The sequence below is a fragment of the Klebsiella aerogenes genome (assembly GCA_029027985.1).
Classification (GTDB): Bacteria; Pseudomonadota; Gammaproteobacteria; order Enterobacterales; family Enterobacteriaceae; genus Klebsiella; species Klebsiella aerogenes_A.
Genome location: CP119076.1, coordinates 344,928 through 1,267,673, shown reverse-complemented (window position 1 = coordinate 1,267,673; position 922,746 = coordinate 344,928). Strand labels below are relative to the sequence as shown.

The 922,746-nt window shown below is 55.0% G+C and carries 875 protein-coding genes, 15 tRNA genes, 7 rRNA genes, 3 other RNA genes, 15 pseudogenes, 1 riboswitch and 1 other annotated feature (2 of these 917 running past the window's edge); of the genes and pseudogenes, 385 read left to right on the top strand and 530 right to left on the bottom strand.

The genetic code is table 11. The features are described from left to right. The 10 genes from pepB to trmJ all read right to left on the bottom strand — a co-directional run. On the bottom strand, positions 1-281 hold the start of the coding sequence (gene pepB / locus PYR66_06125) for an aminopeptidase PepB (GenBank protein ID WEF29291.1). 1,006 nt of this gene lie to the left of the window's left edge; only the first 281 of its 1,287 coding nucleotides appear in the window; its start codon is at positions 279-281; its stop codon lies off the left edge, out of view. Between the two features lie 71 nt (positions 282-352). Beyond that, positions 353-553 (bottom strand): Fe-S cluster assembly protein IscX, encoded by a 201-nt coding sequence (gene iscX, locus PYR66_06120; GenBank protein ID WEF29290.1) that lies wholly within the window; start codon positions 551-553, stop codon positions 353-355. A 1-nt stretch (position 554) separates the two neighbouring features. Then, entirely contained in the window at positions 555-890 is a 336-nt protein-coding gene (fdx, locus tag PYR66_06115) for an ISC system 2Fe-2S type ferredoxin (GenBank protein ID WEF29289.1), read from the bottom strand. 1 nt (position 891) lies between these two features. Then, positions 892-2,742: a Fe-S protein assembly chaperone HscA gene (gene hscA, locus PYR66_06110; GenBank protein WEF29288.1), complete on the bottom strand. Its 1,851-nt coding sequence runs from the start codon at positions 2,740-2,742 to the stop codon at positions 892-894. Positions 2,743-2,757: 15 nt separating this feature from the next. Next, entirely contained in the window at positions 2,758-3,273 is a 516-nt protein-coding gene (gene hscB, locus PYR66_06105; protein ID WEF29287.1) for a co-chaperone HscB, read from the bottom strand. Positions 3,274-3,346: 73 nt separating this feature from the next. Next, positions 3,347-3,670: an iron-sulfur cluster assembly protein IscA gene (gene iscA / locus PYR66_06100; protein WEF29286.1), complete on the bottom strand. Its 324-nt coding sequence runs from the start codon at positions 3,668-3,670 to the stop codon at positions 3,347-3,349. Between the two features lie 19 nt (positions 3,671-3,689). Then, entirely contained in the window at positions 3,690-4,076 is a 387-nt protein-coding gene (gene iscU, locus PYR66_06095) for a Fe-S cluster assembly scaffold IscU (GenBank protein WEF29285.1), read from the bottom strand. A gap of 25 nt (positions 4,077-4,101) precedes the next feature. After that, positions 4,102-5,316: a cysteine desulfurase gene (gene iscS / locus PYR66_06090; protein WEF29284.1), complete on the bottom strand. Its 1,215-nt coding sequence runs from the start codon at positions 5,314-5,316 to the stop codon at positions 4,102-4,104. Between the two features lie 178 nt (positions 5,317-5,494). Then, entirely contained in the window at positions 5,495-5,986 is a 492-nt protein-coding gene (gene iscR, locus PYR66_06085) for a Fe-S cluster assembly transcriptional regulator IscR (GenBank protein WEF29283.1), read from the bottom strand. A gap of 241 nt (positions 5,987-6,227) precedes the next feature. Continuing rightward, positions 6,228-6,959 (bottom strand): tRNA (cytosine(32)/uridine(32)-2'-O)-methyltransferase TrmJ, encoded by a 732-nt coding sequence (trmJ, locus tag PYR66_06080; GenBank protein ID WEF29282.1) that lies wholly within the window; start codon positions 6,957-6,959, stop codon positions 6,228-6,230. A gap of 120 nt (positions 6,960-7,079) precedes the next feature. On the opposite strand from trmJ, the gene suhB reads away from it, so the two are divergent. After that, positions 7,080-7,883: an inositol-1-monophosphatase gene (gene suhB, locus PYR66_06075; protein ID WEF29281.1), complete on the top strand. Its 804-nt coding sequence runs from the start codon at positions 7,080-7,082 to the stop codon at positions 7,881-7,883. A gap of 50 nt (positions 7,884-7,933) precedes the next feature. On the opposite strand, the gene PYR66_06070 is transcribed toward suhB, so the two are convergent. Next, positions 7,934-8,914, bottom strand: a complete 981-nt coding sequence (locus PYR66_06070; GenBank protein WEF29280.1) for a nickel/cobalt transporter — start codon at positions 8,912-8,914, stop codon at positions 7,934-7,936. Beyond that, positions 8,905-9,543, bottom strand: a complete 639-nt coding sequence (locus tag PYR66_06065) for a DUF1007 family protein (protein WEF29279.1) — start codon at positions 9,541-9,543, stop codon at positions 8,905-8,907. Before PYR66_06065 ends, PYR66_06070 begins: the two co-directional genes overlap by 10 nt. A 124-nt stretch (positions 9,544-9,667) precedes the next feature. On the opposite strand from PYR66_06065, the gene csiE reads away from it, so the two are divergent. Continuing rightward, positions 9,668-10,945: a stationary phase inducible protein CsiE gene (gene csiE, locus PYR66_06060; protein ID WEF29278.1), complete on the top strand. Its 1,278-nt coding sequence runs from the start codon at positions 9,668-9,670 to the stop codon at positions 10,943-10,945. Here the strand turns inward: csiE and PYR66_06055 are convergent. The 7 genes from PYR66_06055 to PYR66_06025 all read right to left on the bottom strand — a co-directional run bounded on the left by PYR66_06055 (position 10,942) and on the right by PYR66_06025 (position 21,128). Continuing rightward, positions 10,942-12,078 carry a 3-phenylpropionate MFS transporter gene (locus PYR66_06055; GenBank protein WEF29277.1) on the bottom strand — a complete coding sequence of 379 codons (1,137 nt, stop codon included), beginning with the start codon at positions 12,076-12,078 and terminating at the stop codon, positions 10,942-10,944. The two genes, csiE and PYR66_06055, sit on opposite strands and share 4 nt — an antisense overlap. Positions 12,079-12,169: 91 nt before the next feature. Continuing rightward, positions 12,170-13,051, bottom strand: coding sequence for an aldose 1-epimerase (locus tag PYR66_06050; GenBank protein WEF29276.1), 882 nt, complete (start codon positions 13,049-13,051; stop codon positions 12,170-12,172). Between the two features lie 8 nt (positions 13,052-13,059). After that, on the bottom strand, positions 13,060-14,121 hold the full coding sequence (locus tag PYR66_06045) for a zinc-binding dehydrogenase (GenBank protein ID WEF29275.1): 1,062 nt from the start codon (positions 14,119-14,121) through the stop codon (positions 13,060-13,062). Between the two features lie 27 nt (positions 14,122-14,148). Next, positions 14,149-15,147 (bottom strand): ABC transporter permease, encoded by a 999-nt coding sequence (locus tag PYR66_06040; protein ID WEF29274.1) that lies wholly within the window; start codon positions 15,145-15,147, stop codon positions 14,149-14,151. A 27-nt stretch (positions 15,148-15,174) separates the two neighbouring features. Further along, complete coding sequence (locus tag PYR66_06035) at positions 15,175-16,689, bottom strand: sugar ABC transporter ATP-binding protein (GenBank protein WEF29273.1); 1,515 nt, start codon at positions 16,687-16,689, stop codon at positions 15,175-15,177. Between the two features lie 33 nt (positions 16,690-16,722). Next, positions 16,723-17,706: a substrate-binding domain-containing protein gene (locus PYR66_06030; protein WEF29272.1), complete on the bottom strand. Its 984-nt coding sequence runs from the start codon at positions 17,704-17,706 to the stop codon at positions 16,723-16,725. Between the two features lie 140 nt (positions 17,707-17,846). Continuing rightward, a complete protein-coding gene (locus PYR66_06025) occupies positions 17,847-21,128 on the bottom strand; it encodes a DUF5107 domain-containing protein (protein WEF29271.1) in 3,282 nt (1,093 codons plus the stop codon). Positions 21,129-21,243: 115 nt separating this feature from the next. Between PYR66_06025 and PYR66_06020 the strand changes: the two genes are divergently transcribed. Then, on the top strand, positions 21,244-22,437 hold the full coding sequence (locus tag PYR66_06020) for an ROK family transcriptional regulator (protein ID WEF29270.1): 1,194 nt from the start codon (positions 21,244-21,246) through the stop codon (positions 22,435-22,437). A 75-nt stretch (positions 22,438-22,512) separates the two neighbouring features. Next, complete coding sequence (locus PYR66_06015) at positions 22,513-22,935, top strand: DoxX family protein (protein WEF29269.1); 423 nt, start codon at positions 22,513-22,515, stop codon at positions 22,933-22,935. A 56-nt stretch (positions 22,936-22,991) separates the two neighbouring features. Here PYR66_06015 and glyA read toward each other — a convergent pair whose 3' ends face one another. After that, positions 22,992-24,245 carry a serine hydroxymethyltransferase gene (gene glyA / locus PYR66_06010; protein ID WEF29268.1) on the bottom strand — a complete coding sequence of 418 codons (1,254 nt, stop codon included), beginning with the start codon at positions 24,243-24,245 and terminating at the stop codon, positions 22,992-22,994. 326 nt (positions 24,246-24,571) lie between these two features. On the opposite strand from glyA, the gene hmpA reads away from it, so the two are divergent. Continuing rightward, a complete protein-coding gene (gene hmpA, locus PYR66_06005) occupies positions 24,572-25,762 on the top strand; it encodes an NO-inducible flavohemoprotein (GenBank protein WEF29267.1) in 1,191 nt (396 codons plus the stop codon). 188 nt (positions 25,763-25,950) lie between these two features. Here the strand turns inward: hmpA and glnB are convergent, their stop codons facing one another. The 5 genes from glnB to purL all read right to left on the bottom strand — a co-directional run bounded on the left by glnB (position 25,951) and on the right by purL (position 34,294). Further along, positions 25,951-26,289 carry a nitrogen regulatory protein P-II gene (glnB, locus tag PYR66_06000; protein ID WEF29266.1) on the bottom strand — a complete coding sequence of 113 codons (339 nt, stop codon included), beginning with the start codon at positions 26,287-26,289 and terminating at the stop codon, positions 25,951-25,953. Positions 26,290-26,354: 65 nt separating this feature from the next. Next, complete coding sequence (gene glrR, locus PYR66_05995) at positions 26,355-27,692, bottom strand: two-component system response regulator GlrR (GenBank protein ID WEF29265.1); 1,338 nt, start codon at positions 27,690-27,692, stop codon at positions 26,355-26,357. Further along, entirely contained in the window at positions 27,679-28,383 is a 705-nt protein-coding gene (gene qseG / locus PYR66_05990; GenBank protein WEF30369.1) for a two-component system QseEF-associated lipoprotein QseG, read from the bottom strand. Before qseG ends, glrR begins: the two co-directional genes overlap by 14 nt. Positions 28,384-28,400: 17 nt before the next feature. Continuing rightward, positions 28,401-29,837, bottom strand: a complete 1,437-nt coding sequence (locus tag PYR66_05985) for a HAMP domain-containing sensor histidine kinase (GenBank protein ID WEF29264.1) — start codon at positions 29,835-29,837, stop codon at positions 28,401-28,403. Positions 29,838-30,406: 569 nt separating this feature from the next. Next, positions 30,407-34,294, bottom strand: coding sequence for a phosphoribosylformylglycinamidine synthase (gene purL, locus PYR66_05980; GenBank protein ID WEF29263.1), 3,888 nt, complete (start codon positions 34,292-34,294; stop codon positions 30,407-30,409). 173 nt (positions 34,295-34,467) lie between these two features. Between purL and mltF the strand changes: the two are divergent. Next, positions 34,468-36,088: pseudogene (mltF, locus tag PYR66_05975) on the top strand (membrane-bound lytic murein transglycosylase MltF). Here mltF and tadA read toward each other — a convergent pair. Together tadA and yfhb are read right to left on the bottom strand one after the other, a co-directional pair. Then, positions 36,085-36,591, bottom strand: coding sequence for a tRNA adenosine(34) deaminase TadA (gene tadA / locus PYR66_05970; GenBank protein WEF29262.1), 507 nt, complete (start codon positions 36,589-36,591; stop codon positions 36,085-36,087). The pseudogene mltF and the gene tadA sit on opposite strands and share 4 nt — an antisense overlap. A gap of 79 nt (positions 36,592-36,670) precedes the next feature. Further along, a complete protein-coding gene (yfhb, locus tag PYR66_05965) occupies positions 36,671-37,306 on the bottom strand; it encodes a phosphatidylglycerophosphatase C (GenBank protein WEF29261.1) in 636 nt (211 codons plus the stop codon). A 217-nt stretch (positions 37,307-37,523) separates the two neighbouring features. On the opposite strand from yfhb, the gene PYR66_05960 reads away from it, so the two are divergent. Both PYR66_05960 and PYR66_05955 read left to right on the top strand, forming a co-directional pair. Then, on the top strand, positions 37,524-38,372 hold the full coding sequence (locus PYR66_05960) for a MurR/RpiR family transcriptional regulator (GenBank protein WEF29260.1): 849 nt from the start codon (positions 37,524-37,526) through the stop codon (positions 38,370-38,372). A 56-nt stretch (positions 38,373-38,428) separates the two neighbouring features. After that, positions 38,429-38,689 carry a YfhL family 4Fe-4S dicluster ferredoxin gene (locus tag PYR66_05955; protein WEF29259.1) on the top strand — a complete coding sequence of 87 codons (261 nt, stop codon included), beginning with the start codon at positions 38,429-38,431 and terminating at the stop codon, positions 38,687-38,689. Positions 38,690-38,697: 8 nt separating this feature from the next. On the opposite strand, the gene acpS is transcribed toward PYR66_05955, so the two are convergent. The 11 genes from acpS to rpoE all read right to left on the bottom strand — a co-directional run bounded on the left by acpS (position 38,698) and on the right by rpoE (position 48,070). Continuing rightward, positions 38,698-39,078, bottom strand: a complete 381-nt coding sequence (gene acpS, locus PYR66_05950; protein ID WEF29258.1) for a holo-ACP synthase — start codon at positions 39,076-39,078, stop codon at positions 38,698-38,700. Next, entirely contained in the window at positions 39,078-39,809 is a 732-nt protein-coding gene (gene pdxJ / locus PYR66_05945) for a pyridoxine 5'-phosphate synthase (GenBank protein WEF29257.1), read from the bottom strand. The genes acpS and pdxJ overlap by 1 nt, the downstream gene beginning before the upstream one ends. Before the next feature lie 11 nt (positions 39,810-39,820). Beyond that, entirely contained in the window at positions 39,821-40,558 is a 738-nt protein-coding gene (recO, locus tag PYR66_05940) for a DNA repair protein RecO (GenBank protein ID WEF29256.1), read from the bottom strand. A gap of 11 nt (positions 40,559-40,569) precedes the next feature. Next, positions 40,570-41,475, bottom strand: coding sequence for a GTPase Era (gene era / locus PYR66_05935; GenBank protein WEF29255.1), 906 nt, complete (start codon positions 41,473-41,475; stop codon positions 40,570-40,572). Beyond that, positions 41,472-42,152 (bottom strand): ribonuclease III, encoded by a 681-nt coding sequence (rnc, locus tag PYR66_05930; protein ID WEF29254.1) that lies wholly within the window; start codon positions 42,150-42,152, stop codon positions 41,472-41,474. Before rnc ends, era begins: the two co-directional genes overlap by 4 nt. 253 nt (positions 42,153-42,405) lie before the next feature. Beyond that, positions 42,406-43,380 (bottom strand): signal peptidase I, encoded by a 975-nt coding sequence (gene lepB, locus PYR66_05925; protein WEF29253.1) that lies wholly within the window; start codon positions 43,378-43,380, stop codon positions 42,406-42,408. Positions 43,381-43,394: 14 nt separating this feature from the next. Then, the gene (gene lepA, locus PYR66_05920) at positions 43,395-45,194 is read right to left on the bottom strand and encodes a translation elongation factor 4 (GenBank protein WEF29252.1); all 1,800 of its coding nucleotides are present in this window, start codon (positions 45,192-45,194) and stop codon (positions 43,395-43,397) included. Positions 45,195-45,379: 185 nt separating this feature from the next. After that, entirely contained in the window at positions 45,380-45,859 is a 480-nt protein-coding gene (gene rseC / locus PYR66_05915) for a SoxR-reducing system protein RseC (protein ID WEF29251.1), read from the bottom strand. After that, positions 45,856-46,812, bottom strand: coding sequence for a sigma-E factor regulatory protein RseB (gene rseB / locus PYR66_05910; GenBank protein ID WEF29250.1), 957 nt, complete (start codon positions 46,810-46,812; stop codon positions 45,856-45,858). Before rseB ends, rseC begins: the two co-directional genes overlap by 4 nt. Further along, positions 46,812-47,462 (bottom strand): anti-sigma-E factor RseA, encoded by a 651-nt coding sequence (gene rseA, locus PYR66_05905; protein WEF29249.1) that lies wholly within the window; start codon positions 47,460-47,462, stop codon positions 46,812-46,814. Before rseA ends, rseB begins: the two co-directional genes overlap by 1 nt. 32 nt (positions 47,463-47,494) lie before the next feature. Further along, positions 47,495-48,070 carry an RNA polymerase sigma factor RpoE gene (rpoE, locus tag PYR66_05900; GenBank protein ID WEF29248.1) on the bottom strand — a complete coding sequence of 192 codons (576 nt, stop codon included), beginning with the start codon at positions 48,068-48,070 and terminating at the stop codon, positions 47,495-47,497. A 422-nt stretch (positions 48,071-48,492) separates the two neighbouring features. Between rpoE and nadB the strand changes: the two genes are divergently transcribed. Further along, positions 48,493-50,112 carry an L-aspartate oxidase gene (gene nadB, locus PYR66_05895; protein WEF29247.1) on the top strand — a complete coding sequence of 540 codons (1,620 nt, stop codon included), beginning with the start codon at positions 48,493-48,495 and terminating at the stop codon, positions 50,110-50,112. On the opposite strand, the gene PYR66_05890 is transcribed toward nadB, so the two are convergent. Then, complete coding sequence (locus PYR66_05890; GenBank protein ID WEF29246.1) at positions 50,097-50,834, bottom strand: tRNA1(Val) (adenine(37)-N6)-methyltransferase; 738 nt, start codon at positions 50,832-50,834, stop codon at positions 50,097-50,099. The two genes, nadB and PYR66_05890, sit on opposite strands and share 16 nt — an antisense overlap. 131 nt (positions 50,835-50,965) lie before the next feature. Between PYR66_05890 and srmB the strand changes: the two genes are divergently transcribed. Beyond that, the gene (gene srmB / locus PYR66_05885) at positions 50,966-52,297 is read left to right on the top strand and encodes an ATP-dependent RNA helicase SrmB (protein ID WEF29245.1); all 1,332 of its coding nucleotides are present in this window, start codon (positions 50,966-50,968) and stop codon (positions 52,295-52,297) included. Between the two features lie 45 nt (positions 52,298-52,342). On the opposite strand, the gene grcA is transcribed toward srmB, so the two are convergent. Beyond that, positions 52,343-52,726 carry an autonomous glycyl radical cofactor GrcA gene (grcA, locus tag PYR66_05880; GenBank protein ID WEF29244.1) on the bottom strand — a complete coding sequence of 128 codons (384 nt, stop codon included), beginning with the start codon at positions 52,724-52,726 and terminating at the stop codon, positions 52,343-52,345. A gap of 317 nt (positions 52,727-53,043) precedes the next feature. On the opposite strand from grcA, the gene ung reads away from it, so the two are divergent. Continuing rightward, positions 53,044-53,733: a uracil-DNA glycosylase gene (ung, locus tag PYR66_05875; protein WEF29243.1), complete on the top strand. Its 690-nt coding sequence runs from the start codon at positions 53,044-53,046 to the stop codon at positions 53,731-53,733. A gap of 57 nt (positions 53,734-53,790) precedes the next feature. Here the strand turns inward: ung and PYR66_05870 are convergent, their stop codons facing one another. Beyond that, entirely contained in the window at positions 53,791-54,861 is a 1,071-nt protein-coding gene (locus PYR66_05870; protein ID WEF29242.1) for a tRNA/rRNA methyltransferase, read from the bottom strand. A gap of 204 nt (positions 54,862-55,065) precedes the next feature. Here PYR66_05870 and trxC point away from each other — a divergent pair, with 204 nt between their 5' ends. The 5 genes from trxC to PYR66_05845 all read left to right on the top strand — a co-directional run bounded on the left by trxC (position 55,066) and on the right by PYR66_05845 (position 60,787). Then, positions 55,066-55,491, top strand: coding sequence for a thioredoxin TrxC (trxC, locus tag PYR66_05865; protein WEF29241.1), 426 nt, complete (start codon positions 55,066-55,068; stop codon positions 55,489-55,491). Between the two features lie 69 nt (positions 55,492-55,560). Next, on the top strand, positions 55,561-56,259 hold the full coding sequence (tapT, locus tag PYR66_05860; GenBank protein ID WEF29240.1) for a tRNA-uridine aminocarboxypropyltransferase: 699 nt from the start codon (positions 55,561-55,563) through the stop codon (positions 56,257-56,259). 35 nt (positions 56,260-56,294) lie between these two features. Further along, complete coding sequence (gene pat, locus PYR66_05855; protein ID WEF29239.1) at positions 56,295-58,970, top strand: protein lysine acetyltransferase; 2,676 nt, start codon at positions 56,295-56,297, stop codon at positions 58,968-58,970. A gap of 95 nt (positions 58,971-59,065) precedes the next feature. Then, positions 59,066-60,421: a CDP-diacylglycerol--serine O-phosphatidyltransferase gene (gene pssA / locus PYR66_05850; GenBank protein ID WEF30368.1), complete on the top strand. Its 1,356-nt coding sequence runs from the start codon at positions 59,066-59,068 to the stop codon at positions 60,419-60,421. A 42-nt stretch (positions 60,422-60,463) separates the two neighbouring features. Next, positions 60,464-60,787: a YfiM family lipoprotein gene (locus PYR66_05845; GenBank protein ID WEF29238.1), complete on the top strand. Its 324-nt coding sequence runs from the start codon at positions 60,464-60,466 to the stop codon at positions 60,785-60,787. Positions 60,788-60,789: 2 nt separating this feature from the next. On the opposite strand, the gene PYR66_05840 is transcribed toward PYR66_05845, so the two are convergent. From PYR66_05840 to rluD, 8 genes are all read right to left on the bottom strand, one after another. Then, positions 60,790-62,088: an MFS transporter gene (locus tag PYR66_05840; protein ID WEF29237.1), complete on the bottom strand. Its 1,299-nt coding sequence runs from the start codon at positions 62,086-62,088 to the stop codon at positions 60,790-60,792. A gap of 408 nt (positions 62,089-62,496) precedes the next feature. Beyond that, positions 62,497-62,612: ribosomal RNA gene (gene rrf, locus PYR66_05835) — 5S ribosomal RNA — on the bottom strand. Between the two features lie 93 nt (positions 62,613-62,705). Beyond that, positions 62,706-65,610 (bottom strand): 23S ribosomal RNA (locus PYR66_05830). Between the two features lie 191 nt (positions 65,611-65,801). Continuing rightward, positions 65,802-65,877, bottom strand: a tRNA-Glu gene (locus PYR66_05825). Positions 65,878-65,961: 84 nt separating this feature from the next. After that, positions 65,962-67,501: ribosomal RNA gene (locus PYR66_05820) — 16S ribosomal RNA — on the bottom strand. The 16S, 23S and 5S rRNA genes sit together here with 1 tRNA gene alongside, the layout of an rRNA operon. A 453-nt stretch (positions 67,502-67,954) precedes the next feature. Further along, complete coding sequence (clpB, locus tag PYR66_05815; protein WEF29236.1) at positions 67,955-70,528, bottom strand: ATP-dependent chaperone ClpB; 2,574 nt, start codon at positions 70,526-70,528, stop codon at positions 67,955-67,957. Between the two features lie 129 nt (positions 70,529-70,657). Next, positions 70,658-71,389, bottom strand: coding sequence for a purine nucleoside phosphorylase YfiH (gene yfiH, locus PYR66_05810; GenBank protein ID WEF29235.1), 732 nt, complete (start codon positions 71,387-71,389; stop codon positions 70,658-70,660). Next, positions 71,386-72,366 carry a 23S rRNA pseudouridine(1911/1915/1917) synthase RluD gene (gene rluD, locus PYR66_05805; GenBank protein ID WEF29234.1) on the bottom strand — a complete coding sequence of 327 codons (981 nt, stop codon included), beginning with the start codon at positions 72,364-72,366 and terminating at the stop codon, positions 71,386-71,388. Before rluD ends, yfiH begins: the two co-directional genes overlap by 4 nt. Before the next feature lie 131 nt (positions 72,367-72,497). Here rluD and bamD point away from each other — a divergent pair, with 131 nt between their 5' ends. The 4 genes from bamD to pheA all read left to right on the top strand — a co-directional run bounded on the left by bamD (position 72,498) and on the right by pheA (position 75,265). Then, positions 72,498-73,235 (top strand): outer membrane protein assembly factor BamD, encoded by a 738-nt coding sequence (gene bamD / locus PYR66_05800; GenBank protein WEF29233.1) that lies wholly within the window; start codon positions 72,498-72,500, stop codon positions 73,233-73,235. Between the two features lie 271 nt (positions 73,236-73,506). Further along, positions 73,507-73,842 (top strand): ribosome-associated translation inhibitor RaiA, encoded by a 336-nt coding sequence (gene raiA, locus PYR66_05795; GenBank protein WEF29232.1) that lies wholly within the window; start codon positions 73,507-73,509, stop codon positions 73,840-73,842. Between the two features lie 112 nt (positions 73,843-73,954). Then, positions 73,955-74,079 (top strand) — a sequence feature (Phe leader region). Then, a complete protein-coding gene (pheL, locus tag PYR66_05790) occupies positions 73,956-74,003 on the top strand; it encodes a pheA operon leader peptide PheL (GenBank protein ID WEF30367.1) in 48 nt (15 codons plus the stop codon). Its footprint overlaps the feature before it by 48 nt. A 25-nt stretch (positions 74,080-74,104) precedes the next feature. Next, entirely contained in the window at positions 74,105-75,265 is a 1,161-nt protein-coding gene (gene pheA / locus PYR66_05785; protein ID WEF29231.1) for a bifunctional chorismate mutase/prephenate dehydratase, read from the top strand. Here the strand turns inward: pheA and PYR66_05780 are convergent. The 3 genes from PYR66_05780 to aroF all read right to left on the bottom strand — a co-directional run bounded on the left by PYR66_05780 (position 75,262) and on the right by aroF (position 78,404). Continuing rightward, the gene (locus PYR66_05780) at positions 75,262-76,134 is read right to left on the bottom strand and encodes an SMP-30/gluconolactonase/LRE family protein (GenBank protein ID WEF29230.1); all 873 of its coding nucleotides are present in this window, start codon (positions 76,132-76,134) and stop codon (positions 75,262-75,264) included. The two genes, pheA and PYR66_05780, sit on opposite strands and share 4 nt — an antisense overlap. Before the next feature lie 68 nt (positions 76,135-76,202). Further along, positions 76,203-77,324 carry a bifunctional chorismate mutase/prephenate dehydrogenase gene (tyrA, locus tag PYR66_05775; protein ID WEF29229.1) on the bottom strand — a complete coding sequence of 374 codons (1,122 nt, stop codon included), beginning with the start codon at positions 77,322-77,324 and terminating at the stop codon, positions 76,203-76,205. A gap of 9 nt (positions 77,325-77,333) precedes the next feature. After that, complete coding sequence (gene aroF / locus PYR66_05770) at positions 77,334-78,404, bottom strand: 3-deoxy-7-phosphoheptulonate synthase AroF (GenBank protein WEF29228.1); 1,071 nt, start codon at positions 78,402-78,404, stop codon at positions 77,334-77,336. A 343-nt stretch (positions 78,405-78,747) separates the two neighbouring features. Here aroF and PYR66_05765 point away from each other — a divergent pair, with 343 nt between their 5' ends. From PYR66_05765 to PYR66_05755, 3 genes are read left to right on the top strand one after another with little or no spacing between them, the layout of a single operon-like run. Beyond that, positions 78,748-79,257, top strand: a complete 510-nt coding sequence (locus tag PYR66_05765) for a YfiR family protein (GenBank protein ID WEF30366.1) — start codon at positions 78,748-78,750, stop codon at positions 79,255-79,257. Further along, positions 79,250-80,473, top strand: a complete 1,224-nt coding sequence (gene dgcN / locus PYR66_05760; protein WEF29227.1) for a diguanylate cyclase DgcN — start codon at positions 79,250-79,252, stop codon at positions 80,471-80,473. The genes PYR66_05765 and dgcN overlap by 8 nt, the downstream gene beginning before the upstream one ends. A 12-nt stretch (positions 80,474-80,485) precedes the next feature. Beyond that, positions 80,486-80,965 carry an OmpA family protein gene (locus PYR66_05755; GenBank protein WEF29226.1) on the top strand — a complete coding sequence of 160 codons (480 nt, stop codon included), beginning with the start codon at positions 80,486-80,488 and terminating at the stop codon, positions 80,963-80,965. A gap of 5 nt (positions 80,966-80,970) precedes the next feature. On the opposite strand, the gene PYR66_05750 is transcribed toward PYR66_05755, so the two are convergent. The 7 genes from PYR66_05750 to ffh form a co-directional block, all read right to left on the bottom strand. Then, positions 80,971-82,341, bottom strand: coding sequence for a PepSY-associated TM helix domain-containing protein (locus PYR66_05750; GenBank protein ID WEF29225.1), 1,371 nt, complete (start codon positions 82,339-82,341; stop codon positions 80,971-80,973). 56 nt (positions 82,342-82,397) lie between these two features. Beyond that, entirely contained in the window at positions 82,398-82,826 is a 429-nt protein-coding gene (locus tag PYR66_05745) for a DUF2946 domain-containing protein (GenBank protein ID WEF29224.1), read from the bottom strand. A 120-nt stretch (positions 82,827-82,946) separates the two neighbouring features. Further along, entirely contained in the window at positions 82,947-83,294 is a 348-nt protein-coding gene (rplS, locus tag PYR66_05740) for a 50S ribosomal protein L19 (GenBank protein ID WEF29223.1), read from the bottom strand. Positions 83,295-83,333: 39 nt separating this feature from the next. Then, a complete protein-coding gene (trmD, locus tag PYR66_05735; protein WEF29222.1) occupies positions 83,334-84,101 on the bottom strand; it encodes a tRNA (guanosine(37)-N1)-methyltransferase TrmD in 768 nt (255 codons plus the stop codon). A 31-nt stretch (positions 84,102-84,132) separates the two neighbouring features. Then, positions 84,133-84,681, bottom strand: coding sequence for a ribosome maturation factor RimM (gene rimM, locus PYR66_05730; protein ID WEF30365.1), 549 nt, complete (start codon positions 84,679-84,681; stop codon positions 84,133-84,135). Between the two features lie 18 nt (positions 84,682-84,699). Beyond that, positions 84,700-84,948, bottom strand: coding sequence for a 30S ribosomal protein S16 (rpsP, locus tag PYR66_05725; GenBank protein WEF29221.1), 249 nt, complete (start codon positions 84,946-84,948; stop codon positions 84,700-84,702). A gap of 115 nt (positions 84,949-85,063) precedes the next feature. After that, complete coding sequence (ffh, locus tag PYR66_05720) at positions 85,064-86,428, bottom strand: signal recognition particle protein (GenBank protein WEF29220.1); 1,365 nt, start codon at positions 86,426-86,428, stop codon at positions 85,064-85,066. Between the two features lie 166 nt (positions 86,429-86,594). On the opposite strand from ffh, the gene PYR66_05715 reads away from it, so the two are divergent. Both PYR66_05715 and PYR66_05710 read left to right on the top strand, forming a co-directional pair. Continuing rightward, positions 86,595-87,386 carry an inner membrane protein YpjD gene (locus PYR66_05715; GenBank protein WEF29219.1) on the top strand — a complete coding sequence of 264 codons (792 nt, stop codon included), beginning with the start codon at positions 86,595-86,597 and terminating at the stop codon, positions 87,384-87,386. 17 nt (positions 87,387-87,403) lie between these two features. Continuing rightward, a complete protein-coding gene (locus PYR66_05710) occupies positions 87,404-88,690 on the top strand; it encodes an HlyC/CorC family transporter (GenBank protein ID WEF30364.1) in 1,287 nt (428 codons plus the stop codon). Positions 88,691-88,789: 99 nt separating this feature from the next. Here PYR66_05710 and grpE read toward each other — a convergent pair whose 3' ends face one another. Beyond that, complete coding sequence (gene grpE, locus PYR66_05705) at positions 88,790-89,380, bottom strand: nucleotide exchange factor GrpE (GenBank protein ID WEF29218.1); 591 nt, start codon at positions 89,378-89,380, stop codon at positions 88,790-88,792. A 123-nt stretch (positions 89,381-89,503) separates the two neighbouring features. Here grpE and nadK point away from each other — a divergent pair, with 123 nt between their 5' ends. The 3 genes from nadK to bamE all read left to right on the top strand — a co-directional run bounded on the left by nadK (position 89,504) and on the right by bamE (position 92,616). Then, the gene (gene nadK / locus PYR66_05700; GenBank protein WEF29217.1) at positions 89,504-90,382 is read left to right on the top strand and encodes an NAD(+) kinase; all 879 of its coding nucleotides are present in this window, start codon (positions 89,504-89,506) and stop codon (positions 90,380-90,382) included. Between the two features lie 86 nt (positions 90,383-90,468). Beyond that, positions 90,469-92,130 carry a DNA repair protein RecN gene (recN, locus tag PYR66_05695; protein WEF29216.1) on the top strand — a complete coding sequence of 554 codons (1,662 nt, stop codon included), beginning with the start codon at positions 90,469-90,471 and terminating at the stop codon, positions 92,128-92,130. Positions 92,131-92,277: 147 nt separating this feature from the next. Further along, positions 92,278-92,616: an outer membrane protein assembly factor BamE gene (gene bamE / locus PYR66_05690; protein ID WEF29215.1), complete on the top strand. Its 339-nt coding sequence runs from the start codon at positions 92,278-92,280 to the stop codon at positions 92,614-92,616. Between the two features lie 60 nt (positions 92,617-92,676). Here bamE and PYR66_05685 read toward each other — a convergent pair whose 3' ends face one another. Both PYR66_05685 and PYR66_05680 read right to left on the bottom strand, forming a co-directional pair. Next, positions 92,677-92,967, bottom strand: a complete 291-nt coding sequence (locus PYR66_05685) for an RnfH family protein (protein ID WEF29214.1) — start codon at positions 92,965-92,967, stop codon at positions 92,677-92,679. Then, the gene (locus PYR66_05680; protein ID WEF29213.1) at positions 92,957-93,394 is read right to left on the bottom strand and encodes a type II toxin-antitoxin system RatA family toxin; all 438 of its coding nucleotides are present in this window, start codon (positions 93,392-93,394) and stop codon (positions 92,957-92,959) included. Before PYR66_05680 ends, PYR66_05685 begins: the two co-directional genes overlap by 11 nt. A gap of 153 nt (positions 93,395-93,547) precedes the next feature. Between PYR66_05680 and smpB the strand changes: the two genes are divergently transcribed. The 4 genes from smpB (at position 93,548) to PYR66_05660 (ending at position 96,595) form a co-directional block, all read left to right on the top strand. Further along, positions 93,548-94,030 carry an SsrA-binding protein SmpB gene (gene smpB, locus PYR66_05675; protein ID WEF29212.1) on the top strand — a complete coding sequence of 161 codons (483 nt, stop codon included), beginning with the start codon at positions 93,548-93,550 and terminating at the stop codon, positions 94,028-94,030. A gap of 144 nt (positions 94,031-94,174) precedes the next feature. Further along, positions 94,175-94,538: a transfer-messenger RNA gene (ssrA, locus tag PYR66_05670) on the top strand. 166 nt (positions 94,539-94,704) lie between these two features. Continuing rightward, positions 94,705-95,952: an integrase domain-containing protein gene (locus tag PYR66_05665; GenBank protein ID WEF29211.1), complete on the top strand. Its 1,248-nt coding sequence runs from the start codon at positions 94,705-94,707 to the stop codon at positions 95,950-95,952. Between the two features lies 1 nt (position 95,953). Continuing rightward, on the top strand, positions 95,954-96,595 hold the full coding sequence (locus PYR66_05660; GenBank protein ID WEF29210.1) for a hypothetical protein: 642 nt from the start codon (positions 95,954-95,956) through the stop codon (positions 96,593-96,595). A 120-nt stretch (positions 96,596-96,715) separates the two neighbouring features. On the opposite strand, the gene PYR66_05655 is transcribed toward PYR66_05660, so the two are convergent. Continuing rightward, complete coding sequence (locus tag PYR66_05655; GenBank protein WEF29209.1) at positions 96,716-97,756, bottom strand: IS481 family transposase; 1,041 nt, start codon at positions 97,754-97,756, stop codon at positions 96,716-96,718. 472 nt (positions 97,757-98,228) lie between these two features. Between PYR66_05655 and PYR66_05650 the strand changes: the two genes are divergently transcribed. The 5 genes from PYR66_05650 to PYR66_05630 all read left to right on the top strand — a co-directional run bounded on the left by PYR66_05650 (position 98,229) and on the right by PYR66_05630 (position 104,078). Beyond that, entirely contained in the window at positions 98,229-99,194 is a 966-nt protein-coding gene (locus PYR66_05650) for a retron St85 family RNA-directed DNA polymerase (protein ID WEF29208.1), read from the top strand. After that, complete coding sequence (locus PYR66_05645; protein WEF29207.1) at positions 99,172-100,764, top strand: AAA family ATPase; 1,593 nt, start codon at positions 99,172-99,174, stop codon at positions 100,762-100,764. Before PYR66_05650 ends, PYR66_05645 begins: the two co-directional genes overlap by 23 nt. Then, positions 100,761-101,390: a TIGR02646 family protein gene (locus PYR66_05640; GenBank protein ID WEF29206.1), complete on the top strand. Its 630-nt coding sequence runs from the start codon at positions 100,761-100,763 to the stop codon at positions 101,388-101,390. Before PYR66_05645 ends, PYR66_05640 begins: the two co-directional genes overlap by 4 nt. Before the next feature lie 367 nt (positions 101,391-101,757). Further along, the gene (locus tag PYR66_05635) at positions 101,758-101,973 is read left to right on the top strand and encodes an AlpA family transcriptional regulator (protein ID WEF29205.1); all 216 of its coding nucleotides are present in this window, start codon (positions 101,758-101,760) and stop codon (positions 101,971-101,973) included. A 35-nt stretch (positions 101,974-102,008) separates the two neighbouring features. Beyond that, a complete protein-coding gene (locus PYR66_05630; protein WEF29204.1) occupies positions 102,009-104,078 on the top strand; it encodes a DUF927 domain-containing protein in 2,070 nt (689 codons plus the stop codon). A 649-nt stretch (positions 104,079-104,727) separates the two neighbouring features. Here PYR66_05630 and PYR66_05625 read toward each other — a convergent pair. Together PYR66_05625 and PYR66_05620 are read right to left on the bottom strand one after the other, a co-directional pair. After that, positions 104,728-105,489, bottom strand: coding sequence for a hypothetical protein (locus tag PYR66_05625; protein WEF29203.1), 762 nt, complete (start codon positions 105,487-105,489; stop codon positions 104,728-104,730). A gap of 188 nt (positions 105,490-105,677) precedes the next feature. Then, entirely contained in the window at positions 105,678-106,085 is a 408-nt protein-coding gene (locus PYR66_05620) for a helix-turn-helix transcriptional regulator (GenBank protein WEF29202.1), read from the bottom strand. Between the two features lie 371 nt (positions 106,086-106,456). Between PYR66_05620 and PYR66_05615 the strand changes: the two genes are divergently transcribed. The 5 genes from PYR66_05615 (at position 106,457) to PYR66_05595 (ending at position 109,997) form a co-directional block, all read left to right on the top strand. Beyond that, entirely contained in the window at positions 106,457-106,978 is a 522-nt protein-coding gene (locus tag PYR66_05615; protein WEF29201.1) for a PTS glucitol/sorbitol transporter subunit IIC, read from the top strand. Beyond that, complete coding sequence (locus PYR66_05610; protein ID WEF29200.1) at positions 106,975-107,349, top strand: PTS glucitol/sorbitol transporter subunit IIA; 375 nt, start codon at positions 106,975-106,977, stop codon at positions 107,347-107,349. The genes PYR66_05615 and PYR66_05610 overlap by 4 nt, the downstream gene beginning before the upstream one ends. Then, positions 107,346-108,326: a PTS glucitol/sorbitol transporter subunit IIB gene (locus PYR66_05605; protein WEF29199.1), complete on the top strand. Its 981-nt coding sequence runs from the start codon at positions 107,346-107,348 to the stop codon at positions 108,324-108,326. The genes PYR66_05610 and PYR66_05605 overlap by 4 nt, the downstream gene beginning before the upstream one ends. 10 nt (positions 108,327-108,336) lie before the next feature. Next, entirely contained in the window at positions 108,337-109,350 is a 1,014-nt protein-coding gene (locus PYR66_05600; protein ID WEF29198.1) for a Gfo/Idh/MocA family oxidoreductase, read from the top strand. A 440-nt stretch (positions 109,351-109,790) separates the two neighbouring features. After that, positions 109,791-109,997, top strand: coding sequence for a hypothetical protein (locus PYR66_05595; GenBank protein ID WEF29197.1), 207 nt, complete (start codon positions 109,791-109,793; stop codon positions 109,995-109,997). 84 nt (positions 109,998-110,081) lie between these two features. On the opposite strand, the gene hxlA is transcribed toward PYR66_05595, so the two are convergent. The 4 genes from hxlA to ptsG all read right to left on the bottom strand — a co-directional run bounded on the left by hxlA (position 110,082) and on the right by ptsG (position 113,818). Continuing rightward, positions 110,082-110,717 carry a 3-hexulose-6-phosphate synthase gene (hxlA, locus tag PYR66_05590; GenBank protein WEF29196.1) on the bottom strand — a complete coding sequence of 212 codons (636 nt, stop codon included), beginning with the start codon at positions 110,715-110,717 and terminating at the stop codon, positions 110,082-110,084. A 24-nt stretch (positions 110,718-110,741) separates the two neighbouring features. Next, positions 110,742-111,305 carry a 6-phospho-3-hexuloisomerase gene (gene hxlB / locus PYR66_05585; protein ID WEF30363.1) on the bottom strand — a complete coding sequence of 188 codons (564 nt, stop codon included), beginning with the start codon at positions 111,303-111,305 and terminating at the stop codon, positions 110,742-110,744. Next, a complete protein-coding gene (locus tag PYR66_05580) occupies positions 111,305-112,147 on the bottom strand; it encodes a glucose-6-phosphate isomerase family protein (GenBank protein ID WEF29195.1) in 843 nt (280 codons plus the stop codon). The genes hxlB and PYR66_05580 overlap by 1 nt, the downstream gene beginning before the upstream one ends. A 129-nt stretch (positions 112,148-112,276) precedes the next feature. Beyond that, a complete protein-coding gene (gene ptsG / locus PYR66_05575; protein WEF29194.1) occupies positions 112,277-113,818 on the bottom strand; it encodes a glucose-specific PTS transporter subunit IIBC in 1,542 nt (513 codons plus the stop codon). Positions 113,819-114,040: 222 nt separating this feature from the next. On the opposite strand from ptsG, the gene PYR66_05570 reads away from it, so the two are divergent. After that, complete coding sequence (locus PYR66_05570) at positions 114,041-115,720, top strand: SgrR family transcriptional regulator (GenBank protein WEF29193.1); 1,680 nt, start codon at positions 114,041-114,043, stop codon at positions 115,718-115,720. Between the two features lie 323 nt (positions 115,721-116,043). Here the strand turns inward: PYR66_05570 and PYR66_05565 are convergent. The 3 genes and pseudogenes from PYR66_05565 to PYR66_05555 all read right to left on the bottom strand — a co-directional run bounded on the left by PYR66_05565 (position 116,044) and on the right by PYR66_05555 (position 117,967). Further along, positions 116,044-116,584, bottom strand: a pseudogene (locus tag PYR66_05565) (dihydrofolate reductase family protein). Between the two features lie 171 nt (positions 116,585-116,755). After that, positions 116,756-117,250 carry a GNAT family N-acetyltransferase gene (locus tag PYR66_05560; protein WEF29192.1) on the bottom strand — a complete coding sequence of 165 codons (495 nt, stop codon included), beginning with the start codon at positions 117,248-117,250 and terminating at the stop codon, positions 116,756-116,758. A 114-nt stretch (positions 117,251-117,364) separates the two neighbouring features. Next, entirely contained in the window at positions 117,365-117,967 is a 603-nt protein-coding gene (locus PYR66_05555; protein ID WEF29191.1) for a site-specific integrase, read from the bottom strand. A gap of 283 nt (positions 117,968-118,250) precedes the next feature. Here PYR66_05555 and PYR66_05550 point away from each other — a divergent pair, with 283 nt between their 5' ends. From PYR66_05550 to PYR66_05540, 3 genes are all read left to right on the top strand, one after another. Then, positions 118,251-119,141, top strand: a complete 891-nt coding sequence (locus PYR66_05550) for an EcsC family protein (protein ID WEF29190.1) — start codon at positions 118,251-118,253, stop codon at positions 119,139-119,141. 415 nt (positions 119,142-119,556) lie between these two features. Beyond that, positions 119,557-120,423, top strand: a complete 867-nt coding sequence (locus tag PYR66_05545) for a hypothetical protein (protein WEF29189.1) — start codon at positions 119,557-119,559, stop codon at positions 120,421-120,423. A gap of 498 nt (positions 120,424-120,921) precedes the next feature. Further along, a complete protein-coding gene (locus PYR66_05540; GenBank protein ID WEF29188.1) occupies positions 120,922-121,836 on the top strand; it encodes a DUF5677 domain-containing protein in 915 nt (304 codons plus the stop codon). Between the two features lie 235 nt (positions 121,837-122,071). Here the strand turns inward: PYR66_05540 and PYR66_05535 are convergent, their stop codons facing one another. The 15 genes and pseudogenes from PYR66_05535 to PYR66_05465 form a co-directional block, all read right to left on the bottom strand. Further along, positions 122,072-122,986 carry a hypothetical protein gene (locus PYR66_05535; protein ID WEF29187.1) on the bottom strand — a complete coding sequence of 305 codons (915 nt, stop codon included), beginning with the start codon at positions 122,984-122,986 and terminating at the stop codon, positions 122,072-122,074. 424 nt (positions 122,987-123,410) lie between these two features. Continuing rightward, complete coding sequence (locus tag PYR66_05530; GenBank protein WEF29186.1) at positions 123,411-125,300, bottom strand: DUF262 domain-containing HNH endonuclease family protein; 1,890 nt, start codon at positions 125,298-125,300, stop codon at positions 123,411-123,413. 777 nt (positions 125,301-126,077) lie between these two features. Next, positions 126,078-127,691 carry a DUF6119 family protein gene (locus PYR66_05525; protein ID WEF29185.1) on the bottom strand — a complete coding sequence of 538 codons (1,614 nt, stop codon included), beginning with the start codon at positions 127,689-127,691 and terminating at the stop codon, positions 126,078-126,080. Positions 127,692-127,711: 20 nt separating this feature from the next. Then, positions 127,712-128,347: a His-Xaa-Ser repeat protein HxsA gene (gene hxsA, locus PYR66_05520; protein ID WEF29184.1), complete on the bottom strand. Its 636-nt coding sequence runs from the start codon at positions 128,345-128,347 to the stop codon at positions 127,712-127,714. After that, positions 128,344-129,456, bottom strand: coding sequence for a His-Xaa-Ser system radical SAM maturase HxsC (gene hxsC, locus PYR66_05515; GenBank protein WEF29183.1), 1,113 nt, complete (start codon positions 129,454-129,456; stop codon positions 128,344-128,346). The genes hxsA and hxsC overlap by 4 nt, the downstream gene beginning before the upstream one ends. Then, positions 129,449-130,837, bottom strand: coding sequence for a His-Xaa-Ser system radical SAM maturase HxsB (gene hxsB, locus PYR66_05510; GenBank protein ID WEF29182.1), 1,389 nt, complete (start codon positions 130,835-130,837; stop codon positions 129,449-129,451). The genes hxsC and hxsB overlap by 8 nt, the downstream gene beginning before the upstream one ends. Next, positions 130,837-131,109, bottom strand: a complete 273-nt coding sequence (gene hxsD / locus PYR66_05505) for a His-Xaa-Ser system protein HxsD (GenBank protein ID WEF29181.1) — start codon at positions 131,107-131,109, stop codon at positions 130,837-130,839. Before hxsD ends, hxsB begins: the two co-directional genes overlap by 1 nt. Before the next feature lie 816 nt (positions 131,110-131,925). Beyond that, positions 131,926-133,032, bottom strand: a complete 1,107-nt coding sequence (locus PYR66_05500; protein ID WEF29180.1) for a fimbrial protein — start codon at positions 133,030-133,032, stop codon at positions 131,926-131,928. Between the two features lie 57 nt (positions 133,033-133,089). Continuing rightward, positions 133,090-133,443 carry a FimD/PapC C-terminal domain-containing protein gene (locus PYR66_05495; protein ID WEF30362.1) on the bottom strand — a complete coding sequence of 118 codons (354 nt, stop codon included), beginning with the start codon at positions 133,441-133,443 and terminating at the stop codon, positions 133,090-133,092. Then, a pseudogene (locus tag PYR66_05490) lies at positions 133,426-135,527 on the bottom strand (fimbrial biogenesis outer membrane usher protein). Before PYR66_05490 ends, PYR66_05495 begins: the two are co-directional and overlap by 18 nt. 112 nt (positions 135,528-135,639) lie before the next feature. Continuing rightward, positions 135,640-136,362 carry a fimbria/pilus periplasmic chaperone gene (locus PYR66_05485; protein WEF29179.1) on the bottom strand — a complete coding sequence of 241 codons (723 nt, stop codon included), beginning with the start codon at positions 136,360-136,362 and terminating at the stop codon, positions 135,640-135,642. A 69-nt stretch (positions 136,363-136,431) separates the two neighbouring features. Then, entirely contained in the window at positions 136,432-137,022 is a 591-nt protein-coding gene (locus tag PYR66_05480) for a fimbrial protein (GenBank protein ID WEF29178.1), read from the bottom strand. Between the two features lie 295 nt (positions 137,023-137,317). Next, positions 137,318-137,422 (bottom strand): hypothetical protein, encoded by a 105-nt coding sequence (locus PYR66_05475; GenBank protein ID WEF29177.1) that lies wholly within the window; start codon positions 137,420-137,422, stop codon positions 137,318-137,320. Positions 137,423-137,529: 107 nt separating this feature from the next. Next, on the bottom strand, positions 137,530-138,291 hold the full coding sequence (locus PYR66_05470) for a transporter substrate-binding domain-containing protein (protein ID WEF29176.1): 762 nt from the start codon (positions 138,289-138,291) through the stop codon (positions 137,530-137,532). 21 nt (positions 138,292-138,312) lie between these two features. Continuing rightward, entirely contained in the window at positions 138,313-139,119 is an 807-nt protein-coding gene (locus PYR66_05465; protein ID WEF29175.1) for a CatB-related O-acetyltransferase, read from the bottom strand. 313 nt (positions 139,120-139,432) lie between these two features. Between PYR66_05465 and PYR66_05460 the strand changes: the two genes are divergently transcribed. The 7 genes from PYR66_05460 to PYR66_05430 are packed head-to-tail and all read left to right on the top strand — an operon-like array spanning position 139,433 to position 146,354. Further along, a complete protein-coding gene (locus PYR66_05460) occupies positions 139,433-140,299 on the top strand; it encodes a MurR/RpiR family transcriptional regulator (GenBank protein WEF29174.1) in 867 nt (288 codons plus the stop codon). A gap of 11 nt (positions 140,300-140,310) precedes the next feature. Further along, entirely contained in the window at positions 140,311-140,895 is a 585-nt protein-coding gene (ddpX, locus tag PYR66_05455) for a D-alanyl-D-alanine dipeptidase (GenBank protein WEF29173.1), read from the top strand. Beyond that, positions 140,892-142,454 (top strand): ABC transporter substrate-binding protein, encoded by a 1,563-nt coding sequence (locus tag PYR66_05450; GenBank protein ID WEF29172.1) that lies wholly within the window; start codon positions 140,892-140,894, stop codon positions 142,452-142,454. Before ddpX ends, PYR66_05450 begins: the two co-directional genes overlap by 4 nt. 60 nt (positions 142,455-142,514) lie before the next feature. Continuing rightward, the gene (locus PYR66_05445; GenBank protein WEF29171.1) at positions 142,515-143,534 is read left to right on the top strand and encodes an ABC transporter permease; all 1,020 of its coding nucleotides are present in this window, start codon (positions 142,515-142,517) and stop codon (positions 143,532-143,534) included. Positions 143,535-143,537: 3 nt separating this feature from the next. After that, the gene (locus PYR66_05440; GenBank protein WEF30361.1) at positions 143,538-144,428 is read left to right on the top strand and encodes a D,D-dipeptide ABC transporter permease; all 891 of its coding nucleotides are present in this window, start codon (positions 143,538-143,540) and stop codon (positions 144,426-144,428) included. Further along, positions 144,428-145,417: an ABC transporter ATP-binding protein gene (locus PYR66_05435; protein ID WEF29170.1), complete on the top strand. Its 990-nt coding sequence runs from the start codon at positions 144,428-144,430 to the stop codon at positions 145,415-145,417. Before PYR66_05440 ends, PYR66_05435 begins: the two co-directional genes overlap by 1 nt. Beyond that, positions 145,410-146,354 carry an ABC transporter ATP-binding protein gene (locus tag PYR66_05430; GenBank protein WEF29169.1) on the top strand — a complete coding sequence of 315 codons (945 nt, stop codon included), beginning with the start codon at positions 145,410-145,412 and terminating at the stop codon, positions 146,352-146,354. Before PYR66_05435 ends, PYR66_05430 begins: the two co-directional genes overlap by 8 nt. Before the next feature lie 236 nt (positions 146,355-146,590). On the opposite strand, the gene PYR66_05425 is transcribed toward PYR66_05430, so the two are convergent. Next, positions 146,591-148,111 carry an aldehyde dehydrogenase gene (locus PYR66_05425; GenBank protein ID WEF29168.1) on the bottom strand — a complete coding sequence of 507 codons (1,521 nt, stop codon included), beginning with the start codon at positions 148,109-148,111 and terminating at the stop codon, positions 146,591-146,593. A gap of 279 nt (positions 148,112-148,390) precedes the next feature. On the opposite strand from PYR66_05425, the gene PYR66_05420 reads away from it, so the two are divergent. Beyond that, positions 148,391-150,172 (top strand): sigma-54-dependent Fis family transcriptional regulator, encoded by a 1,782-nt coding sequence (locus tag PYR66_05420; protein ID WEF29167.1) that lies wholly within the window; start codon positions 148,391-148,393, stop codon positions 150,170-150,172. A 13-nt stretch (positions 150,173-150,185) separates the two neighbouring features. Here PYR66_05420 and PYR66_05415 read toward each other — a convergent pair whose 3' ends face one another. Beyond that, positions 150,186-150,782 (bottom strand): undecaprenyl-diphosphatase, encoded by a 597-nt coding sequence (locus tag PYR66_05415; GenBank protein ID WEF29166.1) that lies wholly within the window; start codon positions 150,780-150,782, stop codon positions 150,186-150,188. A gap of 71 nt (positions 150,783-150,853) precedes the next feature. Next, complete coding sequence (locus PYR66_05410; GenBank protein WEF29165.1) at positions 150,854-151,780, bottom strand: LysR substrate-binding domain-containing protein; 927 nt, start codon at positions 151,778-151,780, stop codon at positions 150,854-150,856. A 103-nt stretch (positions 151,781-151,883) separates the two neighbouring features. Here PYR66_05410 and PYR66_05405 point away from each other — a divergent pair, with 103 nt between their 5' ends. The 3 genes from PYR66_05405 (at position 151,884) to PYR66_05395 (ending at position 153,400) form a co-directional block, all read left to right on the top strand. After that, positions 151,884-152,489 carry an NAD(P)H-dependent oxidoreductase gene (locus PYR66_05405; GenBank protein WEF29164.1) on the top strand — a complete coding sequence of 202 codons (606 nt, stop codon included), beginning with the start codon at positions 151,884-151,886 and terminating at the stop codon, positions 152,487-152,489. 80 nt (positions 152,490-152,569) lie between these two features. After that, on the top strand, positions 152,570-152,869 hold the full coding sequence (locus tag PYR66_05400; protein ID WEF29163.1) for a metalloregulator ArsR/SmtB family transcription factor: 300 nt from the start codon (positions 152,570-152,572) through the stop codon (positions 152,867-152,869). Positions 152,870-152,878: 9 nt separating this feature from the next. After that, the gene (locus PYR66_05395; GenBank protein WEF29162.1) at positions 152,879-153,400 is read left to right on the top strand and encodes a rhodanese family protein; all 522 of its coding nucleotides are present in this window, start codon (positions 152,879-152,881) and stop codon (positions 153,398-153,400) included. Here PYR66_05395 and lpxO read toward each other — a convergent pair. Further along, positions 153,397-154,299 carry a lipid A hydroxylase LpxO gene (lpxO, locus tag PYR66_05390; protein ID WEF29161.1) on the bottom strand — a complete coding sequence of 301 codons (903 nt, stop codon included), beginning with the start codon at positions 154,297-154,299 and terminating at the stop codon, positions 153,397-153,399. The two genes, PYR66_05395 and lpxO, sit on opposite strands and share 4 nt — an antisense overlap. 206 nt (positions 154,300-154,505) lie before the next feature. Here lpxO and PYR66_05385 point away from each other — a divergent pair, with 206 nt between their 5' ends. Continuing rightward, positions 154,506-154,685, top strand: a complete 180-nt coding sequence (locus tag PYR66_05385; protein WEF29160.1) for a hypothetical protein — start codon at positions 154,506-154,508, stop codon at positions 154,683-154,685. 85 nt (positions 154,686-154,770) lie between these two features. Here PYR66_05385 and stpA read toward each other — a convergent pair whose 3' ends face one another. After that, positions 154,771-155,172: a DNA-binding protein StpA gene (gene stpA, locus PYR66_05380; protein ID WEF29159.1), complete on the bottom strand. Its 402-nt coding sequence runs from the start codon at positions 155,170-155,172 to the stop codon at positions 154,771-154,773. Positions 155,173-155,889: 717 nt separating this feature from the next. On the opposite strand from stpA, the gene alaE reads away from it, so the two are divergent. Next, positions 155,890-156,339 (top strand): L-alanine exporter AlaE, encoded by a 450-nt coding sequence (alaE, locus tag PYR66_05375; GenBank protein ID WEF29158.1) that lies wholly within the window; start codon positions 155,890-155,892, stop codon positions 156,337-156,339. A gap of 53 nt (positions 156,340-156,392) precedes the next feature. Here alaE and PYR66_05370 read toward each other — a convergent pair whose 3' ends face one another. After that, positions 156,393-156,752: a DUF2002 family protein gene (locus tag PYR66_05370; GenBank protein ID WEF29157.1), complete on the bottom strand. Its 360-nt coding sequence runs from the start codon at positions 156,750-156,752 to the stop codon at positions 156,393-156,395. A 150-nt stretch (positions 156,753-156,902) separates the two neighbouring features. On the opposite strand from PYR66_05370, the gene PYR66_05365 reads away from it, so the two are divergent. Continuing rightward, positions 156,903-157,250 carry a DUF883 family protein gene (locus tag PYR66_05365; GenBank protein WEF29156.1) on the top strand — a complete coding sequence of 116 codons (348 nt, stop codon included), beginning with the start codon at positions 156,903-156,905 and terminating at the stop codon, positions 157,248-157,250. A 207-nt stretch (positions 157,251-157,457) separates the two neighbouring features. On the opposite strand, the gene PYR66_05360 is transcribed toward PYR66_05365, so the two are convergent. Further along, positions 157,458-158,819 carry a PLP-dependent aminotransferase family protein gene (locus PYR66_05360; protein WEF30360.1) on the bottom strand — a complete coding sequence of 454 codons (1,362 nt, stop codon included), beginning with the start codon at positions 158,817-158,819 and terminating at the stop codon, positions 157,458-157,460. A gap of 90 nt (positions 158,820-158,909) precedes the next feature. Here PYR66_05360 and PYR66_05355 point away from each other — a divergent pair, with 90 nt between their 5' ends. The 14 genes from PYR66_05355 (at position 158,910) to leuA (ending at position 173,441) form a co-directional block, all read left to right on the top strand. Next, a complete protein-coding gene (locus PYR66_05355; GenBank protein ID WEF29155.1) occupies positions 158,910-159,341 on the top strand; it encodes a carboxymuconolactone decarboxylase family protein in 432 nt (143 codons plus the stop codon). Between the two features lie 185 nt (positions 159,342-159,526). Further along, positions 159,527-159,769 carry a glutaredoxin-like protein NrdH gene (gene nrdH / locus PYR66_05350; GenBank protein WEF29154.1) on the top strand — a complete coding sequence of 81 codons (243 nt, stop codon included), beginning with the start codon at positions 159,527-159,529 and terminating at the stop codon, positions 159,767-159,769. Next, complete coding sequence (gene nrdI / locus PYR66_05345) at positions 159,766-160,176, top strand: class Ib ribonucleoside-diphosphate reductase assembly flavoprotein NrdI (protein ID WEF29153.1); 411 nt, start codon at positions 159,766-159,768, stop codon at positions 160,174-160,176. Before nrdH ends, nrdI begins: the two co-directional genes overlap by 4 nt. Continuing rightward, on the top strand, positions 160,149-162,293 hold the full coding sequence (gene nrdE, locus PYR66_05340) for a class 1b ribonucleoside-diphosphate reductase subunit alpha (protein ID WEF29152.1): 2,145 nt from the start codon (positions 160,149-160,151) through the stop codon (positions 162,291-162,293). Before nrdI ends, nrdE begins: the two co-directional genes overlap by 28 nt. A gap of 10 nt (positions 162,294-162,303) precedes the next feature. Then, positions 162,304-163,266, top strand: coding sequence for a class 1b ribonucleoside-diphosphate reductase subunit beta (gene nrdF, locus PYR66_05335; protein ID WEF29151.1), 963 nt, complete (start codon positions 162,304-162,306; stop codon positions 163,264-163,266). 356 nt (positions 163,267-163,622) lie between these two features. Beyond that, entirely contained in the window at positions 163,623-164,825 is a 1,203-nt protein-coding gene (gene proV, locus PYR66_05330) for a glycine betaine/L-proline ABC transporter ATP-binding protein ProV (protein WEF29150.1), read from the top strand. Further along, on the top strand, positions 164,818-165,882 hold the full coding sequence (gene proW / locus PYR66_05325) for a glycine betaine/L-proline ABC transporter permease ProW (protein ID WEF29149.1): 1,065 nt from the start codon (positions 164,818-164,820) through the stop codon (positions 165,880-165,882). Before proV ends, proW begins: the two co-directional genes overlap by 8 nt. A gap of 14 nt (positions 165,883-165,896) precedes the next feature. Next, positions 165,897-166,892 carry a glycine betaine/L-proline ABC transporter substrate-binding protein ProX gene (gene proX, locus PYR66_05320; GenBank protein WEF29148.1) on the top strand — a complete coding sequence of 332 codons (996 nt, stop codon included), beginning with the start codon at positions 165,897-165,899 and terminating at the stop codon, positions 166,890-166,892. Positions 166,893-167,093: 201 nt separating this feature from the next. After that, complete coding sequence (locus PYR66_05315) at positions 167,094-167,840, top strand: AzlC family ABC transporter permease (GenBank protein WEF29147.1); 747 nt, start codon at positions 167,094-167,096, stop codon at positions 167,838-167,840. Then, the gene (gene ygaH / locus PYR66_05310) at positions 167,830-168,165 is read left to right on the top strand and encodes an L-valine transporter subunit YgaH (protein ID WEF29146.1); all 336 of its coding nucleotides are present in this window, start codon (positions 167,830-167,832) and stop codon (positions 168,163-168,165) included. The genes PYR66_05315 and ygaH overlap by 11 nt, the downstream gene beginning before the upstream one ends. Before the next feature lie 90 nt (positions 168,166-168,255). Next, positions 168,256-168,786 (top strand): transcriptional repressor MprA, encoded by a 531-nt coding sequence (gene mprA / locus PYR66_05305; protein ID WEF29145.1) that lies wholly within the window; start codon positions 168,256-168,258, stop codon positions 168,784-168,786. A 131-nt stretch (positions 168,787-168,917) separates the two neighbouring features. After that, entirely contained in the window at positions 168,918-170,090 is a 1,173-nt protein-coding gene (gene emrA, locus PYR66_05300; GenBank protein WEF29144.1) for a multidrug efflux MFS transporter periplasmic adaptor subunit EmrA, read from the top strand. 15 nt (positions 170,091-170,105) lie between these two features. Further along, on the top strand, positions 170,106-171,644 hold the full coding sequence (gene emrB, locus PYR66_05295; protein WEF29143.1) for a multidrug efflux MFS transporter permease subunit EmrB: 1,539 nt from the start codon (positions 170,106-170,108) through the stop codon (positions 171,642-171,644). A 138-nt stretch (positions 171,645-171,782) separates the two neighbouring features. Further along, entirely contained in the window at positions 171,783-173,441 is a 1,659-nt protein-coding gene (gene leuA, locus PYR66_05290; GenBank protein WEF29142.1) for a 2-isopropylmalate synthase, read from the top strand. Here the strand turns inward: leuA and PYR66_05285 are convergent. The 21 genes and pseudogenes from PYR66_05285 to mltB form a co-directional block, all read right to left on the bottom strand. Beyond that, positions 173,438-174,205 (bottom strand): annotated as a pseudogene (locus PYR66_05285) (helix-turn-helix transcriptional regulator). The gene leuA and the pseudogene PYR66_05285 sit on opposite strands and share 4 nt — an antisense overlap. Before the next feature lie 48 nt (positions 174,206-174,253). Beyond that, positions 174,254-174,769, bottom strand: coding sequence for an S-ribosylhomocysteine lyase (gene luxS / locus PYR66_05280; GenBank protein ID WEF29141.1), 516 nt, complete (start codon positions 174,767-174,769; stop codon positions 174,254-174,256). A gap of 163 nt (positions 174,770-174,932) precedes the next feature. Then, positions 174,933-176,489 (bottom strand): glutamate--cysteine ligase, encoded by a 1,557-nt coding sequence (gshA, locus tag PYR66_05275; GenBank protein WEF29140.1) that lies wholly within the window; start codon positions 176,487-176,489, stop codon positions 174,933-174,935. A 66-nt stretch (positions 176,490-176,555) separates the two neighbouring features. Further along, positions 176,556-176,984 carry a DedA family protein gene (locus PYR66_05270; GenBank protein ID WEF29139.1) on the bottom strand — a complete coding sequence of 143 codons (429 nt, stop codon included), beginning with the start codon at positions 176,982-176,984 and terminating at the stop codon, positions 176,556-176,558. After that, complete coding sequence (yqaB, locus tag PYR66_05265; protein WEF29138.1) at positions 176,981-177,547, bottom strand: fructose-1-phosphate/6-phosphogluconate phosphatase; 567 nt, start codon at positions 177,545-177,547, stop codon at positions 176,981-176,983. The genes PYR66_05270 and yqaB overlap by 4 nt, the downstream gene beginning before the upstream one ends. Positions 177,548-177,672: 125 nt before the next feature. Then, entirely contained in the window at positions 177,673-177,987 is a 315-nt protein-coding gene (locus PYR66_05260) for a BON domain-containing protein (GenBank protein ID WEF29137.1), read from the bottom strand. A gap of 295 nt (positions 177,988-178,282) precedes the next feature. After that, positions 178,283-178,359: transfer RNA gene (locus PYR66_05255), tRNA-Arg, on the bottom strand. 47 nt (positions 178,360-178,406) lie between these two features. Continuing rightward, positions 178,407-178,483 (bottom strand) — tRNA-Arg (locus PYR66_05250). A 178-nt stretch (positions 178,484-178,661) separates the two neighbouring features. After that, positions 178,662-178,738 (bottom strand) — tRNA-Arg (locus PYR66_05245). Between the two features lie 194 nt (positions 178,739-178,932). After that, positions 178,933-179,009: transfer RNA gene (locus tag PYR66_05240), tRNA-Arg, on the bottom strand. A 4-nt stretch (positions 179,010-179,013) separates the two neighbouring features. Next, a tRNA-Ser gene (locus PYR66_05235) sits at positions 179,014-179,106 on the bottom strand. A 338-nt stretch (positions 179,107-179,444) separates the two neighbouring features. Beyond that, entirely contained in the window at positions 179,445-179,630 is a 186-nt protein-coding gene (gene csrA, locus PYR66_05230; protein ID WEF29136.1) for a carbon storage regulator CsrA, read from the bottom strand. A gap of 238 nt (positions 179,631-179,868) precedes the next feature. Next, a complete protein-coding gene (alaS, locus tag PYR66_05225; protein WEF29135.1) occupies positions 179,869-182,496 on the bottom strand; it encodes an alanine--tRNA ligase in 2,628 nt (875 codons plus the stop codon). 251 nt (positions 182,497-182,747) lie between these two features. Next, positions 182,748-183,248, bottom strand: a complete 501-nt coding sequence (gene recX, locus PYR66_05220; GenBank protein WEF29134.1) for a recombination regulator RecX — start codon at positions 183,246-183,248, stop codon at positions 182,748-182,750. Positions 183,249-183,318: 70 nt separating this feature from the next. After that, positions 183,319-184,377, bottom strand: coding sequence for a recombinase RecA (gene recA / locus PYR66_05215; protein ID WEF29133.1), 1,059 nt, complete (start codon positions 184,375-184,377; stop codon positions 183,319-183,321). 89 nt (positions 184,378-184,466) lie between these two features. Then, positions 184,467-184,964 carry a nicotinamide-nucleotide amidase gene (pncC, locus tag PYR66_05210; GenBank protein WEF29132.1) on the bottom strand — a complete coding sequence of 166 codons (498 nt, stop codon included), beginning with the start codon at positions 184,962-184,964 and terminating at the stop codon, positions 184,467-184,469. Positions 184,965-185,102: 138 nt separating this feature from the next. Next, positions 185,103-185,981: a metal ABC transporter substrate-binding protein gene (locus tag PYR66_05205; protein WEF30359.1), complete on the bottom strand. Its 879-nt coding sequence runs from the start codon at positions 185,979-185,981 to the stop codon at positions 185,103-185,105. A 7-nt stretch (positions 185,982-185,988) separates the two neighbouring features. Next, positions 185,989-186,852: a metal ABC transporter permease gene (locus PYR66_05200; GenBank protein WEF29131.1), complete on the bottom strand. Its 864-nt coding sequence runs from the start codon at positions 186,850-186,852 to the stop codon at positions 185,989-185,991. Then, positions 186,849-187,559 carry an ATP-binding cassette domain-containing protein gene (locus PYR66_05195; protein ID WEF29130.1) on the bottom strand — a complete coding sequence of 237 codons (711 nt, stop codon included), beginning with the start codon at positions 187,557-187,559 and terminating at the stop codon, positions 186,849-186,851. The genes PYR66_05200 and PYR66_05195 overlap by 4 nt, the downstream gene beginning before the upstream one ends. A gap of 681 nt (positions 187,560-188,240) precedes the next feature. Then, the gene (locus PYR66_05190; GenBank protein ID WEF29129.1) at positions 188,241-188,468 is read right to left on the bottom strand and encodes a hypothetical protein; all 228 of its coding nucleotides are present in this window, start codon (positions 188,466-188,468) and stop codon (positions 188,241-188,243) included. A gap of 106 nt (positions 188,469-188,574) precedes the next feature. Then, positions 188,575-189,654 carry a lytic murein transglycosylase B gene (gene mltB / locus PYR66_05185; protein ID WEF29128.1) on the bottom strand — a complete coding sequence of 360 codons (1,080 nt, stop codon included), beginning with the start codon at positions 189,652-189,654 and terminating at the stop codon, positions 188,575-188,577. A 276-nt stretch (positions 189,655-189,930) separates the two neighbouring features. On the opposite strand from mltB, the gene PYR66_05180 reads away from it, so the two are divergent. The 7 genes from PYR66_05180 (at position 189,931) to gutQ (ending at position 194,869) form a co-directional block, all read left to right on the top strand. Further along, on the top strand, positions 189,931-190,494 hold the full coding sequence (locus PYR66_05180) for a PTS glucitol/sorbitol transporter subunit IIC (protein WEF29127.1): 564 nt from the start codon (positions 189,931-189,933) through the stop codon (positions 190,492-190,494). Then, complete coding sequence (locus tag PYR66_05175) at positions 190,491-191,462, top strand: PTS glucitol/sorbitol transporter subunit IIB (GenBank protein WEF29126.1); 972 nt, start codon at positions 190,491-190,493, stop codon at positions 191,460-191,462. Before PYR66_05180 ends, PYR66_05175 begins: the two co-directional genes overlap by 4 nt. Before the next feature lie 13 nt (positions 191,463-191,475). Next, positions 191,476-191,838, top strand: coding sequence for a PTS glucitol/sorbitol transporter subunit IIA (srlB, locus tag PYR66_05170; GenBank protein ID WEF29125.1), 363 nt, complete (start codon positions 191,476-191,478; stop codon positions 191,836-191,838). A 12-nt stretch (positions 191,839-191,850) separates the two neighbouring features. Next, a complete protein-coding gene (srlD, locus tag PYR66_05165; protein ID WEF29124.1) occupies positions 191,851-192,630 on the top strand; it encodes a sorbitol-6-phosphate dehydrogenase in 780 nt (259 codons plus the stop codon). Positions 192,631-192,710: 80 nt separating this feature from the next. Further along, on the top strand, positions 192,711-193,070 hold the full coding sequence (gene gutM, locus PYR66_05160) for a transcriptional regulator GutM (GenBank protein ID WEF29123.1): 360 nt from the start codon (positions 192,711-192,713) through the stop codon (positions 193,068-193,070). A gap of 67 nt (positions 193,071-193,137) precedes the next feature. After that, positions 193,138-193,911: a DNA-binding transcriptional repressor gene (locus tag PYR66_05155; GenBank protein WEF29122.1), complete on the top strand. Its 774-nt coding sequence runs from the start codon at positions 193,138-193,140 to the stop codon at positions 193,909-193,911. Further along, positions 193,904-194,869, top strand: a complete 966-nt coding sequence (gene gutQ / locus PYR66_05150; protein ID WEF29121.1) for an arabinose-5-phosphate isomerase GutQ — start codon at positions 193,904-193,906, stop codon at positions 194,867-194,869. The genes PYR66_05155 and gutQ overlap by 8 nt, the downstream gene beginning before the upstream one ends. Here the strand turns inward: gutQ and norR are convergent. Then, positions 194,832-196,388: a nitric oxide reductase transcriptional regulator NorR gene (norR, locus tag PYR66_05145; protein WEF29120.1), complete on the bottom strand. Its 1,557-nt coding sequence runs from the start codon at positions 196,386-196,388 to the stop codon at positions 194,832-194,834. The two genes, gutQ and norR, sit on opposite strands and share 38 nt — an antisense overlap. A 187-nt stretch (positions 196,389-196,575) precedes the next feature. Here norR and norV point away from each other — a divergent pair, with 187 nt between their 5' ends. Continuing rightward, on the top strand, positions 196,576-198,024 hold the full coding sequence (norV, locus tag PYR66_05140) for an anaerobic nitric oxide reductase flavorubredoxin (GenBank protein ID WEF29119.1): 1,449 nt from the start codon (positions 196,576-196,578) through the stop codon (positions 198,022-198,024). After that, entirely contained in the window at positions 198,021-199,154 is a 1,134-nt protein-coding gene (norW, locus tag PYR66_05135; GenBank protein WEF29118.1) for an NADH:flavorubredoxin reductase NorW, read from the top strand. Before norV ends, norW begins: the two co-directional genes overlap by 4 nt. On the opposite strand, the gene PYR66_05130 is transcribed toward norW, so the two are convergent. The 5 genes from PYR66_05130 to PYR66_05110 form a co-directional block, all read right to left on the bottom strand. Continuing rightward, complete coding sequence (locus tag PYR66_05130) at positions 199,135-199,470, bottom strand: hypothetical protein (protein ID WEF29117.1); 336 nt, start codon at positions 199,468-199,470, stop codon at positions 199,135-199,137. The genes norW and PYR66_05130 overlap by 20 nt on opposite strands. Positions 199,471-199,696: 226 nt before the next feature. Next, complete coding sequence (locus PYR66_05125; GenBank protein WEF29116.1) at positions 199,697-200,731, bottom strand: HoxN/HupN/NixA family nickel/cobalt transporter; 1,035 nt, start codon at positions 200,729-200,731, stop codon at positions 199,697-199,699. Between the two features lies 1 nt (position 200,732). Beyond that, entirely contained in the window at positions 200,733-202,961 is a 2,229-nt protein-coding gene (gene hypF, locus PYR66_05120) for a carbamoyltransferase HypF (protein WEF29115.1), read from the bottom strand. A gap of 8 nt (positions 202,962-202,969) precedes the next feature. Continuing rightward, entirely contained in the window at positions 202,970-203,497 is a 528-nt protein-coding gene (gene hydN, locus PYR66_05115) for an electron transport protein HydN (protein WEF29114.1), read from the bottom strand. 134 nt (positions 203,498-203,631) lie between these two features. Continuing rightward, positions 203,632-204,645: a LacI family DNA-binding transcriptional regulator gene (locus PYR66_05110; protein WEF29113.1), complete on the bottom strand. Its 1,014-nt coding sequence runs from the start codon at positions 204,643-204,645 to the stop codon at positions 203,632-203,634. 267 nt (positions 204,646-204,912) lie between these two features. Here PYR66_05110 and ascF point away from each other — a divergent pair, with 267 nt between their 5' ends. Then, positions 204,913-206,355 carry a PTS cellobiose/arbutin/salicin transporter subunit IIBC gene (gene ascF, locus PYR66_05105; GenBank protein ID WEF29112.1) on the top strand — a complete coding sequence of 481 codons (1,443 nt, stop codon included), beginning with the start codon at positions 204,913-204,915 and terminating at the stop codon, positions 206,353-206,355. A gap of 26 nt (positions 206,356-206,381) precedes the next feature. After that, positions 206,382-207,806, top strand: a complete 1,425-nt coding sequence (locus tag PYR66_05100) for a 6-phospho-beta-glucosidase (GenBank protein WEF29111.1) — start codon at positions 206,382-206,384, stop codon at positions 207,804-207,806. A gap of 277 nt (positions 207,807-208,083) precedes the next feature. On the opposite strand, the gene hycI is transcribed toward PYR66_05100, so the two are convergent. From hycI to hycA, 9 genes are all read right to left on the bottom strand, one after another. Beyond that, complete coding sequence (gene hycI / locus PYR66_05095) at positions 208,084-208,575, bottom strand: hydrogenase maturation peptidase HycI (GenBank protein WEF29110.1); 492 nt, start codon at positions 208,573-208,575, stop codon at positions 208,084-208,086. Further along, positions 208,568-208,978, bottom strand: coding sequence for a formate hydrogenlyase maturation HycH family protein (locus PYR66_05090; protein WEF29109.1), 411 nt, complete (start codon positions 208,976-208,978; stop codon positions 208,568-208,570). The genes hycI and PYR66_05090 overlap by 8 nt, the downstream gene beginning before the upstream one ends. After that, entirely contained in the window at positions 208,975-209,742 is a 768-nt protein-coding gene (locus PYR66_05085) for an NADH-quinone oxidoreductase subunit B family protein (protein WEF29108.1), read from the bottom strand. Before PYR66_05085 ends, PYR66_05090 begins: the two co-directional genes overlap by 4 nt. Next, a complete protein-coding gene (locus tag PYR66_05080; GenBank protein WEF29107.1) occupies positions 209,742-210,284 on the bottom strand; it encodes a formate hydrogenlyase complex iron-sulfur subunit in 543 nt (180 codons plus the stop codon). The genes PYR66_05085 and PYR66_05080 overlap by 1 nt, the downstream gene beginning before the upstream one ends. Before the next feature lie 167 nt (positions 210,285-210,451). After that, positions 210,452-212,161: a formate hydrogenlyase subunit HycE gene (gene hycE, locus PYR66_05075; protein ID WEF29106.1), complete on the bottom strand. Its 1,710-nt coding sequence runs from the start codon at positions 212,159-212,161 to the stop codon at positions 210,452-210,454. A gap of 16 nt (positions 212,162-212,177) precedes the next feature. Next, entirely contained in the window at positions 212,178-213,101 is a 924-nt protein-coding gene (locus PYR66_05070; GenBank protein ID WEF29105.1) for a respiratory chain complex I subunit 1 family protein, read from the bottom strand. A 2-nt stretch (positions 213,102-213,103) separates the two neighbouring features. Continuing rightward, positions 213,104-214,930 carry a formate hydrogenlyase subunit 3 gene (hycC, locus tag PYR66_05065; GenBank protein WEF29104.1) on the bottom strand — a complete coding sequence of 609 codons (1,827 nt, stop codon included), beginning with the start codon at positions 214,928-214,930 and terminating at the stop codon, positions 213,104-213,106. After that, positions 214,927-215,535: a 4Fe-4S dicluster domain-containing protein gene (locus PYR66_05060; GenBank protein ID WEF29103.1), complete on the bottom strand. Its 609-nt coding sequence runs from the start codon at positions 215,533-215,535 to the stop codon at positions 214,927-214,929. The genes hycC and PYR66_05060 overlap by 4 nt, the downstream gene beginning before the upstream one ends. Positions 215,536-215,611: 76 nt before the next feature. After that, positions 215,612-216,067 carry a formate hydrogenlyase regulator HycA gene (hycA, locus tag PYR66_05055; protein WEF29102.1) on the bottom strand — a complete coding sequence of 152 codons (456 nt, stop codon included), beginning with the start codon at positions 216,065-216,067 and terminating at the stop codon, positions 215,612-215,614. A gap of 212 nt (positions 216,068-216,279) precedes the next feature. On the opposite strand from hycA, the gene hypA reads away from it, so the two are divergent. The 11 genes from hypA to PYR66_05000 all read left to right on the top strand — a co-directional run bounded on the left by hypA (position 216,280) and on the right by PYR66_05000 (position 226,218). Beyond that, on the top strand, positions 216,280-216,630 hold the full coding sequence (hypA, locus tag PYR66_05050; GenBank protein ID WEF29101.1) for a hydrogenase maturation nickel metallochaperone HypA: 351 nt from the start codon (positions 216,280-216,282) through the stop codon (positions 216,628-216,630). A 3-nt stretch (positions 216,631-216,633) separates the two neighbouring features. Then, positions 216,634-217,506: a hydrogenase nickel incorporation protein HypB gene (gene hypB / locus PYR66_05045; GenBank protein ID WEF29100.1), complete on the top strand. Its 873-nt coding sequence runs from the start codon at positions 216,634-216,636 to the stop codon at positions 217,504-217,506. After that, positions 217,497-217,769 (top strand): HypC/HybG/HupF family hydrogenase formation chaperone, encoded by a 273-nt coding sequence (locus tag PYR66_05040; GenBank protein WEF29099.1) that lies wholly within the window; start codon positions 217,497-217,499, stop codon positions 217,767-217,769. Before hypB ends, PYR66_05040 begins: the two co-directional genes overlap by 10 nt. After that, entirely contained in the window at positions 217,769-218,890 is a 1,122-nt protein-coding gene (gene hypD, locus PYR66_05035; protein ID WEF29098.1) for a hydrogenase formation protein HypD, read from the top strand. Before PYR66_05040 ends, hypD begins: the two co-directional genes overlap by 1 nt. Beyond that, the gene (hypE, locus tag PYR66_05030) at positions 218,887-219,897 is read left to right on the top strand and encodes a hydrogenase expression/formation protein HypE (protein WEF29097.1); all 1,011 of its coding nucleotides are present in this window, start codon (positions 218,887-218,889) and stop codon (positions 219,895-219,897) included. The genes hypD and hypE overlap by 4 nt, the downstream gene beginning before the upstream one ends. Positions 219,898-220,031: 134 nt before the next feature. Beyond that, the gene (gene flhA / locus PYR66_05025) at positions 220,032-222,104 is read left to right on the top strand and encodes a formate hydrogenlyase transcriptional activator FlhA (protein WEF29096.1); all 2,073 of its coding nucleotides are present in this window, start codon (positions 220,032-220,034) and stop codon (positions 222,102-222,104) included. A gap of 40 nt (positions 222,105-222,144) precedes the next feature. Continuing rightward, positions 222,145-222,573: a TOBE domain-containing protein gene (locus PYR66_05020; GenBank protein ID WEF29095.1), complete on the top strand. Its 429-nt coding sequence runs from the start codon at positions 222,145-222,147 to the stop codon at positions 222,571-222,573. A 213-nt stretch (positions 222,574-222,786) separates the two neighbouring features. Then, on the top strand, positions 222,787-223,704 hold the full coding sequence (locus PYR66_05015; protein WEF29094.1) for a metal ABC transporter substrate-binding protein: 918 nt from the start codon (positions 222,787-222,789) through the stop codon (positions 223,702-223,704). Continuing rightward, positions 223,701-224,522, top strand: a complete 822-nt coding sequence (locus PYR66_05010; protein WEF29093.1) for a manganese/iron ABC transporter ATP-binding protein — start codon at positions 223,701-223,703, stop codon at positions 224,520-224,522. The genes PYR66_05015 and PYR66_05010 overlap by 4 nt, the downstream gene beginning before the upstream one ends. Beyond that, positions 224,519-225,370: an iron/manganese ABC transporter permease subunit SitC gene (gene sitC, locus PYR66_05005; GenBank protein WEF29092.1), complete on the top strand. Its 852-nt coding sequence runs from the start codon at positions 224,519-224,521 to the stop codon at positions 225,368-225,370. Before PYR66_05010 ends, sitC begins: the two co-directional genes overlap by 4 nt. Beyond that, a complete protein-coding gene (locus tag PYR66_05000; GenBank protein ID WEF30358.1) occupies positions 225,364-226,218 on the top strand; it encodes a metal ABC transporter permease in 855 nt (284 codons plus the stop codon). The genes sitC and PYR66_05000 overlap by 7 nt, the downstream gene beginning before the upstream one ends. 26 nt (positions 226,219-226,244) lie before the next feature. Here PYR66_05000 and PYR66_04995 read toward each other — a convergent pair whose 3' ends face one another. Together PYR66_04995 and PYR66_04990 are read right to left on the bottom strand one after the other, a co-directional pair. Beyond that, a complete protein-coding gene (locus tag PYR66_04995; GenBank protein WEF29091.1) occupies positions 226,245-226,589 on the bottom strand; it encodes a nitrous oxide-stimulated promoter family protein in 345 nt (114 codons plus the stop codon). Positions 226,590-226,665: 76 nt separating this feature from the next. Then, positions 226,666-226,959, bottom strand: a complete 294-nt coding sequence (locus tag PYR66_04990) for a SelT/SelW/SelH family protein (protein ID WEF29090.1) — start codon at positions 226,957-226,959, stop codon at positions 226,666-226,668. Between the two features lie 199 nt (positions 226,960-227,158). Between PYR66_04990 and PYR66_04985 the strand changes: the two genes are divergently transcribed. The 14 genes from PYR66_04985 (at position 227,159) to PYR66_04920 (ending at position 248,321) form a co-directional block, all read left to right on the top strand. Next, entirely contained in the window at positions 227,159-229,522 is a 2,364-nt protein-coding gene (locus PYR66_04985) for a TonB-dependent receptor (GenBank protein ID WEF29089.1), read from the top strand. Between the two features lie 73 nt (positions 229,523-229,595). Further along, a complete protein-coding gene (locus PYR66_04980; protein ID WEF29088.1) occupies positions 229,596-230,627 on the top strand; it encodes a hemin-degrading factor in 1,032 nt (343 codons plus the stop codon). Then, a complete protein-coding gene (locus PYR66_04975) occupies positions 230,624-231,442 on the top strand; it encodes a hemin ABC transporter substrate-binding protein (GenBank protein WEF29087.1) in 819 nt (272 codons plus the stop codon). The genes PYR66_04980 and PYR66_04975 overlap by 4 nt, the downstream gene beginning before the upstream one ends. After that, complete coding sequence (locus tag PYR66_04970; GenBank protein WEF29086.1) at positions 231,442-232,437, top strand: iron ABC transporter permease; 996 nt, start codon at positions 231,442-231,444, stop codon at positions 232,435-232,437. The genes PYR66_04975 and PYR66_04970 overlap by 1 nt, the downstream gene beginning before the upstream one ends. Next, positions 232,430-233,209, top strand: a complete 780-nt coding sequence (locus PYR66_04965; protein ID WEF29085.1) for a heme ABC transporter ATP-binding protein — start codon at positions 232,430-232,432, stop codon at positions 233,207-233,209. The genes PYR66_04970 and PYR66_04965 overlap by 8 nt, the downstream gene beginning before the upstream one ends. 179 nt (positions 233,210-233,388) lie before the next feature. Then, positions 233,389-235,950 carry a DNA mismatch repair protein MutS gene (gene mutS, locus PYR66_04960; protein ID WEF29084.1) on the top strand — a complete coding sequence of 854 codons (2,562 nt, stop codon included), beginning with the start codon at positions 233,389-233,391 and terminating at the stop codon, positions 235,948-235,950. 373 nt (positions 235,951-236,323) lie between these two features. Beyond that, positions 236,324-238,621 (top strand): xanthine dehydrogenase molybdenum-binding subunit XdhA, encoded by a 2,298-nt coding sequence (gene xdhA / locus PYR66_04955; protein ID WEF29083.1) that lies wholly within the window; start codon positions 236,324-236,326, stop codon positions 238,619-238,621. A 10-nt stretch (positions 238,622-238,631) separates the two neighbouring features. After that, the gene (xdhB, locus tag PYR66_04950) at positions 238,632-239,510 is read left to right on the top strand and encodes a xanthine dehydrogenase FAD-binding subunit XdhB (GenBank protein WEF29082.1); all 879 of its coding nucleotides are present in this window, start codon (positions 238,632-238,634) and stop codon (positions 239,508-239,510) included. Next, positions 239,507-239,986, top strand: coding sequence for a xanthine dehydrogenase iron sulfur-binding subunit XdhC (xdhC, locus tag PYR66_04945; GenBank protein ID WEF29081.1), 480 nt, complete (start codon positions 239,507-239,509; stop codon positions 239,984-239,986). The genes xdhB and xdhC overlap by 4 nt, the downstream gene beginning before the upstream one ends. Positions 239,987-240,393: 407 nt before the next feature. Then, positions 240,394-241,173 (top strand): molybdopterin-dependent oxidoreductase FAD-binding subunit, encoded by a 780-nt coding sequence (ygfM, locus tag PYR66_04940; GenBank protein WEF29080.1) that lies wholly within the window; start codon positions 240,394-240,396, stop codon positions 241,171-241,173. Further along, on the top strand, positions 241,170-244,040 hold the full coding sequence (locus tag PYR66_04935; GenBank protein ID WEF29079.1) for a molybdopterin-dependent oxidoreductase Mo/Fe-S-binding subunit: 2,871 nt from the start codon (positions 241,170-241,172) through the stop codon (positions 244,038-244,040). The genes ygfM and PYR66_04935 overlap by 4 nt, the downstream gene beginning before the upstream one ends. Before the next feature lie 144 nt (positions 244,041-244,184). Continuing rightward, positions 244,185-245,588, top strand: a complete 1,404-nt coding sequence (locus PYR66_04930; GenBank protein WEF29078.1) for a nucleobase:cation symporter-2 family protein — start codon at positions 244,185-244,187, stop codon at positions 245,586-245,588. Between the two features lie 14 nt (positions 245,589-245,602). Beyond that, positions 245,603-246,919, top strand: coding sequence for a guanine deaminase (gene guaD / locus PYR66_04925; protein ID WEF29077.1), 1,317 nt, complete (start codon positions 245,603-245,605; stop codon positions 246,917-246,919). 34 nt (positions 246,920-246,953) lie between these two features. Continuing rightward, a complete protein-coding gene (locus tag PYR66_04920) occupies positions 246,954-248,321 on the top strand; it encodes an NCS2 family permease (protein ID WEF29076.1) in 1,368 nt (455 codons plus the stop codon). Positions 248,322-248,471: 150 nt separating this feature from the next. On the opposite strand, the gene PYR66_04915 is transcribed toward PYR66_04920, so the two are convergent. The 3 genes from PYR66_04915 to PYR66_04905 are packed head-to-tail and all read right to left on the bottom strand — an operon-like array spanning position 248,472 to position 250,739. After that, positions 248,472-248,708, bottom strand: a complete 237-nt coding sequence (locus PYR66_04915; protein ID WEF29075.1) for a non-oxidative hydroxyarylic acid decarboxylases subunit D — start codon at positions 248,706-248,708, stop codon at positions 248,472-248,474. A 10-nt stretch (positions 248,709-248,718) separates the two neighbouring features. Then, positions 248,719-250,146, bottom strand: a complete 1,428-nt coding sequence (locus PYR66_04910; protein ID WEF29074.1) for a non-oxidative hydroxyarylic acid decarboxylases subunit C — start codon at positions 250,144-250,146, stop codon at positions 248,719-248,721. 2 nt (positions 250,147-250,148) lie between these two features. Next, positions 250,149-250,739 (bottom strand): non-oxidative hydroxyarylic acid decarboxylases subunit B, encoded by a 591-nt coding sequence (locus PYR66_04905; GenBank protein WEF29073.1) that lies wholly within the window; start codon positions 250,737-250,739, stop codon positions 250,149-250,151. A gap of 172 nt (positions 250,740-250,911) precedes the next feature. Here PYR66_04905 and PYR66_04900 point away from each other — a divergent pair, with 172 nt between their 5' ends. Next, on the top strand, positions 250,912-251,331 hold the full coding sequence (locus tag PYR66_04900) for a MarR family transcriptional regulator (GenBank protein WEF29072.1): 420 nt from the start codon (positions 250,912-250,914) through the stop codon (positions 251,329-251,331). On the opposite strand, the gene PYR66_04895 is transcribed toward PYR66_04900, so the two are convergent. Further along, complete coding sequence (locus PYR66_04895; protein ID WEF29071.1) at positions 251,328-252,215, bottom strand: LysR substrate-binding domain-containing protein; 888 nt, start codon at positions 252,213-252,215, stop codon at positions 251,328-251,330. The genes PYR66_04900 and PYR66_04895 overlap by 4 nt on opposite strands. 109 nt (positions 252,216-252,324) lie before the next feature. On the opposite strand from PYR66_04895, the gene PYR66_04890 reads away from it, so the two are divergent. After that, entirely contained in the window at positions 252,325-253,527 is a 1,203-nt protein-coding gene (locus PYR66_04890) for an MFS transporter (protein ID WEF29070.1), read from the top strand. After that, positions 253,524-253,901 carry a DUF4440 domain-containing protein gene (locus PYR66_04885; GenBank protein WEF29069.1) on the top strand — a complete coding sequence of 126 codons (378 nt, stop codon included), beginning with the start codon at positions 253,524-253,526 and terminating at the stop codon, positions 253,899-253,901. The genes PYR66_04890 and PYR66_04885 overlap by 4 nt, the downstream gene beginning before the upstream one ends. A 52-nt stretch (positions 253,902-253,953) precedes the next feature. On the opposite strand, the gene rpoS is transcribed toward PYR66_04885, so the two are convergent. The 13 genes from rpoS to cysG (PYR66_04820) form a co-directional block, all read right to left on the bottom strand. Continuing rightward, entirely contained in the window at positions 253,954-254,946 is a 993-nt protein-coding gene (gene rpoS / locus PYR66_04880) for an RNA polymerase sigma factor RpoS (GenBank protein ID WEF29068.1), read from the bottom strand. 159 nt (positions 254,947-255,105) lie between these two features. Next, positions 255,106-256,242 carry a murein hydrolase activator NlpD gene (gene nlpD, locus PYR66_04875; GenBank protein WEF29067.1) on the bottom strand — a complete coding sequence of 379 codons (1,137 nt, stop codon included), beginning with the start codon at positions 256,240-256,242 and terminating at the stop codon, positions 255,106-255,108. A gap of 125 nt (positions 256,243-256,367) precedes the next feature. Further along, a complete protein-coding gene (locus PYR66_04870; GenBank protein ID WEF29066.1) occupies positions 256,368-256,994 on the bottom strand; it encodes a protein-L-isoaspartate(D-aspartate) O-methyltransferase in 627 nt (208 codons plus the stop codon). Then, complete coding sequence (surE, locus tag PYR66_04865) at positions 256,988-257,749, bottom strand: 5'/3'-nucleotidase SurE (GenBank protein WEF29065.1); 762 nt, start codon at positions 257,747-257,749, stop codon at positions 256,988-256,990. Before surE ends, PYR66_04870 begins: the two co-directional genes overlap by 7 nt. Then, positions 257,730-258,779 carry a tRNA pseudouridine(13) synthase TruD gene (gene truD, locus PYR66_04860; protein WEF29064.1) on the bottom strand — a complete coding sequence of 350 codons (1,050 nt, stop codon included), beginning with the start codon at positions 258,777-258,779 and terminating at the stop codon, positions 257,730-257,732. Before truD ends, surE begins: the two co-directional genes overlap by 20 nt. Next, complete coding sequence (ispF, locus tag PYR66_04855; GenBank protein ID WEF29063.1) at positions 258,776-259,255, bottom strand: 2-C-methyl-D-erythritol 2,4-cyclodiphosphate synthase; 480 nt, start codon at positions 259,253-259,255, stop codon at positions 258,776-258,778. The genes truD and ispF overlap by 4 nt, the downstream gene beginning before the upstream one ends. Continuing rightward, positions 259,255-259,965 (bottom strand): 2-C-methyl-D-erythritol 4-phosphate cytidylyltransferase, encoded by a 711-nt coding sequence (ispD, locus tag PYR66_04850; GenBank protein ID WEF29062.1) that lies wholly within the window; start codon positions 259,963-259,965, stop codon positions 259,255-259,257. Before ispD ends, ispF begins: the two co-directional genes overlap by 1 nt. A 19-nt stretch (positions 259,966-259,984) precedes the next feature. Further along, positions 259,985-260,296 carry a cell division protein FtsB gene (ftsB, locus tag PYR66_04845; GenBank protein WEF29061.1) on the bottom strand — a complete coding sequence of 104 codons (312 nt, stop codon included), beginning with the start codon at positions 260,294-260,296 and terminating at the stop codon, positions 259,985-259,987. A 138-nt stretch (positions 260,297-260,434) separates the two neighbouring features. Next, positions 260,435-260,761, bottom strand: a complete 327-nt coding sequence (locus tag PYR66_04840) for a DUF3561 family protein (GenBank protein WEF29060.1) — start codon at positions 260,759-260,761, stop codon at positions 260,435-260,437. Positions 260,762-260,811: 50 nt separating this feature from the next. Beyond that, positions 260,812-261,417 (bottom strand): adenylyl-sulfate kinase, encoded by a 606-nt coding sequence (gene cysC, locus PYR66_04835; protein WEF29059.1) that lies wholly within the window; start codon positions 261,415-261,417, stop codon positions 260,812-260,814. Further along, entirely contained in the window at positions 261,417-262,844 is a 1,428-nt protein-coding gene (gene cysN / locus PYR66_04830; protein WEF29058.1) for a sulfate adenylyltransferase subunit CysN, read from the bottom strand. The genes cysC and cysN overlap by 1 nt, the downstream gene beginning before the upstream one ends. A 9-nt stretch (positions 262,845-262,853) precedes the next feature. Beyond that, complete coding sequence (gene cysD / locus PYR66_04825) at positions 262,854-263,762, bottom strand: sulfate adenylyltransferase subunit CysD (protein WEF29057.1); 909 nt, start codon at positions 263,760-263,762, stop codon at positions 262,854-262,856. Between the two features lie 155 nt (positions 263,763-263,917). Beyond that, entirely contained in the window at positions 263,918-265,324 is a 1,407-nt protein-coding gene (gene cysG, locus PYR66_04820) for a siroheme synthase CysG (protein ID WEF30357.1), read from the bottom strand. 246 nt (positions 265,325-265,570) lie between these two features. Between cysG (PYR66_04820) and PYR66_04815 the strand changes: the two genes are divergently transcribed. Further along, positions 265,571-266,617, top strand: coding sequence for an aminopeptidase (locus tag PYR66_04815; GenBank protein ID WEF29056.1), 1,047 nt, complete (start codon positions 265,571-265,573; stop codon positions 266,615-266,617). A gap of 104 nt (positions 266,618-266,721) precedes the next feature. On the opposite strand, the gene cysH is transcribed toward PYR66_04815, so the two are convergent. The 3 genes from cysH to cysJ form a co-directional block, all read right to left on the bottom strand. Beyond that, a complete protein-coding gene (cysH, locus tag PYR66_04810) occupies positions 266,722-267,456 on the bottom strand; it encodes a phosphoadenosine phosphosulfate reductase (protein ID WEF29055.1) in 735 nt (244 codons plus the stop codon). 97 nt (positions 267,457-267,553) lie between these two features. Next, positions 267,554-269,266 carry an assimilatory sulfite reductase (NADPH) hemoprotein subunit gene (gene cysI / locus PYR66_04805; protein ID WEF29054.1) on the bottom strand — a complete coding sequence of 571 codons (1,713 nt, stop codon included), beginning with the start codon at positions 269,264-269,266 and terminating at the stop codon, positions 267,554-267,556. Continuing rightward, positions 269,266-271,065: an NADPH-dependent assimilatory sulfite reductase flavoprotein subunit gene (cysJ, locus tag PYR66_04800; protein WEF29053.1), complete on the bottom strand. Its 1,800-nt coding sequence runs from the start codon at positions 271,063-271,065 to the stop codon at positions 269,266-269,268. Before cysJ ends, cysI begins: the two co-directional genes overlap by 1 nt. 318 nt (positions 271,066-271,383) lie before the next feature. Between cysJ and queD the strand changes: the two genes are divergently transcribed. The 4 genes from queD to PYR66_04780 all read left to right on the top strand — a co-directional run bounded on the left by queD (position 271,384) and on the right by PYR66_04780 (position 274,150). After that, positions 271,384-271,749 (top strand): 6-carboxytetrahydropterin synthase QueD, encoded by a 366-nt coding sequence (queD, locus tag PYR66_04795; GenBank protein ID WEF29052.1) that lies wholly within the window; start codon positions 271,384-271,386, stop codon positions 271,747-271,749. Between the two features lie 80 nt (positions 271,750-271,829). Continuing rightward, a complete protein-coding gene (locus PYR66_04790) occupies positions 271,830-273,101 on the top strand; it encodes an FAD-dependent oxidoreductase (protein ID WEF29051.1) in 1,272 nt (423 codons plus the stop codon). Further along, entirely contained in the window at positions 273,092-273,352 is a 261-nt protein-coding gene (locus PYR66_04785; protein ID WEF29050.1) for a ferredoxin family protein, read from the top strand. Before PYR66_04790 ends, PYR66_04785 begins: the two co-directional genes overlap by 10 nt. A gap of 222 nt (positions 273,353-273,574) precedes the next feature. Further along, positions 273,575-274,150: a glycerol-3-phosphate responsive antiterminator gene (locus tag PYR66_04780; GenBank protein ID WEF29049.1), complete on the top strand. Its 576-nt coding sequence runs from the start codon at positions 273,575-273,577 to the stop codon at positions 274,148-274,150. A 49-nt stretch (positions 274,151-274,199) separates the two neighbouring features. On the opposite strand, the gene PYR66_04775 is transcribed toward PYR66_04780, so the two are convergent. From PYR66_04775 to PYR66_04755, 5 genes and pseudogenes are all read right to left on the bottom strand, one after another. After that, positions 274,200-275,060 carry an electron transfer flavoprotein subunit alpha/FixB family protein gene (locus tag PYR66_04775; protein WEF29048.1) on the bottom strand — a complete coding sequence of 287 codons (861 nt, stop codon included), beginning with the start codon at positions 275,058-275,060 and terminating at the stop codon, positions 274,200-274,202. Continuing rightward, positions 275,057-275,839, bottom strand: coding sequence for an electron transfer flavoprotein subunit beta/FixA family protein (locus PYR66_04770; GenBank protein ID WEF29047.1), 783 nt, complete (start codon positions 275,837-275,839; stop codon positions 275,057-275,059). The genes PYR66_04775 and PYR66_04770 overlap by 4 nt, the downstream gene beginning before the upstream one ends. After that, positions 275,817-277,231 (bottom strand): annotated as a pseudogene (locus tag PYR66_04765) (MFS transporter). Before PYR66_04765 ends, PYR66_04770 begins: the two are co-directional and overlap by 23 nt. Before the next feature lie 120 nt (positions 277,232-277,351). Further along, positions 277,352-278,806 carry an FAD-binding oxidoreductase gene (locus tag PYR66_04760; protein ID WEF29046.1) on the bottom strand — a complete coding sequence of 485 codons (1,455 nt, stop codon included), beginning with the start codon at positions 278,804-278,806 and terminating at the stop codon, positions 277,352-277,354. 60 nt (positions 278,807-278,866) lie between these two features. After that, positions 278,867-279,652: an SDR family oxidoreductase gene (locus PYR66_04755; GenBank protein ID WEF29045.1), complete on the bottom strand. Its 786-nt coding sequence runs from the start codon at positions 279,650-279,652 to the stop codon at positions 278,867-278,869. Between the two features lie 320 nt (positions 279,653-279,972). Between PYR66_04755 and PYR66_04750 the strand changes: the two genes are divergently transcribed. Both PYR66_04750 and PYR66_04745 read left to right on the top strand, forming a co-directional pair. Next, positions 279,973-281,271, top strand: coding sequence for an MFS transporter (locus tag PYR66_04750; GenBank protein ID WEF29044.1), 1,299 nt, complete (start codon positions 279,973-279,975; stop codon positions 281,269-281,271). Between the two features lie 26 nt (positions 281,272-281,297). Further along, positions 281,298-282,776, top strand: coding sequence for an FGGY-family carbohydrate kinase (locus tag PYR66_04745; protein WEF29043.1), 1,479 nt, complete (start codon positions 281,298-281,300; stop codon positions 282,774-282,776). A gap of 39 nt (positions 282,777-282,815) precedes the next feature. On the opposite strand, the gene queE is transcribed toward PYR66_04745, so the two are convergent. Further along, positions 282,816-283,487: a 7-carboxy-7-deazaguanine synthase QueE gene (queE, locus tag PYR66_04740; GenBank protein ID WEF29042.1), complete on the bottom strand. Its 672-nt coding sequence runs from the start codon at positions 283,485-283,487 to the stop codon at positions 282,816-282,818. A gap of 514 nt (positions 283,488-284,001) precedes the next feature. On the opposite strand from queE, the gene PYR66_04735 reads away from it, so the two are divergent. Then, the gene (locus tag PYR66_04735; protein ID WEF29041.1) at positions 284,002-285,111 is read left to right on the top strand and encodes an SDR family oxidoreductase; all 1,110 of its coding nucleotides are present in this window, start codon (positions 284,002-284,004) and stop codon (positions 285,109-285,111) included. A 67-nt stretch (positions 285,112-285,178) separates the two neighbouring features. Here the strand turns inward: PYR66_04735 and eno are convergent, their stop codons facing one another. The 5 genes from eno to rlmD all read right to left on the bottom strand — a co-directional run bounded on the left by eno (position 285,179) and on the right by rlmD (position 293,002). Continuing rightward, positions 285,179-286,477, bottom strand: a complete 1,299-nt coding sequence (gene eno / locus PYR66_04730; GenBank protein WEF29040.1) for a phosphopyruvate hydratase — start codon at positions 286,475-286,477, stop codon at positions 285,179-285,181. Between the two features lie 81 nt (positions 286,478-286,558). Next, positions 286,559-288,196, bottom strand: a complete 1,638-nt coding sequence (gene pyrG / locus PYR66_04725) for a CTP synthase (glutamine hydrolyzing) (GenBank protein ID WEF29039.1) — start codon at positions 288,194-288,196, stop codon at positions 286,559-286,561. 279 nt (positions 288,197-288,475) lie between these two features. Further along, positions 288,476-289,267 (bottom strand): nucleoside triphosphate pyrophosphohydrolase, encoded by a 792-nt coding sequence (gene mazG / locus PYR66_04720; protein WEF29038.1) that lies wholly within the window; start codon positions 289,265-289,267, stop codon positions 288,476-288,478. 69 nt (positions 289,268-289,336) lie between these two features. Continuing rightward, on the bottom strand, positions 289,337-291,574 hold the full coding sequence (relA, locus tag PYR66_04715) for a GTP diphosphokinase (GenBank protein ID WEF29037.1): 2,238 nt from the start codon (positions 291,572-291,574) through the stop codon (positions 289,337-289,339). A 123-nt stretch (positions 291,575-291,697) separates the two neighbouring features. Beyond that, positions 291,698-293,002, bottom strand: a complete 1,305-nt coding sequence (rlmD, locus tag PYR66_04710) for a 23S rRNA (uracil(1939)-C(5))-methyltransferase RlmD (GenBank protein WEF29036.1) — start codon at positions 293,000-293,002, stop codon at positions 291,698-291,700. A 110-nt stretch (positions 293,003-293,112) separates the two neighbouring features. On the opposite strand from rlmD, the gene barA reads away from it, so the two are divergent. Beyond that, positions 293,113-295,863, top strand: a complete 2,751-nt coding sequence (barA, locus tag PYR66_04705; GenBank protein WEF29035.1) for a two-component sensor histidine kinase BarA — start codon at positions 293,113-293,115, stop codon at positions 295,861-295,863. Between the two features lie 752 nt (positions 295,864-296,615). Here the strand turns inward: barA and PYR66_04700 are convergent. The 8 genes from PYR66_04700 to syd form a co-directional block, all read right to left on the bottom strand. Continuing rightward, positions 296,616-297,755: a glycerate kinase gene (locus PYR66_04700; GenBank protein ID WEF29034.1), complete on the bottom strand. Its 1,140-nt coding sequence runs from the start codon at positions 297,753-297,755 to the stop codon at positions 296,616-296,618. A gap of 68 nt (positions 297,756-297,823) precedes the next feature. After that, positions 297,824-299,164 (bottom strand): glucarate dehydratase, encoded by a 1,341-nt coding sequence (gene gudD / locus PYR66_04695; GenBank protein ID WEF29033.1) that lies wholly within the window; start codon positions 299,162-299,164, stop codon positions 297,824-297,826. An 18-nt stretch (positions 299,165-299,182) separates the two neighbouring features. After that, complete coding sequence (locus PYR66_04690) at positions 299,183-300,523, bottom strand: enolase C-terminal domain-like protein (protein ID WEF29032.1); 1,341 nt, start codon at positions 300,521-300,523, stop codon at positions 299,183-299,185. A gap of 2 nt (positions 300,524-300,525) precedes the next feature. Next, on the bottom strand, positions 300,526-301,878 hold the full coding sequence (locus PYR66_04685; GenBank protein ID WEF29031.1) for an MFS transporter: 1,353 nt from the start codon (positions 301,876-301,878) through the stop codon (positions 300,526-300,528). Positions 301,879-302,347: 469 nt separating this feature from the next. After that, on the bottom strand, positions 302,348-302,794 hold the full coding sequence (locus tag PYR66_04680) for a flavodoxin (GenBank protein WEF29030.1): 447 nt from the start codon (positions 302,792-302,794) through the stop codon (positions 302,348-302,350). Between the two features lie 5 nt (positions 302,795-302,799). Further along, positions 302,800-303,594: a tRNA pseudouridine(65) synthase TruC gene (gene truC / locus PYR66_04675; GenBank protein ID WEF29029.1), complete on the bottom strand. Its 795-nt coding sequence runs from the start codon at positions 303,592-303,594 to the stop codon at positions 302,800-302,802. After that, complete coding sequence (locus PYR66_04670; GenBank protein ID WEF29028.1) at positions 303,594-303,923, bottom strand: YqcC family protein; 330 nt, start codon at positions 303,921-303,923, stop codon at positions 303,594-303,596. The genes truC and PYR66_04670 overlap by 1 nt, the downstream gene beginning before the upstream one ends. Before the next feature lie 631 nt (positions 303,924-304,554). Beyond that, positions 304,555-305,100, bottom strand: a complete 546-nt coding sequence (gene syd, locus PYR66_04665; GenBank protein ID WEF29027.1) for a SecY-interacting protein — start codon at positions 305,098-305,100, stop codon at positions 304,555-304,557. Between the two features lie 68 nt (positions 305,101-305,168). Between syd and queF the strand changes: the two genes are divergently transcribed. From queF to xni, 5 genes are all read left to right on the top strand, one after another. Then, positions 305,169-306,014 (top strand): NADPH-dependent 7-cyano-7-deazaguanine reductase QueF, encoded by an 846-nt coding sequence (gene queF / locus PYR66_04660; protein WEF29026.1) that lies wholly within the window; start codon positions 305,169-305,171, stop codon positions 306,012-306,014. Positions 306,015-306,126: 112 nt separating this feature from the next. Continuing rightward, positions 306,127-307,494 (top strand): nucleotide 5'-monophosphate nucleosidase PpnN, encoded by a 1,368-nt coding sequence (gene ppnN, locus PYR66_04655; GenBank protein ID WEF29025.1) that lies wholly within the window; start codon positions 306,127-306,129, stop codon positions 307,492-307,494. Positions 307,495-308,071: 577 nt separating this feature from the next. Continuing rightward, positions 308,072-309,361 (top strand): HAAAP family serine/threonine permease, encoded by a 1,290-nt coding sequence (locus PYR66_04650; protein WEF29024.1) that lies wholly within the window; start codon positions 308,072-308,074, stop codon positions 309,359-309,361. A 66-nt stretch (positions 309,362-309,427) separates the two neighbouring features. Further along, the gene (locus PYR66_04645; GenBank protein WEF29023.1) at positions 309,428-310,795 is read left to right on the top strand and encodes an L-serine ammonia-lyase; all 1,368 of its coding nucleotides are present in this window, start codon (positions 309,428-309,430) and stop codon (positions 310,793-310,795) included. Positions 310,796-310,950: 155 nt separating this feature from the next. Next, positions 310,951-311,709 (top strand): flap endonuclease Xni, encoded by a 759-nt coding sequence (gene xni, locus PYR66_04640; GenBank protein ID WEF29022.1) that lies wholly within the window; start codon positions 310,951-310,953, stop codon positions 311,707-311,709. Between the two features lie 43 nt (positions 311,710-311,752). Here xni and rlmM read toward each other — a convergent pair whose 3' ends face one another. From rlmM to gcvA, 3 genes are read right to left on the bottom strand one after another with little or no spacing between them, the layout of a single operon-like run. Next, the gene (gene rlmM / locus PYR66_04635) at positions 311,753-312,853 is read right to left on the bottom strand and encodes a 23S rRNA (cytidine(2498)-2'-O)-methyltransferase RlmM (protein ID WEF29021.1); all 1,101 of its coding nucleotides are present in this window, start codon (positions 312,851-312,853) and stop codon (positions 311,753-311,755) included. Beyond that, positions 312,846-313,241, bottom strand: a complete 396-nt coding sequence (locus PYR66_04630) for a DUF423 domain-containing protein (protein ID WEF29020.1) — start codon at positions 313,239-313,241, stop codon at positions 312,846-312,848. The genes rlmM and PYR66_04630 overlap by 8 nt, the downstream gene beginning before the upstream one ends. 43 nt (positions 313,242-313,284) lie before the next feature. Beyond that, entirely contained in the window at positions 313,285-314,202 is a 918-nt protein-coding gene (gene gcvA / locus PYR66_04625; protein ID WEF29019.1) for a glycine cleavage system transcriptional regulator GcvA, read from the bottom strand. 433 nt (positions 314,203-314,635) lie between these two features. Between gcvA and csdA the strand changes: the two genes are divergently transcribed. Together csdA and csdE are read left to right on the top strand one after the other, a co-directional pair. Beyond that, the gene (gene csdA / locus PYR66_04620; GenBank protein ID WEF29018.1) at positions 314,636-315,844 is read left to right on the top strand and encodes a cysteine desulfurase CsdA; all 1,209 of its coding nucleotides are present in this window, start codon (positions 314,636-314,638) and stop codon (positions 315,842-315,844) included. Continuing rightward, positions 315,841-316,281, top strand: coding sequence for a cysteine desulfurase sulfur acceptor subunit CsdE (gene csdE / locus PYR66_04615; GenBank protein WEF29017.1), 441 nt, complete (start codon positions 315,841-315,843; stop codon positions 316,279-316,281). The genes csdA and csdE overlap by 4 nt, the downstream gene beginning before the upstream one ends. A 76-nt stretch (positions 316,282-316,357) precedes the next feature. Here csdE and tcdA read toward each other — a convergent pair whose 3' ends face one another. Together tcdA and mltA are read right to left on the bottom strand one after the other, a co-directional pair. Beyond that, complete coding sequence (gene tcdA, locus PYR66_04610; GenBank protein ID WEF29016.1) at positions 316,358-317,188, bottom strand: tRNA cyclic N6-threonylcarbamoyladenosine(37) synthase TcdA; 831 nt, start codon at positions 317,186-317,188, stop codon at positions 316,358-316,360. A 77-nt stretch (positions 317,189-317,265) separates the two neighbouring features. After that, positions 317,266-318,363: a murein transglycosylase A gene (gene mltA / locus PYR66_04605; protein ID WEF29015.1), complete on the bottom strand. Its 1,098-nt coding sequence runs from the start codon at positions 318,361-318,363 to the stop codon at positions 317,266-317,268. Between the two features lie 212 nt (positions 318,364-318,575). Here mltA and PYR66_04600 point away from each other — a divergent pair. The 3 genes from PYR66_04600 to PYR66_04590 all read left to right on the top strand — a co-directional run bounded on the left by PYR66_04600 (position 318,576) and on the right by PYR66_04590 (position 318,904). Further along, positions 318,576-318,652: transfer RNA gene (locus tag PYR66_04600), tRNA-Met, on the top strand. A gap of 45 nt (positions 318,653-318,697) precedes the next feature. Next, positions 318,698-318,774: transfer RNA gene (locus tag PYR66_04595), tRNA-Met, on the top strand. A gap of 53 nt (positions 318,775-318,827) precedes the next feature. Continuing rightward, positions 318,828-318,904, top strand: a tRNA-Met gene (locus tag PYR66_04590). Between the two features lie 88 nt (positions 318,905-318,992). On the opposite strand, the gene amiC is transcribed toward PYR66_04590, so the two are convergent. Further along, entirely contained in the window at positions 318,993-320,246 is a 1,254-nt protein-coding gene (gene amiC, locus PYR66_04585) for an N-acetylmuramoyl-L-alanine amidase AmiC (GenBank protein ID WEF29014.1), read from the bottom strand. Between the two features lie 225 nt (positions 320,247-320,471). Here amiC and argA point away from each other — a divergent pair, with 225 nt between their 5' ends. Then, complete coding sequence (gene argA / locus PYR66_04580; GenBank protein ID WEF29013.1) at positions 320,472-321,803, top strand: amino-acid N-acetyltransferase; 1,332 nt, start codon at positions 320,472-320,474, stop codon at positions 321,801-321,803. 635 nt (positions 321,804-322,438) lie between these two features. On the opposite strand, the gene recD is transcribed toward argA, so the two are convergent. From recD to rppH, 12 genes are all read right to left on the bottom strand, one after another. Next, positions 322,439-324,277 carry an exodeoxyribonuclease V subunit alpha gene (gene recD / locus PYR66_04575; GenBank protein WEF29012.1) on the bottom strand — a complete coding sequence of 613 codons (1,839 nt, stop codon included), beginning with the start codon at positions 324,275-324,277 and terminating at the stop codon, positions 322,439-322,441. Further along, positions 324,274-327,819, bottom strand: a complete 3,546-nt coding sequence (gene recB, locus PYR66_04570) for an exodeoxyribonuclease V subunit beta (GenBank protein ID WEF29011.1) — start codon at positions 327,817-327,819, stop codon at positions 324,274-324,276. Before recB ends, recD begins: the two co-directional genes overlap by 4 nt. Next, complete coding sequence (gene ptrA, locus PYR66_04565) at positions 327,816-330,701, bottom strand: pitrilysin (protein WEF29010.1); 2,886 nt, start codon at positions 330,699-330,701, stop codon at positions 327,816-327,818. Before ptrA ends, recB begins: the two co-directional genes overlap by 4 nt. Positions 330,702-330,859: 158 nt before the next feature. Further along, positions 330,860-334,231, bottom strand: coding sequence for an exodeoxyribonuclease V subunit gamma (gene recC, locus PYR66_04560; protein ID WEF29009.1), 3,372 nt, complete (start codon positions 334,229-334,231; stop codon positions 330,860-330,862). A 12-nt stretch (positions 334,232-334,243) separates the two neighbouring features. After that, complete coding sequence (locus PYR66_04555; GenBank protein ID WEF29008.1) at positions 334,244-334,567, bottom strand: prepilin-type N-terminal cleavage/methylation domain-containing protein; 324 nt, start codon at positions 334,565-334,567, stop codon at positions 334,244-334,246. Continuing rightward, the gene (locus tag PYR66_04550) at positions 334,552-334,959 is read right to left on the bottom strand and encodes a DUF2509 family protein (protein ID WEF29007.1); all 408 of its coding nucleotides are present in this window, start codon (positions 334,957-334,959) and stop codon (positions 334,552-334,554) included. The genes PYR66_04555 and PYR66_04550 overlap by 16 nt, the downstream gene beginning before the upstream one ends. Further along, a complete protein-coding gene (locus tag PYR66_04545) occupies positions 334,956-335,519 on the bottom strand; it encodes a prepilin peptidase-dependent protein (GenBank protein WEF29006.1) in 564 nt (187 codons plus the stop codon). Before PYR66_04545 ends, PYR66_04550 begins: the two co-directional genes overlap by 4 nt. After that, positions 335,510-335,974, bottom strand: coding sequence for a prepilin peptidase-dependent protein (locus tag PYR66_04540; GenBank protein ID WEF29005.1), 465 nt, complete (start codon positions 335,972-335,974; stop codon positions 335,510-335,512). The genes PYR66_04545 and PYR66_04540 overlap by 10 nt, the downstream gene beginning before the upstream one ends. Positions 335,975-336,198: 224 nt before the next feature. Then, the gene (thyA, locus tag PYR66_04535; protein ID WEF29004.1) at positions 336,199-336,993 is read right to left on the bottom strand and encodes a thymidylate synthase; all 795 of its coding nucleotides are present in this window, start codon (positions 336,991-336,993) and stop codon (positions 336,199-336,201) included. A 6-nt stretch (positions 336,994-336,999) separates the two neighbouring features. Next, a complete protein-coding gene (gene lgt / locus PYR66_04530; GenBank protein ID WEF29003.1) occupies positions 337,000-337,875 on the bottom strand; it encodes a prolipoprotein diacylglyceryl transferase in 876 nt (291 codons plus the stop codon). A 180-nt stretch (positions 337,876-338,055) separates the two neighbouring features. After that, on the bottom strand, positions 338,056-340,302 hold the full coding sequence (gene ptsP / locus PYR66_04525; protein WEF29002.1) for a phosphoenolpyruvate--protein phosphotransferase: 2,247 nt from the start codon (positions 340,300-340,302) through the stop codon (positions 338,056-338,058). A 12-nt stretch (positions 340,303-340,314) separates the two neighbouring features. Further along, a complete protein-coding gene (rppH, locus tag PYR66_04520) occupies positions 340,315-340,845 on the bottom strand; it encodes an RNA pyrophosphohydrolase (protein WEF29001.1) in 531 nt (176 codons plus the stop codon). Between the two features lie 453 nt (positions 340,846-341,298). Here rppH and PYR66_04515 point away from each other — a divergent pair, with 453 nt between their 5' ends. From PYR66_04515 to PYR66_04495, 5 genes are all read left to right on the top strand, one after another. Beyond that, positions 341,299-341,421, top strand: coding sequence for a hypothetical protein (locus PYR66_04515; protein ID WEF29000.1), 123 nt, complete (start codon positions 341,299-341,301; stop codon positions 341,419-341,421). A gap of 104 nt (positions 341,422-341,525) precedes the next feature. Then, a complete protein-coding gene (gene mutH, locus PYR66_04510) occupies positions 341,526-342,221 on the top strand; it encodes a DNA mismatch repair endonuclease MutH (GenBank protein ID WEF28999.1) in 696 nt (231 codons plus the stop codon). 63 nt (positions 342,222-342,284) lie between these two features. After that, positions 342,285-342,998, top strand: a complete 714-nt coding sequence (locus PYR66_04505) for a TerC family protein (GenBank protein WEF28998.1) — start codon at positions 342,285-342,287, stop codon at positions 342,996-342,998. A gap of 123 nt (positions 342,999-343,121) precedes the next feature. Further along, complete coding sequence (locus PYR66_04500; GenBank protein ID WEF28997.1) at positions 343,122-343,340, top strand: YgdI/YgdR family lipoprotein; 219 nt, start codon at positions 343,122-343,124, stop codon at positions 343,338-343,340. A gap of 279 nt (positions 343,341-343,619) precedes the next feature. Beyond that, positions 343,620-344,660, top strand: coding sequence for an NADP(H)-dependent aldo-keto reductase (locus PYR66_04495; GenBank protein WEF28996.1), 1,041 nt, complete (start codon positions 343,620-343,622; stop codon positions 344,658-344,660). Between the two features lie 65 nt (positions 344,661-344,725). Here the strand turns inward: PYR66_04495 and lplT are convergent, their stop codons facing one another. The 3 genes and pseudogenes from lplT to PYR66_04480 all read right to left on the bottom strand — a co-directional run bounded on the left by lplT (position 344,726) and on the right by PYR66_04480 (position 348,517). After that, a complete protein-coding gene (lplT, locus tag PYR66_04490; GenBank protein WEF28995.1) occupies positions 344,726-345,919 on the bottom strand; it encodes a lysophospholipid transporter LplT in 1,194 nt (397 codons plus the stop codon). Continuing rightward, positions 345,912-348,071, bottom strand: coding sequence for a bifunctional acyl-ACP--phospholipid O-acyltransferase/long-chain-fatty-acid--ACP ligase (aas, locus tag PYR66_04485; GenBank protein WEF28994.1), 2,160 nt, complete (start codon positions 348,069-348,071; stop codon positions 345,912-345,914). Before aas ends, lplT begins: the two co-directional genes overlap by 8 nt. A 282-nt stretch (positions 348,072-348,353) precedes the next feature. Next, a pseudogene (locus PYR66_04480) lies at positions 348,354-348,517 on the bottom strand (hypothetical protein). A gap of 175 nt (positions 348,518-348,692) precedes the next feature. On the opposite strand from PYR66_04480, the gene galR reads away from it, so the two are divergent. Beyond that, on the top strand, positions 348,693-349,709 hold the full coding sequence (gene galR / locus PYR66_04475) for an HTH-type transcriptional regulator GalR (GenBank protein WEF28993.1): 1,017 nt from the start codon (positions 348,693-348,695) through the stop codon (positions 349,707-349,709). Here the strand turns inward: galR and PYR66_04470 are convergent. After that, positions 349,670-350,149, bottom strand: a complete 480-nt coding sequence (locus tag PYR66_04470; GenBank protein WEF28992.1) for a GNAT family N-acetyltransferase — start codon at positions 350,147-350,149, stop codon at positions 349,670-349,672. The two genes, galR and PYR66_04470, sit on opposite strands and share 40 nt — an antisense overlap. A gap of 208 nt (positions 350,150-350,357) precedes the next feature. On the opposite strand from PYR66_04470, the gene PYR66_04465 reads away from it, so the two are divergent. Next, positions 350,358-351,359 (top strand): LacI family DNA-binding transcriptional regulator, encoded by a 1,002-nt coding sequence (locus PYR66_04465; protein ID WEF30356.1) that lies wholly within the window; start codon positions 350,358-350,360, stop codon positions 351,357-351,359. Here the strand turns inward: PYR66_04465 and lysA are convergent. After that, entirely contained in the window at positions 351,352-352,614 is a 1,263-nt protein-coding gene (gene lysA, locus PYR66_04460; protein WEF28991.1) for a diaminopimelate decarboxylase, read from the bottom strand. The two genes, PYR66_04465 and lysA, sit on opposite strands and share 8 nt — an antisense overlap. 137 nt (positions 352,615-352,751) lie before the next feature. Here lysA and PYR66_04455 point away from each other — a divergent pair, with 137 nt between their 5' ends. Beyond that, positions 352,752-353,678 carry a LysR family transcriptional regulator gene (locus tag PYR66_04455; GenBank protein ID WEF28990.1) on the top strand — a complete coding sequence of 309 codons (927 nt, stop codon included), beginning with the start codon at positions 352,752-352,754 and terminating at the stop codon, positions 353,676-353,678. Here the strand turns inward: PYR66_04455 and PYR66_04450 are convergent. The 8 genes from PYR66_04450 to PYR66_04415 all read right to left on the bottom strand — a co-directional run bounded on the left by PYR66_04450 (position 353,665) and on the right by PYR66_04415 (position 362,279). Next, complete coding sequence (locus PYR66_04450) at positions 353,665-354,357, bottom strand: aspartate/glutamate racemase (GenBank protein ID WEF28989.1); 693 nt, start codon at positions 354,355-354,357, stop codon at positions 353,665-353,667. The genes PYR66_04455 and PYR66_04450 overlap by 14 nt on opposite strands. A gap of 160 nt (positions 354,358-354,517) precedes the next feature. Beyond that, positions 354,518-355,531 carry an anthranilate 1,2-dioxygenase electron transfer component AntC gene (antC, locus tag PYR66_04445; GenBank protein ID WEF28988.1) on the bottom strand — a complete coding sequence of 338 codons (1,014 nt, stop codon included), beginning with the start codon at positions 355,529-355,531 and terminating at the stop codon, positions 354,518-354,520. A gap of 9 nt (positions 355,532-355,540) precedes the next feature. Next, positions 355,541-356,035: an anthranilate 1,2-dioxygenase small subunit gene (gene antB, locus PYR66_04440; GenBank protein WEF28987.1), complete on the bottom strand. Its 495-nt coding sequence runs from the start codon at positions 356,033-356,035 to the stop codon at positions 355,541-355,543. After that, positions 356,032-357,441 carry an anthranilate 1,2-dioxygenase large subunit gene (gene antA, locus PYR66_04435; protein ID WEF28986.1) on the bottom strand — a complete coding sequence of 470 codons (1,410 nt, stop codon included), beginning with the start codon at positions 357,439-357,441 and terminating at the stop codon, positions 356,032-356,034. Before antA ends, antB begins: the two co-directional genes overlap by 4 nt. Positions 357,442-357,616: 175 nt before the next feature. Then, positions 357,617-358,618 carry an AraC family transcriptional regulator gene (locus PYR66_04430; GenBank protein WEF28985.1) on the bottom strand — a complete coding sequence of 334 codons (1,002 nt, stop codon included), beginning with the start codon at positions 358,616-358,618 and terminating at the stop codon, positions 357,617-357,619. 287 nt (positions 358,619-358,905) lie between these two features. Next, complete coding sequence (gene kduD, locus PYR66_04425; GenBank protein ID WEF28984.1) at positions 358,906-359,667, bottom strand: 2-dehydro-3-deoxy-D-gluconate 5-dehydrogenase KduD; 762 nt, start codon at positions 359,665-359,667, stop codon at positions 358,906-358,908. A gap of 446 nt (positions 359,668-360,113) precedes the next feature. Continuing rightward, the gene (locus PYR66_04420) at positions 360,114-361,292 is read right to left on the bottom strand and encodes an acetyl-CoA C-acetyltransferase (protein WEF28983.1); all 1,179 of its coding nucleotides are present in this window, start codon (positions 361,290-361,292) and stop codon (positions 360,114-360,116) included. A gap of 117 nt (positions 361,293-361,409) precedes the next feature. Continuing rightward, positions 361,410-362,279: a LysR family transcriptional regulator gene (locus PYR66_04415; protein ID WEF28982.1), complete on the bottom strand. Its 870-nt coding sequence runs from the start codon at positions 362,277-362,279 to the stop codon at positions 361,410-361,412. Positions 362,280-362,381: 102 nt separating this feature from the next. Between PYR66_04415 and PYR66_04410 the strand changes: the two genes are divergently transcribed. From PYR66_04410 to PYR66_04390, 5 genes are all read left to right on the top strand, one after another. Beyond that, on the top strand, positions 362,382-362,843 hold the full coding sequence (locus tag PYR66_04410; GenBank protein WEF28981.1) for a multidrug/biocide efflux PACE transporter: 462 nt from the start codon (positions 362,382-362,384) through the stop codon (positions 362,841-362,843). Positions 362,844-362,982: 139 nt separating this feature from the next. After that, a complete protein-coding gene (locus PYR66_04405) occupies positions 362,983-364,212 on the top strand; it encodes an amino acid permease (GenBank protein WEF28980.1) in 1,230 nt (409 codons plus the stop codon). 115 nt (positions 364,213-364,327) lie between these two features. Then, positions 364,328-365,194 (top strand): aldo/keto reductase family oxidoreductase, encoded by an 867-nt coding sequence (locus PYR66_04400; GenBank protein ID WEF28979.1) that lies wholly within the window; start codon positions 364,328-364,330, stop codon positions 365,192-365,194. A 410-nt stretch (positions 365,195-365,604) separates the two neighbouring features. Next, on the top strand, positions 365,605-366,309 hold the full coding sequence (locus PYR66_04395) for a PilZ domain-containing protein (GenBank protein WEF28978.1): 705 nt from the start codon (positions 365,605-365,607) through the stop codon (positions 366,307-366,309). Further along, a complete protein-coding gene (locus PYR66_04390; protein WEF28977.1) occupies positions 366,309-366,899 on the top strand; it encodes a LuxR C-terminal-related transcriptional regulator in 591 nt (196 codons plus the stop codon). The genes PYR66_04395 and PYR66_04390 overlap by 1 nt, the downstream gene beginning before the upstream one ends. A gap of 21 nt (positions 366,900-366,920) precedes the next feature. Here PYR66_04390 and PYR66_04385 read toward each other — a convergent pair whose 3' ends face one another. After that, positions 366,921-367,622, bottom strand: a complete 702-nt coding sequence (locus PYR66_04385; GenBank protein ID WEF28976.1) for a winged helix-turn-helix domain-containing protein — start codon at positions 367,620-367,622, stop codon at positions 366,921-366,923. Positions 367,623-367,643: 21 nt separating this feature from the next. Continuing rightward, positions 367,644-367,961, bottom strand: coding sequence for an antibiotic biosynthesis monooxygenase (locus tag PYR66_04380; protein WEF28975.1), 318 nt, complete (start codon positions 367,959-367,961; stop codon positions 367,644-367,646). A 370-nt stretch (positions 367,962-368,331) separates the two neighbouring features. Here PYR66_04380 and PYR66_04375 point away from each other — a divergent pair, with 370 nt between their 5' ends. Further along, positions 368,332-368,544 (top strand): DUF1471 domain-containing protein, encoded by a 213-nt coding sequence (locus tag PYR66_04375; GenBank protein WEF28974.1) that lies wholly within the window; start codon positions 368,332-368,334, stop codon positions 368,542-368,544. 112 nt (positions 368,545-368,656) lie between these two features. Here PYR66_04375 and PYR66_04370 read toward each other — a convergent pair whose 3' ends face one another. Then, positions 368,657-369,523 carry an EamA family transporter gene (locus PYR66_04370; GenBank protein ID WEF28973.1) on the bottom strand — a complete coding sequence of 289 codons (867 nt, stop codon included), beginning with the start codon at positions 369,521-369,523 and terminating at the stop codon, positions 368,657-368,659. 80 nt (positions 369,524-369,603) lie between these two features. Between PYR66_04370 and PYR66_04365 the strand changes: the two genes are divergently transcribed. Then, complete coding sequence (locus PYR66_04365; GenBank protein WEF28972.1) at positions 369,604-370,110, top strand: MarR family transcriptional regulator; 507 nt, start codon at positions 369,604-369,606, stop codon at positions 370,108-370,110. On the opposite strand, the gene PYR66_04360 is transcribed toward PYR66_04365, so the two are convergent. Beyond that, entirely contained in the window at positions 370,107-371,066 is a 960-nt protein-coding gene (locus PYR66_04360; GenBank protein WEF28971.1) for a nickel/cobalt transporter, read from the bottom strand. The two genes, PYR66_04365 and PYR66_04360, sit on opposite strands and share 4 nt — an antisense overlap. 156 nt (positions 371,067-371,222) lie before the next feature. On the opposite strand from PYR66_04360, the gene PYR66_04355 reads away from it, so the two are divergent. From PYR66_04355 to PYR66_04305, 11 genes are all read left to right on the top strand, one after another. After that, positions 371,223-371,693, top strand: coding sequence for a MarR family winged helix-turn-helix transcriptional regulator (locus PYR66_04355; GenBank protein WEF28970.1), 471 nt, complete (start codon positions 371,223-371,225; stop codon positions 371,691-371,693). Between the two features lie 370 nt (positions 371,694-372,063). Then, complete coding sequence (locus PYR66_04350; protein ID WEF28969.1) at positions 372,064-373,209, top strand: amidase family protein; 1,146 nt, start codon at positions 372,064-372,066, stop codon at positions 373,207-373,209. Between the two features lie 101 nt (positions 373,210-373,310). Further along, entirely contained in the window at positions 373,311-374,477 is a 1,167-nt protein-coding gene (locus PYR66_04345; GenBank protein ID WEF28968.1) for an acyl-CoA dehydrogenase family protein, read from the top strand. A gap of 18 nt (positions 374,478-374,495) precedes the next feature. Further along, entirely contained in the window at positions 374,496-374,840 is a 345-nt protein-coding gene (locus PYR66_04340; GenBank protein WEF28967.1) for an IacB protein, read from the top strand. A 3-nt stretch (positions 374,841-374,843) separates the two neighbouring features. Then, on the top strand, positions 374,844-375,359 hold the full coding sequence (locus PYR66_04335) for a nuclear transport factor 2 family protein (GenBank protein ID WEF28966.1): 516 nt from the start codon (positions 374,844-374,846) through the stop codon (positions 375,357-375,359). 22 nt (positions 375,360-375,381) lie between these two features. Then, on the top strand, positions 375,382-376,689 hold the full coding sequence (locus PYR66_04330; GenBank protein ID WEF28965.1) for an aromatic ring-hydroxylating dioxygenase subunit alpha: 1,308 nt from the start codon (positions 375,382-375,384) through the stop codon (positions 376,687-376,689). Continuing rightward, complete coding sequence (locus PYR66_04325) at positions 376,686-377,165, top strand: aromatic-ring-hydroxylating dioxygenase subunit beta (protein WEF28964.1); 480 nt, start codon at positions 376,686-376,688, stop codon at positions 377,163-377,165. The genes PYR66_04330 and PYR66_04325 overlap by 4 nt, the downstream gene beginning before the upstream one ends. Positions 377,166-377,172: 7 nt before the next feature. Beyond that, positions 377,173-377,913, top strand: coding sequence for an SDR family oxidoreductase (locus PYR66_04320; GenBank protein WEF28963.1), 741 nt, complete (start codon positions 377,173-377,175; stop codon positions 377,911-377,913). 24 nt (positions 377,914-377,937) lie between these two features. Next, complete coding sequence (locus PYR66_04315) at positions 377,938-378,906, top strand: PDR/VanB family oxidoreductase (GenBank protein ID WEF28962.1); 969 nt, start codon at positions 377,938-377,940, stop codon at positions 378,904-378,906. A gap of 11 nt (positions 378,907-378,917) precedes the next feature. Beyond that, a complete protein-coding gene (locus PYR66_04310) occupies positions 378,918-379,412 on the top strand; it encodes a flavin reductase (protein ID WEF28961.1) in 495 nt (164 codons plus the stop codon). 130 nt (positions 379,413-379,542) lie between these two features. Further along, a complete protein-coding gene (locus tag PYR66_04305; GenBank protein WEF30355.1) occupies positions 379,543-380,823 on the top strand; it encodes an MFS transporter in 1,281 nt (426 codons plus the stop codon). A gap of 42 nt (positions 380,824-380,865) precedes the next feature. Here the strand turns inward: PYR66_04305 and PYR66_04300 are convergent, their stop codons facing one another. Further along, the gene (locus tag PYR66_04300) at positions 380,866-381,339 is read right to left on the bottom strand and encodes an Lrp/AsnC family transcriptional regulator (protein WEF28960.1); all 474 of its coding nucleotides are present in this window, start codon (positions 381,337-381,339) and stop codon (positions 380,866-380,868) included. Positions 381,340-381,476: 137 nt separating this feature from the next. Here PYR66_04300 and PYR66_04295 point away from each other — a divergent pair, with 137 nt between their 5' ends. The 11 genes from PYR66_04295 to PYR66_04245 all read left to right on the top strand — a co-directional run bounded on the left by PYR66_04295 (position 381,477) and on the right by PYR66_04245 (position 393,291). Beyond that, positions 381,477-382,088 (top strand): LysE family translocator, encoded by a 612-nt coding sequence (locus PYR66_04295; GenBank protein ID WEF28959.1) that lies wholly within the window; start codon positions 381,477-381,479, stop codon positions 382,086-382,088. Positions 382,089-382,948: 860 nt separating this feature from the next. Next, positions 382,949-383,554 (top strand): tyrosine-type DNA invertase, encoded by a 606-nt coding sequence (locus PYR66_04290; protein ID WEF28958.1) that lies wholly within the window; start codon positions 382,949-382,951, stop codon positions 383,552-383,554. Positions 383,555-384,113: 559 nt separating this feature from the next. After that, on the top strand, positions 384,114-384,710 hold the full coding sequence (gene fimE / locus PYR66_04285; GenBank protein ID WEF28957.1) for a type 1 fimbria switch DNA invertase FimE: 597 nt from the start codon (positions 384,114-384,116) through the stop codon (positions 384,708-384,710). Between the two features lie 494 nt (positions 384,711-385,204). Then, positions 385,205-385,753: a type 1 fimbrial major subunit FimA gene (gene fimA / locus PYR66_04280; GenBank protein WEF28956.1), complete on the top strand. Its 549-nt coding sequence runs from the start codon at positions 385,205-385,207 to the stop codon at positions 385,751-385,753. A 72-nt stretch (positions 385,754-385,825) separates the two neighbouring features. Then, a complete protein-coding gene (locus PYR66_04275; GenBank protein WEF28955.1) occupies positions 385,826-386,365 on the top strand; it encodes a fimbrial protein in 540 nt (179 codons plus the stop codon). 74 nt (positions 386,366-386,439) lie between these two features. Continuing rightward, positions 386,440-387,126 (top strand): fimbria/pilus periplasmic chaperone, encoded by a 687-nt coding sequence (locus PYR66_04270; protein WEF30354.1) that lies wholly within the window; start codon positions 386,440-386,442, stop codon positions 387,124-387,126. An 80-nt stretch (positions 387,127-387,206) separates the two neighbouring features. Then, positions 387,207-389,840, top strand: coding sequence for a fimbrial biogenesis usher protein (locus PYR66_04265; protein ID WEF28954.1), 2,634 nt, complete (start codon positions 387,207-387,209; stop codon positions 389,838-389,840). Between the two features lie 10 nt (positions 389,841-389,850). After that, positions 389,851-390,381, top strand: a complete 531-nt coding sequence (locus PYR66_04260) for a fimbrial protein (protein ID WEF30353.1) — start codon at positions 389,851-389,853, stop codon at positions 390,379-390,381. A 12-nt stretch (positions 390,382-390,393) separates the two neighbouring features. Continuing rightward, complete coding sequence (locus tag PYR66_04255) at positions 390,394-390,897, top strand: fimbrial protein (protein ID WEF28953.1); 504 nt, start codon at positions 390,394-390,396, stop codon at positions 390,895-390,897. Between the two features lie 17 nt (positions 390,898-390,914). Continuing rightward, the gene (locus tag PYR66_04250; GenBank protein ID WEF28952.1) at positions 390,915-391,820 is read left to right on the top strand and encodes a fimbrial protein; all 906 of its coding nucleotides are present in this window, start codon (positions 390,915-390,917) and stop codon (positions 391,818-391,820) included. A 25-nt stretch (positions 391,821-391,845) separates the two neighbouring features. Beyond that, on the top strand, positions 391,846-393,291 hold the full coding sequence (locus tag PYR66_04245) for an EAL domain-containing protein (protein WEF28951.1): 1,446 nt from the start codon (positions 391,846-391,848) through the stop codon (positions 393,289-393,291). Between the two features lie 46 nt (positions 393,292-393,337). On the opposite strand, the gene PYR66_04240 is transcribed toward PYR66_04245, so the two are convergent. Together PYR66_04240 and yjdI are read right to left on the bottom strand one after the other, a co-directional pair. Next, positions 393,338-393,610, bottom strand: a complete 273-nt coding sequence (locus PYR66_04240) for a GNAT family N-acetyltransferase (GenBank protein WEF28950.1) — start codon at positions 393,608-393,610, stop codon at positions 393,338-393,340. Positions 393,611-393,621: 11 nt separating this feature from the next. Continuing rightward, a complete protein-coding gene (gene yjdI / locus PYR66_04235) occupies positions 393,622-393,852 on the bottom strand; it encodes a 4Fe-4S mono-cluster protein YjdI (GenBank protein ID WEF28949.1) in 231 nt (76 codons plus the stop codon). Positions 393,853-394,093: 241 nt separating this feature from the next. On the opposite strand from yjdI, the gene PYR66_04230 reads away from it, so the two are divergent. From PYR66_04230 to PYR66_04215, 4 genes are read left to right on the top strand one after another with little or no spacing between them, the layout of a single operon-like run. Further along, positions 394,094-394,366 carry a YtcA family lipoprotein gene (locus tag PYR66_04230; GenBank protein ID WEF28948.1) on the top strand — a complete coding sequence of 91 codons (273 nt, stop codon included), beginning with the start codon at positions 394,094-394,096 and terminating at the stop codon, positions 394,364-394,366. A 6-nt stretch (positions 394,367-394,372) separates the two neighbouring features. Continuing rightward, on the top strand, positions 394,373-395,401 hold the full coding sequence (gene mdtN, locus PYR66_04225; GenBank protein WEF28947.1) for a multidrug transporter subunit MdtN: 1,029 nt from the start codon (positions 394,373-394,375) through the stop codon (positions 395,399-395,401). A 9-nt stretch (positions 395,402-395,410) separates the two neighbouring features. Beyond that, positions 395,411-397,342 carry an FUSC family protein gene (locus PYR66_04220; protein WEF28946.1) on the top strand — a complete coding sequence of 644 codons (1,932 nt, stop codon included), beginning with the start codon at positions 395,411-395,413 and terminating at the stop codon, positions 397,340-397,342. Positions 397,343-397,347: 5 nt separating this feature from the next. Further along, a complete protein-coding gene (locus PYR66_04215; GenBank protein WEF30352.1) occupies positions 397,348-398,796 on the top strand; it encodes an MdtP family multidrug efflux transporter outer membrane subunit in 1,449 nt (482 codons plus the stop codon). Between the two features lie 231 nt (positions 398,797-399,027). Here the strand turns inward: PYR66_04215 and PYR66_04210 are convergent, their stop codons facing one another. After that, complete coding sequence (locus tag PYR66_04210; GenBank protein WEF28945.1) at positions 399,028-400,581, bottom strand: peptide MFS transporter; 1,554 nt, start codon at positions 400,579-400,581, stop codon at positions 399,028-399,030. Between the two features lie 547 nt (positions 400,582-401,128). Here PYR66_04210 and speFL point away from each other — a divergent pair. The 3 genes from speFL (at position 401,129) to potE (ending at position 405,008) form a co-directional block, all read left to right on the top strand. Further along, the gene (gene speFL / locus PYR66_04205) at positions 401,129-401,233 is read left to right on the top strand and encodes a leader peptide SpeFL (protein ID WEF28944.1); all 105 of its coding nucleotides are present in this window, start codon (positions 401,129-401,131) and stop codon (positions 401,231-401,233) included. Positions 401,234-401,496: 263 nt separating this feature from the next. Beyond that, entirely contained in the window at positions 401,497-403,695 is a 2,199-nt protein-coding gene (speF, locus tag PYR66_04200; GenBank protein ID WEF28943.1) for an ornithine decarboxylase SpeF, read from the top strand. Further along, the gene (gene potE / locus PYR66_04195; GenBank protein ID WEF28942.1) at positions 403,692-405,008 is read left to right on the top strand and encodes a putrescine-ornithine antiporter; all 1,317 of its coding nucleotides are present in this window, start codon (positions 403,692-403,694) and stop codon (positions 405,006-405,008) included. The genes speF and potE overlap by 4 nt, the downstream gene beginning before the upstream one ends. Positions 405,009-405,859: 851 nt before the next feature. Here potE and PYR66_04190 read toward each other — a convergent pair. Beyond that, the gene (locus tag PYR66_04190; GenBank protein ID WEF30351.1) at positions 405,860-406,489 is read right to left on the bottom strand and encodes an FAD-dependent oxidoreductase; all 630 of its coding nucleotides are present in this window, start codon (positions 406,487-406,489) and stop codon (positions 405,860-405,862) included. 4 nt (positions 406,490-406,493) lie between these two features. Continuing rightward, complete coding sequence (locus tag PYR66_04185) at positions 406,494-406,760, bottom strand: hypothetical protein (protein ID WEF28941.1); 267 nt, start codon at positions 406,758-406,760, stop codon at positions 406,494-406,496. Between the two features lie 281 nt (positions 406,761-407,041). Here PYR66_04185 and PYR66_04180 point away from each other — a divergent pair, with 281 nt between their 5' ends. Then, complete coding sequence (locus PYR66_04180; protein WEF28940.1) at positions 407,042-407,743, top strand: HAD-IA family hydrolase; 702 nt, start codon at positions 407,042-407,044, stop codon at positions 407,741-407,743. Positions 407,744-407,823: 80 nt separating this feature from the next. Further along, a pseudogene (locus PYR66_04175) lies at positions 407,824-408,015 on the top strand (ISNCY family transposase). A gap of 107 nt (positions 408,016-408,122) precedes the next feature. On the opposite strand, the gene PYR66_04170 reads toward PYR66_04175, so the two are convergent. The 4 genes from PYR66_04170 to PYR66_04155 form a co-directional block, all read right to left on the bottom strand. Further along, positions 408,123-409,592, bottom strand: a complete 1,470-nt coding sequence (locus PYR66_04170; GenBank protein WEF28939.1) for a fructuronate reductase — start codon at positions 409,590-409,592, stop codon at positions 408,123-408,125. 48 nt (positions 409,593-409,640) lie between these two features. Further along, on the bottom strand, positions 409,641-410,189 hold the full coding sequence (locus PYR66_04165; GenBank protein WEF28938.1) for a HupE/UreJ family protein: 549 nt from the start codon (positions 410,187-410,189) through the stop codon (positions 409,641-409,643). Positions 410,190-410,310: 121 nt separating this feature from the next. Further along, complete coding sequence (locus PYR66_04160) at positions 410,311-411,387, bottom strand: Gfo/Idh/MocA family oxidoreductase (GenBank protein WEF28937.1); 1,077 nt, start codon at positions 411,385-411,387, stop codon at positions 410,311-410,313. A gap of 16 nt (positions 411,388-411,403) precedes the next feature. After that, positions 411,404-412,561, bottom strand: a complete 1,158-nt coding sequence (locus PYR66_04155; GenBank protein WEF28936.1) for a Gfo/Idh/MocA family oxidoreductase — start codon at positions 412,559-412,561, stop codon at positions 411,404-411,406. 189 nt (positions 412,562-412,750) lie between these two features. Here PYR66_04155 and PYR66_04150 point away from each other — a divergent pair, with 189 nt between their 5' ends. Beyond that, a complete protein-coding gene (locus tag PYR66_04150) occupies positions 412,751-413,818 on the top strand; it encodes a LacI family DNA-binding transcriptional regulator (GenBank protein WEF28935.1) in 1,068 nt (355 codons plus the stop codon). A 22-nt stretch (positions 413,819-413,840) separates the two neighbouring features. On the opposite strand, the gene larB is transcribed toward PYR66_04150, so the two are convergent. The 10 genes from larB to actS all read right to left on the bottom strand — a co-directional run bounded on the left by larB (position 413,841) and on the right by actS (position 424,452). Beyond that, positions 413,841-414,509 (bottom strand): nickel pincer cofactor biosynthesis protein LarB, encoded by a 669-nt coding sequence (larB, locus tag PYR66_04145; protein WEF28934.1) that lies wholly within the window; start codon positions 414,507-414,509, stop codon positions 413,841-413,843. Further along, the gene (locus tag PYR66_04140; GenBank protein WEF28933.1) at positions 414,509-415,336 is read right to left on the bottom strand and encodes a hypothetical protein; all 828 of its coding nucleotides are present in this window, start codon (positions 415,334-415,336) and stop codon (positions 414,509-414,511) included. Before PYR66_04140 ends, larB begins: the two co-directional genes overlap by 1 nt. 14 nt (positions 415,337-415,350) lie before the next feature. Continuing rightward, positions 415,351-416,604 (bottom strand): LarC family nickel insertion protein, encoded by a 1,254-nt coding sequence (locus tag PYR66_04135; GenBank protein ID WEF28932.1) that lies wholly within the window; start codon positions 416,602-416,604, stop codon positions 415,351-415,353. A 13-nt stretch (positions 416,605-416,617) separates the two neighbouring features. Then, on the bottom strand, positions 416,618-417,778 hold the full coding sequence (locus PYR66_04130) for a glycerate kinase (GenBank protein ID WEF28931.1): 1,161 nt from the start codon (positions 417,776-417,778) through the stop codon (positions 416,618-416,620). 63 nt (positions 417,779-417,841) lie between these two features. After that, positions 417,842-419,125 (bottom strand): nickel-dependent lactate racemase, encoded by a 1,284-nt coding sequence (larA, locus tag PYR66_04125; GenBank protein ID WEF28930.1) that lies wholly within the window; start codon positions 419,123-419,125, stop codon positions 417,842-417,844. 76 nt (positions 419,126-419,201) lie between these two features. Next, entirely contained in the window at positions 419,202-420,392 is a 1,191-nt protein-coding gene (locus tag PYR66_04120) for a Gfo/Idh/MocA family oxidoreductase (GenBank protein WEF30350.1), read from the bottom strand. Positions 420,393-420,455: 63 nt separating this feature from the next. Further along, positions 420,456-421,988: an MFS transporter gene (locus tag PYR66_04115; GenBank protein ID WEF28929.1), complete on the bottom strand. Its 1,533-nt coding sequence runs from the start codon at positions 421,986-421,988 to the stop codon at positions 420,456-420,458. An 83-nt stretch (positions 421,989-422,071) separates the two neighbouring features. Further along, a complete protein-coding gene (locus PYR66_04110) occupies positions 422,072-423,097 on the bottom strand; it encodes a Gfo/Idh/MocA family oxidoreductase (protein WEF28928.1) in 1,026 nt (341 codons plus the stop codon). Between the two features lie 487 nt (positions 423,098-423,584). Next, positions 423,585-423,658, bottom strand: a tRNA-Gly gene (locus tag PYR66_04105). A gap of 80 nt (positions 423,659-423,738) precedes the next feature. Then, on the bottom strand, positions 423,739-424,452 hold the full coding sequence (gene actS / locus PYR66_04100) for an amidase activator ActS (protein ID WEF28927.1): 714 nt from the start codon (positions 424,450-424,452) through the stop codon (positions 423,739-423,741). Positions 424,453-424,728: 276 nt separating this feature from the next. Between actS and idi the strand changes: the two genes are divergently transcribed. Beyond that, the gene (gene idi / locus PYR66_04095; GenBank protein ID WEF28926.1) at positions 424,729-425,283 is read left to right on the top strand and encodes an isopentenyl-diphosphate Delta-isomerase; all 555 of its coding nucleotides are present in this window, start codon (positions 424,729-424,731) and stop codon (positions 425,281-425,283) included. Positions 425,284-425,473: 190 nt separating this feature from the next. Here the strand turns inward: idi and lysS are convergent, their stop codons facing one another. The 5 genes from lysS to xerD form a co-directional block, all read right to left on the bottom strand. Beyond that, positions 425,474-426,991 (bottom strand): lysine--tRNA ligase, encoded by a 1,518-nt coding sequence (gene lysS / locus PYR66_04090; protein WEF28925.1) that lies wholly within the window; start codon positions 426,989-426,991, stop codon positions 425,474-425,476. A gap of 9 nt (positions 426,992-427,000) precedes the next feature. Beyond that, positions 427,001-428,099, bottom strand: a protein-coding gene (gene prfB / locus PYR66_04085; GenBank protein WEF28924.1) for a peptide chain release factor 2 whose coding sequence is annotated in 2 segments (ribosomal slippage) — positions 427,001-428,023 and positions 428,025-428,099 — 1,098 coding nt in all. Because the reading frame shifts where the segments join, the coding sequence is not laid out codon by codon here. Positions 428,100-428,184: 85 nt separating this feature from the next. Further along, positions 428,185-429,918 (bottom strand): single-stranded-DNA-specific exonuclease RecJ, encoded by a 1,734-nt coding sequence (recJ, locus tag PYR66_04080; GenBank protein WEF28923.1) that lies wholly within the window; start codon positions 429,916-429,918, stop codon positions 428,185-428,187. 5 nt (positions 429,919-429,923) lie between these two features. After that, positions 429,924-430,637, bottom strand: coding sequence for a bifunctional protein-disulfide isomerase/oxidoreductase DsbC (dsbC, locus tag PYR66_04075; GenBank protein ID WEF28922.1), 714 nt, complete (start codon positions 430,635-430,637; stop codon positions 429,924-429,926). A 22-nt stretch (positions 430,638-430,659) separates the two neighbouring features. Beyond that, on the bottom strand, positions 430,660-431,556 hold the full coding sequence (xerD, locus tag PYR66_04070; GenBank protein ID WEF28921.1) for a site-specific tyrosine recombinase XerD: 897 nt from the start codon (positions 431,554-431,556) through the stop codon (positions 430,660-430,662). Positions 431,557-431,656: 100 nt separating this feature from the next. Here xerD and fldB point away from each other — a divergent pair, with 100 nt between their 5' ends. Then, positions 431,657-432,178, top strand: coding sequence for a flavodoxin FldB (gene fldB / locus PYR66_04065; protein WEF28920.1), 522 nt, complete (start codon positions 431,657-431,659; stop codon positions 432,176-432,178). Positions 432,179-432,185: 7 nt separating this feature from the next. Here the strand turns inward: fldB and PYR66_04060 are convergent, their stop codons facing one another. Together PYR66_04060 and sdhE are read right to left on the bottom strand one after the other, a co-directional pair. Further along, a complete protein-coding gene (locus PYR66_04060; GenBank protein ID WEF28919.1) occupies positions 432,186-432,596 on the bottom strand; it encodes a protein YgfX in 411 nt (136 codons plus the stop codon). Continuing rightward, positions 432,577-432,843 carry an FAD assembly factor SdhE gene (gene sdhE, locus PYR66_04055; protein WEF28918.1) on the bottom strand — a complete coding sequence of 89 codons (267 nt, stop codon included), beginning with the start codon at positions 432,841-432,843 and terminating at the stop codon, positions 432,577-432,579. Before sdhE ends, PYR66_04060 begins: the two co-directional genes overlap by 20 nt. A 234-nt stretch (positions 432,844-433,077) precedes the next feature. Here sdhE and ygfZ point away from each other — a divergent pair, with 234 nt between their 5' ends. Next, positions 433,078-434,061 (top strand): tRNA-modifying protein YgfZ, encoded by a 984-nt coding sequence (gene ygfZ, locus PYR66_04050; GenBank protein WEF28917.1) that lies wholly within the window; start codon positions 433,078-433,080, stop codon positions 434,059-434,061. A 234-nt stretch (positions 434,062-434,295) separates the two neighbouring features. Here ygfZ and PYR66_04045 read toward each other — a convergent pair whose 3' ends face one another. After that, entirely contained in the window at positions 434,296-434,955 is a 660-nt protein-coding gene (locus tag PYR66_04045; GenBank protein ID WEF28916.1) for a hemolysin III family protein, read from the bottom strand. A 163-nt stretch (positions 434,956-435,118) separates the two neighbouring features. After that, positions 435,119-435,430, bottom strand: coding sequence for a N(4)-acetylcytidine aminohydrolase (gene yqfB, locus PYR66_04040; GenBank protein ID WEF28915.1), 312 nt, complete (start codon positions 435,428-435,430; stop codon positions 435,119-435,121). Positions 435,431-435,480: 50 nt separating this feature from the next. On the opposite strand from yqfB, the gene PYR66_04035 reads away from it, so the two are divergent. The 6 genes from PYR66_04035 (at position 435,481) to PYR66_04010 (ending at position 441,414) form a co-directional block, all read left to right on the top strand. Further along, positions 435,481-436,209, top strand: a complete 729-nt coding sequence (locus PYR66_04035) for a MurR/RpiR family transcriptional regulator (protein ID WEF30349.1) — start codon at positions 435,481-435,483, stop codon at positions 436,207-436,209. Positions 436,210-436,328: 119 nt separating this feature from the next. Continuing rightward, positions 436,329-437,762, top strand: a complete 1,434-nt coding sequence (gene bglA, locus PYR66_04030) for a 6-phospho-beta-glucosidase BglA (protein WEF28914.1) — start codon at positions 436,329-436,331, stop codon at positions 437,760-437,762. A 127-nt stretch (positions 437,763-437,889) separates the two neighbouring features. Continuing rightward, complete coding sequence (locus tag PYR66_04025) at positions 437,890-438,249, top strand: copper resistance protein (GenBank protein ID WEF28913.1); 360 nt, start codon at positions 437,890-437,892, stop codon at positions 438,247-438,249. A gap of 49 nt (positions 438,250-438,298) precedes the next feature. Continuing rightward, on the top strand, positions 438,299-440,308 hold the full coding sequence (locus PYR66_04020) for a protein-disulfide reductase DsbD family protein (protein ID WEF28912.1): 2,010 nt from the start codon (positions 438,299-438,301) through the stop codon (positions 440,306-440,308). Position 440,309: 1 nt separating this feature from the next. After that, positions 440,310-440,921 (top strand): thioredoxin domain-containing protein, encoded by a 612-nt coding sequence (locus PYR66_04015; protein WEF28911.1) that lies wholly within the window; start codon positions 440,310-440,312, stop codon positions 440,919-440,921. After that, a complete protein-coding gene (locus PYR66_04010; protein ID WEF28910.1) occupies positions 440,911-441,414 on the top strand; it encodes a protein disulfide oxidoreductase in 504 nt (167 codons plus the stop codon). Before PYR66_04015 ends, PYR66_04010 begins: the two co-directional genes overlap by 11 nt. A 200-nt stretch (positions 441,415-441,614) precedes the next feature. Here the strand turns inward: PYR66_04010 and PYR66_04005 are convergent, their stop codons facing one another. The 8 genes from PYR66_04005 to PYR66_03970 all read right to left on the bottom strand — a co-directional run bounded on the left by PYR66_04005 (position 441,615) and on the right by PYR66_03970 (position 451,662). Continuing rightward, positions 441,615-442,358: an SDR family oxidoreductase gene (locus PYR66_04005; protein ID WEF28909.1), complete on the bottom strand. Its 744-nt coding sequence runs from the start codon at positions 442,356-442,358 to the stop codon at positions 441,615-441,617. 60 nt (positions 442,359-442,418) lie between these two features. Beyond that, positions 442,419-445,292, bottom strand: a complete 2,874-nt coding sequence (gcvP, locus tag PYR66_04000) for an aminomethyl-transferring glycine dehydrogenase (GenBank protein WEF28908.1) — start codon at positions 445,290-445,292, stop codon at positions 442,419-442,421. A 130-nt stretch (positions 445,293-445,422) separates the two neighbouring features. Beyond that, positions 445,423-445,812 (bottom strand): glycine cleavage system protein GcvH, encoded by a 390-nt coding sequence (gene gcvH, locus PYR66_03995; protein ID WEF28907.1) that lies wholly within the window; start codon positions 445,810-445,812, stop codon positions 445,423-445,425. A 24-nt stretch (positions 445,813-445,836) separates the two neighbouring features. Continuing rightward, complete coding sequence (gcvT, locus tag PYR66_03990; GenBank protein ID WEF28906.1) at positions 445,837-446,931, bottom strand: glycine cleavage system aminomethyltransferase GcvT; 1,095 nt, start codon at positions 446,929-446,931, stop codon at positions 445,837-445,839. 422 nt (positions 446,932-447,353) lie between these two features. Then, a complete protein-coding gene (gene ubiI, locus PYR66_03985; GenBank protein ID WEF28905.1) occupies positions 447,354-448,556 on the bottom strand; it encodes an FAD-dependent 2-octaprenylphenol hydroxylase in 1,203 nt (400 codons plus the stop codon). A 10-nt stretch (positions 448,557-448,566) separates the two neighbouring features. Continuing rightward, complete coding sequence (gene ubiH, locus PYR66_03980; protein WEF28904.1) at positions 448,567-449,745, bottom strand: 2-octaprenyl-6-methoxyphenyl hydroxylase; 1,179 nt, start codon at positions 449,743-449,745, stop codon at positions 448,567-448,569. After that, positions 449,742-451,058, bottom strand: coding sequence for a Xaa-Pro aminopeptidase (gene pepP / locus PYR66_03975; GenBank protein WEF28903.1), 1,317 nt, complete (start codon positions 451,056-451,058; stop codon positions 449,742-449,744). The genes ubiH and pepP overlap by 4 nt, the downstream gene beginning before the upstream one ends. A gap of 25 nt (positions 451,059-451,083) precedes the next feature. After that, entirely contained in the window at positions 451,084-451,662 is a 579-nt protein-coding gene (locus PYR66_03970) for a YecA family protein (protein ID WEF28902.1), read from the bottom strand. A 166-nt stretch (positions 451,663-451,828) separates the two neighbouring features. On the opposite strand from PYR66_03970, the gene zapA reads away from it, so the two are divergent. The 3 genes from zapA to PYR66_03955 all read left to right on the top strand — a co-directional run bounded on the left by zapA (position 451,829) and on the right by PYR66_03955 (position 453,079). Further along, on the top strand, positions 451,829-452,158 hold the full coding sequence (gene zapA, locus PYR66_03965; GenBank protein ID WEF28901.1) for a cell division protein ZapA: 330 nt from the start codon (positions 451,829-451,831) through the stop codon (positions 452,156-452,158). A gap of 41 nt (positions 452,159-452,199) precedes the next feature. Further along, positions 452,200-452,383, top strand: a non-coding RNA gene (ssrS, locus tag PYR66_03960) — 6S RNA. Between the two features lie 99 nt (positions 452,384-452,482). Then, complete coding sequence (locus PYR66_03955; protein WEF28900.1) at positions 452,483-453,079, top strand: 5-formyltetrahydrofolate cyclo-ligase; 597 nt, start codon at positions 452,483-452,485, stop codon at positions 453,077-453,079. A 381-nt stretch (positions 453,080-453,460) separates the two neighbouring features. Here PYR66_03955 and serA read toward each other — a convergent pair whose 3' ends face one another. Continuing rightward, positions 453,461-454,693, bottom strand: coding sequence for a phosphoglycerate dehydrogenase (gene serA, locus PYR66_03950; GenBank protein WEF28899.1), 1,233 nt, complete (start codon positions 454,691-454,693; stop codon positions 453,461-453,463). Between the two features lie 268 nt (positions 454,694-454,961). Next, a complete protein-coding gene (rpiA, locus tag PYR66_03945; GenBank protein WEF28898.1) occupies positions 454,962-455,624 on the bottom strand; it encodes a ribose-5-phosphate isomerase RpiA in 663 nt (220 codons plus the stop codon). Between the two features lie 167 nt (positions 455,625-455,791). Between rpiA and argP the strand changes: the two genes are divergently transcribed. Beyond that, positions 455,792-456,685 (top strand): DNA-binding transcriptional regulator ArgP, encoded by an 894-nt coding sequence (gene argP, locus PYR66_03940; GenBank protein WEF28897.1) that lies wholly within the window; start codon positions 455,792-455,794, stop codon positions 456,683-456,685. A 54-nt stretch (positions 456,686-456,739) separates the two neighbouring features. On the opposite strand, the gene PYR66_03935 is transcribed toward argP, so the two are convergent. The 8 genes from PYR66_03935 to PYR66_03900 form a co-directional block, all read right to left on the bottom strand. Next, positions 456,740-457,507, bottom strand: a complete 768-nt coding sequence (locus PYR66_03935; GenBank protein WEF28896.1) for an oxidative stress defense protein — start codon at positions 457,505-457,507, stop codon at positions 456,740-456,742. Positions 457,508-457,592: 85 nt separating this feature from the next. After that, the gene (argO, locus tag PYR66_03930; GenBank protein WEF28895.1) at positions 457,593-458,234 is read right to left on the bottom strand and encodes an arginine exporter ArgO; all 642 of its coding nucleotides are present in this window, start codon (positions 458,232-458,234) and stop codon (positions 457,593-457,595) included. 151 nt (positions 458,235-458,385) lie between these two features. Beyond that, the gene (locus PYR66_03925) at positions 458,386-459,243 is read right to left on the bottom strand and encodes a small-conductance mechanosensitive channel MscS (protein ID WEF28894.1); all 858 of its coding nucleotides are present in this window, start codon (positions 459,241-459,243) and stop codon (positions 458,386-458,388) included. A gap of 129 nt (positions 459,244-459,372) precedes the next feature. Beyond that, the gene (allS, locus tag PYR66_03920) at positions 459,373-460,305 is read right to left on the bottom strand and encodes an HTH-type transcriptional activator AllS (protein ID WEF28893.1); all 933 of its coding nucleotides are present in this window, start codon (positions 460,303-460,305) and stop codon (positions 459,373-459,375) included. After that, a complete protein-coding gene (locus PYR66_03915) occupies positions 460,262-461,095 on the bottom strand; it encodes a DUF2877 domain-containing protein (protein ID WEF28892.1) in 834 nt (277 codons plus the stop codon). The genes allS and PYR66_03915 overlap by 44 nt, the downstream gene beginning before the upstream one ends. Before the next feature lie 40 nt (positions 461,096-461,135). Further along, positions 461,136-462,398: a DUF1116 domain-containing protein gene (locus tag PYR66_03910; protein WEF28891.1), complete on the bottom strand. Its 1,263-nt coding sequence runs from the start codon at positions 462,396-462,398 to the stop codon at positions 461,136-461,138. A gap of 16 nt (positions 462,399-462,414) precedes the next feature. Beyond that, positions 462,415-464,076, bottom strand: a complete 1,662-nt coding sequence (locus tag PYR66_03905) for an acyl-CoA synthetase FdrA (protein ID WEF28890.1) — start codon at positions 464,074-464,076, stop codon at positions 462,415-462,417. Between the two features lie 13 nt (positions 464,077-464,089). Further along, complete coding sequence (locus PYR66_03900; GenBank protein ID WEF28889.1) at positions 464,090-465,313, bottom strand: MFS transporter; 1,224 nt, start codon at positions 465,311-465,313, stop codon at positions 464,090-464,092. A gap of 328 nt (positions 465,314-465,641) precedes the next feature. On the opposite strand from PYR66_03900, the gene PYR66_03895 reads away from it, so the two are divergent. Then, positions 465,642-466,547 (top strand): carbamate kinase, encoded by a 906-nt coding sequence (locus PYR66_03895; protein ID WEF28888.1) that lies wholly within the window; start codon positions 465,642-465,644, stop codon positions 466,545-466,547. An 87-nt stretch (positions 466,548-466,634) separates the two neighbouring features. On the opposite strand, the gene fbaA is transcribed toward PYR66_03895, so the two are convergent. The 4 genes from fbaA to tkt form a co-directional block, all read right to left on the bottom strand. After that, the gene (gene fbaA / locus PYR66_03890) at positions 466,635-467,714 is read right to left on the bottom strand and encodes a class II fructose-bisphosphate aldolase (protein WEF28887.1); all 1,080 of its coding nucleotides are present in this window, start codon (positions 467,712-467,714) and stop codon (positions 466,635-466,637) included. 110 nt (positions 467,715-467,824) lie between these two features. Then, entirely contained in the window at positions 467,825-468,988 is a 1,164-nt protein-coding gene (gene pgk / locus PYR66_03885; GenBank protein ID WEF28886.1) for a phosphoglycerate kinase, read from the bottom strand. A gap of 51 nt (positions 468,989-469,039) precedes the next feature. Continuing rightward, positions 469,040-470,059, bottom strand: a complete 1,020-nt coding sequence (gene epd, locus PYR66_03880; protein WEF28885.1) for an erythrose-4-phosphate dehydrogenase — start codon at positions 470,057-470,059, stop codon at positions 469,040-469,042. 385 nt (positions 470,060-470,444) lie between these two features. After that, the gene (gene tkt, locus PYR66_03875; GenBank protein WEF28884.1) at positions 470,445-472,436 is read right to left on the bottom strand and encodes a transketolase; all 1,992 of its coding nucleotides are present in this window, start codon (positions 472,434-472,436) and stop codon (positions 470,445-470,447) included. Positions 472,437-472,716: 280 nt separating this feature from the next. Between tkt and PYR66_03870 the strand changes: the two genes are divergently transcribed. Together PYR66_03870 and PYR66_03865 are read left to right on the top strand one after the other, a co-directional pair. Continuing rightward, entirely contained in the window at positions 472,717-473,475 is a 759-nt protein-coding gene (locus PYR66_03870) for a M48 family metallopeptidase (protein ID WEF28883.1), read from the top strand. A 378-nt stretch (positions 473,476-473,853) separates the two neighbouring features. After that, positions 473,854-475,122, top strand: coding sequence for an OprD family outer membrane porin (locus PYR66_03865; protein ID WEF28882.1), 1,269 nt, complete (start codon positions 473,854-473,856; stop codon positions 475,120-475,122). Between the two features lie 212 nt (positions 475,123-475,334). Here the strand turns inward: PYR66_03865 and PYR66_03860 are convergent, their stop codons facing one another. From PYR66_03860 to PYR66_03795, 14 genes are all read right to left on the bottom strand, one after another. Beyond that, on the bottom strand, positions 475,335-476,975 hold the full coding sequence (locus tag PYR66_03860; GenBank protein WEF28881.1) for a thiamine pyrophosphate-binding protein: 1,641 nt from the start codon (positions 476,973-476,975) through the stop codon (positions 475,335-475,337). A 14-nt stretch (positions 476,976-476,989) separates the two neighbouring features. After that, positions 476,990-478,459 carry an aldehyde dehydrogenase gene (locus tag PYR66_03855; protein WEF28880.1) on the bottom strand — a complete coding sequence of 490 codons (1,470 nt, stop codon included), beginning with the start codon at positions 478,457-478,459 and terminating at the stop codon, positions 476,990-476,992. Positions 478,460-478,474: 15 nt separating this feature from the next. Further along, a complete protein-coding gene (locus tag PYR66_03850; protein ID WEF28879.1) occupies positions 478,475-479,239 on the bottom strand; it encodes an aspartate dehydrogenase in 765 nt (254 codons plus the stop codon). Positions 479,240-479,248: 9 nt separating this feature from the next. Continuing rightward, positions 479,249-480,043, bottom strand: coding sequence for an SDR family oxidoreductase (locus tag PYR66_03845; GenBank protein WEF28878.1), 795 nt, complete (start codon positions 480,041-480,043; stop codon positions 479,249-479,251). Continuing rightward, entirely contained in the window at positions 480,027-480,797 is a 771-nt protein-coding gene (locus tag PYR66_03840) for an alpha/beta hydrolase (GenBank protein WEF30348.1), read from the bottom strand. Before PYR66_03840 ends, PYR66_03845 begins: the two co-directional genes overlap by 17 nt. Before the next feature lie 9 nt (positions 480,798-480,806). Continuing rightward, positions 480,807-481,337: a cupin domain-containing protein gene (locus PYR66_03835; GenBank protein WEF28877.1), complete on the bottom strand. Its 531-nt coding sequence runs from the start codon at positions 481,335-481,337 to the stop codon at positions 480,807-480,809. Positions 481,338-481,347: 10 nt separating this feature from the next. After that, positions 481,348-482,601, bottom strand: a complete 1,254-nt coding sequence (locus PYR66_03830; GenBank protein WEF28876.1) for an MFS transporter — start codon at positions 482,599-482,601, stop codon at positions 481,348-481,350. A 26-nt stretch (positions 482,602-482,627) separates the two neighbouring features. Then, complete coding sequence (locus tag PYR66_03825) at positions 482,628-483,824, bottom strand: FAD-dependent oxidoreductase (GenBank protein WEF28875.1); 1,197 nt, start codon at positions 483,822-483,824, stop codon at positions 482,628-482,630. Then, positions 483,821-484,747: a VOC family protein gene (locus PYR66_03820; protein ID WEF28874.1), complete on the bottom strand. Its 927-nt coding sequence runs from the start codon at positions 484,745-484,747 to the stop codon at positions 483,821-483,823. The genes PYR66_03825 and PYR66_03820 overlap by 4 nt, the downstream gene beginning before the upstream one ends. Before the next feature lie 88 nt (positions 484,748-484,835). Next, positions 484,836-485,624, bottom strand: a complete 789-nt coding sequence (locus tag PYR66_03815; protein WEF28873.1) for an IclR family transcriptional regulator — start codon at positions 485,622-485,624, stop codon at positions 484,836-484,838. Between the two features lie 13 nt (positions 485,625-485,637). Continuing rightward, positions 485,638-486,387: an SDR family oxidoreductase gene (locus PYR66_03810; GenBank protein WEF28872.1), complete on the bottom strand. Its 750-nt coding sequence runs from the start codon at positions 486,385-486,387 to the stop codon at positions 485,638-485,640. Beyond that, complete coding sequence (locus PYR66_03805) at positions 486,387-487,409, bottom strand: aromatic ring-hydroxylating dioxygenase subunit alpha (protein WEF28871.1); 1,023 nt, start codon at positions 487,407-487,409, stop codon at positions 486,387-486,389. Before PYR66_03805 ends, PYR66_03810 begins: the two co-directional genes overlap by 1 nt. A 10-nt stretch (positions 487,410-487,419) precedes the next feature. Then, positions 487,420-487,728, bottom strand: coding sequence for a hypothetical protein (locus PYR66_03800; protein ID WEF28870.1), 309 nt, complete (start codon positions 487,726-487,728; stop codon positions 487,420-487,422). Beyond that, on the bottom strand, positions 487,725-488,048 hold the full coding sequence (locus tag PYR66_03795; GenBank protein ID WEF28869.1) for a non-heme iron oxygenase ferredoxin subunit: 324 nt from the start codon (positions 488,046-488,048) through the stop codon (positions 487,725-487,727). The genes PYR66_03800 and PYR66_03795 overlap by 4 nt, the downstream gene beginning before the upstream one ends. Before the next feature lie 426 nt (positions 488,049-488,474). Here PYR66_03795 and PYR66_03790 point away from each other — a divergent pair, with 426 nt between their 5' ends. Next, positions 488,475-489,686: an MFS transporter gene (locus PYR66_03790; GenBank protein WEF28868.1), complete on the top strand. Its 1,212-nt coding sequence runs from the start codon at positions 488,475-488,477 to the stop codon at positions 489,684-489,686. A 2-nt stretch (positions 489,687-489,688) separates the two neighbouring features. Here PYR66_03790 and speB read toward each other — a convergent pair whose 3' ends face one another. The 5 genes and pseudogenes from speB to PYR66_03765 form a co-directional block, all read right to left on the bottom strand. Further along, positions 489,689-490,609, bottom strand: coding sequence for an agmatinase (speB, locus tag PYR66_03785; protein WEF28867.1), 921 nt, complete (start codon positions 490,607-490,609; stop codon positions 489,689-489,691). A 219-nt stretch (positions 490,610-490,828) separates the two neighbouring features. Beyond that, entirely contained in the window at positions 490,829-492,805 is a 1,977-nt protein-coding gene (gene speA, locus PYR66_03780) for a biosynthetic arginine decarboxylase (protein ID WEF28866.1), read from the bottom strand. An 8-nt stretch (positions 492,806-492,813) separates the two neighbouring features. Continuing rightward, the gene (gene yqgB, locus PYR66_03775; GenBank protein WEF28865.1) at positions 492,814-492,930 is read right to left on the bottom strand and encodes an acid stress response protein YqgB; all 117 of its coding nucleotides are present in this window, start codon (positions 492,928-492,930) and stop codon (positions 492,814-492,816) included. 84 nt (positions 492,931-493,014) lie between these two features. Beyond that, positions 493,015-493,113: pseudogene (locus PYR66_03770) on the bottom strand (hypothetical protein). A 50-nt stretch (positions 493,114-493,163) separates the two neighbouring features. Next, positions 493,164-493,568 (bottom strand): hypothetical protein, encoded by a 405-nt coding sequence (locus PYR66_03765; protein ID WEF28864.1) that lies wholly within the window; start codon positions 493,566-493,568, stop codon positions 493,164-493,166. A gap of 62 nt (positions 493,569-493,630) precedes the next feature. Between PYR66_03765 and metK the strand changes: the two genes are divergently transcribed. From metK to ruvX, 8 genes are all read left to right on the top strand, one after another. Continuing rightward, on the top strand, positions 493,631-494,785 hold the full coding sequence (gene metK, locus PYR66_03760) for a methionine adenosyltransferase (GenBank protein ID WEF28863.1): 1,155 nt from the start codon (positions 493,631-493,633) through the stop codon (positions 494,783-494,785). Between the two features lie 392 nt (positions 494,786-495,177). Continuing rightward, positions 495,178-496,572, top strand: coding sequence for a sugar porter family MFS transporter (locus PYR66_03755; protein WEF28862.1), 1,395 nt, complete (start codon positions 495,178-495,180; stop codon positions 496,570-496,572). A 78-nt stretch (positions 496,573-496,650) separates the two neighbouring features. Further along, entirely contained in the window at positions 496,651-497,151 is a 501-nt protein-coding gene (locus PYR66_03750) for a SprT family zinc-dependent metalloprotease (protein ID WEF28861.1), read from the top strand. 94 nt (positions 497,152-497,245) lie between these two features. Then, positions 497,246-497,953: a deoxyribonuclease I gene (gene endA, locus PYR66_03745; protein ID WEF28860.1), complete on the top strand. Its 708-nt coding sequence runs from the start codon at positions 497,246-497,248 to the stop codon at positions 497,951-497,953. Positions 497,954-498,041: 88 nt separating this feature from the next. Then, on the top strand, positions 498,042-498,773 hold the full coding sequence (rsmE, locus tag PYR66_03740; protein WEF28859.1) for a 16S rRNA (uracil(1498)-N(3))-methyltransferase: 732 nt from the start codon (positions 498,042-498,044) through the stop codon (positions 498,771-498,773). A gap of 48 nt (positions 498,774-498,821) precedes the next feature. After that, positions 498,822-499,772: a glutathione synthase gene (gene gshB, locus PYR66_03735; GenBank protein WEF28858.1), complete on the top strand. Its 951-nt coding sequence runs from the start codon at positions 498,822-498,824 to the stop codon at positions 499,770-499,772. A 129-nt stretch (positions 499,773-499,901) separates the two neighbouring features. After that, positions 499,902-500,465: a YqgE/AlgH family protein gene (locus tag PYR66_03730; protein WEF28857.1), complete on the top strand. Its 564-nt coding sequence runs from the start codon at positions 499,902-499,904 to the stop codon at positions 500,463-500,465. Next, positions 500,465-500,881, top strand: coding sequence for a Holliday junction resolvase RuvX (ruvX, locus tag PYR66_03725; GenBank protein ID WEF28856.1), 417 nt, complete (start codon positions 500,465-500,467; stop codon positions 500,879-500,881). Before PYR66_03730 ends, ruvX begins: the two co-directional genes overlap by 1 nt. Positions 500,882-501,106: 225 nt before the next feature. Here the strand turns inward: ruvX and PYR66_03720 are convergent, their stop codons facing one another. Further along, the gene (locus PYR66_03720) at positions 501,107-501,760 is read right to left on the bottom strand and encodes a LuxR C-terminal-related transcriptional regulator (GenBank protein ID WEF28855.1); all 654 of its coding nucleotides are present in this window, start codon (positions 501,758-501,760) and stop codon (positions 501,107-501,109) included. 350 nt (positions 501,761-502,110) lie between these two features. Next, positions 502,111-503,091: a type IV pilus twitching motility protein PilT gene (locus tag PYR66_03715; GenBank protein ID WEF28854.1), complete on the bottom strand. Its 981-nt coding sequence runs from the start codon at positions 503,089-503,091 to the stop codon at positions 502,111-502,113. 16 nt (positions 503,092-503,107) lie between these two features. Here PYR66_03715 and PYR66_03710 point away from each other — a divergent pair, with 16 nt between their 5' ends. The 8 genes from PYR66_03710 (at position 503,108) to PYR66_03675 (ending at position 509,885) form a co-directional block, all read left to right on the top strand. Beyond that, positions 503,108-503,812 carry a YggS family pyridoxal phosphate-dependent enzyme gene (locus tag PYR66_03710; protein ID WEF28853.1) on the top strand — a complete coding sequence of 235 codons (705 nt, stop codon included), beginning with the start codon at positions 503,108-503,110 and terminating at the stop codon, positions 503,810-503,812. A 17-nt stretch (positions 503,813-503,829) separates the two neighbouring features. Then, positions 503,830-504,396, top strand: coding sequence for a YggT family protein (locus PYR66_03705; protein ID WEF28852.1), 567 nt, complete (start codon positions 503,830-503,832; stop codon positions 504,394-504,396). Then, positions 504,393-504,683, top strand: coding sequence for a DUF167 family protein YggU (yggU, locus tag PYR66_03700; GenBank protein WEF28851.1), 291 nt, complete (start codon positions 504,393-504,395; stop codon positions 504,681-504,683). Before PYR66_03705 ends, yggU begins: the two co-directional genes overlap by 4 nt. A gap of 12 nt (positions 504,684-504,695) precedes the next feature. Continuing rightward, positions 504,696-505,289, top strand: a complete 594-nt coding sequence (locus PYR66_03695) for an XTP/dITP diphosphatase (GenBank protein ID WEF28850.1) — start codon at positions 504,696-504,698, stop codon at positions 505,287-505,289. Then, entirely contained in the window at positions 505,282-506,421 is a 1,140-nt protein-coding gene (hemW, locus tag PYR66_03690; GenBank protein ID WEF28849.1) for a radical SAM family heme chaperone HemW, read from the top strand. The genes PYR66_03695 and hemW overlap by 8 nt, the downstream gene beginning before the upstream one ends. A 293-nt stretch (positions 506,422-506,714) precedes the next feature. Next, complete coding sequence (locus PYR66_03685; GenBank protein WEF28848.1) at positions 506,715-507,761, top strand: sugar ABC transporter substrate-binding protein; 1,047 nt, start codon at positions 506,715-506,717, stop codon at positions 507,759-507,761. Between the two features lie 59 nt (positions 507,762-507,820). Then, on the top strand, positions 507,821-508,633 hold the full coding sequence (locus PYR66_03680) for an ATP-binding cassette domain-containing protein (GenBank protein WEF28847.1): 813 nt from the start codon (positions 507,821-507,823) through the stop codon (positions 508,631-508,633). Between the two features lie 4 nt (positions 508,634-508,637). After that, positions 508,638-509,885 (top strand): sugar ABC transporter permease, encoded by a 1,248-nt coding sequence (locus tag PYR66_03675; protein WEF28846.1) that lies wholly within the window; start codon positions 508,638-508,640, stop codon positions 509,883-509,885. 46 nt (positions 509,886-509,931) lie between these two features. On the opposite strand, the gene PYR66_03670 is transcribed toward PYR66_03675, so the two are convergent. Genes PYR66_03670 through trmB form a run of 3 tightly spaced genes read right to left on the bottom strand, consistent with a single transcriptional unit; the run spans position 509,932 to position 511,747 of the window. Beyond that, a complete protein-coding gene (locus tag PYR66_03670; protein ID WEF28845.1) occupies positions 509,932-510,651 on the bottom strand; it encodes a DUF2884 domain-containing protein in 720 nt (239 codons plus the stop codon). Between the two features lie 50 nt (positions 510,652-510,701). Next, positions 510,702-511,028: a YggL family protein gene (locus PYR66_03665; protein ID WEF28844.1), complete on the bottom strand. Its 327-nt coding sequence runs from the start codon at positions 511,026-511,028 to the stop codon at positions 510,702-510,704. Next, positions 511,028-511,747: a tRNA (guanosine(46)-N7)-methyltransferase TrmB gene (trmB, locus tag PYR66_03660; protein ID WEF28843.1), complete on the bottom strand. Its 720-nt coding sequence runs from the start codon at positions 511,745-511,747 to the stop codon at positions 511,028-511,030. Before trmB ends, PYR66_03665 begins: the two co-directional genes overlap by 1 nt. 136 nt (positions 511,748-511,883) lie before the next feature. On the opposite strand from trmB, the gene mutY reads away from it, so the two are divergent. The 4 genes from mutY (at position 511,884) to PYR66_03640 (ending at position 515,821) form a co-directional block, all read left to right on the top strand. Next, a complete protein-coding gene (mutY, locus tag PYR66_03655) occupies positions 511,884-512,942 on the top strand; it encodes an A/G-specific adenine glycosylase (protein WEF28842.1) in 1,059 nt (352 codons plus the stop codon). Between the two features lie 28 nt (positions 512,943-512,970). After that, on the top strand, positions 512,971-513,246 hold the full coding sequence (locus tag PYR66_03650; GenBank protein ID WEF28841.1) for an oxidative damage protection protein: 276 nt from the start codon (positions 512,971-512,973) through the stop codon (positions 513,244-513,246). Between the two features lie 48 nt (positions 513,247-513,294). Next, entirely contained in the window at positions 513,295-514,377 is a 1,083-nt protein-coding gene (mltC, locus tag PYR66_03645; GenBank protein WEF30347.1) for a membrane-bound lytic murein transglycosylase MltC, read from the top strand. Positions 514,378-514,567: 190 nt separating this feature from the next. Beyond that, positions 514,568-515,821, top strand: a complete 1,254-nt coding sequence (locus PYR66_03640) for a nucleoside permease (GenBank protein ID WEF28840.1) — start codon at positions 514,568-514,570, stop codon at positions 515,819-515,821. Between the two features lie 166 nt (positions 515,822-515,987). Here PYR66_03640 and PYR66_03635 read toward each other — a convergent pair whose 3' ends face one another. After that, entirely contained in the window at positions 515,988-518,126 is a 2,139-nt protein-coding gene (locus tag PYR66_03635; protein WEF28839.1) for an ornithine decarboxylase, read from the bottom strand. 420 nt (positions 518,127-518,546) lie between these two features. Between PYR66_03635 and PYR66_03630 the strand changes: the two genes are divergently transcribed. The 3 genes and pseudogenes from PYR66_03630 (at position 518,547) to PYR66_03620 (ending at position 520,982) form a co-directional block, all read left to right on the top strand. Further along, complete coding sequence (locus tag PYR66_03630) at positions 518,547-519,260, top strand: DUF554 domain-containing protein (GenBank protein WEF28838.1); 714 nt, start codon at positions 518,547-518,549, stop codon at positions 519,258-519,260. Between the two features lie 105 nt (positions 519,261-519,365). After that, positions 519,366-519,441: transfer RNA gene (locus PYR66_03625), tRNA-Phe, on the top strand. A gap of 439 nt (positions 519,442-519,880) precedes the next feature. After that, positions 519,881-520,982, top strand: a pseudogene (locus tag PYR66_03620) (IS3 family transposase). Positions 520,983-521,021: 39 nt separating this feature from the next. On the opposite strand, the gene PYR66_03615 reads toward PYR66_03620, so the two are convergent. The 9 genes from PYR66_03615 to PYR66_03575 all read right to left on the bottom strand — a co-directional run bounded on the left by PYR66_03615 (position 521,022) and on the right by PYR66_03575 (position 528,992). Next, positions 521,022-521,966 carry a transcriptional regulator gene (locus tag PYR66_03615; protein WEF28837.1) on the bottom strand — a complete coding sequence of 315 codons (945 nt, stop codon included), beginning with the start codon at positions 521,964-521,966 and terminating at the stop codon, positions 521,022-521,024. 20 nt (positions 521,967-521,986) lie between these two features. After that, positions 521,987-522,469: a type VI secretion system tube protein Hcp gene (locus PYR66_03610; protein ID WEF28836.1), complete on the bottom strand. Its 483-nt coding sequence runs from the start codon at positions 522,467-522,469 to the stop codon at positions 521,987-521,989. A 317-nt stretch (positions 522,470-522,786) separates the two neighbouring features. Then, the gene (gene nanQ / locus PYR66_03605) at positions 522,787-523,257 is read right to left on the bottom strand and encodes an N-acetylneuraminate anomerase (protein ID WEF28835.1); all 471 of its coding nucleotides are present in this window, start codon (positions 523,255-523,257) and stop codon (positions 522,787-522,789) included. Continuing rightward, positions 523,251-524,129: an N-acetylmannosamine kinase gene (locus tag PYR66_03600; protein ID WEF28834.1), complete on the bottom strand. Its 879-nt coding sequence runs from the start codon at positions 524,127-524,129 to the stop codon at positions 523,251-523,253. The genes nanQ and PYR66_03600 overlap by 7 nt, the downstream gene beginning before the upstream one ends. Further along, positions 524,126-524,815 carry an N-acetylmannosamine-6-phosphate 2-epimerase gene (locus PYR66_03595; GenBank protein ID WEF30346.1) on the bottom strand — a complete coding sequence of 230 codons (690 nt, stop codon included), beginning with the start codon at positions 524,813-524,815 and terminating at the stop codon, positions 524,126-524,128. Before PYR66_03595 ends, PYR66_03600 begins: the two co-directional genes overlap by 4 nt. A gap of 44 nt (positions 524,816-524,859) precedes the next feature. Continuing rightward, positions 524,860-526,350, bottom strand: a complete 1,491-nt coding sequence (locus tag PYR66_03590; GenBank protein WEF28833.1) for an MFS transporter — start codon at positions 526,348-526,350, stop codon at positions 524,860-524,862. A gap of 136 nt (positions 526,351-526,486) precedes the next feature. Beyond that, a complete protein-coding gene (nanA, locus tag PYR66_03585) occupies positions 526,487-527,380 on the bottom strand; it encodes an N-acetylneuraminate lyase (GenBank protein ID WEF28832.1) in 894 nt (297 codons plus the stop codon). Between the two features lie 133 nt (positions 527,381-527,513). After that, a complete protein-coding gene (nanR, locus tag PYR66_03580; protein ID WEF28831.1) occupies positions 527,514-528,296 on the bottom strand; it encodes a transcriptional regulator NanR in 783 nt (260 codons plus the stop codon). Positions 528,297-528,824: 528 nt separating this feature from the next. Further along, a complete protein-coding gene (locus PYR66_03575; protein ID WEF28830.1) occupies positions 528,825-528,992 on the bottom strand; it encodes a hypothetical protein in 168 nt (55 codons plus the stop codon). Positions 528,993-529,045: 53 nt separating this feature from the next. Between PYR66_03575 and iroB the strand changes: the two genes are divergently transcribed. The 4 genes from iroB (at position 529,046) to PYR66_03555 (ending at position 536,248) form a co-directional block, all read left to right on the top strand. Next, on the top strand, positions 529,046-530,161 hold the full coding sequence (iroB, locus tag PYR66_03570; protein ID WEF28829.1) for a salmochelin biosynthesis C-glycosyltransferase IroB: 1,116 nt from the start codon (positions 529,046-529,048) through the stop codon (positions 530,159-530,161). Positions 530,162-530,207: 46 nt separating this feature from the next. Continuing rightward, positions 530,208-533,876 (top strand): salmochelin/enterobactin export ABC transporter IroC, encoded by a 3,669-nt coding sequence (gene iroC / locus PYR66_03565; protein ID WEF28828.1) that lies wholly within the window; start codon positions 530,208-530,210, stop codon positions 533,874-533,876. A gap of 103 nt (positions 533,877-533,979) precedes the next feature. Further along, the gene (locus PYR66_03560) at positions 533,980-535,218 is read left to right on the top strand and encodes an alpha/beta hydrolase-fold protein (GenBank protein WEF28827.1); all 1,239 of its coding nucleotides are present in this window, start codon (positions 533,980-533,982) and stop codon (positions 535,216-535,218) included. A gap of 82 nt (positions 535,219-535,300) precedes the next feature. Further along, positions 535,301-536,248 carry an alpha/beta hydrolase gene (locus tag PYR66_03555; GenBank protein WEF28826.1) on the top strand — a complete coding sequence of 316 codons (948 nt, stop codon included), beginning with the start codon at positions 535,301-535,303 and terminating at the stop codon, positions 536,246-536,248. 54 nt (positions 536,249-536,302) lie between these two features. On the opposite strand, the gene iroN is transcribed toward PYR66_03555, so the two are convergent. The 5 genes from iroN to PYR66_03530 all read right to left on the bottom strand — a co-directional run bounded on the left by iroN (position 536,303) and on the right by PYR66_03530 (position 543,603). Next, on the bottom strand, positions 536,303-538,477 hold the full coding sequence (iroN, locus tag PYR66_03550; GenBank protein ID WEF28825.1) for a siderophore salmochelin receptor IroN: 2,175 nt from the start codon (positions 538,475-538,477) through the stop codon (positions 536,303-536,305). Positions 538,478-538,704: 227 nt separating this feature from the next. Beyond that, positions 538,705-539,262, bottom strand: a complete 558-nt coding sequence (locus PYR66_03545) for a DJ-1/PfpI family protein (protein ID WEF28824.1) — start codon at positions 539,260-539,262, stop codon at positions 538,705-538,707. Between the two features lie 21 nt (positions 539,263-539,283). Then, positions 539,284-540,474: a glycoside hydrolase family 88 protein gene (locus PYR66_03540; GenBank protein ID WEF28823.1), complete on the bottom strand. Its 1,191-nt coding sequence runs from the start codon at positions 540,472-540,474 to the stop codon at positions 539,284-539,286. Between the two features lie 13 nt (positions 540,475-540,487). Beyond that, positions 540,488-541,768, bottom strand: coding sequence for an oligosaccharide MFS transporter (locus PYR66_03535; protein ID WEF28822.1), 1,281 nt, complete (start codon positions 541,766-541,768; stop codon positions 540,488-540,490). Then, positions 541,765-543,603 (bottom strand): DUF2264 domain-containing protein, encoded by a 1,839-nt coding sequence (locus PYR66_03530; GenBank protein WEF28821.1) that lies wholly within the window; start codon positions 543,601-543,603, stop codon positions 541,765-541,767. The genes PYR66_03535 and PYR66_03530 overlap by 4 nt, the downstream gene beginning before the upstream one ends. A 230-nt stretch (positions 543,604-543,833) precedes the next feature. Between PYR66_03530 and PYR66_03525 the strand changes: the two genes are divergently transcribed. Then, complete coding sequence (locus PYR66_03525; protein ID WEF28820.1) at positions 543,834-544,688, top strand: AraC family transcriptional regulator; 855 nt, start codon at positions 543,834-543,836, stop codon at positions 544,686-544,688. Here PYR66_03525 and PYR66_03520 read toward each other — a convergent pair whose 3' ends face one another. The 4 genes from PYR66_03520 to PYR66_03505 all read right to left on the bottom strand — a co-directional run bounded on the left by PYR66_03520 (position 544,689) and on the right by PYR66_03505 (position 548,270). Beyond that, positions 544,689-546,098, bottom strand: a complete 1,410-nt coding sequence (locus PYR66_03520) for a cytosine permease (protein ID WEF28819.1) — start codon at positions 546,096-546,098, stop codon at positions 544,689-544,691. A gap of 332 nt (positions 546,099-546,430) precedes the next feature. After that, entirely contained in the window at positions 546,431-546,826 is a 396-nt protein-coding gene (locus PYR66_03515; GenBank protein ID WEF28818.1) for a YidB family protein, read from the bottom strand. A 43-nt stretch (positions 546,827-546,869) separates the two neighbouring features. Then, positions 546,870-547,319 (bottom strand): peptidoglycan-binding protein LysM, encoded by a 450-nt coding sequence (lysM, locus tag PYR66_03510; GenBank protein WEF28817.1) that lies wholly within the window; start codon positions 547,317-547,319, stop codon positions 546,870-546,872. 54 nt (positions 547,320-547,373) lie between these two features. Further along, a complete protein-coding gene (locus tag PYR66_03505) occupies positions 547,374-548,270 on the bottom strand; it encodes a LysR family transcriptional regulator (protein WEF28816.1) in 897 nt (298 codons plus the stop codon). Positions 548,271-548,368: 98 nt separating this feature from the next. On the opposite strand from PYR66_03505, the gene PYR66_03500 reads away from it, so the two are divergent. Then, positions 548,369-548,971: a short chain dehydrogenase gene (locus PYR66_03500; GenBank protein WEF28815.1), complete on the top strand. Its 603-nt coding sequence runs from the start codon at positions 548,369-548,371 to the stop codon at positions 548,969-548,971. Positions 548,972-549,577: 606 nt separating this feature from the next. After that, positions 549,578-550,981 (top strand): cytosine permease, encoded by a 1,404-nt coding sequence (locus PYR66_03495; GenBank protein ID WEF28814.1) that lies wholly within the window; start codon positions 549,578-549,580, stop codon positions 550,979-550,981. Between the two features lie 113 nt (positions 550,982-551,094). On the opposite strand, the gene argE is transcribed toward PYR66_03495, so the two are convergent. The 5 genes from argE to PYR66_03470 form a co-directional block, all read right to left on the bottom strand. Beyond that, positions 551,095-552,243: an acetylornithine deacetylase gene (gene argE, locus PYR66_03490; protein ID WEF28813.1), complete on the bottom strand. Its 1,149-nt coding sequence runs from the start codon at positions 552,241-552,243 to the stop codon at positions 551,095-551,097. After that, entirely contained in the window at positions 552,236-552,910 is a 675-nt protein-coding gene (locus PYR66_03485; GenBank protein WEF28812.1) for a DUF1028 domain-containing protein, read from the bottom strand. The genes argE and PYR66_03485 overlap by 8 nt, the downstream gene beginning before the upstream one ends. 12 nt (positions 552,911-552,922) lie before the next feature. Further along, entirely contained in the window at positions 552,923-553,342 is a 420-nt protein-coding gene (locus PYR66_03480; GenBank protein ID WEF28811.1) for a RidA family protein, read from the bottom strand. A 28-nt stretch (positions 553,343-553,370) separates the two neighbouring features. Next, positions 553,371-554,636 (bottom strand): NAD(P)/FAD-dependent oxidoreductase, encoded by a 1,266-nt coding sequence (locus PYR66_03475; GenBank protein ID WEF28810.1) that lies wholly within the window; start codon positions 554,634-554,636, stop codon positions 553,371-553,373. 310 nt (positions 554,637-554,946) lie between these two features. Beyond that, entirely contained in the window at positions 554,947-555,876 is a 930-nt protein-coding gene (locus tag PYR66_03470; protein WEF28809.1) for a LysR substrate-binding domain-containing protein, read from the bottom strand. Between the two features lie 630 nt (positions 555,877-556,506). Between PYR66_03470 and PYR66_03465 the strand changes: the two genes are divergently transcribed. The 3 genes from PYR66_03465 to PYR66_03455 all read left to right on the top strand — a co-directional run bounded on the left by PYR66_03465 (position 556,507) and on the right by PYR66_03455 (position 559,881). Further along, positions 556,507-557,997, top strand: coding sequence for an aldehyde dehydrogenase (locus PYR66_03465; protein ID WEF28808.1), 1,491 nt, complete (start codon positions 556,507-556,509; stop codon positions 557,995-557,997). Between the two features lie 51 nt (positions 557,998-558,048). Next, positions 558,049-559,431 carry an aspartate aminotransferase family protein gene (locus PYR66_03460; protein WEF28807.1) on the top strand — a complete coding sequence of 461 codons (1,383 nt, stop codon included), beginning with the start codon at positions 558,049-558,051 and terminating at the stop codon, positions 559,429-559,431. Between the two features lie 114 nt (positions 559,432-559,545). Further along, positions 559,546-559,881 (top strand): hypothetical protein, encoded by a 336-nt coding sequence (locus PYR66_03455; GenBank protein WEF28806.1) that lies wholly within the window; start codon positions 559,546-559,548, stop codon positions 559,879-559,881. A gap of 28 nt (positions 559,882-559,909) precedes the next feature. Here PYR66_03455 and PYR66_03450 read toward each other — a convergent pair whose 3' ends face one another. The 6 genes from PYR66_03450 to PYR66_03425 all read right to left on the bottom strand — a co-directional run bounded on the left by PYR66_03450 (position 559,910) and on the right by PYR66_03425 (position 566,393). Beyond that, a complete protein-coding gene (locus tag PYR66_03450) occupies positions 559,910-561,322 on the bottom strand; it encodes a cytosine permease (GenBank protein WEF28805.1) in 1,413 nt (470 codons plus the stop codon). A gap of 203 nt (positions 561,323-561,525) precedes the next feature. Continuing rightward, a complete protein-coding gene (locus tag PYR66_03445; protein WEF28804.1) occupies positions 561,526-562,992 on the bottom strand; it encodes an aldehyde dehydrogenase in 1,467 nt (488 codons plus the stop codon). Positions 562,993-563,003: 11 nt separating this feature from the next. Next, the gene (locus tag PYR66_03440) at positions 563,004-564,041 is read right to left on the bottom strand and encodes an LLM class flavin-dependent oxidoreductase (protein ID WEF28803.1); all 1,038 of its coding nucleotides are present in this window, start codon (positions 564,039-564,041) and stop codon (positions 563,004-563,006) included. A gap of 19 nt (positions 564,042-564,060) precedes the next feature. After that, the gene (locus PYR66_03435; GenBank protein ID WEF28802.1) at positions 564,061-564,987 is read right to left on the bottom strand and encodes a flavin reductase family protein; all 927 of its coding nucleotides are present in this window, start codon (positions 564,985-564,987) and stop codon (positions 564,061-564,063) included. Next, complete coding sequence (locus tag PYR66_03430; GenBank protein WEF28801.1) at positions 564,974-565,819, bottom strand: alpha/beta hydrolase; 846 nt, start codon at positions 565,817-565,819, stop codon at positions 564,974-564,976. Before PYR66_03430 ends, PYR66_03435 begins: the two co-directional genes overlap by 14 nt. Further along, a complete protein-coding gene (locus PYR66_03425) occupies positions 565,791-566,393 on the bottom strand; it encodes an amino acid synthesis family protein (GenBank protein ID WEF28800.1) in 603 nt (200 codons plus the stop codon). Before PYR66_03425 ends, PYR66_03430 begins: the two co-directional genes overlap by 29 nt. A 491-nt stretch (positions 566,394-566,884) precedes the next feature. On the opposite strand from PYR66_03425, the gene PYR66_03420 reads away from it, so the two are divergent. The 3 genes from PYR66_03420 to PYR66_03410 all read left to right on the top strand — a co-directional run bounded on the left by PYR66_03420 (position 566,885) and on the right by PYR66_03410 (position 568,292). Beyond that, entirely contained in the window at positions 566,885-567,562 is a 678-nt protein-coding gene (locus PYR66_03420) for a GntR family transcriptional regulator (GenBank protein WEF28799.1), read from the top strand. Between the two features lie 2 nt (positions 567,563-567,564). Continuing rightward, positions 567,565-567,855 carry a DUF1330 domain-containing protein gene (locus PYR66_03415; protein ID WEF28798.1) on the top strand — a complete coding sequence of 97 codons (291 nt, stop codon included), beginning with the start codon at positions 567,565-567,567 and terminating at the stop codon, positions 567,853-567,855. Positions 567,856-568,103: 248 nt separating this feature from the next. Further along, the gene (locus PYR66_03410) at positions 568,104-568,292 is read left to right on the top strand and encodes a hypothetical protein (GenBank protein WEF28797.1); all 189 of its coding nucleotides are present in this window, start codon (positions 568,104-568,106) and stop codon (positions 568,290-568,292) included. Positions 568,293-568,467: 175 nt separating this feature from the next. Here the strand turns inward: PYR66_03410 and PYR66_03405 are convergent, their stop codons facing one another. From PYR66_03405 to gss, 3 genes are all read right to left on the bottom strand, one after another. After that, complete coding sequence (locus PYR66_03405; protein WEF28796.1) at positions 568,468-569,175, bottom strand: alpha/beta hydrolase; 708 nt, start codon at positions 569,173-569,175, stop codon at positions 568,468-568,470. A gap of 62 nt (positions 569,176-569,237) precedes the next feature. Further along, the gene (locus tag PYR66_03400; protein ID WEF28795.1) at positions 569,238-570,419 is read right to left on the bottom strand and encodes a PLP-dependent aminotransferase family protein; all 1,182 of its coding nucleotides are present in this window, start codon (positions 570,417-570,419) and stop codon (positions 569,238-569,240) included. Positions 570,420-570,515: 96 nt separating this feature from the next. Then, positions 570,516-572,381: a bifunctional glutathionylspermidine amidase/synthase gene (gene gss / locus PYR66_03395; protein WEF28794.1), complete on the bottom strand. Its 1,866-nt coding sequence runs from the start codon at positions 572,379-572,381 to the stop codon at positions 570,516-570,518. Between the two features lie 219 nt (positions 572,382-572,600). On the opposite strand from gss, the gene PYR66_03390 reads away from it, so the two are divergent. Both PYR66_03390 and yghU read left to right on the top strand, forming a co-directional pair. After that, positions 572,601-573,161: a thioredoxin domain-containing protein gene (locus PYR66_03390; protein ID WEF28793.1), complete on the top strand. Its 561-nt coding sequence runs from the start codon at positions 572,601-572,603 to the stop codon at positions 573,159-573,161. 67 nt (positions 573,162-573,228) lie between these two features. Beyond that, positions 573,229-574,095: a glutathione-dependent disulfide-bond oxidoreductase gene (gene yghU, locus PYR66_03385; GenBank protein ID WEF28792.1), complete on the top strand. Its 867-nt coding sequence runs from the start codon at positions 573,229-573,231 to the stop codon at positions 574,093-574,095. Between the two features lie 102 nt (positions 574,096-574,197). Here yghU and PYR66_03380 read toward each other — a convergent pair whose 3' ends face one another. The 4 genes from PYR66_03380 to exbB all read right to left on the bottom strand — a co-directional run bounded on the left by PYR66_03380 (position 574,198) and on the right by exbB (position 576,715). Beyond that, complete coding sequence (locus tag PYR66_03380) at positions 574,198-574,485, bottom strand: DUF2623 family protein (GenBank protein WEF28791.1); 288 nt, start codon at positions 574,483-574,485, stop codon at positions 574,198-574,200. 66 nt (positions 574,486-574,551) lie between these two features. Beyond that, positions 574,552-575,439, bottom strand: a complete 888-nt coding sequence (gene yghX / locus PYR66_03375; protein ID WEF28790.1) for a YghX family hydrolase — start codon at positions 575,437-575,439, stop codon at positions 574,552-574,554. A 112-nt stretch (positions 575,440-575,551) separates the two neighbouring features. After that, positions 575,552-575,977: a TonB system transport protein ExbD gene (exbD, locus tag PYR66_03370; protein ID WEF28789.1), complete on the bottom strand. Its 426-nt coding sequence runs from the start codon at positions 575,975-575,977 to the stop codon at positions 575,552-575,554. A gap of 6 nt (positions 575,978-575,983) precedes the next feature. After that, a complete protein-coding gene (gene exbB, locus PYR66_03365; protein ID WEF28788.1) occupies positions 575,984-576,715 on the bottom strand; it encodes a tol-pal system-associated acyl-CoA thioesterase in 732 nt (243 codons plus the stop codon). 251 nt (positions 576,716-576,966) lie between these two features. Between exbB and metC the strand changes: the two genes are divergently transcribed. Both metC and yghB read left to right on the top strand, forming a co-directional pair. Next, the gene (metC, locus tag PYR66_03360; GenBank protein ID WEF28787.1) at positions 576,967-578,154 is read left to right on the top strand and encodes a cystathionine beta-lyase; all 1,188 of its coding nucleotides are present in this window, start codon (positions 576,967-576,969) and stop codon (positions 578,152-578,154) included. A gap of 129 nt (positions 578,155-578,283) precedes the next feature. Continuing rightward, positions 578,284-578,943 carry a DedA family general envelope maintenance protein YghB gene (yghB, locus tag PYR66_03355; protein WEF28786.1) on the top strand — a complete coding sequence of 220 codons (660 nt, stop codon included), beginning with the start codon at positions 578,284-578,286 and terminating at the stop codon, positions 578,941-578,943. 227 nt (positions 578,944-579,170) lie between these two features. On the opposite strand, the gene PYR66_03350 is transcribed toward yghB, so the two are convergent. Both PYR66_03350 and PYR66_03345 read right to left on the bottom strand, forming a co-directional pair. Further along, positions 579,171-579,296 carry a hypothetical protein gene (locus PYR66_03350; GenBank protein ID WEF28785.1) on the bottom strand — a complete coding sequence of 42 codons (126 nt, stop codon included), beginning with the start codon at positions 579,294-579,296 and terminating at the stop codon, positions 579,171-579,173. Between the two features lie 275 nt (positions 579,297-579,571). Continuing rightward, the gene (locus PYR66_03345; protein ID WEF28784.1) at positions 579,572-580,471 is read right to left on the bottom strand and encodes an AraC family transcriptional regulator; all 900 of its coding nucleotides are present in this window, start codon (positions 580,469-580,471) and stop codon (positions 579,572-579,574) included. 198 nt (positions 580,472-580,669) lie between these two features. On the opposite strand from PYR66_03345, the gene yqhD reads away from it, so the two are divergent. Both yqhD and dkgA read left to right on the top strand, forming a co-directional pair. Next, a complete protein-coding gene (gene yqhD, locus PYR66_03340) occupies positions 580,670-581,833 on the top strand; it encodes an alcohol dehydrogenase (protein WEF28783.1) in 1,164 nt (387 codons plus the stop codon). Positions 581,834-581,979: 146 nt separating this feature from the next. Then, positions 581,980-582,807, top strand: coding sequence for a 2,5-didehydrogluconate reductase DkgA (dkgA, locus tag PYR66_03335; protein ID WEF28782.1), 828 nt, complete (start codon positions 581,980-581,982; stop codon positions 582,805-582,807). A gap of 145 nt (positions 582,808-582,952) precedes the next feature. Here dkgA and PYR66_03330 read toward each other — a convergent pair. The 5 genes and pseudogenes from PYR66_03330 to PYR66_03310 all read right to left on the bottom strand — a co-directional run bounded on the left by PYR66_03330 (position 582,953) and on the right by PYR66_03310 (position 590,410). Further along, positions 582,953-585,167: pseudogene (locus PYR66_03330) on the bottom strand (YgiQ family radical SAM protein). Positions 585,168-585,200: 33 nt separating this feature from the next. Further along, a complete protein-coding gene (gene ftsP, locus PYR66_03325; GenBank protein ID WEF28781.1) occupies positions 585,201-586,613 on the bottom strand; it encodes a cell division protein FtsP in 1,413 nt (470 codons plus the stop codon). An 83-nt stretch (positions 586,614-586,696) separates the two neighbouring features. Further along, positions 586,697-587,434, bottom strand: a complete 738-nt coding sequence (gene plsC, locus PYR66_03320; GenBank protein WEF28780.1) for a 1-acylglycerol-3-phosphate O-acyltransferase — start codon at positions 587,432-587,434, stop codon at positions 586,697-586,699. A 186-nt stretch (positions 587,435-587,620) separates the two neighbouring features. Next, entirely contained in the window at positions 587,621-589,879 is a 2,259-nt protein-coding gene (gene parC / locus PYR66_03315; protein WEF28779.1) for a DNA topoisomerase IV subunit A, read from the bottom strand. Positions 589,880-590,020: 141 nt separating this feature from the next. Next, entirely contained in the window at positions 590,021-590,410 is a 390-nt protein-coding gene (locus PYR66_03310; protein WEF28778.1) for a YgiW/YdeI family stress tolerance OB fold protein, read from the bottom strand. A gap of 149 nt (positions 590,411-590,559) precedes the next feature. On the opposite strand from PYR66_03310, the gene qseB reads away from it, so the two are divergent. The 4 genes from qseB (at position 590,560) to PYR66_03290 (ending at position 593,603) form a co-directional block, all read left to right on the top strand. Further along, positions 590,560-591,219, top strand: a complete 660-nt coding sequence (gene qseB, locus PYR66_03305; GenBank protein WEF28777.1) for a quorum sensing response regulator transcription factor QseB — start codon at positions 590,560-590,562, stop codon at positions 591,217-591,219. Beyond that, positions 591,216-592,565: a quorum sensing histidine kinase QseC gene (qseC, locus tag PYR66_03300; protein WEF28776.1), complete on the top strand. Its 1,350-nt coding sequence runs from the start codon at positions 591,216-591,218 to the stop codon at positions 592,563-592,565. Before qseB ends, qseC begins: the two co-directional genes overlap by 4 nt. Before the next feature lie 106 nt (positions 592,566-592,671). Continuing rightward, a complete protein-coding gene (locus PYR66_03295; GenBank protein ID WEF28775.1) occupies positions 592,672-593,253 on the top strand; it encodes an NAD(P)H-dependent oxidoreductase in 582 nt (193 codons plus the stop codon). 35 nt (positions 593,254-593,288) lie between these two features. Then, positions 593,289-593,603 carry a putative quinol monooxygenase gene (locus PYR66_03290; GenBank protein WEF28774.1) on the top strand — a complete coding sequence of 105 codons (315 nt, stop codon included), beginning with the start codon at positions 593,289-593,291 and terminating at the stop codon, positions 593,601-593,603. A 71-nt stretch (positions 593,604-593,674) separates the two neighbouring features. On the opposite strand, the gene parE is transcribed toward PYR66_03290, so the two are convergent. The 5 genes from parE to nudF are packed head-to-tail and all read right to left on the bottom strand — an operon-like array spanning position 593,675 to position 598,081. Further along, the gene (gene parE / locus PYR66_03285) at positions 593,675-595,570 is read right to left on the bottom strand and encodes a DNA topoisomerase IV subunit B (protein ID WEF28773.1); all 1,896 of its coding nucleotides are present in this window, start codon (positions 595,568-595,570) and stop codon (positions 593,675-593,677) included. A gap of 30 nt (positions 595,571-595,600) precedes the next feature. Continuing rightward, on the bottom strand, positions 595,601-596,176 hold the full coding sequence (gene yqiA / locus PYR66_03280; GenBank protein ID WEF28772.1) for an esterase YqiA: 576 nt from the start codon (positions 596,174-596,176) through the stop codon (positions 595,601-595,603). Further along, a complete protein-coding gene (cpdA, locus tag PYR66_03275; protein WEF28771.1) occupies positions 596,176-597,003 on the bottom strand; it encodes a 3',5'-cyclic-AMP phosphodiesterase in 828 nt (275 codons plus the stop codon). The genes yqiA and cpdA overlap by 1 nt, the downstream gene beginning before the upstream one ends. A gap of 24 nt (positions 597,004-597,027) precedes the next feature. Beyond that, the gene (locus PYR66_03270; protein WEF28770.1) at positions 597,028-597,450 is read right to left on the bottom strand and encodes a DUF1249 family protein; all 423 of its coding nucleotides are present in this window, start codon (positions 597,448-597,450) and stop codon (positions 597,028-597,030) included. A 1-nt stretch (position 597,451) separates the two neighbouring features. Next, on the bottom strand, positions 597,452-598,081 hold the full coding sequence (gene nudF / locus PYR66_03265; GenBank protein ID WEF28769.1) for an ADP-ribose diphosphatase: 630 nt from the start codon (positions 598,079-598,081) through the stop codon (positions 597,452-597,454). Positions 598,082-598,276: 195 nt separating this feature from the next. Between nudF and tolC the strand changes: the two genes are divergently transcribed. The 3 genes from tolC (at position 598,277) to PYR66_03250 (ending at position 601,740) form a co-directional block, all read left to right on the top strand. Beyond that, the gene (gene tolC, locus PYR66_03260; protein ID WEF28768.1) at positions 598,277-599,731 is read left to right on the top strand and encodes an outer membrane channel protein TolC; all 1,455 of its coding nucleotides are present in this window, start codon (positions 598,277-598,279) and stop codon (positions 599,729-599,731) included. A gap of 171 nt (positions 599,732-599,902) precedes the next feature. Next, on the top strand, positions 599,903-600,574 hold the full coding sequence (locus tag PYR66_03255; GenBank protein WEF28767.1) for a DUF1190 family protein: 672 nt from the start codon (positions 599,903-599,905) through the stop codon (positions 600,572-600,574). Positions 600,575-600,579: 5 nt separating this feature from the next. Further along, a complete protein-coding gene (locus PYR66_03250) occupies positions 600,580-601,740 on the top strand; it encodes a glutathionylspermidine synthase family protein (GenBank protein WEF28766.1) in 1,161 nt (386 codons plus the stop codon). 56 nt (positions 601,741-601,796) lie between these two features. On the opposite strand, the gene ygiD is transcribed toward PYR66_03250, so the two are convergent. Both ygiD and ribB read right to left on the bottom strand, forming a co-directional pair. Then, the gene (gene ygiD / locus PYR66_03245; GenBank protein WEF28765.1) at positions 601,797-602,591 is read right to left on the bottom strand and encodes a 4,5-DOPA dioxygenase extradiol; all 795 of its coding nucleotides are present in this window, start codon (positions 602,589-602,591) and stop codon (positions 601,797-601,799) included. A 166-nt stretch (positions 602,592-602,757) separates the two neighbouring features. Beyond that, a complete protein-coding gene (gene ribB, locus PYR66_03240) occupies positions 602,758-603,411 on the bottom strand; it encodes a 3,4-dihydroxy-2-butanone-4-phosphate synthase (GenBank protein ID WEF28764.1) in 654 nt (217 codons plus the stop codon). Positions 603,412-603,516: 105 nt separating this feature from the next. Further along, positions 603,517-603,668, bottom strand: a riboswitch (FMN riboswitch). Between the two features lie 127 nt (positions 603,669-603,795). Between ribB and PYR66_03235 the strand changes: the two genes are divergently transcribed. Then, positions 603,796-604,065 carry an accessory factor UbiK family protein gene (locus tag PYR66_03235; protein ID WEF28763.1) on the top strand — a complete coding sequence of 90 codons (270 nt, stop codon included), beginning with the start codon at positions 603,796-603,798 and terminating at the stop codon, positions 604,063-604,065. Between the two features lie 207 nt (positions 604,066-604,272). Here PYR66_03235 and glgS read toward each other — a convergent pair whose 3' ends face one another. After that, positions 604,273-604,470 carry a cell surface composition regulator GlgS gene (gene glgS, locus PYR66_03230; protein ID WEF28762.1) on the bottom strand — a complete coding sequence of 66 codons (198 nt, stop codon included), beginning with the start codon at positions 604,468-604,470 and terminating at the stop codon, positions 604,273-604,275. On the opposite strand from glgS, the pseudogene PYR66_03225 reads away from it, so the two are divergent. Beyond that, positions 604,462-604,610, top strand: a pseudogene (locus PYR66_03225) (hypothetical protein). The gene glgS and the pseudogene PYR66_03225 overlap by 9 nt on opposite strands. Positions 604,611-604,686: 76 nt before the next feature. On the opposite strand, the gene hldE reads toward PYR66_03225, so the two are convergent. Genes hldE through PYR66_03210 form a run of 3 tightly spaced genes read right to left on the bottom strand, consistent with a single transcriptional unit; the run spans position 604,687 to position 610,333 of the window. Next, positions 604,687-606,120, bottom strand: a complete 1,434-nt coding sequence (hldE, locus tag PYR66_03220) for a bifunctional D-glycero-beta-D-manno-heptose-7-phosphate kinase/D-glycero-beta-D-manno-heptose 1-phosphate adenylyltransferase HldE (protein WEF28761.1) — start codon at positions 606,118-606,120, stop codon at positions 604,687-604,689. 58 nt (positions 606,121-606,178) lie between these two features. Further along, positions 606,179-609,016: a bifunctional [glutamate--ammonia ligase]-adenylyl-L-tyrosine phosphorylase/[glutamate--ammonia-ligase] adenylyltransferase gene (glnE, locus tag PYR66_03215; GenBank protein ID WEF30345.1), complete on the bottom strand. Its 2,838-nt coding sequence runs from the start codon at positions 609,014-609,016 to the stop codon at positions 606,179-606,181. Positions 609,017-609,037: 21 nt separating this feature from the next. Then, positions 609,038-610,333, bottom strand: a complete 1,296-nt coding sequence (locus PYR66_03210) for an inorganic triphosphatase (protein WEF28760.1) — start codon at positions 610,331-610,333, stop codon at positions 609,038-609,040. 212 nt (positions 610,334-610,545) lie between these two features. On the opposite strand from PYR66_03210, the gene PYR66_03205 reads away from it, so the two are divergent. Further along, a complete protein-coding gene (locus PYR66_03205; protein WEF28759.1) occupies positions 610,546-611,166 on the top strand; it encodes a TIGR04211 family SH3 domain-containing protein in 621 nt (206 codons plus the stop codon). A 61-nt stretch (positions 611,167-611,227) separates the two neighbouring features. Continuing rightward, complete coding sequence (locus PYR66_03200; GenBank protein ID WEF28758.1) at positions 611,228-612,469, top strand: multifunctional CCA addition/repair protein; 1,242 nt, start codon at positions 611,228-611,230, stop codon at positions 612,467-612,469. 11 nt (positions 612,470-612,480) lie between these two features. Here PYR66_03200 and bacA read toward each other — a convergent pair whose 3' ends face one another. After that, positions 612,481-613,302, bottom strand: a complete 822-nt coding sequence (gene bacA, locus PYR66_03195) for an undecaprenyl-diphosphate phosphatase (protein WEF28757.1) — start codon at positions 613,300-613,302, stop codon at positions 612,481-612,483. 70 nt (positions 613,303-613,372) lie between these two features. Continuing rightward, positions 613,373-613,756, bottom strand: a complete 384-nt coding sequence (gene folB / locus PYR66_03190) for a bifunctional dihydroneopterin aldolase/7,8-dihydroneopterin epimerase (protein WEF28756.1) — start codon at positions 613,754-613,756, stop codon at positions 613,373-613,375. Between the two features lie 233 nt (positions 613,757-613,989). Between folB and plsY the strand changes: the two genes are divergently transcribed. Beyond that, positions 613,990-614,610: a glycerol-3-phosphate 1-O-acyltransferase PlsY gene (plsY, locus tag PYR66_03185; GenBank protein WEF28755.1), complete on the top strand. Its 621-nt coding sequence runs from the start codon at positions 613,990-613,992 to the stop codon at positions 614,608-614,610. A 213-nt stretch (positions 614,611-614,823) separates the two neighbouring features. Then, on the top strand, positions 614,824-616,293 hold the full coding sequence (locus PYR66_03180) for an MFS transporter (protein ID WEF28754.1): 1,470 nt from the start codon (positions 614,824-614,826) through the stop codon (positions 616,291-616,293). 58 nt (positions 616,294-616,351) lie between these two features. On the opposite strand, the gene tsaD is transcribed toward PYR66_03180, so the two are convergent. Next, positions 616,352-617,365 carry a tRNA (adenosine(37)-N6)-threonylcarbamoyltransferase complex transferase subunit TsaD gene (gene tsaD / locus PYR66_03175; GenBank protein ID WEF28753.1) on the bottom strand — a complete coding sequence of 338 codons (1,014 nt, stop codon included), beginning with the start codon at positions 617,363-617,365 and terminating at the stop codon, positions 616,352-616,354. A gap of 237 nt (positions 617,366-617,602) precedes the next feature. On the opposite strand from tsaD, the gene rpsU reads away from it, so the two are divergent. The 3 genes from rpsU to rpoD all read left to right on the top strand — a co-directional run bounded on the left by rpsU (position 617,603) and on the right by rpoD (position 621,795). Next, positions 617,603-617,818, top strand: coding sequence for a 30S ribosomal protein S21 (gene rpsU, locus PYR66_03170; protein WEF28752.1), 216 nt, complete (start codon positions 617,603-617,605; stop codon positions 617,816-617,818). Between the two features lie 236 nt (positions 617,819-618,054). Then, a complete protein-coding gene (dnaG, locus tag PYR66_03165) occupies positions 618,055-619,800 on the top strand; it encodes a DNA primase (GenBank protein ID WEF28751.1) in 1,746 nt (581 codons plus the stop codon). A 150-nt stretch (positions 619,801-619,950) separates the two neighbouring features. Continuing rightward, positions 619,951-621,795 carry an RNA polymerase sigma factor RpoD gene (rpoD, locus tag PYR66_03160; GenBank protein WEF28750.1) on the top strand — a complete coding sequence of 615 codons (1,845 nt, stop codon included), beginning with the start codon at positions 619,951-619,953 and terminating at the stop codon, positions 621,793-621,795. Between the two features lie 74 nt (positions 621,796-621,869). On the opposite strand, the gene mug is transcribed toward rpoD, so the two are convergent. Beyond that, positions 621,870-622,376 (bottom strand): G/U mismatch-specific DNA glycosylase, encoded by a 507-nt coding sequence (gene mug / locus PYR66_03155; protein ID WEF28749.1) that lies wholly within the window; start codon positions 622,374-622,376, stop codon positions 621,870-621,872. 125 nt (positions 622,377-622,501) lie between these two features. Here mug and PYR66_03150 point away from each other — a divergent pair. Next, positions 622,502-622,577, top strand: a tRNA-Ile gene (locus tag PYR66_03150). 95 nt (positions 622,578-622,672) lie between these two features. Here PYR66_03150 and PYR66_03145 read toward each other — a convergent pair. From PYR66_03145 to PYR66_03115, 7 genes are all read right to left on the bottom strand, one after another. Further along, positions 622,673-622,972, bottom strand: coding sequence for a DUF1889 family protein (locus PYR66_03145; GenBank protein ID WEF28748.1), 300 nt, complete (start codon positions 622,970-622,972; stop codon positions 622,673-622,675). 332 nt (positions 622,973-623,304) lie between these two features. Continuing rightward, positions 623,305-623,601: a hypothetical protein gene (locus tag PYR66_03140; GenBank protein WEF28747.1), complete on the bottom strand. Its 297-nt coding sequence runs from the start codon at positions 623,599-623,601 to the stop codon at positions 623,305-623,307. A 262-nt stretch (positions 623,602-623,863) separates the two neighbouring features. Then, positions 623,864-624,043 carry a hypothetical protein gene (locus PYR66_03135; GenBank protein WEF28746.1) on the bottom strand — a complete coding sequence of 60 codons (180 nt, stop codon included), beginning with the start codon at positions 624,041-624,043 and terminating at the stop codon, positions 623,864-623,866. A 606-nt stretch (positions 624,044-624,649) separates the two neighbouring features. Continuing rightward, positions 624,650-625,342, bottom strand: coding sequence for a helix-turn-helix domain-containing protein (locus PYR66_03130; protein ID WEF28745.1), 693 nt, complete (start codon positions 625,340-625,342; stop codon positions 624,650-624,652). Positions 625,343-625,405: 63 nt separating this feature from the next. After that, positions 625,406-626,401: an HAD family hydrolase gene (locus PYR66_03125; GenBank protein ID WEF28744.1), complete on the bottom strand. Its 996-nt coding sequence runs from the start codon at positions 626,399-626,401 to the stop codon at positions 625,406-625,408. A 36-nt stretch (positions 626,402-626,437) separates the two neighbouring features. Continuing rightward, positions 626,438-627,700, bottom strand: a complete 1,263-nt coding sequence (locus tag PYR66_03120) for an anaerobic sulfatase maturase (protein ID WEF28743.1) — start codon at positions 627,698-627,700, stop codon at positions 626,438-626,440. 72 nt (positions 627,701-627,772) lie between these two features. Beyond that, entirely contained in the window at positions 627,773-629,461 is a 1,689-nt protein-coding gene (locus tag PYR66_03115; GenBank protein ID WEF28742.1) for an arylsulfatase, read from the bottom strand. Between the two features lie 493 nt (positions 629,462-629,954). Here PYR66_03115 and PYR66_03110 point away from each other — a divergent pair, with 493 nt between their 5' ends. Beyond that, the gene (locus PYR66_03110) at positions 629,955-630,650 is read left to right on the top strand and encodes a helix-turn-helix domain-containing protein (protein WEF28741.1); all 696 of its coding nucleotides are present in this window, start codon (positions 629,955-629,957) and stop codon (positions 630,648-630,650) included. Between the two features lie 10 nt (positions 630,651-630,660). On the opposite strand, the gene dhaR is transcribed toward PYR66_03110, so the two are convergent. Then, complete coding sequence (gene dhaR / locus PYR66_03105; protein WEF28740.1) at positions 630,661-632,592, bottom strand: dihydroxyacetone kinase operon transcriptional regulator DhaR; 1,932 nt, start codon at positions 632,590-632,592, stop codon at positions 630,661-630,663. A 116-nt stretch (positions 632,593-632,708) separates the two neighbouring features. Then, positions 632,709-633,806, bottom strand: a complete 1,098-nt coding sequence (locus PYR66_03100; protein WEF28739.1) for a glycerol dehydrogenase — start codon at positions 633,804-633,806, stop codon at positions 632,709-632,711. Positions 633,807-634,373: 567 nt separating this feature from the next. Between PYR66_03100 and dhaK the strand changes: the two genes are divergently transcribed. From dhaK to PYR66_03080, 4 genes are all read left to right on the top strand, one after another. Next, the gene (gene dhaK, locus PYR66_03095; GenBank protein ID WEF28738.1) at positions 634,374-635,444 is read left to right on the top strand and encodes a dihydroxyacetone kinase subunit DhaK; all 1,071 of its coding nucleotides are present in this window, start codon (positions 634,374-634,376) and stop codon (positions 635,442-635,444) included. A 10-nt stretch (positions 635,445-635,454) separates the two neighbouring features. Next, positions 635,455-636,087, top strand: coding sequence for a dihydroxyacetone kinase subunit DhaL (gene dhaL, locus PYR66_03090; protein ID WEF28737.1), 633 nt, complete (start codon positions 635,455-635,457; stop codon positions 636,085-636,087). Positions 636,088-636,097: 10 nt separating this feature from the next. Next, a complete protein-coding gene (dhaM, locus tag PYR66_03085) occupies positions 636,098-637,519 on the top strand; it encodes a dihydroxyacetone kinase phosphoryl donor subunit DhaM (GenBank protein WEF28736.1) in 1,422 nt (473 codons plus the stop codon). A 74-nt stretch (positions 637,520-637,593) separates the two neighbouring features. Further along, positions 637,594-639,243: a glycerone kinase gene (locus tag PYR66_03080; protein WEF28735.1), complete on the top strand. Its 1,650-nt coding sequence runs from the start codon at positions 637,594-637,596 to the stop codon at positions 639,241-639,243. On the opposite strand, the gene PYR66_03075 is transcribed toward PYR66_03080, so the two are convergent. Continuing rightward, positions 639,178-639,864, bottom strand: coding sequence for a hypothetical protein (locus PYR66_03075; GenBank protein WEF28734.1), 687 nt, complete (start codon positions 639,862-639,864; stop codon positions 639,178-639,180). The two genes, PYR66_03080 and PYR66_03075, sit on opposite strands and share 66 nt — an antisense overlap. Continuing rightward, positions 639,803-640,576 carry a siderophore-interacting protein gene (locus tag PYR66_03070; GenBank protein WEF28733.1) on the bottom strand — a complete coding sequence of 258 codons (774 nt, stop codon included), beginning with the start codon at positions 640,574-640,576 and terminating at the stop codon, positions 639,803-639,805. Before PYR66_03070 ends, PYR66_03075 begins: the two co-directional genes overlap by 62 nt. A 239-nt stretch (positions 640,577-640,815) precedes the next feature. Between PYR66_03070 and PYR66_03065 the strand changes: the two genes are divergently transcribed. Beyond that, on the top strand, positions 640,816-641,343 hold the full coding sequence (locus tag PYR66_03065; GenBank protein ID WEF28732.1) for a PadR family transcriptional regulator: 528 nt from the start codon (positions 640,816-640,818) through the stop codon (positions 641,341-641,343). 263 nt (positions 641,344-641,606) lie between these two features. After that, positions 641,607-642,986 carry a putrescine aminotransferase gene (ygjG, locus tag PYR66_03060; protein ID WEF28731.1) on the top strand — a complete coding sequence of 460 codons (1,380 nt, stop codon included), beginning with the start codon at positions 641,607-641,609 and terminating at the stop codon, positions 642,984-642,986. Positions 642,987-643,031: 45 nt separating this feature from the next. Here the strand turns inward: ygjG and PYR66_03055 are convergent, their stop codons facing one another. Further along, positions 643,032-643,364 carry a tRNA-binding protein gene (locus PYR66_03055; GenBank protein ID WEF28730.1) on the bottom strand — a complete coding sequence of 111 codons (333 nt, stop codon included), beginning with the start codon at positions 643,362-643,364 and terminating at the stop codon, positions 643,032-643,034. A 209-nt stretch (positions 643,365-643,573) separates the two neighbouring features. Here PYR66_03055 and ebgR point away from each other — a divergent pair, with 209 nt between their 5' ends. The 7 genes and pseudogenes from ebgR (at position 643,574) to ygjK (ending at position 655,202) form a co-directional block, all read left to right on the top strand. Next, a complete protein-coding gene (gene ebgR, locus PYR66_03050) occupies positions 643,574-644,557 on the top strand; it encodes a transcriptional regulator EbgR (GenBank protein ID WEF28729.1) in 984 nt (327 codons plus the stop codon). 477 nt (positions 644,558-645,034) lie between these two features. Continuing rightward, positions 645,035-648,127, top strand: coding sequence for a beta-galactosidase subunit alpha (ebgA, locus tag PYR66_03045; protein WEF28728.1), 3,093 nt, complete (start codon positions 645,035-645,037; stop codon positions 648,125-648,127). Continuing rightward, positions 648,124-648,573 (top strand): beta-galactosidase subunit beta, encoded by a 450-nt coding sequence (locus PYR66_03040; GenBank protein WEF28727.1) that lies wholly within the window; start codon positions 648,124-648,126, stop codon positions 648,571-648,573. Before ebgA ends, PYR66_03040 begins: the two co-directional genes overlap by 4 nt. Positions 648,574-648,668: 95 nt before the next feature. Beyond that, a complete protein-coding gene (locus tag PYR66_03035) occupies positions 648,669-650,105 on the top strand; it encodes an amino acid permease (GenBank protein ID WEF28726.1) in 1,437 nt (478 codons plus the stop codon). A 228-nt stretch (positions 650,106-650,333) separates the two neighbouring features. Further along, positions 650,334-651,756 (top strand): annotated as a pseudogene (locus PYR66_03030) (amino acid permease). Between the two features lie 18 nt (positions 651,757-651,774). Next, complete coding sequence (gene ygjJ / locus PYR66_03025; protein WEF28725.1) at positions 651,775-652,833, top strand: protein YgjJ; 1,059 nt, start codon at positions 651,775-651,777, stop codon at positions 652,831-652,833. 17 nt (positions 652,834-652,850) lie between these two features. After that, positions 652,851-655,202, top strand: coding sequence for an alpha-glucosidase (gene ygjK / locus PYR66_03020; GenBank protein WEF28724.1), 2,352 nt, complete (start codon positions 652,851-652,853; stop codon positions 655,200-655,202). 167 nt (positions 655,203-655,369) lie between these two features. Here the strand turns inward: ygjK and lsrG are convergent, their stop codons facing one another. From lsrG to lsrA, 6 genes are read right to left on the bottom strand one after another with little or no spacing between them, the layout of a single operon-like run. Beyond that, a complete protein-coding gene (lsrG, locus tag PYR66_03015; protein ID WEF28723.1) occupies positions 655,370-655,666 on the bottom strand; it encodes a (4S)-4-hydroxy-5-phosphonooxypentane-2,3-dione isomerase in 297 nt (98 codons plus the stop codon). Next, on the bottom strand, positions 655,663-656,550 hold the full coding sequence (gene lsrF, locus PYR66_03010; protein ID WEF28722.1) for a 3-hydroxy-5-phosphonooxypentane-2,4-dione thiolase: 888 nt from the start codon (positions 656,548-656,550) through the stop codon (positions 655,663-655,665). Before lsrF ends, lsrG begins: the two co-directional genes overlap by 4 nt. A gap of 11 nt (positions 656,551-656,561) precedes the next feature. Next, positions 656,562-657,575, bottom strand: coding sequence for an autoinducer 2 ABC transporter substrate-binding protein LsrB (gene lsrB / locus PYR66_03005; GenBank protein WEF28721.1), 1,014 nt, complete (start codon positions 657,573-657,575; stop codon positions 656,562-656,564). Next, positions 657,572-658,576, bottom strand: coding sequence for an autoinducer 2 ABC transporter permease LsrD (lsrD, locus tag PYR66_03000; GenBank protein ID WEF28720.1), 1,005 nt, complete (start codon positions 658,574-658,576; stop codon positions 657,572-657,574). The genes lsrB and lsrD overlap by 4 nt, the downstream gene beginning before the upstream one ends. Next, positions 658,577-659,611 (bottom strand): autoinducer 2 ABC transporter permease LsrC, encoded by a 1,035-nt coding sequence (lsrC, locus tag PYR66_02995; GenBank protein WEF28719.1) that lies wholly within the window; start codon positions 659,609-659,611, stop codon positions 658,577-658,579. Beyond that, the gene (gene lsrA / locus PYR66_02990) at positions 659,608-661,095 is read right to left on the bottom strand and encodes an autoinducer 2 ABC transporter ATP-binding protein LsrA (GenBank protein ID WEF28718.1); all 1,488 of its coding nucleotides are present in this window, start codon (positions 661,093-661,095) and stop codon (positions 659,608-659,610) included. The genes lsrC and lsrA overlap by 4 nt, the downstream gene beginning before the upstream one ends. Positions 661,096-661,313: 218 nt before the next feature. Between lsrA and lsrR the strand changes: the two genes are divergently transcribed. The 3 genes from lsrR to PYR66_02975 all read left to right on the top strand — a co-directional run bounded on the left by lsrR (position 661,314) and on the right by PYR66_02975 (position 666,228). Further along, positions 661,314-662,285 carry a transcriptional regulator LsrR gene (gene lsrR, locus PYR66_02985; protein ID WEF28717.1) on the top strand — a complete coding sequence of 324 codons (972 nt, stop codon included), beginning with the start codon at positions 661,314-661,316 and terminating at the stop codon, positions 662,283-662,285. Between the two features lie 37 nt (positions 662,286-662,322). Then, entirely contained in the window at positions 662,323-663,915 is a 1,593-nt protein-coding gene (gene lsrK / locus PYR66_02980; GenBank protein ID WEF28716.1) for an autoinducer-2 kinase, read from the top strand. 291 nt (positions 663,916-664,206) lie between these two features. Continuing rightward, on the top strand, positions 664,207-666,228 hold the full coding sequence (locus PYR66_02975; GenBank protein ID WEF28715.1) for an NADPH-dependent 2,4-dienoyl-CoA reductase: 2,022 nt from the start codon (positions 664,207-664,209) through the stop codon (positions 666,226-666,228). Between the two features lie 67 nt (positions 666,229-666,295). On the opposite strand, the gene rlmG is transcribed toward PYR66_02975, so the two are convergent. Next, positions 666,296-667,426: a 23S rRNA (guanine(1835)-N(2))-methyltransferase RlmG gene (gene rlmG / locus PYR66_02970; GenBank protein WEF28714.1), complete on the bottom strand. Its 1,131-nt coding sequence runs from the start codon at positions 667,424-667,426 to the stop codon at positions 666,296-666,298. Between the two features lie 70 nt (positions 667,427-667,496). On the opposite strand from rlmG, the gene PYR66_02965 reads away from it, so the two are divergent. The 4 genes from PYR66_02965 (at position 667,497) to sstT (ending at position 671,884) form a co-directional block, all read left to right on the top strand. Next, the gene (locus PYR66_02965) at positions 667,497-667,997 is read left to right on the top strand and encodes a M48 family metallopeptidase (GenBank protein ID WEF28713.1); all 501 of its coding nucleotides are present in this window, start codon (positions 667,497-667,499) and stop codon (positions 667,995-667,997) included. Between the two features lie 73 nt (positions 667,998-668,070). Then, a complete protein-coding gene (locus PYR66_02960; GenBank protein WEF28712.1) occupies positions 668,071-669,060 on the top strand; it encodes a Gfo/Idh/MocA family oxidoreductase in 990 nt (329 codons plus the stop codon). A gap of 339 nt (positions 669,061-669,399) precedes the next feature. Continuing rightward, entirely contained in the window at positions 669,400-670,368 is a 969-nt protein-coding gene (locus PYR66_02955) for a TerC family protein (protein ID WEF28711.1), read from the top strand. 268 nt (positions 670,369-670,636) lie between these two features. Then, positions 670,637-671,884, top strand: coding sequence for a serine/threonine transporter SstT (sstT, locus tag PYR66_02950; protein ID WEF28710.1), 1,248 nt, complete (start codon positions 670,637-670,639; stop codon positions 671,882-671,884). A 354-nt stretch (positions 671,885-672,238) separates the two neighbouring features. Here the strand turns inward: sstT and PYR66_02945 are convergent, their stop codons facing one another. Beyond that, positions 672,239-673,726: an altronate dehydratase family protein gene (locus PYR66_02945; GenBank protein WEF28709.1), complete on the bottom strand. Its 1,488-nt coding sequence runs from the start codon at positions 673,724-673,726 to the stop codon at positions 672,239-672,241. Positions 673,727-673,744: 18 nt separating this feature from the next. Then, the gene (gene uxaC, locus PYR66_02940) at positions 673,745-675,157 is read right to left on the bottom strand and encodes a glucuronate isomerase (protein WEF28708.1); all 1,413 of its coding nucleotides are present in this window, start codon (positions 675,155-675,157) and stop codon (positions 673,745-673,747) included. 468 nt (positions 675,158-675,625) lie between these two features. Here uxaC and PYR66_02935 point away from each other — a divergent pair, with 468 nt between their 5' ends. The 8 genes from PYR66_02935 to PYR66_02900 all read left to right on the top strand — a co-directional run bounded on the left by PYR66_02935 (position 675,626) and on the right by PYR66_02900 (position 680,772). After that, a complete protein-coding gene (locus PYR66_02935; GenBank protein ID WEF28707.1) occupies positions 675,626-676,927 on the top strand; it encodes an MFS transporter in 1,302 nt (433 codons plus the stop codon). 127 nt (positions 676,928-677,054) lie between these two features. Continuing rightward, positions 677,055-677,831 carry a transcriptional regulator ExuR gene (gene exuR, locus PYR66_02930; GenBank protein ID WEF28706.1) on the top strand — a complete coding sequence of 259 codons (777 nt, stop codon included), beginning with the start codon at positions 677,055-677,057 and terminating at the stop codon, positions 677,829-677,831. 349 nt (positions 677,832-678,180) lie between these two features. Then, positions 678,181-678,843, top strand: a complete 663-nt coding sequence (yqjA, locus tag PYR66_02925) for a DedA family general envelope maintenance protein YqjA (GenBank protein ID WEF28705.1) — start codon at positions 678,181-678,183, stop codon at positions 678,841-678,843. Between the two features lie 8 nt (positions 678,844-678,851). Next, positions 678,852-679,229 (top strand): EnvZ/OmpR regulon moderator MzrA, encoded by a 378-nt coding sequence (gene mzrA, locus PYR66_02920; GenBank protein WEF30344.1) that lies wholly within the window; start codon positions 678,852-678,854, stop codon positions 679,227-679,229. Between the two features lie 149 nt (positions 679,230-679,378). Continuing rightward, entirely contained in the window at positions 679,379-679,747 is a 369-nt protein-coding gene (locus tag PYR66_02915; GenBank protein ID WEF28704.1) for a DUF1090 domain-containing protein, read from the top strand. A gap of 25 nt (positions 679,748-679,772) precedes the next feature. Further along, positions 679,773-680,078, top strand: a complete 306-nt coding sequence (locus tag PYR66_02910) for a YqjD family protein (protein WEF28703.1) — start codon at positions 679,773-679,775, stop codon at positions 680,076-680,078. Positions 680,079-680,080: 2 nt separating this feature from the next. Then, positions 680,081-680,479: a phage holin family protein gene (locus PYR66_02905; GenBank protein ID WEF28702.1), complete on the top strand. Its 399-nt coding sequence runs from the start codon at positions 680,081-680,083 to the stop codon at positions 680,477-680,479. Beyond that, the gene (locus PYR66_02900) at positions 680,476-680,772 is read left to right on the top strand and encodes a YqjK-like family protein (GenBank protein ID WEF28701.1); all 297 of its coding nucleotides are present in this window, start codon (positions 680,476-680,478) and stop codon (positions 680,770-680,772) included. The genes PYR66_02905 and PYR66_02900 overlap by 4 nt, the downstream gene beginning before the upstream one ends. A gap of 7 nt (positions 680,773-680,779) precedes the next feature. Here PYR66_02900 and PYR66_02895 read toward each other — a convergent pair whose 3' ends face one another. After that, positions 680,780-681,325 (bottom strand): Rpn family recombination-promoting nuclease/putative transposase, encoded by a 546-nt coding sequence (locus PYR66_02895; protein ID WEF28700.1) that lies wholly within the window; start codon positions 681,323-681,325, stop codon positions 680,780-680,782. Positions 681,326-681,601: 276 nt separating this feature from the next. Here PYR66_02895 and PYR66_02890 point away from each other — a divergent pair, with 276 nt between their 5' ends. The 3 genes from PYR66_02890 (at position 681,602) to PYR66_02880 (ending at position 683,549) form a co-directional block, all read left to right on the top strand. Further along, the gene (locus PYR66_02890; GenBank protein WEF28699.1) at positions 681,602-681,994 is read left to right on the top strand and encodes a DoxX family protein; all 393 of its coding nucleotides are present in this window, start codon (positions 681,602-681,604) and stop codon (positions 681,992-681,994) included. 73 nt (positions 681,995-682,067) lie between these two features. After that, on the top strand, positions 682,068-683,054 hold the full coding sequence (locus PYR66_02885; GenBank protein ID WEF28698.1) for a glutathione S-transferase family protein: 987 nt from the start codon (positions 682,068-682,070) through the stop codon (positions 683,052-683,054). Between the two features lie 126 nt (positions 683,055-683,180). Then, positions 683,181-683,549 (top strand): DUF805 domain-containing protein, encoded by a 369-nt coding sequence (locus tag PYR66_02880; GenBank protein WEF28697.1) that lies wholly within the window; start codon positions 683,181-683,183, stop codon positions 683,547-683,549. Between the two features lie 38 nt (positions 683,550-683,587). Here the strand turns inward: PYR66_02880 and PYR66_02875 are convergent, their stop codons facing one another. Next, the gene (locus tag PYR66_02875) at positions 683,588-684,484 is read right to left on the bottom strand and encodes a LysR family transcriptional regulator (protein WEF28696.1); all 897 of its coding nucleotides are present in this window, start codon (positions 684,482-684,484) and stop codon (positions 683,588-683,590) included. Between the two features lie 104 nt (positions 684,485-684,588). Between PYR66_02875 and PYR66_02870 the strand changes: the two genes are divergently transcribed. Together PYR66_02870 and PYR66_02865 are read left to right on the top strand one after the other, a co-directional pair. Beyond that, positions 684,589-685,290 carry a pirin family protein gene (locus tag PYR66_02870; protein WEF28695.1) on the top strand — a complete coding sequence of 234 codons (702 nt, stop codon included), beginning with the start codon at positions 684,589-684,591 and terminating at the stop codon, positions 685,288-685,290. A gap of 24 nt (positions 685,291-685,314) precedes the next feature. Further along, the gene (locus PYR66_02865; protein WEF28694.1) at positions 685,315-685,470 is read left to right on the top strand and encodes a hypothetical protein; all 156 of its coding nucleotides are present in this window, start codon (positions 685,315-685,317) and stop codon (positions 685,468-685,470) included. A gap of 28 nt (positions 685,471-685,498) precedes the next feature. On the opposite strand, the pseudogene PYR66_02860 reads toward PYR66_02865, so the two are convergent. The 7 genes and pseudogenes from PYR66_02860 to PYR66_02830 form a co-directional block, all read right to left on the bottom strand. Then, positions 685,499-685,654 (bottom strand): annotated as a pseudogene (locus tag PYR66_02860) (serine dehydratase subunit alpha family protein). Positions 685,655-686,181: 527 nt separating this feature from the next. Further along, positions 686,182-686,592 carry a hypothetical protein gene (locus PYR66_02855; protein WEF28693.1) on the bottom strand — a complete coding sequence of 137 codons (411 nt, stop codon included), beginning with the start codon at positions 686,590-686,592 and terminating at the stop codon, positions 686,182-686,184. Between the two features lie 511 nt (positions 686,593-687,103). Next, positions 687,104-687,484: RNase P RNA component class A (rnpB, locus tag PYR66_02850), an RNA gene on the bottom strand. Between the two features lie 32 nt (positions 687,485-687,516). Continuing rightward, positions 687,517-688,662, bottom strand: a complete 1,146-nt coding sequence (garK, locus tag PYR66_02845) for a glycerate 2-kinase (GenBank protein ID WEF28692.1) — start codon at positions 688,660-688,662, stop codon at positions 687,517-687,519. A 65-nt stretch (positions 688,663-688,727) separates the two neighbouring features. After that, the gene (gene garR / locus PYR66_02840; GenBank protein WEF28691.1) at positions 688,728-689,618 is read right to left on the bottom strand and encodes a 2-hydroxy-3-oxopropionate reductase; all 891 of its coding nucleotides are present in this window, start codon (positions 689,616-689,618) and stop codon (positions 688,728-688,730) included. 30 nt (positions 689,619-689,648) lie between these two features. After that, positions 689,649-690,419 (bottom strand): 2-dehydro-3-deoxyglucarate aldolase, encoded by a 771-nt coding sequence (gene garL / locus PYR66_02835; protein ID WEF28690.1) that lies wholly within the window; start codon positions 690,417-690,419, stop codon positions 689,649-689,651. Between the two features lie 80 nt (positions 690,420-690,499). Continuing rightward, positions 690,500-690,586, bottom strand: a pseudogene (locus tag PYR66_02830) (MFS transporter). Positions 690,587-690,981: 395 nt separating this feature from the next. On the opposite strand from PYR66_02830, the gene garD reads away from it, so the two are divergent. Beyond that, the gene (garD, locus tag PYR66_02825; protein ID WEF28689.1) at positions 690,982-692,553 is read left to right on the top strand and encodes a galactarate dehydratase; all 1,572 of its coding nucleotides are present in this window, start codon (positions 690,982-690,984) and stop codon (positions 692,551-692,553) included. 52 nt (positions 692,554-692,605) lie between these two features. On the opposite strand, the gene PYR66_02820 is transcribed toward garD, so the two are convergent. Continuing rightward, positions 692,606-693,415 (bottom strand): DeoR family transcriptional regulator, encoded by an 810-nt coding sequence (locus PYR66_02820; protein WEF28688.1) that lies wholly within the window; start codon positions 693,413-693,415, stop codon positions 692,606-692,608. A gap of 267 nt (positions 693,416-693,682) precedes the next feature. Between PYR66_02820 and kbaZ the strand changes: the two genes are divergently transcribed. The 12 genes from kbaZ to PYR66_02760 all read left to right on the top strand — a co-directional run bounded on the left by kbaZ (position 693,683) and on the right by PYR66_02760 (position 704,116). Further along, a complete protein-coding gene (gene kbaZ, locus PYR66_02815; protein ID WEF30343.1) occupies positions 693,683-694,960 on the top strand; it encodes a tagatose-bisphosphate aldolase subunit KbaZ in 1,278 nt (425 codons plus the stop codon). Positions 694,961-694,979: 19 nt separating this feature from the next. After that, positions 694,980-695,453 (top strand): PTS N-acetylgalactosamine transporter subunit IIB, encoded by a 474-nt coding sequence (agaV, locus tag PYR66_02810; GenBank protein WEF28687.1) that lies wholly within the window; start codon positions 694,980-694,982, stop codon positions 695,451-695,453. A gap of 10 nt (positions 695,454-695,463) precedes the next feature. Then, positions 695,464-696,243, top strand: a complete 780-nt coding sequence (gene agaW / locus PYR66_02805; protein ID WEF28686.1) for a PTS N-acetylgalactosamine transporter subunit IIC — start codon at positions 695,464-695,466, stop codon at positions 696,241-696,243. After that, on the top strand, positions 696,233-697,111 hold the full coding sequence (gene agaE, locus PYR66_02800) for a PTS N-acetylgalactosamine transporter subunit IID (protein WEF28685.1): 879 nt from the start codon (positions 696,233-696,235) through the stop codon (positions 697,109-697,111). The genes agaW and agaE overlap by 11 nt, the downstream gene beginning before the upstream one ends. Before the next feature lie 16 nt (positions 697,112-697,127). Next, complete coding sequence (agaF, locus tag PYR66_02795; GenBank protein WEF28684.1) at positions 697,128-697,562, top strand: PTS galactosamine/N-acetylgalactosamine transporter subunit IIA; 435 nt, start codon at positions 697,128-697,130, stop codon at positions 697,560-697,562. Continuing rightward, positions 697,559-698,692, top strand: coding sequence for an N-acetylglucosamine-6-phosphate deacetylase (gene nagA / locus PYR66_02790; GenBank protein ID WEF28683.1), 1,134 nt, complete (start codon positions 697,559-697,561; stop codon positions 698,690-698,692). The genes agaF and nagA overlap by 4 nt, the downstream gene beginning before the upstream one ends. A gap of 301 nt (positions 698,693-698,993) precedes the next feature. After that, the gene (locus PYR66_02785; protein WEF28682.1) at positions 698,994-700,148 is read left to right on the top strand and encodes an SIS domain-containing protein; all 1,155 of its coding nucleotides are present in this window, start codon (positions 698,994-698,996) and stop codon (positions 700,146-700,148) included. A gap of 12 nt (positions 700,149-700,160) precedes the next feature. Next, complete coding sequence (gene kbaY / locus PYR66_02780) at positions 700,161-701,030, top strand: tagatose-bisphosphate aldolase subunit KbaY (protein ID WEF28681.1); 870 nt, start codon at positions 700,161-700,163, stop codon at positions 701,028-701,030. Between the two features lie 200 nt (positions 701,031-701,230). Further along, a complete protein-coding gene (gene agaB, locus PYR66_02775; GenBank protein ID WEF28680.1) occupies positions 701,231-701,707 on the top strand; it encodes a PTS galactosamine transporter subunit IIB in 477 nt (158 codons plus the stop codon). A gap of 53 nt (positions 701,708-701,760) precedes the next feature. Next, positions 701,761-702,564 (top strand): PTS galactosamine transporter subunit IIC, encoded by an 804-nt coding sequence (gene agaC / locus PYR66_02770; GenBank protein WEF28679.1) that lies wholly within the window; start codon positions 701,761-701,763, stop codon positions 702,562-702,564. Beyond that, on the top strand, positions 702,554-703,345 hold the full coding sequence (gene agaD / locus PYR66_02765) for a PTS galactosamine transporter subunit IID (protein ID WEF28678.1): 792 nt from the start codon (positions 702,554-702,556) through the stop codon (positions 703,343-703,345). Before agaC ends, agaD begins: the two co-directional genes overlap by 11 nt. A gap of 51 nt (positions 703,346-703,396) precedes the next feature. Further along, positions 703,397-704,116: a galactosamine-6-phosphate isomerase gene (locus tag PYR66_02760; protein WEF28677.1), complete on the top strand. Its 720-nt coding sequence runs from the start codon at positions 703,397-703,399 to the stop codon at positions 704,114-704,116. 333 nt (positions 704,117-704,449) lie between these two features. On the opposite strand, the gene rsmI is transcribed toward PYR66_02760, so the two are convergent. Continuing rightward, positions 704,450-705,313, bottom strand: a complete 864-nt coding sequence (rsmI, locus tag PYR66_02755; protein WEF28676.1) for a 16S rRNA (cytidine(1402)-2'-O)-methyltransferase — start codon at positions 705,311-705,313, stop codon at positions 704,450-704,452. A 63-nt stretch (positions 705,314-705,376) separates the two neighbouring features. Here rsmI and PYR66_02750 point away from each other — a divergent pair, with 63 nt between their 5' ends. Genes PYR66_02750 through dolP form a run of 4 tightly spaced genes read left to right on the top strand, consistent with a single transcriptional unit; the run spans position 705,377 to position 709,036 of the window. After that, the gene (locus PYR66_02750) at positions 705,377-707,491 is read left to right on the top strand and encodes a penicillin-binding protein activator (GenBank protein ID WEF28675.1); all 2,115 of its coding nucleotides are present in this window, start codon (positions 705,377-705,379) and stop codon (positions 707,489-707,491) included. Then, positions 707,449-707,835: a YraN family protein gene (locus PYR66_02745; GenBank protein WEF28674.1), complete on the top strand. Its 387-nt coding sequence runs from the start codon at positions 707,449-707,451 to the stop codon at positions 707,833-707,835. The genes PYR66_02750 and PYR66_02745 overlap by 43 nt, the downstream gene beginning before the upstream one ends. A 25-nt stretch (positions 707,836-707,860) precedes the next feature. Further along, a complete protein-coding gene (gene diaA / locus PYR66_02740) occupies positions 707,861-708,451 on the top strand; it encodes a DnaA initiator-associating protein DiaA (GenBank protein WEF28673.1) in 591 nt (196 codons plus the stop codon). A 9-nt stretch (positions 708,452-708,460) separates the two neighbouring features. Beyond that, positions 708,461-709,036, top strand: coding sequence for a division/outer membrane stress-associated lipid-binding lipoprotein (gene dolP, locus PYR66_02735; protein ID WEF28672.1), 576 nt, complete (start codon positions 708,461-708,463; stop codon positions 709,034-709,036). Between the two features lie 113 nt (positions 709,037-709,149). Here dolP and PYR66_02730 read toward each other — a convergent pair whose 3' ends face one another. The 3 genes from PYR66_02730 to PYR66_02720 all read right to left on the bottom strand — a co-directional run bounded on the left by PYR66_02730 (position 709,150) and on the right by PYR66_02720 (position 711,396). Then, positions 709,150-710,193 carry a permease gene (locus tag PYR66_02730; GenBank protein ID WEF28671.1) on the bottom strand — a complete coding sequence of 348 codons (1,044 nt, stop codon included), beginning with the start codon at positions 710,191-710,193 and terminating at the stop codon, positions 709,150-709,152. 46 nt (positions 710,194-710,239) lie between these two features. Continuing rightward, positions 710,240-710,884 carry an NAD(P)H-binding protein gene (locus PYR66_02725; protein WEF28670.1) on the bottom strand — a complete coding sequence of 215 codons (645 nt, stop codon included), beginning with the start codon at positions 710,882-710,884 and terminating at the stop codon, positions 710,240-710,242. Between the two features lie 77 nt (positions 710,885-710,961). Next, the gene (locus PYR66_02720; protein WEF28669.1) at positions 710,962-711,396 is read right to left on the bottom strand and encodes a YhbP family protein; all 435 of its coding nucleotides are present in this window, start codon (positions 711,394-711,396) and stop codon (positions 710,962-710,964) included. 49 nt (positions 711,397-711,445) lie between these two features. Between PYR66_02720 and PYR66_02715 the strand changes: the two genes are divergently transcribed. Continuing rightward, a complete protein-coding gene (locus PYR66_02715; GenBank protein WEF30342.1) occupies positions 711,446-711,736 on the top strand; it encodes a GIY-YIG nuclease family protein in 291 nt (96 codons plus the stop codon). On the opposite strand, the gene PYR66_02710 is transcribed toward PYR66_02715, so the two are convergent. Both PYR66_02710 and PYR66_02705 read right to left on the bottom strand, forming a co-directional pair. Beyond that, positions 711,723-712,226: an N-acetyltransferase gene (locus PYR66_02710; protein WEF28668.1), complete on the bottom strand. Its 504-nt coding sequence runs from the start codon at positions 712,224-712,226 to the stop codon at positions 711,723-711,725. The two genes, PYR66_02715 and PYR66_02710, sit on opposite strands and share 14 nt — an antisense overlap. Beyond that, the gene (locus PYR66_02705; GenBank protein ID WEF28667.1) at positions 712,220-712,744 is read right to left on the bottom strand and encodes an SCP2 domain-containing protein; all 525 of its coding nucleotides are present in this window, start codon (positions 712,742-712,744) and stop codon (positions 712,220-712,222) included. Before PYR66_02705 ends, PYR66_02710 begins: the two co-directional genes overlap by 7 nt. A gap of 221 nt (positions 712,745-712,965) precedes the next feature. Between PYR66_02705 and PYR66_02700 the strand changes: the two genes are divergently transcribed. The 3 genes from PYR66_02700 (at position 712,966) to PYR66_02690 (ending at position 715,999) form a co-directional block, all read left to right on the top strand. Then, a complete protein-coding gene (locus tag PYR66_02700; GenBank protein ID WEF28666.1) occupies positions 712,966-713,961 on the top strand; it encodes a U32 family peptidase in 996 nt (331 codons plus the stop codon). A gap of 8 nt (positions 713,962-713,969) precedes the next feature. Further along, entirely contained in the window at positions 713,970-714,848 is an 879-nt protein-coding gene (locus PYR66_02695; protein ID WEF28665.1) for a U32 family peptidase, read from the top strand. A 143-nt stretch (positions 714,849-714,991) separates the two neighbouring features. After that, positions 714,992-715,999 carry a luciferase-like monooxygenase gene (locus PYR66_02690; GenBank protein ID WEF28664.1) on the top strand — a complete coding sequence of 336 codons (1,008 nt, stop codon included), beginning with the start codon at positions 714,992-714,994 and terminating at the stop codon, positions 715,997-715,999. 43 nt (positions 716,000-716,042) lie between these two features. On the opposite strand, the gene mtr is transcribed toward PYR66_02690, so the two are convergent. From mtr to PYR66_02630, 12 genes are all read right to left on the bottom strand, one after another. Continuing rightward, positions 716,043-717,287 (bottom strand): tryptophan permease, encoded by a 1,245-nt coding sequence (gene mtr, locus PYR66_02685; protein ID WEF28663.1) that lies wholly within the window; start codon positions 717,285-717,287, stop codon positions 716,043-716,045. 144 nt (positions 717,288-717,431) lie between these two features. Further along, a complete protein-coding gene (locus PYR66_02680) occupies positions 717,432-719,363 on the bottom strand; it encodes a DEAD/DEAH family ATP-dependent RNA helicase (protein WEF28662.1) in 1,932 nt (643 codons plus the stop codon). Then, on the bottom strand, positions 719,356-719,436 hold the full coding sequence (gene yrbN / locus PYR66_02675) for a protein YrbN (protein ID WEF30341.1): 81 nt from the start codon (positions 719,434-719,436) through the stop codon (positions 719,356-719,358). Before yrbN ends, PYR66_02680 begins: the two co-directional genes overlap by 8 nt. Before the next feature lie 104 nt (positions 719,437-719,540). Then, positions 719,541-720,425: a lipoprotein NlpI gene (gene nlpI, locus PYR66_02670; protein ID WEF28661.1), complete on the bottom strand. Its 885-nt coding sequence runs from the start codon at positions 720,423-720,425 to the stop codon at positions 719,541-719,543. Positions 720,426-720,532: 107 nt separating this feature from the next. Further along, positions 720,533-722,668 (bottom strand): polyribonucleotide nucleotidyltransferase, encoded by a 2,136-nt coding sequence (gene pnp / locus PYR66_02665; GenBank protein ID WEF28660.1) that lies wholly within the window; start codon positions 722,666-722,668, stop codon positions 720,533-720,535. Positions 722,669-722,909: 241 nt separating this feature from the next. After that, positions 722,910-723,179 carry a 30S ribosomal protein S15 gene (rpsO, locus tag PYR66_02660; GenBank protein WEF28659.1) on the bottom strand — a complete coding sequence of 90 codons (270 nt, stop codon included), beginning with the start codon at positions 723,177-723,179 and terminating at the stop codon, positions 722,910-722,912. A 147-nt stretch (positions 723,180-723,326) separates the two neighbouring features. Continuing rightward, positions 723,327-724,271 (bottom strand): tRNA pseudouridine(55) synthase TruB, encoded by a 945-nt coding sequence (gene truB, locus PYR66_02655; protein WEF28658.1) that lies wholly within the window; start codon positions 724,269-724,271, stop codon positions 723,327-723,329. Further along, on the bottom strand, positions 724,271-724,672 hold the full coding sequence (gene rbfA, locus PYR66_02650; GenBank protein WEF28657.1) for a 30S ribosome-binding factor RbfA: 402 nt from the start codon (positions 724,670-724,672) through the stop codon (positions 724,271-724,273). Before rbfA ends, truB begins: the two co-directional genes overlap by 1 nt. A gap of 105 nt (positions 724,673-724,777) precedes the next feature. Beyond that, positions 724,778-727,465 (bottom strand): translation initiation factor IF-2, encoded by a 2,688-nt coding sequence (infB, locus tag PYR66_02645; protein WEF28656.1) that lies wholly within the window; start codon positions 727,463-727,465, stop codon positions 724,778-724,780. 24 nt (positions 727,466-727,489) lie between these two features. After that, positions 727,490-728,977 (bottom strand): transcription termination factor NusA, encoded by a 1,488-nt coding sequence (gene nusA, locus PYR66_02640; protein ID WEF28655.1) that lies wholly within the window; start codon positions 728,975-728,977, stop codon positions 727,490-727,492. A gap of 27 nt (positions 728,978-729,004) precedes the next feature. After that, entirely contained in the window at positions 729,005-729,457 is a 453-nt protein-coding gene (gene rimP / locus PYR66_02635) for a ribosome maturation factor RimP (protein ID WEF28654.1), read from the bottom strand. Positions 729,458-729,663: 206 nt separating this feature from the next. After that, positions 729,664-729,740: transfer RNA gene (locus PYR66_02630), tRNA-Met, on the bottom strand. Positions 729,741-730,047: 307 nt separating this feature from the next. Here PYR66_02630 and argG point away from each other — a divergent pair. From argG to PYR66_02615, 3 genes are all read left to right on the top strand, one after another. Then, entirely contained in the window at positions 730,048-731,391 is a 1,344-nt protein-coding gene (argG, locus tag PYR66_02625; protein ID WEF28653.1) for an argininosuccinate synthase, read from the top strand. A 168-nt stretch (positions 731,392-731,559) separates the two neighbouring features. Next, positions 731,560-732,189, top strand: coding sequence for a helix-turn-helix domain-containing protein (locus PYR66_02620; protein WEF28652.1), 630 nt, complete (start codon positions 731,560-731,562; stop codon positions 732,187-732,189). A 273-nt stretch (positions 732,190-732,462) separates the two neighbouring features. Beyond that, positions 732,463-733,014 carry a YfaZ family outer membrane protein gene (locus tag PYR66_02615; GenBank protein WEF28651.1) on the top strand — a complete coding sequence of 184 codons (552 nt, stop codon included), beginning with the start codon at positions 732,463-732,465 and terminating at the stop codon, positions 733,012-733,014. Positions 733,015-733,053: 39 nt separating this feature from the next. Here the strand turns inward: PYR66_02615 and PYR66_02610 are convergent, their stop codons facing one another. The 7 genes from PYR66_02610 to rlmE form a co-directional block, all read right to left on the bottom strand. Then, the gene (locus PYR66_02610; protein WEF28650.1) at positions 733,054-733,449 is read right to left on the bottom strand and encodes a hypothetical protein; all 396 of its coding nucleotides are present in this window, start codon (positions 733,447-733,449) and stop codon (positions 733,054-733,056) included. Positions 733,450-733,598: 149 nt separating this feature from the next. Beyond that, positions 733,599-733,685: transfer RNA gene (locus tag PYR66_02605), tRNA-Leu, on the bottom strand. 9 nt (positions 733,686-733,694) lie between these two features. Further along, positions 733,695-734,024 carry a preprotein translocase subunit SecG gene (gene secG, locus PYR66_02600; GenBank protein WEF28649.1) on the bottom strand — a complete coding sequence of 110 codons (330 nt, stop codon included), beginning with the start codon at positions 734,022-734,024 and terminating at the stop codon, positions 733,695-733,697. 228 nt (positions 734,025-734,252) lie between these two features. Continuing rightward, a complete protein-coding gene (glmM, locus tag PYR66_02595; GenBank protein ID WEF28648.1) occupies positions 734,253-735,590 on the bottom strand; it encodes a phosphoglucosamine mutase in 1,338 nt (445 codons plus the stop codon). Continuing rightward, the gene (gene folP, locus PYR66_02590) at positions 735,583-736,431 is read right to left on the bottom strand and encodes a dihydropteroate synthase (protein WEF28647.1); all 849 of its coding nucleotides are present in this window, start codon (positions 736,429-736,431) and stop codon (positions 735,583-735,585) included. The genes glmM and folP overlap by 8 nt, the downstream gene beginning before the upstream one ends. Before the next feature lie 301 nt (positions 736,432-736,732). Then, positions 736,733-738,667: an ATP-dependent zinc metalloprotease FtsH gene (gene ftsH / locus PYR66_02585; protein ID WEF28646.1), complete on the bottom strand. Its 1,935-nt coding sequence runs from the start codon at positions 738,665-738,667 to the stop codon at positions 736,733-736,735. Between the two features lie 99 nt (positions 738,668-738,766). Continuing rightward, on the bottom strand, positions 738,767-739,396 hold the full coding sequence (rlmE, locus tag PYR66_02580) for a 23S rRNA (uridine(2552)-2'-O)-methyltransferase RlmE (protein WEF28645.1): 630 nt from the start codon (positions 739,394-739,396) through the stop codon (positions 738,767-738,769). 123 nt (positions 739,397-739,519) lie between these two features. On the opposite strand from rlmE, the gene yhbY reads away from it, so the two are divergent. Beyond that, positions 739,520-739,813, top strand: coding sequence for a ribosome assembly RNA-binding protein YhbY (yhbY, locus tag PYR66_02575; protein ID WEF28644.1), 294 nt, complete (start codon positions 739,520-739,522; stop codon positions 739,811-739,813). Between the two features lie 152 nt (positions 739,814-739,965). Here the strand turns inward: yhbY and greA are convergent, their stop codons facing one another. Further along, positions 739,966-740,442: a transcription elongation factor GreA gene (greA, locus tag PYR66_02570; GenBank protein WEF28643.1), complete on the bottom strand. Its 477-nt coding sequence runs from the start codon at positions 740,440-740,442 to the stop codon at positions 739,966-739,968. A gap of 234 nt (positions 740,443-740,676) precedes the next feature. Here greA and dacB point away from each other — a divergent pair, with 234 nt between their 5' ends. Further along, entirely contained in the window at positions 740,677-742,110 is a 1,434-nt protein-coding gene (gene dacB / locus PYR66_02565) for a serine-type D-Ala-D-Ala carboxypeptidase (GenBank protein ID WEF28642.1), read from the top strand. Positions 742,111-742,176: 66 nt separating this feature from the next. Here the strand turns inward: dacB and cgtA are convergent, their stop codons facing one another. The 4 genes from cgtA to rplU all read right to left on the bottom strand — a co-directional run bounded on the left by cgtA (position 742,177) and on the right by rplU (position 745,025). After that, complete coding sequence (cgtA, locus tag PYR66_02560; protein WEF28641.1) at positions 742,177-743,355, bottom strand: Obg family GTPase CgtA; 1,179 nt, start codon at positions 743,353-743,355, stop codon at positions 742,177-742,179. Positions 743,356-743,370: 15 nt separating this feature from the next. Further along, positions 743,371-744,336 carry a DMT family transporter gene (locus tag PYR66_02555; protein ID WEF28640.1) on the bottom strand — a complete coding sequence of 322 codons (966 nt, stop codon included), beginning with the start codon at positions 744,334-744,336 and terminating at the stop codon, positions 743,371-743,373. Positions 744,337-744,434: 98 nt separating this feature from the next. Further along, positions 744,435-744,692, bottom strand: a complete 258-nt coding sequence (gene rpmA, locus PYR66_02550) for a 50S ribosomal protein L27 (protein ID WEF28639.1) — start codon at positions 744,690-744,692, stop codon at positions 744,435-744,437. Positions 744,693-744,713: 21 nt separating this feature from the next. Further along, positions 744,714-745,025, bottom strand: coding sequence for a 50S ribosomal protein L21 (rplU, locus tag PYR66_02545; GenBank protein ID WEF28638.1), 312 nt, complete (start codon positions 745,023-745,025; stop codon positions 744,714-744,716). Between the two features lie 260 nt (positions 745,026-745,285). Here rplU and ispB point away from each other — a divergent pair, with 260 nt between their 5' ends. Beyond that, positions 745,286-746,257 (top strand): octaprenyl diphosphate synthase, encoded by a 972-nt coding sequence (gene ispB / locus PYR66_02540; GenBank protein WEF28637.1) that lies wholly within the window; start codon positions 745,286-745,288, stop codon positions 746,255-746,257. A gap of 197 nt (positions 746,258-746,454) precedes the next feature. After that, positions 746,455-746,727 carry a DNA-binding transcriptional regulator SfsB gene (sfsB, locus tag PYR66_02535; protein ID WEF28636.1) on the top strand — a complete coding sequence of 91 codons (273 nt, stop codon included), beginning with the start codon at positions 746,455-746,457 and terminating at the stop codon, positions 746,725-746,727. Positions 746,728-746,788: 61 nt separating this feature from the next. On the opposite strand, the gene murA is transcribed toward sfsB, so the two are convergent. The 7 genes from murA to mlaF all read right to left on the bottom strand — a co-directional run bounded on the left by murA (position 746,789) and on the right by mlaF (position 751,596). Next, positions 746,789-748,048, bottom strand: a complete 1,260-nt coding sequence (gene murA, locus PYR66_02530; protein ID WEF28635.1) for a UDP-N-acetylglucosamine 1-carboxyvinyltransferase — start codon at positions 748,046-748,048, stop codon at positions 746,789-746,791. 54 nt (positions 748,049-748,102) lie between these two features. Beyond that, a complete protein-coding gene (gene ibaG / locus PYR66_02525) occupies positions 748,103-748,357 on the bottom strand; it encodes a BolA family iron metabolism protein IbaG (GenBank protein WEF28634.1) in 255 nt (84 codons plus the stop codon). Between the two features lie 136 nt (positions 748,358-748,493). Then, positions 748,494-748,784, bottom strand: a complete 291-nt coding sequence (mlaB, locus tag PYR66_02520) for a lipid asymmetry maintenance protein MlaB (protein ID WEF28633.1) — start codon at positions 748,782-748,784, stop codon at positions 748,494-748,496. After that, entirely contained in the window at positions 748,784-749,419 is a 636-nt protein-coding gene (mlaC, locus tag PYR66_02515; GenBank protein ID WEF28632.1) for a phospholipid-binding protein MlaC, read from the bottom strand. Before mlaC ends, mlaB begins: the two co-directional genes overlap by 1 nt. An 18-nt stretch (positions 749,420-749,437) precedes the next feature. Further along, positions 749,438-749,989: an outer membrane lipid asymmetry maintenance protein MlaD gene (gene mlaD / locus PYR66_02510; GenBank protein WEF28631.1), complete on the bottom strand. Its 552-nt coding sequence runs from the start codon at positions 749,987-749,989 to the stop codon at positions 749,438-749,440. Between the two features lie 4 nt (positions 749,990-749,993). Next, positions 749,994-750,776 carry a lipid asymmetry maintenance ABC transporter permease subunit MlaE gene (mlaE, locus tag PYR66_02505; protein ID WEF28630.1) on the bottom strand — a complete coding sequence of 261 codons (783 nt, stop codon included), beginning with the start codon at positions 750,774-750,776 and terminating at the stop codon, positions 749,994-749,996. Positions 750,777-750,783: 7 nt separating this feature from the next. Then, entirely contained in the window at positions 750,784-751,596 is an 813-nt protein-coding gene (gene mlaF, locus PYR66_02500; GenBank protein ID WEF28629.1) for a phospholipid ABC transporter ATP-binding protein MlaF, read from the bottom strand. A gap of 206 nt (positions 751,597-751,802) precedes the next feature. Between mlaF and PYR66_02495 the strand changes: the two genes are divergently transcribed. The 11 genes from PYR66_02495 to npr are packed head-to-tail and all read left to right on the top strand — an operon-like array spanning position 751,803 to position 759,686. Beyond that, the gene (locus tag PYR66_02495) at positions 751,803-752,780 is read left to right on the top strand and encodes a calcium/sodium antiporter (GenBank protein ID WEF28628.1); all 978 of its coding nucleotides are present in this window, start codon (positions 751,803-751,805) and stop codon (positions 752,778-752,780) included. A 14-nt stretch (positions 752,781-752,794) separates the two neighbouring features. Then, positions 752,795-753,781: an arabinose-5-phosphate isomerase KdsD gene (gene kdsD / locus PYR66_02490; protein ID WEF28627.1), complete on the top strand. Its 987-nt coding sequence runs from the start codon at positions 752,795-752,797 to the stop codon at positions 753,779-753,781. A 13-nt stretch (positions 753,782-753,794) separates the two neighbouring features. Continuing rightward, on the top strand, positions 753,795-754,361 hold the full coding sequence (kdsC, locus tag PYR66_02485) for a 3-deoxy-manno-octulosonate-8-phosphatase KdsC (protein WEF28626.1): 567 nt from the start codon (positions 753,795-753,797) through the stop codon (positions 754,359-754,361). Next, the gene (gene lptC / locus PYR66_02480; protein WEF28625.1) at positions 754,358-754,933 is read left to right on the top strand and encodes an LPS export ABC transporter periplasmic protein LptC; all 576 of its coding nucleotides are present in this window, start codon (positions 754,358-754,360) and stop codon (positions 754,931-754,933) included. The genes kdsC and lptC overlap by 4 nt, the downstream gene beginning before the upstream one ends. Continuing rightward, on the top strand, positions 754,902-755,447 hold the full coding sequence (lptA, locus tag PYR66_02475) for a lipopolysaccharide ABC transporter substrate-binding protein LptA (protein ID WEF28624.1): 546 nt from the start codon (positions 754,902-754,904) through the stop codon (positions 755,445-755,447). Before lptC ends, lptA begins: the two co-directional genes overlap by 32 nt. Before the next feature lie 6 nt (positions 755,448-755,453). Beyond that, a complete protein-coding gene (gene lptB, locus PYR66_02470; GenBank protein WEF28623.1) occupies positions 755,454-756,179 on the top strand; it encodes an LPS export ABC transporter ATP-binding protein in 726 nt (241 codons plus the stop codon). Between the two features lie 47 nt (positions 756,180-756,226). Beyond that, complete coding sequence (gene rpoN / locus PYR66_02465; protein WEF28622.1) at positions 756,227-757,660, top strand: RNA polymerase factor sigma-54; 1,434 nt, start codon at positions 756,227-756,229, stop codon at positions 757,658-757,660. 22 nt (positions 757,661-757,682) lie between these two features. After that, complete coding sequence (gene hpf, locus PYR66_02460) at positions 757,683-757,970, top strand: ribosome hibernation promoting factor (GenBank protein ID WEF28621.1); 288 nt, start codon at positions 757,683-757,685, stop codon at positions 757,968-757,970. Between the two features lie 58 nt (positions 757,971-758,028). After that, a complete protein-coding gene (gene ptsN, locus PYR66_02455; protein WEF28620.1) occupies positions 758,029-758,517 on the top strand; it encodes a PTS IIA-like nitrogen regulatory protein PtsN in 489 nt (162 codons plus the stop codon). Between the two features lie 45 nt (positions 758,518-758,562). Continuing rightward, positions 758,563-759,417, top strand: coding sequence for an RNase adapter RapZ (rapZ, locus tag PYR66_02450; protein WEF28619.1), 855 nt, complete (start codon positions 758,563-758,565; stop codon positions 759,415-759,417). Next, positions 759,414-759,686: a PTS phosphocarrier protein NPr gene (gene npr, locus PYR66_02445; GenBank protein WEF28618.1), complete on the top strand. Its 273-nt coding sequence runs from the start codon at positions 759,414-759,416 to the stop codon at positions 759,684-759,686. Before rapZ ends, npr begins: the two co-directional genes overlap by 4 nt. 32 nt (positions 759,687-759,718) lie before the next feature. On the opposite strand, the gene mtgA is transcribed toward npr, so the two are convergent. The 4 genes from mtgA to PYR66_02425 form a co-directional block, all read right to left on the bottom strand. Continuing rightward, positions 759,719-760,444, bottom strand: a complete 726-nt coding sequence (gene mtgA, locus PYR66_02440) for a monofunctional biosynthetic peptidoglycan transglycosylase (GenBank protein ID WEF28617.1) — start codon at positions 760,442-760,444, stop codon at positions 759,719-759,721. Beyond that, positions 760,441-761,094 (bottom strand): isoprenoid biosynthesis glyoxalase ElbB, encoded by a 654-nt coding sequence (gene elbB, locus PYR66_02435; protein ID WEF28616.1) that lies wholly within the window; start codon positions 761,092-761,094, stop codon positions 760,441-760,443. Before elbB ends, mtgA begins: the two co-directional genes overlap by 4 nt. A gap of 233 nt (positions 761,095-761,327) precedes the next feature. Further along, the gene (gene arcB, locus PYR66_02430; protein ID WEF28615.1) at positions 761,328-763,664 is read right to left on the bottom strand and encodes an aerobic respiration two-component sensor histidine kinase ArcB; all 2,337 of its coding nucleotides are present in this window, start codon (positions 763,662-763,664) and stop codon (positions 761,328-761,330) included. A 107-nt stretch (positions 763,665-763,771) separates the two neighbouring features. Next, a complete protein-coding gene (locus PYR66_02425) occupies positions 763,772-764,698 on the bottom strand; it encodes a TIGR01212 family radical SAM protein (GenBank protein ID WEF30340.1) in 927 nt (308 codons plus the stop codon). Between the two features lie 671 nt (positions 764,699-765,369). Between PYR66_02425 and gltB the strand changes: the two genes are divergently transcribed. Beyond that, positions 765,370-769,830 carry a glutamate synthase large subunit gene (gltB, locus tag PYR66_02420; protein ID WEF28614.1) on the top strand — a complete coding sequence of 1,487 codons (4,461 nt, stop codon included), beginning with the start codon at positions 765,370-765,372 and terminating at the stop codon, positions 769,828-769,830. A 9-nt stretch (positions 769,831-769,839) separates the two neighbouring features. Beyond that, positions 769,840-771,258 (top strand): glutamate synthase subunit GltD, encoded by a 1,419-nt coding sequence (gene gltD / locus PYR66_02415; GenBank protein ID WEF28613.1) that lies wholly within the window; start codon positions 769,840-769,842, stop codon positions 771,256-771,258. A gap of 132 nt (positions 771,259-771,390) precedes the next feature. Here the strand turns inward: gltD and sspB are convergent, their stop codons facing one another. The 6 genes from sspB to zapE all read right to left on the bottom strand — a co-directional run bounded on the left by sspB (position 771,391) and on the right by zapE (position 775,098). Next, positions 771,391-771,888, bottom strand: a complete 498-nt coding sequence (gene sspB / locus PYR66_02410; protein ID WEF28612.1) for a ClpXP protease specificity-enhancing factor — start codon at positions 771,886-771,888, stop codon at positions 771,391-771,393. 3 nt (positions 771,889-771,891) lie between these two features. Next, complete coding sequence (gene sspA / locus PYR66_02405; protein WEF28611.1) at positions 771,892-772,530, bottom strand: stringent starvation protein SspA; 639 nt, start codon at positions 772,528-772,530, stop codon at positions 771,892-771,894. Next, on the bottom strand, positions 772,475-772,783 hold the full coding sequence (locus PYR66_02400; protein ID WEF28610.1) for a hypothetical protein: 309 nt from the start codon (positions 772,781-772,783) through the stop codon (positions 772,475-772,477). The genes sspA and PYR66_02400 overlap by 56 nt, the downstream gene beginning before the upstream one ends. Positions 772,784-772,840: 57 nt before the next feature. Further along, on the bottom strand, positions 772,841-773,233 hold the full coding sequence (gene rpsI, locus PYR66_02395) for a 30S ribosomal protein S9 (GenBank protein WEF28609.1): 393 nt from the start codon (positions 773,231-773,233) through the stop codon (positions 772,841-772,843). A 15-nt stretch (positions 773,234-773,248) separates the two neighbouring features. After that, positions 773,249-773,677 carry a 50S ribosomal protein L13 gene (gene rplM, locus PYR66_02390; GenBank protein WEF28608.1) on the bottom strand — a complete coding sequence of 143 codons (429 nt, stop codon included), beginning with the start codon at positions 773,675-773,677 and terminating at the stop codon, positions 773,249-773,251. Between the two features lie 290 nt (positions 773,678-773,967). Further along, complete coding sequence (zapE, locus tag PYR66_02385; GenBank protein ID WEF28607.1) at positions 773,968-775,098, bottom strand: cell division protein ZapE; 1,131 nt, start codon at positions 775,096-775,098, stop codon at positions 773,968-773,970. Positions 775,099-775,288: 190 nt separating this feature from the next. Between zapE and zapG the strand changes: the two genes are divergently transcribed. From zapG to degS, 3 genes are all read left to right on the top strand, one after another. Beyond that, the gene (zapG, locus tag PYR66_02380) at positions 775,289-775,687 is read left to right on the top strand and encodes a Z-ring associated protein ZapG (GenBank protein ID WEF28606.1); all 399 of its coding nucleotides are present in this window, start codon (positions 775,289-775,291) and stop codon (positions 775,685-775,687) included. Between the two features lie 174 nt (positions 775,688-775,861). Next, complete coding sequence (gene degQ / locus PYR66_02375; GenBank protein ID WEF28605.1) at positions 775,862-777,229, top strand: serine endoprotease DegQ; 1,368 nt, start codon at positions 775,862-775,864, stop codon at positions 777,227-777,229. 89 nt (positions 777,230-777,318) lie between these two features. Next, complete coding sequence (degS, locus tag PYR66_02370; protein ID WEF28604.1) at positions 777,319-778,377, top strand: outer membrane-stress sensor serine endopeptidase DegS; 1,059 nt, start codon at positions 777,319-777,321, stop codon at positions 778,375-778,377. Between the two features lie 56 nt (positions 778,378-778,433). Here the strand turns inward: degS and mdh are convergent, their stop codons facing one another. Further along, the gene (gene mdh, locus PYR66_02365; GenBank protein ID WEF28603.1) at positions 778,434-779,372 is read right to left on the bottom strand and encodes a malate dehydrogenase; all 939 of its coding nucleotides are present in this window, start codon (positions 779,370-779,372) and stop codon (positions 778,434-778,436) included. 572 nt (positions 779,373-779,944) lie between these two features. Here mdh and argR point away from each other — a divergent pair. The 3 genes from argR (at position 779,945) to yhcN-B (ending at position 781,414) form a co-directional block, all read left to right on the top strand. After that, on the top strand, positions 779,945-780,415 hold the full coding sequence (argR, locus tag PYR66_02360; protein ID WEF28602.1) for a transcriptional regulator ArgR: 471 nt from the start codon (positions 779,945-779,947) through the stop codon (positions 780,413-780,415). 369 nt (positions 780,416-780,784) lie between these two features. Then, positions 780,785-781,048: a peroxide/acid stress response protein YhcN gene (yhcN, locus tag PYR66_02355; protein ID WEF28601.1), complete on the top strand. Its 264-nt coding sequence runs from the start codon at positions 780,785-780,787 to the stop codon at positions 781,046-781,048. A gap of 99 nt (positions 781,049-781,147) precedes the next feature. Continuing rightward, positions 781,148-781,414: a DUF1471 family stress response protein YhcN-B gene (gene yhcN-B, locus PYR66_02350; GenBank protein ID WEF28600.1), complete on the top strand. Its 267-nt coding sequence runs from the start codon at positions 781,148-781,150 to the stop codon at positions 781,412-781,414. A gap of 50 nt (positions 781,415-781,464) precedes the next feature. Here the strand turns inward: yhcN-B and PYR66_02345 are convergent, their stop codons facing one another. Continuing rightward, the gene (locus PYR66_02345) at positions 781,465-781,740 is read right to left on the bottom strand and encodes a hypothetical protein (GenBank protein ID WEF28599.1); all 276 of its coding nucleotides are present in this window, start codon (positions 781,738-781,740) and stop codon (positions 781,465-781,467) included. A 345-nt stretch (positions 781,741-782,085) separates the two neighbouring features. On the opposite strand from PYR66_02345, the gene xapA reads away from it, so the two are divergent. From xapA to PYR66_02330, 3 genes are read left to right on the top strand one after another with little or no spacing between them, the layout of a single operon-like run. Next, a complete protein-coding gene (gene xapA, locus PYR66_02340; protein WEF28598.1) occupies positions 782,086-782,919 on the top strand; it encodes a xanthosine phosphorylase in 834 nt (277 codons plus the stop codon). A gap of 49 nt (positions 782,920-782,968) precedes the next feature. Beyond that, positions 782,969-784,174, top strand: a complete 1,206-nt coding sequence (tsgA, locus tag PYR66_02335) for an MFS transporter TsgA (protein WEF28597.1) — start codon at positions 782,969-782,971, stop codon at positions 784,172-784,174. A gap of 20 nt (positions 784,175-784,194) precedes the next feature. Then, complete coding sequence (locus tag PYR66_02330; GenBank protein WEF28596.1) at positions 784,195-785,136, top strand: LysR family transcriptional regulator; 942 nt, start codon at positions 784,195-784,197, stop codon at positions 785,134-785,136. On the opposite strand, the gene aaeB is transcribed toward PYR66_02330, so the two are convergent. Genes aaeB through aaeX form a run of 3 tightly spaced genes read right to left on the bottom strand, consistent with a single transcriptional unit; the run spans position 785,133 to position 788,249 of the window. Beyond that, positions 785,133-787,100 carry a p-hydroxybenzoic acid efflux pump subunit AaeB gene (aaeB, locus tag PYR66_02325; protein WEF28595.1) on the bottom strand — a complete coding sequence of 656 codons (1,968 nt, stop codon included), beginning with the start codon at positions 787,098-787,100 and terminating at the stop codon, positions 785,133-785,135. The two genes, PYR66_02330 and aaeB, sit on opposite strands and share 4 nt — an antisense overlap. A 5-nt stretch (positions 787,101-787,105) precedes the next feature. Further along, complete coding sequence (gene aaeA / locus PYR66_02320) at positions 787,106-788,038, bottom strand: p-hydroxybenzoic acid efflux pump subunit AaeA (GenBank protein ID WEF28594.1); 933 nt, start codon at positions 788,036-788,038, stop codon at positions 787,106-787,108. Between the two features lie 7 nt (positions 788,039-788,045). Next, the gene (gene aaeX / locus PYR66_02315; GenBank protein WEF28593.1) at positions 788,046-788,249 is read right to left on the bottom strand and encodes a p-hydroxybenzoic acid efflux pump operon protein AaeX; all 204 of its coding nucleotides are present in this window, start codon (positions 788,247-788,249) and stop codon (positions 788,046-788,048) included. A gap of 130 nt (positions 788,250-788,379) precedes the next feature. Between aaeX and aaeR the strand changes: the two genes are divergently transcribed. Next, positions 788,380-789,309: an HTH-type transcriptional activator AaeR gene (gene aaeR / locus PYR66_02310; GenBank protein ID WEF28592.1), complete on the top strand. Its 930-nt coding sequence runs from the start codon at positions 788,380-788,382 to the stop codon at positions 789,307-789,309. A 46-nt stretch (positions 789,310-789,355) separates the two neighbouring features. Here aaeR and tldD read toward each other — a convergent pair whose 3' ends face one another. The 8 genes from tldD to csrD form a co-directional block, all read right to left on the bottom strand. Next, positions 789,356-790,801 (bottom strand): metalloprotease TldD, encoded by a 1,446-nt coding sequence (tldD, locus tag PYR66_02305; GenBank protein ID WEF28591.1) that lies wholly within the window; start codon positions 790,799-790,801, stop codon positions 789,356-789,358. A gap of 128 nt (positions 790,802-790,929) precedes the next feature. Then, on the bottom strand, positions 790,930-794,727 hold the full coding sequence (gene yhdP, locus PYR66_02300) for an AsmA2 domain-containing protein YhdP (GenBank protein ID WEF28590.1): 3,798 nt from the start codon (positions 794,725-794,727) through the stop codon (positions 790,930-790,932). 90 nt (positions 794,728-794,817) lie between these two features. Next, on the bottom strand, positions 794,818-796,287 hold the full coding sequence (gene rng / locus PYR66_02295) for a ribonuclease G (GenBank protein WEF28589.1): 1,470 nt from the start codon (positions 796,285-796,287) through the stop codon (positions 794,818-794,820). A 2-nt stretch (positions 796,288-796,289) separates the two neighbouring features. Beyond that, positions 796,290-796,871: a Maf family protein gene (locus PYR66_02290; GenBank protein WEF28588.1), complete on the bottom strand. Its 582-nt coding sequence runs from the start codon at positions 796,869-796,871 to the stop codon at positions 796,290-796,292. Between the two features lie 8 nt (positions 796,872-796,879). After that, positions 796,880-797,368: a rod shape-determining protein MreD gene (mreD, locus tag PYR66_02285; GenBank protein WEF28587.1), complete on the bottom strand. Its 489-nt coding sequence runs from the start codon at positions 797,366-797,368 to the stop codon at positions 796,880-796,882. Further along, the gene (gene mreC, locus PYR66_02280; protein WEF28586.1) at positions 797,368-798,366 is read right to left on the bottom strand and encodes a rod shape-determining protein MreC; all 999 of its coding nucleotides are present in this window, start codon (positions 798,364-798,366) and stop codon (positions 797,368-797,370) included. The genes mreD and mreC overlap by 1 nt, the downstream gene beginning before the upstream one ends. Before the next feature lie 70 nt (positions 798,367-798,436). Then, a complete protein-coding gene (mreB, locus tag PYR66_02275; GenBank protein ID WEF28585.1) occupies positions 798,437-799,480 on the bottom strand; it encodes a rod shape-determining protein MreB in 1,044 nt (347 codons plus the stop codon). Positions 799,481-799,795: 315 nt separating this feature from the next. Next, on the bottom strand, positions 799,796-801,736 hold the full coding sequence (gene csrD / locus PYR66_02270; GenBank protein ID WEF28584.1) for an RNase E specificity factor CsrD: 1,941 nt from the start codon (positions 801,734-801,736) through the stop codon (positions 799,796-799,798). Positions 801,737-801,950: 214 nt separating this feature from the next. Between csrD and PYR66_02265 the strand changes: the two genes are divergently transcribed. The 11 genes and pseudogenes from PYR66_02265 (at position 801,951) to fis (ending at position 811,465) form a co-directional block, all read left to right on the top strand. Beyond that, positions 801,951-802,925, top strand: coding sequence for an oxidoreductase (locus PYR66_02265; protein ID WEF28583.1), 975 nt, complete (start codon positions 801,951-801,953; stop codon positions 802,923-802,925). A gap of 77 nt (positions 802,926-803,002) precedes the next feature. After that, entirely contained in the window at positions 803,003-804,004 is a 1,002-nt protein-coding gene (msrP, locus tag PYR66_02260) for a protein-methionine-sulfoxide reductase catalytic subunit MsrP (protein WEF28582.1), read from the top strand. Beyond that, positions 804,004-804,603, top strand: a complete 600-nt coding sequence (gene msrQ, locus PYR66_02255) for a protein-methionine-sulfoxide reductase heme-binding subunit MsrQ (protein ID WEF28581.1) — start codon at positions 804,004-804,006, stop codon at positions 804,601-804,603. The genes msrP and msrQ overlap by 1 nt, the downstream gene beginning before the upstream one ends. A 233-nt stretch (positions 804,604-804,836) precedes the next feature. Next, entirely contained in the window at positions 804,837-805,289 is a 453-nt protein-coding gene (gene aroQ / locus PYR66_02250) for a type II 3-dehydroquinate dehydratase (GenBank protein ID WEF28580.1), read from the top strand. 22 nt (positions 805,290-805,311) lie between these two features. Further along, on the top strand, positions 805,312-805,773 hold the full coding sequence (accB, locus tag PYR66_02245) for an acetyl-CoA carboxylase biotin carboxyl carrier protein (protein ID WEF28579.1): 462 nt from the start codon (positions 805,312-805,314) through the stop codon (positions 805,771-805,773). A 10-nt stretch (positions 805,774-805,783) separates the two neighbouring features. Beyond that, positions 805,784-807,133, top strand: a complete 1,350-nt coding sequence (accC, locus tag PYR66_02240) for an acetyl-CoA carboxylase biotin carboxylase subunit (GenBank protein ID WEF28578.1) — start codon at positions 805,784-805,786, stop codon at positions 807,131-807,133. Between the two features lie 110 nt (positions 807,134-807,243). Then, complete coding sequence (locus PYR66_02235; protein ID WEF28577.1) at positions 807,244-807,486, top strand: YhdT family protein; 243 nt, start codon at positions 807,244-807,246, stop codon at positions 807,484-807,486. Continuing rightward, positions 807,476-808,927 (top strand): sodium/pantothenate symporter, encoded by a 1,452-nt coding sequence (panF, locus tag PYR66_02230; GenBank protein ID WEF28576.1) that lies wholly within the window; start codon positions 807,476-807,478, stop codon positions 808,925-808,927. Before PYR66_02235 ends, panF begins: the two co-directional genes overlap by 11 nt. A 10-nt stretch (positions 808,928-808,937) precedes the next feature. After that, positions 808,938-809,819, top strand: a complete 882-nt coding sequence (prmA, locus tag PYR66_02225) for a 50S ribosomal protein L11 methyltransferase (GenBank protein ID WEF28575.1) — start codon at positions 808,938-808,940, stop codon at positions 809,817-809,819. Positions 809,820-810,178: 359 nt separating this feature from the next. Next, positions 810,179-811,187: pseudogene (gene dusB, locus PYR66_02220) on the top strand (tRNA dihydrouridine synthase DusB). Next, entirely contained in the window at positions 811,169-811,465 is a 297-nt protein-coding gene (fis, locus tag PYR66_02215) for a DNA-binding transcriptional regulator Fis (protein ID WEF28574.1), read from the top strand. The pseudogene dusB and the gene fis overlap by 19 nt, the downstream one beginning before the upstream one ends. Before the next feature lie 112 nt (positions 811,466-811,577). On the opposite strand, the gene PYR66_02210 is transcribed toward fis, so the two are convergent. The 9 genes from PYR66_02210 to PYR66_02170 all read right to left on the bottom strand — a co-directional run bounded on the left by PYR66_02210 (position 811,578) and on the right by PYR66_02170 (position 818,265). Next, the gene (locus tag PYR66_02210) at positions 811,578-811,787 is read right to left on the bottom strand and encodes a hypothetical protein (protein WEF28573.1); all 210 of its coding nucleotides are present in this window, start codon (positions 811,785-811,787) and stop codon (positions 811,578-811,580) included. Positions 811,788-811,792: 5 nt separating this feature from the next. After that, a complete protein-coding gene (locus tag PYR66_02205) occupies positions 811,793-814,090 on the bottom strand; it encodes a phage tail tape measure protein (protein ID WEF28572.1) in 2,298 nt (765 codons plus the stop codon). 79 nt (positions 814,091-814,169) lie between these two features. Next, complete coding sequence (locus PYR66_02200; GenBank protein WEF28571.1) at positions 814,170-815,114, bottom strand: hypothetical protein; 945 nt, start codon at positions 815,112-815,114, stop codon at positions 814,170-814,172. A 232-nt stretch (positions 815,115-815,346) separates the two neighbouring features. Continuing rightward, positions 815,347-815,520: an antitermination protein NusG gene (locus tag PYR66_02195; GenBank protein WEF28570.1), complete on the bottom strand. Its 174-nt coding sequence runs from the start codon at positions 815,518-815,520 to the stop codon at positions 815,347-815,349. A gap of 13 nt (positions 815,521-815,533) precedes the next feature. Continuing rightward, entirely contained in the window at positions 815,534-815,749 is a 216-nt protein-coding gene (locus PYR66_02190) for a hypothetical protein (GenBank protein WEF28569.1), read from the bottom strand. A gap of 276 nt (positions 815,750-816,025) precedes the next feature. Beyond that, positions 816,026-817,414, bottom strand: a complete 1,389-nt coding sequence (locus tag PYR66_02185) for a helicase RepA family protein (GenBank protein ID WEF28568.1) — start codon at positions 817,412-817,414, stop codon at positions 816,026-816,028. Then, positions 817,411-817,779: a hypothetical protein gene (locus PYR66_02180; GenBank protein ID WEF28567.1), complete on the bottom strand. Its 369-nt coding sequence runs from the start codon at positions 817,777-817,779 to the stop codon at positions 817,411-817,413. Before PYR66_02180 ends, PYR66_02185 begins: the two co-directional genes overlap by 4 nt. After that, positions 817,776-818,000: an aminotransferase gene (locus PYR66_02175; GenBank protein ID WEF28566.1), complete on the bottom strand. Its 225-nt coding sequence runs from the start codon at positions 817,998-818,000 to the stop codon at positions 817,776-817,778. Before PYR66_02175 ends, PYR66_02180 begins: the two co-directional genes overlap by 4 nt. Then, positions 817,993-818,265, bottom strand: a complete 273-nt coding sequence (locus PYR66_02170) for a host cell division inhibitor Icd-like protein (GenBank protein ID WEF28565.1) — start codon at positions 818,263-818,265, stop codon at positions 817,993-817,995. The genes PYR66_02175 and PYR66_02170 overlap by 8 nt, the downstream gene beginning before the upstream one ends. A gap of 97 nt (positions 818,266-818,362) precedes the next feature. Between PYR66_02170 and PYR66_02165 the strand changes: the two genes are divergently transcribed. Continuing rightward, entirely contained in the window at positions 818,363-818,578 is a 216-nt protein-coding gene (locus PYR66_02165) for a hypothetical protein (GenBank protein ID WEF30553.1), read from the top strand. 247 nt (positions 818,579-818,825) lie between these two features. On the opposite strand, the gene PYR66_02160 is transcribed toward PYR66_02165, so the two are convergent. The 4 genes from PYR66_02160 to envR form a co-directional block, all read right to left on the bottom strand. Further along, positions 818,826-819,026: an AlpA family transcriptional regulator gene (locus PYR66_02160; GenBank protein ID WEF28564.1), complete on the bottom strand. Its 201-nt coding sequence runs from the start codon at positions 819,024-819,026 to the stop codon at positions 818,826-818,828. Positions 819,027-819,114: 88 nt separating this feature from the next. Then, positions 819,115-819,828 (bottom strand): hypothetical protein, encoded by a 714-nt coding sequence (locus PYR66_02155; GenBank protein WEF28563.1) that lies wholly within the window; start codon positions 819,826-819,828, stop codon positions 819,115-819,117. Positions 819,829-819,830: 2 nt separating this feature from the next. Continuing rightward, a complete protein-coding gene (locus PYR66_02150) occupies positions 819,831-821,048 on the bottom strand; it encodes a site-specific integrase (protein WEF28562.1) in 1,218 nt (405 codons plus the stop codon). A gap of 276 nt (positions 821,049-821,324) precedes the next feature. Then, entirely contained in the window at positions 821,325-821,981 is a 657-nt protein-coding gene (envR, locus tag PYR66_02145) for an acrEF/envCD operon transcriptional regulator (GenBank protein ID WEF30339.1), read from the bottom strand. A 353-nt stretch (positions 821,982-822,334) separates the two neighbouring features. Here envR and PYR66_02140 point away from each other — a divergent pair, with 353 nt between their 5' ends. The 3 genes from PYR66_02140 to PYR66_02130 all read left to right on the top strand — a co-directional run bounded on the left by PYR66_02140 (position 822,335) and on the right by PYR66_02130 (position 827,100). Next, a complete protein-coding gene (locus tag PYR66_02140) occupies positions 822,335-823,474 on the top strand; it encodes an efflux RND transporter periplasmic adaptor subunit (GenBank protein WEF28561.1) in 1,140 nt (379 codons plus the stop codon). Between the two features lie 13 nt (positions 823,475-823,487). Beyond that, positions 823,488-826,598: an efflux RND transporter permease subunit gene (locus PYR66_02135; GenBank protein WEF28560.1), complete on the top strand. Its 3,111-nt coding sequence runs from the start codon at positions 823,488-823,490 to the stop codon at positions 826,596-826,598. Between the two features lie 280 nt (positions 826,599-826,878). Next, positions 826,879-827,100, top strand: a complete 222-nt coding sequence (locus PYR66_02130; protein ID WEF28559.1) for a hypothetical protein — start codon at positions 826,879-826,881, stop codon at positions 827,098-827,100. A gap of 259 nt (positions 827,101-827,359) precedes the next feature. On the opposite strand, the gene rrf (PYR66_02125) is transcribed toward PYR66_02130, so the two are convergent. The 5 genes from rrf (PYR66_02125) to PYR66_02105 all read right to left on the bottom strand — a co-directional run bounded on the left by rrf (PYR66_02125) (position 827,360) and on the right by PYR66_02105 (position 832,455). Then, positions 827,360-827,475 (bottom strand): 5S ribosomal RNA (rrf, locus tag PYR66_02125). Positions 827,476-827,512: 37 nt separating this feature from the next. Next, a tRNA-Thr gene (locus tag PYR66_02120) sits at positions 827,513-827,588 on the bottom strand. A gap of 14 nt (positions 827,589-827,602) precedes the next feature. Further along, a 5S ribosomal RNA gene (gene rrf / locus PYR66_02115) occupies positions 827,603-827,718 on the bottom strand. A 93-nt stretch (positions 827,719-827,811) separates the two neighbouring features. After that, positions 827,812-830,716 (bottom strand): 23S ribosomal RNA (locus PYR66_02110). Between the two features lie 199 nt (positions 830,717-830,915). After that, positions 830,916-832,455 (bottom strand): 16S ribosomal RNA (locus tag PYR66_02105). A gap of 471 nt (positions 832,456-832,926) precedes the next feature. Here PYR66_02105 and PYR66_02100 point away from each other — a divergent pair. Next, positions 832,927-833,481, top strand: coding sequence for a gamma carbonic anhydrase family protein (locus PYR66_02100; protein WEF28558.1), 555 nt, complete (start codon positions 832,927-832,929; stop codon positions 833,479-833,481). On the opposite strand, the gene PYR66_02095 is transcribed toward PYR66_02100, so the two are convergent. Genes PYR66_02095 through dprA form a run of 6 tightly spaced genes read right to left on the bottom strand, consistent with a single transcriptional unit; the run spans position 833,457 to position 837,248 of the window. After that, positions 833,457-833,714 (bottom strand): DUF1488 domain-containing protein, encoded by a 258-nt coding sequence (locus PYR66_02095; protein ID WEF28557.1) that lies wholly within the window; start codon positions 833,712-833,714, stop codon positions 833,457-833,459. The genes PYR66_02100 and PYR66_02095 overlap by 25 nt on opposite strands. After that, positions 833,711-834,529, bottom strand: a complete 819-nt coding sequence (gene aroE / locus PYR66_02090) for a shikimate dehydrogenase (protein ID WEF28556.1) — start codon at positions 834,527-834,529, stop codon at positions 833,711-833,713. The genes PYR66_02095 and aroE overlap by 4 nt, the downstream gene beginning before the upstream one ends. Positions 834,530-834,532: 3 nt before the next feature. Then, entirely contained in the window at positions 834,533-835,105 is a 573-nt protein-coding gene (tsaC, locus tag PYR66_02085; protein ID WEF28555.1) for an L-threonylcarbamoyladenylate synthase type 1 TsaC, read from the bottom strand. Beyond that, entirely contained in the window at positions 835,098-835,652 is a 555-nt protein-coding gene (locus PYR66_02080; GenBank protein ID WEF28554.1) for a topoisomerase DNA-binding C4 zinc finger domain-containing protein, read from the bottom strand. Before PYR66_02080 ends, tsaC begins: the two co-directional genes overlap by 8 nt. 26 nt (positions 835,653-835,678) lie before the next feature. Beyond that, positions 835,679-836,152, bottom strand: coding sequence for a DUF494 family protein Smg (gene smg, locus PYR66_02075; protein WEF28553.1), 474 nt, complete (start codon positions 836,150-836,152; stop codon positions 835,679-835,681). Next, the gene (dprA, locus tag PYR66_02070) at positions 836,124-837,248 is read right to left on the bottom strand and encodes a DNA-protecting protein DprA (protein WEF28552.1); all 1,125 of its coding nucleotides are present in this window, start codon (positions 837,246-837,248) and stop codon (positions 836,124-836,126) included. Before dprA ends, smg begins: the two co-directional genes overlap by 29 nt. 129 nt (positions 837,249-837,377) lie before the next feature. On the opposite strand from dprA, the gene def reads away from it, so the two are divergent. From def to mscL, 5 genes are all read left to right on the top strand, one after another. Then, positions 837,378-837,887: a peptide deformylase gene (gene def / locus PYR66_02065; protein ID WEF28551.1), complete on the top strand. Its 510-nt coding sequence runs from the start codon at positions 837,378-837,380 to the stop codon at positions 837,885-837,887. A gap of 14 nt (positions 837,888-837,901) precedes the next feature. Further along, positions 837,902-838,849, top strand: a complete 948-nt coding sequence (gene fmt, locus PYR66_02060; GenBank protein WEF28550.1) for a methionyl-tRNA formyltransferase — start codon at positions 837,902-837,904, stop codon at positions 838,847-838,849. A gap of 52 nt (positions 838,850-838,901) precedes the next feature. Continuing rightward, positions 838,902-840,197 (top strand): 16S rRNA (cytosine(967)-C(5))-methyltransferase RsmB, encoded by a 1,296-nt coding sequence (rsmB, locus tag PYR66_02055; protein WEF28549.1) that lies wholly within the window; start codon positions 838,902-838,904, stop codon positions 840,195-840,197. A 13-nt stretch (positions 840,198-840,210) separates the two neighbouring features. Continuing rightward, a complete protein-coding gene (trkA, locus tag PYR66_02050) occupies positions 840,211-841,587 on the top strand; it encodes a Trk system potassium transporter TrkA (protein WEF28548.1) in 1,377 nt (458 codons plus the stop codon). A gap of 144 nt (positions 841,588-841,731) precedes the next feature. Continuing rightward, complete coding sequence (mscL, locus tag PYR66_02045; GenBank protein WEF28547.1) at positions 841,732-842,142, top strand: large-conductance mechanosensitive channel protein MscL; 411 nt, start codon at positions 841,732-841,734, stop codon at positions 842,140-842,142. Here the strand turns inward: mscL and PYR66_02040 are convergent, their stop codons facing one another. From PYR66_02040 to rpsJ, 31 genes are all read right to left on the bottom strand, one after another. Beyond that, positions 842,143-842,358: an alternative ribosome-rescue factor A gene (locus PYR66_02040; protein WEF28546.1), complete on the bottom strand. Its 216-nt coding sequence runs from the start codon at positions 842,356-842,358 to the stop codon at positions 842,143-842,145. It lies immediately after the preceding gene. Between the two features lie 57 nt (positions 842,359-842,415). Beyond that, entirely contained in the window at positions 842,416-842,841 is a 426-nt protein-coding gene (gene zntR / locus PYR66_02035; protein ID WEF28545.1) for a Zn(2+)-responsive transcriptional regulator, read from the bottom strand. Between the two features lie 2 nt (positions 842,842-842,843). After that, entirely contained in the window at positions 842,844-843,212 is a 369-nt protein-coding gene (locus tag PYR66_02030) for a DUF1992 domain-containing protein (GenBank protein ID WEF28544.1), read from the bottom strand. A 108-nt stretch (positions 843,213-843,320) separates the two neighbouring features. Beyond that, positions 843,321-843,707, bottom strand: a complete 387-nt coding sequence (gene rplQ / locus PYR66_02025) for a 50S ribosomal protein L17 (protein ID WEF28543.1) — start codon at positions 843,705-843,707, stop codon at positions 843,321-843,323. Between the two features lie 40 nt (positions 843,708-843,747). Beyond that, positions 843,748-844,737 carry a DNA-directed RNA polymerase subunit alpha gene (rpoA, locus tag PYR66_02020; protein WEF28542.1) on the bottom strand — a complete coding sequence of 330 codons (990 nt, stop codon included), beginning with the start codon at positions 844,735-844,737 and terminating at the stop codon, positions 843,748-843,750. A gap of 25 nt (positions 844,738-844,762) precedes the next feature. Continuing rightward, complete coding sequence (rpsD, locus tag PYR66_02015; protein WEF28541.1) at positions 844,763-845,383, bottom strand: 30S ribosomal protein S4; 621 nt, start codon at positions 845,381-845,383, stop codon at positions 844,763-844,765. A gap of 32 nt (positions 845,384-845,415) precedes the next feature. After that, the gene (gene rpsK, locus PYR66_02010) at positions 845,416-845,805 is read right to left on the bottom strand and encodes a 30S ribosomal protein S11 (GenBank protein ID WEF28540.1); all 390 of its coding nucleotides are present in this window, start codon (positions 845,803-845,805) and stop codon (positions 845,416-845,418) included. Positions 845,806-845,821: 16 nt separating this feature from the next. After that, positions 845,822-846,178, bottom strand: a complete 357-nt coding sequence (rpsM, locus tag PYR66_02005; protein ID WEF28539.1) for a 30S ribosomal protein S13 — start codon at positions 846,176-846,178, stop codon at positions 845,822-845,824. A 146-nt stretch (positions 846,179-846,324) separates the two neighbouring features. Further along, positions 846,325-846,441 (bottom strand): 50S ribosomal protein L36, encoded by a 117-nt coding sequence (rpmJ, locus tag PYR66_02000; protein WEF28538.1) that lies wholly within the window; start codon positions 846,439-846,441, stop codon positions 846,325-846,327. A gap of 31 nt (positions 846,442-846,472) precedes the next feature. Then, positions 846,473-847,804, bottom strand: a complete 1,332-nt coding sequence (gene secY / locus PYR66_01995) for a preprotein translocase subunit SecY (GenBank protein ID WEF28537.1) — start codon at positions 847,802-847,804, stop codon at positions 846,473-846,475. Between the two features lie 7 nt (positions 847,805-847,811). Next, positions 847,812-848,246, bottom strand: a complete 435-nt coding sequence (rplO, locus tag PYR66_01990; protein ID WEF28536.1) for a 50S ribosomal protein L15 — start codon at positions 848,244-848,246, stop codon at positions 847,812-847,814. Between the two features lie 3 nt (positions 848,247-848,249). Further along, positions 848,250-848,429, bottom strand: coding sequence for a 50S ribosomal protein L30 (rpmD, locus tag PYR66_01985; GenBank protein ID WEF28535.1), 180 nt, complete (start codon positions 848,427-848,429; stop codon positions 848,250-848,252). Positions 848,430-848,432: 3 nt separating this feature from the next. Then, positions 848,433-848,936 (bottom strand): 30S ribosomal protein S5, encoded by a 504-nt coding sequence (rpsE, locus tag PYR66_01980; protein ID WEF28534.1) that lies wholly within the window; start codon positions 848,934-848,936, stop codon positions 848,433-848,435. A 14-nt stretch (positions 848,937-848,950) separates the two neighbouring features. After that, positions 848,951-849,304 (bottom strand): 50S ribosomal protein L18, encoded by a 354-nt coding sequence (gene rplR, locus PYR66_01975; protein ID WEF28533.1) that lies wholly within the window; start codon positions 849,302-849,304, stop codon positions 848,951-848,953. A 9-nt stretch (positions 849,305-849,313) separates the two neighbouring features. After that, positions 849,314-849,847 carry a 50S ribosomal protein L6 gene (gene rplF, locus PYR66_01970; GenBank protein ID WEF28532.1) on the bottom strand — a complete coding sequence of 178 codons (534 nt, stop codon included), beginning with the start codon at positions 849,845-849,847 and terminating at the stop codon, positions 849,314-849,316. A gap of 12 nt (positions 849,848-849,859) precedes the next feature. Beyond that, positions 849,860-850,252, bottom strand: coding sequence for a 30S ribosomal protein S8 (gene rpsH, locus PYR66_01965; GenBank protein ID WEF28531.1), 393 nt, complete (start codon positions 850,250-850,252; stop codon positions 849,860-849,862). Between the two features lie 30 nt (positions 850,253-850,282). Then, entirely contained in the window at positions 850,283-850,588 is a 306-nt protein-coding gene (gene rpsN / locus PYR66_01960) for a 30S ribosomal protein S14 (GenBank protein ID WEF28530.1), read from the bottom strand. Positions 850,589-850,602: 14 nt separating this feature from the next. Further along, positions 850,603-851,142, bottom strand: coding sequence for a 50S ribosomal protein L5 (gene rplE / locus PYR66_01955; GenBank protein WEF28529.1), 540 nt, complete (start codon positions 851,140-851,142; stop codon positions 850,603-850,605). A gap of 14 nt (positions 851,143-851,156) precedes the next feature. Next, entirely contained in the window at positions 851,157-851,471 is a 315-nt protein-coding gene (gene rplX / locus PYR66_01950) for a 50S ribosomal protein L24 (GenBank protein ID WEF28528.1), read from the bottom strand. Between the two features lie 10 nt (positions 851,472-851,481). Next, entirely contained in the window at positions 851,482-851,853 is a 372-nt protein-coding gene (gene rplN / locus PYR66_01945; GenBank protein ID WEF28527.1) for a 50S ribosomal protein L14, read from the bottom strand. A 164-nt stretch (positions 851,854-852,017) separates the two neighbouring features. After that, positions 852,018-852,272 (bottom strand): 30S ribosomal protein S17, encoded by a 255-nt coding sequence (rpsQ, locus tag PYR66_01940; protein WEF28526.1) that lies wholly within the window; start codon positions 852,270-852,272, stop codon positions 852,018-852,020. Continuing rightward, positions 852,272-852,463, bottom strand: a complete 192-nt coding sequence (gene rpmC / locus PYR66_01935) for a 50S ribosomal protein L29 (GenBank protein ID WEF28525.1) — start codon at positions 852,461-852,463, stop codon at positions 852,272-852,274. The genes rpsQ and rpmC overlap by 1 nt, the downstream gene beginning before the upstream one ends. Beyond that, a complete protein-coding gene (gene rplP / locus PYR66_01930) occupies positions 852,463-852,873 on the bottom strand; it encodes a 50S ribosomal protein L16 (GenBank protein ID WEF28524.1) in 411 nt (136 codons plus the stop codon). Before rplP ends, rpmC begins: the two co-directional genes overlap by 1 nt. A 12-nt stretch (positions 852,874-852,885) precedes the next feature. Continuing rightward, positions 852,886-853,584 carry a 30S ribosomal protein S3 gene (gene rpsC / locus PYR66_01925; GenBank protein ID WEF28523.1) on the bottom strand — a complete coding sequence of 233 codons (699 nt, stop codon included), beginning with the start codon at positions 853,582-853,584 and terminating at the stop codon, positions 852,886-852,888. 17 nt (positions 853,585-853,601) lie between these two features. Next, entirely contained in the window at positions 853,602-853,934 is a 333-nt protein-coding gene (gene rplV / locus PYR66_01920) for a 50S ribosomal protein L22 (protein ID WEF28522.1), read from the bottom strand. A 14-nt stretch (positions 853,935-853,948) separates the two neighbouring features. Next, positions 853,949-854,227 (bottom strand): 30S ribosomal protein S19, encoded by a 279-nt coding sequence (gene rpsS / locus PYR66_01915; protein WEF28521.1) that lies wholly within the window; start codon positions 854,225-854,227, stop codon positions 853,949-853,951. Positions 854,228-854,243: 16 nt separating this feature from the next. Further along, on the bottom strand, positions 854,244-855,065 hold the full coding sequence (gene rplB / locus PYR66_01910) for a 50S ribosomal protein L2 (GenBank protein WEF28520.1): 822 nt from the start codon (positions 855,063-855,065) through the stop codon (positions 854,244-854,246). Positions 855,066-855,082: 17 nt separating this feature from the next. Continuing rightward, on the bottom strand, positions 855,083-855,385 hold the full coding sequence (rplW, locus tag PYR66_01905; protein WEF28519.1) for a 50S ribosomal protein L23: 303 nt from the start codon (positions 855,383-855,385) through the stop codon (positions 855,083-855,085). After that, a complete protein-coding gene (gene rplD, locus PYR66_01900) occupies positions 855,382-855,987 on the bottom strand; it encodes a 50S ribosomal protein L4 (GenBank protein WEF28518.1) in 606 nt (201 codons plus the stop codon). The genes rplW and rplD overlap by 4 nt, the downstream gene beginning before the upstream one ends. Positions 855,988-855,997: 10 nt before the next feature. Beyond that, positions 855,998-856,627, bottom strand: coding sequence for a 50S ribosomal protein L3 (gene rplC / locus PYR66_01895; protein ID WEF28517.1), 630 nt, complete (start codon positions 856,625-856,627; stop codon positions 855,998-856,000). A gap of 32 nt (positions 856,628-856,659) precedes the next feature. Further along, the gene (rpsJ, locus tag PYR66_01890) at positions 856,660-856,971 is read right to left on the bottom strand and encodes a 30S ribosomal protein S10 (protein WEF28516.1); all 312 of its coding nucleotides are present in this window, start codon (positions 856,969-856,971) and stop codon (positions 856,660-856,662) included. A 377-nt stretch (positions 856,972-857,348) separates the two neighbouring features. Between rpsJ and PYR66_01885 the strand changes: the two genes are divergently transcribed. Further along, positions 857,349-857,834 carry an A24 family peptidase gene (locus PYR66_01885; protein WEF28515.1) on the top strand — a complete coding sequence of 162 codons (486 nt, stop codon included), beginning with the start codon at positions 857,349-857,351 and terminating at the stop codon, positions 857,832-857,834. Here PYR66_01885 and bfr read toward each other — a convergent pair. The 11 genes from bfr to fkpA form a co-directional block, all read right to left on the bottom strand. Next, on the bottom strand, positions 857,818-858,294 hold the full coding sequence (bfr, locus tag PYR66_01880; GenBank protein WEF28514.1) for a bacterioferritin: 477 nt from the start codon (positions 858,292-858,294) through the stop codon (positions 857,818-857,820). The two genes, PYR66_01885 and bfr, sit on opposite strands and share 17 nt — an antisense overlap. 74 nt (positions 858,295-858,368) lie before the next feature. Next, positions 858,369-858,563 (bottom strand): bacterioferritin-associated ferredoxin, encoded by a 195-nt coding sequence (gene bfd / locus PYR66_01875; GenBank protein ID WEF28513.1) that lies wholly within the window; start codon positions 858,561-858,563, stop codon positions 858,369-858,371. 179 nt (positions 858,564-858,742) lie between these two features. Further along, the gene (gene tuf / locus PYR66_01870) at positions 858,743-859,927 is read right to left on the bottom strand and encodes an elongation factor Tu (protein WEF28512.1); all 1,185 of its coding nucleotides are present in this window, start codon (positions 859,925-859,927) and stop codon (positions 858,743-858,745) included. A 69-nt stretch (positions 859,928-859,996) separates the two neighbouring features. Continuing rightward, positions 859,997-862,111 (bottom strand): elongation factor G, encoded by a 2,115-nt coding sequence (fusA, locus tag PYR66_01865; protein WEF28511.1) that lies wholly within the window; start codon positions 862,109-862,111, stop codon positions 859,997-859,999. Between the two features lie 96 nt (positions 862,112-862,207). Further along, positions 862,208-862,678 carry a 30S ribosomal protein S7 gene (rpsG, locus tag PYR66_01860; protein WEF28510.1) on the bottom strand — a complete coding sequence of 157 codons (471 nt, stop codon included), beginning with the start codon at positions 862,676-862,678 and terminating at the stop codon, positions 862,208-862,210. A 95-nt stretch (positions 862,679-862,773) separates the two neighbouring features. Then, the gene (gene rpsL, locus PYR66_01855) at positions 862,774-863,148 is read right to left on the bottom strand and encodes a 30S ribosomal protein S12 (protein ID WEF28509.1); all 375 of its coding nucleotides are present in this window, start codon (positions 863,146-863,148) and stop codon (positions 862,774-862,776) included. Between the two features lie 124 nt (positions 863,149-863,272). Beyond that, positions 863,273-863,560, bottom strand: coding sequence for a sulfurtransferase complex subunit TusB (gene tusB / locus PYR66_01850; protein WEF28508.1), 288 nt, complete (start codon positions 863,558-863,560; stop codon positions 863,273-863,275). A 7-nt stretch (positions 863,561-863,567) separates the two neighbouring features. After that, a complete protein-coding gene (gene tusC / locus PYR66_01845) occupies positions 863,568-863,927 on the bottom strand; it encodes a sulfurtransferase complex subunit TusC (GenBank protein ID WEF28507.1) in 360 nt (119 codons plus the stop codon). Further along, positions 863,927-864,313: a sulfurtransferase complex subunit TusD gene (gene tusD / locus PYR66_01840; GenBank protein WEF28506.1), complete on the bottom strand. Its 387-nt coding sequence runs from the start codon at positions 864,311-864,313 to the stop codon at positions 863,927-863,929. The genes tusC and tusD overlap by 1 nt, the downstream gene beginning before the upstream one ends. Continuing rightward, positions 864,313-865,035, bottom strand: a complete 723-nt coding sequence (locus tag PYR66_01835; GenBank protein ID WEF28505.1) for a transcriptional regulator — start codon at positions 865,033-865,035, stop codon at positions 864,313-864,315. Before PYR66_01835 ends, tusD begins: the two co-directional genes overlap by 1 nt. A gap of 166 nt (positions 865,036-865,201) precedes the next feature. After that, positions 865,202-866,020 (bottom strand): FKBP-type peptidyl-prolyl cis-trans isomerase, encoded by an 819-nt coding sequence (gene fkpA / locus PYR66_01830; GenBank protein WEF28504.1) that lies wholly within the window; start codon positions 866,018-866,020, stop codon positions 865,202-865,204. Positions 866,021-866,241: 221 nt separating this feature from the next. Here fkpA and PYR66_01825 point away from each other — a divergent pair, with 221 nt between their 5' ends. Beyond that, complete coding sequence (locus PYR66_01825) at positions 866,242-866,460, top strand: SlyX family protein (protein ID WEF28503.1); 219 nt, start codon at positions 866,242-866,244, stop codon at positions 866,458-866,460. Positions 866,461-866,519: 59 nt separating this feature from the next. Here PYR66_01825 and slyD read toward each other — a convergent pair whose 3' ends face one another. The 4 genes from slyD to kefG all read right to left on the bottom strand — a co-directional run bounded on the left by slyD (position 866,520) and on the right by kefG (position 869,774). Next, a complete protein-coding gene (slyD, locus tag PYR66_01820; GenBank protein WEF28502.1) occupies positions 866,520-867,110 on the bottom strand; it encodes a peptidylprolyl isomerase in 591 nt (196 codons plus the stop codon). Between the two features lie 94 nt (positions 867,111-867,204). Further along, on the bottom strand, positions 867,205-867,405 hold the full coding sequence (locus PYR66_01815; GenBank protein ID WEF28501.1) for a YheV family putative zinc ribbon protein: 201 nt from the start codon (positions 867,403-867,405) through the stop codon (positions 867,205-867,207). Between the two features lie 13 nt (positions 867,406-867,418). Further along, positions 867,419-869,224, bottom strand: a complete 1,806-nt coding sequence (gene kefB, locus PYR66_01810) for a glutathione-regulated potassium-efflux system protein KefB (GenBank protein WEF28500.1) — start codon at positions 869,222-869,224, stop codon at positions 867,419-867,421. Further along, complete coding sequence (gene kefG / locus PYR66_01805; protein ID WEF28499.1) at positions 869,211-869,774, bottom strand: glutathione-regulated potassium-efflux system ancillary protein KefG; 564 nt, start codon at positions 869,772-869,774, stop codon at positions 869,211-869,213. Before kefG ends, kefB begins: the two co-directional genes overlap by 14 nt. 173 nt (positions 869,775-869,947) lie before the next feature. Here kefG and PYR66_01800 point away from each other — a divergent pair, with 173 nt between their 5' ends. From PYR66_01800 to PYR66_01785, 4 genes are all read left to right on the top strand, one after another. After that, the gene (locus PYR66_01800) at positions 869,948-871,852 is read left to right on the top strand and encodes an ABC transporter ATP-binding protein (protein ID WEF28498.1); all 1,905 of its coding nucleotides are present in this window, start codon (positions 869,948-869,950) and stop codon (positions 871,850-871,852) included. 273 nt (positions 871,853-872,125) lie between these two features. Further along, on the top strand, positions 872,126-873,085 hold the full coding sequence (locus PYR66_01795; protein WEF30338.1) for a hydrolase: 960 nt from the start codon (positions 872,126-872,128) through the stop codon (positions 873,083-873,085). Next, the gene (locus PYR66_01790; protein WEF28497.1) at positions 873,082-873,300 is read left to right on the top strand and encodes a YheU family protein; all 219 of its coding nucleotides are present in this window, start codon (positions 873,082-873,084) and stop codon (positions 873,298-873,300) included. The genes PYR66_01795 and PYR66_01790 overlap by 4 nt, the downstream gene beginning before the upstream one ends. 83 nt (positions 873,301-873,383) lie before the next feature. Beyond that, positions 873,384-874,253, top strand: a complete 870-nt coding sequence (locus PYR66_01785) for a phosphoribulokinase (GenBank protein ID WEF28496.1) — start codon at positions 873,384-873,386, stop codon at positions 874,251-874,253. A gap of 63 nt (positions 874,254-874,316) precedes the next feature. Here PYR66_01785 and PYR66_01780 read toward each other — a convergent pair whose 3' ends face one another. Then, a complete protein-coding gene (locus PYR66_01780; GenBank protein ID WEF28495.1) occupies positions 874,317-874,721 on the bottom strand; it encodes an OsmC family protein in 405 nt (134 codons plus the stop codon). Between the two features lie 304 nt (positions 874,722-875,025). Here PYR66_01780 and crp point away from each other — a divergent pair, with 304 nt between their 5' ends. Then, entirely contained in the window at positions 875,026-875,658 is a 633-nt protein-coding gene (crp, locus tag PYR66_01775; protein ID WEF28494.1) for a cAMP-activated global transcriptional regulator CRP, read from the top strand. 50 nt (positions 875,659-875,708) lie between these two features. After that, positions 875,709-877,781: a YccS/YhfK family putative transporter gene (locus tag PYR66_01770; GenBank protein WEF28493.1), complete on the top strand. Its 2,073-nt coding sequence runs from the start codon at positions 875,709-875,711 to the stop codon at positions 877,779-877,781. Here the strand turns inward: PYR66_01770 and PYR66_01765 are convergent. The 5 genes from PYR66_01765 to ppiA all read right to left on the bottom strand — a co-directional run bounded on the left by PYR66_01765 (position 877,771) and on the right by ppiA (position 881,113). After that, positions 877,771-878,991: an aspartate aminotransferase family protein gene (locus PYR66_01765; protein WEF28492.1), complete on the bottom strand. Its 1,221-nt coding sequence runs from the start codon at positions 878,989-878,991 to the stop codon at positions 877,771-877,773. The two genes, PYR66_01770 and PYR66_01765, sit on opposite strands and share 11 nt — an antisense overlap. A 90-nt stretch (positions 878,992-879,081) precedes the next feature. Continuing rightward, positions 879,082-879,645 carry an aminodeoxychorismate synthase component 2 gene (gene pabA / locus PYR66_01760; protein WEF28491.1) on the bottom strand — a complete coding sequence of 188 codons (564 nt, stop codon included), beginning with the start codon at positions 879,643-879,645 and terminating at the stop codon, positions 879,082-879,084. Between the two features lie 32 nt (positions 879,646-879,677). Further along, a complete protein-coding gene (locus tag PYR66_01755) occupies positions 879,678-880,280 on the bottom strand; it encodes a putative adenosine monophosphate-protein transferase Fic (GenBank protein WEF28490.1) in 603 nt (200 codons plus the stop codon). Then, the gene (locus PYR66_01750) at positions 880,270-880,437 is read right to left on the bottom strand and encodes a YhfG family protein (protein ID WEF28489.1); all 168 of its coding nucleotides are present in this window, start codon (positions 880,435-880,437) and stop codon (positions 880,270-880,272) included. Before PYR66_01750 ends, PYR66_01755 begins: the two co-directional genes overlap by 11 nt. Positions 880,438-880,543: 106 nt before the next feature. Then, positions 880,544-881,113: a peptidylprolyl isomerase A gene (gene ppiA / locus PYR66_01745; GenBank protein WEF28488.1), complete on the bottom strand. Its 570-nt coding sequence runs from the start codon at positions 881,111-881,113 to the stop codon at positions 880,544-880,546. A gap of 277 nt (positions 881,114-881,390) precedes the next feature. Between ppiA and tsgA (PYR66_01740) the strand changes: the two genes are divergently transcribed. Next, on the top strand, positions 881,391-882,569 hold the full coding sequence (gene tsgA / locus PYR66_01740) for an MFS transporter TsgA (protein ID WEF28487.1): 1,179 nt from the start codon (positions 881,391-881,393) through the stop codon (positions 882,567-882,569). A gap of 2 nt (positions 882,570-882,571) precedes the next feature. Here the strand turns inward: tsgA (PYR66_01740) and PYR66_01735 are convergent, their stop codons facing one another. Then, positions 882,572-883,888, bottom strand: a complete 1,317-nt coding sequence (locus PYR66_01735) for a cytosine deaminase (GenBank protein WEF28486.1) — start codon at positions 883,886-883,888, stop codon at positions 882,572-882,574. Between the two features lie 216 nt (positions 883,889-884,104). Between PYR66_01735 and nirB the strand changes: the two genes are divergently transcribed. The 4 genes from nirB (at position 884,105) to PYR66_01715 (ending at position 889,945) form a co-directional block, all read left to right on the top strand. Next, positions 884,105-886,648 (top strand): nitrite reductase large subunit NirB, encoded by a 2,544-nt coding sequence (gene nirB, locus PYR66_01730; GenBank protein ID WEF28485.1) that lies wholly within the window; start codon positions 884,105-884,107, stop codon positions 886,646-886,648. Beyond that, complete coding sequence (gene nirD / locus PYR66_01725; GenBank protein ID WEF28484.1) at positions 886,645-886,971, top strand: nitrite reductase small subunit NirD; 327 nt, start codon at positions 886,645-886,647, stop codon at positions 886,969-886,971. Before nirB ends, nirD begins: the two co-directional genes overlap by 4 nt. 153 nt (positions 886,972-887,124) lie before the next feature. After that, positions 887,125-888,498, top strand: coding sequence for a siroheme synthase CysG (gene cysG / locus PYR66_01720; GenBank protein ID WEF28483.1), 1,374 nt, complete (start codon positions 887,125-887,127; stop codon positions 888,496-888,498). An 89-nt stretch (positions 888,499-888,587) separates the two neighbouring features. Further along, a protein-coding gene (locus tag PYR66_01715; protein WEF28482.1) for an IS3 family transposase occupies positions 888,588-889,945 on the top strand; the annotation gives its coding sequence in 2 pieces (ribosomal slippage) (positions 888,588-889,050 and positions 889,050-889,945; 1,359 coding nt in all). 73 nt (positions 889,946-890,018) lie between these two features. On the opposite strand, the gene trpS is transcribed toward PYR66_01715, so the two are convergent. From trpS to pilM, 12 genes are all read right to left on the bottom strand, one after another. Continuing rightward, a complete protein-coding gene (gene trpS / locus PYR66_01710; GenBank protein ID WEF28481.1) occupies positions 890,019-891,023 on the bottom strand; it encodes a tryptophan--tRNA ligase in 1,005 nt (334 codons plus the stop codon). Continuing rightward, the gene (gene gph / locus PYR66_01705; protein ID WEF28480.1) at positions 891,016-891,777 is read right to left on the bottom strand and encodes a phosphoglycolate phosphatase; all 762 of its coding nucleotides are present in this window, start codon (positions 891,775-891,777) and stop codon (positions 891,016-891,018) included. Before gph ends, trpS begins: the two co-directional genes overlap by 8 nt. Further along, positions 891,770-892,447, bottom strand: a complete 678-nt coding sequence (gene rpe / locus PYR66_01700) for a ribulose-phosphate 3-epimerase (protein ID WEF28479.1) — start codon at positions 892,445-892,447, stop codon at positions 891,770-891,772. Before rpe ends, gph begins: the two co-directional genes overlap by 8 nt. A gap of 17 nt (positions 892,448-892,464) precedes the next feature. Continuing rightward, entirely contained in the window at positions 892,465-893,292 is an 828-nt protein-coding gene (gene dam, locus PYR66_01695) for an adenine-specific DNA-methyltransferase (GenBank protein ID WEF28478.1), read from the bottom strand. 79 nt (positions 893,293-893,371) lie between these two features. After that, complete coding sequence (damX, locus tag PYR66_01690; GenBank protein ID WEF28477.1) at positions 893,372-894,664, bottom strand: cell division protein DamX; 1,293 nt, start codon at positions 894,662-894,664, stop codon at positions 893,372-893,374. A gap of 84 nt (positions 894,665-894,748) precedes the next feature. Then, a complete protein-coding gene (gene aroB, locus PYR66_01685; GenBank protein ID WEF28476.1) occupies positions 894,749-895,843 on the bottom strand; it encodes a 3-dehydroquinate synthase in 1,095 nt (364 codons plus the stop codon). Positions 895,844-895,897: 54 nt separating this feature from the next. After that, complete coding sequence (aroK, locus tag PYR66_01680) at positions 895,898-896,419, bottom strand: shikimate kinase AroK (GenBank protein ID WEF28475.1); 522 nt, start codon at positions 896,417-896,419, stop codon at positions 895,898-895,900. A gap of 270 nt (positions 896,420-896,689) precedes the next feature. Beyond that, positions 896,690-897,931: a DNA uptake porin HofQ gene (gene hofQ / locus PYR66_01675; protein ID WEF28474.1), complete on the bottom strand. Its 1,242-nt coding sequence runs from the start codon at positions 897,929-897,931 to the stop codon at positions 896,690-896,692. Further along, positions 897,840-898,244: a HofP DNA utilization family protein gene (locus PYR66_01670; protein ID WEF30337.1), complete on the bottom strand. Its 405-nt coding sequence runs from the start codon at positions 898,242-898,244 to the stop codon at positions 897,840-897,842. The genes hofQ and PYR66_01670 overlap by 92 nt, the downstream gene beginning before the upstream one ends. After that, positions 898,234-898,671: a hypothetical protein gene (locus PYR66_01665; protein ID WEF28473.1), complete on the bottom strand. Its 438-nt coding sequence runs from the start codon at positions 898,669-898,671 to the stop codon at positions 898,234-898,236. Before PYR66_01665 ends, PYR66_01670 begins: the two co-directional genes overlap by 11 nt. After that, positions 898,655-899,194: a PilN domain-containing protein gene (locus PYR66_01660; protein WEF28472.1), complete on the bottom strand. Its 540-nt coding sequence runs from the start codon at positions 899,192-899,194 to the stop codon at positions 898,655-898,657. Before PYR66_01660 ends, PYR66_01665 begins: the two co-directional genes overlap by 17 nt. Continuing rightward, a complete protein-coding gene (pilM, locus tag PYR66_01655; protein ID WEF28471.1) occupies positions 899,182-899,982 on the bottom strand; it encodes a pilus assembly protein PilM in 801 nt (266 codons plus the stop codon). Before pilM ends, PYR66_01660 begins: the two co-directional genes overlap by 13 nt. A 238-nt stretch (positions 899,983-900,220) precedes the next feature. Between pilM and mrcA the strand changes: the two genes are divergently transcribed. Further along, positions 900,221-902,779, top strand: coding sequence for a peptidoglycan glycosyltransferase/peptidoglycan DD-transpeptidase MrcA (mrcA, locus tag PYR66_01650; protein ID WEF28470.1), 2,559 nt, complete (start codon positions 900,221-900,223; stop codon positions 902,777-902,779). Positions 902,780-902,833: 54 nt separating this feature from the next. Here the strand turns inward: mrcA and nudE are convergent, their stop codons facing one another. Beyond that, complete coding sequence (nudE, locus tag PYR66_01645; protein ID WEF28469.1) at positions 902,834-903,394, bottom strand: ADP compounds hydrolase NudE; 561 nt, start codon at positions 903,392-903,394, stop codon at positions 902,834-902,836. Positions 903,395-903,680: 286 nt separating this feature from the next. Here nudE and PYR66_01640 point away from each other — a divergent pair, with 286 nt between their 5' ends. The 5 genes from PYR66_01640 to pckA all read left to right on the top strand — a co-directional run bounded on the left by PYR66_01640 (position 903,681) and on the right by pckA (position 909,837). Then, a complete protein-coding gene (locus PYR66_01640) occupies positions 903,681-905,810 on the top strand; it encodes an intracellular growth attenuator family protein (GenBank protein ID WEF28468.1) in 2,130 nt (709 codons plus the stop codon). A 61-nt stretch (positions 905,811-905,871) separates the two neighbouring features. Next, on the top strand, positions 905,872-906,555 hold the full coding sequence (gene yrfG / locus PYR66_01635; protein WEF28467.1) for a GMP/IMP nucleotidase: 684 nt from the start codon (positions 905,872-905,874) through the stop codon (positions 906,553-906,555). After that, positions 906,552-906,953: a ribosome-associated heat shock protein Hsp15 gene (gene hslR / locus PYR66_01630; GenBank protein ID WEF28466.1), complete on the top strand. Its 402-nt coding sequence runs from the start codon at positions 906,552-906,554 to the stop codon at positions 906,951-906,953. Before yrfG ends, hslR begins: the two co-directional genes overlap by 4 nt. Before the next feature lie 26 nt (positions 906,954-906,979). Beyond that, on the top strand, positions 906,980-907,858 hold the full coding sequence (gene hslO / locus PYR66_01625; protein WEF28465.1) for an Hsp33 family molecular chaperone HslO: 879 nt from the start codon (positions 906,980-906,982) through the stop codon (positions 907,856-907,858). A gap of 359 nt (positions 907,859-908,217) precedes the next feature. After that, the gene (gene pckA / locus PYR66_01620; protein WEF28464.1) at positions 908,218-909,837 is read left to right on the top strand and encodes a phosphoenolpyruvate carboxykinase (ATP); all 1,620 of its coding nucleotides are present in this window, start codon (positions 908,218-908,220) and stop codon (positions 909,835-909,837) included. Between the two features lie 66 nt (positions 909,838-909,903). Here pckA and envZ read toward each other — a convergent pair whose 3' ends face one another. From envZ to PYR66_01575, 9 genes are all read right to left on the bottom strand, one after another. Further along, positions 909,904-911,265 (bottom strand): two-component system sensor histidine kinase EnvZ, encoded by a 1,362-nt coding sequence (gene envZ / locus PYR66_01615; GenBank protein ID WEF28463.1) that lies wholly within the window; start codon positions 911,263-911,265, stop codon positions 909,904-909,906. Continuing rightward, the gene (ompR, locus tag PYR66_01610; GenBank protein WEF28462.1) at positions 911,262-911,981 is read right to left on the bottom strand and encodes a two-component system response regulator OmpR; all 720 of its coding nucleotides are present in this window, start codon (positions 911,979-911,981) and stop codon (positions 911,262-911,264) included. Before ompR ends, envZ begins: the two co-directional genes overlap by 4 nt. A 218-nt stretch (positions 911,982-912,199) precedes the next feature. Next, positions 912,200-913,423: an L-fucose:H+ symporter permease gene (gene fucP, locus PYR66_01605; GenBank protein ID WEF28461.1), complete on the bottom strand. Its 1,224-nt coding sequence runs from the start codon at positions 913,421-913,423 to the stop codon at positions 912,200-912,202. Positions 913,424-913,454: 31 nt separating this feature from the next. Next, on the bottom strand, positions 913,455-913,811 hold the full coding sequence (locus tag PYR66_01600; protein WEF28460.1) for an L-rhamnose mutarotase: 357 nt from the start codon (positions 913,809-913,811) through the stop codon (positions 913,455-913,457). Continuing rightward, positions 913,808-914,584 carry an SDR family oxidoreductase gene (locus tag PYR66_01595; GenBank protein ID WEF28459.1) on the bottom strand — a complete coding sequence of 259 codons (777 nt, stop codon included), beginning with the start codon at positions 914,582-914,584 and terminating at the stop codon, positions 913,808-913,810. Before PYR66_01595 ends, PYR66_01600 begins: the two co-directional genes overlap by 4 nt. Continuing rightward, a complete protein-coding gene (locus tag PYR66_01590; protein ID WEF28458.1) occupies positions 914,568-915,419 on the bottom strand; it encodes an amidohydrolase family protein in 852 nt (283 codons plus the stop codon). The genes PYR66_01595 and PYR66_01590 overlap by 17 nt, the downstream gene beginning before the upstream one ends. Then, positions 915,406-916,701 carry an L-fuconate dehydratase gene (locus PYR66_01585; GenBank protein WEF28457.1) on the bottom strand — a complete coding sequence of 432 codons (1,296 nt, stop codon included), beginning with the start codon at positions 916,699-916,701 and terminating at the stop codon, positions 915,406-915,408. The genes PYR66_01590 and PYR66_01585 overlap by 14 nt, the downstream gene beginning before the upstream one ends. Continuing rightward, entirely contained in the window at positions 916,698-917,549 is an 852-nt protein-coding gene (locus PYR66_01580; protein ID WEF28456.1) for a fumarylacetoacetate hydrolase family protein, read from the bottom strand. Before PYR66_01580 ends, PYR66_01585 begins: the two co-directional genes overlap by 4 nt. A 34-nt stretch (positions 917,550-917,583) precedes the next feature. Further along, a complete protein-coding gene (locus tag PYR66_01575) occupies positions 917,584-918,324 on the bottom strand; it encodes an SDR family oxidoreductase (protein ID WEF28455.1) in 741 nt (246 codons plus the stop codon). Between the two features lie 234 nt (positions 918,325-918,558). On the opposite strand from PYR66_01575, the gene PYR66_01570 reads away from it, so the two are divergent. The 4 genes from PYR66_01570 to feoA all read left to right on the top strand — a co-directional run. After that, on the top strand, positions 918,559-919,317 hold the full coding sequence (locus PYR66_01570; protein WEF28454.1) for a FadR/GntR family transcriptional regulator: 759 nt from the start codon (positions 918,559-918,561) through the stop codon (positions 919,315-919,317). An 85-nt stretch (positions 919,318-919,402) separates the two neighbouring features. Beyond that, entirely contained in the window at positions 919,403-919,876 is a 474-nt protein-coding gene (gene greB, locus PYR66_01565; protein ID WEF28453.1) for a transcription elongation factor GreB, read from the top strand. A gap of 100 nt (positions 919,877-919,976) precedes the next feature. After that, the gene (locus PYR66_01560) at positions 919,977-922,307 is read left to right on the top strand and encodes a Tex family protein (protein WEF28452.1); all 2,331 of its coding nucleotides are present in this window, start codon (positions 919,977-919,979) and stop codon (positions 922,305-922,307) included. A gap of 400 nt (positions 922,308-922,707) precedes the next feature. Further along, a protein-coding gene (gene feoA / locus PYR66_01555) for a ferrous iron transporter A (protein ID WEF28451.1) crosses the window boundary here: on the top strand, positions 922,708-922,746 show its 5' portion. 189 nt of this gene lie beyond the right edge of the window; only the first 39 of its 228 coding nucleotides appear in the window; its start codon is at positions 922,708-922,710; the stop codon falls past the right edge of the window.

Sequence of the window (922,746 nt, the reverse complement as noted above, 5' to 3'; positions counted from 1 at the left end):
TCGTCCAGGGTCGGCCATTCGACCTGACGCTGGCCCTTCGGCCCTTTATAGCCGGACCAGAACGCCCATGCGCGATCGGTATTCCAGCCCTCGCCGCTTAACGCGACGTGCTTGATACCCATTCCGTCAATTTTACGCGCCGCGCGCTGGATCAGTCCCAGGTCGTCTTTACCGTTGAGATGCAGGGCGACGCCGTCGTTATTCATACTCCAGGTCGCTTTTTCTCCCCAACGCGCGTCGGCAGGCTGAGTAGAGAGCGTAATCTTCATGGCTTCGGTCATTATCTTTATCCTTATTAGCAAACGGGCCACCCTATGGCAGCCCGTTAAAATTTTTTCGCTTAACGCGAAAATTATTCGGCTTCGTCTAACCAGACTAGCAGAATCGCCTCCAGAATTTTTTCATTGGATGCGTTTGGGTCGTCATCGAACTCCTCCAGATCGCAAATCCACTGATGCATGTCAGTAAAGCGAACGGTTTTCGGGTCGAGATCCGGGTAAGCATCATACAATGCTTCGCCGATTTCACGGCTGTCGGTCCATTTCAGTGCCATATTAGTGCTCGCGTGCGTGGTTGATGGTGTAACGCGGGATCTCAATGACCAGATCTTCGTCGGTGACGCGCGCCTGGCAGCTCAAACGGCTGTCAGGTTCCAGCCCCCAGGCTTTATCCAGCATATCGTCTTCATCTTCGCTACTTTCCGCCAGCGAGTCAAAACCTTCACGTACGATGCAGTGACAGGTCGTGCAGGCACAGGATTTTTCACAGGCGTGTTCAATCTCGATACCGCTACGCAGCGCAGCATCCAGAATGGTTTCACCGCGCTCAGCTTCCACAACTACGCCATCCGGACACAGGTCCTGGTGGGGCAGAAAAACAATTTTTGGCATTTTAAACCTCGTCCACGGATTGGCCTTTCAGCGCGACACGGACCGACTGGTCCATACGGCGTGCGGCGAATTCCTGGGTTTGTGTGTCGATATTTTTAATCGCTTCTTTAATCGCGTCGGCATCTTCGCCTACCGCTGCGGCGCGTACTTGCTCCGCGGCGGCATCGATAGCCTGACGCTCCACGGCGCTTAACAGCGCGGCGTCGGCGGCCAGCGCGCTTTCCAGGCTCTCAAGTACGCGTGCGGCTTCCACTTTCTGCTCAGCCAGCATACGCGCCTGAATATCCTGTTCGGCGTAGCTCATCGAATCTTTAATCATGTTGGCGATTTCGCCATCGCTCAGACCGTAGGACGGTTTCACCTGAATAGACGCTTCCACGCCGGTCGATTTTTCCATCGCCGTGACGCTCAGCAGACCGTCGGCATCCACCTGGAAGGTAACGCGGATATGCGCCCCACCCGCCGGCAGCGCCGGGATCCCGCGCAGCGCAAAACGCGCCAGGGAGCGGCAATCCTGCACCAGCTCGCGCTCGCCCTGCATCACATGGATAGACATCGCCGTCTGGCCATCTTTGAAGGTGGTGAAATCCTGCGCGCGGGCCACCGGAATGGTGGTATTCCGCGGGATCACTTTCTCTACCAGACCACCCATGGTTTCCAGCCCTAACGACAGCGGGATAACGTCGAGCAACAGCAGTTCGCTGTCCGGCTTATTGCCGACCAGAATGTCCGCCTGAATCGCCGCACCGATGGCGACGACTTTATCCGGGTCGATCGCCGTCAGCGGAGTACGACCAAAGAACTCGCCGACGCGCTCACGCACCAGCGGCACACGGGTCGAACCGCCAACCATGACCACTTCCAGCACCTCTTGCGCCTCAACGCCCGCGTCTTTCAGCGCGCGACGACAGGCCATCAACGTCCGTTTTACCAGCGAGGCAATCAGGTCATTAAACTGGTTACGGGTAATATCGCCCTGCCAGCCGCCGACCGCGACATGCGCCACGTCGGCATCGCTAAGCGCGATTTTCGCCGCGATGGCGGCGTCCAACAGCTCACGTTGCAGGCGGTTGTCGCTGCGATCGCTGAAACCCGCCTGTTCACGCAGGTAGTCCGCCAGCAGATGGTCGAAATCATCGCCGCCAAGCGCGGAATCACCACCGGTAGCCAGCACTTCAAACACCCCGCGGCTTAAGCGCAGAATGGAGATATCAAAGGTGCCGCCGCCGAGATCGTAGACGGCAATCACGCCTTCCTGACCGGAATCAAGGCCATAGGCGATCGCCGCGGCGGTCGGTTCATTGAGCAAGCGCAGGACATGCAGGCCCGCCAGACGCGCCGCGTCTTTGGTCCCCTGACGCTGGGCGTCATCGAAATAGGCGGGAACGGTAATCACGACGCCGTCGAGCTCGCCAGCCAGCGCTTCGGTCGCCCGGGCGGCAAGCGCTTTGAGGATATCGGCGGACACGCGAATCGGATTCAGCAGACCGCCTGCGGTCTGGATCATCGGCAGGCCGTTTTCGCTTGCCTGCAGCTGATAAGGCAAATGCGGGTAACGGTTTTGAATATCGGCGAGAGAGCGCCCCATCATTCGCTTCACGGAACTGATGGTATTGACGGGATCCTGCGCGGCGTTTTGCCGTGCGTCGTAGCCGACGGTCAGACCCGATGCGTGGTAGTTCACCACCGACGGCAGCAGGTAGCGGCCTTGATGATCGGGCAGAGTTTCGGCCTGGCCGCTACGCACGGTAGCAACCAGAGAATTGGTGGTGCCAAGGTCAATACCGGCCGCCAGACGACGCTGATGCGGCGCGGCGCTCAGACCAGGCTCACTAATTTGTAATAGGGCCATAATTGCTTCCGAAAATTAAAAATCGAGCAGTTTTTCTTCGAGTTCTTCAGCACTGCTGCGCAGTTTATCGAGAAAACGGAGCTTGCGTACAGTATCTGCCGCCGCATCCCAGCTCTCGTGATGCAATTGTTCCACCATCAGCTGGTGGCGGGTATCAAACAGCGCTTTTACCCGTTTGATAAAGGCTTCCAGCCGCGCTTCGTCTTTCGCCTGGCCGATTTCATCGAGCTCTTCGCGAAGCTCCAGCTGTTCCATCAGGAACGCGGTATCACGCACGGTATGCTGCTCGCTGGCAAGGTCGAAACCGTGCAGCGACAGGAGGTACTCCGCACGAGTCAGCGGGTGGCGCAAAGTCTGCCATGCCTGGTTAATGGTGGCGGAGTGCTGGACCGCAACCAGCTGTTCCGCAGCAGGCGCGCTGGCAAATTTATCCGGATGGTACTGGCGCTGCAGATCCTGATACCGGACAGCCAGTTGTTCAAGCGAGAGGGTATAGCTGGCTGGTAACCCAAAGAGGGTGAAATAGTCCATAGTAACCTCAGGGTCAAGCATCTAAACGAAACCCCACGCGCGGCGTGGCCACGGTGGGGTTAGGGATTACCGATTATACGTGGAAGCTTTCGCCGCAACCGCACTCGTCTTTCACGTTCGGGTTAGTGAACTTAAACCCTTCGTTCAGGCCTTCTTTAACGAAGTCCAGTTGAGTGCCGTCGAGGAATTGCAGGCTCTTACCGTCGATCACGACTTTCACGCCTTTGTCTTCAAACACGGTGTCTTCTGCCGCCGGCTCGTCAACAAATTCCAGTACATAAGCCATGCCTGAACAGCCGGAGGTTCTTACCCCCAGACGCAGGCCAAAGCCTTTACCGCGGTTCGCCAGAAAGGAATTGACTCGCGCTGCTGCACTGTCGCTTAAGGTAATCGACATAACAAACCTCAACTCTTAATTATTTTGCTTCACGTTTGCTTTTGTAATCCGCAATCGCGGCTTTAATCGCGTCTTCCGCCAGGATGGAGCAGTGAATTTTCACCGGCGGCAGTTCCAGTTCGTCGGCGATATCGGTGTTCTTGATAGCCTGAGCTTCGTCCAGAGATTTCCCCTTCACCCATTCAGTGACCAGGGAGCTGGAAGCGATAGCAGAACCGCAACCATAGGTCTTGAAGCGCGCGTCTTCAATGATACCTTCATTGTTGACTTTAATCTGCAACTTCATGACGTCGCCGCAAGCCGGCGCGCCAACCATACCGCTGCCAACGCTGTCGTCGCTGTTGTCGAAGGAACCGACGTTGCGCGGGTTTTCGTAATGATCGATGACTTTTTCGCTGTATGCCATGATGAATTCTCCTTATCGGTACCGATTAGTGATGTGACCATTCAATGCTGTTCAGATCCACGCCCTGCTTGAACATTTCCCACAACGGAGAAAGGTCGCGCAGACGGCCGATGGAGTTACGAACCAGATTGATGGTGTAGTCAATCTCTTCTTCGGTAGTGAAACGACCTAAAGAGAAACGAATTGAACTGTGCGCCAGTTCATCAGTCATGCCTAACGCACGCAGCACGTAGGACGGCTCAAGGCTCGCGGAAGTACAGGCTGAACCGGAGGAAACCGCCAGGTCTTTCAGCGCCATAATCAGCGACTCACCTTCAACATAGTTGAAGCTGACGTTGAGAATGTTCGGCGCGCCCTGTTCGAGGTCGCCGTTCAGGTAAACTTCTTCCATATCTTTCACGCCGTTCCACAGACGGTCGCGCAGGCCGCGTAAACGCGCCATTTCGCTTTCCATCTCTTCTTTCGCGATACGGTAAGCTTCACCCATACCGACGATCTGGTGGACGGGCAGAGTGCCGGAACGCATGCCGCGCTCGTGACCGCCGCCGTGCATCTGCGCTTCGATACGGATACGCGGCTTACGGCGTACGTACAGCGCGCCGATACCTTTTGGTCCGTAAATTTTGTGCCCGGAGAAGGACATCAGGTCAACTTTCAGCTGGCTCAGATCGATTGGCAGCTTGCCTACGCTCTGAGTGGCGTCAACGTGGTAAATGATACCGCGGGCACGGCACATCTCGCCGATGGTAGCGATATCCTGCACCACGCCGATTTCGTTGTTCACGTGCATGATGGAAACCAGGATGGTGTCGTCACGCATCGCTGCTTCCAGCTCTTTGAGATCGATAATACCGTTGCGCTGCGGAGCGAGGTAGGTCACTTCATAACCTTCGCGCTCAAGCTGACGGCAGGTATCCAGAACCGCTTTGTGCTCGGTTTTGCTGGTGATGATGTGCTTGCCTTTTTTCTGATAAAAGTTGGCTGCACCTTTAATCGCCAGGTTGTCGGATTCCGTTGCGCCGGAGGTAAAGACGATTTCGCGTGGATCAGCGCCAACCAGCTCAGCAATCTGATTACGGGCGATATCTACCGCCTCTTCAGCCTGCCAACCGAAACGGTGAGAACGTGAGGCCGGGTTACCAAAGGTCCCGTCCAGAGTCAGGAACTGCATCATTTTCTCGGCAACACGCGGGTCCACCGGCGTAGTTGCGGAGTAATCGAGGTAAATCGGTAATTTCATTGCTCTTAAACTCCGTACATCACTCAATGCAAGGAATCAGGCAACCGGCTTGATGTACGACCGAGTACACGAGATGTCGCAACATCCCGGCCTGATTCTGAAAATCTTTTATTATTGCTATCTACCCTGCCGTTTCATCTTGCAGCCCGTAAGCCGCAAGCTGAAACTAAGCCTCGTTCTAGGCGCGCAGTTTTACGTCAATGGCGTCCTGAGTACGAGTCGTACGCTGAGATTCATGATTGTGCTGACGACCAGACACATCAAGGATTTCCTGGTTATTCACCAGTTCACCCAGCGTGATGTTGTTCAGGAAACTGGTCAGACGCTCGCTCAGGTCGCGCCACAGCGCGTGAGTCAGACACTTATCGCCACCCTGGCAGCCGCCTTTACCCTGACAACGGGTGGCGTCAACGGATTCGTCTACGGCGCTGATCACTTCGCCTACGGCGATACTGCCAGCTTCTTTACCTAACAGGTAACCGCCGCCTGGCCCACGAACGCTGGATACCAGTCCATTTTTACGCAGGCGAGAGAACAGCTGTTCCAGATAGGAAAGCGAAATTCCCTGACGCTCTGAAATATCTGCCAACGGAACCGGGCCCGTTTCAGAGTTGAGCGCAACGTCAAGCATCGCGGTCACGGCATAACGCCCTTTAGATGTCAGTCTCATGTCTTACTTAACCTCAAACTCGCCCCTGCCCGGGCTTTTTATTAATATGGGTATTGCATAGCAGGGCCAAGTCTGACATTCCCGAGTAAATTGGTCAACTATTTACTTGACTGTTTTAGTCAGGTATTTGGCTTTCCGTGCCGTTATTAATTTCGAGCCGCTCCCGGGGTCGGCCGAAGGCCTCGCCCGGGCTACAACAGAGATGTAGCCCGGCCAGGCGAAGCGCCGCCGGGCATGCGCCTTACTCTTTGTTTTTCTGCTCAATCGACGCCAGCATCCCGCGCAGGATGTTCAGCTCCTGGCTTTCCGGGCGGGCGCGGGTGAACAGACGACGCAGCTTGTTCATCACCTGCCCCGGATGGTTCGGACGGATAAAGCCGGTCGCCAGCAGCGTCTGCTCAAGGTGGCCATAGAAGCGTTCTAAATCATCCACCAGCGGGTACGGCGTCTCTTCATGTTCAACCGCCGGTTGTTCCTGCTCCTGAGTCGCCAGCCAGGCCATTCGCACTTCATAGGAGATAACCTGCACCGCCATCGCCAGGTTCAGCGAGCTGTATTCCGGGTTGGCGGCGATCGCCACGTGATAATGGCACTTCTGCAACTCGTCGTTGGTCAGGCCAACGCGCTCGCGGCCAAATACCAAGGCGACCGGCGCATGCTGGCCTTCGGCGACGCTTTTCAGACCGCATTCGCGCGGATCCAGCATCGGCCACGGCAATGTACGGGAGCGCGCGCTGGTGCCGACCACCAGGCTACAGCCCGCCAGCGCTTCATCAAGCGTATCGACGATCTGCGCGTTGCCAATCACATCGCTGGCGCCAGCGGCCAGCGCGATGGCCTGGGAATCCGGTTTGACCAACGGGTTGACCAGCCACAGGTTGGTCAAACCCATGGTTTTCATCGCGCGGGCGACAGAGCCCATATTGCCGGTGTGTGAGGTTTCTACCAGTACGATTCGAATATTTTGCAGCATTAGGGTTCTTCGGCTAAAGATTATTCGTGCATGCTAACATAAAACGGAGACATAAGCAGAATTCGCTGTTACTATATGCGCCGTTTTTTCCCGTTCTTTAACATCCAGTGAGAGATACCGATGCATCCGATGCTGAACATTGCCGTGCGCGCAGCGCGCAAGGCGGGTAATTTAATTGCCAAGCACTACGAAACCCCAGATTCCGTAGAAACCAGCCAGAAAGGCAGCAATGACTTTGTGACTAACGTCGATAAAGCCGCTGAAGCGATTATTATCGAAACCATTCGCAAGTCTTACCCACAGCACACCATTATCACCGAAGAAAGCGGTGAACACGCTGGTGAAGATCAGGATGTTCAATGGGTTATCGATCCACTGGATGGCACCACCAACTTCGTCAAACGTCTGCCGCACTTCTCCGTTTCCATCGCCGTACGCATTAAAGGCCGTACTGAAGTGGCTGTGGTTTACGATCCGATGCGTAACGAACTGTTCACCGCCACCCGCGGCCAGGGCGCGCAGCTGAACGGCTACCGTCTGCGCGGCAGCAACGCTCGCGACCTCGACGGCACCATCATCGCCACCGGTTTCCCGTTCAAAGCGAAGCAGCACGCTACCGCTTATATGAATATCCTCGGCAACATGTTCACCGAGTGCGCTGACTTCCGCCGCACCGGTTCCGCCGCGCTGGATCTGGCCTACGTTGCCGCTGGCCGCGTTGACGGTTACTTTGAAATCGGCCTGAAGCCGTGGGATTTCGCCGCAGGCGAGCTGATCGCGCGTGAAGCAGGCGCTATCGTTTGCGACTTCACCGGCGGTCATAACTATATGATGACAGGCAACCTCGTTGCCGGTAACCCGCGCGTCGTCAAAGCAATGCTGGCGAACATGCGTGAGCAGCTGAGCGAAGCGCTGAAGCGTTAATTTCTCGCTGGATGCAAAAAAGGAAGCCTCGGCTTCCTTTTTTTATCCCTTTAAAACGGACGCAAACCGCCGCCCGGCGGTACCGCGCTACTCCACATCACAATAGCGGCCGCCAGCAGCACCACGCCGCCGGCCAGCGCCAACGTCGCCCAGCCGACCTGCTTCCACAGCGCCGGCGCCTGGTGCCGACTGAGCCGGATCGCCAACTGACGGAATCCATGCACCAGCAGCGCCAGCCCGCTGATGGTCAGAGAAGTGCCTGCGGCCATCGCCAGCGCCGCCGCCATACCCCAGCTGAATACGCCGATCACCTTACTGAACAGCAGCACCATAATCGCGCCGGAACAGGGCCGCATCCCCATCGACAGAACAATGGCCAACCTGGCGCGCCAGTCGTCGCCACTTTGCAGCTGGTCCGGCGCCGGAAGATGCTGATGGCCACAGCCGCAGTGTTCATCATGCACATGCTGCGGCGTAAAAGCAGTAAAGGTCGGCCGTCGCAGCAACACACGCAGTTTTTTCAACGCCCGCCCGCACAGCAAAAGCCCCAACACGCCAACCAGCAGATAACTGCCCTTTTCCAGCCAGAAGCTACTGAGATGCAGTTGCCGCGCCGGAAGCTGCAGCAACGTCAATACCACCACGACCAACACGATCGCCACCAGCCCCTGCAGCAGCGATGCCGCCAACGTCAGACCGATACTCGATTTCAACTTCGATGGGTGAGTGGCAAGCCAGGTGGTTATGATGATTTTACCGTGACCGGGGCCCAGAGCGTGCAGGACACCGTAGACGAAACTGAATCCGAGCAGCGATAATCCTGCCGCCGACGGGTTGTCGGCCACCGCCTGCAGCAGAGCGCTGAGTTCAAGATTCAGCGAGCGCTGCCATACCGCGCTCTGCAGCAGCACTTGCGGCCAGGCCAGCCACAGCCAAAGACCGCCAATGGCGGCCAGAGCCAGAAATAGCGCCAGCGGCCATAGCGGTTTCCAGCGCGAGGCCCGCGCGCGCGGCGTAAAGACTACTGACATGTCAGCGTCACCTTCTGGGCGAAATAGTTGCCCAGATCCATCTCTTCCGGCGGCGCATCCGCTTTATCAAGCGATTGCGCGTAAGACAGCATTTTATCGTTTGGTTTCGGCGTCATCACCGCTGCCTTACAGGAGCTCCGCACGTCGGCAGGCAACGAAAAATCGCTATCCTGGTCATAAAACATATCAACGTAGTAAGTCGGGTCGAAGGTAGAGAGCGTGAAGGTCTGTCCGGCGATCGGCTGCGGCGTCGCCAGCGGCAATGTAAAGGTCAGCACCGCCTGCATCCCGCTACGCGCAAGGCCATAGCCATCCGGTCGGTTAGCAAATTTAACCCGCTGACCGTTGTGCCATAGCTCGCTGAAATAATGCTGTCCAAGCACGTTGGCCATGACCTCCGCCGCCAGCTTTTTCCAGACTTCGCTGCCCGGTTTGGCATTCCCGGCGTCATAGAGCAGATCCGATGAGGTGATTTCGTCCATCGTCCAGCGCATTTTAAAACCGGTCAACAGACCGTCTTTGACCACGACTTCGCTGTGCAGACTGATGAAGCTATGCGGATGCGCTACGGCAGAAAATGATAAAACCATGAAAAATACCGTACTGACGCATTGTTTCACTCTCTTCATCTATTCCTCACGTGAAAAATTCTGTGAACTTCTCCAGCAATCCTGATCTAAAGACTGCTGACCGCCCTGCTCGCCCTTCATCCTTTGGCTATTCTTAACAGAACCCCTAACTGGAACTTACCAGATGATGACAGTGATTGAACCACCATCTGCCCTTTCCAGTCCACAGCGCCGTAGCCAGGTGCTCCTGATGTTCTATCTGCCGGGACACTCTGTCACGCCGCAACAACTGGTCAGGCTCAACCAGGTGGATGAGGCGACGGCCCAACAGGATATCGCGGAGACGGGACGCGAAATTCAGCGTTATCATCGACTGACCCTCGCGTCGCAGATGGACGGCAGCTATCGGATTGAAGGCGCCGCGCTCGACCAACGCCTGTGTTTGCTGCACGCTTTACGGCGCGGGCTGCGCCTGTGTCCGCATTTTGTTCATCACCATTTTACCCCGGCGTTAAAAACGCAGCTTAAACAGCAGGGTATCGCCCGAACCTTATATGATGATACCAATCTTCAGGCGTTGGTGAACCGCTGCGCGCGCGCGTTGAACCGTCAGTTTGACTGTCGGGACGGGCAGTTCCTGCGTTTGTATCTGCAATACTGCCTGCTGCAGCATCATCTCGGCCAATCGCCGGATTTCACTCACCAGCAACGCCACTGGGCGCAAGCGGCGGCGGAATTTAACCTCGCGGCCGAAATCGTCCGCCACTGGCAGCGTCGGGTCAGCGCAACGCCCCACGCTGGCGAACAACTGTTCCTGACGCTGCTGTTTATGCTGTTGAAAACGCCGGATCCGATTCACGACGGCCACCAGCAGGATAGACGTCTGCATCTGGCGATTTCCGGGCTGATCCACCGATTCCAGACGCTGGCGGGCCATCCGTTCAGCGATGAACAGGGGTTAAGCGATCAGCTCTATATCCATCTTTCGCAGGCGCTCAATCGCAGCGTCTTCGCCATCGGTATCGACAACGCCCTGCCGGAAGAGATCGGTCGTCTGTATCCACGCCTGATGCGCACCACTCAGAACGCGTTACGCGATTTCGAAACGGCCTATCATATTCAATTTAATCAGGAAGAAGTCAGCTTAATTGCGGTAATCTTCGGCGCCTGGCTGATGCAGAAAAACGATTTGCATGAAAAACAGGTGGTGCTGTTGACCCGCGAGAATAGCGAACTGGAACAGGCGCTGGAACTGCAGTTGCGGGAGTTGACGTTGCTGCCGCTGAACATTAAGTATTTAAGCGTGGCGCAGTTTCAGAAAGAAGGCGCGCCGAAGGATGTCACTCTCGTCGTCACCCCCTATACCATCGCGCTACCGTTGTTTTCGCCGCCGCTGTTTCATGCTGAAGAGAGTTTCAGCGATCACCAGCGGCAGCAAATCTGTAAAATGCTTGAGCGCTAGGCGCTTACCGCCTTCGGTCGAACGATCAACGCCGGTAGCGCCACCAGAGCCATCACCCAGAAGACTCCCTGATGCAGATGCTGGTAGAGGAATCCGGCAAACACCGTCATCACCGCAATACTGCCGCCCATCGCTACCGCCGAGTAGACGGCCTGCAGACGGATGACTTCGCTTCCCTGTCGGGCGGCGATATAGCGCATGGCCGCCAGATGGCAGACGGTGAAGGTTCCGCAGTGCAGGATCTGCGCGACGAGCAGCCACGGCAGGTCAGTGGTCCAGCCCATGATAGCCCAGCGCGCGACACCGCATACCGCGGAGAGCAGTAGCAAATCGCGGGCGCTAAAGCGGCGGAAAACCTTTTTACTTAGCGCGAAAATCACCACTTCGGCGACAACGCCGAGCGACCACAAATAGCCGACGGCAGAGGCCGAATAACCGGCCTGCTGCCAGTACAGCGCGCTAAAGCCATAGTAGGCGGCATGCGCCCCTTGCAATAAACTGACGCAGGCAAGGAAGCGCCAACTTTGCCGCACCAGAGTCAGCCACGCCGGCAATCCGGCCGCCTCCTGATGGCGGCTTTCGCCCTGCGGCATCACCGAGGGTTTCAGTAACATCCCCAGCAGCATCGAGGCGATGCCAAGGCTGAGCATCAGCAAGATCGCCCGGTAATCAAACAGGCTAACCAGCTTACCGGTCAACGCCGAACCGATGACAAAGGCAATCGATCCCCACAGACGCACCCGACCATAGTCCATCGTTATCTGTTTTTGCCAGGTATTGGCCAGCGCGTCGGTTAACGGCACCAGCGGCGAGAAAAAGAGGTTAAAGCCGACAATAATCACCATCAGCCACGCCACCGGCCCTCCGACCCAGAAGGCGAGAGCGAAGAGCAGCGTAAGCAATGCCAGGATACGCAGCGCGCTAATCAGACGGGAAGGATCGCTGACTCGCGGCGCGATCAGCAGACTGCCGAGAAAACGCGCCACCAGTCCGGCGCCGAGTAGTACGCCGATAGTTTCCGGCGTCAGGCCGACGCCTGCCAGCCAAACGCTCCAGAATGGTAGAAAAATGCCGTAACTAAAAAAGTAGGTGAAATAGCTAAGCGCCAGCCAGCGCGTGGAGTGCAAGACCATGATTCCCTCCTGAACGGAAGCGATAGTCTGGCGAGAAACGATAAAAGCTGCAAGGTGGAGTTTCCTGCCCGTTTCCGGGCAGGTCCGGCGCTTAACGAGAATGAATCTTCAGTGTCATTTTTTGCCGCATGCTTTCGCCGCATGGCAACATCGTCAACTGGCCAAAGCCCGGGCGATGGTGGTCGTCAGGGGCATGGCTCATTGGCTCAAAACAGAAGAAATCAAAAGCATAACCCTTATCAAAGGCCGGGTCGGAAACAAAAACGAAATAACAAGGCGCAGGCGGGTCGGTGACCATAGAAAGCTGATACCCCAGATCGGGTTGCTGGATGACCACAGCACCGTCCCAGCCGGAAAAGCCATTATTCACCCAATGAGCAGGCAACGGAGCGGGTTGATTGAAATCCAGCTCCGTCGGCAAGCTGTCCTGGTGCTCTCCAGTTAGCCAGTGCTCTTTCTCGAGCCAATAGCCGGTGGTATGCGCCTGCACGCGGGTTCCCGGAGACAACGGGAAATAGGGGTGCCAGCCCAGACCGAATGGCAACAAATCCCCATCATTAGTGACAACCAGTTCGACCTCAAGCCAGCTCTCGTTCAGGGTAAAAATCTGCTGCGCGGTATAGAGATAAACACCACTTCGCTGGACATATTCTAATTTAATCTGCGTCGGAGATTGCTCAACGCAGCGCCAGAGGTTCAGCCAGCCATCGCCGTGAAGATAATGGCTGTCCCACTCAACGTTGGGCTGCAGCTGATGCTCTCCTGCAGGTGAGCAAAACCGATTCCCACTGACCCGGTTACCGAATGGCACGAGCGGGAAACAAGACGATTCTACCGCTATCTCGCTTTGCAACCCCGGGCGCAGCACTGGGATCGCTTTCCCCTGACATAGCCACCATAGCCCCTCAATCGCGCCGCCCTGCTCCGCAACCTGAAGCCGCAGCTCTCCATTTTCCAACATATAAAGAGTCATCTGCCCCCCTAATCCGGAAAGTTAATCACCACTTTTCCGCATTTACCGCTCGCCATCAGCGCATAGGCTTCCCCCGCCTGCTCAAGAGAAAAACGATGCGTAATGGCGCTATGCGGCCACAGCTTCCAGTCGGTCAGATCGCGGGCGCATTTTTCCATATGGAACAAGCTGGTCACCCAGGAACCAATAATACGCCGCTGGTGATGCATCAGATCCGCGCTCACTTCAAATTCAACTTTCCCGGTTTCACCGATATAGACTACCCGCCCCCAATCCGCAGTAGACTGCAGCGCCAACAGACGACCAGACGCATTACCAGAACAATCGAGCGCCACATCCGCGCCGCCGCGCGTCAGTTCGGCAATCAGCGCCGGAAGGTTCTCCGTTGTTGCCAGGAATCCGTTATCCATCACCCCCAACTGCTTTGCCGTCGCCAGACGTTCCGGCAGCATATCGACGCCTATCACACGTTTCGCACCGCGCCCTTTCGCCAACATCATGGCCATCATGCCGACAGGGCCTAAGCCAACGACCAGAACGTTGTCGCTGCCGGATACTTCGCCACGTAAAATACCTTCATACGCGGTCCCGACACCGCAGCTAATAAACGCGCCATCTTCATAGCTCAGGGCATCGGGGAGATGAATCAGATCTTTTTCTTCCGCCAATAAATATTCTGCATGACCGCCATCGCGCTGCCAGCCATAGGCGGCTTTGCCTTCTCCAGTACAGGAGATAGGGAAACCACGGCGACAATTGGAACAAAACCCACAACCGGAAATATGATAAACCAGGACCCGGTCACCCGCTTTAAAGTGTCGGCACCCCATCCCCGTTTCAACGATTTGTCCACAAGGTTCATGGCCGTTAATAAAACCCTGGTACAGAGGTTTGTCCGGTGCGGCAGCAGTACCACGATGCTGATGATATATATAATGTACGTCACTACCGCAAATTCCTGATGATTTCATTTTAATCAGAACTTGATTAATCCCAGGGGTTGGCACAGGAACCTCTCTAAGCTCAACGGTGGAATTCCCTGGTAAAAAAGCAGCCAACATTGTTTTCATAATTCCCTCTAGACAAATTAATGAACATTAATGTTTGAGTTTATTGTTGCGTTGGGTTAGCAATATATTAGCCAGCACTGCTACAACAATAATTAATCCGCGAACAACCTGCTGGAAGAAAGAGTTGATGCCCAACAGCACTAACCCATTGCCAATAAGAGTAATAACCAATACACCTAATAAAGTACCAAACAACGAACCACGGCCCCCCGACAGCGCAGTGCCTCCTACGACCACCGCAGCAATAACATCAAATTCCAGACCGTTCGCTGCCCCCGCATTACCCGAACCAAGCCTTGCCGCCAAAAGAATCCCGGTGATCGCAGCCAGCAGACCAGAAAGCGTAAAAATCAAAATACGCACTCGCTTGACATTAATTCCGCATAGCTGGGCCGCTGTCGCATTGCCGCCAGTGGCAAAGACAGAACGACCAAATGCGGTCTTGCGACTGATAAAGACAAAAATGATGAAGAGAACCAGCATAATTAATGCCGATACGGGAATGCCAAAAAGTTGGCCACCGAGCCAGTCCAATACCTCATTTTCATCGATGGGTACCGGAAGCGCATTGGTCATAAACAGCCCCATACCGCGTAATGCGCTCCATAAACCTAATGTGGCAACAAAACTGGGAACATTGAATATCCCCCGTAACACGCCGGCAAGCGTACCCAACGCAGCGCCTAATAGTAGAACCAGCAGGCAAGCTACGCTAAGCGGCACATGAAACTGTAGAAGAAAAGCCAGGCAAACAGAGATAAACGCCACCATTGGCCCAACGCTAACATCGATCTCACCGGAAATAATAATAAGTGTCATAGCCCATGCGGCAATCCCAATCGTTGCAGCATCACGGAGCACGTTCATTTGGTTATTTAACGAAATAAATCCCGGCGCGTTAAATGAAAACACCAAATATAAAATAGCGATGACCACCAACAGGCCAATCTCATTAATATGACGACTAATAAACTGCTTCGGTGTGACACTTTTGCCTTGCGGCAGTGTTAATGGTGAGGCAGACATCTTTTAGTTCCTCAGTATACGTAATGGCTAATGCGTGGATAAAATTGCCGACATTAATTGGTCGACATTTACAGGGGCTAAAAGCTCACGGGTGAATTCGCCATTTTGCAAAAGCAAAATGCGATCGCAAACTAGAGGCAGCTCTTCTATTTCACTGGAAATGAATATGACGCTTTTACCTTCAGCGGCTAACTCCCGCACAATACGATATATCTGTTGCTTGGCTTCAATATCGACGCCACGCGTTGGTTCATCAAGAAATAAGATTTCACTCCCGGCATAAACCCAGCGCCCGATCACGACTTTTTGTTGATTGCCACCCGATAATGTCCCGATTGCAGTCTGCGTAGTCGCCGCTTTGACCGTCATCCGACTCATCGTTACCGCCGTCAACTCCTGAATCCGCTGCCAGTTTAATACACCGCGTTGACTCACCTTATGCCGGTTAGTCATCACCGTATTTTCATCCACACCCAGTAGCGGAATAATCCCCGCTTCCTTACGGTTTTCCGGGGTATAGCCCACGCCGTTTTTAAGCATTGCGGTATATTCTGGTCGCGGAATACTCACGCCTTTCAGCGTAATGTTTCCGCTGGAAAACGATTCTAACCCGATGATAGCCTTGAGTAACTCACTGCGGCCCGACCCCAGTAACCCGGCAATCCCCAATACTTCGCCACGGTGTAACGTAAAGCTAATATTATGCAGCTTAGGCGGGTGGCATAGTTGGGCCACCCGCAGAACCGGCGTCGTGAGCGAGGTATCGGATTTCACCAGCGGCAGATCAATATGTTCCCTGCCCAACATCAATGAAACAATTTCCTGAGTTGTCGTGCTCTCCAGGGTAACATCTCCCGCCACCTGGCCATCGCGCATGATGGTTGCGCAAGAGGCGATTCGGCGGATTTCCTCCATGCGGTGACTCACATAAATTACCGCAACGCCCAGCGCCGACATCCGTTTTACCGCGTTGATCACCAGCTCAACTTCCGCATTGGCCAGCGAACTCGTCGGTTCATCAAGGATGACCACCTGCGGCTGACCTTTCATCACGCGGGCGATCTCCACCAGTTGCTTTTGCGCCGGACTCAGCGTGTCGACCAGCGCATCAGGTGCGACATCAACACCAAGGGCCGCCAGCGCCTCTGCGGCCTGGTGAACCATCATCGTCCGATCAACCATACCATTACGGCGAGGCCACTGGCCAAGACAGAGGTTTTCCGCAACGGTTAACCCTTCAACCAGGCTCAGCTCCTGGTATACCGCTCTGACGCCTAACTCCGCCGCGCGCCGGGTCAGTGTCGCATCGTTCCCCTCAAGACGGGTTCCCCCCAACCAAATTTCACCACTATCGGGGCTTTCGCTACCGGTTAGCAGGCGAATAAGCGTTGATTTCCCCGCGCCATTCTTTCCCAGCAGAGCCCGAACCTCACCCTTTGATAGGGTAAAATCAACGTTATCCAGCGCGACGACGCCGGGGTAACGCTTATTTCCCCCGACAATCTTCGCCACGGGCACCAAAGCTTGTTCTAATGCCGTCATAACATCGCTACCTCAGTTAGCTGACAGGGGTCATCAAGGCAAACCATCGACATGAGTAACCAGCCACTGCTTACCGTCTTCAGATTTAACGTAGGTATCGATATCCACCGGAATGATTTTGTTTCCTACCGGCGTTTTATTAATGACGTTCATGGTTTGCGCGAAAACGGCATTGCCCATTTTCTTACCAGAAATATCCACAACGGCTTTCAGTACCTGGTAGTTTTGTAACTCCTGAGCAATTTCTGTTGTCATATCAGAACCGAATACGGCAATTTTCCCCGCTTTTCCCTGGTTACGGACGGCTTTAACCGCACCCAACGTGGCGCCGCCCGATTCCCCCATAATGGCGTCCAGACTGGATGAGGAGATAATGAGCTTTTCACCTACCGAGATGGCTTTATCGAGGACGGTTCCCTCCTGGTTGGCAACAATCTGCATCCCCGGAACGCGCGCCTTTAGCGCTGCCTCAAAACCTTTTCGCCGCTGCACGCACACTTCAAACGCTTCGCAGTTGATTACGGCAATTTTTGGCGCGCTGATTTTATTAGCGACAAAATAATCGGCTGCAGCATCCCCCAACTTTTTACCGAATTCAAAGGGATCGCCGACCAAATAAGCGGAGACGTACTTATCCACGCCTTTCTCATTAATACAGGTATTGTAACAAATGACCGGAATCCCCGCCTCATTGGCCCGGCGAACCGCACGACTGCTGCCATTTTCTGAAACGGCAGAAAGTATGATGGCATCGACATTACGCGCAACCAACGTATCGATAAACGAACTCTCTTTAGAAATATCCCCCTGGGCGTTAGTTTCAATCAGCTGAATTTTCGCCTGGTTCTCTTTAGCCGCATCCTGAACGCCCTGGCGAACCCCCGCGTAATATCCCTGAGTATCAAGATAGATAGCGCCGACGGTAACCTCTTTCTCTGCGCCAAAGCCAGGGAATGAAATACTCAACAACGTTAACAGTAAACATGAAAAAAACGAGACTACCTTGTTTTTAGACATACGTGCCTCCTGTAGGGTCAGGCATTTATTGTTGTTTAATTCCGGCGATAAACGGGCATACCACCGAATAATTTCACATATTCTAAACATCTCGGGAAAAGCGGCGGGTCAGGCCGCTCAAAGATTACAGTAAACACTCTTTAGTTAATGAGGTGCTGCACAAACGGTATTGTCTGTCGGAACAGCGCCGCCTTTGCCCAGGCAGGATTCAGCGTTTCAAGTTCAGACAGCGCTTGCTCGTATCTTGCGCCCCCGCCCAACCCTGCCGTCGCCAGAACGCGTACGAACAAACACTTCTCCCGATGTTGCTTTTGAATATCGGCATATAGCGCGAGCAGGTCCGGCTGGGATACCGCGAAAAAATCAGCTTCCACCCGCTCAGTTTCCATATGCTGCGACCACTTCAACATATCGCTAAAAAGCCGGGTGCTGACCGAGTGTTCACCAAGCATCCGCAAGGCGATACCTTGCCAGAAGAGATAGTCCACTGGCTGATCGTTGTAGTAGCTATGGATATTGATAGTCCGCTCGCCCAGCGCTGCTTTGTGGAAACACTCAAGGGCCCGCTCATCCCTGCCCTGCTGCCTGGCGCAAATACCTAGCCAAAACCAGATATCGTTATCGGTTTGCCCCGGCAATCGCCCTTCGCTAAGGTTATCCGGATAATGCAACGCGGAGAGCAATAACTCTTCAGCCTGCTGCGGTTGCTGTTGATGAATATGCTGCCAGGCCTGCAGCAAATGGTTGAGAATAAACTGGCTGGTTATTTTTCCTTCACCACCTTCCCACGGATGAAACTTACGCGAAGCCAGGACACCGGCGGCTTGCTCAACTTTCCCGGCAAAATGCCACAAATGTAGTAACTCAGCCGTTAAATCATCACGTTTCAGCGCCGTAGCAAGATTGGCCTCCAGCCGGGCGAGGCGTTTTTCTGGCTCCGCGGCAGTAAGCTTATCCAGCAGATCTCGCTCAAACAACAGACGGGCATCCTCAGGTTGCTGTTCACAGGCTTTATCCAGATAGGTTGCCGCCAGGCCAGCATCAGACTGCTTATTCCACGCATGAATCGCTATCCCTCGCCACCCATCAGCGAAATCAGGAGCCATTTCAACACAGCGCAGCCACAGCTGAGTTGCTTTCTCGTAGTTACGGCGACTGTAGTGGAAACAGGCAAGCAGATGCTGGGCAAAATAGCACTCCGTCACATTCTCCAGCGCAGCCACTTCTACTAATAGATTAGGGAAACGCACGAAGTCAGGAAACGCCTCATGGGCGCGGTTTATCAGCGCGACACGCTCGTCACCCTCGCTCAGGCTGGCTTGTAAATAGAGTGGTAGCGTTTTCTGGCAATTCAGCGTAACCAGTACGTCCTGCGCCCGATCGACCATTCCCCAGCTCAGTAACAATCCGGCGGTCTGCAGGGCGTTAATATCCCGCGACTGGCATACCCCTACCCATTGCGCGATATCCGGCTCCGCTTTTGATAGCACCGACTTTATCCACCAGAAGGTAGTATTCAGTGGGTAGTCACGCAGCAATGCTTCAATTTGCTCCTGTGCCTCGTCGCAGCGACCTGTGAGATGTAGTAATAACGTCTCCAGAGACAGCACATCCTGATTGGTTTGGCATGCCAGCAGACTCTGTCGACAAAAATTCAGGGCATCATCATAACGTTCATTGCGCGTAGCGAGCCTGGCAAGTCCGTAATACCCGCCCGCTTTACTGTTGCCGCTCCACACCGCGCGCCAAAAATCCTCCTGCGCTTCATGCCACTGCTGAAGTCGCTCTCTGGCGCTGGCGCGGATCATGCTCGCCTGGCCGCACTGGGGGTTTTTATTTAGCCGGTGCGAACGCGTCAATGCCTGAGTCGCATAATCGATAGCTCGCGGGTAATCAGCACGATTATATTCCAGCATCGCCAACGCCAGATTGCAGCGGTAATCCTGCGGATCCAGTTCAATACCGCGCAGGTAATAGTCAAAAGGTGAACGGCTGGCGTGGTGATACTGTTCCAGATGCTGGCCGATAAACCACGCTTCATCCACGCTGCCAATCTCATCAGCGCTTAACGGAGCCTTCGCCACCTCAGGTAGTGGAATTTCCTGCGGTTGGTGTTCCTGATAAAACAAGACACACCTGCCCCGGCTATCAAACAACTCCATAGTCAGACGCGCGGGCTCCAAACCAGCGAGCTTCCCTTGCACAACAGCGCATGGCGCCAACCCAATCATTTCATCCAACAGCGGCTGCGGGTTACCCTCTTCACGAACGGTAAGACGATGTGCGGTAAGAGGAGAAATGGCATACACGCCCCAGACAATATCATCCTCATCACGCTGCAGTTTAATCACCGCATCGCGCGAGGCGTTCTGTACCATGCCTAGTGAGTGGTAAGGCAGGAAATATTGCTCAAAGCGTTTCTCTTCAAACGGGTCGAGCCAGGTAAAATCCGGTTGGTTATCGGCGAAAATACCGGTCATCAATTCGATGTACGGTCCGTTCTCATCCGTCAGATTTTTATCCCATGCCTGACCAAATTCGCTATAACCCCAGCTCCACTGTTTTTTCCCCGGCGCAATATGATGATCCGCAACGTGCAGCAGCCCGCCATTCTCATCATGGCACCAGGCACCGACAAAATCGTACTCTGATTTCTCCGCCATGTAGGAGGTCGGTACGGGAACATTTTTGTAGCGCGAAATATCAACGCCAGCCGAGTAGTCCACCTTGTAATAAGTCCCGGTGGCAATCGGAAAAGCTGAAACTGCGCGTTTGCCATGATCAAATACCGCGTTAACATCCGGCGGGAATACACTTTGATGGCCGTCGCCGCCTTTCACCGCCGGATTCGCCCACCATAAGAAATGACGCGGCGTGGCATTGCTGTTATAGACCCGGCTCCCAATCTCCAGCGCTGCACGTTCCGGTCGCAGAGTAAACCCGGTCATCACCTGCAATCCGTGCATCGGCTCGGTCTCGCCAACCCAAACGGTTTTTGAGCCATCGTCATTTTCGCTGATGGTAAAATCCACCGGCATATAGGTCGTTGGACGATGGTGCTGCGGCCAGTTGAATTCTATTCCGCCGGAGATCCATGGGCCAAGCAGCCCTACCAGAGCAGGTTTGATAACATCATTGTGATAAACAAAATCGCGTTGTCTGACCTTATCCCATGCACGGTGTACACGCCCGCCTAACTGGGGCAGGATCATAATTTTGATATAATCGTTTTCCAGCCATACTGCCTGCCAGGCTTTTAGTGTTTTATCCTCACTCAACGTGTCCGTCACACCATAGGGATACACGGCTCCGGAAGACCCCTGATAAACCCGATTTTCCAGAAACATGGGGTGAACATCCTGCGCCCCGGTTTCATAAGTCGGAATATGTACCGTTTCCTGCCAGACGTTTACTGAACTCATAATGCCCTCAAAGTTAACAAGACATACTAAAGTGAAATAATGAGAGCAGTTTAATAGACGAAATCAGCGTATTTATGCACAATAATCACGCAATTTAGTTAACAGGGTTTAGTTTATGAAAGCCTGCATCAACAATCAGCAGATTCGCCATTACAACAAAGGAGTGTTGTTGGAATACCTGTATCGCCAGAAACGGGCCAGCAAATCAACCCTTGCACGACTGGCGCAAATCTCGATTCCTGCGGTCAGCAATATTCTTCAGGAACTGGAAGAAGAGGGACGCGTCGTCAATATACAAGACGACCACCTTTCGCGTGGCCATAGCAGCGGCGCCTGGCTAATCGCCCCTGATGGTGACTGGACCTTATGCATGAACATCACGCCAACTAGTATTGAGTGCCAGCTTGGCAACGCCTGCCTGAGCCCAAAAGGCGACGTTGAATACCATGCTATTGACGCCCCTAATCCTCAGGCATTACTGGCGGCCATTGAGAAATGCTGGCACCAGTACCGTAAGAATTGGCCCAATCGCAAAATCAACCTGGCGCTGGCGGTTCATGGGCAGGTTGATGCGAGAACTGGCGTATCGCAAACCATGCCTCAAGCCCCCTGGAAGCAACCCATTGAGTTGAAATATCTACTGGAGGAAAAGCTCAATGTCCGCGTCATGGTCGATAACGACTGCGTAATGCTGGCGCTGGCGGAGAAATGGCAGCATCAGGGGATACAACCGGATTTTTGCGTTATTAACGTCGACTACGGTATTGGTTCGTCATTTGTCATTAACGATCAGATCTATCGGGGCAGTCTCTACGGCAGCGGCCAGATTGGACATACCATCGTTAATCCCGACGGCAGAGCCTGCGATTGCGGAAGATATGGTTGCCTGGAAACCGTGGCTTCCCTCAGCGCATTGAAAAAACAGGCCCGGATGTGGCTTAAAACGCAACCTGAAGCACCGCTTTCTCCCGAACAATTAACCACGACATCACTCATTGAAGCCTGGGAACGGGGGGATGTGCATATTCGCGCCTGGGTCGATGACGCAGCTAATGCCATTGGCTTAAGTCTTTATAATTTCTTGAATATTATAAACATTAATCAAATTTGGCTATATGGGCGCAGCTGTGCTTTTGGTGAACAATGGCTGGAGAGTATCGTCAAACAGACCGGCTTTAATCCTTTTGATCACGGAGATACTCCACGAGCGCATGCCACTCAAATCGGCTTTGGCAAACTGACCCGCGCACAGCAACTGATGGGGATCGGATATCTGTACGTTGAGGAGCAATTGCAGACGTTGCGTTGATCGCAAAGGATACGTGGCGGGGAGTAAAAATGTGTATTACGTTTAAATCACACGACCTGTGATAAAGGGCTGATTATGAACACGCTACGCTATTTTGACTTTGGCTCTTCCCGCCATGTCCTGCTGTTAATCGCACGTATTGCTATCGTGCTGCTGTTCATTATTTTTGGTTATCCCAAACTGATGGGCTTCAGTGGGACGGTACAGTATATGGCTTCATCCGGCGCGCCGATGCCAATGCTGGCGGCGATTATCGCGGTGATAATGGAGGTTCCGGCCGCCATTCTGATTGTTTTAGGCTTTTTCACCCGTCCGCTGGCGGTGATCTTCATTTTCTATACTCTCGGTACTGCGGTTATTGGCCACCACTACTGGGATATGACCGGCGATGCGGTGATGCCAAATATGATTAACTTCTATAAGAACATCAGTATCGCCGGGGCCTTCCTGCTGCTGGCGATTACCGGTCCAGGTGCTATTTCGATAGACCGTCGTTAATCCTCAAATATAAAAAAGGCCGCAATCGCGGCCTTTTTGATCTTAATGATGCAATATTATGCGTAAACCGGGAAACGGGCGCAGATGTCCAGTACTTTGCCCTTAACACGCTCGATGACCGCTTCGTCGTTGATGTTGTCCAGAACATCGCACATCCAGCCAGCCAGTTCTTTGGCTTCCGCTTCTTTAAAGCCGCGACGCGTAATCGCCGGAGAACCGATACGGATACCGGAAGTGACGAACGGGCTCTTCGGATCGTTCGGTACGCTGTTTTTGTTCACGGTGATGTTGGCGCGGCCCAGCGCAGCGTCAGCTTCTTTACCGGTCAGATTCTTATCAACCAGATCCAGCAGGAACAGGTGGTTCTCAGTCCCGCCAGAAACGACTTTGTAACCACGGTTGAGGAACACCTCGACCATCGCTTTGGCATTTTTCGCAACCTGCTGCTGGTAAACTTTAAACTCCGGCTCCATCGCTTCTTTCAGCGCGACCGCCTTCGCTGCGATAACGTGCATCAGCGGACCGCCCTGGGCGCTTGGGAACACTGCGGAGTTCAGTTTCTTATACAGCTCTTCGCTACCGCCTTTCGCCAGAATCAGACCACCGCGCGGGCCTGCCAGGGTTTTGTGGGTAGTGGTGGTGACGACGTGAGCATGGGGAACCGGGTTCGGATAAACGCCAGCGGCAATCAGGCCTGCCACGTGCGCCATATCGACGAACAGGTATGCGCCGATGCTGTCGGCGATTTCACGCATTTTTGCCCAGTCAACCACGCCAGAGTAAGCTGAGAAGCCGCCGATAATCATCTTCGGTTTGTGCTCCTGAGCCTGCTTCGCCATGTCTTCGTAGTCAATTTTACCGGACTCATCAATACCATAAGGAATGATGTTGTACAGTTTGCCGGAGAAGTTAACCGGGGAACCGTGAGTCAGGTGGCCGCCTTGCGCCAGGTTCATGCCTAGCACGGTATCGCCCGGCTGCAACAGCGCGGTGTAGACCGCGAAGTTAGCCTGGGAGCCCGAGTGCGGCTGCACGTTAGCATAGTCGGCGCCGAACAGTTCTTTCGCACGGTCGATAGCCAGCTGCTCTACAACGTCAACATATTCACAGCCGCCGTAGTAACGCTTGCCCGGATAACCTTCTGCATATTTGTTGGTCAGCTGAGAACCCTGAGCCTGCATGACGCGCGGGCTGGTGTAGTTCTCGGAGGCGATCAGTTCGATGTGCTCTTCCTGACGTACTTTTTCCTGCTCCATAGCCTGCCACAGTTCGGCATCATAATCGGCAATGTTCATTTCACGCTTTAACATCCGCATCTCCTGACTCAGCTAACGATAAAATTTTGGCCTAAAAAGGCGGTCCTGATGGACGACGGCCCACAGTATAACCGAATCATTCTGTGATAACAGGTCTTGACAAAGGATTTTACGCAAACGATTGGCTCCGCAGCACACAAGGCTTTGAGCAATAACGCGTCAAACATTATTTGCGGATTTCTTTTCAGGTTTGTGATGCAAATTCTTCAAGTTGTAACGGCTTTAAGGCAAAGTTATAAAGAACCATTTACAAAGCAGGGGTATTTCTATAAGATGCATTTAAAATGCATCATTAAGATAACACGATAAAGGAAGCTGCTATGCTCGACGCTCAAACCATCGCCACAGTCAAAGCGACCATCCCCCTGCTTGTAGAGACCGGTCCGAAATTAACCGCGCATTTTTACGATCGTATGTTTACTCATAACCCGGAGCTCAAAGAGATCTTCAACATGAGTAACCAGCGCAACGGTGACCAGCGTGAAGCGCTGTTCAACGCCATTGCCGCCTACGCCAGCAATATTGAGAATCTGCCAGCTCTGCTGCCAGCGGTCGAAAAAATCGCCCAGAAACATACCAGCTTCCAGATCAAACCGGAGCAGTACAACATCGTCGGCGGTCACCTGCTGGCAACGCTCGACGAAATGTTCAGCCCGGGCCAGGAAGTGCTCGATGCCTGGGGCAAAGCCTACGGCGTACTGGCTAACGTCTTTATCAACCGTGAAGCGCAGATCTACCAGGATAACGCTAATAAAAATGGCGGCTGGGAAGGTACTCGCGAGTTCCGCATCGTCAAGAAAACACCGCGCAGCCAGCTTATCACCAGCTTTGAACTGGAGCCGGTCGATGGCCAACCGGTCGCCGATTATCAACCGGGCCAGTATCTGGCAATCTGGCTGAAGCCGGACGCGTTCGAATATCAGGAAATCCGCCAATACTCGCTGACCCGTAAACCTGACGGTAAAGGCTATCGTATCGCGGTGAAACGCGAAAACGGCGGTCAGGTTTCCAACTGGCTGCACAACCATGCCAGCGAAGGCGACGTGGTTTACTTAGCCGCGCCGGCAGGCGACTTCTTCCTCAACGTTGAGTCTCAGACGCCAGTCACCCTGCTCTCCGGCGGCGTGGGTCAAACGCCGATGCTGGCGATGCTGGATACGCTGGCGAAAACCCATCACCAGGGCCAGGTTAACTGGTTCCACGCGGCGGAAAACGGCGAAGTCCACGCCTTTGCGGATGAAGTCAAAGCGCTGGGCGCGGCGCTGCCGAAATTTACCGCTCACGTCTGGTACCGTAGCCCGAGCGAAGCCGACCGTCAGGCGGGACACTTTGATAGCGAAGGTCTGATGGATTTAGCGGCGCTGGCGGACAATATTCGCGACCCGCAGATGCAGTTCTATCTCTGCGGCCCGGTCGCTTTTATGCAGTACGCGGCGAAACAGCTGGTAGCGCAAGGCGTGGGTAGCGATCGTATTCATTACGAGTGCTTCGGCCCGCATAAGGTACTGTAATCACCCCACAGCGCGGGGATTTGTAGGTCGGGTAAGGCGTTAGCCGCCGCCCGACAAAATAACGTTATAACCGGGAGTTTCCCTGCCTGCGCTGCGCCTGGCAGGGCTACGGCTGCTGTGCTTACCGGGACGACCGTAGGCCGGGTAAACGCAGCGCCACCCGGCAATACTCCAGCGAGCGGCGAGAATTAAATCGCCGCGTCGTCTTCTTCACCAGTACGGATACGAATAACCCGCGCCACGTCGAAGACAAAGATTTTACCATCGCCGATCTTACCGGTCTGCGCAGTGCGAATGATGGTATCAACGCAGGTATCCACGATATCGTCAGTCACCACGATTTCGATTTTCACCTTCGGCAGAAAATCCACCATATACTCCGCGCCGCGATACAGCTCGGTATGCCCCTTCTGACGACCAAAGCCTTTAACTTCCGTCACCGTCATACCGGTGATACCGACCTCCGCCAGCGCTTCACGCACGTCATCCAGTTTGAACGGTTTAATAATCGCATCAATCTTTTTCATGGTTTTCCTGTCTTTGTCGCGTAACCGATTGCTTAGCGTATCATAGCTTGCGCCATGCTGCGGGGCTACTCTTTAAAGTCGTTAGCGTCGAGCTCGTGGCGCGACAGCAGTTTGTAAAATTCGGTGCGGTTGCGCCCGGCCATCCGCGCCGCGTGCGTCACGTTGCCTTTGGTTATCTGCAGCAGCTTGCGCAGATAATTGAGCTCAAATTGATTGCGCGCCTCAACGAAGGTCGGCAGCGCGGTGTTCTCGCCCTCCAGCGCCTGCTCCACTAACGCATCGCTGATGACCGGCGATGACGTCAACGCCACACACTGCTCAATCACGTTAACCAGTTGACGGACATTACCCGGCCATTTAGCGGCCATCAACCGCTTCATCGCATCGGTGGAGAACGCCCGCACGAACGGCTTGTGGCGATCGGCGGACTGGCGCAGCAGATGGTTGGCCAGCAGCGGAATATCCTCGGCGCGCTCGGAAAGTGGCGGGATCTTCAGGTTGACCACGTTGAGCCGATAAAACAGATCTTCGCGGAATTCACCGCGCGCCATCGCCTTCGGCAAATCGCGATGGGTCGCCGAGATAATCCGCACGTTAATATCGATATCGCGATTGCTGCCAAGCGGGCGAACCTTACGCTCCTGCAGCACGCGCAGCAGTTTCACCTGTAGCGCGACCGGCATATCGCCGATCTCATCAAGGAACAGCGTGCCACCCTCAGCGGCCTGAAATAGCCCCTCGCGGTTGCTGACCGCGCCGGTAAAGGCGCCGCGAGCATGGCCGAATAGTTCGGATTCCAGCAACTGCTCCGGCAGCGCGCCGCAGTTAATCGCGATAAAAGGGTTACCATGGCGTGGGCTGGCGTTGTGAATTGCCTGGGCGACAATCTCTTTACCGGTGCCGCTCTGGCCGTTAATCAACACGCTGACGTCCGACTGCGCCACCATCCCGGCCTGTTCCAGCAACCGTAGCATCAGCGGGCTGCGAGTGACAATCGCCTGCCGCCAGCGCTCGTCGACGGCTGGCGAGCTTTGTTCAAGGGCGTCATCAATCGCCTTGTACAACGCGTCTTTATCCACCGGCTTAGTCAGAAAGCTAAACACCCCTTGCTGGGTGGCGGCCACGGCGTCAGGAATGGAGCCATGGGCAGTCAGGATGATGACCGGCATGCCCGGCTGTGCCTTCTGGATTTCAGCAAACAATTGCAAGCCGTCCATTTCGTCCATACGTAAATCGCTGACCACCAGGTCTACCCGTTCGCGCGCCAGCACACGCAGCGCCTCGGGGCCGCTTTCAGCCGTGACCACGCTGTAGCCTTCGCTCACCAGGCGCATGCCCAGCAGCTTCAACAGCCCCGGGTCGTCGTCTACCAATAGCAGATGAGCAGGTTTACGGATCGTCATGAATCACCTCCGGCACTTTTTCCCCCCCGCGTACGCCATCATTATTAAAGTTGCCCCCCGGCTTGCGGCTGGAGAGCTGGCGTTCAATATCGGTCAGGTTTTCCAGTTTACGAGTGGTGAGCTCCAGCTGACTGCGCAACTGCTGCTGCTGCTGACGCAGCGCCTCCAGCTCGGCATCACTGGACTGCTGCAATTTGCCATAGCGAGAACGTTCATCGACTAACTGCAACTGTCGGGATTGGGTATCGCGCCACAGGCGATACAGCGGGCGCACCTGCGCGGCGATTTGCGGGCTAAAGCTGTCCATGCGGGCGACCATCTCGCGGCGCTCATCGGGGGTGATTTTAGCATCGGCCAGCAGAATGCCGCGTTTGAACGCGTCCTGCCAGTTGTCATCATCATGCAATTTAGCTTCGGCGCGGGCCTGCACCGGCGCCAGGCGATCCGCGCAATCAATGCCGCGCAGCCAGTACAGCGGATTTTTATCGCTGGCGTCGTTCTCCAGCGACCAGATGTTGGCGCAATCTACTGAGAGAAAATCCGCCACCTGATGCTCCGGCAACTCGGGCGGCGCATTGCCGCCAGCAGCGCTCGGCGACATAGCGGCGGAACAGCCCGCCAGCGTCAGGCAGCAAAGGCCTGACAGCAGCCATCCGCTTAAAGGACGGCGCAATGCGAAAAAGAGGGACATATTCACCCAATGTTGATTCATGTGTTGGTTTTCCCCGGCTCAGCGGCGGGGAGCGAAATGCGAAAACAGATGAACCCGGGCTCATCATTGACCAGGCTCAGCTCTCCCTGCATTTGCCGTACGCAGTCGCGGGCAATGCTCAGCCCCAGACCGCTGCCTTTTACTGCCCCTTTACGCTGGTGACTCCCCTGATAAAAAGGCTCGAAAATCATATTTCTTTCGGCGGCGGGGATCGGCTCGCCGCTGTTGGCGACATCGATGCGGACCTGCTCGCCGTGGCGGTAGCTATGAATACGAATGTTACCGGATTCAGCGCCATAGTGCACCGCATTGGAGTAGAGATTATCCAGCACGCTGGTCAGTAGCGTCGGCTCCGCCAGACAAAAATGCTCGTCCAGCGTCAGCTCAGTACGCATCAACTTCGCCCTCGCCGGTAAACTATGGGCGGAAACGACGGTCTGCGCCAGCTCGCCAATATCGACCCTCTCCCGCTCAACCGGGCCGTCGGCCTGTTTGCGGTTATAGTCGAGCAGTTGTTCAATCAGTTTTTGCAAATTACGGCTGCTATTATCGAGGATCTCAACAATCTCCTGCTGCTCTGTCGTCAGCGGCCCCGCCACACGATCCGCCAGCAGTTCCGCGCCTTCGCGCATGCTGGCGAGCGGCGTTTTCAACTCATGCGACAGGTGGCGCAGGAATTGGTGACGCTGCGACTCCAGCCACGCCAGACGTTCGCTTAGCCAGATAATATGTTTGCCCACCGAACGCAGTTCGCGCGGACCGGTGAACAGCGCGGCGTCATCCAGTGATTTCCCCTCACCCAGCCGGTTAATCATCTTCTCAATCCCCTTCACCGGGCCGATGATCATGCGGGTAAACAGCAATACCAGCGCCAAACTCAGCAGAAACAGCACCAGCGCCTGCCAGCCAAAGAACTGACCGCGTTCCGCGATTTCCTGCTGTAGTTGCTGGCCGCGGGAGAAAATCACCGTCCGGGTTGCCTGCACCATTTCACTATTAGCGTCGGCAAAAGCTTCGAGGCTGGCTGCGGCTTTGGCATCCGGGCCGCTATTGTGGCACTGCAGATGAGCCAGATCGTCGAGATCCTGGCGCAACGTCTGCCAGATTTTGGCATCCGGCAGCACGCCGGAGAGCGCGTCGAGCATCTCGCTATAACGTTTACGCTGATTCTGGTACACCTGCTCAAGGGTAGGATCGTCAAGCACGCAATACTGACGATAGCTACGCTCCATCTCCAGCGAAGCATTGACCATCGCTTCACTACGGCGCGCGTCAGTCAGGGTGGTGCGGTTAATGTGCGCGGCCTGAGCGCTGAGCGCATTCAGGCTTTGCCAGGCCTGCCATGCCAGAACCAGCAGCGGCAGCATGATCAGCACAAACGAAAGCGTCACCAGTTGGCGTAAGGAACGGGGGAAAAGAGAGAATCGCTTCAAAGATATAGCCTCAACCATTAGCTCCTGAAGATGCTAACTGAGGATGGAAGAAACATCCACGGCAGAAACAGTAAAGGCAGGCTCAAGAGCCTGCCTTTACTAGAGAATGAGGCGGTGCCTAACTCGACGTTTCGCCCGGAGACTGATAAAGCAGAGCTATTATCAGGAGTTGGACGGCAGGCACCTGTTTGTGCGTCATTCGAAGTTTATGTAGCGCTTCCCGAAGGGGCTGACATAAGAAGGTGAATGAGCCACTGCTGATTATTATGCACGAACTATGCCATCTTTCAAATTAATTATTAACATAATGATATATAAGTAATTAGATGGCATTTTCCGCCAGAATTAACTTATTCATTTTTTAACCAAGATGTCGCCAATTAGCAACACCAAATCAGATTTAAATAGTATACCTTTAAAATCAATATGTTAAATGTCTCCATTTGGAGACACCAGCAGATCGCGTTTGTCTGCAATTCCCGACACAGCGATGCGGCACACGTCACAAACAAAAAAGCCCCCTGAATTCGCAGGGGGCTGATGTTAACAACGTGGATATCGCGCGGTAATTAACCCAGTTGTTTACGCGCGTTGCGGAAAATACGCATCCATGGGCTGTCCTCGCCCCAGTTTTCCGGGTGCCAGGAGTTACTGACGGTACGGAAGACGCGTTCCGGGTGCGGCATCATAATCGTTGCGCGACCGCTTTCGCTGGTCACTGCGGTGATGCCGTTCGCTGAACCATTCGGGTTCGCCGGATAACGCTCCGTCACTTTGCCGAAGTTATCGACGAAGCGCAGCGCCACCAGACCTTTGCCCTCAAGCTGAGCCAGATGCGCGCTATCACGAACCTCCACCTGCCCTTCACCGTGGGAAACGGCGATTGGCATCATCGACCCGACCATCCCCTGCAGCAGCAGCGACGGGCTCTGGGTGACTTCAACCAGGCTAAAGCGCGCTTCAAAGCGGTCGGAGTGGTTACGCACGAAGCGCGGCCACAGGTCGCTACCGGGGATCAGCTCGCGCAGATTGGACATCATCTGACAACCGTTGCACACGCCCAGCGCCAGCGTCTGCGGGCGATGGAAGAAGGTGGCGAATTCATCACGTACGCGCTCGTTGAACAGAATCGATTTCGCCCAACCTTCGCCGGCTCCCAACACATCGCCGTAGGAGAAGCCGCCGCAGGCCACCAGCGCCTGGAAATCGTCAAGACCAGTACGGCCCGCCAACAGGTCGCTCATGTGAACATCGATAGCATCGAAACCGGCGCGATGGAAAGCCGCCGCCATTTCAACATGGGAGTTAACGCCCTGCTCGCGCAGCACGGCCACTTTCGGGCGCGCGCCGGTAGCAATATACGGCGCAGCAACATCCTCATTGATATCAAACGACAGCTTAACGTTGAGACCTGGGTCGGCGTCGTTGGTCTTCGCCTCGTGCTCCTGGTCGGCGCACTCCGGGTTGTCGCGCAGACGCTGCATCTGCCAGGTGGTTTCCGCCCACCACATACGCAGGGTGGTACGGCTTTCGCTAAACAGCGGCTGGCCGTCGGCGGCGATAACAAAGCGGTCGCCCGCCGTTGCCTGGCCGAGGTAGTGTACGCAGTCCGCCAGACCATGCGCCGCCAGCAGCGCTTCCACCGCTTCGCGGTCCGCCGCGCGAACCTGAATCACCGCACCCAGTTCTTCGTTGAACAGCGCCGCCAGACGATCGTCGCCCAGCGCGGCAATATCGGCAGTAATGCCGCAGTGGCCAGCGAAAGCCATTTCCGCCAGCGTCACTAACAGGCCGCCATCGGAGCGGTCGTGATAGGCCAGCAGCTTACGCTGCGCCACCAGCGCCTGCATCGCATCCCAGAAGCCTTTCAGCTGCGCGACGTCGCGCACATCGGCCGGTTGCTCGCCGAGCTGGCGATAGACCTGCGCCAGCGCCGTGGCGCCAAGCGCGTTGCGCCCTTTGCCCAAATCAATCAGCAACAGGGCATTGTCTTCAGTAGAGAGCTGCGGCGTAACGGTGCCGCGCACGTCTTCAACGCGGGCGAAAGCGGAAATCACCAGCGACAGCGGCGAGGTCATTTCGCGCTGCTCGCTGCCTTCCTGCCAGCGAGTTTTCATCGACATCGAGTCTTTACCCACCGGGATAGTCAAGCCCAGCGCCGGACACAGCTCTTCACCAACGGCTTTTACCGCTTCATACAGACCGGCATCTTCACCCGGGTGACCGGCTGCGGCCATCCAGTTCGCCGACAGCTTCACGCGGTTCAGTTCGCCAATCTGCGTGGCGGCGATGTTAGTCAGCGCTTCGCCGACCGCCAGACGGGCAGAGGCGGCAAAGTCCAGCAGCGCCACCGGCGCGCGTTCGCCCATCGCCATCGCTTCGCCGTAGTAGCTGTCGAGACTGGCGGTAGTGACCGCACAGTTCGCCACCGGAATCTGCCATGGCCCCACCATCTGGTCACGCGCCACCATACCGGTAACGGTACGGTCGCCGATAGTGACGAGGAAGGTTTTCTCGGCGACGGTCGGCAGGTGCAGCACACGGTTAACCGCGTCAGCAATGGTCATCGGCTGACGATCCAGCTCGCTGCCCTGCGCTTTCAGCGTACGCACGTCGCGGGTCATTTTCGGCGTTTTACCGAGCAGGACATCCAGCGGCAGGTCGATCGGCTGATCGTTAAAGTGGCTGTCACTCAGGCTAAGATGCTGCTCCGCCGTCGCTTCGCCGATGACCGCATAAGGCGCGCGCTCGCGGCGGCACAGTTCTTCAAACAGCGGCAGTTGCTCCGGTGCGACCGCCAGAACATAACGTTCCTGGGATTCGTTGCACCAGATTTCCAGCGGACTCATGCCTGGTTCATCGCTAAGAATATCGCGTAGCTGGAATTTACCACCGCGGCCGCCGTCGCTAACCAGTTCAGGCATCGCGTTGGAGAGGCCGCCCGCGCCGACGTCATGAATAAACAGAATCGGGTTGGCATCGCCCAACTGCCAGCAGCGATCGATAACTTCCTGGCAACGACGTTCCATTTCCGGGTTGTCGCGCTGCACGGAGGCGAAATCCAGGTCGGCATCGGACTGACCGGAGGCCATGGACGAAGCCGCGCCACCACCGAGACCAATATTCATCGCCGGGCCGCCCAACACGATAAGCTTAGCGCCAACGGTAATTTCGCCCTTCTGCACGTGCTCGCCACGGATATTGCCGATCCCGCCCGCCAGCATGATCGGTTTGTGGTAGCCGCGCAGTTCTTCGCCGTTGTGGCTGGTCACTTTCTCTTCATAGGTACGGAAGTAGCCGTTCAATGCCGGACGACCGAATTCGTTGTTAAATGCCGCGCCGCCCAGTGGGCCTTCGGTCATGATGTCCAGCGCGGTGACGATGCGATCCGGTTTACCGAAATCTTCTTCCCACGGCTGCTCAAAGCCCGGAATACGCAAGTTAGACACCGAGAAGCCGACCAGCCCCGCCTTCGGCTTCGCGCCGCGTCCGGTCGCGCCTTCATCGCGGATCTCGCCGCCGGAACCGGTGGCTGCGCCCGGCCAGGGCGAAATCGCCGTCGGGTGGTTATGGGTTTCCACTTTCATCAGAATGTGCGCCGACTCCTGGTGGAAGTCGTAGCGCCCGGTCTGGTGGTCAGCGAAATAACGGCCGACTTCAGAACCTTCCATCACCGCGGCGTTGTCTTTATAAGCAGACAGGACGTATTCCGGGTTTTTCTCGAAGGTATTTTTAATCATTTTAAACAGCGACTTCGGCTGTTGTTCGCCGTCAATAATCCAGTCGGCGTTAAAAATCTTATGGCGACAGTGTTCCGAGTTAGCCTGCGCGAACATATACAGTTCGATATCGTTAGGATTGCGGCCAAGCTTGATGAACGCGTCCTGCAGGTAGTCGATTTCGTCGTCCGCCAGCGCCAATCCCAGACGGAGGTTGGCGTCAATCAACGCCTGACGCCCCTGCCCCAGCAAATCGACGCTGGTGACCGGCGTCGGCTGATGGTGAGCAAACAGCTTCTCGCCCTCTTCCAGCTCCGCGAAAACGCTTTCCATCATGCGATCGTGCAGTTCCGCCGCAACGGCGTCCCACTGTGCATCGCTCAGACCCTGTGCCTCAACGTAGTACGCCACGCCGCGCTCCAGGCGCACGACCTGCGACAAACCGCAGTTATGCGCGATGTCGGTAGCTTTGGAAGACCAGGGAGAGATAGTGCCGGGGCGAGGGGTGACGAGCAGTAATTTACCGGTTGGCGTATGGCTGCTGAGGTTCGGGCCATACTTGAGCAGTCTTGCCAGCCTCTCGCGCTCTTCATCGCTTAATGGGGCGCTCAGGTCGGCAAAGTGAACATACTCCGCGTACAGGGTGCTAACCGGCAGGTTGGCCGCCTGAAAACGTGCCAGCAGTTTGTTGATACGGAATGCCGACAGTGCAGGTGAACCACGCAAAATATCCATCATAAGTCTCTCGTCTTCGAAGCTTTCAAGGTGAGCCAGGGGGAAACGGGCGTCATTATAGAGAATCCTGCGCCCTGACGAAACCGTTTGCGTAGAAATAAAATGATTCATCAGCTTTACCAATAAATGTGACATACCTCGCGAATAAGTTGCCAACTGGCGCATTCTTAAGCAAAATGCCGCACATCCTACGACAACCTTATGACTTTTCCCGGATATACCCAGCTGAGGATTTCCACGCTGCAGAAAATTAACTATTTGAAAAAACTAAAGATTAATTATCTGCTGATCGGCGTTGTCACTCTCTTGTTGGCGGCGGCGTTGTGGCCGTCTTTGCCGTGGATGGGAAAACCAGAGAACCGCATCGCCGGGATTATCGCGCGCGGCGAACTGCGGGTTAGCACCATTAACTCGCCGCTGACCTACGCCTCGATCAATGACAAAGATTACGGCCTCGACTATGAACTGGCGAAGCGCTTTGCCGACTATCTGGGCGTGAAGCTGAAAGTCACCGTACGGCAGAACATCAGCCAGCTGTTCGACGATCTCGATGCGGGTAAAACCGATATGCTGGCCGCCGGGCTGGTCTATAACTCCGAACGAGTAAAAAACTATCAAGCTGGCCCGACCTATTATTCCGTTTCGCAGCAATTGGTCTATCGCGTCGGCGGTAATCGCCCGCGCGACCTTGCCGGGATTAGCGCTGAACAACTGGCTATCGCCCCAGGCCACGTCGCATTAAACGATCTGCAGACGTTGAAGGACAGCAAATACCCGGATCTCGACTGGCGCGTCGACGACAAACGCGGCACCACGGCATTAATGCAGGCGGTCCTCGATGGCTCGTTGGAATACACCATCGCCGATTCCGTCGCCGTCAGCCTGTTCCAGCGCGTTCATCCGGAGCTGGCGGTCGCCCTCGACATCAGCGACGAGCAGCCGGTCACCTGGTTTAGCGAAAAAAGCGCAGACAATTCATTATCGGCAGCCATGCTCGATTTCTTTAATAGTATGAATGAGGACGGCACCCTGGCTCGGCTGGAAGAGAAGTATCTCGGCCACGGCAACGACTTCGACTACGTCGATACCCGCACCTTCCTGCGCGCGGTGCAGAATACGCTGCCCGGCCTGCAGCCGTTGTTTGAGAAATATGCCCGACAGATTGACTGGCGTCTGCTGGCGGCTATCTCCTGGCAGGAGTCGCACTGGGACCCGCAGGCCACTTCGCCGACCGGGGTACGCGGTATGATGATGCTGACCCGTAATACCGCCCAAAGTTTAGGTCTGACCGATCGTACTGATGCGGAACAAAGCATCAGCGGCGGCATGCGCTATCTGCAGGATATGATGGCGAAGGTTCCGGATACGATCCCGAAAGACGAACGGATCTGGTTTGCGTTAGCGGCCTATAACATGGGTTATGCGCACATGCTCGACGCAATGACGCTGACCAAAAAGCAAAAAGGCAATCCCAATAGCTGGTCTGATGTCAAACAGCGTCTGCCGCTGCTCAGCCAGAAGCCGTATTACAGCCGCTTAAAATACGGCTACGCCCGCGGCCATGAAGCCTACGCCTATGTGGAAAATATCCGCAAGTACCACATCAGCCTGGTCGGCTATCTGTCGGAGCAAGAAAGGAAAGCGGCGCAGGAGCTGGCGATCGCCGATGATTATCCGGCAGTCGCCCCGGAGGAGCTGAATGACGACCCCCAGGAGTACGCAATGCCCTTCTTTAAGTTTCGCGCCGAAAAGCTGGTGGATAACATGAAGCTCAAGCTGCCGGCTATCGGGCGCTAGCCCTCCTCCGCCTGACGCGCTTTTTTCTGCGCTTTTTTCTCTTCCCGTCGCCAGCGGAAAAAGTCGCTGAGCATCGCTGAACAGGAGTCCGCCAGAATCCCCTCCGTAATTTCAACACGATGGTTCATTCCCGGATGATGCAGGACATCGATTAGCGATCCCGCCGCGCCGGTTTTGGCATCACGAGCGCCGAAGACCAACCGCGAGATGCGGCCATGCACCATCGCGCCGGCGCACATCACGCAGGGCTCCAGCGTCACGTACAGCGTCGCGTCAATCAAACGATAGTTCTGCAGTACCAGACCGCCCTGGCGCAGCGCCATAATTTCGGCATGGGCGGTAGGATCATGACGGCCAATCGGGCGGTTCCAGCCCTCGCCGATGACCTGATTGTTATGCACCAGCACGGCGCCCACCGGCACTTCGCCCTCTTCCCAGGCGCGTTTCGCCAGCGTCAGCGCGTGGCGCATCCAGTATTCATCGTTAAATTCGTGGTCAGACACAGCGGCACTCCTGCAGAAAAAGCGGGGCGCATTATACATGGGCGCTATATATCGCCCAAATAATTCGCCTGCCGCGGGGTTACTCAAGCTGCTGGAGATCGCCCTGCGGCGTGACTCGCCAGCGGTGCTGGCAAAAACAGAGCAGCGGGTTATCCTGCTCGCTATCGCTATAGCCGCTATATAAACGCAGCGGCGCGCCGATCCGCTGCTCCAGTTGCGCCACTTTCTCATGGCCCAGACAGCGCAGCGTCAGCACCCAGCCGCCGCGGCGACGGGTCATACGGCTGGCGATAAGATTAACCCGCGGCAGCCAGGGAGTATCGGCATAGACCTGTTCCACCAGCGATTGCGGCGAACCGGTAATCAGCCAGACATCAGCATCGGCGTGGCTCAGATAGTCGCACAACCTACCCTGCACCACTGGAAACGCGGTAACGCGCTGGCGGAACCAGTGAACAAACTCCGCCTGCTGGCGCTTGAGCGCGCTTTCGCGCCGGCCGCAAGTCGCCGCCCACAGCAACAAACTCATCGGCCAACGCGCCGCACGGCCGTTAATCAACAGCCCCAGCAGCACGATCGGCGACAACGCCGCTACCGCCAGCACATTGAGCGGCTGACGGCGTAAGAGATAACGAATAAAGCTGCCAAACATATCCTGCTGATGTAGTGTGCCATCCAGATCAAAAAAGACGACTCGCCGCGTGCTACTGTTCAAACCAATCTCCTTTTTTATACGGATTTTCCTGGCGATGCCGACAGCTTAACAGGCTTGCAGCGGCGAACGTGAAATTGTCCGCCGACGTTGAGGCAAGATTCAGAATCAAGCCCCATAAGAGAGTAATTCTTCACAGCAGAATTAATAATTCGTACTATTCCACTTATAATCGAATACAAAATTCTTCCAGCCACCAATGCCCTCCTTCGGAGAAGCCATGAACTGTTTAATCCGCATCCGCCAGCGTTATCCGTCGCTGGCCGCGAGCGATAAAAAACTCGCCGACTTTATTCTGGCGCAGCCGGACCAAACCCGCCATCTCAGCTCGCAGCAGCTGGCGGGCGAAGCGGGCGTCAGTCAGTCCAGCGTGGTGAAATTCGCGCAGAAAATGGGGTTCAAGGGTTTTCCAGCGTTAAAACTGGCACTCAGCGAAGCGCTGGCCAGCGCGCCGGACCCACATTCGGTGCCGGTACATAACCAAATACGCGGCGACGATCCGCTGCGTCTGGTCGGGGAAAAACTGATCAAGGATAATGTCGCAGCGATGCACGCCTCGCTGGACGTGAATAGCGAAGAGAAACTGCTGGAAGCGGTTGCGCTCCTACGCGACGCTCGCCGGGTGATCATCACCGGCATAGGCGCATCCGGGCTGGTCGCGCGTAATTTCAGCTGGAAGCTAATGAAGATTGGCATCAACGCCGTTGCCGAGCAGGATATGCATGCGCTACTGGCAACGGTACAGGCGATGTCGGCCGACGATTTGCTGCTGGCTATCTCCTACTCCGGAGAACGCCGCGAGATCAACATGGCGGCCGGAGAAGCGCTGCGCGTCGGCAGTCAGATCCTCGCGATCACCGGTTTTACCCCCAATGCGCTGCAACAGCAGGCCTCGCAGTGCCTGTACACGATTGCGGAGGAGCAGGCCACGCGCAGCGCGGCGATCTCCTCTACCAGCGCACAGATGATGCTGACCGACCTGCTGTTTATGGCGTTGGTGCAGCAGGATCTGGAGCATGCGCCGGAGCGGATCCGCCACAGCGAGGCGCTAGTGAAAAAGCTGGTCTGAGCAGAAAATGGGCGTATAATGCCCGCCCTGTTTGTGTTGTTTCTGAGACTTTCCTGATGGCGCTGTTAATTACCAAAAAATGTATCAATTGCGATATGTGCGAACCGGAGTGCCCGAATGAGGCCATTTCGATGGGCGATAACATTTATGAAATTAACAGCGACCGTTGCACTGAATGCGTGGGCCACTATGACACGCCGACCTGCCAGAAGGTGTGCCCGATCCCGAATACGATTCTTAAAGATCCGGCACACATTGAGAATGAAGAACAGCTGTGGGATAAATTTGTGCTGATGCACCACGCGGATAAGATTTAACCGCCGGTTTAGCTTTCGACGATCACCGTGGCGCAGGCGTAATGCCGCTCGTCGGCCAGGGTGACATGAATATTGCTCACCCCCATCCGTTCAGCCAGCAGCTTCGCTTCACCCCATAGCCGCAGTTTCGGCTTGCCCAACTCGTCGTTGTACACCTCGAACTGGTTAAAGGCCAGACCGTTACGAATTCCGGTGCCCAGCGCTTTCGCCGCCGCCTCTTTGACCGCAAAGCGTTTCGCCAGGAAACGCACCGGCTGCTGGTGCTGCTCCCAAATGCTCCACTCGTGGTCGCTCAGCACCCGGCGCGCGAGGCGATCGCCGCTGCGGGCGATCACGGCTTCAATGCGGGCAATTTCGACGATGTCGGTCCCCAGCCCGAGAATCGCCATTAGCCGCGTGCTTCCAGCATCAGACGCTTCATTTCCGCTACCGCTTCCTGTAGGCCGCTCATCACCGCGCGACCAATAATCGCGTGACCGATATTCAGCTCGTGCATTTCCGGTAATGCGGCAACCGCCTTCACGTTGTGGTAGGTCAGGCCATGACCGGCGTTCACTTTCAGCCCGAGGCTGGCGGCATAGGTGGCCGCTTTAGCAATACGATCCAGTTCCTTCGCCTGATCGGCATCGGTTTTGGCATCGGCATAACAGCCGGTGTGGATTTCGATATACGGCGCGCCGACGTCCGCCGCCGCTTTGATCTGCTCGTCATCCGCATCAATAAACAAGGAGACCAGGATCCCGGCGTCCGCCAGACGTTTGCAGGCATCGCGCATCTTGTCACGCTGTCCGGCAACATCAAGTCCCCCCTCGGTGGTCACTTCCTGACGCTTCTCCGGCACCAGGCAACAGAAATGCGGTTTGGTCTCGCAGGCAATCGCCAGCATCTCTTCGGTGACCGCCATTTCGAGATTCATGCGGGTATGCAACGTCTGGCGCAGGATGCGAACATCACGGTCGGTGATATGGCGACGGTCTTCGCGCAGATGCACGGTGATACCATCAGCACCGGCCTGCTCGGCGATGAAAGCCGCCTGAACCGGATCCGGATAAGCGGTGCCGCGCGCGTTACGTAATGTCGCAATGTGGTCAATATTGACCCCTAACAGTAATTCAGCCATGACAATCCTCGTTAATCATTATTCGTATTATCCGCCCGCACCTTTCGCGCGGGCATAAACTGGCGAAACAATTCCCGGCTCTTGAGCGGTTTCCCACCAAGATACGGCTTCAGGGCGATACGGGTAAAGCGCTTCGCGGCGCGCAGCGTATCGATATCCGGAAACTCGCGGCTAGCCAACGCCTTCAAATGGTGCCCGGTAAAACTGCTGTTATCAATCACCATGCTGGCGATAAAGCCTTTTTCTTCACGATAGCGGTAGGTCATCGTGTCATCCACCGGATCGCCGCTGCCGGCGCAGTGAAGAAAATCAACGCCATAGCCCAGATGCCCCAGCAGCGCCAGCTCAAAGCGTCGCAGCGCGGGCTCCGGTGAACCACTGGCGCCGGCGAGCGCCTGGATACAGTGCAGGTAGTCGAAAAAGAGTTCGGAGAAGCGCGTTTCGTGCTCAAGCACACGGGAGATGAGTTCGTTAACGTAGAGACCGCTGTAGAGTGTGATGCCGCTGAGCGGCAACGCCAGCGAAACGGCTTCCGCGCTGCGAAGGGTTTTCACTTCGCCGCGGCCGCCGAAGCGAACCAGTAAGGGGGTAAAAGGCTGTAAGGCGCCCTTGAGATTAGAGCGTTTGGAGCGTGCGCCTTTGGCAACCAGGCGCACGCGACCGGACTCTTCCGTGAAGACGTCCAGCATCAGGCTGGTTTCGCTCCACGGTCGGCTATGCAGGACAAAGGCACGCTGCCATCCATCCACGTTGCGTTAACTCAGAGGTCGTCAACGTAACCGAGACTGCGCAGCGCACGCTCGTCATCGGCCCAGCCGGATTTCACTTTTACCCACAGTTCGAGGTGTACCGGCGCTTCAAACATGTCCTGCATGTCTTTGCGCGCTTCGATACCGATGGTTTTGATTTTGGCGCCTTTGTTGCCAATCACCATCTTCTTCTGCCCTTCGCGCTCGACCAGGATCAAGCCGTTGATGTCGTAGCCGCCGCGTTCGTTGGAAACGAAACGTTCGATTTCCACGGTCACGGAGTACGGCAGTTCAGCGCCGAGGAAACGCATCAGCTTCTCGCGGATAATTTCAGAAGCCATAAAGCGCTGGGAACGGTCAGTGATGTAATCTTCCGGGAAATGATGAATCGCTTCCGGCAGATGCTTACGTACGATCGACGCAATAGTATCGACATTGGTGCCGGTTTCCGCAGAGATCGGTACGATGTCGAGGAAGTTCATCTGGCTGGCGAGGAACTGCAGGTGCGGCAGCAGGTCCGCTTTTTCCTGCACGTTATCAACCTTGTTGACGGCCAGAATCACCGGCGCACGCGCGTCGCGCAGCTTATTCAGCACCATCTCGTCATCTTGCGTCCAGCGAGTGCCTTCTACCACAAAGATGACCAGTTCAACGTCGCCAATCGAACTGCTGGCCGCTTTGTTCATCAAGCGGTTAATCGCACGCTTCTCTTCCATATGCAGGCCTGGGGTATCAACATAAATAGCCTGATATGGCCCTTCGGTATGAATACCGACGATACGGTGACGAGTTGTCTGCGCTTTGCGGGAGGTGATCGAAATCTTCTGCCCGAGCAGCTTGTTCAACAGCGTGGATTTACCCACGTTCGGACGGCCGACGATGGCGACAAATCCGCAATAACTTTTTTCTTCGCTCATTCCAGCTCCAGTTTTTTCAGCGCCTGTTCGGCGGCAGCCTGCTCCGCCTTGCGACGGCTGGAACCTGTGCCAACCACCGGTTCACTCAGGCCACTGACCTGGCAGTGGATAGTAAATTCCTGATCGTGCGCTTCACCGCGCACCTGAACCACCAGGTAGGACGGCAGCGGCAGATGACGTCCCTGCAGATACTCTTGCAGACGCGTCTTCGGATCCTTTTGCTTATCGCCCGGGCTGATTTCGTCCAGACGAGTTTGGTACCAGGAGAGGATTAAGCGTTCAACGTTCTGAATATCGCTGTCGAGGAAAACCCCGCCGATTAAGGCTTCAACGGTGTCCGCCAGAATCGATTCGCGACGGAAACCGCCGCTTTTCAGCTCGCCCGGCCCAAGGCGCAGGCACTCGCCCAGTTCAAATTCGCGGGCGATTTCCGCCAGCGTGTTGCCGCGTACCAGCGTCGCGCGCATACGGCTCATATCACCTTCATCAACCCGAGGGAAACGGTGATAGAGCGCATTCGCGATCACAAAACTTAAAATAGAGTCGCCTAAAAATTCGAGACGCTCGTTGTGTTTGCTGCTGGCACTGCGGTGAGTTAATGCCTGTTGCAACAGCTCCTGATGAACAAAAGTGTAGCCCAGCTTTCGTTGAAGCCGATTAATTACGATGGGGTTCATGCGTTACCAATAAATGAATGCGTCAAAGATGCAGCACACGAAACCGACCTGAGAATACATACCCTTGATATATAAGGGTAGAAATTAACCAACGCGCTTTCGTGTGCAGTGTCACTCTTTCGAGAGACAACCAAAAACTTCGGGGGGATATTCTATACGCAACGACAAGGGATGTCGTTAGTTTGAATGGATTTAAATTTTAAATAATTCACGCTGCCGTTATTGCATCGGCAGCGTGAATGAAGGCAGGGAATTAATGAATGCCGCCAATGCGCGATAAACGTACGCCGGTTGGCCACTCACCTTCCTGTTTCTCGAAGCTCATCCAGATAGCCGTTGCTTTACCCACCAGGTTCGCTTCCGGCACAAAGCCCCAATAACGGCTATCAGCGCTGTTATCGCGGTTGTCGCCCATCATGAAGTATTCTCCCGGCGGAACGACCCAGGTCGCCAGAGGCTGCCCGGACTGACGGTAATACATACCAACCTGATCCTGCGCGATTGGCACCGTCAGAATACGGTGTGTCACTTCGCCCAGCGTCTCTTTGCGCTCGGTTAGACGAATGCCGTCAGCTTTGGTTTCGCCTTTCGGCAGCTGCCAGAAGCCGCTGGTTGCTTCGCCGCCGTTGCTGCGGGAGAAAGTCTGCACGAAATCGCTCGGTTCCACGTTAGAATAGGTTACCGGCAGTGCGTTGCCGCAGGCCTGGCCTGATGCGCAGCCTGGCTCGATAGTGACCTGTTTGGCAACCGGATCGTAAGTAACCTTATCGCCCGGCAGACCGACCGCACGCTTGATGTAATCAAGACGCGGATCTTCCGGATACTTGAAGACCACGATATCGCCGCGCTTCGGATGACCGGTTTCGATCAGCGTTTTCTGGTAGATAGGGTCTTTAATGCCATAGGCGAACTTCTCCACCAGGATGAAATCGCCAATCAGCAGGGTCGGCATCATCGAACCTGACGGGATCTGGAAAGGTTCATAGATAAACGAACGCACAATCAGCACGATCGCCAGCACCGGAAAGACCGAAGCGCCGGTTTCCAGCCAGCCCGGCTTCGGGCCAACTTTCTTCAGCGTTTTCTTGTCCAGTTGCTCGCCGGTCGCTGCCTGAGCAGCGGCCTGACGTTCACGACGTTTTGGTGCGAATACGAACTTATCCAGACACCACAACAGCCCCGTCACGAGGGTCGCAATGACCAGAATCAGGGCAAACATGTTCGCCATGCCAACTCCTTAGGTTATTTGCCGTCTTTACCAACGTGCAGAATGGCGAGGAACGCTTCCTGCGGCAGTTCTACGTTACCGACCTGCTTCATACGTTTTTTACCGTCTTTCTGCTTCTGCAGCAGTTTTTTCTTACGACTGACGTCACCGCCGTAGCATTTCGCCAGGACGTTTTTACGCAGCTGTTTCACGGTAGAGCGCGCGATGATGTGGTTGCCGATAGCTGCCTGAATCGCGATATCGAACTGCTGACGCGGGATCAGCTCTTTCATCTTCTCAACCAGCTCGCGACCGCGGTACGGGGCGTTATCGTTGTGAGTGATCAGCGCCAGCGCATCGACGCGATCGCCGTTGATCAGCACATCAACGCGCACCATGTTAGAGGCCTGGAAGCGTTTGAAGTTGTAATCCAGCGACGCATAGCCGCGGGAGGTAGACTTCAGACGGTCGAAGAAATCGAGGACCACTTCCGCCATCGGGATTTCGTAGGTCAACGCAACCTGCTTACCGTGGTAAACCATGTTGGTCTGCACGCCGCGTTTCTCGATGCACAGGGTGATCACGTTGCCGAGGAACTCCTGCGGCAGCAGCATGTGGCATTCAGCGATTGGCTCGCGCAGTTCCTGAATATTATTCAGCGGCGGCAGCTTGGACGGGCTGTCGACGTAGATAACCTCTTTCGAGGTGGTTTCTACTTCGTAGACAACCGTCGGCGCGGTGGTAATCAGGTCAAGATCGTATTCACGCTCCAGACGTTCCTGAATAATTTCCATGTGCAGCAGGCCAAGGAAGCCGCAGCGGAAACCGAAGCCCAGCGCTGTCGAGCTCTCCGGCTCATAGAACAGGGAAGCATCGTTCAGGCTCAGTTTGCCCAAAGCATCGCGGAAGTTTTCGTAGTCATCGGAGCTCACCGGGAACAGACCGGCGTAAACCTGCGGCTTCACTTTTTTGAAGCCCGGCAGCGCTTTATCCGCCGGATTACGCGCGGCGGTCAGGGTATCGCCCACCGGCGCGCCGAGGATGTCTTTAATAGCGCACACCAGCCAACCTACCTCGCCGCATTTCAGCTCGGTACGGTCAACCTGTTTCGGGGTGAAGATGCCCAGGCGGTCGGCGTTATAGACCTGACCGGTGCTCATCACCTTAATTTTGTCGCCTTTACGCATGGTACCGTTCTTAATACGTACCAGCGATACCACGCCTAAGTAGTTATCGAACCAGGAGTCGATAATCAGCGCCTGCAGCGGCGCATCCGGATCGCCTTCCGGCGGCGGAATATCGCGCACCAGGCGCTCCAGCACGTCAGGAACGCCAACGCCGGTTTTCGCCGAGCAACGCACCGCATCGTGGGCGTCGATACCGACGATGTCTTCAATTTCATCCGCTACGCGCTCAGGGTCGGCCGCAGGCAGGTCGATTTTGTTGAGAACCGGCACGACTTCCAGGTCCATTTCCATTGCGGTATAGCAGTTCGCCAGGGTCTGAGCTTCTACGCCCTGCCCGGCGTCAACCACCAGCAACGCGCCTTCGCACGCCGCCAGGGAACGGGATACTTCATAGGAGAAGTCAACGTGGCCCGGGGTGTCGATAAAGTTGAGCTGATAAGTTTCACCATCGCTGGCTTTATAATCCAGGGTGACGCTCTGCGCCTTGATGGTAATGCCGCGCTCACGTTCAAGCTCCATGGAGTCCAGTACCTGGGCCGCCATTTCGCGATCAGAAAGGCCACCGCAAATCTGGATGATACGGTCAGACAGCGTCGACTTACCGTGGTCGATGTGAGCGATGATCGAAAAGTTACGTATATTCTTCATATTTAGAGTTAATTATGCCTTACGAGTCTCATGAGGCCGCTGTTCTGTGCCTGACGTTTTTTAATCCGAAAACGCCGCATTCTACACTACATCCGCGAAACCAGGAAATGCTGTTAGATCCAGCATAACGGCAGAAATTGTGGCGTTGTGACAGGAAGAGTAAATAAAGATGAGGGCCAGTGAAATCACTGCCCCACGCTTGAGGAAGGCGTTTCGACGCGCAGCAAATCTGGCGGTAAACCGACGCTTAAAATCACCGGCTGCCACGACTGGCGAGCAGCCAACTGCGGCGACAGGCCGCGCGCGACCAGGAACCCGCCGACGCCGCCAAGCACCGCGCCGCACAGAGAAGCGATATCGCTGGCAAACAGCACCTGGAAAATCGACGCCATCACAAACAATCCCAGCAGCGGCGCCATATAGACCAGCATCGCCGACCCCAGCAGACTGCTTTCGGCAATACCCAACTCCACTTTTTGCCCGGCAGCCAATGGTTGGTCGCAAGGAACGCTAATGGTATGGCTGGTTTGCGGCCCCAGTTTGTTCAGCACCCGGCTACCGCAGCCGGCACGCGAAGCGCAACTGCTGCAGGAAGCTTTAACGTCGCAGTGAACCTGCGCCATGCCGTCGTGCCAGGAGATGACGGTCGCCCACTCTTTGATCATGGCGCCGCCCTGAACTTAATGCTGTCAGAAATACGTTTCGCCGTCTGCGGCGGTAATTCGCCAACCACTGAGATTTCAGCGTTATCGCGTACCGAGGTACTGACGGTGCGGCGACCGGTGCGCAGCAGCTGTTCGCTACTGTTTGCCGTCGCGCGGTTAACATTGACGGAGAAACTGAACAGGCCATCGGAATAGAGACGCGACTCTACCGGGCCGTCGAAGGTCGGTAAGCGACGCTGGCTGCTGGACACTTCCGTTACCCCCTGCGGCAGCCAGGTAGGCGCCCAGTTGAAGTTGGCTTTATTACCGCTTTCAGGGACCGACAGCTGCGGCGGCAGGCTGGCTTTCGACAGCGCTTCCATACTTGAGCTCACGTTATCGCCGATATTGAACGAGACCACCCGGAACTGTTCCAGCGTTTCGCCATCGCGATCGAGCAAGTCGACACGCAGCGGCAGCTTGGTCTCGGCATCCAACCACGCGATATAGCTATAGCGCGTACCGTCGCGGGCAACCACACGCACGACATCGCACAGGCGATCGGCAATACGCGTACGGCCTACGGAGATGAAATCGTAATAGGCGGCCAACTTCTTGAAATCGGTATAGACCAGGGAAGGCAGAGAATCGACGATATAGTCGCCGTTCAAGGTGAACGGATCGAGACCGGGTTCGAAGTAGCTGATTTCAGTACCGCGCAACACGACTTCCCGACGAGGGCCGTCAAGTTGCAGTAGCTGGGCAAGAGGCTGGTTGTTCAGCCGCACGTGACGATAACGCAACGACTCAACGCCCTGTTTGTTGATACTGACGAAAGACAGCTCGTAATTGAGAGACTGGCTGGCCAGGTTCATCTGCTGCAACAACGCCCCGGACGATGTATCAGCCGAGGCGTTGGCGGAGAAGAACAGGCTGCCTGCCATGAGCGACATGGCACACCAAAGTTGCTTCATTACTGCGATTGCGTTCCTAATGTTTGATAACCCGGCACCTGAACAGCGGCTTGCTGAGTCTGGGCCTGGCCAAACTGAAGCTGCTCAGCGTGCAGGCGACGCTGCAATTCATAGTCCTGCAGCATAGCATTAATACGACGACGTTGCTCCTGAACCTGCGCCTGCTGGCCGCTGCCGGCTGAGGCATCTGCCGGAACGCCCAGGCTAACCGGGCTGGCTTTGCCCATCATCGGCATGGTATTGAACACCGGCGCTTCCGGCTGTTGGGAGGCATCCGTATGCCCGTTATACTGCTGAACGCCGACGATCACGGCCAGAGAAACGCACGCTGCCACGCCCATTTGGGTAAGCGAACTGGCCCACGGACGCACTTTTTGCCAGAACGGCATTTGGCGCCACTGGTGTGGAGCGGGTTGAGATTCAGGAATAAGCGGCGCGACCTGACGAACAGGTTCGTTCTCGATGGCGGCCATCACGCGGGATGAGATGTCAAATTGGAGCATCTCAGCGGTGTCGCCTCGCAGCGTATCGCGGATGAGATGGTAGCTCTCCCAGGTTTTTTGCATTTCAGAAGAACGACTCAGCTCATTGAGCAGCTCGTTATCCAGCGTTTCACCATCCATTAAGGCCGAAAGTTTTTCTTTCTGCATGCCTGATACCCTTTTCCAGTATTCCGCTATCGTCAACGCCTGATTAGCGGTTGAACTTTATTATCAATAGCTTCTCGTGCCCGGAAGATACGCGAACGTACCGTGCCTACCGGACAATCCATGATGGCGGCGATTTCTTCATAGCTCAGGCCATCCAGCTCCCGCAACGTAATTGCCATGCGTAAATCTTCCGGAAGCGATTCAATGGTACGAAAAACTATTTGTCTCAGCTCTTCTGACAACATTAAGTTCTCAGGGTTCGAAATTTCTTTCAATGCCCCGCCGCTTTCGAAGTTTTCCGCCTCGTTGGCGTCAACATCGCTGGATGGCGGACGGCGTCCCTGAGCAACCAGATAATTCTTTGCCGTATTCACGGCGATACGATACAACCAGGTATAAAAAGCGCTATCCCCCCGGAAAGAATCCAGCGCACGCCATGCCTTCACGAACGATTCCTGAACAACGTCAGCGATATCGCCCGGCGGCACATAGCGGGAGACCAGACTGGCGACCTTATGCTGATAGCGCACTACCAGTAGGTTAAACGCTTTCTGATCTCCTTTTTGGACCCGTTCAACGAGGACCTGATCCGTTAACTGCTCGCTCATCCGAGGTAATGTCTCCCCAAACCCAATTCCCATGCGTATTCAGAACACCACCCAAGTACTGCATTATGAGCAAGCAGACGTTTGGAGTGTCTGAACACAATAAAGTTCCGTTACGCTTTTGATTTTTGTCTGACAACGGTGGACTGATTGTTATCTCTCATTATAAGTCCCGTTGTTCAACGCCAGGTAAGCTAATGAAGAAAAAGCGCAAGGCCCGCCTGAAGGGTAACGTAACCCAACTTATTTTTCACTATAAAATCTGAAGCTAACGACCTGCTTCGCAAATATTTTCTTTCATTTACATATCACCTTCACCGATAAATTTGTTTAGCCCGCACAACTGAAATAGAAAATAATTGTACGATTTAGCCCCAACAGGTGCTATCGTGGCAATATTGTGTTTAGTACATTAAACAAAGACAATGAAGACGACTCCTGATTTTTCCTGTGATGTATTAATTATTGGCAGCGGCGCAGCCGGGTTGTCCCTGGCGCTGCGTCTGGCGGAGCGCCACTCGGTCGCCGTACTGAGTAAAGGCCCGGTTAGCGAAGGCTCGACCTTCTATGCCCAAGGGGGCATTGCCGCCGTTTTCGATGAAACCGACAGCATCGAGTCTCACGTCGAAGATACGCTGATCGCCGGGGCGGGCCTTTGTGATCGCCGCGCCGTTTCGTTCGTCGCCAGCAACGCCAAACCCTGTGTGCAGTGGCTTATCGATCAAGGTGTACTATTTGATACCCAGGTTCAGGCCAATGGTGAAGAGAGCTATCACCTGACCCGCGAAGGCGGCCATAGCCACCGGCGGATCCTGCACGCCGCCGATGCCACTGGTAAAGAGGTCGAGACAACATTGGTTGGCAAAGCGCTGGCGCATCCGAATATCACTATTCTGGAACGCAGTAACGCAGTCGATCTGATTATCTCCGATAGGGTTGGTTTACCAGGCACTCGCCGGGTAGTCGGCGCGTGGATCTGGAATCGTAATAAAGAAAAGGTGGAAACCTGTAGCGCGAAGTCCGTGGTACTTGCTACCGGCGGCGCCGCCAAGGTTTATCAATACACCACCAACCCTGATGTCTCCTCCGGCGATGGCATCGCCATGGCCTGGCGTGCGGGATGTCGCGTGGCAAACCTCGAATTTAACCAGTTCCACCCTACCGCGCTGTATCACCCGCAGGCGCGGAATTTTCTGTTAACGGAAGCGCTGCGCGGCGAAGGCGCGTTGCTGAAACGCCCTGACGGCAGCCGATTCATGCCGGACTTCGACGAACGCGGCGAACTGGCTCCGCGTGATATTGTCGCCCGCGCCATCGACCATGAGATGAAACGTCTCGGCGTCGACTGTATGTATCTCGATATCAGCCATAAACCCGAAGCGTTTATTCGCCAGCATTTCCCGATGATCTACGAAAAACTGCTCGGGCTGGGTATCGATTTAACCAAAGAGCCGGTGCCAATCGTGCCTGCGGCTCATTACACCTGCGGCGGCGTCATGGTTGATGATCATGGGCGTACTGACGTCGACGGCCTGTACGCCATCGGCGAAGTCAGCTACACCGGGCTGCATGGCGCTAACCGCATGGCCTCAAACTCACTGCTGGAGTGCCTGGTTTACGGCTGGTCGGCGGCAGAGGACATTGCTAAACGCTTGCCGCTGGCGCAATCAGCGGAACAGCTTCCGCCCTGGGATGAAAGCCAGGTTGAGATTCCGGATGAACTGGTGGTGATTCAGCATAACTGGCACGAGCTGCGCCTGCTGATGTGGGATTATGTCGGCATTGTCCGTACGACCCGCCGCCTGGAGCGCGCCCTGCGCCGCATTACCATGCTACAGCAGGAGTTGGATGAATATTACGCGCGCTTCCGCGTTTCTAACAATTTACTTGAACTGCGCAATCTGGTGCAGGTCGCCGAACTCATCGTGCGCTGCGCCATGCAGCGCAAAGAGAGCCGCGGCCTGCACTATACGCTCGACTACCCGGAAATGCAGGCCGACAGCGGCCCGTCGGTGCTCTCGCCGCTGACTCACATAAAGAGATAAAAGTCGCGGGTCAGCGCAGTAAAACCTTCGGAATACTGCTGTTCTGGCCCGCGAACCACCAGCCGGTCGCTGAAACACTCTCCGGCGCTGGGCGAGAATGCCAGCAATACGCGATGCGGCGGACGCAATTCCGTTTCCGCTACATCGGTACGCAGCCGCAGATGCCACCCCATCGCTTTCGCTCTATCGACAAATGCATTGCCAATATCCACCGGCAGCACTACGCAGAAAAATCCCTCTTCGGTAATCAGATCCGCCGCGCAGGCGAGCAGCGTCGTATGATCAAGCGAGGTCGTATAGCGCGCCTGTTCGCGCTGCGATGTCGCGCAAGGTACGCCCTCGGCAAAAAACGGCGGATTGCTGACGATAAGCTCATAACGCCGCAGCGGCTGCGGTTGCCACTGCTGGATCGGCGCCTGAAACACCGCAATGCGCGCAGCCCAGTCGCTGGCCGCTACGTTTTCCCGCGCCTGCGCGGCAGCCTCTTCATCAAGTTCAACCGCATCAAGCAGTACCGATTCCGCGGTGCGCTGGGCTAACATTAATGCCAACAAGCCACTACCGGAGCCGATATCCAGCACGTGCTTCACCTGAGCAATCGGCGCCCAGGCACCAAGCAGAATGCCGTCAGTACCGACTTTCATTGCGCAGCGATCGTGGGCGACGAAAAATTGTTTAAAGGTAAAACCATTACGCGGCAGCGCAAACTTCGACTGAGACATCCTCAAAAACCTTGCTGGCAAAAACTCCTGTGCTTAAGGCTATGCACAATACCGGAGAACAGATAGCCTTACAAACAGATGAACATTACGTCAGTAACGTCTATAATCGGCGGCCCACTCAGAGGTAGAACATGACTGTAACGACTTTTTCCGAACTTGAACTCGACGAAAACCTGCTGGAAGCGCTCCAGGATAAAGGTTTCACACGCCCGACAGCCATTCAGGCCGCCGCTATTCCGCCTGCGCTTGATGGCCGTGATATTCTCGGTTCTGCCCCGACAGGCACCGGTAAAACTGCGGCATATTTGCTGCCAGCGTTGCAGCATCTGCTTGATTTCCCGCGTAAGAAATCGGGGCCGCCGCGTATTCTCATCCTGACGCCGACCCGTGAGCTGGCGATGCAGGTCGCTGACCACGCCCGTGAGCTGGCGAAGCATACCCATCTGGATATTGCCACCATTACCGGCGGCGTTGCGTATATGAACCACGCGGAAGTGTTCAGCGAAAACCAGGATATCGTGGTCGCCACCACCGGTCGCCTGCTGCAGTATATTAAAGAAGAGAACTTCGACTGTCGCGCGGTTGAAACGCTGATCCTTGATGAAGCGGACCGTATGCTGGACATGGGCTTTGCCCAGGATATCGAAACCATCGCCGGTGAAACCCGCTGGCGCAAACAGACCATGCTGTTCTCCGCCACGCTGGAAGGCGACGCGATCAAAGATTTTGCCGAACGCCTGCTGGAAGAACCCGTGGAAGTTTCCGCGAACCCATCGACCCGCGAGCGTAAAAAAATTCACCAGTGGTACTATCGCGCCGATGATATCGAGCACAAAACCGCGCTGCTGGTTAATCTGCTGAAACAGCCGGAAGCGACCCGCTCTATCGTCTTTGTACGTAAACGCGAGCGCGTTCATGAACTGGCCGCGAAGCTGCATGAAGCCGGGATCACCACCTGCTGGTTGGAAGGCGAGATGGTGCAGATCAAACGTAACGAAGCGATTAAACGCCTGACCGACGGTCGCGTCAACGTACTGATAGCCACCGACGTCGCCGCACGCGGCATTGACATCCCTGATGTCAGCCACGTCTTTAACTTCGACATGCCGCGTACCGCCGATATCTATCTGCATCGTATCGGTCGTACCGGGCGCGCCGGTAAAAAAGGCACCGCGATTTCACTGGTTGAAGCGCACGACCACCTGCTGCTGGGCAAAATCGGCCGCTACGTTGAAGAGCCGCTGAAAGCCCGCGTGATCGATGATCTGCGCCCGAAAACCCGCGCGCCGAGCGAGAAGCTAACCGGTAAGCCATCGAAAAAAGTGTTGGCGAAACGCGCCGAGAAAAAAGAGAAAGAAAAAGAAAAACCGCGGGTGAAGAAACGCCACCGTGATACTAAAAATATCGGTAAGCGTCGTAAACCAAGTGCTGCCGGGACGCCGTCAACGTCCAACGAAGAGTAAAAAAAACGCCGGGATATCCCGGCGTTTTCACATCTGGCTTAAGCCTTACAGGCTTTCGGTAAAGGTACGAGCGATAACGTCGCGCTGCTGTTCCGGAGTCAGGGAGTTAAAGCGTACCGCATAGCCGGAAACACGAATGGTCAGCTGCGGGTATTTTTCCGGATGTTCGACCGCGTCCATCAGGGTTTCACGACGCAGCACGTTGACGTTCAGATGCTGACCGCCTTCCACACGGACTTCCGGTTTTACATCTACCGGGATTTCACGGTATTCGATTTCACCCAGTTTGCTGACCGCAACAACATCATCTTCTGCAAAACCCGCTTTTGCGCACAGGCAGCGTGCTTCACCTTTTTCGCTATCCAACAGCCAGAAAGAGTTCAGCAGGTCGTCGTTTGCCGCTTTAGTAATTTGGATACCAGTAATCATGTGATGCCTCCCTTAGGCAATGTATATTCGTTTTGATTGGCCATCTCCGGCCAATTGGTAAAACCATTGTTGTATGAGTGTATATATATCAGTCGCTCACCCGGCATTCATTGATTTAAATCAATAAAAACCACTCACTCAAAGTGGGTATATGGGGATATTATTGTTTTACATCAAGTTACGCCAACAGAATCAACCAAAAAATATTGTAAATTTTCAACTTTTTTTATGTGTAAGCGCGCAGGAATGACGTCGTAATTTTGTTATGCAGAAAGAAGCAGTTAAGCTATACGCATGACACTTTGCAGGAGAGCAGGATGACCACCCCATTGACCTGGCACGACGTGCTGGCGGAAGAGAAACAGCAGCCCTATTTTCTAAACACCCTGAAGACCGTCGCTGAAGAGCGCCAGTCCGGCATGACCATCTATCCGCCGCAAAAAGATGTCTTTAACGCCTTTCGTTATACCGAACTGGGTGAGGTTAAAGTGGTCATTTTGGGACAGGATCCCTACCACGGCCCAGGGCAGGCGCACGGCCTGGCTTTCTCGGTCCTGCCGGGAATACCCATCCCACCGTCGCTACTGAACATGTATAAAGAGCTGGAAGGCACAATCCCCGGCTTTGAGCGCCCGGCACATGGTTATCTGGAAAGCTGGGCGCGTCAGGGCGTTCTGTTGCTCAATACCGTATTGACGGTGCGCGCCGGTCAGGCGCATTCGCATGCCAGCCTCGGCTGGGAAACGTTCACGGATAGGGTTATTGCGCTGATTAACCAACATTGCGAAGGGGTGGTATTTCTGTTGTGGGGGGCGCATGCACAGAAGAAAGGCGCCATTATCGATCGCCAACGCCACTGCGTACTGAAAGCGCCGCACCCGTCGCCGCTGTCGGCACACCGCGGTTTCTTCGGCAGCAACCACTTTGTGCAAACCAACCAGTGGCTGGCCGAACGCGGCGAAGCGCCAATCGACTGGGTGCCAGTGCTTCCGGCAGAAAGCGAATAACCTGTAGCAATAAAAAAAGCCAGCATTCGCTGGCTTTTTCGCATTCAGAGGCAGGTATTATGCCTTGTTCTGACGCCACCATTCCGCCAGCAGTACGCCGGTAGCAACGGAAACGTTGAGGCTTTCGACATTACCGGTACCGTCAATGGCGACGCTGAGATCCGCGCTGGAAATCGCCGCATCGGACAGACCATCGCGCTCCTGACCTAACACCAGTACCATTTTCTTCGGCAGCTCAGCTTTAAACAGCGGGGTGCCGTCATGGCTGGAGGTCGACACAATGGCATAACCGGCCTGACGGAATTGCGTCAGAGTATCGATGAAGCTATCGCCGGTGATCGGTTCGACATGTTCCGCGCCGCCTTCCGCCGTACGGATTGCCGCACCGGATTCCAGCACGCCGGCATCCTGCACCACAACGCCCTTCACGCCGAAGTGCGCGCAGCTACGCATAATCGCGCCGAGGTTGTGCGGGTTGCCGACATCTTCCAGCGCCAGTACGCAATCTTCGGCGCTCGCCTTCGCCACCCACTGGGCAACGGAAGTACCATGACGCTTTTTGATCAGGAAGCACACGCCGCCGTGGTGTTCGGTGCCGGAAGCTTTCGTCAGCTCGGCTTCATCGACCACGTGATAGGCCTTACGGTTGGCCGCCATCCAGCGCAGCGCTTCTTTAAAGCGCGGCGTTACGCTCTGGATAAACCAGGCGCGAACGATGGCCTCCGGGCGGCTCTGGAACAGCGCCTGGCAGGCATTTTCACCGTAAACGCGGGTTTCTTCCGCGCGCTGGCGACGCAGCACTTCCGGATCGATAAAGCTTTTACCGCTAATCCCGCCGTGATCTTCTTTTACCGGCGTCTCATCGCCAGGGGCGCGGGAAACGGTACGCCACGGGGAAGCATCGTCACGATTAAAATCATTACGCTTGCGGTCATCGCGTTTGCGATCGTCGCCGCGGCTGTTACGTTCATCGCGCGCAGGGCGGCTGCGGCCGTCAACACGAGATTTTCCTGGACGACCGCCCCCTTTCCCGGTACGCGGGTTATGGGTACGTTTGTCAGAATCATCATCACTGCGGACATACATCACTTTGACCTTGCCGCTTTTATTTTTCAGTTCGTCGCTCATCTATTTTCTCCACCTGCGCTGCGCGAAGCGCGAAGATTACCCGATGTATCTTCACTTAGCCATTATTTCGTTTAAAAGCCTCGGTCTATTGTAATCATCGAACAAAACACATTGTCCTTTATTTGCGTCTCATCGATAATATGTAACATTACAGAAACAAATCGGCCACGTGCCGCGCTGCAACCCCATAACCAGAGGTTAGTTATGAATACCGTTTGTGCCAGTTGTCAGGCTCTGAACCGCATCCCCGAAGATCGTAGCGCCGATGGCGCCAAGTGCGGGCGCTGCGGCCACGATCTCTTTGACGGCGATGTCATCAACGCGACCGGGGCAACGCTGGATAAACTGTTAAAGGACGATCTGCCTGTCGTTGTTGATTTCTGGGCGCCGTGGTGCGGCCCTTGCCGTAGCTTCGCGCCGATCTTTGAAGATGTGGCCGAGGAACGCAGCGGCGAAATGCGTTTTGTGAAAGTGAACACCGAAGCAGAACGCGAACTGAGTGCCCGTTTCCGCATTCGCAGTATCCCGACCATTATGATGTTCAAAAATGGCGAAGTGATCGACATGCTGAATGGCGCAGTCCCCAAAGCGCCGTTCGATAGCTGGCTGAACGAGGCCAATCAACCGTAAAGCCTACGGGGCACCGCTTGTGCCCCGTTTTCACCTCTGCGACAATAGCGTTTTTCACTAACGACTCCCATGATTGATAACGCTGTCCTTCGCCTTCGCGCCGAACGTCTCGCGCGCGCTACCCGGCCTTTTCTTGCTCGCGGCAACCGTATCCGTCGCTGCCAGCGTTGTCTGCTGCCGCTAAAGCAGTGTCTGTGCGCGACGCTGGCTCCTGTCCCTGCCGACAGCCGCTTTTGCCTGGTGATGTTCGATACCGAGCCGATGAAACCCAGCAATACCGGACGCCTTATCGCTGATATTCTGCCGAACACCGAAGCGTTTCAATGGTCGCGCACCGAACCGCCGCAGGCGCTGCTCGATCTGGTCGCCAACCCCGATTATCAACCGATGGTGGTCTTCCCGGCCTCTTATGCCGGGCCGGATCGCCAGGTGCTGAGCGCCCCGCCGGGCGGTAAACCGCCGCTGTTTATCATGCTCGACGGCACCTGGACGGAGGCACGGAAAATGTTTCGTAAAAGCCCTTACCTCGATGCGCTGCCGATTATCTCGGTCGATCTGTCGCGTATTTCCGCCTATCATCTGCGCGAAGCCCACGCCGACGGCCAGTACTGTACGGCGGAAGTCGCGATCGCCTTGCTGGATCTGGCCGGTGACGCTCAGGCTGCCGCCGCGCTTGGCGAGCACTTTAGTCTATTCAGAAGTCGCTATCTGGCGGGAAAAACGCAGCATAAGGGCAGTATCACAGCACAACAGGCAGAAAGCGTTTAAAATCATTCGGTCACTGGGGATCAAAGGAGACCGGTATGAGCCAACGAGGCCTGGAAGCACTGTTGCGGCCAAAGTCGATCGCCGTTATCGGCGCATCAATGAAACCACAGCGCGCTGGTTATTTAATGATGCGCAACCTGTTGGCCGGCGGTTTTAACGGCCCGGTCCTACCGGTCACCCCCGCATGGAAAGCGGTGCTTGGCGTACTGGCGTGGCCGACGATCGACAGCCTGCCGTTTACGCCCGATCTGGCGGTACTCTGTACCAACGCCCGACGCAATCTTGAATTGCTCGAAGCCTTAGGGCAAAAAGGGTGTAAAACCTGCATTATTCTCTCCTCGCCACCCGAGCAATATCCCGCGTTGCTCGAATGCGCCGCTCGCTATCAGATGCGCCTGCTCGGCCCGAACAGCTTAGGATTGCTGGCGCCGTGGCAAGGTTTGAACGCCAGCTTCTCGCCGGTACCGATCCAGCGCGGCAAGCTGGCATTTATTTCACAGTCCGCCGCCGTCTCTAACACTATTCTGGATTGGGCGCAGCAGCGTGAGATGGGGTTCTCCTACTTTATCGCGCTGGGTGATAGCCTTGATATCGACGTCGACGACCTGCTCGATTTTCTTGCTCGCGATAGCAAAACCAGCGCCATTCTGCTTTACCTGGAACATCTCAGCGATGCGCGACGCTTCGTGTCCGCTGCCCGTAGCGCTTCGCGCAATAAACCCATTCTGGTGATTAAAAGCGGCCGCAGTCCGGCGGCGCAGAAACTGCTGCACGTAAACTCAGGCATGGATCCCGCATGGGATGCCGCCATTCAGCGCGCGGGTCTGCTGCGGGTGCAGGATACGCACGAACTGTTCTCCGCCGTTGAAACCCTGAGCCATATGCGCCCACTGCGCGGAGAAAAGCTGATGATTATCAGCAACGGCGCGGCGCCGGCGGCGCTGGCGTTAGACGAACTGTGGCTACGCAACGGCAAACTCGCCACGATTAGCGACGCCACCTGTGAACAGCTCAAACAGGCGCTACCAGCAGGTGTCGAGGTGGCTAACCCCTTAGATCTCCGCGATGACGCCAGCAGCGAGCATTATCGCAATGCGCTGAACGTGTTGCTCGACAGTCAGGACTATGATGCGCTACTGGTGATCCACTCCCCCAGCGCCGCGGCGCCGGGTACCGAAAGCGCGCTGGCGCTGATTGATGCTCTGAAGCGCCACCCTCGCGGGAAATATGTCACAGTGCTGACTAACTGGTGCGGAGAATACTCCTCCCAGGAGGCACGGCGGTTGTTTAGCGAGGCCGGTATTCCAACCTATCGAACACCGGAAGGCACCATTACCGCCTTTATGCATATGGTCGAATACCGACGCAACCAAAAGCAGCTGCGGGAAACTCCGGTGTTGTCGGATACGCTAACCGCCAATACCGCAGAAGCCCACACGCTATTGCAGCGCGCGTTGAGTGAAGGCGCCACCTCGCTGGATACCCATGAGGTCAGCCCGGTGTTACGCGCTTATGGCATCCATACGCTGCCTACCTGGATTGCCGCCGACAGCGCCGAAGCGGTACATATCGCCGAGCAGATTGGCTATCCGGTGGCGCTGAAGCTGCGCTCGCCGGATATCCCGCATAAATCCGAAGTTCAGGGGGTCATGCTCTATCTGCGTACCGCCGCGGAAGTACAGCAGGCGGCGGACGCCATTATCGATCGTGTGAAAATGGCCTGGCCGCAGGCGCGCATTCACGGCCTGCTGGTGCAGAGCATGGCAAACCGCGCCGGAGCGCAGGAGCTTCGCGTGGTCGTCGAGCACGATCCGCTCTTCGGCCCGCTGATTATGCTCGGCGAAGGTGGTGTCGAATGGCGGGCGGAGAACCAGGCGGCGGTCGCTCTGCCGCCGCTGAATATGAATCTGGCGCGCTATCTGGTTATCCAGGCGATTAAAAGTAAGAAGATCCGCGGACGCAGTGCGCTACGTCCGTTGGATATTCCCGGCCTCAGCCAGTTGCTGGTACAGGTCTCTAACCTGATCGTCGATTGTCCGGAGATCCAACGACTGGATATTCACCCCCTACTCGCCTCCGGCCATGAATTCACTGCCCTCGACGTTACGCTCAGCCTGGCCCCCTTTAGCGGCGACAGCGAAAGCCGGTTGGCGATCAGGCCTTACCCACAGCAGCAGGAAGAGTGGGTGGTGATGAAAAACGGCGAGCGCTGCCTGTTCCGGCCGATCCTGCCGGAAGATGAACCCCAGCTATTGGCCTTTATCGAAAAGGTGACCAAAGAAGATCTCTACTATCGCTACTTTAGCGAGATCAACGAATTTACCCATGACGACTTAGCCAATATGACGCAGATCGACTACGATCGAGAAATGGCGTTTGTCGCGGTACGCGCCGTGGAACAAGGCAGCGAGATCATCGGCGTCACCAGAGCGATTTCCGATCCGGATAATATTGATGCCGAGTTCGCCGTGCTGGTCCGCTCCGATCTGAAGGGATTAGGCCTCGGCCGCCGGCTGCTGGAAAAGCTGATCACCTACACGCAGAGCCATGGATTGCAGCGCTTAAACGGGATCACCATGCCAAATAACCGTGGCATGATAGGCCTTGCCAGAAAGCTTGGCTTTGCGGTGGATATCCAGCTGGAAGACGGCATTGTCAGCCTGTCGCTTGCGCTGAATACGTTACATTCGGTGACAAGTCACAGCAATTAATGACCACATTAGCGGGTAGTGATGGTATTATTGCCCGCTTACGTCGTCTGCATGGTACAGAAGACCCTTCAATAACAGAGAAGAAACGCACTGTGATGTTGTCAAAATTTAAGCGAAATAAACATCAACAACACCTTGCCCAACTCCCTAAGCTCTCTCAGTCAGTTGATGATATCGAGTTCTTCTATGCGCCGGCCGATTTTCGCCAGGCGCTACTGGCAAAGATAGCCCACGCCACCCAGCGTATTTGCATTATTGCGCTCTACCTTGAGCAAGATGATGGCGGAAAAGGAATACTGCAAGCCCTGTATGACGCCAAGCGTCAGCGCCCGGAACTGGATGTGCGCGTGCTGGTTGACTGGCATCGCGCCCAGCGCGGCCGCATCGGCGCTGCGGCCTCCAATACCAATGCGGATTGGTACTGCCGTATGGCCCATGAAAACCCTGGAGTCGATATCCCGGTCTATGGCGTTCCGGTCAATACCCGGGAAGCGCTTGGCGTACTCCATTTTAAAGGTTTCATCATCGATGACAGCGTTATCTACAGCGGCGCCAGTCTGAATGATGTGTATCTGCATCAGCACGATAAATATCGCTACGATCGCTATCAATGTATCCGCAACGCTAAGATGGCCGATGTCATGTTCGACTGGGTTGAGCAGAACCTGGTACAGGGCCGCGGCGTGAATCGTCTCGATCGCCCGGACAGGCCGAAAAGCCCGGAAATTAAAAATGATATTCGCCAGTATCGCCAGGATCTGCGCGAGAGCGGCTATCATTTCGTCGGCAACGCCGATGAAGACCACCTGTCGGTTACGCCGCTGGTCGGGCTCGGTAAATCGAGCATGCTCAATAAGACTATCTTCCACCTGATGCCGTGCGCCGAGCACAAACTGACGATCTGCACGCCATACTTCAACCTACCTGCCGTACTGGTCAGAAATATTATTTCTCTACTGCGCAGCGGCAAAAAAGTGGAAATTATCGTCGGCGATAAAACCGCGAACGATTTCTATATACCGGAAGATCAGCCGTTTAAAATCATCGGCGCGCTGCCTTATCTGTATGAAATTAACCTACGCCGCTTCCTGAGCCGTCTGCAATATTATGTGAATACCGATCAGTTGATCGTGCGGTTGTGGAAAGATGACGATAACAGTTATCACCTGAAAGGTATGTGGGTTGACGACGAATGGATGCTGCTTACCGGCAACAACCTCAACCCGCGCGCCTGGCGTCTCGATTTAGAAAATGCCGTGCTTATCCACGATCCTAAGCATCAGCTGCGCGAGATGCGGGAAAAGGAGCTTAAGCTTATCCGTACCCATACTACGGTGGTGAAGCACTACCGCGATCTACAAAGCATCGCTGAGTATCCGGTGAAGGTGAAGAAGTTGATACGTCGCCTACGACGTATTCGCATCGACCGACTGATCAGCCGCATTCTCTAAATCAATGCCCCGTTTTACGGGGCTTTTTTTTCAGGAAGAATTATGCGCCATCTTGTGATTATCGCCCCTTTACTGCTTAGCGGTTGCAGCCATATGGCGAACGACGCCTGGAGTGGCCAGGACAAAGCCCAGCACTTCCTCGCCTCAGCAATGCTTTCCGCTGCCGGCAACGAGTATGCCCAACATCAGGGATACAGCCGCGACCGCAGCGCCGCGATCGGTCTGATGTTTTCCGTCGGTTTGGGGGCATCAAAAGAATTATGGGACAGCCGCCCGGCGGGGAGCGGCTGGAGCTGGAAGGATTTCGCCTGGGATGTCGCCGGCGCCACCACCGGCTATGCGGTGTGGCAGCTGGCGCATCATTAACACTACAAACGCAGGCCTTTCCCCTTGCCATGCAGCATCAGGGAGACCAGGAAAGCAATCGCCGCCATCACCGTCACATACCAGTAGAAGGCGTGCTCAATACCTGCAGATTTGAGCGACAGCGCCACGTATTCCGCCGAACCGCCAAACAGCGCGTTCGCTACCGCATAAGATAAGCCAACACCCAGTGCGCGGACCTGAGCCGGGAACATTTCCGCCTTCAGGATCCCACTGATGGATGTGTAGAAGCTGACGATCAATAGCGCGCAAATCACCAGAGCAAAGGCCGCATACGGCGAGCTGACGTTCTGCAGCGCGCTAAGGATCGGTACAGTGAATAGTGTCGCCAGTACGCCGAAGCACAGCATTGAGGTGCGACGGCCAACTTTATCCGAGAATGCGCCAAACAGTGGCTGTACCAGCATATAAACGAAAAGCGCCGCCGTCATAATCATGCTGGCGGTGCTGGCTGACATCCCCGCAGTATTGACCAGATACTTTTGCATATAGGTCGTGAAGGTGTAGAAGGTCAGCGAACCCGCGGCGGTGAAGCCCAGCACCATTACAAAAGCCCGGCGATTGCGCCACAAACCTTTAAAAGAACCCGCTTCTTTCAGCGCGCGAGTCTCCTGTTTCGACGTTTCATCCAGTTGACGACGCAACCACAGAGCAACAATGGCCAGCACCGCCCCCAGCGCAAAGGGAATACGCCATCCCCAGGCGTGCAGATCTTCATCGCTCAGGATCTGCTGCAGCGCAACAACAACCAGCACCGCCAGCAGCTGACCACCGATTAAGGTGACGTACTGGAATGAAGCGTAGAAACCTTTCTTTCCTTCGACCGCAACTTCACTCATGTAGGTCGCACTAGTGCCGTATTCCCCACCAACAGACAGGCCCTGGAACAAACGCGCCAGCAGCAGCAGCGCCGGAGCCCAGGTACCGATAGTGGCATACCCCGGCAGGCAAGCGATGACCAGCGAACCAAAGCACATCATGCAAACCGATATCAGCATTGAGGCTTTGCGTCCGCGACGGTCAGCAATACGACCAAACAACCAACCGCCGATAGGGCGCATCAGAAATCCGGCGGCAAACACCCCGGCAGTTTGTAACAATTGGGTCGTGGTATTTCCTGAAGGGAAGAAGATATGCGCAAAATAGAGTGAGCAAAATGAGTAGACATAGAAATCAAACCATTCCACCAGGTTCCCTGAAGATGCGCCAACAATTGCCCATATCCGGCGCCGGGTATCCCCCTGCTCCAGGGAGCCCTGCTCGTTAATGCTACTTTCTGTCATTATAATTTTGCTCCAGCAAAGACTGTAATCTGCCTCGTCGGGCGTGACACGTCACTCGGACAAATTAATTAGTGACGCAAATGTTATATAATTGTTATTTATTTATATGTGATTGTATTCACATTTTTTTTCGTAACGCCAGTTTTCGCGATTAACGCCAGCGCATGAGCAATGAAAAAGAGAATTATGGCGAAGTGGGTACAACGACGGGGTTTTATGTTGCTTTGAATGAAGGTAATGGAACGGTATGGCAGGGTTTCCCCGGAGGCGGTGCTATGCACCTTGTCCGGGCTACAGGGCCCGTAGCCCCGGTAAGCGCAGCGCACCGGGGAGGCGACGACGCAGTTGTCCAAAAAATACAAAAACAAAAGGCCCAGTCTTTCGACTGAGCCTTTTGCTTTGTTTGATGCCTGGCAGTTCCCTACTCTCACATGGGGAGACCCCACACTACCATCGGCGCTACGGCGTTTCACTTCTGAGTTCGGCATGGGGTCAGGTGGGACCACCGCGCTATCGCCGCCAGGCAAATTCTGTTATCAACACGTCTCCTGGACGCATCGATTAATCTGTATCACGCTGAAAATCGTCTCAAATCGCCAAAACAGCTTCGGCGTTGTAAGGTTAAGCCTCACGGTTCATTAGTATCGGTTAGCTCAACGTATCGCTACGCTTACACACCCGACCTATCAACGTCATCGTCTTTAACGTTCCTTCAGGAGACTTAAAGTCTCAGGGAGAACTCATCTCGGGGCAAGTTTCGTGCTTAGATGCTTTCAGCACTTATCTTTTCCGCATTTAGCTACCGGGCAATGCCATTGGCATGACAACCCGAACACCAGTGATGCGTCCACTCCGGTCCTCTCGTACTAGGAGCAGCCCCCCTCAATTCTCCAGCGCCCACGGCAGATAGGGACCGAACTGTCTCACGACGTTCTAAACCCAGCTCGCGTACCACTTTAAATGGCGAACAGCCATACCCTTGGGACCTACTTCAGCCCCAGGATGTGATGAGCCGACATCGAGGTGCCAAACACCGCCGTCGATATGAACTCTTGGGCGGTATCAGCCTGTTATCCCCGGAGTACCTTTTATCCGTTGAGCGATGGCCCTTCCATTCAGAACCACCGGATCACTATGACCTGCTTTCGCACCTGCTCGCGCCGTCACGCTCGCAGTCAAGCTAGCTTATGCCATTGCACTAACCTCCTGATGTCCGACCAGGATTAGCTAACCTTCGTGCTCCTCCGTTACTCTTTGGGAGGAGACCGCCCCAGTCAAACTACCCACCAGACACTGTCCCCACGCCGGATTACGGCGCCAGGTTAGAACATCAAACATTAAAGGGTGGTATTTCAAGGTCGGCTCCACGCAGACTGGCGTCCACGCTTCAAAGCCTCCCACCTATCCTACACATCAAGGCTCAATGTTCAGTGTCAAGCTATAGTAAAGGTTCACGGGGTCTTTCCGTCTTGCCGCGGGTACACTGCATCTTCACAGCGAGTTCAATTTCACTGAGTCTCGGGTGGAGACAGCCTGGCCATCATTACGCCATTCGTGCAGGTCGGAACTTACCCGACAAGGAATTTCGCTACCTTAGGACCGTTATAGTTACGGCCGCCGTTTACCGGGGCTTCGATCAAGAGCTTCTCCTTACGGATAACCCCATCAATTAACCTTCCGGCACCGGGCAGGCGTCACACCGTATACGTCCACTTTCGTGTTTGCACAGTGCTGTGTTTTTAATAAACAGTTGCAGCCAGCTGGTATCTTCGACTGATTTCAGCTCCATCCGCAGGGACTTCACCTACATATCAGCGTGCCTTCTCCCGAAGTTACGGCACCATTTTGCCTAGTTCCTTCACCCGAGTTCTCTCAAGCGCCTTGGTATTCTCTACCTGACCACCTGTGTCGGTTTGGGGTACGATTTGATGTTACCTGATGCTTAGAGGCTTTTCCTGGAAGCAGGGCATTTGTTACTTCAGCACCGTAGTGCCTCGTCATCACACCTCAGCGTTAACAGCGTTCCGGATTTACCTGGAACACCCGCCTACATGCTTAAACCGGGACAACCGTCGCCCGGCTAACATAGCCTTCTCCGTCCCCCCTTCGCAGTAACACCCAGTACAGGAATATTAACCTGTTTCCCATCGACTACGCCTTTCGGCCTCGCCTTAGGGGTCGACTCACCCTGCCCCGATTAACGTTGGACAGGAACCCTTGGTCTTCCGGCGTGCGGGCTTTTCACCCGCATTATCGTTACTTATGTCAGCATTCGCACTTCTGATACCTCCAGCAACCCTCACAGGCCACCTTCGCAGGCTTACAGAACGCTCCCCTACCCAACAACACATAGTGTCGCTGCCGCAGCTTCGGTGCATGGTTTAGCCCCGTTACATCTTCCGCGCAGGCCGACTCGACCAGTGAGCTATTACGCTTTCTTTAAATGATGGCTGCTTCTAAGCCAACATCCTGGCTGTCTGTGCCTTCCCACATCGTTTCCCACTTAACCATGACTTTGGGACCTTAGCTGGCGGTCTGGGTTGTTTCCCTCTTCACGACGGACGTTAGCACCCGCCGTGTGTCTCCCGTGATAACATTCTTCGGTATTCGTAGTTTGCATCGGGTTGGTAAGTCGGGATGACCCCCTAGCCGAAACAGTGCTCTACCCCCGAAGATGAGTTCACGAGGCGCTACCTAAATAGCTTTCGGGGAGAACCAGCTATCTCCCGGTTTGATTGGCCTTTCACCCCCAGCCACAGGTCATCCGCTAATTTTTCAACATTAGTCGGTTCGGTCCTCCAGTTAGTGTTACCCAACCTTCAACCTGCCCATGGCTAGATCACCGGGTTTCGGGTCTATACCCTGCAACTTAACGCCCAGTTAAGACTCGGTTTCCCTGCGGCTCCCCTATACGGTTAACCTTGCTACAGAATATAAGTCGCTGACCCATTATACAAAAGGTACGCAGTCACACCCGAAGGTGCTCCCACTGCTTGTACGTACACGGTTTCAGGTTCTTTTTCACTCCCCTCGCCGGGGTTCTTTTCGCCTTTCCCTCACGGTACTGGTTCACTATCGGTCAGTCAGGAGTATTTAGCCTTGGAGGATGGTCCCCCCATATTCAGACAGGATACCACGTGTCCCGCCCTACTCTTCGAGTTCACAACCTGTGCATTTTGGTGTACGGGACTATCACCCTGTACCGTCGGACTTTCCAGACCGTTCCACTAACACACAAGCTGATTCAGACTCTGGGCTGCTCCCCGTTCGCTCGCCGCTACTGGGGGAATCTCGGTTGATTTCTTTTCCTCGGGGTACTTAGATGTTTCAGTTCCCCCGGTTCGCCTCGTTAACCTATGTATTCAGTTAACGATAGTGCAACGAATTGCACTGGGTTTCCCCATTCGGACATCGCCGGTTATAACGGTTCATATCACCTTACCGACGCTTTTCGCAGATTAGCACGTCCTTCATCGCCTCTGACTGCCAGGGCATCCACCGTGTACGCTTAGTCGCTTAACCTCACAACCCGAAGATGTTTCGTAAAACATGCTCGTGTCGCGAAAATTTGAGAGACTCGAACACACCATTAATGGTGTGTCGTTTCAATTTTCAGCTTGATCCAGATTTTTAAAGAGCAAATATCTCAAACATCACCCGAAGGTAAGTTTTGAGATACTGAGGTCGGCGACTTTCACTCACAAACCAGCAAGTGGCGTCCCCTAGGGGATTCGAACCCCTGTTACCGCCGTGAAAGGGCGGTGTCCTGGGCCTCTAGACGAAGGGGACGTGAAGTCTCAATCGCAAGACGCCTTGCTATTTACTTTTCATCAGACAATCTGTGTGAGCACTACAAAGGCAGGTTCTTTCAGGTAAGGAGGTGATCCAACCGCAGGTTCCCCTACGGTTACCTTGTTACGACTTCACCCCAGTCATGAATCACAAAGTGGTAAGCGCCCTCCCGAAGGTTAAGCTACCTACTTCTTTTGCAACCCACTCCCATGGTGTGACGGGCGGTGTGTACAAGGCCCGGGAACGTATTCACCGTAGCATTCTGATCTACGATTACTAGCGATTCCGACTTCATGGAGTCGAGTTGCAGACTCCAATCCGGACTACGACATACTTTATGAGGTCCGCTTGCTCTCGCGAGGTCGCTTCTCTTTGTATATGCCATTGTAGCACGTGTGTAGCCCTACTCGTAAGGGCCATGATGACTTGACGTCATCCCCACCTTCCTCCAGTTTATCACTGGCAGTCTCCTTTGAGTTCCCGGCCGGACCGCTGGCAACAAAGGATAAGGGTTGCGCTCGTTGCGGGACTTAACCCAACATTTCACAACACGAGCTGACGACAGCCATGCAGCACCTGTCTCAGAGTTCCCGAAGGCACCAAAGCATCTCTGCTAAGTTCTCTGGATGTCAAGAGTAGGTAAGGTTCTTCGCGTTGCATCGAATTAAACCACATGCTCCACCGCTTGTGCGGGCCCCCGTCAATTCATTTGAGTTTTAACCTTGCGGCCGTACTCCCCAGGCGGTCGACTTAACGCGTTAGCTCCGGAAGCCACGCCTCAAGGGCACAACCTCCAAGTCGACATCGTTTACGGCGTGGACTACCAGGGTATCTAATCCTGTTTGCTCCCCACGCTTTCGCACCTGAGCGTCAGTCTTTGTCCAGGGGGCCGCCTTCGCCACCGGTATTCCTCCAGATCTCTACGCATTTCACCGCTACACCTGGAATTCTACCCCCCTCTACAAGACTCTAGCCTGCCAGTTTCGAATGCAGTTCCCAGGTTGAGCCCGGGGATTTCACATCCGACTTGACAGACCGCCTGCGTGCGCTTTACGCCCAGTAATTCCGATTAACGCTTGCACCCTCCGTATTACCGCGGCTGCTGGCACGGAGTTAGCCGGTGCTTCTTCTGCGAGTAACGTCAATCGCTGAGGTTATTAACCTCAGCGCCTTCCTCCTCGCTGAAAGTACTTTACAACCCGAAGGCCTTCTTCATACACGCGGCATGGCTGCATCAGGCTTGCGCCCATTGTGCAATATTCCCCACTGCTGCCTCCCGTAGGAGTCTGGACCGTGTCTCAGTTCCAGTGTGGCTGGTCATCCTCTCAGACCAGCTAGGGATCGTCGCCTAGGTGAGCCATTACCCCACCTACTAGCTAATCCCATCTGGGCACATCTGATGGCATGAGGCCCGAAGGTCCCCCACTTTGGTCTTGCGACGTTATGCGGTATTAGCTACCGTTTCCAGTAGTTATCCCCCTCCATCAGGCAGTTTCCCAGACATTACTCACCCGTCCGCCGCTCGTCACCCGAGAGCAAGCTCTCTGTGCTACCGCTCGACTTGCATGTGTTAGGCCTGCCGCCAGCGTTCAATCTGAGCCATGATCAAACTCTTCAATTTAAGTTTGATGCTCGTGAATTAAACTTCGTAATGAATTACGTATGTTCACTCAGAGACTTGGTATTCATTTTTCGTCCGAGGACGTTAAGAATCCATGTCACTTTGAGTGCCCACACAGATTGTCTGATAAATTGTTAAAGAGCAGGTGCGACGCGCTTTAGCGCTCTGTCGCGAGGTGGCGTATATTACGCTTTCCTCTTTCAGAGTCAAGCGTTTAATTTCGCTTTTCTCTGTCGAGATTCTCAGGAGAACCTCGCTGGCCCGGCGGCTTGTTTGCCGTTGTTCCGTGTCAGTGGTGGCGCATTATAGGGAGTAATTCTGAAGTGACAAGCATAAATTCGAAAAAACAATTCAACCGCTCACTTTTCACCCAAATCACCATTGAGACTTTAATTCTTGCCTGGTTTTTAAACAAAAACGAGCCCATTGGGCCCGTTTTTGTCGTTTTGTGACTTACTGCACTGCCACGATATGGTCGTTTTTAACCACCAGCTCAACCGTTTTCCCCGGAACCAGCTCACCAGAAAGGATTTGCTGGGCTAACGGGTTCTCTATCTGCTGCTGGATTGCACGCTTCAATGGACGCGCGCCATATACCGGGTCGTAGCCATTTTCACTCAGCAGTTTCAGCGCCTCGTCGGACATATGCACTTCATAGCCGCGTTCTTCCAGACGTTTATACAAACGCTGCAGCTGGATCTGCGCGATAGAAGCAATGTGTTTTTCACCCAACGGATGGAAGACCACCACTTCATCTATACGGTTGATAAACTCCGGACGGAAGCTCTGGCTAACCACGCCAAGCACCAGATCCTTCATATGACCGTAGTCCAGTTCGCCGAAACGTTCCTGAATGAGGTCGGAACCAAGGTTAGAGGTCATGATGACGACCGTATTACGGAAGTCGACCGTTCTCCCCTGCCCGTCGGTCAGACGACCATCGTCAAGCACCTGCAGTAGTATGTTGAACACATCCGGATGCGCTTTTTCCACTTCATCCAGCAGGATGACGGAATAAGGACGACGACGAACCGCTTCGGTCAGGTAGCCGCCCTCTTCATAGCCAACATATCCCGGAGGCGCGCCGACCAGACGCGAGACCGAGTGTTTTTCCATAAACTCGGACATGTCGATACGCACCATCGCGTCGTCGCTATCGAACATAAAGTTAGCCAGCGTTTTGCAAAGCTCGGTTTTACCCACCCCGGTCGGGCCGAGGAACAGGAACGAACCAATCGGCCGGTTCGGGTCCGACAACCCGGCACGGCTACGGCGAATGGCGTTCGATACCGCTTCAACCGCCTCATCCTGGCCAATCACACGATGATGCAAATCCTGCTCCATACGCAGCAGTTTTTCTCGCTCGCTTTCCATCATTCGCGCCACCGGAATACCGGTCCAGCGCGCCAATACTTCAGCAATCTCCGCATCCGTAACTTTGTTACGTAACAGACGCATCGTTTTGCCTTCAGACTGCGTGGCCGCCGCCAGCTGCTTTTCCAGCTCTGGAATTTTGCCGTACTGCAGTTCGGACATCCGCGCAAGGTCACCAAGACGACGCGCTTGTTCGATAGCGATTTTAGCTTGTTCCAGTTCGGCTTTAATGGTCTGCGTACCAGAGAGCGATGCTTTCTCTGCTTTCCACTCTTCTTCCAATACCGAGTACTGACGTTCTTTATCCGCCAACTCTTCGTTAAGCATATCGAGACGCTTCAGGCTCGCCTCATCGGCCTCTTTCTTCAGCGCTTGTTGTTCCAGCTTAAGCTGGATGATGCGACGATCGAGGCGGTCGAGCTCTTCCGGTTTAGAATCAATCTGCATCCGGATACTGGATGCCGCTTCATCAATAAGGTCGATCGCTTTATCCGGCAACTGACGGTCGGCAATATAGCGATGAGACAGCGTCGCCGCCGCAACGATTGCCGGATCAGTGATCTGCACGTGGTGGTGCAGCTCATAGCGTTCTTTCAGGCCACGCAGAATGGCGATGGTATCTTCTACCGTCGGCTCGGCAACGAACACTTTCTGGAAACGACGTTCCAGCGCGGCGTCTTTTTCAATGTACTGGCGATATTCGTCAAGCGTAGTCGCACCAACGCAGTGTAACTCGCCGCGCGCCAGGGCTGGTTTCAGCATGTTGCCAGCATCCATCGCGCCGTCGGCTTTACCTGCGCCGACCATCGTATGCAGTTCATCGATAAACAGGATGACGTTGCCTTCCTGTTTCGCCAGGTCGTTCAGCACACCTTTCAGGCGCTCTTCAAACTCGCCGCGATATTTCGCCCCGGCCACCAGCGCGCCCATATCCAGCGCCAATACCCGACGGCCTTTCAGCCCTTCCGGTACTTCGCCATTGACGATACGCTGCGCTAGACCTTCAACGATCGCCGTTTTACCGACCCCAGGTTCGCCAATCAGCACCGGGTTGTTTTTGGTACGGCGCTGCAGTACCTGGATGGTACGGCGGATTTCTTCATCACGGCCGATCACCGGGTCCAGTTTGCCTTGTTCGGCCCGTTCGGTCAGATCGACGGTAAATTTTTTCAATGCCTGACGTTGGTCTTCGGCACCCTGATCGTTCACGCTTTCACCTCCGCGCATTTGTTCAATCGCCTGAGTCACATTGGCGGTTGTTGCTCCGGCGGATTTCAGCAGGTCGGTTAGCGTACCGCGTGATTCAAGCGCCGCCAGAACGAACAGTTCTGACGAAATAAAGTTATCCTTTCTCTTTTGCGCCAACTTGTCGCAAAGATTGAGAATACGCACCAGATCCTGAGACGGCTGCACGTCACCGCCGGTACCTTCTACCTGCGGTAAACGGCTCAGCGCCTGTTCGATTTGGCTACGTAACGCCACGGCGTTGACACCTGCCGAGGTTAATAAAGGATGTACCGATCCCCCTTCCTGATTCAGCAAGGCGCTCATTAGATGAAGTGGTTCGATGAATTGGTTGTCGTGCCCGAGTGCTAGCGACTGGGCATCGGCGAGAGCAAGCTGGAATTTATTAGTAAGACGATCCAGACGCATAACTCCTCCCATAAACAGGTCAAATTTGCTACTGGAGATTAAATGAGGTCATCCCTCAATTATTCAAGGTTAAAGACCTGAACTATGCGAAAAATAAGTTTGCCTTCTGGATCGTCTTGATTCTCTAGGTTATATCAGCCAAATGAAACTTGCCATACGACCTGTGGTCTTGTCGCGACGATAAGAGAAAAAATCATCCTTTTCACTTAGGGTGCAACGGTCACCGCCGAAAATCAGTTCCACGCCGACGTTAGCCAGGCGCTGACGGGCCAATTGATAGATATTAGCAAAATATTTTTCACCGGCAGGACGGAAAGCGTTCTCCGCCTGGGCGTCTTTGGCGATAAAAGCCTCGCGCACTTCCGCGCCGACTTCAAACGCCTCCGGGCCGATCGCCGGGCCAAGCCAGGCCATAATATTTTCTGGTTTATCATTAAAGCAGGCGACTGTCTCTTCCAGGACGCCTTCACATAAGCCGCGCCATCCGGCGTGCGCAGCGGCCACCTCGGTTCCGGCGCGGTTACAGAACAGCACCGGCAGGCAGTCCGCCGTCATTACCGCACAAACGGTCCCCGGCGTATTACAGTATGACGCATCCGCGCGTTTTGACATATACGGCCCGCCATCCAGCTTGAGCACCGCGGTGCCGTGCACCTGCTCCAGCCACACCGGATACGACGGCAAGCCGCCGGCGGCAAACATCCGCCGACGGTTTTCTTCGACATGCAGGAGATCGTCGCCGCAATGGGCGCCCAGGTTCAGCGAATCATACGGAGGCAGGCTCACGCCGCCAACGCGGGTAGAACTACAGGCCGCCACCCCTTCCGGCATTGGCCATTGCGGAACAATCAGCTTTGTCATAACCAGTCAATATCATCCTTATGGGCTTCAAAATCGGCGCGCATCGCGTCGATCAGTTCCACCATATCCTGCGGGATTGGCGCATGCCATTCCATTTCGATACCGCTTATCGGGTGATACAGGCGCAACATGGTGGCATGCAGCGCCTGACGGTCGAATTTACGCAGTGCATTAATGAACTCGTCTGAAGCCCCTTTCGGCGGACGCGGACGGCCGCCGTAGACCTGATCGCCCACCAGCGGATGGGTGATATGCGCCATATGGACGCGGATCTGGTGCGTACGGCCAGTTTCCAGACGCAAACGCAGGCGAGTATGGATACGGAAATGCTCCATAATGCGGTAATGCGTTACCGCCGGTTTGCCCATCGGGTGTACCGCCATATGCGTACGCTTGGTCGGGTGACGGCTGATCGGTTCTTCTACCGTGCCGCCGGCCGTCATATGGCCAATCGCCACCGCTTCGTACTCGCGAGTGATCTCACGCAGCTGCAGTGATTCCACCAGTCGGGTTTGCGCCGGGATAGTCTTCGCCACGACCATCAGGCCGGTGGTGTCTTTATCAAGACGGTGGACAATGCCCGCACGCGGTACGTCGGCAATCGGCGGGTAGTAATGCAGCAGCGCATTCAGCACAGTACCGTCAGGGTTGCCCGCACCAGGGTGCACAACCAAATCGCGTGGTTTGTTGATGACCAGGATGTCATCATCTTCGTAGACGATATTGAGCGGAATATCCTGCGGTTCAAAACGCACGTCTTCCTCGATTTCAACATCGATAGAGACGGCTTCGCCGCCAAAAACTTTCTCTTTCGGCTTGTCAATGACGTTGCCGTTGACCAGCACGCGCTGGTCAAGGATCCATTCTTTTATCCGCGAACGTGAATAATCCGGGAACAATTCGGCCAAAGCCTGATCTAAGCGTTGACCGAGTTGATTTTCGGACACCGTTGCGGTGAGTTGTACTCGTTGTGCCATATACAGCTTCTTCGTTTAACGTTGGGTTTTACGGCTTTGCCGTTTAATATAGTGTGCTATTGTAGCTGGTCTTAATCGGGAGCAGGAACAGAGATTCTCCCGCATAAACATTTTGAGGAAGTCAAAACGTCATGACGCGCATGAAATACCTGGTGGCAGCAGCCACACTGAGCCTGGCTTTGGTGGGTTGCTCCGGCTCAAAGGAGGAGGTGCCTGATAATCCGCCGAATGAAATTTACGCGACCGCCCAGCAAAAACTGCAGGACGGTAACTGGAAACAGGCAATAACGCAACTGGAAGCGTTGGATAACCGCTATCCATTTGGTCCTTACTCCCAACAGGTACAGCTGGACCTGATTTATGCGTATTACAAAAATGCCGATCTGCCGCTGGCTCAAGCCGCAATCGACCGTTTCGTTCGCCTGAACCCTACGCATCCTAACATTGACTACGTCATCTATATGCGCGGCCTGACCAACATGGCCCTTGATGACAGCGCCCTGCAAGGCTTCTTCGGCGTCGATCGTTCCGACCGCGACCCGCAGCACGCCCGTGACGCATTCAATGATTTCTCCAAGCTGGTTCGCGGTTATCCGAACAGCCAGTACGCCACTGATGCGTACAAACGTCTGGTGTTCCTGAAAGACCGTCTGGCGAAGTACGAGCTGTCGGTTGTGGATTACTACACCGACCGCGGCGCCTGGGTTGCCGTGGTGAACCGCGTGGACGGTATGCTGCGTAACTACCCGGATACGCAGGCCACCCGCGATGCGCTACCGAAGATGGAAAACGCCTATCGTCAGATGCAAATGAACGCACAGGCTGACAAAGTCGCCAAAATCATCGCCGCCAACGGCAAAAACACCTGAGGGTGATGACAGAAAGCAAAACGGCAGCCAGCGGCTGCCGTTTTTTTATTCATTAAACACCAGCGCTGAAGCGGTTTAGCGCCGAGTTATCTCATCAAATATGGCCCGCTTTTCATATTTCGACAAGTAAAATCTCACCTGTTCCTGTCCTGTCTCACAAAATGAATTCGTTGACAAAAAGTGACATTTAAATGTGATTTACATCACACATTTTGACATTGGGAGAGGTATGCTGGTTTCACCAAGACGGGAAAGACAAGAGGTAAAATTTATGACAATGAACATTACCAGTAAACAAATGGAAATTACTCCGGCAATTCGCCAGCATGTCGCAGACCGTCTCGCCAAACTGGATAAGTGGCAAACTCATTTAATCAACCCGCACATCATCCTTTCTAAGGAGCCGCAGGGTTTTATTGCCGACGCAACCATCAATACGCCTAACGGCCACCTGGTTGCCAGCGCGCGTCATGAAGACATGTACGCCGCCATTAACGAATTGATCAACAAGCTGGAACGGCAGCTGAATAAAGTGCAACACAAAGGGGAAGCCCGCCGCGCCGCAACATCGGTGAAAGAGGCAGGCTTTGTGGAAGAAGAAGAGTAATCCTTAACTTAAGTTGTGTCATGCCACGCGCCTTCGGGCGCGTTTTTCGTTTTTTATTGACAGGATCAAAACAGTACAGGTACTGTAATCCACACTAACCTAAGGAATTCATCGTGAAACTCATCCCGTTCTTCTTCGCATTCTTTTTTACCTTCCCCTGACTGGGAGGCGGTTCGTCGTATAAGAAAGAATGCGAAGACGAATAACAAGGCCTCCCACACGGGAGGCCTTTTTTATTGATAACAAGAAAGGCAACACACATATGACCGAGGAAAACCCATTACTGGCCCTGCGCGACAAGATCAGCGCCCTGGATGAAAAACTGCTCGCGCTGCTGGCTGAACGCCGCGGCCTGGCGGTGGAAGTCGGGAAAGCGAAGCTGGAATCACACCGTCCGGTACGCGATATCGACCGCGAGCGCGACCTGCTGGAACGCCTGATGACGCTGGGGAAAAAGCATCATCTGGATGCTCACTACATCACGCGCTTGTTCCAGCTAATTATTGAAGACTCTGTGCTCACCCAACAGACGTTGCTACAGCAGCATCTCAATAAAATTAACCCCCGTTCCGCGCGTATCGCCTTCCTGGGTCCTAAAGGCTCATACTCGCATCTTGCCGCGCGCCAGTACGCCGCGCGTCACTTTGAGCAATTTATCGAAAGCGGCTGCGCGAAGTTCGCCGATATCTTTAATCAGGTTGAAACCGGCCAGGCCGATTACGCGGTGGTGCCGATCGAAAATACCAGTTCCGGCGGGATCAATGATGTTTACGATCTGCTGCAGCACACCAGTCTGTCGATCGTCGGCGAACTGACGATCCCTATTGATCACTGTGTGCTCGTGGCGTCCTCGACGGATGCCGATAAAATCGAAACCGTCTACAGCCATCCGCAACCGTTCCAGCAATGCAGCCAGTATCTGAGCCGCTATCCGCACTGGAAAATTGAGTACACCGAGAGCACCTCTGCGGCGATGGAGAAAGTGGCTCAGGCGAAATCACCGACCGTTGCTGCGCTGGGCAGCGAGGCTGGCGGCGCGCTGTACGGACTGCAGGTTCTGGAGCACTGCCAGGCCAACCAAACGCAAAATATCACCCGTTTCCTGGTGCTGGCGCGTAAAGCGGTGAACGTTTCCGATCAGGTGCCGGCGAAAACAACGCTATTAATCGCCACCGGCCAGCAGGCTGGCGCGTTGGTTGAGGCGCTGTTGGTGCTGCGTAACCATAACCTGATCATGACCAAGCTGGAATCGCGTCCGATCCATGGCAATCCGTGGGAAGAGATGTTTTATCTGGATATTCAGGCCAACCTGGAATCCCTTCCGCTGCGTAAAGCCTTAAAAGAGCTGGCCGAAATTACCCGTTCCATGAAAGTACTGGGCTGCTACCCGAGCGAGAACGTGGTGCCGGTCGACCCGGCTTAACGTTCGATAAACGACCGCTTCTTCATCCCTGCCACCGCAACCGGCAGGGTGAAGATAGCGCCGGAAAGCGGATATTGCGCCACTTCATCGGCGTCCATATTTTCCCGGGTGGTGGTGATATATAGCGTTTTCATATCCGTACCGCCAAAGCACACCATCGTTGGGCAGCGTACCGGCAAGCGATACTCCTCCAGTTGCTCGCCGCTCGGCGAGAAGCGGGCAATGCGCCAGCCGTCAAACATCGCGCTCCAGTAGCAGCCTTCCACGTCAATCGCCGCGCCGTCCGGTATCCCCTCCCCCGGCTGGAAACGACGTAATACTTCACGTTTACCCGGCTCGCCCTGTTCATCCAACGGTGTGCGGTAAATCACCGCATTGGGGGTGTCTGAGGTATACATCCAACGCTTGTCTTCACTAAACGCCAGACCGTTAGCGCCGTGAATATCGCACTGAATGACCTTTGGCGTCAGGTCGTTATCAATACGCACCAGTAGCGCACCGTTGTAATCTCCCGGCCCCCAAAAGGTACCGGCGTAAAAACGGCCATCGCGATCGGTGCCGCCGTCATTAAAGCGCGCCAGATCCGGGTTACTGGGGTTATCACAAATTTTTCGCTGCAGCAGGCCACGGGCATCGCTCAACCAGATGCCGCTACGTAGCGCGACGATAAAACCGCCCTTCTCGCGCAGAGAAAAGCAGCCCACTTCTTCAGGAAATTGCAGAATCAGATGTTCTTTACTGCGTGTATCGTAGCGGTGAATTTCGCACTCCAGAATATCCGCCCAGTACAGCGCCTGCTCGGCGTCACTCCAGGTTGGGCATTCCGGAAGATGCCCGGCGTAATCAAACAGCGGTTGCGGTTGAGCCATCTTTTCATCCCTATAAAAAAAGCCAGCGGGTTACCCCTCTGGCTTTATTGTATACACGTTTAGCAAACTTACTGCCGATTATCATTCGCCTGGCGCAGTAGTGTACGGCTTTCATTCTGGAAGCGCTGGGCGTAATCGCCAAACCAATGCTCGACTTTGCGGAAGCTGTCGATAAACGCCTGCTTATCCCCCTGCTCCAGCAAGCTAATCGCCTCGCCGAAACGTTGGTAGTAACGTTTAATCAGCGCCAGATTGTTTTCCGACGACATAATAATGTCAGCATACAGTTGCGGATCCTGGGCAAACAGACGGCCCACCATCGCCAGCTCCAGGCGGTAGATCGGTGAAGATAGCGCCAGCAGTTGCTCAAGACGAACATTCTCCTCTGCCAGATGCAGGCCGTAGGCGAAGGTCGCAAAGTGACGCAACGCCTGAATAAACGCCATGTTCTGATCGTGCTCGACGGCACTGATGCGGTGCAGTCGCGCGCCCCACACCTGAATCTGTTCGAGGAACCACTGGTACGCTTCCGGTTGACGACCGTCGCAGTAGACCACGACCTGCTTCGCCAGACTGCCGCTATCCGGACCGAACATCGGGTGTAACCCCAGTACCGGACCGTTATGCGCCGCCAGCATCGCCTGCAGAGGCTCGGCTTTAATGGAGGCCAGATCGACCAGAATACAATCCGCCGGCAGCGGCGGCAGGCGCGAGATCGTCTCCGCCGTGGTATGAATCGGTACGCTGACAATCACCATCCCGGCATCCGCGACAATATCCGTCGCCCGCGGCCAGTCTTCTTTTTCCAGAATTCGTACCTGGTAGCCGGACAGCGTCAACATCTTCTCGAACAGGCGTCCCATCTGCCCGCCACCGCCGACAATGACCACCGGACGAAGGTTCGGATGCAGGGTCTTGAAGCCTTTGTCATTCTCGCTGGAGTAAGATTCGCGCATCACCCGACGCAGCACGTCTTCGATAAGGTCCGGCGGCACGCCAAGCGATGCCGCCTCTTCACGCCGGGAAGCCAGCATCGCCGCTTCGCGCTCCGGTACGTAAATCGGCAGACCATATTTACTTTTGACCTCGCCGACTTCCGCCACCAGCTCCAGGCGCCTGGCCAGTAAATCCAGCAGCGCCTTATCTACTTCATCAATTTGATCGCGTAATGCGGTCAGTTCAGCAACCATACAATCCTCTTAACCCAGACGTGCCGCCAGATGACCGCGCAGATCGCTATCCAGCTCGCGCAGCAGCGCATCGGTGGTTTCCCAGCTGATGCAGGCATCGGTGACGGAGACGCCGTATTTCATATCGCAACGCGGCTGTTCAGAAGACTGATTGCCTTCGTGGATATTGCTTTCGATCATCAGGCCAATAATGGAACGGTTGCCATCTTTGATCTGCGCGACGACGGATTCCGCCACCGCCGGTTGGCGACGGTAGTCTTTATTGGAATTACCATGACTGCAATCTACCATCAGCGACGGCTTCAGTCCCGCCTGCGCCATCTCTTTTTCACACTTCTCAACATCTTCCGGGCCGTAGTTCGGCGCTTTACCGCCGCGCAGAATCACGTGGCCATCCGGGTTACCCTGAGTCTGCAACAAGCAGACCTGACCGGCCTGGTTAATGCCAACAAAGCGGTGCGGCATCGCGGCAGCGCGCATGGCGTTAATTGCCGTTGCCAGGCTGCCGTCGGTACCGTTTTTGAAGCCAACCGGCATCGACAGACCAGAGGCCATTTCACGATGGGTCTGCGATTCGGTCGTACGCGCGCCGATGGCGGACCAGCTGAACAGATCGCCAAGGTACTGCGGGCTATTGGGATCCAACGCTTCCGTCGCCAGCGGCAGACCCATATTGACCAAATCAACCAGCAAACGGCGCGCAATCTTCAGACCCGCTTCAACATCAAACGAGCCATCCATGTGCGGATCGTTAATCAGCCCTTTCCAACCAACGGTGGTACGAGGCTTTTCAAAATAGACGCGCATCACCAGGTAGAGGCTATCGCTGACCTCTTCGGCAAGGGCTTTAAATCGACGAGCGTATTCAATCGCGGCTTCCGGATCGTGGATCGAGCAAGGACCACAGACCACCAGCAGGCGCGGGTCGCGACCGGCAATGATGTCAGAAATGGTCTGGCGGGACTGCGCGATCTGCGCTTCCTGCTCAACGTTTAACGGGAATTCCGCTTTCAACTGCTCCGGAGTAATCAGAACTTGTTCGTCGGTAATGTGTACGTTATTCAGCGCGTCTTTTTGCATGATGGCGATCCTGTGTAGCTCGTTTGCGATAGTGGTTGCCTCAGTGGGCATGACGTAACGATACCACAGAAAGTAAAGATATCAATCCATAATACGTAAACATTACTTTACAACAGCAAAATAATTCCCCATTCAATCACCAAAAACTGTTCACTTAACTGTACACCCAGAGAAATACGCTTATTACCGCCGCGTTTTGCTTATTCCTTTACTAAAATTCCTGGTAAGGATTATCTCAAAGCGGCCGGGGCAGCTAATGACGGTTTTTGCCAATAATGATATTCTCCACTCAGGCAATTGCGAGCTGCGTTTCCCGTACGATGACGATTTGACGGATCTGTTAATGAAAGAGTTTTACCGTCTATTTTTGATTTTATTTTTGCTAATTGCGGGAGTCCCCGCTTTTGCCGCTGAGACATCTGAAAACGTTCGCGCCATTGTTTCGGGGATCGTGACTTATACGCGCTGGCCAAACTTAGTCGGCCCGCCAAAGTTGTGTATTTTTTCCACATCCCGTTATCTCCACAGTTTGGCTCAGGAAACGCCGGAGAATTTACCTTATCAACCGGTGATAGTTCGAAATTCACAGGAAGCCCTAAAGACCAGTTGCGACGGTTTTTATTTCGGAAGCGAAACCCCGGAACAGCAGTCCGCATTAACAACAAAATATGGCTCCCGTCCCCTATTGCTCATAGCGGAACAAAATACCGATTGCTCTATTGGCAGCGCTTTTTGCTTGCTCATAAATGACGACAGGGTGAGGTTTTCCGTTAATCTGGATGTCCTGACGCATAGCGGCGTACGGGTCAATCCGGATGTACTGATGCTTGCCCGGAAGAAATCACATGAATAAGGATTTTTCTCAGGCCCCGCGCCCCACTTTCAAAAACGCATTACGCCGTATCAGTATGATAAGCGTAGTGATTTCAATGACGCTGGTTTGGCTTTTACTTAGCGCCGCCTCCGTTATTACTTTAAAGCAATACGCACAAAAAAATCTCGAACTCACCGCCGCAACCATGGGTCGCAGCCTTGAAGCCGCGCTGGTATTTGGCGACGCCGCCGCCGCGGAGGATACTCTGGCAACGCTGGGAAGACAGGGGCAGTTTTCCGAGGCCACGTTATTGGATAACCACCAGCGGCATTTCGCCGACTGGCGGAATGAGGCGTTGGTTAAAAACGAAAAATTCAGCGGTTATATTAGTAAATGGCTGTTTCCTGAACCGACTATCCAGCCTATCTGGCATCAGGGGAAAATGATCGGTGAGCTTCGTCTGAAGGCCCTCGATCAATTAATCAGCCACTTTCTCGGTATTTCCCTCATTGTGCTAACCGGCAGCATTCTGCTGGCGTCTATTATCGCCCTGATGCTCACTCATTCCCTGCACCGCGGCATTGTCGCCGCTCTGCAAAGCATCACCGAGGTGGTGCACGATATTCGCGAAAACCGCCATTTCTCACGCCGGGTTCCGGAAGAGCGCATCGAAGAGTTTCATCTCTTCGCCCAGGATTTTAATAGCCTGCTGGGGGAAATGGAGGATTGGCAGCGCCAGCTACAGGCGAAGAATGCCCAGTTGTTGCGCAGCTCTCTGCACGACCCGCTCACGGGCTTAGCAAACCGGGCGGCGTTTCGTAACGTCATCGGTAAGCTGATGAGCGATGACGCCGCACGCCATAGCTCGGCGCTGCTGTTTCTTGACGGCGATAATTTCAAACTCATCAACGATAACTGGGGACACGCCGCGGGCGATAAAGTCCTCATTGAGGTCGCCAGCCGCCTGATGGCTTTCGTCGGCGACCGTCACCAGGCATGGCGCTTGGGCGGCGATGAATTCGCCATTCTGCTGCACAATGTGCATACGGAAACCGAAGTCCAGGCGCTTTGTGCAACGCTGTCCGAACAGTTTCTTCAGCCATTTAACCTTCACAACGGCCACACGGCAACGCTCTCCTTGAGTATTGGCTATGCTTTGACCTGGGAACACACTTCGGTGGAGGAGCTACAGGAACTGGCCGATCAGAATATGTATCGGATGAAAAACCAGCGTTTTCATCACACACAAAAATAAGAAGGAAAGACTATGCTCAGGCAATTTATTGCACCCACTCTTCTGGCTGCATTTCTACTCACAGGGTGCCAGGCGCCAGGTAAATTCTCTAAGGAACAGGTTGCAGCCATGCAGTCTTACGGCTTTACCGAAGTCTCCGGGGATTGGTCGTTAGGTTTATCTGACAGCATCCTGTTCGATAAAAACGACTACCGCTTGCGCGCTGACAGCCAACAGCAAATACACGACATGGCCGCACGTCTGGCTGAAACCGGCATTACCCACAGCCGCCTTGAAGGCCATACCGATAACTACGGCGAAGACAGCTATAACGAAGCACTCTCACTGAAGCGCGCCAACAGCGTGGCGGATGCCTGGGCTGTTGGCGCTAAAATCCCGCGCAGCAATTTAACGACCCGCGGGTTAGGTAAAAAGTACCCTATCGCCAGCAACGATACTGCCGCAGGCCGTGCTGAAAACCGCCGCGTCACCGTGGTCATCAGCACGCCTTAAGCGCGTTAGTCTACCGACTTAGCCAGCCTCAGCGCAGAAGCCGCGCGCCAGCGCAGGTAGTCAACAACGAGGCACACCGCAAGGCTTACGCCCATCAACGGTATCGCCAGCCCGAGCAGAAACGCTATCAACAGCGCAAGTCCCCGGGCTGGTCCATTCAGCCCCAGCCACGCCTGCACCAGCGTCTGTGCGGGGTTAAACGCGGCATGCGCCGGGCGACGGATCCACCACAGGCGATAGCCGACAATAATCATCACGCACAGAGCCAGCCCGAATGCTACCAGCAGCAATTGGTTGACGATCCCGAACAGAATGCCCATATGGAAATCGACGCCCCAGCGGGTCAGCTTAGCCATCAGCGGGAAATCAACAAAGCGGGTGCGGTCAACGACCTGCAGCGTGGCGCCATCAACCGCGACAGCATCGACCTGCGTCGGCCAACTGCGGTCGATTTCATTCACCGTCCACGCCATTCCAGCGTTTTTAGGCGGCCGGATCTCCAACTTGCTGGCCGTGAGTCCCGCAGTCTGTGCGGCCTTCAGCACACCATCAAACTGCGCCGCGCTCACTTTTTCCTGCGCGTCATCCATCGCCATATGCCCCATATGATGCTCGGCGTGCGGATCGTACGGCATCTTATCCATACTATGCAGTTGCGTATTGACCTGCGGCGTCAGCCAACCCAATGCGGCGCGCATCTTATCGATATTACCACCCGCCCACTGCGACCAGGTTAATCCGGTGGCGGAAAACAGCAGCATACCGACCAGTAACACCCAGCCAAGCATCACATGCAGGCGACGGGTATTTTGCTGCCGATTGTTAATCCGCCGTTTTGGCCGGGTCATCGTCCACAATGCAATACCGCCCAAAGCCGCAACCCACATCCAGGAGGCCGCCAGCTCGCTGTACAGTCGCCCGCCATCACCCAATAGCAGTGATTTATGAGCGTAATCGATCCACTGGCGTAGCGGTAAAATACCGCTGGTGCCGTAAACCGTCAGATCGCCCTTCACTCTCAGAGTGACCGGATCAACGAAAATCGCCCGGTTTTCTGACTCCCCTAGCCGCGGGTCGGCAAACATCACCCGCGTCGTTTCGCCTGCGGTCAGCCCCGGACGCACGGCCTGCAGGCGCAGGTTATTTTGCGTGGCCTCTTTGGCAACGGCGATTTGCGCGCTCAGTGGCTGTTTCTCGCCATTAAGCGCGCCGTGTAAGGCATCGTGGTACAGCCAGTTCTCCAGTTGTGGCGTTGCAACATACAGCGTGCCGGTGAAGGCGGCGACGAAGATAAATGGCCCGATAAACAGACCAATATAGAAATGGAGGCGCCGCAGCAGGTTCAGCCATGCCGCGCGCGAGGTGCAGGTTGTCATACTTTTCCTTTTTTAAAGCAAAAGAGGTCGTTGCGCAGTGCGCACATTCATTTTTATCAAAGGGAAAAAGCAGACCGCCGCGGCGGCGCGCGGGTTTCGGGATAGAGCCAGGGGAAGTAGTGCCAATGTTTTAATACCGGGCGAGAAACCGGCAGGCGAATGCGCCGCAGGACCATGGCAAAGAATAGCGCCAGCGCGAAGATCAGCCCCGGGACGTGCGCGAGCAGCACGCAGTAGCCGCAGGCTTCCGCGTGGTCAACCGGCATGCCGTGCGTCATCGTCATATCATGGCCGGTCATCTCAGGCGACATATCATGGGACATGTCCATCGACATCGCATGATGCATACCTGGCATCGCGCTCATCGGGTCTTTCTGTAACGAGATGGAAATCAGCGGCGCCACCACGATCAGCAGGATCGCAAACAGCGCAAGCCAGGCGGCCCGCCGTTGAGATACTGATTGTGGGAAAATAGTGCTGCTCACCGCCCCTCCGAAATCTGGGCGCTATTGTAATTGATTTACATCAAAATAGTTAAAACTAAGATAAAAAAAGGGCCAGCCATCTGGCCAGCCCTTTCTATCAGGATGTCGCGAAAGCGAATCTTAGTTAAGACGCTCTTTGATACGAGCAGACTTACCGGTACGCTCACGCAGGTAGTACAGTTTAGCTTTACGTACAGCACCACGACGTTTAACAGCAATGCTGTCAACTACCGGAGAGTGAGTCTGGAAGACACGCTCAACGCCTTCGCCGTTGGAAATTTTACGAACAGTGAATGCAGAGTGCAGACCGCGGTTACGAATAGCGATAACCACGCCCTCGAATGCCTGCAGACGTTTTTTGGAACCTTCAACAACCCATACTTTCACTTCCACGGTATCACCCGGACGGAAGGAAGGTACGTCCTGCTTCATCTGTTCTTGTTCAAGTTGCTTAATAATGTTGCTCATAATTTAATCTCTTATCCTGGGTAAACTGATATTGGGGGCTCACGCCTGCCCATCATGTTTATGCTGCTGTTGCGCGTGTTCGCTTTTGAACTGCGACAGCAACTTTGCTTGCTCTTCAGTCAGAGCCAGGTTTTCCAAAAGTTCAGGTCTTCTAAGCCAGGTCCGGCCCAGCGACTGCTTCAGACGCCAGCGACGTATCTCAGCATGGTTTCCCGACAGTAACACCGGCGGTACTTCCATCTCTTCTAACACTTCAGGACGGGTATAGTGCGGGCAATCCAGCAACCCATCAGCAAAGGAATCTTCCGTTGCCGAGGCTTCATGTCCCAATACTCCCGGAATGAACCGGGAAACGGAGTCAATCAGCGTCATTGCCGGTAACTCACCACCGCTGAGAACGTAATCGCCGATTGACCATTCTTCGTCAATTTCGGTTTGGATTACGCGCTCGTCTATCCCTTCGTAGCGACCGCACACCAGAATCAGTTTCTGATTCGTTGCCAGTTCGCTGACGCCCGCTTGATCAAGCTTGCGTCCCTGAGGTGACAGATAAATCACCTTTGCGCCTTCACCTGCCGCGGCTTTTGCTGCATGAATGGCATCCCGTAAGGGTTGCACCATCATTAGCATCCCCGGTCCGCCACCGTAAGGACGATCGTCCACGGTACGGTGCCGGTCATGAGCGAAGTCGCGAGGACTCCAGCTTTCGATGCTCAGCAGGCCATTTTTTACTGCCCGGCCAGTTACCCCGTAATCGGTAATTGCGCGGAACATTTCAGGAAACAGGCTAATTATGCCAATCCACATAGCGCCGTCTTTTACCGTTTATCCGGAGAATTTAAAAACCAGGATCCCAATCTACTTCGATAGTACGAGTAGCGAGATCGACTTTCTTGATAACCTGCCCATCGAGGAACGGAACCAACCGCTCCTTGATGCCAAACGCATCTTTCAGGTTTGCCTTGATGACGAGAACGTCATTCGACCCGGTTTCCATCATATCAATGACTTTACCCAGGCTATAACCTTCGGTGGTGACTACCTGGCAGCCCATCAGGTCTTTCCAGTAATAGTCGCCCTCTTCCAGCGTCGGCAGCTGCGATGAATCGACGATAATTTCGCAATTAGTCAGAAGATTCGCCGCATCACGATCGTCAATGCCTTTCAGCTTGATGATGATGTCCTGATTGTGGTGGCGCCAGCCTTCCAGCTCAACAACCTGCCACTGACCCGCCTTCTGGATTAACCAGGGCTGATAGTCAAAAATGCTTTCAGCGTCTTCGGTGGAGGAAAACACTCTGAGCCAACCACGGATACCGTAGGAAGAACCCATTTTCCCCAATACGATCGGATCAACAGGTGCTTGTGCGGTGTGTTGCTTGCTCATCATGACCACCGTGACAGATTAAGCTGCTTTGTTAGCGGCTTTGATCAGCGCGGCAACGCGATCGGAAACAGTAGCGCCCTGGCCAACCCAGTGAGCGATACGATCCAGATCCAGGCGGGTGCCTTCTTCTTTCTCGGTCGCGATCGGGTTGAAGAAGCCAACGCGCTCGATGAAGCGACCGTTGCGTGCATTACGGCTGTCGGTGACAACAACCTGGTAGAACGGACGCTTTTTAGCGCCGTGACGTGCTAAACGAATAGTTACCATAACATCCTCTTGTGTGAATAGAACAACCGGGCTCCCTCGAGGGAAGGAGCCCGGTGTCATATTAAAAGCCCGAAAATTTTACTCATTTCTGGGGAAATTGCAATCTCTAAAGCGCTTAACGCCCCGGAAAGCCCGGTGGCATCATTCCTTTCATGCCGCGCATCATTTTCATCATGCCGCCTTTCGACTTCATCTTCTTCATCATGCGCTGCATGTCGTCGAACTGTTTCAGCAGACGGTTCACATCCTGCACCTGCATCCCGCAACCGGCGGCGATACGGCGCTTACGTGAACCTTTAATGATTTCCGGCTTGGCGCGCTCTTTCATCGTCATCGAATTGATGATCGCTTCCATACGCACCAGCACTTTGTCGTCCATCTGCGCTTTTACATTGTCCGGGATCTGGCCCATACCCGGCAGTTTGCCCATCAGGCTGGCCATGCCGCCCATGTTTTTCATCTGACGCAGTTGCTCAAGGAAGTCCGTCAGGTCAAAGCCGTCGCCTTTCTTCAGTTTAGACGCCAGCTTCTCGGCCTGCGCACGATCAACCTTGCTCTCGATATCTTCGATGAGCGACAGCACGTCGCCCATGCCGAGAATACGGGAAGCGATACGGTCCGGGTGGAACGGCTCCAGCGCTTCGGTTTTCTCGCCGACGCCGAGGAATTTAATCGGCTTGCCGGTAATGTGACGAATCGACAGCGCCGCGCCGCCGCGGGCGTCGCCGTCCACTTTGGTCAGCACCACGCCGGTCAGCGGCAGCGCTTCGTTAAAAGCCTTAGCGGTATTCGCCGCATCCTGACCGGTCATCGCATCGACGACGAACAGGGTTTCGACCGGATTAATCGCGGCGTGGACCTGTTTGATTTCGTCCATCATCGCTTCATCGACGTGCAGACGACCGGCGGTATCCACCAGCAGCACGTCGTAGAATTTGAGCTTCGCTTCTTTCAGCGCCGCGTTAACAATATCAACGGGCTTCTGGCCGACGTCAGACGGGAAGAAATCCACACCGACCTGCTCCGCCAGCGTTTCCAGCTGTTTGATCGCCGCCGGGCGGTAAACGTCCGCGGAAACGACCAGCACTTTCTTCTTGTGCTTCTCGCGCAGGAATTTACCCAGCTTACCGACGCTGGTGGTTTTACCCGCGCCCTGCAGGCCCGCCATCAGGACGACCGCTGGCGGCTGCGCGGCTAAATCCAGCGTCTGGTTTTCTTCGCCCATCGCCGCAACCAGCTCGTTGCGTACAATTTTGACGAACTCCTGACCCGGGGTCAGGCTTTTATTAACTTCATGGCCTACCGCGCTCTCTTTGACGCGGCTGATGAAATCACGAACGACCGGAAGCGCGACGTCGGCTTCCAGCAGCGCCATGCGCACTTCGCGCAGGGTGTCTTTAATGTTGTCTTCGGTAAGGCGTCCGCGGCCGCTAATGTTGCGCAGCGTACGCGACAAACGATCGGTTAAATTATCAAACATTGTCTCTCGCCTGAGGTGGAAACGGTCGGTCGCCGCAGCGACACAAAAATACGAATTTGGCGCAGTATAACACGACATAAACCTGAATGTGCTGCAACGGTTGGAGCAGACGTCGCGTAACGCTATACTGCTTCTCTTTCTTATTTAGTCAACAGTCGACGCTCCTATGCCTGTGTTTGCTCTACTTGCTCTTGTCGCCTACTCCATCAGCCTTGCGCTGATCATTCCTGGCTTGCTGCAAAAAAACAGTAGCTGGCGGCGGATGGCGATCCTTTCCGCCACGATAGCGCTGATTTGCCACGCCTTCGCGCTGGAGTCGCGTATTTTCCCCGGCGGCGAGGCTGGGCAAAATCTCAGCTTACTTAACGTCGGCTCGCTGGTTAGCCTGATGATCTGTACGGTGATGACCATCGTCGCGTCACGCAACCGCGGCTGGTTGTTGCTGCCTATCGTTTACGCCTTCGCGCTGATCAACCTCGCCTTCGCCACCTTCGTGCCCAACGAATACATCACGCATCTGGAAACCACGCCGGGCATGCTGGTGCATATCGGCCTATCGCTCTTCTCATACGCGACGCTTATCATTGCCGCCTTATACGCGCTGCAATTGGCGTGGATTGACTACCAGTTGAAAAATAAAAAGCTGGCTTTCAGCAGCGAAATGCCGCCGTTGATGAGTATTGAGCGTAAAATGTTTCATATCACCCAGGTTGGCGTGGTGCTGCTGACCCTGACGCTGTGTACCGGGTTGTTCTATATGCACAACCTGTTCAACACGGAAAATATTGATAAAGCAGTGCTGTCTATCATCGCCTGGTTTGTCTATATCGTACTGCTGTGGGGACACTACCACGAAGGCTGGCGCGGTCGCCGGGTTGTCTGGTTTAACGTCGCTGGCGCAGGGTTGCTGACGCTGGCCTATTTTGGCAGCCGCGTACTTCAGCAGTTTATTAGTTAAAGACTAAGGAGTCCCTCCTGGAACACATTTCTACCACCACGCTGATCATCACGCTGATCATCATGGTGATTATCTCCGCCTACTTCTCCGGTTCCGAAACCGGCATGATGACGCTGAACCGCTATCGACTGCGTCACATGGCGAAGCAAGGCAACCGCCCGGCTAAGCGCGTAGAAAAGCTGCTACGTAAACCGGACCGCCTCATTAGCCTGGTGCTCATCGGCAACAACCTCGTCAATATCCTGGCTTCGGCGCTGGGAACGATTGTCGGTATGCGCCTGTACGGCGATGCCGGCGTTGCTATCGCCACTGGCGTGCTCACCTTCGTGGTGCTGGTCTTTGCCGAAGTCTTACCAAAAACCATCGCCGCGCTGTACCCGGAAAAGGTCGCCTACCCCAGTAGTTTCCTGCTGGCACCGCTGCAGGTATTGATGATGCCACTGGTGTGGCTGCTGAATACCATCACTCGCGTACTGATGCGCATGATGGGCATCAAGACCGACCACGTGATCAGCGGCGCGTTGAGCAAAGATGAGCTGCGTACGATTGTGAATGAATCCCGTACACAAATCTCACGGCGGAACCAGGACATGCTGCTGTCGGTGTTGGATCTCGAAAAGGTCAGCGTTAACGACATCATGGTGCCGCGTAATGAAATCGTCGGCATCGATATCAACGATGACTGGAAATCAATCGTCCGCCAGCTGACCCACTCGCCGCATGGCCGTATCGTGCTGTACCGTGATTCGCTGGACGACGCCATCAGCATGCTGCGCGTCCGTGAAGCCTACCGCTTGATGACGGAAAAGAAAGAATTCACGAAAGAGATTATGTTGCGGGCGGCAGATGAGATTTACTTTGTTCCGGAAGGTACGCCGCTCAGCACTCAGTTAGTGAAATTCCAGCGTAATAAAAAGAAAGTCGGCCTGGTGGTCGATGAATACGGCGATATTCAGGGCCTGGTCACGGTTGAGGATATCCTTGAGGAGATCGTCGGCGACTTCACCACTTCGATGTCGCCCACGCTTGCCGAAGAGGTCACGCCGCTTAACGATGGCTCGGTTATCATCGACGGCGGCGCCAACGTGCGGGAAATCAACAAAGCCTTCAACTGGCACCTGCCGGAAGACGACGCCCGCACCATTAACGGCATTATTCTGGAAGCATTGGAAGAAATTCCGGTTCCCGGTACCCGCGTGCGCATTGAACAATACGATATCGATATTCTCGACGTGCAGGACAATATGATTAAGCAGGTGAAGGTGATGCCGGTGAAATCATTACGCGAGAGCGTGGCGGAATAAACACAGGAAAGAACAACGGTGAACTTCGGTTCGCCGTTTTTTCTTAAAAACCAACAAAAACGGCCGCCCGCAGGCAGCCGTGGCTGGCGAAAGGGCGAATTACTTCGCTTTCGCGACCGTAACCATCGCGGCGCGAATAGTCCGGCCGTTCAGGGTATAGCCTTTCTGCATCACGCCCAGCACGTTGCCAGCGGCTACGTCTTCAGACTCGACCATCGCGATAGCCTGATGCACGTTGGGATCCAGCGGCACGTTAGTATCGGCAATCACTTCCACACCAAACTTACGCACCACATCCAGCATCGATTTCAGGGTCAGTTCGATCCCTTCGACCATCGGCGCCAGATCCGGGTTAGCTTTATCCGCCACTTCCAGCGCGCGATCCAGGCTATCGATAACCGGCAGCAGTTCATTGACGAACTTCTCCAGCGCAAATTTGTGCGCTTTCTCGATATCCTGTTCGGTACGACGACGCAGGTTATCTTCTTCAGCTTTTGCGCGCAGCATCACATCACGTTCACGCTTCTGCGCCTCAGCCAGCTGTGCTTCCAGATTCGCAATTTTCTCATCGCGCGGATCCACCTGCTCAGCAGAAACCTCAGGCTCTACCGCCTCTACGTTGTCGTGCTGCTCCGTGATAATTTCTTCCGGGGCTTGCCCCTCAGGCGTTTTCTGTTCTTTACTACTCATGAATTTCTCCGCGTTTTTTTCGCATTCATCTCGCTAACTTCGCTTATTATGGGGATCAGTTTCCGGGATTCAAGGGAAGCAGACAGATTGTCATCATTCATTTAACCCAAGGACATCCAGATCATGAAGAACCATTTCAAGTGTATCGGCATTGTGGGACACCCTCGTCACCCCACCGCCCTGACCACACATGAAATGCTCTGGCGCTGGTTATGCGGCAAAGGCTACGAAGTACTGGTCGAACAACAAATCGCCCATGAACTACAGCTTAGCAATGTGAAGACCGGCACGCTGGCGGAAATCGGCCAACAGGCGGACCTGGCGGTGGTGGTCGGCGGCGACGGCAATATGCTCGGCGCGGCGCGCACCCTTGCGCGTTACGATATTAACGTGATCGGGATTAACCGCGGCAACCTTGGCTTTCTTACCGACCTTGACCCGGACAATGCGCTCCAGCAGTTGGCCGATGTCCTTGAAGGCCACTATATCGCAGAAAAACGTTTTCTGTTGGAAGCCCAGGTGTGCCAGCACGATTGCCAGAAACGCATCAGTACGGCCATCAATGAAGTGGTGCTTCATCCGGGCAAAGTCGCACACATGATTGAATTCGAAGTGTATATCGATGAAGTGTTTGCGTTCTCTCAACGCTCCGACGGCCTGATTATCTCCACGCCGACGGGTTCGACGGCCTATTCGTTGTCAGCAGGCGGCCCTATCCTCACCCCATCGCTGGACGCCATCACCCTGGTGCCGATGTTCCCGCACACGCTGTCGGCGCGGCCGCTGGTGATTAACGGCGACAGCACCATTCGCCTGCGCTTCTCACAGCGCTGCAACGATCTGGAGATCAGCTGCGACAGCCAGATTGCCCTGCCAATTCAGGACGGCGAAGATGTTCTGATCCGCCGCTGCGATTACCACCTTAATCTGATTCACCCAAAAGACTACAGCTATTTCAACACATTAAGCACCAAACTGGGTTGGTCGAAAAAATTGTTCTGATTTTATAAGCTGCCTCTTTACTGGATAAAAAACCAGTATACACTGTACGAAAACACAGTAATGGTTTTTCATACAGGAAGGCAGCTATGTTGGCGCAACTCACCATCAGCAATTTCGCTATCGTTCGTGAACTGGAAATTGATTTTCACAGCGGCATGACCGCCATCACCGGGGAAACCGGCGCCGGGAAATCCATTGCCATCGACGCGCTGGGGCTGTGCCTTGGCGGCAGAGCCGAAGCTGACATGGTGCGCCGCGGCGCCAGCCGTGCCGATCTGTGCGCGCGCTTTGCGCTGAAAGATACCCCGGCCGCACAGCGCTGGCTGGAAGAAAACCAGTTGGAGAGCGGACGTGAGTGTTTACTTCGCCGCGCGATCAGCGCCGACGGACGCTCCCGCGGTTTTATCAACGGCACCGCCGTCCCACTTTCCCAACTTCGCGAACTGGGCCAGCTGCTTATCCAGATCCACGGCCAGCATGCCCATCAGCTGCTTACCAAAGCCGAACACCAGAAGACCCTACTCGACGGTTATACCGGTGAGTATGCGCTTACTCAGCGTATGGCGGAGCACTACCGCCAGTGGCACCAGAGCTGCCGCGAGCTGGCACAGCATCAACAGCAGAGCCAGGAGCGCGCCGCTCGCGCCGATCTGCTGCAATACCAGCTTAAAGAGCTGAACGAATTCAACCCGCTGCCGGGTGAGTTCGAACACATCGACGAAGAGTACAAGCGTCTGGCCAACAGTGGCCAGTTACTCAGTACCTGCCAGCATGCCTTAACGGTGCTGGCGGACGGCGAAGAGGCTAACCTACAAAGCCAACTCTATACCGCTAAACAGCTGGTCGGCGAGCTGGTCGGCATGGACAGCAAACTCTCCAGCGTGCTCGATATGCTGGAAGAAGCCGCTATTCAGCTCAGCGAAGCGACCGATGAGCTACGCCACTACAATGACCGTCTCGATCTCGACCCTAACCGCCTGTTCGAACTGGAACAGCGTATTTCCCGGCAGATTGCGCTGGCGCGTAAGCATCAGATCGCCCCGGAAGAACTCCCCGCCTTCTATCAGGCTATGCTGGAAGAACAGCGCCTGCTGGATGATAGCGCCGGTTCTCTGGAATCGCTGAGCCAGTTGGTCGTTGAACACCATCGTCTGGCGCTGGAAACGGCGCAAGAACTACACGCCCTACGCCAGAGAAGCGCCGACGAACTCACTCAGTTGATTACCGAAAGTATGCACTCACTTTCCATGCCGCATGGGGTATTTGCCATCGATGTCGCCTTTGACGAACGCCACCTGACTGCCGAAGGCGCCGACCATATTGAGTTTCGCGTGACCACCAACCCGGGCCAGCCGCTGCAGCCGATCGCTAAAGTGGCCTCCGGCGGTGAACTGTCGCGTATCGCACTGGCCATTCAGGTCATTACCGCTCGTAAAATGGAAACCCCGGCGCTAATTTTCGATGAGGTTGATGTCGGGATCAGCGGGCCGACGGCGGCGGTCGTCGGCAAACTATTGCGTCAGTTGGGAGAATCTACCCAGGTCATGTGCGTGACCCACCTGCCACAGGTTGCCGGTTGCGGTCATCATCATTTCTTTGTCTGCAAAGAGACCGATGGAGAGATGACGGAGACCCACATGCAGGCGCTGGATAAGCGCGCCAGACTGCAGGAACTGGCCCGTCTGCTGGGTGGTAGCGAGGTCACCCGCAATACGCTGGCGAACGCGAAAGAGTTGCTTGCGGCGTAAACTTTTTGATTTTCACAGAGTCATAGTGAACAGCAAATTGCCAATAGACCTGCAGCCGAAGGTTCCCAACCGGGCAAAGGTCTATTATTATCGGCATATTACAGATGAGCCACGTATTGCTCGGGCCCAAAAAGGAATCAAATCACTATGCGCTGTAAAACGCTGACTGCTGCCGCAGCGGTTCTCCTTATGTTGACCGCAGGCTGTTCCACTCTGGAACGAGTGGTTTACCGTCCTGATATCAACCAGGGTAACTATCTGGCACCTAACGATGTCGCCAAAATTCGCGTCGGCATGACGCAACAGCAGGTTGCTTATGCTCTGGGTACGCCGATGATGTCAGATCCATTTGGTAGCAACACCTGGTTCTACGTTTTCCGTCAGCAGCCGGGTCATGAAGCCGTGACTCAGCAGACACTGACACTGACCTTTGACAGCAGCGGTGTGTTAACCAACATTGATAACAAACCCGCGCTGACCAAGTAATCATCTGGCCAGAAATACAAAAAGCGCTCAATGAGCGCTTTTTTAATTCAGCTATCCGTCTTATTTTTCGGCGTTTTTCTCAGCCCGCTGGCGACGCAACTCTTTGGGATCGGCAATCAACGGACGGTAAATTTCCACCCGATCGCCGTCGTGCACTTCGTCATGCAGCTTCACCGTACGGCTGTAGATACCGACTTTATTCTTCGCCAAATCGATATCCTCACGCAGCGCCAGAATACCGCTGGAGATAATCGCCTGTTCAACCGTTGCCCCTGCCTGTAGCTTCACACGCTGCAGATACTGCTTTTCCGGCAGTGCGTAGACAACTTCAACGACGATATTAGCCGACACGGTACACCTCTTTGGCGCGAGTGGTGAACGCTTGCACCATGTTGGAAGCCAGTTCTTTAAAGACGCGACCGAAGGCCATTTCAATCAGCTTATTGGTGAATTCAAAATCAAGATGGAACTCGATTTTGCACGCTTCCGGACTGAGCGGTATGAACTTCCAGCCGCCAATCAGCTTTTTAAACGGCCCATCGACCAGGCTCATCAGGATGCTCTGGTTATCGGTCAACGTATTACGCGTGGTGAAAGTCTTGCTGATGCCGGCCTTGGACACATCAACCGCCGCCGTCATTTGCGTCGGCCCAGCCTCCAGCACGCGGCTACCGGTGCAGCCAGGCAGGAAATCGGGATAGGACTTCACATCATTTACGAGTTGATACATCTGTTCCACGCTGAAGGGCACCAGCGCAGTACGGCTAATCTGAGGCATAGCAGGTTCCACATTTAAACACGGGGCAAATAATATCATTTATCTGCTGCTAAAAAAAACGCTGTACCATAACTCGTGCTAAGATAGCCCATTACGCCTCGCAGGAAGGATTGAGGTAACACTGTTTAGAACTAGCGATGACTTCAGGACATTATGACTAAGAAAAAAGCCCACAAACCTGGATCAGCCACCATTGCGCTGAATAAACGCGCCCGTCACGAATACTTTATCGAAGATGAATACGAGGCAGGCCTCGCGCTGCAGGGATGGGAAGTCAAATCTCTACGTGCCGGCAAAGCCAACATCGGCGATAGCTATGTCATTCTGAGAGATGGCGAAGCTTATCTTTTTGGCGCGAACTTTACGCCAATGGCGGTCGCCTCCACCCACTACGTCTGCGATCCGACCCGCACCCGCAAATTGCTGCTCAACCAGCGCGAGCTGGATGCGTTATATGGCCGCATCAACCGTGAAGGTTATACCGTCGTCGCCCTGTCGCTGTACTGGAAGAACGCCTGGTGCAAAGTGAAAATCGGCGTGGCGAAAGGCAAGAAGCAGCACGACAAGCGCACCGACGTGAAAGATCGTGAATGGGCGGTCGATAAGGCGCGCATCATGAAGAACGCCGGGCGTTAATTCCCCTCCTCTGCGGGCCAGTTCCCCTCTGGCCCTGCGCTATATTGTTGTTGTCGCTGCTTTTTCACTCAACAAGCCCGTAGAATCCTCATTTCAGGGGCTAGTAACCGCCTTCACAAATCTGTTATACTTTAAGTACACATTGGGGCTGATTCTGGATTCGACGGGATTCGCGAAACCCAAGGTGCATGCCGAGGGGCGGTTGGCCTCGTAAAAAGCCGCAAAAAAATAGTCGCAAACGACGAAAACTACGCTTTAGCAGCTTAATAACCTGCTCTGAGCCCTCTCTCCCTAGCTTCCGCTCTTAAGACGGGGATCAAAGAGAGGTCAAACCCAAAAGAGATCGCGTGGAAGCCCTGCCTGGGGTTGAAGCGTTAAAACTAATCAGGCTAGTTTGGTAGTGGCGTGTCCGTCCGCAGGTGCCAGGCGAATGTAAAGACTGACTAAGCATGTAGTGCCGAGGATGTAGGAATTTCGGACGCGGGTTCAACTCCCGCCAGCTCCACCAAACATTCATTCATGATGCATCATGAACCTTAAAAAAGCCTGTAACTTCAAAGAGTTGCAGGATTTTTTGTTGCATGTGTGGTCATGATCTCTGTATGAATCTTGACCTTTTGGCACCATGTTTAGCACCACGGTATCGTGGGGCTAAAAAAGCGTGGTGCTAAAACATGCCTAAGCAACTGAAACCCTTAACAAATGTGGAGATCGCTGGCGCGAAGCCCCGTAGCACGGATTATGAGCTACGGGACGGTGAAGGCCTGTACTTGCTGGTTAAGACTTCAGGGAGGAAGGCCTGGCATTTCGAGTATTATCATCCCGTCACCAAAAAACGCACCAAAACCAGCCTTGGCCCTTACCCGGTAGTTACACTGGCCATGGCTCGCGAAACTCGTACGAAATACAGACGACTACTCTGGCAGGGCATCGATCCCCGTCAACACTTAGCAGGAATAGCCGAAGAAAAACGCATCCAGAATGAATGCACGCTGGAAAAAGTGGCGGAACAGTGGCTCAAAGAGAAAAAACGGACCAGCGATCTTAGCGAAGACCACGCCAAAGATGTCTGGCGTTCGCTGGAGATGCACGTCTTCCCTTCTCTGGGTAATACGCCCGTCACCGAGATCCGCCCGAAGATGCTCAAGGAACATCTCACACCGCTGGAAGAACAGGGCATCCTCGAAACGCTGCGCCGGATTATCTCACGGCTCAATGAAATCTTCCGCTTCGCCATCTCCGAAGAGCTCATCGAGTTCAATCCGGCTGACAACCTGGTCGCCCGCTTCAAGAAACCGAAAAAGCAGAATATGCCCGCCCTTCACCCCAGCGAATTGGGCAGACTAATGCTGGCGCTACAGAACGCCTCTATCCGTAAAGAAACCCGCTGCCTTATCGAATGGGAGCTACTGACCTGGGTTCGCCCCGGCGAAGCCGTCAGCGCGCGCTGGTGCGACATCGATATGACAAAAGCGGAATGGCGTATCCCTGACACCTTTATGAAGATGAACCGTTCGCATACGGTGCCGCTCAGCAAACAGGCACTGCGCGTTCTTCAGATCATGGAGCCAGTCAGCCGCCATCGTCCGTGGGTTTTCCCCAGCATTCGCAAACCACTGGAGCACATGCACCAGCAAACCGCGAACGCCGCACTTATCCGAATGGGGTTTGGCGGCGAGCTGGTCGCCCACGGCATGCGCAGCATCGCCAGAACGGCGGGCGCAGGTCATTTTCCCCGTGAAGTCCTGGAGTCTGCACTGGCGCACCAGAAAGAAGATGAGATCGAAGCGGCCTACAACCGCAGCGACTATCTGGAACAAAGGCGACCGCTGATGCAGTGGTGGGGAAACTACGTTGATGCTGCCAGACGGCAGGCATTGCTCGGTGAAGAAGAACCGCTGCGGATCGTGGAAGGAGAATAATGTGACCAGTCCCATTCGTCAGAATCTGTTTGAACGGGAATGTGATATGCCGCTGCTGGAAGCGCGGCATCTTGCCCTCCTGCTTCTCGGCCTCGATGCTTCCCAACCTGCAAACGCCCTGCCGAAAGAACATCAGGAAAATTACCGTATCCTGCACGACGCCATCAGCCGCACTATCAAAGCCACAGGCATGGTCAGCGCCCCGGCGAACAAACGCATGTTCTATGCCGATGAGATGTTCGCGCTGGCCTGGCGGCTTATTGATGACGAACTCACGCCGCCAGAAATTAAGGCCCGTAGCCTGAAGGCGGTAATGAGACTGTCGCGTAACAGTCGTGGCCGCAAGTGGCTGAAGACGCTCGGCGACGATGCGCTGCCGGATCTCGCAGCTTCAACACAACCTTCCCTGCGTGGAATACATAAGCGCGATAAGGCTCGAGAAAATACTGCCCGGCTCTGCTGGCTGCTGGTTCAGCTTCTCGTTGAGGAGACTGACGGGCGTTATGGGACGTCTGATAAACCGGCTTCGGATAGGATACTTCGAAATCTGAAAGAATTGGCTCAAGAGCGGGAATTGCCGTCTGATGGGCTTGGCCGGGGGACGTTTTATGAGGTGTTGAAGATGGGGCGTGAGGAAGAGTAAGTGAGAGCTATTTATTACAGGTTATGGAATACAACTAGATTATAGTTTCTGAACATTTAAGTTGTATTAGCTCAGACCTGATCTGACAGTTACCGGTTATTTATACAGGTATCTGTCAGATTACATCTGGCTTAAATTTTTCTCAGCCCAGATGCGTTTTCCATCAAGTAATGTTTCCATCGGCGTCCGGCCACAGCACATTTTTCCCTGATGGGTTCGCTCATTATTATAGTGAGCCAGCCATTCATCAAGATCTGATTGTAGTGCATCAAGATCTCCATACAGTTTTTTGCGGAACGTCACCTGATAAAACTCGTTCAGTATCGTCCTGTGGAACCGCTCGCAGATACCATTGGTCTGCGGTGACATCGCCTTCGTTTTCGTATGCTCAATGTCATTGATCGCCAGATAAAGCTGGTAATCATGTTGCTCCACTTTGCCGCAGTACTCTGTGCCTCTGTCAGTCAATATCCTCAGCATCGGCAGGCCCTGAGACTCATAAAACGGCAATACACGGTCATTCAGTAAATCTGCCGCTGTAATCGGTGTTTTGGTGACGTAGAGCTTGCAGTGAGCCACCTTTGAGTACGTATCAACGAACGTCTGCTGATAAATACGCCCGACACCTTTCAGGTTGCCTACATAGAATGTGTCCTGCGAGCCCAGATAACCCGGATGGGAGGTTTCAATTTCGCCACAGGCCTCGTCATCACTGGCTTTACGCTCCAGTGCTGCAATCTGAGTATCAGTCAGTTCAATGCCGTCGCGAGCCACTTTTTCTTCCAGCGCTTTCAGGCGTTTTTTGAAGTTCTCAAGTGAGTGGCGCAGCCAGACCGAACGAACGCCACTTCCTGATATGAAAACACCCTGTTTACGCAGCTCGTTGCTGGTCCGGTGTTGGCCATGAGCAGGGGAAGCAATGGCATAATCAACAACGGCCTGCTCAGTGGCATCATCTGTGCGATTCTTAAGATTAGGAGCGCGGCGACTACGGTTTATCAGCGCATCCACACCGCCTTCATCGGCCAGTTCGCGATAACGATAAAACGTATCACGCGAGACCCCCATAATTTTACAGGCTTTTGACACATTGCTGAGTTCTTCAGCCAGATTGAGCAAACCGGCTTTGTGTTTGATGACGGGATTGGTAGTATGAAGCATGAGAGTTACCTCGTGTTTTGTATAAGGATTCGACACCCATATCAAAACCGGTAACTCTCAACCTTTCAAGGTCATATGTCAGATCTGGTCGCGACTAATACATTTAAGTCTTAGCATCTACTTGATTTATATATAGCAAACACTTCGGGTATGACTTTATAGAAAGCAGTTCAATTTCCCTACTGCATCTTCACCTAATCGTTGTGTTTCGTGAGGCATTGATGTGCAGTATTCGATACAGTAGACTGAGAGGGTCCTTTAGCGTTTAGACGATTACGTCTAGTCGGGTGATTAGCCAGACTCTAACTTATTGTGGGGTTTCGTGGTTGCGGTAGTCGTTCTCCGCAGCCGCTTGAACCCATCGCGGCTGCGGAGAACGACTACCGCATCCTTTAGTAAAGGACAGTGGCAAACCGATACTCGGTTTGCCACATTTTCTTTGTCTATGTTTATGATTCCCTAAGGACTAAGGATGCGCCTTAACCTCTATGCGAAACTGGTCAAAATTCAGCCGAGAAACCGTCGGCAAATTGACAGCTTCCTTTTTAATGCACCTAATCGATATAAGGTTTACACCATACCTAAACGAAATGGTGGAGAGAGGATTATCGCGCATCCCTCGCGTGAACTTAAGACTTTCCAATATGGTCTTATAACTATTTTGGAAACTCATTTCCGTATCCATGAAAGTGCAGTTGCTTATAAAAAAGGCTTGGGTATTAAACAAAACGCAACTCTACACTCTAATAATCCTTATATTCTAAAGATGGATTTTTCTGATTTTTTCAATAGCATTACTCCTGATTTACTCTTCATGGCATGTGAATGGAATGATTATGAGTTATCTTCTGCAGAGAAGAGAGTTCTTACAAAAGGTTTATTCTGGAATAAAGCTAAAAATCAGTCTGGTAGGCTTTCATTAAGCGTCGGAGCGCCCAGTTCTCCGCTTATTTCAAATGTAATTATGTATCTCTTTGATGATTCATTCACCAACTTTTGTCAACAGCGAGAGATCACCTATTCACGTTATGCTGATGATCTTACATTTTCGACCCATCATAAAAATGCTTTATTTGATTTACCTAATGAAGTCAGACATTTTCTCAATAAAGAGTATCAGAACAGAATAACATTAAATGAACGAAAAACGGTTTTTACTTCGCGAGCTCATAATCGGCATATAACTGGCGTAACGCTGACAACACAAGGGTCGCTTTCAATAGGGCGAGAACGTAAAAGATTCATTTCCTCCTTAATTCATAAATATAAACTTGGCTTACTTGATCCTGACACCTCTTATTATCTACAAGGACTACTATCATTTGCAATTTATATCGAGCCTGATTTCAGAGTCAGAATGTCTAAAAAATACTCAACCAATACCGTTACAGAAATAATAAAACTGAGGAAAGAAGATGAAGCCTATAGAAAACAATAAATTCATTAAACTTGCCTCTAAATCAAGAAAAGGGGATATTGACTCCTCCTACGAGTTATATACACTTTATCAGACCGGAAAATTTCTAGAGCAAGATATTCATAAAGCACAGGAATATCTTGATTTGGCACTTAAACAATTTAGCCAACAAAAAATAAGATTCACACAACTGTCTCTTCTGAATTTTAGGATTATAGATCGCCTTAATCTAGATATGACAAAAAGTCAAATTCAAGTACTTGTTGGAAACAATGGTGCGGGAAAAACAACTGTACTGGATGCAATTTCTTATAGTCTGAGTTGGCTTATACAACGCATTGTACACAAAGGTGGAAGAGCCAGAGACATAGAGAAATCGGATATCAGTATAGGTAATAATGATGGTTATAGTTCTATTATAGCCAAGATTGGTCTCAAACATAATTATAACTCAACACTTGAGTTATGTGAAGTTGAAGAAGGAAGTATTGTAAACAAAAAGAGTTATTATTCATCTTTCACTAGGTTAGGTAATTTGTATAAACTAGCTTGCGATAAAGATGAACGTTTTGAACTGCCACTTCTAGCGTACTATGGAGTGATGCGCTCTACAGATATCAATTCAAAAGATGTATCTGACTTTGATGAAACATCAGCCATAGAAATTAGCAATCGTTTTGACGGATATAATAATGCTCTTACTGGGAAAGCAGACTTTAAAGCTTTCTTTCGTTGGTATAAACGTCTTGATGACGTAGTTAAACACGAAGCAACTTCAGCATTTCAAACTGATCCCAAAATACTCGCATCACTGGAAACATTAGCATTAACGGATTCAAAGTCTCGTAAACTACTAGATGATCTTATCCTTAGTCTTAAGGAACGCCAAGAGTACGAAGGAAGCAGTAGCGCTAAAAGAAAACAAACAATCATAAATAATGCTGTTTCGTTATTTATGGAGGATTTTAGTAACCTAAATGTAGAGTTGAAACCAACACTACATCTTTCAATTGAAAAAAATAATAAAAAAATAAATGTTCTTCAACTATCTCAAGGTGAAAAATCACTTTTGGCCTTAGTCCTTGATATATGTAGAAGAATGATGGTACTCAACCCATTATCAGAAAACCCGCTACTCACTGCAGGTATTATTCTTATTGATGAGGTGGATTTGCATCTACACCCGGAATGGCAACGTAATATCTTGAAAAACTTCAGTAGAGTTTTCCCAAATTGTCAATTCATTGTTTCGACTCATTCACCTCAAGTGATAAGCGAAGTAAAACATCATCAAATTTGTATACTGGGTAAAGATAGCAATGGAAACTTTAATGCATCCAAACCTGAACAATCATATGGACTGACATCAAATGAAGTTCTTAATGAAATAATGAACACTGGCTTTCAAAAACTAGATCGTTCACCTGAAGTACAGAAAGAAATTGATGATGTATTCATGCTTATAGAGGAAGGTAAAATAGAAGAAGCGAAAAATAAAATTAATAAAATAGAATTAGACCTCAATGGAGAAATACCTGAATTAGTTAGTGCTAAATTTGACATCGAACTTCAGGGATGGGACAAAGAATGAGAGAGATACGAAAAGGATCTGAACCGCGCTTACTCACAGAATATCGTTCCAGAGGGGGAGAATATGATGGACCTAATTTTACACCTGTAAAAAATGCCATCAGATCATCTTTGTTGACAGAGCAGGGATATCTCTGCGCCTATTGTATGACTCGCATAACGGCCGAAACAATGAAAGTGGAACATTGGGCATGCCAATCAAACAACCCGCGACTCCAGCTTGATTATTCAAATCTGTTAGGTTGCTGCATGGGATCTGAAGGAGAAAAATTCACTAGTCAAACTTGTGATACAAAAAAAGGTGATAAACCATTAAAATATAACCCCAGCAAACAACAAGATCAAATTAATAACCTCATAAAATATGATGGGCAAGGAAAGATATTTTCAACAGATAGAGAGTTCTCGGCACAAATTAATACTGTACTCAACCTTAACAAGGTCAGGCTAGTACAAAACAGATCATATATACTTACATCTGTACGCCAAAAACTTTCCAGTAAAACGGGTAAGCGCAGCAGAACAGAAATCAGGCGTTTTTTAGATGATTACCTGACTCTCAATCAAGATGGGCAATTGAGAGAATATTGCGGGCTTGTTGAATACTACCTCTTATCAAAAATATGATTACTCAATCAGGAGTTAAGCAGTCATTTAACAAGGTAATCAAAATTTAATATCTGTATGAAATATTTTGGTGCTTATTCTTCCTTCCAAACCTCCATCTTATTTTTTGCAGACCTTAAGATAAGGTCTGCTATTATGAAGAGTTCACTGTCGTACGTTGCCATCCATTATATGTAGTCCCGTTAGAATTACAGCTTGTTAACTTCTCTTTTTTCAATTAATTCATTCATATCCATTAGGGTTTAGGTCTCTTCGGACTCATTACTTTCTATCCGGGCTTAATTTTTTCACCCGGACCTATACCTCCCCTCCCCGTTCCGCGCTATAACCGCTCCGACACTCTGTTCCCGTCCCGTGAGGTGCAATCATGAAAACCAGTGCAGACAGTAACGATGCTTTTCCCGAAAGCGGCAACGTGCGTATGCGGCAGGTAGTCCAGTTTCTGGCGATGAGTGAATCGTCGGTTTACCGCCTGCTTAAAGACACCGACTTTCCCCGCCCCGTCCACCTCTCTTCCCGACTGGTGGTCTTCGATGCCGCTGAAATCCGTCAGTGGCAACAGCGCCGCACCGCCATCCGTTAATCCACGCTCAGGGATGAGCCGACTGATACTCCATCATGAAACGAGCCCCTTTTCTCAACAAGCAGTCTCCCGACCGCACACTCGAAGTGGTGATCCTTGCCGGAAGCCTGGCATGGGAAACCTCACGCGTATGGCGAAAAGATCCTGACCGGGAAGATGATATTACTCCGGTGGTACTCGGCCCGGATGAACTGGAGGATCTGGCCAACCTGACCATTATCAGGCCCGACACGCTCTACGTCCGGGTACTGCGCACCGGCGATATTCGCGAAGAAGACCTGCTGAAAATCGCCGTAAAACTGGCGCACGCGGGCGTGCAGATGGCCCGGCTGATGACCCCTGATGGTGAGGTACTGGAAGACTGGAGCAGTCAGCTTGCACGCCTGCGACAGGAAAGGCCTTCTGACATCCTGCCGGATCACTTCCGCCTCGATGAAGAAGCGCTGTGGTTTGATAAGCTGACCGAACGACGCGACGGTGAAAGCGATGTCCAGCCCCAGCGCATTTGTTCCCCTCTGCGCGTCACCGCCATCACCTACGACAGCCATGACGGCAGCTATGGCCGACTGCTGGAATGGCACACCACCACCGGGCAGTTGCGGCGCTGGGCCATGCCGATGGCGATGCTCAGCGGCAACGGCGAGGAGTTGCGGCGCATCCTGCTGGAGAACGGTCTGACCTATATCTCCACCCGCCCCGCCCTGCGCAGCCTGCTGTGCGAATACATCTCGCGGTCACTCCCCGGACGCCGGGTCACCTGCGTGGAGAAAACCGGCTGGCACAACGGCGTGTACGTGCTGCCGGATGAGGTTATCGGTCCCGGTGGCGACAACGTCATCCTCCAGGGCAGCCACTATCTGACCGGCGGCTTTGCGCAGGCCGGTACGCTGGCGGAATGGCAGGAGCAGGTCGCCGCGCTCTGTGCAGGCAACTCGCGTCTGGTCTTTGCCGTCTGCTGTGCGCTGGCCGCCCCGCTGCTGCGCCTGACCGGAACGGGTGGCGGGGGTTTCCACCTGCGCGGTGAGTCCACCGATGGCAAGACCACGGTGATGAAAGTGGCCGCTTCCGTCTGCGGTGGCACGGATTACTGGCACTCCTGGCGGGCCACCGGAAATGCGCTGGAGGGAATTGCCAGCCGCCACAACGATGCCCTGCTGCCACTTGATGAACTGCGCGAAGTGGACCCGCGTGAGGCCGGGATGATTGCCTATATGCTGGCGAACGGTCAGGGCAAGGGGCACGCCCGCACCGACGGCGAAGTGCGTAACCGCAGGCACTGGACGCTGCTGCTGTTCTCCACCGGGGAGCTGTCGCTGGCGGAACATACCGAGCGAGCCGGGGAGCGCCTCTACGCCGGAATGGATGTGCGCATGGTACAAATCCCCAGCGATACCGGGCAGCATGGCGCGTTTGAGCAGCTGCAAGGCTTTGCCAGCGGCCAGCAATTTGCCGATGCCCTCTGCGACCGGGTGGCCCGCTTTCACGGCACCGCCTTTCGTGCCTGGCTGGCCTTCCTCACCCGCGACATGGACGCCAGCACCACACTGGCAAGAGAGTTACTTCGCCGTTACCAGACCGCCCTGATGCCGGACAACGCCGGAAACCAGGTGCAGCGCATCGTGGCCCGTTTTGCCCTGCTGGCGGTGGCCGGGGAGATAGCGACGCTGCACGGCATCACGGGCTGGCAGGAAGGCACGGCGTATGAGGCGGTGCAGATCTGCCTGCACGCCTGGCTGAATGAACGCGGCCATATCGCCAACCAGGAGGATGAAGGCGTGCTGGCGCAGATCAAGCGGTTTATCACCGCGCACCAGTACAGCCGCTTTGCCTCGTGGGATGGCCCGGACCGCCCGCTGAATATGGTAGGCTTTCGCCGGGTGGAAAAAGATCCGCTGACGGGTGAAGAGCACACACTGTTTCACATCCTGCCGGAGGGCTGGCGGGAAATGTGTCGGGGATTCAGTCCCACCAGAGCGGCCAGGTTATGTCTGGAAGCAGAATGCCTGCTGCCCGGCAGCGACGGGAAATACCAGTCGCAGGTTCGCCTGCCGGAGATCGGCAAAGCCAGGGTCTACCGCCTTACCTCCCGCATCCTCAGTATCTGAGTGCAGTCTCGCGAGTCTTAAAAAAAGGTGGTACAGGGTGGGACAAGTGGTACACGCAGAGCTGGCGCGGGTTTCAGCGTCCCACATTACAGAATTTGGTTTAAAAAAAGTGGTACAGGGTGGGACAGCCGTTGCTGAGTCTGTCCCACTTTTCAGGCTGGTATTTTTCAGGTGGTACAGCGCAAAGCCACGGCTGGCGCGGTTGTACCACTTGTCCCACCTGTACCACCTCAAAAACAGAAGAAATGAAAATGGCGAAAAGGGACTGAAAAGGCAAAGGCCGAAAGGAAGGGAGAATAAGGGGGAACGGGCTTGCCCCTAAAGAACAACAAGCGGCAAATTGTAATTTTGAAAAATCTAAAAGCCTAGCAGCAATAATTATTTGTATTAGCTTAGACTTAACGTAAGTGCTTCTCATATAATACACAGTGAAATCTGACAATCAGCTATGAGTGGGAAAGGATGTTTGAGTCTTTCCAATTATTCAAACCTTAACATATTCTATAATCAGAAAATCATGACCATGACTAATATGGACTGTATTTTAAATTTGCATCTAGCTATTCACATCAACAAACCTAATAAAAATATAGCAACATAGTAGCCACCTATAATTAATAGAAAAAGTCATCGCAAGCACTAAGCGATATTAATTAGATATCAAGTTGCGTTCAAATATAACTATAACACCAAGAGTCAAATGCAGGTTATCCATATGTAATTCGTATTCATCTTGTTCGGCATCAGGCCTCAATAAAAAACTTGTTGCTGTAAAAACATCAATTTTAAAAGAAACTCCACTTGGGATTTCATGCCTTAATGCATTTATGTATTTTTTATATTTACTCTTTAATGTTCTTATCCTATCTTCCTTGTGTTGGGTTGTAATGCAATAATTTTTCTTTGTTGATGCATTATATGAATGAAATGAACAATTTAATGCTAATTCCAGAGTTGAAGTTCCTGTAGGCCCCGTATGTTTAAAATATTCAAAATTTCTTCTTATATCAGAGATTAGGAGGTTTTTAGCAGGATTATCTCCTTTTACTTCAATAGCACATTTAGGTATATCGAAACATGATCTACTGTCCAATATAGCGATATCTATCCTTCCAGATCTTGTTGTGTTCGCATTTTCTCTAACAATGTGTTTGGAGAATATATTGTTAGGTTCAAGCCTTTTCAAGACAGGTACTGTTGCACTGATAAATTCGCCTGTAGGATATTCAAATATGACCTTGTCATCATCATAGCAAAAACATTCACTTTCGACTAAAGCAAGACCTATAGATACAGTAGCCACATACTCTGTATTTATTTGCCCACCAGAACTAAAATTCATTAAATAAGTGACGCCAGCTGATTTTTTCATTCCAGATTTAACAGCATCTACAATATCCGTATTATTCACATTTTCACCACTATATAATTACATCACTATGTTAGATATTTCAACAACCTTAAACTTCAATATGTTTACAAATTCCCCCTTCATTTATTATTTTATATTAATATAATCCTCTTTTGGAACGGAATTATTTCTCCGATTAAGTTTAGCCCTGTATCGTAGTCGTGTCATTTCAAGTCGAATATTCGAATTCAATCCTGCTTCTTCGCGAGGTATTTTTCTTCCTGTTCAAGCAACTTTGTTATCGTTTCAGATACTTGTTTCAGGACTATTTTACGCTGCATTGCCGATAAAAATTTGAACATGTCGTTTAGAAATTCAAGATCTTTTTCAGCAGAGCCTTCCGAAGCTTGAGTATCTTCCTGCTCTTCAAGTAACCATGCCGTGCTGATACCTGTCGCACGGGCGATCTTAAGCAACACATCAGCCTTAGGAAGATTTTGCCCATCCACATACTTCTTAACCATTGGTTCACTGACCCCAATCTTTTGGGCCAATGAGGCATTGGTATGTTTTGTCAGCAGCATGGCCTGCGCCAGGCGTCTGCCAAACTGGATTTTGTGATCTTCTTCGCGATTCTTGCTTTCTGTTTTGTCCATCAATCTAACCAGAAGAACAACTCTTTGATATTCAAAAAGTAATTAAAGATCACCAATAAAGAAGAAAGTTAATATTTTTGTTTGAACTTAACTTTCTTGTGTTATAGTAATCTGTACAAATTGCAGACTATCACCCTCTGCAAACCCAACTACTGAGCATCGCACACTCAGGGCTGAATTGCCACGCATCCGCTCGCCCTGAAAACAGCTCAGTTCACAAAAACACGCCACAAGCGGGGATAATAAAGAAAGCAGTATGAGCCATAGCTGTTTATCGCCATTACCGGAGCCCCAGACGCTTACGCCTGTCATGTCTTAACCTCTGTCCGATAAGTCTGTGCGCTCCGGGCCTTTTACCCGGAGGACTCCTTATGTGGACAGTCAGCCTCGCTGAGGCGTTTATTCATGTATTCCAGGCCGCAGGCAAAATCTTCCTCGACATGATGACGGGGCTTATCCCGATGCTTATCTGTCTGCTGCTGGCCATCAACTTCCTGATGAAGCTGGTCGGCACCGTACGGATGGAGAAAGTCGCCGCCCTGCTCGGCCGCTCGCGCATTCTCACCTACGGCGTACTGCCGGTACTCGGCTGGTTTTTTATGAGCAGCCCCGGCGCGCTCACTTTAGGCAAACTCCTGCCCGAAAAGAGCAAGCCTGGTTATGAAGATGCCCTCGGTACCACTGCCCATCCCCTCACCAGCCTGTTTCCCCACGTGGTGCCGTCGGAGCTGTTCGTCTGGCTCGGCGTCGCCGCCGGGGTTAAGGCGCTCGGCCTGCCCGCCACCTCGCTGGCGCTGCGTTATATCGCTGCCGCCATGCTGATTGGTTTAATCCGCGGGATTATCACCGAGTACCTGTTCCTGCGGCTCAGCAAGCGGGGGAATTCGCCATGATGATTTACTGTGCACGTATCGTCGCTATCGGGTTGTTCGTCGCCGATGGCCTGACCGACAAAATGCTCATCACCTTCGACAGCAACGGGCCGAAGGACTGCCTCGATTACTCGCTGTCGCTGGAGCCGTCGTTCCGGGAAGAGAGCCTGATGATACTCCCCGGCGACCGCCTGCTGCTGGCGGGGCACGATTATCTGGTGACTGCCGTCGGCAAGGGGGCACAGCAGGCGCTGTTTGAACTCGGCCACCTGACGCTGGTGTTTAACGGTGACCTGAATCCCTGCCACGTCGGCGCGGTTCATCTCTCCGGCTCGGTGCCAAACCTGCGCGACCTCCACGGCAATCTGGTGATTGAGGAGGGACGCCCATGAACACGGTGCTTATTCCGCCAGGTCCCGGCGGCTACGGCAAGGGGCTGTGGCTGCCCACAGGGAGCGGCAAAAAGGTGCTGTCGCTGACCGGACGCGAAATCCATCCGGTGGCGATAGAAATCGGCGCACTCACCGAATCGGAAATCGTCAACGGCTTCTCAGACATTCCACCGGATAACGACATCCTGTGCGTGGTGATTAACTGCGCCGGGTCCCTGCGCTGCGGCCTCTATCCGCAAAAGGGTATCCCGACCATCAACGTGCTCCCCACCTGGCGCGCCGGGCCGCTGGCGCAGTTTATTAACGAGGATAACTACGTCTCCGGCGTCACCATGGAGCAACTGGTTCTGGTAGATACCGCCGAAGCCCCGGATGGTAAACCTGAAACGACTCAGGAGCCTGCACCACGGGTTATCACCGCACCGCCACCTGCACGTGGCGCGGAAAAACTGGTACGTATGGTTGAAAAGACAGGCACCGCCGTCGGCCATGTTATCGCCCTGCTGTTCGCCGCCAGCCGCGAGGCGGTGGACGTGTCGCTGCGCAACGTTATCCCGTTTATGGCCTTTGTCTCGCTGCTGATAGCGCTGGTGCAGGAGACCGCGCTCGGCAGCCTGATTGCCCATGCCCTGACGCCGCTGGCGAACTCGCTGTGGGGGCTGGTGGTGCTGTCACTCATCTGCGGCATTCCGTTCCTCTCCCCGGTGCTCGGGCCGGGCGCGGCCATCTCGCAGGTGATTGGCGTGATGATTGGCACCCAGATTGGCGCGGGTGCGATATCCCCGGCCTTCGCCCTGCCCGCGCTGTTCGCCATCAACGTGCAGGTCGGCTGCGACTTCGTACCGGTGGGACTCTCCATACAGGAGGCGAAGCCAGAGACCATCGCGAAGGGCGTCCCCGCCTTTCTGCTCTCGCGTCAGTTAACCGGACCGCTGGCGGTCATAGTCGGCTGGCTGTTTTCCCTGGGTTTATTCTGAGGACTCATATATGAACAAAATCAGAGCCGCCGTGGTGGGCGCAGGCATCTACGGCAAGCACCATATGAATGCGTACCGCCATAACCCGGACACGGTGCTGGTCGCCATCTGCGAAACAGACGAAGAACGCTGCGATGATCTGTCTATGGCATACGGCGTCCAGGGCTACACTCGGCTGGATCGGTTACTGCAACAGGAAGCCATTGATATCGTTTCGGTGGCGACGCCAGACCCGTACCACACCGAATCCATCCTCACCGCCCTGCGCCACAGCAAACATGTGCTGGCGGAGAAACCGCTCGCCACCTCGGTACGCGAGTGTGAGCTTATCGTGGAGACGGCGCGGCAGCGGGACCTACTGGTCGGCGTCGATTTCCACAAACGCTGGGACCCGGCGGTGATGCGCATTAAGGCTGAACTGGAGAAGCCGGAGGCCGGGCGCATCCTGCGCGGGCATATCAGTATGGATGACGTGATAACGGTCCCGACGCAGTGGCTGAACTGGGCGGGCGCAAGCTCTCCGGTGTGGTTTCTTGGCTCACACTGCTTTGACCTGGTGCGCCACCTTTCCGGCCAGGAAGTGGTGTCGGTGTATGCCATCGGGCAGAAGCGGCTGATGGTTGAATGCGGCATAGAAACCTTCGACAGCGTGCAGAGCCTGCTGACGATGGCAGACGGCAGTTCGTGGGTGGTGGAAAACTCGTGGGTGCTACCGGAGGGCTTTCCGAAGGACAACGACGGGCGTATCGATATTCTCTGCGAGGCAACCTATATCCGCAGCACCTCCCAACATCGCGGGCTGGAAATCATCACGCCGGGCATGACGCTCACGCCCAACAGCTACTTCATCAACTACCGCAACGGTGTCGCCAGCGGTTTCGGTATCGATCCTATAAACGACTTTGTGCGGGCGGTCAGGAACCGGTCTCCGTACCCGGTGACGGCAGAGGACGGGCTGGCGGTAAGCCGGATTTGCGAAGCGGTGCATCGCAGTCTGAAGAGCGGAAAGCCTGAAAAAATTTGAGCTACTGGCGCGGATAGTTCTCTGCGCCAGTTTCGTACGATTTTATTAAGCTCTATCCACGCGTCACCATAAAATCAGACGTCACGCTCCCACTATCAAACCAAGTGTACCAACCTCCATCTGCTGGAATAGTAATACGCGTATGCTTTGCCACAGCAATATTCACATACTTAGTATATTTAGGGAAAGCATACGTTTTTCTCTGTCGAACCAACTGACTACCGTGTTTTGGATAATGTTATTTATTTCATGCCCTATATTTCCTTCGATACATATAAAAAATTATTCTTTATAAAAAATCGCAAAATTTTCCGACTATTTGTTTGCGCTACCACACATTATAAAAATTGGATGAGCGGATAGTTTTGTTCGGGCGCATGAAAGCCTCTCCGCGCCAACTCGATAAAACTATCTGAAAGCCACTATATGAGGATTAAATAATGGAAACTGAGCATGAAGCTATCAATATTTCATTAACCATTGAAAATGGTGTTGTTACCAATGTTCGCCAGATTCGAAAAGATGAACATATAGCCTCCCTGGACACTTTTCTATGGATGGTAAAGCGCGCTGGCTATGAAGTTGTTGCGCCTCAAGAAAGCACTCAAGATCCAGAAAATATCAAGGTTCTCGCTGAAGTCGAATAAATGAATACATTGCCCAGAATGATTAAATTGTATGTACAACTGTAATCAGGAAATCAGGCGCAGAGTTCCCCCTGCGCCTTCACCTCAGTGATGCTGCAACAACACCTGCGAAATCTTCCTCGCCTCACCAGCCGGATCCGCCGAATGCGTGATCGCTGATCCCACAATCACAACATCCGGGCCTAACAGCGCATAGTCCTTCACCGTCTGGCTGCTGATGCCGCCTGCCACGGCAATCCGGGCTTTCCGGCGCGCCTTCAACATCGTTATCAAATCATCTATCGGCTTGCGCCCCGCCGCCTGCTGGTCGGTGCCCGTGTGTACCGCCAGCATATCCGCGCCCGCCTCCTCCAGCAGGCGAACCCGCGCGGGGAGATCGTCGACGCAGATCATATCCACCACCACCTGCTTTCCGGCCTCTTTTGCCGCGCGGATGCACGACTGGATCGTCAGCACGTCGGTCACGCCTAACACCGTGACATAGTCTGCCCCGGCGTCGAAAAGCAGTTGCGATTCAAAATGGCCGCCATCCATAATTTTCGCATCCGCCAGCACTTCTTTATGCGGATATTTTTCTTTAATGGCTTTAATTGCGTTCACACCTTCCCGAATAAGAAAGGGGGTTCCCACTTCAATAATATCAACGTCGTCAACCACCTTATCAATAAATACCAGCGCTTCAGGCAGGGTTAACTCGTCCAGGGCAAGCTGTAATTTCATGTTGGTTTCCTTGTGTCGAATGACTTATTCGAGGTTGGCGTGTAGCGCAAAACCTTTGGTTAAGCGATATCCCGTCGACTGCGCCAGATTCACAATCATGGCGTCGCCCAGCACCATGACGGCCTCTTCAAACAGGCTGCCGCCGGGCAGAATACCTTTCACGTTATCGGGTCCATCCGGCAGTTTGTCGGTATAGGCCGGGATCCTGACCACCACATCAGCCAGTTTCCCCAGCGAGGACTCGGGGAAAATGGTCAGCAGGGCCACTGTGCCGCCCAGTTGCTTTGCTTTCGTAGCCACATTCACCAGCGAAGCCGTTTCGCCCGATGCGCTGGCAAGCAGCAGCAGGTCGCCTTTTTGCAACGCAGGCGTGACCACATCTCCGACAACATGCACCTTCAGGCCGATATGCATCAGGCGCATCGCAAAAGCTTTCAGCATTAACAGCGAGCGCCCTGCACCAAAAACAAACACCATGTTCGCTTCAGCGATGGCCTGATCCAGACGCGCCAGAGCAGCGCCATCAATCCGCGCCATCGCCTGATGCAGGTCAGTACAGGCAACGCCTGCAACAGATTGCGTTTCCATCATGCGTCCTCCTGGCAGAGCGGGAATAAATCTTCCTGATACTCGAGCATCCCCATGATTTCCCGGACATAGTTATCGACATGCCCCAGAAAGTGGAAACGTTCCGGTGCGGCGCGATAGCGCTGGTAAAGCGGCGTATCGAAGGTGATGCCAAGATGCGGATTCTCTTTGACGGTGGCGAATTTGATGTGCGGAATATGCGGGTAGTAATGATTCTTGCGCACGCAGAGCTGCCCGTTCTCCTCCACGATGTAGCAGGCCATACCGTGGTAAAACTGCACCGTGTCGTAGTGAACCGCGCAGGGTTTATAGGCCAGGTTGCTGAATACCAGCGGCCCGTCGCCGATATTGATAGAGCAGTGGCCGTAATTCGGCGGCACGATAATGCTCTGCCCCTCCTTCACCACCGCCACGATAAGATCGTCCACCAGCAGATCTTTTGGCTCAACGGCAAAATCCGGCGACTTTTGCAGGATATACGCCGCAGTGCCCTTAATCACTTCATACACTTCCGGATGGGTGTTGCGCCGCGTATCGTTATAGCCGTGATAGTGACCGCTGGTTTTCTTGCGCTCCTTGCCAATCGTTCCCGGCATGATGATGGTGATGTCGTACTGATACTGATCAGCGGCAAGCCGTTCCTGATCCTCCGGAAAGCACAAGCCGCGATAAACATCGTAAGCCGGTTCATCGCATAACGCTTCGGTGAACTCCGGTAAGACTACCGCCATCTGCCCGGCGCTTTTGCGGCCAAAGCCGAGATAGTTTAGCGGCGGTTTCAGCGCCATCACGCCGTCGTCATCGAGGTACAGCGGCAGGCCGCTGTGGTGTAGCTGTTTCATTTTTGCCTCCTGTATACACGTCATACTTCAAGTTGTTGCTGCGTTGGCTGCGCGCCTTCATCCCGGTCACATAGTTATCTATGCTCCCGGGAACTCACGCGCTTGCCGCCTTGCTACAACTCGAATTATTTAGTGTATGGGTTCACAATGTCCGGAAACCGGATGCGCTTTAATCGCGCGGATCGCCTCTTTCAGCCGATCGGATTTCATGCCAAATACGCTCTGAATATTGTTCCCGACCTCGACGACGCCCGCCGCGCCAAGCTGTTTCAGCAGCGCTTTGTCCACCAGCGTCTTATCCATCACGTCAATGCGCAGACGTGACATGCAGGCTTCGATGCTGGTCATATTCCCCAGCCCGCCATAGGCCAGAATGATGCCGCTCACGAGGTCGTTCTGTTCGTTTTCCTGCGCCACAGTGCTTTCTTCGACTTCACGCCCCGGCGTCAGCAAATTCCAGCGGCGGATGGCAAAGGTAAACAGGACGTAGTACACCACGCCCATCACCAGCCCGACCGGGAACACCATGTACCAGTGAGGCGCGCGCGGCAGGACGCCAAAGAACAGATAGTCGATAAGCCCGCCGGAGAAAGAGAGCCCGATGTGCACGCTGAACCACTCCATCAGCAGGAACACCAGCCCCGCCAGGACGGCGTGAATGCCATACAGTACGGGCGCAACAAACAGGAAGGAGAACTCAATCGGCTCGGTGATGCCGCAGACGATGGAGGTGATCGCGCCGGAGAGCATAATGCCCTTCACTCGCGCTTTGTTTTCCGGGCTGGCGCAGCGATAAATCGCCAGCGCTATCGCCGGAATGCAGAACATCTTGATCGGCGTCAGCCCGGCCATAAAGGTTCCAGCGGTAATCGGTACCTGATCTTTCAACTGGGCAAAGAAGATAAGCTGGTCGCCATGTACCACCTGCCCGGCTTTGTTCACGTACTCGCCAAACTGCAGCCAGAACGTCGGCCACCAGACATGGTTAAGACCAAACGGGATCAGCAGCCGCTCGACAAAACCAAACAGGAAGGCGGACACGCCCGCCCCCTGCACCGTCATGGTATTCGACAGGCCATTAATCAGATGCTGAACCGGCGGCCAGACCACCGCCATCACCAGCCCGACAAACAGCGCGGCGAAGGAGGTGACTATCGGCACGAAGCGCTTTCCGGAAAAGAACTCCAGCCACGAAGGAAGCTGAATGCGGTAATAGCGTTTATACAGCCAGGCGGCAATAATCCCGATGATGATGCCGCCAAACACGCCGGTCTGGAGCGAAGGGATGCCCAGCACCATCGTGTAGTCACGCACCTGCGCCACCGACTCGGGCGTGATCCCCAGAAACTGGCCGATGGTCACGTTCATAATCAAAAAACCGGCGATCGCCGACAACCCGGCAATGCCCTGATCGTCACTGAGCCCCACCGCCACGCCGACCGCAAACAGCAGCGGCAGGTTAGCGAAAATCGCACTGCCCGCTTCCGCCATTAGCTTCAGCACGTGAACCAGCCAGTCAGCGCCGAGAAACGGCAGGCTGGCGACAATATTGGGATCCTGAAAGCTGATGCCGAAGGCCAGCAAAATACCGGCGGCAGGCAGCATGGCAATGGGGATCATTAACGATCGCCCGATGCTTTGTAACATTTGCAGAAGGTTGAATCTTTTCATCTCGATCTCCTGAGCGCGTCTTTATGACAGGGATTCGCACAACAGCAGGTTCTGCTCCGAACACCTTCAGTATCCGAACCTGAGATGATTAAAAAAACAGCAATCAAAGACGAAAGTTATTTCCGGTTTTCGCTTAAAACCGGAAAATTTATGAGGACAATCACGCCAGAAGCCATCAGAAAGGGATAAAAGAGGAAATCGCGTTCGGCGGGAGGCCATCATATGAGTATCTTCGAGGCGCATTTTCGCAGGCTGCACGCCCGCTACGGCGCAGGTCAGACGCACGAATTACAGATGCAGGAGATCGCCGCCATCTTCGGCTGTTCGGTGCGTAACTGCCGGATTGCGTTGAAGAAGATGCATCTGGAAAAATGGCTCGACTGGCAGCCCCAGCGCGGACGCGGCAAGCGCTCACGGCTCCACCTGTTAACCTCGCCGGAAAAGCTGTTCAGCCAGAACGTCAATAAGCTGCTGGAGAAGCAGGATTACGGCAACGTGCTGCGCTTTATCGGCAACGACAAGTATCTGCTGGATCGCCTGAGCCTGTGGCGCTTTGGGGTACAGGATAAAAGCAGCGAAACGCGGGTGCGCATCCCCTACTACCGCAATCTGGATCCGCTTAACCCGCTCGTCCCCCTGCGGCGGACCGAACGCCATCTCCTGCGCCAGTGCCTCAGCGGACTGACGCGCTATGACGCCGTTCAGGGCAGGATCGTCCCCGATATTGCCCACTACTGGACCCACAACGAGGACTTTACCCGCTGGGAGTTCTGGCTGAAATCTACCGCCCGCTTTGCCGATGGCAGCGAACTGGATGCCTGCGCCGTTCAGCGCTGCCTGCTTGCCGCCAGCCAGAGCCCGCAATTCGCCCCGCTTTTCAGCCCAATCAAAACCATCACCGCAGACGCCCCCTGGCATCTGGTGATTGAAACGCATCATCCGGTCAGACGTCTAGACTGCCTGCTCGCCACCCAGCCGACGATGCTGTTCGATTACCAGCACGGACACATCCGCTGTACCGGCGCTTTCCACCTGCAGGAGCACAGCGACAACTTTATGGTTCTGCGGCGCAATCAACACTGGCACCAGGCGCGGCCCGGACTGGATGAGATCACCATTTTCACCTGGGCTCCGGAGCATATCAGCATGAGCTTTATTCCCCTGCTGCGGGGCGAAGAGGCGCAGGATGACCGCCCGCTCAACGAGCGCAGTCTGGAGCAGGGGTGCTGCTTTGTGCTGCTCGACGGTGACGGGGCCTTCGCAGATGAGGCCGGAAGACGGTTTATAAATTACCTGCTACAACCTGTCGAACTCCTCAGCCAGACGCAGCTTCCCGACGAATATGCGCGCATTCTCTCCGTGGCTCAGGGTATGCTACCGCAGTGGAACCACCGCCCGGTGGATTTTGGCGGGGTCACCGCGCCGTTTAACCTGCGTCAACCGGTCATCATCAGCACCTTTCAGCAACCGGAACTGGTGGAGCTTGCCGGAGCAATTCGCATCCTGCTTGAGCGCTGGCATATTCGCGCCGAAATACGGATCGACGCATTTGACAGCTTTAACAGCCAGCCGCGCCCTCCCGCGGATATCTGGCTTAGCAACTTTATGCTTGATACCCTTTCGGTTCCGGCTTTTCTGGAATGGCTGGCGTCCACCACGCTGTTTACACGCTTGCCTGAAGCCCAGCGACAAAACCTGAACGCGCTGTTACCGGCGATTCTGAACAGCGACGATGAACAGGCGTTCGCTACGATTGCCGCCTTTTTCCACGAGATTACCCATCAGCGATATGTCATTCCTTTGCTGCATCACTGGATGGAATTTGCGACCGAGAAGTCATTTACCTGGCGGGATTTAAATACGCTGGGATGGCCGGATTTCAGCCAACTTTGGCTCGAATAATGCTATGCCCGCAAAAGCTCGCTAAAGGGCCTTTAAAGGCCTTTAAGGGTAAGGGAGAGAAGTGCGGGATTTGGGGAGGGGAACGGTAGACAAATTCAGTCCTCACGACGGAGACTGTTCAAATGTCTCTGTACTGACGCCCCAATATGGCTTTACCGCCGTCTCCGATTGTTGAACACGTCAATGTCATCGAAGATATCGACACGAGCCAGACCTCAGGTTTGTAGACCCGTTTTCTGATGACTGCTTTTTCAGTGAACTGAAGCAAGGTCGTGGGGCATGCTCTCGCTGTAGCGGAGGTCACCACTGTGCTTAGATTCAGCTTATGACGTCAGTCGATAGTGCGATTGCACCAGACCTGAAGGGAAGCTGCGGCTGGATAATAGCGTCAGATCGATATCATGGGGCAGTACTCCGAACAGCGGTTTTCCCGAACCGAGCAGGACAGGAACGGTAGTGATAACGTGTATTAGTCGCGACCAGACCCTCGCGCAGGAACGACTGTATTAACTGCCCACCATCGATATAGACCCTGTGCACGTTTTTCTCCATCAGGTCAGCAAGAGCCTCCCCTGGCGTGCGGCATGAAAACTGCACTTTGCCCTTCAGCGCCTCTGGCACGGGAATATCGGTTAGCTGTCGGGAAAGCACCAGCACAGGTTGATCATAAGGCCATTCGTCAAAAGTCAGCACTTTCTCATAGCTGCCTCGCCCCATAATGATCCAATCTTTGTCCGCGATGAATGCGGCATAGCCATGATCTTCTGTCGGGTCATCGCGCTTCAACAGCCAGTTGATATCGCCATCCTGTCGAGCGATATAACCATCAAGACTGACCGCGATGAAAACATGTGTGGTAATCATCAAGTGCTCCGTATTCAGGTTGCATATATCTCGTTGAGTTTAGCAATGTAAACGATATTGATATGCTCCGATAAAGCCACATCATAATGTTCTCAACGTCCGTTCTAGGCACGAAGCAAGCAAGTTATCTAAGCTGAAGGTCCGCTGTGAGCGAAAAGCGGACATAGACCGTTACGAGTCGCGTCTCATCAGAAATTCGTCATGAAACTCCCCATCAACGCATAGCGCAGCAGTATCAGTCGCCCACTCGGTGAATCCGAAGGAGCGATAAAGCGCATATGCAGCCCGGTTGGTTGTAACTACTGACAGTTTAATTGTTTTGGCTGAACAGGCGGTTTCCAGCGCCTTGTCCATGAGTCTGGCTGCTAGCCCGGAACCTCTCTTCTCGGCACGAACATACATCCCCCAGATATTCGCAACATGACTCAGCTTTGGTAAGGGGCTTCTGTTCACGCCAATCATGCCCTGCAAGTTGTTATGAACATCAAAACCGCCGAAGACATGACTGGTTCGTAGTTGTTCGGCAAAAAACTGCAGTGGTTTCTGGCTGCATTCTTCATAAGATGCGCCAAAGGCCTCAGGGTGAAGCCGTAAAGCCTCCAGCCTCAATTTCCTGAAATCGTCCAGATCGCTCTCACTTATGCGCCGTACTGTAAATGCTTCCACCTATGACTCCTTGCAGTCCCAGATTTATCGTGTCAGAACTTGAGTAAACTAGCATAAGAGGACATATTAAACTTCCGCTGTTGGCACAGGGCTGCTGTTGCAGCCCTGACTACCTTAGACTTCAATCGATTCAGAAATCTCTAACGCATCATCGACTTCAATGCCCAGATAACGGACTGTGCTTTCCAGTTTCTTATGACCCAACAGAAGTTGGATCACCCGGAGATTCTTGGTTTTCTTGTAGATCAGGTAAGGTTTTGTTCTTCTCATGGAATGTGTGCTGTAAAGCGAATCTTCGAGACCAAGCTTTTCTACCCACCCATGAAAGATTCGGTTGTATTGCCGGGTTGAAATGTGCTGGTTAGTTCCGACCCTAGACCGAAACAAGAAGTCTTTACTGTGCAAATTGCTAAGCTGTATCAATGCAACAACAGCTTCTCTTGTCCCTTTGGTTATCTCAAATTGCACAGGGCTACCGGTTTTCTGTTGCAACACCGTTGCTCTGCTTGAAACAGAGCTACCATATGCAACATCAGATACTTTGAGTTTGACCAGATCACAGCCTCGAAGCTTACTGTCCAGGGCCATGTTGAACAGAGCTAAATCGCGAGTTTTACCTTCCAGTTCAAGTCGGATTCGGATACCCCAGATATGAGATATCTGAAGTGGTCTTTTTTGGCCTATGATACGGTCTTTGTTCCACGGTGACGTGTTCATACTCAAATCTCCTGCAATGTGGGAGATTTGAGTATGGTTGTCCCTTATGAGCGAGAAGCGGACGTTATATAATCGTAAATGCAAGTCATAGAGCTTTAACATGTCAAAATGATCTTTTTCATCGATGAACCTCACAATCTTGCATCCTGCTAGACCCTCCCTTTCTTTTTGCGACCTATCTTCAAAAAAAACTTTAAATTACTCATCTATGCGTTTTTATTGCCGATACATTATTATCAAATTCACGTCATACAAACACTGATGACTTCAGGCAAGAGATAAAATGGAACTGATCGCTTACGACAAAAATGCACTTCAGCAAATCCACGACTGGAAAAACCCACAGCGAGGTTTTCTAGCTAAATCATTTGAATTAATCAGCAAACCTCTAAACAGCGCCGGAGAGATGGTTCTTTCAACGCCTGTCGTCGGCGAAGCCATTCAATCTTCTGTACAGGGTCTGGTGGGTGTCTGTAACGATGCCGCGCTGTGGTCAGTGCGACCAGAGGCGATTTTCGAAGAGTTTCGTAATGACGGGCATGTCCACATCAATCACTACGAAGATATTGAAACGCTACGCCTCGAGGACATCGATAAAACTGTCGGCTGGCTGGCTGCTAAATACAAGGGCATCGCATTGGCGGAAGGTGCAGGCGCAGGTGTGATGGGGATTGCAGGGATGACCATCGATATACCTACCCTCATTACATTGAATCTGCGAGCCATTGGAGAATACGCGACATATTACGGTTTTGATATCACCCGTCAGGAAGAACGACTTTTTGCCTTTAACATATTGGGGCTCTCTTCTGCTTCATCGACTATGGCGAAAAACGTCGCTATGGCGCAGCTGGTAAAAATATCGCAGCAGGTCGCAAAGAAAGTAGTCTGGGAAGAATTAGAAAAACAAGTGTTTGTGAAGATTATTAGGCAGATAGCCAACAGCCTGGGGATTCGCCTCACCAAAGCAAAACTGGCCCAAACGATCCCTATCGCAGGTGCGGCCGTTGGTGGAGGTTATAACGCCTATTTCACCAGCAACGTCTGTGATGCGGCTTACCACCTCTATCGCGAGCGCTTCTTGGCAATGAAATACGATCCGTCTGTAATTGATGTTACGGTAAAACCTGCAGATGATTTTTTGCCCGGCGACGGCGATCCGGTTTTCGAATGAGCATAAATGGGTCGTTCTTCGACTCTTTTTTCCACATATAAAGAATGGTTTCATATACGATAACTGAATCTTAATAGCTACGGGTTTAACAGATAATTCAGTAGTCAACTTTCAACTTGGCAAAAAAACAACTTCGTTTTTGGTGAGAAGTGGACCAAGCAACTGAGCTGATGGTCCGCAATGAGCGAGAAGCGGAAGTTATCGCAAAGGTAATGAAGGCATGACTAACATTGACACGTGTTGATCTACAGGGAACCGGTCCGTGGCTATGCCCACGAGTTTCTCGGAAAATTAATATAGAAAGGTATTGGTGATCAATAATGCAAAAAATTGGGAAAGTAGTATTATTGAGTTCATTGACATAATATTAGGCGTCAAATTACTACTCAACTAAATTAGAAAAAGAGGGGTTGCTGTGAAAGCTTCGGTGAAAGATATTTTTGGAGTGTCTGGGGACATATACCCTACAATAATTCAAGAGCTACTTAAGGCTTCATATAATAAAAATTATCAGTTTTTAACCTTTGATGATTTTAAGTTATTGAACAAAATTGATTCAAACTATGTGTATTGGATTGAGATATTGTATCGCTCACATTGGGCTGCGGCCTCCAATCTCATCAGGCATGATAAATGGTACGAACTTTGCCATGACAGTTCGATTGTCAAGCCAAATTACATTGCTTTTTGTTCTGGCCTTAGAGGTATCCTTGAGTGTGCGACCGATACATACGATGCCTTAGGCTCGGTGCCTCTCACTATTGCGCAAATATTTAGCCATATTGAAGACGCGCTTCTACGTCGTCCAACACAGAAGCGAGTAGTAAGCGAAGAGTTGGAAGATAGCTTGATTCATTTCGCTTATGCACGTAAGTTAATGAATAATGAAGATGCACCTAAGAGTCATAAAGCAAAAACAGCCAGCGATTATATTGCTCAGTTAGATAGCGAGGCTCTTCCCCTCAAAAGTCTATATGCTGAACTTTGTCAAGTAGTACACCCTGCTCACCAGTCTACTGCGTGGTTGGTCGGCGTTGAAGAGAAAAATTACAAGATCCAGAGACCGGATGATATAACATTTATACTAAGTTTGTGTGGACGTTATAAGGAATGTATTGAATACATCCTGATGTCCTCGGTAAATACTAGCATGTTTATATTTAAGGTTCTTAATATGCTATCATGTCCTGATCTACACAATTATTCCGCTGATAAATACAATACGTCCCATATTCCGCTGCACAAGAAAATTGAGGCCGCAATTCGGATGCAGAATGCGTAAGTTATAGCCTTTACGTATAATTTAGGCTTTAGGTCGAAGCAAGTTAAACAACTACTCTTTTGGCACCAAGCAGCCCACGGTATCAACCAGGGCTGCTACGAGTTGTGAGAAGCGGAAGTTGAACTTAGCCATTAATAGAGAGAGCAATCAACTCAATGGTATCAAGACAATTCGAAGCTATGCATATATAGGGTCATCAAAAATATTCGGTGGTATGAACATCAATATGCTAAACGATACGGAGGTATCGATACTATATGAAATGATCATATTAATCACTAGAAAAACCATTTATCCTTTAGTGATTTTCATCACGAAAAATAAGACAACGATCTTCAAAAAAAAGAACCTATAAACTCTGACAGAAAAATGCATAAATTAAAAAAGGGAGAACTCCCAATTATTGCATTTATCGGAAAAAAGTAATACATTAATTATTATAATCTCCATTAACCATTAAATTTACCGGTTAATTAATATTACAAACTCGAGGTAATAATGCACATTCTCGTCAAAGAATTCATAAGAAAAAGGGCCATTTCAGAAAGCATGGAGTTAAATGAACCTTTGCACGATGGGTTATATTATCTCGAAAAACTAAATAAAATCATTGAGTGTTCTTGTCGAGAAAACGAAGAAAAACTTGTCAACGAAGTTCATTGGCCATCAATGCATGATATGTATAGAAGAAATTATGAATATTGTTGTGGGGTATTTGGTGCTTTTTTGATTGGTCAAATTCCATCATGTGAAGCCCTTTGCAGAACAGCAATAGAGGGTAGTGTTAATTTACACTACATAAGTCTTGGTGATTCAATGACCAAGCAAATTTCCTACTTCAAAAATCACTTAGAAACTGAACGCAAACAGAATCAAAACTGGAGGCGCAGTATTGAAGATTCTACATATTCTGAGGAGGTTAAAGCTGATCATCTACAGAAAATTTCCGATAAAGATCACACTTTAGATCATTATGAATATGCACTAAAAACATCATTTGCATTAAGCAACATTGATTTCGATATAGTTAGTTTAAAATGGCCCAGTATTTTTGAACGTTTCAAAGAAATAGGACAAGAAGTAGGATATAGAACCATTTATGCAGCCTTATGTTCTCAGGCACATAATGACGCGGAAGACTCTCTAAATAAATTAATGGCTAGAATTACAGCAAATGTAAGCGGAATGGAAGAAGCTCAATGGATTGAGCAATACAATTTTTCTCTATATATGGCTCTTACTGCTTTAGATTACCACACATTCGCCTCAATAATGTACATTGCAAAATTTGAAATTGACGTAAAAGAAATGATAGAGTTAAAGCATAGTATTACCAATTCGATTTTATATATAATTGATAACGGCCCTCGTATGGTCTCGGAGAAAATAAAAATAGAATTGCCGAAAATTTAATAGCAACATTAGGAATGTTATTAACACGACCTTAAACCTGGAATAGACTCAAATATAAACAAAAAATCCTGGCGGCCCGCTTCGTATCAGAAACGAGCAGCCACGGAAGGACTTATTTCAGAGCTGAGTGAAAAAGGGATGTTCCTTTTAATCTGCAAATTCTAAACAAACTAAAACACATATTAGCAAAACTAAATACATACACTTACACACTAAGAATACAACTGTAAGTTCATTATTTATTGATAACATTACTAAATATTCTTAAGAATAACTCTTTATTTTCGTCGATAGCTTTTTGCGTGGTAGCAATGTCAATTACATTGAAACCCCGATAAAGGAAGACTTCAAGCAAATGAATGTATGCAACATGGAAAATATAATATGCATGGGCATATGTTTTAAGTTTTGCCGAACTACTTCTAAACGGAGGGTTAGATTCCCCATGAAAACGTTCATTGCGGAACTGAGGCATCGTGACCGCAGTTAAGAAGAGGGCTCTATTTTCAGTAGTAAGTTGATACTTCTCATTTACAATACTTAGTTCATCACCCTTCAAAAGTCGTTGAAGTAATCTTCCTACATTACGTTGCATTGTTGCTTTATCAGATACCCAGTCAGGCTCATACTTATTGAGCAGGTCAGTGTAGACCGATTCAGTTAAACTACCAATCACTCTATTTCTAAAACTTTTGACATTGTTATCACTAGGATTAGATTTATACGAAATATTATTTTCAAATATCCTCTTAGCAACAAATTCGCACGTTTGCAACGGAATTATATCAGTTAGTGAAGCATAACTGTTGCAGGTATCAGGACTTTTGCTGATATGATTATAAAAGACACTGAACCTACCATTGCGAGAGCCGGATATATTTTTAAGCCTGAAAAACTCTGCATCCAATGCTTTCCAAATACAATCAAAAGCGATATCTGGTCTTAAAGGCAACTGATTTAAACACTCAAGGTAGTGCCTAAGAAGATTATGGAACTCTGTATTATTGGTATGTTTTAATTGAGCTGGTGAAAATATTTGGCAAAGATCATTTTCACTCATCTTTTGCTTTAATAGTACTTCACTTGGGAATAGCAACTCCTTTGGCCAATTATTGTTTAAATCTACCCTGTTTTTTTTTGCATCATTCATCTTAAAACTATCTCCATTTGACCTGCTTTTTAAAGATAGTACCATTTAATTATGCTTAATCAAAATACCATAGTTAGTAGATTCTAAGTCAATATAATATTATTGATCGCTCATTTTCGATAAACAATACATAAGAGGTTGCATATGCCTGATGTCAATCTCCCTTCTATATTTAGCTTTAAAACAATCAACAATGGTTTGACCTGCCCTCTTCTGATTGACACATTCATGTTAGCAACTTCCGCTTCTGGCACAATGCTGACGGGACATGAGCACTCTCGGAGTTCGGACCAGAAATGGAATGGCCTGAATAAGAAGGGTAAGTCTTATAACGAAAAGGCCGCGAAAGCGGCCTTTTTTTAGTCCGATGCAACCTAACTAGACTGTTGAAACGGCAGGCTTTGAAGTAATCTCACGCAAGACGTTAATCAGCTCGCGGCCACATTTTAAGTGCGGCATTCCCTAGCAACGCACCACGGGAGAGAATTTGTTCCTCATCCCATCTGTCTTTAACGGTCAGAGGCACGTTCAAACGCAGGCTGGTATGGGCAAGAAAAGCATCGCGTTTCTTTAGAAAATCTGAGTGTTGGAGGGATCGATTCACGCTGAGGTTAAGTAACGTAAGATTTCCCAAAGTTGCAATTACTTGCTGCCGTTTCCGCACCAGTTCCTGATCAGGCGTCAGCTCCGCCCCTGCAAGAACTATCTGAGCAACCGCTGATGCTTCTGTATCCGTAACAGATTGCCCATTTTCGAGAGGCCAGTGAGAGAACCACTGTTGAGGCATAAGATGATCGATATCAAGGCTGGAAAGTTTAGGAACATCTGGTTCCTCTGTTTTAACCTGACGGCGCAGTTCCCCTTCAAGCTCTGTCAGCATCATACGCATCTTCGGCGTATCAAGCCTGCCAGGATAAAGCTGTGCGGTGATACAGGCATTAAGGAATTCTGAGTCAGTCGGCCAGCGAGAAGCCTCGCCATTCAGATTCTTAAGGCTGTAGCGTAGCTCAATACTAGAAACGGCAGTTTTAGCCAGGTGCCGTAAGACAGCCATGAATACGTTATTGTAGTTCTTAGGTGTCAACCCACACACGGCTCTTCGTACAACATATGAGACTAGATCATTAAACATGATTGTCTTTTCGGTATCAGAGATATCAGTGACTGAAATCAGGAGCGCAAGAGGATGAATAGTCGTCACGTCATAGGCTGCAATACGACGGCCAAAGCGCGCGACAGGAGTCGTACCACTATCTCCGATCAGTTCTTTATATTGATTAGCATAGCGAGTGAGAAGCGCGACCTGCTGATCGGCGCGGCGCGCAGGCATATCCTTAGTCACAAAGTCCCGGAATTCATTGTAAAGGCGCGACAAATCCACCTCACTGCGTTTTTCAGCCTGTAGCGTGGCGTGAATTAACCATTCCAGTCGGGGTTTATAAATACGACCACGGCGTTGATTTTCAGTCCAGTAGGGATCTTCAAAAGGCTTCCAGTCATTCTCATACAACATCGCAGCATCAATATCGTCACTTACAGCGCGCATAAAGATGTAATTGCGAATGAGATCAGTTGCATGAAGTTCTGCCCCACGGCCATTTAACGTTTCAAAAATGATTTGAGCATCATCTCCTTCCTCCAGGGTGATGTTGATCATTTTGAGGTCAGTCAGGACTGCATTAATCAAAGCCTCTGCATTTGAGGCTACAGGGTGCCCTTCCGCGTTGATGAACTGAATAAAAGCGTCACTAAAGAACCATAATGCTTCCAGTGAGGGTGGGTGGCTGAAATACTTACGCAGGGTCCCGTGTTGTGTGAAGTTTTCCGGATAGACCTCGCGAAGAGCTTCGACTGAGTCAACGTTGAGACTTTTAATAAAGTCTTTTTGATCACGGAATGTCGGCCAAAGTTTGAAACGTTCAACGTCTACATTACGCATAGTCTCTTCGTTTATGTTGCGTAAACAAGGCAATACGATCTTCTCCAGGCCGGAAAGTCCTGTTGCCCGAAGAGCAAGACGGATGGAAGCAAGAACATACTGAAGTGTGGTGAGTCGCTGCTGGCCATCAATGATGTGTGACGTATCCACCCCCAATAGGCTGTCTTTGGATTGTGGTTCGAGCACGATGGCCCCGAGGAAGTGAGGCGTTGGTTTTGTTTTAGAAAGTCTGCTCTCAGCCTTATCGATAATATCTTCTAATAAAGCTGACCATTGGTCTCTTAGTGTCCATACATAGGCTCGTTGATAAAATGGAACGCAATACTGCCGACGATTCTGGAAGAGTTGATTGACGGTAAGCGGCTCTGATTTCATGGGGTTCCTATAATAACGTTAAGTATTTTAAGAGCTTAAGAAACGTAAGGTTGCCACCACCTATTCAGGTAACAAGCTCCTGTAGAAGTCAGTTAAGATATCGAAGATTATTGGTAAGCGTAAAGTGATAGCCGCATTGACGGCTATCACTTTACGCTTACCCTGTATCGCCGTCGATTATTAGTATGTATTTGATGAGCATGGTCTACAGGCCAGAAAATTCAAGAGAGTGAATTATCCGACAGAAACGCTCACTTTCGGAAACGAACGACAAGCCTATAGCGTCCACCAGAGCCTAAACTAGCACGGAAAATCCCGCTCCCAACAATCAAATTAAAAATCAAACAGATACAAAAACCCCTTCCATATCAACATCATCGCCACTCTTTTTGCGACTTCCCTTCCACGAAAAAAATAAAAATCCCCAACAAAATCAACCAACTCCACCACCAATTACAGGGACGCCAGCCCAAAATTCTCCATCGGTGATTACCAGAGTCATCCGATGAAGTCCTAAGAGCCCGCACGGCGCAAGCCCTGCGGGCTTTTTTGTGCCCTCAATTTGTCCCGCGAAGTCTGATGCCAACTTATAAGTATCCCGTAGAAGTGGACCTGAACCAATCAGACCAAAGGGTAATGATGGAGCAGATGAATGCGATTTTTAGTTATACTTTAGGTCATTCAATTTTAAAAATCACTGAGGTGACCGATAAAAACTGACCACAATATGAGAGTTTTTCTTGAACAACTATATGAACTGGCCAATATATCGGTAAATTAACTTAAACCTTTTTTTTGTGGTTTACAAAGCTTCTTCTTATAAATAATTGGGTCTACAGTTATTTTACAGATCCTAACTTCGTATCCGAAATTTGAAATAGTTTTATTGAAATTTTTTAAGTTTATTTTAGAAAATAATGGCAAATCTTCCGGGAGATTTTTGTTAGTGGCTATGGCGAAAACCACCTTATATTTTTTTGCCTCTGGCCTTGTACTATGATCCTCTAATTTTATATGAGCTGGTAATTTTTCATTAAGCTTTCCTCTAAACTCAGAATCGCTTATAAAAAGCTCGGAACCCACAAATGCCTGTGAAAAAAGATGACTCATACTTTGCGAACCACTATAGTATTTTACGTGGATAAAGTCTGAACCATTTTTAATTAAATCGCAAAATTCGATCTTACTTCTTCCTCCACCATGATAAATAAAACGTTGATCCATATGTGTAAAACTTCCATCATCAATGCAAATTTTCTTATTATATTCCTCTTCTCTTTTACATGAATAAATTGGAAATTTATCAGCTTCTTCATAATGAATAATTCGCTTCACCTCATCATCAATGGTTGAAACAAATTTTCGGTCAACTACATACCAAGTAGAGTCTCTCAGGATATAGTTTTGGTCTCCTTCTTTTATTTCGGCATAAATGCATCTGTATAAAGACCATTTCTTTATGGACTCAAAATCTGCATTCAACACATGCAGACTACTTCCCTTAAGACCATCCACTGACATTTCGTTTTTTTTACTATCAAAATACTCACAGATATGCTCAATTGACAAGCTTTCATAAACAATGCTTCTTGTTCTTTTCTCAAAGCAATATCCTATCTGATTCTCCCAGTCTACGATTTCTGGTTCACCCAACCATATATCATTAAAATCTTTCATTTTTATCAAGTCGACCAGAATAGAATCCAGTATCTCAACCTCTGTTTCATCAGCCTCCTTTATATTGTTAACCCATTCAAACTCTTCTGGGAGAGGAAGAGAATAGATAGAGTCAATTTTATTTAACAACTCTGGAATGGCCTTCATATCAATATCCGGAATGATTACAAATGCATCTTTACCGGTAACTTTACTGCCTAAAACATCTTCAGTGGAAGTCCCTGTAAGGGTTGTAAGAATATCCATTTCGGAATCTATTTTAAGGTTATAAATATCTACTTCTTTGCTACTTTGACTACGAGTTAATAGATTTGTTTCATTATGACTACCTTTATCCAAACTGCGAATTTTGTTATGCTCAATGCAATTAAGTGTAGTTTTAAGACCGAAACCTTTTACGATACTATTATCGTTAATTAAATGATGCCCCGTCCCAAAAGGGATGAGATACCTTGAGTTATTCATTTCAACAACTAAAACTGCTCCAGTGCTACTATTTTTCCCGAAGAAATCATGATCTAAATCTGGCTTTTGGCTTGTAAATAAAGTTGTCCATTCAGGCGGTTTTGGGTCTAAGAATTGTTTGGCATATAAATATACCCTTGCCTCATCCATGTCGAACTTAATCGGATTTCTCACTCTCTCTAAATTCAAAACTTTATCAATATCATCATTGAATCTTTTTGCTTTATATATCGAGAGTTTAATCTTCATTTCAACTTCTCCTGAACTCTTTAACGGGCCAGAATATTTAATGAGTTCAATAATTGAGTATCGAGTGTTTCCGTTGCAGGCGTTGGTAGTCCGTTCGCAATGCGGTAATTTTTTATAGACTGCCTTGTGGAAGGCCCCATTATGCCGTCAATATTCCCGTTGTAATAACCTTTGTCCAGCAAAGCGAATTGAACCCGCATGATTAGGCGCTTACGCTTCTCTGTACCAGAAGTCAGCCCATTACTTGCACGGTTAGCTTCTGTAGTTCCAACAGAATTCGTAGTAGTAGAGTTGTTATTGTCGTTAGAACGAAGCGAACGCACAGAGGAAGGGGACGATGAGGAACTTGTTCCTGAACTTGAAGACCCAGATGAGCTTGGTGAGCTGTATGTTTTTGGATAATAAGGAGTGCTGCCACCATAGTACCCGCCACCTGATGATGAACGGTGAGAACTATGGCTCCGATGGGAGCTATGACTGCGATGCCCTGCAATGTAGAATGGAACCTCGGTGTTAAGTGGGGCTATCACTAAATCATGTTCATTAAGAGTCATACCAGGCAAATCACTTGCTCCGGTAGATGAATCACTTGCCCATACAGAATTATTGAGTGCTAAAAATCCCGGAAGTAGAGCAGCAAAATTAAATTTTTTCATAAAATTGGTCTCGGTGGTTGATGAAAACGACCTGTCGAGGAACTGAAATAACCAGCACAGGAAGACTTCTGAGTGCATTCATCACATTCTTTAGGATAGTAATTTTTCCAATCAGAGATCGACTGAGCAGCAAGCTCCCAAGCTCTTTCAGGAAGATGACACAAAGGATAATTAAAAATTGTTAGAGGTATGCCTGACCTGTGTGCAGCGTCTATAGCGGAGGTTATTTTCTCACTATAGCTGCTGTGCTCAATGAAGATTGTTGACCAGTTTTTTCGTGCCCAACCGATAGATTCCAACCCCATAAGGGAAATCTGATTGATGTTGGAGAAAAGACGTCCAACGAACTCTACGATGTCATCCAATTCCGTATAGTTAGCCAGTGTCGGAATAACTCTAAGTTCAATATTAATCCCTGAGTTCCCTGCATTGATTAACCCCTTAACCGTTTCATTAAATGCGCCATCACTCCCTACCAGATGATCATGCACAAGTGGTCTTGATGAGTAGAGCGGGATACCAAAAGTGATTTTGATCTTTTTGCTTCGCTTTGCCATTTCCTGAGTAAAGTTGGTATCAGCAAATTTGCGTCCGTTTGTTAAAACATGCAAAGCAGTATCTGGTGAGTTCTCGATGATAAAATCAATGAAGTTTAGGAAATCATCTCCATACAGCAGAGGTTCACCACCGCTGACCCCAACAACTCCATTCAAACCAAATGAAGCTATAGCAAGGGCTGATTGGGTAAGCAGCCAGTCATCATTTGCTTTCTTTGGTGGCTGGGAACAAAACAGGCACAGGTTATTGCAGCGTTCCGTAACTAAGACAGTATTATGATTGGCTTTGCGGGACAGAATAACGCGTATCATATTGCCATTATTGATTATTCCAATATCTCCATCTTCAATTGACTCAAATAATTCAGTGCTAATAACAGAGTAATCAAAGCATGGCAAAATGGCTGCATTGTTGCTTTCAGTAACTACCAGTAAATTGGGTAAAAAGAATAAAGGGTTCACTGGTTTTTGTTTACATAACCGATAGAAACCAGTTGGCACATTCTTTTTTGAAGCAAAATGAAAGATATCGTTCCTGATAACCTCAGACATATGCCCATCCTTTTAGCATCTCGGCCTTCGGACCGCCTTCTGAGATGCAGTTCATCAGATACCTGAACATACCTTTGTGATACTGACAAAACGTTGAACGGCTCCTATCACCGACAGGCTCACCTTGTACACTTATGTTCTGGCATGGGTCTGCACCGCAAAATGGTTGATACGCGCATGTATCACAACCTGGCAGAGCAAAATTGAACGATGAACTCAATACTGCGTTATAGTAAGGACTCTTGGAAAATGATAGCGTCTTAACCTCACCCGCACTGAACTCCGTTTCAGGATTCACCTTCTGCAACATACGGCTCTCATCGCTACCATATACTCGACCGTCATAATTGAAAAGAATACTGTTAAGCACGACCCCACTTGGCGACTTTAAATCCGCATAACCACTAAAGCCGGGATTGAAGATCCTTTTCAGATGAATGGAGGCCGAATGTTCCACAACCCTTATCCCTTCATTGTTGATCTTAAGGATTTCATCTATCAACGAGGCATAGAACCTGAAGTATTCGTCCATAGAAAAGGTGAACGATGCTTTTTGTGCAAACCCATAGGGACTAACAGGTCGGATAAACATGTCCTTGAGGCCAAGAGATAAGTGAGCCTGAACAATCGATTCAGGGTGCCTGATAAGATCTTTAGTAACTGTAGTAACCGTTGCAACGCGACCAGCGCCTAAAGACCGTTTGATAGCCTCTACCCCTGACACTGTTCTACTGTAAGCAAGCCCATGACCAAGAATTCGATTACTGTTGTGAACAACTTCCTCACCATCAAGCGAAACAGAGAACGTTATGTTCCTATCTCTCGACCATTCAAGCATATCCTCATTCAAGACAGACAGGCTTGATGCTACCACCATCTCAAAATCGGTACTTCCCAGCGTTTCAGCACATTGCTCATAGATAGACTGAATTAAATCGAACCGCAAGAGTGGCTCTCCACCCTGTATCTCTATCTTGTAAGGTGGAGTTGATAGTTTTTTGATAGTAGAAATCATATCAGGGATGAGAGCGGGATCTAGATCATAACCAGAGGCGTTCACTGAAGCTCTACTGACCTGACAATACTTGCAGGTATGGTCGCAACGCAGTGTAGGCACAATCATGAAAATTGGCCTGACCGCCAGTTCATTCATCAATCGTTTTGCAAAAGCAGAACTTAAAGCATAGGGAGCAATAGCTGATGAGCTTTCGTTGGTTATGAATAGCTTGCTTTCGAGTGCATTTGATTGTTCCGCATTGATTTGCTCATCAGAAAGATCAAGCAGCTCTTGCTCATCAATGAAGTGATGAAAACCAGCGAGGTTGCTTATAAACACCTGTCCATTAGGCAATCTGTCAAAATTGAATGGCATCAATTCCATTACGAAAGCCTTTCATCGACACTGCGAAGCACTTTATGGACAATAGAATCTCTCAACGCCCCTGTTTTATGCTGTAGTTTTTCTCGCAAGGTGTAATCATTCAGCAGCCTCTCGAATTCATGGAGGCATTCGGGACTATCGTTTTCAAAAGAGATTGTCCAGGAGGATATATCTTCACAAAGCTTCCACTGAGTAAGCGAAGTCATCCAATACAGGCTATTGCGTATAACCCATTCAGAATAAACATCTTTTTTTAACATCCTTTCGCACATTGCCATTGCCTCACAAAACTAATAATCACAATCAGCAACCGCTTTAAAGCGGATTTTTCCTATAGAAATTAGGATACACCATTTAATTAATATGTTACAGGATGTTAGCATCTGAATGGCGACTCTGAAAAATGATGTTACTTATCCTATTATAATCAATAATGTTTTCTGATTATCATATGCCGCTTGAACCGGCAAACAGCTAAGAAGCTAACATGACGTTAAAACGCAGGGGTTTCAAAGAGTTGTTAGTGGCTCATAGTATGAGAAGTATCCCTTCAGTAATCACAACGCGAAAGGATTCTGTACTGACTTAATCGAAGAAGCATGTGTCAGTAGCGTTGACTGGACCGACCCCACGACAGTAGACAAATTCTGTCGCGGGTCAGTCCAGTTGAATATGCTTTACTGCCGGTGGCGCTTTTTGAACAATATCTTGACGATTTTAATTTATGGAAACAGCAGGCTAAGAATCTGACATGGATGATGATGGGCTAGCATTTGCACCGTAATATGTTGGTAGAAAACGATCACAACAGAACGGCCTATATTCTTCTCGATGCGCTGAGTCATGAGCCGGATTTTATTCGCTGTAACACTACCGCATAGGCCTATATTCAGGAGCGAACGTTATTTTCGCGCAGCTGGATTATGCAATTCCTTGCCGATTTGAAAAGCTCGGGGAAAATTGAGCTTAAGCGGGACATGCTGGTTAAAATAAAATATTAAGCGTAATGACGATATATCGTTGTTGATGAGGTCGCCGTTCTGAAAACAGAACGGCGAGGTGAATGGTAATACAGAGCAATGGTTGTTTTATTGATAGGCCATCTGGTAGACAAGCGCAGCGGAGACGGCACCACTCTTAATGGCACTCTCTGATGTTCGGTAATAACGTGCCGCCATCTGAATGTTGTAGCTATTGCTATCGGTGTGGTCGACGTGGAACATTTCCCTGAATTTTACGACACTCAAGTGACCATCTTTTGTAACCAACACCTGCACGCCCACATTCTCCGCCATATTTTCGCCGATCCTATTGGGTAACACACCGATATCGTCAATACCGTATTCGCCGGGACCGCCATTCGGTGTGAGCGTTATATAAATATCCGGTCCGCCACTACAATTAGTGAGAGCAATGTTAAAAGGTGTATCTGGGCCAGTAGCGCCGTTATGGTCAAGGGAAGCAGCAGCAATTGGTGGTAAACGAACTTCTTTGGCCATATCGGCCGCAACAATATCACAAGTTGCTGCCGGAATAACAAGGTCACTTGCTAATACAAATAAATACCTTGTATAACTGTCGCCCCAAAGTTCTTCAGAACGGTGCTCTACACTTAGATAAAAAAGAGGAGTCCCAGCACTGATCGTCCCACTTTTAGAAAAATCATTGCGCTGAAACCAAACCATGCCTTTCATAGGGCTGAAGCTCAGTGAGCCAGGATCAGAATCGCGCTTGCAGTTGGAATCTCCTTCTGGGGGCCACATACATTTCCCTGCTGCACCATTATTCTCGGCAGTATTAGTGGAACCGTCCTGCGTCTTGAGATATGATTCGAATCCGTAACTCTGCATCTCAGGAGATATTCCCGTGATAAAAGCACCACTGTCCGAGGCTACCCTTAGGGCATCATTATATCCATCGCCTGTCAAACCAGCGCAAAATATATAATCTCCCAAGTCAACAAATAATTGCATACTCGACGTATTGTATAATACCATAGCATCAACTGTAACAATTGGGAATTCTGTTCTAACACGGGAGCCACCAATATTACAATTAAAAAAGGCATGAGCACTGTTAGATGCCATCCCCGCAGCAACAAGCACCAACAACAAATATAAAACCCTACATCGTAATATCACAGGCATACCACTTCCTCGTTTTTGTTCTGGAACAGGTTGATCCACTTTATTCATCCGCGAATACCCTTATTTTTACCACGGTGGTTATGCCCGGTTGCGGCACGCCACCTATTATTCGCAATGCTGCGTAAGTTGCTGAATATGCCTTTTCTTCTCATTTTCGACACCAGGAGGAAACGCGTAATGGATAACACAGTGCTCATTGTTCGCATTCCCCCATTTAACGTGCAGGCCGCCTTTATTCTCCGCCACGCGGGCATAAATCATGCTCCCTTGCGACACCACGCCCACGCTCACGCCGTTGTCATCCGATACGTCCGCCCCAAACGGCAGTACCTGCCCGGCATAATCAGAGTGAATAAAAAGCGGAATACCGATGTGAGCGTTAAATGTCGTTTTCACCACCGCGCCATAACGGGGAACCACTTTCTGCGAGGTATTTTCCAGCTCGACGTTTTCCGACATGCCTTTCGGATCGATCACTACCTCATTGAGGTGATACGGGCTGCCTGCCGGGATCAGGGCATAACCAAAACGGTCAATGGTGACGCCAGAATACGATGAAACAGCGGCACCTTCGGCCCCCTTCGCCTCTATCAGGGTGAAGGTATCGCTGGTCTCGGGTGACAACGTGATGCCCCCGAGTGGGCAACCAGCGAACCGGTCAGACCCAGCGACGTACTGTGGTAATCCTGGCCTTCACTGTAGGACGCCGAGGCGGACGCTATGCTGCCTGAATAGCTCCCCGACACGTTGCCGGAGGTGCCGCCCGTATCGTCATGCGAGCCGCTAACCGAGTAGGAGAACTGGTTTCGTTGGCCCAGGCTACCGGAAAGTGACGCCTGCTCCGAACTATTGCCCGACGAATCCTGGTTATAGCTCATGCTGACCTGCGGTGCGTAGGTGCCTGAAGCATCGTTCTCCCACAGCGGGAAAGAAAAGTTCAGAAAATAGCTGGTCTGTGCTTCACCCCAGGTATCTTTGCTACGGCTGACGTTCAGGCTGTAATTCAGCCGCTTATAGCTGTTGGAATAGCCGATCTGGTACTGCTTGTCAGAGCCCTGGTTCCAGTAGTTTTCATAGCTGGCGCTGATGTATAGCTGCCCCCATGTCTCCGGCAAACCCTGGCTGATATTGAGCGTGAAGCGGTTTTTCTGCCGCTGTACCCGGCTGCCGTCATAACCATGGTTAATATCATCAATGGTTTCCATTGCAGTGAGATAATCCATATATCCGCTGCTGGAAAAACGGTACGCCGCCAGGTGGATATTACTGTCCGTGGCATTAATCAGCTTACTGTAGCTAAGCTGGTAGCTCTGGCCCGTCATCTTATCCCGGTCGGGGAGGCGTGCCTGGGACTGCGTCACATCAAACGCCACTGCGCCGACAGGCAGCCCGAGGGCCGTACCCAACTGCAGCGCCTGATAATCATCATTAGCCTGAATACCGCCGTAACCGGTCAGCAGGTTGGTAACACCCTGTTGCCAGGTGGCTTCGGTAAACACCGGGTTGTCTGATACGCTGTCGCTGCGTAGTTTGCCGGCGTTGAAACTGTAACGAAACGCGCCCGGGCGTAACAGTTCTGAGACAGAGGAATAAGGGAGGGAAAAGTTCTGCTGCGAACCATCTGCTTCTTCAATCGTGACATCGAGGTTGCCACCATAGCCCGTCGGGTAGAGGTCATTAATCACAAAGGCACCGGGAGAGACGGTGGTTTCATAAATTGAGCGCCCCCCCTGTTTAACCGTGACCCTGGCGTTGGTTTTTGCCACCCCGCGAATTTCTGGCGCATATCCCCGCTGTGAGTCGGGTAACATACGTTCATCGCTGGCGATCTGTGCCCCGGTAATGGGCACGGTGTCAAACAGCTGCCCGCTGGTGTTAAACTGCCCGGCAAGCAAACGCCCCCTGAGCGGCGCGACATCACGCTGCACATAGGTATTCAGTACGTCGTAATGGCCACCCTGGTCATCGTTCCAGTTATACGATCCGTTATGGCGCAGATACCAGGCGCCGATATTCAGGCCGCTGTTGAGCGAGGTATAAAATGATTTCGACCTGTCGTTATGGTTTTCAGACTGATAGGCATTCATATTATACCCGAGCATCAGCGCCGGAATGCCGCTGTCCCACATGGACGGTGGCACGGTTCCCCGGGGGAGAATATTGATGTCAATTTGTGGAACCGACAGGTTGAGCTGCTGGGTATCACTGTCAAACTCTTCGCTGGCTTCGGGAACAATATCCTGTATCCGAAAACACTGCTGGCTGTCTGCCAGAGCCTCCCACTGGGTGAATTTGATGAGTTCCTTCTTAAAACCAATCAGTTGCGCCATTTTCTGCGTAATGCAGGCATTCACAACATTTACCGCGCTCTCTTTAAACGTCACCTGATCGATGGTCAGTTGCTCTTTATTTAACGTGACAATGACCCGATGCGTACCCGGCAATACGGTAGAGCCGCTGGAAAAGCGTTGCAGGCTGGCGGCCAGCGGACTGGAACGGCTGACAAAGGTGTCATCAAATTCATACACCCCTGCCGTTTGCATCGCGTCATCGCTGGCGGCAATAGCGCTCTGCAGTGAGACAACGATAATGCTGACACATCCTGCGATACGAAAAATATCCATAATCATTATCGTTAAAAGGAAACGGAAGGCGTTATTTCGCTATTTTATGGTTGTTGAAACCGCCAAAATCATTGACGGTGCTATAGCTTATCGCACTGGTGCTGCTCACCTGGTTTAAGCCCTTGAAATGAAATTCACTGGCTCCGCCTGGCGCAATCATCTGGCCTGCCGCTTCGTATTTCGTCGCGCCCACGGAATAGACCACTTTGCTTATCGTGATATAGTATGGCGTCGGGTTTGATGCTTTGACGCCATTACCGCTGATGCTCCATTTAAGTAATTCAGGTGCTTTATTGGCACTACCTTGTAACCCATCCGGGCGGTAAAAAAGTTTGATGCGGGTTTTAAAGGCAATATTCAGCTGGTTGTTATTCATGCCATCCGCTGATTTGGTCGGGATAGCCAACACATTCAGATAATAAACGGACTCTTTATCTTTCGGCAGTTTACTGCTATCCATCATGCTTATTCTGAGCGTTTGTCCTTTCCCACCGTTGACCCGGTTAATAGGCGGGGTTAAAACAAACACCGAAGATAATTGATCTGGCGCAACAGTTTCATCGCCATGATCAATCCAGCTTTGCGCCAGAACGGGCAATTTACCGGTGTTGTTCATTCTTAGCGTGACTTCATTTTCACCCGCAGGATAAATAACACGTGTGCTTTCCAGCACGAGCCCCGCAAATGAAAGCGTGCTGTAACAGGCCAACGTTATTAAACATAATATTTGATATAACGGCTTAATATATTTCATAGAATAATTCTCATAACAAAGATCTGTGTACAGCACGTAGGTTAGCTATTATTGCTAGTTAACTCGCTATTACTGATAGTCAAGCTGATAGGTGGCACTACTTTTAACAAGGCCTGCAGCAGGAGTTGTACCGTTTACATCATTGTGGTACATCACAACATAATCAAGATGACCAGCACCATCAGCGTCTAACTGGAATTTAGAACCTTTCGTCTGGTCAGCGTTAGTCAAATTGATCATACTACCATTATCGTATAGCGCTAAGCTGACCTTAACGGTGTCCTTATCTGTAGATGTATTTGGCAGGGTACCATCCGGGGTTAGTCCAAGACCGTTGCCAGCGGCAAATGTAACGCCAATGACATCGGTTGATGCTGTGTCACAGCCGCTAACATTAATGGTAAATGGATGGGCACCTCCGTCCTGGCTGGTTATCGAGCTAGCGGTTACCTTCTCAAGATTGACAGTGGCCTTGTTGCCGTCGGTGCCGTTAGGTGAGCTTACGGTAACGTCACAGGTTGATGTGGTCACTTCCCCATTAAAATCGATTGTACCGAAGTCTTGCCCGCTACCTGTACCTGCTGCATTTGCCACATTGATGCCTGACAGGCTCATCAGGCCACATACTGCTAATGCCATGGTTAATTTATGTAATTTCATATTCGATCCATCCATGAAGGGAAAATCATAAAAATATTATGTAACTCGTTCAATTAAAATCCGGATGAGAAAGCAATAATTCATTCATAATATCTATGATATGAGCTATTACTATTTTCAATTAAGATTGATTGACATTTTAATGCTAATGCCATTACGCGACGTTTGCCATCGGCATTATTTCAAATTTAGTCCAGGATTGGACTTTCTGGTGTTTGTGATAGTGAATATTTTTGAGTGTTTAAGAAAAATCAATTGCATAATAACGACTGCTATAACCTTCGAACAAGGCATCTCACTTTCGCGCCATTGTATCCTTCGTCCAGGTGATAAAACGCCGCCAGTGATATTTGGCTTGCTTCCACACGATTTCAATCAGATTCAGTTCCGGACCGTACACCGGCAGAAGTGCGGGTCATCGATGAATTGCCGTTCACACGCCAGCAGACTACTCCAGGGCACATCACCGGCGGAATGCCCTTCCCTGCCGGTGATGTTCTTCAGCAATTAGCCATGGATTTTCCACTTCCGCTTGAGCACGTTCTTGTCCTGGCTATCCAGCCACTGGTTCACTTTCTCCAGCAGCGCCGGATTATCCTTATTCATCATATACACCTTGTAGCTGGCGGTGCCGGGGAACGGCGTCTCGTTAGCCACGCAGAATACGCCGGGCTCTTTACTCTGGTAATAGTCCCCTTCAATCAGGTCGGTCACCATCATATCGGCGGTTTTCTGCCGCAACGCCTGCAGGTTATCGACATTGTTCTGTACGCGGATAATCTGCGCATGTTTGATATGTTCATCAACGAAGCTTTGGTTAGTGCCGCCCGGGTTCACGATCACCTTCACATTCGGCTGGTCGATTTTTTCAAGGCTGCCGAGCGCTGGCGCGGCGGTACAGCTGGCCAGCGCGATTTTACCATTCGCCACCACCGGGTGGCTCAGCGAGAAGTCTTTCCCACGCGCTGGCGTCTCCGTCACCCCGCCCATGGCAATATCAAATTTATCGGCTTTTAAATCAGCAGATAACGTCGGCCAGCTGGTGATGATAAACGTCACCTTCAGCCCCAGCGTCTTACCAAGATCGTGGGCCATATCCACGTCATAGCCGATAAGCTCGCCAGCGCCGTTATGAAACGCCAGCGGCGCATAGTCGCCCGGTACGCCCACTTTTAACTCGCCGCTTTGCTGAATCGACTGCATATCGCGCGCCTGCGCGCCGCAGGCCATCACCGCCGCCATCAAGACGACGCCTAACTTTAACTTCATCTTAGATTCCTTATCATTTCATCAACGCGCCGCCGGTACCGCATCGCCGCGGCGATGCTGCCGCTGCGCGACAAAGTTTTTCACCATCGCCGCCGTCAGTTTCGGCAGCGAAAGCGGCGTTAATTCGCCTTGTTCCCGGGCATTGCCGAGTAATTCACAAAAGCGGGCGACATCATTAACCGGGAAGGTTGCGATATCCTGTGCCGAATACTGCCACCAGCGCAGCATCAACAGCCGTTCAACTATCGGTTCAGGAAAACGGAGTTTGATGGGCTTCGCCGGGTTGCCGCCCACCATGGTATAGGGCGCGACATCTTTCACGACCAACGCATTAGCAGCGATAACCGCGCCATCGCCAATGGTGATACCCTGCGCCAGCGTCACGTTTTGACCAATCCAGACATCATTGCCGATAACGATCGGCCGCGTTTGTTTTTCAAAAGCATAGAAATGGTTTTCCCGCCCGCTATCCGCCGCCAGAGTCGCCATCAATCCAGAATGGCTGGCATAAAAAACCGGGCTCGAGCTTGCCCACTCCAGCGGATGCCGGTCGCCCAACACCTGCAATCTATCAGCAATGGAGGTATAGCGCCCGACCTGAATCAACGCCGGCAGCGGCGTGCGGGTATAGCTAAATGCGCCGAGAGAAGCCAGGCACTCGCCGCAGCGTCCCCAGTAGGTGGTATAGGGCTCGGTCGATAAATTATCCGGTATATCGATAAGTTGTTCATCACGGTAGAACGGATGGTCGCTAACCAGTTTTTGTCCGCCGAAAAAAATACGCTGGCTCTGTAATAAAGGTTTAATTTCGCCGAATGCGATTTTCATTTTTCACCATTTCCTGCGCAACGTGATTCATCGTCTGAATGCGGGCTACCTCCCTATTGATAGCATCCACACTTCGTTTACATCACAAAATTGTTAATAACATGTTTTATTTTTGTGACGCACAACCAGGATCCATTGCACTTTCTTTGTGCAATGAATGGCAAAACTCTACGCTCAAGATCCACCGTATTACCGGGGTTTTCCCGGCATAGCTGGTCATAATTATTTTCCGGCGTGGCTGGCACGCATCGTGCTTTGTTAGTTGAGTATCAAAATCCTGTTAAATGAGAGTGAAATATCATTGAGGGCAGAGATGAACGATAGCAACGGGTTGTTTCGCACCATTGAATCGACTTTCAGTCAGCTGACGCCGAGCGAAAAACGCATTGGCAGCTGGCTGTTAAGCCATCGGGAGCATATCCCGTTCGAAACCGCTGACAGCATTGCGCAGGCCACCGGCACCAGCGGCATTACCGTTGGCCGCTATCTGCGCAAGCTGGGCTATCGCAATCTCGACGACGTGAAAAACAGCCTGAAAGAACCCGCGTCAACCCCCTACCGGCAGTGGGGAGTGATCGACCGGCTCGATTCCTGGTCGCAGCAGCAGGCGCAGCCGGACCGCGCCAGTCTGTCGCTACAGATGGAGCTGGATGCCATTCGCTACGTCTATCAACTGGCGCAGGAACCACTCTTCGCCCGTGTCAGCCAACGCATCGCCGAAGCCGATGCGGTGATAGTCCTCGGCATCCAGTCGACACGCGGTATCGCCAACACCTTCTTCAGCCATCTGGAATATCTGCGCCCACGCGTGACTTACGCCGACGGCAGTTCCGGCAGTTGGCTGGAGTCGCTGAACTCTGAATACCAGCGCCCCTACGTGGTGCTGACTGATACCCGCGCCTACTCCACCGCCGCGCGCCAGTTTTGCCGGGTCGCTGGCGAACGCGGGATCGCCACTGCGTTGGTCACCGATATCTGGTGTCCGTGGGCGCGTGATTATCCCGTTGATTTATTACAGGTTAAAACCGATACCGGCCACTTCTGGGATTCGCTTGCGCCGATCAGTTGTCTTTTCAATCTGCTGCTCTCCGCGGTGGTGGAACGGCTGGGGCCGACGCTCTCCAGCCGCCTTGCCGCCAACCGCGCCCTGCAGCAGGAATTTGGTCAGTTTGAACGTTAAGGAAATTACCGATGAGCCAGCAACTCCCCCTGGTGGATATCGCCGCGCGTTTTCCCACGCTGCCTGTCGACCTGAAATACGCCACTGCCGATAACATCACCGGGCGGCCGATTTATCGCGAAGCCCGCTGTCTGCTGCACCCGGATGCAGCGACGGCGCTGGAAAAATCTATCGCTATCGCCGCACTGGCGGGTTACCGCCTGTTGGTTCTCGACGCCTATCGCCCGCAGCGCGCCCAGCAGTTGCTGTGGAACGCCTGCCCGAATCAGGATTACGTGGTGCCAGCCGATATCGGCTCCAACCACAGCCGCGGCACCGCCATCGACGTAACGCTGCTCGACGAACGCGACCACATACTCGACATGGGCACCGCCTTTGACGAGATGGACGATCGCTCGCATCCCTACCACCCGGCGGTGGCCCAGGACGCCCAGCGCAACCGCCTGCTGCTGAACGCCATTATGTTCGGCGGCGGCTTTAAAGGCATAACCACGGAATGGTGGCACTTCGAACTACCGGATGCGGCCGGTTATCCGCTACTTGATGATGTTTTCGCCTGTTTCTCCCCCGCTCAGATTGACGGAGTTTCACCATGAAAATGACTCGCCCAGCATCCGTAGGTTTTCGCCCGTTACTGTTAGCCGCTGCGCTCTGCGCCGCAATCCCTTCCGCCTTTGCTGCCGTGCCTAAGGATATGCTGGTGATCGGCAAAGCCGCCGACCCGCAAACGCTCGACCCGGCCGTCACTATCGATAACAACGACTGGACGGTGACCTACCCGGCCTACCAGCGGCTGGTGAAATACAAAACCGATAACGGCAAAGGCTCGACCGATGTCGAAGGCGATCTCGCCGAAAACTGGCAGGCCTCCGATGACGGTAAAACCTGGACCTTCACGCTGCGCAAAGGCGCGCAGTTTGACGATGGTTCGCCGGTCACCGCAGAGGCGGTCAAACTCTCTTTCGAACGCCTGATGCGCATTAAACAGGGGCCATCGGAAGCCTTCCCAACCGGGCTGAAGATTGAAGCCATCGACCCGACCACCGTTCGCTTCACGCTGCCGGAGTCCTTCGCGCCGTTCCTGCATACCCTCGCCAACGATGGCGCCTCCATCATCAACCCGACGGTATTGAAAGCCAACGCCGCCGATGACGCCCGCGCGTATCTTGCCGAGCACACCGCCGGCTCCGGCGCGTATACCCTGCAGCGCTGGCAAAAAGGTCAACAGTTGGTGCTGGTTCCCAACCCACATTTCAACGGCGACAAGCCCGCCTTTAAGCGCGTGACGGTGAAAATCATCGGCGAAAGCGCCGCCCGCCGTCTGCAGTTGACCAAAGGCGATGTGGATATTGCCGACGCGCTGCCGGTCGATCAGTTTGCCGCGCTGAAGAAAGAAGACAAGGTCGCGGTGTACGACTATCCGGCGCTGCGCGTCACCTACCTGTATCTCAATAACAGCAAAGCGCCGATGAACCAGGCGGATCTGCGCCGCGCGGTTTCATGGGCGACGGATTATAAAGGCATGGTCGATGGCATTCTCGGCGGCAACGGCAAACAGATGCGCGGCCCGATCCCCGACGGCATGTGGGGTTACGATGCCAGCGCGATGCAGTACTCGCTGGATCTCGATAAAGCCAAAGCGGCGCTGGATAAGGTGAAGGATAAGCCGAAAACGCTGTCGTTCCTCTACTCCGACAACGATCCGAACTGGGAGCCTATCGCCCTCTCCACCCAGGCCAACCTGCAAACGCTCGGCATTCAGGTCAAGCTGGAGAAACTGGCGAACGCCACCATGCGCGAGCGCATCGGGAAAGGCGATTACGACATCGCTATCGGTAACTGGAGCCCGGACTTTGCCGACCCGTATATGTTTATGAACTACTGGTTCGAGTCGGACAAAAAAGGGCTGCCGGGCAACCGTGCCTTCTACTCCAATCCGCAGGTGGATGCGCTGTTGAAACAGGCGGTCGCCACCACCGACCAGGCAGCGCGCACCAAAGATTATCAGCAGGCGCAGAAAACCGTTATTGATGACGCCGCCTACGTCTATCTGTTCCAGAAGAACTACCAGGTGGCAATGAACAAGGATGTGAAAGGCTTCGTTTTCAACCCAATGCTTGAGCAGATTTACAATATCGCCGATATGCACAAGTAGCGGGCCGTCTCTCCATCTTGTCAGGTCGGGCCGTCGCGGGCCCGGCCGAGGAACGCCATCATGAGTTTCTGGGGTTTACTACGACAGCGCTGCTGGGGGCTGATTTTAGTCGTCGCCGGCGTCTGCGTGATTACATTTATTATTTCGCACCTGATTCCCGGCGATCCGGCGCGGCTACTGGCGGGCGATCGCGCCAGCGATGAAATCGTCCATCATATCCGCCAGCAGCTGGGACTGGACCTGCCGCTCTGGCAGCAGTTTGCCCGCTATGTTGACGCCCTGCTCCACGGCGACCTCGGCACCTCGATTCGCACCGGCCGCCCGGTACTGGAAGATTTAAAAACCTTCTTCCCGGCGACGCTGGAACTGGCGTTTTGCGCGCTGCTGATTGCCCTGCTGGTCGGTATCCCGCTCGGCGTACTGTCGGCGGTGTACCGCAACCGTTGGACCGATCACCTGGTGCGTTTGATGGCGCTGACCGGCATCTCAACGCCGGCATTCTGGCTGGGGCTCGGGGTGATCGTGCTGTTTTACGGCAAACTCAACTGGTTGCCGGGAAGCGGAAGACTGGATGACTGGTTCGATCCGCCCACTCACATCACCGGTTTTTATCTGCTGGATTCGCTGCTGGAAGGCAACTTCGACGTCTTCTTTAACGCCCTGCAGCACCTGATTCTGCCAGCGGCAACCCTTGCTTTTGTTCATCTTGGCATCGTAGCCCGGCAGATCCGCTCGGCGATGCTCGAACAGCTCAATGAGGATTACATTCGTACGGCGCTGGCCAGCGGGCTGCCGAAATTCACCATCGTGGTGCGCTATGCGCTGCCCAACGCGCTGATCCCCTCGATCACGGTACTCGGCCTGGCGCTGGGCGACCTGTTGTACGGCGCGGTGCTAACAGAAACGGTATTCGCCTGGCCGGGTATGGGCGCCTATGTGGTGTCTTCGATTCAGGCGCTCGACTTCCCCGCAGTGATGGGCTTCGCCATCGTGGTCTCCTTTGCTTACGTACTGGTCAATCTGGTCGTCGACCTGCTCTATTTATGGATCGATCCGCGCATGGGTCGGGGAGAAAGCTAAGTGATGATGACTCAGGAACAGCCGCTCCCGCGGCCAAAAGTAGAAAAAAACCGCGTCTGGAAACGTCGGTGGTGGCTGATCCGCCAAAGCCCGCTGACGCTTATCGGCGGCGCGATCATGCTGATCATGCTGTTTTTAATGATCTTCTCCCCCTGGCTGGTGCCGCACGATCCCAACGCCATCAACCTTTCCGCCCGCCTGCAGGCGCCATCGCTGGCCCACTGGTTCGGCACCGATGAAGTCGGCCGCGATCTGTTCAGCCGCGTGCTGATCGGCAGTCAGCAGTCGGTAGCCGCTGGGCTAGCGGTGGTGCTGATCGCCGGGATCAGCGGTTCGCTGCTCGGCTGTCTCTCCGGGGTGCTTGGTGGGCGCAGCGACGCGCTGATTATGCGCCTGATGGACATTATGCTGTCGATTCCCTCGCTGGTGCTGACCATGGCGCTGGCGGCGGCATTAGGCCCCAGCCTGTTCAACGCCATGCTGGCGATCGCCATCGTGCGCATTCCGTTCTACGTGCGTCTGGCCCGCGGCCAGACGCTGGTGGTGCGCCAGCATACTTTCGTCGAAGCCTCGGTAACTTTCGGCGCTTCGCGCTGGCATCTGATCAGCTGGCATATTCTGCGCAATGCGCTACCGCCGCTGGTGGTGCAGGCGTCGCTGGATATCGGCAGCGCGATCCTGATGGCCGCGACCCTTGGCTTTATCGGCCTCGGCGCTCAACAGCCTACCGCCGAATGGGGCGCAATGGTCGCCAATGGCCGCAACTACGTGCTCGATCAGTGGTGGTACTGCGCTTTCCCTGGCGCAGCGATCCTGATCACCGCCGTCGGCTTTAACCTGTTTGGCGATGGCATTCAGGATCTGTTGGATCCGAAAGCCGGAGGGCGCAACTAATGGAAAATCGGGTTTTAACTATCGATAACGTCCGCCTGAGCTTCCCGGTCTATCAGGGCCAGGTGAACGTGCTGAACAATATTTCGCTACATATAAACCGCGGCGAAATCGTCGGCGTGGTGGGCGAATCGGGATCCGGTAAATCGGTCACCGCGATGCTGGCGATGCGCCTGCTCCCTGCCGGTAGCTACCACATCCACAGCGGCGCGATCGCCCTGATGGGCCACGATATGCTCAATGCGGCGGAAAAAGTGCTGCGCGACATTCGCGGCCGCAAGGTGGCGATGATTTTCCAGGAGCCGATGACCGCGCTGAATCCCACCCGACGCATCGGTAAGCAGATGGTGGACGTTATCCGCCAGCATCGTCCGCTGTCGCAGCGCGAAGCGCGCGCACGGGCCATCGAACTATTAGCGGACATGCAAATTGCCGATCCGCAAAGCGTCCTCAAACGCTATCCCTTTGAACTTTCCGGCGGCATGCGCCAGCGGGTGATGATCGCTATCGCCTTCTCCTGCGAACCCGACCTGCTGATTGCCGATGAGCCGACGACCGCGCTGGATGTTACCGTGCAGCGCCAGGTGCTACGCCTGCTGAAGCAAAAGGCGCAGGCGACAGGCACCGCGGTGCTGTTTATCAGCCACGACATGGCAGTGGTCTCGCAAGTCTGCGACCGGCTGTACGTGATGTATGCTGGCGCGGTGATTGAAAGCGGCGCCACCCAGGATGTGCTGCTACATCCGCAGCATCCCTACTCCATCGGTCTGTTGAACAGTTCCCCCGATCATAGCGAACCGCACGCGCCGCTGCGTTCGATTCCCGGCACCGTGCCGAATCTGGCGCATCTGCCTGCCGGATGCGCTTTCCGCGAACGCTGTTTCGCCGCCGGTGAAGCCTGCGGTATCACCCCAACGCTGCGCGCTAACGGCCACGTCGCCGATCGACAGGCCGCCTGCTGGTATCCGCAACTGGAGAACGCCCATGTCTGAGACGCTGTTAACCCTCAATGATGTCCATCTGACTTTTCCCGCGCAGAAAAACTGGCGCGGAAAAGTCATTGAGCGCGTCTATGCGCTAAATGGCCTCGATATGACAGCCAGTCGCGGTGAAACCTTAGGGATCGTCGGGGAATCCGGCTGTGGAAAAAGCACGCTGGCGAAGCTGCTAATGGGCATGCTGAAACCCTCTTCCGGGCAGTTCTCCCGCCCCCCCGCCGCCGGTGAAAAGCGTAGCGGTCGTATGCAGATGGTTTTTCAAGATCCGCTGTCATCGCTGGATCCGCGTCTACCGGTCTGGCGCACGATCACCGAGCCGGTGTGGATCCAGTCGCGCATGCGCGAAAAGGCGCGCCGCGATCTCGCCGAGCAGTTAACGCGGCAGGTAGGGATCCGTCCGGAGTATCTCGATCGTCTGCCGCATGCCTTTTCCGGCGGCCAGCGTCAGCGTATCGCTATCGCCCGCGCGCTCTCGGCACAGCCGGACATTATCGTGCTCGATGAACCGACTTCAGCGCTGGATATCTCGGTACAGGCGCAGATCCTCAATCTGCTGGTCGAACTGCAGCAGCGGCAAAACCTCACCTACGTGTTGATTTCGCATAACGTCTCGGTGATACGGCATATGAGCGATCGGGTGGCGGTGATGTATCTGGGGCAAATCGTCGAAATGGGCGCAACACAACAGGTGTTGGATAATCCTTCACATCCCTATACCCGGTTATTAATGGAGTCCGTGCCGCGTATCGGTTCGCCGTTAGGCGAAGGCGTACGCAATACCGAACTCCCCAGCAATCGCCATCTACCGACGGGTTGCTACTTCCGCGAACGCTGCCCTTACGCCAGCCAGGGATGCGAACGGCCGCAGCCGCTAGAGGCGCAAAGTCACGGTGCTCAGGTGCGCTGCTGGAAGGCGCAATCAATAAGATAAAACCCGAAGGTTTCCCTGCTCGCGTTCCGGTAGCCCGGGTAAGACGTTTACGCCGCTACCCGGGGATTTCCCTGCTCGCCGTCCAGTAGCCCGGGTAAGGCGTTTACGCCGCTACCCGGGGGATTCCCTGCTCGCCGTCAGTAGTCCGGGGATTCCCTGCTCGCGCTTCGCTTAGCAGGGCTACAATACCGGGTAAGGCGTTTACGCCGCCACCCGGGTCAACCGTTATAACTGGATCAGAACAGCCCCAGCGGCGCGGTGCCGTAGCTCACCAGCAGGTTTTTGGTCTGCTGATAGGCTTCCAGCGCCATCTTGTGGGTTTCGCGCCCGACGCCAGACTGCTTGTACCCGCCAAACGCGGCATGCGCCGGGTAGACATGGTAGCAGTTGGTCCACACGCGCCCCGCCTTGATGCCGCGCCCCATGCGGTACGCCAGGTTGGTATCCCGCGTCCACACCCCGGCCCCGAGGCCAAACTGCGTCTGGTTAGCGATCGCCAGCGCCTCCTCCTCGTCCTTAAAGGTGGTCACACCGATCACCGGGCCAAAGATCTCCTCCTGGAAGCTGCGCATCTCGTTACGCCCTTTGATCAATGTCGGCTGAATGTAGAAGCCGCTATCCAACTCGGCGGTAATGCTCGCGCGATCGCCGCCGATGAGGATCTGGCCGCCTTCGTCGCGGGCGATCTTGATGTACGACAGGATCTTGTCGAACTGCTGGCGTGAAGCCTGGGCGCCGATCATCGTATCGGTATCGAGCGGATCGCCGCGGCGGATCTGCGCCACTTTCGCCATCACCCGTTCCATAAACGGTTCGTAGATGGATTCCTGGATCAGCGCGCGTGACGGGCAGGTACAAACCTCGCCCTGGTTGAAGAAGCCCAACACCAATCCTTCCACCGCCTTCTCGATAAACTCCTCTTCGGCGTTCATCACATCGGCGAAATAAATATTCGGCGATTTACCGCCCAGTTCAACGGTACAGGGAATAATATTCTCCGCCGCGCAGGCCATAATATGGCGCCCCACCGGCGTCGAGCCGGTAAAGGCGATTTTGGCGATGCGTTTGCTGGTCGCCAGCGCTTCACCGGCCTCTTTGCCAAAGCCCTGCACCACGTTCACCACCCCTGCCGGGAACAGGTCGCCAATGATTTCCATCAACAAGGTGATGCTCAACGGCGTCTGCTCCGCCGGTTTTAAGACCACGCAGTTGCCTGCCGCCAGCGCTGGCGCCAGCTTCCACGCCGCCATTAACAATGGGAAGTTCCACGGGATGATTTGCCCGACCACGCCCAACGGTTCATGGAAATGATACGCCACGGTGGTGTCGTCAATTTCGGCGGTGCTGCCCTCCTGTGCGCGCAGGCAGCCTGCGAAATAGCGGAAATGATCGACCGCCAGCGGCAGGTCGGCGTTCAGGGTTTCGCGGATCGGTTTGCCGTTATCCCAGCTCTCCGCGACCGCCAGATATTCCAGATTCTCCTGAATGCGGTCGGCAACCTGCAACAGCAGATGAGAACGCTGTTGTACCGACGTTCTCCCCCAGGCGTCCGCCGCGCGGTGCGCCGCATCGAGGGCAAAATCGATATCTTTAGCATCGGAGCGGGGAAACTGCGCAATATTACTACCGTCCACGGGGGAGGTATTCATGAAAAATTCGCCGCTTAACGGTTCGACGAATTTGCCGCCAATGTAGTTGCCGTAGGCAGATTTGAATGAAACCAAAGCGCCCGGCTTGCCAGGATGTGCATAACGCATCGCAATCTCCTTCTGTAGGGTTAAGGCGCAGCGGCGTCTTGGTTTTTTGCTGTTGTCCGCTGCACGCTTTCTCCTATTGCAGGGGTTATGCCAGTTTTTCCCCGCCTCACTAAACTCATTATTTTTCAAATCATTAATAGAATTTCTGTGCCGAGTATCTTCATCGTTGTCGCACCGGATCCCGCTTCTGTGTTGCAAATCGCAACACCAAACAAACCATATCGCTACAATATTGCAACATCAGATAAGTTCATTGCGAAACCGACCACGAGGTGCCCCGTGCAAGGAAATCCGTTCACTATCACCCCTGAGGCGCAGGCCAGCGCGCTGCTGAGCGATTCCTGGCAGCGCAGCCAGCGCTACGGCCTGCAACCGACGAGCGATGAATTTCCGCGTCTGCGCTCCGGCGAACTGGCCGATGTCCTCGCCAGCAGCCGCAGCCTGCAGCAACTGGCCCAACCGGTGGCGACCCCGCTGGCGCAGCGTGCCGCCGAGTTGCAATCGGTGGTGGTCCTCTCCGACGCCAGCGGCCTGGTGCTGCAAACCTTCGGCAATACCGCGGCGATGCAAAAAGCGCAAAGCTTCGCGCTGGAGCCAGGCAACATCTGGAGTGAAAGCGGCCGCGGCACCAATGCTATCGGCACCGCGCTGGCGATCGACGACAGCTGCGAAGTCGAGGGGCGCCAGCATTTCTTAACCAGCAATCAGGGCTTGTACTGCGCAGCGGTGCCCCTGCAAAGCCCCGATGGCCAGATCGCCGGGGTACTGGATATCTCCGGCCCGGCACACATCCCGCATACCCATACGCTGGCGTGGGTCAAAGAAGCCGCCAGGCAAATTGAATACCTGTGGGTGAAACAGAGTCTACATCCGCAGCAGTGGGTGATGAGTCTGCACCCGCAGGTGCAGAAACTCGATAGCGCCGAGGAACTGCTGCTGGTCTTCTCCGATAACCTGCTCACCGCCGCCAATCGCCTGGCGATACGCGAGCTGGGCCTGCAAGCCGAGCACATCGGTCAAATGACCTTCCAGCAGTTGTTCCCCCAACTCACGCAAACGGCGGTCAGCGTGCCGCTACCGCTCACCTTCCGGCAGCGTGGTTTCTACTACCGCCTGCGCGCGCCAACCTGCGCCAGCATTGCCGTACCTGCGCCGCGCGCGATCGACCTGTCATTTAGCCCGCCCGGCGAAGGCGAAAAAATGGTCCGCCTGCTCAACGCCGGTATCGCCCTGTGTATCGAAGGCGAAACCGGCTGCGGTAAAGAGTTTGTTAGCCGTACCCTGCATTCGCATAGCCGCTGGCGCGGCGGCAAGTTTGTCGCGATCAACTGCGCGGCGATCCCGGAATCGCTGATTGAATCGGAGCTATTCGGCTATCAACCGGGCGCGTTTACCGGCGCCAATAAGAACGGCTATACCGGCAAAATTCGCGAAGCCGACGGCGGCGTGCTGTTCCTTGATGAAATCGGCGATATGCCGCTGGCTCTGCAGACCCGTCTGCTGCGGGTACTGCAGGAAAAAGAGGTGATGCCGCTGGGCGGCAATCGCAGCGCGCCGGTGAATTTCGCGTTGATTTGCGCGACCCATCGTAATCTTGCGCAGCGCGTCGCCGAAGGCGCGTTTCGCGAGGACTTGCTCTACCGCCTGCGCGAATATGCGTTTGCGATCCCACCGCTACGGGAATGGCCTGAACTGGCGCAGTTTATCCCGCGCCTGTGGCGCTCGCTTGGTGCGGAATCGCGGCGGGTCACGCTCTCCGCCGAGCTGATTAGCCAGTTAACGCAGCACGGCTGGCCGGGCAATGTTCGTCAGTTGCAAAGCCTGTTGAAGGTATTACTGGCGCTGGCTGATGATGGTGAATGTCTTGGCGTTGCGGCGCTACCGGCGGAGTATCAGAACGCGCCGCCGTCCTCCCCCGCAAGTGGGCTTCAACAGCATGATGCAAAACTGATTGCCGACACGCTGGCGAGCTTTAACGGTAATGTGAGTAAGGCGGCGCAGGCTCTGGGAGTGGCGCGCAGCACGCTATATCGGCGAGCGGCGCGCGTACCAAGGAAATGAATAGCGACAGGCGCTACGGCGTAAAACGCGCCGGAAGCCAGGAGAAGAGACGACGGCTCAGCCCTTCGCATAACGTCACCAGTTTCTGGCCGAGCGCCTGCCAGACCACCTTCGCCACGCAGACGCCGACGGCTGAAATCAGCGCCGCGCCCAGCATATCCAGCGGGAAATGGACGCCGAGAAAAATACGCGCCCACGCCACCGGTAGCGCCGCCAGCAGCACCAACAACCCGAGACGACGCAGGCGCAGCGACAGCAGCGCAAAAGCGGCGCTGAACATCACAGTGCCATGATCGCTTGGGAAAGAGTTATCTGCCGGATGGCTTATCCAGGTGTGGCCAAGCGGGATCATAAATGGCCGTGGATGGAACCACAGGGTTCCACAGACAAATCCCAACCCCAACGCAATCAGAATACCCATGACGCAAAACAGCGCCTGACGGTGGCCCTGACGGCCGCCGAGGAACCACAATCCCAGTAAAATCGCCGGGACGGCGAGGATAATCCAGCTTGCCGAGATGCGGGCCAACAGCAAAAGACTTTCTGGCGTGCCCGGACCAGCATTCAGCGCAAGGAAAGCGCTCTGGTTAACGGTTTCTAACATATTCATGGCGAGTTCTCGTCACAGTCATCATGCTGTCATTATCGCCAGAATACCTTAAGCCTGGATTAACCCACCGCTTACGAATCGTCCTGGTTATTATCGTAAGCAATTTGCAGCGGCAACCGGGCCAGCAGTTCATCAACCACAACGCGGATCTTTTGCGGCACCCACGCCGCATCCGGCCAGACGGCGCTGATGGCGAAGCTAACGCTGACGCTCGCAGGCAAAACCGGCAGCAGTTCTCCGCGGGCAATCTCTTCAGCGATCAGCCAATCCGGTAGCCAGGCAATCCCCAGCCCCCTTTTTGCCGCGGCGGCAATAGCGGCGAAATCATCCATCGCGATTGCAACCTGCGGGCGGAAATCGACCTCGGTTCCCTGCGCATCGCGCAGACGCCACTTTTGCATCTGTCCGCCGTAGAGATAGCCAATAGCAAGATGTTCGCTCAGTTCAACCAGAGACTGCGGCGCAGGTCGGCGCTCCAGATATGACGGCGCGGCGCACAGCGTCATGCCATGCTGACCCAGGCGTCGGGCCTTAAGAAAATGCGAATCAGCCAATGCGCCGATGCGTACCGCCAGATCGAATCCCTCTTCAAACAGGTTGACCTGACGGTCGCTAAACGACAGCTCAAGCTTAAGCTGCGGATATCGCTGGCTAAGCGAAAATAAAATGGGCGCCACGCAACGCTGGCCAAACAGAACCGGCAAGCTGACGCGCAATCGCCCCTGCACTTGCGTTTTACCACGCTGGATTTCATCTTCCGCATCGCGCAGGTTATCCAGCGCCTGGCGGGATTGCTGGTAAAACCGTTCCCCCTCTTCGGTCAGCGTCTGCCGACGAGTGGTACGCTGGAACAACACCACACCGAGCCGCTCTTCCAGCCGGGCAATGGTCTTACCGACGGCGGATCGCGTCACGTGTAGTTTCTCTGCGGCTTGCGCAAAGTTGCCGCTCTCGACAACGGCGACAAACACCGGAATCGCGTTCAAATCGCTACGCATTAATTGGTTCCATTGTGGATACAATAATTCAAAATAATGTCACTACTGGTGAAAAAAAGACAATGTTACTCTACGAAGCATAAAGTTAATCAAGGAGTCTGTTATGAGTAACGTGTTGATTTTGAAATCCAGTATTAACGGCCCGGCATCGCTGACCAACCAGCTGATTGATGAGTATATGCAGATCCGCCGCGCGGCTGGACATCAGGATGTGGTTGTCGAGCACGACCTGACCGCCATGGCGCTGCCGAAGCTTGACGGTGAGCTGTTTGCCGCTCTGCGCGGCGCGGAGGATCCGAGTCCGGCTATCCAGCAAGGGGTTGCGCTCTCCGATGCGCTGATCGGTGAATTAAAAGCCAGCGATCTGCTGGTGATCGGCGCGCCGATGTATAACCTCAACGTGCCGACGGATCTCAAACACTGGTTCGATCTGGTGGCGCGGGCGCGGGAAACTTTCCGCTACACCGAAACCTGGCCACAGGGGCTGGTCGAAGGGGTTCGCGCAATAGTGATTAGCTCGCGCGGCGGCGTCCATGACGGCCAGCCCACCGATGCGATCACCCCGTACCTGCGCGCCGTGCTGGGATTAATGGGCATCAGCGAAGTCGATTTTATTTATGCCGAAGGTATGGATATCCGCCCGCATGGCCGAGATGCCGGTATCGCCCACGCCCGCCAGCATATTGCTCATGCCGCTCAGTCGGCCTGATAGCCAGTGGCTTCCCCGGGGCTGGTAAAGGTTATTTTTTTATTTTAGAATTATCTAAATTTAGAAAATACTAAAATAATATGACCACGGTACAACAACTGCAGGCCAGCGCCGGGGAAGCCGCTGCCCTGCTGAAAGCGATGAGCAACCCCCACCGACTATTGATTCTGTGCATGCTCTGCGAAGCCCCGCGCACCACCGCGGGAGAGCTGTCGCAGATAACCGGCCTGAGCCCCTCCGCCACCTCTCAGCATCTCGCCCGGATGCGCGACGAAGGCCTGATCGACTGTGAACGCGATGCGCAGCGCCTGCGCTACTTCATTACCCATCCCGCGGTTCAGCAGGTCATCACCACGCTGAAAACCATTTATTGCCCGTAAGGAGCCCTTATGACTATCGCCACTGTTTCACCCAACGAAGCCCAGGCGCTTATCGCCCGGGGTGCGCGGTTAATTGATATTCGCGATACCGACGAATACGCCCGCGAGCATATTCCGGCGGCCACGCTACTGCCATTAGAGAAATTAACCCACGGCGCGACACTCAATGCGCAGCCAAACGAGACGATCATTTTTCACTGCCAGGCCGGGTCGCGCACGCAGAATAACGCCAGCCGTCTGGCAGAAGCCGGTGCGCCCGCGCAGGTTAAACTGCTGGCGGGAGGGATTCAGGCATGGCGGGCGGCGGGATTACCGATAGCGGAAGATAAATCCCAGCCGCTGCCGTTAATGCGCCAGGTGCAGATCGCCGCTGGCGTACTGATTTTACTTGGGGTGGTACTGGGATACGCCGTGCATAGCGGCTTTTTCCTGCTCAGCGGTTTCGTCGGCGCCGGGCTCACCTTTGCTGGCGTCACCGGTTTTTGCGGCATGGCGCGCCTGCTGGCCATCATGCCGTGGAACCGGCGTTAAAACGCCTGCCAGATCAGCAACGCGATGCCGCCGAACAGCAGCCATTTAATGATGTAATAGCCCGTCTTATTCCACTTTTTCAACCGTTTGCCAACAATGCGGATTTGGTAAATGTAACGGAAACTGCGGTTAATGCCGCCGACGCGGTCGCCGATATCATTCGGCGCGGCGGCGGCGCTCATTAAATTCCGCCCCAGCCAGTGGTTCACCTTCTGCGCCCAACGGTAACGCATTGGCCGTTCAATATCGCAGAATAGAATCAGTCGATTCTCACCGCTGGTATTTTCCGCATAGTGAATATAGGTTTCGTCAAACAGCACACCTTCGCCGTCGCGCCAGCTATAGCGATCGCCGTCAACGTCAATAAAGCACCGATCATCATTCGGCGTCGCCAGCCCGAGATGAAAACGAAGTGAACCGGCGTAGGGGTCGCGATGGCGCGGCAAACGACTGCCATCCGGCAATGTGGCGAACATCGCCGCTTTCACCGAGGGGATGCCGCGCAGCAGTTCGGTCGTCTTCGGGCATAGCTGGCTAGCGGAAGGATGCGCATCCTCATACCATTTCAGGTAAAAGCGCTTCCAGCCGGTTTTAAAAAATGAGTTAAACCCGGCATCGTTATATTTTTCAGCCGCTTTTATTTGTTCCAGTCGCTGTAGATTAATCCCCTCCTCGCGAATAACCAGCCAGTTTTGCTGTAATATTTTCAGTTCGGGGAAACTATCCGGACGCAGATACGGCGTATTTGGCACACGCGAAAACAGATACATAAAACCATTAAGCGGCGCGGTAAATGTTGAATGGTCGGAAAGCTGGCGCCAGAAGCGATAGCGAACTTTCCCTCGATAATGGACGTAGAGCACAGCAATGATAATAATAAGTAAAATGATATACTTCATATTCGCTTATCTGACCATATTCTGTTTTTATTCTTTCCACGCTGGCATCCCTGTTGTCAGGGGCGCAGCACCATCAAACCTTTAACAAAGGTAATACATATACCCATTAATTGTTTTAACAAAAAACAGCACAACCATTGAATCCTCAAAGGTCGTTGAGCTATCGTTTAGTTTAGTCGGTGATGACCAACAAAAAGGAGAAAGCGATGTTTGCAGCAGGCGATTTGGTACAACCGCGCGTCGGCGGACCAAAACTGAAGGTAGTGGAGGTAAATGGCGATCAGCTTGTCGTCGTTCAGGCAAGCAACGAGCAGAGTGGAACGTTTACGCTGAAAGCGGTTGATGTGACGCCTTATACCGAAGAAGGCGATTTCGGCGTCTGCTAGAGACGTATTGCATTACGCTATTTTACTTGCCAGTGATAAGCAGCAAAACGGTGGGGGTTTTCCACCGTTTTGGCCCGCACGAGCGTTAAATCAGGAAGTTGTCCAACGCTTGCCCTTGTGCGACGGCTTGCGCGATCGGTTTCGGCATCCGCCCCTGCCCGGTCCAGGTTTGTTCAGCCCCGAAATGATCGGTATAACGATATTTCGCCGGGCGCGGCTGACGTTTTTTACGGCTTTCCCCCGGGTTTATTTCACACAGCGCTAATTCATCAGGAGAAATACCATCGGCAACCATTAATTCCAGCCAGGTATTAATTTTTTCCTGATATTCCGCTTGCTGTTGCTGCGTCTCCTGCTGCGCTGAGCGTTTTTCTTCAGTGACGATCCTGAGTTTTTCCAGCATCTCTTCAAGCACGTCAGTGGAGAATTCACGAGCCATAGCACGCAGCGAACGAATATTATTCAGTTTCTGTAACATAAAAGACATAAAATATCAAAAATTCCAAATAGAAAAATAAAACAAGAATGGCGCAGTAAGTTTAATTGATATGTATATTTATTACCAGCCTTTATATTTTCAAATAAATAGCTGACGGTTCTTCGGCCGTAAATGCATTGAGGATAATTAGCGGGCATATTAAAGTGGAGCACAAAATAAGATCCGCGCGCATGAATAAGCCCAAACGGGGCTTTTAAAATAGGCCATGGCTTATATTTCCAGATAGTTCAGTACGTTATGAAATAACCCCGCTTCGGGTAAACATTAATCCCGTTAACTTAAGTGAATTAAAATTCATATAGGCAGAATAAAATCACAAATTCACACTCAGCAGTAAATGCTGGTTTTATCGGCAATTCATGGCGAATAAATCCAATTGTGACCACCTTCACAACACTTAAGCAAACGCCCGCGCTATCAATCGCGCATCACCCGTTCTCGCGTTGCATTATGTCAGCGAAAAAACACACCATCTTGTTGATTTTTAATCAAAAACATAAAGAAAGGAACAAAAGTAGCGCAAGCTGATAAAAATGCCACTCCGCAGAGTATTTTATCGACAAAAAGCCAACAAATAAAAATTTATCGCTAGTTGCCACTTTAGCAACAGAGATATACTCTACGCACATCAAAACAGGCAGCCAAAAAACGCTAAACCATGCGCACTTTTCGGCGTTATTGACTTCATTTTCGAGGAGCATACCGATGTTCTCTGCTCAATCCCGCTTGCGTCATGCGGTAGCAGACACCTTTGCGATGGTGGTTTACTGCACCGTTGTCAATATGATGATCGAAATTTTCCTCTCCGGTATGACCTTTGAACAGTCATTATCTTCGCGGCTGGTGGCAATTCCGGTAAACATTATTATTGCCGTCCCTTATGGATTCTATCGTGACTTCGCCATGCGTCAGGCGCGCCGTATCAGCGCCTCAGGATGGATGAAAAACATCGCTGATGTCATCGCTTATGTCACTTTCCAGTCGCCGGTGTATGTGTTGATTCTGCTATCGGTGGGCGCAGACTGGCATCAAATTGCCGCTGCCGTCAGTTCAAACATTCTGGTATCGATGATGATGGGCGCGGTGTATGGCTACTTCCTCGACTTCTGTCGCCGCCTGTTCCGCGTCAGTCCTTATCAACAAGCTAAAGCCTGATCCTCGTTATTCAGCGACTGGCCACGGCCAGTCGCCTGCTACTCCGCATTCACTCAGCCGTGCGACATCTGTTGCGCTTCGCCAAACAGCCCATTCAGAAAACGCTCAAGCGCCATACGCGAACTAAAGCCGTGCGGAATACCGTAATGCTGCTGCGCATCACCCGCTAAATAGAGCGGAAACTGCTCATAATGATCGCAGGTTTTAATGTCGCTAGCGGGTTCCGCGAGCGAAAAACTGCGTTCTTTGAGCGCTGGATGAATAATTAAAGCGGTACGCCCCATGCGCGCTTCGCGGTTCACATAAACATAATTATCGCCACGGCGATATCCATACGCTTTTTGCGTCACAACATCCATGGTGAAGCCGGCTTTTTCAAGAACACGCGCCACCTCATCGGGTCTTAAATACATACTGATTCCTCGTTATCTTTTACCGCACATTTACCTTACCTTATTCACGAATAGCAGCGCTTTCAGAATATTCCATAAACACCATCAAAAAGCATAATGCAAAATCATGGCCTACACTTAATGACTCGAATGGAATTAAGGGAGACACCCATGGCTAACCGTGTGAACCGCAACAACATTGATGAAAGCGCTGAGGATATTCATAACGATGTCAGCCAATTAGCAGATACGCTGGAAGAAGTGCTGCAATCATGGGGGAGTGATGCGAAAGACGAAGCAGAAAATGCGCGGAAAAAAGCGCAGGCGCTGCTGAAAGAGACACGCGCCCGCCTGAATGGCAATACCCGTCTACGCCAGGCTGCCCATGATACCGTTGAACGCGCTCGCGATGCCGCTGGCTGCGCCGACAGCTATGTCCGGAACAAACCCTGGCAGAGCGTCGGCGTCGCTGCCGCCGTCGGGGTATTTATTGGCGTATTGCTCAATTTGCGTCGATAATAGAAGCGATAAACTCGCATACTTTAAGTTGCACGTGCGTTGGCAATAATTCGGCCCATCCCTGGGCTCCGCCCTACGGGGCCAGCGCAAGCGCTGTTCAAAACGGCCAGCCGTTTTGTCCTGCAACTCGAATTATTTAGAGTTCAGACTGCATGTGAAGATAACAAATACGCGTCTAACCCTGCGTGCCCTGGTACGCAGGGTTTTTTATTCTTCAGCGTTGGCCAGCGCCCGCTTCAACTCGCCGACCACATCGCTTGCCATCGCCGCTGAGGTTAAGTTGGTAAAGCTCATCAACAAGCCGCCCTCCCCTCGACTCCGCATCCGCCAGTCGCTCAACGCCTGCACCGCCAGACCAGCCCGCTGACCTCGTCTTGCTAGTTCACGATCGTCGCCGCTCACCGCCACCACCAGCTGAATACCACCGGACTGTGGTACCACCTGAAACCCCTGCGCCTGCAGCGCCGACTCCAGCCACTGTCGCCGCTGCGCGTAACTGGCGCGCATCTTCTTCAGATGCCGCCAGAAATGCCCCTCATTGATAAAGTCCGCCAGCGTGTGCTGCCACAGTGTCGGCACATTGCAATGTATCAGATCGGTCTGGCGGCGAAACTGCGCCGCCAGCGGCAGCGGCACCACCAGCCAGGCGGTACGTAGCGCGGGAAACATCGACTTGCTAAAGGTTCCGGCATACAGCACCCGCTGTGGCGCATCGAGACTCTTTAGCGGCGGCAAGGGCTTGCCGTGATAGCGAAACTCGCTGTCGTAATCATCTTCAATAATCCAGCCGTCGCACTGCGCCGCCCACTGTAACAGCTGGCGACGCCTCTCCAGCGATAAAGCAACGCCGAGCGGGCTTTGATGCGCCGGGGTTAATAGCGCGAAACGCGCCTGCGGATAATGCGCCTGCGCCCAGTCGATGTTCATTCCCTCGTCATCAACCGGCACGGGATCGATATTCACTCCCGCCGCGCTGACCACCGGGCGAATAAACGGGTATCCCGGATCTTCCATCCACATATGCTGCCCCGGCCGCGCAAGAGTACGCAAAATCAGCGTCATCGAGGCGGCGAAATTGCCGCTAATCAGCACCTGCTCCGGCTGGCACTCAATGCTGCGCGACAGGCGCAAATAGTCGACGATCGCCTGGCGCAGAATCAGCTCGCCGCAGGGATCGCCGGGAGCAAGATCAAAACGCGATTGCGTGCGCAGCCGCCGCCCCATGACGCGCGCCCACAGGCCGCGAGGGAAAAGATCCAGCGCCGGCAGCCCCATCTGAAAAGGCTGCGGCGCGGACGATTCACGGCTCGCGGCTGGTCGCAGGGGAGTTGCCTGTCGCGGGCTAAGCCGATCGCTGATAAACGTGCCCGCCTGACCACGGCGTTCCAGCCACCCCTGGGCCACCAGTTCGCCCCAGGCGTTTTCAATGGTCGATCGCGACACGCCAAGCTCTTGCGCGTATACCCGGCTGGCCGGCAGACGGCTTCCCGGTGCCAGTTCGCCGCGCTCAATCGCCGACTTCAACTGGCGGGCGATACGCTGGTAATGCGGTACTTTTTTAGCGTCCATCATGGTCTGTTTTTTTCATCACAATATGGCTATCTTCAGCAGTCCATTATAGTGTTATTTTGCCCGGGTCTTAGAGAGGAGAATTGCAGAATGACCACATTACGTCAGCCGTACAGCGAACTAAGCCCGGAAGTTTATAAAGGGCTGGTTCAGGCCAGCATCGCGCTGGAAAAAAGCGAATTGGGCAGCACCCTGGTGGAGCTGGTCTATTTACGGGTATCGCAAATCAACGGCTGCGCCTTCTGTCTGGAAATGCACAGCAACGCGCTGCGCAAAGCTGGCATCGCGCAGACCAAACTGGATGCGCTGGCCGGTTGGCGCGTTAGCGCCCATTTCAGCGCTGCGGAACGCGCGGCATTGGCCTGGGCCGAATCGGTGACCGACATCGCCGTCAGTCATGCCGAAGACGAGGTTTACCTGCCGCTGCTGGAGCATTTCAGCGCTCGCCAGATTAGCGATTTGACCTTCGCCATCAGCCTGATGAATGCCTTCAACCGCCTGGCGATCGCCATGCGTATGTAGTTCCCCGGGAACATCTTTCCGTCCCCCGCCGGGCTAATCGGTGGGGGATAACTTATCGAAAAACTCTATATATTGCGTGGTTGAAGTTTTAAATAACTACATCTAGTATTTCCTTAACGATAAGCCCATAGTAACCGACGCGATGTTTTTGCGCCGCCTTGCTATCTTAAATGGAAATACGAATCATGCGCATTACTATTTACACTCGAAATGACTGCGTGCAATGCCATGCCACCAAGCGTGCGATGGAAAGCCGCGGTTTTGACTTCGACATGGTCAATATCGACCAGCACCCTGAAGCCATCGACATGCTGCGCGAACAAGGTTTTCAGCAGCTACCGGTCGTCATGGCTGGAGAGACCCGTTGGTCAGGTTTCCGCCCTGATATGATCAATCGCCTGCGTCCTACAGCAACGGCCAGCCTATGAGCCTGATCGTCTACTTCTCCAGCAGCTCGGAAAATACGCACCGCTTTGTGCAGCGTCTGGCGCTGCCGGCCGTACGTATCCCGCTCAACGAGCGCGAGCGAATTCAGGTAGACGAGCCCTATATTCTCATCGTCCCCAGCTACGGCGGCGGCGGTACGGCGGGCGCCGTCCCGCGTCAGGCGATCCGCTTTTTAAACAATCCGCATAACCGCCAGCTGATTCGCGGCGTCATCGCCGCCGGCAACCGTAACTTCGGCGAAGCCTATGGTCGTGCAGGGGATGTTATCGCGCAGAAATGCGGCGTTCCGTATCTGTATCGTTTTGAGCTGATGGGCACCCAGCAAGATGTCGACAACGTGCGTAAAGGAGTAAGCGAATTTTGGCAACGACAACCGCAGAACGTATAACCGCCAGGGCAACGGATTTTCATGCCCTCAATGCGATGCTGAATTTATACGACAGCAATGGCCGAATTCCATTTGAAAAGGATCATGAGGCGGTCGAGGCGTTTATCGCCACTCATGTTCGCCCCAACAGCGTGCCGTTTGCCGGCATGGAAGAAAAGCTGCAATGGCTGAGCGATGAAGGCTATTACGACCCGACGCTGCTGGCCCGCTATGAGCGTCGCTTCGTGTTAGCCCTCTTCGCCCACGCTCATCAATACGGTTTCCGCTTCCGTACCTTCCTCGGCGCGTGGAAGTTCTATACCAGCTACGCTTTGCGCACCTTCGATGGTAAACGCTACCTGGAGCATTTCGCCGACCGCACCTGCATGGTGGCGCTAAGCCTGGCGCAAGGCGATGAAACGCTGGCGCGACAGCTGACCGATGAAATCCTCTCCGGGCGCTTCCAGCCAGCCACCCCGACCTTCCTTAACGCCGGTAAACAGCAGCGCGGCGAGCTGGTTTCCTGCTTCCTGCTGCGTATCGAAGATAATATGGAGTCCATCGGCCGGGCGGTGAACTCCGCGCTGCAGCTGTCGAAGCGCGGCGGCGGCGTGGCATTTTTACTGTCCAACCTGCGTGAAGCGGGAGCGCCGATCAAACGTATCGAGAACCAATCATCCGGCGTGGTGCCGGTGATGAAAATGCTGGAAGACGCCTTCTCCTACGCCAACCAACTGGGCGCGCGTCAGGGTGCTGGCGCGGTGTATCTGCACGCCCATCACCCCGATATTTTGCGCTTTCTCGATACCAAGCGGGAAAACGCCGATGAGAAGATCCGCATTAAAACCCTGTCGCTGGGGGTCGTGATCCCCGATATCACCTTCCAGCTGGCGAAAGAAGACGCGCAAATGGCGCTGTTCTCGCCTTATGATGTCGAGCGGCTGTACGGCAAACCCTTTGGCGATATCGCCATTAGCGAAATGTATGCGCAACTGGTGGCCGATGAGCGCGTCAGCAAACGCTGGATCCGCGCCCGCGATCTCTTCCAGCGACTGGCGGAAATTCAGTTTGAATCCGGCTATCCCTACATCATGTTTGAGGATACGGTGAATCGCGCCAATCCGATCGCCGGGCGGATTAACATGAGCAACCTGTGCTCGGAGATCCTGCAGGTTAATACCGCGTCCACCTTTGACGACAATCTCGATTACGCCACCGTCGGCGAAGACATCTCCTGCAACCTCGGTTCGCTGAATATCGCCCACGCCATGGATTCACCGGACTTCGCCCGCACCGTGGAGGTCGCGGTACGCGGTCTGACAGCGGTGTCCGATATGAGCGACATCCGCTCGGTACCGTCGGTGGCGGCGGGCAATGCCGCATCGCACGCGATTGGCCTTGGGCAGATGAATTTGCACGGCTATCTGGCACGCGAAGGGATCGTCTACGGCAGCCCGGAAGGGCTGGACTTCACCAACCTCTATTTCTATACCGTCACCTGGCATGCCCTGCGTACCTCAATGGTGATGGCGCGCGAACGCGGCCAGCGCTTCGCCGGTTTTGAGCAGTCGCGCTACGCCAACGGCGACTATTTCCAGCAGTACCTACAGGGCGACTGGCAGCCGAAGACCGACAAGGTGCGCGAATTGTTCGCCCGGTCGGGCATTACCCTGCCCGACCGCGAAATGTGGCGCCAGCTACGCGACGACGTCATGCGCTACGGCATTTATAACCGTAATTTACAGGCGGTGCCGCCGACCGGCTCGATCTCCTACATCAACCATGCCACCTCGAGCATTCACCCCATCGTGTCGAAAATCGAGATCCGCAAAGAGGGGAAAACCGGTCGCGTGTACTATCCGGCGCCGTTTATGACCAACGACAACCTGGCGCTGTATCAGGATGCCTGGGAGATTGGCCCGGAAAAGATTATCGATACCTACGCTGAAGCGACGCGGCATGTCGATCAGGGGCTGTCGCTAACGCTCTTCTTCCCCGATACCGCCACCACTCGCGATATTAATAAAGCGCAAATCTACGCGTGGAAAAAAGGCATCAAGACGCTGTATTACATCCGCCTGCGCCAACTGGCGCTGGAAGGTACCGAAATCGAAGGCTGCGTGTCCTGCGCGCTGTAAGGAGAACAGGATGACCCATTTATCGCGCATCAGCGCCATTAACTGGAATAACATCGAGGACGACAAGGATCTGGAAGTGTGGAATCGCCTGACCAGCAACTTCTGGCTGCCGGAAAAGGTGCCGCTGTCGAACGACATTCCCATCTGGCAGACCTTGTCGCCACAGGAGCAGCAGTTGACTATCCGCGTCTTTACCGGATTGACGCTGCTCGACACTATTCAGAATACCGTCGGCGCTCCGGCGCTGATGGCTGACGCCCTTACCCCGCACGAAGAGGCGGTGCTGTCGAACGTCAGCTTTATGGAGGCGGTACATGCCCGCTCGTATAGCTCGATTTTCTCAACCCTGTGCCAGAGCAAAGCTGTTGATGCCGCCTATGCCTGGAGCGAAGAAAATGCGCCGCTGCAACGCAAGGCGCAGCTGATGCTGGGCTATTATCAGGCCGATGAACCGCTGAAGAAAAAAATCGCCAGCGTGTTCCTCGAATCTTTCCTCTTCTATTCGGGCTTCTGGCTGCCGATGTATTTTTCCAGCCGCGGCAAGCTCACCAACACCGCCGATTTGATTCGCCTGATCATTCGCGATGAAGCGGTACATGGCTATTACATCGGCTACAAATACCAAAAAGGGCTGGAAATCGTCAGCGCCGCTAAACGCGAAGAGTTGAAGAATTTCGCCTTTGATTTGCTGATGGATCTCTACGATAACGAGCTGGCCTATACCCGCGAACTGTATGCCGACAGTCCGTGGTTTGATGATGTCAACGCCTTCCTCTGTTATAACGCCAATAAGGCGCTGATGAACCTTGGTTACGAGGCGCTGTTTCCGGCGGAAATGGCCGCCGTCAACCCGGCGATTCTGGCGGCGCTGTCCCCTAACGCCGATGAAAACCACGACTTTTTCTCCGGCTCTGGCTCTTCATATGTAATGGGCAAAACGGAAGAAACCGCCGACGACGATTGGGACTTTTAACCTTGTGAATCACAGGGAATATAGCCGTATATTCCCTGGTGATCTATTTCACATTATTTACTATTATCACACAATTAACGCCTCAATTATTTCCACGTCATCTCCCCGTCATATTTTCATAAATTAGTATGATTTCACTCGAAATTATTCCGGCATAATCAAAAAATATTACTCACCCCTCATTCCGGCTCAGCCCTTATATCATGGGCAACTCAGCCGGATGCACCTATTCAGATTTCCGCCAGCCATTCACATCGAGGGTTGTCACAGAATCTCAGTATGTTAGGGTGTAAAAAGGTAATAATCTTCACCAGGTACGATATCGATATAATTAAAGACAGGAAACTATTTATTGCATGGCAATTAAATTAGAAATCAAGAATCTCTATAAGATATTTGGCGAGCATCCGCAACGCGCGTTCAAATATATTGAAAAAGGACTGACGAAAGAGCAATTACTGGAAAAAACGGGGCTATCGCTTGGCGTTAAAGACGCCAGTCTGGCCATTGAAGAAGGCGAGATATTCGTCATCATGGGACTCTCCGGTTCAGGAAAATCTACCATGGTTCGCCTTCTCAATCGCCTGATTGAACCCACCCGCGGACAGGTGCTGATTGACGGCGTAGATATCGCCCAAATCTCAGAAGCCGAGCTCCGCGAGGTGCGCAGGAAAAAGATTGCGATGGTTTTCCAGTCATTCGCCCTGATGCCGCATATGAACGTGTTGAACAACACCGCGTTCGGTATGGAGCTGGCTGGCGTTTCTGCCGATGAACGGCAAAAGAAAGCGCTGGATGCCCTGCGTCAGGTGGGCCTGGAAAACTACGCCCACGCCTATCCCGATGAACTCTCCGGCGGGATGCGTCAGCGCGTCGGTCTGGCCCGCGCGCTGGCGATTAATCCGGATATTCTGCTCATGGATGAAGCCTTCTCGGCGCTCGATCCATTAATTCGCACCGAAATGCAGGATGAACTCACCAAATTACAGGCGAAGCATCAACGTACCGTTGTCTTTATTTCCCACGATCTCGACGAAGCCATGCGTATTGGCGATCGTATTGCCATTATGCAAAATGGCGAAGTGGTGCAAATTGGCACCCCGGATGAAATTCTGAATAATCCGGCCAATGATTATGTTCGCACCTTCTTCCGCGGCGTCGATATTAGTCAGGTATTTAGCGCCAAAGATATTGCCCGCCGTAGCCCGGTTGGCCTGATTCGTAAAACCCCCGGTTTCGGCCCACGTTCGGCGCTGAAATTATTGCAAGATGAAGACCGTGAATATGGTTACGTCATTGAACGCGGGAATAAATTTGTCGGTATTGTCTCCATCGATTCTCTGAAAAGCGCGCTCAGCGAAAATCAGGGACTCGACGCGGCGTTAATTGACGCCCCGCAGGCGGTGGAGGCGCAAACGCCGCTCAGCGACCTGCTCTCCCACGTCGGTCAGGCGCCCTGCGCGGTCCCGGTGGTGGATGAAGGGCACCAGTATCTCGGCATTATTTCAAAACGCATGCTGCTACAGGCTTTAGATCGCGAGGGGGCAAACAATGGCTGATCAATCTAACCCATGGGACACCGCATCATCGGCGGATAGCGCGGCGCAGCCCGCCGACGCCTGGGGCAACCCAACGCCCGCCCCCGCAGACGGCGGTGGCGCCGACTGGCTGAACAGCGCGCCCGCGCCGCAGCCGGAGCATTTCAACATCATGGATCCGTTCCATAAAACGCTGATCCCGCTCGATAGCTGGGTCACGCACGCTATTGACTGGATCGTGCTGCACTTCCGTCCGCTGTTCCAGGGGATCCGCGTGCCGGTGGATTATATTCTCAGCGCCTTCCAGCAGCTGCTGCTGGGCATGCCGGCGCCGGTAGCGATTATCCTCTTCGCGCTGATTGCCTGGCAGATCTCCAGCGTCGGCATGGGCGTCGCTACTCTGGTATCGCTGGTGGCGATTGGCGCGATCGGCGCCTGGTCGCAGGCGATGGTCACCCTCGCGCTGGTTCTTACCGCCCTGCTGTTCTGTATGATCATCGGCCTACCGCTGGGGATCTGGCTGGCGCGCAGTCCACGGGCGGCGAAAATCATCCGTCCGTTACTCGATGCGATGCAGACCACCCCGGCGTTCGTCTACCTGGTGCCGATTGTCATGCTGTTTGGGATCGGCAATGTACCCGGCGTAGTGGTGACCATTATCTTCGCCCTACCGCCTATAGTCCGCCTGACGATCCTCGGCATTAACCAGGTACCGGAAGATCTGATTGAAGCCTCACGCTCGTTCGGCGCCAGTCCGCGCCAGCTGCTGTTTAAAGTACAGCTGCCGCTGGCGATGCCAACCATCATGGCCGGGGTCAACCAGACGCTGATGCTGGCCCTGTCGATGGTGGTGATCGCCTCGATGATCGCTGTCGGCGGTCTCGGCCAGATGGTTCTGCGCGGCATCGGCCGCCTTGATATGGGTCTGGCAAGCGTCGGCGGGGTCGGGATCGTTATCCTCGCGATAATCCTCGACCGCCTGACGCAGGCCGTCGGCCGTGATTCCCGCAGCCGCGGCAACCGCCGCTGGTACACCACCGGACCTCTGGGGCTGATTACCCGCCCTTTCTGTAAATAAGAGAAGGAACACCGATGCGACATACTACTCTCCTTGCCACAGCGTTTACCGCCCTTGTCACCACCAGCGCATTTGCCGCCGATCTGCCGGGCAAAGGCATCACCGTGAAACCGGCGCAGAGCACCATTTCCGAAGAAACCTTCCAGACGCTGCTGGTCAGCCGCGCGCTGGAAAAGCTGGGCTATACCGTCGAGAAGCCGAGTGAAGTCGACTACAACGTTGCCTACACCTCTATCGCCGCTGGCGATACCACCTTTATCGCCACCAACTGGAAACCGCTGCACGACGACATGTACACCGCGGCGGGCGGCGATAAAAAATTCTATCGTGAAGGCGTCTATGTGAGCGGCGCGGCGCAGGGCTACCTGATCGACAAGAAAACCGCCGATCAGTACCACATCAAATCAATCGACCAGTTGAAAGACCCGAAAATCGCCAAACTGTTCGATACCAACGGCGATGGCAAAGCAGACCTCACCGGCTGTACGCCAGGCTGGGGCTGCGAGGCGGTCATCAACCACCAGATTGACGCCTATGGCCTGAACAATAAGGTCGTCCACAACCAGGGGAACTACGCGGCGATGATGGCCGACACCATCGCTCGTTATAAAGAAGGCAAACCGATTCTTTACTACACCTGGACGCCGTACTGGGTCAGCGATGTGCTGAAGCCGGGTAAAGATGTGGTCTGGCTGCAGGTACCGTTCTCTTCGCTGCCGGGCGAGCAGAAGGATATCGATACCAAACTGCCGAATGGCGTCAACTACGGCTTCCCGGTGAACACTATGCATATTGTCGCCAACAAAGCCTGGGCGGAGAAAAACCCGGCGGCGGCGAAGCTGTTTAGCCTGATGAAGCTGCCGATTGCCGATATCAACGCCGAGAACGCGATGATGCATGAAGGCCACGCCTCGGAAGCCGACATCAACGGCCACGTTGACGGCTGGATCAAAGCCCACCAGCAGCTGTTCGACGGTTGGGTAAAAGAAGCGCTGGCTGCGCAGAAATAAAAGACGCCCCCGGTTCGCTTCGCCGTTCCGGGGGCTTTTTTGGCTCACCGTTCCTGAAAACCAGGATGGATGAATATTCATAAATAATGCATATATTTTGATATCTGATTTTTAGCGATTGTGAAGGCGCGCTGCTCTCTGATAAGGTGAACTCATCTTTCAATGTGTAATATTCACCTGGGTTATTAATAAGTCGCCGATATGGAAAATCCTGCCTCGCTGACCCAAGCGCCCCTTACCCGCGACGCCTCAATCGCCGAAGGTATCAAAGACAGCCTGCCGATAGTGATTAGTTATATTCCTGTCGCCTTTGCTTTCGGTCTTAACGCTACTCGCCTCGGTTTTACGCCGCTGGAAAGCCTGTTTTTCTCCTGCATCATCTACGCTGGCGCCAGCCAGTTCGTCATCACCGCCATGCTTGCCGCCGGTAGCTCATTATGGGTCGCGGCGCTCACCGTGATGGCGATGGACGTTCGTCACGTGCTGTACGGCCCCTCTTTACGTAGCCGCATTCACCGCGCGCTCAATAAAAGAAAGACCGCACTATGGGCTTTCGGCCTCACCGATGAAGTTTTCGCGGCGGCCACCGCGAAGCTGGTACGCGACAACCGCCGTTGGAGCGAAAACTGGATGCTCGGCATCGCCTTCACCTCCTGGGGTTCCTGGGTATTCGGCACGCTGATCGGCGCCTGGTCCGGCAACGGTCTGTTAACCCATTACCCGGCGGTGGAAGCGGCGCTCGGCTTTATGTTGCCGGCATTATTTATGAGTTTTCTGCTGGCGTCATTCCAGCGCAAACAATCACTCAGCGTCACCGCAGCGCTAGCGGGCGCACTGGCCGGAATAATCCTAATTTCCATCCCGGCGGCCATTCTTGCCGGTATTGTCTGTGGATGCCTGACCGCATTGATTCAGACCCATCTGCAGGGGAAGATGAATGGACGCTAATGTGTTAATCCTCGGCGTGCTGGTCGGCGGCGTAAACTACCTGTTCCGCTATTTGCCGTTACGCCTGCGGGAAAACGCCGCCCGCACGGCGCAGCGCGGGCCGATAAACATTCTGCTCGATACCATCGGCATTGCCTCGATTTGCGCGCTGCTGGTCGTCTCAAGCGTACCGGAAATCCTCGCCGATGGCCGCAGACTCGCGCCGACATTGGTCGGTTTCGCCGTGCTTGGCCTGAGCTTCTGGAAGACACGCAGCATTATTATCCCTACGCTGCTCAGCGCATTGGCCTATGGTCTGGCATGGAAGATCGGCTCTTTGATATAGGTTTTAAGTATTAATAGTGACCAATAATTCATTTGCTTTATTTGTCACAATAGTTATTATATCGGCTGTAATTAATGAGGTTATACCCAAATGGATAGTTCGTTTACTCCCATTGAGCAGATGCTCAAATTCCGCGCCAGCCGCCATGAAGATTTCCCTTTCCAGGAGATTCTCCTTACTCGTCTCTGTATGCACATGCAGGGCAAGTTGCTGGAAAACCGTAACAAAATGCTGAAAGCGCAAGGGATTAACGAGACATTATTTATGGCGCTGATCACGCTTGAGTCTCAGGAAAATCACAGCATTCAGCCCTCTGAACTGAGCTGCGCGCTGGGGTCGTCACGCACTAACGCAACCCGTATCGCCGACGAACTGGAAAAACGCGGCTGGATCGAGCGTCGCGAAAGCGATAACGATCGTCGCTGCCTGCATCTGCAGTTGACTGAAAAAGGTCATCAATTCTTGCGCGAGGTGCTACCTCCGCAGCACAACTGTCTGCATCAGCTGTGGTCCTCCTTAAGCACCGCGGAAAAAGACCAGCTGGAACACATCACCCGCAAACTGCTCGGCCGCCTCGACCAGATGGAAGAAGAAGGCGCGCTGGCGGGCTCCCTGCGCTAAGCGCGGAGCCGCCTTACATTTTGAGTTGCAAGGAATAAAGTCAGGCCAGCAGATTTTCTGCTGGCCTTTCTGATAAACAGGTCGGCTCAGCCGATGTGAAATAATAAGAATGTAAAATCGTGGAGAACCAGATGAGCGAAAATGCGGAGAGCCAAACCCCGCAGCAACCGGGTAGCAAGAAAGGGAAACGTAAAGGCGCCCTTCTGCTCCTGACCTTGCTCTTTGTTATTGTGGCCGTGGCCTACGGCATTTATTGGTTTTTGGTCTTGCGTCATTATGAAGAGACTGATGACGCTTACGTCGCAGGGAACCAGGTACAGATCATGGCGCAGGTATCAGGCAGCGTCACCAAGGTCTGGGCCGACAACACCGACTTCGTGCAACAGGGCGATCCGCTGGTCACTCTCGACCAGACCGATACCCAACAGGCATTTGAGAAAGCCAAAACTCAGCTGGCGGCAAGCGTGCGCCAGACTCGCCAGCAGATGATCAACAGCAAGCAGCTGCAGGCGAACATCGAGGTCAAAAAAACCGCGCTTTCGCAGGCGCAAACCGACCTTAATCGCCGCATCCCGCTGGGCGCCGCAAACCTGATCGGCCGCGAAGAGCTGCAGCACGCTCGCGACACCGTCGCCAGCGCTCAGGCTGAGCTTGACGTCGCGATCCAGCAATACAATGCCAACCAGGCGATCGTACTGGGCACCAAACTGGAACAGCAGCCAGCGGTTCTGCAGGCGGCGACCGAAGTACGCAACGCCTGGCTGGCGCTGCAGCGTACGCAAATCGTCAGCCCGATTAGCGGTTACGTTTCTCGCCGTTCCGTGCAGCCTGGCGCGCAGATTGGCACGACCACGCCGCTGATGGCCGTGGTTCCGGCCACCAACCTGTGGGTTGACGCCAACTTTAAAGAAACCCAGCTTGCGCATATGCGTATCGGCCAACCGGCGACGGTCATCAGCGATATCTACGGCGATGATGTGAAGTACACCGGTAAAGTGGTCGGCCTGGATATGGGTACCGGTAGCGCCTTCTCGCTGCTGCCGGCGCAGAACGCCACCGGTAACTGGATCAAAGTGGTTCAGCGTCTGCCGGTGCGTATCGAGCTGGATGCGAAGCAGCTGGCGGAGCATCCGTTGCGGATCGGCCTGTCGACGCTGGTAGAAGTCAACACCAGCAATCGCGACGGCGAAATGCTGGCAAACCAGGTGCGTAACTCGCCGGTTTACGAAAGTAATGCCCGTGAAATCGGCCTTGAGCCAGTGAATAAACTGATCGACGGTATCATCCAGGCCAACGCCGGATAATTCGGGGTGAGCGTAATGCAACAGCAAAAACCGCTCGAAGGCGCGCAGCTGGTCATTATGACCATTGCGCTGTCGCTGGCGACTTTCATGCAGGTGCTGGACTCCACTATCGCCAACGTGGCCATTCCGACCATCGCCGGCAACCTTGGCTCGTCGCTGAGCCAGGGGACCTGGGTCATCACCTCGTTCGGGGTGGCGAACGCTATCTCCATTCCGATCACCGGCTGGCTGGCAAAGCGCGTCGGCGAAGTAAAACTGTTCCTCTGGTCAACGGTGGCATTCGCCATCGCCTCCTGGGCCTGCGGGGTGTCAAACAGCCTGACGATGCTGATTTTCTTCCGCGTGATTCAGGGGATTGTCGCCGGTCCGCTGATCCCGCTGTCGCAGAGTCTGCTGCTCAGCAACTATCCGCCGGCGAAGCGATCTATCGCGCTGGCGCTGTGGTCGATGACGGTCATCGTCGCGCCGATTTGCGGCCCGATTCTCGGCGGTTACATCAGCGATAACTACCACTGGGGCTGGATCTTCTTCATCAACGTGCCGATTGGCGTCGCGGTGGTGATCATGACCCTGCAAACCCTACGCGACCGCGAAACCCGCACCGAACAGCGGCGCATCGACGGCGTGGGTCTTGCTCTGCTGGTGGTTGGCATCGGTAGCCTGCAGGTCATGCTCGACCGGGGTAAAGAGCTCGACTGGTTTGCTTCCAATGAAATTATCATCCTGACTATCGTGGCGGTAGTGGCGATAAGCTTCCTGATCGTCTGGGAGCTGACCGACGATAACCCGATAGTCGATCTGTCGCTATTTAAGTCGCGCAACTTCACCATCGGCTGTTTGTGTATCAGTCTGGCCTATATGCTCTACTTCGGCGCTATCGTCTTGCTGCCGCAGCTACTGCAGGAGGTATACGGCTACACCGCCACCTGGGCGGGTTTAGCCTCGGCGCCGGTCGGGGTGATCCCGGTCATTCTGTCGCCGATTATTGGCCGCTTTGCCCATAAGCTCGATATGCGACGGCTGGTGACTTTCAGCTTTATCATGTATGCCGTCTGCTTCTACTGGCGCGCATGGACCTTCGAACCGGGCATGGATTTCGGCGCTTCGGCCTGGCCGCAGTTTATTCAGGGCTTCGCGGTGGCCTGCTTCTTCATGCCGTTGACCACCATCACCCTTTCCGGCCTGCCGCCGGAACGGCTGGCGGCGGCATCGAGCTTGTCGAACTTTACCCGAACCCTTGCCGGTTCTATCGGAACCTCGATTACCACCACCATGTGGACCAACCGCGAGGCGCTGCACCATGCGCAGCTCACCGAATCGGTGACGCCATACAACCCTAACGCCCAGCAGATGTACGATCAGCTGCAGGGACTGGGGATGACGCAGCAGCAGGCTTCCGGCTGGATAGCGCAGCAGATAACCAACCAGGGGCTGATTATCTCAGCCAACGAAATCTTCTGGGTATCAGCGGGCATCTTCATCCTGTTGCTCAGCCTGGTATGGTTCGCCAAACCGCCGTTCAGCGCCGGCGGTGGCGGTGGTGGCGCGCACTAAACATCAACACAAAGGGATCTGCGGATCCCTTTTTTATTCGCGCAACGTTGTCCAGTTCGCGCTAGCTTCTGTCCATTTCGCTAAAGCCGCCCTTTCGTTTTGTCATGCAGGATAAAGCTCCGACAACAGGAGAACACCATGCTGACCAATCCAGGTGAAAAATACCGCCCTTATCCGCCTATCGCATTGCCCGACCGCCGCTGGCCTGACCGGCAAATCACCGAGGCGCCGCGCTGGCTCTCCACTGACTTGCGCGATGGCAACCAGGCGCTGGCGGAACCCATGGACGGCCCACGCAAGCTGCAGTTTTGGGAGCTGCTGCTGGAGTGCGGCTTTAAAGAGATAGAGGTTGCTTTTCCTTCCGCCTCGCAAACCGATTTCAACTTTGTGCGCCAGCTGATTGAAGAACGACGCATCCCTCAGGATGTGACCATCCAGGTGCTGACTCAAGCGCGGGAAGAACTGATCCTGCGGACCTTTGACGCGCTGCGCGGCGCCCATCGCGCCACCGTACATCTGTACAATGCCACCGCGCCGCTGTTTCGTGAACTGGTGTTCGGTATGGACAAGGCCGAGGTGATCGCCCTGGCGACTCGCGCCACCCGGCTGATTCGCCAGCAGTGCGAACAGCAGCCCGGCACCCACTGGCAATATGAGTATTCACCAGAAACTTTTTGCTTTACCGAACCCGAATTCGCGCTGGAAATCTGTGAAGCGGTGGCGGAAATCTGGCAACCCTGCGCCGAGCGCCCAATGATTATTAATCTTCCGGCGACCGTCGAGGTCAGCACGCCTAACGTTTACGCCGATCAAATTGAGTCTTTCTGCCGCCACTTCTCACGCCGCCGCGATGTCTGCATCAGCGTGCATCCGCACAACGATCGCGGTACCGGCGTCGCCAGCGCCGAACTGGCGGTGATGGCTGGCGCCGATCGCGTTGAGGGGTGCCTGTTTGGTAACGGCGAGCGCACCGGCAACGTTTGCCTGGTGACGCTGGCCATGAACCTCTACAGCCAGGGCGTGGATCCACGGCTGCGCTTTACGCAAATGAACCGGGTGGTAGAGATCGTCGAAAACTGCAACCAGCTCCCGGTACACCCACGCCATCCGTGGGCGGGCAGCCTGGCCTACACCGCGTTTTCCGGTTCGCACCAGGATGCGATTAAAAAAGGTTTTGATGCTCGTAAACCTGGCGACCGCTGGCAAATGCCTTATTTGCCTATCGACCCGCAGGATATAGGCTGTAGCTATGAGGCGGTGATCCGCGTCAACAGCCAGTCAGGAAAAAGCGGTAGCGCATGGCTGATTGAGCAGAACCATGGCCTTAAGCTGCCGCGGACGCTGCAACAGGACTTCAGCCAGTACGTACAGCAGGAAACGGATGCCCATGGCAAAGAGATGACCCATAATGCGCTATGGCAGCTGTTCCGCACCCGCTATGGCCTGCTGACGCAGCCAGCGCTGGTGTTGCTAGACTACCAGAGCGACGGCCAACAGGATGGCGAGCTATCGCTGCATGCCACGCTGCGGGTGAATGGCGAGACCCGCCGACTACACAGCCGCGGCAACGGTCTGTTATCCGCCGCCGCCAGCGGCCTGAGCGCGCTACTCAAACATCACTTCGTTATTAAGGATTATCACGAACATACCCTCGGAGCGCGCAGCGACAGCCGGTCGGTCGCCTATATCCGCTGTATTTTTCCGGATGGCAAAAGCCGCTGGGGAGTGGGAATTGATAATGATGTCGCTCGCGCCTCACTACAGGCGCTGTGCAATGCGCTCAGCGCGAAGGATTAATCCGGCGCGCGAAAATAGTCGCTGGGGGCGGTTCCCATCACCCGGCGAAACATGGCGCTAAACGCGCTGTGGCTGCCGTAGCCAAGATCCAGCGCCACCCGCAGTACCGATTGTCCCTGCGCCAGGCGAACCAGCGCTTCCATTAGCTTCGCCCGGCGTACCCATTCACTCCACGTCAGGCTGGTCTGCTGCTGAAAATGGCGGTTCAGGGTACGCTCGCTCATCCCGTTTGCCTGCGCCGCCTGGCGGCTGCCCCACGGCTCGCCGGGCGCTTCGCGCACCCGCTGACATAACCGCCGCAGGCCATCGCTGTGCGGTTCCGGCAAGCCAAACGGCAGTACCGCCATCCCACGAATTTCATCGAGGATCAGCTCATAGATACGTTCATCCCGTGAGCCTGGATCGTAGCGTTCCGCCAGCGTCAGCGAGGCGACGATCAGCTCGCGCAGCAGCGGTGAGATCTACACGATCTGACAAGATGCAGGCAGATCGGCGCGGGCGAATGGATCGATAAATAGCGTCCGCGCGGCCACATGACCGGTTATCCGCAGAGCATGCGGCGTCCCCGCCGGTAGCCAGACCCCGCGTCCGGGCGGCACCACCCAGAAACCGGCTGGCGTTTCCACCCGCACCACGCCGCTGAGTATATGCAACAGCTGCGCGCAATCGTGGCGATGCACCGGCTCGCTATCGCCATGGGCGTAATCATGGGCAAAAGGCACCAGCGCGCGATGCTCGAAGGAAAAAGAGAGTGTTGTCGACATGATGACGGGAGAGCGGCCCGGCGCAATCGCCGGGCCGAAGCAGATGCACTAGATGTGCAGTTCTTGCAGTTTTTCTTTCGGTAGCGCCAGCTCATCGTTGCTGTTGATGCGAACATCACGCTCGATGATGTGGCGGGCGATATCCTGCGCTTCCTGCAGCGAGTGCATGGTGTAGGTGCCGCACTGGTACACGTTCAGCTCAGGGATCTGGGTCTGATCTTTCACTTTCAGCACGTCGGCCATCGCCGCTTTCCAGGCATCGGCAACACGCTGCTCATCAGGCGTGCCAATCAGGCTCATGTAGAAACCGGTACGGCAGCCCATCGGAGAGATGTCGATAATTTCCACGCCATTACCATTCAGGTGATCGCGCATGAAACCGGCAAACAGGTGCTCCAGTGTATGAATACCACGTTCCGGCATCACTTCCTGGTTTGGTACGCAGAATCGCAGATCGAAAACGGTGATTTGATCGCCGTGCGGCGTGTTCATTTTCTTCGCGACGCGCACCGCAGGCGCTTCCATTCGGGTATGGTCGACTGTGAAACTATCTAACAACGGCATTCTTCACCTCCGATAGTGATTTTTTTTAAAATAAAATGAACTCTTCGTTCAACAGCGAGTCTGAGTATATGAAAGACGCGCATTTATTATCATCATCATCCCTGAATCAGAGATGAAAGTTTGGCCACATTGATGTGGCCTTTTTCTTTTGTACCGCTTTTTACTACGCGTGTCGTGCTAAAAGCGCCTCAAATGGCTCGCTATCTTCCGCTTCCACTTTCTTCTGACGCGCAACCGACGCATCACGCTCGGCGATAAAATCGTCTTCGCTTAAAATTTCCAGAGGCTCTTCGCGCAGTATCGTCCGATACTGGTCAGCCAATTTACGCCCGGTGCCGCCAATCCCCTCTTCAATCATAGAACGCAGAATGCGTGCTGAGAAAGTTAATTCCGGATCGTCGAAACAGGCCAGCAGCTCATCGCACACCTGTTGATAGGCCTCGCCACCGTGGATGCTATCCAGCGTTTGCGCCACGCGGCGTAAATCGCGGAACAGATCTTTGCCCACTTTCGCCAGCGGGAACTGCGCGCTTTCACAACCGATACCCAGCGTCAGGCCAGGTTTGCGGCCTTCAAGAATCACGCGATTCCAGTTGGTGCGGGTACACAGCAGCTCGCTGCTGCTCATCTCCGGCGCATCGGCCAGCACACACCAGACCATAAACAGATCGAGGAAACGCACCTGCTGCTCGTCCACGCCAATTGGCGAGAACGGGTTGATATCCAGCGAACGTACTTCGATGTATTCAATCCCGCCGCGCAGCAGCGCATCGGACGGCGTTTCACCGCTACGGGTGACGCGTTTTGGACGAATCGGCGCGTACAGTTCATTTTCAATCTGCAGGATGTTGCTGTTGATCTGCAGGTGCTTACCGTCTTTTTCGAGCCCGATTGCGGCGTACTCTTCCGACGGCGTTTTAATCGCCCGCTTCAATCCTGCCACATACTCGTGCAGATCGTTAAACGTAATACCGAGATTGCTTTGCGACTTATTGGTATAACCCAGGTCGCTCAGACGCAAAGAGGTGGCGTACGGCAGGTAATACATGCCGTTGGCGGTCTCTTCAAACGGCAGCGTGGTCGGTTTGCCCTGCAGGAACGAGGAACAAATCGCCGGCGATGCGCCGAACAGGTACGGGATCACCCAACCGAAGCGGTAGTAGTTACGAATTGAGCGGAAGTAACCGGCGGAGATCGCCTCCTTACCGCTTTCGGCGTCTTCTACGCCGCACTTCGCCTGCCAGAACGCCATCGGCAGCGAGAAGTTGTAGTGCACGCCGGAAATGGTTTGCATCAGCGCGCCGTAGCGGTTTTTCAGCCCTTCACGATACAGCGTCTTCAGACGCCCGACGTTAGAGGTGCCGTACTGCGCCAGTTCAATGTCCTGGCCCGGCGCGATATAGCAAGGCATGCTCAGCGGCCACATCCGCTCATCGCCAAGCTGGCGGGCGGTGAAGCGATGCACATCGCGCAGGAAAGTGAGCATATGATCGACGTCGCCATCTACTGGGGTAATAAACTCCAGCAGGGCTTCAGCAAAATCAGTGGTAATCCATTTGTGGGTCAGCGCCGACCCTAAAGCAACAGGATGGCCGGTAGTGGCCAGCGTGCCGTCCGCGTTAACGCGCAGCGTTTCGCGCTCAAGCCCACGTTTAATGCCTTGCAGCGCCTGCGGATTTTTTTCCAGCCAGGCCAGCGCCTGTGATACGTCCGGGATCAATTTGACCTCCCGCCTGTCGAAATCGTTTGAATTAGCATAATTGTAATGGTTGAACAATCAGTCCAATTAGTGCCACCACGTCATGCCCTGAAGCGTTGCCGCCGCAATGACGATATAGCGCAACGCCTTACCAAGACATAAGAAAAAAAGCACTGGTCCCCAGGAAATGCGCATCCATCCCGCCAGTAAACACAGCAAATCGCCTATAACAGGCGCCCAGCTCAATAATAATGTCACCGCACCATAGCGTTTTAGCCAGCCGGCCGCCCTCTCCTGCCAGCGTGATGTCTTACGCAGCGGAAACAGGCGCCCCAGAATAACGTTAGTTACCCCTCCAAGGCTATTGCCGATTGTTGCTATTAATACCAGCATCCACGGTTGACTGACCCCCGTAAGAAGCATAGCAACCATCACCACCTCTGAGTTGCCGGGAAGCAAGGTGGCGCTTAAAAAGCTGCTGGCAAAAAGCGACAGGAGCGACAGCGAGTCGCTCACAGCAAACGCACGTCCACGACATCCATTCCCGCGCGTTTCGCCGCCTGCAGACCGAAGTCGGCATCTTCGAAGACCACGCATCGCTCCGGTGCGACGCCCATGCGTTCCGCGCATAGCAGGAAGGTATCAGGCGCCGGTTTGTGGTGCGCCACATGATCGGCGGCTATCACCGCGGAGAAGTAATGACGCAGGCCAAGATGTGCCAGCAACGCTTCGGCAACGGCGCTTTCGCTACCGGTGCCGACCGACATCGGGCGACGGCCATGCCACGCTTTGACCACCTCAATGAGCGGTAACGGGCGTACGCTATCCAGCAACATCGCTTTAACGGCGGCGGTTTTTTCCTGCGCCAGACGATGCGGATCTAAATCAGCCTGATTCAGCTCGATAATCGCCTGGGCAATACGCCAGGTGGGAGAACCGTTGAGCGCAACCATGGCCTGCTCATCGAAACGCATACCGTAACGGCCCAATACTTCGTGCCATGCCTTACGATGCGTCGGCTCGGTATCGAGGATGGTGCCATCCATATCGAAAATCAGTCCTGCGTAACGTTCGTACATCGTGTTCTCACCAACCGAATAAGGAAACGTTACTTTATCGCAAAAGGCGGGTTTTGTCGCGGGGGCGCCAGAGACAGCAAAGGCGCCTACAGGCGCCTTATTCGATGGGGGCATCGTCAATCGTTTTATTTGACTCGCAAGTCGTTCTCAACCACGCGTACGCCCTGCACGCGACGGGTGACTTCTACCGCGCGTTGAGCGCTTTCTGCAGACGATACGAAACCGCTCAGCTGCACGCGGCCTTTAAAGGTCTGAACGCTGATTTCAGTGGATTTAATATCTTTGTCGTTAAACAGCGCGCTTTTTACCTTGGTAGTCACCACGGTATCGTCAATGTAACCACCGGTGCTCTCTTTGGTGGACGATCCGGCGCATCCCGCCAGAGAGACGGCGACCAGAAGCGTTGCGCAAAAGGCAGGTATTGCTTTGAACCATTTCATTGATTTCTCTCCTTGCATTCATCACACCCGGTTCAGGTAGATATACAGGGATAAATTATAGTGGAAAGAGCGACTTGCCAATAAGAAATGTGTTGATTATCGAGGAGCTGGGATGCGTTGTTTTAGTCAGGATGCTAATGGGGAGTTTTGCTGGGGGGAATATGGTGCATCCGGGAGGATGACTCGGCTGCGCCTCGCCCTACGGGCCGTTGCTTACGCAACGTTATCCTCCCTGGTGCGGCGATAATTTCGCAGACCATAAAAACAGGCAGTATTGCTGTTATTAAGGAGAATATGGTGCATCCGGGAGGATTCGAACCTCCGACCGCTCGGTTCGTAGCCGAGTACTCTATCCAGCTGAGCTACGGATGCATCGGAATAACTAGTTTACTACAGAATTCATCTGAATCAGGTAAGAATGGTGCATCCGGGAGGATTCGAACCTCCGACCGCTCGGTTCGTAGCCGAGTACTCTATCCAGCTGAGCTACGGATGCATCGGAATAACTAGTTTACTACAGAATTCATCTGAATCGGGCAAGAATGGTGCATCCGGGAGGATGACTCGTCTACGCCTCGCCCTACGGGCCGTTGCTTACGCAACGTTATCCTCCCTAGTGCGGCGATAATTTCGCAGACCATGTAACAACGATAGTGCTGTTACTAAGGAGAATATGGTGCATCCGGGAGGATTCGAACCTCCGACCGCTCGGTTCGTAGCCGAGTACTCTATCCAGCTGAGCTACGGATGCATCGGGAAACTTGCTTTACTACGCGTCAGTGTCACAACTAACACATGCCACACTGAGTATGATAGAGTAATCGGTAGAGTGACTCGATTACGCCTCGCACTGCGGGCCGCTGCTTTTGCAACGTTATCCTCCCTGGTGCTGGCGAAAATTTCGCAGACCGTGTAACAACGATAGTGCTGTTACTAAGGAGAATATGGTGCATCCGGGAGGATTCGAACCTCCGACCGCTCGGTTCGTAGCCGAGTACTCTATCCAGCTGAGCTACGGATGCAAAATGGCGGTGAGGCGGGGATTCGAACCCCGGATGCAGCTTTTGACCGCATACTCCCTTAGCAGGGGAGCGCCTTCAGCCTCTCGGCCACCTCACCACACAACACGCCTCTTACGAGTGCTTCGGAGAACTTGTTTCTGCTCTTCGTCGCTGCGATGGCGCACATATTACTTTCTGAGACTTATAAGTCAAACAATTTTTCGAACGCTTTTTCTGTTTGCACACTTCACGCGCAATTAGCCTGCAAAAACGGCAAAAAGAGTATTTTATCAACAGGAAATCGCCCTTTACGGCCAACCCAAAGCGACAAAGAAAAGAGGCCTACGACGAATAAAAACAAAGGAGACACGGCGACAAAAGGAGAAACAGAAGAGAAAAAGAGAAAAAACGACCACCGGGGGGATGCGCCTCACAATGTAGCGAGGCGCGGAAAGCTTAGTAACTGGACTGCTGGGATTTTTCAGCCTGGATACGCTGGTAGATTTCTTCACGATGTACAGAGACTTCTTTAGGGGCGTTGACGCCAATACGTACCTGGTTACCCTTAACCCCTAAAACTGTCACAGTGACCTCATCTCCAATCATGAGGGTCTCACCAACTCGACGAGTCAGAATCAGCATTCTTTGCTCCTTGAAAGATTAAAAGAGTCGGGTCTCTCGCATCCCGGCATTATCCATCATATAACGCCAAAAAGTAAGCGATGACAAACACCTCACGGCGTAAGCAGTCACGGCATCACATTCTGTTAAACCTAAGTTTAGCCGATATACACAACTTCAACCCGACTTTATCGTTATCAGTGCTTATGACGCAAGGTGCCGTAATCAAAGGATTACGGAACCTATACGTTTATAGTTATTACAGTTTTGCGCTTACCCAGCCTTTCACACTGGCTAATGCTGCAGGGAGAGCGGACGCATCGGTACCACCGGCTTGCGCCATATCCGGACGACCGCCCCCTTTACCGCCCACCTGTTGGGCGACCATACCAACTAGCTCCCCTGCTTTCACGCGATCTGTCACGTCCTTAGACACACCGGCAATCAGAGAAACCTTACCATCCGCTACCGTAGCTAATACAACGACTGTCGAACCGAGCTGGTTCTTCAGATCATCAACCATGGTACGCAGCATTTTCGGCTCAACGCCGGCCAGCTCGCTGACCAGCAGCTTAACGCCGTTAATTTCTTCCGCTTTACTGGAGAGGTTTGCGCTCTCCTGTGCCGCAGCCTGCTCTTTCAGCTGCTGCAGCTCTTTTTCCAACTGGCGGGTACGTTCAAGCGTCGCGCGAATTTTATCGCCGATGCTGTGGCTATCACCCTTCAGCAGCTGCGCGATATCACCGAGCTGATCGCTCTGCGCATGCAGGCTGGCTATCGCCCCTTCGCCGGTTACCGCTTCAATACGGCGCACGCCTGCGGCGGTACCGGATTCAGAGGTAATACGGAACAGACCGATATCACCGGTACGCGCCGCGTGAGTCCCACCGCACAGCTCAGTGGAGAAATCACCCATCCGCAGCACGCGAACGCGATCGTCATATTTCTCGCCGAACAGCGCCATCGCGCCGGATTCGCGGGCGGCATCAATATCCATAATATTGGTTTCGATAGCCAGGTTACGACGGATCTGCGCATTCACCAGATCCTCTACCGCGCGAATTTCTTCCGGCTTCATTGCTTCGAAATGCGAGAAGTCAAAGCGCAGCGCTTTGTCGTTAACCAAAGAGCCTTTCTGCGCCACGTGAGTGCCGAGAACCTGGCGCAGCGCCGCGTGCATCAGGTGCGTCGCGGAGTGGTTCAGACGGATACGCTGGCGGCGAGCCTGATCGACATCGGCCTGCACCGCATCGCCCACTTTCAGGGAGCCGCTGGCGACTTTACCGACATGACCAATTGCCTGGCCGTATTTCTGCGTGTCGCTGACAGCGAAGGAGAAGCCCTCGCCTTTCAGTTCACCTTTATCGCCGACCTGTCCGCCGGACTCCGCATAGAACGGGGTCTGATCGAGAATCACAACCGCATCCTGGCCTGCGCTTACGCTATCAACCGCTTTACCGTCAATGAACAGCGCCGTGACTTTGCCGTTCAGTTCCAGATGATCGTAGCCTTTAAATTCCGATGCGCCGTCAACGCGAATCATCGCGTTATAGTCAGCGCCGAAACCGCTGGATTCGCGCGCGCGACGGCGCTGCTCTTCCATCGCAGCTTCAAAGCCGGCTTCGTCGACCTTGATGTTGCGTTCGCGGCACACGTCCGCGGTCAGGTCGACCGGGAAGCCGTAAGTGTCATACAGACGGAAAGCGGTTTCGCCGTCCAGCGTGTCACCTTTGAGCTTCGACAGTTCGTCGTCCAGTAGCGCCAGTCCGCGCTCCAGGGTACGAGCAAACTGCTCTTCTTCCGTTTTCAGCACCTGCTCAACCTGAGCCTGCTGCTGTTTCAGTTCTTCACCCGCAGAACCCATGACGTCGATCAGCGGAGCAACCAGTTTCCAGAAGAAAGTGTCTTTAGCGCCCAGCATGTTGCCATGACGAATCGCGCGACGAATGATGCGACGCAGCACGTAGCCGCGGTTTTCATTCGATGGGATCACGCCGTCGGCGATCAAGAACGCGCAGGAACGAATATGGTCAGCGATAACGCGCAGCGACTTGTTAGTCAGATCGGTCGCGCCGGTGACTTGCGCTACGCTGGCAATCAGGTTGCGGAACAGGTCGATGTCATAGTTGGAGTTAACGTGCTGCAGTACCGCGGCAATACGCTCCAGACCCATACCGGTGTCGACAGACGGCTTCGGCAGCGGTTCCATGGTACCGTCAGCCTGACGGTTGAACTGCATGAAGACGATGTTCCAGATCTCAATGTAACGGTCGCCGTCTTCTTCCGGCGTTCCCGGAGGGCCGCCCCAGATGTGGTCGCCATGGTCAAAGAAGATTTCGGTGCACGGACCGCACGGGCCAGTATCACCCATCTGCCAGAAGTTATCAGAAGCAAACGGCGCGCCTTTGTTGTCGCCGATGCGGATAATACGCTCGCGCGGAACGCCGACTTCATTCGCCCAGATGTCGAAAGCTTCGTCATCGGTCTCGTAAACGGTAACCCACAGCTTTTCTTTCGGCAGCGCGAACCAGTTTTCGCCGGTCAGCAGTTCCCATGCGTATTTGATGGCATCCTGCTTGAAATAATCGCCGAAGCTGAAGTTGCCCAGCATTTCGAAGAAGGTGTGGTGGCGCGCGGTGTAACCGACGTTTTCCAGATCGTTGTGTTTACCACCCGCACGCACGCAACGCTGCGCGGTAGTCGCGCGCGAATAATTACGTTTATCGAGGCCAAGGAAAACATCCTTGAACTGGTTCATCCCGGCATTGGTAAACAGCAGGGTCGGATCGTTGTGCGGCACCAGGGAGCTGCTGGCAACTACCTGATGTCCCTTACTATGGAAAAAGTCGAGAAACGCCTGACGGATCTCAGCGGTGCTCTTGCTCATAATTATCCTGAAATCAAGCTACACGTCATCCTTCAAGTCGCCTCTGTCCTGGCTGCGCTTGCTCTCCCGGTCGCGAACTCATGTGCATTCCAGAAGATGTTCTCTCTTGCCGCCTTGATGCAGCTTGAATGATTTTGTGTATAAGGAATAATCGCCCTGGACGCTGATTGTGCAGTCACAACCAGCGGCCTGACGGAATAAAGTGGGAATAAGATAAGTTTTCTTTAAAGGGAAGTAAAATCCCCGATGAGTCAATCTGCAAAATTTCGCCAGATTTCCTGGATATCTTCCATCAGATAGCCACGGTACAGCAAAAATCGCTGGATTTTCACTTTCTCAGCAAAGGCGGAAGGTAATGGTTCGCCGTATTTACGCTGCGCCTGTTCTTTGGCAAGCAATGCCCAATCTATTTCGCACTCGCGCATCGCGCTTTCGATGTCGCTGCGGCCGATACCTTTTTGGTTCAGTTCCTGGCGGATGCGCGCCGGGCCATAACCCTTGCGGCTGCGGCTGGCAATAAACTGGCGAACAAAACGCTGGTCATCGAGATAGCGGTTTTCAATGCACCAACCGATAACCTGTTCGAGCTCTTCCGCCGTCACGTCCAGCGTTTCAGGGCCGTTCTTACTCATTACCGGCGCCGCCAGCTTGCGCCGCAGCTCCTGTTCGCTATGGTCGCGCATCGCCAGAATGCGGATCGCCCGATCCAACAAACGCGCATAACCGGAACGGCGTGGTGAAGTTTCAGTCACAAGCACCTCGATAATCTAAGAAAAGCAAAAGGGCTGCATAAGCAGCCCTTCGTGAGTCTTGTCGACAATATCAGAAATCTTGTTCAGTTTCTTCTGCGTCGTTGCCGTCAACCGCGAAGTCCGGAGTGGTGTCCTGGTTGTTGAGCAGCAGTTCACGAACTTTCTTCTCAATCTCTTTCGCCGCTGCCGGGTTCTCTTTCAGCCAGGAAATAGCGTTCGCTTTACCCTGACCAATCTTGTCGCCGTTATAGCTATACCAGGCGCCCGCTTTCTCAATCAGCTTCTCTTTCACGCCGAGGTCAACCAGCTCGCCGAAGAAGTTGATGCCTTCGCCGTAGAGGATCTGGAACTCAGCCTGTTTAAACGGCGCAGCGATTTTGTTTTTCACCACTTTCACGCGGGTTTCGCTGCCGACGACGTTGTCGCCCTCTTTCACCGCGCCGATACGGCGAATATCCAGACGTACAGAGGCGTAGAACTTCAGCGCGTTACCACCGGTGGTGGTTTCCGGGTTACCGAACATCACACCAATTTTCATACGGATCTGGTTGATGAAGATCAGCAGCGTGTTGGACTGCTTCAGGTTACCCGCCAGCTTACGCATCGCCTGGCTCATCATACGCGCCGCGAGGCCCATATGAGAGTCGCCGATTTCGCCTTCGATTTCCGCTTTCGGCGTCAGCGCCGCAACGGAGTCGACGACGATAACGTCTACCGCGCCGGAACGCGCCAGCGCGTCACAGATTTCCAGCGCCTGTTCGCCGGTATCCGGCTGGGAGCACAGCAGGTTGTCGATATCAACGCCCAGTTTACGCGCATAAACAGGATCTAACGCGTGTTCCGCATCGATAAACGCACAGGTTTTTCCTTCACGCTGCGCCGCGGCGATAACCTGCAGCGTCAGGGTCGTTTTACCCGATGATTCCGGCCCGTAAATTTCAACGATACGGCCCATTGGCAGACCGCCTGCGCCCAGCGCGATATCCAGAGAAAGCGAACCGGTGGAGATGGTTTCTACGTCCATGGAACGGTCTTCACCCAGGCGCATGATGGAGCCTTTACCGAATTGCTTTTCGATCTGGCCCAGTGCTGCCGCCAACGCTTTCTGTTTGTTTTCGTCGATCGCCATTGTAACTCCCGTCATGCGAGGTGAAGCGCATTCGCTTCGCCGTTAATATTTGTTCAGTTGAGGCAATTATACTGTATGGTCATACAGTATCAAGTGTTTTGTAGAAATTGTTGCCAAAGCAGATTCAGCGCATATGCCGTCGCCTGACGACGCACCGCGTCACGGTCTCCGGCAAAGCATTCCCGGCGGGTCACGCCCTGTCCGCTGGCGCAGGCGACGCCGAACCACACGGTGCCGACGGGTTTCTCCGCGCTGCCGCCATCCGGCCCGGCAATGCCGCTGACCGATACCGCATAAGTGGCGCGGGCCGCGCGCAGCGCGCCAATCGCCATCTCAATAACCACCGGTTCGCTCACCGCGCCGTTATCCAGCAATGTGGCTTCGCTAACGCCGACCATTTGTGATTTCGCTTCGTTGCTATAGGTGACGAAGCTACGCTCAAACCATGCCGAGCTGCCGGAGATATCGGTCAGCACTTTGGCAATCCAACCGCCGGTGCAGGACTCCGCGGTGGTGACCGTCGCGCCCTGCGCCTTCAGCGCCAGCCCAACCTGTTCGCTGAGCTGCATTAATTCTGAATCCGTCATTTTCGCCCCGCTTAAGCCAGATAAAGAGGCCATCAAAGATAGCACTTTCCGCAGAGATATGGGGACGAGGTGGTGATTTTACGAGGGGGGATCCAAAAATGGGGTGTCCCGCAGCGACCGGGACGCCCCTGGCAACCATTACTTCATGCTGTTGGCAATCAGCTCAACGTTATGGCGTAACATTTTCACGTAGCTATCGGCCACGCCGCCCGGTTGCGACAGCGCCTCCGGATACAGTTCTCCGCCCGGCTGCGCGCCCGTCGCGCTGGCGATTTGCCGCACCAGCCGCGGGTCGAGCTGGTTTTCCATAAACCAGGTATGGACGCCATCCGCTTTAATTTGCTTAATCAGCGCCGCCACCTGCGCTGCGCTGGCTTCGCTCTCCGACGAGAGCCCCTGCGGCGCGAGGAAAGTCACATGATAAGCGCGGCCAAAATAGCCGAAAGCGTCATGGCTGGTCAGCACTTTACGTTTCGCCAGCGGGATCGCGCTGAACTGCGCTTTCGCCCAGCCGTCGATTTCCGTTAGCTGGCTGATATAGCGCTGACCGCTGCTCTGGAGCGCCGCTTTATCTTCCGGATCGGCTTTCACCAGGCCATCAAGGATATTCTGCGCATACCGCGCGCCGTTAGCGGCGCTATTCCAGGCGTGCGGATCGGTCACCGTTTTACCGTCTTCCTCAAGGGTATGCGTCTTAACGCCTTGCGACGCCACCACCAATTCGCCCTTAAAGCCGGACGCTTTTATCAGGCGGTCCAGCCATCCTTCCAGGCCTAGCCCATTGACCACCACCACGTCCGCTTTGCTGAGCAGCGCGCTATCCTTCGGTGAAGGTTCAAAAGTATGCGGATCGCCATCCGGCCCAACCAGCGTGTCGACATGGACATGCTCGCCGCCAACCTGCTGCGCCATATCGCCCAGCACCGAAAAACTGCTCACCACATTCAGCGTTTTCGCCATCGCGCCCTGCGCCATCAACCCCAATGCCAGCGCCACCACTATTGCCCTACGTTTCATCATTTCCTTACCCCATCAATTTGCGCCAGCCGACCACCAGCCGGCTGCGCGTGCCAAAAAACACCGAAATAAAAAACAGCGCGCTGGCGGTCAGCACGATAGCGGGCCCGGCGGGTAAATTAATCGCCCACGAAAGGCTCAATCCCATCCAGGCGCAGAACGCGCCGATTACCGCCGCCAGCAGCAGAATCCCCGGCAGCGTCTGCGCCCAGCAGCGCGCCGCCACCGCGGGCAGCATCATCAACCCCACCGCCATTAACGTGCCGAGGACCTGGAATCCCGCCACCAGGTTCAGCACCAGCAGCGCGAGAAACAGCCCGTGCAGCAGCGCCGGCAGACGTCGATCGTTGACCTGCAGCCAGGCGCTATCAAACGCCTCGCTCACCAGCCCGCGATAAAACAGCGCAATGCACAACAACGTCAGACTCGCCACGCCGGTGACGAAGAACGCAGCGTCGCTATCCACCGCCAGAATCGAGCCAAAGAGCAGATGCAGGAGATCGACGCTGGAGCCGCGCAGCGAGACCAACGTGACGCCGAGCGCCAGCGAACCGAGGTAAAACCCGGCAAAACTGGCGTCCTCTTTCAATGGCGTTCGCCGACTAACCCATCCGGCCACCAACGCTACCGCGATCCCGGCAATAAACCCGCCGACGCTCATCGCCAGCAGCGACATACCGTTAAGGAGATAACCCGCCGCTACGCCCGGCAGAATGGCGTGCGACAACGCGTCGCCCATCAGGCTCATCCGTCGCAGCAGCAGCAAAACGCCCAGCATGGTGGTGCTCAACGACAGCGCGAAGCACACCACCAGCGCCCGGCGCATAAAGCCAAATTCAATGAAAGGCTGGAAAAAGGTATGCCAGATCATGCCAGCCTCGCGGTGTTGAACGCGGGAAGCACGTTTTGGGTCTCTCCCCAACGCGCGTGCTGCGGTTCGAGCAGCAACGTCTCAGGAAAGAAATCGGCTACGCACTGGTTATCGTGCAGCACCGCCAGAATCGTTTGTCCCTGTTGGCTCATTTCGACGATCAACGCCATCAGCTCGCGGCTGGTTGCCTCATCAACGCCGGTAAACGGTTCGTCCAGCATCACCAGTGGCGCCTGTTGTACCAGCACCCTGGCAAACAACATGCGCTGAAACTGGCCGCCGGAAAGCGCTTCAATCGGCGTTTTGGCCATCGCGCTGAGTCCGACCCGCTCCAGAGCCGCTTCAATGCGCCGACGGACATCGCCGCGAAGCCCGCGCAGCAACGAGACCCGCGGCCAGGCGCCCTGGCTAACGACATCGCGCACCAGCAGAGGAAACTGCGATTCGAGAGCATGGCGCTGCGCCAGCCAGCCAACGATAGGCCGCCCCTCGCGCCAGTTCAGTCGGCCGCTCACCGGCGGAATAAACCCGGCGAGCGTTTTCAGCAACGTCGATTTACCACAGCCGTTTAGCCCAATAATCGCCGTCAGACTTCCCGCAGTAATCACGCCGCTAATCGACGGCGTAATTGCCATACCTTCATACCCGGCAACCAGGTGATCCAACTCAATCATGGCAGCGCCACCGCCCACCAGGTGGCCAACCACAGCGCTGCCAGCAGCACGCAGGCGATTGCTGCGCGCGCCGCGCCGGATGCCATAAAAACCGATGCAAACATATCCCACTCCATAAAATGTTATAACATAACAATATGGGATTCAGGAAAGAATGTAAATCAGCGTCAGTAAGTGGAAATGTAACAAAGGTCAACAGGAGGAATGTGGACTGGAAACTTCCCCGGTCGCGCTACGCTTACCGGGGCTACAAATGGCACCAAAACGGTAGCCCGGATAAGCGCAGCGCCATCCGGGAAGACCGGCGCACGAAATCAGTAGCCCGGATAAGCGCAGCGCCATCCGGGGAGACCGGCACACGAAATCAGTAGCCCGGATAAGCGCAGCGCCATCCGGGAAGACCGGCGCACGAAATCAGTAGCCCGGATACGCGCAACGTCACCCGGGGAGACCAGCACACGAAATCAGTAGCCCGGATAAGCACAGCGCCATCCGGGGAGACCGGCGCACGAAATCAGTAGCCCGAATAAGCGCAGCGCCATCCGGGAAGACCGGCGCACGAAATCAGTAGCCCGGATAAGCGCAGCGCCATCCGGGAAGACCGGCGCACAAAAACGGTAGCCCGGATAAGCGCAGCGTCACCCGGGGAGACCGGCGCACGAAATCAGTCGCCCGGATAAACGCAGCGCCATCCGGGGAGACCGGCGCACGAAATCAGTAGCCCGGATACGCGCAGTGCCATCCGGGAAGACCGGCGCACGAAATCAGTAGCCCGGATAAGCGCAGCGCCATCCGGGGAAACCGGCGCACGAAATCAGTCGCCCGGATAAGCGCTGCGCCATCCGGGAAGACCGGCGCACCAAAACGGTAGCCCGGATAAACGCAGCGCCATCCGGGAAGACCGGCGCACGAAATCAGTAGCCCGGATAAGCGCAGCGCCATCCGGGGAAGTCTGGGGCACGAAACCGGTAGGCCTGGATAAGGCGACAACCGCCATCCGGCCGTTCATCGGCAAACTCCCCGTCAGGGAGCTTGTCGAAAGGAAGGATCAGTAACCGCCGCGGGCCTGAGAGACCGCCAGCCCCAGCTGCCAGACCGCCATGGCGTAGTGGGTGCTGTGGTTGTAGCGGGTGATGGTGTAGAAGTTCGGCAGACCATACCAGTACTGGTATTCGGTGCCGATATCCAGCCGCAGCAGGCTGGCTTGCTGGTAATTGCCCAACGACTGCGTCGGGGTTAAGCCCGCCGCCGACAATTGCGAAATGCTGTATTTGGTTTTAAAGCCGTTATCCAGACCCGGCGCCTGGCCCAGCGCCTGCACCGCCACGGTATCGCCGCTCACCCAGCCGTGTTGTTTGAAATAGTTCGCCACGCTGCCGATGGCATCCACCGGATCCCACAGATTGATATGACCATCGCCGTTGAAATCCACCGCATATTGCTTATACGACGACGGCATGAACTGGCCGTAGCCCATCGCGCCGGCAAAGGAACCTTTCAGATCCAGCGGGTCATCGCTTTCGCTACGCGCCATCAGCAGGAAGGTTTCCAGTTCGGAAGAGAAGTATTCAGCGCGGCGCGGATAGTTAAACGACAGGGTCGCCAGCGCATCAAGAATGCGGGTCTTACCCATCACCCGGCCCCAGCGAGTTTCAACGCCGATAATGCCGACAATGATTTCCGGCGGCACGCCGTAAACCTGATAAGCACGGTTCAGAGCATCCTGATACTGATTCCAGAAGACCACGCCGTTCTGCACGTTATCCGGGGTAATAAACTGTTTCTTATAGCGCAGCCAGGCGCCGTTCGGCCCGGTCGGCGGCAGCCCGCTCGGCGCCTGACGATCCATCAGACGCAGAACATAATCCAGCCGCTTCGCCTGTGACAGGATCTCCTGGAGCTGCTGTCTATCGAAACCATGCTTCGCCACCATCTTATCGATGAACTGCGCCGCCGCTGGATTATTAGCGAAATCACCGCCCATTTGCATCACGTTATGCTGAGGCTCCAGCAAAAAGCCGCCGGTTCCACTCGCCATCTCCGTTTCCGCGGGGGTCTTAGGTTTGCTGCTGCAGGCAGCGAGAAGTGCACATAAAGGGAGTAAAGCCAGATAGCGACGCTTCAACATGGGAATTCCATTTAACAAAATCGGCAAAGGGTAATTATGGTAAAGCATGCGCCCGCCAACAAGGAAGCGGCAATACATTTGCAGACAAAATAGTCCTTTTTTTGCGCGATCGCGCCCGGCGTTTCATGTGCCAAAGTTTTCACTCACCGCCTACAAACTTTCAAAATAAAATATTTATCTTTCATTTTGCGATCTAATTAACACTTTAAAAGCTTTCAAAGTGATTAAAATCAGCCTCAACTTAGCAAGAAAAATAACACGCTGAAGGAGAGAACAATGATTGAAGTCGTTACCCACGGCGCTGAGTGGTTCATCGGCCTGTTTCAGAAAGGCGGCGAGGTATTTACCGGGATGGTGACCGGGATCCTGCCCCTGCTGATCAGCCTGCTGGTGATCATGAATGCGTTGATCAACTTTATCGGCCAGCAGCGCATCGAGAAGCTGGCGCAACGCTGCGCCGGTAACCCGCTCACCCGCTACCTGCTGTTACCCTGCATCGGCACTTTCGTCTTCTGTAACCCGATGACCTTAAGTCTCGGTCGCTTTATGCCGGAGAAATACAAACCGAGCTACTACGCGGCGGCCTCCTATAGCTGTCACTCGATGAACGGGCTATTCCCACACATCAACCCCGGCGAGCTGTTTGTGTATCTCGGCATCGCCAACGGCTTGACCACCCTTGGCCTGCCGCTCGGCCCGCTGGCGGTGAGCTATCTGCTGGTCGGCCTGGTAACAAACTTCTTCCGCGGCTGGGTGACCGACCTGACCACCTCTATTTTCGAGAGAAAAATGGCTATTCAGCTTGAACAGAAAGTCCAACTGTCAGGAGCGACATCATGACCCGTATTCGTATTGAAAAAGGCGCCAGCGGCTGGGGCGGCCCGCTTGAGCTCGACGTCGTAGACGGCAAAAAGATTGTCTATATCACCGCAGGCACCCGTCCGGCGATCGTCGATAAGCTGGTCAGCCTGACCGGCTGGCAGGCGGTTGATGGATTTAAAGAAGGCGAACCGGCAGAAAGCGACATCGGCATCGCGATTATCGACTGCGGCGGCACCCTGCGCTGCGGTATCTACCCAAAGCGCCGCATCCCGACCATCAACATTCACGCCACCGGCAAATCCGGGCCGCTGGCGCAGTACATCGTCGAGGATATTTACGTCTCGGGGGTTAAGGAAGAGAACATTCATCTGCTGACGGCTAGCGGCGAAGCGGCGCCACCGCCTGCTCCCGCCACGGGACGCGACTATGACGCCAGCAAGAAAATCACCGAACAGAGCGATGGTCTGCTGGCTAAGGTGGGGATGGGTATGGGATCGGTGGTGGCGGTGCTGTTTCAGGCCGGACGCGACACCATTGATACGGTGCTGAAAACCATCCTGCCGTTTATGGCCTTCGTCTCGGCGCTGATCGGCATCATCATGGCCTCCGGTATCGGCGACTGGATCGCCCACGGTCTGGCGCCGCTCGCCAGCCACCCGCTGGGGCTGGTAACGCTGGCGCTGATCTGCTCTTTCCCGCTGCTGTCGCCGTTCCTCGGCCCCGGCGCGGTGATAGCCCAGGTCATCGGCGTGCTGATCGGCGTACAAATCGGCCTTGGCAACATTCCGCCGCATCTGGCCTTGCCAGCACTGTTTGCGATTAACGCTCAGGCCGCCTGCGACTTTATTCCCGTCGGCCTCTCACTTGCCGAAGCCCGCCAGGAGACCGTGCGCGTTGGCGTGCCGTCGGTACTGGTCAGCCGCTTCCTGACTGGCGCACCAACCGTGCTGATCGCCTGGTTCGTTTCCGGATTTATTTACCAATAAGAGGTGCCTGAAGATGACCGTCATTTACCACACCACCATCACCCGTATCGGCGCCTGCGCGGCGACGGCGCTGGAAGAACAGATGCTTATCACCTTCCGTGAAGGGGCCCCGGCCGATATTGAAGAGTACTGCTTTATTCACAATCACGGCGAGCTCTGCGGCACGCTACGGCCGGGCGCGGAACTGCAACTCGGCGAGCTGTGCTACCCGGTGACCGCCGTCGGCGAGGTCGCCGAGCAAAACCTGCGCGAGCTGGGCCATATCACCCTGCGCTTCGACGGCCACCGTGAAGCGGAATTCCCCGGGACTGTCCACGTGGCAGGCCCGGTACCGGACGCCATTGCGACCGGCTGCGTACTGAAATTTGTTGCTTAGAAGGAGAGGAAGATGAATCAGGTTGCTGTTGTCATTGGTGGCGGACAAACCTTAGGAGAGTTTCTGTGCCGCGGGTTAGCCGCCGAGGGCTATCGCGTGGCGGTGGTCGATATTCAAAGCGAAAAAGCCAGCCGCGTGGCCCAGGACATTAACGCCGAATATGGCGAAGGCACGGCGTATGGCTTCGGCGCCGACGCCACCAGCGAGGCCAGCGTCACGGCGCTCGCCCACGGCGTGGATGAGATTTTCTCACGCGTTGACCTTCTGGTGTACAGCGCCGGTATCGCCAAAGCCGCGTTTATTAGCGACTTCGCGCTGGGCGATTTTGACCGCTCGCTGCAGGTGAACCTGGTCGGCTACTTCCTGTGCGCCCGCGAGTTCTCGCGGCTGATGATCCGTGATGGCATTAAAGGACGCATCATTCAAATCAACTCGAAATCCGGCAAAGTGGGCAGCAAGCACAACTCCGGCTATAGCGCGGCGAAGTTCGGCGGCGTCGGGCTGACGCAGTCGCTGGCGCTGGACCTCGCGGAATACGGCATTACCGTGCATTCGCTGATGCTCGGCAACCTGCTGAAATCACCGATGTTCCAGTCGCTGCTGCCGCAGTACGCGACCAAGCTCGGCATTAATGAGAACGACGTGGAGCAATATTACATCGACAAAGTGCCGCTCAAGCGCGGCTGCGATTATCAGGATGTACTGAACGTCTTGATGTTTTACGCCAGCCCGCAAGCGTCGTACTGCACGGGTCAGTCGATTAACGTCACTGGTGGGCAAGTGATGTTTTAAAGGGTTCCCGGATGGGCTGCGCTTATCCGGGCTACAAAACCAGCATCCCATACCGACCATCCCCCTTTAAGGAGACACCTATGGTTACCGCATTAATCACCGTCGCGGCTATCGCCTGGCTGACTCAGTTGGCTTTCGGCGGCTGGCAAATTCGCCGCTTCAATCGTGCTTTCGATAACCTGTGCCAACACGGCCGCGTCGGCGTCGGCCGCTCCTCCGGACGCTTTAAACCGCGCGCCATCGTCGCCATTGCCATCGATGAAGACAATCGCATTTGCGATACGTTGCTGATGAAAGGCCTCACCGTGTTCGCCGTCCCGCAAAAAATCCCCGCGCTTACCGGTAAACATCTTGAGGAATTGCAGCCTGATGTGATCTTTCCCCATGATCCGCTCTGTCAGAATGCTCTATCATTAGCGCTTAATCCGAAATATGTATAATTTCGTTGTGAAAGTTAATATCTTGCGAAATTATCACTTCGAAACTTAAACGCAGGATACAACGCTTATGAAACCACGTCAGCGCCAGGCAGCCATTCTCGAGCACCTGCAATCGCAGGGGAAATGCTCGGTTGAAGAACTGGCGCAACACTTCGACACCACCGGCACCACGATCCGCAAGGACCTGGTGATTCTGGAAAACGCCGGGACCGTCATCCGCACTTACGGCGGCGTGGTGTTAAATAAAGACGAGGCCGACCCGCCGATCGACCATAAAACGCTGATCAACACCCATAAGAAAGTGCAGATTGCCGAAGCCGCCGTGCGCTATATCCACGATGGCGATTCAATCATCCTCGACGCCGGCAGCACCGTACTGCAGATGGTGCCGCTGCTGAGCCGCTTCAATAACATCACGGTGATGACCAACAGCCTGCACATCGTCAACGCCCTTTCCGAACTGGATAACGAGCAAACCATCCTGATGCCGGGCGGCACCTTCCGCAAAAAATCAGCCTCCTTCCACGGCCAACTGGCGGAAAACGCCTTCGAACAGTTCAGCTTCGACAAACTATTTATGGGCACCGACGGCATTGACCTGGTGGCGGGTGTCACCACCTTTAACGAGGTGTATACCGTCAGCAAGGCAATGTGCAACGCCGCCCGCGAAGTGATCCTGATGGCCGACTCATCGAAGTTTGGCCGTAAAAGTCCCAATATTGTCTGCGGCCTTGAGCGCGTGGATAAGTTGATTACCGATGCCGATATTGACCCTGAATTCCAGCGGGCGCTGGAAGCCAAAGGCATTGAAGTCATTATTACTGGAGAACATCATGAGTAACTTTCTGTTAGAAGCCGGACGCCAGACCCTGATGCTTGAGCTGCAGGAGGCGAGCCGCCTGCCGGAACGCCTGGGCGACGACTTCATCCGCGCGGCGGAAACCATCATCCACTGCGAGGGTAAACTGATCGTCTCCGGTATTGGTAAATCAGGCCACATCGGTAAAAAACTGGCGGCGACCTTCGCCAGCACCGGTACCCCAGCCTTTTTCGTGCACCCGGCGGAGGCGCTGCACGGCGATCTCGGCATGCTCGACAGCCGCGACGTGATGCTGTTTATCTCCTATTCCGGCAGCGCCAAAGAGCTGGACCTTATCGTGCCGCGGCTGGAAGAAAAAGCGATTCCGCTGCTGGCGATGACCGGCAAGTCCACCTCGCCGCTGGCGCTGGCGGCAAAAGCGGTGCTGGATATCGCCGTTGAGCGCGAGGCCTGCCCAATGCACCTTGCGCCTACCTCCAGCACCGTCAATACGCTGATGCTCGGCGACGCGCTGGCGATGGCGGTCATGCAGGCCCGCGGCTTTAACGAAGAAGATTTTGCCCGTTCGCACCCGGCGGGCGCCCTCGGCGCGCGTCTGCTTAACAAAGTGCATCATCTGATGCGTCGCGACGAAGAAGTGCCGCGCGTCGACGCCGACGCCAACGTGATGGACGCCATGCTGGAGCTGAGCCGTACCGGTCTCGGCCTGGTGGCGGTTTGCGATGACGCCAATCGCGTGCAGGGCGTCTTCACCGACGGCGACCTGCGCCGCTGGCTGGTGGGCGGCGGCACGCTGAACGATGGCGTCAGTCAGGCAATGACCCGCAACGGCGTCACCCTGCAGTCGGAAAGCCGTGCCGTGGAAGCCAAAGAGCGGCTGATGAAGCATAAAATCAGTGCCGCGCCGGTCGTCGATGAAAACGGCCTGCTGGTCGGCGCGATCAACCTGCAGAATTTTTATCAGGCGGGGATTCTTTAAGCCCCAGACGTTTCGCCAACCGGTGCAGGTTGGCGACATCCAGTTCCAGCGCGCGGGCGGTCGCCGCCCAGTTGCGCTGGTTATCCGCCAACGCGCGGGCAATTGCTTCGCGCTGGAAAGATTCCGTGGCTTCACGCAGATTAAAACTGCCCGCCATCGGCGCGCTCAACGGCGCCGCCAGCTCATTCGACAACGTCGGCGCGGCGACCGCAAACTGGAAATGCTGCGGCTCCAGCACCACTTCATCGCCAGCCTGCGTCGCCCGTGCCAGCACCACTGCCCGGTGAATGGCATGCTCCAGTTCGCGCACGTTGCCCGGCCAGGACCACTGTTGCAGTCTGCCGCTCGCCGCTTCGCCTAACACCACCCGCGCCAGCCCCATCCGCAAACGGCACTGCTCGCAAAAATAGCCCGCCAGCAGCACCGCGTCGTTTTGCCGATCGCGTAGCGCCGGGACCGACAGCGGAAAAACGCTCAGCCGATGGTACAAGTCGGCGCGGAACCGCCCTTCCACCACTTCCTGGCGCAGATCGCGGTTAGTGGCCGCCAGTACCCGCACATCAACCCGCAGGCTACGGTCATCGCCGACACGCTGAATATCGCCATACTGCAGCACACGCAGCAGTTTCGCCTGCAGCGCCAGCGACAGTTCACCGATTTCATCAAGGAACAGCGTGCCGTTATCGGCCATCTCAAATTTACCGCTACGGTTACTGATAGCCCCGGTAAATGCCCCTTTCACGTGGCCGAACAGTTCGCTCTCCGCCACGCTTTCCGGCAGCGCCGCGCAGTTGAGGTACACCAGCGGGTTGGCCGCTCGCGGCGACCCCTGATGCACCGCCTTCGCCACCAGCTCTTTCCCGGTGCCCGTTTCGCCGCTGATTAACACGTTTAAGTCCGATGCGGCGACGATATCGATCTCTTTTTTCAGCTGCAGCATCGGCGCTGACAGACCGATGATCTCCTGACGCTCCGGCAGCGCGTAACTCACCGTCTGTTCCGGCAACACGTTTTGCGTCTCAAGACGGGCGATTAATAGCGCATTGTTCAGCGCCCCGGCCACCAGCGCGGCAATCAGTCGCAGCTCTTCATCGCTGAAGCTATCAAAACGGTCGGCATCCATGCCATCGAGAGTCAGCGCGCCAATCAGCGTTTGCCCGGCAAACAGCGGCAGGCCAACGCAGGCATGAACCTTGAGACTCTCCTGGCCGGGGATCAGGCCGTCATAGGGGTCGGGCAGATCGCTGTCCGCCGGAAAGCGCACCACATCACCAGCGCGGGCGATAGCCTCCAGCCGCGGATGTCCTTCCAGCGCAAAACGCCGCCCAAGTACATCCTGCGCCAGACCATCAATCGCCAGCGGCACAAACTGATGCGCGTCATAACGCAGCAGCGCGGAAGCATCGCAACCGAGGATCTGCCGCAGGGTGGTAATCAGACGCGAAAAACGGTCGGCGTGACCAATATCGCTTTGTAAATCAATGGCGATTCTCGCCAGTGCTTCTACGGAAAAACTCATTGCCGCTCCGTTGTCATTTTGACAATACATATTGTCATTTAGACTATTTTAACCATTGTCATTTTGACAGCAACCAAAATAACAAAAAATTTAAAATACATATAAATCAATTAATTAAAAAGTTGGCACGCATCTTGATATAAGCCAATCAACTTACTTTGAACACACTGTATTAATTGAGGTTGCTATGTCTATTCTGGTTAAAAATAACATTCTTTGGGTTGGCCAACGCGATTGGGAAGTCCGTGATTTCCACGGCACCGAATATAAAACGCTGCGCGGCAGCAGCTATAACAGCTACCTCATCCGTGAAGAAAAAAATGTGCTGATCGATACCGTCGATCATAAATTCAGCCGCGAGTTCGTGCAAAACCTGCGCAGCGAAATCGACCTCGCCGATCTCGACTATATCGTCATTAACCACGCCGAAGAGGATCATGCCGGTGCGCTGACCGAACTGATGATGCAGATCCCGGATACGCCGATTTACTGCACCGCCAACGCCATTGACTCGATCAACGGCCACCACCACCACCCGGAGTGGAACTTCCACGTGGTGAAAACCGGCGACACCCTGGACATCGGTAACGGCAAACAACTGATCTTCGTTGAGACGCCGATGCTACACTGGCCTGACAGCATGATGACCTACATGACCGGCGACGCGGTGCTGTTCAGCAACGACGCCTTCGGCCAGCACTACTGCGACGAGCACCTGTTTAACGACGAAGTTGACCAGATTGAATTGTACGAACAGTGCCAGCGCTATTACGCCAACATCCTGACGCCATTCAGCCGCCTGGTGACGCCGAAAATCACCGAGATCCTCGGCTTCAACCTGCCGGTGGATATGATTGCCACCTCCCACGGCGTGGTATGGCGCGACAACCCGACGCAAATTGTTGAGAAATACCTCGAGTGGGCGGCGGACTATCAGGAAGATCGCATCACCCTCTTCTACGACACCATGTCCAACAACACCCGCATGATGGCGGACGCCATCGCGCAGGGGATCACCGACATCGACCCGCGCGTGGCGGTGAAAATCTTTAACGTCGCCCGCAGCGACAAAAACGAAATCCTGACCAACGTCTTCCGCTCAAAAGGCGTACTGGTCGGCACCTCCACCATGAACAACGTGATGATGCCGAAAATCGCCGGACTGGTGGAAGAGATGACCGGGCTGCGTTTTCGTAATAAACGCGCCAGCGCTTTCGGTTCCCACGGCTGGAGCGGCGGCGCGGTAGACCGCTTGTCCACTCGCCTGCAGGATGCCGGTTTTGAAATGTCCCTGAGCCTGAAAGCCAAATGGCGCCCGGATATCGACGCGCTGGAACTGTGCCGCGAACACGGTCGCGAAATCGCCCGCCAATGGGCGCTCTCGCCGCTGCCAGTCGCTGAAGCGACCGCAACGCCGGAACAACAGGACTGCGCCTGCGCCGCCGCCGCGGCCGCTGACCTGGGCCCAATGATGCAGTGCAGCGTTTGCCAGTGGGTCTATGACCCGGCGAAAGGCGAACCTAATCAGGACGTGCAACCGGGTACGCCGTGGAGCGATGTGCCGGATAATTTCCTCTGCCCTGAGTGTTCTCTTGGCAAAGATGTCTTTGACGTACTGGCGACGGAGGCAAAATGAGTGATGGCATCGTCATCATCGGCTCGGGCTTCGCGGCCCGACAGCTGGTGAAAAATATTCGTAAGCAGGATGCGCATATCCCGCTGACGTTAATCGCCGCCGATAGCATGGATGAGTACAACAAACCGGATCTCAGCCACGTGATCAGCCGCGGACAGAGCGCCGACGATCTGACCCTGCAAACCGCAGGCGAGTTCGCCGAGCAGTACAATCTGCGCCTGTTCCCGCACACCTGGGTGAGCGATATCGACGCCGAAAACCAGCTGGTGAAGAGTCTGGATAACCAGTGGCGCTACGACAAACTGGTGCTGGCCACCGGCGCCACACCATTTATCCCGCCGGTACCGGGACGCGAGCTGATGCTGACCCTCAACAGCCAGCGTGAATACGGCGCGGCGCAGAGTCAGCTACACGACGCAAAGCGCGTGCTGATTGTCGGCGGCGGTCTGATTGGCTGCGAGCTGGCGATGGATTTCTGCCGCGCCGGCAAAGCGGTGACGGTGGTCGATAACTCCGCCAGTGTGCTATCGGCGCTGATGCCGCCGGAGGCCAGCAGCCGCCTGCAGCATCGCCTCACCGATATGGGCGTGCATCTGATGCTGAAAACGCAGTTGGAAGGGCTGGAGCAAACCGTCGACGGTATTCGCGTCAGCCTTGATCGTCAGCGCGTGATAACCGTGGATGCGGTGGTGGCCGCCGCCGGTCTGCGCCCGGAAACATCGCTGGCGCGCCACGCTGGCCTGCAGATTAACCGCGGCGTGGTGGTGAATAACCAGCTGCAAACCAGCCATCCGGCGATTTACGCCCTCGGCGACTGTGCCGAAATCAACGGCATGGTGCTGCCATTCCTGCAGCCGATTTTACTGAGCGCGATGTGCTTGAGTAAAAACCTGCTGGCGCAGTCAGGCGAACTCAAGCTGCCGCCGATGTTAGTGAAAGTGAAGACCCCGGACCTGCCGCTGCATCTGGCTGGCGATACCCGCCGCGACGATCTGACGTGGAGTATCGTGGCGGCCAAAGAGGGTCTGGTGGCGAAAGGGATGGATGCCGGGAACCAGTTGCGCGCCTTTGTGGTGAGCGAAGACAAGATGAAAGAAGCCTTTGCGCTGCTCAAGCAACTGGTGAGTTGATTGTTCTCCCGGCTCGCGCTGCGCTTAGCCGGGCTACAGGGTCGTCCTGGTACCCCGCCGGGAAATGTTCAACCTGGCACGCCAGCGGTAGTTGAGCGCCGACGGCCCGTAGCCCGGCTGAGGCGTTTACGCCGCTAGCCGGGGAAATGTTCAACCCGGCGCGCCAGCGTAGTTGAGCGCCGACGGCCCGTAGCCCGGCTGAGGCGTTTACGCCGCTAGCCGGGGAAATGTTCAACCCGGCGCGCCAGCGTAGTTGAGCGCCGACGGCCCGTAGCCCGGCTGAGGCGTTTACGCCGCTAGCCGGGGAAATGTTCAACCTGGCACGCCAGCGGTAGCTGAGCGCCGACGACCCGTAACCCGGCTGAGGTGTTTATGCCGCTAACCGGGGAAATGTTCAACCCGGCGCGCCAGCGGTAGTTGAGCGCCGACGACCCGTAGCCCGGCTGAGGCGTTTACGCCGCTAACCGGGGAAATGTTCAACCCGGCGCGCCAGCGGTAGTTGAGCGCCGACGACCCGTAGCCCGGCTGAGGCGTTTACGCCGCTAGCCGGGGAAATGCTCAACCTGACACGCCAGCTTATCGTAGCCGCGCCAGCGGTAGTTGAGCACCGACAGCGCCCAGCAGGCGACGAACAGCCCCACCACCACAAACCCGGCATCGCCGAGATTATCGTTTAACGCCGCCACCCAGCGCCATACCCCGCCGCTGAGCGCAAGTTTATCCATCAACAGCCCCAGCGCTTCCAGCCCGCCGATAAACAACGCCACCACCACCGACGTGCCGGTAATGGTCATGTTGTAATAGAGCTTGCGCTGCGGCTTGCTGAACGCCCAACCGTAGGCGCCGACCATCAGCACATTATCAAGGGTATCAACCAATGCCATACCGCTGGCGAACAGCGCCGGGAAAACCATAATCGACCAGATGGAAATTCCGCTTGAGGCGCCAGCGGCGGAAATCCCCAGCACGCCGATTTCGGTCGCGGTATCAAAACCAAGACCAAACAAAAAGCCGACCAGGTACATCTGCCAGCTGTGGTTAATCAGCCGGAAGGTTTTACCAAACAACCAGCTCATCATGCCGCCGCTGCGGATAACCTCATCACTCGCTTTTTCACCACGCTTCCACGCCTGAAAGCTGCTCCAGACGCTACGCAAAATCACCAGGTTGACCAGCGCCATCGCCAGCAGGAACAACGCCGACACCGCAGTGCCGATAACGCTGCCGGTATCATGGAACCAGCTCATCTGCTGGCTGAAGGCGGTCGCCGTCGCGGCAATCGCCGCCGACGCCAGCACCACAATCGACGAATGGCCGAGCGAGAACCACGCGCCGACGCCAAAGGGGCGTCTCCCTTGCTGCATCATTTTACGGGTCACGTTATCGATGGCCGCAATATGATCGGCATCAACCGCGTGGCGCAAGCCGTAACCCCAGGCCAACAGGCTGGCGGCCATTAACGCGCTGCTGTCGCCAAAAACCTGAAACGCCCACGCCCATGCCAGCGCGTTCGCGGCGATAAGCCCCAGTACCAGCGCCGCCGCACGCGGCTGCTGACGTAAAATATTCATCATCATCTTAATTCCTTTGAGACTGCCAGAGGGCAGCGGCCACCACGGACTGGCCAAAGGCAATCGCGCCATCGCCAGCGGGCAGCCGCTGCGGGAAAAATAATTGAAAATCGGAGAGGTACCAGGAAAGGCGCGCGGTAAGCAGCTGGTTATGCAGCACGCCGCCGCTACAGGCGATCGTCGTAATGCCGCGGGATGTCGCGCAGTCGCGCGCCATCTCCGCCAACCCACAGGCCAGCGCATCGTGAAACGCCCAGGCTTTCTGCGCCGGCGTTGCCTGCCACCCCAGCCACTGCCGCCAGAAGGCGGCAATATCCAGCTCGCCGTCGCGCCACGGCAGCGTAACCGGGTGGCCGACGCCCGGACAGCTGGCGGCCAGCGCTTCCAGTCGACAGGCCGCCTCGCCTTCGTAACTCAGGTTGTCCGGCGCGCACGCCAGCGCGCAGGCGACGGCATCAAACAACCGCCCGCAGGACGAGGCGCGCGGCGCGTTAATTCCACGCTCGATGGCCTGTGCCAACAGCGGCCAGTTACGCTGACGTAAACATGCGGTTTGCGGATAATCCTGCCAGCCGGGTACAAAGGCCAGACAATGGGCCAGCAAGTTACGCCACGGCTGCCGGGCCGCCAGGTCCCCCCCAGGCAGAGCGACTGCCGGAAGCCCGCCAAGGTGTTCGCACTCACGGTAGTTCACCCGCAGGCATTCGCCGCCCCACAGCGCGCCGTTTTCCCCCATCCCAATACCGTCGAGGGTCAGGGCGATGACGTCGCCGCCGTCGAGCGGCCAGCGATGTTCCGCCAGGCAGGCCGCGGCATGGGCGTGATGGTGCAACACGGTATCGACCGGCAGCCCCATGGATGCCGCCCACTGCGTCGAGCGATAACCAGGATGGGCGTCAACCACCACCCGCTGGGGAACAAACGCATAAATGCTCTGCATCAGTTGCAGCGCCATGCGCCACTGCCGCTCCACGCCTTCATCGCTAAGATCGCCAAAATGCGAGCTCAGCACCGCCTCGCCGCCACGTACCAGACAGAAGGTATTTTTCATATCCGCCCCCACCGCCAGCAGCGGCGGGATTTCACGCAGCCCCGGCGGCAGCGGCAGCGCATCCGGCACGTAGCCGCGGGCGCGGCGCAGCATGTCGCCGTTCTGACGCACCAGTGAATCATCCATACGCTGTACGATATCGCGGTTATGCAGCAGAAAACCGTCGGCGATATTGGCTAAATCAGTCAGCGCCTGATCGTTACTCAACGCCGGGGGACGGCCGCTGAGATTGCCGGAAGTCATCACCAGAGGGCGTGCCAGCGCCTGCAGAAGTAAGTGCTGCAGTGGATTAGACGGCAACATCCCCCCGACTTCCGCAAGCCCCGGCGCAATATCGTCACACAGACCAGAAACCTGCACTTTGGCCATCAGCACGATCGGCGCGGCGGGCGAGCGCATCAGCGCCGCCGCCTCCGCGGGTAATCCGGCTGCCGTCGGCAGCATCACCGCCAGCGGTTTCGCCGGGCGGCGTTTACGCAGGCGTAGCGCCGCCACCGCCCTGCTATTACCGGCATCGCAGGCCAAATGAAAACCGCCGATCCCTTTTATCGCCACAATGTCGCCCGCCGCCAGTCGCGCGATCGCCGCCTGTAGCGCCGCCTCGCCGACTAGCCTCACCGTCCCCGCCCGCCATTCCAGTTGCGGCCCGCAATCGGCGCAGGCCACCGGCTGGGCGTGAAAGCGACGGTCGGCAGGATCGCGATATTCCACATCGCAGCGCGGACACAGCGGGAATGGCGCCATCGTGGTAAAAGGCCGGTCATAAGGCATGGCGCGAATAATGGTGAAGCGCGGTCCGCAGTGGGTGCAGTTGATGAAGGGGTAACGGTAGCGGCGCGCCTGCGGATCGTTCATCTCCGCCAGGCACGCCGAACAGGTCGCGGCGTCGGGCGCTATCTGCGTGCGCATGCTACTGACGCCGCTCTGTCGAATCGTGAAATCCGTCGGGAGCTCATCCCAGTGAAACGCAGCGCTGTCGATGCTGTCGATGCGCGCCAGCGGCGGGCAGTGGCGGGCCAGCGCAGTCGTAAAACCGTTGTCATCGCCGACCAGACGCACCAACACGCCGTCGCCGTCATTGCAGACATCGCCGTAGTGCGCTGTCTGTTGCGCCAGTTGCCAGACAAAGGGGCGGAAGCCAACCCCCTGAACCTTGCCGCGAATGCGGATGCGCGTCCCGTTCATTCGTCGCGTTACCAGACCAACGCCGTACGGCGACGTTTCTCCACATTCATCTGCTCAAGTTTGTTACGGTCAACGCAGACCAGCGCATGCGTCGGGCAGGCCGCCATGCACGCCGGGCCGCTGTCGCGGTGGTGGCACAGATCGCACTTGTTGGCTTCGGCTTTTTCCGCCATTACATTCAGCCCCGCGCCGCTATGGCGAATCACCGGGCGCCCCACCACTTCCATCGCCCCATACGGGCAGGCAACCACGCAGGTCTTACAGCCAATACAGCGCTCCTGCATCACGTGGACAAAACCGTTATCGCGGCTAATCGCGCCGTTCGGGCAGACATTGGCGCACGGCGCGTCTTCGCACTGACGACAGGCCGTTGCCGTCGACACATTAACGCCTTTGATCACGTGGATACGCGGCAGGAACGACTGCGGCGTCAGCGCGGCGCAGTCCTGATTTTCCTGATGAGAGACCACGCAGGCCACTTCGCAGGTGCGGCAGCCGATACATTTGCTCGCATCGGCAATAATGAAACGGTTCATCCATTTCTCCAGCGGAAAGAAGTTTACGCGCCGGATTATGCATAATACGCTCCAACTTTTATTTCATTGAAATTTAAAGAGATAAAATCAGAAGGGGCTGTCATCGTCATAACTGACGATGACAGATGACGACATCAGACGTGCGGTCCAGGGGCCAACGAGTCGCGTTCGATCAGCTCGCCGGGGAAGGTTTGCTGATATTTAAAATCGCCGCCATCGAGCATAAAGATCAGCCGGTTAATGCTCTCTTTCATCATGTCAGTGACCGGTATCTTGACGCTGGACAGCGCCGGGATCATATACGGCGCCAGCGCGATATCATCAAAGCCGATCACCGAAACCTGCTGCGGTACCGCCACGCCCTGCTGATGCAGTTGCTTAATCGCGCCGATCGCCATGTCATCATTGCTGGCCACCAGCGCGCTATAGCCGACGCCGCGCTGACTCAGCGTTTCAACACCGACGGCGCCGCTTTCCGGCGTCCAGCGCCCTTCAATAATCAGCGCTTCGCGCAGGGGAATATCATGCCGGGCCAACGCATCTTTGTAACCCGAGAGACGCTCAAGCCCGGTCGGCGAATCCAGCGAACCGGTGATAAACGCAATGTCGCGGTGGCCGCTGGCGATCAGTTTTTCCACCGCCATCTGCGCCGAGGCTTTTTGATCGGACCAGACGCAATGGCTGGCATGGCGGCGCAAACGACGATTTAGCACCATGATCGGCTGATCATGGTTTTCGATGATCTCGTCCATCTCATCAACGCTGAGAAAACGCGGATAGATGATGATCGCGTCGCAACGCAGATCGAGCAGATACTGGATCGCCTCACGCTCCTCTTGCGCGCTGTGTTTGCCGTCGGCGAGGATCAGCTGCCGCCCCTGATCTTCCGTCAGCCGCGCCACATGAAACAGCAGTTCGCTGAAATAGACGCCGTGATAAAGGGTGTTAGTGACCACCAGTCCCAGCGTCTGGCTCTTTTTGGTCGCCAGATTGCGCGCCAGCAGGTTAGGTCGGTAGCCGCTTTCGGCAATCGCCTGAAATACGCGGTCCTTGGTCTGCTGGCTGACATAGCCGTTGCCCGACAGCACCCGCGAAACGGTCGCCTTCGATACACCTGCGCGCTTCGCGACCTCCAGCATCGTTGCCATGTGGTTCTTCCTGTTGCCAATGTTGTCAGCAGTGTACTGCACGCGCCGCCGTTTTTCAGCTGCTGGCATTGCGCAAATGTCGGCGCTACGCAAGCCAAAAAGCGATCAAAATCACAGATTTGAAAAACTGACTTTTTATATCTTGTATGAATAAATGAAACTCATCATGATTTTGTGGAACCGGTTTCCTATGCATACGATACGTGTAGACGCCGTCAGGCGCTGGCGTGAGATAAGTACCCTATTGATAAAACAGGATAAAATCCGATGTCTAAAAATTATGCAGCTCTGGCGAACCAGATCCTGGCGGCACTCGGCGGCGTGGACAACGTCGTCGCCGTGACCCACTGCATGACCCGCCTGCGTTTTGTAGTGAAAGATAACCAACACGTTGATGGCCCGGCGCTCAAGGCGCTGCAAGGGGTGCTCGGCGTAGTGCGTAGCGATAATCAATGTCAGGTGATCATCGGCAATACCGTCTCCCAGGCCTATCGCGAAGTGCTTAACCTGCTGCCCGGCGAGCTGCGCCCGGCGGAACCGCAGGGTAAACCGCCGCTGACTTTAAAACGCATCGGCGCCGGGATCCTTGATGCGCTGATCGGCACCATGTCGCCGCTGATCCCGGCGATTATCGGCGGATCGATGGTTAAGCTGCTGGCGATGATCCTCGACATGACCGGCGCGCTGCCAAAAAGCTCGTCAACACTGACCATCCTGACGCTTATCGGCGACGGCGCTTTCTTCTTCCTGCCGCTGATGGTCGCGGCGTCTGCGGCGGTGAAATTTAAAACCAATATGTCGTTGGCGATCGCCATCGCCGGGGTGCTGGTGCATCCGGGATTTATCGAACTCATGGCCAAAGCCGCGCAGGGCGAGCACGTTGAATTCGCCTTCATTCCGGTTACCGCGGTGAAATACACCTACACGGTGATCCCCGCGCTGGTGATGACCTGGTGCCTCTCTTATATCGAACGCTGGGTCGATCGCATTACCCCGGCAGTCACCAAAAACTTCCTCAAACCGATGCTGATCGTGCTGATTGCCGCCCCGCTGGCGATCCTGCTGATAGGCCCGCTCGGCATCTGGATCGGCAGCGCGATCTCCGCGCTGGTGTATACCATTCACAGCTATCTCGGCTGGCTGTCGGTAGCGCTGATGGGCGGGTTATGGCCGCTGCTGGTGATGACCGGGATGCACCGCGTCTTTACGCCGACCATTATTCAGACCATCGCCGAAACCGGCAAAGAGGGCATGGTCATGCCGTCGGAAATCGGCGCCAATCTGTCGCTCGGCGGATCATCGCTGGCGGTGGCGTGGAAAACCAAAAACCCGGAACTGCGCCAGACCGCGTTAGCCGCGGCAGCCTCGGCCATTCTGGCCGGGATTTCCGAACCGGCGTTGTACGGGGTGGCCATACGCCTGAAGCGCCCGCTGATCGCCAGTTTAATCAGCGGCTTTATTTGCGGCGCGGTGGCGGGGATTGCCGGGTTGGCCAGTCACTCCATGGCGGCGCCGGGGCTTTTCACCAGCGTGCAGTTTTTCGATCCGGCCAATCCAATGACGATTGTTTGGGTCTTTGGCGTGATGGCGCTGTCGGTGGTGCTCTCCTTTGTGCTGACGCTGCTGCTCGGCTTTGAAGATATCCCGGTAGAAAATGCCGCCGCTGACGCCAGACAGCGCCAGGGCACGGCCAACGCCACTCACGCCTGAACACTTTTTTAAACGCGAGGTAACGCATGTCGAGTTTTCCACACGGATTTTTATGGGGCGGCGCTCTGGCCGCCAACCAGTCTGAAGGCGCCTGGCTTGAGGGTGGTAAAGGATTAACAACCGTGGATACCATCCCCCACGGTCCTCACCGTCTGCCGGTTAAGCTCGGGTTGGAGAAACGTTTTCAGCTTCGCGAAGACGAGTTTTACCCAAGCCACGTGGCGATCGATTTTTACCATCGCTATAAAGAAGATATCGCCCTGATGGCCGAAATGGGGTTTAGCGTATTTCGTACCTCCATCGCCTGGAGTCGCCTGTTTCCGCGCGGCGATGAGCCGCAGCCGAATCCGGAAGGTATCGCCTTCTATCGCGCGCTGTTTGAAGAGTGCAAAAAGTACGGTATCGAGCCGCTGGTCACCCTGTGCCACTTCGACGTGCCGATGCATCTGGTGACCGAATACGGTTCGTGGCGCAATCGCCAGTTGGTCGATTTCTTTAGCCACTACGCCCGCACCTGTTTCGAAGCTTTCGACGGGCTGGTTAAGTACTGGCTGACGTTTAATGAAATCAACATTATGCTGCACAGTCCCTACTCCGGCGCCGGTTTGGTGTTTGAGGAAGGAGAAAATCAGGATCAGGTGAAGTATCAGGCCGCACACCATGAACTGGTGGCCAGCGCTCTGGCGACCAAAATCGCCCACGAAGTTAACCCGAAAAACCAGGTCGGCTGCATGCTAGCGGGCGGTAATTTCTATCCTTACTCCTGTAAGCCGGAAGATGTGTGGATGGCGCTGGAGAAAGACCGCGAAAATCTGTTCTTTATCGACGTGCAGGCGCGCGGTGCCTATCCAGTATGGGCCGCGCGGGTATTTCGCGAAAAAGGCGTCGCCATTGAAAAACGACCGGGCGATGACGAGATCCTTAAAAACACCGTCGATTTTGTCTCCTTTAGCTATTACGCCTCACGTTGCGCGTCGGCGGAGATGAACGCCAGCAATACCAATGCCGCCAATATCGTCAAATCGCTGAAGAACCCGCATATTCAGGCCAGCGAATGGGGCTGGGGCATCGACCCGCTCGGCCTGCGCATCACCATGAACATGATGTATGACCGCTATCAGAAACCGCTGTTTTTAGTGGAAAACGGGCTCGGCGCGCGTGATGAAATCGACGCTAACGGCGAGATTAACGACGACTACCGTATTAGCTACCTGCGCGAGCACATCAAAGCGATGCGCGACGCCATTGACGACGGCATTCCGGTTATCGGCTATACCAGCTGGGGTTGTATCGATTTGGTTTCCGCCTCGACCGGCGAGATGAGCAAGCGCTACGGCTTTGTCTATGTTGACCGCGATGATGCCGGCAACGGCACGCTGGCGCGCACGCGGAAGAAATCGTTCTGGTGGTATAAAAAGGTGATTGCGAGTAACGGGGCGGATCTGGAGTAGCCTGTTTTGCCGGGTGGCGGCTAACGCCTTACCCGGCCTACAAAACCGTAGAACCGTAGCCCGGCTAAACATTAGCGCAAGCCGGGGAACATCCCGGCTGTGCCGTTATTTTGTCGGGTGGCGGCTAACGCCTTACCCGACCTACAAAACCGTAGAACCGTAGCCCGGCTAAGCGCAGCGCAAGCCGGGGAACATCCCGGTTGTGCCGTTATTTTGTCGGGTGGCGGCTACGCCTTACCCGACCTACAAAACCGTAGAGCCGTAGCCCGGCTAAGCACTAGCGCAAGCCGGGGAACCCCTGCTCCTCGGCCGCTTCCAGCGCCGCAAAACCGCCCTGCCCCTGCCAACCATCAAGCCGGGCATATACCACCTCAACCGCGTCTTTAATCGCCTGCGTCATCGGGTAATAAAAGCCGACGATATCCGGCTGAATGCCAAGGAAAATCACCTCCCCCACGTCTTCTTTCAGCTGATCGATAAGATAGTTCAGCGGCATATTGTGGGTGGTCATCATAAACATTTCAGCAATATCGTCCGGGTCGACGATGCAGATGTCGCCGGGATTGAGCCCCATATCAGTGGCATCGACAATCAGCAGCCGTTCGGGGCGCAGTTCACGGATCGCCACGATGTCGTTTTCCGGCGCGCTGCCGCCGTCAATCACCACCCACTCGCCAACCGGGTTGGCCGCGCACATTTCCGCCAGCAGCGGACCTGCGCCATCATCGCCCATCATGCTGTTGCCGACACAGAGTAAAACGTCAGTCACGTAGCCTCCTCACCATCAAATAGATGGCGCTTTCCTGATGAATATCGTGCAGCATGCTGAGCAGCGTTTTGCTCCACACCTGCTGCTGCGGGGTCTGCGCGGACTGCGCTTTATCAAAGGCGTTGGCGAGCAGCGACACGTGGTTGCTGTCGATGACGATTTCACCATACTTCGGTACACCTTCCATTTTGCGTCGCGCGTCGCTGCCCGCGTCAAGTGTGCCGATCCACGCCAGATAGGCGTCCCACGGGCAGCTCAGCGCCGCCTCCAGGCAGTCGATCACGCCGAGGTGGTGGCCAATCGCCAGGCTGTAATAGACCACCTGCTGCGCCTGATCCGGCGTCGCATCGTTCTCATCAATAAATTTACGGCTCAGTTGACTGAACACCACCGTTTCGCTCATCGGATACGCGCCCCCTCGACCACCCGGTTAAGGTGGGTGACGATTTCAGTCAACCGCGGATCTTTCTCCGCTTCCAGCCAACTCAGTACCTGGCTATCTCCCTGTCCCAGTAAACGCATGTAGTCATTGGCAATCTGGCGGCCATAGCGATAGCCCGCCAGCCGACGCGCTTCACGATCGATGCGCACCCGCAGCGGCTGCACCATGCTGGGGTGCAGTAGGTCGGCAGGCTGTTCATCAAGCTCGCCCGGTTGGCGGACATGGATCTTCTGCTCCAGCAGGCCGAGCGCCATCGCAAAACCGTACAGCGTCGCGGCAGGCGTCGGCGGGCAGCCCGGAATATAGACATCAACCGGCACAATTTTGTCAGTGCCGCCCCATACGCAGTACAGGTCATGGAAGATACCGCCGCTGTTGCCGCAGGCACCGTAAGAGATGCAGATTTTCGGATCCGGCGCCGATTGCCAGGCGCGCAGCGCTGGCGATCGCATTGCACGGGTCACCGCGCCGGTGAACAGCAGAATATCGGCGTGGCGCGGCGACGGCACCACTTTGATGCCGAAACGTTCAGCATCGAATAGCGGGGAAAGGGTAGCGAAAATCTCGATTTCACAGCCGTTACAGCCACCGCAGTCGACGCGATAAACGTAGGCGGAGCGTTTAATTTTTTTCAGCAACGCGGTTTTCATGCTGGCGATAGATTCGTCTACCGTCATCGGCAGCGGAATGCCGTTATCATCACGCGGGCCTAATAAATGGCTCATCAGCTGGCCTCTCTCATATGGCGAGTCAGTTCAATACGATCGGACGGCACCAGGCATTTCTGGCGCTTGCATTCCGGGCAGGTCTCAAAGCTTTCACGATGCAGCTCAGCACGGGTATCACCGTTGTGCTTCAGCAGCGCAATGGCGTAGTCGATCTCTTTTTGCACCGCGAAAGGCCGTTCGCAGACCCGACAGTGGCAGATGGCAAAGCGCGACTGCTGGAGGAAATCCTCTTTTTTCCACACTGCCAGTTCATACTCCTGCGACAACTTGATCGCCGCCGTCGGGCAAACTTCTTCACAGCGACCGCAGAAAATGCAGCGCCCCAGGTTGAACTGCCATGCCAGCTGGTTCGCAGCCAGATCGGTCTCTACCGTCAAGGCATTCGACGGGCAGGCGTTCACGCAGGCCGCGCAGCCGATACACTGCTGCGGATTATGCTCCGGTTTGCCGCGGAAATTTTTATCCACCGGCATCGGCTCCAGCGGATAAGAGTGCGTCGCGGTGCCGGTCTTAATGACTTTTTTGATAAAGGTAAACATAGTTGCTCCCGGCTTGCGTGCGGGGTTTTACCCTCACCCTGGCCCTCTCCCTAAGGGAGAGGGGACAGACCGGTGTCGTTGGTAAGTACGAGCGCGGTCTGCCCTTCCCCCTCGCCCTTTGGGGAGAGGGTCGGGGTGAGGGGGAAAATCCCCACGCAATGCCCCAATTATTTCAGCGGCGAGTTTTTACGTTCGATGCTGTAGCGCTCAAGTTCTTTGTACGGCACGACCTTGCTCTTCTTCTTACGCACATCGACCACGGTCATACGGTCGGTACAGGAGTAGCATGGGTCGAGGCTGCCGATAATCAGCGGCGCATCGGAAACGGTGTTGCCGCGCAGCATATAGCGCAGGGTCGGCCAGTTGGCGTAGGTCGCCGCACGGCAGCGCCAGCGGTACAGTTTTTGGTTGTCGCCGGTCATGCTCCAGTGGATATCGTCGCCGCGTGGCGCTTCCGAGAAACCCAGCGCAAAGCGGTGCGGGATATAGGTGAAACCGTCCACCATCAGCGGGCCGCCCGGCAGATTATCGAGACCGAAATCAATCATATTCAGCGCGGTATAGACTTCGTTGATGCGTACTTTAAGGCGTGAAATCACGTCGCAGCCCTGTTCGCTGTGGACTTCCATCGGCAGCAGGCCGTAACCGACAAACGGGTGATCGGCGCGGGTATCGCGGGCGTGACCGCTGGCGCGGACCATCGGGCCAACGTTACTGAAGTCGCGGGCGATTTCCGGATCCAGACGACCAATACCGACGGTACGCTGTTCCATGTTCGGCGTGCTGAGCAACATGTCCACCAGCTCCTGCACATCGCGGCGCATCTGTTGCGCCAGTTGGCGGGTCTGGATCATGTCCTCCTTCAGCAGATCGCGGCGAATCCCGCCAATCAGATTCAGGCCATAGGTTTTACGCGCTCCGGTCAGGATCTCCGCCATCTTCATCGACGTTTCTCGCACGCGGAAGAACTGCATAAAACCGGAGTCGAAACCGGTGAAGTGGCAGGCCAGACCAAGGTTCAGCAGATGTGAGTGCAAACGTTCGACTTCCAACAGAATGGCGCGGATCATCTGCGCACGTTCCGGCACCACGATACCCATCGCGTTCTCAACCGAAGTGGTGTAGGCGGTGCTGTGGGCGAAACCGCAGATGCCGCACACGCGATCCGACAGGAACGTGACTTCGTTGTAGCCCATGCGGGTTTCCGCCAGTTTTTCCATCCCGCGATGAACGTAGAACAGGCGGTAATCGGCGTCGATGATATTCTCGCCATCCACGAACAGGCGGAAGTGCCCGGGTTCGTCGGAGGTCACGTGCAGCGGGCCAATCGGCACCACGTTGTTTTTCTTGCTACCCAGTTCGTTGATGAACTCATAGGTTTCCGCATCGGTAGTCGGTGCCGGACGCTGACGATAGTCCATGCTGTCTTTACGCAGCGGATAGAGTTCATCCGGCCAATCGTCCGGCAGCACCAGACGACGCTCGTCCGGCAGGCCGACCGGCACCAGGCCGTACATATCGCGCACTTCGCGTTCGCCCCACACTGCCGCCGGTACGCGCGGGGTCACCGACGGGTATTCCGGTTTGTCGGCATCGACTTCCACGCGCACGGTTACCCAGCATTTGGCGCCCTGCTCCATCGACAGCACGTAATAGACCGCGTAGTGGCCGTTCAGCTTACGTTCGTCGTTGCCGAACAGCACCGACAGCCAGCCGCCCTGCTTGTAGTAAAGAAACTCGACCACTTCCGGCAGAGCGTTGACCTTCACCGTCACGGTAAGCTGATCTTTGGTCTGCCAGGCTTCGTCCAGCACCACGCCCGGGAAGGCCTGGTGCAGCGCGGTAAGATAGTGTTGACCGATTTTTTCTTCAGACATGCTCAAATTCTCTTAATCACGCCGCCAGCAAGGAGACGAAAGCTAAAAAAGCGAAACCAAACCCGGCCCAGGTGATGCGGGAGGTGGCACAAAAGCGCAGACGCGCCATGCTGTTTTCAAACAGCGCGATAATCAGCACCCCGAGCACCAGCTTGACGACGGCGACCACCAGCGCCAGCAACAGGCCTGGAGCGCTAAAACTGGTCATCTGTCCCCACGGAATAAACACACCAACGAACATCTGCAGCACCACCAGCTGTTTAAGGCTGATGCCCCACTTCAGCACCGCAAAACCGCTGCCGCTGTATTCGGAAAGCGGCCCTTCCTGCAGTTCCTGCTCGGCCTCCGCTAAATCGAACGGCAGCTTGCCCATTTCGATAAAGGTGGCGAAGGCACCGGCGCACAGCGCCAGAATCAGCGGAATGCTACGGGCGGTTGGCCAGTGATAAATGGTGTCGGTAATGGCGCTGATATGGGTGGAACCCGCAACCTGCGCCGCCACCCACAGGCCGAGCAAAAGAATCGGCTCCACCAGCACGCCGAGCATCGCTTCACGGCTGCTGCCGATGGCGGTGAACGGGCTACCGGTATCCAAACCGGAAATGGCGAAGAAGAAACGGGCAATGGCGAACAGATAGATAAGCGTAATCAGGTCGCCCAGCCCCGGCAGCGGTGAATCCACGGTAATCACCGGCAGCGCGGCGGCAATGGCCAGCATCACGCCGACCATCACAAATGGCGTCAGGCGGAATACCCAACCGGAAGCGTCCGGGCCGACGCTCTGGCGACCCAGCAGTTTCACAATATCCCGGTACTCCTGCAGCACGCCCGGACCGCGGCGGTTATGCAGGCGCGCGCGGGCAACGCGGGTCAGGCCAGACAGCAACGGCGCGACGGCAAACAGCACCAGCGCCTGTAACAATGCAACGAATAGGTTCACTCTCAGGCTCCTCGCGAAATCACAATCACCACCAGCACCGCCAGCTCGATCAGCGCCACGCTACGTAGCAAGACAGGCACAGAGGCATTCTGCCAGCCCGGTACCAGCCGTATCGGATTCAGCCAGTGACGCAGCTTCAGCAGCGGCGCAAAGGCTTCTTTCACCGGCATGGCGAAACCGTGAGCGGTCACCACCATCGCTTGCTCGTGGTCATAACCGCAGACCCATGCCGTGCCGCGCGAACGCGCCGGCAGGCGATCGCCTTTGAAGAAGATCGTCAACAGGAATGGCAGCAGCGGACAGGCAATCAGCAGAATGGCAATTAGCGGCTGCGAGACCACGCTGGTGGCCTGCGCCGGAACCGGAATGACGTGGCTAACCAGCGGCAGCAGCCACGGCGCCGCTACCCCGCCAATCACGCAGCAAACCGCAGAAAGCACCACGCTAAAGGTCATCAGCCACGGCGCACAGGTAGCGTTTTCCGCCTCCAGGCTGCGCGGCGCGCCAAGGAAGGTCACGCCGTAGACTTTCGCCATGCACATCACCGCCAACGCCCCGGTGATCGCCAGGCCTACCGCCAGCAGCGGCCCCAGCAGGCGGCCGACAAAGACGTCCCCGGTGCTCAGTTTGAAGAAGGACTGGTAGATAACCCACTCGCCGGCAAAGCCGTTCAGCGGCGGCAGCGCGGCCATCGCCATCAGCCCCACCAGCATGGCGAGCGAAATCAGCGGCATTTTTTTACCGATGCCGCCCAGCTTCTCGATATCGCGATGGCCGGTGCGGAACCACACCGCCCCCGCGCCGAGGAACAGCGTGGTTTTGAACAGGCTATGGTTGATCAGGTGGTACATGCCGCCGATAAAACCCAACACCATCAGGGCATTGTTGCCAATGGCCAGCCCGGTGACGAACGCGCCGAGGCCAAGCAGGATAATGCCGATGTTTTCCAGGGTGTGATAGGCCAGCAGGCGCTGAATGTTATGCTCCATCAGCGCATATAACCCGCCGATAAAGGCGGTGATCATCCCCAGCACCAACAGCAGCACACCCCACCACAGCGGTGGAACGCTACCGGCCAGCGATACGGTCAGGATGCCGTACAGACCGACCTTCATCACTACCGTGGAGAACAGCGCGGCGGCCGGGGCGCTGGCGTCGGCGTGCGCCTGCGGCGCCCAGCCGTGCAGCGGGATCACCCCGGAGAGCAGCGCAAAACCGAACAAGCCCGGCAGCCACAGCCACATGTTCTGCGGCGCGCCAGCGGCCAGTTGGCTAATCGCCGCCAGATCAAGGGTGCCGTAGAACGACCACACCAGCCAGCAGGTCCATGCCAACAGCAAAGTCCCTATCCGTCCCAGCGCAAACCACAGCTTACCGGACTGCGCGCAGCCAGTGAGGAAAGCCGCGCACAGCGCCATGATTTCCACCATCACCACCAGACTACCGAGGTTGGTGACCACCACCGCGCAGGTGGCGGCGGCCAGCACCAGGTTAACCAGCAAGCCGTTGGATTTAGCCTGCGGATGGCGATGCCAGGAGATGTTAAACAGCGAAATCGGCAACGCCGACAGACCGAGCGCCAGCAGCCACAGGGCGTTAATCCCACCGACCCGCATCGCCAGATGCAGAGACTGCAGCATGCCGCCGTGGATCCGCTCCGGCAACATCAGCGCCGAGAATCCGGCGACAATTAACATCGCGCTGGCGGCCGCACCGCCGATCCCGGCAATCGCGCCGCTCAGCGGTTTACGCAGACTCAACAAAAACGCCAGCACCGCACTGACGGCATACCAGGCCACCGCCTGATTCACTAATGCAACCACGCTCATTTCACGCCCCCTTGTTGCGCCTGAAACAGCGACAAATCGCCGAGGTCGGTATTAAAGGTCAGTTCACGCTTACGTTTGCTGGCCTGGGCAATATCGCGAATATCCACCAGCAGTAAGGCTTTGGTCGGACAGGTCCGCACGCATGCCGGGCCTTGCTCATCAAAACTGCAAAGGTCGCATTTCACGGCGATCGCCCGCACGCCCGGTACCCAATCGAGTAACGAACTGACACGAGCCGGAGCTGGCGGCGCAGCGGGCGCCATCGGGGTATTGGCGTTGGCGGGAATATCCAACGGGCGGCTACCGGAAAATTCAATGGCGCCGAATGGGCAGGCGATGCCGCACAGCTTGCAACTCACGCACAGACTTTCATTCAGCTGCACCGCGCCATCGACGCGGTTGATGGCGTTAACCGGACACACTGCGGCGCACGGGGCGTCTTCGCAGTGGTGGCACATTTGCGGCGCAGACTCTTTTTCATTACGCATAACCCGCAGGCGTGGCATGCTTTGCAGGCCGTGCTGGCGATGCGTCTCGGAACAGGCGGCTTCGCAGGTGCGGCAGCCAATACAGACGCTGGAATCAGCAATTACAAAACGGTTCACCGGGTCATCCTCGGGTGAAAGTCACTTTTGACGAAATCAGGCTGCGCAGGTGTCGGTTTCGACACGTGTCGACACCTCACAATGCGTGGACCTGCGCCAGATGGCTTAAATCCACTGGCTGGTCGTGCTCCATGGCCTCGTACAGACGGTCATACACGGTGGCGATAATCGCCAGGTAGTGTTCCAGCACCGCTTCGCGGGAGCGGTTGCTGATACGCCCGTCAATCATCCCTTCGGCGTCCAGCGTCGCCTGGGCGATCAGCCGTCTGTCATCGCCGGTTTTACTTTCGACGTAGTACTCGATGGTATGGCTGTTGAAGCCTTCCGCCAGCGCGACATACACCTGAAAGTGGCCGAACAGCACAAAGCACAATTCTTTGTCCGGCGCGCAGCTCATCGCGTGATGCAAACGCGCCTTCGACAGGGTGATGCCCTGAACCAGCGAATTGCAGTAGGTGTGCCACTGCTCCTGATGCTGGCGGTGACGATCGGCGATGTAATCCGCCTTTTCACTTAATTCCCAAATGGTCATCCCGGATCCTCCCGTTACATGAGATGCAGCGGTTAAGCATTTTCCATGCCAAAAATCATCATATTGAATTTAAACAGGTTATTAAGAATGTTCGCGATGTCGCGACATGTCGATGACAGCCGCGCGTCGTCGTCATCGACAGTTCCGCCGCCATGTAGGTTCTCCTGGCATTGTTATTGCATATGGCAGGCATCGTATTAACGGAGGCGAACATGCACGAAATCACGCTTAGCCAGCGGGCGCTGGAAATCATTGAGCAACAGGCGCAGCAAAGCGGCGCGCGCCGGGTCACCGGCGTGTGGCTGAAGGTCGGCGCGTTTTCCTGCGTGGAGGCCAGCGCTCTCGCCTTCTGCTTTGAACTGGTGTGTCGCGGCACGCTAGCGGAAGGCTGCGCGCTGCACATTGCCGAGCAACAGGCTGAATGCTGGTGTGAACGCTGTCAGCAGTATGTGCATCTCATCTCGCAGCACGTACGCCGCTGCCCGCACTGCGATAACGACCAGTTGCAGATCGTGGCGGACGACGGCTTACAAATTCAGCGAATAGAAGTCATTCAGGAGTGACATATGTGTACGACATGCGGTTGTGGTGAAGGCAACCTTTATATAGAGGGCGACGAGCGCAACCCGCACTCGGCGTTTCGTAGCGCCCCCTTCGCGCCCGCCCCGCGCCAGACCATGACCATTACCGGGGTACAAATCGATAACTTCGCCCCGGCCCGCAGCGCGGAAGGCGACCTGCATTACGGCCATGGCGCAGCGGGCACCCACGCGCCAGGGCAAAGCCAGCGGCGGATGCTGGAAGTGGAACTTGACGTGCTGGATAAAAATAACCGTCTGGCGGCACGCAACCGCGCGCGTTTTGCGGCGAAAAATCAGCTGGTACTCAACCTGGTGTCCAGCCCTGGCTCCGGTAAAACCACCCTGTTGAGCGAAACCCTCATGCGCCTGAAAGGCATCGCCGACTGCGCGGTGATTGAAGGCGATCAGCAGACAATCAACGACGCCGCGCGCATCCGCGCCACCGGCACACCGGCGATTCAGGTCAATACCGGCAAAGGCTGCCATCTCGACGCGCAGATGATAGCCGACGCAGCCCCGCGTCTGCCGCTGGCTGACCACGGGATCCTGTTTATCGAAAACGTTGGCAACCTGGTGTGCCCGGCGAGCTTCGACCTTGGCGAACGCCACAAAGTGGCGGTGCTGTCGGTGACCGAAGGCGAAGATAAGCCGCTGAAGTACCCGCATATGTTCGCTGCCGCCAGCCTGATGCTGCTCAATAAGGTCGACCTGCTGCCGTATCTCGATTTTGATGTCGAGAAATGTCTCGCTTACGCACGGGAAGTCAATCCGCATATTGAGATCATGCTGCTCTCCGCCACCAGCGGCGAAGGCATGGACCAGTGGCTCAACTGGTTGGGGACACAGCAATGTGCATAGGCATTCCGGGGCAAATCCGCGCGATTGACGGCATGCTGGCGAAGGTCGAAGTCTGCGGTATCCAGCGTGAAGTCGACCTGACGCTGGTCGGCACGGTTGATGAGCAGGGGCAATCGCGCCTCGGCCAGTGGGTGCTGGTACACGTTGGGTTCGCCATGAGCATCATTAACGAAGCCGAAGCGCGCGATACCCTTGAGGCGCTGCAAAATATGTTCGACGTCGAGCCGGACGTCGGCGCATTGCTGTACGGCGAGGAGCGATAATGCGGTTTGTTGATGAATATCGCGCGCCGGAACAGGTGCTGCAGCTGGTTAAGCACCTGCGGCAGCGCGCCAAACGACTGGACTACAGCGAAGCCCGTCCGCTACGGATGATGGAGGTCTGCGGCGGCCATACCCACGCTATCTTTAAATTCGGCCTCGACCAGTTGCTGCCGAAAAACATCGAATTTATTCACGGCCCCGGCTGCCCGGTCTGCGTCCTGCCAATGGGCCGTATCGATGCCTGTATCGACATCGCCAGCCGCCCGGAGGTGATTTTTTGCACCTTCGGCGATGCGATGCGCGTGCCGGGGAAAAACGGTTCGCTGCTGCAGGCCAAAAGCCGCGGCGCCGATGTGCGCATCGTTTACTCGCCGATGGACGCCCTGCGGTTGGCGCAGCAGAACCCGCAGCGCGAAGTGGTGTTCTTCGGGCTCGGCTTTGAAACCACCATGCCCGCCACCGCGCTGACTCTGCGCCAGGCCCGCGAATGTAACGCCGCCAACTTCTATTTCTTCTGTCAGCACATCACCCTACTGCCGACGCTGCGCAGCCTGTTGGATCAACCGGACAACGGCATCGACGCGTTTCTCGCCCCCGGCCACGTCAGCATGGTGATTGGCACCGACGCCTACGGCTTCATCGCCAGCGACTATCATCGCCCATTAGTGGTGGCTGGATTCGAACCACTTGATCTACTGCAAGGCGTGACCATGCTGGTTGAGCAGAAAATAGCGCAGCACAGTCAGGTCGAAAATCAGTATCGTCGGGTCGTGCCGGATACCGGTAACGCGCTGGCGCAGGCGGCAATTGCCGAAGTGTTCTGCCTGAGCGGCGATAGCGAGTGGCGTGGACTCGGCGTGATCAACGACTCCGGCGTCCACCTGACGCCTGACTATCAACGCTTCGACGCCGAGGCCCGTTTTCGCCCGGCGCCGCAGCGCGTTTGCGATGACCCGCGCGCCCGCTGCGGCGAAGTGCTGACCGGGCGCTGTAAACCGCATCAGTGTCCGCTGTTTGGCCGCGTCTGCAACCCGCAAAGCGCCTTTGGCGCGCTGATGGTCTCCTCAGAAGGCGCCTGCGCCGCCTGGTATCAATATCGCAGTCAGGAAAATGAAGCATGAAAAGCATCCAGTTAGCCCACGGTAGCGGCGGTCAGGCGATGCAGCAGCTGATTGGCGACCTGTTTATGCAGGCCTTCGCCAACCCCTGGCTGGCAGAGCAGGAAGACCAGGCGCGTGTAGATCTCGCCGGGCTTGCCGCCCACGGTGACCGTCTCGCCTTCTCAACGGACAGCTACGTGATTGACCCGCTGTTCTTCCCCGGCGGCGATATCGGCAAGCTGGCGGTGTGCGGCACCGCTAACGACGTCGCGGTCAGCGGCGCGCTGCCGCGCTATCTCTCCTGCGGATTTATCCTCGAAGAAGGGCTGGCGATGACCACGCTGGAAGCGGTGGTGCGCAGCATGGCGCAGACCGCGCAGGCCGCGGGTATTGCCATCGTGACTGGCGATACCAAAGTGGTGCCGCGCGGGGCGGCGGATAAACTGTTTATCAATACCGCCGGGATTGGCGCGATTCCGGCGGAGATCCGCTGGGGCGCGCAGCAGATCCGCGTCGGCGATATGCTGCTGGTCAGCGGCACGCTCGGCGATCACGGCGCCACTATCCTTAACCTACGCGAGCAGCTGGGGTTGGACGGCGCGCTGTCCAGCGACTGCGCCGTGCTGACGCCGCTGATTCAGACCCTGCGCAACGCACCGGGCATCAAAGCCCTGCGCGACGCCACCCGCGGCGGCGTCAACGCGGTAGCCCACGAATATGCCGCCGCCAGTGGCTGCGGCATCGAGCTGCATGAAGCGAAGCTGCCGATCAGCGATACGGTGCGCGGCGTGTGCGAGCTGCTCGGACTGGACGCGCTGAATTTCGCCAATGAAGGCAAGCTGGTGATCGCCGTCGCCCGCGAGGCGGTGGAATCGACTCTTGCGCATTTACGCTCGCACCCGCTGGGGCGCGATGCGGCGATAATCGGCGAAGTCGTCGAACGTACCGGCGTGCGTGCCGTTGGCTTATATGGCGTGAAGCGCACGCTTGACCTGCCCCACGCCGAGCCGTTGCCGAGGATTTGTTAGCGGGAGACGGGTCCCCGGATAGCGGCTAACGCCTTATCCGGGCTATCGGCGGCAATAAGCGTTTTATTACCATACTATTATTTGGCTCATTTCTTTATTCCGCGCCGCGTGGCGGCGCTTTTTGGACTCAGGCAATGTCGTATACACCAATGGGCGATCTCGGGCAGCAGGGTTTGTTCGATATCACCCGTATTTTATTACAGCAGCCCGATCTGGCCGCGCTGAGTGAAACGCTGACCCGCCTGGTGCAGCAATCCGCACTCGCCGACCGGGCGGCGATTATCTTGTGGAACCACAGCAACCATCGCGCCGCCAGGTATGCCTGCGACGACGCCGGGAAGCCAGCGAGCTACGAAGATGAAACCGTGCTGGCCCATGGCCCGGTACGCCGCCTGCTGTCACGCCCCGACGCGCTGTACTGCGATAATGCGACCTTCGCCGAAACCTGGCCGCAGCTAGCCAAAAGCGGTCTTTATCCTACCTTCGGCGACTACTGCCTACTGCCGCTGGCGGCGGAAGGACGGATCTTCGGCGGTTGCGAATTTATCCGCGACAACCACCAGCCGTGGAGCGAAAAAGAGTACCAGCGTCTGCACACCTTCACGCAGATTGTCGCGGTCGTCACCGAGCAGATCCAAAGCCGGGTTAACAACAACGTCGATTACGATCTGCTGTGTCACGAGCGCGACAACTTCCGTATTCTGGTCGCTATCACCAATGCCGTGTTGTCACGACTTGATATCGACGAGCTGGTCAGCGAGGTGGCGAAAGAGATCCACCGCTATTTCCGCATCGATGCCATCAGCGTGGTGCTGCGCAGCAACCGCAAAGGTAAGCTCAACATCTACTCCACCCACTATCTCGACGCCAGCCATCCGGTGCATGACCAGAACGAAGTCGATGAAGCTGGCACCCTAACCGAGCGGGTGTTTAAAAGCAAAGAGATGCTGCTGCTGAATCTGCACGAGCACGACTCGCTGGCGCCGTATGAAAAAATGCTCTTTGAGATGTGGGATAATCAGATCCAGACCCTGTGCCTGCTGCCGCTGATGTCCGGCAACACTCTGCTCGGGGTGTTGAAGCTGGCGCAGTGCGATGAGCAGGTGTTCACCACCACCAACCTCAAACTGCTGCGGCAAATTGCCGAACGTGTGTCGATCGCCGTCGATAACGCCCTCGCCTATCGCGAAATTCAACGCCTGAAGGAACGGCTGGTCGATGAGAATCTGGCGCTGACCGAGCAGCTCAATAACGTCGAGAGCGAATTCGGCGAAATCATTGGCCGTAGCGAAGCGATGCACAGCGTGCTCCAGCAGGTGGAAATGGTGGCACAGAGCGACAGCACGGTGCTGATCCTTGGGGAAACCGGCACCGGTAAAGAACTGATTGCCCGCGCGATTCACAATCTGAGCGAGCGTAATAGCCGGCGGATGGTCAAAATGAACTGCGCGGCGATGCCCGCTGGCCTACTGGAAAGCGATCTATTCGGCCACGAGCGCGGCGCCTTTACCGGCGCCAGCGCCCAGCGCATCGGCCGTTTCGAACTGGCGGATAAAAGCTCGCTGTTCCTCGATGAGGTCGGCGATATGCCGCTGGAGCTACAGCCGAAGCTGCTGCGCGTCCTGCAGGAGCAGGAGTTTGAACGCCTGGGCAGCAACAAACTGATTCAGACCGATGTGCGGCTGATCGCCGCCACCAATCGCGATCTCAAGCAGATGGTTATCGATCGTGAATTTCGCAGCGATCTCTACTATCGACTCAACGTCTTTCCCATCCACCTGCCGCCGCTGCGCGAACGGCCGGACGATATTCCGCTGCTGGCGAAAGCGTTCACCTTCAAGATCGCCCGTCGTCTCGGGCGCAATATAGATAGTATCCCGGCGGAAACCCTGCGCACCCTTTCGCGCATGGAGTGGCCGGGTAACGTGCGCGAACTGGAAAACGTCGTCGAACGCGCGGTGCTACTAACCCGCGGCAACGTGCTGCAATTATCGCTGCCGGAAATACATATCGAGCAGGAAACGCTGGCCCCGGAAGTCCTGCCGGAAGAAGGCGAAGATGAATATCAGCTGATAGTCCGGGTATTGAAAGAGAGCAATGGCGTGGTCGCCGGGCCAAAAGGCGCCGCCCAGCGCCTGGGGCTGAAGCGCACAACATTGCTGTCGCGAATGAAAAGGTTAGGCATTAATAAAGATGAGATAGTATAAATACGGTATATACCTCAATCAGTCACGGAAGGAGATTTTTATGGCGGTATCAGCACGTAACCAACTCACTGGCAAGGTCAACGCAGTCGCAACCGGGGCGGTGAATGATGAAATTGAACTGACCTTAGCCGGTGGCGCGAAACTGGTGGCGATTGTCACCCACAGCAGCAAGGAAGCGCTGGGCCTGGCGACAGGTAAAGAAGCCATCGCGCTGATTAAAGCGCCGTGGGTGACCCTGGCAACCGAAGATTGCGGCCTGAAATTCTCGGCGCGCAACCAGTTCGCTGGCAGCGTCAGCCGCGTTACCGAAGGGGCAGTCAACGCGACCGTGCATGTGAAAACCGACGCCGGTTTTGAAATCATTGCCGTGGTGACCAACGAAAGCCAGGAAGAGATGAAGCTGGCGCAGGGCAGCCGCGTGATCGCGCTGATCAAAGCTTCCGCCATTCTCATCGCCACCCGCGCGTAATCGCTCTTCTTTGTCCCGGATGGCGGCAAATGCCTTATCCGGGCTACCCGTCCTTTTGTCGTTAACTTTCTCCCCCTCGCAAATCGCTTTTCACCCTCATTATTGCCCCAACATCTAAATAAGAATTATTTTCATTTGTTAATAGCTTATGCTATATAACATAGCAAAGGCTATAAACGATGATAAATTAATCGCAACACCGTGAGGGATCCTATGCCGCATCTGCCGCCGTTCAAGCACCTGTTGTTCTCCGCCGCCCTGGCGCTGCTCGCCATTGCGCCAGCCCAGGCCCAGGAAAAATTCAAAGTGATTACCACCTTTACCGTCATCGCTGATATGGCGCAGAACGTTGCTGGCGATGCCGCCGAGGTTAGCTCAATCACCAAGCCAGGCGCGGAAATTCACGAATACCAACCGACGCCGGGCGATATTAAACGCGCGCAGGGCGCCAGGCTCATTCTCGCCAACGGCCTGAATCTCGAACTGTGGTTTGCCCGCTTTTACCAGCACCTGAACGGCGTACCGGAAGTGGTGGTTAGCGACGGTATCCAGCCGATGGGCATCAGCGATGGCCCCTATAACGGCAAACCCAACCCGCACGCGTGGATGTCGGCGGATAATGCGCTGATCTACGTTGATAATATTCGCGATGCGCTGGTCAAATACGATCCCGCCAACGCCGACACCTATCGCCGCAACGCCGAAACCTACAAAGAGAAAATCCGTCAGACCATGGCGCCGCTGAAGGCTGAACTGGCGAAACTGCCGCAAGACAAACGCTGGTTGGTCACCAGTGAAGGTGCCTTCTCCTACCTGGCGCGCGATAACGGTTTGCAGGAGCGTTACCTGTGGCCGATTAACGCCGACCAACAGGGCACGCCGCAGCAGGTGCGTAAAACCATCGACACCATGAAGAAAGAACGCATCCCAACCATCTTCAGCGAAAGCACCATCTCCGATAAACCGGCGCGTCAGGTAGCGCGCGAAGCTGGCGCCCACTACGGCGGCGTGCTGTACGTCGACTCGCTGAGCGCCGCCGACGGCCCGGTGCCAACCTATCTCGACCTGCTGCGCGTCACCACCGAAACCATCATTAAAGGCATCAACGATGGCCTGAGGAAACAACCATGAGCCAACCGCAAGCCGGACTGATTGTCGACCAGGTCACCGTCACCTATCGCAATGGCCACACCGCCCTGCGCGATGCTTCATTCCGCGTACCGCGCGGCTCGATCGCCGCGCTGGTGGGCGTCAACGGTTCCGGTAAATCCACGCTGTTTAAAGCGCTGATGGGTTTTGTGCGCATCGGCCACGGCGATATCGCCATTCTCGGCCAGCCGGTCAACCGCGCGCTGCGCCAGAACCTGGTCGCCTACGTGCCGCAATCTGAAGAGGTGGACTGGTCCTTTCCGGTACTGGTGGAGGATGTGGTGATGATGGGCCGCTACGGCCATATGGGCTGGCTGCGCCGGGCGAAGCCTCTTGATCGCCAGATCGTCGATGCCGCACTGGCCCGCGTCGGCATGAGCGAGTACCGACACCGGCAGATTGGCGAGCTCTCCGGTGGGCAAAAAAAGCGGGTGTTTCTCGCCCGCGCCATCGCCCAGCAGGGCAAAGTGATCCTGCTGGATGAACCCTTTACCGGCGTCGATGTGCAGACCGAAGCGCGAATCATCGCCCTGCTGCGAGAGTTGCGTGACGAGGGTTGCACTATGCTGGTCTCCACCCATAACCTCGGCTCGGTCAGCGAATTTTGCGATTACACGGTGATGGTGAAAGGCACCGTGCTGGCCAGCGGTCCGACAGAGACCACCTTCACCGCCGAGAATCTGGAGTTAGCTTTCAGCGGCGTGCTGCGACACGTCAAGCTGACCGGCGCGGAAGATCGGATTATCACCGACGATGAGCGGCCGTTTATCAGCCACCGTGCGGCGGGGGGTCAACAATGAGTTGGCTGCTGGAGCCGTTTGGCTATCAATATATGCTCAATGCGATGTGGGTTTCGGCGCTGGTGGGCGGCGTCTGCGCCTTTCTCTCCTGCTATCTGATGCTGAAAGGCTGGTCGCTGATTGGCGACGCCCTCTCCCACTCAATTGTCCCCGGCGTCGCAGGCGCTTACATGCTCGGCCTGCCCTTCGCGCTCGGCGCGTTTCTCTCCGGCGGCCTGGCGGCGGGTAGCATGCTGTTTCTTAACCAGCGATCGCGGCTGAAAGAGGATGCCATTATCGGCCTGATTTTCTCCTCGTTCTTCGGCATCGGCCTGTTTATGGTGTCGCTGAACCCGACATCAGTGAATATCCAGACCATTATTCTCGGCAATATTCTGGCTATCGCTCCGGAGGATATTATCCAACTGGCGGCCATTGGTTTTATATCGATGGCCATTCTACTGCTGAAGTGGAAAGACCTGATGGTCACCTTCTTCGACGAAAACCACGCCCGCTCAATTGGCCTCAACACCAACGGCCTGAAGCTGCTGTTCTTCACCCTGCTGGCCGCCTGTACCGTGGCGGCGCTGCAAACTGTCGGCGCGTTTCTGGTCATTTGTCTGGTGGTGACGCCCGGCGCGACCGCATGGCTGTTAACCGACCGTTTCCCGCGCCTGCTGGCCATCGCTGTCGCCATCGGTAGCCTGACCAGCTTCTTTGGCGCGTGGCTAAGCTACTACCTTGACGGCGCCACCGGCGGCATCATTGTGGTGGCGCAAACTCTGCTGTTCTTAGCGACCTTTGTGTTCGCGCCGAAACACGGCCTGTTGGCCAACCGCCGCCGCGCCAGGGAGGCCTCATGCTGTTGAATACGCTGCTCGAACCGTTACAGTTCCCGTTTATGGTTAACGCCATGTTGGTGGCGGTTATCGTCGCCGTCCCTTGCGCGCTGCTGTCGGTATTTTTGGTCTTAAAAGGCTGGGCGCTGATGGGCGATGCCATGAGCCACGCGGTCTTTCCGGGAGTAGTGCTGGCCTACACTATCGGCATCCCCTTCGCCATCGGCGCGTTTATTGCCGGGTTGTTCTGCGCCGTCGCCACCGGCTTTCTCGATGATAACAGCCGTATCAAGCGCGATACCATCATGGGGATCGTCTTCTCAGGTATGTTCGGTGCGGGGCTGGTGCTATACGTGGCGATTCAATCCGAGGTCCATCTCGATCACATCTTGTTTGGCGATATGTTGGGGATATCCGGCAGCGATATTGGGCAAACGGCGGCGATTGCCTTGGTCATTGCGTTGATTATCGGCCTTAAATGGCGCGATTTTTTGCTGCACGCTTTTGACCCGAACCAGGCCAAAGCCAGCGGCCTGCGCTGCGGGCTGTTGCATTATGGTCTGTTGTGCATGATCGCGCTGACGATTGTCGCGACGCTTAAGTCGGTGGGGATTATTTTGTCGATTTCGCTGCTGATTGCGCCCGGGGCTATCGCCCTGCTGCTGACCCGGCGCTTTGTCAGCGCGCTGCTGCTGGCAACGGCGATCGCGTCAGGATGTTCGCTGGCGGGCGTCTGGCTGTCGTTTTATCTCGATAGCGCCCCGGCGCCGACCATCGTGGTGCTGTTTACCGCCCTGTTTGTGCTGGCCTTTGTCGCAAGCACAATCCGTGATAGTAAAAAACAGCGGGCTTCAGCAGCGATCCCCGGTGGCAGCTAAGCGCAGCGCAAGCCGGGAAAAGGCCGCTATTTTTTTGGACGATACTTTTCCGGCAGTTCCGGCACCGGCCGTCTGTCGTCAATCAGGTGGCGAAGGGTCAGAATCGGGTGACGCCAGAGCATCCGCGGGCCAGCCCAGCGCATGATCTGCTTCATCTCTTCGCGCTTCGCCGGTTGATAGCAGTGTACTGGGCACTGCTTGCAGGCCGGTTTCTCTTCGCCAAATACGCACTTATCCAGGCGTTTATCGGCGTAGGCGTTAAGCGCCAGGTAATGCTCGCCATCATCGCGGGCATCCGAACAGCGGCGCTGATAAAGCCTAATCATATTGCCGATCGTCTTCTTTTCACGATCGATGCGTTTACCCGTCATTATCCTGCTCCCGCCAATAAAGATGCATTAATAATACACATTTAAACAGCCGGACGCAGCCACTTTCCCCCGCGGGTTATGCGGGATTAGTCGGTTTATCCACATGCCCCAACGCTTTTTCCGGGAAGCAGACATCGCGCACCCGTCTTTTCAGTTCGGCCGCGTCCGGGAAACCGCCATCCTGCTTACGTTCCCAGATTTGCACACCATCGACGTTCACCACAAAAATGCCGCCGGTCCCCGGCACCAGCGTCACCGAGGCAATGTCGGTGCTAAAGGTATGCAGTAGTTCCTGAGCCATCCAGCTGGCGCGCAGCATCCAGTTGCACTGGGAACAATAGGTAATGGTAATCGCCGCTTTATGACTCATGTTGGGTTGTTCTCGTCTGAATAAATGTAAACAAAATGCAGAATAGATGATTATTTTGTTGCAAACGATAATACCTATCATTACCATTCGCAATTAATAAATCAGGAGTACCACTGTCCGCCAGGGAAATCACGGACCAACCTGCACTCTGGAAGTAACGCGTGAGCCGATACTAATAATTATCAAGGCGTGGCTACAAATGTACAAATCGACTCAATCAGCAGCATGGCGCAAGAAAAGCCTGCTGGTGACTTCTTTGCTCACAGCAATCGCGCAGAATGCCGCCATCGCGGCTGAGACGCAACCAAACACTGCCGCCAACGACGCCGACAGCATGGAACAGATGGTGGTCACCGCTCCGGCTCCACGACTGAAAGCGGGCAGCGAGCACGCGGTAAGCGCTCAGGAACTACAGGATAAAGGCGCCAAAGACTTCGGTTCCATCATGCGTTATGAACCGCTCATCAGCGCTACCGGCGCCAGCGGCGGTTCCGGTAACGGTAAAAGCGGCTTCGATCGCGGCGGTTATACCGGCTACAACATCCGCGGCCTCGAAAGCAACCGTGTCGGTATCGACGTTGACGGCATCGCCCAACCGAATGCCACCGGCCGTGGCTACGTCGGCCGTTCCGGTCTCAACACCTTCGGCATCGGCCGTGATTATATCGATCCCTACATGTACGGCAGCGTCGATATTCAGTCCGGCGCCACCTCAACCGAAACGGCCAACAGCTCAATCGGCGGTAATGTCTCTTTCCGCCCCAAATCGGCGGATGATTATCTGCGCCCGGGCAAAACCAGCGCCTTCGGCTACCAGAGCGGCTACGACTCTTCAGACCGCAGTTGGCACAACGGCGTCACCGTCGCTGGTGGCGATGAAACGCTGCGCGGAATTTTCGTCTACAGCCGCCGCGATGGCCAGGAAACCAGAAACAACAGCGGCACCGTTGACGCCTACCCGGCGAACTGGCACTCCGACGCGTTTATGACCTCCGGTATCTGGCAGCCGAACGACGAGCACAAGTTTACCAGCACTTTCGACTACTACCATAAGACCAACCACAGCCACTTCGACTCGTGGGACTCCAGCGGCAACAGCGTGATCGGCACCGCCAACCAGACCAACCAAACGCGGCGCTGGGGGCTGAGCCTGAAAGATGACTGGACGCCGATGAACGATTACATCGACAGCGTCTCGACCAAGGTTTACTACCAGCATACCGAAGCTCACGACTGGACCTGGATGCCGGATAGTGTCACCCGCAACATGCAGACGGTGAGCTCTGACTACGACACCGATACCTGGGGCCTGCAAACCGCGCTGGCGAAAAGCATTGGCCGCCACGACCTGAGCGCCGGTTTTAACGCCAGCACGACGAAAACCCAACGGCCGTTTAGCCAGTCGCCGACCCCGAGCGTCTACAGCGAGATTATGCAGCCGGAAGCAGACAGCCGCAGCTACACCCTCGGCGGCTATGTGCAGGATCAGATCAACTTCGATCTTGATAACCACAACTTCGCGATTATCCCCGGCGTGCGCGTGGTGCATCAATCCACCAAACCGGAGGATTTGTCCGATCTTAGCGCCAACAGCAGCGTACTGACCGAATCATCAGTGGCGAATCTGTATGGTAAAAACAGCGACACCCAAGTGCTGCCGTCACTGACCTTCCAGTACGATATTACACCGCGCCTGATGACATATCTGCAGTACCAGCGCGGCGCGCAGTTCCCGAACGCCAGCCAACTGTACGGCTCGTGGAATTTGGGTTCCAGCTACGCCGGCAGCCAGCAGTACGCGCTTATCGGCAACAACGATCTGAAAACCGAGACCAGTGACAATATCGAATGGGGAATGAAGGGCGAAGTCACCACAGGCATCACCGTGCGTACCGCGCTGTTCTACAACAGCTACAAGAACTTCATCGCCTATACGCGTTATTCACGCGCCAACAATCCGGGCCAGTTCGCCAACGTACCGTCGAACATTTACACCATTTATCAGGCGGAAAACCGCGATAAGGCCTATATCTACGGCGGTGAAATCAGCACTAAATTTAACTTCGGCACGTGGTTTGAGCAGGTGGATGGCCTCAGTGCCACCCTCGCCTACGGCTATAGCGAAGGGAAATCGAAATCCAGCTACTACGGCGATAAATACGTCGACCTCGACAGCGTCGCGCCGATGAAAGCGATTGTCGGCGTAGCGTGGGACGATCCGGCCAAACGCTACGGGACCGCGCTGACTGCCACCTTCGTCAAAGGGAAGCAGGCGACCGCCACCAGCCGAGAAAGCTATAACAACACCGGCTCCGCCATCGCCGATTCCAGCACTGAGTATATGCGCGTACCGGGCTACGGCATGCTGGACTGGACCGCTTACTGGCAGGTGGCGAAAAACGTTCGCCTCAACGGTGGGGTATATAACATCACCGATCGCAAATACTGGGATTACCTGAGCAGCCGCAATATCGAGACCAGCACCAATCAGGATGCCAACGATAAAGCGCTGGCGGTGATGCCCGGACGGACCTGGCAACTGGGCGTGAACATCGATTTCTGATCGCCCGAATAATAACAAACCTGCACCCCGGCCCGCGGGCCGGGGATATTCATCGTAGAGAAGGATATGAATTATGCAAAACGCACACAACGATCTGTGGCAGCGCTACCAGGCCACTAAGGCCAGTTCTACCGCCAAATATGCCCGCGACATCGCCGCTGAAATGGGGATTAGCGAGGCCGAGTTGACCGCCGCCCGCGTTGGCCGCGATGCCGTGCGCCTGAGCAACGACGTGCGGGCGATTATCGCCGCCCTGGAGAAGGTCGGCGAAACCAAATGCATCTGCCGTAACGAGTACGCGGTGCATGAACAGGTCGGCGAATTTACCCATCAACACCTGAGCGGGCACGCCGGGCTAGTGCTTAACCCGCGTGCGCTCGATCTGCGCCTGTTCCTCAGCCAGTGGTCCAGCGTTTTCCATCTCAGCGATAATGGCCGCCAAAGCATTCAGTTCTTCGACCCGCACGGCGACGCGCTGCTGAAGGTCTACGCAACCGGGCAAACCGATATGGCGGCCTGGGAGACACTCGTCGCCGGATTCAGCGAGGCGCCGTCAGCCCCCCTGACTGTTCGCCCGGCCGATAACGTGAAATACGCCGACTCCGCCGACGGCGCGGCGCTGGAAAACGAGTGGCGCGCGATGACCGATGTCCATCAGTTCTTCGGCCTGCTGCGTAAGCACAATCTTTCCCGCCAGCAAGCCTTCCGCCTGGTGAGCGACGATCTCGCCTGCCACATCGACAACCATGCGCTGCCAAGGCTGCTGGAAACGGTTCGCCAGGACGGCAATGAAATCATGATTTTCGTCGGCAACCGCGGCTGCGTGCAAATTTTCACCGGCGCGCTGGAAAAGCTGGCGCCGATGCGCGGCTGGATCAACATCTTCAATAGCGCCTTTACCCTGCATCTGCGCGAAGACAGCGTTGATGAAGTCTGGGTGACCCGCAAACCGACCTCCGATGGCCACGTCACCAGCGTCGAACTGTTTGCCAAAGACGGTACGCAGATCGCCCAGTTGTACGGCCAGCGCAGCGAGGGTCACCCGGAACAAGCGCAGTGGCGTACGCAGGTGGCACGTCTGTGCGCGGAAGGGCTACCGGCATGAAACGCGGGTTAATACTGCTTGCCGCTCTACCGCTGTTCGCTAGCGCGGCCGCCGAACGGATTGTCTCTCTCGGCGGCGACGTCACTGAAATCGTCTACGCGCTGAACGCCGGGCAGCAACTGGTGGCGAAAGACAGCACCAGCACCTGGCCCGCCGCCGCGCAGAAGCTGCCGGACGTCGGCTACCTGCGGCAGTTGAATGCCGAAGGGATCCTCTCCTTACGCCCGCAGCTGGTACTGGCCAGCGCGCAGGCGCAGCCATCGCTGGTGCTGCAAAAGGTGCAGGACAGTAAGGTTACGGTCGTCAACGTGCCGGGCGGTGATAACCTCGCCGCCATCGATAACAAAATCGCCGTTATCGCCGAGGCGTTAGGCAAAACGCCTGCGGGCGACGTATTGCGCCAGCAGCTACGTCAGCAAATCGCCGCCATTCCCACGCAGCCTATCGCGAAACGGGTGCTATTTATCCTCAGCCATGGCGGGATGAATACCATGGTTGCCGGGCAACACACCGCCGCCGATGGCGCGATTAGCGCCGCCGGGTTGCAAAACGCGATGCAGGGTTTCGACCACTATCGCGCGATGTCGCAGGAAGGGGTAGCCGCCAGCCAGGCGGATCTGGTGGTGATCTCCGCCGATGGCCTCAAAGGAATGGGTGGCGAAGCCGGGTTATGGAAGCTGCCAGGACTGGCGCAAACCCCGGCGGGCCGCCATAAACAGCTGCTGGTGATCGACGATATGGCTCTGCTCGGCTTCGGCCCGCGCACGCCGCAGGCGGTTACCGAGCTGCGGGATAAAGCGGAGCAACTGCCCTGATGCGCCCCACCCTCGCCCGTCATTTGCTGTTAATGGCGTTACTATTGGTCGCCCTGACGCTGTTCGCCACCACCCTCGGCGCGATGCGGCTACCGCTGGTCAACCTGCTGCCCTCCGGCGATGAGATCCTGCGCCATATCTGGCTGACGATCCGGCTGCCGCGAGTCCTGCTGGCGCTGCTGGTCGGGGCCGCGCTGGCGCTATCCGGCTGCGTGATGCAGGGGTTGTTTCGCAACCCGCTTGCCGATCCGGGGCTGCTTGGCATCAGCAGCGGCGCGGCGCTGGCGGTGGCCTGTTGGCTGGTGCTGCCGCTGTCGGTACCGGCGCTCATCGCCCTGTATATGCCGATGCTGGCGGCGTTCATCGGCAGCCTGGCGGTGATGGTGGTGATTTTTATCCTCAGCCGGGCGGGCGACGGTTCGCTGTCGCGGCTGCTGCTGGTGGGGATCGCGATTAACGCATTATGCGGCGCGCTGGTCGGCGTGCTGGCCTGGCTGAGCAACGATGCTCAGCTGCGCCAGCTTTCATTATGGGGAATGGGTAGCCTCGGCCAGGCCGAATGGCCGACGCTGCTGGTGGCGGCCAGCTTGATTATTCCGGCAGCGATCGCGGTGTGGTGGATGGCGTCATACCTCAATCTGCTGCAGCTCGGCGATGAAGAGGCGCACTACCTCGGCGTCAACGTGCGGGCGCTACAGCGGCTGCTGCTGTTGTGCAGCGCGGTACTGGTCGCGGCGGCGGTCGCCATCAGCGGCGTGATCGGCTTCATCGGCCTGGTGGTCCCGCATCTGATGCGCATGTGGCTGGGGGCGGATCATCGCGGGCTGATCCCCGGTTCATTACTGGCGGGAGCGATTCTGCTGCTGATTGCCGATACCCTGGCGCGCACCGTCGCCGCGCCCGCGGAGATGCCGGTAGGCCTGTTAACCAGCCTGCTCGGCGCGCCGTGGTTCATGTGGCTGATATTTCGTCGGGAGAAACGAATCAATGGATAAATGCTATCGGGCGCAAGCGCTATCGCTGCGGCTCGGCCAGCGCCAGGTGATCGACCAGGTTTCGCTGACGCTGCGCGGCGGCGAGATGACCGCGCTTATCGGCCCTAACGGCGCGGGCAAATCCACCCTGTTGCGGCTACTCACCGGTTTTCTCGCCCCGGACGATGGCGAACGTCAGTTGGAAGGTAAGCGCCTGGAGGACTGGCTGCCGCAGGCGCTGTCACGCCGTCGGGCGGTGATGCTCCAGCGCACTGAGCTGCAGGCTGACTGGACGGTGGAAACGGTTATCGCCATGGGACGCTCGCCGTGGGAAACGACCGCAAACCCGCAGATTATCCGCGAAGTCATGACGGAGACCGGCTGCGATCATCTGCGCGGCAGACGCTACCCGTCGCTTTCCGGCGGCGAACAGCAGCGGGTACAGTTGGCTCGCAGCCTCGCCCAACTATGGCGCGACGGCGCGCCGCAGGGGTGGTTGTTTCTGGACGAACCCACTTCGGCGCTGGACCTCTATTATCAGCAGCATCTGTTGCGCCTGCTCAAACGGCTGACCGCCGACGGCCAGTTACATGTCTGCGTCGTTCTGCACGACCTGAATCTCGCAGCGCTGTGGGCTGACCGAATCCTGCTGCTGCATCAGGGTAACGTCGTCGCGCAGGGTACGCCACAGGAGGTGATCCAACAGCCGATCATCAGCCGCTGGTACGGCGCGGATGTCAGAATGGGCCAGCATCCGGAAAAAGCTATCCCGCAGGTCTATCTGGCGCCCTGAGTTTCCCGCGCGGCCTCGCTATTGCATGGCCGCGCGTCTTTGCTGGAATCCGGATCGCTACGCTCACTTCGTCACTTTCCCTCAAATGCCTATCTCCGTTATCATGTCTCCCTCATGCGATAACGCCGACAATAATAAAATCGCACTCCATTAAAAATCAGGGACCTGGATAACACCCTATGAGCACAATCGACAATTTAGACGCCCACACCCCGATGATGCAGCAGTATCTGAAGCTGAAGGCTCAGCATCCGGAGATCCTACTGTTTTACCGAATGGGCGACTTTTACGAGCTGTTTTATGACGACGCTAAACGTGCGTCGCAGTTGCTCGATATCTCGCTGACCAAACGCGGCGCTTCCGCGGGTGAGCCGATTCCGATGGCCGGTATCCCCCATCATGCGGTGGAAAACTATCTCGCGAAACTGGTAAATCAGGGGGAGTCGGTCGCAATTTGCGAACAGATTGGCGATCCCGCCACCACCAAAGGGCCGGTGGAACGTAAAGTGGTACGCATCGTCACGCCAGGCACCATCAGCGATGAAGCGCTGTTGCAGGAGCGCCAGGACAACCTGCTAGCCGCCATCTGGCAGGACAGTAAAGGCTTCGGCTACGCGACGCTGGATATCAGCTCCGGGCGTTTTCGTCTAAGCGAACCGGCCGACCATGAAACCATGGCGGCGGAGCTGCAGCGTACCAATCCGGCGGAACTGCTGTATGCAGAAGACTTTGCCGAATCCTCGCTGATTGAAGGGCGCCGCGGCCTGCGCCGTCGCCCGCTGTGGGAATTTGAAATCGATACTGCGCGCCAGCAGCTCAATCTGCAGTTCGGCACCCGCGATTTAGTCGGCTTCGGCGTGGAAAACGCCCCGCGCGGCCTGTGCGCCGCTGGCTGCCTGCTGCAGTACGTCAAAGATACGCAACGCACCTCGCTGCCGCATATCCGCTCCATCACCATGGAACGCCAGCAGGACAGCATCATTATGGATGCCGCCACCCGCCGCAACCTGGAGATCACTCAGAATCTCGCTGGCGGCGTCGACAACACGCTGTCTTCGGTACTCGACTGCACGGTCACACCGATGGGCAGCCGTATGCTCAAGCGCTGGCTGCATATGCCGGTACGCGACACCACCGTGCTGGTTGAGCGCCAGCAGACCATCAGCGCATTACAGGAGCGCTATACCGAGCTGCAACCGGTGCTGCGCCAGGTCGGCGATCTCGAACGTATTCTGGCGCGCCTGGCGCTGCGTACCGCCCGCCCGCGCGATTTAGCCCGCATGCGCCATGCCTTCCAGCAGTTGCCGCTGCTGCGCGAGCAGTTGGCCGACGTCAACTGCCAGCCGGTACAACAGCTGCGCGAGAAAATGGGCGAGTTCACCGAACTGCGCGAGCTGCTGGAGCGCGCGGTCATCGATGCGCCGCCGGTACTGGTGCGTGATGGCGGCGTTATCGCGCCGGGTTATAACGAAGAACTTGATGAGTGGCGGGCGCTGGCCGATGGCGCGACCGATTATCTCGACAAACTGGAAATCCGCGAACGCGAGCGCCTGGGCCTGGATACCCTGAAGGTCGGCTACAACGCCGTACACGGCTACTATATCCAGATCAGCCGCGGTCAGAGTCAGCATGCGCCCATTCACTACGTGCGCCGCCAGACGCTGAAAAACGCCGAGCGCTACATTATTCCGGAACTGAAGGAATACGAAGATAAGGTTCTGACATCCAAGGGCAAGGCGCTGGCGCTGGAAAAACAGCTCTATGATGAACTGTTCGACATGCTGCTGCCGCATCTGGCCGAGCTGCAGGCCAGCGCCAACGCGCTGGCCGAGCTGGACGTACTGGTGAATCTCGCGGAACGCGCCGAGACCCTGAACTACAGCTGCCCAACCTTTATTGATAAGCCGGGCATTCGTATTACCGAAGGCCGCCACCCGGTGGTGGAACAGGTGCTGAAAGAGCCGTTTATCGCCAACCCGCTACAACTGGCGCCGCAGCGTCGCATGCTGATCATTACCGGTCCCAACATGGGCGGTAAAAGTACCTATATGCGCCAGACTGCGCTGATTGCACTGTTGGCCTATATCGGTAGCTATGTACCGGCGCAGAAAGTAGAGATTGGCCCGATCGACCGAATCTTTACCCGCGTCGGCGCGGCGGACGATCTGGCGAGTGGCCGTTCGACCTTCATGGTTGAAATGACCGAAACCGCCAATATTCTGCATAACGCTACCGAACATAGCCTGGTGTTGATGGACGAGATTGGCCGCGGCACTTCCACCTACGACGGCCTGTCGCTGGCATGGGCCTGCGCGGAGAACCTGGCGAATAAAATCAAAGCGCTAACCCTGTTCGCCACCCACTACTTCGAGCTCACCCAACTGCCGGAGAAAATGGAAGGCGTGGCTAACGTCCACCTTGATGCGCTGGAACACGGCGATACCATCGCCTTTATGCACAGCGTGCAGGACGGCGCGGCCAGCAAGAGCTATGGTCTGGCGGTCGCCGCGCTGGCAGGGGTGCCGAAAGAGGTGATCAAGCGCGCGCGGCAGAAACTGCGCGAACTGGAAAGCATTTCGCCAAATGCCGCGGCGACACAAGTCGACGGCACGCAGATGTCACTGCTCAATGCGCCGGAAGAGACGTCACCTGCGCTGGAAGCGCTGGAGAATCTTGACCCGGATTCGCTGAGCCCGCGTCAGGCGTTGGAGTGGATCTATCGCCTGAAAAGCCTGGTGTAATCACGTCGCAGAAGGGAGTCGGGCAGCCTGAAATCGCCCGACTCTCCCCCAGCTCTTCATAAATTGCTACTCTATTTTTCACTATTGAAAATATAAGAAATATATATTTCAACCGGAATTTATGTTTGTTATCTATTTTCCCTTATTACTTTCACCACCATATAATTAAATCATCTCATAATGATTAAATATTTATCATTATGATATTTCATAAAAGAGAAAACGCCCCTCTGCCTACCCCTTATTCACACTATTTTTATAAAGACCATCACATTTCTTCACTCTCTAATATTGTTTTTTGCCGACTGGCGTAACTTTTGCCTGTTTGATCTATTAGCAATAAAAGAATTTTCTTGATATCAAGGAGTGGAAGATGAAAACACGGGAAACGGCCGCGCCTGGCGATACGTGCATGCGCGTCGACGCTATCGCGAAAGTCACAGGGAAAGCGCGATATACTGATGATTATACGATGGCGGGCACGTGCTATGCGAAATATGTTCGCAGCCCCATTGCACACGGTTATGCCGAGCATATTGATTGCTCCGCAGCCAGAAACTTACCCGGCGTACTGGCGATATTTACCTGGGAAGATGTTCCCAATATTCCTTTCGCCACCGCAGGCCACGCGTGGACGCTCGATGAAAATAAACGTGATGTTGCCGACAGACTCCTGCTAACCCGTCACGCACGCCACCATGGCGATGCTGTGGCTATCGTCGTCGCCAGAGATGAATTAACCGCCGAAAAAGCCGCGCTGTTAGTCAACGTTGACTGGCGTCCTCTGGCGGTCATCACCACACCGGAAGCGGCCCTTTCCCCGGACGCCGTCAGCATTCATTCTGGCGGCAATCTGCTCAACCAAAGCGAAATGTCGACCGGAAATGTGCAAGACGCCATTACTCAGGCCGATTATCAAATACAGGGGCACTACCAGACACCGGTCATTCAGCATTGCCACATGGAAGGCGTGACAAGCCTGGCCTGGATGGAAGACGAAGCTCGCATCACCATTGTCTCCAGCACGCAAATTCCTCATATCGTCCGTCGGGTCGTCGCCCAATCATTGGGGATCGCCTGGTCAAAGGTTCGTATCATCAAACCTTATATTGGCGGCGGTTTTGGCAATAAACAGGACGTTCTGGAAGAGCCAATGGCCGCGTTTCTGACCACAAAACTGGGCGGTATTCCCGTGAAAGTGTCGTTAAGCCGCGAAGAGTGTTTCCTGGCCTCCCGGACCCGGCACGCCTTCACGCTGAACGGGCAGCTCGGGATTGACCGCGACGGTACGTTAAAAGGATATAGCCTGGACGTACTTTCAAATACCGGCGCCTACGCCTCACACGGCCACTCTATCGCCTCCGCCGGGGGCAATAAAGTCGCCTATCTCTATCCGCGCAGCGCCTTCGGCTACCGCTCAAAAACCTGTTACACCAACCTGCCATCGGCAGGCGCCATGCGCGGATACGGCGCACCACAGGTGGTTTTTGCCGTTGAATCTATGCTGGATGACGCCGCTGCCGAGCTAGGGCTTGATCCTGTGGATGTTCGCCTGCATAACGCCGCCATCGAAGGGGATAAAAACCCACTGACCGGAAAAACTATTTACAGCGCCGGGTTACAGGAGTGCCTGCGCAAAGGCCGCACGCTGTTTGAATGGGATAAACGACGCGCCGATTGTCAAAATCAGCAGGGAAATATCCGTCGGGGCGTCGGCGTAGCCTGTTTCAGCTATACCTCCAATACCTGGCCGGTCGGGGTAGAAATCGCCGGGGCTCGCTTGTTGATGAACCAGGATGGCACCATTAACGTACAGAGCGGAGCAACCGAAATCGGCCAGGGCGCAGATACCGTCTTTTCACAGATGGTGGCGGAAACCCTTGGCGTTCCGGTGAGTTATGTTCACGTTATATCAACACAAGATACGGATATCACACCGTTTGATCCGGGTGCATTTGCGTCTCGTCAAAGCTATGTCGCCGCGCCAGCGCTGCGTAGCGCCGCATTGCAGCTAAAAGAAAAGATCCTCGTCCATGCCGCTGCGATGCTCCATCAGTCCGTCATGAGCCTGACGATGAATAACGGCAATGTTGTCTTTGTCGATCGCCCGGATACTCCACTGCTGTCAATGCAGGATTTGGCCATGGATGCGTTTTATCACATGGATCGCGGCGGCCAGCTGTCGGCAGAAAGCTCAGTAAAAACCACCAGTAACCCCCCTGCTTTTGGCTGCACTTTTGTCGATCTGAGCGTAGATATTGCGCTGTGCAAAGTGACTATCAATCGCATTCTCAACATGCACGATTCTGGCCGCATTCTCAATTCCATGCTGGCGGAAGGCCAGGTACACGGCGGGATGGGCATGGGTATCGGCTGGGCGTTATTCGAAGAGATGATCATTGATGCCGAAAGCGGCATTGTGCGTAACCCCAATTTACTGGATTACAAAATGCCAACCATGCTGGATCTCCCGCATCTGGAAGGCGCTTTTGTTGAAACCCAGGAACCCCAATCCGCTTATGGACATAAATCACTGGGAGAGCCGCCAATCATCCCCGTCGCAGCCGCGATTCGTAATGCCGTCCGCATGGCAACCGGCGTCGCCATTAATACGCTGCCGTTGACGCCTAAACGGTTATTTGACGAGTTTCACCAGGCCGGTCTGATTTAAGGATAACACTATGTTTGATATAGCAACCTATCATCGCGCCACCAACATCGCCGATGCCATCACGTTACTGGCCAGCCACCCGGAAACAAAATTACTTGCCGGCGGTACTGATGTGCTAATTCAGTTGCATCACCACAACACTCGCTACCATCATATTGTGGATATTCACGAACTGGCCGAACTGCGCGGTATCGCTTTCACGCAGGAAGGGGCTTTACGTATTGGCTCCGCAACCACCTTTACTGAGTTGATCGAACATCCCTTAACGCGACAACACCTTCCCGCATTATGCGCCGCAGCGGCCTCCATCGCTGGCCCGCAAATTCGTAATGTCGCCACCTATGGCGGCAACATTTGCAACGGTGCCACCAGCGCGGATTCCGCAACCCCGACGCTCATTTACGATGCCATGCTGGAGATCCATTCACCAACAGGTATACGGTTTACCCCCATTCAGGGTTTTCATACCGGCCCCGGGAAAGTTGCGCTGGAACATAACGAAATTGTCGCCGCGTTTCATTTTCCCGTTCAGCCAAATGTTGATACCGGCAGCGCGCATTTTAAATACGCGATGCGCGACGCAATGGATATTTCAACCATTGGCTGCGCGGCCTATTGCCATCTGCAGGCTGGCGGCATTCGCGAATTGCGTCTGGCTTTTGGCGTTGCCGCGCCTACGCCGGTTCGTTGCTCGCATGCCGAACAAACGGCGTGTAATGCACCTTTAACACAAGCAACGCTGGAGTCGATTGGCGAAGCGGTCTTACAGGACGTGGCGCCGCGTTCATCCTGGCGCGCCAGCAAAGAATTTCGCCTGCATCTCATTCAGACCATGACGAAAAAAGTCATTAGTGAAGCCGTCATTGCGGCAGGAGGAAAATGGTTATGACTCGCGCTAAAAAAATCACTCTGACATGTACAATTAACGGCATGCCATTTGACAGTGAAGTCGCACCTGGCATGCCGCTGTCGGAATTGCTCCGCGAACAGGGGTTATTGAGCGTAAAGCAAGGTTGCTGCGTAGGCGAATGCGGCGCCTGTACGGTATTGATCAACGGTACCGCCGTTGACAGCTGTTTATATCTGGCCACCTGGGCGGCGGAAAAACATATTCGCACACTCGAAGGCGAATCATGCCATGGGAAAATGTCCCCCGTGCAGCAGGCTTACGCAACATCAGGGGCCGTACAATGCGGCTTCTGCACGCCGGGGCTTATCATGGCAACCACAGCAATGCTGGCTAAACCCCGTAATGCTCCACTCACTATCCTGGAGATTCGTCGGGGTCTGGCTGGAAATCTGTGCCGTTGCACGGGCTATCAGATGATAGTGGATACCGTACAGGCCTGCGCACAAGAGCAATAACGTCAGAATAGAGACAAGGATGTCTCTTATTTAGCGAGTTCACCTCATGAGCGTGGTCTTTATCATTATCATAATGAGAGCAATCATCTCATCGTAATAAAAATATAAGCCGTAATGTTTTAATACATGGCCCAAAATACCTCAGGGCAATTGCGGTATATTTCACAAACTAATATTCAGGATTCGATTGCCTTCACATAAATTTACTCTCTATTCCCCGGCAAACGAAAGTGGTACAGATGTTGCTATATTTCCCACAATTTTTATTGCGATCCCATTCACGCGCAGACCAGAACAGTTGCTGCCAATCTGGTCCAAAGCCTCCACGGGGCAAAGCTGCATGGACATTCTGATGTCACACATACCCCTTCGTTTCATTAAAAGAAGGGGGAGCACGAGGAAAGTTTATGATCGAACAATTTTTCAAACCTGACTCAATGGCACAGGCGCTGGAGTTAAAGCGCCATTATCAGGAGGAGGCCGTCTGGTTTGCAGGTGGTAGCAAACTCAACGCAACGCCTACCCGTACCGATAAAAAGATTGCGATATCGTTACACAGTCTGGAATTAACGTGGGTCGACTGGGACAACGGCACGTTGCGTATTGGCGCAATGACCTCGTTACAAAGGCTACGCGATACCCCCTTTATTCCCACCGCCTTACATGACGCTCTTGGCTTTATCTATTCTCGCCATCTTCGTAATCAGTCTACTCTTGGCGGAGAAATCGCCGCACGGCAAGAAGAATCGGTTTTGCTCCCCGTATTGCTGGCCCTCGATACCTTATTGCTCTTCGGAGATGGCGAAACGCTATCGCTGGAAGATTATCTCGCTAATCCAGAAGGCCGCCTGATAACAGAAATCGTCATTAAGGATCCTTACCGTTCCTGTGCCACGCGCAAAATCAGCCGCTCACAGGCCGGATTAACCATCGTTACGGCCGCCGTCGCGATAGACAGCCACAATAACGTGCGTATTGCGCTGGATGGCGTAACACCGCACACACAGCGTTTACACGCTGTAGAAGCGCAGCGCCTGGAAGGAGATGCCCTGGAGCACGCCATCGCTACCGCTATTTCGCCAAAAGAAGACCTTAGAGGCAGCATTCCATATAAGCGCTATATCACCAGCGTGGTGGTGGCAGATCTGTACGCTGATTGCCAGCAGATGGGAGAGAAAATCGCATGATTATTCATTTTACACTCAACGGCCACGCTCAAGAAATGAGGGTGAACCCTGGTGAAAACGTACAGAAACTTCTGTTTAACCTCGGCTTACACTCGGTACGCAACAGCGATGACGGTTTTGGATTTGCCGGCTCCGACGCCATTCTGTTCAATAGCCACATCGTTAACGCTTCGCTGTTAATCGCCGCACAATTAGATCACGCGAATATTTTGACAGCAGAGTCGCTGGGTAAATGGAACGAACCGAGTCTGGTTCAACAGGCCATGATTGATGTTGGCGTAATACAGTCCGGCTATAACGACCCTGCCGCAGCGCTCATTATTACCGATCTGCTGGAACGTATCGCCACCCCGACGCGCGAAGAGATCGATGACGCGCTTTCTGGTTTGTTCAGCCGCGATGCAGGTTGGCAACAATATTATCAGGTTGTTGAACTCGCCGTTTCCCGTAGGGATAACCCGCAGTCTACATTGCACATCGCCCCAACCTTCCGCGACGATTTAAACGTTGTGGGTAAGCTGCATCCCAAAACAGATGCGGCCAAAATGGTCCAGGCTAAACCCTGTTATGTCGAAGACCGCGTTCCCGGCGACGCCTGTATCATCAAGATGCTGCGTAGCCCTCATGCCCATGCGCTCATTACTCATCTTGATGTCAGCCAGGCGGAAGCCCTGCCGGGCGTTGTTCACGTGATCACTTACCGTAACTGCCCCGACATCTACTACACGCCAGGCGGCCAAAGCGCCCCGGAACCCTCCCCGCTCGACAGACGTATGTTTGGTCAAAAGCTGCGCCATGTGGGCGACCGTGTCGCAGCCGTGGTCGCGGAAAATGAAGAGATCGCGCTAGCCGCGCTCAAGCTGATTCACGTTGAGTACCAGATACTTAAACCGGTCATGTCGATTGATGAAGCGATGGCGGAAGATGCGCCGATTGTCCACGATGAACCGGTGGTATACGGCGTTGGCGCACCGGATACGCTGGAAGAAGATAACGGCCACGCGACACAGCGCGGCGAGCATATGATCGTTAACTTCCCAATAGGCGCCCGCCCACGCAAAAATATCGCGGCCAGTATTCATGGGCACATCGGTGATATGGAAAAAGGGTTCGCTGATGCCGACGTCATCATCGAACGAACCTACCGCTCTACCCAGGCACAGCAGTGTCCGGCAGAGCCCCATCTCTGTTTCACCCATATGGATGGCGATCGCCTGGTCATCCATGCTTCTACTCAGGTACCGTGGCATGTCCGTCGTCAGGTGGCGCGCCTCGTTGGCATGAAGCAACATAAAGTTCACGTTATCAAAGAGCGCGTTGGCGGTGGTTTTGGTTCTAAGCAAGATATTCTGCTGGAAGAAGTCTGCGCCTGGGCGACCTGTGTGACGGGGCGCCCGGTCTATTTCCGTTATACGCGTGAAGAAGAATTTATCGCCAATACCTCGCGACACGTCGCTAAAGTAACGGTGAAACTGGGGGCAAAAAAGGATGGCCGCTTAACCGCCGTGAAGATGGACTTCTGCGCGAATACCGGCCCTTATGGCAACCACGCGCTGACCGTTCCCTGTAATGGTCCGGCGCTATCTTTACCGCTCTACCCCTGCGATAACGTCGATTTTCAGGTCACCACCTACTACAGCAACATCTGCCCGACAGGTGCTTATCAAGGCTACGGCGCCCCTAAAGGCAACTTCGCGCTCACCATGGCGCTAGCGGAGCTGGCGGAACAGCTACAGATTGACCAGCTGGAGATCATCGAACGCAACCGCGTGCATGAAGGGCAAGAGCTGAAGATCCTCGGCGCAATTGGCGAAGGTAAAGCGCCCACTTCAGTACCTTCCGCCGCCAGCTGTGCGTTAGAAGAGATCCTGCGACAAGGCCGGGAAATGATCCAATGGTCGTCGCCTAAACCACACCAGGGAGACTGGAAGATTGGCCGTGGCGTGGCGATTATCATGCAAAAGTCCGGTATTCCTGATATCGATCAGGCAAACTGCCTCATCAAGCTGGAATCTGATGGCACCTTTATCGTGCAATCCGGCGGCGCGGATATCGGTACAGGGCTGGATACGGTCGTGACTAAACTGGCAGCAGAAGTGCTGCACTGCCCGTTCTCCGATGTGCAAGTGATCTCCGGTGATACCGATAGCGCGCTCTTCGATAAAGGCGCTTACGCATCATCCGGAACCTGTTTCTCCGGCAACGCAGCGCGTAAAGCAGCGGAAAATTTACGTGATAAAATACTTATTCACGGCGCAGAAATGCTTAACGAGCCTCTGGCTGATGTCACCATCGCCACGCCAGGCGTTGTTCGCGGTAAAAAAGGTGAAGTGAGCTTTGCTGAGATTGCGCATCTGGGTGAAACCGGAACAGGATTCGGCGCGTTATCCGCCACCGCTTGCTATATCACACCTGATTTTGCTTTCCCTTATGGCGCAAACTTTGTCGAGCTGGGCGTCAACACTCGCACCGGCGAAATCCGTCTTGATAAATTTTACGCCCTGCTGGACTGCGGTACGCCAGTTAACCCGGAGCTGGCGTTGGGGCAAATTTATGGCGCCACCTTACGCGCCATCGGCCACAGCATGAGTGAAGAAATTCTTTACGACACAGAAGGCCACCCGCTCACCCGCGACCTGCGCACCTACGGCGCACCGAAAATTGGCGACATTCCACGCGATTTCCGCGCGGCGTTGGTTCCCAGCGATGATAAGGTTGGCCCTTTTGGCGCGAAGTCCATTTCCGAAATCGGTGTTAACGGCGCCGCACCAGCGATTGCTACCGCAATTCATGATGCCTGCGGCGTCTGGTTACGTGAATGGCACTTCACGCCAGAAAAAATACTGCATGCGCTAGGGAGAATCTGACCACAAGTGGCCGCTACGGCGGCCGCTTACCTGTCAGCGCTGTTTTACACAACTACCGTCATTGAGATAACGCACTCTCAGGGAGTCGTGCGTCCAAAACTCACAGAGTCAGATGATCAAATTTACTTTAGAAGAGGTGAAGGGATGTCTGATATAACCCGAATAAATTCCGACCTTATTTATGGGCTGGAGGATCGACCACCATTCCATCAGGCTATTATTGGTGCAGTGACCCATCTGTTAGCCATTTTTGTTCCCATGGTAACGCCCGCTTTAATCGTTGGCGCGGCATTACAACTTTCCGCCGACACGACAGCTTATTTAGTCTCTATGGCGATGATTGCATCCGGTATTGGCACCTGGTTGCAGGTAAATCGCTATGGCATTGTCGGCTCCGGTTTACTCTCTATCCAGTCGGTTAACTTTTCTTTTGTTACCGTGATGATTGCTCTCGGCAGCAGTATGAAAAGCGATGGTCTTCATGAAGAGTTGATCATGTCATCGCTGTTAGGAGTCTCATTTGCCGGCGCATTTTTAGTTGTCGGCTCATCGTTTATTTTACCTTATCTACGCCGGGTGATTAGCCCTACCGTCAGCGGCATCGTTGTACTGATGATTGGTCTGAGTTTAATCAAAGTCGGAATTATTGATTTCGGCGGCGGCTTTGCGGCAAAGAGTAGTGGAACGTTTGGCAGCTATCAGCATATCGGCGTTGGCCTGCTGGTGTTAATCGTTGTCATTGGTTTTAACTGCTGCCGCAATCCTCTGCTGCGTATGGGCGGTATTGCCATCGGTCTATTTGTCGGTTATGTCGTTTCATTATGCCTGGGAATGGTCGATTTCAGCAGTTTGCAAAATTTACCATTAATCACGATTCCCACTCCGTTCAAATACGGCTTTCATTTTAACTTTCACCATTTCCTGGTCGTTGGCACCATTTACTTACTCAGCGTACTGGAAGCTGTCGGGGATATTACCGCGACAGCGATGGTGTCGAATCGCCCAATTCAGGGGGACGAGTATCAGGCACGATTAAAAGGCGGCGTGCTGGCCGATGGGCTGGTCTCCGTTATCGCCTCTGCGGTCGGCTCACTGCCGCTGACCACCTTTGCGCAAAATAACGGTGTTATTCAGATGACCGGCGTCGCTTCCCGATATATTGGGCGAATCATCGCTGTTATGCTGATTGTGCTTGGCCTGTTCCCGGTCATCGGCGGCTTTTTTACAACTATTCCATCAGCGGTGCTTGGCGGCGCCATGACCTTAATGTTCTCCATGATTGCCATAGCCGGAATACGCATCATTATTACCAACGGATTAAAACGCCGCGATACATTAATTGTTGCCACCTCTTTAGGTCTGGGCCTGGGCGTTTCCTATGACCCGGAAATCTTCAAAATATTACCAGCATCAATTTATGTATTAGTCGAAAACCCTATTTGTGCAGGTGGTTTAACCGCCATTATTCTAAATCTTGTTCTTCCCGGTGGTTATCGGCAAGAGGAAATTTTACCTGCAGTTTCCTCAACAAAAGTGTCCAGTAAATAACAAGGGATTGAATTATGGCCGAAAAGCAAAGAATCAAAGCAATACGCGGTAGCTTTATTGATATTACGCGAACGATTACGCATCCGGAAGAGGCCGAATCAGCGATACGCTTCGTTGAAGATGGATTATTGTTAATCAGCGCCGGGAAGGTTAAATGGTTTGGCGAGTGGAGTGATGGCAAACACCAAATTCCAGATTCGATTCGCATTCGTGATTACCGCGGTAAAATAATCGTACCAGGCTTTATCGACACACATATTCACTATCCACAAAGTGAAATGGTGGGGGCCTACGGTGAACAATTACTGGAATGGTTAAATAAGCATACATTTCCAACTGAACGCCGCTATCAGGATCTCGAATATGCCCGCGAAATGTCTACTTTTTTCATCAAACAGCTGCTGCGTAACGGCACGACCACCGCATTAGTTTTCGGTACGGTACATCCGCAGTCCGTCGACGCCTTATTTGAAGCGGCGAGTCATATCAATATGCGAATGATCGCCGGCAAAGTCATGATGGATCGCAACGCGCCTGACTATTTGCTGGATGACGCAGAAAGCAGTTATCAGCAAAGCAAGGCGCTAATTGAGCGCTGGCATAAACGTGGCCGCCTGCTCTACGCGATTACGCCCCGCTTCGCGCCGACCTCAACGCCAGAACAGCTGGCCGCCGCCCGACGCCTGCGAGAAGAATATCCCGACACGTGGGTACACACCCATTTGTGTGAAAACAAAGACGAAATCGCGTGGGTTAAAGAGCTGTATCCCGATCACGATGGTTATCTCGATGTTTATCATCAATATGGATTAACGGGTAAAAACTGCGTTTTTGCTCACTGCATACATCTGGAAGACAAAGAGTGGGATCGCCTAAGCGAAACGGACTCCAGTATCGCATTCTGCCCAACCTCCAATCTGTATCTTGGTAGCGGTCTCTTTAACCTACAAAAAGCATGGCATAAAAAAGTGAAAGTCGGCATGGGTACCGATATTGGCGCCGGCACCACATTCAACATGCTGCAAACGCTTAACGAAGCCTACAAAGTGGCACAACTCCAGGGATACCGCCTGTCCGCGTATGAAGCTTTTTATCTCGCCACGCTTGGCGGCGCGAAAGCACTTGGCCTGGATCACCTGATTGGCAACTTCGATTGTGACAAAGAGGCCGATTTCGTGGTGCTGGACCCCACCGCTACGCCATTACAGCAACTGCGTTATGACAACTCCGTTTCCCTGGTCGATAAGCTGTTCGTCATGATGACGTTGGGCGACGATCGCTCCATCTATCGGACATATGTCAACGGTCAGTTGGTTTATGAGCGCAACTAAATAATATTTTTCACCCTATTTTGAGGGCATCATTATGTCTGGAGATATACAACAAGCCGAGAAGTCTTCGCCATCAAACGGCGCGCTGGACGCTTATTTTCAAATTTCAGCTCGTGGCAGTAGCGTTCGTCAGGAAATCCTGGCCGGACTCACCACCTTTCTGGCGATGGTCTATTCCGTTATCGTCGTCCCTGGTATGTTGGGAAAGGCGGGCTTTCCACCAGCTGCGGTATTTGTCGCGACCTGCCTGGTTGCAGGGTTCGGCTCTTTATTGATGGGGCTATGGGCAAACCTGCCGATGGCGATTGGCTGCGCGATTTCTTTGACCGCGTTTACCGCTTTTAGCCTGGTACTGGGGCAGCATATCAGCGTTCCCATCGCGCTGGGCGCAGTATTTCTGATGGGCGTTATCTTTACCGCCATTTCCGCGACCGGAGTACGTGCCTGGATTCTACGCAATCTGCCTATGGGCATCGCACATGGCACCGGTATTGGTATTGGGCTGTTTTTATTGCTCATTGCGGCAAATGGCGTCGGCATGGTCATTAAAAACCCGCTGGAAGGCCTGCCGGTGACGCTGGGCACCTTTACCTCTTTTCCCGTGATCATGAGCTTGCTGGGCCTGGCCGTCATCTTTGGTCTGGAAAAATGTCGGGTTCCCGGTGGAATATTGCTGGTTATCATCATTATCTCTGTCATTGGGCTTATTTTCGACCCCACTGTGCAGTATCACGGTCTGATCGCCATGCCCAGCCTGAGTGATGAAAACGGCAACTCGCTGATTTTTAGTCTGGATATCATGGGCGCGTTAACGCCAGCCGTGTTACCCAGCGTACTGGCGTTGGTCATGACAGCCGTATTCGATGCCACGGGAACCATTCGCGCTGTGGCTGGCCAGGCTAACTTACTGGATAATAACAACCAGATCATTAATGGTGGCAAAGCATTGACAAGCGACTCCATCAGTTCCGTTTTCTCTGGTCTGGTTGGCGCCGCGCCTGCCGCCGTCTATATCGAATCAGCCGCGGGTACCGCCGCTGGCGGCAAAACCGGGCTAACGGCCACCGTTGTCGGCTGTCTGTTTCTGGTCATCCTGTTTTTATCGCCGCTCTCCTACCTGATCCCGGGTTACGCCACTGCCCCTGCGTTAATGTACGTCGGGTTATTGATGCTCAGCAATGTATCCAAGCTGGATTTTAACGACTTTGTCGATGCGATGTCCGGGCTGGTCTGTGCGGTGTTTATCGTTCTAACCTGTAATATCGTCACCGGTATTATGCTCGGGTTTGTCACCCTGGTGGTCGGGCGTCTGGTTGCACGTGAATGGCAAAAACTGAATATTGGCACTGTCCTTATTGCTCTTGCTCTGGTTATATTTTATGCAGGCGGATGGGCTATCTAATAATATTGATATATTATCCGCAACCCATCATGAAAATAATTCGGTGGCGTGAATAGCGCCACCGCAAAATAATCAAATCAATCACCACCTCCCCAGAAGGTGGTTTAGAGGTGACAATAAAAAAGATCCGGATATCCGGACCTTTTTTATTTAGCGTTTATCTTCCGCCAGCAGCGGCGGAATATGCGGTACCTGCGGCGCCTCATCAATATCTTTCTGCGTCATGCGAAACGCCTCAGGATAATGTTCACGGCTGGTACGGCGCAGCGGCTCGGTATTACGCCAGGTATAGAGACAGTGCTGGCACTGGTAGACAATCCATACACCTGTTACCGGCGACGTCGCCATTACTTCAATCTGTTCATCAGCGCAACGTGGACAAATCATCTTCTTCTCCTTATTTACGGTTGGCCAACATGGCAGTCAGTTTTTCGGCCCAGGCTTTGGTTTCCGGCAGATCCTGGACCGGCTGGCTGTAGTGACCGCGAAGATCCGGCGCAACCGGCGTGGTAGCGTCGATAATCAGCTTGTCGGTGATCCCCGCCGGACTTGAACCCGGATCCAGCTCCAGTACCGACATGTTTGGCAGCTGCACCAAATCGCCCGCCGGATTCACCTTCGAGGAGAGTGCCCACATCACCTGCGGCAGGTTGAACGGGTCAACGTCTTCATCCACCATAATCACCATCTTCACGTAGCCGAGACCGTGCGGCGTGGTCATCGCCCGCAGCCCCACGGCGCGCGCAAAGCCGCCATAGCGTTTTTTCGTGGAGATAATCGCCAGCAGGCCGTGGGTATACATGGCGTTGACCGCCTGTACTTCCGGGAACTCGGCCTTCAGCTGCTGGTACAGCGGCACGCAGGTCGCCGGGCCCATCAGGTAGTCGATTTCCGTCCATGGCATACCGAGGTACAACGATTCAAAAATCGGTTTCGTACGGTAAGAGACTTTATCAATACGCACCACCGTCATATTGCGGCCGCCGGAATAGTGGCCGGTAAACTCGCCGAACGGCCCTTCGATTTCACGCTTGCGCCCTTCAATGACCCCTTCGAGGATCACTTCCGAACCCCACGGCACGTCGAAGCCGGTCAGCGGCGCGGTGGCGATGGGATACGGGCTTTCGCGCAGCGCGCCAGCCATTTCATACTCTGACTGGTCATATTTCAGCGGCGTAGCGCCCATCAGGGTGATAATCGGGTCGTTGCCAAGCGTAATGGCGATCGGTAAATCTTCGCCGCGTTCTTCCGCTTTATGCAGATGCAGCGCGATATCGTGCATCGGCACCGGTTGCAGACCCAGTTTGCGTTTGCCCTTCACTTCCATCCGGTAAATACCGACGTTCTGCTTACCGAAGTGATCTGGATCCAGCGGATCGCGCGAGACTACGCAGGCTTTGTCGAGGTAGAAACCGCCGTCGCCATCATTCAGGCGGAACAACGGCAAAATATCGAACAAGTTAATATCGCCGCCATCAACGGTGTTTTCCGCCCATGCCGGATTCGCCCACCGCTCCGGCTTCACCGGGAACGTATCCCAACGGCGAATGAATTCATCAATCTGCTTTTTCACCGGCGTGTTCGGCGGTAGCCCCAGCGAGATGGCGTGGTTTTGCCAGGAGCCAATGGTATTCATCGCCACGCGGGCATCGGTAAAACCACGAATATTATCGAACCACAGCGCTGGTGCGCCATCGCCAATGCGGCCGGTCGCATTCGCCGCGGCGGCCAGATCCGGTTCGGCATTCACCTCTTCGCTAATTTTCAGCAGTTGCCCCTGCTCATCCAGCGCCTGTAAAAAGCTGCGTAAATCATCAAAAGCCATGACTAATTCTCCTGTGATAAATTCTCGACCGCGCGTAAGCCATTCCAGCGGCGCGCGTTGTGGTATTCGAGGCCAAACTGATCCAACACCCGAGTGACGATATGGTGAGTCATATCCTCAACCGTTTCCGGATGGTTGTAGTAAGCTGGCATCGGTGGGACCATCGCTACGCCCATTCGCGATAGCGCCAGCATGTTTTCCAGATGAATAGTGCTCAGCGGCATTTCGCGCGGCACCAGAACCAGCTTGCGCCCCTCTTTCAGCACCACGTCCGCCGCGCGGCCAACTAATCCTTCAGCATAGCCCACACGGATCCCGGCCAGCGTTTTCATGCTGCAAGGGATTACGATCATGCCGTCGGTACGAAACGATCCTGACGAAATGGTGGCGGCCTGGTCCGCCGGGCTATGGCAGACGTCCGCCAGCGCGGCGACGTCGCGGGCGCTGTAGGGCGTTTCCAGCTCAATGGTGGTTTTTGCCCATTTCGACATCACCAGATGCGTTTCCACATCCGGCATGTCACGTAACGCCTGCAGCAGCGCCACACCCAGCGGCGCGCCGGTGGCCCCGGTCATCCCAACAATCAGCTTCATTCGCTACCTCATACATCGTTCGCATACGAACATTTTCATTGAAACTACGCCTCTTTGCGGGGGATGACAAGATGGTTCGTCGGCGGTCGCATCATTAATCAAAAAAATGAGACATGAAAATCAGCCGCAATTACGGCTATCATAAAGGTGATATTTTTGTGACGGAGTCTTCATGGAGTTACGTAACGAGGCTTTCCACCTTCTGCGCCAGCTGTTTCAACAGCATACCGCACGCTGGCAGCATGAATTACCGGAACTGACCAAACCGCAATATGCGGTAATGCGTTCGGTAGCCGAACATCCAGGGATCGAGCAGGTCACGCTTATCGAAGCGGCGGTCAGCACCAAGGCAACGCTGGCGGAGATGCTGAGCAGGATGGAAAACCGCGGTCTGGTACGCCGCGAGCACGATCCCTCCGATAAACGCCGCCGCTTTGTCTATCTGACGGACGAAGGCCAGGCGCTGTTGGCAAACTCAATGCCACAGGGGAATCGTGTCGATGAGGAGTTCTTAAGCCGCCTCGACGATGATGAGCGTGCGCAGTTCTCCCGGTTGGTGATGAAGATGATGGAACGAAAAACGGCGGACTAAGCCATTCGTTCATGTAGAAAATCAATGAATGTCCGGACCTTCGTCGGCACATGCTGCGCGTCCGGGTAGATGGCATAGATTCCCTGCGGTGGAAAAGCGTACTCCGGCAGCACTCGCACCAGTTCCTGACGGGCAATGGCTTCCGCCACCAGCCATTCCGGCAGCAGCGCCACCCCGCTTCCCGCCAGCGCAAAACCCATCAACGCCCTCGCGCTATCGGCCGAAATCCTCGGCGGCTGCGTAATTTCAAAGGCGATGGGTTCTCCCCCAGTAGTCTGCAATTGCCAGCGCAGCGGCGTCGCCAGCCGCTCGTGGATTATCCATTCGGCCTGCGCCAAATCAGCAAGCGTATGCAACGGGTGATTATCCAGCCACCCCGGCGAGGCGACCGCTAAAATAGCAAAGCGTGAGATGCACGCCGCACGGTAACGGGAGTCGGCCAGCGTGCCGAGACGAATAGCGACATCAAAGCGTTCAGAGATTAAATCCGCATGATGCGATGAGGAAACGTGGCGCACCCGCAGCGCGGGATGACGCCGGGCGAACTCAGCCAGTGCCGGAATAATCACCTGCGCACCATATTCCGGGGTACTGGTGATCCGCAGCTCGCCACTTAACCCGGCGTGGCTGGCACGCACTTCATCCTGTAAGTTCTCCGCCGCTTTCAGCAACTCAACGCCGCGCTGATAAAACACCGCTCCGGCTTCAGTGAGGGTTAAACGACGCGTTGAGCGTAGAAGCAGCGTCACCCCCAGCTCACTCTCCAGCTGGCGGACGTTAAAACTCACCACCGCTTTCGTTTGCCCCAGCGCCGCCGCCGCGGCGGTAAAACTCCCGGCATCCACGACGGCGACAAACATGGTCACGCGCTGCAGGTTTAGCATCTTAATACCGCTTATTGTCAAAAAATTTTAGACAGTATATCCCTGAATACGGCGTTTATCCGCCACCGATGCGCGGTTTAGAGTAGCGACCTGCACAAGGGAGCCTATCATGACGTATCGCCATAAAGTCGCAGCTGTATTTCTGCTCGGCTTTTTCCTCGACTTAATCAACATGTTTATCGCCAGCATTGCGTTTCCAGACATGAGCCGCGCGCTGGACGTCTCCGTCTCGCAGCTGGCGTGGGTCAGCAACGCCTATATTATCGGCCTGACGTTAATGGTGCCGTTCAGCGCCTGGTTGAGCCAGCGCGTCGGGGCGAAACGGCTGTTTTTATTCTCGCTGATGCTGTTTAGCGGCGGCACGCTAGCGGCGGGACTTTCCCAATCGATCGACGCGCTGGTTTTCTGGCGCGCGATTCAGGGCATGGGTGGTGGTTTGTTAATCCCACTGGGCCAGGCGTTGACCTGGCAACTGTATCAACCGCACGAACGGGCGAAACTGTCCGCCGCAGTGATGCTGGTCGGCCTGCTGGCGCCTGCCTGTTCACCAGCGCTGGGTGGCCTGCTAGTACAAGCCTTCAGCTGGCGCTGGGTCTTTTTCGCCAGCCTGCCGCTGGCTCTGCTCACCTTCATCCTTGCCGCCAGATGGCTGAGCAATAGCGCCAGCGCCGCCCGCCCTGCCCGCTTTTTACATCTGCCGTTACTGGCCGACCCGCTGTTGCGGTTTGCTATGCTGGTCTATCTTTGCGTTCCGGGGATGTTTATTGGCGTCAACGTCGTCGGCATGTTTTATCTACAACGCGTCACCGGGATGTCGCCGTCGGCTATCGGCTCGTTAATGCTGCCCTGGTCGCTGGCGTCGTTCGCGGCGATCGCCTTTACCGGCCGATATTTCAATCGTCTGGGGCCGCGACCGCTGATTATCGTCGGTTGTTTGCTGCAGGCCGCCGGGATCCTGCTACTGTTAATGGTCAGTCCGCACAGCGCAACGGCGTTGCTGGTGTTGGCCTTTACGCTCATGGGCGCTGGTGGCAGCCTGTGCAGCAGTACCGCGCAAAGCAGCGCGTTTCTTAACACGGCAAACCCGGATATGCCTGACGCCAGTGCGCTGTGGAGCCTCAACCGCCAGCTCAGTTTTTTCGCCGGCAGCGCGCTGCTGGCGCTGCTGCTGAGCGCATATCCGCCAACATTCGCCTGGCATGGCGTGTTTATCAGCGCCGCCGCCATTACCCTACTGCCGCTGGTCGGTTGTCTGGGAGTCAACAACCGGGCGATCGTCAATCGCCTGCAGTCTAACCTGGAGAAAACATGAACCCATGGATCCAAGAAGTTATCGATGCCCACGTCATCATTGAACGCTGGCTTGGCCGGAACGAAGGCAGCGCACAGGCGCTGATGGACCGCTTCGCCGCCGAATTTACGATGATCCCTATCAGCGGTGCGCAAATGGATTACCCGACGGTGAGCGGCTTTTTCCACAGCGCTGGCGGTAGTCGCCCGGGGTTAAACATCGTAGTTGATCATGCGCAAGTCGTGAGCGAGTGGCATGACGGCGGCGCGGTACTGTACCGCGAAACGCAAACTCTGCCGGAACAAGGCGAGACCGTGCGCTGGTCAACAGCTATTTTTCAGCGCATCGAAGGGAAAATCGTCTGGCGCCATCTGCAGGAAACTCGCATCAGCTAGCACAAAGAAAAAGGCCCAATCGCAGGATTGGGCCTTTTTGAGAGAAAATGATTTATTCGCGGAATAGCGCCTCGATGTTGAGCCCCTGTCCTTGCAGGATCTCCCGCAGGCGGCGCAGGCCTTCAACCTGAATCTGACGCACGCGTTCGCGGGTCAGGCCGATTTCACGACCCACATCTTCAAGCGTTGCGGCTTCGTAACCCAGCAGCCCAAAACGACGTGCCAGTACCTCACGCTGTTTGGCGTTCAGTTCGAACAGCCATTTGACGATGCTCTGTTTCATGTCATCGTCCTGCGTGGTGTCTTCCGGGCCGTTGTCTTTTTCATCGGCCAGGATATCCAGCAGCGCTTTTTCCGAGTCACCACCCAGCGGGGTATCCACTGAGGTAATGCGCTCGTTCAGACGCAGCATACGGCTAACGTCATCAACCGGTTTATCCAGCTGTTCCGCTATCTCTTCCGCGCTTGGCTCATGGTCCAGTTTATGGGACAACTCGCGCGCGGTACGCAGATACACGTTCAGCTCTTTAACAATGTGGATAGGTAAACGAATGGTGCGGGTTTGGTTCATGATCGCCCGTTCAATCGTTTGGCGGATCCACCAGGTTGCGTAGGTTGAAAAACGGAACCCACGTTCCGGGTCAAACTTCTCAACTGCGCGGATCAGACCGAGGTTACCTTCTTCAATCAGATCCAGCAGAGCCAGACCACGATTGCTGTAACGACGGGCAATCTTCACCACCAGACGCAGGTTGCTTTCAATCATGCGGCGGCGTGAAGCAACATCTCCACGTAGCGCGCGACGGGCGAAATAAACTTCTTCTTCGGCCGTCAGCAGCGGGGAATAACCAATCTCACCAAGATACAGTTGCGTCGCGTCGAGAACGCGCTGGGTAGCGCCTTGCGACAGCAGCTCCTCCTCAGCCAGATCGCTATCACTGGGTTCCTCTTCTACTAAGGTTTTCTCGTCGAAAACCTCCATTCCGTTCTCATCAAATTCCGCGTCTTCATTTAAATCATGAACTTTCAGCGTATTCTGACTCATAAAGGTGGCTCCTACCCGTGATCCCTGAGCAAAGCACCTTTCGCGGCCCATCACTAAACGACGCCAGACATATCCTCTTTACGCCTCCACTGAAGGAGGCATATCGCGACCGCCCTGGCGCCTTTCATATGGTGTTACGCTTATCCGTACTTTGCCAAATTATCGCTGCGGTAAGTACTGCAGCGGGTTGACGGATTTCCCCTTGTAACGAATTTCAAAATGTAATCTTGTTGAGCTGGTTCCGGTGCTACCCATGGTAGCGATTTTCTGCCCCGCTTTGACTTCCTGTTGCTCCCGAACCAGCATGGTATCGTTATGAGCGTAGGCACTCAGGTAATCATCGTTGTGTTTGATGATAATAAGATTACCGTAACCGCGCAGTGCGTTACCGGCATAGACGACGCGCCCATCAGCGGTCGCGACGATAGCCTGTCCTTTACTGCCTGCAATGTCGATGCCTTTATTGCCGCCTTCTGCGCCGCTAAAGTTCTCGATAACCTTGCCATCAGTCGGCCAGCGCCATGAGGAGATCGGCGAACTGGTTGACGTACTGCTTGCAGTCGGTTGGGTTGTGCTAACGGTTGATGGGGCCGTAACCGGCGCGACCACTGTCGAGGTCGTGGTTGCTGGTTTATTGTTCGGCAACATCTTCGTAGCACTCTGTTCACCTGAAGATTCAGAATACGTAATAGTCGGTTGTGACGCAACCACTGCGGTCGATTTTTGTGCAGAAGTTGTGGCGGCCGTCGCACCTACGCTTGCCTGCGCGCTGGCCTGTGAAACCGGGTTCTCTCCGGTGATTGGCTGGCCTGCGGAGTTGCCTACCTGCAGCACCTGGCCGACATTCAGTGCGTACGGCGCCGGGACATTGTTGCGTTCGGCGAGGTCGCGGAAATCGTTGCCGGTAACCCATGCGATATAGAACAGGGTGTCGCCGCGTTTAACGGTATAGGTGCTGCCGCCGGTATAACTGCCTTTCGGAATATCGCCATACTTACGGTTGTAAACGATCTTGCCGTTCACCGTCTGAACCGGCTGCTGCGCCATCGGCTGAATCTGCGTCGGCTGCGGCTGGGTCTGAACCGGTTGAATCGGCTGAACCTGAGGAACTGGCTGCACGCCAGAGGATGGCGGTGTAATCAGCATCCCGGAATTGGTGCTGGAGGAAGCAGCGCCCCCCGCCGAGCTCACCGGCGCAGGCGGATTATTGGTATTTGTACACCCGGCCAACCAGAGTGAAACCAGTGATAACGCCGCAATACGGCTTACGGTAAATTTTGGGCTTCCCGCGCTCATTTATCCCCCAGGAATAGGTTAACTGCCAATATCTTGCTTACCGGGTAGCGCCCGGCCAGGACACTGAAAAATGTGTCCACCCTACGCCTAAACTTAGGCAAAAAAAACCTGGAATAATCCGGGTCTCAGGCCAGTTCCCCTCTGACGAGAGGAACAAAGCGAACGGCTTCGACGGTATCGATGACAAATTCGCTACCGCGACGACGGATGCGTTTCAAGTACTGATGCTCTTCGCCCACCGGTAAAACCAGCACGCCGCCTTCATCGAGTTGCGCCATCAGCGCGGCCGGAATTTCCGGCGGCGCGGCAGTGACGATAATCGCGTCAAAAGGCGCGCGAGCCTGCCAACCCTGCCATCCATCGCCGTGACGGGTTGAAACATTATGTAAATCAAGTTGTTTAAGACGGCGACGCGCCTGCCACTGCAGGCTCTTAATCCGCTCTACCGAGCAGACGTGGTGCACAAGGTGCGCCAGAATCGCCGTCTGATAGCCCGAGCCGGTACCGATTTCCAGCACCCTTGAGTCCGGCGTCAGCGCCAGAAGCTCCGTCATTCGCGCCACCATATAAGGCTGCGAAATAGTTTGCCCCTGGCCAATCGGCAGCGCGGTGTTTTCCCATGCCTTATGTTCAAAGGCTTCATCAACGAACTTTTCGCGCGGAACTTGCGCGATCGCCTCAAGGACTCGTTCATCGACGATGCCCTGAGTGCGCAGTTGATTCAACAAACTTTCAACACGTTTACTTACCATTGCGTATCAACCCCGACGCGAGATAACCAATCGGTGACCACCTCATGTGCCTGATGGGCGGTTAAATCGACGTGCAATGGCGTCACGGACACATAACCTTCATCCACTGCGGCAAAATCGGTCCCCGGCCCGGCATCGCGCTTATCGCCCGGCGGACCAATCCAGTACAACGTATTGCCGCGCGGATCTTTTTGCGGGATCACCTGATCGGCCGGATGACGGTTGCCGCAGCGAGTCACGCGAATGCCCTTGATTTGATCGAGCGGCAGGTCCGGGACATTAATGTTGAGGATCCGCCCGGTACGCAACGGCTCGCGGCTGAGGGCACGCAGAATGGTGCAGGTAATCGCCGCCGCGGTGTCATAGTGCTGATAACCGTTTAGCGACACGGCAAGGGCCGGAAAACCAAGATGGCGGCCTTCCATCGCCGCCGCGACGGTACCGGAATAGATGACGTCATCACCAAGATTAGGCCCGGCGTTTATACCGGAAACGACGATGTCCGGACGCGGACGCATCAGAGCGTTCACGCCCAGATAGACGCAATCGGTTGGCGTCCCCATCTGGACGGCGATATCGCCATTTTCAAAGGTGAAAGTGCGTAGGGAGGATTCCAGCGTTAGCGAATTCGAGGCTCCGCTGCGATTACGATCGGGTGCAACAACCTGGACCTCAGCAAATTCGCGTAAGGCCTTGGCCAGGGTTTGGATCCCCGGTGCATGAATCCCGTCATCGTTACTCAGCAATATTCGCATAGTCACCCGTTGTATTGATAAGTTCCCTTACCACGCTGGTGGCAAAACTTCCTGCAGGCAGCCAGAAACGCAGTTCAACAGTGACATCATCCCACCAGTTCCAGCACAGCTGCTGCGGATAGAGCAGCATCGCGCGGCGCGCCGCTTCGACTTTTTCACGTACCAGCAACGCCTGTAGCTGCGTTTCTTCTGCCACCGCGGCTTGCTCGGCGGCCAGCGCTTCGCGCTGACTCCCCCACTCGCCGCTGCCCGGTAGCGCAGCGGTAATCATCAGTTCACGGTTATCAACCCGCGCCTGCAATTCCGCCCGCTCTTCAGCCGTTGCGACAAACCAGCTCCCGCGCCCCGCTAATTGTAGCGCATCGCCATCAACAACCTGATTAAATTCCGGTTTTTTTAATCTAATTCCGACTTGCTGATTAAACAACGCGCTACGGGCCGCCGACAACCAAAAACTGCGTTTATTGCGATCGCGCACCGGTGCCTCGCTTTCGGCCCAGCGCAGCGCGCCCTGCAGGTTACTGCCGCCAATACCGAAACGCTGAGCGCCGAAATAGTTCGGCACGCCGCCGCCGACAATCGCTTGCAGACGCTTTTCGACATCGTCACGGTCGCTGATTTCACGCAGGATCAGCGTGAATTGGTTGCCTTTTAACGCCCCTAAACGCAGCTTGCGTTTATGGCGAGCGTACTCAAGTACCTGACAACCTTCCAGCTGGAATTTGCTCAGATCCGGCATCTCTTTGCCCGGTACGCGGGCGCACAGCCACTGTTCGGTGACCGCATGCTTATCCTTTTGCCCGGCAAAGCTGACTTCGCGCGCATGGATTTTAAGGAATTTAGCCAGCGCGTCGGCGACAAATCGCGTATTACAGCCATTTTTCAGAATTCGTACTAAGACGTGCTCGCCTTCGCCGTCAGGCTCAAAGCCGAGATCTTCGACCACCAGAAAATCTTCCGGATTGGCCTTCAGTCGCCCCTGGCTGAGCGGCTTGCCGTGCAACCAGGTCAGGTCATCAAACGCGATCATTGCGCCGCCTTACGCAGTAGCGCCACCGCTTCACAGGCGATGCCTTCTCCGCGGCCGGTGAAGCCAAGCTTCTCGGTGGTGGTCGCTTTCACATTGACGTCGTCCATATGGCAACCGAGGTCTTCGGCAATAAACACGCGCATCTGCGGGATATGCGGCAGCATTTTCGGCGCCTGGGCGATAATCGTGACATCGACGTTGCCAAGGGTGTAGCCCTTAGCCTGGATCCGCCGCCATGCTTCACGCAGCAGCGCGCGGCTGTCCGCGCCTTTAAACGCCGGGTCGGTGTCCGGGAATAATTTGCCGATATCGCCCAGCGCCGCAGCGCCGAGCAGCGCGTCGGTCAACGCATGCAGCGCGACGTCGCCATCGGAATGGGCCAGCAACCCTTTTTCATAAGGAATACGCACCCCGCCAATGATGATTGGGCCTTCACCGCCAAAAGCGTGTACGTCAAAACCGTGTCCAATTCGCATTATGCCTTCTCCTGGTGTCGGGAACGGGTTAGGTAAAATTCGGCCAGCGCCAGATCTTCCGGGCGCGTCACTTTAATATTATCAGCTCGTCCGGCGACCAATTCGGGATGGAAGCCACAGTACTCCAGCGCCGACGCTTCATCGGTGATGATCGCGCCTTCATCAAGCGCGCGCGTCAGGCAGTCAAACAGCAGTTCACGAGGGAAAAATTGCGGCGTCAGCGCATGCCACAGGTCATTACGCTCGACGGTGTGGGCGATCGCGGTTTTACCCGGTTCGGCGCGCTTCATGGTGTCACGCACCGGCGACGCCAGAATACCGCCGACGCGGCTGGTCGCGCTCAGCGCCAGCAGGCGCGTGAGATCGTCCTGATGCAGGCACGGGCGCGCGGCATCGTGCACCAGCACCCATTGCGCATCCGGCAACGCCTTCAGCCCCGCCAGCACTGAATCAGCGCGCTCGGCGCCGCCGTCAACAACGGTGACCTGCGGATGACTGGCTAAGGGAAGCTGACTAAAGCGGATATCGCCGGGACTGACGGCAATCACCACCCGCTGAACGCGATCGTTCGCCAGCAGCGCGGCGACCGCATGTTCGAGAATCGTTTTGTTACCGATTGAGAGATATTGTTTCGGGCATTCCGTTTGCATACGGCGGCCAAAACCGGCTGCCGGCACCACGGCGCAAACGCCCGGAAAAGTGGCTGCCATATTGTCATCCTGGGCTTGTTTATCGATTATTCTGCCCTGAACCCTGATTACGTTTTGATGCGTCCGGCACCAGACGATAGAACGTTTCGCCCGGGCGGGTCATGCTGAGTTCATTGCGTGCGCGTTCTTCGATCGCTTCCTGACCGCCATTGAGGTCGTCAATTTCGGCGAAAAGCTGATCGTTGCGCGCTTTTAATTTGGCGTTCGTAGCCTGCTGTGCGGAGACATCGTCATTAACCCGGCTATAGTCGTGCAAACCATTTTTGCCGAACCACAGCGAGTACTGTAGCCAGACCAGCAAAGCTAATAATAGCAGCGTTAATTTACCCATCCTGCCCCCTGAAAAACGGCATCATCATCCCATAACTCGCCCTGGCACTCTACCCTGACGCGCGGACGATGCCGCGTAACGCCGGGACTGTACCACATTTTTACGCTGGATACCCAGGCTAGATTCATCCCAAAAAGGCTATCCCAACAACCAGAGGAACAGCAGACCAAACATTAGGCCGACGATTAAAATCGTCGCGCAAACGCTGTAAAGAAGTTTACCGTTCAGTAATGAATGTAGCGCAATGCCGACCACCACGGCGACCGGCATGATGGCAAGGAAGAACGGCCAGGTATAGAGGAGGAAAAAGAGCGTGTTACCGCCGTAGATAAGGAAGGGAATACCCAGCGCCAGCAGCCATGAAATAAAGCCCACGGCAGCGCCCGACAAGGACCATGTGGTCTCGTCGCTGGCCGCCGAAGGCGGTTCTGAACGGATAATACTGATGTTCTGGGTATTGCGCATATCGAATCCTGTTGACCGGGCTATCGGCATCCCTCGATGCCGCTGCCTTTTCAGGATCTGATAATATCGCTCTGTCGTAGCAGGTCTAATAGTTGGTGCACCAAATTTGTTACCAATTGTTCACCATCCAGATGAATTTCCGCCTTTTCCGGGGATTCATAAACCGAATCAATGCCGGTGAAATTGCGTAATTCCCCTGCCCGCGCCTTCTTATACAATCCTTTCGGATCCCGCGCCTCGCATATAGCCAGCGGGGTATCGACGAACACTTCGACAAAGCGCCCTTCACCCAAACGCTCACGAACCATCTGCCGTTCCGCACGATGCGGAGATATAAACGCCGTCAATACAACCAGCCCGGCATCGACCATCAGCTTAGCGACTTCACCGACGCGGCGAATGTTCTCTTTGCGATCGTCGTCACTGAATCCCAGATCGCTGCACAGCCCGTGACGCACATTATCGCCATCAAGCAGGTAGGTGCTGACGCCAAGCTCGTGCAGCGCCTCTTCCAGTGCCCCGGCAACGGTAGATTTACCGGACCCCGAAAGGCCGGTAAACCACAGCACCACGCCGCGATGGCCGTGATGCTGCTCGCGCTGCTGCTGGGTCACGGGATGCGCATGCCAGACGACATTTTCGTCATGCCGGGCCATTACTTGCCTCCCAGCAGATCGCGAGCGTCCCAGTGCGGGAAGTGTTTCCGGATCAGCTGATTCAGTTCCAGCTCAAAGGCGCTGTACTGCGAGGCAGATGCCTGGCTCTGCAGGTGCGGCTCGTTGACCATCCCCGCGCCAACGGTGACGTTGCTCAAACGATCGATAAAAATAAGTCCGCCGGTCACCGGGTTATTTTGATACGGGTCGAGCACCAGCGGCTCGTCAAAGGTGAGATCCACCAGCCCGATACCGTTTAACGGCAAGGTCGCGACTTCACGCTGGGTCAGATTATTGATATCCACCTGATAGCGGATGGCGTCCACGCGCGCGCGGGTTTTCTTGCCAGCGACTTTAATATCGTAGCTCTGTCCCGGCGCCAGCGCCTGCTCCGCCATCCATACCACGTCGATGCTGGCGCTTTGTACTGCTGGCAGCACCGCTTCGGCATCAACCAGCAGGTCGCCGCGGCTGATGTCGATTTCATCTTGCAATACGATGGTAATGGCTTCGCCCGCGCCCGCCTGCGGCAGATCGCCATCAAAGGTGACAATACGCGCTACGCTCGATTCCACACCCGACGGCAGCACCTTCAGGCGCTGGCCGACCGTTACGGCACCGGAGGCCACGGTGCCGGAGAAGCCGCGGAAATCAAGGTTCGGGCGGTTGACATATTGAACCGGGAAGCGCAGCGGCTGGCTTTCTACTTCACGCTGGATCTCAACGGTTTCCAGGACTTCCAGCAGCGTCGGGCCGCTGTACCACGGCATGTTCTCGCTCTGGCTGGCGACATTATCGCCTTCCAGCGCCGACAGCGGAACGAAACGAATATCGAGATTGCCCGGCAATTGCTCGGCAAAGGTCAGATAATCTTCGCGGATGTCGTTGAAGCGCGCTTCGCTGAACGCCACAAGATCCATTTTGTTGACAGCGACCACCAGATGTTTAATGCCAAGTAGCGTCGAGATGAAGCTGTGGCGGCGGGTCTGGTCGAGCACGCCTTTACGCGCGTCAATCAGCAGGATCGCCAGGTCGCAGGTTGACGCACCGGTGGCCATATTACGAGTGTACTGCTCGTGCCCCGGGGTGTCGGCAATAATAAATTTGCGCTTTTCGGTCGAGAAGTAGCGATAGGCCACATCGATAGTAATGCCCTGCTCACGTTCGGCCTGCAGACCATCCACCAGCAGCGCCAGATCCAGTTTTTCGCCCTGGGTACCGTGGCGTTTGCTGTCATTGTGCAGCGAAGAGAGCTGATCTTCATAAATCTGGCGAGTATCGTGCAGCAGACGGCCAATCAAGGTACTTTTGCCGTCATCGACGCTGCCGCAGGTCAGGAAACGCAGCAGGCTTTTGTGCTGTTGCGCGTGCAGGTAAGCTTCTACGCCGCCTTCATTAGCAATTTGTTGTGCAATCGTGGTGTTCATGGCGGCTCCTTAGAAATACCCCTGACGTTTCTTCAGCTCCATGGAGCCTGCCTGGTCGCGGTCAATCACGCGGCCTTGACGTTCGCTGGTCGTGGAGACCAGCATCTCTTCAATGATCTCCGGCAGCGTTTGCGCGTTGGACTCCACCGCGCCGGTCAGCGGCCAGCAACCGAGGGTGCGGAAACGCACCATCTGCTTTTTGATCATTTCGCCTGGCTGTAGATCGATACGGTCGTCATCGATCATCATCAGCATGCCGTCGCGTTCCAGCACCGGACGTTCCGCCGCCAGATACAGCGGAACAATTTCAATATTTTCCAGATAGATGTATTGCCAGATATCCAGCTCAGTCCAGTTGGAAAGCGGGAAGACGCGGATACTTTCGCCTTTGTTAATCTGGCCGTTGTAGTTGTGCCACAGCTCCGGACGCTGGTTTTTCGGGTCCCAACGGTGGAAACGGTCACGGAAGGAGTAAATACGCTCTTTTGCGCGGGATTTCTCTTCGTCGCGACGCGCGCCGCCGAATGCGGCATCAAAACCGTATTTGTTCAACGCCTGCTTCAGACCTTCGGTTTTCATGATATCGGTATGCTTGGCGCTGCCGTGCACGAACGGGTTGATATCCATCGCTACCCCTTCCGGGTTTTTATGCACCAGCAGCTCGCAGCCGTAGGCTTTGGCGGTGCGATCGCGGAATTCGTACATCTCGCGGAATTTCCAACCGGTATCAACGTGAAGCAACGGGAACGGCAGGGTTCCCGGATAAAACGCTTTGCGCGCCAGATGCAGCATGACGCTGGAATCTTTACCGATGGAGTACATCATCACCGGGTTAGAGAATTCGGCGGCCACCTCACGAATGATATGGATGCTTTCCGCCTCCAGTTGCCGCAGGTGAGTGAGTCGTTTTTGGTCCATAACCGTTCCTTATAAGGCCTGGTGCAACAGGCGTTATTGTTGCAGCCAGTTTGGTTACGGACAGCGCACAGCAACCGGATCGTACTAAAGTACGTGAGGATTGCGAGCACTGCCCGGTGCCAAAATGGCAAATAAAATAGCCTGTTGTGCCGGGACTAAGCCAGATTTACCACAGAAGAGTTAAACCCCTCAGTAAGCGTTGTGTGTTGAAACCAGGCGAGCTGCTGATGCAGCTGTACCACTTCACCCACCACCAGCAGCGCGGGCATCGGGGCATCTTTCGCCAGTTGTTCGAGTTGTTGCAATGTGCCGGTCGCCGTTTGCTGATCGCTGCGGGTACCGCAAGAAATCACCGCCACCGGCGTATTGCTATCGCGACCATGGGCAATAAGTTGGGCGCTGATTTCCGCCGCTTTCATGGTGCCCATATAAATCGCCAGCGTTTGCCGGCTTTTCGCCAGTAGCGACCAGTCAAACGGCGCGCTGTCGGATTTGTAGTGGCCGGTGACAAAGATGGCGCTTTGCGCGTAATCACGATGGGTCAGCGGAATGCCGGCATACGCCGTTGCGCCCGCCGCTGCGGTCACGCCCGGCACTACCTGGAATGGGATCCCCGCCGCCGCCGCAGCCTGCAGTTCTTCAGCGCCGCGGCCGAAAATAAACGGATCCCCACCTTTCAGGCGTACCACCGTTTTCCCCGCTTTAGCCGCGTCTACCAGCATCTGATTGGTTTCGTGCTGTGGCACCGAATGCTCGCCAGCGCGTTTACCGACGCAGATCATCTCGGCATCGCGGCGTACCAGTTCCCGCACGCTTTGGGTCACCAGGTGGTCGTAGAACACGACGTCCGCCTGTTGAATGGCCTGCAAACCGCGCAGCGTCAGCAGCCCGGCATCGCCCGGCCCTGCCCCCACCAGAATAATTTCGCCCGTGCCACGTTCCGGCTGATCCAGCTCATCCTGCAGCGCCTGTTCCGCCGCGGCATGGTTGCCCGCCACCATCAGGCTGGCAACACGCCCGGTGAAAACGCGTTCCCAGAAGCGACGTCGCGCTTCAGTGGTCGTCAGGCGGGTTTTCAGATGATGGCGCCAGTAGCTCGCCGTTTCGGCCAGCCGTCCAAGGTTCGTCGGCAACAGCGCTTCGATTTTTTCGCGCAGAATGCGCGACAACACCGGCGCTTTGCCGCTGGAGGAAATCGCCACCAGCAAAGGCGAACGGTCGACAATAGAAGGAAAGACGAACGAGCACAGCGCCTGGTTGTCCACGACGTTAACCAAACGGTAACGCGCATTAGCCGCGTCAAACACCCGCTGGTTCAGCGCCTGGTCGTCAGTCGCGGCAATGACCAGAAAGACGTCCTCTACCTGCTGTTCATCAAAGGCCGTCGCCCGCCAGCTGATGTGCTGGCGTTCAACCTGTTCGAGCAGCGCTGGCGACAAGGTGGCGGCCACCACCTGTACCTTCGCCTGCGCGCGCAGCAAGAATGTAATCTTACGCGCGGCAATTTCGCCGCCGCCGACAACCAACACGGGCCTTTCTTTCAATTCGGCAAACAGAGGCAAGTAATCCACGGCGCAACAACTCTCTTACATTCAGCAATAGAGGGACTATAGGGTGCGGTTTAGATCAAATGAAATTACGAAATGGAATGAGTTGTGACTCAAAGGAATAACGCGCCGGGAATACAAATATCAAAAAGTGCTTAACACACGAGTTTTCCGCTATTTAAGAGCAAATGAAATTGTTTAACCGTCGTCACAGTTTCATACTAATGCGCTCGAAATGTCTCGCTTGTGTAAGGACCCGTTATGTTTTCCGCGTGGTGCCGTCGCCTGTTTCCGCTGGCGCTTGGCGCAGGTTTTGTTTTCTCCGCCGCCCCGGCATTCAGCGCCTTGGGCGAAACCGCTAATACGCAGGCCCGTCATATTGCCACCGTCTTCCCCGGAAGAATGACCGGTACGCCAGCCGAGATGTTGTCAGCCGATTACCTTCGCCAACAGTTCGCCCTGATGGGTTATCAGAGCGATGTGCGTAGCTTCAATACCCGCTATATCTACACCGACAACAATCAGCGTAAAAACTGGCACAACGCCACCGGCAGTACGGTTATTGCCGCCCATGAAGGCCAATCCCGCCAGCAAATCATTATCATGGCGCACCTGGATACCTACGCTCCGCAGAGCGACAAAGATGTGGAAAATAACCTCGGCGGCCTGACGCTGCAGGGGATCGACGATAATGCCATGGGGCTCGGCGTGCTGCTGGAACTGGCGGATCATTTAAAAAACGTGCCGACCCGCTATGGTATTCGTTTTATCGCCACCAGCGGTGAAGAAGAAGGCCGCCTGGGCGCGCAGAATCTGCTGAAACGCATGAGCGACACCGAAAAGAAAAACACCCTGCTGGTCATTAATCTCGATAACCTGGTCGTCGGCGATAAGCTTTATTTCAACAGCGGTCGCAGCACGCCAGCGTCCGTGCGTAAGCTGACCCGCGATCGCGCGCTGGCCATCGCCCATAGCCACGGGATTGCCGCGTTCACCAACCCTGGACTAAACCCGGCGTTCCCGAAAGGCACCGGCTGCTGTAACGACGCCAGCGTTTTTGATAGCGCCGGGATCCCGGTACTGTCTGTCGAAGCGACCAACTGGTCATTGGGTAAGAAAGATGGGTATCAGCAGCGAAGCAAAACACGCAGCTTCCCACAGGGCACCAGCTGGCATGACATACAGTTGGATAACCAACAGTATATTGATAAAGCGCTGCCGGGGCGTATTGAGCATCGCGGACGCGACGTCGTGAAAGTGATGCTGCCGCTAGTGAAAGAGTTGGCGAAAGTCGAGAGGAAAAGCTGATTCTTCCTCTCATCGTCGGTGTTCAAAATTGAAACAATCAAAGAGAACGCGCGCGGTTAAACGCGTGTTCCCTTTAGAATACCCTATCAGCGAAAGACACGCCCTTAACCTTCGTGCAGCCCACACTCTCTTTTCAAGCCAAAGAATCGGGTCTCTTCTTCCGCCATACCCGGTTCCCACTTACGAGTGGTATGGGTATCGCCGACCGACAGGTAGCCCTGCTCCCACAGCGGATGGTATTTCAGCCCGTGCTTTTGCAGATACTGATAAACGGTGCGGTTATCCCAGTCGATGATTGGCAGAATCTTAAACACGCCGCGCTGAATGGCCAGCACCGGCAGATGCGCCCGGCTACCGGACTGCTCGCGGCGTAGGCCAGCGAACCAGGTTTGAGTATTGAGCGCTTTCAGCGCCCGGTTCATCGGCTCGACTTTGTTGATTTCATTGTACTTCTCAATGCCTTCAACACCTTGTTCCCACAGCTTGCCGTAACGCGCTTCCTGCCAGGCCGCGCTTTCCGTCGCCCGGTAGACCTTGAGGTTCAGATTCAGCCTGTCGGTGAGTTCATCAATAAACTGATAGGTTTCCGGGAACAGATAACCAGTATCGGTCAGGATCACCGGAATATCCGGGCGCAGTTGGTTGACCAAATGCAGGCTGACCGCCGCCTGAATACCAAAGCTTGAAGAGAGCGCATAGTCGCCAGGCAGGTTTTCCAGCGCCCACGCCACACGTTCCTCGGCGCTCAGTTTTTCCAACTGAGTGTTGGTTTCCGCCAGCGCCATCACGCGCTCTACTTTCGGTAGCTCGTTCAGAGCGTTTAGATCGAGTACGGACATATGAACCTCGTTTGCCTGTTTTGCCGGGCGGCACTACGTTTGCCCGGCCTACGGGTTTTGTAGGCCCGGATCGCTACCGCCACCGGGCATCAGGATGTTATTCCCAGAAATCCCGAGCTGGATCGAGCACCGGGCGAATAATGCCCGCACGCACCGTAAAATCGCCGAAGCCTTCACCCGCTTCGCGCTCTTTCGCCCAGCGCCCTACCAGTTCGTCGAGCGAGCCGAGGATCTCCGGCTCGGTAATATTTTCGCGATACATCCGCGGGATACGCGTTCCACTGCGGTTGCCGCCAATATGCAGGTTATAGCGACCAGGCGCTTTACCCACCAGACCGACTTCCGCCAGCATCGCGCGACCACAGCCGTTCGGGCAACCGGTCACGCGGGTCACGATATGTTCGTCGCCGACGCCATGTTTGCTCATGACCTCTTCCACCTTGTCGATAAACGACGGCAGGAAGCGTTCGGCTTCGGCCATCGCTAGCGGGCAGGTCGGGAACGATACGCAGGCCATCGAGTTCTCACGCTGCGCCGTCACGGCATTCATCAGACCATGATCGCGCGCCAGTTTCTCGATCCGCGCTTTCTGATCTTCCGGTACGCCGGCAATGATCAGATTCTGGTTGGCGGTGATGCGAAATTCTCCCTGGTGGATCTTCGAAATTTCCAGCAGGCCCGTTTTCAGCGGTCGGCCCGGATAATCCAGAATACGACCATTCTCGATAAACAGCGTCAGGTGCCAGTTGTTATCGATACCTTTCACCCAGCCGATGCGATCGCCGCGGCCGGTAAACTCGTAAGGGCGAATCGGTTCGAACTTGATCCCCGCGCGGCGCTCAACTTCCGCCTTGAAGGTCTCCACGCCAACGCGCTCAAGGGTATATTTGGTTTTCGCGTTTTTACGATCGGTACGGTTACCCCAGTCGCGCTGAGTGGTCACCACCGCTTCCACTACCGCCAGGGTGTGCTCCAGCGGCAGGTAGCCGAATTCGCTGGCAGTACGCGCGTAGGTTTTCTTATTGCCGTGTTCGATGGATAAACCGCCGCCGACCAGCAGGTTAAAGCCAACCAGTTTACCGTTCTCAGCAACCGCCACGAAGTTCATGTCGTTGGCGTGCAGATCGATGTCATTCTGCGGCGGGATCACCACCGTGGTTTTGAATTTACGCGGCAGATAGGTCTGGCCGAGGATCGGCTCCTCGTCGGTAGTGGCGACCTTTTTCTGATCCAGCCAGATCTCAGCATAAGCGCGGGTGCGCGGCAGCAGATGCTCGGAGATCTTCTTCGCCCACTCGTAGGCCTCAGCGTGCAACTGAGATTCATACGGGTTGGAGGTGCACAGCACGTTACGGTTCATGTCGTTAGCGGTCGCCAGCGCGTCCAGCCCGACGGAGTGCAGCATCTGATGCACCGGCTTCACATTCTTCTTCAGAATGCCGTGGAACTGGAAAGTCTGCCGGTTGGTCAGACGAATGCTGCCATAAATGGTGTTATCCGCAGCGAACTTATCGATCGCCTGCCACTGTTTGGTGGTAATAACGCCGCCTGGCAGGCGGCAGCGCAGCAGCATCGCATGGCGCGGTTCCAGTTTCTGGGCCGCACGCTCGGCGCGAATATCGCGGTCGTCCTGCTGATACATGCCGTGGAAACGGATCAGCAGGAAGTTGTCGCCTTTGAAACCGCCGGTCAGGCCGTCATTTAAATCTTCCGCAATGGTGCCGCGCAGGTAGTTGCTCTCAACCTTCATACGCTCGGCGTCGGAGAGTTTACCTTCGACCACCAGCGGGCCTGGATGTTTTTCGCTCATTAGTAGACATCTCGCTGATAACGGCGCTCAACGCGCAGCTCACTTAAAAATTCGTCCGCCGTTTCGGCGTCCATCGCGCCGTATTCGGCAATCACTTCCAGTAACGCCTGCTCGACGTCTTTCGCCATACGATTGGCGTCGCCGCAGACATAAATGTGGGCGCCGTCGTTAATCCAACGCCACAGTTCGGCCCCCTGCTCGCGCAGCTTGTCCTGAACATAGACTTTTTGTTGTTGATCGCGAGACCAGGCCAGGTCGATACGGCTCAGCACGCCCTCTTTGACGTAGCGTTGCCATTCCACCTGGTAAAGGAAATCTTCAGTGAAGTGCGGGTTGCCGAAGAACAGCCAGTTCTTTCCTTCCGCACCTTCCGCCGCGCGCTGCTGCATAAAAGCGCGGAACGGTGCAATACCGGTACCAGGGCCGATCATAATCACCGGGGTCTCCGGGTTAGCAGGTAGACGGAAATTGTCGTTGTGTTCGATAAAGACACGGACTTCGCCATCTTCTTCCAGCCGATCGGCGAGGAAGCTGGAGGCGCCGCCAGCACGGGCGCGGCCCTCGATGTCATAGCGTACGACGCCGACGGTAACATGCACTTCGCTCTCCGCTTCCGCCTGCGATGAGGCGATCGAATAGAGACGCGGCGTCAGCGGGCGCAGCAGGCCAATTAAGGCGTCCGCATCCAGTTGCGCCGGTGAGAAGCGCACCATATCAACGATAGGCGTTGTCGCCGCATAGTGTTGCAGCTGCGCTTTATCGCCGAGCAACGGCAGTAGCGTTTCGCCGCGGGTCAAGGTGGCATAGTTTTCGACGATATTGGCCGTATTGACCGTCAGCTCAAAGTGCCATGCCAGCGCTTCCGCCAACGGCAGCGTTTTACCATCAATGGTGACCGGCTCATCGCCCTTCAACCACAGCAGTTCCACCAGTTCTTTCACCAGCGCCGGATCGTTCTGATACCAGACGCCAAGGGCGTCGCCCGGCTGATAACGCAGGCCGGAATCACCGAGATCAATCTCGATATGACGCACGTCTTTTTGTGAATCGCGGCCGGTGATTTTCTGATTCACAGCCAGTGTCGCCGTTAGCGGCGCTTCTTTGGTATACGGGCTGCTGTGAATGTCATTGACTGCGCCGCTGATCGCAAGCTGAGCTGGCGCTGCCGTCGGCGCGCGCGCCTTCAGCACCTCCACGACGCGAGCACGCCATTCCGCCGCCGCCGCGTGATACTCGACGTCAGCATCGACGCGATCCAGCAGGCGTTCACCGCCCAGCTCGGCCAGCTTGCTATCGAAATCTTTGCCGGACTGGCAGAAGAATTCATAGGAAGTATCGCCCAGACCGAAGACGGCGAAGGCCGTGCCATCGAGCTTCGGCGCTTTCTTCGAGAACAGGAATTTATGCAATGCGACGGCTTCTTCCGGCGACTCGCCTTCGCCCTGCGTCGACGTCACCACGACCAGTAGTTTTTCGCCCGCGATTTGTTTGAATTTATAGTCGCCAGCGTTAACCAGTTTCACATTCAACTGCGCGGCCTGCAGATCGTCGCGTAGCGCTTCGGCGACGCGGCGCGCGTTACCGGTTTGCGAAGCAGAAATAAGGGTGATGCTCGGGGTTTCTACCGCCTGGGCAGGCGCGCTCGCCACGGCGCCGGGCTGCTGATTCAGCATGCCCCAGAAATAGCCGGACACCCAAGCCAGTTGGGTTGGCGTGAAGTCAGTCGTGGCCGCCTGAAGGCGCGCCAGTTGCTCCGGGTTTAGCGGCAGCAAATTGGAAGGTGGGGCCTGTGTCGTCATGCGTCGTTATGTTCCAGTAAGCAAAGCTGTTATTCGCACCCTGTCAGCGCGACAAAAACAGAAGAGATTGTAAGGTTAACGGCGCATACAGTCACAATTAAAGAAGGGATGGAAATAACAAATAACCAAATGGACTAACCTGTTTTAGTTATAGTTATTAACAACAAAAGCGATTAATTAACCAACTGAAAAATAACGAATTAAATCAATAAAACATCAGAAAAACGGCTATTTAGCGTTCAGGGCCGTTTTAGTTAATGCTAAAAAATGTGCTTTCCGGTACCCTACGGCGGTTTTTTTTCGTCCTGTTGAGAGTTAATGATGTCCACCACGCTGTTTAAAGATTTCACCTTCGAAGCCGCCCATCACCTGCCGCACGTACCGCAAGGCCACAAATGCGGTCGCCTGCATGGCCACTCTTTTATGGTGCGTCTGGAAATTACCGGTGAAGTCGATCCCCATACCGGGTGGATCATGGATTTCGCCGAGCTGAAAGCCGCGTTTAAACCGACATACGATCGTTTAGACCACTACTACCTGAACGATATTCCAGGGCTGTCCAATCCAACCAGCGAAGTGCTGGCTAAATGGATTTGGGATCAAATGAAGCCGCTGGTTCCGCTGCTGAGCGCAGTCATGATTAAAGAGACCTGCACGGCTGGCTGCGTCTATCGCGGCGAGTGATTAAAGCGTTTGTGTCGGCGGTCAATATTCCTTAAATAAAGCCATGTTAGCTTATGTGTTCTGGATATCTGGGGCGCAACATGGCTGACGATTTTGATATTATTATCATCGGTGCAGGGATAGCGGGTACCGCTTGCGCTTTACGCTGTGCGCGGGCGGGCCTTTCGGTTCTGCTGCTTGAACGCGGCGAGCTGCCCGGCAGTAAAAATCTTTCCGGCGGGCGTCTGTATTGCCATGCGCTTGCCGAACTCCTCCCTCATTTTCAGCAATCCGCCCCGCTTGAACGCCGGATTACCCGGGAAAGTCTGACCCTGCTGGCCAACGATGGCGCAACGACATGGTCCAGCCTTCAATCTAATGGAGACTCCTGGAGCCTGCTGCGTGCTCGCTTCGATCCGTGGTTTGTGGGCCAGGCGGAAGCCGAAGGCGTCCAGTGCATTACCGGCGCCACGGTTGACGCGTTGTACCGCGAAAACGGCCGGGTCTGCGGCGTCATTTGCGATAACGAAACCCTACGCGCCCGCTACGTCGTGTTGGCGGAAGGGGCGAATGGCGAACTGGCGGAGCGTCATGGTTTACTCTCTCGCCCCTCTCCTTCAACAATGGCTCTGGGGATCAAAGCCGTTCTGGCGCTGGAGCAAAAAACGCTGGAGGATCGCTTTCACCTGGAGCGCAACGAAGGCGCTGCGATGCTCTTCACCGGCGGCGTGTGCGGGGATCAGCCCGGCGGCGCATTCCTCTATACCAATCAGGATACGCTCTCATTCGGTATCGTCTGCCCGCTCTCCTCGCTGGGAAAAAGCCCTGTCCCTGCCGTCGAGCTGCTGGAACATCTCAAATCGCATCCGGCGCTACGTCCCCTGCTGCGCGGAGGAGAAACGCTGGAATATGGCGCGCATCTGGTGCCTGAAGGCGGGCTGCATAGCCTGCCTGCGCGCTATGCCGGAGAAGGTTGGCTGCTGGTCGGCGACGCGCTACGTACCTGTATTAATACCGGCTTTACCGTACGCGGCATGGATATGGCACTTATCGGTGCGCAAGCGGCGGCGCAAACCTTGATTCAAGCATGCCAGCACCGTGCGCCACAGAACCTATATCCACTGTATCATCAGGATATTGCGCGCAGTCTGCTGTGGGAGGTTCTCCAGCGCTACCAGCACGTCCCCGCCCTGTTGCAGCGTCCCGGCTGGTATCGCCGATGGCCTGCGCTAATGGATGATATCTCCCGTGAACTCTGGCAGCAGGGTGAGCGCCCCGTTGCGCCGTTGCGCCAGATACTCTGGCGTCATCTTCGCCGTCACGGCCTGCGCCATCTGGCAGGCGATCTGGTCAGGAGTTTACGATGTCTGTAGCCCGCAACGTCTGGCGTCCCGCCAACCATCCGCATATTGTCCCGTCAGCATCGCCAGGCGAGGAGACCATTGAGTTGCTCATCAAAGCGTGCCCCGCAGGGCTTTTCTCACGGACGGCAGAAGGTGAGCTACGCGTGGATTACCGGGGTTGTCTGGAGTGCGGTGCCTGTCGGCTGCTCTGCGATGAAGCCACGCTGAAAGAATGGCGCTATCCTGATTCAGGTTTTGGTATTACATTCCGTTTTGGGTAATAAAACCTACTCTAAATAATTCAAGTTGCAGGAAGGCAGCAACGCAGGGAATCCCCAGGAGCTTACTCCAGTAAGTGACTGGGGTGAGCGAGGACAAATTCGTCAGGAACGAATTTGAACGCTGTTCGCAGCGCCCGTAAGGGCGAGGCCCAAGGATGGGCCGAGTTATTGCTAACGCATCTGCAGCTTGAAGTATGACGAGTAAAATATAAAGGACACACCATGCCCCTGTTACACCTGCTACGACAAAATCCGGTCATCGCGGCCGTTAAAGACAATGCCAGCCTGCAGTTAGCCATTGATTCCGAGTGTCAGTTTATCTCCGTGCTGTACGGCAATATCTGCACCATTAGCAACATCGTCAAGAAAATCAAAAACGCCGGTAAATATGCGTTTATTCACGTCGACCTGCTGGAGGGCGCGTCCAATAAAGAAGTCGTGATTCAGTTTCTGAAGCTGGTGACCGAGGCGGATGGCATCATCAGCACGAAAGCGCCGATGTTAAAAGCGGCCAGAGCGGAAGGTTTTTTCTGCATTCATCGTCTGTTTATCGTCGATTCCATCTCCTTTCACAATATTGATAAGCAGGTGGCGCAGTCTAATCCGGACTGCATTGAAATCCTGCCGGGCTGTATGCCAAAAGTCCTGGGATGGGTGACGGAGAAAATTCGCCAGCCGCTGATTGCCGGGGGGTTGGTCTGCGATGAAGAAGATGCGCGTAATGCGATGAAAGCTGGCGTGGCGGCGCTTTCAACCACCAACACCAACGTCTGGAAATTAGCCAGGCAGCTTCATTAATTTATCGTGCTTTGTGTTCCCGGGGCGCGGCGTAAACGCCTTACCCGGGCTACCCGACTGTATCGGCGCAAGCGACCAACGCGTCGAGTACAGGTAGCCAGTCATCCACAATGCCAACATCCGCCTGTGTGAATACCGGCGCGTTGGCGTCATGATTAATTGCCACAATAAACCGGCTATCCCTGACCCCCGTCATCAGCGCCGCGGCACCCGATGCTCCTGCCACAATGCAAACATCCGGGGCCAGTAAATGGCCTGAAATACCAATCAAACGTTCCGCATCATAGCCGCCGTTCATCACCCTTGCGCGGCTGTAACCCACCTCCGCCCCCAGACTTTGCGCCAGAGCGGCGATGTGAGCGGCATCAGCGCTCTCGCCTCCCTGCCCGACAACCAGCACCTGCTTCGCTTCCTGCAAGGGATGAGCCCCCGAACATTCAACGCTTTCAACACAAATCAGCCAGTCAGGCAAGGCCGCCGGTACGAGATGGCGAATCGGCGCATCGGCTGGGAGAACGGCGGGGATATTAACCCCAGGTTGACGCGCCAAAGACACGCAGAGCGGCCAGGCCACCGCCTCCAGCGTGGCAATCAGCGCATTCCCCCAATGAAATTTCGTCACTCTTCCTTCCTGCACATTCACTGACAGCGCCTGACATACGCTACTCCCCTGTAAGCGCCATGCCAGCCTTGTTGCCAGCTCATCGCCGGATATGCCCGCCGGGAATATCAACATATCGACCGGCGTCTTCCGCCATTGGGCGACCAGGACATCAAGGAGCTGCTCCGCCACTGCTGATTCAGCATCAATGCTCCAGAACGCCAGCTCTGCCGAAGCGAGATCGCCAGTCGCCAGCCAGTTGCCCATGGAAGCACTCGCGCCGTGAGTCATCACTACCGCGACTTTCATGGCTGCATCCTCTGGCGTAGATAGCTCTCCCACAGCGCCCTGGCTTTCTCTTGCGCCGTGCCCCCTTCGATCATCACCGCATGGCGTCGCGGTTCCGGACGAGCCAGGCGTATACACTGTACCGCAGGCGTCGCCTCAATGGTCAGCGTCTGACGCATCACCTCCACCTTTGCCGCCGCCAGACGCTGACGCATACCGGGAACCGGCAGCGCCGCTTCGCCACACTGCCTGACCGCCATCACTGCCGGCAACCGCACCCGATAGCGGCGAAGACCGGATATCGTTCGCTGCTCAACAACCACAAAAGGCGGTTCAAGGGTGAAACGTTCAGCCTGGGCGAGACAGGGCCAGTTCAGCATTTCCGCCAGCAAAAAAGGCGTTTGTCCGTTCTGTCCTTCGCTGCTCTGGCAGCCGGTGACAATCAGTTCTGCGCCGTGACTGCGCTGCCAGTCGGCAAGCCGTTCGGCAACAAACGACGACGCAAATCGTAAATCTCCAGTCGTCTCCAGCAGTGCCTGACGCTCAAATCCTAGCGCGGCAAAGTAACGTAGCCAATGCAGCGCCCGCTCATCGCCAATACTTAACGCGGTCAGGGTCATTTCACAACCTGCATTGCGCTGAGCCAATAGCAGCGCGGCGGCGGCCTGTTCGTCCGCGCCAATAGCGCTGCGCAATAGCGAAACATCCGGCCCGCAGGTGTCGAGCGCGGCAGCCCGCCAGTCAATTTCCGCCAGCATGCTGGCGTCCGGTTCCGGCTTAAACGCCAATAGAATGTTCATGGGTACCTCCTTGTTTTTGCTCGCCGCTTCCGGCCGCTACCAACGGTAACGCTTTGGTCTCCGGCGCCCACAGCCAGGTCACCACGAACCCCAGCAACAACACCCCAGCCAATAGCAACAGCGTCACTGCCATCCCCCATTGCGCCAGCGTCCAGGGCAGCAAACCTGTACTGATTGCTGCGCCAAGTCGGCTCATGGCGGTCGCAAATCCGACGCCCAGCGCGCGAATATCCGTGGGGAAGCTTTCCGCCGGTATGATCCCGACCAGGTTGCTCACCGCCGAAATCGTGGTGCTGAATAAGACGAAAAGCAACAGCGTAATGCGGCTACCGGGCGGTAAGCAGGCCATCACGATTAACGTCGCCGCGAGCAGTAAAAAGCTGCCAAGCAAGAAATGGCGATGGGCCAGCAGGTGGGTTAATACCAGACCCAGTAAGGCGCCCACGATCAACAACGCATTCAGCAACAGACTGGCGGTTAATGCGCCTTCAAGGCCAATCGTTTCGGCAATCGTCGGCAGCCAGGTGTAGATAACAAACCAGGGGATCACCAGGCAGACAAAGAAGATGCTATTAAAGGCTGTTCGCCGCCAGTAGCGTGATGAGAACAATGTCCTGATATGTTTATTCGTCGAGGTCGCCACCTCATCGCCAAGCAGTACGTGCGGGCCAAAACAACGCCGCACTACGGCATGCGCGTCGGCAAATCGCCCCTGACGCATCAGCCAGCGCGGTGATTCCGGCGTTCCCCAGCGCAGCAGCGTGATCAATAGCGCCGGTAGGGTTGACGATGCCAGCAGCCAGCGCCAGCCATCCGGGTTTTCGCTAATAAAATGGTGTCCAGCAAGGCTTGCCAGTACGTAGCCAACCGTCCATACCACGCTAAATGCGCCAAGCAAAATCCCCCGGTGGCGGCGCGGCGAGAATTCGGCCAGTAGCGTGTGGCCCACGGAGTAATCCCCGCCGAGACCGATCCCTATCAGGATCCGTAAACCAATAAGCTGCTCGGGCGTCGTGGCAAAAAACTGCAGAAATGACGCGATGGTAATCAGCACAAAGCTGAAGCTGAAAATTTTCTGACGACCAATGTGGTCCGAGATCCATCCCAGAATCAGGCTGCCGATAAAAAGCCCCAGTAGCGCGGCGCCGCCGATCATTCCAACCATAAAAGGCGTCAGATTCATCGCTGGAGTGAGCTGAATAATGGCGTAACCGATGACGCCGAGGACATAGCCATCAACAAGATGCGCGCCAAAAGTTAGCGCGGCAATGCGGCAATGAAAACCGTTAAGCGGTAAATCGTCCATTCGCACCGGTGAAGTGTTCATTTCTACCCCTTCATGGTCCGGTAAAAGTGTGGCTTCCCAATTGAGAAGCCGCTTATACGCGTCATCCTTCACGCTGCCTCTTCGTTGTCTACGTTCATAAGCCCCAGTCACGTACTTTTGTACGCTCCTGGAGACTTATTCACTTGCCGCCTTGATGCAACGCGAATGATTTTGCGTATAACTAGCTACTTCTCAATCGGGTAGATCGTTCCGGTATTCATAATCCCGTTGGGATCAAACTGCTTCTTCAGCCCTTCCAGCAGCGGCCAGGCGCTACCGTGCTCCAGCTTGCTCCAGTGAACGCGATGTTTGCCAATTCCATGGTGATGCACCATGGATCCACCGAGGCGAATCGTCTCTTCACAGATAATCTTGTTTAGCGGGTTATGGTACTTATCGATTTCCTCTTCCGGTTTGCAATCCACCACGTTGTAGTCATAAACGAAGTACATGTTGGTACCGTTGATGTAGCTATGGGATGAATGGCCGCCCAACATGGTGATGTCATCCGCGTGTGGGAATTCGGTACGAATACGGTGGATCACGCTTTCATAGATATCGTGGATGCAGCTCCAGCAGCCAGAAACTTCGGTAGTGAAGCCCATATTGCCGGTTTTCAGGATCTGTACGCGCTCGGCGGCCACTTTTTCCGGGCCCCAGTTCAGATGGTTAAACCAGTTTTCGATGAGCTTGCTGTCCACGCGCTGGCACTGCGGGTAGCGTGCCACGACCTGCGCAATCCCCTCCCCTGTCGCTTTCGCAATCAACGGGTTGCCTTCCGCCATAAAGATCAATACGCATTTGCCGTCGGCAAAATGCGTAAAGTGCTGGGTGCCGTCTTCCGCATCGTACAGGCGAGCGATGGATGGACGGTATCCTTCCACCATCACTTCACGCAGGATGTTGAATCCGACCTTCATGTCATCCAGGACATAGCCGTAGAACAGATTGTTTTCCGGGGTAAATTTGAAGATCTTCACGGTTACTTCAGTGATATAGCACAGTGCGCCTTCGTTACCGATAATGATATGGCGAATGTCCGGGCCGGCTGCGCGGCGTGGAACATTTTTAATGCGGGTAACGGTGCCGTCCGCAAGTACCGCCTCAAGACCGACGACCATATCTTCAATGGCGCCGTAGAGCGTGGAAAATTGACCAATACTGCGGGTCGCCACCAGGCCGCCCATCTGCGCCAGCGGTTTAGACTGCGGTGAATGCCCGGTCGTGTAGCCTTTGGCCCGCAGCGCATTTTCCAACACTTCTAGCGGTACGCCGCACTGCGCGGTCGCCTGCATATTTTCGATATCAATATTCAGGATTTGGTTCATCCCGGCGCCATCCAGCACCACGGAGTTCTCAACAACGGTTTCCAGACCACCTTCAGTCGCAGATGCGCCGGTACGCGGAACCCCGTTGATCTTATGCTGGTTCATAAACGCCAGCACGTTAGAAACCTGTTCGGTCGAACCTAACTTAACGACCGCGGCAGGCAGCGGCAGGGTAAAAACGCCATGAATATCCGCATATTTACGAAAGCGGTCAATGCTATTTATTTTTAAAACGGTTTCGTCAGTAATAACGCGTTCGGAACCAACAATTTCTTTTAGTTGATCAACAATCGCTTCACGGGATATAGACATAGTAATTCCTTCCTGATAATTAATTCGGAATAAATGAAAACAGAAACCACCTGATAAATATTAACGAACTAAATAACCACCATCGACAACCAGTAAATGGCCATTAACATAGTTTGATGCTTGACTGGCTAAGAACACCGCTGCCCCCATTAAATCCTGGGTATCACCCCAACGATTTGCCGGAATATGATCCAACACCCGCTGGTTAGTTTCAGGATTACTCCGCGTCGCCAATGTAATATCAGTCGCATAGTAACCAGGCGCAATACCGTTGACCTGAATATTATATTGACCTAATTCATCACAATATGCTTTTGTGAGACCCGCAAGCGCATGTTTGGTTGCAGAATAAGCCGGCGACCATTGACCGCCAAGGTAAGAGAATAAAGAGCAAATGTTAATGATTTTTCCGCTATTTTGCGGGATCATAATTTTGGCGGCTTCGTGGCTTAGCTCGAAAGCGGCCGTCAGGTTAACATCAATCATCGGATCCCAGTCCGCACGCCCGAAGTCCAGCACCTTATTGAGCTTACAAATCCCGGCATTGTTCACCAAAATATCTACCGTGCCGAAACGTTCACAACACGCGGCGATAATCTTCTCAGGCATACCTTTTTCGGTGATATCCACTTGCATGAATTCAACATCAACACCCTGTTTTTCAATAATTTCTTTCGTTTCACCGTTGTCTTTAACAAAGCTTGGGATGAACAAATTCGCTCCCGCTTTCGCCAACGCCATGGCAAAGGCCTGCCCCAGTCCGCTATTGCCACCGGTGACAATCGCCGTTTTACCTTTCAGAGAGAAGAAATCCATTGAGAATGCGTTAAGTGATTCTATTGACATTGTTGAGCTCCAAATTCTTTTAGGCAAAAAAAAAGAAAGGCAACTTCCCCCGCAAGAGGGAAGTCACCTTTCTCATTATCTCTGGTAACTGGATTAAATTTTTAGCACAATGTTCAAACATCTAACGTGATCGTAATCACAGATAAACCTTTCACTCAACAATTGTGCGTAAAACTACGAAGCGTGATTATTCTCACACTAAAACCCACGCTGACATGTTATTCCTAATCGCAATTACTAGAGACCTGAGAAAAGTAATCCACCTGAACAAGGCGGTTTACTTTTCTCTTTTTTTTGTCTATTAAAAATGAGATCACGATATGCAACAGACTTCATATCGCCGTTGGATAACGCTTGCCATTATTAGTTTTAGCGGCGGAGTCAGCTTTGACCTTGCCTATTTGAGATACATCTATCAGATCCCAATGGCAAAATTCATGGGATTCAGCAATACCGAAATAGGCTTAATCATGAGCACATTTGGTATCGCTGCTATTATTCTTTATGCACCCAGTGGGGTTATTGCCGATAAATTCTCTCATCGTAAAATGATTACCTCAGCAATGATTATTACCGGCCTACTCGGTTTATTAATGGCGACATACCCACCGCTGTGGGTCATGCTTTGTATTCAGGTCGCGTTTGCTATCACCACGATTCTGATGCTGTGGTCGGTGTCGATTAAAGCCGCATCTCTGCTTGGCGATCATCGCGAGCAGGGAAAAATCATGGGCTGGATGGAGGGGCTGCGCGGCGTGGGCGTCATGTCGTTGGCGGTATTCACCATGTGGGCATTTTCCCGTTTCGCACCTGATGACAGCAACAGCCTGAAGATGGTCATCATTATCTACAGCGTGGTTTATATTCTGCTGGGGATATTGTGCTGGTTCTTCGTCAGCGATACCCCTGCGCGCAGCCATGCCGCGAAAGAAGACAAGAAAGCGTTCCAGTTAAGCGATATTCTCGCCGTCCTGCGCATTAGTACCACCTGGTACTGCAGTATGGTGATTTTTGGCGTCTTTACTATCTACGCCATCCTCAGCTACTCCACCAACTATCTGACGGAAATGTACGGTATGTCACTGGTGGCCGCGAGCTATATGGGGATTGTGATCAACAAAATTTTCCGCGCCATCTGCGGCCCGCTGGGCGGCATTATCACGACCTATAGTAAGGTGAAATCGCCGACTCGCGTCATTCAGCTACTCTCGGTTATTGGGGGACTGGCGCTTATCGCGCTGCTGGCGACTAACTCAAACCCACAATCCGTCGCCATGGGGATCGGCCTGATTCTACTACTGGGCTTTACCTGTTACGCCTCGCGCGGGCTCTACTGGGCCTGTCCCGGCGAAGCCAGAACCCCCAACTACATCATGGGAACCACCGTCGGCATCTGTTCAGTGATTGGCTTCTTGCCCGACGTTTTTGTCTATCCGATTGTCGGTCACTGGCAGGACACCCTTCCTACCGAGGAGGCCTATCGCAATATGTGGCTGATGGGGTTGGCCGCGCTGTGCATGGTGATCCTCTTTACCTTCCTGCTGTTCAGGAAAATACGTCGCACTGACGTCGCACCAGAAAACGAGACATCGCTGGCCGCTGAAACCACTGGCGAGTGATGGCGAAAATTTAAAGGAGAATAATAATGTCAAAGAAATACATCATTGGAATTGATGGCGGGAGCCAGAGCACTAAGGTCGTGATGTACGATTTACAGGGGAACGTGGTCTGTGAGGGGAAAGGTCTGTTGCAGCCGATGCACACGCCAAATGCCGATACGGCGGAGCACCCTGATGATGATTTATGGACCTCTTTATGCTTCGCCGGACAGGATCTAATGAGTCAGTTTGCAGGCCGTAGAGAAGATATTGTCGGCATCGGGCTCGGCTCCATCCGCTGCTGTCGCGCGTTGCTTAAAGCAGACGGCACGCCGGCGGAGCCGTTAATCAGCTGGCAGGACGCCCGCGTCACCCGGCCTTATGAGCATACCAACCCTGATGTCGCCTGGGTGACATCATTTTCCGGATATCTGTCACACCGCTTAACCGGCGAGTTCAAAGACAATATCGCCAACTACTTTGGCCAGTGGCCGGTGGATTATAAAACCTGGTCGTGGAGCGATGATGACGAGGTCGTGAAAAAGTTTAACCTCCCACGCCACATGCTTTTCAATGTGCAGATGCCTGGGACAATCTTAGGACATCTTACCGAACAGGCCTCTCTCGCCACCGGTTTCCCGGCTGGGTTACCGGTCGTTTGCACAACCAGCGATAAGCCGGTCGAAGCGCTCGGCGCGGGGCTGCTGGATGATGAAACAGCGGTTATCTCATTAGGCACCTATATCGCCCTGATGATGAACGGTAAGCAATTGCCGAAAGATCCCGTCGCCTATTGGCCGATTATGTCTTCTATTCCTGAAACGCTACTGTATGAAGGGTACGGCATTCGTAAGGGAATGTGGACGGTCAGCTGGCTACGGGACATGTTGGGCGAATCGCTGATTCAGGATGCCAAAGCGCAGGGATTATCACCGGAGGATCTGCTCAATAAAAAAGCCTCCGCCGTGCCGCCTGGCTGTAACGGCCTGATGACCGTACTCGACTGGCTGACCAACCCCTGGGAGCCCTACAAACGCGGTATTATGATCGGTTTTGACTCCGGCATGGACTATGCGTGGATCTATCGTTCTATTCTGGAGAGCGTTGCGCTGACGTTGAAGAATAACTACGACAATATGTGCAACGAAATGAACCACTTTGCTAAACATATCATCATTACCGGCGGTGGTTCGAATAGCGATCTGTTCATGCAAATTTTCGCCGACGTGTTCAATCTCCCGGCCCGGCGCAACGCCATTAATGGCTGCGCCAGCCTCGGCGCCGCAATCAACACCGCAGTAGGATTGGGCCTGTATCCCTCCTACGAAACGGCCATTGAAAATATGGTTCGGGTAAAAGATGTGTTTGTACCGATTGAACAAAACGCCAGCCGCTATGCAGCGTTAAATAAGGGAATTTTCAGAGAGTTAACACAATACACCGATGTGATTTTGAAAAAGTCATATCAGGTTACCCACGGAAATCTGGGGGACATTGAGGCGATTCAAAGCTGGTCAAATGCATGACTGGTATGCCGGGTGGCGATTGTCCACCCGGCAACATGACTAGGCAATATTCAAATACTTATGCGTCTGCATGGATAAACGCCAGTTACGGGCGATACAGGTATCAATGCACAGACGCGTCGCATCTTCTTTCTGGCTAATAGGCTGCAACGCAATAATACGCGGCTTTTCGTCGGCCAGCGTGACCAGCAGTTCATCCAGCGCTTCAATATCACGTACGCGGCCAACCGGGTGTTTAATTTCATCCGCGCGCTGCAATGCCTGAGAAAGAACATCATAGCCGCCGCGCATGTTCACCTTCGGCGAGACCGTCACCCAAGTGTTGTGACTGCAGAGAACTTCATGCGTACCGCTGGTTTCAATCTGGCAGCTGAACCCATGTTGTTCCAGCAGGTCCGTCAGTGGCGTGAGGTCGTGAATACAAGGTTCGCCGCCGGTGATCACCACGTGACGCGCGGTCCATCCTTGACGGCCGATAATCGCCAACAAGTCTTCGCTCGTTGCCGGGCCCCACTTGTCGCTCTCTTTGGTTTTCGCAAGGATGCTAAATAGAGAAACTTCCCGATCGGCCAGCTTATCCCAGGTATGTTTGGTGTCGCACCAGGCGCAACCAACCGGGCATCCCTGCAAACGAATAAAAATGGCAGGCACGCCGGTAAAGTAACCCTCGCCTTGCAAGGTCTGGAACATCTCGTTAATCGGGTACTGCATAGTCATCTCTGTTTAGGTTGTAAAAAAGCATTATCGCAGATTTAGGCGCTCAGGTCTTGTCCTCAGCTGCGATTCCCATGGCGCATCTCCAGCGTTCCGTAAGCTCTCTTTTTATATTAGTTAGCGGACTATGAAATAAGCACGCAATGTATTTGCTGAGTTTTCATTGTTGTTTTAGCATGCGCCGCGGACCTTCATTACACTGCATTAATTATCACTATTTTAAGAAATATCTGTGTACTTATTTAGATGTAACAAAAAATGTTTTTTATGATCTTAATGACATTATCACCCATCAAAAATAAAATTAAAAAACCAATAACAATCAATAATGTACAAACAGATACATGAAACAATGAATTTTTTATACATGCCTAATGTCAAATCCAATTCACTTTATTTCCATAGCTTAAAATAAGCTTAAGAAATAGCTTTCCTCAGCTTGTTTTTATTTAATGAATGTTTAATTTTCCGCGCCTAGAATCCACTCGACCAACCATGAGAGACTGCATTCATGAATACATTATTAATTACAGGCGTTACCGGATTTCTGGGTGGAGCAGTATTAGAAAATATCCTTAATAATGAAAATGGGATTAATCTACTGCTCTTGGTGCGAGCCAATAATGATGAAGCGGCTCTGGCCCGGGTGAAGGAAAACCTGCGTAAATTCAATATTGCAGAGGAGAAGCTGGCGACATTAACCACCCGGCAGATCCTGCTCGGCGATTTGTCATCGCCGGAAGCGTTCCTTGACGACCCACGTCTGGAACAGGTGACCCACGTGCTGAACAGCGCCGCCGTCGCCTCATTTGGCAACAACCCGCTGATCTGGAAAGTCAACGTTGAAGGCACGTTCAAATTTGCCCAGCGCATGTCTCGCGTCGCCGGGCTACAACGTTTTCTCCACGTCGGTACCGCAATGTCCTGCACGCCTGAGCCGGATTCGCTGGTCGCTGAAAGCGCCGAATTCCGCGAGCATGCCGAGCATCTGGTTGAATACACGCACTCCAAATCGACCATCGAGCGCTTGATGCAGGAAGAGTGTCCAACGTTACCGTTGACCATCGCCCGACCTTCTATCGTCGTGGGCCATACCCATCACGGCTGCCAGCCTTCAAGTAGTATCTTTTGGGTGTTCAGCATGGGGCTGATGCTGCAAAAATTCCTCTGTTCGATGGAAGACCGCGTTGACGTCATTCCGGTCGACTACTGCGCCGATGCCCTGCTGATGTTGTTAGAACGCCCGCTTGAGCGGGGAGAAGTCGTACATATCTCTGCCGGGGAAGAAAACAGCGTGAAGTTCGCGGAGATAGACCGCGCGATGGCCTCAGCGCTGGAGCAGGCTCCGGTTGGCGACCGGTATGCGCAGGTAAGCTACGAGACATTAGTGAAGATGCGCCGTGAATTGAAGGATATCTTCGGTCCATGCAACGAACGCCTGATGCTGAAAGCCATGCGCCTGTACGGTGCCTTCGCGACGCTGAACGTTCGCTTCAGCAACGATAAGCTGCTCAGCATGGGCATGCCTAAGCCGCCGCGTTTCACCGATTATATTGACCGCTGCGTACAAACGACCCGCGGCCTTTCCATCCCCCAGCAAATGGCCGTCGACTTTAAGTAATCGCAATTTGCCGGTAAAAAAAATGCCAGTCCGCAGACTGGCATTTTTATTTCAGAGAAAGACAGGATTATGCCTGGCCTTTGATCTCTTTACGACCGTTGTACGGTGCTTTTTCGCCCAGAGCTTCTTCGATACGAATCAGCTGGTTGTATTTAGCAACGCGGTCAGAACGGCTCATAGAACCGGTTTTGATCTGGCCTGCAGCGGTACCAACAGCCAGGTCAGCAATGGTCGCGTCTTCAGTTTCGCCAGAACGGTGAGAGATAACAGCGGTGTAGCCAGCATCTTTCGCCATCTTGATTGCAGCCAGAGTTTCGGTCAGGGAACCGATCTGGTTGAATTTGATCAGGATGGAGTTAGCGATGCCTTTCTCGATGCCTTCTTTCAGGATCTTGGTGTTGGTTACGAACAGATCGTCACCAACCAGCTGGATTTTGTCGCCCAGTACTTTGGTCTGGTATGCGAAACCGTCCCAGTCAGATTCGTCCAGGCCATCTTCGATGGAAACGATCGGATACTGTTTGGTCAGTTCTTCCAGGAAGTGAGTGAACTCTTCAGAGGTGAACGCTTTGTTGCCTTCGCCGGCCAGAACGTATTTACCGTCTTTGTAGAATTCAGAAGCTGCGCAGTCCATCGCCAGAGTGATGTCTTTGCCCAGCTCATAGCCAGCCGCTTTAACCGCTTCAGCGATAACAGCCAGCGCTTCAGCGTTGGAACCCAGGTTCGGCGCGTAGCCGCCTTCGTCGCCAACAGCGGTGTTCATACCTTTGGATTTCAGAACTTTCGCCAGGTGATGGAACACTTCAGAACCCATACGTACGGCTTCTTTCAGAGTCGGCGCGCCAACCGGCTGAATCATGAATTCCTGGATGTCGACGTTGTTGTCAGCGTGCTCGCCACCGTTGATGATATTCATCATCGGAACCGGCATGGAGTATTTGCCCGGAGTACCGTTCAGTTCAGCAATGTGTTCGAACAGCGGCTGGCCTTTAGAAGCAGCAGCTGCTTTGGCGTTCGCCAGGGATACCGCCAGGATTGCGTTCGCACCGAAGTTGGATTTGTTTTCAGTACCGTCCAGGTCGATCATGATCTTGTCGATGCCAGCTTGATCTTTCGCATCTTTACCCAGGACTGCCTGAGCGATCGGGCCGTTTACCGCAGCAACAGCTTTGGTTACGCCTTTACCCAGGAAACGGGATTTGTCACCATCGCGCAGTTCCAGCGCTTCGCGGGAACCAGTAGAAGCACCTGACGGAGCAGCTGCCATACCGACGAAACCACCTTCCAGGTGAACTTCGGCTTCAACAGTCGGGTTACCACGGGAGTCGATGATTTCACGACCGATGACTTTAACGATTTTGGACATTAGGTTTTCCTCAGTACAAGTTAAACTAAAACTCCAGACAAACAATGCACCCAATTGGGTGCATTGCCGTTCTAACTCTTTTTACTTCGCCTGGCGCTTCTGGTACTCGCTCGCGGCTTTCACAAAGCCAGCAAACAGCGGATGACCGTCACGCGGCGTCGAAGTAAATTCCGGGTGGAACTGGCAGGCCACAAACCATGGATGGTTCGGCACTTCGATGATCTCGACCAACTGATCATCCCCGGAACGACCCGCAACACGCAGGCCGGCAGCTTCAATCGGTTTCAACAACATGTTGTTGACTTCGTAGCGGTGACGATGGCGTTCGGTGATTGTCGGCTCGCCATACAGCTGACGGACCAGAGAATCATCACCCAACTGGCACTGCTGCGCGCCAAGGCGCATGGTGCCGCCGAGATCGCTCTTCTCAGTGCGAACCTCAACGTTACCTTCTTCGTCACGCCATTCGGTAATCAGCGCCACAACCGGGTACTTACAGTCTGGCACAAATTCCGTGGAGTTGGCGTTTTCCATGCCCGCTACGTTGCGCGCGAATTCAATCAGCGCAACCTGCATACCCAGACAAATACCCAGATATGGAATATTGTTCTCACGCGCATAACGCGCGGTGGCGATCTTACCTTCAACGCCGCGGTAGCCGAAGCCGCCCGGGATCAGGATCGCGTCCAAATCTTTAAGGATCTCGACGCCGCGCGTTTCAACATCCTGCGAATCGATAAGCTTGATGTTGACGGTTACGCGGTTTTTCAGACCACCGTGTTTCAGCGCTTCAATCACCGACTTGTAGGCATCCGGCAGTTCAATGTACTTACCGACCATACCAATGGTGACTTCGCCTGCCGGGTTAGCTTCTTCATAGATAACCTGTTCCCATTCGGCCAGGTTTGCTTCCGGACAGTCTAAGCTGAATCGTTTACAAATATAATCGTCCAGCCCCTGAGATTTCAACAGGCCTGGAATTTTATAAATGGAATCGACGTCTTTCAGAGAAATCACAGCCTTTTCCGGGACGTTGCAGAACAATGCAATTTTTGCGCGTTCATTGGCCGGAACCGCACGATCGGAGCGGCAAATCAGGATATCAGGCTGAATACCGATGGAGAGCAACTCTTTAACAGAGTGCTGGGTCGGTTTGGTTTTGACTTCACCCGCCGCCGCCATGTACGGCACCAGGGTCAGGTGCATGAACAGAGTATGCTCACGGCCGATTTCTACCGCCATCTGACGGATAGCTTCGAGGAACGGCAGGGATTCGATATCGCCTACGGTGCCGCCGATTTCGACCAGCACCACGTCATGGCCTTCGCCGCCAGCCAGTACGCGCTCTTTGATCGCGTTGGTGATGTGCGGGATAACCTGAACGGTTGCGCCCAGGTAGTCGCCACGGCGCTCTTTGCGCAGAACGTCGGAGTAGATACGGCCGGTAGTGAAGTTGTTACGGCGAGTCATCTTGGTGCGGATGAAACGCTCATAGTGGCCCAGGTCCAGATCGGTTTCAGCGCCGTCTTCAGTAACGAACACTTCCCCGTGCTGGATTGGGCTCATGGTGCCCGGATCGACGTTGATGTACGGATCCAGTTTCATGATAGTTACATTGAGCCCACGGGCTTCGAGAATGGCTGCCAGGGAAGCTGCGGCAATGCCTTTACCCAGAGAGGATACGACCCCGCCGGTCACAAAAATATAGTTCGTTGTCATGCTGAACCTGAGAAGTTAGGGTAAAACGATGGAATAACCAGGACGGGAAAGTAGTATACCCGAACATGTGTGACGCCACAAATTTTCATTCTCCCCTCCCCTTCTTTCTTCAAGCTGCACCTGTGTTGCGACTCGAACAACTCGAAGAGGCAGGCTACATGGTGTTTCAACAACATAACGGAATGAGAAAATAGCCGCTTTTGGCGAAATGTTTTTGACGTAAATCAAGCGCTTGTTATTTATAAAATCACACAAATAGCGCTTGATCACGAAAACTCGTTAGAGATCAGTTTCCTGGCGCTTTACTTCTTGCCAGACTTCTTCCATGGTATCGAGGTCAACGCCGGTCATTTCCAGGCCTCTGGCGGCGACAATACGCTCAACTTCGCGGAAGCGGCGCTCGAATTTGAGGTTCGCCTTCTGTAACGCCACTTCCGCTTTGACGCCTAAATGGCGGGAGAGATTCACCGTGGCGAACAGCAGGTCGCCGACTTCCTCTTCCAGTTTAGCGTCATCAACGACCGCCTGCTGCGCTTCATGCATAACTTCATCAATCTCTTCATGCACCTTATCGAGCACCGGGCCAAGCGAGGTCCAGTCGAAGCCCACCGCCGAGCAGCGACGCTGAATTTTGTGCGCGCGCATCAGCGCGGGCAGGCTATGCGGAATATCGTCCAACGCCGAGTGCTGCGCTTTTTCGGCACGCTCAGCGCTCTTAATTTGCTCCCAGCGCGCCAGCACTTCCGCGCTATCGCCCGCCGAAGCATCGCCGAAGATATGCGGATGGCGACGCTCCAGTTTGTCGCTGATGGCAGCGCAGATGTCGTTAAAATCAAAACGCCCCTCTTCCTGCGCCATCTGAGCATAGAACACGACCTGGAACAGCAGATCGCCAAGCTCGCCGCGCAAATCGTCAAAATCTTCGCGCGCAATGGCGTCCAGCACTTCGTAGGTCTCTTCAAGGGTATATGGCGCGATAGTGGCGAAGGTCTGTTCTTTATCCCACGGGCAACCGTTTTCCGGGTCGCGCAGGCGGTGCATAATGCCGAGCAAGCGGTCAATTTGGTTCATAGCTCTGTCCTGATAAAAAAAATGCCGGGCGGCGGCTACGCCCTTGCCCGGCCTACAAAAGAGTACGGTTTAACCGCCGTGCAGGCGGCGTGCATCGATCACGTCCGGCACCTGGTTCAGCTTGCCGAGCACCCGGCCCAGCACCTGCAGGTTGTAGATTTCAATGGTCATATCGATGGTCGCCAACTGCTGTTTGGTATCGCTGCGGCTGGCCACGCCCAGTACGTTCACCTTCTCGTTGGCGAGAATGGTGGTAATGTCGCGCAGCAGGCCGCTACGGTCGTTCGCGACCACGCGGACCACCAGCGAATACCCCGCCGAGTAGCTCTCGCCCCATACCGCGTCAACGATACGTTCCGGCGCGTGCGACTGTAGTTCAGCCAGTTGATCGCAGTCGGCGCGGTGAACCGAAATACCCCGCCCCTGGGTGATAAAGCCGACGATTTCGTCGCCAGGGATCGGCTGACAGCAGCGGGCAATGTGATGCATCAGGTTACCGACGCCCTCCACCACCACCCGGCCATTATCTTTACTGCGGTTCTGTGGGGTATAAGTTTTCTGCTGTAACTGCTTCAATGCGGCCGCATCCTGCTCGGCGGCGCTCGGTTTGTTGAACTGCGCCTGCAGGAAGTTGACCATCTGGTTGAGGCGAATGTCGCCGCCGCCGATGGCCGCCAGCAGTTCATCCAGTTCATTGAAGTTGTAGCGCGGCAGCAGATGTTTTTCCGCGTCCTTCAGGCTGATCCCCAGATGCTCCAGCTCATCGTCGAGGATCTGCCGCCCGGCAAGGATATTCTTGTCGCGATCCTGTTTACGGAACCAGGCGTGAATTTTGGATCGCCCGCGGCTGGTCGTAACATAACCGAGGTTTGGGTTCAGCCAGTCGCGGCTCGGGTTCGGCTGTTTCTGGGTGATGATCTCAATCTGATCGCCCATCTGCAGCTGGTAGGTGAACGGCACGATGCGCCCGCCAATTTTCGCGCCGATACAGCGATGCCCGACATCGCTATGGATATGGTAGGCGAAGTCGAGCGGCGTTGAACCCGCTGGCAGGTCGACCACGTCGCCCTTCGGCGTAAACACGTAGACCCGATCGTCGAAGACCTGGCTGCGCACTTCATCGAGCATTTCACCGGAATCGGCCATCTCTTCCTGCCAGGCAATCAGCTTACGCAGCCAGGCGATGCGATCTTCATGGCCTCGGCCGCCGCTGGCTCCTGCGCTGGCGCCCTCTTTGTACTTCCAGTGCGCCGCAACGCCAAGTTCGGCGTCTTCGTGCATTTGTTTAGTGCGAATTTGAATCTCAACCGTTTTGCCGCCCGGCCCGAGCACCACGGTATGAATAGACTGGTAGCCGTTCGGCTTCGGATTCGCCACATAGTCGTCGAACTCGTCAGGCAAATGGCGATAGTGAGTATGCACAATCCCCAGCGCCGCATAGCAGTCTTGCAACCGTTCGGCGACGATACGTACCGCACGCACGTCGAACAGCTCATCAAAGGCAAGATGCTTTTTCTGCATTTTGCGCCAGATGCTGTAGATATGTTTTGGGCGCCCGTACACCTCGGCTTTTACGCCTTCGGTTTTCATTTCCGAGCGCAGGTGGCCGACGAATTCGTCAATGTAGTGCTCGCGGTCGATACGGCGTTCGTGCAGCAGCTTAGCAATGCGCTTGTATTCATCCGGATGCAGATAACGGAAGCAGTAGTCTTCCAGCTCCCACTTCAGTTGGCCGATCCCTAAGCGGTTAGCCAGCGGCGCATAGATGTTCGTACACTCTTTTGCCGCCAGAACGCGTTCATCTTCCGGCTCATCTTTGACTTCGCGAAGATGGGCGATGCGCTCGGCCAGCTTGATAACCACGCAGCGGAAATCATCAACCATCGCCAGCAGCATGCGGCGAATATTGTCGACCTGTTCCGAGGAGACGGTGTCGGTGTGCGTGGCTTTCAGCTGGCGGATCGCCGCCATATCGCGCACGCCGTGAATCAGGGTGACGACCGATGTACCGACGCTTTCTTGCAGAACCTCTTCGCTGACGACGTTGCCGTCCGCCAGTGGAAACAGCAAGGCGGCCCGCAGGGTGTCGATATCCATATTAAGCATGGAGAGGATTTCCACCATCTCCACGCCGCGCCATAACAGGAGGTCCGCTTGCGGATGTCCCTGCGTGGTGACGCGGCAATAATCCCAGGTCTCGGCTAAGCGCTCACACGACTGCTGGCTGGAAATCCCCAGACTCGCGATCCATTTCTTCGGGTCAAACTCACCAGCTTTATTTAGATGTGCACTTCTTACCGCAACCATTGTCCTCTCCTTAAGGGACGCAGCCTACCGAAGTCAGCAAGCCTTAACTTTTATACCCTTCATACTTCAATCCACACCGCTATCAGGCATCGTCACTGTTACCCCGATGCGGACTGAACGATTTTATGTAAGCTCGCGCTCAAACAATACTATCGATTCCAGGTGGCCGGTGTGTGGGAACATATCCAGCATCGCCAGCCGTTGCATGCGATACCCCGCCTGTAGCAACGCGTCGCTATCGCGCGCCAGCGTCGCCGGGTTACAGGAAACATACACCACCCGCTGCGGAGCCAGCTTGATAATATGCGCCATCACGCCTGGCGCGCCGGCGCGGGCCGGATCGAGTAAAATTTTATCAAAACCGTGCTTCGCCCAGGCCTGCCGGGTAACGTCTTCTTCCAGGTTTTCATGAAAGAATGTTACGTTCTGCAACCCATTGAGGGCGGCGTTTTCCCTCGCCTTCTCCACCAGCGCGGGCACACCTTCGACGCCGACCACGCTCGCCGCCGCTTTCGCCAGCGGCAGGGTGAAATTGCCCATCCCGCAAAACAGATCCAGAACGCGGTCCTGCGGCTGAATATCCAACCACGCCAGCGCCGTGCGTACCATCTGCTGGTTAACGCCGTCGTTGACCTGGATAAAATCGCGCGGACTGAACACTAAGCGTAGTCCGTCTGACGTGTACCATGGCTCATCGCCGCGAATATGTTCAAGTATCTCGCTTTGCGGCGCGAGGTACAGGGATAGACCATGAGTTTGCGAAAAGCGTTCCAGTTTTTCTTTATCCGCCGCTGGCAACGCGGCGGTGTGGCGTAAAACCATCAGCGGACCGTTATCCGCCTGCACCAATTCAACGTGACCAAGCTGTCGCAAAGACTTAAGCGCCGTTAAACACTCACGAACTGCGGGCAGCAGCGCCTCAAGTTGGGGCACCAATACGGGGCACTGCACCACATCAACGATGTCGCTGGAGTTGGCCTTGCGAAAGCCCATCTGCAATTGTTGGGTCTTTGGCTGATAATTCAAGCTCAGACGCGCGCGGCGACGGTAGCCCCATGGCTCAGCGGCTATAATGTCGTCGACATCCCGTTTCATCAGGCGAGCCAGCGCGGCGCGTTTGCTTTGCTGCTGTAGTGCAACGCTGGCATGCTGCTGCTGACATCCGCCGCAGACGCCAAAATGCGGGCAACGCGGAGTTTCACGCTGCGGACTGTCATTCAGTCGGCGTTTGACCTGAGCGCGGGCATACTGCTTTTTATCTTCTACCAGCGTGACTTCCGCTTGCTCTTGTGGCAGCAAGCCCGGGATAAACAGCGCCTTACCCTGATGGCGGGCTACGCCCTGGCCAAAAGGATCGAGGTCATTTACTGTCACGGTTATGATCTGGCGCGTCGTCACACGCCGTTTTGCAGAGTAGAATTGCGCCATCGTAGAGGATTATCTCAAAAATATACTGACTCTATACATGAAATCATTCAGGCTGCCGATACAGAAGCCGTCTGAAGGTTGATATGTATATTCTCCCATAATGGAACCGCATGACCAACTACAGCCTACGTGCTCGCATGATGATTCTTATTCTGGCGCCGACCGTTTTGATTGGTTTGCTGCTCAGCATTTTCTTCGTCGCCCACCGCTATAACGACTTACAGCGGCAGCTCGAAGATGCCGGCGCCAGCATTATCGAACCGCTGGCGGTATCCAGTGAATATGGCATGAATTTGCAAAACCGCGAGTCAATCGGCCAGTTGATTAGCGTGCTGCACCGCCGCCATTCCGATATCGTGCGGGCGATTTCCATTTACGATTCGAAAAACCGGCTGTTCGTTACCTCTAACTACCAGCTCGATCCGCGGGAAATGCAGCTGCCGCACGGCGCCGCCTTCCCCCGTCGGCTGAGCGTTACTCGCCACGGCGATATCATGGTGCTGCGCACGCCGATCGTTTCCGAAAGCTATCTGCCTGATGAGTCGCCGGAAAGCGATGCTAAAATGCCGGATAACATGCTCGGCTACGTGGCGCTGGAGCTCGATCTCAAATCGGTACGCCTGCAGCAGTACAAAGAGATTTTTATCTCCAGCGTCATGATGCTGTTCTGTATCGGCATTGCGCTGATCTTCGGCTGGCGCCTGATGCGCGACGTCACCGGGCCGATTCGCAATATGGTGAATACCGTTGACCGCATCCGTCGCGGCCAGCTCGATAGCCGCGTCGAAGGCTTTATGCTCGGCGAACTGGATATGCTGAAGAACGGCATTAACTCGATGGCAATGTCGCTGGCGGCCTATCACGAAGAGATGCAGCACAACGTCGATCAGGCCACCTCGGATCTACGTGAAACGCTTGAGCAAATGGAGATCCAGAACGTCGAGCTGGATCTGGCGAAAAAACGCGCCCAGGAAGCCGCGCGCATCAAATCCGAATTCCTCGCCAATATGTCGCACGAGCTGCGCACCCCGCTGAACGGGGTGATTGGTTTTACCCGCCTGACGCTGAAAACCGATCTCAATACCACCCAGCGTGACCACCTGACCACCATCGAGCGCTCCGCCAACAATCTGCTGGCGATTATTAATGACGTGCTCGACTTCTCCAAACTGGAAGCCGGCAAGCTGATACTGGAGAGCATTCCGTTCCTGCTGCGCAATACACTGGATGAAGTCGTCACGCTGCTGGCGCACTCGGCGCACGATAAAGGATTGGAGCTGACGCTCAACATTAAAAACGATGTGCCGGATAATGTTATCGGCGACCCGCTGCGTCTACAGCAGGTGATCACCAACCTGGTGGGGAACGCCATTAAATTCACCGAACACGGCAATATCGATGTACTGGTTGAACAACGGGCAATGAGCAATTCCAGGGTACAAATCGAGGTGCAAATCCACGATACCGGCATCGGCATTCCGGAGCGCGATCAGTCGCGACTGTTCCAGGCGTTCCGTCAGGCCGACGCCAGCATCTCCCGCCGCCACGGCGGCACCGGGCTGGGGCTGGTCATCACCCAGCGTCTGGTGAAAGAGATGGGCGGCGATATCTCCTTCCATAGCCAACCGAACCGCGGTTCAACCTTCTGGTTCCATATCAGCCTCGATCTGAACCCGAATGCCAGTACCGACGGTTTCGATACCTACTGCCTGACGGGTAAAAAGCTGGCCTATATCGAAGCCAACTCAACCGCCGCGCAAAGTACCATGGAGCTGCTGGCCACCACGCCGCTGGAAGTAGTCTATAGCCCGACGCTTTCCGCGTTGCCGGATGCCCACTACGATATTTTGCTGGCCGGTATTCCGGTATCAATGCGCGACCTCAACAACCAGCGGGATAAGCTGACCCGCGCCTGTTCGCTGGCCGATATGTTGGTGCTCGGCCTGCCCTGCCACGCGCAGGTCAGTGCCGAAGAGCTGAAGCAAAACGGCGTCGCCGCCTGTCTGCTGAAACCATTGACCTCCACCCGCCTGTTCCCGGTACTGATGGCATCTTGCCGCGCGCAACCGCCGGTACCCCAGCCGTATATCGATAGCCATAAGTTGCCGATGACGGTGATGGCGGTGGATGATAATCCGGCTAACCTCAAGCTCATCGGCGTGTTGCTGGAAGATCTAGTGCAGCATGTCATACTGTGCGATAGCGGTCAGCATGCCGTTGAGCAGGCCAAACAGTCGCAGTTGGATCTTATTCTGATGGATATTCAGATGCCGGATATGGACGGTATTCGTGCCTGCGAGCTGATTCGTCATCTACCGCATCAGCAGCAGACTCCGGTGATTGCGGTGACCGCCCATGCTCTTGAGGGACAGCGCGAGAAACTGCTGGCCGCCGGGATGAACGATTATCTGGCGAAGCCTATCGAAGAAGACAAGCTTAATACCCTGCTGCTGCGCTACCAGCCCGGCATGCACGTGCCAGCGCCGCAGATGGCCGAACCGGTTGAGCCGGTTATCGATCATAATGTGACGCTCAACTGGCAGTTGGCGCTGCGTCAGGCGGCAATGAAGCCGGACCTGGCGCGGGAAATGCTGCAAATGCTGCTCGCCTTTATGCCCGAGGTCCGTAATAAGGTTGAAGAACAATTGGTTGGCGAGGCGCCTGAAGGGTTGCTGGATTTAATCCATAAGCTGCACGGCAGCTGTAGCTACAGCGGCGTGCCGCGGCTGAAGAAGTTGTGCCATACCCTCGAAAGCCAGCTGCGCGCGGGTACCGCAGCCGAAGATCTGGAGCCGGAGCTGCTGGAATTGCTCGATGAGATGGATAACGTCGCCCGCGAAGCGTGCAAGCTCGGCGTGTAATTCGGGGGGCGGTCCGGCATTCGGTTGGTAGCCCCGGTAAGCGTAAGCGCCGCCGGAGACGGTTCCCGGATCGCGGCGCTACGCGCCTTATCCGGGCTACAGTCCGGCATTCAGTTGGTAGCCCCGGTAAGCGTAAGCGCCACCGGGGAGAGTTCCCGGATCGCGGCGCTGCGCGCCTTATCCGGGCTACAGTCCGGCATTCAGTTGGTAGCCCCGGTAAGCATAAGCGCCGCCGGGGACGGTTCCCGGAGCGCGGCGCGGCGCGCCTTATCCGGGCTACGGTCCGGCATTCGGTTGGTAGCCCCGGTAAGCGTAAGCGCCAGGACGATTCCCGGAGCGCGGCGCTGCGCGCCTTATCCGGACGACGGTCCGGCATTCAGTTGGTAGCCCCGGTAAGCGTAAGCGCCGCCGGAGACGGTTCCCGGATCGCGGCGCTGCGCGCCTTATCCGGGCTACGGTCCGGCATTCGGTTGGTAGCCCCGGTAAGCGTAAGCGCCACCGGGGACCGTTCCCGGATCGCGGCGCGGCGCGCCTTATCCGGGCTACAGCCCGGCATTCAGTTGGTAGCCCCGGTAAGCGTAAGCGCCACCGGTGGACGATTCCCGGATCGCGGCGCGCCTTATCCGGGCTACGGTCCGGCATTCGGTTGGTAGCCCCGGTAAGCGTAAGCGCCACCGGGGACGGTTCCCGGATCGCGGCGCTACGCGCCTTATCCGGGCTACAAAACGACAAAACCCACTGCGCCAGCCGGGTTACAGCTTACCCCCCATCTGCAATACCGCGGCCACATTACGCGCCGCCATCCGTATGTTGGCGGCGGCATGCGTCAGCGCCTCATCCAGCGTACAGATGGTATACAACACGCTAAAGACGGCATCCAGACCGTGCTGATGCACCACGCCGACATCGGCGGTCAGGCTGCCGGCAATCCCAATCACTGGCACGTTAAAACGTTTAGCCACTTTCGCCACCCCTATCGGCACCTTGCCGTGGATGGTTTGACTATCGATACGCCCTTCGCCGGTAATCACTAAATCGGCATCCGCCACAAGCTCCGCCAGCTGCAGCGCGTCGGTCACAATCTCAATCCCCGGACGCAGCTTAGCGCCGCAAAACGCATACAGCGCAGCCCCCATGCCACCCGCCGCGCCACCCCCTTCCAGGCTCAGCACATCAATATCTAAATCACGGGCGATAATGTGCGCATAATGTCGCAGGCCGCTATCAAGGCGTTCGATCATCTGCGCCGTCGCCCCTTTTTGCGGACCGAATACCGCGCTCGCGCCATCCGGGCCGATCAACGGGTTAGTCACGTCGCAGGCGACATCAATCCGGCAGCCTGCCAGCCTTGGATCCAGTTCGCTAAGATCGATCTGCGCCAACGTCTGCAGCGCGCCGCCGCCCGGCGCCATTTGCTGCCGATCCGCAGTCAGCAGTTTCGCTCCCAGCGCCTGCGCCATCCCAGCACCACCATCATTGGTGGCGCTGCCGCCGATACCGATAATAATCTGCGTCACCCCCGCATCCAGCGCATGACGAATCAGCTCGCCGGTCCCCCATGAGGTGGTCAGTAGCGGGTTGCGCCGCACGAGCGGCACGCTCTCCAGACCGCTAGCCGCCGCCATCTCAATAAAGGCGCAGCGCGCATCGCCGGAAAGGCCGTAAAAGGCCTCCACCGGTTCGCCGAGCGGCCCGGTCACCCTGACCGGCACCACATGCCCATGCGTCGCGGCAACCATGGCTTCAACAGTACCCTCGCCGCCGTCGGCTACCGGGACTTTAACGTACTCCGCATCGGGATAAATCTCGCGAAATCCCGCTTCTATCGCGGCGGCGACATCCAGCGCACTCAGGCTCTCTTTGTAAGAATCCGGCGCGATCACTATCTTCATAAGCTGTCCTTAATATGAATAACCCCGGCGACCGGCAGTTGCCGACCCCTGCGGAGGTCGGCTTTATCTTAGCGAACCATGCAAGGTCGTTTGTTATCAAAGGTCCAGTTCGGGATGAGGTATTGCATCGCCATGGCGTCATCACGTGCGCCCAGGCCATGTTTCTTATATAGCTCATTTGCCTGCATCACGCGGTCCATATCCAGCTCAACGCCCAGGCCCGGCGTAGCCGGCACCTGCACCATTCCGCCTTTAATTTCGAACGGCTGTTTGGTCAGGCGCTGGTTGCCCTCCTGCCAGATCCAATGGGTATCGATAGCAGTGATCTTGCCCGGCGCCGCCGCGGCCACATGGGTAAACATCGCCAACGAGATATCGAAGTGATTGTTGGAGTGTGAGCCCCAGGTCAACCCGAATTCGTGACACATCTGCGCCACGCGTACCGACCCCTGCATAGTCCAGAAATGTGGATCCGCCAGCGGGATATCCACCGATTGCAGCGAAAGAGTATGACTCATCTGACGCCAGTCGGTGGCGATCATGTTGGTTGCGGTCGGCAAGCCTGTCGCGCGACGGAATTCCGCCATCACTTCGCGGCCGGAGAAACCCTGCTCGGCACCGCACGGATCTTCGGCATAGGCCAGCACGCCTTTCAGTTGCTTACCAATCTGAATCGCTTCGTCGAGCAGCCAGGCGCCGTTTGGATCGAGCGTAACGCGCGCATGAGGGAAGCGTTTCGCCAGCGCATCGATCGCTTCGGCCTCGTCAAAACCGGCCAGAACGCCGCCCTTCAGTTTAAAGTCATTGAAGCCGTATTTTTCATAGGCGGCTTCCGCCAGACGGACAACGGCATCCGGCGTCATTGCCTCTTCATGGCGAATACGGTACCAGTCGCACTGCTCATCCGCCTGGCTTTGATAGGCCAGCGGCGTCGCGTGGCGGTTGCCGACGAAGAACAGGTAGCCAAGCATTTCGACCTCGCTACGCTGCTGGCCGTCGCCGAGCAGAGAAGCAACGTTAACCCCCAGATGCTGGCCCAACAGATCCAGCAGCGCCGCTTCTATCCCGGTCACCACATGGATAGTGGTGCGTAAGTCGAAAGTCTGCAAGCCGCGGCCGCTGGCATCACGATCGGCAAACTGATGACGCACCGCGCCCAGCACATTTTTGTACTCGCCGAGCGTTTTGCCAACCACCAGCGGCGCCGCGTCTTCCAGCGTCTGGCGGATCTTTTCACCGCCCGGTATTTCGCCGACGCCAGTATGGCCTGCATTATCTTTGATGATAACGATGTTACGGGTGAAATACGGCGCGTGCGCGCCGCTCAGGTTCATCAGCATGCTGTCATGACCCGCCACCGGGATAACCTGCATAGCCGTGACGACGGGGGTGGAAGATGGTGTAGTCATAGCGTAATCCTTTTCTTATTAGTGACGGCCGAAAACGGGGCGTTTGCGGTCGAATGTCCAACCAGGGATCAGGTACTGCATCGGGCCCGCATCGTTGCGCGCGCCGCCCGGCAGCGCTTTATAGGCCTCGTGCGCTTTGTGCACTTGCTCCCAGTCCAGCTCCACGCCAAGTCCCGGCGCGTCTGGCACGGCAATGGTGCCGTTTACAATCTGCAGCGGATTTTTCGTCAGGCGCGCGTCGCCCTCCTGCCAAATCCAGTGGGTATCGATAGCGGTCGGATTTCCCGGCGCGGCGGCGCCAACATGGGTAAACATCGCCAGCGAAATATCAAAGTGGTTATTCGAGTGGCAGCCCCAGGTCAGCCCCCAGTCATCGCACAACTGCGCCACCCGCACCGCCCCGGAAAGCGTCCAGAAATGCGGGTCCGCCAATGGGATATCGACGGCGTTAAGCATGACCGCGTGACCCATCTCGCGCCAGTTGGTGGCGATCATGTTGGTTGCTACCGGCAGCCCGGTCGCGCGGCGGAATTCAGCCATCACCTCCCGACCGGAAAAACCCTGTTCAGCGCCGCACGGATCTTCAGCATAGGTCAGGACGTCCTGCAGTCCTTTACACAGTTCAATCGCTTCATCCAATAGCCAGGCGCCGTTAGGATCAACGGTAATCCGCGCGTCCGGGAAGCGCTTTTTCAGCGCGCGAACAGTGTCGATTTCCTGCTCGCCGGGCAGCACGCCACCCTTTAGCTTAAAGTCTTTAAAACCGTAGCGATCCTGCGCCGCCTCCGCCAGTCGCACCACCGTGTCGCTACACAACGCCTGCTGATGGCGCAAGCGATACCATTCATGGTTGCCCGGCGTCTGCTCAAGGTACCCGAGGTCGGTTTTGTTCCGATCGCCAATATAGAACAGGTAGCCCAGCACGGTCACCGCATCGCGCTGTTTGCCCGGCCCCAGCAGTTCGCATACCGGGACATGCAATACCTTGCCGAGCAGGTCGAGCAGCGCGGCCTCCAGCGCCGCCACCGCGTTGACTTTCAGTTCGAAGGTCCACGCTCCCTTACCGAAGGTGTCAAAATCCGCCGCCTGATTGCCTTTATGCACCTGTTGCACCACGCGATTCAGGCGAGCGACCTCTTGCCCGACCACCTGAGGAATCGCCTCCACCAGCGTCTGATAGATAACTTCGCCGCCAGGCGCCTCGCCGACACCGGTATTGCCGGCGTTGTCGCTCAGTACCACAATGTTGCGGGTAAACCAGGCGTTATGTGCGCCGCCGATGTTCATCAGCATGCTGTCGTGCCCGGCGACCGGAATAACCTTCATCTCGGTGATGATCGGGCTGGATTGGGTATTCATAATTAACGTCCCGTAACAGGTTTAAGTTCGATGCGTTTGATGTCGCCCACCAGAATCAGGTAGCTCAGTACCGCGATCAGGGCATGGATGCCGACGTAAAGGAGCGCGCCGTTGAAAGAACCGGTGGTGCCGACGATATAGCCGATGGCGATAGGGGTCACGATGCCGGAAATATTACCGAACATGTTGAACAGGCCGCCGGACAAGCCGCTAATCTCTTTCGGCGCAGTGTCCGCCATGACCGCCCAGCCGAGCGCGCCGATGCCTTTACCGAAGAAAGCCATCGCCATAAAACCAATCACCATCCATTCCGCGTTGACGTAGTTACACATCAGCATGGCCATAGACAACAACATGCCCAGCACGATCGGCGTTTTACGCGCGATATTCAGCGAACCGGTACGACGCATCAACCAGTCGGAAATAATCCCGCCCAGCACACCGCCAACAAAGCCGCAAACCGCCGGAATAGAGGCGACAAAACCTGCTTTGAGGATCGACATACCGCGAGCCTGCACCAGATAAACCGGGAACCAGGTGATAAAGAAGTAGGTCAAGGCGTTAATACAGTACTGGCCAATATAGATCCCGATCATCATGCGTGATCCGATCAACTGTTTGATTTGGCCCATTTTTACACTGAACGGCACTTTCTGTGCATTGTTCTTCTGATCCATGTTGATCAGCGCGCCGCCTTCAGCAATGTAGTCCAACTCTTTCTGGTTAACGCCCGGATGGTTGTTTGGATCGTGGATCACTTTCAGCCACACAAAGCTGATCACAATCCCCAGTCCGCCCATGAAGAAGAAGACGTGCGACCAACCCACCTCATGGGTCAGCCAACCCATAATCGGCGCGAAGATAACGGTGGCAAAGTACTGCGCGGAGTTAAAAATCGACACCGCCGTACCCCTTTCCTGCGCCGGGAACCAGGCGGCAACAATGCGGCTGTTGCCGGGGAATGATGGTGATTCTGCAAGACCGACGAGGAAGCGTAGAGTAAACAACGCGATGATAATGCCAAAACCGCTAAAAATATCCACGAAGCCCTGCAGCAGGGTGAACATGGACCAGATGAAAATGGACCAAAAATAGACGCGTTTAGAGCCGAAACGGTCGAGCAGCCAGCCGCCCGGGATCTGGCCGATCACATAGGCCCATGAGAAGGCGGAGAAGACATAACCCATGCCGACGGGGTCAAGGCCGATATCTTTGGCCATTTCCGAACCAGCGATCGACAGCGTCGCGCGGTCACCATAGTTAAAGGACGTGACGATAAACAACATCACCACGATCCAATAGCGAGCATTCGTGCGCTTTTCAGCGGCGCTCGCTGCCTGACTTAATGAACTCATTGTTGTACTCCTGAATCATAGCGTTTAGCTACGTTCATTCTGAACAGCACAACCTGTAGGGTAATCAGAATGACGTGTTAGTGTTTTTTTCGTTATCTCTGGCGTACTGCATTTGTCACTGGCAGGAAAAGTATAAAAAGAGGTTCCAGCAGGCTCACCGTGCATATACACAGCTTTGACGGATAGGATGGCGGTAGTTTGTGGCTTATGCCTAAGGCTATGGGGAGTAGTTCACGGAAATGAAAAAGCATCGCCCGTCAGAGGGGCAAGAAGCCATATAACGTTCAGAGTGTGAATCGGCTCTCTTGACGCCGGGGAAACGCAAAGGAAAAAGCCATATTGATTAGATGGTTATCAGGCAGATGCCTGAAGCCGGGAACGGTAGCGTTCGGTAAGATAACCATGACCGTTTATCCGGCCACTGGCCTCTTAAGGACGCCCCCTGCGTAGGGAGAGGGCGCTCTTAATATCAGGATTCGAGCAGCTTCGCCCACTCTTCAACCCACGGGTTGGAAACGCTTTCCGGTTCCGGATCTTCGCTGGCGTCGATCGTCAGCATATCGCCGATACGACGCGCCCCCTGCTCTTGCAGCAGCGCATCAAAGGTCTTGCCGCCGCCGCAGAAATTCGCGTAAGTGCTATCGCCGAGCGCGATAATGCCGTAACGCAGATGCGGCTGATACATATCTTTAATGCCGTTATACAACGGAACGATACTGTCCGGCAGATCGCCCTGGCCGGTAGTTGAGGTCACAACCAGAACATATTTGCCGGTATAGGATTCCCAGTCTTGTACTTCCGGGTCCTCAAATACCGTCGCTTTATGCCCCAGCCCGCTCAGAATGGCTTCCGCCTCCTCGGCGACCAACAGCGAGTTTCCGTACATCGTGCCGACAAAAATTCCGACTTCTGCCATAGTGACTATCTCCCTGGATTATCCGCAATACTCTCATCCTGACCGCTGTCGTCGGCAAACTCAACCCTTTCATTTAGCGGGAGAAGCCCACGCCAGCCAAACTGCGACAGCGCGCGCATCCAGACGTCGTCCAGACCCGCGCGGATCACCAGCGGCTCGCCGGTAAAGGGGTGCGTTAACGATAGCTGACTGGCGTGCAGCATCAGGCGATGGCAGCCAAAGTGTTCGGCGGCGCTGCGGTTTTGGCGTAAATCGCCGTGCTTGCTGTCGCCAAGGATCGGATGACGCAGATGGGCTAAATGACGACGCAACTGATGCTTGCGGCCGGTTTTCGGTTCCAGCTCGACTAGCCCGTAGCGCGTGGTGGGATAGCGCCCGGTGGCGACCGGCATTTCTACCGTCGCCAGGCCGCGATAGTGGGTCACCGCCGGTTGCGGGCCTTTATCTTCGCGGGCAAATTTGTCGGCGATCTTATCCAGCTCTTCCACCAGCGGGTAATCCAGCACCGCTTCTTCATTCAACCAACCGCGGACGATGGCGTGATAGCGTTTTTGCATCTGGTGTTGTTCAAACTGCTGCGCCAGCAGTCTGCCCGCTTCGCTCGACAACCCCATCAGCAGCACGCCGGAGGTTGGCCTGTCCAGGCGATGGGCGGTGAAGACGTGCTGACCAATCTGGTCGCGTACGGTCTGCATCACAACGACTTTCTCATCGCGATCCAACCAGCTGCGGTGTACCAACCATCCGGAAGGTTTATTTACCGCCACCAGCCATTCGTCCTGGTAAATGATCTCCAGCATCAGATGTCGTCGCTCGCAAACAGCGCATCGAGCAACAGTAGCTCGGCCAGTACCGGTTCGCGGACCGGATGAGCGTTATCCAGCGCCATCTCGTAATAAGGGGCGACGGCAAAATTCTGCGGTAGCGGCATGCCGCTGGCGATCAGTTGACGCATACGCGGGATCAGCACCCATTGCAGCCATTCCAGCGGTTCGAGCGTATCCAGGCAAAACGGCTGCTCGCTTGCAAAGGCGCTGCTATCCGGCGCATTTTCCTGCCAGTGGTTTGTTTCGCGCAGCAGCGCTTCAATGGCGTGCAGGCGATCGCGCACGCTATCGTGAAGAGTCATGGGGAAACCTCGATGAGTTGTAAACCGGGCGCAGGATAGCAAATCCGCGAGAGAAATAAAAAAAGGGAGCACTGTATAAACAGTGCTCCCGGTTCGTTTTGCAGCATTCCAGCTACATTGGTGCTCCCTGCTCGTCCTTGAAAACTTTTCCTGAGGTCTCCTGACCAAGTTCATCCGTAAACTAGCGCATCCTGCTTTCACACCACCCCGATGTGAAATAACTTATCCCTAAGTGTGTCCCGATCTTCCTGATCCACCGTTCATCCTGAGCGGTTCTCGTTCTCCATCCTGGAGGTGTCCGTTACGCAATCCTGCGTTATCCTCGCTTCATCCTGAAGCCTGTCCTTGCAACGCCATCCTGGCGGGTCCTGTAGAAGAGCCATCATCCTGATGTTCTCTTCGTTTCGCGACTTCCTGTCGACGTACATAGGATCACTGATTCCGCCTCTTCTTACAAGACTTACTACGACAATCTCTTAAGATTAGTGACAAGCCTAAAAGGTTATAAAAACGGTAACTCATTTCATAACAACAGGTTAAGTGTAAACACGGCGTAAAAAATTGGCTTAAATGATGACGATCTCTTACAGGTCTTGTAAGAGATCTCTCACAAACCACCAGGTTAAATGGATTACAGAAGGGGCTCAAGCTGATTCAGGAAACTCGCAAGCGAGGGAGACAGAGTCTCTCTTTTTCGGGTTCCGAGCGTTTCTTTGATGACTTCGCCGCTCAGATTGCAGACCGAAATAACGTCCAATTCGCTATCCAGCGTGGCGATAAACAGCGTTGGCGATAGCTTCAGACGTTTTTGCACCACCAGGTGACCGATCAGGTTCTCCTGCACCCGCTGGAAATCATCCGGGCTCCAGGCCTGCAGCAGCGTGATGGTCTCTGCGGCAAAGCGCGCGCACATGTCGCCAGCAAACTGAGTGGTATAATAACTATGAATTGGCTGTTGTACCACAATCTCTAATGCCCGTTCAACCCCGCTGAGATGTTGTTCTAACGTAAACGGCTGCGGCTGCCAGAAAACGCCATCGTCATCACTGGCGCTAATACAGGGCGATGGGATGCCATAAAGGTCTTCGCTGCGCGGCATGCTGGCATAACGCTGCTGCCACGCATCGCAGTAACGTTGGGTAAATGTTTGCAGCGCTTCTACGGTCTGATGATCCACCGGTTTCTCTCTTCACGTTAGACAGGATACACTTGGCATATAGTGTACCCGCTTTACTATGGTGAAACATGTCTTCTTACGATAATCATCAGGCGCTGGCTGGCCTGACGCTCGGTAAATCAACGGATTACCGCGATACTTATGACGCCTCTTTACTACAGGGCGTACCGCGCAGCCTGAACCGCGATCCGCTCGGTCTGCATGCCGATAGCCTGCCGTTTCACGGCGCCGATATCTGGACGCTGTACGAACTGTCGTGGCTGAACGCGAAAGGGCTGCCGCAGGTCGCCGTCGGCTACGTGGAACTCAGCGACACCACCGTGAATCTGGTGGAATCAAAAAGCTTCAAGCTGTACCTGAACAGTTTCAACCAAACGCGCTTCGCCGACTGGCAGGAAGTACAGGCGACGCTGGCGCGCGATCTCAGCGCCTGCGCACAGGGAGAGGTGAAGGTATCTCTGTACCGCCTCGATGAACTGGAAGGCCAGCCGGTCGCCCACCTGCACGGCGCCTGCATCGACGATCAGGATATCGAGATTGATAATTATCAGTTCAGCGCCGACTATCTGCAGAATGCCGCCAGCGGAAAAATAGTCGAAGAAACGCTGGTCAGCCATCTGCTGAAATCCAACTGTCTGATTACCCACCAGCCGGACTGGGGTTCGGTGCAAATTCAGTATCGCGGGCCGAAAATCGATCGCGAAAAACTACTGCGCTATCTGGTGTCATTCCGCCATCACAACGAATTCCATGAGCAGTGCGTCGAGCGCATCTTTAATGATGTGCTGCGTTTCTGCCAACCGGAATCGCTTTCCGTCTACGCGCGCTATACCCGCCGCGGCGGCCTGGATATCAATCCATGGCGCAGCAACGGCGAATTCGTGCCGGCAATCGGCCGCCTGGCGCGACAGTAAACGAAATTTTTCACACTTTGCGTGCGTTAACGCGTGCGCAAGGTTGTGGAAAGGCTACAGCCAGGGCTATTGTAATCACAGGAAGACGATAATCATCCTGTAAGGAGTTCACTTGATTACACATGTTAGCCCGCTTGGTTCAATGGATATGCTGTCGCAGCTGGAAGTGGATATGCTTAAACGCACCGCCAGCAGTGACCTGTATCAACTCTTTCGTAACTGCTCGCTTGCTGTGCTCAACTCGGGGAGCCTGACCGATAACAGCAAGGAGCTCTTGTCTCGTTTTGAAAACTTCGATATTAACGTGCTGCGTCGCGAACGCGGCGTGAAGCTGGAACTGATCAACCCGCCGGAAGACGCTTTCGTCGATGGCCGCATCATCCGTTCCCTGCAGGCCAACCTGTTTGCTGTTCTACGCGATATTCTGTTCGTTTACGGGCAGATTCATAACACTGTCCGCTTCCCGAGCCTCGACCTCGAAAGTTCAATTCATATCACCAACCTGGTGTTCTCGATTCTGCGTAACGCCCGCGCGCTGCATGTCGGCGAAGCGCCGAATATGATTGTTTGCTGGGGCGGCCACTCCATTAACGAAAATGAATACCTGTACGCGCGCCGCGTCGGTACTCAGCTCGGCCTGCGTGAGCTGAACATCTGCACCGGTTGCGGCCCAGGGGCAATGGAAGCGCCAATGAAAGGCGCCGCGGTCGGTCACGCGCAGCAACGCTACAAAGACAGCCGCTTCATCGGCATGACCGAACCGTCAATTATTGCCGCCGAGCCGCCAAACCCGCTGGTCAACGAACTGATCATCATGCCGGATATCGAAAAACGTCTGGAAGCGTTCGTGCGCCTCGCCCACGGCATCATTATTTTCCCGGGCGGTGTGGGTACTGCGGAAGAACTGCTGTATCTGCTGGGTATTCTCATGCACCCGGAAAACAAATCGCAGGTGCTGCCGCTGATCCTGACCGGGCCGAAAGAAAGCGCCGACTACTTCCGCGTACTGGACGAGTTCATCGTCCATACTCTCGGCGAATCGGCTCGTCGCCACTATCACATTATCATTGACGATGCCGCTGAAGTGGCGCGCCAGATGAAAAAAGCGATGCCGCTGGTGAAAGAGAGCCGTCGCGAAACCGACGATGCATACAGCTTCAACTGGTCGATTCGTATTTCGCCGGATCTGCAGATGCCATTTGAGCCGACGCACGAGAACATGGCCAATCTTAAACTGTATCCGGACCAGCCGGTGGAAGTGCTGGCCGCCGACCTGCGCCGCGCCTTCTCCGGTATTGTCGCGGGCAACGTAAAAGAGGTCGGCATCCAGGCCATCGAGAAACACGGCCCGTACAAGCTGCACGGCGACCCGGAAATGATGCGCCGGATGGACGACCTGCTACAAGGCTTCGTCGCCCAGCATCGTATGAAGCTGCCAGGTGGTACTGCCTACATTCCGTGCTACGAAATCTGCTCCTGATTTCCCCTGCTTTTCCCGGGCGGTGGTCAACGCCCTGCCCGGGCGTCTCTCCCTTCAGCGACGTTTTCCCCGCCGTCCAATGCCATAGCCCCTATCTTTATTGACGTTTTGACACTTTGGTTGCCTGATTCTGCTGCTCGTCATTTCCAGTTAATTAATTTATCTGATAAATAATTCGTAGAGTTTCCACTTAGCCAATCGTTTGCGTTTCCAAAAAGAGCAATAAAATCCACCAAAAAAATAACATTCTGGCGAAAAAACGTCGTTTACATCACTTTTTTGCAGCAAAAACGTCGTTATTCGATAACAGAGCTTTTATCTCATATGCTGCAAATGATAGCCTTCGCGCCACATTTATCTGGCTGATCACCATAAACAGACTGTTGGACTAAAAACATTCACATTTAAAGTGGATTATTGCATTTGGGATCCCGATCACTGATGTATTTCCCGTATAAATGTATCTTTCCGCCCAATTGTTACGGAGATAATTTCTAAAAAACCGTAAACCAGCGAATTTCGTATTATTTAATCGTTTTTGTTTATTAGATTTTGTTGCTTCCTCCAGGAGATACAGATGGAAACCACACAGACCAGCACTATCGTTTCGGGTGAATCCCGCAGCGGATGGCGCAAAACGGATACCATGTGGATGTTGGGCCTGTACGGCACAGCTATCGGCGCGGGCGTTTTGTTCCTACCGATCAACGCCGGCGTCGGCGGTATGATCCCACTGATTATCATGGCTATTCTGGCCTTCCCGATGACCTTCTTCGCACACCGCGGCATGACCCGCTTCGTGCTTTCCGGTAAAAACCCGGGCGAAGACATCACCGAAGTCGTTGAAGAACACTTTGGCGTGGGTGCAGGTAAGTTGATTACTCTGCTCTACTTCTTCGCTATCTACCCGATTCTGCTGGTTTATAGCGTGGCTATCACCAACACCGTCGAAAGCTTCATGGCGCACCAGCTGCACATGACGCCGCCGCCGCGCGCTATTCTGTCCCTGATCCTGATCGTCGGCATGATGACCATCGTTCGTTTCGGCGAGCAGATGATCGTGAAAGCGATGAGCATCCTGGTGTTCCCGTTCGTTATCGCGCTGATGATTCTGGCTCTGTACCTGATCCCGCAGTGGAACGGCGCGGCGCTGGAAACCCTGTCGCTGAGCGGCGGCACGGTAACCGGCAACGGCCTGCTGATGACCCTGTGGTTGGCGATTCCGGTGATGGTCTTCTCCTTTAACCACTCGCCGATCATCTCCTCCTTCGCGGTCGCGAAGCGTGAAGAGTACGGCGAAGGCGCAGAGAAAAAATGTTCCAGCATCCTGGCTCGCGCTCATATCATGATGGTGCTGACCGTTATGTTCTTCGTCTTCAGCTGCGTACTGAGCCTGTCTCCGGCAGACCTGGCGGCGGCAAAAGATCAGAACATCTCGATTCTGTCTTACCTGGCGAACCACTTTAACGCACCGGTTATCGCCTGGATGGCGCCGATCATCGCGATGATTGCGATCACCAAATCCTTCCTCGGCCACTACCTGGGCGCTCGTGAAGGCTTTAACGGCATGGTGATTAAGTCTCTGCGCGGCAAAGGCAAAACCATCGAAATCAACAAACTGAACAAGCTGACCGCGCTGTTTATGCTGGTCACCACCTGGATTGTGGCAACTCTGAACCCAAGCATCCTCGGCATGATCGAAACCCTGGGCGGTCCGATTATCGCGATGATCCTGTTCCTGATGCCGATGTATGCTATCCAGAAAGTTCCGGCCATGCGCAAATACAGCGGCCACATCAGCAACGTCTTCGTTGTGATTATGGGTCTGATTGCCATCTCCGCGATTTTCTACTCTCTGTTCAGCTAATTCTGTAAAAACCTCCCCTCGCGCCGCTTAACGGCGGCGCGCTTTCCGACAGTACTGGAATACATCATGATCAGCGTATTCGATATCTTCAAAATCGGCATTGGCCCTTCCAGCTCCCATACCGTTGGACCGATGAAAGCGGGCAAACAATTCACTGACGACCTGATTGCGCGCGGCCTGCTGGCTGACGTCAGCAAAGTTGTCGTCGACGTTTATGGCTCTCTGTCTCTAACCGGCAAAGGCCACCATACCGATATCGCCATTATTATGGGGCTCGCCGGCAATCTGCCGGATACCGTCGACATCGACGCTATTCCTGGCTTTATTCAGGACGTTAATACCCATGGTCGCCTGCTGCTGGCGAACGGCCAGCACGAAGTCCAGTTCCCGGTCGATCAGTGCATGAATTTCCATGCCGACAATCTGTCGTTGCATGAGAACGGCATGCGCATCACTGCGCTGAGTGGCGACAAGGTGCTGTATAGCCAGACGTATTACTCCATCGGCGGCGGTTTTATCGTTGATGAAGAACACTTCGGCCTGACGACCGAGGCGCCGGTCGCCGTACCTTATCCGTACAAAAACGCCGCCGACTTGCAAAAACACTGCAGCGAAACCGGCTTGTCCCTCTCCGGCCTGATGATGCAGAACGAACTGGCGTTGCACAGCAAAGAAGAGCTGGAACAGCACTTCGCCGCAGTATGGGAGGTGATGAGCGCCGGTATTGAGCGCGGCATCACCACGGAAGGCGTACTGCCGGGTAAACTGCGTGTTCCTCGCCGCGCCGCCGCGTTGCGCCGCATGCTGGTAAGCCAGGACAATACCAACAGCGACCCGATGGCGGTAGTGGACTGGATCAACATGTTCGCGCTGGCGGTGAACGAAGAGAACGCCGCTGGTGGCCGCGTGGTGACCGCGCCGACGAACGGCGCCTGCGGCATCGTTCCGGCGGTGCTGGCCTACTACGACAAGTTTATCCGCAAGGTGAACGCCAACTCGCTGGCCCGCTATATGCTGGTCGCCAGCGCCATTGGCTCGCTGTATAAGATGAACGCCTCTATCTCCGGCGCCGAAGTCGGCTGCCAGGGAGAAGTCGGCGTAGCCTGCTCAATGGCGGCGGCCGGTCTGGCGGAGCTGCTGGGCGGTAGCCCGGCGCAGGTGTGCATCGCCGCAGAGATCGGTATGGAGCATAACCTTGGCCTGACCTGTGACCCGGTTGCCGGGCAGGTGCAGGTGCCGTGTATCGAACGTAATGCTATCGCGGCGGTGAAAGCGGTCAATGCCGCGCGGATGGCATTACGCCGTACCAGCGAACCGCGCGTGTGCCTCGATAAAGTTATCGAGACCATGTATGAAACAGGCAAAGATATGAACGCCAAATACCGTGAAACCTCCCGCGGTGGCCTGGCGATGAAAATCGTCGCCTGCGACTAACGCCTCTGGCCCGGCACGCTTCGGCATGTCGGGCCAACTCACTCCCCGAAGCTGTACTCAATCTGCGAGCCTGATTCCCGATCCTCGCCGTGCCGATAGCCTCATACCGCCGCCGATGTTACCCTTAATGCCCGTAGAATAAAGGGAGGTATCTTGTGGCTGTTCATCTGTTAATCGTCGACGCACTCAATCTGATTCGCCGCATTCATGCGGTACAGGGCTCACCCTGCGCGGATACCTGCCTGCACGCTTTAGAACAGCTGATCCTCCACAGCCAGCCCACGCATGCCGTGGCGGTGTTCGACGATGAAGATCGCGCTCACGGCTGGCGTCATCAGCGGCTGCCGGAATATAAAGCCGGGCGCGCGCCGATGCCGGAAACGCTGGAAGCGGAAATGCCGGCGCTGCGGGCAGCCTTCGAACAGCGCGGCATCCGTTGTTGGGCGTTACCCGGCAGCGAGGCGGACGATCTGGCGGCTACGCTCGCCGTGAAAGTGGCCCAGGCCGGACACCAGGCCACCATCGTCTCAACCGATAAAGGTTACTGCCAGCTACTGTCGCCCACGATCCGTATCCGCGATTATTTCCAAAAGCGCTGGCTTGATGCGCCGTTCATCGCCAACGAATTCGGCGTGACGCCGGAACAGCTGCCGGATTACTGGGGGCTGGCGGGGATTAGCAGCTCTAAAGTCCCGGGTGTCGCCGGGATCGGGCCAAAAAGCGCGGCTCAACTATTAACGGATTTTCAGGATTTAGAAGGTATTTACGCGCAGCTGGCGGAGGTGCCGGATAAATGGCGCAAAAAGCTGGAAGAGCATAAAGAGATGGCGTTTACCTGCCGGGAAATAGCCCGCCTGCAAACCGATTTACAGCTGGATGGCAACCTGCAGCAGTTGCGGTTGCCATCCGCCTGACTCCCCCGGCCACACTGATACGTCTGCCGGGGCGCGCTGCTGATTAACGTTCGTCGCGACGACCGCCGACCGCCGCCCACAGGCGACGCACGTGTACGGTCACTTCTTCGCGGTCGTGGTATAACTGACGCGCCTGAATCTGCGCGTTAATACCGTGTTCATCAAGCTGCGCCTGGATATAGGACAGGTTTTGCGATACCTCTTCATAGCGCTTTTTCATCGGCAGCTTGAGGTTAAAGATGGTCTCGCGACACCAGCCGTTCACCAGCCACTGCGCCATCAGCGCCGCCACTTTCGCCGGTTTCTCCACCATATCGCACACCATCCACGAGATGTTGTTGCGGGTCGGGCGATAACGGAAACCATCTTCGCGTAGCCAGGTCACCTGCCCGGTATCCATCAGGCTCTGCGCCATCGGACCGTTATCGACTGAAGAGACCCACATGTTGCGCTTCACCAGTTGATAGGTCCAACCGCCCGGACAGGCACCAAGATCCACCGCGTACATGCCATTCGCCAGACGCTCATCCCACTCATCCGCCGGAATAAAGACGTGAAACGCCTCTTCCAGTTTAAGGGTTGAACGGCTCGGCGCATCGGAAGGGAACTTCAGACGCGGGATGCCCATATAGAACGGCGAGTTGTTATTGCTAAAGGAATAGCCGGTATAACAGCAACCGGGAGCGATAAAGAACACATGTACGACCGGGCGCTTCGGTGTTTCGTAGTTGGTCAGTACGCCAGCTTCTCGCAGCGCCGCGCGCAGCGGAACCGTGAACTTGCGGCAGAACTTCATCAGCTCTTTACTTTCGTTGGTGTCGGCTACCTCAACGCGCAGATCGCCGCCTTTCTCCACTACGCCCTGCAGCATGCCGACGATCGGCGTGACGCGGTCTTCCGGCGGCAAGTCGCGCAACAGTTCGCCAACCACGAACATCTGGCGGGCAAAAATCAGCGAGCTGAACGGCAGATCGCGCACCAGCTTCTCGCCATCGCCCTGCTGATAACACTCAAAAATCACATAGCCGGAGTCATCTTTGACTCGGGCAAAACCAAATACCTCAAGGCGGGCTGCCTTATCGGTAATTTCTGCTGCGCACTCTTTCTCAAACCCGGGGCGACAATAGAGGACAACCTTATTCATGAACAACGCCCTTACGTTTCAGACGAATTGCACCAATTAACATTAATACCCAACCGGCGAGGAAGCTGACGCCGCCCACCGGGGTAACGAACGCCCACAGGCGTAAATGCGACAGCGCCAGGCAATATAAGCTGCCGCTGAACAACACGGTTCCCAGCGCCAAAAATACGCTGCTCCAATAAAACCAGATGCTAATCCGCCGCTGCATGGCGACGGAAAGACCTAAGATAGCCAGCGTGTGAAACGCCTGATACTCAAGGCCGGTATGGATCCAGGCCATCTCGGCCGCACCCAAAGATTTACTTAATACGTGTGCGCCAAAGGCGCCCAAAGCCACAAAGATAAAGCCGCTGATGGCGGCAAAAATCAGCATAAAACGGCTGGTCATGTTAATACCTTACAAAGTCAGTTAACGCCTGCTCATCAGGCCGTTATTGTTCATAACGAAAGCGGAATTTTTCTTGTTCGCTCGCCGCCTTCGCTAAAATCCACTGGCGGAAAGCGGCTATTTTACCCAGTTCAGCCTGACTGTCATGACAAACAAGGTAAAACGCGTTCTTACTGACCAGAACATCATTAAACGGGCAGACTAAACGGCCTGCTTCAATTTCGGACTGCGCCATGACATTGTTGGCCAGTGCAACGCCTTGCCCATGGATTGCCGCCTGCAGCACCATCGCGCTGTGGCTAAATATCGGTCCCTGTTGCACATTAATATGGTTTAGACCCAGTTGCCGGGTATAAGTTTGCCAGTCGCGGCGAGAAGCGTCATGTAGCAGCGTATGTTGCGCCAGATCGGCTGGCGTTTTCAACGCTTTGTCGCCGGTTAACAGCAGTGGCGAACAAATAGGCAGCAAATATTCGGCGTACAATTTTTCAACACGCAGCCCTGGCCAGTTACCGCGGCCATAGAAAATCGCCACGTCGACGTCGTCAGCCAATTTGTCTTCCTGACGGTCTACCGCCTGGATTCGCACATCAATCCCCGGATAAGCTGAGTTAAAGCTTGAGAGTCTGGGGACCAGCCACTGAATGGCGAAACTAGGCAATAAACTAACCGTTAACGCCCCTTTGGCGCTGCGGGCCTGCAGCTTACGCGTGGCTTCGGTGAGCTGCGAAAAAATCTCTTTAATATCCTGAAAATAGCTTTGTCCTTCTTCTGTCAACAGCAGCGAACGGTTGCGTCGGCGAAACAGCTTCAGGCCAAGAAAGTCCTCCAGGGACTTGATTTGGTGACTTACTGCGGCCTGTGTCACAAAAAGCTCATCGGCTGCGCGAGTGAAGCTCAGGTGACGGGCGGCTGCATCAAAAACACGTAATGCGTTCAGAGGTGGTAATCGCTTCGACATGGTTATTCTGACTGAGTTGTTAACGAGATTTAACAAATAGGAAACAACAGTTAACCTATTAGTTTTTTTTATCTGAGACATTATAAATTGTCCGTTGAGCTTCTACCAGCAAATACCTATAGTGGCGGCACTTCCTGAGCCGGAACGAAAAGCTTTTTTTGGAATGCGTGTTCCAACAAGCTTTTGGCTTACGGTTGTGATGTTGTGTTGTTGTGTTTGCAATTGGTCTGGTTTTGCAGACCATGGTAGCGAGGCTACCCTTTTCACTTCCTGTACATTTACCCTGTCTGTCCATAGTGATTTAATGTAGCACCGCAATGCGCGGTGCTTTTTTTTGCCGAAAAATCCCCGCTCCTCCCTCCCCCTCTCTATCACCAGCCTTGCCCTAATGGGGAATTTGCGCGACGATCGTGATATCGAAATGAGGAATTCCATGAACGCATTCAACCCCGCTCACTTTCGCGCCCAGTTTCCCGCTCTGGCGGATGCCGGCGTCTATCTGGATAGCGCAGCGACGGCGCTAAAACCGCTGGCCGTGATCGACGCCAGCGACCAGTTTTATCGGTTGAGCGCTGGCAACGTACATCGTAGCCAATTTGCCGCCGCCCAGCGTCTGACCGAGCGCTATGAAGAGGCGCGCGAACGCGTCGCGAGTTGGCTCAACGCCCCTTCCGGCAAAGACATCATCTGGACCCGCGGTACCACTGAAGCCATCAATATGGTGGCGCAAAGCTACGTGCGCCCACGCCTGCGCCCCGGCGATGAGATTATCGTCAGCGAGGCCGAACACCACGCCAATCTGGTGCCGTGGTTAATGGTTGCCGAACAAACTGGCGCGCAGGTCGTCAAATTACCGCTAGGCGCCAATCGCCTGCCGGACATTTCCCAACTGAACTCGCTGATCACCCCACGCAGCCGAGTACTGGCCATTGGCCAGATGTCCAATGTTACCGGCGGTTGTCCGGAGCTGCCGCTCGCTATCCGCCTCGCTCACGAAGCCAATATGGTGGTGATGGTTGACGGCGCTCAGGGCGCGGTGCACTTCCCGGCGGACGTGCAGGCGCTGGATATCGATTTTTACGCCTTTTCCGCCCACAAACTGTATGGCCCGACCGGTATCGGCGCGCTGTACGGCAAAAGCGAACTGCTGGCGGACATGTCACCATGGCTCGGCGGCGGGAAAATGATCACCGAGGTTTCCTTTGCCGGTTTTAAAACGCAGCCAGCGCCCTGGCGCTTCGAAGCCGGGACGCCGAACGTTGCCGGGGTCATCGGGCTCTGTGCCGCGCTGGAATGGCTGCAAGAGATAGATATCGCGCAGGCAGAGAGCTGGAGCCGCAGCCTGGCGACGCTGGCGGAAGAGGAACTGACGAAGCGACCGGGTTTTCGTTCATTCCGCTGTCAGGATTCGAGCCTGCTGGCCTTTGATTTCGACGGCATTCACCATAGCGATATGGTCACTCTACTGGCTGAGTCCGGCATTGCGCTACGCGCAGGTCAGCACTGCGCCCAGCCGCTGCTAGCGGCATTAGGCGTCAACGGTACGCTACGCGCTTCGTTCGCACCGTATAATACGCAAGATGATGTTTACGCGCTGGTGCATGCTATCGACCGCGCGCTGGAAATACTGGTGGATGAATGACAAGCACTCAAGTTTTTGCCGCCGCGCTCAACGAAACGACGCTGCGCCAGACCTTTGCCCCGCTGAGCCAGTGGGAAGATAAATACCGCCAGCTGATTTTGCTGGGCAAGAAGCTGCCGCCGCTAACGGAGGCGCTCCGGGCGCAAGCGAAAGAGATTACCGGCTGCGAAAACCGCGTCTGGTTGGGGTATCAAGTCGATGCGGAGGGTAAGATGCACTTCTTCGGCGATAGCGAAGGGCGTATCGTGCGCGGCCTGCTGGCGGTGCTGCTGACTGCCAGCGAAGGAAAAAGCGCCGCCGAGATTTTAGCCGAGGATCCGCTGGCGCTGTTTGACGAACTGGGCCTACGCGGCCAACTCAGCGCCTCGCGCAGCCAGGGGCTGAGCGCACTAAGCGAAGCCGTGCTCGCCGCCGCCCGCGAGGTGTCGCCCGGATAAGCGCTGGGAATTTCCCTGCTCGCGCTGCGCTTAGCAGGGCTACAGTTCTATATCGTTAGGTAGCCCGGATAAGGCGCTACGCACCGCCATCCGGGGATGTTCCTTGCTCGCGCTGCGCTTTCGCCAACATCTTCTTCAAGGCGTGAGATACAGCGACAAAACCAAAGGTCGCGGTGACCATTGTCGCCGCGCCGAACCCGGAAGCACAATCCATCCGCTTCGGCCCTTCCGCGGTGCTTTTCATCGCGCACACGCTACCGTCCGCCTGCGGATAGACCAGTGCTTCGGTTGAGAAGACGCAATCTACACCCAGTTTACCTTTACTGTTCTTCACCACGCCAAACTGGCTTTTCAACCGCTCACGCAATTTTGCCGCCAGCGGATCCTGGATAGTTTTCGCCAGATCGACGACCTGGATCTGCGTCGGATCGATTTGCCCACCGGCCCCGCCGGTCGTCACCAACGGTACCTTGTAGCGGCGACACCAGGCGATTAGCGCCGCTTTCGGCCGCACGCTGTCAATAGCGTCAATAACATAGCTAAAACCCGCGCCAAGATACTCCGCCACGTTTTCCGGCGTAATGAAATCATCCACGACCGTGACCCGGCACTCCGGATTAATCAGGCGAATACGCTCGGCCATGACTTCCGCTTTCGCTAATCCGACGTTACCGCCGAGCGCATGAATCTGACGGTTGGTATTGGTGACGCACACATCATCCATATCGATAAGCGTGATCGCACCAATTCCGGTTCTCGCCAGCGCTTCCGCCGCCCACGACCCCACCCCGCCGATACCAACGACGCACACGTGCGCATCAGCAAAACACTGCAGCGCTTTTTCACCATATAAACGCGCTGTACCGCCAAAACGCTGGCGCCAGACGTCGCTGATTACAACAGACATATCACCTCAGAATGAAATAAGGCCCGCAAAGGCAGGCCCTGGACTACGTTCCCCGGGGATAAGCACGGGGAGCCGGGTTAGCCATTAAAGACGCTACCGGCGCCTGGGGCGTTTTTCAGCACCCATACGCGACCATAGTGGTTATACCAACCAGCACGGTGACCAGCATCCGGGCCAATGCCCTGGTAGATATCGAAGTGCTGGCCCTTAATCGCCCCACCGACATCCAGCGCCACCATCAGGCGCAGCTCGTACTGACCGTTAAACTTGCCGTTATTATCCAGCAGAGGCACCTCTGCCAGCAAGGTGGTTCCCGGCGGGATGATTGAACGGTCGGAAGCGACCGACGCGCGGCCAATCAACGGCACCGCGCTCGCCCCTTTCACCGGCGCGTAGGACTGCGGTTTAAAGAAGACAAAAGAGGGGTTCTGCTCCAGTAGCTCACGCACTTCCGCTTCGCTATGCTTTTCGCCCCATTCGCGGATGGCCTGCATCGACATATCCTCGCGCTTCACTTCGCCGCGATCGATCAGCACTTTGCCAATACTGCGATAGGGCCAGCCGTTTTTACCGGAATAGCTGAAGAAGTTAAGCGGCGAACCGTCGCCGAAATCGATGTAACCGCTGCCCTGCACATCCATGATGAAGTTATCCATCAGCGAGTTGCTGTAAGCCAGCACGTAGTTGTCGCTGAGCGCACCGGCATAAATGCTGGCACGGGAAGGCAGTTTGCCGTTTTTCGGCGGCATGCGATAAATAGGATACTGGAACTCGCCCTGACGGGTATGGCGGGCCTGCACCACCGGGGTGTAGTAGCCGGTAAACTGGACGTTGCCATAGTTATCGGCGCCCTGCATCTGCCAGGCATCGATACCGAACTGGCGCAGCGTGCGGGTATCGCCGCCAGCGCGCAACCACTCCTGGATCGCGCTATATACGCCGCTCTGGCTATTATAAAGGCGTGGAGAGGCGCTACGAATCTGGCCAACCTGCTGGGAGAAGTCACCAGCATTAATCGGCGCGCCTACGGCATCAGGTTGGTTTACTAATGAAAACGGCTGGGTAAACTTGCCATCACTATATTGCTGACCGCGATCGGTCGGTTTCGAGGAACAAGCGGCAAGCATCGCCAACATTGCTCCCGTCGCTACATATTTTGCCCAACGTCCTTTCATGGTATCTCTTCTTTATTGCTGCTAAGCCTTAGTGCGTGATGAAGATAACAAACCCCCGCGGCTAATGAAATGCGCGAAAGCGTACCGCGGCCCAAATTGTGTAAAAATTCATCCATAACTGGCTTTTTAGCCGCCAGTTTTTACAAAATTGACGATTTATACGAAAAAAGGTTGCATCAGAACGCTAGCGGAGTATAGTGCGCTTCCACGGACGCGGGGTGGAGCAGCCTGGTAGCTCGTCGGGCTCATAACCCGAAGGTCGTCGGTTCAAATCCGGCCCCCGCAACCAATTAAAATCAGAAGCAAATTTACTCGATGGAAGAGTAAACTCGGACGCGGGGTGGAGCAGCCTGGTAGCTCGTCGGGCTCATAACCCGAAGGTCGTCGGTTCAAATCCGGCCCCCGCAACCAATTACAATCTGATATTGATTTGTACGAGTAGTTTAAATCGTAGAAATGACGGACGCGGGGTGGAGCAGCCTGGTAGCTCGTCGGGCTCATAACCCGAAGGTCGTCGGTTCAAATCCGGCCCCCGCAACCAATACAATGAACACCCTCAAGGGTGTTTTTTTGTTTCTGGCGTCCGTAAAGGTTTCTATCTAAAAAAAGCGCCCTAAGGCGCTATTTTTTTATCCGCGTCTGGCCAACGTCGCGCCATCAGCGAAGTAGGCTTTAATCCCCGCCAGAATCGACTCCGCAACTTCCTGCTGGAATTTCGCCGTTTTCAGTTTGCGCTCTTCTTCAACGTTACTGATAAAGGCGGTTTCGACCAGAATCGAGGGGATATCCGGCGCCTTCAGTACCGCAAAACCCGCCTGCTCTACCGCATTCTTATGCAGCTTATTGATACTGCCCATTTTTTGCAGCACCGCTTTACCGAACTTCAGGCTATCGGCAATGGTCAGCGACTGCACCATATCGAACATGGTGTGGTCAACGTAGCGATCGCCGCTCTTGCTGACCCCGCCGATTAAATCCGAGGCGTTCTGGGTTTGCGCGAGGTATTTTGCCGCGGTGCTGGTGGCGCCCTTCGTCGACAGCGCAAAAACGGAAGAACCGCTTGGCTGGCGGCTGGTAAAAGCATCGGCGTGGATCGACACAAACAGGTCGGCACGCTGTTTCTGCGCCTTAGCCACGCGCACCTTTAACGGAATAAATACGTCTTCATTACGGGTCATATAGACCTTCATATTGCCCTCGCGCTCAATAAGCGCGCGCAATCGGCGGGCAATCTGCAGCACTACGTCTTTCTCGCGAGTGTGATATTTGCCAATCGCCCCGGAGTCTTCGCCGCCGTGACCCGGATCGAGCATGATAACAATAGGACGATCGCGCCCGGCTTTGCCTGGCTGCGGCCCGCTTTCCGCTGGCGGCACCTGCCGTTCCAGATCGCCTTTGTTGTAATCTTCCAGCAGCGCCAACAGCGGATCCTGCACATCGGTAGCCGTTGACGGATAGAGATCCATTACCAGACGCTCTTTGAAGCCAGCAACTGGCGCCAGCGCAAACAGCTGCGGTTTGACGTTTTGCTTGAGTTCAAACACCATACGCACGGTTTGCGGGTCGAACTGCCCCACCCGCGCGGATTTAATATAGGGGTCGTCATCGCGGATCTGCCCGCCCATCCCTTTCAGGACCGAGTTCAGGTTAACGCCTTCAATATCCACTACCACTCGCTCAGGGTTGCTTAAGGCAAACTGCCGATATTTCAGTACATGATTGGATTCCACCGTGACGCGGGTGTAGGTCGACGACGGCCAGATACGCACAGCAACCACCTGCGCGACGGCGGCCAAACCAACCGGACTCACACTCATTAACCACATGGCGCCCGCCCCTTGTAAAAAACGACGGCGGCTTAATCCCGACTTGTATCCCGACATGCCACTCCCAAGCAAAAAACGCGTTTGAAGCCAAAATGAACAGATTGACCAGAAACTTTAACGAAAGCCGCATAACCTGTCATCTATAAAAGGGTAAACAAACTTTGACACATAAGGTTTTGTCACATTATTTTCGCAAATTAGTGACAAATTAGGGCTTGCGCCATGAAGCAAAACAGAATAAAAATACATTTATTACGAATAATCATGCATTGAGGGTTTGTCATGGTGAAGGAGCGTCGCACTGAACTGGTCGAAGGATTCCGCCATTCTGTCCCCTATATTAACGCGCACCGGGGAAAAACGTTTGTCATCATGCTGGGTGGTGAAGCCATTGAGCATGATAACTTTTCCAGCATAGTCAATGACATTGGTTTATTGCATAGCCTCGGCATTCGTCTGGTTGTGGTCTATGGCGCACGCCCGCAAATTGACGCCAATCTCGCGGAACACCACCACGAGCCGGTCTATCACAAACAAACTCGCGTAACCGATGCCAAAACCCTCGAACTGGTTAAGCAGGCTGCCGGTATGCTGCAGCTGGAAATTACCGCTCGTCTGTCGATGAGCCTCGGCAATACGCCTCTACAGGGCGCGCATATCAATGTGGTCAGCGGCAACTTTATTATCGCCCAACCGCTCGGCGTCGATGATGGCGTGGATTACTGTCACAGCGGCCGTATCCGCCGTATCGACGAAGAAGCCATCCATCGCCAGTTGGACAGCGGCGCAATTGTGCTGATGGGGCCAGTGGCGGTTTCCGTGACCGGCGAGAGCTTCAACCTCACCTCCGAAGAGATTGCCACTCAGCTGGCGGTGAAGCTAAAAGCTGAAAAAATGATCGGCTTCTGCTCGTCGCAAGGGGTCTATGATCAACATGGCGAGATTGTCTCCGAACTGTTCCCGAACGAGGCACAGGCGAGGGTAGAAGCGCTGGAGGCGGAAGAGGATTACAACTCCGGCACCGTACGTTTCCTGCGCGGTGCGGTAAAAGCCTGCCGTAGCGGCGTGCGCCGCTGCCACCTGATTAGCTATCAGGAAGATGGCGCGTTACTGCAGGAGTTGTTCTCACGCGATGGTATCGGCACGCAGATTGTGATGGAGAGCGCCGAGCAGATCCGCCGGGCGACCATTAACGATATCGGCGGTATTCTTGATCTTATCAGTCCGCTGGAACAGCAGGGAATACTGGTGCGCCGCTCGCGCGAACAGTTGGAAATGGAGATAGACAAATTCACCATCATTCAACGCGATAACACCACAATCGCCTGCGCCGCGCTCTATCCGTTCCCGGAGGAGAAAATCGGCGAAATGGCTTGTGTCGCAGTACATCCGGATTACCGCAGTTCGTCACGCGGCGAGGTGCTGCTCAGCCGTATCGCTACTCAGGCGAAGCAGATGGGGCTCAGCAAGCTGTTCGTGCTGACAACCCGCAGCATCCACTGGTTCCAGGAGCGCGGTTTTACCCCGGTGGATATTGATTTGCTGCCGGAGAGTAAAAAAGAGATGTACAACTATCAGCGCCGTTCGAAGGTACTGATGGCTGACCTGAGCTAACGAATAACTCCCCCGGATGGCGGCTGACGCCTTATCCGGGCTACCCAACGACATAGAACCGTAGCCCTGCTAAGCGCAGCGACAGCAGGGAACATCACCGGATGGCGGCTTGCGCCTTATCCGGGCTACCAAACAGCATAGAACCGTAGCCCTGCTAAGCGCAGCGACAGCAGGGAACATCACTGGATGGCGGCTTGCGCCTTATCCGGGCTATCCAACGGCATAGAACCGTAGCCCTGCTAAGCGCAGCGACAGCAGGGAACATCACCGGATGGCGGCTTACGCCTTATCCGGGCTACCCGACGGTATAGAACTGTAGCCCTGCTAAGCGCAGCGACAGCAGGGAACATCACCGGATGGCGGCTTGCGCCTTATCCGGACTACCCAACGGCATAGAACCGTAGCCCTGCTAAGCGCAGCGCGAGCAGGGAACATCACCGGATGGCGGCTTGCGCCTTATCCGGGCTACCCGACGGTATAGAACCGTAGCCCTGCTAAGCGCAGCGACAGCAGGGAGCATCACCGGATGGCGGCTTGCGCCTTATCCGGGCTACCCGACGGTATAGAACTGTAGCCCTGCTAAGCGCAGCGACAGCAGGGAGCATCACCGGATGGCGGCCTGCGCCTTATCCGGGCTACCCATTCTGCGCGAAAATCTCCGCCAGACCGCTGCGTCGCTCGGTACGCGTCACGACGGCCTGCGCCAGCACCCGCTCATCAGCGTAAAGCGACAAACGCTGCTTAGCGCGGGTGATTGCGGTATAGACCAGCTCACGGGTCACCAGCGGTACGCTGCGCGACGGTAGGATCAGCGCGGCATGATCGAATTCCGACCCCTGAGACTTATGTACCGTCATCGCCCAGGCGGTATCGTGCTCCGGCAGGCGGCTCGGCGGCACCGATTTAATCGTGCCATCGGGCATCAGGAACCATACGCGCAGCTCGCCGTCCCTTTCCAACGCAATACCGATATCGCCGTTAAACAGCCCCAGCGCGCTATCGTTGCGCGATATCATCACCGGCCGACCATCGTACCAGCGCGAATGGCGCGGTAACGTAATCACCCGCTTACGGTTAAGCATTTGCTCCAGTTGCTCATTCACGCCACTGACGCCATATGGCCCTTCGCGCAGCGCGCACAGCAACTGAAACTCGCCGAAGGCGGCAATCATCTCTTCCGGCGCGGCCTGTTCGCGGCGTAGCTTCAGATAGCGACCATAGCCCTCCTGCGCCGCAGCCAACATCGTTTCATACTCTTCGGTGGTACTCAACGGATGAAGAGCAATGTCGTCGAACGGATGATGCAACGTCGCTTTCACCTCCGCGCGCGCGCCAGCATTGACCGCCCGCGCCAGACTGCCGATGCCGGAATGGCTGCCAAAGCGGTAGCTTTTTTGCAGCAGACACAGGCTATCGCGCAGCGCGCCGGCGGTTTGCCCATCCCCCACCGGTACTGGCGAAGCGGTCAGCCGCGATAGCTCCTCAGCCCGCCCGGCGGTGTAGCCGGAAGTCGCCCAGGCGCAGATATCGCCGAGCACCGCCCCGGCTTCCACCGAAGCCAGCTGGTCACGGTCACCGAGGAATATCACCCGCCCATGTTCCGGCAAGGCATCAATCAGGCGCGACATCATGGGTAAGTCGATCATCGACGCCTCATCAACCACCAGCACATCGAGGTGCAGTGGGTTACCCGCATGGTAACGCATTCTCTGGCTGCCGGGCTGAGCGCCCAGCAGGCGATGCAATGTGCTGGCCTCGGCGGGAATCAACGCTTTCTGCTCCTCGCTGAGCGGTAGCTTTCGTAGCGCCGCTCCCAGTGATTCAGTCAGACGCGCAGCCGCTTTCCCGGTCGGCGCCGCCAGACGAATACGACAGCGCGAGCTATCGTTCATCTGAATCAGCGCCGCCAGCAGCTTCGCGACGGTGGTGGTCTTACCGGTGCCAGGGCCGCCGGAAATCACCGAAATACGTCGGGTCAGCGCCACCGCAGCGGCAACTTTTTGCCAGTCGATATCGTCCGTCGGGGGAAAGAGCGCATTCAGCGTTGCCGTTAGCCGCGCTTCATCGACCTCCTGCACCCGATTCGCCTCGTTAAAGAAGCGCGCGACGGTCAGCTCGTTATGCCACATGCGGTTCAGATAGAGCCTGTCGCCGCACAAAATCATCGGCGTCGGTTCATCGCCGCGACTCACCGCCGATGAAGAGAGCAGCAGCGCCGGCCAATCTTCCGGCATCCCCACCAGCGCCAGTAATTGATCGTGGATCTCACCGGCTTTGCCGCTCAGCATCTCCTCGCCGTTAAGACGCGACAGCGGCAGGCAGACATGTCCTTCGCCGGCATCCCGACTCAGCAACGCGGCGGCCAGCTTCACCGCCGGATGCGCGTCCTGCGCCACCATCAGCGCAAACTGCGCGTCCAGAGGCCGCAACAAGCGCTGCTCGGCGGCGGCCAGCAACAGTTCATCCATGGTCATGAGTCCACCTCCTGCTCAACGCCGGTAAATAGCGCATCGAGACCGTCAATGAGCGGCTGCGCCGGGCGGGTAGTGAAAATCCCCTGCCCGCCTTCCTGGCCGTCCATGCCGCGTAAGAAGAGATAAATAACACCGCCGAAGTGCTGCTCATAGCGGTAATCAGCAATCCGGTGGCGTAGATAACGATGCAATGCCAGGCTATACAGCTGATACTGCAGGTCATAACGGTGCAGGCGCATCGCCTGAGTCATCGCCTGCCGGGTGTAGGCTTCGCGGTCTTCGCCTAACCAGTTGGATTTGTAATCGAGCAGGTAATAGCGTCCGTCGTGACGGAATACGAGGTCGATAAAACCTTTCAACATCCCGCGTACCTGACGGAAGTCGAGCGTCGGGGTATCAACCGACAGCGGATCATACCGGCGGATCAGCGCGTCGAGCTTAAGCGGATCCAGCGGCTGTTCAATCGGCAAATAGAAGGCCATTTCTACCTGCTTATCCCGCGCGCAGAGCTGATTTAGCGCGATTTCCGCACCCGGCAACCGCGTACGCAGCACACCGTCCAGCCATTCGCTCAATACCGGCGCCCATTCTTCGCCAAAGCCGTGTAGCTGTAGCTTTTTCGCCATCCAGTCAACGGGCACCGGCTGGCTGAAATCGAGGTCTTCAAACAGACTGTGCAGGAACGTCCCCGGCGAAGCGCCGCGCGGGAATTGATGCGGCGTGAGCTGCGGCTCTTCCGTCACCTCGCCAACACCCGCGGCGTCGATATCGAGACGCGGCAGCAGATCCTGCCCGGCGCTGGAGCCATGCTGCTGCAGGCCAGAGTAGCTGGTCACCCGCCAGTCATCTATCACCTGGCGATCGCGCGTTCGCGCCGAGAGCGACGGCAACGCGCTTTCCGGTGCCTGCCACGGCGTCTGATCCTGCGTCATCGGCGCACAGAGGACGATATCATCGCTGCAGAACGCCTGCAGCCGAGCGGCTAATCCCGCGGCGTCCATGGCCTCGCCATCCTGGAGCAAACGGCCAAGGGCGCTATGATGAAAATCGCTGTTGCCTGGCTTATCGCTGCGCCGGGTGCTTAATGGGGCAACGCCAAGGCTGCAGTGCCACACCGCGCGAGTTAACGCCACGTACAGCAAACGTAAGTCTTCCGCCAGTCGCTCTGCCTCCGCCAGCTCAAGGCTATTTTCCCCCTGCCCGAGGTCGAGCACCGCAGCGAAGGAGTCGCGGTCGTGGTAGAAAGCCTGATCCTGTTTACGGAAACGGGCGATGAACGGCAGCCAGACCAGCGGATATTCCAGACCTTTCGATTTATGGATGGTGACGATTTGCACCAGATGCTTATCGCTCTCCAGGCGCATCTGCTGGTTGGAAGCATTGCTGTCCGGTTCGGCGATATGTTGCGTCAGCCAGCGCACCAGCGCATGCTCGCTCTCCAGTTGATTCGCCGCTTCTTGCAGTAACTCGCTGATATGCAGAATATCGGTTAAACGGCGTTCGCCACCGTGGGTCGCCAGCAGGTTTTCAGCGATATGACGCGCGCCCATCAGCGCGCGCAGCATCGGCATGACGCCGCGCTGGCGCCAGACCTGCCGGTATTCGCTGAACTCTTCAACCAGTTCATCCCACGCGCGCTCATCCTGATTCAGGTTTTCGATATCCTGAGCGTTAAGGCCAAACATGGCCGTCGCCAGCGCGCTGCGTAGCGTGTTTTCACGTTCAGGCGCCAGAACGGCCTGCAGCACCCACAGCAACTCCTGCGCTTCCGGGGTTTCAAAAACGCTATCGCGGTTTGAGAGATAGACCGAGGGAATCGCCAGCAACTGCAACGCATCGCGGATAAGCGCCGCTTCCTGACGGTTACGCACTAGCACGGTAATATCGGACGCGCGTACGGGTTCAGCCTGCTCGCCGCGCCACAACAGCGCGCGCCCCTGCTGGCCGGCGCTAAGCCAGTCACGGATCTGGGTCGCGCATAATTGCGCCATAAAGGTCTGATAGTCACCGGAACCCACGGCTTCTCCCGGCATTAACCACATGTTCATCGCCGGGACCGCCCGATCGTCAACGGTGAAGCGCAATCCCTGATTTTTGGCCGCGGATCTCACCGGTAAGAAAGGGATCTCGCGGAACATAAAGGGATTGTTGCTCAGGCCGAACAGACGGTTAACGCTTTCCACCATGCCTGGCGCTGAGCGCCAATTGGTATCCAGCGTATAGTGGGCGGCAACATCGCCGCGCGCCTTCATGTAGGTGAAGATGTCGGCGCCGCGGAAGGCGTAAATCGCCTGTTTTGGATCGCCAATCAGCAGCAGCGCCGTATCCGGCTGCCTGCGCCAGATGCGGCGAAAGATACGGTATTGCTGCGGATCGGTATCCTGGAACTCATCGATCATCGCCACCGGGAATCGCTGGCGAATGGCACTGGCCAGCGCTTCGCCGCTGTCGCCGCGCAGAGCGCCATCCAGTCGGCTGAGCATATCGTCAAAGCCCAGTTCGCCGCGGCGGCGTTTCTCGCGGGCGACGGCTTCACGGATCTCCACCATCGCTCTGGCGATGACCAGATCGTTTAAGGTGAGCGGCGAGGCAAGCAGCGCTTCTACCGCGCTAAAAAGCGGATGCAGCGGCGGTTCGCCGCCGTCTTTCGTGCGCTCAATAAGGAACGGTTGCGAGAATTTCTCCAGCGCATCGGGAAGCTGATAACTGAGGGTCTCTTCCTGTGCCCAGGCGTTGACCTTTTCGATCCATTTCCCCTGGTTGCCACGGTTGAACTTACGTCGGTCGAGGCCTGAACTTTCCAGTATATTTTCAATTTCGCCAACCTGTTCCCGCCACTGCTGCTTCAGCGCATTGATGCGCTGCAGAATCTGCTGATGACGTTCAGCAAGCGTCTCCTCTGCAGGCGGCGGCGATTTCAGCTGCGGTGCTTCGCCTTGCAGCCAGCGGTCAATCGCGTTGAGCAGATCACGCGGCCCTTTCCACTGTTCATGGATCACCGCGGCGATATCGCGCGGCAGCGGGTAGCAGTGGCGACGCCAGAAGTCAGCGCAGGCTTGATAACGTAGGCGGGATTCATCTTCGATCAGTTGCTGCTCAAACAGCATCCCGGATTCGAAGGCATTAAGGCTCAGCATGCGCTGGCAGAAACCGTGGATGGTAAAGACTGCGGCCTCATCCATCTGCCGCTCCGCCAGCATCAACGTTTGCGCCGCCTGGTTTTTATCCGTGATTTCCGCGAGCAGCGCGGCATAGAGGGGGTTGCTGGAGCTTTCGCGCAGGCAGGCGATCCGCAGCTCATGAATATTACTACGGATACGTCCACGCAGCTCTTCCGTCGCCGCCTCGGTAAAGGTGACGACCAACAGCTCTTCCACGCTAACCGGCCGGGGATAGGCGGATTCGCCGCCCAGCCCCAGCAGCAGCCGCAAATAGAGCGCGGCGATGGTAAAGGTTTTTCCGGTGCCCGCGGAGGCTTCTATCAGCCGCTCGCCCGTCAGGGGCAAGCGTAGTGGGTCAAGAGACTCTGCGGTTCCGGTCATTCATTCTCTCGCATCAGGGGTAAGGATTTCTGCAATGCGCTGACGCTTTCCCATACCTTGCCGCCTTCAGGAGCGGCATATTCCGTCTTGCCATTCTGGCTGCCGGAAATCTGGGACAACAGTGCCATGCCTTGCGGATCCACCACCGTCTGATGGAAGAAGTCGGCAAGCTTTTGCGGCGTCAGCAGTTTAATCTGAGCCACTACTTTATCACGTGAATCGAAGCGCATATTACCGCGATCGAAATCTTTGCTCAGCGTTGATGCTTCTTCACCCAACGTCTGCGGTGCCTGCTGCATCTGGCTGATAACCGCCTGCTGGATCTGCGCAAACTCTTCCGGCTTCATCGCCCGCAATTTAGCTTCCGCTGTCGGGAAGAAAGCCTGGAAGCGCTGCCAGAGAAACGCGGGTTGTTTATCGCTGCTCTGCAACAGGAAGCCCATTCCCCACTGCCGGCCGACGTTCATCGAGAAGGCGAATACCGCATAGCCCAGCTGTTCTTCGGTACGCAGCTGATTGTAGAACCAGGGTTGGACGATTTGCCCCAGCAGGGAGCTGGCGGCCAGACTACTGTATTCATCGACATTCGGCGGCGCGAATACCGCCGCCAGCGCGGAATCGGTACTGTTCCCCGTTTTTTCAAACATCGCCAGCTGTTTGCTGTCGACCAGCACATCTTTGTTACGGCACCATTCGTTGCCATCGGCGCCTAACTGTTTTTGGATCTGACGAGCCAAATCGGTGGACTGTTGCGCGCTCATGTTGCCCACGACCAGCAGTTCCGGACGCCCCTTGGCTTTCAGATTATCGCGGTAGTCAATCACCTCTTTCAGGGTGATTGACGGCAGCAAATCACGGCGCGTTTTGCGCTCGAAATATGGCACCTGCGACAGCATCTGAATCGGCATAATCGCCTGGTCATAGGCTTTGCCTTTGTCCGCCGAATCCATCATCTGGGCATACCAGGATTTCGCCTGCTCAAGCTGTTCTTCGGTCGGCGTGTAGCTAAAGTAGCCGTCCAGCAGCGCGGTAAACAGCTGCGGCAGACGCTGAGTATAGCCGTTAGCGTTTACCATCAGGCCGTTGTTGGCGCCGGTCGAGAAGCTAATGCCGCCCACTGCGGCCTGGTTGCTGAGCTGGTCGAGCGCAATGCCCGCCAGATAATCATTCAGCGCAAACATCACCTGACGGCGCGCGCTATCCATCGCCTGCGGGTTGCGCAGCACCAGCGAGATATCAGCCTTCGGTTCGCTCGCGAAGTACTGGCTCGGCGCGTACACCACCCGTAACGTCGGCTCATCGACGATAAGCTCCGGATGCGGGTAGGCCTTGTCGCTCTTAATCAGCGTGAAATCATCTGGAATGTAAGGGTTCAGCGCGGGTAGCTGCAGCGCGATGGCCGCAGATTTTTGCTGCCAGTCGGCAAAGGTCTTAGCGCTGATTTTATCGACCTGATAAGGCGCGTTGACGAAATAGGCGACTTTATTGTGTGGTTCATTCGGGCTGATGTACCAGATACGCGCGTTTTGCGGCGTCATCATCGCCAGGCGGTCTTTAATCGCCTGCGCGTCATAACGATCGGCAATGTTAACCACGTCCAGTACATGCTCTACCGGCACGCGAATCATGGTATCAGCCAGCCATTCGACATAATCCATATCGCGACTAATCGACGGATAGCGGAAATCAAGCTCCAGCACGTGGGCTAATTCATCAAAATAACGCTTATCGATACCCTGACTGCGCAGCAGATCCAGATAGCTGAAGATAGCCGCCGTCACTTCATCACGATGCGCCAGACCTTTATCCGTCAAGGTGGCAGAGATCGCCAGCACACCGCTGTTACCATTGACCGCCGGATCGGAGTCTGCGCGGATGCCTTCCGCCAGCCCCTGCTTCTGCAGCCAGTCGGACAAGGTACCAGGGCTGCGGTTGCCAATCATGTAGGTCACCAGCTCATCAGTCTTGCTACGGAACTGGTCACTGTTGTTATCAATACGGAATTCTACACGCAGGACTTTACGCGGCATCGCCGGTACGTAGTGGATCACCACGCCTTTCTGTGCCTCGGTGACTACCGGCACGGTAATTTCCGGCTTGTTGATGTCGTGATTCGGCACCCGCCCGTAGGTGGCGGCAGCCATGCTCGCCAGCTCGGGCAGCGGTTTATTGCTGTAGATCACCGCCTTCATCAGATTGGCGGAGTACCAACGATCGCGGAAAGCATGCAGAGCATCAAGCACCGGACTACCCGGTTTGTCGCTCAGCGTATCGAGGTTACCACCGGAGAATTGCGACGCCGGGTGCGCCGGGTTGATGGTTTCGGCGCTCACCTGCGCCATACGCATCCCGTCTCGGGTACGCGCCATGGTCAGCTCGGCGTTAACCGCATTACGCTCGCGCTCGGCGTATTTTTTATCCAGTCGCGGTGCAGCGATAGCATCTGCCAGACGATCGACCGCACCGTTGAGGGCATCGTTTTCCACCTCAAGGTAGAACGCGGTGCGATATGGCGCGGTGCTGGCATTATGGCTGCCGCCGTGCATTTTGAGGAATTCAGCAAGGCTGTCAGGCTGCGGATACTTCTTCGAGCCCATTAAGGTCATGTGCTCAAGGTAGTGCGCCAGCCCCTGATGGTCGGCCGGATCCTGCAATGACCCTACCGGCACCACCAGCGCCGACAGTGATTTCACCGCCTGCGGATCGGATACCAATAGTACGACCATACCGTTTTGCAGGCGAATAGCCTGATACTGACGGGGATCTTTTTCGCTTTTACGGATGGTTTCCTGAATCGGTTGCCACCCGGTGTCTGCCTGACTTAACGGCGCCCAGAGGGCGACCACTACAACAAGAACTTTGAACCATAAACTGCGGGGCATTCACGGACCTCATCATTAACAAACTTCGCGCTGCATAACATCAGCGTTGATACCCATCATCAGGCTAGCGCCATCTTCCGGGTATTTAAAACATCAGTCCGTGATTCGCTGCGCATAATAAATGAACAACCCTGTTTTGCGCAATTTATATACAATTTTTATTTGGACTGATGGAAACGAAATATCGGCAACAGATAACGCTGCGCCTGAACGATAATCTCTTCATAGTACGTAGGCTCCAGAGTGCGCCACAGGCGCTGGTACCAGACATCGGAACCCTCACCGCTAACCACCATATTACCTTCGTAGGCCTGAAGGAACTTACTACGCGCTTTTTGTTGCGTTTCGTCGTCCATTAACATGACATCCTTTTCCGCGTCGTAACAGACTTTTAGCCATGCGCCGCCGCTTTCCGGCAGCAGCAGCAAGGGTTTCGACATCCCCTGCAGGTAACCTTCCACCAGTTCATTCAGATAACTTTGCGCCTGTTCCGTCGCCAGCGGCGGGAAACGCCACTCCCCTTCTTTACGCACGAACAGCCGGCTCTCGCCACGACCGCCGCTTGCGCAATAGACAAGATGTTCCAGCCAAAGTTGCACGCCCTGGGAGACGCTCAGCAGCGACGGACGCCAGCGCAAGAGCCCATCCGGCTGTACCTGCTGCAGCCAGCCGGTCAGATTGATGCCGTTGCACTGCAGGTCGATTTCCAGGCTTTGCGCGGGCTGGCGGCTGGCGATAACCCGCTCCGCCAGGTTCTGCATCTCCTGGCGCTGCGTCTCCCAGGCCAGTTCACCAAAAGCGCCGTAGGGTAGCTCCCCCGCGGCGCGGAAGCGACGATACATCGTCGACGCATCCTGTTGTTCAATCAGGGTATTAAGCAACTGCTGATTAAGCTGGTAGCGGCTCAGCCCTTCAAGAACAAAAGGCTCGTCTTCGGGGATTTCGCTCTCTTCAGAGCGGAAATTCACTCGCAGGCGCTGTTGGAAAAAGGCGCGCACCGGGTGTTGCCAGAAGCGCAACAGTTGTTCAAACGCCAGCGAGTCAATAACGGGCGCCGGAAGCGGCTGAATAAATTCGCTGTGTGCTTCCCCCTGCTGGCTGGCAGCTGCCAGCCACTCCTTCGCATAGCTCTGGTTTTCATCCGGCAGATAGTTCGCCGCATCGAAAGGCATGCGCGTATGCAGATGGGTGATATGCGCCTTAACGCGCTGTTCGCTGGCATCGCAGTCCAGCGCTTCATCGCCTTTAAGGCAGTGGCTCTGACCAATATAATCCGCCAGCTCCTGTACCAGCACCGACGGATAGCGCTCGCTGTTATCCTGAATGGAACGGCCGATATAGCTGATATAGAGCTTCTGTTCGGCGGACATCAGCGCTTCAAGGAACAAGTAGCGGTCGTCATCGCGACGGCTACGGTCGCCGCGATGCGGCTTTTGGCTCATTAAGTCGAAGCCCAACGGGGCAAGAGTGCGCGGATAAACGCCGTCGTTCATGCCCAGCAGGCAGACCACTTTGAAGGGGATAGAACGCATGGGCATCAGGGTACAGATATTCACCGGCCCGGCGAGAAAACGCTGGCTGATGCGCTGTTGATCGAGACGCTGCGACAGTTCATCGCGCAGTAATGACAACGGGACCACCGCGCCATACTGCGCGTCCAGGCCGCCATCAATAATCGCCTGCCACTGCTGTTCGATCAGCGCCAGCGCCGCTTCGGTTTCGCTATCCGGCAGGAAGAAATCGGTGAGCAACTCACGGCACACAGGCAGCCACGCTTCCAGCGAGCGCTCCTGGGCCAGACCACGGCGCCACCGATTCAGCTGCATTAGCAGCGAGGCAAGATTCCCCACCAGTTCGGCGATAAGACCGCTGGATTCATCATACGGCAGAACCGACTGCCACTCGCCCTGGCTACTGTCCATCGCATAACCCAGCAGCATACGCGTTAAACCGAAGCGCCAGGTGTGCTGGCCGGTGGCCGGGAGATCCATTTCACGCACGTTGTCGTCATCCATCCCCCAACGCACGCCGGATTCATTCACCCACTGGCGTAAATGACGCAGCCCTTCTTCATCAATATTGAAACGCGCCGCCAGCACCGGCACATCCAGCAGCGCCAGCACATCCTCGCTGGCAAAGCGGCTATCAGGCAGGGAAAGCAGCGTAATAAAGGCCTGTAATGCCGGGTGAGATTCACGAGCGCGACGGTCGGAGATAGCCCACGGTAGCCAGCGCTCGCCGCGCGCCGCGCCGAATACCGCCTGAATATAGGGGCTATAGCTATCGATATCGGCCACCATCACGATAATATCGCGCGGCGTCAGCTCCGGGTTCTCTTCCAGCATCGCCAGCAGCTGGTCGTGCAGCACCTCAACTTCTCGCTGCGGGCTGTGACAGACGTGGATGGCCAGACTACGGTCGTCTGGGGCCAGCGGGCGCTTGCTGTCGCTGCTAGCGAACTCTTTAGCTGTGCGCCCCGCCACCGCAGCGTTACGCAGTTCCAGGATATCGGCCTGTAGATTGTGCAGTAGATTATCCGGCGCGATATCGACAAACGCATCCAGCTCTTCATAACGTGCCAACCCGGCCAGCAGGTAGATGTAATCACGCCCCAGCTTGCCCCACGAGGCCAGCAGCGGGTTACCGACATCCTGTTCGCCGTCGTCGTTGAATAACCCTGGAGCCTGTTCGGTATCGCGGAATAACGGTAATTCGCGCGCCTCGCGGTGATGACGGCGCTGACGCGACATCAATTTAGCCAGAAACGCCGGATCTTTAATATCCCCCCAGTAGTAACGACACGGGTTGGTGAACAACACATAGACATCAACATGCTTGCCCAGCGCTTGCAGAGCCTGTAGATACACGGGCGGCAGCGCCGAGATACCACAGATAAAGACCCGCGATGGCAATCCGGCGGGCGGCTGGTCAGCGCTTTCAAGCGCGCTGATAAAGCGCTGGTACAGGTTCGCGCGGTGCCATAGCGGCTGCCCCAGTTCAGAAGTGTATTCCACTAACGCTTTCCACAGTGGCGCCTGCCACTGCTGGGCATCGCCCAGCCCTTCAACCCGTTCATCTGCTTCCCACCGCATCAGCCACTCCGGGCGATACACCAGATACTGGTCGTACAGGTCAGCTACCCGCGCAGCAAGCTGGAACAGTTTACGTTTGTCGCTGTCATCGCTCAGATAGTGGCGCAATAGCGTAAAGGCGTCGTCGTCGAGATACTGCGGCAACAGCGTCATCAACTTCCAGCTCATGCTCTGTTTACTAAAGGCGCTTTCTCCAGGAATATCGTCCAGCACGCGGACGAACATATCCCAGATAAAACTGGCCGGTAGCGGGAAATCGATATTTGCCGCAATACCAAAACGCTTTGCCAGCGTCATCTGCAGCCATTGCGCCATGCCGGTACTTTGCACCAGCACCATTTCCGGCATGAAAGGGTCGTCCAGCCGCTGGCGTTCGACGATAAACTCCATCAACGCTTCCAGCACATCCAGACGGTTTGAGTGGTACACCCTTAACATATTCGCTCCTGACTACTGATTTACCGGACAATGCAGCCGGGTCATCTGCACCTGCTTATCGGCAGGCATGGTGATCGTTACCATGATGCTGACACAACTTTGTGTCGATGTCTGCAAGCGGCTTATTTGCCCCCGCGCCGGTCGCGCCGGGGAGACAAGCTGACTAAAGCGCCACGCGTCGCGCCACTGCTGGCGATAGTGGTTCAACTGAGTGACCCCGACGCTCAACCCACGGTGATAGCCGCCAAGCGCAGTTATCACCATGATTAACAGCACCATCGCCAATAGCGTTTCCGCCATACTGAAGCCGCGTTGGTGTACTATGGCATCTGGCATAACATCTTCTCCTTGAGCGGGCAAAAGTCGCTCCAGCCATGTGGGGAAAATAGCAAAACGCCCTGTTCAATCCGCCCCGACTGCCACACCTGTACCGTGCCGCTGCTGGCGATAAGCAGCGCGCTGGCATCGTTGAAGCGTCGCAGGCAGGCACGCCAGCGCTGGCTGCTATCCTGCTGACAAACCGCCGCATCCTGTAGGGGCCAGTGCAATCCTTTCCCCCACTGCAGCGCCGAGTGCGCGGCTGCAGTCTCGCGGATCGCCTGGGTTTCGGCACTCACCTGCGCCAGCAACGACCGTTGTTGCTGATTCATCCCCTGCAACAGCAAGCTTCCCAGCGCCAGCAGCAGGAGCACCATCAATAACGATGAGACGCCGCGCTGACGGTTCACAGGTTGAACCCCGTCACCCGATATTCCGCCTCGGCGACGATGCGCGAATCGGATTGCGCCTGCGCTCCCAGCGTGACGATAAGTTCCGGGGGAAAACCGCTTATCGACTGCCGCTCGACGTGAAAGCGCGTTACCGTTATCGCCGCAGGGTCAGTCATCTTCTCCCACCCCTTTCCGCTACAGTCGCTGACGCCGCGCCGTGTTTCCAGCGCCCCATCGCGCAGACGAAAACCAGTGGCGTCGGCATCGGACTCCGGCGCACTGTCCCAGATGCCGTTACTGTTGCCATCCCAACGAACAATAATGCACTGGCCAGCGTTGGCGATAGACAGCGCCTGACTGCCACAACTACCCGCGCAGTATCCGGCTCGCTGGAGATGTTTTGCTATCGCGTAAACCCTCTGCCATAGCTCATTGTCCAGAGACTGCTGCTGCGTTTGTCGCAAAACCTGACGCTGTAACGCCGGGAGAAAACGAGCAGCGCCCAGCAGCAGAACCGACCCAATCGCCATCGCGATCAGCGTTTCGAGTAATGAGAAACCGCGCGCGGCTACTGGCATAGGGATTCCCCCTCCCGACACAGGCGTATGCGCCCCCAATTGGAGACAATAATCCGCCACGCCCCGCCATCGCTTTGCAGCAGAATATGTCCGGCCCAAGCGCTGTTGCGCAGGCCGTAAAAGCCCATCCCAACCGTCAGGTGCCGCAACGTAATCTCCGGCCACTGCGGCTGCAGGGTAAAAGGCGTTTTCGCACTACAATTAGCATTTTCACCCGTTGCGCTCAGGCACCAACCGCCAGCCGATTGACCGGCGCTGATAACACGGTCGCGGTTGTGCCAGTTGGCGTCATCGCGCAGCAACACAAGGTAATCACGTACCTGGCAGGCGACTTGCCACAGGCGTTGTTGTTGCTGCCAGCGATGCCAGCCATACATACCACTGGCGCTGAGGATAACCACCAGCATCATCGTGACCAACATTTCGATCAGGGTGTAGCCATGTTGTCTGTTCATGGCGTCGAGTATGTGTTGGTCTATTGATCAATTCGACTGGCAAATCAGTACCCTGCGTGGCGGATCGGAAAATAGTCGCGCTGTTGCAGGATGTTGAACGTAGTCAGGAAGCAGGCTCGCAAAACAGGAAAGAAAAAATGCAGGTAAGGTCTGCCGGGGGATAAAAAAAACCGGCGCCACTCGCACTGGCGCCGGTTTGTCGTCTACGCGACTACGCGAAGAGTTTAAATCGCTACAGGCGCTTTAATGCCTGGATGCGGGTCATAACCTTCTATTTCGAAGTCTTCAAAACGGTAGTCAAAAATCGATGCCGGTTTGCGTTTAATAACCAGTTTCGGCAGTGAACGCGGTTCACGACTGAGCTGCAGGTCGGTCTGTTCCAGGTGGTTGCTGTACAGGTGGGTATCCCCGCCAGTCCAGACGAAATCTCCCACTTCCAGATCGCACTGCTGCGCCACCATATGCACCAGCAGCGCGTAACTGGCGATATTGAACGGCAGGCCAAGGAATACGTCACAGGAGCGCTGGTACAACTGGCAGGAGAGCTTGCCGTCCGCGACGTAGAACTGGAAGAACGCATGGCACGGCGCCAGCGCCATTTTATCCAGTTCGCCGACGTTCCACGCAGACACGATAATGCGGCGGGAATCCGGGTCGTTTTTCAGCTGCTCCATTACCGTACTGATCTGGTCGATATGGCGGCCATCCGGCGCAGGCCAGGAGCGCCATTGCTTACCGTAGACCGGCCCCAGATCGCCGTTTTCATCTGCCCACTCGTCCCAGATGGTGACGTTGTTTTCGTGCAGATAGGCAATATTGGTGTCGCCCTGCAGGAACCACAGCAGTTCATGGATGATGGAGCGTAAATGACAGCGCTTGGTGGTCACCAGCGGGAAGCCTTCCTGCAGGTTAAAACGCATCTGATGGCCGAAGATAGAGATCGTGCCAGTACCGGTGCGGTCATTTTTTTGCGTGCCCTCTGCAAGCACTTTCTGCATCAAATCAAGATACTGTTTCATGGTTCCTCAAGAGTTTTGTTGCTGCGGGCGGTGACGATACGCCCAAACCATCATAATGATACCCGCAAGCACCATCGGAATCGAAAGAATCTGCCCCATGCTGATGTACTGGACCCAGCCGCCGGTAAACTGCGCATCCGGCTGGCGGAAGAATTCCACGATGATGCGGAACAGGCCGTAGCCGATCAGGAACAGGCCGGAAACGGAGCCGGTCGGGCGCGGTTTGCGGATAAACAGGTTCAGGATCAGGAACAACACCACGCCTTCCAGCGCCAGCTCATAGAGCTGCGAGGCGTGACGCGGCAGCGCGCCGTAGGTATCAAACAGCGATTGCCATTCCGGGTGCGACGGCAGCAGCGCCAGATCTTCCGCGCGCGAGCCCGGGAAAATCATCGTATAGTGGAAGCTCGGATCAACGCGCCCCCACAGTTCGCCGTTAATGAAGTTGCCCAAACGCCCGGCGCCCAGTCCAAACGGGATCAGCGGCGCGATGAAATCAGAAACCTGGAAGAAGGTGCGCTTGGTGCGTTTAGCGAAGATGATCATCACCAGAATCACACCGATCAGACCGCCGTGGAACGACATGCCGCCGTCCCAGACGCGGAACAGGTACAGCGGATCGCTGAGGAAGACCGGCAGGTTGTAGAACATCACATAGCCGATACGGCCGCCGAGGAACACGCCGAGGAAGCCTGCATACAGCAGGTTTTCTACTTCGTTTTTTGTCCAACCGCTGCCCGGACGATTAGCCCGACGGGTGGCCAGCCACATCGCAAAGACAAAACCAACCAGGTACATCAAGCCGTACCAGTGGAGGGAGACCGGTCCAATGGAAAATATTACCGGATCGAACTCCGGAAAATGCAGGTAGCCACTATTCATCTGTCACCATAAAGACTTGTTATTCCGCCGAAAGTGGACAGCGGTGATGATCCGTGCACGTTGAAAACGGACACTCCAAAGGAGGCGAATGATAACATAAGCGTTTAGTGCAATCCGCGCCGAACGTGTAAAAGATATGTATACGGATGCTAACGGAGCGTGGTTTTCCCCGGGCTACCGTTATCGCCCGCCGCGAATCAGGCCGCCGAGACCGCGACGCTCCATAAATGCCGCCACCTGATGGCGCACTTCGGTCGTCATCTGCGCTTCCAGGCTACGGCGCGACAGCTCCTGCGCCTCTTCGATATCAATGCGGCGCAGCAGATATTTCACCCTCGCCACCGAACGGCCGTTCATCGACAGATGCCGGTAGCCGAGGCCAATCAGGATGGTGACGCACATCGGATCGCCGGCCATCTCGCCGCACAGACGAAGATCGATGCCAAAACGCTCGGCGTCATGGGCAATCATCGCCAGCGCCCGTAATACCGCGGGATGCAGACAATCGTACATATTGGCGACCCGCGTATTGTTGCGGTCGACCGCCAGAATGTACTGCGTCAGGTCGTTGGTGCCGACCGAAATAAAGTCGATGCGGTTCGCCAGTTGCGGCAGCATAAAGACCATCGACGGCACTTCCAGCATCACGCCAAGGCGCGGGCGCGGAATGGCATAACCAATCATCTCTTCGACTTCACGGCTGGCGCGTTCAATCAGACGGCGGGCTTCATCGACTTCTTCAAGATTAGTCACCATCGGCAGCAAAATGCTCAGGTTGCCAGTGGCGGCGTTAGCGCGCAGCATCGCACGCACCTGAATCAGGAAGATCTCCGGCTGATCGAGCGTGATGCGGATCCCACGCCAGCCAAGGCAGGGATTTTCTTCGCTGATCGGCATATACGGCAGCTGCTTGTCGGCGCCGATGTCCAGCGTACGCAGGGTGACCGGTTTGCTGTTAAACATCTGCAGCATGCCCTGATACTGGGCGACCTGTTCCTCTTCCGATGGGAAGCCGCTCTGCAGCATAAAGGGAATCTCGGTACGATAGAGGCCAATGCCGTCGATAAAGCTGCCGAGCTTCTCTTCATGCTCCGGGCTCAGGCCGGCATTGAGCATCACCTTCACCCGCTCGCCGCTTTTCAGCTCTGACACGCGTTCAAGATCGTCTTCCGCCAACCGGCTGAGTTCGTTCTCTTCGCTGATTAAGCGTTGATACTCCTGCAGCAGTACCGGTTCGGGATCGACCAGCAGATCGCCGCGGTAGCCATCGACGATCAAGGTGTGGCCATGCAGCAGCGACGGTTGAATATCGGCACCCATCACCGTTGGGATGCCCAACGCACGCACCATGATCGCCGCGTGGGAGTTGGCCGCACCATCGCGTACCACCACGCCGGCTAAACGATCCTGCGGCACTTCCGCAAGCGTCGTCGCCGACAGTTCGTCGGCCACTAAAATAATGCGCTCGGGCCAGGTGTTCGGCCCCTGAGTCGTATCGTCGAGATGAAACAGCAGCCGCTGTCCGAGGGTGCGTAAATCCCCTGCTCGCTCTTTCAGATAGCCATCGCTGAGCGCGGCAAACTGCTCGGCAAACTTCTCGATGATCTTTTTCACCGCCCATTCAGCGACGGAGCCTTTATCGACTTCATCGAATAGCTCGCGGCGCAGGCGCGCATCGGATAACAGATGCGAATAGAGGTCAAAAATCGCCGCGGTCTCTTTTTGCGCCCCGGCGGCATAGCGTTTGCTGTAGCGACGGAACTCATTCGCCGCTTCTTCCAGCGCGCCGGTCAAACGCTCGCGCTCGGAAGCAGTATCCAGCGTCGAGGCCTCATAGACCTGTTCCATCAGCGGAAGGCTGGCGTCCATCCAGCCTTCCGCTATCGCCACCCCGGATGAGGCCGGCAGCGCGCGAATGCGAGTTTGGCGGTACTGGCCAAACAGCGCGTTAAGCTGCGATTGCGAGAGGATGGCGGCCATCTGCGTGGCAAGGGTGACAAGGAAAGATTCTTCGCTTTCATCGAACTGACGCAGCTCGCGCTGCTGAACAACCAGTACGCCCAGCAGCTGGCGCCGCTGGATGATCGGCACGCCAAGGAAGGCGCGGAAACGCTCCTCCTTAACGGCCGGAATGTATTTAAAGCTCGGGTGCTTTTGCGCGTCAGCCAGGTTGATAGGTTCAGCCAGCCGCCCCACCAGACCCACGAGACCTTCATCAAATGCGAGTGCGACTGTGCGCCCACGGGGTTTTTTCAGCCCGCGCGTAGCCATCAGGTAATAGCAGCGTCGATCGTTGTCAGCCAGGTAAACCGAACAAACTTCGGTTTCCATCGCTTTACAGATATCCGTGACCAGGATATCCAGCGCCTCATTTAAACGCGGCGCGCTGGCGACCTTCTCGACTATTTCTCGCAACCGAGTGAGCATAATGTGCGTGGCTTAACCTCTTTTACGTCGATAAGCAGGCGCGCTTTGCGGCTTGGATGCGGTTTCCGCAAGCGACATAGTGACGCCTGCAAACTCTTTCATCACCCGGCGGTAAACGTCGCGCTTAAACGACACCACCTGACGAACCGGGTACCAATAACTTACCCAACGCCAGCCATCAAACTCAGGTGTACTGCTGGTTTGCATATTAATTGCCGTATCGCTGCCGACCAGTTGTAGAAGAAACCACTTCTGCTTCTGACCGATACAAACCGGCTTTGTGTCCCAACGCACCAAACGTTTAGGCAACTTGTAACGCAGCCAGTTACGGGTTGAGGCCAGGATCCGCACATCTTTACGGCTTAACCCAACCTCTTCGAACAATTCCCGATACATTGCCTGCTCGGCGGACTCACCTGGATTAATGCCCCCTTGCGGGAACTGCCACGAGTGCTGACCATAGCGCCGGGCCCACATCACCTGGCCCTGGCGGTTACAGATTACAATGCCGACATTTGGGCGGTAGCCATCGTCATCAATCACCGGACTACCTCAAAATAAGCTTCAATGTGAATGATTGTTTCACACTCGTTGGAAACGGTAAACCACTCTCTGTGCCCCGTGATAACGGATAACATTTGAATAACTCACAGTAATCACCCGAGTTATAAACAGCGAAAGCCATCCCTGTCCCATTTTATTCACTTTTTCTGTGGATAGAGTTGTGAAGAAGTACGGAATTAACCAGGGAAAACCCGGAGTAATCCGAACTACTTAGAGATGACAGTCTTTAATAATGACATACTATTCATTAAGTTATCACGATATCCACTTACAAATTACAGCATAACGTGATGATCATCACATATGCGATCCGGCAGCTGATGAAAGATCGAACAATGCCGGTTTTATCCACAGATAAAGCACACTCACCGGGCACATTTTGTCTAAAAATTCGATTTTCGTCTCACGTCAAGGCTGTAGATCGAACCAGTAGTGAGGCTTTTCCCCAGTTATCCCATTTTTCTGTGGATAACATGGTGTAAGATCCTGTTCATTGTCAGTGACCAGTTCTGGAAAACCCATTTTCACTCTTTTCAAAAACAAGAAAACAAATAAAAAAACACATATAAATCATCACATTGTCATAGTTACTCAGAAAAAGGTAAACTCTATCCACAACGCGCCAAAATAGCGCTTATTTTTTAATCAGAGGTTCCACCATGCCCGCCATCGCTCCACTTACCGCTCCGCCGCAAAGTCAGGAGCAACTCCTCACGCAGGCCCAGCGGCTGGCGGGTTATACGCTGGGCGAACTGGCGGCGCTGGCGGGGATTCCTATTCCTCGCGATTTGAAACGCGATAAAGGCTGGATTGGCATCCTGCTGGAGATTTGGCTGGGGGCTAGCGCCGGAAGCAAACCCGAGCAGGATTTTGCCGCCTTGGGCGTAGAGCTAAAAACCATTCCCATCGACCGCCAGGGGCGACCGCTGGAAACCACCTTCGTCTGCGTCGCGCCATTGACGGGCAACAGCGGCGTGACCTGGGAGAGCAGCCACGTGCGGCATAAGCTGCAACGCGTCCTGTGGATCCCGGTGGAAGGCGAACGCGAGATCCCGCTGGCGGAGCGCCGGGTCGGCGCGCCGCTGCTGTGGACGCCAAGCGCGGAAGAAGACCACCAGTTGCGCATGGACTGGGAAGAACTGATGGATCTCATCGTACTCGGTCAGGTTGAACGGATCACCGCCCGCCACGGTGAAGTACTGCAGTTACGCCCGAAAGCCGCCAACAGTAAGGCGTTAACCGAGGCCATCGGCGCTCATGGCGAACCGATCCTCACCCTACCGCGCGGCTTCTATCTGAAGAAGAATTTCACCGGCGCGTTACTGGCGCGGCATTTTCTAATAGGACATGAATAATTTTTTGTTCTGCCGCAACGCCTGCATATAATTACGGCTTTATTTTTTGCAGGACTTTGAACAATGTTATTTGCATGGATAACCGATCCTAACGCCTGGCTGGCGCTCGGCACGCTGACGCTGCTGGAGATCGTTCTCGGGATCGATAATATTATTTTTCTCTCTCTGGTTGTCGCCAAACTACCCACCGCTCAACGCGCCCACGCGCGGCGTGTCGGGTTGATGGGCGCAATGTTGATGCGCCTTGGCCTGCTGGCGTCCATCGCCTGGGTGGTTAAACTCACCAACCCGTTATTTACCGTACTGGGTCAGGAGATCTCGTTTCGCGACCTGATCTTACTGCTCGGCGGCCTGTTCCTGATTTGGAAAGCGAGTAAAGAGATCCACGAATCGATCGAAGGCGAGGAAGAAGGCCTTAAAACTAACGTCCACTCCTTCCTTGGCGCCATTGTGCAGATCATGCTGCTGGATATCATCTTCAGCCTCGATTCGGTGATTACCGCCGTCGGCCTTTCCGATCATCTGTTCATTATGATGGCCGCCGTGGTGATTGCGGTTGGGGTAATGATGTTTGCCGCACGCTCTATTGGCGACTTCGTCGACCGTCACCCATCGGTAAAAATGCTGGCGCTGTCATTCCTGATCCTCGTCGGCTTCACCTTGATGCTGGAGAGTTTCGATGTGCATGTACCGAAAGGCTACATCTATTTCGCCATGTTCTTCTCCATCGCCGTCGAAAGCCTCAACCTGATGCGGAATAAGAAAAACCCGCTGTAAGCCACAAAATTGCAGCCTGGAAACGGGTTGCAATCCTTTTTAAGACTTTACTGCTTTTTATGTCTCACAAATCAGGCTATTAATATACTGGTACGAGGTGCGGCCATAAGAGAGGTAACGACGATGAAAAAATGGGCAGTATTGATTTCCGCCGTAGGACTGGCGTTCTCGGTTTCCGGTTGCAGCAGCGATTATGTCATGGCGACCAAAGACGGACGTATGATTCTGACTGACGGTAAACCGGCGGTTGACGATGATACCGGTTTGATTAGCTATGAAGATCAGCAAGGCAATAAAATGCAGATCAACCGCGACGACGTGTCACAGATTATTAAGCGTTAAGCTTTTTCGTCGGCTTGCAGCATAACGGCCCTGCGCCCGAGTGCCGCGTTTTCCGACTAACACAGCCACAGAAAAGAGTCGGGATCCCCCTGATATATCCCTCAGGGTTCTTCCCCTTCAGGATCACCAGACCCGGCTTTTTTGATTTTTTCCTTTCTCTTTTTCTCTCCCTCTGCCATGTTGTTACTCCCATAAGCCTTCAAGCACTTTGAAGCTTGCGGGGAAATAGTCCTTGTCGGGAAACACCTGACCTTGTTGATAAAAATAAGGAAGCCGGCTATGCAGTATCACCGTATCCCACACAGTTCTCTTGAAATCAGCACGCTGGGGCTGGGCACAATGACGTTTGGTGAACAAAATAGCGAGGCCGACGCTCATGAACAGCTCGACTACGCCGTAAGTCAGGGAATTAACCTGATCGATGTCGCCGAAATGTATCCTGTCCCGCCGCGCCCGGAAACCCAGGGCCTGACCGAAACCTACGTCGGCAACTGGCTGGCGAAACGCGGCAACCGCGAAAAACTGGTTATCGCCTCTAAAGTCAGCGGCCCGGCGCGCAATAACGACAGCAGCATTCGCCCGAACCACGCCCTGGATCGCAAAAACATTCGTGACGCCCTGCACGACAGCCTCAAGCGTCTGCAAACCGATTATCTCGATCTCTACCAGGTGCACTGGCCGCAGCGGCCAACCAACTGTTTCGGCAAACTTGGCTACAGCTGGAACGACTCGGCGCCGGTGGTCACGCTGCTGGATACGCTGGAGGCGCTGACCGAATTCCAGCGCGCGGGCAAAATTCGCTATATCGGCGTTTCCAACGAAACCGCATTCGGCGTCATGCGTTATCTGCACCTGGCCGATAAGCATGACCTGCCGCGCATCGTGACGATTCAAAACCCGTACAGTCTGCTAAACCGTAGCTATGAAGTGGGTCTGGCGGAAGTCAGCCAATATGAAGGCGTGGAGCTGCTAGCTTATTCCTGCCTGGCATTCGGTACGCTGACCGGTAAGTACCTTAACGGCGCGCAACCGGCCGGGGCACGTAATACGCTGTTCAGCCGTTTCACCCGCTACAGCGGCGAGCAGGCGCAGAAAGCGGTTGCCGCCTATGTGGATATCGCCAAACGCCACCATCTCGATCCGGCGCAAATGGCGCTGGCCTTCGTGCGTCGCCAACCGTTTGTCGCCAGCACCCTGCTGGGCGCGACGACGATGGCGCAACTGCAGACCAACGTCGAGAGTTTGCATCTTGAACTGAGCGAAGAGGTGTTAGCAGAGATTGAAGCGGTGCATAAGGTGTATACCTACCCGGCACCGTAAGAAAGTAAAACCCCGGGTGGCGGCATAAACGCCTTACCCGGGCTACCACGTCTCTGAACGGGAAGCTATTTACCCCGTCCCCACCACCACAGCGCGGCGATGGCCAGCGCAAAGACCGCGCCAAACCCGATTCCCACCCCCACCGGCGGGATCCCGATGCTGACCGCCAGCGAGTACAGGCCCAGCATCAACAGCATGGCCACGTTTTCGCCAAGGTTCTGCACCGCAATGGCATTCCCCGCGCCGACGGTATGCTTACCACGCTCCTGCAGCAGCGCATTCAACGGCACAATAAAGAAACCGCCGAATATGCCGAGCAACAGCAGCAGCCCGAACGCTGGCAGCAACGACTGCTGCACCGCAAAGACGACGACCGCGACGCCGATCAATATCCCGGCGGGCATACAACGCGAGACGGTTTCCAGCGTCACCAACTTCGCTGCTGCGGCAGCGCCAATGACAATCCCCACGGCGACCATCGCATTGAGATAGGTCGGCATCGCGTTGCTGGTGATCCCCAGCGCCACCGGCACCCAAATCACCAGCAGAAAGCGCAGCGTCACCCCCGCCCCCCAGAACAGGCTGGTGCCCATTAATGAGAAACGGGTTTCGCTATTGCGCCACAGCGTTTTGCAGGCGCTAAAGAAACTGTGGGTCATCGGCCTGAAGCGCCACGACTGCCCCGGACGGGCCGCCGGCAGTTTCGGGATCCACAGGTTCGCCACCACCGCGCCGCCGTAAACCAACGCACAAACGATAAGTGCCGCCAGCACGTGCCAGTCGGCGAGAATGCCTCCCGCCATCGACCCTAACAGGATCGCCGCGATGGTCGATGACTCCATTAATCCGTTAGCCTTCACTAACTTATCGCCGGTGGTCAGTTCGCCGAGAATACCGTATTTCGCCGGAGAATAGGCCGCCGCGCCGATCCCCACCAGCGTATAGCCGATAAACGGGTTGACGCCAACGCAGATGCACCCGGCGCCAAGCAGCTTCAGGCCATTCGCGACCATCATCACCCGCCCTTTGGCAAAGCTATCGGCGAACTGGCCGACAAATGGCGCAAAGAGAATGTAAGCGCCCACAAACAACATTTGCAGTACCGGCTGGCTCCACTCCGGATAGTAGAGTTGCTTCATCAGCGCCAGGGTCGCGAACAGCAGCGCGTTGTCGCCGAAGGCCGACAGGAACTGGGCGCAGATCACCGCCACCATCCCTTTTGAGTACAGCGAAGCGTTAGTGTGCACTGACTCACTCATTTGAATGTTCCGCCTCTTCAACCATGCCTTTCAGGGTGACAAAGTCAGGCTTGCCACTGCCCAGCACCGGCAGCTGTTTCAGCCAACGAATGTCGCGCGGCACCGCCAGTTCCGGCACGCCATGCTCACGCGCATAGCGCAGCAGTTTTTCACGATTCAGTTCATTATCGGTGGTAAACAGCACCAGCGCCTCGCCTTTGCTGGCGTCCTGCTTAATCGCCGTAGCGTGCATTTTGTCCGGCGAGACCGCCAGCGCCACCTGCTCGACCATCTCCAGTGAAACCATCTCCCCGGCAATTTTGGCGAAGCGCTTGGCACGGCCCTGAATACGGACGTAGCCCTGCTCGTCAAAGGCGACAATATCGCCAGTGTCGTACCAGCCGCTTTCCACTTCGCCATGCTGGTTCTCTGCGCTCGGCGCTTCCAGCACGCCCGGGTTTTCCACCCGCAGATAGCCTTTCATAATGTTTGGCCCTTTCAGCTGCAGGCGCCCACCCAGCTCGATGCCCGGCATCGCCAGCAGTCTGGCGTCCATCCCCGGAAGAATGCGCCCAACGGTGCCGACTTTCGCCGCCATCGGCACGTTAATGGAGACCACCGGCGCGCACTCGGTAACGCCATAGCCCTCAAGAATGCGCAGGCCGAATTTGTCCTGCCACAGTTGCTTCGTGCTGTCCTGCAGTTTCTCCGCCCCGGCCACCACGTAGCGCAAACGATAAAAATCATACGGGTTAGCGAAACGCGCATAGTTGGCGAGGAAAGTCGAGGTCCCGAACAGGACGGTACAGTTGCGGTCATAGACCAGCTCAGGCACCACACGATAGTGCAGCGGGCTGGGATAGAGGAACACTTCCGCGCCGGTAAACAGCGGCGTCAGCAGGCCGACCGTCAAACCGAAAGAGTGGAACAGCGGCAGCGCCGACATAAAGCGGTCATTCGCCGTGAAGTCGGCGATGGTTTTAATCTGCTCGACGTTGGCCAGCAGGCTCTTATGGCTATGCACCACCCCTTTTGGGTTGCCCTCTGAACCGGAGGTAAAGAGGATCATTGCCGCATCTTCCGGCTGTTGTCGCACCTGCGCCAGACGCGGCGCCAGCAGATGACCAAAGATCCACAGTTTGTCGGCGGTGGTCACGTCGCCTTTTAAATCTTCAAGAAACACCCAGCGTACCTGGGTCAGCTGTTCCGGCAGATGCCAAAGCTTGCCCTTATCGAGGAAGGTGCGGGAGGTGAAAATCGTGTTGATTTCCGCCGCGGTAATCGCACTGCTCAGGCCCTTCACCCCGGCGGTATAGTTCATCATCGCCGGAATACGCCCGCGGGCGATAGCGCCGAAAATCACCGCCGCGCTGATGCCGGCGTTCGGCAGCATCAGGCCGATTTTCTCGCCCTGCGCGCTGTATTTCTCCAGGATGCGGGCGACGAACAGCGTTTTGGTCAGCAGTTTGCGATAGGTATCCGGCTGGAAGTTAATATCTTCCACGCACAGTTTGCGCGCACCGAAGCGATCCTGCGCCGCCAGTAACGATTCATACAGCGTTTCACGCGGGCGTACCGCCATGCGCGCTTCCATCATGATTTGGTGCAGCATTTCGCCGGCGATTTTCCGCCGGTCGCGGGCGCGCGGCGCTTCCGGCATCGGCAAACGCGTCGGCGGCAGTAAATGAAGCTGGATACGTGGGAACGGGCGGCGTTTCACCAGCCCCTTCAGGCGGCTGAACGGCGTAAGCTCAGCGCCTTCAATACGCAGCGGCACAATCGTCGCTTTAGACTTTGCGGCGACAAACGCCGCGCCGTCGTAGATTTTCATCAGCGAACCGCTTACCGTCAGGCGGCCTTCCGGGAAGATAACGACCGGCCGCCCTTGTTCCACCAGGCGCACCAGATGCTTGATTGACATCGGCTTGGTTGGGTCCAACGGGACAAAATCAATGAGCGGCGTCAGCGCCCGCATAAACCAGCGCTGGCTAATCGAGGTATAGACCGCAAACACCGGGCGAACGGGTAAAAATAACGCCAGTAAAATACCGTCGAGAAATGAGACGTGGTTTGGCGTAATTAATACTCTTTCCTGGTACAGCGCCTGGGTGTCTCCGGTCAACCGCACCCGATACAATCCTTTGAACAGTAATCGAAAAAATCCCAACAGCATGACGACTCCGCGTAGCCGGTTTAGTAATCCATGCAGGTTACATGAGAAGGCGGGGAAAATGCAGTGAGGGGGGTTAAATTAAGGATAAAAAAAACCTGCGCATCCGCGCAGGCCGGTGCAAGATAATCAGTACGAAGTGCGTACTTAAGAAACTCACCAATCAATACCTCTGGGACCCTGATTGTCGCGGTTTTGCCGACGATCGCGCCAGCGCAAAAACGCAAGGGAATGAGCCTAAGTGCAACCAGGTATTACGATTTTCGCCATCTGTAACAGCCTGAATCACAGGCAAAAAAAAACCTGCGCATCTGCGCAGGTTGGTGTAATTAAGTGGTCAACCTGAAGTTGACTCCACCTATCAATACCTCTGGGATAGCCAGAATATCAACGCATCACTCGGCTAAACCAGCGAACATTCGCAACAGCTAATCGCAAAGTGTAACCAAAGATGAGAATTATCATTTCGCCGTTGCATCCCGCGCATCGCGTTGTGTAACTTTTTCACCAGTAATTCCCGGTTGTGTCACATTTGTATCACCCCGTCCGCCCGCAGCCTTGAATCTGCCACGCTTTCCCGTAACATAATTATCATGTAAACGCTTACCCTAAAAAAGGTCTGGTATGGCGACAATTAAGGATGTAGCCCGACTCGCTGGAGTGTCCGTCGCTACCGTCTCACGCGTTATCAACAACTCGCCAAAAGCGAGTGAAGCCTCTCGTCAGTCGGTGACGGCGGCGATGGAAACTCTGAACTATCACCCCAACGCCAATGCCCGCGCGCTGGCGCAGCAGTCAACGGAAACCATCGGTCTGGTGGTGGGCGACGTCTCCGATCCTTTCTTCGGCGCGATGGTCAAAGCCGTCGAGCAGGTGGCCTACGCCACCGGTAACTTCCTGCTTATCGGTAACGGCTACCACAACGAGCAAAAAGAGCGTCAGGCGATTGAACAACTAATTCGCCACCGCTGCGCGGCACTGGTGGTGCACGCTAAGATGCTCTCTGACGATGAGCTGGCAGGATTGATGAAACAGATCCCCGGCATGGTGCTGATTAACCGCATCGTTCCCGGTTTTGAGCAGCGCTGTGTCGCACTCGATGACCGCTACGGCGCCTGGCTGGCGACTCGTCACCTGATTCAGCAGGGCCACAGCCGCATTGGCTATATCTGCTCCAACCACGCGATTTCCGATGCCGAAGACCGCCTGCAGGGCTATTACGATGCCTTAAAAGAGAGCGGTCTGCCGATCAACGACCGGTTGGTGACCTTTGCTGAACCGGACGAAAGCGGAGGCGAGTTGGCGATGACTGAACTGCTAGGACGCGGTAGAAACTTTACCGCCGTTGCCTGTTACAACGATTCAATGGCCGCTGGCGCGATGGGTGTGCTCAACGACAACGGTATTGAGGTGCCGCAGGAAATTTCGCTGATTGGCTTCGATGACGTACTGGTTTCGCGCTATGTGCGCCCGCGCCTGACGACCGTACGTTATCCCATCGTCACGATGGCGACCCAGGCGGCAGAGCTGGCGTTAGCGCTGGCGGAACAGCGCCCGGCGCCGGAAATTACCCACCTGTTCAGCCCGACCCTGGTGCGCCGTCACTCGGTGATTGCGACAGCGGAAGGTGATAAATCGTAACGATACAGGCTCACGGCGGCGGCCGGGTAATCCAGACCCTCGCCGATATAGCGCCAGCCGAAGCGCTCGTAAAAATCGCGGCAGGCGGAGTACAGATAGAGCTGTGAATAACCGCCGTCGCGAGCATAGTCGATGACGTGCTGCTGTAATTTCCCTGCGATCCCCTGCCCACGCGCCGTCTCGGCGACAAACAACGCCGCCATCCACGGAAACAGATCCTGGCGGCTTAGCAAATCGCAGCGCCAGAGCCCCACCGTGCCCAACAGCGTATCGCCGTCGGTGGCGATAAACGTCAACGGCAACGTTGCCGGCGTTTGGCTATGTTCAACAATGCTGACAAAAAATTCCCGCGGCAGCGTACCGCCGGAAAAAGCCTGCCATAGCCACTCGGCAACCTGCGGCGCATGTTGCGGCGCGGCGTATAATGGTTGAATCTGCATACCTTTCCCCCTAATCATCGGCGCATTTTAGCACGGCGCATACCCCGCCTGCGCCCGGACGCCGCTCCCAACAAAATCATTTATCGCTATTTCCTGTAAAAAGCGTGATCGCGATAGTCGTTTGCTTGTCGTCAGGATCATATCCCTATGAATGTCTGTGATAAACTGCGACCTATCACGGGTTATCAGGAATCGACGAATGGCAACAATGCTGGATGTCTCAATACGCGCAGGCGTCTCGAAAGCGACGGTTTCCCGCGTGTTGAACGGCACAGGTCAGGTAAAAGAGAGTACCCGCCAACAGGTATTCAAAGCGATGGAAGAGCTGGGCTATCGCCCCAATTTCCTCGCCCGCTCGCTGGCGAACCGCACCAGCAACAGCATCGGCCTGGTGGTCTCGACGTTCGACGGTTTTTACTTTGGCCGCCTGCTACAGCAGGCGTCACGGCAGACCGAGGCCTGGGGTAAACAGCTGATTGTCACCGACGGCCACGATGCTCCCGAACGGGAAGAAGCAGCGGTGCAGATGCTTGCCGACCGCCAGTGCGACGCCATTGTGCTCTACACCCGTCATATGAGCGAACAGAAAATCATGTCGCTTATCGAATCCATTGAAACGCCGCTGGTGGTGATTAACCGTGATGTCAGCCAGGCGCGAGAGCGCTGCGTATTCTTCGAACAGCAGGAAGCGGCATTTCAGGCCGTCGACTATCTGATTACCCAGGGACACCGCGATATCGCCTGTCTCACCGTGCCGATGCATACGCCGACCGGTAAAGCGCGTCTGGCGGGCTATCGTAGCGCGCTGGAAAAACACGGTATTGCGTGGGAACCGGCGCGCGTGAAGTACGGTGATTCAACCATGACCCGCGGCTATGAACTGTGTCGCGAATTGCTGCAGGAAAAGACGCCGTTTAGCGCCCTCTTTTCTTGTAACGACGATATGGCATTGGGCGCCTCGAAAGCACTATACCAGGCGGGGTTGCGTATTCCGCAGGATGTTTCGCTCTTCGGCTTTGACGACGCTCCCAGCGCAAAATGGCTGGAGCCGGGTTTATCGACGGTTTACCTACCGATTGACAATATGATCACCACCGCCATCGACCAGGCGATTAAACTCGCCAACGGTCGGCCGATCGAAACCATCCCGCCGTTCACCGGTACGCTAGTCCTGCGTGAATCGGTGACGACGGGGCCGTTCTTTAAATAAGTTCCAGCGCCAGCAGCTCCTGAATAGTCTGACGACGGCGAATCAGGCGTGCGCTGCCGTTGTCGAACAGCACTTCCGGCAATAATGGGCGGCTGTTGTAGTTCGAAGACATCGATGCGCCGTAAGCGCCGATGTCGTGCAGCACCAGATAATCCCCCGGCGCGACCGCCGGCAGTAGGCGCGTTTCCACTTTTCCGCCCTCCTGCTGGGTAAAGACGTCGCCGGATTCACACAGCGGCCCGGCAACAACCGTTTCCAGCTGTGGCGCGCCGCTCAGATCGCGCCCGTCCGCCGCCAGCGCGCTAATGTGGTGATAGCTGCCGTACATCGCCGGGCGCATCAGATCGTTAAAACCGGCATCAATCAGCACAAAGTGGCGACTGCCCATCTCTTTCACGCTGCGTACCTGCGATACCAGCACGCCGGACTCCGCCACCAGGAAACGTCCCGGTTCGATCTCCAGCTTCACCGGATGCCCCAGATGTTTGGCGATCTGCTCGCGCGCCGCGTTCCACAGGCCGAAGTAATGATCGGTATCGATCGCCTCTTCACCTTCGTGATACGGGATAGACAACCCGCCGCCAGCGGAGATCGCCTGCAGATCCTGGCCGAATTCCACCACCTGGCGCACCATCGCGCCGCACACCTGCTCAAGATGGCCGTAATCAACGCCGGAGCCGATATGCATATGGATACCGACCAGCCGCAGCTGATGGCGGCGAATCACCTCCAGCGCCTGCGGCAGCTGGCTGAACCAGATACCGTGCTTGCTGTTTTCGCCGCCGGTGTTGGTCTTCTGGCTATGACCATGGCCAAATCCTGGGTTCACGCGCAGCCAGACGCGGTGGCCCGGCGAGACTTCGCCAAGCTGGTCAAGCATATCCACAGAGCCGGCATTCACCGGGATCTGCAATTCTTTCACTCGATCAAGGGTTGCTCGATCGATCAGATCGGCGGTAAAGACGATATCGTCCGGATACTGCTGCGGATCGTAACCTGCCGCCAACGCGCGCTCGATCTCGCCAAGCGATACGGAATCAACCTTTACGCCCTGCTCGCGCATCAGGCGCAGAATATGAATATTGGAACAGGCTTTCTGTGCGAAGCGCACCACGTCGAACTGGCTGAGCTTAGCAATCTGACGGCGGATAATCTGCGCGTCATAGACCCACACCGGGCAGCCGAATTCAGCAGGAAGGCGCAGAAGGTTATTGGCGGTCAGATCGGTATCGGTGGCATTAAGCGAGCGTGGCATGGCGAACTCCGGAAGTTGTGCGTGTTTTATCTCTGTTTTGTACGATTACGCCACAGCGCGGAGGGAATAAAAAATATCGTTTTATCGCGAGTCTATGCAAAAATGATATGGATACCTGATACTACCCGAGAACCGCCATGCCCGCCGTCAATTTACGCCATATAGAGATCTTCCACGCGGTGATGACCACCGGCAATCTGACCGAAGCGGCGCGGATGCTGCACACCTCGCAGCCCACGGTCAGCCGCGAGCTGGCGCGCTTTGAAAAGGTGCTCGGTTTAACGTTGTTTGAACGCGCCCGCGGCCGTCTGCAGCCGACGGTACAGGGACTGCGTCTGTTTGAAGAGGTGCAGCGTTCATGGTACGGACTGGACCGCATCGTCAGTGCGGCGGAGAGCCTGCGTGAATTTCGCCAGGGCGAGCTATCAGTGGTGTGCCTGCCGGTCTTTTCCCAATCTTTTCTGCCCCTGCTGCTGCAACCGTTTCTGGCGCGCTACCCGGACGTCAGCCTACAGATCGTGCCGCAAGAGTCGCCGCTGCTGGAGGAGTGGCTGTCGGCGCAGCGCCACGATCTGGGGTTAACGGAAACGCTGCATACGCCAGCCGGTACCGAGCGCACGCCGCTGCTGACGTTAAATGAAGTCTGCGTGCTGCCGCAGGATCATCCGCTCGCCGCCAAAGACGAGCTCGCGCCCGCCGACTTCCACGGTGAAAACTATATCAGCTTGTCGCGTACCGACAGCTATCGCCAACTGCTCGACGCGCTGTTTCTCGAGCATCAGGTCAAGCGGCGGATGGTCGTTGAGACCCACAGCGCCGCGTCGATCTGTGCTATGGTGCGCGCCGGAGTGGGCATTTCGGTGGTCAACCCGCTCACTGCCCTCGACTACGCGGAAAGCGGCGTGGTGGTGCGGCGTTTCAGCGTCGATGTCCCGTTCACGGTTAGCCTGATCCGCCCGCTGCACCGTCCCGGTTCAGCGCTGGTCGATACTTTTATTCAGCACCTGAAAACCAGCCTGCCGCGTATAGAACAGCCGCTGGCGGCGGTGCTTAAGAGAGCATAAATTCCACCGCATCAGCAGCATGGATCGCGGCGGTATCGAATACCGGCAGCGGGCTGCTGTCCGTCGGCACCAGCAGACCGATTTCGGTACAGCCGAAGATAACCCCTTCCGCCCCCTGCGCCGCCAGCGCGTCGATAACCTGCAGGTAGTAGTCTCGCGAAGCATCGCTAAAGGTACCGAGACATAGCTCGTCAAAGATGATCTGATTGATGCGCGCCCGGTCGTCGACATCCGGGATTAGCGTATCGATGGCAAACTGCTGCTGCAGACGGCCGCGATAAAAATCCTGCTCCATGGTATAGCGAGTCCCCAGCAGCGCGACCCGCCGCTGGCCTTTAGCGCGGATTGCCCGCCCGGTGGCGTCGGCGATATGCAGAAACGGTACGTCGCAGCGGGCTTCGATCGCATCAGCGACCTTATGCATGGTGTTGGTGCACAACACGATACCTTCGGCGCCGGCCTGCTGTAATCCCTGCGCAGCCTGCGCGAGCATATCGCCCGCGCGGCCCCATTCTCCCGCCGACTGGCAGGCTTCAATCTCATGGAAATCAACGCTATGCAACAGTAAACTGGCGGAGTGCAGGCCGCCCAGACGCGCTTTAATTCCTTCGTTAATTAACCGGTAGTAGGGAATGGTCGATTCCCAGCTCATGCCGCCCAACAGGCCGATTGTTTTCATTGTCCGCTCCTCTGTGATTTTCTTCAGTGAACCAAACCTGTCGCGAACTTTCCACCGTTCCTGACAGGTATTCACCAGACCTAAAAAGCCAGCGGCGGCAATATCTGGTCATTTCACTAAATCAGTATAAGCGCAGCAAACGCCGAAGGGACAAACCCGGTCAGTTGTTACTGTTGATAAATTTCTCGCAGTAAACCGTAATCTCCGGGTAGGGTTGCTGCGTAACCCAGAGGTTAACGGCATCGACCATTGGCGGCGGGCCACATACGTAGAGATCAAAGCCCTCCTGATATACGTCCGTTAGGGTGACGTTATCTGTGATATATCCCGTTTTTCCCTGCCAATCCGGGCCCGGAGCGCTGAGCACTATCGTAAAGCAGAAAGCAGGCAGATGTGACTGATAGCCAATCAGTCTTTCCAGCTCACAAATATCCTCTTCGCTGCGAACGCCGTAAATCAGATGAATGGGATAGTCACACTGACTAAGCGCCAGCTTATCCAGCATTGCCAGAAATGCCGAAAGCCCTGTCCCTCCTGCCATCATGACCACCGGGCGTCGAATATCCCGAAGATAAAAAGTACCGTAAGGTGCTTCAATCTGCATACGATCGCCCGGTTTGCCTATCTGCCGAATATAGTGACTCATCACACCGTCAGGAAGAATACGTATCAGGAAGGCTAACGAATCGCCCTCAGGCCAGCTGGCAAACGAATAAGCGCGGGTGCTATTAGTGCCAGGAATATTTAATCGGGCGTACTGGCCAGGTAAATATTCCGGAATACTGGCGTTCTCTGGCACGATTTTCAGGATAGCGGTCGTCGGCGAAATATGTTGAATTTCACTCACCACGCCATCACAGACACCCTGATTTTCTGCGCACACGGTAGATGCAAAATTAAACGAAAATGTGGCATCAGAGTGAAGGTGCGTTTGGCAGGTCAGCACCTTACCATTTTCGAGGTCATGCTCATTAAGCGCATCATCATCAACATATTCCTGACTGTATTTTCCTGATTCACACGTTCCCTTGCAGGTGGCGCAAACACCTTCCCGGCAGTCGAACGGTAATCTGATGCCATTTTTAAGCGCCGCATCCAGCACGCTCTCTTTTTCAGCCACCGGGCAAAAAAGCGTTTTTCCATCGGCAAAAGTAAAGGCTGCTTTATAGTTCATGACGGCCTCCTACAGATGGTAAAAATCGAGCACAGAATTAATCGTATCGTTCAGAAGAATCACATGTTTACGCTTAATCCTCCACGAATCCGCCGAGGGAATAAGCGAGTAGGTGGCAAAACCATAAAATTCTTCACTGGTGCTATGGCGGTAATAAGAGGTTTTCCAGTTAGCGTTGACGGTTAAGGCGCCATGAGCCTGCGGAGTAATACGCACATTACTGATGAAATGAACGGTGCGCGGTAACGGTACGGCGGAAGCGGCCTTCCCGGTACGTAAGCGAAATACCCGATCCTCCAGCCCTGTTCTGTTGGCATAATAGATCAGCGACAACCCTTTGCGCGGGTCTTGAGTGACCAAATGTTCAGATTCCCACTGTGGAAGATGAAATTCACAGTCATCACAAAAAAGCGCCAGATACTCATCCCATTTTTTTGCATCACATAGTTCAGCTTTATGGAAAAGAAACTGCTCAATTTGATACTGGAGTTCTGCGTTCATCATTCGGCCTCGCGGATATTAAATGGGTTAATCTTTGCAGCCATCTCATCAAGGCCGTTGAGCAGAAATTGTTGCCAGTATCCGTGCTGATTAACGTATAACCCCTCATGGGTGAATTCAGTTCCGGTCATTGTCGGTGTAATGCCCAGCGTTTCTGAATTCGGCGTGGGGCCACGTTCCCAGCGGTCACAGCCGCGTGAAATATCGTTCCAGCGCTCAAGGCGTGCCTGGAATCCGCGTTGTGCCTCCCGGAATTCCACCAGGTCATCCGGCGTTCCCATCCCGGAAACATTAAAAAAGTCTTCAAACTGGCGAATTCGATTTTCACGATCGTCATCAGATTCATTTTTAACGCCAATGCAGAAGCTGTGGATCTCTGTTTTATTCCACGCGATCGGGCGAATGATCCGTAACTGTGAGCTAATCTGGTCGAGGAAAAACATGCTGGGATAAATATTCAGATTACGCAGGCGGTGCATCATCCATTCTGCGCGCGGCTGACCATGTTCCTGAATCAGGCGCGGCATAATATGCGCGTAGCCAGGGCGAACGGTAGGGTTAGGCATATCGCTGAATAACACGCTGTGGCCGTTTTTAAAGGCAAACCAGCCATCATCGGTATCCGCATCACCGGCCCCCAGTTTGCTGTAATCCAGCGTTTGACTGGCTCCCGGATGGAGTTGCTCATTAACCTGCTGGCGATGCTGAACCGTCGTCACATAGTTGTAGTGGACCGTGGAGACATGATAGCCATCCAGACCGTTCTCATTTTGCAGCTTCCAGTTGCCTTCATAAGTATAAGCAGAGCGGCCTGGAAGAACTTCCAGCTCACCAGTATCAGACTGCGCAACCATCATGTCGAAGAATATACGCGCATCACCAAGATATTCTTCCAGTGTGTCGGTACCTTCGCTATTGAGATTAATAAAAACAAAGCCGTTATAGCTGGCGATACGCGCCTTTTTCAGGCCTCGCGTCGCTTTGTCAAAACCCTCAGGGTATTCACCCGGCGCTTTCACCTTAACCAGGCGACCATCGCTTTTGTAGCACCAGGCGTGGAACGGACAGGTAAAAGTCGACTGATTGCCCTTCATCATACGCGTCAGGGTTGTGCCCCTGTGCTGACAGGCATTAATTAGCGCATTCAGCTCACCCTTACCATCGCGTGTAACGATAATCGGCTGTCTGCCAGCACGAAGCGTCATGTAGTCATGTTGTTCCGGGATTTCACTTTCATGGCAGGCATAGATCCACTGCTTTTCGAAGATAAGCGCCATCTCCAGTTCGAACAGCGCTTCGTTCGTGAAGACATCACGAGCTACACGGTAGACACCTTCTTCAGGACGAACATCAAGGCAACCGCTGACATACTCTTTCCAGCTATTTATTTCTGCTAACGTAAACGTCATTTGAATGATCTCATTGTTGTGCAGGTGGAAGAACCATTCAATACAGGTCACTGGGTATTAGCTATCCAATAAGTCTGGGATGTTTATCCATTTTTGACAGCATAGAAAAAAATAGCGGTAAGCCAGGTACTGACTCAACCCGGCATACAGAATGAATGACAAAAGGGAGGGATTATCAGGAGAGTGACTTTTTGCTCCGGAATCGCTCTGCCGTTTTTCTGGGGCTTTCACCAAACAGCACTTTATATTCCCCGGAGAATCGGCTCAGGTGAGTCATTCCCCAGCACATCGCGATTTCAGAAATATTTTTCCGGCTGCCATCATTGATAATATCTTCACGTATTCGCATCATTCTGTACTGACGAAGATAAGCAACAGGAGTGGTGTTAAAATATCGATTAAAACCTTCAAAGAGCTTAAGCTTATGTACTCCAGAAGCCATAACGATATCAGCCAGACATATATCCTGCTGTGCATGGCTCTCGATAAATTTGCGGGCCAGGAGAACATAGTGTGGTGGAGATTGTGCCAGTACGTTGCTCAATTCCTGAGAGTAATTATGCCGTTGTGCCATCAACAATGCTTTGATTAATATATTCTCATAGTCACGCTGGATGATCCCCAAATCAAAAAGCGATCCAGCGGTTTCCATATCATTCAGCAGATTCTGTGTAAGGTTCCACCAGGACTGTATCTTCCTGTCGGCGAGCATCATTCCGGGTTCAAATGCTAAAGGTGCATCAATCTGCCGGCCAAGCAAGCTTTCCAGCGCACCTGTGACAAGATCGGTAGGTATCGATATCTGAAGTTTGCGACATCGGCCTTCAATATTGAGCGTCTGATTTTCATAAGGGTTAACGATGACACCCCGCTGACTATCAGAAAGGATTTCATGACCGTCTTTGTATAATAACTGTTCTCCCTCAACGGGTAAGCTGAGGCTAAAACAGCGTAGCGCCTGGTGGCCTTCAATACCAATTGAGGCATCGGTACCATAGCCAATTACAGCGATCGACAGCAAATTAAGTCGGTGGCCTTCATACCTGAACTTAAGCGCTTCTTTGCCAGGAATATTCAAACAATGGTGGCCACATATCTCTTCCATCCATGAATGCGCGCCATTCCTGTCAAGGCTGTAATTTCGATAGACCTTATGAGGTGCAGGTATCATATGCATTGCTCACTCCTCAAAATTAATCGAAGGTGGTTAGAGATCTATAATTATTATTTTTAAAGAAAAGCCTGATGAAGCTAGCACCGAGCCCACAGCTGAACAAGTTTGCCCAGCAGATATCTTTTATTATTCTAATGCAGATCTAATTTCTTACCTTGCAGGCAATTTTATGAATTAAAAACAAGGGTTATTATATGGATATTAAATGCATGATGGGTAATACGAAAATCAATAGGTTATAAAAAAACCCGCCGACAGGCGGGTTGCGTTGCATTACATTCATTCGCGAATTAGCGTGCCAGCCAACCACCGTCTACCGCCACGGTATAACCGTTGATGTAATCGGACGCGCTGGAAGCGAGGAATACCACCGGCCCCATTAAATCGCTCGGCAGTCCCCAACGCCCCGCCGGAATACGGTCAAGAATTTCCGCGCTGCGCTGCTCATCGGCGCGCAGCTGCTGGGTGTTATTGGTCGCCATGTAGCCCGGCGCGATGGCGTTGACGTTGATGTTGTGTTTGGCCCACTCGTTGGCCAGCAGGCGAGTCACGCCCATCACGCCGCTTTTCGAGGCGGTGTAGGACGGCACGCGGATCCCCCCCTGGAAAGAGAGCATCGAAGCGATGTTGATAATTTTGCCGCCATTCCCCTGAGCGATAAAGTGCTTCGCCGCCGCCTGGGCCATAAAGAAGACGCTTTTGATGTTCAGGTTCATCACATCGTCCCAATCTTTCTCGCTGAATTCGATCGCATCCTGACGACGGATCAGACCCGCGTTATTGACCAGGATATCAATATGGCCAAATTCAGCCACCGCGCGCTCAAGGAGTTGCGGGATGCCGTCGATCTGGCGCAGATCGGCAGTCAGGCTCAGAAAACGACGCCCCAGCGCAGTAACGCGTTCGATGGTTTCGCTCGGCTCAACGATATTAATGCCGACGATATCGCAGCCCGCTTCCGCCAGCCCTACCGCCATGCCCTGGCCTAAACCGGTATCGCAGCCAGTCACCACCGCGACTTTACCCTGGAGAGAAAATGCATCAAGAATCATATCAGGTTCCTTTCTTTCAGAGCCTGCTCACGACAGGCAAGGTTCTATGAGTCCGGCCCGCAACGGGGGGCAGGTTCTGAGGATAAGAAGAACTCTGCGGGGCTCGCCCATCAGGAAAATAAAACAGAGTTCCGTTTTGCTAATGGAGACATCTTAGACCTGAGAAAAATCATTTTCAACGACAATTAAAACAACGTTTCATTTTTTATGATTGAGAATGACAAAAATGCAAAACAGATCACATCAGAGGGGAGCGTCAACAAACAAAAAACCTATAAATACAGAAGGTTAATAAATCTTTGAAAAATAACCACAGAAGAAGGGATTCAGGCATAAAAACAAAGAGGGGGAAAATCGGTATGTCAGCGGCGGATTGGTTTTGTAGAACCACAGTCCGGCCAGCGGGACGCGGGCCGGGAAAATATGCCAGCAGCGACAGGGATGCGCTACGCGCGCTCCACCGCCAACGCGACGCCCTGGCCGCCGCCAATACACAGCGTCGCAAGCCCTTTACGCGCATCGCGCTTAATCATCTCATGCACCAGCGAAACCAGAATACGGCAACCGGAGGCACCGATCGGGTGGCCCAGGGCGATCGCCCCACCGTTAACGTTGACCCGGCGCTCATCCCACTCCAGTACCCGGCCTACGGAAATCGCCTGAGCAGCAAAGGCTTCATTGGCTTCGATCAAATCGACCTCATCCAACCGCCAGCCCGCACGCTCCAGGCAGCGTCGCGTCGCATGTACCGGCGCAATACCCATCAGCGCGGGATCGACGCCAACGCTGGCAAAAGCGCGAATGCGCGCCAAAATCGGCAGCCCCAACTCCTGAGCCCTGGATTCGCTCATCATCATCACCGCCGCCGCGCCGTCGTTGATGCTCGACGCATTACCTGCGGTCACTGAACCCAAGTGGTCGAACGTTGGTTTCAGACTGGCAAGCCCTTCGGCGCTGGCATCCATCCGCGGCTGCTCATCGGTATCCACCAGCCGTTCGCTGCCATTATATTCTGTCGCCACCGGGACGATTTCATCGCGAAAACGCCCGGAGTCAATCGCCCGCCGGGCTTTATGCTGCGAGCTAAGCGCCCACGCATCCTGCACTTCACGGCTGATGCCATATTCCCGCGCCAGGTTCTCCGCCGTGACGCCCATATGGTAATCGTTGAAGGCATCCCACAAGCCATCGTGAACCAGACTGTCGATCAGTTGACTGTTGCCCAGCTGTGCGCCAGTTCGGCTATCGGTCAACACGTGCGGCGCGCGGCTCATATTTTCCTGACCGCCGGCGATAACCACGTCGGCTTCACCACATTGAATCGCCTGGGTCGCCAGATGCAACGCCTTGAGGCCAGAGCCGCAGACGTCATTAATGGTAATGGCCGACACCGTGTTCGGCAGCCCGCCGCGGATCGCCGACTGGCGCGCCGGATTCTGCCCGGTACCCGCGGTTAACACCTGGCCGAGGATCACTTCATCAATGCTCTGCGGATCGATTCCACTCCGTTCGACCAACGCTTTCACGACCACGCTGCCCAATTCCACTGCCGAGTGACGCGCCAGCGTACCCTGAAAACAGCCGATTGGCGTACGCAACGCGCCGACAATCACGACATCTTTCATCCTTTACCTTCTGCGCAAAGAACCATCAATAGAGCTGTTATAGTAGAGAATTGTTATCAAAAAATTTCGCAATTGTTTAAAAAAAGTGAGGCGGTTCACAAAGATTGGCTGACGTGATTATCGCCCCTGACCTTCCAGATGCTGGCGCAACCAGCTACCGGCTTCTCCCAGGGGAGCACGCTTATTCCACAACAGATCCACCGAGATCGACCGCGGCCAACCGGCAATATCCAGCGCCATCAGTTGGCCGATACCGGAGAATTCCTCCACCAGCGCGCAGGGCAAAATGCACCAGCCAAAACCCTGCACCGCCATACTCAGCAACAGCAAATAGTTGGGCGCAGACCAGACCTGGCCACGCGACGGATCCGGCGCGCTTTCGAGATAGGTGCTGAGCCGCAGTTCACGCCAGCCATGTAAATCATCCCAGAACACCCGGCCCTGCGCCGCCAGCGGGTGGCTCGGCGCCACGTAAATTCCCATTGAGGTTTGTAGCGGCAACCGCATGCTGCCGATTTCCATCGGATAGCTGTCCCTGGCTTCAATCAGCCCGACCTGCGCGCGCTCTTTTTGCAGCAGATCCACCACATCTTCGTCTTCGCCAATCAGGCATTCGAACTCGGTATGCGGGAATCGACGATCGAACTGCTCCAGCAAATCTTCCAGCACATCCGGGTGCAGGGTATCAGACAGGACAAAAGTCAGCCGTGGTTCGGTATTACCGGATAACGAGCGAGCCAGTTCATCCAGTCGCGAGCTGGCGGCAAGAATCGCTTTCACATAACCCAACACCTGCTCCCCCTGCGCAGTCAGCGTCGGCTGACGGGTAGAACGATCGAACAGCGTCACTCCCAGGTCGGTCTCAAGATTCGAAATAGCGGTGCTGATGGTGGACTGGCTTTTACGCATCCGCCGCGCGGCGGCAGAGAACGAGCCGCTAGCGGCCGCTTCAACAAAGGCGGTAAGGGCTTCGGGTGAATAACGCATAACCTATCTACTTTATCGATGGAATCTATCTTTTGTTTATCACATTTATCCATAAAATGCCGGGTAAATCTGTATGACAGCACTATCGAGAGGTATCTCAAAATGAAAACCCATAACGTGCAGCATAAGACGCTGCTGGAACGTGTACTGCACGCGGTGAGCTTTGAAGGCCTTGCCACGCTGATTCTTGCTCCGACCGCGGCCTGGCTGATGCAGCGCTCGGTGGTCGAAATGGGCGGCTTGAGCATTCTGCTCGCCACCATGGCGATGATCTGGAACCTGATCTATAACGCCGTCTTCGATCGTCTGTGGCCGGTTTCGCGGCTGGCTCGTACATTACGAGTCCGTGCGCTGCACGCCATCGGCTTTGAGTGCGGATTTATCATCATCGGCGTTACCGTCGTTGCGCTGGTGCTTGGCGTATCGCTGGTCCAGGCATTTATGCTGGAAATCGGTTTTATGCTGTTCTTCCTGCCCTACACCATGTTCTTTAACTGGGCGTGGGATACGCTGCGCGTGCGCGTATTGAAGGAGCGCCAGCCGCAGAGCCTGCCTAATAGCTAACGCTATCGATCGTACGGATCGCCTAACCCATTGGCGATCCGCCTGTTTATTTATCACCAAAAACTATCGCCGCAGACAATTCATAAATGTGGTAAATTGCACTCCTTTTTTTGGGTTTTACGGTTGATAAATTCGCATAATGTCTAAAATTTGGTCTAAAGAAGAAACTCTTTGGAGTTTTGCTCTATATGGCACTGCCGTAGGCGCCGGCACCCTCTTTCTCCCGATCCAACTCGGTTCGGCCGGCGCCATCGTGCTGTTCCTTACCGCGCTGGTCGCCTGGCCGCTCACCTACTGGCCGCATAAAGCCTTGTGTCAGTTCATTTTGTCCGCCAAAGTCGCCTCTGGCGAAGGGATCACCGGCGCGGTTAATCACTACTACGGCAAAAAAGTCGGCAACCTGATAACAGGCCTGTACTTCCTCGCCTTCTTTGTTGTCATCCTGATCTACGCCGTGGCGATCACCAACTCGCTGGCTGAACAACTGGCCAGGCACATGGCGATGACGCCCGGCGTACGCGCGTTGTTGAGCCTCGCAGTGGTGCTGGTGCTGAACCTGATCTTCCTGATGGGTCGTCATATCACCATCAAAGTGATGGGATTCCTGGTCTTCCCGCTGATTGGTTGCTTCCTGTTCCTCTCCATCTACCTGATCGGCAGTTGGCAGCCGGAGCATCTCACCAGCCAGATGGCGCTGACCTCAAAGACCTGGCACCAAATCTGGATCTCAATTCCCGTGATGGTTTTCGCTTTTAGCCATACGCCGATTATTTCGACCTTCGCTATCGATCAGCAGGAGAAATACGGCGAGCAGGCCATGGGTAAATGCAAAAAAATCATGAAGGTGGCCTACACCATCATCTGCGCCAGCGTGCTGTTTTTTGTTTTCAGTTGTCTGCTGTCGATTCCGCTGCCCTACATTGAAGCCGCGCGTGATGAAGGGGTGACCATTCTCTCCGCGCTATCCATGGCGCCGGGCGCGCCGGGCTGGCTAGCGGTCACCGGGATTATCGTGGCGGTCGTCGCGATGTCGAAATCGTTCCTCGGTACCTATTTCGGCGTGATCGAAGGCGCCAGTGAAATCATGAAAACGTCGCTCGGCCAGCTTGGCATCCGCAAAAGCCGCGCCTTTAACCGCGCGATGTCAATCATGCTGGTCTCCGCGCTGACCTTCATCGTCTGCTTTATCAATCCGAACGCCATCTCGATGATTTACGCCATTAGCGGCCCGCTCATCGCAATGATTCTGTTCATCATGCCGACGCTGTCGACTTACATTATTCCAGCGCTCAAGCCTTACCGTTCGCTGGGTAACCTGATTACTCTGATCGTCGGCCTGCTGTGCGTCTCGGTGATGTTCTTCAGCTAAACCGCTCCCGCGGCGACAGCATTCACCGTCGCCGCACATTCTGCCAATATTCTCACCGTTAAACTGCGCTGACAGGATTACACTTATTCTCTGCATATCATCGGAGGGAATCTCTATGTCCAGCGTAAAATTATCCGGGCTCGGCGCTTTAGGCGACCGTCAGGTTTATCGACTAGGATACGGCGCCATGCAGCTCGCCGGCCCCGGCGTCTTCGGCCCGCCAAAAGACCCTGACGCCGCCGTCCGCGTGCTGCAGGAGGCCGTCGCCGCCGGTGTGAATCATATCGATACCTCTGACTTCTACGGCCCGCACATTACCAACCAACTGATTCGCAAGGCGCTGCATCCCTATAGCGCGGATCTGTGCATTGTGACCAAAGTCAGCGCTCGCCGCGATGAGCAAGGCAACTGGCTACCCGCGATGTCGCCAGCGGAACTCACCCAGGCGGTAGAAGATAATCTGCGAAATCTCGGTCTGGACGTTCTGGAAGTGGTCAACCTGCGCAGTATGCTTGGAACCCACGGTCCGGTAGAAGGCTCTCTGGAACAGCCGCTAACGACCTTGCTGGAACTACAAGCGCGTGGGTTGATTCGCCACATTGGCCTGAGCAATGTCACCGCGAAACAGGTTGCTGATGCGCAGAAGCTGACGCCCATCGCCTGCGTGCAAAACCAGTACAACATTGCCAACCGCGACGACGATGCGCTGATTGACGAGCTGGCGCAGCAGAACATCGCCTACGTCCCGTTCTTCCCGCTGGGCGGCTTTACGCCGCTGCAGGCGCAGGAGCTTAATGATGTTGCCGCTGGGCTCAGCGCCACGCCGATGCAGGTGGCGCTGGCGTGGCTGTTGCAGCGTTCGCCAAATATTTTGCTGATCCCCGGCACCTCGTCGCTGGCACATTTACGAGAAAACCTCGCCGCCGCAACGTTATCGCTACCAGTAGAAGCGCTGGCGACGTTGGATAACATCACCCGTTGATGACGTCAACTCCCCCCTTTACGGCGTTTGTCGTAAAGGGCTATCCCCTTAATATTAAGCCGGTTAAGCTGGAATTAAGCTAACTCTGCTGGCATGATATATCCGACAAATCGGGGTTTTGCTGCTCCTTTTTCAGAACAATAACCTTATAAATTGCATTGAGTTACGTTATTTCTTAGGCCTCCTAATTGGGAGGCTGCTGTCGTTTGTATTGTTCCATGGTTTTTGTTAACACTCTTGATTACAGGAAAAAACAATATCGACTTCGACGTTTATACAAATCAATTTGGCGACAAAGATAGCCAATATCATCGAACGCTCACAAAAACATCTGGTTAACATAATCAGAATGTCGCTATTGCTGTAAAAAAAATTAACTATGCACAGTAACGATTCAACAAGGATTACCCATGCCAGAGGGAACGATAAAAACCAGTAAGTATGAAATCATTGCTATTTTTAGAGAGGAACAAAGAAAGCAAACAGAGATAGAAATTTTCTTTAATAACAAAAGCATCAGTACTCAGATTGCGCGTGTCGATTTTGCTGAATTCCATATCCACTGCGATAGAAAAATCCCGGTGGGGAATAAATTCAAATTTATTTTGCATAGCGATTCAGGAAAGATCGAGTTCACCACCCAGCGGCAGAAGAATTCCGCTGCCGACGCGGAGAATAGCAATAAGGTGGCGTTTGCGTTGCCGGAATGCCTCCAGGTGGTACAAAGACGACGCGATCCGCGCTTTCGTTTACGCGATGAGAATGATTTCTTTTGTCATGGCCGTCATAAAAATGGCGAGAACTATGCTTTTGATATCAAGGATATTTCTGACGGTGGCTGCGCGCTGATTGCCCAAAGCCCGAATCTAAAATTCCTTGCCCACAACTCAACGCTGAAAAACGCCATTCTGTCTCTGGCTGAATATGGCGAAATCACCGTTGATCTGGTTATCAAGAACGTGGCGATGGTCACGCTGGATAGCGAAGAGAAGAGTCAGGAAAACTACTACCAGATTTCCTGCCAGTTTAAGTTCCGCCGCAGCGACGACAGGAAAAAAATAGAAAAAACGCTGATCGATTTGATTCTGGAAGCAAAGCGGAAGAAGAGAGTTTGATGCCCTTGAACAATATCTTGCTGTACACCGACGACAATATCATTGGCCAATCTATTCATGATTATCTGAGCAATATTCACCAGGATATCACTCAGGCCAGTTATCAAGACATCGTGCAAGGGGGCGTTGCGCCCCTGGCTGAGACGGTGATCTTCAATATGATCCACAAGGATATATCTGCCGCCGATACGGTAGTATTACTCAACAAGCTGCGCTTTCATTTCTCGCGCTGTACGTTGTTGGTATTGATGGTGAAAAGCGATATCGCGAGTTTGTGCCGGGAATTAATCGGTCTGGAAAACCTACTCATCCTGACGGAAAAGTCTTCTTTAGACGCATTCTCAGCAATTACCAGAACGCAGGAAGAAAACCCGGAGTTCCAGTATTTGCGTACGCAGCGAAAGCTAACCGCCCGGGAACTCCAGGTGCTGGAACTTATTATCGCCTGCAATAACAACAAGCGAATTGCGTCGCTGCTCAATATCGACCATAAGACGGTGCACAGCCATCGCATTCATATTATGAAAAAGCTGGGCATGAATAGCTCGCAGGTGATGCACAAGCAAATCGTCAATATGAATCAATGCTGAGCGCGCGTGCCGTTGCCGCGCCTACAGCGACAAACGAAAGTGCTGACGCAGCGCTCGCTTACCGGCGTCGCTAATCGTCACCTCCCGATAGCCAGGCGTCAGCGTGAACCAGCCTTTTTTCACGCCCCACTGTAGCAGAGCGGCGCCCGCGGCTCCGCCAAGATGAGAGCGGCGCTCGCTCCAGTCGAGGCAGACGCAGCACGCTTTGCGGCGGGTCCCCGCATCGAGCGAGATCCCTAAACGGGAAAAGTTAGCCTCCCCCGCAGCGCTCAACGCCGCGCCGTCGGCAGTCAGCCATGCTTCCTGCTGCAGGAAATCATAGATAGCCACCGCCACCTCGCCGGCCAGGTGATCGTAACAGGTACGCGCCATCCGCAACGTTCCCGGCGTGCGCGTGGCCAGCGGCACGGCGCTTTTACCTGCCATCGCCATCATGTTTTCCAGTAATCCGGCGACATCGCCTCCCGCCAGACGATAGTAGCGATGCCGCCCCTGCGCCAGGCAGACCAGCAAGCGGCTGCTGACCAGTCGGCTAAGATGGGCGCTGGCGGTTGACGGCGAAATATCTGCGGCGCCGGAAAGCTCAGTCGCGGTCCACGCCCGGCCATCCATTAATGCGCAGAGCATTTTCACCCGTGAAGGGTCGGCCATCGCCGCGGCAACCGCCGCCATCGCCACGGCCAGCGCTTCATCATCATTAATCACAACAGTCGGTTGCAACATGGCGCCTCCGGATAAAGTTCACTATGCTGAGCGCGGGCTCGGCATCTGATATTCACGCAGCACCTGCGCAACGCGGATCTGATAATCGGCAAAGATAGACTCCCGCCCTTCCCGCTGCGCCGCCTGATGGCAAACATTACGCTTCCAGGCCGCCACCGCCTGCTCATCCCGCCACCACGACAGCGACAGAATCTTCCCGGGCGTGCTCAGACTTTGAAAACGCTCGATGGCGATAAAGCCATCGATGGTCTCAAGCAGCGGCTTCAACTGCGCCGCCAGGGTTAAGTATCGTTCCTGCTGCGCCGCCGTAACCTGTGCTTCAAAGAGTACCGCAATCATCCTCTATTCCTCCAGAAGGGATAAAGCCGCACTGTAGCGTGAAGGTCGCCGTGAATGCTTCGCCAGTGGACGAAGTATCGCCGACGTGGTGAACAAAAAGCAGCCAATTCATTCATGCAATCAATATCAAAAGAAATATCAGCGAGGGAAAAAAGCCGGTGTACGGTAATTCAGCACTTTCACCACACACAAACAACACAATGTTTTTATTGTTATTTTTAAATAAATCGTCAATTCATGGTCATCAATCCGTCATAAAAATGTGATCTAAATCGCACTTTTTGCAACGCGCGTTATAGTTAGCAGACTTATTATAAGTCCCATCGAAAGCACAACGCTTTCCACCATAAAAGTTAAAAGGATAAACACCATGAAAAACGTAAAATTACTTGCTGCTGCCGGTATGCTGTCTCTGGTTTCTTTCGCTAGCTTTGCGGCTCACCCGGTGAGCGTAACCTCCGATACCCTGGACAGTGCAGAAGCAAAAATCGCTGCAATCGCTAAAGAACAGGGTGCCTCTTACCACATTACCGAAGCCTATACCGGTAATCAGGTACATATGACGGCGGAACTGTCTAAATAACCGAATGGTCGCAGAGGGAGCTGCCGGACAGGTCGTCTCAGGACGGCTGGTCTGGCTCCCGCCACGTTATATACACGGCAATGTCGAGCCCCTTTAATGGGGCTTTTTAACGTCAGCGCTTCGCCAGCGCCCGTTGAATCGATAGCACGCTCGCCAGCACCACGATAAGCCCCACCAGCGCCATTCCTTTTATGCTCTGCCCGAGAAATACCCATCCCAGCAGCACCGCCGTCACCGGGCTTAACAGGCTCATCGCCGACACCGACACCGGCGACAAACGGCTGATTCCGCGAAACCATAAGCCATAGGCCAACATCGCTCCGGCAACGCATAGCCACACATAGCCAGCGGCCTGCGGCATCGTGACCTGGCGCAGCGGCGGGTCCACCAGCAGCGCGATGGGCAACAGCACAATCCCGCCAATTAACAGTTGCCACCCGGTCATCGCCACAACCGGCAAAGAAAGCGCCCAGCGCCGCGACAGCCAGGTCCCCAGTGCCATGCTGATCGCACCGAGGAATGCGGCCCCGATACCTAACGGGTCGAGCACCGTCTGCGGCGAGAGCAGCAGCATCGCCATGCCGATAATCCCAGCGCAGGCGGAGACCACCGCCAGCCACGGCGAGCGTTGGCGGTCAACGCTCCAGGCCAACAGCATCACCAACAGCGGCTGGATGGCGCCGATCACCGCCGCCAGACCGCCAGGTAAACGGTAGGCCGCGATAAACAACAGCGCCTGAAACGCGCCAATATTCAAAATGCCGGTAATAACCAGCTTCCACCACTCGCCGCGCAGCGGAACGCGGCGGCTCCACAGTAGCAACGCTATCCCAGCGGGCAATACTCGCAACAACGCCGCAATAAAGGGACGATCCGGCGGCAGAAACTGCGAAGTCACGATATAGGTCGTCCCCCAGATAGCAGGAGCCAGGGCGGTAAGCAGGAGATCCACCGCCAGATTACGAGTGAAAAAGGCCATGATTTTATCTTCATATCAAGGTAAATTATGTTGCAAGTATGTATCGATAAATATCTTGATATCAAGACAAGTAGGCACAAATGGACAAATCACCGCAGGCGGATGCCGTTGACCGCATCCTCTCCCAATGGCAGCGCGAACGCCCCGATCTGGACTGCCGCCCGATGGGGCCGATTGGCCGCCTGAAACGCTGCGCCATGCTGCTGGAACCGCGCGTGGAGGCGGCATTTGTTAAACATTCTTTGGTGCGCTGGGAATTTGACATGCTGGCGACGCTGCGCCGCACCGGCGAGCCCTTTGTGTTATCGCCAACGCAGCTTTTTTCCACCCTGATGATTACATCCGGCACCATGACCCATCGCCTCAAGGCGCTGGAAAAACGCGGCTTGATTACGCGGCTGTCTAATCCGCAGGATGCGCGCAGCATGCTGGTGGCGCTGACGCCGGAGGGACGACGCCTGATCGATGGGGCAGTGGAAACCCACGTCGCAAATGAGCATCAGCTGCTGGCAGGGCTATCGGACACGCAGCGCCAGCAGTTAGACGAGGCGCTGCGGGTATTTATGCGCCTGCTGGAGAATGACTAGCAGCCAGCGGCAATAAAATCGCCATTGGCGCTAATCGGGATCACGGTCAGAAACAATACCGCGGCGAACAAAATGAGCAACACGCCGCCCATTATTTTAATCATCGGCACCAGCCAGTAAAGCTGGCGGCCATCGGCGGCAAACAGGCTGACCACCCGGCTGCGCGCGTAGCGCACCGCCAGCGACAGCCCGAGGATCGAGAGCGCAGTACCAAGCGCCATGGTCATCACCGCCGCGATGCCCCAGCTGACAATACCCAGCGCGTTAGCGAACATCAGGATCATGATCGCGCCGCTGCACGGCCGAGCGCCGATCGCCAGCACCACGCCGAGGCGGGTTTTCCAGTCTGCGCCGGGTAGCTCGCGCCCGACGCCATGGTGGCCGCAGCCGCACTGTTCATCATGTTCATGCAGAGGCGTCAACGCGCTGATGCTCATTTTTCGTGGCCACATACTTTTCAGCGCCTGATAGATAACGAACCCGCCGAACACGCCAATCATCAGGGCGCTGATTTTCTCCACATACCAGCGGCTGGCGCTGAGATCGCCGGAAGCCAGGTTCAGCCCTACCGCAAGGATAAAGACGAAGAGTATCGCGCTCACCCCCTGCATCAGGCTGCCAAGAAATGGCACCACCCGCGCCGCCGCCTGGCTTTCCTGATTGGTGCTGAGATAGGTCGTCACGATAAATTTGCCGTGTCCTGGCCCGATGGCGTGCAGCACGCCATAGAGAAACGCGCCGACTAACAGCCAGATACCACCGCTGTACTGGTGGTTGTTGAGCTGTAACAGGTACATGACCAGGTAGCGATGCAGGGTAATTTGCGTCGCCAGGCACCACTGGATAAATGCCCCCCAGTGAGCATGCAGCGTCATACCCGCCCACAAAAGCGCAATCCCCAGCACACCTGCCAGCAGCAGGCGTTTATCATGCGTTAAATGACGAATGGTTATCATGATGTCATCACCTTTAAAAAAGCCTCGCGTTGTGCCGTCATCAGGTTCGCCGTCTCAGCATCGCGGGGTCTTATTACAACTGTATTGCGTTTTGCAATAACCGCCAAATACGCATACCATCTGCGCATTCTACCGTCGTCAGGCAAGGAGATGCTTGTGGATAAGACTCACTCTTCGACCCCGCCAGAGAGCCATGAAAGCCGCTTCCATAAAGAAGAGTTTCCCTTCTTCTGGGTGGTTAACGTTTACGCCCGCTACACCCAGTTAATGGAAATAGAGCTCAAAAAAATCGATATCGATCTTTCCCGTTTCCGCGTGCTGATGCTGGTTCATCAGTACCATCGCGCCAGCATCTCGCGCATTACCGAATATGCCGTTAGCAAGATGCCGACCGTGACCAAAATCGTTGGCCGCCTGCGCGATGACGGCCTGCTGACCACTCACGTCAGCGCCAGCGATGGCCGGGTAACCGAAGCGGAACTCACGGCCGCCGGCGAGGCCAAGGTTGCGGAAGCCCGGGCGTTAGCGGAAATCATCTTCGCCAAAGCATTTAAGGGCATCACCCCAGCGCAGGAAAAGAAAATGAATCAGGTGCTGGCTCTAATTCTGCATAATTTCGACGATTAATCCCTTCACAATAATAACCATTTATCGCAAATGGTTATTCTTTTTTTTTACCCTACCCTTCGTTTTTCGCACACTTTTTTATCATTTTTTTAACTTATATTTTGCATTTGTTTTTGTGACGGCCCTCAAGAGATTAAAATTTATCCATTAAATTTTATTAAATAAAATCAATAAATTAAAAATTATCTTTGTTTTATAAAACGATCTTATCGCTATTTCCACCGTAAAAACCCGCCAACAGATTACTTGAATTTTCAAGTTTTAATGACAAGATTACCTCAGACGCCAGCGGGTCGTTTTTTAGTCATTTATACCCTAAATAGAGTTGCAGGCAGGCGGCAAGTGTCACCACTAAACGGATATGTGAATCATGACGACTGAACATCGAACAGAGACAGAAAACGCGCAATCCGGGTTTATCTCGCGCTTCAGCCTCGGCAAAGACGGGCTGACGTTTGCGGTCAAAGACAGCCTCGATATCGCCGGTTTCCCGACCCGCGCCGGCAGCCCGGTGCTGCAAGATACGCCGCCAGCCGCCGACCATGCCGCCGTGGTCCAGGCGCTACTCGATCACGGCTGCCAGCTTCGCGGCAAAACCACCCTGCATGAGCTGGCATTTGGCGTCACCGGCATCAACCCATGGAGCGGTACGCCGCTGAACCCGCATTATCCGTCGCTGATCCCCGGCGGCTCGTCCAGCGGTTCTGCCGCCGTGGTCGCCGCCGGTGAAGTCGACTTCGCCGTGGGCACCGACACCGGCGGCTCGGTACGGATGCCTGCCGCCTGCTGCGGCATTATTGGCCTGAAGCCGAGCTTTGGCCGCCTCAGTCGCGCCGGGGTCATGCCAGCGCAGAGTTCACTCGACTGCGTCGGCTTGTTTGCCCGCGATATCACCACTCTGCGTCAGGCGCTGGCGAAAGCGCTGGGCGAAACCGCATCGACGTCAGGCGGCGCAGCGCCCGCGATAAGCTATCTGGCCGGCACGGCAACGCCCGCCATTGAACAACTCATCGTCGCGCGTCTGCAGCATGCGGGGCTGTCGTGGACATCCGCCGAACTACCCGGATTCCATGAGGCGCATCAGGCCGGGCTCACGGTCATAAGCCAGGAGAACTGGCAGGCGTTCCACCCTATCATCGACGCGCCAAATCTGGCTCCGGACGTCGCACAACGGATCCGCGCTGGCGCGGAAATCAGTCCGCAGCAGCGGCAGGCGGCGGAAAACGTGCGTCAGGCATTTAGCGCCGCGGTGGATACACAACTGGCGAAGACGCCGTTGATTCTGTTACCGACGCTGCCGGATTGTCCGCCGTCGCTCGAGGAAGCGGCCAATCCGCTCAACGTAGTGAATCTCACCCGTCTGGTTCGCCCGTTTAATTTAAGCGGCCACCCGGCGCTGAGCCTGCCGCTTGGTGAAATTGAGCGTCGCCCGGTGGCCCTGCAATTGATCGCCGGAAAAAATAAAGAATTTGATTTACTTAACTTCACGGAATATTTGCTAGAAAAATTAAAATAATAAATAACCCTTTGCGGGCGAATCGGCCAAGCAAAGGGAATATCAGAAAATCAAAACTACAATAATAAAAAACTTTCTTTAACTGGAAGAGGCTAAATCGCATGTTAAACCCGTCTGCTACCCCGCGTGCGGAAAAGACGCCGCACGCCACGACATCGGAATTTTCTGAATTACTCGCGGATATAAAAACGCGCAGTGAGGAATTCGAGCAACAGAAATATATCTCGCAGGATATTATTTCACGCTTTAAAAAGATTGGCGTCTACCGCGCGCTGGTGCCAAAACGTTACGGCGGCGATGAAATCTCCCCGGCGGAATTTTGCCAGCTGGTTGAAACCCTCTCCACTGCCGACGGCTCCGCTGGCTGGGTCGCCAGTTTCGGCATGAATCCGTTTTATCTTGGCGGCCTGCCGCTGGCAACCCTGGATGAGCTGTACCGTCACGGCCCGGATATCGTCTTCGCTGGCGGTATCTTCCCACCGCAAAAGGCGACGACGCAGGATGGCGGCTATCGCGTCAGCGGGCGCTGGAGCTTTGCCAGCGGCTGTAGCGGCGCTGAACTCATCGGCGTCGGCATCATTCCGGATGACGGTTCCGCCCGTCCATTGCCGCGTATTGCGGTACTCCCCGCCACTGAGTTCACCATCGATCCGGTGTGGAATACCGTCGGTTTGTCCGGCACCGGCAGCCATGACGTGGTGTTGAATAATGCCTTCGTACCGCAGGAGTGGAGCTTTATTCGCGGCGGCGAGCTCAACCTTGAAGGCGCGTTATACCGCTATCCGGTGCTGTCGCTGGCCACTCAGGTGCTGTCGGTGGTTGCGCTGGGCATCGCCCGCGCCGCGCTCTCAGAAATCTACGCCATCGCCGAGCGCCAAAGTTCGGTCACCGGCGCGCCGTGTCTGGCGGATCGCCAGTTCGCGCAGATGGAAATCGCTCACTGCGAAGCGGAACTGCGTTCGGCGCGCTGCTGGTTCTATGACGCCATCGACGACGTCTGGCAGGCGATTCTGCGCGGCGACGAACCGAATGAAGAGATGATTAACGCCTTGCGCCTCTCTTCTACCCACGTCACCCGCGTCTCTTCTTCAGTCACCACCCGTGCGCTGAAGCTCGCCGGGATGCCGGGCATTTCAATGCACAGCCCGCTGCAGCGCTATGCCCGCGACTCGATGGTGATCACCCAACATGCCTTTATGGGCGAACTGACCTACATCAACGCCGGCAATATGTTCTTCGGCCATCCGCCGCAGCCCGGCTATTTATAACAACACAAGGAGCCATTTATGATCCGCGTACTCTTTTGCATAGGTGTTAATCAGAACTTTTTCGATGCCACGCCGGACGTCGGCAAACAGGTATGGGCCGCCTTCGGCGAGATGATGAAAGGTATCGACAACACCGACGGTATCCACGTACTCGGCAATATGGACGATGACCGGGTCATGGTCGGCCCTTCGACGTCCTGGCCGTGGACCACCTATGTACTGGCCGACGCGCGCGATTTCGACGCCGTCACCGCCGCCTGCAACCTGTTCCGTACCGTTCAGGTCGGCGCGGGGCCGGACCGCCTGTGGAAGTACTGCAAGGTGGAAGCGCGCACCGGTCGCGAACTGATTATTCAGGCCTGATGTATGCGCGAAGAAACGCTGCTGCAGCGCCTCGAAAAACTGGAAGCCGTCGTGCAAATCCGCAACGCCATTAGCCAGTACATGCACCTCTGCGATGATTTAACGCATCCGGATACCGCCCGGCAAATTGGCGAGCTATTTAGCGAAGCGGCTATTTGGCAAGGTATCGGCGAATTATATCAACATAAGCTCGGGCGCCATGAGGGCAGAGAAGCTATCGTCGCGATGATGGCCGCTTATATTAGCGAGCCATCGCACTTCGCCATCAACGTTCATTATTTGACGGCGGAGCATATTAACGTTGGTGAAAATAACCAAGCGATCGGCCGCTGGAAAATGTTGCAAGCCTCGACGTTTCGCCGTGGCGGTTCACATTTAAATAGCGCCGAGCTGATTATTAAATTTATAAAACAAGACGATCAATGGTTAATTCATCATTTTACTACCCGGAATTTATTTAGCCGCCCGGTAGATGACTGGCATTCGCTCGCCGATTTGCCGGTGCCTGATTGTAATTAAAAGAGAGTTGTGGAGAGTGACAATGTCTGAATGTATTCCGGTAAAAAATATCGACACCCACCCTACCGCGGAATCGCTGGCAGCGCTGGTGCAAAGCGATCGGGTTCATACCTGTCTCTATACGTCCGAGGAAATTTTTGACCTCGAGATCGACAAGATTTTTAACCAGACATGGGTATGGGTGGCGCACGAAAGTGAAATTCCCGACGCGGGCAGCTATAAATCGTCGATGGTCGGCACCCAGCCGGTGATCGTGGTCCGCGACCGCAAAGGCAACATCAACGTGCTGCTCAACCGCTGCCGCCACCGCGCCGCCACCGTTTGCGAACATCGCAGCGGCAAAACCAACGGCTTCACCTGCCCATACCACGGCTGGGGCTATGGTCTCGACGGCGCGCTGCGCGGGGTGCCGCATCCTGAAAGCTACGGCGATACGCTGAATAAATCCGAACTTGGCATGGTGCGCCTGCGCGTTGAAAGCTACGCCGGGATGATTTTCGCCAGCTTCAACCACGACATCGAACCGCTGACCGACTTCCTCGGCCCGGCGATGAAGTGGATGGATCTGTTTATGAAACAGGGCGCGGGCTATGCTTTGCAGGCCACCACCGCGCACCGTTTCCGTTTCCCGGGCAATTGGAAAATCCAGTTGGAAAACACCACCGACGGCTATCACTTCCCCATCGTGCATAAGTCGTTTTTAAGCTCGGTCGATAAACAAACGGAAGAGATGCTCAACTTCGTCGACGGTAAAGGCTTTGTCGAAGATCTCGGCAACGGCCACAGCGTCATGGTGATGATCCCCGAACTTATCGATCTGGAAGCCAATCTCGATGCGCCGATTCCTGAGCGCTTTGTCGAGCTGGCCCAGGCCCTGCGCGATGAAGGCCACGAAGAGCAGCAGGTACGACGCATCGTCCGCGCAGTCGGCGGCAGCGGTTTTAACCTTAATCTGTTCCCGAATGTCGCCTGTTCTATGGCGTTCTTCCGCGTGCTGCAGCCGGTGTCGGTCAAAGAGACCGAAATTCATCACGTGGTGTTAACCATGAAAGACGGCCCGGCGATCGCCAACCAGGCGCGGCTACGTCTGCATGAACACTTCCAGGGGCCGATGGGCTTCGGTACCCCCGATGACTCCGAAGCCTGGGAGCGCGTTCAGCGCGGCGGCGGCGCGGGCAACGATCTGTGGATCATGCTCAACCGCGGCCTGCCCGGCGAGAGCCGTACCGCCGATGGTCTGCGTAGCGACGTCAGCGCCGAAACCGGCATGCGCGCCGCTTACCAACAATGGAAACAGTACATGACCGCTGACAGCCGGGGGCAAAAATGAACGTTTCAACCGCATTAAACGCCGCCATCCAGTTTATTAATCAGGAAGCGGACCTGCTCGATCAGGGCGAATTTCGCGAGTGGCTGGCGCTGTGGCGCACCGAGGGAATGTACATCATCCCGATAGACCAACAGACCACCGATTTCGCCAACGTGCTCAACTATGCCTACGACAACCACGAAATGCGGGAAAAACGCGTGCACCGGTTGTACAGCGGCGAATCAATCTCCACCACGCCGCGCGCACGCACCATCCGCATGAGCGGTCGGCATCGTCTGCTCAGCGCCAGCGATGATTGCGTCGAAGTGCGCTGCGCCCAGTTCCTCTACGAATACCGTAAGGGAAATGAACAGCACTACGCCGCCGACGTCACCTATACGCTGGCGCCGGAGGGCGACAGCTTCCGCATCGTACAAAAGGTCGTGCGCCTGATTAACGGCGACGACTTCCTGCATAGCATCGGCTACATCCTGTGAGGCCTTTATGAAACGTAGCGTACTTATTACCGGCGCGGCTAACGGCCTTGGGCTGGTCATCAGCCGCCATCTCTGGCAACAGGGCTATCAGGTGGCGATGGCGGATCTCAGTCTTGATGCTGCGACGCAGAGCGCGCAAGCGATAGATGCCGGTCTGGAGCGATTACTGCCGCTGGCGCTGGATATCCGCGATCCGCAGCAGTTCAGCGCCGCGCTGGCGCAAACCTGCGCCCGCTTCGGCGAGCTGGACGTGCTGGTCAACAATGCCGCGTTGACCCTGACTACGCCGATCATGGAGATCACGGTCGACGAATTCGATCGCGTCACCAGCACGAACTTGCGCGGCACCTTCGTCGGCTGCCAGACCATCGGTCGCTATTTCAGCGAACGCCAGCAGGGCTGCATTATCAACCTCGCATCGTTGGCCGGACAGAACGGCGGCACCGCCTCCGGCGCCCATTATGCGGCGTCTAAAGGCGGCATTATCACGCTGACCAAAGTATTCGCCCGCGCCCTGAGCGCCGCTGGCGTCAGCGTCAACGCGATCGCGCCGGGGCCGCTGGATCTTCCTTCAGTACGCGCTGCGGTACCGGAAGAAAAAATGCCCGCGCTGCTGGAGATGATCCCGATGAAGCGGCTTGGCGATCCGCTGCTGGTCGCCCGCGCGGTGGAGCTGCTGGCGGCGCCGTCCGCTACCTTTATTACCGGCGCGACCTGGGATATCAACGGCGGCATTTATATGCGTTAAGCCCTTCTCGGGCGGAGAACAACCATGGCTGAAACATTCATCGTACGCGTCACAGAACGCGACATTCAGGGAGCTGATGTGGTGGTCCTGACGCTGGCCTCGCCGGACGGCGCTCCCCTGCCCCCATTTAGCGCCGGCGCACATATCGATCTGCATCTCGGTGATGGCATCGTGCGCCAGTATTCGCTGTGCGGCAGCGCCCATCACCCGCAGAGCTATCGGCTGGGGATCCTCAAAGATCGTGCCTCGCGCGGCGGTTCGCTGGCGGCGCACGCGTTACAGTCCGGCGACGAGGTGCGGATTAGCGCGCCGCGCAACCTGTTTGAACTGGAGATGTCCGCCAGCCACAGTCTGCTGATTGGCGGCGGCATTGGTATTACGCCGATGCTGGCGATGGCCGATACGCTGTTTCGCGCCGGGAAATCTTTCGAGGTGCACTACTGTGGCCACAGCCGCGATGAAATGGCTTTCTTAACTGAGCTGGCGGATTGTCACTTTAGCGACCACGTTCGCCTGCATATCAGCGATGAAGGCCACAAGATCCGCCCGCAGGAACTCCTGACGCCTCATGCTGCCGCCGGGCATCTGTACGTTTGCGGCCCGGAAGGCTTTATGGCGTGGATCAACGAGGCGGCTCAGGGTTGCGGCTTTACCGCGGAACGACTGCATCAAGAGTATTTCAACCGCGAGGTGGAAACCTGTGGCGACCGTTTTGAGGTCGAGGTCCCGGAACTCGGCCTCACCGTCGCCGTCGCGGAAAACGAGACCATTGTCGCCGCGCTGCAAAAGGCAGGTATCAAGGTCAAAGTCTCCTGTGAACAAGGAGTCTGCGGAACCTGCCTCGCTAACGTTTGCAGCGGCGTACCAGACCACCGCGACGAGTATTTAACCGAAGAAGAACGCGAAGACAACGACCAGATCCTGCTGTGCTGTTCGCGGGCCAAAACCCCCCGACTGGTTATCGAAGGCTTCGAATACGTCAAACTGAAATAACGGGTATTGCTATGAACCTGACATCTGATTTTCGTAATGCCATGGCGCAGTTGGGTAGCGCGATCACCATCATTACCACCGATGGCCCGGCGGGCCGCTTCGGCTTTACCGCATCGGCGGTGTGCAGTGTCACCGATTCGCCGCCGACGCTGCTGGTGTGCATGAACCGCTCATCCTTCGCCCACGCTAAATTCCAGGAAAACGGCGTGCTGTGCGTCAACGTGCTCTCCGGTCAGCATCAGCAGCTTTCCGGAGTATTTGCCAATGGACAGATCCGTTCGGAAGAGCGCTTCCTACACGATGAATGGCTGGCGTTAAAGACCGGTTCGCCGGTGCTGGCTTCCGCCGTCGCTAACTGCGACTGCACCATTTCGACCAGTCACGAAGTGGGCAGCCACAGCGTATTTTACTGCGAGGTCAAACAGATCCGCTTCGGCAATCCCAGCGATGGGCTGGTCTGGTTTAACCGCCAGTTCCATACCCTCAGCACGGCATCCTGCCGTTAAGTCTCGTCATAACCATAACAATCTGCCGACACATCGCCCGGCGCCATCCGGCGCCGCCTGATTCACCTGCACTGGAGTTCATATTATGTCTGGAGCTGCGAGCGGTACGACGGTCCCCCCGACGCAATCGATGCGTAAATTAATCATCGGCTCTTTTCTCGGTAATTCGCTGGAATGGTATGACTTTTTTCTCTATGGCACCGCGGCGGCGCTGGTTTTTGGCCCGCTCTTCTTCCCCGCCAGCAACGACCCGCTGCTCGGTTCATTTTTGGCATTTTCCGGCTTTGCCATCGGCTTTATCGCCCGCCCGCTCGGCGGGGTAATATTTGGCCATCTCGGAGATAAATACAGCCGCAAAATGACCCTCATCATCACCCTGACGCTGATGGGCGCCAGCACCTTCTTCATTGGCCTGCTGCCAACCTATGCGCACATCGGCATCCTGGCGCCGATTGCCCTGATTACCTTGCGCTTCGTACAGGGCGTCGCTTCCGGCGGCGAATGGGGCGGCGGCGTATTGATGCTCAGCGAGAACGCCCCCGAAAGCCAGAAAGGCTACTACACCGCCTGGAGCCAGGTTGGTGTCTCCGGCGGATTCGTGCTGTCGTCGTTAGCGTTTTATCTGGTGCAGCTGCTGCCGCAGGAGGATGTACTGGCGTGGGCGTGGCGTATTCCATTCCTGCTCAGCCTGTTTATCTTTCTGGTCGGTGTCTATATCCGGCGTAATATTCAGGAGAACGCCGAATTTGTGGCGCGTAAAACGCAGAACGAAGGACATCAGGAAGAACACCATTTACCGGTGCTCAGCGCGTGTAAAAACTATCCGCGCGCAATCTTACAGGCGATCGGCCTGCGGCTGGCGGAAAATGGCGCGGTGTATATCTTCTTCACCTTTTCGGTGGTGTATTGCAAACATATCGGTATCGACACCCGCGAGGTGATCGCCGCGGTGACCATCGCGATGGCAGTGGAAATCACCACCATCCTCGGCTGGGGTTGGCTTTCCGATCGCATTGGCCGCAAGCGGGTTTACTATCTCGGCGTAGTCGGCATGGCGCTGGTCGCCTTCCCTTTCTTCTGGCTGCTACAGGTGCACACTTTTCCAGCGATTCTGCTCGCCATGCTACTGGCGCTGCCGGTATGCCACGGCGCGATGATCGCCGCCCAGCCGTGCATGATGGTCGATCTGTTTCCGGTGGAAGTACGCTATACCGGGTTAGCGTTAGGGCATGAGATTGGCGCGGTCATTTCCGGCGGCATCAGCCCAATGCTGGCGGTGGCTTTCTTAATGGCCTGGGATAGTTATGTGCCGATTGCGCTGATGTTGCTGACCTTCGCGCTGCTGGCGTTGGTCGCGCTGGTGAGTATTCACCCGCCGCAGTCGCGGCGCGAACCCGCGGCGACGGTGTAAAAAACGGCCCCGAGCGCATGATGGCTCTCCGCGCGCGGGGCATTAGCGAGTTGCGTTCAACGTTTCCAGCGGGAAAGGCCGATCCTGTACTACCGTCTTCATCACCAGCGTCGAACGCAAATGCTGCACGCCCGGCATCGCCGACAGCTTGTCATCATAGAGTTTCTGGAAGGCCGGGAGATCCCGGGAGACCACATGCATCAGATAGTCCGGATCGCCAAACAGCCGCTGCGCCAGCACAATCTGCGGAATCTCCGCCACCGCCTCTTCAAAAGCGCTAACCGCTTTCTTATCGCCCTCTTTTAGGGTGGCAAAAACGATAGCCAAAAAATTGAACCCCATTTTGCCGGGGTCGAGGTTGGCGCGATAGCCGGTGATCACCCCCTCTTGCTCCAACGCGCGTAAGCGCCGGTGGCAGGGAGAGAGGCTCAGATTGACCCGCTCCGCCAGTTCGGTAATCGACAGACGTCCGTCTGACTGTAGCTCAGCAAGAATTTTTCGATCTATGCTATCCATTTAGAAGATTTTCTCTTTAATGATCGATTTTTGACATAACATTGAAAGCTCATTTCGCCCCGATGTCGATATTCTTTCTCACACGATACCCCATTTTGTGAGCAAGTTATGCCTACTATCGTTGCGGAGCGCTGCCGATGGAAATGAGCCTGGTCGCCAGCTTCTGGATTGTGTCTTTCCTGTTGATCATCACCCCCGGAGCCGACTGGGCCTATGCCATCAGCGCTGGGATCCATGGCCGCCGCGTTGTGCCGGCGGTAATGGGGTTGATGTCCGGCCATCTGTTGGCGACAATCGTCGTCGTCGCCGGGATCGGCGTACTGATCGCGCGCCACCCGCTGGCGCTATCGGCCCTCACTCTGCTTGGCGCCGCCTACCTGCTGTGGCTCGGCGTGATGATATTACGTCATCCGGCCGCGCCGAACGCGGCGCAGCAGTTGTCTGGCAGTTGGAACACATGGGCGGTAAAAGGGTTATGTATTAGCGGACTTAATCCAAAAGTCTTCCTGCTCTTCCTGGCGCTGCTGCCGCAGTTTACCGATCCACACGGCAGTTGGCCGTTAGCGCTGCAAATGTCAGCACTGGGCGGCATGCACCTCGTCACCTGTACGCTGATTTATCTGCTGGTCGGTTACGGCTCACGCGCGGTACTGGCGACCCGCCCCCTGGCGGCAAAGGCCGTGAGCGTGGTTTCAGGTCTGATCATGGTCGCTATTGCTATTCTCCTGTTCTACCAGCAGTTAAGATAATTCGTAGGTTCCGGCGCCAGAAAGCGAAATTCAATGGCGCCATAACCCCTCGTCGACAAATATAATCCAGTGCGACTCGCGGCTATTTAAACGCTGGCACACGAGGAGAAACTTATCTATTTCGCACACGGTTCAGGATGAATTATTCATATATCATAGGCAGTTACGCAAAAATTGGCTCACACCAATAATTTCCTAAAACCCCCAAAAAACTCCTGTTCTATCTTCCCTTTATTGATTTCAGAACCAGGAAAATTCCATCATTCAATAATAAGTAAAATCCATCACGGAAACGTCTGCACATTTATTAACGCTATTCTCTCTACGATTTTTGCAGTATGGTTTAATTGCTGTTGGAGTGTTGCAGTGAATGCTATCAAGTGCCTATGGCGGTTTGCATGCGACAAGATCATTTACGCAATAGCAACCTGTTTATTGAGGCAAGTCTCCTCATGGGTAACGGTTTCAAGGTTATCCAGCCAGGACTCAGTTTATTACCATACTCACCGTCTGTTTTTAACAGTCGGTAGTCTATGCCCTTGTTGCTAAGCGCGCATAACCAAGAGGAGAAAAGGATGAACAGGACGTGTAAACTCCCAGGAAAACCAATATGCATCAGTCGTCTGTGTGCTTTACCCCAGCGACGCGCCTGCGTACCTCGCCCCGGCGATGAACAGACTTCATTATATCCGCTGGATTTCACACCGCCTTACAGCGGTAAAATCCTTGTCACTTGAGGGATATTAAAAGCGACCAGCATCATGCTTATTCATAAAGTACGAAACATATCTTCGGATCCTGTAATAGGCCAACCAGAGCCTATAGGATAGTCATGTACGCCTGCAATAAAAGGGAACATAATGAAGAATAATGCCGATATAAAAAAAAGGAACTTCCTGACTCAGAATGAAATAGAGTCACTTCTTAACGCTGCTAATAGCGGACCACATGCAGCCCGAAATTATTGCCTGACATTACTCTGTTTTATTCATGGTTTTCGTGCCAGTGAAATTTGCCGTCTACGGATTTCTGATATTGATCTACGCTCAAAATGTATTTACATCCACCGCTTAAAAAAAGGATTTTCCACAACACATCCATTGTTGAATAAAGAGATCCAGGCGCTAAAGCGCTGGTTGGATATTCGTGACGAATACCCGCAATCCGATAGCGAGTGGCTATTTTTATCGCGTAAAGGCAATCCGCTTTCACGCCAGCAGTTTTACCAGATTATTTCTGCCTCCGGCGATCAGGCTGGGTTGCCGCTGGAAATTCACCCGCACATGCTACGACACTCCTGCGGCTTCGCGCTGGCCAATATGGGCATTGATACTCGCCTGATTCAGGACTATCTGGGTCACCGCAACATCCGCCATACCGTCTGGTACACGGCCAGCAACGCCGGGCGCTTTTACGGCATCTGGGATAAGTCACACGAGAAACAACGCACTTCTCTTTTCCAGTAAGGGCACGCTACGCCATGGATGGCGTTTCGTAATCAATGCTTCACCTACTGGTTTAGCACTGTTGAAAATTTACTCCATTATCGTTGTGATATAGCGCAAAATAGTTCAGATATAGATTTTTTCTTACGAAACATTAATAAAAATTAACCATACGTTAAATATGTTTATTGTTCTTAAAAGTTCTTATTTGGAACATGAAAAAAATGTTCCTATGCACCTGTAATTTATCAGGATATCAGTTCGTCATTTATTGTTAAATTAATCCTTTCAGCACATTTTTTCCGTCCAATAAATAGCTAGCATTAACTTTTTTCCTTGCTATTTTATGCACCTGGCGGCGACCTACCGCCGTTCTATTGTGGTAAAGAATAAAATCGATAAAAATAAGAATTATCGCGTGGCGGTAATTTATACATATGTAAATGTAATGTGATACCTGTTTTGTCATTAGCCCCTTCAAATATTACGGCCTTTGCATTCAGATTATTTTTTATCCATCCTGGGATTTTTTTCTCAGGATCTCCCTTACGAGTCAATTTAAATTCAGGAGCTCAATACTGTGAACCGACGTCGTTTTCTCACCGCCAAAGAAGTGCAGGCTATGATGCAGGCCGCTCGCCACGGGCCGACCGGGGAGCGGGATTACTGTCTGATCCTGCTGGCCTTTCGCCACGGTATGCGCATCAGCGAGTTGCTCGATCTGCACTACCGCGATCTCGATCTCAATGAAGGACGCATTAACGTTCGCCGTTTGAAGAACGGCTTCTCTACCGTCCACCCGTTGCGCTTCGATGAGCGTGAAGCTATCGAGCGCTGGACCCAGCAACGGGCAAGCTGGAAAGCCGCTGCGAAAACCGACGCGCTATTTATTTCACGCCGCGGCACCCCGCTTTCACGTCAGCAGGCTTATCGTATTATCCGTTCCGCCGGGGAGGACGCCGGTACCGTGACTCACACTCATCCACATATGTTGCGTCATGCCTGCGGCTACGAGCTGGCGGAAAGGGGCGCAGATACCCGTTTGATTCAGGATTATCTCGGTCATCGCAATATTCGTCACACGGTGCGTTATACCGCCAGTAATGCAGCGCGTTTTGCCGGAATATGGGAAAGAAACAACCTTTTAGAGGAAAATTTACAAGCGCAGAAGAAATAGGATAACCAATTGATAAAAAGGAAAATTTTTAATATCGAACAAGTCAATTGGGGCCAAACTGTCTATATCATAAAAATGTTTTGTAATCTTTTGCAACTGACAAGTGCATATTTCGGCAAAAAAAATCTTATCTTATTGATTTACACTACATTCTACAGATCGCTTTCTTTACTTTTCTTCACCAGACTTTCCCCTTCTCGCCCGGACATCAACATCAAACTCCAGCCCATCGTTTTTCCCTACCTCACAAAACTATAGTTTTTAACACCAATAAATAAACAATCAACAGCATATAAACCCAAAAACAAATCGAGATAAACAAAATAAAAGCCGTAAATCCCGATGAGTCAAAATGGCCCCAATTGACTCATCAGTTGGGCGAAAACTGTGCAGAACCGGCAGTCGAACCATTCGGCTGATATATGGAATGCCTGGAAGGCACAACGACTGCCAATTTCGGTTCGTAATATCGATTTTGTTTAAAGGAAAACAGCATGAAAATCAAAACACTGGCAATCGTTGTTCTGTCAGCCCTGTCCCTGAGCTCCGCGGCGGCCCTGGCTGATACCACCACGGTCAATGGCGGTACAGTGCATTTTAAAGGAGAAATCGTCAACGCAGCCTGTGCAGTCGATGCCGGTTCTATCGATCAGACCGTTCAGTTAGGCCAGGTTCGTTCGGCAAAACTGGCTACTGCGGGCAGCACCAGCTCCGCCGTTGGCTTCAACATTCAGTTAGATGATTGTGACACCACCGTTTCCACCAAAGCTTCCGTAGCGTTCTCCGGTACCGCGGTTGATACCACCAACACCAGCGTTCTGGCGCTGCAGAGCTCCGCTGCTGGCGGCGCGACCAACGTCGGCGTTCAGATCCTCGACAAAACCGGCACTCCGCTGGATCTGGACGGCGCGACCTTCAGCGCGGCCACCACGCTGAACGACGGCACCAACATCATTCCTTTCCAGGCGCGTTACTACGCCACTGGCGCGGCCACTGCCGGTACTGCTAACGCAGACGCCACCTTCAAAGTGCAGTACGAGTAATTCAAACATCAGACAGGGAAGCATTCCGGGCCAGGACGGCCCGTTATCCACAACGGGACTGGGGTGATAACGATGCAAGGAGTGAAGACAGGTCTGCTGATGTTTCTGCTACCGCCGCTGGCACTGGCCGGCAATCACTGGAACGTCACGGTGGCCGGGGGAAACATGCGTTTCCAGGGGGTCATCATCGCCGAATCCTGCCGCGTTGAGGCAGGCGACCAGCAGATGACGGTCAACATGGGGCAGATCAGCAGCAATCGCTTTCATTCACCAGGGGAAGATGCCAACCCCGTGCCATTCGATATTCACCTTCAGGATTGCAGTACCGCGGTCAGCCAGCGCGTCGGCGTATCGTTTAGCGGCGTGGCGGATGGCAAAAATCCGGACGTGCTCTCGGTTGGCGAAGGACCGGGGATCGCCACCGGTGTCGGCATCGCGTTATTTGATAAAGAAGACCAGCTGATCCCGCTCAATAGCCCGCCGGGCGCCTGGCGGCGGCTGTATACCGGCCCCACCACGCTGCATTTCGTGGCCAAATATCGGGCGACCGGTAATCAGGTCACCGGGGGAGCGGCAAACGCGCAAGTTTGGTTTTCTCTGACCTACCAGTAATTAACCAGCAGAGATGCCGGAAACAGGAAACAACGGTGAGTACAAAAGGGGTAAACGTGAAAAAGAGACTGGGGATGATGCGCGGACTACTGGCGGGATTCTTGATGGTAGCCACGAGCGGTTACTCCGCCTGGGCGCAGGCCGGCGTCGCGCTCGGCGCCACGCGGGTTATCTATCCGGCCGGGCAAAAACAGGTTCAGTTAGGCGTCACCAACAATGACAATAACAGCACCTACCTGATTCAGTCATGGGTGGAGAACGCCGATGGCGGCAAAGATGGCCGCTTCGTGATCACACCGCCGCTGTTTGCCATGCAGGGGAAAAAAGAGAATACCCTGCGCATTATTGATGCCACCAATCAGCAATTACCGCAGGATCGCGAAAGTCTGTTCTGGATTAACGTCAAAGCCATTCCTTCAATGGACAAATCCAGACTCAGCGACAACACCCTGCAGCTGGCGATTATCAGCCGCATCAAGCTCTACTATCGCCCGGCGAAGCTGGCGCTGCCGCCGGATCAGGCCGCAGAAAAGCTGAGCTTCAGCCGCAGCGGTTCATCGCTCACGCTCACGAACCCGACCCCTTACTACCTGACGGTCACCGAACTCAATGCCGGAACCCGCGTGCTGGAAAACGCGCTGGTGCCGCCGATGGGCAAAACCTCCGTCAAACTGCCGCCGGATGCCGGTAGCAACATTACCTATCGCACAATTAATGACTACGGCGCGCTGACTCCGCCAGTGAAAGGCGTGCTGCATTAACACAGGATGGTCCGCCGGGCGGGCCACTCCGCGCATAACAATAAGAACTGACAGCCGGGCGACTTCAGACCGGAGGGACTATGTCACATCTCAAATATGGACTGGACCGTTTTGGTTCCCGCAGCGCCAGGCATCGCCCACGCGCGACTTTGACCATGGCGAAACTCCCCGTGGCGCTCTGTTTTGCCCTGCTGACGGGTCACGCGCAGGCGGATCTCTATTTTAACCCGCGTTTTTTGGCTGACGATCCCGCCGCGGTGGCGGATCTTTCCGGTTTTGAAAACGGGCAGGAAGTGCCGCCCGGCACCTATCGCGTCGATATCTATCTTAACGACGGCTTTATGACCACCCGCGACGTGGCGTTTCATCGCGGCGAAAAGGGCCACGGCCTGAGCCCGTGTCTGACCCGTGGACAGTTGGCCAGTATGGGCGTCAACACCGCGGCGGTGAGCGGGATGAACGCCCTCGCCGCTGACGCCTGCGTGCCGCTCACTGAGCTTATCAACGATGCGACGACGCGCTTCGATGTCGGCCAGCAGCGCCTGTACCTCACCGTGCCTCAGGCCTTTATGGGCAACCGCGCGCGCGGCTATATTCCGCCGGAACTCTGGGATGACGGCATCAATGCCGGGCTGTTGAACTACAACTTCACCGGTAACAACGTCCACAACGATACCGGCGGCAGCAGCAATTACGCCTATTTAAACCTGCAAAGCGGCCTTAATCTCGGCGCCTGGCGCCTGCGGGATAACACCACCTGGAGCTACAGCAGCGGCGGCAGCAGTGCCGGCAACGAGAATAAATGGCAGCACGTTAACACCTGGCTGGAGCGGGATATTACCCCGCTGCGTTCACGTCTGACCCTTGGCGACAGCTACACCAACGGCGATGTCTTCGACGGCATTAACTTCCGCGGCGCCCAGCTGGCGAGCGATGACAATATGCTGCCGGATAGCCAGAAAGGCTTTGCCCCGGTGATCCACGGTATCGCCCGCGGCACCGCGCAGGTATCGATCAAACAAAACGGCTATGAGATTTACCAGAGCACGGTACCGCCGGGCCCGTTCACCATTAACGATCTCTACGCCGCAGGCAACGGCGGCGACCTGCAGGTGACCATTAAAGAAAACGATGGCACCAGCCAGGTCTTCAGCGTGCCGTGGTCAACGGTGCCGGTGCTGCAGCGCGAAGGCCATACCCGCTACGCATTGACCGCCGGGGAATACCGCAGCGGCAACGATCAGCAGGAAGAGCCAAAGTTCTTCCAGAGCACCCTCTTACACGGCCTGCCCGCAGGCTGGACGCTGTACGGCGGTACCCAGCTTGCCGACCGCTACGGCGCCTTTAACGCCGGCGTGGGGAAAAACATGGGCGATTTCGGTGCCGTGTCGCTGGATATTACCCAGGCCAACGCCACGCTGCCCGACGACAGCGATCATCAGGGGCAGTCGATCCGCTTCCTCTATAACAAATCGCTGAGCGATGTCGGCACCAATATCCAGCTCGTGGGCTATCGCTACTCCACTAAAGGTTATTACAGCTTTGCCGATACTACCTACCGCCGGATGAGCGGTTACGACGTGCAGACCCAGGACGGGGTGATCCAGGTGAAACCGAAATTCACCGATTACTACAACCTCGCCTACAACAAGCGCGGCAAGGTACAGGTGAGCGTCACTCAGCAACTGGGACGCACCGCCACGCTCTATCTGAGCGGCAGCCATCAGACCTACTGGTCGACCGGCAAGGCGGATCAGCAACTGCAGGCCGGACTGAACGCCGCAGTTGACGATATCAACTGGACGCTGAGCTACAGCCTGACGAAAAACGCCTGGCAGCAAGGCCGCGATCAGATGCTGGCGGTCAACGTCAATATTCCGTTCAGCCACTGGCTACGTTCCGATAGCAAATCCGTCTGGCGGCACGCCAGCGCCAGTTACAGCATGTCGCACGATCTGAATGGCCGGATGACCAATCTGGCGGGGCTCTACGGCACCCTGCTGGAAGACAACAACCTGAGCTATAGCGTGCAGACCGGTTACGCCAGCGGCGGCGAAGGTGATAGCAACGGCACCGGCTATGCGGCGCTGAACTACCGCGGCGGCTACGGCAACGCCAACGTCGGCTACAGCCGCAGCGACGGCTTCAGACAGCTGTACTACGGCGTCAGCGGCGGCGTACTGGCCCACGCCAACGGCGTGACCTTAAGCCAGCCGCTGAATGACACAGTGGTGCTGGTGAAAGCGCCGGGCGCTGACAACGTCAAAGTGGAAAATCAGACCGGGGTACGCACCGACTGGCGCGGCTACGCGGTGCTGCCTTACGCCACCGAATACCGGGAAAACCGGGTAGCGCTGGATACCAATACGCTTGCCGATAACGTCGATCTCGACGATGCGGTGGTCAGCGTGGTGCCGACCCACGGCGCCATCGTGCGGGCGTACTTCAAAGCCCATGTCGGGGTCAAATTGCTGATGACCCTCAGCCATAACGGCAAACCGGTTCCGTTCGGCGCGATGGTCACTTCGGGCAGCAACCAGAGCGGCAGCATCGTGGCCGATAACGGCCAGGTTTACCTGAGCGGGATGCCGCTCGCCGGCAGCGTACAGGTGAAATGGGGCGAAGGGGCGGACGCCAGTTGTGTGGCCAGCTATCGCCTGCCGGAAGAGAGTCAGCGGCAGGCGCTGAGCCAGCTATCGGCAGAGTGCCGTTAAGGAACGCATGATGATGAAAAAACCACTTAACCTGCTCGGCGCCGTATTGACGCTGGTCTGCGCCAGTGCCTTCGCGGCGGACAGCACCATCACCATCAGCGGCTACGTGCGCGATAACGCCTGCGCGGTGGCTACCGAATCGAAAGAGTTTACCGTCGATCTGATGGATAACGCCGCCAGACAGTTTAACGCCGTCGGCGCCACTACCCCGCTGGTGCCGTTCCGTATTGTGCTGTCACCCTGTGGCAGTTCGGTCACGGCGGTTAAGGTCGGCTTTAGTGGCACCCAGGATAGCGACAATAACGACCTGCTAAAAATCGATGGCGGCGCGTCAGCCGCGGCGGGTATGGCCGTGCAGATCCTGAACAGCCAGCAGGCGATGCTGCCGATCAACGCCCCATCTTCATCGATCGCCTGGACAACGCTGACGCCGGGGCAGACCAATACCCTCGGTTTTTATGCCCGGCTGATGGCGACCCGCGTTCCGGTGACCGCCGGCCACGTGTATGCCACCGCGACCTTTACCCTTGAATTCCAGTAACCGGAGGCTGAGATGAAACAACGATATGCAGGATGGCTTCTGGCGGGCGCGCTGGCGTTAAACCTGAGCACGCTACAGGCCGCCGACATCACCATCACGGTGAACGGCAAAGTGGTGGCCAAACCCTGCACCGTTTCCACCGTTAACGCCAACGTCGATCTCGGCGATCTCTATACCTTCAGCCTGGTCCCGGCGGGTTCCGCTTCAGCGTGGCACAGCACCGCGCTCGATTTGAGCAACTGCCCGGTCGGCACCTCTCGGGTGGTCGCCACCTTCAGCGGCACAGCGGACAGCACCGGTTATTACAAAAACCAGGGAACCGCGGGCAACATCCAGCTCGAACTGCAGGATGACAGCGGCACCACGCTCAACAACGGGGCGCAAAAATCGGTTCAGGTTGACGATAGCTCGCAGTCGGCGCGTTTCCCGCTGCAGGTCCGGGCCCTGTCGGTCAACGGCGGCGCCACCCAGGGAACTATTCAGGCGGTGATTAGCGTCACCTATACCTACGCCTGAGCCAGGAGAGTTTGTTTATGAAAAAAGTCATCGCTCTGTTTACCACGCTGCTGTTAATGGGCTGGTCGCTTAATGCCTGGTCCTTCGCCTGTAAAACCGCCACCGGCGCGACCATCCCCATTGGCGGCGGCTCGGCCAACGTGTACGTCAACCTGACCCCGGCGGTCAACGTCGGGCAAAACCTGGTGGTCGATCTGTCGACGCAGATCTTTTGCCATAACGACTATCCGCAAACCATTACCGACTACGTGACGCTGCAGCGCGGTTCCGCTTACGGTGGCGTGCTATCGAGCTTCTCAGGTACCGTCAAATATAACGGCTCCTCTTACCCGTTCCCGACCACCACGGAAACCTCGCGGGTGATTTACGATTCCACGACCGATAAACCCTGGCCGACCGTGCTGTATCTGACTCCAGTCAGTACCGCTGGCGGGGTGGCGATCACCGCCGGATCGTTGATTGCGGTGCTGATCCTGCATCAGACCAACAACTACAACAGCGACTCCTTCCAGTTTGTATGGAACATTTATGCCAACAACGATGTAGTGGTTCCAACCGGCGGTTGCGATGTTTCCGCCCGTGATGTGACGGTGACCCTGCCCGATTATCCGGGATCAATGGCGGTGCCGGTCACCGTCCACTGCGCGCAGAATCAAAATCTCGGCTACTACCTGTCCGGCGCCACCGCCGATAGCGCGAATTCGATCTTCACCAACACCGCTTCGGCCTCGCCAGCACAGGGAATTGGCGTGCAGATGACGCGCAACGGCACCGTCGTTCCCGCCAACAGCAACGTCTCGCTGGGCACGGTCGGCACGTCGCCGGTCAACCTCGGCCTGACCGCCACCTACGCGCGCACCAGCGGTCAGGTGACGGCAGGCAACGTACAGTCGATTATTGGGGTGACGTTTGTCTACCAGTAAGCCCGACGCGCCTCAGGCGCAGGCCATGACAGACTATATCCTGTCCCCCTGCGCCATGGCGGCGGAGGGGTTAGCCAGAATGATCGATAACGGTGAACGGCAGCCCGTCTGGTTACAACCGCGGGTGCAAACCATGTTATCGATACCCGCGGCGGCTGGGGTCCGGCAAATAGTGGTTTTTCTGCCTGACGATCCCTGGTGGCTCTTGTTCGTCCTGCGCGAAGCGGCCTGGTTACTCACCCACGCTAAACGCCCCCTACCGATGGTGATCCTTAGCCGCAGCCCGGCACCGTGGTTATGGCAAACCTTGTTGCATCAGGTCGGCGACCGTCGACTGCTCGCCGCGGTGCAGGCGGTTTCTTCCGATCTGCCGTGGCGACGCCTGGCAGCGCTGCTGAAAGGCGGCCTGGTCGGTTACCCCGCACTACACCAACTCTCGGCCATTGAGGCATTGGCGCGCGGCAAGCCGCCGTCGGGGTTAAGCAAAATCGAGCTTAACGCCACCCTCGCCCTGCTGTACGGCCACAGCATCACCAGCCAGGCGCAGATCCGCGGCGTCAGCCAAAAAACGCTCTACAACCAAAGAACATCAGGATTAAATAAGATGGTGGAGTATCATCCGCATCTGGCGACCCGCTTTCCCGGGAGCCGAAGCAAACGTCTATCAGGTCAGTCGATGACCGCGCTGACCCCTTTCGAACGTGAATTTATCCACGCCATTCACTGTCGGCAGATTTTCCCCGTCTTCCAGCCGATCGTCGACGATCGTCTGCGGCTGCAGGGTATTGAGGTGTTGTCGCGCTGGCGAAAAGATGGCGCCGTGCTGCCGCCGGGAGAATTCCTGCCGCATATCCGCTCCGAATATGCGTGGCTGCTGCTCACCGCTTTCGTATTGCAGGAAGCGGTGCACAACATCAATCGCTACCAGGGCGAGTTTTACTTCTCGGTCAATATTCCGCCGTGCATCGCCAATCACGACAATCTGGCGCGCATGATGGAAACCGCCTGGCAACAGCTGCAAAATCCGCAGTGGGCTGACCGGCTGGTGCTGGAATTTGCTGAAACCGTCGATTTACAGCAGCAGGGTAAAGCAGTGGAGAATATGGGCAAAATCCAACAGCAGGGCTTTCGCATTTTCCTTGATGACTGCTTCTCAAATAGCAGCGTGATGTTCCCGGTGAGGTCGGCGCGCTTTAGCGGCTACAAGCTGGACATGAGCATCGTTAATGATTTTCAGCGCGACCCACATGCGCTGGTGCTAATTAAAAGCCTGATCTACTACTGCCAACTGATGCAGAGCCGCTGCATCGCCGAGGGGGTGGATAGCCTGGAGAAATTTAATCAATTGAAAGCGCTGGGCGTCGACCGTTTCCAGGGTTATCTGTTCTCGCCGCCGATTACGCGCGAACATCTGGGGGAAATTATCCAGCGCTTTCTCCCCGATCACCCCACCAGCAGACTGGCCGGGTAATGCTTGAGCCAGGAGACGGCGCCAGCCCTATCGCCGGCGCCACGGTTCAGGCGCGAATGTCGTCGTACTCGCGGGTATTATCAAATTCGTGTTTAGCAAACGGGCACAGCGGAATAATTTTACGCTGCTCCTGACGCATCTTCTCGACCACCTTCGCCACCAGCTGTTTACCGACGCCCTGGCCTTTCAGGCTGGGATCGACATCGGTATGCTCAATAATGCTCAGGTGCTCGCCGGTCGGGACAAAGACAATTTCCGCCACCTGGTTTCCCTCAGCGTCATTGACGTAAAATTTGTTGTGGCCTTGCAGAATTTCCATCGTTTCCTCGCTTATTTATGGCGATACTTCAACGCGCCGCTGGGACAGGTTTCGATCACTTTCACCACCGTCGCGACATCCACCTGATCGGGGATGATCCACGGTTTACGTTTCAGATTGAACAGCTTCGCGCTGCCGCGTACGCAGTTCCCCGAGTGCTGACAGATATCGGTATTGAAATAGACATCTATCTTCTCGCCGGTATAGGCCCGGTAGCCCGCTTCCAGTAGTTCCTTATCCATGACATTGCCTCGGTATTTTTATTGTGCTGCAGTAAAGAATAGCTCGCCGGATGACCACTGACTACGGAGAAATAAGAAACGACCTATTTCAATTATTTCGCTAATGATAAAGCGACTTTTTAATACCAACACGAAATTAAACTATTATCGAAGATAACCATAACTCGGCTAAGCAAACCATCGGCGCTATAATTTATCGCGATGTAATTACTTAATGGCATGAACATTCAGGTATCTTCCTTTGAAGCATATTGTTAAACGGGTGCGCCCGACATTGTTATTACTTCTTTTCACGGTCTCCGGCTGCTCGTTATCGCCCGCGATCCCGGTATTAGGCGCGGCATTCCCCGGCTGGTTCTTCTGCTTATTAGGTGGCGCATTGCTGCTGATTCCCTGCCATATCCTGATTGCCCGTAAAGGCTGGCAGGCGCGCTTTTCTCCGCTGGTATTAAGTTACCTGGCGTTAATGTTTCTGTTTGCCACCCTTCTGTGGTTCCTCCTTTTCGTAAATTAAATATCTATGACTAACTCCAGCCCAAACGTTTTACGGAAAAAATGGCCATTGTTGGCTCTCGTCCTCGCCGCCATCGTGGCGCTGATCGTGGTTATCTGGCAATTACAGACCTCGCCGGAAACTAACGACGCCTATGTTTATGCCGACACCATCGACGTGGTGCCGGAAGTGAGCGGGCGGATCGTCGAGATGCCCATCCGCGATAACCAGCGGGTGCAGAAAGGCGACCTGCTGTTTCGCATCGACCCGCGGCCCTATCAGGCGATGCTGGACGATGCCAAGTCGCGGCTAGCCACGCTGGATGCGCAGATTATGCTGACCCAGCGCACCATCAAAGCTCAGCAATATAACGCGCAGTCGGTCAGCGCCGCGGTAGAGCGCGCGAAGGCACTGGTGAAACAAACCACCTCGACCCGCATTCGTCTGGAACCGCTGGTGCCGCAAGGGTTCGCCGCACAGGAAGACCTCGATCAGGCGCGCACCGCCGAAAAAGCCGCTCGCGCGGAGCTTGAGGCCACGCTGCTGCAGGCCAAACAGGCAGATGCCGCGGTGACCGGCGTCGATGCTATGGTTGCGCAGCGGGCCGGGATCCTCGCGCAAATTGCGCTAGCGGAACTGCATCTGGAATTTACCGAAGTCCACGCGCCGTTTAACGGCGTGGTTATCGCCCTGAAAACCACCGTCGGCCAATATGCTTCCGCGCTAAAACCGGTCTTTACTCTGTTGGATAACGACCACTGGTACGTGATCGCCAACTTCCGCGAAACCGATCTGCAAAACGTCCGTCCGGGCGGCGCGGCGAAGGTCACGGTGATGACCAACCACAGCCGCGCCTTTGACGGCGTGGTGGATTCAGTCGGTTCCGGCGTCCTGCCGGAGGGCGGCAGCGTGATTGAAGGAATGCCAGTCATTCAGAAGAGTATTAACTGGGTGCATGTCTCGCAGCGTTTCCCGGTCAAAATCGCGGTGAAAGAACCCGACCCGGAACTGTTCCGCATGGGCGCCTCCGCCAGCGCCGTATTGCTGCCGAAATAAGGACTGGGTATGTATAACGTCTGGCCGTTTCTGCAACGGGAGCTTGGCGACGCGCCGGGGCGGGCCAACTACACCCTGCGCCTGACCCTGAGTTGCGCGGTGCTCATTACCCTGTTTATGACCCTGCAAATTCCGTTTCTCGCCGTTGCGCTGATTGTGGTGTTCTACGTCAGCCAGCCGAATATTCTGATGATTAAACTGGGCAGCGTCTTGTTCTTTATTACCATCAGCGTGGCGCTGGGGCTGGTGCTGCTGATCATTAAATGGACCTATGATTTTCCATTGATTCGCCTTGTCGCCTCGGTGTGTCTGTTCTTTGGCGCTATCTATTTGATGCGCGTGCTGGGCAAACTGGGACTGGCGTTTTTCGTGGTGGCGCTGGCGGTGATTTACGCCCAGACTTTCCCGTCAATGACCAGCCAGAGCGAGATTCTGGTGCGCCTGCTGCTGTGGCTGTGGGTGGCGATCAATACCGCGACGCTGGTGACGCTGCTGGTCAATGCCTGTTTCCGGCAAGCCTTCCCCGGCTATCAGTTCCGCGCCCGACTGGTGGTCATGCAGCGACAGGTCGCCGATGTGCTGACGCAGGATGCCAACCCGCCGAGCTTCAAAGATATCGCCGAGCGCTTTCAGCAACTGCAGGGGCTATTTAAGCAGGCTCGCTTCGCGGCGCCGGAAATTGCCGCCGAGCCGCAGCGCTGGCAGGCGTTGATGGCCGCCACCCTACGCTGCTATCACCTTGCGGCCTTGTTGCAGCCGGGTGAAGATCATATTGAAGCGCGCCAGCACATCGCCGCCGCGCTGCTGATGCTGACACCGCATATGAATGACGGCGCGGCATTTTCCTTCACGCCGCCAGTGATGGATCATCACGGTGCCAATAGTCTGATTTTACAGGAAATGGCGGAAGTACTAGCCTCGTTGGCGCGCGGCGAAACCATCGACCTGCCGAGCGGCGAAGCGGAGAAATCGCCGCTGCTGCTGCCGGACGCCTGGAGTAATCCGGCGTATCTGCATTTCGCTCTGAAAACGCTACTGGCAACGCTGTTATGCTACGTCTTCTATACTGCCGCCGACTGGCAGGGTATCCATACCATCATGCTCAGCTGCGTGATCGTCGCCCAGCCGGGGTTGGGGGCAACGATGCAAAAAACCGGGTTGCGCATCGGCGGCGCTCTGCTCGCCACTCTGCTGGCGCTGTTGCTGATTGTCTTTGTGCAGCCGTGGACCGAATCCATCGTCGGTTTGCTGGCGATGGTCCTGCCGGTGATGGCCCTCGCAGCGTGGATCGCCGCGGGCTCCGAGCGTATCGCCTACGCCGGGATCCAAATCGGTTTTACCTTCTCGCTCGCCTTCCTGAGCTGGTTTGGCCCGCTAACCAACCTGACCGAGCTACGCGACCGGGTCATCGGCATTTTGCTCGGCGTACTAGTCTCGTCAATCATCCACCTTTACCTGTGGCCGGATAGCGAAGCGCCGCAGCTTAAATGGCAAATGGCGCGCCTGTATCGCCAGATAGCCGGCTTCCTGCGTGCCAGCGATGACAAACCGCAGATGGTACCGCTGTTTCAGGCGTTGACCACCACAGAAACGCTGATGCACCGGGTCGCCGCCGAGCCGCTGGGCAGCTGGGCGCACCCGTGGCCGCAGGCGAAATCCTGGCCGAGTCAGTCAACCTGGCGGCAGGCGCAGGAGATTGTGCGCCTGAGCGAGGGCTACCGATTGTACGCCGCGCCGGGCGATCCTTTTTTAACTCGCTGCGCACAACAGCTACTGGCTTATGCCGATGATATTGAGCACCAGCAGGCGACGGCGACTAGCGCGCCGCTTGATGCCGATCCGGCTAATCCGTTCGGCGAACCGCTGGCGGCTTTACTGACCACGCTAGCGGGTTGGTCAGACGAACCTTCTGAAATTCCGCGACAGGCAGAACAGTCATGACAAAAATGGACGCCGCAGCACGTTTTCTGCGCTATTCACCCCTGGCCTTCGTGATGAGCCTGCTGGCGGGGTGCGCGCTGATTCAGGACGATCCGGGAGAGGTGCCCCTCGTTAATCCGCAGCAGGCACAGCTGGCGCAGGTGATTCATCTGGCGAATAGCGGCTGGCCGGCGGCCCGCTGGTGGGAGGGGTATCACGATCCCCAGCTCAATATGCTGGTGAATCGCGCGCTGCAAAATTCGCCAACTATGCAGGCAGCGCGGCTGCGCATCGCGCAATCACAATCCACCGTCGAACTGGCGCAATCGGCAATGGGCGTACAGGCCACCGCCGTGGCGGCGCAGAACCGCCTGCGCGTTACCGATAAGTCCTTTAGCTGGCCTTACTCCTATTCCCTGCCGGTCGATAAAAACGGTCCTTGGTATACCCTCAATACCGTAGGTGTCGGCGCGACGCTGAATATTGATTTGTGGGGCGCCGATCGTGCGCGCGTCGCCGCGGCGATCGGCGAGAAGAACGCCCGCCAGGCGGAAACCGCCGGTATCGAGCTGGACCTCGCCAGCAGCGTGGCGCAGCTCTATTTCGCCATGCAGGCGACTTTCCAGAAAATCGTCCTGCTGCAGCAGTTGGAAGAGATTGCTCAGCTATCGGTACAGGCCCATGAGCGCCGCGCCCAGCGCGGCGTAGAGGATAGCGTCGATATCGCCAATGCTCAGGCAGAACGGTTGGGCGCTCAGCAGCAGGTGATTACCGCCCGCGGTACACTGATCCAGTATCGCGAAACGCTGAGGGCGCTGATCGGCGCCGATGCGCAGAGTATGCCGGCGATCCATCCGGTAGCTTTACCAGCGCTGCAAGAAACGCTGCCGGATTCGCTCTCCTTTGAGCTGCTGGCGCGCCGCCCGGATCTGCAGGCTCTGCGCGGCTATGTCACCGCCTCGATGAGCCAGGTCGATGCGGCGAAAGCGGCCTTCTACCCGCATTTTGATATCAAAGCATTCTGGGGCTATAACGCGTTGAGCGTCGGCGATCTGTTTAAGTCGTCATTCCAGCAAATCAACCTGCTGCCGGGGCTGTATCTGCCGATATTCGACGGTGGCCGCTTGAATGCCAATTTGAAGTCAGTGCGCACGGCGAGCAATATCCTGATTAAGCAGTACAACCAGGCGGTGCTCGATGCAGTACGCGATGTGGCGATAAGCTCCAGTCAGCTAAACGACCTTAATCAGCAGGCGACGCTGCAGGAACTGAAAGTCACAGCGGCGATGGCCACCACCCGCAGCGCCAGCGCCCATCACCAGCGCGGCCTGATAAGCCGCTATACGGCCGAGGAGGCCCGGCGCCCGGCGATCGCCCAGCAGTTGTTATTGTTGGATATCCAGGCGCAGCGCCTCAGCACCGATGTCACGTTGATTAAGGCCCTCGGCGGCGATTACCGCGGCGTGGAACCGTAACCCTGCTGAGCGCAGCGCGGACAGGGAACTCCCCGGATGACGGCTTCGCCTTATCCGGGCTACCAGGCCCAGCGTCACGTTGATTACCGCGGCGCGAGCAGGGAAATCCCCGGATGGCGGCTTACGCCTTATCCGGGCTACCAGGATTACCGTTTCCATCCTCGGCTTACCTGGGGACTTGCCAATAAAAAAAGCCGGCGCGCTGCGCCGGCTTTTCATTTACCACTTTCGCTATAAGGCATTGGTCGCCGGTTTCTGCTCGGCGGACTTGCTGTTTTCCAGCATGCGGCGCACCGGCACGATCAGCACACACAACACTGCGGCACAGATCAGCAACGCCGTTGAGCAACGGGCAAACAGATCCGGCAGCATATCCAGTTGGTCAGCCTTCACGTGGCCGCCAATCAGGCCTGCCGCCAGGTTACCCAGCGCGCTGGCGCAGAACCACAGCCCCATCATCTGGCCACGCATTCTTTCCGGCGCCAGCAGGGTCATGGTTGCCAGGCCAATCGGGCTCAGACACAACTCGCCCAGCGTCAGCATCAGAATACTGCCCACCAGCCACAGCGGCGACACGCCCGCCCCACCGTTGCTCAGCACGTTCTGCGCCGCCAACATCATCAGGCCGAAGCCCGCCGCGGCGCACAGAATACCGACAACAAACTTGGTAATACTGCTTGGACGCACGTTTTTACGCGCCATCGCTGGCCACGCCCAACTGAATACCGGCGCCAGCAGAATAATAAACAGGGCGTTAATCGACTGGAACCACACCGCCGGGATTTCAAAATCGCCGATCATACGATTGGTATAGTCGTTAGCAAACAGGTTAAAGGACGTCGGTTTTTGCTCGAATGCCGACCAGAAGAATGCGGCGGAAACCAGCAGAATAAAGCAGACCAATAGACGCGCGCGTTCTTTACGGCTCAGTCCGGCAAAGACGAACAGGTAGATGAAGTAAAGCACCACCGACGCGGTAATCACGTACACCAGCATACTGGCGACGGCAACCGGGTTAATCACAATCACGCCCTGGGCAATCAGAGTAATCACCACCGCCACACCAACCGCCAGCGCCAGCAGCCAGGCACCAACGCCGTTTTTCTTCGCCACCGGGCTATTCCAGGTAGAATCAAGGCCGACTTCGCTGTCGTAACGCTTCATCGCCGGTACCGCAAACAGACGGAAAATCACCAGTGCTACCAGCATCCCGATACCGCCAATGCCAAAGCCCCAGTGCCAGCCATGGGATTTAATCAGCCAGCCGGAAATCAGCGGCGCGATAAACGACCCCATATTGATACCCATATAGAACAGCGAGAAACCGCCGTCCCGACGGCTATCGCCTTTCTTATACAGCGTACCGACCATCACCGAGATACAGGTTTTAAACAGGCCGGAACCAAGCACGATAAACATCAGACCGATAAAGAACAGATTGTTGCCCATCCACGCCGACAGGGCGATCGACAAGTGGCCCAGCGCAATCAGAATCGAGCCATACCAAACCGCTTTCTGCTGGCCCAGCCAGTTATCCGCCAGCCAACCGCCCGGCAAGGCCGCCAGATACATCGCCCCCGCGAAGATACCGACGATAGCCGATGCGTTTTCACGCGCCAGCCCCATGCCGCCGTCATAAACAGTGGCCGCCATAAACAGGATCAGTAAGGGACGAATGCCATAAAACGAGAACCGCTCCCACATTTCAGTGAAGAACAGCGAACCCAGAGGATAAGGGTGACCAAAGAAAGTCCGACTTTCATTTTTGTTAACAGAGGAATGCATAACTTCTCCCAATAAGGCGATCACAGCGCTTATCAATGACAAAAGGCGTGTTGACCATTTTTTCTACCCGCGTATTGTTCACACAGGAGTTAATATTATTTAACCATTTGATAACCAGATGACGGTTTTGTCTAGCCCCTACCCCGTATCTTTTAGACGAAAACTCGACTAAGCTCTACTTTTGCAGATTTTATGTTGGCTGAAGAGGGATAATGATTGACAGTAATATTTCTCACCACATCATTTACTTTATCCTTAATAAACAAAAAGTTAAAAACAACAACCACAGAAAGACTAAAGCATACGGCACAATACCGTCATATTGCTGAAATAATGCAATTATTAACTCTCTATTATTCTTTTTAGCCCCAATGCAAAACAATATATTTACATAACACCAACAAATCGATACATCATGCTGGATAAGATCAAAATATTAGCGATTGATATCATAATGAGATCTTATTAGTGATCTACGTCACAGATTAAGTCCAGGTCAGATATAAAATATGCCATACCTTCAGTCAATCATTTGAAAGGTGTAATCATGGAAAACAATAATAGGATGATGCCACATATAAGGCGGACAACACATATTATGATGTTTGCCCACCGTAACAGCTTCGATTTTCATTTCTTTAATGCCCGCTAGTCTTCCGACTACGGGCGCTTCAGCATACAGGTCTTCCTGCATCTTTAGTTGTTAATACAGGCACTCGCCTGTAGCTAACCGCGCTCGCCCTAATAAATCCTGCGATTTACCAGCCACCGGACTGGTAGGATTTATTGCATCTCAAAAGGTATTCTACTGATATTTATTATATCAGCGGCAGACTATTACCTTTTGTCCGGAATAATCAATTTCTCAGTCGAGAAATTGAGGGCCTGCTATTATCTGAAAATAAAGAGATAACAATGACTGATTTAAAAATTGCCGTTAGCCGTACATGTCCAAACTGTTTTTCTACCCAACGAAATATTGTCAACACAACAGAAACCAACTTTATTGATGTAGCCGCGGTGGTATTAACCCTGGAGGATATCGAGTGTGGTAAACTCGATGAATTAAAAGCTACCGGGTATAACATTCCGGTATTTATCGCCATTAATAAAGAAGAGGTTGTCCCGGCCGAATACCTGTCTTCGGTACAGGGGGTCTTTGAGCACGACGAAACCCGCAACGACTTCTATGGCCGCCAGCTGGAATCCGCCGCGCATAAATATGAAACCGAGTTGCGTCCGCCGTTCTTTAGCGCGCTGGTCGATTACGTCAAACAGGGCAATAGCGCCTTTGACTGTCCGGGGCACCAGGGCGGCGAGTTCTTCCGCCGTCACCCAGCCGGTAATCAGTTCGTCGAGTATTTTGGCGAAACCCTGTTCCGCTCAGATCTGTGCAACGCCGACGTCGCCATGGGCGATCTACTGATCCACGAAGGGGCGCCATGTATCGCCCAGCAGCACGCAGCGAAAGTGTTTAATGCTGATAAAACCTACTTCGTTCTCAACGGCACCTCCTCTTCCAACAAAGTGGTGCTCAACGCGCTGCTGACCCCAGGCGATCTGGTGCTGTTCGACCGTAACAACCACAAATCCAACCACCACGGCGCGCTGCTGCAAGCCGGGGCCACACCGGTATATCTGGAAACCGCGCGTAACCCGTACGGCTTTATCGGCGGTATCGACGCCCACTGCTTCGAAGAACGCTATCTGCGCGAACTGGTGGCAGAAGTGGCGCCGAATCGCCAACAGGACGCCCGCCCGTTCCGCCTGGCGGTCATTCAGTTAGGCACCTATGACGGGACGATTTACAACGCCCGTCAGGTGGTCGATAAAATTGGTCATCTGTGTGATTACATCCTGTTTGACTCCGCGTGGGTCGGCTATGAGCAGTTCATTCCGATGATGGCCGATTGCTCACCGCTGCTGCTGGATCTGAATGAAAACGATCCGGGCATTCTGGTGACCCAATCCGTGCACAAACAGCAGGCCGGTTTCTCCCAGACCTCGCAAATCCATAAAAAAGATAGCCATATCAAAGGTCAGCAGCGCTATGTCCCGCACAAGCGTCTCAATAACGCCTTTATGATGCACGCCTCCACCAGCCCGTTCTATCCGCTGTTTGCCGCGCTGGATATCAACGCCAAAATGCACGAAGGCGAAAGCGGCCGTAACATGTGGATGGACTGCGTGATGAACGGCATCAAGGCGCGTAAGCTGATCCTCGAAAGTTGCAAGCACATCCGTCCGTTCGTACCGAAAATGGTCGATGGTAAACCATGGCAGTCGTATGAAACCGCGCAAATCGCTGTTGACCTGCGCTTCTTCGAATTTGGCCCAGGCGAACGCTGGCACGCCTTTGACGGTTATGCCGAACATCAGTACTTCGTCGATCCGTGCAAACTGCTGCTCACCACGCCGGGTATCAACACCGCCAGCGGCGAATATGAATCCTTCGGCGTACCGGCCACCATTCTCGCCAACTTCCTGCGTGAAAACGGCGTAGTGCCGGAAAAATGTGACCTCAACTCTATTCTGTTCCTGCTGACGCCAGCGGAAGACATGGCCAAGCTGCAACAGTTGGTCGCCCTACTGGCGCGCTTTGATAAGCTGCTCGACTCCGATGCGCCGTTGCAGGAAGTTCTGCCGTCTATCTACCAGCAGCACAAAGAGCGCTATGCCGGTTATACCCTGCGCCAGCTGTGCCAGGAAATGCACGATCTGTATGCCCGTCACAACGTGAAACAGCTGCAAAAAGAGATGTTCCGTAAAGATCACTTCCCACGCGTCGTGATGAACCCGCAAGACGCCAACTACGCCTATCTGCGCGGCCAGGTTGACCTGGTGCCGCTGCCGCGCGCTGAAGGCCGCGTGGCCGCTGAAGGTGCCCTGCCTTACCCGCCGGGCGTGCTGTGCGTCGTCCCGGGCGAAGTCTGGGGCGGTGCGGTTCTGCAGTACTTCACCGCGCTTGAAGAAGGGATCAACCTGCTGCCGGGCTTCGCGCCGGAACTACAGGGGGTTTATATCCAGGAGCACGATGGCCGCAAACAGGTCTGGTGCTATGTCATCGCTGAAGGCAAGAAACAAAGCGCGCTGCTGAAAGGGGAAACAGTATGAGCAAATCCAGTAACAAGATGGGCGTGGTACAGCTCACCATCTTAACCATGGTCAACATGATGGGCTCCGGCATCATCATGTTGCCCACCAAGCTGGCGGAGGTGGGAACGATCTCCATCATTTCCTGGCTGGTGACGGCGGTAGGCTCGATGGCGCTGGCGTGGGCCTTCGCCAAATGCGGGATGTTCAGCCGCAAATCGGGCGGGATGGGCGGCTACGCCGAGTACGCATTCGGTAAGTCTGGCAACTTTATGGCCAACTATACCTACGGCGTTTCTCTGCTGATCGCCAACGTCGCGATCGCCATTTCCGCCGTAGGTTACGGTACCGAGCTGTTCGGCGCCACCTTGTCGCCCGTGCAGATTGGCCTGGCGACCATCGGGGTGCTGTGGATTTGTACCGTAGCGAACTTCGGCGGCGCGCGCATTACCGGCCAAATCAGTAGCATCACCGTATGGGGCGTAATCATTCCGGTCGTCGGCTTATGCATTATCGGCTGGTTCTGGTTTAGCCCGACGATGTACGTCGAATCCTGGAACCCGCACCACGTGCCGTTCTTCGGCGCCGTCGGCTCATCAATTGCTATGACGCTGTGGGCCTTCCTCGGTCTGGAATCCGCTTGTGCTAACACGGATGTGGTAGAAAATCCGGAGCGTAATGTCCCGATTGCCGTCCTCGGCGGTACCCTCGGCGCGGCGGTTATCTATATCATCTCGACCAACGTGATTGCCGGGATCGTGCCGAACATGGACCTGGCTAACTCCACCGCGCCGTTTGGTCTGGCGTTTGCCCAGATGTTCACCCCTGGCGTAGGTAAAGTGATTATGGGGCTGATGGTGATGTCCTGCTGCGGTTCGCTGCTCGGCTGGCAATTCACCATCGCGCAGGTGTTTAAATCATCGTCTGACGAAGGCTACTTCCCGAAAATCTTCTCCCGCGTCTCAGCGTCCGGCGCGCCGATTCAGGGGATGCTGACCATTGTGATCCTGCAAACTGGTTTATCGCTGATGACCATTAGCCCGTCGTTGAACAACCAGTTCAACGTGCTGGTTAACCTGGCGGTGGTGACCAACATCATTCCGTACATTCTGTCGATGGCCGCGCTGGTCATTATTCAGAAAGTGGCTAACGTGGAACCAACCAAAGCGCGCTCCGCCAACGTGATTGCCTTCATCGGTGCGGTATACAGCTTCTATGCGTTGTACTCTTCCGGCGAAGAAGCCATGCTCTACGGCGCTATCGTGACCTTTATGGGCTGGACATTGTACGGCCTGGTATCACCGCGTTTTGAACTGAAAAATAAACACAGCTAAGACTGCCCCCGGCGGCGCGATTGTCGCCGCCGGGGCTCAGGCAGGAGATCATACCCCCACATTAAGCTTGACCCTGAGGGAGTACAATTGAGTTCAATAGACGACTAGAATGCTATAACCGCTGATTTATCAAGGGAAAATCTCGTTATATGGCAATAGAAACCTTACAGCCCAGAAATATTGCGGGGCTATGGGGATAAGGATAAATTACAAACAGAGACTTTTTAAATCTGAGTATCGTATGTCTTATATGAGTACAGGGGTAAAATACGGTCTGCATTGCCTGATTTACCTTACCCGCTCTGAACCAACGCCCAGAGAAGCCAGTGTCCGTGACCTTGCTGAACTTCAGGGGGTTCCTGGTGAATACCTCGCCAAGCTGTTCACTAAACTCTCCAGGGCTAAACTAGTCACTGCAACCGAAGGGATTAAAGGGGGATTCAGGCTGGCTCGTTCCGCAAAACAAATCACTGTTCATGATGTAGTCATCGCCATTGACGATGTGAAACCGTTGTTCAGTTGTCGGGAAATACGCAGCCGTTGCGCTTTATTTCGTCCGGCATTCCCTACTGGGCGGTCCTGGGAACCAGCTCTGTACATGCAGTGATGCTTGCGGCGGAACAGGCAATGCGTCAGGAACTTCAACGTCATACCCTGGCTGACCTAGCCCGTCGAGTGTCAGAGAAACCCCCAACATGCCCAGGACATAAATACACCGGTATCCGTACAGATCACCCAACCGCCCACTGGTTATCAGAGGGGCTGCGAACGTGAAGGCGTAGCCCGCCACAACCAGCTCCAGACTGGTGTCGGAGATACCCAGAGAATGCTGAATAGACGGCGCGGCAACATTAACAACAAACAGATCGAATTGTCCGAGGAATGCACCGATCAGCACGATAAACAGCAAGAGGGGTGTCGGAATCTGAGGATGGTGTGGCATAAGTGAATCCCTGTTTTCTGGCAGGTGCAGAGAGGTATACCGGGTATTTCTTCTCTGCACTCAGGTAAGTATGTTTCTTGCAGAAACAAAAACAGGCGCATAGCATGCGCCCGCCGAAGTTAAAGGAAATAACGGTTACACCACATCCGGAATTTGTTGTTCTGGCGCGGGCTCCGGTAGTCCAGATAACGGTGTCAGCATTGATGAATTCGCCATTTTCCAGCCTGACACCCTGTTCGCTGATCTCTGCCACGCCTGAACCCATCTTCCAGGTAACACCCAATTCTGTCAGCGCATCAACAATAAAAGGTCGCGGACCGTCACCCAGTCCCTCACCGATTTCACGATTACGCTCTACAAGAATGATCTGGACATCAATGTCTTGCCCGAGAATTTCATGTAAACGGGACGGGAGTTCTGCGAAAATTTCCAGATCGGTAAAGCCTGCCCCGGACACTGCGAAGGTGTTTCGCGCGCAACTGGCGGGTTTATTTGCCAGCGATTTCAGGTGAGATTCCAGACGTGCTGCCGCAGCAATCCGGTCAATATTGTATGCATACTCTTGCAGTCCCGGAATTGGTGGGCAGAATAAATCTTACGCCAGTAGTGTTAAAAAGATCCTTCAACGGGGCTTTCAATCCTTCAGGAAACTCTTCATACAACCGTGGGCGAACATACAAAGATGCATCCGGAGCCACCAGGGCAACTTCAAGCTCATCATATCCTTCCTGCTCCAGCAGACGAACCGCGCCCAGAGCACTCCACATACCGGCAAAACCGGCACCAATCACGAGAATACGTGTCGTCATAATTCTTTCCTGCCTCACTATGTGGTCAGCTTTATCGCTACTGCAATAGCCCAGAGGGCGGTCCTGGGCGCAATATTTTTCTGTTGAAAAATGCATCCACTAGGGCAAAGAAACACGGGAATAAAGTTCATCAAAGCTGTCCGGACAGGCTTGCCCATATCAATCTGGTACGCAAATAATGTAATGATTTCTGGTCATTGAAATATGATATCTTCTGATCTTTCATCGGGGATAATGGAGCACAGCTACAGATTGCCCCTGCTCTGATTAAGGAGTTTTAATTGGCTTCACATATAGACAATACCCTGTTTGGCGGTAAACGTTTTGCCGCATTCCTCTTCGATATGGATGGGACGATTCTGACCTCTCTCGGTATTGCAGAGCGTATCTGGGGGGAATGGGCCGTACGCCACGGGATTGCTCCTGAATCATTTCTGCCAACAATTCATGGTGTTCGCGCAACAGAAACCATTGCCAGACAAAATCTCCCGGACGTTGATGTGTGGGCAGAAGCACAGTCGATTACGGAAGCAGAAATAGCTGATGTTAACGGTGTTGAGGCAATTGAGGGGGTTCGGGCATTTTTGTTATCACTGCCTGTAGACCGATGGGCCGTGGTCACATCTGCCCCACTGGCGCTGGCTCAGCGCCGGATTGAAGCGGCTAATCTCCCCCTGCCCCGGATAATTGTTGCAGCAGAAGATGTTGTTCAGGGTAAGCCATCACCCGAAGGTTACCTGCTGGCAGCGACAAAATTAGGCGTGAATGCGAGTGACTGTCTGGTATTTGAAGATGCACCAGCAGGTGTCAAAGCTGGCAATTCCGCGGGTTCGCAGATTATGGTCATTATCAGCAGCAATGGTCACCAGAACAAGGCACTGACTGATTATACTGGCGTGGTGAATTACTCTGGCATCTTTGCTGATACTAACAATGAGGGAATTCAGCTACGGCAAACAGATGTTTTGTTTGCGCGTTCCTGACCGGATATTTTGCTCACCGTGAATATTAGACGCTGTTTTTTTGATCTCCCGGGCACGGTTATGTGCTGTTTTGGTCTTTGGTACGGAAACATCACAAAGTCTCAAAATCGCTGACGATACAGTACGATACATTGCTGTACCTGGTTGAAGACAGCGAGCTGAGCCGTCGTGTTATTGGTAAATACATCAACGTATATCACTACCCGGATGGCCGTAAAGAGCTACACCTCAATGGCGAGGAACTTCCCTGTTCCGCCTATGGCCGGCTGGCAATGGAAATCGGTATTGCCGACGCGTGGTTATGGTACAACGTACGTGTAGTGCCATTTTTCAGTCAAAAACCTTCTGTCATAAATGCAGCCATTACTTTTCTCCTTAATCAAGGTAGCGAATCGATCATGACGCGAGCACCGAGCTGCTCAAACTGAATACAGGCATCCGTGAGCGAGTTCACAAACATCTTATTGACGGGAAGGTCGGCGCCAAAGACAGAATCAATATCCAGCAATGCACGTACCCGTTCCGGCACCGTTTTAAATTGCTGATGGATCGCCTGATACCGGGCCAGTAGCGGATCAACAACCTCTATTTTGTGTCCCTGCTCGTCAATACCCGCAACGTAGCGCATCCACCCGGCAACCCCCAGTACGAGGTGACGATGCTCGGTGCCCTGTGTTAAATGGAATCGAATGGAATCAAGCAGACGCTGCGGAAGCTTCTGACTGCCGTCCATCGCAATCTGCCAGGTGCGATGCCTGAGCGAAGGATTGCTAAAGCGGGAGACGAGCAGGCTGGCATAGACTGGCAGGTCAGTGTTTCCCGGCATCGTCAGCGTCGGTGCCTGTTCATTTAGCATCAACGCCTGAGCCGCCCGCTGGTATGCCGGGTTAGTCATGGCATCTGCGATAGTCTCGTAACCACCCAGGTAACCAATATATGCCAGGAAAGAGTGGCTACCGTTCAGCATACGCAGCTTCATCATTTCAAACGGTACGACGTCTTCGACAAACTGCACGCCGACTTTATCCCACTCAGGTCGGCCGTTGACGAAGTTATCCTCAATCACCCACTGACGAAAAGGCTCACAGGCAATACCGCAGGGATCGTACACCCCAAGCTGCTCTGCAATCAGTTGCCGAGTTTCTTCTGTCGCCGCCGGTACAATACGGTCAACCATGGTACACGGGAAGGTCACGTTCTGCGCAATCCAGGCTGCCAGTACCGATGATCGCGTTCGAGCCAATCTCATCACCGCCACTCTGGCGACATGGCCATTCTCGCGCAGGTTATCACATGACAGAACAGTAAAGGCTTTCAGCCCTTGCTGGCGACGCATGTCTAGCGCTTCAACAATGTAGCCAATAGCCGTCTTAGGTTGATGTGGATGCGCGATGTCGTGCTGAATCAGCGGATTGTTCAGATCCAGTTCGCCGCTTGCGGCATCCGTGCAGTAACCCTTTTCGGTCACCGTCAGGGAAACAATAGCCGTCTCCGTGCGTGCCATCGCCTTCAGGATACCATCGCACCCATCAAATTCAGGGTGCAACGCCTCTTTCATGGCACCGATGATTTTCAGCTCAGTCGTCTCCGCGCCGCGCTCTGCGACGGAATACAACAGATTTTGCGCATTCAGGTTTTCTATCAGGCGCGCACCATTACCTGACCTCAGGTTAACTTCGCAAATTCCCCAATCGCTGTCGCTGCACTCCAGCAAATGGTGAGTAAATAACGCCTGGTGTGCCCGATGAAACGCCCCGCACCCCAGGTGAACGATACGGGAAACCAGACGAGACCTGTCCCATTGCGGTCGGGCGACGGACACTGGTCCGTTGGCTATATTCTGTTCCATGGAAAACTCCTGTTATGCAACGTCTTCGCCCTCGGTTTCATCTTCTGCTCACTGACTCAAGACGTTCATTGTCATCATGATTATCCCGCCGACACCCACGAACTTACGTAACGAGGAATAGCGATAAACAAATTTCCCGAGAAAATGGCAACCAAAAAGTAGCCCTCCGCTAGCAAGTAGAAAACCTGCGGTAAATATATAGAAAGCATCTCCGGAACTGCCTTCAACGCCGTGGGCCCAGCCATGAACCGTTAATAAGAAGGGGACAAGCCAGATGGTTCGTCCATGTGCTGCACATAAAATGACACCACAGGCAACAAAAACTGAGATATTTATCAACGGTTCCATACCGGTAAAATCGCCGATATAATGACCAACTAACGACCCACTGAACATGGCAAGTAATGCTCCACAGATGAAGCGCCCAGGCTGCCCAATCTTTGCAGAAAGAATACCAACGGACGAGAGCATAAGTAGGTGGTCTATGCCGGTCAATGGATGGAGAAAACCATCATTAAAGGTTAAAACTCCATGTCCTGGATGTGCAAGCGCCGGTGTCGCTATTAAACAAAGCAATAAAATATAATACTTTCTCATATATAATCCAATTTCACCTATAAAGTATGTATTTACGTTTATTAAGAATAATATCCAACTCAAAATCAGCTAAAATTAACCTAACCCTCCATATAACATGGAGGGTTTTCATTTCCGGTAATTAAATCGCTCGGTTTGAATTAGCCAGCATTTGTGCCTTAATGCAAAGCTCAGCAGCTTTAAACGCATGCTCCTGAGTCATTGCATGTTCAGTACGATGGATACAATCCAGAATAAGTTCACCAAAATAAGGGTATCCTACTTTACCTGAAACGGGATAACGGAACTCACCTTCATGGTTCACAAGGTACACAACGTCTTTTTCCCCTTGGGTAATATCAACGTATTTACGAATTTCAATATACCCTTCAGTACCCAGAATAGTTAAGCGCCCATCACCCCAGGAAGATAGCCCATCAGGAGTAAACCAATCGCAGCGGAAGTAACCGGATGCGCCATTGTCACCAACCAGCATCACATCGCCAAAATCTTCAAAATTCGGATACTGAGGATGATTAACATTTTTAGCCTGACTGGCGATAATGCGGGCATCGCTGTTACCGGTATAATATAAAAATTGCTCAATCTGATGACTACCAATATCGCAAAGAATACCGCCGAAATATCGACGCTCATAGAACCATTGAGGACGACTCAGGTGCCCCTCACGATGCGGCCCGGTGCCCAAAGTCTGAATAACGTTACCAATGGCGCCGTCCTGAATGAGCTGGCCCGCAAATACAGCCCCTTCAACATGCAGGCGCTCGCTGTAATACACCGCATATTTTTGACCCGTTTTACGCACCATCTCCCTGGCGTCCTCTAATTGCTCCAGCGTGGTCAACGGTGCTTTATCCGTAAAGTAATCTTTGCCTGCAGACATCACCTTCAGACCCAACGCACAACGCTGGGATGGGATAGCAGCGGCCGCAACCAGTTTCACCTCCGGGTCTGCAAGGATCTGTTCCAGCGAACCGGCAACCTGTGCCTGCGGATAGCGTTCGATAAATTTCTTCACTTTTTCCGCATCAGGATCGTAGACATATTTCAGCGTGGCCCCCGCTTCAGCCAGGCCGTTGCTCATACCATAGATATGGCCATGATCCAGTGCCGCTACGGCAAAAACAAACTCATCCTTCCCCACTACCGCCTGCGCTTTACCAACAGGGGCATAGTTCATTCCATCATTATTTTGCATATTTTATTGACCCCTTTTATTTCCAGGACGCTGCCGTATCCAGTGTCCTGCTTTCCACCGTTTTTTCGATCGAACTGGCAACGCGCTCTTTCAGTAGTTCCAGATATTTCGCTTCATCCAAAGGCAAATCAACCCAACCATCTGTCCATGTTGAAAGATGCATAGCATTTGAAATTGTCAGACCGTTGATACCCTCGATCCCCGGCGCGATAAGGGGCTCACCGCGCAAGATTGCGGCACAAAAATTGGCGGTGATTAAATGGTGATCGCCAGCGCCGTTGACTGTCGGGACGCTGATTTCCCAGCATTCCGGTTCACCAAACCCACCTTGCCAGCGTTGGTTGAATTCCCGCTCGGATTCACGAAGGCGCCAGAAACGCAGTAGCCCGTCCTCAACCACAATTTTTCCCCGATCGCCGACAATTTCCAGCCTGTTAGTCCCCGGGGTTTCTGCAATACTGGTGACAAATACGCCTGTTGCACCATTCGCATATTCAGCGTAAGCCGTCACTTCATCTTCCACTTCAATCTGTCGGTGCTTGCCGAACTGACAGAACGCGCGAACGCGCGTGGGCATGCCAACCAACCATTGCCAGAGGTCGAGCTGATGAGGATCCTGATTCAATAAAACACCGCCGCCTTCGCCCTTCCAGGTAGCACGCCAGCCACCGGAATTGTAATAGCTCTGTGAACGATACCAGTTGGTGATGATCCAGTTTGAACGACGAATTTCACCTAACTCACCGCTGCTGATTAAATCCCTCACTTTCTGATATAACGGGTTGGTACGCTGGTTATACATCAGGCTAAAAACGACATCGCATTCGGCAGCGCAGGCGTTCATTTCTCGGACGCTGGCGGTATAAACCCCCGCGGGTTTTTCGCACAGAGTGTGGATCCCCGCGCGCATGGCCATCATGGAAAGTTGCGGATGGTCGTAATGGGGAGTCGCAACAATAACCGCATCAATCAGCCCACTGTGAACCATCTCTTCTGCGCTGGAAAATAAGGCAACGTCGTCACCAATAACATCACGGATCGCGGTTAATTTTTTCGGTTCTATGTCGCAAACCGCTGTCAGAATGGCATCCTTCACAACTCCCGAAACAAGATAACGAGAGTGTTTCGTTCCGATATTTCCGACACCTATGATACCAATACGTACAGTTTTCATATTTAGCCTTTGCATTATGGAAGAAAGTACGTAAAAAATAAGAAACGCTATCGTTGGTCGCAATTCGGGTTTGTGAGAAATATCGCACATGTGGTAATGATTTATTGTTGGAAGCTAAAAAAGCTTTTAATATCATCAAATTAAATCCTGAGAATTTTTGCAGAAAATATTTGTGATGGAGTTCACGTTATGGTCGCTAAACTGAAAATGCATGATATTGCCAAAAAAACAGGCTATTCCGTAAGCACCGTCTCTCGCGTACTCAGCGGTACCGCTTATGCCAGCGGTAAGGCCCGTGATGCTATTATCAGTTGCGCTCGCGAACTTGGTGTTCTGGATGTCCTGGGCAGCGGGCACCTGTTGATTAAAGGTGTGGTAATTTTTGCGCCCGCCAGAGCATTTACCGCAGCAGGTGATGCTTTTTATCATGAAGTGATTAAAGGTATTTCTGATACCGTAGAACGGCATAATGTTTATCTGAACTATTGTGGGTTAGAGGAAGATCATTCCGATATTAAAGTTTTTCTTGAACGCATAAATAATAAGAATGTTAATGCGGCTATTATTATAGGCGTTGATGACCCTACTGTGCATAAATTAGCGTCCACCGTAAATAAACCTTGTGTGTTAGTTAATTCTCAAGATAAACAAATGTTACTGGATGCCGTTTCCCCCGATCAGCATTCCACAGGTTACAGCGCTCTTCAGCACCTGTTCGAAGAGGGGCACCGGCGAATTCTGACTATTACCAGCATGCGGCGCGAAACTTTTTATAAACGTCTGGCGGGGACCCGTGATGCTTACCGGGCATATCACGTCGATTTTGATTCCGATTATAATCTTCTGATAACTGAGGGGTTAATGGAAAAAGAGGCCGAGCAAGCACTGGAACGTTGGTTAAAAGTCCACCCTCGTGATGTATGGCCGGAAGCCATTTTCTGCCAGGGGAAGAGGATGGTATCCGGCGTCAGGCGGGTTCTGCAGCGCTACGGTTTGCGGGTGCCGGAAGATATTTCATTAATAGCAACGGATTACGCTTTACCGCAAGATTCTCATACGGAGCCACCGGTGACCAGCCTGACTATTCCGTGCCGCGAATTGGGGATAGAGGCCATCCACTTGCTGCAAACCCGCTTCAGCCGTCCCGAAGCGCCGGTTTTCAATTTGATGCTAAAGGGAAAACTAGAAGCCCACGGCACAGTTGCTCGTTCAACGAAAAATACAGCTCGCTCGGTTGTCGCAGATCCGGAAGAATAAGATCGCTCTACCAGAGCATCACTTAGCTATAACGGCGGATCTTTTGCGAGATCTTAATTGCCGCACACGCCGCGCCGTAACCATTGTCAATATTCATCGTCATCACTCCCCCACTGCAGCTGGCCAGACAGGAAGCCAGTGCAGTATGTCCTCCTGCGGCAACGCCATAGCCTACGGAGGTCGGAACAGCAATAATTGGTGAGGTAATAAACCCTGCTAACACTGTCGGTAACGCGGCCTCCATTCCAGCTACCGCAATCACCACGTCATATTCTTCGAGCTGGTCGACTATCTGCAATAGCCTCCACATTGCAGCTACCCCGACATCCTGAAACATATCGCAGGCAATGCCGTGATAGTTAAGTGTGGTTTGTATCTCATAACAGGTGGAAGCATCGGAAGAACCGCCGGAGACAATCGCTACCCGGGCCGGTTCCTGCTCAGGATAAATGGCCCCCAGAATGGCACACCGTGCTTGCGAAAAATGGGTTATCTTCTTTTGCAAATCATCATCAAGTGCGGCTATTTTATGATCGTCGATTCTTGTAAGTAGCAGACGATGACCACGCTGTAGAGATTGGGAGAGAATTCCGGCGATCTGCTCCACCGTTTTCGATTCGCAGAACACGGCCTCTTCAATACCGCAGCGGGCGCGTCTGTCATAGTCCATAATAATGGTTGATTTTATCATCACATCGTTTCCTGCTTTTCGCCCACAAAAGCGCTACCTTGCGCATATGCTGTGACATTTAATGGCATTGTGGAAAATTCAGCGGGCAACTGTTGCTGCACCGCCAGCAACAAGTCATGACGCGTTTGCTCTCCCATGCTGTGGTAAAACTCCGGGGCTAACTGGATTTCCAACGCCATTTTTTTGATGCGAAAACGTACGATATCGACATTCAGATACGCTTTCACCATCGATTCAACTCTATCAACCAATTGCAGCCCAGAAGTGTTAATCGCTATCCCCGTCTCAATCCGGCTGGCCAGGCAGGGTGAAGCAGGAAGCTCCTTTAAATCGTCCAGCTGCAAATAAGCGGCAATCCGACGAATCGCGGCTTTATCGATACCTAAATCGGTATAAGGCTGCTGCACATTATTTTGCCGCGCAGCGATCAAGCCAGGACGATAATCGCTTAAATCATCCACATTCGTTCCGGTAACAATATCGCCTCTTCTGATATGGGCGAGCCGAGTAAACAGATTACTTTTACAATAATAACAACGGTTGAGCGGATTTTTTAAATATCTGGCATCATGCATTTCACCACTATCAACAGTATTATAATTCCAGTTATACTTTTCCGCGTATAAGCGAACGCGCCTGGCATCTGCATCCGGTACCGCGGAAGAGGCGGAGTGAATAATAAAAGCCTCTGCGCCAATAACATAGCTGGCAATATAGGCCAGCAGCATGCTATCAATTCCGCCACTGGTTGCAATTGTGCATGGAGAATGCTGACGAAACCAGTTTTCTAATTGTTTTATACTCTGGGTAACGTGGGTGATATTCATATTTTCCTCTGTAACTATTTGTCTTTTATCGCCGATTGTTCAATACGAAACTTCATTTCTACGAGTTGTTGATAATTGCCGCTCAGAGTTCCTAGCGCATCAGCTTCCAGTTTGGCGCTTATGCCATCGGGACGGAAAGCAACCTTGACCGGCCAGCTTTCTTGCTGATAGGTAATATCAAACTGTTCACGTAAAAGTTTATTACGCCCGGCCTGCCAGTGACGTATGCCCAGCGTCGATGTTTGCCGGAATACAGCTTGAGAAATATCCTCAAGCGAGCCAGGCTGACACAACAGCTCAGTTCTGATCATAACTCGCCCTTTTTTACCGCTCACCGCCTGGCTTGTGAGATCAATAACCCCACTTCTTTCACGCAGCCTTTGCTGGGCAAGGGCCAGCATTTCAGGCGACATATCGTCAATATCAAACTGCACAACCTCGACAATATCAGAGCTTGCGCGAGTGCTTACCGGTGGCGCAAAGAGGCAGACACGGAGAATATTTGGCGTACGGGCGAAATGGTAAGTACCACAGCCATACCCATCCGCAATCAGCGTTCCATGAGGGCCGGGCTGTTGCCATTGCGCCAGCCAAGCAAGAATGGCGGCACCGGTAGGCGTAATACGCTCTCCTGTTTCTGAGTCCTGTCGCCATGTGAAGTTTCTCAATATTTTTACTGTCGCAGGTGCGGGTACAGGCAATACACCATGCGCACATTTTATCTGCCCACTTCCCCAGGGTAATGACGAAAATGACCAGCTGCGCGCCGGGCAACGTAATGTCAGAAACGCGGCACTCACCATGTCGACCAACGCATCATCAGAACCGACTTCATGCAAGTGAACGTTCTGTACATCAATACCGTGTACATCCGATTCAGCAATAACCAGTGTCCTATAGAGATTCAATACCGCATCCCGGATCTCACCGTCGGCAATACGTAAAATCTTCGCTTCGATGGTCGGCCAACTGTGGTGCAGATGATGGCTCTGCTGCTGAAATAACGGTGTTCCCTCTGGCATCGCTAGCGGTGTAAAAACGATATGATTTTTATCATCGAATACCGCATTGTCTTTTAAAACCAGAAAACGCTTGCCTGATATTTCTTTCTGTTTAGCCGAAACACAAGATATTCTATAATGTGTTAAAAATGGTAATCCGTGAATAAAATCGGTTAATGGCTCCAGTAGCTCAGGAAAGGCATCAAGCAATGCCGCACAAAATATATCACCGGATATTCCGCCGACTACATCCAGATGCACGTGCATGTTCATATCCTCATTATTCAATATCTGGACAGTTGGCAGGTAACGTTTTAATTAAACGGGCGATATTTTCAGTCGTTAACGTCACGCTCTGCGGTCCGTCACGCAACGCTGCCTCCAGGCTACAGACCTGGCGTAATACGCCAAAAATTGCGGTAAAATTCTCGTCATATAAACTGCTAATATCATCACCAACCATGCCGGCAAGAGCGATTACCGGCGTCTTTGGCGATACATTTTTTACCGCCTGTGCCACACCGTAAGGGGTTTTACCGAATTTGGTTTGAAAATCAATGCCCCCTTCACCTGTAAATACATAATCCGCATCAACTATTTTCTCTTTTAATTTTGTATAATCGATGACGATATCTACGCCTTTATGCAACGTAGCGCCGGTAAAAGCGATCAGCCCGCCGCCTAACCCGCCTGCCGCACCGGCACCAGGGATAGGTTCAATATCAACGCCCAGTGTTTCACGTATTTTTTGCGCATAGTGCTGGAGATTTTTATCCAGTATGGCGACCATCTCCTGTGTAGCCCCCTTCTGTGGCCCAAATACCGCAGAAGCACCATATTGGCCGGTTAAAGGATTGGTCACATCACAGGCGACCACAAACTCCGCCCCGGCGATACGTGGATCGATCCCTGCCATATCAATAGTCGCAATGTGATCGAGATAGCCACCGCCTTCTGCAACGATACCGCCTTCTTTATCGTAGAATTTGACACCTAAAGCCGCCGCCATTCCCTTGCCGCCATCGTTTGTGGCGCTTCCGCCAATGCCGAGGATAATTTTTCTTACCCCCATATCGAGCGCTTTCGCAATCAACTCGCCAGTTCCATAGGTAGTTGTCAGCAGTGGGTTTCGATTTTGCGGCGTGGTATAACCAATGCCGCTGGCGGAGGCCATTTCAATAACAGCGGTTTCGCCATCACCCAGAATACCGAAGCTGGCGTTGACCCGGTTGCCGAGCGGCCCAGTCACCGTTTCACAAACTATTTCACCACCAGTCGCATCGACTAACGATTGAACGGTTCCTTCGCCACCATCTGCAACAGGAATTTTAACTATTTGCGCATCAGCAAATACCGCTCTTAACCCTTTTTCCATACAATTCGCTACTTCCATAGCGGTCATACTTTCTTTGAAAGAATCCGGAGCCAGAACAAATTTCATAGAATAACTTTCGACCTCAATAGGTTTTCAGGGATAATAGTAATAAGCCAGACATTATGGCTTTTATTCTACAATTACGGATACGCCATCGGGAATAATCGCGATCATGGCATCACTGCCTTTTATTTCCAACGCTTTATCAATAGCATCTTGCAGATCACGACAATGATCCATTTTCATCTCTCTAACGATTTTCGGATCTATTAATTGAGAAACTAAAATAACGTGATAGTGCGACATCACACGAGCCAGAATTTGAGATTGCCACTGATCTGGTGCCGTTTTATCTGATGGGGTATTTAGTGCCTGTGTAATAATATCTTCAACATGCTCCGCCTGACGGAAGGTTTCATAAAATCCGGTGCCCCCATGTCCGTCACGTGCTCCCGCCACCATAATGATGACACCTCCCTTTTTGGTCGTAGCTTCTGCCGCCGTCATCCCCTTAACCGCCTGGTAAATATTTTGATCTAACGGATAGCCACCATTACAGGTAATGGTTATATCACTCTCTTTTTTCGCTGCACTCATCACCTTTCTGACAAAATGACACCCATCTTCATGCGCCAATACTGCATCACCGGCAAAGCAATTAATGATACGTTTATTATGGTCAAGAACCACATTAACAATAAATTGCAGGTTAGCTAGCTCAGCGGCATATACCATATCCTGATGAATCGGGTTCTGTGTCAGATTACCGGTTCGTGCTTTTAACGAATTAATAAATTGTCCATTATGATTGCCAACTACAGATGTATATCCAGCAACACCAGGGAAAACGGCTTTACGCCCTCCGGAAAATCCGGCAAAAAAATGTGGCTCAATAAAACCTTCAGCAATAAGTAAATCACACTCCACGGCAAGCTTATTAATGATGCAATCTGCGCCGGAAGGTAATTTACCGATGTTAACTAATGCAGTATCATCTTTTGAATCATGTACGATGATAGTTTCATTATCAAAGATATCTTGCCCATACTTGTCGAGCAGTTCCTCATTGGTCGAAGCTCGATGCGTTCCCGTGGCGATAAGAATCGTAATCTTCGCATCATGATTAACACTACGAATACGTTGTAAAATTATCGGCATAATAATTTTAGAGGGCACTGGCCGGGTATGGTCGGAACTAATAATAACTATATTCTGCTTATCCTTTGCCAGTTCAGTAAGTGGTGGGGAATACAATGGCATATCAAGAGAATCAGCAACAACATCATATTCAGAACGTTGATATAATGCATCAAGAAAATCGTCATTATCAATTTCAACAGTTCCCAGAAAGTTCTTTTCTGGAATATTTGCAGAAAGGAATCCGCTATCATGCTTTAACTTTACTGTAGCCATCGCCTGGTAATCCCCTGAGACAAAGGACAATATCCTGAGCCTGTCTTAATTTAAATGCAGAGTGAAAGTAATAAACTCAATTGGTTAGAGAACTGTTTGGATCGAGATTTTTACCTAACGGAATTTCATTCACCTCTTGAAAATTATCTACCGACGCTGATTTCTCATAAAAATGCGGGGCCAGAGAAACCAATCCACCGGTGCGATAAAAAGCATCTTCTGAGTTAATAGGTAATTGAACGATAGTGCCGGTAATTGCCGATTTATACATCGCGGTAATCAGCTCGAGTGAACGCTTCCCCTCTTCGCCATCAATTAACGGCGATTGCTTTGTTTCAATTGCCGTCAGAACATCATCGATCTGCCCAGCATGCAGGGTCCAGGCTAATTTTTCGGTTGAGTTAAACAAGGTATGCAGTTTGTCTTCAAGTTGCACATCATTTTGTTGCTGCGGAAAGCCATTATCTGCCGCAATGCTGGCATGAACATCCCACGGAGCAGAGATACGGGCTTTATCACCCTGTATGATAATTTTCTGATCTTCACCATGATGCACAACGGAAGCTGTAAGTTGTGTTAACGCCCCATTTGGATATTTTAAAATCGCCGCGTTGAGATCTTCAACTTCCGCATTGTCGTGCGCCACGTTACTCATCATCGCGACCACTTCACTCGGGGAACCTAACAACCACTGAATCGCATCAATATGATGGACGGCATGGTTTAACGTACAACCCCCTCCTTCTTTTTCCCAGGTACCACGCCACCACAAATCATAGTAGGAGTGCCCACGCCACCAGAAGGAATCAACCTGAGCATGACAGACCTTACCGATCAATTCGGAATCGACCGCTTTTTTCAAACGCCAGAATGCATCGGTAAAACGATTTTGCGCAATAATGGATAGGATTTTGCCACTGCGTTTTTGTGCCGCAATCATAGCATCACATTCTTCCAGAGAGGCGGCCATTGGTTTTTCACATAAGACATGCAAGCCGTTATCAAGTGCATCAATCGTGATTTCGGCATGGACATAAGGCGGTGTACAGACATCGACGACATCAATATCGCTGCTGTCTGCCAGCATCTCTTTATGGCTTTTATATACACGGGCATCAGTGAGTCCGTAGCGTTCTTTCTTCTCTTGTGCTTTTTCAGGAAAGATATCGACTAGCGCCACAATTTTGCAGCGTTCGTTAAACCCTGACAGGGCTTTAATATGTCGATGAGAAATATTCCCGGTACCTACAATAGCGACATTAATCATATGAATTCCACTCATAGCTAATACCTCAGAATAGTATCTGAAGCATCCGTTTATTGATATTAATCAGACATAACCATTGGACAATTTACGCTTAACTTCTTCATTATTTCCCCAAACATCCAGATAGCTATAACCTGTCAAATCCTTGATAACACCCTGTGCTTCTTCAGGGCAATCTTCAATACGACCACCCAGTTTCAAACGCGCCACCTCTTTGAGCAGGATGCCATGAGTTTCACGGGTTAACTTGAATTTGAAGGTGGCAAGGAAACTCAGCAACAACAGGCCGCCGGAACCAATAACCATCAGTAAAGTAATCGCATGTAACGCAAGTTCGGGCTGAACGGCTGTACCCTTAGTAAAGCCACTTTTTTCAAGGATGAGACCAACAGCCATGACCGCGACAGCAATCGTACTCTTTCTAATCAGAACCATCGCACCAGCAAATGCGCCTTCACGACGACGTTGAGTCACAATTTCATCAATATCTGGAATAAAGGCATAAGTGTTCCATGGAATATAGTTCAGGCCTGCCCAACCAATACCTAGCAGGACAAATCCAGCAGAGATAAACAACGTTGAGAGATGTAAATCAAACAGGTAGTTAAAGCCCAGCAATGATAAGGTGAACATGATGCAGATATAAGAGATACGTAACCCATTCGCCTGGGTGACATTCAATTTATCCAGCACAAACATAAAGATCAGTGTGGATGGTACAGCGACCGCTGTGGTAATAGTCAAGTAACCAGAAGCGGCAGAAGCATCCTGCATTAAGGCATACACCACAAAGTAGACAAACACCGATCTAAAGATGTCCATTGCAGTAAATGAGCAAATATAGATGAAGATATGCAAACGGAATGCACGCACATAGAAGGTTGAAATCTGTTCTTTAACCATATGATACAAATGGCTAAACAGCGACATTTCTGGACCAACATTGTGCTTTGCGAAATCCGGGTCGGTATCCTGTGTTTCCCAGGTGGTCAGGTAAGAGGTCAAAACGGCAACCAGGAAGATGACAGAGAAAAGAATACCAGTGTAGGTATAAGTCAGCGCAGAGTCTTTGCCAAAGAAATAGATCATCACGCCCGGTAAAGAGGCGGATAGTACGTTACCCACTTTGGAAAAAGACAGACGAACAGCCTGCATACGAAGACGTTCGCTAAAACGGTTAGTCATTTCAGCCGCCAGGGTTTCCCATGGCACCATCACCATCGCGGACAGCAGTTCAATACTTAAATAGGTACCTAAATAGTACCAATAGTTCATATCCTGCACCCAAACCAGGGAATACAGCAGCATCAGTGGAGCACCAATTAACAGGAAGAAACGACGGCGACCAAAGTGTTTACCTAAACGGGTACTACCAAATTTATCAGTAATATATCCCATGATCGGGCTGGCCAGTGCATCGGCAAAACGGGCAATAAGAAATATTGACCCAGCTTCAACAACGGAAAGATTACAGAAGGTGGTATAAAAATAAAGTAACCAGGTAGCAATAAATGCAAAAGCGCCGCCACCAAATAAATCAGTCACGCCATATCCTATGGCGGTGCCATAGCCTACTCTTCGTTCTGTAGGTTTCATAACGACTTTCTCCGAGATTAAAAAAATGGTCATGTACCCGGGCCAGACTATTCAACAAATCCAGTCCAACTTTGTTCTTAAATTCACATCGCTGGTAATGTTATCCAATCATTTTTTTCAGCGGATAAATAAGCACTCTCAACAATATTTAAGGAGTGATAAGCATCCTGAATAGAAATTAAAATTCCATGTTCATTATTCCTTACATAATCGTAAAAATTTTGAATCGCTTTATGATGACTTTTCCCCCAGTAAGCTTTCCCCCCATTACTGGATTGAAAGTCATCACTTATTTTTCTACTTTTACCATCAATGGTAATAACAAGATCATTATCATTAATAGTTGCCAACCCCTTATCGCCATGAACCTCTAAAAATACAGTTGCATTGCGCGTATAGCCATTACTACCATAAAATAAACCCTGTGCCCCATTTTTCATGTTTAAAGCAATCATGGCACTATCTTCAGTATCAATAACTGAAGATAAAAAAGCAGTGTCTATTTTACTTTTCACTTTTTCAACACCGCCACCAATCAACTGCATCAAGTCCAGGGTATGTATTGCCTGGTTAATTAACAGCCCACCACCTTCTGTTTTTTTGTTCCCACGCCAGCCACTTTGAGTATAATACTGAGGATCCCTCTGCCACGTTAAAAAAGCACGTAATCCTTTAATTTCACCTAACTCTCCGTTGTGAACACTCTCCAGCAGAGCCTGGGATGTTTTATTAAATCGGTTCTGGTAGCATACACCTACCGTTTTACTTGTTTGTTTTTGTACCACCGTGATTTCAGAAACTTCTTCGCGATTAAGTGCAACAGGCTTTTCGCAAAATACACTTTTCCCTGCCTGTAATGCAGAAATAATCATCTCTTTATGTTGATAGTGTGGGGTACAAATATGAATGATATCTATCCCATCATTTCCCAGCATCTCTTGATAATCTGGATAAAATTTGCAGCCATAATGCTCAGCATCATTCTTTCCTTTTATTACATCCACATCTGCAATAGCGATTAACCTCACATCTGCGATACTTTTTATTGCTTCAATGTGTTGTATAGAAACTGCCCCACAACCAATGATTGCCACACCTAATTGATTCATACCCCCTCCATACAACCCTTATTCCCATTATTACAATCGCATCACTGAGGTATCTTTGAACCAGTTATTTACAAAGCAAAAATTAACGTAAGATTAAAAAACACCACATCTAAGTCAGCTAAGAATATAAAAACACATCCTTAAGATATGACAATTCATGCATATGAAAATTTTCTCAGAGATGATGTATGGACCTGCCACAGAAATAGAATATGTATATTTTTCAAATGATTATTTGTGAAATTTATTGCAGGAATTTAATGTGATATTTCTCACAATTCCATGTTTAAGGATAAAAACAGTGATCTATAACAAATTTTCATTCACTCCTTCAAGAAGTATGCAGGTACAATTATACCCCCATCCATACCCCCACATTAAGCTTGACCCTGAGGGAGTACAATTGAGTCAATAGACGACTAGAATGCTATAACCGCTGATTTATCAAGGGAAAATTGAGTTTGGTAGACTTCAGGAGACTTGAGTTTGGAGCGGGCGAAGGGAATCGAACCCTCGTATAGAGCTTGGGAAGCTCTCGTTCTACCATTGAACTACGCCCGCAAAGAGGTGCGAAAAGCATTATAGACCTTACGCACCCTGTGGCAAGCCCGGATTGGACTAACTGCCGATAAAATAACCGGTTAGCACTTAGGCTTACTGCCCTGCGGCGGCAGATAACGCAGCGGGTCAATGGCCGTGGCCCGGTAGCGAATCTGGAAGTGCAAGCGCACGGAATCAGCATCAGAACTGCCCATCGTGGCGATCTGCTGGCCAATCTTCACACTCTGACCGTTGTTGACCATCATCTTATCGTTATGCGCATAAGCGGTGATATAATCCTCATTATGCTTAATCATAATCAGGTTGCCGTATCCGCGTAACTGGTTGCCGACATAGACCACCTTCCCGGCGCCAGCCGCATAAACGGGCTGCCCGCGGGCGCCGGCAATATCAATACCTTTATTCCCGCCATCGCGAGTAGAGTATGGCAGCACAACTTTACCGCTGGCCGGCCAGCGCCAACAGCGCTGTCCTACCGGTGGCCAGGACGACTGCGGCACCGCTGATGATGGCGTCACGGCCGCAGTTCGGCTACTGGACGATTTTTTGCCCGCGGTACTCGACTTCGTGCCGCCGTTAAGTTTTAGCTTCTGCCCGACTTCGATAGTATACGGCGGAGAGATGCCATTCAGACGCGCCAGATCGCGTACGCTGGTGCCGGTGCTGCGGGAAATCGCATACAGCGTATCGCCGCGCTTCACGGTATAGGTGGAACCAGAATCCGATGTACTGGAACAGCCGGCTAATACCAGACTACCAAGCAACATCATCGCGATATAAAAGCGTGTTTTCATCAGGCGTCCTGCACTCAACGGTTTCTCATCTCGTCATAATGGGCGAATATCATACCAGCCCGAGGAACAATCCCCAATGTTATACGCTTATTCTGCAAGCGGCCCTGCCCTCAACAAGCTATTGGTGATACTACAATTTACAGCATCAACGCGCGCCAACATGCCGCCAGGGCTTGTTTTGGTAATGCCTTTCTTCCTGTTATGGGCTACCCTAGTGGCCTGAGTACATGACCCGGCGGGTTTGTGCCGGGTTATTTATTTATTTCAGGAGTTGTCATGGCCGGGGAACATGTCATTTTGCTGGATGAGCAAGATAAGCCCACAGGTATGCTGGAGAAGTATGCCGCCCACACACTCGATACCCCTTTACATCTCGCGTTTTCCTGCTGGCTATTCAATCAGCAAGGTCAATTTCTGGTCACGCGCCGGTCGCTTGGCAAAAAAGCCTGGCCCGGGGTATGGACCAACTCGGTCTGCGGGCACCCTCAGCAGGGGGAAACCTTCGAGCAGGCCGTAGCTCGCCGCTGTCGTTTCGAGCTGGGCGTCGAGATTGCCGATATCACGCCAATCCACCCGGCTTTCCGCTACCGGGCGGTCGCGCCTAATGGCATCGTCGAAAACGAAGTTTGCCCGGTGTATGCCGCTCGCGTAGCCAGTCAATTACAGCCTAACGATGACGAAGTGATGGATTATCACTGGGTTGATTTGCCAGCGATGCTGAGCGCGCTGGCTGCTACGCCATGGGCCTTTAGCCCGTGGATGGTGATGGAAGCGGAAGATAGCGATGCACGCCAGGCGCTGATAGAATTTGTTGAGCATCACTGCGCATAATCGCGATCGACGAACATCAAATAACCGTCAGCAATCTTCATCAGGAACTCCCCGGCTTGTGTCGTTGGGTAGCCCGAATAAGGCGCAAAGCGACGCCATCCGGGATCCCCCGGCTACGCCAGAGATGGGCCTTAACGTCAGACATAAAAAAACCCGGCAAGCCGGGTTTTTTGTTGTTCGCGGAAAACGATTATTTCTGCGGACGCATGGCCGGGAACAGAATAACGTCGCGGATGGTGTGGCTGTTGGTGAACAGCATCACCATACGGTCGATACCGATACCCAGACCGGCGGTCGGCGGCAGGCCGTGTTCCAGCGCGGTGACGTAGTCTTCGTCGTAGAACATCGCTTCGTCGTCGCCTGCAGCTTTCGCATCAACCTGATCCTGGAAACGCTGCGCCTGGTCTTCAGCATCGTTCAGCTCGCTGAAACCGTTACCGATTTCGCGGCCGCCGATGAAGAACTCAAAGCGGTCGGTGATTTCCGGGTTCTCGTCGTTACGGCGCGCCAGCGGAGAGACTTCTGCCGGATATTCGGTGATGAAGGTCGGCTGAATCAGATGCGCTTCCGCCACTTCTTCGAAGATCTCGGTCACGATACGGCCCAGACCCCAGCTCTTCTCAACTTTGATGCCGATAGACTCAGCGATCGCTTTCGCGGAATCGAAGTTATCCAGATCCGCCATCTCGGTTTCCGGACGGTATTTCTTGATAGCTTCGCGCATGGTCAGTTTTTCAAACGGCTTGCCGAAGTCGAAAGTCTGGTCGCCATAAGGGACCGCGGTGTTGCCGAGAATATCCTGCGCCAGCGTACGGAACAGGGATTCGGTCAGCTCGATCAGATCTTTGTAATCCGCATACGCCATATAGAGTTCCATCATGGTGAACTCTGGGTTATGACGGACGGAAATCCCTTCATTACGGAAGTTACGGTTGATTTCGAAGACGCGTTCGAAGCCGCCAACCACCAGACGTTTGAGGTACAGTTCCGGCGCGATACGCAGGTACATGTCCAGATCCAGCGCGTTGTGATGGGTGATGAACGGACGTGCGGAAGCGCCGCCCGGGATCACCTGCATCATCGGGGTTTCAACTTCCATAAAGCCGCGACCGACCATGAACTGACGGATACCCGCCAGAATCTGCGAACGCACTTTGAAGGTGTTGCGGGATTCGTCGTTGGAGATCAGGTCAAGGTAACGCTGACGATAGCGTGCTTCCTGATCCTGCAGGCCGTGGAATTTGTCCGGCAGCGGGCGCAGAGCTTTGGTCAACAGACGCAGCTCGCTGCAGTGGATAGACAGCTCGCCGGTTTTGGTTTTGAACAGCTTACCGCGCGCGGCGATGATGTCGCCGAGGTCCCATTTTTTGAACTGCTCGTTGTAGACGCCTTCCGCCAGATCGTCGCGCGCGACGTACAGCTGAATGCGGCCGCCAACGTCCTGCAGCGTCACGAAGGAGGCTTTACCCATGATACGACGGGTCATCATGCGGCCAGCAACGGCGACTTCAACGTTCAGCGCTTCCAGCTCTTCGTTTTCTTTCGCATCGAAGTCAGCGTGCAGTTGGTCAGAGGTATGGTCACGACGGAAATCGTTCGGGAATGCGACGCCCTGCTCACGCAGCGCAGCCAGCTTCTCACGACGGGTTTTCAGTTCATTATTAAGGTCAATTGCCGCGTCAGCGCCCTGTGCTTGTTGTTCAGACATGTTGGTTCCTCATAACCCTGCTTTCAAACTTGCTTCGATAAATTGGTCCAGGCTGCCATCGAGCACCGCCTGAGTATTGCGGGTTTCCACCCCGGTGCGCAGATCTTTAATACGCGAGTCATCCAGTACGTAAGAACGGATCTGGCTGCCCCAGCCGATGTCAGACTTGTTGTCTTCCATCACCTGCTTCTCGGCATTCTTCTTCTGCATTTCCAGCTCATAAAGCTTCGCTTTCATCTGCTTCATGGCCTGGTCTTTGTTTTTATGCTGTGAACGGTCGTTCTGGCACTGCGTGACCAATCCGGTCGGGATGTGGGTAATACGCACCGCGGATTCAGTACGGTTAACGTGCTGTCCGCCCGCGCCGGATGCGCGGTAAACGTCGATACGCAGGTCGGCCGGGTTAATTTCGATATCGATATCGTCATCAACTTCCGGGTAAACAAACGCAGAGCTAAAGGAAGTATGGCGACGGCCGCCGGAATCGAATGGGCTCTTACGTACCAGGCGATGAACGCCGGTTTCAGTACGCAACCAGCCGTAGGCGTAATCGCCAATAATTTTGATGGTCACGGATTTAATCCCCGCGACTTCACCTTCGGATTCTTCGATGATTTCGGTCTTAAAGCCGCGCGCTTCCGCCCAACGCAGGTACATGCGTGTCAGCATGCTGGCCCAGTCCTGGGCTTCGGTGCCGCCGGAACCGGCCTGAATATCGAGGTAGCAGTCGGCGCTATCGTATTCGCCGGAGAACATGCGGCGGAACTCAAGCTGCGCCAGTTTATCTTCCAGCCCGTCCAGCTCGGCGACGGCTTCGTTGAAGGTCTCTTCGTCTTCGGCTTCCACCGCCAGATCCAGCAGACCGGCAACGTCTTCCAGTCCCTGGGACATCTGATCCAGCGTCTCTACGATAGCTTCCAGAGAAGAACGTTCTTTACCCAGCGCCTGTGCGCGCTCCGGCTCGTTCCAGACGTCCGGCTGTTCCAGCTCGGCATTTACTTCTTCGAGACGCTCTTTCTTAGCATCGTAGTCAAAGATACCCCCTAAGAACGTCGGAGCGCTCCGTGAGGTCCTGAATGCGGTTTTTTACCGGATTTATTTCAAACATGGTCGGTTTCTTTTAATGGATTTGTCAAAATGCGGTGATAAGAGCGGAATTCTACCGGATTCGCGCCCTTATTAATACACTGTTGTCAATTTGGCCAGAGGTGATCGATGATCAGCTGCAGGCTGCGGTTGCCGCGGAACTCATTGATGTCGAGCCTATAGGCCAACTGCACTTCGCGTACGCCGTTGTCAGGCCAAATGGAAGTATCGACGTTGAAGGCGATACCGTCCAGCAGCGGACCGCCGTCGACCGGTTCGACCATCACCTTCAGGTGACGCTCGCCCACCAGCCGCTGTTGCAGCAAGCGGAAGCGGCCGTCAAACAGCGGTTCCGGGAACATCTGCCCCCATGGCCCGGCGTCGCGCAGCATCTGCGCCACCTCCATGCTCATCTCCCCTGCTGCCAGCGGGCCGTCGGAGACCACTTCTCCCTGCAGCAATGCAGGATCCAGCCACTCGGTGACCAACTCGCCGAAACGCTGCTGGAATTCGTCAAAGCGCGCCTCTTCCAGCGATAATCCCGCGGCCATCGCGTGACCGCCGAATTTCAGGATCAGCCCAGGGTAAAGCGTATCAAGGCGCTCCAGCGCATCGCGCATGTGCAGCCCCTGAATAGAGCGGCCGGAGCCTTTTAGCGTGCCGTCTCCGGTTGGCGCAAAAGCGATAACCGGGCGGTGGAAGCGCTCTTTAATGCGCGAAGCCAGAATGCCGACGACGCCCTGATGCCACTGCGGATGATACATCGCCAACCCGCCCGGCAAGGTTTCGGTACTGCGCTCCAACTGCTGGCACAGCGTCAACGCTTCGGCCTGCATCCCCTGCTCGATCTCTTTGCGCGTCTGGTTTAGCGCATCAAGTTCATTGGCCAGTACCCGCGCTTCGCCGACGTTATCGCACAATAACAACGCAACGCCGACGGACATATCGTCCAGCCGTCCCGCCGCGTTAAGCCGTGGGCCGAGCGCAAAACCCAGGTCGCTTGCCGCCAGCTTTTGCGGATCGCGGTTGGAAATCTCCAGCAGCGCTTTGATGCCCGGCCGACATTTGCCAGCACGAATGCGGCTTAACCCCTGCCAGGTCAGAATACGGTTGTTGGCATCCAGCGGTACGACGTCCGCGACGGTGCCGAGCGCGACCAGGTCCAGCAATTCAGCGAGGTTTGGCGCAGCGATGCCGCGGGCCTCGAACCAGCCGTTATCCCGCAGGAAAGTCCGCAACGCCAGCATCAGGTAAAACGCCACACCGACGCCAGCCAGCGATTTCGACGGGAAATCGCAATCGCGCAGGTTGGGGTTAACGATCGCTTCCGCCGCCGGCAGCGTATCGCCCGGCAGATGGTGATCGGTCACCAGCACCGGGATCCCCAGCGCATGGGCGTGGTCGACGCCGGTATGTGAAGAGATGCCGTTATCGACGGTCATGATCATCTGCGCGCCGCGCGCGTGCGCCTGTTCGACCACTTCCGGGCTTAAGCCGTAACCGTCTTCAAAGCGGTTCGGCACCAGATAGGAGACATTGCCATAACCCAGCGCGCGCAGCGCCAGAACACTGAGCGCGGTACTGGTGGCGCCGTCGGCATCAAAGTCGCCGACGACGACAATATGCAATGTCTTCTGAAACGCGTCATGCAGCATTTCGACCGCATTTTCGACGCCGGTCAGCTGTGTCCACGGCAGCATGCCTTTGACGCCGCGTTCGAGCTCCTGCGCGCTACGCACGCCGCGGCTGGCGTATAACCGCTGCAGCAGCGGCGGCAGGTCGGCGGGTAAATCGACGCCGTCAACCGCCTCGCGGCGGCGTAGTTGTATCTGTTGTTTCACGCGAATCAGTTACCGCTTGTCTGTTTTTGATGCTCGTCGAGGAAAGCCTTCAGCTCTTTCGGCCCCTGATAGCCTGGCAACACCATACCGTTGCTCAGGACCATCGCCGGCGTACCGTTGACGCCCATTTGTACGCCGAGGGTGTAATGTTTGGCGATATCCACGTTACAGCTCGCCGGCTGAACGCCTTTGCCGTTCATGGCGTCATCCAACGCTTTGTTGCGATCTTTCGCGCACCAGATAGCTTTCATATCCTGTTCGGCCTGGCTTTGCAGCCCCTGACGCGGGAAGGCCAGGTAGCGCACCGTGATCCCCAGTGCGTTGTAGTCACTCATCTGCTCATGCAGTTTGTGGCAGTACCCGCAGGTGATGTCGGTAAAGACGGTGATGACGTGCTGCTCTTTTGGCGCTTTATAGACAATCATCTCTTTTGCCAGCGCGTTCAGCTTACCAACCAGCAGCTGATTGGTGACGTTGACCGGCTGCGCGCCGCTAACGTCGTACATCGGCCCTTGAATGATGTGTTTGCCGTCGTCAGTAACGTACAGCACGCCGCTGTCGGTCAGTACCGTACTCATTCCGGAAACCGGCGAGGGTTGAATATCGGTGCTCTGCACGCCAAGCTTAGCCAGCGACTGTTTGATCGCCGCGCTATCGGCATGCGCCGCGCCGGAGAGCGAGGCCGCCAGCAGGGTGAACATCAATAAACCTTTTTTCATACTCAGTCCTTTTATTCAGCATTCACGCCCGCGGGTGGTGCTGTTGATGAAGTTGTCGCAGACGCTCGGTCGCCACGTGGGTGTAGATTTGCGTGGTGGAGAGATCGCTGTGTCCTAACAGCATCTGCACCACGCGTAAGTCAGCGCCATGATTGAGCAAATGCGTGGCGAACGCATGGCGCAACACATGCGGGGAGAGCTTCGCGCTGTCGATCCCCGCCAGTACGGCATAATGTTTAATTCGGTGCCAGAAGGTCTGGCGCGTCATCTGCTGGGCGCGCTGGCTGGGAAATAGCACATCAGACGCCACGCCGTTCAGTAGCCAGGGACGACCGTACTCAAGGTAATTTTCCACCCACTGTACCGCCTCTTCGCCCAACGGTACCAGACGTTCTTTATTACCTTTACCAATCACCCGCAGCACACCCTGGCGCAGGCTGATATCGCTCATCGTCAGGCCAACCAACTCCGACACGCGTAGGCCCGTGGCATACAGGACTTCCAGCATCGCTTTATCGCGCAGCTCCAGCGGTTGCTCCACCAGCGGCGCCTGCAGCAGGCGTTCAACCTGCAACTCGCTAAGATCTTTCGGCAGCCGCTGCGGCAGCTTCGGCGAGGCCAGCAGCGCGCTGGGATCGTCCGGACGGATTTTCTCGCGGTACAGATGCTGGAAGAAACGACGCACCGCGCTCAGTAGCCGTGCAGTACTGGTGGCTTTGTAGCCGCCGGTCTGCCGCTCGGCCAGCAGCGCCTGCAGATCGTCGCTGCCGACGCTTGCCAGCGACAGACCACGATGGTGCAGCCACTCCACTAACATCGTCAAATCGCGACGATAGGCGCTGAGCGTATTCTCCGCCAGATTGCGTTCCAGCCAAAGGGCATCGAGAAACTGTTCAATTTGTGCCAGATCCTGTTTCACATCGGCCTCTTTGTTCGTTAAACGGTCTCATTATGCCTTAAGAGGCCGCCTTTCTGGTACACTGGGCGCAATTCACATCAAGAATTGAGATGTTTACGCGATGAACATAGGTCTTTTTTACGGCTCCAGTACCTGCTACACCGAAATGGCCGCGGAGAAAATCCGCGATATCATCGGCCCTGAGCTGGTGACGCTGCATAATCTGAAAGATGACTCCCCCGCGCTGATGAGCCAGTACGACGTGCTGATCCTCGGCATCCCTACCTGGGATTTCGGCGAAATTCAGGAAGACTGGGAAGCGGTCTGGGAACAGCTGGATACGCTGGACCTGGAAGGCAAAATCGTCGCGCTATACGGCATGGGCGATCAACTAGGCTACGGCGAATGGTTCCTTGACGCGCTGGGCATGCTGCATGACAAGCTGGCGACCAAAGGTGTGAAGTTTGTCGGCTACTGGCCAACCGAGGGCTATGAGTTCACCAGCCCGAAACCGGTTATCGCCGATGGCCAACTATTCGTTGGCCTGGCGCTTGATGAAACGAATCAATACGACCTGAGCGACGAGCGCATCGAGAACTGGTGCGAGCAGATCCTCGGTGAAATGGCGGAGCACTTCGCCTGAACCGTGGTTAATCGCGCGCCGGCTTTTGTTGCACCAGCCGGCGCAAATCCCGCCACTCTCCCGCATCCATACTGTCCGCCGCCACCCACAGATGCTGGCTACGGCCGCTTTCCGCCTGCTTCAGGCGCAGCAGCATACCGCTACTGATAACCCAGGGCGTACCGACAATATCCCATTCCGTTTTTTGCCAACGCAAACGAGAGTCGATCAACAGCTTAATTTCACCCTGACAGGCATGGATCCGCCTCTGGCTGCGCACACAGTCAAACACCACCAACGATAGCAGCAGTAGCCAAATCGGGGTGTAGCTTAGCGGCCAGGGCACCAGCAGCACGATTGCCGCCACCACCCCGTGCAGAAGCAGCGAGAACCACTGCGAACGCCAGGAAATGCGTAAATCAGATTGCCACAGGACCACGTTCCCGATTCCGAGTCTGAATTAAATTGACCATCCGTTGCAGTTGCGCATCCGCTGGCTTGCCGTGATTCATCAACCAGTTGAACAGGTCTGGATCATCGTTTTCCAGCAAACGGATAAACAGGCGCTTGTCGTCATCGCTGAGCGTGTCGTACTCGTACTCGAAAAACGGCATGATGGAGATGTCGAGTTCACGCATACCACGGCGGCATGCCCAGTGGATGCGGGCTTTGTTATTAATGTCCATGTTGTCCTTCCAGCATAAAGATATAGGTTAGTTTAACCCTTTTTGGGCACTTACTTTACAGTAATATCGCCTTGTGCGAGCAGCATTCCATAAAAGCCATAGAAAAAGCATGGCATTACCGGCGACCCACGCCAGCGTTGAGGGCACAAATGGCCTGCCGAAAGCGCTTGCATTGCACCATAGCTCTTTTACCATTAGTCATTCACTCTGCGTTATGCGATTCAGGATATGACTATGGCTTTTACACCTTTTCCTCCGCGTCAGCCTTCTTCTTCCGCTCGTCTGCCGTTAACGCTGATGACGCTGGATGATTGGGCGCTAGCAACGATTACTGGTCCGGATGGCGAGAAATATCTGCAGGGGCAGATCACCGCCGATGTCAGCAATCTGGCCACCGATCAACATCTGCTTGCCGCACACTGTGACGCCAAAGGCAAGATGTGGAGCAACCTGCGCGTATTCCACCGTGACGGCGGCTTCACATGGATCGAGCGCCGCAGCCTACGTGATGCGCAGCTGACCGAACTGAAAAAATATGCCGTCTTCTCCAAAGTCACCATCGCCGCTAACGACGATCTGGTTCTGCTCGGCGTCGCCGGTTTCCAGGCGCGCGCCGCGCTGGCGCCGCTGTTCGCCGCCCTGCCGGATGCCACCAAACCAGTAGTTACCGAGGGCGCCACCAGCCTGCTGTGGTTTGAACATCCGGCTGAACGCTTCCTGCTGGTTACCGACGTCGACACCGCGAACCGCGTGACCGACGCGCTACGCGGAGAAGCGCAGCTCAACAACAGCCAACAGTGGCTGGCGCTGAATATTGAAGCCGGTCTGCCGGTTATCGACAGCGCAAATAGCGCGCAGTTCATTCCGCAGGCCACCAACCTGCAGGCGCTGGGGGGAATTAGCTTCAAGAAAGGGTGCTATACCGGCCAGGAAATGGTGGCGCGGGCGAAATTCCGCGGCGCCAATAAACGCGCGCTATGGTCTCTGGCGGGCACCGCCAGCCGGGTTCCGGAAGCCGGGGAAGATATCGAGCTGAAAATGGGCGATAACTGGCGCCGCACCGGCACGGTTCTCGCTGCCGTCCAGTTGGATGATGGTCGTCTGCTTGTGCAGGTGGTGATGAATAACGATATGGAACCCGACAGCGTATTCCGCGTGCGCGACGATGCCGGCAGCCTGAGCATCGAGCCGTTGCCGTATTCGCTGGAAGAAAACTAAGTATCGCCGTGGAGATTCCCTGCTCGCGGCGCTTGCGCCTTAGCCGGGCTACCAGGCCGCAGAATATCGTAGCCACGGTAAGCGTAGCGCCGCCGTGGAGATTCCCGGCTCACGGCGCTTGCGCCTTAGCCGGGCTACCAGGCCGCAGAATATCGTAGCCACGGTAAGCGTAGCGCCACCGTGGAGATTCCCGGACGTTGAAATAATGAAGCCCCTTTAACAGGGCTTTATTGATCAGGATTGACCGACGTAAAGATAGATCGCCAGGAAGTGACACACGCTACCGCCGAGCACAAAGCCGTGCCAGATAGCGTGGTTATAGGGAATACGTTTGCAAACGTAGAAAATAACCCCCAGCGAGTACACCACTCCGCCGACCGCCAGCAGCGTGACGCCGCCCACAGCCAGCTTCACCGCCAGTTGGTACACCACGATAAGCGACAGCCAGCCCATCGTCAGATAAGTCACCAGCGACAGAATTTTAAAACGGTGCGCGATGGTCAGCTTGAACAGAATCCCCAGCAGCGCCAGGCTCCAGATAACAATCATCAGCCCCTTTGCCAGCGGCGAATTCAGGCCCACCAGTAAAAACGGCGTGTAGGTCCCGGCAATCAACAAGTAGATGGCGCAATGGTCGAATTTCTTCAGCCACTGTTTCGCCCGCTGATGCGGAATAGCGTGATAGAGCGTGGAGGCAAGGAACAGCATAATCATGCTGCCGCCGTACAGGCTGTAGCTGGTTATCGCCGTCGCGCTGGCGTTAGTGTCCACCGCCTGCACCAGCAACAACACCAGGCCGACGATACCGAACACCAGCCCGATCCCGTGGCTGATGCTGTTGGCAACTTCCTCTGCCAGAGAATATCCCTGAGTGATTAATGGCTTGCGAACCATATTTGACTCCGTGAAAACAAGAACGCTTTCATTGCACGCTTAGGGTAACTGAGAATGATTCCAGTGAACACCTGTTAGCTAAAATAAAAAGATGTATATTTGTAAATACATTAAAATCAAAACGTTACACTATTATTTCAACTAACACTTGTTCCACTTTATTTTAAATTCTTTTGAATTCAATAACATAAAAACGATCTTCCGCCGGATAGATTTCCACGATAACCTGACGCAGTTGTTCGAGGGTCATGTTTTCCTGCCGGGCGTGCTGTTCGGTTAACGTATCGAGGGTGACGGTCGAGGTCGCAGTAACGCTAATAGTGCAGAAATAGCCATTGTCTTCATAACGCCCGACGCGCAACACATCGCCGGGTTTAAAGTGCGACTCCGCCGCATCGCGAATGGTAATGGTTTTGCGCCCGGCAAGGATGTCGTCCTGAAAACGCTGAAAAAAAGTTATGTCATTTGTCTGCATGATATCATTCCGTCCTGGTCATTATGAATTGTGAGTTTGCCACTGTGAGTATGTTCTCCCACGCCGCTGTCGCCAGTCTCAATAATCTTGAGATGATGGTCTACCACTTCGTCATTAAGAATCGAGACAAAGTGATGTACATGACCATCCGCGAACTGGCAGAGGCTGCCGGGGTCTCCACCACCACCGTGTTGCGTTTTTGCCGCAAACTGCAGTGCGAGGGCTACTCTGAATTTCGCGTACGCTTTAAATTATATCTCGAGCAGAATGAGCCTCAACAGGCAAATATCGGCGCCAGCGAAATAATGAGCTTTTTTAAAAGCGTAAATAATGATGAGTTCGATGCATTACTTGAGCAGGCAGTCGATATTATACTGGCCTCTGAACGTATTATTTTCGTCGGCGCGGGAACCTCCGGCGCATTAGCAAAATATGGTGCCAGGTTCTTTTCCAACGTCGGAAAATTTAGTAATCACATTGACGATCCTTATTTTCCGGTCACCAATGACATGGCCCGCCACGCGCTGGCGATTGTGCTCTCGGTTTCCGGCGAAACCGAAGAGATCCTGCGTTTTGCCAGCCAGTTCAGCCTGCATCACTGCAAGGTGATGTCGATTACCAGCCATGAACACTCGCGGCTCGCCAAACTGGCCGATTTTAATCTCTCGTGGCACGTACCACAGACGCGGATCGGCGGCGTCTACGATATAACAACGCAAATTCCAGTGATCTATATTCTCGAATCGCTCGGGCGAAAATTAGCACGTAAAATCAGCTAAAAATAACAGCCTGTTTTTTCGATGTAACATATTCCGCCAGGTGGGATTTGTTATATCGTGACATTCAAATTCGCTTTGCTAGACTCGATTGCAATAGTCATTCACAGAGATTAGCAAAGATGAAAAAATTGACGCTTCCGAACGATTTTTTATGGGGCGGCGCGGTCGCCGCGCATCAGGTCGAGGGTGGCTGGAATAAAGGCGGCAAAGGCCCCAGCATCTGCGACGTTCTGACCGGCGGGGCGCACGGCGTACCGCGCGAAATCACCCGGCAGGTTGAAGCCGGGAAATACTATCCTAACCATGAGGCCGTTGATTTCTACGGTCGCTACCAGGAAGACATCAAGCTGTTCGCCGAAATGGGCTTCAAATGCTTCCGCACCTCCATCGCCTGGACCCGTATCTTCCCGCAGGGCGACGAAGCCCTGCCGAATGAAGAAGGACTGAAATTCTACGATGATATGTTCGATGAATTGTTGAAATACAACATCGAGCCGGTGATCACCCTTTCCCACTTTGAAATGCCGCTGCATCTGGTACAGCAATACGGCGGCTGGACTAACCGCAAAGTGGTCGATTTCTTTGTACGTTTCGCCGAAGTGGTCTTCGAGCGCTATAAGCACAAAGTGAAATACTGGATGACCTTTAACGAGATCAATAACCAGCGTAACTGGCGTGCGCCACTGTTTGGCTACTGCTGTTCCGGGGTGGTCTATACCGAGCATGAAAACCCGGAAGAGACCATGTACCAGGTGCTGCATCACCAGTTCGTCGCCAGCGCGCTGGCGGTGAAAGCGGCACGGCGCATCAACCCTGAGATGCAGGTTGGCTGCATGCTGGCAATGGTCGCCCTCTACCCGTACTCCTGCAAGCCGGAAGATGTCATGTTCGCCCAGGAGTCGATGCGCGAGCGTTATGTCTTTACCGACGTCCAGCTGCGCGGCTACTACCCCACCTATGTGTTGAACGAATGGGAACGCCGCGGCTTCAACATTAAGATGGAAGACGGCGACGCGCAGATCCTGCGTGAAGGCGCCTGCGCCTACCTCGGCTTCAGCTACTACATGACCAACGCGGTGAAGGCCGAAGGCGGTACCGGCGACGCGATTTCCGGCTTCGAAGGCAGCGTGCCGAACCCGCATGTGAAAGCCTCTGACTGGGGCTGGCAGATTGACCCGGTAGGCCTGCGCTATGCGCTGTGCGAGCTGTATGAGCGCTACCAGAAGCCGCTATTTATCGTCGAAAACGGCTTCGGCGCCTACGACAAAGTGGAAGCCGACGGCAGCATCAACGATGACTACCGCATTGATTATCTGCGCGCCCATGTCGAAGAGATGATCAAAGCGGTCACTTACGACGGCGTCGAGCTGATGGGCTATACCCCATGGGGCTGCATCGACTGCGTCTCCTTCACCACCGGCCAGTACAGCAAACGCTACGGTTTCATCTACGTCAACAAACACGACGATGGTACCGGCGACATGTCCCGTTCACGCAAAAAGAGCTTCAACTGGTACAAAGACGTGATCGCCAGCAATGGCGAAAAATTGTAATTAATCACTCCCTCCCCCTCTTTGGGAGGGAGTCCATCACTTGCTCGCCAGACACTTCTTTACAGCTTTAACATTGCCAAAACGCATTCGCCCGATAAGATAGGCCTCGTGAATATTTGAGGCGACCATGATTAAGCGACAACGCAAAGCCATTCTTCTTGTACTCCTTGCCTGTCTGGTGGTGCTGGTTTGTACCGCCCAGCGAATGGCCGGGATGCACGCGTTGGTCATGAACGTCACGGCCGTCAGCCAATCCGTACAACAAGGTACGGATCATGCCGACGCGCCGGTAACCCCCTGCGAACTCAGCGCCAAGTCGCTGATGGCCGTCCCGCCGATGCTGTTTGAAGGGGCGCTCTTCGCTATTGCCCTGCTACTGGCGGTGCTGGCGGCGATCCCGCCGCGCATCGAGCGTATCTGGCCTCCCCACGTGATCTCCCCGCCCCGATTGCGGGTACATCTGCGATTATGCGTCTTCCGTGAGTGATTAATTCTCCTGACAACTCAGGTTAATTCATTACTTACGGAGAAAATTTATGTTTATGGTATTCAGGCGACTGCTGGTCTGCCTGCTTTGGCTATGGCTGCCTCTCAGTCAGGCCGCCGACAGCGGCTGGCTGCGCGCCGCCGACAATCAACACGCCAGCGTCAGGCTGCGGGCGCAAAGCGAAAGCAACGGCGAAACCCGCCTGCTGCTGGACGTCGCGCTGGAAAAAGGCTGGAAAACCTACTGGCGTTCGCCAGGTGAAGGCGGCATCGCGCCAGCTATCGTTTGGCATACGCCACTGGACGTTAACTGGCATTGGCCGACGCCGCAGCGCTTTGACGTCGCGGGCATTTCCACTCAAGGCTATCACGGCGATGTCAGTTTCCCGATGACCTTGCGCGGCAACATGCCGACCACATTAAGCGGCGTGTTGACCCTTTCAACCTGCAGCAACGTCTGCATTCTGACCGACTACCCTTTCTCGCTGGATATGTCATCGCCATCCGGCAGCGACTTTGGCTACGATTTCACCCGCGCGATGGGCACGTTGCCGCTGAGCGACGGCCTCGCCTCATCGCTTAACGCCAGCTATGTCAGCGGCAAGCTCACGGTCACCGCCCGTCGCGATGGCGGCTGGCAACAACCATCGCTGTTTATCGATAGCATGGAGGATGTCGATTTCGGTAAGCCGAGCTTCACCACCCGCGGCGATTCGTTGATCGCCACAGTGCCGGTCACCGACAGTTGGGGCGAAGCCGCGCCGAATCTCAGCGGCAAAACGCTGTCGCTGGTACTGGCGGATAGCGGTCAGGCACAGGAAAGCCGCATCGCCATCACGGCAGGCAGCGCCGCGCCAGGGCTGGCATTAGGCTGGGTACTGTTGATGGCGCTGGCCGGCGGACTGATCCTCAATGTGATGCCCTGCGTGCTGCCGGTACTGGCGATGAAGCTAGGCTCGCTGGTGCAAACCGAACATCGCGAACGCGGCATGGTACGGCGGCAGTTCCTCGCCTCGGTATGCGGGATCGTCGCCTCTTTCCTTGCGCTGGCATTGATGATGACGCTGCTGCGTTTAGGCAATCAGGCGCTCGGCTGGGGGATTCAGTTCCAGAACCCGTGGTTTATCGGCACGATGGCGCTGGTGATGGTGTTGTTTAGTGCCAGTCTGCTGGGATTATTTGAAATTCGCCTCTCTTCTTCTGCCAGCACCTTCCTCGCCACCCGCGGCGGCCACGGTTTAATGGGCCATTTCTGGCAAGGCGCGTTCGCCACCCTGTTGGCGACGCCCTGTACCGCGCCATTCCTCGGCACTGCCGTCTCTGTGGCGCTGGTCGCGCCGCTGCCGCTGCTGTGGGGAATTTTCTTCGCTATGGGGATCGGCATGAGCCTGCCGTGGCTGTTGATTGTGGCCTGGCCGGGGCTGGCGCAGCGTCTACCGCGTCCTGGTCGCTGGATGAATCATCTGCGCGTGGCGCTGGGGCTGATGATGCTCGGTTCTGCGCTGTGGCTGGTTAGCCTGCTGACGATACACATCGGCCGCATGCCGGTTCTCACACTGCTGGTTATTTTGCTCATCGCTCTGCTGCTGGCTACGGCCTGGCGCTACCGCTGGCGTACGGCGTTGCGCACTGGCGCGCTGGCCATCGTGGTGGCGGGCGCCGTCGCATTGGTCTCGCAGCCGGACGATCGGGGCGCCCGTCGCGACCGGGTGAACTGGCAGCCGCTCAGCGAGCAGGCCATTGTTAACGCGCTGGCGGCGCATAAACGGGTCTTTATTGATGTCACCGCCGACTGGTGTGTGACCTGTAAAGCCAATAAATACAATGTATTGCTGCGCGATGACGTCCAGGATGCGCTCTCAGCGCCGGATGTCGTCGCCCTGCGCGGCGACTGGAGCCGCCCCTCCGCCGTCATTAGCCAGTTCTTAACCGCTCGCGGCAGCGCCGCGGTGCCGTTTAACCAGATCTACGGACCGGAATTACCGCAGGGCCGCGTGTTGCCTGCGCTGTTAAATCGCGAGGAACTTCTCGCCGACCTGTCCGCTGCAAAAGGAAAATAACATGAGAACCATCACCGCCTTATTGCTGCTGTGTGTTTCCGCCTTCAGCTTCGCCGCCCCGGTGGAGCAAGAGCAATCCAACTCTAACGATCAACTGGCGCAGCTGCTGTTTAACGATCCCAATAGCCCGCGCACGGGCGCGAAAGAGCCGAAACTCACGATTGTCTCATTCACCGACTATAACTGCCCGTACTGCAAACAGTTTGACCCGATGCTGGAGAAGATCGTCCACGATAATCCCGACATCCAACTGATCGTTAAGCTGCTGCCGTTCAAAGGGCAAAGTTCGGTCAATGCCGCCAAAGCCGCGCTCTCCACATGGAACCAGCAGCCCGATAAGTTCTGGCCGCTACATCAGCGCCTGATGGCGAAAAAAGGCTATCACGATGATGCCAGCATCGCTGCGGCGCAGAAGAAAACCGCGACCGATAGCGTGAATATTGATGATAAAACCATGGATTCGCTGAAGATGAACCTGATTTTATCGCAGGTGCTGAATATTCAGGGTACGCCGGCCACAATCATCGGCGATCAGATGGTCGCCGGCGCGATCCCTTATGATGACCTGGAGGGGTTGGTGAAAGAACAGCTGGCCAAAGCCCGTGGTCAGTAAATTCAAGCGCGGGATACGCGAGTTGGCGATGTGGCTGCTGATTGGCGTAGCGGTAAGTCTGGCGGTGGATTATTTTCGCCAACCTGCGTTGCCGCAAAACTTCAGCGCCACGCCGCTGCAAACCCTCGACGGCATGACGCTGGATCTGAATGCCATGAGCCAGCAAAAACCGTTGCTGCTGTATGTCTGGGCGACCTGGTGCGGGGTCTGTCGCTATACTACGCCGTCGGTGGCATCGCTCGCCGCCGACGGCGGCAACGTGGTGACGGTGGCCCTGCGATCCGGCGATAACGCCACGCTGGAGAAGTGGCTCGCTAAGAAGAAAATGACAGCGCCAACGGTGAATGACCACAGCGGCCAGCTCGCACGGCAATGGGACGTGCAGGTGACGCCGACATTGGTGGTTATCTCTCAGGGCGAGGTGAAGTCGGTGACCACTGGCTGGACCAGTGGTTGGGGAATACGTCTGAGACTGTGGTTGGCGTCCTGGTAGGCCGTCGGGTTACCCGGCTCGCGCTGCGCTCAGCCGGGCTACGGGTACGCATCGTTGGGTAGCCCGGATAAGGCGTAGCCGCCATCCGGGAATATCTCCCCGGCCCGCGATGTTGTAGCCCGGATAAGGCATAGCCGCCATCCGGGAATATCTCCCCGGCCCGCGCTACGCTTAGCCGGGCTACCGAACTACGCGTAGGATTATTTACCGCCCGCCAGCTCCAGGAAACTGCCGGTCACATAGGACGCTTTGTCGCTCAGTAGCCAGGCAATGGCCTGAGCGACCTCTTCCGGCTGGCCGCCGCGCTGCATCGGCAGCGAACGCTTCACCCGATCCACGCGCCCCGGTTCACCGCCGGAGGCGTGCATTTCGGTATAAATCAGCCCTGGACGCACACCGTTCACCCGAATCCCCTGCGCCGCCACTTCCAATGCCAGTCCGGTCGTCAGGGTATCCACCGCGCCTTTTGAGGCGGCATAATCAACGTATTCCCCCGGCGCGCCGAGACGTGACGCCGCCGACGAGACGTTAACAATCGCCCCGCCCTTGCCACCATGCTGATGAGACATACGTTTCACCGCTTCGCGACAGCAGAGGAAATAACCGGTCACGTTGGTCGCCAACACGCGGTTAATACGCTCGGCGCTCAGGCTCTCTACCGTACATTGGGTAAACAGGATCCCGGCATTATTGACCAGCGCCGCCAGCGGTTCGCCCATACGGTCAATCGCCTCAAACATCGCCATCACCTGCGATTCATCGCTGATATCCGCCCGCAGCGCCGTCGCTTTACCACCGGCTTCCGTGATGGCATTCACCACTTCAGTCGCGGCTTTGATGTTGTGATGGTAATTCACTGCGACGGTATACCCTTCCTGCGCCAGCAGCAACGCGGTCGCCCGGCCTATTCCGCGGCTCGCGCCGCTAATCAGAGCTATCGCCATACCTTTCCCCCAAAAAATAAAGGCGCCGCAGCGCCTTTAAAAGTTTAGCTAATCCGCTATTTACTGGTATTCGCTCATTGGTACACAGGAGCAGAACAGGTTACGGTCGCCGTAGACATCGTCCAGACGTTTTACCGTCGGCCAGTATTTATTGTGCAGACCGGCCGGGAACACCGCCAGCTCGCGGCTGTACGGGTGGTTCCACTCGCTCACCAGCTCACCCTGCGTGTGCGGCGCATTCACCAGCGGGTTATCTTCCAGCGGCCATTCGCCCGCCTGCACGCGGTCGATTTCAGCGCGGATCGCCAGCATCGCATCGATGAAGCGGTCCAGCTCAACTTTGCTTTCCGATTCCGTCGGCTCAACCATCAGCGTACCGGCTACCGGGAAGGACATGGTCGGCGCATGGAAGCCAAAGTCGATCAGGCGCTTGGCGATATCCAGTTCGCTAATACCGGTCTCTTCTTTCAGCGGACGAATATCAAGAATACATTCGTGCGCCACGCGACCATCGCGGCCTGTATACAGCACCGGATAAGCGTCTTTCAGGCGCGTCGCGATATAGTTGGCGTTGAGGATCGCATTCTGGCTCGCCTGTTTCAGTCCCTCCGCACCCATCATACGGATATACATCCAACTGATCGGCAGAATGGAAGCGCTGCCGAACGGCGCGGCGGAGACCGCGCCCTGACGGGTCAGCATCCCTTCAATCTGTACCACGCTGTGACCCGGTACGAACGGCGCCAGGTGCGCTTTCACGCCGATAGGGCCCATACCCGGGCCGCCGCCGCCGTGCGGAATGCAGAAGGTTTTATGCAGGTTAAGGTGCGAAACGTCCGCGCCGATAAAGCCCGGCGAAGTGATGCCGACCTGAGCGTTCATATTGGCGCCGTCGAGGTAAACCTGGCCGCCGAACTGGTGTACGATTTCGCACACTTCGCGGATCGTTTCTTCATACACGCCATGGGTTGACGGATAGGTGACCATGATGCAGGAGAGGTTCGCGCCCGCCTGCTCGGCTTTCTGACGCAGATCGGCAAGGTCAATGTTGCCGTTTTTATCGCAAGCCACCACCACCACCTGCATGCCCGCCATCTGTGCGGAAGCCGGGTTGGTGCCGTGCGCGGAGCTTGGGATCAGGCAGATATCGCGATGGCCTTCGTTGCGGCTCTCATGATAATGGCGAATCGCCAGCAGACCGGCATATTCGCCCTGCGCGCCGGAGTTCGGCTGCATGCAGACGGCGTCATAACCGGTCAGTTTAACCAGCCACTCAGAGAGCTGGGCGATCATCTGATGATAACCTTCCGCCTGATCGACCGGGCAGAACGGGTGCAGTTCGGCGAATTCCGGCCAGGTGATCGGGATCATTTCAGCCGCGGCGTTCAATTTCATGGTGCAGGAACCCAGCGGGATCATCGCCTGGTTCAGCGCCAGATCTTTACGCTCCAGCGCGTGCATGTAGCGCATCATCTCGGTTTCGCTATGGTAGCGGTTAAATACCGGATGGGTCAGGATCGCATCGTCGCGCAGCATCGCCGCCGGAATCGAACGGCTATCCAGCGCCACGTCTTTATCCAGAGCGTCAATATCCAGGCCGCGATCGTCGCCGACGATCGCACGGAACAGGTTCTGCACATCTTCGCGAGTGGTTGCTTCATCCAGAGTAATGCCGACCGCGCCGTGGATATCGCTGCGCAGGTTGATGTTCAACGCCAGCGCGCGAGCCAGGACCGCGGCTTTATCCGCCACTTCCACGCACAGGGTATCGAAGTAGTGCGCATGACGCAGCTTCAGCCCTTTCTTCTGCAGGCCATCGGCCAGGATATCAGTCAGGCGGTGGATACGACCGGCGATACGTTTCAGGCCAACCGGACCGTGGAATACCGCATACAGGCTGGCGATGTTGGCCAGCAGCACCTGAGAGGTACAGATATTGGAGTTCGCTTTCTCGCGACGGATATGCTGTTCGCGAGTCTGCATCGCCATGCGTAGCGCAGTATTACCCGCCGCATCTTTCGATACGCCGATAATACGGCCCGGCATGGAACGCTTGAATTCATCCTTTGCCGCGAAGAAGGCCGCGTGCGGACCGCCGTAGCCCATTGGCACGCCAAAGCGCTGAGCGGAGCCGAAAACGATATCCGCGCCCTGTTTGCCCGGCGACGTCAGCAGCACCAGCGCCATGAAATCAGCGGCGACGCTAACCACAATTTTGCGCGCTTTCAGCTCGGCGATCAGTGGGCTGTAATCGTGGATTTCACCGGTAGTGCCAACCTGCTGCAACAGCACGCCGAAAACATCCTGATGGTCGAGCACTTTGTCGGCGTCGTCGACGATCACGTCAAAACCAAAAGTTTCCGCACGGGTGCGGACAACGTCCAGGGTCTGCGGATGGACGTCGGCGGCGACGAAGAAGCGGTTGGCATTCTTCAGTTTGCTGACGCGTTTAGCCATCGCCATCGCTTCGGCAGCGGCGGTCGCTTCATCGAGCAGCGAAGCGGAAGCAATATCCAGCCCGGTCAGATCCAGGGTCACCTGCTGGAAGTTCAGCAGCGATTCCAGACGCCCCTGCGACACTTCCGGCTGATAAGGGGTATAGGCAGTGTACCAGCCCGGGTTTTCCAGCATGTTGCGCTGAATCACCGGCGGCAGTTGCACGGCGGTGTAGCCCATGCCGATATAAGACTTGAAGCGCTTGTTGCGACCGGCAATCGCCTTCAGTTCCGCCAGTGCAGCGAATTCGGTTGCCGCGTCGCCCACCTGCGGTGGGGTCGTCAGCTGGATATCCTGCGGCACAATCTGGCCAATCAGGGCGTTAAGCGAATCCGCGCCGACGGTCTTCAGCATCTCTTGCTGCTGTTGAGCGTCCGAGCCAATGTGACGTTCAATAAAGGCGTCGCGGTTTTCAAGCTGACCTAAAGTCTGAGTCATGAGCGATGGTTCCTGAAACGTACGGTGAATCGTGATTGTCTCTACTTACCTGAATTGCCCGGTGGCGCTAACGCTTACCGGGCCTACAAAGTTCGTAGGCCGGATAAGCGCAGCGCCATCCGGCACACATTTATTCGTCTTCCAGTAAAGCTTCGTATGCGGCAGCATCCAGCAGCGCGGCGACCTGCGCTTCATCGCTGGCTTTGATCTTGAAGATCCAGCCGTCGGTATACGGATCGCTGTTGACCAGTTCCGGAGAATCGTTCAGCTCTTCGTTGACGGCAACGATTTCACCGCTGATCGGCGCATAAATATCGGAAGCTGCTTTCACGGATTCGGCAACCGCGCAATCCGCACCCGCTTCAACGGTGGCGCCGACGTCCGGCAGGTCAACGAAAACCATGTCGCCAAGCAGTTCTTGCGCATGCTCTGTGATCCCCACGGTATAGGTGCCGTCCGCTTCTTTACGCAGCCACTCGTGTTCTTTGCTGTATTTCAGTTCTGCTGGTACGTTGCTCATCAATTCATCTCCAAAAAAGGGAAATCACACAATGGCTTTGCCATTGCGTACAAAACCAGGTTTAGTCACTTTTACCGGCATTTCGCGATTGCGGATTTGTACTACCGCGGTTTCGCCAATCCCGGCAGGCACGCGAGCCAGCGCGATGCTGTAACCCAGCGTCGGCGAGAAGGTGCCACTGGTGATAATGCCTTCTTTTTGATTACCGTCGCTATCGCTGAAGCGCACCGGCAGGCCGCCGCGCAGAACGCCTTTCTCGGTCATCACCAGACCGACCAGCTGTTCGGTGCCTTTTTCACGCTGCATTTCCAGCGCTTCGCGGCCAATAAACTGACGATCGGTAGGTTCCCAGGCGATAGTCCAGCCCATGTTTGCCGCCAGCGGAGAGACGCTTTCGTCCATCTCCTGGCCATACAGGTTCATCCCTGCTTCCAGGCGCAGAGTATCGCGCGCGCCCAAGCCGCATGGCTTAACGCCTGCATCCAGCAGACCGCGCCAGAAATCGGCCGCCTGTTCGTTCGGCATAGCGATTTCATAACCCGCTTCGCCGGTATAACCGGTGGTGGCGATAAACAAGTCGCCGGACTGCACGCCGAAGAACGGCTTCATACCTTCCACAGCCTGACGCTGAGCATCGGTGAACAGCGTCGCCGCCTTCGCTTTCGCCTGCGGTCCCTGCACCGCGATCAGCGACAGATCGTCGCGGACGGTGATATCAAGGCCGTAAGGTTCCGCTTGCTCAGAGATCCAGGCGAGGTCTTTTTCACGGGTAGCGGAGTTAACAACGAGGCGGAAATAATCTTCAGAAAGGAAATAAACAATCAGGTCATCGATGACGCCTGCGGAAGCGGTGAGCATTCCGGTGTAAAGCGCTTTGCCCGGAGTGGTGAGCTTCGCCACGTCGTTGGCCAGCAAATAGCGCAAGAACTCTCTAATCCGGCTGCCGTGGAAATCGACGATGGTCATATGCGACACATCAAACATCCCTGCATCGCCGCGCACCGCATGGTGCTCATCAATCTGGGATCCGTAATGCAGCGGCATCATCCAGCCATGGAAATCCACCATGCGAGCGCCGCACAGCGTGTGTTGTTCATACAACGGAGTCTGTTGAGCCATCTTTTCCTCATCGAATAAAACGGAACCAGCCACGATATTTTCGGCGATTTTGCGCCACGAAATCCGGCGACGGCATCGCTGATGGACGCCGACGCAAACGTTCTCTTTTGCCTGAACTTACCACCTAACCCGGTGCTAAACCATAAGGTAAATCAGGACATCACATTAGCTTATGACTAAAGCGCGCCAAAAAGCCTACAGAGTTATTGACTGGAAAAAAGCGATTTATGCCACATAAAATTAACATAATGCGCAATGTGGTTAGGAGATGATGGTGTTTTGTGCGATTTTATGGGCCTAATTTCTTTAACAAAAAAAAGGCCACATTAATAAAACTAATGCGAAAAAAGAGGTGAAATTAGAATATTTCAAATGAGGGAGAAAATCCGGCCCGCAGGCCGGATAAAAGAAGTGTGACGGGGTTAACGTAACCAGGCGGGCAGATCGTTGAGCCCCATCGCTTGGCGAATCAATTGCGGTTTCACGCCCGGCAGCGAATCGGCCAATTTGAGCCCCATATCGCGGAGGAATTTCTTCGCCGGATGGCTACCGGAGAACATTTCACGAAAGCCCTGCATGCCCGCCAGCATCAACGCGGCGCTATGCTTGCGGCTACGCTCGTAGCGGCGCAGATACAAATGCTGACCAATATCTTTACCCTGCGCGTGCAGGCGCTTCAGCTCGTCGATAAGCTCGGCGGCATCCATAAAGCCGAGGTTCACCCCTTGCCCGGCTAACGGGTGGATGGTGTGGGCGGCATCGCCGACCAACGCCAGGCGGTGAGCGGCGAACTGGCGCGCATAACGGCCGGTCAGCGGGAAGACCTGTCGCTCGCTTTCCAGCTGACAAAGGCCAAGGCGGTTATCAAAAGCGATATTCAGCGCCTGATTGAACGTGGACTCATCGGCCTGCTGCATCCGCTGCGCCTCTTCCGGCGACAACGACCAGACGATCGAGCACAGATGCGGATCGCTTAGCGGCAGGAAGGCCAAAATACCTTCGCCGTGGAACGCCTGACGCGCCACCGCCTGATGCGGCTCGGCGGTCCGAATCGTCGCCACCAGCGCATGATGACGATAGTCCCAGAAGGTCAGCGGGATATCGGCTTTATTGCGCAGCCACGAATTCGCGCCATCAGCGCCGACCACCAACCGCGCGGTCAGCATGCTGCCGTCCTGCAGGCTCAGAAAGGCTTCGTTTTCGCCCCACGCCACCTGCTGCAACTGCGCGGGCGCCAGCAGCGTCACGTCGGCGCAACGCTGCGCTTTCTGCCACAGCGCATGATGCACCACGGCATTTTCAATAATATGCCCCAGATGACTAAAGCCCATGCTCTGATCATCGAAGCTGATGCGGCCAAAACTGTCTTTATCCCATACTTCCATGCCGTGGTAGCAGCTGGCGCGCTGAGCGATAATCTCGTTCCAGACATCCAGTTTGCTCAGCAGTTTTTCGCTGGCGGCATTGATTGCCGACACGCGCAGCGCTGGCGGCGCATCGGCGCTCAGGGGCTGCGGCGCCGCTTGTTCCAGCACCGCGACGCGCAAGCCGCTGCCCTGTAAACCACAGGCCACCGCCAGTCCCACCATTCCGCCGCCAACAATGGCAACATCAACACTTTGCACGTTCTACTCCTTAACGAGGAACCCAACCGAGGGTACGCTGCGCCAGCGCATCACGCGCCGGGGTAAATAATTCCATCGCCATCAGCCCGACGTTGCGCCCCGCCACCAGCGGCGCCCAACGGTTGGCAAATAGATGCACCAGACCATCGGTCACGCCGATGGTGGCGGCTTTATCATCCGCTCTCCGCGCCTGATAGCGACACAACAATGAATAATGGCCAACATCCTCGCTGGCAGCATGAGCGTCGGCGAGCATTTCCGCCAGGCTCATCACATCGCGCAGACCGAGATTAAAGCCCTGTCCGGCGATCGGGTGCAGCGTCTGCGCCGCGTTGCCGACCAACGCCAGACGATGCGACACTGCGCGAGCGGCGGTCGTTAACGACAGCGGATAGATGCTGCGTTTACCAGCATGGGTAATGCGCCCCAGCCGCCAGCCGAACGCCTGCTGCAATTCCTGGCAAAAACGTTCATCAGACCAGCTCAGCACCTCATCGCGCCGCGACTGCGGGTGGCACCACACCAGCGAGCAGCGCCCTTGCGACATCGGCAGCATCGCCAGCGGGCCATGCTCGGTAAAACGCTCGAAGGCGCGGCCTTCGTGGGCCAGCGCGGTACTGACGTTGGCAATGATCGCCAGTTGCTCATACGGCTGCTGCTGCCAGCTGATGCCGCAGCGGGCGCCCAGCGTCGAACGCGAACCATCGGCCGCCACCAGCAGTTTACCGTTAATGATTTCGCCGCTATCGAGCGTGAGGCTCACGCTCTCTTCGCTGCGGCTGACCGCTTCCACTTTCGCCGGGCAGTGCAGCGTCACGCCCGGCGCATCACGCAGCAGGCTAAACAATCGCTGGCCGACATCGTGCAGTTCAACCACCTGTCCCAGCGCCGCCAGGCCATATTCCTGCGCCGCCAGATTCACAAAACCGGCATGACCACGATCGCTAACGTGTACGCGCTGGATGGGCGTCGCCCGCTCGGCGAGGCGCTGCCAGATACCGATGCGCGCCAACTGCTGACAGGTCCCGGCCGCCAGCGCAATCGCCCGGTCGTCAAAACCAGGATGGCGTGACGAATCCGGGTCCTGCGCTTCAATCAGATGAACCGGCAGCGCGCCGCCGGTCAAACGGGAGATAGCCAGCGCGAGCGTCGCCCCGGTCATCCCGCCGCCCACGATCAGCACGCTCATGACTGGCGCGCCGCCGCCATCAGCGCCTCGATCTCATCGGCCTTTTTCACCACGCCGGCAGTGAGATTTTCGTTGCCGTCTTCAGTAATGACGATGTCATCTTCAATGCGGATACCGATACCGCGATACTGCGCCGGAACATCGGCGTCGGTGGCAATATACAGCCCCGGCTCGACGGTCAGCACCATTCCCGGCTCCAGCAAACGTGAACGGTCGGTATCGTAGTTGCCGACATCGTGCACATCCAGCCCCAGCCAGTGGCTCAGGCCATGCATAAAGTACGGGCGATGGGCGTTATTCGCGATAAGTTCGTCAATCTCGCCTTTCAGGATCCCCAGACGTACCAGGCCGGTAATCATAATGCGCACGACTTCCTGATTAACCTGATAAATCGAAGCGCCTGGACGGTAAAGCGCCAGCGCAGTTTCCAACGATTCGAGCACGATGTCGTAGATTTCGCGCTGCGGCTGGCTGAATTTGCCATTCACCGGGAAGGTCCGGGTAATGTCGCCCGCGTAGCCGCGATATTCGCAGCCCGCATCAATCAACACCAGATCGCCGTCGCGCAGTTCGGATTCGTTTTCGGTGTAGTGCAGAATACAGCCGTTTTCTCCGCCGCCTACGATGGTGTTATAAGACGGGAAACGCGCGCCATGGCGGTTGAATTCATGGAGAATTTCGCCTTCCAACTGGTATTCGAACATGCCAGGGCGGCATTTTTCCATCGCCCGGGTATGCGCAAGAGCGGTAATTTCACCGGCGCGGCGCATCACTTCCAGTTCTTCCGCGGATTTAAACAGGCGCATTTCATGCACCATAGGTCGCCAGTCGATGACGGAGTTCGGCGCCTGCAGGTTCTGGCGTGAACCTTTACGCAGTTTTTCGAGGGCGTTGAAGACAATTTCATCGGCATAGGCATATTCGCCCTGGGCGAAATAGATAGCATCCAGGCCGTTGAGCAGTTGATACAGCTGCTGGTTGATTTCGCTAAACGCCAACGCACGCTCGACACCTAACTTGCCCGGCGCGGCATCCTGACCCAGACGGCGGCCAAACCAGATTTCAGCAGTCAGATCGCGAACGCGGTTAAACAGCACGCTATGGTTGTGCGTTTCATCGCTTTTGATCAGCACCAGCAGCGCTTCCGGTTCGTTGAAACCAGCGAAGTACCAAAAATCGCTGTTCTGCCGGTAGGGATATTCCGAATCTGCGCTGCGTACCGCTTCCGGCGCGGCGAAAATCAGCGCCGCGCTGCCTGGCTGCATCTGCGCCAATAATGCCTGGCGACGAGAAAGAAACTCCTGCTGTGTCATGACGCCCCCTGAATGTCGTTTTTAATTAGTGTAGCGTTGGCTTGCGTACTTCCGGCGCGGTTGGCTGCTGGCGTGCGAAGGTATCGTGGCACAGTAACGCGGCGACGCGTACGTACTCGATAATCTCTTCCAGAGACATTTCCAGTTCTTCCTGATCTTCATCTTCGTCGTAGCCGAGCTGCGCGATGTTACGCAGGTCATCAATGGCTTCGCCAGTCTCATCTTTCACTTTATCCAGCTTCGGCTGGGTCACGCCAAGGCCGAGCAGGAAATGGTTCACCCAACCCGCCAGCGCGTCGGCACGGTCGAAGACGCTGACGTCGTCGCCTTCCGGCATATACAGCTGGAACAGGAAGCCGTCATCTTCCAGCGAATCGCTGGTGGCGGAATGCATGCTACGCAGGGCCTGGGCCAGTTCGTGGCCGAAGGCGAGGCCTTCGTTGGTCAGGTCATGCACCAGCGGCTGCCAACTGCTGTCGGTGTTGCCGCCGCAGAGGATCCCGCTTATCAAACCGTGCATTTCGGCTGGGGTTAATCCCACCCCTTGTTGGTTCAGTAACTGGTCTACATCCTTGTAACCAGGCATTTCGTTCTGTATAGACATGCGCATTCATCATCGTTGGGAGGAATATTCATGATATGCTACCACTTTGGACCCTGGTGAACCAGAAAAGGGCTTGTATCCCCACACCAGGGTAGCTATAGTGTCGCCCCTTCGCAGACCCGGGTTCGGGTGCGAAGGTAGCGCAGTCAATCAGCAGGAAGGTGGCATGTCTGCACAACCCGTAGATCTCCAAATTTTTGGTCGTTCACTGCGAGTGAATTGCCCGCCTGAACAAAGGGATGCCCTGAATCAGGCAGCTGAGGACCTTAATCAGCGGTTGCAAGATTTAAAAGAACGCACTAGAGTCACAAATACTGAGCAGCTGGTCTTCATCGCCGCGTTGAACATCAGCTATGAGTTGACTCAGGAAAAAGCGAAGACCCGCGACTACGCCTCCAGTATGGAACAGCGCATTCGCATGCTTCAGCAGACCATCGAACAAGCATTGCTTGAGCAAGGTCGCATAAGCGAAAGAGCGGGGTCGAAGTTTGAATAACACTTTGCAGTTAACTGTGTTAGAGTAATCGCAAGAACAAAATTTCTCTGAGATGTTTGCAAGCGGGCCAGTCCCCTGAGCCGATATTTCATACCACAAGAATGTGGCGCTCCACGGTTGGTGAGCATGCTCGGTTCGCCCGAGAAGCCTTAAAACTGTGACGACGCATTCACCTTGAACCAAGGGTTCAAGGGTTACAGCCTGCGGCGGCATCTCGGAGATTCCCTTCTTTATTTCGCATTCCCCCCATATCCCTGTTTTCGGCTAAAGCCGCACTGTATTACACTTGCTCGTATCGTTTCGCTTGCTCGCAATGAGATCAGCATGACACTACAGCCAGATACCCCGCTCTCCAGACAGCAAATCCGCCAGCAAATCCGTCAGCGTCGACGCGCGCTCAGCCCCGAGCAACAACGCCATTTCGCCCGGCAGGCCGCGGAGCGGATGATGGCTTATCCGCCGATGGTGCTGGCCCGTACTGTCGCGCTGTTCCTCTCCTTTGACGGCGAACTGGATACCCAACCGCTGATCGAGCAGCTATGGCGCGCGGGCAAACGGGTTTATCTGCCGGTGCTGCATCCGTTTAGCCCCGGCAACCTGCTGTTTTTACACTATCATCCGCAAAGCCAGCTGGCGCTCAATCGCCTGAAGATCCGCGAACCACAGCTCGACGTGCGCGACGTCCTGCCGCTTGCCGAGCTCGATGTGCTGATTACCCCTCTGGTGGCCTTCGATGCCAGCGGCCAGCGCCTGGGAATGGGCGGCGGCTTCTACGATCGCACCCTGCAAAACTGGCGGCAGTATCGCCTGCAGCCGGTAGGCTACGCCCACGACTGCCAGCAGGTGGCTTCCCTGCCAAGCGAAGAGTGGGATGTCCCGCTGCCGGCTGTGATTACGCCAGGTAAAACCTGGCGCTGGTAAGACTGCGGGTAATTGACTTTGCTTTTTTTTTCGCCTAAATTCTCGGTGAAGGGTGAGGGAGGCGAACCTCCCTCCTGCTTTCTCTCTGTTAATATGCTGGGTAAGCGATGATTAACAAGATAAGCAGCATGATGAAGAGTCTCATCATCGTCCCTTTCCTTTTTGAGCCCCTGCTTCGGTAGGGGCTTTGCCGTTTCAGCCCCATGCTGCGCTCCTATCGTAAGTCCGTTTCCAACAGGCACAACCAGCCCTCCCCCGCTTTAATTACCGTTTGCGGCGAGCCTCGCAAAGGGATGTACGCGGGGGACGAGAATTGCAGACAGAGGGCTGTTAACAGGGGGTAGCGGGCAGGTTCGCGACCTGCCCGTGAGGCAATAAAGATTAGAACAGCAGACGGGCGCGGATAGTGCCCGGGATAGCTTTCATCGCCAGCAGCGCCTGCTGCGCGACATCGCCGTCGGCTTCGATATCAATAACCACGTAACCCATCTGCGGGGTCGTTTGCAGATACTGGGCAGCGATGTTGATATTCTGCGCGGCGAAAATCTGGTTAATTGCAGTGAGGATGCCTGGACGGTTTTCATGGATATGCAGCAGACGGCGACCGCCGTGCAGCGGCAGAGAAACCTCCGGGAAATTCACCGCCGACAGCGTTGAACCGTTGTCGGAATACTTCGCCAGCTTACCGGCCACTTCCAGACCGATATTCTCCTGCGCTTCCTGAGTCGAACCGCCGATGTGCGGGGTCAGGATCACGTTATCAAATTCGCACAGCGGGGAGTTGAACGGATCGCTGTTGGTCGCAGGCTCGGTTGGGAAGACGTCGATCGCCGCCCCGGCCAGGTGTTTACGCGACAGCGCATCGCACAGCGCCGGAATATCCACTACCGTGCCGCGAGAGGCGTTGATCAGCAGCGCGCCCGGCTTCATCAGCGCCAGCTCTTCCGACCCCATCATATTTTTGGTGGAGGCGTTTTCCGGCACATGCAGGCTGACGACGTCGCTCATGTTCAGCAGATCGGAGAGATGCTGTACCTGCGTGGCGTTACCCAGCGGCAGTTTGTTTTCAATGTCATAGAAGTAGACATGCATTCCCAGCGATTCCGCCAGAATGCCGAGCTGGGTACCGATATGGCCATAACCGATAATCCCCAGTTTCTTGCCGCGCGCTTCAAAGCTGCCCACCGCCAGTTTATTCCATACGCCGCGATGCGCCTTGGCGTTGGCTTCCGGCACGCCGCGCAGCATCAGCAGCAGTTCGCCGATCACCAGCTCCGCTACCGAACGGGTGTTCGAGAACGGGGCGTTAAATACCGGGATCCCCCGCTTTGCCGCCGCGTCGAGGTCAACCTGATTGGTGCCGATACAGAAGCAGCCGACCGCCACCAGTTTTTCCGCCGCGGCGAAGATCTCTTCAGTCAGATGAGTACGGGAACGCAGGCCGATGAAATGGGCATCACGGATCGACGCTTTCAGCTGTTCACTATCCAGCGCGCCTTTGTGAAATTCGATGTTGGTGTAACCTGCCGCACGAAGGTTATCGATTGCTTTTTGATGCACACCTTCAACTAGCAGAAATTTAATCTTGTCTTTTTCCAGTGATACCTTAGCCATTTCCCCGTCCTGTTTTTATTGGTACTGATGTCGTGCTGAACAAAAACTCTTCCAGCAACATATCAAAAAAAACTATCGCGGCAATATGAACGTTTGCCTCGCCGACCTGAAGAAATATCACGTTGAGGGAAAAGACAGGACAAAACACCAGAAAGGGAATGAACAGCAGATTGTTACTCAGGAAGGTTACGCAAATGTGACACAAGTCACCAAATTTGGGCCAGAGAAAAAAATTTGGGGGGAAGCGAGAAACTTCCCCCGGATCGCCTTATTTGCTGACGATGGTTTGCACGCCGTCGGCGGTACCGATCAGCGCCACGTCAGCGCCGCGGTTAGCGAACAGACCGACGGTCACCACGCCCGGAATGCCGTTAATCGCATTTTCCAGCGCGATAGCATCGAGGATTTCCAGACCGTGGACATCGAGGATCACGTTGCCGTTATCCGTCACCACGCCCTGGCGATATTCCGGGCGGCCGCCCAGTTTCACCAGCTGACGCGCGACGGCGCTACGCGCCATTGGGATCACTTCCACCGGCAGCGGGAAGTTACCGAGGATATCAACCTGCTTGGAAGCGTCGGCGATGCAGATAAACTTATCGGCAACCGAAGCGATGATCTTCTCGCGGGTCAGCGCCGCGCCGCCGCCTTTGATCATCTGCATATGGCCGTTAATTTCATCTGCGCCGTCAACGTAGATCCCCAGGCGGTCAACAGAGTTGAGGTCGAACACCGGGATACCGAGGCTTTTCAGCTTCTCGGTAGAAGCGTCGGAGCTGGAGACCGCCCCTTCGATCTGCCCTTTCATGGTGCCCAGCGCATCAATAAAATGCGCCGCCGTGGAGCCGGTACCGACACCAACAATGGTGCCTGGTTGTACATATTGCAGCGCTGCCCAGCCGACTGCTTTTTTCAGTTCATCCTGCGTCATGATTATCGTCCGAGATGTGAATACTTACCGCGCATTATAGAACATCGATGGATGAAATGTCCCTGCGATGGCGATCACACATCTGAGCAGACCATTTTCGCCTTTATCAAAAACGAATTTATGTCATAGTGCGGGTTAACGAAAAGTTATGGGGGTACGCCAAAACAATGAAACGACCGGACTACAGAACATTACAAGCGCTGGATGCGGTGATTAGGGAACGTGGGTTTGAGCGCGCCGCGCAGAAGCTATGTATTACACAGTCCGCCGTCTCACAGCGTATCAAACAGCTGGAAAACATGTTCGGCCAACCGCTGCTGGTGCGTACCGTGCCGCCGCGTCCGACCGAACAAGGGCAAAAGCTGTTAGCCCTGTTGCGCCAGGTTGAGCTGCTGGAAGAGGAGTGGCTGGGCGATGAACAAACCGGCTCCACGCCGCTGCTGCTGTCGCTGGCGGTCAACGCCGACAGCCTGGCGACCTGGTTGCTGCCGGCGCTGGCCAACGTGCTATCCGACTCCCCTATTCGCCTCAATCTGCAGGTGGAAGATGAAACCCGCACCCAGGAGCGCCTGCGCCGCGGAGAAGTGGTCGGCGCGGTGAGTATTCAGCCGCAGGCGCTGCCAAGCTGCCTCGTCGATCAACTCGGCGCGCTGGATTACCTGTTCGTTGCCTCAAAGGGGTTTGCAGAACGCTACTTCCCTAACGGCGTCACGCGTTCGGCGCTGCTGAAAGCGCCGGTGGTCGCTTTTGATCATCTGGACGATATGCACCAGGCGTTCCTGCAACAAAACTTCGATCTGCCGCCTGGCAGCGTGCCCTGCCATATCGTCAACTCGTCAGAAGCCTTCGTGCAGCTGGCGCGTCAGGGCACCACCTGCTGTATGATCCCGCATCTACAGATTGAAAAAGAACTCAAGAGCGGCGAGCTTATCGACCTGACGCCAGGTCTGTTCCAACGCCGCATGCTGTACTGGCACCGCTTCGCGCCGGAAAGCCGCATGATGCGCCGGGTGACCGACGCGCTGATCGATTACGGCCACAAGGTGCTGCGCCAGGATTAAACGACAGGCATAAAAAAAGCCACTTCACTGAAGTGGCTTTTTTGTCGCGACGGCTTACTGAGCCGGTTTCGGCGCTTCGGCAGGTTTCTCCGACGCGGCTGGCGCAGCGGCCTGTGCAGGCTGCAGTTCAAAGACCACGTCAACCTGGTCATCAAACTGGATAGTCGCCTGCTCGTAGGTTTCCTGCGCGGAGACCGGCGCGGCGTCAGCGGCCTTCATCATACGAACCATCGGGCTCGGCTGATAATTGGAGACATGGTAACGCACGCTATAGACCGGGCCCAGCTTGCTGTGGAAGCCTGCGGCCAGCTCCTGCGCCTGATGCACCGCGTCGTCGATCGCCGCTTTACGCGCTTTATCTTTGTAGGCGTCAGGTTGCGCCACGCCCAGCGAAACAGAACGAATTTCGTTAAGACCCGCCTTCAGAGCGCCGTCCAGCAGACCGTTAAGTTTTTCGAGCTGACGCAGCGTGACTTCCACGGTGCGCACCGCGCGATAGCCTTTCAGAATGCTTTTCCCATTCTGATAGTCGTAATCAGGCTGGGTACGCAGGTTCGCCGAGCTGATATCTTTTTTCGCAATGCCGTTCTTTTCGAGGAAAGAAAGGTACTGCGCCACGCGGTCGTCAGCCTGTTTTTTCGCTGATGCCGCATCTTTTGCCGCCACATTAACCTCAATCGCCAGAGTGGCGATATCCGGAACCGCGTCAACGCTTGCTGTGCCTGAAGTCACAATATGCGGGCCATCGGGCAATTCATTTGCCTGTACCGCCATCGTGCTGAATCCGAGTGCTGCCGCCAGGGCTAAGACTTTTAACTTCACTGTCGTTTCTCCATCTTGCTTAGTTCGCCCATGTTAAGGACGCATGCCAGCTAGCTTAGCGCTTACGCGCAGAAAGTCCATCGGACTAAGCCTGGTTGATAAGCATCTGGATATGTTGCAGGCCATCTTTCGCCAACTGTAGGGCGATAAACCACATCACCAGCCCGACGAGAATATTGATGATCCGCTGCGCCCGCGCGGTGCGCAAACGCGGCGCCAGCCACGCCGCCAGCAGCGCCAGACCGAAGAACCATAAAAACGAGGCGCTAATCGTGCCCAGCGCGAACCAGCGCTTCGGTTCGACCGCCAGCTGGCCGCCAAGGCTCCCCAGCACCACGAAGGTATCGAGATAAACATGCGGATTCAGCCAGGTCACCGCCAGCATGGTGACGATAATTTTCCAGCGCCCTTGTTTCATCACCTCGGCGCTGGCCAGTTCGAGATTGTCGCTCATTGCCGTTTTCAACGCGCCGAAGCCGTACCATAGCAAGAAGGCGACACCGCCCCAGGTCACCAGCGCCAGCAGCCACGGCGACTGCATCAGCAACGCGCTACCGCCGAAAATACCGGCGCAGATTAATACCAGATCGCTGAGCGCGCACAGTAGCGCAATCATTAAATGGTACTGCCGACGGATCCCCTGATTCATCACGAAGGCGTTTTGCGGCCCAAGCGGCAGAATCATCGCTGCGCCCAAGGCAAGCCCTTGAAAGTAATACGATAGCATTTCTTATTTTCCGGTTAGCTCGTTCATGCCGAAGAATATAGCGCGATCAAATCATTAGCGGAAATTGATAATTTTAATCATTAATAAGTAAGACTAATATTGCAGGCAAAAAAAGACCGGCAGCGCCGGTCTTACTCAATAACAGAAAAAATTACTGCGCTTTTTGCTGCGGGGTAACCATATGCACATCCATCTGCTGATGCGGGAAACTGATGCCGTTGGCGTCAAAATCGCGCTTAATACGCTCCAGCACATCCCAATACACGTTTTGCAGATCACCGCTTTTGCTCCACACGCGCACCACGAAGTTTACCGATGAAGCCCCCAGTTCATTCAGACGAACGGTCATTTCACGGTCACGCAGGATACGGTCATCAGATTCGATAATGGCGGTCAGTAACTGTTTCACCTTATCGATATCGGCAGTGTAAGGAACACCGATAATAAACTCATTACGGCGCGCCGGTTCACGGGAGAAGTTAATGATATTGCCAGCGATGATTTTGGCATTCGGCACGACCACGATTTTGCCATCGACGGTACGCAGGGTGGTGGAGAAAATCTGCACGTTCTGCACGGTACCTGCGATGCCGCCGAGATCGACGTATTCGCCAGCGCGGAACGGACGGAACATCACCAGCAGCACGCCTGCCGCAAGGTTTGACAACGATCCCTGCAACGCCAGACCAACGGCCAAACCGGCGGCGCCGAGTACGGCGATCACCGAGGCCGTCTGTACGCCTACGCGGCCCAGTGCGGCAATCAGCGTAAAGGCGATAATCGCATAGCGCACCAGCGCGGAGAGGAAATCGGCAACAGTGGCATCAATCTTACGCGCCAGCATCAGGCGGTTGACGGTATTAGAGACAATGCGCGCCACGATCATACCGATGATCAGGATAACGATAGCCGCTACGATGTTGACGGCATAGCTCAGCAGCAACTCCTGGTTGCGCGCCAGCCACGTGCCGGCGTGGTTGATGCTATCGACAACGTTCAAATCTTCCATTTAGTAATCCTTGGGTCATATCAAAAAAAAGCAAATGAGATCATTCTCACGAAAATGACCTTTTAAAGGTAAACAAAAACCACCGAAGATGCCATTTCTCAATCTGATCCAGATGAAAGCAATGTTGTTTCACGCTTGCGCAGGACAATCCACCATCCGCAAAAATCCGCTGACTAACACGTCTTTGTGTTCAAACTTCCGGGCGATTTCACTGACTACTTTGCCGCTACCGGCGTTTTTCCACGCAACGGAGAGCGGAGAAGGCTGGCGGGCATTGGCGACCGCACGGGCCACCAGCGCCCCGGACTCCAGGTAAGAACGACACATCCGTTCCGGTAAAAAACCCACCCCCAGGCCGCTGAGATGACAGGCCAGCTTGGTGCTGAGGTCCGGCACCTTAATTTCTTTTTGCCCATTGAGCAGCCAGGCGACGCGGCGGGTTAGCGTCCGCGACGTATCCTCGATATTGATCGCTGGATAGCGACGCAGCATATCATCAGACAGCACCGCGGCGGGGTGATTGGCAAGCGGATGGTTCTGCGCCACCACAAACTGCCAGCGAATATCACCGAGCGGCAATAAGGAGATATTGTTCGACAGCGATTCCGAGCCGGTGACGCCAATCGCCAGTTGGAAATCGTCATATAACAGCGAATCCCAGACGCCCATATAGACCTGGCGGGAAATCTGAAAGCGGGTAAAGGGAAACTGCTGATGCAGCCAGGTCAGCAGATCCGCGGCGGTTTGCGGTTGATACAGCAGGTTATTGATAACGATATTGACCTGCCTTTCCACACCGGCATTAATTTGCTGGAGTTCATCGGGCATCACGTCGAGCCAGTTAAGCCACTGTCGGCAATGCTCAAGCAGATGCTGCCCGGCCAGCGTCAGGCTCACCGAGCGGGTCGTTCGCAAAAAGAGCTGCGTCCCCACCTGCTCTTCCAGCGTTTTGATGCGATAGCTAATCGCCGCGGGCGTTTTATGCAGCGTGCTGGCCGCGCGGGAAAAACTTCCGGTCTCAGCGACCTGAATAAACGTGCGGATGGTTTCCTGATCGAGCATGCATTCTCCTTGAGTCCACTTTCTGTAACCAATGCTGCGCGAATGCAATTCCCAGTAGCGTATCAGCGCCTGAAGTATGGCCAACCGCCAGCAAGCGCTGAATAGCCCGCTGCGGATCGCTTGTCGACTGCAGCCCGCGCATCACTTTAACGACCGGTAGCGAAAACTCGCCCCGTCTGGCGCTATTCAGGTAGCTACAGCTTACCGAAGTTGTCAGCGACACAAGTTGATCCGCCGGGGGGATAAATGATTTCAGGCAGCAGGAAAACCCCGCGCCGTGCAGCGCCGCCAACATCCCGGCAAGCATATCATCGCCGCTGGGGGTTAATCCCGGCCCGTTGCCGATAAGCCAGCGCCAGTCCGGACGCTCGCCGCGGTACCAACGCTCAAGCTCGCTGACTAATGATGAATAAAACGGCATATCCGCCAGTGGCTGATTGAGCGCGCCGCACAGCCCGCTGGAGTGGGAATAAGCAGAAAGATCGAGAGGGAGCGCATTGCCGGTGTGGAGAGGTAATTTGAGCGTCCGGCGTGGACGAATCAGCACGCCCGCCCCCCACAGTAACGCCCCGTGTTTGACCAGCCGCGTCAGATGCCCCAGCCGTGCAAACTGCGCGCTGCTCATCAGAATGCCCGTCGGACCTATCCCTTTGCCATAGCGGAATAACGTCAGCAGGGAGCCATCGGCGTGGCAAAAATTGATCGCCTGCGAAAATTGGCTATGGCGTTGCCACACGCCGTCCGCCAGCTGCTCAAGGCCCGTGCAGGCAAGTGCGTTGATCGTTTTCATCGCGGTGACTCCGGGGCGGCGAGGCCGCCCCTTTTTCCAATCAGGCGGTGATATGGTGCAGTTCCGCCAGCGCTTCCAGCGCTTTCTCAAAGCACAACAACGGCGCCCGGACGGTTCCCGCCCCAACCTGACCAATACCCGCTTCGCGATGGGCGATCCCGGTATTGATAAGCGGCGTGATACCAGTCTCCACGACCCGACGAACATCCAGCCCCAGACAGGCGCCCTTGAAATCCCAGGAAGGGATCTGGAACAGCGGGTTGTTGGCGAGGTAAATTTCAGACATCTCTTCCGAGGTCTCCAGCGCAGCGCCCATTCCACCTGCGCCGACAAAGCGCGTGACGCCCGGGGCGGCAATCATCGCCGCCCCGCCGATCCCCAGCGTTTCGGTAATCGCGCTATCGCCGATATCCGGGTTGGCGTCGGCCTGACTGTAGCCGGTGAAGAACAGCCCCTGCGGCGTATTCACCGGCGCGGTAAACCAGCGGTCGCCGGTACCGCTAACGCGAATGCCAAACTCGCGACCGTTGCGGGTCATCGCGGTCACCACTGAACCGGCTTTAATTTCCGCCGCCGCATCCATCACCGCTTTGCTGTAGGCCATCGCCAGGTTAAGGAAAAACTGATCGGTCACGCTAAGGAACTGCAATACCGCGACAATCTCTGCATTCGGCCGATCCAGACCAGCAATCACCGGCGACAGCGTACGCAGCAGCAGCGATGAAGCGGCGATATTACGCTGGTGAAACTCATCCCCCATGGTAATTGCCTGCGCCATCATTGCCGTCAGGTCAATGCCGTTTTCCATGCGCGACAGCGCGTCCTGCAGCACCGGCGCGAGGGTATCGCGCATCCAGCGCAGACGCATCTGCACGTCCTCGCCGTAGGCCCCAAAGCGCATCACTTTGCCAATCCCTTCATTAAGGTTGCAGCACGATTGATTGCCATGAACCACATCGCGCACCACCAGCACCGGCATATTCGCCGAGGTGATCCCGCCCATCGGTCCTACTGCGCCCACGTGATGACAAGGGATGAATTCCACCTCGCCCTGCTCCAGCATGCGCACGGCGTCTTCTTCGCTCGCCGCCCACCCTTCAAACAACGACGCGCCAATACAGGCTCCGCGCATCGGCCCGGTCATCTCCAGCCAGGCGATCGGCGGCCCGGCGTGCAGTAATTTACGTCCAGAAGATAATTCAGCCACCGCGTCTTTCGCAGGGCGTACCGCAACCCAATGCGGGCGCGCGGCTTTCATTCGTTCGATAATGGCTTCGTTAGCCTGTGCAATAGATGAGTACATATCCATACCTCTGAACTTAATGTAACTGCTTGAGTAAACTGGCGAGATGAGCGTTGCCGCCGGCAACAGGCGCCCACTGGTAATGCACCACCGGCGTACCGCTGCTTTGCAGATCCAGCGCGAAGCTGCGCAATCCGGCATTGATAACCTGAACGCCGTCGAGCAGCGGGTTGTGCGCTGCCGATTCACAAGACGGTTGATGCTGCGTCAGACTAACCGCCAGCAGCACCGCCTCTTCGAGGGTATCCACCACCGCAATCCCGGCCTCGCGCAAGATGGCGATCTGCCCGCTCCGCCCCTGCGGGTCGGCATCTGTGCCGGTCATGGTGGCGATGACGACCAACGGTGTGGCGCGTTTGCCGCGAACTTGCTCGACGGCTTCCACCACGGCGCCAGCCGGATCCGCACAGGCGCCGTAGCCCAACACTACATCCAGCAGCAGCACGCCGACTTCCGGCATGGCCGCCAGCTTCTCGATTTCAATGCTACGGGTGGTCGGGTCGATCATCGGATGCGGTCTGCCGAGGGTGTAGCTATCGTCGCCAAGATCGACAATGCGGTGCCCGTCGGCTTCCAGCATCACGCCGTCGGCGTGGCTGTCGCTCACAGGGATCCCCAGATTAGCGGAGAGCAGCATCGCAGCCTCGGCGGCGAGGGTGCCGCCAGCATACAAACCATAAATTCCCTTGCCCGCGACCTGCGGCTGGCTCTGCCGCTGCTGCGCCACGCGCATCAGCAGTACCGACAACTGCGCGGCATCCGCCAGCGAATTCGCCAGCCAGACGTTGCCCTCGCGGCACTGCTCGGCGCGGCTGCCAAGGAACAGCGCCACCACCGGTTTATGCTGTTTTTGCATCGCCGCAATAATGCGGGAACGAACCTGCGGCGACGGCGGTTTCGAAACAAAGGCGATAACCTGCGTCGCGCTGTCAGCCGCCAACATCTCCAGCGCGGTCAGGGCGCTGATACCGCCGACTTCAGCGCTGAGATCGCGCCCGCCAAGGCCGATAGCGTGGCTAATTCCCTGCTGGTGCAACGCCACCTGCGAGGTGATTTCCTGGATCCCGGTCCCTGACGCGCCAATCACGCCAATCCCGCCCTGCGGCAAAACGTTGGCAAAGGCCAGCGGGCTGCCGGCGATCATCGCCGTTCCACAGTCCGGCCCCATCACGATAAGCCCCTTCTCGCGGGCCAGCGTTTTCAGCTCCACCTCTTGCTCCAGCGAGACGTTATCGGAGAACAGCATGACGCTCTTGTTCGCCAGCAGCCCCTCTTTCGCCACTCCGGCGGCGTACTCGCCAGCCACCGATACCAACAGCAGGTTAGCGTCCGGCAGTTTCTGGCAAGCGCTCTCCCAGCGCCGCGCCTTAATCAGCTGCGTAGAGCTTCCCGACGCATTGGCGATAGCGCTCAGCTCTTTCTCTAACTGCTCGCGGATTAAATCGAGGATTTCCGGCTGCGCTTCATGGGTGCGTACCGCTACGCAAATATCATTAGGCGTGGCTTCGGTAAAATCCGGGTGCCAGAAACCGGTCGATTCCAGCATCGATTTATTCGCCGGGGTTCCCATCATCACCGAAACCTGATCCACTTCCGGGCGTTCACTTAATTTGCGGGAAATAATCATCAGGCTCACGGAGTCCTGAAAGCTTCCCTTTTTAATAAAAGCGTAAATCATTACCGCTACCTCTTTATGTGCGTTTTTCTTTTAAAAACAGCATGGCGACCAGACCAACAACCAGCAACCCGGCGGAAACATAAAAACTCGATGCCAGACTGCCGGTAATATCACGCGCCGCGCCTGCAATAATTGGCGCCAGAATCGATGAGCTCATGCCGATAAAATTAAATAAACCAAATGCGGTGCTGTAATTGGTTTCATCGACGCTATCGGCAACCAGCGCCACCAGCACCGGATCCAGCGCCAGTTTGCCGACCAGGCCATACACGCACAGCGCGGCGATGACCCCGCCCATGCTCGGCATCCAAATAATTGACAGCATGCTGGCGATCGCCACCGGCACGAGGAACAGAATTAATGGTTTACGGCGGCCTAATTTATCCGACAGGCCAGAGAACAGCAGCGCGCCGGGAATAGAAATCCACGCAACCAGCGATGAAATAAATCCAGTTTCACTACCGGCAATGCCGCGTTCATTTTGCAGATAATAAGGAAGCCAGGTCAGAATCACGAAGAATCCGAACAAACTGCAGAACACCATGATATAAGTCAGAATTAAATTACGGTTTTTCAGCAGATCGCTAAATTTGCCTTTTTGCACCGGCTTACCGTCGGCGTCAGCGGTACGCTTTTTCTCTTTCACGAATAGCCAGATGGCAATCCCGACCAGCACCGATGGTACCGCCATGGCGTAGAATGGCATCCGCCATGAATAGCCCAGATCGTAAACCAGCCAGCTCGACGTCATCAGGCCAAGGGCAATACCGAAGGCCATGCCGCTATTGATAATCGCGCTACCCAGCGAACGGAATTTTTTCGGGATCTGCTCAGAAGACAAACCGTACTGCGGGCCATAATACGTTCCCTCGCCAGCGCCGGTGATCGCACGGGCAAACAGCAGCATATACCAGCTTTTTACCCAACCGGTGACGGCAGTAAATACGCCGAACAGAATAAACCCTGGCACCAGCACTTTTTTCTTACCAATTTTGTCGCCGAGAATTCCCGCCGGGACCTGCAGCAAAGCGTAAGAAAAATAAAAAACAGAGTTGAGAATACCTAATTGCGTGCCGCTTAAACCAAACTCTTTTTCCAGTTCCCCCATCACCGGATTTAATACCGTGCGGTCGGCATACATAAATACCCAACCTAACCAGAAAAGAAATACCGTGACCCACCAGGCCGGTATTCCTTTTCTTTTCGTCACCTCGGTGACCTCATACGTTCCTGACATAAGTTTTCTCCCGGCAATATTCGCCTCATGGCATCACAGCCGATGCGTGAGGGATTGATGATTTAACTACGGTAACCATATCGGGCTAACCACAAATTTCTTTTGAACAAAGTCACACAAAACTTATTGTTTTAAATTACTAAAAACTGGCATCAGCATTATTAAAAAAAATCTAATAATCACTTTAAAAAATATTTAAATAAAAGCAGCGAATATAATATTTATTGGCGAGATATTTTTGACTCTCCATGAAGTGGCGATCTCATCACATTACCAGAGCGCTAAAACGATATTTTTAGCGCACATCCTTTTGTTCAATGAGGTCATCATGAAAAAGAAAATTGTCATTGCGCTGGGCGGTAATGCGTTACTGCAGCGCGGAGAAGTGCTTAGCGCGGAAAACCAGCAGCGCAGTATTCAACTCTTTGCCCGGATGGCGGCTGAATTAGCCCGTGATTATCAGTTGGTGATCGTACACGGCAATGGCCCGCAGGTTGGCTTGCTGGCGCTGCAAAACGCCGCCTATAGCGAGTCCCCCGCCTGGCCGCTGGATATTCTGGTGGCGGAAAGCCAGGGGATGATTGGTTTCGCTATCGCCCAGGAGTTGATGCAATACGCTGGCGGTACACCGGTTAGCACCCTAATGACCCGCGTGGAGGTAGCGGCGAATGATGACGCCTTTGCCGCCCCCGGTAAATATATCGGCCCGGTGTATCCGCCGCAGCAGCAGGCGGAGTTGGAAAAACGCTATGGTTGGCAGATGAAAGCGGACGGCGGTTATATCCGCCGGGTCGTTCCGTCGCCGAAGCCGCTGAATATTGTTGATAGCGCGGCGATCGAGACGCTGATGGATGCCGGTCATCTGGTGATTTGCTGCGGCGGCGGCGGGATCCCGGTGGTCGCCGGGACGCACGGCTACCGAGGGGTGGAAGCGGTTATCGATAAAGATCTGACGGCGGCGGCGCTTGCCAGCGCGATTAATGCCGACCATCTGCTGATTCTGACGGATGCCGATGCCGTGTATGCCGATTGGGGAACGCCGCAGGCCCGCCCGCTGCATCATGTCACCGTTGCTACGCTCGCGCCGTTTGCCGCGCCAGACGGCGCAATGGGTCCGAAAGCGGAAGCGGTGATTCAGTTTGTCGAGCATACCGGGAATCGCGCGTTTATCGGCGCGTTAAAGGATGCGCCGCAGATACTGGCTGGCAAGAAAGGCACCTGCGTAACCCGCTAAAAAAAATGGCTTCCCGTAGGAAGCCATTTTTATACCGGCCAGGAAGGAAAACGTCGTTTTCCTTCCTTACGCTCGCAGCATACGAAATTACAGAACGTCGATCGCGTTCAGCTCTTTGAATGCCTGCTCCAGACGAGTCACCATTGAGGTCTGAGCAGCACGCAGCCATACGCGCGGATCGTAGTATTTCTTGTTCGGCTGGTCTTCGCCTTTCGGGTTGCCCAGCTGGCCCTGCAGGTAAGCTTCGTTGGTTTTGTAGTACTGCAGGATACCGTCCCAGGTCGCCCATTGGGTATCGGTATCGATGTTCATTTTCACTACACCGTAGCTTACGGAGTCTTTGATTTCCTGAGCGGAAGAACCGGAACCGCCGTGGAAGACGAAGTTCAGGCTGTTGTGCGGCAGGTTATGTTTCTTAGAAACATATTCCTGAGAGTCGCGCAGGATGGTCGGGGTCAGAACCACGTTACCCGGCTTGTAAACGCCGTGTACGTTACCGAAGGACGCCGCGATGGTGAAACGCGGGCTGATTTTGCTCAGTTCGGTATACGCATAATCAACGTCTTCCGGCTGGGTGTACAGAGCGGAAGCGTCCATGTGGCTGTTGTCCACGCCGTCTTCTTCGCCGCCGGTGCAACCCAGTTCGATTTCCAGAGTCATGCCCATTTTGGCCATACGAGCCAGGTATTTAGAGCAGATCTCGATGTTTTCGTGCAGGGACTCTTCAGACAGGTCGATCATGTGGGAAGAGAACAGCGGTTTGCCGGTAGCGGCGAAGTGTTTTTCACCCGCGTCCAGCAGACCGTCGATCCACGGCAGCAGTTTCTTCGCGCAGTGGTCAGTGTGCAGGATAACCGGCACGCCGTAGTGTTCAGCCATCTGGTGAACGTGATGCGCGCCAGAGATAGCACCAAGGATTGCCGCGCCCTGAGGAACGTCAGTTTTCACGCCTTTGCCCGCGATGAACGCCGCGCCGCCGTTGGAGAACTGAACGATAACCGGAGAACGAACTTTAGCAGCAGCTTCCAGAACGGCGTTGATGGAATCAGTTCCCACGCAGTTTACCGCTGGCAGAGCAAAGTTGTTTTCTTTAGCTACCTGGAACACTTTCTGAACGTCGTCGCCAGTGATGACGCCCGGTTTTACGAAATCAAAAATTTTAGACATGTTACTTAGTCCTGTATCTGTATCTTCGACCGTTGAAGAAGGTTCGCGAGCTGTACAAAGTTGTACGTTAGCGCGCTGAAAAACAGGCGGGTTTCCCCGCCTGAACTAAATTACTGCTTAGCGCGCTCTTCGAGCATGGCTACTGCCGGCAGAACTTTGCCTTCCACGAATTCGAGGAATGCGCCGCCGCCAGTGGAGATGTAGGAGATTTTGTCAGCGATACCGAACAGGTCAATCGCCGCCAGGGTGTCGCCGCCGCCTGCGATAGAGAAGCCTTCGCTGTCTGCAATAGCATTAGCGACGATTTCAGTACCTTTACGGAAGTTCGGGAATTCAAATACGCCGACCGGACCGTTCCACAGGATGGTTTTCGCGTTTTTCAGGATATCAGCCAATTTCTGTGCGGAAACGTCGCCGAGGTCCAGAATCTGCTCTTCATCTTTGATGTCGTTAACGGATTTCAGGGTCGCGGCGGCAGTTTCAGAGAATTCGGTCGCGACGCGTACGTCAGTCGGAACCGGAATATCGCAGGTGCTCAGCAGACGCTTAGCTTCGTCAACCAGGTCAGCTTCGTACAGGGATTTACCGACATTGTGGCCCTGAGCGGCAACGAAGGTGTTCGCGATACCGCCGCCGACGATCAGCTGGTCAGCAATTTTGGACAGTGAGTCCAGAACGGTCAGTTTGGTGGACACTTTAGAACCGCCAACGATAGCGACCATCGGACGAGCCGGTTCTTTCAGCGCTTTACCCAGTGCGTCGAGTTCAGCCGCCAGCAGCGGGCCTGCGCAAGCGACATCGGCGAATTTACCGATACCGTGGGTGGAAGCCTGTGCGCGGTGCGCGGTGCCGAAAGCGTCCATCACGAATACGTCGCACAGCGCAGCGTATTTCTTAGACAGCTCTTCGTCGTCTTTTTTCTCACCTTTGTTGAAGCGCACGTTTTCCAGAACCACCAGTTCACCAGCGGCAACGTCAACGCCATCCAGGTAGTCTTTAACCAGACGTACCGGGTTAGACAGTTTGTCTTTCAGGTAATTAACAACCGGCAACAGAGAGAATTCTTCGTTGTATTCGCCTTCAGTCGGACGACCGAGGTGAGAAGTCACCATTACTTTAGCGCCCTGTTTCAGCGCCAGTTCGATGGTCGGCAGGGAAGCACGGATACGCGCGTCGCTGGTCACTTTGCCATCTTTAACGGGTACGTTCAGATCGGCACGGATGAAAACGCGTTTACCAGCCAGATCCAAATCGGTCATCTTAATTACAGACATGGTGAATCCTCTCGTTGATTCTTGATAAAGTTTTGCAAGCGCCGTAGCGCTTTACCTGAAACCTTGCGCGGCCATCGCTAACGTCGTGTCGAGCATTCGGTTAGCAAAGCCCCATTCGTTATCGCACCAGACCAATGTTTTGATCAGATGCGTGCCACTGACCCGGGTTTGCGTGCCATCGACGATGGCGCTATGCGGATCATGGTTAAAATCTGTCGAGACCAACGGTAATTCCGTATAGTCAACTATACCATGAAATGTTCCCTGTGCTGCTTTTTGCAGCAATTGGTTGACTTCACAGGCCTTTACCGGTTTTTTCACCGTCACGCTCAGGTCAATTGCCGTAACGTTAATCGTCGGTACGCGTACCGCGATCGCCTCAAAACGATCGTTAAACTGCGGGAAAATACGGGTGATCCCCGCTGCAAGTTTAGTATCAACCGGAATAATGGATTGACTGGCCGCACGCGTGCGCCGCAGATCCGGATGATAGGCATCGATCACCTGCTGATCGTGCATGGCGGAGTGGATTGTCGTTACCGTTCCTGACTCAATGCCGTAGGCATCATCTAGCAGTTTAATGACCGGAATAATGCAGTTGGTGGTACAGGAGGCGTTAGAGACAATGCGGTGCTCCGCGCGCAGCTCGTCATGGTTGACGCCGAAGACGACCGTTGCGTCGAGATCGTTGCCGCCAGGATGTGAAAAGAGCACTTTCTTCGCGCCAGCCTGAAGATGGGCTTCGCCATGTTCACGGCTACCGTATACGCCGGTACAGTCCAGCACGACATCCACCGCCAGTTCCTGCCACGGCAGCGCCGCAATGGAAGGCTCATGCAGCAGACGAACGACATCATCGCCGACATACAGCTGCTCTCGTTCCTGGCGAACATCCCAGGAAAAACGGCCATGGCTGGTGTCGTACTTCAATAAATGCGCGATGCCTGCGGCATCCGCCAGTTCATTGATCGCCACCACGGTGATTTCCGCACGACGCCCGGATTCATATAAGGCACGAACCACGTTGCGTCCTATGCGACCGAAGCCATTAATCGCAATGCGTATGGTCATAGGTCTCCTGCAAGATTATCCCTGATTTGAGGTGGCTGACAGAGTAATCCAGCAACGCCTTCAGGGGAACCTTACCTGCCGCAAACTGCGACTGATTGGTTAATTGTCGAACATTTATACGACTGAAACGCTTCAGCCAGAATAAGCCAAAGTCGGAATAAAAGGAATGATTGTCCAGATCAATAAACCAGCTATATGACTTACGTCACATTTTTGATGGAATAATTTACAGCTGTATTACATGAATCAGGAATAGCAGATACAAAAAAGCCGGGTAGCGGGGTAAAAGTAAAACGGTAACCCAGGGGTTACCGTTTTTGGTATTTGCACCCTCTCCTGTGGGAGAGGGTTGGGGTGAGAGCATCAGCCCGCACCGTAATAGCGATTACAGCAGCGCTTTCGCTTTCGCGACCACGTTATCGACGGTGAAGCCGAACTCTTCGAACAGCAGCTCTGCCGGCGCAGACTCACCGAAGGTGGTCATGCCAACGATAGCGCCGTTCAGGCCAACGTATTTGAACCAGTAGTCCGCGATACCGGCTTCCACCGCCACACGGGCAGAGACCGCTTTCGGCAGTACGGATTCACGGTACGCCGCATCCTGCTTGTCGAACGCGTCGGTGGACGGCATGGAGACCACACGCGCCTTCACGCCTTCGGCAGTCAGTTTGTCCCACGCGGCTACCGCCAGCTCAACTTCTGAACCGGTAGCGATGAAGATCAGTTCCGGCTGACCGGCGCAATCTTTCAGTACGTAACCGCCGCGGGCAACGTTCGCCAGCTGTTCCGCGGTACGTTCCTGCTGCGCCAGGTTCTGACGGGAGAGGATCAGCGCGGTCGGGCCGTCCTGACGCTCTACGCCGTATTTCCACGCGATCGCGGATTCCACCTGGTCACACGGACGCCATGTGCTCATGTTCGGGGTCACGCGCAGAGAAGCCACCTGTTCGACCGGCTGGTGAGTCGGGCCGTCTTCGCCCAGACCAATGGAGTCATGGGTATAGACCATCACCTGACGCTGTTTCATCAGCGCCGCCATACGTACCGCGTTACGCGCATATTCCACGAACATCAGGAAGGTGGAGGTGTACGGCAGGAAGCCGCCGTGCAGCGAGATACCGTTAGCAATCGCGGTCATACCGAATTCACGCACGCCGTAATGGATGTAGTTACCCGCGGTGTCTTCGTTGATAGCTTTAGAACCAGACCACAGGGTCAGGTTGGACGGCGCCAGGTCGGCGGAACCGCCGAGGAACTCCGGCAGCAGCGGGCCGAACGCTTCAATGGCATTCTGCGAGGCTTTACGGCTGGCGATTTTCGCCGGGTTCGCCTGCAGTTTGGCGATGAATTCGTTGGCTTTCGCGTCGAAGTCAGACGGCATGTCGCCTTTCATACGACGGGTAAATTCTGCCGCTTCCTGCGGGAAGGCTTTCGCGTAGGCGGCGAACTTCTCGTTCCATGCCGCTTCTTTGGTCTGACCGGCTTCTTTCGCATCCCACTGCGCGTAGATGTCAGACGGGATTTCGAAGGCCGGGTGATGCCAGCCCAGGGCCTCGCGGGTCAGCGCAATTTCCGCGTCGCCCAGCGGCGCGCCGTGGGAGTCGTGGGTGCCCGCTTTGTTCGGCGAACCGAAGCCGATGATGGTTTTGCACATCAGCAGGGACGGTTTGTCGGTGACCGCGCGTGCTTCTTCGACCGCGCGTTTGATGGCGTCAGCGTCGTGACCGTCAACGCCGCGCACCACGTGCCAGCCGTAGGCTTCAAAGCGTTTAGCGGTATCGTCGGTGAACCAGCCTTCAACATGGCCATCAATGGAGATGCCGTTGTCATCATAGAACGCCACCAGTTTACCCAGTTTCAGGGTACCGGCCAGGGAGCACACTTCGTGAGAAATGCCTTCCATCATGCAGCCATCGCCCATGAAGGCGTAGGTGAAGTGGTCAACGATGTCGTGACCCGGACGGTTGAACTGCGCCGCCAGCGTTTTTTCCGCGATGGCCATACCGACCGCATTAGCGATACCCTGGCCCAGTGGGCCGGTAGTGGTTTCCACGCCTGCGGTGTAACCCACTTCCGGGTGACCCGGGGTTTTGGAGTGCAGCTGACGGAAGTTTTTCAGTTCTTCGATCGGCAGATCATAACCGGTGAGGTGCAGCAGGCTGTAAATCAGCATGGAGCCGTGGCCGTTGGACAGCACGAAGCGGTCGCGATCGGCCCAGGACGGGTTCTGCGGGTTATGGTTCAGGAAATCACGCCACAGGACTTCGGCAATGTCAGCCATGCCCATCGGGGCGCCAGGGTGGCCGGATTTGGCTTTCTGTACAGCGTCCATGCTCAGCGCACGAATAGCGTTGGCAAGCTCTTTACGTGAGGACATTTTGACTCCAGTTCGGATGTTGGAAGGCCATGCCCTTAACGACTTGACGAGAGCGCGTTTTGGGCTACGCCGGAAAAAAGTGTGAACAATGTAACCCAAGCGACAAAGCATGTACATGGAGCATCCTTTTGCCTATTTAAGAAATCTCTGGAACACGTTGTGCTGCCCCGGAATCCACTCGCCCGGATAATGAGATACTATTTATACTTTGCACAGGACGAGGCGGGTCCGTCGTCGCCCATTTTTCGGATAAAAAACCATAAGATTGTGGAAGATAAAAATGAAAATTCGCTCAACCGTTCTTGCCTTTGGGATCGCAGCAACGCTTACCGGCTGTCAGAACATGGACTCCAACGCTCTGCTCAGCTCAGGCGCCGAAGCATTCCAGGCTTACTCTCTTAACGACGAGCAGGTGAAAACCTTAAGCGACCAGGCCTGTAAAGAGATGGATGCCAAAGCCACTATCTCTCCGGCTGGCAGCGAGTACAGCAAACGCCTGAGCAAAATTGCCTCCGCGCTCGGCGATAACATCAACGGTCAGGCGGTCAACTACAAGGTCTATGAAACCAAAGACGTTAACGCCTTTGCGATGGCCAACGGCTGCATTCGCGTTTATAGCGGCCTGATGGATCTGATGAACGACAACGAGGTCGAAGCGGTGATCGGCCACGAAATGGGCCACGTGGCGCTTGGCCACGTCAAGAAAGGCATGCAGGTCGCGCTGGGCACCAACGCCGTGCGCGCGGCGGCGGCCTCCGCTGGCGGCATTGTCGGCAGCCTGTCGCAGTCGCAACTGGGCGATCTGGGCGAAAAACTGGTGAACTCGCAGTTCTCCCAGCGCCAGGAATCAGAAGCGGACGACTACTCTTACGATCTGCTGCGTAAACGCGGCATCAATCCATCGGGTCTGGCCACCAGCTTTGAAAAACTGGCCAAGCTGGAGTCCGGTCGTCAGAGCTCGATGTTTGACGATCACCCGGCATCGGAGGAACGCGCTCAGCATATTCGCGATCGTATGAAAGCCGACGGGATTAAATAATCGACAGCGGGAGGCATTATCGCCTCCCTTTTTTATATATCAGAGGAAAATATTTAGCCGCATTAATTGATAACTTAAGCGCACAAACCGTTAATTATTACCAGGACTCATCGCAGCCAATTATTTCTTCTCCCTCTGCTGAGAAAAATATTATTTGGTAAATTAAAAATGCCGCACATGATCCGTCTTTCAGAACCCCCTTCCCCCAGATAATAAATAGTCCACCCTTGCAGCCTGAAGACTGGCGCCATGTGGCATACAACCTGTTTCTTGCCGATATATCTGCTCACACAATGATTGCTTTTGACATTATTTCAGGAGAATATCTGAGTTGAAGTCATTCCCTTGAATATATCGACAGACAGAGATGTACCCTCAGTGAGAAAAGAATTATCGTTAATCGCACTTGGCATTATTATCGCCGCACCAGCCTTTGCCAGCCAACAATCAAATAGTCAGGGTTTTATTGAAGACAGCCACCTGGATCTCTTTTTACGCAACGCTTATATCAAGCGCGACTATCGCGATGGCCTGGCGGATAAAGCTGAATGGGGTCAGGGTATCATCGCCACCTTCGCATCCGGCTTTACCCAGGGGCCAGTCGGTTTCGGCGTTGACGGCATTGCACAGTACGCTGTGCGGCTTGACGGCGGTCGCGGCCGCAGCGGCGCGGGCGGCATCGACTTTTTCGCCCAGGATGACGATGGCCGCGCAAAATCTGACCTCGCTAAATTCGGCGCCACCGCCAAAATGCGCTTCTCCAATACGGTACTGAGCTACGGCAGCCAGCGTCCGATGCTGCCTATCGTCTACGCCGACGACTCACGCCTGCTGTACGAGAGCTACACCGGCACGATGCTGACCTCCAGAGAAATTGACGGTCTGGAAATTAATGCCGGTTACCTCACCGATCAGCAGCGCAAAAGCGACGACAGCCACAACAGCGGCCTGAAGAGCCTGGCCTTCGGCGGCGCCAGCTATCAATTCAACGACCAGTTCAGCGGCGCGCTATACGCTTCACACGTCGAAGATGTGCTGAATAAGCAGTATCTCGGCCTGAACTACAAGCAGCCATTCGCCGCCGACCAGCAGCTGGTGCTGGATTTCAACGGCTACAACTCACGGCTGGATCAAAAATATGCCGATGCCAATGATACCGGGCGCAGCAACAGCATCTGGAGCCTGGCCGCCAGCTATATCTGGGATATCCACACCTTTAAAGTCGCATACCAACAGAGCAGCGGCAGTACCGGCTACCACTACGGCGGTTATCAGAATCAGGGCGGCGTCGGCGACGGCGGCAACACCATCTGGCTGGCCAACTCCTATTGGTCCGATTTTAACGGCGAAGATGAACGTTCCTGGCAAGCATCTTATGGACTGGATTTTGCCGGACTGGGTTTACCAGGACTGACCTGGACCACTGCCTACGTACGCGGCGATAACATTAAAACCGCGGAAACCAGCAATGGTAAAGAACACGAATGGTTCAACCAGTTGCAGTACCAGGTACAAAACGGCGTAGCGAAGGATTTGAAATTCAGATTGCGCTACTCGGTGCTGCGCGTTTCCAGCAATGCCAGCGACTATAACGTCAGCGGTAATGAAGTGCGGTTCTACGTCGAATATCCGTTTAACGTGTTTTAACCCTGCAATGAACCCTCTCCTGCGAACCGGCCCTCTCCCGACGCGCAGGAGCAACCGTCCGGCGCCTTGATTAACCCCCTGTGCCGCACGGTACCCTCTCCCTGGAAGGGGGAGAGGGTTGGGGTCTATTTTACGGATGAGCGGGCAGTCGGTAGCCCAGCTAAACGCAGTGCAAGCCGGGAATTGCCCTGGAAATGACGCTATTCCTCAAATTAATACAACGTCTTCTGCGGCGGACCGGCAAAGCGCAGCGCGCCGATCTGGCCCATTTTGATTTCCACCACCGACGGCCCCGGCATCGCCAGCGCTTCGGTCATCACCGCCTGGAAATCCTCCGCCCGCTCAACGCTCCACGCCTGCAGGCCGATCGCCTGCGCCAACAGCGTAAAGTCCGGAGTATGCAGCTCGTTGTAATACTGACGGCCACCAAAATACTTATCCTGAATGCCGCGCATCACGCCGTAGCCGCCGTCATTCATAATCAGCAGCGTCACGTTCGCCTTCTCCTGCGCCAGCGTCGCCAGTTCGCCAAGGTTCAGGCTCAGGCCGCCGTCGCCGACCAGGCCGACCACTTTGTGCTGCGGATTGGCAATCGCGGTGCCGATCGCCATCGGCAGCCCCATGCCGATGGCGCCTGCCAGCGAATGAATATTCATCAGCGGGCCATGCGCACGGAACAGACGGCTGCCCCACAGGCTGCCGGACACGGTAATATCACGTACCAGAATACCGTCATCCGGCAACGCCTGAGCAATCGCATCATTCAATTTGGCATAGGCGCCGCACTGTTCGCGCAGCCCATGTTCCGCGACCGCCACCGCTTCTTTAAGCTGGTTATCCCACTGCGCGTTACCCCACATTCTGCCCTGCACTCTCTCCGCCAGCGCGCTTAATAACGCGCGGCAGTCCGCGACCAACGTATTGTCCATCAGGTAGTTACGGCTAGCCGCCGCCGGATCGATATCAATCTGCACCCGCGGCGTCGGTAGTTCCAGCGTCCATGAGCGCGTTTCGTTACTGCGCAGTCGCGAACCGGCAACCAGGGTGAAATCACATTGTGAGATCAGCGCTTCAACCGACGGTGAATTATGGAACGCGCGCAGGCTGGCGCGATGACTATCCGCCAGGATACCGCGGCCATGGGTGCTGGAAATCACTGTCACCCCGGCATCCGCGAGCGCTTTCACGGCTTCACCGCTCTCTAAAGCGCCGCCGCCGAGCCACAGCAGCGGCTGCTTCGCCTGCTTAAGTTGAGTCCACAGCGCATCAACCATCGACGCTTCCGGTGCCGCAGACGGGGCGGTTTTTAACGGCGCGGTAAGCAGAGAAAGCGGAATTTTCGCACTTTGAATATCAATGGGGATCTCCACCGAGACCGGGCCGCACGGCGGCGTTTGCGCTTCCTGAATCGCTTTATGCAGGATAGCCACCGCCTGGTTGGCGTTGCTGATGCGATAAGCGCGCTTCGAGCTGGCTTTCAGGAAGGTCAGCTGATCGCGGGTTTCATGGATAAAGCCGGTGTCGGCATCCAGCCAGGCCTTTTCGACTTGTCCGGTAAGGTGCAGCAACGGCGTACAGGCGTTCATCGCCTCCACCAGCGCGCCGACCGCGTTGCCCGCGCCTGCGCCGGTACTGGTCAATGCGACGCCCAACCCGGAAAAACGCCCGTGGGCGTCGGCCATGGTCACCGAACCGGCTTCGCCGCGCGCCGGGACAAAGCGGATTTTTTCCCGCTGGCCGACGGCATCGGCAATCGGCAGGTTGTGAATAGAAATGACGCCATAGATGGCTTCAACGTGATACTGCTCCAGCGTTCTGGCGATGGCATCGCCGACGGTAATCATTTCGCTCATAACTTACCCTTTTCTCAGTCGCACCAGCGGTTGACGCTATTACCCGTCGCCAGATAAATGCTCTTTTGTTGCATCCAGGCTTTCAGACCCTGGATACCTTTTTCGCGGCCCAGGCCGCTCTCTTTAAAGCCCCCAAACGGGGTCGAAATGGAGAAAACCTTGTAGGTGTTGATCCACACCGTACCGGCTTCCAGTTGTTCGCTCAGACGCAGAGCGCGGCCGGTATCGCGCGTCCAGATCCCTGCCGCCAGCCCGAAGACCGAATCGTTGGCTTCGCGGATCAGCGTCGCTTCATCGCTAAAGCGCATCGCCACCAGCACCGGTCCAAAGATCTCTTCCTGACAGACGCGAGCCTGGTTATTCAATCCCTCAATGATCGTCGGCTGGAAATAGCTGCCTGTCGCCAGCGCCGGATCCGCCGGGATCTCGCCGCCGCACAGCACATTGCCGCCTTCGCGCTTCGCCAGTTCGACGTACTCCAGCACGCTCTGGCGGTGCTTGTCGTTAATCAGCGGTCCAACGTGGGTATCGGCGCTAAACGGATGGCCGACCCGCAGACCGCGGGTTAATTCCAGCAGCCGGGACATTAATGGCGAATACACTTTTTCATGGACAAACAAACGCGAACCCGCGATGCAGGCCTGGCCGCCAGAGCTGAAAATGCCGTAGCAGATGCCCCGTGCCGCCTGTTCGATATCCGCGTCTTCCAGGACGATGGTTGGCGATTTTCCGCCCAGCTCCAGCGATGCCGGAATCAGTTTTTCCGCCGCTACGTGCGCCAGATGGCGTCCGGTGCTGGTGCCGCCGGTGAAGGAAATTTTGCGCACTTTAGGATGACGAGCCAGCGCATCGCCAATAATCGATCCTTTCCCCGGCAGTACGCTGAGTAACCCGGCTGGCAGTCCGGCCTGTTCAAAGATCTTCGCCAGTTCCAGCGCCATCAGCGGCGTCGCTTCCGCCGGTTTGAGGATCACCGCGTTACCAGCGGCGATCGCTGGCGCAACCTTCTGCATTTCGCTGGCGATCGGCGAGTTCCACGGGGTGATCGCCGCCACCACGCCCAGCGCTTCATAACGGCTAAGGGTCAGCAGATCCGCCTGACGCGGCGTCGGCAGTTCGCCTTCCAGCAGTTCGCAGGCGGCGGCAAAATAGCGTGCGGTGCCCGCCGCGCTCATCACCAGTCCGCGCGTTTCCGCCAGTGGCTTGCCGTTGTCGCGGCTCTGCTTGCGGGTTAATTCATCGGCTTGCGCTTCAATCAGATCGGCAACCTTATGCAGGATCTTCGCCCGCTGATGTGGCAGCATCGCGCGCCACGTCGGTTCCCGCCAGGCGCGATCCGCGCAGTCGATCGCCTCTTCCAGATCGTCGAGGCTTGCCGCATGCAGCGCCGCGTTAACGGAGCCATCCGCCGGAAACTGGCTGTGCATCAGGTTGCCGCCGCCGCGCCGCCACTGGCCGCCGATAAAAATATCTAATTCGTCCATCTCAGCCTCTCTGCATTACGCCAGTTCGCGACAGGCGCGTACCGCGCTCAGTGCCGCCAGGGTCGATGTTTTCGGATTGCTGGCGAGCGGCAATCCGCTCAATTCCAGATGAAACTCGCCGAACAGCCCTTCAGCATGTAGCGTATGGGTGTTGCGTTGGGTCGCCGGATCCACCATCAGTTGCACCCGGGTGGCGTCAAGACCAATGCCGCCCAGCGCAATCGTCGCCGCCACGTTGGCATTCGCCGGGAACAGCCGCGCCGCTTCGCGCGCGCTGCCCTCAAAGAAAATGCGCGCTTCATTGACCGCGTTGAGGTCAATAAGCTGCTCGGCATAGCTGCCGCGCCAGCTGGCCGGGCTCTTACGCGACTGATAGGTCACCCGCTCAAGGCCGCCCTCTTTCGCCGCCGCCAGGCCATCGATCGCAGCGACCGCGCCGGCCAACAGCGTCAGCTTACCGCCCGCCTGACGTAAGCGTTGTTCCAGCTCGCTATCGGCTAGCGCGCCGGTCGAGATCACCGCCAGATGCCAGCCGCGAGCCAGCACCGCTTCGCCGTACTGCGCCACCGCCTGCTGGCTGGCGCATTCCAGCACCAGATCAGGTGTCTCATCGCATTGCAGCGGATCGCTGAGCGGCGTTACCGTCTGGCCAAACTGCTGGCGAATGGCCTCATGATGCGGTTCGCGCGCAACGATCCATCCCAGAGCCACGCCTGACGGCAAGCGTTCAATGACCGCCTGCGCCATCGCGCCGTAGCCAATTAACATGACCTTTTTCATGTTCTTTCCTTACAGGTGGCGGCAGAAGCCGCCGGAAACATCCAGCGCCGCGCCGGTGGTGAATGATGCCAGCGGCGAAGCGAGAAACAGCAGCGCCTGCGCCGGTTCCTGCGGCTTGCCGAGGCGCGCCATCGGGATCCCACGCTTACGGGCAATATCAGCAGTCCACTGCGGCCAGCTCTGGCTCTTATCGCTGCGATTTTCGAAACGGCGCTGCCACTGCCCGGATTCAACCATCCCCAACAGAATCGAATTCACGCGAATGCCTTTATCGACCAGCTCTTTCGACAGGGTCAACGTCATATTGAGCAACGCCGCGCGGGCAGCGGAGGTGGCGATCATGTGCTCTTCCGGCTGCAGCGCCAGCAGCGAGTTCACGCAGGTGATAGAGGCGATATCCGACTGCTCAAGCTGCGGCTGAAAGGCCTTCACCGGATTGATTACCCCGAACAGTTTCAGTTCGGCTTCGTGCAGCCAGGCTTCGCGCGGCGTATCGGCGAAGTGGGCGACATAGCCCTGGCCGGCGTTGTTAATCAGCATGTCGGCACCGCCGAAACGCGCGGCTACCGCGGCAGCAAACTCCTGAACCTCCGTTTCATTCAGGACATCGCAGCGCCAGGAAAACACCTCTCCTTCAGGATATTCGTTCTGCAGCGCCGCGTGGGCGCTGGCCAGCCGGTCTGGATTGCGGCCGCAAAAGGCGACTTTCGCCCCTTCGCCCAGCAGCAGACGCAACGTCTCGAAGCCGATCCCTGACGATCCGCCGGTGACCACCGCGACGCGTCCTTCAATTTGTGCATTCATCGCGCACCTCTTCCTCTATGCGTAAAAGCTGTTGGTTAAAAAACGTTTCGTTATCGAGATAGCTGGCGTGCCCGGCCCGCGGGATGGCGGTATAAGGTACGCCATAGCGCAGCGCGACCCCTTGCACCAGCTCCGGCTGGGTAATGGCATCTTGTTCGCCGCACCACACGGCAAAGCGGCCGCGGTAGTCGGCAAGCCAGCGGTGAATGTCGTCATGCGCCAGCATCCAGGCTGCGGCGAGATAACCTTCGCTGCGCAGCCTGCGCATGCCTGCCGCCACCGTCGCCACATCGGTCTCGCGCGCGCCGGGACGCAACAGCTTCGCCGCCCGCCCCTGCGCCATCGCCTCGCCGCCCTGCGCCATCTGCTGCTGACGTCCCTGCCAGACTTTTTCCCGCTGCCCGGCCTCCGCCTGACCGTAGCCCTGCGCAACATCGGCGAGCACCAGGTAAAGCACGCGTTGTGGATATTTCGCGGCAAAAGCGGCCGCCACCAGCGCGCCCAGAGAATGGCCGACCAGTACGGTTTGTCGCACCCCGGCGCGATCCAACATCCGCGCCAGCGCGTCGGCGTAATCGCCGGCGTCCGCCTGCGCCGTCGGGAGCATCGGGCTTTCGCCATAACCGGGCATGTCCCAGGCCAGTACGCGGTAGCCGGGCAACGCCATCTGTTTATGCCAGGAGGCTGCACCGGAACTGATGCCGTGCAGCAGCGTCAGCGGAATGCCGCTTCCTTGTTCACGAAAACCCGTCATCATGGCTCCTTAGTTACGTTTTACTTTCGACAGCGGATGATCTTCCGGGTAGGTCGGAATATGCGGCTTCGGCGTACCAAGCATCACGCACATCAGCGCCTCTTCTTCGCCGTGGTTGAACAACCCGCGGTAAATACCGGCCGGTACCGAAATCAGGTCGCGTTCGCGCAGCACAGTCTCGGTGTAGTTGTCGCCATCCTGAATCATCAGGGTGATCTGCCCTTTGAGCATGAAGAACACCTCTTCCACATCATCATGCAGATGCAGCGGGCCTTCGCATTTGGACGGCAACACCATGGTGGAGAAGGTGAAATGCTCCGCCTGGACGGTATTGGTGTCGCTGGCGACGCCGGTGGCGCCGGTACCGATGTAGCGCATCTGCGCACGGCGATATTTCGGGTCGAAATCGGCCTGGAACTTCAGCGCATTCCAGTCGTATTTACGGCCTTCAAAGCGCGCGATACGCGACTCCACCCACTCTTCCATCGTCAGATGTTCAGGTTTCAGACCCTGTTTTGCAGTTACGGTTGAATCAGTCATCGTTTTATCCTCAGTAACGTCTCAGCAGCGGCAGTAACAGGACGCAGCCCACCGCCGCCATCACCGCCAGAAAAATCAGCCCGGAATCCATGCTATGAGTGAAGGCGATAAGCGCGCCCATCACCGCCGGCGATAACGCCCCGGCAAAGTTTCCCAGCCCGTTGAAAATCCCACCCGCCGTGGCGCTGACCCGTGGATGGGTCGCTTTAGCCAGCAGCGCGAAAATGTTCGGCGCACCGGTGCCCCACATAAAGGTGCTAAAGCTCATCGCCGCGATCACCGGCAGCGGGGTCGTGAAGTGCATCACCGCCGCCAGGCCGATTCCCGCGCCCGCCAGGGAAATAAAGCAGGCGGCGGCGCGCTTATCGACGCGGTCAGACAGCCAGGCGCCGATGATTTCGCCAAGCAACATGGCGATAAACGGCATCGACGACATCCAACCGGCGTGCTCAAGATGAATGCCTTTGCCTTTAATCAGATAACCCGGCAGCCAGCCGTTGATCCCCCACAGATAGGCGAGAAAAGCGATGTTGAAGATGCAGATCATCCAGAAGTGCGGGCTAACAAACAGCTCGCGGCGCGCGCTGCGGCGCTCTTCCTGCGAGGCTGTGCTGCTGGTTTTTGCCGCCAGTTGCACCCCACGCAGTCCGATACGCACAAAAATCAGTACCGGCACCGTCAGCATCGCCATCGCAAAGAAGGTACTCTGCCAGCCAAAGGTGTTAAGCAGCCAAATCGACAGCGGGAAGCCGATCGCCGCGCCCACCGGCGTACCGAGCAGCCACAGCATGGTGGCGCGAGCCTGCAGATGCTGCGGGAACGTGTGGCGCACCACGGCGAACGCCAGCGGGAACAGCGGCCCTTCGGCGATCCCCAGCAGAACGCGCAGCGTCACCATCAGCGCATAGTTGTGGGTGAAGCCCATCATCACCATCAACACGCACCACACCGCCATCATCCCGGTGAGTAAACGCAGCGGCGCGATACGGTCGCCCAGGCCGCTTAACAGCACCGAAGAGAAACCGTAGCTCAGCAGGAAGGCGCTCATCAGAATGCCTAGCCGGGTGGTGTCAAAATCGATCCCCATCGCCTGCTGGAAGTGGCTATCGGAAAACAGTGCGGCAATGCTGATTTTGTCGAAGAATGCCAGCAGTACGCATGACAGCAGCGACAGCGGAATGGCCCAGCGAACCGCCTTTTCAGGCGTGCGGACACCCTCGCCGCTCGCCTCAGCTGGCGCGGCGTTAGTCTCTAATGTGGTCATGTCTCCCCCTTAAGGGTTCGCGTGGTTTATCGCAATGACATCAGCGAGAAAGTCAGATCGGCGAGCGGAACGTCCGAAAGATCCCTCCCCGCCGCCATCCAGCGCTTCGCCAGCTTGACGGTGCGCGCATCGTTAAACGCCACCAGTTGGCTTAAGCGCCCATCGGCATTAAGGGAGAAATAAAGCGCTCCCTTCGGATCGTCGCGCACGATGGTACGGCTGCCCGCCTGCGGTATGCCGAGGATCTGGATATTGCGATCGTATTGATCCGACCATAGCCACGGCGCTTCGTCGTAGCCGTCGGCCTGCGAATTGAGCATCGCTTTCGCCGTTGCGACCGCCTGATTTTGCGCGAAGGCCCACGACTGAATGCACAGACCGTATTGATGGTGTTGGGCGACATCGCCGGCGGCGAAAATCGCCGCATCGCTGCTACGACCCTGCGCATCGACAACGATCCCGCGTTCAATCGCCAGACCGGCCTCGCGCGCCAGTTCGAGATTCAGATCGACGCCGATCCCCACGACCACCGCGTCGAAGGTTTCCCGCTGGCCGTCGCAGTGCAGCGTCGGCAGACCGTCATCATCTTCCAGTTCCAGCGCGCCGCAGCCGCAGCGGATATCTACACCCTGCTCGCGGTGCAGTTGCGCCAGCGCCTGCGAGACTTCCGCGCTCACCGAGCGCATGCACAGCGCGGGTTGCTGCTCGTAAAGCGTCACCGCGACGCCGCATTTACGCGCCGAGGCGGCGATTTCGAGGCCGATCCAGCCGCCGCCGACGATCGCCAGGCGCGTGGCCGACGCCAGCTGCTGCTTCAGGCGCTGCGCATCCTGCCAGTGACGCAGGGTATAAACCTGCGGATGCTGCGCCCAGGCGTCGCCCGGCAGGCGCGCGCGGCCGCCGGTGGCGATCAGCAGTTGGTCATAAGCCAGCGTTTCGCCGTTGCCGAGCGCCAGCGTTTTATTATCGCGATCGATAGATTCCGCACGCAGCGGGCGGAACCAGGTGAGGTTCAACGCCTGCTGCGCCTCTTCGCTGAATAAGCGCGGCAGCGTTGGCTCGGCTTCCAGCAGTGCCGCTTTCGACAACGGCGGGCGCTCGTAAAAGTCCCATTCTTCTTCGGCGACCACGCAAATCTCGCCGTTAAATCCTTCATCACGCAGCGTTTTCGCTGCCCAGCCGCCCGCCTGGCCGCCGCCGATAATCACAATCCGCGCCGTCATACCGCCTCCGGTTTTTTCTGCTGGCGACGGGTATCGTGGTCAATACCGCCTTCCACCGCCCATTCGGTAAAGGAGACTAATGAGTGTTCCAACTCGCGCGGCTGCCAGTTCTCCGTCAGGTAGTCATCGTTGGTGTAGTACTCAAAAGCGCCGCCGGTCGGGCTGTTGACGTACCAGAAATAAGCGGAAGAAACCGGGTGACGACCTGGGCCGATAAAGGTGCTCCACTCATTTTTGTTCATCGCAATGCCGCCGCCGATCACTTCATGAATATCGCGCACGGTAAACGCGACATGGTTAAGCCCGCGTTTACGATTCGGCAATTGCAACAAGAAGAGATTGTGGTGGCCGCCGCGTACGCCGCAGCGCAGGAACACCGCACGGTTGATGTAGCGGTCTGAGACCTGGAAGCCGAGCACTTCGCGGTAGAAGCTTTCCACCGCCGCCAACTCTTCAACGAAAAACACCACATGGCCGACGTTGATTGGCTGCGCGCGGTCGTAAACCGGGCTCGGGGTATCGATGCGGCGAACATCGCCCCACTGGTTGATGGGCTCGACGTTCAGTTCCACCGCCGTCTGCTGGCTGACCTGCACCCGCAGCGTCATGCCGTTGGGATCGCGGCATTCCAGCGCGCCATCAACGTCACGGAAGCCGGGTTGCTGCGCAAGCTTCGGGCGCAGCGCATCCAGCGCCGCCTGGTCCGCTACGCCCCAGGTCATGCGGCGTAGCGTATTGCCCGCTTCAAAAGCCGGCGGCAGGTCGGCGGCGTCGGTTGGATTAAGCTCGACGCGCGCGCCGCTGAGTGTAGTAAACGCACGCCCGCTGGCGTCGCCAGTCAGGCCAAAATCGTGCATAAATTTAGCGCTATGGCTCAGGTCATCTACGCCAAATTCCAGCTTTTCAATTCCGGTAATACTCATTGTTCGTCGCCTCTTTACCGTTCATTCGCCCAAATTTGGGCGTAAAACATGCCCGACGCACTCAAGCGCCTGCCGTTAAGTTGTTGATTTAACTTGCCTGAGACAAATACCCCAGGAAACCGGAAATTTTATCCGCCGCCATGCTGACGTCGTTCTGTAGCCGCTCGCGATCGCTTTGCGGGATCTCGTCCGACGGCACCAGAATACTGACCACCGCCGCTACCCGGCCGCTGCGGTCATACACCGGATAAACAATCGACGAGATGCCGTGGCGGAAGAACGATTCGCCAATCACGTAGCCGCGGGCTTTATCCTGCTGCACCATGTGCCACAGCGCTTCGCGATCGTACAACTGGCCCGGAGTGTTGCCCGGCAGCCGTTCATCCGGGAACAGCTGTTCAAACTCGCTGCGCGGCACATCGGTCAGCAGCATGCGGCCAAGCGACGTGCAGTGCACCGGCAGCCGTGTCCCGACGCTGACCTGATTAATCCGCGAACCGGCGGCGCTGACGCGGGCGATATAGATGATGTCGCGACCATCGCGGATCGCCAGGTGGCTGCTGCACTGGCTGATATCGCGCAGTTGCTCGACAACCGGCTGGCCTACCTGGGCGACATCCAGCGAGGCGATATATTCAAAGCCCAGACGCAGTACGTTCATCCCCAGCGAGAAGGTGTTCGTACGCGTGTTACGTTCGAGGAACCCCATATATTCCAGCGTCTGCACCACGCGGTAGGCAGTCGCTTTCGGCATATCCACCAGCCGATGCAGCTCGGCAAAGGTCAGATCGCGATGCTGCTCGCCAAAAGCCAGCAGCAGCTGTAAGCCGCGCTCAAGACCCGGCACCAGGTACTTCACTTCCTGATCGTTTGCCATACCGCCTCACTGATTAGTTAAAGACAAAACCGCCATTGACCGGGATCAGCTGGCCGGTAATAAACCGCGACAGCTCGCTGAGTAGCCAAACCACGCTGCCGGTGACATCTTCCGGCTGCTGCGCGCCGCTGAGCGCGCGACCATTTTCATACAGCTGATGACGCTCGGCGGGCACGTATTCCGTGGCCTCGACGCGAGTCAGTCCCGGTGCGATGGCGTTGATGCGGATCCGTTTTTCACCCAATTCGCGGGCCATTGAGCGGGTCATCGCAATGACCGCGCCTTTACTGGCGACATAGGCCATCAGCCGCGGCGCGCCCCACAACGCGGTATCCGAGGCGACGTTGACGATCCCGGATCCTTCACGCAGCAACGGTACCGCCGCGCGGGTCACCAGCCAGGTGCCTTTGACGTTGACCGTCATCACCCGATCCCACAGATCCGGATCGTAATCGATCATATTTTTGCCGCCGACGCCGGTGGCCATCGCCGCGTTATTGACTAAACCATCAATCGGTCCCTGCGCGCCGATAGCGCTGAAGACCTGGTCGATCGACTCGCCGCTGGCCAGATCGATAACGTGGGATTCGATACGGTAGCCCTTCTCCTGCAAGCGGTGCGCGCTTTCCGCCAACTCGCCCTGCAGAATGTCGCACATCACCACCGCCGCTCCCTGTTCGGCGCAGGCTTCGGCGAAGTGATAGCCCAAACCGCGCGCCGCACCGCTGACGACAATGCGTTTACCGTTCAGCAGAGCGCTCATCAGGCTGCTCCCTGCTGTTCTTCACGGACCGCCAGCTGCTCTTTCGCCGCTTTCTGCATCATGCGGCGCAGGCGGGAAAGGCCGACGTCATGCTGATAAAGGTATTCGTGGTCGCGGGCATTCGGCGCCAGGCTTTCCAGCACCACGCGATCCTGTTCAAGCACTTCCCAATGCAGCTTTTCCAGACGGTTGCGGTACATGAAGCGCCACAGATCGCGCTGCCAACCCTGCACGCCGCGGATACGCCAGAAGAAGACGCGGCAGTTATCGTTATCTTCCGGAACCACCATGCCGACGATCCAGAAGTGGCCGCCCGGTCCAAAACGTTTTTTGTACGGGATAGACAGGCGCATCCAGTAGGTCCCGCTGTTGCCCAGCTCGACCCAGTCGAAGTTGACGCCGCTCTGCCCTTTTTTCTCGAAGATAAAGCCGGTTTTCGTCGGTTGCAGCACCATGTCGGCTTTGCGATCGCCTTCCGCCATCGAGTGCGATGAGGAGTGCAGATAGGTACCGTGCATCGGATCCATCACGTTTTCCAGCGCGTACTGGTAGTTACATTTCCACGCCGCGGTACACAAGAAGTTGCTGTATTTGTCGCTATCGGCCAGTTCTTCCGGGAAGCTCAGTTCATCAGGCTGCTGGTCAGCGGTGACGCCGAACCACAGGAAAATAGCGCCGTGCGCTTCCTGCACGTTGTAGCTGCGAACGCACTGCTGGCCGACCAACGGGCAGCGATCAACCGCCGGAACGTCTTTCACTTCGCCGTTGCCGGCCACTTCCACGCCGTGGTACCAACAGGCAATACGATCGCCTAAGTTCCAGCCCATCGACAGGCGCGCGCCGCGGTGCGGGCAGCGGTCTTCCAGCGCCTGCACCTGACCGTCTTTATTACGCCAGACCACGATCTGCTCGCCGAGGCGGGTAATGCCCACCGGCGCTGACTGCACTTCCCAGCTCGCCAGTACCGGATACCACAGGCCGCGTAACCCTTTATCAAGATAGTTTTGTACCGTTGTCGTCATCGCTGTGTCCTCAGTATCCGTTTACCTGCAAAAATGCCTGGAAGCTGCTTTCGCTCCACGGTTCACCCTGCTGGTCGTGCATTCTGACGCCGTTCAGGCCGTTCACCAGCTCGCCCAGGCTTTCCGCGCCCTGCTCAAAGAGCGTTTCCAGGGTGGCGATAAGCTGAAGCTCCCAGTTTTCCGGCACCCGGCTGCGGGTTTGCCAGATCAGATTGTGGTAGTCGCCAGGCTTATGAATATTGCCGTTGCCGCCTTCCGCCGGCGGCGTAAACTGACGGCTTTCCGGCAGCGCCGGGTTGAAGTCCAGGGATTCGCTCATGCCACGTTCTCCTCGATAAAGGTAATCTGGATCTGATTGTCGTAGACCCGCACCGGGTAACGATTCAGGTTACGGCCGCCAGGGCCGTGAAGACATTGGCCGGTTTTGACGTCGAATACCGCTTCATGCAGCGGACACTCCACCTTACCGTCCTCGACAAAGCCCTGGCTCAATAACGCATAAGCATGAGGGCACACGTCTTCCAGCGCGTAATACTCACCATCAATCAGATAAATACCGATTTCTTTACCGTCGATATTGCCGCTAAATGGGAAATCTTCCTGTACTTGCTCCGCGTCACATACGCCTATCCAGCTCATCGCAATCCTCCAGGCTTTGTTTCATATATGAAACTCTGTTTCTTATTTAATACGGTCAATATAAAAGCGATGAATATTTCGTCAAGCGTTAATGTGACAGAGTTGTTAATGATCGGCGGTTTAATTAGCTAACTGTGCAATCGATCACGAAAAAATGCAGCCAGATGAAATGATGATATTTAAAGCGGTGATCCATCATAAATAAAACGGCCGCTTCAGATTTTGTATTTAGCTATTGACTTCTTTTTATGACGATCATTAAAAATGAGCATGATGGCGAGATAGAGAGTTTCACCTATGAAACAATAGTTAAATTTATTGTTTATAAACAATGAGTTTCACTGGTGAACCATTTTACAATAGTGACTATTTCCGCCGTAAAAAAATAATAATCAACATTTATTAAATCGAGAGAAGAGAAAAATCATGGCGGCAAGATGGCAAGGAACAATAGCATTACTTTTGTTAATAATTATTTCCTACATCGATCGGGTAAATATCTCCGTGATGATTCTCAACCCCGATTTTGCCACGCACTTTCAGTTAAATGAAAACAGAATGTTACAAGGCATGCTGATGACATGCTTTCTTCTGGGTTATGGATTTTCGGCATTATTATTAACTCCGGTTATAGAAAGTAAACTGCATTACCGTCAGGGATTGTTAAGCAGTATTGCTATATGGGCGCTGGTTTGCGCGATATCGCCGCTGCTGGGCTCGCTGATGGGAATGTTAATCGCGCGGATCATACTAGGGGTTGCCGAAGGGCCGCTATTTTCACTGAAAACCCGCTTTATCAGCGATAACTTCGCCGCCGATGAGATTGGTAAACCCAACGCCGTGACTGCGCTCGGCGTGTCGCTGGGGCTGGCGGTGGGTTTCCCGCTGGTCACCTGGCTGATGGCCCACGTCGGGTGGATGGGGTCGTTTTACGCCCTGGCATTGTTGAACCTGCTCCTCGGCGGCGGCTTAATCTGGCGCTTTCTCCCCGCCCCTGCAATCAGTGAACGCCGTGCGAAACCGGGCTTTATCCAGACCTTTGCTCTCGCCTGGCGCACGCCGTTGCTCGGCTGGATCCTGCTGGTGGAGATCGCCACCCTCAGCTATCTGTGGGGCAGCAGCGCCTGGTTGCCGGCCTGGCTGCGCGACGAACATCACTTTTCGCTGCAGGCAACCGGCCTATTGGCGGCAATGCCTTTCCTGCTGAGTCTGGGATCGAAACTTCTCGGCGGGGTGATCCTCGATAAGATGCGCCCGGAGCAGGCGCCGCTGCTGTTTATCATCGGCGGTCTGCTGACCGCTCTTTCAGTGCTGGCACTGATGCTCAGCCAGCAGCCGGCGATGCTGGCGCTGTTTATGCTGTCGGCGAACGTTTTCTGGGGATTGCAGGGGGCGGCGATCCCGGCGGTCGTCCAGCACCATGCCCCGCGTGAAGCGGTAGGCAGCGCTTATGGGATCATTAACGGCATTGGCAATATCTGCGCGGCGTTTATTCCGCTGTTGATGGGAATGGTGATGAAATCGGCAGGATCGGTGAGTTCAGGATTTTCAGTGCTGGTGGTATCGCAGCTGATGACGCTGTGCGCCGGAGGGGTACTGCTGCTGCGTATGCGTCGCGCAGCAGCAGTAAACGCTTAAAACTATTCGCCTTTCTTCGCCGCCTGAATATAAAGCATCTCCAGCGCCAGAGTCGCCGCCGCCAGGGCGGTGATTTCGGACTGGTCATAGGCCGGAGCCACTTCCACCACATCCATCCCGACGATATTCAGATCCTTCAGGCCGCGCACCAGTTTGATCGCGCGGTCGGAGGTCAGCCCGCCGATCACCGGCGTACCGGTCCCCGGGGCAAACGCCGGATCCAGACAGTCGATATCAAAGGTCAGGTATACCGGCATGTCGCCGACGATCTTCTTCACCTGAGCAATAATGTCATCGACGCCGCGATCGTTAACCTGACCGGCATCAAGCACGGTAAAACCGTTGTCTTTGTCGAATTCGGTACGGATACCAATCTGCACGGAGTGGTTCGGATCGATCAGCCCTTCGTTCGGCGCGGTGTAGAACATGGTGCCGTGGTCAAATTCACAGCCGTTCGCGTAGGTATCGGTATGGGCATCGAAGTGCACCAGCGCCATTTTGCCAAAGTGCTTAGCGTGGGCGCGCAGCAGCGGCAGCGTGACGAAGTGGTCGCCGCCGAAGGAGAGCATGCGCTTACCGGCCGCCAGCAGCTTCTCGGCATGGGCCTGCAGCTTCTCACTCATTTCGCGCGCGTCGCCGAAGGCATACACCAGATCGCCGCAGTCCACGACATTCAGGCGCTCGCGCATGTCGAAGTTCCACGGGAAGCGGTTGTGTTCCCAGGCGAGGTTGGTCGAAACCTGGCGGATAGCCGCCGGGCCATGACGGCCGCCTGCGCGCCCGGAGGTCGCCATATCGAACGGTACGCCGGTGATGACCCAATCCGCGTCGCTGTCATACGGCATGAAGTTCATCGGCAGACGCAGAAAACCAAATGCGTTGGATACCAGGGAGTTATCGTATTGATGACCTAAAGTGCTCATGTCCTGACCTCTTTTAAAGTCGATACATTAAAAACAGATGAAAAAAAATCCCCTCCGCGTCGTTAAACCCGACGAGGAAGGGATTGATTCGTAAATCGCTTATTGGAGTGAATTATCGCCGTTAATTCATACGGGTTCAAGAGAGTATAGCAAACGCCGAACCGGCCGCTGGCTTACGCCCGTAGGCCCGGCAAGCGCAGCGCCGCCGGGTAACAACGATTACTCGTCTTCCAGATAAGTGTATCCGTACAGCCCTGCTTCAAACTCTTCGAGGAACTGCTGCTGCAGCTCGGCGTCGAGGCCGGTGTTTTTCACCTGATCGCGGAACTGGGTCAGCAGCGTATTCGGATCCAGCTGCACGTACTGCAGCATATCCGCCACGGTATCGCCCTCATCGGAAAGCTCAACCTCAACGCTGCCGTCAGGGAAGACGAAGACGTCTACCGCTTCGGTGTCGCCGAACAGGTTGTGCATGTTGCCGAGGATCTCCTGATAGGCGCCGACCATAAAGAAGCCCAGCATTGGCGGGTTCTCCGGGTCGTATTCCGGCATCGGCATGGTGGTGGCGATACCGTCGCCATCGACGTAATGATCGATCGCGCCATCGGAGTCACAGGTGATATCCAGCAGCACCGCACGACGTTCCGGCGACTGGTTCAGCCCTTCCAGCGGCATCACCGGGAACAGCTGATCGATACCCCAGGCATCCGGCATCGACTGGAACAGCGAGAAGTTGACGTAGATTTTATCCGCCATACGTTCCTGCAGCTCGTCGATAATCGGACGATGCGCGCGGTTGCTCGGGTCGAGCTGCTTCTGCACTTCATGGCACATGTTCAGATACAGCTGTTCTGCCCACGCGCGCTCCTGCAGATTGAACGTACCGGAGGAATAGCCGATATGAATATCGTGCAGATCCATCTGGCTGTCGTGCAGCCATTCGCGCAGCGAGCGACGATTGCCGGTTTCGTGCATCTCCAACCAGGTTTCCCACATACTCTGCAGCGGACGCGCAGCGTCATTCGCTGGCGGGGTCGCCTCGGTGTATTCGTTACGCTCAACGCCGATGATGTTGGACACCAGCACGGTGTGGTGCGCGGTCACCGCGCGGCCGGATTCGGTGATCACCGTCGGGTGCGGCAGGCCATTTTCTTCACAGGCATCGCCGATTGCCCAAATGATATTGTTGGCATATTCATTCAGGCCATAGTTGACCGAGCAGTCGGACTGCGAGCGGGTCCCTTCGTAGTCCACGCCTAAACCGCCGCCGACGTCGAAACACTGGATGTTGACGCCCAGCTTATGCAGTTCGACGTAGAAACGCGCCGATTCACGCACGCCGGTGGCGATATCGCGAATATTGGCCATCTGCGACCCCAAATGGAAGTGCAGTAGCTGCAGGCTATCCAGATGCCCTGCCGAGCGCAGAATCTCGACCAGTTGCAGAACCTGCGTCGCCGCGAGGCCGAATTTCGATTTCTCGCCGCCGGAGGACTGCCATTTACCGGAGCCCTGCGAGGCCAGACGCGCACGCACGCCAAGACGCGGCACGACGTTCAGACGCTCCGCTTCTTCCAGCACGATAGCGATTTCCGACATCTTCTCGATGACCAGATAGACCTTGTGGCCCATCTTCTCGCCCACCAGCGCCAGGCGGATGTATTCACGGTCTTTATAGCCGTTGCAGACAATCACGCTGCGGGTCATGCCCGCGTGCGCCAGTACCGCCATCAGTTCGGCTTTCGAACCGGCTTCCAGCCCCAGCGGTTCGCCGGAGTGGATTAATGATTCAATCACGCGGCGGTGCTGGTTTACCTTGATCGGGTAGACCAGGAAGTAGTCGCCGTTGTAGCCGTAGGATTCGCGCGCGCGCTTAAACGCGGCGTTAATCGAACGCAGACGATGTTGCAGGATCTGCGGGAAGCAGAACAGCGCCGGCAGGCGTTGTCCCTGGGCTTCACGCGCTTTGACCAGCTCTGCAAGGTCGACGCGCGCTTCCGGGACGTCCGGATCCGGGCAAACGCTGATATGGCCCAGTTCGTTAACGTCGTAATAGTTATTACCCCACCAGGCAATATTGTAGGTACGTAGCATTTTGCTGGCTTCCTGGGAGCTCATCGCAACCTCCTGCATGGAACGTAATACACCGTGTTCGCCTGCTGACGAAGGCGAACCCAAAGACATGTCGTCAGACATAGCGAACCTCAACTTGTAATATTGACTACTATCGCAGTCGACAGACGCGATAACAACCCATGAACAGCCTTTAATCTCAGCAGATAGTGCTGGCACTGTGGCTGCGCGACCGGTTTCTTATTCATATATAGTAAAACACGTACCCGAACCTGATATGACAGTCCGGAGAAACCACGAGAAAACCCTTGCTATCGCAAGAGCGCCCTTGTTCAGTTTTCAGTAAGCCTGGTGGCCCTGAGATCCTGAGAAGCGCCGAGATGGGTAGAACATCGGCAGGTTTGCACGAAAGAGATGCAGATTGCGGGAAATAAATGCGCGACAGAACGACGCGACGAATCAGGCGAAAAACGTGGGTTCATTATCTACTATCACCTCCACACTGCCCCGAAACGGGCCAGCGACAAGCCAAAGCTATACTTTCCGAACAGCCGACATAAATGCCGCTGCGGGACTCTGTAAAAACAGACTGCTTAACCCGGCTGGAAGTGGCGTCACGAGGTGTGCTTCGTGCGCTTTTTTTAATGAGCCGCGCGCGGCGTTTTATACCGAGAAGCGGGGTAAAATGCAAAATAAAAATACGCCCCTTGCCGGGGTTGTCAGGAAAAATTTCCACTCCGATTTTTCCATTAATGCGGGTGACGTCAAAAAAATGTGGAAATGCGATGAAGTTCTGACCTAAAATAGCCGTCCAGAAGTTAATCCATCTATACTGATTAACACTCAGACTGCTCGTGTCACTACCTGCAAGCTTTGGTAGGGTCATCCATCAAAGCCTCTCTACACAACAGTATGAGCTACACGAATACTCCACAGGTAAAATAAAACATGGCAAAACACCTCTTTACGTCCGAGTCCGTATCAGAAGGGCATCCAGATAAAATTGCTGACCAAATCTCCGACGCCGTGCTGGACGCGATCCTTGAACAGGATCCGAAAGCGCGCGTAGCGTGTGAAACCTATGTCAAAACCGGCATGGTTCTGGTTGGCGGCGAAATCACCACCAGCGCATGGGTCGATATCGAAGAGATCACCCGTAACACGGTTCGTGAAATTGGCTACGTGCATTCCGATATGGGCTTTGATGCCAACTCTTGCGCCGTACTGAGCGCCATTGGTAAACAGTCTCCGGACATCAACCAGGGCGTTGACCGTGCCGATCCGTTGGAACAGGGCGCAGGCGACCAGGGCCTGATGTTTGGCTATGCTACCAACGAAACCGACGTGCTGATGCCAGCGCCGATCACCTACGCTCACCGCCTGGTGCAGCGTCAGGCTGAAGTGCGTAAAAACGGCACCCTGCCGTGGCTGCGTCCGGATGCGAAAAGCCAGGTGACCTTCCAGTATGACGACGGCAAAATCGTCGGCATCGATGCAGTCGTGCTTTCTACCCAACACGCAGAAGATATCGACCAGAAATCCCTGCAGGAAGCAGTGATGGAAGAGATCATCAAGCCGGTTCTGCCGACCGAATGGCTGAATGCGTCTACCAAGTTCTTCATCAACCCAACCGGGCGCTTCGTTATTGGCGGACCGATGGGCGACTGCGGTCTGACCGGTCGTAAGATCATCGTTGATACCTACGGCGGCATGGCTCGTCACGGCGGCGGCGCGTTCTCCGGTAAGGATCCGTCTAAAGTTGACCGTTCCGCAGCCTACGCGGCGCGTTATGTGGCGAAAAACATCGTTGCCGCAGGCCTCGCAGACCGTTGTGAGATTCAGGTCTCCTACGCCATCGGCGTCGCTGAACCGACCTCCATCATGGTTGAGACCTTCGGTACTGAAAAAGTGCCTTCTGAACAACTGACCCTGCTGGTGCGCGAGTTCTTCGACCTGCGTCCGTACGGCCTGATTCAGATGCTGGACCTGCTGCACCCGATCTACAAAGAAACCGCCGCTTACGGTCACTTTGGTCGCGAACATTTCCCATGGGAAAAAACCGACAAAGCCGCCCTGCTGCGCGAAGCGGCTGGCCTGAAATAAGCCCCCCCGCTTTACTGCTGAAGGCCAGCCTCGCGCTGGCCTTTTTGTTGCGCCAGACTCCCCCTGCCAACGCGTTATCATGACGCCTGCGTTTTATATTCTTCACTTAATGAAAGCGATTACATATCAGGAATAAAGCCTGCATTGCATTAGCGCTTCGCCAACGGCAACTCTTTTCACAATGTTACATGAGATGTCGAAAATCGTTATTTCGGCGTAATCCTATGGGCAATAAATGCTATTTATCTATATGATTTAGATATGTTTTTATAGATTACATATCTTTACCTTAGTGTAACCGATTACACAGTCGTGATTGGAATCACATTTTTTTGTCCTCCACTTCCCTACTCTAAACATCGACAGAATCAATAACTCAACTGGAGGGCGTTATGCCTGACAACAAAAAACAAGGGCGTTCGAACAAGACGATGACGTTCTTTGTCTGTTTCCTCGCCGCGCTGGCCGGCCTGCTATTCGGCCTTGATATCGGGGTCATTGCCGGCGCCTTACCGTTCATTGCCCATGAATTCCAGATCAGTGCGCATACTCAGGAATGGGTGGTCAGCTCGATGATGTTCGGCGCCGCCGTTGGCGCCGTCGGCAGCGGCTGGCTCTCCTTCAAACTGGGTCGTAAGAAAAGCCTGATGATCGGCGCGATCCTGTTCGTGGCCGGTTCGCTGTTCTCCGCCGCCGCGCCGAACGTCGAAATCCTGCTGATTTCCCGCATACTGCTGGGCCTGGCAGTTGGCGTCGCTTCTTATACCGCGCCGCTGTACCTGTCGGAAATCGCGCCGGAGAAAATCCGCGGCAGTATGATTTCGATGTACCAGTTGATGATTACCATCGGTATTCTCGGCGCTTATCTCTCCGATACCGCCTTCAGCTATACCGGCGCGTGGCGCTGGATGCTCGGCGTGATTATCATCCCGGCAATCCTGCTGCTGATCGGCGTGATTTTCCTGCCGGATAGCCCGCGCTGGTTCGCCGCCAAACGCCGCTTCGTCGATGCCGAACGCGTCCTGCTGCGCCTGCGTGATACCAGCGCTGAAGCGAAACGCGAGCTGGATGAAATCCGCGAAAGCCTGAAAGTGAAACAGTCCGGTTGGGCGCTGTTCAAAGAGAACAGCAACTTCCGCCGCGCGGTGTTCCTCGGCGTGCTGCTGCAGGTCATGCAGCAGTTCACCGGGATGAACGTCATCATGTATTACGCACCGAAGATTTTTGAACTGGCGGGCTATGCCAACACCACCGAGCAGATGTGGGGCACCGTGATTGTCGGCCTGACCAACGTACTGGCCACCTTCATCGCTATCGGTCTGGTCGACCGCTGGGGCCGTAAACCGACGCTGATCCTCGGCTTTATCGTGATGGCCGTCGGTATGGGTGTGCTGGGCAGCATGATGCATGTCGGTATTCACTCCGCCGCCGCGCAGTACGTCGCGGTCCTGATGCTGCTGATGTTTATCGTTGGCTTCGCGATGAGCGCCGGTCCGTTGATTTGGGTATTGTGCTCTGAAATCCAGCCGCTGAAAGGCCGCGATTTCGGTATCACCTGCTCCACCGCGACAAACTGGATTGCCAATATGATTGTCGGCGCCACCTTCCTGACTATGCTGAATTCTCTTGGCAGCGCCAACACCTTCTGGGTCTACGGCGGTCTGAACGTGCTGTTTATCCTGCTAACGATCTGGCTGATTCCGGAAACCAAAAACGTCTCTCTGGAACATATTGAACGTAACCTGATGCAGGGTCGCCCGCTGCGCGAAATTGGCGCGCGCGAGTAATCTTCTCTCCGCTTCCTCCCTCCCCGGGAGGAAGCTTCTTCTTGCTCTCCTCCGCGCCGCGCACTATTCTCTGGCGCTATGAAAACGTCCCGTATTCCCATAGCCATTCAACAGGCCGTCATGCGTAGCCTGAGGGAACATCTCGCCAACGCCAATCTCAAGTTGGAACGCCATTATGCGGAACCGACGCTGGTCTATCAGCAGCGCGGCACCTCTGCCGGCACCGCGTGGCTGGAGAAAAACGAGATCCGCCTTAACCCCGTACTGCTGCTGGAAAACCAGCAGGCGTTTATCGATGAAGTGGTGCCGCATGAGCTGGCGCACCTGCTGGTATGGAAACACTTTGGCCGGGTCGCGCCGCACGGTAAAGAATGGAAATGGATGATGGAGAGCGTACTTGGCGTTCCCGCCCGCCGTACCCATCGTTTCGAACTCGATTCGGTACGCCAGAATACCTTCCCCTATCGCTGCCAGTGTCAGCAGCATCAACTAACCGTCCGTCGCCATAATCGCGTGGTGCGCGGTGAAGCCACTTACCGCTGCGTCCGCTGCGGCGATCTGTTAGTGGCTGAAAAATAACCTTCAGAATTAATTGGAAACTTTCTGATCTGACTGATTGCATCTAACACCCTCATTCGCTACGTTGCGGGCTCGTTTTGACACGGAGTTTACGATGTCCCGTATACATATTTTTGCCGCAGCGTTATTAAGCGCGGCAGTCAGCAGCCCGCTTGCGGCTGCAGGTATTAATAGTTTTTCCCAGGCGAAAACCGCTGGCGTAAAAGTGAACGCCGACGTCCCTGGCGACTTTTATTGCGGCTGTAAAATCGACTGGCAGGGTAAAAAAGGTGTTATCGATCTGGAATCTTGCGGCTATAAAGTGCGTAAAAACGAAAACCGCGCCAGCCGGGTCGAATGGGAACATGTGGTCCCGGCATGGCAATTCGGCCACCAGCGCCAGTGCTGGCAGGATGGCGGGCGTAAGAACTGCGCCAGGGATCCCGAATACCGTAAGATGGAAAGCGATATGCATAATCTGCAGCCTGCCGTCGGCGAGGTGAACGGCGACCGCGGCAACTTTATGTACAGTCAGTGGAACGGCGGCGAAGGCCAGTACGGTCAGTGCGCCATGAAGGTTGACTTTAAAGATAAGGTCGCCGAACCGCCGGTACGCGCCCGCGGTTCCATCGCCCGCACCTACTTCTATATGCGCGATCGTTATCAGTTGAATCTTTCCCGCCAGCAAACCCAGCTATTTACCGCCTGGGATAAGCAGTATCCGGTGACCTCCTGGGAGTGCGAACGCGACGAACGCATCGCGAAAGTTCAGGGCAACCATAACCCTTACGTCCAACAGGCTTGCCAGGCGCAAAAGAGCTAACCTACACTAGCGGCAATTGTTAATTTGCAAACAGCGTCTTCCCTGTCGTGGGGAGGACGCTGTTTGCGCAAAGAACGGAATATCAAGCATGCGCATTCCTCGCATCCACCACCCGGAACTCATTACGCCAGGCAGCCACATCGCGCTGAGCGACGATGCCGCCAATCACGTTGGCCGCGTCCTGCGGATGGGCAAAGGGCAGGAAATCCAGCTGTTTGACGGCAGCAACCAGATTTTCGACGCGGTCATCACCGAATCCGGCAAGAAAAACGTCACAGTCGAGGTGATTCGCGGCCAGCTCGACGATCGCGAATCCCCGCTGCACATCCACCTCGGCCAGGTGATGTCGCGCGGCGAAAAAATGGAATTCACCATCCAGAAATCGATCGAACTCGGCGTAAGCCTCATAACGCCACTGTTTTCCGAGCGCTGCGGCGTTAAACTGGATGCCGAACGCTTGCAGAAGAAGATTCAGCAGTGGCAGAAAATCGCCATTGCCGCCTGCGAACAGAGCGGCCGTAACGTGGTACCGGAGATTCGCCCGGCAATGCAGTTGGAAGCCTGGTGCGCCGAGCAGGATGACGGCCTCAAGCTCAATCTGCACCCGCGCGCCAGCGCCAGTATTAATACGCTGCCGCTGCCGGTCGAGCGCGTTCGCCTGCTGATTGGCCCGGAAGGCGGCCTGTCGGCGGAAGAAATAGCGATGACCGCTCGCTACCAGTTTACTGATATCTTGTTGGGACCGCGCGTTCTGCGTACTGAGACCACCGCGCTCACCGCCATCACCGCGCTTCAGGTGCGTTTTGGCGATCTGGGCTAAAATCTGGCGCAACGATCCGCAAACACGACAGCGCTAATGGAGAGAAGAATGATCAAGCTCGGCATCGTGATGGACCCTATCGCATCCATCAACATCAAGAAAGACACCAGCTTCGCTATGTTGCTGGAAGCGCAGCGTCGCGGCTATGAACTCCATTACATGGAGATGAACGACCTGTATCTCATCAACGGCGAATCCCGCGCCCGTACGCGCACGCTGAGCGTCGAACAGAATTACGATAAATGGTACGAGTTCACCGGAGAACAGGATCTGGCGCTGGCGGATCTCGACGTTATCCTGATGCGTAAAGACCCGCCGTTCGATACCGAGTTTATCTACGCTACCTACATTCTGGAACGCGCCGAAGAGAAAGGCACGCTGATCGTCAACAAGCCGCAGAGCCTGCGCGACTGTAACGAAAAGCTGTTCACTGCCTGGTTCTCCGAACTGACCCCGGAAACGCTGGTCACCCGTAATAAAGCCCAGTTGAAAGCGTTCTGGGAAAAGCACGGCGATATCATTCTCAAACCGCTGGACGGGATGGGCGGCACCTCCATTTTCCGCGTGAAAGCCGGCGATCCGAATCTCGGCGTCATTTCTGAAACCCTGACCGAGCTGGGTAGCCGCTACTGCATGGCGCAGAACTATCTGCCTGCCATCAAAGATGGCGACAAGCGTGTACTGGTCGTGGATGGCGAGCCGGTGCCTTACTGCCTGGCGCGTATCCCGCAGGGCGGTGAAACGCGTGGCAACCTGGCCGCTGGCGGCCGCGGCGAAGCCCGTCCGCTGACCGAAAGCGACTGGGAAATTGCCCGTCGCGTCGGCCCGACGCTGAAAGCCAAAGGCCTGATCTTCGTCGGTCTGGATATTATCGGCGACCGCCTGACCGAGATTAACGTCACCAGCCCAACCTGCGTGCGCGAAATCGAAGCCGCCTTCCCGGATGTGTCGATTACCGGCATGCTGATGGACGCTATCGAAAAACGTATCAACAAATAAGCGCTACGGCGGGCAAGCGCCCGCCAATCAGGCGTCGCTCCGGCGCCTGAAAAATAAGTGCATCGACACGTTTCTACTTTACCCGCATACTGGGTGCTGCTTTTTGAACCAGGAACAGAACCTCTGACAATGAATTTACAGCATCACTTTCTGATTGCCATGCCTGCTCTACAGGACCCCATTTTCCGTCGCTCCGTCGTCTATATCTGCGAGTACAACGACGATGGCGCCATGGGCATTATTATCAATAAGCCGCTGGAAAATCTGCAGGTGGAAGGGATCCTGGAGAAACTGAAAATTGTGCCGGAGCCGCGTAATCCGGATATTCGTCTGGATAAACCGGTAATGGTCGGCGGCCCGCTGGCGGAAGACCGCGGCTTTATTCTGCATACCCCACCATCTGACTTTTCCTCCAGCATTCGCATCTCCGACAACACGGTGATCACCACCTCGCGCGATGTGCTGGAAACCCTTGGTACTGATAAACAGCCGAGCGACGTACTGGTGGCGCTGGGCTACGCGTCGTGGGAAAAGGGTCAGTTGGAGCAGGAGATTCTGGACAACGCCTGGCTCACCGCCCCGGCCGATCAGAATATTTTGTTTAAAACGCCTATCGCCGATCGCTGGCGCGAAGCGGCCAAACTTATCGGTATCGACATCGTGACGATGCCGGCCGACGCGGGGCACGCATAATGAGCGGCACCTTACTGGGTTTTGATTTCGGCACTAAAAGCATCGGCGTCGCCGTTGGTCAACGCATTACCGGCACAGCGCGTCCGCTTCCGGCGCTGAAGGCGCAGGACGGTAAACCGGACTGGAACGTCATTGAGAAACTGCTGAAAGAGTGGCAACCGGAAGCGGTGATTGTTGGCCTGCCGCTGAATATGGACGGCACCGAGCAGCCGTTAACCGCCCGCGCGCGTAACTTTGCCAATAAAATTCATGGCCGCTTCGGCGTCAAGATCACCTTGCACGACGAGCGCCTGAGCACCGTCGAAGCCCGCGCCGGGTTGTTTGAACACGGCGGCTTTCGCGCCCTCAATAAAGGCAGCATTGATTCCGCCTCTGCCGTGATTATTCTCGAAAGCTATTTCGAACAGGGATACTGATCGGTAGCTCCGGGACTGACAGCGAAAAAAAGCGGCGCCTGTACCTACAGGAACAACCTTTCCAGATTGCTGACTATAGACTCTCGTTTATGCCGGGTGGCGGCTATTGCCTTACCCGGCCTACAAAACCCCTACTGGCGTAACCCGTAGGCCCGCGCAAGATAGTGCCGCCGGGCATGGGTTTGCCATCAACCTCAAAAAGCGGTACCTGTAGCATCAGTTTTATCAATGACGCAGATGCTCATTAGCCCAGCTTACCGCCTGGGTGCGGTTCTTCACGCTCAGCTTGCGGAAAACATTGTACAAATGCGTGCGTACGGTGTTTTCGCTGATAAACAGCGCGCGGGCGATATCCATATTCGTCGCGCCGCAGCGCAGCTCATTAAGGATTTCGCATTCACGTTCGGTCAGTAGCGAGCTATCTGCTGGCGCCGCAACCTGATCCACAGAATACAGCGCCGGGTGCATCACGCTCAATTCAGCCGTCTGTTCACCGTTTAATACGGCTTTGACGCCCTCAATTAAGCGCGATTGGTCGTCGTCATGGCGAAATATGCCATATAACGCAGGCCATTGCGCCATTTCGTATAGCTCATACTTTTGCGCGCTGTTGATAATCAGCAGACGTGGGTTATCTGCCTGTACGCGAATAATATCTCGCCACACACTGTTCAATTTCTTATTAGAAACAGCAATATCAAACAATATTACGGAATCTTTCGCCAGACGCTGCGTTAGCGGTTTGTTGATATTATGCAGCGTGACGATGATGGACAGTTTCTCAGTTAACCACGCCGCGAAGGCATTACTCTGAATCGAGGGATGAGTAATAAAAGTCACCTGACGCGAATGCAGCGAATTTTTCGATAAATTAATCACTTAAAACTCTCCTTAGCAGTACCCCGCCATCATGGCGGTTAAATGAACTGAAAATTAAAACGTTCAATAATGTATTTATATTTTCAAATACAGTTTGGATATTGAAACATCATTTCATGAGAATCTTCCTATTCCCACAAACAGCATAAATCGAACCGATTAAAAGTGTCAAAAGGTAATCCTACTTTTTTCCTGGTTATGCGGAAGAAATGTAAGCCTGCTGTCATAACATTCATTATTTCAGCTTAGATTACTCTGCTTATTTGTATTATGAAAACATTTATAAAAACATTAATAGAACATTGAATTAACATTTAAATAGGTTCGTTCTCTGCACGCCAATGCTGTGCTTATAACTCCCCTGCCGATGCACGTTGTTGAAAACTCTGCGCAAAGGTCTGCATTCCTGCCTGCTGGCTGGTTTGCATCACACCGGGTAGCTGGTGTGTTTTCCCCTCGCGGATCAAATTTGCCACCGCTGGCGTGTTCACTAAAAGTTCGTATAGCGCAACCCGGCCGCCAGAAGCATTTGGCAACAATTTTTGCGCCACCACAGCGCATAAACTCCCGGCCAGCTGGCTGCGGACCGGTTCTTTTTCGTCCGCGGGGAAAACGTCCACCAGCCGTTCGATGGCCTGCGCCGCGCTGCGGGTATGGAGCGTCGCCATCACCAGATGTCCGGTTTCGGCAGCGGTCAGCGCCAGACGAATCGTCTCGCTGTCGCGCAGTTCGCCCAATAAAATGACATCAGGGTCTTGTCGCAGTGCCACGCGGAGCGCTGCGGCGAACGAGGAGCAATGGCGGCCAACTTCACGCTGCTGGATCAGGCAGCACTCGCTGGCATGAATAAACTCAACCGGATCTTCAAGCGTTAAAATATGCCCATGTCGATGCTGGTTGAGATATCCCACCATCGCCGCCAGCGTGGTTGATTTGCCGCTACCGGTGGCGCCCGTGACCAGGATTAAACCGTTTTCTTCGTTTAATAGCTCGGTAAGCGCGGCGGGCACGCCCAAACTATCAAGCTGCGGACAGCGTTCCGGCAGCAGCCGTAGCGCCAGCGATACCCCGCGCGCATGGGCAAAAGCGCTGGCGCGCAGCCGTGGGCCGCCCGCGGGAGAGAGCGCAAAATCCATCTGACCATCGGCCTGCCATTGCGCCAACTGCTCGTCATTGAGCCAGCGGGTTAATATTTCCCCGACGTCCGGCGAGGCAAATGGCGCGGGTTCCAGCTTCCCAAGACGGCGCCAGCGCGGCGCATACGCGCTGCACAGGTGTAGATCGGAGACGTTATGCTTTACACTAAGGGCCACGATTTCTTCCAGCTCCATAACTGATCCTCGGAATATGAACGATATTGCGCATAACCTGGCACAGGTCCGGGATAAAATCTCAGACGCTGCCGCACGCTGCGGCCGCGCTCCAGAAGAAGTTACGTTGCTTGCAGTGAGTAAAACCAAACCTGCGAGCGCTATCGAAGAAGCCATGGCCGCAGGACAGCGGACATTCGGCGAAAACTACGTCCAGGAAGGGGTGGATAAAATCCACTATTTCCAACAAGCGGGCGCCAGCGGCCTGCAGTGGCACTTTATCGGCCCGCTGCAGTCCAACAAAAGCCGCCTGGTAGCCGAACACTTTGACTGGTGCCACACCATCGACCGGTTGAAAATCGCCACCCGCTTGAGCGAACAGCGTCCGGCTGAGATGCCGCCGCTTAACGTGCTGATTCAAATCAACATCAGCGACGAACAGAGTAAATCTGGTATTCCGCTGGCGGAGCTTGACGCTTTAGCCGCCGGGATCGCCGCCTTACCCAACCTGCAGCTTCGCGGGTTAATGGCCATTCCGGCCCCGGAGCCAGAGTATGAAAGGCAGTTTGCCGTCGCCCAACAAATGGCGGTAGCATTCGCGCAACTGAAAACGCACTACCCTTCAGTTGATACGCTATCTCTGGGAATGTCGGATGACATGGAAGCCGCTATCGCGGCGGGAAGCACTATGGTGCGCATCGGGACCGCAATCTTCGGCGCGCGCGACTACAGCAAAAAATAAGGAATCAGAGGAACGCCATGAAGACGTTGACCTTCCTGCTCTCAACGGTCATTGAACTCTACACAATGGTCATGTTGTTACGCGTCTGGATGCAGTGGGCGCGCTGCGACTTTTACAACCCGTTTTCGCAATTCGTGGTGAAAGCCACCCAGCCGATCGTCGGGCCGCTGCGCCGTATCATTCCGGCGATGGGGCCGCTCGATAGCGCTTCGCTGCTGGTCGCCTTCGTGCTTTGCGTCATCAAAGCTATCGTGCTGTTTATGGTGGTCACCTTCCAGCCGATTATCTGGATTGCCGCGGTACTGATCCTACTGAAAACCATCGGCTCGCTGATTTTCTGGGTACTGCTGCTGATGGCGATCATGAGCTGGGTGAGCCAGGGCCGCAGCCCGGTGGAATACGTGCTAATGCAGCTGGCTGACCCGCTGCTGCGCCCGATCCGTAACCTGTTGCCCTCAATGGGTGGTATCGACTTCTCGCCGATGGTGCTGGTTCTGCTGCTGTACGTCATTAACATGGGGATCGCCGAACTGCTGCAAGCCACCGGCAATATCCTGCTTCCGGGGCTGTGGATGGCGCTATGAGTGCCGTTGATGTCTCCGCTGACGGGCTGGTTCTACGGCTGTATATTCAGCCAAAGGCCAGCCGCGACAGTATTGTTGGTCTGCATGGCGACGAGCTCAAAGTCGCCATCACCGCCCCACCAGTCGACGGCCAGGCGAACGCCCATCTGGTAAAATACCTCGCTAAACAGTTCCGCGTCGCGAAAAGCCAGGTGCTTATCGAAAAAGGCGAACTGGGTCGTCACAAACAGGTAAAAATCATTCACCCGCAGCAGATCCCGGCCGCCGTCGCGGCGCTGACTGAATAAACAGGATTGAATATGCAAAAAGTTGTACTCGCTACCGGCAACGCCGGTAAAGTTCGCGAGCTGGCCTCGCTGCTGGAAGATTTTGGTCTCGACGTCGTCGCTCAGACCGAGCTCGGCGTGGATTCCGCCGAAGAGACCGGGCTCACCTTTATCGAAAACGCGATTCTCAAAGCGCGCCACGCCGCGCAGGTAACCGGCCTTCCGGCGATCGCCGACGATTCCGGTCTGGCGGTCGATGCGTTAGGCGGCGCGCCGGGGATCTACTCCGCCCGCTACTCTGGTGAAGACGCCAGTGACCAGCAGAACCTGGAAAAGCTGCTCGATACCTTGCAGGAAGTGCCGGATGGGCAACGTCAGGCCCAGTTCCACTGCGTGCTGGTGTATCTGCGTCATGCCGAAGATCCGACGCCGCTGGTCTGCCACGGTAGCTGGCCGGGCGTGATAACTCGCACAGCGGCCGGTAACGGCGGCTTTGGCTATGACCCAATTTTCTTTGTTCCGTCTGAGGGGAAAACCGCAGCGGAGCTTAGTCGTGAAGAAAAAAGCGCGATTTCCCACCGTGGACAAGCGCTGAAACTATTACTGGAAGCATTACGTAATGGCTAATTTGCCGCCTCTGAGTCTTTATATTCATATCCCGTGGTGCGTGCAGAAGTGCCCGTACTGCGATTTCAACTCGCATGCGTTAAAGGGTGAAGTGCCGCACGACGACTACGTGCAGCATCTGCTGACCGATCTGCGCAACGATGCGCCATACGCACAGGGACGTGAAATTAAGACCATTTTTATCGGCGGCGGTACGCCGAGCCTGCTTTCCGGCCCGGCGATGCAAACTCTGCTTGATGGCGTGCGCACCTGTCTGCCGCTGGCGGCCGACGCGGAGGTCACCATGGAAGCCAACCCGGGAACCGTGGAAGCCGATCGCTTCGTCGATTACCAGCGCGCCGGCGTGAACCGTATCTCCATTGGCGTGCAAAGCTTTAGCGAACCAAAGCTGCAGCGCCTGGGGCGGATCCACGGCCCGGAAGAGGCAAAACGCGCAGCACGGCTGGCGAGCGGCCTGGGGCTGCGCAGTTTTAACCTCGATTTAATGCACGGTCTACCGGACCAGTCGCTGGATGAGGCGTTGGACGATTTGCGCCAGGCAATTGCGTTGAATCCCCCGCATCTGTCGTGGTACCAACTAACCATTGAGCCAAACACGTTATTCGGTTCGCGCCCGCCGGTTCTGCCGGACGATGACGCGCTGTGGGATATTTTCGAGCAGGGTCATCAGTTGCTGAGCGCCGCCGGGTATCAACAGTACGAGACTTCCGCTTACGCCAAACCGGGTTATCAGTGCCAGCATAATCTCAACTACTGGCGCTTTGGCGACTACCTCGGTATCGGCTGCGGCGCGCACGGCAAAGTGACCTTCCCCGACGGCCGCATTCTGCGTACGGCGAAAACCCGTCACCCGCGTGGCTACATGGAGGGCCGCTACCTCGAGCGCCAGCATGACGTGGCAGCGGCGGATAAACCATTCGAGTTCTTTATGAACCGCTTCCGTTTGCTGGAAGCCGCGCCGCGCGACGAATTCAGACTCTATACCGGCCTCGATGAGCACATCATTCGCCCGCAAATTGACACGGCCATCGCCCAAGGCTATCTGCAGGAAGATGAACAGCACTGGCAGATTACCGAGCACGGTAAGCTGTTTTTAAATTCGCTGCTGGAGCTGTTCCTCAGCGAAGAATAATCCCCACGGGCGGCGATCGTCGCCCGCACTTTTCCCTCTCATCCCTTCTCCCGCTACGGTCAAATCCACTGGCGTTTTTTTGTTCGCTTCTTTGCAGCAAATCACAAAAACGCATCGACTTTTTTCCTTTTCTTGACTCATTTTTTGTACGGTGGTAATCCTGCTTCATCGGTTGAGCAAATGTAAAGCCGAAGTATCCTACATGTGAATTATTGGTAACTCTGAGTAAAAAAAGTCTCTGTGACGTCGGTGAAACCCGGCGGGCTAAAGCCTATAAAAAAGAGGGTAACACAATGAATTACCGTAATATTTTAATATCACTCGCTGCACTATCCGGCACTATCTCGGCTTCAGCCTGGTCCGCGGAATCCGCCACCGTGGCGTTTTTAATGCCCGATCAGGCCTCCACCCGCTACGAACAACACGACTTCCCCGGATTTAAGGCGGAAATGAGCAAACTGTGCGCGGACTGTAAGGTCATCTATCAGAACGCCAATGCTAATGCGTCACTGCAGCAACAACAGTTCAACTCGGTTATCACCCAAGGGGCAAAAGTGATCGTGCTGGATCCGGTTGACTCTTCTGCCGCCGCTGCGCTGGTCGAAAACGCTCAGGCGCAGGGGGTTAAGGTCATTGCTTATGATCGCCCGGTACCGAATAAACCGGCCGACTTTTACGTCTCGTTTGATAACGAAGGTATCGGCTACGCCATCGCGAAATCCCTCACTGATCACCTGAAAGCAAGCGGCGTACCCGAAGATGCCGGGGTGCTGCAGATTAACGGTTCGCCGACCGATGCCGCCGCCGGGCTGATTCGCGACGGTATCCATCGCGGGCTGAAGGAGTCCGGCTACAAAACGCTGGCGGAATTCGACACCCCGGAGTGGGCGCCGCCGAAAGCGCAGGAGTGGACTGCCGGACAAGTGACCCGCTTCGGCGATAAAATTAAGGGTGTGGTTGCGGCAAACGACGGTACCGGCGGCGGCGCGATTGCCGCCTTCAAAGCCGCAGGCGTTCAACCGCTGCCGCCTGTCACCGGCAATGACGCCACTATCGCCGCACTGCAGTTGATCATCGCTGGCGACCAGTACAACACCATCTCTAAACCATCGGAAATCGTCGCCGCAGCGGCAGCAAAAGTCGCGGTTGATTTTATCCAGGGCAAAAAACCGCAGGCCAGCACCACGCTGTATAACACGCCTTCGCAACTGTTTACCCCGGAAGTAGTGACCGCCAAAAACATCAAAGCGGAAATCTTCGATAAAAAGATCCAAACCTGGGATCAGGTTTGTACTGGTGAATACGCCGCCGCCTGCCAGAAGCTAGGCATCAGCAAATAACGTTGTGACCCTGCGCCCGCTGCGGCGGGTGCAATTTCGCCATGATTGAGGTCGTTTGTATGCCGCAAGAACAACACTACTCCCCCGCCGCTGGTCAGCCAATACTACAACTGCGCAACGTCTCTAAACATTTTGGCGCGGTCTCGGCGTTAACCGATATCGAGCTGGACGTTCACGCCGGTGAAGTGGTCGCGCTGGTCGGTGACAACGGCGCGGGCAAATCAACACTGGTTAAAATCCTCGCCGGAGTCCACCAGCCGACCTCCGGCACTATCGAGTTCGACGGAAACCTCATCACCCTCGACAGCCCAGGCAAAGCGCTGGAATACGGCATTGCGACGGTGTTTCAGGATCTGGCGCTGTGCGAAAATCTCGACGTGGTGGCAAACCTGTTTTTAGGCCATGAAATTTCACCGTTCCAGCTCGATGAGGTGGCAATGGAAGTCAAAGCCTGGACGCTGTTGCAGGAGCTGGCGGCGCGCATTCCTTCGGTACGCGAGCCGGTGGCTTCGCTCTCCGGCGGCCAGCGACAGACCGTCGCCATCGCCCGTTCGCTGCTGCTGAACCCCAAAATCATCATGCTCGATGAACCCACGGCGGCGCTGGGCGTCGCGCAGACCGCGGAAGTACTCAACCTGATCGAACGCGTCCGCGAACGTGGACTCGGCGTCATCATCATTAGCCACAATATGGAAGACGTTCGCGCCGTGGCCGATCGTATCGTGGTGCTGCGTCTCGGGCGCAATACCGGGATCTTCACCCCTGATGCCTCTAACCAGGATCTGGTCGCCGCAATTACCGGCGCGACGGAAAATGCCGTCTCGCGTCGGGTTGAACGTAAATCACAGCCAAGCACTTCTGGAGCGATGTAATTTTATGAACAGCAAAATCGCACCCCACACCGCGCTGGATCGCAGCGATGAACGCGTTCGCCACGACGAGGGTCTGTTTGGCGCGCTGCGTGCGCAAATCATCCGGATCAAAACCGGCGATCTCGGCACCGCGCCGGTGATCGCCGGGCTTATCGTGATTTCCCTGGTCTTCACCATCCTTAACCCGGTGTATATCGCGCCGAATAACCTGGTGAACCTGCTGTTTGACTGTGCGACCGTCGGCTTTATCTCGCTTGGGATCGTCTGCGTATTAATGCTCGGCGAGATAGACCTGTCGGTCGGCTCAATGAGCGGCCTGGCATCGGCCATCGTCGGAGTGCTGTGGGTCAACGCCGGTTGGCCGCTGGTGGGAGCCATCGTCGTGGCGCTGGTCTGCGGCGTCGCCGTCGGACTGATCTATGCCCTGCTATATAACCGCGTCGGCATGCCAAGTTTTGTCGCCACCCTCGCGGGTCTGTTGGCGCTGCTGGGAATGCAGTTGTATATCCTCGGGCCAAGCGGCAGTATCAACCTGCCTTATACCTCGCCACTGGTGCGCTTTGGCCAACTGATGGTGATGCCCGGCTGGTTCTCGCACCTGATGGCGCTGCTGCCGGGGCTGGCGATCCTCGGTTTTGGCCTGAAAAAACGTTCGCGTCGCCTGGCGGCTAATCTCTCCTCCGAGAGCGTCAGTTCGCTGCTGGTGCGCGCCATCGCGCTGACTATTATCTTCGAAGCTGCGGTGTTCTATCTCAACCAGGGGCGTGGCATTCCGTGGATTTTCGGCCTGTTCGTCGCCTGCGTGATGATTCTGAACTACGCGCTGAAACGCACAAAATGGGGACGTTCGATGTTCGCCATCGGCGGCAACCGCGAAGCCGCGCGCCGCTCGGGGATCAACGTACGGGCAATTTACGTCAGCGCCTTCGTACTCTGCACCACATTCGCCACCTTTGGCGGCATTCTTGCCGCATCGAGATTGGCTTCCGCCAGCCAGCAGGCTGGCACCGGCGACGTCAACCTCAACGCCATCGCCGCGGCGGTCATCGGCGGCACCAGCCTGTTCGGCGGCCGTGGCAGCGCCTGGTCCGCGCTATTGGGGATCATCGTCATTCAATCGATTTCAAATGGGCTGACGCTGTTGAACCTGCCGTCATCGCTGCGCTATATCATTACCGGCGCAGTACTGGCGATTGCGGTGATTATCGATTCTCTGGCCCGCCGTTCACGCGTTTCGCACGGCCGCGCCTGAGTGAGGAAATGCGCGGCCCACAGGGACTCGGGCCGCGAAATCTGAGTTACTTCAAAGAGCTGACCAGCGCTTTGCGGCTCTCTTCTAATGAGACCACCCGGCCGCAGACATCTTTGCCAAACTGCTGGAAATCGGCTTCCTGGTTTTTCCACTCATCCTGGATAGCCGTTTGCAGGCCGCCAAGGCTGCCGAGAATGCCCTGTAGCGGGTTGCCGCCGCCTTTGAGCACCGCTTTCGCGCCCATCTCGTTAATGCTGTCCTGCAGAATGCCGCCCATCGCCTGATTCACCAACTGCTGGCCATCGGCGCGAACCTGGTCGATAGCTTTATAGTGGAAAGTCAGGCCGTCGCTGCGGCGTTCGATAATACGGTTCATCTGTTCCTTCAGTTGCGCATCCAGCTTGGTCAGGCGGCTGTGCATACTGCTGCTGGCGCCAACCTGTTCAGTGATGATTTTATCCAACGCCTTACGACCTTTTTCAACTCGCGAACGCGCGCCATCATCAATCCACGGCAGACTGCTGCGCAGACCCGCCTGGTAATCCTGCGCCTGTTCGCGCTGCGCGGCGCTCAGAGCATAGGCTTTACCGTTATAGGTCAGGTTGCCGTCCGGTTTAATCACCAGATCGCCGTTTTCGCCTTTCACCTGCACCTGCTGCGGGTTGAGGATCACATCGTCACGCGGCGTGACGCTACACTGGTAGTCCGCATGGGCAGACAAAGCGGTGACGGAAAGCGCCACCGCCAGCAGCGTTTTGCGCATCATTTAACTCCCTTAAGACAAATCGGGCCGGCAATTGCCGACCCTTGTCAAACTTAGTCCCACCAGACGTCAAAAAGTTCGCTGGTGCGCACATCCGCTAATTTACGCGCTTCCAGCCACTTGCGTACGATGGCCTGATGCTCTTCGGTACATTTACCGATTTCCTGCATGCAGATGAGCCCTTCCCAGGAGAGGTAACCGCTGCCGTCGAAAGCCAGCTTGTTCGGCTCAATCACCTCTTCGATCAGATCATTAACCGTCTGGTCGATCTGCTCTTCGGTAGTCCCTTCCGGGAAACGCCAGGCGACGGAGAAACCTAATTCCTGAAACTCATCAATGTGCATTTTTTTACGCAGACGACGGCTACGATTCTTGGCCATTATTTCACCCTCTCGAACATTAAGTCCCATACGCCGTGGCCAAGACGATGGCCACGTTGTTCAAATTTGGTTACCGGGCGCGATTCCGGGCGCGGTACGTAATCGTTGTTTTCTGACAGGTTACGATAACCGTCCAGCGACGACATCACTTCCAGCATATGCTCGGCATAGGCTTCCCAGTCGGTCGCCATATGGAAGACGCCGCCCAACTTCAGTTTGCTTTTAACCAGCTCGGCGAAAGGCGCCTGCACGATACGACGTTTATTATGACGCGCTTTATGCCACGGGTCAGGGAAAAACAGCTGCACCATATTCAGCGAGTTATCCGGGATCATGGTGTGCAGTACTTCTACCGCATCGTGACACATTACGCGCAGGTTTTGTACGCCTTCTTCTTCCGCGGAAGCCAGGCACGCGCCGACGCCCGGGGAGTGTACTTCAATACCGAGGAAATTCTGCTCCGGTTTGGCTTTTGCCATTGCCACCAGCGAGGCACCCATACCGAAACCAATTTCTAATGTGACCGGTGCCGCACGGCCAAACAGGGCGGCGAAATCGAGCGGCGCATCGTTGAATTCAACGCCCATCACCGGCCAAATGTTATCCAGCGCATGCTGCTGCCCTTTCGTCAGGCGGCCCTGGCGACGGACGAAGCTACGAATACGGCGTAGCGGGCGGCCGTTTTCATCGAATTCCGGAGAGATGACGTCGTTTTTCATAAAAGTTAAGTCTGCTTGTGAGAGTGTTCGGAAAACGGGCATTATCCAAAGTTACCCGGCGGATGCAAGGGTTTACAGCCACTCGCCCTTGTGCTGCAATCTGCCCCCCTGTAATCGCGATTCCGGAGCCGTAGCTTTGACTTTTCTCGCCGCGCAATTTTCAGCCCAGGTCCTGGACTGGTACGACAAATACGGGCGTAAGACCCTGCCCTGGCAAATCGCCAAGACGCCCTACAAAGTATGGCTCTCTGAAGTGATGTTGCAACAAACCCAGGTGACCACGGTTATCCCCTATTTTGAACGCTTTATGGCGCGTTTCCCAACGGTTGTTGATTTAGCCAACGCGCCGCTGGATGAAGTGTTGCATTTGTGGACCGGCCTCGGTTACTACGCGCGAGCGCGCAACCTGCATAAAGCCGCGCAGCAGGTCGCAACACAGCACGGCGGTCAGTTTCCGCAAACCTTTGAAGACGTCGCCGCGCTGCCCGGCGTCGGGCGCTCGACGGCGGGGGCGATTTTATCGCTTTCGCTCGGTCAGCATTATCCGATTCTCGACGGCAACGTGAAGCGCGTGCTCGCCCGCTGCTATGCTGTCAGCGGTTGGCCGGGGAAAAAAGAGGTCGAAAAGCGGCTATGGAACATCAGCGAAGAGGTAACGCCGGCGAAAGGCGTAGAACGCTTCAACCAGGCAATGATGGATCTCGGCGCAATGGTGTGCACCCGCTCGAAGCCGAAATGCGAGCTGTGTCCGCTGAGCAACGGCTGCATAGCCTATGCCAATCATTCATGGGCCGAATATCCGGGGAAAAAACCGAAACAGACGATCCCGGAGCGCACCGGCTATTTCCTGCTGATGCAACACGGCGACGAGGTGTTTCTCTCTCAACGCCCGCCGGTGGGCTTGTGGGGCGGATTATTTTGTTTTCCGCAGTTTGAAGACGAAGCGGGGCTGCGCGAGTGGCTGGCGCAACGTCAGATAAAGGCAGATAATTTGACGCAATTAACCGCCTTCCGCCACACTTTCAGCCATTTCCATCTGGATATTGTTCCCATGTGGCTTACAGTGCACTCATCTGGCGCATTCATGGATGAAGGCAGCGCACTCTGGTATAACTTAGCGCAGCCGCCGTCGGTCGGACTGGCGGCGCCCGTGGAGCGCTTGTTGCAACAGTTGAAAGCCGGAACGCCGGTCTAGTTTTTTCGGCTATAAAAGAGGATTGATTATGAGCAGAACAATTTTTTGTACCTTCTTGCAGCGTGAAGCGGACGGCCAGGATTTCCAGCTGTATCCGGGCGAGCTGGGTAAACGTATTTATAACGAAATCTCCAAAGAAGCCTGGGCGCAGTGGCAGCACAAGCAGACCATGCTGATTAACGAGAAAAAACTCAGCATGATGAACCCGGAGCACCGCAAGCTGCTGGAACAGGAAATGGTGCAGTTCCTGTTTGAAGGGAAAGACGTGCATATCGAAGGCTATACGCCGCCGGAAAAACAGTAAGGGCCTCACGGCCTTTACCAGACAAACACAACACGCACTCCCGGAATGATGAAAAAATACTTAGCGCTAGCGCTGATTGCGCCACTGCTCGTGTCCTGTTCCAGTTCCAATAAAAAAGGCGCCGAATATAACGAGGCCTGGGTTAAGGACACGAACGGATTTGATATTCTGATGGGCCAGTTTGCTCATAACATCGAGAACATTTGGGGATATAACGAAGTCCTGCTCGCCGGGCCGAAGGACTATGTTAAATATACCGACCAGTATCAAACCCGCAGCCACATCAACTTTGATGAAGGTACGATTACCGTCGAGACCATCGCCGGTACCGATCCGCGCGGGCGCCTGCGTCAGGCGATTATTAAAACCCTGTTGATGGGCGATGACCCCAACTCTATCGACCTCTATTCCGACGTCGATGACATTCAGATTTCCAAAGAACCGTTCCTGTATGGTCAGGTGGTCGATAACACCGGCGAATCTATTCGCTGGGAGTGGCGCGCCGCGCGCTTTGCCGATTATCTCCTGCAAACCCGCCTGAAAAGCCGCAGCAACGGCCTGCGCATGGTCTATAGCATCACCATTAGTCTGGTGCCGAACCACCTCGACAAACGCGCGCATAAATACCTTGGCATGGTGCGCCAGGCCTCGCGTAAGTATGGCGTTGATGAGTCGCTGATCCTCGCGATTATGCAGACCGAATCGTCGTTTAACCCGTATGCGGTCAGCCACGCCGATGCGATGGGGCTGATGCAGGTCGTCCAGCACAGCGCCGGTAGAGACGTCTTCCGTTCGCAGGGTAAATCCGGCCTACCGAGCCGCAGCTATCTGTTCGACCCGGCGAATAACATCGACACCGGCACCGCCTACCTGGCAATGTTGAGCAATGTCTACCTCGCCGGCATCGATAACCCGACGTCGCGTCGTTATGCCGTGATCACGGCCTACAACGGCGGCGCTGGCAGCGTGCTGCGCGTGTTCTCCAGCGATAAAGTGCAGGCGGCGAACATCATTAACAGCATGGCGCCGGGCGACGTCTACCAGACGCTCACCACCCGTCACCCGTCGGGTGAATCACGCCGTTATCTGTACAAGGTTAACACCGCGCAGAAAAGCTACCGCCGCAAGTAATCCCTTCTCTCGCGGGCCTCAGCGCAACGCTGGGGCCCGCCTTCTTGATACGAAACAATTCGTCATATCTTTCGATTTTCTGCGGCAGTTAACAGAAGCCTTTAGCCAGCGGATGATAGAATCACATCAAAATAACGCTGACAATGTTATTTAAAACACATAACAAGCCCACATTCGTGAGGATAAATACATGAATCTTAAGCTGCAGCTAAAAATACTGTCATTCCTGCAGTTCTGCCTTTGGGGAAGCTGGCTCACTACGCTCGGCTCGTACATGTTCGTAACGTTGAAATTCGACGGCGCGGCAATCGGCGCTGTCTATAGTTCGCTCGGCATTGCAGCCGTGCTGATGCCGACGCTGCTGGGGATCGTCGCCGATAAATGGATCAGCGCCAAATGGGTCTACGCCATTTGTCACCTGGTCGGCGCGCTCACGCTGTACCTCGCGGCGCAGGTCACGACGCCGGGCGAGATGTTCCTCGTGATCCTCCTCAACTCGTTGGCCTATATGCCGACGCTCGGGTTGATTAACACCATCTCCTACTACCGCCTGCAGTCAGCGGGGCTGGATATCGTGACCGATTTCCCGCCGATTCGTATCTGGGGCACCATCGGCTTTATCCTCGCCATGTGGGGCGTGAGCTTCTCCGGCTTTGAACTGAGCCATATGCAGCTGTATATCGGCGCGATACTGTCCGTCGTACTGGCGCTGTTCACCCTGACGCTGCCGCGTATTCCAGTCGCCAACGCCCAGCGCAATCAGAGTTGGACGGAGATGCTGGGCCTGAACGCCTTCGCGCTGTTTAAAAACAAGCGCATGGCAATCTTCTTTATCTTCTCGATGATGCTTGGCGCCGAGCTACAAATCACCAATATGTTCGGCAACACCTTCCTGCATAGCTTCGATAAAGATCCGCTGTTCTCCGGCAGCTTTATCGTCGAGCACGCCTCGGTGCTGATGTCGATTTCGCAGATCTCCGAGACCCTGTTTATCCTGACCATTCCGTTCTTCCTCAGCCGCTATGGCATTAAGAACGTGATGTTGATTAGTATCGTGGCGTGGATGCTGCGCTTCGGCCTGTTCGCCTTCGGCGACCCAACGCCGTTCGGCACCGTGCTGCTGGTCCTGTCGATGATCGTCTACGGCTGCGCCTTCGACTTCTTCAACATCTCGGGTTCGGTATTCGTCGAGAAAGAGGTACGCCCGGAAATTCGCGCCAGCGCCCAGGGAATGTTCCTGATGATGACCAACGGCTTCGGCTGTATTCTTGGCGGGATGGTGAGCGGCAAGGTTGTCGAGCATTTTACCGTCGAGGGGATCACTCACTGGCAGAGCGTGTGGCTGATTTTCGCCGCTTACTCGCTGGTACTGGCCGTTGCCTTCGTGGCGCTGTTTAAGTATCAGCACGTCAGACAGCCTGCCGCCACGCGTCAGAGCGCCTGATCGTCATTGCCCGGCGGCGTTACGCTTGCCGGGAACACCGTTCGATGGCTAATGTAAAAATCCCCGGTCGAGTTACGCTTACCGGGGCTACAGCGGGTAACCCGGATAAGGCGCGCCACGCGCCGCTATCCGGGGTCATTCCCCGGCACAGACCCGGGCTATAACGTTAATTCTTCAGCACATAGCCATACAGCCGCTTAATCCCATCGGCATCCGTTTCGCTATAGACCCCCTGCAGCTCCGGCGAGAAGCCCGGCAGCATATTGACGCCCTCTTCCAGCGCGAGGAAATAGCGTAACACCGCGCCGCCCCAGATCTCGCCCGGCACCACGCACAGTACGCCCGGCGGATACGGCAGCGCCCCTTCCGCCGCGATACGGCCTTCGGCATCACTGAGACGCACCAGCTCAACGTTGCCGCGGATAAATTCGCGGTTGGCGTCCTGTGGGTTCATCACCACTGGCGGGAAGCTTTCCTTGCGGAACATCGCCTTCTGCAGATCTTTGACATCAAAACTCACATACAGGTCGTGCATCTCCTGACACAGCTGACGGATGGTGTAATCGCGGTAGCGAACCGGGTACTTGTTGTAGATGGTCGGCAGCACTTCGGCAAGCGGCGAATCCGCATCGATATGCTGTTCGAACTGAGCGAGCATCGCCACCAGCTGCGTCAGTTTTTCCGCGCTTTCCGCCGGGGTCAGCAGGAATAGAATCGAATTAAGGTCGCACTTCTCCGGCACAATGCCGTTCTCACGCAGATAGTGCGCCAGAATAGTGGCCGGGATGCCGAAGTCCGTGTAATCGCCACTATCGGCATCAATGCCTGGCGTGGTAAGCAGCAGTTTGCACGGGTCGACAAAATACTGGTCGCCGGCATAACCGGCAAAGCCGTGCCAGCGTGCCCCCGGTTCAAAACTGAAGAAACGGCGTTCGCTGGCGATAGTCGCAGTCGGATGATCCTGCCACGGTTTTCCCGCCACCATCGGCGGCACGAACGGGCGCATCATCCGGCATTGCGTCAGTATCGCTTTACGCGCCTCAATACCGAGCTCAACACACTCCGCCCACAGCCGACGCCCGCTCTCCCCTTCGTGGATTTTGGCGTTAACATCCAGCGACGCGAACAGTGGATAAAATGGGCTGGTAGAGGCATGCAGCATAAAGGCGTTATTCAGCCGTTTATGCGGGCAGAAGCGCGCCTGGCCGCGCAGGTGGTTATCTTTCTTATGGATTTGCGAGGTTTGTGAGAACCCAGCCTGCTGCTTATGCACGGATTGCGTGACAAAAATGCCCGGGTCGTCGGCATTGAGATCCAGCAGCAGCGGCGAGCAATCGGCCATCATCGGGATAAACTGCTCATAGCCGACCCACGCCGAGTCGAACAGGATGTAGTCGCAGAGATGGCCGATTTTATCGACCACCTGACGCGCGTTGTACACCGTGCCGTCATAGGTGCCCAGTTGGATCACCGCCAGGCGGAACGGGCGTGGCGCATCTGCTTTTTCCGCCGCCGCTTCGCGGATCAGCTCGCGCAGGTAGGCTTCATCAAAGCAGTGATCATCAATCCCGCCGATAAAGCCAAACGGGTTGCGCGCGGCCTCCAGATAGACCGGCGTCGCCCCGGCCTGAATCAACGCCCCGTGGTGGTTCGACTTATGGTTGTTGCGGTCGAATAGCACCAGATCGCCGCGAGTCAGCAGCGCATTGGTTACCACCTTGTTCGCCGCTGAAGTCCCGTTCAGCACAAAGTAGGTTTTGTCGGCATTGAAGACCTTTGCCGCAAACTTCTGCGCGTGCTTCGCCGATCCTTCATGGATGAGCAAATCGCCCAGTTTAACGTCAGCGTTGCACATGTCGGCGCGAAAGACGTTCTCGCCGAAAAACTCGAAGAACTGGCGGCCAGCCGGGTGCTTTTTGAAAAACGCGCCATGCTGGTGACCGGGACAGGCGAAGGTGCTGTTGTCCATCTCAACGTACTGGCTGAGGGTATTGAAAAACGGCGGCAGCAGCTTCTCTTCATAGCTGCAGGCGGCTGCTTCCAACTCCAGCCACTCCTGCTCTTTGCCGCTGATGACCGCAACGACCCCATCCGGTTTATCCGTTTGCGTTTCACTAAAAAGATAGACCGGCAGATTAAATCCGCTGCGTTTGAGCAGAGCCAGAATGCCGCTGCGGCTATCTGCTGCGGTGATAACGACCGCCGCCGTATTGGTAAAGTCGGTGCTGTCCAGCGCCAGCACCTGGCGATGGGTGGACAGACGGGATACCAGCTCGCAGCTGGCGGCAATGTGCATGGATTTCATAAGCGCAAATGCCCGTATCGGGAGTGTAAAAATCTCAGGCCAAGGTGGCGCCTGGCCCAACGATGTGTCCGGGTCTGACTGAATTCAGCTCCGACCGCCGGACATCAGTAAAAGCAGACGCGTCCGATCTTACTGTTGTCCTACAGTGAGCATACGTGGCCTTCACCGCATGGTGAACAGGGGAAATGAGGATCGAGGCAAACCGCGTAGCGATACGCAGCGGCAACGGCGATGTAATAGCCATGTTGTCATCCCGGCGGCCTCAGGGTTAAAGAGGTGAAAATCCGCGCAATCATGGCACCTTTCACAAAGTGGCGCAAGATGAAATCCATATGCACTCACTCCACGTATTCGCAAGCCTTTGCGGCGAAATAACGTCATAATAATGCAGACATCAGGAATAATTAACAGGAGTTTACTTTGGTTATAGGGCCATTTATTAACGCCAGCGCGGTGCTTGTCGGCGGCGTGCTGGGCGCGCTGCTGAGCCAACGATTGCCGGAACGGATCCGCACCTCGATGACCTCTATTTTTGGGTTGGCCTCATTGGGTATCGGCATATTGCTGGTGATCAAATGCGCCAACCTGCCGGTGATGGTGCTGTCGACGTTGGTGGGCGCGCTGCTCGGCGAAGTGTGCAATATGGAGAAAGGTATCAATACGCTGGTGAGCAAGCTCCAGCAACTGCTGTCGCCAAAGGGCAAGAAAAAGGCGTCGGCTCATGAGTCTTATATTCAGAGCTACGTGGCGATTATCGTGCTGTTCTGCGCCAGCGGCACCGGGATATTCGGCGCCATGCGCGAAGGGATGACCGGCGATGCCAGCATTCTTATCGCCAAAGCGTTTCTCGACTTTTTCACCGCCACCATTTTCGCCTGTACGCTGGGGCTGGCAGTCTCGGCGATTTGCGTGCCGATGTTGCTGATTCAGCTCGCCCTGGCGGCCTGCGCCTCGCTGATTATGCCGCTGACCACGCCGATGATGATGGCCGACTTCAGCGCCGTCGGCGGAATGTTGCTGGTGGCGACTGGCCTGCGCATCTGCGGGATCAAAATGTTCGCGGTGGTCAATATGCTCCCCGCCCTGCTACTGGCAATGCCGATTTCGGTAGCGTGGACGACCTTTTTTGCCTGATGACGCGTGCTTTTAGCGCAAAGTGGTGATAGATTGTTCAGTCTGCTGCGAAATGTATAAATTTCGTTGACGAGGCGCGGTGAATCAGGTTTAATGCGCCCCGTTGCCCGGATAGCTCAGTCGGTAGAGCAGGGGATTGAAAATCCCCGTGTCCTTGGTTCGATTCCGAGTCCGGGCACCACTAATTTAAAGAAACCAGCCTACGGGCTGGTTTTTTGCTTTTCTACAGCCGGACTCTTCATCGAACTACGTTCGATTATTCGCCGCCAGCGGCTCACCCCTACGGGGCCAGCGCGACAAGCGCGCTGTTCAACGCCTACGGCGTTAGTCCGAGTCCGGGCACCAAATTCATATCAACGGACCTCCACGGAGGTCCGTTTTTGCATTCTGCACCCGCCAAAATACGCACCTCGCGAATCATCCGTTTCCACTGAACCCCATCGAATTCCACCTGCATCAAGTCTCTTGTGCGGGTACATATCAGGGTATAGTCTGGTTCAATAAACTTCTGTACCCTCATCCAACATCAGGAACCTAGCAATGTAAGTATCCCGCATAATCGTGCCATTCACATTTAGAGATCCTCCGGCATAATCAATCTGCCAACAAAGGAGATCGCTATGCGTAAAGCCCGTTTTACTGAGCATCAGATCATTGCCGTAATTAAATCGGTTGAATCCGGACGAACCGTTAAAGATGTCTGCCGGGAGGCCGGTATTTCTGAAGCCACCTACTATAACTGGAAGTCCAGATACGGCGGCATGGAAGCTTCTGATATTAAAAAGATCAAGGATCTTGAGGACGAGAACCGGCGTCTCAAACAGATGCTTGCCGACCTGAGCCTTGAGAACCGGGCGCTGAAAGACGTTATCGAAAAAAAGCTTTAAAACCAGCCTTTAAGCGTGAGCTGGTCACTCATCTGATAACGACGTTCGGACTCAGTATCCGTCAGGCCTGCCGGAGTCTGAACCTGAGCAGAACGGTTTACCATTACCGTCCGGATACCACGCGTGACGAACCCGTTATTGTCGCGTTGCAGGCAGTGGCAGAGCGATACCCACGATACGGTTTTCCAAAACTTTTCCAGGTTTTGCGGCGGCAGGGATACCCGTGGAATCACAAAAGGATCCATCGTATTTATTGTCTGCTGAAGCTGAATTTTCGCCGTAAGGGCAAACAGCAGTTGCCGGTGCGTAAGCCCTCACCACTGGCCATACCGGAAGCGGCTGGTCTGTCGATTTTATGCATGATGCATTGGTCTGTGGCCGTCGTTTTCGCACGTTCAATGTCGTTGATGACTTTAACCGTGAGGCGTTGTCGATTGAAATCGATCTGAATCTGCCAGCTCTGCGCGTGGTCCGTGTACTCGACAGGATCGCTTCAAATCGCGGCTATCCGGCCATGCTACGCATGGATAATGGTCCGGAATTTATCTCACTGGCACTGGCTGAATGGGCAGAGAAACATGCAGTAAAACTGGAGTTTATCCAGCCGGGTAAGCCGACGCAGAACGCTTTTATTGAGCGCTTTAACCGAACATACCGTACAGAAATACTCGATTTTTATCTGTTCAGAACGCTGAATGAAGTGCGGGAAATCACGGACAAATGGTTGTCAGAATATAACTGTGAACGCCCGCATGAATCGCTGAACAATATGACACCGGAGGAATACCGGCAGCACCATTATTTGGCCGGGATCTCAAAAAATGCATGGAGCTAAAATGGGTCTATTTACACCATCACACCTACCACAGCCGCGTTAAAGCTGATAAACGACCTGCTGCAGAATGCCCATGTTAGACTGATCCAATACCCGTTCATCCCACCCCATTTCTGAGCTGGAAACCGCCACACTCCAGGTCGAATTTTCGCCCCGCGGCAGAATTTTGGCTCTGATATCGTGGTTTATGTTGATAAAGTCCTGGGTGACCAGATGTTCTATCGGGGTTAGGTTTGCGCGTACCACCTGGCTTCCTGAACCGGCCACAAAACGTAACGGATGTGAACTCATTTCATTAGTGAGCGCCGTTTTTGCTTTTGTCTTATCCGAAGAGACCTTATTGTTGAGGCTCACAAAGAAGTCATTCAGTTTGTTTCTGAGCTTGGCAATAGATTTTACCGTTTCAAGAAAGTCTTTATTCGTCGCAACCTGTACATCTGAAAAGTTATTACGCAACAACGCCATCGCACCGGCAGCTAAGCCTGTCGCACCGACGGAGGATAAAGCATAACGGGCCGCTACGCCCGAAAGCGATGCGCCAGCCTGTGAAGCGGCGATGGCGGCGGTACCCGCGCCGAAAGAAGCCAACCCGCCAATACCTGCCAGTATTTTACCCGCGACGTCGTAATAGCTTTTTGTCTGATCCCGGTAAACGTTACCGCCATAACCATACATATGCGCCGGCGCTGTTTTGAAGCGATCAAAAAATTCGGCATGATTACTCATGGTGGCATTACGACGACTGCCCCCCGTCAACGATTCCAGCTCGTACTCTTCGTCGCGTCGCCTTCTGGCCGGCTCTTTACTGGCAGAAAGCAACTGCTCATAAGTATTCATAATCGTGCGATCCTGGGCAGTTTCAAACTGGCTCAGGGTTCCTTTATCCAGTTCATTGACGAATGAAATAATAATATCCAACTGGTCTGCGTCAAAACGGGAATGATCGGAGAGAACCGCATCTATCTCGGAGGTAATATCTGGCATCGCAGGATCTCCAACGTCGATTAAATTTCTTTATTCTGTTTGATATCCCAGCCAGATTTAGTTTCTGCCCCTTTCGTCCCCTGAGAAGACTGCTCCCAATAATGCAGATTGACTTTCGACGCCTGGAACAGGTAATTCACCATAATAGTATCGGTATGGCCCACACCGCTAAAACTGGTTTTCGTCACAAGAACATCTTCAAGAACAACACGCGAATACTCAATTTGCGAGCCGCCGGCTTTACAAATTGACAGTTCGACTTTATCGACATGCTTGCCGCTGGCGCAAAACTTGAGGATCGCGGGCGTTGCTTTATCTATTAATGCTTGTACCGCAAGGTCCTGGAAATTCACTTTACCTGCGCCACCACCGCCGCCAACGCTCATATTCCCAGGCTGTTCGGCCGCCCAGTTAAATGACAACACATCAATCCAGTTTTTATGATTTGAGTCGTTAGATTCGCCGGTTACACCATCCACTTTCAGATACATATCAATAGCCATAACAATCCCTATATCGCATGTTGTAAGAAAAGGTGATTCGCCCTTATAAACTAGAGTAAATCCTGGAGATTTAAATGAATAAATCATGACATAATAAAAACCAGGAATAATCTCACTACCACCTTGTTAATAACCCTGAAAAACAACATGCTAAAATAGATGGAAAATATATTGTTTTTAAATTAAAACAAATAGTTATCAATAGAAAACCATTAAACAAACAGGGGTAACCTTCATGCGCTCTATTTTATATATCTATAGGTTATGGTATCGCATATATTCTCTCTGACCATCGCGCCCCCCCTATTATTAATAGGTTATGCCTCCTCCAACAATGCGATGTTCACCTTAACGACCACTTTTTTAATTTCCTGCGACGATGTCGCAATACATCCAGGCTTGTGTGGTTCTCCGGGCATAAATATCGCGAAACTTCCTGGTTGTAGCGTAATGGTCTGCTCATTTTCAATCACATGGCAAAGCTGATAATCCTCTGCAATATACCTTTCTTCACACTGTCGCGCAGAGTCAACCGTTCCCCACAGAATACGTTCTTCACCGCTCAGCAAAAGCTGGATATCAGCATACTGCGCATGTTGTTCCGATTTTTTACTTTCCGCAGACTGCGTGGTCAATATCATCACATTCATAAAAATATCGCTGCCGCGCAGCTCGAAACGCCCCGGAGATTTATCCTGTGGGCGAGAAACTAACGCCAGCGTCAAGGCCTCGGCCAAAACGGGATGTAACCCGGCAGAAGCCAATGACTGAATATCACCTGCTAACATAAGCTGTCTCCCTGCGCGAGTAACGCGGCTCCCAGTAACCCAGCGTCATGTCGGTAATGCGCCGGTTGCAATATCACCTGATATACCACCGGCTCCCGCGCAAGGTAGGTTTCCACCAACCCCAGGTAGCCTTCCGCCAGGCCAATACTGCCGCCGACCACCACCCGCTGGCAATCTGTTGTCGCTTTCACATCGGCGATTAATCTCGCCAACGTTTGAGCCGAACGGTGGATAAGCCCAACCGCCTGTTCATTACCCTGCCCTGCGCGGATGAAGATCGCTTTCGCATCACATCCGCTGAGTTCCCCCCGCGCTGCCGCGGCCATCCCGCGCCCGGAGGCGATGGCTTCCGCACAACCACGACGGCCACAACCGCATATCGGGCCATTCGGATCGGCCAACGTATGGCCCAAATGACCGGCAAGCCCGCCATTTCCGGTGAGGAGCCGACCATCGCTCACTACACCGCCCCCCACGCCAGTGGAGACGGTGATGAAAACCATGTCGCGGCAATCATCCCCCAGGTTATGGTATTCCGCCCACGCCGCAGCCTGCGCATCGTTAACCGCCAACGCGGGCAGGCCGGTTATTTTTTCCAGCGTCTCCGTCAACGGGAAATGCAGCAGCCCGCCCAGATTATGCGGGTTGATGGCCTGCAGCACGCCGCAGCTGATAATACCGGTAGAGGCGATTGCCACACGTTGCGCCTGAGAAAACAACGGCATAACCAGCGCCTGCAACGCCGCTCGTAGCGCCTCCGGCGCTTTGCTGGCGGGCGTCGGAAGCTCACGACGTTCAAGGAGATTCAGGCGATCATCCACCAACGCGGCAGCGAGTTTAGTTCCACCGAGGTCAATCGCAAGCGTCGTCATGACACCGCCTTTTTTAACGCCGAGTTATACCACTGACAGATATGCTCAAGACGGGTGATGGCGGAGCCAACGGTCACGGCCCATGCACCCTGGCGCATCGCGCTTGCCGCCTGTGAAGGGGTGTTGTAGCGCCCTTCCGCGATAACCCGGCACCCGGCCTCGCTTAATGCTTTCACCAGAGATAAATCCGGTTCTTCCGGCGTTTCCGCCGTGGTGTAACCAGAAAGCGTCGTCCCAATAATATCGGCCCCCAATTGCTGGCACGCCATACCCTCTTCATAGGTTGAGCAGTCGACCATTGCCAGTAAGGCGTGCTCGCGGATTCGCGCCAGCAGCGACGCAACGGTAGCCGGACGCACGCGGTCGGTACCATCCACGGCGATGATATCGGCCCCGCCTTGCGCCAGCGCATCAACGTCATCCAGGAAAGGCGTAATACGGACCGGCGACGCTTCGAGGTCGCGTTTGAGAATACCAATGATAGGAATGGAAACGACGGCGCGAGTCGCGCGTAAATTCTCCACGCCTTCAATACGTAGCGCGACCGCCCCTGCCTGCTCCGCCGCCAGAGCCATCGCGGCGACAATCTCCGGTTTATCCAGCGGACTATGGGGTACAGGCTGGCAGGAAACAATCAAACCACCAGATTGCGCAATTTTCTGGTTAAGACGTTCAAGTAACGACATCATCACATCCTTAGGCAAGCGCCCGGTATTGACCGGGCTCCGGGTTAATTTTTACTTTTCGCAAATGCACTTTTGCCGCTGCCAAACGGCAGCGCGCCGCTGAATGGTTTACCGTCGATCGCATCATGAGTGCGCATCGCTTCCGGGCGGATCCAGCGCTGGACACGGGTTGGCATGTCGAGCCCAATCAGGAGGATCACGACGAACGTCAGGCTAAAGGAGAGCGACCCCAGCGCCGTGCCTAAATCCAGACGTTGAGCAATCAGCGCGCCGAGAATCGGCGCTAATGCGCCGCCCAGCGCGCCAACGTTGTAAGTAAACCCCAATCCCGCTGCACGTTGATCTGTCTCGAAATATCCCCCGATCAGTTTCGGTAAGATCCCTGAGATCCCCTGCCCCAGCATCTGCTGGAAGAAAAGTAGCAAACCCAGCACCCAGACATTTGTGCCGCCAATCGCAAATACCGGAATGATCAGCAATTGCGAAGCCAGCAGACTGCAAACATAAGCTTTACGGGTTCCCAGCCAGTCGCCAAGGAAGCCGCCGACGCAGCAGCCAACGGCAGCCCCAAAGCCGCTGAAAAACAAGACATTGGCTACAGTGTGCGGATCATAGGCCAGTTCCGTCTTCAGATAGGTAGGAAGCAGCGCCTGAATCGGCCAGGAGTAGAGGAAAGCGAAGAGCACCACGACCATCAGCATGACGCCGGTCGGCCAGCGTTTACCACTGCTTTGCACCATAAAACTGATGAAGATGATGGCGCACACCAGACCAAGCAACGCGACCAGTCCGGCGATACGCGCTTCGCCTGCAAAGCAGTACCACAGCGACGCGCCGGCCACGCCAGTCATGATGATGTTCATCACCCGATGCGGGCCGCGATAAAGAATATCGACCATCGTACGTACCGGCGCTTTGCCTGCGTGCTTCTCTTTCCAGTCTTCCGCTTCCGGGATGTTTTTACGCAGCCAGAGCGCGAAAACGATGGGGACAATGCCGATGAAAAAGAGCGCACGCCAGCCCCAGACGGGCACCACCAGACTATAGACCTGCGCAGCAACCACAGCGCCCACAGAGAAACCGGAGATCAGGAAGCCGCTGGCTTTGTTTCGGAGATGTTTCGGCCAACTTTCAATAACATAAGTGGCGCTGGAGCCATACTCACCCGCCATGCCCATCCCAATGATCAGACGAGCAATAAAGAGCGAGGTGTAGCCTGGCGCAAAGCCGCAGGCGAGCGTTCCCACCGAAAAGAGGATAATGCTGGTCACCATCGCCAGACGGCGACCATAGCGATCCCCCATGGCACCGAGCATCAGGCCGCCAAACCAGCGGGAGATAAAGGCAGCGGAAATCAGGCTTGCCGCCTGTACGGTCGTTAAACCAAATTCCCCCTGGACTTCGGTGAGCACCAGGGCGATTAAGACAAAATCAAAACCATCAAGCAAATACCCTAACCAGGCGGCGGAAAATGCGCGCCACTGCGCCCGATTAAGATGACGATACCACGGGATATTCTGGGTTGTTGTACTCATGGTGAGTCTCCCGCGATGGGCTGAGCCCACACGCTTTGGTATGAATTGAATATCGTTGTTGCCGGATAACGCCCGCTGCGGATGCCTGGCTAAGCCCGTCATCGGAAGCGCCGTTCATGACGTATCCGGCGAGAAATCAGCCGCGCTCCTGCATTAACTGCTGCGCCAGCGCTTTCAATTCTGCCTGGAATTTATCGTCAACCGGGGCAAACGGTTTACGACAGAGTGGTACGGAGAGCACATCCATATAGTGCAGCACTGTTTTCAGTCCACGGAATACGCCCACCTTGACCAACAGATCGATGACCTTATTACATTCCTGCTGCAGTTGCTGCGCCTTCGCGGTGTCGCCCGCTTTCAGCGCCTGCGCAATCCCCAGGTAACGCCAGGCCATAATGTTGTAGGTACTGCCAATCCCGCCGTCAGCGCCCGCCAGTAATCCGGAGGCGAAAATTTCATCATAGCCGTTGTAGAGCACCAGATCCGGATGCGCGCGGCGGATCTGTTCCATCTGATAAAGATCGCCAGAGGTCTGCTTCAACGCGCCAACCCCTGGTAATGTCACCAGATGGTTGATCTGATCCAACGTCAGTTTTACCCCGCTCAGCGCCGGAATGTTGTAGACCACCATCGGTATTCCATCGGCAGAATCGATAATGGCGCGGTAGTGATCGCAGTGTTCTTCAAAACTGAACGGGTAGTAAAAAGGCGTGACCGCAGAGACGGCGTCAAAGCCGTAGCGTTGCGCCGCTGCCGCCAGTTGTTGGCTTTCCGCCGTGCTGACACAGCCGACATGGGCAATCAGAGTGAGTTTCCCTTTGCCCTCTTCCGCTACGATTTCAAGGACTTCTTCGCGCTCGGACAAGCTCTGAACAAATGCCTCTCCGGTTGATCCGCCGACATATAGCCCATCAACGCCCTGTTCAATATTGAAACGCACCAACCGCCGCAGGCTTGCTTGATCAATGTTCTGCTGCGCGTCAAATGGCGTCAGAAGCGCGGGCATCACGCCACGTAAATTGCTAACCATACCTACCTCGTAGTGATGTTTAATTGATTAACTGTGTACCTTTATACCTGTTATACCAGATCAATTTTAAAGCAGTACAATACGGAAAGCTTATTGTGCGATCGAGTTCACTAAACCGATCGCAATGTGGGGATCACTTGCGGTTTTTTTTGGTTTTGCCTAAGGCATGCCAGGTAGCGGAAACACTATTGAGGTGGGTTTGCAGCGCACGGTCGGCTTCATCCGGATCGTGAGCGCGAATAGCATTGAATATCGCGATATGTTCTTGAAAACTTACGCTGTTATGCTGATGGAGCTCTTGCTCTGACACTGTCGGGCGCGCGGCGATGAGCCAGTCAAGCAAAGCGACATGGGTCGCCATAAAGATCGGATTACCGGGGATCTCCGCCAGCACCCGATGGAAATCGACGTCTGAGCGAATAAATTGCGCGTTGTCATCCAGCGACTGACCGTTGATTTCCAGCGCTTTGCTCAATAACGCAATCTGCTCATCCGTGGCGTTCTCGGCCGCGTAGCGCACCAGGCTCGATTCGAAAAAAAGGCGTAGCTGCTCGAAGTGCGCAATACCGCCAGGCGCGGAGAGGAAATCTTTCGCCAGGCCGGAAAGCTCGGAAATAATGGTGTCCGCCGACGGTCGCGAGACCCTCGCACGTTCGCCGTTGTTGATTTGTACCAGGCCCTTACGCTTCAGCGCAGCCAGCGCTTCACGCACCGATGGACGCCCGACGTTAAAGAATGCCATCAGCTCACGCTCAGAGGGAAGCTGCCCCCCTTCACCAAACTCGCCGCGACGAATCATCTGCTCCAACTCTTCTTCCACCATCTCAGACAACTTTTTGCGCGCCAGCGGGCGTCGGCGCAGGCTGTTGCCGATAGTTTCCTGGGTGTCATCTGACGAGTGATCGAACGCGCTCATAAGTATCGTTTAACCTGGAAAAAAGAGAAAAAGTTTCGCTTTTTCATCATATCACAAATCATACCCGGGTAATGAAGAGCGGCAAGCCACCGCTTTCCTGAATAAAAAACAACCGATTGGTCTTTGCTCCGGGATAGCATCATCACTTACTTCAACCCGTCACTCCTCTCCAACACACTCTCCTGCGATTTATCCTATAAGCGTTTTCCCTCTCCATTAAGTTTTTACTAATCGTTGCAATCTGTAAATGATATTGGTAATTATTCTCATTAGCATTTGCATTGGTGATTTATCTGGCAAGGTATACCGAGGCCGTAAGGGAACGAGCATCGCCTGAACAACGGCGCTTTTCCCCTTACCGACCCGCGAAGGCGAAGCCATCAGGATGATGCGGCACGGTGTCTTCAGGAATCACGGACATCGCCCGGCGCGTTGACCGGCCTCTCACCCGGCAAATGCGGCCTAAAACGCCGCCGTGGCAGTGCGGCGGCGCGTCAGGCCGTTCATCAGGACAATGACGCGCAAGCGTTAATGGAAGTCGGGACAGGGAATTCCCGATTCGTCCGCGCGCGCTACGGATTTACCGCCTGCGATAGGGTCGCCGGCGTTGCCGTGCGCCGCGCTGACGAAACTAAAAAATGGCGCAGCGCCAGGCTCAGCCGGGTTAACGATAGTTAACGTCGCGCTGGCCGGCATATTGACTGCGTCGACTTCCTGAATTAGTTCGTCAAGCGGAGAGGGATTTTCTCATGCGTATTTTGTTTGTTGGCCCGCCACTCTATGGGCTGCTGTATCCGGTGCTGTCTTTGGCACAGGCATTTCGCGTTAACGGTCATGAAGTGCTGATCGCCAGTAGCGGTAAATTCGCCCAAAAAGCGGCCGAGGCAGGGCTGGTGGTGTTTGATGCCGCGCCCGGCTTCGATTCGGAAGCCGATTATCGCCGCCGCGAGGCGCAGCGAAAGGAAAGTAATATTGGCACCAAAATGGGCAACTTCTCGTTCTTTAGCGAAGAGATGGCCGATCAGTTGGTGGAGTTTGCTGGACACTGGCGGCCCGATCTTATCGTCTACCCTCCCCTTGGAGTCGTCGGGCCGCTGATTGCCGCCAAATACGGCATCCCGGTGGTGATGCAAACCGTCGGCTTCGGCCACACCCCCTGGCATATCAAAGGCGTGACGCGCTCGCTCGCCGACGCCTACCGTCGCCACGGCGTCGAAGCTCCGCCGCAGGATATGGCGTGGATCGACGTAACGCCGCCGAGTATGAGCATCCTGCAAAACGACGGCGAACCGATCATTCCCATGCAATACGTGCCGTATAACGGCGGCGCGGTATGGGAGGAATGGTGGGAACGCACGCCCGGCCGCAAACGGCTGCTGGTCAGCCTCGGTACCGTCAAACCGATGGTCGATGGCCTCGATCTGATTTCCTGGGTGATGGATTCCGCCAGCGAGGTCGATGCCGAGATTATTCTGCATCTTTCCGCCAATGCGCGATCCGATCTGCGATCGCTGCCGTCAAACGTTCGCCTGGTTGACTGGATCCCGATGGGCGCCTTCCTCAACGGCGCCGATGGTTTTATCCATCACGGCGGCGCGGGAAACACCCTGACGGCGCTACACGCGGGTATTCCGCAGATCGTATTCGGCCAGGGCGCCGATCGCCCCGTGAATGCCCGCGCGGTGGTCGATCGCGGCTGCGGGATCATCCCCGGCGACGGCGGTCTGTCGAGCAGCATGATCAATGCTTTCCTCGACGATCGCGCATTACGTACGGCCTCTGAAGAGGTGGCGGCGGAAATGGCGGCGCAGGCCTGCCCAACCGAAGTGGCGAAAAAGCTCGCCGCAATGGTGCAAAGCAGGTAACGGCCGCCGTGGCGGATCTCATCTTTAAATTGACGGAGGAGGCTTAATGCCTGCGACTCACTCTCCCACGCCCGCGCGATCCTGGATAATCCGCCTGGCTCGCGTGTGCTGGGAACGTAAGAAACTTAGCGCCATCGTGGTGGTGGCGTCGGTGTCGACCATTCTGCTGGCCGCGCTGACGCCGCTACTGACGCGGCAGGCGGTAAACGATGCGCTGGCGGGTAATCCTACCCGCCTGCCGTGGCTGGCCTGCGGGCTACTGCTGATTGCCTTTTTTGATTTCATCGGTAACTACGTACGCCGCGGCTATGCTGGCGAGCTATCGTTATGGGTCCAGCACACCCTACGAGGACGCGCGTTCGACAGCATTCAAAAACTGGACGGCGCAGGCCAGGACGCGCTGCGTACCGGGCAGGTAATTTCGCGAACCAATAGCGATCTGCAGCAGATGCATACCTTGCTGCAAATGTCGCCGGTGCCGCTGGCGGTATTCACCTACTACATCGCCGGTATTGCGGTAATGCTGTGGATGTCGCCAGCCATGACGCTGATCGTGGTCTGCGTACTGGCGTGTCTTGCCATTACCGCGCTGCGCGCCCGCCGTCGGGTATTCGCACAGACGGGGCTGGCTTCAGACCAGCTGGCGAATCTGACCGAGCACATGCGCGAAGTTCTGGCGCAGATCTCAGTGGTGAAATCCTGCGTGGCGGAACTGCGCGAAACCCGCTGGCTGGATCGTCAGTCGCGGCAGATGGTGCGCGTGCGTATCGGTGCGGCCATCTCGCAGGCGATGCCCGGTGCGACGATGCTGGCGCTGCCGGTGCTCGGGCAAATCGTTCTTCTGTGCTATGGCGGCTGGTCGGTAATGCACGGGCGAATTGACCTCGGGACCTTCGTGGCCTTTGCCAGTTTCCTCGCCATGCTGACCGGGCCGACCCGCGTGCTGGCCTCGTTCCTGGTGATTGCCCAACGTACCCAGGCATCCGTAGAACGAGTCTTCGCCCTGATCGACACCCGTTCGCAAATGGTTGACGGTAGAGAAGCGCTCAATGGCCGCGTGACTGGCCTGGAACTGGAAAAAGTGAACTTCGATTATGGCAACGGCAACCGCATCCTGAGCGATGTGTCGTTTTCTCTGCAGACCGGTGAAACGGTGGCGGTGGTCGGCGCATCGGGATCGGGTAAATCGACACTGCTGATGCTGCTGGCGCGCTTTTACGATCCCAGCGCCGGTGATATTTGGCTTAACACCAGCGCCGGCCGGCAGAACCTTCGCGAGCTCAAACTGGAGGCGCTGCGTCGTCAGGTGGGAGTGGTATTTGAAGATGCATTCCTGTTTGCCGGTACGGTAGCGGAGAATATCGCCTACGGCCACCCCCAGGCGACGGCGGAAGATATTCGCCGCGCGGCGGCGGCGGCAGGCGCCAGCGAGTTTATCAACGCCTTACCAAAAGGCTTCGATACCCGGCTAACCGAGCGCGGTACGAACCTGTCTGGAGGGCAGCGCCAGCGCATCGCGTTGGCGCGGGCGCTGATTACCGCGCCGGAACTGCTGATTCTCGATGACACCACCTCTGCGGTAGATGCCGGTACCGAAGCGGAGATCAACGCCGCGCTGAGTCGTTACGCCGATGAACGGCACATGCTGCTGGTAATAGCCCGCCGCCGGGCGACGCTGCAGCTGGCCAGTCGAATTGTGGTGCTGGATAAAGGGCAAGTGGTGGACATCGGCAGCCAGGCAGAGCTTGAGTCTCGCTGCCCGGCGTTCCGCGCGCTGATGACCGGCGACGGCGATTTCCTCGAACCAAGCGCCAGCGGCTGCCACGATCTGTGGCCGACAACCCCAGCGGCACAGAACGATGAACCGCAAGCCTTGCCGGAAACTGACGGCAACGGTTTTGTCGCCCGCATGACCCGCATACCGGAACAGGCGGTGCAGCAGGCGCTGGCCGGCGAGGGGCGTAAATTTACCTCGCTGTTACGGCCGGTGGCGTGGATGTTCATCATCGCCGCCCTACTGATCGCGCTGGATTCCGCCGCCGGCGTCGGCGTGCTAATACTGCTGCAGCGCGGTATTGACTCGGGGGTCGCCGCTGGCGATATGGCGACTATCGGCATCTGCGCTCTGCTCGCTCTGTGCCTGGTGGCCATAAGCTGGTGCTGTTATTCACTACAGACGGTCTTCGCCGCCAGAGCGGCGGAGTCGGTTCAGCATACGGTACGCCTACGCAGCTTCGGCCATATGCTGCGCCTGGCCCTCCCCTGGCATGAAAAGCATGTCGATTCACGCCTGACCCGGATGACCGTTGATGTCGACTCCCTCGCCCGTTTTCTGCAAAACGGCCTTGCCGGCGCGGCCACCAGCCTGGTCACGATGTTCGCCATCGCCGCGGCCATGTTCTGGCTCGACCCTATACTGGCGCTGACGGCATTAAGCGCGGTGCCGGTAGTCGCGCTGGCGACCTGGATTTACCGTCGCCTGAGTTCGCCGGCCTATGCCCAGGCGCGCCTCGAAATCGGCAAAGTGAATAGCACTCTGCAGGAGAAAGTCTCCGGCCTGCGCGTCGTGCAATCGCACGGTCAGCAGGAGCAGGAGGCCGCCCGGCTGCGCGCATTATCGGATCGCTTCCGCGCCACCCGCGTACGCGCGCAGAAATACCTTGCGGTCTATTTCCCCTTCCTGACCTTCTGCACCGAGGCCTCCTATGCCGCCGTGCTGTTGGTCGGCGCCTCAAGGGTGGCCGAGGGTGAAATGACCGCCGGGGTACTGGCGGCGTTCTTCCTGTTGCTGGGACAGTTTTACGGCCCGGTACAGCAATTATCCGGGATTGTGGATTCCTTCCAGCAGGCGACGGCCAGCGGTAAACATATTGATGAACTGCTGGCGACCGACGATACGGAGAACGTCGAGCCCTCTTCCGCTCCGCCCGCCACGGGGGCATTACGGCTTGATGAAGTGACGTTCCGCTATCCCGGCAGCCCAGAGCCGGCGCTGGACAAGCTCACCCTAACCATCCCCGAAGGCACCGTCGTAGCGGTCGTTGGCCGCAGCGGCGCCGGGAAGTCGACATTGATTAAGCTTATCGCCGGACTGTATTCGCCCACCAGCGGGACCATCGGCATTGGCGAGCGGCAGATGACGGCGGCGACCCTTGCCGATTACCGTCGTCAGATTGGCCTGGTCGATCAGGATGTTGCGCTATTTAGCGGCGATATTGCGGAAAACATTCGTTATTCGCGGCCATCCAGCAGCCATGCTGAAGTTGAAATTGCTTCACGACGGGCAGGTCTGTTTGAGCTAATACGCCAATTGCCGCAGGGCTTCCGCACGCCGGTCAATAACGGCGGCGCGGATTTGTCCGCCGGACAACGTCAGCTGATTGCGCTGGCTCGCGCCCAGTTGGCGAATGCCCACGTCCTGCTTCTGGACGAAGCCACGTCGCGCCTCGATCGCCGATCGGAAGAGCGCTTAATGTCTTCGTTAACCGAAGTCGCCCACGCGGAGAATCGTTTGGCGTTAATCGTGGCACACCGCCTGACCACCGCTCAGCGCTGCGATCTGATAGCCGTTGTCGATAAGGGACGGCTCGCGGAATACGGTACTCACGAGCAATTGCTCAAGGCAGGCGGATTCTATACCCGCTTATGGCGCGACAGCGTCGGCCAGCCGGAAGGGCGTAGCCAACACGACATAACGGGAGAAATCGTGGGATAGTGATGGTAAGAGTTAGACCTTAATCAACACGCCTAAAGCGGCTGTTCGCGGAACAGCCGCTTTAGCTATTTTTACTGGTAGTATGATTTTTCAAAGAGATAGAATGTTCGATATGAATTCACATCCGCCGGTTTCAGCAGCTATCGCCGGCCTGCGCCGCCAGTTGGCTACCGCCAACATTACCGATCTTTCTCGTTTCTGGCAGCAGGCCGCATCGCTGCCGGTACCGCTAGTGACAACGGCTGACGGCGCTGCCGATGAACGTGAAGTCACTTTTTTGTGGCGCGCACGCCGTCTGCTGCAGGGCGTTTATCTGCGCTTGAACCGGGTAACCGACAAAGAACAGGTGGCAAAAGGGCTGATGACCCAGATTCCCGCAACGGATATCTGGACCCTGACGTTGCGCCTCCCGGCCAGCTACTGCGGTTCTTATTCGCTGGTAGAGATCCCGCCCGGCACGCCGGAAGAGATTGTTAACCAGCTAGGGAGCCGCTTTGCCGCCCTCGCCGGACAGGCCGATCCGCTCAACAAGACGCCGGGGATCGCCGTTCGCGACAGCGCGCAGGAGTCAGTCCTGGCGCTGGATAAGGCGCCCGCTCAATCCGAATGGCACGGAGGCCGCCATGCCGGAACCCTGCTAACCTCAGAGCGGGTCATTGCCGGGCAATCGCGGCGGGTGCGCCTGTACCTGCCCGCGGTTGAGGATTCACAGCCGCTCGGCATGGTGGTGCTGCCCGATGGCGAAACCTGGTTCGATCATCTTGGGGTGTGCGCGGCCATTGACGCTGCGATCGATAGTCGCCGCATCGTTCCCGTGGCGCTGCTGGGTATCGATAATATCAATGAACGCGAACGCACCCTGTTACTCGGCGGGCGCAGCGAACTGATACAGGATGTCGCGGAGCATCTCATCCCCGCCATTCGCCGCGAACAGCCACAACAGAAATGGGCGGATCGTTCGCGCACCGTGCTGGCCGGGCAGAGCCTCGGCGGCGTCAGCGCGCTGATGGCCGCCCGCCATGCGCCGGAAACCTTCGGTCTGGTGCTCAGCCACTCGCCTTCCATGTGGTGGACGCCGGATGGCGGCAGTCGGCCCCATTTATTTAGCGCCACCGATACTTCATGGGTCAGCGAACATGTGCTGGCCGCGCCGCCGCGCGATGTGCGTATTCGCCTGTGCGTAGGCTCACTGGAGGGTTCGACGGTGCCTCATGTCGAGCGGCTTCATCAGCAGCTACTGGCGGCCGGCGTCGAGAGTCATTGCGCTATTTACACCGGCGGGCATGATTACGCCTGGTGGCGCGGCGCCTTGCTTGACGGGCTCGGCTTACTGCAGGGCTGACTTGACCAACGAGCGCTTTCAGGCAACTGTATGTGCTTTCTGAATAACTAAAATTTACCTGCGGAAAAGGAATAATCATCGGATGTATGCCCGTGAGTCTCGCTCTACGCGCCCGCGCAAGGCGCTTTTTGCCGTTCTTTCTTGCCTCACCCTCGGTTATAGCGCTTCAGGCTTAGCAAAACCGGATATGCAGCCGCTGGGGCCCAATATCGCCGATAAGGGTTCGGCGTTTTACCACTTTAGCGTCAATCAGTTCGACTCCGCCGACGGCGCTCGCCACTATCGGGTATGGACCGCCGTGCCAAATAAAGCCGCACCGCCGACGGGCTATCCCGTGCTATACATGCTCGATGGTAATGCGGTAATGGATCGCCTGTCTGATGAGCTGCTCAAACAGCTGGCGGCACAATCGCCGCCGGTGATCGTCGCGATCGGCTATCAGACCAACTTGCCTTTCGATCTTAGCGGCCGGGCCTACGACTACACGCCAGCCGCGCAAGCGAACGGTAAAACCCATTCCGCTAGCGGGCGACCGGGGCGCAAAAGCGGCGGCATCGACGACTTCCGCCAGTTACTGGAAACGCATATTGCCGTTAAGGCGGAGCAAGGACTGCAGATCAACCCGCAGCGCCGCGGTCTGTGGGGCCACTCCTACGGCGGCCTGTTCGTGCTCGACTCCTGGCTGTCGTCCTCGTTCTTCCACGCTTATTACAGCGCCAGCCCGTCGCTGGGCCAGGATAACTTCGCCCTGCTGAGCCGGCTCACGGCGGCCAAACCTGCATCATACTGCGGCAAAAATCTGGCCATCATGGAAGGTTCTGCGACGCCGGGCGATAATCGGGCAACGCGCGCGGCCGAAGTGCTAACCAAAGTGCATGCCACCCTCGCCACGCTGCAGGAGAAAGGGGTTAATGCCGCCTTTTGGGATTTCCCGGGCCTCGGCCACGGGCCGATGTTCAACGCCTCGTACCGCAGCGCGCTGCTGGAAATGAGTCGCGAAAAAGCGCCGAACCAGCACCGCTGTCTTTAACCCCGCCTTGATACTGCCCGCGCGATTGCGGGCAGTATTATGATGACGATGCGATCAGAAGCTCGCCGTCACCCCGGCATAATAAGCCCGACCGGGTTCGTTATAGGTATTTGCCCCTTCGGATGAACGATAGATCTGTTTATCGAAGATATTGCTGACCCCAACGTTCAGGCGCAGGTTTTTATTAATATCGTAATTAAAGTTGGTGCCCACCAGCGAATAAGCCCCCAGCTCTTTACCCGACAGGCCGCCGGTGTCTTCGCTGCGCGATTCCGCATGGGTACGCGGTTTTTGTCTACCGTATAGTGTCCAGTTGACGCTGGCGGAAAACGCCTGGGTTATCGTCCAGTCCAGCGAGTTGTTGATGGTGTATTTAGGGATAACCGAGAGCGGGTTGCCGGTATCTTTTTGTTCCGAAGTAATCATGTAAGTGGCGTTGGTATTCCATTTCAGACGATCTTTCACCAGCGGGAACGCCATGCTGGCTTCAATGCCATCGACTAACGCTTTTCCACCATTCTGCCACTGGAGAATATACGCGCCGGAAGCGGTTTGCCCGATTATGTCATCACCGGCCACGATCTTATTCTGATAATCATTACGGAAGTAGGTCACGCTGGCATGGTAATCGTCGAGGGCAAACTCCAGACCGATCTCTTTATTGACGCTGATTTCTGGATCGAGATCTTTATTACCGATCAGATAACAGCCGCCAGAAGTTATATCTTTTGGGCAGCCATTGCCTTTCGAATAGAGCAGATAGCCTTCACTGGATTGATAGAGATTTGGCGCTTTAAACGTTCGGGCAATCCCGGCTTTGACTTTGAAGTAATCGCCTAATTCCTGCGACAGGTTCAGGCTGGGGCTGAAGTTACCGCCGGACTCATTGAGATAATCAAAGCGCAGGCCAGGGATAATATTGGTACCGGGAGTCGGCTCAATATTATCTTCAAAATAGAGCGCGCTGATTTGTGAATGGTTTTTACTGCTGCGATCCGCCGCTGAACCGGAGATGCCGCCAATATTATTATCATTCACCGTTAGGCCGGTAGAAGAAGGATCGTCAAGCTCATCGCGGTTCCACTCTGCGCCGACGGTCAGGGTTTGATCGACCCACAGATCCAGCGGAATATTAACTTCGCCGCTGGTGCGCCAGGAGGTCAGGCGGTTAGTGGTGAATTTCTCATCCGCCGAAATACGCCCTTCACCGCCGCCGGATAAACCTTCATCCATGCGGGTATTATTGGTTTTTTCGTAATAGACCCCGAAACGGCTTTGCCCCCAGTCCCAGATCCCGTTATGGGTAATGCCGTAATTCTGCCTGTACAAGCGGTTGGTCTCTTCGCCAGATTTCGCCAGGCTTTCGGTCACCACGCTGGAAGAGCTGTTTTGCGTATCGCCAGCGTAGATATTTCCCTGGCGACTATACCCGGCTTCAAAATCGAGGATTTGCTGCGGATTCACTTTCCAGGAGACGACGCCGTTAATATCTTTATTGCGTACCCCTTCGTGGCCGGCAGCGTTTTTCGAGCCAGCGGAAGAGTTAATATCCCAGCTGTCGGCGTCGGTTTTATTCAGGTTGCCGTACAGACGCATCGTCAGCGCATCGCCGGCCAGCGGCCCGCTCAGGCTAAAGTTGGCGCGTCGGGTGGCCCCTTCATCGCTGCTTTCCGGTTGGTTGGTGTATAGCGACAGCGAGCCGTGCCAGTCATTGGTCGGGCGTTTGGTAATGATATTCACTACCCCGCCCGCCGCGCCGGAACCATAGCGCGCCGCCGCCGGGCCGCGAATGACTTCAATGCGTTCAACCTGCTCTGGCGGTACCCAGTTAGTATCGCCGCGGGTATCACGTTCGCCACGCCAGCTATAGCGTACAGAGTTACGCGAGGTCACCGGGACGCCATCAATAAGGATTAAGGTGTTTTCCGGCCCCATGCCGCGAATATCGATTTGGCGGTTATTACCGCGGGTACCCGACGCGCTGTTGCCGGTCAGGTTTACCCCCGGCATTTTGCGAATAATATCGGAGAGGTCGTTGACCGGAGGGTCCTTTTTAATATCTTCGCTGGTAATAATTGAAACGCCCGGCTGCTGCTTTAGTACTTGTTCTGCGGTGGCTTCAACGACCAGCGTTTCATCACTATCGTCGGAGGATTTGGCGGCGGATAGCGGGCTATTCAGCCCTACCACTAGCGCGGTGAGCGGCCAGAGGATCTTGTTAATTCTCATACCTATTCCCTAATTCATGCCTAACTTAAAGTGGTTGTTCGTTAAGCTCACATCCTTGCCAGGTATTGATTTTGTTATTATGTTTTTATTATGAGAATGATAATTAATATCATTTAAGTAAGGATAAGGCAATCCTTGACACACTATTAACCTGGAGAAATGAGAGGGCGCTACAAAAATTAAAAGGCGCCATTAAGGCGCCTTTGGCAGTCACTGGCTATTTTCCTCTACCACGGATAATAAATATGTTCCGCCTGATAGCGCGCCGGCGCTTCATCGCCCTGCAGCCGCGCCGCCAGCGTAAAGGCGAAATCAAACACCTTGCCCAACCCGCGGCCGCTCAGCAGATTACCGTCTTCCACCACGTCGGCGTCCACATACACGCCATCGCTCACCTGCCGCCATAACTCGCCGGAACAGACATAGCGACGGCCCTTGAGTAGCCCATTGCCGCCCAGTACGCGGGCGGCGGCAGAGCAAATCGGGCAAATATATTTACCCGCTTCATCGTGGCGGCGAACGAAGGCGATAACCTCCGCGCTTTTCGCCAGGTTGGCGCTGCCTTCCGGGCCGCCCGGCAGCACTACCGCATCGAAGGTCTGGTCAAAACTGGCCTGCAGGGTGCTATCCGCCCTCATCGGGATGGCGTGATAGCTGACCACCTCGCGGCTATCGCCGCAGGAAATCGTCTGCACCCGAATATTCAGGCGGCGCAGGATATCGATAGTGACGATCGCTTCCCCCTCTTCAAAACCGGGGGCTAATAACACGGCTACGTTGTTCATCTGCTCTCCATTGCGTAACGATTACCAGTACGGGTGCCAGATCTGCCGCACCCGCGCCAGCAATTCAAGATAGAAATAGTCACCCCAGCTACAGCACTGATCGACGCCCTTGCCGCTGCCCATGTGATAAACCGAATGTTGCAGCAGCCCTTCGGTCGGCTCGTCGTCGCGGGCCAGATAGTTGTCGGTCAACGACAGCGTGATACGCAGCGCCATCTCTTCATAATATGCGCGGTGCGCATCGAGCGTCGGCAGCGCCTTGACCAGCTCCAGCAGTCCGCAGGCGGCAATCGCCGCCGCCGAACTGTCGCGCACCGCATCGGTGCCAAGCAGCGCCAGATCCCAGTGGCAAACATCATCTTCCGGCAGACGGTTCAGGAAGTAGTGCGCCAGGCTGCGCGATAGCTCAACCATCTGCTTATCGCCAGTGTGCTGATAGCTAAGCAGGAAACCGTAAATGCCCCACGCCTGGCCGCGCGACCAGCACGAGGTATCGCTGTAGCCCTGATGCGTATTGCCAAACCGCGGCTCGCCGGTCAGTACGTCCATATAGTAAGTGTGATAAGTCGAAGCGTCTTCGCGCACGATATAGTTCGCCGCCTGCTCAGCATGAGCCGTCGCCGCCTGGGCGTAGCGCGGATCGCCGGTCTGCTCGCTGGCCCAGTACAGCAGCGGCAGGTTCATATTGCAGTCGATGATCATCCGTCCCTGCTGCTCCGGATCGTTTAAATCGCCCCATGCCTGAATAATGTTAGCCGTTGGGTTAAAGCGCTCCATCAAACGATCGGCGGCCAGCAGCGCCGACTGGCGGGCGGCCTGGTTGCCGGTTAACCGCCAGGCGCTGACGCAGGAGAGCGAATAGAGGAACCCGAGATCGTGCGTCGCGGTATCAATACGCTGTTCAATACGCTGCGCGAACGAGGGTAAATAGCGCTCGGCGGCTTCGCGGAAACGCGCTTTACCGGTCATCTCCCACGCCAGCCACAGCTGGCCCGGCCAAAAACTGGTGGTCCATTCGACGTTGTCGGTACGCGGCCAGATACCGTTCTCACAGGCCTCGCCGGGGAACTTATCGCCGAAAGCGACGATATTTTTATCGAGCTTGCGCGTTACCCGAGCCAGCGCCTCTTCCAGCTTATGCCCCAACGCCAGGCGATCGACCTGATGCAGTTCGATAGGGCGTAACGCTTCGGTGATAACAGATTTGGTCATAACAACTCCTGAATTAATGTTTGGCCGGTTCAACCGAGGCGGTATCTAAAGCCGGATCAAAGGATCGTGATTCATCGCGCTTCGACTGGCAGCGCGAGAGCGTAAAGGCGGAAATCAGCGTGAATGTCAGGGCGCAGCAGCCCATCAGCAGATAGGTATGCTCAAAACCGATCTTGTCGTACAGGTAACCCGCAGGCGGTGCGACCACAATCGAGCCGACATAAATCATCGCCTGGTAACCCAGCAAATACATCGTCGCGTTGACCCGGCGGTTGAAGTGCTCGGCAATATATTTGAAGACCGAAATGAGCAGCAGCGCAATTTCGACGCCATAAAACGGTTTGATGATTGAGATAACGATCGGGTCACTGGTCAGGCCGGAGGCAATCAGCCGCGCGCCCACCACACAGCCGCAAAACAGCAGGCCTCGCTTGGCGCCGTAATGGTTCACCAGCCAGGGGATAAACATCATCATCACGAACTCCATCCCCGACTGGACGGTGCTCAGATAGCCATACCAGGCGTTACCCTGCTCTTTGGTAGCGAAGAACGACACGAAGTAGCGCGGGAACTGCTGCTCGGCGATAAACATCATCCATGCGACGCCCGCGACGTAGAGGCTGAACATCCAGAACTTACGGTTCTTCAACAGCAGGATGACATCGGCAAAGACAATTTTATTCGCGGAGATGACGCTGTTATTGCGCAGCTGCTCATCGCCGATTTTGAGGCTAATCAGCACCAGCAGCATCAGGACGGAGGTGCCGCTGCTGAGCAAGAAGTTAGCCAGCGGCGTGAAGTTAAACAGCAACCCGGATACCGATGCCGCCATCGCCCACCCCAGCGAACCCCACATTCTGATGCGGCCAAACTCCAGCCCGTACAGGCGGCTAAAGCGATCGGCATACGATTCCGAAGCCGCCACCCCGGCGTACCAGCCAAGACTCAGATATAACGCGCCGATGATAATCCCCAGCATCGCATGGCTTTGCAGCAGCGGTTGGTAAATCAGCGCGAAGAACGGCGCCATCAGCGCGGAAATCGCGCAGACAAAATAGAGCAACCACTTGCTCATGCCGATTTTGTCCATGATGTAGCCATACACCGGCTTCAGGATGACCGCGAAGACGCCGTTGATGGCGAACACGCTGCCGATGGTGATGCTATCCAGGCCAACCTTCTGGCTCAGCCACAAGGCATACAGGCCAAAACTGGATGACCAGGTGAAGAAGTAGAGAAAAATGAAGGTACTCATTTTGTACTGCGCGGCGCGTACGGACGATGATGTGCTCATAGCGATGCCTCCGGGGCCAGAACGAGCGTGGTTTCTTCCTGTGCCGTCACAAAGCGTACCGCGCCATCGCTAATGAGGGCCTGTGGACATTGTTGCGGATCGAAGTCGGCGGCATTGCCCGCCCACACCGCGCTGATCAACAGATGAACGCCAACGTCGAGTTCACCGCGCAACACCGGCACCGCCGCGCGCTCCGCGAACAGTAGATTGCTGTTTGGCGGCGTCAGCACCGTTTCACCCCGGCGGGAGAGCGGGTGTAAACAAAAAATCGCGGACGCATCGCGGGCGTTGCGTAACCAGCAAGCGCCATCCCCCTCCTGCGACTGTGGTAGCGGGCGGTTAGCCAGGCTAAAGCCGCCTTCGGCACTATCCAGCGCGCGCGGCGTATCGATACGATGGACACGCAGCTGCCAGTCGCCCAGCGCCAACAACCAGCTATCGATGACCACGTCATGCCACGGCAGCCAGCGGCTGTAGATCGTCCCATCGGCAGTGATCACGCTCTGGCATGCGCGACGGCCGCGCCAGTAGTTATCCTTCTCGGCAAGCAGCAGCATCGAATCAGGGGCGGCATGGTTCAGACCATAGCGCCCGCGCTCGATAGTGAAACCATAGCGAGCGGAGTAGGCAAATTTGCAGTATTTCGCTTCGGTATTAACGAAGTTGTTCAACTCCAGCTGGCCGGAAGTCAGCATCCACAGATGATCGGCCTGATGAACCACCACCTGATCCGCATGGGCGATCGTGTGCTGCGCGGCCAGCGGCGGCAGCGGCAGTTCTGTCGCCTGCCAGAAGGCATCATCTTCGCCTAACGCCAGCACCAGCATGGTTTTCAGCCCCCAGTACGGCGAACCCGGCGCGTTGTAATCTTCCGCCATCGCCAGGTTCGGGTAGCTGTAGCCGACGCTCAGTACCCCGTCGCGGTCGAACATCGGCTGCTTCAGCCACCAGCGCAGGTGGCGCAGAACAATGCCCTTAATCACCCCTGGCGAAAAGACCTCCAGCCCGGCGAAGGCCGCCGCGCTCCAGAACGCCGCCTCGGCAAAGCGGTAGGTCAGACTGCGGCCAAATGGGATCGCCGCGCCGTCGTCGGCAAAGAAGTGGATGAAGTCAGTAGAGAAACGCGCGGCCCGACGGCGCAGCTCCGCGCAGCGTTGCGGGTCGACAGCGGCCATCAGCTTCGCGTAAATCAGGCCGTAGAAATGGAAGCCCATCGAGATGTAGTAGTCACGCGGCCGACCCGGGCCATCGGAGTACCAACCATCGCCCAGATAGTAGCGCTCCATGGCGGCAAAATGGTCTTCCAGCGCTTGCGGGTTAGTCGGCATGCCGCTGTGATGGAAGCCGACCTGCACCAGAATCGGAAAGAAGTGCCAGTTGTTATCCGGGATATCCTGCGTTTCGCACTGCTTCAACCAGCGCCATAAATTCGCTTTCTCCGCCTCATTGAAGTGCGCCAGTACGGTCTCGCCCGCCAACGCCAGCAATAGCCCGTAGGCCGCCATCTCGACGATTCGCTGATCGTAAGGCGCGACTTCACCCCAATAATCGGCGTGCTGCGGGTTGGTGCCATTTTTTATCGCCTGCAAATAGAAAGAGAACTGCTGCGGCTCGCTACCGCCGGCCAGCAACGGCGTCACGCCCCATAGCAGGCGGGAAAAGGTTTCCATGCTCGCCACGTGCTGGCCGTAGTGGGCGGTAAAGTTCGCCAAATCAATACGGCTGGCGTCATGCTTAAAATAGGGCGCCACCGCGTTTAGCAATTCATTGACCAGCCGCTGCACCTCTTCCCGGCTTATCAGTGGGTTATCCAGATTAATGTTTTCAGGTTGCACAAGGTCCTCCCGTATAACACGAGGGTATTCATAAGTTATTGTTATTTAGCTTTTATCAAGCTTCGCGTGCGACGTCTGAATGAAGAGTAACCGCTTTTATTCGCGGCGCTGAGTGAGCGGACTCACAAAATTAAACCGCCATTTCATTTTCACTGGATTTTGTCGCTGGCGCGGGGGATAAATTGCAAATGATGGCGTAAAAATTTAAATCTATTGTCCTGGGGGGGAAAATGAGCGAGACGCAACTGCTGGAACGCATTACGCTCGATAAGCGAGCGATTTCTTTTAATCGCATGTATACCACCAGCGCGATTTACTATCACTGGCACCAGTGCGTTGAATTTCTTTATATTTCCAGCGGCTACGGCATCGTGGTGGTGGATAATCAGCATTACACCGCGCGCCCGGGGCGGTTATTTATCTTCCCTCCCTTCCGGTTACACAAAGTGCAGGTCGATCATAGCGATAAGAACCCTTATCACCGCACCACCATGCACATTGAGCAGTCGGTCGTCGACAGCGCGCTCAGCGCCTTTCCACGCCATCAGGCCCAGTTCGCTGCGCTGGCCGCCAGCAATTTACCGGCGCAAATCTATGACCTCAGCGAACACGCGGCATTTATCGAAAGGATCCTCGCGCAGTTTCATCAAATCGGAGGAAATGAACAGACCCCGGCTTGCGAAGTGGCTTTTCTGGTGATGCAACTGATGGCGTTTCTGCCTGAGCAACCACCGTCTTATCCACCACGCCAGCAGACCGCCGCCTCGCGGATCATGAGCTGGGTAGAGACCCACTACGCCAGTAAATTTTCTCTCAACCGGCTGGCCTTCGACCTGGGGCTATCGCGCAGTTACACCTCGCGGGTTTTCCGCCAGCAAACTGGCGGCAGCATCCACGAATATTTGCTGACCCGGCGCATAAAGCGCAGTTGCGATCTCCTGCGCAACAGCGACGAAAATATAGATGCCATTGCGCTGGCGGTGGGATTTAGCGAGGTGAGCTATTTCATCACTTGCTTTAAAAAGATGATGCGTCAGACGCCGCTGCAGTATCGTAAGGCCAGCCAGCGGCGCTCCGCTTTATAGTTAATCCATCGCCTGCTTAAGGCCAAGCTGACGGCGGCGCCAGGCGCTATCGCGGCTCGCCAACCAGTAGTACAGCGGCGAGGTCACCAGCAGTCCGACCAGCCAGGAGAGATCGGCACCGTTAAACCACGCCGAGACCGGGCCAACGTACAGCGGGGTATTCATGAACGGAATTTGCACCAGGATCCCGATGGCATAGGCCAGCAACGCGTGCGGGTTATAACGGCCATAAATACCGCCATCGACCTGAAAGATCGATTGAATATCGTATTTGCCTTTGTGGATGGCGTAGAAGTCGATCAGGTTGATCGCGGTCCACGGCACCAGCACCACCAGCAGGGCCAATACCAGGTCGATAAAGTGGCTGATAAAGTCCGCCGAGGCGAAGATCGCCGCCACTACGCAGCAAATAAGTACGATGACCGACAGCAGCGCGCGGCTGCGGCTACCGGGGATCCAGCGCCACAGGAAGGTCTGCACCAGGGTGATCACCGACATCACCGCGCCATACAGATTGAGAGCGTTATGGCTAATCACGCTCAGCAGGAACAGCACCAACATCAGCGGACCAATAGTGCCGGTCGCCAGCTTCACCGCATCCATGGTTTCGAGCCCCACTGGCGTCGCCAGCACCGCCACCGCGCCGAAAATAAACGACAGGCTGGAGCCCAGCGTCGAGCCAAGATAGGTGGTCCAGAAAGTGGCGGCGACAGGGACATCCGCTGGCAGGTAGCGCGAATAATCAGAGACATACGGAGCGAAGGCGATCTGCCATAGCGCCGCCAGCGACACGGTGGCCAACCAGCCCGAGAAGGAAAAACCGCCACGAGTTAAGAAATCGGCGGTATGCAGATGGGTAAAGATGTAGCCAAAACCGACCATAATGCCGATGCCCAGCACCCAGGTCCCGATCCGGTTAAGAATATGGATACATCGGTAGCCAATAATGCCAATCACACAGGATCCGACCGCGCCAATCACGATGCCCACCGGCAGCGGGACGGCGGGGGCGATGCCGTGTAGCGACTGCCCGGCCAATACGATATTCGAGGCGAAAAAGCCAACGTACATCACCCCGGCGATCGCCACCACCAGCAGCGAGCCGAAAGATCCGAACTGCGCCCGGCTTTGGATCATCTGCGGGATCCCCATCTGCGGCCCCTGGGCGGAGTGCAGCGCCATCAGCGCCCCGCCAACCAAATGGCCGACTAAAATCGCCGTCACTCCCCACAGGAGATTCAGATGAAATATCTGTACCCCCAGCGCACCGGTGACGATCGGTAGCGGCGCGATATTACCGCCAAACCATAGGGTAAAAAGATCGCGGGTTTTACCGTGGCGGTCTTCTGGCGGAATATAGCCAATAGTGTGCTTCTCAATAAGCGGCGGCGATGATTCTTTGGTCGGCATAGCATTCTCCAAAGTCAGGAACCATAAATAATGGTTGTGATGTGCAGGTGTTTTTATGTTTTGGAGATAATGCGCATTGTTTGCCAAAAGGGTAAATTACTTTGTTTATGGCTAATAGGAATAAAAATAATAATTAGCCCGCCAGCATATCGATAAATATCACAAAAAATTATCGCACCAGCGTATGTCAGATTAAATAATGATATTTCCAACGTAGCGACAAGCGCTGCAGAATAATGAATTGTCAGCCGGTGAATTTATGGTTTTTAATAAAAAACGGGCCGCTATTCGGCCCGTAGGTTTCGGTAAGTTAATACTTAAACGGCAGGCGTTTAACCAAATAACTTACCTTTCAGCAGATTAAGCCCGGCGGAAACCAGGTCGCCCTGAGCTGGCGCCTCGCCCTGCGGCGACAGGCCATCGACGATTTTTGGCAGATATTCGGCAATCAGCGATGAGGCGGTTTGTGAATCGACGCCCAGTTTCGCGCCAAGATCCTGCAGGGCCGGCGAACCGAACACCGAGGTGATCTGCTCGCTGTTCACCGACATATTACTCTGCTGGCTAATCCATGACTCGACGATTTCACCTAAGCCGCCGTTGCGGAATTTATCCATAATGCCCTGGATACCACCCTGCTGTTCAATCCAGGTCATGATCGCCTGAAGTTGTTCAGCTTTCCCGGCCTGCCCGCCAAGCATGCCGCCGATTTGATCTAATAATCCCATTGCAGACTCCATAAAACGTGGTTATTAATCCCTGATTCGCGGCTTACTTCGCCGGGATAATCAGTACTTGCCCCGGATAGATCTTATCAGGGTGCTTCAGCATCGGCTTATTGGCGTCAAAAATACGCTGATAGTCATTGGCGGATCCATACATCGTTTTCGAGATGGCGCTCAGGGTATCGCCGGATTTGACCGTGTAGTAACGGCTTTCCGCCCCGCTCTGCGTCACAGTAACGCTATCGTTGACCTGCCCAATCCCGGTGACATTACCGACCGCCACCAGAATTTTTTCCTTATCTTCCTGTGAACCGACGTCGCCTGTGATCGTCGCGGTACCATCGTCCGCTACGGCAATATTGACGTTTTCGGCGCCAGGCAGGTTAAGACTATCAATATGTTTTTTCAGCTTGTCGGCCTGATCTTCCTTGCTGCCGCCAGATACGGCATCCCAGATCTTCTCGCCCGCTTCTTTCACAAAACTTAATAATCCCATCTATCCATACCTCCATTACTGTTTCACGATGAATACTTTCATCAGACCCGATAATCATAGCTTATAAATACCGCTGACTTCCTTTAACAAATGTTCGACGAAGCGGGTCAGTTTTGGCAACGGGCGCAGATCCTGTCGCCAGAGCAGGTGGATAGGCCTGGGCTGCGGAGTGTAGTGTTGTAAAATACGCACCAGTCGGCCGCTGGCAAAATCCTCCGCCAGCAGCACTTCCGGCTGCAGCAACAGCCCGGCCCCGGCTACCGCCGCCATGCGCAGCGCGTAGCCGTCGTTGCAGCGCAGCACCGCATCGCGCTTCCAGCGCACTTCTTCATCGGCGCCGGGTAATCGCCACTCGTTACGCGCGGTCCACACCGTATGCGACAGACACTGATGCCCGGCCAGATCCGCGGGCGACTGCGGGGTACCGTGGCGCGCCAGATAATCCGGCGCCGCGCAAATCGCCATGCGGTAGGGCGCAAGGTATTTAGCCACCAGATCGGTACGCTGAATATCGCCGATGCGGATCGCCAGATCGATGCCTTCATCAACCAGATCTACCATCCGGTTCGTCAAATCGAGCTCGACGCGCACCTCGGGCCAGGCCTGCAGGAAAGAGGCGGTCAGCGGCGCAATAATGCTGGCGCCGAAGGAAACCGGCGCGCTCACCCGTAACGTGCCGGCTGGCGCCAACCGCAGCCGTTCAACCGAACGCTCGGCAATTGCCACCTGCTCAAGCACCCGCCTGGCTTCATCAAAATAAACCCGCCCGGCATCGGTCAGGCTTTGCCGACGGGTATTTCGCTCCAGCAGCCGGGTACCAAGCTGGCCTTCGATTAAAGCGATATATTTGCCGACCATCACCGCCGACATCTCCAGACGCGCCGCCGCGCCGGTAAAACTGCCGCACTCCACGACCGCGACAAATGTCTCCATTCCACGCAGCTTATCCATATTGCAAACCTCTGGTTAGTAATCATCTAACTTTTAGCCAGTTTATCCGACAATCGATTAATTAAAGAATGGAGACTCACTTCACTAAGGAGTCCGCGATGAAAATTATCGTTATTGGCGCCAGCGGTACCGTCGGCCGTGCAGTTACAGAAGAGCTCAGTCGTCAACATGAGGTTATTCGCGTCGGCCGCACCCACGGCGACGAGCAGGTCGACATCACCTCGCAGCACAGCGTGCAGGCGTTGTTTGAAAAAATTGGCCCGGTCGATGCCATCGTCTCGGCAACCGGCAATCTGTACTTTGGCCCGCTCAGCACGATGACCGACCACGATTTCGAGCAGGGGCTGCAGGATAAACTGTTAGGACAAATTCGCCTTGCCCTCACCGGCCAGCATTACCTCAACGACGGCGGTTCGATCACCCTTATCAGCGGTATCGTCGCCGATGAGCCAATCGCCCAGGGGGTGAATGCCACTACCGTCAACGCCGGGCTGGCGGGCTTCATCCGCGCCGCCGCCTGCGAACTGCCGCGTGGGATCCGCATCAACCTGATAAGCCCTACCGTGCTGAGCGAATCCGCCGAAGCCTATGACGGTTTCTTCCCTGGTTTTGTCAGCGTACCGGCGGCAACGGTCGCGCTGGCCTACCGTCGTAGCGTGGAAGGGATCCAAAGCGGACGGGTCTACAAAGTCGGTTACTAATACGCTTTCGGGCGGGAGGTCGTTTTCCTGCCCCTATTCTTGTCGGCAACTCAATGATTCACTGTCGCAAATATTGATCCGCTGCACACTATTCATTCTCTGTTGGTTATTGTGAAGCATCTCGCATAATCCTGTTTCCCCTATTATTCACAAGTCTTTATTCTCCTGATCGGGATAAATCTGAAGGCCATGATTTATATGTTAATTCTTTCGTTTCTCCGCAATATCTTAACCCCAGCAGCCCCATTTTATTACCCCATAATAAAAGCAGGGGCTTGTTATTTTAATCAGCGGTTCATCATTCTAATCCTGACGCTATATGGCAGAGCTTTATCTGCCTGATAAAAAGCCGCCAGATTGTTAATCAGAAAATAAGCAAGCGAATAGCATAAAGCTCTAAAAAATACAGAGCGCCGCGCGGCTACGTTTTTCCCGCGCCAGGTAAAGCATTTTTTTTATATCCAGCACCGATATTTTTTGTAATTTCGCAAATGCTACAGGGTTGTAAAAATGGTAAATGAAATGTTGTGATGAGTAGATTAGCTGTACTCCTCATTGAAATATCACTCTTACGCTGATGAAGACCAATAATGATGAGAGAGCACCATGACAAAACATCAATCTGTTAATGTCGAAAATCTTGAAAGTAATACCATCAGACCTATCCCTTTAAATATGCGTCACGGCAAACCAAGCGATCTGTTTACCATTTGGTTTGGCTCCAACATTATGCTGTTAACGGTGATAACCGGCGCAATGTCAGTGACGATTTTTCATCTTTCCTTTTTTTGGGCAGTGATTGCGCTATTTATCGGCAGCCTCGTCGGCGGGCTATTTATGGCGCTGCACTCGGCGCAGGGCCCCAAACTCGGCGTACCGCAAATGGTACAGACCAAGGGACAGTTTGGGTCCTATGGCTCAGTGCTGGTGGTCTCGATCGTCGTCCTGATGTATATCGGTTTTACCGCTTCCAGCCTGGTGCTGGGCGGGCAGTCGATGCATGCTATCTACAAGCCGATGAACTCGGACGTAGGGATTATCGTGGTCGGCGCGCTAAGCCTGTTCGCCACCATCTTTGGTTATAAGATAATCCACTCCTACGCGCGGATCATGTCGTGGATTTCCGGTATCGTGCTGGCGGCGACCTTCCTGTGGATCGTCTTTGTCCACGGCCTGCCGGCGGATTTTGTCGACCGCGGCGGCTTTAACAAAGTCGGCTTCTTAGGCGCCGTGTCCATCGCTGCGCTCTGGCAGCTGGCCTATGCGCCCTATGTCTCTGACTACTCTCGCTATATGCCCTATAGCACCAATGATAAAAGCGTGTTTTACGCCAGCTATTTCGGCTGCATTCTCGGCTCCTATCTGCCGATGGTGCTCGGCGTGCTGGTAGCCATCTGTATCGGTAATGACGATATTATTCAGGGCATTATGGACCTGACCGGCGGCATGGGGGCGCTAGTGATTGTCGTGCTGGCGCTGGGTATCGCCGCCACCAACTCGATGATGCTGTACTGCGGCGTGCTTTGTACCCTGACGCTCGGCCAGACCTTTATCGACGGCTGGTCGCCGATGGCGCGGGCGCGCATTATCACCGCCATTTTGACCATGCTGCTGGAGATCTTCCTCGCCATCTACGGCCAGGAAAACTTCCTGCTGATTTACACCAACTTTATTACCGTGCTGCTGTACGTGCTGGTGCCATGGACCGCGATTAATCTGGTCGATTATTATTTAGTGGCCCACGGCGAATATCACGTTGAGTCCTTCTTTAAACGCGATGGCGGTATTTACGGCTACTTTAATGCGACAGCGATCTCCTGTTATGTCCTCGGTATTCTGGTGGAGGTGCCGTTTATGTCAACCTCGATTTATACCGGGCCTATCGCCCTTTCCTTCGGCGGCGCGGATCTCTCATGGATTGTCGGTCTGTTAGTGGTATCACCGGTGTATTATTATTTCTCGAAAGCGAAGAGTGTCAAAAGCATGGCTTTTGCTAAAGAGAAAGTTTAACGCTCCACGTTCTTCCTCATTAAACCTGATTGACCCCGGCGTTATTCTCCGGGGTCTTTTTTATTTACGACGGGGAAAATAAGAAGCGCGCCGTGAATACGGCGCGCCGAAGATTAAGCAGACATCCAACGACAGAGATTCTTCAGCATCTGCTGGCACTTCTCCAACTGTGCTTCGCTGACGAACTCATCCGCTTTATGCCCCTGTTCCATGCTCCCGGGGCCGCAGATCAGCGTTGCGACGCCAGCTTCATCAAACAGCCCGCCCTCGGTGCCAAAAGCGACCGTCGAAAAGTCCTCGCATTCAGCCCATTGCGCCAACCAGCCGGCAAACGCTGACTGCGGATCGCTCAGCAGGCCGGGATACTGACTTAGCGGCTGCAAAGTGATGGTCGATTCCGCCGCCGTGGCGCGCATTTTTGGCAACAGTTCGCTTTCAGCGTACGCCTGCAGCGAAGCCAGCGTGTCGTCGAGCGAAACATCGGGTAAATGGCGGATTTCAAAATCGAACTGGCAATGCTGCGGGACGATATTCAGCGCCGCGCCGCCCTTAATCACCCCCACCTGCAGGGTGCTGAAAGGCGGGTCAAAACGCGTATCCTGCTGTCGCGCAAGCTCTTCTCCCAGCGTCTCCAGGCGACCAATCAGCTTCGCCGCCCAAGTAATCGCATTCACCCCGTCAGGCGCATAGGCGGAATGGCACGCACGGCCATGGACATCACAGCGCATCGCCAACTTCCCCTTATGGCCATATACCGGGCGCATCTCCGTCGGCTCGCCGATAATGCACATCGCCGGCTTCTCTTTCGAGGCCTTCAGATGGGCGACCAGGCTGCGAACGCCAAGGCACCCCACCTCTTCATCGTAGGAGAAAGACAGATGCAGCGGCATGCGCAGCGGTTGGGCGAGAAAATCAGGGATAGCAGCCAGCACACAGGCGAGAAAACCTTTCATATCGGTGCTGCCACGGCCATAGCAGCGGCCATCGCGTTGGGTTAATGCAAAGGGAGGAACCGTCCATGGTTGGCCATCAACCGGCACCACATCAGTATGGCCGGAGAGCATAACGCCGCCGGGCCCCGCAGGGCCCAGTCGTGCATACAAGTTGGCTTTTTTACCTTCCGCGTCGTAAAACCGTTGCGTCTCGATAGCGAAGCCGTGGAGATAATCCGCAATATCGTCGATCATCGCCAGATTCGATTCGCGGCTGGTGGTGTCAAACGCCAGCAGCCGCGCCAGAATATCTTGCAGCATACTATTCATCGCCGGGAACTCCGTAACTGGGGGCCTCCCGCGGATCGAGCGCGCGCGTCACGTAGGCCTGCATTTGCGGCTCATATGCCTGCCACAGCGCCGCCAGCTCGCCAATCGGGTCCGTTTCGCTCCAGTCGACGCGCAGATCCACCAGCGGCCAGGAGTAATCATCGACGACATTGACCGCCGCCGAATGTACTGGCCCGGCTTCGCCCCCCTGCGCGACGCCAGCCTGCAGCGCGGCCACCAGCCGCGTCGCCAGCTCGCCATCGGTTTGCGCGAACGCCGCAATCATCGCGTCAATGACGGCCTCAGAAGCCAGCATGTTGCCAGCGGCGATACAATTATCTCCCTGCGCGACGTGCCAGGTCCCCAGGGTTTTATCGCCGCTGAACCACGCGGTCTGGCCATTGGCGTCAATGGCGATAATCTGCCGGTAGCGGCTGAAATCATCTTCCGCCAGCGCCCGGCGCATCGCCTTCTCCGCCGTCAATCCCTGTTCCATCTGTGCCAGGGTCAGTTGACCCAGCGCAGGTAAGGTAATGTTTTGACTGGAGACCGCGCCAATGCCCGCCTGCAGCCACGGGCAACGCGCGCCGACGGCGATACTTGAGGAACTAATCGCGATACCAAACTGCCCGCTTTCCGGGCAGCGTGCGGCAATAGAAAATGTCATCCTGCCTCCTTATTACGCCGCGTCATCAGGGATAACGGCGACAACATCGATTTCCATCAGCCACTGCGGTTGCGCCAGCGCGGAAATCACCAGTCCGGTGGAGATCGGGAACACGCCTTTTAACCATTTTCCCACTTCCTGATAGACCGGCTCGCGATAGCGCGGGTCGATAATATAGGTGGTGGTTTTGACGATATGCGACAGGTCGCTACCCGCCTCTTCCAGCAGCTGCTTAACGTTTTTCATCGCCTGTTCAGCCTGCGCCCGCGGGTCGCCAAGGCCGACCAGATTGCCTTCAAAATCAGTCCCCACCTGGCCGCGAACGTAAACGGTATTCCCGGCACGCACCGCCTGACATAAATCATTATCCAGAGTCTGGTTGGGGTAAGTCTCTTTGGTGTTGAACATCCGAATACGAGTATGGGTTGGCATAAGGTTTATCCTGTTCAATGAGTGATAATTAGCGCTGGCTGGCGTCCTGGTATTGGCTATATTTACGGCGAGTGGCGATATGATCGGCAATATGTTTCGCGTCGTGCCAAACGCCCCAGATAAAGGTTGACCCCCGGCGAGACAGCCACGGCAGACCCAGGAAATAAACCCCCGATTCGCTGGAGACCCCGCGCTGATGCTGAGGGCGGCCTTGCTCGTTGAAGGCGTTGACGTTGAGCCAGCTGTAGTCCACCGCATAGCCGGTGGCCCAGATAATGGTGCTAATCCCCGCCTGCGCCAGATTGAGCGACAGGATTGGCGAGGTCATGCAGGCCGGGTCAGGTAAGAACTGCCGCGCGGTAGGCTCTTCCGGTAAATCCAGACCATTGGCGGCAATGTACGCATCAGCGGCATCCAGCAGCGACAGGTAGTTTTCATCACCAAGGCGAATGTTCTCGACGAGGTTGTTTTTAAACGAGACGGTACCCTCGGCAAAGGATTCCGTCAGGCCGACCAGGGTAATGCCACGATGGGCCAACTCACGGAAATCAACCGTATGCCCGCCGTGCGCACCGCTGACCGCGATGGTGACGTGCTCTTTACCCGGCTCGCTGGCGGGCGCGTCCCACAGACCCAGTACGCCTAGCCACCAGCAGAAATCCCGGTTGCGATAGGCACGCGGCGGGCGATCGTGCGCGCCAACTGATAAATAGACCTGGCGGCCCGCGCGCTGCAATTCATCCGCGATTTGTACGCCGGACGATCCCGCGCCCACCACCAGCACCGCACCTTCCGGCAACTGCTGCGGGTTGTAGTATTTCGCAGAATGGATTTGATGAATGGCGCTGTCGCGCGGCGCGATCGGCGGGATCACCGGCTTCTGGAACGGCCCGGTCGCCGCCACGATATTCAGCGCCTCAATCACGCCGTCGGTGGTTTCGATAGTAAAACCAGGGCGCCCGTGGTTGCGCACCGCGCTTTTGACTTCCACGCCAGTGCGCACAGGGAGATTGAACTCGCGCACATAATCAGCAAAGTACTGCGCCACATCATCCTTCGGGATAAAGGCATCGGGATTACCGCCTTTAAATTCCATTCCCGGAAAACGGTCATGCCACGCCGGACCATTCGCCACCAGCGAATCCCAGCGCCCGGTGCGCCAGGCTTCGGCAATGCGGTTCTTTTCCAGCACCAGATGCGAAATCCCCTGTTTAGTCAGATGTTCGCTCATGGCAATACCGGCCTGACCCCCGCCAACAACCAGCGTCTCGATTTGTGTTTTTTCTACGGTCATAAATGTGTCCTTCGAATGATGTTCTGCACAGAACCGAGGTTAATAAACCGTTACACACAGGTAAATTATTATAAATTTAGAACCTGAGAATAAAATAATGATGCAGCGGCGCAATGCCCGCCGCCAGCCGATTTCCTGCCGGCGAAGGGGCCGTATTTATTTTTCAGATGCGGAATGAGTAAAGAAAAAAAATAGAATAGTTTTCGAGGCTCATAAAAATATATTCAAAGCCTCGTTTTTTTATTGGTAATAAGCGGGAGATAAGCGATTAATATATTTACCCGCGCTCGCGGCGGGTAAATATCATCATTCAGGCCACTTTAGCGTCCAGTTGCGGCGGACTCAGCACCGCATTGCGGCAATATTCCATAAAGAGTTTGGTCGGTTTGGTCGGCTCGCTACTGCGCAGATGCGCCATCACCAGCGCCGAATTCGCCATCTCATCCTGAATTTCCACGCAGCGCACCTGCTGGCCGTCATAGGTCATGTCATTGACCGGGCGGGTCACCAGCACCGAGAAACCCAACCCCTGACCCACCATGCAGCGCACCATCTCAATCGACGGCGAACTGTACGCGACCTGCGGATTGTAGCCCTTATCTTTGAAAATACTGATGAAGTAGTTTTTGCTCGGCACCACGTCCAGCAGAATCATCGGCAGGTTGCTCAACTCGGACAGCCGCACGGAATGACGCTGGGCCAGCGGGTGATCCGCCGGCAACAACGCGTAGGGTTTCTGCGGCGCGTTGAGGCTTTCGGTATAAATCGACGTATCCAGTTCAAGATCGTAGAGAAAAGCCAAATCAAAACGCCCGCGGTGCAGGCCGTGAGCAATCTCATGTTGTTCGCCGTCGTAGATTTTGATGGTGATTTCCGGATAGATCTTCTTAAATCCGGCCATCAGCAGCGGCATATACAGCGGTGCGGCGGTCTCAAAACAGCCGATAGAAATAATGCCGGAGACCAGTTCATTATCGGCTTTCGAGTTTTGCTCGAATTGATATGAAAGCCGCAGCAGCTCTTTCGCCTTTTCATAAAAACGTTGCCCGCTCGGGGTCATCGATACGCCCTGGGCGTGGTGGCGAATAAAAAACTGCTGCTCAAACATATCTTCCAGCGTCTTCACGGCGATGGAAATGGACGGCTGCGCGATATGCAGCTGGCGTGAGGCTTCAGCAATACTTTCCGCCTCGACGACGGCCACAAAGTATTTGAGCTGTTTCAGGGTAAAATGGGGCATGTGATACCTTATTTTTTATCATCAAAGAGGCAGGTTGATTAGCATTAAACGATGAACACCCCGGCCTGCAACCCTCGCCCGCGAAAAAGATCAACAATCCGACCGCGATCAGATTTTTACAGAAAATTAACAGACGCTCGCCGAGGAAAGTGCGAGCGCCAGACGATCGTTCACCGGCCAGTATAGGCAGGATGAGTCAAAATCAGGCATACAACTGTCTTATATTACAAGGTATTAATTGTACTTCCATTCACTCAATCGCTCTGGCGGGCGATCTCATTTCACTGTGATTTACTTCCTCTTGAATATTATTTTTATTTTCAATTTTTAAATTTGAAAACATTTAATATCGCTAAAGACGTTCCCGACGCGCCGTCGAAGAAAATAAGCACAAAACAAAAATTCGTTGAATTACAACTTATTGAAAAATAGCAGAACATAATTATTTGAACGCGATCACAACGTATTAGCGCTCCCCCTGAAGCATGAAAAACCGCTTCCGTTGGCTAACAACGATTTTTATAGAGGTTGCCTCAATTTTTAGTCCTTTCTCGCCGCATTGCCCTCCTGCATCATGAACTCAAAGAAACAAATAAATAACAATTACGCAACATGCGAAGGAGAAGGTTCATGTCTGATAGAAACTTTTGGCAGCGCAAGCTGCAGGAGCAGCGCTTTATCAGCCACGCCATTATCGATGGTCAACCGTACGTCGCGAAAAGCCGCCAGGTCTGCCCCGCCGTCAATCCGGCAACCAATACGGTTCTGGCGGAAGTCACGTCACTGCAGGCGGAAGATATTGATATCGCCGTCGCTTCCGCACGCCGCGCGTTTACCTCCGGGGTCTGGTCCGGGCTGGCGCCGCAGGAGCGTAAACGCGCGCTGCTGCGCCTGTCAGCGCTGATCCTCCAGCATCGCGAAGAACTGGCGCTGCTGGAGAGCGTCAGCATGGGGAAACCGGTCAACGATGCGCTGACGATTGATGTTCCCGGCGCCGCGCACATCCTCAGTTGGTATGCCGAAAGCGTAGATAAAATCTACGATGAAGTCGCGCCTGCCAAACCCGGCTCGCTGGCGACCATCACTCGCCAACCGATCGGCGTGGTCGCCGCTATCGTGCCGTGGAATTTCCCGCTCGACCTCGCCTCATGGAAGCTGGGTCCGGCGCTGGCCGCCGGTAATAGCGTGATCCTCAAGCCTTCGGAAAACGCGCCGTTCAGCGCCCTACGTCTGGGCGAGCTGGCGCTGGAAGCCGGTATTCCGCCGGGCGTGCTCAACGTGGTGACCGGGCTGGGAACCGAAACCGGTCGTGCCCTGGGATTGCATCACGATATCGACACCATCGCCTTCACTGGATCAACCGCAGTCGGCAAAGCCTTTATGGCCTATTCGGCGCAATCCAACCTGAAACAGGTATGGCTGGAGTGCGGCGGCAAGAGCGCCAATATCATCTTCGCTGACTGCCAGGATCTCGACCTGGCCGCGGAGAAAGCGGCATTTGGCATCTGTTTTAATCAGGGCGAAGTCTGTTCCGCAAACTCCCGCCTGCTGGTTGAGCGCCCGGTTTACGCGGCCTTCATTGCCAAACTACAGGAAAAAATGCAGGCCTGGGCGCCAGCGCATCCATTCGACCCGGACGCCCGCATGGGGGCAATGGTCAGCGCCGGGCATGCCGAAAAAGTGATCGCCGCCATCCGGCGCGCGGAAGACGATGGCGCCACGCTGCTCACCGGCGGGCGCGCGGTAGAAATCGACGGCGTCGCCAACTACGTCCAGCCGACGCTGTTGGCCAACGTCAACGAAGAGATGGCGCTGTGGCAAGAAGAGATCTTCGGCCCGGTGCTGGCGGTTTGCGCCTTCGATAGCGAACAGGAGGCGGTACATCTGGCGAACAACCATATTTACGCCCTGGCCGCATCATTGTGGACCGATAACCTGCACCGCGCCCACCGCGTCGCCGCGCAGCTTACTGCCGGAACGGTATCGGTGAATACCGTCGATGCGCTGGACGTCACCGTGCCCTTTGGCGGCAACAAACAGTCGGGCTTTGGCCGCGATCTGTCGCTGCACGCCTTCGATAAATTCACCAGCCTCAAAACAACCTGGTTTCAGTTTCGCTAGTGGGCCGCAGCCTGCGTCACTTTTTACATTTCAGCAGACAGGAGAGACGAAATGACTAATCCAAGCAATCAGAACCGTTCGACGTCCGATTACCAACATTCAGATGCGGCTCACCATATTCATGCCTTCCTGGATCAAAAAGCGCTGAACGCCGAAGGGGCGCGCGTCATGGTACGCGGCGAAGGGCTATACCTGTGGGACAACGACGGCAATAAGTATCTCGATGGGATGTCCGGCCTGTGGTGTACCCAATTGGGCTACAGCCGTCAGGATCTGGCGGATGCCGCCGCAGCGCAGTTCGCCAAACTGCCCTATTACAACATGTTCTTCCACACCACCCATCCGGCGGTGATCGAGCTTTCCGAACTGCTGTTCAGCCTGCTGCCGCCGCACTACAGCCACGCTATCTATACCAACTCCGGTTCGGAATCGAACGAAGTGCTGATTCGTACCGTGCGCCGCTACTGGCAGATCCTCGGCAAGCCGGAGAAAAAGGTGATGATTGGCCGTTGGAACGGTTATCACGGTTCCACGCTGGCGGCGACCGGGCTCGGCGGTATGAAATTCATGCATGAAATGGGCGGCATGATTCCAGATATCGCCCATATCGATGAACCCTACTGGTATATGCACGGCGGCAACCTGACTCCGCAGGAGTTCGGCCTGCGCTGCGCTCGTCAGTTGGAAGAGAAGATCCTTGAACTGGGCGCGGAAAACGTCGCCGGTTTTATCGCCGAGCCGTTCCAGGGCGCGGGCGGCATGATCTTCCCACCGGAAAGCTACTGGCCGGAGATCCAACGCATCTGTCGCCAATACGATGTGCTGCTGTGCGCCGATGAGGTGATTGGCGGCTTTGGCCGTACCGGTGAATGGTTTGCGCATCAGCACTTTGGTTTCGAGCCGGATACGCTGTCGATTGCCAAAGGACTGACATCAGGCTACGTGCCGATGGGCGGTCTGGTGCTGAGCAAACGCATAGCCGAAGCGCTGGTGGAAAAAGGCGGCGTCTTCCCGCACGGCCTGACCTACTCCGGCCACCCGGTAGCGGCAGCGGTGGCGATCGCTAACCTGAAAGCCTTACGCGATGAAAACCACGTGACCCGGGTACGTACAGATACCGGCCCATACCTGCAAAAAACGCTGCGTGAAGTCTTCGATAACCATCCGCTGATTGGCGAAGTTCAGGGCGCCGGGCTGGTTGCCGCCTTGCAGTTTGCTGAGGATAAAGCCACCCGCAAACGCTTTGCCAACGAAAACGAACTGGCCTGGCGCTGCCGCACCATCGGTTTTGAAGAAGGGGTGATTATTCGCTCGACGCTGGGACGCATGATCATGGCCCCGGCACTGATTGCCGGACATAGCGAACTCGATGAGCTGATTGAGAAAACCAAACGCGCCGTTGACCGCACCGCCAAAGAGATTGGCCTGCTGTAGGATCATTAAATAGCGTCTTTCATTACCGCAAAGCGGAGGCACCCTGCCTCCGCTTTTACATTCTCATCCGTCAGCAGGTACACTACGCCCTCAATTTGCCTGACTGAATGCCCCATGTTGAAGACGTTACGTTTTATTCTCCCGCTGCTGGCGCTGGCCGCCGCTATCGCCTGGTGGCTGACGCCGCACTACTCCGCAGAAGAAGAAAGCTATTACCGCTCGGTATTCTGCGTCATTGATCACCGCGACCCGCAGGCGTTTCTGCATGATATGGAAAACATTGTCGAGGGCGGCAACGCCGATTACGCCTTGCGCAAAAACCACTATATTTCCGCTCTGGGCGACAAGATGCTCAGCACCTGGCAGCAGCTTAGCGAAGAGGAGCAAGCGGCAATCGGCGAAGACCAGCAGCGCTGCCGCCAGCTCATGAGTGAAAAACAGCAGCGCTAAGCGCGGGCCTTTTCGCCCCGTCCTTTAGTCAAGAGCCGTTATCCATCAGGCCGGTGATCCGGGCTTTTTCCTGTCCATATTGCACCGCGGCGCCCTGTTGGTGAAAACGCAAATACGCAAGGCTAGTGACCACCAGGCTAATCATCCATGAAATATCGGCGCCGGGGATCAGGTGCGCCCACGGGCCGGTATAGAAGGCGTTTTCAACAAACGGCACCTGCACCAGTACGCCGCCAAAGTAAACCAGCAGCGCACGGCGATTTACCAGCCCGTAACGCCCGCCGTCGGCGCTAAAAATGGCGGCGATGTCGTAATGCTGCTTATTGATAACGTAAAAATCGAGCAGGTTAATGACGCACCACGGGATGAGGACGCCAATTAACGCCCAGATCAGATTCAGGAAGAAGGCGACAAAATTGGCCGCCGCCGCTACCGAGACGAACACGCCCCCCACTAGCACCACGGCAGAAAATAACATCCGCACCCGCGCATCCGGCCGCCACTGCGGGCGAAAAGTCTGCACAGCGGTGATCAGCGAAAGAACCGACCCATAGAGATTCATCGAGTTATGGCAAATAATGTTGAGCAGAAACAGCACCATCAGTATCGGCCCTAATACTCCGGTCGCCTGGCGCACCGCCGCCATCGCATCCCCTTCGCCGCCGACGACGTTAATCGCCGCAACCCCCACCAGAAAGGCCAGAATCGTGCCGCAGCAGGCCCCCGCCCAGGTGCAGATAAACGGTTTAAACACACCGATATTTTCTGGTAAATAGCGAGAATAATCAGAAGTATAAGGTGAAAAACTCATCTGCCAAACGGCGCAGATACAGAACGTTGCGAACCAACCGTTGAGACTGAATGAGCCTCGATGCCAGAAGTCAGCCGGCAAAGGCTGCGTGAGCATCATCACCAACCCCACTAACAGCGCCGTGCCCATCACCCAGGCGCCGATTTTATTAATGCGGTGAATAAAGCGATAGCCAATCACACCAATCAAGGTGGCGGCAATCGCGCCAATCACCGTCGCGCTGGTCACCGGTATCGCCGGTATGACATTGTTGATGACTTTTCCGGAGAGCGTCACGTTTGAGATAAAAAAGCCAAGATAAATCATGGTGGTGAACGCGACCACCAGCAGCGAACCGTAGCGGCCGAACTGCGCCCGGCTCTGTACCATTTGCGGGATGCCGACTCGCGGCCCCTGTGCGGAAGTGAGCGCCAGAAAAAGCCCGCCAAACATATGCCCGGCAATAATCGCGCTTATCGCCGACAGAATATTAAGATGAAACGTTTGCGTGGATATCGCGCCGGTCACCACCGCCAGCGGCGCGATATTGGTACAAAACCATAAGGTGAAGAGGCTGCGCGCCTGGCCGTGGCGTTCGTTGGCCGGAACGTAGTCCACCGTCTTATTTTCAATTACGTGGTTTCGGGACATTTTATCCTCCGTTAATGGGGATTTTTTTCTTTCATGTGTAGGGTTCGAATGTCTAAAAAAGAGCACAGCCAGCCCTGGGAACGCAGGGTTCCCGGGAATACATGCTGGGGTTATTCCGTTAAGACAGTGGCGGTAACGCGCTGCTGGCGTTACCGCAACCGACCGTCGCGCCGACCATAGCGCGAGGAGAGAAACACGTCGCTTCAGCGCATGATAAAGGGATCGTCGATCGGCTCATCGCTGGTACGCAGCCACACCGTTTTGGTGGTAGTGAACTCCAGCGCCGCTTCCATTCCGCCTTCCCGTCCATGGCCGGAAAGACCGTATCCGCCGAAGGGTGCCAGCGGCGATACCATGCGATACGTGTTTATCCAGACGATCCCGCAGCGGAGATCGCGGGTCGCACGGTGGGCGCGGGCCAGATTGCGCGTAAAGACGCCAGCCGCCAGTCCGTAATCGGTAGCATTCGCCAGCCGTATGGCTTCCGCTTCATCACGGAAGGTCACGACGGAAAGCACCGGGCCGAAAAGCTCGCGCACCACGCTTTCCGCCTGCGGCGCGGCGGAACAATCGAGGATCGTCGGCGGATAGTAATAGCCAGGGGAGTCAATGGCGTCATGGCCGATCACCAGCCGGGCGCCCTGCTCCAGAGAGCGGTTGACGACCTGCTCGATGAGCGTCTTCTGGCGTTGCGTACACAGCGGGCCAAATTGCGTCGTCATGTCGTCCGGGCTGCCGATGACAATCCGTTTGACGCGCTCGACCAATTTCTCCAGCAACTGCTCTTTGACGCTTTCCGCTACCAGCAGGCGCGAACCGGCGACGCAACTCTGCCCGGAGGCGGCAAATATCGCCGCAACCTGCGCGTTGGCGGCGCTGTCCAAATCCGCATCCTCAAAGACGATAAAGGGCGACTTACCGCCCAGCTCAAGGGTGGTTTTGCTGAGGTTTTCCGCGCTGTTGCGCACAATATGCCGCGCGGTCTCAGGGCCGCCGGTAAACGCGATATGGTCAACATCTGGATGGGTGGTTAACCGCGTCCCGCACGCCTCGGCGAAACCGGTAATCACGTTACAGACGCCCGCCGGGAAACCGGCGTCAGCAATCAATCGTGCAAAAGCCAGCAACGGCGCGGGGGCGCTTTCTGCCGCTTTGACAACCAGAGTACAGCCCGCCGCCAGTGCCGGACCGATTTTCACCGCCGATAAAAAGAGCTGGCTGTTCCACGGAATAATCGCGGCCACGACGCCAACCGGTTCACGCCGGGTCCAGGTTTCGGTATCCGCCTTATCAATCGCCAGCGTACGGCCTTCCAGTTTATCGGCAAGACCAGCGTAATAGCGATAATACTCAGCCACATAGGCAATCTGCGATTGCGTTTCGCGAATAATTTTCCCGGTGTCCAGCGTTTCAAGCCGCGCCAGTTCAGCGGCGTTTTGCTCAACCAGCTCGGCAAGCTTCAACAGCAGCTTGCCGCGAGCGCTGGCGGTTAGCCCGCGCCAGACCGGATCGTAAAACGCCCGCCTGGCGGCGGCAACGGCGCGATCCACTTCCTCGCCCCGCGCTTCGGCAATTTCCGCCCACGGCTGGGCGGTCGCCGGGTTAAGCGATGAAAAGCGCGCCGCGCCGCGCTCAAACATACCGTCTATATAAAGATCGAACGATTCCATCTCGGCACCTGTTAACGAAATTCGGGCATAACTTGCTGAATAAAACGGGTCAGTGACGCCTTTTTCCGCTCAAACGTCATGCCGCTATCAATCCATAACGCAAACTCGTCATAGCCCAGCGCTTCATATTTTTTCAGCCGGGTGATGATTTCATTCGGCGTACCGATGGCGAGATTTTTACGCATGGCGGCAGCGGAATAATAGGTATTGGCGGCAATCTCTTCGTCGCTGAGCGGCTGAATTAGCCCCTGACTTACTGGACGCTCATTCTTAAACCAGGCGCCGAAATAGTTATAAAAACGGTTAAGCTCTTCGGCGGCCTGCTGCGCGTCCTGCTCATCTTCCGCGACGAAGCCGTGCTGCAGCAGCATAATTTTCAGCGGTTTCTCCGGCGCCAGGCGCTGGCGGGTTTCGTGGAAACATTCCGCCAGGCGGACGATCTCTTCTTCGCCCTGATGCAGCGGCGTCACCTGCACGTTGCAGCCGTTACTGACCGCAAACTCATGACTATTCGGATCCCGAGCGGCAATCCAGATCGGCGGATGCGGCTGCTGCTTGGGCTGCGGCGATGAGGTCGATGACGGGAATTGCCAGTATTCTCCCTGGTGCGCGTAATCCCCTTCCCACAATTTTTTCACGGCAGGCACCAGTTCGCGCATCCGCTGCCCGGCTTCCCAGGCATCCAGACCAGGCATCAAACGCTGGTATTCGTAGTTGTATGCTCCGCGCGCGATGCCCAACTCCAGGCGACCGCCGGTGATGATATCGGTCATGGCCGCCTCACCAGCCAGCCGCAGCGGGTGGTTAAACGGGGCAATGATGGTGCCAGTGCCCAGACGCACCCGGCTGGTACGGTTGGCTAAATCGGCGAGATTAATAAACGGGTTCGGCGCAATGGTAAAATTCATCCCATGATGCTCACCGGTCCAGATCGCGTGCATCCCGGCTTCATCGGCCATTTCGCACAGCGCCATCATCTCGTTGTAGAGCTTATCCTGCGGCTCATCCGGCGAGATACGTTCCATATGAATAAAGAGAGACAGTTTCATTTGGGGCTCCAGTATACATTCAGCTAGCGAATTGCTTGATTGACCCGCTCAGTTCATCACCGTAGTAAATACTGTAATTGCCGACGGCACTTTCACGCACAAAACGGTTCATCAAGGATTTCAGCGCCGAATCGCCAATCGGTAGCGCCGACAGTTTTTCCAGGTCGTACCATTGCGCGTGCTGTAGAACCGGCCGCTCGCTTTCCGACTCGGTCGGCAGCGCGCACAGCAACACGATATGCTGTTTATTGTTCTGACGATCTTCATAAACCGAATAAACAAAGCCCGGGCTGGCGTTAATCCCCAACTCCGCCATTAACGCCTTCAGCGTGTCGTCGACGCTGCCTTTCGCCACGCTGCGAGTCGGCAAGCGATAGCTCTCACCGTGTGGCACCATCACCGCCTGACCGTTGAACTCAATCAATGCGCTCACTTCAACGCTTAAGCGATTAATCAACGCTTCGGCATTGTGATACGGCGTGAAATAGGCCCCGCGATAGTAGCCCAGCCCCGCGGTGCCGACGGAATCAAAACCTTCAACCCTGCCCAGCAAAATCGCGTGATCGCCGGCGTCGATGACCTGATGCAGCGCGCAGTCGAACCATGCGGAACTGTCATCGATCAGCGGCGTGCCGTTTTCACTGGCGCGCCAGTCAATCAGACTGAAGCGGTCCTCAACTTTCTGGGCGAAGATGTTGGAGGTTTCTTTCTGCTGTTCCGCCAGAATATTGACCGCGAAATAGGCGCACTCGGTGAAGTTGCTGAAGTTGGCCGAACGTTTATCGATGCTGACCAACAGCAACGCTGGATCCAGCGATACCGAAGAGAAAGAGTTGGCGGTAAAGCCAATCGGCTCGCCGTTTTTATCACGGCTGGTGACGACGGTGACGCCGGTCATAAACGCGCCAAAAGCGTCGCGGAGTTGTCTACGTTTATCTGTTTGCATGAGAGAGTCCCGCCATATCGGCATTGTTGCTCTGTCGCGCCGAGCCGCACTGCAAGAAGCTCAGCAATTCATGGTTGACGCGCAGGGCATCGGTCAGACTGACCATATGCCGGGCGCCGTCGATAATGACCGCCTGACCCAGCGGCGCCGCCGCCGCCATCTCCTGCGCCATTTGCGGGCTGGAGTTGGCATCCAGTTCACCGGTCAACACCAGTACCGGGCAGCGGATCTCCCGCCAGCGATCGGCATAGACCCGATCGCCGCTGGCAAAGGCCTGATATGCAGCGGCGTAGCCTTGCACATTCACCTCCGCCAGCCAGCCGCCTACCTGTTCACGCAGGATGGCTTCCCCGGCGTCGTTGCTAAACCAGCGCGCCAACGGGGAATCCAACTGCGCCTCGCCGTCCGCCAGTTCGCGGGCCCGCTGCAGCACGGCGCGACGCGCCTGCTCGCTGCGGCGAAACACGCCACTCATCACCACCGCATGGCTCACCCGCTGCGGATGGTCAATGGCCAAACCTGAGGCGATAAGCGCCCCCATCGAGTGACCCGCGACCGCAAAACAACGCTCGGGCTGGGTACGCAGAAAATCATTCAACCAGGCCACGTAGTCCGTTAAGGTCGCCGGATGATGGAAAGCCTCGCTATTGCCATGTCCCGGCATATCGACGGCAATTACCCGGAAATGGCGGCTCAGCGCCTCAATTTGCGGATACCAGGACGCCGCATTCATACCGACGCCGTGGATCAGCACCAGCGGCTCGCCTTCGCCAGCCTCCAGATAGCTGACCCGCATCTGACGATCAGACAGCTGCTGGGTTTTGCGCATCATGGCCTAACTCTTTCAGGTCGGAGTAACGGTTACCAATACGGTGATGCGGGCGTCCGCCCAGCGCCGCACCCAGCGCAATAACGATTTCGTCATAACGCGGCGCATCGCTGATGTTGAACTGCATCGTCAGATAGTGTTCGCGGCTGCCTTCGTCGTTCTTGTTCATCATCGGGATCAGCACCGGTGAATTAGCCGGACCACGAGTGTTGTTAAATGCCAGGTAGCTCTTGCTCTGTACCGCGCTACGGTAGTGGTTGCCAAAATGCAGCGTATGGATAAGCGCCGAGGCATGCTCCAGCTCGCCATCAAGACCGACGATCGCGCTTTTCCCAAACGCTTCGACTTTTTCACCGCCGCCGGCTTCCTGCAGAATCAGGCCGGTAAGTAGCTCGCCAAGGATCGGCGCGAATTCACGGATTTGCGGGGCGAGGTCGTCGACATAGCCCAGCCCTGCCCACGGGTTGCGGATCACCGCCGCGGCGGCAATCATCACCAGCGGTTTTGCAGCCGCTTTACCACCATCGACATACAACGTTTCCGTTGTGACTAACGTTTTACGAATCGCCGGATGCATAGCCTCTCCTCAATAAAGGTTAACAACTTGCTAATTAAATGTTTCGCAAGTGGTATAGCATCGGCGAAATTAACATGTCAAAATATGGTATACCATCATACGGTATGTTTTTATGCCGAATCATGATGAGAGATAAAGCGATTTTTAATTATTTAACTTTATGATTTTTATTAGATTTAAAGAAATTACATGACGTTTTCCCGCTTAAAAACCGGATAAACGCAAGGGTGGGAAGCGGTGAACATTTCACCACTTTGAAATGAACTAAAATCAAAGTGTTAGGATAACGACGGTCGCAGCGCGTTTTTTTCTTCAGCAGAATGCAGATTTGTGAGCCAGCGCAATTTCCTGGCTTCCGGAGAAGTGAATCGCCAGTACCTCACCGCGGACTAACGTTGCGTCGCCTGACGAAAGGGTGCTAATAGTACAGCGATTCTCCTCTGCGGGCCGTGTTGCCGCTTTGATTCATCAGATAAACACAGAGGGATTTGATGGTTGATAACCATTCACTAAAAATTGATGCCGTCCCGGTTACGTTACGTGAGCTGGCGTTAACAAAAGTCCGCCAGGCGATTATTGCCGGCTATTTTAAAGCGGGCGATCGACTGGTCGAACGTCAGCTAACCGAGCAGCTCGGCGTCAGCCGCAGCGTGGTCAGAGAGGTGATCCGCTATCTTGAAGCCGAAGGGCTTATTGAAACGCTGCCGAAAAAAGGCCCCATCGTTGCTGTTTTAAGCTGGGAAAGCGCAGAGCAGATCTACAACATTCGTATGTTGCTTGAACAAGAGGCGGCCTGTGATTGCGCCAAACTCGCTAATGCCGACGATAAACGGCAGCTTCAGCAGCAGCTACAGCTGATCGCTCAGGCTTCGCGCGAGCAGGATGACATTAAGCGGGTTGAAGCCTCGCAGGCTTTCTATGAAACCCTATTCCGCGTCGCGAAACACACGATCGCCTGGGAAATCGTGCAGCGTCTGAATAGCCGCATCAGCCGCCTGCGCGCGCTGACTCTGGCTTCGCCGGAACGGCAAGTAGCGGGCTTTGAGCGTATGTCGCGCATCTATAGCGCGATTGAAAGCAACGACCCACAGCAGGCCCGACAGGCGGTGTTTGAGCATCTAACCGAAGCCGCGCAGCTCGCCAAACAGATTCTATCCTCACAGGAGTAAACATGGCCGCTTACTGGATTGCCCACGTCAATATTCACGATCCCGAGCAATATCAACACTATATGGATCTCGCCCCTGCGGCGTTCAAACGTTTCAACGCGCGCTTCGTCGCCCGCGGCGGCCAGGCGCAGACGCTGGAAGGACAACGCTTCGCCAAACACGTCCTGATTGAGTTTAGCGATATGGCAAGCGCGCTGGCCTGCTACCACTCGGAAGAATATCAGCAGGCGCGCGCCGCGCGTGCGGATGTCGCCGACGCGATGATAACCATCGTCGAAGGTTTACCAGCCTGACTGAATATGACGGCCAGTAGTCTTAAAATAAGCAGGGATATTATTTTTAAGCGATGTTTTCATATTCTTCAGTGAGATCAATAAAATAATTCGCTACCTGCTGTGCGGAAAACAGAAATTATGTTTCATTTTTCGCCAGTCAGCGTAGCCATGTCTTTTTCTGTGATGTAGATGACAGTAAAAAGTAGTTGATCTGATACGAGCTAGCTTTTATTTTGCTAGCAGTTTTTTAAACTGAGATGAATCTGATGCCTACTATTATCGCCAGTAGTATGAAAGAAGCTAAAGAATTGATTAACGCCAGAAAATATCGGGAAATAGTACTGAACTTCGATATCGACGCCGATGATTTTTTCACCCTTGCGACGACGCAGCACGATACCAAAATCACCATTGCAGATAAGAACAGTCACTCACCGGTTAAATTAGAAAAATAATAAAAAGCCCCTGAGGAAATTATTATGTTGTTGTTTATTGGCACCATTGCTGTCGCTTTTCTCTCTTCCTTGATGCTTATCTGGCTTGACGATCGTATCGCCGAGCAGGAGTGATCTCTTCTCGATTCTGACTTCTCTGCTCGTCGTTTCCCGCCCCGGGCAACGGCGAGCAACTTCACCACGACTCTCTCTGCTTCGCCAGCCACTCACTAATCGTCTCCGCCAGCCTACCCGGCTGCTCTAACGGCACCATATGACCGCACTGCTCAATCAACGCCAATGTCGAACCGGCAATACTCTGGTGCAACTCCTGCAGTTCGGCCAGCGGGCGTGACGGGTCGTCAGCGGCAGCGATAACTAACGTCGGGCATTCAATAGGATGTCGCGTGATTTTTCCTCGTACCAGGCTCGCCTGACGACGAAAAACATCAGCGCCCAGCTGCGCGCCCATCGCGCGGATTTGCGCAATCAGCGCGTGGTCCTGCGCCCGCGATGGGTGCAACGTCGCGGCAATGGCGCCGGTGCTAATCCCACGGAAAGTCGGCCCGGAGACCGCTTTAATCGCCGCGGTTTTAATCTGTTGCTGCTCCTCGCTATCTTCACGCAGCGAGGTGGCGACCAGCACCAACCCGGCGACCGATTGCGGGAACTGTTCGACAATCGAACGCGCAATGTAACCGCCCAGCGAGAAGCCCACCAGCACAAAGCGCGGCGGCAGCGTGCTGACGATATGACGCGCCATTTCAGCAATGGTCTCGCCTTCTCGCAGGCTGGCGCGGACAAAGGTACGCGACGGCGGAAATTCGGCGACGAAGGCATCCCATAGGGTTTCATCCAGCATAAAACCGGGGATCAGCGCCAGCGGCAGGTTATCAGGGTTCATTGGCATACTCGGCGTGTAGCAAGGGAAGACTCCGCGCCGGGAAAGCGCGCGGAGTCAAAAGGTTACAGCGATTTTTCCAGACGTTCGACAGCGGTCAGCAGACCGGCTTCCGAAACCGTTGAATAGGAAAGGCGCAGCGTGCGGGTATCCGGGTTATCGTTATAAAACGCTTCGCCAGGCACGTAGACCACGCCGTTTTCCAGCGTCTTCTTCAGCCACGCCATGGTGTCGAACGGATAGCGGAAGCGAGCCCACAGGAACATTCCCCCTTCCGGGCGGCTGAACTCCAGATGCTCGCCGAGGCGGCTTTCCAGCGCGTCGGCCAGCGCCACGCACTTCTTCCGGTAATCTTCGCGGATCAGGGCGATCTGCTTGTTCAGACGATCCATTCCGAGGTACTCGGTGGTGATCACCTGAGACAGCATATTGGTATGCAGATCCGCCGCCTGCTTGACGATCACCGCCTGATGCGCCAGCCATTCCGGCATCACGATCCAGCCGATACGCATCCCCGGCGCAAGGATCTTGGAGAAGGTTGAAGTGTAAACCACGCGATCTTCGCAGCCCTGTTCGATCGCATGCTGATACAGCGGGCGACGCACTTTATCGGTAAAACTAATTTCGCCGTAGGGATCGTCTTCGATGATCACAAAATCATGCTGCTTCGCTAACGCCACCAGCCGCTGACGGCGATCGTCGCTCAGGGTTTTACCTCCGGGGTTACCGAAGGTTGGCACCAGATAGACCGCTTTGATCTGAGTGGTTGCCAGCAGATCGGCTAATTGCTCAACCAGCATGCCGTTATCGTCGGTATCGACGCTAAGGATATTGGCCTGCGCCAGCTGGAACACCTGCAGCGCCGCCAGATAGGTCGGGCGCTCAACGACAATCGCATCGCCAGGATCGAGCAGCGTACGGGCGACGATATCCAGCGACTGTTGCGAGCCGGAAGTGATGTACACCTGACTTGCCTCACAGGCCACCCCGCGAGACTGGCAGATTTCGCTCACCGCCTGACGCAGCGGAGGATAACCTTCGGTCAGGCCGTACTGGAAGGCGTCATTAAAACGTTCGCTCATCACCTTCTGCACCGCGAGGTTGAGGCCTTCGGTATCAAACAGCTCCGGCGCCGGAATGCCGCCGCCAAGCGAGATAACGCCAGGGAGTTTACTGTGTTTGAGAAGTTCGCGGACGGCGGAGGGCTTGAGTTCACCCGCGCGGGCGGCGAGGCGCCGATCGTGCATATGCTTTTCCTTTTCTGTCTTGTTGTTGTGTTAGTTATTCATTGCTTCTTTGCAGGTGCCAGTCAGCGGCGCTAGCCGCTGACTGGGTTTCGAGCGTTATTCGTCGTCTTTCAGGACGATTAACGGCTCGATATCACTCTCTTTTTTCACCACCAGTGAATCATCACCGCGCAGGCAGGTACCGCCGTAGTTACCGCCTACCGTGAAGGTGCATACCTGAATGTACTTGCCATCAACCTTCGGCAGGCACCACAGCTGCTGGTAAATATTTTTGCGATCGACGAACTGCCCGCTGGTCTGATCCAGAACCTCGTCGTGCGGGCTTATCAGGTCGATGTTACTGCCGCAGCGCCCGGAGATCGGTTTCACCGCATAGCCGGTTTTCGCCAGCTCGTCGTTAACGACAAAATCGGTATCCAGCAGATAGCGATGATGCGGAAACAGCGACCACAGCACCGGCAAAATCGCCTTGTTGCCAGGGATAACCGTCCACAGCGGCTCGAATACCAATACCTCCGGACGCAGCAGGACGTCAATCAGGCGGACCTCATTTTGCGGGTGGCCGGTACGAATCGGCACCGCGGCGTACTCATCGGCGCTGACTTCGCGAACCTGCTCGATCGCGGTTTCCCACGCCCAGGTCTTCCAGACGCAGTTCACCAACCGGCCATCGCCGTCAATCAGCTGACCGGCAGCATCCCAGCGCAGCTCATCAAGGCCAAAGAGGATTTTGCTTTCGAAGCCCGCGTCGGTCAGCGAACGCTGAATAAACCGGGCGTGGTAGTTCTCCTCAAGATCCTTGTCCTGCATGATATGCACGAACGGCCGCGCGCGGCTGTGCTTCCACGCCCCCGCCAGTTCGTCGAGCAGATTTTCCGCCGGATTATGGCCGGTACCGCGATAGCCCTGTTTCAGCCATTGTTCGAGGATCAATCCCCCTTCCGTATGGCAAGAGGCGGAGTCGGCATTGTATTCGTACACCTTCAGCCCGCGCTCGTCCATGCAGAAATCCATGCGCCCGGTGATCATATGATGACGACGACGCTGCCACGAAAGGCGCAAACGCGGCCAGAGGATCTTCGGAATATCGAACAACGCCAGCAGATTGTCATCCTTCATCACCTTATCGGTGGCGTGCAGATACATCAGGTGCAGCTCATTGGTCGCTTTAATCAACTCCTGTTCAGCGCTCTCGCTAATCGTGAAGTACTGATAAGGATCCTGATTGATGAAATGACCGTTGGCGTCGATGTAGGCTTTTTGCAGCGCGTCTTTCTCATTGAGCCAGTTACCGCGGAATTGGCCCTTATTTGGCAGCCGCGCGCCGCTAATTTTCATCTCTTCGCCCGGCAGCATGGGCTGCGGCAGGCTGTGCTTAGTATCGGCGGTCTGGATCATCCAGCCTAAAATTTCGGTATCGGCAAAAGTATCTTTGAGGGTGTAGACGCCATCGTTCACTTCCAGCGTCAGCTCGCGAGTCCACTGCTGCCCCTGAGGCAATGGCGCGTGAATCACGTTTTGTTCGGCGATGCGGACTTTATTTCCCACCAGTTGCGTAATCACCGCCACGTGGCCGGTATGTTTAAATTCGCCGCCTTTCTGCCAGATCAGTAGTGAGCCGGCGATCGGCGGGCGGCGTGAACCGTTGGCGAAGGCCTGCAGGGGAAGAATGTTGTCGTTAACCACTTCGCGCAGGAAGCGCAGCGAGAAGATTTCGTAGGCCATGCCGACGTCGGTAAAGACAAAGCCGTAGGTGAGAAACAAAAAGCGTCGCGCGAACTCTACGCATTGCCATTTATGCCCCATATACTCATTGCCGATATAGCTGCGGAAGGTGGCGTCATCCGGATAATCTTGCGGATTTAAGCTACTGTAGTTCGATGAATAAATCGCCACGCCGCCCGGAGCGTAGCCTAAAAGCGTACCGAAAGGGGCATCAATACTTGTCGATCCTTTGCTCATTTAGCCTGACCTCAAATTAATGCAGCCCGGGCAGTTGGCGGAACAAAACTCCCTCTTCTTATCCTGCCGCAGGCACTTACCAGACAGAGGTGAAATGATGATACCACTCATTCGTTTCGCTAAACGTGCCCTTATGGAAAATAACCCGGCACCCATTGGCAAAAGTGATATTGTTAACCGAGACATAACAAAAAAGCACCACTACATCAGGAGTCGACAATGAGCGCACCTTCGCATCTCAATGCCCAGCCGCTGGTCTGGGGACACGGCCCGCGGACCTTTGAAGTGTTCCTTGAACCGACCTGTCCCTATTCCGTTCGCGCCTTCAACAAGCTTGATGAGCTGCTGGATGAAGTCGGCGCGGAGAACGTCACCATCAAGGTTCGCCTTCAGTCTCAGCCGTGGCATCTGTTCTCCGGCGTGGTGGTGCGCTGCGTACTGGCCGCTTCAACCCTGCCGCACGGCCGAGAGCAGGCGCACAAAGTGCTGCAGGCGGTCGCCGATCACCGCGAAGAGTTTGAATTCACCGACCACTGCAGCGGGCCGAACATGGACACCACCCCACAGCAGATCATCGAACGTCTTGAACGTTACAGCCACGTCTCGCTGGCGGCGGCTTTTGCCCGCCCGGAATTGCAAAATGAGATCAAATGGCACAGTAAATACGCCCGCCAGAACGGTATCCATGTGTCGCCCACCTTTATGGTCAACGGCCTGGCGCAACCCGATCTCGGCAGCGGCGATGATGTCAGCGTGTGGGCCGCGCGGATTATGGCCTGATATTAGCTGCTAGACTTTTTTGTACACCTCACTATTTTTGTACACCTTACTAAAGAGGCAGGTCAGTATGTCCGACAATCACTACCAACCCGCGAAAGTATGGGAATGGAAACAGAATAACGGCGGCGCATTCGCCAATATCAACCGCCCGGTTTCCGGCGCGACGCATGAACAGGTGTTGCCGGTCGGCACCCATCCGCTGCAGCTTTATTCGCTGGGCACGCCGAACGGGCAGAAAGTGACGATCATGCTGGAAGAGCTGCTGGCGCTGGGCGTCACCGGCGCGGAATACGACGCCTGGCTGATTCGCATCGGCGAAGGCGACCAGTTCTCCAGCGGCTTTGTCGAGGTCAACCCGAACTCCAAGATCCCGGCGCTCAGCGATCACTCTACCACCCCGCCAACGCGGGTATTCGAATCCGGCAGCATCCTGCTGTATCTGGCGGAAAAGTTTGGCTTCTTCCTGCCGAAAGATCCGGCGGGACGCACTGAAACCCTCAACTGGTTGTTCTGGCTGCAGGGCGCGGCGCCGTTCCTCGGCGGCGGCTTTGGCCACTTCTATAACTATGCGCCGGTGAAAATCGAATACGCGATCGACCGCTTTACCATGGAAGCCAAGCGTCAGCTCGACGTCTTAGATAAGCAGCTCGCTCGCGATCGCTTTGTAGCGGGGGAAGAGTACACCATCGCCGATATGGCGATCTGGCCGTGGTACGGCAACGTGGTGCTGGGCAATGTGTATAACGCCGCCGAGTTCCTTGACGCAGGCAGCTACGTCAACGTGCTGCGCTGGGCGCAGGATGTTGGCAGCCGCCCTGCAGTAAAACGCGGACGTATCGTCAACCGCACCAATGGCCCGCTCGACGAGCAATTGCATGAGCGCCATGACGCCAGCGATTTTGACACTCAAACCGAAGATAAACGCCAGGCGTAAATCCGTTCCCCTCCCCGGCGGCGCTACGCTCGCCGGGGCTACGGGATCGTGCAATGTTGTCAACGCAATCCGGGGTAAGCCGCTCAGCCCCGCAAGACCATTTCAGCTTTCCAGCCGGTAGCCAGCCATAAAATAGCGCATCGCCATGCAGGAGCTACCCTCTTTGAAGAAGTCCATCACCATGTCTCTATCAAGCCCGTAACGACGGGTCAGGATCCCCGCCTCCCACGCGCTAAGCTGGCGGTCGCCGGTCTTTTCGAACATACGGTGCGAATAGCCCAACACAAACCCGCGCTTATAGTCGGTGCAAAAATCCGCGGCATGGCTTGCGGTATCGGCATAGGACGCCGCTAACCCCGCCATTAACCCTTTACCAAAATGATTTTCCATCGCGCTTTCCTCAATCGCTATATACAACATTATATAGCGATTTTTTAAGCGAGTGGTAGTCCTGGTTCAGGGTAAATATTTCGCGAACCACGCCAATGTGCGCTGCCAGGCCAGCTCCGCGGCGGCCCGGTCGTAGCGCGGCGTCGAGTCATTATGGAAGCCATGGTTCACTCCCGGATAAACATATGCCTCATAGATTTTATGCTCGGCTTTCAGCGCCTGTTCATAGGCGGGCCAGCCTTCATTGATGGCTTTATCCAGACCGGCGTAGTGCAGCAACAGCGGCGCTTTTATCTTCACAACGTCATCAACGGGCGGCTGGCGGCCATAAAAGGGAACCGCGCAGGCCAGCTCCGGGATCGCCACCGCGGCGGCATTGCATACCCCACCGCCATAACAAAAGCCGGTGATCCCTACCTTGCCATTTCCCTGCGGATGCTGGCGCATAAAGTCCACCGCAGCGAAAAAATCGTTCATCAGCTTCAACGGATCGACCTGCTGTTGCAGCGTCCGTCCTTCATCATCATTGCCGGGGTAACCGCCAACCGAGCTCAAGCCATCCGGCGCCAACGCCAGATAGCCCGCTTTCGCCACCCGCCGGGCGACATCTTCAATGTAAGGATTCAGCCCGCGATTTTCATGCACCACCACCACCGCGCCGGGTTTGCCGTGCAGTTTTGTCGGCGTCACCAGATAGGCGCGTACTTCGCCATGGCCCTCCGCGGAAGGGTAACGGATATATTCCGGGTGAATATCAGGGTCGGTGAATTCGACCTGTTCCGCCAGCGCATAATTGGGTTTCAATAGATTGAACAGCGCCATCGCGGTCATCCCCCCAATGGCGTATTTGCCCGCCAGCTGTAGAAATTCCCGTTTATTGATTTTGCCGTGCGCGTAATAGTCGTAGTACTCAAGCAGTTGCTGTGGAAAATCTTTTGCCGTTAGCCGCGTCATCGCTCTTCTCCCGTCATCAACACCCTTCTAAGCAAAGCATAAGTTCGGCCATGCGCCAGACGTAAAAAAAGCCGGCGCATGGCCAGCTTTTCGGGAGGTATCCTGGAGGACGTTACTTCGCTTTGACGGTCTCTTCACCCACCAGACCAATTTTCAGATAGCCCGCCTGATGCAGGGTATCCATGACTTTCATCATCGTCTCGTAGTCCACGGTTTTATCAGCGCGGAAGAAGACAGTCGTGTCTTTCTTGCCCTGGGTCAGCGCGTCCAGCGAGGCAATCACGCTCTCGTCGGTCACCGGATCGTTACCGAGGAACATCGACTTGTCCGCTTTCACCGACAGGTAAATCGGTTTTTCCGGGCGCGGCTGCGGCTGGCTGGAAGAGGCCGGCAGATTAACTTTGACATCCACGGTGGCCAGCGGGGCCGCCACCATGAAGATAATCAACAGCACCAGCATGACGTCGATAAACGGCGTCACGTTGATGTCGTGCATTTCGCCGTTATCATCGAGGTTTTCGTTAAAATGCATCGCCATAGCGCATCAACCTACCCGTAATTTCTGTGCCGGGCGCAGCGGCTGAGAACCACTGGCGTTCAGGTCGAGATCGCGGCTTTGCAGCAGTAGAACCTGCGCGGCAACATCGCCGAGAGAAGCTTTGTAGCTGCCAATCATTCGGGCGAAGACGTTATAGATGACCACCGCCGGGATAGCGGCAAACAGGCCGATAGCCGTCGCCAGCAGCGCTTCAGCGATGCCCGGAGCCACTACCGCGAGGTTGGTCGTCTGGGTTTGCGCGATGCCGATGAAGCTGTTCATGATGCCCCAAACGGTACCAAACAGGCCAACAAACGGCGAGATCGCACCGATAGTCGCCAGGTAGCCGTTACCACGCCCCATATAGCGGCCGACCTGCGCCACGCGGCGTTCAAGGCGGAAACCGGTACGTTCTTTAATGCCTTCGTTGTCTTCAACGCCAGCCGACAGTTCCAGTTCATTATTCGCTTCGTTGATAAGCTGGGAGCTCAGGCTTTTGGCATGGAAGCTATTCGCGATATGGTTAGCCTGATCGAGAGAACGCGCTTCGCTAAGCAGCTGCTGCTCACGCTTGAGGCGACGCTTGCTGGACAACATTTCGGCGCCTTTGCCGAAGAAGATAGCCCAGGTGACTACCGAAGCCAGAATCAAGCCAATCATCACTACCTTAACGACAATATCGGCATGATGATACATACCCCAAACGGAGAGATCCGCCTGCATCAAATTATTACCCACACTGTTTCTCCAGGACGTCAATCACAAAAACTGAGCACAATAATATCAAAACGGCATCGAATTGATAGTGGTTCTCATTAGTATTTACACTGTGCAGCAAATCACGTTTATTTTCCTTGCGCTTACGCAGTAAAAAAGCGGCCACCGGCGGTTTCGGAAAAATTTTTACCTGTATCACCGCTGACCCGGTACACAAACCGGTATTCATGTTAGTTTAGACGTCCAGACGTATAAAAACAGGTTTCTACGACATGGCTGACAAACATCTTGATACCGCTCTGGTTAATGCCGGGCGCAGCAAAAAATACACTCAGGGCTCGGTAAACAGCGTTATTCAGCGCGCCTCATCGCTGGTCTTCGATACCGTCGAAGCTAAAAAACACGCCACCCGCAACCGCGCCAAAGGTGAGCTGTTCTATGGCCGCCGCGGCACCCTGACCCACTTTTCGCTACAGGAAGCCATGTGCGAGCTGGAAGGCGGCGCCGGTTGCGCCCTGTTCCCCTGCGGCGCTGCCGCAGTCGCCAATACCATCCTGGCTTTTGTTGAACAAGGCGACCATGTGTTGATGACCAACACCGCCTACGAACCCAGCCAGGACTTCTGCACCAAAATCCTCGGCAAGCTCGGGGTGACCACCGGCTGGTTCGATCCGCTGATCGGCGCCGACATCGCCAAATGGGTGCAACCGAATACCCGGGTGGTGTTCCTGGAGTCTCCGGGTTCTATCACTATGGAAGTGCATGATGTACCAGCCATCGTTGCCGCTGTGCGCCGCGTCGCGCCGGAAGCCATCATTATGATCGATAACACCTGGGCGGCGGGCGTGCTGTTTAAAGCCCTCGATTTCGGTATCGATATCTCCATTCAGGCCGGGACTAAATACCTGATTGGTCACTCCGATGCGATGATCGGCACCGCTGTGGCCAACGCCCGCTGCTGGGATCAGCTGCGCGAAAACGCCTATCTGATGGGGCAAATGGTCGATGCCGACACTGCCTATATGACCAGTCGCGGCTTACGCACGCTCGGCGTGCGCCTGCGTCAGCATCACGAAAGCAGCCTGCGGGTCGCCGAATGGCTGGCGCAGCATCCGCAGGTAGCGCGGGTTAACCATCCGGCATTGCCGGGCAGCAAAGGCCACGAGTTCTGGAAACGCGACTTTAGCGGCAGCAGCGGCCTGTTCTCTTTCGTACTCAATAAACGACTGACCGACGCCGAACTGTCCGCCTATCTGGACAACTTCAACCTGTTCAGCATGGCCTACTCGTGGGGCGGTTTCGAATCGCTGATCCTCGCCAACCAGCCGGAACATATCGCGGCCATCCGCCCTGAAGCAGAGGTTGATTTCAGCGGCACGCTCATCCGCCTGCATATAGGTTTAGAAAATGTTGACGATCTGCTGGCGGATTTAGCGGCAGGCTTCACGCGTATCGTGTAAAGTGACAGTGAGTGGCAACAATAGCGGACGTTTTCAGAGAAGCGGCCGCTTTTGTTGCGCCCGAGATCAAGGTGTTCGGGCCGCTCCAGGAGTACACTAGTCGAAAAACGGTACCACTTAGGAAAGTCCATGGTTGTCATTCAAGAGATTGTCGCCGCGCTGTGGCAACATGATTTTGCCGCATTGGCAAACCCTCACGTTGTGGGTTTTGTATATCTGGTCATGTTCGCAACCCTGTTTCTGGAAAACGGACTGCTGCCCGCTTCGTTTTTACCGGGGGATAGCCTGCTGCTGCTCGCCGGCGCATTGATCGCCAAAGGCGTCATGGATTTCGTCCCCACTCTCGCTATTTTGACCGCTGCCGCCAGTCTCGGCTGCTGGCTGAGCTACTTGCAGGGGCGTTGGCTGGGCAACACTAGCATGGTGAAAGGTTGGCTGTCGCATCTGCCGCACAAGTATCACCAGCGCGCCACCAACATGTTCGATAAGCACGGCCTGCTGGCGCTGCTGGCTGGGCGTTTTCTGGCGTTTGTCCGCACCCTGCTGCCAACCATGGCAGGCATTTCCGGGCTGCCGAATCGTCGCTTCCAGTTTTTCAACTGGCTGAGCGGCCTGCTGTGGGTCGGCGTGGTCACCGGTCTTGGCTACGCGCTGAGTATGATCCCATTTGTGAAAAACCACGAAGATCAGGTCATGACCTGCCTGATGGTGCTGCCCATCGCCCTGCTGGTGACCGGTCTGGTCGGCACGCTTATCGTGGTGATCAAAAAGAAATATTGCAGTGCCTGATTAACGCGTGCCGGGCCTACAGCGGTAAGTACAGCAGCCGTAGCCCTGCTAAGCGCAGCGCAAGCAGGGAAATCCCGGCGGTACCGTTTTTGTCAGGTGGCGCTTTGCTTACCTGACCTACGTTTCGCGCCATTTGTCACCCCGTAGCCGTAGCCCTGCTAAGCGTAGCGCAAGCAGGGAGCATCCCGCGGTGCCGTTTTTGTCAGGTGGCGCTTTGCTTACCTGACCTACGTTTCGTGCCATTTGTCGCCCCGTAGCCGTAGCCCTGCTAAGCGCAGCGCAAGCAGGGAAATCCCGGCGGTACCGTTTTTGTCAGGTGGCGCTTTGCTTACCTGACCTACGTTTCGTGCCATTTGTCACCCCGTAGCCGTAGCCCTGCTAAGCGTAGCGCAAGCAGGGAACATCCCGCGGTGCCGTTTTTGTCAGGTGGCGCTTTGCTTACCTGACCTACGTTTCGTGCCATTTGTCACCCCGTAGCCCTGCTAAGCGTAGCGCAAGCAGGGAAATCCCGGCGGTACCGTTTTTGTCAGGTGGCGCTTTGCTTACCTGACCTACGTTTCGTGCCATTTGTCGCCCCGTAGCCCTGCTAAGCGTAGCGCAAGCAGGGAATATCCCGGCAATATCCTTATCAAATCCCCTGCATCATACGAATACGCGCGGCATCCTCGCCCGGCGTGATACCAAAATAGCGTTTAAACTCACGGCTGAACTGCGACGCGCTTTCGTAGCCGACGCGCATCGCCGCGGCGCTGGCCTTCATGCCGTCGTGGATCATCAACATCCTTGCCTTGTGCAGACGATAAGTCTTCAGATATTGCAGCGGCGAGGTACTGGTGACCGATTTGAAGTTATGGTGGAAGGCCGAGACGCTCATATTGGCCTCAGCCGCCAGCTGATCGACGCTCAGGTTTTCGGTGTACTGGCTTTCAATGCGTTTGAGGACGCGGCTAATCAGGCTGAAGTGGGTCTGACGGCTAACCAGCGCCAGCAACGCCCCGCCGCAGGGACCAATCAGCACATGATAAAGGATCTCGCGGATAATCTGTTTGCCGAGTATACGCGCGTCCAGCGGCCGTTCCATGACATCCAACAGACGTTCCGCCGCGCAGAGAATCTCTTCCGAGAGCACCGCCGAGTTGATCCCGCTGGAAGCCATTGACGGCTGAAAGAGCTCGTCTTCGCCGATATCCATCAGCAGTTCCTGCAGTTGCAAAATATCCACATTCAGCCGCATCCCCGCCAGCGGCACTTCCGGGGTGGCGAAGGTCTCACATTCGAACGGCAGCGGCACAGTGAGCAGCAGGTATTCATTGGTGTCGTAGCGAAATGTTCGCTCATTGATATAGCCAATCTTATGGCCGGAAAAGAGAAAAACGATCCCCGGCTGGTACATCACCGGCGTGCGGGTACCCGGCTGCGTCCCGTATAGTAGACGGATATCCGGTAGCAGGTCGCTCAGCACTTCTTGCTTATCTTTCAGCTGGTTAACCTTTTCCGTTAACAGCTGGCATATCTCGGCACGGTTCATTTTCGCCACTTCTCCGACTATTTTTCTACGCTCTCATTGTGCGCATATTTACGCCTTTTCTCCAGCCCCATGGAGAAATGGGCAAGACAATGGCAGGAATGTGCATTGAGGGGAAACGGCCGCAGGAACACAATAGCCGCCATCGGGTAGAAAGTCGTTCTTTCTGCCGGGAGTTTCATCTTTATGAGGGCACCAGCCATGAATAACTTCAATTTACATACCCCAACCCGCATTCTGTTCGGCAAAGGCGCCATCGCCGATCTGCGTGAGCAAATCCCTGCTGGCGCTCGCGTGCTGGTCACTTACGGCGGCGGTAGCGTGAAGAAAACCGGCGTGCTTGATCAGGTGCTGAACGCGCTGGCGGGCTTTGAGGTGCTGGAGTTCGGCGGCATTGAGCCAAATCCGTCTTACGAAACGCTGATGAACGCGGTGAAAATCGCCCGCGAAGAGAACATCACTTTCCTGCTGGCGGTCGGCGGCGGTTCGGTACTCGACGGTACCAAATTTATCGCTGCGGCAGCGCACTATGACGCGAATATCGATCCGTGGGAAATCCTTGAGACTCACGGCGGCAACGTTGCCAGCGCTATCCCGATGGGTTCGGTGCTGACGCTGCCAGCCACCGGTTCCGAGTCAAACAAAGGCGCGGTTATCTCGCGTAAAACCACCGGCGACAAACGCGCCTTTATGTCCGAGCACGTCCAGCCGGTCTTTGCGATCCTCGATCCGGTTTACACCTACACCCTGCCGCCGCGCCAGGTGGCGAATGGCGTCGTTGACGCTTTCGTCCATACCGTTGAGCAGTACGTCACCTACCCGGTCGATGGCAAAATTCAGGACCGTTTCGCGGAAGGCATTCTGCTCACCCTGGTCGAAGAGGGTCCGAAAGCGCTGCAGGAGCCGGAAAACTACAACGTTCGCGCCAACATTATGTGGGCCGCGACTCAGGCATTGAACGGCCTGATCGGCGCAGGCGTGCCGCAGGACTGGGCGACGCATATGCTCGGCCATGAACTGACGGCGATGCACGGTCTGGATCATGCCCAAACGCTAGCCATCGTTCTGCCGGCGCTGTGGAATGAGAAACGCGATATCAAGCGCGCTAAGCTGCTGCAGTACGCAGAACGCGTCTGGAACATCACCGAAGGTTCTGAAGCAGAGCGTATCGATGCCGCTATCGCCGCGACGCGTGGTTTCTTCGAGCAGATGGGCGTGCCGACTCGTCTTTCCGACTATGGTCTCGACGGTAGCTCCATCCCGGCGTTGCTGGTGAAACTGGAAGCACATGGCATGACCAAACTGGGTGAAAATCAAGATATTACCCTGGACGTTAGCCGCCGTATTTACGAGGCAGCTCGCTAAATTATCCCCGCCTGATTCACCTCTCCTTACGATAAACAAACATCGGGGAGAGGTGTTTTTTACTACCGTTTTTAGCTATTTCGTCCAGACTTAATGCTACCCCTCGGCGGATTCTATCGCGCTGAGTTCATTAACAGGAGGAAGGCATGACACATCCAACCGTTATAAAACTACACGACGGCACCCTGATGCCGCAGTTGGGTCTCGGCGTGTGGAAAGCAGGCAACGAGGAAGTCGTCTCCGCCATTCATAAGGCGCTGGAAGTCGGTTATCGCTCTTTTGACACCGCCGCCGCGTACCAAAATGAGGCTGGCGTCGGCAACGCGTTGAACAGCGCGGGCGTCAATCGCGATGAGCTTTTTGTCACCACCAAACTATGGAATGACGATCAAAAACGACCGCATGAAGCGCTAAATGAGAGCCTCAGTAAGCTGAAGCTTGATTATGTCGATCTCTATTTAATCCACTGGCCGGTACCGGCAATCGGCCATTATGTTGAAGCCTGGCAGGCGCTGATAGAACTGCAGCAACAGGGGCTGGCGAAGAGCATCGGCGTATGTAATTTTCAGGTGCCGCATTTGCAAAAGCTGATTGATGAAACCGGCATCGCCCCGGTGATAAACCAGGTTGAACTGCACCCGTTAATGCAACAACGCCAGCTGCACGCCTGGAACGCCACACACAAAATCCAGACTGAATCCTGGAGCCCGTTAGCCCAGGGCGGCGAAGGCGTTTTCGATCAGAAAATCATTCACCATCTGGCGGATAAATATGGCAAAACCCCGGCGCAAATCGTCATTCGCTGGCATCTCGACAGCGGTCTGGTGGTGATCCCGAAATCCGTCACCTCGTCGCGCATCGCGGAAAACTTCGAGGTCTGGGACTTCCGCCTCGACAAAGATGAGTTGGGGGAGATTGCGAAGCTGGATCAGGGCAAGCGTTTAGGGCCAGATCCCGATCAGTTCGGCGGGTAAAAGGTAAAAAGCCGGATAGCGCTCGCGCTTCTCCGGCCTACACACAGGCCCGGCAGGCGAAACGCCTCCGGGCAATACAACAGGCTTAACGTCCGGCAACTTTGCCGCGTTTGATGGGCTTCTTCGCCGTCTCCCCACCGTTCGAACGCTGATGCACAATTGGCGTGTGCTTGGTTAACGCCGGGCGAGTGTTGCGATTCTGGCGACGCGCTTCGCGCATCTCATCCAGCGTCGGCGCCGGTACCAGGCAGTCGCGGCGTGAGCCAATCAGGTGCTTTTTGCCCATGCTTTCCAGCGCCTGGCGGATCAGCGGCCAGTTTGCCGGATCGTGATAGCGCAGCAGCGCTTTGTGCAGGCGGCGCTGCTTGTCGCCCTTCGGCACCACCACGTCTTCGCTCTTATAGCCAATTTTACCCAGCGGGTTCTTGCCGGTGTAATACATGGTGGTCGAGTTTGCCAACGGCGACGGATAGAAGTTCTGCACCTGGTCGAGACGGAAACGACGTTGCTTCAACCACAGCGCCAGGTTCACCATATCTTCATCGCGGGTTCCCGGGTGGGCGGAGATAAAATATGGGATCAGATACTGCTCTTTACCTGCCTGCTTCGAATAGGTGTCAAACAGCTCTTTAAAGCGGTCATAGCTGCCCATGCCCGGCTTCATCATCTTCGACAGCGGCCCTTCTTCGGTATGTTCCGGGGCGATCTTCAGATAGCCGCCAACGTGGTGGGTCGCCAGCTCTTTGATATAACGCGGATCTTCTACGGCGATGTCGTAGCGCACGCCGGAGGCGATCAGGATTTTCTTGATGCCTTTCAGGTCGCGGGCGCGGCGATAGAGGTTAATCGTCGGTTCATGGTTGGTATCCATGTGCGGGCAGATATCCGGGTACACACAGGAGAGACGGCGGCAGGTCTGCTCGGCGCGCGGCGATTTACAGCGCAGCATGTACATGTTGGCGGTTGGGCCGCCAAGATCGGAGATAATACCGGTAAATCCGGGAACAGTGTCGCGAATGGCTTCGATTTCGTTGATGATCGAATCTTCGGAACGGCTCTGGATAATGCGCCCTTCGTGTTCGGTGATCGAGCAGAAAGAACAACCGCCGAAGCAGCCGCGCATGATGTTGATAGAGAAACGGATCATCTCGTAGGCCGGGATACGCGCATCGCCATATACCGGATGCGGCACGCGTTTATACGGCAACGCAAAAACGCTATCCATCTCTTCGGTGGAGAGTGGGATCGCCGGCGGGTTAACCCAGATGTAACGCTCGCCGTGTTTTTGCATTAGCGCGCGGGCGCAGCCTGGGTTCGTTTCATGGTGCAGAATACGCGACGCGTGGGCGTACAGCACTTTGTCGCCTTTGACCTTCTCGAAGGATGGCAGCAACACGTAAGTCTTCTCCCACGGTTTTGGCCGCGGCGGCTGTACGGTAATGCTTTTGGCTTGCTGCTTTTTCGGCTCAACCGGTTTGTTATCGGCGCACGGCAGATCTTCACCATACGGATGCGGAATCGGGTCGATTTTGCCCGGGGTATCCAGACGCGTGGAATCGACGCCGCTCCAACCCGGCAGCGCTTCTTTTACCATGATCGCGGTATTACGCACGTCGCGAATGTCGGAGATCGCTTCGCCCATCGCCAGACGGTGCGCCACTTCAACCAGCGGACGCTCACCATTGCCAAACATCAGCATATCGGCTTTCGAATCCACCAGCACCGAGCGGCGAACGGTATCAGACCAGTAATCATAGTGCGCGGTACGGCGCAGGCTGGCTTCAATACCGCCGAGGATCACCGGCACATCTTTCCACGCCTCTTTGCAGCGCTGGGTATAAACCAGCGTTGCGCGGTCAGGACGTTTGCCTGCCACGTTGCCAGCGGTGTAAGCATCGTCATGACGCAGTTTACGGTCGGCGGTATAGCGGTTGATCATCGAGTCCATGTTGCCCGCGGTGACGCCAAAGAACAGATTCGGCTTACCCAGACGCATGAAGTCTTCTTTGCTGTTCCACTCCGGCTGGGAGATGATCCCGACACGAAAGCCCTGCGCTTCCAGCATACGGCCACAGATAGCCATACCGAAGCTTGGGTGGTCGACGTAGGCGTCGCCAGTCACCAGGATAATGTCGCAGCTATCCCAGCCAAGTTGATCCATCTCTTCACGCGACATCGGTAAAAATGGCGCAGGGCCAAAACAGGCAGCCCAGTATTGCGGCCAGGAAAATAGGTCACGATCCGGCTGGATCAGGGATATTGCGCTCATATTGCTTCCGGGGAAAATGATAAAAAAATAATCAAAAAGGGCGTGGATTATAAGCCGGATCAAGACAGGAAATGAAGGAGGATTTTCTCAAACCCTGACCGCGACCCGGCCAGGGTGACGGAGATTACGGCGCCGGATTCACCAGAATCTGGCCAATCGAGCCGCGGTCGGCGAGCTCTAACGTCTGGCTGAGATACTGGAACGGGAAGTGCGGCCAGGACGGTTGGTTGTAATACACCATCAGTTCTACCTGCCCGTCGATCCACACGGTATCTTTCCAGCCTCTGTCTTCCGGGAATGGCATCGTCCCGTTGACGTTGCGGATCTGGAACATCACGCCTTCAATATGGAACGACTGCGGGCGGTCGGCGCGGACGGTCCAGCGCTCCCATGTGCCCTGCTGGGCGGTGATATCAATACGCTGCGGATCCCACAGTTGACCGTTGATACCCGGGTCGTCGCCGAGAGTGATATCGCGGCTGCGCAGCGGCGTACCGGAAAGCAGCTCCGTCGGCAGCAGACGCACCGGCAGGCTATCGGTCACCAACGGCAACAGGCCGGTCGGGCGCAGCGTCAGCACCAGCGTGGAGATCAGAATACTCGACGGTTCGAAGAAACCGCGGATACGGTCGACGATACTGGCCGCTTCGCCACAGGTAATCGACACTTCATCGCCGTTGGTCATATCGACCAGAATCTCGCGCCGCTCGCCGGGAGCCAGCGACAATTGCTTAAGCGAAACCGGCGCCGGCAGGAATCCTTGATCGCCAGAGATCACGTGCAGCAGGCGGCCATCGCTCATCTGCAACTGATAGCGCCGCGAGTTGGAGGCGTTCAACAGACGCAGGCGTACCCAGCCGCGCGAAACTTCGACGTACGGTCCCTGCGCGCCGTTCACCAGCAGCGTATCGCCAACAAAGCCGCCACTGCCCGGTTCGCTATATTCCGGGCTCCCAAAGTTATCCAGACGTTTGTCCTGAATGATCACCGGGAAGTCATCAACGCCGTAGTGGTTCGGGATCGGCAGATTCTTGCTGACCTCGTCTTCCACCAGCCACATCCCCGCCAGGCCGTTGTAAACCTGTTTCGCCATGCGGTTTGGCGTATTCGCCTGATACCACAAGGTCGCCGCGCTCTGGCGAATCGGCAGCACCGGCGCCCAGTCGGCGTTCGGCGACATCATGCGCGCCGCGCCGCCAATCAGCGGCCCCGGCACCTGTAGGCCACGAATCGTCATCGCGACATTTTCGGCCAGGCGGTTGCTGTAGATCAGTTTGACGTCATCGCCGTTCCAGACGCGGATCGTCGGCCCAAGATAGCGGCCATTGATGCCCCATACCGGCGCGCGCGTTCCCTGAGTGAATGACCAGTGGGAACGTTGCAGGGTCAGAAACAGCGGCTGACCACGACGGGATTCAAGCAGAGGCGGAACCGGCAGCACCGGCTGCTGGCCGGCGGCATGAGCCTTCAGCGGCGCGGCGCCCGCGCACAGCGCTACACCTGAAGCCTTAATAAACTGACGCCGACTGAATGACATATTAACTCCATGAAATACTGACAATGCACAAGGGGAATTCGTTTCCCGCCAGCAATACGCTCGCATTGGCGGCGTTTTCTGTTTTATTTCTTACCGGCCGCTTCACGCTCGGCCACTTCTTTATCCAGCTCGGCGATTTTCGCCGCCATCAGTTCACGACAATGCGTCGCCAGCGCGCGCACGTTATCTTTACCAAACTGGCTGGTATCTACCGGCGGCAGCATTTCTACAATCACCAGACCGTTGTTCCAGCGACTGAGTTTGATTTTGTTCGATGTGTTCGACACGCATACTGGAATAATCGGTACGCCAGCAGCGATCGCCGCGTGGAAGGCGCCGGTTTTAAAGGGCAACAGACCGCGACCGCGGCTGCGGGTCCCCTCAGGGAACATCCAGAACGAAATTTTACGCTTTTTAAAAGCATTCACCACTTCAGCAATGGTGCCGTGCGCTTTGGTCCGATTATTACGGTCAATCAACAGGTTGCCCGTCAGCCAATAGAGTTGGCCAAAGAACGGGATCCACAGCAGGCTCTTTTTACCCACGGTGACCGTCGGCGGCTGCACGATGTTCGACGCTGTCACCATATCATAGTTGTTCTGGTGGTTAGCGATGTAGATCGCATTGCCGTAGCTTTCCGCATCCGCGGGCTTGCGCAGCTCGACTTTCAGGCCGAATACCGGGGACAAACGGCCAAACAGGTGGCCGAACGTCGCGACGTGCTTAGGGTTGCGTGGGCTGAACAAGCAGTAAAGACTGCCAAATATGCATACCACGATGCAATAAATGACAACGAAAATTAGTCGAAAAATAAATAGCATAGCTTCCTCTGAAACCCAAACCGCTTTGCGTTATACCCGTTGTTTCGCAGGTTCAAGACACCGCTGTCCACTCCATGCGGGGCGGAAAATCTCCGCCCCAAGAGGACATGTTAATCGCAATGCCTGAATAAACAACGATTTTGCGGCAAATTTTAGCATCCTCCGCCTGGGTGAAGGATGCTGATTTTACTCTTCGCTGTCTCCAGCCGAGGCGCGACGCGGGGAATCGATCTCTACGCGGTCGATTTTCTGTAGACCACGCATCAACGACCCGCGACGGCCGCGCTCGCCGGTGACTTTCTGCAGCTCTTCCGGACGCAGTTTGATCTTACGTTTGCCGACGTGAATGGTCAGCGTGCTTTGCGGCGGCAGAACAAACAGGTGCGCCAGGCCGTCCTGGCCGGAGGCGGCTTCCGCCGACGGAATATTGATAATCTTGTTGCCCTTGCCTTTCGACAGCTGCGGCAGATCGCTGACCGGGAACATCAGCATCCGTCCGGCGTTGGTAATCGCCAGCAGCATATCGGCGTCATCTTCAATGACCAGCGGCGGCATCACGTGTGCGTTTTCCGGTAGCGTGATCAATGCCTTACCGGCACGGTTGCGCGCCACCAGATCGTTGAAGGTACAGACAAAACCGTAGCCGGCGTCAGAGGCCATCAGCAGCTTCTGCTCATCGCCTTCCATCAGCATATGCTCGACGCTGGCGCCCGGCGGCAGCGTCACCTTACCGGTAACCGGCTCACCCTGACCACGGGCGGAAGGCAGCGTGATCGGGTCGATAGCGTAGCTGCGCCCGGTGGTATCAATAAACACCACCGGCTGGTTGCTCTTGCCTTTCACCGAGGCTTTCCAGCTATCGCCCGCTTTGTAACTGAGCCCCTGCGCGTCAATGTCGTGGCCTTTGGCGCTACGCACCCAGCCCATCTGCGACAGAACGATAGTGACCGGCTCGGACGGCAGCATATCGTGCTCGCTCATCGCTTTCGCCTCTTCGCGCTCGCGCAGCGGTGAACGACGATCGTCGCCGAAGGTATCGGCGTCGGCCTGCAGCTCTTTCTTCAGCAGGTTGTTCATCTTACGCTCGGAGGCCAGAATCGCCTGCAGCTGATCGCGCTCTTTTTCCAGCTCGCTCTGCTCGCCGCGGATCTTCATCTCTTCCAGCTTCGCGAGGTGGCGCAGTTTTAATTCCAGAATCGCTTCCGCCTGGGTTTCGCTGATGCCGAAGCGGGCGATCAGCGCCGGCTTCGGCTCATCTTCGCGGCGGATTATCTCAATCACCTCATCAATGTTGAGGAACGCCACCAGCAAACCTTCGAGGATATGCAGGCGCTTGAGCACTTTTTCCAGACGGTAGTTCAGGCGGTTACGCACGGTATCACGGCGGAAGGTCAACCATTCCGTGAGGATTTCGAGCAGATTTTTCACCGCCGGACGGTTGTCCAGGCCGATCATGTTGAGGTTGATGCGGTAGCTCTTTTCCAGATCGGTGGTGGCAAACAGGTGATTCATCACCTGCTCCATATCCACACGGTTGGAACGCGGTACGATCACCAGACGAGTCGGGTTTTCATGGTCCGACTCATCGCGCAGATCATCCACCATCGGCAGCTTTTTGTTACGCATCTGCGAGGCGATCTGCTCCAGCACGCGCGCGCCGGACACCTGATGCGGCAGCGCGCTGATCACCACCGCGCCGTCTTCTTTCGCCCACACGGCGCGCATACGGACTGAGCCGCGGCCGTTCTGGTAGATTTTGCGAATTTCAGCGCGTGGGGTAATGATTTCCGCTTCGGTCGGGTAGTCCGGCCCCTGCACGATATCCAACAGCTCGTCGAGCGTGGTTTTCGGTTTTTCCAGTAGCGTAATCGCCGCCTGAGCCACTTCGCGCAGGTTGTGCGGCGGAATATCGGTGGCCATACCGACGGCGATACCGGTGGTGCCGTTCAGCAGGATGTTCGGCAGACGCGCAGGCAGCATTTTCGGCTCCTGCATCGTACCGTCAAAGTTCGGTACCCAGTCGACGGTGCCCTGGCCCAGTTCGCTGAGCAACAGTTCGGCGTATTTCGATAAGCGGGATTCGGTATAACGCATCGCCGCGAAGGATTTCGGATCGTCCGGCGCGCCCCAGTTCCCCTGCCCGTCTACCAGCGGATAGCGGTAAGAGAACGGCTGCGCCATCAGCACCATCGCTTCATAGCAGGCGCTGTCGCCGTGCGGGTGATATTTACCCAGCACGTCGCCGACGGTACGGGCGGATTTTTTGAACTTGGCGCTGGCGTTCAGGCCCAGCTCGGACATCGCATAGACGATGCGACGCTGAACCGGCTTTAAGCCATCGCCAATAAACGGCAATGCCCTGTCCATGATGACGTACATGGAGTAGTTCAGGTAGGCATTTTCCGTGAATTCATGTAGCGCAAGGCGCTCTGCCATATCGCTCATTAATCGTGGATCCTCAATCTGGGTCGCGGCCATTCCGGCGGCAAAACTACCCGCGATAATACCCGATCTCACGTCCTGAGTCACAGGAAGTGAGATCGGTTGAAGAGGATGTCGGCATCAATTGAGCGAGGGGTAAAAACCTTATGGCGTGATTTTACCGATCTGTTTGACGTCGATTTCTACCGAGTTCCAGTCTTTATCGACTTCGCCCTGAATTTCTACCGTATCCTGCGGGCCAACGGTCACGCCGTTCCAGCGCTTATGATCGATATCGACGTTAACCATCCCCGAAGCATCCTGGAATTTATACAGATCATCAGAGACGCGTTCGACGATTTTACCGCGCAGGGTGACCCAGGTGTCATCGCGCAGCGATTTCGCATTCGCCACGGTCGTCACCGCGCCGCTCGGCCCGGTGAAGCCGCCGCCCTGCGTCGTTGAAGAAGGGCCAGTGAACCCGCCCTGCCCGGCAGCCAGTACCGGCATGGAAATCAGAGCGACGATCGCGGTCATCGCAGCAATTTTCTTCATCTTATGTTCTCCCTTGGTGTTGGTATGGCTCCCATTACGCCTGACAAAACTTAACGACTTCTTAAGCGGAAAAAAGAAATTTTAATGCTGTACATCCCCTCTCACAACGCGCTTTACTGCGCAGAGCAGCAGGATCGCCGGAGGAAGATATGCGCATATTATTGGTGGAAGATGACAAACTGATCGGCGACGGCATCAAAGCCGGGTTGAGCAAAATGGGCTTCAGCGTCGACTGGTTTACCCGTGGCGAAGAGGGGAAAGCCGCGCTATATAGCGCCCCTTACGACGCCGCGATTCTGGACCTTACCCTCCCCGGCATCGACGGTCTTGATATTCTGCGTGAATGGCGCAGCAAAGGCCGTAGCGAACCGGTGTTGATCCTCACCGCCCGCGACGCGCTCAGCCAGCGGGTCGAAGGGCTACAGCTCGGTGCCGATGACTATCTCTGCAAGCCTTTCGCCCTGATTGAGGTGGCGGCACGTCTCGATGCGCTGATCCGCCGCGCCCATGGCCAGAGCAGCAGCGAGCTGCGCCACGGTAAGGTGATGCTCGACCCTCACCGCTTAACCGCCACCCTTGATGGCGAAAACCTGGCGCTGAAACCGAAGGAGTTCGCCTTGCTCGAGCTACTGATGCGCAACGCCGGGCGCGTGCTGCCGCGCAAGCTGATCGAAGAAAAACTCTATAACTGGGATGACGACGTCTCCAGCAACGCCGTGGAAGTTCATGTCCACCATCTACGCCGTAAACTCGGCAGCGGTGTTATCCGCACCGTACACGGTATCGGTTATACCCTGGGTGACGCATGAAACGACTCGCCCGCCTGAGCCTGCGCGTCCGCCTGACGCTGCTATTTGTCTTACTGACCAGCGTCGCCTGGGGGATCGCCAGCGTTATCGCCTGGCAGCAGACCAGCGAAAAGCTGGATAAGCTGTTTGATACCCAACAACTGCTATTCGCCCGCCGCCTGAGCGCGATGAATTTCGATGAACTGCGCGCGCTGCCGACACAACAGCGGGAAAAGAAGAAGGTTAAACACGGCCATCTCGATGATGATGCGCTGGCGTTCGCCATCTTCACCGCCGACGGCAGCATGGTGCTCAACGATGGCGAGAACGGCGAAGATATTCAATGGGGGGCGCAGCGGGAGGGCTTCAGCGATGCCTACCTGCGCGGCGATGACGACGAATGGCGTTTCCTGTGGCTAACCACTGCCGACGGCCGCCATCGTATCGCCGTCGGTCAGGAATGGGATTACCGCCGTGAAATGGCGATGGATATCGTGACCTCGCAGCTCACGCCATGGCTGGTCGCGCTGCCGCTGATGTTCGTGCTGTTAATCGTGCTATTAAGCCGCGAACTGGCGCCGCTGAAGAATCTGGCCCGCACCCTGCGCCTGCGCGCGCCGGATTCCGCGGAATTGCTGCGCGACGATAAAATTCCCCCGGAGGTTCGCCCCCTGGTCGATGCGCTGAACCAGCTGTTCAGCCGTACCCACGACACCATGCTCCGCGAGCGCCGGTTTACCTCTGACGCCGCCCATGAGCTGCGCAGTCCGCTGGCGGCGCTGAAGGTGCAAACCGACGTCGCCCAGCTGTCAATGGATGACCCTGAAGGTCGGGATAAGGCGCTGGCCCAACTACATCAAGGTATTGACCGCGCCACCCGGCTGGTCGATCAGCTGCTGACCTTATCGCGGCTGGATTCGCTTGCCCAGCTCGACGACGTACAGCCGGTCGCCATCGACGAGCTATTGCAGTCGGCGGTGATGGAAATGTACCACCACGCGCAGCAGTCCGGTATTGAGCTGCGCTTACACCTGAATGCCGACAATATCGTTCACACCGGTCAGCCACTGCTGCTCAGCCTGCTGGCGCGCAATCTGCTGGACAACGCCGTGCGCTATAGCCCACGCGGCAGCCAGGTTGATATCACGCTTAACGCCCGCGAGTTTCGCGTCCGCGATAACGGCCCCGGCATTAGCCCGCAGGCGCTGGCGCGTATTGGCGAGCGCTTTTATCGCCCACCTGGTCAGGAGGCGCCCGGTAGCGGATTAGGCTTATCGATCGTCCGCCGCATCGCATCGCTGCACGGCATGAACGTCGATTTTGCGAACGCCCGCGACGGCGGCTTCGAGGCGCGCGTTTACTGGTAGCAATATTATTGCCGGAAATGCAAAAGACTTTGCACATTTTGCTCATTTTACTCACCCGCTTCGCGGGGTAACATTGCCGACAAATTTAATCGTTTGAGGGTAAAAAATGAGCAACATCTTGATTATCAACGGTGCGAAAAAATTCGCTCACTCTAATGGCCAATTGAACGACACCCTGACCGAGGTCGCGGATGGTTATCTGCGCGACCTCGGGCATGATGTTAGAATCGTCCGCGCCGACGGCGAGTACGACATCAAAGAAGAAGTGCAGAATTTCCTGTGGGCCGACGTGGTTATCTGGCAGATGCCGGGCTGGTGGATGGGCGCACCGTGGACCGTGAAAAAGTACATGGATGACGTCTTCACTGAGGGTCATGGTTCGCTGTACGCCAGCGATGGCCGCACCCGCGCCGACGATAGCAAAAAATATGGCGGCGGCGGTTTAATCCAGGGCAAACAGTACATGCTGTCGCTGACCTGGAACGCGCCGCTGGAAGCGTTCACCGACAAAGAGCAGTTCTTCCACGGCGTCGGCGTTGATGGCGTTTACCTGCCGTTCCACAAAGCCAACCAGTTCCTGGGCATGAGCGCGATGCCGACCTTCCTCGCCAATGACGTGATAAAAATGCCTGACGTTCCACACGTCATCGCAGAATATCGCAAGCATCTGGTCGAGATTTTTGGTTAACTAGATGTCTACACACAGAAGGAGTTGAGTTAACCATGTTAACAGTGATTGCCGAAATTCGTACCCGTCCGGGCCAACACCACCGCCAGGCAGTACTGGATCAGTTCGCTAAAATTATTCCTGCGGTGCTGCAGGAAGAGGGCTGCCACGGCTACGCGCCGCTGGTTGATCACGCCGCTGGCGTGAGCTTCCAGACGACCGCCCCGGATTCGATCGTCATGCTTGAACAGTGGGAAAGCGTCGCGCATCTGGAAGCACACCTGCAAACGCCGCACATGAAGGCTTACGCCGAAGCGGTCAAAGGCGACGTGCTGGAGACTAACATCCGTATTCTGCAGGCTGGCGTATAAGCCGATGGCACAAGCGGGCATAGAAAAAGGGAGCTGAAAGCTCCCTTTTTACGTTTCGCGGAAAGTATGACTCAGGCTTCAATATCCGCCATATCGCCTTTCTCCTGCAGCCAGTTGCGGCGGTCTTCAGAACGTTTCTTGGCTAACAGCATATCCATCACCGCGGTGGTTTGCTGCTCATCTTCATCGGTCACGATCAGCTGTACCAGGCGACGGGTGTTCGGGTCGAGCGTAGTTTCGCGCAGCTGCATCGGGTTCATCTCGCCCAAACCTTTAAAACGCTGCACGTTCGGCTTGCCCTTCTTCCGCTTCAGTTGCTCCAGCACGCCGGCTTTTTCTTCTTCCGTCAGCGCGTAATAGACCTCTTTGCCAAGGTCGATACGGTACAGCGGCGGTAGCGCGACGTACACGTGGCCTTCTTTCACCAGCGTGCGGAAATGCTTCACAAACAGCGCGCATAGCAAGGTGGCAATGTGCAGACCATCGGAGTCGGCATCGGCGAGGATACAGATTTTGCCATAGCGCAGCTGGCTTAAATCATCGCTGTCCGGATCGATGCCAATCGCCACCGAAATATCATGTACTTCCTGCGAGGCTAACACCTCATCGGAAGAGACCTCCCAGGTATTGAGGATCTTGCCCTTCAGCGGCATGATCGCCTGATATTCGCGATCGCGCGCCTGTTTCGCCGAGCCGCCCGCCGAGTCCCCTTCGACGAGGAACAGTTCGGTGCGGTTCAGATCCTGCGCGGTACAGTCCGCCAGCTTTCCTGGCAGCGCCGGGCCGCTGGTGAGCTTTTTACGCACCACTTTCTTGGCGGCGCGCAGACGACGCTGCGCACTGGAAATCGCCATTTCCGCCAGCAGTTCCGCCGCCTGAACGTTCTGGTTTAACCACAGGCTGAACGCATCTTTTACCACTCCGGAAACGAATGCCGCGCACTGGCGCGACGACAGACGCTCTTTGGTCTGCCCGGCGAACTGCGGATCCTGCATCTTCACTGACAGCACGTAAGCACAGCGATCCCAGATATCTTCCGCCGACAGCTTCACGCCGCGCGGCAGGATATTACGATATTCGCAGAACTCGCGCATCGCATCGAGCAGCCCCTGACGCAGACCATTAACGTGAGTACCGCCCTGCATGGTCGGGATCAGGTTAACGTAGCTTTCGGTCAGCAACTCGCCGCCTTCCGGCAGCCACAGCAGCGCCCAGTCCACCGCTTCCGTTTCACCGGCGAAATTGCCGACAAACGGTTTTTCCGGCAGCAGCGGCAGGCCGTTTACCGCTTCGCACAGATAATCGTTAAGACCATCCGCGTAGCACCAACGCTGCTCGCTGTTATTCACCAGGTCGCGGAACACGATTTCCACGCCCGGGCACAGCACCGCTTTCGCTTTTAACAAGTGGGTGAGTCGCGAGACGGAGAAGCGCGGGCTGTCGAAGAAGCTTTCATCCGGCCAGAAATGGACGCTGGTCCCGGTATTGCGCTTGCCACAGGTGCCGGTCACGTGCAGATCTTCGACCTTATCGCCATTTTCAAACGCGATGCTGTACACCTGACCGTCGCGGCGTACATTGACTTCCACACGCTTCGACAAGGCGTTGACCACAGAAATCCCCACCCCGTGTAGACCGCCGGAGAACTGGTAGTTTTTGTTGGAAAACTTACCGCCCGCGTGCAGTCGGCAAAGGATCAGTTCAACCGCCGGAACCCCTTCTTCCGGGTGGATATCGACCGGCATCCCGCGCCCGTCGTCGATAACCTCCAGCGACTGATCGGCATGAAGAATGACCTCCACGCGTTTGGCGTGGCCAGCCAGTGCTTCATCCACACTGTTATCAATAACTTCCTGACCAAGATGGTTAGGACGGGTCGTGTCGGTGTACATTCCCGGACGGCGGCGAACCGGCTCAAGCCCGGTGAGTACCTCAATGGCATCAGCGTTATATGAAGATTGCGTCATGGTGTGTATTCGTAGGTCGTTCTGAACCGCTTAGCGCAGGCCCAGAAAATCGATAATCTGGGTGAAATGATCTTCAAAGCCAACAAATGCGTGATTACCGCCCTCCTCGACCGTTTGTCGGCAGGAGGCGAAATAGTTAACAGCCTGGCGGTAATCAAGCACTTCATCGCCCGTTTGCTGCAATAACCAGATGAGGTCAGGCGCTTCCAGCGGGTCGATATGCATGACTTTAAGATCGTAAATATGGCGAGACTCTAGCACATATTGCTGCCCCGTGTACGGATTCTCATTGGGGCCAAGAAAATTGTTCAGCAGCTCAAACGGCCGCACCGCCGGGTTAACCACCACCGCCGGCAGCATAAAACATTGCGATAGCCAGGTCGCATAGTAGCCGCCCAACGACGAGCCCACCACGCCTAACGGCTCACCGCCGCGCTCCAGTACGATGGCCTCCAGCATTTCGGCCGCTTGCGCCGGCCAGGCAGGCAGTTCCGGCACCACCATGTTGATTTCAGGGTAGTTCTGCGACAGCCACGTTTTCAACGCCGTCGCTTTTGCCGAGCGCGGAGAACTGTTAAAACCGTGCAGATAGAGAAGCGTAGACATCAGTATCCTTCTGAGGCGATATCCGGGTGAAACTCAGCGCCGCTCAGGCGGCAGACTTCGGTGGTCAGCGTGCCGTCGGGGTGCAGCTCAAGCCAGCGCCAGCCCGGAGAGACAGTATCAAGGGTGAAATTGGCGCAGTGCGGCTTAAACTGTACGCAGGTCGATGGCGTCGCCATCATCCGCCGCCCGTTCCAGTCGAGATCCAACTCCTGGTGAATATGACCGCACAGCAGGTGCTTCACCCGCGGGTAGTTGCTCAGGATGCGATCTAACGCTCCAGCGTTGCGCAGACTATGCTGATCGAGCCAGCTGCATCCCGCCGGTAATGGATGATGATGCAACAGCAGCAGCGTGTTGCGCTCGGGCGCGGCATCCAACTGATGCTCAAGCCACTCCAGTTGGAAGTCGCTCAGCTCGCCGTGGGGCACGCCGAATACCTGACTGTCTAACAGGAGAATTTGCCAATGGTCGCCCAACAGGACGCGTTTTGCAGGGGAGATGCCGGCATCGTGCAGCGTGCTGTACATCGCCGGTTGGAAATCATGGTTGCCCGGCAGCCAGACGCAGGGTGCGGCAAAGCTCGCGATGCCTTCAGCGAAGTGCTGATAGGCCGCGGCGGAGTGGTCTTGCGCCAGATCGCCTGTTGCTACAATCAGGTCGCATTCACGCTGTGAGGCATGTATCGCACGCAATACCGCCTGATAACTTTCCCAGGTATTGATACCTAACAGCGTTTCATGTTTTTCAGCAAACAGGTGAGTATCAGTAATTTGTAATACCCTGACTCTGGCCTCACCAGCCAGAGGTAGGTTTAACAGGCTTTCCAAATGGTGTCCTTAGGTTTAACGACGCTAACAAACCGGAATCGCCATCGCTCCATGTGCTAAACAGTAACGCAGCCAGTCGGCCAGAAACTGATTAATTTGATGCTTTTCGTCGCGTTGATGCAACTTTTTATTAGGATAATCATATCTCGCTTTGAAGCGAAAAATCTGCTGACTCGAACACACTTCGGCCACCATGGCGTCGTGGTACAGGCGCACCGTCATTGACGGCAGGCTCCAGTAGCTCACCGCAGGCAGAGTCTGTTCTATGGTCACTAATGTAGTGTAGCGGGTCGATTCGACCACCGTTAACCGGTATTGCGCCGCACCCACCTGATAGTTCGCCATATCGCCAACCGCCTCAGTGCGAGGCAACAGGCGGCGCAGCTGGGCGAAATTGGTTTCGCACAGGCGCATCATCTCCGGGAAGTCAGGTGTATAACGCTTCATATTATTTCCACTCGTTTCGTAAGCTGTGATAATGCAGCTGCAGCCATTGCAGGGCGATGACAGAAGCCGCGTTGTCGATTTTCCCCTCTTCTACCCACTGGTAAGCTTGTTCCCGGCTCACCACATGCACCCGAATATCCTCGTGTTCTTCGGCCAGGCCGTGAATGCCTTTCGCCATGGATGCGTCAACTTCGCCCACCAGGATCGATAACCGTTCGCTGGTGCCGCCGGGACTTGCCAGATAGCTTAATATTGGTTTGGTGCGCCCAACTTCAAGCCCGGCTTCTTCCAGCGCTTCGCGGCGGGCGACGTCTTCTACCGTTTCGCCTTCTTCTATCATCCCGGCGACCATTTCGAGCAGCCATGGGCTCTCGCTGGTATCATAGGCGGCGATACGGATTTGCTCGACGAGCACAACTTCATCACGTACCGGGTCAAAGGGTAGCAAGACAGCGGCATGCCCGCGCTCAAAAATTTCGCGTGTCACTTCGCCGCTCATCCCGCCGTTAAACAGGCGATGACGAAAACGATACAAATCGAGTGAAAAAAAACCGCGATAAAGTGTTTCGCGTGCAATAATTTCTACATCGTTTTTAGAGAAGGTAATTCCCTGCTGCTTGGGCTTGCTCATTGTTTGTGTCCTGCTCATCCGAAAGTAGGGATTTATAGGCCGTTTGGCTACCGTTTTACAGCCCGTATGTTAGATTGGTGCAAATTACCGCCGGATGGCACGTAACGCCAACTTTTTACGACGGCAGACTCGATACAATCAGCGATTATTTTTAGAATTTTGAGCAGCGCTTATGCTTCACAACAAGGAATGCAAATGAAGAAATTGTTTCCCATCCTTATCGGCCTGGGCCTGACGGGCTTCAGCGCCATGAGTCAGGCAGAAAACCTGATGCAGGTTTATCAGCAGGCGCGCTTAAGCAACCCTGATCTGCGTAAATCAGCAGCCGATCGCGATGCCGCATTCGAAAAGATCAACGAAGCGCGTAGCCCATTACTGCCTCAACTCGGTCTGGGCGCGGATTATACCTATACCAGCGGCTTCCGCGACGCTAAAGACCAAAACTCTAACGTCACCAGCGGTTCGCTGCAGTTAACGCAAACGCTGTTTGATATGTCGAAATGGCGCGCGCTGACCCTGCAGGAAAAAGCAGCGGGCATCCAGGACGTCACCTATCAGACCGATCAGCAAAATCTGATTCTGAACACCGCCAGCGCCTACTTTAGCGTACTGAGCGCGATCGATACGCTTTCCTATACCGAAGCGCAGAAACAGGCGATTTATCGCCAGTTGGATCAGACCACTCAGCGCTTTAACGTTGGCCTGGTCGCCATTACCGACGTACAAAACGCCCGCTCACAGTACGACGCCGTACTGGCAAACGAAGTCACCGCGCGCAACAATCTCGACAACGCCGTTGAAGCGCTACGTCAGGTTACCGGCAACTACTATCCGGAACTGGCCTCACTGAACGTCGATGGCTTCAAAACCAACAAACCGCAAACGGTTAACGCGCTGCTGAAGGAAGCGGAAAAGCGTAACCTGTCGCTGCTGCAAGCCCGTTTGAGCCAGGACCTGGCCCGCGAACAAATTCGCCAGGCGCAGGACGGCCACCTGCCGACTCTGGATTTAAGCGCCTCTACCGGTGTATCGAACAACCGCTACAGCGGCTCTAAAAATATCAACAGCGATGCCGACGTCGGGCAGAACAAAATCGGCCTGAGCTTCTCCCTGCCGCTGTATCAGGGCGGGATGGTCAACTCGCAGGTTAAACAAGCACAGTACAACTTCGTCGGCGCCAGCGAGCAGCTGGAAAGCGCGCACCGCACCGTCGTTCAGACCGTTCGTTCGTCGTTTAACAACGTCAACGCTTCCATCAGCAGCATCAACGCCTACAAACAGGCGGTGGTCTCCGCGCAGAGCTCCTTAGATGCGATGGAAGCCGGTTACTCGGTAGGTACTCGTACCATCGTTGACGTGTTGGACGCGACCACGACGCTGTATAACGCCAAGCAACAGCTTTCCAGCGCGCGTTATAACTACCTGATCAACGAACTGAACATCAAGTCCGCGCTCGGCACGCTGAACGAGCAGGATCTGATCGCGTTGAACAATACCCTGGGTAAAGCGACCTCGACCTCTCCGGACAACGTCGCGCCGGAAAACCCGCAGCAGGACGCCACCGCGGACGGCTATAGCGACACCGCCGCCGCCAAACCGGCCTCCGTTCGCACAACGAGCACTAGCGGCAAAAATCCGTTTAGTCACTAATCGTTTCTGCGTGATAGCGCCTCGTCTGGCCTTCGGGCTGGTCGGGGCGTGAGTTAAACGTAAGGCAACGTAAAGACCTCCGCTTTTCCCCTCTTTCGCTTCATTTTCCACCACTCATACTCTATCCTGAGCGTTGACAAACGCACTACCACTGGGTCCTGGAAGACAAATATGAAACGGACAAAAAATATTAATCATGCGTCGTTCCGCAAAAGCTGGAGCGCCCGCCACCTGACGCCGGTCGCCCTGGCTGTGACCGCCGTATTTATGCTCGCCGGTTGTGAAAAAACGGACGAAACGGTTTCTCTGTATCAAAATGCCGATGACTGTTCGGCGGCAAACCCGAGTAAAGCCGCAGAGTGCACCACCGCTTACAACAACGCGGTGAAAGAAGCCGCGCGCACCGCGCCGAAATACGCCAGCCGTGAAGACTGCGTCGCCGAGTTTGGTGAAGGTCAGTGCCAGCAGGCGCCAGCTCAGGCAGGCGTTGCCCCGGAAAACCAGGCGCAGGCGCAAAGCAGCGGCAGCTTCTGGATGCCGCTGATGGCAGGCTACATGATGGGCCGCCTGATGGGCGGCGGTATGGCTGCGCAGCAACCGCTGTTTAGCTCGAAAAACCCGGCCAGCCCGGCTTACGGCCAGTACACTGACGCCAGCGGCAAGAGCTACGGCGCGGCGCAACCGGGTCGTACCATGAACGTGCCGAAAACCGCGATGGCGCCGAAACCGGCGACCACCTCTACCGTGACTCGCGGCGGCTTTGGCGAATCTGTCGCCAAACAATCGACGATGCAGCGTAGCGCCGCAGGCTCTAGCTCTTCTTCACGCTCGATGGGCGGCTAAGCAGCATGGAAAGAATCAGCATTACCGAGCGTCCGGACTGGCGCGAGAAGGCAACCGAGTACGGCTTCAACTTTCACACCATGTACGGCGAGCCGTACTGGAGCGAAGAGGCCTACTACAAGCTGACGCTGGCGCAGGTTGAAAAGCTTGAGGACGTCACCGCCGAGCTGCATCAAATGTGCCTGCAGGTGGTCGAGAAAGTGATCGCCAGCGACGAGCTGATGGCCAAATTCCGCATTCCTAAACATACCTGGGGCTTCGTGCGCCAGTCGTGGAAAACCAGCCAGCCGTCGCTCTATTCGCGCCTCGATCTGGCCTGGGATGGCGTCGGCGAACCGAAACTCCTGGAGAACAATGCCGATACGCCAACTTCGTTGTACGAAGCGGCTTTCTTCCAGTGGATCTGGCTGGAAGATCAGATCAACGCCGGTCAGTTGCCTGCGGGCAGCGACCAGTTCAACAGCCTGCAGGAAAAGCTGATTGAGCGCTTCGGCGAGCTGCGCGAACAGTTTGGCTTCCAGCTGCTGCATATGGCGTGCTGCCGCGATACCGTTGAAGATCGCGGTACCGTGCAATATCTGCAGGACTGCGCGGCGGAAGCCGGAATCGCGACCGAGTTTCTGTACGTTGAGGACATCGGCCTTGGCGAAAAAGGGCAGTTCACCGACCTACAGGATCAGGTCATCGGCAACCTGTTCAAGCTCTACCCGTGGGAGTTCATGCTGCGGGAGATGTTCTCCACCAAACTGGAAGACGCTGGCGTACGCTGGCTGGAACCGGCGTGGAAGAGCATTATTTCCAACAAAGCGCTGCTGCCGATGCTGTGGGAGATGTTCCCGAACCACCCTAACCTGTTGGCGGCTTACTTCAGCGAAGATGCCCACCCGGAGCTGGAAAAGTACGTTATTAAGCCGATCTTCTCCCGCGAAGGCGCGAACGTCTCGATCGTCGAGAACGGCAAGGTGGTGGAAGCGGTAGAAGGCCCGTACGGCGAGGAAGGCACGATCGTACAGGAGTTTTATCCGCTGCCGAAATTCGGCGACAGCTATACGTTGATTGGCAGTTGGCTTATCAACGATCAACCTGCCGGGATCGGCATTCGTGAAGATCGGGCGCTGATCACCCAGGATCTTTCGCGTTTCTACCCGCACATTTTCGTCGAGTAAAATAAAACCCCGGCCACCTTCGTCGCCGGGGTTTCTTCATCCACACTATCGCGCCGTTACGCCGCGCCCACCACCACTGACAGCATGCTGAGCGACCCCATCTCCAGCCCTTCAATCGGGATAGTTATCGGTTCTTCGCCATCCCACGCCCCCAGAATATAGAGCAACGGCAGGAAGTGTTCGGCCGTTGGGTTAGAGAGCGATCCGCCTTCATGCGCCAGATAGTTCACCAACGGGTGTTCTTCGACCGGCCCTTTCCAGCTCAGGTTCGCCTTCACGTAATCATTGAACGATTCCGCCCACGGATACGGCGTGCTTTCGCCATGCCAGCGCGCGGTGCGCAGGTTGTGCACCACGTTACCGCTCGCCACCAGCATAATGCCTTCATCACGCAGCGATGCCAGTTTACGCCCCATCTCCAGATGCCAGGCCGCGGGTTTGGTGCTGTCGATACTGAGCTGAACCATCGGAATATCCGCATCAGGATACATCTTGATCAGTACGCCCCACGAACCGTGGTCAAAACCCCATGCCTCTTTATCCAGCGCGACCGGCACCGGCGCCAGCAGTTCAACCAGATGCTGCGCCAACTCTGGCGAGCCCGGAGCCGGATAATGAGTGTCGTACAGCGCCTGCGGGAAACCGCCGAAGTCATGGATGGTTTTCGGCGCTTCCATCGCCGTCACTCCCGTCCCGCGGGTAAACCAGTGCGCGGAAATCACCACAATCGCTTTTGGCCGCGGCAGCGTTTCGCCGAGATGGTGCCAGGCGCGGGTATAGATATTATCTTCCAGCACGTTCATCGGGCTACCATGACCTAAAAACAACGCTGGCATACGGGTACGGGACATGACGATATCCTTGAGTAGGAAGTATGTGATGCCTTCACATTACGCGCTTTTGGTCGGGGATAAACTCGGATAAGCATGATGATGATCATCAGAAAATTTGAACATTAAAGTCTGAAAACAACAAAGCCCACTCGATGGTGGGCTTTTGATTTAAGTCAGCGGGAAATTAGCTGGCTTTGCGATCGTGCTCGCGGCGGTAAGCCACCAGATCTTCAATGGTGACGACGGCCATGTTGTGCTGCTGCGCAAACTTGATGCACTCCGGCGCGCGTGCCATGGTGCCGTCATCGTTAGTCAGTTCACAAAGTACGCCAGCCGGCTTGAAGCCCGCCAGGGTGACCAGATCGATAGTCGCTTCAGTATGACCGCCACGGGTCATGACGCCGCCCGGCTGCGCGCGCAGCGGGAAGACGTGGCCAGGACGGTTCAGGTCGGATGGTTTCGCGCCATCGGCAATCGCCGCGCGTACGGTCGTGACGCGGTCAGCGGCGGATACACCGGTAGTCACGCCTTCTGCCGCTTCAATGGTCACGGTAAAGCCAGTGCCGTAGGCGCTGGTGTTGTTCTCAACCATCATCGGCAGGTCGAGCTGCTTGCGGCGGTCTTCGGTCAGGCACAGGCAGACAATGCCGCTGCCGTGACGAATGGTCAGCGCCATTTGCTCAACGGTCATGGTTTCGGCGGCGAAGATCATATCGCCTTCGTTTTCACGGTCTTCATCATCAAGCACCATCACACCGCGGCCTTCGCGCAGTGCGTTTAAAGCGTGTTCCACACGTTCAAAAGCGGTACCAAAAGAAGAAAGGAGCGTCTGATTCATGGTAAAAAAACCTCATTAAAATTATGGTTACCAGAATCAGGGCAGTCTTAGGAGTGCCGGTTTAGCGGCAAAAGTCAACGCAAGCGGATCGGAACCCGACTGAGCCGTTACTCTCTCCCATCCGGACTTTAACCGTCGGCCCCGGAATTACACCGGATCTGCTGACCTTCCCGTTTTCACCGGAAGCGCTCGCGGGCTTTCAACGCGTTGGTTGATTTACCGCCGGTGGGGAATTTCGCCCCGCCCTGAGAATAAGCGAGGTAACTATAACGCCATTAACTATCTTCATCAATGGCTACTCGTCACGCGGTAAACATTTCTGGTTTATAGGCTGCCCCGTTAGCACTACAATGAACGGCAAATAGACCAGTGCAGGAATCCGCCATGATTGACCCGAAAAAAATTGAACAAATCGCCCGCCAGGTCCATGAATCGATGCCGAAAGGCCTTCGCGATCTTGGAGATGATGTAGAGAAGAAGATCCGTCAGGTGCTCCAGTCGCAGCTGACTCGCCTGGATCTGGTAAGCCGCGAAGAGTTCGACGTGCAGACGCAGGTTTTACTGCGCACCCGTGAGAAATTGGCTTTACTGGAGCAGCGGATTAGCGATCTGGAAAGCCGCTCAACCGCGCCGAAGGGCGAAGAGCAGCAATAAAAAAACGGGCCTGATGGCCCGTTTTCATTTTGCTACCGCACTCATATTCTTGCCGGGTGGCGCTGCGCTTACCCGGCCTACGATCCACGCCATTTGCCTCCCCCGCCGTAGCCCTGCTAAGCGCAGCGCAAGCAGGGAAAATACCGGTTCGGGTGGCAACACCCCAGTGCGCTGAATTAAATCTACGCCGGGCAGTTCTTCAAAGGTCTAGTGTTCTAACTCGGCCGCGCTATTCACCTGACGACAATAGAACTCATAGCGTTGGCAAAACCATGCACGATGTTTCTCATCCATATTGCCGACAATAGCCTGAAGATCAACTGAATGGCCTTGCGCGCGCATCCTGGCGAAACTACGTGCCAGGAAATCAAAATTATTCATTGAATACATATCGTTATGGTTCATCCGCATACTCCTTCAGCCGTTGGCGTTCTGATTGGTCATATGCCTTTACTCACTTCAGTATTTACGCTTACCTTAACGTCTTTTGTACGAAAAATGCGCTTAATGAGGTTGTTTATTGCGCTAAATCATTTTCCGCATGATTAAATTAAAACGGCCCGCGAGGGCATCCCCGCAGGCCGTGATAGACCGCCCCTTCAGAGCGGTGCAGCACAAAGATTACTTGTCGCTATCTTTCTGAATCTTCTTGATAATATTGGTCGTTGAGCAACCATCTTCGAAATTGAGCACCAGCACTTCGCCGCCGTTGGCCCACACCTCTTCGCTACCGGCAATCTGTTCCGGCTTATAATCGCCGCCTTTCACCAGCAGATCCGGCAGGATCCCGGCAATCAAACGCTGCGGGGTATCTTCTTCGAAAGAGACCACCCAATCGACGGCTTCCAGCGCCCCCAGTACGATCATCCGCTGTTCCAGCGGGTTCACCGGGCGCGTTTCCCCCTTCAGACGTTTAGTCGACGCATCGCTGTTGACCGCGACAATCAGGCGATCGCCCAGCTTACGCGCGTTGGCCAGATAAGAGACGTGACCGGCGTGCAGAATGTCAAAAACGCCGTTGGTCATCACCACTTTTTCACCGCGCTTACGCGCCGCCGCAACCGCCTGTTTCAGCTCATCTTCGTTCATCACGCCAAAGCCGGTATCGGCGCGACCGCGCACCGCGTTTTCCAGTTCGATTGGCGAAACAGTGGAAGTCCCCAACTTACCGACGACGACACCAGCCGCCGCGTTGGCGAAATAGCAGGCCTCTTCCAGCGTATTACCAGCCGCCAGCGTGGCCGCCAGCACGCCAATAACCGTGTCGCCAGCGCCGGTAACGTCATACACTTCCTGCGCCTGGGTCGGCATATGCAGCGGCGGACGTCCCGGCTGCAGCAGTGTCATCCCCTGCTCAGAGCGCGTCACCAGCAGCGCGGAGAACTCGAATTCGGCGATGATTTTCATCCCACGTTCCACGATTTCGGCTTCGTCTTTGCACTTCCCGGCGACCGCTTCGAATTCAGAGAGGTTCGGCGTTAGCAGCGTCGCGCCACGATAGCGTTCAAATTCGGTGCCTTTCGGGTCAATCAGCACCGGCACGCCCGCATCGCGGGCAAGCTTAATCATGGTCTGCACGCTGGTCAGCGCGCCTTTGGCGTAGTCTGACAGTACCAGCGCGCCAATAGAACCCAGCGCCTGCTGGATACGTTCGTGCATTGGCTGCGGGTCAACCCCGGAGAAACCCTCTTCAAAATCGAGGCGGATCAGTTGCTGATTGCGCGACAGCACACGCAGCTTGGTGATCGTCGGGTGCGTCGGCACCGACACGAAATCGCACTTCACCTTCACGTCAGCCAGCGCTTTGCTCAGCGCACGCGCGGCGTCGTCGATACCGGTCAGGCCGACCAGACGGGAAGTCGCGCCGAGCGAAGCAATGTTCATCGCCACGTTAGCCGCGCCGCCAGGGCGTTCTTCGATATTTTCCACCTTCACCACCGGCACCGGGGCTTCCGGGGAAATACGGCTAGTCGGGCCGTACCAGTAGCGGTCCAGCATCACATCGCCAACCACCAACACTCCTGCACGTTCAAACTCTGGCAGCGTTACTTTCATTACTCTCTCCTGCGAGATGCAAACTTTGCGCGCGATAATAGCACACCCGGTTTGTTAGTTAAGCCATCAACCATTTCTGCCAACTGGCGCTCACCTGCTGGCGTTCGCCGCCGAAGGCATCCGGCGCGACGTTGCCCGGCTGCTCTTGCAGCGCCAGATGGTGTAACGCATCGCGTAGCGTGGTGTAGGCATGGGTTAATGCCCGCGCCTCGTCATCGTCCATAATGTCGTTTTGCGCCAACAGCTCCAGAATGCGCACATTATCAGACCAGCGCGTCAGTTTCGGCTTCTCATGCGCGTAGCGCAGCACCAGATACTGGGTGATAAACTCAATATCGGTGATCCCGCCGGCATCGGCCTTGATATCAAAGCGATCGCGCTGCTTATTGCCCAAATGCGCGCGCATCTTTTCACGCATTTCCCGCACTTCCGTTTGCAGCGTCTCCCCTTCGCGCGGGGTGGTCAGAATGTCGCGGCGAATCGCGTCAAAGCGCGCCTGCAGCGCCGGGTCGCCATACACGACGCGGGCACGGACCAACGCCTGATGTTCCCAGGTCCAGGCTTCGTTACGCTGATAATCGGCAAAAGCGTCAGCGGTGGTCACCAACATGCCCGCCGCCCCGGAGGGACGTAAGCGAGCGTCCACTTCGTACAGAATGCCCGACGAAGTGCGGGTGCTGAACAGATGCATGATCCGCTGGGCTAAGCGCAGATAGAACTGACGGCCATCGATTTCCCGTTCGCCGTCGGTCATCACTTCCATCGGACAGTCGTGGAGGAAAACCAGATCGAGGTCAGAACTATAACCCAACTCCCAACCGCCAAGCTTACCGTATCCTACTACCGCAAAACCGCGTCCCTGGCGATCGCGCAGGTGGGTCGGTAAGCCATAACGGGACACCATCTGCAGCCACGCCTGCTGTACCACCGCATCGATCATCGCCTCAGCCAGCCAGGTTAAGTGATCGCTCACTTTCATCACCGGTAGCGTCCCGGCGATGTCGGCAGCGGCGATATGCAGCAGCTGCGCCTGCTTAAACTGGCGCAGCGCTTCCAGTTGCTGTTCCTCGTCATCTTCCGGTACACGCAGCAGATACTGGCGCAGCTCATCGCGGTAGGCATCGGTCGCCGTCGGCTGATACAGCGTATTCGGATCCAGCAGTTCGTCCAGCAGCAGCGGATGACGCGCCAACTGGCTGGCAACCATCGGCGAGGCGGCGCACAGGCTAATCAGGTGTTTTAAGGCACCCGGGAATTCGCTGAGCAGCTCCAGGTAGGTAGTACGGGTGACGATGCCGGTCAGCAACGGCGTGATCCGCGCCAGCGGCAGCGGGGCATCCGCCCGTGAGCAGACTTCACTCAGCAGATGCGGCATCAGTTGGTCGAGCACCTGCCGCCCACGCGGGCCGATAGTGCGCCGGTCGAGTTCCTTGCGGAAATCGGCAATCAGCGCCAGTACGCTACGCCGGTCGTTATCGTCGAGATGCGCCAGCGCTGGCGTGGTGTCATCCTCTTCCAGTGCGTCCTGCCACAGCTCGCGCCAGTACTCTTCCAGTTGCTCATCCGGCGATTGCGCCTCGTCATCGCCGATGAGCTCGTTGAAGACGCGACGCACGCGGCGCATCTGTTCTTCAAGCTGCTCGCTGAGCATCTGCCAGTCGGCAACGCGCATCCCCCACGCCAGACGCGCGCGGTTGAGTTCATCCTGCGGCAGGGTTTGCGTTTGCTCATCGTTAATGCTTTGCAGCAGGTTCTCGAGACGGCGCAAAAACAGGTAGGCTTCACGCAACTGCGCAGCGTCGCCCTCCGGCAACAAATGCAGCTCGTCAATAGCGGCCAGCGTCGGCAACAGCGCACGCAGCTGTAATGCCGGTTCACGACCGCCGCGGATCAACTGGAAAACCTGCACGATAAATTCAATTTCGCGAATGCCGCCCGCGCCAAGCTTAATGTTGTCTTTCAGGCCGCGGCGGCGCACTTCGCGGGCGATCATCCCTTTCATGTTGCGCAAAGACTGAATGACGCTGAAATCGATGTAACGGCGGAACACGAACGGGCGCAGCATGGCGCGTAGTTCGTTAGCGTAAACGCCGTCGTTGTCCCCCATGATCCGCGCCTTCACCATCGCGTAGCGCTCCCAGTCACGCCCCTGTTCCTGGTAATAGTCTTCCAGCGCCGCGAAGCTCAGCACCAGCGGGCCGCTGTCGCCAAACGGGCGCAGGCGCATATCCACGCGGTACACGAAGCCGTCCTGCGTAGGCTGATCCAATACTTTGATCAGCCGCTGACCCAGGCGGGTGAAAAACTGGGCGTTATCCAGTTCGCGACGCCCGCCCTGGGTAGCGCCGTGTTCCGGCCAGGCAAAAATCAGATCGATATCGGAAGAGAAATTAAGCTCGCCACCGCCCAGCTTTCCCATTCCGAGGATCAATAGCGGCTGCGCTTCGTCCTGCGCACTGCACGGTGTGCCCCACTCCCGGCAACAAGCGGTGTACAGCCAGTCGCGGGCGGCGACGATTAAGGTCTCCGCCAGCGCGCTAAGCTGCTGCAAACTGCTCTCTTCGCTGACCAACAACAGTGCCTGCGCCCAGGCAATGCGCACCATAATACGGCGGCGGAACTGGCGCAGCTCGCGCATCAGCGCGGCTTCGTCAGTCACGTTCCGCAACAGCTCCGCCAACCAATCGCCGTAATGGCGCCACTCGTCGGCCTGCGGCGGCGCGCTTTCCAGTTCGGCCAACCACTGCGGCTGGGCAACCAGGCTCTGTTCCACGAATTCGCTGAACGTCATCACCGACTGCGCCTGCGAACTTAACGTTTGCAGGGGAAAATCTGCCGGAAGCCGGTTTACAACCGTCTGCCAGTGCTGCTGTAACTGCGAAGAAAGCGGCATGATAGGGGTCTCCCTGGCCTGAAATTATCGTTTTCCACTATGCAGCCAGAACGGTTCCGCGGCCAGTGCCTGACGACGGAAATATTCGATGACGCTGCGATCATTATGCTCGATGGCGTGGCGCGCTTCTTGCCAGTTTTCCAGCCAGCTTTCGGCAACATCGGCATAGGCGCTGGAAAGCAGCTGAATGCTATCGATTTCACGCGCCAGACGTGTCAGCTGATCGCTATAGTCATCTTCCACCTGCAGGAAGATGCTTTTCAGCTCTGCCGCCGCTCGCGACAGCTGGATATCGGCAAAGCGTTTGAACGAGCCGTCGATTTTCTTTTGCCCCGCGTCGTTGAGGAAGGCACGCCAACTCCGGGTCACCAGCCATTCAGTCAGCTGCAGCTTGGCGCGCACCGTTTCGCGGTTAAATAGCGCCTGCCCGACGCTCTCCGCTTCAGCCAGCGCCGCTTCGGCTGCCGTGAGCGATTCGCGCAGCAGCGCGGTGGCTTTACGCGGCACGATGCCGCCAAACAACACCAACGTATGGCGCACGCGGGCCATCGCCTGCTGAATTTCACGTTTGGCGGCCGCATTCCCCCCGTTCCAGACCTCATCATGATAGAGCCAATGCGCCAGCGCGCTTTCCAGCGCTGCTTCCAGCCCCTGCTCAACGCTGGCTTTCGCCGCCACGCGCAATACCGTTAACGGCTTAACCGGGCGCGGTTCGTTACCCTGCGCCAGTTGATAACCGCGCGCCGCCTTGCTCAGGCTACCCTGACGCAGCACGCCGGTCTCCAGCAAACGGCGCGCCAGTGCCAGAATATCGGCGGTATCGCCGCTCAGCAGCTCCAGCTCCAGTTCGCAAATTGCTTCCTGATGCTCAGCGGCTTTAACTTCGCCAAGGTCGAGGGCGACCTCAATCTGGCTGTTACCTTCATTCAGCACCCATTTTTCGCGGGCGAAATCGGTGCTGAATAACGGCTGTACATTCTGCGCCAGCTCAGCCGGCAGTTGCCCTTGCGGCCAGACTTCAGTCGGTAAGCGCTCCAGCGCCAGCTCCGCTTTTTCCAGCGGGATATTATATTCCGGACGCTGATGCAGTCCGCCCACCACCCGACCCGCGATCTTCAGCGTCATTTCATAGCGCCCCTGATCGCCGCGGATCCGCAGCCCCATGTCGTGCCGACGCAGCCAGTTATCGGCGGTTTCGTAGTAAATATTCAGCAACTGACCTGCTGGCGTGTGCTTCGCATCCAGCGTATTGAGATGCTGGCGCAGCGCGTCAACGCCGTCGTGGGCAACGATAAATTTCAGTTCGATTTCTTGAGCCATGGATGAATTCTTCCACCTGATGAGCGTCGCCGGAAAAATGTGGCGAACTAATGACGATATTTTTTGTCAGTAAATAGTATTTTGCGGCGAATCGCCATGCAATGCGCATTTGCTGGCTACATTTGGATGATTCCAATTGTGGCGGAAAACTTTGCGTCGCTCTGGCGATGCCACTACTATCGTTCAACTTTTTATGACCAAACGATGACCTGATGCCAAAATTACGCCTTATTACCTTTACATTGCTAGCGCTTAGCGCCGCTACGGCGGTTCACGCAGAAGAAAAACGCTACGTTTCCGATGAGCTGAACACCTGGGTTCGCAGCGGCCCTGGCGATAACTATCGTCTGGTTGGCACCATTAACGCCGGCGAAGCCGTCGACGTTCTGCAAACTAATGACAGCACTAATTATGCGCAGGTACGCGACAGCAACGGCCGTACCGCCTGGATCCCACTGAAAGAGCTGAGCAACGAGCCCAGCCTGCGCATCCGCGTGCCGGATCTGGAAAACCAGGTCAAAACCCTGACCGACAAGCTGAACAATATCGACGCCACCTGGAACCAGCGTACCTCGGATATGCAGAAAAAAGTCGCCGGCAGCGACGGCGCGATCAACGCCCTGAAAGAAGAGAACCAAAAGCTGAAAAACGAGCTGGTTGTCGCGCAGAAGAAGGTGAACGCGGCGAATCTGCAGCTTGATGACAAACAGCGCACCATTATCATGCAGTGGTTCATGTACGGCGGCGGCGTGCTGGGCGTCGGTCTGATCCTCGGTCTGGTGCTGCCGCACCTGGTGCCGAGTCGCAAGCGTAAAGACCGGTGGATGAACTAATTCGTCTTCTCTGCCAGACTTACGTATCATCTTGCGAAAAGTCGATGCGGGAGAAACGGGCGTGAAGATTTATTTGGTCGGTGGTGCTGTACGAGATGCGTTATTAGGACTACCGGTCAAAGACAAAGACTGGGTGGTGGTTGGCGCCACGCCCCAGCAGTTGCTCGACGCGGGCTACCAGCAGGTAGGTCGCGATTTTCCCGTGTTCCTTCACCCGGACAGTCGTGAAGAGTACGCCCTCGCGCGTACCGAGCGTAAATCCGGTTCCGGCTATACCGGCTTCACCTGTTACGCCGCCGCCGATGTCACGCTTGAGCAAGACCTGCTGCGCCGCGACCTGACGATTAACGCGCTGGCTCAGGACGCTGACGGCCAGATTTACGACCCCTACGGCGGTCAGGACGATTTACGCCAGCGTCTGCTGCGCCACGTCTCCCCGGCTTTTAGCGAAGATCCGCTACGCGTACTGCGGGTAGCGCGTTTTGCCGCACGCTACGCCCATCTCGGTTTTCGCATCGCCGATGAAACCATGGCGCTGATGCGCGCAATGGCTGACGCAGGCGAACTGGCGCATCTGACACCGGAACGGGTATGGAAAGAGACGGAAAACGCGCTTGGTACACGCAATCCGCAGGTTTTTTTCCAGACCCTGCGCGACTGCCATGCGTTGAAGGTCCTGTTCCCGGAAATCGACGCGCTGTACGGCGTACCCGCGCCGGCGAAATGGCATCCGGAGATCGATACCGGCGTACACACCTTGATGACGCTGACCATGGCGGCAATGCTATCGCCGGACATTGACGTCCGTTTCGCCACCCTGTGCCACGACCTTGGCAAAGGACTCACGCCAAAAGAATTCTGGCCGCGCCATCACGGACACGGCCCGGCGGGCGTCAAGCTGGTGGAGCAGATTTGCAGCCGCCTGCGGGTGCCGAACGATATCCGCGATCTGGCAAGGTTGGTCGCAGAATTCCACGACCTGATTCATACCCTGCCCATCCTGCAGCCGAAAACCCTCGTTAAACTGTTTGATAACATCGACGCCTGGCGCAAACCGCAGCGCGTACAACAAATCGCCCTCACCAGCGAGGCTGACGTGCGCGGCCGCACCGGTTTTGAATCCTGCGATTACCCGCAGGGGCGCCTGCTGCTTGAAGCCTGGGAAGTAGCGAAATCGGTTTCCACCAAAGAGGTGGTTGCGGCCGGATTTAAAGGACTGGAAATTCGCGATGAACTCACGCAGCGGAGAATTGCGGCGGTTGCGCAGTGGAAAGAACAACGTTGCCCCCAGCCGCAAGGCTGAGGGCTCAGGCCTTAGAAGAAGACCACGTAGACGGCTGCCGCGACGATAAAGCGGTAGATAGCGAACGGAATAAACGAGATACGTTTAATCAGCTGCAAGAAGGTTTTAATCGCGATCAGCGCCACGACGAAGGCCATGATAAAGCCGACGGCGAACATCGGGATATCACCCGCATTGAGGAAGCCAATGCTCTTGTAGACATCCAGTACAGTGGCGCCCATCATCATCGGCACTGCCAGCAGGAAAGAAAATTCGGAGGCCGCATAGCGGCTGACGCCCATCAGCATCCCGCCGGAAATCGTCGCCCCGGAACGGGAAAAGCCCGGCCACAGCGCCAGACACTGGAAGCAGCCGATAGCGAACGCCTGACGATAGGTCATATCGTCAATCCCCACCGCGCGCGGCGTTTTCGGTTTGAACAGTTCCGCCGCAATCAGCAGGAAACCGCCAACGATCAGTGCGTACATCACGTTAACCGGGTTGAACAGCGATTTGATCAGATCATGGAATACCAACCCCAGCACCACTGCCGGGATCATGCCTAACAGGATATGAATCAGCGATAAGCGCCCGGAACCTTCACCTTCATGCACCGGCGGTCTGCCGAAATGAATACCAATCAGGCCAAACAGACGGCGCCAGAACACCACGACGACAGCCAGGATAGAACCTAACTGGATGACAACTTCAAATGTATTGGCGGTATCGCCTTCAAACCCCAGGAGATGACCGACGATAATCATATGACCAGTACTGGAGACAGGTAGAAATTCCGTTAACCCTTCAACCACACCCAATATTGCCGCTATCAGCAGCGAGTGTATATCGCCCATTCAATAAACCCTTAAAAAGAAAAAATAAAATTAAAACCCAGGCACTATGACCGGTATAAAATAGATTTGTTTAAACAATATGACGTGAAACGTTTTGTTTCAGATTACTGCCACGCTCAATGATAACCCCGACGTTAGCCGCACGCGCCACCGCACCGGGCTTACTGACTTTAATACGTACCCACGGCGAGTGGAATTTTTGCAACAGCAGGTCGGCTATCTCTTCCGCCACGCGCTCCACCAGCGCAAAGCGCCCGCCCTCGACGTGGTTGATAACCAGTTCGCTGATATCAGCATAACTTAGACAATCGCTCACATCGTCGCTGGCCGCCGCTTTGCGGTTATCCCACGCCATTTCGATATCGAACACTAATTTCTGTTCGATGGTCTGTTCCCAGTCATAAACACCAATAGTGGTGATTACCGAAAGTTGTTCTATAAATACAATATCCATCACGACCTGCCTGCTTTTTGGCTAAACCGGATACCACTTCCGGCGATTTATGCGTATTATCCACAGATGCAAAGACATCCCCTAAAGAAATCACGTGGCCTGACAGCGGCGATACGGCAAGACTCCAGGAACATAACAGCATCACTATGTAACCTATTGCGCAGAGAAAGCCAACATGCTGTTAATACGAAGATGAGCGGGGATCTAACGACGTTTTCAAAATGGAACAGCTGATGAGTGCAATCGCGCCTGGACTTGTTATCCTCGCCTACCTCTGCGGCTCAATTTCCAGCGCCATTCTGGTGTGCCGTCTTGCTGGTTTGCCCGATCCTCGCGATAGCGGTTCCGGCAATCCTGGGGCGACGAACGTACTCCGAATTGGCGGCAAGGGAGCAGCCGTAGCGGTATTAATTTTTGATGTCCTGAAGGGCATGCTGCCAGTATGGGGCGCCTGGGCACTCGGTCTGACGCCGTTCTGGCTCGGACTGGTGGCGATCGCCGCCTGCGTAGGCCATATCTGGCCGGTATTCTTTAATTTCCGCGGCGGCAAAGGCGTGGCGACGGCTTTCGGCGCTATCGCCCCTATCGGCTGGGATCTCACCGGCGTCATGGCGGGCACCTGGTTGCTGACCATTCTGCTCAGCGGTTATTCGTCGTTGGGCGCGATCGTCAGCGCGCTGATCGCTCCCTTCTACGTCTGGTGGTTTAAACCACAGTATACCTTCCCGGTTTCCATGCTCTCCTGCCTGATTCTGCTGCGTCATCACGACAATATTCAGCGTCTGTGGCGTCGTCAGGAAACCAAAATCTGGTCACGCTTCAAGAAGAAGAAAAAAACGCCAGAGCAGAAATAATCTCCGCGCCCGGCAGCCCATGCCGGGCCTGGCTGCCGCCACAAACATATTCTATTTCCCGCTTTTCCAGCCAATCATACCGGCGAAATAGAAATCTAAAGATAATCCCTTCACTACAATCACTTAGTTATGAGTTATAACCAAAAGTGATTTTTTCGCCCCCGCGCCGCTGTTTACTCTGAAGCTCTTTATAAGAGAAAACAGAACAACAACATGACTGACGTAATTAACGCGACGCCTGCGACAAGCTCGGTATCGCCCGGCGGGGAAGTACGATGGATCAGTAACGCGGCGGATGTTTCGCGGCTGATTAATGAAGGCAGCAGCGGGCGTAATAACGCGCGCATCGTGATGGGGATCGCTCTTGGCGGTATCTTCCTCGATGCCTACGATCTTGGATCTCTGGCCTTCGGCCTGAAAGATATCACCCGGGAATTCAACCTGACGCCCGCTGGTACTGGTATGGTCGCCTCGGCCATTACCTTCGGCGCCATCGTCGGCGCGCTGCTGGGCGGTTACCTCACCGATAAAATTGGCCGTTACCGCGTTTTTATGGCGGATATGCTGTTCTTCGTGGTGGCGGCAATCGCCTGCGCGCTGGCGCCGAACGAATACATCCTCACCGGCGCGCGCTTCGTGATGGGTTTAGGGGTGGGAATAGACCTGCCGGTGGCGATGGCGTTCCTCAGCGAATTCGCCAGGCTCAAGGGACCCGGTAACAAGGCGGCCAGCGTGGCAATGTGGTGCCCGACCTGGTACGCCGCAATCAGCATTTCGTATCTGCTGGTGCTCTTCTTCTACGCCGTCTTGCCGGAAAGCCACAGCGACTGGCTATGGCGTATTATTCTTGGCTTCGGCGCCATCCCGGCGCTGGTGATTATCGCCATCCGCAGCCGCTATATGAGCGAATCGCCGGTGTGGGCCGCCAACCAGGGCAATCTGCGCGAAGCGGCGTCGATTCTACGCCAGGCCTACAATATCAATGCCCACGTCGCCCAGGAGGCGTTGGAAAAACCGGCACCTAAGGTACGTACCGCCCAGTGGAGCAACTATCTGCGCCTGTTCCGCGGCGTCTATTTACGCCGCACGACGCTCTCCACTCTGCTGTCGGTCGTCTCTTCGTTTGCTTATAACGCTGTCGCCTTCGGCCTGCCAGTGATCATTTCCAGTTTCTTCGTGCAGTCAATGCTGACGACGATTTTGATCTCGCTGGCGCTGAATCTGCTGTTCGCGTTCGTCGGCGGGCTCCTGGCAGTGCGTCTGGTACCACGGTTCGGAGCCTGGCGGATGTCGCTGGCGGGCTATAGCTGTCAGTTGACGGCGCTGCTCGGCCTGGCGCTGATTGGCCGCCCGGACGGCGCTGGTGAAGGAATCGCGGCAGTGGCGATGCTGGCGCTGTTTCTCTTCGGTCAGGGCTTCGGCCCCGGCGCACATACCATGACTTTCGCGTCGTTAAGCTATCCGACATCGCTGCGCGGCGTCGGCGTCGGACTCAACCAGACGCTGATGCGCGGCAGCTCGACGCTCTCTTTATTTCTCTTCCCGCTGCTGGTGGCCGCGCTGGATACCCGCGTCTTCTGGATCATTGCCGCCGCGCCGCTGATTGGCCTGCTATCGCTGCTGCTTATCCGCTGGGAGCCGTCGGGATACGATATCGACGCCGAAGATTATCAGGGGCAATAAGCCACAGATGAAAAAGCCGCCTCAATAATGGGCGGCTTTGTGTTTTGTCACAGGGGTATCAGGCGGCAGGCAGTTCCGCCAGCGGCCAACGCGGCCGTACCGTCACTCCCAGGCTGGCGTTAGCGCCGCCTTGCAGGCGCACCATACCGGCATAGGCAATCATTGCGCCGTTATCGGTGCAGAACTCAGGACGGGCATAAAACACCTCACCACCGCGTTTGCTCATCATCTCCGCCAGCTTCGCGCGCAGCGTGCGGTTGGCGCTCACACCGCCTGCCATGACCAGACGCTTAAAGCCGGTTTGATCCAACGCGCGACGGCATTTGATCATCAGTGTATCGACGACCGCGTCTTCAAACGCGCGGGCAATATCGGCGCGCGTTTGTTCATCATCGCCGTTGTTGCGAATGGTGTTGGCGGCAAAGGTTTTCAGGCCGGAGAAGCTGAAGTCGAGCCCCGGGCGATCGGTCATCGGTCGCGGGAAAATGAAACGGCCTTCAGTACCCTGGGCAGCCATTTTCGACAGCATCGGCCCGCCCGGATAATCCAGACCCAGCAATTTCGCCGTCTTATCGAAGGCTTCGCCCGCCGCATCGTCGATTGACTCGCCTAACAGCTCGTACTGGCCAATGCCGGTCACGCTAATCAGCTGAGTATGGCCGCCGGAGACCAGCAGCGCGACAAACGGAAACGCTGGTGGGTTATCTTCCAGCATCGGCGCCAACAGATGCCCTTCCATATGGTGTACCGGGATCGCCGGAACGTTCCAGGCGAAAGCCAGCGAGCGGCCGACTGTCGCGCCGACCAGCAGCGCGCCAACCAGACCCGGCCCTGCCGTATACGCGACGGCATCAATATCTTTTGCCGTCAGGCCCGCTTCTTTCAGCGCCGCCTGAATCAGCGGGACGGTCTTGCGCACGTGGTCGCGTGACGCCAGTTCAGGCACCACACCGCCGTAGTCGGCATGTAATTTAACCTGACTATACAATTGATTGGCTAACAGACCTTGTTTGTCGTCATAAATGGCGATGCCGGTTTCATCGCAGGATGTTTCAATTCCCAGTACACGCATGAGTTGTTTTTACCTCGTTTCAATACCGCGCAGTGTAGGACCAATGACCCGCGATGTAAAACTTTGCTCACCCCTGGCGTTCACTTCGTGTATACTCTTTGTCCTTATAAAAGTCCCTTTCAAAATCGCATCGGTGCTTTACAAAGCAGCAGCAATTGCAGTAAAATTCCGCACCATTTTGAAATAAGCTGGCGTTGATGCCAGCGGCAAACCGAATTTATTAAAGGTGAGAGTTACATGCCGGTAATTAAAGTACGTGAAAACGAGCCGTTCGACGTAGCACTGCGTCGCTTCAAACGTTCATGCGAAAAAGCAGGTGTTCTGGCGGAAGTTCGTCGTCGTGAGTTCTATGAAAAACCGACTACCGAACGTAAACGCGCTAAAGCTTCTGCTGTGAAACGTCACGCGAAGAAACTGGCTCGCGAAAACGCACGCCGCACTCGTCTGTACTAATCTGTTGAGAGCAAAGCTCTCAATTCAGACCGAGTTGTAGTTGTAAGGCCGTGCTTCCGGAAGGAATGCGCGGCTTATTTTCGTTTATACACGTCATCATTCAAGCTGCCTCTGTGTTGGCTACAGTCGTTCGCCCCAGTCACGTACTGATGTACGCTCCTGAGGATTCGCTCCCTTGCCGCCTTGATGCATCCTGAATGATTTTGTGTATATGAGTCATCAAAAAACAGGGGCATATGGCTGGACGAATCCCACGTGTATTCATTAATGACCTGCTGGCAAGAACCGACATCATCGATCTGATCGATGCGCGGGTGAAGCTGAAAAAGCAGGGCAAGAATTATCACGCGTGCTGTCCGTTCCATAACGAGAAAACCCCCTCCTTCACCGTCAACGGTGAAAAACAGTTTTACCATTGCTTCGGCTGCGGTGCGCACGGCAATGCTATCGACTTCCTGATGAACTATGACAAGCTCGAGTTCGTCGAAACCGTCGAAGAGCTGGCCGCCATGCACAACCTTGAAGTGCCCTATGAAGCAGGTAACGGACCGAGCCAGATAGAACGCCATCAGCGGCAAAATCTCTATCAGTTATTGGACGGTCTGAACACGTTTTACCAACAGTCTCTGATGCAGCCCGCCGCCGACTCCGCGCGCCAGTATCTGGCAAAACGCGGCTTAAGCAGCGAGGTGATTACACGCTTTGCAATAGGCTTTGCTCCCCCTGGCTGGGATAACGTTTTAAAACGTTTTGGCGGCAATCAAGAAAATCGCCAATCGCTTATTGATGCAGGCATGCTGGTCACCAACGATCAGGGTCGCAGTTACGACCGCTTCCGCGAACGGGTGATGTTCCCGATCCGCGATAAGCGAGGCCGGGTGATTGGTTTTGGCGGGCGCGTGCTGGGCGATGCGCTGCCGAAGTACCTGAACTCCCCGGAGACCGATATTTTCCATAAAGGCCGCCAGTTGTACGGCCTGTATGAAGCGCAGCAGGATAATGCCGAACCTCAGCGTCTGCTGGTGGTCGAAGGTTATATGGACGTCGTCGCGCTGGCGCAGTACGGCATTAATTACGCCGTCGCCTCGCTGGGCACCTCGACCACCGCCGACCATATTCAGCTGCTGTTCAGAGCGACCAATCAGGTCATCTGCTGTTATGACGGCGACCGGGCTGGCCGCGATGCGGCATGGCGCGCGCTGGAAACGGCGCTGCCCTACATGACTGATGGTCGTCAGCTACGCTTTATGTTTTTACCTGATGGCGAAGACCCGGATACGCTGGTGCGTAAAGAGGGCAAAGAAGCGTTTGAAGCGCGGATGGAGCAGGCACAGCCGCTCTCCACGTTTTTATTCAATAGTCTGATGCCGCAGGTCGATCTGAGCACCCCGGACGGGCGCGCGCAGTTGAGCACGCTGGCGTTGCCACTGATTACCCAGGTGCCGGGTGAAACGCTGCGTATTTATTTGCGCCAGGAGCTGGGCAACAAGTTGGGGATTCTGGATGACGCTCAGCTTGAACGTTTAATGCCGAAACAGGCGGAAAATAACGCTCAACGCCCGGCGCCGCAGCTAAAACGCACGACCATGCGTATACTTATAGGGTTACTGGTGCAGAACCCCGATCTGGCGCCACTGGTTCCGCCGTTGGTCGGTCTGGATCAGCAGAAGATGCCAGGACTTGGCTTATTCAGCGAACTGGTCAATACCTGTTTATCTCAGCCGGGTCTGACCACCGGGCAGCTGTTAGAGCAGTATCGCGGGACAAATGAAGCGGCGACCCTTGAAAAACTGTCGATGTGGGACGATATAGCAGATAAGGATATCGCGGAACAAACCTTCACCGACTCGCTCAACCATATGTTTGACTCACTGCTGGAACTGCGACAAGAAGAGTTGATAGCTCGCGATCGCACACACGGTCTAAGCAGTGAGGAGCGCCGGGAGCTCTGGACTATCAGCCAGGAACTGGCCAAAAAATGAATTTAACGGCTTAAGTGCCGAACATCGATCGGGAAGCCCCCGACAGCCGCGCTGAGGCGCAGCGGCAATAATATAAGTACGCCCTCGCTTTAAATGTTGGCAGCTTGTCTGCCTGCACCAATCAAACGAATTAAGTGTGGATACCGTCTTATGGAGCAAAACCCGCAGTCACAGCTGAAGCTTCTTGTCCAACGTGGTAAGGAGCAAGGCTATCTGACCTATGCCGAGGTCAATGACCATCTGCCGGAAGATATCGTCGACTCCGATCAGATCGAAGACATCATCCAAATGATCAACGACATGGGTATTCAGGTGATGGAAGAAGCACCGGATGCCGATGATCTGCTGCTTGCTGAAACCTCCAACAATACCGATGAAGACGCAGAAGAAGCAGCGGCCCAGGTGCTGTCGAGCGTTGAATCTGAAATTGGCCGTACGACCGACCCGGTGCGCATGTACATGCGCGAAATGGGTACCGTAGAGCTGCTGACCCGTGAAGGCGAAATCGACATCGCTAAACGCATCGAAGACGGGATCAACCAGGTCCAGTGCTCCGTTGCGGAATACCCGGAAGCCATCACCTATCTGCTGGAACAGTACGATCGCGTCGAAGCTGAAGAGGCTCGCCTGTCCGACCTGATCACCGGTTTCGTCGATCCGAACGCCGAAGAAGATATGGCGCCAACCGCCACTCACGTCGGTTCTGAACTGTCTCAGGAAGAGATGGATGACGACGACGATGAGGAAGAGGATGACGACGACGACAGCAGCGATGACGACAACAGCATCGACCCGGAGCTGGCTCGCGAGAAATTCGGCGAACTGCGCACCCAGTACGAGCTGACTCGCGACACCATTAAAGCGAAAGGTCGTAGCCACGCTATCGCGCAGGAAGAGATCCTCAAGCTGTCCGAGGTCTTCAAACAGTTCCGCCTCGTACCGAAACAGTTCGATTATCTGGTCAACAGCATGCGCAGCATGATGGATCGCGTTCGCACCCAGGAACGTATCATCATGAAGCTGTGCGTTGAACAGTGCAAAATGCCGAAGAAAAACTTCATCACGCTGTTCACCGGCAACGAAACCAGCGAAACCTGGTTCAACGCCGCCGTGGCGATGAACAAGCCGTGGTCCGAGAAGCTGCATGACGTTAAAGAAGACGTTCAGCGCGGCCTGCAGAAGCTGCAGCAGATTGAAGAAGAAACCGGCCTGACCATCGAGCAGGTTAAGGATATCAACCGTCGTATGTCCATCGGCGAAGCGAAAGCCCGCCGTGCGAAGAAAGAGATGGTTGAAGCGAACTTACGTCTGGTTATCTCTATCGCCAAGAAATACACCAACCGCGGTCTGCAGTTCCTCGATCTGATTCAGGAAGGCAACATCGGCCTGATGAAAGCGGTAGATAAGTTTGAATACCGCCGTGGTTACAAGTTCTCCACCTACGCAACCTGGTGGATCCGTCAGGCTATCACCCGCTCCATCGCGGATCAGGCGCGCACCATCCGTATTCCGGTGCATATGATTGAGACTATCAACAAGCTCAACCGTATCTCTCGCCAGATGCTGCAGGAAATGGGTCGCGAGCCGACGCCGGAAGAGCTGGCTGAGCGCATGCTGATGCCGGAAGACAAAATCCGTAAAGTGCTGAAGATCGCTAAAGAGCCTATCTCCATGGAAACGCCGATCGGCGACGATGAAGATTCGCATCTGGGTGACTTCATCGAGGATACCACCCTCGAGCTGCCGCTGGATTCGGCGACCACCGAAAGCCTGCGTGCGGCAACGCACGACGTGCTGGCGGGCCTCACCGCTCGTGAAGCGAAAGTTCTGCGTATGCGTTTCGGTATCGACATGAACACCGACCACACGCTGGAAGAAGTGGGTAAACAGTTCGACGTTACCCGCGAACGTATTCGTCAGATCGAAGCGAAGGCGCTGCGTAAACTGCGTCACCCAAGCCGTTCTGAAGTTCTGCGTAGCTTCCTCGACGATTAATCGTCGCGAGTAGACAATAAACAGCAAAAAGCTCCCTGCGGGGAGCTTTTTTTATATCTGCGATTCAGGCGTGATTACCGCCCTCGCCCCGCCAGCGCCTCATCCAGTTCGCGATAAGACTCAACCAGCTTATCCAATGTCGCCCGGTTCAAGCCACTGGGATTAGGCAGCACCCAGACTTCGGTTTCGCCGATAGTCACTTCCTGTTTACCCCACTTAGCGCCACGTACCCTGAACGCCTGCTCAAAGGCCTGTTTACCGAGCACCGCCAGTGCCTGCGGCTGATAGCTTTGGATTTTGCTTATCAGCTCCTGAGCGCCGCTACGTAGCTCCTGCAGGGCGACTTCGCTGGCCTGCACCGTCGGCCTCTCAACCAGCATGGTGATGCCGCAGCCAGTATCCAGCAGATGCAATTCTTCTTCCGGCTTCAACTGGCGTTTGGTAAAACCGGCCTGATGGATAACCTTCCAGAACCGATTGCCAGGATGAGCAAAGTGGAAACCCGTATGCGCGGAGGACTTCCCCGGATTGATCCCACAGAAAACGACCCGCAGACCCGGGGCCAGGATATCGCTAATCATAACTTCTCCGGCTTAATGGCTAAAAGGCTGATTATAAAGGATTGAAAATACATTGTTTATAAAAACAGCAGCCGTGCGCTTTGCGCTGGATTGCATTCGCCAGTTACTTTATAATCCCTCGCCACGGCCCCTTAGCTCAGTGGTTAGAGCAGGCGACTCATAATCGCTTGGTCGTTGGTTCAAACCCAACAGGGGCCACCAAATATCAAGGGCTTACGATTACTCGTAAGCCCTTAGCTTTTTCCAGGATACCTGGTGGAACACATACCAACCTGCTCACGGTAACCCCTAAAACCTTATACCAGCGCCCGCAGTTCCTCGCGCATGTATGAAGAGAAGTACTCTGGATTCTTAATCACTACGCGCTCACCGGACTCAATTCGTTCCGCCCATCCAGCTAACGTTTTAGTAAACCCTGGCTCCCAGCCTTCTTGAGTGCCCCGGGCATAAACATCAGCCGCACTGGCCGGTGCTCCTAACTCATTAAGATATTTTAAAATACCTTTAGCCGTACTTTCATCCATTGGGTGCGGTGCTGAAGCTGATGTGTTCATCCCATTAATAAAATCCAGTGCTTTATCAATTACTGCTGACATATTCTTATCCTTAAAATATCCATGATCAGTACAAGTCTATAATATGGACTATATTTTGCTGAAGTATCAAAAGGTTTTTCCATTTAATTTCTATTTAATTGTTCAAATGTGAGCTATGCACAAATAGCTGCTTTTTTCTACCAGCACCTCTTTCATGCGCTCATGCAAGTATCCCTGCAAAGAAGAAACCTATCGGTTTGTTACCGAAAACTATAAAGATAACTTAAATAAAAAAGTGAATAAAATATGGGAATTATGCTCCATACTTTATTCAGCCTTAGACATGCAAGAACACAGCTATCCTGTAGCCAAAGAGCCTGGCTTCCCATCACTCACAACGCTTCCCACATATAGAACCAGTGGGTAGCGTCCCGACAAACCGTACTGAACATTGCTGCAGATACCAGTTGATAGCGACGGTCATGAGACGTTGATGGGGTGTAAGCACAGACATAACGCCCGCAGTCCGCTTCCGGCATCCCCTCTTTGACCGATAACCACGGCAAGATGAGTTGTTCCGGGGGGATACCTGCCGAGAATGTATCAATCACTTCATGCGCCAGCGCCCGGGCATCGTGACTATAAGGGCCGAACGCGATCTGTTCACAGTGTCTAAGTAGATGGTCCATTTAATTTCGCTTCCTTTTTTAAGCCTCTATTTTCCCTTAATTATGGCAAAGCTATCATTGGTAATAACTATTATTTAATGCCATTAGTGGTGGTAATTTACTTAAAAATAAATTTTAATGCGAAACTATAATGACTCGTATTTATATCTCATTGATCTAAATAAGCCATTAGCGGATGCCTACGTATCGACATACCTGCATAATGGCCCGAGCCCGCAATAATGCCAGCTTATGTATCCCAGGCGATTATGCTAATAACACTTCATGCACAATTCGCCGAAAACTCCGCCGGCAAATCGCCATAAAACCAGCCGTCGTCCCGTTGGGTGAGATCGACACGGATGGTCTTCTTCTCGCCAAACTGAAACTGCTTCACCAGTACCTTACGGGTAAAAACGCCGCCGACGTTGATACGCACGCCGTGGTGTTCAACCTTTTTCACCCTGATCGTTCTGGCGGAATAATCTATTTGGATATCAACATGTTCTCCGTGGCGAGCGATGAAAGTCGCGATCCTGACATGCCCTCCATTTTTGGAGAAAGAGATAAAAGGCTGGCTCTTTCTGCCACGCCGGCCTTTTTCTATCTTAATGAAATTGTTTACATCTGAGCGCACTGTACCATTGAACACAAAGAAGCCTCCCTTCACAGGAAAATCGTATCCCTTAAAACGAAAAAACAATGGTTTATTTCACTAGTAGGATGAATTTATAACAGAATAATTGACTGCATTTTAGAGGTAAAAACAGACGAAATCAAACGTCGAGCTGAGTCTGAAAGGGCGAAAATCTACTGATTGACGTCTATCTACAAGAAACGTTCTGCTCGCCATCCCGCACAGTATCTGACTTCGGCCAGTCCTTCTTACTTCTTAACATTCAATAGTAATGAAAGGTAAAGCCGTATCCTGACCGCCCGGACGCAACATCCCAGGCCTCTATCTCATCAATTTGCGATGGAAAAGGAAAGATCCGCGCGGCAACGGCGACATGAAGGTGAGAGCGACAGATCCACGGCATCGCGCAATGGTGAGGTAGGTTGAAGGCGATTAATATTTTTCCGGCAACTCGCGCACAATATCAACCAGTTCGCCGTTCTCCATCGCAATATATTCCCCCTCTTTTAACTCAGCTAAAATCTTAAAAAGATAGCTCCGCGACATTTTGGTTCTTTTCAGGATAAAACTGGCCAGGCTTTTATCATGCAACACACCAGAATCCCGCTGTTTTTTATAACGATAAATCATCGATTTAATCGTATCATAGCGTGAAGGTAAATTTTTCTCATGGTGCGCATCAATAATCAATGATAGCTGAAAAGCCATAATCTCCATCAGATAAGAAAAACGTTCCCGCTGAATAAAATAATGTTCAAATGCATCTTTACTACAGGTCACTATTTTTACATTTTTCTTTGCTGTGTATTTTAGTGATAGCTCAGGACCATAGTTCTCAATAATACCTAAGATCATGCCGCGGATCCCTTTGCCGATCTGTAGCATATCCCGTGTTTTACTGAGTGCGACACGTTTGCTTACCGAACCAAAGCCCACGTTGTACTCAACCTCTATCGAAATGATGCCTTCAACAACAATGACCACCTCGCCGGGTTCAATTCTGAATACGCCGTTATCTTTGATAATTCGCGCCTGGTTTACCGAGATCAAGGGCTGAATCACGTCAAGGTCGCTGTCAACAACGTGGTTATAGCTATCGATAACATCAGAATACGTTGTTTTCATGTTGCCTCATTAATGACCCTTTAAAAGAACACAGTTCGCCCGGCGCAATACAGGATGGTTTGTCTATTTTGTCTTACACTGCGCTGGATCGAATACCGTATTCCAATCTTTCTGCATATCGACCACGGTCCAGCCTTTTTGCTTCGCCTCCGTCAATCCTTTCACCAGCTTGCCGCTAGCGGATGGATGGCTGTCGTAGGCATACTCCCTCGCCGCATCGGTATGATGCACCAGTAGCTCGAAGGTTTTATAGCTCGGGTTGGCCGCGGTGTACTGCAACATCGCCAGATCGCCATCGCTGTTGCCGAAAGCCGCCACCGGGCGCTGGCCCATAAACAGGTGGATCGCCACCGGTTTGGCCGCGGCGTCATCATTGAATGCGCCTTTCATCGTTTTGCGAAGCTGGGTGCCATTATCCGTCAGGCTAAACTCGCTGAGCGCGAACGAACCGATAACCTGCTCCGGCGGGATGCCGTACATTTTTTCCGATGCCACCCGCATAAAATCAATGCCGCCGCCGGAAACGATCCACGTTTTAAAGCCATTGGCGCGCAGATAATCCAGCAGCTGGCGCATCGGCTGATACCCCAACTGGTCATAGCGGCAGCCGGTACGTTGATCCTGATGGCTGTCAAACCATGCGCTGACCCGCTGACTAAACTCCTCGGTGGTCATGCCGCTGTGGGTTAATGCCAGCAGTTTGAGCAGCCCTTTTTCGCCGCCCGCCGCTACCGTTTTCAGGTCATTGTTCAGCACGGCGTTGACGATCGGATCTTTTTTCCACTCCGGATGTTCGGGCGCCAGCCGTTTCACTTCATCCACCGCAAACTGCAGCTGGAAGGTGAGCGGCGCTTCCGGCCACAGGGTGCCGTCGTTATCAAAAACCACATAGCGCTTATCAAGCGGAATAAAGTCTGCGTCGCCTTCACGCGTCGCGCCCTGCACCCATTGTTCAATCGCCTGCTTCGCGGGCGTCTCTTTCCATGCTGGTAGCATGTCGGTACTTGCCGCGCTGGCGAAACTCATCATCAACATGCTGATCAATAATGTTTTTTTCATTGTTTATCCTTCGTGTTCCACCGCCAGAGACCGGCTCTACTTGAGCATCGCGGCGATTTTCTCCAGCGTCGGTTTGACCGTCGCGTAAAAATGGCGGAATCCTGGACACAAATAATTGAGCCCTTCTTCGCCGTCCGGGGCGCGCACGATGCGGTTTTTCGGACATTCACCCCAGCACAGATTCAAATGCGGGCAGCTTTTACAGTAGGCTGGCAGCGTCTCTTTTTTGCCCATGCCGAAGACTTTCTGTCGCTCGGAAAAGACCATATGCGCCAACTTATGCGCCTTAATATTGCCGAGCTTATATTCAGGGTAGACGTAATGATCGCACGAGTAGACGTCACCGTTTTTCTCAATCGCCAGCGCCTTACCGCAAAACGGCGCAGTAATGCACAGCTGGGAAGGGAGTCCCATGGTCTGCACCACAGCGGTTTCGAACAAGTTGACCTGCACGCGCCCCAGATCGTGGGTTGTCCATTCATCAAAGGCTTCGGTCAGAAACTGCCCCCAGTCGTCCGGGTCTACCGACCAGTCGGTGACGATCGAATCCAGATCGCCCGGTTTCGCCCGACGACTGCCGGTGATGGGGATTGTCTCTTCACGCCAGAACTGCGGTGCGGTGGTTTTAAACTCGGCGGCTTCCACACAGGGTGTAAACTGGATATAGGTCGCGCCTAATTCGCGGGTGAGAAAACGGTAGACCTCACGCGGGAAGCGGGCATTCACCCGGTTGACGACCGCAAGGGCGTTAAATGGCACGCCGTGTCGCTTCAACGCCGCAATGCCCTCCATGACTTTATCGAAGGTCGGTTTACCGCTGCGCGTCACACGAAAGCGATCGTGGATCTCGCGCGGACCGTCGATCGATACCCCAACCAGGAAGTTATGCCGCTTCAGAAAGGCGGCCCACTTATCGTTAATCAACACGCCGTTGGTCTGCAGATCGTTCTCAATACGCTGGTGTTTGGGCTGATATTTCTTTTGCAGCTCAACGACTTTCTCGAAAAACTCCAGTCCCATCAGGGTCGGTTCGCCGCCCTGCCAGGAGAAAATAATTTCTTCGCCGTCCTGACTTTGAATGTACTGACGAATAAAATTCTCCAGCACCTCATCGCTCATCCCTTTGTCGTGCGGCTGATGCAGAAGTTGCTCTTTATGCAGATAAAAACAGTAGTTACAGTCCAGATTGCAGGTAGAACCACTGGGTTTCGCCATCATGTGATAACGACGTTTATAGGCAGGCAGATAACGCCCCTGGTTCTGCAATGGCGTTAATGGAATAGTAGTGCTTTTTTTCATCGACCAGAACCCATCTCAAAGAATGCTCACAACAGCAAAAGGCCCGGACACCACGCCCGGGCCAATGTCATTTTAGTTGCCGGTCGGCATCGCCAACTGGAACCCTTCTTGTTTCAACTGCTCACGGACATTGCTAAAGCGTTGATACTGCGACAGGGTAATCGGCCCGCTGTAGCCCTCGCTCTGCGGCTTGCGCGGCGGATATTCGACGTAAGTTTTCATCAGGTTGGCGATGGCTTCGTTGAAGGTCACCAGCGTCCAGGTATGCTCGGTATAGTTGTTCATAAAGATATCGTAACGTTCCTGCGGATCCTGCCAGAGGTCGAAAATCTGCGGCACGGTCGCCACATAGGATTCCGGCCCTTTCCAACCGAGGTTGGAATCCACCGCCAGGCCGCCAGTCTTCACGCCGTTATCCCCGCGCAGGTTAAACACGGCTTTATAGTGGCCAACGCGCGCCGCGCCTGGGGTCAGCTCGTTTTCAGTGAAGTAGAACCAGGAAGTACGCGGGTCCTTGCCTGTGCCGAACAGCACCGGTGAAATATCGTAACTGTCGAAAATAATCGGCTGCCCGGCGCGGTCTTTGGTCGGTAATTTAATCCCGGCGACAGACGCGAAGGTTGCCATCAGATCGAGGCCACCGACGATATCGTGATTACGGCTGTGATCCTTAATCTTGCCAGGCCACCAGGCGATAGCCGGTACGCGGCTGCCGCCTTCGCGATCGGTCCCCTTGGTGCCGCGGAACGGCGTATAACCCGCATCCGGATAGACGTCCTGCCAGGCACCATTATCAGTAGTCCACACCACCAGAGTGTTTTTATCGAGCCCCAGTTCGCGCAGCTTATCCATGATGTGGCCAACGCGGGCATCCATTTCCACCATCGAATCGGCATATTTGCTCTTCGACATCGACTTGCCGACGTAGTCCGGATCCGGCATGTTCGGCTGGTGATTCTTCATAAAGTTGATGCTCATGAAGAACGGTTCAGAAGATTTCGCATTCGCTTCAAGATAGTCCAGCGAAGCCTTCTCGACGTAGCGATCGAAGAATGGAATCCCCACCACACCCTCTTTGCCATCCACCACCGGAGTATTCACATACTGACCGTTGATTTTGAAATCTTCTTTCGGCGCTTCTCCCGCCTTACCGGAAAGCGCGCCACGAGTGACGCGGGCAAACATTTCCCGCAGTTTAGGATCCATATCCGGGAACCAGGTCGGGTCGGCGTAGGTATAGGCGTTCAGATGATAGAGGCCGACGTATTTCATTTCGTCATAACCCTGGGCATTCGGCAGTGCGTAATCCGCTTCGCCAAGGTGCCATTTACCGGTAAAGAAGGTTTTATAACCGCCGGTTTTCAGCACCGAAGCCAATGTCCACTCTTCTTTCGGCAAACCGCCGCCCTGTCCCTGGAAGGCTACGGTAGTCATGCCGCTACGGTTTGGAATTCGCCCGGTCTGCATCGCGGCACGGCCAGGAGTACTACTCGGCTGACCATAGAAGTCAAAAAAGGTCATCCCTTCATCGGCCATCTTGTCGAGGTTTGGCGTTGGCATACCGCGGCCTTCGCCGCCGCCGTAGACGCCGAGATCGCCATAACCGGTGTCATCGGAGACGATCAAAATGATATTGGGTTTCTTTGCCGCACCATCACCAGCGCCCGCCGCATTTTGATCGGCAGCATGGGCCGCCGCGCCGGGTAATAACGAACCGGCGGCAAATGCCAGCACGCCGATGCCCTTGTACTTTTTATTCATATTTTAGACCTCATCGCTCAGAATATGCCTGATTCCACTGATGATTTGGTGAATGTCAGACAGGCTTTGAAAGATTGGTTAAAGCTCAACAATAGAGATGACTCCGATCAAGTGAAGTAGATAACCCAATAAAAATCCACATGTTCTATTTTTATTTTTCCGGTTTGGCAGTGCCAATCACCGTCACGGTTCCACTAAAGAAACCTGTTGTAAAAGCAATACTACTTTCATCGCATTTCGATATTCAGGTAGATTCCTGGTTGCTAAAAAAAGAAAACCAACTACCCACTCAAACAGTCTAAGTGAGTGTTTTAAAAAGAACGACGGAACAGTCCGTTAACGGACTATAAAAGTGAAGTCTGGCATCTGGCGTTAGCTTTTAAATTTAGATACTTTGTATTAGGCGTAACTCTTCACCATCTTAGAATATAAAGAGTCAGCCTTATGAAAGAGTAAGCAGTAATAAAGCTGTAGAATTAAGCCCGGAGAAAAAATGAGTCGTACGCAAACGCCCTATTTCCACATCATCGATGAATATAATAAGATGATCTTAAAAAATATAAAGGCGATAAACTCATTAACTAACAGTAATAATACCCGCCAAATTGCCGATGAAACACATTTTACCCTTGGCGAAGACGAAATTATGATCGTCCTCGAAGGCGTTATTGCCGTTGAAATGCAAGAGCACAACTTTGTTCTCACGCCGGAAAAGCGTAAAACGCAAACACAGAAGCTATTTCAGATTGGTAAGGGTATCAAGGGGATGTTTTTTGGCATTGTCGAAAACTATGGTCCTGGCATTCAACTGCACTATACCGCCAAAAAGAACGTCAAAGTGTTCAGCTGCAACCTGGCATATTTTGAGAAGCATTTTACCCAACCCGATAAATTCACTTTGCTGATGAACATGACGGCCATCACCCTGGCGTTTTTGCTCGATGCCCATGACGAAAGGGCAATTGGTACCCGTTACTTTGCCATCCGCTCAATGATTTACCGCTACCTAAAACAGAAAAATGAGGGCGTATTACACGACCCGATTCTGGCGAACTTCATCCTCCGGCGCACCAAAATGTCGCGCAGCTATCTGTTCCAGGTACTTTCCGATCTGAAAAACGGCGGCTATATCACGATGAAAAACGGCGAGCTCATCGATATCGCCAACGAGCTGCCGGAAAAATATTAACACCGCCGGCTTAACCCTTATTCTGCGCCCGACGCTTAAACTGACCGGCGTCGATATCGTACTGCTTCATCTTACGCCACAGCGTGGTACGGCCGATATTCAGCAACTGCGACATCTCCTGCACCCGCCCGCTGGTCACTCTCGCCGCGTGGATAATTGCTTCTTTCTCAATAGCGCTAAAAGTCAGGCTGGATGGCGACAGCGAGGAGGCCGTCTCGTTGCCTGGATGGGTAGAAAAGAGATGTTCGGGCAGATTGCTCAAGCGAATATGGCCGTTATCACTGCTCATCGCGATATTTTCGATAATGCTGTTAAGCTCAAAGTCGTTGCCCGGCCATGAATAGGCCACCAGCTGCGCCAGCGCGTCGTCATCGACCTTCAAGCGCGATGAAAAGCGTTTTTCCAGGCGGCGCAGGCGACTATGCACCAGCGAAGGAATGCTGCCGCGCCGCGCCCGCAGCGGCGGGATAGCAATCTCAAACGAATGCAGCGCATAGTACAGCTGGCGGCTAAAGCGGTTCTGCTCCACCAAATTGGCGAGCTCGACGGTGGTGGTGGCGATGACTTTAACGTCCACCGGAATCAGCCGCCGGGCATCAAGACGCGTCAGCACGCCTTGCTTAATCACCTGCAACAACGCCGACTGCAGTTCGGGGGCCAGATACTCAATCTTCTCGAGGAACAGCGTGCCGCCGTTGGCCAGTTCAAGGCGGCTAAGGCGGCCGTTTTCATCATCGGTCGGTGCGCTGCCCATAAAATCCTGCCCCAGCACGCTGTCGGCATACCGCTGACAGTTTACCGAGATATACGGGCCCGGCGCGCGCTCGCTTTCGTTATGAATCGCCTGGCTGAGCAGCTCTTTACCGACCCCTTCCTCACCGCACAACAGCACCGGGAAAGCGCCGCGCGCCGCCTGACGGCCAAAGTGGATCAAGCGCCGGGTTTCCGGATCGTCCGCCGACATCTGCTCGAAAGTATGGCTGACTTTACCCAACTGGCTGGTCATCAGTTGGCGCATCTGTTCCACCGGGTGGAGCAGTAAAATAAAGCTATTGCCCTGTTCTTCGACGATAGGCTTAAGGGTAATCACCGCATCGATAAATTGATGCTGGCTCTCAAAGGTCACTTCCACATGATTGAGGCTGCGGGCATGCTTGATGGCGCGGCGCAGCAACGCAGGCAGAGTCAGCAACTCGTTGATATTTCGCCCCTGGCTTGCCTGGGTATCAAGATGCAGCTGCGTCGCCGCCTGTGCGTTGAGAAACTGCAGCAACCCTTGCTCGTTCCACGCCATTACCCCATCGTCCATGCTTTCCAGCAGGCCGTACATCTGGTTGAGGTGGCGGTTGGACTCCGCCAGCAAGCTGTCGGTCAGCAGCGAGTTACCCACTTCACGCGCGATGGCCAGCGTCAGCGAGAGATCCGCCGGGGCCCACTCTTCGCCCAGACAACACAGCGAAATAGAGCCAAACAGGCGACCATGATTATCAAACACCGGCGTCGAACTAAACGACCAGCGCCGCAGCGCCTGCTTAAAATGCTCCTCGCCAGCGGTGTTGACCGGCTGGCCGAGCATTGAGGCCAGCGACAGCGCGCAGGTACCGATGATGCTCTCCGCGCAGTAGCTGCCGTCGCGGAATCCCAATTCAGCCAGTTGATCCAGGGTCTGCGGGTGACCGCAGCGGCTCAGAATACAGGCCGACTCATCGAGGATGAACAGCGCGCAGGGGCGGTTGGCCATAAACTCCCACGCATCTTCCAGCGCCGCCTGACCGATAGTCAGCAGCGCGGTTTTGCGACGGCAAATCGATTCAAAGGTCAGCCCCTGCGCCTGATGCGGCGCCTGCCAGGTTTCACGCTGCATAAATTTGCTGCAGCGATGCCACGACTGGCTGATAACAGCCGAAACTTCATTTTCCGCGCCCTGAGTCTGAACAGTCATATCCCTTTTCCGCTGTAGCTAACACAGTTAAAACGACAAAACCCTCCGGCAGCGGCTGCCGGAGGGGAAAGTTCATGCCGCGTTGCGCTGCGGCGTCTCGGCCAGGCGAGAACGAATTAGCGCGCCAGCCACTGCTGCCCAAGCAGGTCAGCGGTGAGGATAGCGGCATAGACGCTGTCCGCCGTGACCGGGAACGGCATATTGTGGATGGTCTCGCCTTCCGCGCAGGTCGCTTTCGCTACCGCGTGAATTTTGCTTTCGATTCCCTCTTTCACACCCAGTTGCGCCAGGGTGATCGGCAGGCCGACTTTTTCGCAGAAGCCCATCACGGTTTCAATCTCTTCCAGCGGACTGTTTTGCAACACCAGTTGCGCCAGCGTGCCAAATGCGACTTTTTCGCCGTGATAGAGATGGTGGCACTCTTCGAGGATCGTGAAACCGTTGTGGATGGCGTGCGCGCCGGCCAGACCGCTGCTCTCAAAGCCGATACCGCTAAGGTAGGTATTGGCTTCGACAATGCGCTCCAGCGCATCCGTCACCACGCCTGCCTGAGCCGCCAGCCGCGCCTTTTCGCCTTCCGCCAACAGCGTATCATAGCACAGGCGCGCCAGGCTCAAGGCCGCCGCCGTGGACTGTCCGCCCGCCATGCTGGTCGCCCGCGCATCGAAACAGGCTTTGGCTTCAAACCAGGTTGAAAGCGCATCGCCCATCCCGGCCACCAGCAGGCGTACCGGCGCTTTAGCGATAATCGCCGTATCCATCACCACCATATCCGGGTTTTTCGGGTAGATCAGATACTCTTCAAACTCACCCGCTTCGGTGTAGATAACCGACAACGCACTGGTCGGCGCATCGGTTGAAGCGATCGTGGGGATCACCACCACCGGCAGCTTCTGGTAGTAACCGATAGCCTTGGCGGTATCGAGCGTTTTTCCGCCGCCAATGCCGACCACGCCGCGACAGCCGTGCTGCTTGAGAATGGCGATCAGGCGGTTGATTTCCGCATGGCTGCACTCGCCGTTAAAACGTTCCGCGTGGCAGCTAATATTGTGGCTATGCAGGCCGTTCAATACCTTGTCGCCCGCCAACTTCATCACGAAGTCATCGGCAATCACAAAAAAGCTGTCGGCCAGGTTTTTGGCATATTCGCCAAACAGCATGGCGGCATCAGGACCCTGGAGATATTTGGCTGGAGATTGAATAACTTTTAGCATTCCTTTCACCCTCAAATAAGTGCATCTGTTGACATGTGAGCCCTGGTCATCATGCCGCCGCGCCTGATGTCGTTAGCGGAACGGCGACGTTGCCGGAGCGATGCAGTCACTGTAGGGCGAGCGACGGTGAAAAAAATTTTTCCCTTTTTTGTTCTTATCTGAAACAGATAAAAAATTAATACGTTTCATATTGAAACCTAAATAGTGGTGAAGCGACGGGATTGCGATCCCGATCGGCTCATTTCGCCAAAAAAGCCGACATCATCATCCAGCCTTAACAAAAGGAATCAGTTCAATCCCGCGCAATGGCGAAAAAAATCATCACTCATCCCTTCTCTGTTAGCAGAAAACAACGGACAAATAATTAGCGCTGGCTCGCATTTCTCGCTTCATCTCACAAATCACGTTCCACTATGGAACATAAATCATTTTATGCGTTCCGTTATGAAACCTATTTTCGCGGCATTTTATTTTTCGTCAGCTCAGCCAGAATCATGACATCGCCGAACTACCCTTATACACAGGCGATACCCCTACACGATGACCCTCTCCAACGGAGCATAAACAATGAAAAAACTGATTAACCGTGTGGAAGATGTACTTAGCGAACAGCTTATCGGCCTGGCGAAGGCGCACCCTGAACTGACGCTGCATCAGGACCCGGTATACGTGACCCGCGCCGACGCGCCGGTCGCCGGGAAAGTGGCGCTGCTCTCCGGCGGCGGCAGCGGACACGAGCCAATGCACTGCGGCTATATCGGCCAGGGCATGCTCTCCGGCGCCTGCCCGGGCGAAATATTTACCTCGCCGACGCCGGATAAAATGTTCGAATGCGCGATGCAGATTGACGGCGGCGAAGGCGTCCTGCTGCTTATCAAAAACTATACCGGCGACATCCTTAACTTTGAGACCGCCACCGAGCTGTTGCACGAAAGCGGCGTCAAGGTCACCACCGTGGTGATCGATGACGATGTCGCGGTGAAAGACAGCCTCTACACTGCCGGGCGCCGCGGCGTCGCCAATACCGTGTTGATTGAAAAACTGGTCGGCGCCGCCGCCGAACGCGGCGATTCTCTGGAAGCCTGCGCCGAACTGGGTCGCCGGTTGAATAACCTCGGTCACTCGATCGGCATCGCCCTCGGCGCCTGCACCGTACCGGCCGCCGGGCAGCCCTCTTTTACCCTCCGGGACGACGAGATGGAGTTCGGCGTCGGCATCCACGGCGAGCCTGGCATCGACCGCCGCCGCTTCAGTTCGCTCGATCAAACCGTCGATGAGATGTTCGATACCCTGCTGGAAAACGGCGCATACAGCCGCACCCTGCGTCAGTGGGACAACGTCAAGGGCGCGTGGCAGGAAGTGAAACAGAGCAAAACCGCGCTGCAACACGGCGATCGGGTTATCGCGTTGGTCAATAACCTCGGCGCCACCCCGCTTTCCGAACTGTACGGCGTGTATAACCGCCTTGCCCAGCGCTGCGAAGCGGCTGGCATCGTTATCGAACGCAACCTCATTGGCAGCTACTGCACCTCGCTGGATATGGCGGGCTTCTCCATTACCCTGCTGAAAGTTGATGATGCAACGCTGGCGTTATGGGACGCCCCGGTCCATACCCCGGCGCTAAACTGGGGAAACTAAGGAGCACGACATGTCACTGAACAGAACGCAAATCGTCGACTGGCTGTACCGCTGCGGCGACGTTTTCACCACCCAGAGCGATTTTCTCACCGGTCTCGATAAAGAGATCGGCGATGCCGATCACGGCCTTAATATGCACCGCGGCTTTAGCAAAGTGGTCGAAAAGCTGCCGTCGATCGCCGACAAAGACATTGGTTTTATCCTCAAAAATACCGGAATGACGCTGCTCTCCAACGTCGGCGGCGCCAGCGGCCCGCTGTTTGGCACCTTCTTTATTCGCGCCGCCCAGGTGACCCAGGCGCATCAAAGCCTGACCCTCGACGAGCTGTATCAGATGATCCGTGAAGGCGCGGACGGCGTGGTCAATCGCGGTAAAGCGGAACCGGGCGATAAGACGATGTGCGACGTCTGGCTACCGGTGGTTGAGTCCCTGCGTCATTCCAGTGAGCAGCATCTGTCGATCCCGAATGCGCTGGAGACCGCCTGCGACGTCGCCGAGCACGCCGCCCATGCCACCATCACTATGCAGGCGCGCAAAGGTCGCGCCAGCTATCTTGGCGAACGCAGCATCGGGCATCAGGATCCCGGCGCAACCTCGGTAATGTTTATGATTCAGATGCTGGCTGCCGCAGCCAAAGAGTAAGGAAATCGCGATGGTAAACCTGGTGATTGTTTCTCATAGCGCCCGGTTGGGCGAAGGTGTCGGAGAACTGGCCCGGCAGATGTTAATGAACGATGGCTGCAAACTGGCGATCGCCGCCGGGATCGACGATCCCGACAGCCCGATCGGCACCGATCCGCTCAAAGTCATGGCGGCGATTGAATCCGTCGCCGACGCCGACCACGTGCTGGTGATGATGGATATCGGCAGCGCCCTGCTCAGCGCCGAAACCGCGCTCGATCTGCTCGATCCGGCGATTGCCGCAAAAGTGCGACTGTGCGCCGCTCCGCTGGTCGAAGGCACGCTGGCGGCTACCGTCAGCGCCGCCTCCGGCGCCGGGATCGACAAGGTTATCGCCGACGCCATGAACGCCCTGGAAGCTAAGCGGGTACAGCTGGGTTTACCTTCGCAGACGCCTGACGCCAACGCCGCCCCAATGCTTGCCGACGAAAGCGATGCCAAATCGGTTGCGGTGATCATTAACAATCACAACGGCCTGCACGTACGCCCGGCATCGAAACTGGTGGCCGCGCTGGCTGGCTTTAACGCCGATCTGGTGCTGGAGAAAAACGGCAAGTGCGTGACGCCGGACAGCCTCAACCACATCGCCCTGCTGCAGGTGCGCTGCCACGATAAGCTGCGCCTGCTGGCCCGCGGGCCGGATGCCGATGCGGCGCTGGCGGCGTTTCAGGCGCTGGCCGCCGATAACTTCGGCGAGTCGCCGGAGGCGCAACCGGTCGCGGCTCCCGCGATGCCGGCACGCGTTGAAGGCACGGCGTTGCTGTATCCGCTGGCTCCGATTCAACCGGTCGCTTCCGCCGCCGCTAGCGTCGCCCATGAACAGCAGCGCCTGCGCCAGGCGATCGAGCAGACGCTGGCAGATCTCAACGCGCTGACCGCACTGGCGGAGAACCAATTTAGCGCCGATATCGCGGCGATCTTCGCCGGTCACCACACCCTGCTTGACGATGAAGATCTGTTTGCTGCCGCCAACGATCGCCTGCTCACCGAACAGTGCACGGCGGAATGGGCGTGGTATCAGGCGCTGATGGCGCTCAGCCAACAGTATCGCCAACTGGACGACGCCTACCTGCAAGCGCGCTATATCGATATTGAAGATATTTTGCAGCGTACTCTGCGTCACCTGCTGGGAGTAAAAGAGGCGCTGCCGACGCTCGGCGAGCCGACGATTATTATCGCCGATAACCTCTTCCCGTCGACCGTACTACAGCTGGATACCCGCCTGACCAAAGGCCTGTGCCTGCGTGACGGTAACGAACAGGCTCATGGCGCGATAATCGCTCGCGCGGCTGGGATCGCCTGGCTATGTCAGCAGGGCGAGGCGCTGAATAATATCCAGCCTGGCGAAGCCATTGCGCTCGACATGCGTAACAAACGTCTTATCCGTCACTGAATCCACTATAACCACTACCGCTCCGGAGGCCCGCCTCCGGAGGGTGAGTTTTCGCTTACTCTTCAGGAACCACTATGTCTCAATTCTTTTTTAACCAGCGCGCCAGCCTCGTCAACGATGTGATCGAGGGAACCATTATTGCCAGCCCGTGGAACAACCTCGCTCGGCTGGAGAGCGACCCGGCGATCCGCGTAGTGGTGCGCCGCGATCTGAATAAAAACAATGTGGCGGTGATCTCCGGCGGCGGCGCTGGCCATGAACCGGCGCACGTCGGCTTTATCGGCAAAGGTATGCTGACCGCCGCGGTCTGCGGCGATCTGTTCGCCTCGCCGAGCGTTGACGCAGTGTTAACCGCGATTCAGGCGGTGACGGGCGAAGCGGGTTGTCTGCTGATCGTCAAAAACTATACCGGCGACCGCCTTAACTTCGGCCTCGCGGCAGAAAAAGCGCGCCGTCTCGGCTACAACGTCGAAATGCTGATCGTCGGCGACGATATTTCGCTGCCGGATAACAAACAGCCACGCGGCATCGCTGGCACCATTCTGGTGCATAAAGTGGCGGGCTACTTCGCCGAACGCGGCTGCAACCTCGCGACCGTCCTGCGCGAAGCACAATACGCGGCTAACAATACCGCCAGCCTCGGCGTGGCGCTGGCCAGCTGTCACCTGCCGCAGGATGGCGAAAGCGCGCCGCGCCATCATGCTGACCACGCGGAACTGGGCATGGGCATTCACGGCGAACCGGGAGCCTCGGTCATCGCGACGCAGAACAGCGCGGAAATTATGCAGCTGATGGTGGAAAAGCTGACCGCCGCCCTGCCGAAAACCGGTCGCCTGGCGGTGATGATCAATAACCTCGGCGGCGTGTCAGTCGCCGAGATGGCGATTCTGACCCGAGAGCTCGCCAACACACCGCTGCACGCGCGCGTTGATTGGTTGATCGGCCCAGCCTCGCTGGTGACGGCGCTGGATATGAAAGGCTTCTCGCTGACCGCCATTGTGCTGGAAGAGAGTATTGAAAAAGCGCTACTGTCGGATGTCGAAACCGCCAGCTGGCAGAAACCGGTGCAGCCGCGGACGATTAACATCATGCCATCAATGCTTGCCAGCGTGCGCGTGGCGTTTACGCCATCGGCCAACCCACTGGTTGGCGATTACGTGGCGCAGGTCACCGATACGCTATCCGGTCTCGAAGCCCACCTCAACGCGCTGGATGCCAAAGTTGGCGATGGCGATACCGGTTCAACCTTCGCCGCCGGGGCGCGCGAAATTGCTGGCCAGCAACAGCGTCAGCAACTGCCGTTGAACGATCTGCCGACGCTATTTGCGCTGATTGGCGAACGCCTGACGGTGGTGATGGGGGGTTCCAGCGGCGTATTGATGTCGATTTTCTTTACCGCCGCCGGGCAGAAACTCGAGCAAGGGGCCAGTGTGGCCGAAGCGTTGAACGCCGGTCTGGGGCAAATGAAGTTTTACGGCGGCGCCGATGAGGGCGACCGCACGATGATCGATGCCCTGCAACCGGCGCTGGCGGCACTGCTCGCCGAACCGGACAACTTGCAGGCGGCCTTCGCCGCGGCGCAGGCAGGCGCGGATCGTACCTGTCAGTCGAGCAAAGCCGGCGCCGGGCGCGCGTCCTATCTCAATAGCGAAAGTCTGTTAGGAAATATGGATCCCGGCGCCCACGCGGTGGCGATGGTGTTTAAGGCGCTGGCGGGACGATAAGCCTCCCCCGGTGGCGCTGCGCTTACCGGGGCTACGTAACAGCGCCGAATGGTAGCCCGGATAAGGCGCGACACGCCGCCATCCGGGGCCATGTAACAGCGCCGAACGGTAGCCCGGATAAGGCGCGACGCGCCGCCATCCGGGGCCATGTAACAGCGCCGAATGGTAGCCCGGATAAGGCGCGACGCGCCGCCATCCGGGGCCATGTAGCAGCGCCGAACGGTAGCCCGGATAAGGCGCGACGCGCCGCCATCCGGGGCCATGTAACAGCGCCGAACGGTAGCCCGGATAAGGCGCGACGCGCCGCCATCCGGGGCCATGTAACAGCGCCGAACGGTAGCCCGGATAAGGTGCGACGCGCCGCCATCCGGGGCCATGTAACAGCGCCGAACGGTAGCCCGGATAAGGCGCGACGCACCGCCATCCGGGGCCATGTAACAGCGCCGAACGGTAGCCCGGATAAGGCGCGACGCGCCGCCATCCGGGGCCATGTAACAGCGCTGAATGGTAGCCCGGATAAGGCGCGACGCGCCGCCATCCGGGTTCATCGTCCTGTTGATTATTTGCTGTGCCAGTATGCCTGCGAGCGCACCAGTTGCTGATCGATGCTCTCGTCTTCAAAGCGTTCCAGCAGGGATTTCACCACGGCGCCTTCGCCGGTCAGCCAGATGAAATAATCCTCCATCGGCACGCTCACCTGCGCTAAACGTTCGGCAACGAACGCCGGGTTGTGACCCACCACCCACTCGATAGTAAAGCCATCGAGATCCGCCAGATAATCTTTGTACGCTGCGTCGGCGATGGTGACGATTGCCGTTACCTGCGGCACCACCGGCAGCTGGCGTAATCCCAGCAGACGACGCCGCAACGCCGGCATCCCCGACTCATCGCAGACGTAAAGCTGCCACGCATAGTCTTCCGGTACCACCAGCGAACCACGCGGCCCGCCGATCACCAGCTTATCGCCTGCTTGCGCGGCCAGCGCCCAGCGGCTGGCGATGCCGCCATCGTGGATATAGAAATCGTAAGCCAGCTCGTGGCGCTCGGCATCGTATAGCGGCGTGTAATCGCGGGTCGCCGGGCGTACGCCTTCGCCCCAGTTAATGCCTTCATCGGTCACTTCCGGCGGCGAAAACACACTGCCCGCCTCAGGGAAAAACAGTTTAGTGTGGTCGTCAAACCCCTGAGAAACAAAACCATCGAGCGCCTCGCCGCCCAGTACAATGCGCTGGAACGCCTGACCGATACGCTCAACGCGCAGCACGGTTAATTCACGAAAACGTAGCTCGTTACGCACGCGCTGCGGGTATGAAGTGTGATTGATTGTTGTCATCCGTCGTCGCCTTGGTGAAGAGTAAATAGATATATCTAAATTCAGTGCAAATGATAATGATTGCCATTAATAAAAATGGCAAGTTTTTTTTTGATATAAACAGCAAGAAAGCTAACCCAAAATAAAAAACAAAATAAAACACATAAATATCAATAAATTAAAAACAAACCATCACTAACCACTGTCCTTGTTTATTTTTTAGATATAAATTAGATATATCAAAGATACAGGAGAAACCGATGCGGCATCATCACGAAGAAGGCCACGGAGCACGTGGCGAACATGGCCATCGCGGCGGCGGGCGTCGTCAGCGTTTCTTTGGCCACGGCGAGCTACGACTGGTTATCCTCGATATCCTTTCGCGCAACGCCAGCCACGGTTATGAGCTGATTAAAGAGATTGAGACCCTGACCCAGGGCAACTACAGCCCCAGCCCAGGGGTTATCTACCCGACGCTTGACCTGCTGCAGGATCAGGGATTGATTAGCGTAGAAGACGAAAACGGGCGTAAAAAAATCGCCATCACTGAAGAAGGCCGCCGCCTGTGCGCCGAGAGCGGCGAACAGTTCACGCAAATTCAGGAGCGCCTGCAGGCACGGATGGTTGGCTATGAATTACGCAAAAATCCGCAGATGAAGCGCGCGCTGGAAAATTTCAAAGCGGTACTGGACCTGAAGGTCAACCAGCAGAACATCAGCGACGCTCAGTTAAAGCAAATTATCGGCGTGATTGACCGCGCGGCGATGGACATTTCCCAGCTCGATTAACCCAACGCACCGCCATCTTTCCCGGGTTGCTCCGCCATGGAGCAGCCTGCACCACCCCGTTTCATGCCCTTTCACCGCCAGGCGGCAGTTTATCTTGCGGCTTCAGGAATAAAACGTGCCAATAATTAAGTTGTAAGATTAAATTTTGCACAATCGCGCCTTTACTTTGCGTTTATCCCGATTTTCACCGCTTCCACCGGGGTGGCGTAATCCCTGCAATACTTAATTCAGTATCATGTGATACGCCCCCCCAGGAGCACATTTTGAACAGGTTACCTTCCAGCGCATCGGCTCTGGCCTGCAGCGCGCACGCACTGAATCTCATCGAGAAGCAATCGCTCTCTTATGACGAAATGAAAGCACTAAACCAGGAGGTGAGAGAATACTTTAAAGAACATGTGAACCCGGGGTTTCTGGAGTATAGAAAATCGGTCACAGCCGGCGGGGATTACGGAGCCGTAGAGTGGCAAGCGGGAGGGTTAAATACGCTTGTCGACACCCAAGGACAAGAGTTTATCGACTGCCTTGGTGGGTTTGGCATCTTCAATGTAGGGCACCGTAATCCAGTTGTCGTATCCGCCGTCGAGAATCAACTCGCGAAACAACCGCTTCACAGCCAGGAGCTACTGGATCCGCTGCGGGCCATGCTGGCGAAAACGCTGGCGACGTTAACGCCCGGTAAGCTGAAATACAGTTTCTTTTGCAATAGCGGCACGGAATCGGTCGAAGCGGCGTTGAAGTTGGCGAAAGCCTACCAGGCCCCGCGTGGGAAATTCACCTTCGTCGCCACCAGCGGCGCTTTTCATGGCAAATCGCTGGGCGCGCTGTCGGCTACCGCGAAATCGACTTTCCGCAAACCGTTTATGCCGCTGCTACCTGGCTTCCGTCACGTGCCGTTCGGCGATATCAACGCCATGCGCTCCATTCTTAGCGAGTGCAAGAAAACCGGCGATGACGTGGCGGCGGTGATCCTTGAGCCTATTCAGGGCGAAGGGGGCGTGATCCTGCCGCCGGCGGGTTACTTACCGGCGGTTCGCAAGCTGTGCGACGAGTTTGGCGCATTGCTGATCCTCGACGAAGTGCAGACCGGCATGGGGCGCACCGGCAAGATGTTCGCCTGCGAACATGAAAACGTGCAGCCGGATATTCTGTGTCTGGCCAAAGCGCTCGGCGGCGGCGTGATGCCGATCGGCGCAACGGTGGCCACGGAAGAGGTATTCTCGGTACTGTTTGATAACCCGTTCCTGCATACCACCACCTTCGGCGGCAACCCGCTGGCCTGTGCGGCGGCGCTGGCGACGATCAACGTTCTGTTGACGCAAAACCTGCCAGCGCAGGCGGAGCAGAAAGGCGATCTGTTGCTGGATGGCTTCCGTCAGTTGGCCCGTGAATATCCGGATCTGGTGAATGAAGCACGCGGGAAAGGCATGTTGATGGCGATTGAGTTTGTCGATAACGAAATTGGTTACAACTTTGCCAGCGAGATGTTCAGACAGCGGGTGCTGGTCGCCGGGACGTTAAACAACGCCAAGACGATCCGTATTGAACCGCCGTTAACCCTCACCCTTGAGCAGTGCGAGCAGGTGCTGAAAGCGGCGCGCAAAGCGCTGGCGGCTCTGCGCATCTCGGTCGAAGAGACGTAATCCACAGGCTACCCTCTCTTCGTATGGAGAGAGGGTATTTTCGCGTTATACCACCCGCACGCCTGCTGGCATCACCCGTTCCGGCGTCAGCAGAACGCTTTCGCTTTCATCGTCGGTTTCCGCGCACAGCAGCATGCACTCCGACGTTTCGCCGCGCATTTTAGCCTTTTGCAGATTACACAGTACCACCACCGTTTTGCCCAGCAGTTCCTCTTCGCTATAGTAGGGCACCAGGCTGGTGACCGTTTGCAGTGTGCGTTCTCCCACAGCCACCTGCACGATATACAACTTATCGGCATTCTCATGACGCTTTACCTCGACAATCTTGCCGACGCGCATCTCCAGTTTGGCAAAATCAGCGTAAGTCACCGTATCCATTTCCCACCTCTCAGTAAATTTTTACTAAAAAATAGCAAATTTTTGCCATTCGTCTGCATAATGCTGCTAAGAATGTTACTTCTGTCACGCTATCACTGGGGAAAAAGCCCCCCGGCGCGCAGGCGTTTTTTACTGAAATAAGATGCAGGAACCGACACTTGCTTTACAATGGATGAGCAAACATGGGCAACGTCCGATAAAGGAAAAAGATGGCAACGCTAAAAGACATTGCGACCGAAGCGGGTGTTTCGCTGGCGACGGTTTCCCGGGTGTTAAACGACGATCCCACCCTGAACGTGAAAGAAGAGACCAAGCACCGCATTCTGGAGATTGCGGAGAAGCTGGAATATAAAAGCAGCAGCGCGCGTAAAACGCAGATTCTTCCCGTCGGCCATCACCATATCCTGGCGCTGTACAGCTACCAGCAAGAACTGGAGATTAACGACCCCTACTACCTGGCCATTCGTCACGGTATCGAAACCCAATGCGAGAAACTCGCCATTGAGCTGACCAACTGCTATCTCAACAACACCCTGCCGGAGTTGAAAAAGGTCACCGGCGTGCTGATCGTCGGCCAGCCGACGCGCGAGCTCCGCGAGACCGCCAGCGCGCTGACCGACAATATCTGCTTTATTGATTTCCACGAAGCCGGTAGCCAGTACGATGCGGTGGATATCGATCTGGTGCGCATCGCCAAAGAGGTCGTCGACGTCTTTATCCAGCAGGGCGCGTCACGCATTGGCTTTATCGGCGGCCAGGATCTGCCCGGTAAGGCCGATATTCGCGAGGCGGCGTTTGTTGAGTACGGCCAGTTGAAAGGTGTGGTTTCTCCCGATGATATTTGGCGCGGCGGCTTTTCCAGTTCTTCCGGCTACGAGCTGGCGAAGCAGATGCTGGAGCAAGCCGATTTCCCACGGGCGCTGTTTGTCGCCTCGGACTCCATCGCCATCGGCGTACTGCGCGCGATTCACGAGCGCGGGTTGGCAATCCCACAGGACATTTCGTTGATTAGCGTCAACGATATCCCTACCGCGCGCTTTACCTTCCCGCCGCTGTCGACGGTACGTATCCACTCTGAAATGATGGGCAGCCAGGGGGTTAACCTGCTGGTCGAGAAGGCCCGGGATGGCCGCGCCCTGCCGCTCAACGTCTTCGTACCCAGCGTGCTGAAACTGCGCGGCACCACCCGTTAGCCCAACCACTATCCCGGCGGCGCTACGCTTGGCCGGGCTACCAGACCTACCCAGAACGCGATTCTGTAGGTCGGGTAAGGCGAAGCCGCCACCCGACACAAAAGCGGCTCCGTACCCGCTGTCACCCGGCGGCGCTGCGCTTGGCCGGGCGACCAGACCTACCCCAGAACGCGATTCTGTAGGTCGGGTAAGGCGAAGCCGCCACCCGACACAAAAGCGGCTCCGTACCCGCTGTCACCCGGCGGCGCTGCGCTTGGCCGGGCTACCAGACCTACCCCAGAACGCGATTCTGTAGGCCGGGTCAGGCGAAGCCGCCACCCGGCGCAAAATCGGCTCCGAGCCTGTAACCCATTATCCGGGAGCGCCCCCGGGAGCTCATTTTGTGATCGAGTTAAAGTAAATCATCCCTGGTGATTTTATTTAGTAAAAGTTTTACTAAAATAAACCTCATCCATTTAGTCCGTTCAGGGAGGCGATATGAATCGCTGGGAAAATCTTCAACTCACTCATGAAAACCGGCTGCCGCCGCGAGCGTATTTCTTCTCTTACGACTCGCTGGCCCAGGCGCGGACCTTCGCCCGCGAAGCCAGCAGCCGCTTCCTGTCCCTCAGCGGACAGTGGAACTTCCGCTTCTTCACCAACCCGCTGCTGGTGCCGGAAAACTTCACCTCGCACTACCAGGGCGACTGGGGGCCGATTACCGTACCGGGCATGTGGCAGATGGAAGGTCATGGCCAGTTGCAGTATACCGACGAAGGTTTCCCCTTCCCGATTGACGTGCCGTATGTCCCGACCGATAACCCGACCGGCGCCTACCAGCGTCTGTTCACCCTCAGCGACGGCTGGCAGGGCAAACAAACCCTCATCAAGTTCGATGGCGTCGAAACCTATTTCGAAGTCTACGTTAACGGTCAGTACATCGGTTTTAGCAAAGGCAGCCGCCTGACCGCCGAGTTCGATATCAGCGCGGTGGTGAAAACCGGCGACAACCTGCTGTGCGTGCGCGTCATGCAGTGGGCGGACTCCACCTATATCGAAGATCAGGACATGTGGTGGTCGGCGGGGATTTTCCGCGACGTCTATCTGGTCGGTAAAAATCCGCTGCACGTACAGGATTTCACCGTGCGCACCGATTTTAACGATGACTACATCGATACGACCCTCTCCTGCCAGTTGACGCTGGAAAACCTCAGCCCTGAGACCGCGGCAGCGACGCTGGAATATACCTTGTTCGACGGCGAAAAAGCCCTCTACTCGGGCAATGTCGGCAACCTGCAGGTCGGCCAGCAGTTGCATGCCGGCTTCGCCATCGACGTGAACGCGCCGCAGCAGTGGTCAGCGGAAAACCCGTATCTCTATCAGCTGGTGCTGACGCTAAAGAACGCCGCACGCGAAGTGCTGGAAATCATCCCGCAGCGCGTCGGCTTCCGCGATATTAAAGTGCGCGACGGTCTGTTCTATATCAACAACCGCTACGTGATGCTGCACGGCGTTAACCGTCACGATAACGACCATCTGAAAGGCCGCGCTGTCGGCATGGATCGCGTCGAAAAAGATCTGCTGTTGATGAAACAGCACAACATCAACTCCGTACGCACCGCCCACTACCCAAACGACCCGCGCTTCTATGAGATGTGCGACATCTATGGGCTGTTCGTGATGGCGGAAACCGATGTCGAATCCCACGGTTTCGCCAACGTCGGCAACCTCAGCGCTATCACCGACGATCCGAGCTGGGAGCACATTTACGTTGAGCGCATCGTGCGCCACGTCCATGCGCAGAAAAATCACCCGTCGATCATCATCTGGTCGCTGGGCAACGAATCCGGCTACGGCTGTAACATCCGCGCCATGTACCACGCGACTAAGGCGCTGGATGATACCCGCCTGGTCCACTACGAAGAGGACCGCGACGCCGAGGTGGTGGATATTATCTCCACCATGTACACCCGCGTGCCGCTGATGAACGAATTTGGCGAACATCCGCATGAAAAACCACGCATCATCTGCGAATACGCGCATGCGATGGGCAACGGCCCCGGCGGATTGACCGAATACCAGAACGTCTTTTACCAGCACGACTGCATCCAGGGCCACTATGTGTGGGAATGGTGCGATCACGGTATTCAGGCCACCGATGATAACGGCGCGGTGTGGTACAAATTCGGCGGCGATTACGGCGACTACCCGAACAACTACAACTTCTGCCTCGATGGCCTGATTTTCTCCGACCAGACGCCGGGACCGGGCCTGCGTGAATATAAACAGGTGATCGCGCCGGTGAAAGTGCAGGCAGTGGATATCCGCCGTGGCGAACTGCGAGTGGAAAACAAACTGTGGTTCTCCACCCTTGATGATTACACTCTGCGGGTTGAAGTCCGCGCCGAAGGCGAGACACTTTCCAGCCAACTGCTGAAAGTGAAGGACCTGGCGCCGAACAGCGGTCGTGACCTGAACATCACCCTACCGGCGCTCGACGAGCGTGAAGCCTTCGTGAACATCATGGTGACCAAAGACTCCCGCACCCTGTATAGCGACGCCAATCACGATATCGCCGTTTACCAGTTCCCGCTTAAGGCGCAGACTGCCGCGCAAACCCCGCTGTTAAACGCCAGCGCCACGCCGCTGCAGATTACCGACGAACGCCTGAGCTACATCATCAGCGGCCATAACTTCCGCGTCGTGTTCAGCAAGGTCAGCGGCAAGCTGAGCGAATGGCAGGTGAACGGCGTCGATCAGGTGACCCGCGAACCGAAGATGAACTTCTTCAAGCCGATGATTGATAACCATAAACAAGAATACGAAGGGTTGTGGCAGCCAGGCCATCTGCCGATTATGCAGGAGCATCTGCGCGAGTTCAGCGCCGACATGCAGGGCGAAACGGTGGTGATCACCACCCGCAGCGTAATTGCGCCGCCGGTCTTCGACTTCGGCATGCGCTGCACCTACCGCTGGCAGATTACCCCGCAGGGCCATATCAACGTCGAGCTGGCTGGCGAGCGCTATGGCGACTATCCACATATCGTGCCGTGTATCGGCTTTATGCTGGGCATTAACGGCCAGTTCGATCAGGTGAACTACTACGGCCGCGGGCCGGGCGAAAACTATGCCGACAGCCAGCAGAGCAACATCATCGATGTCTGGCGCACCACCGTCGACGATATGTTTGTCAACTATCCGTTCCCGCAAAACAACGGCAACCGCCAGCACGTGCGCTGGGCATCATTCAGCGACCGCCACGGCAGCGGCCTGCTGGTGGTACCGCGCAACCCGCTGAACGTCAGCGCCTGGCACTATACGGCGGAAAACCTGCACGCCGCCCAGCACTGCAACGAGCTGAAGCGCAGCGATGACATTACGCTGAACATCGACGCGCAGTTGCTCGGCCTCGGCTCCAACTCCTGGGGCAGCGAAGTGCTGGATAGCTGGCGCGTATGGCTCAACACCTTTAACTATGGCTTTACGCTGCTGCCGCTGGAAGGCGGATGCGGCTCCTCGCAGGTACTGGCGAACCATAGCTTCGGCGCCGGTTTCTTTTCTCCCGTTTCACACAGCGAGGCTGAACAATGAGAGTGCTCGATAATTTAGAACAGTTTAAGCAGGTTTATCATAGCGGCCGTAAATGGCAGCGCTGCGTGGAAGCCATCAACAACATCGACAATATCCGTCCAGGCGTCGCGCATTCGATTGGCGATTCGCTCTCTTATCGGGTAGAAACCGATAGCACCACCGATGCGCTGTTCGTCGGCAACCGCCGCTACTTTGAAGTGCATTATTACCTGCAGGGGCAGCAAAAAATCGAATTTGCCGCCAAAGACGATCTGCAAACCGTGGCCTGCTACCGCGACGAAACCGACCGCGAATATCTGAAAGGGATTGGTGAAACGGTGATGGTCCATGAAGGACAGATGGTGATTTGCGATATCAATGAAGCCTACCGCTTTATCTGCGATACGCCGGTAAAAAAAGTCGTGCTAAGAGTCACGATTGAAGACGGATACTTCCTCAATAAGTAAGCCCGCGTTAAGCGACAATGGAGGTCAACGGGCACGCCCGTTGACCTTTTCGGTTCCAGCCCGCTCAGGCGGGTAGATGAGTTATCGGAGGACGTATGTCCGAATCTGTACGCGCCAAAATCGGCAAATTCGCCCTGCTGTCGATGGCCTTTACCGCCGTCTTTAACGTGCGAAATATTGTGAATAACAACATTGAGTTAGGGCTCAGCTCGGCGCCTATCTTCTTATTCGCCACCGTGGTTTACTTTATCCCGTTCGTGTTTATCATCGCCGAGTTCGTCTCAGCGAATAAACATTCCGAATCCGGCATGTATGCGTGGCTGAAGCAACCGCTGGGCACCCGCGCCGCCTATCTCGGCTCGTTCCTCTACTGGTTCGTGAACCTGTTCTTTTTCCTTTCGCTGCTGCCGAACGTCGTCGCCTACGCCTCTTATGCGATTACCGGCTACGCGATCCCCTTCTCGCCGATGGTCACCTCGCTGATTTCCATCGTGCTGTTCGCCATGGCCACCCACATCTCCACTAAGGGCGCGACCTGGCTGGGCAAGATTTCCGAATGCGTGGCCTACGGCGTGTTCGCGCTGTTCGCCATTTATGTCGTCGGCGCCCTGACCGCGCTCGGCTCCGGCCACGTACCGGCGCAGCCGATTACCCTGGCGGCGATGGAGCCGACCATCAACTGGGCAACGCTTGGCATCATGTGCTGGATCTTCCAGGCCGCAGGCGGCGCGGAGACCGTCGCTGCCTACCTCAACGACACCAAGGGCGGACAGAAATCCTTTATTAAAGTCATCATTACCGCCGGGGTGTTGATTGGCGGCATGTACGCCTTAGGATCGCTGTTGGTTAACGTCTTTGTTGCCCGTGAAAACCTGACCTACGCTGGCGGGATGGTGGAGATCTTCACCGGTCTCGGCGCGTATTTCCATATTTCCGAAGCGCTGATGGGCCGCTTTGTCGGCATCATTCTGTTTATCGCCATCTTCGGCAGCATGATGATGTGGACCGCCGCGCCGGTCAAAATTCACTTCTCGGAAATCCCGAAAGGCATTTACGGCCAGAAAACCACCGAACTGAACGCCCATGGCGTACCGGTACGCGCCGCCTGGTGGCAGTTTCTGTTCGTCTTCCTGATGCTTATCGTCAACGGCTTCGGCTCCGCCAGCGTGCAGCAGATGATGAACACCGCCATCAACCTCACCGCCGGTACCGCCATGCTGCCGCCGCTGTTCATCATGGCTGCCTATTTCGTCTTCCGCTGGAAGCACGATGACACGCCGCGCGACTTCCGTATGGGGTCGAAAAAAGTAGGCATGAGCGTGGTGTCGATGCTGATGGTGATTTTCGTCATCAGCATGACCGCCTCCGCCTTCCCACCGGGCGTGGATCTGGTTAATGCCTTCTTTATCAACGTCTTTATGACCGCCGTCTTCTCCGGTCTGGCGTGGTGGTGGATCACTCGTTTTGAGAAAAAGCAGAAACGTCTGCATGCCACAGCGTCAATCAGCGCCGCCACCACCAGCAGCAAATAACTTTCCTGTCATCCCGTCAGCAACTTTATGGCTGGCGGGATTTTTTTACCCCTTCCTGATTACGTATTGCTCAACCATTTTCGTGATCGAGTTAAAGCAATTCAGTTTCTTTACTTCTATTTACTAAAAGTTTTACTAAAATCGACATCAATCATTAACTACCTCTACCCTACAAACAACACAACCCCCTTCAGCCACCCTCTGAAGGACAATGTGTGGAGATGTGTTATGTCTGATACTAAACGTAATACCATCGGCAAGTTTGGCCTGTTATCGCTGACCTTCGCCGCCGTTTACAGTTTCAATAACGTCATCAACAACAATATCGAGCTGGGGCTGGCCTCGGCGCCGATGTTCTTCCTGGCCACCCTGTTCTACTTCATTCCGTTTTGCCTGATTATCGCCGAGTTCGTGTCGCTGAATAAAAACTCCGAAGCCGGGGTTTACGCCTGGGTAAAGAGTTCGCTTGGCGGCCGCTGGGCGTTTATCACCGCCTATACCTACTGGTTCGTTAACCTGTTTTTCTTTACCTCGCTGCTGCCGCGCGTGATCGCCTATGCCTCTTACGCGCGAATACATCCTGACGCCGTTCGCCACCACGGTGCTGAGCATGGCGCTGTTCGCCTTCTCCACCTGGATCTCGACCAACGGCGCGAAAATGCTGGGGCCGATTACCTCCGTCACTTCATCGCTGATGCTGTTACTGACGCTCTCCTATATTTTGCTGGCCGGTACCGCACTGGTCGGCGGTATACAGCCAGCCGATCCGATCACCGTCGATGCGATGATCCCTAACTTCAACTGGGCATTCCTCGGCATTACCACGTGGATCTTTATGGCGGCGGGCGGCGCGGAATCGGTGGCGGTCTACGTCAACGATGTAAAAGGCGGCTCCAAATCCTTCGTCAAAGTGATCATCCTCGCCGGGATCTTCATCGGCGTGCTGTATTCGATCTCCTCGATGCTGATCAACGTCTTCGTGAGCAGCAAAGAACTGAAATTTACCGGCGGTTCGGTGCAGGTGTTCCACGGCCTGGCGGCTTACTTTGGCCTGCCGGAAATCCTGATGAACCGCTTCGTCGGCCTCGTGTCGTTTACCGCCATGTTCGGTTCGCTGCTGATGTGGACCGCCACGCCAGTCAAAATTTTCTTCTCGGAAATTCCGTCCGGCATCTTTGGTAAAAAGACCGTTGAGCTCAACGAAAACGGCGTACCGGCACGCGCGGCCTGGATCCAGTATCTGATCGTTATTCCGCTGATGATCATCCCGACGCTGGGATCCAATACCGTGCAGGATCTGATGAACACCATCATCAATATGACCGCCGCCGCCTCGATGCTGCCGCCGCTGTTTATCATGCTGGCCTACCTCAACCTGCGTCGTAAGCTCGACCATCTGCCGCGCGATTTCCGTATGGGCTCACGCACCACCGGCATCGTGGTGGTCTCGATGCTGATTGTGATGTTCGCCATCGGCTTCGTCGCCTCAACCTTCCCGACCGGCGGCAACATCCTGACCATTATTTTCTATAACGTCGGCGGGATTGTGATTTTCCTTGGCTTCGCGTGGTGGAAATACAGCAAATACGTCAAAGGATTAACCCAGGAAGAACAACGAATTGAAGCGGCTCCGGCTTCCCATACCTCTTAAACAACCTTTAAAAAAATAATGAAAAATCACCATTACTTATACGGGGCACTCGTTGCCCTGGCTTTTTGCGCCCCTGCAGTAGCCTCTGAGACCGTACATCCGGCGGAGCACGACGATACCAAAACGCCGGAATTAACCACCACTTCCTACCGCTTCTACGGCGAGCTGGGGGTCGGCGGATACATGGATGTAGAAGGTGAGGATAAACATAAATACAGCGACGGCACCTATATCGAGGGCGGCCTGGAGGTAAAAAACGGCCACTGGTTCGGCCTTATCTATGGCGAAGCCTGGACGGTACAGGCCGATAGCCACGGCAACGCCTGGGTGGCGGACCATAGCTGGGGCGGCGTGGAAGGCGGCCTTAACCGCCTCTATGGCGGTTATAAAACCGATAGCAACACCGAGATCATGCTCAGCCTGCGCCAGGATTCGTCACTCGACGACCTGCAGTGGTGGGGCGACTTCACGCCAGACCTCGGCTACGTGATCCCCAACACCCGCGACATCATGTACGCGCTGAAGGTGCAAAACCGCAGCGGCGATTTTCGCTATAGCGTTACCGCCACGCCCGCCGGTCACCACGATGAAAGCAAGGCCTGGCTGCACTTCGGCAAATATGACCGCTACGACGATAAATATACCTATCCGGCGATGGTCAACGGCTACGTGCAGTACGACATCGTAAAAGATGTCACCTGGATGAATGGCCTCGAAGTGACCGACGGCACCGGGCAGCTATTTTTGACCGGCCTGCTGTCGCCCAATCTGGCCTTCCGCGCCTGGCACCACACTGGCCGCGCCAAAGGGCTGGATGTGCCCGGCAGCGAAACCGGCTTTATGGCCAGCGCCATGTATGAAGCCGTAAGCGGCCTCTACTTCTCCACCGCCTACAGCTATGCCAAACATCGCCCGGACCATGCCGCCGAAGAAACCACCGCGTTTATGCAGTTTGGCATCTGGTACGAATACGGCGGCGGGCGCTTCGCTACCGCCGCCGATAGCCGCTTCTACACCAGTAATGCCAGCGGCGATCCAAGCGACAAAATTTTCCTGATGCAATACTTCTACTGGTAACAAGGAGCCGAGATACCATGAACCTCACCACGACGCTGACGCCGCTGGCTTGCGCCCTGATGCTGAGTTTTTCCGCCCACGCCATCACCGCGCAGGCGTTTAAAAACGTTATCGATCGCAGCGGCGCGCCGCAGTATATGCAGGATTTCGACGCCGACGACCACCAGCGCTTCAACCCGTTCTTCGACCTCGGCGCATGGCACGGACACCTGCTGCCGGACGGCCCGGCGACCATGGGCGGCTTCCCCGGCCCGGCGCTGCTGACTGAAGAATACATCAACTTTATGGCCACCAACTTCGATCGCCTGACGGCATATCAGAACGGCAAAAAGGTCGATTTCACGATGCAGGCCTGGAGCCTGCCCGGCGCGCTGAAGCAAACGCTGACCGCACCCGGCGTCAAGGTAGAGATGACGCTGCGCTTCGCCAGCGCCCACACCTCGCTGCTGGAGACCAAAATCACCAGTAACACCCCGCTTAAGCTGGTGTGGGATGGCGAGCTGCTGGAAAAACTGGCCGCCAAAGAGGGGAAAGCGCTATCGACGAAAACCATCGACCAGGCCTTCCCGGATTATCAGCGCCGTCTGAGCGCCACGCCCGACGGCCTGACGGTGAGCTTCGGTAAAGTTCGCGCCGCCTCCGACCTGATGACCTCCGGCGAATCGCAGTACCAGATCCACCGTTCGCTGGCGACCGACACCCGTATCGACGGCCACCGCTTTACCAGCAGCGCCGAAATCCGCGGCTCAACCACGCTCTACACCACTTATTCGCACCTGCTGACCGCAGAGCAGGCGCGGCGGGAAAAAGCGCAGATCCGCGATATTCTGGCGCGCCCGGCTTACTATCTGGCCGCCTCCGAGCAGCGCTGGGACGGCTATCTACATAAAGGACTGAGCAACCCCGACGCCACCGCCGAACAAACCCGCGTGGCGGTGAAAGCCATTGAAACCCTCAATGGCAACTGGCGCGCGCCGGGCGGCGCGGTGCATTACAACACCGTAACGCCCTCCGTGACCGGCCGTTGGTTCTCCGGCAACCAGACCTGGCCGTGGGATACCTGGAAACAGGCCTACGCCATGGCCCACTTCAACCCGGAGATCGCCAAAGAGAATATCCGCGCGGTCTTCTCCTGGCAGATTAAAGCCAATGACAAGGTGCGCCCGCAGGATGCCGGATTTGTGCCCGACCTGATCGCCTGGAACCTGAGCCCCGAGCGCGGCGGCGACGGCGGTAACTGGAACGAACGCAATACCAAACCGAGCCTCGCGGCCTGGTCGGTGATGGAGGTGTATAACGTCACCAAAGATAAGGCGTGGCTGGAAGAGATGTATCCGAAGCTGGTGGCCTATCACGACTGGTGGCTACGCAACCGCGATCATAACGGCAACGGCGTGCCGGAATATGGCGCGACCCGCGATAAAGCGCACAACACCGCCGACGGCGCGATGCTGTTTACCGTGAAAAAAGGGGATACTGAACAGACGCTTTCCGGTCTCAGTGCTTACGAGAAGGTGACGGCGAAAGGTGATTACGACAGCCTGGAGATCCCGGCGCAGGTAGCGGCATCCTGGGAATCCGGGCGCGACGACGCAGCGGTATTCGGTTTTATCGATAAAGAACAGCTGGATAAATACGTCGCCAACGGCGGTAAACGCAGCGACTGGACGGTGAAATTTGCGGAAAACCGCGATCGCGCTGGCAACCTGCTGGGATACTCGCTGATGCAGGAGTCGGTCGATCAGGCCAGCTATATGTATAGCGATAACCACTATCTGGCGCAGATAGCGACCATTCTCGGCAAAGCCGAGGACGCAAAACATTATCAGGCACTGGCAGCAAAGCTTGCCGATTACATCAATACCTGCATGTTCGACCCGCAGACCCGTTTCTATTACGACATTCGCATCGAGGATCAACCGTTAGCTAACGGTTGCGCCGGCAAGCCGATCGTCGAGCGCGGCAAGGGGCCGGAAGGCTGGTCGCCGCTGTTTAACGGCGCGGCGACCCAGCAGCACGCTGACGACGTGGTTTCCGTGATGCTCGATCCGAAAGAGTTCAATACCTTTGTGCCACTGGGCACCGCTTCGCTCACCAACCCGGCCTTCGGCGCCGATATCTACTGGCGCGGACGGGTATGGGTGGATCAGTTCTGGTTCGGCCTGAAAGGGATGGAGCGCTATGGCCACCGCGAGGAAGCGTTGAAGCTGGCGGACGCCTTCTTTCAGCACGCCAAAGGCTTAACCACCGATGGCCCGATTCAGGAGAACTACAACCCGCTGACCGGCGCGCAGCAAGGGGCGCCAAACTTCTCGTGGAGCGCCGCGCATTTGTATATGTTGTATAACGAGTTTTTCCGTAAGCCGTAACGTTTTCCCCTCACCCTAACCCTCTCCCCTCAGGGGAGAGGGAACCGTTCGGTACAGCTTTTTATCTACTGCTCTGCTTTTCCCCCTCTCCCCGCATCCTATTTAACCGACGGCTCCGTTTTTCTCCCTCTCCCCTATGGGGAGAGGGTCGGGGTGAGGGGCAAGTTTCACACCGCCGGCAACAGGCCGATAAAGCTGCGTTTCTGCCGCGGCTGCGACATCATCTCCTCCAGCTTTTCGACGCAGGCTAAATAGTGCGGCGTCTTCTTATGCGCCAGCACCGCCTCATCGTCTTTATAGGCTTCGTAGATAAAAAAGCGGGTCTCCACTTCCGGGTCCTGCAGCACATCGAAGCGCAGGTTGCCCGGCTCCTGCAGCGCGCCTTCATGGTTGGCGCGAAATACCTCAAGAAACTCATTCACCCGCTCGGGCTTAATATTGATCTCCACCAGCGTGACGTTCATTTCAGCTCTCCCTGTTTTTCCTCCTGCCAGAACTGATACGCCTCACGCGCATTCAGATTCTCATGCACCACTTTCTTCACCGCCTTGAGCATCGCGCGCGGCGCGCTGGACTGGAAGATATTGCGCCCCATATCGACGCCGGAAGCGCCCTGGTCGATCGCCCGCCAGCACATCTCCAGCGCTTCATGCTCCGGCAGCTTTTTGCCGCCGGCGATGACGATCGGTACCGGGCAACTGGCAGTCACTTTTTCAAAGCCTTCTTCAACGAAATAGGTTTTCACAAACTGCGCCCCCATCTCGGCGGCAATACGGCTGGCCAACGAGAAGTAGCGCGCGTCGCGGGTCATCTCTTTACCGACCCCGGTGACCGCCAGTACCGGCATGCCATAGCGGTTACCAGCATCCACCAGCTTGATAATGTTATTGATCGACTGGTGTTCATATTCGCTGCCGATATAAACCTGCGCCGCTACCGCGCAGACGTTGAGACGCAGCGCGTCTTCCATCGCCACCGCCACGCATTCGTTGGAAAGTTCGCTTAAAATCGAGTTACCGCCGGAAGCGCGCAGCACCACCGGTTTATTAGTGGCCGCCGGCACCTGGCTGCGTAATACGCCGCGGGTACACATCAGTACGTCGGTTTCGTCAAACAGCGGCGCAATCGACAGGTCGATACGCTCAAGCCCGGTGGTCGGCCCCTGGAAGTAGCCGTGGTCAAAGGCCAGCATCACCGTACGGTTGCTTTGCGGATTAAACACCCGCGCCAATCGCGACTGCATACCCCAGTCTAGCGAACCGCAACCTTTCAGGGTATAGAGCGTATTTTGTTGCGGGCGGTCTACGCCGAAGTCCTTACCCTCTTTGATGTCGTCTAAATCAGCCATCTCATCCTCCGTCAGAAGTCGTAGTTATTGATGTTCTCTTTACTGAACACCACGCGTTCCGGCAGCAGCACGATGCCGTTGCCCTTCGCCTCATACTGGTAGCCCTGCACGCTGTTCGGTTCGACCTTCAGCGTGCCGAGATCTTTCACCTCTACGCTGTCGCCAACGTTAAGATCACCCTTTTTCAGCAGATGATTGGCGACGTTAACCGCAATGTTGCCCTGCTTAACCACGTCCCACAGGCCAAAAGCTTTCACCGTGCCGCGTTCAACGTACGGGCGCATCACGTTCGGGGTACTGAAGCCGACAATCGCCACGCCCTGACGCTTCAGATTTTCCGCCGCCTGCGCCGCCGCTGGCAGCGCGTTGGCATCCGGGGCGATAATAGCGTCGAGATCCGGATAGGCTTTTAAGATCCCCTCAGCGGTTTGCAGCGATTTGGTGGCATCGTTATAACCAAACTGCGTCGTAACGACTTGCCACTGCGGATGCTCTTTTTCGATTTTCGCTTTCGCCTCTTTCACCCACTGGTTCTGGTCGGTCACCGTCGGGCTGGAGTAGAAAAACGCCACTTTGGCGGCAGGTTTGCTGACCTGTTTTTCGGCCATCTCCACCAGCAGGCCACCGAGCTGCTGCGGCGTCCCCTGATCGATATAAATACTGCGGCACTCCGGTTTGGTATCGGAATCCCAGGTCAGTACTTTCACCCCGCGCTGCATCGCGCGTTTCAGCGCCGGACACAGGCCGTCCGGCGAGACGGCGGAGACGATAATGGCGTTGTAGCCCTGATTGACGAAGTTGTTGATAAGCTGTACCTGGCCGGAAACGCTCGGTTCGGTCGGGCCATCATAAGTGACATCCACGCCCAGCGCTTTGCCCGCCTCCTTCGCGCCGTTACCGCCGCTGGTAAAGAAGCCGACACCAACCAGCTTAGGAATAAAAGCGATGCGGTCCGCCGCCTCGGCGGTGACGACACTCATCGCCAGCGCCAACGCGCTGACCTGCAGGATACGATTTGCTTTCATTGTTGTGCTCCGATTGTTCTTCGCGAGAAAAGACGCCGCCACGTCGCCCGCAGCCATTCACGGTGCAGACTCAGCGAACGCCCCATCACCACCACAACCAACAGCGCCCCTGACAGCGCGCTCGACACCTGGTTGGGGATGCCGACCATCTGTAAACCTTGTTGCAGATACCCCACCAGCAATGCCGCCAGCGCGGTACCCAATATCGACCCCGATCCGCCGTAAATATTGGCGCCGCCGAGCACCGCCGCGGTCAGCGCCGGCATCAGCAAATCGCGGCCTAAATCCGAACGCGCCGAGCCGTAATAAGAAACCATCACCAATGCCGCCACCGCCGAGGCGACGCCGACCAGTCCATACAACACATACGGTATGCCGTTCACCGACAGCGCGGCATAGCGCGCGGCGCGCGGGTTTTGTCCCAGCAAAAAGAGGTGACGGCCAAAGCGCCCACGGTGAGCCAGTAGCCAGAAGAAAAAGGTGATGACGGCAAACAACACCAGCGGAAGCGGCAGGCCCGCCAGCGTTAAATTTGCAAAGGCGGTGAAGCTATCGGGAAAGCCGCCAATCCCTTCGTAGCCGGTGGCGCCCGCCAACCCGGAGAGCAGCAACGCCCCGCCGCCGTACAGATACAGCGTACCGAGGGTGATCACCAGCGGGCTGATGCCGGTGTAGTGAATCAGCGCCGCGTTGACCAATCCGCACAGCAGGCCCAGCAGCAGGGTCAACGACACCGCCAGCCACAGCGGCCACCCCGCCTGGGTCATCACCCCGAGGGCGATGGCGCACAGGCCGATCGTCGAGCCCAGCGAAATATCAATCCCGCCGCTGATGATCACCAGGGTCAGCGGCAGCGCCACAATCCCAATGCAGATAAAATCGCTGGTGCTGAACAGCAGCATATTGAGATCCAACATGCGCGGGTTCAGCGCGCCAAACAGCAGGATTTCCAGTATCAGCAACGCCAGCAGCGCGCTTTCCCAGTTAAGCTTAAGCTTCATTTACGCCACCTCTTTACTTTTGCGCTCGGGAAAGCGGGCGACCTGCTTGCCCCCTTTATTGCCAGGCTGGAACCGGCTGTACTTCAGCGCCCGCTGATGGCGAGCCAGTGCCTGACGCAGGCGGCCATCAAGCACCAGGACGCCGAGCAGCACCAGGCCGGCGATAAAGTCATTCCACCACGCAGGCAGGCGGAACAGCACCAGCACAGTATCGATTTGGGTAAGGAAAAAAGCGCCGAGAAACGCGCCCAGCAGGGTTCCGGTACCGCCGAGCAGCGAGATCCCGCCGAGTACGCAGGCGGCAATCGCTTTCATCTCCAGCCCGCTGCCGGTCTGGTTAGGAACAAAGCCAATCTGCGCGGCGAAGACGATCCCGGCGCAGGCCGCCAGCATGCCGTTGAGGGTAAAAGCCAGCATCCGCGTGCGGTTGACCGCCACGCCCAGTTGACGCGCGGCGGCAAGGTTATCGCCGACGGCATAGAAATCGCGTCCGAAAGCGGTACGCGACAGCAGCCAACCGCCCGCCAGCAGTAGCGCCAGCACCAGCCAGCCCAGCGGCGACACGCCGATAAACGCCGGTTCTGATAGCGATTTCAGGCTGTCGGGTAACCCTTCAATCCATTTGCCGCCGGTCCACAGCAGCATCACCCCGCGGTACAGACCGAGCGTGCCGAGGGTGGCGACGATTGCCGGGATACGCAGCCCCACCACCAACAGACCATTAAAGGCTCCGGCCAGCGCGCCGATCGCCAACGCGAAGGCGATAGCCGTCGCCAGACCGTAACCGTTGTTCAACGCCACGCCGACGGCGATGGCGCACAGCCCGACGGTCGATCCTACCGAAACGTCGATATTGCGGGTCAACATCACCAGCGTCGCTCCCAACGCCAGCAGACAGAGGATCTGCGAACTGGCGAAAATCATCGCCAGCGTCTGCAGGCTGAAATAAGCCGGATTGAGCGCCACCAGCACCACGAACAGCGCCACAATGGCGAAGAAAGCGCTCAGTTCGCGATTTCTCAGTAACATTTTCATGCCTGCCCTCCGAAGGCCAGGGTCATCATGCGATCGACGGTCACCGCCTGCCGCGCCAGCTCACCGCTCTGCCTGCCCTGGTGCATCACCAGCACCCGGTCGGCCAGGCCAACGAACTCATCAAGGTCAGAAGAAATCATCAACACCGCCACGTTTTGCGCGGCGACGCTTTTCAGCAGTTGATAAATATCGGCGCGAGCGGAGACATCCACGCCGCGCGTCGGCTCATCGACGATCAGCAGCAGCGGGTTGGCCTCAAGGCAACGCGCCAGCAGCACCTTCTGCTGGTTGCCGCCGGAGAGGGTACGTACCGGCTGGTCGCCGTGCGCCAGCTTGATACCCAGCGCCCGGTGATAGCGTTCGACCACCGCCGCCTCCCGCTTCCCCTGCTGCCACCACGACGGCTGATTGAACATCACCGTATTCCAGCGTACCGGCGCGTCCAGAAACAACCCGGAGACCTGGCGATCTTCCGGCAGATACACCAGCCCGCTGGCAAGTCTGGCGCGCGTGCTGTCACGGCTAATCTCGCGATTCTCCAGCCACACCCTCCCGGCGCGCGGCGGGCGCAGGCCGTACAGCGTTTCGGCAAATTCGGTGCGCCCGGATCCCACCAACCCCGCCAGGCCGACGATCTCACCGGCGCGGATCTCCAGATTGAGATCGATAAATCCTTCGCCGGTCAGATCCTCCACCCGCAGTACCGGGAAATCCTGTGGCTGGGTGCGCCGGTTGCCTGGTAGCGCCAGCCAAAGTTTTTGCGCGTCGCTCAGCGCATGGTCGCGGCTGACAGGCGTCATCGCGCCAATCAGCTGGCTGTCGTTGTACTCCGCAGTCTCGCCGCTCAGCACCACCGCGCCGTCGCGCATCACCGAAACATGGCTGGCAAGCTGACGGATTTCGGGCAATTTGTGCGAGATAAACACGACCCCAACGCCAAGCTCCTGTAACGCGCGGATCTGGCGAAACAGCCGATCCGTTTCGCCCGGCGTTAACGAGGCGGTAGGTTCATCGAGGATCAGGATCCGCGCTTCATGCATCAATCCACGCAGGATCTCGACCATTTGCTGGTCGGCCACTTCAAGCGTGCTGGCGCTGGCATCAAGGTTGATCTGGCAGTGAAGCTGCTGCAGTTTTTCCTGCAGCCGCGCGGCGGTGTCCGCCCGCTTCGGCAAACGGAAGAGAATGTTCTCGCGCACCGTCAGATTAGGAAACAGCATCGGCTCCTGCGGTACCAGATAGATGCCCAACTGATGGGCCAACGACGGGTTAAGGCGCGCAAACGCGCGTTCGCCGAGCGTCAGTTCACCGCTGTCCGGCGTTTCGACACCGGCAATGATCTTCATCAGCGTCGATTTGCCCGCGCCGTTGCCGCCCATTAGCGCATGTACCTGCCCCGCGCATAGCGTGAAGTCGATGCCCTTCAGCACGGCAACACCGGAAAACTGTTTGCAGATTTGCCGAGCTTCAAGCAATGGCTTCATCGTCTCGCCTCATTTGAACAAATGATTTTTAAATTTAATAATGTTCAAAAGCGTAGACGGTGAACTATATTTACAACCGTGCGAAGATCACAGTTTTCTGCTTTAGATCGTCAGGAAAAAATGCGCCAGCAATGAAAGATCCGTTTTGCCAGTCGGCTCACATTTTCCGACCACGCAATAACGAACATATGATCTAAATTTTTATAAGAGTTCAATTTATGAGCGAAAAACGCATTACGGAAGAGAACCGCTACGCCGGACTGGCGTTAGCCGAGGAGGAGCTGGTGGCGCGGGTGGCGTGGTGTTACTACCACGACGGCCTGACGCAGAATGACATCGGCGAGCGTTTAGGGTTGCCGCGGTTGAAGATTTCCCGCCTGCTGGAAAAAGGGCGTCAGTCCGGGGTGATCCGCGTGCAGATTAACTCGCGCTATGAAGGCTGTCTGGCGCTGGAGAGCGAACTGCAGCAACGTTTTGGCCTCAAGATCGCCCGCGTGCTGCCGGCACTGAACACCCCGCCGATGAATACCCGGCTGGGCATCGGCGCGGCGCAGTCGCTGATGGGCATTCTGCAGCCGGGGCAGCTGCTGGCGGTCGGCTTCGGCGAAGCCACGATGAGCTGCCTGCAGCACCTCAGCGGGTTTATTGGTTCGCAGCAGGTGCGGCTGGTGACGCTTTCCGGCGGTGTCGGCCCCTATATGACCGGCATCGGCCAACTGGATGCCGCCTGCAGCGTCAGCATTATCCCGGCGCCGCTGCGGGTCTCTTCGGCGGATGTCGCGGAGATCCTGCGCCGCGAGTCAAGCGTGCGCGATGTCATGCTGGCGGCAACGGCGGCGGATGCGGCGGTAGTTGGCATCGGCGCTATCGATCAGCGCCGCGACGCCACGATTTTGCGCTCTGGCTACATCAGCGAGGGCGAACAGTTGATGTACGCGCGTAAAGGCGCGGTCGGCGACATTTTAGGCTATTTCCTGCAGGCCGATGGTCGGCCGGTAGAAGGACTGGAGATCCATCGGGAACTCCTCGGCGTGACCCTCGATGAACTGGCGCAGCTGCCGACCATCGTCGGCGTCGCCGGGGGAGAAGAAAAAGCGCAGGCGATTTATGCCGCCCTTGTCGGCAAGCGCATCAATGGCCTGGTAACGGAAGAGACAACAGCACGCGCGGTGCTCACGCTGGCCTCCTGAGGGCCCTGCGCCGCGCGACAACAGCGAGGCGCATGTCATGAGTTACCTGTTAGCGTTAGATGCCGGGACCGGCAGCATTCGGGCGGTTATTTTCGATCTCAATGGCCGCCAGGTGGCGGTAGGCCAGGCCGAATGGAAACACCTGAGCGTCGATAACGTCCCTGGCTCGATGGAGTTCGACCTCACCACCAACTGGCAACTGGCCTGTCAGTGCATCCGCCAGGCGCTCGACGCCGCCCGGCTTTCCCCTGCGGATATTCAGTCCGTCGCCTGCTGTTCGATGCGCGAAGGCATCGTCCTTTATGACCGCGACGGCGAGGCGATTTGGGCCTGCGCCAACGTTGATGCCCGCGCCAGCCGCGAAGTGGCGGAGCTCAAGGAGATCCACGACGACCGCTTTGAATCCGAGGTGTACAGTGTTTCCGGCCAAACCCTGGCGCTGAGCGCCATGCCGCGCCTGCTGTGGTTGGCGCATCATCGCCCGGATATCTATCGTAAAGCGGCGACCATCACCATGATTAGCGACTGGCTGGCAGCGAAGCTTTCCGGCGAGCTGGCGGTCGATCCGTCCAACGCCGGAACGACCGGTATGCTCGATCTGTTCAGTCGCGACTGGCGCCCGGCGCTGCTGGACATGGCCGGGCTGCGCGCCGATATTCTCTCGCCGGTGAAAGAGACCGGCACGGTATTAGGCACAGTGACCGCAACGGCGGCGCAGCAAAGCGGCCTGCGCGTCGGCACGCCGGTCGTGATGGGCGGCGGCGACGTACAGCTCGGCTGCCTGGGGCTCGGCGTGGTGCGCGCCGGGCAAACGGCGGTGCTTGGCGGCACCTTCTGGCAGCAGGTCGTGAATCTGCCGGAAGTGCGCACCGACCCGGAGATGAACATTCGCGTAAACCCGCATGTCATCCCCGGTATGGCGCAGGCCGAATCCATCAGCTTCTTTACCGGCCTGACCATGCGCTGGTTCCGCGACGCCTTCTGCGCCGAAGAAAAACTGATCGCCGAGCGCCTCGGCGTCGATGCCTATTCACTACTGGAAGAGATGGCCAGCCGCGTACCGGCGGGTTCGCATGGGGTGATGCCGATTTTTTCCGATGCCATGCACTTTAAGCAGTGGTACCACGCCGCGCCGTCATTTATTAACCTCTCCATCGACCCGGAGAAGTGCAATAAAGCCACCCTGTTCCGCGCGCTGGAGGAGAACGCGGCGATTGTCTCCGCCTGCAACCTGGCGCAGATTTCGCAGTTCTCCGGGGTAACATTCGATAGCCTGGTGTTTGCCGGCGGCGGCTCGAAGGGAACACTGTGGAGTCAGATCCTCAGCGACGTCACCGGCCTGCCGGTGCGGGTGCCGGTGGTCCGCGAAGCCACCGCCCTCGGCTGCGCCATCGCCGCCGGAACCGGCGCCGGGCTGTATAGCGATATGGCCAGCGCCGGGGAAAAACTGGTGAGCTGGCATCGGGTCTTTACTCCCAATCCGCAGCATCGCGATCTATATCAGGAGATGATGAGCAAGTGGCAGTCAGTGTATGCCGATCAGTTGGGCCTGGTGGATAGCGGATTGACCACCTCGATGTGGCAAGCGCCGGGTCTGGAGCGCCGCCAACGCGTAGCACCCTCACCCTAACCCTCTCCCGGTGGGAGAGGGAACCGTTCGGCACTAGCGTTGAATATCGGTGCCGGTCCGACTTTCCCCCTCTCCCGGTGGGAGAGGGAACCGTTCGGCACTAGCGTTGAATATCAGTGCCGGTCCGACTTTCCCCCTCTCCCTTTGGGAGAGGGCCGGGGTGAGGGACAACGTGTTCCGTTCTTTGAATCCCATCACAATCACCGCACTCCCCTTTTCCCTTTTTCTCTACGACGGCTAAATTAGTAACTCATCCGACCACATAACAATAATTTTACATTGGAAGCCATTATGAGCCGCTATCCGTCGCTTTTCGCCCCGCTTGAGCTGGGCTTCACAACGCTCAAAAACCGCGTGTTGATGGGCTCAATGCATACCGGTCTGGAAGAACTGCCGGACGGCACGCAGCGGCTGGCGGCCTTTTACGCCGAGCGCACCCGCCACGGCGTGGCGCTGATCGTCACCGGCGGCATCGCCCCGGCGCCTTCTGGCGTGACCATGGCCGGCGGCGCGGTGCTCAACGATGCCAGCCATCTGGCGCACCATCGCCATATTACCGACGCGGTGCATCAGGAAGGCGGCAAAATCGCCCTGCAGATCCTGCACACCGGGCGCTACAGCTACCAACCGACGCTGGTCGCCCCCTCGCCCCTGCAGGCGCCAATCAACCGCTTTACCCCGCATGAACTGAGCCATGACGAGATCCTGACGCTAATCGATGATTTTGCCCACTGCGCCCAACTGGCGCGGGAAGCGGGCTATGACGGCGTCGAAGTGATGGGGTCAGAAGGCTATCTGATTAACGAATTCCTCGCCGCGCGCACCAACCAGCGCGACGATCAATGGGGTGGCGATTACGCCCGCCGCATGCGTTTCGCCGTTGAAGTGGTCAAGGCGGTGCGCCAGCGCGCCGGCCACGATTTCATTATCATCTACCGTTTGTCGATGCTCGATCTGGTCAACGATGGCAGTACGCTAGCGGAAGTCACCGCGCTGGCAAAAGCTATCGAAGCGGCAGGCGCTACCCTTATCAACACCGGGATTGGCTGGCATGAAGCACGCATTCCAACCATCGCCACCCCGGTACCGCGCGGCGCCTTTAGCTGGGTGACGCGTAAGCTGAAAGGCGCTGTGTCGATCCCGCTGATTACCACCAACCGTATTAACGATCCGCAGGTCGCGGAGACGATCCTCGCGCGCGGCGACGCCGATATGGTCTCGATGGCCCGCCCGTTCCTCGCTGATGCCGAATTTATGTCGAAAGCGCAGAACGATCGCGCCGGGGAGATCAACACCTGTATCGGCTGCAACCAGGCATGCCTCGACCAGATCTTCGCCGGTAAGGTGACTTCCTGCCTGGTCAACCCGCGCGCCTGCCATGAAACCCTGATGCCGATCGTGCCTGCCGCGACGCCGAAACGGCTGGCGGTGGTCGGCGCAGGCCCTGCCGGACTGGCGTTCGCCGTTAACGCCGCCTCCCGCGGCCATCACGTCACCCTGTTCGATGCGCTCCCGGAGATCGGCGGTCAGTTTAATATCGCGAAGCAGATCCCTGGCAAAGAGGAGTTCCACGAAACCCTACGCTACTACCGCAACATGCTCGATCTGCACGGCGTCGATCTGCGCCTGAACACTCGCGTGACGGCAGACGATCTGCTGGCGTTCGATGAAACCATCCTCGCCACCGGCATCGCCCCGCGCCTGCCGGCGATCGTCGGGATCGATCATCCAAAGGTACTGAGCTATCTCGATGTCTTACGCGATAAGACGCCGGTTGGCGCGAAGGTGGCAATCATCGGCTGCGGCGGTATCGGCTTCGACACCGCGATGTATTTAAGCCAGCCGGGTGTCGCCACCAGCCAGGATATCGGCGAGTTCTGCGCCGAATGGGGTATCGATACCAGCCTGCAGACCGCAGGCGGGCTGCGCCCTGAAGGCCCGCGGCTGAGCAAAAGCCCGCGGCAGATTGTGATGCTGCAGCGCAAGTCCAGCAAGCCGGGCGAAGGGTTGGGTAAAACCACCGGTTGGATCCACCGTGCGACGCTGTTGGCACGCGGCGTGAAAATGATCCCGGCGGTGAGTTATGAGAAGATCGATGATGCAGGGCTACACGTGACGATCGGCGGCGAGTCGCAGCTGCTGGCCGTCGATCACGTGATTATCTGCGCCGGTCAGGAGCCACGCCGCGAGTTGGCGGATCCGCTGCGCACGGCGGGCAAAACGGTGCATTTGATCGGCGGCTGCGACGTGGCGGCGGAATTGGATGCGCGCCGGGCGATAGCTCAGGGCACCAGGCTAGCGCTGGCGATTTAGCAGGCGCCGGGACGGTGGGTAGCCCGGCTAAGGCGATAGCCGCAAGCCGGGGGAGGAGCACCCTGCCTTAACGCTGTTTACGCACTTTCGTCGCTTTCAAAATCACAAACTTATTGTTGGTGGCGATGGTGGTGCAGTTGCCGAAAGCACGCTTCAGTTTACGAAAGTAGTCAAGATGGCGGTTGCCAACCACATACAGCTCGCCGCCGTATTTCAGACTGCGGCGGGCGTCGTTAAACATCTGCCAGGCGATATGGTCGGTAATCGCATGCTGCTGATGGAACGGCGGGTTGCACAGAATCGCCGTAAAGCGATCCGGCTCAATACCGGAGAGCGAGTTGTTCACCATAAATTCGCAGCGTTCGATATCATCCGGCAGGTTGTGCTCGACGTTCAAACGGCTGGAAGCCACTGCCATATGCGACTCATCGGTAAACATCACGCTGGCGTTCGGGTTCTGCGCCAGCGCCTGCAGGCCAATCACCCCGTTGCCGCAACCGAGGTCGGCGATCTCGCCTTCCAGATCGGACGGCAGATGTTCGAGGAAGAAGCGCGCGCCAATATCCAGACCGCTGCGGGCAAAGACGTTGGCATGGTTATGGATAGTCCACGGCGTACCGTCCAGCTTCCAGCTGTGGGTTTGCGGCGCATCGGCAAGCTTAGGCGCAGTGAAAACGCAGTGAATCAAACGCGCTTTTTTCCACGCCAGCGAAGTGGTGGTGGTACCGAGAATTTTTTCAAACAGCGCCAGCGTCGAGTTGTGGACGTCACGGGCTTTCGCTGCGGCAATGATTCGGGTTTCCGGCGTCACGACCTCTCGCAGCGCACGCAACTGCTGTTCCAGCAGCGCCAGCTGTTTTGGCACTTTAATCAGCACCAGCGCCGGCGCGGCCGGCAGCGGGCTCAGGCTATCCTGAAAGCGCACGCTCTCCTCATCGAGGCCGTTCATCCGTAGGTTGTGGCGAGTCGCCAACTCGGAAATATAAGAGTCGTTGATGCTGACCGGGTTACGCTCCGCCAGCGCACAGGAGATCGCGCCGAAGCCGTCGTTGAAGATGAGCGTCAGGCCGTCGACGTCATTCACCTGTTGCAGCAGATATTCATCCGCCGCTTCCCATGCCTGAAGCGCTTCTTCTTCAGCGTTAGGTGGGAACCGCTCTAATGTGAATAACTCACCGTTTAACTCTACCTGGCTCATCGCCCCTCCGAAATGCTAAAATTCGCGCGTGTTATCGCTTAATTCTCCGGAGAAGTAAACTTTTTTCACCATGAACACGCTACCGTACCTCCAGGGCTACCCCGATTCTCTGCTGTCGCAGGTGACCACCTTAATCGAGCAAGATCGTCTCGGCGAGGTGCTGCAAAAACGTTATCCGCAGGGGCACGACGTCAATAGCGATAAGGCGTTATATCAATACACCCAGGATCTCAAGGCCCGCTATCTGCGCGGGGCGGCGCCGATTAATAAGGTGATGTACGACAGTAAAATCCACGTGCTGAAAAATGCGCTCGGCCTGCATACCGCGATTTCCCGCGTTCAGGGCGGCAAACTCAAAGCCAAAGCGGAAATCCGCGTAGCGACGGTTTTTCGCGACGCGCCGGAAGCCTTTCTGCGAATGATCGTGGTCCACGAACTGGCGCATCTGAAGGAGAAAGATCACAACAAAGCCTTCTACCAGCTCTGCTGCCATATGGAGCCGCAGTATCACCAGCTGGAGTTTGATACCCGCTTGTGGCTGACGCACCTTTCGTTAAACCGTTCTGCGTGATAGCGCACTCGTTTTGTCATCATGGCGTGCTAGAGTGACGGAAGGTTCCCTTTAACGGAGTTCGTCAACGTTTATGATACGTTTCGCAGTTGTTGGCACAAACTGGATTACTAAGCAGTTTGTCGATGCCGCCCATGAAACCGGTAAATTTAAACTCACCGCTATTTACTCCCGCAGCCTTGAACAGGCGCAAGCTTTCGCCAATGACTACCCGGTCGAGCATCTGTTTACTTCGCTCGATGAGCTGGCGCAAAGCCCTGACGTTGACGCGGTCTATATCGCCAGCCCGAACTCGCTGCACTTCCCGCAAACCCGCCTGTTTCTGAGCCATAAAAAGCACGTGATTTGCGAAAAGCCGCTGGCGTCAAATCTGCAGGAAGTTGAAGCCGCGATCGCGGTAGCGAAAGAAAACAAGGTGGTGCTATTTGAGGCCTTCAAAACCGCCAGTCTGCCAAACTTCCTCCTGCTGCGCGAAGCGCTTGGTAAAGTGGGCACGCTGCGCAAAGCCTTTATTAACTACTGCCAGTACTCTTCTCGCTACCAGCGTTATCTCGACGGCGAAAACCCGAACACCTTCAACCCGGCTTTTTCCAACGGCTCGATTATGGACATCGGCTTTTACTGCCTTGCCTCAGCGGTGGCGCTGTGGGGCGAGCCGCGCGCGGTCCATGCCAGCGCCAGCCTGCTGGCGAGCGGCGTCGATGGTCAGGGCACCGTAGTACTGAGCTACGGTGATTTCGACGTCACCCTGCACCATTCAAAGGTCAGTGACTCTACTATTCCCAGCGAGATCCAGGGAGAAGACGGCGCTCTGGTGATCGAAAAAATTTCCGAATGCCAGAAAGTCGCCTTTATTCCACGCGGCGGCAAGGCGCAGGATCTCACGCAACCTCAGCACATCAATACTATGCTGTATGAAGCGGAAGCGTTCGCGCGGCTGGTGGAAGCCAACGACGTCGCGCATCCGGGGCTTGAGGTCAGCCGTATTACGGCAAAACTGCTCAGCGAGATCCGTCGCCAGACCGGCGTGGTCTTCCCGGCGGATACCCAACCTATACCCTAAATAATTCAAGTTGCAGGAACGCACGCAGCCTACGCACCTGCAGCTTGAAGTATGACGGGTATATCGCGTAAAGGAGTGTAAATGGGCCGTCGACTACCATTGACGCCATTTATCACTTGTAATATTTTGTTACGCGCAAAGGGGAGTAACTTCCTGGCCGGTCGATCGTCATTACGATGCGTGCAAAACCGCATCCGGTCGCCGGGCAACAAGACCAGGGATCCATTTCCCGTCTTGTTGTAAGTGAGACCTTGCCGGAAGGCGAGGTCTATGCATAAAAGCGCAGCGGCTGCCGTCTTCCGACGACAGCCGTTTTGTTTTTATGTAAGGAATAACGTAATGAATAGTGTCGGCACGCCGTTGTTATGGGGTGGATTCGCTGTAGTCGTCGTCATCATGCTGGCGATCGATTTACTGCTTCAGGGAAAGCGCGGTGCGCAGAATATGACCATGAAGCAGGCCGCCGGTTGGTCCATCCTGTGGGTCACTCTCTCCCTGCTGTTTAACGTCGCTTTCTGGTGGTATCTCGTTCAGACACAGGGCCGCGCCGTCGCCGATCCGCAGGCATTAGCCTTCCTCACCGGTTATCTGATTGAAAAAGCACTGGCGGTCGATAACGTCTTCGTCTGGCTAATGCTGTTCAGCTACTTCGCCGTGCCGCCTGCCCTGCAGCGCCGGGTACTGGTATATGGCGTTCTTGGGGCGATTGTCCTGCGTACCGTGATGATCTTCACCGGCAGTTGGCTGATTTCTCAGTTCGAGTGGCTGCTGTATGTATTCGGCGCATTCCTGCTGTTTACCGGGGTGAAAATGGCGCTGGCGAAAGAGGATGACTCCGGGATCGGCGATAAGCCGCTGGTGCGTTGGATCCGCAGCCATCTGCGTATGACGGATAAAATCGAGAGCGAACGCTTCTTCACCCGCAAAAACGGCGTGCTGTTCGCCACGCCGCTGCTGCTAGTGTTGATACTGGTTGAACTGAGCGACGTGATTTTCGCCGTCGATAGTATCCCGGCAATCTTCGCGGTGACGACCGATCCGTTTATCGTGCTGACGTCGAACCTGTTTGCCATTCTCGGCTTGCGCGCCATGTACTTCCTGCTGGCGGGCGTCGCAGAGCGCTTCTCAATGCTGAAGTACGGTCTGTCGGTGATCCTGGTCTTTATCGGTATCAAGATGCTGATCGTCGATTTCTACCACATCCCGATCGCGATTTCGCTCGGCGTGGTAGGCGGTATTTTGGCAGCAACGCTGCTGCTCAACGCCTGGGTCAACAAGCAGAACGATAAGAAGAAACCGCTACGCTAACCGCTTTTTCCCGGCCAGATATCGCGTATCTGGCCGGGATATGCTTCAACGCTTTTCGTTCGCCACATATAACCTCTACCCGCGTCACAAAAATGTTAATATATAGTTAAAAAATAAGATCGACGTGCAATAAACAGTATATTACGCTTCCTCCCTCGCGTTCTTTCCGTATACTCGACCAGGCAAACATCAATTTACATCCTGACATAAACGTAACAAATAATACGTCACCGGGATGGACTGCTACATCACTGGAAGGAATGATTTTATGACAACACAAACCCGCCCGTCGGGGCTGTTACAACGCCTGGCGCAAGGCAGTCTGGTAAAACAAATACTGTTAGGTCTGGTACTTGGCGTACTGCTGGCGCTGGTATCGAAACCGGCCGCCATCGCAGTGGGCCTGCTGGGCACACTGTTCGTCGGCGCGCTAAAAGCCGTCGCACCGGTGCTGGTATTAATGTTGGTGATGGCATCGATCGCCAACCATCAGCACGGACAAAAAACCAGTATTCGCCCGATTCTGTTTCTCTATCTGCTGGGCACCTTCAGCGCAGCGCTAACCGCCGTGCTGTTTAGCTTTATTTTCCCTTCGACGCTGCATCTGACCAGCGCAGCGGACAACATCACCCCGCCGTCAGGCATTGTCGAAGTCCTGCGCGGGCTGCTGATGAGTATGGTGGCTAACCCTATCGACGCCCTGCTGAACGCCAACTATATCGGTATCCTGGTGTGGGCGGTGGGTCTTGGCTTCGCGCTGCGCCATGGCAACGACACCACTAAAAATCTGATTAATGACGTCTCGCACGCAGTGACCTTTATCGTCAAACTGGTGATTCGTTTCGCGCCGCTGGGTATTTTTGGTCTGGTCTCGTCGACGCTTGCCACCACTGGTTTCGATACCCTGTGGGGCTACGCCCAACTGCTGCTGGTGCTGATCGGCTGCATGCTGCTGGTGGCGCTGGTGATTAACCCGTTGCTGGTATTCTGGAAAATCCGTCGCAATCCTTATCCGCTGGTGCTGACCTGCCTGCGTGAAAGCGGCGTCTACGCCTTCTTTACCCGCAGCTCCGCCGCCAACATTCCAGTGAATATGGCGCTGTGCGAAAAGCTGAATCTGGATCGTGATACTTATTCCGTTTCCATTCCGCTGGGAGCGACCATCAATATGGCAGGGGCGGCGATCACCATCACCGTGCTGACGCTGGCGGCGGTAAATACGCTGAATATTCAGGTAGATTTACCGACGGCGCTGCTGCTTAGCGTGGTGGCCTCGCTGTGCGCCTGCGGCGCTTCCGGGGTGGCGGGGGGATCGCTGCTGCTGATCCCGCTGGCCTGCAACATGTTCGGTATTCCGAATGATGTCGCCATGCAGGTCGTCGCCGTCGGCTTTATTATCGGCGTGCTGCAGGACTCCTGCGAAACCGCGCTCAACTCCTCGACCGATGCGCTGTTTACCGCGGCAGCCTGCCTTGCCGAAGACGAGCAGCTGGCGAAGAGCGCTCTGCGTAGTTAGAGTATTGTCGGATGGCGCTACGCTTATCCGACCTACGGTCCGGTATTCGGTTGGTAGCCCCGGTAAGCGTAAGCGCGACCGGGGAGAGTTCAATGGTTATACCGTTATTTTGTCGGATGGCGCTACGCTTATCCGACCTACGGTCCGGTATTCAGGTGGTAGCCCCGGTAAGCGTAAGCACGACCGGGGAGAGTTCAATAGTGGTGCCGTTATTTTGTCGGATGGCGCTACGCTTATCCGACCTACGGTCCGGTATCCGGTTGGTAGCCCCGGTAAGCGTAAGCGCGACCGGGGAGAGTTCAATGGTGGTGCCGTTATTTTGTCGGATGGCGCTACGCTTATCCGACCTACAAACTACAGCGTGACGCCGCTTTTAAAGATGGCCAGCTCACGGAAATCATTTCGCTCATTGCAGGTTTGCTTCCCGTTGGCGATATCGACGATCAGGTCGACAAACGTTTCCAGTACCTGCGGCATCGCTTTGCCGTGGATCAACTGACCGGCATCGAAATCAATCCAGTGCTTTTTCTTCGCAGCCAGCTCGCTGTTGGTCGCGATTTTCACCGTCGGTACAAAGCCGCCGTACGGCGTGCCGCGACCGGTACTGAACAGCACCATATGGCAGCCGGCTCCCGCCAGCGCGCTGGTCGCCACTGCATCATTGCCCGGCGCGCTCAGCAGGTTCAAACCGTGTACTTTCAACCGTTCGCCGTAGCGCAGAACGTCAACCACCTGGCTGGATCCCGCTTTCTGCGTGCAACCGAGGGATTTATCTTCCAGCGTCGTGATCCCGCCAGCCTTGTTGCCCGGCGATGGGTTCTCGTAGATAGGCTGGTCGTGGGCAATAAAGTACTGTTTGAAATCATTGACCATAGCGACCAGTTTGCTGAAAGTCTCTTCGTCGCGGCAGTGGCTCATCAGCAGTTGCTCGGCACCAAACATCTCTGGCACCTCGGTCAGCACGGTGGTGCCGCCGTTAGCAATCAGGTAATCAGAGAAACGCCCCAGCATCGGGTTAGCCGTAATGCCGGACAGGCCGTCCGACCCGCCGCATTCGAGGCCGAATTTCAGCTCACTCAGCTTGCCCGCCTCGCGTTTATCGTGACGCATCGCCTCATACAACTGATGGAGATGTTCGATCCCCGCCTCCACTTCATCATCCTGGTGCTGGCAAATCATAAAGTGCACGCGTTCTGGATCGAAATCACCCAACGTTTCGCGGAATGCGTCGACCTGATTGTTCTCACAGCCAAGGCCAATCACCAGCACGGCTCCGGCATTCGGGTGGCGAACCATGTTTTGTAACATAGTGCGGGTGTTGATGTGGTCATCCCCCAGCTGCGAGCAGCCGTAGGTATGACTGAAGAGGAAAACGCCGTCGGTGCCTTCCGCATCGTTGGTTTCCTTCAGGAAACGGTTCTGGATCTGCCGGGCGATGCCGTTGACACAGCCAACGGTCGGCAGGATCCACAGCTCGTTACGCACGCCGACTTCGCCGCTCGCGCGACGATAAATCTCGACGTCGCGATCCGCAGGCTGCGCCGGTTGTTCAACCCGGTCAGGTTGATAGCTATACGCGTCGAGATCGCTCAGGTTGGTCCGCGTATTGTGAGCATGAACATGCTCGCCCGGCGCGATATCCGCCAGCGCATGACCAATCGGCAATCCGTACTTAATGACGTTTTCACCCTTCGCAATGGCGCGCAGCGCGAACTTATGACCGCGTACGACTTCCTGGCAGAGGGTGACCGAATCGTTATCGATCGTCACCACAGTACCTGCCGCCATATCCGCCAGCGCAACCGCGACGTTATCCTGCGAATGGATTTTGATGTATTGCATATCAACCGACCTCTGGTCTTAGTTCAATTCAATGGCGAAGTAATCACGCGCATTGTTAAAGCAAATGTTTTTCACCATCTCGCCCAGCAGCGCGATATCCGCAGGCGCTTCGCCGGCAGCAACCCAGCGGCCGATCATCTGGCACAGAATGCGACGGAAGTATTCGTGGCGAGTGTAGGAAAGGAAGCTGCGGCTGTCGGTCAGCATACCGACGAAACGGCTCAGCAGACCGAGCTGCGCCAGTTGGGTCATCTGGCGTTCCATGCCGTCTTTCTGATCGTTGAACCACCAGCCGGAACCGAACTGCATCTTGCCCGGCATGCCTTCACCCTGGAAGTTGCCAATCATGGTGCCCAACACTTCGTTATCGCGTGGATTCAGGCAGTACAGAATGGTTTTCGGCAGCAGGTTTTCTTCGTTCTGCTTGCTCAGCAGCTTAGACAGCTCTTCAGCCATCGGGCGGTCGTTGATGGAATCGAAGCCGACATCCGGCCCTAACAGTTTGAACTGGCGCAGGTTGTTGTTACGCAGCGCGCCGATGTGGTACTGCTGTACCCAGCCGCGACGGGCGTATTCCGCGCCAAGGAACACCAGCACTGCGGTTTTGAACTGCGCGACTTCATGCTCGCTCAGGGCTTCACCCGCCAGACGGCGCGCCAGGATGCTATCCAACTGGCTATCGGTAGCGTCGGCGAACAGCACGACATCCAGCGCGTGGTCGGAAACTTTACAACCGTGGGCGGCAAAGTGGTCCAGACGCTTAGTCAATGCGCTTTGCAGGTCGGTAAAACGACGAATATCGGTATCGGACACTTCACCCAACTTCGCCATGTAGTCGTTAAAAGTGGCCTGCTCAATGTTAAACGCTTTATCCGGGCGCCAGCTTGGCAATACTTTGATATCAAAAGCGCTGTCTTTGGCAACAACCGCGTGATGCTCCAGCGAATCAATCGGATCGTCGGTGGTGCCGACCATCTTCACGTTCATTTGCTTCATGATCCCACGAGCGGAGAACGCTTCCTGAGCCAGTAAGTCATTACACTGGTTCCAGATTTCATCCGCGGTAGCAGGCGATAGCAACTTACCTGTAATACCAAAAGGACGACGCAGCTCCAGGTGCGTCCAGTGGTATAACGGGTTGCCAATGGTATGCGGGACAGTCGCCGCCCAGGCGTCAAACTTCTCGCGATCGGACGCATCGCCGGTACACAGGCGCTCGGCCACGCCGTTGGTGCGCATCGCGCGCCACTTGTAGTGATCGCCTTTCAGCCAGATGTCATACAGGTTTTTAAAACGGTAATTTTCGGCAACCTGCTGCGGAGGAAGATGGCAGTGGTAGTCGAAAATTGGCTGATCTTTGGCATAGTCGTGGTACAGACGGCGGGCAAACTCGGTATCAAGCAGAAAATCTTCGGTCATAAACGGTGTCATTGTCGTTTCCTCTTCGCCCCGTTGAGGAGCCCATCAGATGATTGACTGTAATGCTGACAAAGTTATCACACCAATTTCTACAGGCCGAAGTATTTTTCGTGAGTTAGATCAATAAACGTCGACAAAAAAAACACCACCAAAGGAGTAAATACCGCTGTAGGCCGCGCCAGTACTGGCTTTATTTGACGCAATGAATGCCCCTACAAACTTTCCCACTTTTGTGACAGTACTCAACTTTTAAAGTTGTATGACAAGTTATCTTTCTGCCGTCGCAACATATAAACCGACGGAATGTATTGCCGGTGTTAATAACATCGGATTAAACGGTAGGGATGCCGGTTTACATTTAACCACTGATGGCAAGGTTCAGATCACGTCCTGGACCCTCCGTTTCTCCATCCTCTTCCCCAAAGCGGGATGAGAGATGGCCGCATGCGCTGCGGAGAGACAACAACGATGAGGTTTTACATGCGTAAAATTAAAGGGTTACGTTGGTATATGATCGCACTGGTGACGCTAGGCACCGTGCTGGGTTACCTGACTCGTAACACCGTGGCGGCGGCTGCGCCGACGCTAATGGAAGAGTTACACATTTCAACCCAACAATATTCTTATATCATCGCCGCCTACTCCGCTGCATATACCGTAATGCAGCCGGTTGCTGGCTATGTGCTGGATATTCTGGGTACCAAAATCGGCTACGCCTTCTTCGCTATCGCGTGGGCTATTTTCTGTGGTTCAACCGCGCTGGCGGGCAGCTGGGGCGGCCTGGCGCTGGCCCGTGGCGCGGTCGGCGCAGCGGAAGCGGCAATGATCCCTGCCGGTCTGAAAGCCAGTTCCGAATGGTTCCCGGCGAAAGAGCGTTCCATCGCCGTTGGCTACTTCAACGTGGGTTCCTCTATCGGCGCGATGATTGCTCCGCCGCTGGTCGTGTGGGCGATTGTGATGCACAGCTGGCAGATGGCGTTCATTATTTCCGGCGTACTGAGCTTTGCCTGGGCGATGGCCTGGCTCATCTTCTACAAACACCCGCGCGATCAGAAAAAATTAACCGCCGAAGAGCGTGATTACATCATCGGCGGCCAGGAATCTCAGCACCAGACCAATAACGCGAAGAAAATGTCGCCGTGGCAGATCCTGCGTAACCGTCAGTTCTGGGGCATTGCGCTGCCGCGTTTCCTCGCAGAGCCGGCCTGGGGTACCTTCAACGCCTGGATCCCGCTGTTCATGTTCAAGGTTTACGGCTTTAACCTGAAAGAGATCGCTATGTTCGCCTGGATGCCAATGCTGTTCGCCGACCTCGGCTGCATCGTTGGCGGTTACCTGCCGCCGCTGTTCCAGCGCTGGTTCGGCGTGAACCTGATCGTCTCGCGTAAAATGGTCGTGACCATGGGCGCCCTGCTGATGATTGGCCCAGGTATGATCGGTCTGTTCACCAGCCCGTATATCGCGATTGCGCTGCTGTGCGTCGGCGGTTTTGCTCACCAGGCCCTGTCCGGCGCGCTGATCACCCTCTCTTCCGACGTCTTTGGTCGTAACGAAGTGGCTACCGCCAACGGTCTGACCGGGATGGCCGCGTGGCTGGCCAGCACCATGTTCGCTCTGGTCGTCGGTGCGCTGGCGGATACCATTGGCTTCAGCCCGCTGTTCGCAGTACTGGCGGTCTTCGACCTGCTGGGCGCTCTGGTTATCTGGACCGTGCTGAAAAACAAATCGGCCGACGATGATTCCACGCCGCTCAACACCAGTAAACCGGTGACGCAAAGCTAGACCTCATCGCGATTTGTCCACGAATTAAGCCGCCTGCCCGGGCGGCTTTTTCATGCCTTTCAGTGGTGGAAAGCGCGGAAAAGTGGTATAACAAATCGAATATTGTCGCCATCTTCCGGGAGCGAATATGGAAATCACTGAATCACGCCGTTTGTATCAGCAGCTTGCCGCTGAGCTGAAAACGCGTATCGAACAAGGTGTCTACCTTGTAGGGGATAAGCTGCCCGCAGAGCGCTTTATCGCCGATGAAAAAGGCGTCAGCCGCACCGTGGTTCGCGAAGCCATCATCATGCTGGAAGTCGAAGGCTATGTTGAAGTCCGTAAAGGCTCCGGCATCCATGTCATCTCTAACCATCCGAAGTACCAACAGGTGGTCGATGAAACGCTGGAGTTCGCCAACTACGGCCCGTTTGAACTCCTCCAGGCCCGTCAGCTGATTGAGAGCAACATTGCCGAGTTCGCCGCCACCCAGGTGACCAAGCAGGACATCATGAAGTTGATGGAGATCCAGGAGAAAGCGCGCAACGAGAAGTGCTTCCGCGATTCCGAATGGGACCTGCAGTTCCATGTACAGGTCGCGCTGGCAACCCAGAACACCGCTCTCGCCGCCATCGTTGAGAAAATGTGGACCCAGCGCGTGCACAACCCGTACTGGAAAAAACTACACGATCATATCGACCTGCGCACCGTCGATAACTGGTGCGACGATCATGACCAGATTCTCAAAGCGCTGATCCGCAAAGACCCGCATGCCGCGAAACTCGCGATGTGGCAGCATCTGGAAAATACCAAGCTGATGCTGTTTAACGAAACCAGCGATGACTTTGAATTCAATGCCGATCGCTATTTATTTGCCGAAAATCCGGTGGTTCATCTTGATACCGCGGCAAACGGTACAAAATAACGCATTATCCCCTCTACGGGCAGGACACCCTTTCCTGCCCGCCAACCCGGCAGGGTAAGCAAAACATATATAGTGTCAGCCTGTGTAAATCCTCTCGCCACCCGCCCCGGCAATCAGCAAAATCAATCGGCAACAAACTGCAATTTCTATGACGAAAAGTCAGTGGGTTTGTTACAATTAGATGCATTTTGCCGTTCTGGGAGTAAGAGTTTACTTACTGTTTACTCAAGGATCTGCTCAGAACGTAGCAACAGCGGCCATACTCTAAAAATAATCTAGTCGCTATAGCCGATGGCTAATACTACACCGCGTTCAGACGTACCGTTAACCGATGTACCAGGAATCGTGAATGGAACTACTAACCCAATTACTGAATGCCTTATGGGCCCAGGATTACGAAACGCTCGCTAATCCCTCCATGATTGGCATGCTCTATTTTGTCTTATTTATGATTTTGTTCCTTGAGAACGGTTTGCTGCCCGCGGCATTTTTACCGGGCGATAGCCTGCTGGTGCTGGTTGGAGTATTGATCGCTAAAGGGGCGATGGGCTTTCCGGAAACCATACTGCTGCTGACAACGGCGGCAAGCCTCGGCTGCTGGGTGAGCTATATACAGGGACGCTGGCTGGGTAATACACGGCTCGTACAAAACTGGCTCTCGCATCTGCCGTCACATTATCATCAGCGAGCGCATCACCTGTTCCACAAACATGGGCTGTCTGCGTTGCTGATTGGCCGCTTTATCGCCTTCGTGCGTACGCTGCTGCCAACTATTGCCGGCCTTTCCGGCCTGAATAACGCACGCTTCCAGTTCTTTAACTGGATAAGCGGCCTGCTGTGGGTGTTGATCCTCACCACGCTTGGCTACCTGCTGGGTAAAACGCCGGTATTCCTGAAGTATGAAGACCAACTGATGTCGTGTCTGATGCTGCTGCCGGTTGCTTTGCTGATCTTCGGTCTGATCGGCTCCCTGGTCGTGCTGTGGAAGAAAAAACACAGCAGTCGGAGCTGAGAATGACGATCGCCCCTCCCTCCTGGCGCCAGCTACGATGGATGCTGAGCGGCTCCTTGCTGCTCTGCGCCATGTTCTGGCTGTGGCTGACCGTGAGCCAGCATGAATCCACCCTGGCCATCCGCCCCGTCGGTCAGGGCATCGCGATGCCGGACGGTTTCTCCGTCTGGCATCATCTTGATGCCAACGGTATTCGCTTTAAAAGCATTACCCCGCAAAAAGACGGCCTGCTGATCAAATTCGATTCCAACGCCCAGGGCGCCGCTGCAAAAGAAGTGTTGGGCCGCGTCCTGCCGCACGGGTATATTATTGCTCTGGTGGATGAGGAAAACTCGCCCACCGTTTGGCTATCCCGCCTGCGCGACGCGCCGCATCGGTTTGGGTGACACGCCAAAAATTCCGAATCTTTTCGTCAGGTTTGGTGCTCTCTTGCTTTCGAGACTATGATTAAAGCTGCGGGAACCGCCTGGCTCGTATTGATTGACTGGATCGGGTATATCACGGATATGCCCACGCACAATGGAAGGTTGAATCCATGAAATACCGCATCGCACTCTTACTGGCTCTGACTTCACTTAGCGCCAGCGCCTTCGCAAGCTCTCCCTGTCAGGAAAAAGAACAGAGTATCCAACGGGAGATTAGCTATGCCGAAAAACACCATAATCAGAATCGCATTGATGGCCTGAACAAAGCGCTGCAAGAAGTTCGCGCTCACTGCAGCGACAGCAAGGTCAGATCCGATCACCAGCAGAAAATCGCCAGACAAAAGGCTGAAGTCGCCGAACGCCAGCGTGATTTGAACGAGGCGAAACAGAAAGGCAATGCGGATAAAATTAGCAAACGGGAACATAAACTGGATGAAGCGCAGCAGGAACTGAAAGCGCTTGAGTCACGCGATTATTAATTCGTCAATGCTACAGGAGAACGAGATGGCTAAAGATAACGTTGCAGAAGATCTACGCGCCGAGCTAAAAAACCTGGCTGACACCCTGGAAGAAGTGCTGAACTCTTCTACCGACAAGTCGAAAGAAGAGATCGGCAAACTGCGTAGCAAAGCAGAAAGCGTGCTGAAAGACAGCCGTGTGCGCCTTGGCGAGACCAGCGACGCGATCGTTAAGCAGACACGTGAAACCGCCGCCCGCGCCGATGAATACGTCCGTGAAAATCCGTGGACCGGAGTAGGCATTGGCGCAGCCGTTGGGCTGGTGCTGGGCGTCCTGCTGTCGCGCCGTTAATTATGGCGAATTCTCAACACACGCAAGGACCGGGACAGAGCGTATTCGGCATTGGTCAGCGGATTATCACGCTGCTGGTCGAAATGGTGGAAACGCGGTTGCGCCTGGTCGTCGTGGAGCTGGAAGAGGAGAAAGCCAATCTCTTCCAGCTGTTGCTGATGCTGGGGCTCACGCTGTTGTTCGCCGCCTTCGGTCTGATGAGCCTGCTGGTTCTGATCATCTGGGCCGTCGATCCGCAGTACCGTTTGCACGTCATGATCGCGACCACCAGCGTGCTACTGCTCGCCTCGTTGATAGGCGGCATCTGGACGCTACGTAAAGCTCGCCGTTCGACATTTTTACGCCATACGCGAAACGAGCTGGCCAACGATCGCGCGCTGCTTGAGGACGAGCGGACATGAGCAGCCGGCAGGAACGCGATCAGCGTAAAACGCAGCTGCTGCGCCAGATCCAGCAACAACGGCTGGATCTGGCGTCCAGCCACCGCAACTGGCTGGATGCCACCGCGCCTATCGATCACGGCTGGCAAACGCTTAAGCATCTGCGCTCATGGGCCATGGTCGGCAGCGGCCTCATGGCTATCTGGTCAGTGCGCCACCCACGCTTTTTAATTCGCTGGACCCGGCGCGGATTGGGTCTCTGGAGTACCTGGCGGATGGTCAGAAGTCTTCTGCGCCAGTCTGCCCCGCGCTAATTCCAGCTCAGTGGGCCAGCTCGCTGAGCTCCTGTGCGGTTAAACCGGTCGTCTTGCACACCAGCTCGCCAGCGACGCCGTTGAGCAGCATAGCCCGGGCGATCTTTCGTGTCGCCTGGCGTTTCCCCTCTTCCAATCCCTGCTTTCTCCCCTTCGTCCGCCCCCGCTCTTCAAACCATTCTGCTAATGTCATCAGTTGCTCCTTATGTTCAGGCATCCCTTGCGCCAGTTGACGAAAAAATCTGCCTGGGTTGGCCAAATAGCCTGAGCAGGCAATATAATTCATCAACACGTGAAATTGGTGCTCGGTGGTATAACCCGGCAGCAGCAACGTGACGAGTTGATCTACCAGGCCATTCAGATCGCGCTGGCGAATATTTTTCTGCAGGAACTCCAGAATTGCTATACGTCGGTGCTGCTGGATTTCATCATCCGTGAAGGATGTCACATCAATCAACGGGAAATGAGCCCCGTAAACCTCCCGCGCCGTTTCCGGATGGGTGAGAAATGTTTTAAACAGCGCGTCGTGAGGCGTAGCCCTGACTCGTTTCATGACATCCTGTCTCCGCAAAAATAATCTGGCGACAGATATCCTCTTTTATCTTCGTCGCGACAACCGGCCGCAACGGACGCTGCGAGGCGCCTCGGAGAATATTTTCACCGATCGCACCAATTGCTCAGAAACTTTGAAAAAGATCTACAGTTTTCCTTGCTAACAATCACATCACAACCTCGCTAATATCCTCCCCATCGACAGCAAGCCCGCGTAACTACGCTGGATTGCACCAAAAAACGAAATCGCCGCCCTTTGGGTTTTCTGGAGTAGGAAATGAAAAAATTAGAAGATGTTGGTGTACTGATAGCGCGTATTCTGATGCCAATTCTGTTTATCACCGCAGGTTGGGGCAAAATCACCGGGTATGCAGGTACTCAACAGTATATGGAATCGATGGGTGTCCCGGGGGCACTGCTGCCGCTGACAATCCTGCTTGAATTCGGCGGCGGTCTGGCGGTTCTGTTCGGTTTCCTGACCCGTACCACCGCGCTGTTCACCGCTGGCTTCACTCTGCTGACCGCATTCTTGTTCCACAGCAACTTTGCTGAAGGCGTGAACTCTCTGATGTTCATGAAGAACCTGACCATCGCCGGTGGTTTCCTGCTGTTGGCAGTAACAGGTCCTGGCGCATTCAGCATCGACCGCGTGCTGAATAAAAAGTGGTAAGCGCACTATACTGAGTGAAAATATCAAAAAGCGAGGGTGATCCCCTCGCTTTTGCTATCTGTAGGAGGATGCAATGGGACAATTAATCGACGGCGTCTGGCAAGATACCTGGTATGACACCAAATCCACCGGAGGACGGTTCAAACGTTCCGCTTCGGCCTTCCGCAACTGGCTCACCGCCGATGGCGCGCCAGGTCCAGCTGGTGAAGGTGGCTTCGCCGCGGAGAAAGACCGCTATCATCTGTACGTTTCTCTGGCTTGTCCGTGGGCGCACCGCACGTTAATCCTGCGCAAGCTGAAAGGATTAGAACCTTTTATTTCCGTATCCGTTGTTAACCCGCTGATGCTGGAAAACGGTTGGACCTTTGCTGACGATTTCCCTGATGCGACCGGCGACCAGCTGTATCATCATCAGTTCCTCTATCAGCTCTATCTGCAGGCCGATCCGCACTATACCGGGCGCGTTACCGTACCGGTGCTGTGGGATAAAAAACAGCAAACTATCGTCAGCAATGAATCCGCTGAGATCATCCGCATGTTCAATACCGCGTTTGATAGTCTGGGCGCGCGCGCCGGCGACTACTATCCGCCGGCATTACGCGACAAGATCGACGATCTGAATAGTTGGATTTACGACAACGTGAACAACGGCGTCTATAAGGCCGGCTTCGCCACCAGCCAGCAGGCCTATGATGAAGCTGTCGATGCGGTGTTTACCTCGCTCGAACGCCTTGAGCAGATCCTCGGCCAGCACCGTTACCTGACCGGCGACCAACTGACTGAAGCCGATATTCGCCTGTGGACCACGCTGGTACGCTTTGATCCGGTCTATGTCACCCACTTTAAATGCGATAAGCGCCGCATCAGCGATTATCTCAACCTGTATGGTTTCCTGCGCGACATCTACCAGATGCCGGGTATTGCCGAAACGGTGAATTTCCCACATATCCGCAATCACTACTACCGCAGCCATAAAACCATCAACCCGACGGGGATCATCTCTGTTGGCCCGCATCAGGATCTCAATGAGCCCCATGGCCGGGATCGTCTTTTCCGTTGATCGATAAGGCGCCGACAGCGGCGCCTTAATATTCAGATTACAGATATTTACCAGCTTAACATTCACGCCTATCATTATTTTGATCGCTTTAAAAACAAGTGATTGACGGTTAGTGGAGGCGCAAAAATGGACTGGTATCTAAAAGTATTACGAAATTATATTGGTTTTAGCGGGCGCGCCCGGCGTAAAGAGTTCTGGATGTTTATTCTGGTCAACATCATTCTCACCGCGGTGCTCAGTATCATTGACAAAATGCTCGGCTGGCAGCGCGCGGGGGGTGAAGGCATCCTGACGACCATTTATGGCGTACTTGTCTTTTTACCCTGGTGGGCAGTGCAATTTCGTCGCCTGCATGACACCGACCGCTCGGCGTGGTGGATACTGCTGCTGCTGATCCCGGTCATTGGCTGGGTGGTAATTTTGATTTTCAATTGCCAGAACGGTACACCTGGCAATAACCGCTTTGGGCCGAACCCCAAACCCTTCTCCTACTGATTTATGCGCTCTTCCGAGCGGAGGAGCGCATCTCAGCATTATCTGCCATGAAACAGTTTCGGGATCTCGCGCAGGCACCAGGATTTTGCCTCCCCCATGCTGTCGCGACGCCAGGCCATGATAATGTCGATTTCGTTGGTGTATTCAGGGCTAACCACCCGCAGACGCCCTTCGGCAATATCTTTCTCAACCAGCGGGTATGGCATCGTCGCCACCCCCAGCCCCGCCAGCAGCGCCTGGCGCTTATCCTCAATGGTGCTGACGGTTAAACGCGGTTGCTTATCCAACAGTTGAACGGTTAAAACCGGACGTTCGCGCGCGGTATCCGCTACCGCCACGCCGCGGTATTTTACGCGGGTAACTTCGGAAAGCGGCTCCGGTTCCTGATGAATAGGATGATCCGGCGCGGCAACATAAACGCTTAAAACCGAATAGAGCTTACGTGAATTAATTTCCGACGATGAGCGAAAATGCATGTCCGGCGCGACCACGATATCAGCACGCCCCTGCTCCAGGCGTTCCCAGGCGCCAGCCAGCACTTCGGTAATAATCGACAGTTGGGTATTGGATTTGGTCGCCAGCTTTTCAATCAGCGGGAACAGATCCGGAGTGGGTACCAGCGCTTCAGTCACGATAGTCAGGTGCGTTTCCCAGCCCCGCGACAGCGCTTCAGCGTCAGTCGTCAGCTTATCCGCCGCTTCCAGCAGCACGCGCCCACGCTCCAGCAGCATACGACCAACGTTCGTAAATTTTGTGCGATGACCAGAGCGATCAAACAGCACAACATCCAGTTCTTCTTCCAGTTTCTGCATGGTGTAGCTTAGGGCAGAAGGCACGCGACCCAGCTCGTCAGCCGCAGCGGCAAAGCTTCCACGTCGATCTATCGCATCCATTACGCGTAACGCTTCCAGCGTTAATGCTCTCTCTTTAGCCATTTTGCTCTCATTCAGGAATTTTGAACATACCGGGCAGAATATCTGGCTAACAATACAGCGTCCATACCTTTACCATTGATTTAGTGTAAAGAGAGGTCAAGAAAATGATTACAACCCGAACAGCCAAACAATGCGGACAAGCAGATTTCGGCTGGCTGCAGGCCCGCTACACCTTTTCCTTTGGCCACTACTTCGACCCTAAATTGCTGGGCTACGCCTCGCTGCGTGTCCTCAACCAGGAAGTGCTGGCGCCGGGTGCGTCATTCCAACCGCGTACCTATCCAAAGGTCGATATCCTGAATCTGATTTTGGAAGGTGAAGCGGAATATCGCGACAGCGACGGCAACCACATGCAGGCGAAGGCCGGTGAAGCGCTGCTTATCTCAACCCAGCCGGGCGTGAGCTATAGCGAGCATAATCTTAGTAAGGAGCAGTCGTTAACGCGGATGCAGCTGTGGCTGGACGCCTGCCCGGAGCGGGAAAACCCGCTGGCGCAGAAAATAGCGCTAAACGATTCGCCGATTCAGCTAGTGGCGTCGCCCGACAGCAACGGCGACAGTTTACAGCTGCGCCAGCAGGTGTGGATCCATCACCTGCAGTTGGCGAAAGGTGAAGAGATAAACGTTCAGCTACACGGCCCACGCGCCTATCTACAGTCGATTCACGGCACGGTGCATGCCGTGGCAAAACAGGAAGAGAAGCAGGCCCTGACCTGCGGCGACGGGGCGTTTATTCGTGACGAAGCTAACATTACCCTCGTTGCCGATACGCCGCTGCGCGCTTTACTGATAGATTTACCGGTGTAAATACGGAAGCCCGGGAGTTTGTGAGTGAGTAAGAAGAAAAGCAGAAAAACCGCGCCGTCGACACCGCAACCGCGAGAAGAAGCGACGAGCACCGTCAGTTTCGGCTATGAGGAGATGCTTAGCGAACTGGAAGCCATCGTCGCAGAAGCTGAAATACGTCAGTCAGAAGAGCTCAGCTAAATCCCCGGCCTGACGCCGGGGTATGTGGTTAAGCGAGCTTGCTCGCCATTATCTGAATCACCTGCTTGTCAGTTTGCTGCATCGACTGACAAGCCAATGCGCACAGGTTTTTGATCGACTGCTCAACATCATGCGCCACAATGCCTTCATTACCCGTGACCGCCGTTTCATCGAACGCCATCAGCCCCACCTGAGGGCGTAACTAAGATTGTTTCCATCACAAAGTCTCACTCTTATTTGTAGGATTTATTGTTGATGCGCGGAGTTATACTCTGAAAATTATTAAGCGAGAAAATAGTAACGCGAAATGAAGAGAAAAAATTTGCCACGTTAGATGTCAGCGAGAACCGCCAGTAGAAAATAATTCTCTAAGAAGCGAAATATCAAGATCGTCGTTTCTCCCTTACTGAGGAACAGGAGATATTGCTTGTTCACGCAACATAGAGAAATAGCGCAACACATTGTTTTTAAATGAATTAATACCACCGGATTATTTCTTCATTAAGGCAGAGAACATTTATTCCGTGAGCTAACGCAAAATATTGTGTTAATAAGTTGTAATTCAGAAACGAAGAAAAAGATGATGACTATCACACTCGCGGGTGTAATTAGTTATTTACTTCGTTTTTTGTATTAACAACGTAAACAGTCAGCATATGATACTACCAAATAAAAGGCTGGGAAATCGGCCCCATTGCGGGGCCGATATGGTTACTCGCTCAACGCCTGAGAAAGATCTTTTTTAACCTGAGTACGCTGCTCCGGCGTCAGTACCTGATTGACGCCAAAATAGTACTTCACCCGATAATAGCGCATCTGCTGCTCAACTTTACTGAACGCCGCCAGCTGATCGTTAACCGCTTTTTCATTCCACTTACCGGAATCGATCACATCAAATAAAACGCCATCTTTAATATCTTTCTGCGAAACCTGCTGGACATTTTTTTCCAGGTCCTGATGCAGGCTCTTAATTTTAGCGACCTGATCTTTGCTCAACTTTAAATGCTGCACGATAGGATCCTGCGCGGGAGCTGGCGCCGCAGTCACGTCTGCGGCTTGTGCCGCCATCGAAAAACCCGCTGCCATGGTGGTGAGTAATACAATGCGAGAGATTTTGTTCATCTTGTTATCCTGAATTAACGTTTGAGATAAAACGACGTATTATTCCCTGGACAACGATGACGATGTGTAAAAAATCATAAGCACACTTTAAATATTAAAATAATAACATTCACCGTATGAATATTATTTTATTAATAATTCATCAAAACCATTTATTATTTTACCATTCGGATAGCGGTATCTTTATTATCAACGCTCAGTCGTATTGTAGGCAGTCATTCATCCTGATATCACTACCCGGATAGCAAAAACCCGCCGAAGCGGTTTTTTGCATAAAGAGGTGAAACTGACCGATAAGCCGCTTTCTTTTGCGTATAGCGTCGTGGACAGTCATTCATCCTGATATCACTACCCGGATAGCAAAAACCCCGCCGAAGCGTTTTTTTGCATAAAGAGGTGAAACTGACCGATAAGCCGCTTTCTTTTGGGTATAGCGTCGTGGACAGTCATTCATCCTGATACCACTACCCGGATAGCAAAAACCCCGCCGAAGCGGGGTTTTTACATAAATAGGTGAAACTGACCGATAAGCCGGGTTCTGTCGTGGACAGTCATTCATCTAGGCCAGCAATCGCTCACTGGCTCAAGCAGCCTACCCGGGTTCAGTACGGGCCGTACCTTATGAACCCCTATTTGGCCTTGCTCCGGGTGGAGTTTACCGTGCCGCGGACTGTTACCAGCCGCGCGGTGCGCTCTTACCGCACCCTTTCACCCTTACCTGATCCCGCTTGCGCGGGCCATCGGCGGTTTGCTCTCTGTTGCACTGGTCGTGGGCTGTGACACCCCCCAGGCGTTACCTGGCACCTTGCCCTATGGAGCCCGGACTTTCCTCCCCTCCGCCCGTCTCCCCCGAAGAGGACGACGACGAAGCGGCGACTGTCTGGTCAGCTTCGGCGCGCAGTATAGAGGGTTCCCGCGCCTTTGTCACCCCGCACAGCGCATTCCGATCGCCAGCGTCGCCGCAATATTTCGCGAAGCGCGGTAAATATTGTCGAATGCGCCGCGGAATGCCTCTTCCAGCGTCCCGATACTTGTCAGCACGCTGAATACCGCGTCAATGCCATAGTGGTGCACCACGCCAACATCGTGGGTCAGGCTGCCAGCAATACCAATCACCGGCTTATGATATCTCTTCGCCACACTCGCCACGCCAACCGGCACTTTGCCGTTGATGCTCTGGCTATCGAGTCGCCCTTCGCCGGTCACCACCAACGTGCAGTCATGAATATGCTCTTCCAGATTGAGCGCGGTCGTGACTATCTCGATACCGCTACGCAGTTCAGCGCCAAGAAACGCCATCAGCGCGGCACCCATCCCGCCCGCCGCCCCAGCGCCGGGCACATCTTTCACTTCCACGCGTAGCGATTTTTTGATCACCTCGGCGTAGTGGGCAAGATTACTGTCGAGCTCGGCAATCAACGCTTCGGTCGCCCCTTTCTGTGGGCCAAAAATACGCGAGGCTCCCTGCTCGCCAGTCAGCGGGTTCGTCACGTCACAGGCCACGCGGATAGCGCAATGTGTAAGACGCGGATCCAGCCCGGAAATGTCAATCGAGTTCAGGCTGTTCAGACAACCGCCACCGTCGCCGATCTCGGTGCCGTTGGCATCACAAAGCTTCGCGCCCAGCGCCTGTACCATCCCGGCACCGCCATCGTTGGTCGCGCTGCCGCCGATGCCGATAATAATGCTCGTCGCACCGTGTTCCAGCGCCTGTAAAATTAGCTCGCCGGTACCGCGCGACGTCGTGATAAGAGGATTACGTTTTTCCGGCGGCACCAGCGCCAGGCCGCTGGCCGCCGCCATCTCAATAAATGCGGTTTTACCGTCTCCTGACATGCCCCAGCTGGCATTCACTTTTTCGCCCAGTGGTCCGGTGACCCACGCCGAGAGCGCGGAACCCTGCGTGGCGGCAATCATCGCTTCAACCGTACCCTCGCCGCCGTCGGCAACCGGAACAGAAACATATTGCGCATCGGGGAAAATTTCCCGAAATCCTTTTTCTATCGCCTGTGCTACCTCGATGGCAGAAAGGCTTTCTTTATAAGAGTCTGGGGCAATTACGATTTTCATAGTTATGTAGCCTGACAGTGCCGCGCAAGGCAAGAATTGCAGGGCGCGCGAACACGCCCTTCTTGTTAGCGAGTGACTTCCACTTTCGCCAGTTTTTCGTAGTAGCATGCAAGAGCGCTATGGTCAGCCGTACCCAGGCCATCCGCGCGCAGCGCCTGCATCATCTCCATCACCGCCGCCGTCAGCGGCAGCTGAGCGCCCACGCCGTGTGACGTATCCAGCGCGTTCGCCAGATCTTTAATATGCAAATCGATACGGAAACCCGGCTTGAAGTTACGATCCATCACCATCGGCGCTTTCGCATCCAGCACGGTGCTGCCTGCGAGACCGCCGCGAATCGCCTGATAAACCAGATCCGGGTTAACGCCCGCTTTCGTCGCCAGAGTCAGCGCTTCCGACATCGCCGCGATATTCAGCGCCACAATGACCTGGTTGGCCAACTTGGTGACGTTGCCAGCGCCAATGTCGCCGGTATGTACCACCGAACCTGCCATCGCTTTCAGCAGATCGTAATACTTGTCGAAAATCGCTTTATCGCCGCCGACCATCACCGACAACGTGCCATCAATCGCTTTTGGCTCGCCGCCACTTACCGGCGCATCCAGCATATCCACGCCTTTCGCTTTTAGCGCGTCGCTGATTTCACGGCTGGCCAACGGTGCAATGGAGCTCATGTCGATAAGCACAGTCCCCGGCTTCGCCCCTTCAATAATGCCGCCTTCCCCCAGCGCCACGTCTTTCACGTGCGGGGAGTTCGGCAGCATGGTGATGATCACGTCGCACTGTTCGGCGATATCCTTCGCCGTGGCGGCGGTTTCGGCGCCTGCGGCAATCACTTCTGCAATGGATTCCGGGTTACGGTCAGCAACCACCAGCGAGTAACCTGCCTTGAGGAGGTTTTTACTCATTGGTTTACCCATAATACCGAGGCCAATAAAACCAACTTTCATTGTCATGTCTTTATCTCTCTCTACTGTCGATGGTGGTTATTTCTTAAAAGAATCAGCCAGTTTCTGGGTGGCTGAACGGAACACGCCAAGGTCGCTGCCAACGGCGACAAACGTCGCGCCCCACTCCAGATAACGACGCGCATCCGCCTCTACCGGGGCCAGAATGCCGCTCGGTTTACCGTGTTTCTTCGCGCTGGCGAAGATATGCTGGATAGCCCGCTGCACGTCAGGATGGGCGGCATTACCCAAATGGCCCAACGCCGCGGCCAGGTCGCTCGGCCCGACAAACAGACCATCGACGCCGTCGGTCGCGGCGATGGCCTCGACGTTATCCACCCCGGTCTGGCTCTCAATCTGCACCAGAATCGAGATGTTTTTATTGGACTGGGCGAAGTAGTCCGGCACGGTGCCGAACATATTGCCGCGATGAGAAACAGAGACGCCGCGGATCCCTTCCGGCGGATAGCGGGTAGAAACCACCGCCTGCGCCGCCTGCTCCGCCGTTTCAACAAACGGCACCAGGAAGTTGTAGAAGCCGATATCCAGCATGCGCTTGATGATGATCGGTTCATTGGTCGGCACACGGACCACCTGCGCGCTGTGGCTGCCTTTCAGCGCCATGAGTTGCGGGATAAGCGTCGTCACGTCGTTCGGTGCGTGTTCCGCATCAAGCACCAGCCAGTCGAAACCAGCCAGTCCCAACACCTCGGTACTGATTGGATTCGCCAACGCGCACCAGCAGCCGATTTGTACCTGATGGGCCGCCAGCGCAGCCTTGAATTTGTTCGGGAAAATTGCGTTATCCATGATTTTTACCTTGCGTTAATCGTTGCTTACTTCTGCAATTCCATACGTTTAATATCACCCGCCCAGTACGCTGCCGGCAAAACCGCGGTGACCACAAATATAATCAGCAGAATTAAATAGCGGGTCGGCATCCCTTTTTTCTCATCCAATGTAGAGTCCAGAATCATTTAAATATTCCTCAGGTACAGAACGCCTTTTATTATTTATTAAGTGGGTTCTTTAATATTTAATAGACGATATTAGAAACTAGCCACTCGCATACCGAATGCATCAAAAACATGACTCAGTATAATCAGCGAACAGTGGTCAGACACTATGCATAATCACAATATAAACCCAGTTAAATACATTTTAACTATGCAAATGCCACAAGACATGGGCGCTAACCCACAGTTCTTGCGATTGCCCGCCCCCCCGTGATGACGGCCGCAAAAAGGAGTGATTCAGATCACGTTTTAAAGCCAAAACTCCTGACATTCTTTATTCCATCATGCTGATGAGCAACCCCTGAATTAACGTTTCATATTATAATAAGCACCACCTGGCTGGAGATTACTGGACAATGGCTGACATTGAAATTCGACAACAGTCGCCGACGGCATTTTATATAAAAGTACACCCTACCGATAATGTGGCAATTATTGTCAACGATCGCGGGTTAGCTGCCGGAACGCGGTTTCCGGATGGTCTGACCCTCATTGAGCATATTCCGCAGGGCCATAAGGTCGCCCTTGTCGATATCCCCGCCCATGGCGAAATTATCCGTTATGGCGAAGTCATTGGCTTCGCGGTGCGCGCCATCCCGCAAGGCAGTTGGATTGATGAGTCGCTGGTCGAACTACCGACCGCGCCGCCACTGAACACCCTGCCGCTGGCGACCAAAGTGCCCGAGCCGTTACCGCCGCTGGAAGGGTATACCTTCGAAGGCTACCGCAATGCCGACGGCAGCGTTGGCACCAAGAATTTGCTGGGGATCAGCACCAGCGTGCACTGCGTCGCCGGGGTTGTGGATTACGTGGTGAAAATCATTGAGCGCGACCTGCTGCCGAAATACCCGAACGTCGATGGCGTGGTGGGGCTAAACCATCTGTACGGCTGCGGCGTGGCGATTAACGCCCCGGCGGCAATCGTGCCGATTCGCACTATTCACAATATCGCCCTGAATCCGAACTTCGGCGGCGAGGTCATGGTGATTGGCCTTGGTTGTGAAAAGCTGCAGCCGGAGCGTCTACTGCAGGGAACCGAAGACGTGCAGCCGATTGCTGTCGATAGCGCCAGCGTTGTGCGTCTGCAAGACGAACAGCACGTCGGTTTTAAATCGATGGTCGATGATATCCTGCAGGTTGCCGAGCGCCATCTGGCGAAGCTGAACGCCCGTCAGCGTGAGACCTGCCCGGCTTCGGAATTAGTGGTCGGTATGCAGTGCGGCGGCAGCGACGCCTTCTCTGGTGTGACCGCCAACCCGGCAGTTGGTTATGCTTCCGACCTACTGGTACGTTGTGGCGCGACGGTCATGTTTTCGGAAGTCACCGAAGTGCGCGACGCCATCCATTTGTTGACCCCCCGCGCCATCAACGAAGACGTTGGTAAACGTCTGCTGGAAGAGATGGCCTGGTACGATAACTATCTGGAGATGGGTAAAACCGATCGCAGCGCCAACCCCTCCCCGGGCAATAAGAAAGGCGGTCTGGCAAACGTGGTGGAAAAAGCGCTAGGTTCCATTGCCAAATCAGGCAACAGCGCCATCGTCGAAGTCCTCTCGCCGGGTCAACGCCCGACAAAACGCGGGCTGATTTATGCGGCGACACCAGCCAGCGATTTTGTCTGCGGCACTCAGCAGGTGGCTTCCGGCATTACCGTTCAGGTGTTCACTACCGGGCGCGGCACCCCTTACGGGCTGATGGCGGTACCGGTGATAAAAATGGCGACCCGTACCGAACTGGCCAACCGCTGGTACGACTTAATGGATATCAATGCGGGCACCATCGCCACCGGCGAAGAGACGATTGAGGAGGTCGGGCTGAAGTTGTTCGAGTTTATTCTCGATGTCGCCAGCGGACGTAAGAAAACCTTCTCCGATCAATGGGGGCTGCATAACCAGCTGGCGGTGTTTAACCCGGCGCCGGTGACGTGATACTTAGATATTCAGTCCTCTCCACTGCAGGAGAGGACTTTTGTAAAATGCTTCAGGCGCCAACTAAAATTACGTCTATTCCATTCTTCCGTAACCCCTCCAGGCTGTCAGCAGGAATGCCTTCATCAACGATAATCATATCGATACGCTGCGTATCAATGATTTTATGCAGGCTGGAACAATTAAATTTTGTGGAATCAGTGACCACAATAATTCGCTCAGCCACTTCACACATCCGACGATTAAGCCTCGCCTCATCTTCATTATGCGTACTGACACCACGCTCTAAATCAATGGCATCAACGCCGAGAAACAGCATATCGAAGTGGTAGTTCTGCAAAGATTGCTCCGCCTGGTCGCCATAAAAAGACTGCGATTGGCGACGCAGGTGCCCCCCTGTCATCAACAGTTCAACCCCTTCCGCTTCCAGTAATGCATTAGCAACGTTCATACCGTTGGTCATCGCAATCACATCGGTATGCTGGCGCATCAGGCGGGCAATTTCATAAGTGGTGGTACCTGAGTCCAGAATCACCCGATGCCCTGGCTTTATCAGTTCAGCGGCTGCCCTGGCAATACTGCGTTTTATTGCCGTATTGAGGGCGCTTTTATCTTCAACAGAAGGCTCCGGGGCTGGCGTGTGGCTGTCGCAAATCAACGCCCCACCATACGCACGAACGGCAATGCCCTGCTTTTCCAGGAATGCCAGATCGTTGCGGATAGTTACCGTCGACACGCCAAACAATCCGGAAAGATCGTTCACCTGCACACTTCCCTGCTGTCGCAACCGCTGGATGATCTGCTCACGCCTTTCGCTGGTGCCCGTTATGCGTTTGCCCGCAGAAGAGTCGGTATTGCTCATAAGAAATCCTTTGGTCAATTCTTTCGTTTCATTTCGTTTTGTCTATTAACGCCTTTCCTTTAACGGAATGCAAGCCCGGGAACGCATTATCCGCACGCTATATCACCGCTGAAACCTTTCATTACGTTTCTTTTGTGAAACAGATCGGAAAACCATTATCTTTCGTTTTATTTTCTAATGACCATAATGCAGTATTGATTGAAACAAAACGAAAGATCAATGCTGTAGTTATCTGACCTGGAGAGGAAAGTGAAACATCTGACTAAAATAGTGGAACAGCATAAACTGGGGAAGGCCAACGGGATTTATGCCGTTTGTTCCGCTCACCCACTGGTACTGGAATCCGCAATACGTTACGCCCACGCCAACGGCACACCATTGCTGATAGAAGCAACCTCCAATCAGGTTGATCAGTTCGGCGGCTACACGGGTATGACACCAGCGGATTTCCATAACTTTGTCCACCAACTAGCTGACTCACTTCATTTTCCCCAGGATCAGTTGATTCTGGGTGGGGATCACCTTGGCCCTAACCGCTGGCAAAACCTGCCAGCAAAACAGGCGATGGGTAATGCCGACGATCTCATTAAAAGTTATGTGGCAGCCGGATTTAAAAAGATCCATCTTGATTGCAGTATGTCCTGCCAGGGCGACCCCGTTCCGTTGACGGATGTCATCGTTGCTGAACGTGCTGCACGTCTGGCAAAGGTTGCCGAGTTAACCTGCGTTGAGCACTTTGGCGAATCGGATCTTGTCTACGTTATTGGTACCGAAGTTCCGGTTCCCGGCGGTGCTCATGAAACGTTAACCGAGCTGGAGGTCACTACGCCAGAAGCGGCACGTGCCACGCTAGAAGCTCATCACCATGCATTTGAAAAACAGGGTCTGGACGCTATCTGGCCGCGCATCATTGCTCTTGTTGTCCAACCCGGCGTGGAATTTGACCACACGCACATCATCGATTATCAGCCGCAGAAAGCCGTCTCGTTAAGCAAGATGGTAGAAGCGTATGACACGCTGGTATTTGAAGCACATTCGACGGATTATCAGACCCCGCACTCTCTGCACCTGTTGGTGAAAGACCACTTTGCGATCCTGAAAGTTGGCCCAGCCCTGACCTTCGCTCTGCGCGAAGCACTATTTTCCCTCGCCGCAATCGAAGAAGAATTACTGCCTGCAAAAGCCTGTTCCGGACTCCGTCAGGTACTCGAAACGGTAATGCTCGATCGCCCGGAATACTGGCAGAGTCATTACCATGGAGACGGCAACGCGCGTCGCCTGGCCCGCGGCTATAGCTACTCTGATCGGGTTCGTTACTATTGGCCGGACAGCCAGATTGACGATGCTTTCGAACGTCTGGTGCGTAACCTGGCTGACGACCCTATCCCACTACCACTGATCAGCCAGTATTTACCTTTGCAGTACGTAAAAGTGCGCGAGGGAGATCTCAACGCAACACCGCGAGAACTCATCATCAACCACATTCAGGACATACTGCAGCAGTACCACACCGCCTGCCTGGGCGTTACATCCCAAAACGGATAACAACGAAGAGGAAAACGCTATGCCAAATATTGTGTTATGTCGTATCGACGAACGGTTAATCCACGGTCAGGTTGGCGTGCAATGGGTCGGATTTGCGGGAGCCAATCTGGTGCTGGTCGCCAACGATGAAGTGGCTGAAGATTCCGTCCAGCAGAACCTGATGGAAATGGTATTGGCAGAAGGAATTGCCGTGCGCTTCTGGTCACTGCAAAAAGTCATCGACAACATTCACCGCGCCGCCGACCGGCAGAAAATTTTGCTGGTCTGCCGCTCACCCGCAGATTTTCTCAGGCTGGTTGAAGGTGGCGTTCCCGTCACGCGTATCAACGTGGGAAATATGCACTACGCCAATGGCAAACAACAAGTTGCCAAAACGGTTTCTGTCGACGCTCATGATATTGCTGCGTTCAACGGCCTGAAAGCTGCCGGCGTGGAATGCTTCGTTCAGGGCGTTCCGACAGAACCCGCGTTGGATCTCTTTAAACTACTTTGAGGGATTCATAATGGAAATCAGTCTGTTGCAGGCTTTTGCGTTGGGTATTCTCGCCTTTATTGCAGGCCTGGATATGTTCAACGGCTTAACGCATATGCACCGCCCGGTGGTGCTTGGGCCGCTGGTTGGCCTGATTCTGGGCGATCTGCATACCGGTATTTTGACCGGCGGTACTTTGGAACTGGTGTGGATGGGCCTGGCACCGCTGGCTGGCGCTCAGCCGCCGAACGTGATTATCGGTACCATCGTCGGGACAACCTTCGCCATTACCACTGGCGTGAAGCCTGAAGTTGCCGTCGGCGTCGCCGTGCCGTTTGCTGTTGCGGTGCAAATGGGGATTACTTTCCTGTTCTCTATCATGTCGGGGGTTATGGCGCGTTGCGATCGTATGGCCTCAAACGCCGATACCGCAGGGATTGAGCGGGTGAACTATCTGGCGCTGCTGGCGCTTGGGACGTTCTACTTCTTATGCGCCTTCTTGCCTATTTACTTTGGCGCAGAACATGCAAAAACGGCAATTGACGTTCTGCCAACGCGTTTGATCGACGGCCTGGGCGTCGCTGGCGGCATTATGCCTGCCATTGGGTTCGCAGTACTGCTGAAAATCATGATGAAAAACGTGTATATCCCCTATTTCATCCTCGGTTTCGTGGCCGCCGCCTGGCTTAAACTCCCGGTGCTGGCGATCGCCGCCGCTGCGCTGGCCATGGCACTGATCGATTTTCTACGTAAATCCCCCGAGCCTACTGCCCCAGAAGCACAGAAAGAGGAATTCGAAGATGGCATCTAATCAAACGACGCTACCGAACGTCTCCGATACCGAAGAGACGCTCCTTTCCGGCACCAATGAGAACGTCTATGAAGACCAAAAAATCGGTGCGGAGCTGACGAAAAAAGATATTAACCGCGTGGCCTGGCGTTCAATGCTGCTACAAGCTTCCTTTAACTACGAACGTATGCAGGCTTCCGGCTGGCTGTACGGTTTACTACCCGCATTGAAAAAAATCCACACCAACAAACGTGACCTGGCGCGCGCCATGAAGGGTCATATGGGCTTCTTCAACACCCATCCGTTTCTGGTGACCTTCGTTATCGGCATTATTCTTGCGATGGAGCGCTCTAAGCAGGATGTAAACAGCATTCAGAGCACCAAAATTGCCGTGGGCGCACCGCTTGGCGGGATTGGCGATGCGATGTTCTGGCTGACATTGTTGCCCATTTGTGGCGGTATTGGAGCCAGTCTGGCACTTCAAGGTTCGATTCTTGGCGCGGTGGTTTTCATCGTGTTCTTCAACGTCGTGCATCTCGGTCTGCGTTTTGGTCTGGCGCATTATGCTTATCGCATGGGGGTCGCGGCCATTCCGCTGATCAAAGCCAATACCAAAAAGGTTGGGCATGCGGCATCTATCGTCGGTATGACGGTGATTGGCGCGCTGGTTGCCACTTATGTACGCCTTAGCACCACGCTGGAAATTAACGCAGGCGATGCGGTGGTGAAACTTCAGGCGGATGTTATCGATAAGCTGATGCCTGCATTTTTGCCACTGGTCTATACCCTGACCATGTACTGGCTGGTGCGTCGCGGCTGGAGTCCGCTACGCCTTATCGGCATCACCGTAGTACTCGGTGTCGTAGGTAAGTTCTGTCACTTCCTGTAAATACAAGGGGCTGTAGATGATAGGTATTATTTTGACGGGCCACGGCGGATTTGCCAGTGGAATGGAAAAAGCCATGAAGCAAATCCTTGGCGAGCAGTCGCGGTTCATTGCCATCGATTTTCCGGAGACCTCGACCACCGCGTTGCTCACCTCGCAGTTTGAGCAGGCTATTGACGAACTAGGTCATCAGGAAAATATCGTTTTTCTGACCGACCTTCTGGGTGGTACGCCGTTTCGCGTCGCCTCAACGATGGCGTTGCAATACACCGGGTGGGAAGTCATCACCGGCACGAATTTGCAGCTGCTGCTGGAAATGGTAATGGATCGTGAAGGGTTAGACAGCAAAACTTTTCGTTTACAGGCGCTGGAGTGCGGGCACCGTGGGTTAACCAGCCTGGTTGATGAACTGGAACAGTGCCGCGAGGAAAAGCCCGTTGAGGAAGGGATATGACGCAAATTCTGCGCGCCAGACGTCTTCTTACAGAATCTGGCTGGCTTGACGATCATCAATTACACATTGAAGAGGGCGTCATCACTGCGTTAGAGCCAATTCCCACGGGTATCGCGCAGCGTGACGCAGAACTACTTTGTCCGGCATATATCGACATCCACGTGCACGGTGGCGCGGGTGTCGATGTCATGGATGACACTCCGGATGCGCTCGACAAACTGGCGATATATAAAGCACGTGAAGGGGTAGCCAGTTGGCTACCCACCACCGTTACCGCGCCACTGAAACAGATTCACGGCGCGCTGGAACGCATAGCCCAACGCTGCCATTCCGGCGGGCCTGGTGCACAGGTGTTGGGAAGCTATCTGGAAGGGCCGTACTTCACGCCGCAGAATAAGGGAGCGCATCCGCCGGAGCTGTTCCGCGAGCTGGAGCTTCGCGAACTGGATGAGCTGATTGCTATTTCCCGGCAAACCTTACGCGTAGTCGCGCTGGCGCCGGAAAAATTCGGCGCTTTACAGGCGATTCGCCACCTGAAGCAACAAAATGTGCGGGTGATGTTGGGCCATAGCGCGGCCACCTGGGAGCAAACTCACACCGCCTTTGATGCAGGCGCAGACGGATTAGTGCACTGCTATAACGGCATGACCGGTTTACATCACCGGGAACCAGGTATGGTCGGCACAGGGTTAACTGACCCACGAGCATGGCTCGAACTTATCGCTGACGGGCACCACGTTCATCCGGCAGCCATGAAACTGTGCTGCTGCTGCGCAAAAGATCGGCTAGTACTAATCACCGATGCGATGCAGGCCGCCGGTATGCCCGACGGGAGCTATACGCTATGCGGCGAAAACGTCGAAATGCATGATGGTATCGTTCGAACCGCTTCCGGCAGCCTGGCGGGAAGTACACTGTCAGTGGATGCGGCGGTTCGCAATATGGTCTCGTTTACAGGGATCGCCGCAGTAGAGGCCATTCATATGGCTTCGTTGCATCCAGCTCGTCTGTTGGGCATCGATCACCAGGTGGGATCGCTAAAAGCGGGTAAACGCGCCAACATTATCGCTCTTGATGAGCGCCTGCATTTACAACAAATCTGGATTCAGGGTCAGTCTTTCCCCCTTTAACCCTTTCATTTTGCCTCATATTGGCCTGCGGTCTCCGATCGCAAGGCCTTTCTTTTCCTTTCGCTTCATAAAACCCTGATCCTGCCTGCATTAAATCTATTCATTGAATGATCAATAAGATAACAAGGGTCTGTGCTAATGCGATCACAAATTTCGTTTTATTTCATTTCGCATCATTGAACTTTCAATATCTTTCATATAAATTTTAATAAACCGAATACACGATTAAGTGAAACGAAACGAAAGATAGCGACATTTTGCCAGCGTCTGATGTGGAATTCACAAGACTAAGGACTGAGTTATGTCAGAAACACATACCCCTTCTCCCGCGACAACCGGAACCTGGACAGAAGAAGAGATCCGCCAGCAACCAGCCTGCTGGATCCGCTCGCTTAACAACATTGATAGCATCCGTTCGGCAATTGACGACTTTCTCACACCGCTGTTATGTAAAAAAGATCTGCGGATCGTACTGACCGGGGCCGGAACCTCGGCGTTTATCGGCGATATCATCGCGCCGTGGCTTTCCAGCTACACCGGGACAAATATCAGCGCCGTCCCCACCACCGATCTTGTTACCAATCCTGTGGATTATCTGAATCCGGCACATCCGCTGCTGATGGTCTCTTTCGCCCGTTCCGGCAACAGCCCGGAGAGCGTTGCCGCCGTTGAGCTGGCAAATCAGTTTGTGCCCGAGTGCTACCATCTCTCAATCACCTGCAACGAAGCGGGCAGCCTGTATCAAAATGCGGTGAAGAGCGATAATGCTTTTGCCCTACTGATGCCAGCAGAGACGCACGATCGCGGTTTTGCGATGACCAGCAGCATCACCACCATGATGGCCAGCTGTCTCGCTGTATTTGCGCCGGAAGCGATCAATAGCCAAACCTTCCGCGACGTCGCCAATCGCTGCCAAACGATCCTGACTTCATTTGGCGATTTTAGTCACGGCGTATTTGGCAATGACCCCTGGAAGCGGATTGTTTACCTCGGTAGCGGCGGATTACAGGGCGCAGCGCGTGAATCTGCGTTGAAAGTTCTGGAACTGACGGCAGGTAAGCTGGCGGCGTTTTATGACTCCCCTACCGGCTTCCGCCACGGTCCAAAATCACTGGTGAATAACGAAACGCTGATCGTCGTGTATGTCTCCAGCCATCCTTACACTCGTCAGTACGACCTCGACCTGCTAGCTGAACTGCGTCGTGACAAGCAGGCCATGCGCGTCGTCGCCATTGCCGCAGAAACAGACGCAGTTATTGAAGCTGGCCCGCATATCCTGCTGCCTTCTGCTCGTCCGTTCATCGACATGGAACTGGCCTTTTGCTTCCTGATGTACGCTCAGGTGTTTGCTCTCACGCAGTCCATTAATGTCGGCAATACGCCGGACAGTCCGTCAGTCAGTGGTACCGTTAATCGCGTGGTGCAAGGCGTCGTTATTCACCCCTGGCAGGCTTAAGAGGATCGTATCATGAGCATTATTTCTACTAAGTATCTGTTGCTGGACGCTCAAGCTAAAGGCTATGCGGTCCCTGCTTTTAACATCCATAACGCCGAAACGATCCAGGCAATCCTGGAAGTGTGCAGCGAAATGCAATCGCCGGTGATCCTCGCCGGTACGCCGGGCACCTTTAAGCATATTGCACTGGAAGAGATCTACGCGCTGTGCAATGCCTACTCCACCACCTACGATATGCCGCTGGCGCTACATCTCGATCACCATGAATCTTTGGAAGATATTAGCCATAAAGTAAACGCTGGCGTGCGTAGCGCAATGATTGACGGCAGCCACTTCCCGTTTGATGAGAACGTGAAGCTGGTGAAGTCGGTTGTCGATTTTTGCCATGCTAAGGATTGCAGCGTCGAGGCTGAACTGGGGCGCCTGGGCGGAGTAGAAGATGACATGAGCGTGGATGCGGAAAGCGCATTTCTGACCGATGCTCAGGAAGCCAAACGCTTTGTTGAATTGACCGGCGTCGACAGCCTTGCCGTTGCGATCGGTACCGCGCACGGACTCTATACCAAAACGCCTAAAATCGATTTCCAGCGTTTGGCGGAAATTCGCGAAGTTGTTGATGTACCGCTGGTACTGCACGGCGCAAGCGATGTACCTGACGAATATGTACGTCGCACCATTACGCTGGGCGTGTGTAAGGTCAATGTCGCCACCGAACTGAAAATTGCCTTTGCTGATGCGGTCAAAGCGTGGTTCGCCGAAAACCCACAAGGTAACGACCCGCGTTACTACATGCGCGTTGGGATGGACGCAATGAAAGAGGTGGTTCGAAGTAAAATAGATGTTTGCGGTTCAGCAAACAGAATATTTTCCGTTGAACAATAATGATTGTAAAAGTTATTTCTTAGTGTTTTTATTTCAAAGCGTTACTGGGAAAACATCAGGTAACGCTTAGTATGGTTAATAAATTACACAAATAGTATTTTATTTGGTAGGTTTCGCTAAGTAATACCATAGTAACCGGTTTCGTATAAATAATACATTGTAAAATATTCATTTAATTTATTTATGGTGAGGTTTTAAATATGAGCGGTCCAAATATTTTATTAACCCGTATCGATAACCGATTAGTCCACGGCCAGGTTGGCGTTACCTGGACATCAACTATTGGCGCTAATCTGCTGGTGGTTGTTGATGATGACGTCGCCAAAGATGATATTCAGCAGAAGCTGATGGGAATCACCGCTGAGACCTACGGATTTGGTATCAGGTTCTTTTCTATAGAAAAAACCATTAACGTTATCGGTAAAGCTGCGCCACATCAGAAAATATTTCTCATCTGTCGCACACCGCAAACGGTCAGAAAACTCATAGAAGGCGGTATTGCGTTAAAAGACGTCAACGTTGGAAATATGCATTTCTCGGAAGGCAAAAAGCAGATTAGCAGTAAAGTTTATGTCAACGAACAGGATCTCAATGACTTGCAATTTATCAAGCAAAGTGGTGTTAATATTTTTATCCAGGATGTTCCCGGAGATCAAAAAGAACAGATCCCTGCATAAAAACGAGCTCATTCCTTCATGATAAATGGACTTATTTATTTGAGGTGATTTAAATGCATGAAATAACCCTTATTCAGGGGATATCCCTGGCTGCGCTAGTCTTCATTCTGGGAATCGATTTTTGGCTGGAAGCACTGTTTTTATTCCGACCGATTATCGTTTGTACGTTAACCGGCGCAATTCTCGGCGACATTCACATCGGTTTGATTACCGGTGGTCTGACTGAACTGGCGTTTGCTGGCCTAACCCCCGCAGGCGGCGTGCAGCCCCCGAACCCGATTATGGCGGGGTTAATGACCACGGTTATTGCCTGGTCTACCGGCGTAGATGCCAAAACCGCCATCGGCCTCGGTTTGCCGTTCAGCCTGCTGATGCAATACGTCATTTTGTTCTTTTACTCTGCCTTCTCACTCTTTATGGCGAAAGCCGATCAATCGGCAAAAGAGGCAAACACAAGCGCCTTTGCCCGCCTGAACTGGTTGACGATACTCATTGTCGCTTTCTCCTACGCAATTATCGCCTTTCTCTGTACCTATCTGGCGCAAGGTGCGATGCAGGCGCTGGTTAAATCAATGCCAGCCTGGTTAACCCACGGATTCGAAGTGGCGGGCGGTATTCTCCCGGCAGTCGGTTTCGGCTTATTGCTGCGCGTCATGTTTAAAGCGCAATACATTCCTTATCTGATCGCCGGTTTCCTGTTTGTTTGTTATATCCAGGTCAACAACCTTCTCCCGGTAGCCGTACTCGGTGCAGGTTTCGCCGTGTATGAATTTTTCAATGCGAAAGCTAAGCAGCAGGCGCAATCACAACCTGCCGTAAGCAAGAATGATGAAGAGGATTACAGCAATGGGATCTGAAATCAGTAAAAAGGACATTACTCGCCTGGGTTTTCGCTCATCGCTCCTTCAGGCCAGTTTTAACTATGAAAGGATGCAGGCAGGCGGATTCACATGGGCCATGCTCCCGGTTCTGAAAAAAATCTATAAGGATGACAAAGCTGGCCTGAGTGCGGCCATGAAAGATCACCTGGAATTTATCAACACCCACCCAAACCTTGTCGGATTCCTGATGGGGTTGTTGATCTCAATGGAAGAAAAAGGAGAAAACCGGGACACCATTAAGGGCTTAAAAGTGGCTTTGTTTGGGCCAATCGCAGGGATCGGCGATGCAATATTCTGGTTCACCTTACTGCCGATCATGGCGGGGATCTGCTCATCTTTCGCCAGTCAGGGGAATGTACTGGGGCCTATTCTGTTTTTCGCCGTCTACTTGATGATTTTTTTCCTGCGCGTCGGCTGGACGCATATCGGCTACTCGGTCGGTGTCAAAGCTATTGATAAGGTGAGGGAAAACTCGCAGATGATTGCCCGGTCGGCGACGATCCTCGGTATTACCGTCATTGGTGGGCTTATCGCGTCCTATGTGCACATTAACGTCGTGACCTCATTTGCCATCGACAGTACGCACAGCGTTGCACTCCAACAGGACTTCTTCGATAAAGTCTTCCCGAATATCTTACCTATGGGCTACACGCTGCTGATGTATTACCTCCTGCGCGTGAAAAAAGCACATCCGGTACTGCTCATCGGCGTGACGTTTATCCTTTCAATTGTCTCATCCGCACTCGGTATTCTTTAAACGGACCCAGGGGCATGACAGCAATGCCCCTTTTAAAGGAATTAGCTACAAATGCAAAATGTACACCCATGCCACAACTACAACACGTTAAGCGATCGCGCCAGCGAGTATCTGGTCACCTTCATACAGAACAAACCTGATGCTGTAATCTGCCTGGCTACAGGAAGTACGCCGTTACTCACCTACCGCTATTTTGTCGACAAAATACGCCAGCGTCAGATGGATATCAGTCAGGTGACATTTGTGAAGCTCGATGAGTGGGTGGGTATTCCATTGCAAACGCCGGGAACGTGCGAGTCCTTCTTGCAGCAGCACATTGTCCAACCGCTGGGCTTACAGGAAGAGCAACTTATCGGCTTTAGATCGGAAAATATCGATAAGAAGGAGTGCGAGCGCGTCACCGACCTGATCGCCAGCAAGGGCGGCATTGATTTATGTGTCCTGGGGCTGGGGAAAAACGGCCATCTCGGGCTAAACGAGCCAGGAGAAACGCTAGAACCATTTTGTCATATCAGCGACCTTGATGAGCAAACGCGCCAACATGACATGTTAAAAACAGCCGGACATCCCGTTGAACAAGGGATCACGCTGGGCCTGAAAGACATCCTGAATGCCAAAGAAATCCTGTTACTCATTGCAGGAGAAGGAAAAAAGGAGGCCACCAGGCAGTACCTTACGCAAACGGTCTCAACGTCCATCCCTGCCTCGTTCCTGTGGCTACATAGCAAAGTAAACTGCCTGTTGGATAATTCAATTTATCCAACGGTATAACAATGCTGAACCGCCTTTCTTCATGTAGTGGAAAGGCGCTACCACCGTCTCTGGTGCGTATTTCACTTCGGTGGCTGGCGAAGCTAAAGAACCCGCCAGCCCCCCCTTTCCTTGCGCCGGTTCGCTGTAACCTTCCCTTTTGCTGCAATATCTTCAGATACCGTTCAACGGTTCGAGAAGAAACACCGATTTTCTGAGCCAGAGCCTTTTCAGTAAGCGTCGGTTCGACAGACAAAGTTTCGCTAACCAATGCCCAGGCAATTCCCCAATCTCAACGACAAGGTTGAGAATAGCGGGTGTGATGCTAAACGGCGGTTGGTAACGGCTCATCCCTTACTCCCCCTGCTGCTCCAGCGCGTATTTATACAGCGCGTTCTTTTTCACACCGTGGATCTCGGCGGCCAGCGCGGCGGCTTTCTTCAACGGCAGATCCGCCTGCAGTAGCGCCAGGGTCCGTAGCGCGGCCGCCGGTAGCGCTTCTTCCTGCGGCTTAAATCCTTCGACGATCAGCACCATCTCGCCTTTGCGGCGGTTTTCGTCTTCCTTCACCCACGCCACCAGCTCGCCAATCGGCGCGCCGTGAATGGATTCCCAGGTTTTGGTCAGCTCACGCGCCAGCACGACATAACGGGATTCGCCCAGAACCGCGCAAATATCTTCCAGACTTTCCAGCAGGCGGTGCGTCGACTCATAAAAAATGATGGTGCGCGGCTCTTCTTCCAGCGCCTTCAGGGTATCGCGACGGCCTTTGGATTTTGCTGGCAGGAAGCCTTCATAACAGAAACGATCGGAAGGCAGACCCGCCGCGCTCAGGGCGGCGATGGCCGCGCAAGGACCCGGCAGCGGCACGACGCGGATATTCGCTTCGCGGCAAGTACGTACCAGATGATAACCAGGGTCGTTAATCAGAGGCGTGCCGGCATCAGACACCAGCGCGATGTTTTGCCCTTCTTTCAATTTCGCCAGAAGTGTTTCCGCTTTTTGCTGCTCGTTATGGTCGTGAAGCGCAAATAATCGGGCGTTAATCGCAAAATGTTGCAGCAGCAAACCGGTGTGGCGGGTATCCTCCGCAGCAATTAAATCAACAGCTTGCAACACTTCCAGTGCGCGCTGCGTGATATCAGACAGATTCCCTATCGGAGTGGGCACAATATACAGCTGCCCTTGAGAATTATCCGCTGATTCGTGTTGTTTCATTGTCTCGTCCGTATTGCCGAATTAATATTGAGCATTGAGCCAAAAAAATATCACTGGATACATATGGTACCGTCAACATTTCTTCGTTCTAAGCCCGCGCGCTGCCTGCCCGTATTGCTGGCGACTCTTCTCTTTGCTGGTTGCGGCACCCACACGCAGGATCAAAGTACGGCGTTTATGCAGGGTACGTCGCAGGCAGACTCCAGTTTCTACTTACAGCAGATGCAGCAAAGCACGAATGATAGCAAGACCAACTGGCAATTACTCGCCATTCGTGCACTGCTGCAAGAAGGTAAGAAACAACAAGCCATCGACCTGTTTAACCAGCTACCGTCAAACCTGAACAGCACGCAAGCCCGTGAACAGTCGCTGTTGGCGGTTGAAGTCAAACTGGCGCAGGGCGATAACAAAGGCGCTCAGGAACTCCTGAGCAAGCTCGATCCGCTGAGTTTTGAGAAAAACCAGCAGCCGCGTTACTGGCAGGCGCAAATTGACGCCAACCAGGGGCAGCCTTCCCTGACGCTGCTGCGTGCGCTGATTGCCCAGCAACCGCTGCTGAGCCAACCGAAGCAGAAACAGCAAAATATCGACGCCACCTGGAAAGCGCTGACCGCGATGAGCCCGCAGCAGGCAAGCGCGCTGGTGATCAATGCCGACGAAAACGTCCTACAGGGCTGGCTGGATCTGCAACGGATGTGGTTCGATAACCGCAACGATCCTGCGATGCTGAAAGCGGGCATCAAAGACTGGCAAACCCGCTACCCGCAGAACCCGGGAGCGCAGATGCTGCCAACGGCGCTGGCGAATATGCAGAATTACAAACCCGTCTCAACCAATAAAATCGCTCTGCTGCTGCCGCTAAATGGCCAGGCGGCGATTTTCGGCCGCACCATCCAACAGGGCTTTGAAGCGGCGAAAAACGGCGCGTCGCCGGTCCAGGGCAGCGCGGTGCCGGCGCAGGTCGCGCAGGCGGCAAATGTTGCCGGGAATAATGACGTCGTAAGCCCGTCTCAGGCGGAAGTCGGCGATCTCACCGCAACTGGCAGCCAAGCCGCGCCGGTACAGGCACCAGCGGAAACTCAAACCGCACCTGCGGCTAAGCCCGCCGCGACACCATCCGCGCCAGCGCCAGTTGCTGCGCCGCAGCAGGCTGACGTAGCGCCAGCGACGCAGCCGGTTAACGCGCCTGCCGCCCAGCCTCAACCGGTTGTCGCCAGCGCGGCTAATCCCACTGCGGAACTGAAAGTATACGATACCACCAGCCAGCCGATGAGCCAGCTGCTGGCGCAAGTACAGCAGGATGGCGCGACTATCGTGGTCGGCCCGCTGCTGAAAGAAAATGTCGAAGACGTGATGAAGAGCAACACGTCGCTGAACGTGCTGGCGCTAAACCAGCCGGGTAAAGTCGAGAACCGCCCTAACCTGTGCTACTTCGCACTATCTCCGGAAGATGAAGCCCGCGATGCGGCGCGTCATATTCACAATCAGGGCAAACAAACGCCACTGCTGTTAGTGCCGCGCGGCGCACTCGGCGATCGCGTGGTCAGCGCCTTCGCCGACGAGTGGCTGAAGCAGGGCGGCGGCACGGTACTGCAACAGCGCCTGGGTTCAACGGCGGAGCTGAAATCCGGCGTCAACGGCGGCGGGCTCTCGCTGACCGGCAGCCCGGTCTCGACGCTGCCGTCATCGACGGATAGCTCGCTCGGCAGCCCAAGCGACGTTCCGGTGAGCAGCGGCGGCAGCATCGATGCCGCCTATATCGTCGCCACGCCGGAACAAATTGGCTATATCAAACCGCTTATCGCGATGCGTAACGGCAGCCAGAGCAACGTCACCCTGTACGCCAGCTCCCGCAGCGCGCAGGGCACCTCCGGTCCGGATTTCCGTCTGGAGATGGAAGGTCTGCAATATAGCGAAATTCCGATGCTGGCCGGCAGCAACCCGGCGCTGATGCAGCAGGCGCTCTCCGCCGTACGTAACGACTACTCGCTGGCGCGGCTGTACGCGATGGGTGCCGATGCCTGGTCGCTGGCGAATCATTTCTCGCAAATGCGCCAGAGCCCGGGATACGAGCTGAATGGCAACACGGGCGATCTGACGGCCACGCCGGACTGCGTGATTAACAGGAAGTTATCATGGCTCAAGTACCAACAAGGACAAATTATCGCAGCCAACTAAGTAAACAAACCGGCGATGCCTGGGAAAACCAGGCGCGTCGGTGGTTAGAACAGCATGGACTGCGTTTTATCGCCGCCAACGCCCGCGAGCGCGGCGGCGAAATCGACCTTATCATGCGCGACGGTACGGTTATCGTGTTCGTCGAAGTGCGTTATCGGCGCAGCGACCGCTACGGCGATGCTGCCGCCAGCGTCACGCCGCAAAAGCAACAACGTCTTCTCAAAGCCGCTCGTCTGTGGCTCTCCCGACAGAATGGGAGTTTTGATACTGTAGATTGCCGTTTCGATGTGGTAGCTTTCACCGGCAACGACATCCAATGGCTGAAAAATGCCTTTGGCGAATAGCGTATTATCAGATTTAAGGGATCCCGTGCTCGACAGAATTAAAGCCTGCTTCACCGAAAGCATTCAAACCCAAATTGCAGCAGCGGAAGCACTCCCGGACGCCATCTCCCGCGCGGCCATGACGCTCGTTCAGTCGCTGCTTAATGGCAACAAAATCCTCTGTTGTGGTAATGGCACATCCGCCGCCAACGCACAGCATTTTGCTGCCAGCATGATCAATCGTTTCGAAACAGAGCGCCCTGGTTTACCTGCCATTGCACTAAATACCGATAATGTGGTCTTAACCGCCATCGCCAACGATCGCCTGCATGATGAAATCTATGCCAAGCAGGTGCGCGCGCTGGGACACGCCGGCGATGTATTACTGGCGATTTCGACACGCGGCAATAGCCGGGATATCGTGAAAGCCGTGGAAGCGGCGGTCACTCGCGATATGACTATCGTGGCATTAACCGGGTATGACGGCGGCGAGCTGGCTGGCCTGTTGGGTCAGCAGGACGTTGAAATCCGCATTCCTTCGCACCGCAGCGCGCGTATTCAGGAAATGCATATGCTCACCGTCAATTGTTTGTGTGATTTGATTGATAACACGCTTTTTCCACACCAGGACGAATAAGGAGAACACATGAAGGCTCTCTCGCCCCTCGCCATCCTGCTTTCTGCACTACTGTTACAAGGCTGCGTCGCCGCAGCGGTAGTTGGTACGGCAGCCGTCGGCACCAAAGCGGCAACGGACCCGCGCACGGTAGGTACTCAGGTTGATGACAGCACGCTGGAGCTGCGCGTTAACAGCGCTTTAGCGAAAGATGAACAGATTAAGAAAGAAGCGCGCATTAACGTCACCGCGTATCAGGGGAAAGTCCTGCTGACCGGCCAGTCGCCGACATCCGATCTCTCCTCCCGCGCCAAGCAAATCGCCATGGGCGTTGAAGGCACCACCGAAGTCTTCAATGAAGTGCGTCAGGGCCAGCCGATTGGTTTAGGTACCGCATCGTCGGATACCTGGATCACCACCAAAGTTCGCTCCCAGATGCTGGGTAGCGATCAGGTGAAATCCTCAAACGTGAAAGTGACCACCGAAAATAGCGAAGTGTTCCTGATGGGTCTGGTCACCGATCGTGAAGGCCGCGCGGCGGCGGATATTGCCAGCCGGGTGAGCGGCGTGAGTCGCGTCACCACCGCCTTTACCTATATCAAATAAACGTTATCTGGCCCGGCAGGCGCTTCGCTTCGCCGGGCTACAATCCACGGGTTCACAGTCGTTTGCGGGCTGGTCGCCCGGACAGGCGCAACGCGCCGCCTCCGGGACAACCATCAGATTAATGCCAGCCCACCGACGACCGCCCCGCACAACGCCACCAGCCCGCCGGTTAGCCACAACGCTTTAGCCGGGAACGCCTTACGCAGCATAATCAGCGACGGCACACTCACCGCCGGTAGGGTGATCAGCAGCGCCAGCGCAGGCGCGGTCCCCATTCCCGCCAGCATCATCGTCTGAACAATAGGAATTTCCGCCGCCGTCGGGATAACGAACAGGCAACCGGCAATCGCCATCGCAATCACCCAGAACAGCGTGTTGTCGACCGCGCCGTCGGCGTGCGGGAATAGCCAGACACGCGCGGCGCCCAGAACCAGCACCGCAAGGATGTAAACCGGGATAGTACTCCAGAATAGCGACCACAGCGCACGCAACCAGCGGTTAATAAAGCGGCCTTCATCCACCGTCGGTTGACTCATTTCCACGGCGGCAACAGGTGGCGTCGCCGCCTCTTTCACCCATTTTTGTACCAGCGTCGCGACCACCAGCACCGTCGCTAGCCCGGCGACCAGACGCACTAACGCAAACTGCCAGCCCAACACAAAGCCCATAAAGACCAGCGTTGCCGGGTTCAACAACGGATTGCCCATCCAGAACGCCAGCGCGCCGCCCATCGATACCTGCTGTTTACGCATGCCGGCGGTAACCGGCGCGGCGCAGCAGGTACACATCATGCCCGGCAGCGAGAAAACCACGCCCAGCAACGTGCCCTGAAAGCGTGATGTCCCAAGCGTTCGCAGCAGCCAGTCGCGCGGGATCAGTACCTGGATAAGCGAACCGAGCAGCACGCCAAGTACCGCCGCTTTCCAGACCGCGAGGAAATAAACCATCGCATAGTCCCATGCCGCCTGCAGCGGGTTTACCTCAGCCTGAGCCAGAATAGATTTGCCGATACTGTGGGTTTCTGCGGCGGTAAAAGCTTTACCGTAATACGGCTGCCATTTGACGTACCACAGGCCAACGATAACGACGAGAAAGAAAAGCGCGGGTTTCCACCATTGAAATGGTGATGCCGCCTGAGATGAAGACTGACCAGTCATAACATTCCCCAGGAAGGTAAGCAGATGTTAATTGAGACGTTGAATACTACGCCTGACGGGCGGCGATTTCACGCAGTTTTGCCGAGGGTAATACCGTCACGCCTTCACCTGATGGCGCCAGCGCTTCCGCGAGCATCGCACGCGCGACATCGTCGGCGGCGAGCGACTTCCAGTTGCCCGGTAGCAGACGGAACAACGGCGCCAGTATCGTTTCATTCGGCCGCTTGTTTTCTCGTTCGCCCAGCAACATGGACGGACGCAGCAAGGTTAGCCGCTGCCAGGATTGCCCACGCAGCGCCTGTTCCATTTCCCCTTTGACCCGATTATAGAAAAACATCGAATGCGGATCGGCGCCCATCGCGCTCACTACCAGCATATGCTTCGCCCCCAATCGCAGGCCGGTTAGCGCGGTATCGACCACCAGCGTATAGTCAGTGTGAATGAATGCCGTTTTGCTACCCGCCTGTTTCAGCGTGCTTCCCAGGCAGCAAAAAACGATATCGACAGGGGCCATAACCTGCGCCAGCGCATCGGTCAGTTGTGGGTCATGAGGATTAAACACGCCTTCGGCATCCGCCAGCGGGCGGCGGGTTGGCGCGGCAATCGCGGTAATTTGCGATGACAGTTTCAACAACCTAAGTAAGTGCCCACCAACTAGACCGGTTGCGCCGGTTATCAACACCTGACTCATGGTTCCTCCTGCCCGCAACAGCGCATGTGTTATCAAGAGTATGCAGAAAAAAGCCGATTCTGCACAGGCTCAGCACACTACTCGGCGGCGTCGCGCAGCCAGTGCAGTTTTTTACCGAAACCGAGGGTATTGTCGGTGAACTTAAGCTCGTCGGGGCGAATCTCCCACACCGGCGCTGATAGCATACGGGCGACCGGGAAACGGTTAACATAACGCTGGCGCATCTCGGCCTCTTCTTCACCGGAAAGACGGCGGATCTCGCCTTTAAACTGCACGCCGCGGATCAGCGCGACGGTTTTTGGTTGGCCGTTGACCGTCCCGGCGACCTTTGCGCGTTCGCCGGTCATCTGACCGTGGCGGGTCTTTTCATCGCTCAGCAGATAAAAGGCGACCTTCTTCGGGTCATAAATATAAAACGCATTGGCGCACCACAGTTCGCCATCACGAGCAACGCACCAGGTGATGACGTGCTGTTTACCCAACCAGCGGCTAATCGCGGCAAGCGTATCCATCTTTATTCTCCATTATGCTATGGTGCACACATCCTAATAGACTGACGTTATTACCGTGTACTGGTTTCTCTATCTTATTCGAACCGCTGATAACCGCCTGTATACCGGCATCACCACTGACGTCCCGCGCCGCTTTCGTCAACATCAGGAAGGTAAAGGGGCTAAAGCGCTGCGTGGAAAAGGCGAGCTGGTACTGGCGTTTAGTCAGGAGGTTGGTGACCACTCACTTGCACTGCGGCTGGAGTATCGCGTCAAGCAGCTAACGAAGCGCCAGAAAGAGCGCCTCGTTGCCGGGGATGGTTCATTCGAGACCCTGCTGGAGGGGCTCAGAAGCGATTAAAATGATCGCTGTATTCAACCAGGCCGTGTACGCCTTGCAGCGCGTCATCCGCCAGGCGGTGCACCTGGAAGGCTTCAGCCGTATCCGGCCAGCGGCAGCGCAGATCGAAAGCGGCGGCTGACTCAAAGCCCAGGCGGCTATACAGCGCCGGATCGCCCAGTGTGACGACCGCGGCATAACCAAATTCATTTAACGAATCCAGTCCTTCATAAACCAGCTGTCGGCCAATGCCCTGGCCGCGATAGTTTTCATCGACCGCCAATGGCGCCAGTCCCACCCACTGTAACTCTTCGCCTTCGACGGCGACCGGGCTAAAAGCGACATAACCGACCACCTGACCTTCATCGTCAGTGGCCACTAAGCCCAGCGTGATCAGACCATCTTCACGCAGATCGTGCACCAGCTTCGCTTCCGCATCGCTACCGAACGTGCGACGCAGCAGCGCGTCGATACCCGGCGCATCAATCCCAATTTCCACTCGAATCAGCATACCTCACCTACCGATGTCTGTTCAGGTTTCTGCGGGCTCTTCAGGCCTGCTTCGACAAAATCCGCCATCTGCAGCAACATGATGCGCAGCGCTTTCGGCATCTGTTCCAGCTCAATGGCATCCATCAGATTCTTCACATACAGCCCCAGCTCGGTGTCGCCTTCAATCACCAGGCGACGCTGGAAGAATAGCGTATCCGGATCCTGTTTTCGCGCAGCAATCATCAGCAGATCGCTGGCGTTGGCGCTAAAGCTGACGTCGGCGTCGGCCTGTTGGCTGACCACCAGGCGACCGTCGACTACCGAGGTATACCACAGCAGACCGATATCACGCACATTAATACTTAACCAGCGGCCTTCGAGAAAATCCAGTTCTCCCTCCGCCAGCGCCTGGCGAAACTGCCAGCTCAAGACTTGTTCCAGCACCTGGCGCTTGAGGGCAAAAGGCGCCAGCTTAACCGGCACGCTCATTAAAGACGGGCCAAAATGGACCAGCCGGGAACGCAGTTTATCCAACACAAGCTTCACTCCATGCATGCAATAGTTTCGCTATTGTGCCATATCAAATAAACGACATAGCGGCGTAAATCAACAAAATCGCGATGATGGCCGCCCGCTATTGCGCCTACCAATACGCTTTTAACTGCCTCAAATCAAAAATTGTCACCAGAAGGTTAACTAAAATCCCAGATCATTAACCATTTTGCGTCCCTGACCGGCCGCTTTTTTCAGGAAAAATTATGGAGCTGCTCTGCCCCGCCGGTAACCTTCCGGCACTTAAGGCGGCCATCGAAAACGGCGCCGATGCTGTCTATATCGGGCTAAAAGATGACACTAACGCCCGCCACTTTGCCGGCCTTAATTTCACCGAAAAGAAACTGCAGGAAGCCGTCAGCTTTGTGCACCAGCATCGCCGCAAGCTGCATATCGCGATCAACACCTTCGCGCATCCCGACGGCTACGCCCGTTGGCAGCGGGCGGTGGATATGGCCGCACAGTTGGGCGCCGACGCGCTCATTCTTGCCGATATCGCCATGCTGGAGTACGCCGCGGAACGCTATCCGCATATTGAGCGTCACGTGTCGGTGCAGGCATCCGCCACGAACGAAGAGGCGGTGCGTTTCTATCACCGTAACTTCGATGTGGCCCGCGTCGTACTGCCGCGTGTGTTATCCATTCACCAGGTGAAACAGTTAGCCCGCACCACGCCGGTGCCGCTGGAAGTTTTCGCCTTTGGTAGCCTGTGCATCATGGCGGAAGGCCGCTGCTATCTCTCCTCTTACCTGACCGGCGAATCGCCGAATACCGTTGGCGCTTGTTCGCCCGCGCGCTTTGTGCGTTGGCAGCAAACGCCGCAAGGGCTGGAGTCACGGCTGAACGAAGTACTGATCGACCGCTACCAGGACGGCGAAAACGCTGGTTATCCGACACTGTGCAAAGGCCGTTACCTGGTCGATGGCGCGCGCTATCACGCACTGGAGGAGCCCACCAGCCTCAACACCCTGGAGCTGTTGCCGGAACTGCTGGCCGCCAATATCGCCTCGGTGAAAATAGAAGGGCGTCAGCGCAGCCCGGCGTACGTCACCCAGGTAGCGAAAGTCTGGCGTCAGGCCATCGACCGCTGCAAAGCCGATCCGCAGAATTTCGTCCCGCAATCCGCGTGGATGGAAACCCTTGGTTCCATGTCCGAAGGGACGCAAACCACCCTTGGCGCCTATCACCGTAAATGGCAGTGAGAAACGTGATGAAATATTCATTAGGACCGGTGCTGTACTACTGGTCAAAAGAGACCCTGGACGATTTTTACCAGCAGGCGGCAAGCTGCAGCGCCGACACCATTTATCTGGGTGAAGCGGTCTGTAGCAAACGCCGCGCCACTAAAGTCGGCGACTGGATCGAGATGGCGAAAACGCTGGCCGGTAGCGGCAAGCAGGTGGTGTTGTCCACCCTCGCGCTGGTGCAGGCCTCCTCCGAGCTGGGCGAGCTAAAGCGCTATGTTGATAACGGTGAGTTCCTGATTGAAGCCAGCGATCTTGGCGTTGTTAATCTTTGCGCCGAACGCAAGCTGCCGTTCGTCGCTGGTCATGCGCTGAACTGCTATAACGCCGTGACGCTACGTCTGCTGCTGAAACAGGGTATGGTGCGCTGGTGTATGCCGGTGGAGCTTTCTCGCGACTGGTTGAGTAACCTGCTGACCCAGTGCGAAGAATTAGGTATCCGCAACCAGTTTGAAGTCGAAGTCCTGAGCTACGGTCATCTGCCGTTGGCCTATTCCGCCCGCTGCTTCACCGCCCGCTCGGAGGACCGAGCGAAGGATGAATGCGAAACCTGCTGTATCAAGTACCCGAACGGGCGCAGCATGCTCTCGCAGGAAAACCAGCAGGTCTTCGTGCTTAACGGCATTCAGACGATGAGCGGTTACGTTTATAACCTTGGCAATGAGTTGACCTCAATGCAGGGGCTGGTGGACATGGTACGCCTGTCGCCGATGGGCAGCGAGACTTTCTCCATGCTCGATGCCTTCCGCGCCAACGAAAACGGCGCTTCACCGCTGCCGTTGACGGCAAATAGCGACTGCAACGGCTACTGGCGGCGGCTCGCCGGGTTGGAATTACAGAGCTGATATACCGCTCACTTTGTTAACAATAGTGCTCAGATTTTAATGCATTATTAAAGATGCAGCTTTTCTGGCTGGCGCATCATGAATGCGCCAGGCTGGAAGAAGACCTTCAATCTGATGACTATGCTGTAGCAAAGTGAGCCTTTATGACTGACAAATCTGTTTTGTTCTCGGTGCTCGATCTGGCGCCGATCCCGCAAGGATCTTCCGCAAAGGAAGCCTTTTCTCATTCTCTCGACCTCGCCCGGATGGCCGAATCCCGCGGCTATCACCGCTACTGGCTGGCGGAGCACCATAATATGGTCGGCATCGCCAGCGCGGCGACGTCGGTGTTGATTGGCTATCTCGCCGCCAACACCACCACCCTGCATCTGGGATCCGGCGGCGTGATGTTGCCAAACCATTCACCGCTGGTGATTGCCGAGCAGTTCGGTACGCTGAATACGCTTTACCCTGGACGTATCGATCTCGGCCTTGGCCGCGCGCCGGGTAGCGATCAGCCGACCATGCGCGCACTGCGCCGCCATATGAGCGGTGATGTCGATAACTTCCCACGCGACGTGGCGGAACTGGTGGACTGGTTTGACGCCAGCGATCCTAATCCGCACGTGCGCCCGGTACCCGGCTACGGTGAACAGATCCCGGTGTGGCTGCTGGGTTCAAGTCTGTATAGCGCTCAGCTGGCGGCGCAGCTCGGCCTGCCGTTCGCTTTCGCCTCGCACTTCGCGCCGGATATGCTCTTCCAGGCTCTGCATCTGTACCGCAGCAACTTCAAGCCCTCCGCGCGTCTGGAAAAGCCATACGCGATGGTATGTATCAATATTATCGCCGCCGATAGCGACCGTGATGCGGAGTTCCTCTTCACCTCCATGCAGCAGGCATTCGTTAAGCTACGCCGCGGCGAGAGCGGGCAGCTGCCGCCGCCGGTGGAAAATATGCATCAACTGTGGTCGGCGTCCGAACAGTACGGCGTGCAGCAAGCGCTGAGTATGTCATTGGTCGGCGATAAAACGAAAGTTCGCCACGGTCTGCAGTCGGTTCTGCGGGAAACCCAGGCGGATGAAATCATGGTGAATGGCCAGATCTTTGACCACCAGGCGCGCCTGCATTCGTTTGATTTGGCGATGCAGGTGAAAGAGGAATTATTGGGATAATACCAATGCAAGCCCGGTAGCATAGCGCCACCGGGCAATACTTTTAGTGATAAACCGGCAACAGGTTAAAGCTCGACAGGAAATGCACGGCTGCGTTGCCGAGCCCGAACAGCAGGATCAGCGCAATCATCGGTTTTCCGCCCCAAACGCGGAACTGTGGACTGCCAAAGCGTTTGCGCGAGGCGCGAGCCAATAGCGCCGGAACGATCGCCGCCCATACCGTCGCTGCCAGGCCGGCATAACCGATGGCGTACAAGAAGCCATCGGGCTTCACCAGGCCGCCAATCATCGGTGGAATAAAGGTCAGCAGCGCGGTCTTAAAACGCCCCATCGCGCTATCATCAAAACCAAACAGGTCCGCCAGATAGTCAAACAGGCCCAGCGTGACGCCGAGGAATGAACTGGCAACGGCAAAGTTGGAGAACACCACCAGCAGCAGATCCAGACCACGACTATTCAGCACGCCGCTCAACGCCTGCACCAGCACATCGATGTTGCCGCCCTTCTGCGCGATGCCGACAAACTGCGGGCGCGGGATATTGCCCATCGTCACCAGCAGCCATACCACGTACAAGCCCAGCGCCAGCAACGTACCGTAGATTAAGCAACGGGTGATGGTGCGCGGGTCCTTACCATAGTATTTCATCAAGCTCGGAACGTTGCCGTGATAGCCAAATGACGCCAGGCAGAACGGCAACGTCATCAGCAGATATGGCGCATAAGAAGCGTTTTTTTCTGCAACGTTAAACAAGGTTGTCGGCTCGACGTGCCCCAGCAGGCTGCCGAAGGTCAGGAAGAAAGTAATCACCTTGGCGCCCAGGACGATGGCCGTCATGCGGCTCACCGCTTTGGTGCTCATCCAGACGATAAATGCGACCAGCAGCGCAAAGCCAAAACCTGCTGCCCGCGCCGGTACGTTCAGCGACATTTCAGCAAAGGTATGGTGCAGAATCGAACCGCTCGCCGAAATATAGGCGTAGGTCAGGATATACAGCACAAAGGCGATCGACACGCCGTTCACCAGGTTCCAGCCCTTGCCGAGTAGGTCTTTGGTAATGGTGTCGAAGCTGGAGCCAATCCGGTAATTGAGGTTGGCTTCCAGGATCATCAAACCGGAGTGCAGCATACAGAACCAGGTAAAGACCAGCGCCGCCAGCGACCAGAAAAACCACGCGCCGGACATCACTACCGGCAGAGAAAACATCCCCGCGCCAATAATCGTGCCGCCGATAATCACCACGCCGCCAAATAATGACGGTCGGGTGGCCGTAGTGGTTAGTGTCGCCATTTACCGAAATCTCCAGTCGAAAATACTTTGCTCACGTTGAACATGACGCACTGTACCAGTACATGAGTACAAAGGAAATAAAAAAAGCCCCAATCATGACGATCGGGGCTGTATTTTTTACTTTACGCTAGCGGAGTGCGCTAATTACGCATCGCCACCGAAGCGACGACGACCAGCGGAGTCATCGCGGCGCGGTGCGGATGCATCGTCACGACGCGGCGCACGGCCTTCACGACGTTCGCCGCTGAAACGACGACCATCACCGCGACCGCCTTCACGACGCTCGCCGCCGAAACCACGACCGCCTTCACGACGTTCGCCGCCAAAACTACGGCCGCCTTCACGACGCTCACCGCCGCCACGACGTTCGGTGCGCGGCTGCGCATCGCCCAGCAGCTGCATGTTCATCGGCTTGTTCAGGATACGGGTACGAGTAAAGTGCTGCAGTACTTCGCCCGGCATACCTTTCGGCAGTTCGATAGTGGAGTGAGAACCAAACAGCTTGATGTTACCGATGTAACGGCTGCTGATGTCGCCTTCGTTAGCGATCGCGCCAACGATATGACGAACTTCAACGCCGTCATCGCGGCCCACTTCAATACGGTACAGTTCCATTTCGCCAACGTCACGACGTTCACGCTTAGGACGATCTTCACGATCGCCACGCGGGCCACGATCGTTACGGTCGCCACGGCGCTCGAAGCGATCGTCACGGTCGCGGAATTCGCGACGCGGACGCATCGGCGCATCCGGCGGCAGAATCAGCGGACGTTCGCCCTGAGCCATTTTCAGCAGCGCTGCGGCCAGAGTTTCAACATCCAGTTCTTCGCCTTCATTAGCCGGCTGAATTTTCGCCAGCAGCGCACGATACTGGTCCAGATCGCTGCTTTCCAGTTGCTGCTGTACTTTCGCGGCGAATTTTTCCAGGCGACGTTTGCTCAGCAGTTCTGCGTTCGGCAGTTCTACTTCCGGAATCGTCAGTTTCATCGTACGTTCGATGTTGCGCAGCAGACGGCGTTCGCGGTTCTCAACGAACAGCAGAGCGCGGCCGGCACGGCCCGCACGACCGGTACGGCCGATACGGTGAACGTAGGATTCGGAATCCATCGGGATGTCGTAGTTAACCACCAGGCTGATACGTTCAACGTCCAGGCCACGGGCTGCAACGTCGGTCGCGATCAGGATATCCAGACGACCGTCTTTCAGACGCTCCAGAGTCTGCTCACGCAGCGCCTGGTTCATGTCGCCGTTCAGCGCTGCGCTGTTATAGCCATTACGCTCCAGCGCTTCAGCCACTTCCAGGGTCGCGTTTTTGGTACGAACGAAGATAATCGCCGCATCAAAATCTTCCGCTTCCAGGAAACGCACCAGCGCTTCGTTTTTACGCATGCCGTAAGCAGTCCAGTAGCTCTGGCTGATGTCCGGGCGCGTGGTGACGCTTGACTGAATACGCACTTCCTGCGGCTCTTTCATGAAGCGACGGGTAATGCGACGGATAGCTTCCGGCATTGTGGCGGAGAACAGAGCGGTCTGATGACCTTCCGGGATCTGCGCCATAATCGTTTCTACGTCTTCGATAAAGCCCATGCGCAGCATTTCATCTGCTTCGTCCAGTACCAGACCGCTCAGTTTAGAGAGATCCAGAGTGCCGCGCTTCAGGTGGTCCAGCAGACGACCCGGGGTACCGACAACGATCTGCGGACCCTGACGCAGGGCGCGCAGCTGCACGTCATAACGCTGGCCGCCGTACAGGGCAACCACGTTTACGCCGCGCATATGTTTAGAGAATTCCGTCATTGCTTCAGCAACCTGTACCGCCAGTTCGCGGGTCGGCGCCAGCACCAGAATCTGCGGTGCTCTCAGCTCAGGATCGATGTTGTTCAGCAGCGGTAAAGAGAACGCTGCGGTTTTACCGCTACCGGTCTGGGCCATACCCAGAACATCGCGGCCGTCCAGCAGATGCGGAATGCACTCAGCCTGGATCGGAGATGGTTTTTCGTAACCCAGATCGTTAAGCGCTTCAAGGATAGGAGCCTTCAGGCCCAGATCTGCAAAAGTGGTTTCGAATTCAGCCATGTAGTACGTGTGCCTCAAAATTAATGGCGGCCAGTCTACATAACTCATCGTGAAAATTTAGAGTAATTTTCATTGAAAAGTGTGAACCGGCTCAAAGTAGGTGTATTAACGAACAACAACGCCCTCACCCGTGAAGGTGATGGCAATAAAAAAAACGGGCTGATGTGTGTTCGTCAGCTATTGCTGGTCCGATTCTGCCAGGTCATCTTGCTCCTGGCCCAAGAGCGATAATTCCAACAATGCGTATCGGTGCTCAACGTAGTTGTGAACGTTGTTAGCGACCGCCAGTTTGAACAGTGCCGTAGCGCTGTCCTTGTCCCCCAGACTTAGGTAGTACTTACCTAAATAGAAGTTGGTTTCACTGAGATGCTCAGCGAGCGAGGTGTTATCCGTTGCGTCTGCCTTCAGACGGGTCATCAGCTCTTTTTCGCTAATGTCGCCAAGGTAGAACTCGACAATGTTCCATCCCCATTGTTCTTTATCCGACTTGTCGAAGCGCTGTTTTAGTGCTTCAAGCGCCTGTTTCTCATCAAGCTTACGCTCGGCGAGATATAACCACAGACTGCGGAAAGGATCATTGGGATCGTCTTGATAAAACGCCAGCAGATCATCTTGCGCTAACTTAGCACGGCCACCGTAATACAGAGCGATGCCGCGATTTAAGTGCGCGTAGTTGTAAGTTGGATCAAGCTCAAGTACAGAATCAAACGCTTCATAGGCAGCATCAAAATTGCCTGCCTGCGTTAAATAAATGCCTAAGTAATTGAATACTTCAGGCATATCAGGTCGTATTGCCAGCGCTTGTGAAAAATCATTTCGCGCTAATGCCCTCAGACCGAGACTATCATACAACACTCCGCGCTCATATAAAAGCTGTGCGCGTTCGTCATCGGTTAAAGCCCGACTGGCAAGAATTTGTTCCATGCGCGCCAGAATCACTTCTTGCTGCAAAGTCGGTTGCAATGGTACCGCGAGGACGGCGTCCTTACGCCAGGCAGAAGTGCTGCATCCTGCCAGCGTGAGAGCTGTCGCCACGAAACACCAGCGCAGAAAAGGCTTCATTTCCCACTCCCGAAGACAACGATTGGATGAACGTCCAGTTCCCCGGCTGCAAAAAGGCGTCCTGCCCGGAATAGGCCCTCCGCCAAAGCGGAGGGCAATCGGCAACCTTACTCGCCCTGCTCTGCAGCCGGAGCTTCCGGTGCAGCCGCAGGCTGAGTCTGCTCAGCTGCTTCTTTAATGCTCAGACGGACGCGGCCCTGGCGGTCAACTTCCAGAACCTTAACCGGTACTTCCTGACCCATTTGCAGGTAATCGGTCACTTTCTCAACGCGTTTGTCAGCGATCTGAGAGATGTGAACCAGACCTTCTTTACCGCCGCCGATGGCAACGAACGCGCCAAAGTCAACGATACGGGTCACTTTACCATTGTAGATACGGCCAACTTCGATCTCAGCGGTGATCTCTTCGATACGACGGATAGCGTGCTGCGCTTTGTCACCGTCGGTCGCTGCGATCTTCACGGTACCGTCATCTTCGATTTCGATGGTGGTGCCGGTTTCTTCGGTCAGGGCACGGATAACAGAACCGCCTTTACCGATAACGTCTTTGATCTTGTCCGGATTGATCTTGATGGTGTGGATACGCGGTGCGAATTCAGAGATGTCGCCACGCGGCGCGTTGATCGCTTGTTCCATCACGCCCAGGATGTGCAGACGCGCACCTTTAGCCTGGTTCAGAGCAACCTGCATGATTTCTTTGGTGATACCTTCAATTTTGATATCCATCTGCAGCGCAGAGATACCGTCGCGGGAACCCGCCACTTTGAAGTCCATATCGCCGAGGTGGTCTTCGTCACCCAGGATGTCGGACAGAACGACGAAGTTGTCGCCTTCTTTCACCAGGCCCATTGCGATACCCGCAACAGCGGCTTTCACCGGTACGCCAGCATCCATCAGCGCCAGAGATGCGCCACAAACGGAAGCCATGGAAGAAGAACCGTTAGATTCGGTGATTTCAGAAACCACGCGAACGGTGTACGGGAATTCGTCGATAGTCGGCATTACGGCCAGTACGCCGCGCTTAGCCAGACGACCGTGACCGATTTCGCGACGCTTCGGAGAACCTACCATTCCGGTTTCACCTACGGAGTACGGAGGGAAGTTGTAGTGGAACAGGAAGGAATCCGTACGCTCGCCCATCAGTTCATCGATGTTCTGCGCATCACGTGCGGTACCCAGCGTCGCGGTAACCAGCGCCTGAGTTTCGCCACGGGTAAACAGTGAGGAACCGTGAGTACGCGGCAGAACGCCGGTACGAACATCCAGACCGCGGATCATGTCTTTTTCGCGACCATCGATGCGCGGCTCGCCTGCCAGTACACGGCTACGAACGACGTTTTTCTCGATAGCGTGCAGGATTTCACCCAGTTCGTTAGCGTCCAGGGTTTCATCTTCTGCAACCAGCGTGGCGATGGTTTCAGATTTGATCACGTCAACCTGAGCATAACGCTCTTGTTTGTCGGTGATACGGTAGGCATCGCTCAAGCGAGATTCAGCCAGCGCCGCAACACGCGCATTCAGAGCGGCGTCAACCACTTCCGGCTGCCAGTCCCAACGCGGTTTACCGGCTTCTTTCACCAGGTCATTGATATTCTGGATAACAACCTGCTGCTGTTCGTGGCCAAAGACCACCGCGCCCAGCATCTGGTCTTCGCTCAGCAGTTCGGCTTCAGATTCAACCATCAGCACAGCGGCTTCAGTACCGGCAACAACCAGATCCAGTTTGCTGGACTTCAGTTCTTCCTGAGTCGGGTTCAGTACGTACTGGTCGTTGATATAGCCAACACGAGCGGCGCCGATTGGGCCGTTGAACGGAATACCGGACAGGGACAGCGCAGCGGAAGCGCCGATCATCGCAACGATATCCGGGTTAACCTGCGGGTTAACGGAAACGACGGTAGCGATAACCTGTACTTCGTTAACGAAGCCTTCCGGGAACAGCGGACGAACCGGGCGGTCAATCAGACGCGCGATCAGGGTTTCGCCTTCGCTTGGACGGCCTTCACGACGGAAGAAGCCACCCGGGATTTTACCAGCAGCGTAGGTACGCTCCTGGTAGTTAACGGTCAGCGGGAAGAAGTCCTGGCCTGGTTTCGCTTTTTTCTGACCTACGACGGTAACGAATACCGCGGTGTCATCCATGCTAACCATCACAGCGGCCGTTGCCTGGCGCGCCATCATGCCGGTTTCCAGGGTTACGGTGTGTTGGCCGTACTGGAATTTACGAACGATCGGATTAAGCAAAATTCTATCCTTTTATCTATAAATGACGCGGTATCCACGATACCGTGTCTATTGACCCGATCCTCTGCATCCTCGCGACTAATGACAACCTTTACCCGCCCCTGCGGATGAAGCCTCTCATTAGCCGCGCGAACCTCTGCATGAAGATCATTAATAGCAACAATACATGAGTTTTTAATGAATTGCTGCCGCCTGGTCGAAAAAAGGGGCCGTGAGGCCCCTTTTTCTGAAACTCGCAGAATTAGCGACGCAGACCCAGACGCTCGATCAGCGAAGAGTAACGTGCAACATCTTTACGTTTCAGGTAGTCGAGCAGTTTACGACGCTGAGAAACCATGCGCAGCAGACCACGACGGCTGTGGTGATCTTTTTTGTGCTCTGCAAAGTGGCCCTGCAGGTGGTTGATCTGTGCAGTCAGCAGTGCAACCTGAACTTCGGTAGAACCGCTGTCGTTTTCGCCACGACCGAACTCAGAAACGATTTTAGCTTTAGCTTCAACGCTTAGAGACATTTTCAAACTCCAAAATTAAAAGTAAAGAAAGGGTGCCGATCTCTAATTCAGCAACCCCTGATGCAGCGTCCGAAATGTTAAAACACTTTAACGGACGCTAAGCGGCGATATTCTACTCGTAGCAGGCTTTTATCGCAAGAAAAGCGCTTACGCCGGGTATTCAACCACCAGACGACGAGGCGCGACGCGGCCTTCATCGTCAATCTCGCCCATCCCGAGAAACTTCCCGGACTCGGTTTCCATCACTCGCACCAGCCCGTTAAGCGGCGCGCCTGACTGACGAACGGGGTTACCGTTCTTAAAGTAAACCGCGGAGGTTTCCGGAATATTAACCAGCGGATAATCCGAAGCCGGGCTATCCATCGGCATCAACAGCGGGTCAAGCAGTTGGGCGGCTGGAATATCCTGCGCCGCCGCCTGATCGACCAGCGCCTGCAGCTGCTCAAGGGTAACCATTCGCTCAACCGGGTATTTGCTTACCGCCAGGCGACGCAGGAAAATCACGTGCGCGCCGCAGCCGAGCTTTTCGCCTAAATCGTCGATAATGGTACGAATATAGGTGCCTTTAGAGCAGTGGATCTCCAACTCCAGTTCATCGCCTTCATGGCGAATAAACAGCAGCTCATAGACGGTAATCGGCCGGGCTTCACGCGGAACGTCAATGCCCTGACGAGCATATTCATACAGCTTTTTGCCCTGATACTTCAGCGCCGAGTACATCGACGGCACCTGCTGTGTATCGCCGCGGAAGCTATCCAGCGCTGCCGCCAGCTGTGCATCGCTAAACGCCAGCGGGCGCTCTTCCACCACCTGACCGTCGGCATCGGAGGTATCCGTGCGCTGGCCAAGTTTAGCGATTACGCGATAGCGCTTATCGGAGTCCAGCAGATACTGGGAAAACTTGGTCGCTTCGCCGAGGCAGATCGGCAGCATGCCGGTAGCCAGCGGATCCAGCGCGCCGGTATGACCGGCACGGTTAGCGTTATAAATACGTTTTACTTTTTGCAGCACATCGTTGCTGGACGCGCCCTGAGGCTTATCCAGCAGCAATACGCCATGCACGTCGCGGCCGCGACGACGAGGACGACTCATCAGTCCTCCTTGCTGTCGTCCGGGTTCACACGACGCTCATCGTCGTGTTTCACCACGCTGGTAACCAGGTTGGACATACGCATCCCTTCGACCAGCGAGTTATCGTAGAAGAAGGTCAGTTCCGGCACGATACGCAGGCGCATCGCTTTACCCAGCAGAGAGCGGATAAAACCAGAGGCTTCCTGCAACGCTTTGATGCCCGCCTTCACGGCCTCTTCATCTTTGTCGTTCAGGAAGGTGACAAACACCTTGGCATAGGCCAGGTCACGGGACATTTCGACACCGGAAACGGTGGTCATCATACCCAGACGCGGGTCTTTGATTTCACGCTGCAGGATGATGGCAATTTCTTTTTGCATCTCCTGCGCCACGCGCTGCGGGCGACCAAATTCTTTCGCCATAATAAATTCTCCAGAATAAAGACAAAAAAGGGGCCAAAAGCCCCTTTTTAAAATTATTGCCGGGTGGCGCTTCGCTTACCCGGCCTACGCTTAGCAATCTGCTGATTAATCGATGCTACGCTGGATTTCGATGATTTCGAATACTTCGATCATATCGCCAACGCGAACGTCATTGTAGTTCTTAACGCCGATACCACATTCCATGCCGTTACGGACTTCGTTAACGTCATCTTTGAAGCGACGCAGGGATTCCAGCTCGCCTTCATAGATAACCACGTTGTCGCGCAGTACGCGGATTGGGTTATGACGCTTAATGATACCTTCGGTAACCATACAACCTGCGATGGCGCCGAATTTCGGCGATTTGAAGACATCACGAACTTCAGCCAGACCGATGATCTGCTGTTTCAGTTCCGGAGACAGCATGCCGCTCATCGCTGCTTTCACTTCGTCGATCAGGTTATAGATGACGGAGTAGTAACGCAGATCCAGGCTTTCCGATTCGATAACTTTACGCGCAGAGGCATCGGCACGTACGTTGAAGCCAACCAGAATCGCGTTGGAAGCCGCAGCCAGAGTCGCGTCGGTTTCGGTGATACCACCTACGCCGGAACCGATGATCTTCACTTTAACTTCGTCAGTAGACAGCTTCAGCAAGGAATCGGAGATCGCTTCGACAGAACCCTGAACGTCCGCTTTCAGGACGATGTTCACTTCGTGAACTTCGCCTTCGGTCATGTTAGCGAACATGTTTTCCAGTTTAGATTTCTGCTGACGCGCCAGCTTAACTTCACGGAATTTGCCCTGACGATACAGCGCAACTTCACGCGCTTTCTTCTCGTCACGAACCACGGTCACTTCATCACCCGCTGCCGGAACGCCGGACAGACCGAGGATTTCCACCGGAATGGACGGACCGGCTTCCAGAACTTCGCGACCCAGTTCGTCACGCATCGCACGCACACGGCCGTATTCGAAGCCGCACAGCACGATATCGCCCTTGTGCAGAGTCCCTTCGCGAACCAGAACGGTAGCAACCGGGCCACGGCCTTTATCCAAGAAGGATTCGATAACTGCGCCGCTCGCCATACCATTGCGTACCGCTTTCAGCTCGAGCACTTCAGCCTGCAGCAGGATAGCGTTCAGCAGGTCGTCGATACCGGTACCAACTTTCGCTGATACAGGGATGAACTGCGCTTCGCCGCCCCACTCTTCCGGCATCACGCCGTACTGGGAGAGTTCGTTCTTCACGCGATCCATATCCGCTTCCGGCTTATCGATCTTGTTCACCGCAACCACAACCGGCACCTGCGCCGCTTTGGCGTGCTGGATAGCTTCAACAGTCTGTGGCATCACGCCATCGTCTGCCGCAACCACCAGAACCACGATATCCGTCGCCTGCGCACCACGAGCACGCATAGAGGTAAACGCGGCGTGGCCCGGGGTGTCCAGGAAGGTGATCATGCCGTTGTCGGTTTCTACATGGTATGCGCCGATATGCTGGGTAATACCACCCGCTTCACCGGAGGCAACCTTAGTAGAACGAATATAGTCCAGCAGAGAGGTTTTACCGTGGTCAACGTGACCCATGATGGTCACGACCGGTGCGCGCGGTTCAGCCGCAGCGCCGGTGTCACGGTCGCTCATTACTGCTTCTTCCAGCTCGTTTTCACGACGCAGGATAACTTTGTGGCCCATCTCTTCGGCAACCAGCTGCGCGGTTTCCTGATCGATAACCTGGTTGATGGTCGCCATCGCGCCCAGTTTCATCATCGCTTTGATGACCTGAGAGCCTTTGACCGCCATCTTGTTCGCCAGCTCGCCAACGGTGATGGTTTCGCCGATCACAACGTCACGGTTAACGGCCTGAGCCGGCTTCTGGAAGCCCTGCTGCAGCGTAGAACCTTTACGATGTTTGCCGCCTTTACCACCACGAACGGCTGCGCGAGCTTCTTCACGGTCAGCTTTAGATTCAGCGTGTTTGTTGCCTTTTTTCGCCGGGCGCGCGGTTTTGGTATTACGGCCACGGCCACGACCGCCTTCGCTTTCACGATCGTTTTCGTCTTCAGCCTGACGGGCATGCTGAGAAGTGGTCACGTGGTAGTCGTTGGTGTCTTCCACCGGCTCTGCGTTCGCAGTGCCGTTCTTTTCGTTTTCTTCAGCCATACGGCGCGCTTCTTCAGCAACGCGGCGCGCATCTTCTTCGAGCTTGCGACGCGCTTCTTCTTCAGCTTTACGCTTCAGTTCCGCGGATTCAGCTTCGCGGCGGGCTTTTTCAGCCTGGGCGGTTTTGGTCATATCGTCTGTCTGTTGATTGCTCACTGTGTCTTTTTCCGCAGCTTCACGTTTCGCTTTCTCAGCGCTATCACGTTTAGCTTGTTCTGCGGCCTCGCGTTCAGCTTTTGCCTGTGCCTCACGTTTGGCAGCATCTTCTGCCTCACGACGGGCTTGTTCTTCCGCTTCGCGCTTCGCTTCTTCTTCAGCCAGACGTTCCGCTTCTTGCGGGTCACGTTTTACAAAGGTACGCGTTTTGCGGACTTCAATCTGCACCGATTTACTTTTACCACCAGTCCCCTGAACACTCAGAGTACTGCGGGTTTTACGCTGCAACGTCAGCTTGTCAGGCGCCGAGCCGTGTTCACGGTTCAGGTGCGTTAACAAGGTTTGTTTCTCTTGCGCGGTCACAGAATCATCAGCCGATTTGCGGATGCCTGCGTCAGCAAATTGCTGTATCAGGCGATCCACAGAGGTCTGAATCTCTGAGGCCAGCGCTTTAATAGTCACATCTGTCATGCTGTTCCTTCCTGCTACAGTTTATTACGCTTCGTCGCCGAACCAACAAATGTTGCGAGCGGCCATGATGAGCTCACCAGCTTTCTCGTCGGTCATACCTTCGATATCAGCCAGGTCATCAACGCCCTGCTCGGCGAGATCTTCCAGCGTACAAACACCACGGGCAGCCAGCTTAAATGCCAGAGCACGGTCCAAACCTTCCAGATTCAGCAGATCGTCGGCAGGTTTGTTGTCTCCCAGGCTTTCTTCCTGAGCCAGCGCCAGTGTAGTCAGTGCGTTTTTCGCACGCTCACGAAGTGCTTCAACGGTCGCTTCATCAAGACCGTCGATTTCCAGCAGTTCTTTCATCGGCACGTAGGCCAGTTCTTCCAGCGAGGAGAAGCCCTCTTCAACCAGTACGGTTGCGAAATCTTCATCAATATCGAGATATTTGGTGAAGGTATCGATAGCGGCATGGGCTTCAGCCTGGTGCTTAGCCTGCAGGTCATCAACGGTCATCACGTTGAGCTCCCAGCCGCTGAGCTGCGATGCCAGGCGGACGTTCTGACCATTACGGCCGATCGCCTGCGCCAGGTTGCCTGCTTCTACCGCGATATCCATAGTGTGTTTGTCTTCATCCACCACGATAGACGCGACGTCAGCTGGCGCCATAGCGTTAATCACGAACTGCGCCGGGTTATCATCCCACAGGACGATATCGATGCGCTCGCCGCCAAGCTCGGTAGAAACCGCCTGAACGCGCGCACCGCGCATACCGACACAAGCGCCAACCGGGTCGATACGCTTGTCGTTGGTTTTCACGGCGATTTTCGCACGAGAACCCGGATCGCGGGCCGCGGCTTTGATTTCCAGCACTTCTTCGCCAATTTCCGGAACTTCAATGCGGAACAATTCAACCAGCATTTCCGGTTTGGAACGGGTAACGAACAGCTGTGCGCCGCGCGCTTCCGGACGTACTGCATACAGTACGCCGCGAATGCGGTCACCCGGACGGAAGTTTTCACGCGGCAGCATGTCTTCACGCAGGATCACGGCTTCAGCATTGCTGCCCAGATCCAGAGTGATGTTGTCGCGGTTCACTTTTTTCACCACGCCGGTGATGATCTCGCCTTCGTGTTCGCGGAACTGATCGACAACCATCGCGCGCTCGGCTTCACGTACCTTCTGTACGATAACCTGTTTCGCGGTCTGCGTAGTGATACGGTCGAAGGTGACAGATTCAATCTGATCTTCAACGTAGTCGCCGACGTTCATGCTTTCATCTTCGTAACGCGCGGCTTCCAGAGTGATCTCGCGGGTTGGCTGAGTCACTTCTTCAACCACCAGCCAGCGACGGAAGGTGTCGAAATCGCCGCTTTTACGATCGATTTCTACGCGAACGTCGATCTCTTGTTCGTATTTTTTCTTGGTAGCCGTTGCCAGAGCACTTTCCAGCGCTTCGAAAATCTTCTCGCGCGGCAGCGCCTTTTCGTTGGAAACGGCTTCAACAACAGCCAAAATTTCTTTGTTCATCGGGGCCTTTCACCTCAATCCAGACTGTTAAAAGTGGGGAACCAGGTTCGCCTTCTGGATGTTACTCAGCGCGAACACTTCATCTTTGCCTTCGACGGTTACCGTGATCATTTCACCGTCAACCGCTTTGATAATGCCCTGCCATTTACGGCGGTTCTGTACCGCCATGCGCAGCACCAGCGAAACTTCTTCACCAGTGAAACGTTGATAGTGTTCAGCAGTAAACATCGGACGGTCGAGACCAGGCGAAGAGACTTCCAGGTTGTAAGCGACGGTGATTGGATCTTCGACATCCATGACAGCACTGACCTGGTGGCTCACATCAGCACAATCATCAACATTGATGCCATCTTCACTATCAATATAGATGCGCAGTGTGGATGTGCGACCGCGAATAAATTCGATGCCGACCAGCTCAAAGCCAAGCGCTTCAACTGGCGCAGTGAGCATCTCTGTTAATTTTTGCTCTAATGTGGACAAACCCACCCCCAAGACATAAAAAAAGGGCGTATAGCCCAGTTATTCTGAAGTCAGATAACAAAAAACCCCGATAAATCGGGGCTTTAGATAACTGAACCCTGAGACCGCAATTGCGATCTGGAACACCTTCCAGAAGAATTCTTTCAAATCCGGCTACGAAGGACCTAGTCCTCACAGTATATTTGAAAAAGTACTTAATGGGAAAGTGGTTGCGGGGGCCGGATTTGAACCGACGACCTTCGGGTTATGAGCCCGACGAGCTACCAGGCTGCTCCACCCCGCGCCTGAAACGTGGCATATTTTACTCTTTCTGAGTAAAAGACGCAAATACTGCTGGGATTTGGTACCGAGGACGGGACATATAATCGTGGTGAATTGTATCGATAAATCATATATTTTGTCAACATCCATTTCACAACGCCCACTTACCCTTTGTGCTGCCATTTCGGGCTTTTTTAGCAAAAACACAATCAAGCCCTTCCTGTCGCCAGCAAAAGATGATTAAATGAAAACTCACAATTAGTGCATAAACATGCAAATTAAGTTGTTGAGTCGAACTCACCACAGTCTATCTAGCAGGGTTTTATTTTATGACGACGATTCTTAAGCATCTCCCGGTTGGTCAACGTATTGGTATTGCTTTCTCTGGTGGGCTGGATACCAGTGCCGCCCTGCTGTGGATGCGTAAAAAAGGCGCGGTTCCTTATGCATACACCGCCAACCTTGGCCAGCCTGACGAAGACGACTACGATGCCATCCCTCGTCGTGCGAAAGAGTATGGCGCTGAAGGCGCTCGTCTGATTGACTGCCGTAAACAACTGGTGGCGGAAGGCATCGCGGCGATTCAGTGCGGCGCATTCCACAACACCACCGGCGGTCTGACCTATTTCAACACCACCCCGCTGGGCCGTGCGGTCACTGGCACCATGCTGGTTGCGGCGATGAAAGAAGACGGCGTCAACATCTGGGGCGACGGCAGCACCTATAAAGGCAACGATATCGAACGTTTCTATCGCTACGGTCTGTTGACTAACGCCGAACTGCAAATTTACAAACCATGGCTGGATAGCGACTTCATCGATGAGCTGGGCGGTCGTCATGAAATGTCCGAGTTCATGATTGCCTGCGGTTTCGACTACAAAATGTCCGTCGAGAAAGCCTACTCCACCGACTCCAACATGTTAGGCGCAACGCACGAAGCCAAAGACCTCGAGTTCCTGAACTCCAGCGTAAAAATCGTTAACCCTATTATGGGCGTTAAGTTCTGGGACGAGAACGTCAAAATCGCAGCCGAAGAAGTGACCGTGCGCTTTGAACAGGGTCATCCGGTAGCGCTGAACGGCAAAACCTTCAGCGACGACGTTGAGCTAATGCTGGAGGCCAACCGTATCGGCGGTCGCCACGGTCTGGGTATGAGCGATCAGATTGAAAACCGTATCATCGAAGCGAAAAGCCGCGGTATCTATGAAGCGCCGGGGATGGCATTGCTGCATATCGCCTACGAACGTTTGCTGACCGGCATCCATAACGAAGACACCATTGAACAATATCACGCTCATGGCCGCCAGCTGGGTCGCCTGCTGTACCAGGGACGTTGGTTCGATTCCCAGGCGCTGATGTTGCGTGATGCGCTGCAGCGTTGGGTAGCCAGCCAAATCACCGGTGAAGTGACCCTCGAACTGCGCCGTGGCAACGACTATTCGATCCTCAACACCGTTTCAGACAACCTGACCTACAAAGCAGAACGTCTGACGATGGAAAAAGGGGATTCCATGTTTACCGCCGAAGATCGTATCGGCCAGCTGACCATGCGTAATCTGGATATCACCGACACCCGCGAGAAGCTGTTTGGTTATGCCCAGTCAGGCTTGTTGAGCGCCTCTTCGGCTACCGGTTTGCCGCAGGTTGAAAACCTGGAAAACCGCGATAAATAATGCCTAAAAGAAACACTCAAGCCGGCGTTTATGCGTCGGCTTTTTTCATTCCGCAATAAATCCTAATCAAGCTCATTCTTGAACCGTTATAGTTTCGGATATCACCACTTTAATCATTACTGTCTATAATCTGCCGCATACCATTATTCTGATACCGAGAGGATCACCATGAATATTAAGCCTCCCGTCAGGCCGCAAGACGCTATCGATCGTCTAATGGAAATACTGGAACCACATGCTACGCCAGTGAACATGGTCGCCAGAAAAAGACTTAGCTGGGAATATAAGGGCAAAATTCAACTATTTCTTTTTAAGAAAGGCGAGTTATCCATTATTCGTTCCTCAGACCGATTGTTGATGGTCACGGTCTACGAACCACACCTGTTTGGCGTGGCAGAGATGCTGCAACCGAGCCGCAGCCACGGACTGCGCGCGGAGGTAGACTCAGAGATCCTGCGCATCGACAGCGACCTGGCCATGCGCCTGTTCAGCGAACATAACCTGTGGGAAGAGGTGACCAGACTCTTGGCCTACCATACTTCCTATTTAGTCTACCGCGACGATCTAGTCTTACAGCAACGTACTTATTCGGTGATTCGCAACCACTTAATGGAAATGTTCCTGCTTCCTGAAGAAACCCGCCTGCGAGTGTCAATGCTGGAATATATCCAGGACCGAACACACCTCTCCCGGAGTAGCATTCTGAATGTATTATCAGCCTTAAAAAAGGGTGGCTATATTGAGTTCGCCCGCGGTGGATATCTACAGAATATGACTGCCCTGCCAGAAAAATTTTAGCCCCCCCCTCTGTTCTTATCGCCCCCCGCTATCGTTTAAATTTAAACATATAAACGATAACGGCGAGCGATAAATACTTTTATTCTGCACGTGTCGCTATTGCCCAACGGGCACACCTAACATTCGGCAATGCTTTACCGCGGCTGACCATGACGGTGATGCCCGCACCATTAATATGGTGACGGCGTAGTGTGAATAACTATTAATCCGGAAACCCGTTAATTTTGCCCGAACGCTCGTATCGGGCATTTTTTTACCCGAAGGAATACGAAAATGAGCAAGTTCACCACGAGGTCCATTTTGCTAATCGCCGCCCTGAGCGTCAGCAGTACCAGTTTCGCTTCGGTCAATCTCCACGGCGAAGCCGGTTCGGAGTTCACCAACCTGTCGGCAAGCTTTGGCGCGCAAGACCCGGGTATGACCTTTAACGGCAACTGGGCACATAGCGACAATGATGGCGATACGGCGGGATTAGGACTGGGTTATAACGTTAGCCTCGGTCCGTTTCTATTAACCGCAGGAGGTAAGGCCGTATACCTGAATCCGAAAAATGGTGATGAGGGTTACGCGATCGCCATCGGCGGTGGCGCACAATTGCCGCTTGGCGACTTCTTCACCCTGTTCGGTGAGTCTTATTATTCGCCGGACTCGATGTCCAGCGGCGTAGATGACTATCTCGAAGCCAATGCCGGCGTCCGGGTTAATATTATCAAGTCCATGAGCATTGAAGCGGGTTATCGCTATATCGATATGGCGGGTAAAGATGGCCACCGCGATAACAAGCTGGCTGATGGTGCCTACGCGGGCTTCAACTTCAGTTTCTAGGCGTTTAAGCCAGGGATTGCCAGTCGGCAATCCCTGCTTTTATGCAGTTGGCGGTACGGCTTTCAGCAGTTTATTAATCTCCTGCAATCCAGCGATATTGTTCTCTTTACGGTATACGTCATTCATCGAAGACATCTGCTCCAGCTTCGTTAGCGCCCCATACACCGGGTACACTTCGCTATCTTTATTAAAGACATCCTTTTGATCGATATCCTGCAAATAGTTGGCTTTAAGCGACTGACTCAGCTTGCTGATAAGCAGACTGTTGTCCTGAAAGCAGTGAACAATCGTTGATGATTCCCGCGCAGGCACGGAATTATTAATAACCGGTACCACCAGGGTATTCAGGGTATCGACCGTTTCCGGCGATGAATGGCTGCTACAACCGGCCAGGCTCAACACACTGGCAATGATAGCTGTCTTTAAAGTACGCATGGCGTCACTGAACCTCATCGAAATTGATGATAGCGACTTTAGCGATTTCGCCGGGTTCAAAACCAGTGAAGTGTTGTTTATAAATAAACAATGCACAGAGAGGACAAAAACAAAAAAAGACGCTTTTCAGCGTCTTTTCTCTGGAATATTGGTACCGAGGATGGGACTCGAACCCACAAGCCCGTTAGGGCACTACCACCTCAAGGTAGCGTGTCTACCAATTCCACCACCTCGGTACAGAATACTTAGTGCGGGATGTCGCTAGTCGGCTGAGCCGGTGCTGCTGGCTGAGTCTGCTCAGATTTCGGCGCGCTCAGATTATCCCACTCGCTTCCTTTATTGGTCTTGTTGCTGTTGATATTACCCAGCGCCAGACTGATGATGAAGAACAACGCGGCCAGAATGCCGGTCATACGGGTCATGAAGTTACCAGAACCGCTAGAACCAAACAACGTGCCGGAAGCGCCTGCTCCGAAGGAGGCTCCCATGTCAGCGCCTTTACCTTGCTGCAGCATGATCAGGCCAACGAGGGCAATCGCTACAATAAGGAAAATTACTAAAAGAGCTTCGTACATAATCAACCTGTTCCTTGCGGATTCGCCGCATACCAAGTGCTTCACCAATAAAGCGGGACGTTTTAATGTTTCCCACTGAAGCGGGTGTGAATACTAACCAAAGCGAATGACCTTCGCAAGGGCAATTTTGGTGCATTGTATCAACTGCGGAAAAAAACAGCAAAAAGCGTTTTTTTCATGCTTAAAAAGGCAGCAAGAGCCGCCTTTTTAATCACTTAGCCGAGGAAATTAGACACTCTTAACCGCATCTGCGATACGGTGCGCGAATTCCGTCACCTGCTCCTGGTGTTCGCCTTCCACCATCACGCGAATCAACGGCTCGGTACCAGATTTACGCAGCAGCACGCGACCGCGGTTACCCAGCGCCGCTTCTACATCGGCAGTCACCGCTTTTACGCTTTCATGTTCCAACGGGTTGCCGCTACCTTCGGTAAAGCGCACGTTGACCAACACCTGCGGGAACATTTTCATGCCGCTGCACAAATCATGCAGACTCATGTGATTACGCACCATCGCCGCAACGACCTGCAGGCTGGCGACAATACCGTCACCGGTGGTGGTTTTGTCCAGCAGGATCACGTGACCGGAGTTTTCCGCTCCGATACGCCAGCCTTTTTCCTGCAGTTTCTCAAGGACGTAGCGATCGCCAACTTTCGCGCGGGCAAATGGAATACCCAGTTGCTTCAGCGCCAGCTCGAGCCCCATGTTGCTCATCAGCGTACCGACGGCACCACCGCGCAGCTGGCCCTGACGTAAACCTTCACGGGCGATGATGTAGAGGATCTGGTCGCCATCGACCTTATTGCCCTCGTGGTCAACCATAATCACGCGATCGCCGTCGCCGTCGTAGGCAATACCCAAATCGGCTTTTTCCGCCAGTACGCGCGCCTGCAGCGCGCGTACATCGGTTGCGCCGACCTCTTCATTGATGTTCAGGCCATCAGGTTCGCAGCCCATCGCGATAACCTGAGCGCCCAGCTCGCGGAAGACGTTGGGTGCGATGTGGTAGGTCGCGCCATGCGCGCAATCGACCACCACCTTCAGTTCCCCAAGGCTCAGTTCGTTCGGGAAGGTGCCTTTGCAGAATTCAATATAGCGACCGGCGGCATCCACGATGCGGCTGGCTTTACCCAACTCGGCGGAATCCACGCAGGTCAGCTCTTTTTCCATTTCCGCTTCAATGGCTTCTTCGACATCGTCCGGCAGTTTAGTGCCTTCAATAGAAAAGAATTTAATACCGTTGTCGTAGAAAGGGTTGTGGGAGGCAGAGATGACAATCCCTGCTTCAGCGCGGAAGGCGCGAGTCAGGTAAGCAACCGCCGGTGTCGGCATGGGGCCAGTGAACGAAGCAGATAGCCCCGCAGCCGCCAGACCAGCTTCCAGCGCGGATTCCAGCATATAGCCAGAAATACGTGTATCTTTGCCAATGATGATTTTACGCGAGCCATGGCGCGCCAGGACTTTCCCTGCCGCCCAGCCCAGTTTCAGCACAAACTCTGGCGTAATCGGCGCATCGCCAACGCGGCCACGAATACCATCGGTGCCAAAATATTTGCGGTTACTCATAACGTTTATTTTCCTTAGCGGCCAGAGTGGCTTCCACCACGCGCAGCGCTTCTACCGTTTCTTTGACATCATGGACGCGAATAATCTGCGCGCCCTGCATTGCAGCTATAACTGCGCAAGACAGACTGCCGCTGAGCCGTTCTGACGGCCCAACATTCAGCAACTGACCTACCATCGACTTACGCGACATCCCGACCAACAGCGGGAGGCCAAAATGATGAAACTCCCCGAGTCGAGCAAGCAGCTCATAATTATGGGAAAGATTTTTACCGAATCCGAATCCCGGGTCGAGCAACAATTTTTCTTTTGCGATCCCCGCCTGTTCGCAGCGCACGATGTGTTCAGCAAAAAAACGATCAACGTCGGTAAAAACGTCTGCGTATTTTGGCGCTTCCTGCATCGTTTTCGGCTGGCCCTGCATATGCATCAGGCACACCGGTAGTCCGGTTTGCGCGGCGGACTGCAAAGCGCCAGGTTCAGTGAGTGAACGGATATCGTTGATGATATGCGCCCCTGCGCGAGCAGCTTCGCGAATCACGTCGGCTTTCGAGGTATCCACCGAAATCCAGACTTCAAAACGTTGTGCAATTGCCTCAACCACCGGGATCACGCGTGCCAGCTCTTCCTCTGTACTCACGTCCGCCGCGCCAGGACGCGTCGACTCACCGCCGATATCAATGATTGTCGCCCCAGCATTAATCATCAGATTGGCATGTTTAACCGCTTCTATCAGTGAGTTATGGCTGCCGCCATCGGAAAATGAATCCGGCGTGACATTAAGGATCCCCATCACATGCGGATGGGAGAGATCGAGCGTTGACCCCTGGGCGTGTAATTGCATGTTTTCTTTCCGCTATAGTTTTGTACAGTCGTAGTACGGGCAATGAATATTATCAGACCGTCGGCGCATCCGCGCGTCTGATGCGTTTAGCTTTTCACTATCAATCACTGCTGGGCATAATCCATAAACGCATCAAAAACGCGATGTGCGATAGCACGCGACCGCCATAGTGATGTTCCGCAAGGTGAATGCCGCAAAGAGCTCGCCAGGCGGTCAGAATAGAGCGTAAAAACAAAAGGGCCGCAGCGGATTAGGCTGCGGCCCTTTATTTAGTCAGAGCGCGTTATCAGACACTGGAGGCTTATTTGTCGCCCAGCTGTTCTGACATGGTATTACCCGGATTCGGCGTACGCGGTTCATCAGCCGGACGCGGCGCCGTCGGGGTGCCATTGTTGCCAGAGTTGTTAGAAGAACCTGGTTCTTCCCAACCTGCCGGCGGACGAACATCGCGACGAGCCATCAGGTCGTCAATCTGCGGCGCATCGATGGTCTCATATTTCATGAGCGCATCTTTCATTGCATGCAGGATGTCCATGTTGTCGTTCAGCAGCTGGCGAGCACGACCATAGTTACGCTCAATCAGCGATTTCACTTCCTGGTCGATGATGCGCGCGGTTTCATCGGACATATGTTTCGCTTTCGCTACGCTACGGCCGAGGAAAACTTCCCCCTCTTCTTCCGCATACAGCAGCGGACCGAGTTTGTCGGAGAAGCCCCACTGGGTAACCATGTTACGCGCCAGGTTAGTCGCAACTTTAATGTCGTTGGACGCACCGGTAGAAACATGTTCCACACCGTAGATAATCTCTTCTGCCAGACGACCGCCGTACAGAGTGGAGATCTGACTTTCCAGTTTCTGACGGCTGGCGCTGATAGCATCGCCTTCCGGCAGGAAGAAGGTCACCCCCAGCGCGCGACCGCGCGGGATAATCGTCACTTTGTGTACCGGGTCGTGCTCTGGTACCAGACGGCCAATAATCGCGTGACCCGCTTCGTGGTAAGCGGTCGATTCTTTCTGCGCTTCCGTCATCACCATGGAGCGACGTTCCGCACCCATCATGATTTTGTCTTTCGCTTTTTCGAACTCAACCATCGATACCACACGTTTGTTGCCACGGGCAGCAAACAGCGCAGCTTCGTTCACCAGGTTCGCCAGGTCAGCACCGGAGAAGCCAGGCGTACCGCGAGCAATGATTGCCGCATCAATATCCGGCGCCAGCGGTACGCGACGCATGTGCACTTTCAGGATCTGTTCACGACCGCGAACATCCGGCAGACCGACCACAACCTGGCGGTCGAAACGACCAGGGCGCAGCAACGCCGGGTCCAGCACGTCCGGACGGTTAGTCGCGGCGATAACGATAATACCTTCGTTACCTTCGAAACCATCCATCTCAACCAGCATCTGGTTCAGAGTCTGCTCACGTTCATCGTGACCACCACCCAGACCAGCGCCACGCTGGCGACCGACGGCGTCGATTTCATCGATGAAGATGATGCAAGGCGCTGCTTTCTTAGCCTGTTCGAACATGTCACGTACGCGAGACGCGCCGACACCCACGAACATTTCTACGAAGTCAGAACCGGAAATCGTAAAGAACGGCACTTTGGCTTCACCGGCGATAGCTTTCGCCAGCAGCGTTTTACCGGTACCCGGAGGGCCGACCATCAGGACGCCTTTCGGGATTTTACCGCCCAGCTTCTGGAAGCGGCTCGGTTCACGTAGATATTCAACCAGCTCGCCCACTTCCTCTTTTGCTTCGTCACAGCCAGCAACGTCAGCAAAGGTCGTTTTGATCTGGTCTTCCGTCAGCATTCGGGCCTTGCTCTTGCCGAAGGACATCGCGCCCTTTCCGCCGCCGCCCTGCATCTGACGCATAAAGAATATCCAGACGCCGATCAGCAACAACATCGGGAACCAGGAAATGAAGATGGAAGCCAGCAGGCTTGGTTCTTCCGGCGGTTCGCCAACTACTTTGACGTTTTTAGTCAACAGGTTGTCGAGCAGCTTCGGATCGTTAACCGGAATGTAAGTCGTGTAACGGTTACTATCTTTCTTGGTAACGTTGATCTCACGTCCGTTGATACGCGCTTCGCGAACCTGGTCCTGATTGACCTCTTGCAGGAAGGTTGAATAATCCACCTTACGGCCATTCGACTCGCTGGGCCCAAAGCTCTGGAATACTGACATCAGCACAACGGCAATGACCAGCCAGAGTATTAGGTTTTTCGCCATGTCACTCAAGGGATTAACCTCTTATTACAACTGTGTTAAAAACAGCGTCAGGATACTCTATATCCAGCGTCTTTCAAACTTTCGTTTGAAATCTACCGGTTATGGTTTACGCCCGGTCGCTACAATATACACTTCACGCGAACGAGCGCGGGAAGAGTCCGGCTTACGAACTTTCACCTTCGTAAACAGGGAGCGAATTTCTCTAAGATACTCATCGAAGCCTTCGCCCTGGAACACCTTCACTACAAAACTACCACCTGGCGCTAATACATCACGAGACATTTCAAGCGCCAGTTCTACCAGATACATGGCCCGGGGAATATCCACCGCCGGCGTTCCGCACATATTCGGCGCCATATCGGACATGACAACTTGTACTTTACTGTCGCCTACACGCTCAAGTAACGCTTTCAGGACTAATTCATCACGAAAATCGCCCTGAAGGAAGTCCACACCGACGATTGGATCCATTGGTAAAAGATCGCAAGCGATGATGCGGCCGCTGTTTCCGATCTGGGTGACCGCATATTGCGACCAACCGCCGGGTGCAGCGCCGAGGTCAACTATCGTCATCCCCGGCTTAAAAATCTTGTCACTTTGCTGTATTTCATCAAGTTTAAACCAGGCACGGGAACGTAACCCCTTTTTCTGTGCCTGTTGAACATATTTATCGCTAAAGTGTTCCTGAAGCCAGCGGCTCGAGCTGGCAGAACGCTTTTTACCTGTCATTTAACATTCCCATTCGGGTTCATCGTACTTTACTGCGTAAAAATCGACGCGGTAGTTTGGCGATATATGGGAGATGGCGGTAGAATGACCCGTTTTCAATCCCAACGTAAGCAAAAAAATACGATGAATCTGAGTACTAAACAAAAACAGCACCTGAAAGGTCTGGCACATCCGCTCAAGCCGGTAGTTATGCTTGGCAATAATGGTTTGACCGAAGGGGTACTGGCCGAGATCGAACAAGCGTTAGGGCACCATGAGCTCATCAAGGTGAAGATCGCCTCAGAAGATCGCGAAACTAAAGCCTTGATCGTGGAAGCTATCGTGCGTGAAACCGGCGCCTGTAACGTACAGGTCATCGGCAAAACGCTGGTTCTGTACCGCCCAACGCCAGAGCGTAAAATCTCGCTGCCACGCTAAGAATATCCTGAATCTCGACACAACATTGTGTAAAACGAGGGATTTCTGCGGGTAGGCGAGCAAAATGCCATGCTCCTGACGTTGATAAAAGGCCGCTATGCGGCCTTTTTCCTTTCTTTACAATCTATAAACATCGTAGCGGGAAATACGCCTTACAGGTATTCAACCTTGATAATTTCGTATTCCACTTCCCCACCCGGCGTACGGATAGTCACGACGTCATCCTGCTCTTTGCCAATCAGACCACGAGCGATCGGCGAGTTCACAGAGATCAGATTCTGCTTAAAATCAGCTTCGTCATCACCCACGATGCGGTAAGTCTGCTCTTCGTCGTTATCCAGGTTCAGCACGCTGACCGTGGAGCCGAAAATCACGCGGCCGTTGTTCGGCATCTTAGTGATATCGATCACCTGCGCATTAGACAGTTTCGCTTCGATATCTTTGATACGACCTTCGCAGAAGCCCTGCTGCTCGCGAGCGGCATGGTATTCAGCGTTTTCTTTCAGATCGCCGTGCTCACGCGCGTCAGCGATAGCTGCAATAATCTCAGGACGACGTACGGACTTCAGGAAATCCAGTTCTTCGCGCAGTTTTTCTGCACCACGTAAGGTCATCGGAATAGCTTGCATTGTTATACCTCTTTATCATTCCTTCATGGAACGGACGCCGCCGTTCCGCCACCGGACACGTCTTAACCATGGCCGGAGCAAAAAGAAAACCGACCCGGGAAGCAATCCCCAGGTCAGCAGCAATTTTCAATTTGATACGTATTTTACCCTGAAGTTCACTATGGGTCATCGTTTACTTTACAGGGCGTTGCACCGTAGTATGACGGCCTGGTTTCAGGTTGTTAGCGCGAGATTATGCGATTTCCCAGATTTATCATCGGATTGACTGCCGGTATAGCGCTCAGCGCTCAGGCCGCAAATATTGACGAGTACATCAACCAGCTTCCTGCTGGCGCGAACCTTGCTTTTATAGCGCAAAAGGTTGGCGCCCAGACGCCGGAGATAGACTTCCACGGCCAGCAGATGGCGCTGCCCGCCAGTACCCAGAAAGTGATTACCGCGCTGGCCGCGCTGTTGCAACTGGGGCCGGATTTCCGTTTCACCACGACGCTGGAAACCAAAGGCACCCTTGACGGCGGCGTGCTGAAAGGCGACCTGATTGCCCGTTTCGGCGGCGATCCGACGCTGAAGCGTCAGGATATTCGCAATATGGTCGCGGCGCTGAAAAAAGCCGGCGTGCAACGAATTGAAGGCAACGTGCTTATCGATACCTCGGTTTTCGCCAGCCACGATAAAGCGCCAGGCTGGCCGTGGAACGACATGACCCAGTGCTTCAGCGCCCCGCCTGCCGCGGCGATTATCGACCGTAACTGTTTCTCTGTTTCGCTCTATAGCGCACAGAAACCAGGCGATCTGGCCTTTATCCGCGTCGCATCTTATTATCCGGTCACCATGTTCAGCCAGGTACGGACGTTAGCGCGCGGCTCATCGGAAGCACAGTACTGCGAACTGGACGTCGTTCCGGGCGACCTCAACCGCTATACCCTCACCGGCTGCCTGCCACAGCGCAGCGAACCACTGCCGCTGGCGTTCGCCATTCAGGATGGCGCGGCGTATGCCGGAGCGATTATCAAAGCAGAACTGGCTGATGCGGGTATTACCTACAGTGGCACTCTGTTGCGTCAGACGCTAGCCAACGATCCGGGTACCGTATTGGCGACCACTCAGTCGGCGCCGCTGCATGACCTTCTGCGCATCATGCTGAAGAAATCGGACAACATGATTGCCGATACCGTCTTCCGCACGATCGGCCATGCGCGGATGGGCGTACCGGGGACCTGGCGCGCCGGTTCCGACGCGGTGCGACAAATTCTGCGCCAGCAAGCGGGCGTTGACCTCGGTAACACCATTATTGCCGATGGTTCCGGTCTGTCGCGTCACAACCTTATTGCGCCAGCGACAATGATGCAGGTACTGCAGTACATCGCTCAGCACGATAACGAACTCAACTTTATCTCGATGTTACCGCTTGCCGGGCACGATGGCTCTTTGCAGTATCGTGCTGGCCTCCATCAGGCAGGCGTCGACGGTAAAGTTTCCGCGAAGACCGGTTCGCTGCAAGGGGTGTATAACCTGGCAGGCTTCATCACAACGGCCAGCGGGCAGAAGATCGCTTTTGTCCAGTATCTCTCCGGCTATGCGGTACCGCCAGGCGATCAACGCAACCGCCGTATCCCGCTGGTGCGCTTCGAAAGCCGCTTGTATAAAGATTTGTACCAGAACAACTAAAACAAAAGGGCCGCATCAAATGCGGCCCTTTTTGATCCAACAGTACGCTGCCGGGAGACGTCAGGATTAACGTTTGTAGATGAATTCGACACCTTCTTCGTCGTCTTCGTCCCAATCGTCATCCCAATCTTCGTCATCTTCCCCTTCGGCTTCGGCTTCTTCAAGCTGCTGACGGTGATAGTCGTCCCACATAAACTCGACTTTCTCCGCCTTCTTCTCTTCTTCCGCCTGCACGATCGGGTTTTCGATGATGAAGGTCATCACGTCCCAACACAGATCTTTCACGCCCTGCTGGCTGGCTGCGGAGATCAGGTAGAACTTCTCTTCCCAGCCCAGCGCTTCGGCAATCGCCTTCGCTTTGGCTTCTGCTTCCGCTTTATCCATCAGGTCAATCTTGTTGAAGACCAACCAGCGCGGTTTGGAAGCCAGCTTCTCGCTGTATTTTTCCAGCTCGCCGATGATAATGCGCGCGTTTTCAACCGGATCGGAACCGTCGATCGGCTCGATGTCGATGAGGTGCAACAGCACACGGCAGCGTTCAAGGTGCTTAAGGAAGCGGATACCAAGGCCCGCGCCTTCCGCCGCGCCTTCAATCAGGCCCGGGATATCGGCGACCACGAAGCTCTTTTCGTTGTCCATTCGCACCACGCCAAGGCTCGGCACCAGGGTGGTAAACGGATAGTCGGCCACCTTCGGCTTCGCCGCGGATACTGCGCGGATGAAGGTGGATTTACCGGCATTCGGCATCCCCAGCATCCCGACGTCAGCCAACAACATCAGTTCGAGCTGCAGGTCACGTTTATCGCCTGGCGTACCCATGGTCTTCTGGCGCGGTGTACGGTTAACGGAAGATTTGAAACGGGTGTTGCCCAAACCGTGCCAACCGCCTTTAGCGACCATCAGACGTTGACCGTGCTTGGTCATATCACCCATGGTTTCGCCAGTCCCCTGGTCGATGACACGCGTCCCTACAGGCACTTTCACCGTGACATCTTTACCGCGTTTACCGGTACAGTCACGGCTCTGGCCATTCTGCCCGCGTTCTGCGCGGAAAGACTTTTCAAAACGGTAGTCGATCAGGGTGTTCAGGTTTTCGTCCGCTTCCAGCCAAACGTCGCCGCCATCACCGCCGTCGCCGCCGTCCGGGCCGCCTCGCGGAATATATTTTTCGCGGCGGAAGCTAACGCAACCATTGCCGCCGTCACCTGCTACGACCAGGATCGTTGCTTCATCTACAAACTTCATTTTACTCTCCGTAAATCATTCGCCTGAGCGGGGCAGCGGCACAACCGCTTCTCGCTTACGCCAACGTCCCCAAAGACGATGGCCAATGGCGGAATACATCGCGCCCGCAACCACGACAAACGCACCGAGATAACCAATCAGGTTTAACATCGGTCTGGCGAAAACATCGGGCCAGGCCATTGATAATAAATCAGAAAACAGTAGCGTAAACAGTGGCGTCAAAGTAATTAACGCGCTGACCTGCGCCGCCTGCCAGCGCGCCATGGCTTCCGCCAGCGCCCCGTAGCCGACCAGGGTATTCAGCCCGCAAAAAATCAGGCAAGCCAGTTGCCAGTCGCTTAACTGGGAGATTACCCCAGGTTTGGCGAGCGGCAGTAATGCAATCGTACATAAAGTGTACAGCAAAAAGAGTATCTGCTGTGACGCCAGACGCCGCAATAACACCTTTTGCGCGACGCCATAGCTTACCCACACCGTTGCCGCGGCGACGCCGAAAATTACCCCCCACGTGTAGTCCGTGAGACGGGTAAAGATTTCAATCAGGCTGGTGTTGAAGAACATGACCAACCCGCTGAGCAGCATCAGCGCCCCCACAACCTGGGTGCCGCGCATGCGCTCTTTCAGAATCACGACGCTTGCCACCATCATGCCGACCGGCGATAGCTGGCCGATCACCTGGGAAGCCGTGGGGCTGAGATATTGCAGGGAAGAGCTGAACAGAATGAAGTTGCCGAACAGACCGCCGGTGGCGATCGCTAACAAGACCAACCAGCGCGGCTTACGAAAAATACGCAGCGGCGGCAGTTTACCTTTGATAGCGAGGATCGCGCCAAGACCAATACTGGCCATCAAAAAGCGATAAAAGACCACCGTCGGCGGCTCCATCACTTCGAGAACCTGCTTCATTGCAATCGGCAACGCACCCCAACACATCGCGGTAGTAAGCGCCAAAAGAATGCCAATGCCGGCCTGCTGCTTCATGATACCCGTTTTCCCTGCAGAAATTTTTCCGGGATTCTAATGTAAAAAGCCCCGCAACGTGTTGCGGGGCTTTCATCCGTCACCAGGACGCGAAAAACTTATTCAGCAACGATGCTGATGAATTTACGGTTTTTCGGGCCTTTAACTTCGAACTTGACTTTACCGTCAGTCAAAGCGAACAGAGTGTGGTCACGGCCGCAACCAACGTTGGTGCCAGCGTGGAATTTGGTACCACGTTGACGAACGATGATGCTACCTGCCAGAACTGCTTCACCGCCGAAGCGTTTTACGCCCAGACGTTTAGCTTCTGAATCGCGACCGTTACGAGTCGAGCCGCCAGCCTTTTTATGTGCCATTTAAATCTACTCCCTCAAGTCTTAGGCGCTGATGCCAGTGATTTTCACATCAGTGAACCACTGACGGTGGCCTGCTTGCTTACGATAGTGTTTACGACGACGAAACTTAACGATTTTAACTTTCTCGCCACGACCGTGAGCAACAACTTCAGCTTTGATTACGCCGCCCTCAACGAAAGGAACGCCGATCTTGATTTCTTCACCGTTTGCGATCATCAGAACTTCAGCGAACTCAACAGCTTCGCCAGTTGCGATGTCCAGCTTTTCCAGGCGAACGGTCTGACCTTCGCTTACTCGGTGTTGTTTACCACCACTTTGGAAAACCGCGTACATATAAAACTCCGCTTCCGCGCACCTCTTCGTGTGATTCAGAGTGCGCTATAAATATTCACAATAGGGCGCGAATATTACGCAAAACGCGACCCTTTGACAAGAGCGATCATCGATCAACGCAGAAAAAAAACACAACTTTCACGCTAACGTTTATCTGCGCTGATTTTTCAGTACAATCATATCTTCTTTTAATTCTATCTTAATCCTTCTGTGATCCCACCTGGATTCGCGGTAACAGGACATTTGGCCCGGCTTTTGCGATGAATTTAGAAAAAATCAATGAGTTAACCGCGCAGGATATGGCGGGTGTCAATGCGGCAATCCTTGAGCAACTCGACTCAGATGTTCAGCTGATCAATCAGTTAGGCTATTACATCGTTAGCGGAGGCGGTAAACGTATTCGTCCGATGATCGCCGTGCTCGCCGCTCGCGCGGTGGGCTATCAGGGGGATGCGCATGTCAATATCGCCGCGCTGATCGAATTTATTCATACCGCGACCTTGCTGCATGACGATGTTGTCGATGAATCCGATATGCGTCGCGGCAAAGCCACGGCCAATGCGGCATTCGGCAACGCGGCCAGCGTACTGGTCGGCGATTTTATCTATACCCGCGCCTTCCAGATGATGACCCGTCTCGGTTCTCTGAAGGTGCTGGAAGTGATGTCAGAAGCCGTTAACGTCATCGCCGAAGGTGAAGTGCTGCAGTTGATGAACGTCAACGATCCGGATATCACCGAAGAAAATTATATGCGGGTGATTTACAGCAAAACCGCGCGACTCTTCGAGGCGGCTTCACAATGTTCAGGCATTTTGGCCGGTTGTACCGCGGAAGAAGAACGCGCATTGCAGGATTACGGCCGTTATCTCGGCACCGCTTTCCAGCTGATTGACGATCTGCTGGATTACAGCTCGGACGGCGAGCGCCTGGGTAAAAACGTCGGCGATGACCTGAACGAGGGCAAACCGACGCTGCCGCTGCTGCACGCCATGCGCCACGGCACCCCCGATCAGTCGGCGATGATTCGCGGCGCGATTGAACAAGGCAACGGGCGCCATCTGCTGGACGCCGTGCTTGAAACCATGGCAGACTGCGGTTCGCTGGAATGGACGCAGCAACGTGCGGAAGAAGAAGCGGATAAAGCGATCGCCGCGCTGCAAGTTCTGCCGAATACGCCATGGCGCGAAGCGCTCATCGGCCTTGCCCATATTGCCGTTCAGCGCGACCACTAATTCCCCTCTCCCTCTCCCGCGCGCACCACGCGGGAGAGTTCCAATAAAATCCGATTCCCTTCGAATAACGCCCAAGATCTCAATACATTCTGAATGTATAAGAATAATACAGGAACTTGTTAAACCCATACAAGAACCAGGGTATAGTGATTCAACCGTCCGTACCGACGTGCAGACAGTTATCACCAGGAGAATTTATGGATAAGTTCATCGACTGGCATTCAGCGGATATTATTGCCGGCCTTCACAAAAAGGGGACGTCGTTAGCAGCAGAATCGCGACGTCACGGACTCAGCTCTTCTACGCTTGCCAATGCGCTAACACGCCCGTGGCCGAAAGGCGAGCTCATCATTGCTAATGCACTAGGGACCGATCCATGGGTCATCTGGCCATCGCGTTACCACGACCCGATTACCCATCAGTTCATCGACAGAACGCAGATGATGCGCCAGAAGAGAAATAAGACTTAACGTGAGGGGAACTCGATAACAGCCCCCAGACGCACGTCAGAGGGCTGCTACCGCAGCAGGATTACTCTCCCTTAACGCGTTCGATGTTCGCGCCCAGGGCCTGCAGTTTATCTTCGATACGCTCATAGCCGCGATCGATATGGTAGATGCGGTCAACGATAGTCGTCCCTTCCGCAATACAACCCGCCAGCACCAGACTTGCCGATGCACGCAGGTCGGTCGCCATCACCTGAGCCCCGGACAACTGCGTGACGCCGTGGCAAATCGCCGTGTTGCTTTCGATTTCCGCGTGCGCGCCCATACGGATCAATTCCGGAATGTGCATGAAACGGTTTTCAAAGATGGTTTCGGTAATCACGCCAGTCCCTTCAGCCACCAGGTTGAGCAGCGTGAACTGCGCCTGCATATCCGTCGGGAAGCCCGGGTGCGGCGCGGTGCGTACATTAACCGCTTTAGGACGATTGCCGTGCATATCAAGGCTAATCCAGTCTTCACCAACCTCAATGTCCGCCCCTGCTTCACGCAGTTTCGCCAGTACCGCATCCAGGGTATCAGGCTGCGCATGACGGCAAAGGATTTTCCCGCCGGAGATCGCCGCGGCAACCAGGAAAGTACCCGTTTCAATGCGGTCCGGCAGCACACGGTACACACCACCGCCCAGGCGCGCAACGCCTTCAATGGTGATACGGTCGCTACCCTGACCGGTGATTTTTGCGCCCAACGCGTTAAGGAAGTTGGCAGTATCGACAATTTCCGGCTCACGAGCGGCGTTTTCGATGATGGTCGTGCCTTCAGCCAACGTCGCGGCACTCATGATAGTGACCGTCGCGCCTACGCTGACCTTGTCCATCACGATGTGCGCGCCTTTCAGACGCCCGTTGACCGACGCCTTCACGTAGCCTTCTTCCAGTTTGATTTCCGCGCCCAACTGTTCCAGACCGGTAATGTGCAGGTCGACCGGACGCGCACCGATAGCACAGCCGCCCGGCAGAGAAACCTGACCCTGGCCGAAACGCGCCACCAGCGGCCCCAACGCCCAAATGGAAGCACGCATGGTTTTCACTAAATCGTATGGAGCACAGAAAACATCAACCGGGCCGGCATCGATCCATACAGAACCATTGCGCTCAACTTTCGCGCCCAGCTGGCTCAGCAGCTTCATAGTGGTGTCGATATCTTTCAGCTTCGGTACGTTCTGGATTTCAATCGGCTCTTCGGCTAGCAGCGCGGCAAAGAGGATTGGTAGGGCAGCGTTTTTAGCGCCGGAAATGGTGACCTCGCCCTGAAGGCGAGTCGGCCCCTGAACACGGAATTTATCCATTGATTCTGTTCTCTGTTAAAAATTCATCAACGCGGTAGGGGATATCCCTACCGCTTAAAAGCCATTAAGTTTGCGATCGCGCGCCCATTCTTGCGGGGTAAACGCTTTGATCGACAGAGCATGGATACGGTTGTCGGCAATAAATTCCATCAGCGGTGCATAAACGGACTGCTGTTTTTTTACCCGACTCATGCCATCGAACATCTCCCCCACAGCGATAACCTGAAAGTGGCTGCCATCGCCAGAGACGTGGACTTCCTGAAGGGAGAGTGCGTTCATCAGCACGGTCTGAATTTCATGATTTTCCATGGGATCAAATTTTTCTGAGAGTGAAAACAGCCCAACATCTTAGAGGAAAGTGGCGCTGTCTTAAACAAGCAAAAAGCCCCATCGAATAGATTGACGGGGCTTTCAGAATAGCTTCAGTAATAACCTACTGAAAAAATTAAGGGATCATGTCAGCTGGCAGGTTGTAAAGACTGACCAACGTTTGCAAGTTTTCGCTTTTTCCAACGAGCTGCACCTCTTTGCCCTGCCGACGGATCAGCGCGACAAAATGGACTAACAACGCGACGCCAGCGCTATCGACCCGAGTGACCTCGTTGAGATCGATAATCGACACTCCCTCAGTCGCCTGCGCGCGCGCATTCCACAGCGACAGAATAAACTCTTGATCCAGCTCGCCGCGCAACGCCAGGCGTTCGCCGTCACGGTTCCAGCTCAGCTGTTCGCTCATTATTTTTTCTGTTCCAGGGTAATCGGCTGCGCGGAGATCGCTTTCAGTTGCGCGGTCAGACCGTCAATGCCTTTAGTCCGCAGCAGGTCGCTCCACTCGTTTTGCTTAGTGGTGATCATGCTGACGCCTTCGGCAATCATGTCGTAGGCCTGCCAGTTGCCGGTCTGGGTATTTTTACGCCACTGGAAGTCCAGGCGCACCGGAGGACGGCCGTTCGGGTCGAGGATGGTCACACGAATTGGAATGATAGTCGCACTGCCCAACGGCTGCTCAGGCGCGATTTGGTAGGTCTGGCCGTGGTACATCGCCAGCGCCTGGCCGTAAGCCTGTTTCAAGTAATCGTGGAACGCGGCAAAGTAAGCTTCACGTTGTGCAGGCGTCGCCTCTTTGTAATAACGGCCCAGCACCAGCGCACCGGCGTATTTCACCTGCACGTACGGCAGCAGTTCCTGATCGACGATGTCGCGCAGGTAGTTCGGATTAGCCTTGATCTTCGGCTGTTCGTTTTTCAGACGATCGAAGGTTTTCTGCGCCGCTTCGTCCATCAGCTTGTATGGGTTAGTCTGATCCGCGGCATGCGCGGCGGTCAACGGGGCAATCACCAGCATGGCGACCATGAGTAAGCGTTTAAACATATCTTGTCTCTCCTGAAATTAATGCGTCGTGCCAGCTGGCTGCGTAGCGTCAGTATGGCCTGCTTCCGCTGCTTTATCACTGCCAGAATTCTGATTATCGCCGCCCTTGCTGTTATAGAGGAATTGGCCAATCAGGTCCTCCAGCACCATCGCGGACTTGGTATCCTGGATCGTGCCGCCGTCTTTAAGAATAGCGGTCCCCAATTCCGGATCCTCGAAACCGATATTCAGTGCCAGGTACTGCTCGCCAAGTAAACCAGAAGTGCGAATCGCCAGCGAGCTGGTGTCCGGAATATGGTTGTAGCTGTCGTCGATATCGAGAGCGACACGCGGCAGATAGGTTTTCGGGTCGAGGGTGATATCCGCAACGCGGCCGACGACCACACCGCCAATACGCACTGGCGAGCGTGCCTTCAGACCGCCGATGTTATCGAAGGTTGCGTAAAGACGATAAGTCGGTTCGGTACGCAGCGAGGTGACGTTTGCCGCCTTCAGGCAGACAAACAACGCTGCCAGCAGCGCCGCCAGTAAGAACACACCTACCCAGATCTCATTTTTTTTCGTTTGCATGAACTTAATTCCCAAACATCAGCGCAGTCAGCACAAAATCCAGCCCCAGAACCGCCAGCGACGAATGCACCACAGTGCGCGTCGTTGCCCGGCTGATCCCAGCGGAAGTGGGGATAGCGTCATAACCATTGAATAACGCAATCCAGGTCACCGTAATGGCGAAAACCAGACTTTTAATCAGGCAGTTAACCAGATCCATCCGCCAGTCGACGGCATTTTGCATCGCGGTCCAGAAGAACCCGGCATCGATGCCTTTCCAACTTACGCCGACCAGCGAGCCGCCCCAGATACCCACCGCGACGAAAATAATCGTCAGTAGCGGTAGCGAAATAACCCCGGCCCAGAAACGCGGCGAAATGACGCGGCGCAGCGGATCCACCGCCATCATCTCCATACTGGAGAGCTGTTCGGTGGCGCGCATCAAACCAATCTCGGCGGTTAACGCCGAACCGGCGCGCCCGGCGAACAGCAGCGCGGCGACGACCGGCCCCAGTTCGCGCAGCAGAGACAGCGCCACCAGCATGCCCAGGCTGGTTTCCGCGCTATAGGTTGTTAAGACCAGATAGCCCTGCAGCCCCAGCACCATGCCGATGAACAGCCCAGAAACGATAATGATCAGCATCGATAACACGCCAACGTTATAGAGCTGACGTACCAGCAGCGGCGCATGCTTACGAAATTCCGGCTTACCCACCACGGCGTTGAAAAGCATTAATCCGGCGCGCCCAAAGGCCGCGGTGGTTTTGATCCCGCGATGCCCGAGCGATGCCAGCGCATTGAGTAGCATGAGTCGTTTAACTCCCTTTGCCTAATAAATCATGGCGATAGTCGCCCGCTGGATAGCGGAACGGCACCGGGCCGTCAGCGATACCATCAATGAACTGGCGCACGCGCGGGTCGCTATTTTCCCGCAGGGACGCCGCGCTGCCGTGGGCAACGATTTTCTTATCTGCCACGATATATGCGTAATCCGCAATGCTGAGCACTTCCGGTACGTCGTGTGATACCACGATGCAGGTCACCCCCAGGGTACTATTCAGCTCTGATATAAGTTTAACCAGGACGCCCATGGTAATGGGATCTTGCCCGACAAAAGGTTCATCAAACATGATGAGATCCGGTTCAAGGGCGATCGCCCGCGCCAGCGCCGCGCGCCGCGCCATCCCCCCGGAGAGCTCCGAAGGCATCAACTGCGCCGCGCCGCGTAGCCCAACCGCTTCCAGCTTCATCATCACGGTGGTGTGCAGCAACGCTTCAGGCAGGCGCGTATGTTCGCGCAGCGGATAAGCCACGTTATCAAACACATTCATGTCGGTGAACAGCGCGCCGGACTGGAACAGCATACTCATGCGCTTACGAACGGTGTACAGGCGCGAGCGCGTCATCTGCGGCACGTTTTCACCATCGAACAGGATCTCGCCACTGTCCGGCGGGATCTGTCCACCGATCAACCGCAGCAGGGTCGTCTTGCCGATCCCCGATGGCCCCATGATGGCGGTAATCTTGCCGCGAGGCACCGATAGCGAGATATCGTCGAAGATCACACGGTCGCCCCGAGAGAAACGAATACCGCGAACGTCGACTAAATTCGCCAGAGTTTGGCTCATAAAATCATCCTTACTAAACCTTCGAGCTAAGCATGGCGCTTTCTTTCACCACAAACCCAACATTTTTACAGAATCTTACCTGCCCGGGTTAGCGAAAGCTGGCATTTGTTTTACTTTTGCCACACATAAAGTCAAAATTAAGAATTCGTTACGCTGCGTACGGACGGCCAGCGAGGCGACGATTATACCTGAAGAAAGGACTTTAGATGCTCTTAGCAACGGCTCTGTTAATAATTGGTTTACTGCTGGTGGTTTACAGCGCCGATCGTCTGGTATACGCCGCTTCAATATTGTGTCGCATGATGGGGATCCCGCCGCTTATCATCGGGATGACGGTGGTCAGTATCGGCACCAGCTTGCCGGAGATCATCGTTTCCGCCGCCGCCTCCCTGCACGGGCAGACCGATCTGGCGATCGGCACCGCGCTGGGATCCAACATGACGAATATTTTATTAATTCTCGGTCTTGCCGCCTTGCTCCATCCATTTACCGTGCATTCTGATATCCTGCGCCGCGAATTACCGCTAATGTTGCTGGTCAGTTTGCTGGCGGGGTTTGTGCTCTACGATGGTCAGCTGTCGCGTCTGGATGGCCTGTTTTTACTGGCGTTGGCCATACTGTGGCTGGTCTTCACCATTAAAATAGCTCGCCTGGCGGAACGCCAGGGAACCGATAGCCTGACTCAGGAGCAACTGGCGGAACTGCCGCGCGGCGGCTCGCTGCCTGTTGCTCTGCTCTGGCTCGGCGTTGCGATGATTATCATGCCAATGGCGACCCGCATGGTGGTGGATAACGCGACGGTGTTGGCAAACTATTTCGCGATAAGCGAACTGACGGTCGGTTTAACGGTTATCGCCATCGGCACCAGCCTGCCGGAACTGGCCACCGCTATCGCTGGTGCACGAAAAGGGGAAGACGATATCGCCATCGGGAATATCATTGGCGCCAATATCCTTAACCTTGTACTGGTTCTCGGGCTGCCGGCGCTTATCGCGCCTGGCGCCTTCCCTGCCGAAGCCTTTACGCGCGACTACAGCATCATGCTGCTGGTCAGCGTGATCTTCGCGCTGCTGTGCTGGCGCCGTAAACGCCAGCCGGGGCGTGTCGCGGGCGCCTTGTTGGTCGGCGGTTTTGTGGTTTGGTTAGCGGTGCTGTTCTGTTCAGCGCCGTTCTTCGTTGAATGAATCGGGATAACATCATGTCGCAAATAGATTTGCCAACGGATTTTGACTTTCAACAAGCAGGACGTCAGGTTCTGGAAATTGAACGTGAAGGTCTGGCCCAGCTCGATCAATATATTAATGAAGATTTCACCCGCGCCTGTGAAACGATTTTCCGCTGCGGCGGCAAAGTCGTGGTCATGGGCATGGGCAAATCCGGCCATATCGGGCGCAAAATGGCGGCGACATTCGCCAGTACCGGCACCTCTTCCTTCTTTGTCCACCCTGGCGAAGCCGCTCATGGCGATCTGGGAATGGTCACGCCGCAGGATGTGGTCATTGCGCTGTCAAACTCCGGCGAATCAAACGAAATACTGGCGCTGATCCCCGTACTTAAGCGCCAGCAGGTGCCGCTTATCTGCGTGACGAGCCGTCCTGACAGCAGCATGGCGCGCGCTGCCGATATTCATCTGTGCGTAAAAGTGCCAAAAGAGGCCTGCCCGCTTGGGCTGGCGCCGACCTCCAGCACCACCGCCGCACTGGTGATGGGCGACGCCCTCGCCGTGGCGCTGCTCGAAGCGCGCGGCTTTACCGCTGAAGATTTTGCCCTGTCGCACCCCGGCGGCGCACTTGGTCGTAAGCTGCTGTTGCGAGTCAATGATATTATGCACACCGGTGATGAAATCCCGCACGTCGGTATTCAGGCCACCTTGCGCGATGCGTTGCTGGAAATCACGCGTAAGAATTTAGGCATGACGGCCATCTGCGATGATGAGATGAACATTATTGGCATCTTCACCGATGGCGACCTGCGCCGTGTATTCGATACCGGTGTCGATATGCGCAACGCCAGCATCGCGGAAGTGATGACTCCTGGCGGGATCCGCATCCGTCCAGGTATGCTGGCGGTGGATGCGCTGAACCTGATGCAATCCCGTCATATAACCTGCGTGCTGGTTGCCGATGGCGACCGGCTGTTAGGTGTGGTACATATGCACGATCTCCTGCGCGCTGGCGTAGTGTAAGTAAGGATAAAATATGAATAATGCTGATGCCCAGGTCACAACCTGCTATGGGCCGGTAAGCCAGGAATTTATCGATCGGGCGGCGAAGATCCGTTTACTGATCCTCGACGTCGACGGCGTACTCTCCGACGGCCTTATCTATATGGGCAACAATGGCGAAGAGCTGAAAGCGTTTAACGTCCGCGATGGCTACGGGATCCGCTGCGCGCTGACTTCCGGTATTGAAGTGGCGATTATTACCGGGCGAAAAGCTAAACTGGTAGAAGACCGTTGCCAGACGCTGGGCATTACGCATCTGTATCAAGGACAATCCGATAAGCTATTGGCGTTTCGCGAATTATTAAGCAAACTGGCGGTTCGCCCGGATGAAGTGGCTTATATCGGCGACGATTTGATCGACTGGCCGGTGATGGCGGAAGTCGGTTTAAGCGTCGCGGTCGCCGATGCGCACCCGCTTCTGTTGCCGCGTGCGAATTATATCACCCGAATTAACGGCGGACGCGGTGCGGTACGCGAAGTCTGCGATTTGTTACTATTGGCGCAGGGCAAGCTTGATGAGGCCAAAGGGCAATCAATATGAGTAAAACCAGACGTTGGGTTATCATCTTACTATCGCTGGTCGCGTTGATCCTGATCGGCCTGAACCTGGCGAGTACGGACGACACCGCGGCCGTCGCGGTCAATCCTAACGATCCGACGTATAAAAGCGAGCACACTGACACCGTGGTGTATAGCCCGGAAGGCGCGCTGAGCTATCGTCTGATAGCCGAGCACGTCGAGTATTTTTCCGAACAGGAAGTCTCGTGGTTCACCAACCCGGTGATGACCACCTTTGATACCAATAAGGTTCCGACCTGGTCGATCAGAGCGGATAAAGCCAAGTTAACCAACGACCGTATGCTGTATCTTTACGGCCACGTTGAGGTCAACGCGCTGAGCGCCGACTCTCAACTGCGCAAAATTACGACCGATAACGCACAGGTAAACCTGGTGACCCAGGATGTAACCTCTGACGATATGGTGACGTTGTACGGAACAACATTTAATTCCAGCGGCCTGAAAATGCGCGGGAACCTACGCAGCAAAAATGCCGAGCTGATTGAAAAGGTTAGAACCTCTTATGAAATTCAGAACAAACAAACTCAGCCTTAACATTGCGCTCGCCAGCGCGCTTCTGGCCGCCAGCCTGCCGGCGCTGGCAAAAACCGGTGATACCGATCAGCCGATTCATATCGAATCCGATCAGCAGTCGCTGGATATGCAGGGCAATGTGGTGACCTTTACCGGCAACGTGGTCGTCACCCAGGGAACCATTAAGATCAATGCCGATAAAGTAGTCGTCACCCGCCCTGGAGGTGAAAAAGGCAAAGAAGTCATCGACGGTTTCGGCAACCCGGCGACGTTCTACCAGATGCAGGACAACGGCAAACCGGTGAAAGGCCGCGCCTCGAAAATGCATTATGAGTTGCAAAACGACTTTGTGGTGCTGACCGGCAACGCGCACCTGGAGCAGCTGGATAGCAATATTCAGGGCGACAAAATCACCTATCTGGTGAAAGAGCAGAAAATGCAGGCCTTCAGCAACAAAGGCGGTCGCGTGACCACGGTCCTGGTGCCTTCGCAGTTGCAGGACAAAAGCGGCGATCAGCAAAAGAAAGGTAAGTAATCCGTTATGGCAACATTAACTGCAAAGAACCTCGCCAAAGCCTACAAAGGCCGCCGCGTGGTAGAAGACGTCAGTCTGACCGTCAACTCCGGCGAAATTGTCGGTCTGCTTGGTCCGAACGGCGCCGGTAAGACCACCACCTTTTACATGGTGGTCGGTATCGTACCGCGCGACGCCGGCAACATTATCATCGATGATGAAGATATCAGTTTGCTGCCGCTGCACGCCCGCGCGCGCCGCGGTATCGGTTATTTGCCGCAGGAAGCCTCGATCTTCCGCCGCCTGAGCGTCTACGACAACCTGATGGCGGTTCTGCAGATTCGCGACGATCTCAGCAGCGAGCAGCGCGACGATCGCGCCAAAGAGCTGATGGAAGAATTCCATATCGAACATCTGCGCGATAGCTTAGGCCAGGCGCTCTCCGGTGGTGAACGCCGCCGCGTCGAAATTGCCCGCGCCTTAGCGGCAAACCCGAAGTTCATTCTACTGGATGAACCTTTCGCCGGGGTCGATCCGATCTCCGTTATCGACATCAAACGCATCATCGAACACCTGCGCGACAGCGGGCTTGGCGTCCTTATCACTGATCATAACGTCAGGGAAACGCTGGCGGTCTGCGAACGTGCTTATATCGTGAGCCAGGGCCACCTGATCGCCCACGGCACCCCGCAGCAAATCCTTGAAGACGAGCAGGTTAAACGCGTGTACCTTGGGGAAGACTTCAGACTCTGATAGGGTAGAGGTTATAGACGTTTTAGCCGGAGATATTGACCCTGAACATGAAGCAAGGTTTGCAATTAAGGCTAAGCCAACAGCTTGCCATGACGCCTCAACTGCAGCAGGCTATCCGCTTGTTGCAGTTGTCCACGTTAGAACTCCAGCAAGAACTCCAGCAAGCTCTGGAGAGTAACCCGTTGCTCGAGCAAACCGATCTTCACGAAGAGGTTGAAACCCAAGAAACCGAGGACCGCGAGTCCCTGGATACCGTTGACGCGCTCGAACAGAAAGAGATGCCGGAAGAGCTCCCGCTGGACGCCAGTTGGGATGAGATCTACACCGCCGGCACGCCATCGGGCAATGGCGTCGACTATCAGGATGACGAACTACCTATCTATCAGGGTGAAACTACGCAAAGCCTGCAGGATTACCTGATGTGGCAGGTGGAACTCACCCCCTTCACCGACACCGACCGTGCCATTGCCACTTCGATCGTCGACGCCGTTGACGATACCGGCTACCTCACCATTCCTGTTCTGGATATCGTCGACAGCATTGAAGACGACGACATTGGCATTGAGGAAGTCGAAGCGGTTCTCAAACGCGTACAGCGCTTTGATCCGGTCGGCGTCGCCGCCAAGGATCTGCGCGACTGCCTGTTAATCCAACTTTCACAGTTTGCGAAAGAGACGCCGTGGTTGGAAGAAGCTCAGTTGATCATCAGCGAACATCTCGATCTGCTGGCCAATCACGACTTCCGCAGCCTGATGCGCGTGACCCGGTTGAAAGAAGAGGTGCTGAAAGAAGCGGTATGCCTGATCCAGTCACTGGATCCGCGCCCAGGCCAGTCCATTCAGACCAGCGAGCCGGAATACGTCATCCCGGACGTACTGGTGCGCAAGAGCAGCGGTCGCTGGGTCGTCGAGCTCAACTCCGACAGCATTCCGCGCCTGAAGATCAACCAGCAATACGCCGCGATGGGCAGCAACGCGCGCAATGACGCCGACAGCCAGTTTATCCGCAGTAACCTGCAGGAAGCCCGCTGGCTGATCAAGAGCCTTGAGAGCCGTAACGACACCCTGCTGCGCGTCAGCCGCTGCATCGTTGAACAGCAGCAAGCCTTCTTTGAACAGGGCGAAGAGTTTATGAAACCGATGGTACTGGCGGATATCGCCCAGGCCGTCGAGATGCACGAATCGACGATTTCACGCGTTACCACACAAAAATATCTGCACAGTCCGCGCGGTATTTTTGAATTGAAGTATTTCTTCTCCAGCCACGTGAATACCGAAGGCGGCGGCGAGGCATCGTCCACCGCAATTCGCGCGCTGGTGAAGAAGTTAATCGCCGCGGAAAACCCCGCGAAGCCGTTGAGCGACAGCAAGCTCACCACCATGCTCTCCGATCAGGGTATTATGGTGGCGCGCCGCACTGTTGCTAAGTACCGAGAGTCTTTATCCATTCCGCCGTCAAACCAGCGCAAACAGCTGGTTTGACACAACCGATAAGGAAGACGCTATGCAGCTCAACATTACAGGACACAACGTCGAAATCACTCCCGCCCTGCGCGACTTCGTCACCTCGAAGTTCGGCAAACTGGAGCAGTTTTTCGATAGGATCAATCAGGTCTATATTGTGTTAAAAGTAGAGAAGGTGACGCAAATCGCGGATGCCAATTTGCATGTCAACGGCGGCGAAATCCATGCCAGCGCGGAAGGGCAGGATATGTATGCCGCTATCGATGGCCTCATCGATAAGCTGGCAAGACAGTTAACAAAACATAAAGATAAACTGAAACAACACTAATTGTCCGGGCGATCGCCCTTGTCCGCAGCCCGCGGATAAGGGCAGCTCAGGTGAAATTATGATGAACAACGATTCCGCTCTACAACTGAGCAATGTCCTTAACCAGGAATGTACCCGTAGCCAGGTTCACTGCCAGAGCAAGAAACGCGCGCTGGAAATCATCAGCGAACTGGCGGCAAAGCAGTTAGGTTTACCGCCACAGGTGGTATTTGAAGCGATCCTCACCCGTGAAAAAATGGGCAGTACCGGGATCGGCAACGGCATTGCGATCCCTCACGGTAAACTCGAAGAGGATACCCTGCGCGCCGTTGGCGTTTTTGTGCAGCTGGAAACGCCGATCGCTTTCGATGCGATCGACAATCAACCGGTCGATCTGCTGTTTGCCCTGCTGGTGCCAGCCGATCAAACCAAAACCCACCTGCATACGCTCTCGTTGGTCGCCAAACGTCTGGCAGACAAAACCATCTGCCGTCGCCTTCGCGCTGCGGTGAGCGATGAAGAGTTGTATGAGATCATCACCGAAGCAGGCAGCAGCGATGACGCTTAACCAAAGTCGCGACTTAACCTTTATCGTACTGAGGAGAAACGGTACATGGTACTGATGATCGTCAGCGGCCGCTCTGGCTCGGGGAAATCCGTCGCCCTGCGAGCGCTGGAAGATATGGGCTTCTACTGCGTAGACAACCTGCCGGTGGTGCTGTTGCCCGATCTGGCGCGAACGCTGGCCGACCGCAATATTTCCGCGGCCGTTAGCATCGACGTGCGTAACATGCCGGAATCGCCGGAAATCTTCGAACAGGCAATGAATAATCTGCCGGACTCCTTTTCGCCGCAGCTGCTGTTCCTTGATGCCGACCGCAACACTCTGATCCGCCGTTACAGCGATACCCGTCGTTTACACCCACTCTCCAGCAAAAATCTGTCGCTGGAAAGCGCGATCGATGAAGAGAGCGATCTGCTTGAGCCGCTGCGTTCCCGCGCGGATCTGATCGTCGATACTTCTGAAATGTCGGTGCACGAACTGGCCGAGATGCTGCGTACTCGCCTGTTAGGCAAACGCGAACGCGAACTGACGATGGTGTTTGAATCTTTCGGTTTCAAACACGGTATCCCTATCGACGCTGACTACGTCTTTGACGTACGCTTCCTGCCTAACCCACACTGGGATCCGAAGCTGCGCCCGATGACCGGTCTGGATAAGCCTGTTGCCGCCTTCCTCGATCGCCATACGGAAGTGCACAACTTTATTTATCAGACCCGTAGCTATCTTGAGCTATGGTTACCGATGCTGGAAACCAATAACCGCAGCTATCTGACGGTAGCCATTGGTTGTACTGGCGGTAAGCACCGCTCGGTTTATATCGCCGAGCAGCTGGCTGACTACTTCCGCTCGCGCGGCAAGAACGTGCAGTCTCGTCACCGGACGTTGGAAAAACGTAAATCATGACCGTAAAGCAGACCGTTGAAATCACCAATAAGCTGGGCATGCACGCGCGCCCGGCAATGAAGCTGTTCGAGCTGATGCAGAATTTCGATGCGGAAGTGCTGCTGCGCAACGATGAAGGCACGGAGGCGGAAGCCAATAGCGTCATCGCCCTGCTGATGCTTGATTCCGCCAAAGGGCGGCAAATTGAGGTGGAAGCCAGCGGTCCACAGGAAGCCGAGGCGCTGGCTGCGGTGATCGCGCTGTTCAACGCCGGGTTTGACGAAGACTAATTTCCCCCTGCGGGCCAGACGGGGCGGCATGATTAATGCAGCTTATGCGCCCGCATAAAGCCTTCCCCACCTAACTGACGCATCTGGCGTAGGATCCACGCCTGCCGGCTACGCACATAGCCTGACGGCGCATCGGCGCGAAAACGGATCGGGTTGGGCAACACCGCGGCCAACAGCGCCGCCTCGGAAGGGGTTAACCGGCTGGCTGGCTTGTGAAAATAGCGCTGCGCCGCTGCTTCAACGCCGAAGGTGCCAGCGCCAAACTCGGCGATATTCAGATACACAGTGAGAATGCGTTTCTTGCTCCAGACGGTTTCGAGACCTACCGTCAGCCCCACTTCCAGCCCTTTGCGCAGCCAGCTGCGGCCATCCCATAAAAACAGGTTTTTCGCCGTCTGCTGCGACAGCGTCGAGGCGCCGCGGATCCGATTTTCGTTACGCTCATTATGCGCCAGCGCCTTTTCGATCGCCGGAACATCAAAACCCCAGTGATCGGGGAATTTCTGATCCTCAGCGGCGATCACCGCCAATCCCATCCAGGGTGAAATCTCATCCATCCCTACCCAGTCGGAGCGAGCGACGTAGTGAAAATCGCCGGAGAGCCAGGCGCTGACCTGGCGCTCCAGCATCACCGCCGAAAACGGCACCGGCAGGACGCTGAATAGCGCGATACCGCCACCCCAAAAAACAGCGCAAACCAGTAGCAGCCGCAACAACAGACGCTTAATCATCGCCAGCGGCGCGAACCCTGTTCTCATTCCGCGAGAACCAGCACGCGGTCAACCAGCTTCTCAATGCCGCTGGCAGCCTGAGCGATATCCTGCGCCAGCATATAAGCCGGCGTCGTGACCACTTTGTTGTCTTCATCAACCACAATATCGTCAACCGGGCACGGAACATGTTCAGCGCCCATCTCTTCCAGCAGCTCGGCGGTATCCGGGTCGGTGCCGATGGTTACCCGCAGCGACGTTGGAAAAATCTTCGGCAACAGCGCTGGCGCGATACACATAAAGCCCAGCGGTTTACCCGCTTCGTGCATCGCCAGCGTCAATGTCTGCAGATCGCGGTCAACCGCACATTCGCTGCCCTGCGCCGCAAAATTACTCAGATTTTTCGCCGCGCCGAAACCGCCGGGCACAATCAGCGCATCCAGCTCATCCGCCCGGGCACTCGCCAGCGGCTGGATAGCGCCACGCGCAATACGCGCGGCTTCAATCAACACGTTGCGGCTTTCCGCCATCGCCTCGCCGGTCAGGTGGTTGATAACGTCGGTTTGCGCTTTATCCGGCGCGAAGCAGATCGCCTGCGCGCCACGGCGCGCAATAGCCAGCAGGGTGATCACCGCTTCATGGATTTCCGCGCCGTCGTAGACGCCACAACCGCTCAGTACCACGCCAATTTTCTTCATCTTGCTAACCCCTTAGCGCAACTCTATGAAACAAGTAAATAATTTTGATTTACTCGCTATGCTTCACATATTTTACCGATTCACGTAACAAATTATTTATGGTTTGCTATCTTAATGAGCGAGCAAACTAAATCCTCAGGTTGCGCCGTGTAAAAAATCATTCAAACGATTCTGGCTCAACAACCAGTTCCCTGGTGTTGGCGCAGTATTCGCGCACCCCGGTTTATCCGGGGTCATTTTTTACCCGCCGCCGCAATCCAGGCTTTCAATATCGCGACATCGTTTTGCCATTCGGATTTCATCTCTTCTACCCATTCACCGACGTTATCTTCCCAGGCCGGTAAATCAGGGGTTTGGATCTGCTGTCCCAACTGCTGGATGTGACGCAAGCCAATCGAGCCTGCCGCGCCCTTAATTTTGTGCCCTTCATCGACGATGCCTTTCTGGTCACGGGCGGTGAGGTTTGATTCCAGCACCGACATATAACCTGGCATCATCTTCTCGAACACCGCCAGCCCGTCAGTAATCAGTTTCGGGCCGACCAGATCGATATACTGCTCCAGCATATCGGTATCCAGTACCGATGCCGATTTCGCCACGTCCACCACAGGCTGTTCATGCCCGTCGTCTTCCGGGGCATCCCAGAATTTCTTGATGATGGCGGTTAACGCCGGAACCGAGAGCGGTTTGCTCAGTACGTCGTCCATCCCGGCATCGAGGTACTCTTTCTTGTTCTTCAATACGTTGGCGGTGAGCGCCACCAGCGGCGGTAGTTCATCGGCGGCATAGCGCTGCTTCAACTGCCGCGAGATATCCAGGCCGGTCATATCCGGCAGTTGAATATCCAACAGCACCAGGTCGTATTCACCGGGCTCGAACATCTCCAGTGCGGCCTTACCGGTCATCGCGACATCCACGCTGTTACCCAGTTTTTCCAGTACCGAACGCGCGACGATAACGTTCAATTCGATATCTTCCACCAGCAGCACGTTCAGCGCCGGTAATGGCATGTCGTCTTCGGCCAGCGTATCTTCAACTTCGTCAGCCACCGCAGGCGCATGGACGGTCAGCGTAAAGGTAGCCCCCTGCCCCGGATGGCTACTCACGCTGATATCGCCACCCATATTGCGCGCCAGACGCCGCGACACCGCCAGACCGATGCCGGTTCCGGTCGCCGGCTTGCCGCCGTGGCTGTCTTTCACCTGGTAATACATGGCGAAGATTTTATCCTGCTCCGCCTGCGGGATACCGATACCGGAATCTTCCACTTCGAAATGCAGGATATCGCCCTCGTCGTAGCGGATACGCACGGTCACATTACCCTGCTGGGTAAACTTCACCGCGTTACTGATCAGATTCCACAGGATCTGCCGCAAACGCGTGCCATCGGTGATCACTTTATGCGGCAGCGGCTGGTTCGGCTCCATCACGAAGCGTAATCCCTTCTGCTGCGCCTGCAGGCCAGAGAGGTTTTCCAGATCGGCGAGGAAGCCGGTGAAATCGACTTCCTGATTATCGAGCTGAACTTTGCGCCGCTCCATTTTATCCATATCGATAATATCGTTGAAGATATTCCCCAGCGTCACCGCCGAGACATGGATCGTTTTCAGATATTTTTCCTGCTCGCCGGTCAGATCGGTATCCAGCAGAATACGACTGAGCCCAACGATGCCATTAAGCGGCGTGCGCAGCTCATGGCTGATCGTTGAGATAAAGGTGGTCTTGTCGCGGCTGGCGCGCTCCAGCGCGTCCTGATAGCGCTTACGCTCGGTAATATCGCGGCCGAAGCCCATTAGGCCGCGGCGTTTGCCCACGCGGTCATAATAGGGAACCTTGCGGATCTCAAAGCAGGCTTTACGCCCATCGGGATAATCGAGCCACTGTTCGTAGGTCAACGAGACGTTATGACGGAAGACCTTCTCATCGGTCTCCAGCACTTTGAGCGCCGCTTCTTCGGTATAGACATCTTGCGGTTTCAGGTGAATCAGCTGTTTTTCGCTTTTGCCGGTCAACAGTTCCATCGCCCGATTACAGCCGGAAAATTCTTTATCTTCGTTACGGTAGAACACCAGATCCGGAGAGGCGTCGAGGAAAGAACGCAGGAAGGAGGATTGTTGCTCCAGCTGAATCTGCGTCTCTTCACGCTCTTTCATCTCTATTTTCAGCTGTTCCAGCGTGGTTTCACGTTCCGCCTCCGCTTTTTCACGCTCGCCAATCTCCTGATTCAGCTGAGCAATGTTGTCTTTGAGCTGCACATTAAGCTTAAGGTCGCGCTCGCGCATCTCTTCCAACTTTTCCACCAGCCGCGAAAGGCGCTGGCGCGACTCTTCCAACTGTTCGACCACCACCGACAGGAAATAGACCGCCCAGGGGGTAATCAGCAGGCCGAAAAAGATAGAGCGGATGACATCGATACTTTCCACCTGCCCATGCAACACCATGGTCACGGCCATCTGCACCACGATAGCCAGCACCACCAGCGCCAGGGCGAGCAGCATTGAAAAGCGCACCAGACCCAGTTTCATCATCAGGTCGACATAGTACTGCGCCAGCATACGAATTTGCTTCATGAGGGATTCCTTAGCGACAACTCCGCTCAATAATACCCAATTCTGAACAATACGCTGTAAGTTGTGCAAAAAATGCGGCGGTTATCAGCAGTTAAGGGCGCGAAGCATTAGCCGGGCTGGATCCATGGCATCCCCAGCGCCGATCCCTGAACGCCATGGAGAGCGAGGTACTTATCCAGCTCAACCATCCCGGTCCAGCGGTTTTCGCACCACAGCGGCGCCAGCAGCGTCGGACGACGGGCGCTGGCCGAAATCCGGTGGTAAATCACCTCCGGCGGCGTATGGCGAATCATCTCACCGGCGGTGACGGTGTAGTCATCCAGCGCGATACCGCTCAGGCGCCCCGCCTGCCAGGCCTTAGCCATGATGCTGCCGGTCACGATATGCAGCGGATGCAGCTTAACGCCATCCACCCCGGTTTCGACCACCTGCTCCAGGGTTTGCAGGCACAGCTGTTGCGTTTCTCCCGGTAGGCCGACAATAAGATGCGCGCAGACCTTCAGCCCACGTTCCCGCGCCAGCCGGGTCGTCTGCTGGTAACAGGCGAAATTATGGCCGCGATTGATGCGATGCAGCGTTTTATCGTGCGCGGTTTGCAACCCCAGTTCCAGCCAGATTTCATAGCCCTGCTCACGGTATTCGCTGAGCAGATCCAGCACCGCATCAGGAACGCAGTCGGGGCGGGTTCCGACGCATAATCCAACGATGTTGGCCTGACTCACCGCCTGCTGATACATCGAGCGTAATTGCCGAACTTCGGCGAACGTGCTGGTATAAGCCTGAAAATAGGCAAGATAGCGTTTAGCGCGGTTGACCAACTGCGCCTGATGCGCCAACTGTTCGGTAATAGATCGGTACTGCTGGCTCTCGTCGGCGAAGGAAGCGACATGACAGAAAGTACAGCCGCCTCGGCCAATCGTCCCATCGCGGTTCGGGCAGCTAAATCCACCATGCAGCGTCAGTTTATGTACCTTTTCGCCATAGCGGCGCGTAAGATCCCCACCAAACATATTGACTAATTTTTGTAACTGCATAATCTGATAGACCGGCCTGAAGAAAGGGGCCAAGCCTGCCATTTTTAGCCTCCGACGGCGATGACCTGGATCAATCGTCAGCGCGGCCGCTTAGCTCATTGCATAATCAATCAAAATAAACGCCGTTTCATTCACACCTCCGGTAATAACATTTACTTATACTTTCGCGCTAAGTTTCAATTATCTTTGCCTCCGTAAAAAACAGTTTTATTTCCTGCCGTTAAGAAAATTAACAGATAAATACTCTGCTATAAAAAAACAATTCAGCACAGAAAGGTAATCTTAGGCCACGGATATAGTGAGACAGATCACACTAGATTGTGCATCCCGGAGAGTTTATATGCCTTTAAAAAAACAACAATTCTTTTTAAAATCATAAAATTAAACATCTCATAGCACATTTTTGTATAAATAAGATTGCCATTTGACGTCAGTGTGGATTCTCGATAAGTTGGGAATCCGCTGGAAGCTTTCTGGATGAGCGCTCTGCTCATCATATTTATGCAGTAATTGAGATTCCCTCTTAACAGCAAGTCCTCAAACTTGTGTACCGATGCGAAAAGGATTTAAAGAGGGCGAATGCGAGGTGTAAACCCCGTCGCCATGCTCTTTCTGTGCCCGTGCGCAACGGTTCGGAGGGTGTCCCGTAGAGCCTGGGGAGGTTCACTGATATGTTGTACGACAAATCCCTTGAGCGGGATAACTGTGGTTTCGGCCTGATCGCCCACATAGAAGGCGAACCTAGCCACAAGGTAGTGCGCACCGCTATACACGCACTGGCCCGAATGCAGCACCGCGGCGCGATCCTTGCCGATGGTAAAACCGGCGACGGTTGCGGACTGCTGCTACAAAAACCCGATCGTTTCTTCCGTATCGTTGCGGAAGAACGCGGCTGGCGTTTAGCCAAAAACTACGCCGTCGGGATGCTGTTCCTGAATAAAGACCCCGAACTGGCAAGCGCCGCGCGCCGTATCGTTGAAGAAGAGCTGCAACGCGAAACCTTGTCTATCGTTGGTTGGCGCGATGTGCCGACTAACGAAGGCGTTCTCGGTGAAATCGCCCTCTCCTCGCTGCCTCGTATCGAACAAATTTTTGTTAACGCCCCGGCAGGCTGGCGCCCGCGCGATATGGAGCGCCGTTTATTCATTGCGCGCCGCCGCATCGAACAGCGTCTGCTGGAAGACAAAGATTTCTACGTTTGTAGCCTGTCTAACCTGGTCAATATTTATAAAGGTCTGTGTATGCCGGCGGATTTGCCGCGCTTCTACCTGGACCTCGCGGACCTGCGCCTGGAATCAGCCATCTGCCTGTTCCACCAGCGTTTCTCCACCAATACCGTGCCGCGCTGGCCGCTGGCTCAGCCGTTCCGCTATTTGGCGCACAACGGCGAAATCAACACCATTACCGGCAACCGCCAGTGGGCTCGCGCCCGTACCTATAAATTCCAGACCCCGCTGATCCCCGATCTGCACGACGCCGCACCGTTCGTTAACGAAACCGGCTCTGACTCCAGCTCAATGGACAACATGCTGGAGCTGCTGCTGGCAGGCGGAATGGATATCGTCCGCGCGATGCGCTTACTGGTACCGCCAGCCTGGCAAAACAACCCGGATATGGACCCGGAGCTGCGCGCGTTCTTCGACTTTAACTCCATGCATATGGAACCGTGGGACGGCCCAGCGGGCATCGTGATGTCCGACGGTCGCTACGCCGCCTGTAACCTCGATCGTAACGGTCTGCGTCCGGCGCGCTACGTTATCACTAAAGACAAACTCATCACCTGCGCTTCGGAAGTCGGCATCTGGGACTACCAGCCGGATGAAGTGATGGAAAAAGGCCGCGTCGGCCCCGGTGAATTGATGGTTATCGATACCCGTAGCGGGCGCATTCTGCACTCGGCGGAAACCGATAACGACCTGAAGAGCCGCCACCCGTACAAAGAGTGGATGGAGAAAAACGTCCGCCGCCTGGTACCGTTCGAAGATCTGCCGGATGAAGACGTCGGCAGCCGCCAGTTGGACGACGACACGCTCGCCAGCTATCAGAAACAGTTTAACTACAGCGCTGAAGAGTTGGACTCCGTCCTGCGCGTCCTCGGTGAAAATGGCCAGGAAGCGGTCGGTTCGATGGGCGATGATACGCCATTCGCCGTGCTCTCCAGCCAGCCGCGTATTATCTACGATTACTTCCGCCAGCAGTTCGCTCAGGTGACTAACCCACCTATCGACCCGCTGCGCGAAGCGCACGTCATGTCGCTGGCGACCAGCATCGGTCGTGAAATGAACGTCTTCTGCGAGGCGGAAGGCCAGGCGCACCGCCTGAGTTTCAAATCACCCATCCTGCTGTACTCCGACTTTAAACAGCTGACGACCATGGAAGAGGAGCACTATCGCGCCGACACCCTGGACATTACCTTCGATGCCAATGAGACCACTCTGGCCGAGACGGTAAAAACGCTGTGTGATAAAGCCGAACAGATGGTCCGTAACGGCACCGTACTGCTGGTGCTTTCCGACCGTCATATCGCGAAAGACCGTCTACCGGTTCCGGCGCCGATGGCCGTCGGCGCCATTCAGACGCGCCTTGTCGATAAGAGCCTGCGCTGTGATGCCAACATTATCGTCGAAACCGCCAGCGCCCGCGATCCGCACCACTTCGCCGTGCTGCTGGGCTTTGGCGCGACGGCTATCTACCCGTATCTCGCCTACGAAACGCTGGCGAAGCTCGTTGATAGCAAAGCCATCGACAAAGCGTACCGCGCGGTGATGCTGAACTACCGTAACGGCATCAACAAAGGCCTGTACAAAATCATGTCGAAGATGGGGATCTCGACCATCGCCTCCTACCGCTGCTCGAAGCTGTTCGAAGCGGTTGGTCTGCATCGCGACGTGGCCGAGCTTTGCTTCCAGGGCGTGGTCAGCCGCATCGGCGGCGCCGGTTTCGACGACTTCCAGCAGGATCTGCTGAATCTGTCGAAACGCGCATGGCTGGCACGTAAACCGCTGGCTCAGGGCGGTTTGCTGAAATATGTACACGGCGGCGAATATCACGCCTACAACCCGGATGTGGTTCGCACGCTACAGCAGGCGGTTCAAAGCGGCGAATATCGCGATTATCAGGAATACGCCAGGTTGGTTAACGAACGCCCGGCGGCCACGCTGCGCGATCTGCTGGCGCTTAACCCTGGCGATGAAGCCGTCAGTATCAACGAAGTGGAATCCGCGAAAGAACTATTCAAACGCTTTGATACCGCGGCGATGTCGATTGGCGCACTGAGCCCGGAAGCACATGAGTCGCTGGCGGAAGCCATGAACAGCATCGGCGGCTTCTCCAACTCCGGCGAAGGCGGCGAAGACCCGGCACGTTACGGTACCAACAAAGTGTCGCGCATCAAGCAGGTGGCGTCCGGTCGTTTCGGCGTAACGCCAGCGTACCTGGTCAATGCCGACGTGATTCAGATTAAAGTCGCCCAGGGGGCGAAACCTGGCGAAGGCGGCCAGTTGCCGGGCGATAAAGTGACGCCATATATCGCTAAGCTGCGTTATTCGGTACCGGGCGTGACGCTGATTTCCCCGCCGCCGCATCACGATATTTACTCTATCGAAGATTTGGCGCAGCTGATTTTCGACCTCAAGCAGGTCAACCCGAAAGCGATGATCTCCGTGAAGCTGGTTTCCGAGCCAGGCGTCGGCACTATCGCGACAGGCGTGGCGAAAGCTTATGCGGATCTCATCACCATCGCCGGTTACGATGGCGGTACTGGCGCAAGCCCGCTCTCGTCGGTGAAATACGCCGGCTGTCCGTGGGAACTGGGACTGGTGGAAACTCAACAGGCGCTGGTCGCCAACGGTCTGCGCCATAAAATCCGCCTGCAGGTGGATGGTGGCCTGAAGACGGGCCTCGATATCATCAAGGCGGCGATCCTTGGCGCAGAGAGTTTCGGTTTCGGTACCGGCCCGATGGTCGCGCTGGGTTGTAAATACCTGCGTATCTGTCACCTGAACAACTGCGCTACCGGCGTGGCGACCCAGGATGACAAGCTGCGTAAGAACCACTACCACGGTCTGCCGTTCAAAGTAACCAACTACTTTGAATTCATCGCCCGCGAAACCCGCGAGCTGATGGCGCAACTGGGCGTGAAGCGTCTGGTCGACCTGATTGGCCGCACCGACCTGCTGCAAGAGCTGGAAGGCTTTACGGCGAAGCAGCAAAAACTGGAGCTGGGCAAACTGCTGGAAACCGCAGAACCGCTGCCGGGCAAAGCACTGTATTGTACCGAGAACAACCCGCCGTTCGATAACGGCGTGCTCAACGCGCAACTGCTGCAACAGGCGAAGCCTTATGTCGATAACAAGCAGAGCAAAACGTTCTGGTTCGACATCCGCAACACCGACCGTTCCGTCGGGGCCTCGCTGTCCGGCTATATCGCCCAGACTCACGGCGATCAGGGACTAGCGGCTGACCCGATTACCGCTCACTTTAGCGGTACCGCAGGCCAGAGCTTTGGCGTCTGGAACGCTGGCGGTGTGGAATTACACCTGACCGGCGACGCTAACGACTACGTCGGTAAAGGCATGGCGGGTGGTTTACTGTCAATTCGCCCTCCAGTCGGTTCCGCCTTCCGCAGCCACGAAGCGAGTATCATCGGCAACACCTGCCTGTACGGCGCGACCGGCGGTCGTCTGTACGCTGCGGGCCGTGCGGGCGAGCGCTTTGCGGTACGTAACTCCGGCGCCATTACCGTGGTTGAAGGTATTGGCGACAACGGCTGTGAATACATGACCGGCGGCATCGTCTGTATCCTTGGCAAAACCGGGGTGAACTTCGGCGCGGGGATGACCGGCGGCTTCGCCTACGTGCTGGATGAAGACGGCGACTTCCGCAAACGCGTTAACCCGGAACTGGTGGAAGTGCTGGATGTTGATACGCTGGCTATCCATGAGGAGCACCTGCGCGGTTTAATTACCGAACACGTTCAGCTTACCGGTTCGCAGCGCGGCGAAGAGATCCTCGCCAACTGGCCGGCCTTCTCGGCGAAGTTTGCGCTGGTTAAACCGAAATCCAGCGATGTTAAAGCACTGTTGGGTCACCGTAGTCGTTCCGCAGCTGAGCTGCGGGTGCAGGCGCAGTAAGGGGTTAAGATGAGTCAGAACGTATACCAATTTATCGACCTGCAGCGCGTTGATCCACCAAAGAAACCGCTGAAGATCCGCAAAATTGAGTTTGTAGAAATTTACGAGCCGTTTTCAGAAGGCCAGGCCAAAGCGCAGGCGGATCGCTGCCTCTCCTGCGGCAACCCGTACTGCGAATGGAAGTGCCCGGTCCACAACTACATCCCGAACTGGCTGAAGCTGGCCAACGAGGGGCGTATTTTTGAAGCGGCGGAGCTGTCGCATCAAACCAACACCCTGCCGGAAGTCTGCGGGCGCGTATGCCCGCAGGACCGTCTGTGCGAAGGTTCCTGTACCCTAAATGATGAGTTCGGCGCGGTGACCATCGGCAACATCGAACGCTATATCAACGATAAAGCGTTCGAGATGGGCTGGCGTCCGGATCTGTCTGGTGTGAAACAAACCGGCAAAACCGTCGCCATTATCGGCGCCGGTCCGGCAGGTCTGGCCTGCGCCGACGTGTTGACCCGTAACGGCGTGAAAGCGGTGGTGTTTGACCGTCATCCGGAAATCGGCGGTCTGCTGACCTTCGGCATTCCGGCGTTTAAGCTGGAAAAAGAGGTGATGACCCGCCGCCGTGAAATCTTCACCGGCATGGGTATTGAGTTCAAACTCAATACTGAAGTGGGCCGTGACGTGCAGATCGACGACTTGCTGAAAGACTACGATGCCGTGTTCCTGGGCGTCGGCACCTATCAGTCAATGCGCGGCGGGCTGGAAAACGAAGAGGCCAACGGCGTGTACGACGCGCTGCCGTTCCTGATCGCCAATACCAAGCAGATCATGGGCTTTGGCGAAACGGCGGACGAGCCATACGTCAGTATGGAAGGCAAACGCGTTGTGGTACTTGGCGGCGGCGACACCGCGATGGACTGCGTGCGCACCTCGGTACGCCAGGAAGCAACCCACGTTATCTGCGCCTATCGCCGTGACGAAGAAAACATGCCGGGCTCAAAACGCGAAGTGAAAAACGCGCGCGAAGAAGGCGTCGAATTCCAGTTCAACGTCCAGCCGCTGGGTGTGGAAGTCAATGCCAACGGCAAAGTGTGCGGCGTGAAAATGGCGCGCACCGAAATGGGTCAACCGGATGCGAAAGGCCGCCGTCGTGCGGAAATCGTCGCCGGTTCCGAGCACGTCGTGCCAGCTGATGCGGTGGTGATGGCATTTGGTTTCCGTCCACACCGTATGGAGTGGCTGGCTAAGCATAGCGTCGAGCTGGATTCTCAGGGCCGAGTTATCGCTCCGGAAGGCAGCGATAATGCGTTCCAGACCAGCAACCCGAAGATCTTTGCCGGCGGCGATATCGTCCGTGGCTCAGACCTGGTGGTGACGGCGATTGCCGAAGGCCGTAAAGCGGCGGATGGTATTCTGAACTATCTGGAAGTGTAATTAAGGCCTGGGTCTCACGACCCCGTAGCACTAAAGCCTGATGGTTTACGCCATCGGGCTTTTTTATGCTTCGGCATCCGCGAGTGTAGAGCAAAAAAACAGGCCCCGGAGAGGGGCCTGTCAGACAAGAAATTACTTCACAACGCGCAGCGCTGGACGACCACCGCGCGGCGGCGGTGGCGTGTCGTCAGGATCGTCATCGTGATTATCCGGCTTATCGCCATCAATCACCGACATCACCGTTTCGTTTTCGCTCTCAGGCGCGACGTCGTCATCATTGAGGCTGCCGACATCTTCGTCATAAGCCGCTTCAGGTTCAAACATCGTTCCTGCGCCGTTTTCACGGGCATAGATCGCGAGTACCGCAGCCAGCGGTACGGAAACGTTGCGCGGTACGCCGCCAAAGCGCGCGTTAAAACGCACTTCGTCGTTTGCCAGTTCCAGATTGCCCACGGCACGCGGCGCAATATTCAGAACGATTTGGCCGTCACGAGCATACTCCATTGGCACGAGAACGCCTGGCAGCGTCACATCGACGACCAAATGCGGCGTTAGCTGGTTATCCAGCAGCCACTCATAGAACGCCCGCAACAGGTACGGACGACGCGGCGTCAGCTGTGATACATCCATTATTTAGCCCCGGCCGAGGCGCATTTCACGCTCGGCTTCAGTTAAAGAAGCGAGGAAGGAATCACGTTCGAAGACGCGAGTCATATAGCCCTTGAGCTCTTTCGCGCCTGCGCCAACCAGTTCTACGCCGAGAACCGGCAAACGCCACAGCAACGGAGCCAGGTAGCAATCCACCAGGCTGAACTCATCGCTCAGGAAGTAAGGCTTCTGGGTGAAGACCGGCGCAATCGCCTGCAGTTCTTCGCGCAGCTGCTTACGAGCGGCATCAGCCTGAGCGGCGGTACCGGTCTGGATAGTGTTCATCAAAGAATACCAATCCTTCTCAATACGCTGCATGTACAGGCGGCTTTCACCACGCGCTACCGGATAAACCGGCATCAGCGGCGGATGCGGGAAACGCTCATCCAGGTATTCCATAATGATGCGGGATTCCCACAGAGTGAGCTCACGATCCACCAGCGTCGGAACGCTTTGATTCGGGTTGAGGTCAATCAGATCCTGAGGCGGGTTATCCTTCTCCACGTGCTCTATCTCAAAACTGACACCTTTTTCGGCCAGCACAATGCGGACCTGATGGCTATAGATGTCAGTAGGACCAGAAAACAGCGTCATTACCGAACGTTTGTTGGCAGCGACAGCCATGAAAACCTCCAGGTATATTCAGAATTTTTACTGCTGCCAGCCACGCATGACCAGCCAGATGTATAAACCCCATTCGCACGGCGGCGATTCGTTCATCGAAAAAACTAAAAAATGAACAACCACCAGCATTTGGGCAGAAAATTGGATGATAGTTTACCAGATTTTGTAGACGTTGTGGTGAGGGTATTCCGGAAATGCTGAAAAAGTGGCAAGAGCAGGCCGTTTCTTTGTGGATAACAGCCGTTTTATCCATAAAAAAACCCGCCGAAGCGGGTTTTTTCGCAAATTGTTCTGCGTGAGCAGAAAACAATTAACGTTTGGAGAACTGCGGACGACGACGTGCTTTACGCAGACCGACTTTCTTACGTTCAACCTGACGAGCGTCACGAGTAACGAAGCCAGCTTTACGCAGTTCAGAACGCAGGGACTCGTCGTACTCCATCAGAGCGCGGGTGATACCGTGACGGATCGCACCAGCCTGACCAGAGATACCACCACCTTTAACAGTGATGTACAGATCCAGTTTCTCAACCATGTCGACCAGTTCCAGCGGCTGACGAACTACCATGCGGGCAGTTTCACGACCGAAGTACTGTTCCAGCGAACGCTGGTTGATTACGATTTTGCCGTTGCCCGGTTTGATGAAAACGCGAGCTGCGGAACTTTTGCGGCGACCAGTGCCGTAGTATTGATTTTCAGCCATTGCCTATAATCCCGATTAGATGTCAAGAACTTGCGGTTGCTGTGCCGCGTGGTTGTGCTCGTTACCCGCGTAAACTTTCAGTTTACGGTACATAGCACGACCCAGCGGGCCTTTTGGCAGCATGCCTTTAACCGCGATTTCAATCACACGCTCAGGACGGCGAGCAATCATCTCTTCAAAGGTCGCTTCTTTGATACCACCGATGTGGCCGGTGTGATGGTAGTACATTTTGTCTTCGCGCTTGTTGCCGGTTACAGCAACTTTTTCTGCGTTCAGAACGATGATGTAATCACCAGTATCTACGTGCGGAGTGTATTCCGCTTTGTGCTTACCGCGCAGGCGACGAGCCAGTTCAGTAGCCAGACGGCCCAGAGTTTTACCGGTCGCGTCAACAACATACCAGTCGCGTTTTACGGTTTCTGGTTTAGCTGTAAAAGTTTTCATTAAAAGCTTACCCAAATAATAAGTTACACGTTGGTGAACACCCAAACGTTTAGTCAGTTGAGGTTCACACGACATTGTCCAGCAAACCTACCCCTTCGAATAGCCTATGCCGGCGCATAGAAGATTTTGGGAAAAAAACCTTCTCGTAACGTGGGGTCGCAAGATTATAGAGAAGTGGGGGCCAAAGATCGACCCCTTTATGTGATTTGCGCCAGGTTTTTCGCTTACCGGCAGGATGAGCGGCCCGCGGCCCTTCCCTTCGCCCCATATTCGCGAGGAGAAGGCTGATTTCAGGGCATGTGCGGCTGCTTCAGATACTCTTCGCTCTGCATCTCCTGCAGGCGCGATAAGCAGCGCTGGAACTCAAATTTCAGGCGCTCGCCCTGGTAAATCTCGTACAGCGGCACCGCCGCGCTGACCACCAGCTTAACGTGGCGCTCATAGAACTCATCCACCAGCGCGATAAAGCGTCGCGCCTCGCTCTCCAGCTGCGTCGTCATCACCGGCACCTCAAACAGCATGACGGTATGGAACAGGCGCGAGAGCGCGATGTAATCGTGCTGGCTGCGCGCATCGACGCACAGGGTAGCGAACGACGCCGCCAGGGTCTGGTTTTCCGCGCCCAGCGTCGGTAGCGGACGGTGGTTGATCTCCAGCGTCGGCATCTGCTCGCGTTTCGCGCCTGCCAGCGCCAGCCAGAGCTTGTCCATTTGCTGCTGCGTCTCTTCATTGAGCGGCGACAGCCACAAATGCGCCTGGGTTAAGGTACGCAGACGGTAATCGATCCCCGCATCGACATTCATAATGTCGCAATGTTGTTTAATCGCTTCAATCGCCGGCAGGAAACGCGCGCGCTGCAGGCCGTTGCGGTAGAGGTCATCCGGCGGAATGTTCGACGTGGCGACCAGCGTAATCCCGCGCGAGAAGAGTGCTTTCATTAAACCGCCGAGTAGCATGGCGTCGGTGATATCGGAGACAAAAAACTCGTCGAAGCACAGTACGTCAGTTTCCGCTTTAAAGCGGTCGGCAACGATTTCCAACGGGTCGCTATGCCCCTGCAGGGTGGTCAACTCTTCATGTACGCGCAGCATAAAACGATGGAAGTGCAGGCGCTGCTTACGCTCGCCCGGCAGGCTTTGATAAAACATATCCATCAGCCAGGTTTTGCCGCGTCCGACGCCCCCCCACATATAAAGGCCACGAACTGCGGTGGTTTCCGCCGTCGGCTCGCGTTTGCCGAGCAGTTTGCCAAATTTTGCACGCAGGCCACCGCCGCCTGGCGCTATGGCAGCCGGTTTTTCCTGTAGTTCACGGTAAATCGTATCCAGGCGGCTAACCGCTTCTTGTTGGACGTCGTCGGGTTGATGGCTGCCCTCTTTGAGAGCTAAAAGGTAACGCGATGTTGGGGACAGGCTTTGCATGATCTTGTTGTTATTCCTTGAAAACCGTGGCGCCGTAGCTCACGATTGACGAAAAAAAGGCCGCTCTACAGTACGCGATGATACGCCAGGATTCCACTTCTGTGGAATTAGCGGTTATAGTGGCACTATCGGGCGCAGGCGGAGAGCCTAATAGCCACCCTACGGAACCACAAAACAACGGGAGATGTTCATGACCTGGGAATACGCGCTAATTGGATTAGTCGTCGGTATCATCATCGGTGCCGTCGCCATGCGTTTTGGTAACCGCAAATTGCGTCAACAACAAGCGCTGCAATTCGAACTGGAAAAGAATAAAGCAGACCTTGAAGAGTATCGCGAAGAGCTGGTCAGTCATTTTGCGCGCAGCGCAGAGCTGCTTGACAACATGGCGGATGATTACCGCCAGCTGTATCAACACATGGCGAAAAGCTCCAGCAACCTGCTGCCGGAGACCATGGCGGACGCCAACCCATTCCGCAACCGCCTGGCTGAATCCGAAGCCAGCAACGATCAGGCGCCGGTGCAGATACCGCGCGATTATTCAGAAGGCGCATCCGGCCTGCTGCGCGGTGGCGCAAAACGCGATTAATCCCGCCATCAGCGTAAAAATATTTCCCGGGCGCGCCTTCCGCGCCCGTGCTCCCCTCGCATCCCAGCTACAATTTAAGCACTGGCCTCATTGTTAGCCGGTCGAAAATTCAATAACATCAAACTATTCGGGACGTATTTTCCATACACCTCAGGTTACGAGAGCCAGCATCTAATGAAGAAACAGACTTTGCTGTTGAGTGCGTTAGCGTTAAGCATCGGGTTATCGTTGTCGGCCCTGCCCCCGGCGGCGGCATCATTGCCGACCCAGGTTCCAGGCCAGGGCGCGTTGCCAAGCCTCGCGCCGATGCTGGAGAAAGTGCTGCCTGCGGTGGTGAGCGTGCAGGTGGAAGGCACCGCTTCCGCTGCGCAAAATATGCCGGAAGAGTTGAAAAAATACTTCGGTGATAACGCGCCGCAAGAGCAGGCACAACCGTTTGAAGGTCTCGGCTCCGGCGTCATCATCGACGCGGCCAAGGGCTACGTCCTGACCAACAACCATGTGATCAGCCAGGCGCAGAAAATCAGCATCCAGCTAAACGACGGCCGCGAGTTCGACGCTAAACTGGTTGGCAGTGATGAACAGAGCGATATCGCCCTGCTGCAGATATTAAAACCCAGCAACCTGACGCAAATCACCATTGCAGATTCCGACAAGCTACGCGTCGGCGATTTTGCCGTTGCCGTCGGCAACCCGTTCGGCCTCGGCCAGACCGCCACGTCCGGCATTATCTCCGCCCTGGGCCGCAGCGGCCTTAACCTTGAGGGGTTGGAAAACTTTATCCAGACCGACGCCTCAATTAACCGCGGCAACTCCGGCGGCGCGCTGCTGAACCTCAACGGCGAGCTGATCGGCATTAATACCGCCATTCTGGCGCCGGGCGGCGGCAGCATCGGCATCGGCTTCGCTATCCCCAGTAATATGGCGAAAACCCTTGCCGACCAGTTGATCCAGTACGGTGAAATCAAACGCGGCCTACTGGGTATTAAAGGTATGGAAATGAGCGCGGATATCGCTAAAGCGATGAACATCAACGCTCAGCGCGGCGCCTTCGTCAGCGAAGTCCTGGCGAACTCCGGCTCGGCGAAAGCGGGAATTAAATCCGGCGACGTCATCGTCAGCATGAACGGCAAACCGCTGAGCAGCTTTGCCGAGCTGCGTTCACGCATCGCGACCACTGCGCCGGGCACCAAAGTCAAACTGGGTCTGCTGCGCGACGGCAAGCCGCTGGACGTTGAAGTGACGCTGGATAAGAGCACCTCTTCCACCGCCAGCGCCGAGCTGATTATCCCTGCTCTGCAAGGGGCAGCGCTGAGCGATGGCCAGTTGAAAGACGGTACCAAAGGCGTGAGTATCGATAACGTCGATAAAGGCAGCGCGGCGGCGCAGGTTGGCCTGCATAAAGACGATCTGATTATCGGCCTCAACCGCCAGCGCGTGCGCTCCATCGCCGAGCTACGTAAGGCGCTGGAAACCAAACCGGCGGTTATCGCGCTGAATGTTCTGCGCGGCAACGAAAGCATTTACCTGCTGCTACGCTGACGTTCAACTCCGGACATCGCGCTCGTCGTGCGATGTCCGGATAAGTCATGCTATGCTGCGCCTGCCCATTCATTAACGATATTCGCATCATGCCTGGAAAGCTTTTACGTTCAGTACTTATCGGTTTAATCGTCGGCGGCATTCTGCTGGCCGCTATGCCTTCGCTGCGCCAATGGCAGCTGTCGTCGGCGGCGCCGAGCGATACTGCTGATGAATCGCCAGTCAGCTATAACGCCGCGGTGCGCCGCGCCGCGCCGGCGGTGGTCAACGTCTATAACCGCGCGCTGAACGGCACCAGCCATAACCAGCTGACGCTTGGCTCCGGCGTTATCATGGATCAGCGCGGATATATCCTTACCAACAAACACGTTATCAACGATGCCGATCAGATTATCATCGCGCTGCAGGATGGTCGGGTATTTGAAGCGTTGCTGGTCGGCTCAGATACCCTCACTGACCTCGCGGTGTTAAAAATCAACGCTAACGGCGGCCTGCCGGTGATCCCGATTAATCCGAAACGCGTGCCGCATATCGGCGATGTAGTGCTGGCGATTGGCAACCCGTATAACCTCGGACAAACCATCACTCAGGGGATTATCAGCGCCACCGGTCGTATCGGCCTGAACCCTACCGGGCGCCAGAATTTCCTACAGACCGATGCTTCCATCAACCACGGTAACTCGGGCGGCGCGCTAGTCAATTCACTGGGCGAACTGATGGGCATCAACACCCTGTCGTTTGATAAGAGCAATGACGGCGAAACACCGGAAGGGATCGGCTTTGCGATCCCATTCCAGTTGGCGACCAAGATCATGGATAAACTGATCCGCGATGGTCGGGTGATTCGCGGTTATATTGGGATCAGCGGACGCGAGATCGCGCCAATGCACGCACAGGGCGGCGGTATGGATCAGATCCAGGGGATCGTCGTCAATGACGTCGCGCCGGATGGCCCGGCGGCACAGGCAGGGATCCGCGCGAATGACGTGATCATCTCGGTGAATGATAAACCGGCGGTCTCGGCGCTGGAAACCATGGATCAGGTCGCGGAAATCCGTCCGGGTTCTGAAATCCCGGTGGTTATCATGCGCGATGATAAGAAAATGACCCTGCACGTTGCGGTGCAAGAGTACCCGGCGACAAACTAACGGGCATAAAAAAACCGGAGCCTTCATTCACGCTCCGGTTTTTTTTACCGCTGTGGTTACTTATTCACGAAATCTTCGCCGAGGGCGATGTCTTTCTTCAACGTATCCAGCATACCTTCCAGCGCCTGTTGTTCAAAAGCGCTGAGCTTGCCGATGGACTGGCGCTCTTCCACACCATTTTTGCCCAACAACAGCGGCTGTGAGAAGAAGCGAGCATACTGACCGTCACCTTCGACGTAAGCGCACTCAACAACGCCTTTTTCCCCCTGCATCGCACGAACCAGAGAGAGACCAAAACGCGCGGCCGCCTGGCCCATCGACAACGTCGCCGAACCGCCGCCCGCCTTCGCTTCCACGACTTCGGTACCGGCGTTTTGAATACGTTTGGTGAGATCAGCGACTTCCTGCTCGCTAAAGCTGACGCCTGGGATCTGCGACAGCAAAGGCAGGATGGTGACGCCAGAGTGGCCGCCGATAACCGGTACTTCGAGCTCAGTCGCGGATTTACCTTTCAGTTCAGCGACAAAGGTATTGGAGCGGATGATGTCCAGTGTGGTCACGCCAAACAGTTTGTTTTTATCGTATACGCCCGCTTTTTTCAGCACTTCGGCAGCGATAGCCACGGTGGTATTCACCGGGTTAGTAATAATGCCGATGCAGGCCTGCGGACTGGTTTTCGCAATCTGCTGCACCAGGTTTTTAACGATGCCGGCGTTGACATTAAATAAGTCGGAACGATCCATCCCGGGCTTACGCGCTACGCCCGCGGAAATCAGCACCACATCAGCGCCTTCCAGCGCCGGGGTTGCATCATCACCGGAGAAACCTTTGATTTTTACGTCTGTGGGGATATGACTTAGATCTACCGCCACGCCCGGCGTTACCGGAGCGATGTCGTACAACGAGAGCTCTGAACCTGAAGGCAGTTGGGTCTTAAGTAGTAGGGCAAGCGCCTGGCCGATTCCGCCAGCGGCGCCGAGGACTGCAACTTTCATCCTAAACTCCTTATTATGGTTAATTTACACCCTAAATAATTCGAGTTGCAGGAAGGCGGCAAGAGAGTGACCTCTGGTGAGGGACAAGGATGTTCCTCACTAATCCCCAGGAGCTTACTGAAGTAAATGACTGGGGTGAACAATTGCAGCCAACGCACATGCAGCTCGAAGTATGACGGGTATAGTCTTTCGTTATTCCGTCGCCTGGACCTTAATTCACAAGATGAACAATTACAATAATTATGGCTGAAGAATGCGGAGGTGTGCGCAATGATGCAGCAAATTCGCATTTTTCTTCCTGAGACTGACCATCCAGCAAGCCGTAGTACCGGATCGACTATTGGTTACAATACACCCAGCTCACTCGGCAAAACAATATCAATTTCATAACATTTATTTCACTTTTACAGCAATTTACCTGCTGTGACGTAGGCATGTTCCTGCCCAGGGTTATTTGCTAAAATATGCCCCTTTCATAACATTATTTACGCTATTCCTTTGCGGATTATTTGCATAAAAATGCACTTCCATGCATAATGATGTTGTTTTTACCACCATAATCTGGGTGACTTATGCGTAGTTCGGCAAAACAAGAAGAACTGGTTAAGGCGTTTAAATCGCTACTTAAAGAAGAAAAATTCAGCTCCCAGGGCGAAATCGTTCAGGCGCTACAGGAAGAGGGTTTCGAGAACATCAATCAATCGAAAGTCTCTCGCATGCTGACGAAATTCGGCGCCGTGCGTACGCGTAACGCCAAAATGGAAATGGTCTACTGTTTGCCAGCCGAACTCGGCGTACCGACCACCTCCAGCCCGCTGAAAAACCTGGTGCTGGACATCGACTATAACGATTCGGTCGTGGTCATCCACACCAGTCCTGGCGCAGCGCAGTTAATTGCTCGCCTGTTGGATTCATTAGGCAAGGCCGAAGGCATTCTGGGTAGCATCGCGGGCGATGACACCATTTTCACTACCCCAGCCCGCGGTTTTTCAGTTAAAGATTTGTACGACGCCATCCTGGTCCTGTTCGAACAAGAACTCTAAGCGACTCCCCTCTGGTTCCCGCCAGGGGGTTCTCTCCTGCAAAGAAACCTTCAAAAAATGCAGCATTTTTTTAACATTTAGTGTGGTTTTCCGCCTCTATACATTCCTTTACCGAATGATAGCGCCAGAAACGCACAAAAGGTCAAAATGCGATATCTCTATGTTTTACATGCAAATAATCAATACATTCACCATGTGAATGATATTTCTAATGCTTATACGTTATAAAAACGACATCTCCTGGTAATTATTCATGATGAAAACAATTAGCAGGGTATTAATATTTTTGGTGATTAGTGTATACTTGATTTTGTGATGAGGGTCACGAAACAAAGCCCCTTAATAATAAAATTCGACGAGGTGAACATCATGAAAATCAAAACCACTGTAGCCGCACTCAGCATGCTATCCGTTCTGTCCTTTGGCGCTTTCGCTGCGGATTCCATCAACAGCACTCAGGCGCAAAACCGCCAGTCAATGGGCACCATTTCTGTCGGCGCGGTAGGCTCTTCCCCGATGGATATGCATGAAATGCTGAACAAAAAAGCACAAGAAGAAGGTGCTTCTTCTTACCGCATTATCGAAGCTCGCACCGGCGACCACTGGCACGCGACTGCAGAGCTTTATAAATAAGTTTTAACGATTGTCGGTTATTAGCTGAAACAGAATTTCTTCAGCGGCCCAGGTTCATAGAAGCCTCCCGCCGCTGCACACAAGGTTGGAGTAAAGATCATGAAAAGCGCAATTATCATCGCATCCCTGGGCCTGGCTTCCGTTCTCTCTTTTGGCGCAAGCGCAGCCGTACATCAAGTAGATGCAGAACAAGCACAAAACCTGCAGCCAATGGGCACTATCTCCGTTTCACAGGTAGGTAGCGCGCCAATGGATATGCGTCAGGAACTGGCGGCTAAAGCCGAAAAAGAAGGCGCCAGTAGCTACCGTATTATTGAAGCTCGTACCGGCAACAGCTGGCACGCGACTGCTGAGTTGTACAAATAAACCCTCGTCGTCTTATCTGACGACTTGCCCCCGCCTGTCGGGGGCTTTTTTTATGCCCAGCGGGCATTAAAACGCAGCGATCCTTCCAGTTCCTCTTCCGCTTCATCAAACAGCAATATCAGCGCGCCAAAGCGCCGACGCTGCTTATCATTTAAATGAATAAATTCAATTTCCAGCGGTAAGGGCAATGCGCCGCCGATCACGGCTGCCCATAGCGAATCCAGGTTGCTCACTTTCTCGCGATCCAATGCAAAGGCTTTCGAGAATTCACGGTAGAAATCCTCTTGCTCTGCTATTTCATCAAAATCAAATGTATAAATGGTCATCGCCCGCACCCTATTAAAACTCTCTTATCAGGTACCTGCCGCGGAAAAGCGTCTCAAGTTCTGCATGATGTTTAAGTATAGCGAGACTTTTCAGCCCACCTGACGGCGGTTTTCATTCCCCCGGAACGGCAAAGTGAAGCCCATCACAAATCCCTCGCATCAGGATGTGCGGTTTTAGCAAGAGATGACGCGCCGAAGAGTATAACCACTTGAATAATAAAAAATAAAAATGAGTCCTCATTAAATTAATATAAAAAAGATATCAATAACCGCTTTTATCGAATTGGATTGGCAATCAACGGTTACCCAGAATAAGCCAAACGTGTTTATCTACTGGAGTTCCGTATGTCACTGTCCGTCGTTAACGATACCCCTTTTGAGGCCGCTGCAATCCTTCGCGCTGCCAAACCGGGCTTTATCCCGCGTATTGCCTTAATTCTGGGATCCGGTTTAGGCGTTCTGGCCGACCGTATGGAAAACAAAACGACCCTATCCTACGAGCAGTTGCCTGGGTTCCCGGTCAGTACGGTGATTGGCCACGCAGGTGAAATCGTCATGGGGACACTGCACGGCATCGACCTGATTTGCATGAAAGGACGCGGGCATTTTTATGAAGGGTTAGGCATGGGCATCATGACCCACGCGGTACGTACCTTTAAGCTACTCGGTTGCGAATTCATGTTCTGCACTAATGCCGCAGGTTCATTAAACCCGGATATCCCTGCCGGTAGTTTGGTTGCGCTTAACGATCATATCAACACGATGCCATCTACTCCGCTTGTGGGACCGAATGACGAGCGTTTCGGCCAGCGCTTCTTCAGCCTTGCTAACGCGTATGACAAAGACTTGCGCGGGCAACTTCATCAAGCCGCCAACGCGCTCGATATTACGCTGCACGAAGGGGTATTTGTTTCCTACCCCGGCCCGAACTTCGAAACGGCTGCCGAGATTCGCATGATGCAGCGCATGGGCGGCGACGTGGTCGGGATGTCGGTCGTCCCGGAAGTCATCGCCGCTCGCCACTGCGGTTTGAAAGTGCTGGCCGTTTCCGCCATCACCAATATGGCGGAGGGACTGAGCGATGTTGAACTGTCGCATGAACAGACGCTGAAATGCGCCGCGCTGGTGACCGAGGACTTTATTCGCCTGATCGGCCAGTTCCTCAAACAATATGCTTAATGCTTGATTTGTCGGCAGGCAGGGCGCCTGCCTGTCTGGAGAACCCCTTATGTCAGATACGCAATTTTCTCGTCCAAATCTGAATGCGATTTCATATCTGAGCTACTACTTCGTTGGCGCACTGGTTTCCACGTTGGGGATTGTGCTGGGCCCGTTGAGCGTCGCCTTTCATAAAGATCCTGGCTTTATCGGCCAGGTGTTTACTTTAATGAACATCGGCATGTTTATCCCCATTATTCTCGGCGGCGTGTTGATGAAAAAATGTGGCCTACAAAAGCCATTGGTGATCGCCGCTGCGTTAACCGTATTGATTAGCGCCATCCTGTTTGTTGCCCCGACGCTGACGCTCTTTAGCCTCGCCGTCGCGGGAATTGGCGCCTGCGGCGGTATTTTTATGACTATCGGTAGCTACCTGGTCGTACGCATCAACCCGGACGAAAAAAGCCGTTCTTCCAGTCTGATCTTCACCGATTTCTTCTTCAGTCTTGCCGGGGCGACGCTCTCTTTCCTGCTTGCCTGGCTGTTCACAATGGGCGCCAGTTGGATTGCCATGTACGGTATCATGGGCGGTTTAGGGGTATTAATGCTGGCCTTAACCCTTCGTTGCCGTTTTCCGAGCACCGAATCCGCCGCCGCGGGAACACAGCGGGCGACGGCGCCTCACGCGCCATGGGGGGTCTCCATCTATCTTATCTGCTTCGCGCTTTTCGCGTTCCTGCTGGCGGAGCCGATCTTCACGATGTGGACGCCAGGTTACTTGCAGTTCCGCTTCCAGTTGCTGCCGCAGGATGCCGCGCTCTTTACCACCGTCTATTGGGTCGCGAAAGCGATCGGCCTGTTCCTCAACCAATTCACCGTGAAGTGGATGAAGCTGCGAACCTTCCTGCTGGGCTGTACCGCAATCGGCTTCGTCGCCATCCTTATTATCGCGAATAGCGCTAATACCACACTGATTCTGGCGGCATGCGCGGTATTCGGTTTCTTCAATTCAGGGCTTTTCTCCGGCCTGATGAGCTATGGCTCGTTGCAGGTCAGCCAAAGTTCGCCGACGCTGATTTCGGCGCTCCTGACCAGCGGAACTGTCGGTACACTGCTGTTCGCCAGCGTGTCGTCGATGGTGAACAGCCGCTATGGTTTGCATGGCGCACTCAATAGCGCCACGGTCTCCTATACCATTTTACTGCTGGTGCTGGTTGCCGCAGTCTTGTGTAGCCGTGCAGAGCGCCTGCATGCTCCGGTATCTTCAGCGGTTTGACAAGCCTCAAGGAGGGCGGCATGATAATTCCCCCCTCCTATTCTTATCCAAAGATCATGACGACGGACCCCCTCGCGAATAGCCGCATTAGCATCCGGGCATTACGCTATTTTCAAGCCCTTGCCGAAGAACTCCACTTTGGACGCACCGCCGCGCGGCTGAATATTTCACAGCCTCCCCTCAGCATGCAGATAAAAGAGCTGGAAGAGGTGCTGGGAACGAAATTGTTTGAGCGTACCAGCCGCAAAGTGGTGTTGACTCGCGCAGGACAAGTGCTGAAAACAGAGGTGGATCGGATCCTCAGCGCTACCGAACAATCGCTCAACTACGTCCGCCAGATCGGGCGTAACGAACATCAACATGTGACAATTGGTATCGTCGGCAGCGCCTTATGGGGCACGCTTCTGACGAGGCTGAAAGGAATTAAAGCGCGTTATCCCGAAGTTGACTGGAGCTTGCTGGAGCTTTCGCAACACCAGCAGATTGAAGCTTTGCGCACCCGCACCATTGATATTGCGATTAACCGCAATGTGCTGCCCTATCCTGAAGCCAATATCCGTAGCCAGCTGATTTCCCACGAATCCGTGGCGCTCGCCGTACCTGAGCACGATCCTCTCTACGATCAGCAGCCGGTGTCGTTGAAAATGCTGGCGGCAAGGCCGTTGATTTCGCTGGCATTCCATCAAAGCGATTTTGCCAGACAGCTGTACGACCACTGTATCGAGGCGGGGTTTTATCCGTTGATCACCCAACAGGTGAATGAACCGCAAACGGCGTTGGCGCTGGTCAGCGCGGGGATGGGGATTTCCTTGCTTCCGGAAACGTGCGGATTGATTCAGTGGCCGGGGGTCCGGTTCCTGCCGCTGGCAGAAACCGTCCCGGCTGACCTCTATGCGCTGTGGTACGATGAACCGCTTTCGGAATTAATGGTTCGCTTCATCGGTGCCCTACAGGGCAGCTAGCTGTTGGTAAGTACGTACTGGTATTTCCGTAGCATCTCTACCAACCGTCGCACCGGCTCGGTAACCTGCGGCGATGCCTCCCAGTGGCGTAGCTTCTCCTGATAAACGTCAAGTTCTTCCAACAAGCGGGTAAAGTAGCGACGACGTTTATCATCGCTGCCGGCAGATATCACATGGTCCGCGGTGCGTCGCAGTTGACGGTGAAATGCCGAGAGATCCTCATTGACCGGTACCGGCGCATCCCGTAGGCGCTGGTGTGCGATAATGAGCGTTAACGCCAGACGGAAGCGGGCAATATCACCGGGGAACTTATTCAACAGTAAAAACAGCTGCTGATACAGCGCCGGCAGATGGTTCTCTTTACGCCGGGCGCTATTGGTGGTGAGCGAAGAAACCGCCGCCGAAACGAACTGGTTGAGCAACACACGTCCGGTCCGGGCTTGCGAGTTATCACGCACTAACAAAATCACCATTAACGCAAGGAAACAACCGACAATCTGCCCCAGCGCGCTATCAAGAAACTGGCTAAACTGAAACTGCATCGGGTTGTCCAGCACCAGAATGTTGATAGTCCCAGCCAACGCGCCCATCGACCCCAGCCGTCGCTTCTGTACTTCAATACCGATAAAGAACGCCATCGCCGCCAGGCTGATACACAACAACAGCATGCTTTGCTGCGTCGCGGGCATAATCACGAGAAAGAATAACGCCCCCAGCGGTAATGCGGCGAGCATGCCGTAGAGGAAGTCCAGGGCGACCATTCGCGGGTTAGGCAAACGCATCGCCAACGCGGTCACTACGGCAATCATGACCATCGCTCCGCTGCCGGAAGTCCAGCCGGTCCACAGCCAGAACAAGGTGCCGAGAATACAAGAGATAGATGTCCGCCAGAAGTTGACCATCGCATGGTGGCGCTCGGCAGATTCCACTTTGACCACCGTCTCACCACGCAGGACTTCATCTTCAATCCGACTGATTTTAGTGTTGCCGACTACGCCGCGTTTAAGCAACAGATAGCGGGTCGCTGCGCCAACCCAGCTATAGATCGTCACTGGCGTATTGTGCTCGCCCTTCCAGGTCAGAAAACGGCGCATGCGCTTAAGCTGCCGATGAACATCCTGAACCGTCTCAACCGGCTCGGCGAACAGCTCGCGGTAGTCGTCAGTCACCATCTCCGGACGCGAGTTCTGAATCAGATAGGTTTCACAGGCCTGGGTAATCAGCGTGAGCGACAGCGTGTTAATGACCTTCAGCCGTTGATTCACCTTCGCCCAGCGAGAAGATTCCATGATCAGGTTGCCGCGCATCCCTTCCAGCGCAGTCGTGCGACGCACCAGCGCACCCCAGGCCTGATCGACCACTTCGCTATCGCCATGCGCCACGCACAGCTGCATCAAGCGATACTGATCCAGCAGCAGGTTATCCAACTCAAGGTCGATCTCTTTTTTGATAGAACGTGGGGAAAACAGCAGGTCGGCGACGATGGCGCTCACGATACCAATGACAATTTCGCTACAGCGCTCTACGGCAAACTGCGGCGCCAGCATCGGATCGGCATGAATGGTGATGACGATAATCAGCGCAGTATAGCCCGCCAGCCCCCAGGCGTAAGAGTTTTCCACCTTCACCAGCGAGGAGATCCAGGTGCAGAATCCGGCCCACAGGCAGCAGACCAGCATCATCAGCAACGGCGCGCGGACCATGACGATAATGATCGCCAGCGCGGCAATACAGCCGATAAACGTCCCGGCGATACGCAGCATTCCACGGTAGCGAATCGCCCCGGAATAGGGCTCGCCACCCGCGGCAAACGCCGGACCGGCGGTGACGATAGCCGCCGTCAATACGGCCCAGCGCGGCGTCTCAAGTTGGAAATGGAACCCGACGAACAGCGCCAGCACCACCGCACATGCAAGCTTAATGGCGAAGCGGAGGTGCCGGGGAGCAATGGTATAAGTCCCCATGGCGCTTAACCAAACTCACGCAGGCGCATTGCCAGTTTTTGGAAGAAGTTGGCCTGACTGGCGTCGCGATCTTCTTTACCGGTAATCACCACCGTCGCGGTGGTGCCCGACGGCCAGAGGTTGCCCTGCTGTTGGTCCAGACGAATACGCACCGGCACGCGCTGCGCCAGACGCACCCATTCCAGGTTGGAGTCAACAGAAGCCATCCCTTTCGAGTCGCTGCTGCTGCTGGCGTTCGTCACGCCCGCGGCGACGCTATCGACAGTGCCTTTAATCACTTTGCTGCTGCCAAGCGGGGTAATCTCTGCGCGATAGCCTGGACGCACGCCTTCCAGCTTGGTCTCTTCCAGATAGGCCATCACATAGAAGGTATTCTGTTTAACCAGCGCCACCGCCGTAGAGCCGCGGGTGATAAATTCGCCGGTGTAGACGTTCAGGTTGGTGATCCAGCCATCAGCTGGCGCACGGATCACGGTACGTTCAAGATCCAGTTTGGCGAGATCGCGGCTGGCCACCGCTTTAGCCAACTGATGTTCAACGGTTTGCAGCACGTTGTTCGCCTGATCAATCTCTTCACGCGACATCGCTTGTACGCCGAGTTTGTTGCGGCGCCCGGCTTCAAGGCGTTTTTCCTGCGCCAGCGTCTGGTAGTAGGAAACATCGGCTTCAGCTTCAGCCAGCGCTTTTTGGTAACGAGGTTGGTCAATGACGAACAATACCTGGTCTTTCTTAACCAGTTGGTTATCCTTGATATTCACTTGCGAAATCAGCCCGGACACGTCCGGAGCGATGGCGACGATATCGGCGCTAAAGCGCGCGTCGCGCGTCCACGGCGACGCGGTGTAGTACACCCATGCGCGAAAAATGGCGATAAACGCCAGAATAACCAGTATCACAGTGATGGCGGTACGGAGGATATTTCTTGTTAGTGTTTTCACATCGACCTCAAACGAACAAGCGCGATATCAGATAGAACAGACAGCAATACAGCGCAGTGTTAAACAGTGCAGGGTGCCAGACAAAATCATAAATACCGGTCGGAACCAGCAAACGGTGCACCAGCCAGAAGATGGCTAGCGACAATAGCAGCTCAAAGAAGATCGGCGGAAAAGATAAGCCGAAAATCACGATGACAGGAAACAGACTCATGATGACCTTGATAAGAAGCGTACAGGTGGTAGCGTGATGCGTTTATTATGTAGCTAACAATATATTAACGTAACAATTGCGTCCTTATCTATAATTTGTGATCTAAATCACTTTTAAGCCAGAGTGAATAATGGAACGACTAAAACGTATGTCGGTGTTCGCCAAAGTGGTTGAGCTGGGCTCATTCACCGCCGCCGCACGCCAGCTCCAGATGAGCGTTTCATCTATCAGCCAGACCGTTGCTAAGCTGGAAGACGAGCTACAGGTAAAGCTGCTCAACCGCAGCACCCGCAGCCTGGGCTTAACAGAAGCGGGTAAAATCTATTACCAGGGCTGTCGACGCATGCTCTTTGAAGCACAGGATGTCCATGAACAACTGTATGCTTTCAACAACACGCCTATCGGCACGCTGCGCATCGGCAGTTCTTCAACTATGGCACAGAATGTGCTGGCGCGCATAACGGCTGAAATGCTCAAAGAGTACCCGGGATTATCCATCAACCTGGTAACCGGCATCCCCGCCCCTGACCTGATCGCCGATGGACTCGATGTGGTCATTCGCGTCGGTGCTTTGCAGGATTCCAGTCTCTTCTCGCGGCGGTTAGGATCCATGCCAATGGTGCTCTGCGCGGCGAAAAGTTATCTCCAACAAGCGGGATGCCCGGAAAAACCGGCGGATCTTGCCAGCCATTCGTGGCTGGAATACAGCGTGCGGCCGGATAATGAATTCGAGATTATCGCCCCTGAAGGGATTTCCACTCGGGTGATCCCGGAAGGACGCTTTGCCACCAACGATCCGATGACCCTGATCCGCTGGCTAAGCGCTGGCGTCGGCGTGGCATACGTTCCGCTGATGTGGGCGATCGATGAGATCAACCGCGGCGAACTGGAGATCCTGCTCCCGAGTTATCAATCTGATCCCCGTCCGGTGTATGCACTGTATACCGAAAAGGACAAACTGCCGCTGAAAGTGCAGGTATGCATTAATTATCTGACCGATTATTTTGTCGAGGTGGCGAAGATTTACCAGGGAATGCACGGGCGCGGGATGACCCGTTAATTGACATCCCGGCAGCCACGCTGCGCCACCGGGAACAAGAGATTTATCAGGCAGTGCCGCCGACGGTAAGATTGTCGACTTTCAGCGTCGGCTGGCCAACGCCGACCGGAACGCTCTGCCCTTCTTTACCACATACGCCCACGCCGCTATCCAGCTTCAGATCGTTGCCGACCATTGAAATCTGCTGCATCGCTTCGATACCGGAACCAATCAGCGTCGCCCCCTTGACCGCCTTAGTCACCTTCCCTTTTTCAATCAGGTAGGCTTCCGACGTCGAGAAGACGAATTTACCGGAGGTAATGTCGACCTGGCCACCGCCGAAGTTTGGCGCATAGATACCGTAATCGACCGATTCGATAATTTCCTGTGGCGTCGATTTCCCTGCCAGCATATAGGTATTGGTCATACGCGGCATCGGTAGATGCGCATAGGATTCACGGCGGCCGTTACCGGTCGGCGCGACGCCCATCAGACGCGCGTTAAGCTTATCCTGCATATAGCCTTTCAGGATGCCGTTTTCGATCAGCACATTGTATTGACCCGGAGTACCTTCGTCATCGATAGCCACCGAACCACGGCGATCGGCCATCGTGCCGTCATCCACCACGGTGCACAGTTCAGAGGCGACTAACTCGCCCATGTGACCGCTGAAGACCGAGGTGCCGCGACGGTTAAAGTCGCCTTCCAGACCGTGACCAACCGCTTCATGCAGCAGAACGCCAGGCCAGCCCGCGCCCAGCACTACCGGCAGCATGCCAGCTGGTGCGGCCACCGCAGACAGATTCACTAATGCCATACGCACCGCTTCGCGCGCCCAGACATCCGCCCGCACGTCGCCATCCAGCGGCGCGAGGAAGTAATCATAGCCAAAACGTCCGCCGCCGCCGCTGGCGCCGCGCTCGCGTTTACCGTCCTCTTCCACCAGCACGCTGACGGAGAGACGCACCAACGGGCGTACATCCGCCGCCAAAGTGCCGTCCGTCGCTGCCACCAGAATCAGTTCATAGACGCCGCTCAGGCTGGCGGAAACCTCCTGCACGCGTTTATCGGCAGCACGCGCCACCTTATCGACGCGGCGCAGGATATCCAGCTTCTCTTCGCGGCTCATGCTTTGCAGCGGATCGACGCTGGTATAGAGGGAAGAATATTCCACCGCGCCGAGGGTCTGAACTTTGCCATCGCCATGGTCGCGAACGATGGTACGCGCCGCCTGCGCGCTCTGCTCAAGCGCCAGCTTGCTGATTTGGTCAGCATAGGCGAAGCCGGTTTTTTCACCGCTGACCGCCCGCACGCCGACGCCCTGGTCGATATTGTACGAACCATCTTTAATGATGCTGTCTTCCAGAACCCAGGATTCGTGATAGCTCGACTGAAAATAGAGATCGCCGTAATCCAGACGGCGCTCGGCCAACTGGCCAAGGATGGCAAACAGGTCCTGATGGTTCAGGCCATTTGCCGACAGTAATTGTTCACTTACCAGGTTCAGACTCATCGTTACGCTACTCGTTTGTTGCCGCCTGACAGGCGGAAAAATATACCCGCGATTGTCACGCAGTCAGGAATATGACGGGTATAGAATGCTCTCTATTGAGAGTGCGATAATTCCCCGCAATCGTCAAATCATTGCTTTTTGTCGCTGCGTGCCTGACGCAGCACTTCATTGATTTCCGGCTGGTCGATTGGACCGGTGATGTGATAACGCAGAATCGACACTTTGCTCCACAGCGGACCCAGCACCTTACTGGCGGCAAAGACTGCAGCGCCGACAATCGGGTTAACGGCAAAGGCCGCCGCGACGCCGACGGTCGCCGAGATTTCCGGCGCCACGACCGCCTGCAGATCCAGACGACGGCGCACCAGGTCCACCGAGCCTTTCATCGCAATATCGGCCTCAAGACCATCGACCAGCGTATCATCGGTATTCAGCACGCCGTCTTTAATCCATGCCGTGCTGCGGATGGAATCAAACCAGAACCCTTCCCGGAAAGTATCGCTAAAATCGAAGCGCAGTTTACGCAGCAGCGCATCAACGCTCAACAGGCGCAGCAGTTGACCTGCGTGACCGGTACTCAGGTCGGTAAACTCGCCTTTGCCAAGACGGCTTTTCAGGATCCCGTTCAGCGATGCGACATCCGGCTGCCACGGCGGCGCGCGCCAGTGCAGGTCGTAATCAATATCAAACGACGAACCTCTCACCGGCGTCGAAACCCCAAAGAAGCCAACGAAATCATCGGTTTTATTGCCGTGTAGTTTGCCTTTCAGCGAAGTACGCACGCCGCCTGGCGCGTTAACCCAGACGCCGTCGGTGGTCAGGCGGCCAAAGCCGGTATCCACCAGACCATTGCTTAACGTCAGCGTATCGCCCTTGATATTGAAATCGCCGTCGATTCGGCCATATTTTTGCCCCCACAGCCAGCACTCTTTGCAGCGCAACTGCAAATCCGGCCAGCCACGGAAATTCAGGCGCGTATTAGCCAGCGGGCCGTTCTCTTTTTCCGTCTCGCCGCTCTTAGTGCTGGAAGGGTTGTAATAGAGGTAGCGAATCGCCGCCAGCCAGGGAGCATTGCCAGGCATTGTCAGGGTCGCGTTGATTTCACGCCCCTGCGCTTCAACCTTCGAGCCGCTGCCGTCAGGTTGGGAGACCAGACTCACGTTATTCCAGTTCTGCCCGGCGAACGCCAACGACGGCGTACGCAGCGTCACGCGCTCCGGGAAAACCATATTGCTGCTGACGTCGTTAGCGGCCCCCTGTTGGAACAGCGCCAGCCACTGCGCGCCGTCCATCGCTGGCATATTCAGTTCAACGCCTGATTGTTCAGGCAGTTGCGGGATAGCCTTGCTGTCGGAAGTCAGAATCGCCCGGTCGAGCGTCAGCTTATTATTCAGCAGCCAGCGGCTATTAACGTGATTTTTGCTGCCGATATTGCCGGTCAGATCGAAGCTGTTTAATCCCCCGGTGACGTTGATTTTCACCGGTAACGCCTCGCCCGCCGATTTATTTACCGGCGCAGGTAAGTGACTGCTTACATTCTTCAGATCGCCATTGATATCGACTTTGTAGCTCGCACTGCCACGATACGGCAACACGATGGCTACTTTACCGTCCCAGGGCACGCTGCCGCTCAGCTCATCATTGACCGCTTTCGGCAGCAGGCCGGTGCGCGTCGGCTGCCAGTTAGCATTCATACCCACATCGACCAGGAAGGCTTTCGCCCCCTCGGTGGTCGTAAAGTTAAGATTTAGCGGTTGATTAAACCAGGTCGAGCTCAGCGGCCCGCTTTTCAGATCGCCATTCTCAAAGCTGAACTGCCCGTTAAGATTCTTGAGCGTCGCATCAATAGGCTTGATAAACAGATCGTTGTTTTTCAGCCGGACATCGCCTTTGGCGGTGGTCATCTCGCCGTTGAGCGGGATCGCAAGATGTAAGCGAGCGCTCACATTACCATCAAGCTGCAGCTCATCCAGAGCCGAACCGAGCGTATCCTTCAGCGGCGTCTGTTTAAAATAGGGCCCCACGTCTTTGCCCGGACCATTGACGTCAGCATCGATGAACAGTTTTTCGCGTGAATAGTCAGGGATCACCGCGTCAAGGTTACTGGCGGTCACGTTACCCAGCATGGCCTTATCCGCCTTCATCCACAGGCCGTTGTTCACGAAGTTCAGGTCAATATTCAGCCCGCTAAGCGCCGGCCAGTCCGGCTGGAAAGCGAAGGTCGCGTTTTTCAGCGGCACGGATACCTGGAACTGACCTTCGTTATGCTCGTAGGGGAACTGATGTGGGTTGCCTCCGTAGACCAATGTGGCGTCGCTGGCCTGGCCGCCTTTAATCGCGCCGCTCAGGTAATCCACCAACGCTTTACCCATCAGATTTTCCGGGAAGTAGCGCCACGCCTGACCGCCGTCGTTGGTACTGATACCGGCGAGGATCCCCAGCCACGGTTCGTCGCCTTCCGGCTGCAAATAGCGGAAGCCGCCGCGCGCGCGAACGCCGGTCGCCTGTACGTCGATATCGCGCCCATCAAGCATAAAGCCCCTGGCGTTTTTCTCCCAGCTCAGGGTCGCCTCGCCCTGGGCGATTTCCAGCGGTGCGCGGAACACCGTTTCATACGGCATTTTCGCCTGCGCCATATGCACGCGCAGCTCGCCGTTTTCAACGCTCCCATTCAGGTTTCCGGAAAAATGCTCCGCTCCGGGCAAGAGCTTCCACTGCTTCCACGCCAGATTAGTCCAGTCGGCCTGGAAACGGGTTTTTTCCGTCGCCTGGAGCGGGATATCCAACGCCAGTAGATTGATTTTGCCGCTCGGTTGGGTGGTGCGCCAGACCTCACCAAAGCTCGGCGCCAGTTTATCGGCCATCGGCTGCAGGCCCGTCAGGCCGCTGAGGTCGAGATTGCTGGCGCGGATGCGTAGCTCATCGCTACGCTGGTTGTTCTTACCGCCGACATCCTGCGCCGGTATCCACGCCATCGCTAGCGCGCCACGCGGCCAGGCCTTGCCATCAATCGAGATCCGCGTATCAGGAATGCGGAATCCCCAGCTCTGATTTTCACGCGTGATATGCGCGGTCAGGTTATCCACTGACAGCTGATGCAGCTGCTTATCACCCTGCCAGCTGGCGCCGCCTTTTTTCAACCACACATCGCCGCCGGCAACATCGCCTTTCTCGATGTTCAACCAGCCTTCGAGACTAAAGCGCGCGCTCTGTAGGGCAATATTGTCCTGCATCCACCGACCCAGCCAGGGTTTAACGTCGATGTCGTCGGCCTGCAGCCAGAGACGCCCCTTGTTAAGCAGGCCATTCACGTCGCGTAAGTCCATCCGCACCTGCATGACCCCATGCTGGCCGGTAAGGCTTGAGAGGCTAAGCTGGCCCTCCGCGCGGTGGCGATTTTTACCATTGAGCCAGGTCAGTTGCGGAATTGCCAGCTCGGCGCGCTGGCCGGAGATCGTCAGGAAGCTCAGGTGGCTATCACGGAGAATAAAGTGGTCAAACTGGCGCAGGAACAGATCGCTAATGCGATCGGTTTTCAGGCTTTCGCCGCCATCATTGGTCTGAATCGGGGTATTGGTATGGACTTTCAACTGCCAGAAGGTGAGATCGCGAAACTGCCAACGCATATGCAGCAGGCTTTGCCATATATCCAGGGCAAGAGTGACGCGCTTGATCGACATCTCACCGCCGTCTTTCAGGCCGGCTTTAATATCGCGGGCATCCAGCGTCGGGCCGAAGTTTTCCCAGCTGGCGGTAATTTGCGAAGCATCAATCGGCACTCCGGATACCGCCGTGATTTTCTCCAGCAACTGCGGACGCCAGTCATTTAGTTGCGGCAAAGCGAGACGCAGGCCACTCACCAGTAGCGCGACAATCACCACCACTGTTGCCACGGTGAGCAGTAATATCCCGGGCAATCGCCTCAATGCATCTCTCCTTGTCAGCCTGTTACGCTTTATCCTTCAGCCTGCCTGTTCGCGCGTTCCCGAGGCTTTCGGGAACGACAGACTGAATGATTACATCATCACTACATCGAACTGCTCTTGATTATAAAGCGGCTCAATTTGTACTTTGACCTGCTTGCCGACAAAGATTTCGACTTCCGCCAGTGCGTGGGACTCTTCCCCCTTTAGCGTTTCCGCCACAGCAGGTGAAGCATAGACCAGGAAACGGTCAGATTCATAGGCATGGTGTACGCGGACGATCTCCCGCATGATCTCATAGCATACGGTTTCGACCGACTTTACCGTACCGCGGCCATGACAGGTCGGACACTCGTTGCACAGTACATGTTCCACGCTTTCGCGGGTACGCTTACGGGTCATCTCTACCAGTCCCAGTTGGGAGAAACCGTTGATGCTGGTTTTTACCCGGTCCTTGCTCAACGCCTGTTCTAACGAATGCAGCACCCGGCGGCGGTGATCTTCATTATTCATATCGATGAAATCGATGATGATAATGCCGCCCAGATTGCGCAGGCGCAGCTGCCGCGCGATGGCCTGAGTGGCCTCGATGTTGGTGTTGAAGATGGTGTCGTCCAGATTGCGATGGCCGACAAACGCTCCGGTGTTGATATCGATGGTGGTCATCGCTTCGGTCTGATCGATGATCAGATAACCACCGGACTTCAGCTCGACTTTACGCTCCAGCGCGCGCTGGATTTCGTTCTCAACATCAAAGAGATCGAAAATCGGCTGGCGGCCGCTGTAGTGCTCCAGCTTACCGGTCATTTCCGGAATGTACTCTGCGGTAAACTCCAGCAGCGCTTCGTAGGTCAGGCGTGAATCTACGCGAATACGGTCAAGATGGGCATCGGCGAAATCACGCAGTACGCGCTGGGCCAGGGCCAGTTCGCCATACAGCTGATAGCGGGTCTGGTTGCGCTTTTTACGCTCCATGACTTTGGTCCAGACGCGCTTGAGGTAGGCCGCATCCGCCGCCATTTCCTGCTCATGCACGCCTTCCGCCGCGGTGCGGATGATAAACCCGCCCTGCTCGTCACAATATTCGGTCACCACGCTTTTCAGACGCTCGCGCTCGGCTTCACTTTCGATACGCTGCGACACGCCAACGTGCGAAGCGCCCGGCATAAATACCAGATAGCGGGAAGGTATTGTGATGTCGGTGGTCAGACGCGCGCCTTTGGTGCCAAGCGGGTCTTTCACCACCTGTACCATCAGATCCTGGCCCTGACGCACCAGTTCGGAAATATCGCGAACAGTAAACTGTTTCTGCTCTTCCCCCGCCACGCACTCGGTGTGCGGCATGATATCGGAAGCATGCAAGAATGCGGCCTTATCCAGACCAATATCTACAAAAGCCGCCTGCATTCCAGGCAACACACGACTGACACGACCTTTGTAGATATTGCCTACGATTCCGCGCCGCGCTTCTCTCTCAATATGGATTTCCTGCAGGATCCCGCCATCGATATACGCGACGCGCGTCTCGGATGGCGTTACGTTAACTAATAATTCAGCTGTCATCTTTATCCCTTTTCTTCACGCAGTGAGTTAAAGTTACTCAGCAACTCATACGTTTCCACCAGCGGTAAGCCGACTACGGCGTGATAGCTGCCATTTATCTTCCTGACGAAGCAACCACCCAACCCTTGAATACCGTATGCGCCTGCTTTATCTAAAGGTTCGCCGCTGGCTACGTAGGTAGCAATATCCTGCTCAGAGAGCAGACGGAAGGTCACTTCCGTCACCACCAGGCAATCCAGCGTTTGCTGCTTATCCGCCAACGCCACCGCGGTCATCACCTGGTGGGTATTACCGGAAAGCATGCGAAGCATTTCTGCGGCGTGTCCGGCATCGCGCGGTTTTTCCAGCACCTCACCGTTCAGAATGACAATCGTATCCGCGCCAAGCACCGGAAGATCGCGCGGCGCCAACGCAACGCCAGCCTGCGCTTTTTCACGCGCCAGACGCGACACATAATGCTGCGCGCTCTCCTGCGGGCCACGCAATTCCTCAATACCAGGAACCAGACGTTCGAAAGAGAGACCAAGCTGAGTTAACAGTTCCTGCCGACGCGGGGAACCTGAAGCCAGATACAGAGTTGTCATATCAACCTTTATTGAACCGCAAATTGCTGACGCACTTTACGCATTAGCAGGAATAGCCACGGCCAGAGCACACCGTTTACTACACTACTCCAGAACACTTCCGGACGGAAAGAGACGTTGATCACTAAAAACTCTGCCCAAAAAACAATGATATCCACGGCAAGAGACAGCAGCATGACCACCAGCGCCTGTTGCCAGAGCGCCAAATTGCGGAACAGCTGATATTTTAAAGCGACCAGATAGGCGACAATACTTAACGATAGCGCACGTACGCCAAGCGTCGACCCACTGATGAGATCGAGGACCGCCCCCATCACAAAACCGGTGCCGACGTTCACCCGATGCGGCAACGCGAGGATCCAGTACAACAGAATCAACAACACCCAGTTTGGCCGGAAGACGCTAATGTCCGCCGGCCAGGGCATAATCTGCAGCAATAGCGCGATAAGAAACGAGAGCCAGATAACCCAGCGTCCCTGGCTACGGTAACTTGCCACTATTGCCCCCCTGCTGGCAGAGGTTGTGCGGACGGCGGCGGCGTCAGGCCGGTCGCCGGCGCCGGCATCTGCGGCCCCATCGCATCAGGCGCAGGCAGTACCTGCGGCATCATTTGCATCAACCGCTCATTGGCGACGCGGTGAACTTCTTCCGGCGTCATCGGATTCGCGCCGTTACGATCGGCTCCCCACAGCAGCAGCAGATAGCGTAAGCGCTGCAGGCCTGCGGTAGGACGGGCCTGAATCACCGTATATGCGCGCTGAGTATCCAGGCGTACCGAGGAGACGACCCCAACCGGATAGCCTTCCGGGAAACGTCCGCCCAGCCCGGAGGTCACCAACACATCGCCGACGCGAATATCGGTATTCGCCGGCAGGTGCTCAAGCTGTAAATCGTCAGTGCAGCCGTTCCCCGCGGCAATCACGCGGATATCGTTACGCAGTACCTGAATCGGCAAGGCATGCGTTGCGTCGCAGATGAGCAGCACGCGGCTGGTCATTTTCGCCACCGCCACAACCTGACCAACAACGCCCTTATCGCTGATCACCGGCTGACCTTCGTAAACGCCGTTCACACTGCCTTTGTCGATCACCACCTGATCGCTGTAAGGATCGTTAACCGTCGAGATAACCTGAGTGACCATTTTCTGCTCGTCCTGACGCAGCGGCGAACCAAGTAATTCGCGCAGACGAGCATTTTCTTGTTTGTATTGGCCAAGCATCAGCAAATCGCTGTTTTTCAGCAGCAGTTCCTGACGCAATGCGCGGTTTTCCAGTTCGAGCTGGTCGCGGGTCGCCAGCGATTGCGATACGCTGTCGAGCAGTTCCCGGGGGCCGTTTGAGATAAAGTAGAAAGGACTGACGGCAGTATCCATGTACGTTCGAATCTGGCTGAACGTACCCAGGCGGCTGTCGGCGATAATGACGCCAAGCGCCACCAAAACCGCCAGAATAAGGCGAATCTGTAGCGACGGGCCACGGCTAAAAATTGGCTTCATAGGCTATGCGTATTCTCGTGTCAGTAAAGACCAAAGGCAGCCCTGAAGCTGCCCCAGACCTTCAGGCTGACTACTCTTCGCTGAACAAGTCGCCGCCGTGCATATCGATCATTTCCAGCGCCTTACCGCCGCCACGAGCGACGCAGGTCAGTGGATCTTCTGCAACTACGACAGGAATCCCTGTCTCTTCCATTAACAGACGGTCAAGGTTGCGCAGCAACGCGCCACCGCCGGTCAGAACCATACCGCGCTCGGAAATATCGGATGCCAGTTCTGGCGGGCACTGTTCCAGCGCTACCATCACGGCGCTAACGATGCCGGTCAGCGGCTCCTGCAGCGCTTCGAGGATTTCGTTGGAATTCAGGGTGAAGCCGCGTGGAACGCCTTCAGCCAGGTTACGACCGCGCACTTCGATTTCACGCACTTCATCGCCCGGATAAGCGGAACCGATTTCGTGTTTGATACGCTCAGCCGTCGCTTCGCCGATCAGAGAGCCGTAGTTACGACGCACGTAGTTGATCACGGCTTCGTCAAAACGGTCGCCGCCGATACGTACGGAAGAAGAGTAAACGACGCCGTTCAGGGAGATAACCGCGACTTCAGTGGTACCGCCACCGATATCGACAACCATAGAACCGGTCGCTTCAGAAACCGGCAAGCCTGCGCCGATCGCAGCCGCCATCGGCTCTTCGATCAGGAAGACTTCACGGGCGCCAGCGCCCTGCGCGGATTCACGGATTGCGCGACGCTCAACCTGGGTCGCCCCCACCGGTACGCACACCAGCACGCGCGGGCTTGGACGCATAAAGCTGTTGCTATGCACCTGTTTAATAAAGTGCTGCAGCATCTTTTCAGTCACGAAGAAGTCGGCAATAACGCCGTCTTTCATCGGGCGAATCGCCGCGATATTGCCCGGCGTACGACCAAGCATCTGCTTCGCTTCATGACCGACAGCGGCAACGCTTTTCGGCGAACCGGCACGATCCTGACGAATGGCCACAACGGAAGGCTCATTCAATACGATGCCTTGTCCTTTTACATAAATCAGGGTATTCGCGGTACCCAGGTCAATGGACAGGTCATTGGAAAACATGCCACGAAATTTTTTTAACATACTAAGGGATAATCCTGAAAGCTGGGGCGGAAAACAAAATCCGCTTACTTTACCAACCACACGCAGCAGCGACAAGGCGCAAAAATCATCTGCTACGGTGAAAATTAGTGCAGTTCATTTCCTTTGTTACAAACATTTACGAAGTCCCTTCGGCGCTGAATAAATCAGCAGCGCTCCGTGCTCATATTTGTAACCTGTCAAAGGTCAGTCACTGGCGTTTTTATTGCGTACGTTGCGATATTCCGGCGGGTAGACAAGCACACCCCCTTTACTATGGCGCGCGTTATTCTACGTGAAATCACGCTAAACGGCAGATCAAACAGAGTATCTTTGCGAATATTTTTTCACATTTGTGTCAAGTGGCTGTGAGGCGGCAAAAAATTCGCCCTGGCCGCCGGTCACGCCGCATTGCGACAGCACCTGCCACTCGCTGCGGCTGCGGACTCCCGTCGCGAAAACCTGCACCGGCATCCCTTTACAGGCCTCCACCAGACTTTGCACCAACAGCTGATTCTCGCTGCGTTTTTCAATATTGCGCGATAACCCTTGATGCAGTTTGATCACTTCGACATCCAACTGCTTGATCCAACTGGTGCCGACCAGCGTCAACCCGGCCTGAACCACGGCGACACGAATGCCCAGCGCGTTAATCAACCGCATAACCGGCTGCAAACGACCGATATATTGACAAACATCCGCCTCTGCAAGTTCAAAAATAATCCGCCGACGTTGTGATTTTTCGCACTGCATCATGGTATCGCGCAGCCAGCGTTGGAAACGCGGGCGAATCAGCGACTCCACAGTAACCTGCAGCGCCAGGGTTTGATCCGGCCAATAACTTAATAACGGCAGCAAACGCGTAACCTGTAGGCGATCGTACTCTTCCGCTAAGCCGAACTGTTGCACCATCGGCATATATTCCGCGGCAATCACCTCTTCTTTACCGTCATAAATGCGGCACATCAGCTCACGGTGATGTACGCGGCCATCTCGCATAACCGCCGGTTTTTGATAAAAACGCGGGCCGCCACGGCTGAGCATTTGTTCGATCAACGTCCGCCAGCGCACATTGCCGCGCCCTTTCTCCGGCAACGAATCATCATAAACCGCCCAGCTATTGCTGCCCTGCAGCACTGCGTTGCGGGTAGCCGCCTCGGCATGCTCCATGACCTGGGAGGTCGACTGGCCGCTGCGGAACGCGCAAATACCGATGTGCATGGTGTCATCTTTATCGAGGACCCGCGTCGACGGTAGCGCATCCATCGCCTTCAGTAACTGCCCGGCGATGCTATCGGCCTCTTTTAAGGTACGGTGCGGCAGCAGTACGGCGAAATCGCTGCGGTGGTAGCGCGCCAGCAACGAACCGGGATAGCGCATAATAAAAGTAGAAAGCAGGTTAATCAGCGTGAAGTAATGTTCTTCCGCCGCCGCGCGCCCCCAGTTGTCACGCAGCAGGTCGAACTCCGGCAGGCGGATCATCATCACGATGCCGTGCGCGCCGACCTTTTCCTGATCGTCGAGCAGCGTCGCCAGCTGGTTATCAAAGAACAGGCGGTTATTGAGACCGGTTTTGGAGTCCTGGGCGGCATAGGAACGAATCAGGGTATCCATACGGCTGCGCTGGTCGCTGGCAAACTGCAGCTCCGAGAGCAACATATCCAGCGCGCTACTGGTGCTGGCAGGCCATTCATGCACCGACCCGCGCACTTGCGGGCCGCGTTCGCCGCTGAGTATTCGCCGCGCGCGTAGCTCAAGCAACTCCTGCCCCGCCAGTTGACCGCGGATCCAGCGAATCGAGAAAAAGATAATTAGCACCATGAAGCCAATGGCGAAGGAGAGTGGCGCGGTGACGTGAAGCGAGCGGAAGTAGTTCACCATCGGGTCCAGATAGACCAGATGAATATCGATACCGGGATGTTTGAGCGACGGTACCGTCATTTCGCGATACTGGCTATTGCTGCCCAGCGGACGGTAGCTTTCAAGACGCGTATGGCTATAAACCGGTTTGCCGTTGAGCAGGAAATCAATATGTACCACTTCGACCGGCGTTAGCAGCTCATCCATTTGCGGTTCGAGCTTATCGAAAGAGGTCGTGATCAAACGGCTATCCAGCATCGTCGCCACCGACTGCACGCGGTTTTCTACCTTGAGCTGAATGCCATTGTAAAAGCTCAGCGACGCGCCGATAAGCGTGACGAAGATCGTCAAGCTGGTAAGCAGCGTGACAAATGCCGAGAATTTCGTCGTTAATCGCATCCCTGTGTTAACTCCGCGTGTGAATAACTACCCGATGAGCATTCGGGCCCCTTTTGGCGCTTACTCTTAAGTAAGTACTAACTTTCTGAAGCGACGCATACTACCAAAGCTGGCGTATCTGGCAATTTATTGCGTTACATCCACGCAATAATGCCGTTAGCGAGTATAGTCTGCAGAATAATTTTTCCAATCTTCAAACCGCGAGGAAGCGCATATGCAGGCTTTAATCTTAGAACAACAGGATGGTAAAACCCTGTCTTCGATACAAACTATCGATGCCGACCTGCTGCCGCCAGGCGATGTGACCGTCGATATCCACTGGTCCAGTCTCAATTATAAGGATGCGTTAGCCATTACCGGTAAAGGAAAAATTATCCGTAACTTTCCGATGATTCCTGGTATCGATTTCGCGGGTATCGTCCACGCCAGTGAAGATCCGCGTTTCCATGTAGGCCAGCAGGTGCTGCTCACCGGCTGGGGCGTGGGTGAAAACCACTGGGGTGGTCTGGCTGAACGCGCCCGCGTCAAGGGCGAGTGGCTGGTCGCCATGCCGGAAGGCCTCGACGGGCGTAAAGCGATGGCGATCGGTACCGCGGGCTTCACCGCCATGCTGTGCGTCATGGCGCTGGAAGATGCCGGCGTGCGCCCGGAAGATGGCGAAATCGTGGTTACCGGCGCCAGCGGCGGCGTTGGCAGCACAGCGATCGCCCTACTGCATCATCTCGGATACCAGATCGCGGCGGTTTCCGGTCGTGAAAGCACCCATCAATACCTGAAAAACCTCGGCGCCCAGCGCATTCTGGGTCGCGAAGAGTTCGCCGAAACCCGTCCGTTGGAAAAACAGGTCTGGGCAGGTGCCATCGATACTGTTGGCGATAAAGTACTGGCCAAAGTGCTGGCGCAGATGAACTACGGCGGCTGCGTCGCGGCCTGCGGCCTGGCAGGCGGATTCGCTCTGCCGACGACCGTGATGCCGTTTATCCTGCGCAACGTTCGCCTGCAGGGCGTCGATTCGGTCATGACCCCGCCTGCGCGACGCGCCGACGCCTGGCGTCGACTGGCGCGCGATCTGCCTGAATCCTTCTACGCGCAAAGCGCAACCGAAATCACCCTGGCCGATGCGCCAGCCTTCGCCGACAAGATCATGAACAATCAAATCCAGGGCCGTACGCTGGTCAAAATCGGCTAATCTGCAATTTTTCGTGACATATTCGCGATCGCGCTCTGCCTCCGTCATGCTTAGAAAAAAGTATGACGGAGGACGCCATGAAAACCAGAAAACTGACGGAAGCCGATGTCACGGCGGAATCGGTCTTTAACCTGCAGCGCCGCCAGGTGCTAAAAATGCTCGGCATCGGCGCGACCGCGATGTCGCTTTCAACCAGAGCTCACGCCGACCTGCTCGATTGGTTCAAAGGCCACGACCGCCCGCCAGCGCCGGCCGGTAAGGCGCTCACTTTCAATAAACCAGCAGAATGGCAAAGTAAGCTCGCGCTCACCCCGGAAGATAAAGTCTCCGGCTACAACAATTTCTATGAATTTGGCCTTGATAAAGCCGATCCGGCGGCCAATGCCGGGAGTCTGCGCACCGACCCGTGGACGCTAACCATCGGTGGCGAAGTCGCCAAACCGCTGACGCTCGACCATGATGATCTGACCCGCCGCTTTCCGCTGGAAGAGCGTATTTATCGCATGCGCTGCGTGGAAGCCTGGTCAATGGTGGTGCCATGGGTCGGTTTCCCGCTGCATAAACTCTTAGCGCTGGTCGAACCCACCAGCAATGCCCGCTATGTCGCATTCAAAACGCTCTACGCACCGGAGCAAATGCCGGGGCAAAAAGATCGCTTCATCGGCGGCGGCCTGGCTTATCCCTACGTCGAAGGCCTACGTCTTGATGAAGCGATGCACCCACTCACGTTATTGACCGTCGGCGTCTACGGGAAAGCCCTACCGCCGCAAAACGGCGCGCCGATCCGCCTGACCGTACCGTGGAAGTACGGCTTTAAAGGTATCAAGTCGATCGTCAGCATTGAGCTAACCCGCGATCTGCCGCCGACGACGTGGAATCTGGCGGCGCCGAATGAGTACGGTTTCTACGCCAACGTGAATCCACACGTCGATCACCCGCGCTGGTCGCAAGCGAGCGAACGGTTTATTGGTTCGGGCGGCGTACTGGACGTGAAACGCCAGCCGACTCTGCTGTTTAATGGCTACGCCGAGGAAGTCGCCTCGCTGTATCGCGGGCTCAATTTACGGGAGAACTTCTAGTGCGTCTGAGCGTAAAACAGATTAACGGGCTGAAAGTTTTACTGCATTTAGCCGGTTTCTTACCTTTTCTCTGGCTATTTTGGGCCGGACATCAGGGTTATTTCAGCGCCGATCCGGCGAAAGATATTCAGCATTTTACCGGGCGGATGGCGCTTAAGTTTTTACTCGCCACCTTGCTTATCACGCCGCTGGCGCGCTACGCTAAACAACCATTATTGATACGTACCCGCCGCTTATTGGGGTTATGGTGTTTCGCCTGGGCGACGCTGCACCTCACCAGCTATACGCTGCTGGAGCTCGGGATTAACAATTTGGCGCTGCTTGGCTCCGAGATCGTCAACCGCCCCTATCTGACGCTTGGCGTAATCAGCTGGCTGGTATTACTGGCGTTGGCGGCGACATCTACCCAATATATGCAACAAAAATTAGGTCGACGCTGGCAAACACTGCACAACTTCGTCTATCTGGTGGCGATCCTCGCCCCCATCCATTATCTGTGGTCGGTAAAGATTTTATCGCCGCAACCGCTGATTTATGCCGGGCTGGCAGTGGCCCTGTTAGCCTGCCGCTACAAGAAGTTTCGCCAGTGGTGGCGCTAATCTCCTGATATGTGCAGTTCCCCGCAGAACGTTTATCAACCGCGACTCTTTTTACGATAGCGGTTGATAATCTTCCCTGATAAGACCAGTATTTAGCTGCCAATTGCTACGAAATCGTTATAATGTGCGACTTTGGTTTTCCTGACGGGGTTTTCGAGCCCTGAAAAGGTGACAAGCGCGCATTGAAGGTATATTTTGTTTTTTACCCGATATTAGCTGGAGATAGCTGCACGATGGCTGACAAGTTTCGCATTTTGCTTTTGAATGGACCTAACCTTAATATGCTCGGCACCCGCGAGCCAGAGAAGTACGGTTCCCTGACGCTGGCAGAAATTGTTAACCGTTTAACCGCAGAAGCGGAAGCGCTAAACGTGACGCTCGACCACCTGCAATCCAATGCGGAGTTCGCGCTCATCGACCGAATTCATCAGGCTAAAGACACTGTGGACTATATCCTGATCAATCCGGCCGCGTTTACGCATACCAGCGTGGCTATCCGCGACGCGCTGCTTGCCGTGAGTATCCCGTTTATCGAGATCCACCTGAGCAATGTGCATGCGCGCGAGCCATTCCGTCACCACTCGTATCTGTCTGATGTCGCCTCGGGCGTTATTTGCGGATTAGGTGCGGACGGCTATTCATACGCTTTACAGACGGCAGTAAAACGCCTGTCACAAACACACTAAACAAAGAGTACGGAACCCACTCATGGATATTCGTAAGATTAAAAAACTGATCGAGCTGGTTGAAGAATCAGGCATCTCCGAACTGGAAATTTCTGAAGGCGAAGAGTCTGTACGCATCAGCCGCGCCGCGCCAGCCGCGAGCTTCCCGCTTATGCAGCAGGCCTATGCCGCACCAATTGCACAGCCTCAGGCGCCAGCCGCCGCCGCGCCGACAGCGGCGCCGGCTGCTGAAGCGAAAGCGGAAATCAGTGGTCACATCGTACGTTCCCCGATGGTCGGTACTTTCTACCGCACCCCGAGCCCGGACGCGAAAGCATTTGTGGAAATCGGTCAGAAAGTTAACGTGGGCGACACCCTGTGCATCGTAGAAGCGATGAAAATGATGAACCAGATCGAAGCCGACAAAGCCGGCGTGGTAAAAGCCATTCTGATCGAAAGCGGCCAACCTGTAGAATTTGACGAGCCGCTGGTTGTCATCGAGTAACGAGGCGAACATGCTGGATAAAATTGTTATCGCTAACCGCGGCGAGATCGCACTGCGCATCCTGCGTGCCTGTAAAGAACTGGGCATCAAGACTGTCGCTGTGCACTCCACGGCGGATCGCGATTTAAAACACGTATTATTAGCGGATGAGACGGTCTGTATCGGCCCGGCTCCGTCCGTGAAAAGCTATCTGAATATCCCGGCAATCATCAGCGCGGCGGAAATCACCGGCGCGGTAGCGATTCACCCGGGTTACGGCTTCCTGTCCGAGAACGCTAACTTTGCTGAGCAGGTTGAGCGTTCCGGCTTCATCTTCATCGGCCCGAAAGCGGACACTATTCGCCTGATGGGCGATAAAGTGTCCGCGATCACCGCGATGAAGAAAGCAGGCGTTCCGACCGTTCCAGGTTCCGACGGCCCGCTGGGCGACGACATGGACGCCAACCGCGCCCATGCCAAACGCATCGGCTATCCGGTCATCATCAAAGCCTCCGGCGGCGGCGGCGGTCGCGGTATGCGCGTCGTACGCAGTGACGCCGAGTTGGCGCAATCCATCTCCATGACCAAAGCGGAAGCGAAAGCCGCTTTCAACAACGACATGGTCTACATGGAGAAATACCTGGAAAACCCTCGCCACATCGAGATCCAGGTACTGGCGGACGGCCAGGGCAACGCTATCTATCTGGCTGAACGCGACTGCTCCATGCAGCGTCGTCACCAGAAAGTTGTCGAAGAAGCGCCAGCGCCGGGCATTACCCCGGAACTGCGTCGCTACATCGGCGAGCGCTGCTCCAAAGCCTGTGTTGATATCGGCTATCGCGGGGCGGGTACCTTCGAGTTCCTGTTCGAAAACGGCGAGTTCTACTTCATTGAAATGAACACCCGTATTCAGGTTGAACACCCAGTGACCGAAATGATCACCGGCGTTGACCTGATCAAAGAACAGCTGCGTATCGCGGCTGGTCAGCCGCTGTCTATCAAGCAAGAAGAAGTCCAGGTTCGCGGCCATGCGGTGGAATGCCGTATCAACGCCGAAGACCCGAACACCTTCCTGCCGAGCCCGGGTAAAATCACCCGCTTCCACGCGCCAGGCGGTTTCGGCGTGCGCTGGGAGTCTCATATCTACGCCGGTTACACCGTACCGCCGTACTATGACTCAATGATCGGCAAACTGATCTGCTTCGGCGAAAGCCGTGACGTGGCGATTGCCCGCATGAAGAATGCGCTGCAGGAACTGATCATCGACGGTATCAAAACCAACGTTGATCTGCAGATGCGTATCATGAGCGACGAGAACTTCCAGCATGGTGGCACCAACATCCACTATCTGGAGAAAAAACTCGGACTGCAGGAAAAATAATCCTGCGCTCGCTGCAAAAGGCCGGATAATCCGGCCTTTTTTCTTTTTCTCTCCCCTCGACTTTTCCATGCGGTACAATCCCCGCTTTCTTCATCCTCAAGGGACAAAAAATGGACAAAAGGTTTGTTCAGGCCCATAAAGAAGCGCGCTGGGCGCTGTGGCTAACCCTTCTCTATCTTGCCGCCTGGCTGGCTGCAGCCTATCTGCCAGGCGTCGGTATCGGTATTACCGGTCTGCCACACTGGTTCGAAATGGCCTGCCTGCTGGTGCCGCTGCTGTTCGTCCTGTTGTGCTGGGCGATGGTGCGCTTTATCTTCCGCGATATCTCCCTGGAGGATAACGATGCAGCTTGAGATTATCATCGTCCTGCTTGCTTACCTGTTTGTCGTCTTCGGCCTGTCGATTTACGCGATGCGTAAACGCAGCAGCGGGAACTTCCTCAGCGAATACTTCCTCGGCAGCCGCTCGATGGGCGGTTTTGTATTAGCCATGACCCTCACCGCGACCTATATTAGCGCCAGCTCGTTTATCGGCGGACCGGGTGCCGCCTACAAGTATGGGCTCGGCTGGGTACTACTGGCGATGATCCAGGTGCCGACGATCTGGCTATCGCTTGGGATCCTCGGCAAGAAATTCGCGATCCTGGCGCGTCGCTATAATGCCATCACCCTTAACGACATGCTGCAAGCGCGCTATCAAAGCCGCGCGGTGGTATGGATTGCCAGCGTCAGTCTGTTGGTCGCCTTTGTCGGGGCAATCGCCGTACAGTTTATCGGCGGCGCGCGCTTGCTGGAAACCGCTGCTGGCATCAAGTATGAAACTGGACTGTTGATCTTCGGCATCACTATCGCGCTATATACCGCCTTCGGCGGCTTCCGCGCCAGCGTACTCAACGACACGATGCAGGGCATGGTCATGTTGATCGGGACGATCGTCCTGCTGGTTGGCGTGGTGCACGCCGCAGGCGGCCTGCATCATGCGGTAGACACGCTGCAGCGCATCGACCCGCAGTTGGTGTCGCCGCACGGCGCGGATGATATCCTCACCCCAACCTTTATGACCTCGTTCTGGGTACTGGTCTGTTTCGGGGTGATCGGCCTGCCGCATACCGCCGTGCGTTGTATCTCCTATAAAGACAGCAAGGCCGTGCATCGCGGGATCGTTATTGGCACGATCGTGGTGGCGATTCTGATGTTCGGCATGCATCTGGCGGGCGCCCTCGGCCGCGCCGTTTTACCGGATCTTACCGTTCCCGATCAGGTGATCCCGACGTTAATGGTCCAGGTGCTACCGCCATGGGCTGCAGGGTTGTTTTTAGCGGCGCCGATGGCAGCAATTATGTCGAACGTTAACGCCCATTTGCTGCAGGCATCGGCTACGATCATTAAAGATCTGTGGCTCAGCGCCCAACCGGCAAAAAAACACAACGAGCAGAAGCTCAAGCGGATCTCAACGATCGCGACTTTAGTGCTCGGCATATTAATGATGCTGGCTGCCTGGCGGCCGCCGGAAATGATTATCTGGCTTAACCTGCTGGCCTTTGGCGGCCTGGAAGCCGTGTTTTTGTGGCCGCTCGTACTTGGCCTCTACTGGGAGCGGGCAAACGCGACCGGAGCGCTCAGCGCGATGTTGGTGGGCGGCGTGCTGTATGCCGTACTCGCCACGTTTAATATTCAGTACCTGGGCTTCCATCCTATCGTGCCCTCGCTACTGCTAAGTTTGTTGGCTTTTGTCGTCGGTAACCGTTTCGGTTTGCCCGTGCCACCAGCCCCTATTATGACTACTGATAAATAAGAGTTTCGCCATGCCTTGGATCCAACTAAAACTGAACACCACCGGCGCTAACGCGGAAGCGTTGAGCGACGCGCTGATGGAGGCCGGAGCGGTCTCTATTACCTTCCAGGACACCCACGATACGCCGGTATTCGAGCCGTTGCCGGGTGAAACCCGCCTGTGGGGCGATACCGACGTTATCGGCCTGTTCGACGCAGAAAGCGACATGAACGAAGCAGTTGCCATCCTTGAACAGCATCCGCTGCTCGGCGCCGGCTTTGCGCATAAAATCGAACAACTGGAAGATAAAGACTGGGAACGCGAATGGATGGATAACTTCCACCCGATGCGTTTCGGCGAACGTCTGTGGATCTGCCCGAGCTGGCGCGATATCCCCGATGAGAACGCGGTCAACGTGATGCTCGATCCGGGGCTGGCCTTCGGTACCGGTACCCACCCCACCACCGCCATGTGTCTGCAGTGGCTCGACGGCCTCGATCTGCAGGGTAAAACGATTATCGATTTTGGTTGCGGTTCCGGCATCCTGGCAATCGCCGCGCTGAAACTGGGCGCTGCCAAAGCTATCGGTATTGATATCGATCCGCAAGCGATCCAGGCCAGCCGTGATAATGCTCAACGTAATGGCGTGTCTGAACGTCTGGAGTTGTACCTGCCGCAGGACCAGCCAGAAGCCATGAAAGCCGATGTGGTGGTCGCAAACATCCTGGCAGGCCCATTACGCGAACTGTCCCCATTAATCAGCGTACTGCCGGTTACAGGCGGTCTGCTGGGCCTTTCCGGAATCCTGGCAAGCCAAGCGGAAAGCGTTTGTGAAGCCTACGCCCCGCTCTTCACTCTCGACCCAGTGGTGGAGCAAGAAGAGTGGTGCCGCATTACCGGCCAGAAAAACTAAGTACGATATGCGGCCTACGGGCCGCATTTTTGTTTCCAGTAGCCACCGAATATTGCCAGGAAATGGGAGCCAGATCGCATTACGATGCCCTTTTTTGGCTACAAAAACAGCGTTTTATCCCGTCTCATACTCCCCCTGACTAAGAAAAATCGAGAAGTTTTGCGATTTTATAAATGGACACAAATTATCCTGTTGTTAATAACGTAATGATTAATATGAAAATTTATTCATGTCCTTTGTGTTACTCCTGGATTCATTGATCTGTAACAGAGGATTGGTCAAAGTTTGGCCTTTCATCTCGCGCAAAAAATGCGTAATATACGCCGCCTTGCAGTCACAGTATGGTCATTTCTTAACTCATGCGCATCGGACACCACCAGCTCAGAAATCGCCTGATCGCAGCACCTATGGCTGGCATCACTGACAGACCATTCAGGACGCTGTGCTACGAGATGGGAGCAGGTCTGACTGTTTCCGAGATGATGTCCTCCAACCCACAGGTGTGGGAGAGCGACAAATCCCGGTTACGGATGGTGCACATTGATGAGCCCGGTATTCGTACTGTGCAAATCGCCGGTAGTGTGCCGGAAGAGATGGCCGCAGCCGCCCGTATTAACGTGGAAAGCGGCGCCCAGATTATTGATATCAATATGGGGTGCCCGGCTAAAAAGGTGAATCGTAAGCTCGCTGGCTCAGCCCTCTTGCAGTATCCCGATCAGGTGAAGTCAATCCTGGCCGCGGTCGTCAAGGCAGTGGACGTTCCAGTGACACTCAAGATTCGCACCGGTTGGGAACCGGAACACCGTAACTGTGTAGAGATTGCCCAACTGGCCGAAGAATGTGGCATTCAGGCTCTGACTATTCACGGACGCACTCGCGCCTGTTTGTTTAACGGAGACGCTGAATACGACAGTATTCGGGCAGTTAAGCAGAAAGTTTCCATTCCGATTATCGCGAATGGCGACATTACTGACCCGCTTAAAGCCAGAGCCGTACTCGACTACACGGGGGCTGATGCTCTCATGATAGGCCGTGCGGCTCAGGGAAGACCCTGGATCTTTCGGGAAATCCAGCATTATCTGGACACTGGGGAGTTGCTGTCCCCCCTGCCTCTGGCAGAGGTTAAGCGCTTGCTTTGTGCGCACGTTCGGGAATTGCATGACTTCTATGGTCAGGCAAAAGGGTACCGAATCGCGCGTAAACACGTCTCCTGGTATCTCCAGGAGCATGCTCCAAATGACCAGTTTCGGCGCACATTCAACGCCATTGAGGATGCCAGCGAACAGCTGGAGGCGTTGGAGGCATACTTCGAAAATTTTGCGTAATAGAAATAAAGAGCTGACAGAACTATGTTCGAACAACGCGTAAATTCTGACGTACTGACCGTTTCTACCGTTAACTCTCAGGACCAGGTAACTCAAAAGCCCCTGCGTGACTCGGTTAAACAGGCACTGAAGAACTATTTTGCTCAACTGAATGGTCAGGATGTGAATGACCTGTATGAGCTGGTATTGGCTGAAGTTGAACAGCCACTGTTGGACATGGTGATGCAATACACCCGTGGTAATCAGACCCGCGCTGCCCTGATGATGGGTATCAACCGCGGTACTCTGCGTAAGAAACTGAAAAAATACGGCATGAACTGATACTAATCAGTTAACTTGTTGATTAAAAAGGCGCTCTTCGGCATGGGGAAGCGCCTTTTTTATTAAATTGACTACACCACTAACTACACAATCACGTGAACATTAATAAACATTAATGAAGGTTAGTATCCTGCTTGAGTTGCATAGAAATCGCCAGTATCGCAGTTTTAATGATAAGCTCAGGATCCAGCCCCGTTAGCTCTGACTGGCGCTCAGCCTCTTTCTGCGTACTTTCTGCCAGAATTTTTGCGCCCTTAACTTTCGTCGCGTGGGCAATATGCACCGGCATCATCTCGTAAAATAAACTTTCAAGTTCTGTCATCTTAATCACCCAATTTTTCTACCTGCATTAGTTTTATTCATCAGTGCCTTGTGCAAATCACCCTGACCAGTAATTACTGAATTTACCGCCTTCTGATACCCCATCTTGGCGCCGTCAGCAGCCGCTTTCTTCATCATGGCTATCTGAGCATCAGAAGGATCGCCATTAACGTTAAAATTAAATTCCTGGGAAATCTGATTACCAGAACTGGATTGCTTGGAGATCCGGTTAAGGGTCTCATCCAGTTTCGCGCTAGTATTCGCCGTGACTACACGTTCTCCCTTCTGAAGAAGCCATGTTCCGGTTTCTGGAACAGCGTCAATACCATCGTGAGCCATACCAACAGCAGCAATGTTAGACACGATACCTGCAGTAGAAGCGGCTACGCTGGCCATTGCTGCAAGGTTGTATGGGAAAGGGTTTGCTGCTGCCATGGCAATCCCCTGTTGGATTGCTACAGTAGACTGAGCAATAGCAGCAGCTTTCTGGACAGCGAACGCCGCTTTGTATACTCCTGATTGCTCACCGAAAGCTGTACGGGTCAAATCCACCATAGACCCAAGCCCATCGACAACACTGCTCAACATCAGCTGCTTACGAGCATCATCAAGCTTATTCATTTCTTCTTGGTGTTTTTTCTTCAGTTCAAGCTCTCTGGCATCCCATTCCTCATTAAGATCAGAACGTGCCTTGCGGTTCTGGTCCAGCAAATCTAGCTGGTTCTGATACCATTTTTCCTGCTCTTTCTGTGCGTCATCAACTTTTTTCAACTCCCCAGACTCACCACCAAACATCGGATCAAGACCACTAAATTTAGGCGCGTCGGAAAATGACGCTTTCGAGATGGCCTTGGCGGCTTTTTTATATTCATCAGGACTGATACCAGTCATACCCTGAATATTTTTTAATACTTCAAAACGCTCCTTCGTCGTTTTAAGTAATTTTTCTTCCGGTGTTAATAAGTCATCCTGCAAATCACGGAACTTTGATAGCGCGTTATATTTATCAACTTCTGAAGCTAATCCTTCAAGTCGTATTTGCTGTTCTTTATTTATTCCAACGAGACGGCCAGATGCCAAATCGAAATGAAGTTTTTCAACTTCCGTGGCGTCTTTGGTTTTCCCAGTTAGCTGATCTACCAGCGCAATTTGCTTTAAATATGACTGTTCTACAGCTTTATAGGCGCTTTCAAGTTTTTTTGCCTCAGCATCAGGCTTCTTAGTCTGTTTCTGGTTACTCTCCCCGGGAAGAAGAAGATTATTTATTGGCAAGTCTGAATTTGAAGACGGTTTAGTAATTACCCCTAAATCTGATTGAAGCGTATCTGCTATGGCTCCTAATCTCTGATTTTTTTCAAACTCGTACCAGCCTCCAGCCTTAAACCTGTCAGGCACTTCAAGTATATGGCTGATAAAATTAGCAGATTCAGAACTTAGCTTACCCATCCAACCGACTAACTCTGCCATCCCTCCGACTAGCTTTGCCAGACCAGACAGAACAGCGGGATCGGTAAAAACCTCGCGGATGTCATCTAGACCATCCTGAATCGGTGAGAGGTCAACTTTAGCCAGTCCACTGGCAATCTCAATTCTTAACCCTTTCGCACTGCTCTCAATATCCTGGAAAAACTGATTAACTTTAACAAGATTATCAATATCTTCCTGTGGCGGTGCGACACCAAAATCTTTTGATAGCTGGATAAACTGTTTCAGCTTCTCATTGTTGTTATCGAACAACGGCAGCATTTTTGACAGGTCATTACCAAGGCTTTCGAGAATATTGGTTTTCCCTGCCTGAGAGGGGATTTTCTGTAATGCTTCACTGATTGCCATCAGTTGCTTATCAGGAGATTGCTCGGCCAGCTTCTGAGCTGAAAGCCCGAGGGTATCGAGTGCTTGAGCAGCTTCACCTGACTTGTTAAGCACAGCATCGCCGACTTTATCGTTAATATCCTTGAAGATGTCAGCAATGTTATCCCCTGTTAATCCTGCTTTCTCAGCAGCAAACTGCCATGAAAGAAGATCCTGAGTAGACATTTTGAGAGATTTAGCCCAGCGATCAGCCGCGGTGATCTGCTCTGAAGTATTTTTTACCAGGGCAATGCCGGCAGCACCAACACCGATAGCAGCAGCGGCTGCTGCAGTACCGACCGCAGCAAGCGATGCGCCTACGGCTGCAGCATCTTTTTTAACGTTATCCCGCCATTTTTGTGACGAGCGTTCGGCTTTATCCATACCCTGAACAAAACCGCCGGTTCTGGCGATCAGGTCGATGGTGAGTGTGCCTAGTGATTTAGCGGCCATGAAAACCTCCAGAATGGTTGATTTGTTCCAGAGTGCTTTTTTGCACTTTGGGGCTAAGCGCCATTTCTGGCGCTTTGGTTTACGAGGACTGTTCGATGATGGTTACTGGCTTGCCTACATTGACCCATGCACAGTAAAGGATGGTCATGATAGCGGCGGCGTTCGCTTGGTAGAGACTGACTTGCTCAGTGTGAACCGGTTCTGAAGTGTTATTGTCGGGAGTATCCGACATTTCCACAGTCCCCTCTCTTGCAGTCATCAACCCAGCACCTTCCACGTTGATAATCATATTTGCAGGATCAATCAGTGATAGGCCTGTTGCGTATTGGCTTGGCATTACAGAGATACCCAGCAAATCAAACTGGCGCAATTGATCATTGGTGAGGTTAAGCACTGAGGTAAGCGGCATCACCAGAGCAGAGCCAGACACGCTGTTACCGTTGCTGGTATGCAAATTGATAGCAGCCGCCAAATCGCCTGCAGATGGTGCGTTAAGGAACGCGCCGGCGGGGGACACCTCATCAACCTCAGCATCCGCAGAAAGGAATTTATGGTCAATTTCCCGGACGGCTTCGCTAACCATCATATTGCGAATGACATTATCAGTGCCTGGAGTGGCCAGCCTCAGAAGCTCATCGCTCAGAACCACCAATGAGGCGACTTTAAAAGGGGATAAAACTCCTGATTTTACAACATTGCCTTTCCTCACTGGCACGGCCTGAGCCTCTTTAACCCACCCGGCGCCAATGCCACTGACGGCTCCAACCTGCGAATTAAACGGTAACTGCATGGCATTAGCCATGATCCGCCCAGGGATGGACAGAGAGAACGCATACTCAGCAAACTCACGAGCAACAATATCCGTTGTGACAAGAGGACCGCTGGTCGTCGCACCAGCGACAATAGCCTTTGATAAATATGCTTCTACCTTCGGGTCATTCTCCGAAATCTCTTTGGCTTCATGTACCCGCCCATTGGTTTTAATGAGCGCTCGCGCAGCGCGAACAAGCATGACACCTTTCATATTATTTCTCCTGAAAATGTTTATAGCGATGTTAACAGGGGGTATAAAAATTCAAGTTAACAACCAGAGCAAATAAATATTTTAAATTCAATTAATTAAATGAAATTGTTTACATGTTTATATGCCGAACTTCGAATGTTAATACCCCTCAAAAGGGAATTTTTTCTCTGCGTGAGAGGGGGGGCGGTGTCCAAGGCATAGGCATTTTCGATCGAAAGATACCCCCCCGGCTTCACGATTCACCCAGCAATGAGATCAGACCTTCAACCTCACTCTCCAGCTTGGCTATGCGTAGCGACTGTTCGTGCATTGCGTCCACGTGCTTCTGTTCGCGTTCGTCAAGCACCTCTCTGAACTCATCCGCCATAGCTTTCATCAGCGATATATCACGCTCTGACAATGCCATGTTGAGCCCTCCTTCAGTCAGAGATAGCGCTGTCAGCTTTATCGTCAGGCAACCCGAGACGGTTACGCAGTAACTGACGCGCCAGATAGCCAAGGGTTGGCGTAGCTGCCATACCGAACACACCGGCCTGATTCATCTTCTGGATGACGTTGGCTTGTACCTGTTTAAGCGCTACAACTATCTCGCCATCAAGCATTACGCTAACGCCCTTGCTACGTTGTTTTCTCATCATCATCACCTCATGTTAGATACACATTCAGTGTTGATCTAAATGCAATACATATCAATATTGTTGCAATTTCCGGGATATTAAAATAAAAAAAGAGGAGCCTTAGCTCCTCATGTATTACTCACTTTTTACACACCTCAACCACTACTCACCATCTTTCATGAGAAATAGCCTAACACCAGTAATGGCGGGGCTTTTGTGGTGTTCCTCACTTTTGGTGCATATACACAGAATAAGTGAGGAGCACCGGGGTGCATCGCCGTCTACTACTCACCATCACTCACTTTCATCATCACTTTTTCTTTTTGAAATAATTGACAGGTTTTCGCCAGAAATAGCGATAACTCCATCTCTTTCAAGCTTTGTAAGCCATCGGCCAAAGTTCTTCACGTTACTGACACCCATCGCTTTCATATCATCACGTACCAGCGCTTTGGTACAGGGACCGCCGTCAGCCACACGGCTACGGATGATATTCCACAGGGTGGCGTGGTTTTCGGTGATATTGGTCACTGTCGCCAGTTCCGTCGCAATTTCCTTAGCATCGCGAGGAACATCACGGACTACCAGAGAGCAAATATTTTCCCCGTCCTCATCGGTGTACAGATCAACAGGCCTTAGGTCATACGCTTTTTTCTCCATCTCCTCAGCGTCTTTCATCTTGGTACAGGACAAGATAAGCGCCCTGCCATCACCTTCCCGTTTAACGTTAAATTCAGCGTCAAGTGCGGCCCTGAATGAACTGGAGCCACGCGCTCCCTTTGCTTCATCCTTACCTGAGTGATGCACCACCAGCACTGTAGCGCCCGTTTTCTGTTTGATAGTGTCACAGCCCTCGATAAACGCCCCCATATCTCGAGCATCGTTCTCATCATTGCCGCCAAAGCATCTAGCCAGCGTATCGATCACCACCAGCCGAACGGGAAAACCACACTCAGACTCAACCTGACGCGCGGCCACCAGCACCTCGTTAATTTCAGCAGGACGCACGGGAAATACTGGGCGATTTACGAGATAAAGATTGTTCGCAACCATACCATGTACCTGCTCCCATGCCCGGACACGACGGGGAACCCCTACGCCACCCTCACCGACGACATACAGAACCGCTCCGGGTGTTACCTTCTTTCCCGCCCAAGGGCGACCTGCTGCAACATGACAGGCCCACGAAACCGCCAGAAAGCTCTTATACGAGCCGCTGGGGCCATATATGCTACAAAGTGACTGCGCTGGGAGGATATGCTTCATTACATAGTCCTGACGCGCATCAAATCCATCAGATCCACGAGATAACGGTAAACGTGTCTTTTTACGGCTTTGGTTTCCCCCGGACTCAGGGAAAATGCGCAAAATGCTTTCAGTGTCTGCCAACAATGTTAATAGTTCTTCACGAGGAATAAATTCTTCAAGGGCCTCCCGACGTAAGGAAATAGCCTTTTCTGTATCAGTGTCCAAAAATCCGGCATCACATAACTCGTCGTAACTCATAGCCTGTAGCTGCTCTAGCTTAAGCACCAACTTGCCGTAAGCAGTTGCCGGATCCTTATGCTGGTGGAGGGCATTCTCCACATCTGTGCGCGTATATGGTTTACCATGCGCCCAACGATAGACACATGAAAACAGGGCATCGGATACTGATTCGACCTCTGTCACTTGCTCTGTCATTTAGGGATCCCTCCGCTCATCTGGAATTTTCCAATCAGCGGGTGATACCAGTATGCCGATCCGTATTTGCGCTTAGCGCTACGCAGCACCAGCCTGGCCGCTTCCCTGAATTTCTCTTCAGGTGCAACAAAGCCACCACCTTTTAGCTTCACCATCATCACGCCTGTGTTCTTCGCCAGTTCTTCAGCCTTTTTGGTGGAAATACCGAACTCAGCGGCCAGAGTAGACAAGGGCGCCATACCCGGGGGAATCTCTCCCCCTTGGCTATCGGTGAGTGATTTGATCTGCAGCTCAAGGGTCAACACCTTTTCCACCAGTAGATCAAAGCGCTTTTCCAGATCGTTAAATTTCACGTTGCTTATCATTGTTCGCCATCCTTGCAAGACTTAATCTGGTCGAGGTCTGAGATATCCAATTCATTTGCCAGTTCATCAGCAAGTCGGTAAGCGAGGCCCGTTAAACTCATGACATGGAGACGCTCTTCATCCCCTCTGATTGTTGCCAAATAAGAAACGCATGACAGAAGCGAGGCGACCTCTTGAGCCAAGGTAAGAAGATCACTTTTCGTGCGGTATGTATTAATCATGGCCAACCACCTCTCTATCTGAGGCGCTATCAAAAGCCCAACCGCGGCGGGTGTTGTAATCAAAGAACGCGACACGGCATGGTGCTTCTGCCCGAATTTTGGCAGCGAATACCATTTCCCAGCCGGGGAAAGCAGCGCGGGCATTCTCCTCAGTATCAGTATCAAAACGCAGAACTATCGGCGAACAGTCTGGATGGCTCTTAGGGGTTGCCAGAAAGAGCCATGTAAATTTCGGGTGAGTTTGGTTATGCTGTGATTCAGCCATAGTCGTTACTCCAGTTAACGGTTTGGTTAGAAGCCCGGTTAGTGCTGGTAACACTGCCGGGTTTCGCGCTTTACAAGTGTCAGACACATGAGATACATTGAATGACACGATTAAGATTAAACCGAGTGTCAGACATATGTCAAACGCAAAGATGCCTAAAGGAAATAAACAGATCGCATTTCGAGTAGAACCATCCCTCGAAGAAGCTATGCTGCAAGCAATGAAAGAAGATGGGGATGAAACTATATCAGCATGGCTCAAACGTGTTATCCGCAAGGAATTACAACAGCGCGGCATTGAGCCGAAAGGCTGAGGGGTATGCGCCATCGCCGTACCCTGTTGGTAGACGGAAAAGTTCGTAGTCCCAAAGGGGGTTGGTCCAACGATTGGCATACCCCCTAACCACGCCATTGGCTGAGTTCCTGTAATCTCAGCAGCGCCTAAGCTTTGACCACCAGCAATAGCCCTGGTATTATTAAATTTCAGCTTTGTTCTGCGATACCAGAACCCACACTGGCGGTCTAGCGCGACCGCCTTTGTTTTTCCCTCCATAATCCCCCCTATACCGCTTTACTGCGGCTTTGCTGCCAGGCGGATACTTCGGACAAAAGCCATCCCACGGCACGGCCACCCAGCTTACGACGGGCCGGAAACTTACCGTCCTTTTCCATCAGGTAGCGGGTAGTGCGACAAATGCCGGTTAGCTGGCGACACTCAGCCTCGCGGATCACTCGTTCAGCATGTTGGGGTGTATTGTTCATAGATAAATGCTCCTGTTCATTACTGTTCAGGAGCATTTTGGAGAGGGGTTATTGAGGATCCGTAGATATCACTTTTTTATATGTGAATTCACTTCCTACCGAGATATTTAGCCCAAGTGTTCTTATCTGTTGCAGGAAGATCCACCCCTTTTGCCGCTGCTGCTGCTTCCAGTACAGAGATAATCTTTGCTACAGGACCCATTTCGATATCTAATCCCTCTAGTTCTGGAATCATTTTTAACAGGGCTGGGATCAACTCGGCTTTCTTCGAAACTGTCTTTGGTGATTCTCCGGCCTGATTTACAGGTAACGAACCAATTTCCTTAATTTTCGCCAAATCATCAGCCATTACGCATAAAAAACGCGTATCGATCTCAATCCCACCATTGATGGTCGTGATCTGGCATTCCCAACCTTCGCTTTCAGAGCGAGTAGTAAAAAATGGTGAACGAATCTTCGCATCAGCACCTAAAAACTCAGGAACTGAGAAATATTCCCGATTGAGATAGAAGAAGCCACTTATCGATTTAGCATAGTAGCCGGGAATTTCAGCATCTTCCTGCAGCTGTATCCCGGAAATTGTCCAACGTTCTGAACCCAAAACACCGCCAAAATCGTAGTCTATCTCCCCTTCCATAAAATCCGGGATCATTAGCATCAAGCAATCATGTTTGAGAGCAGGAAAAAACACGACAATATCCAAAGCTCCAATGGCCGCAAAATGATAAAGATCTTTAACGCTACATCCTAACTTTTCCGCCGCTTCGGGTAATGGGTAATACAAACGCACTGGTAGTTTCATTTCTATACCTTCATCAAAATAACGTTGTCGTCACCGTTCGCCAACAAATCAAGGCGCTCCATCCACTTATTCAGCGCATCCAGTTTTTCAGGCAAATACTGACTACGGTTATAAACGGCCATAACGCCACCAAGCGTATGCCCAAGCAGTTGCTCAACAACATGCGGAGCGATCCCCATATTGTTAAGCGTGGTGGCAAACGTCCGGCGTAGGTCATGTAGCGTCCACGGTTCTGCGTGGCCAAGACGTTTATAAATATTACGCCCCCACTGGCTGACGGCTTCTGGTTTCTTCATTTCGCCCAGCAGCAGGCCGCTATCCCGGTTTTGTTCGATCAGGGCGGTGATAAATGGCCTCATGGCGCCGGGAATCGGACGCAATATCTTCTCGCCCCCCTTACTATGTTCCTTCGGCACAGTCCAAATCCAGTCCTGCAAATCCCACTCTTTGATAGCCGATAATCTCAGTTCCTGAGTGCGGCAGCCAAACGCCACCAGCAGGTGCAGCAGCGAGGCATAGTAAGGTTTGAATTTCAGGCCTGTACTCTCGATCCAGATATCAGATAACTCTTGTCTGGTGTGCTCCCTGTCGCGCTTCTCCTGCTTTTTTCCAACGTCATCAATCGTCAGGTCGCTGAGCGCATTGCTTGTCGCGTATCGATGCACACGGCAGAATTTCAGAGCTTGTTTACACATCTGCAGAAGATAGCCGGCTGCCACAGGAGCATCAGACCTTACACGGCTGAAACACTCCAACCAGTGGCGCGTTTCACACATAGAAAGTGGATGATCTCCAATGTATGGGTAAATATGCTTATTTAGTTGTTCAATATGTTTTTGGACGTTGGCCCGCTTGTGGGTAGCATATTCTCTGATCCAATAATCGAGTGCTTCTTTCACCGTGACCGGCTTTAACGATTCCTGAGTGGTGATCATAAGCTGGTGCTTAGGATTCTTTCCTTCGGCAAGCCATGAACGGCATTGCTCACGCTTCTCTCTGGCGGATTTAATGGAGAGGTCTGGATAATTCCCCAGCTTTATGCGCTGCGGGGCCGTAGAACGACCACCAACACGGTACGTAAAATACCAGGTCATTACCCCCACCTTAGACACCTTAACGCTCAGGCCGTCACCATCGGCATAGAAGCTATCGGCGGGGCTTTCTCTCCCGATCATCTTACGCAGGGATGTATCGCTTAATTTGTTCGTACCACCAGCCATAAAAACCTCAGTTCATTTTTGGCACTGACTACACCACTGACTACACATCACAATGTTACTCTATGAACGCCAATGAACAAAGCCAAACAAAGAAAGGTTAATTGTCTTTTGTTATCAGTAGGATAGATGAACATCTTTAAACGAGGGTGAACCATAAAAAACATAGGTTCTGAAAATACGGCATGAACTGATACTAATCAGTTAATTGCTGGATTAAAAAGGCGCTCTTCGGCATGGGGAAGCGCCTTTTTTATTGCCTGATTTTCTTACCCTGGTTTACTGTCCAACCACAGACATCGGCCATCCTGTATAGCCAGGATGCTGAAGCGATAACGCCGACATGATATTGTCCACCAGCAATGGTGCCTGCTGATAGAGGTTGAATTGCTCGGGATCCATTAGCCAGTTTTTTATAATCCCGGTAAAAGCCCCGTGTAATATAATCAACGTGAGTTCGATATTTGTTTCTGCTGGTAATAGTCTGTTTCTGACGCAACGTTGCAGGACGTCGCGAATTATCACGTAATTAAAACCAATTCGCTGACGGATTTCATTCTCCGATAACATATCGCTGGTGAACTCACATTTATGATAAAGAATCTGCAGTAACGCCTGTTGTCGCGGATTTTCAGCAATATATTGCAATCCGGTAATAAACTTGTCACGTAAACCGGTTAACGGATCCTGGTTATCCCTTTCTCTTTGCAGATGCGGCAACAACTCTCTTAGCGGAGGCTGCTGCTGCCACATTTCATTAAACAGCTCAGCCTTACTGGAAAAGTGCCAGTACACCGCCCCGCGCGTTACGCCAGCGGCATCGGCGATATCGGTGAGCGTGGTATTAGCGACGCCGCGCTGCGCAAACTGCTGGATAGCGGACTCAATCAGGAGCTGACGCGTTCTTAACGCATCCTCTTTGGTTCTTCTGGCCATAGCCTTTCCCACTTACTACCGAACGGTGAATACAGAATTGATTGATGCGCTTGTCAATTTAACACTCCCTGAATAATATCATTTAGCAAAAATGCAGATTGGATTATTTAATTACCCCCCATTCAATACACCCAGCAAATAATCAATAAAAACACATTCACGAAAATAATAATCGTCAGAGAGAAACGAAAATACCCTCCTTTTTTTGTTTTTGCGTGCCTTGTTCGCCGTTCAAAAATAACTATTCCTTACATCCACCGATGTTTATTTGTAGGATAACGGACCGCTTTAATATTCATTATTTCTTCGCAGATTCGCCGCCCTCTCCGGCCCGTAATCTATAAGGAACAACAATGACGAGTCATGCCAGAGTTTCTCTTTTATCCAGCCTAATTATCTCCGCCTTGTTGCTTACTGGTTGCGATAATTCGGGCGATAAGCAAACGCAGGCGCAAGCGCCGCAGGTCAGCGTACACGTGGTGAGCAGCGGACCGCTCTCCGTCACCACTGAATTGCCGGGGCGCACCTCCGCCTACCGCGTCGCCGAGGTGCGTCCGCAGGTCAGCGGCATCATCCTGAAACGCAACTTTGTCGAAGGTAGCGATATCAAGGCCGGTGAATCGCTCTATCAAATCGACCCTGCCACTTATCAGGCGGCCTGGAACAGCGCGAAAGGCGATGAAGCGAAAGCAGAGGCCGCCGCGGCTATTGCTCATCTGACGGTGAAACGCTATGTCCCTCTTCTGGGAACGAAATACATCAGTCAGCAGGATTATGACCAGGCTATCGCCACCGCTCATCAGGCTGATGCCGATGTGGTGGCGGCCAAAGCGGCGGTCGAAAGCGCGCGTATCAATCTGGCATATACCAAAGTCACCTCGCCAATCGACGGGCGCATTGGTAAATCCAGCGTCACCGAAGGCGCGCTGGTGACCAACGGTCAATCTGACGCCATGGCGACAGTCCAGCAGCTCGACCCGATTTATGTCGACGTCACTGAATCCAGCAATGACTTCATGCGCCTGAAACAGGAAAGCCTGCAGCGTGGTGATGAGAGCAAAAGCGTGCAACTGCTTATGGAAAATGGCCAGCCTTATGCTCTGAAGGGTTCCCTGCAATTCTCTGACGTTACCGTCGATGAAAGCACCGGATCCATCACCCTGCGGGCAGTATTCCCGAATCCTCAGCATACCTTATTGCCGGGCATGTTTGTCCGTGCCCGCATTGATGAAGGCGTGAATCCGAAGGCGATCCTGATACCACAACAGGGGGTCACCCGTACGCCACGCGGCGATGCCACAGTGATGATCGTCAACGCACAAAATCAGGTGGAAAACCGTGAAGTCACCGCCTCGCAGGCCATTGGCGATAAATGGCTGATTGCCAGCGGTCTGAAAGACGGCGACAAGGTTATCGTCAGCGGACTACAGAAGGTTCGCCCTGGCGTCACCGTGAAGGCAACGGAAGATACCGCCGCCTCTGCCGCACAATAAGGTATGAATCGCTATGTCTAAGTTCTTCATTCATCGACCGGTGTTTGCGTGGGTGTTAGCGATCATCATGATGATCGCCGGTGGCCTTGCCATCATGCAACTTCCCATCGCGCAGTATCCGACTATCGCGCCGCCTGCGGTCGCCATCTCTGCGACCTACCCTGGCGCAGATGCGCAAACCGTACAGGACACCGTCACCCAGGTTATCGAGCAGAACATGAATGGTATCGATAACCTGATGTACATGTCCTCTACCAGCGATTCCGCAGGTAGCGTAACTATTACGCTCACGTTTAAATCCGGTACCGATCCGGATATCGCACAGGTACAGGTACAAAACAAATTGCAGCTGGCGACGCCACTCCTGCCGCAAGAAGTACAGCAACAAGGGATTAGCGTTGAGAAGTCCAGCAGCAATTTCCTGTTGGTTGCGGGCTTTATCTCCGATAACCCGAGCACCAGTCAGGATGATATTTCCGACTACGTCGCATCTAACATCAAAGACCCTATCAGCCGTTTGAACGGCGTGGGCGACGTTCAGCTGTTTGGCGCGCAATATGCCATGCGTATTTGGCTCGACGGCAACTTGCTGAACAAATATAACCTGACTCCGGTCGACGTGATTAACCAACTGCAGGTACAAAACGATCAGATTGCCGCTGGTCAGCTTGGCGGTACGCCGGCCGTTAAAGGCCAGCAACTTAACGCCTCGATTATCGCGCAAACGCGCCTGAAGGATCCGGAGGAATTCGGCAAAGTCACGCTGCGGGTCAACACGGATGGTTCCGTGGTGCGTCTGAAAGACGTCGCCCGCATTGAATTAGGTGGCGAGAACTACAACGTTGTCGCGCGTATCAACGGGAAGCCGGCTTCCGGATTGGGGATTAAGCTGGCGACCGGCGCCAACGCACTGGATACCGCAACGGCAATTAAAGCCAAACTCGCGGAACTGCAGCCCTTCTTCCCACAGGGCATGAAAGTGGTTTATCCATACGACACCACGCCGTTCGTGAAAATCTCCATTCACGAAGTCGTTAAAACGCTGTTTGAAGCGGTTATCCTCGTCTTTCTCGTGATGTATCTGTTCCTACAGAATATCCGCGCAACGCTCATCCCGACAATTGCCGTCCCGGTGGTTCTGCTGGGCACTTTTGCGGTGTTGGCGATGTTCGGTTACTCCATCAACACGTTAACGATGTTCGGTATGGTGTTGGCGATAGGTCTGCTGGTCGATGATGCGATCGTGGTAGTAGAAAACGTCGAACGCGTGATGGTCGAGGAGAAGCTTTCACCTGTAGAAGCCACCGAGAAATCGATGGAGCAGATACAGGGCGCGCTGGTCGGTATTGCGATGGTGCTCTCGGCAGTATTCGTCCCGATGGCCTTCTTTGGCGGCTCTACTGGGGCAATCTACCGGCAGTTCTCCATCACCATCGTTTCCGCAATGGCCCTGTCTGTACTGGTTGCACTGGTGCTGACCCCCGCATTGTGCGCGACAATGTTAAAACCGTCATCCATCGATCATCATGATAAGAAAGGATTCTTTGGTTGGTTTAACGCCAAATTCGATCTTAGCGTTAACCATTACACCAACAGTGTAAGCGGGATCCTGCGTAGTACCGGGCGCTATCTGGTTATCTATTTACTGATCGTCATCGGTATGGCTGTACTGTTCGTCCGTCTGCCCACTTCCTTCCTGCCAGACGAAGACCAGGGCGTTTTCCTGACCATGATCCAGCTGCCTGCAGGCGCCACCCAGGAGCGTACACAAAAGGTGCTCGACTCCGTCACTGACTACTACCTGCAGAAAGAAAAGGCAAACGTTGAAAGCGTGTTCACCGTTAACGGCTTTAGCTTCAGCGGCCAGGGGCAAAACTCCGGTATGGCGTTCGTAAGCCTGAAACCGTGGGAAGAACGTAGTGGTACGGAAAACAGCGTCGAGGCTGTTATCAAACGCGCCACCGCCGCCTTTGGTCAGATTAAAGATGCGATGGTCTTCCCGTTCAACATGCCGGCTATTATTGAATTAGGCACCGCGACCGGTTTCGACTTCGAGCTGATCGACCAGGGCGGCTTAGGGCATACGCAGCTGACGCAGGCGAGAAACCAGCTTCTTGGCATGGTAAAACAACATCCGGATCAACTGGTGCGCGTTCGCCCTAATGGTCTGGAGGACACACCGCAATTTAAACTCGACGTCGATGAAGAGAAAGCACAGGCACTGGGCGTATCGTTATCCGACATTAACGAGACCATCTCGGCAGCGCTGGGGGGCTATTACGTGAATGACTTTATCGATCGCGGTCGCGTGAAGAAGGTTTATGTTCAGGCCGAAGCCAGATTCCGTATGCTGCCAGGTGATATCAATAACATGTACGTGCGCAGCGCCAACGGAGAGATGGTACCGTTCTCGGCATTTGTCACCTCACGTTGGGTGTATGGTTCCCCACGTCTGGAGCGTTACAACGGCCTGCCCTCAATGGAGATTCTCGGTGAAGCGGCTCCGGGCAAGAGTACCGGTGAAGCCATGGCGCTAATGGAGCAGTTGGCCAGTAAATTGCCTGCAGGTATTGGCTATGACTGGACCGGCATGTCCTATCAGGAGCGTTTATCAGGCAACCAGGCGCCAGCGCTCTATGCTATTTCGCTGATTGTCGTCTTCCTCTGTCTGGCGGCACTTTATGAAAGCTGGTCTATTCCGTTCTCAGTCATGTTAGTCGTGCCATTAGGCGTTATCGGCGCGTTATTAGCAGCATCGCTTAGAGGATTGAATAATGACGTTTATTTCCAGGTTGGCCTGTTAACGACTATTGGCTTATCCGCGAAAAACGCCATTCTTATTGTTGAGTTTGCCAAAGACCTTATGGATAAAGAAAGTAAAGGTATTATTGAAGCGACGTTGGAAGCATCACGGATGCGTCTACGCCCTATATTAATGACTTCATTAGCCTTTATTCTTGGGGTCATGCCATTGGTGATTAGTCATGGCGCAGGTAGCGGCGCGCAAAACGCCGTAGGCACGGGTGTAATGGGCGGTATGCTTACCGCTACCTTGTTGGCCATCTTCTTCGTACCGGTGTTTTTTGTGGTAGTTAGAGGTCGTTTTACCCGCCACGGAAAGTAACCGGGTATTATTCTTAAGGCGCCCCAGGGCGCCTTTTTTTATTTCTTTAAGTACAATAAGTTATCGTTAGACCTAATTAATACATTCATGCCGTGAATTGTTTAAATATTTTAAACTGCACCTTTTCTTCATTATTTCTCATTTATCTCCACGATATTTACATCACTCATAATTTGAGATTATTTCCCCTTCCGGAACCGGCTTCTGGCGGTGGTAAAATAAACCATTCCGTTATGTATTGGCATCCGATACTGCAAGCGGATTATTTAGAGGTAATATTATGAAAAAATTCATATTAGTGACATTGCTGGCAACATTGCTTGCAGGCTGTGCCCATGATTCCCCGTGTGTGCCGGTTTATGACTCGCAGGGTCGACTGGTGCATACCAACACCTGTGTGAAAGGCACAACTCAGGATAACTGGGAAACCGCTGGCGCGATCGCCGGTGGGGCTGCGGCGGTTGCAGGTCTCACATTAGGTATCGTGGCGCTTACTCGTTAGCGATTCCTCTCCACAAATGCTCAGCCTGGAGGTTGTTCCCTTCGGCTTAGTCGCCAGAAAGACAAAAGGCTCAGTCACACGACTGGGCCTTTCATTTACCTTGATATGGCATCTTTCCCGGGTGCGGCGCGATGCGCCTTTCCCGGGCTACGTAACCCCGGTAAGCGCAGCGCCACCGGGGAAACTGGCAGCGCGTCTGGCCATAAAACACAAAAACAAAGGGCCCAGTCGAAAGACTGGGCCCTTTGTTTTATTTGATGCCTGGCAATTCCCTACTCTCACATGGGGAGACCCCACACTACCATCGGCGCTACGGCGTTTCACTTCTGAGTTCGGCATGGGGTCAGGTGGGACCACCGCGCTCTCGTCGCCAGGCAAATTCTTTACAAGTGCCGAACTTTAACCTAAAAAGTGGTGCTGATACCCAGAGTCGAACTGGGGACCTCACCCTTACCAAGGGTGCGCTCTACCAACTGAGCCATATCAGCACGCTAAATTTGATGCCTGGCAGTTCCCTACTCTCGCATGGGGAGACCCCACACTACCATCGGCGCTACGGCGTTTCACTTCTGAGTTCGGCATGGGGTCAGGTGGGACCACCGCGCTATCGCCGCCAGGCAAATTCTGTTATCAATCCGTCATAAGACGCATTGATTAATCTGTATCACGCTGAAAATCTTCTCAATTCCGCCAAAACACCTTCGGCGTTGTAAGGTTAAGCCTCACGGTTCATTAGTATCGGTTAGCTCAACGTATCGCTACGCTTACACACCCGACCTATCAACGTCATCGTCTTTAACGTTCCTTCAGGAGACTCTAAGTCTCAGGGAGAACTCATCTCGGGGCAAGTTTCGTGCTTAGATGCTTTCAGCACTTATCTTTTCCGCATTTAGCTACCGGGCAATGCCATTGGCATGACAACCCGAACACCAGTGATGCGTCCACTCCGGTCCTCTCGTACTAGGAGCAGCCCCCCTCAATTCTCCAGCGCCCACGGCAGATAGGGACCGAACTGTCTCACGACGTTCTAAACCCAGCTCGCGTACCACTTTAAATGGCGAACAGCCATACCCTTGGGACCTACTTCAGCCCCAGGATGTGATGAGCCGACATCGAGGTGCCAAACACCGCCGTCGATATGAACTCTTGGGCGGTATCAGCCTGTTATCCCCGGAGTACCTTTTATCCGTTGAGCGATGGCCCTTCCATTCAGAACCACCGGATCACTATGACCTGCTTTCGCACCTGCTCGCGCCGTCACGCTCGCAGTCAAGCTAGCTTATGCCATTGCACTAACCTCCTGATGTCCGACCAGGATTAGCTAACCTTCGTGCTCCTCCGTTACTCTTTGGGAGGAGACCGCCCCAGTCAAACTACCCACCAGACACTGTCCCCACGCCGGATTACGGCGCCAGGTTAGAACATCAAACATTAAAGGGTGGTATTTCAAGGTCGGCTCCACGCAGACTGGCGTCCACGCTTCAAAGCCTCCCACCTATCCTACACATCAAGGCTCAATGTTCAGTGTCAAGCTATAGTAAAGGTTCACGGGGTCTTTCCGTCTTGCCGCGGGTACACTGCATCTTCACAGCGAGTTCAATTTCACTGAGTCTCGGGTGGAGACAGCCTGGCCATCATTACGCCATTCGTGCAGGTCGGAACTTACCCGACAAGGAATTTCGCTACCTTAGGACCGTTATAGTTACGGCCGCCGTTTACCGGGGCTTCGATCAAGAGCTTCTCCTTACGGATAACCCCATCAATTAACCTTCCGGCACCGGGCAGGCGTCACACCGTATACGTCCACTTTCGTGTTTGCACAGTGCTGTGTTTTTAATAAACAGTTGCAGCCAGCTGGTATCTTCGACTGATTTCAGCTCCACCCGCAGGGGCTTCACCTACATATCAGCGTGCCTTCTCCCGAAGTTACGGCACCATTTTGCCTAGTTCCTTCACCCGAGTTCTCTCAAGCGCCTTGGTATTCTCTACCTGACCACCTGTGTCGGTTTGGGGTACGATTTGATGTTACCTGATGCTTAGAGGCTTTTCCTGGAAGCAGGGCATTTGTTACTTCAGCACCGTAGTGCCTCGTCATCACACCTCAGCGTTAATAGAAGTCCGGATTTACCTAAACTTCCCGCCTACATGCTTAAACCGGGACAACCGTCGCCCGGCTAACATAGCCTTCTCCGTCCCCCCTTCGCAGTAACACCAAGTACAGGAATATTAACCTGTTTCCCATCGACTACGCCTTTCGGCCTCGCCTTAGGGGTCGACTCACCCTGCCCCGATTAACGTTGGACAGGAACCCTTGGTCTTCCGGCGTGCGGGTTTTTCACCCGCATTATCGTTACTTATGTCAGCATTCGCACTTCTGATACCTCCAGCAACCCTCACAGGCCACCTTCAACGGCTTACAGAACGCTCCCCTACCCAACAACACATAGTGTCGCTGCCGCAGCTTCGGTGCACAGTTTAGCCCCGTTACATCTTCCGCGCAGGCCGACTCGACCAGTGAGCTATTACGCTTTCTTTAAATGATGGCTGCTTCTAAGCCAACATCCTGGCTGTCTGAGCCTTCCCACATCGTTTCCCACTTAACTGTGACTTTGGGACCTTAGCTGGCGGTCTGGGTTGTTTCCCTCTTCACGACGGACGTTAGCACCCGCCGTGTGTCTCCCGTGATAACATTCTTCGGTATTCGTAGTTTGCATCGGGTTGGTAAGTCGGGATGACCCCCTAGCCGAAACAGTGCTCTACCCCCGAAGATGAGTTCACGAGGCGCTACCTAAATAGCTTTCGGGGAGAACCAGCTATCTCCCGGTTTGATTGGCCTTTCACCCCCAGCCACAGGTCATCCGCTAATTTTTCAACATTAGTCGGTTCGGTCCTCCAGTTAGTGTTACCCAACCTTCAACCTGCCCATGGCTAGATCACCGGGTTTCGGGTCTATACCCTGCAACTTAACGCCCAGTTAAGACTCGGTTTCCCTGCGGCTCCCCTATACGGTTAACCTTGCTACAGAATATAAGTCGCTGACCCATTATACAAAAGGTACGCAGTCACACCCGAAGGTGCTCCCACTGCTTGTACGTACACGGTTTCAGGTTCTTTTTCACTCCCCTCGCCGGGGTTCTTTTCGCCTTTCCCTCACGGTACTGGTTCACTATCGGTCAGTCAGGAGTATTTAGCCTTGGAGGATGGTCCCCCCATATTCAGACAGGATACCACGTGTCCCGCCCTACTCTTCGAGTTCACAACCTGTGCATTTTGGTGTACGGGACTATCACCCTGTACCGTCGGACTTTCCAGACCGTTCCACTAACACACAAGCTGATTCAGACTCTGGGCTGCTCCCCGTTCGCTCGCCGCTACTGGGGGAATCTCGGTTGATTTCTTTTCCTCGGGGTACTTAGATGTTTCAGTTCCCCCGGTTCGCCTCGTTAACCTATGTATTCAGTTAACGATAGTGCAACGAATTGCACTGGGTTTCCCCATTCGGACATCGCCGGCTATAACGGTTCATATCACCTTACCGACGCTTTTCGCAGATTAGCACGTCCTTCATCGCCTCTGACTGCCAGGGCATCCACCGTGTACGCTTAGTCGCTTAACCTCACAACCCGAAGATGTTTCACTTCTGATTGCGAAAATTTGAGAGACTCGAACACACCATTAACGGTGTGTCGTTTCAATTTTCAGCTTGATCCAGATTTTTAAAGAGCAAAATTTCACAATGCACTTAACAGTACATTTTGAAATTTATTATTTATCAAACAATCTGTGTGGACACTACAAAGGCAGGTTCTTTCAGGTAAGGAGGTGATCCAACCGCAGGTTCCCCTACGGTTACCTTGTTACGACTTCACCCCAGTCATGAATCACAAAGTGGTAAGCGCCCTCCCGAAGGTTAAGCTACCTACTTCTTTTGCAACCCACTCCCATGGTGTGACGGGCGGTGTGTACAAGGCCCGGGAACGTATTCACCGTAGCATTCTGATCTACGATTACTAGCGATTCCGACTTCATGGAGTCGAGTTGCAGACTCCAATCCGGACTACGACATACTTTATGAGGTCCGCTTGCTCTCGCGAGGTCGCTTCTCTTTGTATATGCCATTGTAGCACGTGTGTAGCCCTACTCGTAAGGGCCATGATGACTTGACGTCATCCCCACCTTCCTCCAGTTTATCACTGGCAGTCTCCTTTGAGTTCCCGGCCGGACCGCTGGCAACAAAGGATAAGGGTTGCGCTCGTTGCGGGACTTAACCCAACATTTCACAACACGAGCTGACGACAGCCATGCAGCACCTGTCTCAGAGTTCCCGAAGGCACCAAAGCATCTCTGCTAAGTTCTCTGGATGTCAAGAGTAGGTAAGGTTCTTCGCGTTGCATCGAATTAAACCACATGCTCCACCGCTTGTGCGGGCCCCCGTCAATTCATTTGAGTTTTAACCTTGCGGCCGTACTCCCCAGGCGGTCGACTTAACGCGTTAGCTCCGGAAGCCACGCCTCAAGGGCACAACCTCCAAGTCGACATCGTTTACGGCGTGGACTACCAGGGTATCTAATCCTGTTTGCTCCCCACGCTTTCGCACCTGAGCGTCAGTCTTTGTCCAGGGGGCCGCCTTCGCCACCGGTATTCCTCCAGATCTCTACGCATTTCACCGCTACACCTGGAATTCTACCCCCCTCTACAAGACTCTAGCCTGCCAGTTTCGAATGCAGTTCCCAGGTTGAGCCCGGGGATTTCACATCCGACTTGACAGACCGCCTGCGTGCGCTTTACGCCCAGTAATTCCGATTAACGCTTGCACCCTCCGTATTACCGCGGCTGCTGGCACGGAGTTAGCCGGTGCTTCTTCTGCGAGTAACGTCAATCGCTGAGGTTATTAACCTCAGCGCCTTCCTCCTCGCTGAAAGTACTTTACAACCCGAAGGCCTTCTTCATACACGCGGCATGGCTGCATCAGGCTTGCGCCCATTGTGCAATATTCCCCACTGCTGCCTCCCGTAGGAGTCTGGACCGTGTCTCAGTTCCAGTGTGGCTGGTCATCCTCTCAGACCAGCTAGGGATCGTCGCCTAGGTGAGCCATTACCCCACCTACTAGCTAATCCCATCTGGGCACATCTGATGGCATGAGGCCCGAAGGTCCCCCACTTTGGTCTTGCGACGTTATGCGGTATTAGCTACCGTTTCCAGTAGTTATCCCCCTCCATCAGGCAGTTTCCCAGACATTACTCACCCGTCCGCCGCTCGTCACCCGAGAGCAAGCTCTCTGTGCTACCGCTCGACTTGCATGTGTTAGGCCTGCCGCCAGCGTTCAATCTGAGCCATGATCAAACTCTTCAATTTAAGTTTGATGCTCGTGAATTAAACTTCGTAATGAATTACGTATGTTCACTCAGAGACTTGGTATTCATTTTTCGTCCGAGGACGTTAAGAATCCATGTCACTTTGAGTGCCCACACAGATTGTCTGATAAATTGTTAAAGAGCAGGTGCGACGCGCTTTAGCGCTCTGTCGCGAGGTGGCGTATATTACGCTTTCCTCTTTCAGAGTCAACCCTGAATTTCAGAATTTTTCTCTTCAACCGAACCGGCTGTTTGTGTGAAGTGATTCACATCTGCCGTGTCAGTGGGAGCGCATTATAGGGATCCCAGTTTTTTGCACAAGCCTTTTTTCGATCTTTTTTTCTGAATGATGTTTTTTCGCGCTTTTCGCGCTGTTATTGTGCAAATCGTTCAATTTTTACCAGAAAAAGGGGTTGCGAGTGCGCCAAAAAGCCACCAAAGTCTGTTTATCTCCCCTGTTGTAGAGGCAGTCATGTCCAATCATTTACGTCCTTATAAAGATTTATTCCCACAAATCGGCCTGCGAGTGATGGTGGATCCCAGTAGCGTGGTGATCGGCGACGTCAGAATTGCCGACGATGTGAGCATTTGGCCACTGGTCGCTATTCGAGGCGATGTGAACTATGTAACGATCGGCGCCCGTTCTAATATTCAGGACGCCAGCGTACTGCATGTTACACATAAGTCTTCTTATAACCCGCAGGGTAATCCGCTGATTATCGGAGAAGATGTCACTGTCGGGCATAAAGTCATGTTGCACGGCTGCACTATTGGCGATCGCATACTGGTGGGAATGGGTTCAATCCTGCTGGACGGCGTCATTGTCGAGGATGATGTCATGATCGGCGCTGGCAGCCTGGTACCGCAAAACAAGCGTCTGGAAAGCGGATATCTCTACTTTGGCAATCCGGTAAAACAGATTCGCCCCCTGACGGAGGCGGAATATGCGGGGCTGAAGTACTCAGCTAACAACTATGTGAAATGGAAAGACGATTATCTGGATCAGGATAACCAAACCCAACCTTGAGGATCTTCTTGCTGGTCGCGGATCAACGCTTCCGCTTCGTCCTCCAGATCCCAGCGGTGTTCACTAAATGCAGCCAGCCACTGTGCTGGCTCATCACCGCCAAATCGCTGTTGCAGTGTCTCGCCCCGAATAGCGCAAGTGAGCTGCATACCGTTAACCAGTGCAGGGAAAGCCACACACTGGCGCTCGGCGCTCCACTCTTCTCTATCCGGGAATTGAATCGCCTGATTCACGCATTCAACTCCTGATGTAACACAGCAATCACTGGTGCGATTTCCGGTAATACACCGTGCCACAGTAGAACGGCATGGGCAGCCTGAGCCACCAGCATACCTAATCCATCCGCGTGTTTTTTCGCCCCATGTTGCTGACACCATTGCAGAAACGGCGTGCTGCCTTTCTGATAAAACATGTCATAACAGTAGACATCAGAGTGAATTAACGTAGGAGAGATCGAGGGGATATCGCCATTAATGCCGCTGGAGGTGGCATTAATGATGAGATCGAATGGGTGACCTTCCAGATTATCTAATGGCAATGCGCTAACGCTACCAGTATGAGCAAACAGCGCCGCCAGTTCATGGGCGCGGGAAAAAGTACGGTTTACAATCGTGACGGCGCAATCCAAAGAGAGCAGCGGCAGCAGTACGCCGCGCGCCGCGCCACCGGCGCCAATCAATAAAATCCGCATTCCTGGCTTGATAAACCCCAAACGCTCTAAATCACTTAATAGACCGATACCGTCAGTGTTATCACCGAGCAGTCTACCATCATCCAACCTTTTAAGCGTATTGACTGCCCCAGCCAGCGCGGCGCGCTCGGTCAGTTCATCGGCGCGAGCGAAAGCTTCTTCTTTAAAGGGGACGGTCACGTTAGCGCCCTTACCTCCCTCATTAAAGAAAGCATCCAGGGTATTCGTGAAATCGTGCAATGGCGCCAGCACCCGCCCATAGGGATGCTCAATCTGCAACTGCTCGGCAAACAACCGATGAATTGAAGGTGATTTGCTATGCGCGATAGGGTTACCAAAAACAGCAAAAGTTTCCATAAATTACCCCTGGCGGAACTGTTCGCCCGTCAGGGCGTCACGGATTTCAGATGGGTTTTGCCGCCCCCCCGTCTCACCATCCACCACCGGGAAGCTATTGCCAAACTGGGCATGTACTTCAGCGGTGGTACGGCACGGCGGCTGGCCGCTTAAGTTAGCACTCGTGGAGACCAACGGTTTTCCGTAGGTTTCGCACAGTTCAATGACCAATGGGTGATCGGTAACGCGAACAGCAAGCGAATCAAAACGGCCGGTCAGCCAACGTGGCGTAGTGGGGCGAGCCGGGAAAACAAACGTCACCGGACCTGGCCAGCAGGAAAAAATTGCCGCACGCTGTGCGTCACTCAACACAGAATCATCAATATAAGGTTTCAGTTGTTCGAAACTGGCAGCGATAAGAATCAGTCCCTTATCGACAGGACGCTGCTTTAACGCCAACAGGCGCATCACGGCGGTCTCACTATCAGGGTCGCAACCGACGCCAAAAACGGCTTCGGTTGGATAAGCGATGACATGTTCATTATTCAATACCGCGACAGCATGCGCGACGATTTCTGAGGGCAGGTTTTTATTCACTGATTTGTTCCGCCGGAATCGGCTTTCCACATTGTTTACTGGCACAAAAACGTTTGACGCCCTGCGCCGTTTTCTTTTCGATTAACAGCGGGTAATGGCATTCAGGGCATTCGCCCGCCACCGGTTTGAAATTAATAACGAACTGGCAATCAGGATAACGATCGCAGGAATGAAAGGTTTTACCGAACCGGGAACGCCGCTGCACCAATTGCCCCTGGCCACACTGCGGGCAGGCGATGGCAGTCTCATCTGGCTTATCAATCAGCTCAGTATGCCCACATTCGGGATAGCGGCTGCAGCCGATGAACATACCAAAGCGCCCCTGGCGCAATACCATGACCGCGCCGCACGCAGGGCACTCTTGTCCCTCCAGCACCTTAACGATATGTCCGTCCGCCTGACTTTTCAGGGGACGGACATAGTCACAGTCCGGATAATGAGAGCAGCCGAGAAACGGACCGTGCTTCCCGGAACGAATCACCAGTTCAGCCCCGCACTGCGGGCAGGGCTCGTTTTTACGCACCGAAAACAGTGCTGATTTGGTCATAACAACTCGATGTTGCTGCAATAAGATTAATGCAGCATACCTTCATTTACTTCGAAGAGTAATTCTTCCATTTGTTGATAGGCGTTTTCACAGCCTGGGATATTGAACAGAACCATCAGGATCACCCATTTCAGGTCTTCCAGTTCGAATTCCGCCGTATCCAGCGCCAATACGCGCTCTATCACCATTTCTCGCGTTTCGAGGTTCAACACCTGAATCTGCTCGAGGAAGAGTAAAAATCCTCGACAGCTGGCATCCAGACGCTGGCACTCTTCTTCGGTATATACCCGAAGAGAGAGCGGGTCGGAGGCGAGCTGCATGGGTTCAACGAGACCTTCCTGATAATCAGCCAGTTTCTCGAGCCACATTAACGCGTTATAGATATCTTCCCGATCAAAGCCCGCATCGGTAAGGTCCCGCGTCAGTTTGTCCTGATCCACGCGCATTTCTGCTTCGTTATGGATATAAGTCTCAAACAAATACATGAGTACGTCGAACATGGCTTGCCCTCCTTAATCGGACATAGCCGCCGGGTACAGCTGCGATCCAGCCTGCTAACTCCAGTTCAAGTAGCTGAGCTACGGTTACTGGCACAGATTGGCCGGCACGTTCAGCGACAACGTCAACAGGTGTTACCTCATCTCCTACGTTAGCCAGGAGCTCTGGAAATGGCAATGCTACAGGAGGCTGATCTGCGTAATTATTTACCACATCAGCGGTATCCTTCGGCTCCGGCAGCTCATATTGCCAATACTCGAGGATCTCTTCCGGCGCCGTGACGGGAATAGCGCCCTGTTTAATGAGCCAGTGGGGGCCCTCTGAACCTGGATTGCCAATCGGCCCCGGTAGGGCAAAGACATCTCTCCCCTGTTCCAGCGCGCAACGGACAGTTACCAACGATCCGCTTTTCAACGCTGCCTCTACTACCAACACGCCCGCGCTTAAGCCGCTAATCACCCGATTACGCCGGGGAAAATGCCCCGGCAACGGTAGCGTTGAGAGGGGAAATTCGGAGATCAGCGAGCCGCCGCTCTCAACAATCTGCTTTGCCAGAATGTGATGGCGGCGCGGGTATATATTGGCAAGACCGTTGCCTAATACGGCAACCGTTTTCCCCTTCGCAGCCAACGCGCCGCGATGGGCGATGCCATCGATGCCTAACGCAAGGCCGCTGGTAATAGTCAAACCGTGCTGCGCCAAGGTTTCACTGAATGTTTTTCCCCAACGCGCCCCGTACCAGGAATGCGCCCGACTACCGATAATAGCAAGCTGACGGCTACGCAGCAGCTCGACATTGCCACAGACCAGAAGCGCGCCGGGATAATCAACGATGGCACGTAGCTGCGGTGGGTAGTGCGCATGATCCGCCGGGATCAGATGGTGCTCCGGTTGATCTAACCATCGCAGTGAAGCGTCAATTTCCTGTGGGCTGAAAGCAAAAAACTGTTTTTCCTGCGCTTTGCTTAACCCTACCCCGTGCAATGCCTCATTATTCAGCTGACCTGCGCAACCCAGTCGCCGCGCAATCAATACCATTTCATCGCCATACAGGTTATTCACCCGCATCAGGCGTAGCCAAATCTCCGTGGGTGTCATCCGTTCCCCCCTGCCATAAGCGGCTTAGACAATCTTTGCGATTGGTTAGCGAGACTGTCAATTAGAGGGGGTTTTGTCTAGAATAGAGGTAATAATCTTATCAACTACTGAATACGACTCTGGATCTTTATGGCAGTTTTGCAAGTGTTACATATTCCGGACGAGCGCCTTCGCAAAGTCGCTGAGCCGGTGAAAGAAGTGAATGCAGAAATTCAGCGTATCGTCGATGATATGTTCGACACGATGTACGCTGAAGAAGGTATTGGCCTTGCCGCCACGCAGGTGGATATCCATCAGCGTATTATCGTGATTGATATATCGGAAAACCGCGATGAGCGCCTGGTATTAATCAATCCGGAACTGCTGGAAAAAGACGGCGAAACCGGCATTGAAGAGGGCTGCCTGTCTATTCCGGAACAGCGCGCACTGGTTCCGCGTGCCGAAAGCGTAAAAATTCGCGCATTAGACCGTGAAGGCAAATCTTTTGAACTGGAAGCTGACGGCCTGCTGGCTATCTGTATCCAGCATGAAATGGATCACCTGGTAGGCAAGCTGTTTATTGACTATCTGTCGCCGCTCAAACAGCAGCGCATTCGCCAGAAAGTTGAAAAACTGGATCGTTTACGTTCCCGTGCCTGATAACAAGGATTAACGTGTCACAATCACTACGTATCATTTTCGCCGGAACCCCCGACTTTGCAGCGCGTCATCTTGACGCGCTGTTGTCGTCTGAACATCAGGTGGTTGGCGTATTTACTCAGCCAGACCGCCCGGCAGGCCGCGGCAAAAAGTTGATGCCCAGCCCGGTAAAAGTGCTGGCTGAAGCAAATAATCTACCGGTATTTCAGCCATCGTCTCTGCGCCCACAGGAGAACCAGCAGTTGGTTGCCGGCCTTGGCGCCGATATTATGGTGGTTGTGGCCTATGGTCTTATTTTGCCGAAAGCGGTTCTCGATATGCCGCGCCTGGGTTGTATTAACGTTCACGGTTCCCTGCTTCCGCGCTGGCGTGGGGCGGCACCGATTCAACGTTCACTGTGGGCAGGCGATGCCGAAACTGGCGTGACTATCATGCAGATGGACGTTGGTCTTGATACGGGTGATATGCTCTATAAGCTCTCCTGCCCAATTACCGCTGAAGATACCAGCGGCAGCCTGTACGATAAGCTGGCCGACCTTGGCCCGCAGGGGCTACTGGCAACCTTAGCGCAGCTGGCAAGCGGCGTCGCAAAACCTGAGGTTCAGGACGAAACGCTCGTCAGCTATGCCGAGAAGCTGAGTAAAGAAGAGGCCCGCATCGACTGGTCGCTTTCCGCCGAACAACTGGAACGCTGCATCCGTGCCTTCAATCCCTGGCCTATGAGCTGGCTGGAAATCGATGAGCAACCGGTAAAGGTCTGGCGTGCATCCGTGATCGCAGAAGCTGCCAACGCAGAGCCCGGCACGATCGTCGCAGCAACAAAGCAGGGTATCCAGGTGGCTACCGGTAACGGTATTCTGAATCTTGAATCGTTGCAGCCAGCGGGTAAAAAAGCGATGAGCGCCCAGGATTTACTCAATTCTCGCCGGGAATGGTTTATCCCCGGAAACCGTCTTGCCTGACGGCCGTCTCTTCTAAAGCCCGGATTCACCGGGCATTTTTATTTTTACGCTTATGAAAAAAAACACTAATTTACGCAGTCTGGCAGCTCAGGCCATCGAGCAGGTCGTTGAGAAAGGCCAGTCTTTAAGCAACGTTCTACCGCCGCTACAGCAAAAAGTGAGCGAGAAAGACAAAGCACTGCTGCAGGAGCTGTGTTTTGGCGTTTTGCGTACGCTAAGCCAACTTGAGTGGCTGATCAATAAACTAATGGCCCGTCCAATGACCGGCAAGCAGCGTACCGTGCATTTCCTGATAATGGTCGGGCTGTATCAACTGCTCTATACCCGCATTCCCCCTCACGCCGCACTGGCGGAAACGGTGGAAGGCGCAGTGGCGATTAAACGTCCGCAGCTAAAAGGGCTTATCAATGGCGTATTGCGCCAGTTCCAACGCCAGCAGGAAGAACTGCTGGCCGAATTTGCCCAACATGAAAACCGTTATCTTCACCCTAAATGGCTGCTTAAACGTCTGCAACAGGCCTGGCCGCAGCAATGGCAGGATATTGTCGCCGCCAATAACCTGCGTCCGCCAATGTGGCTACGCGTTAACCGCAATCACCATTCACGTGACGAATGGCTTTCCCTGCTGGAAGGCGCTGGTTTGCAGGGCTTTCCCCATCCGGACTACCCCGATGCCGTACGTCTCGCTTCCCCGGCTCCGGTCCACGCGTTACCGGGTTTTGACGAAGGCTGGGTAACCGTTCAGGATGCGTCCGCCCAGGGCTGCATGCGCTATCTGCAGCCAGAAAACGGCGAGCGTATTCTCGATCTCTGCGCTGCGCCAGGTGGTAAAACGACCCATATTCTGGAAGTGGCGCCGCAGGCCAACCTGATGGCGGTCGATATCGATCAACAGCGCCTGTCACGCGTCTATGACAACCTGAAACGTCTGGGCATGAAAGCTGAAGTCAAACAGGGTGATGGTCGCTATCCTGAGCAGTGGTGCGGCGATGAGCATTTCGATCGTATTTTGCTGGATGCCCCCTGCTCAGCCACCGGTGTTATTCGCCGCCATCCGGATATTAAATGGCTGCGTAGAGATCGTGATATCGCCGAACTTGCCCAATTGCAGGCGGAAATTCTCGACGCCACCTGGGCTCATCTGAAGCCAGGCGGCACTCTGGTTTATGCGACATGTTCTATTCTGCCGGAAGAAAACAGCCAGCAAATTGCTGCTTTCCTGATACGTACCAGGGATGCTGAACTCCATGAGACAGGGACTCCGGAAAACCCGGGTCAGCAAAACCTGCCTGGGGCGGAAGAAGGTGATGGGTTCTTTTACGCTAAGCTAATCAAAAAGCGGAATTAATGGGTCACATCTGATGAAGATTATTATTCTTGGCGCCGGACAGGTTGGCGGCACGCTGGCGGAAAATCTCGTTGGCGAAAACAACGATATTACGCTGGTCGATACCAACGGCGACCGCCTACGGGGGCTGCAGGATAAATTCGATCTCCGCGTCGTTCAAGGACACGGCTCTCATCCGCGCGTACTGCGCGAAGCTGGCGCCGACGATGCCGATATGTTGGTCGCAGTGACCAGTTCAGATGAAACCAATATGGTGGCCTGCCAGGTCGCCTATTCGCTGTTTAACACGCCAAACCGTATCGCCCGTATTCGTTCTCCGGATTATGTTCGCGATGCCGATAAGCTTTTCCACTCAGAAGCGGTCCCCATTGACCATTTGATCGCCCCGGAGCAGTTGGTCATCGATAATATCTACCGCCTTATTGAGTACCCTGGTGCGCTGCAGGTGGTGAACTTCGCCGAGGGGAAAGTGAGCCTGGCGGTGGTGAAGGCGTACTATGGCGGGCCGTTGGTTGGCAACGCACTCTCCACGATGCGCGAACATATGCCACATATCGATACGCGCGTCGCCGCTATCTTCCGTCACGACCGTCCAATCCGCCCCCAGGGTTCAACCATCGTTGAAGCTGGCGACGAAGTCTTCTTTATTGCCGCATCACAACATATTCGCGCGGTAATGAGCGAACTTCAGCGTCTGGAAAAACCTTACAAGCGTATTATGCTGGTCGGCGGCGGCAATATCGGCGCCGGTCTCGCCCATCGTCTGGAGAAGGACTACAGCGTGAAGTTGATCGAGCGTGATCAACAGCGCGCCGCAGAACTCGCCGAAAAACTACAGAATACGATCGTGTTCTATGGTGATGCCTCGGATCAAGAGTTGTTGGCTGAGGAGCATATCGATCAAGTCGATCTGTTTATTGCTGTCACCAACGACGATGAGGCGAATATCATGTCAGCAATGCTGGCCAAGCGGATGGGCGCCAAGAAGGTAATGGTGCTAATCCAACGTCGCGCTTATGTCGACCTGGTACAGGGAAGTGTGATTGATATTGCCATCTCCCCACAGCAGGCAACTATTTCCGCACTACTTAGCCACGTGCGTAAAGCCGACATTGTTGGCGTCTCATCACTGCGTCGCGGTGTTGCCGAAGCCATCGAGGCAGTCGCTCATGGAGATGAAAGCACCTCGCGTGTTGTCGGGCGTTCAATTGATGAAATTAAGCTGCCACCGGGAACAATCATTGGCGCAGTCGTACGCGGTAATGACGTTATGATTGCCAATAATAATTTGCGTATCGAGCAGGGCGACCATGTAATTATGTTCCTGACCGATAAGAAATTTATCTCGGACGTTGAGAGGCTATTCCAGCCGAGTCCATTCTTCTTGTAATTAAAAATGGGTGTCATACTGACGCCCTTTTTATTATCCCTTATTTATCAATGGATAATATTTTTCAGCAATTATCCAACAGCAATGGAAAATGGAAATACATTTGATAAACTTATCGGTGTCAGCTGGCTCAAGGAGAGTAAAATGAGTATTTTAAAAGAATTCCGCGAATTCGCAATGCGCGGGAATGTTGTCGATTTGGCAGTGGGTGTCATCATTGGTGCAGCATTCGGTAAAATTGTATCGTCATTAGTGGCCGATATTATTATGCCTCCGCTGGGTTTACTCATTGGCGGAGTCGACTTTAAACAGTTCGCCGTCACGCTACGCGATGCGCAGGGAGATGTCCCAGCCGTTGTTATGCACTATGGTATGTTTATTCAGAATATCTTTGATTTCATCATCGTCGCCTTTGCGATTTTCATGGCCATCAAATTGATGAATAAACTGAACCGTAAGAAAGAAGAAGAGCCAGCCGCCCCGGTGCCGAGCAAAGAAGAAGTACTGCTGAGTGAAATCCGCGATCTGCTGAAAGAACAGAACAACCGTTCTTAATCAGCACACAGAAAGCAGAAGGCCAGTGGTAAAAAAGCGATTCGCTTGCTTGCCACTGGCCTCCCGGTCATTCCGCCCTGCGTGTTTATCTTTACGTTGATAGCTTCCTTTCCCTTTCTTGTTCTTCTCAACCCGTTGTCTGAATAATGGGTCATGAAGTAATGCCTCAATCGCGTTGTCTTTAATTTGCCCTTTGGTGTGCTGATAGCGACTCATAGTAACTCCAGTGATGGTATGAATTCGGCGCGAGTGTAGATCCACGCGCGGGAAAAATCAACGTCCTGTATTGTTGGTGCTGGCACCTTGCTCCAGAGCTTCAAGAATAGAACAGTAAACGCTGCTATGAGCGGTGCCGCAACAGGCATCATTGAGTCTTTGCAAAGACCGCCGCATTGTCTGTAACTCCTTAATGCGTGCTTCAACCTCGCTAAGTCGCGCTTGCACAATCCCCTTCGAGTCGTGGCAGGTATGGTGTTCAGGATCAATGCGGATCGACAATAACTCGCGGATCGCTTCCAACGTGAAACCGAGCTGTCGGGCATAGCGAATAAAGCGCAGCCGCTGTAGGTCACTCTCCGTGTAGAGGCGAAATCCACCTTCAGTACGAATATTGTGATCCATCATCTGCTGCTTTTCATAGTAACGGATGGTGTCCGGGGTGACATCAGCCAGTTTGGCTAACTCGCCAATACGATACATAGCTATTCCTCGTTAATTTTGTGCCACAGTCTGTCCGCATAATCACCGCGCAGAAAATCAGTATCCATCCCTGCTTGACGTAATTTTAGTTCGAACAGGGTGAGGCGACGGTTCAACTCGGCATACTGCGGATCGTCACGTTGCACATTCTTGAGTAAATCACTCAGCGCAACCGCATCTTTACGTAGCTCCAGCTCAGGAGGTAAGCAACCGGCATTTTTCAGCAAGCGATAACCGGCACGCAGCTCAGACGGCACGTGAGAATCATCATCCAGTTCCAGCGGCGCGCCGCTGCCGGGAAGATTATCAAACTCGCCTTTGGTTTGTGCATCGAGGATATGGCGTTCTGCCCACTGGTCCAGTAACCACATTATACGGCTCCCAGGGATGAACAAAAAGAGTACAAATATTGTAGTGAAACGGGGAAACGGTAGATATAAAAAAACCCGCCGGGGCGGGTTTTTTTACGTTACTGCAGATTACTCTGCAGCAGCTTCTGCTTTCAGCTCAGCACGATCAACCAGCTCGATGTATGCCATCGGCGCGTTGTCGCCTGCACGGAAGCCACACTTCAGAATACGAGTGTAACCACCGGCACGGCTCGCGAAACGCGGGCCCAGCTCGTTAAACAGTTTTGCCACGATCTCGTTATCACGAGTGCGGGCGAATGCCAGACGACGATTAGCAACGCTATCAGTCTTGGCAAGAGTAATCAGCGGCTCAACTACGCGACGCAGTTCTTTCGCTTTCGGCAGGGTCGTCTTGATGATCTCATGACGAACCAGCGAACCTGCCATGTTACGGAACATAGCCTGGCGATGGCTGCTGTTGCGGTTCAGTTGACGACCACTCTTACGATGGCGCATGACCTTATCCTTCTCAGTAAAACCTTAACCTGTGATCCGGTTACTCGTCAGCAATGCTTGCCGGCGGCCAGTTTTCCAGGCGCATGCCCAGAGACAGACCACGTGAAGCCAGCACGTCTTTAATCTCGGTAAGAGATTTTTTACCCAGGTTCGGCGTTTTCAGCAACTCAACCTCGGTACGCTGTACCAGATCACCGATATAGTGGATAGCTTCTGCCTTGAGGCAGTTAGCAGAGCGGACAGTCAATTCCAGATCGTCAACAGGGCGCAGCAGGATCGGATCGAACTCTGGTTTCTCTTCTTTCACTTCCGGCTGACGTACATCACGTAAGTCAACGAAAGCTTCCAGTTGTTCAGCCAGAATGGTTGCCGCACGACGAATCGCCTCTTCAGGATCGATTGTGCCATTGGTTTCCATCTCGATGACCAGCTTGTCCAGGTCGGTACGCTGCTCAACACGCGCAGCTTCAACATTGTAGGCAATACGCTCTACAGGGCTGTAGCAGGCGTCGACCAGCAGACGGCCGATTGGGCGCTCATCTTCTTCCGAATGAATTCGGGCAGAAGCCGGCACATAACCGCGACCGCGCTGAACTTTGATACGCATGCTGATAGCTGCGTTCTCATCGGTCAGGTGGCAGATCACGTGCTGCGGCTTGACGATTTCGACATCACCGTCGTGGGTAATGTCGGCTGCAGTCACAGGGCCAATGCCAGATTTATTCAAAGTAAGGATGACTTCATCTTTACCCTGAACTCTCACCGCCAGCCCTTTCAGGTTGAGCAGGATTTCAAGGATGTCTTCCTGAACGCCTTCTTTGGTGCTGTACTCGTGCAGTACACCATCAATCTCAACCTCGGTCACCGCGCAACCCGGCATCGATGAGAGCAGAATACGGCGCAGTGCGTTACCCAGAGTATGGCCGAAGCCACGCTCTAAAGGCTCAAGGGTCACCTTGGCGTGCGTCGAACTCACTTGCTCGATATCGACCAGGCGCGGTTTTAGAAACTCTGTCACAGAACCCTGCATTGTGTCCTCTCTTTGGTACTAAGCTTTACTTGGAGTAAAGCTCGACGATCAGGTGTTCGTTAATGTCCGCAGACAGATCAGAACGCTCCGGCTGACGCTTGAACGTACCTTCCATCTTGCCAGCATCAACTTCCAGCCAGGTTGGCTTTTCACGCTGCTCAGCCAGCTCCAGAGCGGCTTTCACGCGAGATTGCTTTTTCGCTTTCTCACGGATGCTAACAACGTCATTCGCTTTAACCTGATAAGAAGCGATGTTAACAACACGACCGTTTACCATGATAGCCTTGTGGCTAACCAGCTGGCGTGCTTCAGCACGAGTGGCGCCGAAGCCCATACGGTATACAACGTTGTCCAGACGACCTTCCAGCAGAGCTAACAGGTTTTCACCGGTGTTGCCTTTCAGACGTGCTGCTTCTTTATAGTAGTTACGGAACTGACGCTCCAGCACACCGTACATACGGCGAACTTTTTGCTTTTCACGCAACTGCACACCATAGTCAGACAGACGCGGTTTACGCGCACCGTGCTGGCCAGGAGCTTGTTCAATTTTACACTTGGTATCGATCGCGCGAACGCCAGACTTAAGGAATAAGTCAGTGCCCTCACGACGGCTCAGCTTGAGCTTAGGACCCAAATATCTTGCCATTTTCTTTCTCCAACAATCCTAGAAACGAGGCGTTATACGCGACGTTTTTTCGGCGGACGACAACCGTTATGAGGGATCGGAGTCACATCAGTAATATTAGTGATGCGGAAACCAGCGGCGTTCAGTGCACGAATGGTAGATTCGCGACCTGGACCCGGACCTTTGACCATAACTTCCAGATTCTTGATGCCGTATTCTTTTACGGCTTCAGCGCAACGCTCTGCTGCAACCTGAGCTGCAAACGGAGTGGATTTGCGAGAACCACGGAAACCGGAACCACCGGCTGTTGCCCAACCCAGTGCGTTACCCTGACGATCGGTAATGGTAACGATGGTGTTGTTAAAAGAAGCATGGATATGAGCCACGCCATCTGAGACTTGTTTTCTTACACGCTTGCGTGCACGAACTGGTGCCTTTGCCATTATTCAATCACCCCGATTATTTCTTGATCGGTTTACGCGGACCCTTACGGGTACGTGCGTTGGTCTTAGTACGCTGACCGCGAACCGGAAGACCACGACGATGGCGCAAACCACGGTAGCAACCAAGGTCCATCAGACGCTTGATGCTCAGGGTGATTTCACGGCGCAGATCACCTTCAACGACAAATTTACCTACTGCTTCACGCAGAGATTCAATCTGTTCTTCAGACAGCTCACTGATCTTAACATTTTCAGCGATACCCGTGTCAGCACAGATGGCTTTAGAACGGGTCTTGCCGATACCGAAGATTGCAGTCAAAGCAATTACGGTATGTTTCTGATCAGGAATGTTAATGCCTGCTATACGGGCCACTATGCACTCCTACTATTTAATATGTACGCACCATGCTGAAAAGCCCGTTTTCAGGATACTCAAATGGATACATACAGACATACAAAAGATTGGCTGGCTAATCTAGCCAGCTCAACCCAACTTTGCAAGAAAAATATGCGAATAAATCAGCCTTGGCGCTGTTTATGCTTTGGCTCGGCACTGCAAATCACACGGATGACACCATCACGCTTAACGATTTTGCAGTTACGGCATAATTTCTTGACGGAAGCACGAACTTTCATTTTTACTCTCCGTAACTTCTCAGGCGACCAGTTAGCGGCCGTAGCCTTTCAGGTTCGCCTTCTTCAATGCAGACTCATACTGACTAGACATCATCAGAGTTTGCACTTGAGCCATAAAGTCCATAATCACGACAACAACGATAAGCAGCGAGGTCCCACCGAAGTAGAACGGCACTTTCATTGCATCACGCATGAACTCCGGGATCAGGCAGATAAAAGTGATGTACAACGCACCAACCAAGGTCAGGCGGGTCATTACTTTATCGATATACTTCGCCGTTTGTTCTCCCGGACGAATTCCTGGTACAAATGCACCGGACTTCTTCAGGTTATCTGCTGTTTCACGCGGGTTGAAGACCAACGCCGTGTAGAAGAAACAGAAGAAGATGATTGCAGACGCATAGAGTAACACATAAAGCGGTTGCCCAGGCTGCAAATACAGCGAAATTGTTGTCAGCCAGTTCCAACCAGTACCGCCCCCGAACCATGACGTGATGGTAGCCGGGAACAGAATAATACTGGAAGCGAAGATTGCCGGGATTACCCCCGCCATATTCACTTTCAGCGGTAAATGTGTGCTCTGTGCAGCATAGACACGACGACCTTGTTGACGCTTAGCGTAGTTTACCACAATGCGGCGTTGACCACGTTCAACGAATACAACGAAGAAGGTCACTGCAAATACTAATACTGCAACCAACAGCAACAGGAGGAAGTGCAGGTCGCCTTGACGCGCTTGCTCGATAGTATGGGCGATGGCCGGCGGGAGTCCCGCAACGATCCCGGCAAAGATCAGGATCGAGATACCGTTACCGATACCACGTTCTGTGATCTGTTCGCCGAGCCACATCAGGAACATAGTCCCTGTGACCAGACTAACAACAGCGGTGAAATAGAATGCAAAGCCCGGATTAATGACCAGGCCCTGCATACCAGGCATATTCGGCAGACCGGTAGCAATACCGATCGACTGGAATATTGCCAGCACCAGAGTACCGTAGCGGGTGTACTGGCTGATCTTACGACGACCAGACTCCCCTTCTTTCTTCAATTCTGCCAACGGTTGATAAACAACTGTCAGCAGCTGGACAATGATCGACGCCGAAATATACGGCATGATCCCCAGAGCAAAGATAGAAGCACGGCTGAGAGCACCACCAGAGAACATGTTGAACATTTCAATGATGGTGCCTCGCTGTTGCTCAAGCAGTTTGGCAAGTACAGTGGCATCAATACCAGGGATCGGAATAAAAGAGCCAATACGGAACACAATCAGCGCACCGATAACAAACAAAAGTCTGCGTTTCAGTTCGCCAATTCCACCTTTGGCACTTTGAAAATCTAATCCCGGTTGTTTAGCCATCTGCTACTTATTCCTCAATTTTACCGCCAGCAGCTTCGATAGCAGCACGAGCGCCTTTAGTCACGCGCAGGCCACGAACAGTTACCGGACGAGTTACCTCACCAGACAGGATCACTTTCGCGAACTCGATCTGGATACCGATAATGTTAGCTGCTTTCAGCGTGTTCAGGTCTACTACATCGCCTTCTACGTGAGCCAGATCAGACAGACGAACTTCTGCAGTGATCATTGCTTTACGAGAAGTGAAGCCGAATTTCGGCAGACGACGGTACAGTGGCATCTGACCACCCTCGAAACCGCGACGCACGCCACCGCCAGAACGAGAGTTCTGACCTTTGTGACCACGACCACCGGTTTTACCGAGGCCAGAACCGATACCACGACCCAGGCGTTTACCCGCCTTTTTGGAGCCTTCGGCCGGAGACAGAGTATTTAAACGCATCTCTTACTCCTCAACTTTAACCATGAAGGAAACCGCGTTGACCATACCACGAACAGCAGGAGTATCCTCGCGCTCTACGGTGTGACCAATACGACGCAGACCCAGGCCAAGCAGCGTTGCCTTGTGTTTCGGCAAACGACCGATTGCACTGCGGGTTTGAGTAATTTTAATAGTCTTTGCCATGGTTTATTTCCCCAGAATTTCTTCAACGGATTTACCACGCTTGGCAGCGACCATATCTGGGGACTTCATATTTTCCAGGCCATCAATAGTTGCACGAACCACGTTAATCGGGTTGGTGGAACCATATGCTTTAGCCAGAACGTTACGAACCCCAGCGACTTCCAGAACGGCGCGCATTGCACCACCGGCGATGATACCGGTACCTTCGGAAGCCGGCTGCATGAATACACGAGAACCCGTGTGAGTACCCTTAACCGGGTGCTGCAGGGTGCCAGTATTCAGCGCGACGTTAATCATATTGCGACGGGCTTTTTCCATCGCTTTCTGGATCGCTGCTGGAACTTCACGCGCTTTACCGTAACCAAAACCTACGCGACCGTTACCGTCACCAACTACAGTCAGAGCTGTGAAGGAGAAAATACGACCACCTTTAACGGTTTTAGATACGCGGTTAACCGCGATCAGCTTTTCCTGCAGTTCGCCAGCTTGTTTTTCGATGTGAGCCATCTTACACCTCTACCTTAGAACTGAAGGCCAGCTTCACGGGCAGCATCTGCCAGTGCCTGGACACGACCATGATATTGGAACCCGGAACGGTCAAAGGAAACATCTTTGATGCCTTTTTCCAGAGCGCGTTCAGCAACAGCTTTACCCACAGCTGCGGCCGCGTCTTTGTTACCGGTGTACTTCAGTTGTTCAGAGATAGCTTTTTCTACAGTAGAAGCAGCTACCAGAACTTCAGAACCATTCGGGGCAATTACCTGTGCGTAAATATGACGCGGGGTACGATGTACCACCAGGCGAGTTGCACCCAGCTCCTGGAGCTTGCGGCGTGCGCGGGTCGCACGACGGATACGAGCAGATTTCTTATCCATAGTGTTACCTTACTTCTTCTTAGCCTCTTTGGTACGCACGACTTCGTCGGCGTAACGAACACCCTTACCTTTATAAGGCTCAGGACGACGGTAGGCGCGCAGATCTGCTGCAACCTGGCCGATCACCTGCTTATCAGCGCCTTTCAGCACGATTTCAGTTTGAGTCGGACATTCTGCAGTGATACCGGCCGGCAGCTTATGCTCAACAGGATGAGAGAAACCTAAAGCCAGGTTTACTACATCCCCTTTGACCGCTGCACGATAACCTACACCAACCAGCTGAAGCTTTTTAGTGAAGCCTTCGGTAACACCGATAACCATTGAGTTCAGCAGGGCACGCGCGGTACCAGCCTGAGCCCAACCGTCTACGTAACCATCACGCGGACCGAAGGTCAGTGCATTATCTGCATGCTTAACTTCAACAGCATCGTTGAGAGTACGAGTCAGCTCGCCATTCTTACCTTTGATCGTAATAACCTGACCGTTGACTTTTACATCAACGCCGGCAGGAACAACGACCGGTGCTTTAGCAACACGAGACATTTTTTCCTCCGATTAGGCTACGTAGCAGATAATTTCGCCACCAAGACCAGCCTGGCGCGCTGCACGATCAGTCATAACACCTTTAGAGGTAGAAACAACTGCGATACCCAGACCCGCCATAACTTTCGGCAGCTCATCTTTACGTTTGTAGATGCGCAGACCTGGGCGGCTGACACGCTGAATGCTTTCTACAACAGCTTTACCCTGGAAATACTTAAGAGTCAGTTCCAGTTCCGGCTTGATGTCGCCTTCAACTTTAAAATCTTCAATAAAGCCTTCTTCCTTCAGCACGTTGGCAATTGCCACTTTCAGCTTGGAGGAAGGCATGGTGACCGCAGCTTTATTCGCGGCCTGACCGTTACGGATACGGGTCAGCATATCCGCGATCGGATCTTGCATGCTCATCTGTCTTTACTCCCGTGATTCAATTGGTAATTACCAGCTAGCCTTTTTCAAGCCTGGTACTTCACCGCGCATGGCGGCTTCACGAAGCTTAATACGGCTCAACCCGAACTTGCCCACATAGCCATGCGGACGACCTGTTTGACGGCAGCGGTTACGCTGACGAGACGGGCTGGAATCACGCGGCAGAGTCTGCAGCTTGAGAACAGCATTCCAACGATCTTCGTCGGTTGCGTTCACATCAGAGATGATAGCTTTCAGTTCAGCGCGTTTAGCGAAGAATTTATCAGCTAAAGCCACGCGCTTTACTTCGCGTGCTTTCATTGATTGCTTAGCCATTAAGTAACCCTACCTTACTTGCGGAACGGGAAGTCAAAGGCAGCCAGCAGAGCGCGGCCTTCTTCATCAGATTTCGCAGTAGTGGTAATGGTAATATCCAAACCACGAACGCGGTCGACTTTATCGTAGTCGATTTCTGGGAAGATGATCTGCTCACGGACACCCATGCTGTAGTTACCACGACCGTCGAAAGACTTAGCGGACAAGCCACGGAAGTCACGGATACGCGGTACAGCAATAGTGATCAGGCGCTCAAAGAACTCCCACATGCGCTCGCCGCGCAGAGTTACTTTACAGCCGATCGGATAGCCCTGACGGATTTTGAAGCCTGCAACTGATTTGCGTGCTTTGGTGATCAACGGTTTTTGACCGGAGATAGCTGTCAGGTCAGCTGCTGCGTTATCCAGCAGTTTCTTGTCAGCGATCGCTTCACCAACACCCATGTTCAGGGTGATCTTCTCGACCCGAGGGACTTGCATGACAGAATTGTAGTTAAACTCAGTCATGAGTTTAGCGACTACTTCGTCTTTGTAGTAATCATGCAGTTTCGCCATCGTACTACTCCAAATTACTTGATAGTTTCGCTATTAGATTTGAAGAAACGGACTTTTTTGCCGTCTTCGAATCTAAAGCCTACACGGTCAGCCTTGCCGGTTGCCGCGTTGAAGATAGCAAGGTTAGAGATCTGAATAGCTGCTTCTTTCTCTACGATGCCGCCTGGTTGGTTCAGGGCCGGAACCGGCTTCTGATGTTTCTTAACCAGGTTGATACCTTCAACAATGACCTTGCCGGAAGACAGGACATTTTTAACTTTACCGCGTTTACCTTTATCTTTACCGGTTAACACGATAACTTCGTCATCACGACGGATTTTCGCTGCCATGATTCGCTCCTTAGAGTACTTCTGGTGCCAGAGAGATAATTTTCATGAACTTCTCGTTACGAAGTTCACGAGTTACCGGCCCAAAAATACGCGTACCGATAGGTTGCTCGCTGTTATTGTTCAGAATAACGCATGCATTACCATCGAAGCGAATGACAGAACCGTCCGGGCGACGAACACCCTTCTTGGTGCGCACCACTACCGCCTTCAGCACATCACCTTTTTTGACCTTACCACGCGGAATTGCTTCCTTGATGGTGATCTTGATGATGTCGCCTACGCCTGCGTAGCGACGGTGCGAGCCACCCAGAACCTTGATACACATTACGCGACGTGCACCGGAGTTGTCGGCGACGTTCAGCATAGTCTGTTCTTGGATCATTTTAGTGCTCCGCTAATGTCAACTACTACTGGGACCCAAAAGTTGGGTCGTTACAAAGCCCCATATCGAGGGCGCGGCATTATAACACCGCTTCTGCAATATGGGTAGAAAAAATAAACGGCTCATCGCTGAGCCGTTTATTCGTATTGAGAATGCGTACTGTATTACAGAACCGCTTTCTCTACAACGCGAACCAGCGTCCAGGACTTAGTCTTGGACAGTGGACGGCATTCACGGATTTCAACCTTGTCGCCGATACCACATTCATTGTTCTCGTCATGTACGTGCAGTTTGGTCGTACGTTTGATGAATTTACCGTAGATCGGGTGTTTCACAAAACGTTCGATAGCAACAACAATGGATTTCTCCATTTTGTCGCTAACTACGCGACCTTGCAGAGTACGGATTTTATCGGTCATTACGCACCCGCCTTCTGAGTCAGTAAAGTCTTAACGCGTGCAACATCACGACGCACTTGCTTCAGCAGATGAGTCTGTTGCAGCTGGCCACTTGCAGCCTGCATACGCAGGTTGAACTGCTCACGCAGCAGGTTCAGCAGCTCAGCGTTCAGCTCTTCAACGCTTTTTTCACGCAGCTCTTTTGCTTTCATTACATCACCGTCTTAGTTACAAAGGTGGTTTTGATCGGCAGTTTCGCTGCTGCCAGGCCGAATGCTTCACGGGCCAGCTCTTCCGGTACGCCGTCCATTTCATACAGGACTTTACCCGGCTGAATCAAGGCAACCCAATACTCCACGTTACCTTTACCTTTACCCATACGAACTTCCAGCGGCTTCTCGGTGATCGGTTTGTCCGGGAATACACGGATCCAGATCTTACCTTGACGCTTAACTGCACGGGTCATAGCACGACGTGCTGCTTCGATCTGACGTGCAGTCAGACGACCACGGCCAACAGCTTTCAGACCGAAAGTGCCGAAGCTAACATCCGTACCCTGCGCCAGACCACGGTTGCGGCCTTTGTGCACTTTACGGAATTTTGTACGCTTTGGTTGTAACATCAGCGACGCTCCTTATTTACGGCCTTTACGCTGCTGCTTTTTAGGTTGAGCAGCCGGTTCCGGTTGTTCAACAGCAGCCATACCACCCAGGATCTCACCTTTGAAGATCCATACCTTAACGCCGATTACACCGTAAGTGGTGTGCGCTTCAGAGGTGTTGTAGTCGATGTCAGCACGCAGAGTGTGCAGCGGTACACGACCTTCGCGGTACCATTCGGTACGTGCGATTTCCGCGCCGCCCAGACGGCCGCTAACTTCAACTTTGATACCTTTAGCGCCCAGACGCATTGCGTTCTGTACAGCACGCTTCATAGCACGACGGAACATAACGCGACGTTCCAGCTGGGAAGTGATGCTGTCAGCAACCAATTTAGCGTCCAGTTCAGGCTTACGAACTTCGGCAATATTGATCTGTGCAGGAACGCCAGCGATATCCGCTACGACCTTGCGCAGTTTTTCTACGTCTTCGCCTTTCTTACCGATAACGATACCCGGGCGAGCAGTGTGAATGGTCACACGGATGCTCTTAGCCGGACGCTCGATAACGATGCGAGATACAGACGCTTTAGCCAGTTCTTTAGTTAAGAACTGACGTACTTTAAAATCGCTGTCCAGGTTGTCAGCGAATTCTTTGGTGTTCGCGAACCAGGTAGAGTTCCATGGTTTGACAATACCCAGGCGAATACCATTAGGATGTACTTTCTGACCCATTGCTAGTCTCCAGAGTCTCAGCGATCGGACACAACCACAGTGATGTGGCTGGTGCGCTTCAGGATGCGATCTGCACGACCTTTAGCACGCGGCATAATGCGCTTCATGCTCGGGCCTTCGTCTACGAAAATTTTCGCAACTTTCAGATCATCAATGTCAGCGCCATCGTTGTGTTCAGCGTTAGCAATGGCAGATTCCAGTACCTTCTTGACCAGTACAGCAGCTTTTTTGTTGGTGTAGGTCAGAATATCCAGGGCTTGCGACACTTTCTTACCGCGAATCAGGTCAGCTACGAGGCGAACCTTCTGAGCAGAAGAACGAGCATGGCGATGTTGAGCTAAAGTTTCCATCTCTTCCTCCTACCTTATTTCTTCTTCGCTTTTTTATCAGCAGCGTGGCCGCGATAAGTACGAGTCGGTGCGAATTCACCCAGTTTGTGACCAACCATTTCGTCGGAAACAAAAACTGGAACGTGCTGACGACCATTATGGACAGCGATGGTCAAACCGATCATGTTAGGAAAGATCGTTGAACGACGGGACCAAGTGCGCAGGGGCTTCTTGTCTCCGCTTTCCACCGCTTTCTCTACCTTCTTCAGCAAGTGCAGGTCAATAAAAGGACCTTTCTTGAGAGAACGTGGCATGGCTTATCCTCTAAAATTATTTGCTACGGCGACGTACGATGAATTTATCAGTACGCTTGTTGCTGCGGGTCTTCTTACCTTTGGTCTGCAGGCCCCACGGGGATACCGGGTGCTTACCAAAGTTACGACCTTCACCACCACCATGTGGGTGGTCGACTGGGTTCATCGCAGTACCGCGAACGGTAGGACGAACACCACGCCAGCGTGCAGCACCTGCTTTACCCAGAACGCGCAGCATATGCTCAGCATTGCCAACTTCGCCCAGAGTAGCGCGGCAGTCTGCTTCGACTTTACGCATTTCACCAGAACGCAGACGCAGGGTGACATAAGCACCATCACGAGCAACGATCTGAACGTAAGTACCAGCGGAACGAGCCAGCTGACCGCCTTTACCTGGTTTCATTTCTACGTTGTGAACGGTAGAACCAACCGGGATATTGCGCATCGGCAGGGTGTTGCCTGCTTTGATTGCAGCATCAACGCCAGATTGAATCTGGTCGCCAGCTTTCAGGCCTTTAGGGGCCAGAATGTAACGACGCTCGCCGTCTTTGTACAGAACCAGCGCGATGTTCGCGGAACGGTTCGGATCGTACTCAAGACGTTCAACAACTGCCGGGATACCATCTTTGTTGCGTTTGAAGTCAACAATACGGTAAGCCTGCTTGTGACCACCACCGATATGACGAGTGGTGATACGGCCATTGTTGTTACGACCGCCGGATTTGCTGTTCTTTTCAACCAGCGGAGCAAAAGGTTTGCCCTTGTGCAGCTCTGGGTTGACCACTTTAACAACGTGGCGACGACCCGGAGATGTCGGTTTACATTTAACAACTGCCATTGTATTACTCCTCCGACTTACTCAGCGCCGCCGACGAAGTCCAGATTCTGGCCTTCCTTCAGGGTGACGTAAGCTTTTTTCCAGTCGCTACGACGACCGATACGCTGTCCGTGACGTTTAACTTTCCCTTTAACAACCAGGGTGTTAACGACTTCGACTTCGACTTCAAACAGTTTCTGCACAGCAGCTTTGATTTCTGCTTTGGTCGCGTCTTTAGCAACTTTGAGAACGATGGTATTGGTTTTTTCCATCGCAGCAGACGCTTTTTCAGAAACGTGCGGTGCGCGCAGCACCTTCAGCAGACGTTCTTCACGAATCATGCCAGCATCTCCTCAACTTGCTTAACAGCATCAGCAGTCATTACGACTTTGTCGAAGGCGATCAGGCTAACCGGGTCGATACCAGTTGCATCGCGTACGTCAACCTTGTGCAGGTTGCGCGCAGCCAGGAACAGGTTTTCGTCCAGCTCACCGGTGATGATCAGCACATCTTCCAGAGCCATGTCTTTCAGTTTCTGTGCCAGCAGCTTAGTTTTAGGCGCTTCTACAGAGAACTTCTCGACAACGATCAGACGATCCTGACGTACCAGTTCGGACAGAATGCTTTTCAGCGCGCCGCGGTACATCTTCTTGTTAACTTTTTGACTGTGGTCCTGCGGACGAGCAGCGAAGGTTACGCCACCGGAACGCCAGATCGGGCTCTTGATAGAACCTGAACGCGCACGGCCGGTACCTTTCTGGCGCCACGGCTTTTTGCCTGAACCAGTAACTTCAGCACGAGTCTTCTGAGCACGAGTACCCTGACGCGCACCAGCTGCATAAGCAACAACAACCTGGTGAACCAGCGCTTCGTTGAAATCACGACCGAAGGTAGTTTCGGAAACAGTCAGCGCGCTCTGCGCGTCTTTCAATACTAATTCCATTGCTATCCCCTTACGCCTTCACAGCTGGTTTAACGATCAGGTCGCAGCCGGTTGCACCCGGAACACCACCTTTAACCAGCAGCAGGTTGCGCTCAGCGTCAACACGTACTACGTCCAGGCTCTGAACAGTAACGCGTTCGTTGCCCAGCTGACCTGCCATTTTCTTGCCTTTGAACACTTTGCCCGGAGTCTGGTTCTGACCGATAGAACCCGGAACGCGGTGAGACAAGGAGTTACCGTGAGTAGCGTCCTGGGTACGGAAGTTCCAGCGCTTAACGGTACCAGCGAAACCTTTACCTTTAGAGGTACCGGTTACGTCAACTTTTTTAACGTCAGCAAACAGTTCAACGCTAATGTTCTGACCAACGGTGTATTCTTCACCATCTGCCAGACGGAACTCCCACAGGCCGCGGCCAGCTTCTACGCCAGCTTTAGCAAAGTGACCAGCTTCCGGCTTGGTTACACGGTTAGCTTTTTTAGCACCAGTGGTAACCTGAACAGCGCGATAGCCATCGTTAGCCAGATCTTTGATCTGAGTAACGCGGTTTGCTTCAACTTCGATAACGGTTACTGGGATAGAGACGCCATCTTCAGTGAAGATGCGGGTCATACCCACTTTTTTACCGACTAAACCAATCATTGTATCAACCTCTCAATCGCTCGATGACCTGATTAACCCAGGCTGATCTGCACGTCTACACCGGCAGCCAGGTCCAGACGCATCAGAGCATCAACGGTTTTTTCAGTTGGCTCAACGATGTCAACCAGACGCTTGTGAGTACGAATCTCGTACTGATCACGCGCGTCTTTGTTGACGTGCGGGGAGATCAGAACGGTGAAACGCTCTTTGCGGGTCGGCAGCGGGATCGGACCACGGACTTGCGCACCAGTGCGCTTAGCAGTCTCGACGATTTCCGCGGTTGATTGATCGATCAGACGATGATCAAACGCTTTAAGGCGGATACGGATTCTTTGGTTCTGCATGAGACCAGAGCTCCAATTATTTTATAGACGAAATGATTACTCCTCATACCCATTACGATTGATGGGAGAGTGTAACCGTTCTTACAGAGTTCCCCGATTGGGAACATTGTTTGATAGCAAACAGCGCTATCAGGGTTCATATCGAACCGGCCGTCAATTTTGACAGGCCCGCGCATTATACGCAAATTCAGGCGCGACGCAAGTGCTGTTTAGAAAATCATCACCACAATTTGCGCGTCTTCTCGCTATGGGCCTCTACAACGCTGCAAGCACACAACTAAGTCTGGAATTCAGCCGCCAGAATGAACACGCGCGCTTTGCGTTCCACCGCTATAGCACGCAAGGTAAGCATCAGAATAATCGGACAGGAGTCGTCGATGCTTACCGCCCTCCCCTTCTTACTTTGCTATTGTGGATTAACCCTGGCGCTGTGCCAACAAGACCTGCGTCACGGCCTACTCCCTGACCGCTTTACTTGCCCTCTACTGTGGTGTGGTTTGCTGTTTTACCTGTGTCTGGCGCCGCAACAGCTTGAAGACGCCGTCTGGGGGGCAATTGCCGGTTATCTCTCTTTTGCCATGCTCTATTGGCTATACCGGGGAGTTCGCGGGTATGAAGGGTTGGGATATGGCGATATTAAATATCTTGCCGCCCTTGGTGCCTGGCATCGTTGGCAAATGCTGCCACAGCTGGTGCTAGCCGCATCGCTAGCGGCCGGCGCTACGTGGGTTACGCTGGCGTTCTACACGAAGTTTTGCAGGAATAGAGAGTGGGTATTGAACAACCCGCTGCCGTTTGGGCCATTTCTGGCTGCAGCGGGTTTTTGGTGCGGGTGGCGGACGTTTGCTAGTCTGCCACTTTGATCTGCGACTGAAGATAATTTTGCAGACCGATTTTGCCAATCAGATCTAACTCGGTTTCAAGCCAGTCAATGTGGCCTTCTTCATCCGTCAGGATTTCAATCATCATATCGCGGCTAACGTAGTCATGAACGCTGTCGGCGTAGGCAATTGCCTCACGCAGATTTTTAGCGCCTTCAAGTTCAAGCCTTAAGTCAGACTGCAGCATCTCCTCGACATCTTCGCCGATACCCAGTTTGCCCAGGTCCTGCAGATTAGGGATCCCTTCAAGAAACAGAATACGCTCGATGTACTTATCGGCGTGTTTCATTTCATCGATGGATTCATGATATTCAACGTCGTTGAGGCGCATTAGCCCCCAGTTTTTGAACATTCTCGCATGAAGAAAATACTGGTTAATGGCAACCAGTTCATTTCCCAATAATTTATTGAGATAACTTATGATTTTGACATCACCTTTCATTATATAGTCCCTCCGCTTCCACTTATTGAAGCGTAGTCTGGGCTATAGGGATGTCAAAAAAGAGAAGCGTGGGATCAGGCTATTTCTTTGAATTCTGGCATACTGGTTAATTCATCTTCCATAACTTCACGCGCCGCGCGGACACACTTACCGCATTGATTTCCAACGGGAATAAACTTACGTAATTGCTGAAAGGATTGCGGTTGAAATTGACGAACAACCTGGCGGATTTTTTTATCGCTTACGCCATTGCACAAACAAACGTACATATAAACTCCCGTTCAATTTATGAACAAAGTTTAAATGAGAATAGTTATGATTACAATAGACTGTTTATTAATTATCCGTACCGGCGCACTTTATGAATATAAAAATCCGCATGGCGTTTACTAAATAGCGGGCAGCAAAAAGGGCGCCGAAGCGCCCTTTTCAATTCAAAGCTAACGAATTAGCCCAGAACTTTAGCTACAACGCCCGCGCCAACGGTACGGCCGCCTTCACGGATTGCGAAACGCAGACCGTCGTCCATCGCGATCGGGTGAATCAGGGTAACAACCATTTTGATGTTGTCGCCCGGCATTACCATCTCTACGCCTTCCGGCAGTTCGATGGTACCAGTCACGTCAGTTGTACGGAAGTAGAACTGCGGACGGTAGCCTTTGAAGAACGGAGTATGACGGCCGCCTTCGTCTTTGGACAGGATGTACACTTCAGATTCGAACTTGGTGTGCGGGTTGATGCTGCCCGGCTTAGCCAGTACCTGACCACGTTCGATTTCTTCACGTTTGATACCACGCAGCAGAACACCAACGTTCTCACCAGCACGGCCTTCGTCCAGCAGTTTGCGGAACATTTCAACGCCAGTACAGGTGGTTTTCGCGGTTTCTTTGATACCAACGATTTCAACTTCTTCACCCACTTTGATGATACCGCGCTCTACACGACCGGTAACAACGGTACCACGACCGGAGATGGAGAATACGTCTTCGATCGGCAGCAGGAACGGCTTGTCAATCGCACGCTCTGGTTCCGGGATGTAAGAATCCAGGAAGCCAGCCAGTTCGATGATTTTCGCTTCCCACTCTGCTTCGCCTTCCAGCGCTTTCAGAGCAGAACCACGAACGATCGGCGTGTCGTCGCCCGGGAAATCGTACTGAGACAGCAGTTCACGAACTTCCATCTCTACCAGTTCCAGCAGCTCTTCGTCATCAACCATGTCGCATTTGTTCAGGAACACGATGATGTACGGAACGCCTACCTGACGACCCAGCAGGATGTGCTCACGAGTCTGCGGCATCGGGCCGTCAGTCGCAGCAACAACCAGGATAGCGCCATCCATCTGAGCAGCACCGGTGATCATGTTTTTAACATAGTCGGCGTGGCCCGGGCAGTCTACGTGTGCGTAGTGGCGAGTCGGGGTGTCATATTCAACGTGGGAAGTGTTGATGGTGATACCACGAGCTTTTTCTTCCGGTGCGTTATCGATCTGGTCGAATGCGCGAGCAGCACCGCCGTAGGTTTTAGCCAGTACGGTGGTGATTGCAGCGGTCAGGGTAGTTTTACCATGGTCGACGTGGCCGATAGTACCAACGTTGACGTGCGGTTTTGTACGTTCAAATTTTTCTTTAGACACGGCTATATTCCTTACTATAGTGCTCCCCCCTTCGGAGAGAGCACGGGACTTAGGTTTTAATCCTGTGGATTATTTACCACGGGCTTCAATAACGGCCTGAGCAACGTTGTTCGGCGCATCATCATACTTCAGGAATTCCATGGTGTATGATGCACGACCTTTGGTCAGAGAACGCAGCTGAGTAGCATATCCGAACATTTCAGACAGCGGAACTTCAGCGTGGATCTTAACGCCAGTTACTTCAGATTCTTGACCGCGCAGCATGCCGCGACGACGGCTCAAGTCACCGATAACGTCACCGGTGTTCTCTTCCGGAGTTTCTACTTCAACCTTCATGATCGGCTCAAGCAGAACTGGTTTCGCTTTCTTAAAGCCTTCTTTAAAGGCGATAGAAGCGGCCAGTTTAAACGCCAGCTCAGAGGAGTCAACGTCGTGGTAAGAACCGAAGTGCAGACGGATACCCATATCAACTACCGGGTAACCAGCCAGCGGACCAGCTTTCAGCTGTTCCTGGATGCCTTTATCAACGGCCGGGATGTATTCACCAGGGATTACACCACCTTTAATGTCGTTGATGAACTCGTAACCTTTCGGGTTAGAGCCCGGCTCCAGCGGGTACATGTCGATCACAACGTGACCGTACTGACCACGACCACCAGACTGCTTGGCGTGTTTACCTTCAACATCGGTAACTTTCTGGCGAATCGCTTCGCGGTAAGCAACCTGAGGTTTACCGACGTTCGCTTCAACGTTGAATTCACGCTTCATGCGGTCAACGATGATGTCGAGGTGCAGCTCACCCATACCGGCGATGATGGTCTGGTTAGACTCTTCGTCAGTCCATACGCGGAATGACGGGTCTTCTTTAGCCAGACGGCCCAGAGCCAGACCCATTTTTTCCTGGTCAGCTTTGGTTTTCGGCTCAACGGCGATGGAGATTACCGGCTCAGGGAATTCCATACGCTCCAGAATGATCGGCGCATCCGGGTCACACAGGGTGTCACCAGTGGTTACGTCTTTCAGACCGATAGCAGCAGCGATATCGCCCGCGCGAACTTCTTTGATCTCTTCACGTTTGTTAGCGTGCATCTGAACGATACGACCGAAACGCTCACGTGCAGCTTTCACGGAGTTCAGGATGGTATCACCAGAGTTAACCACACCGGAGTACACGCGGAAGAAGGTCAGGTTACCCACGAACGGGTCGGTAGCAATTTTGAACGCCAGTGCAGAGAACGGCTCTTCGTCGCTTGCGTGACGCTCAGCCGGGGTGTCTTTACCGTCGTCCAGGATGCCGTTGATCGCCGGAACGTCAACCGGGGATGGCAGGTAATCGATTACCGCATCCAGCATCGCCTGAACACCTTTGTTCTTGAACGCAGAACCACAGGTTACCAGGATGATTTCGTTGTTCAGAACACGCTGACGCAGAGCTTTTTTGATCTCTTCTTCAGTCAGTTCTTCACCACCCAGGTATTTCTCCATCAGCTCTTCGGAAGCTTCCGCTGCGGACTCGATCAGGTTCTGGTGCCATTCGTCAGCCAGTTCCTGCATGTCAGCCGGGATATCTTCGTATTCGAAGGTGACGCCTGCATCAGCTTCGTTCCAGTTGATGGCTTTCATTTTCACCAGGTCGATAACACCGGTGAAAGCTTCTTCAGCACCAATTGCCAGCTGCAGCGGAACCGGGTTCGCGCCCAGACGGGATTTGATCTGACCAACAACTTTCAGGAAGTTCGCACCCATGCGGTCCATTTTGTTAACGAACGCAATGCGCGGAACTTTATATTTGTTTGCCTGACGCCATACGGTTTCAGACTGCGGCTGAACACCACCAACTGCGCAGTAAACCATTACCGCACCATCAAGCACACGCATGGAACGTTCTACTTCGATAGTGAAGTCAACGTGCCCCGGGGTGTCGATGATGTTTACACGGTGCGGTTCATACTGCTTAGCCATACCAGACCAGAACGCAGTAGTCGCAGCGGAAGTGATGGTGATACCACGTTCCTGCTCCTGCTCCATCCAGTCCATGGTAGCGGCGCCGTCATGAACTTCACCGATTTTGTGGTTTACACCGGTGTAGAACAGAATACGTTCGGTAGTAGTGGTTTTACCGGCGTCGATGTGCGCACTGATACCGATGTTACGGTAGCGTGCGATGGGTGTTGTACGAGCCATTTGATTCCTCGTTTATTTCTTTAGGCGTTCAGTTAAGTTATCCAGAGCGGGCGACTTATCTGAAGCGCCCGCCTGGTGACTATGACTCCGAAGGGATTACCAACGGTAGTGTGCGAACGCCTTGTTGGCTTCGGCCATACGGTGAACGTCTTCACGTTTCTTAACTGCAGTACCTTTGTTGTCTGCAGCATCAGTGAGTTCGTTCGCCAGGCGCAGAGCCATGGATTTATCACCGCGTTTACGAGCAGCTTCAACGATCCAACGCATTGCCAGGGCATTACGACGAACCGGACGAACTTCAACTGGAACCTGATAAGTAGAACCACCTACGCGGCGGGACTTAACTTCGACGGTCGGACGCACGTTTTCGAGCGCGACTTCGAAGGCTTCCAGTTCAGTTTTACCAGAGCGCTGAGCCAGGGTCTCCAGCGCGCTGTATACGATAGTTTCTGCAGTAGATTTTTTACCATCTACCATCAGGATATTTACAAATTTAGCCAGCAGTTCTGATCCGAACTTCGGATCCGGCAGAATTTTACGCTGACCAATGACGCGACGACGTGGCATGGAAATACTCCGTTGTTAATTCAGGATTGTCCAAAACTCAAAGAGTTTAGTTTGACATTAATATAAAACGTTTGGCCTTACTTAACGGAGAACCATTAAGCCTTAGGACGTTTCACGCCGTACTTGGAGCGAGCCTGCTTACGGTCTTTAACGCCGGAGCAGTCAAGCGCACCACGAACGGTGTGGTAACGAACACCCGGGAGGTCTTTAACACGACCGCCACGGATCAGGATCACGGAGTGCTCCTGCAGGTTGTGACCTTCACCACCGATGTAGGAGGTGACTTCGAAACCGTTAGTCAGACGCACACGGCAAACTTTACGCAGTGCGGAGTTCGGTTTCTTAGGAGTGGTGGTATATACGCGAGTACATACGCCACGTTTCTGCGGGCAGGCTTCCAGCGCCGGCACGTTGCTCTTTGCAACTTTGCGCGCGCGTGGTTTGCGTACCAGCTGGTTAACTGTTGCCATTAAATAGCTCCTGGTTTTAGCTTTTGCTTCGTAAACACGTAATAAATCGCCTCATATAATATGAGGACGCAGAATTTTAGGGCGGTGCCGAAAAGGTGTCAAGAAATATACAACGATCCCGCCATTACCAAGCCAACTGACCTTCATGTTTGACCGTAAGTCTGACGAAATCAGTATAGTCAACCCTGACGACGCTGTCCGCAATTTGACCAGCCAGCCCGCGGGCTTCGATATCGTCTTGCAGAGCGTGGATAGTTATGGGGGCGGATTGCAGGATTTCAAGGAAGCGGCCGTCAGCGATAGCCGCAACAACGCCATCGGAGAGCAACAGCAAATCGTCGCCCGCCTTCATCAGACGTAGCATCGCGTCGAGATCGGTATGCCACGGAGAGACGCTTAAAGTGTGGAGCATCAGGGCCTCAGAATCGTAAGATTACGTCGAAATCGTCAAGCCGGGCGCGCAACGCCTCTGGCTCAAGGCTTTCTACATCAACCACCCACGGCGTATCGGCGGACAAACCGCGTTCGCGTGCCGAGGCGGCGCAAAGCCAGCACTGCTCAATGTCGTACAGCGATAACAGCTTGAAGGTCGCGATATAGTCACGCGCGAGGATTTTTCCGGGTTGCTGGCCAGGGATAATCTGAAACACGCCATCGCCGAGAAAAAAGACCCCGAGGTCATCAGCCAGGGCGGAAGTCGCTAATAAGGCATCCAGCCCTTCCCTGCCCGCGGCGCTGCCGTGCGGAGCGGAAGAAAATACAAAGGCCACGCGTTTCATCAGAACTGTACCATTCTATCGCAAGTTAACGCCGCTTCGGCCAACGCGCCTAGCCCGCTTAAGGTGAAGCCCGGCTGCAGATTATACGCCGGCAAGCCAAGCTGTTGCGCTTCACGTTCATCGGTAACGCCGCGGCGTAGCGCGGCAGCAACACAAATATGCAGCGCTACGGCATGATCATCATGCAGACGCTGCCAGTGGCGCACCAGGTCTACCTCATCGCTGGCGGGGGCCGTCAGCTGATTCGCGTTGTAGATCCCTTCGCGATAGAAGAACACGCAGGCCAGTTCATGGCCTTCCGTCATAACCGCCTGCGCAAACTGCCACGCGCTGCTGGCCTGCTGAGTACCGTATGCAGGCCCGGTCACCGTGATGGCGAAGCGCATTACTTATCAAGCCCCTGGAAATCGCCGCTTTTGAACTGGCGAATATAGAGGTACACCGTGTGTTTGGAGATGTTCAGGCGATCGGCCACCTGGTTTATTGCATCCTTAATGTCGAAGATGCCTTTCTCGTAGAGGTTCAGCACGATCTGGCGGTTTTTCGCGTTATTCGACACGTTACGATCCGCATTCACTTCCTCGATGGTGAACTCCAGCGTCTGTGCGACCAGGTCATCCACCGACGAGGCAAAGTTTACCTGAGAGTTCACTTCCGGCGTTTCCGGCGGAATAAAGGTGCTCATGATCTGCGAAAACGGCACATCAAGGTTCATGTTGATACACAGCAAGCCAATCACCCGATGTTCACGGTTGCGAATGGCGATAGTTACCGACTTCATCAGTACGCCGCTTTTAGCGCGCGTAAAATAACACTTGGATACGCTGCTATCAGCTCCCGTCATATCGTGCAGCATGCGCAGCGCCAGGTCGGTAATAGGCGAACCGATTTGGCGGCCGGTGTGTTCACCGTTAGCGATACGAATGGCGGAACATTTTAAATCCTGCAGTGAGTGCAGCACGATTTCACAATGGGAACCAATGAGCATCGCTAACCCGTCCACCACCGCTTCATAGGATTTTAGGATATCGAAGTCGGTCTGATCGAAAGGACGTTGATCCAGCAGGTCGAGCTCGCTGGTTTCGTTGGTTAAAAGCGACCTGGACATGTAAAAAAGCACTCCTTTTCAGGAGCCTGTCGTTATCGTCAGGGCAGGCTCATCATCATTATTAAGCTATCTAAAGTAATACAGCGCCTGAGGAGTTTTCCAGTTTTAATTATATCTGCTGCCAATAAAAAAGCCGCCGCCCTTAAAGGCGGCGGCTTATGACAGATTACTTTTTAGCGTCTGCAGCTGGTGCTTCAGCAGCCGCTTCTGGCTTAGCATCAGCCTTCGGAGCTGGTTTGATGTCCAGCAGTTCTACATCGAATACCAGCGTGGAGTTAGCCGGGATACCCGGGACGCCAGTTTTGCCGTAGGCCAGATCCGGCGGGATAACCAGCTTGATTTTACCGCCTTTCTTGATGTTCTTCAGACCTTCAGTCCAGCCAGGGATGACACCATCAAGACGGAAAGAGAGCGGCTCACCGCGAGTATAGGAGTTATCGAACTCTTTACCGTCGATCAGCGTACCTTTGTAGTTCACGACCACCGTGTCGCTGTCTTTCGGCGCATCACCGGTACCGGCTTTCTCGACTTTGTACAGCAGGCCGGATTTAGAGGTTTTCACGCCCTTCTCTTTGGCGAAGGTATCGCGGAACGCTTTGCCCTTGGCATCGTTCTCAGCAGCATCTTTTTCCATTTTCTGCTGAGCGGCGGTTTTTACGCGAGTCTCGAAGGTTTGCAGAGTGGTTTCGATTTCCTGGTCGGACAGTTTGCTCTTATCGGCAAACGCATCCTGAACGCCGGCGATCAGCTGGTCCTTGTCCAGTTTGATACCCAGCTTCTCTTGTTCTTTCAGGGAATTTTCCATGTAACGGCCGAGGGATGCACCCAGCGCATAAGCGGATTTCTGATCGTCATTTTTAAATGCCGATTTGCTGTCCGCCGCAGGTGCGGCCTTCGCTGCGGTATCGGCAGCAAAGGTCAGCGGTGCGTTCAGGGCAACGGCCATCGTGGTCGCCAGCAGCGTTACTTTAAACAGTGATTTCATCCATTTCTCCAGGGCCGGGGCATCTCACCCCAGGGTTATCATAAAAAGCAAAAAACGTACTATAGAACGTTGCAGAGCAAATCTACATACGGACCTGCCTGAATATCGACTCATTTCAGACTATTTTTGTATGAATTAGTTTCCTGTCTGACGTTACGATGCTGCGCTTACGCGGAAACTTCAGTAGAATCCGCCCGCAAACAAGACAGAAGAGGCGACCTATGAACGATAGCACAATGGAGACGCGTCTGGCGGAACTGGAAAGCCGTCTGGCATTTCAGGAGATCACCATCGAGGACCTCAACAAAACCGTCACCGCGCATGAAATAGAAATGGCGAAAATGCGCGAGCACATGCGCTTGATGATCGAAAAACTGAAAGCGACACAGCCGTCGCATATCGCATCTCAGTCGGAAGAGACGCCGCCGCCGCATTATTAAGACGTAAAAAAAGCGGGTTTCCCCCGCTTTTTTTGGCTGTCAGCGCGAACGCGATGCCATTAGTGGCAACCGCAACCGCCGTTACCGCAACCACCTTTGCCGTGTTCATGGTCATGACCATGATCGTGGCCGTGGCCGCCGCAGCAACCGTCATGACCGTGGTCATGATCGTGGTCGTGGCCATGAGCGCCGTGTACGTGACCGTGCTCCAGCTCTTCTGCCGTCGCTTCGCGCAGCGCAACAACTTCAACGTTGAACTTCAGGTTCTGGCCAGCCAGCATATGGTTACCGTCAACCACCACGAAATCGTCGCCGACTTCAGTAATTTCTACCGGAACCGGGCCCTGGTCGGTTTCAGCCAGGAAGCGCATGCCAACCTGCAGCTCGTCAACGCCCATGAAGACGTCTTTAGGAACACGCTGAACCAGGTTTTCGTCGTACTGGCCGTACGCGTCATTCGCGCCGACTTCTACATCAAATTTGTCGCCCACTTCGTGGCCGTTCAATGCGTTTTCCAGGCCGGAAATCAGGGAACCGTGACCATGCAGGTAGTCCAACGGCGCACTCACCGGAGACTCATCAACCAACACACCGTCTTCTGTACGTACCTGATAGGCCAGGCTGACCACCAGGTCTTTTGCTACTTTCATGATATCTCCTGAGCATGGGAAGAATAGTGGCGCAGATTGTAGCGGAATTCTGCAGCCGTGTACCCACTAGCTTAAAAAAAGGCGACAGATAACGCTAGTCCGGATGAAAAATGCCGATCACTTGCTCTTCTTTGCGAACATGCTCGCGAACCTCTTTATCCGCCTCGCGCATCTGGTGCCCGCACTTAACGCACTCAACAATATCGACATTATTCTCACGCCACATCGCCATTGAATCCTGCGCCTGGCATGCCGGACATTTTGCGCCGGCAATAAAACGTTTACGTACCGCCATTTTGCTCTACCTTCTATTCAAACTCGTCCCAGCCGTCCAACTGCCGACTTTCTTTCTGCATTTCACGCTGAAAAATTTCTTCCAGCTCGCGTCGGGCTTCTCGCACGCGTGATATCTGCACTGTATCAGTATGTACCGGCATTAACTCACGCAGCATTCGCATATCGAGGCGTCGAAAATGTAACTGCGCACGCTGCGCCTGATGCGGATGCATTCCCAGGGTGATAAGCGCCTTGCGCCCCAGCTCCAGGGCGCTGGAGAAGGTCTCGCGCGAGAATTGCGCGACGCCAGCCTGTAGAAGTTCATGTGCTTCAACGCGCCCACGCGCGCGCGCCAGAATATGGAGGTGGGGGAAATGCTGCTGACACATCTCCACCAGCTTCATGGTATCTTCCGGCTCGTTGCAGGTGATCACGATCGACCGTGCATCCTCCGCCCCCGCCGAACGTAGCAACTCAAGTTGCGTCGCATCGCCAAAATACACCTTGTAGCCATATTTACGCATCAGGTTGACCGCGCTGATATCCCGCTCGAGTACGGTAATACGCATTTTGTTGGCCATCAGCAGGCGCCCGATAACCTGACCGAAGCGTCCGAAGCCGACGATAATCACCTGCGGTTTATCATCCTCAACCCACGGCGCTTCATCGATATCTTCCGCCGGGTTAAGGCGGCGCGACAGGATATTATTAATCACCGTCATCAGCAGCGGCGTCGTCATCATCGATAGCGTCACGGAGACCAATAACAACGCCATCTGATCGTGATGAAACAATCGCTGAGACGCCGGCATTGAAAAGAGCACAAAGGCAAACTCGCCGCCCTGGCTCAGTACCCCGGCAAACTGCGTGCGCTCCGAGCTACGCAAACCGTATAACCGGGCCAGCGCGTAGAGCACCAGTGCTTTTACCGAGACCAGCACGGCAACGCTTATCGCGACCCACAGCAGATGGGTATACAGCACGCCAAGATTCAACGCCATGCCAACGGAGATAAAGAACAACCCCAGCAATAAACCTTTAAATGGCTCGATGGCGATTTCCAGCTCGTGGCGATATTCGCTTTCCGCCAACAACACGCCAGCGATAAAAGTGCCCAGCGCCATCGACAGCCCCAGCGCGTCCATAAACAGCGCGGAGCCCAATACCAACAACAGCGTGGCGGCAGTGAAGACCTCACGCACGCCGGAACCGGCAATAAAGCGGAATACCGGGCGCAGCAGGAAGCGTCCGCCAATCAACATACCGGCAAAGGCCAGCACCTTCATGCCGACCGACATCCAGTTAAAGTTATCGTCGCCGTGTCCGGCGAGCAGCGGCACCAGCGCCAACGCCGGGATCACCGCCAGATCCTGAAACAGCAGCACCGAGAAGCCCAATTGCCCGGACTCATTACGGCTCATCCCCTTCTCTCGCATCACTTGCAGCGCCATTGCGGTAGACGACATCGCCAGGCCAATTCCCCCCACAACAGCCGCCTGCCACGAGAAGCCCGTCACGACCAGCAAGCCGCCGAGGATCGCCGCGCTGAATAGCACCTGCGCCGCGCCGATGCCGAAAATCGAGTTCCGCAGTTGCCACAGTTTCGCCGGATTGAGCTCCAGGCCAATGATGAACATCAGGAACACAACGCCCAGTTCTGAGAAGTGAAGGATTTCATCAACGTCGCTAATGAACCCCAGCCCCCACGGACCAATAGCGATCCCGGCCAACAGATAACCGAGCACCGCACCAATGCCCAGTCGGGCCGCCAGCGGCACCGCCAGCACGGCAGCAAATAAGAAGAGTACACCCGCTAATAGCAAATCAGCTCCCGCCATTGGCGCCTCCTGATGTAATCGGGTTCGCTAGCCAATCGCGGTAAGCGCGGGCGTGGCTCTGCAAATCTTCGGGTCGCTGTCGACGCGCCCAGTAGACAATAATCGGGCTGAGCCAGTGCATACGGCACATGCCGGCCGTGAGTTCAAAGGGACGGAGAATATCGTTCATCGGATAGCGATTGGCATCTCGCCGGTAAGCGCTTTCCGGCTCGCCGGTGGTTATCACGCTACGCCAGTACTTTCCCGCCAGCTGATTCCCTCCCGCCCCGCTCGCAAAGCCGCGGCTCAGCACCCGATCCAACCACTCTTTCAACAATGCCGGGCAGCTCCACGTATACAACGGATGCTGGAAGACAATCACCTGATGTTGGCGCAACAGCTCCTGTTCATGGGCGATGTCGATAAAAAAATCTGGATAGTGCGCATAAAGATCGTGCACGGTGACATTCGGCAACTGTAAGGCCGGTTCAAGTAAAACCCGGTTGGCCACGGAATCCTGAGATTCTGGGTGGGCATACAGCAGCAAAACTTTCGCTGTCTGAGACATCATTCCCCTCCCGAACGTCATCTGGCGGCTTGCGAAGCGGCTGCGTCTCGACGCAACCAGAATGACTTTGTCTATCGTCTTCGTTTTGGGCTACCATTGCGGCCCAGTGGAGCGTTTCGCTTCCACACTACATTATCATAAAGACAAATTAACATAGTCTGAACATACGGCGCCTTATGATTGTTTTCTCCTCGTTACAAATTCGTCGCGGCGTACGCGTCCTGCTGGACAACGCCACTGCCACCATCAACCCTGGCCAGAAGGTCGGTCTGGTGGGGAAAAACGGCTGCGGTAAATCTACGTTGCTTTCGCTTTTGAAAAACGAGATAAGCGCCGACGGCGGCACCATGACCTTCCCTGGCAACTGGCAGCTGGCGTGGGTCAATCAGGAAACCCCTGCCCTGCCGCAGCCAGCTATTGATTATGTTATCGATGGCGATCGCGAATTCCGCCAGTTGGAAGCTGATTTGCATCAGGCGAACGAGCGCAACGACGGCCACGCCATTGCGACCGTCCACGGCAAGCTGGACGCCATCGACGCCTGGACCATTCGCTCCCGCGCCGCCAGCCTGCTGCATGGTCTCGGTTTTACTAACGAGCAGCTTGAACGGCCGGTCAGCGATTTCTCCGGCGGCTGGCGCATGCGTTTGAACCTCGCGCAGGCGCTGATCTGCCGTTCCGACCTGCTGCTGCTCGATGAACCGACTAACCACCTCGATCTTGATGCCGTGATTTGGTTGGAGAAGTGGCTGAAAGGCTACTCCGGCACTCTGATCCTGATTTCTCACGATCGTGATTTCCTCGATCCGATCGTTGACAAAATTATTCATATCGAACAACAAACGATGTTCGAATACACCGGCAACTACAGCTCGTTTGAAATTCAACGCGCGACCCGCTTGTCGCAACAGCAGGCCATGTATGAAAGCCAACAGCAGCGCGTAGCCCACTTACAGAGCTATATCGATCGCTTCCGCGCCAAGGCCACAAAAGCGAAACAGGCGCAAAGCCGCATCAAAATGCTTGAACGCATGGAGCTTATCGCCCCGGCGCACGTCGATAACCCGTTCCATTTCAGCTTCCGCGCGCCGGAAAGCCTGCCGAACCCGTTACTGAAAATGGAGAAAGTCAGCGCGGGCTACGGCGAGCGGATCATTTTGGATTCCATCAAGCTTAACCTGGTGCCCGGCTCGCGTATCGGTCTGCTGGGGCGCAACGGCGCCGGTAAATCGACGCTGATTAAGCTACTGGCTGGCGAATTACCGCCGCTATCCGGCGACATCGGTCTGGCCAAAGGCATCAAGCTCGGCTACTTCGCCCAGCACCAGCTTGAGTTCCTGCGCGCCGATGAATCGCCGCTGCAGCATCTGGCTCGCCTGGCGCCACAGGAGCTGGAACAAAAGCTGCGCGACTACCTCGGCGGCTTCGGTTTCCAGGGAGACAAAGTCAGCGAAGAGACTCGACGTTTCTCCGGCGGTGAAAAAGCGCGCCTGGTACTGGCGTTAATCGTCTGGCAACGGCCTAATCTGTTGCTGCTCGATGAACCGACCAACCACCTCGATCTCGATATGCGTCAGGCGTTAACCGAAGCGTTGATCGACTTTGAAGGGGCGCTGGTTGTCGTTTCGCACGATCGCCACCTGATCCGTTCCACTACCGACGATCTGTATCTCGTGCACGACGGAAAAGTCGAACCATTTGATGGCGATCTGGAAGATTATCAGCAGTGGCTCAGCGATTCGCAGAAGCAGGAAAACCAATCCGCCGACGCGCCGAAAGACAACGGCAATAGCGCGCAGGCGCGTAAGGATCAAAAGCGCCGCGAAGCCGAATTGCGTACACAAACGCAGCCGCTGCGTAAAGAGATCGCTCGCCTGGAAAAAGAGATGGATAAGCTCAACACACAGCTGGCGCAAGCGGAAGAGAAACTTGGCGACAGTGAGCTGTATGACATTTCGCGTAAAGCGGAATTGACCGAATGCCTGCAGCAGCAGGCCAACGCTAAATCGGGACTCGAAGAGTGCGAAATGGCGTGGCTGGATGCGCAGGAACAGTTGGAGCAGATGCTGCAGGAAGGCTAACGCTAACGGCCCGGCGGTTAAGAGAATTTTAACCATCGGGCTCGCCATCCGTCAGACTATCGCGGTACAGTCCGAAATTCACCGCACTGCCATTCTCCTCCATGATTTTCATGTAACCTATACCAACTGACCGCAAGACCACATATTGGCTAACGGGCAACTTTCATGCACGGTATAGTGTTCTAAAAGTTTCTTAATAATCCTGGAACTATGGTTGAAATAACCCCGACAGTAGTGACGCCCCCCGATAACGACTCGCGCGAATTCCATCCGATGCGCGGCGTGGGCAATCGTCATCTGCAAACCATGCTGCCGCGGATCATCCGCCGCAAGCTCCAATTTACGCCGCACTGGCAGCGCCTTGAGCTGCCAGACGGCGATTTTGTCGATCTGGCCTGGAGCGAAGATCCTGCCGGCGCGCGCCACAAACCGCGGCTGGTCGTCTTCCACGGCCTGGAAGGCAGCCTGCACAGCCCGTATGCCCACGGCTTGATCCACGCAGCGATGCAGCGCGGCTGGCTAGGGGTAGTAATGCACTTTCGTGGCTGCAGCGGCGAACCGAACCGCAACAACCGTATTTATCACTCAGGTGAAACGGAAGACGGCACCTGGTTCCTGCATTGGCTGCAGCGCGAACTCGGCAACGCACCGACGGCGGCGGTAGGCTATTCGCTCGGCGGCAATATGCTAGGCTGCCTGCTGGCGAAAGAAGGCGACAATATCCCGCTCGACGCCGCCGTTATTGTCTCAGCGCCGTTTATGCTGGAAGCCTGCAGCTACCACATGGACAAAGGTTTCTCGCGCGTCTACCAGCGCTACCTGCTTAACCTACTGAAGGCCAACGCCGCGCGTAAGCTCAAAACCTATCCGGGCTCGCTACCCGTCGATTTGCGTCAGCTTAAAAGCATGCGTCGCATCCGCGAATTCGACGATATGATCACCGCGAAAATCCACGGTTTCGCCGATGCGCTAGACTATTACCGACAGTGCAGCGCGATGCCGCGTTTAAGCGATATCACCAAGCCGACACTGATCATTCATGCGAAAGACGACCCGTTTATGGATCACCATTCAATTCCGCCGCAGGAACAGCTGCCGGTCAACGTCGAGTACCAACTCACAGAACAGGGCGGACATGTCGGCTTTGTTGGCGGTACATTGCGTAAACCGAAAATGTGGCTGGAACAGCGTATTCCGGATTGGTTAACCCGCTGGCTGGGAGAACAAGCATGATTATTCCCTGGCAGGATCTCGATCCCGAAACGCTGGATAACCTGATTGAAAGCTTTGTGTTGCGCGAAGGCACCGATTATGGTGAACATGAACGTTCGCTTGCCGATAAAGTCGCCGATGTAAAACAGCGGCTTAAAACCGGGGAGGCCGTACTGGTGTGGTCAGAGCTACACGAGACGGTGAATATCATGCCCCGCAAGATGTTTAACGGCTAAGCGCCATGCCCTTGATGCGAACATCCTAACCGCAAAGCCTGGCGCGATACGGCGACACACCATCACTTAACCAGGGAGTTGTTATGTCTGCCAAACATCCAGTGATCGCAGTCACGGGCTCCAGCGGCGCGGGCACCACCACCACCAGCCTCGCCTTCCGCAAAATTTTCTCGCAGCTAAACCTGCGTGCCGCCGAGGTCGAAGGGGATAGCTTCCATCGTTATACTCGCCCGGAAATGGACATGGCGATCCGCAAAGCGCGGGATCAGGGCAAACACATCAGCTACTTTGGCCCGGAAGCAAACGACTTCAGCCTGCTTGAGCGCACCTTTTTAGAATACGGCGAATTCGGCAAAGGCCAGTCGCGCAAATATCTGCATACCTATGATGAAGCGGTCCCCTGGAATCAGGTTCCCGGTACTTTTACCCCATGGCAGCCATTACCTGAGCCGACCGATGTGCTGTTTTATGAGGGTCTACACGGCGGCGTGGTGACGCCGCAGCACGATGTCGCGAAGCACGTCGATCTGTTGGTCGGCGTGGTGCCCATCGTCAACCTTGAGTGGATCCAGAAGCTCATCCGCGATACCAGCGAGCGTGGCCATTCGCGCGAAGCGGTAATGGACTCGGTGGTACGCTCGATGGAAGACTACATCAACTTCATCACCCCGCAATTTTCACGCACCCATATCAACTTCCAGCGCGTGCCGACGGTCGATACGTCCAACCCGTTCGCCGCCAAAGGCATCCCGTCGCTTGATGAAAGTTTCGTGGTCATTCACTTTCGCAATCTGCAAGGGATCGACTACCCCTGGCTGCTGGCGATGCTGCAGGGGTCGTTTATCTCGCACATGAATACGCTGGTGGTGCCTGGCGGCAAGATGGGTCTGGCGATGGAGCTCATCATGGCGCCGCTGGTCGAACGCCTGATGGAAGGTAAAACCATTAGCTAGACGCAAAATAAAACCCCGGCAGCGCTGTGCTACCGGGGTTTGCATCCTGCCGAGTTAATTCGCTCAGGCGTCGATCACTTCGTAGGAGTGGGTGATGTTGACAGCCTTCTCCAGCATCAGCGCGACCGAGCAGTACTTCTCCGCCGACAGGTCTACCGCCCGGGAAACCGCCGCATCTTTCAGCTCTTTGCCGGTAACGATAAAGTGCAGATTGATATGGGTAAACAGGCGCGGCGCCTCTTCACGGCGCTCAGAGGTTAGCTTCACTTCGCAGTTGGTTACGTTTTGGCGTCCTTTCTGCAGAATCGACACGACGTCAATCGCGCTGCAACCGCCTGCCGCCATCAGCACCATCTCCATCGGGCTTGGCGCTTTATCTCCGGAGTTGCCATCCATCAAAATCTGGTGGCCAGAGGCCGACTCACCGATGAAGGTTAGACCTTCCACCCATTTCACACGCGCTTGCATAAAATATAACTCCGCTGTTGCAATTTTCCTGACAGATTACGCGCACATAACAAATCTCGCAACGGAAGGCGACCTGGGTCATGCTGAAGCGAGACACCAGGAGACATGCGGTGAAAGCTATGCTAAAACAGTCTGGATGCTACAGTAATACATTGATGTACCGCATGTATGCTGAGGAGTTCACATTACAGGCTGTATAAATTGAGCAGCCAGCTTCCCAGGCATAGGGAAAAATACGATTGCATGCCCGGATGCCGTGTAGTGTCGGCGTCCGGAGATAGCTTATAACAGAGGATAACCGCGCATGGTGCTTGGCAAACCGCAAACAGACCCTACCCTTGAATGGTTCTTGTCTCATTGCCACATTCATAAGTACCCATCAAAGAGCACGCTGATTCACCAGGGTGAGAAAGCAGAAACGCTTTACTACATCGTAAAAGGCTCCGTGGCTGTACTCATCAAGGATGAAGAAGGTAAAGAGATGATCCTCTCTTACCTCAACCAGGGCGATTTCATCGGTGAATTAGGCCTGTTTGAAGAAGGTCAGGAACGTAGTGCCTGGGTACGTGCGAAAACCGCATGTGAAGTGGCCGAGATCTCTTACAAAAAATTTCGTCAGTTAATCCAGGTGAACCCGGATATTCTGATGCGCCTCTCTTCGCAGATGGCGCGTCGTCTGCAGGTCACTTCAGAGAAAGTCGGTAACCTCGCCTTCCTCGACGTGACAGGTCGTATCGCTCAGACCTTGCTGAATCTGGCAAAACAACCTGACGCCATGACCCACCCGGACGGAATGCAGATCAAAATCACCCGTCAGGAAATCGGTCAGATCGTCGGTTGCTCTCGTGAAACCGTTGGTCGTATCCTGAAGATGCTGGAAGATCAAAACCTGATCTCCGCACACGGTAAAACTATCGTCGTCTACGGTACCCGTTAAGTCGGCAAACGGCGTACTGCCCCGCGCAGTACGCCGTTTTTGTTTCCCCCATGTGGCGCAGGCTGATTTACCACCCGGAAGTCAACTATGCACTGCGGCAAACGCTGGTGCTGTGCTTACCTGTGGCCATCGGTCTTCTGCTCGGCCATCTACAGCAAGGACTGCTATTCTCTTTGGTGCCCGCCTGCTGCAACATCGCTGGCCTCGACACCCCGCATAAACGCTTTTTTAAACGCCTGATCGTCGGCGGTTGCCTGTTTGCCGGCAGCAGCTTGATTGTGCAATTACTGCTTGAGCGCGACATTTCGCTACCGCTGATCCTAAGCGGCCTGGCGCTAATCCTCGGCGTAACCGCGGAAATTAGCTCACTCCACGCCCGATTACTGCCGGCATCGCTTATTGCCGCCATTTTTACCTTAAGCCTGGCGGGTAATATGCCAATTTGGGAGCCTCTGCTAATTTATGCGCTCGGCACCCTATGGTACGGACTCTTCAACTGGTTCTGGTTTTGGCTATGGCGGGAGCAACCGCTGCGCGAGTCATTAAGCCTGCTGTATCGTGAACTGGCCGACTATTGCGAGGCCAAATATAGCCTGCTGACACAGCATACTGACCCAACGACGTCTCTGCCGCCGCTGCTCACCCGCCAGCAGAAAGTGGTCGATCTGATCACCCAATGCTATCAGCAGATGCATATGCTGGCCGCTAACCAGCGCAGCGACCATAAGCGGCTGTTACGCGCATTTCAGATCGGAATGGATTTGCAGGAGCATATTTCGGTGAGCCTGCACCAGCCGGAAGAGGTGCAAAAACTGGTGGAGCGCAGCCACGCGGAAGCGGTGATCCGCTGGAACGCCCAGACCGTTGCCGCCCGCCTGCGGGTGCTGGCGGACGATATTCTCTACCACCGCTACCCGCGCCGCTTCCAGATGGATAAGCAAATCGGCGCGCTGGAGAAAATCGCTTATCAGCATCCCGATAACCCGGTCGGACAGTTCTGCGCCTGGCACTTCAGCCGTATTGCCCGAGTGCTGCGCACCCAGCGTCCATTGTATGCCCGTAATCTGATGGCGGATAAAGAGCGGCGTCTGCCGCTGCTGCCGGCGCTGAAGAACTACCTGTCGCTAAAATCTCCGGCGCTGCGCAACGCCGCGCGTATCAGTGTGATGTTGAGCGTCGCCAGCCTGATGGGCAGCGCGCTGCATTTGCCTAAGCCCTACTGGATCCTGATGACCATCCTGTTCGTGACGCAAAATGGCTACGGCGCCACCCGGGTGCGCATCGTCCACCGGGCGGCGGGCACGCTGGCGGGTTTGGTCATCGCCTGGTTAACGCTACACTTCCACGTCCCGGAGAGCTATACACTGAGCGGCATGCTGTTCATCACGTTGCTGAGCTACCTTATCATTCGCCAACATTACGGTTGGGCAATGGTGGGCTTTACCGTCACTGCGGTATATACCCTGCAGCTACTGACGCTTAACGGTGAGCAGTTTATCATCGCCCGCTTTATCGATACGATTATTGGCTGCCTGATCGCCTTCGGCGGTATGGTCTGGCTGTGGCCGCAGTGGCAGAGCGGCCTGTTGCGTAAAAACGCCCACGATGCCTTAGAAGCAGACCAGGAGGCCATTCAGCTGATCCTCAGCGATGACCCGCAGGCGCCAGCGCTGGCTTACCAGCGCATGCGCGTCAACCAGGCGCACAATGCCCTGTACAACTCACTTAACCAGGCAATGCAGGAGCCCGGCTTTAACTCGCACTACCTGGAAGATATGAAACTGTGGGTCACACATAGCCAGTTTATCGTTGAACATATCAATGCGATGACCACGCTGGCGCGCGAGCATACGATGCTGACGCCGGATCTGGCGCAGCGTTATCTGGAGTCTTGCGAGATTGCCCTGCAGCGCTGTCAGCAACGTCTGGATTCAGACGGGCCGGGCAGCGATGTGAATATTATGGAATCGCAGGACGCGGAAGTGCTACGCGGGCCGCTCAGTACGCTCGAACAGCACCTGCAGCGGATCCTCGGCCACCTCAATACCATGCACACCATTTCGTCGGTGGCATGGCGTCAACGTCCGCATCACGGCATCTGGTTGCGCACGGCTAAGCGCTAAGTACGCGCTCAACCGCCTGAGCAAAGCGGGCCATCCCTTCTGCGATATCGCTATCGTCAATCACCAGCGACGGCACAAAGCGCATCACGTCCGGACCGGCGTTCAGCACCATCACCCCTGCATCGGCGGCGGCGTAGAGGAAATCACGCGCGCGTCCGTGATGCTGCGGCTTCAGTTCCGCGCCGATTAACAGCCCCATACCGCGGATTTCGCTGAACAGATCGAACTGCGCGTCGATCTGCTGCAAGTGCTCGACAAACCGCGCCCGTTTGGCGTTGACGCCATCCAGCACTTCTGGGGTGTTAATCAGGTTAAAGGCCGCCGTCGCCACCGCGCAGGCCAGCGGATTGCCGCCGTAGGTTGAACCGTGCGAACCGGCATGGAATGCGCTGGCAATTTCATGGGTGGTCAGCATGGCGCTTATTGGGAAGCCGCCGCCGAGCGCTTTGGCGCTGGTCAGGATATCCGGCGTCACGCCGTAGTGCATATAGGCGAACAGCGAGCCGGTACGCCCCATTCCGCACTGCACTTCATCAAACACCAGCAGCGCCTGATGCTGGTCGCAAAGCTCACGCAGCCCCTGCAGAAACGCTGGCGTCGCCGCCATCACTCCGCCCTCTCCCTGAATCGGCTCAACCACCACCGCGCAGGTATGGTCATCCATCACCGCTTTCACCGCATGAAGATCGTTAAACGGCACGTGAACGATATCCGCTGGTTTCGGTCCGAAGCCGTCAGAATATTTCGGCTGGCCGCCGACGGAGACGGTAAACAGCGAACGACCGTGGAAGGCATTGTGGAAAGCGATGATTTTAGTTTTGTACGGGCTGTGACGGGTCACGGCGTAGTGGCGCGCCAGCTTAAACGCCGTTTCGTTGGCTTCCGTTCCGGAATTCATAAACGCCACGCGCTCGGCGAAGGTCGCATCCACCAGTTGACGGCCCAGGCGCAGCGCCGGCTCGTTGGTAAAGACATTACTGGTGTGCCACAGTGTTTCACCCTGCTCGCGCAGCGCCGCCACCAGCGCAGGATGACAATGACCCAGCGCCGTCACCGCAATCCCGCCAGCGAAATCAACGTACTCTTTACCCTGCTGATCCCAAACCCGGCTGCCCTTTCCCTTCACCGGGATAAACTCTGCCGGTGCATAAATCGGCAGAATAACTTCATCGAATGTGGCGCGGGTGATTGCCGGTTGCTCTGTTGCCATGTCATGCCCATCCTTCTCTGTTATGCAGTAATTATTTTGATAATTTACTCACAAAATATGCATAATAAATCAGACAATGGCAACTACAAATCAGCGTTTGAGGAAGTTTTCCAACAGCTGATGTCCCTGCTCGCTAAGAATGCTCTCCGGGTGGAACTGTACCCCTTCCAGATCCCACTGGCGGTGACGAATCCCCATAATTTCACCGCTAGCGCTGCGGGCGGTCACGATAAAAGCATCGGGGAGCGTTGGCGGGTCGATGACCAGGGAATGGTAACGGGTCACGGTAAGCGGATTATTCAGCCCCTGAAAAACCCCTTCCCCGGTATGTTCGATAAGCGACGTTTTACCGTGCATGACCTTCGCGGCGCGCACGATAGTGGCCCCGAAAACCTGTGCTATCGCCTGGTGTCCGAGGCAGACGCCAAGCAATGGCGTTTTCCCCGCGTAGTGGCGGATGACCGCCAGCGAAATGCCGGATTCATCTGGCGTACAGGGGCCCGGTGAGATAACGATTTTCTCCGGCGCCAACAACGCGATCTCTTCCAGCGTCAACTCATCGTTGCGCTTGACCAGCACCTCAGCGCCCAGTTCGCAAAAGTACTGATACAGATTCCAGGTGAAAGAGTCATAGTTGTCGATTAGCAGGATCATAGCGGCTCCGGAAAAAACAAAACCGGGCTATTCTACTCAGATTCCCGCGCTTCGCTTACCACTTTACGAAAGATCCGTTCCAGCGGTTCCGGATCGCCCATCGCTCCTAACTGATTCGCCTGGTTCCACTCATCCGGCTCGACGTCCCGCCAGCCCAGCAGGTAGCCGGCATGAATCGCCAACTGCTCGAAGAAAATACGCTGCGCCAGGCCATTGCCGAGACGGAACGGATGCAGAACGTTGATTTCGCCATAGTACCAACTCAGGCGTTCGACGAAGGTCTCCCTGGGGAGATCGCAGAGGTAGTTCTCTTCTTCCAACCCGCGCATCAGCGCGTTGCCCTCTTTTTCTATCCACGCGAAGTGGCAAAACGGCGTGTCGCCCTGGTAGATATCGATTTCCCGCAGCTTGCCCGCCCAGTCAAACAGGTCCTGATAAAGCTGACGATGAATAGCGCAGAGATGCGGCAAACCGCGGCCACGCGGCCCCAGTGGGATCGTCGCGGCGCGCAAAGAGGTGATTTCCCAGGCCGTCTGTTCCAGACGCTGCGCCTGATGAATGCCTAATCGGTTGCGGAGCACATCCAACGCGGGATAGAGATAGGGGTCGCGGTCGTCGCCATATTTATCGCTCATGACGCCTCCTCAGCTCGGCAAGACGCGCCAGCGCTTCATCAGCCGTCAGACTAATCAGCGGCACCGTCGCACCTTCAAGACGTCGGCTGGCCTGAAAATTAGCATTGCGGGTCTGTTCCCAGAGTCGGGATTTTTGCTTATCGGTGAGTAAACGCATGGTCGCCTCCCTTATTGTCCCCTGTGTGCCACAAGTATAAGCAGCAATTCCAGGTTACGCAGAGAGGCATGCAAAGCGCGAGCAGGCCGCTCGCGCCAGAAGAAGGTTACGGCAAGACTTTTGCGGACAGAATAACTACCGGCTTAGACGGCACATTCTGATACGGTCCGACGTTGTGGGTCGGCACCTGGGAAATTTTGTCAGCGATGTCCATCCCCTTCACCACTTTACCAAATACCGCATAGCCAAAATCGCGCTGGCCGTGGTCAAGGAAGGCGTTATCCGCAACGTTGATGAAGAACTGGCTGGTCGCGCTGTCCTGGTCGGCGGTACGCGCCATCGCAATCGTGCCGCGAGTGTTACGCAGACCGTTATCAGCTTCGTTTTTAATCGGCGGATTAGGCTGCTTTTGCTGCATCTGCTCGTTAAAACCGCCGCCCTGCACCATAAAGCCCGGGATCACACGGTGGAAGGTGGTGTTGTTATAGAAACCGCTGTTCACGTACTTCAGGAAGTTATCGACAGAAATCGGCGCCTTCTGGCTGTTCAGTTCCAGCTCAATGTTGCCAGCCGAAGTCGTCAGCAATACATGCGGGTCGCCCTTTGCCGCCATAGCGGGGGAAAAAGCTGAAATGGCGAATACGGCAGCCATCGCCGCCAGAGTGGATTTGAGCATGGAAATTCCTTAACGGAGCAGATAAAAAGCAAGTGCCTTGATTCTAAAGAGCCTTTGCATAGTGAGCCAGCCTTTTACCTAATTTTACTTAGCTGAAACACTTGTTACGAACGTACCGTGCCCTGACCAAAACCACAAATGTGATGCACATCACACTAAACCATGCAAAAAGTTCTACATTTCAATATAAACGTTTGCTTACATCACTTGAATGAATAAAATCTGTGCGCCCGGCGCAGTGTCAACTGCGCTTTATATTTCTATTCACAGGCCTGTCATGACTAACAGCAACCGTATCAAGCTCACATGGATCAGCTTCTTCTCCTACGCCCTGACTGGCGCGTTGGTGATCGTCACCGGGATGGTGATGGGGAACATCGCAGATTATTTCCATCTTCCGGTGTCCAGTATGAGTAACACCTTTACCTTCCTCAATGCCGGTATTCTGATTTCTATCTTCCTCAATGCGTGGTTGATGGAAATCGTGCCGCTGAAAACCCAGCTGCGCTTCGGCTTTATCCTGATGCTGTTGGCGATTGCCGGGCTGATGTTCGGCCACAGCCTGACGCTGTTCTCCGCCTCCATGTTCGTACTCGGATTGGTCAGCGGGATCACCATGTCGATCGGTACTTTCCTGATCACCCACATGTATGAAGGTCGCCAGAGAGGCGCGCGTCTGCTGTTTACCGACTCCTTCTTCAGCATGGCGGGGATGATTTTCCCGATGGTCGCCGCGGTTCTGCTGGCGCGGAGTATCGAGTGGTATTGGGTGTACGCCTGCATCGGCCTGGTCTACCTGGCTATCTTTGTGCTGACTTTCGGTTGCGATTTCCCGGTGCTCGGCAATAAAGCGCAGGCCGAAAACAGCCAACCGGTGGTGAAAGAGAAATGGGGCATCGGCGTGCTGTTCCTCTCCGTCGCCGCGCTGTGCTACATCCTCGGTCAGTTGGGCTTTATCTCCTGGGTGCCAGAATACGCGAAAGGCCTCGGAATGAGCCTCGGCGACGCTGGCAAACTGGTTAGTGATTTCTGGATGTCCTATATGATCGGCATGTGGTCATTCAGCTTCATCCTGCGCTTCTTTGACCTGCAGCGCATTCTGACCGTGCTGGCGGGCCTGGCGACAGTGCTGATGTATCTGTTTATCAACGGTTCGCCGGAGCATATGCCATGGTTCATCCTGACCCTGGGCTTCTTCTCCAGCGCCATCTACACCTCGATCATCACCCTTGGTTCGCTGCAGACTAAAGTCTCTTCACCGAAGCTGGTTAACTTCATTCTGACCTGCGGCACCATCGGCACCATGCTGACCTTCGTGGTGACCGGACCGATTGTTGCCGCCAGCGGCCCTCTGGCGGCGCTGCATACCGCTAACGGTCTCTATGCCGTGGTATTCGTGATGTGTCTGATCCTCGGCTTCGTTTCCCGCCATCGCCAGAACGCGTCGGCGCACTAAGCCTAAAACCCCTTTGCTTCGGCAAAGGGGTTATTCTTCGTAAAGAACAGCTCCTCCCCGCCTTTATCCGTCTGGATCCACGTCTGCGCCAACTGCGTCGTGGCGATCACCCTACCCTGACGAATCGACCAGCGCACCGGCACCTGGCAGCGTACCGCCTCAAAGCCATTTTCCGCCGGCAGAATCACCAGGTTAGCCGGGTTCCCCGTGGCAATGCCATAATCGCTGAGGCCAAATGTTCTGGCGCTATTGTCGGTAATCAGCTGCAAACTCTCGTTAATCTGCTGATAGCCCATCAACTGACAAACATGCAGCCCCATATGCAACACCTGCAACATGTTGCCGGTTCCCAGCGGATACCACGGATCAAATACGTCATCGTGGCCGAAGCAGACGTTAATGCCTGCGGCCATCAGCTCTTTCACCCGCGTCACACCGCGCCGCTTCGGGTAATCATCAAAGCGCCCCTGTAGATGAATATTGACCAACGGGTTAGCGACAAAGTTAATGCCGGAGAGCTTCAACAGACGGAACAGCCGTGAGGTATAGGCGCCATTATAAGAGTGCATCGCGGTGGTGTGGCTGGCGGTCACCCTGGGGCCAACCCCCTCTTTTAGCGCCAGCGCGGCGACCGTTTCGACAAAGCGCGACTGTTCATCGTCGATTTCATCGCAGTGAATATCCAACTGGCGCTGGTATTTTTGCGCCAGCCGGAAGGCGATATGCAGCGATTCAACGCCATATTCGCGGGTGAATTCAAAATGCGGGATCGCCCCGACGACGTCAGCGCCCAACCGCAACGCCTCCTCCAGTAAACTCTCACCATTGGGGTAGGATAAAATCCCTTCCTGGGGGAAGGCGACTATCTGCAAATCAACCCATGGCGCTACCTCTTGTTTGACTTCCAGCATCGCCTTCAGCGCAGTCAGCGACGGGTCGGACACATCGACATGGGTACGCACAAACTGAATACCGTTGGCGATTTGCCAACGCAGAGTTTTCCATGCGCGGGCTTTCACATCCTCATGGCTCAGCAACGCCTTGCGCTCGGCCCAGCGTTCGATACCTTCGAACAGCGTCCCGGACTGATTCCAGTTCGGCTCGCCCGCCGTTTGCGTGGTATCAAGATGAATATGCGGTTCGATAAACGGCGGAATAGCCAGACCACCGCGGGCGTTAAGCACCTCGTAGCTTTCATTATGCGCCTCTCCCATCGGCGTAATGTCGCCGAATCGCCCTTTATCAATCGCAATTTGCCACAGCCCTTCTCGGGCAGGCAGGTGGACGTTCTGAATTAACCACAGCGGCGTCATCGACATAATTTCGCACTCCTGGACATTGCTGATTTCTTCTGCTGATTTTGTACACAAAAAGAGCAAAAAGGAAAAGCCTGAGTTTTCCATCACTTAGAAAACCCTTGAGAAATCATAATTATACCTATTAAGTGGTAGGTCAGGGCTAAATTGATTTGTATCAATAAGTGTAATGGCTGAATCGTTAAGGTAGGTGGTAATAGAAAAGAAATCGAGGCAAAAATGAGCAAAGTCAGAATCGCTATTATCGGTAACGGCATGGTTGGCCATCGCTTTATCGAAGAGCTTCTTGATAAGGCGCCTGCCGGACAGTTCGACATTACCGTGTTCTGTGAAGAACCGCGTATCGCCTATGATCGTGTCCACCTGTCGTCTTATTTCTCCCATCACACCGCTGAAGAGTTGTCGCTGGTACGTGAAGGTTTCTATGAGAAACACGGCGTCAAGGTACTGATCGGCGAGCGCGCGATCACGATCAACCGCCAGGAGAAGGTTATTCACTCCAGCGCTGGCCGTACCGTCTTCTACGACAAACTGATTATGGCGACTGGCTCATATCCCTGGATCCCACCGATTAAAGGTTCGGAAACCCAGGATTGCTTCGTCTATCGCACCATTGAAGATCTTAACGCTATCGAATCCTGCGCCCGCCGCAGCAAACGCGGCGCAGTCGTTGGCGGCGGCTTGCTCGGTCTGGAAGCCGCTGGCGCACTGAAAAACCTCGGCGTGGAAACTCATGTTATCGAGTTTGCACCGATGCTGATGGCCGAGCAGCTCGATCAGATGGGCGGCGAACAGCTGAAACGTAAGATCGAAAGCATGGGTGTGAAAGTTCACACCAGCAAAAACACCAAAGAGATCGTCCAACAGGGCAGTGAAGCGCGCAAAACGATGCGCTTCGCCGATGGTAGCGAACTGCAGGTCGATTTCATCGTCTTCTCTACCGGTATCCGTCCGCGCGACAAGCTGGCTACCCAGTGTGGTCTGGCGGTCGCCCAACGTGGCGGCATCATGGTGAACGATACCTGCCAGACCTCCGACCCGGATATCTACGCCATCGGCGAATGCGCCAGCTGGAATAACCGCGTGTACGGGCTCGTCGCACCGGGCTACAAAATGGCCCAGGTCACCGTTGACCACATCCTCGGCAGCGACAATCTGTTCACCGGCGCGGACCTTAGCGCCAAGCTGAAACTGCTCGGTGTTGACGTTGGCGGTATTGGCGACGCTCACGGTCGTACCCCGGGCGCCCGTAGCTACGTTTACCTCGACGAAAGCAAAGAGGTCTACAAACGCCTGATCGTCAGCGAAGACAACAAAACCCTGCTCGGTGCGGTACTGGTTGGCGATACCAGCGATTACGGCAACCTGCTGCAGCTGGTACTGAACGCCATCGAGCTGCCGGAAAACCCGGACTCGCTGATCCTCCCGGCCCACGCCGGCAGCGGCAAGCCGTCCATCGGCGTGGATAAACTGCCGGACAGCGCGCAGATTTGTTCCTGCTTCGACGTCAGCAAAGGCGACCTGATCGCCGCTATCAACAAAGGCTGCCACACCGTGGCGGCGCTGAAAGCAGAAACCAAAGCCGGTACCGGCTGCGGTGGCTGTATCCCGCTGGTCACCCAGGTGCTCAACGCCGAACTGGCGAAACAGGGCATCGAAGTCAACAACAACCTGTGCGAACACTTCGCCTACTCTCGCCAGGAGCTGTTCCACCTGATTCGCGTTGAAGGCATCAAAACCTTTGATGAGCTGCTGGAAAAACATGGTCAGGGCTACGGCTGCGAAGTCTGTAAACCGACGGTTGGCTCCCTGCTGGCCTCCTGCTGGAATGAGTACATCCTCAAGCCGCAGCACACGCCGCTGCAGGATACTAACGATAACTTCCTCGCCAACATCCAGAAAGACGGGACCTACTCGGTCATCCCGCGCTCCGCGGGCGGTGAAATCACGCCGGAAGGGTTGGTTGCCGTGGGCCGTATCGCGCGCGAATTCAACCTGTACACCAAAATTACCGGTTCCCAGCGTATCGGCCTGTTCGGCGCGCAGAAAGATGATCTACCGGAAATCTGGCGTCAGCTGATTGAAGCGGGCTTCGAAACCGGCCATGCGTATGCCAAAGCGCTGCGTATGGCGAAAACCTGCGTCGGCAGCACCTGGTGCCGCTATGGCGTCGGCGATAGCGTCGGCTTCGGCGTTGAGCTGGAAAACCGCTACAAAGGCATCCGCACCCCGCACAAAATGAAATTCGGCGTCTCCGGCTGTACCCGCGAATGCGCGGAAGCCCAGGGGAAAGACGTCGGGATCATCGCCACCGAGAAAGGCTGGAACCTGTACGTTTGCGGTAACGGCGGGATGAAACCACGCCACGCCGATCTGCTGGCCGCGGACCTCGATCGCGAAACCCTGATCAAATATCTCGACCGCTTTATGATGTTCTACATCCGTACCGCCGATAAGCTGACCCGTACCGCGCCGTGGTTGGACAACATGGAAGGCGGCATCGACTATCTGCGCAGCGTCATCATCGACGATAAACTGGGCCTGAACGAGCATCTGGAAGAAGAGTTAACTCGCCTGCGCGAAGCCTTCGCCTGCGAATGGACCGAAACCGTCAACAATCCGGCGGCGCAGACCCGCTTCAAACACTTTATCAACAGCGCCCAGCGCGACCCGAACGTTCAGGTTGTGCCGGAGCGTGACCAGCATCGCCCGGCCACGCCGTATGAGCGTATCCCGGTCACTCTGGTGGAGGAAAACGCATGAGCCAGTGGGTAAACATCTGCAAAATTGACGACATCCTGCCAGCAACCGGCGTCTGCGCGCTGCTGGGCCAACAGCAGGTGGCGATTTTCCGTCCTTACCATGACGACAGAGTCTTCGCCATCAGCAACATCGATCCATTCTTCAATGCCAGCGTGCTGTCCCGCGGGATTATTGCTGAGCATGAAGGTGCGCTGTGGGTTGCCAGCCCGCTGAAAAAACAGCGTTTCCGCCTCAGTGACGGTCTGTGTATGGAAGATGAGAGCCATTCCATCGCCCATTACGAAACGCGCGTAAAAGACGGAAAAGTTCAGCTAAAAGCCTGATATGACAAGGTTCCCTCCGCGCCGCGGGGGGAACCATATCATCAGCTTATGACCACTAATTAGTAGAGGCGGTAAAAATCATACCTCCGCGATTCCCTCTGCTGCTATGCTACGACCGCACTCCCTTTCCCCCCTAAGCTGTGAGGATCTGCCGTGGACCACTTACCTATCTTTTGCCAACTACGCGATCGCGACTGCTTGCTGGTCGGCGGCGGCGATGTCGCCGAACGTAAGGCGCGTCTGCTGCTGGACGCCGGCGCCCGGTTAACGGTCAATTCACGCCAGTTTACCCCACAGTTTCAGGTGTGGGCCGAGACGCAGATGCTGACGCTGGCGCAGGGCGATTTCAACCCTACGCTGCTCGATAACTGCTGGCTGGCTATCGCCGCCACCGACGATGATGCGGTCAATCAGCAGGTCAGCGAGGCCGCCGAAGCGCGGCGGATTTTCTGCAACGTGGTGGATGCCCCGCGCCAGGCCAGCTTTATCATGCCGTCGATTATCGACCGCTCGCCGCTGATGGTCGCCGTCTCCTCCGGCGGCACCTCGCCGGTGCTGGCGCGCCTGCTGCGCGAAAAGCTCGAATCACTGCTGCCGCTGCATCTGGGGCAAATCGCCCATTACGCCGGTCAGCTACGTTCGCGGGTGAAAAAGCAGTTTGCCACCGTCGGCGAGCGCCGCCGCTTCTGGGAAAAGCTGTTTGTTAACGATCGCCTCGCGCAGTCGCTGGCAAACGACGATCGCCAGGCCGTCGCCGATACCACCGAACAGCTGTTGACCGAGCCGCTGGAACATCACGGCGAAGTGGTGTTGGTTGGCGCTGGGCCGGGCGATGCCGGACTGTTGACCCTCAAAGGGTTGCAGCAGATCCAACAGGCGGATGTCGTGGTCTACGACCGACTGGTCTCCGACGATATTATGAATCTGGTACGCCGCGACGCCGATCGGGTCTTCGTCGGCAAGCGCGCGGGCTACCACTGTGTACCACAGGAAGAGATTAACCAAATCCTGCTGCGCGAAGCGCAAAGCGGCAAACGCGTCGTCCGTCTTAAAGGTGGCGATCCCTTTATTTTCGGCCGCGGCGGCGAAGAGCTGGAAACGCTCTGCGAAGCAGGCATTCCGTTCTCGGTAGTGCCGGGGATTACCGCCGCCTCCGGCTGCTCGGCCTATTCCGGGATCCCGCTCACCCATCGCGATTTCGCCCAGGGCGTGCGTCTGGTTACCGGCCACCTGAAAAGCGGTAGCGATCTCGACTGGCAAAATCTGGCGGCAGAAAAGCAAACCCTGGTGTTCTATATGGGACTGAACCAGGCGCCAGCGATCCGCGAAAAGCTGATGGCGCACGGTATGGCGGCGGATATGCCGACCGCTATCGTTGAGAACGGCACGGCAGTCAGCCAAAAGGTGGTAACCGGTACGCTGGAGCAGTTGGATATTCTGGCGCAGCAGATGGCCAGCCCATCGCTAATCATCGTGGGCCGCGTGGTAGCGCTGCGCGACAAGCTTAACTGGTTCTCCAACCACTAAGTTCAGGCGGTATCACAGGCATAAAAAAACCGGGAATCTGAACTGCACCCAAAAAGTTGGACACCCAACGAAGTAAGGTGCAGTTTTTTATGAGCAAGTATTCTCTCAGCTTCAAGCTTGAGGTTGTGCAGCACTATCTTTCCGGGCTGGAAGGACAGGAGGCGACTGCAAAACGTTTTGGTATCGATCACAGTGCCGTTCGTAAATGGTCTGCTGCCTGGAAGCTCCATGGCGAAGCCGGGCTTACAACCCGGCATTTCACCTATTCTCCTGCTTTTAAAGAGTCCGTTATCCTGCATATGCGTGAACACCAGCTGTCTGTTCGCGAAGTCTGTGCAAAATTCACTATCCCTGCCTTTTCCACTGTTAGTCAGTGGGAACGACTGTATGATGAAGGGGGATTAGAAGCCCTTATAGACAGTCGACGCAAGAAAAAAACGATGCCAGAACGCCCTGAGAATCACCCCGTCCCTCCTTTGCAGACCCTTCTTGATCCGGATGAACGTGAGGAACTTGAACAACTGCGTGCTGAAGTGGCATATCTAAAAAAGCTGCAGGCCTTACTCAGGGAAAGAAGCACGTCAAAACGCGGGATAAAGCGCAGGTCGTGAATGAGTTAAGGCCGGAGTTCCCTCTTGCGCGCCTGTTAAAAGCGGCAGGGCTGGCGAGAAGCACGTTTTACTGGCAACTGGGCCGCGGTAAAAAACCAGACAAATATGCCGATGATAAGCAGCATATTTTAACGCTGTTCCATAAACATAAAGGACGGTATGGATACAGGCGAATCACGCTGGCTGGCCGCCGGGAAGGAAGCTTACTGAACCATAAAACGGTTCAGAGGCTAATGAAAGAGTTAGATTTAACTTGCTGTATCAGAAGGAAGAAATACAACTCTTACAGAGGCCGGTACGGGAAAATTGCGGGTAATGTGCTGAACCGGCAGTTCAGTGCGGATAAGCCCAACCAGAAGTGGGTAACAGATGTCACGGAATTTAAAATAAGCGGAGAAAAGCTGTATCTGTCTCCGGTTCTGGATCTGTATAACGGAGAAATAGTGGCGTATCAGATGGCGTCCCGTCCACTGCTATCGATGGTGGATGAGATGCTGTCGAAAGCGATGTCGGTACTGGGCAAAGACGAATACCCGCTACTGCACTCAGATCAGGGCTGGCAGTACCAGATGGCGCATTATCAGAAGCGACTTAAGGACGGCGGCCTGAAACAGAGCATGTCAAGAAAGGGAAACTGTCATGACAATGCAGTGATGGAGAGCTTCTTCGGCACACTGAAATCTGAGTGTTTTTACCTCACGGAACACAAGAGTATCAGCGAGTTGCGCATGGCTATCGATGACTACATCCACTATTACAACCATGAAAGAATAAAACAGAAACTGAAAGGCCTGAGTCCGGTAGAGTACCGAACCCAGGCCCAGATAACCGCTTAAAATAAACTGTCCAACATTATGGGGTCAGTTCAAATCTCCCGGTTTTTTTACATTCCACTCGCCAAAAAAAGGCTTATGGTTTGGCGACAAAGCCAATCGCTTCGTACACCGCTTTCAACGTTTTAGACGCATGCGCGCTGGCTTTCTCCGCGCCGTCTTTCATCACCTTGTTGAGGAAAGCTTCGTCGTTACGGAAACGGTGATAACGCTCCTGCAGCTCGGTCAACATGCCGGAAACCGCTTCGGCGACTTCGCCTTTCAGGTGACCGTACATTTTGCCTTCGAAGTGCTGTTCCAACTCTGGAATGCTCTGCCCGGTCACGGCGGAAAGAATGTCCAGCAGGTTGGAAACGCCCGCTTTATTTTGCAGATCGTAACGGACTACCGGCGGCTCGTCGGAGTCGGTCACCGCGCGTTTGATCTTCTTCACGACCGATTTCGGGTCTTCCAGCAGGCCGATGACGTTATTGCGGTTGTCGTCGGACTTGGACATCTTTTTGGTCGGCTCCAGCAGTGACATCACGCGCGCGCCGGACTTCGGAATGAACGGCTCAGGCACTTTGAAGATATCGCCATAAATTGCGTTGAAGCGCTGCGCGACATCACGGCTCAGTTCAAGGTGCTGTTTCTGGTCTTCGCCTACCGGAACCTGGTTGGTCTGGTACAGCAGAATGTCGGCGGCCATCAGCACCGGATAGTCAAACAGACCGGCGTTGATGTTTTCCGCGTAGCGCGCAGACTTGTCTTTAAACTGGGTCATACGGCTCAGTTCGCCGAAATAGGTGTAGCAGTTCAGCGCCCAGCCCAGCTGTGCGTGTTCCGGCACGTGAGACTGCACAAAGATGGTGCTCTTTTGCGGATCGATGCCACAGGCCAGATACAGCGCCAGGGTATCCAACGTTGCTTTACGCAGGTTCTGCGGATCCTGACGCACGGTGATCGCGTGCTGGTCAACGATGCAGTAAATACAGTGATAGTCATCCTGCATGTTTACCCATTGACGCAGCGCACCCATATAGTTGCCAATGGTCAATTCACCTGAGGGCTGTGCGCCACTAAAAACGATGGGCTTAGTCATTTTTTAATTCCTGAGTTTCACTGTACGGTAACCCGAGAACGGGCAAGAGTTCATTAAATTGTTCAAAGATAAAATCCGGTTCGCTCAGCGCGATCGGTTCACCATAGTTATAGCCGTAGGTCAGGCCGATAGAGCAACAGCCTGCCGCTTTCGCCGCCTGAATATCGTTTCGCGAATCGCCGACGAACAGCAGCTCGGCAGGCGCCAGCGAGAGCTTTTCCGCGACTAACAGCAGCGGATCCGGATGCGGCTTTTTATTCTTCACATCATCGCCGCCGATCACGACGCTAAAGTATTTAGCGATATCCAGCGCCTTAAGCAGCGGCGCAACGAACGGCGTCGGTTTGTTGGTGACCAGCGCCAACGGCAGGCCCTTTGCGTGCAGCGCGCCAAGCGTATCGGCCACCGCCGGGAACAAGAAGCTCCCTTCTTCCGCCGCTTCGGCGTAATAGCGGTCGAACAGTCTACGCAAAACGCGCAGCTGTTCGTCTTGCGGAATATCATGATTGTCGACGGAAGGTTTACCCATCGCCGCGCGTAACGTTGCGCGTTCCTGACGGGCCCAGGTCAACGCCCGCTCCATCAAGACGTCGGCGCCGTTGCCAATCCAGGTCACGACGCGTTCCTCACCCGCCACTGGTAGTTCCAGGGCGTAAAGCGCGCTATCAACAGCGGCAGTTAATCCTGGGGCGCTGTCGACCAGCGTACCATCCAGATCAAACGCAACGCCGCGAATTGCCTGTAACTTATCCATGGCTAACCTTCGCTAATTCACCACGCATTTGATCAATCACTTTTTTGTAGTCCGGCTGACCGAAGATCGCCGAGCCTGCGACAAACATATCCGCGCCAGCCGCGGCGATTTCACCGATATTGCTGGCTTTCACGCCGCCGTCAACTTCAAGGCGAATGTCGTAACCGGATTCATCAATAAGCTGACGCACCTGACGCAACTTTTCCAGCGTCTGCGGAATAAAGGACTGGCCGCCAAAACCCGGGTTAACTGACATCAGTAGGATCACGTCCAGTTTATCCATAACGTAATCGAGATAGCTCAGCGGCGTCGCCGGGTTGAACACCAGGCCCGCTTTACAGCCGTGTTCTTTGATAAGCTGCAGGCTGCGGTCTACGTGTTCGGAGGCTTCCGGGTGGAAGGTGATAATGCTGGCGCCGGCTTCGGCAAAATCAGGAATGATGCGGTCGACCGGTTTCACCATCAGGTGCACATCGATCGGCGCGGTAATACCGTAGTTGCGCAGCGACTTCAGCACCATTGGGCCAATCGTCAGATTCGGCACGTAGTGGTTGTCCATGACGTCGAAGTGTACGACATCCGCACCCGCCGCCAGCGCCTTAGCGGTATCCTCGCCCAAACGGGCAAAATCAGCCGACAGAATCGAAGGGGCAATCAAATACTGCTTCATCCGCATCTCCTTGAAATTTATTTGGTCTTCGGCGGACGGTACAGCGCTAATAGCTCGTCCACCTTTTTACGCGTACCACCGTTGCTGCTAATGCTGCGCCGAACCTTCACAATATGCGTTTCCGCCGCGTTTTTATACCATTCCTGCGTCAACGGCGTGCGATGGTTGGAGATAAGCACGGGGATCCGTTTTTCCATCAGCAGTTCCGCCTTTTGCGCCAGTAGTACCTGCTGCTCAAGGTTGAAGCTGTTGGTGTGGTAGGCGGTGAAGTTCGCCGTCGCCGTCAGCGGCGCATACGGCGGATCGCAATAAACCACCGTCCGGCTATCCGCCCGCTTCATGCACTCTTCATAAGATTCGCAGTAAAACTCGGCGTTCTGCGCCTTCGCGGCAAAATGATACAGTTCAACCTCGGGGAAATAAGGCTTTTTGTAGCGGCCAAACGGCACGTTGAACTCGCCGCGCAGATTGTAGCGGCACAGGCCGTTGTAGCCGTGGCGATTCAGATACAGGAACAACACCGCGCGACGCAGCGGGTCCTGGCTCTGGTTGAATTCATCGCGGTACTGATAGTAACGCTCAGCGGCGTTGTTTTCCGGCGTAAACATCTCACGCGACGCCGCGACGTATTCGTCGGTGCGCGATTTGACAATGTTGTACAGGCCGATCAGATCGCTGTTGATATCCGCGAGGATATAACGAGAAAAGTCGGTATTCAGGAATACCGACCCGGCACCCACAAAGGGCTCAATCAAGCACTCGCCTTCCGGCAAATGCTTTTTAATATCGTCAAGCAGGGGGTATTTCCCCCCTGCCCACTTCAGAAAAGCGCGATTCTTTTTCATGCTGCCTAACTAATTACACTTTCTCCGGCTGTGGAGAAACAGCTCCGACAGCATCCTGCGCTTAAGACTACTCGCGGCATTACTTCAGGTCAGCTTGTACCTGATGCAGCGGTTTTGCCCACGGATTTTTCGCCTGCACATCCGCAGGGAGCGTGGAGACAGCACGTTTCGCTTCATCTTTCGAAGCGTAGATGCCGCTGACCAGCACGTACCACGGTTGACCGTTGCGAGTCGTCTCATAGACAACATATTTTTCCAGCTTCTCTTTCTTCGCCCAGTTATTCAGGTTGTTGTAGTTAGAGGAGCTGCTGAGCTGCAACGTGTAGTTGCCAGCCGGGGCGGACTTCATCGAACCAACGTCGCCAGCCGTTTTGCCGCCAGCCGCTGCAGTCGCTGTAGGCGCGGTGGTCGCCGCCGGGACAGTTGCCGCTGCACTCGGCGCAGTCGTTGCCGGTGCGGTCGTTGCCGCAGGTTTAGTCTGCGCAGTCGCGACAGGCTTGCTAGCGGTCGCTGCAGGCGCGTTTTCTACATGCTTAGGCTTGGTTTCAACCGGTGCTTTGGCGGTAGCCTGCGGTTTGCTCTGCGGTTTCGGCTCAATGATGACCTGTTTGCGCTCGGCAGGACGCGGCGTCGCGGCAGTCTGACGCTCGGCGCTTTGACGCGGAGCGGCGCCATTACGTACCGGCGCAACGGTTGCAGGCTCGGTCGGTAAAGTGGAAGCCACCGCGCTATCCATCTGCCCCTGCTGTTGGGTCAGCGCATTGTTCAGATCGCCCTGAACTTCCACGCGCTGCTGGCCCTGCGGCTCGGTGGCAGGCTGCCCCTGAGTCGGGTTAGAGGCGATCGGCGGCAGAGAAACATCCTGCTGCTGTGGCGGATTAGTATTGCCTGCAGTCTGATCAACCGGCTGCGCGGCGTTAGTGTTCTGGTCAGCCGTCATGCTTTGGTCGCCGGACAGGTTAACGCTCTTCTCACCAGAAGCGGATTCATTGGAAGAAGAAGATGGCGATTTCAGCGCCGAACCCACGCCAACGATCAGCAGCAGGAGTACCAGGACCCCAACGCCCATCATCACATACTGGCGGGAAGCCGGCTTAGCCGGGGCCTTTTTACGCTTACGCGGACGGCGTTCAACCTGCTGCTCTTCTTCTGCCTCTTCTTCGGACTCGAAGTCCTCTTCATACTCTTCTTCTTCATCGCGTTCACGACGGGCTTTATTCGCGCGCGTCGGACGGCCTTCATCGGCCTCAAGATCGAGATCGTCAAAATTGATCTGCGGATCGGCATCACGCTCGGAAGACTGACGGGAACGACCAGCGCGACGATCGTTGCGATCGGCTTTCATATCGTCTTCTGGTTTTAAATCATCCATTTAACACCCCACTAAAAGGCTTATGCTCACGATTATCGCATGTCACCCGAAATGATAACGCCGCGCGGACGCGGCTAGACCTTCTTATTGTTGCGCCTGCTGAGTATCAGCAATCGCGCCAAGAACTACATCGTGCGACACTCCGCCGCGAACCTCGCTTTTTCCTATAGCGAGCGGCAATACCAGGCGCATCTCGCCTGCCAGTACCTTTTTATCACGCATCATGTGGGGCAAATACGCTTCTGCAGACATTTCCTGCGGCCCGCGTACCGGCAACCCTGCACGTAGCAACAGCGCGATAATACGTTGCGTGTCCCGCGCGCTAAACTGCCCTAAACGTTCGGACGTATGCGCCGCCATGACCATACCTGCCGCCACGGCTTCGCCATGTAGCCAGTTACCGTAGCCCATTTCAGCTTCGATAGCATGACCAAATGTATGCCCAAGATTCAGTAAAGCACGTAACCCGGTTTCGCGCTCGTCGGCGGCAACAACTTCGGCTTTCAGCTCACAACAACGGCGAATACAGTACGCCATCGCTTTCTCATCCAGCGCCATCAGCGCATCGATGTTGTCTTCCAGCCAGGAGAAGAACTCAGCGTCGAGGATAATGCCGTACTTAATGACTTCAGCCAGCCCGGAGGAGAGCTCACGCTTCGGCAATGTCTTGAGACAACTCAGATCGACCACAACGGAAACCGGTTGCCAGAAGGCGCCAATCATGTTTTTACCGAGGGGATGGTTTACGGCCGTTTTGCCGCCTACCGAAGAGTCCACCTGCGAAAGCAGAGTGGTTGGAACCTGAATAAAACGTACGCCACGCTGATAGCTCGCTGCGGCAAAACCGGTTAAATCGCCCACCACACCGCCGCCAAGCGCCACTAATGTGGTGTCGCGGCCGTGTGGTTTTTGCAACAGCGCGGTAAATACCGTATCCATGACCGCCAGGCTTTTATACTGCTCGCCGTCGGGTAGGATGACGCTGTCGACGTTGACGCCCGCTTGCTCCAGTACGGAGCGAACGGTATCAAGATAAAGCGGCGCCAGCGTTTCATTGGTGACCAGCATGACCTGGTCGCCTGATTTCAGTGGCAGAAAGGAAGCTGGATCGTTAAACAAACCAGCCGCGATGGTAATCGGGTAACTACGTTCCCCGAGGGTTACAGTAAGCCTCTCCATAACGCGACGTCCACCTCAGTTGCTTTTACTCTGACGCACTTTATTAAGCCAGAATCAGTTGCTTTCCAGCATATGAATAATCTGGTTTGCGACAACTTTCGCGCTTTGATCGTCAGTGCGGATAGTCACATCAGCGATCTCTTCATACAGCGGATTGCGTTCATCTGCCAACGCTTCAAGAACTTCACGTGGCGGCGCATCTACTTGTAGTAAAGGACGCTTTTTATCGCGCTGCGTACGAGCAAGTTGTTTTTCGATTGTCGTTTCCAGGTAGACCACCACGCCGCGGGCGGAGAGACGGTTACGCGTTTCACGGGATTTTACTGAGCCGCCGCCAGTCGCGAGTACGATTCCCTGTTTTTCCGTCAACTCATTGATGATTTTTTCTTCACGATCGCGGAAGCCTTCTTCGCCTTCGACATCGAAGACCCAGCCGACATCTGCGCCAGTGCGTTTCTCAATCTCTTGATCAGAATCGTAAAATTCCATGCTGAGCTGTTGGGCTAACTGGCGCCCAATAGTGCTTTTGCCGGCACCCATAGGCCCAACCAGAAAGATATTGCGTTTCTCTGCCATTTTTTCGGTACTACTAAGACTATTCGTTAATGATAAACCCGCTTCGCAGACACCCAGCGCAGCAGGACATGAACTGAAACCTCATATGCAATAGAGCGAGAGTCAGACTAAAAATTATCTCAATACTCCGGCAGGTTTGGCAACAGAATAAAATTACCGGACAATAAAGGGAGGATTGATGCCGTACCCGACTCTCAAATCGGTACCCCTTGTATGCTAAATCCGTCCCCGCGTCAAACACCTGAAACGTGTTTAGCATGAAAAACCCGCTTAATGCACTGCCAGAATCCGTGGTGTAATGAAGACAACCAGCTCACGTCGCTCATTATCTTTACCATCATGACGAAACAGTTGGCCGAGCAGCGGAATATCGCCAAGCAGCGGAATAGCATCGCTTGCCGATTTATTCTTCTGTGAAAAAATCCCGCCCAGCGCCAGCGTCTCTCCGCTTTTCACCTCAACCTGCGTTTCAATCTCCTGCTTATCGATCGCCAGCGCTTCGCCGTTTTCCTGCTGCAGCACCTGTCCGGGAGTATTTTCGCTAATCCGCAGCTTCAGGCGCACGCGATCCTGCTGCAGCACCGTTGGCGTCACCTCCATGCCCAGCACCGCTTCTTTAAACTCCACCGAGGTCCCGCCATTGTCGCCGCTAGAGACTTGATAGGGGATTTCGCTACCCTGCTTGATGCTGGCGGGCTGCATATGCGACGCCAGCAGACGTGGGCTGGCTATGATTTCCACCTGCTGTTTCTGCTCAAGGGCGGAAAGCTCCAACTCTAACAGCCGACCGTTAATCCGCCCAATGTTAAACCCGGCGCGGGTTGTCGCGTCCGGCACCGACAGATCGCTGGTCAACGTCGTGATCTTCCCCATCCCAGGCGTACTACTGGCTTCCGCCAGGCTCCACTTCACGCCAAGCTCGCGCAGGCTGGTCGCGCTCATCGATACAATATGCGCCTCCAGCTCCACCTGACCGACCGGTAGATCCATTTCTGCGACCCACGTTTTAAGCGCAGGCAGATGGCGGGCGTCATCGCGAATTAACAAACGGTTGGTACGCCGGTCGACGGTCATGCTGCCGCGGGCGCTCAGCAGCTTGCCGCCGGCTTTCGCTAACTCGTCGGCGTCAGCATAGCGTATCGGTATGCTGTGTCCCTGGAGCGGCAGATTCTGCCAGCGCCGGGTCTGCTCAACGTCCTGTTGCGCTCGCTTCGCCTGCTGCCAGGCCTGAGTATGAATGGACAAAACCGTCCCTTGCTGGCTCATCGTCAGCCCGGCGCTGTCGATAACCGACTGCAATGCCTGCCGCCAGGGGAGGTTATCCAGGCGCAGCGAGACTGTGCCGCTGACGTCCGGCGCCACCACCAGATTGAGTTTCTGCATTTCCGCCAGACTCTGTAAAACCTGAGCGACCGGAACGTCATCGACGATCAGCGACACCGGCGGCTCTTTTTTTGCCGCTGTGCCCGGTAGAGGCAGCAGCAGAAGTAGCAGGCATATCCTTCGCATCATGTTGGCTTCCTTCACGTTGCCAGACCCATCGCGCAGGGTCGCAATCAGCGCCAGTGGCCATGGTTATTGTCTCCGCCGTTAGCTGCTGAATGCGCCAGCCGCCGGGTAAAACGTCATTGATCCGCACGCGTCGCCATAGCCCGGCGTGATCCTGAATAAGCCCCAGCCACTGCCGATCGCTGCCCGCCCCGCCACCGTAGCGCCACTGCGCCAACAACGTTGTCTGGCAGCGATCCTCAACCGGCAGAAAAGGATCGCGCGCGCCAGTCAGCAATGGGCAGACAAGCAGCAGCATCCAGCCCTTATGCTTCATCATCGTTCTCCAACTGCAACGACATCTGCAGCGAAGCATCTTCATAGCTCAGCGAAAAGGCCGTGACCCGTACGCCGCAATCAGCAAGCCAGGCAAACAGCGGCGGTACCGCCTGCCAGTTGACCTCCACCAGCATGTCACCACCGCCGTCTCGCGGTTGCCAGGTCCGCAGCGTGACGCCCGTGTTTGGTATATCCAACGGCGAAAAGCGTCGGGTCGTCCACTCATCCGTCGCGCGTTGCGCCAGCACAGCGCGTAACGGTAACAGCCGTCGCCATTGCGCCTGTAATGGCGGCGAGGCGGGATGCGCCAGATGAACCTCGGTGGACCAGAACGCCAGATACGCAACAGACGCCAAAACAGCGCTGGATAGTAGCGCCAGCGGCCATCCGCGCAGAGACGACAAGCGTTCAACGACGCTCCGCATGGCCAGTCTCTCCCGCAAGGAAAAAGCTAAATGACCAGCGCCCTTGCTCATCGCGTCGCGTAGCGCCTGCTTTCGCCGGGAGAAATCCCTCCAGCTTGCCGAGCGCCTTTTCCAGCGCCGCCACCGACTGTAGATTCAGCGCGAGCCCGCTGAGAGTGATACCCTGCGGCTGGTAGTCAAACCGGGTCAGCCACAGTGATTCCGGCAACAGAGCCGCCAGCGCCAGTAGTCTCGGTTGCCAGGCCTGCGTTGCCGCGCGCCGCCGTACCCGCTGGGCTTGCCATTCGCCGTGCTGGAGCTGTTCGCGTAACGCCCCCTCACGCTGCGCAAACGCGGAGTAGATCTGATTTTCAGCCTGCGCGCGCGCCACGCGCTGCTCCGCCTCTACCTGGCGCAACGTACGCAATGACAGCGTCAGCGCAATAATGCTAAGTATCACCCCCACAGCCAGTAACCCACCCAGGCGGATCCGCTGCCGCCGACGCGCTTCACGCCACGGAAGAAGGTTAATCAACCCTCCCATGATGACTTCCCCCCTAACGCCAGTCCCAGCGCGATAGCGAAGCGATCGCCGCAGGCAGGAAGCGGCGGCTGCAGGCGGTGAATCGCGCTCCAGCAGTCAAAACCGCATTCAGCCAGCGGCGAGCTGCTGCAGAGCTGGAATTCATCGTCGCTAAGCCGCGAGGTTAATTGCGCGAAAGAGGAGGCCTCGCTGCATGGACAGTAGCCCCAGCGTTCCTGAGTTGCCCACAGCCACTGCGCGTCGCCCTGCCAGGCCAACCCCTGTGTGGCGTCAGGTAACCAGGGAAAAAAAGAAGAGAGCGCTGCCGCATCCGGTACGATTGCCGTCAGCCGGAGCTTCAGCCGCCGCGCCAGCTGGCGCAAGACGTCAACATCCAGACGCTGAGCCGCCGTCGCCTGCCAGCCATTATTAGCCGGGCTGGCGACATAATCGATACATAGCGAAGACGCGGGCATTTCCAGCTGGCGGGCCATCGTGCCGGTTATCCACGCCGCGCTTTCGCTCTCCCGTAACGCGACCTGCGGCGCTGGCAGCTGTTTTTGCAGCGTCCGGCTTGCCGGCAGGGCAATACTCACTTGGTGCTGAAGCGGCAGTTCACGGCGCCACTGGCGTAGCTGTCCTACCACCTCGTTAACATCAACGATTCTACCCTGCTGCACCAGCCCCGGGGCTAGCGGGATCCGCCACCAGCGACGCAACGCCCAGTGGCCACGCTCATAGAGCAACGCCACAATGGCGACGCTGTCCTGTTGAATGTGAATTCCTATGCGCCAATTTCTGAAAGTCATGCTTAGATCTCCTTATCCGCGATTGCGATTCAAGGAGCAGCCTGGATATACCTCGCGGCGAAACGGGGGTACGTGCACGAGGCTTCCGATGGGTACCGACCCCATAGCTGAAGGCAGGTAGACAGCAAGCCGCCCCGCTGCTGAACAATGGGGGGTATATCAATGCTCCTGGCTTGCCTTTATACTACCGCGCGTTTGTTTATAAACTGCCCAAATAAAACTAAATGGGAAATCTCCGGTGAAGTTCGTAAAGTATCTTTTTATCCTTGCAGTTTGTTGCGTTCTGCTGGGAGCAGGCTCGATTTATGGCCTCTACAAATTTATAGAGCCGCAACTCCCCGACGTCGCGACCTTAAAGGATGTGCGCCTGCAGATCCCGATGCAGGTCTATAGCGCGGATGGCGAGCTCATTGCGCAATACGGCGAAAAGCGCCGCATCCCCGTGACTCTGCAGCAAATGCCGCCGGAGCTGATAAAAGCGTTTATCGCTACCGAAGATAGCCGCTTCTATGAGCATCATGGCGTTGACCCCGTGGGGATTTTCCGCGCCGCCAGCGTGGCGATGTTCTCCGGCCACGCCTCGCAGGGCGCCAGTACCATTACCCAGCAGCTCGCGCGAAACTTCTTCCTCAGCCCGGAGAAGACGCTGACGCGTAAAATCAAAGAGGTTTTCCTCGCGATTCGCATTGAGCAGTTGCTGAATAAAGATGAGATTCTCGATCTTTACCTCAACAAGATTTACCTCGGCTACCGCGCCTACGGCGTCGGCGCCGCCGCGCAGGTTTACTTCGGGAAATCGGTTGATCAGCTCACCCTGAGCGAAATAGCCGTGATCGCCGGTCTGCCAAAAGCGCCTTCAACCTTTAACCCGCTCTATTCAATGGATCGCGCCACTGCTCGTCGCAACGTAGTCCTGTCGCGTATGCTGAGCGAAGGCTATATCACTCAGACTCAGTACGATCAGGCGCGCAGCGAAGCGATCGACGCCCGCTACCACGCGCCGGAAATCGCGTTTTCCGCCCCATACCTCAGCGAAATGGTGCGTCAGGAAATGGTTAATCGCTATGGCGAACAGGCCTACGAAGACGGCTACCGCGTCTACACCACCATCACGCGTAAAAACCAACAGGCCGCCCAGCAGTCGGTGCGTAAAAACGTCCTGGACTACGACATGCGCCATGGCTATCGCGGCCCGGCCAATGTGCTATGGAAAGTTGGCGAAACCCCATGGGATAACAAGAAAATCGTCAATACGTTGAAAAAGCTGCCGGGCGTTGGCCCGCTGGCGCCTGCGGTGGTGACTTCGGCTAACCCGCAGGAAGCGGTTGCGCTGCTCGGCAACGGCACATCGGTCGCGCTGACGATGGACGGCGTCCGCTGGGCCCGTCGCTACGTTTCCGATACGCAGCAAGGCTCCACACCGCGTAAAGTCACCGACGTCGTACAAACCGGACAGCAAATTTGGGTACGCCAGGTTGGCGACAACTGGTGGTTGTCTCAGGTGCCGGAAGTGAACTCCGCTCTGGTGTCAATCAACCCGCAAAATGGCGCGATCATCGCTCTGGTCGGCGGCTTTGACTTCAACCAGAGCAAATTCAACCGCGCGACCCAGGCGCTGCGGCAGGTTGGTTCCAACATCAAACCATTCCTCTATACCGCCGCGATGGACAAAGGCTTAACCCTGGCCAGTATGCTTAACGATGTGCCCATTTCCCGCTGGGATGCCGGCGCGGGCTCCGACTGGCGACCGAAAAACTCGCCGCCGCAGTACGCCGGTCCGATTCGTCTGCGCCAGGGCTTAGGCCAGTCAAAGAACGTGGTAATGGTGCGTGCGATGCGCGCAATGGGCGTCGATTATGCGGCAGAGTACCTGCAACGTTTTGGTTTCCCGGCGCAAAACATCGTCCATACCGAATCGCTGGCGCTGGGTTCCGCCTCCTTTACCCCGCTACAAGTGGCCCGCGGCTACTCGGTGATGGCTAACGGCGGCTTCCTGATTAGCCCGTACTTTATTAGTAAAATTGAGAACGACCAGGGCGGCGTGCTGTTTGAAGAGCATCCAAAAGTGGCCTGCCCACAGTGCAACTCGCCGGTGATCTACGGCGATACGCCGAAATCCAACGTGCTGGAAAACCAGGACGTTGAAGAAGTTGCGACCTCTCAGGAGCCGCAAAACGGCGACGTTCCGCCGCAACCGCAACTTGAGCAAGCTAACCAGTCGCTGGTTGCGCAAAGCGGCGCGCCGGAATACGCCCCGCATGTGATTAACACGCCGCTGGCCTTCTTGATCAAGAGCGCGCTGAATACCAACATTTTCGGCGAACCGGGTTGGATGGGCACCGGCTGGCGCGCAGGCCGCGACCTGCAGCGTCACGATATCGGCGGTAAAACCGGGACCACCAACAGTTCGAAAGATGCGTGGTTCTCCGGCTACGGTCCGGGCGTCGTCACTTCAGTGTGGATTGGTTTCGATGACCATCGCCGCGATCTGGGACGCACGACTGCGTCCGGCGCAATTAAAGATCAGATTTCGGGGTATGAAGGCGGCGCCAAAAGCGCCCAGCCAGCCTGGGACGACTTTATGAAACGCGTGCTGGAAGGCGTGCCGGAAGAGCCATTCACACCGCCGCCAGGCATCGTGACGGTGAATATCGATCGCAGCACCGGTCAGTTGGCCAACGGCGGCAATAGCCGCGCCGAATATTTCATCGAAGGCACACAGCCGACCCATCAGGCGGTGCGTGAAGTCGGTACGACGATCACTGATAGCGGTGGCGAAACCCACGAGCTGTTCTAATAAAAAAAGCGCCTGCGGGCGCTTTTTTTATGGTTCGGGATCAGGATTTGTGAATTACAAACGCCCCTGTGCCTGTAGCCATTCACGTACCAGGAACAGCGCGCTAACGTTACGCGCTTCATTGAAATCTTCTTCTTCCAACAATGCCATCAGCTGCGACAACGGCCAACGCACCTGCGGCAATGGTTCGGGTTCATCGCCCGGCAGCGATTCCGGATAGAGATCTTCCGCCACCATGATATTCATTTTGCTGGAGAAATAGGAGGGCGCCATGCTGAGTTTTTTCAGGAAAGTCAGTTGGCGCGCGCCGAAGCCGACCTCTTCTTTCAGCTCGCGGTTGGCAGCTTCCATGGCGGTTTCGCCAGGGTCGATAAGCCCTTTGGAGAAACCCAATTCGTAGGATTCCGTGCCGACAGCATATTCACGGATTAAAATAATGTGGTCATCGACAATCGGCACAATCATTACAGCTTCACGCGCTGTAGGCCGCATGCGTTCATAAACGCGACGCACGCCATTGCTAAATTCCAGGTCCACGCTTTCAACATTAAAAAGACGCGAACGCGCTACCGTTTCAACGTTGAGAATGGTGGGTTTTTGTAATGATTTGCTCATTGTCATCGGTCTATGCTGTGATTACAGAAGTCATTGTGCGATACGCAGCACGGTTTCGGCAATCCAAATTGCCACTAATTTACATACTTGCAACCTTTCGCTCGCAATGCAAAGATTCATAAAGACAAAAAAGTCAATAGGTTGAAATTGTTTTGGGAATTTACCGATTCCTGAGTTTTAACGTTTTTGATAAGATTACATGCTGCTGCTTTGCACAATAAATTTTCCTGCATTAGACAACATGTGCCGATAGACAATTAAAATTACTATGACTGATGGGATGGGCATGGGCACCTTTCTGACTTTTTTCACAGCTCTGCTACTCTGCGCCGTGCTTATCGGGTGGTGGTATCGATCTCATGCCAGACGTCGCCGCCTTCCCTTACTGCATGCCTTTAGCGACGCCACGACCCGCAAGCTTTCCGATGAGGAACGACTGGCGGTTGAAAAGTATCTCGACGGCCTCAGCCAGTCGCAGCAGGTGCCGGCGACCGGCGCCAGCGTCGCGCCGATCGCGCTAACGCTCAACGAACAGAGCGACACCGTTTATACCGTTACCAGAGCGATCACCCGCTATGGGATCTCTTCCGATGAGCCCAATAAATGGCGCTACTTCCTTGATTCGGTAGAAGTTCACCTGCCGCCATTCTGGGAACAGCATATCAATGATGAGAACAGCGTCTCGCTGATCCCGACCGATAGCTTACCTCTGGTCATCGTGCTCAACGACCATGCGCTACGCGACTACCCGCAGGAGGCCCGTAGCTACGCGCTTGAGCGCGCATCAGCGACTCAGGCGTCGATTCGCGGCGAAGAGAGCGAACAGGTTGAGCTGCTGAACATCCGCCAGGAGAGCCAGGAGGAGCATGCCCTCAGTCGCCCCGATAGCCTGCGCGAAGGGATACTGATCGTCGCCGCGTTTTTACTGTTTTATTGCTGCCTGATCTCGCCTGATGTCTTCGCGCCGTGGCTACTGGGCGGCGGCGTACTGCTGCTGACCGCCGGCGTATGGGGCATCTATGCTCCGCCACTCACCGGATCGCTTCGCGAAATCCACTGTCTGCGCGGAATGCCGAAACGCTGGGGGCTGTTTGGCGAAAATGACCAGGAACACGTCAACAATATCTCATTGGGGATTATCGACCTTATCTACCCGCGCCACTGGCAACCGTGGATTACTCAGGACCTGGGGCAGCAGACCGATATCGATATTTACCTTAACCGCCACGTTGTCCGCCAGGGTCGCTTCCTGTCGCTGCATGACGAAGTTAAGCACTTCCCGCTGCAGTACTGGCTGCGCAGCGCGATTATCGCCGCCGGCGCACTTCTGGTGGTGGTGATGTTATGGGTTAGCGTACCGCTGAATATGCCGTTTAAGTTCACCCTCTCCTGGCTCAAAGGCGCGCAAACCATCGAAGCCACGACCGTCGGTCAGCTTGAGAAAGCGAAAGTGCGCATCGGCGACACCCTGCAACTGAAAGGCACCGGCATGTGCAATATCCGCACGCCGGGCACCTGGAGCGCAAAAGAAGAGTCACCGTTCGCCCCATTCGACTGCTCGCAGATTATCTGGAACGACGCGCCTCCCCTGCCGTTACCGGAGTCCGATGTCGTCGGTAAAGCCACCGCGCTGGTGCAATCGGTACAGCGCCAGCTGCACCCCGATCCGGATGACGATTCGCACGTCAGTCCGGCGCTGCGCTCAGCCATTCAGAAATCAGGCATGGTGCTACTGGATGACTTCGGCGATATCGTACTGAAAACCAATGAACTATGCGCCGCGCAAGATGACTGCGTCCGGCTGAAGAACGCGCTGGTCAACCTCGGCAATACCCGCAATTGGGAAGCGCTGATCAAGCGCGCCGCCGCGGGCAAACTCGACGGCGTTAACGTATTACTGCGTCCGGTTAGCGCCGAGTCTCTGGAAAACCTGGTGACCACTTCAACAGCGCCGTTCGTGATGCGCGAAACCTCCCGCGCTGCCCAGGCGTTAAACAGCCCGGCGCCGGGCGGATTCCTGATCGCCAGCGACGAAGGCAGCGAACTGGTGAATCAGCCGTGGCCGGCCATTAGTCTGTACGATTATCCGGCCCACGAGCAGTGGGGCGAGCTGCAGCGACTGGCGGGTATGCTGATGCACACGCCGTTCCATGCGGAGGGGATTGTCACGAATCTCTACACTGACGCCAACGGCACCCAGCATATCAACCTGCATCGCATTCCTGACCGTAGCGGGCTCTGGCGCTATCTCGGCACCACGCTGCTGCTGCTGGCGATGCTCGGCTGTATGTCGTGGCACGGCGTACAAGCTATCCGCCGCTACCAGCGTCACCGCCAGCGGATGGAAGAAATTCACAAATATTATGAAAGCTGCCTGAATCCGGTTCTCATCCCTTCTCCGGATCATCAAGAGTAATTCTTGCGCGTCAGGGTGTGATACCCTGTCGCGCATTTCCCCCTCTCGCTGGAGACTCACCATGCAGGTAAATATCGCGTGGCAGGAGGTTGATACCGTTCTGCTGGATATGGATGGCACGCTGCTCGACCTCGCGTTTGACAACGACTTCTGGCAAAAATTGGTCCCGGAAGCCTTTGGCGCCGCTCGTGGGCTCACTCTGCAGGAAGCCAAAGCGGCAATACATCAGGAGTATCACGCCGTGCAGCATACGCTAAACTGGTACTGTCTTGATTACTGGAGCGAGCGACTGGGTTTGGATATTTGTGCGATGACCAGCGAACAGGGGCCGCGAGCAAAACTGCGTGACGATACCGTACCGTTCCTTGACGCGCTGCAGGCCAGCGGCAAGCGCCGCATCTTGCTGACCAACGCGCACCCGCATAACCTGGCGGTTAAGCTGAAGCATACCGGCCTGGACGCGCACCTTGATTTATTACTTTCCACCCACACATTTGGTTATCCGAAAGAGGATCAGCGCCTGTGGCGCGCGGTGGCAGAGGAAACCGGCCTTGATGCGCGCAAAACGCTGTTTGTCGATGACAGCGAAGCAATCCTGAACGCGGCGGCGCAGTTCGGCATTCGTTATTGCCTGGGCGTCACCAACCCGGACTCCGGTCTGGCGGAAAAGCAGTATGTCCGCCATCCCGGGGTGAACGATTACCGGCGCCTGATCCCTTCGCTGACCCCGAAGGAGAGGCCATGAAAGACAAGCCCGCAGAAAGCGTCAGGCTGGACAAATGGCTCTGGGCCGCCCGCTTTTATAAAACTCGCGCCATCGCGCGCGAGATGGTTGAAGGCGGCAAGGTACACTACAACGGACAACGTAGTAAGCCGAGCAAAATCGTCGAGCTGAATGCCACCCTGATCCTACGTCAGGGCAACGACGAGCGCACCGTTATCGTCAAAAGCATTACCGAACAACGCAGGCCAGCCAGTGAAGCCGTCATGCTGTATGAAGAGACGGCACAGAGCATCGAGAAACGCGAAAAAATGGCGCTGGCGCGCAAGTTGAATGCGCTCACCATGCCGCACCCAGACAGACGTCCGGACAAAAAAGAGCGCCGCGACCTGATGAGATTTAAACACGGCGACAGCGAATAGCGCTGCCGCCAGCAAGAGAGATGATTATGACTCAACACGATCAATTACATCGTTATCTGTTTGAAAACTATGCCGTGCGCGGTGAACTGGTCACCGTATCGGAAACGTTGGAACAGATCCTGGCCAACCATAGCTACCCGCAGCCGGTAAAAACCGTGCTGTCGGAGCTGCTGGTCGCCACCAGCCTGCTGACGGCGACACTGAAGTTCGCTGGCGATATTACCGTTCAACTGCAGGGCGACGGCCCGCTCTCCCTGGCAGTGATCAACGGCAATAATCAGCAGCAGCTGCGCGGCGTCGCGCGCGTTCAGGGCGAGATCCCGGAAGGCGCAGACCTGAAAACGATGGTCGGCAACGGATACCTGGTCATTACCATCTCTCCGCAGGAAGGCGAGCGCTATCAGGGCGTCGTCGGTCTGGAAGGCGATACGCTGGCGGCATGCCTGGAAGATTACTTCCAGCGTTCCGAACAGCTGCCAACCCGTCTGATCATTCGTACCGGTGAGCACGACGGTAAAGCGATGGCCGGCGGCATGCTGCTGCAGGTCATGCCGGCTCAGGACGCACAGTTGACCGACTTCGAGCATCTGGCAACGCTGACCGAAACCATCAAGGCGGAAGAGCTGTTTACCCTGCCGGCAAACGATGTATTATGGCGCCTGTACCACGAGGAAGAGGTGACCGTTTACGATCCGCAGGACGTAGAGTTCAAATGCACCTGTTCCCGCGAACGCTGCGCCGATGCGTTGAAGACGCTGCCGGATGAAGAAGTCGACAGCATCCTGGCCGACGAAGGCGAAATTGATATGCACTGCGATTACTGCGGCAACCATTATCTGTTCAATGCCATGGATATCGCCGAGATCCGCAATAACGCCTCTCCGGCGGATCCGCAGGTACACTAATTGCCCTACCCGCCAGGCGCTGCGCTGGGTTTTCCTACCCCGCCGCGCCTGGCGTCAACCCTTTCGACCGCGTGTTGAATCGATTTTCCCTGAAAGAGTTACGTAATTTTCTTTCAAGAAAGCGATTACATTCACATTTCAGCAGTTTTTTTAATTACTTTTTAACCATTCAGAAACATCTACCGCCACCTTTGACCGATTTCCTGAGATAATCGCGCACACTTCGTGACAGGAGTCACTGTGTTTTTCGTAAGTAAGGCGTTTGTCGAGATACGTAAATCTATGAGCCTGGTCGCGGTCTATTACCTGAAAGAAACCCTACAATTTAAAGCAGTATATATTGGCTAAGGAGCAGTGACATGCGCGTTAATAGTTTAACCCCGCAGGATCTCAAGGCTTACGGTATCAATGATGTCCAGGAAATTGTCCACAACCCGGGCTTCGATACCCTGTATCAAGAAGAGCTCGACCCAAAACTGGAAGGTTATGAGCGTGGCGTTTTAACCAATCTTGGCGCCATCGCCGTCGATACCGGTATTTTCACCGGCCGTTCGCCGAAAGATAAATATATCGTCCGTGACGACACCACTCGCGATACCGTGTGGTGGTCTGATAAAGGCAAAGGTAAGAACGACAACAAGCCGCTCTCCCAGGAAACCTGGCAGCACCTGAAAGGCCTGGTAACCCACCAGCTGTCCGGTAAACGTCTGTTTATCGTCGACGCCTTCTGCGGCGCTAACGCCGACACCCGCCTCAGCGTGCGCTTCATTACCGAAGTCGCCTGGCAGGCGCACTTCGTTAAGAACATGTTCATTCGCCCGAGCGAGGAAGAGCTGGCGGCCTTCGAGCCTGACTTCATCGTGATGAACGGCGCGAAGTGCACCAACCCGCAGTGGAAAGAGCAGGGTCTGAACTCCGAAAACTTCGTCGCCTTTAACCTGACCGAGCGCATCCAGCTTATCGGCGGCACCTGGTACGGCGGCGAAATGAAGAAAGGAATGTTCTCGATTATGAACTACCTGCTGCCGTTGCAGGGTATTGCATCGATGCACTGCTCCGCTAACGTCGGCGAAAAAGGCGACGTGGCCGTCTTCTTCGGCCTGTCCGGCACCGGTAAAACCACGCTTTCCACCGATCCGAAACGCCGCCTGATTGGCGATGACGAGCACGGCTGGGATGACGACGGCGTGTTTAACTTCGAAGGCGGATGCTACGCGAAGACCATTAAACTGTCGGAAGCCAACGAACCGGACATCTATCACGCCATCCGCCGCGATGCGCTGCTGGAAAACGTCGTCGTGCTGGCTGACGGCACCATTGATTTTGATGACGGTTCGAAGACCGAGAACACCCGCGTCTCCTACCCGATCGACCATATCGAAAACATCGTTAAGCCGATTTCGAAAGCCGGTCACGCCACCAAGGTGATCTTCCTGACCGCAGATGCCTTCGGCGTACTGCCGCCGGTTTCGCGCCTGACCGCCGACCAGACCCAGTACCATTTCCTGTCTGGCTTTACCGCCAAACTGGCGGGTACCGAGCGCGGCGTCACCGAGCCGACCCCAACCTTCTCCGCCTGCTTCGGCGCCGCGTTCCTGTCGCTACACCCGACGCAGTACGCAGAAGTGCTGGTGAAACGCATGCAGGCTTCCGGCGCCCAGGCATACCTGGTCAACACCGGTTGGAACGGCACCGGCAAACGTATCTCGATTAAAGATACCCGCGCCATTATCGATGCGATCCTCGACGGTTCGCTGGATAATGCGGAAACCTTTACGCTGCCGATGTTCGACCTGCAGATCCCAACCGAGCTGCCTGGCGTGGATACCCATATTCTTGACCCGCGTAATACCTACGCCTCTCCGGAGCAGTGGCAGGAAAAAGCCGATCAGCTGGCGAAACTGTTTATCGAGAACTTCGAGAAGTATACCGATACCCCGGCTGGCGAAGCGCTGGTGGCTGCCGGTCCGAAGCGTTAAGTCAACGCGCGATAAAACAAAGCCGGGAAATTCCCGGCTTTTTTACGTCTTACTGCACTGCAAAAATTAACTCTCCTTCGCAGGCTTCGTCGGCGACAGCGCGCGATGCACCGGAATCGGCAGCCAGGCGCGAATCAACAGGCCGCCGCGTTCGCTGGTGCCAATCTCCAGACGACCGTTATGGTTGTCGATAATACGCTGTACAATCGCCAGCCCCAGGCCGGTGCCGCTGGTGCTGCGGGCGCTGTCGCCGCGCACAAACGGCTGGAACAGGTGTTCGCGCTGCTCCGGTTTAATACCCGGACCATCATCTTCTACCTGGAACCAGGCGCGGCTGGCTTCGCTGCCACTGCTGACTTTGATCCAACCATTGCCATAGCGCGCGGCGTTGACCACCATATTGGCCAGCGCGCGTTTGATCGACAACGGATGCAGACGCAGCGGAATCTCGCCCGCCTGCAGGTCTGTCGCGATTTCCCGCTCGTAGCCGCTTTCGGCAGCGATCACTTCGCCCAATACCGCGTTGAGATCCGCCAGCTCCATCGACATCTCCTGGCCGGTACGCAGGTAGTCAATAAACTGCTCGATGATGGCGTTGCACTCTTCGATGTCTTTATTAATCGACTCGGCGAGATAGCCGTCCTGCTCGCCCATCATCTCCGTCGCCAGCCGAATGCGCGTCAGCGGCGTGCGCAAATCATGACTCACCCCGGCCATCAGCAGCGTACGGTCGTCCGCTAGCTGTTTAACCCCGGCGGCCATATGGTTGAAGGCGCGGGTCACCGAACGCACTTCCGACGCGCCGTACTCGCGTAGCGGCGGCGGAATAATGCCCCGTCCGACCTGTAGTGCCGCATGTTCCAGGTCAACCAGGGGTCGGTTCTGGATACGGATAAATAGCCAGGCGCCACCGATCGCCAGCAGCATAATCGCCAACGTATAGCGGAACAGCGGCGAGAAATCGCCCTGGTGGATTTCCGTCAGCGGCACCCGCACCCAGATATTCGGCGACAACCAGGTCTTCAGCCACACCACCGGCGAACTTTTGTTTACTTCGACCCGCACTTCGGTCGGCCCGCCGAGCTGGTGCGCCATCTGCTGACTTAAAAATTCATAATGCTGCGCCCAGCGCAGCCCTGCATCTTCCGCCGCCTCATTGGAATAAAGCGAAATACCCAGCTCGCGGTAAATTTCGCGGCGAAACGCCGGCGGCACCACCAGTTGAGTGCCGTCTTCCAGCTGCAGTTTATCGGTCATCAGCATACGCACTTCGTATGCCAGTACCTTATTAAACTGCTGCAGGCTCGGCAGGATCGCGAAATTCAGCACCACCAGATAGGTCGTCACCAGGCTGACGAACAGCAGAGTGACGATCAGTAGCAGGGTGCGGGCAAATGAGCTTCGCGGCGAAAAACGCACGCGTTTCATGCCTTAGCGCCGTCCGGTACGAAGACATAACCCAGGCCCCACACGGTCTGGATATAGCGCGGATGTGCCGGATCTTCTTCCACCATCCGACGCAGGCGGGAGATTTGTACGTCGATGGAACGTTCCATCGCCGAGTACTCGCGGCCACGGGCAAGGTTCATCAGCTTGTCGCGAGACAGCGGTTCGCGTGGATGGCTCACCAACGCCTTCAGCACCGCGAACTCGCCGCTGGTGAGCGGCATCGGCTCATCTTCACGGAACATCTCACGGGTACCGAGGTTCAGCTTGAACTTGCCAAAAGCGATCACCGCTTCTTCCTGAGAAGGTGCGCCCGGCAGCTCGTTCGCCTGGCGGCGCAGCACGGCACGGATACGGGCCAGCAGTTCACGCGGGTTGAACGGTTTCGGAATATAGTCGTCGGCGCCGATTTCCAGCCCCACGATACGGTCAACTTCTTCCCCTTTCGCCGTGACCATAATGATCGGCATCGGGTTGCTCTGGCTACGCAGGCGGCGGCAGATAGACAGGCCATCTTCGCCCGGCAGCATCAGATCCAGCACCATCAGGTGGAAGGATTCACGGGTCAGCAGGCGATCCATCTGTTCGGCGTTCGCCACGCTACGAACCTGGAAGCCCTGCTCGGTCAGATAACGTTCCAGCAGCGCGCGCAGGCGCATGTCGTCATCCACAACCAGAATCTTATAATTCTCTTGCATTGTTTGTACTCCCAAAGGTTCACTGCAATCGTCAGTGCGTATTCTTAAAAACCCACGCTAATACGACCAGCCAAATCTGGTATATATTCTAGTCGAAATTGTTACAAAGCATATTAAACAGCAGTTTATACCCGCCATATTGGGCAAAATTTACCATCGGCGCGATAAAAAAGAAAAAGGCGGAGGGAGTCCTCCGCCTTTTTAGCTAAATTTTCCGCTTACACGCGTCGCTGACTCATGCCGTACCATAGCACAACAATGAAACACGCCAACGGTAAACCATAGGCCAGCGCGGTGCTGTAGCGATCGGCGATCGCCCCCATGAAGTAAGGCATAATCGCCCCGCCGACAATGGCCATGATCATAAATGAGCTGGCGCGTTTAGTATGGCTGCCCATATTTTTAACGCCCAGCGCGAAAATGGTCGGGAACATAATCGACATAAAGAAGAAAACGGCAATCAGCGCCACCACCGACACACCATCGATACTCATCATCACCAGCCCGCAAAGCACGATATTGACCAGCGCGTACACCATCAGCAGCGTCGCCGCCTGCACCCGCCCCATCAGCCAGGTACTGAAGAAACGACCGACCATAAAGCTAATCATCGCAATCGACAGCAGATAGGAGGCGTGCTGATTTGTCACACCGTGCCAGTGCTCGGTGGCGTAGTTAATAAAGAACGCACCCACGCCGACCTGCGCGGCAACATAAAAGAACTGGGTGATCAAGCCGCCGGTAAAGTGGCGATGCTGCCACAGTCCTTGCGCCGCCGCGTCCTTGCTCTCCTCTTCTTCACGAATGTCCGGCATTGATGTGCGGCGGAACAGCAGCGCGATGGCCAGCACCAATACGGCAATCGCCACATAGGTAATTTTCACCGAACTTTGATCGCCAGCGTTGCTCTGGGTCGCTGAGAAAAACAGCGTACCGCCGATCAACGGGCCAATAAACTGCCCCAGACCGTTGAAGGACTGCGCCAGATTCAGCCGACGTTCCGCGCCGTTACTATCGCCCAGAACCGTCGCGTATGGGTTTGCCGCCGTTTCCAGACAGCCTAACCCGCAGGCAATTACAAATAGCGCGAACAGGAACAAGGCAAAACTATTGACGCTCGCCGCCGGTACGAACAGCAGTGCGCCCAGCGCATACAGGCACAACCCGACCAAAATCCCGGCTTTATAACCACGTTTATCCATAAAATACCCGGCGGGCAGCGCCACCAGGAAGTAAGCGCCGAAGTAGGCCGCCTGCAGTAACCCGGATTGCGCTTTGGTAACGTGCAGGGTCTCCTGAAAATGTTTATTGAGAACATCAAGCAGGCCGTAGGAAAGCCCCCACATAAAGAAGAGGCTGGTAACCAGCATAAACGCCCAGCGCAGATTAGGGGTCGCCCCGGCGCGGGTCGCCAGCGGCTCCGCCGTTTTATTCACTAGCATGGTGAGATCCTCGGTAGAGTACAGAGTTGTTTTATTGATCCTGCAAAGAGAATATGCGCTCCATCGACACCCATTTTTCGCCTGCCGGCGTCCAGGGGGTGGGAACCTGGTATTGCCACATCAGCGCTTCCCAACGCTGAATCACCGGATGGCGCAGGCTTTGCTGAGTAAAGCGGTCACCGTCGAAATCCTCGGCCACCTCCATCACCATCAGCAACCGCGTGCCAAGCCGATAAATCTCCATATCCAGCACGCCGTGGGCGCGTAGGTGCTCCGCAACTTCCGGCCAGATATGTTCATGCAGACGCTGGTATTCGGCGATTTTCTCCGCCGAATCGACTAAATCCAGCGCCTGACACAGCCGCCGCCGCGCGGCGTTCGCGCTCATGACAGCGCCCTGTCGAGATGCAGATAACCGCCGTCCACCGATAGCCACTGCCCGGTGGTATGCGACGCACGCGAGGAAATGAGAAACACCACGGTATTGGCAATCTCTTCCGGCGTGGTCATCCGTTTGCCCAGCGGGATCCGTTGGTTAATCGCCGCCATCTGCTGCTGCGGATCGGGGAAGGTATTAATCCAACGCTGATACTGCGGCGTTAGCACTTCCGCCGGTACCACCGCATTGACCCGTACGCCGCTATCCCGCAGCGAGACCGCCCATTCGCGGGTTAACGCCAACACCGCCCCCTTCGCCGCGGTATAACCGCTGGTGCCGCCCTGGCCGCTTAGCGCGGTTTTCGAGGCGATATTGACGATAGCGCCCCGCGCCGCTTCCAATGCCTCGCGGCACAGGTGGGCCATCTGGTAGTAATGGATCAGGTTTTTCTCCAACGATCCGAGAAACGCCTCGCGACCGGCCTCCAGTCCCACGCCATCGTTCACCCCGGCATTGTTGACCAGCGCATCGATACGGCCAAAACGCGCCAGCGCCTGCCGCACCGCGTCGGCGCATTCGGCCTCCTGGCACAGATCGGCGATAATAAGCAGGCTCTGCGGCGCGATTTGCCGCAGCGTCTCCATAAAACCGGGCTCCGGCTGCGCGTTGGTCACGATAACCGGTATCGCACCCTCTTCCGCCAGCAGTTGCGTCACGGCCGCGCCGATGCCCGAACCGCCGCCGGTGACGATGACCACTTTATCTTTAAGAAATAAATCCACTCTTCGCCTCCGTTAAACCATAAACCCGACAGGCAGTGCCTCCCCAGATAGCGGATTGCTGTTCTGCCGTCAGCGGGGCCAGCGCCGTTTCGCACAGCTGATAGACCTGGCGGTATTCCGCCGCCAGCAGGCACACCGGCCAATCGGAACCAAACATCAGCCGCTGCGGGCCAAATAACTCCAGCGCGGCATGGAAGAAAGGCAATAGCTGATCTTCACGCCAGCATCCGCGCCCGGCTTCCGTCACCAGACCAGAAAGTTTGCCAACCACGTGCGGCAGCGCCGCCAGCGGCCGCACCTGTTCAGCCCAATGGGTCGCACCGCGCGCGATATCCGGTTTGCCGAAATGATCGAGCACCAACCAGTGGCCGTCGTGGCGGGCGGCAAAACGCGTCGCCGCCGCAAGGTGCCGATGGGTGACCAGCAGATCCCAGCTATAGCCCTGCCGCTGCAGCAGCTGCATCCCACGGGATACCGCCTCACGTTCAAGCCATGCCGCCGGGTCGGGCTCATCCTGTGCCTGGTGGCGTAGTCCGCACAGTTGCCCACGCCACTGCGCCAGCTTCTCTTCGAGATCCGCCGCGGTAATATCCAGCCAGCCCACGATGCCGCACACGCCCTGCGCCTGAGAGACCTGCTCCACCAGCCAGGCGGTTTCGTTTTCGTCATGCCGCGCCTGCACCACCACCGCGCCATCCAGCTGGTGCTGCGTCAGCAACGGCTGGAGCTGCGGCGGGTAAAAATCCCGGCGCAGCAACGCCATGTCGTCATCAATCCACGGGTAATCCTGCGGTTGATAGCGCCAGTAGTGGTGGTGGGCGTCAATGCGTAGCATGCTCGTCTCCGCGATAGCGGTATTTGTCGATTGAGGCCGGGCGTATCTCGATCGAATAACCCGGCGCCTGCGGCGGCATATAGGCCGCGCCGCGGATCTCGCAAGGGTGCAGGAAATGCTCATGCAGATGATCGACAAATTCGATCACCCGTCCCTCGTGGCTGCCGGCGATGCACAGATAGTCAATCATCGACAGATGCTGGACGTATTCACACAACCCGACGCCGCCAGCATGCGGGCAGACCGGCAGGTTGTATTTCGCCGCCATCAGCATCACCGCCAGTACTTCGTTGACGCCGCCTAATCGACAGGCATCGATCTGCACCACATCAATCGCGCCGCGCATAATAAATTGCTTAAACATAATCCGGTTCTGGCACATTTCGCCGGTGGCGACCTTCACCGCACCAATGTTTTCGCGAATCCGCCGGTGGCCCTCGATATCATCCGGGCTGGTCGGCTCTTCGATAAACCACGGCTTAGCGAAGGCCAGCGCGTTGACCCACGGGATTGCCGCGTCAACTTCCCACACCTGGTTGGCATCGATCATCAGTTGCCGATCGGGGCCAATTACTTCGCGGGCGATGCGCACCCGGCGGATATCGTCTTCAATATCGCGCCCAACTTTCAGCTTGATATGGGAGAAACCGGCATCGACCGCCTGCTGGCAAAGGTGGCGCAGTTTTTCATCGCCGTAGCCCAACCAACCCGCCGACGTGGTGTAACACGGGTAGCCCTGCTCCTGGAGCTGCGCCAGACGCTGGGCTTTGCCCTCCTGACGGCTTTCCAGCAGACGTAACGCTTCATCCGGGGTGATGCAGTCGGTGATGTAGCGAAAATCGATGCAGCGCACCAGTTCGGCCGGGCTCATCTCGGCGACCAGCCGCCAGACCGGTTTCCCCTCGGCTTTCGCCCACAGATCCCACACTGCGTTAACCACTGCGCCGGTCGCCAGGTGAATGGCGCCTTTGTCCGGGCCAATCCAGCGCAGCTGGCTATCGCTGGTAAAACGCCGCCAGAAGGCGCCCATATCCGCGGCGATCGTCTCAAGATGTTCGCCGACGATTAAGTGTTCCAACGCCTGAATCGCCGCGCAGCAAATCTCGTTGCCGCGGCCAATGGTGAAGGTCAGTCCGTAGCCGGAGAGCTGCGGGTTGTCGGTTTCGAGGATCACATACGCGGCGGAGTAATCCGGATCGGGGTTCATCGCGTCGGAACCATCTAGCTGTTGCGAGGTGGGGAAGCGAATATCTTCCACCCGCAGGGCGGTAATTTGCGTCATTGCTTGTCCTCCACGGTCAGCTGTTGTTGTTCGCCCAACCCTTCAATACCCAAACGGATGGTCTGGCCGGCGCGCAGATAGACCGGTTGCGGCTTCTGCCCCATCCCAACGCCCGGCGGCGTGCCGGTGGAAATCACATCGCCCGGCTGCAGGCTCATAAAGCGGCTCAGATAGCTGATGATATAAGGCACTTTGAAAATCATGGTGCGGGTATTGCCGTCCTGATAGCGCTTGCCATCAACCTCCAGCCACAGGTTCAGCGCGTTAGGATCGGGGATCTCATCGGCAGTCACCAGCCAGGGGCCGGTCGGCCCGAAGGTATCGCAACCTTTACCTTTGTCCCAGGTGCCGCCGCGTTCGATTTGATACTCGCGTTCGGAGACATCGTTAATCACGCAATACCCGGCGACATGGTCCATGGCGTCACGCTCGTCGATATAGCGCCCGCCCTTGCCAATCACCACGCCCAGCTCAACTTCCCAGTCGGTCTTTTGCGAACCGCGCGGGATCATCACGTTGTCATTCGGCCCCACCACCGCGCTGGTCCACTTGTTGAATACCACCGGCTCCTGCGGGATAGCGGCGCCGGTTTCTGCGGCATGATCGGCGTAGTTCAGGCCGATACAGATAAACTTACCAATGCCGCCGACGCAGGCGCCGATACGCGGCTGGCCCTCGACCAACGGCAGGCTGTGAAGATCCAACTGGCGCAAACGCGCCAGGCTCTCCGGCAGCAGCGCATCGCCGCGCAGGTCGGAGATATAGTGCGACAGATCGCGCAGGCGACCCTCATTATCCAGTACGCCCGGGCGCTCGCTGCCGGGATTGCCAAAACGGAGTAATTTCATGCGTTATCCTGATTACGAAAGAGATTGCGCGAAGCTAGTTGCTCCAGCCGCCGTCAATAATTTGCACCGTGCCGGTGGTGTAGGCGCTGGCGTCGGAAGCCAGATACAGCGCCAGTTGCGCGATCTCTTCCGGCTTGCCGATGCGGCCAATAGGCTGACGGGCGACAAACGCCTCGTACACCGCCTCTTCACTCAAACCCTGTTCGCGCGCCTGCTCGGCAATGCGTCCACGCAGCGACGGCGAATCCACGGTCCCCGGACAGATCGCATTGCAGCGGATGCCCTGGGTGACAAAATCCGCCGCCACCGACCGGGTCAGGCCAATCACCGCCGCTTTACTGGCGCTGTAGGCAAAGCGGTTCGGCACCCCTTTGACGCTGGAAGCGACGGACGACATGTTAATAATCGAGCCGCCGCCGCGGGCGATCATCGCGGGCATAAAGGCGCGGATGGTGTGGAACATGGCGGTGACATTCAGATCGAGGGCAAACTGCCACTCCCGCTCGCTACATTCGAGGATGCTGCCGCTATGCACCACCCCCGCGCAGTTGAACAGCACGTCGATCGGCCCCAACGTCTCCGCGGCGGCGGCAATGGCCTCGGCACGAGTGACGTCAAGCTGCAGCGGCGTCACGCCAGGAATGTCGCTCAATCCGGCAATATTGATATCGCTGGCGATCACTTCCGCCCCGGCGGCCGCGAACAGCCGCGCGCAACTGTTGCCAATCCCCTGCCCTGCGGCGGTAATCAGGACGCGTTTTCCGGTTAGTTCCATTTCTCTCCCCTGGTCTAAAGGACTAATGGTCAGGCCATTAGTGGTAGTCAAAGGCCTGACCTTTCGCATGACAAGTCAGGCATAACCCGCTATCGTGAAGCTCAGATGTTGCAAAAATGGCCGCAAACGGCACATTGGTTAACCAATTAATTACACTCGACTAACAAACACTCAAGTGTGCTGGCCAATATTTGTGCGCTTTATCACTGTCTATTGCGTGAGCAAAGGTGAAACATGCCGATTACCAGACTCGAAAACCCAAGGATTTACAGACAGATAGCAGATCAACTCAAGCGGTTGATTGAAAACAACGAATTTCCGCCCGGCAGCCGCCTGCCCTCTGAGCGAGATTTAGCTCAGCAGCTGAATGTCAGCCGGGCATCGGTACGCGAAGCGTTGATTGCCCTTGAGGTGATTGGCCTGGTCGACGTGCGCGTCGGCAACGGGGTTATTGTCAAATCACAGACGCCGCTCGCCGCGACCAAAGAACCGGTGATGGCCCAGGCCGGTCGCGGCCAGTGGACGGAGATCGACGACGAACTCAACATCGACCTCGATTTTAACGCCGAACTACCGCCCTTTTCTCTGCTGCAGACACGCTTGCTGATCGAACCGGAAACCGCCGCGCTGGCAGCGCGCCACGCCAGCCCCGAAGAGCTGGCCGCTATTCGCGACGCCTTTGAACAAAACTGCCGCGATAACCGCGCCGGATCCACCACTCATCCCGGCGACCGCCTGTTCCATATTCGTATCGCCCAGGCCAGCGGCAATCCAGCGTATGCGTTTATCATCGGCCACCTGCTCGGCCACCGTTACGGCAGCATGTTCCGTATGCTGCAGCGCCACTACACGCCGGATGATATGCCTCGCCGTTCCGAACAGGAGCACCGCGCTATCCTGGAAGCCATTGAGGCTCACGACGTTCGCGCGGCAAAAAAAGCAATGAAAAACCATATCAATCAAGTCATTACTATTTTCACCCGCAGCCAGTAGCCGCAATTTATTCGCCCACCGCTTTACCTTGCCTGAGCGGCTGGTTAAGGTACGGCGGGACGAGATTATTTTGGATGAACCGCTGATGAAAACGCCGCTGATCACCCGCGAAGGGTATGAAAAACTGAAGCAAGAGATGGATTACTTGTGGCGTACAGAGCGCCCGGAAGTCACCAAAAAAGTGACCTGGGCGGCAAGCCTTGGCGACCGCAGCGAAAACGCCGACTATCAGTACAACAAAAAGCGCCTGCGCGAAATCGACCGCCGGGTACGCTATCTCACCAAGTGTCTGGAACATCTCAAAATCGTTGATTACTCCCCGCAACAGGAAGGCAAAGTGTTCTTTGGCGCATGGGTGGAAATCGAAAACGACGACGGCGATACCAAGCGCTTTCGTATTGTCGGCTATGATGAAATCTTCGGCCGCAAAGACTATATCTCCATCGATTCGCCGATGGCGCGCGCGCTACTGAAAAAAGAAGTCGGCGATCTGGCTATCGTCAACACGCCCGCGGGCGAAGCCAGCTGGTACGTCAACGAAATTGAATACGTGAAATAGAGCCGGAACATTCCGAGAGAACCCGGTCGCGGCTGGCATTTTAGCCTGTCAGTCCGTATAACTATCCCCTGATTTTTGACCCTAAAGATGAATTAAACCGATGATGAATGATTCGCTCTGCCGCATTATTGCGGGTGAACTTCAGGCCAGAGCCGAACAGGTAGAAGCTGCCGTTCGCCTGCTTGATGAAGGGAACACCGTGCCGTTTATTGCACGTTATCGTAAGGAAGTCACCGGCGGTCTGGATGACACGCAGTTGCGTAATCTGGAAACCCGCCTCGGATATCTGCGCGAGCTGGAAGACCGCCGCCAGGCGATCCTTAAGTCGATCGGCGAACAGGGCAAGCTCAGCGAAGCGCTGGAAAAAGCGATTACCGCGACCCTCAGCAAAACCGAACTTGAAGACCTTTACCTGCCGTATAAACCGAAACGCCGTACCCGCGGGCAAATCGCCATTGAAGCCGGTCTGGAGCCGCTGGCCGACCTGCTGTGGAACGAGCCTTCACATGATCCGGAAGCCGAAGCAGCAAAATATATCGATGCTGATAAAGGCGTAGCGGATAGCAAAGCTGCCCTTGACGGCGCGCGCTATATCCTGATGGAGCGCTTCGCCGAAGACGCCGCGCTGCTGGCGAAAGTTCGCGACTACCTGTGGAAAAACGCCCATCTGGTGGCGAGCGTGGTCAACGGCAAGGAAGAAGAAGGCGCTAAATTCCGCGACTACTTCGACCATCATGAACCGATCGCGTCCGTGCCGTCGCACCGCGCGCTGGCGATGTTCCGTGGGCGCAACGAAGGCGTGCTGCAACTGTCACTCAACGCCGACCCGCAGTTTGACGAGCCGCCGAAAGAAAGCCACTGCGAGCAGATCATCATCGATCACCTCGGCCTGCGTCTGAACAACGCCCCGGCGGACAGCTGGCGTAAAGGCGTCGTCAGTTGGACCTGGCGTATCAAGGTGCTGATGCACCTCGAAACCGAACTGATGGGCACCGTGCGCGAGCGCGCGGAAGACGAAGCGATTAACGTTTTCGCCCGTAACCTGCACGATCTGCTGATGGCCGCTCCCGCAGGCCTGCGCGCCACGATGGGCCTCGATCCAGGCCTGCGTACCGGCGTTAAAGTCGCTGTCGTTGACGGTACCGGTAAACTGGTCGCTACCGATACCATCTATCCGCATACCGGGCAGGCCGCGAAAGCCGCCGTCGCCGTGGCGGCGCTGTGCGAGAAACATAACGTCGAGCTGGTCGCTATCGGCAACGGCACCGCGTCCCGCGAGACCGAGCGTTTCTTCCTCGACGTGCAAAAACAGTTCCCGAAAGTCACCGCCCAGAAGGTGATCGTCAGCGAAGCGGGCGCTTCCGTCTACTCCGCCTCCGAACTGGCGGCGCTGGAATTCCCGGATCTCGACGTTTCCCTACGCGGCGCGGTCTCAATCGCCCGTCGCCTGCAGGATCCGTTGGCCGAGCTGGTGAAAATCGATCCGAAATCTATCGGCGTCGGCCAGTACCAACATGACGTCAGCCAGACACAGCTTGCACGCAAGCTGGATGCAGTGGTGGAAGACTGCGTTAACGCCGTTGGCGTCGATCTCAACACCGCCTCCGTCGCGCTGCTGACCCGCGTCGCCGGCCTGACCCGCATGATGGCGCAGAATATTGTCTCCTGGCGCGATGAGAACGGCCAGTTCCAGAACCGCCAGCAACTGCTGAAGGTAAGCCGCCTGGGGCCGAAAGCCTTTGAACAGTGCGCTGGCTTCCTGCGCATCAACCACGGCGACAACCCGCTGGACGCCTCTACGGTTCACCCGGAAGCCTATCCGGTGGTCGAGCGTATTCTGGCCGCCACCCAGCAGGCGCTGAAAGATCTGATGGGTAACAGCAGCGAGCTGCGTAATCTGAAGGCCGTTGATTTCACCGACGATAAGTTCGGCGTGCCAACGGTGTCCGATATCATCAAGGAGCTGGAAAAACCGGGTCGCGATCCGCGTCCTGAGTTTAAAACTGCCCAGTTCGCCGATGGCGTCGAGACCATGAACGACCTGCTGCCGGGCATGATTCTGGAAGGCGCGGTCACCAACGTGACCAACTTCGGCGCCTTCGTCGATATCGGCGTGCATCAGGATGGCCTGGTACATATCTCTTCGCTGTCGAATAAGTTCGTGGAAGACCCGCATACCGTGGTCAAAGCGGGCGATATCGTCAAAGTGAAGGTGATGGAAGTGGACCTGCCGCGTAAACGTATCGCGTTAACCATGCGCCTGGATGAACAACCGGGCGACAGCAACGCGCGCCGCGGCGGCGGTAACGATCGCGCTCAGGGCAACCGTCCGGCGGCGAAAGCGGCGAAGCCGCGCGGTCGCGACGCGCAGCCAGCCGGTAATAGCGCAATGATGGATGCGCTGGCGGCCGCCATGGGCAAAAAACGCTAATCTTCCCTGCCCCTCTTCACGAGGGGCAATTTCCTCTGCGCATTAGTACGCAAACCGCGAACAATATATTCCAGTAACCGATTAATACGCGCGAAATATCAGCTGTGTGTATAAAGTTTCATTCTGTTAACTAATGAAACCTTAATTAAACATTAAGTGAAAAAATTAATTCTTACTTTATTTTCGGCTACAGTAGCGTTCTTGCGTCATATCAAGAAATAAGCAAATTCCCCCGAAAACCGCATTTATTATCCTTGTTATGTATTGATGATACAAACCATTCTCATTATCATCGTTGTTAGTTAAGTTTTATTCTTCTTCGTTGGCTACGGTCCCCGACGCCGCGTTCACGCCGCGTATGGAAATTTTCTTTTCGGTTAGCGATATACAAGTAGGCCCTATGCAATTCACTCCTGATAGTGCGTGGAAAATCACTGGT

Bases quoted from the DNA above. Each gene is read 5' to 3' on its own strand.
- iscX (WEF29290.1), bottom strand. From the start codon at position 553: ATGGCACTGAAATGGACCGACAGCCGTGAAATCGGCGAAGCATTGTAT.
- fdx (WEF29289.1), bottom strand. From the start codon at position 890: ATGCCAAAAATTGTTTTTCTGCCCCACCAGGACCTGTGTCCGGATGGC.
- hscA (WEF29288.1), bottom strand. From the start codon at position 2,742: ATGGCCCTATTACAAATTAGTGAGCCTGGTCTGAGCGCCGCGCCGCAT.
- hscB (WEF29287.1), bottom strand. From the start codon at position 3,273: ATGGACTATTTCACCCTCTTTGGGTTACCAGCCAGCTATACCCTCTCG.
- iscA (WEF29286.1), bottom strand. From the start codon at position 3,670: ATGTCGATTACCTTAAGCGACAGTGCAGCAGCGCGAGTCAATTCCTTT.
- iscU (WEF29285.1), bottom strand. From the start codon at position 4,076: ATGGCATACAGCGAAAAAGTCATCGATCATTACGAAAACCCGCGCAAC.
- iscS (WEF29284.1), bottom strand. From the start codon at position 5,316: ATGAAATTACCGATTTACCTCGATTACTCCGCAACTACGCCGGTGGAC.
- iscR (WEF29283.1), bottom strand. From the start codon at position 5,986: ATGAGACTGACATCTAAAGGGCGTTATGCCGTGACCGCGATGCTTGAC.
- trmJ (WEF29282.1), bottom strand. From the start codon at position 6,959: ATGCTGCAAAATATTCGAATCGTACTGGTAGAAACCTCACACACCGGC.
- suhB (WEF29281.1), top strand. From the start codon at position 7,080: ATGCATCCGATGCTGAACATTGCCGTGCGCGCAGCGCGCAAGGCGGGT.
- PYR66_06070 (WEF29280.1), bottom strand. From the start codon at position 8,914: ATGTCAGTAGTCTTTACGCCGCGCGCGCGGGCCTCGCGCTGGAAACCG.
- PYR66_06065 (WEF29279.1), bottom strand. From the start codon at position 9,543: ATGAAGAGAGTGAAACAATGCGTCAGTACGGTATTTTTCATGGTTTTA.
- csiE (WEF29278.1), top strand. From the start codon at position 9,668: ATGATGACAGTGATTGAACCACCATCTGCCCTTTCCAGTCCACAGCGC.
- PYR66_06055 (WEF29277.1), bottom strand. From the start codon at position 12,078: ATGGTCTTGCACTCCACGCGCTGGCTGGCGCTTAGCTATTTCACCTAC.
- PYR66_06050 (WEF29276.1), bottom strand. From the start codon at position 13,051: ATGACTCTTTATATGTTGGAAAATGGAGAGCTGCGGCTTCAGGTTGCG.
- PYR66_06045 (WEF29275.1), bottom strand. From the start codon at position 14,121: ATGAAAACAATGTTGGCTGCTTTTTTACCAGGGAATTCCACCGTTGAG.
- PYR66_06040 (WEF29274.1), bottom strand. From the start codon at position 15,147: ATGTCTGCCTCACCATTAACACTGCCGCAAGGCAAAAGTGTCACACCG.
- PYR66_06035 (WEF29273.1), bottom strand. From the start codon at position 16,689: ATGACGGCATTAGAACAAGCTTTGGTGCCCGTGGCGAAGATTGTCGGG.
- PYR66_06030 (WEF29272.1), bottom strand. From the start codon at position 17,706: ATGTCTAAAAACAAGGTAGTCTCGTTTTTTTCATGTTTACTGTTAACG.
- PYR66_06025 (WEF29271.1), bottom strand. From the start codon at position 21,128: ATGAGTTCAGTAAACGTCTGGCAGGAAACGGTACATATTCCGACTTAT.
- PYR66_06020 (WEF29270.1), top strand. From the start codon at position 21,244: ATGAAAGCCTGCATCAACAATCAGCAGATTCGCCATTACAACAAAGGA.
- PYR66_06015 (WEF29269.1), top strand. From the start codon at position 22,513: ATGAACACGCTACGCTATTTTGACTTTGGCTCTTCCCGCCATGTCCTG.
- glyA (WEF29268.1), bottom strand. From the start codon at position 24,245: ATGTTAAAGCGTGAAATGAACATTGCCGATTATGATGCCGAACTGTGG.
- hmpA (WEF29267.1), top strand. From the start codon at position 24,572: ATGCTCGACGCTCAAACCATCGCCACAGTCAAAGCGACCATCCCCCTG.
- glnB (WEF29266.1), bottom strand. From the start codon at position 26,289: ATGAAAAAGATTGATGCGATTATTAAACCGTTCAAACTGGATGACGTG.
- glrR (WEF29265.1), bottom strand. From the start codon at position 27,692: ATGACGATCCGTAAACCTGCTCATCTGCTATTGGTAGACGACGACCCG.
- qseG (WEF30369.1), bottom strand. From the start codon at position 28,383: ATGTCCCTCTTTTTCGCATTGCGCCGTCCTTTAAGCGGATGGCTGCTG.
- purL (WEF29263.1), bottom strand. From the start codon at position 34,294: ATGATGGATATTTTGCGTGGTTCACCTGCACTGTCGGCATTCCGTATC.
- PYR66_05960 (WEF29260.1), top strand. From the start codon at position 37,524: ATGAACTGTTTAATCCGCATCCGCCAGCGTTATCCGTCGCTGGCCGCG.
- PYR66_05955 (WEF29259.1), top strand. From the start codon at position 38,429: ATGGCGCTGTTAATTACCAAAAAATGTATCAATTGCGATATGTGCGAA.
- acpS (WEF29258.1), bottom strand. From the start codon at position 39,078: ATGGCGATTCTCGGGCTGGGGACCGACATCGTCGAAATTGCCCGCATT.
- pdxJ (WEF29257.1), bottom strand. From the start codon at position 39,809: ATGGCTGAATTACTGTTAGGGGTCAATATTGACCACATTGCGACATTA.
- era (WEF29255.1), bottom strand. From the start codon at position 41,475: ATGAGCGAAGAAAAAAGTTATTGCGGATTTGTCGCCATCGTCGGCCGT.
- rnc (WEF29254.1), bottom strand. From the start codon at position 42,152: ATGAACCCCATCGTAATTAATCGGCTTCAACGAAAGCTGGGCTACACT.
- lepB (WEF29253.1), bottom strand. From the start codon at position 43,380: ATGGCGAACATGTTTGCCCTGATTCTGGTCATTGCGACCCTCGTGACG.
- lepA (WEF29252.1), bottom strand. From the start codon at position 45,194: ATGAAGAATATACGTAACTTTTCGATCATCGCTCACATCGACCACGGT.
- rseC (WEF29251.1), bottom strand. From the start codon at position 45,859: ATGATCAAAGAGTGGGCGACCGTCATCTCCTGGCACGACGGCATGGCG.
- rseB (WEF29250.1), bottom strand. From the start codon at position 46,812: ATGAAGCAACTTTGGTGTGCCATGTCGCTCATGGCAGGCAGCCTGTTC.
- rseA (WEF29249.1), bottom strand. From the start codon at position 47,462: ATGCAGAAAGAAAAACTTTCGGCCTTAATGGATGGTGAAACGCTGGAT.
- rpoE (WEF29248.1), bottom strand. From the start codon at position 48,070: ATGAGCGAGCAGTTAACGGATCAGGTCCTCGTTGAACGGGTCCAAAAA.
- nadB (WEF29247.1), top strand. From the start codon at position 48,493: ATGAAGACGACTCCTGATTTTTCCTGTGATGTATTAATTATTGGCAGC.
- PYR66_05890 (WEF29246.1), bottom strand. From the start codon at position 50,834: ATGTCTCAGTCGAAGTTTGCGCTGCCGCGTAATGGTTTTACCTTTAAA.
- srmB (WEF29245.1), top strand. From the start codon at position 50,966: ATGACTGTAACGACTTTTTCCGAACTTGAACTCGACGAAAACCTGCTG.
- grcA (WEF29244.1), bottom strand. From the start codon at position 52,726: ATGATTACTGGTATCCAAATTACTAAAGCGGCAAACGACGACCTGCTG.
- ung (WEF29243.1), top strand. From the start codon at position 53,044: ATGACCACCCCATTGACCTGGCACGACGTGCTGGCGGAAGAGAAACAG.
- PYR66_05870 (WEF29242.1), bottom strand. From the start codon at position 54,861: ATGAGCGACGAACTGAAAAATAAAAGCGGCAAGGTCAAAGTGATGTAT.
- trxC (WEF29241.1), top strand. From the start codon at position 55,066: ATGAATACCGTTTGTGCCAGTTGTCAGGCTCTGAACCGCATCCCCGAA.
- tapT (WEF29240.1), top strand. From the start codon at position 55,561: ATGATTGATAACGCTGTCCTTCGCCTTCGCGCCGAACGTCTCGCGCGC.
- pat (WEF29239.1), top strand. From the start codon at position 56,295: ATGAGCCAACGAGGCCTGGAAGCACTGTTGCGGCCAAAGTCGATCGCC.
- pssA (WEF30368.1), top strand. From the start codon at position 59,066: ATGTTGTCAAAATTTAAGCGAAATAAACATCAACAACACCTTGCCCAA.
- PYR66_05845 (WEF29238.1), top strand. From the start codon at position 60,464: ATGCGCCATCTTGTGATTATCGCCCCTTTACTGCTTAGCGGTTGCAGC.
- PYR66_05840 (WEF29237.1), bottom strand. From the start codon at position 62,088: ATGACAGAAAGTAGCATTAACGAGCAGGGCTCCCTGGAGCAGGGGGAT.
- clpB (WEF29236.1), bottom strand. From the start codon at position 70,528: ATGCGTCTGGATCGTCTTACTAATAAATTCCAGCTTGCTCTCGCCGAT.
- yfiH (WEF29235.1), bottom strand. From the start codon at position 71,389: ATGACAAAGCTGATTGTTCCGCAATGGCCAATGCCGGAAGGGGTGGCG.
- rluD (WEF29234.1), bottom strand. From the start codon at position 72,366: ATGGCACAACGAGTACAACTCACCGCAACGGTGTCCGAAAATCAACTC.
- bamD (WEF29233.1), top strand. From the start codon at position 72,498: ATGACGCGCATGAAATACCTGGTGGCAGCAGCCACACTGAGCCTGGCT.
- raiA (WEF29232.1), top strand. From the start codon at position 73,507: ATGACAATGAACATTACCAGTAAACAAATGGAAATTACTCCGGCAATT.
- pheA (WEF29231.1), top strand. From the start codon at position 74,105: ATGACCGAGGAAAACCCATTACTGGCCCTGCGCGACAAGATCAGCGCC.
- PYR66_05780 (WEF29230.1), bottom strand. From the start codon at position 76,134: ATGGCTCAACCGCAACCGCTGTTTGATTACGCCGGGCATCTTCCGGAA.
- tyrA (WEF29229.1), bottom strand. From the start codon at position 77,324: ATGGTTGCTGAACTGACCGCATTACGCGATCAAATTGATGAAGTAGAT.
- aroF (WEF29228.1), bottom strand. From the start codon at position 78,404: ATGCAAAAAGACGCGCTGAATAACGTACACATTACCGACGAACAAGTT.
- PYR66_05765 (WEF30366.1), top strand. From the start codon at position 78,748: ATGAAAGAGTTTTACCGTCTATTTTTGATTTTATTTTTGCTAATTGCG.
- dgcN (WEF29227.1), top strand. From the start codon at position 79,250: ATGAATAAGGATTTTTCTCAGGCCCCGCGCCCCACTTTCAAAAACGCA.
- PYR66_05755 (WEF29226.1), top strand. From the start codon at position 80,486: ATGCTCAGGCAATTTATTGCACCCACTCTTCTGGCTGCATTTCTACTC.
- PYR66_05750 (WEF29225.1), bottom strand. From the start codon at position 82,341: ATGACAACCTGCACCTCGCGCGCGGCATGGCTGAACCTGCTGCGGCGC.
- rplS (WEF29223.1), bottom strand. From the start codon at position 83,294: ATGAGCAACATTATTAAGCAACTTGAACAAGAACAGATGAAGCAGGAC.
- trmD (WEF29222.1), bottom strand. From the start codon at position 84,101: ATGTGGATTGGCATAATTAGCCTGTTTCCTGAAATGTTCCGCGCAATT.
- rimM (WEF30365.1), bottom strand. From the start codon at position 84,681: ATGAGCAAGCAACACACCGCACAAGCACCTGTTGATCCGATCGTATTG.
- rpsP (WEF29221.1), bottom strand. From the start codon at position 84,948: ATGGTAACTATTCGTTTAGCACGTCACGGCGCTAAAAAGCGTCCGTTC.
- ffh (WEF29220.1), bottom strand. From the start codon at position 86,428: ATGTTTGATAATTTAACCGATCGTTTGTCGCGTACGCTGCGCAACATT.
- PYR66_05715 (WEF29219.1), top strand. From the start codon at position 86,595: ATGCCTGTGTTTGCTCTACTTGCTCTTGTCGCCTACTCCATCAGCCTT.
- grpE (WEF29218.1), bottom strand. From the start codon at position 89,380: ATGAGTAGTAAAGAACAGAAAACGCCTGAGGGGCAAGCCCCGGAAGAA.
- nadK (WEF29217.1), top strand. From the start codon at position 89,504: ATGAAGAACCATTTCAAGTGTATCGGCATTGTGGGACACCCTCGTCAC.
- recN (WEF29216.1), top strand. From the start codon at position 90,469: ATGTTGGCGCAACTCACCATCAGCAATTTCGCTATCGTTCGTGAACTG.
- bamE (WEF29215.1), top strand. From the start codon at position 92,278: ATGCGCTGTAAAACGCTGACTGCTGCCGCAGCGGTTCTCCTTATGTTG.
- PYR66_05680 (WEF29213.1), bottom strand. From the start codon at position 93,394: ATGCCTCAGATTAGCCGTACTGCGCTGGTGCCCTTCAGCGTGGAACAG.
- smpB (WEF29212.1), top strand. From the start codon at position 93,548: ATGACTAAGAAAAAAGCCCACAAACCTGGATCAGCCACCATTGCGCTG.
- PYR66_05665 (WEF29211.1), top strand. From the start codon at position 94,705: ATGCCTAAGCAACTGAAACCCTTAACAAATGTGGAGATCGCTGGCGCG.
- PYR66_05655 (WEF29209.1), bottom strand. From the start codon at position 97,756: ATGCTTCATACTACCAATCCCGTCATCAAACACAAAGCCGGTTTGCTC.
- PYR66_05650 (WEF29208.1), top strand. From the start codon at position 98,229: ATGCGCCTTAACCTCTATGCGAAACTGGTCAAAATTCAGCCGAGAAAC.
- PYR66_05645 (WEF29207.1), top strand. From the start codon at position 99,172: ATGAAGCCTATAGAAAACAATAAATTCATTAAACTTGCCTCTAAATCA.
- PYR66_05640 (WEF29206.1), top strand. From the start codon at position 100,761: ATGAGAGAGATACGAAAAGGATCTGAACCGCGCTTACTCACAGAATAT.
- PYR66_05635 (WEF29205.1), top strand. From the start codon at position 101,758: ATGAAAACCAGTGCAGACAGTAACGATGCTTTTCCCGAAAGCGGCAAC.
- PYR66_05630 (WEF29204.1), top strand. From the start codon at position 102,009: ATGAAACGAGCCCCTTTTCTCAACAAGCAGTCTCCCGACCGCACACTC.
- PYR66_05620 (WEF29202.1), bottom strand. From the start codon at position 106,085: ATGGACAAAACAGAAAGCAAGAATCGCGAAGAAGATCACAAAATCCAG.
- PYR66_05615 (WEF29201.1), top strand. From the start codon at position 106,457: ATGTGGACAGTCAGCCTCGCTGAGGCGTTTATTCATGTATTCCAGGCC.
- PYR66_05610 (WEF29200.1), top strand. From the start codon at position 106,975: ATGATGATTTACTGTGCACGTATCGTCGCTATCGGGTTGTTCGTCGCC.
- PYR66_05605 (WEF29199.1), top strand. From the start codon at position 107,346: ATGAACACGGTGCTTATTCCGCCAGGTCCCGGCGGCTACGGCAAGGGG.
- PYR66_05600 (WEF29198.1), top strand. From the start codon at position 108,337: ATGAACAAAATCAGAGCCGCCGTGGTGGGCGCAGGCATCTACGGCAAG.
- PYR66_05595 (WEF29197.1), top strand. From the start codon at position 109,791: ATGGAAACTGAGCATGAAGCTATCAATATTTCATTAACCATTGAAAAT.
- hxlA (WEF29196.1), bottom strand. From the start codon at position 110,717: ATGAAATTACAGCTTGCCCTGGACGAGTTAACCCTGCCTGAAGCGCTG.
- hxlB (WEF30363.1), bottom strand. From the start codon at position 111,305: ATGGAAACGCAATCTGTTGCAGGCGTTGCCTGTACTGACCTGCATCAG.
- PYR66_05580 (WEF29195.1), bottom strand. From the start codon at position 112,147: ATGAAACAGCTACACCACAGCGGCCTGCCGCTGTACCTCGATGACGAC.
- ptsG (WEF29194.1), bottom strand. From the start codon at position 113,818: ATGAAAAGATTCAACCTTCTGCAAATGTTACAAAGCATCGGGCGATCG.
- PYR66_05570 (WEF29193.1), top strand. From the start codon at position 114,041: ATGAGTATCTTCGAGGCGCATTTTCGCAGGCTGCACGCCCGCTACGGC.
- PYR66_05555 (WEF29191.1), bottom strand. From the start codon at position 117,967: ATGAACACGTCACCGTGGAACAAAGACCGTATCATAGGCCAAAAAAGA.
- PYR66_05550 (WEF29190.1), top strand. From the start codon at position 118,251: ATGGAACTGATCGCTTACGACAAAAATGCACTTCAGCAAATCCACGAC.
- PYR66_05540 (WEF29188.1), top strand. From the start codon at position 120,922: ATGCACATTCTCGTCAAAGAATTCATAAGAAAAAGGGCCATTTCAGAA.
- PYR66_05535 (WEF29187.1), bottom strand. From the start codon at position 122,986: ATGAATGATGCAAAAAAAAACAGGGTAGATTTAAACAATAATTGGCCA.
- PYR66_05530 (WEF29186.1), bottom strand. From the start codon at position 125,300: ATGAAATCAGAGCCGCTTACCGTCAATCAACTCTTCCAGAATCGTCGG.
- PYR66_05525 (WEF29185.1), bottom strand. From the start codon at position 127,691: ATGAAGATTAAACTCTCGATATATAAAGCAAAAAGATTCAATGATGAT.
- hxsA (WEF29184.1), bottom strand. From the start codon at position 128,347: ATGAAAAAATTTAATTTTGCTGCTCTACTTCCGGGATTTTTAGCACTC.
- hxsC (WEF29183.1), bottom strand. From the start codon at position 129,456: ATGTCTGAGGTTATCAGGAACGATATCTTTCATTTTGCTTCAAAAAAG.
- hxsB (WEF29182.1), bottom strand. From the start codon at position 130,837: ATGGAATTGATGCCATTCAATTTTGACAGATTGCCTAATGGACAGGTG.
- hxsD (WEF29181.1), bottom strand. From the start codon at position 131,109: ATGTGCGAAAGGATGTTAAAAAAAGATGTTTATTCTGAATGGGTTATA.
- PYR66_05500 (WEF29180.1), bottom strand. From the start codon at position 133,032: ATGAATAAAGTGGATCAACCTGTTCCAGAACAAAAACGAGGAAGTGGT.
- PYR66_05495 (WEF30362.1), bottom strand. From the start codon at position 133,443: ATGTCGGAAAACGTCGAGCTGGAAAATACCTCGCAGAAAGTGGTTCCC.
- PYR66_05485 (WEF29179.1), bottom strand. From the start codon at position 136,362: ATGAAATATATTAAGCCGTTATATCAAATATTATGTTTAATAACGTTG.
- PYR66_05480 (WEF29178.1), bottom strand. From the start codon at position 137,022: ATGAAATTACATAAATTAACCATGGCATTAGCAGTATGTGGCCTGATG.
- PYR66_05470 (WEF29176.1), bottom strand. From the start codon at position 138,291: ATGAAGTTAAAGTTAGGCGTCGTCTTGATGGCGGCGGTGATGGCCTGC.
- PYR66_05465 (WEF29175.1), bottom strand. From the start codon at position 139,119: ATGAAAATCGCATTCGGCGAAATTAAACCTTTATTACAGAGCCAGCGT.
- PYR66_05460 (WEF29174.1), top strand. From the start codon at position 139,433: ATGAACGATAGCAACGGGTTGTTTCGCACCATTGAATCGACTTTCAGT.
- ddpX (WEF29173.1), top strand. From the start codon at position 140,311: ATGAGCCAGCAACTCCCCCTGGTGGATATCGCCGCGCGTTTTCCCACG.
- PYR66_05450 (WEF29172.1), top strand. From the start codon at position 140,892: ATGAAAATGACTCGCCCAGCATCCGTAGGTTTTCGCCCGTTACTGTTA.
- PYR66_05445 (WEF29171.1), top strand. From the start codon at position 142,515: ATGAGTTTCTGGGGTTTACTACGACAGCGCTGCTGGGGGCTGATTTTA.
- PYR66_05440 (WEF30361.1), top strand. From the start codon at position 143,538: ATGATGACTCAGGAACAGCCGCTCCCGCGGCCAAAAGTAGAAAAAAAC.
- PYR66_05435 (WEF29170.1), top strand. From the start codon at position 144,428: ATGGAAAATCGGGTTTTAACTATCGATAACGTCCGCCTGAGCTTCCCG.
- PYR66_05430 (WEF29169.1), top strand. From the start codon at position 145,410: ATGTCTGAGACGCTGTTAACCCTCAATGATGTCCATCTGACTTTTCCC.
- PYR66_05425 (WEF29168.1), bottom strand. From the start codon at position 148,111: ATGCGTTATGCACATCCTGGCAAGCCGGGCGCTTTGGTTTCATTCAAA.
- PYR66_05415 (WEF29166.1), bottom strand. From the start codon at position 150,782: ATGAATATGTTAGAAACCGTTAACCAGAGCGCTTTCCTTGCGCTGAAT.
- PYR66_05410 (WEF29165.1), bottom strand. From the start codon at position 151,780: ATGCGTAGCGATTTGAACGCGATTCCGGTGTTTGTCGCCGTTGTCGAG.
- PYR66_05405 (WEF29164.1), top strand. From the start codon at position 151,884: ATGAGTAACGTGTTGATTTTGAAATCCAGTATTAACGGCCCGGCATCG.
- PYR66_05400 (WEF29163.1), top strand. From the start codon at position 152,570: ATGACCACGGTACAACAACTGCAGGCCAGCGCCGGGGAAGCCGCTGCC.
- PYR66_05395 (WEF29162.1), top strand. From the start codon at position 152,879: ATGACTATCGCCACTGTTTCACCCAACGAAGCCCAGGCGCTTATCGCC.
- lpxO (WEF29161.1), bottom strand. From the start codon at position 154,299: ATGAAGTATATCATTTTACTTATTATTATCATTGCTGTGCTCTACGTC.
- PYR66_05385 (WEF29160.1), top strand. From the start codon at position 154,506: ATGTTTGCAGCAGGCGATTTGGTACAACCGCGCGTCGGCGGACCAAAA.
- stpA (WEF29159.1), bottom strand. From the start codon at position 155,172: ATGTCTTTTATGTTACAGAAACTGAATAATATTCGTTCGCTGCGTGCT.
- alaE (WEF29158.1), top strand. From the start codon at position 155,890: ATGTTCTCTGCTCAATCCCGCTTGCGTCATGCGGTAGCAGACACCTTT.
- PYR66_05370 (WEF29157.1), bottom strand. From the start codon at position 156,752: ATGTATTTAAGACCCGATGAGGTGGCGCGTGTTCTTGAAAAAGCCGGC.
- PYR66_05365 (WEF29156.1), top strand. From the start codon at position 156,903: ATGGCTAACCGTGTGAACCGCAACAACATTGATGAAAGCGCTGAGGAT.
- PYR66_05360 (WEF30360.1), bottom strand. From the start codon at position 158,819: ATGGACGCTAAAAAAGTACCGCATTACCAGCGTATCGCCCGCCAGTTG.
- PYR66_05355 (WEF29155.1), top strand. From the start codon at position 158,910: ATGACCACATTACGTCAGCCGTACAGCGAACTAAGCCCGGAAGTTTAT.
- nrdH (WEF29154.1), top strand. From the start codon at position 159,527: ATGCGCATTACTATTTACACTCGAAATGACTGCGTGCAATGCCATGCC.
- nrdI (WEF29153.1), top strand. From the start codon at position 159,766: ATGAGCCTGATCGTCTACTTCTCCAGCAGCTCGGAAAATACGCACCGC.
- nrdF (WEF29151.1), top strand. From the start codon at position 162,304: ATGACCCATTTATCGCGCATCAGCGCCATTAACTGGAATAACATCGAG.
- proV (WEF29150.1), top strand. From the start codon at position 163,623: ATGGCAATTAAATTAGAAATCAAGAATCTCTATAAGATATTTGGCGAG.
- proW (WEF29149.1), top strand. From the start codon at position 164,818: ATGGCTGATCAATCTAACCCATGGGACACCGCATCATCGGCGGATAGC.
- proX (WEF29148.1), top strand. From the start codon at position 165,897: ATGCGACATACTACTCTCCTTGCCACAGCGTTTACCGCCCTTGTCACC.
- PYR66_05315 (WEF29147.1), top strand. From the start codon at position 167,094: ATGGAAAATCCTGCCTCGCTGACCCAAGCGCCCCTTACCCGCGACGCC.
- ygaH (WEF29146.1), top strand. From the start codon at position 167,830: ATGGACGCTAATGTGTTAATCCTCGGCGTGCTGGTCGGCGGCGTAAAC.
- mprA (WEF29145.1), top strand. From the start codon at position 168,256: ATGGATAGTTCGTTTACTCCCATTGAGCAGATGCTCAAATTCCGCGCC.
- emrA (WEF29144.1), top strand. From the start codon at position 168,918: ATGAGCGAAAATGCGGAGAGCCAAACCCCGCAGCAACCGGGTAGCAAG.
- emrB (WEF29143.1), top strand. From the start codon at position 170,106: ATGCAACAGCAAAAACCGCTCGAAGGCGCGCAGCTGGTCATTATGACC.
- leuA (WEF29142.1), top strand. From the start codon at position 171,783: ATGCTGACCAATCCAGGTGAAAAATACCGCCCTTATCCGCCTATCGCA.
- luxS (WEF29141.1), bottom strand. From the start codon at position 174,769: ATGCCGTTGTTAGATAGTTTCACAGTCGACCATACCCGAATGGAAGCG.
- yqaB (WEF29138.1), bottom strand. From the start codon at position 177,547: ATGTACGAACGTTACGCAGGACTGATTTTCGATATGGATGGCACCATC.
- PYR66_05260 (WEF29137.1), bottom strand. From the start codon at position 177,987: ATGAAATGGTTCAAAGCAATACCTGCCTTTTGCGCAACGCTTCTGGTC.
- csrA (WEF29136.1), bottom strand. From the start codon at position 179,630: ATGCTGATTCTGACTCGTCGAGTTGGTGAGACCCTCATGATTGGAGAT.
- alaS (WEF29135.1), bottom strand. From the start codon at position 182,496: ATGAGCAAGAGCACCGCTGAGATCCGTCAGGCGTTTCTCGACTTTTTC.
- recA (WEF29133.1), bottom strand. From the start codon at position 184,377: ATGGCGATCGACGAAAACAAACAGAAAGCGTTGGCGGCAGCACTGGGC.
- pncC (WEF29132.1), bottom strand. From the start codon at position 184,964: ATGACGGATTCAGAATTAATGCAGCTCAGCGAACAGGTTGGGCTGGCG.
- PYR66_05205 (WEF30359.1), bottom strand. From the start codon at position 185,981: ATGAAACGTAGGGCAATAGTGGTGGCGCTGGCATTGGGGTTGATGGCG.
- PYR66_05200 (WEF29131.1), bottom strand. From the start codon at position 186,852: ATGATCTGGCATACCTTTTTCCAGCCTTTCATTGAATTTGGCTTTATG.
- PYR66_05190 (WEF29129.1), bottom strand. From the start codon at position 188,468: ATGGCGCTGCGCTTATCCGGGCTACTGATTTCGTGCGCCGGTCTTCCC.
- mltB (WEF29128.1), bottom strand. From the start codon at position 189,654: ATGTTGAAGCGTCGCTATCTGGCTTTACTCCCTTTATGTGCACTTCTC.
- PYR66_05180 (WEF29127.1), top strand. From the start codon at position 189,931: ATGATTGAAGTCGTTACCCACGGCGCTGAGTGGTTCATCGGCCTGTTT.
- PYR66_05175 (WEF29126.1), top strand. From the start codon at position 190,491: ATGACCCGTATTCGTATTGAAAAAGGCGCCAGCGGCTGGGGCGGCCCG.
- srlB (WEF29125.1), top strand. From the start codon at position 191,476: ATGACCGTCATTTACCACACCACCATCACCCGTATCGGCGCCTGCGCG.
- srlD (WEF29124.1), top strand. From the start codon at position 191,851: ATGAATCAGGTTGCTGTTGTCATTGGTGGCGGACAAACCTTAGGAGAG.
- gutM (WEF29123.1), top strand. From the start codon at position 192,711: ATGGTTACCGCATTAATCACCGTCGCGGCTATCGCCTGGCTGACTCAG.
- PYR66_05155 (WEF29122.1), top strand. From the start codon at position 193,138: ATGAAACCACGTCAGCGCCAGGCAGCCATTCTCGAGCACCTGCAATCG.
- gutQ (WEF29121.1), top strand. From the start codon at position 193,904: ATGAGTAACTTTCTGTTAGAAGCCGGACGCCAGACCCTGATGCTTGAG.
- norR (WEF29120.1), bottom strand. From the start codon at position 196,388: ATGAGTTTTTCCGTAGAAGCACTGGCGAGAATCGCCATTGATTTACAA.
- norV (WEF29119.1), top strand. From the start codon at position 196,576: ATGTCTATTCTGGTTAAAAATAACATTCTTTGGGTTGGCCAACGCGAT.
- norW (WEF29118.1), top strand. From the start codon at position 198,021: ATGAGTGATGGCATCGTCATCATCGGCTCGGGCTTCGCGGCCCGACAG.
- PYR66_05125 (WEF29116.1), bottom strand. From the start codon at position 200,731: ATGATGATGAATATTTTACGTCAGCAGCCGCGTGCGGCGGCGCTGGTA.
- hypF (WEF29115.1), bottom strand. From the start codon at position 202,961: ATGAACGGGACGCGCATCCGCATTCGCGGCAAGGTTCAGGGGGTTGGC.
- hydN (WEF29114.1), bottom strand. From the start codon at position 203,497: ATGAACCGTTTCATTATTGCCGATGCGAGCAAATGTATCGGCTGCCGC.
- PYR66_05110 (WEF29113.1), bottom strand. From the start codon at position 204,645: ATGGCAACGATGCTGGAGGTCGCGAAGCGCGCAGGTGTATCGAAGGCG.
- ascF (WEF29112.1), top strand. From the start codon at position 204,913: ATGTCTAAAAATTATGCAGCTCTGGCGAACCAGATCCTGGCGGCACTC.
- PYR66_05100 (WEF29111.1), top strand. From the start codon at position 206,382: ATGTCGAGTTTTCCACACGGATTTTTATGGGGCGGCGCTCTGGCCGCC.
- PYR66_05090 (WEF29109.1), bottom strand. From the start codon at position 208,978: ATGAGCGAAACGGTGGTGTTCAGTCAACTGAGCCGTAAATTTATTGAT.
- PYR66_05085 (WEF29108.1), bottom strand. From the start codon at position 209,742: ATGAGCCATTTATTAGGCCCGCGTGATGATAACGGCATTCCGCTGCCG.
- PYR66_05080 (WEF29107.1), bottom strand. From the start codon at position 210,284: ATGTTTACCTTTATCAAAAAAGTCATTAAGACCGGCACCGCGACGCAC.
- hycE (WEF29106.1), bottom strand. From the start codon at position 212,161: ATGTCTGAAGAAAAAATCGGTCAACACTATCTTACCGCGCTGCACCAG.
- hycC (WEF29104.1), bottom strand. From the start codon at position 214,930: ATGAGCGTGGTTGCATTAGTGAATCAGGCGGTGGCCTGGTATGCCGTC.
- hycA (WEF29102.1), bottom strand. From the start codon at position 216,067: ATGACCATTTGGGAATTAAGTGAAAAGGCGGATTACATCGCCGATCGT.
- hypA (WEF29101.1), top strand. From the start codon at position 216,280: ATGCACGAAATCACGCTTAGCCAGCGGGCGCTGGAAATCATTGAGCAA.
- hypB (WEF29100.1), top strand. From the start codon at position 216,634: ATGTGTACGACATGCGGTTGTGGTGAAGGCAACCTTTATATAGAGGGC.
- PYR66_05040 (WEF29099.1), top strand. From the start codon at position 217,497: ATGTGCATAGGCATTCCGGGGCAAATCCGCGCGATTGACGGCATGCTG.
- hypD (WEF29098.1), top strand. From the start codon at position 217,769: ATGCGGTTTGTTGATGAATATCGCGCGCCGGAACAGGTGCTGCAGCTG.
- hypE (WEF29097.1), top strand. From the start codon at position 218,887: ATGAAAAGCATCCAGTTAGCCCACGGTAGCGGCGGTCAGGCGATGCAG.
- flhA (WEF29096.1), top strand. From the start codon at position 220,032: ATGTCGTATACACCAATGGGCGATCTCGGGCAGCAGGGTTTGTTCGAT.
- PYR66_05020 (WEF29095.1), top strand. From the start codon at position 222,145: ATGGCGGTATCAGCACGTAACCAACTCACTGGCAAGGTCAACGCAGTC.
- PYR66_05015 (WEF29094.1), top strand. From the start codon at position 222,787: ATGCCGCATCTGCCGCCGTTCAAGCACCTGTTGTTCTCCGCCGCCCTG.
- PYR66_05010 (WEF29093.1), top strand. From the start codon at position 223,701: ATGAGCCAACCGCAAGCCGGACTGATTGTCGACCAGGTCACCGTCACC.
- sitC (WEF29092.1), top strand. From the start codon at position 224,519: ATGAGTTGGCTGCTGGAGCCGTTTGGCTATCAATATATGCTCAATGCG.
- PYR66_04995 (WEF29091.1), bottom strand. From the start codon at position 226,589: ATGACGGGTAAACGCATCGATCGTGAAAAGAAGACGATCGGCAATATG.
- PYR66_04990 (WEF29090.1), bottom strand. From the start codon at position 226,959: ATGAGTCATAAAGCGGCGATTACCATTACCTATTGTTCCCAGTGCAAC.
- PYR66_04985 (WEF29089.1), top strand. From the start codon at position 227,159: ATGTACAAATCGACTCAATCAGCAGCATGGCGCAAGAAAAGCCTGCTG.
- PYR66_04980 (WEF29088.1), top strand. From the start codon at position 229,596: ATGCAAAACGCACACAACGATCTGTGGCAGCGCTACCAGGCCACTAAG.
- PYR66_04975 (WEF29087.1), top strand. From the start codon at position 230,624: ATGAAACGCGGGTTAATACTGCTTGCCGCTCTACCGCTGTTCGCTAGC.
- PYR66_04970 (WEF29086.1), top strand. From the start codon at position 231,442: ATGCGCCCCACCCTCGCCCGTCATTTGCTGTTAATGGCGTTACTATTG.
- PYR66_04965 (WEF29085.1), top strand. From the start codon at position 232,430: ATGGATAAATGCTATCGGGCGCAAGCGCTATCGCTGCGGCTCGGCCAG.
- mutS (WEF29084.1), top strand. From the start codon at position 233,389: ATGAGCACAATCGACAATTTAGACGCCCACACCCCGATGATGCAGCAG.
- xdhA (WEF29083.1), top strand. From the start codon at position 236,324: ATGAAAACACGGGAAACGGCCGCGCCTGGCGATACGTGCATGCGCGTC.
- xdhB (WEF29082.1), top strand. From the start codon at position 238,632: ATGTTTGATATAGCAACCTATCATCGCGCCACCAACATCGCCGATGCC.
- xdhC (WEF29081.1), top strand. From the start codon at position 239,507: ATGACTCGCGCTAAAAAAATCACTCTGACATGTACAATTAACGGCATG.
- ygfM (WEF29080.1), top strand. From the start codon at position 240,394: ATGATCGAACAATTTTTCAAACCTGACTCAATGGCACAGGCGCTGGAG.
- PYR66_04935 (WEF29079.1), top strand. From the start codon at position 241,170: ATGATTATTCATTTTACACTCAACGGCCACGCTCAAGAAATGAGGGTG.
- PYR66_04930 (WEF29078.1), top strand. From the start codon at position 244,185: ATGTCTGATATAACCCGAATAAATTCCGACCTTATTTATGGGCTGGAG.
- guaD (WEF29077.1), top strand. From the start codon at position 245,603: ATGGCCGAAAAGCAAAGAATCAAAGCAATACGCGGTAGCTTTATTGAT.
- PYR66_04920 (WEF29076.1), top strand. From the start codon at position 246,954: ATGTCTGGAGATATACAACAAGCCGAGAAGTCTTCGCCATCAAACGGC.
- PYR66_04915 (WEF29075.1), bottom strand. From the start codon at position 248,708: ATGATTTGTCCACGTTGCGCTGATGAACAGATTGAAGTAATGGCGACG.
- PYR66_04910 (WEF29074.1), bottom strand. From the start codon at position 250,146: ATGGCTTTTGATGATTTACGCAGCTTTTTACAGGCGCTGGATGAGCAG.
- PYR66_04905 (WEF29073.1), bottom strand. From the start codon at position 250,739: ATGAAGCTGATTGTTGGGATGACCGGGGCCACCGGCGCGCCGCTGGGT.
- PYR66_04900 (WEF29072.1), top strand. From the start codon at position 250,912: ATGGAGTTACGTAACGAGGCTTTCCACCTTCTGCGCCAGCTGTTTCAA.
- PYR66_04895 (WEF29071.1), bottom strand. From the start codon at position 252,215: ATGCTAAACCTGCAGCGCGTGACCATGTTTGTCGCCGTCGTGGATGCC.
- PYR66_04890 (WEF29070.1), top strand. From the start codon at position 252,325: ATGACGTATCGCCATAAAGTCGCAGCTGTATTTCTGCTCGGCTTTTTC.
- PYR66_04885 (WEF29069.1), top strand. From the start codon at position 253,524: ATGAACCCATGGATCCAAGAAGTTATCGATGCCCACGTCATCATTGAA.
- rpoS (WEF29068.1), bottom strand. From the start codon at position 254,946: ATGAGTCAGAATACGCTGAAAGTTCATGATTTAAATGAAGACGCGGAA.
- nlpD (WEF29067.1), bottom strand. From the start codon at position 256,242: ATGAGCGCGGGAAGCCCAAAATTTACCGTAAGCCGTATTGCGGCGTTA.
- PYR66_04870 (WEF29066.1), bottom strand. From the start codon at position 256,994: ATGGTAAGTAAACGTGTTGAAAGTTTGTTGAATCAACTGCGCACTCAG.
- surE (WEF29065.1), bottom strand. From the start codon at position 257,749: ATGCGAATATTGCTGAGTAACGATGACGGGATTCATGCACCGGGGATC.
- truD (WEF29064.1), bottom strand. From the start codon at position 258,779: ATGATCGCGTTTGATGACCTGACCTGGTTGCACGGCAAGCCGCTCAGC.
- ispF (WEF29063.1), bottom strand. From the start codon at position 259,255: ATGCGAATTGGACACGGTTTTGACGTACACGCTTTTGGCGGTGAAGGC.
- ispD (WEF29062.1), bottom strand. From the start codon at position 259,965: ATGGCAGCCACTTTTCCGGGCGTTTGCGCCGTGGTGCCGGCAGCCGGT.
- ftsB (WEF29061.1), bottom strand. From the start codon at position 260,296: ATGGGTAAATTAACGCTGCTATTATTAGCTTTGCTGGTCTGGCTACAG.
- PYR66_04840 (WEF29060.1), bottom strand. From the start codon at position 260,761: ATGCGCAATACCCAGAACATCAGTATTATCCGTTCAGAACCGCCTTCG.
- cysC (WEF29059.1), bottom strand. From the start codon at position 261,417: ATGGCCCGGCATGACGAAAATGTCGTCTGGCATGCGCATCCCGTGACC.
- cysN (WEF29058.1), bottom strand. From the start codon at position 262,844: ATGAACACCACGATTGCACAACAAATTGCTAATGAAGGCGGCGTAGAA.
- cysD (WEF29057.1), bottom strand. From the start codon at position 263,762: ATGGACCAAAAACGACTCACTCACCTGCGGCAACTGGAGGCGGAAAGC.
- PYR66_04815 (WEF29056.1), top strand. From the start codon at position 265,571: ATGTTTTCCGCGTGGTGCCGTCGCCTGTTTCCGCTGGCGCTTGGCGCA.
- cysH (WEF29055.1), bottom strand. From the start codon at position 267,456: ATGTCCGTACTCGATCTAAACGCTCTGAACGAGCTACCGAAAGTAGAG.
- cysI (WEF29054.1), bottom strand. From the start codon at position 269,266: ATGAGCGAAAAACATCCAGGCCCGCTGGTGGTCGAAGGTAAACTCTCC.
- cysJ (WEF29053.1), bottom strand. From the start codon at position 271,065: ATGACGACACAGGCCCCACCTTCCAATTTGCTGCCGCTAAACCCGGAG.
- queD (WEF29052.1), top strand. From the start codon at position 271,384: ATGATGTCCACCACGCTGTTTAAAGATTTCACCTTCGAAGCCGCCCAT.
- PYR66_04790 (WEF29051.1), top strand. From the start codon at position 271,830: ATGGCTGACGATTTTGATATTATTATCATCGGTGCAGGGATAGCGGGT.
- PYR66_04785 (WEF29050.1), top strand. From the start codon at position 273,092: ATGTCTGTAGCCCGCAACGTCTGGCGTCCCGCCAACCATCCGCATATT.
- PYR66_04780 (WEF29049.1), top strand. From the start codon at position 273,575: ATGCCCCTGTTACACCTGCTACGACAAAATCCGGTCATCGCGGCCGTT.
- PYR66_04775 (WEF29048.1), bottom strand. From the start codon at position 275,060: ATGAAAGTCGCGGTAGTGATGACTCACGGCGCGAGTGCTTCCATGGGC.
- PYR66_04770 (WEF29047.1), bottom strand. From the start codon at position 275,839: ATGAACATTCTATTGGCGTTTAAGCCGGAACCGGACGCCAGCATGCTG.
- PYR66_04760 (WEF29046.1), bottom strand. From the start codon at position 278,806: ATGTCTATATCCCGTGAAGCGATTGTTGATCAACTAAAAGAAATTGTT.
- PYR66_04755 (WEF29045.1), bottom strand. From the start codon at position 279,652: ATGTCAATAGAATCACTTAACGCATTCTCAATGGATTTCTTCTCTCTG.
- PYR66_04750 (WEF29044.1), top strand. From the start codon at position 279,973: ATGCAACAGACTTCATATCGCCGTTGGATAACGCTTGCCATTATTAGT.
- PYR66_04745 (WEF29043.1), top strand. From the start codon at position 281,298: ATGTCAAAGAAATACATCATTGGAATTGATGGCGGGAGCCAGAGCACT.
- queE (WEF29042.1), bottom strand. From the start codon at position 283,487: ATGCAGTACCCGATTAACGAGATGTTCCAGACCTTGCAAGGCGAGGGT.
- PYR66_04735 (WEF29041.1), top strand. From the start codon at position 284,002: ATGAATACATTATTAATTACAGGCGTTACCGGATTTCTGGGTGGAGCA.
- eno (WEF29040.1), bottom strand. From the start codon at position 286,477: ATGTCCAAAATCGTTAAAGTCATCGGTCGTGAAATCATCGACTCCCGT.
- pyrG (WEF29039.1), bottom strand. From the start codon at position 288,196: ATGACAACGAACTATATTTTTGTGACCGGCGGGGTCGTATCCTCTCTG.
- mazG (WEF29038.1), bottom strand. From the start codon at position 289,267: ATGAACCAAATTGACCGCTTGCTCGGCATTATGCACCGCCTGCGCGAC.
- relA (WEF29037.1), bottom strand. From the start codon at position 291,574: ATGGTTGCGGTAAGAAGTGCACATCTAAATAAAGCTGGTGAGTTTGAC.
- rlmD (WEF29036.1), bottom strand. From the start codon at position 293,002: ATGGCGCAATTCTACTCTGCAAAACGGCGTGTGACGACGCGCCAGATC.
- barA (WEF29035.1), top strand. From the start codon at position 293,113: ATGACCAACTACAGCCTACGTGCTCGCATGATGATTCTTATTCTGGCG.
- PYR66_04700 (WEF29034.1), bottom strand. From the start codon at position 297,755: ATGAAGATAGTGATCGCGCCGGATTCTTACAAAGAGAGCCTGAGTGCG.
- gudD (WEF29033.1), bottom strand. From the start codon at position 299,164: ATGACTACACCATCTTCCACCCCCGTCGTCACGGCTATGCAGGTTATC.
- PYR66_04690 (WEF29032.1), bottom strand. From the start codon at position 300,523: ATGAATACCCAATCCAGCCCGATCATCACCGAGATGAAGGTTATTCCG.
- PYR66_04685 (WEF29031.1), bottom strand. From the start codon at position 301,878: ATGAGTTCATTAAGTCAGGCAGCGAGCGCCGCTGAAAAGCGCACGAAT.
- PYR66_04680 (WEF29030.1), bottom strand. From the start codon at position 302,794: ATGGCAGAAGTCGGAATTTTTGTCGGCACGATGTACGGAAACTCGCTG.
- truC (WEF29029.1), bottom strand. From the start codon at position 303,594: ATGCTGGAGATCATTTACCAGGACGAATGGCTGGTGGCGGTAAATAAA.
- PYR66_04670 (WEF29028.1), bottom strand. From the start codon at position 303,923: ATGACTCTTCACGATAGCGTGCGCGATCGCCTGCACGCCATTGAAGCG.
- queF (WEF29026.1), top strand. From the start codon at position 305,169: ATGTCTTCTTACGATAATCATCAGGCGCTGGCTGGCCTGACGCTCGGT.
- PYR66_04650 (WEF29024.1), top strand. From the start codon at position 308,072: ATGGAAACCACACAGACCAGCACTATCGTTTCGGGTGAATCCCGCAGC.
- PYR66_04645 (WEF29023.1), top strand. From the start codon at position 309,428: ATGATCAGCGTATTCGATATCTTCAAAATCGGCATTGGCCCTTCCAGC.
- rlmM (WEF29021.1), bottom strand. From the start codon at position 312,853: ATGAATAAGGTTGTCCTCTATTGTCGCCCCGGGTTTGAGAAAGAGTGC.
- PYR66_04630 (WEF29020.1), bottom strand. From the start codon at position 313,241: ATGACCAGCCGTTTTATGCTGATTTTTGCCGCCATCAGCGGCTTTATC.
- gcvA (WEF29019.1), bottom strand. From the start codon at position 314,202: ATGTCGAAGCGATTACCACCTCTGAACGCATTACGTGTTTTTGATGCA.
- csdA (WEF29018.1), top strand. From the start codon at position 314,636: ATGAACGCATTCAACCCCGCTCACTTTCGCGCCCAGTTTCCCGCTCTG.
- csdE (WEF29017.1), top strand. From the start codon at position 315,841: ATGACAAGCACTCAAGTTTTTGCCGCCGCGCTCAACGAAACGACGCTG.
- tcdA (WEF29016.1), bottom strand. From the start codon at position 317,188: ATGTCTGTTGTAATCAGCGACGTCTGGCGCCAGCGTTTTGGCGGTACA.
- mltA (WEF29015.1), bottom strand. From the start codon at position 318,363: ATGAAAGGACGTTGGGCAAAATATGTAGCGACGGGAGCAATGTTGGCG.
- amiC (WEF29014.1), bottom strand. From the start codon at position 320,246: ATGTCGGGATACAAGTCGGGATTAAGCCGCCGTCGTTTTTTACAAGGG.
- argA (WEF29013.1), top strand. From the start codon at position 320,472: ATGGTGAAGGAGCGTCGCACTGAACTGGTCGAAGGATTCCGCCATTCT.
- recD (WEF29012.1), bottom strand. From the start codon at position 324,277: ATGACCATGGATGAACTGTTGCTGGCCGCCGCCGAGCAGCGCTTGTTG.
- recB (WEF29011.1), bottom strand. From the start codon at position 327,819: ATGACCGGAACCGCAGAGTCTCTTGACCCACTACGCTTGCCCCTGACG.
- ptrA (WEF29010.1), bottom strand. From the start codon at position 330,701: ATGCCCCGCAGTTTATGGTTCAAAGTTCTTGTTGTAGTGGTCGCCCTC.
- recC (WEF29009.1), bottom strand. From the start codon at position 334,231: ATGTTAAGGGTGTACCACTCAAACCGTCTGGATGTGCTGGAAGCGTTG.
- PYR66_04555 (WEF29008.1), bottom strand. From the start codon at position 334,567: ATGCCAGATGCCATAGTACACCAACGCGGCTTCAGTATGGCGGAAACG.
- PYR66_04545 (WEF29006.1), bottom strand. From the start codon at position 335,519: ATGCCAGTAGCCGCGCGCGGTTTCTCATTACTCGAAACGCTGATCGCG.
- PYR66_04540 (WEF29005.1), bottom strand. From the start codon at position 335,974: ATGAACAGACAACATGGCTACACCCTGATCGAAATGTTGGTCACGATG.
- thyA (WEF29004.1), bottom strand. From the start codon at position 336,993: ATGAAACAGTATCTTGATTTGATGCAGAAAGTGCTTGCAGAGGGCACG.
- lgt (WEF29003.1), bottom strand. From the start codon at position 337,875: ATGAATAGTGGCTACCTGCATTTTCCGGAGTTCGATCCGGTAATATTT.
- ptsP (WEF29002.1), bottom strand. From the start codon at position 340,302: ATGCTCACTCGGTTGCGAGAAATAGTCGAGAAGGTCGCCAGCGCGCCG.
- mutH (WEF28999.1), top strand. From the start codon at position 341,526: ATGCCCGCCATCGCTCCACTTACCGCTCCGCCGCAAAGTCAGGAGCAA.
- PYR66_04505 (WEF28998.1), top strand. From the start codon at position 342,285: ATGTTATTTGCATGGATAACCGATCCTAACGCCTGGCTGGCGCTCGGC.
- PYR66_04500 (WEF28997.1), top strand. From the start codon at position 343,122: ATGAAAAAATGGGCAGTATTGATTTCCGCCGTAGGACTGGCGTTCTCG.
- PYR66_04495 (WEF28996.1), top strand. From the start codon at position 343,620: ATGCAGTATCACCGTATCCCACACAGTTCTCTTGAAATCAGCACGCTG.
- lplT (WEF28995.1), bottom strand. From the start codon at position 345,919: ATGAGTGAGTCAGTGCACACTAACGCTTCGCTGTACTCAAAAGGGATG.
- aas (WEF28994.1), bottom strand. From the start codon at position 348,071: ATGCTGTTGGGATTTTTTCGATTACTGTTCAAAGGATTGTATCGGGTG.
- galR (WEF28993.1), top strand. From the start codon at position 348,693: ATGGCGACAATTAAGGATGTAGCCCGACTCGCTGGAGTGTCCGTCGCT.
- PYR66_04470 (WEF28992.1), bottom strand. From the start codon at position 350,149: ATGCAGATTCAACCATTATACGCCGCGCCGCAACATGCGCCGCAGGTT.
- PYR66_04465 (WEF30356.1), top strand. From the start codon at position 350,358: ATGCTGGATGTCTCAATACGCGCAGGCGTCTCGAAAGCGACGGTTTCC.
- lysA (WEF28991.1), bottom strand. From the start codon at position 352,614: ATGCCACGCTCGCTTAATGCCACCGATACCGATCTGACCGCCAATAAC.
- PYR66_04455 (WEF28990.1), top strand. From the start codon at position 352,752: ATGCCCGCCGTCAATTTACGCCATATAGAGATCTTCCACGCGGTGATG.
- PYR66_04450 (WEF28989.1), bottom strand. From the start codon at position 354,357: ATGAAAACAATCGGCCTGTTGGGCGGCATGAGCTGGGAATCGACCATT.
- antC (WEF28988.1), bottom strand. From the start codon at position 355,531: ATGAACTATAAAGCAGCCTTTACTTTTGCCGATGGAAAAACGCTTTTT.
- antB (WEF28987.1), bottom strand. From the start codon at position 356,035: ATGATGAACGCAGAACTCCAGTATCAAATTGAGCAGTTTCTTTTCCAT.
- antA (WEF28986.1), bottom strand. From the start codon at position 357,441: ATGACGTTTACGTTAGCAGAAATAAATAGCTGGAAAGAGTATGTCAGC.
- PYR66_04430 (WEF28985.1), bottom strand. From the start codon at position 358,618: ATGCATATGATACCTGCACCTCATAAGGTCTATCGAAATTACAGCCTT.
- kduD (WEF28984.1), bottom strand. From the start codon at position 359,667: ATGATTCTTGATGCATTTTCTCTCCAGGGTAAAGTCGCGGTGGTGACT.
- PYR66_04420 (WEF28983.1), bottom strand. From the start codon at position 361,292: ATGAAAGATGTCGTGATTGTCGGCGCGTTGCGTACGCCAATCGGCTGT.
- PYR66_04415 (WEF28982.1), bottom strand. From the start codon at position 362,279: ATGCGTTATTCACCCGAAGCCCTTACCGCCTTTGTTGAAGCGGCCGCT.
- PYR66_04410 (WEF28981.1), top strand. From the start codon at position 362,382: ATGAAAACCCATAACGTGCAGCATAAGACGCTGCTGGAACGTGTACTG.
- PYR66_04405 (WEF28980.1), top strand. From the start codon at position 362,983: ATGTCTAAAATTTGGTCTAAAGAAGAAACTCTTTGGAGTTTTGCTCTA.
- PYR66_04400 (WEF28979.1), top strand. From the start codon at position 364,328: ATGTCCAGCGTAAAATTATCCGGGCTCGGCGCTTTAGGCGACCGTCAG.
- PYR66_04395 (WEF28978.1), top strand. From the start codon at position 365,605: ATGCCAGAGGGAACGATAAAAACCAGTAAGTATGAAATCATTGCTATT.
- PYR66_04390 (WEF28977.1), top strand. From the start codon at position 366,309: ATGCCCTTGAACAATATCTTGCTGTACACCGACGACAATATCATTGGC.
- PYR66_04385 (WEF28976.1), bottom strand. From the start codon at position 367,622: ATGTTGCAACCGACTGTTGTGATTAATGATGATGAAGCGCTGGCCGTG.
- PYR66_04380 (WEF28975.1), bottom strand. From the start codon at position 367,961: ATGATTGCGGTACTCTTTGAAGCACAGGTTACGGCGGCGCAGCAGGAA.
- PYR66_04375 (WEF28974.1), top strand. From the start codon at position 368,332: ATGAAAAACGTAAAATTACTTGCTGCTGCCGGTATGCTGTCTCTGGTT.
- PYR66_04370 (WEF28973.1), bottom strand. From the start codon at position 369,523: ATGGCCTTTTTCACTCGTAATCTGGCGGTGGATCTCCTGCTTACCGCC.
- PYR66_04365 (WEF28972.1), top strand. From the start codon at position 369,604: ATGGACAAATCACCGCAGGCGGATGCCGTTGACCGCATCCTCTCCCAA.
- PYR66_04360 (WEF28971.1), bottom strand. From the start codon at position 371,066: ATGATAACCATTCGTCATTTAACGCATGATAAACGCCTGCTGCTGGCA.
- PYR66_04350 (WEF28969.1), top strand. From the start codon at position 372,064: ATGACGACTGAACATCGAACAGAGACAGAAAACGCGCAATCCGGGTTT.
- PYR66_04345 (WEF28968.1), top strand. From the start codon at position 373,311: ATGTTAAACCCGTCTGCTACCCCGCGTGCGGAAAAGACGCCGCACGCC.
- PYR66_04340 (WEF28967.1), top strand. From the start codon at position 374,496: ATGATCCGCGTACTCTTTTGCATAGGTGTTAATCAGAACTTTTTCGAT.
- PYR66_04335 (WEF28966.1), top strand. From the start codon at position 374,844: ATGCGCGAAGAAACGCTGCTGCAGCGCCTCGAAAAACTGGAAGCCGTC.
- PYR66_04330 (WEF28965.1), top strand. From the start codon at position 375,382: ATGTCTGAATGTATTCCGGTAAAAAATATCGACACCCACCCTACCGCG.
- PYR66_04325 (WEF28964.1), top strand. From the start codon at position 376,686: ATGAACGTTTCAACCGCATTAAACGCCGCCATCCAGTTTATTAATCAG.
- PYR66_04320 (WEF28963.1), top strand. From the start codon at position 377,173: ATGAAACGTAGCGTACTTATTACCGGCGCGGCTAACGGCCTTGGGCTG.
- PYR66_04315 (WEF28962.1), top strand. From the start codon at position 377,938: ATGGCTGAAACATTCATCGTACGCGTCACAGAACGCGACATTCAGGGA.
- PYR66_04310 (WEF28961.1), top strand. From the start codon at position 378,918: ATGAACCTGACATCTGATTTTCGTAATGCCATGGCGCAGTTGGGTAGC.
- PYR66_04305 (WEF30355.1), top strand. From the start codon at position 379,543: ATGCGTAAATTAATCATCGGCTCTTTTCTCGGTAATTCGCTGGAATGG.
- PYR66_04300 (WEF28960.1), bottom strand. From the start codon at position 381,339: ATGGATAGCATAGATCGAAAAATTCTTGCTGAGCTACAGTCAGACGGA.
- PYR66_04295 (WEF28959.1), top strand. From the start codon at position 381,477: ATGGAAATGAGCCTGGTCGCCAGCTTCTGGATTGTGTCTTTCCTGTTG.
- PYR66_04290 (WEF28958.1), top strand. From the start codon at position 382,949: ATGAAGAATAATGCCGATATAAAAAAAAGGAACTTCCTGACTCAGAAT.
- fimA (WEF28956.1), top strand. From the start codon at position 385,205: ATGAAAATCAAAACACTGGCAATCGTTGTTCTGTCAGCCCTGTCCCTG.
- PYR66_04275 (WEF28955.1), top strand. From the start codon at position 385,826: ATGCAAGGAGTGAAGACAGGTCTGCTGATGTTTCTGCTACCGCCGCTG.
- PYR66_04270 (WEF30354.1), top strand. From the start codon at position 386,440: ATGATGCGCGGACTACTGGCGGGATTCTTGATGGTAGCCACGAGCGGT.
- PYR66_04265 (WEF28954.1), top strand. From the start codon at position 387,207: ATGTCACATCTCAAATATGGACTGGACCGTTTTGGTTCCCGCAGCGCC.
- PYR66_04260 (WEF30353.1), top strand. From the start codon at position 389,851: ATGATGAAAAAACCACTTAACCTGCTCGGCGCCGTATTGACGCTGGTC.
- PYR66_04255 (WEF28953.1), top strand. From the start codon at position 390,394: ATGAAACAACGATATGCAGGATGGCTTCTGGCGGGCGCGCTGGCGTTA.
- PYR66_04250 (WEF28952.1), top strand. From the start codon at position 390,915: ATGAAAAAAGTCATCGCTCTGTTTACCACGCTGCTGTTAATGGGCTGG.
- PYR66_04245 (WEF28951.1), top strand. From the start codon at position 391,846: ATGACAGACTATATCCTGTCCCCCTGCGCCATGGCGGCGGAGGGGTTA.
- PYR66_04240 (WEF28950.1), bottom strand. From the start codon at position 393,610: ATGGAAATTCTGCAAGGCCACAACAAATTTTACGTCAATGACGCTGAG.
- yjdI (WEF28949.1), bottom strand. From the start codon at position 393,852: ATGGATAAGGAACTACTGGAAGCGGGCTACCGGGCCTATACCGGCGAG.
- mdtN (WEF28947.1), top strand. From the start codon at position 394,373: ATGACTAACTCCAGCCCAAACGTTTTACGGAAAAAATGGCCATTGTTG.
- PYR66_04220 (WEF28946.1), top strand. From the start codon at position 395,411: ATGTATAACGTCTGGCCGTTTCTGCAACGGGAGCTTGGCGACGCGCCG.
- PYR66_04215 (WEF30352.1), top strand. From the start codon at position 397,348: ATGGACGCCGCAGCACGTTTTCTGCGCTATTCACCCCTGGCCTTCGTG.
- PYR66_04210 (WEF28945.1), bottom strand. From the start codon at position 400,581: ATGCATTCCTCTGTTAACAAAAATGAAAGTCGGACTTTCTTTGGTCAC.
- speFL (WEF28944.1), top strand. From the start codon at position 401,129: ATGGAAAACAATAATAGGATGATGCCACATATAAGGCGGACAACACAT.
- speF (WEF28943.1), top strand. From the start codon at position 401,497: ATGACTGATTTAAAAATTGCCGTTAGCCGTACATGTCCAAACTGTTTT.
- potE (WEF28942.1), top strand. From the start codon at position 403,692: ATGAGCAAATCCAGTAACAAGATGGGCGTGGTACAGCTCACCATCTTA.
- PYR66_04185 (WEF28941.1), bottom strand. From the start codon at position 406,760: ATGACGACACGTATTCTCGTGATTGGTGCCGGTTTTGCCGGTATGTGG.
- PYR66_04170 (WEF28939.1), bottom strand. From the start codon at position 409,592: ATGGAACAGAATATAGCCAACGGACCAGTGTCCGTCGCCCGACCGCAA.
- PYR66_04165 (WEF28938.1), bottom strand. From the start codon at position 410,189: ATGAGAAAGTATTATATTTTATTGCTTTGTTTAATAGCGACACCGGCG.
- PYR66_04160 (WEF28937.1), bottom strand. From the start codon at position 411,387: ATGCAAAATAATGATGGAATGAACTATGCCCCTGTTGGTAAAGCGCAG.
- PYR66_04155 (WEF28936.1), bottom strand. From the start codon at position 412,561: ATGAAAACTGTACGTATTGGTATCATAGGTGTCGGAAATATCGGAACG.
- PYR66_04150 (WEF28935.1), top strand. From the start codon at position 412,751: ATGGTCGCTAAACTGAAAATGCATGATATTGCCAAAAAAACAGGCTAT.
- larB (WEF28934.1), bottom strand. From the start codon at position 414,509: ATGATAAAATCAACCATTATTATGGACTATGACAGACGCGCCCGCTGC.
- PYR66_04140 (WEF28933.1), bottom strand. From the start codon at position 415,336: ATGAATATCACCCACGTTACCCAGAGTATAAAACAATTAGAAAACTGG.
- PYR66_04135 (WEF28932.1), bottom strand. From the start codon at position 416,604: ATGCACGTGCATCTGGATGTAGTCGGCGGAATATCCGGTGATATATTT.
- PYR66_04130 (WEF28931.1), bottom strand. From the start codon at position 417,778: ATGAAATTTGTTCTGGCTCCGGATTCTTTCAAAGAAAGTATGACCGCT.
- larA (WEF28930.1), bottom strand. From the start codon at position 419,125: ATGGCTACAGTAAAGTTAAAGCATGATAGCGGATTCCTTTCTGCAAAT.
- PYR66_04120 (WEF30350.1), bottom strand. From the start codon at position 420,392: ATGATTAATGTCGCTATTGTAGGTACCGGGAATATTTCTCATCGACAT.
- PYR66_04115 (WEF28929.1), bottom strand. From the start codon at position 421,988: ATGAAACCTACAGAACGAAGAGTAGGCTATGGCACCGCCATAGGATAT.
- PYR66_04110 (WEF28928.1), bottom strand. From the start codon at position 423,097: ATGAATCAATTAGGTGTGGCAATCATTGGTTGTGGGGCAGTTTCTATA.
- actS (WEF28927.1), bottom strand. From the start codon at position 424,452: ATGAAAACACGCTTTTATATCGCGATGATGTTGCTTGGTAGTCTGGTA.
- idi (WEF28926.1), top strand. From the start codon at position 424,729: ATGGCCGGGGAACATGTCATTTTGCTGGATGAGCAAGATAAGCCCACA.
- lysS (WEF28925.1), bottom strand. From the start codon at position 426,991: ATGTCTGAACAACAAGCACAGGGCGCTGACGCGGCAATTGACCTTAAT.
- dsbC (WEF28922.1), bottom strand. From the start codon at position 430,637: ATGAAAAAAGGTTTATTGATGTTCACCCTGCTGGCGGCCTCGCTCTCC.
- fldB (WEF28920.1), top strand. From the start codon at position 431,657: ATGAACATAGGTCTTTTTTACGGCTCCAGTACCTGCTACACCGAAATG.
- sdhE (WEF28918.1), bottom strand. From the start codon at position 432,843: ATGGACATTAATAACAAAGCCCGCATCCACTGGGCATGCCGCCGTGGT.
- ygfZ (WEF28917.1), top strand. From the start codon at position 433,078: ATGGCTTTTACACCTTTTCCTCCGCGTCAGCCTTCTTCTTCCGCTCGT.
- PYR66_04045 (WEF28916.1), bottom strand. From the start codon at position 434,955: ATGGTTCGCAAGCCATTAATCACTCAGGGATATTCTCTGGCAGAGGAA.
- yqfB (WEF28915.1), bottom strand. From the start codon at position 435,430: ATGCAGACAAATGACATAACTTTTTTTCAGCGTTTTCAGGACGACATC.
- PYR66_04035 (WEF30349.1), top strand. From the start codon at position 435,481: ATGTTCTCCCACGCCGCTGTCGCCAGTCTCAATAATCTTGAGATGATG.
- bglA (WEF28914.1), top strand. From the start codon at position 436,329: ATGAAAAAATTGACGCTTCCGAACGATTTTTTATGGGGCGGCGCGGTC.
- PYR66_04025 (WEF28913.1), top strand. From the start codon at position 437,890: ATGATTAAGCGACAACGCAAAGCCATTCTTCTTGTACTCCTTGCCTGT.
- PYR66_04020 (WEF28912.1), top strand. From the start codon at position 438,299: ATGTTTATGGTATTCAGGCGACTGCTGGTCTGCCTGCTTTGGCTATGG.
- PYR66_04015 (WEF28911.1), top strand. From the start codon at position 440,310: ATGAGAACCATCACCGCCTTATTGCTGCTGTGTGTTTCCGCCTTCAGC.
- PYR66_04005 (WEF28909.1), bottom strand. From the start codon at position 442,358: ATGGCGATAGCTCTGATTAGCGGCGCGAGCCGCGGAATAGGCCGGGCG.
- gcvP (WEF28908.1), bottom strand. From the start codon at position 445,292: ATGACTCAGACTTTAGGTCAGCTTGAAAACCGCGACGCCTTTATTGAA.
- gcvH (WEF28907.1), bottom strand. From the start codon at position 445,812: ATGAGCAACGTACCAGCAGAACTGAAATACAGCAAAGAACACGAGTGG.
- gcvT (WEF28906.1), bottom strand. From the start codon at position 446,931: ATGGCTCAACAGACTCCGTTGTATGAACAACACACGCTGTGCGGCGCT.
- ubiH (WEF28904.1), bottom strand. From the start codon at position 449,745: ATGAGCGTGCTGATCGTGGGCGGCGGGATGACCGGGGCGACGCTCGCG.
- pepP (WEF28903.1), bottom strand. From the start codon at position 451,058: ATGACACAGCAGGAGTTTCTTTCTCGTCGCCAGGCATTATTGGCGCAG.
- PYR66_03970 (WEF28902.1), bottom strand. From the start codon at position 451,662: ATGTCTATACAGAACGAAATGCCTGGTTACAAGGATGTAGACCAGTTA.
- zapA (WEF28901.1), top strand. From the start codon at position 451,829: ATGTCTGCACAACCCGTAGATCTCCAAATTTTTGGTCGTTCACTGCGA.
- PYR66_03955 (WEF28900.1), top strand. From the start codon at position 452,483: ATGACACTACAGCCAGATACCCCGCTCTCCAGACAGCAAATCCGCCAG.
- serA (WEF28899.1), bottom strand. From the start codon at position 454,693: ATGGCTAAGGTATCACTGGAAAAAGACAAGATTAAATTTCTGCTAGTT.
- rpiA (WEF28898.1), bottom strand. From the start codon at position 455,624: ATGACGCAGGATGAACTGAAAAAAGCAGTCGGCTGGGCAGCGCTGCAA.
- argP (WEF28897.1), top strand. From the start codon at position 455,792: ATGAAACGACCGGACTACAGAACATTACAAGCGCTGGATGCGGTGATT.
- argO (WEF28895.1), bottom strand. From the start codon at position 458,234: ATGCTATCGTATTACTTTCAAGGGCTTGCCTTGGGCGCAGCGATGATT.
- PYR66_03925 (WEF28894.1), bottom strand. From the start codon at position 459,243: ATGGAAGATTTGAACGTTGTCGATAGCATCAACCACGCCGGCACGTGG.
- allS (WEF28893.1), bottom strand. From the start codon at position 460,305: ATGCTCGATCAGGAAACCATCCGCACGTTTATTCAGGTCGCTGAGACC.
- PYR66_03915 (WEF28892.1), bottom strand. From the start codon at position 461,095: ATGAAAACGATCAACGCACTTGCCTGCACGGGCCTTGAGCAGCTGGCG.
- PYR66_03910 (WEF28891.1), bottom strand. From the start codon at position 462,398: ATGTACTCATCTATTGCACAGGCTAACGAAGCCATTATCGAACGAATG.
- PYR66_03905 (WEF28890.1), bottom strand. From the start codon at position 464,076: ATGATTTACGCTTTTATTAAAAAGGGAAGCTTTCAGGACTCCGTGAGC.
- PYR66_03900 (WEF28889.1), bottom strand. From the start codon at position 465,313: ATGTCAGGAACGTATGAGGTCACCGAGGTGACGAAAAGAAAAGGAATA.
- PYR66_03895 (WEF28888.1), top strand. From the start codon at position 465,642: ATGAAAAAGAAAATTGTCATTGCGCTGGGCGGTAATGCGTTACTGCAG.
- fbaA (WEF28887.1), bottom strand. From the start codon at position 467,714: ATGTCTAAAATTTTTGATTTCGTAAAACCGGGCGTCATCACTGGCGAC.
- pgk (WEF28886.1), bottom strand. From the start codon at position 468,988: ATGTCTGTAATTAAGATGACCGATTTGGATCTGGCTGGTAAACGCGTT.
- epd (WEF28885.1), bottom strand. From the start codon at position 470,059: ATGACCATACGCATTGCGATTAATGGCTTCGGTCGCATAGGACGCAAC.
- tkt (WEF28884.1), bottom strand. From the start codon at position 472,436: ATGTCCTCACGTAAAGAGCTTGCCAACGCTATTCGTGCGCTGAGCATG.
- PYR66_03870 (WEF28883.1), top strand. From the start codon at position 472,717: ATGAAAATTCGCTCAACCGTTCTTGCCTTTGGGATCGCAGCAACGCTT.
- PYR66_03860 (WEF28881.1), bottom strand. From the start codon at position 476,975: ATGAGCGAAATGATTACCGTCGGCGATGCCATCGCCAGAACGCTGGAG.
- PYR66_03855 (WEF28880.1), bottom strand. From the start codon at position 478,459: ATGGACGAATTAGATATTTTTATCGGCGGCCAGTGGCGGCGCGGCGGC.
- PYR66_03850 (WEF28879.1), bottom strand. From the start codon at position 479,239: ATGAAAAAGGTCATGTTAATTGGCTACGGCGCGATGGCGCAGGCGGTC.
- PYR66_03845 (WEF28878.1), bottom strand. From the start codon at position 480,043: ATGAATGCACAAATTGAAGGACGCGTCGCGGTGGTCACCGGCGGATCG.
- PYR66_03840 (WEF30348.1), bottom strand. From the start codon at position 480,797: ATGACGGGTTTTCGTGAACAAGGAAGCGGCATTCCGCTGACGCTGCTG.
- PYR66_03835 (WEF28877.1), bottom strand. From the start codon at position 481,337: ATGACTGATTCAACCGTAACTGCAAAACAGGGTCTGAAACCTGAACAT.
- PYR66_03830 (WEF28876.1), bottom strand. From the start codon at position 482,601: ATGACCACATTAGAGACTAACGCCGCGCCAGCTGAGGCGAGCGGCGAG.
- PYR66_03825 (WEF28875.1), bottom strand. From the start codon at position 483,824: ATGACGGCGCGGATTGTGATTATCGGCGGCGGCCAGGCGGGCGGCTGG.
- PYR66_03820 (WEF28874.1), bottom strand. From the start codon at position 484,747: ATGAGTATTACCGGAATTGAAAAGCTGGAATTTGGCGTAGATGACCTG.
- PYR66_03815 (WEF28873.1), bottom strand. From the start codon at position 485,624: ATGGCAAACGATCAGGAAGTGAAGTACCTGGTGCCGGGTCTTGAGCGC.
- PYR66_03810 (WEF28872.1), bottom strand. From the start codon at position 486,387: ATGAGCGCTCTGCTGAACGGTAAACGCATTGTCGTCAGCGGTGCGGCG.
- PYR66_03805 (WEF28871.1), bottom strand. From the start codon at position 487,409: ATGACGACAACGGTACAAAACTATCTTGATAAAGGGTTACGCGGCCTG.
- PYR66_03800 (WEF28870.1), bottom strand. From the start codon at position 487,728: ATGAGCGAATCCCTGGACTTCAACCCGGCGCTGCCGGAAAGCCGTCAG.
- PYR66_03795 (WEF28869.1), bottom strand. From the start codon at position 488,048: ATGAGCTGGATAGGCGTATGTGACGCGGAGCAAGTACAGGAAGATTTC.
- PYR66_03790 (WEF28868.1), top strand. From the start codon at position 488,475: ATGGCGGCAAGATGGCAAGGAACAATAGCATTACTTTTGTTAATAATT.
- speB (WEF28867.1), bottom strand. From the start codon at position 490,609: ATGAGCACTTTAGGTCATCAATACGATAACTCCCTGGTATCCAACGCA.
- speA (WEF28866.1), bottom strand. From the start codon at position 492,805: ATGTCTGACGACATGTCTTTGGGTTCGCCTTCGTCAGCAGGCGAACAC.
- yqgB (WEF28865.1), bottom strand. From the start codon at position 492,930: ATGAATAAGAAACCGGTCGCGCAGCCACAGTGCCAGCACTATCTGCTG.
- PYR66_03765 (WEF28864.1), bottom strand. From the start codon at position 493,568: ATGACCCTACCAAAGCTTGCAGGTAGTGACACGAGCAGTCTGAGTGTT.
- metK (WEF28863.1), top strand. From the start codon at position 493,631: ATGGCAAAACACCTCTTTACGTCCGAGTCCGTATCAGAAGGGCATCCA.
- PYR66_03755 (WEF28862.1), top strand. From the start codon at position 495,178: ATGCCTGACAACAAAAAACAAGGGCGTTCGAACAAGACGATGACGTTC.
- PYR66_03750 (WEF28861.1), top strand. From the start codon at position 496,651: ATGAAAACGTCCCGTATTCCCATAGCCATTCAACAGGCCGTCATGCGT.
- endA (WEF28860.1), top strand. From the start codon at position 497,246: ATGTCCCGTATACATATTTTTGCCGCAGCGTTATTAAGCGCGGCAGTC.
- rsmE (WEF28859.1), top strand. From the start codon at position 498,042: ATGCGCATTCCTCGCATCCACCACCCGGAACTCATTACGCCAGGCAGC.
- gshB (WEF28858.1), top strand. From the start codon at position 498,822: ATGATCAAGCTCGGCATCGTGATGGACCCTATCGCATCCATCAACATC.
- PYR66_03730 (WEF28857.1), top strand. From the start codon at position 499,902: ATGAATTTACAGCATCACTTTCTGATTGCCATGCCTGCTCTACAGGAC.
- ruvX (WEF28856.1), top strand. From the start codon at position 500,465: ATGAGCGGCACCTTACTGGGTTTTGATTTCGGCACTAAAAGCATCGGC.
- PYR66_03715 (WEF28854.1), bottom strand. From the start codon at position 503,091: ATGGAGCTGGAAGAAATCGTGGCCCTTAGTGTAAAGCATAACGTCTCC.
- PYR66_03710 (WEF28853.1), top strand. From the start codon at position 503,108: ATGAACGATATTGCGCATAACCTGGCACAGGTCCGGGATAAAATCTCA.
- PYR66_03705 (WEF28852.1), top strand. From the start codon at position 503,830: ATGAAGACGTTGACCTTCCTGCTCTCAACGGTCATTGAACTCTACACA.
- yggU (WEF28851.1), top strand. From the start codon at position 504,393: ATGAGTGCCGTTGATGTCTCCGCTGACGGGCTGGTTCTACGGCTGTAT.
- PYR66_03695 (WEF28850.1), top strand. From the start codon at position 504,696: ATGCAAAAAGTTGTACTCGCTACCGGCAACGCCGGTAAAGTTCGCGAG.
- hemW (WEF28849.1), top strand. From the start codon at position 505,282: ATGGCTAATTTGCCGCCTCTGAGTCTTTATATTCATATCCCGTGGTGC.
- PYR66_03685 (WEF28848.1), top strand. From the start codon at position 506,715: ATGAATTACCGTAATATTTTAATATCACTCGCTGCACTATCCGGCACT.
- PYR66_03680 (WEF28847.1), top strand. From the start codon at position 507,821: ATGCCGCAAGAACAACACTACTCCCCCGCCGCTGGTCAGCCAATACTA.
- PYR66_03675 (WEF28846.1), top strand. From the start codon at position 508,638: ATGAACAGCAAAATCGCACCCCACACCGCGCTGGATCGCAGCGATGAA.
- PYR66_03670 (WEF28845.1), bottom strand. From the start codon at position 510,651: ATGATGCGCAAAACGCTGCTGGCGGTGGCGCTTTCCGTCACCGCTTTG.
- PYR66_03665 (WEF28844.1), bottom strand. From the start codon at position 511,028: ATGGCCAAGAATCGTAGCCGTCGTCTGCGTAAAAAAATGCACATTGAT.
- trmB (WEF28843.1), bottom strand. From the start codon at position 511,747: ATGAAAAACGACGTCATCTCTCCGGAATTCGATGAAAACGGCCGCCCG.
- PYR66_03650 (WEF28841.1), top strand. From the start codon at position 512,971: ATGAGCAGAACAATTTTTTGTACCTTCTTGCAGCGTGAAGCGGACGGC.
- mltC (WEF30347.1), top strand. From the start codon at position 513,295: ATGAAAAAATACTTAGCGCTAGCGCTGATTGCGCCACTGCTCGTGTCC.
- PYR66_03640 (WEF28840.1), top strand. From the start codon at position 514,568: ATGAATCTTAAGCTGCAGCTAAAAATACTGTCATTCCTGCAGTTCTGC.
- PYR66_03635 (WEF28839.1), bottom strand. From the start codon at position 518,126: ATGAAATCCATGCACATTGCCGCCAGCTGCGAGCTGGTATCCCGTCTG.
- PYR66_03615 (WEF28837.1), bottom strand. From the start codon at position 521,966: ATGCCAGATATTACCTCCGAGATAGATGCGGTTCTCTCCGATCATTCC.
- PYR66_03610 (WEF28836.1), bottom strand. From the start codon at position 522,469: ATGGCTATTGATATGTATCTGAAAGTGGATGGTGTAACCGGCGAATCT.
- nanQ (WEF28835.1), bottom strand. From the start codon at position 523,257: ATGTTAGCAGGTGATATTCAGTCATTGGCTTCTGCCGGGTTACATCCC.
- PYR66_03600 (WEF28834.1), bottom strand. From the start codon at position 524,129: ATGACGACGCTTGCGATTGACCTCGGTGGAACTAAACTCGCTGCCGCG.
- PYR66_03595 (WEF30346.1), bottom strand. From the start codon at position 524,815: ATGTCGTTACTTGAACGTCTTAACCAGAAAATTGCGCAATCTGGTGGT.
- PYR66_03590 (WEF28833.1), bottom strand. From the start codon at position 526,350: ATGAGTACAACAACCCAGAATATCCCGTGGTATCGTCATCTTAATCGG.
- nanA (WEF28832.1), bottom strand. From the start codon at position 527,380: ATGGTTAGCAATTTACGTGGCGTGATGCCCGCGCTTCTGACGCCATTT.
- nanR (WEF28831.1), bottom strand. From the start codon at position 528,296: ATGAGCGCGTTCGATCACTCGTCAGATGACACCCAGGAAACTATCGGC.
- PYR66_03575 (WEF28830.1), bottom strand. From the start codon at position 528,992: ATGCCGGCCAGCGCGACGTTAACTATCGTTAACCCGGCTGAGCCTGGC.
- iroB (WEF28829.1), top strand. From the start codon at position 529,046: ATGCGTATTTTGTTTGTTGGCCCGCCACTCTATGGGCTGCTGTATCCG.
- iroC (WEF28828.1), top strand. From the start codon at position 530,208: ATGCCTGCGACTCACTCTCCCACGCCCGCGCGATCCTGGATAATCCGC.
- PYR66_03560 (WEF28827.1), top strand. From the start codon at position 533,980: ATGTTCGATATGAATTCACATCCGCCGGTTTCAGCAGCTATCGCCGGC.
- PYR66_03555 (WEF28826.1), top strand. From the start codon at position 535,301: ATGTATGCCCGTGAGTCTCGCTCTACGCGCCCGCGCAAGGCGCTTTTT.
- iroN (WEF28825.1), bottom strand. From the start codon at position 538,477: ATGAGAATTAACAAGATCCTCTGGCCGCTCACCGCGCTAGTGGTAGGG.
- PYR66_03545 (WEF28824.1), bottom strand. From the start codon at position 539,262: ATGAACAACGTAGCCGTGTTATTAGCCCCCGGTTTTGAAGAGGGGGAA.
- PYR66_03540 (WEF28823.1), bottom strand. From the start codon at position 540,474: ATGACCAAATCTGTTATCACCGAAGCGTTACGCCCTATCGAACTGCAT.
- PYR66_03535 (WEF28822.1), bottom strand. From the start codon at position 541,768: ATGAGCACATCATCGTCCGTACGCGCCGCGCAGTACAAAATGAGTACC.
- PYR66_03525 (WEF28820.1), top strand. From the start codon at position 543,834: ATGAGCGAGACGCAACTGCTGGAACGCATTACGCTCGATAAGCGAGCG.
- PYR66_03520 (WEF28819.1), bottom strand. From the start codon at position 546,098: ATGCCGACCAAAGAATCATCGCCGCCGCTTATTGAGAAGCACACTATT.
- PYR66_03515 (WEF28818.1), bottom strand. From the start codon at position 546,826: ATGGGATTATTAGATCAAATCGGCGGCATGCTTGGCGGGCAGGCCGGG.
- lysM (WEF28817.1), bottom strand. From the start codon at position 547,319: ATGGGATTATTAAGTTTTGTGAAAGAAGCGGGCGAGAAGATCTGGGAT.
- PYR66_03505 (WEF28816.1), bottom strand. From the start codon at position 548,270: ATGGATAAGCTGCGTGGAATGGAGACATTTGTCGCGGTCGTGGAGTGC.
- PYR66_03500 (WEF28815.1), top strand. From the start codon at position 548,369: ATGAAAATTATCGTTATTGGCGCCAGCGGTACCGTCGGCCGTGCAGTT.
- PYR66_03495 (WEF28814.1), top strand. From the start codon at position 549,578: ATGACAAAACATCAATCTGTTAATGTCGAAAATCTTGAAAGTAATACC.
- argE (WEF28813.1), bottom strand. From the start codon at position 552,243: ATGAATAGTATGCTGCAAGATATTCTGGCGCGGCTGCTGGCGTTTGAC.
- PYR66_03485 (WEF28812.1), bottom strand. From the start codon at position 552,910: ATGACATTTTCTATTGCCGCACGCTGCCCGGAAAGCGGGCAGTTTGGT.
- PYR66_03480 (WEF28811.1), bottom strand. From the start codon at position 553,342: ATGCCAACCCATACTCGTATTCGGATGTTCAACACCAAAGAGACTTAC.
- PYR66_03475 (WEF28810.1), bottom strand. From the start codon at position 554,636: ATGACCGTAGAAAAAACACAAATCGAGACGCTGGTTGTTGGCGGGGGT.
- PYR66_03470 (WEF28809.1), bottom strand. From the start codon at position 555,876: ATGCCCCATTTTACCCTGAAACAGCTCAAATACTTTGTGGCCGTCGTC.
- PYR66_03465 (WEF28808.1), top strand. From the start codon at position 556,507: ATGTCTGATAGAAACTTTTGGCAGCGCAAGCTGCAGGAGCAGCGCTTT.
- PYR66_03460 (WEF28807.1), top strand. From the start codon at position 558,049: ATGACTAATCCAAGCAATCAGAACCGTTCGACGTCCGATTACCAACAT.
- PYR66_03455 (WEF28806.1), top strand. From the start codon at position 559,546: ATGTTGAAGACGTTACGTTTTATTCTCCCGCTGCTGGCGCTGGCCGCC.
- PYR66_03450 (WEF28805.1), bottom strand. From the start codon at position 561,322: ATGTCCCGAAACCACGTAATTGAAAATAAGACGGTGGACTACGTTCCG.
- PYR66_03445 (WEF28804.1), bottom strand. From the start codon at position 562,992: ATGGAATCGTTCGATCTTTATATAGACGGTATGTTTGAGCGCGGCGCG.
- PYR66_03440 (WEF28803.1), bottom strand. From the start codon at position 564,041: ATGAAACTGTCTCTCTTTATTCATATGGAACGTATCTCGCCGGATGAG.
- PYR66_03435 (WEF28802.1), bottom strand. From the start codon at position 564,987: ATGCAAACAGATAAACGTAGACAACTCCGCGACGCTTTTGGCGCGTTT.
- PYR66_03430 (WEF28801.1), bottom strand. From the start codon at position 565,819: ATGATGCGCAAAACCCAGCAGCTGTCTGATCGTCAGATGCGGGTCAGC.
- PYR66_03425 (WEF28800.1), bottom strand. From the start codon at position 566,393: ATGCATCCGGCGATTCGTAAAACGTTAGTCACAACGGAAACGTTGTAT.
- PYR66_03420 (WEF28799.1), top strand. From the start codon at position 566,885: ATGGTTGATAACCATTCACTAAAAATTGATGCCGTCCCGGTTACGTTA.
- PYR66_03415 (WEF28798.1), top strand. From the start codon at position 567,565: ATGGCCGCTTACTGGATTGCCCACGTCAATATTCACGATCCCGAGCAA.
- PYR66_03410 (WEF28797.1), top strand. From the start codon at position 568,104: ATGCCTACTATTATCGCCAGTAGTATGAAAGAAGCTAAAGAATTGATT.
- PYR66_03405 (WEF28796.1), bottom strand. From the start codon at position 569,175: ATGAACCCTGATAACCTGCCGCTGGCGCTGATCCCCGGTTTTATGCTG.
- PYR66_03400 (WEF28795.1), bottom strand. From the start codon at position 570,419: ATGCACGATCGGCGCCTCGCCGCCCGCGCGGGTGAACTCAAGCCCTCC.
- gss (WEF28794.1), bottom strand. From the start codon at position 572,381: ATGAGCAAAGGATCGACAAGTATTGATGCCCCTTTCGGTACGCTTTTA.
- PYR66_03390 (WEF28793.1), top strand. From the start codon at position 572,601: ATGAGCGCACCTTCGCATCTCAATGCCCAGCCGCTGGTCTGGGGACAC.
- yghU (WEF28792.1), top strand. From the start codon at position 573,229: ATGTCCGACAATCACTACCAACCCGCGAAAGTATGGGAATGGAAACAG.
- PYR66_03380 (WEF28791.1), bottom strand. From the start codon at position 574,485: ATGGAAAATCATTTTGGTAAAGGGTTAATGGCGGGGTTAGCGGCGTCC.
- yghX (WEF28790.1), bottom strand. From the start codon at position 575,439: ATGACGCGGCTAACGGCAAAAGATTTTCCACAGCAACTGCTTGAGTAC.
- exbD (WEF28789.1), bottom strand. From the start codon at position 575,977: ATGGCGATGCATTTTAACGAAAACCTCGATGATAACGGCGAAATGCAC.
- metC (WEF28787.1), top strand. From the start codon at position 576,967: ATGGCTGACAAACATCTTGATACCGCTCTGGTTAATGCCGGGCGCAGC.
- yghB (WEF28786.1), top strand. From the start codon at position 578,284: ATGGTTGTCATTCAAGAGATTGTCGCCGCGCTGTGGCAACATGATTTT.
- PYR66_03350 (WEF28785.1), bottom strand. From the start codon at position 579,296: ATGGCACGAAACGTAGGTCAGGTAAGCAAAGCGCCACCTGACAAAAAC.
- PYR66_03345 (WEF28784.1), bottom strand. From the start codon at position 580,471: ATGAACCGTGCCGAGATATGCCAGCTGTTAACGGAAAAGGTTAACCAG.
- yqhD (WEF28783.1), top strand. From the start codon at position 580,670: ATGAATAACTTCAATTTACATACCCCAACCCGCATTCTGTTCGGCAAA.
- dkgA (WEF28782.1), top strand. From the start codon at position 581,980: ATGACACATCCAACCGTTATAAAACTACACGACGGCACCCTGATGCCG.
- ftsP (WEF28781.1), bottom strand. From the start codon at position 586,613: ATGTCATTCAGTCGGCGTCAGTTTATTAAGGCTTCAGGTGTAGCGCTG.
- plsC (WEF28780.1), bottom strand. From the start codon at position 587,434: ATGCTATTTATTTTTCGACTAATTTTCGTTGTCATTTATTGCATCGTG.
- parC (WEF28779.1), bottom strand. From the start codon at position 589,879: ATGAGCGATATGGCAGAGCGCCTTGCGCTACATGAATTCACGGAAAAT.
- PYR66_03310 (WEF28778.1), bottom strand. From the start codon at position 590,410: ATGAAGAAAATTGCTGCGATGACCGCGATCGTCGCTCTGATTTCCATG.
- qseB (WEF28777.1), top strand. From the start codon at position 590,560: ATGCGCATATTATTGGTGGAAGATGACAAACTGATCGGCGACGGCATC.
- qseC (WEF28776.1), top strand. From the start codon at position 591,216: ATGAAACGACTCGCCCGCCTGAGCCTGCGCGTCCGCCTGACGCTGCTA.
- PYR66_03295 (WEF28775.1), top strand. From the start codon at position 592,672: ATGAGCAACATCTTGATTATCAACGGTGCGAAAAAATTCGCTCACTCT.
- PYR66_03290 (WEF28774.1), top strand. From the start codon at position 593,289: ATGTTAACAGTGATTGCCGAAATTCGTACCCGTCCGGGCCAACACCAC.
- parE (WEF28773.1), bottom strand. From the start codon at position 595,570: ATGACGCAATCTTCATATAACGCTGATGCCATTGAGGTACTCACCGGG.
- yqiA (WEF28772.1), bottom strand. From the start codon at position 596,176: ATGTCTACGCTTCTCTATCTGCACGGTTTTAACAGTTCTCCGCGCTCG.
- PYR66_03270 (WEF28770.1), bottom strand. From the start codon at position 597,450: ATGAAGCGTTATACACCTGACTTCCCGGAGATGATGCGCCTGTGCGAA.
- nudF (WEF28769.1), bottom strand. From the start codon at position 598,081: ATGAGCAAGCCCAAGCAGCAGGGAATTACCTTCTCTAAAAACGATGTA.
- tolC (WEF28768.1), top strand. From the start codon at position 598,277: ATGAAGAAATTGTTTCCCATCCTTATCGGCCTGGGCCTGACGGGCTTC.
- PYR66_03255 (WEF28767.1), top strand. From the start codon at position 599,903: ATGAAACGGACAAAAAATATTAATCATGCGTCGTTCCGCAAAAGCTGG.
- PYR66_03250 (WEF28766.1), top strand. From the start codon at position 600,580: ATGGAAAGAATCAGCATTACCGAGCGTCCGGACTGGCGCGAGAAGGCA.
- ygiD (WEF28765.1), bottom strand. From the start codon at position 602,591: ATGTCCCGTACCCGTATGCCAGCGTTGTTTTTAGGTCATGGTAGCCCG.
- ribB (WEF28764.1), bottom strand. From the start codon at position 603,411: ATGAATCAGACGCTCCTTTCTTCTTTTGGTACCGCTTTTGAACGTGTG.
- PYR66_03235 (WEF28763.1), top strand. From the start codon at position 603,796: ATGATTGACCCGAAAAAAATTGAACAAATCGCCCGCCAGGTCCATGAA.
- glgS (WEF28762.1), bottom strand. From the start codon at position 604,470: ATGAACCATAACGATATGTATTCAATGAATAATTTTGATTTCCTGGCA.
- hldE (WEF28761.1), bottom strand. From the start codon at position 606,120: ATGAAAGTAACGCTGCCAGAGTTTGAACGTGCAGGAGTGTTGGTGGTT.
- PYR66_03210 (WEF28760.1), bottom strand. From the start codon at position 610,333: ATGGCTCAAGAAATCGAACTGAAATTTATCGTTGCCCACGACGGCGTT.
- PYR66_03205 (WEF28759.1), top strand. From the start codon at position 610,546: ATGCCAAAATTACGCCTTATTACCTTTACATTGCTAGCGCTTAGCGCC.
- bacA (WEF28757.1), bottom strand. From the start codon at position 613,302: ATGGGCGATATACACTCGCTGCTGATAGCGGCAATATTGGGTGTGGTT.
- folB (WEF28756.1), bottom strand. From the start codon at position 613,756: ATGGATATTGTATTTATAGAACAACTTTCGGTAATCACCACTATTGGT.
- plsY (WEF28755.1), top strand. From the start codon at position 613,990: ATGAGTGCAATCGCGCCTGGACTTGTTATCCTCGCCTACCTCTGCGGC.
- PYR66_03180 (WEF28754.1), top strand. From the start codon at position 614,824: ATGACTGACGTAATTAACGCGACGCCTGCGACAAGCTCGGTATCGCCC.
- tsaD (WEF28753.1), bottom strand. From the start codon at position 617,365: ATGCGTGTACTGGGAATTGAAACATCCTGCGATGAAACCGGCATCGCC.
- rpsU (WEF28752.1), top strand. From the start codon at position 617,603: ATGCCGGTAATTAAAGTACGTGAAAACGAGCCGTTCGACGTAGCACTG.
- dnaG (WEF28751.1), top strand. From the start codon at position 618,055: ATGGCTGGACGAATCCCACGTGTATTCATTAATGACCTGCTGGCAAGA.
- rpoD (WEF28750.1), top strand. From the start codon at position 619,951: ATGGAGCAAAACCCGCAGTCACAGCTGAAGCTTCTTGTCCAACGTGGT.
- mug (WEF28749.1), bottom strand. From the start codon at position 622,376: ATGATTAGCGATATCCTGGCCCCGGGTCTGCGGGTCGTTTTCTGTGGG.
- PYR66_03145 (WEF28748.1), bottom strand. From the start codon at position 622,972: ATGTCAGCAGTAATTGATAAAGCACTGGATTTTATTAATGGGATGAAC.
- PYR66_03140 (WEF28747.1), bottom strand. From the start codon at position 623,601: ATGGACCATCTACTTAGACACTGTGAACAGATCGCGTTCGGCCCTTAT.
- PYR66_03130 (WEF28745.1), bottom strand. From the start codon at position 625,342: ATGAAAACAACGTATTCTGATGTTATCGATAGCTATAACCACGTTGTT.
- PYR66_03125 (WEF28744.1), bottom strand. From the start codon at position 626,401: ATGAAAAAAACATTATTGATCAGCATGTTGATGATGAGTTTCGCCAGC.
- PYR66_03120 (WEF28743.1), bottom strand. From the start codon at position 627,700: ATGAAAAAAAGCACTACTATTCCATTAACGCCATTGCAGAACCAGGGG.
- PYR66_03115 (WEF28742.1), bottom strand. From the start codon at position 629,461: ATGAATAAAAAGTACAAGGGCATCGGCGTGCTGGCATTTGCCGCCGGT.
- PYR66_03110 (WEF28741.1), top strand. From the start codon at position 629,955: ATGAGTCGTACGCAAACGCCCTATTTCCACATCATCGATGAATATAAT.
- dhaR (WEF28740.1), bottom strand. From the start codon at position 632,592: ATGACTGTTCAGACTCAGGGCGCGGAAAATGAAGTTTCGGCTGTTATC.
- PYR66_03100 (WEF28739.1), bottom strand. From the start codon at position 633,806: ATGCTAAAAGTTATTCAATCTCCAGCCAAATATCTCCAGGGTCCTGAT.
- dhaK (WEF28738.1), top strand. From the start codon at position 634,374: ATGAAAAAACTGATTAACCGTGTGGAAGATGTACTTAGCGAACAGCTT.
- dhaL (WEF28737.1), top strand. From the start codon at position 635,455: ATGTCACTGAACAGAACGCAAATCGTCGACTGGCTGTACCGCTGCGGC.
- dhaM (WEF28736.1), top strand. From the start codon at position 636,098: ATGGTAAACCTGGTGATTGTTTCTCATAGCGCCCGGTTGGGCGAAGGT.
- PYR66_03080 (WEF28735.1), top strand. From the start codon at position 637,594: ATGTCTCAATTCTTTTTTAACCAGCGCGCCAGCCTCGTCAACGATGTG.
- PYR66_03070 (WEF28733.1), bottom strand. From the start codon at position 640,576: ATGACAACAATCAATCACACTTCATACCCGCAGCGCGTGCGTAACGAG.
- PYR66_03065 (WEF28732.1), top strand. From the start codon at position 640,816: ATGCGGCATCATCACGAAGAAGGCCACGGAGCACGTGGCGAACATGGC.
- PYR66_03055 (WEF28730.1), bottom strand. From the start codon at position 643,364: ATGGATACGGTGACTTACGCTGATTTTGCCAAACTGGAGATGCGCGTC.
- ebgR (WEF28729.1), top strand. From the start codon at position 643,574: ATGGCAACGCTAAAAGACATTGCGACCGAAGCGGGTGTTTCGCTGGCG.
- ebgA (WEF28728.1), top strand. From the start codon at position 645,035: ATGAATCGCTGGGAAAATCTTCAACTCACTCATGAAAACCGGCTGCCG.
- PYR66_03040 (WEF28727.1), top strand. From the start codon at position 648,124: ATGAGAGTGCTCGATAATTTAGAACAGTTTAAGCAGGTTTATCATAGC.
- PYR66_03035 (WEF28726.1), top strand. From the start codon at position 648,669: ATGTCCGAATCTGTACGCGCCAAAATCGGCAAATTCGCCCTGCTGTCG.
- ygjJ (WEF28725.1), top strand. From the start codon at position 651,775: ATGAAAAATCACCATTACTTATACGGGGCACTCGTTGCCCTGGCTTTT.
- ygjK (WEF28724.1), top strand. From the start codon at position 652,851: ATGAACCTCACCACGACGCTGACGCCGCTGGCTTGCGCCCTGATGCTG.
- lsrG (WEF28723.1), bottom strand. From the start codon at position 655,666: ATGAACGTCACGCTGGTGGAGATCAATATTAAGCCCGAGCGGGTGAAT.
- lsrF (WEF28722.1), bottom strand. From the start codon at position 656,550: ATGGCTGATTTAGACGACATCAAAGAGGGTAAGGACTTCGGCGTAGAC.
- lsrB (WEF28721.1), bottom strand. From the start codon at position 657,575: ATGAAAGCAAATCGTATCCTGCAGGTCAGCGCGTTGGCGCTGGCGATG.
- lsrD (WEF28720.1), bottom strand. From the start codon at position 658,576: ATGAAGCTTAAGCTTAACTGGGAAAGCGCGCTGCTGGCGTTGCTGATA.
- lsrC (WEF28719.1), bottom strand. From the start codon at position 659,611: ATGAAAATGTTACTGAGAAATCGCGAACTGAGCGCTTTCTTCGCCATT.
- lsrA (WEF28718.1), bottom strand. From the start codon at position 661,095: ATGAAGCCATTGCTTGAAGCTCGGCAAATCTGCAAACAGTTTTCCGGT.
- lsrR (WEF28717.1), top strand. From the start codon at position 661,314: ATGAGCGAAAAACGCATTACGGAAGAGAACCGCTACGCCGGACTGGCG.
- lsrK (WEF28716.1), top strand. From the start codon at position 662,323: ATGAGTTACCTGTTAGCGTTAGATGCCGGGACCGGCAGCATTCGGGCG.
- PYR66_02975 (WEF28715.1), top strand. From the start codon at position 664,207: ATGAGCCGCTATCCGTCGCTTTTCGCCCCGCTTGAGCTGGGCTTCACA.
- rlmG (WEF28714.1), bottom strand. From the start codon at position 667,426: ATGAGCCAGGTAGAGTTAAACGGTGAGTTATTCACATTAGAGCGGTTC.
- PYR66_02965 (WEF28713.1), top strand. From the start codon at position 667,497: ATGAACACGCTACCGTACCTCCAGGGCTACCCCGATTCTCTGCTGTCG.
- PYR66_02960 (WEF28712.1), top strand. From the start codon at position 668,071: ATGATACGTTTCGCAGTTGTTGGCACAAACTGGATTACTAAGCAGTTT.
- PYR66_02955 (WEF28711.1), top strand. From the start codon at position 669,400: ATGAATAGTGTCGGCACGCCGTTGTTATGGGGTGGATTCGCTGTAGTC.
- sstT (WEF28710.1), top strand. From the start codon at position 670,637: ATGACAACACAAACCCGCCCGTCGGGGCTGTTACAACGCCTGGCGCAA.
- PYR66_02945 (WEF28709.1), bottom strand. From the start codon at position 673,726: ATGCAATACATCAAAATCCATTCGCAGGATAACGTCGCGGTTGCGCTG.
- uxaC (WEF28708.1), bottom strand. From the start codon at position 675,157: ATGACACCGTTTATGACCGAAGATTTTCTGCTTGATACCGAGTTTGCC.
- PYR66_02935 (WEF28707.1), top strand. From the start codon at position 675,626: ATGCGTAAAATTAAAGGGTTACGTTGGTATATGATCGCACTGGTGACG.
- exuR (WEF28706.1), top strand. From the start codon at position 677,055: ATGGAAATCACTGAATCACGCCGTTTGTATCAGCAGCTTGCCGCTGAG.
- yqjA (WEF28705.1), top strand. From the start codon at position 678,181: ATGGAACTACTAACCCAATTACTGAATGCCTTATGGGCCCAGGATTAC.
- PYR66_02915 (WEF28704.1), top strand. From the start codon at position 679,379: ATGAAATACCGCATCGCACTCTTACTGGCTCTGACTTCACTTAGCGCC.
- PYR66_02910 (WEF28703.1), top strand. From the start codon at position 679,773: ATGGCTAAAGATAACGTTGCAGAAGATCTACGCGCCGAGCTAAAAAAC.
- PYR66_02905 (WEF28702.1), top strand. From the start codon at position 680,081: ATGGCGAATTCTCAACACACGCAAGGACCGGGACAGAGCGTATTCGGC.
- PYR66_02900 (WEF28701.1), top strand. From the start codon at position 680,476: ATGAGCAGCCGGCAGGAACGCGATCAGCGTAAAACGCAGCTGCTGCGC.
- PYR66_02895 (WEF28700.1), bottom strand. From the start codon at position 681,325: ATGAAACGAGTCAGGGCTACGCCTCACGACGCGCTGTTTAAAACATTT.
- PYR66_02890 (WEF28699.1), top strand. From the start codon at position 681,602: ATGAAAAAATTAGAAGATGTTGGTGTACTGATAGCGCGTATTCTGATG.
- PYR66_02885 (WEF28698.1), top strand. From the start codon at position 682,068: ATGGGACAATTAATCGACGGCGTCTGGCAAGATACCTGGTATGACACC.
- PYR66_02880 (WEF28697.1), top strand. From the start codon at position 683,181: ATGGACTGGTATCTAAAAGTATTACGAAATTATATTGGTTTTAGCGGG.
- PYR66_02875 (WEF28696.1), bottom strand. From the start codon at position 684,484: ATGGCTAAAGAGAGAGCATTAACGCTGGAAGCGTTACGCGTAATGGAT.
- PYR66_02870 (WEF28695.1), top strand. From the start codon at position 684,589: ATGATTACAACCCGAACAGCCAAACAATGCGGACAAGCAGATTTCGGC.
- PYR66_02855 (WEF28693.1), bottom strand. From the start codon at position 686,592: ATGAACAAAATCTCTCGCATTGTATTACTCACCACCATGGCAGCGGGT.
- garK (WEF28692.1), bottom strand. From the start codon at position 688,662: ATGAAAATCGTAATTGCCCCAGACTCTTATAAAGAAAGCCTTTCTGCC.
- garR (WEF28691.1), bottom strand. From the start codon at position 689,618: ATGACAATGAAAGTTGGTTTTATTGGCCTCGGTATTATGGGTAAACCA.
- garL (WEF28690.1), bottom strand. From the start codon at position 690,419: ATGGATAACGCAATTTTCCCGAACAAATTCAAGGCTGCGCTGGCGGCC.
- garD (WEF28689.1), top strand. From the start codon at position 690,982: ATGGCTGACATTGAAATTCGACAACAGTCGCCGACGGCATTTTATATA.
- PYR66_02820 (WEF28688.1), bottom strand. From the start codon at position 693,415: ATGAGCAATACCGACTCTTCTGCGGGCAAACGCATAACGGGCACCAGC.
- agaV (WEF28687.1), top strand. From the start codon at position 694,980: ATGCCAAATATTGTGTTATGTCGTATCGACGAACGGTTAATCCACGGT.
- agaW (WEF28686.1), top strand. From the start codon at position 695,464: ATGGAAATCAGTCTGTTGCAGGCTTTTGCGTTGGGTATTCTCGCCTTT.
- agaE (WEF28685.1), top strand. From the start codon at position 696,233: ATGGCATCTAATCAAACGACGCTACCGAACGTCTCCGATACCGAAGAG.
- agaF (WEF28684.1), top strand. From the start codon at position 697,128: ATGATAGGTATTATTTTGACGGGCCACGGCGGATTTGCCAGTGGAATG.
- nagA (WEF28683.1), top strand. From the start codon at position 697,559: ATGACGCAAATTCTGCGCGCCAGACGTCTTCTTACAGAATCTGGCTGG.
- PYR66_02785 (WEF28682.1), top strand. From the start codon at position 698,994: ATGTCAGAAACACATACCCCTTCTCCCGCGACAACCGGAACCTGGACA.
- kbaY (WEF28681.1), top strand. From the start codon at position 700,161: ATGAGCATTATTTCTACTAAGTATCTGTTGCTGGACGCTCAAGCTAAA.
- agaB (WEF28680.1), top strand. From the start codon at position 701,231: ATGAGCGGTCCAAATATTTTATTAACCCGTATCGATAACCGATTAGTC.
- agaC (WEF28679.1), top strand. From the start codon at position 701,761: ATGCATGAAATAACCCTTATTCAGGGGATATCCCTGGCTGCGCTAGTC.
- agaD (WEF28678.1), top strand. From the start codon at position 702,554: ATGGGATCTGAAATCAGTAAAAAGGACATTACTCGCCTGGGTTTTCGC.
- PYR66_02760 (WEF28677.1), top strand. From the start codon at position 703,397: ATGCAAAATGTACACCCATGCCACAACTACAACACGTTAAGCGATCGC.
- rsmI (WEF28676.1), bottom strand. From the start codon at position 705,313: ATGAAACAACACGAATCAGCGGATAATTCTCAAGGGCAGCTGTATATT.
- PYR66_02750 (WEF28675.1), top strand. From the start codon at position 705,377: ATGGTACCGTCAACATTTCTTCGTTCTAAGCCCGCGCGCTGCCTGCCC.
- PYR66_02745 (WEF28674.1), top strand. From the start codon at position 707,449: ATGGCTCAAGTACCAACAAGGACAAATTATCGCAGCCAACTAAGTAAA.
- dolP (WEF28672.1), top strand. From the start codon at position 708,461: ATGAAGGCTCTCTCGCCCCTCGCCATCCTGCTTTCTGCACTACTGTTA.
- PYR66_02730 (WEF28671.1), bottom strand. From the start codon at position 710,193: ATGACTGGTCAGTCTTCATCTCAGGCGGCATCACCATTTCAATGGTGG.
- PYR66_02725 (WEF28670.1), bottom strand. From the start codon at position 710,884: ATGAGTCAGGTGTTGATAACCGGCGCAACCGGTCTAGTTGGTGGGCAC.
- PYR66_02720 (WEF28669.1), bottom strand. From the start codon at position 711,396: ATGGATACGCTTGCCGCGATTAGCCGCTGGTTGGGTAAACAGCACGTC.
- PYR66_02710 (WEF28668.1), bottom strand. From the start codon at position 712,226: ATGCTGATTCGAGTGGAAATTGGGATTGATGCGCCGGGTATCGACGCG.
- PYR66_02700 (WEF28666.1), top strand. From the start codon at position 712,966: ATGGAGCTGCTCTGCCCCGCCGGTAACCTTCCGGCACTTAAGGCGGCC.
- PYR66_02695 (WEF28665.1), top strand. From the start codon at position 713,970: ATGAAATATTCATTAGGACCGGTGCTGTACTACTGGTCAAAAGAGACC.
- PYR66_02690 (WEF28664.1), top strand. From the start codon at position 714,992: ATGACTGACAAATCTGTTTTGTTCTCGGTGCTCGATCTGGCGCCGATC.
- mtr (WEF28663.1), bottom strand. From the start codon at position 717,287: ATGGCGACACTAACCACTACGGCCACCCGACCGTCATTATTTGGCGGC.
- PYR66_02680 (WEF28662.1), bottom strand. From the start codon at position 719,363: ATGGCTGAATTCGAAACCACTTTTGCAGATCTGGGCCTGAAGGCTCCT.
- yrbN (WEF30341.1), bottom strand. From the start codon at position 719,436: ATGAAAATTACTCTAAATTTTCACGATGAGTTATGTAGACTGGCCGCC.
- nlpI (WEF28661.1), bottom strand. From the start codon at position 720,425: ATGAAGCCTTTTCTGCGCTGGTGTTTCGTGGCGACAGCTCTCACGCTG.
- rpsO (WEF28659.1), bottom strand. From the start codon at position 723,179: ATGTCTCTAAGCGTTGAAGCTAAAGCTAAAATCGTTTCTGAGTTCGGT.
- truB (WEF28658.1), bottom strand. From the start codon at position 724,271: ATGAGTCGTCCTCGTCGTCGCGGCCGCGACGTGCATGGCGTATTGCTG.
- rbfA (WEF28657.1), bottom strand. From the start codon at position 724,672: ATGGCGAAAGAATTTGGTCGCCCGCAGCGCGTGGCGCAGGAGATGCAA.
- infB (WEF28656.1), bottom strand. From the start codon at position 727,465: ATGACAGATGTGACTATTAAAGCGCTGGCCTCAGAGATTCAGACCTCT.
- nusA (WEF28655.1), bottom strand. From the start codon at position 728,977: ATGAACAAAGAAATTTTGGCTGTTGTTGAAGCCGTTTCCAACGAAAAG.
- argG (WEF28653.1), top strand. From the start codon at position 730,048: ATGACGACGATTCTTAAGCATCTCCCGGTTGGTCAACGTATTGGTATT.
- PYR66_02620 (WEF28652.1), top strand. From the start codon at position 731,560: ATGAATATTAAGCCTCCCGTCAGGCCGCAAGACGCTATCGATCGTCTA.
- PYR66_02615 (WEF28651.1), top strand. From the start codon at position 732,463: ATGAGCAAGTTCACCACGAGGTCCATTTTGCTAATCGCCGCCCTGAGC.
- PYR66_02610 (WEF28650.1), bottom strand. From the start codon at position 733,449: ATGCGTACTTTAAAGACAGCTATCATTGCCAGTGTGTTGAGCCTGGCC.
- secG (WEF28649.1), bottom strand. From the start codon at position 734,024: ATGTACGAAGCTCTTTTAGTAATTTTCCTTATTGTAGCGATTGCCCTC.
- glmM (WEF28648.1), bottom strand. From the start codon at position 735,590: ATGAGTAACCGCAAATATTTTGGCACCGATGGTATTCGTGGCCGCGTT.
- folP (WEF28647.1), bottom strand. From the start codon at position 736,431: ATGCAATTACACGCCCAGGGGTCAACGCTCGATCTCTCCCATCCGCAT.
- ftsH (WEF28646.1), bottom strand. From the start codon at position 738,667: ATGGCGAAAAACCTAATACTCTGGCTGGTCATTGCCGTTGTGCTGATG.
- rlmE (WEF28645.1), bottom strand. From the start codon at position 739,396: ATGACAGGTAAAAAGCGTTCTGCCAGCTCGAGCCGCTGGCTTCAGGAA.
- yhbY (WEF28644.1), top strand. From the start codon at position 739,520: ATGAATCTGAGTACTAAACAAAAACAGCACCTGAAAGGTCTGGCACAT.
- greA (WEF28643.1), bottom strand. From the start codon at position 740,442: ATGCAAGCTATTCCGATGACCTTACGTGGTGCAGAAAAACTGCGCGAA.
- dacB (WEF28642.1), top strand. From the start codon at position 740,677: ATGCGATTTCCCAGATTTATCATCGGATTGACTGCCGGTATAGCGCTC.
- cgtA (WEF28641.1), bottom strand. From the start codon at position 743,355: ATGAAGTTTGTAGATGAAGCAACGATCCTGGTCGTAGCAGGTGACGGC.
- PYR66_02555 (WEF28640.1), bottom strand. From the start codon at position 744,336: ATGAAGCAGCAGGCCGGCATTGGCATTCTTTTGGCGCTTACTACCGCG.
- rpmA (WEF28639.1), bottom strand. From the start codon at position 744,692: ATGGCACATAAAAAGGCTGGCGGCTCGACTCGTAACGGTCGCGATTCA.
- rplU (WEF28638.1), bottom strand. From the start codon at position 745,025: ATGTACGCGGTTTTCCAAAGTGGTGGTAAACAACACCGAGTAAGCGAA.
- ispB (WEF28637.1), top strand. From the start codon at position 745,286: ATGAATTTAGAAAAAATCAATGAGTTAACCGCGCAGGATATGGCGGGT.
- sfsB (WEF28636.1), top strand. From the start codon at position 746,455: ATGGATAAGTTCATCGACTGGCATTCAGCGGATATTATTGCCGGCCTT.
- murA (WEF28635.1), bottom strand. From the start codon at position 748,048: ATGGATAAATTCCGTGTTCAGGGGCCGACTCGCCTTCAGGGCGAGGTC.
- ibaG (WEF28634.1), bottom strand. From the start codon at position 748,357: ATGGAAAATCATGAAATTCAGACCGTGCTGATGAACGCACTCTCCCTT.
- mlaB (WEF28633.1), bottom strand. From the start codon at position 748,784: ATGAGCGAACAGCTGAGCTGGAACCGTGACGGCGAACGCCTGGCGTTG.
- mlaC (WEF28632.1), bottom strand. From the start codon at position 749,419: ATGTTTAAACGCTTACTCATGGTCGCCATGCTGGTGATTGCCCCGTTG.
- mlaD (WEF28631.1), bottom strand. From the start codon at position 749,989: ATGCAAACGAAAAAAAATGAGATCTGGGTAGGTGTGTTCTTACTGGCG.
- mlaE (WEF28630.1), bottom strand. From the start codon at position 750,776: ATGCTACTCAATGCGCTGGCATCGCTCGGGCATCGCGGGATCAAAACC.
- mlaF (WEF28629.1), bottom strand. From the start codon at position 751,596: ATGAGCCAAACTCTGGCGAATTTAGTCGACGTTCGCGGTATTCGTTTC.
- PYR66_02495 (WEF28628.1), top strand. From the start codon at position 751,803: ATGCTCTTAGCAACGGCTCTGTTAATAATTGGTTTACTGCTGGTGGTT.
- kdsD (WEF28627.1), top strand. From the start codon at position 752,795: ATGTCGCAAATAGATTTGCCAACGGATTTTGACTTTCAACAAGCAGGA.
- kdsC (WEF28626.1), top strand. From the start codon at position 753,795: ATGAATAATGCTGATGCCCAGGTCACAACCTGCTATGGGCCGGTAAGC.
- lptC (WEF28625.1), top strand. From the start codon at position 754,358: ATGAGTAAAACCAGACGTTGGGTTATCATCTTACTATCGCTGGTCGCG.
- lptA (WEF28624.1), top strand. From the start codon at position 754,902: ATGAAATTCAGAACAAACAAACTCAGCCTTAACATTGCGCTCGCCAGC.
- lptB (WEF28623.1), top strand. From the start codon at position 755,454: ATGGCAACATTAACTGCAAAGAACCTCGCCAAAGCCTACAAAGGCCGC.
- rpoN (WEF28622.1), top strand. From the start codon at position 756,227: ATGAAGCAAGGTTTGCAATTAAGGCTAAGCCAACAGCTTGCCATGACG.
- hpf (WEF28621.1), top strand. From the start codon at position 757,683: ATGCAGCTCAACATTACAGGACACAACGTCGAAATCACTCCCGCCCTG.
- ptsN (WEF28620.1), top strand. From the start codon at position 758,029: ATGATGAACAACGATTCCGCTCTACAACTGAGCAATGTCCTTAACCAG.
- rapZ (WEF28619.1), top strand. From the start codon at position 758,563: ATGGTACTGATGATCGTCAGCGGCCGCTCTGGCTCGGGGAAATCCGTC.
- npr (WEF28618.1), top strand. From the start codon at position 759,414: ATGACCGTAAAGCAGACCGTTGAAATCACCAATAAGCTGGGCATGCAC.
- mtgA (WEF28617.1), bottom strand. From the start codon at position 760,444: ATGAGAACAGGGTTCGCGCCGCTGGCGATGATTAAGCGTCTGTTGTTG.
- elbB (WEF28616.1), bottom strand. From the start codon at position 761,094: ATGAAGAAAATTGGCGTGGTACTGAGCGGTTGTGGCGTCTACGACGGC.
- arcB (WEF28615.1), bottom strand. From the start codon at position 763,664: ATGAAGCAAATTCGTATGCTGGCGCAGTACTATGTCGACCTGATGATG.
- PYR66_02425 (WEF30340.1), bottom strand. From the start codon at position 764,698: ATGCAGTTACAAAAATTAGTCAATATGTTTGGTGGGGATCTTACGCGC.
- gltB (WEF28614.1), top strand. From the start codon at position 765,370: ATGTTGTACGACAAATCCCTTGAGCGGGATAACTGTGGTTTCGGCCTG.
- gltD (WEF28613.1), top strand. From the start codon at position 769,840: ATGAGTCAGAACGTATACCAATTTATCGACCTGCAGCGCGTTGATCCA.
- sspB (WEF28612.1), bottom strand. From the start codon at position 771,888: ATGGATGTATCACAGCTGACGCCGCGTCGTCCGTACCTGTTGCGGGCG.
- sspA (WEF28611.1), bottom strand. From the start codon at position 772,530: ATGGCTGTCGCTGCCAACAAACGTTCGGTAATGACGCTGTTTTCTGGT.
- PYR66_02400 (WEF28610.1), bottom strand. From the start codon at position 772,783: ATGGATAAAACGGCTGTTATCCACAAAGAAACGGCCTGCTCTTGCCAC.
- rpsI (WEF28609.1), bottom strand. From the start codon at position 773,233: ATGGCTGAAAATCAATACTACGGCACTGGTCGCCGCAAAAGTTCCGCA.
- rplM (WEF28608.1), bottom strand. From the start codon at position 773,677: ATGAAAACTTTTACAGCTAAACCAGAAACCGTAAAACGCGACTGGTAT.
- zapE (WEF28607.1), bottom strand. From the start codon at position 775,098: ATGCAAAGCCTGTCCCCAACATCGCGTTACCTTTTAGCTCTCAAAGAG.
- zapG (WEF28606.1), top strand. From the start codon at position 775,289: ATGACCTGGGAATACGCGCTAATTGGATTAGTCGTCGGTATCATCATC.
- degQ (WEF28605.1), top strand. From the start codon at position 775,862: ATGAAGAAACAGACTTTGCTGTTGAGTGCGTTAGCGTTAAGCATCGGG.
- degS (WEF28604.1), top strand. From the start codon at position 777,319: ATGCCTGGAAAGCTTTTACGTTCAGTACTTATCGGTTTAATCGTCGGC.
- mdh (WEF28603.1), bottom strand. From the start codon at position 779,372: ATGAAAGTTGCAGTCCTCGGCGCCGCTGGCGGAATCGGCCAGGCGCTT.
- argR (WEF28602.1), top strand. From the start codon at position 779,945: ATGCGTAGTTCGGCAAAACAAGAAGAACTGGTTAAGGCGTTTAAATCG.
- yhcN (WEF28601.1), top strand. From the start codon at position 780,785: ATGAAAATCAAAACCACTGTAGCCGCACTCAGCATGCTATCCGTTCTG.
- yhcN-B (WEF28600.1), top strand. From the start codon at position 781,148: ATGAAAAGCGCAATTATCATCGCATCCCTGGGCCTGGCTTCCGTTCTC.
- PYR66_02345 (WEF28599.1), bottom strand. From the start codon at position 781,740: ATGACCATTTATACATTTGATTTTGATGAAATAGCAGAGCAAGAGGAT.
- xapA (WEF28598.1), top strand. From the start codon at position 782,086: ATGTCACTGTCCGTCGTTAACGATACCCCTTTTGAGGCCGCTGCAATC.
- tsgA (WEF28597.1), top strand. From the start codon at position 782,969: ATGTCAGATACGCAATTTTCTCGTCCAAATCTGAATGCGATTTCATAT.
- PYR66_02330 (WEF28596.1), top strand. From the start codon at position 784,195: ATGATAATTCCCCCCTCCTATTCTTATCCAAAGATCATGACGACGGAC.
- aaeB (WEF28595.1), bottom strand. From the start codon at position 787,100: ATGGGGACTTATACCATTGCTCCCCGGCACCTCCGCTTCGCCATTAAG.
- aaeX (WEF28593.1), bottom strand. From the start codon at position 788,249: ATGAGTCTGTTTCCTGTCATCGTGATTTTCGGCTTATCTTTTCCGCCG.
- aaeR (WEF28592.1), top strand. From the start codon at position 788,380: ATGGAACGACTAAAACGTATGTCGGTGTTCGCCAAAGTGGTTGAGCTG.
- tldD (WEF28591.1), bottom strand. From the start codon at position 790,801: ATGAGTCTGAACCTGGTAAGTGAACAATTACTGTCGGCAAATGGCCTG.
- rng (WEF28589.1), bottom strand. From the start codon at position 796,287: ATGACAGCTGAATTATTAGTTAACGTAACGCCATCCGAGACGCGCGTC.
- PYR66_02290 (WEF28588.1), bottom strand. From the start codon at position 796,871: ATGACAACTCTGTATCTGGCTTCAGGTTCCCCGCGTCGGCAGGAACTG.
- mreC (WEF28586.1), bottom strand. From the start codon at position 798,366: ATGAAGCCAATTTTTAGCCGTGGCCCGTCGCTACAGATTCGCCTTATT.
- mreB (WEF28585.1), bottom strand. From the start codon at position 799,480: ATGTTAAAAAAATTTCGTGGCATGTTTTCCAATGACCTGTCCATTGAC.
- csrD (WEF28584.1), bottom strand. From the start codon at position 801,736: ATGCGATTAACGACGAAATTCTCGGCATTTGTCACGCTGCTTACCAGC.
- PYR66_02265 (WEF28583.1), top strand. From the start codon at position 801,951: ATGCAGGCTTTAATCTTAGAACAACAGGATGGTAAAACCCTGTCTTCG.
- msrP (WEF28582.1), top strand. From the start codon at position 803,003: ATGAAAACCAGAAAACTGACGGAAGCCGATGTCACGGCGGAATCGGTC.
- aroQ (WEF28580.1), top strand. From the start codon at position 804,837: ATGGCTGACAAGTTTCGCATTTTGCTTTTGAATGGACCTAACCTTAAT.
- accB (WEF28579.1), top strand. From the start codon at position 805,312: ATGGATATTCGTAAGATTAAAAAACTGATCGAGCTGGTTGAAGAATCA.
- accC (WEF28578.1), top strand. From the start codon at position 805,784: ATGCTGGATAAAATTGTTATCGCTAACCGCGGCGAGATCGCACTGCGC.
- PYR66_02235 (WEF28577.1), top strand. From the start codon at position 807,244: ATGGACAAAAGGTTTGTTCAGGCCCATAAAGAAGCGCGCTGGGCGCTG.
- panF (WEF28576.1), top strand. From the start codon at position 807,476: ATGCAGCTTGAGATTATCATCGTCCTGCTTGCTTACCTGTTTGTCGTC.
- prmA (WEF28575.1), top strand. From the start codon at position 808,938: ATGCCTTGGATCCAACTAAAACTGAACACCACCGGCGCTAACGCGGAA.
- fis (WEF28574.1), top strand. From the start codon at position 811,169: ATGTTCGAACAACGCGTAAATTCTGACGTACTGACCGTTTCTACCGTT.
- PYR66_02210 (WEF28573.1), bottom strand. From the start codon at position 811,787: ATGACAGAACTTGAAAGTTTATTTTACGAGATGATGCCGGTGCATATT.
- PYR66_02205 (WEF28572.1), bottom strand. From the start codon at position 814,090: ATGGCCGCTAAATCACTAGGCACACTCACCATCGACCTGATCGCCAGA.
- PYR66_02200 (WEF28571.1), bottom strand. From the start codon at position 815,114: ATGAAAGGTGTCATGCTTGTTCGCGCTGCGCGAGCGCTCATTAAAACC.
- PYR66_02195 (WEF28570.1), bottom strand. From the start codon at position 815,520: ATGGCATTGTCAGAGCGTGATATATCGCTGATGAAAGCTATGGCGGAT.
- PYR66_02190 (WEF28569.1), bottom strand. From the start codon at position 815,749: ATGAGAAAACAACGTAGCAAGGGCGTTAGCGTAATGCTTGATGGCGAG.
- PYR66_02185 (WEF28568.1), bottom strand. From the start codon at position 817,414: ATGACAGAGCAAGTGACAGAGGTCGAATCAGTATCCGATGCCCTGTTT.
- PYR66_02180 (WEF28567.1), bottom strand. From the start codon at position 817,779: ATGATAAGCAACGTGAAATTTAACGATCTGGAAAAGCGCTTTGATCTA.
- PYR66_02175 (WEF28566.1), bottom strand. From the start codon at position 818,000: ATGATTAATACATACCGCACGAAAAGTGATCTTCTTACCTTGGCTCAA.
- PYR66_02170 (WEF28565.1), bottom strand. From the start codon at position 818,265: ATGGCTGAATCACAGCATAACCAAACTCACCCGAAATTTACATGGCTC.
- PYR66_02160 (WEF28564.1), bottom strand. From the start codon at position 819,026: ATGAACAATACACCCCAACATGCTGAACGAGTGATCCGCGAGGCTGAG.
- PYR66_02155 (WEF28563.1), bottom strand. From the start codon at position 819,828: ATGAAACTACCAGTGCGTTTGTATTACCCATTACCCGAAGCGGCGGAA.
- PYR66_02150 (WEF28562.1), bottom strand. From the start codon at position 821,048: ATGGCTGGTGGTACGAACAAATTAAGCGATACATCCCTGCGTAAGATG.
- envR (WEF30339.1), bottom strand. From the start codon at position 821,981: ATGGCCAGAAGAACCAAAGAGGATGCGTTAAGAACGCGTCAGCTCCTG.
- PYR66_02140 (WEF28561.1), top strand. From the start codon at position 822,335: ATGACGAGTCATGCCAGAGTTTCTCTTTTATCCAGCCTAATTATCTCC.
- PYR66_02135 (WEF28560.1), top strand. From the start codon at position 823,488: ATGTCTAAGTTCTTCATTCATCGACCGGTGTTTGCGTGGGTGTTAGCG.
- PYR66_02130 (WEF28559.1), top strand. From the start codon at position 826,879: ATGAAAAAATTCATATTAGTGACATTGCTGGCAACATTGCTTGCAGGC.
- PYR66_02100 (WEF28558.1), top strand. From the start codon at position 832,927: ATGTCCAATCATTTACGTCCTTATAAAGATTTATTCCCACAAATCGGC.
- aroE (WEF28556.1), bottom strand. From the start codon at position 834,529: ATGGAAACTTTTGCTGTTTTTGGTAACCCTATCGCGCATAGCAAATCA.
- PYR66_02080 (WEF28554.1), bottom strand. From the start codon at position 835,652: ATGACCAAATCAGCACTGTTTTCGGTGCGTAAAAACGAGCCCTGCCCG.
- smg (WEF28553.1), bottom strand. From the start codon at position 836,152: ATGTTCGACGTACTCATGTATTTGTTTGAGACTTATATCCATAACGAA.
- dprA (WEF28552.1), bottom strand. From the start codon at position 837,248: ATGACACCCACGGAGATTTGGCTACGCCTGATGCGGGTGAATAACCTG.
- def (WEF28551.1), top strand. From the start codon at position 837,378: ATGGCAGTTTTGCAAGTGTTACATATTCCGGACGAGCGCCTTCGCAAA.
- rsmB (WEF28549.1), top strand. From the start codon at position 838,902: ATGAAAAAAAACACTAATTTACGCAGTCTGGCAGCTCAGGCCATCGAG.
- trkA (WEF28548.1), top strand. From the start codon at position 840,211: ATGAAGATTATTATTCTTGGCGCCGGACAGGTTGGCGGCACGCTGGCG.
- mscL (WEF28547.1), top strand. From the start codon at position 841,732: ATGAGTATTTTAAAAGAATTCCGCGAATTCGCAATGCGCGGGAATGTT.
- PYR66_02040 (WEF28546.1), bottom strand. From the start codon at position 842,358: ATGAGTCGCTATCAGCACACCAAAGGGCAAATTAAAGACAACGCGATT.
- zntR (WEF28545.1), bottom strand. From the start codon at position 842,841: ATGTATCGTATTGGCGAGTTAGCCAAACTGGCTGATGTCACCCCGGAC.
- PYR66_02030 (WEF28544.1), bottom strand. From the start codon at position 843,212: ATGTGGTTACTGGACCAGTGGGCAGAACGCCATATCCTCGATGCACAA.
- rplQ (WEF28543.1), bottom strand. From the start codon at position 843,707: ATGCGCCATCGTAAGAGTGGTCGTCAACTGAACCGCAACAGCAGCCAT.
- rpoA (WEF28542.1), bottom strand. From the start codon at position 844,737: ATGCAGGGTTCTGTGACAGAGTTTCTAAAACCGCGCCTGGTCGATATC.
- rpsD (WEF28541.1), bottom strand. From the start codon at position 845,383: ATGGCAAGATATTTGGGTCCTAAGCTCAAGCTGAGCCGTCGTGAGGGC.
- rpsK (WEF28540.1), bottom strand. From the start codon at position 845,805: ATGGCAAAGGCACCAGTTCGTGCACGCAAGCGTGTAAGAAAACAAGTC.
- rpmJ (WEF28538.1), bottom strand. From the start codon at position 846,441: ATGAAAGTTCGTGCTTCCGTCAAGAAATTATGCCGTAACTGCAAAATC.
- secY (WEF28537.1), bottom strand. From the start codon at position 847,804: ATGGCTAAACAACCGGGATTAGATTTTCAAAGTGCCAAAGGTGGAATT.
- rplO (WEF28536.1), bottom strand. From the start codon at position 848,246: ATGCGTTTAAATACTCTGTCTCCGGCCGAAGGCTCCAAAAAGGCGGGT.
- rpmD (WEF28535.1), bottom strand. From the start codon at position 848,429: ATGGCAAAGACTATTAAAATTACTCAAACCCGCAGTGCAATCGGTCGT.
- rpsE (WEF28534.1), bottom strand. From the start codon at position 848,936: ATGGCTCACATCGAAAAACAAGCTGGCGAACTGCAGGAAAAGCTGATC.
- rplR (WEF28533.1), bottom strand. From the start codon at position 849,304: ATGGATAAGAAATCTGCTCGTATCCGTCGTGCGACCCGCGCACGCCGC.
- rplF (WEF28532.1), bottom strand. From the start codon at position 849,847: ATGTCTCGTGTTGCTAAAGCACCGGTCGTTGTTCCTGCCGGCGTTGAT.
- rpsH (WEF28531.1), bottom strand. From the start codon at position 850,252: ATGAGCATGCAAGATCCGATCGCGGATATGCTGACCCGTATCCGTAAC.
- rpsN (WEF28530.1), bottom strand. From the start codon at position 850,588: ATGGCTAAGCAATCAATGAAAGCACGCGAAGTAAAGCGCGTGGCTTTA.
- rplE (WEF28529.1), bottom strand. From the start codon at position 851,142: ATGGCGAAACTGCATGATTACTACAAAGACGAAGTAGTCGCTAAACTC.
- rplX (WEF28528.1), bottom strand. From the start codon at position 851,471: ATGGCAGCGAAAATCCGTCGTGATGACGAAGTTATCGTGTTAACCGGT.
- rplN (WEF28527.1), bottom strand. From the start codon at position 851,853: ATGATCCAAGAACAGACTATGCTGAACGTCGCCGACAACTCCGGTGCA.
- rpsQ (WEF28526.1), bottom strand. From the start codon at position 852,272: ATGACCGATAAAATCCGTACTCTGCAAGGTCGCGTAGTTAGCGACAAA.
- rpmC (WEF28525.1), bottom strand. From the start codon at position 852,463: ATGAAAGCAAAAGAGCTGCGTGAAAAAAGCGTTGAAGAGCTGAACGCT.
- rplP (WEF28524.1), bottom strand. From the start codon at position 852,873: ATGTTACAACCAAAGCGTACAAAATTCCGTAAAGTGCACAAAGGCCGC.
- rpsC (WEF28523.1), bottom strand. From the start codon at position 853,584: ATGGGTCAGAAAGTACATCCTAATGGTATTCGCCTGGGTATTGTCAAA.
- rplV (WEF28522.1), bottom strand. From the start codon at position 853,934: ATGGAAACTTTAGCTCAACATCGCCATGCTCGTTCTTCTGCTCAGAAG.
- rpsS (WEF28521.1), bottom strand. From the start codon at position 854,227: ATGCCACGTTCTCTCAAGAAAGGTCCTTTTATTGACCTGCACTTGCTG.
- rplB (WEF28520.1), bottom strand. From the start codon at position 855,065: ATGGCAGTTGTTAAATGTAAACCGACATCTCCGGGTCGTCGCCACGTT.
- rplW (WEF28519.1), bottom strand. From the start codon at position 855,385: ATGATTCGTGAAGAACGTCTGCTGAAGGTGCTGCGCGCACCGCACGTT.
- rplD (WEF28518.1), bottom strand. From the start codon at position 855,987: ATGGAATTAGTATTGAAAGACGCGCAGAGCGCGCTGACTGTTTCCGAA.
- rplC (WEF28517.1), bottom strand. From the start codon at position 856,627: ATGATTGGTTTAGTCGGTAAAAAAGTGGGTATGACCCGCATCTTCACT.
- rpsJ (WEF28516.1), bottom strand. From the start codon at position 856,971: ATGCAGAACCAAAGAATCCGTATCCGCCTTAAAGCGTTTGATCATCGT.
- PYR66_01885 (WEF28515.1), top strand. From the start codon at position 857,349: ATGCTTACCGCCCTCCCCTTCTTACTTTGCTATTGTGGATTAACCCTG.
- bfr (WEF28514.1), bottom strand. From the start codon at position 858,294: ATGAAAGGTGATGTCAAAATCATAAGTTATCTCAATAAATTATTGGGA.
- bfd (WEF28513.1), bottom strand. From the start codon at position 858,563: ATGTACGTTTGTTTGTGCAATGGCGTAAGCGATAAAAAAATCCGCCAG.
- fusA (WEF28511.1), bottom strand. From the start codon at position 862,111: ATGGCTCGTACAACACCCATCGCACGCTACCGTAACATCGGTATCAGT.
- rpsG (WEF28510.1), bottom strand. From the start codon at position 862,678: ATGCCACGTCGTCGCGTCATTGGTCAGCGTAAAATTCTGCCGGATCCG.
- rpsL (WEF28509.1), bottom strand. From the start codon at position 863,148: ATGGCAACAGTTAACCAGCTGGTACGCAAACCACGCGCGCGCAAAGTT.
- tusB (WEF28508.1), bottom strand. From the start codon at position 863,560: ATGCTCCACACTTTAAGCGTCTCTCCGTGGCATACCGATCTCGACGCG.
- tusC (WEF28507.1), bottom strand. From the start codon at position 863,927: ATGAAACGCGTGGCCTTTGTATTTTCTTCCGCTCCGCACGGCAGCGCC.
- tusD (WEF28506.1), bottom strand. From the start codon at position 864,313: ATGCGCTTCGCCATCACGGTGACCGGGCCTGCATACGGTACTCAGCAG.
- PYR66_01835 (WEF28505.1), bottom strand. From the start codon at position 865,035: ATGTCCAGGTCGCTTTTAACCAACGAAACCAGCGAGCTCGACCTGCTG.
- fkpA (WEF28504.1), bottom strand. From the start codon at position 866,020: ATGAAATCACTGTTTAAAGTAACGCTGCTGGCGACCACGATGGCCGTT.
- PYR66_01825 (WEF28503.1), top strand. From the start codon at position 866,242: ATGAACGATAGCACAATGGAGACGCGTCTGGCGGAACTGGAAAGCCGT.
- slyD (WEF28502.1), bottom strand. From the start codon at position 867,110: ATGAAAGTAGCAAAAGACCTGGTGGTCAGCCTGGCCTATCAGGTACGT.
- PYR66_01815 (WEF28501.1), bottom strand. From the start codon at position 867,405: ATGGCGGTACGTAAACGTTTTATTGCCGGCGCAAAATGTCCGGCATGC.
- kefB (WEF28500.1), bottom strand. From the start codon at position 869,224: ATGGCGGGAGCTGATTTGCTATTAGCGGGTGTACTCTTCTTATTTGCT.
- kefG (WEF28499.1), bottom strand. From the start codon at position 869,774: ATGATGTCTCAGACAGCGAAAGTTTTGCTGCTGTATGCCCACCCAGAA.
- PYR66_01800 (WEF28498.1), top strand. From the start codon at position 869,948: ATGATTGTTTTCTCCTCGTTACAAATTCGTCGCGGCGTACGCGTCCTG.
- PYR66_01795 (WEF30338.1), top strand. From the start codon at position 872,126: ATGCGCGGCGTGGGCAATCGTCATCTGCAAACCATGCTGCCGCGGATC.
- PYR66_01790 (WEF28497.1), top strand. From the start codon at position 873,082: ATGATTATTCCCTGGCAGGATCTCGATCCCGAAACGCTGGATAACCTG.
- PYR66_01785 (WEF28496.1), top strand. From the start codon at position 873,384: ATGTCTGCCAAACATCCAGTGATCGCAGTCACGGGCTCCAGCGGCGCG.
- PYR66_01780 (WEF28495.1), bottom strand. From the start codon at position 874,721: ATGCAAGCGCGTGTGAAATGGGTGGAAGGTCTAACCTTCATCGGTGAG.
- crp (WEF28494.1), top strand. From the start codon at position 875,026: ATGGTGCTTGGCAAACCGCAAACAGACCCTACCCTTGAATGGTTCTTG.
- PYR66_01770 (WEF28493.1), top strand. From the start codon at position 875,709: ATGTGGCGCAGGCTGATTTACCACCCGGAAGTCAACTATGCACTGCGG.
- PYR66_01765 (WEF28492.1), bottom strand. From the start codon at position 878,991: ATGGCAACAGAGCAACCGGCAATCACCCGCGCCACATTCGATGAAGTT.
- pabA (WEF28491.1), bottom strand. From the start codon at position 879,645: ATGATCCTGCTAATCGACAACTATGACTCTTTCACCTGGAATCTGTAT.
- PYR66_01755 (WEF28490.1), bottom strand. From the start codon at position 880,280: ATGAGCGATAAATATGGCGACGACCGCGACCCCTATCTCTATCCCGCG.
- PYR66_01750 (WEF28489.1), bottom strand. From the start codon at position 880,437: ATGCGTTTACTCACCGATAAGCAAAAATCCCGACTCTGGGAACAGACC.
- ppiA (WEF28488.1), bottom strand. From the start codon at position 881,113: ATGCTCAAATCCACTCTGGCGGCGATGGCTGCCGTATTCGCCATTTCA.
- tsgA (WEF28487.1), top strand. From the start codon at position 881,391: ATGACTAACAGCAACCGTATCAAGCTCACATGGATCAGCTTCTTCTCC.
- PYR66_01735 (WEF28486.1), bottom strand. From the start codon at position 883,888: ATGTCGATGACGCCGCTGTGGTTAATTCAGAACGTCCACCTGCCTGCC.
- nirB (WEF28485.1), top strand. From the start codon at position 884,105: ATGAGCAAAGTCAGAATCGCTATTATCGGTAACGGCATGGTTGGCCAT.
- nirD (WEF28484.1), top strand. From the start codon at position 886,645: ATGAGCCAGTGGGTAAACATCTGCAAAATTGACGACATCCTGCCAGCA.
- trpS (WEF28481.1), bottom strand. From the start codon at position 891,023: ATGACTAAGCCCATCGTTTTTAGTGGCGCACAGCCCTCAGGTGAATTG.
- gph (WEF28480.1), bottom strand. From the start codon at position 891,777: ATGGATAAGTTACAGGCAATTCGCGGCGTTGCGTTTGATCTGGATGGT.
- rpe (WEF28479.1), bottom strand. From the start codon at position 892,447: ATGAAGCAGTATTTGATTGCCCCTTCGATTCTGTCGGCTGATTTTGCC.
- dam (WEF28478.1), bottom strand. From the start codon at position 893,292: ATGAAAAAGAATCGCGCTTTTCTGAAGTGGGCAGGGGGGAAATACCCC.
- damX (WEF28477.1), bottom strand. From the start codon at position 894,664: ATGGATGATTTAAAACCAGAAGACGATATGAAAGCCGATCGCAACGAT.
- aroB (WEF28476.1), bottom strand. From the start codon at position 895,843: ATGGAGAGGCTTACTGTAACCCTCGGGGAACGTAGTTACCCGATTACC.
- aroK (WEF28475.1), bottom strand. From the start codon at position 896,419: ATGGCAGAGAAACGCAATATCTTTCTGGTTGGGCCTATGGGTGCCGGC.
- hofQ (WEF28474.1), bottom strand. From the start codon at position 897,931: ATGATGCGAAGGATATGCCTGCTACTTCTGCTGCTGCCTCTACCGGGC.
- PYR66_01670 (WEF30337.1), bottom strand. From the start codon at position 898,244: ATGAAGCATAAGGGCTGGATGCTGCTGCTTGTCTGCCCATTGCTGACT.
- PYR66_01665 (WEF28473.1), bottom strand. From the start codon at position 898,671: ATGCGGAGCGTCGTTGAACGCTTGTCGTCTCTGCGCGGATGGCCGCTG.
- PYR66_01660 (WEF28472.1), bottom strand. From the start codon at position 899,194: ATGGGAGGGTTGATTAACCTTCTTCCGTGGCGTGAAGCGCGTCGGCGG.
- pilM (WEF28471.1), bottom strand. From the start codon at position 899,982: ATGACTTTCAGAAATTGGCGCATAGGAATTCACATTCAACAGGACAGC.
- nudE (WEF28469.1), bottom strand. From the start codon at position 903,394: ATGAGCAAATCATTACAAAAACCCACCATTCTCAACGTTGAAACGGTA.
- PYR66_01640 (WEF28468.1), top strand. From the start codon at position 903,681: ATGGGCACCTTTCTGACTTTTTTCACAGCTCTGCTACTCTGCGCCGTG.
- yrfG (WEF28467.1), top strand. From the start codon at position 905,872: ATGCAGGTAAATATCGCGTGGCAGGAGGTTGATACCGTTCTGCTGGAT.
- hslR (WEF28466.1), top strand. From the start codon at position 906,552: ATGAAAGACAAGCCCGCAGAAAGCGTCAGGCTGGACAAATGGCTCTGG.
- hslO (WEF28465.1), top strand. From the start codon at position 906,980: ATGACTCAACACGATCAATTACATCGTTATCTGTTTGAAAACTATGCC.
- pckA (WEF28464.1), top strand. From the start codon at position 908,218: ATGCGCGTTAATAGTTTAACCCCGCAGGATCTCAAGGCTTACGGTATC.
- envZ (WEF28463.1), bottom strand. From the start codon at position 911,265: ATGAAACGCGTGCGTTTTTCGCCGCGAAGCTCATTTGCCCGCACCCTG.
- ompR (WEF28462.1), bottom strand. From the start codon at position 911,981: ATGCAAGAGAATTATAAGATTCTGGTTGTGGATGACGACATGCGCCTG.
- fucP (WEF28461.1), bottom strand. From the start codon at position 913,423: ATGCTAGTGAATAAAACGGCGGAGCCGCTGGCGACCCGCGCCGGGGCG.
- PYR66_01600 (WEF28460.1), bottom strand. From the start codon at position 913,811: ATGAGCGCGAACGCCGCGCGGCGGCGGCTGTGTCAGGCGCTGGATTTA.
- PYR66_01590 (WEF28458.1), bottom strand. From the start codon at position 915,419: ATGCTACGCATTGACGCCCACCACCACTACTGGCGCTATCAACCGCAG.
- PYR66_01585 (WEF28457.1), bottom strand. From the start codon at position 916,701: ATGACGCAAATTACCGCCCTGCGGGTGGAAGATATTCGCTTCCCCACC.
- PYR66_01580 (WEF28456.1), bottom strand. From the start codon at position 917,549: ATGAAATTACTCCGTTTTGGCAATCCCGGCAGCGAGCGCCCGGGCGTA.
- PYR66_01575 (WEF28455.1), bottom strand. From the start codon at position 918,324: ATGGAACTAACCGGAAAACGCGTCCTGATTACCGCCGCAGGGCAGGGG.
- PYR66_01570 (WEF28454.1), top strand. From the start codon at position 918,559: ATGCCGATTACCAGACTCGAAAACCCAAGGATTTACAGACAGATAGCA.
- greB (WEF28453.1), top strand. From the start codon at position 919,403: ATGAAAACGCCGCTGATCACCCGCGAAGGGTATGAAAAACTGAAGCAA.
- PYR66_01560 (WEF28452.1), top strand. From the start codon at position 919,977: ATGATGAATGATTCGCTCTGCCGCATTATTGCGGGTGAACTTCAGGCC.